The 757,585-nt window shown below is 60.6% G+C and carries 664 protein-coding genes, 7 tRNA genes, 2 rRNA genes, 1 other RNA gene, 32 pseudogenes and 2 riboswitches (2 of these 708 only partly in view); of the genes and pseudogenes, 288 read left to right on the plus strand and 418 right to left on the minus strand.

Going from position 1 to position 757,585, the window contains the following annotated elements; translation table 11 throughout:
• The 4 genes in view from purC to dapA are tightly spaced (at most 27 nt apart) and all read right to left on the minus strand, a layout consistent with a single transcriptional unit that may run on beyond the window.
• Positions 1 to 350 carry the start of a phosphoribosylaminoimidazolesuccinocarboxamide synthase gene (gene purC / locus GN234_RS11150; protein ID WP_116831670.1) on the minus strand. The gene continues 364 nt to the left of window position 1, outside the view, so 350 of the gene's 714 nt are visible here — the first part of the coding sequence; the start codon lies at positions 348 to 350; its stop codon lies beyond the left edge, outside the window.
• A 27-nt stretch (positions 351 to 377) separates the two neighbouring features.
• Positions 378 to 1,136 (minus strand): MBL fold metallo-hydrolase, encoded by a 759-nt coding sequence (locus GN234_RS11155; RefSeq protein WP_109755881.1) that lies wholly within the window; start codon positions 1,134 to 1,136, stop codon positions 378 to 380.
• A gap of 4 nt (positions 1,137 to 1,140) precedes the next feature.
• Positions 1,141 to 2,256, minus strand: coding sequence for an outer membrane protein assembly factor BamC (gene bamC, locus GN234_RS11160; RefSeq protein ID WP_176688483.1), 1,116 nt, complete (start codon positions 2,254 to 2,256; stop codon positions 1,141 to 1,143).
• A 17-nt stretch (positions 2,257 to 2,273) separates the two neighbouring features.
• The gene (gene dapA / locus GN234_RS11165; protein WP_176688484.1) at positions 2,274 to 3,152 is read right to left on the minus strand and encodes a 4-hydroxy-tetrahydrodipicolinate synthase; all 879 of its coding nucleotides are present in this window, start codon (positions 3,150 to 3,152) and stop codon (positions 2,274 to 2,276) included.
• Between the two features lie 316 nt (positions 3,153 to 3,468).
• Between dapA and GN234_RS11170 the strand changes: the two genes are divergently transcribed.
• Together GN234_RS11170 and GN234_RS11175 are read left to right on the plus strand one after the other, a co-directional pair.
• Entirely contained in the window at positions 3,469 to 4,029 is a 561-nt protein-coding gene (locus tag GN234_RS11170; RefSeq protein WP_003184325.1) for a glycine cleavage system transcriptional repressor, read from the plus strand.
• A gap of 10 nt (positions 4,030 to 4,039) precedes the next feature.
• A complete protein-coding gene (locus GN234_RS11175) occupies positions 4,040 to 4,513 on the plus strand; it encodes a peroxiredoxin (RefSeq protein WP_109755883.1) in 474 nt (157 codons plus the stop codon).
• Between the two features lie 117 nt (positions 4,514 to 4,630).
• Here GN234_RS11175 and GN234_RS11180 read toward each other — a convergent pair whose 3' ends face one another.
• The gene (locus GN234_RS11180; protein ID WP_109755884.1) at positions 4,631 to 5,701 is read right to left on the minus strand and encodes an AI-2E family transporter; all 1,071 of its coding nucleotides are present in this window, start codon (positions 5,699 to 5,701) and stop codon (positions 4,631 to 4,633) included.
• A 31-nt stretch (positions 5,702 to 5,732) separates the two neighbouring features.
• Entirely contained in the window at positions 5,733 to 5,972 is a 240-nt protein-coding gene (locus GN234_RS11185; protein WP_109755885.1) for a sulfurtransferase TusA family protein, read from the minus strand.
• Positions 5,973 to 6,070: 98 nt separating this feature from the next.
• Here GN234_RS11185 and GN234_RS11190 point away from each other — a divergent pair, with 98 nt between their 5' ends.
• The gene (locus tag GN234_RS11190) at positions 6,071 to 7,504 is read left to right on the plus strand and encodes a M48 family metalloprotease (protein WP_109755886.1); all 1,434 of its coding nucleotides are present in this window, start codon (positions 6,071 to 6,073) and stop codon (positions 7,502 to 7,504) included.
• A 62-nt stretch (positions 7,505 to 7,566) separates the two neighbouring features.
• Here GN234_RS11190 and GN234_RS11195 read toward each other — a convergent pair whose 3' ends face one another.
• The 4 genes from GN234_RS11195 to rpoE form a co-directional block, all read right to left on the minus strand.
• Positions 7,567 to 8,997, minus strand: coding sequence for a DegQ family serine endoprotease (locus tag GN234_RS11195; RefSeq protein ID WP_109755887.1), 1,431 nt, complete (start codon positions 8,995 to 8,997; stop codon positions 7,567 to 7,569).
• 234 nt (positions 8,998 to 9,231) lie between these two features.
• Positions 9,232 to 10,179 carry a MucB/RseB C-terminal domain-containing protein gene (locus GN234_RS11200; protein ID WP_176688485.1) on the minus strand — a complete coding sequence of 316 codons (948 nt, stop codon included), beginning with the start codon at positions 10,177 to 10,179 and terminating at the stop codon, positions 9,232 to 9,234.
• A gap of 12 nt (positions 10,180 to 10,191) precedes the next feature.
• Positions 10,192 to 10,779 carry a sigma-E factor negative regulatory protein gene (locus tag GN234_RS11205; protein WP_109755889.1) on the minus strand — a complete coding sequence of 196 codons (588 nt, stop codon included), beginning with the start codon at positions 10,777 to 10,779 and terminating at the stop codon, positions 10,192 to 10,194.
• 31 nt (positions 10,780 to 10,810) lie between these two features.
• The gene (gene rpoE / locus GN234_RS11210; protein ID WP_003172477.1) at positions 10,811 to 11,392 is read right to left on the minus strand and encodes an RNA polymerase sigma factor RpoE; all 582 of its coding nucleotides are present in this window, start codon (positions 11,390 to 11,392) and stop codon (positions 10,811 to 10,813) included.
• Positions 11,393 to 11,951: 559 nt separating this feature from the next.
• On the opposite strand from rpoE, the gene nadB reads away from it, so the two are divergent.
• Positions 11,952 to 13,568, plus strand: coding sequence for an L-aspartate oxidase (gene nadB, locus GN234_RS11215; protein WP_109755890.1), 1,617 nt, complete (start codon positions 11,952 to 11,954; stop codon positions 13,566 to 13,568).
• On the opposite strand, the gene GN234_RS11220 is transcribed toward nadB, so the two are convergent.
• Positions 13,537 to 13,989 (minus strand): protein YgfX, encoded by a 453-nt coding sequence (locus GN234_RS11220; RefSeq protein ID WP_109755891.1) that lies wholly within the window; start codon positions 13,987 to 13,989, stop codon positions 13,537 to 13,539. The two genes, nadB and GN234_RS11220, sit on opposite strands and share 32 nt — an antisense overlap.
• Positions 13,973 to 14,227: an FAD assembly factor SdhE gene (locus tag GN234_RS11225; RefSeq protein ID WP_003184348.1), complete on the minus strand. Its 255-nt coding sequence runs from the start codon at positions 14,225 to 14,227 to the stop codon at positions 13,973 to 13,975. Before GN234_RS11225 ends, GN234_RS11220 begins: the two co-directional genes overlap by 17 nt.
• A 149-nt stretch (positions 14,228 to 14,376) precedes the next feature.
• Between GN234_RS11225 and ygfZ the strand changes: the two genes are divergently transcribed.
• Positions 14,377 to 15,318 (plus strand): CAF17-like 4Fe-4S cluster assembly/insertion protein YgfZ, encoded by a 942-nt coding sequence (gene ygfZ / locus GN234_RS11230; protein WP_176688486.1) that lies wholly within the window; start codon positions 14,377 to 14,379, stop codon positions 15,316 to 15,318.
• Between the two features lie 35 nt (positions 15,319 to 15,353).
• Entirely contained in the window at positions 15,354 to 16,175 is an 822-nt protein-coding gene (locus GN234_RS11235; protein WP_109755893.1) for an HDOD domain-containing protein, read from the plus strand.
• Between the two features lie 59 nt (positions 16,176 to 16,234).
• Here GN234_RS11235 and GN234_RS11240 read toward each other — a convergent pair whose 3' ends face one another.
• The 3 genes from GN234_RS11240 to GN234_RS11250 are packed head-to-tail and all read right to left on the minus strand — an operon-like array spanning position 16,235 to position 18,539.
• Entirely contained in the window at positions 16,235 to 17,626 is a 1,392-nt protein-coding gene (locus GN234_RS11240) for a sensor histidine kinase (protein ID WP_109755894.1), read from the minus strand.
• Entirely contained in the window at positions 17,619 to 18,290 is a 672-nt protein-coding gene (locus tag GN234_RS11245; RefSeq protein ID WP_046065134.1) for a response regulator, read from the minus strand. Before GN234_RS11245 ends, GN234_RS11240 begins: the two co-directional genes overlap by 8 nt.
• 15 nt (positions 18,291 to 18,305) lie before the next feature.
• On the minus strand, positions 18,306 to 18,539 hold the full coding sequence (locus tag GN234_RS11250; protein ID WP_146206884.1) for a hypothetical protein: 234 nt from the start codon (positions 18,537 to 18,539) through the stop codon (positions 18,306 to 18,308).
• 163 nt (positions 18,540 to 18,702) lie between these two features.
• On the opposite strand from GN234_RS11250, the gene GN234_RS11255 reads away from it, so the two are divergent.
• The 4 genes from GN234_RS11255 to GN234_RS11270 are packed head-to-tail and all read left to right on the plus strand — an operon-like array spanning position 18,703 to position 22,761.
• A complete protein-coding gene (locus GN234_RS11255; RefSeq protein WP_109755896.1) occupies positions 18,703 to 19,695 on the plus strand; it encodes a Bug family tripartite tricarboxylate transporter substrate binding protein in 993 nt (330 codons plus the stop codon).
• A gap of 55 nt (positions 19,696 to 19,750) precedes the next feature.
• Entirely contained in the window at positions 19,751 to 20,212 is a 462-nt protein-coding gene (locus GN234_RS11260) for a tripartite tricarboxylate transporter TctB family protein (RefSeq protein ID WP_176688487.1), read from the plus strand.
• Between the two features lies 1 nt (position 20,213).
• The gene (locus GN234_RS11265; protein ID WP_176688488.1) at positions 20,214 to 21,728 is read left to right on the plus strand and encodes a tripartite tricarboxylate transporter permease; all 1,515 of its coding nucleotides are present in this window, start codon (positions 20,214 to 20,216) and stop codon (positions 21,726 to 21,728) included.
• On the plus strand, positions 21,721 to 22,761 hold the full coding sequence (locus GN234_RS11270; protein ID WP_163855000.1) for an AbrB family transcriptional regulator: 1,041 nt from the start codon (positions 21,721 to 21,723) through the stop codon (positions 22,759 to 22,761). Before GN234_RS11265 ends, GN234_RS11270 begins: the two co-directional genes overlap by 8 nt.
• A gap of 98 nt (positions 22,762 to 22,859) precedes the next feature.
• Here the strand turns inward: GN234_RS11270 and ung are convergent, their stop codons facing one another.
• The gene (gene ung, locus GN234_RS11275; RefSeq protein ID WP_109755900.1) at positions 22,860 to 23,552 is read right to left on the minus strand and encodes a uracil-DNA glycosylase; all 693 of its coding nucleotides are present in this window, start codon (positions 23,550 to 23,552) and stop codon (positions 22,860 to 22,862) included.
• Positions 23,553 to 23,684: 132 nt separating this feature from the next.
• Here ung and GN234_RS11280 point away from each other — a divergent pair, with 132 nt between their 5' ends.
• Positions 23,685 to 24,797 carry an enoyl-CoA hydratase/isomerase family protein gene (locus tag GN234_RS11280; RefSeq protein ID WP_109755901.1) on the plus strand — a complete coding sequence of 371 codons (1,113 nt, stop codon included), beginning with the start codon at positions 23,685 to 23,687 and terminating at the stop codon, positions 24,795 to 24,797.
• Positions 24,798 to 24,993: 196 nt separating this feature from the next.
• Here the strand turns inward: GN234_RS11280 and GN234_RS11285 are convergent, their stop codons facing one another.
• Positions 24,994 to 25,392 carry a hypothetical protein gene (locus GN234_RS11285; RefSeq protein WP_109755902.1) on the minus strand — a complete coding sequence of 133 codons (399 nt, stop codon included), beginning with the start codon at positions 25,390 to 25,392 and terminating at the stop codon, positions 24,994 to 24,996.
• Between the two features lie 304 nt (positions 25,393 to 25,696).
• Positions 25,697 to 25,798, plus strand: a riboswitch (guanidine-I (ykkC/yxkD leader).
• 60 nt (positions 25,799 to 25,858) lie between these two features.
• Between GN234_RS11285 and GN234_RS11290 the strand changes: the two genes are divergently transcribed.
• The 12 genes and pseudogenes from GN234_RS11290 to GN234_RS11345 all read left to right on the plus strand — a co-directional run bounded on the left by GN234_RS11290 (position 25,859) and on the right by GN234_RS11345 (position 38,984).
• The gene (locus tag GN234_RS11290) at positions 25,859 to 26,926 is read left to right on the plus strand and encodes a putative urea ABC transporter substrate-binding protein (RefSeq protein ID WP_176688489.1); all 1,068 of its coding nucleotides are present in this window, start codon (positions 25,859 to 25,861) and stop codon (positions 26,924 to 26,926) included.
• A 15-nt stretch (positions 26,927 to 26,941) separates the two neighbouring features.
• Entirely contained in the window at positions 26,942 to 27,757 is an 816-nt protein-coding gene (locus GN234_RS11295) for an ABC transporter permease (RefSeq protein ID WP_060738777.1), read from the plus strand.
• Positions 27,754 to 28,542, plus strand: coding sequence for an ABC transporter ATP-binding protein (locus GN234_RS11300; RefSeq protein WP_116831665.1), 789 nt, complete (start codon positions 27,754 to 27,756; stop codon positions 28,540 to 28,542). Before GN234_RS11295 ends, GN234_RS11300 begins: the two co-directional genes overlap by 4 nt.
• A gap of 13 nt (positions 28,543 to 28,555) precedes the next feature.
• On the plus strand, positions 28,556 to 29,281 hold the full coding sequence (locus GN234_RS11305) for an urea amidolyase associated protein UAAP1 (protein ID WP_176688490.1): 726 nt from the start codon (positions 28,556 to 28,558) through the stop codon (positions 29,279 to 29,281).
• A gap of 11 nt (positions 29,282 to 29,292) precedes the next feature.
• Positions 29,293 to 29,934: an urea amidolyase associated protein UAAP2 gene (locus GN234_RS11310; protein ID WP_109755906.1), complete on the plus strand. Its 642-nt coding sequence runs from the start codon at positions 29,293 to 29,295 to the stop codon at positions 29,932 to 29,934.
• A gap of 286 nt (positions 29,935 to 30,220) precedes the next feature.
• Complete coding sequence (gene uca, locus GN234_RS11315) at positions 30,221 to 33,850, plus strand: urea carboxylase (protein ID WP_176688491.1); 3,630 nt, start codon at positions 30,221 to 30,223, stop codon at positions 33,848 to 33,850.
• Between the two features lie 22 nt (positions 33,851 to 33,872).
• Positions 33,873 to 35,648, plus strand: a complete 1,776-nt coding sequence (gene atzF / locus GN234_RS11320) for an allophanate hydrolase (RefSeq protein WP_176688492.1) — start codon at positions 33,873 to 33,875, stop codon at positions 35,646 to 35,648.
• Between the two features lie 354 nt (positions 35,649 to 36,002).
• Positions 36,003 to 36,614, plus strand: a pseudogene (locus GN234_RS11325) (GGDEF domain-containing protein); the annotation flags it as partial.
• Positions 36,607 to 36,825 (plus strand): cysteine-rich CWC family protein, encoded by a 219-nt coding sequence (locus GN234_RS11330; protein WP_109755910.1) that lies wholly within the window; start codon positions 36,607 to 36,609, stop codon positions 36,823 to 36,825. The pseudogene GN234_RS11325 and the gene GN234_RS11330, both read left to right, overlap by 8 nt.
• A gap of 35 nt (positions 36,826 to 36,860) precedes the next feature.
• Positions 36,861 to 37,553, plus strand: a complete 693-nt coding sequence (locus tag GN234_RS11335) for a pseudouridine synthase (RefSeq protein ID WP_109755911.1) — start codon at positions 36,861 to 36,863, stop codon at positions 37,551 to 37,553.
• Positions 37,554 to 37,863: 310 nt separating this feature from the next.
• Complete coding sequence (locus GN234_RS11340; RefSeq protein ID WP_163855008.1) at positions 37,864 to 38,748, plus strand: alpha/beta fold hydrolase; 885 nt, start codon at positions 37,864 to 37,866, stop codon at positions 38,746 to 38,748.
• A 162-nt stretch (positions 38,749 to 38,910) separates the two neighbouring features.
• Positions 38,911 to 38,984 (plus strand) — tRNA-Gly (locus GN234_RS11345).
• A 312-nt stretch (positions 38,985 to 39,296) separates the two neighbouring features.
• Here GN234_RS11345 and GN234_RS11350 read toward each other — a convergent pair.
• Positions 39,297 to 39,629, minus strand: a complete 333-nt coding sequence (locus tag GN234_RS11350; RefSeq protein WP_024616089.1) for a type II toxin-antitoxin system HicB family antitoxin — start codon at positions 39,627 to 39,629, stop codon at positions 39,297 to 39,299.
• A complete protein-coding gene (locus GN234_RS11355) occupies positions 39,626 to 39,880 on the minus strand; it encodes a type II toxin-antitoxin system HicA family toxin (RefSeq protein WP_176688493.1) in 255 nt (84 codons plus the stop codon). Before GN234_RS11355 ends, GN234_RS11350 begins: the two co-directional genes overlap by 4 nt.
• Positions 39,881 to 40,713: 833 nt before the next feature.
• Between GN234_RS11355 and GN234_RS11360 the strand changes: the two genes are divergently transcribed.
• Positions 40,714 to 41,016: a DUF3077 domain-containing protein gene (locus GN234_RS11360; RefSeq protein ID WP_176688494.1), complete on the plus strand. Its 303-nt coding sequence runs from the start codon at positions 40,714 to 40,716 to the stop codon at positions 41,014 to 41,016.
• Between the two features lie 141 nt (positions 41,017 to 41,157).
• Here GN234_RS11360 and GN234_RS11365 read toward each other — a convergent pair whose 3' ends face one another.
• From GN234_RS11365 to GN234_RS11380, 4 genes are all read right to left on the minus strand, one after another.
• The gene (locus GN234_RS11365; RefSeq protein WP_176688495.1) at positions 41,158 to 45,531 is read right to left on the minus strand and encodes a beta strand repeat-containing protein; all 4,374 of its coding nucleotides are present in this window, start codon (positions 45,529 to 45,531) and stop codon (positions 41,158 to 41,160) included.
• 521 nt (positions 45,532 to 46,052) lie between these two features.
• The gene (locus tag GN234_RS11370; RefSeq protein ID WP_109755913.1) at positions 46,053 to 46,238 is read right to left on the minus strand and encodes a hypothetical protein; all 186 of its coding nucleotides are present in this window, start codon (positions 46,236 to 46,238) and stop codon (positions 46,053 to 46,055) included.
• Between the two features lie 133 nt (positions 46,239 to 46,371).
• Positions 46,372 to 46,566, minus strand: a complete 195-nt coding sequence (locus GN234_RS11375; RefSeq protein ID WP_109755914.1) for a hypothetical protein — start codon at positions 46,564 to 46,566, stop codon at positions 46,372 to 46,374.
• Positions 46,567 to 46,944: 378 nt separating this feature from the next.
• Positions 46,945 to 47,427 carry an Lrp/AsnC family transcriptional regulator gene (locus GN234_RS11380; RefSeq protein ID WP_024616088.1) on the minus strand — a complete coding sequence of 161 codons (483 nt, stop codon included), beginning with the start codon at positions 47,425 to 47,427 and terminating at the stop codon, positions 46,945 to 46,947.
• A 145-nt stretch (positions 47,428 to 47,572) separates the two neighbouring features.
• Here GN234_RS11380 and GN234_RS11385 point away from each other — a divergent pair, with 145 nt between their 5' ends.
• From GN234_RS11385 to GN234_RS11395, 3 genes and pseudogenes are all read left to right on the plus strand, one after another.
• Entirely contained in the window at positions 47,573 to 48,202 is a 630-nt protein-coding gene (locus GN234_RS11385) for a LysE family translocator (RefSeq protein ID WP_176688496.1), read from the plus strand.
• 280 nt (positions 48,203 to 48,482) lie between these two features.
• Positions 48,483 to 48,659, plus strand: a pseudogene (locus GN234_RS11390) (type II toxin-antitoxin system HicA family toxin); the annotation flags it as partial.
• A 40-nt stretch (positions 48,660 to 48,699) separates the two neighbouring features.
• On the plus strand, positions 48,700 to 49,110 hold the full coding sequence (locus GN234_RS11395) for a type II toxin-antitoxin system HicB family antitoxin (RefSeq protein WP_109755917.1): 411 nt from the start codon (positions 48,700 to 48,702) through the stop codon (positions 49,108 to 49,110).
• Positions 49,111 to 49,161: 51 nt separating this feature from the next.
• Here the strand turns inward: GN234_RS11395 and GN234_RS11400 are convergent, their stop codons facing one another.
• A complete protein-coding gene (locus tag GN234_RS11400; RefSeq protein ID WP_162893799.1) occupies positions 49,162 to 49,308 on the minus strand; it encodes a hypothetical protein in 147 nt (48 codons plus the stop codon).
• Between the two features lie 174 nt (positions 49,309 to 49,482).
• Here GN234_RS11400 and GN234_RS11405 point away from each other — a divergent pair, with 174 nt between their 5' ends.
• On the plus strand, positions 49,483 to 49,887 hold the full coding sequence (locus GN234_RS11405; RefSeq protein WP_109755918.1) for a low affinity iron permease family protein: 405 nt from the start codon (positions 49,483 to 49,485) through the stop codon (positions 49,885 to 49,887).
• A gap of 86 nt (positions 49,888 to 49,973) precedes the next feature.
• Here GN234_RS11405 and GN234_RS11410 read toward each other — a convergent pair whose 3' ends face one another.
• The 3 genes from GN234_RS11410 to GN234_RS11420 form a co-directional block, all read right to left on the minus strand.
• Positions 49,974 to 50,477, minus strand: a complete 504-nt coding sequence (locus GN234_RS11410) for a DUF4142 domain-containing protein (protein ID WP_109755919.1) — start codon at positions 50,475 to 50,477, stop codon at positions 49,974 to 49,976.
• A 254-nt stretch (positions 50,478 to 50,731) separates the two neighbouring features.
• Positions 50,732 to 52,081: a sensor domain-containing protein gene (locus tag GN234_RS11415; RefSeq protein ID WP_176688498.1), complete on the minus strand. Its 1,350-nt coding sequence runs from the start codon at positions 52,079 to 52,081 to the stop codon at positions 50,732 to 50,734.
• A 189-nt stretch (positions 52,082 to 52,270) separates the two neighbouring features.
• Positions 52,271 to 52,687, minus strand: coding sequence for a VOC family protein (locus GN234_RS11420; protein ID WP_116834189.1), 417 nt, complete (start codon positions 52,685 to 52,687; stop codon positions 52,271 to 52,273).
• Between the two features lie 258 nt (positions 52,688 to 52,945).
• Here GN234_RS11420 and GN234_RS11425 point away from each other — a divergent pair, with 258 nt between their 5' ends.
• Entirely contained in the window at positions 52,946 to 54,181 is a 1,236-nt protein-coding gene (locus GN234_RS11425) for an aminotransferase class I/II-fold pyridoxal phosphate-dependent enzyme (RefSeq protein ID WP_163855019.1), read from the plus strand.
• 13 nt (positions 54,182 to 54,194) lie between these two features.
• Complete coding sequence (locus GN234_RS11430) at positions 54,195 to 55,358, plus strand: MFS transporter (RefSeq protein ID WP_176688499.1); 1,164 nt, start codon at positions 54,195 to 54,197, stop codon at positions 55,356 to 55,358.
• Here GN234_RS11430 and yiaY read toward each other — a convergent pair.
• Positions 55,355 to 56,503 carry an L-threonine dehydrogenase gene (gene yiaY / locus GN234_RS11435; RefSeq protein WP_163855021.1) on the minus strand — a complete coding sequence of 383 codons (1,149 nt, stop codon included), beginning with the start codon at positions 56,501 to 56,503 and terminating at the stop codon, positions 55,355 to 55,357. The genes GN234_RS11430 and yiaY overlap by 4 nt on opposite strands.
• A gap of 141 nt (positions 56,504 to 56,644) precedes the next feature.
• Here yiaY and GN234_RS11440 point away from each other — a divergent pair, with 141 nt between their 5' ends.
• Positions 56,645 to 57,664 (plus strand): DUF4917 family protein, encoded by a 1,020-nt coding sequence (locus GN234_RS11440; RefSeq protein WP_176688500.1) that lies wholly within the window; start codon positions 56,645 to 56,647, stop codon positions 57,662 to 57,664.
• Between the two features lie 160 nt (positions 57,665 to 57,824).
• Here the strand turns inward: GN234_RS11440 and GN234_RS11445 are convergent, their stop codons facing one another.
• From GN234_RS11445 to GN234_RS11470, 6 genes are all read right to left on the minus strand, one after another.
• On the minus strand, positions 57,825 to 58,169 hold the full coding sequence (locus tag GN234_RS11445) for a YegP family protein (protein WP_176688501.1): 345 nt from the start codon (positions 58,167 to 58,169) through the stop codon (positions 57,825 to 57,827).
• Between the two features lie 79 nt (positions 58,170 to 58,248).
• Positions 58,249 to 58,830: a DJ-1/PfpI family protein gene (locus GN234_RS11450; RefSeq protein WP_109755926.1), complete on the minus strand. Its 582-nt coding sequence runs from the start codon at positions 58,828 to 58,830 to the stop codon at positions 58,249 to 58,251.
• 257 nt (positions 58,831 to 59,087) lie between these two features.
• Positions 59,088 to 60,305, minus strand: a complete 1,218-nt coding sequence (locus GN234_RS11455) for a class I SAM-dependent methyltransferase (RefSeq protein ID WP_176688502.1) — start codon at positions 60,303 to 60,305, stop codon at positions 59,088 to 59,090.
• 228 nt (positions 60,306 to 60,533) lie between these two features.
• Positions 60,534 to 61,151: a TPM domain-containing protein gene (locus GN234_RS11460; protein ID WP_109755928.1), complete on the minus strand. Its 618-nt coding sequence runs from the start codon at positions 61,149 to 61,151 to the stop codon at positions 60,534 to 60,536.
• 28 nt (positions 61,152 to 61,179) lie between these two features.
• A complete protein-coding gene (locus GN234_RS11465) occupies positions 61,180 to 61,929 on the minus strand; it encodes a TPM domain-containing protein (protein WP_176688503.1) in 750 nt (249 codons plus the stop codon).
• A 136-nt stretch (positions 61,930 to 62,065) separates the two neighbouring features.
• Positions 62,066 to 62,674, minus strand: coding sequence for a LemA family protein (locus GN234_RS11470; RefSeq protein WP_176688504.1), 609 nt, complete (start codon positions 62,672 to 62,674; stop codon positions 62,066 to 62,068).
• 249 nt (positions 62,675 to 62,923) lie between these two features.
• On the opposite strand from GN234_RS11470, the gene bglX reads away from it, so the two are divergent.
• Positions 62,924 to 65,215: a beta-glucosidase BglX gene (bglX, locus tag GN234_RS11475; RefSeq protein WP_109755931.1), complete on the plus strand. Its 2,292-nt coding sequence runs from the start codon at positions 62,924 to 62,926 to the stop codon at positions 65,213 to 65,215.
• Positions 65,216 to 65,336: 121 nt separating this feature from the next.
• Here the strand turns inward: bglX and GN234_RS11480 are convergent, their stop codons facing one another.
• The 5 genes from GN234_RS11480 to GN234_RS11500 all read right to left on the minus strand — a co-directional run bounded on the left by GN234_RS11480 (position 65,337) and on the right by GN234_RS11500 (position 69,763).
• A complete protein-coding gene (locus tag GN234_RS11480; protein WP_116831651.1) occupies positions 65,337 to 66,494 on the minus strand; it encodes a phospholipase D-like domain-containing protein in 1,158 nt (385 codons plus the stop codon).
• Position 66,495: 1 nt separating this feature from the next.
• Complete coding sequence (locus tag GN234_RS11485) at positions 66,496 to 67,086, minus strand: YceI family protein (RefSeq protein ID WP_134923151.1); 591 nt, start codon at positions 67,084 to 67,086, stop codon at positions 66,496 to 66,498.
• Between the two features lie 215 nt (positions 67,087 to 67,301).
• Entirely contained in the window at positions 67,302 to 67,613 is a 312-nt protein-coding gene (locus tag GN234_RS11490) for an amidase (RefSeq protein ID WP_109755934.1), read from the minus strand.
• Positions 67,610 to 68,704 (minus strand): serine hydrolase domain-containing protein, encoded by a 1,095-nt coding sequence (locus GN234_RS11495; RefSeq protein ID WP_176688505.1) that lies wholly within the window; start codon positions 68,702 to 68,704, stop codon positions 67,610 to 67,612. The genes GN234_RS11490 and GN234_RS11495 overlap by 4 nt, the downstream gene beginning before the upstream one ends.
• 174 nt (positions 68,705 to 68,878) lie before the next feature.
• Positions 68,879 to 69,763, minus strand: coding sequence for an acyl-CoA dehydrogenase middle domain-containing protein (locus tag GN234_RS11500; RefSeq protein WP_116831648.1), 885 nt, complete (start codon positions 69,761 to 69,763; stop codon positions 68,879 to 68,881).
• 144 nt (positions 69,764 to 69,907) lie between these two features.
• Between GN234_RS11500 and olsB the strand changes: the two genes are divergently transcribed.
• Together olsB and GN234_RS11510 are read left to right on the plus strand one after the other, a co-directional pair.
• A complete protein-coding gene (olsB, locus tag GN234_RS11505; protein ID WP_109755937.1) occupies positions 69,908 to 70,663 on the plus strand; it encodes an L-ornithine N(alpha)-acyltransferase in 756 nt (251 codons plus the stop codon).
• Positions 70,663 to 71,454 carry a lysophospholipid acyltransferase family protein gene (locus tag GN234_RS11510; RefSeq protein WP_109755938.1) on the plus strand — a complete coding sequence of 264 codons (792 nt, stop codon included), beginning with the start codon at positions 70,663 to 70,665 and terminating at the stop codon, positions 71,452 to 71,454. Before olsB ends, GN234_RS11510 begins: the two co-directional genes overlap by 1 nt.
• Positions 71,455 to 71,821: 367 nt before the next feature.
• On the opposite strand, the gene GN234_RS11515 is transcribed toward GN234_RS11510, so the two are convergent.
• The gene (locus GN234_RS11515) at positions 71,822 to 72,406 is read right to left on the minus strand and encodes an acyl carrier protein phosphodiesterase (protein ID WP_109755940.1); all 585 of its coding nucleotides are present in this window, start codon (positions 72,404 to 72,406) and stop codon (positions 71,822 to 71,824) included.
• A gap of 156 nt (positions 72,407 to 72,562) precedes the next feature.
• Here GN234_RS11515 and GN234_RS11520 point away from each other — a divergent pair, with 156 nt between their 5' ends.
• The 4 genes from GN234_RS11520 to GN234_RS11535 all read left to right on the plus strand — a co-directional run bounded on the left by GN234_RS11520 (position 72,563) and on the right by GN234_RS11535 (position 75,930).
• Positions 72,563 to 72,865 (plus strand): ArsR/SmtB family transcription factor, encoded by a 303-nt coding sequence (locus GN234_RS11520; protein ID WP_053119236.1) that lies wholly within the window; start codon positions 72,563 to 72,565, stop codon positions 72,863 to 72,865.
• A 17-nt stretch (positions 72,866 to 72,882) separates the two neighbouring features.
• The gene (locus GN234_RS11525) at positions 72,883 to 74,049 is read left to right on the plus strand and encodes an MFS transporter (protein WP_176688506.1); all 1,167 of its coding nucleotides are present in this window, start codon (positions 72,883 to 72,885) and stop codon (positions 74,047 to 74,049) included.
• A 33-nt stretch (positions 74,050 to 74,082) separates the two neighbouring features.
• Positions 74,083 to 75,132: an alkene reductase gene (locus GN234_RS11530; protein WP_109755942.1), complete on the plus strand. Its 1,050-nt coding sequence runs from the start codon at positions 74,083 to 74,085 to the stop codon at positions 75,130 to 75,132.
• A gap of 171 nt (positions 75,133 to 75,303) precedes the next feature.
• A complete protein-coding gene (locus GN234_RS11535) occupies positions 75,304 to 75,930 on the plus strand; it encodes a hypothetical protein (protein WP_109755943.1) in 627 nt (208 codons plus the stop codon).
• Between the two features lie 210 nt (positions 75,931 to 76,140).
• Here the strand turns inward: GN234_RS11535 and GN234_RS11540 are convergent, their stop codons facing one another.
• The gene (locus GN234_RS11540) at positions 76,141 to 76,773 is read right to left on the minus strand and encodes a TetR family transcriptional regulator (RefSeq protein WP_109755944.1); all 633 of its coding nucleotides are present in this window, start codon (positions 76,771 to 76,773) and stop codon (positions 76,141 to 76,143) included.
• 268 nt (positions 76,774 to 77,041) lie between these two features.
• Between GN234_RS11540 and GN234_RS11545 the strand changes: the two genes are divergently transcribed.
• Genes GN234_RS11545 through adeC form a run of 3 tightly spaced genes read left to right on the plus strand, consistent with a single transcriptional unit; the run spans position 77,042 to position 82,821 of the window.
• Complete coding sequence (locus tag GN234_RS11545) at positions 77,042 to 78,199, plus strand: efflux RND transporter periplasmic adaptor subunit (RefSeq protein ID WP_109755945.1); 1,158 nt, start codon at positions 77,042 to 77,044, stop codon at positions 78,197 to 78,199.
• Positions 78,200 to 78,202: 3 nt separating this feature from the next.
• Positions 78,203 to 81,367 carry an efflux RND transporter permease subunit EmhB gene (gene emhB / locus GN234_RS11550; RefSeq protein WP_109755946.1) on the plus strand — a complete coding sequence of 1,055 codons (3,165 nt, stop codon included), beginning with the start codon at positions 78,203 to 78,205 and terminating at the stop codon, positions 81,365 to 81,367.
• A complete protein-coding gene (adeC, locus tag GN234_RS11555) occupies positions 81,364 to 82,821 on the plus strand; it encodes an AdeC/AdeK/OprM family multidrug efflux complex outer membrane factor (RefSeq protein ID WP_109755947.1) in 1,458 nt (485 codons plus the stop codon). Before emhB ends, adeC begins: the two co-directional genes overlap by 4 nt.
• 211 nt (positions 82,822 to 83,032) lie before the next feature.
• Here the strand turns inward: adeC and GN234_RS11560 are convergent, their stop codons facing one another.
• Entirely contained in the window at positions 83,033 to 83,389 is a 357-nt protein-coding gene (locus GN234_RS11560) for a DUF6124 family protein (RefSeq protein WP_176688507.1), read from the minus strand.
• 675 nt (positions 83,390 to 84,064) lie between these two features.
• Here GN234_RS11560 and GN234_RS11565 point away from each other — a divergent pair.
• Positions 84,065 to 85,318, plus strand: coding sequence for an OprD family porin (locus tag GN234_RS11565; protein WP_176688508.1), 1,254 nt, complete (start codon positions 84,065 to 84,067; stop codon positions 85,316 to 85,318).
• 211 nt (positions 85,319 to 85,529) lie between these two features.
• Here the strand turns inward: GN234_RS11565 and pcaC are convergent, their stop codons facing one another.
• The 11 genes from pcaC to pcaR all read right to left on the minus strand — a co-directional run bounded on the left by pcaC (position 85,530) and on the right by pcaR (position 96,415).
• Positions 85,530 to 85,922, minus strand: coding sequence for a 4-carboxymuconolactone decarboxylase (gene pcaC / locus GN234_RS11570; RefSeq protein ID WP_030142291.1), 393 nt, complete (start codon positions 85,920 to 85,922; stop codon positions 85,530 to 85,532).
• Positions 85,923 to 85,932: 10 nt separating this feature from the next.
• Positions 85,933 to 86,733 (minus strand): 3-oxoadipate enol-lactonase, encoded by an 801-nt coding sequence (gene pcaD / locus GN234_RS11575; protein ID WP_109755794.1) that lies wholly within the window; start codon positions 86,731 to 86,733, stop codon positions 85,933 to 85,935.
• Positions 86,734 to 86,745: 12 nt separating this feature from the next.
• The gene (locus GN234_RS11580; protein ID WP_116831640.1) at positions 86,746 to 88,110 is read right to left on the minus strand and encodes a 3-carboxy-cis,cis-muconate cycloisomerase; all 1,365 of its coding nucleotides are present in this window, start codon (positions 88,108 to 88,110) and stop codon (positions 86,746 to 86,748) included.
• A gap of 45 nt (positions 88,111 to 88,155) precedes the next feature.
• Complete coding sequence (locus GN234_RS11585; protein ID WP_109755792.1) at positions 88,156 to 89,451, minus strand: MFS family transporter; 1,296 nt, start codon at positions 89,449 to 89,451, stop codon at positions 88,156 to 88,158.
• A gap of 192 nt (positions 89,452 to 89,643) precedes the next feature.
• Positions 89,644 to 90,210, minus strand: a complete 567-nt coding sequence (pcaG, locus tag GN234_RS11590) for a protocatechuate 3,4-dioxygenase subunit alpha (RefSeq protein WP_109755791.1) — start codon at positions 90,208 to 90,210, stop codon at positions 89,644 to 89,646.
• A 1-nt stretch (position 90,211) separates the two neighbouring features.
• Positions 90,212 to 90,916 (minus strand): protocatechuate 3,4-dioxygenase subunit beta, encoded by a 705-nt coding sequence (gene pcaH, locus GN234_RS11595; RefSeq protein ID WP_116831638.1) that lies wholly within the window; start codon positions 90,914 to 90,916, stop codon positions 90,212 to 90,214.
• Between the two features lie 37 nt (positions 90,917 to 90,953).
• Positions 90,954 to 92,159: a 3-oxoadipyl-CoA thiolase gene (gene pcaF, locus GN234_RS11600; RefSeq protein ID WP_176689583.1), complete on the minus strand. Its 1,206-nt coding sequence runs from the start codon at positions 92,157 to 92,159 to the stop codon at positions 90,954 to 90,956.
• Positions 92,156 to 92,938, minus strand: a complete 783-nt coding sequence (locus GN234_RS11605; RefSeq protein ID WP_176689584.1) for a CoA-transferase subunit beta — start codon at positions 92,936 to 92,938, stop codon at positions 92,156 to 92,158. The genes pcaF and GN234_RS11605 overlap by 4 nt, the downstream gene beginning before the upstream one ends.
• On the minus strand, positions 92,932 to 93,792 hold the full coding sequence (locus GN234_RS11610; RefSeq protein ID WP_176688509.1) for a CoA transferase subunit A: 861 nt from the start codon (positions 93,790 to 93,792) through the stop codon (positions 92,932 to 92,934). The genes GN234_RS11605 and GN234_RS11610 overlap by 7 nt, the downstream gene beginning before the upstream one ends.
• A 293-nt stretch (positions 93,793 to 94,085) precedes the next feature.
• Complete coding sequence (locus GN234_RS11615; RefSeq protein ID WP_109755786.1) at positions 94,086 to 95,432, minus strand: MFS transporter; 1,347 nt, start codon at positions 95,430 to 95,432, stop codon at positions 94,086 to 94,088.
• Positions 95,433 to 95,572: 140 nt separating this feature from the next.
• Entirely contained in the window at positions 95,573 to 96,415 is an 843-nt protein-coding gene (pcaR, locus tag GN234_RS11620) for a pca regulon transcriptional regulator PcaR (RefSeq protein WP_003184507.1), read from the minus strand.
• A gap of 564 nt (positions 96,416 to 96,979) precedes the next feature.
• Here pcaR and GN234_RS11625 point away from each other — a divergent pair.
• Together GN234_RS11625 and GN234_RS11630 are read left to right on the plus strand one after the other, a co-directional pair.
• Positions 96,980 to 97,180 carry a hypothetical protein gene (locus GN234_RS11625; RefSeq protein WP_003198635.1) on the plus strand — a complete coding sequence of 67 codons (201 nt, stop codon included), beginning with the start codon at positions 96,980 to 96,982 and terminating at the stop codon, positions 97,178 to 97,180.
• A 366-nt stretch (positions 97,181 to 97,546) separates the two neighbouring features.
• A complete protein-coding gene (locus GN234_RS11630; protein WP_109755785.1) occupies positions 97,547 to 99,022 on the plus strand; it encodes an inorganic phosphate transporter in 1,476 nt (491 codons plus the stop codon).
• A gap of 250 nt (positions 99,023 to 99,272) precedes the next feature.
• Here GN234_RS11630 and ccoM read toward each other — a convergent pair whose 3' ends face one another.
• From ccoM to GN234_RS11640, 3 genes are all read right to left on the minus strand, one after another.
• Complete coding sequence (gene ccoM, locus GN234_RS30190; RefSeq protein WP_325073148.1) at positions 99,273 to 99,389, minus strand: cytochrome c oxidase subunit CcoM; 117 nt, start codon at positions 99,387 to 99,389, stop codon at positions 99,273 to 99,275.
• Between the two features lie 144 nt (positions 99,390 to 99,533).
• Positions 99,534 to 99,695 carry a hypothetical protein gene (locus tag GN234_RS11635; protein ID WP_003184513.1) on the minus strand — a complete coding sequence of 54 codons (162 nt, stop codon included), beginning with the start codon at positions 99,693 to 99,695 and terminating at the stop codon, positions 99,534 to 99,536.
• Between the two features lie 93 nt (positions 99,696 to 99,788).
• Positions 99,789 to 100,130 carry an aspartate-semialdehyde dehydrogenase gene (locus GN234_RS11640; protein WP_109755784.1) on the minus strand — a complete coding sequence of 114 codons (342 nt, stop codon included), beginning with the start codon at positions 100,128 to 100,130 and terminating at the stop codon, positions 99,789 to 99,791.
• Between the two features lie 229 nt (positions 100,131 to 100,359).
• Between GN234_RS11640 and rapA the strand changes: the two genes are divergently transcribed.
• Positions 100,360 to 103,206, plus strand: a complete 2,847-nt coding sequence (gene rapA, locus GN234_RS11645; protein WP_109755783.1) for an RNA polymerase-associated protein RapA — start codon at positions 100,360 to 100,362, stop codon at positions 103,204 to 103,206.
• Between the two features lie 245 nt (positions 103,207 to 103,451).
• Here rapA and GN234_RS11650 read toward each other — a convergent pair whose 3' ends face one another.
• The 4 genes from GN234_RS11650 to GN234_RS11665 form a co-directional block, all read right to left on the minus strand.
• Positions 103,452 to 104,294, minus strand: coding sequence for a cache domain-containing protein (locus tag GN234_RS11650; RefSeq protein ID WP_176688510.1), 843 nt, complete (start codon positions 104,292 to 104,294; stop codon positions 103,452 to 103,454).
• Positions 104,295 to 104,577: 283 nt separating this feature from the next.
• Positions 104,578 to 105,453, minus strand: coding sequence for an ATPase (locus GN234_RS11655; RefSeq protein ID WP_163855047.1), 876 nt, complete (start codon positions 105,451 to 105,453; stop codon positions 104,578 to 104,580).
• Between the two features lie 107 nt (positions 105,454 to 105,560).
• Positions 105,561 to 106,553, minus strand: a complete 993-nt coding sequence (locus GN234_RS11660; RefSeq protein ID WP_109755780.1) for an NAD-dependent epimerase/dehydratase family protein — start codon at positions 106,551 to 106,553, stop codon at positions 105,561 to 105,563.
• 87 nt (positions 106,554 to 106,640) lie between these two features.
• On the minus strand, positions 106,641 to 107,540 hold the full coding sequence (locus GN234_RS11665) for a LysR family transcriptional regulator ArgP (protein WP_109755779.1): 900 nt from the start codon (positions 107,538 to 107,540) through the stop codon (positions 106,641 to 106,643).
• A gap of 98 nt (positions 107,541 to 107,638) precedes the next feature.
• On the opposite strand from GN234_RS11665, the gene GN234_RS11670 reads away from it, so the two are divergent.
• The 4 genes from GN234_RS11670 to GN234_RS11685 all read left to right on the plus strand — a co-directional run bounded on the left by GN234_RS11670 (position 107,639) and on the right by GN234_RS11685 (position 112,876).
• A complete protein-coding gene (locus GN234_RS11670; protein ID WP_109755778.1) occupies positions 107,639 to 108,241 on the plus strand; it encodes a LysE/ArgO family amino acid transporter in 603 nt (200 codons plus the stop codon).
• Between the two features lie 175 nt (positions 108,242 to 108,416).
• Positions 108,417 to 109,013, plus strand: a complete 597-nt coding sequence (locus tag GN234_RS11675) for a superoxide dismutase (RefSeq protein WP_116831632.1) — start codon at positions 108,417 to 108,419, stop codon at positions 109,011 to 109,013.
• Positions 109,014 to 109,307: 294 nt separating this feature from the next.
• Positions 109,308 to 111,359: a putative bifunctional diguanylate cyclase/phosphodiesterase gene (locus GN234_RS11680; protein ID WP_116831631.1), complete on the plus strand. Its 2,052-nt coding sequence runs from the start codon at positions 109,308 to 109,310 to the stop codon at positions 111,357 to 111,359.
• A 173-nt stretch (positions 111,360 to 111,532) separates the two neighbouring features.
• On the plus strand, positions 111,533 to 112,876 hold the full coding sequence (locus GN234_RS11685) for an imelysin family protein (RefSeq protein ID WP_176688511.1): 1,344 nt from the start codon (positions 111,533 to 111,535) through the stop codon (positions 112,874 to 112,876).
• Positions 112,877 to 113,140: 264 nt separating this feature from the next.
• Here GN234_RS11685 and GN234_RS11690 read toward each other — a convergent pair.
• The 4 genes and pseudogenes from GN234_RS11690 to GN234_RS11705 all read right to left on the minus strand — a co-directional run bounded on the left by GN234_RS11690 (position 113,141) and on the right by GN234_RS11705 (position 115,731).
• Positions 113,141 to 114,381, minus strand: a pseudogene (locus GN234_RS11690) (RNA polymerase sigma factor).
• Positions 114,381 to 114,857 carry an SRPBCC family protein gene (locus GN234_RS11695; protein ID WP_176688512.1) on the minus strand — a complete coding sequence of 159 codons (477 nt, stop codon included), beginning with the start codon at positions 114,855 to 114,857 and terminating at the stop codon, positions 114,381 to 114,383. Before GN234_RS11695 ends, GN234_RS11690 begins: the two are co-directional and overlap by 1 nt.
• 27 nt (positions 114,858 to 114,884) lie before the next feature.
• Positions 114,885 to 115,229 (minus strand): YciI family protein, encoded by a 345-nt coding sequence (locus GN234_RS11700; protein ID WP_003198606.1) that lies wholly within the window; start codon positions 115,227 to 115,229, stop codon positions 114,885 to 114,887.
• 67 nt (positions 115,230 to 115,296) lie between these two features.
• The gene (locus GN234_RS11705) at positions 115,297 to 115,731 is read right to left on the minus strand and encodes a YybH family protein (protein ID WP_109755772.1); all 435 of its coding nucleotides are present in this window, start codon (positions 115,729 to 115,731) and stop codon (positions 115,297 to 115,299) included.
• A gap of 141 nt (positions 115,732 to 115,872) precedes the next feature.
• Here GN234_RS11705 and GN234_RS11710 point away from each other — a divergent pair, with 141 nt between their 5' ends.
• Positions 115,873 to 116,358 (plus strand): GNAT family N-acetyltransferase, encoded by a 486-nt coding sequence (locus tag GN234_RS11710; protein ID WP_116831628.1) that lies wholly within the window; start codon positions 115,873 to 115,875, stop codon positions 116,356 to 116,358.
• Positions 116,359 to 116,487: 129 nt separating this feature from the next.
• Here the strand turns inward: GN234_RS11710 and GN234_RS11715 are convergent, their stop codons facing one another.
• Both GN234_RS11715 and GN234_RS11720 read right to left on the minus strand, forming a co-directional pair.
• The gene (locus GN234_RS11715; protein ID WP_109755770.1) at positions 116,488 to 116,976 is read right to left on the minus strand and encodes a GyrI-like domain-containing protein; all 489 of its coding nucleotides are present in this window, start codon (positions 116,974 to 116,976) and stop codon (positions 116,488 to 116,490) included.
• A gap of 80 nt (positions 116,977 to 117,056) precedes the next feature.
• Positions 117,057 to 117,719 (minus strand): LysE family translocator, encoded by a 663-nt coding sequence (locus GN234_RS11720; RefSeq protein WP_109755769.1) that lies wholly within the window; start codon positions 117,717 to 117,719, stop codon positions 117,057 to 117,059.
• Positions 117,720 to 117,925: 206 nt separating this feature from the next.
• On the opposite strand from GN234_RS11720, the gene alaC reads away from it, so the two are divergent.
• A complete protein-coding gene (alaC, locus tag GN234_RS11725) occupies positions 117,926 to 119,143 on the plus strand; it encodes an alanine transaminase (protein ID WP_176688513.1) in 1,218 nt (405 codons plus the stop codon).
• Between the two features lie 140 nt (positions 119,144 to 119,283).
• Here the strand turns inward: alaC and GN234_RS11730 are convergent, their stop codons facing one another.
• Positions 119,284 to 120,636, minus strand: coding sequence for a GntP family permease (locus GN234_RS11730; protein WP_109755767.1), 1,353 nt, complete (start codon positions 120,634 to 120,636; stop codon positions 119,284 to 119,286).
• A gap of 91 nt (positions 120,637 to 120,727) precedes the next feature.
• A complete protein-coding gene (locus GN234_RS11735) occupies positions 120,728 to 121,261 on the minus strand; it encodes a gluconokinase (RefSeq protein WP_109755766.1) in 534 nt (177 codons plus the stop codon).
• Between the two features lie 215 nt (positions 121,262 to 121,476).
• On the opposite strand from GN234_RS11735, the gene gntR reads away from it, so the two are divergent.
• From gntR to GN234_RS11750, 3 genes are all read left to right on the plus strand, one after another.
• Positions 121,477 to 122,508, plus strand: coding sequence for an HTH-type transcriptional regulator GntR (gene gntR, locus GN234_RS11740; RefSeq protein ID WP_109755765.1), 1,032 nt, complete (start codon positions 121,477 to 121,479; stop codon positions 122,506 to 122,508).
• A gap of 156 nt (positions 122,509 to 122,664) precedes the next feature.
• On the plus strand, positions 122,665 to 123,219 hold the full coding sequence (locus GN234_RS11745) for a hypothetical protein (protein ID WP_163855061.1): 555 nt from the start codon (positions 122,665 to 122,667) through the stop codon (positions 123,217 to 123,219).
• Positions 123,220 to 123,509: 290 nt separating this feature from the next.
• The gene (locus GN234_RS11750) at positions 123,510 to 123,932 is read left to right on the plus strand and encodes a GNAT family N-acetyltransferase (RefSeq protein WP_109755763.1); all 423 of its coding nucleotides are present in this window, start codon (positions 123,510 to 123,512) and stop codon (positions 123,930 to 123,932) included.
• Between the two features lie 129 nt (positions 123,933 to 124,061).
• On the opposite strand, the gene def is transcribed toward GN234_RS11750, so the two are convergent.
• From def to GN234_RS11765, 3 genes are all read right to left on the minus strand, one after another.
• A complete protein-coding gene (gene def, locus GN234_RS11755) occupies positions 124,062 to 124,601 on the minus strand; it encodes a peptide deformylase (protein WP_109755762.1) in 540 nt (179 codons plus the stop codon).
• Positions 124,598 to 125,548 (minus strand): YihY/virulence factor BrkB family protein, encoded by a 951-nt coding sequence (locus GN234_RS11760; RefSeq protein WP_116831625.1) that lies wholly within the window; start codon positions 125,546 to 125,548, stop codon positions 124,598 to 124,600. Before GN234_RS11760 ends, def begins: the two co-directional genes overlap by 4 nt.
• 175 nt (positions 125,549 to 125,723) lie before the next feature.
• A complete protein-coding gene (locus GN234_RS11765; RefSeq protein WP_058545733.1) occupies positions 125,724 to 125,915 on the minus strand; it encodes a CsbD family protein in 192 nt (63 codons plus the stop codon).
• A 195-nt stretch (positions 125,916 to 126,110) separates the two neighbouring features.
• Between GN234_RS11765 and GN234_RS11770 the strand changes: the two genes are divergently transcribed.
• From GN234_RS11770 to GN234_RS11780, 3 genes are all read left to right on the plus strand, one after another.
• On the plus strand, positions 126,111 to 126,488 hold the full coding sequence (locus tag GN234_RS11770; protein ID WP_030139341.1) for a hypothetical protein: 378 nt from the start codon (positions 126,111 to 126,113) through the stop codon (positions 126,486 to 126,488).
• A gap of 338 nt (positions 126,489 to 126,826) precedes the next feature.
• On the plus strand, positions 126,827 to 128,725 hold the full coding sequence (locus tag GN234_RS11775) for an MAC/perforin domain-containing protein (protein ID WP_109755760.1): 1,899 nt from the start codon (positions 126,827 to 126,829) through the stop codon (positions 128,723 to 128,725).
• A gap of 36 nt (positions 128,726 to 128,761) precedes the next feature.
• A complete protein-coding gene (locus tag GN234_RS11780) occupies positions 128,762 to 128,962 on the plus strand; it encodes a hypothetical protein (RefSeq protein WP_109755759.1) in 201 nt (66 codons plus the stop codon).
• A gap of 152 nt (positions 128,963 to 129,114) precedes the next feature.
• Here the strand turns inward: GN234_RS11780 and fadD1 are convergent, their stop codons facing one another.
• Together fadD1 and fadD2 are read right to left on the minus strand one after the other, a co-directional pair.
• The gene (gene fadD1, locus GN234_RS11785) at positions 129,115 to 130,806 is read right to left on the minus strand and encodes a long-chain-fatty-acid--CoA ligase FadD1 (RefSeq protein WP_109755758.1); all 1,692 of its coding nucleotides are present in this window, start codon (positions 130,804 to 130,806) and stop codon (positions 129,115 to 129,117) included.
• A 367-nt stretch (positions 130,807 to 131,173) separates the two neighbouring features.
• Positions 131,174 to 132,863, minus strand: a pseudogene (gene fadD2 / locus GN234_RS11790) (long-chain-fatty-acid--CoA ligase FadD2).
• A 215-nt stretch (positions 132,864 to 133,078) separates the two neighbouring features.
• Between fadD2 and GN234_RS11795 the strand changes: the two are divergent.
• Both GN234_RS11795 and GN234_RS11800 read left to right on the plus strand, forming a co-directional pair.
• Positions 133,079 to 134,023 (plus strand): alpha/beta hydrolase, encoded by a 945-nt coding sequence (locus tag GN234_RS11795; RefSeq protein WP_109755756.1) that lies wholly within the window; start codon positions 133,079 to 133,081, stop codon positions 134,021 to 134,023.
• A gap of 44 nt (positions 134,024 to 134,067) precedes the next feature.
• The gene (locus tag GN234_RS11800) at positions 134,068 to 134,538 is read left to right on the plus strand and encodes a MaoC family dehydratase (protein ID WP_092166033.1); all 471 of its coding nucleotides are present in this window, start codon (positions 134,068 to 134,070) and stop codon (positions 134,536 to 134,538) included.
• 129 nt (positions 134,539 to 134,667) lie between these two features.
• Here GN234_RS11800 and GN234_RS11805 read toward each other — a convergent pair whose 3' ends face one another.
• From GN234_RS11805 to GN234_RS11820, 4 genes are all read right to left on the minus strand, one after another.
• Entirely contained in the window at positions 134,668 to 135,531 is an 864-nt protein-coding gene (locus GN234_RS11805; RefSeq protein WP_109755755.1) for an efflux RND transporter periplasmic adaptor subunit, read from the minus strand.
• Positions 135,532 to 135,540: 9 nt separating this feature from the next.
• Complete coding sequence (locus GN234_RS11810; protein WP_003198565.1) at positions 135,541 to 135,747, minus strand: DUF1656 domain-containing protein; 207 nt, start codon at positions 135,745 to 135,747, stop codon at positions 135,541 to 135,543.
• Complete coding sequence (locus GN234_RS11815; RefSeq protein WP_176688514.1) at positions 135,734 to 137,734, minus strand: FUSC family protein; 2,001 nt, start codon at positions 137,732 to 137,734, stop codon at positions 135,734 to 135,736. Before GN234_RS11815 ends, GN234_RS11810 begins: the two co-directional genes overlap by 14 nt.
• A gap of 222 nt (positions 137,735 to 137,956) precedes the next feature.
• A complete protein-coding gene (locus GN234_RS11820; protein WP_163855067.1) occupies positions 137,957 to 138,421 on the minus strand; it encodes a ferritin-like domain-containing protein in 465 nt (154 codons plus the stop codon).
• Between the two features lie 206 nt (positions 138,422 to 138,627).
• Between GN234_RS11820 and GN234_RS11825 the strand changes: the two genes are divergently transcribed.
• The gene (locus GN234_RS11825; RefSeq protein ID WP_027912035.1) at positions 138,628 to 138,864 is read left to right on the plus strand and encodes a DUF3820 family protein; all 237 of its coding nucleotides are present in this window, start codon (positions 138,628 to 138,630) and stop codon (positions 138,862 to 138,864) included.
• Between the two features lie 17 nt (positions 138,865 to 138,881).
• A pseudogene (locus GN234_RS11830) lies at positions 138,882 to 140,070 on the plus strand (aminotransferase class V-fold PLP-dependent enzyme).
• Positions 140,071 to 140,307: 237 nt separating this feature from the next.
• On the opposite strand, the gene GN234_RS11835 reads toward GN234_RS11830, so the two are convergent.
• Genes GN234_RS11835 through zwf form a run of 3 tightly spaced genes read right to left on the minus strand, consistent with a single transcriptional unit; the run spans position 140,308 to position 143,160 of the window.
• Positions 140,308 to 140,973, minus strand: a complete 666-nt coding sequence (locus GN234_RS11835; protein ID WP_109755751.1) for a bifunctional 4-hydroxy-2-oxoglutarate aldolase/2-dehydro-3-deoxy-phosphogluconate aldolase — start codon at positions 140,971 to 140,973, stop codon at positions 140,308 to 140,310.
• A 17-nt stretch (positions 140,974 to 140,990) separates the two neighbouring features.
• A complete protein-coding gene (pgl, locus tag GN234_RS11840; RefSeq protein WP_176688515.1) occupies positions 140,991 to 141,704 on the minus strand; it encodes a 6-phosphogluconolactonase in 714 nt (237 codons plus the stop codon).
• A complete protein-coding gene (zwf, locus tag GN234_RS11845; protein ID WP_109755749.1) occupies positions 141,691 to 143,160 on the minus strand; it encodes a glucose-6-phosphate dehydrogenase in 1,470 nt (489 codons plus the stop codon). Before zwf ends, pgl begins: the two co-directional genes overlap by 14 nt.
• 196 nt (positions 143,161 to 143,356) lie before the next feature.
• On the opposite strand from zwf, the gene GN234_RS11850 reads away from it, so the two are divergent.
• Positions 143,357 to 144,217, plus strand: a complete 861-nt coding sequence (locus GN234_RS11850; RefSeq protein ID WP_170842276.1) for a MurR/RpiR family transcriptional regulator — start codon at positions 143,357 to 143,359, stop codon at positions 144,215 to 144,217.
• 306 nt (positions 144,218 to 144,523) lie between these two features.
• Here GN234_RS11850 and GN234_RS11855 read toward each other — a convergent pair whose 3' ends face one another.
• The 12 genes and pseudogenes from GN234_RS11855 to edd form a co-directional block, all read right to left on the minus strand.
• Positions 144,524 to 145,546, minus strand: coding sequence for an IS110 family RNA-guided transposase (locus GN234_RS11855; protein WP_176688516.1), 1,023 nt, complete (start codon positions 145,544 to 145,546; stop codon positions 144,524 to 144,526).
• Positions 145,547 to 145,705: 159 nt separating this feature from the next.
• On the minus strand, positions 145,706 to 146,560 hold the full coding sequence (locus tag GN234_RS11860) for a D-hexose-6-phosphate mutarotase (protein WP_109755748.1): 855 nt from the start codon (positions 146,558 to 146,560) through the stop codon (positions 145,706 to 145,708).
• Positions 146,561 to 146,844: 284 nt separating this feature from the next.
• Positions 146,845 to 148,191, minus strand: a complete 1,347-nt coding sequence (locus GN234_RS11865; RefSeq protein WP_109755747.1) for a carbohydrate porin — start codon at positions 148,189 to 148,191, stop codon at positions 146,845 to 146,847.
• Positions 148,192 to 148,321: 130 nt separating this feature from the next.
• Positions 148,322 to 149,482 (minus strand): ABC transporter ATP-binding protein, encoded by a 1,161-nt coding sequence (locus GN234_RS11870; RefSeq protein ID WP_109755746.1) that lies wholly within the window; start codon positions 149,480 to 149,482, stop codon positions 148,322 to 148,324.
• A gap of 2 nt (positions 149,483 to 149,484) precedes the next feature.
• Positions 149,485 to 150,330 carry a carbohydrate ABC transporter permease gene (locus tag GN234_RS11875; RefSeq protein WP_003198539.1) on the minus strand — a complete coding sequence of 282 codons (846 nt, stop codon included), beginning with the start codon at positions 150,328 to 150,330 and terminating at the stop codon, positions 149,485 to 149,487.
• The gene (locus GN234_RS11880) at positions 150,323 to 151,231 is read right to left on the minus strand and encodes a carbohydrate ABC transporter permease (protein ID WP_060738869.1); all 909 of its coding nucleotides are present in this window, start codon (positions 151,229 to 151,231) and stop codon (positions 150,323 to 150,325) included. The genes GN234_RS11875 and GN234_RS11880 overlap by 8 nt, the downstream gene beginning before the upstream one ends.
• 90 nt (positions 151,232 to 151,321) lie before the next feature.
• Positions 151,322 to 152,623: an ABC transporter substrate-binding protein gene (locus GN234_RS11885; RefSeq protein WP_109755745.1), complete on the minus strand. Its 1,302-nt coding sequence runs from the start codon at positions 152,621 to 152,623 to the stop codon at positions 151,322 to 151,324.
• Positions 152,624 to 152,739: 116 nt separating this feature from the next.
• Complete coding sequence (locus GN234_RS11890) at positions 152,740 to 153,999, minus strand: D-mannose isomerase (protein WP_176688517.1); 1,260 nt, start codon at positions 153,997 to 153,999, stop codon at positions 152,740 to 152,742.
• A 247-nt stretch (positions 154,000 to 154,246) separates the two neighbouring features.
• On the minus strand, positions 154,247 to 155,716 hold the full coding sequence (locus tag GN234_RS11895; protein ID WP_109755743.1) for an ATP-binding protein: 1,470 nt from the start codon (positions 155,714 to 155,716) through the stop codon (positions 154,247 to 154,249).
• The gene (locus GN234_RS11900; protein ID WP_109755742.1) at positions 155,706 to 156,437 is read right to left on the minus strand and encodes a response regulator; all 732 of its coding nucleotides are present in this window, start codon (positions 156,435 to 156,437) and stop codon (positions 155,706 to 155,708) included. Before GN234_RS11900 ends, GN234_RS11895 begins: the two co-directional genes overlap by 11 nt.
• A gap of 195 nt (positions 156,438 to 156,632) precedes the next feature.
• A pseudogene (locus GN234_RS11905) lies at positions 156,633 to 157,580 on the minus strand (glucokinase); the annotation flags it as partial.
• Positions 157,577 to 159,403: a phosphogluconate dehydratase gene (gene edd / locus GN234_RS11910; RefSeq protein WP_109755740.1), complete on the minus strand. Its 1,827-nt coding sequence runs from the start codon at positions 159,401 to 159,403 to the stop codon at positions 157,577 to 157,579. The pseudogene GN234_RS11905 and the gene edd, both read right to left, overlap by 4 nt.
• Positions 159,404 to 159,633: 230 nt before the next feature.
• Between edd and gap the strand changes: the two genes are divergently transcribed.
• The 7 genes and pseudogenes from gap (at position 159,634) to GN234_RS11945 (ending at position 167,838) form a co-directional block, all read left to right on the plus strand.
• Positions 159,634 to 160,635 carry a type I glyceraldehyde-3-phosphate dehydrogenase gene (gene gap, locus GN234_RS11915; RefSeq protein WP_109755739.1) on the plus strand — a complete coding sequence of 334 codons (1,002 nt, stop codon included), beginning with the start codon at positions 159,634 to 159,636 and terminating at the stop codon, positions 160,633 to 160,635.
• 204 nt (positions 160,636 to 160,839) lie between these two features.
• A complete protein-coding gene (locus GN234_RS11920; RefSeq protein WP_109755738.1) occupies positions 160,840 to 161,361 on the plus strand; it encodes an RNA polymerase sigma factor in 522 nt (173 codons plus the stop codon).
• A 98-nt stretch (positions 161,362 to 161,459) separates the two neighbouring features.
• Complete coding sequence (locus tag GN234_RS11925; protein WP_116831619.1) at positions 161,460 to 162,422, plus strand: FecR family protein; 963 nt, start codon at positions 161,460 to 161,462, stop codon at positions 162,420 to 162,422.
• Positions 162,423 to 162,541: 119 nt separating this feature from the next.
• A complete protein-coding gene (locus tag GN234_RS11930) occupies positions 162,542 to 165,136 on the plus strand; it encodes a TonB-dependent receptor (RefSeq protein WP_176688518.1) in 2,595 nt (864 codons plus the stop codon).
• A gap of 168 nt (positions 165,137 to 165,304) precedes the next feature.
• Entirely contained in the window at positions 165,305 to 165,895 is a 591-nt protein-coding gene (locus tag GN234_RS11935) for a biliverdin-producing heme oxygenase (protein ID WP_176688519.1), read from the plus strand.
• Between the two features lie 135 nt (positions 165,896 to 166,030).
• On the plus strand, positions 166,031 to 166,456 hold the full coding sequence (locus GN234_RS11940) for a YbaN family protein (RefSeq protein WP_176688520.1): 426 nt from the start codon (positions 166,031 to 166,033) through the stop codon (positions 166,454 to 166,456).
• A 34-nt stretch (positions 166,457 to 166,490) separates the two neighbouring features.
• Positions 166,491 to 167,838, plus strand: a pseudogene (locus tag GN234_RS11945) (CoA transferase).
• A gap of 196 nt (positions 167,839 to 168,034) precedes the next feature.
• Here GN234_RS11945 and arcD (GN234_RS11950) read toward each other — a convergent pair.
• A pseudogene (gene arcD, locus GN234_RS11950) lies at positions 168,035 to 169,463 on the minus strand (arginine-ornithine antiporter).
• Positions 169,464 to 169,855: 392 nt separating this feature from the next.
• On the opposite strand from arcD (GN234_RS11950), the gene arcD (GN234_RS11955) reads away from it, so the two are divergent.
• From arcD (GN234_RS11955) to GN234_RS11980, 6 genes and pseudogenes are all read left to right on the plus strand, one after another.
• On the plus strand, positions 169,856 to 171,283 hold the full coding sequence (gene arcD, locus GN234_RS11955; RefSeq protein ID WP_116831614.1) for an arginine-ornithine antiporter: 1,428 nt from the start codon (positions 169,856 to 169,858) through the stop codon (positions 171,281 to 171,283).
• A gap of 31 nt (positions 171,284 to 171,314) precedes the next feature.
• The gene (gene arcA, locus GN234_RS11960) at positions 171,315 to 172,571 is read left to right on the plus strand and encodes an arginine deiminase (protein ID WP_134923084.1); all 1,257 of its coding nucleotides are present in this window, start codon (positions 171,315 to 171,317) and stop codon (positions 172,569 to 172,571) included.
• 83 nt (positions 172,572 to 172,654) lie between these two features.
• Positions 172,655 to 173,665 carry an ornithine carbamoyltransferase gene (locus tag GN234_RS11965; RefSeq protein WP_092166001.1) on the plus strand — a complete coding sequence of 337 codons (1,011 nt, stop codon included), beginning with the start codon at positions 172,655 to 172,657 and terminating at the stop codon, positions 173,663 to 173,665.
• 158 nt (positions 173,666 to 173,823) lie between these two features.
• A complete protein-coding gene (gene arcC, locus GN234_RS11970; RefSeq protein WP_163855085.1) occupies positions 173,824 to 174,753 on the plus strand; it encodes a carbamate kinase in 930 nt (309 codons plus the stop codon).
• 64 nt (positions 174,754 to 174,817) lie between these two features.
• Positions 174,818 to 175,178 (plus strand): annotated as a pseudogene (locus GN234_RS11975) (DUF5064 family protein).
• A gap of 261 nt (positions 175,179 to 175,439) precedes the next feature.
• Positions 175,440 to 175,640 (plus strand): hypothetical protein, encoded by a 201-nt coding sequence (locus GN234_RS11980; RefSeq protein WP_176687557.1) that lies wholly within the window; start codon positions 175,440 to 175,442, stop codon positions 175,638 to 175,640.
• On the opposite strand, the gene GN234_RS11985 is transcribed toward GN234_RS11980, so the two are convergent.
• Entirely contained in the window at positions 175,625 to 176,518 is an 894-nt protein-coding gene (locus GN234_RS11985) for a helix-turn-helix domain-containing protein (protein WP_176688521.1), read from the minus strand. The genes GN234_RS11980 and GN234_RS11985 overlap by 16 nt on opposite strands.
• A gap of 175 nt (positions 176,519 to 176,693) precedes the next feature.
• Between GN234_RS11985 and pobA the strand changes: the two genes are divergently transcribed.
• Both pobA and GN234_RS11995 read left to right on the plus strand, forming a co-directional pair.
• Positions 176,694 to 177,884 (plus strand): 4-hydroxybenzoate 3-monooxygenase, encoded by a 1,191-nt coding sequence (pobA, locus tag GN234_RS11990; RefSeq protein ID WP_109755726.1) that lies wholly within the window; start codon positions 176,694 to 176,696, stop codon positions 177,882 to 177,884.
• Positions 177,885 to 178,009: 125 nt separating this feature from the next.
• Positions 178,010 to 179,464: an MDR family MFS transporter gene (locus GN234_RS11995; protein ID WP_459213875.1), complete on the plus strand. Its 1,455-nt coding sequence runs from the start codon at positions 178,010 to 178,012 to the stop codon at positions 179,462 to 179,464.
• Between the two features lie 136 nt (positions 179,465 to 179,600).
• Here the strand turns inward: GN234_RS11995 and GN234_RS12000 are convergent, their stop codons facing one another.
• Complete coding sequence (locus GN234_RS12000; protein ID WP_109755724.1) at positions 179,601 to 180,950, minus strand: spinster family MFS transporter; 1,350 nt, start codon at positions 180,948 to 180,950, stop codon at positions 179,601 to 179,603.
• Between the two features lie 365 nt (positions 180,951 to 181,315).
• On the opposite strand from GN234_RS12000, the pseudogene GN234_RS12005 reads away from it, so the two are divergent.
• Positions 181,316 to 183,494 (plus strand): annotated as a pseudogene (locus GN234_RS12005) (hypothetical protein).
• A 299-nt stretch (positions 183,495 to 183,793) separates the two neighbouring features.
• On the opposite strand, the gene GN234_RS12010 reads toward GN234_RS12005, so the two are convergent.
• A complete protein-coding gene (locus tag GN234_RS12010) occupies positions 183,794 to 184,099 on the minus strand; it encodes a DUF2288 domain-containing protein (RefSeq protein ID WP_053119051.1) in 306 nt (101 codons plus the stop codon).
• A gap of 338 nt (positions 184,100 to 184,437) precedes the next feature.
• Between GN234_RS12010 and GN234_RS12015 the strand changes: the two genes are divergently transcribed.
• From GN234_RS12015 to GN234_RS12055, 9 genes are all read left to right on the plus strand, one after another.
• Positions 184,438 to 185,565, plus strand: a complete 1,128-nt coding sequence (locus tag GN234_RS12015; RefSeq protein ID WP_109755721.1) for a branched-chain amino acid ABC transporter substrate-binding protein — start codon at positions 184,438 to 184,440, stop codon at positions 185,563 to 185,565.
• Positions 185,566 to 185,793: 228 nt separating this feature from the next.
• Entirely contained in the window at positions 185,794 to 186,717 is a 924-nt protein-coding gene (livH, locus tag GN234_RS12020) for a high-affinity branched-chain amino acid ABC transporter permease LivH (RefSeq protein ID WP_109755720.1), read from the plus strand.
• Positions 186,714 to 187,967, plus strand: coding sequence for a high-affinity branched-chain amino acid ABC transporter permease LivM (locus tag GN234_RS12025; protein ID WP_109755719.1), 1,254 nt, complete (start codon positions 186,714 to 186,716; stop codon positions 187,965 to 187,967). Before livH ends, GN234_RS12025 begins: the two co-directional genes overlap by 4 nt.
• Positions 187,964 to 188,731 carry a high-affinity branched-chain amino acid ABC transporter ATP-binding protein LivG gene (gene livG / locus GN234_RS12030; RefSeq protein ID WP_014336890.1) on the plus strand — a complete coding sequence of 256 codons (768 nt, stop codon included), beginning with the start codon at positions 187,964 to 187,966 and terminating at the stop codon, positions 188,729 to 188,731. Before GN234_RS12025 ends, livG begins: the two co-directional genes overlap by 4 nt.
• Positions 188,732 to 189,433, plus strand: coding sequence for an ABC transporter ATP-binding protein (locus tag GN234_RS12035; RefSeq protein WP_109755718.1), 702 nt, complete (start codon positions 188,732 to 188,734; stop codon positions 189,431 to 189,433).
• A gap of 197 nt (positions 189,434 to 189,630) precedes the next feature.
• Positions 189,631 to 189,936, plus strand: a complete 306-nt coding sequence (locus tag GN234_RS12040) for a BufA1 family periplasmic bufferin-type metallophore (RefSeq protein ID WP_109755717.1) — start codon at positions 189,631 to 189,633, stop codon at positions 189,934 to 189,936.
• A gap of 25 nt (positions 189,937 to 189,961) precedes the next feature.
• Complete coding sequence (gene bufB, locus GN234_RS12045; protein WP_109755716.1) at positions 189,962 to 190,831, plus strand: MNIO family bufferin maturase; 870 nt, start codon at positions 189,962 to 189,964, stop codon at positions 190,829 to 190,831.
• Positions 190,828 to 191,586: an HvfC/BufC N-terminal domain-containing protein gene (locus tag GN234_RS12050; RefSeq protein ID WP_176688523.1), complete on the plus strand. Its 759-nt coding sequence runs from the start codon at positions 190,828 to 190,830 to the stop codon at positions 191,584 to 191,586. Before bufB ends, GN234_RS12050 begins: the two co-directional genes overlap by 4 nt.
• Complete coding sequence (locus tag GN234_RS12055) at positions 191,583 to 192,059, plus strand: DoxX family protein (RefSeq protein ID WP_163855092.1); 477 nt, start codon at positions 191,583 to 191,585, stop codon at positions 192,057 to 192,059. Before GN234_RS12050 ends, GN234_RS12055 begins: the two co-directional genes overlap by 4 nt.
• Positions 192,060 to 192,094: 35 nt before the next feature.
• Here the strand turns inward: GN234_RS12055 and GN234_RS12060 are convergent, their stop codons facing one another.
• Positions 192,095 to 193,009 carry a LysR family transcriptional regulator gene (locus tag GN234_RS12060; protein ID WP_176688524.1) on the minus strand — a complete coding sequence of 305 codons (915 nt, stop codon included), beginning with the start codon at positions 193,007 to 193,009 and terminating at the stop codon, positions 192,095 to 192,097.
• Between the two features lie 104 nt (positions 193,010 to 193,113).
• Here GN234_RS12060 and GN234_RS12065 point away from each other — a divergent pair, with 104 nt between their 5' ends.
• The 3 genes from GN234_RS12065 to GN234_RS12075 all read left to right on the plus strand — a co-directional run bounded on the left by GN234_RS12065 (position 193,114) and on the right by GN234_RS12075 (position 196,136).
• A complete protein-coding gene (locus GN234_RS12065; protein ID WP_163855096.1) occupies positions 193,114 to 193,713 on the plus strand; it encodes a short chain dehydrogenase in 600 nt (199 codons plus the stop codon).
• Between the two features lie 61 nt (positions 193,714 to 193,774).
• Positions 193,775 to 194,449 carry a COG3650 family protein gene (locus GN234_RS12070; protein WP_163858893.1) on the plus strand — a complete coding sequence of 225 codons (675 nt, stop codon included), beginning with the start codon at positions 193,775 to 193,777 and terminating at the stop codon, positions 194,447 to 194,449.
• 73 nt (positions 194,450 to 194,522) lie between these two features.
• On the plus strand, positions 194,523 to 196,136 hold the full coding sequence (locus GN234_RS12075; RefSeq protein ID WP_176688525.1) for an NAD(P)/FAD-dependent oxidoreductase: 1,614 nt from the start codon (positions 194,523 to 194,525) through the stop codon (positions 196,134 to 196,136).
• Positions 196,137 to 196,318: 182 nt separating this feature from the next.
• On the opposite strand, the gene GN234_RS12080 is transcribed toward GN234_RS12075, so the two are convergent.
• Positions 196,319 to 197,413, minus strand: a complete 1,095-nt coding sequence (locus tag GN234_RS12080) for a PLP-dependent cysteine synthase family protein (protein WP_176688526.1) — start codon at positions 197,411 to 197,413, stop codon at positions 196,319 to 196,321.
• A 268-nt stretch (positions 197,414 to 197,681) separates the two neighbouring features.
• On the opposite strand from GN234_RS12080, the gene nhaA reads away from it, so the two are divergent.
• Positions 197,682 to 198,869, plus strand: a complete 1,188-nt coding sequence (gene nhaA / locus GN234_RS12085) for a Na+/H+ antiporter NhaA (RefSeq protein WP_176688527.1) — start codon at positions 197,682 to 197,684, stop codon at positions 198,867 to 198,869.
• Between the two features lie 138 nt (positions 198,870 to 199,007).
• Here nhaA and GN234_RS12090 read toward each other — a convergent pair whose 3' ends face one another.
• On the minus strand, positions 199,008 to 199,472 hold the full coding sequence (locus GN234_RS12090; protein WP_003184697.1) for an outer membrane lipoprotein: 465 nt from the start codon (positions 199,470 to 199,472) through the stop codon (positions 199,008 to 199,010).
• 170 nt (positions 199,473 to 199,642) lie between these two features.
• On the opposite strand from GN234_RS12090, the gene GN234_RS12095 reads away from it, so the two are divergent.
• Positions 199,643 to 199,876: a hypothetical protein gene (locus tag GN234_RS12095; RefSeq protein ID WP_109755708.1), complete on the plus strand. Its 234-nt coding sequence runs from the start codon at positions 199,643 to 199,645 to the stop codon at positions 199,874 to 199,876.
• Here the strand turns inward: GN234_RS12095 and pdxH are convergent.
• The 4 genes from pdxH to dinG form a co-directional block, all read right to left on the minus strand.
• Positions 199,873 to 200,520, minus strand: a complete 648-nt coding sequence (gene pdxH / locus GN234_RS12100) for a pyridoxamine 5'-phosphate oxidase (RefSeq protein WP_109755707.1) — start codon at positions 200,518 to 200,520, stop codon at positions 199,873 to 199,875. The genes GN234_RS12095 and pdxH overlap by 4 nt on opposite strands.
• Before the next feature lie 24 nt (positions 200,521 to 200,544).
• A complete protein-coding gene (locus GN234_RS12105; RefSeq protein ID WP_176688528.1) occupies positions 200,545 to 201,657 on the minus strand; it encodes an OmpA family protein in 1,113 nt (370 codons plus the stop codon).
• Positions 201,658 to 201,776: 119 nt separating this feature from the next.
• Entirely contained in the window at positions 201,777 to 202,922 is a 1,146-nt protein-coding gene (locus GN234_RS12110; protein WP_163855102.1) for a serine hydrolase domain-containing protein, read from the minus strand.
• A 126-nt stretch (positions 202,923 to 203,048) separates the two neighbouring features.
• On the minus strand, positions 203,049 to 205,193 hold the full coding sequence (dinG, locus tag GN234_RS12115) for an ATP-dependent DNA helicase DinG (RefSeq protein WP_092329194.1): 2,145 nt from the start codon (positions 205,191 to 205,193) through the stop codon (positions 203,049 to 203,051).
• A 99-nt stretch (positions 205,194 to 205,292) separates the two neighbouring features.
• Here dinG and GN234_RS12120 point away from each other — a divergent pair, with 99 nt between their 5' ends.
• Positions 205,293 to 205,757 (plus strand): CopD family protein, encoded by a 465-nt coding sequence (locus tag GN234_RS12120; protein WP_109755704.1) that lies wholly within the window; start codon positions 205,293 to 205,295, stop codon positions 205,755 to 205,757.
• A gap of 126 nt (positions 205,758 to 205,883) precedes the next feature.
• Here GN234_RS12120 and GN234_RS12125 read toward each other — a convergent pair whose 3' ends face one another.
• The 4 genes and pseudogenes from GN234_RS12125 to GN234_RS12140 form a co-directional block, all read right to left on the minus strand.
• A complete protein-coding gene (locus GN234_RS12125; RefSeq protein ID WP_176688529.1) occupies positions 205,884 to 206,642 on the minus strand; it encodes a collagen-like protein in 759 nt (252 codons plus the stop codon).
• A complete protein-coding gene (locus tag GN234_RS12130) occupies positions 206,635 to 206,859 on the minus strand; it encodes a DUF1145 domain-containing protein (RefSeq protein ID WP_233459549.1) in 225 nt (74 codons plus the stop codon). Before GN234_RS12130 ends, GN234_RS12125 begins: the two co-directional genes overlap by 8 nt.
• A gap of 194 nt (positions 206,860 to 207,053) precedes the next feature.
• Positions 207,054 to 207,780 (minus strand): annotated as a pseudogene (locus GN234_RS12135) (OmpA family protein).
• 90 nt (positions 207,781 to 207,870) lie between these two features.
• A complete protein-coding gene (locus GN234_RS12140; RefSeq protein ID WP_109755700.1) occupies positions 207,871 to 208,566 on the minus strand; it encodes an OmpA family protein in 696 nt (231 codons plus the stop codon).
• Between the two features lie 192 nt (positions 208,567 to 208,758).
• On the opposite strand from GN234_RS12140, the gene GN234_RS12145 reads away from it, so the two are divergent.
• From GN234_RS12145 to GN234_RS12160, 4 genes are all read left to right on the plus strand, one after another.
• Complete coding sequence (locus tag GN234_RS12145; RefSeq protein WP_109755699.1) at positions 208,759 to 209,256, plus strand: DUF6231 family protein; 498 nt, start codon at positions 208,759 to 208,761, stop codon at positions 209,254 to 209,256.
• 2 nt (positions 209,257 to 209,258) lie between these two features.
• The gene (locus GN234_RS12150; protein ID WP_162893798.1) at positions 209,259 to 209,747 is read left to right on the plus strand and encodes a YchJ family protein; all 489 of its coding nucleotides are present in this window, start codon (positions 209,259 to 209,261) and stop codon (positions 209,745 to 209,747) included.
• Between the two features lie 71 nt (positions 209,748 to 209,818).
• A complete protein-coding gene (locus GN234_RS12155; protein ID WP_109755698.1) occupies positions 209,819 to 210,304 on the plus strand; it encodes an LEA/WHy family protein in 486 nt (161 codons plus the stop codon).
• A 5-nt stretch (positions 210,305 to 210,309) separates the two neighbouring features.
• Entirely contained in the window at positions 210,310 to 210,513 is a 204-nt protein-coding gene (locus GN234_RS12160) for an SEC-C metal-binding domain-containing protein (RefSeq protein WP_003198420.1), read from the plus strand.
• Between the two features lie 292 nt (positions 210,514 to 210,805).
• Here GN234_RS12160 and GN234_RS12165 read toward each other — a convergent pair whose 3' ends face one another.
• Positions 210,806 to 211,363, minus strand: coding sequence for a cysteine hydrolase family protein (locus tag GN234_RS12165; RefSeq protein WP_109755797.1), 558 nt, complete (start codon positions 211,361 to 211,363; stop codon positions 210,806 to 210,808).
• A 207-nt stretch (positions 211,364 to 211,570) separates the two neighbouring features.
• Here GN234_RS12165 and GN234_RS12170 point away from each other — a divergent pair, with 207 nt between their 5' ends.
• The 11 genes from GN234_RS12170 (at position 211,571) to pdeM (ending at position 226,485) form a co-directional block, all read left to right on the plus strand.
• Complete coding sequence (locus GN234_RS12170) at positions 211,571 to 214,021, plus strand: penicillin acylase family protein (RefSeq protein WP_176688530.1); 2,451 nt, start codon at positions 211,571 to 211,573, stop codon at positions 214,019 to 214,021.
• A gap of 256 nt (positions 214,022 to 214,277) precedes the next feature.
• Entirely contained in the window at positions 214,278 to 215,303 is a 1,026-nt protein-coding gene (locus GN234_RS12175) for a ligase-associated DNA damage response exonuclease (RefSeq protein WP_109755696.1), read from the plus strand.
• A complete protein-coding gene (locus GN234_RS12180) occupies positions 215,300 to 216,991 on the plus strand; it encodes an ATP-dependent DNA ligase (protein ID WP_176688531.1) in 1,692 nt (563 codons plus the stop codon). The genes GN234_RS12175 and GN234_RS12180 overlap by 4 nt, the downstream gene beginning before the upstream one ends.
• A 553-nt stretch (positions 216,992 to 217,544) precedes the next feature.
• A complete protein-coding gene (locus GN234_RS12185) occupies positions 217,545 to 218,693 on the plus strand; it encodes an acyltransferase family protein (protein ID WP_163855114.1) in 1,149 nt (382 codons plus the stop codon).
• A 320-nt stretch (positions 218,694 to 219,013) separates the two neighbouring features.
• A complete protein-coding gene (locus tag GN234_RS12190; RefSeq protein ID WP_163855117.1) occupies positions 219,014 to 219,796 on the plus strand; it encodes a transporter substrate-binding domain-containing protein in 783 nt (260 codons plus the stop codon).
• Positions 219,797 to 219,853: 57 nt separating this feature from the next.
• Entirely contained in the window at positions 219,854 to 220,582 is a 729-nt protein-coding gene (locus GN234_RS12195) for an ABC transporter permease (RefSeq protein ID WP_109755693.1), read from the plus strand.
• Positions 220,579 to 221,289: an ABC transporter permease gene (locus GN234_RS12200; protein ID WP_109755692.1), complete on the plus strand. Its 711-nt coding sequence runs from the start codon at positions 220,579 to 220,581 to the stop codon at positions 221,287 to 221,289. Before GN234_RS12195 ends, GN234_RS12200 begins: the two co-directional genes overlap by 4 nt.
• A gap of 27 nt (positions 221,290 to 221,316) precedes the next feature.
• On the plus strand, positions 221,317 to 222,435 hold the full coding sequence (locus tag GN234_RS12205; protein WP_109755691.1) for a succinylglutamate desuccinylase/aspartoacylase family protein: 1,119 nt from the start codon (positions 221,317 to 221,319) through the stop codon (positions 222,433 to 222,435).
• Positions 222,436 to 222,448: 13 nt separating this feature from the next.
• Positions 222,449 to 223,213 (plus strand): ABC transporter ATP-binding protein, encoded by a 765-nt coding sequence (locus tag GN234_RS12210; RefSeq protein WP_109755690.1) that lies wholly within the window; start codon positions 222,449 to 222,451, stop codon positions 223,211 to 223,213.
• 129 nt (positions 223,214 to 223,342) lie between these two features.
• The gene (locus GN234_RS12215; protein WP_176688532.1) at positions 223,343 to 225,829 is read left to right on the plus strand and encodes a ligase-associated DNA damage response DEXH box helicase; all 2,487 of its coding nucleotides are present in this window, start codon (positions 223,343 to 223,345) and stop codon (positions 225,827 to 225,829) included.
• The gene (pdeM, locus tag GN234_RS12220; RefSeq protein ID WP_176688533.1) at positions 225,829 to 226,485 is read left to right on the plus strand and encodes a ligase-associated DNA damage response endonuclease PdeM; all 657 of its coding nucleotides are present in this window, start codon (positions 225,829 to 225,831) and stop codon (positions 226,483 to 226,485) included. Before GN234_RS12215 ends, pdeM begins: the two co-directional genes overlap by 1 nt.
• 36 nt (positions 226,486 to 226,521) lie before the next feature.
• Here pdeM and GN234_RS12225 read toward each other — a convergent pair whose 3' ends face one another.
• Positions 226,522 to 226,737, minus strand: a complete 216-nt coding sequence (locus GN234_RS12225; protein ID WP_109755687.1) for a hypothetical protein — start codon at positions 226,735 to 226,737, stop codon at positions 226,522 to 226,524.
• 103 nt (positions 226,738 to 226,840) lie between these two features.
• The gene (gene dcd / locus GN234_RS12230) at positions 226,841 to 227,407 is read right to left on the minus strand and encodes a dCTP deaminase (protein WP_003184751.1); all 567 of its coding nucleotides are present in this window, start codon (positions 227,405 to 227,407) and stop codon (positions 226,841 to 226,843) included.
• Positions 227,408 to 227,761: 354 nt separating this feature from the next.
• Here dcd and GN234_RS12235 point away from each other — a divergent pair.
• Positions 227,762 to 227,972, plus strand: a pseudogene (locus GN234_RS12235) (cold-shock protein).
• A gap of 195 nt (positions 227,973 to 228,167) precedes the next feature.
• Here GN234_RS12235 and GN234_RS12240 read toward each other — a convergent pair.
• Positions 228,168 to 229,175, minus strand: coding sequence for a DUF481 domain-containing protein (locus GN234_RS12240; protein WP_109755686.1), 1,008 nt, complete (start codon positions 229,173 to 229,175; stop codon positions 228,168 to 228,170).
• 154 nt (positions 229,176 to 229,329) lie between these two features.
• Here GN234_RS12240 and GN234_RS12245 point away from each other — a divergent pair, with 154 nt between their 5' ends.
• The 4 genes from GN234_RS12245 to GN234_RS12260 all read left to right on the plus strand — a co-directional run bounded on the left by GN234_RS12245 (position 229,330) and on the right by GN234_RS12260 (position 234,103).
• Complete coding sequence (locus tag GN234_RS12245; RefSeq protein WP_109755685.1) at positions 229,330 to 229,683, plus strand: MGMT family protein; 354 nt, start codon at positions 229,330 to 229,332, stop codon at positions 229,681 to 229,683.
• Between the two features lie 44 nt (positions 229,684 to 229,727).
• Complete coding sequence (locus GN234_RS12250) at positions 229,728 to 231,287, plus strand: AmpG family muropeptide MFS transporter (protein WP_109755684.1); 1,560 nt, start codon at positions 229,728 to 229,730, stop codon at positions 231,285 to 231,287.
• 129 nt (positions 231,288 to 231,416) lie between these two features.
• A complete protein-coding gene (locus GN234_RS12255; protein WP_116831595.1) occupies positions 231,417 to 233,132 on the plus strand; it encodes a proline--tRNA ligase in 1,716 nt (571 codons plus the stop codon).
• 17 nt (positions 233,133 to 233,149) lie between these two features.
• Positions 233,150 to 234,103, plus strand: coding sequence for a hypothetical protein (locus GN234_RS12260; protein ID WP_109755682.1), 954 nt, complete (start codon positions 233,150 to 233,152; stop codon positions 234,101 to 234,103).
• A gap of 157 nt (positions 234,104 to 234,260) precedes the next feature.
• On the opposite strand, the gene dinB is transcribed toward GN234_RS12260, so the two are convergent.
• On the minus strand, positions 234,261 to 235,322 hold the full coding sequence (gene dinB / locus GN234_RS12265) for a DNA polymerase IV (RefSeq protein ID WP_109755681.1): 1,062 nt from the start codon (positions 235,320 to 235,322) through the stop codon (positions 234,261 to 234,263).
• Between the two features lie 282 nt (positions 235,323 to 235,604).
• Between dinB and GN234_RS12270 the strand changes: the two genes are divergently transcribed.
• The 4 genes from GN234_RS12270 to GN234_RS12285 all read left to right on the plus strand — a co-directional run bounded on the left by GN234_RS12270 (position 235,605) and on the right by GN234_RS12285 (position 240,072).
• A tRNA-Met gene (locus GN234_RS12270) sits at positions 235,605 to 235,681 on the plus strand.
• A gap of 231 nt (positions 235,682 to 235,912) precedes the next feature.
• Positions 235,913 to 235,989, plus strand: a tRNA-Met gene (locus tag GN234_RS12275).
• A 151-nt stretch (positions 235,990 to 236,140) separates the two neighbouring features.
• Complete coding sequence (gene mprF, locus GN234_RS12280) at positions 236,141 to 238,783, plus strand: bifunctional lysylphosphatidylglycerol flippase/synthetase MprF (RefSeq protein ID WP_176688534.1); 2,643 nt, start codon at positions 236,141 to 236,143, stop codon at positions 238,781 to 238,783.
• Positions 238,783 to 240,072: a virulence factor family protein gene (locus GN234_RS12285; protein ID WP_109755679.1), complete on the plus strand. Its 1,290-nt coding sequence runs from the start codon at positions 238,783 to 238,785 to the stop codon at positions 240,070 to 240,072. The genes mprF and GN234_RS12285 overlap by 1 nt, the downstream gene beginning before the upstream one ends.
• 255 nt (positions 240,073 to 240,327) lie before the next feature.
• On the opposite strand, the gene GN234_RS12290 is transcribed toward GN234_RS12285, so the two are convergent.
• A complete protein-coding gene (locus GN234_RS12290; RefSeq protein WP_370873800.1) occupies positions 240,328 to 242,169 on the minus strand; it encodes a potassium transporter Kup in 1,842 nt (613 codons plus the stop codon).
• A gap of 334 nt (positions 242,170 to 242,503) precedes the next feature.
• Between GN234_RS12290 and rimO the strand changes: the two genes are divergently transcribed.
• The 5 genes and pseudogenes from rimO to tsaA all read left to right on the plus strand — a co-directional run bounded on the left by rimO (position 242,504) and on the right by tsaA (position 246,577).
• Positions 242,504 to 243,844 carry a 30S ribosomal protein S12 methylthiotransferase RimO gene (gene rimO / locus GN234_RS12295; RefSeq protein ID WP_014336847.1) on the plus strand — a complete coding sequence of 447 codons (1,341 nt, stop codon included), beginning with the start codon at positions 242,504 to 242,506 and terminating at the stop codon, positions 243,842 to 243,844.
• 238 nt (positions 243,845 to 244,082) lie between these two features.
• Positions 244,083 to 244,557: pseudogene (locus tag GN234_RS12300) on the plus strand (GNAT family N-acetyltransferase).
• Positions 244,558 to 244,639: 82 nt separating this feature from the next.
• Entirely contained in the window at positions 244,640 to 245,350 is a 711-nt protein-coding gene (locus GN234_RS12305) for an rRNA pseudouridine synthase (RefSeq protein ID WP_109755675.1), read from the plus strand.
• A gap of 57 nt (positions 245,351 to 245,407) precedes the next feature.
• The gene (locus GN234_RS12310; protein WP_063322707.1) at positions 245,408 to 245,869 is read left to right on the plus strand and encodes a YehS family protein; all 462 of its coding nucleotides are present in this window, start codon (positions 245,408 to 245,410) and stop codon (positions 245,867 to 245,869) included.
• A gap of 9 nt (positions 245,870 to 245,878) precedes the next feature.
• The gene (gene tsaA, locus GN234_RS12315) at positions 245,879 to 246,577 is read left to right on the plus strand and encodes a tRNA (N6-threonylcarbamoyladenosine(37)-N6)-methyltransferase TrmO (protein ID WP_176688535.1); all 699 of its coding nucleotides are present in this window, start codon (positions 245,879 to 245,881) and stop codon (positions 246,575 to 246,577) included.
• Positions 246,578 to 246,781: 204 nt separating this feature from the next.
• On the opposite strand, the gene fpr is transcribed toward tsaA, so the two are convergent.
• Complete coding sequence (gene fpr, locus GN234_RS12320) at positions 246,782 to 247,561, minus strand: ferredoxin-NADP reductase (protein WP_003198368.1); 780 nt, start codon at positions 247,559 to 247,561, stop codon at positions 246,782 to 246,784.
• A gap of 122 nt (positions 247,562 to 247,683) precedes the next feature.
• Between fpr and GN234_RS12325 the strand changes: the two genes are divergently transcribed.
• Positions 247,684 to 248,610, plus strand: a complete 927-nt coding sequence (locus GN234_RS12325) for a LysR family transcriptional regulator (protein ID WP_162893797.1) — start codon at positions 247,684 to 247,686, stop codon at positions 248,608 to 248,610.
• Positions 248,611 to 248,614: 4 nt separating this feature from the next.
• On the opposite strand, the gene GN234_RS12330 is transcribed toward GN234_RS12325, so the two are convergent.
• From GN234_RS12330 to GN234_RS12340, 3 genes are all read right to left on the minus strand, one after another.
• Positions 248,615 to 248,977 carry a diacylglycerol kinase gene (locus tag GN234_RS12330; protein WP_003184792.1) on the minus strand — a complete coding sequence of 121 codons (363 nt, stop codon included), beginning with the start codon at positions 248,975 to 248,977 and terminating at the stop codon, positions 248,615 to 248,617.
• Between the two features lie 72 nt (positions 248,978 to 249,049).
• On the minus strand, positions 249,050 to 249,703 hold the full coding sequence (erdR, locus tag GN234_RS12335; protein WP_003198362.1) for a response regulator transcription factor ErdR: 654 nt from the start codon (positions 249,701 to 249,703) through the stop codon (positions 249,050 to 249,052).
• A gap of 213 nt (positions 249,704 to 249,916) precedes the next feature.
• Complete coding sequence (locus tag GN234_RS12340) at positions 249,917 to 250,663, minus strand: tRNA-uridine aminocarboxypropyltransferase (protein WP_109755672.1); 747 nt, start codon at positions 250,661 to 250,663, stop codon at positions 249,917 to 249,919.
• Positions 250,664 to 250,847: 184 nt separating this feature from the next.
• Between GN234_RS12340 and GN234_RS12345 the strand changes: the two genes are divergently transcribed.
• Positions 250,848 to 251,270, plus strand: a complete 423-nt coding sequence (locus tag GN234_RS12345) for a quorum-sensing-regulated virulence factor family protein (protein WP_109755671.1) — start codon at positions 250,848 to 250,850, stop codon at positions 251,268 to 251,270.
• Here GN234_RS12345 and GN234_RS12350 read toward each other — a convergent pair whose 3' ends face one another.
• Positions 251,271 to 251,465 carry a hypothetical protein gene (locus tag GN234_RS12350; protein WP_109755670.1) on the minus strand — a complete coding sequence of 65 codons (195 nt, stop codon included), beginning with the start codon at positions 251,463 to 251,465 and terminating at the stop codon, positions 251,271 to 251,273.
• Positions 251,466 to 251,905: 440 nt separating this feature from the next.
• Between GN234_RS12350 and GN234_RS12355 the strand changes: the two genes are divergently transcribed.
• On the plus strand, positions 251,906 to 253,024 hold the full coding sequence (locus GN234_RS12355) for an LOG family protein (RefSeq protein WP_109755669.1): 1,119 nt from the start codon (positions 251,906 to 251,908) through the stop codon (positions 253,022 to 253,024).
• 45 nt (positions 253,025 to 253,069) lie between these two features.
• Here GN234_RS12355 and recX read toward each other — a convergent pair whose 3' ends face one another.
• The 5 genes from recX to GN234_RS12380 form a co-directional block, all read right to left on the minus strand.
• Positions 253,070 to 253,537, minus strand: a complete 468-nt coding sequence (recX, locus tag GN234_RS12360; protein ID WP_018607949.1) for a recombination regulator RecX — start codon at positions 253,535 to 253,537, stop codon at positions 253,070 to 253,072.
• Positions 253,538 to 253,545: 8 nt separating this feature from the next.
• The gene (gene recA / locus GN234_RS12365; protein WP_003198351.1) at positions 253,546 to 254,598 is read right to left on the minus strand and encodes a recombinase RecA; all 1,053 of its coding nucleotides are present in this window, start codon (positions 254,596 to 254,598) and stop codon (positions 253,546 to 253,548) included.
• Between the two features lie 83 nt (positions 254,599 to 254,681).
• Positions 254,682 to 255,182 (minus strand): CinA family protein, encoded by a 501-nt coding sequence (locus GN234_RS12370; protein WP_176688536.1) that lies wholly within the window; start codon positions 255,180 to 255,182, stop codon positions 254,682 to 254,684.
• A gap of 70 nt (positions 255,183 to 255,252) precedes the next feature.
• On the minus strand, positions 255,253 to 255,753 hold the full coding sequence (locus GN234_RS12375; RefSeq protein WP_411828788.1) for a lysis system i-spanin subunit Rz: 501 nt from the start codon (positions 255,751 to 255,753) through the stop codon (positions 255,253 to 255,255).
• 11 nt (positions 255,754 to 255,764) lie between these two features.
• Positions 255,765 to 256,310 carry a glycoside hydrolase family 19 protein gene (locus tag GN234_RS12380; protein ID WP_116831590.1) on the minus strand — a complete coding sequence of 182 codons (546 nt, stop codon included), beginning with the start codon at positions 256,308 to 256,310 and terminating at the stop codon, positions 255,765 to 255,767.
• A gap of 271 nt (positions 256,311 to 256,581) precedes the next feature.
• Here GN234_RS12380 and GN234_RS12385 point away from each other — a divergent pair, with 271 nt between their 5' ends.
• Positions 256,582 to 257,391, plus strand: a complete 810-nt coding sequence (locus GN234_RS12385; RefSeq protein ID WP_233459544.1) for a lipopolysaccharide biosynthesis protein — start codon at positions 256,582 to 256,584, stop codon at positions 257,389 to 257,391.
• A 54-nt stretch (positions 257,392 to 257,445) separates the two neighbouring features.
• Here the strand turns inward: GN234_RS12385 and GN234_RS12390 are convergent, their stop codons facing one another.
• From GN234_RS12390 to GN234_RS12490, 21 genes are all read right to left on the minus strand, one after another.
• Positions 257,446 to 258,462, minus strand: a complete 1,017-nt coding sequence (locus GN234_RS12390; RefSeq protein WP_176688538.1) for a contractile injection system protein, VgrG/Pvc8 family — start codon at positions 258,460 to 258,462, stop codon at positions 257,446 to 257,448.
• A gap of 9 nt (positions 258,463 to 258,471) precedes the next feature.
• On the minus strand, positions 258,472 to 258,684 hold the full coding sequence (locus tag GN234_RS12395) for a tail protein X (protein ID WP_063322730.1): 213 nt from the start codon (positions 258,682 to 258,684) through the stop codon (positions 258,472 to 258,474).
• Entirely contained in the window at positions 258,677 to 259,060 is a 384-nt protein-coding gene (locus GN234_RS12400; protein WP_134923014.1) for a phage tail protein, read from the minus strand. The genes GN234_RS12395 and GN234_RS12400 overlap by 8 nt, the downstream gene beginning before the upstream one ends.
• Positions 259,060 to 261,114: a phage tail tape measure protein gene (locus GN234_RS12405; RefSeq protein WP_176688539.1), complete on the minus strand. Its 2,055-nt coding sequence runs from the start codon at positions 261,112 to 261,114 to the stop codon at positions 259,060 to 259,062. Before GN234_RS12405 ends, GN234_RS12400 begins: the two co-directional genes overlap by 1 nt.
• A gap of 128 nt (positions 261,115 to 261,242) precedes the next feature.
• Positions 261,243 to 261,809 carry a phage tail assembly protein gene (locus GN234_RS12410; protein WP_176688540.1) on the minus strand — a complete coding sequence of 189 codons (567 nt, stop codon included), beginning with the start codon at positions 261,807 to 261,809 and terminating at the stop codon, positions 261,243 to 261,245.
• Positions 261,810 to 261,960: 151 nt separating this feature from the next.
• Positions 261,961 to 262,467, minus strand: coding sequence for a phage major tail tube protein (locus GN234_RS12415; protein ID WP_109755659.1), 507 nt, complete (start codon positions 262,465 to 262,467; stop codon positions 261,961 to 261,963).
• Positions 262,467 to 263,633 (minus strand): phage tail sheath protein, encoded by a 1,167-nt coding sequence (locus tag GN234_RS12420; RefSeq protein ID WP_176688541.1) that lies wholly within the window; start codon positions 263,631 to 263,633, stop codon positions 262,467 to 262,469. The genes GN234_RS12415 and GN234_RS12420 overlap by 1 nt, the downstream gene beginning before the upstream one ends.
• A 2-nt stretch (positions 263,634 to 263,635) precedes the next feature.
• Positions 263,636 to 263,863 (minus strand): hypothetical protein, encoded by a 228-nt coding sequence (locus GN234_RS12425; RefSeq protein ID WP_122565427.1) that lies wholly within the window; start codon positions 263,861 to 263,863, stop codon positions 263,636 to 263,638.
• Positions 263,864 to 263,948: 85 nt separating this feature from the next.
• Positions 263,949 to 264,206: a tail fiber assembly protein gene (locus GN234_RS12430; RefSeq protein ID WP_176688542.1), complete on the minus strand. Its 258-nt coding sequence runs from the start codon at positions 264,204 to 264,206 to the stop codon at positions 263,949 to 263,951.
• Between the two features lie 9 nt (positions 264,207 to 264,215).
• Positions 264,216 to 264,836, minus strand: coding sequence for a hypothetical protein (locus GN234_RS12435; protein ID WP_176688543.1), 621 nt, complete (start codon positions 264,834 to 264,836; stop codon positions 264,216 to 264,218).
• Positions 264,837 to 264,861: 25 nt separating this feature from the next.
• Positions 264,862 to 265,392: a hypothetical protein gene (locus tag GN234_RS12440; RefSeq protein WP_176688544.1), complete on the minus strand. Its 531-nt coding sequence runs from the start codon at positions 265,390 to 265,392 to the stop codon at positions 264,862 to 264,864.
• The gene (locus GN234_RS12445) at positions 265,389 to 266,033 is read right to left on the minus strand and encodes a phage tail protein I (RefSeq protein WP_176688545.1); all 645 of its coding nucleotides are present in this window, start codon (positions 266,031 to 266,033) and stop codon (positions 265,389 to 265,391) included. The genes GN234_RS12440 and GN234_RS12445 overlap by 4 nt, the downstream gene beginning before the upstream one ends.
• Positions 266,030 to 267,025: a baseplate J/gp47 family protein gene (locus tag GN234_RS12450; protein ID WP_176688546.1), complete on the minus strand. Its 996-nt coding sequence runs from the start codon at positions 267,023 to 267,025 to the stop codon at positions 266,030 to 266,032. Before GN234_RS12450 ends, GN234_RS12445 begins: the two co-directional genes overlap by 4 nt.
• On the minus strand, positions 267,022 to 267,354 hold the full coding sequence (locus GN234_RS12455) for a phage baseplate protein (protein WP_109755651.1): 333 nt from the start codon (positions 267,352 to 267,354) through the stop codon (positions 267,022 to 267,024). The genes GN234_RS12450 and GN234_RS12455 overlap by 4 nt, the downstream gene beginning before the upstream one ends.
• Positions 267,355 to 267,365: 11 nt before the next feature.
• Positions 267,366 to 267,977, minus strand: coding sequence for a phage baseplate assembly protein V (locus GN234_RS12460; RefSeq protein ID WP_176688547.1), 612 nt, complete (start codon positions 267,975 to 267,977; stop codon positions 267,366 to 267,368).
• 3 nt (positions 267,978 to 267,980) lie between these two features.
• Positions 267,981 to 268,493 carry a hypothetical protein gene (locus GN234_RS12465; RefSeq protein WP_109755649.1) on the minus strand — a complete coding sequence of 171 codons (513 nt, stop codon included), beginning with the start codon at positions 268,491 to 268,493 and terminating at the stop codon, positions 267,981 to 267,983.
• Between the two features lie 47 nt (positions 268,494 to 268,540).
• Positions 268,541 to 268,891 carry a phage holin family protein gene (locus GN234_RS12470; RefSeq protein WP_109755648.1) on the minus strand — a complete coding sequence of 117 codons (351 nt, stop codon included), beginning with the start codon at positions 268,889 to 268,891 and terminating at the stop codon, positions 268,541 to 268,543.
• Positions 268,892 to 268,959: 68 nt separating this feature from the next.
• Positions 268,960 to 269,541, minus strand: coding sequence for a DUF642 domain-containing protein (locus GN234_RS12475; protein ID WP_163855163.1), 582 nt, complete (start codon positions 269,539 to 269,541; stop codon positions 268,960 to 268,962).
• Positions 269,542 to 269,579: 38 nt separating this feature from the next.
• The gene (locus GN234_RS12480; RefSeq protein ID WP_109755646.1) at positions 269,580 to 269,738 is read right to left on the minus strand and encodes a Com family DNA-binding transcriptional regulator; all 159 of its coding nucleotides are present in this window, start codon (positions 269,736 to 269,738) and stop codon (positions 269,580 to 269,582) included.
• A gap of 124 nt (positions 269,739 to 269,862) precedes the next feature.
• The gene (locus GN234_RS12485) at positions 269,863 to 270,291 is read right to left on the minus strand and encodes a hypothetical protein (protein WP_109755645.1); all 429 of its coding nucleotides are present in this window, start codon (positions 270,289 to 270,291) and stop codon (positions 269,863 to 269,865) included.
• A 460-nt stretch (positions 270,292 to 270,751) separates the two neighbouring features.
• Complete coding sequence (locus GN234_RS12490) at positions 270,752 to 271,486, minus strand: LexA family transcriptional regulator (protein ID WP_135847955.1); 735 nt, start codon at positions 271,484 to 271,486, stop codon at positions 270,752 to 270,754.
• A 606-nt stretch (positions 271,487 to 272,092) separates the two neighbouring features.
• Here GN234_RS12490 and GN234_RS12495 point away from each other — a divergent pair.
• Complete coding sequence (locus GN234_RS12495; protein ID WP_176688548.1) at positions 272,093 to 272,446, plus strand: DUF6124 family protein; 354 nt, start codon at positions 272,093 to 272,095, stop codon at positions 272,444 to 272,446.
• Positions 272,447 to 272,823: 377 nt separating this feature from the next.
• On the opposite strand, the gene GN234_RS12500 is transcribed toward GN234_RS12495, so the two are convergent.
• Complete coding sequence (locus tag GN234_RS12500; RefSeq protein WP_176688549.1) at positions 272,824 to 273,846, minus strand: IS110 family RNA-guided transposase; 1,023 nt, start codon at positions 273,844 to 273,846, stop codon at positions 272,824 to 272,826.
• Between the two features lie 605 nt (positions 273,847 to 274,451).
• On the opposite strand from GN234_RS12500, the gene mutS reads away from it, so the two are divergent.
• The gene (gene mutS, locus GN234_RS12505; RefSeq protein ID WP_176688550.1) at positions 274,452 to 277,019 is read left to right on the plus strand and encodes a DNA mismatch repair protein MutS; all 2,568 of its coding nucleotides are present in this window, start codon (positions 274,452 to 274,454) and stop codon (positions 277,017 to 277,019) included.
• A gap of 143 nt (positions 277,020 to 277,162) precedes the next feature.
• Complete coding sequence (gene fdxA, locus GN234_RS12510) at positions 277,163 to 277,486, plus strand: ferredoxin FdxA (protein WP_109756621.1); 324 nt, start codon at positions 277,163 to 277,165, stop codon at positions 277,484 to 277,486.
• Positions 277,487 to 277,976: 490 nt separating this feature from the next.
• Here the strand turns inward: fdxA and rpoS are convergent, their stop codons facing one another.
• From rpoS to GN234_RS12550, 8 genes are all read right to left on the minus strand, one after another.
• Positions 277,977 to 278,984 (minus strand): RNA polymerase sigma factor RpoS, encoded by a 1,008-nt coding sequence (rpoS, locus tag GN234_RS12515; protein WP_047227588.1) that lies wholly within the window; start codon positions 278,982 to 278,984, stop codon positions 277,977 to 277,979.
• 106 nt (positions 278,985 to 279,090) lie between these two features.
• A complete protein-coding gene (locus GN234_RS12520) occupies positions 279,091 to 279,936 on the minus strand; it encodes a peptidoglycan DD-metalloendopeptidase family protein (protein ID WP_116834186.1) in 846 nt (281 codons plus the stop codon).
• A 212-nt stretch (positions 279,937 to 280,148) separates the two neighbouring features.
• On the minus strand, positions 280,149 to 280,784 hold the full coding sequence (locus GN234_RS12525) for a protein-L-isoaspartate(D-aspartate) O-methyltransferase (RefSeq protein WP_161796107.1): 636 nt from the start codon (positions 280,782 to 280,784) through the stop codon (positions 280,149 to 280,151).
• A 41-nt stretch (positions 280,785 to 280,825) separates the two neighbouring features.
• The gene (gene surE / locus GN234_RS12530; RefSeq protein ID WP_109756623.1) at positions 280,826 to 281,575 is read right to left on the minus strand and encodes a 5'/3'-nucleotidase SurE; all 750 of its coding nucleotides are present in this window, start codon (positions 281,573 to 281,575) and stop codon (positions 280,826 to 280,828) included.
• On the minus strand, positions 281,563 to 282,621 hold the full coding sequence (gene truD, locus GN234_RS12535) for a tRNA pseudouridine(13) synthase TruD (RefSeq protein WP_109756624.1): 1,059 nt from the start codon (positions 282,619 to 282,621) through the stop codon (positions 281,563 to 281,565). Before truD ends, surE begins: the two co-directional genes overlap by 13 nt.
• Positions 282,618 to 283,091, minus strand: a complete 474-nt coding sequence (ispF, locus tag GN234_RS12540; RefSeq protein ID WP_176688551.1) for a 2-C-methyl-D-erythritol 2,4-cyclodiphosphate synthase — start codon at positions 283,089 to 283,091, stop codon at positions 282,618 to 282,620. The genes truD and ispF overlap by 4 nt, the downstream gene beginning before the upstream one ends.
• A 43-nt stretch (positions 283,092 to 283,134) precedes the next feature.
• Positions 283,135 to 283,980: an S-formylglutathione hydrolase gene (fghA, locus tag GN234_RS12545; RefSeq protein ID WP_176688552.1), complete on the minus strand. Its 846-nt coding sequence runs from the start codon at positions 283,978 to 283,980 to the stop codon at positions 283,135 to 283,137.
• An 8-nt stretch (positions 283,981 to 283,988) separates the two neighbouring features.
• Positions 283,989 to 285,101: an S-(hydroxymethyl)glutathione dehydrogenase/class III alcohol dehydrogenase gene (locus GN234_RS12550; protein WP_024779034.1), complete on the minus strand. Its 1,113-nt coding sequence runs from the start codon at positions 285,099 to 285,101 to the stop codon at positions 283,989 to 283,991.
• 106 nt (positions 285,102 to 285,207) lie between these two features.
• Here GN234_RS12550 and GN234_RS12555 point away from each other — a divergent pair, with 106 nt between their 5' ends.
• Positions 285,208 to 286,104 carry a LysR substrate-binding domain-containing protein gene (locus GN234_RS12555; protein ID WP_109756627.1) on the plus strand — a complete coding sequence of 299 codons (897 nt, stop codon included), beginning with the start codon at positions 285,208 to 285,210 and terminating at the stop codon, positions 286,102 to 286,104.
• Between the two features lie 153 nt (positions 286,105 to 286,257).
• Here GN234_RS12555 and ispD read toward each other — a convergent pair whose 3' ends face one another.
• The 23 genes and pseudogenes from ispD to rpsB form a co-directional block, all read right to left on the minus strand.
• A complete protein-coding gene (ispD, locus tag GN234_RS12560) occupies positions 286,258 to 286,965 on the minus strand; it encodes a 2-C-methyl-D-erythritol 4-phosphate cytidylyltransferase (RefSeq protein WP_109756628.1) in 708 nt (235 codons plus the stop codon).
• The gene (gene ftsB, locus GN234_RS12565; RefSeq protein WP_025212129.1) at positions 286,962 to 287,240 is read right to left on the minus strand and encodes a cell division protein FtsB; all 279 of its coding nucleotides are present in this window, start codon (positions 287,238 to 287,240) and stop codon (positions 286,962 to 286,964) included. The genes ispD and ftsB overlap by 4 nt, the downstream gene beginning before the upstream one ends.
• A 171-nt stretch (positions 287,241 to 287,411) precedes the next feature.
• Positions 287,412 to 288,701, minus strand: coding sequence for a phosphopyruvate hydratase (gene eno, locus GN234_RS12570; protein WP_072408299.1), 1,290 nt, complete (start codon positions 288,699 to 288,701; stop codon positions 287,412 to 287,414).
• A 162-nt stretch (positions 288,702 to 288,863) separates the two neighbouring features.
• Positions 288,864 to 289,709, minus strand: coding sequence for a 3-deoxy-8-phosphooctulonate synthase (kdsA, locus tag GN234_RS12575; protein ID WP_063322754.1), 846 nt, complete (start codon positions 289,707 to 289,709; stop codon positions 288,864 to 288,866).
• 4 nt (positions 289,710 to 289,713) lie between these two features.
• Positions 289,714 to 291,345: a CTP synthase gene (locus GN234_RS12580; protein ID WP_109756629.1), complete on the minus strand. Its 1,632-nt coding sequence runs from the start codon at positions 291,343 to 291,345 to the stop codon at positions 289,714 to 289,716.
• Between the two features lie 274 nt (positions 291,346 to 291,619).
• Positions 291,620 to 292,946 (minus strand): annotated as a pseudogene (gene tilS, locus GN234_RS12585) (tRNA lysidine(34) synthetase TilS).
• 150 nt (positions 292,947 to 293,096) lie between these two features.
• Positions 293,097 to 294,044 (minus strand): acetyl-CoA carboxylase carboxyltransferase subunit alpha, encoded by a 948-nt coding sequence (locus tag GN234_RS12590; protein ID WP_047701999.1) that lies wholly within the window; start codon positions 294,042 to 294,044, stop codon positions 293,097 to 293,099.
• A 149-nt stretch (positions 294,045 to 294,193) separates the two neighbouring features.
• Entirely contained in the window at positions 294,194 to 297,715 is a 3,522-nt protein-coding gene (dnaE, locus tag GN234_RS12595) for a DNA polymerase III subunit alpha (protein ID WP_176688553.1), read from the minus strand.
• Between the two features lie 249 nt (positions 297,716 to 297,964).
• On the minus strand, positions 297,965 to 298,624 hold the full coding sequence (rnhB, locus tag GN234_RS12600; protein ID WP_116831572.1) for a ribonuclease HII: 660 nt from the start codon (positions 298,622 to 298,624) through the stop codon (positions 297,965 to 297,967).
• Entirely contained in the window at positions 298,621 to 299,751 is a 1,131-nt protein-coding gene (gene lpxB / locus GN234_RS12605; RefSeq protein WP_116831571.1) for a lipid-A-disaccharide synthase, read from the minus strand. Before lpxB ends, rnhB begins: the two co-directional genes overlap by 4 nt.
• A 2-nt stretch (positions 299,752 to 299,753) precedes the next feature.
• Entirely contained in the window at positions 299,754 to 300,530 is a 777-nt protein-coding gene (gene lpxA, locus GN234_RS12610) for an acyl-ACP--UDP-N-acetylglucosamine O-acyltransferase (protein WP_109756634.1), read from the minus strand.
• Complete coding sequence (gene fabZ, locus GN234_RS12615; RefSeq protein ID WP_003184897.1) at positions 300,527 to 300,967, minus strand: 3-hydroxyacyl-ACP dehydratase FabZ; 441 nt, start codon at positions 300,965 to 300,967, stop codon at positions 300,527 to 300,529. Before fabZ ends, lpxA begins: the two co-directional genes overlap by 4 nt.
• A gap of 105 nt (positions 300,968 to 301,072) precedes the next feature.
• A complete protein-coding gene (gene lpxD / locus GN234_RS12620) occupies positions 301,073 to 302,128 on the minus strand; it encodes a UDP-3-O-(3-hydroxymyristoyl)glucosamine N-acyltransferase (protein ID WP_116831570.1) in 1,056 nt (351 codons plus the stop codon).
• 3 nt (positions 302,129 to 302,131) lie between these two features.
• On the minus strand, positions 302,132 to 302,635 hold the full coding sequence (locus GN234_RS12625) for an OmpH/Skp family outer membrane protein (RefSeq protein WP_003184901.1): 504 nt from the start codon (positions 302,633 to 302,635) through the stop codon (positions 302,132 to 302,134).
• Positions 302,636 to 302,680: 45 nt separating this feature from the next.
• Positions 302,681 to 305,056: an outer membrane protein assembly factor BamA gene (bamA, locus tag GN234_RS12630; RefSeq protein ID WP_116831569.1), complete on the minus strand. Its 2,376-nt coding sequence runs from the start codon at positions 305,054 to 305,056 to the stop codon at positions 302,681 to 302,683.
• 74 nt (positions 305,057 to 305,130) lie between these two features.
• Entirely contained in the window at positions 305,131 to 306,483 is a 1,353-nt protein-coding gene (gene rseP / locus GN234_RS12635) for an RIP metalloprotease RseP (protein ID WP_176688554.1), read from the minus strand.
• A 52-nt stretch (positions 306,484 to 306,535) separates the two neighbouring features.
• Entirely contained in the window at positions 306,536 to 307,726 is a 1,191-nt protein-coding gene (gene ispC / locus GN234_RS12640) for a 1-deoxy-D-xylulose-5-phosphate reductoisomerase (protein ID WP_116831568.1), read from the minus strand.
• On the minus strand, positions 307,723 to 308,529 hold the full coding sequence (locus GN234_RS12645; RefSeq protein WP_116831567.1) for a phosphatidate cytidylyltransferase: 807 nt from the start codon (positions 308,527 to 308,529) through the stop codon (positions 307,723 to 307,725). Before GN234_RS12645 ends, ispC begins: the two co-directional genes overlap by 4 nt.
• Positions 308,529 to 309,284: a polyprenyl diphosphate synthase gene (gene uppS, locus GN234_RS12650; RefSeq protein ID WP_109753711.1), complete on the minus strand. Its 756-nt coding sequence runs from the start codon at positions 309,282 to 309,284 to the stop codon at positions 308,529 to 308,531. Before uppS ends, GN234_RS12645 begins: the two co-directional genes overlap by 1 nt.
• A gap of 13 nt (positions 309,285 to 309,297) precedes the next feature.
• Positions 309,298 to 309,855, minus strand: a complete 558-nt coding sequence (gene frr, locus GN234_RS12655; RefSeq protein ID WP_109753710.1) for a ribosome recycling factor — start codon at positions 309,853 to 309,855, stop codon at positions 309,298 to 309,300.
• On the minus strand, positions 309,852 to 310,595 hold the full coding sequence (pyrH, locus tag GN234_RS12660; protein ID WP_003198235.1) for a UMP kinase: 744 nt from the start codon (positions 310,593 to 310,595) through the stop codon (positions 309,852 to 309,854). The genes frr and pyrH overlap by 4 nt, the downstream gene beginning before the upstream one ends.
• Before the next feature lie 257 nt (positions 310,596 to 310,852).
• A complete protein-coding gene (gene tsf / locus GN234_RS12665) occupies positions 310,853 to 311,716 on the minus strand; it encodes a translation elongation factor Ts (RefSeq protein ID WP_109753709.1) in 864 nt (287 codons plus the stop codon).
• Between the two features lie 196 nt (positions 311,717 to 311,912).
• Positions 311,913 to 312,650, minus strand: coding sequence for a 30S ribosomal protein S2 (rpsB, locus tag GN234_RS12670; protein WP_003198231.1), 738 nt, complete (start codon positions 312,648 to 312,650; stop codon positions 311,913 to 311,915).
• Positions 312,651 to 313,025: 375 nt separating this feature from the next.
• On the opposite strand from rpsB, the gene map reads away from it, so the two are divergent.
• From map to GN234_RS12690, 4 genes are all read left to right on the plus strand, one after another.
• Entirely contained in the window at positions 313,026 to 313,808 is a 783-nt protein-coding gene (gene map, locus GN234_RS12675; RefSeq protein WP_030139491.1) for a type I methionyl aminopeptidase, read from the plus strand.
• 44 nt (positions 313,809 to 313,852) lie between these two features.
• On the plus strand, positions 313,853 to 316,555 hold the full coding sequence (locus tag GN234_RS12680; RefSeq protein ID WP_176688555.1) for a [protein-PII] uridylyltransferase: 2,703 nt from the start codon (positions 313,853 to 313,855) through the stop codon (positions 316,553 to 316,555).
• A 123-nt stretch (positions 316,556 to 316,678) separates the two neighbouring features.
• On the plus strand, positions 316,679 to 317,878 hold the full coding sequence (gene dapC / locus GN234_RS12685; protein WP_003198225.1) for a succinyldiaminopimelate transaminase: 1,200 nt from the start codon (positions 316,679 to 316,681) through the stop codon (positions 317,876 to 317,878).
• A gap of 718 nt (positions 317,879 to 318,596) precedes the next feature.
• Entirely contained in the window at positions 318,597 to 318,992 is a 396-nt protein-coding gene (locus tag GN234_RS12690; protein WP_109753706.1) for a type II toxin-antitoxin system PemK/MazF family toxin, read from the plus strand.
• Positions 318,993 to 319,001: 9 nt separating this feature from the next.
• On the opposite strand, the gene GN234_RS12695 is transcribed toward GN234_RS12690, so the two are convergent.
• A complete protein-coding gene (locus GN234_RS12695; protein WP_176688556.1) occupies positions 319,002 to 320,648 on the minus strand; it encodes a Na+/H+ antiporter in 1,647 nt (548 codons plus the stop codon).
• A gap of 183 nt (positions 320,649 to 320,831) precedes the next feature.
• On the minus strand, positions 320,832 to 322,151 hold the full coding sequence (locus tag GN234_RS12700; RefSeq protein ID WP_163855177.1) for a type III effector protein RopAA: 1,320 nt from the start codon (positions 322,149 to 322,151) through the stop codon (positions 320,832 to 320,834).
• Positions 322,152 to 322,327: 176 nt separating this feature from the next.
• On the opposite strand from GN234_RS12700, the gene GN234_RS12705 reads away from it, so the two are divergent.
• From GN234_RS12705 to GN234_RS12720, 4 genes are all read left to right on the plus strand, one after another.
• Entirely contained in the window at positions 322,328 to 322,690 is a 363-nt protein-coding gene (locus tag GN234_RS12705) for an ArsC family reductase (protein ID WP_109753703.1), read from the plus strand.
• Between the two features lie 32 nt (positions 322,691 to 322,722).
• Positions 322,723 to 323,757, plus strand: coding sequence for a 2,3,4,5-tetrahydropyridine-2,6-dicarboxylate N-succinyltransferase (gene dapD / locus GN234_RS12710; protein ID WP_176688557.1), 1,035 nt, complete (start codon positions 322,723 to 322,725; stop codon positions 323,755 to 323,757).
• Positions 323,758 to 323,833: 76 nt separating this feature from the next.
• On the plus strand, positions 323,834 to 325,039 hold the full coding sequence (locus GN234_RS12715; RefSeq protein ID WP_109753701.1) for an aminotransferase class V-fold PLP-dependent enzyme: 1,206 nt from the start codon (positions 323,834 to 323,836) through the stop codon (positions 325,037 to 325,039).
• Entirely contained in the window at positions 325,036 to 325,440 is a 405-nt protein-coding gene (locus tag GN234_RS12720; RefSeq protein ID WP_116831555.1) for a SufE family protein, read from the plus strand. The genes GN234_RS12715 and GN234_RS12720 overlap by 4 nt, the downstream gene beginning before the upstream one ends.
• Positions 325,441 to 325,582: 142 nt before the next feature.
• On the opposite strand, the pseudogene tcdA reads toward GN234_RS12720, so the two are convergent.
• Positions 325,583 to 326,404: pseudogene (gene tcdA, locus GN234_RS12725) on the minus strand (tRNA cyclic N6-threonylcarbamoyladenosine(37) synthase TcdA).
• A gap of 281 nt (positions 326,405 to 326,685) precedes the next feature.
• Here tcdA and dapE point away from each other — a divergent pair.
• The 3 genes from dapE (at position 326,686) to GN234_RS12740 (ending at position 329,107) form a co-directional block, all read left to right on the plus strand.
• Positions 326,686 to 327,837 (plus strand): succinyl-diaminopimelate desuccinylase, encoded by a 1,152-nt coding sequence (dapE, locus tag GN234_RS12730; protein ID WP_109753698.1) that lies wholly within the window; start codon positions 326,686 to 326,688, stop codon positions 327,835 to 327,837.
• Positions 327,837 to 328,646, plus strand: coding sequence for a putative RNA methyltransferase (locus GN234_RS12735; RefSeq protein WP_176688558.1), 810 nt, complete (start codon positions 327,837 to 327,839; stop codon positions 328,644 to 328,646). The genes dapE and GN234_RS12735 overlap by 1 nt, the downstream gene beginning before the upstream one ends.
• A gap of 83 nt (positions 328,647 to 328,729) precedes the next feature.
• A complete protein-coding gene (locus tag GN234_RS12740) occupies positions 328,730 to 329,107 on the plus strand; it encodes a hypothetical protein (RefSeq protein WP_109753696.1) in 378 nt (125 codons plus the stop codon).
• A gap of 150 nt (positions 329,108 to 329,257) precedes the next feature.
• On the opposite strand, the gene GN234_RS12745 is transcribed toward GN234_RS12740, so the two are convergent.
• On the minus strand, positions 329,258 to 329,467 hold the full coding sequence (locus tag GN234_RS12745; RefSeq protein WP_003198198.1) for a cold shock domain-containing protein: 210 nt from the start codon (positions 329,465 to 329,467) through the stop codon (positions 329,258 to 329,260).
• A 235-nt stretch (positions 329,468 to 329,702) separates the two neighbouring features.
• Here GN234_RS12745 and plsB point away from each other — a divergent pair, with 235 nt between their 5' ends.
• From plsB to GN234_RS12765, 4 genes are all read left to right on the plus strand, one after another.
• Complete coding sequence (plsB, locus tag GN234_RS12750) at positions 329,703 to 332,201, plus strand: glycerol-3-phosphate 1-O-acyltransferase PlsB (RefSeq protein ID WP_176688559.1); 2,499 nt, start codon at positions 329,703 to 329,705, stop codon at positions 332,199 to 332,201.
• 188 nt (positions 332,202 to 332,389) lie between these two features.
• Positions 332,390 to 332,764, plus strand: a complete 375-nt coding sequence (locus tag GN234_RS12755) for a hypothetical protein (protein ID WP_109753694.1) — start codon at positions 332,390 to 332,392, stop codon at positions 332,762 to 332,764.
• A gap of 93 nt (positions 332,765 to 332,857) precedes the next feature.
• Positions 332,858 to 333,259: a YbaY family lipoprotein gene (locus GN234_RS12760; protein ID WP_109753693.1), complete on the plus strand. Its 402-nt coding sequence runs from the start codon at positions 332,858 to 332,860 to the stop codon at positions 333,257 to 333,259.
• A 33-nt stretch (positions 333,260 to 333,292) separates the two neighbouring features.
• Complete coding sequence (locus tag GN234_RS12765) at positions 333,293 to 333,982, plus strand: DUF4197 domain-containing protein (RefSeq protein ID WP_109753692.1); 690 nt, start codon at positions 333,293 to 333,295, stop codon at positions 333,980 to 333,982.
• Between the two features lie 136 nt (positions 333,983 to 334,118).
• Here GN234_RS12765 and GN234_RS12770 read toward each other — a convergent pair whose 3' ends face one another.
• Both GN234_RS12770 and GN234_RS12775 read right to left on the minus strand, forming a co-directional pair.
• Entirely contained in the window at positions 334,119 to 337,184 is a 3,066-nt protein-coding gene (locus tag GN234_RS12770) for an efflux RND transporter permease subunit (protein WP_109753691.1), read from the minus strand.
• Positions 337,185 to 337,190: 6 nt separating this feature from the next.
• Entirely contained in the window at positions 337,191 to 338,291 is a 1,101-nt protein-coding gene (locus GN234_RS12775; protein WP_109753690.1) for an efflux RND transporter periplasmic adaptor subunit, read from the minus strand.
• 94 nt (positions 338,292 to 338,385) lie between these two features.
• On the opposite strand from GN234_RS12775, the gene GN234_RS12780 reads away from it, so the two are divergent.
• Entirely contained in the window at positions 338,386 to 339,021 is a 636-nt protein-coding gene (locus GN234_RS12780) for a TetR/AcrR family transcriptional regulator (protein WP_163855185.1), read from the plus strand.
• 144 nt (positions 339,022 to 339,165) lie between these two features.
• Here the strand turns inward: GN234_RS12780 and GN234_RS12785 are convergent, their stop codons facing one another.
• The gene (locus GN234_RS12785) at positions 339,166 to 339,948 is read right to left on the minus strand and encodes a class I SAM-dependent methyltransferase (protein WP_109753688.1); all 783 of its coding nucleotides are present in this window, start codon (positions 339,946 to 339,948) and stop codon (positions 339,166 to 339,168) included.
• Between the two features lie 92 nt (positions 339,949 to 340,040).
• On the opposite strand from GN234_RS12785, the gene GN234_RS12790 reads away from it, so the two are divergent.
• Positions 340,041 to 340,661 (plus strand): energy transducer TonB, encoded by a 621-nt coding sequence (locus GN234_RS12790; RefSeq protein ID WP_109753687.1) that lies wholly within the window; start codon positions 340,041 to 340,043, stop codon positions 340,659 to 340,661.
• 13 nt (positions 340,662 to 340,674) lie between these two features.
• Here GN234_RS12790 and GN234_RS12795 read toward each other — a convergent pair whose 3' ends face one another.
• The 7 genes from GN234_RS12795 to ppc form a co-directional block, all read right to left on the minus strand.
• Complete coding sequence (locus GN234_RS12795; protein WP_176688560.1) at positions 340,675 to 341,373, minus strand: extensin-like domain-containing protein; 699 nt, start codon at positions 341,371 to 341,373, stop codon at positions 340,675 to 340,677.
• Positions 341,374 to 341,389: 16 nt separating this feature from the next.
• Positions 341,390 to 342,211, minus strand: coding sequence for an isocitrate lyase/PEP mutase family protein (locus GN234_RS12800; protein ID WP_109753685.1), 822 nt, complete (start codon positions 342,209 to 342,211; stop codon positions 341,390 to 341,392).
• Between the two features lie 31 nt (positions 342,212 to 342,242).
• On the minus strand, positions 342,243 to 343,103 hold the full coding sequence (locus tag GN234_RS12805; protein WP_176688561.1) for a DUF72 domain-containing protein: 861 nt from the start codon (positions 343,101 to 343,103) through the stop codon (positions 342,243 to 342,245).
• Positions 343,103 to 343,411 (minus strand): hypothetical protein, encoded by a 309-nt coding sequence (locus tag GN234_RS12810; protein WP_109753683.1) that lies wholly within the window; start codon positions 343,409 to 343,411, stop codon positions 343,103 to 343,105. Before GN234_RS12810 ends, GN234_RS12805 begins: the two co-directional genes overlap by 1 nt.
• A gap of 369 nt (positions 343,412 to 343,780) precedes the next feature.
• The gene (gene tsaB, locus GN234_RS12815; protein ID WP_109753682.1) at positions 343,781 to 344,458 is read right to left on the minus strand and encodes a tRNA (adenosine(37)-N6)-threonylcarbamoyltransferase complex dimerization subunit type 1 TsaB; all 678 of its coding nucleotides are present in this window, start codon (positions 344,456 to 344,458) and stop codon (positions 343,781 to 343,783) included.
• A 93-nt stretch (positions 344,459 to 344,551) separates the two neighbouring features.
• Entirely contained in the window at positions 344,552 to 345,199 is a 648-nt protein-coding gene (adk, locus tag GN234_RS12820; protein ID WP_109753681.1) for an adenylate kinase, read from the minus strand.
• A gap of 289 nt (positions 345,200 to 345,488) precedes the next feature.
• On the minus strand, positions 345,489 to 348,119 hold the full coding sequence (ppc, locus tag GN234_RS12825; protein ID WP_176688562.1) for a phosphoenolpyruvate carboxylase: 2,631 nt from the start codon (positions 348,117 to 348,119) through the stop codon (positions 345,489 to 345,491).
• 180 nt (positions 348,120 to 348,299) lie between these two features.
• Between ppc and GN234_RS12830 the strand changes: the two genes are divergently transcribed.
• The 3 genes from GN234_RS12830 (at position 348,300) to GN234_RS12840 (ending at position 350,182) form a co-directional block, all read left to right on the plus strand.
• The gene (locus tag GN234_RS12830) at positions 348,300 to 348,644 is read left to right on the plus strand and encodes a hypothetical protein (RefSeq protein WP_003198166.1); all 345 of its coding nucleotides are present in this window, start codon (positions 348,300 to 348,302) and stop codon (positions 348,642 to 348,644) included.
• A gap of 284 nt (positions 348,645 to 348,928) precedes the next feature.
• Positions 348,929 to 349,342 carry a DUF4398 domain-containing protein gene (locus GN234_RS12835; protein ID WP_109753680.1) on the plus strand — a complete coding sequence of 138 codons (414 nt, stop codon included), beginning with the start codon at positions 348,929 to 348,931 and terminating at the stop codon, positions 349,340 to 349,342.
• Positions 349,343 to 349,393: 51 nt separating this feature from the next.
• Positions 349,394 to 350,182 carry an OmpA family protein gene (locus GN234_RS12840; RefSeq protein ID WP_109753723.1) on the plus strand — a complete coding sequence of 263 codons (789 nt, stop codon included), beginning with the start codon at positions 349,394 to 349,396 and terminating at the stop codon, positions 350,180 to 350,182.
• 189 nt (positions 350,183 to 350,371) lie between these two features.
• On the opposite strand, the gene GN234_RS12845 is transcribed toward GN234_RS12840, so the two are convergent.
• The 15 genes and pseudogenes from GN234_RS12845 to GN234_RS12915 all read right to left on the minus strand — a co-directional run bounded on the left by GN234_RS12845 (position 350,372) and on the right by GN234_RS12915 (position 366,979).
• Positions 350,372 to 350,701: a hypothetical protein gene (locus tag GN234_RS12845; protein WP_045155163.1), complete on the minus strand. Its 330-nt coding sequence runs from the start codon at positions 350,699 to 350,701 to the stop codon at positions 350,372 to 350,374.
• Positions 350,698 to 351,604, minus strand: a pseudogene (locus tag GN234_RS12850) (alpha/beta hydrolase). Before GN234_RS12850 ends, GN234_RS12845 begins: the two are co-directional and overlap by 4 nt.
• A 155-nt stretch (positions 351,605 to 351,759) precedes the next feature.
• The gene (locus tag GN234_RS12855; protein ID WP_109753678.1) at positions 351,760 to 353,037 is read right to left on the minus strand and encodes a flavohemoglobin expression-modulating QEGLA motif protein; all 1,278 of its coding nucleotides are present in this window, start codon (positions 353,035 to 353,037) and stop codon (positions 351,760 to 351,762) included.
• A 51-nt stretch (positions 353,038 to 353,088) separates the two neighbouring features.
• A complete protein-coding gene (locus GN234_RS12860; protein ID WP_176688563.1) occupies positions 353,089 to 353,643 on the minus strand; it encodes a hypothetical protein in 555 nt (184 codons plus the stop codon).
• A gap of 151 nt (positions 353,644 to 353,794) precedes the next feature.
• Positions 353,795 to 354,511, minus strand: a complete 717-nt coding sequence (locus GN234_RS12865; RefSeq protein WP_109753676.1) for a TetR/AcrR family transcriptional regulator — start codon at positions 354,509 to 354,511, stop codon at positions 353,795 to 353,797.
• Positions 354,512 to 354,611: 100 nt separating this feature from the next.
• Positions 354,612 to 356,114 (minus strand): lysine--tRNA ligase, encoded by a 1,503-nt coding sequence (lysS, locus tag GN234_RS12870; RefSeq protein ID WP_109753675.1) that lies wholly within the window; start codon positions 356,112 to 356,114, stop codon positions 354,612 to 354,614.
• A gap of 110 nt (positions 356,115 to 356,224) precedes the next feature.
• Positions 356,225 to 357,321, minus strand: a pseudogene (gene prfB, locus GN234_RS12875) (peptide chain release factor 2).
• 304 nt (positions 357,322 to 357,625) lie between these two features.
• A pseudogene (locus GN234_RS12880) lies at positions 357,626 to 358,628 on the minus strand (diguanylate cyclase domain-containing protein).
• A 45-nt stretch (positions 358,629 to 358,673) separates the two neighbouring features.
• Entirely contained in the window at positions 358,674 to 359,684 is a 1,011-nt protein-coding gene (cheB, locus tag GN234_RS12885; protein WP_109753673.1) for a chemotaxis response regulator protein-glutamate methylesterase, read from the minus strand.
• The gene (locus GN234_RS12890; RefSeq protein WP_109753672.1) at positions 359,681 to 361,945 is read right to left on the minus strand and encodes a hybrid sensor histidine kinase/response regulator; all 2,265 of its coding nucleotides are present in this window, start codon (positions 361,943 to 361,945) and stop codon (positions 359,681 to 359,683) included. Before GN234_RS12890 ends, cheB begins: the two co-directional genes overlap by 4 nt.
• Positions 361,942 to 362,613, minus strand: a complete 672-nt coding sequence (locus GN234_RS12895; RefSeq protein ID WP_109753671.1) for a chemotaxis protein CheW — start codon at positions 362,611 to 362,613, stop codon at positions 361,942 to 361,944. Before GN234_RS12895 ends, GN234_RS12890 begins: the two co-directional genes overlap by 4 nt.
• Complete coding sequence (locus tag GN234_RS12900; protein WP_176688565.1) at positions 362,610 to 363,875, minus strand: CheR family methyltransferase; 1,266 nt, start codon at positions 363,873 to 363,875, stop codon at positions 362,610 to 362,612. Before GN234_RS12900 ends, GN234_RS12895 begins: the two co-directional genes overlap by 4 nt.
• On the minus strand, positions 363,872 to 364,408 hold the full coding sequence (locus GN234_RS12905) for a chemotaxis protein CheW (RefSeq protein WP_116831543.1): 537 nt from the start codon (positions 364,406 to 364,408) through the stop codon (positions 363,872 to 363,874). The genes GN234_RS12900 and GN234_RS12905 overlap by 4 nt, the downstream gene beginning before the upstream one ends.
• Entirely contained in the window at positions 364,408 to 366,030 is a 1,623-nt protein-coding gene (locus tag GN234_RS12910) for a methyl-accepting chemotaxis protein (RefSeq protein WP_109753668.1), read from the minus strand. The genes GN234_RS12905 and GN234_RS12910 overlap by 1 nt, the downstream gene beginning before the upstream one ends.
• 238 nt (positions 366,031 to 366,268) lie before the next feature.
• A complete protein-coding gene (locus GN234_RS12915) occupies positions 366,269 to 366,979 on the minus strand; it encodes a tellurite resistance TerB family protein (protein WP_176688566.1) in 711 nt (236 codons plus the stop codon).
• Positions 366,980 to 367,154: 175 nt separating this feature from the next.
• Between GN234_RS12915 and GN234_RS12920 the strand changes: the two genes are divergently transcribed.
• From GN234_RS12920 to GN234_RS12960, 9 genes are all read left to right on the plus strand, one after another.
• Complete coding sequence (locus GN234_RS12920) at positions 367,155 to 368,069, plus strand: LysR family transcriptional regulator (RefSeq protein WP_176688567.1); 915 nt, start codon at positions 367,155 to 367,157, stop codon at positions 368,067 to 368,069.
• A 137-nt stretch (positions 368,070 to 368,206) separates the two neighbouring features.
• Positions 368,207 to 369,664, plus strand: a complete 1,458-nt coding sequence (locus tag GN234_RS12925; protein WP_176688568.1) for a gamma-aminobutyraldehyde dehydrogenase — start codon at positions 368,207 to 368,209, stop codon at positions 369,662 to 369,664.
• Positions 369,665 to 369,754: 90 nt separating this feature from the next.
• The gene (gene ydcS / locus GN234_RS12930) at positions 369,755 to 370,906 is read left to right on the plus strand and encodes a putative ABC transporter substrate-binding protein YdcS (protein ID WP_176688569.1); all 1,152 of its coding nucleotides are present in this window, start codon (positions 369,755 to 369,757) and stop codon (positions 370,904 to 370,906) included.
• A 201-nt stretch (positions 370,907 to 371,107) separates the two neighbouring features.
• On the plus strand, positions 371,108 to 372,145 hold the full coding sequence (locus tag GN234_RS12935) for an ABC transporter ATP-binding protein (RefSeq protein WP_176688570.1): 1,038 nt from the start codon (positions 371,108 to 371,110) through the stop codon (positions 372,143 to 372,145).
• A 1-nt stretch (position 372,146) separates the two neighbouring features.
• The gene (locus GN234_RS12940; protein WP_109753662.1) at positions 372,147 to 373,094 is read left to right on the plus strand and encodes an ABC transporter permease; all 948 of its coding nucleotides are present in this window, start codon (positions 372,147 to 372,149) and stop codon (positions 373,092 to 373,094) included.
• Positions 373,084 to 373,893 (plus strand): ABC transporter permease, encoded by an 810-nt coding sequence (locus GN234_RS12945; protein WP_116831540.1) that lies wholly within the window; start codon positions 373,084 to 373,086, stop codon positions 373,891 to 373,893. Before GN234_RS12940 ends, GN234_RS12945 begins: the two co-directional genes overlap by 11 nt.
• Positions 373,894 to 374,020: 127 nt before the next feature.
• Complete coding sequence (locus tag GN234_RS12950) at positions 374,021 to 375,445, plus strand: gamma-aminobutyraldehyde dehydrogenase (RefSeq protein WP_116831539.1); 1,425 nt, start codon at positions 374,021 to 374,023, stop codon at positions 375,443 to 375,445.
• A 94-nt stretch (positions 375,446 to 375,539) separates the two neighbouring features.
• On the plus strand, positions 375,540 to 375,791 hold the full coding sequence (locus tag GN234_RS12955) for a CopG family ribbon-helix-helix protein (protein ID WP_109753659.1): 252 nt from the start codon (positions 375,540 to 375,542) through the stop codon (positions 375,789 to 375,791).
• Positions 375,766 to 376,065 (plus strand): type II toxin-antitoxin system RelE/ParE family toxin, encoded by a 300-nt coding sequence (locus GN234_RS12960; protein ID WP_176688571.1) that lies wholly within the window; start codon positions 375,766 to 375,768, stop codon positions 376,063 to 376,065. The genes GN234_RS12955 and GN234_RS12960 overlap by 26 nt, the downstream gene beginning before the upstream one ends.
• 45 nt (positions 376,066 to 376,110) lie before the next feature.
• Here GN234_RS12960 and GN234_RS12965 read toward each other — a convergent pair whose 3' ends face one another.
• Positions 376,111 to 376,296 carry a hypothetical protein gene (locus GN234_RS12965; RefSeq protein WP_109753657.1) on the minus strand — a complete coding sequence of 62 codons (186 nt, stop codon included), beginning with the start codon at positions 376,294 to 376,296 and terminating at the stop codon, positions 376,111 to 376,113.
• 361 nt (positions 376,297 to 376,657) lie between these two features.
• Between GN234_RS12965 and GN234_RS12970 the strand changes: the two genes are divergently transcribed.
• On the plus strand, positions 376,658 to 378,283 hold the full coding sequence (locus GN234_RS12970; protein WP_176688572.1) for a glucan biosynthesis protein D: 1,626 nt from the start codon (positions 376,658 to 376,660) through the stop codon (positions 378,281 to 378,283).
• A 202-nt stretch (positions 378,284 to 378,485) separates the two neighbouring features.
• Here the strand turns inward: GN234_RS12970 and GN234_RS12975 are convergent, their stop codons facing one another.
• From GN234_RS12975 to GN234_RS12985, 3 genes are all read right to left on the minus strand, one after another.
• Positions 378,486 to 379,592, minus strand: coding sequence for an NADH:flavin oxidoreductase/NADH oxidase (locus GN234_RS12975; RefSeq protein WP_176688573.1), 1,107 nt, complete (start codon positions 379,590 to 379,592; stop codon positions 378,486 to 378,488).
• Between the two features lie 252 nt (positions 379,593 to 379,844).
• Positions 379,845 to 381,554, minus strand: a complete 1,710-nt coding sequence (gene recJ, locus GN234_RS12980; protein ID WP_176688574.1) for a single-stranded-DNA-specific exonuclease RecJ — start codon at positions 381,552 to 381,554, stop codon at positions 379,845 to 379,847.
• Positions 381,555 to 381,713: 159 nt separating this feature from the next.
• Positions 381,714 to 382,256 carry a YaeQ family protein gene (locus GN234_RS12985; RefSeq protein WP_003198109.1) on the minus strand — a complete coding sequence of 181 codons (543 nt, stop codon included), beginning with the start codon at positions 382,254 to 382,256 and terminating at the stop codon, positions 381,714 to 381,716.
• 147 nt (positions 382,257 to 382,403) lie between these two features.
• On the opposite strand from GN234_RS12985, the gene GN234_RS12990 reads away from it, so the two are divergent.
• On the plus strand, positions 382,404 to 383,603 hold the full coding sequence (locus GN234_RS12990) for a CaiB/BaiF CoA transferase family protein (protein ID WP_176688575.1): 1,200 nt from the start codon (positions 382,404 to 382,406) through the stop codon (positions 383,601 to 383,603).
• 335 nt (positions 383,604 to 383,938) lie between these two features.
• Here GN234_RS12990 and GN234_RS12995 read toward each other — a convergent pair whose 3' ends face one another.
• The 11 genes from GN234_RS12995 to ffh all read right to left on the minus strand — a co-directional run bounded on the left by GN234_RS12995 (position 383,939) and on the right by ffh (position 394,446).
• Positions 383,939 to 384,226, minus strand: a complete 288-nt coding sequence (locus GN234_RS12995; RefSeq protein ID WP_109753651.1) for a DUF3509 domain-containing protein — start codon at positions 384,224 to 384,226, stop codon at positions 383,939 to 383,941.
• Positions 384,227 to 384,410: 184 nt separating this feature from the next.
• A complete protein-coding gene (locus tag GN234_RS13000) occupies positions 384,411 to 385,781 on the minus strand; it encodes a transporter substrate-binding domain-containing protein (RefSeq protein WP_109753650.1) in 1,371 nt (456 codons plus the stop codon).
• A 119-nt stretch (positions 385,782 to 385,900) separates the two neighbouring features.
• Positions 385,901 to 387,310 (minus strand): threonine synthase, encoded by a 1,410-nt coding sequence (thrC, locus tag GN234_RS13005; RefSeq protein WP_109753649.1) that lies wholly within the window; start codon positions 387,308 to 387,310, stop codon positions 385,901 to 385,903.
• A gap of 105 nt (positions 387,311 to 387,415) precedes the next feature.
• Positions 387,416 to 388,720, minus strand: coding sequence for a homoserine dehydrogenase (locus GN234_RS13010; RefSeq protein WP_003198098.1), 1,305 nt, complete (start codon positions 388,718 to 388,720; stop codon positions 387,416 to 387,418).
• 132 nt (positions 388,721 to 388,852) lie between these two features.
• Positions 388,853 to 389,584 carry a DsbC family protein gene (locus GN234_RS13015; RefSeq protein WP_063322825.1) on the minus strand — a complete coding sequence of 244 codons (732 nt, stop codon included), beginning with the start codon at positions 389,582 to 389,584 and terminating at the stop codon, positions 388,853 to 388,855.
• A gap of 262 nt (positions 389,585 to 389,846) precedes the next feature.
• Positions 389,847 to 390,743: a site-specific tyrosine recombinase XerD gene (xerD, locus tag GN234_RS13020; protein WP_176688576.1), complete on the minus strand. Its 897-nt coding sequence runs from the start codon at positions 390,741 to 390,743 to the stop codon at positions 389,847 to 389,849.
• Positions 390,744 to 390,874: 131 nt separating this feature from the next.
• Complete coding sequence (gene rplS / locus GN234_RS13025) at positions 390,875 to 391,225, minus strand: 50S ribosomal protein L19 (RefSeq protein WP_003175895.1); 351 nt, start codon at positions 391,223 to 391,225, stop codon at positions 390,875 to 390,877.
• A 45-nt stretch (positions 391,226 to 391,270) separates the two neighbouring features.
• Entirely contained in the window at positions 391,271 to 392,044 is a 774-nt protein-coding gene (gene trmD / locus GN234_RS13030; protein ID WP_170845966.1) for a tRNA (guanosine(37)-N1)-methyltransferase TrmD, read from the minus strand.
• A complete protein-coding gene (gene rimM, locus GN234_RS13035; RefSeq protein ID WP_053182269.1) occupies positions 392,026 to 392,562 on the minus strand; it encodes a ribosome maturation factor RimM in 537 nt (178 codons plus the stop codon). Before rimM ends, trmD begins: the two co-directional genes overlap by 19 nt.
• Positions 392,563 to 392,567: 5 nt before the next feature.
• Positions 392,568 to 392,819, minus strand: coding sequence for a 30S ribosomal protein S16 (gene rpsP, locus GN234_RS13040; protein ID WP_003198088.1), 252 nt, complete (start codon positions 392,817 to 392,819; stop codon positions 392,568 to 392,570).
• Between the two features lie 250 nt (positions 392,820 to 393,069).
• On the minus strand, positions 393,070 to 394,446 hold the full coding sequence (ffh, locus tag GN234_RS13045) for a signal recognition particle protein (protein ID WP_060739058.1): 1,377 nt from the start codon (positions 394,444 to 394,446) through the stop codon (positions 393,070 to 393,072).
• A 206-nt stretch (positions 394,447 to 394,652) separates the two neighbouring features.
• Here ffh and GN234_RS13050 point away from each other — a divergent pair, with 206 nt between their 5' ends.
• From GN234_RS13050 to cmoB, 8 genes are all read left to right on the plus strand, one after another.
• A complete protein-coding gene (locus tag GN234_RS13050) occupies positions 394,653 to 395,465 on the plus strand; it encodes a cytochrome C assembly family protein (RefSeq protein ID WP_109753647.1) in 813 nt (270 codons plus the stop codon).
• Between the two features lie 12 nt (positions 395,466 to 395,477).
• Entirely contained in the window at positions 395,478 to 396,719 is a 1,242-nt protein-coding gene (locus GN234_RS13055) for an HlyC/CorC family transporter (RefSeq protein WP_116831529.1), read from the plus strand.
• Between the two features lie 398 nt (positions 396,720 to 397,117).
• A complete protein-coding gene (locus tag GN234_RS13060; protein ID WP_109753644.1) occupies positions 397,118 to 398,431 on the plus strand; it encodes an MFS transporter in 1,314 nt (437 codons plus the stop codon).
• Positions 398,432 to 398,585: 154 nt separating this feature from the next.
• Complete coding sequence (gene lon, locus GN234_RS13065) at positions 398,586 to 401,003, plus strand: endopeptidase La (RefSeq protein ID WP_109753643.1); 2,418 nt, start codon at positions 398,586 to 398,588, stop codon at positions 401,001 to 401,003.
• A 216-nt stretch (positions 401,004 to 401,219) separates the two neighbouring features.
• Positions 401,220 to 401,612: a protease inhibitor I42 family protein gene (locus tag GN234_RS13070; RefSeq protein WP_116831528.1), complete on the plus strand. Its 393-nt coding sequence runs from the start codon at positions 401,220 to 401,222 to the stop codon at positions 401,610 to 401,612.
• Positions 401,613 to 401,614: 2 nt separating this feature from the next.
• Positions 401,615 to 402,250, plus strand: coding sequence for a lysoplasmalogenase (locus GN234_RS13075; protein ID WP_176688577.1), 636 nt, complete (start codon positions 401,615 to 401,617; stop codon positions 402,248 to 402,250).
• 92 nt (positions 402,251 to 402,342) lie between these two features.
• The gene (cmoA, locus tag GN234_RS13080) at positions 402,343 to 403,086 is read left to right on the plus strand and encodes a carboxy-S-adenosyl-L-methionine synthase CmoA (protein WP_109753640.1); all 744 of its coding nucleotides are present in this window, start codon (positions 402,343 to 402,345) and stop codon (positions 403,084 to 403,086) included.
• Positions 403,083 to 404,039, plus strand: a complete 957-nt coding sequence (gene cmoB, locus GN234_RS13085; protein WP_116831527.1) for a tRNA 5-methoxyuridine(34)/uridine 5-oxyacetic acid(34) synthase CmoB — start codon at positions 403,083 to 403,085, stop codon at positions 404,037 to 404,039. The genes cmoA and cmoB overlap by 4 nt, the downstream gene beginning before the upstream one ends.
• Before the next feature lie 158 nt (positions 404,040 to 404,197).
• Here cmoB and tadA read toward each other — a convergent pair whose 3' ends face one another.
• From tadA to GN234_RS13110, 5 genes and pseudogenes are all read right to left on the minus strand, one after another.
• Complete coding sequence (tadA, locus tag GN234_RS13090) at positions 404,198 to 404,695, minus strand: tRNA adenosine(34) deaminase TadA (protein ID WP_060739067.1); 498 nt, start codon at positions 404,693 to 404,695, stop codon at positions 404,198 to 404,200.
• A complete protein-coding gene (locus tag GN234_RS13095) occupies positions 404,695 to 406,071 on the minus strand; it encodes a multicopper oxidase family protein (RefSeq protein ID WP_176688578.1) in 1,377 nt (458 codons plus the stop codon). The genes tadA and GN234_RS13095 overlap by 1 nt, the downstream gene beginning before the upstream one ends.
• Positions 406,072 to 406,224: 153 nt before the next feature.
• The gene (locus GN234_RS13100; protein WP_116831525.1) at positions 406,225 to 406,632 is read right to left on the minus strand and encodes a DUF6632 domain-containing protein; all 408 of its coding nucleotides are present in this window, start codon (positions 406,630 to 406,632) and stop codon (positions 406,225 to 406,227) included.
• Positions 406,633 to 406,718: 86 nt separating this feature from the next.
• Positions 406,719 to 407,003, minus strand: a pseudogene (locus tag GN234_RS13105) (hypothetical protein); the annotation flags it as partial.
• A gap of 26 nt (positions 407,004 to 407,029) precedes the next feature.
• Positions 407,030 to 407,944, minus strand: a complete 915-nt coding sequence (locus GN234_RS13110; protein WP_163855228.1) for an SDR family oxidoreductase — start codon at positions 407,942 to 407,944, stop codon at positions 407,030 to 407,032.
• Between the two features lie 104 nt (positions 407,945 to 408,048).
• On the opposite strand from GN234_RS13110, the gene GN234_RS13115 reads away from it, so the two are divergent.
• Entirely contained in the window at positions 408,049 to 408,660 is a 612-nt protein-coding gene (locus tag GN234_RS13115) for a TetR/AcrR family transcriptional regulator (RefSeq protein ID WP_109753635.1), read from the plus strand.
• A 141-nt stretch (positions 408,661 to 408,801) separates the two neighbouring features.
• Here the strand turns inward: GN234_RS13115 and GN234_RS13120 are convergent, their stop codons facing one another.
• Together GN234_RS13120 and GN234_RS13125 are read right to left on the minus strand one after the other, a co-directional pair.
• Positions 408,802 to 409,584 (minus strand): SDR family oxidoreductase, encoded by a 783-nt coding sequence (locus GN234_RS13120; protein WP_176688579.1) that lies wholly within the window; start codon positions 409,582 to 409,584, stop codon positions 408,802 to 408,804.
• Positions 409,581 to 409,907 carry a nuclear transport factor 2 family protein gene (locus GN234_RS13125; protein ID WP_163855230.1) on the minus strand — a complete coding sequence of 109 codons (327 nt, stop codon included), beginning with the start codon at positions 409,905 to 409,907 and terminating at the stop codon, positions 409,581 to 409,583. The genes GN234_RS13120 and GN234_RS13125 overlap by 4 nt, the downstream gene beginning before the upstream one ends.
• A gap of 101 nt (positions 409,908 to 410,008) precedes the next feature.
• Between GN234_RS13125 and GN234_RS13130 the strand changes: the two genes are divergently transcribed.
• Complete coding sequence (locus tag GN234_RS13130; RefSeq protein ID WP_109753632.1) at positions 410,009 to 410,920, plus strand: LysR family transcriptional regulator; 912 nt, start codon at positions 410,009 to 410,011, stop codon at positions 410,918 to 410,920.
• A 179-nt stretch (positions 410,921 to 411,099) separates the two neighbouring features.
• Here GN234_RS13130 and guaA read toward each other — a convergent pair whose 3' ends face one another.
• The 4 genes from guaA to GN234_RS13150 all read right to left on the minus strand — a co-directional run bounded on the left by guaA (position 411,100) and on the right by GN234_RS13150 (position 415,882).
• The gene (guaA, locus tag GN234_RS13135) at positions 411,100 to 412,677 is read right to left on the minus strand and encodes a glutamine-hydrolyzing GMP synthase (RefSeq protein ID WP_176688580.1); all 1,578 of its coding nucleotides are present in this window, start codon (positions 412,675 to 412,677) and stop codon (positions 411,100 to 411,102) included.
• 79 nt (positions 412,678 to 412,756) lie between these two features.
• Positions 412,757 to 414,226, minus strand: a complete 1,470-nt coding sequence (guaB, locus tag GN234_RS13140; RefSeq protein WP_109753631.1) for an IMP dehydrogenase — start codon at positions 414,224 to 414,226, stop codon at positions 412,757 to 412,759.
• A gap of 269 nt (positions 414,227 to 414,495) precedes the next feature.
• On the minus strand, positions 414,496 to 415,044 hold the full coding sequence (locus tag GN234_RS13145) for a sugar ABC transporter ATPase (RefSeq protein ID WP_109753722.1): 549 nt from the start codon (positions 415,042 to 415,044) through the stop codon (positions 414,496 to 414,498).
• A gap of 70 nt (positions 415,045 to 415,114) precedes the next feature.
• On the minus strand, positions 415,115 to 415,882 hold the full coding sequence (locus tag GN234_RS13150; RefSeq protein WP_109753630.1) for a sulfite exporter TauE/SafE family protein: 768 nt from the start codon (positions 415,880 to 415,882) through the stop codon (positions 415,115 to 415,117).
• 230 nt (positions 415,883 to 416,112) lie between these two features.
• On the opposite strand from GN234_RS13150, the gene xseA reads away from it, so the two are divergent.
• From xseA to leuA, 3 genes are all read left to right on the plus strand, one after another.
• Positions 416,113 to 417,492 carry an exodeoxyribonuclease VII large subunit gene (gene xseA / locus GN234_RS13155; RefSeq protein ID WP_176688581.1) on the plus strand — a complete coding sequence of 460 codons (1,380 nt, stop codon included), beginning with the start codon at positions 416,113 to 416,115 and terminating at the stop codon, positions 417,490 to 417,492.
• Between the two features lie 3 nt (positions 417,493 to 417,495).
• Entirely contained in the window at positions 417,496 to 418,317 is an 822-nt protein-coding gene (locus GN234_RS13160; protein WP_109753628.1) for a peptidoglycan DD-metalloendopeptidase family protein, read from the plus strand.
• A gap of 464 nt (positions 418,318 to 418,781) precedes the next feature.
• On the plus strand, positions 418,782 to 420,461 hold the full coding sequence (gene leuA, locus GN234_RS13165; protein WP_109753627.1) for a 2-isopropylmalate synthase: 1,680 nt from the start codon (positions 418,782 to 418,784) through the stop codon (positions 420,459 to 420,461).
• Between the two features lie 206 nt (positions 420,462 to 420,667).
• On the opposite strand, the gene GN234_RS13170 is transcribed toward leuA, so the two are convergent.
• The 22 genes from GN234_RS13170 to trmJ form a co-directional block, all read right to left on the minus strand.
• On the minus strand, positions 420,668 to 421,087 hold the full coding sequence (locus tag GN234_RS13170) for a hypothetical protein (RefSeq protein WP_116831521.1): 420 nt from the start codon (positions 421,085 to 421,087) through the stop codon (positions 420,668 to 420,670).
• Between the two features lie 65 nt (positions 421,088 to 421,152).
• On the minus strand, positions 421,153 to 421,947 hold the full coding sequence (locus GN234_RS13175) for an amidohydrolase (protein WP_109753625.1): 795 nt from the start codon (positions 421,945 to 421,947) through the stop codon (positions 421,153 to 421,155).
• Entirely contained in the window at positions 421,935 to 423,083 is a 1,149-nt protein-coding gene (locus tag GN234_RS13180; RefSeq protein WP_109753624.1) for a pyridoxal phosphate-dependent aminotransferase, read from the minus strand. Before GN234_RS13180 ends, GN234_RS13175 begins: the two co-directional genes overlap by 13 nt.
• Before the next feature lie 245 nt (positions 423,084 to 423,328).
• Entirely contained in the window at positions 423,329 to 424,801 is a 1,473-nt protein-coding gene (gene der / locus GN234_RS13185) for a ribosome biogenesis GTPase Der (RefSeq protein WP_063322847.1), read from the minus strand.
• A 133-nt stretch (positions 424,802 to 424,934) separates the two neighbouring features.
• Entirely contained in the window at positions 424,935 to 426,086 is a 1,152-nt protein-coding gene (gene bamB, locus GN234_RS13190) for an outer membrane protein assembly factor BamB (RefSeq protein WP_109753623.1), read from the minus strand.
• The gene (locus GN234_RS13195) at positions 426,079 to 426,720 is read right to left on the minus strand and encodes a YfgM family protein (RefSeq protein ID WP_014336699.1); all 642 of its coding nucleotides are present in this window, start codon (positions 426,718 to 426,720) and stop codon (positions 426,079 to 426,081) included. Before GN234_RS13195 ends, bamB begins: the two co-directional genes overlap by 8 nt.
• A gap of 40 nt (positions 426,721 to 426,760) precedes the next feature.
• On the minus strand, positions 426,761 to 428,050 hold the full coding sequence (hisS, locus tag GN234_RS13200; RefSeq protein WP_109753621.1) for a histidine--tRNA ligase: 1,290 nt from the start codon (positions 428,048 to 428,050) through the stop codon (positions 426,761 to 426,763).
• 24 nt (positions 428,051 to 428,074) lie between these two features.
• The gene (gene ispG, locus GN234_RS13205; protein WP_003185136.1) at positions 428,075 to 429,184 is read right to left on the minus strand and encodes a flavodoxin-dependent (E)-4-hydroxy-3-methylbut-2-enyl-diphosphate synthase; all 1,110 of its coding nucleotides are present in this window, start codon (positions 429,182 to 429,184) and stop codon (positions 428,075 to 428,077) included.
• Between the two features lie 3 nt (positions 429,185 to 429,187).
• Positions 429,188 to 430,216 (minus strand): RodZ domain-containing protein, encoded by a 1,029-nt coding sequence (locus GN234_RS13210; RefSeq protein ID WP_116831518.1) that lies wholly within the window; start codon positions 430,214 to 430,216, stop codon positions 429,188 to 429,190.
• The gene (gene pilW / locus GN234_RS13215) at positions 430,216 to 430,974 is read right to left on the minus strand and encodes a type IV pilus biogenesis/stability protein PilW (protein WP_109753619.1); all 759 of its coding nucleotides are present in this window, start codon (positions 430,972 to 430,974) and stop codon (positions 430,216 to 430,218) included. Before pilW ends, GN234_RS13210 begins: the two co-directional genes overlap by 1 nt.
• Before the next feature lie 12 nt (positions 430,975 to 430,986).
• Positions 430,987 to 432,135, minus strand: a complete 1,149-nt coding sequence (gene rlmN, locus GN234_RS13220; protein WP_109753618.1) for a dual-specificity RNA methyltransferase RlmN — start codon at positions 432,133 to 432,135, stop codon at positions 430,987 to 430,989.
• Between the two features lie 28 nt (positions 432,136 to 432,163).
• Positions 432,164 to 432,589, minus strand: a complete 426-nt coding sequence (ndk, locus tag GN234_RS13225) for a nucleoside-diphosphate kinase (protein WP_042727994.1) — start codon at positions 432,587 to 432,589, stop codon at positions 432,164 to 432,166.
• A gap of 88 nt (positions 432,590 to 432,677) precedes the next feature.
• The gene (iscX, locus tag GN234_RS13230) at positions 432,678 to 432,878 is read right to left on the minus strand and encodes a Fe-S cluster assembly protein IscX (RefSeq protein WP_109753617.1); all 201 of its coding nucleotides are present in this window, start codon (positions 432,876 to 432,878) and stop codon (positions 432,678 to 432,680) included.
• 13 nt (positions 432,879 to 432,891) lie between these two features.
• Positions 432,892 to 433,233, minus strand: a complete 342-nt coding sequence (gene fdx / locus GN234_RS13235; protein WP_092402602.1) for an ISC system 2Fe-2S type ferredoxin — start codon at positions 433,231 to 433,233, stop codon at positions 432,892 to 432,894.
• A gap of 3 nt (positions 433,234 to 433,236) precedes the next feature.
• The gene (hscA, locus tag GN234_RS13240) at positions 433,237 to 435,099 is read right to left on the minus strand and encodes a Fe-S protein assembly chaperone HscA (protein ID WP_116831517.1); all 1,863 of its coding nucleotides are present in this window, start codon (positions 435,097 to 435,099) and stop codon (positions 433,237 to 433,239) included.
• Between the two features lie 50 nt (positions 435,100 to 435,149).
• The gene (gene hscB / locus GN234_RS13245) at positions 435,150 to 435,671 is read right to left on the minus strand and encodes a co-chaperone HscB (protein WP_003197997.1); all 522 of its coding nucleotides are present in this window, start codon (positions 435,669 to 435,671) and stop codon (positions 435,150 to 435,152) included.
• Between the two features lie 8 nt (positions 435,672 to 435,679).
• Positions 435,680 to 436,003 (minus strand): iron-sulfur cluster assembly protein IscA, encoded by a 324-nt coding sequence (iscA, locus tag GN234_RS13250; RefSeq protein ID WP_122568811.1) that lies wholly within the window; start codon positions 436,001 to 436,003, stop codon positions 435,680 to 435,682.
• Between the two features lie 24 nt (positions 436,004 to 436,027).
• Positions 436,028 to 436,414 carry a Fe-S cluster assembly scaffold IscU gene (iscU, locus tag GN234_RS13255; RefSeq protein ID WP_003185157.1) on the minus strand — a complete coding sequence of 129 codons (387 nt, stop codon included), beginning with the start codon at positions 436,412 to 436,414 and terminating at the stop codon, positions 436,028 to 436,030.
• A 43-nt stretch (positions 436,415 to 436,457) separates the two neighbouring features.
• Positions 436,458 to 437,672 (minus strand): IscS subfamily cysteine desulfurase, encoded by a 1,215-nt coding sequence (locus GN234_RS13260; protein ID WP_109753615.1) that lies wholly within the window; start codon positions 437,670 to 437,672, stop codon positions 436,458 to 436,460.
• A gap of 50 nt (positions 437,673 to 437,722) precedes the next feature.
• Positions 437,723 to 438,214 carry a Fe-S cluster assembly transcriptional regulator IscR gene (gene iscR, locus GN234_RS13265; protein ID WP_003185160.1) on the minus strand — a complete coding sequence of 164 codons (492 nt, stop codon included), beginning with the start codon at positions 438,212 to 438,214 and terminating at the stop codon, positions 437,723 to 437,725.
• A 262-nt stretch (positions 438,215 to 438,476) separates the two neighbouring features.
• Positions 438,477 to 439,253, minus strand: coding sequence for a serine O-acetyltransferase (gene cysE / locus GN234_RS13270; RefSeq protein WP_109753614.1), 777 nt, complete (start codon positions 439,251 to 439,253; stop codon positions 438,477 to 438,479).
• A 1-nt stretch (position 439,254) separates the two neighbouring features.
• Positions 439,255 to 440,025 (minus strand): tRNA (cytosine(32)/uridine(32)-2'-O)-methyltransferase TrmJ, encoded by a 771-nt coding sequence (trmJ, locus tag GN234_RS13275; protein ID WP_109753613.1) that lies wholly within the window; start codon positions 440,023 to 440,025, stop codon positions 439,255 to 439,257.
• A 144-nt stretch (positions 440,026 to 440,169) separates the two neighbouring features.
• On the opposite strand from trmJ, the gene suhB reads away from it, so the two are divergent.
• A complete protein-coding gene (gene suhB / locus GN234_RS13280) occupies positions 440,170 to 440,988 on the plus strand; it encodes a type III secretion system regulator SuhB (protein ID WP_003185165.1) in 819 nt (272 codons plus the stop codon).
• 266 nt (positions 440,989 to 441,254) lie between these two features.
• Here suhB and GN234_RS13285 read toward each other — a convergent pair whose 3' ends face one another.
• From GN234_RS13285 to queA, 6 genes and pseudogenes are all read right to left on the minus strand, one after another.
• Positions 441,255 to 441,803, minus strand: coding sequence for a glycine zipper 2TM domain-containing protein (locus GN234_RS13285; RefSeq protein ID WP_109753612.1), 549 nt, complete (start codon positions 441,801 to 441,803; stop codon positions 441,255 to 441,257).
• 117 nt (positions 441,804 to 441,920) lie between these two features.
• Positions 441,921 to 442,835, minus strand: coding sequence for a protein translocase subunit SecF (gene secF, locus GN234_RS13290; protein WP_109753611.1), 915 nt, complete (start codon positions 442,833 to 442,835; stop codon positions 441,921 to 441,923).
• A 9-nt stretch (positions 442,836 to 442,844) separates the two neighbouring features.
• Positions 442,845 to 444,713, minus strand: a complete 1,869-nt coding sequence (gene secD, locus GN234_RS13295) for a protein translocase subunit SecD (protein ID WP_176688582.1) — start codon at positions 444,711 to 444,713, stop codon at positions 442,845 to 442,847.
• A 63-nt stretch (positions 444,714 to 444,776) separates the two neighbouring features.
• Positions 444,777 to 445,115, minus strand: a complete 339-nt coding sequence (gene yajC / locus GN234_RS13300; protein ID WP_003197982.1) for a preprotein translocase subunit YajC — start codon at positions 445,113 to 445,115, stop codon at positions 444,777 to 444,779.
• A gap of 43 nt (positions 445,116 to 445,158) precedes the next feature.
• Complete coding sequence (gene tgt / locus GN234_RS13305; protein ID WP_176689588.1) at positions 445,159 to 446,274, minus strand: tRNA guanosine(34) transglycosylase Tgt; 1,116 nt, start codon at positions 446,272 to 446,274, stop codon at positions 445,159 to 445,161.
• 14 nt (positions 446,275 to 446,288) lie between these two features.
• A pseudogene (gene queA / locus GN234_RS13310) lies at positions 446,289 to 447,338 on the minus strand (tRNA preQ1(34) S-adenosylmethionine ribosyltransferase-isomerase QueA).
• A 108-nt stretch (positions 447,339 to 447,446) separates the two neighbouring features.
• Between queA and GN234_RS13315 the strand changes: the two are divergent.
• The 5 genes from GN234_RS13315 (at position 447,447) to GN234_RS13335 (ending at position 450,584) form a co-directional block, all read left to right on the plus strand.
• Positions 447,447 to 447,531: transfer RNA gene (locus GN234_RS13315), tRNA-Leu, on the plus strand.
• 331 nt (positions 447,532 to 447,862) lie between these two features.
• Entirely contained in the window at positions 447,863 to 448,192 is a 330-nt protein-coding gene (locus GN234_RS13320) for a hypothetical protein (RefSeq protein WP_163855246.1), read from the plus strand.
• 24 nt (positions 448,193 to 448,216) lie between these two features.
• On the plus strand, positions 448,217 to 448,510 hold the full coding sequence (locus GN234_RS13325; protein WP_176688583.1) for a hypothetical protein: 294 nt from the start codon (positions 448,217 to 448,219) through the stop codon (positions 448,508 to 448,510).
• A 1-nt stretch (position 448,511) separates the two neighbouring features.
• A complete protein-coding gene (locus tag GN234_RS13330; RefSeq protein ID WP_176688584.1) occupies positions 448,512 to 449,006 on the plus strand; it encodes a PIN domain-containing protein in 495 nt (164 codons plus the stop codon).
• A 237-nt stretch (positions 449,007 to 449,243) separates the two neighbouring features.
• On the plus strand, positions 449,244 to 450,584 hold the full coding sequence (locus GN234_RS13335; protein ID WP_176688585.1) for a hypothetical protein: 1,341 nt from the start codon (positions 449,244 to 449,246) through the stop codon (positions 450,582 to 450,584).
• Between the two features lie 144 nt (positions 450,585 to 450,728).
• Here GN234_RS13335 and GN234_RS13340 read toward each other — a convergent pair whose 3' ends face one another.
• The 3 genes from GN234_RS13340 to GN234_RS13350 form a co-directional block, all read right to left on the minus strand.
• The gene (locus GN234_RS13340) at positions 450,729 to 451,412 is read right to left on the minus strand and encodes a DUF2290 domain-containing protein (RefSeq protein ID WP_176688586.1); all 684 of its coding nucleotides are present in this window, start codon (positions 451,410 to 451,412) and stop codon (positions 450,729 to 450,731) included.
• Positions 451,409 to 453,565, minus strand: coding sequence for a DEAD/DEAH box helicase (locus tag GN234_RS13345; RefSeq protein WP_176688587.1), 2,157 nt, complete (start codon positions 453,563 to 453,565; stop codon positions 451,409 to 451,411). Before GN234_RS13345 ends, GN234_RS13340 begins: the two co-directional genes overlap by 4 nt.
• A gap of 333 nt (positions 453,566 to 453,898) precedes the next feature.
• The gene (locus GN234_RS13350) at positions 453,899 to 454,258 is read right to left on the minus strand and encodes a DUF6124 family protein (RefSeq protein ID WP_176688588.1); all 360 of its coding nucleotides are present in this window, start codon (positions 454,256 to 454,258) and stop codon (positions 453,899 to 453,901) included.
• 492 nt (positions 454,259 to 454,750) lie between these two features.
• Here GN234_RS13350 and GN234_RS13355 point away from each other — a divergent pair, with 492 nt between their 5' ends.
• From GN234_RS13355 to GN234_RS13365, 3 genes are all read left to right on the plus strand, one after another.
• The gene (locus tag GN234_RS13355) at positions 454,751 to 455,944 is read left to right on the plus strand and encodes a colicin E3/pyocin S6 family cytotoxin (protein ID WP_176688589.1); all 1,194 of its coding nucleotides are present in this window, start codon (positions 454,751 to 454,753) and stop codon (positions 455,942 to 455,944) included.
• Complete coding sequence (locus tag GN234_RS13360) at positions 455,941 to 456,171, plus strand: DUF7683 domain-containing protein (RefSeq protein WP_176688590.1); 231 nt, start codon at positions 455,941 to 455,943, stop codon at positions 456,169 to 456,171. The genes GN234_RS13355 and GN234_RS13360 overlap by 4 nt, the downstream gene beginning before the upstream one ends.
• Positions 456,172 to 456,741: 570 nt before the next feature.
• Complete coding sequence (locus GN234_RS13365) at positions 456,742 to 456,933, plus strand: hypothetical protein (protein ID WP_176688591.1); 192 nt, start codon at positions 456,742 to 456,744, stop codon at positions 456,931 to 456,933.
• Between the two features lie 364 nt (positions 456,934 to 457,297).
• Here GN234_RS13365 and GN234_RS13370 read toward each other — a convergent pair whose 3' ends face one another.
• The 3 genes and pseudogenes from GN234_RS13370 to GN234_RS30315 form a co-directional block, all read right to left on the minus strand.
• Complete coding sequence (locus GN234_RS13370; RefSeq protein WP_176688592.1) at positions 457,298 to 457,528, minus strand: DUF6429 family protein; 231 nt, start codon at positions 457,526 to 457,528, stop codon at positions 457,298 to 457,300.
• A 65-nt stretch (positions 457,529 to 457,593) separates the two neighbouring features.
• On the minus strand, positions 457,594 to 457,869 hold the full coding sequence (locus GN234_RS13375) for a DUF2442 domain-containing protein (protein WP_176688593.1): 276 nt from the start codon (positions 457,867 to 457,869) through the stop codon (positions 457,594 to 457,596).
• A 56-nt stretch (positions 457,870 to 457,925) separates the two neighbouring features.
• A pseudogene (locus tag GN234_RS30315) lies at positions 457,926 to 458,163 on the minus strand (DUF6124 family protein); the annotation flags it as partial.
• 293 nt (positions 458,164 to 458,456) lie between these two features.
• Here GN234_RS30315 and GN234_RS13380 point away from each other — a divergent pair.
• Entirely contained in the window at positions 458,457 to 459,704 is a 1,248-nt protein-coding gene (locus tag GN234_RS13380) for a colicin-like pore-forming protein (protein WP_176688594.1), read from the plus strand.
• Between the two features lie 11 nt (positions 459,705 to 459,715).
• Here the strand turns inward: GN234_RS13380 and GN234_RS13385 are convergent, their stop codons facing one another.
• Both GN234_RS13385 and GN234_RS13390 read right to left on the minus strand, forming a co-directional pair.
• Positions 459,716 to 460,063: a colicin E1 family microcin immunity protein gene (locus GN234_RS13385; RefSeq protein ID WP_176688595.1), complete on the minus strand. Its 348-nt coding sequence runs from the start codon at positions 460,061 to 460,063 to the stop codon at positions 459,716 to 459,718.
• Between the two features lie 150 nt (positions 460,064 to 460,213).
• The gene (locus GN234_RS13390; protein WP_176688596.1) at positions 460,214 to 460,573 is read right to left on the minus strand and encodes a DUF6124 family protein; all 360 of its coding nucleotides are present in this window, start codon (positions 460,571 to 460,573) and stop codon (positions 460,214 to 460,216) included.
• 490 nt (positions 460,574 to 461,063) lie between these two features.
• Between GN234_RS13390 and GN234_RS13395 the strand changes: the two genes are divergently transcribed.
• Positions 461,064 to 462,251, plus strand: coding sequence for a colicin E3/pyocin S6 family cytotoxin (locus tag GN234_RS13395; RefSeq protein ID WP_176688597.1), 1,188 nt, complete (start codon positions 461,064 to 461,066; stop codon positions 462,249 to 462,251).
• A gap of 217 nt (positions 462,252 to 462,468) precedes the next feature.
• On the opposite strand, the gene GN234_RS13400 is transcribed toward GN234_RS13395, so the two are convergent.
• Entirely contained in the window at positions 462,469 to 463,149 is a 681-nt protein-coding gene (locus GN234_RS13400) for a hypothetical protein (protein ID WP_176688598.1), read from the minus strand.
• A gap of 191 nt (positions 463,150 to 463,340) precedes the next feature.
• Here GN234_RS13400 and GN234_RS13405 point away from each other — a divergent pair, with 191 nt between their 5' ends.
• Positions 463,341 to 464,426, plus strand: a complete 1,086-nt coding sequence (locus GN234_RS13405; RefSeq protein WP_176688599.1) for a sensor domain-containing diguanylate cyclase — start codon at positions 463,341 to 463,343, stop codon at positions 464,424 to 464,426.
• Here the strand turns inward: GN234_RS13405 and GN234_RS13410 are convergent.
• The 3 genes from GN234_RS13410 to GN234_RS13420 are packed head-to-tail and all read right to left on the minus strand — an operon-like array spanning position 464,410 to position 469,980.
• Entirely contained in the window at positions 464,410 to 466,758 is a 2,349-nt protein-coding gene (locus GN234_RS13410) for a TonB-dependent receptor (protein ID WP_176688600.1), read from the minus strand. The two genes, GN234_RS13405 and GN234_RS13410, sit on opposite strands and share 17 nt — an antisense overlap.
• A gap of 1 nt (position 466,759) precedes the next feature.
• Positions 466,760 to 469,147 carry a hybrid sensor histidine kinase/response regulator gene (locus GN234_RS13415; RefSeq protein WP_176688601.1) on the minus strand — a complete coding sequence of 796 codons (2,388 nt, stop codon included), beginning with the start codon at positions 469,145 to 469,147 and terminating at the stop codon, positions 466,760 to 466,762.
• On the minus strand, positions 469,147 to 469,980 hold the full coding sequence (locus GN234_RS13420) for a response regulator transcription factor (RefSeq protein WP_176688602.1): 834 nt from the start codon (positions 469,978 to 469,980) through the stop codon (positions 469,147 to 469,149). Before GN234_RS13420 ends, GN234_RS13415 begins: the two co-directional genes overlap by 1 nt.
• Before the next feature lie 199 nt (positions 469,981 to 470,179).
• Here GN234_RS13420 and GN234_RS13425 point away from each other — a divergent pair, with 199 nt between their 5' ends.
• Both GN234_RS13425 and GN234_RS13430 read left to right on the plus strand, forming a co-directional pair.
• Entirely contained in the window at positions 470,180 to 470,584 is a 405-nt protein-coding gene (locus tag GN234_RS13425) for a DUF488 domain-containing protein (protein WP_109753592.1), read from the plus strand.
• Positions 470,585 to 470,707: 123 nt separating this feature from the next.
• Complete coding sequence (locus tag GN234_RS13430; RefSeq protein ID WP_176688603.1) at positions 470,708 to 472,216, plus strand: hypothetical protein; 1,509 nt, start codon at positions 470,708 to 470,710, stop codon at positions 472,214 to 472,216.
• A 62-nt stretch (positions 472,217 to 472,278) separates the two neighbouring features.
• Here the strand turns inward: GN234_RS13430 and GN234_RS13435 are convergent, their stop codons facing one another.
• The 3 genes from GN234_RS13435 to GN234_RS13445 form a co-directional block, all read right to left on the minus strand.
• On the minus strand, positions 472,279 to 472,878 hold the full coding sequence (locus tag GN234_RS13435; protein ID WP_109753590.1) for a hypothetical protein: 600 nt from the start codon (positions 472,876 to 472,878) through the stop codon (positions 472,279 to 472,281).
• Positions 472,879 to 473,215: 337 nt separating this feature from the next.
• Entirely contained in the window at positions 473,216 to 473,761 is a 546-nt protein-coding gene (locus GN234_RS13440; RefSeq protein WP_176689589.1) for a DUF4256 domain-containing protein, read from the minus strand.
• Between the two features lie 299 nt (positions 473,762 to 474,060).
• Positions 474,061 to 474,831 (minus strand): hypothetical protein, encoded by a 771-nt coding sequence (locus tag GN234_RS13445; protein ID WP_176688604.1) that lies wholly within the window; start codon positions 474,829 to 474,831, stop codon positions 474,061 to 474,063.
• A 75-nt stretch (positions 474,832 to 474,906) separates the two neighbouring features.
• Between GN234_RS13445 and GN234_RS13450 the strand changes: the two genes are divergently transcribed.
• Both GN234_RS13450 and GN234_RS13455 read left to right on the plus strand, forming a co-directional pair.
• A complete protein-coding gene (locus GN234_RS13450) occupies positions 474,907 to 475,956 on the plus strand; it encodes a hypothetical protein (protein WP_176688605.1) in 1,050 nt (349 codons plus the stop codon).
• Between the two features lie 152 nt (positions 475,957 to 476,108).
• Complete coding sequence (locus GN234_RS13455; RefSeq protein WP_176688606.1) at positions 476,109 to 476,525, plus strand: VOC family protein; 417 nt, start codon at positions 476,109 to 476,111, stop codon at positions 476,523 to 476,525.
• A gap of 172 nt (positions 476,526 to 476,697) precedes the next feature.
• Here the strand turns inward: GN234_RS13455 and GN234_RS13460 are convergent, their stop codons facing one another.
• Positions 476,698 to 477,411, minus strand: a complete 714-nt coding sequence (locus GN234_RS13460; RefSeq protein ID WP_176688607.1) for a FadR/GntR family transcriptional regulator — start codon at positions 477,409 to 477,411, stop codon at positions 476,698 to 476,700.
• 97 nt (positions 477,412 to 477,508) lie between these two features.
• Between GN234_RS13460 and GN234_RS13465 the strand changes: the two genes are divergently transcribed.
• Complete coding sequence (locus GN234_RS13465; RefSeq protein ID WP_109753581.1) at positions 477,509 to 478,252, plus strand: FadR/GntR family transcriptional regulator; 744 nt, start codon at positions 477,509 to 477,511, stop codon at positions 478,250 to 478,252.
• Positions 478,253 to 478,379: 127 nt separating this feature from the next.
• Here the strand turns inward: GN234_RS13465 and GN234_RS13470 are convergent, their stop codons facing one another.
• The 7 genes from GN234_RS13470 to GN234_RS13500 all read right to left on the minus strand — a co-directional run bounded on the left by GN234_RS13470 (position 478,380) and on the right by GN234_RS13500 (position 485,691).
• Positions 478,380 to 479,102 (minus strand): oligogalacturonate-specific porin KdgM family protein, encoded by a 723-nt coding sequence (locus tag GN234_RS13470; protein ID WP_109753580.1) that lies wholly within the window; start codon positions 479,100 to 479,102, stop codon positions 478,380 to 478,382.
• Between the two features lie 130 nt (positions 479,103 to 479,232).
• Positions 479,233 to 480,000, minus strand: a complete 768-nt coding sequence (locus GN234_RS13475; protein ID WP_176688608.1) for an ABC transporter ATP-binding protein — start codon at positions 479,998 to 480,000, stop codon at positions 479,233 to 479,235.
• A 10-nt stretch (positions 480,001 to 480,010) separates the two neighbouring features.
• Positions 480,011 to 480,850 carry an ABC transporter ATP-binding protein gene (locus tag GN234_RS13480; protein ID WP_109753578.1) on the minus strand — a complete coding sequence of 280 codons (840 nt, stop codon included), beginning with the start codon at positions 480,848 to 480,850 and terminating at the stop codon, positions 480,011 to 480,013.
• A gap of 11 nt (positions 480,851 to 480,861) precedes the next feature.
• A complete protein-coding gene (locus GN234_RS13485) occupies positions 480,862 to 481,770 on the minus strand; it encodes an ABC transporter permease (RefSeq protein WP_176688609.1) in 909 nt (302 codons plus the stop codon).
• On the minus strand, positions 481,770 to 482,807 hold the full coding sequence (locus tag GN234_RS13490; protein WP_176688610.1) for an ABC transporter permease: 1,038 nt from the start codon (positions 482,805 to 482,807) through the stop codon (positions 481,770 to 481,772). Before GN234_RS13490 ends, GN234_RS13485 begins: the two co-directional genes overlap by 1 nt.
• A gap of 34 nt (positions 482,808 to 482,841) precedes the next feature.
• The gene (locus tag GN234_RS13495) at positions 482,842 to 484,464 is read right to left on the minus strand and encodes an ABC transporter substrate-binding protein (protein WP_109753575.1); all 1,623 of its coding nucleotides are present in this window, start codon (positions 484,462 to 484,464) and stop codon (positions 482,842 to 482,844) included.
• Between the two features lie 72 nt (positions 484,465 to 484,536).
• Positions 484,537 to 485,691 (minus strand): mandelate racemase family protein, encoded by a 1,155-nt coding sequence (locus GN234_RS13500; protein ID WP_109753574.1) that lies wholly within the window; start codon positions 485,689 to 485,691, stop codon positions 484,537 to 484,539.
• A gap of 457 nt (positions 485,692 to 486,148) precedes the next feature.
• Between GN234_RS13500 and GN234_RS13505 the strand changes: the two genes are divergently transcribed.
• Together GN234_RS13505 and GN234_RS13510 are read left to right on the plus strand one after the other, a co-directional pair.
• A complete protein-coding gene (locus GN234_RS13505) occupies positions 486,149 to 487,144 on the plus strand; it encodes a TRAP transporter substrate-binding protein (protein ID WP_176688611.1) in 996 nt (331 codons plus the stop codon).
• A gap of 326 nt (positions 487,145 to 487,470) precedes the next feature.
• On the plus strand, positions 487,471 to 489,288 hold the full coding sequence (locus GN234_RS13510) for an alkaline phosphatase D family protein (RefSeq protein ID WP_233459550.1): 1,818 nt from the start codon (positions 487,471 to 487,473) through the stop codon (positions 489,286 to 489,288).
• 131 nt (positions 489,289 to 489,419) lie between these two features.
• On the opposite strand, the gene GN234_RS13515 is transcribed toward GN234_RS13510, so the two are convergent.
• The 5 genes from GN234_RS13515 to GN234_RS13535 all read right to left on the minus strand — a co-directional run bounded on the left by GN234_RS13515 (position 489,420) and on the right by GN234_RS13535 (position 498,421).
• A complete protein-coding gene (locus GN234_RS13515) occupies positions 489,420 to 489,929 on the minus strand; it encodes a methylated-DNA--[protein]-cysteine S-methyltransferase (protein ID WP_233459551.1) in 510 nt (169 codons plus the stop codon).
• Positions 489,930 to 490,084: 155 nt separating this feature from the next.
• A complete protein-coding gene (locus GN234_RS13520) occupies positions 490,085 to 492,820 on the minus strand; it encodes a LuxR C-terminal-related transcriptional regulator (RefSeq protein WP_116831488.1) in 2,736 nt (911 codons plus the stop codon).
• A gap of 325 nt (positions 492,821 to 493,145) precedes the next feature.
• Positions 493,146 to 494,510 carry a DUF1329 domain-containing protein gene (locus GN234_RS13525; RefSeq protein ID WP_109753569.1) on the minus strand — a complete coding sequence of 455 codons (1,365 nt, stop codon included), beginning with the start codon at positions 494,508 to 494,510 and terminating at the stop codon, positions 493,146 to 493,148.
• Between the two features lie 25 nt (positions 494,511 to 494,535).
• On the minus strand, positions 494,536 to 496,407 hold the full coding sequence (locus GN234_RS13530) for a DUF1302 domain-containing protein (RefSeq protein ID WP_163855282.1): 1,872 nt from the start codon (positions 496,405 to 496,407) through the stop codon (positions 494,536 to 494,538).
• 331 nt (positions 496,408 to 496,738) lie between these two features.
• A complete protein-coding gene (locus GN234_RS13535; RefSeq protein WP_176688612.1) occupies positions 496,739 to 498,421 on the minus strand; it encodes a fatty acid--CoA ligase in 1,683 nt (560 codons plus the stop codon).
• A 270-nt stretch (positions 498,422 to 498,691) separates the two neighbouring features.
• Between GN234_RS13535 and GN234_RS13540 the strand changes: the two genes are divergently transcribed.
• Together GN234_RS13540 and GN234_RS13545 are read left to right on the plus strand one after the other, a co-directional pair.
• Positions 498,692 to 499,606 carry a glycosyltransferase family 2 protein gene (locus GN234_RS13540; protein ID WP_109753565.1) on the plus strand — a complete coding sequence of 305 codons (915 nt, stop codon included), beginning with the start codon at positions 498,692 to 498,694 and terminating at the stop codon, positions 499,604 to 499,606.
• A complete protein-coding gene (locus GN234_RS13545) occupies positions 499,603 to 500,220 on the plus strand; it encodes a CatB-related O-acetyltransferase (RefSeq protein WP_109753564.1) in 618 nt (205 codons plus the stop codon). The genes GN234_RS13540 and GN234_RS13545 overlap by 4 nt, the downstream gene beginning before the upstream one ends.
• Before the next feature lie 45 nt (positions 500,221 to 500,265).
• Here the strand turns inward: GN234_RS13545 and GN234_RS13550 are convergent, their stop codons facing one another.
• Positions 500,266 to 500,895: a LysE family translocator gene (locus tag GN234_RS13550; protein WP_060739142.1), complete on the minus strand. Its 630-nt coding sequence runs from the start codon at positions 500,893 to 500,895 to the stop codon at positions 500,266 to 500,268.
• 205 nt (positions 500,896 to 501,100) lie between these two features.
• Here GN234_RS13550 and GN234_RS13555 point away from each other — a divergent pair, with 205 nt between their 5' ends.
• The 3 genes from GN234_RS13555 (at position 501,101) to GN234_RS13565 (ending at position 503,944) form a co-directional block, all read left to right on the plus strand.
• Positions 501,101 to 502,066: a 2-hydroxyacid dehydrogenase gene (locus GN234_RS13555; protein ID WP_176688613.1), complete on the plus strand. Its 966-nt coding sequence runs from the start codon at positions 501,101 to 501,103 to the stop codon at positions 502,064 to 502,066.
• Between the two features lie 33 nt (positions 502,067 to 502,099).
• Entirely contained in the window at positions 502,100 to 503,098 is a 999-nt protein-coding gene (locus tag GN234_RS13560) for a class I SAM-dependent methyltransferase (RefSeq protein ID WP_176688614.1), read from the plus strand.
• A 50-nt stretch (positions 503,099 to 503,148) separates the two neighbouring features.
• Positions 503,149 to 503,271, plus strand: a riboswitch (yybP-ykoY riboswitch).
• Positions 503,272 to 503,359: 88 nt separating this feature from the next.
• Positions 503,360 to 503,944, plus strand: coding sequence for a TMEM165/GDT1 family protein (locus tag GN234_RS13565; RefSeq protein WP_109753561.1), 585 nt, complete (start codon positions 503,360 to 503,362; stop codon positions 503,942 to 503,944).
• Between the two features lie 126 nt (positions 503,945 to 504,070).
• Here GN234_RS13565 and GN234_RS13570 read toward each other — a convergent pair whose 3' ends face one another.
• Positions 504,071 to 504,886, minus strand: a complete 816-nt coding sequence (locus GN234_RS13570; protein ID WP_109753560.1) for a M48 family metallopeptidase — start codon at positions 504,884 to 504,886, stop codon at positions 504,071 to 504,073.
• Positions 504,887 to 506,280: 1,394 nt separating this feature from the next.
• Here GN234_RS13570 and GN234_RS30320 point away from each other — a divergent pair.
• Positions 506,281 to 506,337, plus strand: a pseudogene (locus tag GN234_RS30320) (hypothetical protein); the annotation flags it as partial.
• A 201-nt stretch (positions 506,338 to 506,538) separates the two neighbouring features.
• Positions 506,539 to 507,243, plus strand: coding sequence for a methyl-accepting chemotaxis protein (locus GN234_RS30325; RefSeq protein WP_411828789.1), 705 nt, complete (start codon positions 506,539 to 506,541; stop codon positions 507,241 to 507,243).
• Positions 507,244 to 507,844: 601 nt separating this feature from the next.
• On the opposite strand, the gene hisC is transcribed toward GN234_RS30325, so the two are convergent.
• The 10 genes from hisC to GN234_RS13625 all read right to left on the minus strand — a co-directional run bounded on the left by hisC (position 507,845) and on the right by GN234_RS13625 (position 515,819).
• Complete coding sequence (hisC, locus tag GN234_RS13580; protein ID WP_116831481.1) at positions 507,845 to 508,897, minus strand: histidinol-phosphate transaminase; 1,053 nt, start codon at positions 508,895 to 508,897, stop codon at positions 507,845 to 507,847.
• A 1-nt stretch (position 508,898) separates the two neighbouring features.
• Positions 508,899 to 510,236, minus strand: a complete 1,338-nt coding sequence (hisD, locus tag GN234_RS13585; protein WP_109753557.1) for a histidinol dehydrogenase — start codon at positions 510,234 to 510,236, stop codon at positions 508,899 to 508,901.
• 123 nt (positions 510,237 to 510,359) lie between these two features.
• A complete protein-coding gene (gene hisG / locus GN234_RS13590; RefSeq protein WP_047228656.1) occupies positions 510,360 to 510,995 on the minus strand; it encodes an ATP phosphoribosyltransferase in 636 nt (211 codons plus the stop codon).
• 128 nt (positions 510,996 to 511,123) lie between these two features.
• On the minus strand, positions 511,124 to 512,389 hold the full coding sequence (gene murA, locus GN234_RS13595; RefSeq protein WP_041020860.1) for a UDP-N-acetylglucosamine 1-carboxyvinyltransferase: 1,266 nt from the start codon (positions 512,387 to 512,389) through the stop codon (positions 511,124 to 511,126).
• Positions 512,390 to 512,411: 22 nt separating this feature from the next.
• Positions 512,412 to 512,651, minus strand: a complete 240-nt coding sequence (locus tag GN234_RS13600) for a BolA family protein (protein ID WP_007953556.1) — start codon at positions 512,649 to 512,651, stop codon at positions 512,412 to 512,414.
• 115 nt (positions 512,652 to 512,766) lie between these two features.
• The gene (locus GN234_RS13605; protein WP_163858901.1) at positions 512,767 to 513,072 is read right to left on the minus strand and encodes an STAS domain-containing protein; all 306 of its coding nucleotides are present in this window, start codon (positions 513,070 to 513,072) and stop codon (positions 512,767 to 512,769) included.
• An 8-nt stretch (positions 513,073 to 513,080) separates the two neighbouring features.
• On the minus strand, positions 513,081 to 513,734 hold the full coding sequence (locus GN234_RS13610; RefSeq protein ID WP_109753556.1) for an MlaC/ttg2D family ABC transporter substrate-binding protein: 654 nt from the start codon (positions 513,732 to 513,734) through the stop codon (positions 513,081 to 513,083).
• Positions 513,735 to 513,745: 11 nt separating this feature from the next.
• The gene (gene mlaD / locus GN234_RS13615) at positions 513,746 to 514,213 is read right to left on the minus strand and encodes an outer membrane lipid asymmetry maintenance protein MlaD (RefSeq protein ID WP_003178020.1); all 468 of its coding nucleotides are present in this window, start codon (positions 514,211 to 514,213) and stop codon (positions 513,746 to 513,748) included.
• Positions 514,213 to 515,010: a lipid asymmetry maintenance ABC transporter permease subunit MlaE gene (gene mlaE / locus GN234_RS13620; protein ID WP_079302654.1), complete on the minus strand. Its 798-nt coding sequence runs from the start codon at positions 515,008 to 515,010 to the stop codon at positions 514,213 to 514,215. The genes mlaD and mlaE overlap by 1 nt, the downstream gene beginning before the upstream one ends.
• Positions 515,010 to 515,819, minus strand: coding sequence for an ATP-binding cassette domain-containing protein (locus GN234_RS13625; protein WP_024618943.1), 810 nt, complete (start codon positions 515,817 to 515,819; stop codon positions 515,010 to 515,012). Before GN234_RS13625 ends, mlaE begins: the two co-directional genes overlap by 1 nt.
• A 273-nt stretch (positions 515,820 to 516,092) precedes the next feature.
• Here GN234_RS13625 and GN234_RS13630 point away from each other — a divergent pair, with 273 nt between their 5' ends.
• From GN234_RS13630 to GN234_RS13675, 10 genes and pseudogenes are all read left to right on the plus strand, one after another.
• Positions 516,093 to 517,067, plus strand: a complete 975-nt coding sequence (locus GN234_RS13630) for a KpsF/GutQ family sugar-phosphate isomerase (protein WP_109753555.1) — start codon at positions 516,093 to 516,095, stop codon at positions 517,065 to 517,067.
• A complete protein-coding gene (locus tag GN234_RS13635; RefSeq protein WP_109753554.1) occupies positions 517,068 to 517,592 on the plus strand; it encodes a KdsC family phosphatase in 525 nt (174 codons plus the stop codon). It abuts the gene before it with no gap.
• A 7-nt stretch (positions 517,593 to 517,599) separates the two neighbouring features.
• Positions 517,600 to 518,169 carry an LPS export ABC transporter periplasmic protein LptC gene (gene lptC / locus GN234_RS13640; RefSeq protein WP_109753553.1) on the plus strand — a complete coding sequence of 190 codons (570 nt, stop codon included), beginning with the start codon at positions 517,600 to 517,602 and terminating at the stop codon, positions 518,167 to 518,169.
• Positions 518,156 to 518,701: a lipopolysaccharide transport periplasmic protein LptA gene (gene lptA / locus GN234_RS13645; protein WP_176688615.1), complete on the plus strand. Its 546-nt coding sequence runs from the start codon at positions 518,156 to 518,158 to the stop codon at positions 518,699 to 518,701. Before lptC ends, lptA begins: the two co-directional genes overlap by 14 nt.
• On the plus strand, positions 518,701 to 519,426 hold the full coding sequence (lptB, locus tag GN234_RS13650) for an LPS export ABC transporter ATP-binding protein (RefSeq protein WP_018614004.1): 726 nt from the start codon (positions 518,701 to 518,703) through the stop codon (positions 519,424 to 519,426). The genes lptA and lptB overlap by 1 nt, the downstream gene beginning before the upstream one ends.
• A 164-nt stretch (positions 519,427 to 519,590) precedes the next feature.
• Positions 519,591 to 521,084 carry an RNA polymerase factor sigma-54 gene (locus tag GN234_RS13655; RefSeq protein WP_109753551.1) on the plus strand — a complete coding sequence of 498 codons (1,494 nt, stop codon included), beginning with the start codon at positions 519,591 to 519,593 and terminating at the stop codon, positions 521,082 to 521,084.
• A gap of 76 nt (positions 521,085 to 521,160) precedes the next feature.
• The gene (gene hpf / locus GN234_RS13660) at positions 521,161 to 521,469 is read left to right on the plus strand and encodes a ribosome hibernation-promoting factor, HPF/YfiA family (RefSeq protein WP_003178005.1); all 309 of its coding nucleotides are present in this window, start codon (positions 521,161 to 521,163) and stop codon (positions 521,467 to 521,469) included.
• A gap of 12 nt (positions 521,470 to 521,481) precedes the next feature.
• The gene (ptsN, locus tag GN234_RS13665; RefSeq protein ID WP_109753550.1) at positions 521,482 to 521,946 is read left to right on the plus strand and encodes a PTS IIA-like nitrogen regulatory protein PtsN; all 465 of its coding nucleotides are present in this window, start codon (positions 521,482 to 521,484) and stop codon (positions 521,944 to 521,946) included.
• A 2-nt stretch (positions 521,947 to 521,948) separates the two neighbouring features.
• Positions 521,949 to 522,806 (plus strand): RNase adapter RapZ, encoded by an 858-nt coding sequence (gene rapZ / locus GN234_RS13670; RefSeq protein ID WP_018613998.1) that lies wholly within the window; start codon positions 521,949 to 521,951, stop codon positions 522,804 to 522,806.
• 15 nt (positions 522,807 to 522,821) lie between these two features.
• Positions 522,822 to 523,098, plus strand: a pseudogene (locus GN234_RS13675) (HPr family phosphocarrier protein).
• A gap of 232 nt (positions 523,099 to 523,330) precedes the next feature.
• On the opposite strand, the gene GN234_RS13680 reads toward GN234_RS13675, so the two are convergent.
• The 6 genes from GN234_RS13680 to pmbA form a co-directional block, all read right to left on the minus strand.
• Positions 523,331 to 524,221 (minus strand): ZIP family metal transporter, encoded by an 891-nt coding sequence (locus GN234_RS13680; RefSeq protein WP_176688616.1) that lies wholly within the window; start codon positions 524,219 to 524,221, stop codon positions 523,331 to 523,333.
• A 19-nt stretch (positions 524,222 to 524,240) separates the two neighbouring features.
• Entirely contained in the window at positions 524,241 to 524,864 is a 624-nt protein-coding gene (locus tag GN234_RS13685) for a superoxide dismutase (protein WP_176688617.1), read from the minus strand.
• Between the two features lie 2 nt (positions 524,865 to 524,866).
• Positions 524,867 to 525,307 (minus strand): hypothetical protein, encoded by a 441-nt coding sequence (locus tag GN234_RS13690; RefSeq protein WP_163855302.1) that lies wholly within the window; start codon positions 525,305 to 525,307, stop codon positions 524,867 to 524,869.
• A gap of 27 nt (positions 525,308 to 525,334) precedes the next feature.
• The gene (locus GN234_RS13695; protein ID WP_176688618.1) at positions 525,335 to 526,711 is read right to left on the minus strand and encodes a class II fumarate hydratase; all 1,377 of its coding nucleotides are present in this window, start codon (positions 526,709 to 526,711) and stop codon (positions 525,335 to 525,337) included.
• A complete protein-coding gene (locus tag GN234_RS13700; RefSeq protein ID WP_109753544.1) occupies positions 526,704 to 527,099 on the minus strand; it encodes a FagA protein in 396 nt (131 codons plus the stop codon). Before GN234_RS13700 ends, GN234_RS13695 begins: the two co-directional genes overlap by 8 nt.
• 259 nt (positions 527,100 to 527,358) lie before the next feature.
• Positions 527,359 to 528,705: a metalloprotease PmbA gene (gene pmbA, locus GN234_RS13705; protein WP_163855304.1), complete on the minus strand. Its 1,347-nt coding sequence runs from the start codon at positions 528,703 to 528,705 to the stop codon at positions 527,359 to 527,361.
• 108 nt (positions 528,706 to 528,813) lie between these two features.
• Here pmbA and yjgA point away from each other — a divergent pair, with 108 nt between their 5' ends.
• Complete coding sequence (yjgA, locus tag GN234_RS13710) at positions 528,814 to 529,338, plus strand: ribosome biogenesis factor YjgA (RefSeq protein WP_003197830.1); 525 nt, start codon at positions 528,814 to 528,816, stop codon at positions 529,336 to 529,338.
• 150 nt (positions 529,339 to 529,488) lie between these two features.
• Here yjgA and tldD read toward each other — a convergent pair whose 3' ends face one another.
• From tldD to mreB, 8 genes are all read right to left on the minus strand, one after another.
• Entirely contained in the window at positions 529,489 to 530,931 is a 1,443-nt protein-coding gene (gene tldD / locus GN234_RS13715; protein WP_072341241.1) for a metalloprotease TldD, read from the minus strand.
• Positions 530,932 to 530,936: 5 nt separating this feature from the next.
• Entirely contained in the window at positions 530,937 to 531,800 is an 864-nt protein-coding gene (locus GN234_RS13720; RefSeq protein ID WP_109753540.1) for a carbon-nitrogen hydrolase family protein, read from the minus strand.
• Between the two features lie 162 nt (positions 531,801 to 531,962).
• Entirely contained in the window at positions 531,963 to 535,766 is a 3,804-nt protein-coding gene (locus GN234_RS13725; protein ID WP_176688619.1) for a YhdP family protein, read from the minus strand.
• 60 nt (positions 535,767 to 535,826) lie between these two features.
• Positions 535,827 to 537,284, minus strand: a complete 1,458-nt coding sequence (gene rng / locus GN234_RS13730; protein ID WP_018613976.1) for a ribonuclease G — start codon at positions 537,282 to 537,284, stop codon at positions 535,827 to 535,829.
• Positions 537,285 to 537,339: 55 nt separating this feature from the next.
• On the minus strand, positions 537,340 to 537,936 hold the full coding sequence (locus GN234_RS13735) for a Maf family protein (protein ID WP_109753538.1): 597 nt from the start codon (positions 537,934 to 537,936) through the stop codon (positions 537,340 to 537,342).
• A 37-nt stretch (positions 537,937 to 537,973) separates the two neighbouring features.
• A complete protein-coding gene (gene mreD, locus GN234_RS13740; protein ID WP_003197820.1) occupies positions 537,974 to 538,462 on the minus strand; it encodes a rod shape-determining protein MreD in 489 nt (162 codons plus the stop codon).
• The gene (mreC, locus tag GN234_RS13745; protein ID WP_233459552.1) at positions 538,459 to 539,556 is read right to left on the minus strand and encodes a rod shape-determining protein MreC; all 1,098 of its coding nucleotides are present in this window, start codon (positions 539,554 to 539,556) and stop codon (positions 538,459 to 538,461) included. The genes mreD and mreC overlap by 4 nt, the downstream gene beginning before the upstream one ends.
• A gap of 176 nt (positions 539,557 to 539,732) precedes the next feature.
• The gene (gene mreB / locus GN234_RS13750; RefSeq protein ID WP_002555108.1) at positions 539,733 to 540,770 is read right to left on the minus strand and encodes a rod shape-determining protein MreB; all 1,038 of its coding nucleotides are present in this window, start codon (positions 540,768 to 540,770) and stop codon (positions 539,733 to 539,735) included.
• Positions 540,771 to 540,984: 214 nt separating this feature from the next.
• On the opposite strand from mreB, the gene gatC reads away from it, so the two are divergent.
• The 6 genes from gatC (at position 540,985) to GN234_RS13780 (ending at position 546,245) form a co-directional block, all read left to right on the plus strand.
• Entirely contained in the window at positions 540,985 to 541,272 is a 288-nt protein-coding gene (gene gatC, locus GN234_RS13755; RefSeq protein WP_003197816.1) for an Asp-tRNA(Asn)/Glu-tRNA(Gln) amidotransferase subunit GatC, read from the plus strand.
• A gap of 16 nt (positions 541,273 to 541,288) precedes the next feature.
• Positions 541,289 to 542,740 carry an Asp-tRNA(Asn)/Glu-tRNA(Gln) amidotransferase subunit GatA gene (gatA, locus tag GN234_RS13760; protein WP_109753536.1) on the plus strand — a complete coding sequence of 484 codons (1,452 nt, stop codon included), beginning with the start codon at positions 541,289 to 541,291 and terminating at the stop codon, positions 542,738 to 542,740.
• Positions 542,741 to 542,750: 10 nt separating this feature from the next.
• Positions 542,751 to 544,196, plus strand: coding sequence for an Asp-tRNA(Asn)/Glu-tRNA(Gln) amidotransferase subunit GatB (gene gatB / locus GN234_RS13765; protein ID WP_109753535.1), 1,446 nt, complete (start codon positions 542,751 to 542,753; stop codon positions 544,194 to 544,196).
• Between the two features lie 183 nt (positions 544,197 to 544,379).
• Positions 544,380 to 544,757: a septal ring lytic transglycosylase RlpA family protein gene (locus tag GN234_RS13770; RefSeq protein ID WP_109753719.1), complete on the plus strand. Its 378-nt coding sequence runs from the start codon at positions 544,380 to 544,382 to the stop codon at positions 544,755 to 544,757.
• Between the two features lie 49 nt (positions 544,758 to 544,806).
• Complete coding sequence (locus tag GN234_RS13775) at positions 544,807 to 545,868, plus strand: calcium/sodium antiporter (protein WP_109753534.1); 1,062 nt, start codon at positions 544,807 to 544,809, stop codon at positions 545,866 to 545,868.
• Positions 545,865 to 546,245, plus strand: a complete 381-nt coding sequence (locus GN234_RS13780; protein WP_076383558.1) for a carboxymuconolactone decarboxylase family protein — start codon at positions 545,865 to 545,867, stop codon at positions 546,243 to 546,245. Before GN234_RS13775 ends, GN234_RS13780 begins: the two co-directional genes overlap by 4 nt.
• A gap of 131 nt (positions 546,246 to 546,376) precedes the next feature.
• On the opposite strand, the gene GN234_RS13785 is transcribed toward GN234_RS13780, so the two are convergent.
• The 5 genes from GN234_RS13785 to kdgD form a co-directional block, all read right to left on the minus strand.
• Entirely contained in the window at positions 546,377 to 547,318 is a 942-nt protein-coding gene (locus tag GN234_RS13785) for an AEC family transporter (protein WP_109753533.1), read from the minus strand.
• 256 nt (positions 547,319 to 547,574) lie between these two features.
• Positions 547,575 to 549,128 carry a galactarate dehydratase gene (gene garD / locus GN234_RS13790; RefSeq protein ID WP_116834171.1) on the minus strand — a complete coding sequence of 518 codons (1,554 nt, stop codon included), beginning with the start codon at positions 549,126 to 549,128 and terminating at the stop codon, positions 547,575 to 547,577.
• Between the two features lie 13 nt (positions 549,129 to 549,141).
• Positions 549,142 to 550,506 carry an MFS transporter gene (locus GN234_RS13795; protein ID WP_109753530.1) on the minus strand — a complete coding sequence of 455 codons (1,365 nt, stop codon included), beginning with the start codon at positions 550,504 to 550,506 and terminating at the stop codon, positions 549,142 to 549,144.
• 86 nt (positions 550,507 to 550,592) lie between these two features.
• Complete coding sequence (locus tag GN234_RS13800; RefSeq protein ID WP_060739176.1) at positions 550,593 to 552,038, minus strand: aldehyde dehydrogenase family protein; 1,446 nt, start codon at positions 552,036 to 552,038, stop codon at positions 550,593 to 550,595.
• Positions 552,039 to 552,167: 129 nt separating this feature from the next.
• The gene (gene kdgD / locus GN234_RS13805) at positions 552,168 to 553,079 is read right to left on the minus strand and encodes a 5-dehydro-4-deoxyglucarate dehydratase (protein WP_014336610.1); all 912 of its coding nucleotides are present in this window, start codon (positions 553,077 to 553,079) and stop codon (positions 552,168 to 552,170) included.
• 367 nt (positions 553,080 to 553,446) lie between these two features.
• Between kdgD and GN234_RS13810 the strand changes: the two genes are divergently transcribed.
• Positions 553,447 to 553,788: a hypothetical protein gene (locus tag GN234_RS13810; protein ID WP_176688620.1), complete on the plus strand. Its 342-nt coding sequence runs from the start codon at positions 553,447 to 553,449 to the stop codon at positions 553,786 to 553,788.
• Positions 553,789 to 554,028: 240 nt separating this feature from the next.
• Here GN234_RS13810 and GN234_RS13815 read toward each other — a convergent pair whose 3' ends face one another.
• From GN234_RS13815 to GN234_RS13830, 4 genes are all read right to left on the minus strand, one after another.
• Positions 554,029 to 554,775 (minus strand): FadR/GntR family transcriptional regulator, encoded by a 747-nt coding sequence (locus GN234_RS13815; protein ID WP_072410832.1) that lies wholly within the window; start codon positions 554,773 to 554,775, stop codon positions 554,029 to 554,031.
• 144 nt (positions 554,776 to 554,919) lie between these two features.
• Positions 554,920 to 556,647: an ABC transporter ATP-binding protein/permease gene (locus GN234_RS13820; protein WP_109753527.1), complete on the minus strand. Its 1,728-nt coding sequence runs from the start codon at positions 556,645 to 556,647 to the stop codon at positions 554,920 to 554,922.
• A 92-nt stretch (positions 556,648 to 556,739) separates the two neighbouring features.
• The gene (locus GN234_RS13825) at positions 556,740 to 557,300 is read right to left on the minus strand and encodes a response regulator transcription factor (protein WP_042732380.1); all 561 of its coding nucleotides are present in this window, start codon (positions 557,298 to 557,300) and stop codon (positions 556,740 to 556,742) included.
• Complete coding sequence (locus GN234_RS13830) at positions 557,297 to 558,556, minus strand: ATP-binding protein (RefSeq protein WP_116834169.1); 1,260 nt, start codon at positions 558,554 to 558,556, stop codon at positions 557,297 to 557,299. The genes GN234_RS13825 and GN234_RS13830 overlap by 4 nt, the downstream gene beginning before the upstream one ends.
• 355 nt (positions 558,557 to 558,911) lie before the next feature.
• On the opposite strand from GN234_RS13830, the gene GN234_RS13835 reads away from it, so the two are divergent.
• Complete coding sequence (locus GN234_RS13835; RefSeq protein WP_163855317.1) at positions 558,912 to 559,628, plus strand: SIMPL domain-containing protein; 717 nt, start codon at positions 558,912 to 558,914, stop codon at positions 559,626 to 559,628.
• Positions 559,629 to 559,852: 224 nt separating this feature from the next.
• Here GN234_RS13835 and GN234_RS13840 read toward each other — a convergent pair whose 3' ends face one another.
• A complete protein-coding gene (locus GN234_RS13840) occupies positions 559,853 to 560,239 on the minus strand; it encodes a DUF6124 family protein (protein WP_176688621.1) in 387 nt (128 codons plus the stop codon).
• 1,587 nt (positions 560,240 to 561,826) lie between these two features.
• Here GN234_RS13840 and GN234_RS13845 point away from each other — a divergent pair.
• The 9 genes from GN234_RS13845 (at position 561,827) to GN234_RS13885 (ending at position 574,445) form a co-directional block, all read left to right on the plus strand.
• Positions 561,827 to 563,428, plus strand: a complete 1,602-nt coding sequence (locus GN234_RS13845; RefSeq protein WP_163855321.1) for an ABC transporter substrate-binding protein — start codon at positions 561,827 to 561,829, stop codon at positions 563,426 to 563,428.
• 255 nt (positions 563,429 to 563,683) lie between these two features.
• Positions 563,684 to 565,309 carry an ABC transporter substrate-binding protein gene (locus GN234_RS13850; protein ID WP_109753521.1) on the plus strand — a complete coding sequence of 542 codons (1,626 nt, stop codon included), beginning with the start codon at positions 563,684 to 563,686 and terminating at the stop codon, positions 565,307 to 565,309.
• 306 nt (positions 565,310 to 565,615) lie between these two features.
• Entirely contained in the window at positions 565,616 to 567,217 is a 1,602-nt protein-coding gene (locus GN234_RS13855; RefSeq protein WP_109753520.1) for an ABC transporter substrate-binding protein, read from the plus strand.
• A gap of 174 nt (positions 567,218 to 567,391) precedes the next feature.
• Positions 567,392 to 568,807, plus strand: a complete 1,416-nt coding sequence (locus GN234_RS13860) for an OprD family porin (RefSeq protein WP_176688622.1) — start codon at positions 567,392 to 567,394, stop codon at positions 568,805 to 568,807.
• A 75-nt stretch (positions 568,808 to 568,882) separates the two neighbouring features.
• Positions 568,883 to 570,478, plus strand: coding sequence for an ABC transporter substrate-binding protein (locus GN234_RS13865; protein WP_176688623.1), 1,596 nt, complete (start codon positions 568,883 to 568,885; stop codon positions 570,476 to 570,478).
• A 75-nt stretch (positions 570,479 to 570,553) separates the two neighbouring features.
• The gene (locus tag GN234_RS13870) at positions 570,554 to 571,564 is read left to right on the plus strand and encodes an ABC transporter permease subunit (RefSeq protein WP_109753517.1); all 1,011 of its coding nucleotides are present in this window, start codon (positions 570,554 to 570,556) and stop codon (positions 571,562 to 571,564) included.
• A 10-nt stretch (positions 571,565 to 571,574) separates the two neighbouring features.
• A complete protein-coding gene (locus GN234_RS13875) occupies positions 571,575 to 572,486 on the plus strand; it encodes an ABC transporter permease subunit (protein ID WP_109753516.1) in 912 nt (303 codons plus the stop codon).
• Between the two features lie 10 nt (positions 572,487 to 572,496).
• On the plus strand, positions 572,497 to 573,465 hold the full coding sequence (locus GN234_RS13880; protein ID WP_109753515.1) for an ABC transporter ATP-binding protein: 969 nt from the start codon (positions 572,497 to 572,499) through the stop codon (positions 573,463 to 573,465).
• A complete protein-coding gene (locus tag GN234_RS13885) occupies positions 573,465 to 574,445 on the plus strand; it encodes a peptide ABC transporter ATP-binding protein (RefSeq protein ID WP_109753514.1) in 981 nt (326 codons plus the stop codon). Before GN234_RS13880 ends, GN234_RS13885 begins: the two co-directional genes overlap by 1 nt.
• A 220-nt stretch (positions 574,446 to 574,665) precedes the next feature.
• On the opposite strand, the gene GN234_RS13890 is transcribed toward GN234_RS13885, so the two are convergent.
• Together GN234_RS13890 and GN234_RS13895 are read right to left on the minus strand one after the other, a co-directional pair.
• Entirely contained in the window at positions 574,666 to 574,917 is a 252-nt protein-coding gene (locus tag GN234_RS13890; protein WP_176688624.1) for a hypothetical protein, read from the minus strand.
• A gap of 412 nt (positions 574,918 to 575,329) precedes the next feature.
• Entirely contained in the window at positions 575,330 to 576,913 is a 1,584-nt protein-coding gene (locus tag GN234_RS13895) for a peptide chain release factor 3 (protein WP_116834164.1), read from the minus strand.
• Positions 576,914 to 577,243: 330 nt separating this feature from the next.
• Between GN234_RS13895 and GN234_RS13900 the strand changes: the two genes are divergently transcribed.
• The 6 genes and pseudogenes from GN234_RS13900 to GN234_RS13925 all read left to right on the plus strand — a co-directional run bounded on the left by GN234_RS13900 (position 577,244) and on the right by GN234_RS13925 (position 585,228).
• A complete protein-coding gene (locus GN234_RS13900; protein WP_109753511.1) occupies positions 577,244 to 577,960 on the plus strand; it encodes an ABC transporter permease in 717 nt (238 codons plus the stop codon).
• 25 nt (positions 577,961 to 577,985) lie between these two features.
• Positions 577,986 to 578,888 carry a glycine betaine ABC transporter substrate-binding protein gene (locus tag GN234_RS13905; RefSeq protein WP_109753510.1) on the plus strand — a complete coding sequence of 301 codons (903 nt, stop codon included), beginning with the start codon at positions 577,986 to 577,988 and terminating at the stop codon, positions 578,886 to 578,888.
• A 15-nt stretch (positions 578,889 to 578,903) separates the two neighbouring features.
• Entirely contained in the window at positions 578,904 to 579,557 is a 654-nt protein-coding gene (locus tag GN234_RS13910; RefSeq protein WP_003197757.1) for an ABC transporter permease, read from the plus strand.
• Positions 579,554 to 580,712: pseudogene (locus tag GN234_RS13915) on the plus strand (osmoprotectant ABC transporter ATP-binding protein OsmV). The gene GN234_RS13910 and the pseudogene GN234_RS13915 overlap by 4 nt, the downstream one beginning before the upstream one ends.
• Before the next feature lie 500 nt (positions 580,713 to 581,212).
• Positions 581,213 to 582,376: a type III PLP-dependent enzyme gene (locus GN234_RS13920; RefSeq protein ID WP_072341133.1), complete on the plus strand. Its 1,164-nt coding sequence runs from the start codon at positions 581,213 to 581,215 to the stop codon at positions 582,374 to 582,376.
• 325 nt (positions 582,377 to 582,701) lie between these two features.
• Positions 582,702 to 585,228: pseudogene (locus GN234_RS13925) on the plus strand (PepSY domain-containing protein).
• Between the two features lie 142 nt (positions 585,229 to 585,370).
• On the opposite strand, the pseudogene GN234_RS13930 reads toward GN234_RS13925, so the two are convergent.
• The 4 genes and pseudogenes from GN234_RS13930 to ptsP all read right to left on the minus strand — a co-directional run bounded on the left by GN234_RS13930 (position 585,371) and on the right by ptsP (position 592,680).
• Positions 585,371 to 586,914 (minus strand): annotated as a pseudogene (locus GN234_RS13930) (alkaline phosphatase D family protein).
• Positions 586,915 to 587,116: 202 nt separating this feature from the next.
• Positions 587,117 to 588,860 (minus strand): annotated as a pseudogene (locus tag GN234_RS13935) (PTS fructose-like transporter subunit IIB).
• A 14-nt stretch (positions 588,861 to 588,874) separates the two neighbouring features.
• Complete coding sequence (gene pfkB / locus GN234_RS13940) at positions 588,875 to 589,816, minus strand: 1-phosphofructokinase (RefSeq protein WP_176688625.1); 942 nt, start codon at positions 589,814 to 589,816, stop codon at positions 588,875 to 588,877.
• Complete coding sequence (ptsP, locus tag GN234_RS13945) at positions 589,816 to 592,680, minus strand: phosphoenolpyruvate--protein phosphotransferase (protein WP_176688626.1); 2,865 nt, start codon at positions 592,678 to 592,680, stop codon at positions 589,816 to 589,818. The genes pfkB and ptsP overlap by 1 nt, the downstream gene beginning before the upstream one ends.
• 289 nt (positions 592,681 to 592,969) lie before the next feature.
• Here ptsP and cra point away from each other — a divergent pair, with 289 nt between their 5' ends.
• Together cra and GN234_RS13955 are read left to right on the plus strand one after the other, a co-directional pair.
• Positions 592,970 to 593,965: a catabolite repressor/activator gene (gene cra / locus GN234_RS13950; RefSeq protein ID WP_176688627.1), complete on the plus strand. Its 996-nt coding sequence runs from the start codon at positions 592,970 to 592,972 to the stop codon at positions 593,963 to 593,965.
• A 20-nt stretch (positions 593,966 to 593,985) separates the two neighbouring features.
• Positions 593,986 to 594,762 (plus strand): TatD family hydrolase, encoded by a 777-nt coding sequence (locus GN234_RS13955; RefSeq protein ID WP_176688628.1) that lies wholly within the window; start codon positions 593,986 to 593,988, stop codon positions 594,760 to 594,762.
• A 127-nt stretch (positions 594,763 to 594,889) separates the two neighbouring features.
• Here GN234_RS13955 and GN234_RS30330 read toward each other — a convergent pair whose 3' ends face one another.
• The 5 genes and pseudogenes from GN234_RS30330 to GN234_RS13975 all read right to left on the minus strand — a co-directional run bounded on the left by GN234_RS30330 (position 594,890) and on the right by GN234_RS13975 (position 600,821).
• The gene (locus tag GN234_RS30330; protein ID WP_373459257.1) at positions 594,890 to 595,819 is read right to left on the minus strand and encodes a methyl-accepting chemotaxis protein; all 930 of its coding nucleotides are present in this window, start codon (positions 595,817 to 595,819) and stop codon (positions 594,890 to 594,892) included.
• Positions 595,796 to 596,887 (minus strand): annotated as a pseudogene (locus GN234_RS30335) (methyl-accepting chemotaxis protein); the annotation flags it as partial. The pseudogene GN234_RS30335 and the gene GN234_RS30330, both read right to left, overlap by 24 nt.
• 262 nt (positions 596,888 to 597,149) lie before the next feature.
• The gene (gene ampE, locus GN234_RS13965) at positions 597,150 to 597,986 is read right to left on the minus strand and encodes a regulatory signaling modulator protein AmpE (protein WP_176688630.1); all 837 of its coding nucleotides are present in this window, start codon (positions 597,984 to 597,986) and stop codon (positions 597,150 to 597,152) included.
• Entirely contained in the window at positions 597,983 to 598,543 is a 561-nt protein-coding gene (ampD, locus tag GN234_RS13970) for a 1,6-anhydro-N-acetylmuramyl-L-alanine amidase AmpD (protein WP_109753498.1), read from the minus strand. Before ampD ends, ampE begins: the two co-directional genes overlap by 4 nt.
• A 64-nt stretch (positions 598,544 to 598,607) precedes the next feature.
• On the minus strand, positions 598,608 to 600,821 hold the full coding sequence (locus tag GN234_RS13975) for a DUF1631 domain-containing protein (protein ID WP_176688631.1): 2,214 nt from the start codon (positions 600,819 to 600,821) through the stop codon (positions 598,608 to 598,610).
• 226 nt (positions 600,822 to 601,047) lie between these two features.
• Between GN234_RS13975 and nadC the strand changes: the two genes are divergently transcribed.
• The gene (nadC, locus tag GN234_RS13980) at positions 601,048 to 601,896 is read left to right on the plus strand and encodes a carboxylating nicotinate-nucleotide diphosphorylase (RefSeq protein ID WP_176688632.1); all 849 of its coding nucleotides are present in this window, start codon (positions 601,048 to 601,050) and stop codon (positions 601,894 to 601,896) included.
• Between the two features lie 38 nt (positions 601,897 to 601,934).
• On the opposite strand, the gene GN234_RS13985 is transcribed toward nadC, so the two are convergent.
• Positions 601,935 to 602,240, minus strand: a complete 306-nt coding sequence (locus tag GN234_RS13985) for a DUF6388 family protein (RefSeq protein WP_109753495.1) — start codon at positions 602,238 to 602,240, stop codon at positions 601,935 to 601,937.
• Positions 602,241 to 602,544: 304 nt separating this feature from the next.
• Here GN234_RS13985 and GN234_RS13990 point away from each other — a divergent pair, with 304 nt between their 5' ends.
• On the plus strand, positions 602,545 to 603,090 hold the full coding sequence (locus tag GN234_RS13990) for a hypothetical protein (RefSeq protein ID WP_176688633.1): 546 nt from the start codon (positions 602,545 to 602,547) through the stop codon (positions 603,088 to 603,090).
• A 184-nt stretch (positions 603,091 to 603,274) separates the two neighbouring features.
• Here the strand turns inward: GN234_RS13990 and GN234_RS13995 are convergent, their stop codons facing one another.
• The 3 genes from GN234_RS13995 to GN234_RS14005 form a co-directional block, all read right to left on the minus strand.
• The gene (locus tag GN234_RS13995; RefSeq protein WP_109753493.1) at positions 603,275 to 604,273 is read right to left on the minus strand and encodes a quinone oxidoreductase family protein; all 999 of its coding nucleotides are present in this window, start codon (positions 604,271 to 604,273) and stop codon (positions 603,275 to 603,277) included.
• 113 nt (positions 604,274 to 604,386) lie between these two features.
• Entirely contained in the window at positions 604,387 to 605,358 is a 972-nt protein-coding gene (locus tag GN234_RS14000) for an alpha/beta fold hydrolase (protein ID WP_109753492.1), read from the minus strand.
• A gap of 72 nt (positions 605,359 to 605,430) precedes the next feature.
• A complete protein-coding gene (locus GN234_RS14005) occupies positions 605,431 to 606,075 on the minus strand; it encodes a glutathione S-transferase (protein WP_109753491.1) in 645 nt (214 codons plus the stop codon).
• Between the two features lie 125 nt (positions 606,076 to 606,200).
• Between GN234_RS14005 and GN234_RS14010 the strand changes: the two genes are divergently transcribed.
• Both GN234_RS14010 and GN234_RS30040 read left to right on the plus strand, forming a co-directional pair.
• A complete protein-coding gene (locus GN234_RS14010; protein WP_109753490.1) occupies positions 606,201 to 606,737 on the plus strand; it encodes a TetR/AcrR family transcriptional regulator in 537 nt (178 codons plus the stop codon).
• Positions 606,738 to 607,145: 408 nt separating this feature from the next.
• Entirely contained in the window at positions 607,146 to 607,373 is a 228-nt protein-coding gene (locus GN234_RS30040) for a hypothetical protein (protein WP_233459545.1), read from the plus strand.
• 155 nt (positions 607,374 to 607,528) lie between these two features.
• Here GN234_RS30040 and GN234_RS14020 read toward each other — a convergent pair.
• The 16 genes from GN234_RS14020 to rlmE all read right to left on the minus strand — a co-directional run bounded on the left by GN234_RS14020 (position 607,529) and on the right by rlmE (position 623,040).
• Positions 607,529 to 607,604: transfer RNA gene (locus GN234_RS14020), tRNA-Thr, on the minus strand.
• Between the two features lie 125 nt (positions 607,605 to 607,729).
• Complete coding sequence (pnp, locus tag GN234_RS14025; RefSeq protein ID WP_003197725.1) at positions 607,730 to 609,835, minus strand: polyribonucleotide nucleotidyltransferase; 2,106 nt, start codon at positions 609,833 to 609,835, stop codon at positions 607,730 to 607,732.
• Between the two features lie 175 nt (positions 609,836 to 610,010).
• Positions 610,011 to 610,280 (minus strand): 30S ribosomal protein S15, encoded by a 270-nt coding sequence (gene rpsO, locus GN234_RS14030; RefSeq protein ID WP_039592311.1) that lies wholly within the window; start codon positions 610,278 to 610,280, stop codon positions 610,011 to 610,013.
• A 142-nt stretch (positions 610,281 to 610,422) separates the two neighbouring features.
• Entirely contained in the window at positions 610,423 to 611,340 is a 918-nt protein-coding gene (gene truB / locus GN234_RS14035) for a tRNA pseudouridine(55) synthase TruB (protein ID WP_109753489.1), read from the minus strand.
• Between the two features lie 3 nt (positions 611,341 to 611,343).
• Entirely contained in the window at positions 611,344 to 611,745 is a 402-nt protein-coding gene (gene rbfA / locus GN234_RS14040; protein WP_003177871.1) for a 30S ribosome-binding factor RbfA, read from the minus strand.
• Between the two features lie 159 nt (positions 611,746 to 611,904).
• Positions 611,905 to 614,424, minus strand: a complete 2,520-nt coding sequence (gene infB / locus GN234_RS14045) for a translation initiation factor IF-2 (RefSeq protein ID WP_109753488.1) — start codon at positions 614,422 to 614,424, stop codon at positions 611,905 to 611,907.
• 27 nt (positions 614,425 to 614,451) lie between these two features.
• On the minus strand, positions 614,452 to 615,933 hold the full coding sequence (gene nusA / locus GN234_RS14050) for a transcription termination factor NusA (protein ID WP_003177868.1): 1,482 nt from the start codon (positions 615,931 to 615,933) through the stop codon (positions 614,452 to 614,454).
• 59 nt (positions 615,934 to 615,992) lie between these two features.
• Positions 615,993 to 616,451, minus strand: coding sequence for a ribosome maturation factor RimP (gene rimP / locus GN234_RS14055; protein WP_053118762.1), 459 nt, complete (start codon positions 616,449 to 616,451; stop codon positions 615,993 to 615,995).
• 140 nt (positions 616,452 to 616,591) lie between these two features.
• Positions 616,592 to 616,668: transfer RNA gene (locus GN234_RS14060), tRNA-Met, on the minus strand.
• Positions 616,669 to 616,765: 97 nt separating this feature from the next.
• Positions 616,766 to 616,851: transfer RNA gene (locus GN234_RS14065), tRNA-Leu, on the minus strand.
• Positions 616,852 to 616,872: 21 nt separating this feature from the next.
• Positions 616,873 to 617,256, minus strand: a complete 384-nt coding sequence (gene secG, locus GN234_RS14070) for a preprotein translocase subunit SecG (RefSeq protein ID WP_003197714.1) — start codon at positions 617,254 to 617,256, stop codon at positions 616,873 to 616,875.
• Positions 617,257 to 617,260: 4 nt separating this feature from the next.
• Positions 617,261 to 618,016 carry a triose-phosphate isomerase gene (gene tpiA, locus GN234_RS14075; RefSeq protein WP_116834153.1) on the minus strand — a complete coding sequence of 252 codons (756 nt, stop codon included), beginning with the start codon at positions 618,014 to 618,016 and terminating at the stop codon, positions 617,261 to 617,263.
• Positions 618,017 to 618,082: 66 nt separating this feature from the next.
• A complete protein-coding gene (gene glmM / locus GN234_RS14080) occupies positions 618,083 to 619,420 on the minus strand; it encodes a phosphoglucosamine mutase (protein ID WP_109753486.1) in 1,338 nt (445 codons plus the stop codon).
• A 16-nt stretch (positions 619,421 to 619,436) separates the two neighbouring features.
• A complete protein-coding gene (folP, locus tag GN234_RS14085) occupies positions 619,437 to 620,288 on the minus strand; it encodes a dihydropteroate synthase (protein WP_109753485.1) in 852 nt (283 codons plus the stop codon).
• An 8-nt stretch (positions 620,289 to 620,296) separates the two neighbouring features.
• On the minus strand, positions 620,297 to 622,207 hold the full coding sequence (gene ftsH, locus GN234_RS14090; protein WP_109753484.1) for an ATP-dependent zinc metalloprotease FtsH: 1,911 nt from the start codon (positions 622,205 to 622,207) through the stop codon (positions 620,297 to 620,299).
• A gap of 200 nt (positions 622,208 to 622,407) precedes the next feature.
• Entirely contained in the window at positions 622,408 to 623,040 is a 633-nt protein-coding gene (gene rlmE / locus GN234_RS14095) for a 23S rRNA (uridine(2552)-2'-O)-methyltransferase RlmE (protein ID WP_109753483.1), read from the minus strand.
• 106 nt (positions 623,041 to 623,146) lie between these two features.
• Between rlmE and GN234_RS14100 the strand changes: the two genes are divergently transcribed.
• On the plus strand, positions 623,147 to 623,455 hold the full coding sequence (locus GN234_RS14100; RefSeq protein ID WP_003177852.1) for a YhbY family RNA-binding protein: 309 nt from the start codon (positions 623,147 to 623,149) through the stop codon (positions 623,453 to 623,455).
• A gap of 10 nt (positions 623,456 to 623,465) precedes the next feature.
• Here the strand turns inward: GN234_RS14100 and GN234_RS14105 are convergent, their stop codons facing one another.
• From GN234_RS14105 to grpE, 8 genes are all read right to left on the minus strand, one after another.
• On the minus strand, positions 623,466 to 623,870 hold the full coding sequence (locus GN234_RS14105) for an MFS transporter (protein WP_176688634.1): 405 nt from the start codon (positions 623,868 to 623,870) through the stop codon (positions 623,466 to 623,468).
• Between the two features lie 28 nt (positions 623,871 to 623,898).
• Positions 623,899 to 624,375: a transcription elongation factor GreA gene (gene greA, locus GN234_RS14110; RefSeq protein WP_030139783.1), complete on the minus strand. Its 477-nt coding sequence runs from the start codon at positions 624,373 to 624,375 to the stop codon at positions 623,899 to 623,901.
• Between the two features lie 2 nt (positions 624,376 to 624,377).
• Positions 624,378 to 627,599: a carbamoyl-phosphate synthase large subunit gene (gene carB, locus GN234_RS14115; RefSeq protein ID WP_109753481.1), complete on the minus strand. Its 3,222-nt coding sequence runs from the start codon at positions 627,597 to 627,599 to the stop codon at positions 624,378 to 624,380.
• A 105-nt stretch (positions 627,600 to 627,704) separates the two neighbouring features.
• Positions 627,705 to 628,841 (minus strand): glutamine-hydrolyzing carbamoyl-phosphate synthase small subunit, encoded by a 1,137-nt coding sequence (gene carA, locus GN234_RS14120; RefSeq protein WP_003197697.1) that lies wholly within the window; start codon positions 628,839 to 628,841, stop codon positions 627,705 to 627,707.
• A 255-nt stretch (positions 628,842 to 629,096) separates the two neighbouring features.
• Complete coding sequence (gene dapB / locus GN234_RS14125; RefSeq protein ID WP_109753480.1) at positions 629,097 to 629,903, minus strand: 4-hydroxy-tetrahydrodipicolinate reductase; 807 nt, start codon at positions 629,901 to 629,903, stop codon at positions 629,097 to 629,099.
• A 9-nt stretch (positions 629,904 to 629,912) separates the two neighbouring features.
• Positions 629,913 to 631,037 carry a molecular chaperone DnaJ gene (gene dnaJ, locus GN234_RS14130; protein WP_109753479.1) on the minus strand — a complete coding sequence of 375 codons (1,125 nt, stop codon included), beginning with the start codon at positions 631,035 to 631,037 and terminating at the stop codon, positions 629,913 to 629,915.
• A 322-nt stretch (positions 631,038 to 631,359) separates the two neighbouring features.
• A complete protein-coding gene (dnaK, locus tag GN234_RS14135; RefSeq protein ID WP_109753478.1) occupies positions 631,360 to 633,273 on the minus strand; it encodes a molecular chaperone DnaK in 1,914 nt (637 codons plus the stop codon).
• A gap of 102 nt (positions 633,274 to 633,375) precedes the next feature.
• The gene (gene grpE, locus GN234_RS14140; protein WP_109753477.1) at positions 633,376 to 633,942 is read right to left on the minus strand and encodes a nucleotide exchange factor GrpE; all 567 of its coding nucleotides are present in this window, start codon (positions 633,940 to 633,942) and stop codon (positions 633,376 to 633,378) included.
• 241 nt (positions 633,943 to 634,183) lie between these two features.
• On the opposite strand from grpE, the gene recN reads away from it, so the two are divergent.
• Entirely contained in the window at positions 634,184 to 635,857 is a 1,674-nt protein-coding gene (gene recN, locus GN234_RS14145) for a DNA repair protein RecN (RefSeq protein ID WP_176688635.1), read from the plus strand.
• Between the two features lie 75 nt (positions 635,858 to 635,932).
• Here the strand turns inward: recN and fur are convergent, their stop codons facing one another.
• Positions 635,933 to 636,337 carry a ferric iron uptake transcriptional regulator gene (gene fur, locus GN234_RS14150; protein WP_003197684.1) on the minus strand — a complete coding sequence of 135 codons (405 nt, stop codon included), beginning with the start codon at positions 636,335 to 636,337 and terminating at the stop codon, positions 635,933 to 635,935.
• Between the two features lie 97 nt (positions 636,338 to 636,434).
• On the opposite strand from fur, the gene GN234_RS14155 reads away from it, so the two are divergent.
• Positions 636,435 to 636,962, plus strand: a complete 528-nt coding sequence (locus GN234_RS14155; RefSeq protein ID WP_109753475.1) for an outer membrane protein assembly factor BamE — start codon at positions 636,435 to 636,437, stop codon at positions 636,960 to 636,962.
• A gap of 58 nt (positions 636,963 to 637,020) precedes the next feature.
• On the opposite strand, the gene GN234_RS14160 is transcribed toward GN234_RS14155, so the two are convergent.
• The 3 genes from GN234_RS14160 to GN234_RS14170 are packed head-to-tail and all read right to left on the minus strand — an operon-like array spanning position 637,021 to position 639,174.
• Positions 637,021 to 637,323: an RnfH family protein gene (locus GN234_RS14160; RefSeq protein ID WP_176688636.1), complete on the minus strand. Its 303-nt coding sequence runs from the start codon at positions 637,321 to 637,323 to the stop codon at positions 637,021 to 637,023.
• Positions 637,320 to 637,763, minus strand: a complete 444-nt coding sequence (locus GN234_RS14165) for a type II toxin-antitoxin system RatA family toxin (RefSeq protein ID WP_116834150.1) — start codon at positions 637,761 to 637,763, stop codon at positions 637,320 to 637,322. Before GN234_RS14165 ends, GN234_RS14160 begins: the two co-directional genes overlap by 4 nt.
• A 7-nt stretch (positions 637,764 to 637,770) precedes the next feature.
• Positions 637,771 to 639,174 carry a sodium-dependent transporter gene (locus GN234_RS14170; protein WP_109753718.1) on the minus strand — a complete coding sequence of 468 codons (1,404 nt, stop codon included), beginning with the start codon at positions 639,172 to 639,174 and terminating at the stop codon, positions 637,771 to 637,773.
• A gap of 118 nt (positions 639,175 to 639,292) precedes the next feature.
• On the opposite strand from GN234_RS14170, the gene smpB reads away from it, so the two are divergent.
• Positions 639,293 to 639,775 carry an SsrA-binding protein SmpB gene (gene smpB, locus GN234_RS14175; RefSeq protein ID WP_030139770.1) on the plus strand — a complete coding sequence of 161 codons (483 nt, stop codon included), beginning with the start codon at positions 639,293 to 639,295 and terminating at the stop codon, positions 639,773 to 639,775.
• Between the two features lie 136 nt (positions 639,776 to 639,911).
• Here the strand turns inward: smpB and GN234_RS14180 are convergent, their stop codons facing one another.
• Complete coding sequence (locus GN234_RS14180) at positions 639,912 to 640,679, minus strand: GntR family transcriptional regulator (RefSeq protein WP_109753472.1); 768 nt, start codon at positions 640,677 to 640,679, stop codon at positions 639,912 to 639,914.
• Positions 640,680 to 640,941: 262 nt separating this feature from the next.
• Between GN234_RS14180 and GN234_RS14185 the strand changes: the two genes are divergently transcribed.
• The 9 genes from GN234_RS14185 to GN234_RS14225 all read left to right on the plus strand — a co-directional run bounded on the left by GN234_RS14185 (position 640,942) and on the right by GN234_RS14225 (position 651,118).
• Positions 640,942 to 642,636 (plus strand): lactate permease LctP family transporter, encoded by a 1,695-nt coding sequence (locus GN234_RS14185; RefSeq protein ID WP_176688637.1) that lies wholly within the window; start codon positions 640,942 to 640,944, stop codon positions 642,634 to 642,636.
• A 150-nt stretch (positions 642,637 to 642,786) separates the two neighbouring features.
• Positions 642,787 to 643,611, plus strand: coding sequence for a (Fe-S)-binding protein (locus GN234_RS14190; RefSeq protein ID WP_176688638.1), 825 nt, complete (start codon positions 642,787 to 642,789; stop codon positions 643,609 to 643,611).
• Positions 643,608 to 645,062 (plus strand): LutB/LldF family L-lactate oxidation iron-sulfur protein, encoded by a 1,455-nt coding sequence (locus GN234_RS14195; RefSeq protein ID WP_176688639.1) that lies wholly within the window; start codon positions 643,608 to 643,610, stop codon positions 645,060 to 645,062. Before GN234_RS14190 ends, GN234_RS14195 begins: the two co-directional genes overlap by 4 nt.
• Complete coding sequence (locus tag GN234_RS14200; protein WP_163855357.1) at positions 645,062 to 645,733, plus strand: LutC/YkgG family protein; 672 nt, start codon at positions 645,062 to 645,064, stop codon at positions 645,731 to 645,733. Before GN234_RS14195 ends, GN234_RS14200 begins: the two co-directional genes overlap by 1 nt.
• The gene (locus tag GN234_RS14205; RefSeq protein ID WP_176688640.1) at positions 645,730 to 648,540 is read left to right on the plus strand and encodes an FAD-binding and (Fe-S)-binding domain-containing protein; all 2,811 of its coding nucleotides are present in this window, start codon (positions 645,730 to 645,732) and stop codon (positions 648,538 to 648,540) included. The genes GN234_RS14200 and GN234_RS14205 overlap by 4 nt, the downstream gene beginning before the upstream one ends.
• 125 nt (positions 648,541 to 648,665) lie before the next feature.
• Positions 648,666 to 648,956, plus strand: coding sequence for a hypothetical protein (locus GN234_RS14210; RefSeq protein WP_176688641.1), 291 nt, complete (start codon positions 648,666 to 648,668; stop codon positions 648,954 to 648,956).
• Positions 648,957 to 649,050: 94 nt separating this feature from the next.
• Positions 649,051 to 649,448: a transfer-messenger RNA gene (ssrA, locus tag GN234_RS14215) on the plus strand.
• A gap of 90 nt (positions 649,449 to 649,538) precedes the next feature.
• Positions 649,539 to 650,234: a hypothetical protein gene (locus tag GN234_RS14220; RefSeq protein WP_176688642.1), complete on the plus strand. Its 696-nt coding sequence runs from the start codon at positions 649,539 to 649,541 to the stop codon at positions 650,232 to 650,234.
• A 131-nt stretch (positions 650,235 to 650,365) separates the two neighbouring features.
• On the plus strand, positions 650,366 to 651,118 hold the full coding sequence (locus GN234_RS14225; protein WP_176687558.1) for a hypothetical protein: 753 nt from the start codon (positions 650,366 to 650,368) through the stop codon (positions 651,116 to 651,118).
• Here the strand turns inward: GN234_RS14225 and GN234_RS14230 are convergent.
• Positions 651,078 to 651,464 (minus strand): annotated as a pseudogene (locus tag GN234_RS14230) (DDE-type integrase/transposase/recombinase); the annotation flags it as partial. The gene GN234_RS14225 and the pseudogene GN234_RS14230 sit on opposite strands and share 41 nt — an antisense overlap.
• Before the next feature lie 145 nt (positions 651,465 to 651,609).
• On the opposite strand from GN234_RS14230, the gene GN234_RS14235 reads away from it, so the two are divergent.
• From GN234_RS14235 to GN234_RS14255, 5 genes are all read left to right on the plus strand, one after another.
• The gene (locus GN234_RS14235) at positions 651,610 to 651,867 is read left to right on the plus strand and encodes a helix-turn-helix transcriptional regulator (protein ID WP_176688643.1); all 258 of its coding nucleotides are present in this window, start codon (positions 651,610 to 651,612) and stop codon (positions 651,865 to 651,867) included.
• Positions 651,868 to 651,980: 113 nt separating this feature from the next.
• Entirely contained in the window at positions 651,981 to 653,369 is a 1,389-nt protein-coding gene (locus GN234_RS14240) for a YfjI family protein (RefSeq protein ID WP_176688644.1), read from the plus strand.
• 278 nt (positions 653,370 to 653,647) lie between these two features.
• Positions 653,648 to 657,415, plus strand: coding sequence for a hypothetical protein (locus GN234_RS14245; protein ID WP_176688645.1), 3,768 nt, complete (start codon positions 653,648 to 653,650; stop codon positions 657,413 to 657,415).
• Between the two features lie 1,125 nt (positions 657,416 to 658,540).
• Entirely contained in the window at positions 658,541 to 658,885 is a 345-nt protein-coding gene (locus GN234_RS14250) for a hypothetical protein (RefSeq protein ID WP_056784998.1), read from the plus strand.
• A gap of 438 nt (positions 658,886 to 659,323) precedes the next feature.
• On the plus strand, positions 659,324 to 660,436 hold the full coding sequence (locus GN234_RS14255; RefSeq protein ID WP_176688646.1) for a YecA family protein: 1,113 nt from the start codon (positions 659,324 to 659,326) through the stop codon (positions 660,434 to 660,436).
• Positions 660,437 to 660,444: 8 nt separating this feature from the next.
• On the opposite strand, the gene GN234_RS14260 is transcribed toward GN234_RS14255, so the two are convergent.
• Both GN234_RS14260 and GN234_RS14265 read right to left on the minus strand, forming a co-directional pair.
• A complete protein-coding gene (locus GN234_RS14260; protein WP_176688647.1) occupies positions 660,445 to 661,062 on the minus strand; it encodes a recombinase family protein in 618 nt (205 codons plus the stop codon).
• A gap of 167 nt (positions 661,063 to 661,229) precedes the next feature.
• Positions 661,230 to 661,922: a hypothetical protein gene (locus GN234_RS14265; protein ID WP_176688648.1), complete on the minus strand. Its 693-nt coding sequence runs from the start codon at positions 661,920 to 661,922 to the stop codon at positions 661,230 to 661,232.
• A gap of 286 nt (positions 661,923 to 662,208) precedes the next feature.
• Here GN234_RS14265 and GN234_RS14270 point away from each other — a divergent pair, with 286 nt between their 5' ends.
• Together GN234_RS14270 and GN234_RS14275 are read left to right on the plus strand one after the other, a co-directional pair.
• Positions 662,209 to 662,568, plus strand: a complete 360-nt coding sequence (locus tag GN234_RS14270; protein WP_176688649.1) for a hypothetical protein — start codon at positions 662,209 to 662,211, stop codon at positions 662,566 to 662,568.
• A gap of 418 nt (positions 662,569 to 662,986) precedes the next feature.
• Positions 662,987 to 664,192 (plus strand): Arm DNA-binding domain-containing protein, encoded by a 1,206-nt coding sequence (locus GN234_RS14275; protein WP_176688650.1) that lies wholly within the window; start codon positions 662,987 to 662,989, stop codon positions 664,190 to 664,192.
• On the opposite strand, the gene GN234_RS14280 is transcribed toward GN234_RS14275, so the two are convergent.
• From GN234_RS14280 to GN234_RS14300, 5 genes are all read right to left on the minus strand, one after another.
• Entirely contained in the window at positions 664,176 to 664,853 is a 678-nt protein-coding gene (locus tag GN234_RS14280; RefSeq protein ID WP_176688651.1) for a hypothetical protein, read from the minus strand. The genes GN234_RS14275 and GN234_RS14280 overlap by 17 nt on opposite strands.
• A gap of 264 nt (positions 664,854 to 665,117) precedes the next feature.
• Positions 665,118 to 666,287, minus strand: a complete 1,170-nt coding sequence (locus GN234_RS14285; RefSeq protein ID WP_176688652.1) for an MFS transporter — start codon at positions 666,285 to 666,287, stop codon at positions 665,118 to 665,120.
• A gap of 16 nt (positions 666,288 to 666,303) precedes the next feature.
• Positions 666,304 to 667,719, minus strand: a complete 1,416-nt coding sequence (locus tag GN234_RS14290) for a saccharopine dehydrogenase C-terminal domain-containing protein (RefSeq protein ID WP_109753458.1) — start codon at positions 667,717 to 667,719, stop codon at positions 666,304 to 666,306.
• A gap of 1 nt (position 667,720) precedes the next feature.
• Positions 667,721 to 668,608, minus strand: a complete 888-nt coding sequence (locus tag GN234_RS14295; RefSeq protein WP_176688653.1) for a hypothetical protein — start codon at positions 668,606 to 668,608, stop codon at positions 667,721 to 667,723.
• 322 nt (positions 668,609 to 668,930) lie between these two features.
• Positions 668,931 to 669,848, minus strand: a complete 918-nt coding sequence (locus GN234_RS14300) for a LysR substrate-binding domain-containing protein (RefSeq protein ID WP_025569579.1) — start codon at positions 669,846 to 669,848, stop codon at positions 668,931 to 668,933.
• Between the two features lie 183 nt (positions 669,849 to 670,031).
• On the opposite strand from GN234_RS14300, the gene GN234_RS14305 reads away from it, so the two are divergent.
• The 7 genes from GN234_RS14305 to GN234_RS14335 all read left to right on the plus strand — a co-directional run bounded on the left by GN234_RS14305 (position 670,032) and on the right by GN234_RS14335 (position 678,075).
• A complete protein-coding gene (locus GN234_RS14305) occupies positions 670,032 to 671,552 on the plus strand; it encodes an ABC transporter substrate-binding protein (protein ID WP_109753456.1) in 1,521 nt (506 codons plus the stop codon).
• A 103-nt stretch (positions 671,553 to 671,655) separates the two neighbouring features.
• Positions 671,656 to 672,573 carry an ABC transporter permease gene (locus GN234_RS14310; RefSeq protein ID WP_116834141.1) on the plus strand — a complete coding sequence of 306 codons (918 nt, stop codon included), beginning with the start codon at positions 671,656 to 671,658 and terminating at the stop codon, positions 672,571 to 672,573.
• A 9-nt stretch (positions 672,574 to 672,582) separates the two neighbouring features.
• Complete coding sequence (locus tag GN234_RS14315) at positions 672,583 to 673,485, plus strand: ABC transporter permease (protein ID WP_109753454.1); 903 nt, start codon at positions 672,583 to 672,585, stop codon at positions 673,483 to 673,485.
• Between the two features lie 15 nt (positions 673,486 to 673,500).
• Positions 673,501 to 674,517: an ABC transporter ATP-binding protein gene (locus GN234_RS14320; RefSeq protein ID WP_109753453.1), complete on the plus strand. Its 1,017-nt coding sequence runs from the start codon at positions 673,501 to 673,503 to the stop codon at positions 674,515 to 674,517.
• Entirely contained in the window at positions 674,514 to 675,503 is a 990-nt protein-coding gene (locus GN234_RS14325) for an ABC transporter ATP-binding protein (protein ID WP_109753716.1), read from the plus strand. The genes GN234_RS14320 and GN234_RS14325 overlap by 4 nt, the downstream gene beginning before the upstream one ends.
• Positions 675,500 to 676,924 (plus strand): M20 family metallopeptidase, encoded by a 1,425-nt coding sequence (locus GN234_RS14330; protein ID WP_176688654.1) that lies wholly within the window; start codon positions 675,500 to 675,502, stop codon positions 676,922 to 676,924. The genes GN234_RS14325 and GN234_RS14330 overlap by 4 nt, the downstream gene beginning before the upstream one ends.
• Entirely contained in the window at positions 676,921 to 678,075 is a 1,155-nt protein-coding gene (locus tag GN234_RS14335; protein ID WP_176688655.1) for a M20 family metallopeptidase, read from the plus strand. The genes GN234_RS14330 and GN234_RS14335 overlap by 4 nt, the downstream gene beginning before the upstream one ends.
• A 96-nt stretch (positions 678,076 to 678,171) precedes the next feature.
• Here GN234_RS14335 and GN234_RS14340 read toward each other — a convergent pair whose 3' ends face one another.
• The 5 genes from GN234_RS14340 to GN234_RS14360 form a co-directional block, all read right to left on the minus strand.
• A complete protein-coding gene (locus tag GN234_RS14340; RefSeq protein ID WP_176688656.1) occupies positions 678,172 to 679,437 on the minus strand; it encodes a dihydrolipoyllysine-residue acetyltransferase in 1,266 nt (421 codons plus the stop codon).
• 39 nt (positions 679,438 to 679,476) lie between these two features.
• Positions 679,477 to 682,176 carry an alpha-ketoglutarate dehydrogenase gene (gene mdeB, locus GN234_RS14345; protein WP_176688657.1) on the minus strand — a complete coding sequence of 900 codons (2,700 nt, stop codon included), beginning with the start codon at positions 682,174 to 682,176 and terminating at the stop codon, positions 679,477 to 679,479.
• Complete coding sequence (locus tag GN234_RS14350; RefSeq protein ID WP_116834136.1) at positions 682,173 to 682,595, minus strand: hypothetical protein; 423 nt, start codon at positions 682,593 to 682,595, stop codon at positions 682,173 to 682,175. Before GN234_RS14350 ends, mdeB begins: the two co-directional genes overlap by 4 nt.
• A 60-nt stretch (positions 682,596 to 682,655) precedes the next feature.
• Positions 682,656 to 683,120, minus strand: a complete 465-nt coding sequence (locus tag GN234_RS14355) for a transketolase (protein ID WP_109753448.1) — start codon at positions 683,118 to 683,120, stop codon at positions 682,656 to 682,658.
• A gap of 129 nt (positions 683,121 to 683,249) precedes the next feature.
• The gene (locus GN234_RS14360) at positions 683,250 to 684,266 is read right to left on the minus strand and encodes a 1-aminocyclopropane-1-carboxylate deaminase (RefSeq protein WP_109753447.1); all 1,017 of its coding nucleotides are present in this window, start codon (positions 684,264 to 684,266) and stop codon (positions 683,250 to 683,252) included.
• Between the two features lie 201 nt (positions 684,267 to 684,467).
• Here GN234_RS14360 and GN234_RS14365 point away from each other — a divergent pair, with 201 nt between their 5' ends.
• Complete coding sequence (locus GN234_RS14365; RefSeq protein ID WP_116834134.1) at positions 684,468 to 684,977, plus strand: Lrp/AsnC family transcriptional regulator; 510 nt, start codon at positions 684,468 to 684,470, stop codon at positions 684,975 to 684,977.
• Positions 684,978 to 685,007: 30 nt separating this feature from the next.
• Here the strand turns inward: GN234_RS14365 and GN234_RS14370 are convergent, their stop codons facing one another.
• The 6 genes from GN234_RS14370 to GN234_RS14395 all read right to left on the minus strand — a co-directional run bounded on the left by GN234_RS14370 (position 685,008) and on the right by GN234_RS14395 (position 689,936).
• Entirely contained in the window at positions 685,008 to 685,376 is a 369-nt protein-coding gene (locus tag GN234_RS14370; RefSeq protein ID WP_176688658.1) for a RidA family protein, read from the minus strand.
• 55 nt (positions 685,377 to 685,431) lie between these two features.
• The gene (locus GN234_RS14375) at positions 685,432 to 686,859 is read right to left on the minus strand and encodes an amidase (RefSeq protein WP_163855377.1); all 1,428 of its coding nucleotides are present in this window, start codon (positions 686,857 to 686,859) and stop codon (positions 685,432 to 685,434) included.
• Positions 686,860 to 686,863: 4 nt separating this feature from the next.
• Positions 686,864 to 687,547 carry an amino acid ABC transporter permease gene (locus GN234_RS14380; RefSeq protein WP_176688659.1) on the minus strand — a complete coding sequence of 228 codons (684 nt, stop codon included), beginning with the start codon at positions 687,545 to 687,547 and terminating at the stop codon, positions 686,864 to 686,866.
• Positions 687,544 to 688,200: an amino acid ABC transporter permease gene (locus GN234_RS14385; protein ID WP_109753442.1), complete on the minus strand. Its 657-nt coding sequence runs from the start codon at positions 688,198 to 688,200 to the stop codon at positions 687,544 to 687,546. Before GN234_RS14385 ends, GN234_RS14380 begins: the two co-directional genes overlap by 4 nt.
• The gene (locus GN234_RS14390; RefSeq protein WP_116834132.1) at positions 688,200 to 688,988 is read right to left on the minus strand and encodes an amino acid ABC transporter ATP-binding protein; all 789 of its coding nucleotides are present in this window, start codon (positions 688,986 to 688,988) and stop codon (positions 688,200 to 688,202) included. The genes GN234_RS14385 and GN234_RS14390 overlap by 1 nt, the downstream gene beginning before the upstream one ends.
• A 78-nt stretch (positions 688,989 to 689,066) precedes the next feature.
• Positions 689,067 to 689,936, minus strand: coding sequence for a substrate-binding periplasmic protein (locus GN234_RS14395; protein ID WP_176688660.1), 870 nt, complete (start codon positions 689,934 to 689,936; stop codon positions 689,067 to 689,069).
• Between the two features lie 158 nt (positions 689,937 to 690,094).
• Between GN234_RS14395 and GN234_RS14400 the strand changes: the two genes are divergently transcribed.
• On the plus strand, positions 690,095 to 691,123 hold the full coding sequence (locus GN234_RS14400; protein ID WP_233459546.1) for a GlxA family transcriptional regulator: 1,029 nt from the start codon (positions 690,095 to 690,097) through the stop codon (positions 691,121 to 691,123).
• Positions 691,124 to 691,156: 33 nt separating this feature from the next.
• On the opposite strand, the gene GN234_RS14405 is transcribed toward GN234_RS14400, so the two are convergent.
• The 3 genes and pseudogenes from GN234_RS14405 to GN234_RS14415 all read right to left on the minus strand — a co-directional run bounded on the left by GN234_RS14405 (position 691,157) and on the right by GN234_RS14415 (position 694,531).
• Positions 691,157 to 692,092 (minus strand): AraC family transcriptional regulator, encoded by a 936-nt coding sequence (locus GN234_RS14405; protein WP_116834127.1) that lies wholly within the window; start codon positions 692,090 to 692,092, stop codon positions 691,157 to 691,159.
• Between the two features lie 22 nt (positions 692,093 to 692,114).
• Positions 692,115 to 692,948 (minus strand): oxidoreductase, encoded by an 834-nt coding sequence (locus GN234_RS14410; RefSeq protein WP_163855383.1) that lies wholly within the window; start codon positions 692,946 to 692,948, stop codon positions 692,115 to 692,117.
• Between the two features lie 100 nt (positions 692,949 to 693,048).
• Positions 693,049 to 694,531: pseudogene (locus tag GN234_RS14415) on the minus strand (leucine-rich repeat domain-containing protein).
• Positions 694,532 to 694,979: 448 nt separating this feature from the next.
• Here GN234_RS14415 and GN234_RS14420 point away from each other — a divergent pair.
• The gene (locus tag GN234_RS14420; RefSeq protein ID WP_024617777.1) at positions 694,980 to 695,252 is read left to right on the plus strand and encodes a hypothetical protein; all 273 of its coding nucleotides are present in this window, start codon (positions 694,980 to 694,982) and stop codon (positions 695,250 to 695,252) included.
• Positions 695,253 to 695,299: 47 nt separating this feature from the next.
• Here GN234_RS14420 and GN234_RS14425 read toward each other — a convergent pair whose 3' ends face one another.
• From GN234_RS14425 to GN234_RS14450, 6 genes and pseudogenes are all read right to left on the minus strand, one after another.
• Positions 695,300 to 695,761 carry a hypothetical protein gene (locus GN234_RS14425; protein WP_176688662.1) on the minus strand — a complete coding sequence of 154 codons (462 nt, stop codon included), beginning with the start codon at positions 695,759 to 695,761 and terminating at the stop codon, positions 695,300 to 695,302.
• A gap of 264 nt (positions 695,762 to 696,025) precedes the next feature.
• Positions 696,026 to 696,475, minus strand: a complete 450-nt coding sequence (locus GN234_RS14430) for an SMI1/KNR4 family protein (RefSeq protein ID WP_176688663.1) — start codon at positions 696,473 to 696,475, stop codon at positions 696,026 to 696,028.
• A gap of 201 nt (positions 696,476 to 696,676) precedes the next feature.
• Positions 696,677 to 696,898, minus strand: a complete 222-nt coding sequence (locus GN234_RS14435) for a hypothetical protein (protein ID WP_176688664.1) — start codon at positions 696,896 to 696,898, stop codon at positions 696,677 to 696,679.
• A gap of 186 nt (positions 696,899 to 697,084) precedes the next feature.
• Positions 697,085 to 697,585: pseudogene (locus GN234_RS14440) on the minus strand (POTRA domain-containing protein); the annotation flags it as partial.
• Positions 697,586 to 697,759: 174 nt separating this feature from the next.
• A complete protein-coding gene (locus GN234_RS14445; RefSeq protein ID WP_176688665.1) occupies positions 697,760 to 698,659 on the minus strand; it encodes a proline iminopeptidase-family hydrolase in 900 nt (299 codons plus the stop codon).
• A gap of 90 nt (positions 698,660 to 698,749) precedes the next feature.
• Positions 698,750 to 699,511: a LuxR family transcriptional regulator gene (locus tag GN234_RS14450; RefSeq protein ID WP_176688666.1), complete on the minus strand. Its 762-nt coding sequence runs from the start codon at positions 699,509 to 699,511 to the stop codon at positions 698,750 to 698,752.
• Positions 699,512 to 699,675: 164 nt separating this feature from the next.
• On the opposite strand from GN234_RS14450, the gene GN234_RS14455 reads away from it, so the two are divergent.
• The 6 genes from GN234_RS14455 to GN234_RS14480 are packed head-to-tail and all read left to right on the plus strand — an operon-like array spanning position 699,676 to position 705,862.
• The gene (locus GN234_RS14455; RefSeq protein ID WP_109753433.1) at positions 699,676 to 700,563 is read left to right on the plus strand and encodes a proline iminopeptidase-family hydrolase; all 888 of its coding nucleotides are present in this window, start codon (positions 699,676 to 699,678) and stop codon (positions 700,561 to 700,563) included.
• 3 nt (positions 700,564 to 700,566) lie between these two features.
• The gene (locus tag GN234_RS14460) at positions 700,567 to 701,514 is read left to right on the plus strand and encodes an ABC transporter permease (protein ID WP_176688667.1); all 948 of its coding nucleotides are present in this window, start codon (positions 700,567 to 700,569) and stop codon (positions 701,512 to 701,514) included.
• Positions 701,511 to 702,368, plus strand: a complete 858-nt coding sequence (locus tag GN234_RS14465) for an ABC transporter permease (RefSeq protein ID WP_109753431.1) — start codon at positions 701,511 to 701,513, stop codon at positions 702,366 to 702,368. The genes GN234_RS14460 and GN234_RS14465 overlap by 4 nt, the downstream gene beginning before the upstream one ends.
• Positions 702,365 to 703,351: an ABC transporter ATP-binding protein gene (locus tag GN234_RS14470; protein WP_109753430.1), complete on the plus strand. Its 987-nt coding sequence runs from the start codon at positions 702,365 to 702,367 to the stop codon at positions 703,349 to 703,351. The genes GN234_RS14465 and GN234_RS14470 overlap by 4 nt, the downstream gene beginning before the upstream one ends.
• Positions 703,348 to 704,319 carry an ABC transporter ATP-binding protein gene (locus tag GN234_RS14475; protein WP_109753429.1) on the plus strand — a complete coding sequence of 324 codons (972 nt, stop codon included), beginning with the start codon at positions 703,348 to 703,350 and terminating at the stop codon, positions 704,317 to 704,319. Before GN234_RS14470 ends, GN234_RS14475 begins: the two co-directional genes overlap by 4 nt.
• Positions 704,320 to 704,347: 28 nt before the next feature.
• Complete coding sequence (locus GN234_RS14480) at positions 704,348 to 705,862, plus strand: ABC transporter substrate-binding protein (protein ID WP_176688668.1); 1,515 nt, start codon at positions 704,348 to 704,350, stop codon at positions 705,860 to 705,862.
• A gap of 50 nt (positions 705,863 to 705,912) precedes the next feature.
• On the opposite strand, the gene GN234_RS14485 is transcribed toward GN234_RS14480, so the two are convergent.
• Positions 705,913 to 706,503, minus strand: coding sequence for a hypothetical protein (locus GN234_RS14485; protein WP_116834121.1), 591 nt, complete (start codon positions 706,501 to 706,503; stop codon positions 705,913 to 705,915).
• 370 nt (positions 706,504 to 706,873) lie between these two features.
• Between GN234_RS14485 and katG the strand changes: the two genes are divergently transcribed.
• On the plus strand, positions 706,874 to 709,138 hold the full coding sequence (gene katG, locus GN234_RS14490; protein WP_176688669.1) for a catalase/peroxidase HPI: 2,265 nt from the start codon (positions 706,874 to 706,876) through the stop codon (positions 709,136 to 709,138).
• 150 nt (positions 709,139 to 709,288) lie between these two features.
• On the opposite strand, the gene GN234_RS14495 is transcribed toward katG, so the two are convergent.
• Entirely contained in the window at positions 709,289 to 710,137 is an 849-nt protein-coding gene (locus GN234_RS14495; protein ID WP_176688670.1) for a phosphatase PAP2 family protein, read from the minus strand.
• Between the two features lie 24 nt (positions 710,138 to 710,161).
• The gene (pmrG, locus tag GN234_RS14500) at positions 710,162 to 710,833 is read right to left on the minus strand and encodes a lipopolysaccharide core heptose(II)-phosphate phosphatase PmrG (RefSeq protein WP_411828786.1); all 672 of its coding nucleotides are present in this window, start codon (positions 710,831 to 710,833) and stop codon (positions 710,162 to 710,164) included.
• A gap of 442 nt (positions 710,834 to 711,275) precedes the next feature.
• On the opposite strand from pmrG, the pseudogene GN234_RS30340 reads away from it, so the two are divergent.
• The 6 genes and pseudogenes from GN234_RS30340 to GN234_RS14525 form a co-directional block, all read left to right on the plus strand.
• Positions 711,276 to 712,154 (plus strand): annotated as a pseudogene (locus GN234_RS30340) (methyl-accepting chemotaxis protein); the annotation flags it as partial.
• Positions 712,155 to 712,355: 201 nt separating this feature from the next.
• Positions 712,356 to 713,060, plus strand: a complete 705-nt coding sequence (locus GN234_RS30345) for a methyl-accepting chemotaxis protein (protein ID WP_411828790.1) — start codon at positions 712,356 to 712,358, stop codon at positions 713,058 to 713,060.
• Positions 713,061 to 713,314: 254 nt separating this feature from the next.
• Positions 713,315 to 715,855 (plus strand): Tc toxin subunit A, encoded by a 2,541-nt coding sequence (locus tag GN234_RS14510; protein ID WP_176688672.1) that lies wholly within the window; start codon positions 713,315 to 713,317, stop codon positions 715,853 to 715,855.
• A 33-nt stretch (positions 715,856 to 715,888) separates the two neighbouring features.
• Positions 715,889 to 720,427, plus strand: a complete 4,539-nt coding sequence (locus GN234_RS14515) for a Tc toxin subunit A-related protein (protein WP_176688673.1) — start codon at positions 715,889 to 715,891, stop codon at positions 720,425 to 720,427.
• The gene (locus tag GN234_RS14520) at positions 720,424 to 724,908 is read left to right on the plus strand and encodes a SpvB/TcaC N-terminal domain-containing protein (RefSeq protein ID WP_176688674.1); all 4,485 of its coding nucleotides are present in this window, start codon (positions 720,424 to 720,426) and stop codon (positions 724,906 to 724,908) included. The genes GN234_RS14515 and GN234_RS14520 overlap by 4 nt, the downstream gene beginning before the upstream one ends.
• Positions 724,905 to 727,718, plus strand: a complete 2,814-nt coding sequence (locus GN234_RS14525) for an RHS repeat-associated core domain-containing protein (protein WP_176688675.1) — start codon at positions 724,905 to 724,907, stop codon at positions 727,716 to 727,718. The genes GN234_RS14520 and GN234_RS14525 overlap by 4 nt, the downstream gene beginning before the upstream one ends.
• Positions 727,719 to 727,837: 119 nt before the next feature.
• On the opposite strand, the gene GN234_RS14530 is transcribed toward GN234_RS14525, so the two are convergent.
• The 6 genes from GN234_RS14530 to GN234_RS14555 form a co-directional block, all read right to left on the minus strand.
• Complete coding sequence (locus GN234_RS14530; RefSeq protein WP_163855426.1) at positions 727,838 to 728,260, minus strand: type II toxin-antitoxin system VapC family toxin; 423 nt, start codon at positions 728,258 to 728,260, stop codon at positions 727,838 to 727,840.
• Positions 728,257 to 728,502: a FitA-like ribbon-helix-helix domain-containing protein gene (locus GN234_RS14535; RefSeq protein ID WP_109753715.1), complete on the minus strand. Its 246-nt coding sequence runs from the start codon at positions 728,500 to 728,502 to the stop codon at positions 728,257 to 728,259. The genes GN234_RS14530 and GN234_RS14535 overlap by 4 nt, the downstream gene beginning before the upstream one ends.
• 79 nt (positions 728,503 to 728,581) lie before the next feature.
• Complete coding sequence (locus GN234_RS14540; protein ID WP_176688676.1) at positions 728,582 to 728,950, minus strand: glyoxalase superfamily protein; 369 nt, start codon at positions 728,948 to 728,950, stop codon at positions 728,582 to 728,584.
• Positions 728,951 to 729,074: 124 nt separating this feature from the next.
• Complete coding sequence (locus tag GN234_RS14545) at positions 729,075 to 730,547, minus strand: N-acyl-D-amino-acid deacylase family protein (RefSeq protein WP_176688677.1); 1,473 nt, start codon at positions 730,545 to 730,547, stop codon at positions 729,075 to 729,077.
• A 1-nt stretch (position 730,548) separates the two neighbouring features.
• Positions 730,549 to 731,409, minus strand: coding sequence for a MurR/RpiR family transcriptional regulator (locus tag GN234_RS14550; RefSeq protein ID WP_109753414.1), 861 nt, complete (start codon positions 731,407 to 731,409; stop codon positions 730,549 to 730,551).
• 27 nt (positions 731,410 to 731,436) lie between these two features.
• The gene (locus tag GN234_RS14555; RefSeq protein ID WP_109753413.1) at positions 731,437 to 732,786 is read right to left on the minus strand and encodes a GntT/GntP/DsdX family permease; all 1,350 of its coding nucleotides are present in this window, start codon (positions 732,784 to 732,786) and stop codon (positions 731,437 to 731,439) included.
• A 257-nt stretch (positions 732,787 to 733,043) separates the two neighbouring features.
• On the opposite strand from GN234_RS14555, the gene GN234_RS14560 reads away from it, so the two are divergent.
• Complete coding sequence (locus GN234_RS14560; RefSeq protein WP_176688678.1) at positions 733,044 to 734,489, plus strand: SulP family inorganic anion transporter; 1,446 nt, start codon at positions 733,044 to 733,046, stop codon at positions 734,487 to 734,489.
• 139 nt (positions 734,490 to 734,628) lie between these two features.
• On the opposite strand, the gene GN234_RS14565 is transcribed toward GN234_RS14560, so the two are convergent.
• The 3 genes from GN234_RS14565 to GN234_RS14575 all read right to left on the minus strand — a co-directional run bounded on the left by GN234_RS14565 (position 734,629) and on the right by GN234_RS14575 (position 737,239).
• The gene (locus GN234_RS14565; RefSeq protein WP_176688679.1) at positions 734,629 to 735,522 is read right to left on the minus strand and encodes an NAD-dependent epimerase/dehydratase family protein; all 894 of its coding nucleotides are present in this window, start codon (positions 735,520 to 735,522) and stop codon (positions 734,629 to 734,631) included.
• Positions 735,523 to 735,625: 103 nt separating this feature from the next.
• On the minus strand, positions 735,626 to 736,537 hold the full coding sequence (locus GN234_RS14570) for a LysR family transcriptional regulator (RefSeq protein WP_176688680.1): 912 nt from the start codon (positions 736,535 to 736,537) through the stop codon (positions 735,626 to 735,628).
• A gap of 111 nt (positions 736,538 to 736,648) precedes the next feature.
• Positions 736,649 to 737,239 (minus strand): NAD(P)H-dependent oxidoreductase, encoded by a 591-nt coding sequence (locus tag GN234_RS14575; RefSeq protein WP_109753409.1) that lies wholly within the window; start codon positions 737,237 to 737,239, stop codon positions 736,649 to 736,651.
• 199 nt (positions 737,240 to 737,438) lie between these two features.
• On the opposite strand from GN234_RS14575, the gene GN234_RS14580 reads away from it, so the two are divergent.
• Positions 737,439 to 737,753 (plus strand): putative quinol monooxygenase, encoded by a 315-nt coding sequence (locus GN234_RS14580; RefSeq protein ID WP_176688681.1) that lies wholly within the window; start codon positions 737,439 to 737,441, stop codon positions 737,751 to 737,753.
• Here GN234_RS14580 and GN234_RS14585 read toward each other — a convergent pair.
• Complete coding sequence (locus tag GN234_RS14585; protein WP_163855439.1) at positions 737,743 to 738,507, minus strand: sulfite exporter TauE/SafE family protein; 765 nt, start codon at positions 738,505 to 738,507, stop codon at positions 737,743 to 737,745. The genes GN234_RS14580 and GN234_RS14585 overlap by 11 nt on opposite strands.
• A 229-nt stretch (positions 738,508 to 738,736) precedes the next feature.
• Between GN234_RS14585 and GN234_RS14590 the strand changes: the two genes are divergently transcribed.
• The gene (locus GN234_RS14590) at positions 738,737 to 739,618 is read left to right on the plus strand and encodes a LysR substrate-binding domain-containing protein (protein WP_176688682.1); all 882 of its coding nucleotides are present in this window, start codon (positions 738,737 to 738,739) and stop codon (positions 739,616 to 739,618) included.
• Positions 739,619 to 739,715: 97 nt separating this feature from the next.
• A complete protein-coding gene (locus GN234_RS14595) occupies positions 739,716 to 740,060 on the plus strand; it encodes a cupin domain-containing protein (protein WP_024781087.1) in 345 nt (114 codons plus the stop codon).
• Between the two features lie 207 nt (positions 740,061 to 740,267).
• Here the strand turns inward: GN234_RS14595 and mmsB are convergent, their stop codons facing one another.
• The gene (gene mmsB / locus GN234_RS14600; RefSeq protein ID WP_109753405.1) at positions 740,268 to 741,155 is read right to left on the minus strand and encodes a 3-hydroxyisobutyrate dehydrogenase; all 888 of its coding nucleotides are present in this window, start codon (positions 741,153 to 741,155) and stop codon (positions 740,268 to 740,270) included.
• A 10-nt stretch (positions 741,156 to 741,165) separates the two neighbouring features.
• The gene (locus tag GN234_RS14605; RefSeq protein ID WP_176688683.1) at positions 741,166 to 742,692 is read right to left on the minus strand and encodes a CoA-acylating methylmalonate-semialdehyde dehydrogenase; all 1,527 of its coding nucleotides are present in this window, start codon (positions 742,690 to 742,692) and stop codon (positions 741,166 to 741,168) included.
• A gap of 138 nt (positions 742,693 to 742,830) precedes the next feature.
• Here GN234_RS14605 and GN234_RS14610 point away from each other — a divergent pair, with 138 nt between their 5' ends.
• A complete protein-coding gene (locus tag GN234_RS14610) occupies positions 742,831 to 743,778 on the plus strand; it encodes a LysR family transcriptional regulator (RefSeq protein ID WP_176688684.1) in 948 nt (315 codons plus the stop codon).
• On the opposite strand, the gene GN234_RS14615 is transcribed toward GN234_RS14610, so the two are convergent.
• The 8 genes from GN234_RS14615 to GN234_RS14650 form a co-directional block, all read right to left on the minus strand.
• Entirely contained in the window at positions 743,775 to 744,278 is a 504-nt protein-coding gene (locus GN234_RS14615) for an OmpA family protein (RefSeq protein WP_176688685.1), read from the minus strand. The two genes, GN234_RS14610 and GN234_RS14615, sit on opposite strands and share 4 nt — an antisense overlap.
• 3 nt (positions 744,279 to 744,281) lie before the next feature.
• Complete coding sequence (locus GN234_RS14620; protein ID WP_109753401.1) at positions 744,282 to 745,550, minus strand: diguanylate cyclase domain-containing protein; 1,269 nt, start codon at positions 745,548 to 745,550, stop codon at positions 744,282 to 744,284.
• On the minus strand, positions 745,547 to 746,122 hold the full coding sequence (locus GN234_RS14625) for a YfiR family protein (RefSeq protein ID WP_109753400.1): 576 nt from the start codon (positions 746,120 to 746,122) through the stop codon (positions 745,547 to 745,549). The genes GN234_RS14620 and GN234_RS14625 overlap by 4 nt, the downstream gene beginning before the upstream one ends.
• Positions 746,123 to 746,261: 139 nt before the next feature.
• On the minus strand, positions 746,262 to 748,358 hold the full coding sequence (gene recD, locus GN234_RS14630) for an exodeoxyribonuclease V subunit alpha (protein ID WP_176688686.1): 2,097 nt from the start codon (positions 748,356 to 748,358) through the stop codon (positions 746,262 to 746,264).
• Complete coding sequence (gene recB / locus GN234_RS14635) at positions 748,355 to 752,044, minus strand: exodeoxyribonuclease V subunit beta (RefSeq protein ID WP_176688687.1); 3,690 nt, start codon at positions 752,042 to 752,044, stop codon at positions 748,355 to 748,357. Before recB ends, recD begins: the two co-directional genes overlap by 4 nt.
• The gene (gene recC / locus GN234_RS14640; RefSeq protein ID WP_176688688.1) at positions 752,041 to 755,493 is read right to left on the minus strand and encodes an exodeoxyribonuclease V subunit gamma; all 3,453 of its coding nucleotides are present in this window, start codon (positions 755,491 to 755,493) and stop codon (positions 752,041 to 752,043) included. The genes recB and recC overlap by 4 nt, the downstream gene beginning before the upstream one ends.
• 156 nt (positions 755,494 to 755,649) lie before the next feature.
• Positions 755,650 to 755,765, minus strand: a 5S ribosomal RNA gene (rrf, locus tag GN234_RS14645).
• 171 nt (positions 755,766 to 755,936) lie between these two features.
• Positions 755,937 to 757,585, minus strand: a 23S ribosomal RNA gene (locus tag GN234_RS14650) (it continues 1,238 nt past the right edge of the window).

The following is a 757,585-nucleotide window of genomic DNA, read 5'->3' on the forward strand; positions in this document are numbered from 1 at the left end:
GTGTAAGGGTTGAGCTTCATGCCCTCTTCCACGCCCAGGCGCTTGACCAGGCTGCCGGCGGCGTAGTTACGCACGACGCATTCGACCGGGATCATGTCCAGCTTCTTGACCAGGCATTCGTTGTCGCCCAGCAGCTTGTCGAACTGGGTCGGCACACCGGCGGCTTCGAGCTTCTGCATGATGAAGGCATTGAACTTGTTGTTCACCATGCCTTTACGATCCAGCTGTTCGATGCGCTTGCCGTCGAACGCCGAGGTGTCGTTGCGAAACAGCAGGATCAAGCGGTCAGCGTCGTCGGTCTTGTAAACCGACTTGGCTTTGCCGCGGTAGAGTTCTTCACGTTTTTCCATGATGGGCTCCGCTTGCTAAGTAGTGGGCTAGGCGATATGTCGCCAGTCGAGCCCTGAATCTTGATCGGCCAATTGTAGCCAGTCCGGGTCGCACCCGAGGGTGTCGACAAAACATTGCCGGGCCAGCTGCGGCAGGTTGTTCTTGCTGCTCAGATGGGCCAGGACCAGGTGTTGCAGGCCTTGCCAGCCCAACTCGGCCACCAGGAACGCTGCCTGGTGGTTGTTCAAATGTCCGTGCTCCCCGCCTACCCGCTGCTTGAGAAAGTACGGGTAGTAACCACGGGCCAGCATGTCGCGGCAGTGGTTGGACTCGATCATCAATGCATCGAGGTCCCGGTAACTGTCCATGACCCTGTCGCAGTACGAACCCAGGTCGGTCAACAACCCGAAACGTCGCTCACCGTCGCTGAACACATACTGCGTCGGTTCCCGGGCATCGTGTGCCACGCTGACCACGCTGATATCCAGACTACCGATGCGCAGTTGCTCGCCACCGGCCACGAAACCGGCCGGCTCGATGGGTTTGCGCAGGCCTTCCAGTGTTCCACGGCTCAGGTACACCGGCAGATTGTAGCGCCGAGACAGCAAACCCACGCCATGCACATGGTCGGCATGTTCGTGGGTCACGAGTATCGCGCTCAGTTGCGCCGGGTGCACGCCCAGGCGCAACAGGCGCTTCTCGGTTTCCCGCAGGGAGAAACCACAATCGACCAGCACATACGTACCAGCGCTGGCTACCAGCGTGCCGTTCCCTTGGCTACCGCTGCCGAGAACGGCGAAACGCATCGGATCAGCCCAGGTTGTCCTGAATCACACTCAACACCTTGCGGGCCACATCGGCCGGCGCCACGGTGTTGATGTTCTTCTCGACGGTGACTTGGACGTTGTCGCCGACCTTGCTCAGGCGAACCTGATAACGCTCGGCGCGGGCTTCGATTTCTTCCTTGTCCGGCTTGCTACCGAACAGGCTACCGAAGAAGCCAGGCTTCTCGTCTTTCTTCTCGGCTTTCTCGGCCAGGTTGATGTAGTACAGGCCCAGGCTGCGGTTGATGTCTTCAACCCGCCACTCACCCTGCTCCAGCGCACGGCCAACGCTCGACCAGGCACGGTCCAGGTCGGAGCCGACGTTGAGCACCGGGTTGCCGCTGCCGTCTTCGCTCAGGCTGACGCGGCTCGGCGCATCGAACTCCTTGGACGCCAGCATCGAGACCGAACCGCCCTGCTCTGCGGTACGACTCATGCTGGCAAGCATGTCGTCCACCAGCGCAGCGTCGAGGCCGGTATTGACCGAACGGTTGGTGAAGGCCACGTCGGCGGTACTGCCGGCAGGTCGCTCGGCGCTGACCACATAGACTTCACTGGTGTTGCGCTGCACGCCCGGCTCGATACGCACTCGCACGCGGGTTTCGCTGTCGGCCGCGACACCGGCGGCGCTCAGGCGCTTGGCCATGGCGGCGGACAGTTCATCGGAACGCTGCCAGGTGGTGGTGAATTCGCCAGTTTGCGGGCGCTGTTCGTCCAGGCGGAAACCGTTGTCCTGGAAGAACTGGATCGCCACGGGCCAGACTTCGGCCGGTGGATGCTGGCCCATGACCCAGCTGGAATCGCCGCTCTTCTGCAGGGTGTAGTCGCTGGCGTCGGCCACGGCCGACAGCGGCTGTGGACGTGGGACGATGTACTCGCCCTTGACGCTGTCGTCGGCGACGTTGCGTGGAATCGGCAGCAGCGGATCCAGGCGCTTGGCGACGTTGACGTCTGGCGGCAGTTGCATCGGTGCAGTCTGTTGCGCTTGCAGGTAATCGCTACCCCGGTCGCGGAAATAACCTTCCGGCCCCCAGATCCATCCGCAGCCGCTGGTGCTGGAGATAATCAAGGCAAGTGCGGAAAGTCCGGCCATTCGCTTCATGCGTTGTACTTCCTCAATTAAACCAGGACGCCGGACTGGCGCATGGCCTGCCGCAGCGGTTCGTGATAAGGGGTGCTCAGCCAGGTCAGTGGCAGGCGGATGCCTTCGTGCATCAGGCCCATTTCAACCAAGGCCCACTTCACCGGGATCGGGTTGGCTTCGAGAAACAGGTTTTTGTGCAGCGGCATCAGTTTTTCGTTGAGTGCCCGCGCAGTCTCGGCGTCGCCCTTGAGCGCGGCCTCGCACAGGTCGGCCATTTCGCGCGGGGCAACGTTGGCCGTGACGGAGATGTTGCCCTTGCCGCCCAGCAGGATCAGCTCGACCGCGGTCGGATCATCGCCGGACAGCACGATGAAGTCCTTGCTCACGCCATCGAGGATGGCCTTGGCGCGCTTCATGTCGCCGGTGGCTTCCTTGATGCCGATGATGTTCGGCACGGTGGACAGGCGGATCACGGTCTCGGCCTGCATGTCGCAGGAGGTGCGGCCGGGAACGTTATAGAGGATCTGCGGGATGTCGACGGCTTCGGCAATGTGCTTGAAGTGCTGGTACAAGCCTTCCTGGGTCGGCTTGTTGTAGTACGGAACGACCAGCAGGCAGGCGTCGGCACCGGCTTCCTTGGCGTTGCGGGTCAGCTCGACGGCCTCGCGGGTCGAGTTGGCGCCGGTGCCGGCGATGACGGGGATGCGACCGTTGACCTGCTTGACCACGGCACGGATGACTTCGATGTGCTCATTGACGTCGAGGGTTGCCGACTCGCCGGTAGTACCGACGGCGACAATGGCATGGGTGCCGTTCTCAAGGTGGAAGTCCACGAGTTTGCTGAGGCTGGCCCAGTCAAGATGCCCTTGTGCATCCATGGGTGTGACCAGTGCCACCATACTGCCCGCAATCATGAAACCGCTCCTGCCGGAAAAAGAGAGCGGTAATGGTACTGGCGCCAAGATGCTTGTACAAGCGAACTACCATTCCCCTTGGCGATGGTTTTCGCTACCCTTCAGGCTTTGATCGGTACTGATAAGCTCATTCACCGGTTCCCAGCCTCCGTTTTCGTCGCCACAAGCCCCGATCCTGCGTTTGTCCTGATGCATTCCCGCCGTCCTCGGAATGCAGCGCAACCCCAGGCACAGGGCTTGAGTCGTTCGTTTATCCGGGCCTGACGCCGTGTCGAGCTGCAGAAGTACCGACCGCTCATCGCTTTAGGAATGCTGCATGTCCACCCCCACAGTCCGCGAACAATTCCTTGTTATCAGTGCCCTTGGCGCCAACCCCATGGAGCTGACTAACGTCCTGTGCCGCGCCAGCCATGAAAATCGCTGCGCCGTCGTAACCTCACGCCTGACCCGTCATGGCGAATGCAGTGCGCTCGTGCTCGAGATTTCCGGCAGCTGGGACGCCCTGGCTCGCCTGGAAGGCAGCCTGCCGGTGCTGGCCAAGAAGCATGCCTTCACCGTCAACGTGGTGCGTAGCGCCGCGCTGGAGAACCGTCCCCAGGCCCTGCCCTACGTGGCCTATGTGAGCTCGGCCTACCGTCCGGACATCATCAACGAGCTGTGCCAGTTCTTCATGGACCATCACGTCGAGCTGGAAAACCTGACCTGCGATACCTATCAGGCACCACAGACCGGCGGCACCATGCTCAATGCCACGTTCACCGTGACCCTGCCGGCCGGCACCCAGATCAGTTGGCTGCGCGATCAGTTCCTGGACTTCGCCGATGCGATGAACCTGGATGCCCTGATCGAACCGTGGCGCCCACAAAACCCAATGTAAGGAAGCGTTCATGGCCGTTGCCGTCGACCAGCCGGTTACCGATTTCCAGGCGCCCGCCACCAGCGGGCAGACCGTCAGCCTCGCCGCCCTCAAGGGCAAGCAGGTGGTGATCTACTTCTACCCCAAGGACAGCACCCCCGGCTGCACCACCGAGGGCCAGGGTTTTCGCGACCAGTACGCGCAGTTCCAGGCCGCCAACACCGAAGTGTTCGGAGTCTCCCGGGACAGCCTCAAGTCCCACGAGAACTTCAAGTGCAAACAGGAGTTCCCGTTCGAACTGATCAGCGACAAGGACGAAGCCGTCTGCCAGCTGTTCGACGTGATCAAGCTGAAAAAGCTTTATGGCAAGGAATACCTGGGCGTTGACCGCAGCACCTTCCTGATCGACAAGAACGGCGTGCTGCGCCAGGAATGGCGTGGCGTGAAAGTGCCGGGGCATGTGGATGCGGTGTTGGCGGCGGCCCAGTCCCTCAACAAAGGCTGAAATTTTTGCTGCCTGTACTGGCGCTATCGCGAGCAGGCTCGCTCCCACAGGGAATTGATTAACACCCTCAGTCCAATGTGGGAGCGAGCCTGCTCGCGATGAGGCCATCAGAATCAGCTATAGAAGCGGCGCCACAACCGGCTCCTTGCTCGGCCACGCATCCAGCACAGCCTTGAATAGCGTCGCCAGGGGAATCGCAAAGAACACCCCCCAGAACCCCCACAGCCCGCCAAACAGCAGCACCGCACAGATGATCGCCACTGGATGCAGGTTCACCGCCTCGGAGAACAGCAGCGGGACGAGCACGTTGCCATCCAGCGTCTGGATGATCCCGTAGACCGCCATCAGGTAGATGAACTGATCGCTCCAGCCCCACTGGAACAGCGCAATCAAGGCCACCGGCACGGTCACCACCACGGTGCCGACATAAGGCACCACCACCGAAATGCCCACCAGCAGCGCCAGCAGGGCAGCGTAATTGAGCCCCAGGGCGACGAAGCCGATATAAGTCACGCCGCCACAGATGAAAATCTCGATGACTTTGCCGCGGATGTAGTTGGCGATCTGCCGATTCATCTCCTGGGCCACCCGGGTAATCAGCGCCCGCTCGCGCGGCAGGTAGCCACGGACCCAACGCCCGATCATTTCCCGGTCCTTGAGGAAGAAGAACACCAGGATCGGTACCAGCACCAGGTAGATCATGATGTTGACCAGAAGCGGAAGGCTGGACAGCGAAAACGTCAGTGCCCATTGGCCGAACTTGCCAATCTCACCGCGCACCACTTCGATGGTCTGCAGCACCTGTTCATCGGACACCAGGTGCGGATAGCGCTCAGGCAACAGCAACAGCAGGGACTGCCATTTGGCGAGCATCCCTGGTAACTCGTTGAATAAAGTCACCAGTTGATGCCAGAGCAGCGGCACGATCACCACGACAAACACCACCAGCACACCCATGAACAGGGCGAACACCAGTCCAACCGCTGCCGTGCCGGGTAGCCGCAGACGCTCCAGCGTCGTGACCAACCCTTGCATCAGGTACGCCAGCACCATCCCCGCCAACACCGGCGCCAACATGCCACCCAGGGTGAGCACGGCGGTAAAGGCCAGGAACAGCAGCACCGCCAGGACCACAGCCTCTTCATCGGAGAAGTAGCGCTGAATCCAGTCGCGTAACACTTTGAACATTAAAAATCCTTAAGAGACGCTGTTGGTTTTTTCAAGCCTTTTTCAGCCAGTAACGGTAGACGCCGTTTTCGTCTTCTTCATGCAGCAGCGTATGACCGGCCAATCGGGCGAAGGTGCGAAAGTCACGCTGGGAGCCCGCATCCGTGGCAATTACCTTGAGCACACTGCCACTGGCCAGGCGATTGAGCTCCAGCTTGGCCTTGAGTAGCGGCAACGGACAGTTCAGGCCGCTGGCGTCCAGTTCGGCATCGTGGGCTACAGCATCAGTCATGGGTTCACTCCGCGGCAGGTCGTTGAGCGGCCTAGAATATCTGGTCCCGGGCCCGGTGTCCGGCTACAGTAAGGTCTTTGTCGACTAAGGCTTCGTGCATGACATTTCTGCGCCCCACCCTGCTGACGCTCGCTTGCCTGCTTGCCTCACCGGGCTTCGCCGACGACCTGCCGTCACTTGGCGACGCCAGTTCTGCCATCGTCTCGCCAGAACAGGAGCACCAACTGGGCCGCGCCTGGCTGGCCCTGCTGCGCAGCCAGGTTTCACAGCTCAACGATCCACAGCTCAAGGACTACGTCGAATCCAGCGTCTATAAGCTGGTGGAAACCAGCCAGGTCAACGACCGGCGCCTGGAATTCATCCTGATCAACAGCCCGCAACTCAACGCCTTCGCCGCACCTGGTGGAATCGTCGGGGTCAACGGCGGCTTGTTCCTCAATGCGCAGACCGAAGGCGAGTACGCCTCGGTCATGGCTCACGAACTCGCGCACTTGTCGCAACGCCACTTTGCCCGCGGTGTGGAAGCCCAGCAGCGCATGCAGGTGCCGATGATGGCCGCACTGCTGGCCGGCATCGTGATTGCCGCCGCCGGTGGCGGTGACGCCGGGATCGCGGCCATTGCCGGGACCCAGGCCGCCGCCATTCAAGAACAACGGCGCTTTTCCCGGCAGAACGAACAGGAAGCCGACCGTATCGGCATCCAGAACCTGGAGAAAGCCGGCTACGATCCGCGCTCCATGCCAACCATGTTCGAGCGCCTGATGCGTCAGTACCGGTTCGACGCCAGGCCGCCGGAATTCCTGCTGACTCACCCGGTGACCGAATCCCGGATCGCCGACACCCGCAACCGCGCCGAACAGGCCAAGCCGGGGGGCATCGAGGACAGTGTGCGTTATCAACTGATTCGCGCTCGGGTCCAACTGACCTATGAAGAAACCCCAGGCCTGGGCGCCAAGCGCTTCCGGGCACAGCTGGATGAGAACCCAAAGAACGACGTGGCGCGCTATGGCCTGGCGATCGCGCAGATCAAGGGCGGCCAGTTGAATGAAGCACGGGAGAATCTCAAGCCGTTGCTGGCCAAATCACCCAACGAGATCATCTACAACCTCGCCCAGGTGGACCTGGATATCACCAGCAACAAGCTGGCCGACGCTCAGGCCCGTGTCGACCGGATGCTGAGCCAATACCCGGGCAACTATCCGCTCAACCAGGTGCGCGTCGACCTGCTGCTCAAGCAGAACCGCCCCGCCGATGCCGAGAAAGCCCTGGAAACCCTGCTCAAGACCCGCCCGGACGATCCGGACGTCTGGTACATGGTGGCCGAGACCCGCGGGCTGTCAGGCAACATCATTGGCCTGCACCAGGCCCGTGCCGAGTACTTCGCCCTGGTGGGCGATTACCGTCAGGCCATCCAGCAACTGGACTTCGCCAAACGGCGAGCTGGCACCAACTTCCCCCTGTCTTCACGCATCGATGCCCGCCAGCGGGAACTCATGGAGCAGGAACGCATGGTCAAGGACATGATGGGCTGAGCACTGGCCAGGCAATAAAAAACCGCCTCTCTCGAGGCGGTTTTTTATGAGCCGCTAACCGGTCATTCGGCCAGCTTGAAGGTAATGAAGCTCGCACGCCCTTGACGCAGGACCCGCATCGAAACCGAACGATTCTTCGGCAACGCCTTGGCGATGTCGGTGAATTCCTTGGCGGAACCGATGGCTTGATTGTTCAGGTGCGTGATGATGTCGCCCGGCTGAAGGCCGATCATCGCGGCAGGACCATCCTGTACCTCCTTGATCACCACGCCGCCCTGCAATTCCAGGGTACGTTTCTGCTCTTCGGTCAGTTCGGCCACCGCAACACCCAGACGGTTGCTGCTACGCTCGACGCCAGACTTGGGCAGCGAATCCAGCTCCTTGCCTTCTTCAGGAATGGCCCCAACGGTCAATTCGACGTTCTTGCGCTTGCCTTCGCGAATCACTTCCAGATTGGCCTTGGCACCAGCCTTGAGGGCACCCACCAAGTGCGGCAGGTCAGCGGACATGACGATCGGTTGACCGTTCATGCTCAGGATCACGTCACCCACTTGCAGACCGCCCTTGGCAGCCGGGCCACCTTCCTGGATCTGCGCCACCAGTGCACCGGCGGGTTTCTCCAACCCGAACGATTCGGCCAGGTCCTTGTTCACTTCCTGGATCACCACGCCCAACCAGCCACGGCTGACCTTGCCTTCGCTTTTCAGTTGGTTGGAGACATCCATGGCAACGTCGATCGGAATCGCGAAGGACACCCCCATGAAGCCGCCCGAGCGGGTATAGATCTGGGAGTTGATGCCGACCACTTCACCCGCAAGGTTGAACAGCGGGCCACCGGAGTTACCCGGGTTGATCGGTACGTCGGTCTGGATGAACGGCACGTAGTTTTCGTTCGGCAGGCTGCGACCGATGGCGCTGACAATCCCCTGGGTCACGGTGTGGTCGAAGCCGAACGGCGAACCGATGGCCACGACCCATTGGCCAGCTTTCAGGTCCTGGGATTTGCCCAGCTTGAGCACTGGCAGGTCCTTGCCCTCGATTTTCAACAGCGCCACGTCGGAACGTGGATCGGTACCGATCAGCTTGGCCTTGAGTTCGCTGCGATCAGCCAGGCGTACCAGAATTTCGTCGGCATCGGCGATCACGTGGTTATTGGTCAGGATGTAGCCGTCAGGCGAAATGATGAAACCCGAACCCAGGGATTGCGCTTCACGCTGGCGACCACCGCCAGGGGAACGTGGCTGTTGCGGCATTCCGCGCTCGAAGAACTCCCGCAGCATCGGCGGCAAGCCTTCCAGGTCCGGCATCTGCTGGTCCGATACACGACGGTCCGGCAGTTTCTGGGTGGTGCTGATGTTCACCACGGCGGGCGACGCCTGCTCGACCAGTTGCGTGAAATCGGGCAATTCGACCGCCACGGCAGGAACGGCCTGGCCGAGCACAAGCACGGTGGCAAAAATGGAGAGATAGGTTTTCAAGCGTGGTATCGACATACGGCTCCCGTTACGACGAGCATGGTTAAGCGATATGGAGCAAGGAATACCGGGAAAAGATACGCCAGTATTTTTGTTCCGGGAACAGACAAGGCCAGGGCCGAGCGGCTCTGACCTATAGAAAAAAAGCTGGTTTTTTGCAAATGAAAATGCTGACAGGAAGTTTCGGCATTTCGATCAAGCCCTGGCATCATCAGCCTCTCGCGCAATCGAACCACCCGTGCAGACAGCAGGCTATTGGGTCGCCGTGACGTCGGAACGCATGGAAAGCGCGATCCGTTCCGCCGTACCGATAGGAATCTCACCGACCACCGTGACCATCATTTCGCCCTGGGGCGTCGTGAGCCTACGGGAGACGGCAGCCGTCGGGCCGAGTTGAGTACGGGTATCGGTGGCGTTGGCACCGTTCAACGGCTCCAGGAACACCGAAAAGCGCGCCAGGCCATCATCGTACATCAAGCTGTTGACCTGGATCTGGGTGTCCGGGTCCTTGCGCGCAGCACTGCTAATCAGTTCAAAGCCAGGCGGAAGCCAGTCAGAGTGCCAGGCGGTTTTCACCGCGACGGCCTTGCCCGGATCCTGCGCGACAGCCTTGCATTCGGCGCTGACTTGCAGATCACCGTCTGTCGGCGCCCCGACGCTCAAGCGGGTGAACTGGAAACGCTCGAGCAACTGGCCCTTGTCATTGAGCAACAGGGACTTGAGCGGCAGGCCGGTCTCTTTGTCCAGGTGCAGTTCGAAGCCATAGCGATGCTGATCCTTGGGCGTCAACGCCACAATGACCGCTTGACGCCCAGCCACGCGCGACTTGCCAATGACGGCAAGGTCATACCAATTCTTGAGTTTCTGCGGATCAAGCGTACGTGAGGAGCCGTCAGGTGTATTGCCCAGCCCCGCGATCAAGGAGCCGCTGACGCATTGAGTATGCCCATCAATGCGCAGGACTTCCTGTGCCGAGCCGTCGAGCTGGAGTAACCGCTCGCGGACTTTGCCATCCTGGACTCGATGCCAGATGTTATGGGTAGAGAAACTACCGTTGCGCTCGTAAACGAAAGTGCCCTGGAAGCTCTGCTGTTGCTCGGCTTGACTCAGGCGGTTCAACCAATCCTGTGCCTCATCGGCATAGGCTGGAATCGCACACCAGCCACCAAGCAGAAGCGTGAATAGAGGTATGGCGCGCAATGGTTTTCCTTATTAACGGTTTTCCAGGCTGGCGGCACGGGCATAAGGCAGTGCGCTTTCAGTACCTTTCAGGGCAGCTTGCTGAGCATGCTGACGCAGGTAGTTGGGCAGACGCTGATCATGCCAGCCAGGTTGGCCTTGCAGAACACCATTGACCATCGGGCCTGCGGTTTCCGAGCTCTCGCTGTAACCGGCCAGTACCGCTGGGCCCTTGACCTGTGGAGCAGCCAGGCTTGGCTGGTTGGATTGCTGCGCCATTTGCACGCCGGCAATCTCATCCTGGTTGTACAGGCGCACACCGGCCAGCACGGCCACGGTGACCGAAGCGGCTACCGCCAGGCGACCCAGGCTGCGCCATGGTCCGCGAGAAGCTTTTGCCGGTACGGCTTCGTCAGCCAAGGCAGCAGAAACGGCCGCAGCGATGTCCAGGCGTGGAAGCAACAAGTCCTTGTGCATCACCGCCCGGGCGATCTGGTAACGAGCCCAGGTCTCACGGGTTTCAACATCGTCGAAGGCATTCAATACCCGACGCAATTCCAGTTCGTCCGCTTCGTTATCCATCACTGCGGACAGCGATTCCTGCAGGGCTTCACGACTCATGGCGTTCCTCTCTTGGCTGTCGCCGCTGTCTCTAGTTTTCCTGCAACAAAGGTTGCAGGGCTTTATCAATGGCCTCCCGGGCGCGGAAGATCCGGGAGCGCACGGTGCCTACAGGACATTGCATGACGCTCGCAATGTCTTCGTAACTCAGACCGTCGAACTCACGTAAAGTTAAAGCCGTACGCAAATCTTCGGGCAATTGCTGGATGGTTCGATGGACAGTGCCTTCGATCTCATCCCGCAGCAACGCACGTTCCGGTGATTCGAGATCCTTGAGGCCATGATCGCCATCATAGAACTCGGCATCCTCAGAACTTACATCGCTATCCGGCGGCCGGCGGCCGCGTGAAACCAGATAGTTTTTCGCCGTGTTGATGGCGATGCGGTAAAGCCACGTGTAAAACGCGCTGTCCCCGCGAAAATTACCAAGTGCACGGTAGGCCTTGATGAAGGCTTCCTGAGCAACATCCTGCGCTTCATGGGTGTCGTGCACGAAACGCACGATCAACCCGAGAATTTTGTGCTGGTATTTCAGCACTAGCAGATCGAAAGCTCGCTTGTCGCCGCGTTGAACGCGCTCGACCAGCTGCTGATCCTCTTCCTGGGTTAGCATGAACACTCCTCGATAAGCTCGAAGGAGGCTTGCATTACTAATTGACCGGGCTTGCAAACATAGACTCGGGCTTTTCGCAAAAGTTCTCCCCCTTCCAAGCAAGTTTCCGGCGCGCTCTGATCTCGGCACGCACGAAAAACGCAGCAGGAGATTCCCCGGCTGCGCGAATAATCTGTCACCGGGTCTGCTGGCAGAGACCCCAATCGAAATCTTGCACCAACCCGACGCTGCTCCCTTTTGCAGACAACCGTCTATTGAACGTAGGCGCTTGGCAAAAGTTCCCACTATTTATAGCGTTGTGCACTGAATATCAGGCAACCGTGACGAGATAAACAGCGTTCTGTCCTCGAAACGGCGGCCTTATCGCCCTTTCACCAAAACCGGCGATCCGACGAAGCGTGCCACTTTTCTGTCACGCTGGTTTCACATTGCCATGTACGCCCGGCTATTGTGCCGATCCCCCCCTCTATATACTAGTGGGCTGCGTGGCTGCCTGACCCGTTGAAGCGGTGTCTTGCGCCAACCCCGACCCGGGTCGCCTTGAGCGGAAACCATTCGAATGAGCCAACAGTTTCAACACGATGTTCTGGTAATCGGCAGCGGAGCCGCCGGATTGAGCCTTGCCCTGACTTTGCCTGCACATTTGCGCATTGCAGTACTGAGCAAGGGCGACCTGGCCAACGGTTCGACCTTCTGGGCCCAGGGCGGCGTCGCAGCCGTGCTGGACGATACCGACACCATTGAATCCCATGTCGAGGATACCCTCAACGCCGGCGGCGGCCTCTGCAATCGGCAAGCGGTGCGTTTCACCGTGGAACACAGCAGGGAAGCCATCCAGTGGCTGATCGACCAGGGTGTACCGTTTACCCGTGACGAACAATCGGGCACCGAAGACGGCGGCTTCGAGTTCCACCTCACGCGCGAAGGCGGTCATAGCCACCGGCGCATCATTCACGCGGCTGATGCTACCGGCGCGGCGATCTTCAAGACCCTGCTGGCCAAGGCTCGGCAACGGCCGAACATCGAATTGCTGGAGCAGCGCGTCGCGATCGACCTGATCACTGAAAAACGCCTGGGCCTGGACGGTGATCGCTGCCTGGGCGCCTACGTGCTCAATCGCGGCACCGGTGAAGTCGACACCTACGGCGCGCGCTTCGTCATCCTGGCGTCCGGTGGCGCGGCGAAAGTCTACCTTTATACCAGCAACCCCGACGGTGCCTGCGGCGATGGCATCGCCATGGCCTGGCGTTCGGGTTGCCGAGTGGCGAACCTGGAGTTCAACCAGTTCCACCCCACCTGCCTCTATCACCCGCTGGCCAAGAGTTTCCTGGTGACCGAGGCCCTGCGTGGCGAAGGCGCACACTTGAAGCTTCCCAACGGCGAACGCTTCATGCAGCGCTTCGATCCGCGCGCCGAACTGGCGCCAAGGGACATCGTCGCCCGAGCCATCGACCATGAAATGAAGCGCCTGGGCATCGATTGCGTTTACCTGGACATCAGCCACAAGCCCGAAGCGTTCATCAAGAGCCACTTCCCGACGGTGTACGAGCGCTGCCTGGAATTTTCCATCGATATCACCAAGCAACCGATCCCGGTGGTGCCGGCGGCGCATTACACCTGCGGTGGCGTGATGGTCGATCAGCGGGGGCGTACCGATGTGCCAGGCCTGTACGCCATCGGCGAAACCAGCTTCACCGGCCTGCACGGCGCCAACCGCATGGCCAGCAACTCACTGCTGGAGTGCTTCGTCTATGCCCGCTCGGCGGCGGCAGACATCCTGGAACAATTACCGCAGGTCGTCATTCCGGCCGCCCTGCCCTCATGGGACGCCAGCCAGGTCACCGACTCGGACGAAGACGTGATCATCGCCCACAACTGGGACGAACTGCGGCGTTTCATGTGGGACTATGTTGGCATCGTGCGCACCAACAAGCGCCTGCAACGGGCGCAGCACCGGGTGCGCTTGCTGCTGGATGAGATCGATGAGTTCTACAGCAACTATAAAGTCAGCCGCGACCTCATCGAACTGCGCAACCTGGCCCAGGTGGCTGAACTGATGATTCGCTCGGCCATGGAACGCAAGGAAAGCCGGGGGCTGCATTACACCCTCGACTACCCGAGCCTGCTGCCCGAGGCACGGGACACTATCCTGGTACCGCCCACCTACGCCGACTGAACCTGAGCCGCACGCGCAGGCGCCGATGGATATCCGGTGCCAGCGCGTCGCGCGGTACGCACAACGACCGGACCCGCCGTTCACCCTGCAAGCGAAAACGCAGCACGATGATCATCGGCAGCGCCAAGCTATCGGGGCGCAGCTGCACCGCCCGCCACCCATCGGCCCGACTCCAGAGCTGCCAGCCAGCGGCATTACGACGCAACCCGCAAAAGGCCCGGCGATGGGTCAGCAACAAATGTCGGGGAATCACCCAGGCGCCATGGGCCAGGCACAATACAACGCCAAGCGCTGCGAACCCGGACGGGACAGACAACAGGAACAACGACCCCAGGGCGAACACCTGGGCCAGCAGATAGGCCGCCAGCAGTTGCCCGGAGGCCTGCCAGCGGCATTCGAAGCGATTACTTGGGCTGGACACGGTCCAGAATCATCCGGACCATGCGCTGCAACTCTGGGTCTTCGGATTCGCTGCGCTCCATGAACCAGCCGAACATGTCCTGATCCTCGCATTCGAGCAGGCGGACATAGCAGGCACGATCCACTTCATTGAGATGGGGATAAACCTCTTTCACGAACGGCACCAGCAACACATCCAGTTCCAGCATGCCGCGGCGGCTGTGCCAGTAGAGGCGATTGAGTTCAACATCTTCGACCATGGAGCGCTCCTCAAATAGTGCGCAAGTATACAGGCCCCGCGGCACTGGAACAGACGGCTTTGGTCGGGCACCACCGATCCTTTGTGAACTACCCATTTCAAGGGCGTCCCCTTATGATGTCTACCAGACTTTTTACCCTGCGATGACCCATGGCTGATTCCGCTTTTTTCTGCACCCTGTCCCACGAAGGCGTTCTCGCGGTCCGCGGCGTGGACGCCGGCAAATTCCTGCAAGGCCAATTGACCTGCAACCTCGACTACCTGAGCGACAGCCGGGCCAGCCTCGGTGCCCGCTGCACCCAGAAAGGCCGGATGCAATCGAGCTTCCGCATCCTGCTCGAAGGTGACGGCGTGTTGATGGCCATGGCCAGCGAATTGCTCGAACCGCAACTGGCCGACCTGAAAAAATATGCCGTGTTCTCCAAATCCAAGCTCACCGACGAAAGTGCAGCCTGGGTTCGCTTCGGCCTGGAAAACGCCGACAAGATGCTGGCTGGCGTGGGCCTCGAACTGCCGAGCGAGACCGACAGCGTGGCACGCCACGAATCCTTGATCGCCATCCGCGTCTCTCCCGGCCGCACCGAACTATGGGCGCCCGCCGAACAGGCACAGACGCTGCAAACCCGCCTGCGGGCAGAACTGACCGAGGCAGACCTGAACCAGTGGCTACTGGGGCAAATCCGTGCCGGGATCGGCCAGGTCATGCCGGCCACCCGTGAACTGTTCATCCCACAGATGCTCAACCTGCAAGCCGTCGGTGGCGTCAGTTTCAAGAAAGGTTGCTACACCGGCCAGGAAATCGTCGCCCGCATGCAATACCTGGGCAAGCTCAAGCGGCGCCTGTATCGCCTGCAACTGGACGCCAGCCAATTGCCAGAACCCGGGACCGCGCTATTCTCCCCCACGCACGGCAGCTCCATCGGCGAAGTGGTGATTGCCGCCCGCGGCGAGGGAAACATTGAACTGCTGGCGGTATTACAGGCCGAAGCAGCAGAAGACGACAATTTGCACCTCGGCACCTTGGAAGGCCCACGCCTTCAAATGTTGGACCTGCCTTACGAACTGGACCGCGACCGCGAAATCCAGCGCTGATCGCAGCATTTGCCGCAATACCCTAGAGAACCGAAATGAGCGATTTGGCGGATAAGGTCCAACGGGATTTGGTGCAGGCCATCGATAACGATGACTTGGTTCTGCCAACATTACCGGAAGTGGCCCTGCAGATTCGCCGGGCCGCCGAAGACCCGGAAATCAGCGTCAGCAACCTGAGCAAAGTGATCGGTCGCGATACAGCTCTCTCGGCACGCCTGATAAAAGTGGTCAACAGTCCACTGCTACGCGCGACCCAGGAAGTCACGGACCTGCACACGGCCATCACTCGACTGGGCGTCAACTACAGCAGCAACCTGGCCATCGGCCTGGTCATGGAGCAGATTTTCCACGCCCGCTCCGAAGTGGTGGAACTGAAGATGCGCGAAGTTTGGCGCAGGAGCCTGCAGATCGCGGGCGTCAGCTATGCCCTGTGTCGCGGTTATACCCAACTCAAGCCCGATCAGGCCGCTTTGGGTGGGCTGGTGCACCAGATCGGCGTGCTGCCGATCCTGACGTATGCCCAAGACAACAATGAATTGCTGTCGGACCCGGTCAGCCTCAACCACGTCATCGAGACGATTCACCCGGTGCTGGGAGACAAACTCCTCAGTGTCTGGGAGTTTCCGGAACGGTTGGTGAAGCTGCCGGGGCTGTATCTGGACTTCACCCGGGACTCGAAGCACATCGATTACGTCGACCTCGTGCAGGTCGCTGCGCTGTATTGCTACAAGGACACCGACCATCCCCTCAGCGATGTCGATCTGTTCTCCGTCCCGGCTTTCAGGAAGCTGGGTATCGACCTGGACAACAAGGCTCGCTGCGCGGATATCGAAGAAGCGCGGTCGATGTTCTATTAGGTAGCCCAGACTGACGGTCAATGAAATTGAGCCAGCCACGGAATCGAGTTGGCTCCGGCTCAGTCTGAGCCAGGGATGAAACTGACTCGCACCTTCAAGCCACGCTCTTGTCCGTCATGCAGGGTGATCTGCGCCAAGTGCGCGCGGCAGATTTCGCCGACGATCGCCAACCCCAGCCCGGAACCGGCCACTTGCTGGTTACGTCGATAGAAGCGCTCGAACACCCGGTCCCGCTCATGCAGCGGAATACCAGGCCCATCGTCTTCGACTTCCAGCACCGCCGGTGCGGTGACCCGCAAGATCACGTTGCCGCCGGAGGGGGTGTGGGCCAGGGCGTTGTCCACCAGGTTGCTCAGCAACTCATTCAGCAGGGTCGGCTCGCCTCGCAGCCATACCGGCTCATCGGCTTCCAGGGCCAGTGCCACGCCCCGGGCATGGGCCAGCGGGGCCATGGCCATGCCCAATTCCCGGGCCAGTTGGCTCAGGTCAAGCAACTGCGCGCCGCCTTCGGCAATGGCCCGGGCGCCGTTTTCCACGCGAGCCAGGGAAAGCAATTGGTTGGCCAGATGGGTCAGCCGGTCGGTGCCTTGGGCGGCCGTTTCCAGGGTCTCGCGCCAAGTTGCCGGTTCGCTGGCACGCAAGCCCAGCTCAAGACGCGCCTTGAGCGCGGCCAAGGGCGTGCGCAGCTCATGGGCGGCATCGGCGATGAACTGTGCCTGCCGCTCGAATTGCCCGCGCAGACGCTCGGTGAAATGGTTGAGCGCCCTCACCAGCGGCCATAACTCGTGCTGCACCTCCACCAGCGGCAACGGCCGCAAATCGTCCGGCTGGCGCTCCTCCACCGCCGTGCGCAAACGCTCCAGAGGGCGCAACGCTGCACTGACCGCGAACCACACCAACAGCAGCGCGCCCACGGCCAGCATGCCCAAGCGCAACAGCGTGTCGGCCATCAGGCTGCGAGCCATGCTGACCCGGGCCTCTTCAGTCTCCGCCACGCGAATTTCCGCCATGCCGTTCATGTTCGGCTCGCTCACCGCCTTGAGCAGGCTCACCACCCGCACGGTCTGCCCCTGGTATTGGGCGTTATAGAAGCGCGCCAGGGCTGGGTAATCGTCCGTGCGGGGCGTTCCGGGTGGCGGACCGGGGAGGTTTTCGTAGCCGGAAATCAACTTCTTGTCGATGTCATTGACCTGGTAATAAATGCGCCCGGCGCTGTCGTAGGCGAAGGTATCCAGGGCCACGTAGGGCACGTCCGCGCTGAGGCTGCCATCGCGCTGGGAAAGGCCCGCGGCGATGGTCCGGGCCGAGGCCAGCAGGGTCCGGTCATAGGCGGTGTCCGCTGCTTCGCGACCGTTCCAGTAGGCGCTCAAGCCGCTGGCGAGCATCAGCACCACCAGCAGCAATGCCAGGTTCCATAGCAGCCGCCAGCGCAGGCTGTCGGGCTTATGCATTGCGGTTTTCCAGCAGGTAGCCCAGGCCGCGGAACGTCACGATCGCCACCGCATGACCATCGAGTTTCTTGCGCAAGCGATGCACGTAGATTTCGATGGCGTCGGGGCTGGCCTCTTCGTCCAGGCCGAACACCTGGGCCGCCAGTTGCTCCTTGCTCATCACCCGTCCTGGCCGGGCGATCAACGCCTCCAGCACGGCTTGCTCGCGAGACGTCAGGGTCAACAATTCATCGTCGAGGGTGAAGCGGCGAGTGTCCAGGTCATAGATCAGCCCACCACAGCGCTGCTGGCGTTCGCCGCCCAGTACGCTGCGGCGCAACAGTGCCTTGACCCGGGCCTCCAGCTCAGTGAGTTCGAAGGGCTTGGCCAGGTAATCGTCGGCGCCGAGGTTCAGGCCATGGACGCGGTCCTTGACGTCGCTGCGGGCGGTCAACATTAGCACCGGCAAGGTCTTGCCGCGGGCGCGCAGACGCGCCAGCACCTCGAAACCGTCCATGCGTGGCAGCCCGACATCAAGGACCGCCACGGCGTACTCCTCGCTGCTCAGAGCCAGGTCGGCCGCGACGCCGTCGTGCAGCACGTCCACGGTCAAACCGGTGCTCTTGAGCGCCTGGGCAACGCTTTCGGCGAGCTGCAGATGGTCTTCGACGAGCAGAACACGCATGGGTTATTCCTCGATTCAGGGATGGCCGGCGCCATTCTTTGGCGCGGAGTTTACAGCCGCATCCGCCGCTGTGAAGCCAAAAAACACGCTGAAAGCTTTTGAAAGGTTAGCGAAAGGTTGAGCCATTAGAGTCCCTTTACGGATAGTTTCGACTGCCCGCCGCGACGCCAGCTCGCGAATGAAAAATGCCACGAAGCGTTTTCGTCCTAATAAGAAAAATAAAAGCGGAGTATTCACCATGCTGTCCATGCAGCTCCAGGCCCCAGTGCCTGCTCGCCCTTCTCGCTTGAACCAGACCACCTTGCATTCAGTCCCGGTAACGACCTGTGCACCCTATCAGCGATGACCTGGGCGGGGATTCGTCCACGACACATTTTCACCACACACAACAACAATTCCTGTGGAGACAACAATGAACCTATCACTGCGTAAAGTAGCCCTGGCCGCCGGATGCCTGATGTTCGCCGGGCAGTTGCTCGCCGCTGATCCATCCAAAGAACCCAAGCGCCCCGAGTGCATCGCCCCGGCCTCCCCCGGCGGCGGTTTCGACCTGACGTGCAAGCTGGCACAAAGCGCGCTGGTCAACCAGAAGCTGCTGACCAAGCCAATGCGCGTCACCTACATGCCCGGCGGTGTCGGCGCGGTGGCCTACAACGCAGTGGTTGCCCAACGCCCGGCCGACGCTGGCACGCTGGTGGCCTGGTCCAGTGGTTCGCTGTTGAACCTGGCCCAGGGCAAGTTCGGTCGTTTCGATGAAAGCGCGGTGCGCTGGCTGGCCGCCGTGGGCACCAGCTATGGCGCCATCGCCGTGAAGAGCGATTCGCCCTACAAGACCCTCGACGATCTGGTACAGGCCCTGAAGAAGGATCCTGGCTCGGTGGTGATCGGCTCCGGCGGCACCGTGGGTAGCCAGGACTGGATGCAGACCGCCCTCATCGCCAAGGCCGCCGGCATCAACCCTCGCGACCTGCGCTACGTGGCCCTCGAAGGCGGCGGCGAAATCGCCACCGCGCTGCTCGGTGGGCACATCCAGGTGGGCAGTACGGATATTTCCGACTCCATGCCGCACATCCAGAGCGGCGACATGCGCCTGCTCGCCGTGTTTGCCGAGAAACGCATCGACGAGCCGGAAATGAAAGACATTCCGACCGCCAAGGAACAAGGCTACGACATCGTCTGGCCGGTGGTCCGCGGCTTCTACCTGGGGCCAAAGGTCAGCGACGAAGACTATGCCTGGTGGAAAGACGCTTTCGACAAACTGCTCGCTTCCGAGGAGTTCGCCAAGCTGCGTGACCAGCGCGAGCTGTTCCCGTTTGCCATGACCGGTCCGGAACTGGACACCTACGTGAAGAAGCAAGTGGCTGATTACAAGGTACTGGCCAAAGAGTTCGGCCTGATCCAGTAACCGTCTCTGTTCTCGCGGCGGCGCTGGCAGTGCCGGCGCCGCCCAGGAGTTAGTCATGCTCACCATCCAACGTATTTTTGCCGCGGTGCTGCTACTGGTCTGTATCGGCCTGGCACTGATGGCCTGGCCCTATCAGGCTGCTTTTTCCTATGAACCGGTCGGTCCGCGTGCATTCCCCTTGCTGATCCTGGGACTGATGGGCCTGGCGCTGCTGTACATGCTGTTTCGTCCTACGCCCATCGTGCACAGCGACGAAGAACCTCAGCTGGACCGCGCAACGTTGCAGAAAATCGCCATCTGCATAGGGTTGCTGCTGGTATTTGCCGGCACCTTCGAACCCCTGGGCTTCATCCTCGCCGGCACCTTGATCGGCGTGCCAATGGCGCGCCTGTATGGCGGCCGCTGGGTACCCAGCATCGTGGTCAGCACCCTGATGGCCATCAGTCTTTACCTGCTGTTCGACAAAGTGATGGACGTGCCACTGCCCCTTGGCCTGCTCGATATCCTGGAGAATTGATATGGATACCCTCAGTTATCTCAGCCAGGGATTTGGCGTTGCACTGACCCCCTACAACCTCTTCACTGCGCTGTGCGGCACCCTGATCGGCACCGTCGTCGGCCTGCTCCCGGGCCTGGGGCCGATCAACGGCGTGGCGCTGCTGATTCCGATTGCGTTCGCCTTGGGCCTTCCGCCGGAATCGGCGCTGATCCTGCTGGCAGCGGTATACCTGGGTTGCGAGTACGGTGGGCGCATCAGCTCGATTCTGCTCAATATTCCGGGCGAAGCCTCCACCGTAATGACTGCCCTTGATGGCTACCCCATGGCCCGTCAGGGTCTGGCCGGGGTGGCATTGTCTCTGTCGGCATGGAGCTCGTTCATCGGTGCGTTCATCGCCACCTGCGGCATGGTGCTATTCGCCCCGATCCTGGCCAAATGGGCGGTTGCCTTTGGGCCGGCGGAGTATTTCGGACTGATGGTGTTCGCCATTGTCTGCCTCGGTGGCATGGCCGGCGATCGTCCGCTCAAGACGTTCATCGCGGCACTGATCGGGCTCTTCCTTTCGGCCGTCGGGATCGACGCCAACAGTGGCGTGTACCGTTTTACCGGCGACAACGTCCATCTGGCCGACGGTATTCAATTCGTCGTACTGGTGCTGGGTCTGTTTTCTGTCAGCGAGATCCTGTTGCTGCTGGAAAAAACCCACCGTGGCCAGGAAGCAGTGAAGGCCACCGGGCGGATGATGTTCAACTTCAAGGAAGCGGCATCGGTGTTCGCGGTGAACCTGCGTTGCGGTGTGCTCGGTTTCTTCATGGGCGTGTTGCCAGGCGCCGGCGCGACGTTGGCCAGTGCCGTGGCCTACATGACTGAAAAACGTATTGCGGGTGCCAGTGGCACATTCGGCCAGGGTGACAAGCGTGGCCTCGCCGCCCCGGAAACCGCCATCGGCGGTGAAGCTTGCGGCGCGCTCGTGCCGATGCTGACCCTCGGCGTTCCCGGCTCGGGCACCACGGCGGTGATGATCGGCGCCCTGTCGCTGTACAACATCACGCCGGGGCCGTTGCTGTTCCAGCAACAGCCAGACATCGTCTGGGGCCTGATCGCGTCGTTGTTCATCGCCAACATCATGCTGGTGATCCTCAACATCCCGATGATCCGTATTTTCACCCGCATCCTGTCGGTGCCGAACTGGGCGCTGGTGCCGTTCATTGCGATCATTACCGGCATTGGTGTATTCGCGGTCCACGCCACCACATTCGACCTGTTCCTGATGGTCGGCATCGGTATCTTCGGTTATATCCTGCGCAAGCTGGACTTCCCGCTGTCGCCGATCCTGCTGGGCTTCATCCTCGGAGGCCTGATGGAGCAGAATCTGCGTCGTGCGCTGTCGATCTCCAACGGTGCGCTGGACATCCTCTGGTCGAGCCCCATCACCTTGGGCTGCTGGGCACTGACGGCGGTCATGCTGGTGCTGCCACTGTTGCGGATCTGGCGTCGCCGCGCCGCACAACGTCGCGCCCTGGCCAATGTCTGAAGCAACTTTCAGACAATGGTGGGGAACACCGCTGGTCGGCCTGGCCGGCGGTTACCTGGCCAGCCTGATCGGCTGGCCCTTGCCCTGGATGGTCGGCTCGTTGCTGGCGATCATCCTGGTGCGCTGTCTCACGCCGTGGCAGTTGATGGAAATCCCCGGCGGCCGTAAATGCGGCCAATGGGTGGTGGGCATCGGCATCGGCCTGCACTTCACCCCGCTGGTGATGGAGCAGGTGCTGGGCCACTTCGGCCTGATCTTCTTCGGCGCGCTGATCACCAGCGTGTCCAGCGTGGTAAGTGTCTGGCTGATGCGTCGCACCGGCGAGGACCGCGCCACCGCGTTTTTCTCGAGCATGCCGGGCGGTTCCGGCGAAATGGTCAACCTCGGTGCCCGCAACGGCGCGGATCTCAGCCGTGTCGCGGCGGGCCAGAGCCTGAGGGTGCTGGTGGTGGTGCTGTGCGTGCCGGCGGCCTTCAAGTATCTGTTGGGCGAAGGCGAGCCGGTGCAACACGCCACGACGGTGGACTGGCTGTGGCTGGCGATCCTGTTCCCGGCGGGCGCTCTGCTCGCCTGGGTCTGGGAGCGCTTGCGCCAACCCAATCCCTGGTTGTTCGGGCCGTTGCTGGTGAGTGCGGCGGTCAGCATCGGTTGGGACCTGCACATTGGCCTGCCCAATGGCGCCAGCCAGGTCGGCCAGTGGCTGATCGGCAGCGGCCTGGGCTGTCATTTCAACCGGCAGTTCTTTCGTCGGGCACCATCGTTCATGGGGCGCACCCTGGTCGGCACGGTATTGACGATGCTGATCGCCACCCTGGCGGCCTTGGGCCTGAGTACCCTGACCCATCTGGACCTGCGCTCGCTGACACTGGGCATGATGCCCGGCGGCATTGCGGAAATGAGCCTGACAGCGGAGACGCTGCAACTGTCGGTGCCATTGGTGACGGCGTTGCAGGTGATGCGATTGCTGTTCGTGCTGTTTCTGGCGGAGCCGTTGTTCAGGTATTGGATGCGCAGGCCGGGTTCGGATCTATAGACCGAGTCGCCATCATCGCGAGCAGGCTCGCTCCCACAGGGATATGTGTTGCCTGTGGGAGCGAGCCTGCTCGCGATGAGGCCTTCATTGCCAACCGTTCAAACCGGTGGCAACCGCCAGTCGATCGGCTTCTCACCCTGCTGCTGGAGAAATTTGTTGGTCCGGCTGAAATGCCCACAGCCGATGAAGCCTCGGTGGGCCGACAGCGGCGACGGGTGGACCGAGGTCAACACCAGATGCTTGGTCGCATCGATCAACTTCTGCTTGCTCTGGGCATGGGCACCCCACAACAGGAACACCAAGTGCGGCTGGTGTTCGCTGACGACTTCAATGATCCTGTCGGTAAAGTGCTGCCAACCTTTTTTGGCGTGGGCGTTGGCATTGGCGCGCTCCACGGTCAGGGTCGTGTTGAGCAGCAACACGCCCTGGTCGGCCCAGCTTTGCAGGTAGCCGTGATTCGGAATGTCGATGTTCAGATCGCGCTTCAATTCCTTGTAGATGTTCACCAGCGACGGCGGAGTCGGCACGCCCGGTTGCACCGAGAAGCACAAACCGTGGGCCTGGCCCGGGCCGTGGTACGGGTCCTGGCCGAGAATCACCACCTTGACCTTATCCAGCGGCGTGGAATTGAGGGCATTGAAAATCAACGATGCCGGTGGATAAATCTCCTTGCCGGCGGCGTATTCCCGACGCAGGAATTCGCGCAACTCTGCCATGTAGGGCTGGTCGAACTCGGCACGCAGTGCCTGCTTCCAGCTCGGTTCGAGTTTGATACGGTCGTCAGCAGTCATGGTCGCATCCGGTAAAAACAATGGGCGCACCCTAGGAAAGCCTACATGGCTTGTCAATTGATCTGACGCAGAACCGGCACTTTCCTACGCAGCGGTCATACTGATCATTCAAATTTCTGATCGAGGTCACGAATGAATCTGCACTTCGAAGAACTCACCGGCATCGACGGTGCTCGTATTGGCGTCGCCACCCTGGACGCCGAAAAATCCCTGAACGCCCTGTCCCTGCCAATGATCAACGCCTTGCGTGATCGTCTCGATACCTGGGCCAGGGAGCCGCAGGTCGTTTGTGTGTTACTGCGCGGCAATGGTGCCAAGGCATTTTGCGCCGGCGGTGAAGTCCGCAGCCTGGTGGAGGCCTGCCGTGCCCACCCCGGCGAGGTACCGCCGCTGGCTGCGCAATTCTTTGCGGCGGAGTACCGCCTGGACTTCAATCTGCACACCTACCCAAAACCCTTGCTGTGCTGGGGCCACGGTTATGTGCTGGGCGGCGGCATGGGGCTGCTGCAAGGCGCAAGTACCCGTATCGTCACCCCAAGCAGTCGCCTGGCAATGCCGGAAATCAGCATCGGCCTGTACCCGGATGTCGGCGCCAGTTGGTTTCTGTCACGCCTGCCCGGCAAGCTCGGGCTGTTTCTCGGCCTGACCGGCGCCCACATGAATGCCCGGGATGCCATCGACCTGGGCCTGGCCGATCGCTTCCTGCTGGATGAACAACAGGACGACTTGATCGAAGGCCTGCTGCAACTCAACTGGCAGGAGCAGACCGAGATGCAGCTCAACAGTTTGCTCAAGGCCCTGCAGCAGGAAGCCATCGGCCAATTGCCCGAAGCCCAATGGCTGCCACGGCGGCAGAAAATCGATGAATGGCTGGATGTCAGCGATGTGCGCTGCGCCTGGAAAGCCCTCAGCCTGCTGGTGGACCACCCGGATCCGTTGATCGCCCGCGCCGCCAAGACCATGACCGACGGCTCGCCGTTGACCGCTCATCTGGTCTGGGAGCAGATCGCCCGGGCCCGGCATTTGTCCTTGGCCGGTGTGTTCCGGATGGAATACACCTTGAGCCTCAACTGCTGCCGTCATCCCGAATTCAGCGAAGGCGTGCGGGCGCGTCTGATCGACAAGGACCACAAGCCTCGCTGGCACTGGCCGGACATCAACCATGTGCCCGAAGCGGCGGTCGAGGCGCACTTCCACAAGGCGTGGGAAGGGCGGCATCCGTTGGCGGATTTGTCCAACGAGTAAAGATCCGGGTGACATTCTGGGAGAGTGACATCTGTGGGAGCAAAGCTTGCTCGCGATGACAGGGTATCAGTCAGCCTCCCTGTGACTGGCATACCGCTATCGCGAGCAAGCTTTGCTCCCACAAGCGTTGTCCTATCGGGTTTATTACAGGCATAAAAAAGCGGCGCTCAATGCGCCGCTTCTTGTTGCCCAAAGATCAGCGGTGGCCACCCCGTCCATCGTGATCGCCGCGTCCCCGATGATCACGCCCGCCTCGGCCACCGCCTCGGTCGTCATTCCAGCCGCCCCGGTTGTGGCCGTCCCAGCCACCCCGATTCGGATAAGACCGGTACGCCGCTCGCGGTGGCGAGTAGTAGCGCGGCCCTGGTTGGTAGTAGCGCGGTGCCGAGTAATAGCGCGGCGCCGGTTGGTAATACCGCGGGGCGTAATAGCCACGCGGTGCCGAATAATAACTCCCGCCACCGTAACCGTAATAGACCGGCGCCGGTGAGGTGTAGACCTCGGAACGGTAGTAGCTCGAGTCTCCGTCGTAATAAGGCACGCATGCCGAAAGAGTCAAACCGAGAAACGCAATGAGCAGCAGTCGTCGATACATGGCGGCCTCCTGGACCGCGGATGGGCCACATCAGCGACGCTGATGGGCGGCAGTCAACTTTGTGTGACTGACGAATATTCAGACAGCAAATTCGGAATCTGGTGCGATTCGGCAACAACTAGAAACATGTCCCTCGTCGCCCTCTTCCGGTGCGCGATGGCACCACAAGCAAGCACAAATGTGCCCTCAATCATCCCCTCCCAACACCTGCCCTCTCTGGCCCGGGCCTTTGGCAGACTTGGCACGGCTCTCGCTTTAACAAACGCTGTGCAGGAGTCATCACAGGTTCGCGGCACCACAATTTGCAATGGCTGACTAGGGTTCCGGCTCGCTTCTGGCGAGTGGCTGGTCCGAGAGTTGGCGACCTCCAGTTGAGGTTACACGGCGGGACAAAAGCCCGGGAGACAAGCCACCGTTCGCGGTGCCGCGTTGCTCCTGTCCGCCCTTGATCAACTGGAGAACCACCATGTTCAAGCTTCGTCTGTCCGCCCTGCTCCTCGCCGCGCTCTCGGCCTTCATGAGCTTCTCGTCCGCCGCCGCACAAAAAGACCACTTCAGCGTCTGCTGGACCATTTACGCCGGCTGGATGCCCTGGGAATACGCCGGCAGCCAAGGCATTGTCGACAAGTGGGCGAAAAAGTACGGCATCAAGATCGATGTCGTGCAGCTCAACGATTACGTCGAATCCATCAACCAGTACACCGCCGGTCAGTTCGACGGCTGCACCATGACCAACATGGACGCCCTGACCATTCCCGCCGCCGGTGGCGTGGACAGCACCGCGCTGATCGTCAGCGACTTCTCCAACGGCAACGACGGCATCGTCCTCAAGGGTGAGGGCAAGAAGGTCGCTGACCTCAAGGGCATGGACGTCAACCTGGTCGAACTGTCGGTCTCCCATTACCTGCTGGCCCGCGCCCTCGATTCGGTCGGTCTCACCGAGAAAGACCTGAAAGTGGTCAACACCTCCGACGCCGATATTTCCGCCGCCTTCAACACCGACCAGGTCAAGGCCGTCACCACCTGGAACCCGATGCTCTCGGACATCAAGGCCCAACCCGACGTGAGCGAGGTATTCAACTCCAGCCAGATCCCCGGCGAGATCATGGACATGATGGTGGTCAACACCCAGACCCTCCACGACAACCCGGCCCTGGGCAAGGCGTTGACCGGTGCCTGGTTTGAAGTGGTGGCGCTGATGAACGCGAAAAACGCCGCAAGCAAGGCAGCACTGGAGCACATGGCCAAGGCCTCGGGCACCGACCTGGCCGGTTTCCAATCGCAACTGGACACCACCAAGCTGTTCGCCACGCCCAAGGAAGCGCTCGACTTCGCCACCAGCGAACAACTGCCCGCCACCATGGGCAAGGTGGCCGCGTTCTCGTTCCAGCACGGCTTGTTGGGCGAAGGCGCCAAGAGCACCGACGCGGTCGGCATGACATTCGCCAATGGCGTGACCCGCGGCGACAAGGCCAACCTCAAGCTGCGCTTTGATCCGACCTACGTGCAGCTGGCCGCCGACGCCAAGCTGTAGACCGGAGGACCTGGCATGCGCCTGATCAACCGCTACCCGGATCGGCCCAGCCGCTTGTTGCTGGTGATCCTGCCATTCGCGCTGGTGTTGTTCGCCTACTTCATGGGCTCGGCCGAACGGTTGACGGATAACCCCAACGACAAACTGCTGCCCAGCGCCGTACAAATGGCCGATGCGGTCAAACGCCTGGCCTTCACCGCCGATGCCCGCAGCGGCGAATACCTGCTCTGGCAAGACACCGCGTCGAGCCTGCGGCGGTTGGCCATCGGCCTGGGCATCAGCGCCCTGGCCGGACTGTGCCTGGGCATCGCCGCCGGCACGTTGCCGCTGTTGGGCGCGCCGTTATCGCCGCTGCTCACCGTGGTGTCGATGGTGCCGCCGCTGGCGATCCTGCCGATCCTGTTCATCGTCTTCGGCCTGGGGGAACTGTCGAAAGTGATGCTGATCGTGATTGGCATCACGCCGTGCCTGGCCCGGGACCTGGAACAGCGCGCCCGGGAAATTCCGCCCGAGCTGCTGATCAAGGCCCAGACCCTCGGCGCTTCGACCTGGACCCTGATGCTGCGGGTGGTGCTGCCGCAATTGCTGCCACGCCTGTTGATTTCCCTGCGGCTGATGCTCGGTTCGGCCTGGCTGTTTCTGATCGCGGCCGAAGCCATCGCCTCCACCGACGGGCTGGGCTATCGGATTTTCCTGGTACGACGTTACCTGGCGATGGACGTGATCTTGCCGTACGTGGTGTGGATCACCCTGCTCGCCTGGCTGATGGACTGGGGCCTCAAGCGCCTGACCCGGCAAGCGTTCCCGTGGTATGAGGGGGCGAAGGCATGAGTTTCATCACAGTGAACAATGTCTGGCAACAGTACGCCGATCAGGTAGTGCTCGAACGCTTGAACCTGAGGGTCGCCGAGGGTGAGTTCTGCACACTCGTGGGCGCGTCCGGTTGCGGCAAGTCGACCTTCCTGCGCTTGCTGCTGGGCCAGGAGCGCGCCAGTCGCGGACAGATTCTCCTGGATGGCGAGCCGTTAGCCGGAGAACCGGATGCCAGCCGGGGCGTGGTGTTCCAACGCTACTCGGTGTTCCCGCATCTGACCGTGTTGGACAACGTAGTCCTGGGCCTGGAATTGCCGCGTTCGGCGCTGCTGGGACGGCTGTTTGGCAACGCCAAGCGTCAGGCCCGTGAAGAGGCTGCGCAACTGCTGGAAAAGGTCGGCCTCGGCCACGCGCTGGACAAATACCCGGCGCAGTTGTCCGGCGGCATGCAACAGCGCCTGGCCATTGCCCAGGCGCTGATCATGAAACCCCGGGTGCTGCTGCTGGACGAACCTTTCGGCGCCCTCGACCCGGGCATCCGCAAAGACATGCACGCCCTGTTGCTGGAGCTGTGGCGCGAAACCCGGCTGACGGTGTTCATGGTCACCCATGACCTGTCCGAAGGTTTCAGCCTCGGCACACGCCTGCTGGTGTTCGACAAAGTCCGCGTCGACCCGCATGCCCCCGGCGCCTATGGCGCGCGCATCACCTACGACATACCACTCAACAGCGACCGCCGCACCGCCCGGGCTGCCGTCGACGCCCTGCCTGCCGAACTGGCCGGCACGTTGCGTATCGCTTGAAAGGAGTTTTGCCATGACCGATTCGATCTCTATGTTTCCCCCCTTCGCCGAAGAACTGCTGCCCGGTGGCGGCCACCGTTCCTTCGTGCTCAAGCGCGGCCAACTGCTGCGCCTGACCGATCTGCGCGGCGGAGCCAACGTGAGCCTGACGCTGCTCAATGCCAACGAAAAAACCGAACGCCTGAACCTGCCCGACAGCCTCAAATGCCAACACACCGCCAAACTCACCGCCGGCCATTGCCTGTACTCGGACATGGGTCGGGTACTGGCGGCCATCACCGCCGACACCTGCGGCTGGAGCGACAGCCTGGGCGGCGTGCTCTGCGCCGAGGAAGTCGCTGAAAAATACGGCCAGGGCCGCTACCAGGAACTGCGCAACGGCTTCTTTCGCAACGGCACCGACAACCTGCTGGTGGAATTGGGCAAATGGGGGCTGGGCCTGTCCGACCTGCTGATGACCCTCAATCTGTTCAGCCGGGTCGATGTCGATGAGGCCGGAGGCTTTCATTTCGTTGAAGGCAACTCCCAGGCCGGCGACTACATCGAGCTCTATGCACCGATGGACACCCTGGTGGTGCTGACCGCGCTGCAACATCCGATGGACCCGAATCCACAATACGCCCCGCAACCGCTCAAGCTCAGCTGGATGAACGCTGACCCCAGCGTCGCCGAGCACTGCCGCCAGTCGCGCCCGGAAAACCAGCGCGGCTTCATCAACACCGACCGCCTGTTCGCCTGAGGATCGCTGCCATGTCACTCGCCATCGCCACCGTACAAAAGCAGCCTGAAAGCGCTATCTACCGCGCCACCATTCCCGCCGGGGAACCCTGGCTGACGGAAGTCAAGAAGGGCCAGACCCTGCGCATCCTCGACCTGGAAGGCAACCAGGCGGTCGATACGCTGTTCTACAGCCTGGCCAACCCCAAGGAGCGCTATGACGTACAGCGCACCCTGCGCCGACAAAACAGCGTTTACCTGAGCACCGGCAGCGTCCTGTACTCCAACCTCGGCCAGCCGATGCTGACCATCGTCGAAGACACTTGCGGGCGCCACGACACCCTCGGCGGTGCCTGCGCCCAGGAAAGCAACACCGTGCGCTACGCCCTGGAAAAACGCTACATGCACAGCTGCCGTGACAACTACCTGCGGGCCTGCGCCCACGACGGGCGCCTGGGCAAGGGCGACATCGGGCCGAACATCAATTTTTTCATGAACGTGCCGGTCACCGCCGACGGCGGCCTGACCTTCGAAGACGGCATCTCGGCGCCAGGCAAATACGTCGACCTGCGGGCCGAGATGGATGTGATCGTCCTGATCTCCAACTGCCCACAACTGAACAACCCGTGCAACGCCTACAACCCCACGCCAGCGGAGCTCTTGATATGGAACTGAAATTCAGCCGCCTGCGGCGCTGGCTGTTTGTGTTGTGCCAGAGCCGGTCGGGGCAATGCATCAAATAACGCCCTGATCCCCTGTGGGAGCGAGCCTGCTCGCGATAGCGATCTGTCAGTCACATTGATGTTGGATGTACCACCGCTATCGCGAGCAGGCTCGCTCCCACAAGGGGGGCAGTGGTGTTTGGAAGTTTGCCGCCAGGGACGACCCCGGCGGCCATCGAAAACCGCGGGACGGCCCGCATCCCAGTTCAGGCAGCGCTCATGCCTGAGGGGGCAATGCCATGTTCGAAAAAATCCTCATCGCCAACCGTGGCGCCATCGCCTGCCGCATTCTGCGGACCTTGCGCGAACTGAAAGTCGAAGGCGTCGCGGTGTACTCCCAGGCCGACGCCGCCAGCTTGCATATCCTCCAGGCCGATGAAGCCCACTGCCTGGGCGAAGGCGCGGCGGCCGCTACTTACCTGGCGGTGGACAAGCTCCTGGCGATCGCCAAAAGCAGCGGCGCGACGGCGATTCACCCCGGCTACGGTTTCCTCTCGGAAAACGCCGCCTTCGCCGAAGCCTGCGAGGCTGCCGGAATCGCCTTCATCGGTCCGACGCCAGAGCAACTGCGGGTGTTCGGCCTCAAGCACACCGCCCGCGACCTGGCGCGCCGACACGGCGTACCACTGCTCGAAGGCACCGAACTGCTCGACAGCCTCGACGCCGCGCTGCTGGCGGGGACGCAGGTTGGCTATCCGGTGATGCTCAAAAGCACTGCCGGCGGCGGCGGCATCGGCATGCGCGTGTGTCGCAGTGCCGCCGAGCTGAGCGAATCCTTCGAAACAGTGAAGCGCCTGGGCCAGAACAACTTCAGCGATGCCGGGGTGTTCATCGAGAAGTACATCGAGCGCGCGCGGCATCTTGAGGTGCAGGTGTTCGGCGACGGCCAGGGCCAGGTGATCGCCCTGGGCGTGCGCGACTGCTCGGTGCAACGGCGCAACCAGAAAGTCCTCGAGGAAACTCCGGCGCCCAACCTGCCCGAGGGCATGGCTGACGAGCTCTGCGCAGCGGCGATCCAACTGGCAAAGGCCGTGAACTACCGCAGCGCCGGCACTGTGGAGTTCGTCTTCGACAGCGACGCGGGACGCTTCTATTTCCTGGAAGTGAACACCCGTCTGCAAGTGGAGCACGGCGTCACCGAGCAGGTGTGGGGCGTGGACCTGGTGCGTTGGATGGTGCAACTGGCCGCCGGTGATCTGCCGCCACTGAGCGAATTGAGCCAGGGTCTGAAAGCCGAGGGCCACGCGATCCAGGCGCGCTTGTACGCCGAAGATCCGGGCCGGGATTTCCAGCCGAGCCCAGGGCTGCTGACTGCCGTGAATTTCCCCCAGGCCGACGGTACACAACTGCGAATCGACACGTGGGTCGAGGCCGGTTGCCAGATCCCGCCCTATTTCGACCCGATGATCGCCAAAGTCATTCGCTGGGCGCCGACCCGCGAGCAGGCGCGCCTGGGCTTGCATCAAGCGCTGGACGAAAGCCTGTTGTACGGCGTGGAAACCAACCGCCAATACCTGCAACAGATTCTCCTCGACGCGCCGTTCGCCAGCGGCCAGCCCTGGACGCGTTGCCTGGAAGCGTTGGTCTATCGCGCCAATACCGTTGAAGTCCTCAGCCCCGGCACCCAGACCAGCGTCCAGGACTATCCTGGCCGGCTCGGTTATTGGGCGGTGGGGGTGCCGCCGTCAGGGCCGATGGACAGCCGTTCGCTGCGCCTGGGCAATCGCCTGCTGGGCAACGAAGACGGGGCAGCGGCATTGGAAATCACCATGAACGGGCCGCTGCTGCGTTTCAACTGCGTTGCCCGGGTGGCAGTGACCGGTGCGGCGATTGCCCTCACGCTCGACGGTGAAGCCGTGCCGATGAACACTCCGTTGTCGATTGCTGCCGGCGCCACCCTCGCGATCGGCAATATCTCTGGCGCCGGCGCGCGCAGCTACCTGTGCCTGCAAGGCGGCGTGCAAGTGCCGGATTACCTGGGCAGTAAAAGCACCTTCACCCTCGGCCAGTTTGGCGGCCACGGCGGACGAGCGCTGTGCACCGGTGACGTGCTGCACCTGGCGGCGCTGGATGAGCACTCGACCTTGCCGCCAACGAGCGCGCCGCTGCTGGACTTGCCGAGCGTGCGGCAGATCCGCGTGATCTACGGCCCGCACGGCGCGCCCGAATACTTCACCGAGCGCTACATCCAGACGTTCTTCGACACCGCCTGGGAAGTGCACTTCAACTCCAGCCGCACCGGTGTCCGCCTGATCGGGCCGAAACCCGAATGGGTACGCGTCGACGGTGGCGAGGCCGGGCTGCATCCTTCCAACATCCATGACAACCCCTACGCCATCGGGGCCGTGGACTTCACCGGCGACATGCCTGTCATCCTAGGCCCCGACGGCCCGAGCCTGGGGGGATTCGTCTGCCCGGTGACGGTGATCGAGGCAGACCTCTGGCAATTGGGGCAACTCAAGGCTGGGGACAAGGTGCGATTTGTACCTGTGGACCTGAAAACTGCCCGCTCACTGGCCTTGGAATGGGATCAATGTGGGAGCGAGCCTGCTCGCGATGAAGTTGATGCGGTGTCTGATATGGCCCCATCGCGAGCAGGCTCGCTCCCACAGGGGTTGGGGTCGCCTGTGGTGTTGGATATCGCCCAGGACGATACCCGCCTCGTGGCGAGATTAGCCGGCGACACCCATCTGCTGCTGGAAATCGGCGCCCCCGAACTGGACCTGGCACTGCGCTTTCGCGGCCACGCCTTGATGCAGGCTTTGGAACACAAGCAACTGCCTGGCGTGATCGACCTCACGCCGGGCATTCGCTCATTGCAAGTGCACTACCAACCCGAGCGAATGCCCCTGGCCGATCTGTTGAGCATCATTGTCGGTGAATGGGACGCGGTGTGCGCCGCACAGGACCTGCAAGTACCCTCGCGCATCGTCCACCTGCCATTGTCCTGGGATGATCCGGCCTGCCAACTGGCCATCGAAAAATACATGACCACAGTGCGCAAGGACGCGCCCTGGTGCCCGAGCAACCTGGAGTTCATCCGACGCATCAACGACCTGCCCAACCTCGACGAAGTGCAACGCACGGTGTTTGACGCCAGCTACCTGGTGATGGGCCTGGGAGACGTCTACCTCGGCGCACCGGTCGCCACGCCGCTGGACCCACGCCATCGGCTGGTGACCACCAAATACAACCCGGCCCGGACCTGGACCGCGGAAAACTCGGTGGGCATCGGCGGTGCTTATATGTGCGTGTACGGCATGGAAGGTCCCGGCGGCTATCAGTTCGTCGGCCGCACGTTGCAGATGTGGAATCGTTATCGGGATGTCGCCGCATTCGACGGCAAGCCCTGGCTGCTGCGGTTTTTCGACCAGATCCGCTTCTACCCGGTCAGCGCCGATGAACTGCTGCGCATTCGCCGGGATTTCCCCCTGGGCCGTTTCGACCTGAACATCGAACACAGCCAGCTGAACCTTGCTGACTATCAGCGTTTCCTGATGCAGGAGGCGGACAGCATCGCCGCGTTCCGACAGCAGCAACAACGCGCCTTCGATGCCGAGCGCGAGCGCTGGATCGCCAGTGGCCAGGCGCACTTCGACAGTGAAGAAGCGGCCATCGCGCCAAGCGAAGATTCGCTGCTGAGCGAGAATCAACTGAGCGTCGACAGCCACATCGCCGGCAACCTCTGGCAGGTTCAGGTGGATGTTGGCGCGCGGGTCGCCGCCGGTGATGTGCTGGTGATTCTGGAGTCGATGAAGATGGAAATCCCGTTGCTTGCGCCCTCGGCCGGCGTGGTGCGCGAAGTGCGCGTCCAGCCCGGTTCGGCGGTGCGCGCCGGACAGCGCGTCGTGGTACTGGACCGTGACTGAACTCAATCAAAGGATTAACACCATGAACCTCTCTCTTCGCTTGGACGACCTGCGCAATACCTACCGCAGCGGCGAACTGACGCCACGCACATTGCTATTGGGCCTGCGGGAAAAAGCCGCGGCGTTGAATCCGGACTATCACCTGTTCATCCACCTGCTCACGGTCGAAGAACTGGAACCCTACCTGGCCGCGTTGGAAAGCCGCGACCTGGAAAGCCTGCCCCTGTACGGTGTTCCTTTTGCCATCAAGGACAACATCGACCTGGCCGGCATTGCGACCACGGCCGCCTGCCCGGCGTTTGCCTACGTGCCGGACCGTTCGGCCACCGTCGTCGAGCAATTGCTGGCACTGGGCGCGATCCCCCTGGGCAAGACCAACCTCGACCAATTCGCCACCGGGCTCAATGGCACTCGCTCGCCCTACGGCGCATGCCGCAACAGCGTGTTGCCCGACTACCCGGCAGGCGGTTCGAGCGCCGGCTCGTCGCTGGCCGTGGCCCTGAGCGTGGCGAGCTTTGCCTTGGGCACCGATACCGCCGGCTCCGGTCGAGTGCCAGCAGCACTGAATAACCTGGTGGGGTTGAAGGCCACCCTGGGGTTGATCTCTACGGCGGGCGTGGTCCCGGCCTGTCGCACACTGGACTGCGTCACGACCTTCACGGCCACGGCGAAAGAAGCCAGCCAGTTACTGGCGCTGACGGCCCGTCCAGACCCTCGTGACGACTACAGCCGCCACAACCCGCAGTGGAACGATTGCTCTGCGTTCGGCGCGCCCCGGCGCTTTCGCTTCGGCGTGCCGCGCCAGCAGGACCTGGCATTTTTCGGCTGCCCTGAAGGTCCGCAACTGTTTATGGAAACCATCGAGCGGCTCGAACGCCTGGGCGGCGAAGCCGTGGAACTGGACTTGTCGCCATTCCTGGAAGCGGCGCGGTTGCTTTATGAAGGACCTTGGGTAGCCGAACGCTACAGCGTTGCCGGCCCATTGATAGAGCGCGAGCCGCAGGCCATACTGCCGGTCATCCGCGCCGTCCTGGCGAAAGCACCGACGGTAGATGGCGTACAAACCTTCCGCGCCCGGTACCGTTTGCAAGCGCTCAAAGCCCAATGCGACCGCGCCATGGACGCGCTCGATTGCGTGCTCACACCCACCATCGGCCGTCCGGTGACCCTCGCCGAACTGGCCGCCGAACCCGAGCTGCGCAACTCGGAGCTGGGTTACTACACCAACTTCATGAATCTGCTGGACTACGCCGCCGTCGCCGTTCCCTGTGCGTTCATGGCCAACGGCTTGCCTTGGGGAGTGACGCTGTTCGGTCGAGCCTTCACCGATCAGTACCTCTTGAGCGTGGCCGATGCCTTGCAGCGTCAACGGGACAAGGCCTTGCCAGTTCCCGGTGCCCCGGCTCGCCACGACCGCGCGCGGCTGGTTGTGTGTGGCGCACACCTGGACGGGTTGGCGCTGAACTGGCAGCTCAAGCAACGCGGTGCCCGGCTGATCGAGGTCACCCAAAGCTCGGCGGACTACCGCCTTTATGCCTTGGCCGGCGGCCCACCCTTGCGTCCCGGCATGCTTCGGGTCGACGAAGGCGGCGTGGCGATCGAGGTCGAGGTCTGGGAACTGCCGAGCAGTGAACTGGGCTCATTCCTGACTGGCATCCCCGCACCGTTGGGACTGGGCAAGGTGCAACTGGCCGATGGCCGCTGGGAAAGCGGATTCATCTGCGAGGCATATGGTTTGGAGGGCGCGCAGGACATCAGTCATTTGGGGGGATGGCGGGCTTATCTAAATTACCCTTGAGTAAACAGTACTCTGTGGCGAGGGGATTTATCCCCGCTGGGCTGCGCAGCAGCCCCAAAACCTGTCAGCGCGGTGTATCAGACAGAGTGCATTGGGGCCGCTTCGCGACCCGGCGGGGATAAATCCCCTCGCCACAATCTTGCAAACCTGCAAATCCGAGCACCTTTTCCCACAGGGCCACTAAACTGATTTCATTGGGTCTGCGCCAAGGGAAACGCCATGTCGCTCCGTTCGCCGTTGTATTCCCAGCACAAGCCGCTCCTGGCCGTGGCGGCGCTGCTCGGTACAGGATTCCTGATCATTGCATTACTGGGCTATTACGCAGCCCATGCCTCAGTACGCGACCACATGCTCAAGACGCTGTACTTGAACCTGCTGATCGGCGCCCTCGTGATGCTGGTTGTCCTGACAATCGTTTATCGGCTGATCAACAGCTACCAACAGCGCATTGATGCCCAAGCGACTCTCGACAGCCTGACCGAACTGCCAAACCGCCGTGGCTTCGACCTGCTGGCTGTGCAGGCCCTGCATGAAGCCCAGCGCGAGCCAAAACCCTTGACTGCGCTGCTGCTGGAACTGGACGATTTCAAACGGTTGGATACCCTCCATGGTCATATCGCCACCGATCAACTACTGACCGGATTCGCTCGCGACCTGACGCAAAGCCTGCGGCATTCGGACATCGTGTGTCGTTGGAGCACTGAAGCCTTTGTCGTCCTGCTCAAGGACACCGATGGACAGACCGGTCTGAAAATCGCTGAGAAAATTCGTCAGTACATCGAAAAGCAGCGCTATTTCTGCAGTGGAAAACAACTGCTGGTCACCGTCAGTCTCGGCCTCACCACCTTGCAGGACAAAGACACCTTGCACAGCCTGCTGTCGCGGACCGATCATGCACTGCAACGCGCCCGGCAAACCGGGTGCAACCGAACCTGCGTGGAAATGCCTCACTCCAGTTATGAATAAACCCGACCTTTGCCCGGCCTGCGGTGGCGCCAATGACTGCACCCTGGCCGACCCACGAACCGTCGACCGGGCCTGCTGGTGTTTCGGCGTGAGCATCGACCCGGCCGTGCTCGAGGCATTGCCAGCCGAGCTGCGTGATCGCGCCTGCCTGTGCCCGCGTTGCGCGCAGGTCGAAGCCCAGTTGCGCGCCAAGCCTCGACCAATCGCGTAAGATGCCCGCCCTCCGCTGCCCTGCCTGAACTGCCCATGCGCGTCGACCGTTTCCTCAGTAATCTGCCGCGATTCAATCGCCAACAAGTACGCCTGTTGCTGGTGGAGCGCCGGGTGCGGATCGATGGCCAAGTCGTCAGCGATCCCCATGCTTCCGTACGTGAATTCAGTCGCGTTGAAATCGACGATGAAGTGCTGCAAGCAGGCCGCCCCGCGCGCTACTTCATGCTGCACAAGCCACCCGGCTGCGTCAGTGCGACCCGCGATCCGCAACACTCCACTGTCCTCGACTGGCTGGACGAAGCGGACAAGGATGACCTGCACATCGCCGGGCGCCTGGATTTCAACACCACCGGGCTGATGCTGATCACCAATGACGGCACCTGGTCACGGCGCCTGACCCAACCGCAGACCAAACTGCCCAAGGTCTACTACGTCGAAACCGAGCAAATCATTACCGCCGAATATGCCGACACCTTCGCCCGGGGCCTGTACTTTGCCTTCGAAGACCTCACCACCCAACCGGCAGAACTGACGCTGCTGGGGGAAAGATCGGCGCGCCTGAGCATCGTTGAAGGGCGCTACCATCAGGTCAAGCGCATGTTCGGCCACTTCAACAACAAGGTACTGCGCCTGCATCGCGAGCGCATGGGCCCGCTGACGTTGGACGCCGATCTCGAACCGGGCCAATACCGCGCCCTGAGCTCCGAAGAAGTCCATCTCATCTGAACCCGCTACCGCTGGGCAGAAGTGTCGAACAATTTTCCAAGAGGTACTTGCGCAACGCTCGTCCCCCTGCTTGAATCAAACCGTCGGCCGAAATGTGACCGATGAGTCACAACATACTTCCAAGAAACTTTTTGCCGGCTGGAACCCTCAGGTTCCGCCTTGTGCCGCCGGCGAACTGCCCGCCTATAACAACACCCGTCGACCATTTTTCTGGATCGACATGGGCCTTATCTTCCAGGCGTATGCCTACCTGTCACATTGCCCGTGCAATCTCATTGCGCGCATACCCGCTTGCCAGGAGTCTTATGACATGAGGCCAGAAATCGCTGTGCTGGATATACAGGGTCAGTATCGGGTTTACACGGAGTTCTATCGCGCAGACGCCGCACAAAAGACCATCATTCTGGTCAACGGCTCAATGGCCACCACCGCGTCGTTTGCACAGACCGCCAAAAACCTCTACCCGCAATTCAATGTCGTGCTGTACGACCAGCCCTACGCGGGCAAGTCCAAGGCCCACAATCGGCACGAGAAAATGCTGACGAAGGAGGTCGAAGGGCAGATCCTCCTGGAACTGATCGACCACTTCGCCGCCGAGCACGTGCTGTCGTTTTCCTGGGGTGGCGCCGCCACGCTGAGCGCCTTGGCCCACCGGCCACGACGCATCGAAAAAGCGGTGATCAGCTCGTTCTCGCCAGTGCTCAATGCGCCGATGCGCGACTACCTTGAACGCGGTGTGGATTACCTGGGCAGCCTGGACGGCGACCGTGTCGGGCACTTGGTCAACAGCACCATCGGCAAGCATTTGCCGCCACTGTTCAAGCGCTTCAACTATCGCCATGTCAGCAGTCTGGCCGAACATGAGTACGGGCAGATGCGCTTCCACATCACCGACGTGCTCAACAGCGACCAGCAGTGCTACATCAATGCGGCCAAGAAAATCAACGTACCGGTGCTGTTCCTGAACGGCGAATGGGACGAATACACCTCGGCCGACGATGCCAGGCTCTTCGCCAACCATGTCGAGCACAGCACCTTCAGCACACTGCAAGCCACCGGGCACTTCCTGGACATGGAACACAAAGCCGCCTGCCGCGACAGCCGCAACGCCTTGATGGGTTTCCTCACACCGGAACACCACGAAAGCCGACCGCGCTATAGCTATGTGCAGAGCTACCATGCACTGGCCATCTGAAACCGAGTCCTGGCGAGCAAGCCCCATCCTGCGCCTTCAGCAACGGGGCTTGCCCGCCAACGACCGCTCTGGTTTGAGGCTCGCATAGACGACTGACCGCACGCCATGTGAAGAAAAACTTCAAATCCGTGCCCACATCTGGTACAAAGTCAGCCGCTCTGAGCGGGTGTCGTATAATGGCATTACTCCAGCTTCCCAAGCTGATAACGAGGGTTCGATTCCCTTCACCCGCTCCAATCGAATTCTGGTCCCGCGCTGTGTGTTGGCGAGGGATAAAAAAACCGGCCCTTGGTGGCCGGTTTTTTTTGGTCTGGTGTTTGTGGAGGTTGCGCCCCTGACGGTCGCGCCGAGGATTTAGGGCGGTAAGCGTGCCTACCCAACCGGATTGGGCTATGCCGAAAGCCCCGGCGTTTTCGTAGCGGGGCTTTTTGTATCTTGGCCGCCTACTTGTGTCGTTCATTGCTCAGCCCCAGTTATGGGCCGTGGACTGTCGGCAAACGATGTTTAACGGAGGCAAATGAAATCTGACTTCCTGTCGCAGCCTGTCTTCAAGCGTGCACTTCACGATCAAGAACATCGGCCACCCACTGGTTGATGCTCTTGTGGGCGAGCTGAGCTTTCACGGCAACTGTTGCATGGAGCGCGGGGGCTAGGCGTAAGCTGAGATTGCCAGAATAGGGCTTCTGCGGTGCTCGCCCCAGCTTGGCACAGGTCTCCAGATAATCAGTAACCGCCTCTTCAAACGCGGCTCGAAGCTCGCTGACAGATTCGCCGTGAAACCCGACGACATCCTTAATACCAGCGATGTGACCCACAAACAGACCGTCTTCATCGCTGTAGTCGATTCGGGCGGCGTAGCCCTGATAATTCATAACGTTCACGGGGTGACTCCTGCTTGTTCAAGGAAAGCCCGAGCATCACGTACCTGGTAGGGCTTTGCTTCTTTGTCTGGGTGGGGCCGGTGGAACGTTGCCACCACGCCATTCAATTCAAAACGTACACGCGATCCACTGCCTTCAATGGTCTTGGCACCCGCTGCGCCAAGCAGTGACTCAATACGAGCCCACTCCAGCGTTGAAGGCGTCGGCCTGGAAAATATGGCTCTGAGCGTGCTGTGCTGCTTATTGTTCATGGTATTACACCGTGATACCAAAAAAAAGATTTATCACCTGCGCTGACGACGCCGACGTGTGAGTAGCACCGATTAATAAAGTCAAAATGCGGACATGGTCATCCTTTCGGTTTTAACCAGCCCTCCAGCCCCACCTTTCGCGAAGCCGGCAAAATATGTCGGACGTCAATCGCTTATCACTAATCGTGCAGTCCGTTCTGCGGGGCACTATTTCCTATCTACCCTGCTGTGGATAGCGGGTAACTCCCGCTTCGTCTGTAGGCAAGATCAGAGAGTTGCGTGCGACAGAGAATCAACTGTTTTTCGGTCAGTTGATCGGATTGTTGGCCCTTGTTTTTTAAGTAGAGCCAACCTCGGAGATAGTCCTGAGAACAAATGAGTCCTCGCCACGTATCGCATGGCCCCAAGGGAGATTTGTAGGCAAAATCCGAGAATTACGTAGGGGGTGCGCTTACTTCGCTTTTCGGCGAGTTTTCGCCTTGTTGCCCTTGTCCTTCGGTGGCTACTCTCCCAAACGTCGCTGCAAATTCAGCGACCGGGCCTAGGAACCCGTTGAATTCAAGGCGCACAACGCCCATAAAATTGCAGGCGCTTTTTGTGTTTGCGATGATGTTCTATGGCGGCTGTGCGTGGGACACCCTCGGGTGTGCCGGGTGCCTTGATTCCCGGTTCCTAGCCCACGTACGGCCGCCACCCGAATCTAGGAAAGGATGGCGGCGGTTTCTCAAGTCAAGGAGTGAAACTATGCGAAACGCAATTCCATCCTATTTCCGCTCTTACCGAACCAAGCTTCAGCTTCGGGCCAACGACCTTCCGATCCTCGGAGGTAGGCCATGAACGAAAACACTGAGCTAAAAACCATCGGCTACACCCCCTTCAACTATTCCGCTGATCGAGCGCTGTTCCGTGTCAACGGCGGCGTACCCATCCAAGAGGCATTGGAACGGGCGTCGGACCTTTTGCATCTCGCTCATCGGTTGGCCGAAGACGCGGCGTTTGAAAAGAGCACCGATCGCTACGCCTGGGCTGCGCATTTTTTGTTGGAAATGAGCAAGGCGGTGATTGATCACGTTGTGAAAGTCATTACGCCTAGACAGGAAGTTGAAGTTAGAAAAAAGCCGAGAAACAATAGATAGACCGTACGTTTGAGAATGGGAGCCGCAAAATTCCCACCTAACGACAAAACAAAAAGCCCCGGCGTTTTTCGCAGCGGGGCTTTTTGTATCTTGGGCGCCTACATGTGTCGTTCGTTGCTCGGCAAGAACGTTATCTGCCGTTTAGGAAAACAGATCATTGGCAAACTGGTTAACGCCCGACAGAGTGATGAGCTGCATATCAGCTGTCTGGATCTGTTCGATGGTGTCGTAACCTGCATACCAATCCTTGAGGCGCACACCTTCTTCCGGTGTCTGCCCTGGAGCGAAGCTTGATCGGTGCAGATAGAGGTCATCACCGATGCGATCAGCCAACAGTTCAGAGCTGCTGATATATGACAAAACCAATTTATCGCCGCTGCTGATGCCGTCGTCCTGAATCGTCACTAGCGTTGGGGTATTGATGGTGTAGGTATCGCCACCCTCTCCACCGTTAGCAAAACCACCGGCCTGCAATACCAGCCTGTCATCCCCCTGGCCTCCTGACAGCGAAAAGCCCAGGCCCGTACCGGTCAACAGGTCGTTGCCTTCCCCACCATCGGCCATGCCATGTGCCACAGTGATAGTGTCGCTTCCGGCCTCACCGTAGGCTTGAGTACCCTCGTCGCTGGCAGCCGTGACGATGGTGTCGTTACCGCTGCCGCCGTACAAGATATCTGCCTGCGGCCCATTCGCCGAGTCATCGACTTTGAAAGGTCCTGTCCACGAAGTCAGCCCACCATAGAGGAAATCATTGCCGTCCCCGCCGTCGATGACGTCGTTGCCCAATCCGCCCTCCAGATAGTTAACACCGGTGTCTCCAACCAAGACATCGTTGAAGTGACTGCCCAACACGTGTTCGATGTTGAGCAATACATCACCTTCGGCATCGCCACCTTGATTGATTTGAGTCTGCAGGTTTATCGAGATTCCTGTTGCACTTGTAATGTAAAAAGCACTGTCTAGACCTGCGCGGCCATCGATTACATCTGCCCCGGCTCCACCAATGAAGATGTCGTTCAGACCAGAGCCCGATAGCGTGTCGTTAAAATTGCTGCCTTGGAACATTTCAATGTTGGCGTAGGTATGACCAGCAGCCGCCCCTATGTCAGTGCCGTTGGTCAGGTCGATCGTCACCGCGCCGTCAGACTGTTCATAAGTGACCAGATCCTGGCCACCCGCGCCATCCTGCAGCATGGACGAACTACCGCCATAGAAAATGTCGTTGAAATTCGATCCTCTGATCGCCTCGATACCGGTGTAGGTATCACCTGCCGCAATCCCGGTATGCACGCCCGTCCTGAGGTTGATGGTCACAGCTTCTTTGCTGTCGGTATAACCCGCTACGTCATAGCCGGCACCGCCGATGAACTGATCCGCTCCCGCCCCCCCGTATAGGGTGTCGTTACCCGAACCGCCGGTAATGATATTGTCGCTGTCGTTGCCGTAGCCGATGAATGCGCCAGTGCCGACGTAGGTCAGGCGTTCGACGTTTGCCGCCAGGACCGTGCCGCTGGCATTGATCACCGACACGCGGACTTCATCGTTGCCGCCATCGGCCTGTTCAATGATGGCGGGGGTCTGCCCCATGTTGATGTTGTAGATGTCGTCGCCAGCCCCCCCTTCCAGCCGTATCCCTACGGCCGCGCTGTACGGACCCGCGGAGAGCACGTCGTTGAAGGCAGAGCCTATGACGGTTTCGACATCTGCCAAAATGGTCCCTTCGGCATCTCCGCCCGTTCCTGCGGCCCCCGTCCCGCTACGGACATGGACGGTTACCCCAGCAGTCGATCCCGAATAGTCGACCGTGTCGACCCCAGCACCGCCGTTGAAATCGATACCGCTACCATCGCCAACGAACGTGTCGTTGAAATTCGATCCCATGATCGCCTCGATACCGGTGTAGGTATCTCCTGCCGCAATCCCGGAATGCACACCCGTCTTGAGGTTGATGCTGACAGCTTGTTTGCTGTCGGTATAACCCGCTATGTCATAGCCGGCACCGCCGATGAACTGATCCGCGCCCGCCCCACCGTACAGTGTGTCGTTACCTGAACCGCCGGTAATGATATTGTCGCTGTCGTTGCCGTAACCGGTGAATGCGCCAGTGCCGACGTAGGTCAGGCGTTCGACGTTTGCCGCCAGGACCGTGCCGCTGGCATTGATCACCGACACGCGGACTTCATCGTTGCCGCCATCGGCCTGTTCAATGATGGCGGGAGTCTGCCCCATGTTGATGTTGTAGATGTCGTCGCCAGCCCCCCCTTCCAGCCGTATCCCTACGGCCGTGCTGTACGGACCCGCGGAGAGCACGTCGTTGAAGGCAGAGCCTATGACGGTTTCGACATCTGCCAAAATGGTCCCTTCGGCATCTCCGCCCGTTCCTGCGGCTCCCGTCCCGCTACGGACATGGACGGTTACCCCGGCAGTCGATCCCGAATAGTCGACCGTGTCGACCCCAGCACCGCCGTTGAAATCGATACCGCTACCATCGCCAACGAACGTGTCGTTGAAATTCGATCCCATGATCGCCTCAATACCGGTGTAGGTATCTCCTGCCGCAATCCCGGAATGCACACCCGTCTTGAGGTTGATGCTCACAGCTTGTTTGCTGTCGGTATAACCCGCTATGTCATAGCCGGCACCGCCAATGAACTGATCCGCGCCCGCGCCACCGAACAGTGTGTCGTTACCCGAACCGCCGGTAATGACGTTGTCGCTGTCGTTGCCATAACCGGTGAATGCGCCAGTGCCGACGTAGGTCAGGCGCTCGACGTTGGCCGCCAGGACCGTGCCGTTGGCATTGATCACCGACACGCGGACTTCATCGTTGCCGCCACCGGCCTGTTCGATGATGTAGGGGGTCAGCCCCAGATTGATGTTGTAGATGTCGTCGCCAGCCCCCCCTTCCAGCCGTACCGTTGGGATTACGGTGTACGGGCCAGAGGAAAGCACGTCATTAAAAGCAGAGCCTATGACGGTTTCGATATTCGTTAAAATGGTGCCTTCGGCATCTCCGCCCGTTCCTGCGATTCCCGCCCCAGTACGGATATCGACGTTTACCCCAGCAGTCGAGCCCGAGTAGTCGACCGTGTCGATCCCGGCACCGCCGTCGAAATCCATACCGCTACCATCGCCAACGAACGTGTCGTTGAAATTCGACCCTCTGATCGCCTCGATACCGGTGTAGGTATCACCTACCGCGATCCCGGAATGCACACCCGTCTTGAGGTTGATGGTCACGGCTTCTTTGCTGTCGGTATAACCCGCTATGTCAGAGCCGGCACCGCCGATGAACTGGTCCGCGCCCGCGCCACCGAACAGGGTGTCGTTACCCGAACCGCCGGTAATGATGTTGTCGCTGTCGTTGCCGTAACCGGTGAATGCGCCGGTACCGACGTAGGTCAGACGCTCGACGTTTGCCGCCAGCACGGTGCCGTTGGCATTGATCACCGACACGCGGACTTCATCGTTGCCGCCACCGGCCTGTTCGATGATGTACGGGGTCAGCCCCAGATTGATGTTGTAGATGTCGTCGCCAGCACCCCCTTCCAGCCGTACCGTTGGGACTACGGTGTACGGACCAGAGGAGAGCACGTCGTTGAAGGCAGAGCCTATGACGGTTTCGATATTCGTTAAAATGGTGCCTTCGGCATCTCCGCCCGTTCCTGCGATTCCCGCCCCAGTACGGATATCGACGTTTACCCCAGCAGTCGAGCCCGAGTAGTCGACCGTGTCGATCCCGGCACCGCCGTCGAAATCCATACCGCTACCATCGCCAACGAACGTGTCGTTGAAATTCGACCCTCTGATCGCCTCGATACCGGTGTAGGTATCACCTACCGCGATCCCAGAATGCACACCCGTCTTGAGGTTGATGGTCACGGCTTCTTTGCTGTCGGTATAACCCGCTATGTCAGAGCCGGCACCGCCGATGAACTGGTCCGCGCCCGCGCCACCGAACAGGGTGTCGTTACCCGAACCGCCGGTAATGGTGTTGTCGCTGTCGTTGCCGTAGCCGGTGAATGCGCCAGTGCCGACGTAGGTCAGACGCTCGACGTTTGCCGCCAGCACGGTGCCGTTGGCATTGATCACCGACACGCGGACTTCATCGTTGCCGCCACCGGCCTGTTCGATGATGTACGGGGTCAGCCCCAGATTGATGTTGTAGATGTCGTCGCCAGCACCCCCTTCCAGCTGTACCGTTGGGATTACGGTGTATGGACCAGAGGAGAGCACGTCGTTGAAGGCAGAGCCTATGACGGTTTCGATACCAATGAGCGTATCCCCCTCTGCGTCGCCACCCCGTCCAACAAGTCCAGTGCCCTGGCGCAAATCTATACTGATGCCTTCAGTAGATGCCGAATAGTCAACAGTGTCTAAACCAGCACCGCCATCAATTTTGTCTGCGCCAGCAGTGCCCTGGATTACGTCGTTGCCGCCCAGAGCGTTGATCTCATCATCCCCAGCGGTGCCAATTAGTGCATCTGCGCCAGCTGTTCCATTAATAACTGCCATTTTTTCTTCCTTGCTTTAAGGATGGTAGAGGAGGTCTCGTAAAATCAGTGTTTGTCTACAAAACTGAAGCATGAATCTCTGCGGTGTTTTTCGGCTTTGGCCAATAAAGCGTGAGAGGAGATTTCGTCTAGAAAATGGGCAATTAAATGTGTCATTTATTAAATTTCAGGCACGACAAAACCGTCCGATTTGAAAAACCGAAGTATGTTTGGTTTTTTACAATCAATTGCGTGTAGGCACAGCCGATCCATGCTGAGCTCCATCCAAGGCCTTTCTCCCTATTGGGAGGTTAACTGGGCACTAAGCATCCTTGCGTGATAGCACGATAATATCTCTTCACACAAGAGGTCGGGTACCTAAGGAGCGCAGCGTGCTGCTGACGTCGTATGACAACGAGGTGTTTTGACTTCCTGTGCCCCGCGACGAGCCGCATCCCGATGAGGCTGGCGGAGAATGCGGGCGGCAAGCGTGCCGATCAAACCGGACTTGGTTATGCCGAACAAAGTATCCGAGCGATAGAATCAAACATGCTTTGCGACAAAAGCGACAACGGTAAACAGGGTCAGGGCGAACGCAGCACCGATGCTGAACGGCAGCAACGTAACCCGGATTGTGGTCGGAGTCGGGCGCCTCATCTCTTCAGCTAACGCCTCTACCTCTTGATGCAATTGCTCGATGCTGGCTTGATAACTGCGATGGGTAGGCATTGTCTCATTCTCCTCCGAGGTCGCGGGCCGTGCTGAGTCTGTAAACCATTTCGAGCAATGTGAGCCGTGTGCTTGCAAAGCTCAAGTACCCGTCATGTAGGGTGGGTATTGGCGCATTGCGGCGAACCGGCGCTCAAATTTTAATCCCAAAACCCGCAACAGCGACAATGGCGGTCACTACTCCAGCCCCTACTGCGTATGGGTACCAGAAGGCTTCGTGCTTCAGCTTCGTTTCCTCGGCCGTAAGCTTGCGAGTCTCAGCCAACAATTTTCGGGTTTCGACCAATAGTTTATCGAGCTCTAAATTATCGCGGTCGTTCTGAAGCATTGATCATCCTTCCAAGGTTTGGGACACCGCCCCAAGCGTCGCTTTCTGCAACGCCGACAAAATCTGTCGGGCGTCAATCACTCATTGCCCATTGCATAGTCCGTCGGAGAAGCACTATTTCCTATCCGAGCAATTGGAGATAGCGGGCGACTCTCGCTTAGCTTGTAGGCAGAATCCGAGAATTGCGTAGGGCGCGCGCCTACGTTGTTAGTCATTACGCCAAGACCGAAAGTTGAGTTAGAAAAAAAGCCGAGAAACAATAGATAGACCCAACGCTTGAGAATGGGAGTCGCAAAATTCCCACCTAACGACAAGACAAAAAGCCCCGGTGTTTTTCACAGCGGGGCTTTTGGGATCTTGGCCGCCCACTTGTGTCGTTCATTGCTCAGTGCCCGGTAAATGCCCCAACGGCAACGCCCCCGGCGTCTTCACCGTATGGATCGCAAAGTTGCTGCGGATATCGCTCACTCCCGGCAGTTTCAGCAGCCGCCCGGTGAGGAATCGGTCGTAGGCCCGCAGGTCCGGCACCACCACTTGCAACAGAAAATCCGATTCACCCGACACCAGAAAAGCCGAGATTACCTCCGGCAATGCCGTAACCGCCTGGCGAAACGCTTCGGCTTGTTCGTCGTTGTGCCGTTCAACCTTCACGCCGACAAAGATCGTCAGTCCGAGCCCCACTTCATCACGGTCCAGGATGGCTTGATAACCGCGAATGACACCGGCCTCTTCGAGCATCCGCACCCGGCGCAGGCAGGGTGACGGGGACAGGCCGATTTCTTCGGCCAGTTGCACGTTGCTCAGGCGGCCGTCGCGTTGCAGCGCGGCGAGGATTTTGCGATCGAAGGCATCCAGTTTCATGAATTGGCAGTTTCCGATGGAATGGTTCGAATAGCTGGCAGGTTATGCCAATTAATGAAGCTTTAGAAGCTGACTTCGCAACCACCTGCCCTGCCCCTACGCCATAGACTGGGCACTCGCGAATCGTCGATGAAGGGGGTGTGGCATGGCAGAGCTCTGGTTGTTCCTGATGGCCTTGATGGTGGTCTACGTGTTGCCCGGGCCGGACATGATCCTGCTGCTGCAAACCGGTGCCCGTCAGGGCAGGGGCGCTGCGCTGGCGACGGCGGTGGGCCTGGGGATTGCTCGTGGGTGTCATGTTGCACTGGCGGCGCTGGGGCTTTCGGCCTTGTTCAAGACCGCGCCATGGACATTCGATGTCGTGCGCCTGGCCGGGGCTGCCTACTTGTTATGGATCGGTTTTCAATGCCTGCGGAGCACGTTGTTGCCGAGTTTTGAAAACGCCACTGTCGAGGTCGGAAAGCGGCGTTGGTACCAGGCGATTCGGCGTGGGCTGCTGACCAATCTGCTCAACCCCAAGGCCTTGCTGTTTTGTTCAGTGTTGTTACCGCAATTCATCGATCCACAGGGCGGGCCGGTGCTGGGGCAATTCGCGACCTTGGGCGTGGTGCTGGTCGGCGTCGGCCTGCTCTTCGATAGCACCTACGCCTTGGTGGGTGTCGCGCTTGGACGCTGGCTCCAGCGATCGCCTTCGGCCCAGCGTGTACAGCAGTGGTTGTTCGGGAGTCTTCTGATTGGTTTTGCGGTACGGCTGACGTTTGTGCAGCAGTCATAGCGACCGCAGCTTCGCGGAGTGGCTCCTGATATTTGAGCTGTAATCCAGGGCTGCTTAGCAGCCCAGCGGGAGCAAGCTCCCTCGCCCCACCCGCATTTTCGCCCTGTCTCACATCCCGAAATAAACCCACCCTGCCCCTCTGCCGCCCTTGTACAACACCGCTTCTAGACTTCGTTGCAATGCCTGCGCGAACCCACCAGTGGCGTCCCTGGTAGGTATAGTGTTGATCATTAATTTTCAGTAGGTATAGTACCCACCAAGCACACCACACGGAGGTGTTGTGAATAGCCGATTTTTGATAAGCCAAATCATTGCAGATAGGTGGTATCTGGTGCGGGTTCGGGGCAGCCACCATCACTTCAGGCACCCGACCAAACCGGGATTGGTCACGGTTCCTCATCCGAAGAAGGACCTGCTCAAGAAGACGGCCATCAGTATTTTGCAACAGGCGCTGCTTCAGCCGGCTCGTTGCGCGACGTTCCCGGAGGACGATGAATATGCTTTACCCGATTGCGATTTCCATGGGCGATGACAAGCACGCCTGGGGTGTTGAAGTGCCGGATATTCCCGGTTGTTTTTCTGCAGGCGACGACCTGGACGAGGCCATGGCGATGGCCCGTGAGGCCATTGAGGGACACTTCGAGATTTTGGCTGAAGATGGTTCGCCGATTCCACCGGCCAACACCGTTACCTTGCACGCAGCCAATCCGAAATTTGCCGGCTGCACCTGGGCGCTGGTGGACATCGATGTGACCAAGTACCTGGGCAAGGCGCAGAAACTCAACATCACGCTGCCCGGCTACCTGCTCAATCGTATTGATGAATATGTGTTGCACCATCCTGAAGAGAAGAGCCGATCCGGCTTCCTCGCTTCGGCAGCGCTGAAGGTGTTGCAGCAAGGCCGGTGAGAAAACCGCCACAACCTGTGGGAGCGAGCTCCCACAGGTTTCAGCTATACGTTATTTGCTCTCCTTTCCAGACTCTTGCATCTGCACCGAAGACTTGGTGCCATCAGTGTTGTCCTTGGTCTCGTTATCCGAGTTGTCGAAACAGCCTTGCAGGGCGAACAAAGCGCAGGCGAGGCAAAAAGTGCGGGCGAGATTCATGATGTACTCCGATACCGAGGGCTTTCAGCAGTGACCTGCGAGAGTGGCAATCGTTGCGACTGTCATCGTGCCGGCCGATGAACGTCGACGGATGTTGGCGACTGAAATGTAAGTAGAATTTTCATCGTTTCATTGCTGTCACACCAGACAGGTGCATCCATAAGGAACACAGCAATGACCTTCGCAAAAATCGCTCAAAAACTGGCTCTCTGGGCGGGAAGCCCAAAGACATTTCTGGGGGCTATCGTGTTGTTGGTGCTCTGGGCCCTTAGCGGACCTCTTTTCCAGTTCAATGACACGTGGCAACTGATCATCAACACGTCAACCACGATCATTACCTTCCTGATGGTGTTCCTGATCCAAAACACGCAGAACCGCGATACCGACATCCTGCACCTCAAGGTCGATGAGTTACTGCGAGCAACCAAGGAGGCGCAGAATGCAATGCTCGGGCTCGAGTCGCTGGACCTCAAGCAACTGGAGGCGCTGAGAAAGCACTACCAAGCCATGGGCCAGGGCGAAGCCAAGAACCTTGAAGGCCTGGAAGAAAAGAACAAAGTGGACCTGAACCAGTGCTGACGCAGATGCGCTGAAAGGTTCTCCTTCGACAGGCAAAAATCAACCGGGACGCGAACGTCCCGGTCCTGAATACAAAAACCAGCGGATCAGCGGCTGGCTTGCAACGCCCTGGCCATTTCGAGATGGGTCTGCAACTTAGGCAGGGTCTCATCGGCGAAGGCCTTGATTTCCGGCACTTCGGTGGTCTGGGCCTGCTGCTGGATCTGCGCGATGGCCTCTTCAGTGGCCTTGACCTGGCTGGCGGCATAAGCAGCCTCGAAGGACTCGCCTTCCTGGACCTGCGGCATCAAGGCCTTGGCCTTGTCAGCCACTTCCTCCCGGGGAGCGACAGGCAAGTCGAGCTTCTTGGCGATCTTCGCCAGGTGTTGATTGGCGGTGGTACGGTCATTGATCACCATGATGGTGTAATCCTTGACCTCTCTGGATTCGGCTTTCCCGTGGGCCATGCGACTGGCTTCGATGTCGGCCATGCCTTTGGCTGAAGCATCGTTGATGAATTCGGCAGGCGATTGGGCCCAGGCACTATTGGCACCCAGGCCCATCAGTACGATGACACTGGTGGTGCGAAAAAAGCTGGCCATACGGCTCATGGTCGCGCCCTCCTCTGATAAAAGTTCTGGCGGGGTTCCCGCCTCTGAATCAGAACCCACCCGATTTCGCTTTCCGCTGAGTAGCTGCCAACAGCCGCGAGGGGGGGTTCTCCTACTTCTGCGACCCGCTTCAAGCCTCTTCGTTCGATCATGGACGATGTTTCCGGCGAGCGGAGCCCGCCTGACATCTGAAAAGGACAACGCTCGAAAGGTTGAAAAAAGCCAGCGGCACCACGACGAACGGTGGTGCGCTATCAGATACCGAACGCCCTGTGATTGTGGCGTTTGGCGGCATACATCGCCTCGTCGGCATGGCGAAACAGTGCGACATCTTCAGTGCCATGGTCGGGGAAACAGGCCACACCTATACTCGGTTCGATGCTCAGGCAGTGGCCGTCCAGACGCAGTGGCTGGACCAGTGCATGACGGATTTTTTCTTGCACGCCGTGGGCATCCTCCAGGGCCTGGATGCTATGCAGCAAGACCACGAACTCATCTCCGCCAATACGCGCCACAGTATCGGTGTCGCGTATACAGCCCTTGAGCCGATTAGCCACCGCTTGTAACAGCATGTCGCCAACCCCATGGCCATAGGTGTCATTGACCTGCTTGAAACGGTCCAGGTCGATGTACAACAAGGCCATGCGCCCGGACGCAGCGCGGGCGGTCGCCAGTGCACACTTGAACCGTTCACGGAGTAATTCGCGGTTGGGTACCTGGGTCAGCTGATCGTACTGAGCCATGTGCTGCAACCGGGCATGCAACTGCTTGCGTTCGATGGCGATGGTGATCTGTGCACAGACATATTGGAGCAGTTCCTTGTCCTGCTCGGTATACCGCTCGGTGTCCGGCGCACTCCTGACGATCAGCGCGCCAATCGTGCCGCTTTGCGAGTTCAGCGGCACGCCCAGCCAACACGGCGCGTCCGGCTGCGCCACAAGGTCGGCGAACCCCGACGGCAGCTGGCTGCTACCGGGCGTCAGCAGGATTGGCTGGCCGCTGCGAATCACCTCGGCGCACAAACGTCCGGTGACGGTGCCCGGCAGTTCAGGCTGCCCTTCCCGGTCGTCAACGTGATAGGGAAAATTCAGTTGCGCGCATTGCTCGTCATACAGTGCCACCGAGAAATTCAGCGCCGGCAGCCACTCGCCAATAATCAGGTGGATGCGCTTGAACAACGCCAGCAAGTCGGCCGCGGCATGGGCCGCCTCGGAAATCGCATACAACGCCGCCTGGCGGGACTCGGCCTGCTTGCGTTCGGTGATGTCCCGGGCCACGGCAATGCGCAGTTGATCCGCCGGCGACCAGCGTGCCGACCACAGGATATGCACCACCCGACCGTCCTTGCGCAGGTAGCGGTTCTCGAAATTGAGCTTGGGCTCACCGTTCATGATCTCCCGCGCCGCCTCGAGGGTTCGCAGGCGGTCGGCGGGATGCACCAAGTCAATCATTGGTTGGCCGATCAGCTCCTGCGGGGTGTAGCCAAAAATGCGTTCGCAGGCGGCACTGACAAACACGAAACGCCCTTGACCGTCGACGGCACACACGGCGTCCAGCAGAAGGTCGATGTAGCTGGCCAGCGGCGCGGAGCTTCGAGTGTCCATGGGGCAGGAGGTCATCCGGACAATGCGGCGGTGAGTGAACCGGGGATCGCCGGTTCACCACGCTGGTACAGCGTGCGGACCCGACGCGCACCCATCATACGATGAGGATAGCGTAGGTGATCAGTATGCAAACTGCGCGAGATAAGCAGGGCTCATCGCCTGATGTCACGACTCCAGAGAGCCGCCTCGTCACGGCTCCGTAAAAAACTCCATTCCGGCATAAGGAGCATGCCGACAGGCCTTCAGCCTGGATGCCAGGTCTCCCACGTGAACCTCGAGTTTGTGCCCATCCGGGTCGAGAAAGTAGAACGAATTCCCTTCGCTGCGATTATCCCGCCACGACGCCACCCGGGCCGCGTTCAGCCGCGCCACCAGCACCGGGAAATCCTCGGCGTTGGTGCTGAAAGCGTAATGGGTGTAGTCCGCCGCCAGCTCGGTCCTGCGCAACGGGTCAAAAGACAGGCACAACCACAATCCCGGCAGCGACAAATAGGCCCCGCTGTTCCACTTGGCCTCAAGACGCAGCTGCAACAGCTCGCCATAAAAAACCACACTGCGATCCAGGTCGGTGACGGCAAGGGTCAGATGATTGAGGCCAGAAAGCATCAGCAAGCAACCTTCAGAAAAATAGTGATAACCCAGCGGGCTTGGGGCGAACCCATGACGTTCCCAAGCTCCGACGTCGCCGATGGATTCCCCGCCCAAGGCCTTAGGCAAAGTCCTACGCAGAAATCTCCAGTGACACTCAAACACGCCAGAAACAGCCGATTCAAAGCCCTGCACAACAATCTGTAAAGTCTGGAAACACACCGCTATTGAAACACCCCACGGACAGCACCACTCACCAAGGAATGTAATCGCACCATGAACCAGACTGCTCAAGCGCCCCACCACTTCACCAACTATCGCAAGGTCATTTCCCTCGCAGACCAGAACTGGCAGAGCACCGAGGCCGGAAAAGTCTCAGGGCTGAATGTCGAGGTCAAGACACCCAACGTGCTGGTCGACCAATACGGTCGCACCTTCCATCACTTCTGCACCACTTCCTACCTGGGCCTGGACTACCACCCCGCATTGCTGGACGGCGCCATGACCACACTGTGGGAAACCGGAACCCTTCGGGTCGCCAATTCAAAGAATCGCTGCAAGCTGGCGATCCTGGACCAGTACGAAACCCAATTGTCGGAGCTGTTTGGCGCCAGTTGTCTCAGTGCCCTGTCGTGCAGCGCGGCGAGCGCTGGAATCCTGCCACTGCTGGCCAGCGGTGCGTTCACCAACAATTGTTCGCCCGTCATGGTGTTCGACAAACACGCCCATTACTCGATGAACCACAGCAAGGCCGCCTGCGCCGATGAAACCCAGGTCATCACCTGCCCCCACAACGACATGGATTTCATTGAAGACATGTGCAAACGCCAGCGCAGCGTGGCGTACGTGGCTGACGGCGCCTACAGCATGGGCGGGTTGGCGGACCTCGACAGCCTGATGTATCTCAAGCAACGCTACGGTCTGTTTCTCTATCTGGATGACTCCCACGCATTGTCCGCGGTCGGGGAGTCCGGAGCGGGCCTGGTCCGTTCGCGCCTCCCTGCCGTGGACGAGCGCACCCTGATCGTGGCTTCCCTGGCCAAGTCATTTGGCGCCAGTGGCGGGCTGGTCATGTTTGGCAGTGAACGGCACAAGGCGCTGGTGCAGCGTTACGGTGGGCCGAGCAATTGGTCCCAGAGCCTGAACGCAGCAGCCATCGGCGCCGGCATGGCCTCGATCCGCCTGCACCGCAGCCGGGAATTCAGCACCTTGCAGGAGCGCTTACAGGCTAATATTCGCCTCTTCGACAGCCTCGTGCGTACCGAACAGCGCGGCAACCCCATGGCAATCCGTATGGTGCCTTGCGGTGAAGCGGCCCTGGCCAACAGCCTGGCGGTCGAACTGGCCGAACTGGGGTATTTCACCTCGGCGGTCTTTTTCCCCGTGGTGCCGCAAGGCAAGGCGGCTATTCGCATTACCCTGCGCGCCGACATGGAGCCGAACGTGATTCGCTCGTTTTGCGAAAAGATCACCGAACTGCTGCTGACCCACGGGCGTGACATCCGCCCTTGAGACAGGACGCTCGATGAAGAACCGTACAACCCTGATCGTCACCTGCACCACCGTCTTCCTGGCACAACTGGGCATGAGCATCTACTTGCCGGCCCTGCCCGATATAGCCCGGGACCTGGGCGCCGATGCGTCCCGGGTTTCCTGGGGTTTGTCGGTGTATCTGATTGGCATGGCGCTGCCCATGTTGCTGTGGGGCAGCCTGAGCCAGCGCCTGGGGCGCAAGCCGGTCTTGCTGGCGGCCTTGGGGTTATACGGCCTGGGTAACCTGGCCCTTCCAATGGGCACAACCGTGGAGGCGTTCCTGACGCTCAGGTTGATCCAGGGCATCGGCGCCAGCGGTATTTCGGTGATGGCGCGGGTATTGATTCGTGACAGTTTCAGCGGCGACCTGTTGGCCAAGGCGCTGTCATGGATATCCATCGCCTTTGTGATTGCCCTCGGGATCGGCCAGTACCTGGGCTCGCTGATCCAGGCCACTTTCGGTTGGGAAGCGATTTTCCAGGGCTTGGGCGCCGTCAGCCTGGCCATGGCGGCAGCAGTGTCCCGGGCCCGGTTCCCGGCGCTGGTAAACGCCAGCAACGGGCAATCAGCGTGGGGTATCTACGGGCAAATACTCCGACAGCGCACGTTCCTGCTGCCGGCATTGGCCGGTGGGCTGGGTTACGGCGTGATCGTCGCGTTCAATACCGCAGCGCCGCTGATCCTGCAGGAAAGCTTCCACTGGTCGCCCATTGAATACGGCCTGCTGGGCTGGCCGGTCAGTGCGGCGTACTTGCTCGGGGCGCTGGCGGTGAACGCTTTTGTACTGCGCACCGGCCAACGACGAATGATGGGCTGGGGCATCGCGCTGGTGCTGGGCGGCAGCGTGACCATGCTGGCAGGCAGCCTTACCCTGGACAGCATCGCGTTGCTCTTCTGGCTGCCGTATTGTTTCGCGGTGTTTGGCCAGTCATTGACCTACCCCATCAGCCTGTCCCTGGCCAACGAAGGCTCACCGGTGGCCGGCGCCTATGCCATGGCGTTGAGCGGGTTTCTGCATCAACTGATGGCCTCGGTGATCGGCGCCATGGCCAGCCTGTCGTTGAGCCAACAGGCCTGGCCGCTGGCGGCGTTGTGCGTACTGCTGGGGGCGGCGGCGATGCTCTGTGTGAGGTGCGTGCCGCCCCGGGTCGCTTAAAACGCGCTGCGGAAAATCTCTTCGATCTGCCGCTGGTCCGCCGCCCGTGGGTTGGTCAGCCCGCAGGCGTCTTTCAAGGCGTTGGCGGCCAGCACCGGTACGTCGTTGAGGCGTACGCCCAGGTCACGCAAACCGGCCGGAATGTCCACGTCATGAGCCAGGCTGCGGATCGCCGCAATGGCGTCCCGGGCCCCCTCTTCCGGGCTGGTTCCGTGTGTATCGACGCCCATGGCATGGGCCACGTCGGTCAGTCGAGCAGCGCATACCGAGGCGTTGAAACTCTGCACATGAGGCAACAGCACCGCGTTGCACACACCGTGAGGCAAGTCGTAGAAACCACCCAGTTGATGCGCCATGGCGTGGACGAAACCCAACGACGCATTGTTGAACGCCATCCCTGCGAGAAACTGCGCGTAGGCCATGTTCTCCCGGGCTGGCAGATCGCTGCCGTCGCGCACGGCCAGGCGCAGGTTGTTGCTGATCAAGGTGATGGCCTTCAGCGCACAGGCATCGGTAATCGGCGTGGCGGCGGTGGAGACATAAGCCTCGATCGCGTGGGTCAGCGCATCCATACCGGTGGCGGCCGTCAGGCCCTTGGGCATTGCCACCATCAGCGCCGGATCATTGACCGACATCAAGGGGGTCACGTTACGATCGACAATCGCCATTTTCACGTGGCGCGTCTCGTCGGTGATGATGCAAAAACGGGTCATTTCACTGGCGGTGCCTGCCGTGGTGTTGATGGCGATCAACGGCAATTGCGGTTTGCTCGAACGATCGACGCCTTCATAGTCACGAATCTGCCCGCCATTGGTGGCGCACAGGGCGATGCCCTTGGCACAGTCGTGGGGCGAACCGCCCCCCAGGGACACGACGAAGTCACACTGGCTCTCCTTCAGCAGCCCCAGTCCGAGTTCGACATTGGCAATGCTTGGGTTGGGCTTGGCACCGTCGAAAACCACCGAGTCGACATCCTGGAGTGCCAGCAGCTCAGCCACCTTGCTGGCGACACCGGCCTTGGCCAGCCCCGCGTCGGTGACGATCAGGGCCTTGCGAAAGCCGTAGTTGCGAATGGCGGTCATTGCTTCATCGAGGCAGCCCAGCCCCATGATGTTCACGGCGGGAATGAAAAAAGTGCTGCTCATGAGGTCATGCTCCAGGATAGAGGCCGGATCGGCGGGCCTACAGAATGACCCAGTAGTCATGACGTATCTTGATCTGGCTCAAGACTGGGTCGTGATAAAGTCGCGACCTGCCTTTGCCACGTTTTTGAGATGACCCTTGCGATGACCGATTTCCAGGAATACGACACCCGGCTCGAAGACTGGGAGGCCGTGCGCGCCGATACCGCCTTCAGCGGCCTGCTGGTGGGCAATGGAGCCAGCCGCGCGGTGTGGGACGATTTCGGCTATGACTCGCTGTTCGAAAATGCCCGCGTTGTCGAAGAAAAAACCCTGAGCCCGTCGGAGCTGAGCGTGTTCGACGCGATGCAAACCCGCAGTTTCGAACAGGTGCTCGGTGCGCTGAAAACCACCAGTCGGATCAACAAGGCCCTGGCCGTCAGCTCTGCCGCCCCCCGCAATCGCTACTACGCGATCAAGGAAGCGCTGATCAACACCGTGCATGCGGTGCATATCCCATGGCGCCTGGTGCAACCCTCGACCCTGGCGACGCTCAACCAGGAGCTGGGACGCTACCGCACGGTGTTCACCACCAACTACGACCTGCTCAACTACTGGGCGATCCAGCACGCGCCCGAGACCATCAGCGACCTGTTCCTGGGCGATGACCACAGTTTCGACCTGAGCCAGGCGACCACGGACAAACCGCGCCTGCTGTACTTGCACGGCGGCCTGCACCTGGTGCGTAATCAGGACGGCACGGCGCGCAAGCTCACGTCCACCGAAGGCACCTTGCTCGGCAGTTTCGCCATCAACAACACCCTCAAGACCCTCGACGACGTGCCGCTGTTCGTCAATGAAGGCCCCAGCAGTGACAAGCTCAAGACCATCCGCAGCAGCGACTACCTGTCGTTCTGCTATGAGCAGTTGCTGCAGCACGGCGACAACTTGTGTCTGTTCGGCCAGGCCCTGGGCGAGCAAGACCGGCATATTGTCCATGCCCTGCGCCTGGCCGCACCGAAAACCGTGGCGATTTCGATCTATCCCCGTAGCCAGGCGTTCATCCAGCATCAGAAGCGCCATTACGCCAAGGTGTTCCAGGGACTGGAGGTGCAATTGCGCTTCTTCGATGCCAAGAGCCACCCGCTGGGCGATCCGAAGCTGTCGGTGCCAGTGGAGGTTTAAAGGCAGGGTAAACCTGAGTGGCAAGGGGTTCACTTGTGGGAGCAAAGCTTGCTCGCGATGAGCGATAACTCGGCTAGCCTGCACAATCGCAGCGCCTGCATCGCGGGCAAGCCTTGCTCCCACAGGTCCCCTCGTCAAAGATCCTCTTATTACCGTCCTGTCAGAGCGCCACCACGGTCTTGTCCTTGATCACCGTCGTCGGTCCGTTGGCCTTGACGCTGGCGATACCTTTGTCCCGGGCGGCGTCCGATGAGTACGCCTCGCTGCTACCAATCACTTCGTGGTTGCCGGCCTTGAGGTTGAAATACGGATGGCCGTCCTTGGTGTTCTTGAGTTCATAGCGCTCGGCCAACGGACTGTTTTTCTGCACCGAAGCAATGCCGCCATCGGCACCGCTGCGGGTGGTGTACAGCTCGCTGGTCAAAATGGTCTCGGCGTTGGCCGCCTTGAGCACAAACCGAAACTGGCCGCTGCTGCTTTTGCTGATTTCGTACCATCCGGACATGATTTTTCTCCTGGCAATGAAGACATGCCCCGAGAGTAAAGACCCGCTGCGCTTGTCCTGCCAGTGCGCTATGCAGCGTTTACAAAGTGATGGCCGTGCCCAGCAAAGTCAGGAACCCCGCCAGCCAGCTTGGATGCGCAGGCCAGGCCGGTGCGGTCGCCAGGTTGCCCTGGACATGGCCTTGGGTCACGGGAATGTCGATATAGGTCCCGCCCGCCAGCCGTACTTCCGGGGCACACGCGGGGTAGGCGCTGCATTCGCGCCCTTCGAGGATGCCCGCCGCCGCCAGCAGTTGCGCGCCATGGCATACGGCGGCAATTGGCTTGCCCGCCAGGTCGAAATCACGCACCAGTTGCAGGACGGTTTCATTCAGACGCAGGTATTCCGGCGCGCGTCCACCCGGCACCAGCAATGCGTCGTAGTCGGTGGCCTGGACGTTGGCGAAGTCATGGTTGAGGGCGAACAAGTGCCCCGGTTTTTCACTGTAGGTCTGGTCACCTTCGAAATCATGGATCGCTGTGCGCACCGTCTGCCCCGCGGTTTTGTCCGGGCACACGGCATGCACGGTGTGGCCGACCATCTGCAAGGCCTGGAACGGCACCATGACTTCATAATCTTCGACGTAATCGCCGACCAGCATCAGGATTTTCTTGGCCGCCATGGGAAGGGCTCCTTTGGGAATGCGTGAGGGGTTAACGCATTAAAGGTAGACCGGCACGTCGGTGGGTGAAGGATAAGCGGCGATTACCTGACGGGCTGCATCGATACGCTGGTCTCACAGGCCAGACTCAACCTTGTGGGAGCAAAGCTTGCTCGCGATGCAGGCACCACGACTCGACAGTAGAACCGAGTCATCCTTCGTCGCGAGCAAGCTTTGCTCCCACAGTCCCCTATCACAGGAGTTGGCGTAAACAGGAGTCAGGAGAGATAACCATCCGCCCGCAACAGCGTTTCGAGGCAGTGCTCGGAGATGTGGTAGAAGGCCTTGAGCTCCTGGATCTTGGCCAGCAGCTCGGTGGGGTCCGCCGGTTCGGCGCGTTTGACGGCCAGAATCATCTTGTTCTTGTTGGTGTGCTCCAGGGAGATGAACTCGAAAACCTTGGTCTCGTAGCCGCAGGCTTCCAGGAACAGCGCCCGCAAACTGTCGGTAACCATTTCCGCCTGCTGGCCCAGGTGCAGGCCATATTGCAGCATCGGCTTGAGCAAGGCCGGGCTCTGGATCTGCAGGCGGATCTGCTTGTGGCAACACGGCGAGCACATGATGATCGAGGCGCCCGAACGAATGCCCATGTGGATCGCGTAATCAGTGGCGATATCACAGGCGTGCAAGGCGATCATCACATCCACCGCGCTTGGCGCCACACTGCGCACGTCACCGTGCTGGAAGCTCAGGCCCGGATGTTCCAGGCGCGCGGCGGCTTCGTTGCACAGCTTGACCATGTCTTCGCGCAACTCGACACCGGTCACCACGCCTTCGGCCTGCAAGGTGTTGCGCAAGTAATCATGGATGGCGAAGGTCAGGTAGCCCTTGCCCGAACCGAAATCCGAGACCCGCACCGGTTTGTCCAGGGCCAGCGGCGAAGACGTCAGCGCATGGCTGAAGACCTCGATGAACTTGTTGATCTGCTTCCACTTGCGCGACATCGCCGGGATCAGCTCGTGCTTGTGGTTGGTCACGCCCAGGTCGGCCAAAAAAGGCCGGCTCAGGTCGAGGAAGCGGTTTTTCTCGCGATTGTGCTCGGCAGACGGCACTTCCCGTAGTTGCTGGGGCTTGCTCTTGAACAGCGAACTCTTGCCCTTTTTGCTGTATTCCAACTGCGCCTCGTCGGTGACCGCCAGCAAATGCGCGTTCTTGAACGACGCTGGCAACAGCGCGGCGATGGTGTCCACGCCTTCGGCCAGCGGGAAATTCTTGGTGATGTCGCGGGTCTTGTAGCGGTAGACGAAGGACAGGCACGGCTGATCCTTGACCGTCAGTTGCTTGATGATCAGCCGCTGCAGGTCCGCTTCGTCGCCGACGTACTTGGCCAGCACCAGTTTGATGAAAGTGTTTTGCACAAGGCTGGTGTGCAGCAGCTCGATGAACTGGGCGTGGTGATCCGGCGCGGAACGGGCGGGGGTGGCGGTGACAGACATGAAAAAAGCGGCCTCGGTGCGGGCGAATCGGGAATGGCGGGTATTTTAGGGGGGATGGGGAGTGAGGGCACGGAAAAGTTCGTGTGGTGAGCAGTAGCCTCTGTGGGAGCAAGGCTTGCCCGCGATGAATACGCCGCGATAGTGCAGGCTCACCGCGTTATCGTTCATCGCGAGCAAGCTTTGCTCCCACAGGCTTTGCTCCCACAGGCTTGTGCTGGCGGGAAATTTTCAGCCCAGCACCACCAACCGATTCGGCAATTCATTGCGCTCCTGGGTCACCGGCACGTGTTCCTTGAGCAATTCGCCGCAGGCCTCGATACACGTCACGAAGCCCTGCAACGTCTGTCCCTGGCGGACCTGCTGGGTGAACGCCGCGACGATGGCGTCCCAGTTCTTGTTGTCGAGGCGCTTGGAAATACCTTCGTCCACCAGGATTTCCACATAGCGCTCGGCCTCGCAAACAAAGATCAGCATGCCTGTGCTGCCCACGGTGTGGTGCAGGTTCTGCTCGAGGAATTGCCGGCGCGCCAGGTTGGAGGCCCGCCAGTGACGCACGGAACGGGGGATCAGGTGCGTGGTGATCCTGGGGATGCGAAACACCAGGCACAGCACAATGAAACTGACCCACTGCACCAGCAACAGACTGTGCATGGCCAGCCAGCCGGTGAGGTAATGGACCACGCCGGGCACCACCAGAGCCAACAGGCTGGCCCAAAGCAATGGGATGTAGGCGTAGTCGTCGGCGCGAGCGGCCAACACGGTGACCAGCTCGGCGTCGGTATCTCGCTCGACCCGGGCAATGGCTTCGGCGACCTTGCGTTGTTCGTGTTCAGTCAGTAATGCCATGGTCAAAAGTGCCTGCTCATTATTATTGTCACCAGCCGCCCGACGAACCGCCGCCCCCGAAACTGCCACCGCCACCACTGAAGCCCCCACCGCCTCCACCGCCGAAGCCTCCACCGCCTCCGCCCGAACGGCTGGAGCCACCGCTTCCGCTCGGCAGGATACCGAGCATCTGGCACACCAATATCGTCAAAATAAACAGGATCACCAGAAAGATGAACAGCCCCGGATGGCGCTCGACGAAATCACCCTGCTCCTGCTGCCCGTCCGCACTGTATGCCGGCGCCGGTTCATCCAGCGGACTGCCGCCCAACACCACCAGCATCGCCGCGACGCCATCACTGATGCCTTTGTTGAAATTGCCCGTCTTGAAGGCCGGGGTAATCACCTGGTTGATGATCACCGAACTCTGGGCGTCGGTCAGGCGATCCTCCAGACCGTAGCCCACTTCGATGCGCAGTTTACGGTCATCCCGGGCGACGATCAGCAGCGCGCCGCTGTTTTTGTCCTTCTGCCCGATGCCCCAGTGGCGTCCCAGTTGATAGCCGAAGTCTTCGATGCTGCTGCCTTGCAGGTCCGCCAGCGTGACCACTACCACTTGTTCGCCAGTGGCCTGTTCATGGGCCTTGAGCTGCGCCTCCAGTTGCCCGCGCACCGACGGGTCAAGCATCTGGGCGGTGTCCACCACCCGCCCGGTCAGCGCCGGAAACTTCAATTCGGCCTGGGCCGTGACTGCAAACACCCAGAGCAACAGCACCAGGCCAATTTTCAACACTCGCATCGTAACTCCTGTGTGGGAGCGAGCGGGTGTGGGAGCAAAGCTTGCTCGCGATGAAGGCACCTCGGTCTTTCTAATGACCGCGTTATCGTTCATCGCGAGCAAGCTTTGCTCCCACAGGCTCGCTCCCACAGTTTTTTCAGAACTTCACCTCAGGCGCTTTCTCGGCATTGGGGCTGGTCGCCTCGAAGGTTTCGCGGATCGGCAAGTCGCTGTACATCACGCTCTGCCACAGGCGTCCCGGGAACGTGCGGATCTCGGTGTTGTACTTCTGCACCGCCAGGATAAAGTCGCGGCGGGCCACGGCGATGCGGTTCTCGGTGCCTTCGAGCTGCGATTGCAGGGCCAGGAAGTTCTGGTTGGCCTTGAGGTCCGGATAACGCTCGACCACCACCATCAGCCGGCTCAACGCACCGCTCAACTGGTCCTGGGCCTGCTGGAACTGCTTGAGCTTTTCCGGGTTGTCCAAGGTGCTGGCGTCCACCTGGATCGACGTGGCCTTGGCCCGCGCCTCAACCACCGCGGTCAGGGTGTCCTGTTCGTGCTGGGCATAGCCCTTGACGGTTTCCACCAGGTTGGGGATCAGGTCGGCGCGGCGCTGGTACTGGTTCTGCACTTGGCCCCAGGCGGCCTTGGCCTGTTCGTCCAGGGTCGGGATGTTATTGATGCCGCAACCGGCCAGCAGCGTGGTGAGCAGCATCAAGGCCAGCATCGGCAGGCTACGAAGGTGGTTCAGTCGTGGATTCATGGGATGAAGCGCTCCCTGGCATGACATTGGAAAAACCCGGCACCTATCTCACTGGCGTCTGGGGCATAATCTGCGCCGCACTGGATTGAATCGGGTCGATGGGCTAAAAGATGCGCAGTGCGAAACTAAGTTCAGCCCAATGGGTTCGAAAGTGTGCTGCATTTAACTGAACAACAATAGCCGCTCCTCACATTTTGGCTGACCGGCGTGGCGTGATCCCCGCCCTTTAGGCTTGCGAGAAAACTATTCATGAAGAAGCTGTGTTTGCTGGGCCTGTTTGTCAGTCTGGCCAGTCAATCCGTATTTGCCGACAACCTGCCAGCCCCCATAGAGAACAAGGACGCGTTCATCAGTAACCTGATGAAGCAAATGACCCTCGAAGAGAAGATCGGCCAGTTGCGCCTGATCAGCATCGGCCCGGAAATGCCTCGGGAGATGATCCGCAAGGAAATCGCCGCCGGCAATATCGGTGGCACGTTCAACTCCATCACTCGCGATGAAAACCGTCCGATGCAGGACGCGGCCATGCGCAGCCGGTTGAAGATCCCGATGTTCTTCGCCTACGACGTGATCCACGGCCACCGCACCATTTTCCCGATCCCCCTGGCCCTGGCCTCGAGCTGGGACATGGACGCCATTTACCACTCCGGCCGAATCGCCGCCCAGGAAGCCGCGGCCGACAGCCTGGACATTACCTTCGCGCCGATGGTCGACATTTCCCGCGACCCGCGCTGGGGCCGGACGTCCGAAGGTTTCGGCGAGGACACCTACCTGGTGTCGCGCATCGCCGGGGTGATGGTCAAGGCGTTCCAGGGCAACGGCGCCAACGCGGCCGACAGCATCATGGCCAGCGTCAAGCACTTCGCCTTGTACGGCGCGGTGGAAGGCGGTCGGGACTACAACACCGTGGACATGAGCCCGGTGAAAATGTACCAGGACTACTTGCCCCCCTATCGTGCCGCCATCGACGCCGGAGCTGGCGGGGTGATGGTCGCGCTGAACTCCATCAACGGCGTGCCCGCCACCGCCAATACCTGGCTGATGCACGACCTGCTGCGCAAGGAGTGGGGCTTCAAGGGCCTGGCGGTCAGTGACCACGGCGCCATCTTCGAATTGATCAAGCACGGCGTCGCCAAGGACGGTCGCGAAGCGGCGAAGCTGGCGATCAAGGCTGGCATCGACATGAGCATGAACGACTCGCTCTACGGCAAGGAGCTACCGGGGCTGCTCAAGGCCGGTGAGATCGAGCAGAGCGACATCGACAATGCGGTACGGGAAGTGCTCGCGGCCAAATACGACATGGGTCTGTTCAAGGACCCGTACCTGCGCATCGGCAAGGCCGAGGATGACCCGGCCGACACCTACGCCGAAAGCCGCATGCACCGCTCCGATGCCCGTGACGTGGCGCGCCGCAGCCTGGTCCTGCTGGAAAACCGCAACCAGACCCTGCCCCTGAAGAAGACGGCGAAAATCGCCCTGGTCGGCCCGCTGGCCAAGGCACCGATCGACATGATGGGCAGTTGGGCCGCCGCCGGGCGTCCTGCGCAATCGGTCACCCTGTTCGATGGCATGACTCGCGCCCTGGGTGCTGAGTCGAAGCTGATCTATGCCCGTGGCGCCAACATCACCAGTGACAAGAAGGTGCTCGACTACCTGAACTTCCTCAACTTCGATGCCCCGGAAGTGGTGGACGACCCGCGCCCGGCCCAGGTGCTGATCGACGAAGCGGTAAAAGCCGCCAAGGATGCCGATGTGGTGGTGGCCGCCGTGGGTGAGTCCCGCGGCATGTCCCATGAGTCGTCGAGCCGTACCGAACTGAACATCCCGGCCAGCCAACGCGAATTGATCAAGGCCCTGAAGGCCACCGGCAAGCCGCTGGTACTGGTGCTGATGAATGGCCGTCCGCTGTCGTTGCTGGAAGAAAAACAGCAGGCCGATGCGATCCTGGAAACCTGGTTCAGCGGCACCGAAGGCGGCAACGCCATCGCCGACGTGCTGTTCGGCGACTACAACCCGTCGGGCAAGCTGCCGATTACCTTCCCTCGTTCGGTGGGGCAGATTCCGACCTACTACAACCACCTGAGCATCGGCCGGCCGTTCACGCCGGGCAAGCCGGGCAACTACACCTCGCAATATTTCGATGACACCACCGGCCCGCTCTATCCGTTCGGCTATGGCCTGAGCTACACCGAATTCAGCCTGTCGGACATGGCCCTGTCATCCACCACGCTGAACAAGACCGGCAAGCTCGACGCCAGCGTAACCCTGGAAAACACCGGCAAGCGTGACGGCGAAACCGTGGTGCAGCTGTACATCCAGGACGTGACCGGCTCGATCATCCGCCCGGTGAAGGAGCTGAAGAACTTCCGCAAGGTGATGCTCAAGGCCGGCGAGAAGAAAGTCATCCACTTCACCATCACCGAAGACGACCTGAAGTTCTTCAATGCCCAGCTCAAGTACGCGGCTGAGCCGGGCAAGTTCAACGTGCAGATCGGCCTGGACTCCCAGGACGTGAAGCAGCAGAGTTTTGAGTTGCTCTGACCCAATAACTGCAAAACCCTGTGGGAGCCTGCTCGCGATGAGGGCCTATCAGTCACAGCATCACTGACTGTCAGGTCATTATCGCGAGCAGGCTCGCTCCCACATGGGTCTTCGGTGAACCTTACCCCCGCCGATCCAACAGATTCACCACCACCCGATCCACCAACCCCCACACCCGCTGCTTGAACCGCTTCCACAGCGGCCGGCGCTGCCAGGCGTCGAGGCTGACCTGCAGGCTCTGGGCGAAGTCCCGTTCGAAACTGGCCGCCACTGCGCCACTGAGCCTGGAATCCAGGGCTTCGAGGTTGGCTTCCAGATTGAAACGCAGGTTCCAGTGATCGAAATTGCAGGAGCCGATGCTGACCCAGTCGTCCACCAACACCATCTTCAGGTGCAGGAAACACGGCTGGTATTCGAAGATCTGTACGCCGGCCTTGAGCAATCGTGGGTAATAACGATGCCCGGCGTAGCGCACGGATGGGTGATCGGTACGCGGGCCGGTCAGCAGCAGGCGCACGTCGATACCCCGGGCGGCGGCCTTGCGCAAGGAACGGCGCACGTTCCAGGTCGGCAAGAAATACGGCGTCGCCATCCAGATGCGTTTCTGGCCGCTGTTCAGTGCCCGGGACAGCGATTGCAGGATGTCGCGATGCTGGCGGGCGTCGGCATACGCCACACGCCCCATGCCCTCGCCCACCGGAGGAACGCGCGGCAGGCGCGGCAAGCCGAAGTTGGACGCCGGTTTCCAGGCTCTCCGATGACGGTTGGCGAGCCACTGGCGGTCAAACAGCAATTGCCAGTCGAGCACCAGCGGACCGACGATTTCCACCATCACTTCGTGCCACTCACTGCGGTCGTCGAGGGGGTTCCAGAATTCATCGGTCACTCCGGTGCCACCGACCACGGCCAGGCGCTGGTCCACCAACAGCAGCTTGCGGTGATCCCGGTAGAGGTTGCGCACCCAACGGCGCCAGCTCAGCCGATTGTAGAAACGCAACTCCACTCCGGCCTCGGTCAGGCGCTTGCGCAGGGCCAGGGTAAACGCCAGGCTGCCGTAGTCATCGAACAGACAACGCACGCGAACGCCACGTTCGGCGGCCTGGACCAGAGCCTGGACCATCGCTTCAGCGCAAGCGCCCGCCTCCACCAGGTACAGCTCCAGCTCGACCTGTTCCTGGGCACGGGCGATTTCCACCAGCATGCGCGGGAAGAACTGCGGGCCGTCGATCAACAGCTCGAAGCGATTGCCTTCACGCCAGGGAAATACCGGGCCACTCATGTCAGCGCGCCGTGAAAATCAGCACCGCATTCACCGGCACCGAGAGGCTGATGGCCGACAACCCGGCCAGGTTTCGCAGTTTTTCCAGCCCCGGCGCCAGATCGAAATCCGCCGCGTTGAGCACCACCGGTTCCAGGGTCACCACTTGGAAGCGGCGTTCGTCCAGGCGCGTGGCCAGCAGTTCGACAGGGTACTCGTGCTGTTTGCCGTGCAGGTTCACCGTCAGCGGCAGGCGCAACTCCAACTGCGCGCCGTTGGCCAGGTCCTGGATCGGCATCAGGTCGATTTGTGCGGTGATGGTGGCCTCGGCAAATTGCTTGATCTCGAACAGCTCGGCGCGCATGCGCTCATCGCGCAGGGGGATGCCGCTGTTGACGGATTCCAGCTCCACTTCCAGGCGGGCCAGGCCGTTGGGCTGCACTTGGCCGTGAAGTACCAGGAAACGCTGGACCTCGGAGACATTGCCATTTTTGCTGCTGATAAACGACAGCCGCGAAGACTCGCCGTCCAGGTACCAGTCGGCCTGGGCCGGCAGCGCTGCGCAGGCCAGCAGCAAGCTGGCGACAGCGTGAGGGAAAAACCGCTTGAACATACACACTCGCAGGGCACATAAACCTGTGGCGAACCTTAACCGGGCCGAGGGCACTTGCAAACTGTCTGTTTCAATAACTGCAGGAACACACAGAACCTGTGGTAAAGGGATTCGTTTGTGGAGCTTGCCCGCGATGGCGTTTTAGGAATCGCCATCGCGGGCAAGCCTTGCTCCCACAATAGAAACGGCGTCAGACCTTGCACCCAAAAGTTAGCTCAGAGTTCCAACCGACACCCCTGCCGCTTCCCCAGCCATTGCGCACTGTTGCTGCGCCCCAATCCACTGACGGTGACGCGCTTGGCTTCAACGGTTTCGAGAAAATCGCTGGTGGGCACTGACTGCTTCACATACCCCCGGCAATACTCGGCCGGTTGCTGCATCACATAGCGGCACGAGCAATATTCCTTGGCGGTGTAGGCACTGATGATGTCGGGAAAGGCCCGCAACGCCACCCGCTCGAGCCAGACCCAACCGAACAAGGCAATGAGCAGCACCGACAGCAGGCTAAGCAAGATTTTGCGCTTCATGGCTGCACCTTTGCGGCGAACGCCGCCATGGCGCGCTTGAGCAGTTCGTTATGGCGATAGCTACCGTCGCGGTCGTCGCCGTAACGCACGATCACCAGTTTGGCGCTGGGGATGATGTACAGCGCCTGGCCCCAATGGCCCAGCGCGGCGAAGGTGTCCGGCGGCGCGTCGGGCCAGGGGTGGATTGCCGGGTCGACAGCGCGGTTGAGCCACCAATGCCCGCCGGGCACGGCCTCGTCCTGGCCGGCCTGGAAGTGGGCGAAAGGTTCACGATTGAACGCGACCCACTCCCTGGGGATCAGTTGCCGTTGGCCCCAGCGGCCGTCCCGCTGCATCAACAACCCGACACGCGCCAAGTCCCGCGCCGTGAGGTAGGCGTAGGACGATCCCACGAAGGTGCCGCTGGCATCGGTTTCCCAGGTAGCATGGCGGATGCCCAGGGGGTCGAACAAAGCCGTCCAGGGATAGTCGGAGTAGCGCGCCGGGCCGACGATGTTTTTCAACGCGCCAGCCAGCAGGTTGCTGTCGCCGCTGGAATAACGGAACGCCTGGCCTGGCGGACCGGCGCTTTCATGCTCCGCGGTGAATCCCGCCATGTCGCGCCGTCCACGGGTATACAGCATTGCCACCACCGAGGAGTTGAGCGGCGCGTATTCGTAGTCTTCCTGCCAGTCCAGGCCCGAGGCCCAATGGAAAAGATCGGCTAGGGTCAGCCTCGGGTGCCGGCTCAGGGGCGGGTAGTACTTGGCTGCCGGATCATCCAGGGCAAAGCGCTTTTCCCCGTAGGCCACGCCGAACACCGTCGCCAGCAGGCTTTTGCTGATGGACCAGGTCAGGTGCGGGGTCTGGGCAGTGGTTGGCCCGGCGTAGCGTTCGTAGACCAGCCGACCGTCCCGGATCACCAGCAGCGCGTCGGTGCGGATGCCTCGGCGGGTGACGTCGTCCCGGGGTGGGAAGGCATATTGCTCCAAGGCTTCGATGGCCGGCCCGGTAGGGGTCGGAGCGGTTGGCCACTGCTCGCTAGGCCAATCTTCGGCGTGAGCGCCCAAGGTGAGCAACAGGAGTGGGATCAGGAACCAGCCTTTGGACATGCTTGGGGCTCGCAGGATTGAACCTGATGAGCTTAGGCAGGCTTGATGACAGTTTGGATGTTTGTGCCGACAGTACCGACGCCATCGCAGGCAAGCCTTGCTCCCACAGGTCTACGACAGACTGTCATTTAACACTGAACCTGTGGGAGCAAGGCTTGCCCGCGATGAGGCTCGTCAAGCCAATGAAGATTCCAGAGCCTTGGCCAACCGCTTGGCCCGCGCCCCTGCCGCCATCTCCATCACTGCCTTATCCCGCGTCCACATCTCGCACCACGTTGCAGGCCCGGCGGCCAGTGCGTCCTTCAGCTCGCCAGCGAGCCCGTCAAACTGGGCGAACAACCCACCCAGCAGCACATGCCCGGCAGCACTCGAAGGGTTGTGACGGCTCACCTCCGCGCAACCGGCCAGCAGCCCCAGCAGGCGCAATTGCAACGCCTGGGGCCAGGCACACTCTTGTCCGACGCCATACAACCAGGCGGTCATCGCGCTGAGCACATAAAGGTCTTCCAGGGTGCGGAACGGCTTGACGTAGGCATCCCAACCGTCGCCTGCCAGCAACTCGCACAGCGCGCCATCGAGCAGGACGCGGCCATGGCTGACGTCCGGCATCAGGGCAATGGCCGGGAGTTTTTCCAGGGTCACGCCAGGCTCACCGGGATAGACCACCGCCAGGTTCAGTCGCGGCGTTTCACCGGGCGCTTCGCAGCGGGCGGCAATCAGCAACCACTCGGCGGCGTCGCCGGCGGTGACGAAATCCTTGCGCCCGCTCAGGCGCAAATCACTGAGGCGGGTCTGCATGTCCGCCGGGCGCAAGCTGCGTTGTTCGGTGGCGCACAAGGCGCCGAGGCTTTGGGGCGCGCTGGGCCAAAGCACCCGCAGCGCCGCCTGGTACCCCACCAGGAACGCCAGCCCCGGTGTCGCCATCAACCGCGCCCCGGCCACGGCCAGTTCGAACGGCGTCACCGGCCCCAGGCGTTGCAACAAGGTCGCATAACCTTCGGCCAGGTCCGGATGGGCAGGCAGGCGCTCGCCGCGTTCGATCAGAGTGTGCCAGGGCATGGGGGACTCCTTGAGGGCTGTCATATAAGCATCACCAAAGCTTCATGGCGATGACACCGGGGCTACATAGCCTGACTTTGCACAACATGGCTGCATAAAGAAAGTCGACAGGCTGCAACTGAACAGCCCGCACGGAGATTCGCTATGACCCAGATCGCCCGCATCAGCGACACCGGCAATGAACGCCGCCTGCAAGCCGAACGCCTGATCGGCGCCCACGCCTTGCAAGAAGCCCAGGCCCTGCGCTTCAACGTCTTCAGTGGCGAATTCAACGCCAAGCTCAAAGGCGCGGAAAAGGGTCTGGACATGGATGACTATGATGTTCACTGCGCCCACATCGGCGTACGCGACCTGAACACCGGTCGCCTCGTGGCGACCACTCGCCTGCTCGACCACCAGGCCGCCAGCAGCCTGGGCCGGTTCTATAGCGAAGAAGAATTCAGCCTCCACGGCCTGGTCCATCTCAAGGGCCCGATCCTGGAAATCGGCCGTACCTGCGTCGACCCGGCCTACCGCAACGGCGGCACCATCGCCGTACTGTGGGGCGAACTGGCCGAGGTCCTGAACGAAGGCGGCTACAGCTACCTGATGGGTTGCGCGAGCATTCCGATGCAGGATGGTGGCGTCCAGGCCCAGGCGATCATGCAGCGCCTGCGCGAACGCTACCTGTGCACCGAGCACCTGCAAGCCGTACCGAAAAAACCGCTGCCGAGCCTGGACGTACCGTCCAACGTCATTGCCGAGATGCCGCCGCTGCTCAAGGCCTATATGCGCCTGGGCGCGAAGATTTGCGGCGAGCCATGCTGGGACGAGGATTTCCAGGTGGCCGACGTGTTCATCCTGCTCAAGCGCGACGAACTCTGCCCGCGCTACGCCCGCCACTTCAAGGCAGCGGTGTAATGAGCCGGTTGCGGGTGTACGCGCGTATCGCGCGAGTCTTGCTGGTGGTGACCCTGGGCCTGAGCATGGCCAGCGTGTTCGGCCTGTTCGAGCGCCTGGGGATTGCCAACTCCATGGTCCGTCGCCAGCGTTGGTCAAGGTTCTTCATGGCGCGGCTGAGCCATGCCCTGCCCTTTTGCGTGACGGTCCACGGCGAACTGCCACAACGGCCGATGCTGTGGGTCAGCAACCATGTGTCCTGGACCGACATCCCGTTGCTGGGCATGCTCACACCGATGTCATTTCTGTCCAAGGCCGAAGTGCGCACCTGGCCGGTTGCCGGATGGCTGGCCGCCAAGGCCGGCAGCCTGTTTATCCGACGCGGTTCGGGTGACAGCCAATTGATCCGCAAGCAAATGAGCCGCCATCTGGAACAGGCCCATCCGCTGCTGATGTTCCCGGAAGGCACCACCACCGATGGTCGCTCCCTGCGCACCTTCCACGGTCGCTTGTTGTCGGCGGCCATCGATGCCGATGTGGCGTTGCAGCCGGTGGCGATCCGTTATGTGCGTAACGGTGAACCTGACGCGTTGGCACCGTTCATTGGCGATGATGATTTGCTGTCGCACCTGATGCGCCTGTTCGCCAATGATCGGGGCGAGGTGCACATCCATCTGCTGCAACCCATCGCCTGCCACGGCCAGGAGCGTGCGGCGCTGGCGTTCCAGGCGCAACAGGCGGTGCACAAGGCGTTGTTCGGGGCGATCCCGGAGAAGCAGCAAGCCCCGATGCGACCTGCCATTGCGGCCTGATCCGGACACCTTGTGGGAGCGAGCCTGCTTGCGATAGCGGCTTAACATTCAGCAGAGATGTTGACTGGACCAACACATCGCGAGCAGGCTCGCTCCCACATTTGATCTGCGGCGGCCATGAGATTCGGCCTGGCAAAAGTCCTGTGTGGGAGCGAGCCTGCTCGCGATAGCGGCATAACATTCAGCAGAGATGTTGACTGGACCAACACATCGCGAGCAGGCTCGCTCCCACATTTGATCTGCGGCGGCCATGAGATTCGGCCTGGCAAAAGTCCTGTGTGGGAGCGAGCTTGCTCGCGATAGCGGCTTAACATTCAGCAGAGATGTTGACTGGACCAACACATCGCGAGCAGGCTCGCTCCCACAATTAGTCCTGCGGTGTGACTTGGTTTTGAGCAAAATCCTGAAGCTGTGGGTAGAACAACCGGAAATCCTCGCTCAACGGCTCATAGAGCCTGATCAACTCTTCCATCGCACCCGCCAGTTCCTCCGGCCGGGACAGACGCCGGGAAATCCCGCGCAGTACCTGCCCAAGCACTTCGAACTCCCGGTAAGACCCCAGCCAGTCATCCGCCGCCATATGCGGCGCGATGTGCGCCAGGCGCCCTGGTAGCTGCGGTTCGGTATTGAGTACCTGGTACACCCGGGCCGTGAAGTCCAGCAGCGGCCCTTCGCCGTACAACGTCCAGTCCCGGGCCAGGCAGTGATCGAAAAACACATCGAGCACGATCCCGGCATACCGCCTGCGCACCGTGGAAAAACGCGACAGGGCAATATCCACCAAGGGATGGCGGTCGGTGTACATGTCGATGCGCCGATGCAGGGCAATCGCCGCTTCGATCCGTGGATCGTAGAGCCCTTGCAGCGGCCCTTTGACGAAATCGCCGTAGAGGCTGCCGAGCAGTTGTTCCCGGCCAGGGCCGCCGAGATGCAGGTGCGCGAGATAGTTCATGGCCCGCAGCTTAGCACCCCCGCGCCCATATCGTTATAACCCGATATAGCGATTTGTTCGGTATTCAGATCAAATCCATATTGGTGTATCGCGAAATAACGATTTAAGGTTCGCTCCATCGCGATATAGCGTTTTACCCATCCCGAGCTTGCCACCATGACCCTCGACCTCGACGAAATAATAAAAGCCCTGGCGCACCCAGTACGGCGAGACATCCTCAACTGGCTCAAGGACCCCAAGGTCCAGTTCCCCGACCAGTTGCACAACCACGAGTTCGGCATTTGCGCCGGGCAGATCGACCAGCGTTGCGGCCTGTCGCAATCCACGGTGTCTGCGCACTTGGCGGTATTGCAACGGGCGGGGCTGATCACCAGCCAGAAGGTCGGTCAATGGCACTTTTTCAAACGCAACGAGGAAGTGATCCAGCAGTTCCTCAAGCAAATGAGCCAAGAGCTCTGACCTGACAAGGACCCATCATGCCCCTCTCACTTCTCATCCTGGCTCTGAGCGCCTTCGCCATCGGCACCACCGAGTTCGTCATCATGGGCCTGTTGCCCGATGTCGCGGCCGACCTGGGCGTGTCGATTCCTGGCGCCGGCTGGCTGGTCACCGGCTACGCCCTGGGCGTGGCCATCGGTGCACCGTTCATGGCACTGGCCACCGCGCGGCTGCCGCGCAAGGCCGCCCTGGTGGTGTTGATGGGGATCTTCATCATCGGCAACCTGCTTTGTGCGATTGCCAGCGACTACAACGTGCTGATGTTCGCCCGGGTCGTCACCGCCCTGTGCCACGGTGCGTTCTTCGGCATTGGTTCCGTGGTGGCCGCCGGCCTGGTGGCACCCAACAAGCGCGCCTCGGCCGTGGCCCTGATGTTCACCGGCCTGACCCTGGCCAACGTACTCGGCGTACCGCTGGGTACCGCACTGGGTCAGGAGGCCGGCTGGCGTTCGACCTTTTGGGCGGTGACCGTCATCGGCGTGGTGGCGCTGATCGGCCTGATCCGTTTCCTGCCGGCCAAGCGCGATGAAGAAAAACTCGACATGCGCTCGGAACTGGTGGCGCTCAAGGGGGCCGGCCTGTGGCTGTCCCTGAGCATGACCGCGCTGTTCTCCGCCTCGGTGTTCACCCTGTTCACCTACGTCGCCCCGCTGCTGGGCGAAGTGACCGGCGTGTCGCCCCGTGGCGTGACCTGGACCCTGGTGCTGATCGGCCTGGGCCTGACCCTGGGCAACATCATCGGCGGCAAGCTGGCGGACAAGAGCCTGGCGAACACGCTGATGGGCGTCTTCATCACCATGGCCGTGGTGTCCACCGTGCTGAGCTGGACCAGCGTGGCGCTGATCCCCAGCGAAATCACCCTGTTCCTCTGGGCCACCGCCTGCTTCGCCGCCGTGCCGGCCCTGCAAGTCAACGTGGTGACCTTCGGCAAAGCCGCGCCCAACCTGGTGTCCACCTTGAACATCGGCGCCTTCAACATCGGCAACGCCCTGGGCGCCTGGGTTGGCGGCAGCGTCATCGACCACGGCCTGGGGCTGACCTCCGTGCCCCTGGCCGCCGGCGCGCTGGCTGTGTTGGCGCTGCTGGTCACCCTGATCACTTTCCGCCAGGGCGGCAATGCCGACCTGGCCCCGGCAACTCACTGACTTTTAATCCTTCCACTTTCGAGGTTGTATTTCATGGCGACTATTTTCGACCCCATCAAACTCGGCGACATCGAGTTGAAGAACCGCATCATCATGGCCCCGCTCACCCGCTGCCGCGCCGACGCAGGTCGCGTGCCTAACGCGTTGATGGCCGAGTACTACGTGCAACGTGCCTCCGCTGGCCTGATCCTCAGCGAAGCGACCTCCGTCACCCCGATGGGCGTGGGCTACCCGGACACCCCGGGCATCTGGTCCAACGACCAGGTGCGCGGCTGGGCCAACGTCACCAAGGCGATCCACGGCGCCGGCGGCAAGATCTTCCTGCAACTGTGGCACGTGGGCCGGATCTCCCACCCGTCGTACCTGAACGGCGAAACCCCGGTGGCGCCCAGCGCGATCCAGCCCAAGGGCCACGTGAGCCTGGTCCGCCCCCTGGCCGACTACCCAACGCCGCGCGCGCTGGAAACCGCTGAGATCGCCGACATCGTCGACGCTTATCGTGTCGGTGCCGAGAACGCCAAGGCCGCCGGTTTCGACGGCGTGGAAATCCACGGCGCCAACGGCTATCTGCTCGACCAGTTCCTGCAAAGCAGCACCAACCAGCGCACCGACAACTACGGCGGCTCCCTGGAAAACCGTGCCCGCCTGCTGCTGGAAGTGACCGACGCGGCCATCGAAGTCTGGGGCGCCGGCCGGGTGGGCGTGCACCTGGCGCCACGCGCCGACTCCCATGACATGGGCGACGAGAACCGTCTGGAGACCTTCAGCTACGTGGCTCGCGAACTGGGCAAGCGTGGCATTGCCTTCATCTGCTCTCGCGAGAAGGAAGGCGAAGACAGCATTGGCCCACAACTCAAGCAAGCTTTCGGCGGCCCGTACATTGCCAACGAACGTTTCACCAAGGACAGCGCCAACGCCTGGCTGGCCGAGGGCAAGGCCGATGCCGTCGCCTTCGGTGTGCCGTTCATTGCCAACCCGGACCTGCCGGCGCGCTTGAAAGCCGATGCACCGCTGAACGAAGCGCATCCGGAGACCTTCTATGGTAAAGGTCCGATGGGTTACATCGATTATCCAATGATGTAAATCATAAAAAACAAAAGCCCTGCCTCGAAAGAGCCAGGGCTTTTTTATTTGCGCTAAATATCAAGTCAAATATCCAAACTTCTAAACCCCATCTAACTGCCCATATTATCGCCAATAACAAGACACAACGTCTTGCCCACTTGCAGTCACTCTCTTTGAAAAGGATTTCAAATGAACGCTACCCCGGAAAACAGCCAACAGACCGACAATGGCATTTATGAACTCATCGCCTCTCAATTTAGCTGGGCACCGTTGTCAGTGTTGTATCAATTTCTCGAATCACTCGATACGCAAGAATATAGGTCGATGCTCACGGCGCTGATAGAGAAAGCCAACCTCAATGACAAGGTCAACCAGCAGGTTCAAGCCTGGGAACAGGAGCGCGTCAACCCAGGCCGCACCCGTCTCGTCGTAAAGTTGATCAACCACACCGACTTGGATTTTGAAATCGGCGAACACAACTTGCAGTTGAATGCGGACGAGCAACACCTCACACCGATTTTTCCCTGGGACATCCAGGCCCTGAAGTTCGACCTCGCTTATACTCGGCGCCTGGGCAGTCGCAATAAGGACATGTTCAAACACTTCATTGTGTTCGGCGATAAAGAATTTGGCTTTCGCTTTGACTTCGGTTTGCGGGTCAATACGTCTTTCGGTGTTATTTCACCGACACTGACACCCGTCCGGACCCACACACTGACTTCTATTGGAACAAGCCCGATCCAATGCACGACTCGAATCACCCGCACAGCAAGTGAAGAGCCCTATGGTTTTACTGTGGAACTCACGCTGAGCTGAAAATCCGGCCTCGCCAGGGCAGTCTGGCGAGGCATCGGCCGATCCGTTCGGATGACCCTGCCGAGCGGATTTTTCCCGCCCTTCACCAGAGCGAAACAAATTTCCTACAAAATTCGCCGCCGATTGCCTATCAACCGCGCCAGTGTCGGTTTATAAAAGCATCCTTACGCGCTCGTATTGACACAAACCGACGCAATTACGCATTTTGTTTCATTTGCGCAGGCTGGGGCTCAGGCGCAGCATGTCCAGCCCGATCTCCACCCAGCGCTCGGCCTCACCCGCCAGGGCGAAGCTGTCGGGGGCCAGCAGCCACTGGTACAAAATGCCATCGATGTAGGCATGAATGGCGACTGCGGCCCTTTCAGGGTCCAGATCATCCGGCAACTGGCCGCGTTTCATCGCGTTGCGTAACGACAACGCAATACGCACATTGCAGTCGAGGCTGACCTCGCGCCGCTGCTGGCGCAGATCGCACATTTCATCGGTGAATTCACACTTATGGAACAGAATCTCATTAATGCGGCGGGTTTTCGGGTCCAGGGCCACCTGCTGGAACAACTGGACCAGCAGTTTGCGAATACAGCCCAGCGGATCAAGCTCCTCTTCACTCTCACTGGCACGGGCCAACTCGTCGAGCGGCTCGTGCAGGGTGTCGAGCATGGCCTGGAGCAGGTCTGCCTTGTTACTGAAATGCCAATAGATGGCACCCCGCGTCACACCCGCCAGTGTCGCGATGTCGGCCAGGGTCGTACGCGCCACGCCACGCTCGAAAAAGGCCTTTTCGGCCGCTTCGAGGATCTGGCTGCGAGTCTCCTGGGCTTCCTCTTTGGTACGACGGACCATGGCAGTAAACACCTCAATCAGGATGCGGTCAGCAATGCGTAAGAATCAGCTGAACAAAATATGAGGCGACGTCTCTTTGGAACGCGTCCCCGATCTACGCTGGCCTTTGTCAGGCTTTTGTAAATCCGGATGTTACGCAATCTGGCTGTTTACAAACAACCGTGTACGTAAGTATATTTCTTAGCATCCTACTAATTGAAAAAATGCTCCTTTTTTACCCTTCCACCTTTCGAGTGCGCCAGTTACGCGCCTGGACCCGAGGATTTCCATGCAATTCAAGCCAGCTGTTACTGCTCTGGTCACTGCCATCGCCCTGGCATCGCTGCTCAGCGGATGCAAAAAGGAAGAGGCTGCACCCGCTCCTCCCCCTCCTCAGGTCGGCGTCGTAACCCTCAAGACCCAGCCCTTCACCCTGACCTCGGAGCTTCCGGGGCGCACCAGCGCATTCCGTGTCGCCGAAGTTCGCCCACAGGTCAACGGCATCATCCTCAAGCGCCTGTTCAAAGAAGGCGCTGACGTCAAGGCCGGCCAGCAGCTGTATCAGATCGACCCGGCCGTCTATGAAGCGACCCTCAAGAGCGCCGAGGCCAACCTGCGCTCCACCAAGTCGATTGCCGACCGCTACAAGCAACTGGTGGATGAACAGGCGGTGAGCCGTCAGGAATACGACACCGCCGTGGCCAATCGCCTGGAGTCGGAGGCCAACCTGCAGACTGCCCAGATCAACGTGCGCTACACCAAGGTCTATGCACCGATTTCCGGTCGCATCGGCCGCTCCTCGGTCACCGAGGGAGCATTGGTGAGCAACGGCCAGGCCGACGCGCTGGCGACCATCCAGCAACTGGACCCGATCTATGTCGACGTGACGCAGAGCTCGGTCGAACTGCTGCAACTGCGCCGCGAACTGGAAAGCGGCCGCTTGCAAAAGGCCGGCGAAAACGCCGCCATGGTCAAGCTGACCCTGGAAGACGGCAGCCTGTATCCACACGAAGGCAAGCTGGAGTTCTCCGAAGTGTCGGTCGACCAGACCACCGGTTCCGTGACCTTGCGCGCCGTGTTCCCCAACCCTGACCACACCCTGTTGCCGGGCATGTTCGTCCACGCGCAATTGCAGGCTGGTGTGAACAGCGCGGCGATCCTGGCACCACAGCAAGGCGTGACCCGCGACCTCAAGGGTACGCCGACCGCCCTGGTCGTTGGCGCTGACAACAAGGTCGAACTGCGTCAGCTCAAGGCCAGCCGCACCGTCGGCAGCCAATGGCTGATCGAAGACGGGCTCAAGGCCGGCGATCGCCTGATCACCGAAGGGTTGCAGTTCGTACGCCCTGGCGTGGAAGTCAAAGCCACCGAAGCCACCAACGTTGGCACCAAGAACCCGGTCCCCGCACAGGCAGCTGATAAAGCCGCCGGCGGCAAAGGGGAGTAAACCATGTCGAAATTCTTTATCGACCGTCCGATTTTCGCCTGGGTGATCGCCCTGGTGATCATGCTGGTCGGGGCTCTCTCGATCCTCAAGTTGCCGATCAACCAGTACCCGAGCATTGCACCGCCGGCCATCGCGATTCAAGTGACCTACCCGGGCGCGTCCGCGCAAACCGTGCAGGACACCGTGGTACAGGTGATCGAACAGCAGCTCAACGGCATCGACAACCTGCGTTATGTGTCCTCGGAAAGTAACTCCGATGGCAGCATGACCATCACGGCCACCTTCGAGCAAGGCACCAACTCCGATACCGCGCAGGTCCAGGTCCAGAACAAACTGAACCTGGCCACCCCGCTGCTGCCGCAAGAAGTGCAGCAACAGGGCATCCGCGTGACCAAGTCAGTGAGAAACTTCCTGATGGTGATCGGCGTGGTGTCGCGCGACGGCAGCATGACTCGGGAAGACTTGTCCAACTACATCGTCTCCAACATGCAGGACCCGATCTCGCGCACCGCTGGTGTCGGTGACTTCCAGGTCTTCGGCGCCCAATACGCGATGCGGATCTGGCTCGACCCGGCCAAGCTGAACAACTTCAACCTGACCCCGGTGGATGTGAGCACGGCCATTTCCGCGCAGAACGTCCAGATCGCGTCCGGCCAGCTCGGCGGCCTGCCGGCCATGCCCGGCCAACAACTGAACGCCACCATCATCGGCAAGACCCGCCTGCAGACCGCCGAGCAGTTCAAGGCGATCCTGCTCAAGGTCAACCCGGACGGCTCGCAAGTGCGTGTCGGCGATGTGGCCGATGTCGCCCTGGGTGGCGAGAACTACAGCATCAATGCCCAGTTCAACGGCGCTCCGGCCTCCGGCCTGGCCGTGCGACTGGCAACTGGCGCCAACGCCCTCGATACCGCCAAGGCCCTGCGCAAGACCGTCGACGACCTCAAGCCGTTCTTCCCCCAAGGCCTGGAAGTAGTGTTCCCCTACGACACCACCCCGGTAGTGAGCGAATCGATCAAAGGTGTGGTTGAAACCCTGGTCGAGGCGGTCGCCCTGGTGTTCCTGGTGATGTTCCTGTTCCTGCAGAACTTCCGCGCCACCATCATCACCACGATGACCGTGCCGGTGGTACTGCTGGGCACCTTCGGGATCCTCGCGGCGTTCGGCTTCAGCATCAACACCCTGACCATGTTCGGCATGGTGCTGGCCATCGGCTTGCTGGTGGACGACGCCATCGTCGTGGTGGAAAACGTCGAACGGGTGATGAGCGAAGAAGGCCTGTCGCCCAAGGAAGCCACCAAGAAATCCATGGGCCAGATCCAGGGCGCCCTGGTGGGCATCGCCCTGGTGCTCTCGGCGGTACTGCTGCCGATGGCATTCTTCGGCGGCTCCACCGGTGTGATCTACAAGCAGTTCTCCATCACCATCGTTTCGGCCATGGCCCTGTCGGTCATGGTGGCATTGATCTTTACGCCGGCCCTGTGCGCCACCATGCTCAAGCCAATCCCCAAGGGTGAGCACGGCACACCGAAACGCGGCTTCTTCGGCTGGTTCAACCGCACCTTCGACCGTGGTGTCAGGAGCTACGAACGGGGCGTGGGCAACATGCTCAAGCACAAGGCCCCGTATCTGCTGGCCTATATCATCATCGTGGTTGGCATGGTCTGGCTGTTCACCCGCATCCCGACGGCGTTCCTGCCGGAAGAAGACCAGGGCGTATTGTTTGCCCAGGTACAGACACCGGCGGGTTCCAGCGCCGAACGTACCCAGGTGGTGGTGGACAAGATGCGTGAGTTCCTGCTGCGACCCAGCAAGGACGGCGGCGAAGGCGATGGCGTGGCCTCGGTGTTCACCGTGACCGGCTTCAACTTTGCCGGCCGTGGCCAGAGCTCCGGCCTGGCGTTCATCATGCTCAAGCCGTGGGAAGAACGTAACGCTGACAACAGCGTGTTCAAGATCGCCGGTCGGGCCCAGCAACACTTCTTCACCTTCCGCGACGCGATGGTGTTCGCCTTCGCACCGCCAGCGGTGATGGAACTGGGTAACGCCACCGGTTTCGACGTGTTCCTGCAGGACCGTGCCGGTATCGGCCACGACAAGCTGATGGAAGCCCGCAACCAGTTCCTGGGCATGGCGTCCCAGAGCAAGATACTGGCCCAGGTGCGTCCGAACGGTCTGAACGATGAACCGCAATACCAGTTGGAAATCGATGACGAGAAGGCCAGTGCCCTGGGCATTACCCTTTCGGAAATCAACAACACCCTGTCGATTGCCTTGGGCAGTAGCTATGTGAACGACTTCATCGACCGTGGTCGAGTGAAACGGGTGTACGTCCAGGGCCAGCCGAATGCGCGCATGAGTCCCGAAGACCTGAAGAAGTGGTACGTGCGCAACAGCGCCGGAACCATGGTGCCGTTCACTGCGTTCGCCAAGGGTGAGTGGGTCTACGGCTCGCCGAAACTGGCCCGTTACAACGGCGTGGAAGCCATGGAAATCCTCGGCACCCCGGCGCCTGGATACTCCACCGGTGAAGCCATGGCCGAGGTTGAGGCCATCGCCAAGAAGCTGCCGGCCGGTGTCGGTATTTCCTGGACGGGCCTGTCCTACGAGGAACGTCTGTCGGGCTCCCAGGCGCCAGCGCTGTACGCCCTGTCGCTGCTGATGGTCTTCCTCTGCCTGGCGGCACTGTATGAAAGCTGGTCGATTCCGATCGCGGTCATGCTCGTGGTGCCACTGGGGATCATCGGTGCCTTGATGGCGACCAGCCTGCGTGGCCTGTCCAACGACGTGTACTTCCAGGTGGGCTTGCTGACAACCATCGGTTTGGCGGCGAAAAACGCCATTCTGATTGTAGAGTTCGCCAAGGAGCTCCATGAACAGGGCCGAACCTTGGTGGAGGCCGCCATTGAAGCCTGTAGGATGCGTCTGAGACCGATCATCATGACGTCCCTGGCGTTCGTCCTCGGCGTGGTTCCGCTGGCGATTTCCACGGGGGCAGGTTCAGGCAGCCAGCACGCCATCGGTACCGGCGTGATTGGCGGTATGCTCACCGCGACCATCCTGGCAATCTTCTGGGTGCCACTGTTCTTCGTGACCGTGTCGTCGATAGGCCGTCGCAAAAATACCGATGGGCACGACACTCCTGAAACTTCCAAAGAGGCTGGCCAATGAGCAAGTCGCTACTCTCCCTGACCATCGCCGCCGTCGTGCTCAGCGGTTGCTCGCTGATCCCCGACTATCAGCGGCCCGAAGCACCGGTCGCGGCGCAATACCCGCAAGGGCTGGCCTACGACTCGGCCAATGCGCCCGGCCAGGCCGCCGCCGAGCAAGGCTGGAAACAGTTTTTCCATGACCCGGCGTTGCAACAGCTGATCCAGGTTGCCCTGGAAAACAACCGCGACCTGCGTGTCGCGGCGCTGAACATCGATGCCTATGCCGCGCAATATCGCATCCAGCGCGCAGACCTGTTCCCGGCGGTCTCGGCCACCGGTTCCGCCAGCCGCCAGCGCGTGCCGGCACGGGCCTCGCAAACTGGTGAAGCGGCCATCAGCAGCTCCTACTCGGCCACCCTGGGCATCAGCGCCTACGAGCTGGACCTGTTCGGCCGGGTTCGCAGCCTGAGCGAGCAAGCGCTGCAGAGCTACTTCGCCACCGAAGAAGCCCGTCGCAGCACCCAGATCAGCCTGGTGGCCAACGTCGCCAATGCCTACCTGACCTGGCAGGCCGACAAGGAACTGCTCAAGCTGACCCAGGAAACCCTCGGGGCCTACGAGCAAAGCTTCAAGCTGACCTCACGCAGCGCCGAAGTCGGCGTGGCCTCGGCCCTGGACCTGAGCCAGGCGCGCACCGCGGTAGAAAATGCCCGCGTGCAACTGGCACGCTACACCCGCCAGGTCGCCCAGGACGAAAACAGCCTGACCCTGCTGCTGGGCACCGGCCTGCCGGCCAACCTGAACACGCAACCGCTGAGCGATGACCTGCTCAGCGAAGTGCCGCCCGGGTTGCCGTCGGACTTGCTGCAACGTCGTCCGGACATTCTCCAGGCCGAACGCAACCTGCTGGCTGCCAATGCCAACATCGGCGCCGCGCGGGCCGCGTTCTTCCCGAGCATCAGCCTGACGGCCAACGCCGGCACCTTGAGCCCGGACCTGTCCGGCTTGTTCAAGGGCGGTTCGGGCACCTGGACCTTCGCTCCGCAAATCAACCTGCCGATCTTCAACGCCGGCAGCCTGCGGGCGAGCCTGGATTACGCGAAGATCCAGAAAGACATCAACGTTGCCAATTACGAGAAGGCCATTCAGACGGGGTTCCAAGAAGTCTCCGATGGCTTGGCCGCACGCCGGACCTACAACGAACAGTTGCAGGCCCAGACCGCCTACGTTGCTTCCAACCAGGACTACTACCGCCTGGCCGAGCGGCGCTACCGCATTGGTGTCGACAGCAACCTGACCTTCCTCGACGCCCAACGCCAACTGTTCAGCGCGCAACAATCGCTGATCACCGACCGCCTGGCGCAACTGACCAGCGAGGTCAATTTGTACAAGGCACTGGGCGGTGGCTGGAACGCCGAGACGGGCAAGAACGAACCGGTGAAAGAAGAAGCGCCGAAGATGAAGCTGTTCTGATTGATGTTTGAACGCTGAACATGAAGCCCACCGAAAGGTGGGCTTTTTGTTTGTGTGCGCTTTAACGCTGGCCTATGTGGGAGCAAGGCTTGCCCGCGATGGAGGCGATGCGGTCTTTCAGGAACCGAGGCGCCTGTTTCGCGAGCAAGCTTTGCTCCCACAGCCCAGCGGGGCGATGCGACGCTTCGCTAAATCCCCTCGCCACACTTGGTTAACGCGGGTCGACGAGATCCAGCGCTCGATTGGCCAACAACTCACTCAAGTCAATCATCTGCACCACGCCGAGCGCGACATGCCGCCGAGAGCCTTTCAGGTCGAACGCCAGGTCGTTGACCATCGCACTGGCCGAGGCCAGGGTTTCGCTGAGATTTGCTAGTAGGCACTCGGTGTCGAGGGTATCGATGACGGTGAAAACTTGAGTTGAGGTTTTGGGTTTGGGTTTGGGATCAGGGTGGGTGCCCAGATGGTAATCGAGTGCTCGGTCTGCGGCCTCTTGGAGCTTTTCTGGATCGGGGTCGTTGTAGGGGAAGGTGCTCTCTGATGGCGAAGAAGGATGGTGTTTGTTCATAACGGCGCTCCTGCATCAATTGGAGCCCGAGACGTTGGGTCCGGGCGCTGGCGCCTAACGAATTCGGCGGGCTTGCAGTCCCGGTCGCTGGATTGGCAGCGACATGAACAAGCTAGAGATGCCGCTTCCGAGCAGCAACCTTAAAACCTCGTCGGAAAAGTCACCGCGTCTGTCAGACCGACCACGAATTCTGTGGGAGCGAGCCTGCTCGCGATGGCGGTAGACCAGACTGCATCAGCGTTGGATGTACCGCCGTATTCGCGAGCAAGCCCGCTCCCACATTGGGTCAGTGGCGACCTATGAATTTGCGGCCACCGCAAATCCCTGTGGGAGCGAGCCTGCTCGCGATAGCGGTGGATCAGCCTGCATCAGTGTTGGATGTACCGCCGTATTCGCGAGCAGGCTCGCTCCCACAGGTTCTTCATCCAGCCAATCGGCCCTTTTTTGCTGTTCGATAATCGCCCAAAACCCGCAAACGCCAATTGAAGCGATCCCAGGCAGCCCTTCACCATCCCTCGCACAAAACCAATAACAACAGGTTCGACGCCATGCCCCTACGCCCCGCCTCACCCGGCTGATCCCTCGATCGCCTAAACACCCAAGTTACACCACACCGTCTGCAACCCAAGGTTGCGGCAACGACTCGCTTCGCCCACAACAATTAGAGACACGCCCATGAAACCCACACAGCACTTGTTCCCCAGCCTCATTGCCGTAGCCCTGACCACTACCGCCCTGCCCGTCCTGGCCGCAGAATCGGGGTTTGTCGAAGATGCCAAGGCCACGCTGAACCTGCGCAACTTCTACTTCAACCGCAACTTCACCAACCCGAACAATGCCCAAGGCAAAGCCGAGGAATGGACGCAGAGTTTCATCCTCGACGCCAAGTCCGGTTTCACCCAGGGCGTGGTCGGTTTTGGCGTGGATGTGCTGGGCACGTACTCGCTCAAGCTCGACGGCGGCCGTGGCACGGCGGGTACGCAGTTGCTGCCGGTGCACGATGACGGCCGCCCGGCCGACGACTTCGGTCGCCTGGGCGTGGCTCTCAAGGCCAAGGTGTCGAAGACCGAACTGAAGGTCGGCGAATGGATGCCAGTGCTGCCAATCCTGCGCTCCGACGACGGCCGCTCCCTGCCGCAAACCTTCCGTGGCGGCCAGGTGACCTCCACCGAAATCAGCGGTTTGACCCTCTACGGCGGCCAGTTCCGCGCCAACAGCCCGCGCAACGACGCGAGCATGGAAGACATGTCCATGAACGGCCGCGGCGCCTTCACGTCCGACCGCTTCAACTTCGGCGGCGGCGAATACGCTTTCAACGAAAAACGCACCCAGGTCGGCGTCTGGTACGCGGAACTGTCCGACATCTACCAGCAGCAATATTTCAACCTGACCCACAGCCAGCCCATCGGCGACTGGACCCTGGGCGCCAACCTTGGCTACTTCATCGGCAAGGAAGACGGCAGCGCGCTGGCCGGCGACCTGGACAACAAGACCGCGTTCGCCATGCTCTCGGCCAAATACGGCGGCAACACCTTCTACGTCGGCCTGCAGAAAGTCGGCGGTGATGACGCCTGGATGCGCGTCAACGGCACCAGCGGCGGCACCCTGGCCAACGACAGCTACAACTCCAGTTACGACAACGCCAAGGAAAAATCCTGGCAGTTGCGTCACGACTTCAACTTCGCCGCCGTCGGCGTGCCGGGCCTGACCCTGATGAACCGCTACATCAGCGGCGACAATGTGCACACCGCCACGGTCGACGATGGCAAGGAATGGGGCCGGGAAAGTGAGCTGGCCTACACCGTACAGAGCGGCGCGCTCAAGAGTCTGAATGTGAAATGGCGTAACTCGACGATGCGTCGGGACTACAGCACTAATGAGTTCGATGAAAACCGGTTGATTGTCAGCTATCCGATCAGCCTGTTGTAAAAAACCAACATGGGTCGAGGCAGTCCCACCGTCATCGCGAGCAGGCTCGCTCCCACAGAGGGGATCAGCATCGGGCACAAAATTTGTACTCACTGAAGATCCAATGTGGGAGCGAGCCTGCTCGCGATGGCGTCAGCACATTCAGCATCGATGCAAGCTGCCCCACCGCTTTCGCGAGCAAGCCCACTCCCACAGGGAATGAAGTAACCCCTTAACCCCGTGATTCGACACCCAGCTCATCCCACACCGACTCGGCCAGGTGGAAGGTGGCGTTGGCCGCCGGAATGCCGCAGTAGATCGCGCTCTGCATGATCACTTCCTTGATCTCGCTGCGGCTCACGCCGTTGTTGGCGGCGGCGCGCAGATGCAGCTTGAGTTCCTCATTACGGTTCATGCCGATCAGCATGGCGATGGTGATCAGGCTGCGAGTGTGGCGCGGCAGGCCCGGGCGGGTCCAGATGTCGCCCCAGGCGTGACGGGTGATCATCTCCTGGAATTCGCTGTTGAACTCGGTCAAGGCATTGAGGCTGCGGTCGACATGGGCATCGCCCAGCACCGCGCGGCGTACCTGCATGCCTTCGTCGTAACGTTGTTTCTCGTCCACAAAAAACTCCTCAGGCTCGGCCAGAATCAAGCAGGAAATCCAGCACCCGGGCGCTGAACGCAGCGCCGGCCTGGACGTTGGACAGGTGCGCGGCATAAAACTCGGCGTACTCGGCGCCACTGACCCGTTCCTGGATAAAGTGCCCACCCGACGGCGGCGTCACGGCGTCTTCGGTGCCGGCGATCACCAGCAGCGGCACCTGGATCGACGACAATTGCTCGCGAAAATCGGCATCGCGCACCGCCGCACAGTTGGCCGCATAGCCCTGGGGCGAAGTGGCGGCGAGCATGTCAGTGATTTGTTTCACCGTCGCAGGCTGCGCCTCGGCGAAGTCTGGGGTAAACCAACGGGCAATCGAGGCATCGCGCAACGCCACCATCGCCGCCTTGCCATCACGCAGCACGGTTTCGATGCGCGGGTTCCATACCGAGGGGTCACCGATCTTCGCGGCAGTGTTGCACACCACCAGTTTATGTAGCCGCTCACCGGCATTGATCCCCAACCATTGGCCGATCAACCCGCCCATGGACAAGCCACAGAAATGCACCTTGTCGATGCCCAACTGATCAAGCATCGCCAGCACATCGCGGCCCAGTTGTTCGATGCTATAGGGCCCTTCGGTGACCAGCGACTGGCCATGGCCACGGGTGTCAAAACGCAATACGCGAAAGTGTTCGCTGAAAGCCGGGACCTGCGCATCCCACATGTGCAGGTCAGTGCCGAGAGAGTTTGAAAGCACCAGCACCGGGGCCTCTTGCGGCCCGTCCAATCGGTAATTCAGATCGCCCTCGGCGAGTTTGACGAATCCCACAACAATCTCCTTTCAGGCGTTCAAGGCAAGGTGTTCGGCCACCGCTCGGGCGACCCAGGTCTGGGCCTGGCCGAGGTAGTGAGCGGGGTTGAGTAGATGATCGATTTCAGCGGCGGACAACTGTGCAGTGACCTGGGGTTCGTCCCCCAACACGTCACGCAGATGCCGTTGTTCGGCCACGGCGCGCTTGCAACATTGCTCCAGCAGATGATGCGCCGTGTCGCGCCCCACCCGCTGGGCCAGGACGATGCTCACCGCTTCGGCGAGCACCAGCCCCTGGGTCAGTTCCAGGTTGCGAGCCATGCGTGCGGCGTCGACTTCCAGCCCTTCGGCCAGCAATCGCGCCTGTTGCAAGGCACCGGACACCAGGCAGCAGATCTCCGGCAAGGTTTCCCATTCGGCGTGCCACAGGCCCAGGCTGCGCTCATGTTCCTGGGGCATGGCGCTGAACAATGTCGACAACAAGCCCGGCACCCGCGTCGCCGCGCCGATCAGCACCGCCGCGCCCACCGGGTTGCGTTTGTGGGGCATGGTCGACGAACCGCCCTTGCCCGGCGCCGACGGTTCGAACGCTTCGCCAGCCTCGGTCTGCATCAACAGGCTGATGTCGCGGCCCAGCTTGCCCAGGCTGCCGGCGATCAAACCCAACACCGAGCCGAACTCCACCAGGCGGTCGCGTTGGGTGTGCCACGGTTGTTCCGGCAGGTTCAGTTGTAGCTCGGCAGCCAAGGCTTCGGCGATGGGTAAGGCGTGTTCGCCCAAGGCGGCGAGCGTTCCAGAGGCGCCGCCAAATTGCAGCACCAGCAAGCGCGGCTTGAGTTCTTTCAGACGTTGCCGACTGCGGGTGATCGCCCCCAGCCAACCGGCGATTTTCATACCCAGGGTCACCGGCGTGGCATGCTGCAACCAGGTACGCCCGGCCAGCGGAGTGGCGGCGTAGCGTTCGGCTTGGCGGGCCAGGGTGCCGGCCAGCTGGGCCAGTTCTGCCTCGATCAAGCCCAACGCCTGGCGCAGTTGCAGCACCAGCCCGCTGTCCATCACGTCCTGGCTGGTTGCCCCCAGGTGCACGTAGCGTTCGGCTTCAGCATCCTCGGCGGCGATGCGTTTGCCCAACGCCTTGACCAGCGGGATCGCCGAATTGCCGGCACTGGCGATCGCTTCGCTCAAGGCCGAAAAATCGTAAAGCTGGGCACGGCAGGCCTGCTCGATTGGCGCCACCGCGCTCTGGGGAATCAAACCCACCCGCGCTTCGGCCCGGGCCAATGCCGCCTCGACGTCGAGCATGGCCTGGAGCCGGCCCGCATCGCAGAACACCTCGCGCATGTCGCGGGCGGTGAAGTAGGCATCGAACAGTTGATTGCCCAGTCGGTCGCTCATAAACAGTCCTTGGGAGCGCCGGCCTCAAGGGCCGGCGCAGTTGAGTCAAAGGTCGTGATGCAAGTATGCCGGTTGCTTGGGCAGGCGCAGGCTGAACAGGAACGCCACCACCATCATCACCGTGACATACCAGTAAAAGGCGTTCTCCATGCCCTGTGCCTTCAGGCTCAAGGCGACGTACTCGGCCGAACCGCCAAAAATCGCATTGGCCACCGCGTACGCCAACCCTACTCCCAGCGCCCGCACTTCAGGGGGAAACATTTCCGCTTTCACCAGGCCACTGATCGACGTGTAGAAACTGACGATCGCCAGCGCCAACGTGATCAGGACGAACGCCAGGAACGGGCTGCTGATGCTTTTGAGGGTCAGCAGGATCGGCACCGTGCACAACGCCCCCAGGCCACCGAACCAGAGCATGGAATTACGCCGGCCGATCTTGTCCGCCAGCATGCCGAACAGCGGCTGCATGCACATATAGAGGAACAACGCACCAGTCATGATGTAGCTGGCGGTCTTGGCGTGCAGGCCGGCGGTGTTCACCAGGTATTTCTGCATGTAGGTGGTGAAGGTATAGAAAATCAGCGAGCCGCCAGCGGTGTAGCCCAGCACGGTGATGAACGCGGCCTTGTGGTCGCGAAACAGCGCCGCGATGCTGCCGGCGTCCTTGTTCTCGCGCATTTCCTTGCTGCTGGTTTCCTTCAGGGAGCGCCGCAGGAACAGGGAGATCAACGCAGCCAGGGCACCCACCACGAACGGGATCCGCCAACCGTAGGCGCGCAGTTCGTCCTCGTTGAGAAACTGCTGCAGGATCACCACCAACGACACCGCCAGCAGTTGCCCGCCGATCAGCGTCACGTACTGGAACGAAGCAAAAAAACCACGCTGGCCCTTGAGGGCGACTTCGCTCATGTAAGTAGCGGTGGTGCCGTACTCGCCACCCACCGACAAGCCTTGTAACAGGCGTGCGAACAACAGCAGCACCGGCGCCCAGACGCCGATGTCTTTGTAGGTGGGCAGGCACGCGATGAGCAACGAGCCGAAGCACATCATCAGCACCGAAATCATCATCGAATTCTTGCGCCCGTGACGGTCCGCCACCCGGCCGAAAATCCAGCCACCGATGGGTCGCATCAGGAACCCGGCGGCGAACACACCTGCCGTGTTGACCAGTTGCACCGTGGGGTTGTCCGACGGAAAAAACGCCGGCGCGAAATAAATCGCACAAAACGCATAGACATAGAAGTCGAACCATTCGACCAGGTTGCCGGATGAGGCACCGACGATGGCGAAGATGCGCTTGCTGCGTTCTTCACCGGTGTAGTGGCTGATTGGGATGGTCATGGGCTATTCACTCGTTGGGGACTGGACAGAGTCTAGACACACTTCGTAACAGTCCCGTTCCACAGTATTGCATTGCCTGTGCCGCCGCCATGTGGGAGCGAGCCTGCTCGCGATGAGGGCGGCACATTCAATAATGGATGCAAGCTGACCCACCGCTATCGCGAGCAGGCTCGCTCCCACAGGTGTAATCACTCAGTAGTCGAAGAACACCGTCTCGGCATCCGTGCCCTGCAGGATCACGTTCCACTGATACACGCCCGAGGCATCGGGTTTGCTCACAATGGTGGCACGACGTTCCTCGGGCACGCAGGCCAACAGCGGGTCGGTTTCGTTGGTCGGCTCGCCATCGAAGTAGATGCGCGTCAGCAAATGCTTGACCAACCCGCGGGCGAACACCAGCACTACCAGGTGCGGTGCCTGGGTCGTGCCGCTCAACCCTGGCACTGTGCCCGGCTTGATGGTGGTGAAGCGAAAGCGCCCTTCAGCGTCCACCGGCACCCGACCGAAGCCTTCGAAATGCGGGTCCAGGGGCTTGTCCTGATCGTCTTCGGGGTGGGCGTATTTACCGGCGGCGTTGGCCTGCCAGACTTCCAGCATGGCGTCGTTGACGAATTCACCATTGCCGTCGACCACCTGCCCGGTGATCGCCACGCGTTGGCCAAGGGTTTGGGCAACGGTCAGATCTTCACGGTTCAGCCAGGTCAGGCCGATATGGTAGTAAGGGCCAACGGTGTGGGATGTGGTGGCGGTGAGCGTCATCTTATTTCTCCATCGGCGTGGCATCGCGGCCGCGCAAGACGATGTCCCAGCGGTAACCGAGGGCGTAGTGAGGGACGGTTTTTTCCAGGTCGAAACTGGCGATCAGGCGTTCCTTGGCGCTGGTGTCCGGCACGCAGTTATAGATCGGGTCGTAGGCCAGCAACGGATCGCCGGGGAAATACATCTGCGTCACCAGGCGCGTCAGAATGCTCGGCCCGAACAGTGAGAAATGGATATGCGCCGGGCGCCAGGCATTGTGGTGGTTGCCCCACGGATAAGCACCGGGCTTGATGGTCTGGAACTGATACCAGCCGTCGGCGTCGGTAATGGTGCGACCGGTGCCGGTGAAGTTCGGGTCCAGCGGCGCGTCATGGTTGTCACGGTCATGGTTGTAGCGACCGGCGGCGTTGGCCTGCCAGATCTCCACCAGGATGCCCGGCACCGGCTGGCCGTGCTCATCCAGCACCCGTCCGTGAATGATGATCCGTTCCCCCAACGGCTCGCCGGCATGCTGGGCGGTCAGGTCGTTGTCCTTCTCCTGCACGCGGTCGGCGCCTATGGTCGGACCGGTGATTTCCGACAGCGAGTGAGGCAAATACACCAACGGCTTGGATGGCGAGCGCAGGTTGGTGGACTGGTACGGCGGGTGCAGATACTCCGGCTGGGTGCCCGCTTGAGGGCGACGATAACCAGGCTTGTCAGTCATGTAGCATTCCTCGGTTTCTTATTAGTAGAACGACGCGTCAGACGCGTTCGATTGCCAATGCCAGACCCTGGCCGACGCCGACGCACATGGTCGCCAGGCCTTTCTTGCCACCGGTCTTTTCCAGGTGGTGCAGCGCCGTCATCACCAAGCGCGCCCCGCTCATGCCCAACGGATGGCCCAGGGCAATGGCGCCGCCGTTAGGGTTGACCTGCGGCGCATCGTCCGCCAGCCCCAGTTCGCGCAGCACCGCCAGGCCCTGGCTGGCGAAGGCTTCATTGAGTTCGATCACATCGAAATCGGCGACCGCCAGGCCCAGGCGCTCAGTGAGCTTGCGCACCGCCGGCACCGGGCCGATGCCCATCACCCGTGGCGCCACGCCGGCACTGGCCATGCCCAGCACTTTGCCCCGTGGCGTCAGGCCGTGTTTCTTCACCGCTTCGGCCGACGCCAGGATCAACGCCGCCGCGCCATCGTTCACACCCGAGGCGTTGCCGGCAGTGACGGTCTTGTCCGGGCCATTGACCGGTTTGAGTTTGCTCAAGGTTTCCAGCGTGGTGTCAGCGCGAGGGTGCTCGTCCTGCTCGACCACGGTTTCGCCTTTCTTATGAGCAATGCGCACCGCAACGATTTCCTCGGCGAAAAATCCTGCGGCCTGGGCCGCTGCCGTGCGTTGTTGGCTGCGCAGGGCGAAAGCATCCTGGTCGGCGCGCGACACGGCGTAATCGTCGGCCACGTTGTCCGCCGTCTGTGGCATCGCGTCCACACCGTACTGGGCTTTCATCAATGGGTTGATGAAGCGCCAGCCGATGGTGGTGTCTTCCAGTTTCATGTTGCGCGAGAACGCCGAGTCGGCCTTGCCCATCACGAACGGTGCGCGGGACATCGACTCCACGCCGCCAGCGATGGCCAATTCCATTTCCCCGCTGGCAATGGCGCGAAACGCCGTGCCGACGGCGTCCATGCCCGAGGCACAGAGGCGGTTGAGGGTCACCCCGGGAATGCTCTCTGGCAGACCTGCCAGCAACAGCGCCATGCGCGCCACGTTGCGGTTGTCTTCACCCGCCTGGTTGGCGCAGCCCAGGAACACCTCGTCCACCGAGCTCCAGTCCACCGATGGGTTGCGCTCCATCAGCGCCTTGATCGGCACGGCCGCCAGGTCATCGGCGCGCACGGCGGACAAGCCGCCGCCGAACCGGCCGATAGGGGTTCGAATCGCATCACAGATATACACGTCGCGCATCAGGCTTCTCCCGGTGCCTGGCCGTGGGCCGCCGCGGTACGAGCTTCAAGATCGCGCAATGCGCGCAGCTCCACCTCGGTCGGTTCGGCGGTGGTTTGCACCTGGTCGGCGAAACGGATCGCCCACCCGGTGGCGGCAATGACTTGCTCGCGGGTCACGCCGGGGTGCAGCGCGGTGACCACGAACTCATGGCTGCCGGCTTCCGGCTCCATGATGCACAGGTCGGTGATGATGCCCACGGGACCGGCACCTGGCAGGCCCAAGCGCTTGCGCGAATCGCCGCCCTCGCCATGACCGACCGAGGTGATGAAGTCCAGCTTGTCGACAAACGAACGTGCCGACTGCTTGAGGATGATCAACACGCTCTTGGCCGAACCGGCGATTTCCGGTGCGCCACCAGCACCCGGCAGGCGGACTTTCGGCTGATGATAGTCGCCCACCACCGTGGTGTTGATGTTGCCGAAGCGGTCGACCTGGGCAGCGCCGAGGAAACCGACGTCAATACGCCCGCCCTGCAACCAGTAGCGGAAAATCTCCCCGGTCGGGACGACGGTATCGGCGGTTTCCGCCAGCTCACCGTCGCCAATGGACAACGGCAGCACGCTGGGCTTGGCACCGATCGGACCGGACTCGTAGATCAGCACTACATCCGGCGACGAGGTCAGCCGCGCCAGGTTGGCCGCTTTCGACGGCAGGCCGATGCCAACGAAGCATACGGCGTTGTTCTGCAAGCGACGCGCCGCGGCGACGGTCATCATTTCATTGGTGGAGTAAGTCATGATTTCACCTGCGAAGCGGCTGCCAGTCTGGCCTGGAACTCACTGAAATCCTTGGTGCCATGGATGTATTCATCGATCCATGCAGTAAACGTCTCACGATCCCGGGCGATCGGATCCCACGCCTGGTAGAAACGATTGTCACGTTCGGTGTAGCCATGGGCGTAGGACGGATGGGCCCCGCCCGGTACCAGGCACACGGCGCTCAACGCCCAGGTCGGCAGGACACAGGCGTTCATCGGCGCATTCAGGTCGTCGACGATTTCCTCCACGGTGACGATGCAACGCTTGGCGGCCAGGGCGGCTTCTTTCTGCACGCCGAGAATGCCCCACAGCAACACATTGCCCTTGCGGTCGGCTTTCTGGGCGTGGATCACCGTGATGTCCGGGCGCACCGAAGGTACGGCGGCCAGGACTTCACCGGTGAAGGGACAGGTCACGCTCTTGATCAACGGGTTGACCTTCGGCAGGTCGGAGCCGGCGTAGGCCCGCAACACCGCGAACGGCAGGCCGGAGGCGCCAGCGACGTAGGCGTTGGCCAGGTCGGCATGGCTGTGTTCCTCGATCTCCAGCGGGTGCGGCCATTGTTTCTCCACTGCATCGCGCAGGCGGTGCAACGACCCGACACCAGGGTTGCCGCCCCAGGAAAAAATCAACTTGCGAGCACAGCCGGCGCCGATCAACTGGTCGTAGATCAGGTCAGGCGTCATGCGCACCAGGGTCAGGTCTTTCTTGCCCTGACGAATGATTTCATGACCCGCCGCCGTCGGAATCAGATGAGTGAAGCCTTCGAGCGCGACGATATCGCCGTCGTTGACGAATTGCTTCACCGCGTCGTGCAGCGAAAGGATTTCAGCCATGGGGCAGGCTCCCGTTTTCCAGTAGACCGACATGAAGAAAAAGGCGCGAGGTTAGGCGCCGGAGTGACTGAAGATTAAGCTGCGGGAAAAGGCCGAACAATCCGATAATCGACTGAGTGTTCGTTTATCGAACAGATTGTTGTTTGGCTATCGATTTTTTCAGACACCCCGATCCTTGTGGGAGCGAGCCTGCTCGCGATAGCGGTGTGCCAGCCACCGCATGTGGGGCTGACCCGACGTTTCGCGAGCAGGCTCGCTCCCACAGATCCATCACAGGACTCATAGTCCTTGGATCAGGTCGCATCCGCATGGCTGACCATGCCCTTGATCACCACCGCCGTGGTGGCCAGGGCCGCCGGGATCACCAAGGCAGTCAGGACCTGTTCGAAATTCCAGCCCAGGCCCAGCAGGGTCGCGCCCATCCAGGCGCCGAGGATTGCACCGAAACGACCGATACCCAGCATCCACGACACACCGGTGGCACGGCCCTGGGTCGGGTAGAAACGCGCGGCCAGGGATGGCATCGCCGATTGCGCGCCGTTGACACACATGCCCGCCACCAGCACTAGCGTGGCGAGCAAGGTGATGTTGCCCAGGCTCTGCCCCACCGCGTAGGCAAACAGCCCGGCCATCAGATAGAAAAGGCCGATGACCTTGTGCGGATTGAACCGGTCCATCGCCCAGCCCACCCCGACAGCGCTCAACACGCCGCCAAACTGAAACAACGCACCGATAAACGCAGCTTGTTCCATGCTCGCGCCGCTGTCGCGCATCAGGGTCGGCAACCAACTGGTCAACAGGTAGACGATCACCAGGCCCATGAAATAGGTCAGCCACAGCAATAACGTACCGACGCTGTAGGTGCCGGAGAAAATCACCGCGAGCACGTTGCGGGCCTTCACGGTTTTCTGTTCCGGCACACTGAAGCTCGCCGCTTGGGCGACGATGGCCGGATCGATCGGCGCCAAGGTCTTGCGCACTTTGTCGCTGCCGCGATTGCGCACCACCAGGTAACGCGCCGACTCCGGCAGCCACAACAGCAGGACGACCGCCAGGATCAATGGCAGGATCCCGCCGATCAGCAACAGGCTGTGCCAGCCGAATGCCGGGATCAGCTTGGCGGAGATGAACCCGCCGCCGGCCATGCCCAGGTTGAAGCCGCAGAACATGCTGGTCACCAACAGGGATTTCTTGCGCTCCGGGGTGTATTCCGAGAGCAAGGTGGTAGCGTTCGGCATCCCGGCGCCTAATCCCAGGCCAGTGAGGAAGCGCAACACCAACAATTGATCGACGCTGGTGCTGTAGGCCGACGCCAGGCTGAATGCGCCAAACAGCAGGACCGCGCCCACCAATACGACTTTTCGCCCGAAGCGGTCAGCCAATGGCCCGGAACCTAGCGCGCCGAAGACCATGCCGATCAGCGCGGCACTCATCACCGGGCCAAGGCTGGCGCGATCGATCCCCCAATCCTGGGACAGGGCCGGGGCGATGAAACCCATGGCCGCCGTATCGAGGCCGTCGAGGAAGACAATCAGGAAACAGAGAATCACCACCCGCCATTGGTAGCGCGAAATGGGCTGGGCATTGATGAAGGACTGCACATCGAGGCAGGAGCCTACGGAGGTCTGGGGCTGGTTCATTTTATTTTTATTCCACGCAAGAAACGCAGGCGAACGGACAGAGACCGGCGAAACTCGCCGGATGACGCTGCGCGACATTAATGAGGCCAGGCAAAGACCGTCAATTCATCGCCGCTGACTGTGTGCGTTTATCGAACAGCTTAAGTGAACAGCTGCGCGCTCAAGTCGCGACTGGCCCCCAACAGACCGGGCAGGAAGCGTTGTTCCAACTCATTGCGGCTGACCCGTCCGGCGTGGGTACTGACATTCAGTGCCGCTACCACCTGGCCGGAAGCGTCGTAGACCGGCACGGCAATCGAACGCAGGCCCTGCTCCAGTTCCTGGTCAACGATGCACCAGCCCTGCTGCCGTACCTGTTGCAGGCACTCAAGCAACGCTTCGGGGGTGTGCAAGGTCCGGCTGGTCTTGGCTTGCAGGTCGGCGTGGTCGAGGTAGTCACGCAACGATGCATCATCCAGGGCGGCCAGGAGAATCCTGCCCATTGAAGTGCAATAGGCTGGCAGACGCCCGCCAACCGATAGATCGACCGAAATCAGGCGCTGGGTGGTGGCGGACCGGGCGATATAGAGGATGTCGTCGCCTTCGAGCGTCGCCATGTTGCAGGCTTCGTGCAATTGTTCGCTCATGCGGTCCAGGTACGGCTGGGCGGAAACGGCCAGGGGCGTCGAGGACAGATAGGCGTGCCCCAGGGTCAGCACTTTGGGCAGCAGCGAATAGGTGCGCCCGTCCGTGGTGGCGTAGCCAAGCTTGATCAAGGTATGCAGGCAACGCCGGACGGCGGCGCGAGGAATTTCCGTGCGGTGGCTGATCTGGGCGATCGTCAGGTGCCGCTTGCGCTCCTGGAAGGCCTGGACTACGGCCAACCCGCGGGCCAGGGACGTCATGAAGTCGGGATCACCGGTCAGGGCCTGGATCCGTTTGGCCGGCGAGGCGACGATCGGTGGCGCGACTGAAGTGAAGGCATTGCGCAATTGGTCGTTCATGTCTGGTCCTTCCCCGGGAATGACGGCTATTACAAGCGGCTGCCTGACGGATCGACAAGAGCCCGACCGCCAACAGCGTTCGATTATCGAACCGACGACCGATAATCGCAATCCTGTCGCCAGCCGGCGAACTCGCGATAACAAGTTGAGCGACAGTGGCAGCGGTTTGAGGTGAAGAATGCGGGCGATATTGAACTTGTCGCCTTGAACGGTATCAGGATACCGGCACTCGCCAGCATCTTCTGAAACCTCATTGACACAAGTTTGGACATACAAACATCGACTCACACAACAGCAGGCCCTTTAAATTTTTCCCGATAGTGTTATTCAGCTAGACCGCTATAATGCAATTCAGCGACGGTGCGGCCAATCGACCGCTCCCATGCGCAGGCGCCGTGGTTGATACCGTGGTGCCCGAAGCATCTTCAAGGATCGCTTCCCCTGTATTGGCAACAACACGAAGCCCTGATGCTACGTCAGCTGTCAGCTCTGGTGCCGTGGCCGTCTGCATGTCTACATGCAGTGCGTATCACCAGATTCAATTTCAATTAATTAGGTAGAACTGTGACGAAAGACGAACTGCGCGCGGAACTTGAGCGCCAGGAACAACGTTACAAGGAAGTTTACGGCGGGGAAATCACCACCTACGCCGCGCAACCTGAACCGGAACGCAAACCCTGGCGTAAGCGCGCCACCGTTCAGGACCAGGCCTTCACCCAGGAACTCCAGAAGATGGAAAAAGAACTCAAAGCCGAAGAGCAGTGACGCTCTGGGCCAGATGTTCTTGTGAAGAGGTCTCCGGTCGCCACCCAGGCTGGAAACCGTAGTGCACGCCCGCCATGAGCGGGCCGCCATCCTTTCCCCGCCCGACGGCTGGGAAGCGTCTATGGCCGACCTTCTTTCAGATATTTCATACAACCGCGTGAGGCGTTCGTCAGCTTGCGGCGATCCTGTTCGGGTGCGCTTTGCGCCCCTGAATCAAAGGGTTACGTACCCCGCGGAAAACCTGGCACCAGAGGCTTTCCTACAAATTATTTCGTTGAAGAATGTTACCGATGAGCAGGCAATGCATCGATTGCCAAGGTTTTCTGGCATAATCGCGCCCCCTTACGACCGGGTCAGAAAACCTTCATGATCGATTTATTCAGCGGACTGGATGCTTGGGTGCTTGTGAGCCTCTTGCTCGCCCTGGCTTTTGTCCTCGCCTTCGAGTTCATCAACGGCTTTCATGACACCGCTAACGCGGTTGCCACTGTTATCTACACCAAAGCCATGCCGCCCCATCTGGCGGTGTTCTTTTCCGGTGTGTTCAATTTCCTCGGTGTACTGCTGGGCGGCGTGGGGGTGGCGTACGCCATCGTTCACCTGCTGCCCGTGGAGCTGCTGATCAATGTGAACACCGGACACGGGCTGGCCATGGTGTTTTCGCTGCTCGCAGCGGCCATCACCTGGAACCTGGGCACCTGGTACTTCGGTATCCCGGCGTCCAGCTCCCATACCTTGATCGGCTCGATCCTCGGCGTGGGCCTGGCCAACGCGTTGATCAACGATATCCCGTTGGCCGACGGGGTGAACTGGCAGAAGGCGATCGATATCGGCGCCTCCCTGGTGTTCTCGCCCATGGCCGGCTTCCTGATCGCCGCCCTGGTGCTGATCGGCCTGAAGTGGTGGCGTCCGCTGTCGAAGATGCACAAGACGCCGGAGCAGCGCCGCAAGATCGACGACAAGAAACACCCGCCGTTCTGGAACCGCCTGGTGCTGGTGATCTCGGCCATGGCCGTCAGCTTTGTCCACGGCTCCAACGATGGTCAAAAAGGTATCGGCTTGATCATGCTGGTGCTGATCGGCATCGTGCCTTCGCAGTTCGTCCTCGACCTGAGCAGCACTACCTATCAGATCGAACGGACCCGCGATGCGACCTTGCACCTGAGCCAGTTCTACCAGCGCAACAGCGAATCCCTGGGGGAATTCCTGGCTCTGGGTAAAAGCGTGGAAGGCGATCTGCCGGAGAAATTCCGCTGCAACCCGCAACAGACCGAACCCACCATCGACGCCCTGCTCAGCACCCTCAAAGGTGTGGCGGACTACCATTCGCTGCCGTCAGAAAGCCGTATCGAAGTACGTCGCTACCTGCTCTGCCTGGATGACACGGCGAAGAAGGTCGGCAAGTTGCCTGGCTTGGCCGCCCGTGAAAAAGACGACCTGAACAAGCTGCGCAAGGACCTGACCGGTACCACCGAATACGCCCCGTTCTGGGTGATCCTGGCGGTCGCCCTGGCGCTGGGCCTGGGTACCATGGTCGGCTGGAAGCGTGTGGTGCTCACCATCGGTGAGAAGATCGGCAAACAAGGCATGACCTACGCCCAAGGTATGTCGGCCCAGATCACCACCGCGTGCATGATTGGCATGGCGAACATCTTCAGCCTGCCGGTCTCCACCACTCACGTACTGTCCTCGGGCGTGGCTGGCACCATGGTCGCGAACAAGAGCGGCCTGCAAGGTGGCACCGTGCGCAACATCCTGCTGGCCTGGGTATTGACCCTGCCGGCAACGGTGGCGCTGTCGGCCGGGTTGTTCTGGCTGGCGTCCAAGGCCTTGGGTAGCTGATTCCAGTAGCTCACAAAAAAGGTGCGGTCCTGGCGGATCGCACCTTTTTTTATGCCCAACAGAAAACCTGTGAGGAGCCTGCTCGCGATAGCGGTGTGTCAACCACTATTCATATTGGCTGAACTGACGCTATCGCGAGCAGGCTCGCTCCCACAGTTGTTGTGTGTGAAATAGAAAAATTTGCTGCTCAAAAAAAAGGGCGACCGAAGTCGCCCAAAATGCCTTGCGTGCTCGTTGTCGCTGGAAAGACCTACGGTTTTTTCCGCTTCTGTGCGTCTTTCCAGATGAATAATCCAAAGCCTGCGAAAAATACGAACATGAGGCCGACCGTCAACACCCCGGCAAACACCACATTATCGAAAAACATGACTGGCCTCCTGGTCTTGCCCCTGTTGCGATGGGTTCAAGTTAACCAATCAGGCCTGGATAAAAATTGACCGGGGTCAATAACGCCCGCAACGGGGCGAAAAGGAGGGGCAATAACTGATCTGCATCAATGGATCGAGGGGGTTCAGCGCTTTTTCGGTTTGTTTTTCGGCTTTTTCTTGGGCTTGCCCAAAGGCATGGCCTGTTCGAAAGCCTGACGGACTTCGTTAAGGCGTTTTTCATTGAGGTCGTGAACGCGCTTGGCGCGCTCGGCACTGAGGTCGATCAGCTTGTCGTCTTGGCTCATGGCGTGTGGGCATCGTGCAGTGAATTGCGGTGTGCCCATGATGCGTGCTGTTGGCGGCGTTGACCAGCCTGTGCGGGAGGGCAAACGCCTGAATCAGATCTGGATATCGACCCACAGGCCCTGGCGGGACTCTTCGTCTATCAGCGGCACCACCGGCACGGTGTTGTCGGCATTGAGTTCGGTACCCGGTACGGCCAGGTGTTCTTCAGGGTCTTGATCGGCCTCGCGGCGGCGCCTTTGGCGCTCCTGCTGGCGACGCTGTTCTTCGCGCAACAGCAGCGCGGCCTCTTCCGGGTCGCGATTTTGCAGGTCGATGGTGCTTTCGTTAGAGCTCTGCTGCACCGGGACCACGGGCGGTATGTCCGGTCGCTGGCGAACCGGATCCTGTTGAGCGGTGATGGGTACGGCGCTCAAAGGGAGCATGGGTGGCAACATAAAGGTCTCCTGTCTTCAGGTTGTCGGCTAGGATAGTGGCAGCTTGAACCGCCGGTCTGAAACTTGTGACCCAGTTGGCATTGCTGCAATCCCCGGGGCCGAGCTTGTTTGATCGCAGGGCAAGCTTAAGTTCCGTGTCGTCGGTAATGAATCAGCGTGCGTAAATCCTTTGGTCTGAAGGTTCCTTCCGTTAAGATAACCGGCTTTTTCAAGGCGGGAGTCAGGCAGCATGGCGCAGCAGTATCAACCGGGGCAACGCTGGATCAGTGACAGCGAAGCCGAGCTGGGTTTAGGCACCGTTCTGGCACAGGACGGCCGCTTGTTGACCGTGCTCTATCCGGCCACTGGCGACACTCGCCAGTACGCGCTACGGAATGCGCCGCTCACCCGCGTACGGTTTTCCCCGGGCGATGTGATCACTCACTTCGAAGGCTGGAAAATGACCGTGCGCGAAGTCGATGATGTCGATGGGCTGCTGGTCTACCACGGCCTCAATGGGCAGAACGAAGTCGTCACCCTGCCGGAAACCCAGCTCTCGAATTTCATCCAGTTCCGCCTGGCCAGCGACCGTCTGTTCGCCGGTCAGATCGACCCACTGGCCTGGTTCTCCCTGCGCTACCACACCCTGGAGCACACCAGTCGCCAGTTGCAGTCTTCGCTCTGGGGCCTGGGGGGTGTCCGTGCCCAGCCGATCGCCCACCAGTTGCACATTGCCCGTGAAGTGGCCGACCGCATCGCACCACGGGTGTTGCTGGCGGACGAAGTCGGCCTGGGCAAGACCATCGAAGCCGGCCTGGTGATCCACCGTCAACTGCTCTCCGGTCGTGCCAATCGCGTACTGATCCTGGTTCCGGAAAACCTCCAGCATCAGTGGCTGGTGGAAATGCGTCGGCGTTTCAACCTGCAGGTCGCGCTGTTCGACGAAGAACGCTTCATCGAAAGCGATGCCAGCAACCCGTTCGAAGACACCCAGTTGGCCCTGGTGGCGCTGGAGTGGCTGGTGGACGACGAGAAGGCCCAGGACGCGCTGTTCGCCGCCGGCTGGGACCTGATGGTGGTCGACGAAGCTCACCATCTGGTTTGGCACGAAGACCAGGTCAGCCCGCAGTACGCCTTGGTCGAACAGCTCGCCGAGACGATCCCGGGCGTGCTGCTGCTGACCGCGACCCCGGAACAACTGGGCCAGGACAGCCACTTCGCCCGCCTGCGCCTGCTGGACCCCAATCGCTTCCATGACCTGAAGGCCTTCCGCGCCGAGAGCGAAAACTATCGCCCGGTGGCCGAAGCCGTGCAGGAATTGCTGGACAAGGGCCGTCTCTCGCCCGAAGCCCACAAGACCATCCACGGCTTCCTGGGCAACGAAGGCGAAGCCTTGCTGACCGCCGTCAATGACGGCGATGTCGAAGCCAGTGCCCGCCTGGTGCGCGAATTGCTGGACCGCCACGGCACCGGCCGCGTACTGTTCCGCAATACTCGCGCCGCGGTGCAGGGCTTCCCGGAGCGCAAGCTACACGCCTACCCGCTGCCATGCCCGGACGAATACCTCGAGCTGCCGTTGGGCGATCATGCCGAGCTGTACCCGGAAGTCAGCTTCCAGGCCCAGCCGGACGCCAGCGAAGAAGAGCGCTGGTGGCGTTTCGACCCGCGGGTCGAGTGGCTGATCGACACGCTGAAAATGCTCAAGCGCACTAAAGTGCTGGTGATCTGCGCCCACGCCGAAACCGCCATGGACCTGGAAGACGCCCTGCGCGTGCGTTCCGGCATCCCGGCCACGGTGTTCCACGAAGGCATGAACATCCTGGAGCGCGACCGCGCGGCAGCCTATTTCGCCGACGAAGAATTCGGCGCCCAGGTGCTGATCTGCTCGGAAATCGGCAGTGAAGGCCGTAACTTCCAATTCGCCCATCATTTGGTGCTGTTCGACCTGCCGTCCCACCCGGACTTGCTGGAGCAGCGCATCGGCCGTCTGGACCGGATCGGCCAGAAACACACCATCGAGCTGCATGTGCCGTACCTGGAAACCAGCCCGCAAGCGCGCTTGTTCCAGTGGTATCACGAAGCCCTGAATGCCTTCCTCAACACCTGCCCGACCGGTAACGCCTTGCAGCATCAGTTCGGCCCGCGCCTGCTGCCCTTGCTGGAAGAAGCCGACGATGGCCAGTGGCAAGCGCTGATCGACGAGGCCCGCGCCGAACGCGAGCGCCTGGAGGCTGAGCTGCACACCGGCCGCGACCGTTTGCTGGAGCTCAACTCCGGCGGCGCGGGTGAAGGCGATGCGCTGGTGGAAGCCATTCTCGAGCAGGACGACCAGTTCACCCTGCCAATCTACATGGAAACCCTGTTCGACGCGTTCGGCATCGACAGCGAGGACCACTCGGAAAACGCCCTGATCCTCAAGCCAAGTGAAAAGATGCTCGACGCCAGCTTCCCGCTGGGCGACGACGAAGGCGTGACCATCACCTACGACCGCAACCAGGCGCTGTCTCGCGAAGACATGCAATTCATCACCTGGGAGCATCCGATGGTGCAAGGCGGCATGGACCTGGTGTTGTCCGGCTCCATGGGCAACACCGCCGTGGCGCTGATCAAGAACAAGGCCCTCAAGCCTGGCACCGTGTTGCTGGAATTGCTCTACGTCAGTGAAGTGGTAGCCCCACGCTCACTGCAACTGGGCCGTTACCTGCCACCGGCCGCCCTGCGCTGCCTGCTGGACGCCAACGGCAACGACCTGGCCGCCCGGGTCTCGTTCGAAACCCTGAACGACCAGCTCGAAAGCGTGCCCCGTGCCAGCGCCAACAAGTTCATCCAGGCCCAGCGCGACCAACTGACGCCACGGATCAACGCCGGTGAAGAGAAAATCGCCCCGCGCCATGCCGAACGCGTGGCCGAGGCCCAGCGCCGCCTGGCCGCCGATACCGACGAGGAACTGGCGCGCCTGACCGCCCTGCAAGCGGTCAACCCGACCGTGCGCGACAGCGAACTGGTGGCCCTGCGCCAACAGCGTGAGCAGGGCCTGGCGATGCTTGAGAAGGCCGCGTTGCGCCTGGAGGCGATTCGGGTGTTGGTAGCGGGCTGATTGCCGCAGCAACCCGACAAAAGGCCCGCAGCGATGCGGGCCTTTTTTTGTGGAACCTGCCATACACAGAACTGTTTAGACCGGAGACATGATCACTGTGGCGAGGGGATTTATCCCCGCTGGGTTGCGCAGCAACCCTCTGCGTTCTAACTGATGATCGTGTTGGTTGATGGATTATGGGGCTGCTGCGCAGCCCAACGGGGATAAATCCCCTCGCCACAAATACACGCGCCTCGGTGCCAGCCTCAAGGACTGTAATACCCCACCGCCACCAGGAAATGCCCGACCTTCTTCAGGTACGCGTGCTTGTCCTCGACCTTGCCGGTCACCGGGTTCTTCCAGCGATATTCATACTCCCCCACGTCCTGCTTGCCGATCATGGCCAGGATCGGTTCCCCCACTGGCTTGCCATCGGGGTCCTTGACCTTGGCGAAGTCGGTATTGATCAATCGCAGGTTGGTGCCGTGGCCGACATAGCGCCGGGTATTGAGATCGACGACAAAGACATACAAGTCATCCTGCAGATAACCGCCCTTAAGGGAGTTAACCGCCGTCAGCGTGGCTTTTTCGTTTTTCAGTAAATCGCTCGAAGCCTTGTCGAGCAAGGCCCTGGCCTGCTCGGCAGAGGCCCGTGGCAGGTAGTAGCCGACGGCCAGGATTCGCTCGCCGACGCGTTGGAAATACACATGCTTGCGCTCGACCTTGCCATCCGCCCAGTTCTGCCAACGGTACTCGGCTTGCTGGATGCCACTGGCCTCGGGGGTTTTCAAGGCGTCCTTGAAGGCTTTGCGCAAGTCCGGCCCCAGCACCTCGGAGACGTCTCGGCCGATCAACGCCGAGGAAGGCCCGCCGCTGGCGAGCATCACACCCTGGGTGTCCACCACGAAGACGTAGCGATCCTTGTCGACGAATTCCCCTTGGCGACTGAAGGCGGCAAAAGCTTTGTCGCCGTTGTCGTGGTAATAGGCCAAGGCTTTCTCCAGCAGCGCCCGGGCCGCCTGGCCGTCATCAGGTGTCGCTGCATGAGCCTGTGCCAACCCCAACACAAGCATTACCCCCAGCCAGGCCATCCTGTGAAAAAAACCCATATACGCGCCCCTCGTTCTTGTTGGTATTTCAAGAGCGTAGACGGCGTGGGGTGATGTTGAAGTATTCAGGGGGATTCTGGGGAGCACTTATGCTGAAGATAGCGGTGGGTCAGTCAATAGCGGATTGACTGAGACTCAGCCTTCGCGAGCAAGCCCGCTCCTACAGTGGATCTTTGGCAGCTACAACATTCATGTTCGCTGAGGATCCAGTGTGGGAGCGGGCTTGCTCGCGAAAGCGGCCTGACTGTCACCCCCTTCAGTAACTATTAGCCCCCCAGCTTTGTCATTGAGCCCGAGCGTTGAGCTGCTGCTGCAAATGCTGGATCTGCGCTTGCAAAGTGTTGATGTTACGGGTGACCTGGCCGCGAAAGGCGTCGAACTCGGCGGTGTTGCCGCCCTTATCCTGCTGGCTCTTGAGCACGATCACGTCCTGTTCCAGACGGTCGATGGCAGAATTGGAGGTGGCTCTTTTCAGGGCGGTGATGTCGGCGCCGATGCTCTTGAGCTGGGCATCCAGGGCACCGCCCTCGCCCTGGCTTTTCAGGGCGGTAACTTCAGTCGCCAGCGTCTTGACCTGGGCCTGGAGCTCCTTGTTGGCCGCTTGCAGTTGAGTGTTGGTGTTCTGCTGTTCAGAGGCCTGGGCAATGAGCTGGGCCAGTTCCTTGTCCAGGTCGGCGGACGGGCCGAAGGTGGCTTGCTGTTGCTTGTACTGCTCCAGCAGTTTGTTGTCGAATTGCTTGCCCTGATCCTGCAACTTGCTTTCCAACTGCTTGATCTGCAGTTTCAAGGCCTCACTGTCGCTCATCACATTGGACTGACCGGCGACGACCTTGCCGGAAAACTCCTGCAGGCGCCCCGCCGCATCTTCACTGATCCGGGCGAAGCTTTCCTGGGTAGCCACCAATTGCTGCTCCATCATGGAAATCTGCTGGAAGCTCCACCAGGCCAGGAAACCGAACGCACACAGCAGCGCGCCGACCAATGCCCACAGCGGCCCGGTGCTGGGACCCTTGACCTTGGCCGCAGCCACGGGCGCCGGGCGCGCTTGCACGTGGGGCTGGCGGTTGGGCAGGAAATCATCGTCATCGGGAATGTCGGCCCGCATCCGCAGGCTCGGTACATCATCGAAGTCGTCGTTGGCATCGTTACGCATGGGCATGGATTCAACCTTTGAGAAACCGGTGATGGCGTGATGCGGCGAGTATAACCCCCTCGCCCGCCGCACCGATTGACCCCGAACATGACACTCGGTTCATGACGGGCCGATCAGCGGGCATTTTGGACCCTCCACCAAGCGCAAAATTCATCGAGGGCGGTCCACAGGCTGACTTGCGGATCGTAATCGAGATAATGCCGCGCCCGGCTGATGTCCAGGGTGAAACTTTTGTTCATGACCTGCATGCCCAGGCGCGACAGCGTCGGTTCGGGGCGGCCCGGCCACAGCTTGCAGAAACCTTCATTCAAGGCCGCGACACTGTAAGCCAAGCCGTAGGAACGATAACGCCGGACCTGTGGGACTTCCATCTGACGCATCACATAATTGACCACGTCCCATAGCGGAACCGGTGCCCCGTTGCTGATGTTGTAGGCCTTGCCCAAGGCTGAATCGGTCGCCAGCAGGCTGCTGAGCAACGCTTCATTGAGGTTTTGCACGCTGGTGAAATCCACCCTGTTCAACCCGTTGCCAACAATGGCCAGGCGCCCCTTGCGCTGCATTTTCAACAGGCGCGGGAAAATGCTCATATCACCGGCGCCGGTCACGAAACGCGGGCGCAGGGCCAGCACTTCGAGGCCGAATTCCTGGGCACCGAAGACCTTCTGCTCGGCCAGGTACTTGGTGGCGGCGTAGGGGTGCTTGAAGCGCTTGGGCACTTGTTCTTCGGTCAGCCCGAGGTGATCACGGCCGTCGAAGTAGATGGACGGCGAGGACAGATGAACCAGGCGGCGAACCTTCTGCTTGAGGCAGGCCTCGACGACATTTTCCGTCACCTGGACATTGCCCTGGTGAAAATCCTGGTAGCGGCCCCAAAGCCCCACGGAGCCGGCGCAATGCACGACGGCCTCGACATCCAGGCACAAATCGCGGGCCAGCAGCGGGTCGCTCAGATCCCCTTGGACAAACTGTGCACCGCGCCGCACCAGGTGCTCCACGCTCTCGGCCCGGCGACCGTTGACCCGTACATCCAGGCCTTGCTCCAGGGCGAAACGCGCAAAGCGCCCGCCGATGAAGCCGCTCGCGCCGGTGACCAGAATTTTCATGAATGCTCCTAAGAAATGCGGTTACGAGCCTCGAGCTACAACCTGCAAATTAATCTGTGCGCTGCTTATTTAGTTGCAGCTTGACGTCTATTGCGGCTCCCAAGGCACCAGCCATTGCCGGGAGGATTGAATCAACTGTTCGGTCAATGAACCGAGCAACTGCCCGCCGTTGCGCCAATAATGCCAGTACAGCGGCACATCGATCGGTTTATCTGCCAACAGCTCCACCAGCTCGCCTCGTTCCAGTTGCCCACGCACTTGCAGCTCCGGCGCCAGCCCCCAGCCGAGGCCGGCCTCGGCAAGACGGATGAATCCTTCGGACGACGGGCACAGATGGTGTTCGAAACCGCCCTCCACCCCCAGGGACGCGAGGTAGCGGTGTTGCAGGAAATCGTCCGGGCCAAACACCAGTGCCGGCGTATGGGCCAACTGATCAGCGCGCGCGCCATCGGGGAAATGCCTGGCTATGAACGCCGGACTGGCCAGGGCCCGATAACGCATGGCCCCCAGCAATACGCTGCGGGCGCCAGCCACAGGACGCTCACTGGCGCAGACACACGCCGCCACTTCGCCAGCGCGCATGCGCTTGAGGCCGACGGTCTGGTCTTCTACCACCAAGTCGAGCAACAGATGATGCCGGGCGCAGAAATCGCCCACAGCCGCTGCCCACCACGTCGCCAGGCTGTCGGCATTCAAGGCGATGCGCAGGCGTTCGGGCAGGCCCTCTTCATCCAGTGCCGGTACCAAACTTTGCAGGTCACGCTCTAACAGACGCACCTGTTGCACATGGTTGAGCAAGCGGCGACCGATCTCGGTCGGCGCAGGCGGCGTGGCACGCACCAGTACGGGCTGGCCGACCCGCGCCTCGAGCAGTTTGATGCGCTGGGAAATCGCCGATTGCGACAGCCCCAGTACCTGGGCGGCCCGCTCGAAACCGGCTTGCTCGACGACCGCCGCCAGGGCGGAAAGCAATTTGTAATCGAACATCAGTTTTCCTAATGAGCAATCAGCAAGATTGGTTTTTCTTATACAGCTTGCCACCGGAGAATGGCCAGCATTCAAGCATCGACGGGGGAGTAAAAATCATGTGGCAAAGCTACGTTAACGGACTGCTGGTGGCACTTGGGCTGATCATGGCCATTGGCGCGCAGAACGCGTTTGTGCTGGCCCAGAGCCTGCGTCGCGAGCATCACTTGCCGGTAGCGGCGCTGTGTATCACCTGCGATGCGTTGCTGGTCGCCGCCGGCGTGTTCGGGCTGGCGACCTTGCTGGCTCAAAGCCCGTTGCTGCTGTCGATCGCTCGCTGGGGCGGCGCGATATTCCTGCTCTGGTACGGCAGCCAGGCGTTGCGTCGGGCCTGCTCGAAACAGAGCCTGCAACAAGGGGAAAAACAGGCCGTGCGCTCGCTACGGGCGGTACTGCTCAGCGCGCTGGCGGTGACGCTGCTCAATCCCCACGTGTACCTCGATACCGTGTTGCTGATCGGCTCCCTCGGTGCCCAGCAAAGTGTCCCCGGTGCCTATGTGGTGGGGGCGGCCAGTGCCTCACTGCTGTGGTTCTTCACCCTGGCCTTCGGTGCCGCGTGGCTGGCACCCTGGCTGGCTCGTCCAAGCACCTGGCGGATTCTCGACCTGCTGGTGGCGGCGATGATGTTTACCGTGGCGGTGCAATTGATCGTCAACGGCTGATTATTCCAAACCGCTCTGGAACCTCTATCCCACACAGTTGTTGCGTGGTTATGCCGCCCCCCCGGTGCTATGATCCGACTCCTGCGCCGCAAAGAGTACAAACTCCCCGGCGCTAGTCTGGCCGCCCGTGATCGGCCTTGCGCTCACCGCAACTGACCTGATTAGGAGAATCACCATGGCTTTCGAATTGCCGCCGCTGCCCTATCCACACGACGCACTGGCGCCGCACATCTCCAAAGAAACTCTGGAATTCCACCACGACAAGCACCACAACACCTATGTCGTGAACCTGAACAACCTGGTGCCAGGCACCGAGTTCGAAGGCAAGTCTCTGGAAGAAATCGTCAAGACTTCCTCGGGCGGTATCTTCAACAACGCCGCTCAGGTCTGGAACCACACCTTCTACTGGAACTGCCTGGCGCCAAACGCCGGCGGTCAACCAACCGGCGAACTGGCCGAAGCCATCAACAAGGCCTTCGGTTCGTTCGACAAGTTCAAGGAAGAGTTCAGCAAGACTTCCATCGGCACCTTCGGTTCCGGCTGGGGCTGGCTGGTGAAAAAGGCTGACGGTTCCCTGGCCCTGGCCAGCACCATCGGCGCCGGCAACCCGCTGACCAGCGGCGACACCCCGCTGCTGACTTGCGACGTCTGGGAACACGCCTACTACATCGACTACCGTAACCTTCGTCCGAAATACGTCGAAGCGTTCTGGAACCTGGTCAACTGGAAATTCGTCGCAGAGCAATTCGAAGGCAAAGCCTTCACTGCCTAAGCGTCAATGCCAGACAAAAGAACCCGGCACCGCGCCGGGTTTTTTTCGCCGGGTAAAAATGTCCGCAGGCAAAATACCTCGCGTCTGGAACCCAAGAAAAAATCCCTGGAGGCCTCAAGTTGCGGCCCCTTCCAACCGACACAATGGTCATAGAGCAAACACTCTGGAAAAAACGTACATCGGTCAGGTTTCAAGCGAAAACCCTTGTGTTTGATTGTCCCTTTGACTGCCATCACAGGATTGCCAATACTCATGGCAACTTGACGCTACCCGCACGGAACAAGGAACCACTCTTTGAAGCTGGAACTCAAGAACAGCTTGTCTGTGAAGTTGCTCCGGGTCGTGCTCCTCTCGGCATTGATCGTTGGCATGATCTTGAGCTGCGCCCAGATCGTGTTCGATGCCTATAAAACCAACCAGGCTGTCGCCAGTGACGCCCACCGTATCCTCGATATGTTCCGCGATCCTTCGACCCAGGCCGTCTACAGCCTGGACCGGGAAATGGGCATGCAAGTGATCGAGGGCCTGTTCCAGGACAAAGCCGTGCGCATGGCTTCCATCGGCCATCCCCGCGAAACCATGCTCGCCGAAAAAACCCGGCCCTTGCAGCACTCCGAAAGCCGCTGGCTGACCGACCTGATCCTGGGCAAGGAGCGCACTTACACCACGCAACTGGTAGGACGTGGGCCCTACAGTGAATATTACGGCGACCTGAGCATTACGCTCGACACCGCCACCTACGGCGAGGGTTTCATCGTCAACTCGGTGATCATCTTCATTTCCGGGATGCTGCGGGCCCTGGCCATGGGCCTGGTGTTGTACCTGGTCTATCACTGGCTGCTGACCAAACCGTTGTCGCGGATCATCGAGCACCTGACTGAAATCAACCCGGATCGCCCCAGCGAGCACAAGATCCCGCAGTTGCGAGGCCACGAGCAAAACGAGCTGGGCCTGTGGATCAATACGGCCAACCAATTGCTCGAATCCATCGAGCGCAACACGCACCTGCGCCACGAAGCGGAAAACAGCCTGCTGCGAATGGCCCAGTACGACTTTCTCACCGGCCTGCCCAACCGCCAGCAGCTTCAACAGCAACTGGACAAGATCCTGGTGGATGCCGGGCGCCTGCAACGCCGGGTAGCGGTGCTGTGTGTGGGGCTGGATGATTTCAAGGGTATCAACGAACAGTTCAGCTACCAGACCGGCGACCAGTTGCTGCTGGCCTTGGCCGATCGGCTGCGGGCCCACAGTGGCCGGCTCGGCGCCCTGGCGCGACTGGGGGGCGACCAGTTCGCCCTGGTCCAGGCCGACATCGAACAGCCTTACGAGGCCGCCGAGCTGGCCCAGAGCATCCTCGATGACCTGGAAGCGCCGTTCGTCATCGACGACCAGCAAATCCGCCTGCGGGCCACCATCGGTATCACCCTCTTCCCCGAAGATGGCGACAGCACCGAGAAACTGTTGCAGAAAGCCGAGCAGACCATGACCCTGGCCAAGAGTCGCTCACGCAATCGCTACCAGTTCTACATCGCCAGCGTCGACAGCGAAATGCGCCGCCGGCGTGAACTGGAAAAAGACTTGCGCGAGGCCCTGGCCCGCGAGCAGTTCTCCCTGGTGTACCAGCCACAGATCAGTTACCGCGACCTGCGCGTGGTGGGCACCGAAGCCCTGATCCGCTGGCACCATCCCGAGCACGGCCTGGTGCCGCCGGACCTGTTCATTCCCCTGGCCGAGCAGAACGGCACCATCATCGCCATTGGCGAATGGGTACTGGACCAGGCTTGCAGTCAATTGCGCGAATGGCACGACCAGGGCTTCGTCGACCTGCGCATGGCGGTCAACCTGTCGACGGTGCAACTGCACCACGCCGAATTGCCACGGGTGGTGAACAATCTCCTGCAAATGTACCGGCTGCCGCCGCGCAGCCTGGAGCTGGAAGTCACCGAAACCGGCCTGATGGAAGACATTACCACCGCTGCCCAGCATTTGCTGAGCCTGCGCCGTTCCGGGGCGCTGATTGCCATCGATGACTTCGGGACCGGCTATTCGTCCCTGAGCTACCTCAAGAGCCTGCCGCTGGACAAGATCAAGATCGACAAGAGCTTCGTCCAGGACCTGCTCGACGACGAGGACGACGCCACCATCGTCCGGGCCATCATCCAATTGGGCAAGAGCCTGGGTATGCAGGTCATTGCCGAGGGCGTCGAGACAGTCGAGCAGGAAGCCTACATCATCGCCGAGGGCTGCCACGAAGGTCAGGGGTATTACTACAGCAAACCACTGCCGGCACGGGAATTGGGCGCTTATCTGAAGCAGGCCGAGCGCAGCAAGGTTTCCATCATCTGATTTCCCCCTCCCAGGCGCCTACAGACGCTGCCGAAAGGCAGCGATCCGCATTATTAAATAAGAAATATTTACAACCATAACCCTTTACACATAATGCAAATCTTTCGCATTATGTCGCAGTTTTTGCGCACCCTCGCGCCTGTCCCATCCATCACCGAAGCAGGATGTTCGCCATGATTCGTATGCCCCTGGCTACCGCCAGTCTGCTGGCCATCGCTATTTCCCTCGCCGGTTGCGGCGAAGGCAAAGACAAGGCCGCCGCGCCGCAAGCGCCAACGCCTGCCGCCAGCACCGCGGCACCGGTCGCCCCTGCTGCTGCCGGCAAAGTCGACGAAGCCGCCGCCAAGGCCGTTGTCGCGCACTATGCCGACATCGTCTATGCCGTCTACAGCGATGCCGAATCCACTGCGAAGACCCTGCAAACCGCCGTCGACGCGTTCCTGGCCAAGCCGAACGCCGAGACCCTGAAAGCCGCCAGGGCTGCCTGGGTCGCCGCACGCGTGCCGTACCTGCAAAGCGAAGTGTTCCGCTTCGGCAACACCATCATCGACGACTGGGAAGGCCAGGTGAACGCCTGGCCCCTGGACGAAGGCCTGATCGACTACGTCGACAAGTCCTACGAGCACGCCCTGGGCAACCCGGGCGCCACCGCCAACATCATCGCCAACACTGAAGTCCAGGTGGGCGAAGACAAGGTCGACGTGAAGGACATCACCCCGGAAAAACTCGCCAGTCTCAACGAGCTGGGCGGTTCCGAGGCGAACGTCGCCACCGGCTACCACGCCATCGAATTCCTGCTGTGGGGCCAGGACCTCAACGGCACCGGCCCTGGCGCGGGCAACCGTCCGGCTTCGGACTACCTGCAAGGTGCCGGCGCCACGGGCGGCCACAACGACCGTCGCCGTGCCTACCTCAAGTCCGTGACCCAATTGCTGGTCAACGACCTGGAAGAAATGGTCGGCAACTGGAAGCCGAACGTGACCGACAACTACCGCGCCACCCTGGAAGCCGAACCAGCCGAAAGCGGCCTGCGCAAGATGCTGTTCGGCATGGGCAGCCTGTCCCTGGGCGAACTGGCGGGCGAGCGCATGAAGGTGTCCCTGGAGGCCAACTCGCCAGAAGACGAGCAGGATTGCTTCAGCGACAACACCCACAACTCGCACTTCTACGATGCCAAGGGCGTGCGCAACGTGTACCTGGGCGAATACACCCGCGTCGACGGTACCAAGATGACCGGTGCCAGCCTTTCGTCCCTGGTGGCCAAGGCCGACCCGGCCGCCGACACCGCGCTCAAGGCCGACCTGGCGGATACCGAGGCCAAGATCCAGGTCATGGTCGATCACGCCAACAAGGGTGAGCACTACGACCAACTGATCGCCGCAGGCAACACTGCCGGCAATCAGATCGTGCGCGACGCCATCGCCGCACTGGTCAAGCAGACCGGTTCGATCGAACAGGCTGCGGGCAAGCTGGGCATCAGCGACCTGAACCCGGACAACGCTGATCACGAGTTCTGATCAACGCGAGAAACAAAACCTGTGGGAGCGAGCCTGCTCGCGATGAGGGCATATCAGTCGACATCACGGTTGGCTGATCCACCGCTATCGCGAGCAGGCTCGCTCCCCACAGTTGATTTCAGCTGTTCACAAAAGTAATGCCAGCCACAGACCCTGTGGGAGCGGGCTTGCTCGCGAAGACGTCGGCACAGTCGACATTGATGTAGCCTGACACTCAGCCTTCGCGAGCAAGCCCGCTCCCACAGGAACCTCGTTGTTTGTGGTTCATCGCTGCAATCCAGCAAGCCGCCCTTCGATAAATCGCCGTTCGGGCAGTTGCTGCGTCAGTTCGAGCGCACGTCGGTACGCGGCCCTGGCCTCGTCCACTTGCCCCAACTGCCGACAGAACTCCGCCCGTGCCGAATAGGCCAGGTGATAGTCAGTCAAATCCCCCCCCTGGCGAGTATCCCGTCAACGAGGCGCAAGCCTGCTTCCGGTCCGTCGCGCTTGGCCAGGGCGGCGGCGCGATTGAGCTCGATTACCGGCGACGGCACAGCCCGCAACAAAACATCATAAAGCCCGACGATCTGCGGCCAGTCGGTCTGCTCTGCCGTCGGCGCTTCGGCGTGCACCGCCGCAATCGCCGCTTGCAGGCAGTACGGCCCGAACCGCCGGGTCTTCAGCGCAGTTTCCACCAGCCCACAGCCCTCGGTGATCAACTCGGCGTCCCACAAAGATCGCTCCTGCTCATCCAGCAGGATCAGTTCACCGGTCGACGACGTTCGCGCCGGTCGCCGGGACTCGTGCAGCAACATCAACGCCAGCAACCCCATGACCTCGGCCTCGGGCAGCAACTCCATCAACAAACGCCCAAGGCGGATGGCTTCGCGGGTCAGGTCTTCGCGAGTCAACTCAGCGCCCATCGACGCCGAATAACCTTCGTTGAACACCAGGTAGATCACCCGCAGCACACTGTCCAACCGTTCCGGCAGCTCCGCACGAGACGGCACCTGGTAAGGGATCCCGGCATCGCGGATTTTCGCCTTGGCCCGCACGATGCGTTGGGCTATGGCCGCCGGAGCGGCGAGGAAAGCCCGGGCGATTTGCTCGGTGGTCAGGTCGCAGACTTCCCGCAGCGTCAGGGGCACCTGGGCATCAGCTGCCAGGGCCGGGTGGCAACAGGTGAAAATCAGCCGCAGGCGATCGTCTTCCACGTCTTCCTCACTCCACTGGCCCTGCTCCAGCTCTTCGAGCTGGGCGATCAACATCGGCCGGGACGCGGCGAAACGCGCGCGCCTGCGCAAACTGTCGATGGCCTTGAAACGCCCGGCAGAAACCAGCCAGGCCCGCGGATTTTCCGGCACACCGTCGCGCTGCCAGCGCTCGACCGCAATGAAGAAGGCCTCGTGCAAGGCTTCTTCGGCGAGGTCGAAGTCCCCCAGCAGGCGAATCAGTGTCGCCAGGATCCGCCGCGAGTCTTGCCGATAAACCTGCTCGACGCGCGCCTTGACCGTTTCGGCCGACATCAGTCGGGCATGCCTTGGGTAACCAGTGCCTCGAGCCGGTCCAGGCTCTGGCCCCACCCCTCATGGAAGCCCATGGCTTCGTGCGCCTGACGGTCCTCCTCGCTCCAGTGCAGCGCACGGGCGGTGTAATGGGTTTTGCCGTCCACCTCCTCGAGCAGCACCTCTGCGGTCATGAAGGCCTTGCCGGAGGGGATCCAACCGGGCACGAACGCATCGGTGAACACCAGGCGCCGCGGGGCGAGGATTTCCAGGAACACGCCCATGGTCGGGTATTCACTGCCGTCGGGCGCACGCATCAGGGTGCGAAACTGGCCGCCGACCCATAGGTCCATTTCGCACTCTGGCGTTGTCATGCCATGGGGTCCCCACCATTGGACCAGCAAGGCCGGCTCGGTCCAGGCGCGGAAAATCTTCTGGCGCGGGGCATCGATCACCCGGCTGATGGATAACGCGTAAGCGGCAGCTGTAAGGTTCATGAATGAAATCCTGTTTGTGCTTGTTATTCAGGGGTTCAGTTGGCGAACCGGTCGTACTTCGACGCAGCCGACCCGGGCCGCCGGGATATTACCGGCGACCTGGATGGCTTCGTTGAGGTCCTTGGCATCGATCAGGTAGAAGCCCGCCAGTTGCTCCTTGGTTTCGGCGAACGGACCGTCGGTGATCGACAGCTTGCCGCCGCGCATGCGCACCGTGGTAGCGGTCTGCACCGACTCCAGGGCCTCGGCGGCGAGCATGCGCCCACTGCCTTGGATCGATTCGGCATAGGCCATGCACTCGGCGTCCTCCGGGCTGTCGGGCGAGTTATGCAGCGTGTGTTCGTTGCTATACACCAGGCATAGGTACTTCATGGAAGGCTCCGTGATCGAACTGATCAACTATGAACGGCTGGAAGACACTCGGCGAAAAAACCGACGATCAGGGTTGCAGGTCGAACAGCGCCGTACCGGCCATCGGATCGAACGGCGCGGACCAATGCTCATGGACGATCCGCCATTGCCCGGCTGCACGCTGGTAGCAGGCCGTCACACGCATCCAGCAGGCCTGTTCTTCGCCTTTGTCGTTGGTGCCGCCGCAATAGGCCAGCCAGTGGGCGAAGGCGATGTTCTCAGCCGGGGTGATCTTGACCTGGTGGAAATCGAACTTGTGCGGGCCGGGGCACATTTCCATGCAGGCTTGCCAATGGGCCCGGTAAGCGGCCTTACCCTTGAATTGCAAGGCCTGGATGGCGTCGAACGAGACAATGTTCTCGTCGTAGAGCGCCATGACCTTGTCAACGTCCTTGGCCATGACGGCTTGGCGATAGGTGTCGATCAGGGCCTGGATCTGGGTTTCAGTGGCTTGGGTATTCATGGTGATTCTCCGCAGGTTTTTATTGAAGACACCCTTTGTCGTTTGGAGAAACAGCGAATCGACAACCCAACAAAAATAATTCAAGGAAAAAAATTCGCTAGAATCCAAATCCAATTCTGCCGGCAGACAACGGACGTTTTTGTGACCGTTCAGCTCGTACCCTACGAAGACCTGACCCCGCTTCAACGCGAACAGGTCAGCGCCATCGAAATCCACCCCGAACAGATCAAGTTCGCCGGCGATATCCACGGTGCCCTGCACACGCTGCTGTCCAAGCCCGGCCCCGGGGTCAGGGGCTTTGCACTATTGGCTGAGCAGGTGCCAGTGGCCTTCCTGCTGCTCAAGCGCCCGCCGGTACTGCCCGCCTGGGCCAATGAACACAGCGCCACCCTGCATGCCCTGCAAGTCGACTATCGGGCCCAGGGCAAAGGTTATGGCAAGGCCTGCCTGCAGGCGCTACCCGCCGTGGCGCGAGCCGCCTGGCCGGAAATCCGCGGGCTGGAACTCTCGGTGGACGCCGACAACGACTCGGCCATCGGCCTGTACACCCGGCTGGGCTGGGTCGACAGTGGCGAGGCCTACAGAGGCCGCATCGGTTATGAGCGGCGGATGGGGTTGGTGTTTTGACCAAGGCATGGCTCTTCTGTGGCAGCGAGCGCGATAGCGGTGGCACATCCAACCTCAATGCAAGCTGGCCCACCCCAATCGCGAGCAGGCTCGCTCCCACAGGTTTCCCATTGCGCAAAAAGGGTGATATCAGCTCGGCTTGAGCGGGATCCAGATCTCCAGGGTGCCTTGGCCGGTCCTGGGGTTGAAGTCTTCGCTGTAGCGTTCGAATTCCGGTGTGCAGGCCCCTTCGTGGCCGGACTGCGGTAACCACTCGCTCCAGATGTACTGGAAAGTTTGCGGCAGTGTCTTCAACGGGCCCCGATGTTCGAACACGGCGTAGCGCCCGGGCGGGATTTCGATCCAATGGTATTGTTCCGGCAGATCGTCGAGCCGGCTGATTTCCACGCCGGCAATGTATTCGAACCCGCCCTCCTCGTCCGGGTTGCAACACACACCGTAGGTCACTTCATCTTTCTGCCCTGGCACCTTGCCGAGCCAGGGCAGGAACTTTTCCCAAAGCAAAGGGATATCTTGGGCAGTGTCCTGGGTAAAACGAGCACCGAAGCCGGCGATGAGCTGAAAACGTCCCTGTTCAAAGCGTGGTTCGGCTGTGTAATCGCGTTTATGCTTTTCCATGCGGCAACACTCCAGCAAAACTTGAAGTCGGGCTTGGCAGTATAGAAGCCAAACGGTGATTGCCAGGGCCGTTTCGCTTATCAGATGCCAGGCAAGGCGCCGGCGACGGTTTTTCCTACAAACTCGTTGTAGCCAGAAACAATCACATACACCGCAAAATAACAGAAGATCGCAGCGGATGCCCAATAGGAGTAACGCAACAGTTTATCCCCCAACAGTCTGCCGCCCTGGGTCGCTGCCAGGCACAGAGCCGCACACCACAGCAGCCCGGCGCAGAGAAAACCGCTGAGAAACAGCGCCGAACTGAGCAAGGTCCCGCCACCCGAACGAGCGATCAACGTACCACCCACCGCCGCGAACCAGAGAATGGCACTGGGCGATGACATGGCCAGGAAAATCCCGCGAAAAAACTCCTGGCGCGAGGAGTTGCCCTGCACCTCGCCAGCCTCGGCCAGCACTGCGCTGTGATAGATCGCCGAATGGATCATCTTCGCCGCGAAATACAGCAACAGCACCGAGCCACCGAGCCACAACACCCAACGCACCGCTTCGTATTGCAGCAGCACGGTCATGCCGGCCAGGGCCAGGACCGCATAGACCAGGTCGCCCACGCAGGTGCCCAGGCCCAGGGCGAAACCCTGGAAATAGCCGCGCTGCATCGCCAGGGTGATCATCGCGATATTGGCCACGCCAATGTCCAGGCACAGGGAGAGACTCAGCAGGAAACCGCTGGAAAATTCCATCATTCATTCCGTTCGATCGAGGGCGGCGCATTCAACTGCCCGCAGCCGTCATTGATGGCCGCGCGCGAGGTCGACAGTGTCGTCGAAAATAGTTGCGCGCCGCTACTGGACAATTGGCCATCAGCGCCATTATCTTCCGCCACAGGCCACCGCAGTGGCCAACGTCGCTCGGACGGTTCCGGGCGCTCACGTATCTCGAGGCAACAATGGCCGAACAAGGTTCGCCGCGCCGCTTTGCGCGCATCGATCGACTCCCCCCCTATGTATTCAATATCACTGCCGAGCTGAAGATGGCTGCGCGTCGGCGCGGCGAAGACATCATCGACTTGAGCATGGGTAACCCCGACGGCGCCACGCCCCCGCACATCGTGGAAAAGCTGGTCACCGTCGCCCAGCGTGAAGATACCCACGGTTATTCCACCTCCAAAGGCATCCCGCGCCTGCGCCGCGCCATTTCGCGCTGGTACAAGGACCGCTATGAGGTGGACATCGACCCGGAAACCGAAGCCATTGTCACCATCGGCTCCAAGGAGGGCCTGGCCCACCTGATGCTGGCGACCCTGGACCAGGGCGACACGGTACTGGTACCCAACCCCAGCTATCCGATCCACATCTACGGTGCAGTGATCGCCGGCGCCCAGGTGCGTTCAGTGCCGCTGGTGCCGGGCGTGGATTTCTTCGACGAACTGGAACGGGCCATTCGCGGCTCGATTCCCAAGCCGAAAATGATGATCCTGGGTTTTCCGTCCAACCCGACCGCGCAGTGCGTGGAGCTGGACTTTTTCGAACGGGTCATCGCCCTGGCCAAGCAATACGACGTGCTGGTGATCCACGACTTGGCCTACGCCGACATCGTCTATGACGGCTGGAAAGCTCCGTCGATCATGCAGGTGCCTGGCGCGAAAGATATCGCGGTGGAATTCTTCACCCTGTCCAAGAGCTACAACATGGCCGGCTGGCGCATCGGTTTCATGGTGGGCAACCCGGAACTGGTCAGCGCCCTGGCGCGGATCAAGAGCTACCACGACTACGGCACCTTCACGCCGCTGCAAGTGGCCGCCATCGCCGCCCTTGAAAGCGACCAGCAATGTGTGCGCGACATCGCCGAGCAATACCGCCAGCGCCGCAATGTGCTGGTCAAGGGCCTGCATGAACTGGGCTGGATGGTGGAAAACCCCAAGGCGTCGATGTATGTCTGGGCCAAGATCCCCGAGGCTTATGCACATCTGGGTTCACTGGAGTTCGCCAAGAAGCTGTTGGCCGAAGCCAAGGTCTGCGTCTCGCCGGGGGTGGGGTTCGGGGAATATGGGGATGATCACGTGCGCTTTGCGCTGATCGAAAACCAGGACCGGATTCGCCAGGCTGTCCGTGGCATCCGTGGGATGTTCCGGGCGGATGGCTTGATAAACAAACCTGGCGCCTGAAACAAAACCAGGCTGATCAGCAGAAACAATGTGGGAGCGAGCTTGCTCGCGATGGCAGACAGACAGTCAATACTTGTGTCGACTGTCACACCGCTATCGCGAGCAGGCTCGCTCCCACAGTTGTTATGCGCTGCTGTTAGTTAGACCACCAGCGACAGCAACAGGATAAAGATCAAGCCCACCACGGACAGGATGGTTTCCATCGCGGTCCAGGTCTTGAAGGTTTCGGCCACGGTCATGTTGAAGTACTGCTTGACCAGCCAGAAGCCCGCATCGTTGACGTGAGACAGGATCAACGAACCGGCACCGGTCGCCAGGACCAGCAGCTCACGGTTCACGCCTGGAATCATCCCCACCACCGGCACCACGATCCCGGCACCGGTAATGGTCGCCACCGTCGCCGAGCCCGTCGCAATACGAATCACCGCTGCCACCAGCCAAGCCAGCAGGATCGGGGAAATCTGCGCACTCACCGCCATGTGACCGATCACATCGCCCACGCCGCTGGTGACCAGCATCTGCTTGAAGCCACCACCGGCACCAATGATCAGGATGATCGCAGCGGTCGGCGCAAGGCTGGCGTCCAGCCATTTGAGCATCTGGCTGGAACCGATGCCTTGTTTGTAGCCGAAGGTGTACAGCGACAACAACAGCGCCAGCAGCAAGGCCGAGATCGGGTGGCCGATCATGTCCATCCAGGCGCGGAAGAGGTTGCCGTCCGGCAGCGCCACGTCAGCGAAAGTCTTGAGCAGCATCAGGAATACCGGCGACAGCACGGTGATCAGGGTGATGCTGAAGCTTGGCAGCTCGGCGGAGTTCGTCTCGCGAGCCAGTTGGTCCACCAGTTCCTGATTCGGGTGACCGGGGATGTGCTTGGCAATGAACGTACCGAAGATCGGCCCGGCAATGATGGCGGTTGGCAGCGCGACGATCAGGCCATAGAGAATGGTCTTGCCGATGTCGGCGCCAAACACGCCAATCGCCAGCAGCGGCCCCGGGTGCGGTGGCACCAGGCCGTGGACCGCGGAAAGACCGGCCAGCAGCGGGATACCGATCTTGATGATGGACACGCCGGTGCGGCGCGCGACGATGAACACCAGCGGGATCAGCAACACGAAGCCGATTTCGAAGAACAGTGGGATGCCCACCAGAAACGCGGCGAACATCATGGCCCACTGCACCTTGTCCTTGCCGAAGGCGCGGATCAGGGTCTGGGCGATCTGATCGGCCCCGCCCGACTCGGCCATCATTTTGCCGAGCATCGTGCCCAGCGCCAGGATGATGCCGACAAAGCCCAGCACGCCACCGAAGCCGTCCTGGAACGCCTTGATGATGGTGCCGGTCGGCATGCCCGACGTCAGGCCGAGGAACGCGGCAGCGATGGTCAGGGCAATGAACGGGTGGAACTTGAACTTGGTGATGAGGATGATGAGTCCGATCACCGTGACCACTGCATCGAGCAGCAGGAACGTCTCGTGGGACATGCCGAACATGGGAGGTGTCTCCTGATTTGTTGTTGTTATTGAAGCAGTTATTGGTTAGCCGTCGGGGTAGCGCTATCTTTCTGACGCAAACTTTTGAAACTCAGCTGGCAAGCTTCAAACCATGGTCCAACCACCAGACGTAAGCCTGATGCGCCAGTTCATCCACACTGTGGCTGGACGCATCCAGAGCCAGGGTCAGGGGCTCGCCGACAGGGGATTGAAGGGTGGCAAACTGGCTGTCGATCAGGGTCGACGGCATGAAATGGCCGGGACGATGGGAAACGCGATCGGCGGCCACTTCGGGGGTCAATTCAAGGAATACGAAGCCCAGGCCTGGCAAGGCGCTGCGCAGACGCTCGCGATAACTGTGCTTGAGGGCCGAGCAGGTCAGCACCGGGCGCTCGCCCAAGGCATCGACACGGCGCAACTCGTCGCAGAGGCTGTCGAGCCAGCCGGCACGGTCGTCGTCGTTCAAGGGGATACCGGCGCTCATCTTCTGGATGTTGGCCGCGGGGTGGAACGTGTCGCCTTCGATGGCGGTGGCGCCGCTCAACTGGCACAGGGCCTGGCTGACGCAGGTTTTGCCGCAACCGGCAACGCCCATGATGACCAGGGCGGAGATGGGATTATTCATGTAACACCTCAGCGCGCAGACAGCGCTACCTTTGCCAGTTATGACACCGCAGCAAAAGCAGAAGTTGCCGACGCCTTCTTGTCATTTTTGTGGTTGCAGCATGTTCGTTCACGACGCCAACGGACGGGGCTCAGGCAAACCCCACTCACGCATTTGCAGACGCGTCGAGACAGCGCTACCTTAGTGCCTTGATTTTTGTTTGGCAAGCCGCCCTGATGACCGCCCCTAAAAACGATAAGAATACTCGCACCACTGGTCGCCCTACGCTCAACGAAGTCGCACGCCTGGCCGGTGTCAGCCCGATCACCGCCTCCCGTGCCCTGCGTGGCGTCAGCACCGTCGCCACTGAGCTGGTGGAAAAAGTCCGCCAGGCCGCCGTGGAGCTCAACTACGTCGTCAACCCCGCCGCCCGAGCCCTGGCTTCGGCCCAGAGCCATTCGGTGGTGGTGCTGGTGCCGTCGTTGTCCAACCTGTTGTTCATCGACACCCTGGAAGCCATTCATCGGGTGCTGCGACCCAAGGGCTTCGAAGTGGTGATCGGCAATTACCACTATTCCCGGGACGAAGAAGAAGACCTGCTGCGCAACTACATGGCCTATCAGCCGCGTGGTTTGCTGTTGACCGGTTTCGACCGCACCGAAAGCGCCCGACGCATGATCGAGGCCAGCAATATCCCGTGCGTGTACATGATGGAGCTGGATCCTGGCGCGGGGCTCAACTGCGTCGGTTTTTCCCAGCTCAAGGCCGGCGAAACGGCGGCCGAGCACTTGATTTCCAAAGGGCGCAAGCGCCTGGCCTACATCGGCGCGCAACTGGATCAGCGCACCCTGCTGCGCGGCGAAGGCTTTCGTCGCGCCCTGCAGAGCGCCGGGTTGTATGACCCGGACCTGGAAGTGCTGACGCCGCGCCCGTCCTCGGTGGGCCTGGGCGGCGAGCTGTTCCTGCAACTGCTGGCCAGTCATCCGGACGTCGATGCGATCTTCTTCGGCAACGACGACCTGGCCCACGGCGCCTTGTTCGAGGCACTTCGCTGCGGCATCAAGATTCCCGAGCAGGTCTCGGTCCTGGGTTTCAACGACCTGCCCGCCTCGGCCCACATGGTGCCGCGCCTGAGCAGCATCAGCACCCCACGGGAAGCCATCGGCCGCCGCGCCGCCGAACAAATGCTGACGTTGATGGCTGGCAACCGCATCACGCAGCCGGTGGTGGACATGGGCTTTGAGCTCAAGGTCCGCGAAAGCACCTGATACCCACAAACGCGGTCGATCCATGCCGTCCGCCGGCAAGGGTTGGCCGCCCCGCCCGCCGACCGCCTGCGCACAACCCATGACACAGAGGCCTTGCGGCGACGGCACGGGAATTGCTCCTGCCCATCGCTCAGCCATTACCCACAGGTGTTCATCATGTTGGTCAGTGCAAAACAGCAAGCGATGGTCTTGCCGCTCAAACGCCCGGGCGAAGACCCCACCGCCGAAGCCGCCAGCGGCCTGCAAAGCGCCGCGTTGCAGGCGTTGCGCGATAACGTCCAGGCCCAGGCGAGCCAGGGCAGTGCCCAGGTCCGGGACTCCTTCACCCGACAAGCCACGCAACAGGTCAACGCCGCCACCGCCATCAGCGACAAGGTGGACGAGGCCTTCGCCAAGACCCGCGTACAATTGCAGACCGTGGCTTCGCCAACGGCCGAAGAAACCAAGGCGCTTGGCGGCTCCGCGACAGCAGCATTCAAGGACTACATGAGCAAGACGCCCGAAGAGCGCCTGCGCGACAGCATCCTTGAAGAAATGGGCATTACCGAGGAAGAGTTCGAGGCAATGCCGCCCGAGAAGCAGATGGCGGTCAGCCAGGAAATTGCCCAGCGTATGCAGGACAAGTCGGCGATGGCGCAAGTGGAAAAGGCCCAGGAAAGCCGCACCGACGACAAAACCTCGGCCACGGACATGTTTCTGGCTTCGCTTTGAGCCTCGACGCATTGCATAGCGTTTGAGCTGGGGTTAGCGCCCCAGCTCATCCTGAGGTCAATCAAGACGGTAGCGGTTCAATGACCGAACAGGTTCACCTTCTTGGTTTTTTTGTCGGCGCGTTTTTCATCGGCGGTCTTCGCCGGTTTTTTCTTTGCCGCTTTTTTTGAATCCATGCCTTTGGCCATGATACGTACTCCAGTCATACGGGATGTGAAGTCAGGTATACACCTATCGCCGCACTCGCGTTCTTTTATAATCGCCCTCCCCTTATCGCCCTCGACCCTGCCATGTCCGAAATCCACTACACACAGCTCCAAGAGCCGCTGTGGCCGCTGATGAACAAGTTTTACCGCACCCACCAATCCTCGATGAAAGCGGTTCGGGAAGCGCAGCTATGGGTGGCGCGGCGGGATGAAATCGTCGCCGCACTGTGCTTGCGACCGGTGTCGGGCGGGCATTGGTTGACGGGGTTGTTGGTCGACCCGGCGTATCGCGAACAAGGGATTGCGGCGCGGTTGATCGCTGAAGCGGTGAAGGGTGTCGAAGGACCGGTGTGGCTGTTCTGCCACCCGGATTTGCGCGGCTTTTATGAGCGACGTGGTTTCAGCTTCGACCCTGAACTGCCCTATGCGATGGCTGAGCGTCTGAGCCGGTATGCGCGCAGCAAGCCGATGATTGCGATGGGGCTTGAGTCAAAAGTACTCTTCTGAAATTCAATACAATCCATTGTGGGAGCGAGCCTGCTCGCGATTCCGGTTTAACATCCAGCAGATGAGCTGACAGGTACACCGCTATCGCGAGCAGGCTCGCTCCCACAGGGGATGTGTTTGGTGATTTCGTCAGTCGTCCGCAGTCGGATCCAGGTCGGGAAACATCACCTCGGTAAACCCGAACTTGCTGAAGTCCGTAATCCGCGAGGGGTACAAGCGCCCGATCAGGTGATCGCACTCATGCTGCACCACGCGCGCATGAAAACCTGAAGCGGTGCGCACGATCGGCTCGCCCTTCGGATCAAAACCTTCGTAGCGAATGTGCTGGTAGCGATCCACCGCCCCACGCAAGCCAGGCACCGACAGGCAGCCTTCGAAGCCCTCCTCCATCAGTGGACTCAGCGGGGTAATCAACGGATTGATCAGGATGGTCTGGGGCACTGCCTCGGCGTCGGGGTAACGCTCGCTGTGCTCGAAGCCGAAGATCACCAGTTGCAGGTCGACGCCGATCTGCGGCGCAGCCAGGCCGACACCGCCGACGCTTTCCATGGTCTGGAACATATCGTCGATCAATTGCCACAACTCTGGGCTGTCGAACATTTCGACAGGCACCGGCGGGGCGATGCGCAGTAGGCGTTCGTCGCCCATTTTCAGGATTTCACGGATCATGGTCGGGCTTCGTCAGGATGGGTGAGAGGAATGGAATGGTCGCGGCCCAGGCCCGACACATGCTGTTTTTCGTGCTCGCCCGCGCTCTTTTCGCCCGGGTTCTTGCCCTCGCTAGACATGTGTTCGATCACCGCATTCATCTCCGCGCCAAGCAACAGCACCGCCGCAGAAATATAGAAATACAGCAACAACACGATGATCGCGCCGATGCTGCCGTACATGGCGTTGTAGTTGGCAAAGGTCTTGACGTAAAACGCGAAGCCCAGGGAAGCGATGATCCACACCACCACCGCCAGCACCGACCCCGGCGTGATGAAGCGAAACTCCTGCTTGACGTCGGGCATCACGTAATAGATCAGGGCCACGGCCACCATCAGCAAGATCACGATCACCGGCCAGCGCACGATGGTCCAGAGCGTGACGATGAACTCCTCCAGGCCGACCTGGGCCGCGATCCAGCCCATCACTTGCGGCCCGAGCACCATCAGCGCCGCAGCCGCCAGCAGCATGCCGGCGATGCCGACCGTGTAGAAGATCGATAGCGGAAAGCGTTTCCAGGCCGGGCGGCCTTCCACCACATCGTAGGCGGCGTTCATCGCGCTCATCATCAGCCGCACGCCCGCCGAGGCGGTCCACAGGGCAATGACGATACCCACCGACAACAACCCGCCCTTGGATTGCTGGAGCTGGTCGATCACCGGGTTGACCTGCTCCAGGGCCTGGGGTGGCAGCACCAGCTCCGATTGCAGGCGCAGCCAGGAGAAGAAGTCCGGCAGGTGCAGGAAGCCGATCAACGCGATCAAAAAGAGAATGAACGGAAACAGCGAGAACAGCATCTGGTACGCCAATGCCGAGGCGTAGGTCGACATCTCGTCGTCGAGAAACTCGGTCACGGTACGCATCATCACACGATGCAAGGGCAAGCCTTTCAAGGCCGGGAACATCATGTGCGTCTCCTTTCGCCGCAAAAAAGGAAGGTCGCCTGGCGACTCACGGGTTTGCTATCCAAGACAAAAGTAACCTGTTTGGCGACTTTGGAACAATTTCCCCGGTGCAAGTTCGAGCCGACATGAAAACGGCCACCCGCAGATGGCCGTTTCAATCGATTTTTCAACAGGCCGGTTATGCCTCGTCAACGCCTTTCTTGACTGCATCCTTGGCCTTGCCCACGGTTTGCTGGGCTTCACCTTTTTTCTCCTGGACCACGCCCTCGGCGCGCATGCGGTCATTGTCGGTGGCCTTGCCGACGCCTTGCTTGATGTTGCCGACGGCTTCGTTGGCAACGCCCTTCACTTTATCGCTCGTGCTACCCATGATGTTTCTCCTGTGAACAACTGTACGAAAAGTCATTACATAAGGGTTGACCGAGGCCGTTTGCGGGGAGTTTCATTTTTTCAGCAGCGCATTTCATCGTCAGATGCAGGTTGCGCTTTATGTTTGCCGATCCACCCCCGAGAATGCCCCACGTATTCAGGCTGCGCCCTGAAGCTCCAATCTCGTAGGAACGTTATGAAACTCGATAAAAAGCAGGCCATCGCCCGCAGAAACCAGGAACTGGGCGGCGCCGTACTGGGCGTCAATAACTGCCACTTCAGCGAATTGAACCGCAATCGCAACATCTTCTGGTTCGATATCCCGGTGGCGCGCCTGGCCATCGGTCAATACGAATGGATTCATCTGTTGCTACACACGCCAGCCACCGATGAGCTGCTGCACCTGAAGGTGCCGACCGTGTTCCTGCGCGAGAAGATGGAAGGCCTGGAAGTGCGCAACCAGGGCAAGCGCAAGGCAGCCCTGAGCCTGGAACTGAGTGCCGACAAGGATTCCTACCTGCAAGACATGCGGCCCGGTGGTACCAACCTGGATTTTGCGCAGTTTCGGTTGTAGCGGGTAGCGGCGCAGGGGCTTAATCCCCTCCTCACAGGTTTTGTGCTTTGCAAGAAAAATCCGATACCTGACCAGGTGTCGGATTTTTTTATGCGTCTCGCTTGGGCACTGGAACTGCCCAACACCCTCGAACAGGCCCTTGAACAACCCTGCACCAGCAACGCGGTTCCCGCGCTGCGGCTCGTTCATTTCTCATCGTTGCGTCTGATACCAAACTGATACCGAGCTGATACCGCCGTGGCCTGTCGCCATGAGCGTCGTCGCCTCATATTGGCTCCACCCGATAAGGCCAAGACAAGGCATACATCTATCAATCCATTATTGGGCAGGAGCAAACCATGAATAACAAAATGGATATACCAGGCGTCCTCCAAGCCGCGGATTACAACAAGCTCAACGGCGATCTCGGCTATGGTCGAAACCGCCTCAGCGCAGCCCGGGCACCGGATGAACGCGTATTTGACCCGACCTCCGGCGCCGGCATCAAACGGCACACGGATACCCGACGCGAAGATTACTCATCGTTCTTCCAATCGATTCTGGACTATCGCCACACAACAAAGGCCGAATTCAATTCGAGTGCCAGCTACGGTGAATTTTCCGCCGAATTTCACCTCAACTTTGAAAAGAAATATACCTCTCACCAAGACAACACGGCCGCCGTGCGGACCCTGCGCCTCATCTTCGGCGGCGCGAAACTCGATGCGGTCTCGGACGCGGCGCTCTCGCCCAGGTTCAGCGAAGAAGTCGCCCGCCTGCCGACGGCGTTCACCCCCCAGGACGCGCATGAGTTCTATCGGTTCTTCGACCTGTTCGGGACCGACGTGGTGACCTCGATCACCCTGGGCGGCAATCTGTACTTCCAGGCCCTGGTGCAGAAATCCAAAGTGACGGAACTCGAAAAGATCAAGGTCGAACTGGAGGCCGAGTACGGCATCTTCTTCACGGCCGACGGTTCGATCGACGATACGGTCGAGCGCAAGCAATACATGGAGAGCCGCGACGCCTCGGTCACCACTGAGGGCGGCGACAACGACATCTTCTCCGACGTCATCTTCACCAAGCCGAAAAAGTATGACGGCAAGACGAACCAATGGATCGCTTCGGTGGGGAAAAAACCGGTAGTCGTCGGGCGAGAATTCAAGCCTGTCTACGCCTTCATTGCCGACAAGCAGCGGCGCATCGCGGCACAGACGGCCTTGGAACACTATAGGGGCCGCTCGCTGAGCGTCCATTCGACCTGGCGCTACAGCAGCCTCGACGTCGGCAACGTGACACGGCAAGCGCTTGCGAGCGGAGCCGTCGGCACGCCCGGGATCAAGGTGCGGGTGGTTGATCGCAAGACATTGCAGGGCCGGGAAGAGCATTTCGCAGCCCCCGCCATCGGTAGCGCCGTGTCCGACATCAACCAGTTCTGGAATACGTTCAAGTCCGGTGTCGAGTCCATGGGACTTGAGCACGCCATCGTACTGCTGGCGACGCAATTCTGGCCGCGGGAAAGCCGCTATAGCCCGCCGGATCACATCATCGCGTTCCTGAAGAATAAATGCGGCGGCTCGGAGGCGACACTGCATCGCTGGCGCGACGATTCCCTTCGCTGCGTGCCATGCCCCTATGCCGGAGCCAGCTATGGGCTGATCGGCTACGGCAACGGCACATCCCATGACAAAGGTGGGGATGTCTACGTGATCGGCTTCGGCGATCCGGAACGAACACTGCGCACGGAGCTAGAGATTGACGCCGACCTCTATACCACTGAAGACGGTACGGCGAAGTTCACTTGCAACGACATCTTCAAGGGGCAAGCCATCCCCTTCGTGAAGTTCCGCAGCCACCATTGGAACACCTGGCAGATCGCCGTCGACCCCCATGTCCCGGAGCGCATCACATTGGAAGACGATAGCGCGGGCGATGGCGCCAAGGCGCTGTGGTACGCGCAGCCGGCGGGGCCAAAATACGGCATGCACCCCTTCTATCTGATCAACGCCCAGACCTGCGGGGTTCTGCAATGGGACAGTGGCGGCGCGGCCCAGGAGAAGGAAGCCGTGTTGCGCCCCTTCGTGCCCAATCTCGATATCAACCTGTGGGACCTGCGCTACCCCTACATTTTGTGCCTGTCTTACCAGCCGAATTGGGACCTGCGCGCCTTTGGAGATCGGCGCGTGAAGGTGGCGTCGTACCGTGGCCAGGACACGGAAATGCGCTGGTCGCCAAGTAACGTCAGTCGTGTGCTCTGACCCCTATTTGAAACTCTATCTGAAAGGAGTATTGAAATGCCTAAGGGATACCAGTCGTTTCTGCAGAAATCGACCCGCACTACCTACTGCAGCAAAGAGAAATATGCCAATCACGACCTCTCTGCAGTATGGGTCGCCGCTGCATTGAAGCACTTTAAAATCGAGGCCTCGGACACCAAGGACTATAAATTCCCTCTCGACAGCCAGCCGGCCCGAGCCAAGATCTGGCCAGCCTGAACGCAAGTGTTCCAGGTGCCGTGAAGGAAGGAGCTGACCCGCCACTTCGTTCACCGGCGGGAATGTAAAAAGCCCGGTTATTAGCGGCAATGCCAGTCAGTCAAGTTGACTGGCATTGCCGCCAAGAACCGGGCTTTTCATTGGCAACGGTCTTACTTCTTCAGCCCCAGCTTCCTGAGCTCTTCGTCACGCAATTCGCGCCGCAGGATCTTGCCCACGTTGGTGGTCGGCAACGCGTCGCGGAACTCCACGGCCTTGGGCACCTTGTAGCCGGTGACGTTGGCGCGCATGTGTTCCATCACCTGCTCCTTGGTCAACGTGACACCCGGCCGTGCGACGATGAAGATCTTGATCGCCTCGCCGGACTTCTCGTCCGGGATGCCGATGGCCGCGCATTGCAGCACGCCCGGCAGGGTTGCCAACACATCTTCCAGCTCATTGGGGTACACGTTGAAGCCGGAGATCAGGATCATGTCTTTCTTGCGATCGACGATGCGCATGTAGCCGTCTGGCTGGATCACCGCGATATCGCCGGTCTTGAGCCAGCCTTCGCTGTCGAGGATCTCGTCGGTGGCTTCCTGGCGCTGCCAGTAGCCCTTCATGACCTGCGGACCTTTCACACACAATTCGCCGATTTCGCCCAATGGCTGTTCGACGCCCGCGTCATTGATCACCTTGCACAGCGTCGACGGCACCGGAATGCCGATGGTGCCGACCTGGATGTTCTGGATCGGGTTGACGGTAGCCACCGGGCTGGTTTCGGTCATGCCATAGCCTTCGCAGATCGGGCAGCCGGTCACCGCTTTCCAACGTTCAGCCGCTGCCAGTTGCAGGGCCATGCCGCCGGACAGGGTGACTTTCAGTGCCGAGAAGTCCAGCTTGCGGAAGGCTTCGTTGTTGCACAGGGCGACGAACAGCGTATTGAGGCCGACGAAACCGCTGAACTTCCACTTCGACAACTCCTTGACCATCGCCGAAAGGTCGCGCGGGTTGCTGATCAGGATGTTGTGGTTGCCGATCAGCATCATCGCCATGCAATGAAAGGTGAAGGCATAGATGTGGTACAGCGGCAGCGGCGTGATCAGCACTTCGCAACCTTCATTGAGGTTGGAGCCCATCAGCGCCTTGCACTGCAACATGTTCGCCACCAGGTTGCGGTGGCTGAGCATCGCGCCCTTGGCCACGCCGGTGGTGCCGCCGGTGTATTGCAGCACAGCCACATCGTCGCTGGTGGGGTTGGCTTCGTTCACGGGTTGGCCATGACCTTTGCTCAGCACGTCGTTGAACTTGACGGCCTTGGGCAAGTGGTAGGCCGGGACCATCTTCTTGACGTACTTGATCACGCTGTTGATCAACAGGCGCTTGAGCGGCGGCAGCAGGTCGGCGACTTCGGTGACGATGACGTGCTTGACGCCCGTCTTGGGCACCACAGTCTCGGCCAGGTGCGCCATGTTCGCCAGGCACACCAGCGCCTTGGCCCCGGAGTCGTTGAACTGGTGTTCCATTTCCCGCGCGGTGTACAGCGGGTTGGTATTGACCACGATCAGCCCGGCGCGAATAGCACCGAACACGGCCACCGGATACTGGAGAACGTTGGGCAGTTGCACAGCGATTCGATCGCCCGGCTGTAAATCGGTATGCTGTTGCAGGTATGCGGCAAAGGCCCCGGACAACTCGTAGAGTTCACCGTAGGTGATCGTCTTGCCGAGGTTGCTGAATGCCGGCTTGTCGGCAAAGCGTTGGCAGGACTGCTTCAACACCGCCTGAATATTCGGATACTCATCTGGATTGATGTCGGCAGCAATCCCAGCTGGGTACTTATCCTTCCAAAAGTCTTCGATCATGGAAGCCCACTCCTCAGCAACGCGAATTCTCACCGCATTTGATGCGATTATTATTGGTGTGTTTATTGGTGAATCTGGCTTGAATCAAGGCCGAGAAGTCACAAAAGCGCGCCGAGAGTAGCAGCTTTGCCAAGGGTCGCCTAGAGCCAAAAGTGGGCCTAACGGTCATAAACATGACTCAAGAATGTGCAATGGTCACTTTTAGAGTAAAAATTCCAAAACTCACTAAATCGCTCCGAATACACAAACAGCTGTGGGAGCGAGCCTGCTCGCGATTGCGGTGTACCAGTCAACATCTCTGTCACTGATATACCGCAATCGCGAGCAGGCTCGCTCCCACAGGGTCTTCTACGGGACCTCTCTGGCGTCAGGCGATATCCCGCAACTCCCGCCGCAGAATCTTGCCCACCGGCGTCATCGGCAGCGACTCTCGCAACACGATGTGCTTGGGAATCTTGTAGCCGGTGAAATTCTCCTTGCAGTAGGCCTTGAGCTCTTCAAGGCTGACCCCGCTTTCGCGCGCCACCACGAACAGTTTTACCGCCTCCCCCCGAGCGCTCGTCCGGCACACCGATCACCGCACAGTTGGCCACCTTGGGGTGGGCCATCACCACGTCTTCGATCTCGTTGGGGTACACATTGAAACCCGAGACGATGATCATGTCCTTCTTGCGGTCGACGATGCGCACGAAACCGTCCGGGTCGATCACCGCGATATCGCCTGACTTGAACCAGCCCTCACTGTCCAGCACTTCGGCCGTGGCCTCGGGCTTGTTCCAGTAGCCTTTCATGATCTGCGGGCCCTTGATACACAGCTCGCCGCGCTCGCCCAGGGGCTGTTCGACACCTGCGTCGTCGATCACTTTCATCAGCGTGCCTGGCACCGGCATTCCCACGGTACCTAGCCGAGACTTGCCGCCATAGGGATTGGCACAGGCTACCGGCGAGGTTTCGGTCAGGCCATAACCTTCGGTAATGCCGCAGCCGGTGATCTGCTCCCAGCGCTCGGCGGTGGCCTTGATCAGCGCAGTGCCGCCAGAGTTGGTGACCTTGAGGTGGGAAAAATCCAGGGTTTTGAAATCCGGATGATCCATCAGCGCCACGAACAGCGTGTTGAGCCCCAGCAGCAACGAGAAACGCCAGTTCTTCAGTTCCTTGATGAAGCCGCCGATGTCCCGTGGATTGGTGATCAGCACGTTGTGGTTGCCGGTCACCATCATGCACATGCAGTTCGCCGTGAACGCATAGATATGATAAAGCGGCAGCGGCGCGATCATGACTTCCTGGCCTTCGCGCAGCAGTGGATGACCGTCATCGCCGAGCTGCCCCAGGCAAGCCCGCGCCTGTTGCATGTTGGCCACCAGGTTGCCGTGGGTCAGCATCGCGCCCTTGGCCAACCCGGTGGTGCCGCCGGTGTATTGCAGCACTGCAATATCATCAAGACCGACTTTCAGTGGCTTGATGCCCTGGCCGCGTCCCAGGCGCAAGGCGCTCTTGAAGGAAATGGCCTGAGGCAGCGAATAGGCCGGGACCATTTTCTTGACCTTGCTCACCATCGTGTTGACCAACCAGCCCTTGGCGCCGGGCATCAGGTCGCCCATCTTCGCTTCGATCAGGTACTGCAGGTCCGTATCGGGCAGCACCTCCTGGACCTTCTGCCCGAACATGTTCAGGTACACCAGCGCGCGAGCACCGGAGTCCTTGAACTGATGACGCATTTCCCGCGCGGTGTACAGCGGGTTGGTATTGACCACGATCAGCCCGGCGCGCAAGGCACCGAACACGGCGATCGGGTATTGCAGGATGTTGGGCATCTGTACCGCGATACGATCGCCCGGTGCCAGGTCGGTATGGGCTTGCAGGTAACCGGCGAAGGCCGCGCTGTAGCGTTCGAGCTCGGCATACGTGAGGGTTACCCCCATGTTGCTGAACGCCGGACGGTCGGCGAATTTCTTGCAGGAACGCTCGAACACCTCGACCACCGACTTGTAGCCCCCAAGGTCAACATCCAGGGGCACGCCGGCCGGGCGTTTGTCATTCCAGAAATCAGGCTGCATTGTTTTTGTCCTCTTTACCTGAGCGTATCCGGGCCGCTTCTGTGTCGCTTGCAGAGGCGGAGCTCTTGGGACACTAGCAGCTATGGCCAATCAGGCAAATATGGCGACCTGCGTCATAGATTGTGTGAATCTTCCTGCCTCGGTTCAGACGAGACGCAACGGATGCGCTATACAATGCTGCGACGCTGCGTCTGACCTTGTGCAAAGGAATCGCCATGATCCACCAAACGTTCTGGCTGACAGCAACCGACCATAGCCGCCTGTTCGTCAACCAGTGGTTGCCCGACACCGCCCCATTGACGGTGATCATGCTGGCCCACGGCATGGCCGAACACAGCGGTCGCTACGCACGCCTGGCCCAGGCGCTGTGCGACGCCGGCTACGGCGTCTGCGCCATGGATCTGCGCGGCCACGGCAAGACCGGCGAGCAAGCGACTCTCGGCCATTTTGCCGACGAGGACGGCTGGGCCAAGGTCGTGGGCGACCTGGCCAGCCTCAACCACCATATCGTCCAGCAATACCCCGATACCCCCATCCTGCTGCTGGGCCACAGCATGGGCAGCTACATCGCCCAGGGTTACCTGTTACATCACAGCGCCAGCCTGCACGGGGCGATCCTCAGCGGCTCGAACTTTCAGCCGGTGGCGCTTTACCGCAGCGCTCGCCTGATCGCCCGCTTCGAACGCTGCCGCCAGGGTGCCACGGGGCGCAGTGCCCTGATCGAGTGGCTGTCGTTCGGCAGTTTCAACAAGAAATTCAAACCCACGCGCACCCCCTTCGACTGGCTCAGTCGCGATCCGGCCGAAGTCGACAAGTACGTCCACGATCCGCTGTGCGGCTTTCGCTGCACCAATCAACTGTGGGTCGATCTGCTCGGCGGGTTGCAGCAAATCAGCAAAGCGTCCAATCTCGCCCAGATCGATCCGGGCCTGCCCCTGCTGGTGATCGGTGGCGAATGTGATCCGGTGAGCGAAGGCAAGCGTCTGAAGGATCTGGCTGACGCTCTGCGTGACGCCGGCAGCCAGCACCTGCAATTGACGATTTACCCGCAGGCCCGGCACGAATTGTTCAATGAAACCAACCGCGATGAAGTGACCGCCGATGTGCTGGCCTGGATAGCCCAGGCCCTGAGCCACAAACGGCCGCCACGCAGCGAGTAGGCTTGCAGCATTTTTCCTTTACTCTGTCACAGGATCTGAAACAGATGACCCAGGTTACCAACACCCCTTACGAAGCCCTCGAAATCGGCCAGACCGCCAGCTACAGCAAGACCGTCGAAGAGCGTGACATCCAACTGTTCGCGGCGATGTCGGGCGATCACAACCCGGTGCACCTGGACGCCGAGTTCGCCGCAGCGAGCATGTTCAAGGAGCGCATCGCCCATGGCATGTTCAGCGGTGCGCTGATCAGCGCGGCGGTGGCCTGCGAGTTGCCTGGGCCGGGCACCATCTATATCGGCCAGCAGATGAGCTTCCAGAAACCGGTAAAGATCGGCGACACCCTGACCGTGCGCCTGGAAATCCTGGAGAAAATGCCGAAGTTCCGTGTGCGCATCGCCACGCGCGTATTCAACCAGCGCGATGAACTGGTGGTGGACGGCGAAGCCGAAATCCTCGCCCCGCGCAAACAGCAGACCGTGACCTTGCCGACGTTGCCGGCGATCACAGTCGGCTGATTACCACCCTCTAAAGTGAATGAACTGTGGCGAGCCACTGTGTGGGAGCAAAGCTTGCTCGCGATGCAAGCGCCTCGGTTCCCTGAGAGACCGAGTCATCTTCATCGCGGGCAAGCCTTGCTCCCACATTTATGGCTGGTCTTCGCGCACCTGCACGCTCGCCGTCATCCCGGCACTCAGATTCACCCCTTCCGGCACCTTGTCCAGCTTGATCCGCACCGGTATCCGCTGGGCCAGGCGCACCCAATTGAAGGTCGGCTCGACCTCTGCCAGCAACTGCGCATCGGGGTTGGTGTTGCGGTCGGTAATGCCACGGCTGATGCTTTCGACATGGCCTTCCAAGGCATGGCCGGCACTCATCAGCCAGATCTTGACCGGATCGCCCACACGAATCCTGGGTAATTTGGTTTCTTCGAAATAGGCCTGCACATAGAACGTCGAGTCATCGATCAGCGCCATGACCGGCTGCCCGGCATTCACGTAGTTGCCTTCGGCCAGGCGCAAGTTGGTGATGTGGCCGTTGCGTGGGGCCAGGACCTGGCTGCGGGCCAGGTTGAGCTCGGCCACCTTGGCCTCGGCCTGGGCTTCGCGCAGTTCGCCTCGGGCGATGCCAGCGTTGATCTGGGCGTTTTCCCGCAGTTCGGCACTGATGGCCTGAGGCCCCAGGGCCGCGCGGCGACTGGCTTCGTGTTCGCGCAGGCTCAGTTGCTGCTGGCGCGTCTGGACCACCGCCCGGGCTTTCTCCAGCGCCGCCTCGAAACGCTCACGGTCGATACTCAGCAACACATCGCCGGCCTTGACCTGCTGGTTGTCCACAGCCTTGAGCTCGCGCACCCAACCCGACACATCGGGTGCAATCACCACCACGTCGGCACGGATCCGCGCATCACGGGTCCAGGGCGTGAGCATGTAGTACTGCCACAGGTGAAACCCGGCGAAGATCGCCACGGCCACCATGCACAGCGTGACGGCAACACGTACGGAGGTACGCATGTTCAACTCCTATAGCGGCCCGAGGACCACGGTAATAACGGTCAGGACACAGACATACAGGGCGCAGTCGAACAAGGCTTCATGCCAGATCCAGCGCCCGGCCGGCACCAGGCTGAGCAACAGGCGCAACGCGCCGGTCACCAGCAACGCCAGCACCACATAAATCAGGAACGGGCTGAGCAACACCCCGCCAATCGACCACTCACGCAAGCCCATGGCTGTGCTCCCGTCGTTCAGGTTCGTGCTGGTGGCACCAGGCGCGCCAGCTGTTTTGCAATTGCACCACCGCGCCCTGGGCCAGCTTCAAGGCGTCACCGGGTGGTTGGGTCGACAACACGTTCAGGAACTCCGTGCTCGCCGCAGCCAACGCATCGGCCTGGTCACCGGCCGGGCCGCGTTCGAGCACCTGCTCCAGCGCTTCGAAATAACGCCGCTGCGCCCGGGTATCGGGTACTTGTGCGACGGCCAGGCTCAGGCGCAGATGCAACAGCTCATCGCCAATGTCCAGGCCAAGCAAACCATCATCCCAACGGCTGCGCGCCTGCACCGGCAACTCAGGGTAATGCCGCGCCAACTGCAACAGCCGGTCGGCCATGCGCCCGCCGAACCAGCTCTCGGCACCACGCAGGCTGCGACGGGTCAGGCGCACCAGATCGTGGAGGGTCGCGGCCAGCAGACGGCGGCTGTGCCAGGCCGGATTGCGCAAAATCAGCAGGTTGAAAGCCAGCACCGCCGCGCCTACGCCAATCATCATTGCCTGGGCATTGTTGAAGAACGCCGCGACGTCGTATTTCATGGTATTGAGTGGTGAAACCAGCACGACAAAATGCAGGCAGAACGATGTCGCGGTGGCGAAGATCTGCGGCTTGGCCATACCCAGCGCACCGAAAAACAACGGCACGCCCATGGCCATGCAGAGCATCGCAAAACTGCTCCATTGCGGTAGCACGAGCTCACCGATCACAAATGCCGTCGGCACGGCCAACAGGATGCCCCGCAGAAAACTCATGCCGATCTGCGCGCCGTTTTCGCGACTGGCAAACAGGCTGCACACCACGCACGTCAGCACCAGCGCACCCGATGCGGCGGGCCAGGCGGTCGCCAGCCAGAAACAGGCGACCGCCAGGAATGCCAGGGCGCTGCGAGCACCGAAGACCATAGCCAGGGACAGATCACGATGGGGCGCCAGGGTTCGCGGCGGATCCGCCGCTTCCCTGCCCTCCTGTACCGCCGTCAAGGCGGCGCAGGCGGCCAGGGCGGTATCGAGCAACAAGGCGAACCGTGCCAGGCAGTAACTTTGCGCCGAGCTCATCTGGGGGTCGTGAGACGCATCCCATACCCGGGGGCGCAAGGCTTGCAAGGTCGCACTGTCGGCGCCGAGGGCTTGCCGCACCTCGTTCATCCACGGCTGGAGGGCCTGCGCCTCCTCGGGCTCAAGCTGTTTCCACTGCCGGCGCACCGAACGCGAAAGGCGCAGCAGCATCAGCAATTTCTGGCTCAAGCCGCTGATGGCCCGGGCTCGCTGTCGGCCACGGCTACCTTCGAACCAGGCATGCTCGCGCTGCGCATCCACCGCGACAATCCTGCCAAGAATTTCCAGCAAGCCTTTACGGGCCTGGGCATCGCCAGCCAGGGTGGCACGGGCGGCCTGCATGCCACTCTGCCAGGCAGCAAAAGCCTGGCCGGCCAACTGGCGCTCGACCCGCAACGGCCAGAGCAAGGCACTGGCCGCCGTGGCGCAGACGATGCCCAGGCTGATCTCAGTGCAGCGCGCCACCGCCTGGTCGAACACACTCAGCGGATGGGAAATGGCCGGCAGCGCAATAATCGCCACCGTGTAACCGGCCAACACGAATGAGTACGACCAGGCACTGCGCAGCAGCGTCGAACAGGCGGTGCACAACCCCAGCCAGAGCGCCAGGGCCAGCAGGAACAGCCAGGGCGCCTGGGCAAACAGGCCCATGAACAGCACCGACATGACGGTGCCCACCAGCGTGCCGACCAATCGCGCCAAGCCCTTCTGTACCACCATCCCGGACAGGGGCTGAGCGACGATGATCGCGGTCATCAGCGCCCATGACGGCTGCTCCAGACCCCAGCGCAACGCCAGCCACAACGCCAGCCCAGCGCCAAGCACGGTCTTGGTGGCGAACTGCAAAGCGAGGCGGTCAGGGGCAAACAAGGCCTGGAAGGTTATGGGCACGCGAAAAACTCTTTGGGGGACGCCAGTAACAATAGATGCAATGCGGGGAGATAGCCGATGCAATTATTAGCTAGCTACCTATTAAGAGTCCACAGCTGATTATTGTGGATTCAACAACACACTGTTTCTATCTGGCGCCACAACAGTGGTCACCTTGAGCCTGAGTCGTCCCCATAAAAAAACGCCAGGCAAGCTGGCGTTTTCTGGATCAGGACGCGTTATTTAGCTGGCACGTGCCTGGTTGCGCAGAGCCTTGACCTGGTCATGGTTGCGTTGCACACCGTGGTACTGACGCTCAACCAGGTCACGAATACCGACCAGGTTGTGCTTGGTGATTTTCTCCAGTGCTTCCTTGTAGGCCTTGAGCGCATGGTCCTCGCCACGCTCGGCTTCGTTGAGCACCGCTTCTTCATCCTTGCCGGTGAACATGGACTTCACGTCCACCCAACGACGGTGCAGGTCACCGGCGACGCTGGTGGAAGTTTCCGGATCACCACCGAGGGCGCGAACCGCCGCTTGCAGTTCGGCCGCGGCGGTTGCGCAATCGGCGGCACGTTGAACGAACAGCGCCTTGAGTTCCGGATGCTTGATGTCTTCAGCGCAGGTCTTGAAGCCTTCCTGGCCATCTTTACTGGTCTCGATCAGGTCGTTCAAGACGGAGATGGATTCTTTGTTGATGTCAGTCATTTTTCAGTTCCTTTGCTTGGTGAATAGAAAACCTGCAAGGGATATTGCATCGGCCGTGCCAGCCATCAACTCCACAAAAATTACTTAAAAATCAATAATTTAATTAACACCCTGAAATCTGTATCCGCGTTATTTGCATGATCTGTCATTTGGCCTGCATGCAGAATGCCTGTATTTTCCAAGTTGTTTGAATCAAGACGATTGCCATGAACCCGGAAAAGCTCGAACTGCTGGTCACGCGCCAGATGCCCTTCGGTAAATACAAGGGTCGAATCCTGGCTGACCTGCCTGGTCAATACCTGAACTGGTTCGCCCGCGAGGGTTTCCCTCACGGTGAACTGGGTGGTTTGCTGGCACTGATGCAGGAAATCGATCATAACGGACTGTCGGACCTGCTCGATCCATTGCGCGCCAAACACGGCAAACCCAAGCCTCGCCCCTGACCAGTTGAGCCCCCGTCATGCCCGAAAACACGCTACGCGCCCACGATGAAGCTTTCTGGCAGACGTTTGTCGGTCGCTACGACGTCGATCCCGCCGGGCCACTCAATCTGGAGAACGGCTACTTCGGCCGCATGTCCCGTACCGTGGTGGAGGAATACCAGCGCCATATCGAATTCATCAATCGGGGCAATTCGGTGTACGTGCGCCAGCATTTCGACCGTGGACACGGTGAAGCCATTCGTCAGCAGATCGCCCGGCTGATCCACGCTTCCCCCCAGAGCGTGGCGTTGGCCGGCAGCGCGGTGGATGCCTTGCAGACGCTGATTCGCAACTACAACGGTCTGAAGCCGGGCGACCAAGTGCTGATCTGCGATCTGGAATATGCCTCGGTCAAAAGCGCAATGCGCTGGCTGGCTCGCCAGCGGGGCGTGGAGGTGATCGAAATCGTCCACCAGCACCCTGCCAGTTTCGAAAGCCTGGTGGGCACTTATCGCGAAGCGTTCATTCGCTACCCGCGTCTCAGGCTGATGGCACTGACCTACGTTAACCACCTCACCGGCCTGGTCATGCCGGTCCAGGCCATTGCCGAGAGCGCCCGGGAGTTTGCCGTCGATATCATTCTCGACGGTGCCCACGCCCTGGGCCAGATTGATTTCGACCTGAAGAAGCTGGGGATCGAATTTGCCGGGTTCAACCTGCAGAAATGGATCGGCGGCCCTCTCTCCCAGGGCTTCCTGTACATCGCGCCGCAGCGGTTGGCCGACATCGCCCCGGACATGGACGAAGACAGCTACCCCTCCACCGACGTCCGCTCGCGCACACCCCACAGCACGCCCAATATCCCGGCCTTGCTCACTCTGCCCCTGGTCTTCGAAGAACACCGGGCCCTGGGCGGCGCTTCGGCCAAGGGCGCGCGCCTGTGCTACCTGCGCGACCTGTGGGTGAATGCCGTGCGCGATGTGCCGGGCATCGAAGTCATGACCCCGGATGACCGGCGTCTCTATTGCGGCATCACGGCGATGCGCTTCACCGCCCATGTCGATCAACAGGCGATGGCCGATCGACTGCTCAATGAGCACGGGATCTTCACCGTGGTGCGCAATACCAGCGTCGGGCCGTGCATCCGCATAACCCCCGGGGCTGATTACCTTGGCCAGTGATATCGAGCGGTTGACTGCGGCGCTGATCAGCCTGAGCCAGACATAGTTGTGGCGAGGGAGCTTGCTCCCGCTGGGCTGCGCAGCAGCCCCAAAAAGGCACGATGAGATTGACCTGGCGGACCGTGGTGACAGGTTTCAGGACTGCTTCGCAGCCCAGCGGGAGCAAGCTCCCTCGCCATAGGAAATCTGTGCCGGCACAAAAACCCGGGCAAAAAAAAAAACGGCGCGCCGACCAAGCGCACCGTAAAGCCGTAGAACACCCAACGAGGTTTCGGTAAAGCAATCAGTCCAGCAGCGCCAGGGCCTCGGCGGTGCATTCCTGGATGCGAGCCCAGTCGCCGTTCTTGATCCACTCCGGATCAAGCATCCAGCTTCCGCCCACACACATCACGTTCTTCAACGCCATGTAGCTCTTGATGTTGGCCGGGCTCACGCCGCCGGTCGGGCAGAACTTCACTTCGCCGAACGGGCCGCCCAAGGCCTTGATCGCCGCGACGCCGCCGCTGACTTCGGCCGGGAACAGTTTGAAGCGGCGATAACCCAGGCCGTAGCCCTCCATGATGCCCGAAGCGTTGCTGATACCTGGCAGCAACGGGATCGAGCTATGGACGCTGGCCTCAAGCAAATCACGGGTGATGCCTGGGGTGACGATGAACTGCGAGCCCGCGACCTCGGCGGCCTCCAACATGTGACGGTCAAGCACCGTGCCCGCGCCGGTCACCAGTTCCGGACGCTGCTCGCGCAGCACCTGGATGGCCTTGAGGCCGTATTGGGAGCGCAGCGTCACTTCCAGCGCCGTCAGGCCACCGGCGGCCAGGGCATCGGCCAGTGGCAGGATGTCCTGTTCGCGGGCGATGGTGATCACCGGCAGGATCCGCGCCTTGGCGCAGAGGCTGTCGATCAGGGCAACTTTGTCCGCCATGGAAACGGTCGGGGATGGGTTTGTCATAGCGGCTGATCCTTGGTTCATGGGCACCAGTAAATCTCTAACGTAGGTTGCAAAAACGCGCGGATTGGCATTTCGGCGACATCGTCACCCGCCACCGCGGCGTTCAGAGTGGTCAATTTCGACTGACCGGAAATCGACAGCACTTTGTGTTGCGCCGAAGCCAGCAAGGCGCGGCTCATGGTCAAGCGCTGGTGCGGCACGGTCGGTGCCAGCATCGGCCAGCAACGGCGCGTGCCGTTGGCATCCAGGGCTTGCGCCAGGTTCGGGCTGTCAGGGAACAGCGAGGCGGTGTGCCCGTCATCGCCCATGCCTAGTACCAGTACATCGATAGGCGGCAGCTCGGCCAGCAAACGATCGGCCTGCTCGGCAGCCGCTTCCAGGTTGGCGCTGGCGCTGTAGAGGCTGAGGAACTGGGCCTTGGCCGCGGCGCCTTGCAGCAGGTAACGCTTGAGCAGGCCGGCGTTGCTGTCAGCGTGTTCAACCGGTACCCAGCGCTCGTCGGCCAGGCTGACCACCACTTTGGACCAGTCCAATGCCTGTTTGGCCAGGTGCTGGAAGAACGCCACCGGGCTGCGGCCACCGGACACCACCAGGGTCGCCGTACCGCGCGCGTCGATCGCGTTGCGCAACTGCTCGGCCACGTTCAGCGCCAGGCCTTCGGCCAGCAGCTCCGGGTTCTTGAATTCATGGGCGCTGACGCCCTGGAGCAGTTTCACTTCAGATATCGCCATACCACGACCTCCCATCCCGCGTGATCAGTGCAATGGAGCTCATCGGCCCCCAGGACCCGGCCGCATAGGGCTTGGGCGCATCGCCGGATTTTTTCCACCCGGCGATCAACTGGTCACACCACGTCCACGCGGCTTCAATTTCGTCTTTACGGACAAACAGGTTCTGATTGCCGTTCATGACTTCCAGCAACAACCGCTCGTAGGCATCGGGAATCCGTGCGCTGCGATAAGTGTCGGAGAAGTTGAGTTGCAGCGGACCGCTGCGCAATTGCATGCCCTTGTCCAGGCCCTGCTCCTTGGTCATCACCCGCAAGGAAATCCCTTCGTCCGGTTGCAGGCGGATGATCAGCTTGTTGCTGATCTGCAAACGCTGCTCGGGGGCGAAGATGTAGTGGGACGGTTCCTTGAAGTGGATGACGATCTGCGACAGCTTCTGCGGCATGCGCTTGCCGGTACGCAGGTAAAACGGCACCCCGGCCCAACGCCAGTTGCGGATGTCGGCGCGCAGGGCGACGAACGTCTCGGTGTCGCTCTGGGTGTTGGAGTTGGGTTCTTCGAGGTAGCCCGGCACCGCCTTGCCCTCGCTGTGACCCGCGATGTACTGGCCGCGCACCACCTGGGTGGTCAGGCCTTCCGGGCTGATCGGCGCCAAAGCCTTGAGCACCTTGACCTTCTCGTCACGGATGCTGTCGGCGGACAAATCGGCCGGTGGGTCCATGGCGATCAGGCAAAGCAGCTGCAGCAAGTGGTTCTGGATCATGTCCCGCAGTTGGCCGGCCTTGTCGAAATAGCCCCAGCGGCCTTCAATGCCGACCTTCTCGGCCACGGTGATTTCCACGTGGGAAATGTAATTCTGGTTCCACTGGGTTTCGAACAGGCTGTTGGCGAAGCGCAGCGCGATCAGGTTCTGGACCGTCTCTTTGCCCAGGTAATGGTCAATGCGATAGGTGCGGTTTTCCGGGAAGAACTGCGCCACGGCATCGTTGACCTTGCGCGAGGACTCCAGGTCCGAGCCGATGGGTTTTTCCAGCACGACCCGAGTGTTTTCGCTCAAACCGACCTTCGCCAGGTTCTCGCAGATCGCCCCATACACCGCCGCAGGGGTGGCGAAATAGGCAATGACCTGCTGGGTCGAACCGACCGCTTCGGCCAGGGCGACATAATCGTCGGCCTTGAGGAAATCCACGTGCAGGTAGGTCAATCGTGCCAGGAAGCGCTCGAGTACGGCTTCGTCCAGGTCTTTTTCACCCACGTAACGACGCAGCTCGGCGGCGATGAATGTCAGGTGCTGCTGCTCGCTACCGGGTTCACGGGCCAGCGCAATGATCCGCGTGTCCTCGTGCAACAATTGGGCGCCATCGAGCTGATACAGGGCAGGAAAAAGCTTGCGCAAGGCCAGATCGCCCAACGCGCCGAACAAGGCAAAGGTGCACGGTTCAACCGTAATCGAAGGCATGATGTTTGTTCTTTTATCAAGTTAAACTACAAATACCTTTTTTCAAGGTATCACTCAAGGAAAAATGTAGTAATAACCACAACATTTTTCGAAAATACCGATTCCGAGTGGTGGTCCGCCGGAGCCATCAGTAGGATAGGCCACCGCAAAGGGTCGTATCAAAGACCCGTCTTTCTAGGAATCTTGTATGGACCGCGTGCGAAATTTACTGGAACAGATCCAGAGTCGCCTTGAAGACCTGAACAAGGCTGAACGCAAGGTGGCCGAGATCATCCTGCTCAACCCGCAGCAGGCGACCCGCTTCAGCATCGCCGCCCTCGCCCAGGCCGCTTCGGTCAGCGAACCGACCGTCAACCGTTTCTGCCGCTCGTTCGGCGTCAGCGGCTACCCGGAGCTCAAGCTGCAACTGGCCCAAAGCCTGGCCAGCGGCGCCGCTTATGTCAGCCGTGCGGTGGAAGCCGACGACAACCCGGAAGCCTATACCCGGAAAATCTTTGGCAGTGCCATTGCCTCATTGGACAGCGCCTGCCAGGCCCTTGATCCCAATTTGATCAGTCGTGCCGTGGACCTGCTGATCCAGGCCCGGCAGATCCACTTCTTCGGCCTCGGCGCCTCCGCCCCGGTGGCGCTGGATGCCCAGCACAAGTTTTTCCGCTTCAATCTGGCGGTGACCGCCCACGCCGACGTGCTGATGCAGCGCATGATCGCCTCGGTGGCCCATACCGGCGAACTGTTCGTGATCATTTCCTACACTGGCCGCACCCGTGAGCTGGTGGAAGTGGCGCGCATCGCTCGGGAAAACGGCGCTTCGGTGCTGGGCCTGACCGCCGAAGGCTCGCCCTTGGCCAAGGCCAGTACCCTGAGCCTGAACATTCCGTTGCCCGAGGACACCGACATCTATATGCCGATGACCTCACGGATCATCCAGCTCACCGTGCTGGACGTGCTCGCCACCGGTATGACCTTGCGCCGAGGCGTGGACTTCCAGCCACACCTGCGCAAGATCAAGGAAAGCCTGAATGCCAGCCGGTATCCGGTGGGGGATGAGTTCAACTGATCGGACCTGAGTGCTTTATTGCCTGACAGGCCGTCATCGCGAGCAGGCTCGCTCCCACATCTATGGTTATCCCCTTTTCTGCAATACTGTTTTTGATGCGTGGTTGGCTTGCTTTCATCTATCCGGCGTCTGAGTGGGGTTGTGGCCCCGCGCCTCGATGAGAATCGATGCCCGACGATCCTAATTAATTGGACGGCCTTTCAGCCGTGTGGGAGCTCAGGGTTGTCGTCAGGCCGGTTGGCCGTTCACGTCATCAGTTATCCAGCATCGCAAAACCAGGTGGGTGGTGCTCGGATGACAGCAGGGTCAGGTGTTCATCGCAGCTGGCCCTGCATCGAATTCAGTGTGGTGTGCCGCAATCGCCCAAGCGATCCTCGCCATCTTATTGGCCAGCGCGCAGACCACATGGTTGGAGTGATGGTGGGCCAACAGCTGCCGGACCCAGTCCGCCAGCCAGCCTCTTTGGCGCTCCAGCTGCATTAAGTAGACTCGGGCACACTGGATGAGCAGACGCCTCTGATTCCGATCACCGCGCTTGCTGATGCCCAGCAGTACCGTCTTGTCGCCCGTGGAATGCTGTTTGGGCACCAGCCCGATTGAGGCCGCATAGTTTCGCCCGCACTTGAACTGTTTACCATCGCCCAACTCAGCAGCCAGGGCGCTGGAGGTGATCGGCCCGACACAGGGCATAGTCATCAAACGAGCCGCCAGATCATCTTCAGCGGCCTGGCTCTCCACGTCCTTGTCCAGTGTCTTGACCTGCTCATCCAGGTGGTTGAAGTGCTCATGCAGCTTCATCAGAATTTTGAAGCGTTCAGAAAGTGAACTCGCCTCCAGCCACGCCGGAAGCTCTTTGATGGATTTGAAGCCTGGGGCCAGGCTGATGCCCACCTCTAGAAGGGCGGCATGAATCCGATTGGCGGTCGCGGTGCGGTCTTTGATGAACGAATCGCGGGTCGAGTTGAGCATGGCTAGCGCCTGCTGAGCTTGGTTTTTTGGCGGCACAAAGCGCATCGTTGGGCGAGTCGCTGCCTCGCAGATCGCCTCGGCATCAGCGAAGTCGTTCTTGTTGCTCTTCACGTAAGGACGCACGAGATGAGGAGCAATGAGCTTGGGCGTATGTCCCAGCTTCGCGACCTCCTGCGCCATGAAGTGGGCTCCGCCACAAGCTTCCATCACGACGGTGCAAGGTTCGAGATTCGCCAGGTGTTGAGCGAGCGTCACTCGAGTAAATTTTTTGCGATAAAGCTCATGACCACGATCATCTTGAGCATGCAGGTGAAAGGAGTGTTTTCCCAAATCGATGGCGGCAATAGCTACTTTGTTCATGGCAACAGTCTCCGATGAGCCCCCTGCGAAAGCTTAGTGGGCGATCGCAGGGGGCGGTGGGGGTAGCCATTTCATTAACTGGATCTTTGGCGTTCACAAAACCCCTGTGGGAGCGGGCTTGCTCGCGAAGGGGCCAGCCGCCACACCAGAGATCCTGAGCTAAGCCCCCACCCACGCCTGCAAACTCAGATGCGCCCGCTCCCCCGGCGCCAGGCACAGGCTGTCGGTGCCGCCACTGGCGGCTTCGACGCAGACGAATTCGCTGACCTCATCCCAACTCACCCCCAGCAACGGCCGCGCGCCGGGATGCCAGACCACGGTGTCGGCGCTGTCACCGGTGTCGATGCACAATTCGCGCTGCCAAGCGTGGTCCTTGAGCTGCAATTCGCCCTCATGCTGAAACACCCGCTGACAACCGCCCTCGACGCGCAACTCGCCTTCCTGCTGACAAGCCGCACGGTTCAACTGGTCGTAACCCTGTGCACCTTCGAGCCCAGACAGCGCTACCTCACCAACGTCACCAATACGCCAGTAGGCGTGCAAAGCCTGGCTCAACTGGCACGGCAGGCTGTCCTGGTGCTCGGTGCTCAAGCGCAGTTCCATGCGTTCACCCAGGTCCGCATGCAGGTCAACCTGCCAGTCGCACAACTGCAATTGCCAATGCAGGTGCACACCCTCTTCGTCACTACGGCTGTCGAGCAGCTTCCAATCGATCAACCGCGCCCAACCGTGGGACGGCCAGGCGTTTTCGCTCGGATGGCGGCCATACCACGGCCAGCACACCGGCACCCCGCCGCGGATCGCCCCGACTTGCGGCCACTTGGCCGCGCACCACAACCAGGGCTTCTGGCCCTTGGGCTGAAAATGCAGCAACTGTGCGCCCTGACGACTGAACACCGCCTGGCACAACGGGTGATCGATCACCAACACGTCGCGCTGTCGATAGCGCTCCCAGGCGAACACCGGGCGCTCGCGCAAGGATCTGAAAAAGCGTTGTAGCGGATGCTCATGCATGGGCCGCAGTCCTGGAAATCATTGAGTTGCTCATCTGGTTGCAACGCGTTCTTTTTGTGGCGAGGGAGCTCGCTCCCGCTCGGCTGCGAAGCAGTCGTAAACAAGGCAAATGCGGTCAGGCTAAGGCACCGCAGTGAATGGCTTTGGGGTCGCTTCGCAACCCAGCGGGAGCAAGCTCCCTCGCCACAGGTTCTGCGCTAGCCAAACGCACACCCCAAAAAAAAGCGGACAGCCTTGGCCATCCGCAAATATGCGCACATAGAGAGGAGCTTATCGCAACAGCGTTAGAACACCGACTGAATTTTCAGGCCAGCCACCAGCGCGTTGTCCACTTCATCCACACCGCCTGGATGAGTGATGTATTGCAGGTTAGGACGTACGGTCAGCCAGTTGGTGACATGGATGCCGTAATTGAGCTCGTAGTTGTACTCAGTGCTACGCAACGGCGCGAACAGTGGATCGTTGTAGTCAGACACACCATTGGCAGCGTTGGTCAGCTCAGCGTTTTTCTTCACGTCTTCGTTGACATGGATACGGGCGAAGCCAATCCCGATGTCATCCTTGGGACGTGCGTCGAACGGCCCCTTGTACACGAACATCAGCGACTGGTAGTTGTCGACGACGTTGGTGTCCTTGTCGTGGAAGGTCGCATTGGCTGCGATGTTCAGGCCGCGGGAAGCGTCACCGTTGTGGGTCGTGAGTTGTTGCTGCGCCACGAACCAGTAGCCGTGCTTGCTGCTGTGGCTGCGATAGGCGTTACCGGTGGTCGCCGCATCGTCGCCGTTGTCGTCCTCACGGACGTCATCAGCCTTGGCCGTGCTCTTGTAGTAGCCGACACGGTATTCGCCCGGCAGGTTGTTGACCTTCGGCGACCAGACCAGCTCGACCGGAATGACGGTGCCCTTGGTACCACTGCCGCTGAGCTTGAAGCCGTTGCCGTGTTCCAGTTGCGAGGGGTTCTGGTTGTACGCACCGATCTGCGCATAGAACTCAGGCGTGATGTTGTACTTCACGCGGATCGCGGCCTGCATGACCGGCCAGTTGTACCAGATACCGGTCGCCCAGTTACCCACTTGAGAGCCGCAGAAGGCCAGGTTCTGGAATTCGCAAGGGAAGGTGTTGAAGTCTTCGCCTTCGCCGAAGTAACCGGCCTTGACGTCCAGTTTGTTATCGAGGAACTGGTGCTTGATCCACAACTGGGTCAGACGGACCATGTGACCCCGGCCATAGACTTCCTGAGAGGAACTCAAGGTCCCGGCACGCGGATCGCCGACACGGTCGTTGGAGATGTTCTCGCCATTACGATTGGTCAGCTGGATCTTGGCCTGGGTGTTATCCCAACCCCACAGCTTTTCCAGGTCCAGCGCTACGCCCAGGCCAAACTGGTCGGAGTAACGCGCGGTCTTGTCGTTGTTGTAGCCGCCATGCAGGTTGGCGCCCATTTCGCCGACGTAGTCGGCCTTGATGTCGATACCCTGCTCGATCAGCTTGGTCCGTTCGCCACCCCAGTCACCCGTCATCCACTGCGAATCGGCGCTGAACGCGTCGGCAGCCTGTGCGCTACCGACCAGCATCATCGCCGCAACGGCTGACAACTGGCAGATAAGCTGGGCGTTATTTTTCTTCTTCATCCCTACATCCTCGTCTTTATTGTTATTAACTGTTTTTATCTAACGCGGTTTACAACGATTGCGATGGGTGGTCCCCCACTCACCGCATACTCCTTTTCCTGTTGGAGCGGCTTGCTCCCACACAGGCCTCTCATCGGCCTTTGAACTGCGCGACGTTTGCGCTCCGGGCATCTGTTTGCGCCTGGCCGGCCACGCCCAGGCGTTCGCCGGACTGGGCATCGAACAGCAGCACTTTCGACGGATCGAATTGCAGCGTCAGGGTTTCTCCAACCTGCGGCGCCACGTCCGGCGCCAGGCGGCAGCAGACCTTGGTGTCGTTGAGGTTGACGAATACCAGGGTGTCCGGCCCGGTAGGCTCGGTGACCTGGACTTCGGCGCGGATGGTCGGCAAGCCATTGGGCTCGCTGCCTGCCAGCATGATCTGCTCCGGGCGCATGCCCAGGATCACTTCGCGGTCTTCCAGGCCGGCGTCCTGCATGCCCATCGGCAGCTCGCAACGGGCCTGGCCGCTGTCGAGCAGCGCCAGCAGGCGACCGTCCTTGCGTTGCAGGCGCAACGGGATGAAGTTCATCGGAGGCGAACCTATGAAACTCGCCACGAACAGGTTGGCCGGGTTGGTATAGATCTCTTTCGGCGTGCCGAACTGCTGGATGATCCCGTCCTTCATCACCGCCACTTTGTCGCCCAGGGTCATGGCTTCGATCTGGTCGTGGGTCACGTAGACCGTGGTGGTCTTCAGGCGTTGGTGCATCAGCTTCATTTCGGTACGCATCTCGACCCGCAGCTTGGCGTCGAGGTTGGACAGCGGCTCGTCGAACAGGTAGATCTTCGGCCGCCGCGCCAGCGCCCGGCCCATGGCTACACGCTGTTGCTGGCCGCCGGAAAGCTGGCCAGGCTTGCGGTTGAGCAGGTGTTCGATCTGCAGCAGCTTGGCCACGCGCGCGACTTCTTCGTCGATAGCAGCCTGGTTCATCTTGCGAATCTTCAGGCCGAACTCGATGTTCTCGCGCACACTCATGGTCGGGTACAGCGCGTAGGACTGGAACACCATGGCGATGTCACGATCCTTCGGGCTCATGCCGCTGACATCCTGGTCACCGATCATGATCGCGCCGCCGGTGATGGTCTCAAGGCCAGCGATGCAGTTCATCAATGTGGACTTGCCGCAGCCCGAAGGTCCGACGAGGATCAGGAACTCACCGTCCTTGATCGACAACTCGATGTTCTTCAGGGTGTCCGGCAGGCCGGCACCATAGGTCTTGTTTACGTTGCGAAGTTCAAGCGTTGCCATGATTACCCCTTGACTGCGCCGGCCGTCAGACCGCGCACGAAATACTTGCCTGCGACCACATAGACCAGCAGGGTCGGCAGCCCGGCGATCATCGCCGCCGCCATGTCCACGTTGTATTCCTTGGCCCCGGTACTGGTGTTGACCAAGTTGTTCAGCGCCACCGTGATGGGCTGCGAATCACCACTGGAGAACACCACGCCGAACAGGAAGTCGTTCCAGATCTGGGTGAACTGCCAGATCAGGCAGACCATGATGATCGGGGTGGACATCGGCAGGATGATCCGCCGGAAAATGGTGAAGAACCCCGCACCGTCCAGTCGCGCCGCCTTCACCAGTGCATCGGGAATGCTGACGTAGTAGTTGCGGAAGAACAGCGTGGTGAACGCCAGGCCGTAGACCACATGCACGAACACCAGGCCCGTGGTGGTACTGGCCAGGCCCATCTTGCCGAGGGTGAACGAAGCCGGCAGCAGAACGGTCTGGAACGGCAGGAAGCAACCGAACAGCAACAGGCCGAAGAACAACTGCGAACCGCGAAAACGCCACATCGACAACACGTAGCCGTTCAAGGCACCGATGGCGGTAGAGATCAGCACCGCCGGGACGGTGATCTTGATCGAGTTCCAGAAGTAGCCGTCCACCGTGGCCCAGGCCTTGACCCAGCCGATGCCGCTGACCACGGTCGGCCAGCTCAGCAGGTTGCCGGTGCTGATGTCTTCCGGCGTCTTGAAGCTGGTCAACAGCATGACCACCAACGGCACCAGGTAAAGCAATACGGCGAGGATCAGCACCGCGTAGATCGCGATGCGGCTCAGGCTGATGGAAGGTTTGGCAGCGAGACTAGTCATGACGCTTGGTCCTCAGCTCGGAGTACAGGTAAGGCACGATGATTGCGAGAATCGCACCGAGCATCAGGATTGCACTGGCCGAGCCCATGCCCATCTGGCCGCGACTGAAGGTGAAGGAATACATGAACATGGCTGGCAGGTCGGAGGAGTAACCCGGGCCGCCGGCCGTCATCGCCGCCACCAGGTCGAAGCTCTTGATCGCGATGTGCGCCAGGATCATCACCGCACTGAAGAACACCGGACGCAGGCTCGGCAGCACCACTTTCCAGTAGATGCGCGGCATGCTCGCGCCATCGATCTGCGCGGCCCGGATGATCGATTGATCGACACCCCGCAGGCCGGCCAGGAACATCGCCATGATGAAGCCCGAGGCCTGCCACACTGCCGCGATCACCAGGCAGTACACCACGCGATCCGGGTCGATCAGCCAATCGAGGCGGAAGCCTTCCCAGCCCCAGTCCCGCAATAATTTGTCCAGGCCCATGCCCGGGTTGAGCAACCATTTCCAGGCCGTACCGGTAACGATCATCGAAAGCGCCATCGGGTACAGGTAGATGGTGCGGATGAAACCTTCGCGACGAATGCGCTGGTCAAGAAACACCGCCAGTAGCACGCCGATCACCAGGGTGATACCGATGAACATGCCGCCAAAGAGCACCAGGTTCTTGCTCGCCACCCACCAGCGATCGTTGTCCATCAGCCGCGCATACTGCGCCAGGCCTGCCCACTTGTAGTTCGGCAAGAAGGTCGAGGTGGTGAACGACAGGACGAACGTCCACAAGATATAGCCATAGAAGCCCACCAGAACGATGAACATGCTCGGCGCCAGCACCAGTTTTGGGAGCCAGCGCTGCAATGCATCGAACGGCGAGGCCTTGCTGAACACAGCAACAGAACTCATGGGAAGATCCAGTACAAGAGAAAAAGACTACAAAACATTCCCTTTGTGGGAGCGAGCTTGCTCACTCCCACAAAGGGACCGCGGCGCTAATTACTTGGCAGCCTGCACCGCTGCGCCCAGTTTCTTGGCGGCATCGGCAGGGTCGGCTTTCGGGTCGTTGATGTAGTTGGTCACCACGTCAAAGAACGCACCTTGTACCGCCAGCGTGGTCGCCATGTTGTGCGCCATGCTCGGCTGCAGGCCGCCGGACTTGGCGTCCGCCAGGAAGTCCTTGGCAGCGGTCTGGGCGCAGGAATCGAACCCATACTTGGCCATGTCGCCGAGCATGTCGTTGCGCACCGGGATCGAGCCCTTGTTGATGCTGAAGACTTTCTGGAAGTTCTCACCCAGCACGACCTTGGCGATATCCTGCTGACCAGCCGCAGTGCCTTTGTCTTTCTGCTTGAACACCGCCAGGGAGTCGATGTTGTAGGTGAACGCCTTGTCGGTCCCCGGGAACGCTACGCACTCGTAGTCCTTGCCGGCGACTTTCTTCGCGGCGGTCCACTCGCTCTTGGCCCAGTCACCCATGATCTGCATGCCGGCCTTGCCGTTGATGACCTTGGCCGCTTCCAGGTTCCAGTCCTGGCCCTTGCCGTCGGCGTCCATGTAGGTCGCGACTTTCTTCAACTCGGTCAAAGCCTTGACCATTTCCGGACCGGTCAGCGCCTTGTTGTCCAGGTCGACCAGGGCCTTCTTGTAACCATCGGCGCCCATGACCGAGAGCACCACGGCTTCGAACACGGTGCTGTCCTGCCAAGGTTGACCACCGTGGGCAAGCGCAATGAAGCCCGCGGCCTTGAGCTTGTCACCGGCGGCGTAGAACTCTTCGAGGGTGGTCGGGTTCTTGGTGATACCGGCTTTCTTGAAGACTTCCGGGTTGATCCACAGCCAGTTGACGCGGTGGATGTTCACCGGCACGGCGACGTAGTCACCGTCGTACTTCACGGTATCGGAGACTTTCTTGTCGAGCAGGCTGTCCCACTTCTCTTCTTTGGCGACGTCTTTCAGGATGTCGGTGTCGAGCAGCCCTGTGGACGCCCACTCCTGGATGTCCGGGCCCTTGATCTGGGCGACACCCGGTGGGTTGCCAGCCACGGCGCGGCTCTTGAGCACGGTCATGGCAGTGGAACCACCACCGCCGGCGACAGCGCCGTCCTTCCAGGTAAAGCCGTCTTTCTCTACCTGGGCCTTGAGCACATCGACCGCGGCTTTTTCGCCACCCGACGTCCACCAGTGGACGACTTCCACGGAACCTTTGGATTCGGCGGCAAGGGTGCTGACAGGGAAGGCTGCGACGGGAAGCAGGGAAGCAAGAGAAATGACAGTAGCGAGGCGAGAAATCGCATTCATCTAGAAGTACCTTTCTTGTTGTTATGCATGCAAGTCTGGTGCTTGCGCTGCATGGATTCTAAACAGGGGAAATCCCTTCGCAGGTAACGAAGGGACGCGTAAATGTCACGACATGGTTACACAGGCGCGGGACTGGAAAGTTTCGCCAGGGCCGTGGCCATGCTCGGTGCCAGGGGCAAGCGCGGAATCAGCACCGCCTGCCAGGCGTGATACAGGTCCGGCTTGCCTGGCCAGATGTCGGCGCTGGGGCGGTTTTGCGGGTCGAGTTCGTGATGCCAACTGCCATTGCAGCGGTCGATGAAGTGTTTGTCACAGAACTCCCAGAAGCGCCGGTACCAGGCTTCGTACTTCGCCTCGTCGGTGCGCTTGAGCAAGGCGCTGGCGGCCGCCGCGGCTTCGGCGTGGACCCAATGCAAGCGATGGCGAACCACGGCGCGGTTGTCCCAGTCCAGGGTGTAGACGATGCCTGGCGCACCATCGACGTCCCAGCCATGGCGGCAGTTCTGGTCGAAGAGTTTCTGCGCGTCCTGGGCCAGCCAACCCGGGGTCAGCATGCCGATCTGCACCCGGGCAGCTTCAAGGTGCAACAGCAGCCGCGCCCATTCGAAACCGTGGCCGGGGGTGGTGCCGTAGGGGCGGAAACCGTCGGCGGGATTGTCCTGGTTGTACTCGCGCAAAGGCTGCCAATGGCGATCGAAATGCTCCACCACCAGGTAATCGTTGGCGGCGGCATGGCCGTGGATGACCCGTTCGACGATGTGCAGGGCGCGGGCCAGCCAGCGAGGATCATCGGTGGCATCGGCCAGGGCCAGGAAGGCTTCGGTGGCGTGCATGTTGCTGTTGGCACCGCGATAGGCCTCTTCGACGCTCCAGTCGCGACTGAAGGACTCGCGCAGGGCGCCCTCTTCTTCACTCCAGAAATGTGTGTCGATGATCCGCACCGCTTCGTCCAGCAACGCTGGCGCGCCGGGACGCTGGGCCACCACCGCGGAACTGGCGGCCAGGGCGACGAAGGCATGCAGGTAGGCAGCCTTGTCGGCGCCGTCTTCATCGGGTCGCGTCGTGGCAAACCAGCCACCGTGCTTGGCGTCGCGCAACGGGCCGCTGAGGGCCTGGATACCGTGATCCACCAGCTCGGCGAAGCCCGGCAGGCCCTGAATGTGGGCCATGGCGAAGCTGTGGGTCATGCGCGCGGTGTTCATGGTTTCGGCCCGGGCGTCGGCCGGCAGATGGCCGTGCTCGTCCAGGTTGCCAAAGCCGTCCGGCAGCTTCGAGGCCTTGGCGAACGCCAGCAGCCGCAAGCCTTCGTCGGCGAGCCAGCGCTGGTGGGCAGGCGCGTTCAGCCAACTGCTGAAGGCCGGTTGGAAGGTGTCCATCGGGAGGTACCTTTTTTGTTGTTTTGACGCAGGGAGTCTAAACAAGGGATGACGGGCGGCAGGTAACGAAAGGGACGAGTTATGTCACCGACTTGTGACATTTCCCTGGAGAGATGTATTGAGGTTCATGGCGCCATCGCGAGCAGTCTCGTTCCTACATTGAGCGCCATGGTGTACACAATTTTTGTGTCCACCACTGAACCCTGTGGGAGCGAGCCTGCTCGCGATGAACGATAACGCAGTCCAATCAATCCACACTGCGCGGCAACTGCAACGTCACCCGCAACCCACCCTCGCGCAGGTTCTGCAAGCTCACTTCACCACCATGGCTGTGGGCGATGTTGCGAGCGATGCCCAGGCCCAGGCCATAGCCCTGCTGTTGCCCGGCGAGGCGAAAGTGCGGTTCGAAGACTTGCTCCAGGCGCTGTTCCGGTACGCCCGGACCTTCGTCGTCGACGTGCAGGATGAACGCGGTTTCATCGTCATCGATATGCAGGTGGGCGTTCTGCCCGTATTTCAACGCGTTGTCGATCAGGTTGCCTATGCAACGTTTGAGGGCCAGCGGCTTGCCGGGATACGGCGCCAGTGCCCGACCATCCTGGGTTACCCGGCCGTTGCCGTTGGGCGCCAGGTAAGGTTCGACCAGGCAATCGAGCACATGGTTGAGATCCACCGGCTCGATGTTCTCGTGAATGTCGGTGTCCTTGACGCATTGCAGCGCGCCTTTGACCAACAACTCCAGTTCGTCCAGGTCGCGGCCGAACTTGGCTTGCAGGTTTTCGTCCTCCAGCAGTTCGACTCGCAAGCGCAGCCGCGTGATTGGCGTGCGCAAGTCATGGGAAATCGCGCTGAACAACTGGCTGCGTTCAGTGAGGTAACGGCTGATGCGTTCGCGCATGGCATTGAACGCCCGCCCCACCTCCACCACTTCGCTGCCGCCGCCCTCGGCCACCGGCTCCACTTCGGCGCCCAGGGACATGTCCCGCGCCGCCCGCGCCAAACGCTTGAGGGGCCGGCTCTGCCAATGCACCAGCAAACCAATGAACAGCAGCAACAAGCTACTGGTGAGCACGATGAAACCGACCTGTTGCTTGGGCAGGTCTTGTTCTTCAAGGCTGGTGTAGGGCTCGGGCAGCAACGAAGCGATGTACAGCCATTCGCCTGGCGCCATCTGGATCTGCGTGACCAGCACCGGAGGGTTCACGGGCTCCAGGGTCAGGGCATAGTGAGCCCACGAGCGGGGCAATTCATCGAGCTTGAGCCCGGCGTTGAAAATCCGCAGGTCGTCGGGGCTGACAAAATTCACCGAGATATCGGCGTTACTGCCCAATGAGCGCCGCAGCACATCGTCCACTGCCTTGAGCACCGCCAGCTTGCGCGGCGTGACCGGCAGCACGTCCATGCCCAGGGGCTTATCGTTGAGCGTCACGACAAACCGCGTACCGCCCATGCTGCGCAGCTGGTCCAGCACCAACGGCCGGTACGCCACGGGTAGCGAACGCAAGTAACTGACGCTGGCAGTCATCGAATGGGCCAGGCTGCGGGCGCTGGTGACCAGGCCCTCGAGCTGGGTGGCGCGCAGTTGCGAGACCCAGATCAGGCTGGACAAGGTCTGGGCGAACAGCACCACCAGCAAGGTCAGCAGTAGCATCCGCCCCAGCAACGAGCGCGGTAACGGCACCCGCCGAGCGACTTTCTTGACCCAATCAATGACCATTGCTGGCAACCACACTGGCCGCCAGTTGATAGCCGCTGCCACGCACCGTGCGAATCAGCCGCGGCGGCTTTTCGGTGTCACGCAGGCGCTGGCGCAGGCGACTGACCGCCATGTCGACGATCCGATCCAGAGGCATCAGGTCACGCCCACGGGTCGCATTGCCGATGGTGTCGCGATCGAGGATTTCCTGGGGATGGTCGAGAAACAACTTGAGCAGGGCGAAGTCGGCACCGGAGAGAATCACCTCTTCACCGTCAGTGTGGAACAGCCGATGGCTGACCATGTCCAGCCGCCATTCATCGAAGGCCAGCACTTCGCTGCCGGAGCGCTCCTGGCCGAACTGCGCCCGGCGCAGCAGAGCCTTGATGCGTGCCTGTAATTCACGCGGGCTGAAAGGCTTGCCCAAGTAATCATCGGCGCCCAATTCAAGACCGATGACCCGATCGGCCTCGTCGGAACTGGCGGTGAGCATGATGATCGGCACATGGGCCTGGCGTGGGTGCTGGCGAACCCAGCGACAAAGGCTGAAGCCGTCTTCATCGGGCAGCATCACATCGAGGATTACCAGGTCGCTCGGCGCCTCGTTCAGCGCCTGGCGAAACCCGGCGCCGTCGGGCGTGGTACGCACGTGGAAACCCGCACGACTGAGGTAAGTGTCCAGCAGTTCGCGAATCTCCTGGTCGTCGTCGACCAACAAAATCGATTTGTTCACTGAACTCACGGGGCCTCGTCCTTGTTGTTTGGATTGCGGCGATTATGCCTGATGGATGAGGACTACAAACATCGCTAAACCATTGTGGGAGCGGGCTTGCTCGCGAAGGCAGTGTGTCAGACAACGAAAATATTGAATGACACACCGCCTTCGCGAGCAAGCCCGCTCCCACAGGAGACCACATTTCAACTTTAAACGGGGGGTCGATTGCTCCAACGCCACGCCCGCTCCCATCAGGCCGGAGTACGGCGCAGTCACCAGCCAGACCGGAATGCCCTTGAAGTAGTCGCTCATGCAACCCTTGTCGGCGAAGCAGCGGGCGAAGCCGCTTTCGAGGAAGAAATCGGCGAACCGCGGGACCACGCCACCGACGATGTAGACGCCGCCGCGCCCGCCCAGCGTCAATACGTTGTTGCCGGCCACGCGCCCCAGCCAGCGGCAGAACTGCTCGAGCACTTCCAGGGCAATGGGATCGCCAGCCAGGCCAGCTGCGGTGATGGACTCGGGAGTGTCGAGCACCGGCACATGGCCGTCCACCGCGCAAATGGCCCGGTACACCCGCGGCAAACCGCTGCCGCTCAGGGCAGTTTCGGCGCTGACGTGGCCGATCTCGTTGTAGATGTGCTGCCACAGCTGGGTTTCCCGCGGGCTGCTCATGGGCAGGTCGACATGGCCACCCTCCCCCGGCAACGCCGCGAAACGGCCTTCCCCCAGATCCAACAGCGTACCGACGCCCAGCCCGGTGCCCGGCCCGATCACCACCGCCGGACGCATCGGCTCCGGGGTACCTTCGCAGACGACCCGGTATTCATCGGGACGCAAACGGGTCATGCCCAGGGCCATGGCCGAGAAGTCGTTGACCAGCAACAGCTTCTCCACCTGCAGGGTCTTGCAGAACGCCAGGTTGCTCAGGCGCCAGTGATTGTTGGTGAACCGAAACTCATCGCCGCTCACGGGACCGGCCACCGACAGGCACACCGAACCGATGGCGCCCGGTTTCAAACCCAAGCCGCTCAGGTAAACCTGGATGGCATCTTCAGGGCAGGCGTAATCCGCCGTCGCCAGCACCTGGATGTTTTCCAGGTTGTGGTTCTTCCACAACGCGAAACGTGCGTTGGTCCCACCGATATCACCGACCAAAGCCAGTTTCAATTAAGCGTCTCCAGGGCAGAAGTGAAGGCGCTGGCGCCCTGCTCCGCCGAGCTGAAGGCCATGCGCATGAAACCGAACAGCTCACGACCGGTGCCGATGTTGTTGCCCAACAGGCCCTTGGCCGGCGTGCGCGCGGCGAATTCCTCGGCGTCCACCTTCAATTCCAAGGTGCCTTTGACGCCATCGACGCGGATGATATCGCCCTCCTGCACCCGGGCCAACGCACCGCCGACATAAGCTTCGGGGCTGACGTGAATGGCCGCCGGGATTTTCCCCGACGCGCCGGACATGCGCCCATCGGTCACCAGCGCCACTTTGAAGCCACGGTCCTGCAACACACCGAGGAATGGCGTCATCTTGTGCAGCTCCGGCATGCCGTTGGAGCGCGGGCCCTGGAAGCGCATCACCGCGACGAAATCCTTCTCCAGCAAACCGGCCTTGAATGCATCGGCCAGGTCCTGCTGATCCTGGAACACCATCGCCGGCGCCTCGACAATCTGGTTTTCCAGGGCCACGGCCGAGACCTTCATCACCCCACGCCCCAGGTTGCCTTCCATCACCCGCAGGCCACCTTCAGGCGAGAACGCGCGGGCCACCGGGCGCAGGATGTTTTCGTCGAGGCTTTCGATCGGGCCGTCGCGCCACACCAGCTCGCCATCCTCCAGGAACGGTTCCTGGGTATAGCGACTCAAGCCATGACCGAGCACGGTGTTGACGTTTTCGTGGAGCAAACCGGCTTCCAGCAGTTCACGGATCAGGAACGACATACCGCCCGCAGCCTGGAAGTGGTTGATGTCGGCCTTGCCGTTCGGGTAGACGTGGCTCAGGGTCGGCACCACCTCGGAAAGGTCGGCCATGTCCTGCCAGGTCAACTGGATGCCTGCCGCCATGGCGATGGCCGGCATGTGCAGGGTGTGGTTGGTGGAGCCGCCGGTGGCGTGCAGCGCAACGATGGAGTTGACCAGCGAGCGCTCGTCGACGATTTCGCCGATGGGCATGAAGTTGCCGCTTTGCTTGGTCATGCGCGTGACCTGGAACGCCGCTTCGCGGGTCAGGGCATCGCGCAACGGCGTGTTCGGGTTGACGAACGAGGCGCCAGGCAAGTGCAGGCCCATCACTTCCATCAGCAACTGGTTGGTGTTGGCGGTGCCGTAGAAGGTGCAGGTGCCAGGGCTGTGGTAGGACTTCATCTCCGATTCCAGCAGCTCTTCGCGGGTGGCCTTGCCTTCGGCATAGCGCTGGCGCACGTCGGCTTTTTCCTTGTTGGAAATGCCCGAGACCATCGGCCCGCCCGGCACGAAGATGGTCGGCAAGTGACCGAAGCGCAGCGCGCCCATCATCAGGCCCGGCACGATCTTGTCGCAGATGCCAAGCATCAGCGCGCCATCAAACATGTTGTGGGACAGCGCCACCGCCGTGGAGAGCGCGATCACTTCGCGGCTCGGCAGGCTCAGTTCCATCCCCGCCTCGCCCTGGGTCACGCCGTCGCACATCGCTGGCGTACCGCCGGCAAACTGGCCGACCGAGCCGATTTCGCGCAGGGCTTTCTTGATCTGTTCCGGGAAGGTTTCGTAGGGCTGGTGGGCCGAGAGCATGTCGTTATAGGACGACACGATGGCGATGTTGGCGGCGTTCATCATCCGCAGGTGGTGTTTGTCTTCGGTGCCGCAACCGGCCACACCGTGAGCGAAGTTGGCGCACTGCAGCTTGCCGCGCATCGGACCATCGCTGGCTGCACCGTGGATCAATGCAAGGTAAGCCTGACGCGTGGCGCGGCTGCGGGCGATAAGCCGTTCGGTGACCTCAAGAACGCGGGGATGCATGTGTAGAACTCCAGGCTAACGGGTGTGGCGACCTGATTGTCTATGCTGGTCAAAAGCCCGCCGCACGCTGTGTAAAGGCGAGGCGGCAGACTGTTTATTGACCGTTCGGACCAGTTGATTCAGGTCACTCGTTGTAGATAAAACAAAATATTGCCACTAAAAAGGCTTGTTTTCTATTTTTATGCGAATAATCTTGTAATTCCAACAACAAATCGACGGCGGCGCAGTTAATGACTCTTCGAATCGCAATCAATGGTTTTGGCCGCATCGGCCGCAACGTCCTCCGAGCACTGTATACCCAAGGCTATCGTCGCGACTTGCAGATCGTCGCCATCAACGATCTGGGCGACAGTGCGATCAATGCCCATCTGCTCAAGTTCGACACCGTCCACGGCACCTTCGATGCCGAGGTACAGCATGATCACGAAAGCCTGACGGTCAATGGCGACCGCATCTCGGTCAGCGCCATCCGCAACCCGGCCGAACTGCCTTGGGCCGCTGAAAAAATCGACGTTGTGTTCGAATGCACCGGCCTGTTCACCGATCGTTCCAAAGCGGCGGCCCATATCAGCGCCGGCGCGCGCAAGGTGATCATCTCGGCCCCGGCCAAGGGCGCCGATGCCACCGTGGTGTATGGCGTGAACCACGACATCCTGCGCCAGTCCCACCAGATCATCTCCAACGCTTCGTGCACCACCAACTGCCTGGCCCCGGTGGCCCAGGTGCTGCACCGCGAACTGGGCATCGAAAGCGGCCTGATGACCACCATTCATGCCTACACCAACGACCAGAACCTGACCGACGTCTACCACAGCGACCCGTACCGCGCCCGTTCGGCCACCCAGAACATGATCCCGAGCAAGACCGGCGCCGCCGAAGCGGTGGGCCTGGTGCTGCCGGAACTGGCGGGCAAGTTGACCGGCATGGCGGTACGTGTACCGGTGATCAACGTGTCCCTGGTCGACCTCACCGTGCAGCTCAAGCGCGAAGCATCGGCCGAAGACGTCAACGAACTGCTGCGCCACGCCAGCCAGCATTCCAAGATCCTCGGCTACAACACCCTGCCGCTGGTCTCCAGTGACTTCAACCACAACCCGCTGTCGTCGATCTTCGACGCCAACCACACCAAGGTCAGCGGCAAGCTGCTCAAGGTACTGGCCTGGTATGACAACGAATGGGGCTTCTCCAACCGCATGCTCGATAACTGCCTGGCGTTGTGTAACGCCGAGTAATCCTCGCAGAGCCGGCCGCGCCTTGTAGTGTGGGAGCGAGCCTGCTCGCGATAGCGGTCTATCAGTCAACACTGTGCTGGCTGATACGACGCTATCGCGAGCAGGCTCGCTCCCCACATTTGCTTCGGCGCCAATGAATGAACGCTTGACCCGCTCCGTAGATGATAAGCATTATCATCTACTCAAACCGGATCGGGCCCTACCGTGAGTCAATCGCGCTTTCATCACGTCTTCCTCGCCCAGCGCACGCCGCTGCTGCGCACCCTTGAGCGCATGGTCAGCAACCCCAGCACCGCCGAAGACCTGCTTCAGGAAACCTACCTGCGCGTGACCCGCGCACTGGGCGAACGCACGGTCGAACACCTCGAACCCTTTGTTTTCCAGACCGCCCGCAACCTGGCGCGGGACCATCTGCGTGCCCGGCGTATCCAGTCACGGACCTTGCTCGATGACGTGCCGCTGGAAGTCGTCCACAACGTCGTCGCCCCCCAGAGCAGTGCCGAGGACGCCGCCCACGCCCAGCAACTGCTCGAGCGCCTGAATGTCAGCCTGCAGGCCCTGAGCTCGCGACAGCAGCAGATCTTCATCCTCAGCCGCCTGCATGGCCACAGTTATCAGGAAATCGCCGAACGGCTGGGCGTGTCCCTGAGTACCGTGCAAAAGGAACTGAAACTGATCATGGCGATCTGTGTGGGTGTGGCGGAACGCAGCCACGGTGAGCAGTGACCTGCCTCACGCTTCAGGCCATGAACTGCCTACAGACTTGCCACTTGCTGCGTCCAACTTGTAGCTTGGGCCCGTGCCGCTAATACCGAGATCCCACTGTGACGGACAATCACCGCTCTGCTGAGCCGACTGCGACGCAGGAAACCGCCCATGCCATGGAACAGGCGCTGGACTGGCTGATCCTGCTGGACAACCCCAGCGAGGAACAGACGCGGCAGTTCCACGCCTGGCTGGCGGCCGATCCACGCCATGGCGAGGCGTTCGCCCGGGCCCAGGCGATCTGGAACGGCCCGCAGGTGATGGAAAGTGCCCGTCGACTCGACGCCACGCCCAGGGTCACCGCGCTGTCGCGCCTGCGTGCCCACTGGAAGCCCCTGGCCACCGCCGCCGTGCTGCTTCTCGGCCTGTTCAATTTCAGCGACCTGCCCCTGCGCTTGCAGGCCGACCACCTGACCGTGGTCGGTGAGCGCCAGCGCCTGCAATTGGAGGACGGCTCCCAGGTCCTGCTCAACACCGACTCGGCCTTCTCCAGCACGTTCAATGAACAACGGCACGTGGCGCGCCTGTACAAGGGCGAGGCGTTTTTCGAAGTGCCGGGCAACCGCAACTTGCCGCTGCAAATCGATGCCGGCCCCGTCACGGCCAGCGTCAGCGACACCACCTTCGCCGTGCGTTACCTCGACGGCGTGGCCCAGGTCCAGGTTCAGCGCGGCGATGTGGACCTGCGGGCCAACCGCAACGACACCCATGTACGGCTGTCCGCTGGCGAAAGCATCCGCATAGGTCCCAACGGCTTCGACCGCCCGGCCCGGCTCGATGCCAACACGGACCTGGCCTGGGTCCAGGGTCGGCTGGTGTTCGAGAACCGGCCACTGAGCCAGGTACTGGCCGAGCTGCGCCGTTACTACCCCGGCTGGATCATCAACAGCAACGAACAGTTGGCCAACGTTGCCGTGACCGGCAATTACCGCCTCGACCAGCCGTTGGACGTGGTCCGCTCGCTGGCCCATATCACCTCGGCGCGGCTCCAGGAGTTCCCGGCGCTGGTGATCCTGAACTGAATGAGAATTATTTTTACTCGATAGGCTTCGCTGGTTCGTCTCGTTATAGCCAATGCAATTGATTCGCATCCACGGATGTGAGTCTGCACCTATAACAGATGCGACACGGAGCGCTATCGATGTCCTCTCGCCTTACTTGCCGGTTTCTTGCCCCCTCTTGCACGTTGTCACTGCTCACCGCCGCCATCCTGATAGCCGGCACCGCACCGCTCGCCCTGGCCGCCGCCACGGTGCAACCCCCTGCACGCAACACGGGCGACTACACCTTTGCCATTGCCCGGCAGCCATTGGTCTCGGCCCTGAATGCATTCACCGCTATCACAGGCTGGCAAGTCGGCATGCCGGCGGAACTGGCCGAAGGCGTCGCCTCGCCAGGGGTGAGCGGCTCGCTGCCACCAGACAAAGCCCTGGAGCGCCTGTTGGTGGGGACCAACCTGAGCTACCGCAAGCTGGGCGACAACAGCATCATCCTGCAAAAGCGCAGTACCGGCAGCACGCTGGAGTTGCAACAGGTAACCATCAGCGCCACCCGCCAGGAACAGGACATCACCAGCGTACCGAGCACGGTCACTGTCCACGACCGCCAGGAACTGGACCGCAACAACGTCAACACCCTCAAAGACCTGGTGCGCTATGAACCGGGCGTATCGGTGGGCGGCGCGGGCCAGCGCGGCGGCATCAGCGGCTACAACATCCGCGGCATCGACGGCAACCGGATCCTGACCCAGGTCGACGGCGTGGAAGTACCCGATGGTTTTTTCAACGGTCCCTATGCCAAGACCCAGCGCAACTACGTCGACCCGGAAATCGTCAAGCGTGTGGAAATCCTGCGCGGCCCGGCCTCGGTGCTGTACGGCAGCAATGCCATTGGCGGTGCCGTCAGCTACTTCACCCTCGATCCGGATGACATCATCAAACCAGGCCAGGACGTTGGCGCTCGCCTGAAGACCGGCTACAGCTCCGCCGACGAGAGCTGGCTCAAGTCCGCCACCGTCGCCGGTCGCAGCGGGCCGTTCGACGGCCTGTTGCACTACAGCCAACGCGACGGTCACGAAACCGAATCCTACGGCAGCCACAACGGCACCGGCCTGGACCGTACCGCCGCCAACCCGGAAGACGTGCGCGCCAACAACGTGCTGGCCAAGCTCGGCTGGAACTACAACGACGACGCGCGCCTGGGCCTGGTCTACGAGAAATACAAGGACGACCGCGACACCGATCTGAAAAGCGCCTATGGCGGCCCCTACTCCAACGGCCGCCCCACAATCCCCACCTCCATGCTGCCCGGCGGCATGTACCAGTGGCGCACCGGCAACGACACCATCAGCCGCGAGCGTTTCGGCCTGGAGCACAGCTTCGCCCTCGACAGCCTGCTGGCCGACCACGTCAAGTGGAGCCTGAACCACCAGATCGCCAAGACCGACCAGAGCACCGCCGAGTTCTACTTCCCCATCACCCGCCAGGTGCTGCGCACCCGGGACACCCTCTACGAAGAAAAACAGTGGGTCTTCGACGCGCAACTGGACAAGGCCTTCAACGTCGCCGACACCGATCACGCCCTGACCTACGGCACCACGATCAAGCAACAGAAAGTCACCGGTTCGCGCAGTGGCAATGGCGTGTGCCTGGCGGTTGGCGTGGGTTGTTCAGCAGTGGGCGCCATCAGCACCCGGGACGTGCTGGCAAAAGCCAGTGATTTCCCGGATCCGACCATCGACACCTACAGCCTGTTCGCCCAGGACCAGATCAGTTGGGACCGCTGGACCTTCACACCCGGCCTGCGCTACGACTACACCCGCCTCAAACCCCACCTGACCGAGGAGTTCCTCAACACCGTGGACCCAACCAGTGGCGGTGAAGTCAGCGACAAGAACAAGACCTGGCACCGCGTCTCGCCCAAGTTCGGCATGACCTATGCCCTGACCGACCAGTACACCTGGTACGGTCAGTACGCCGAGGGTTTCCGCACCCCGACCGCCAAGGCCTTGTACGGGCGTTTCGACAACCCCGGCGCTGGCTACAGCGTGGAGCCCAACCCCGACCTGGAGCCGGAAAAAAGCAAAAGCTACGAGACTGGCCTGCGCGGCCGTTTCGACGCCGGCTCGTTCGACGTGGCGGTGTTCTACAACAAGTACCGCGACTTCATCAACGAGGACGCCATCACCCCCGGCGCCAACCAGTTGACCTTCCAGAGCAACAACATCAAGCACGCCACCATCAAGGGCGTCGAAGCCAGGGGACGCCTGGAACTGGACGTGCTGGGCGCGCCAAAGGGCCTGTACACCCAAGGCTCGGTGGCTTACGCCTACGGACGCAACGCCGACACCGGCGAACCGCTCAACAGCGTCAACCCGCTGACCGGCGTGTTCGGCCTGGGTTACGACCAGGACCACTACGGCACCTTGCTCAGCTGGACTCTGGTCAAGAAAAAGGACCGCGTCGACGACAGCAACTTCAACTCGCCCGATGGCGTGAGCAGCCAGTTCAAGACCCCGGGTTTCGGCATTCTCGACCTGAGCGGCTTCTACAAGGTGACCGACGACATCACCGTCAGCGGCGGTCTCTACAACCTCACCGACAAGAAGTACTGGCTGTGGGATGACGTGCGCGGCTACGACAGCGTCGGCGAAGCGGCGGTGCTGAACCCCGCCAACCTCGATCGCCTGACGGCGCCCGGGCGTAACTTCGCGGTGAACCTGATCTGGGATATCTGACTCGGTTGCCCAGGCCAAACAAATACCCGTAGTGAGGAGGGTCATGTGGGAGCAAGGCTTGCCCGCGATGAAGGCCATGCGGTCTTTCCAGAGATCGAGGCGCCTGTTCGCGAGCAAGCTTTGCTCCCACAGCCCCTCGCCACACCGTTCTAATTCGAAGGAGTTTCCATGACCACACAACATCCCACTTCACGCTCCCAACGCCTGAACCAGATCACCCACGAGCCCCACAGCAAGCTCGACGCACTGGTCAAGGCCCACGCCCCCTTCGAAACCCCGGCCAGCTTCGCCCGCTTCGTCGTAGCCCAGTACCTGTTCCAATCGGAACTGATGGCGCTGTACAACGATGCCGAACTGTCCACCCTGATCCCCGACCTGCCGGCCCGTTGCCGGGCAGAAGCGGCCAAGGCGGATCTGGCAGACCTGGACACCGAAGTCCCCACGCCAGTGACCGGAGCGGTGAAAAACCCGACCCAGGCCGAAGCCCTGGGCTGGCTGTTCGTCTCCGAAGGCTCCAAGCTCGGCGCCGCATTCTTGATCAAGCGTGCCGTGGGCCTGGGGCTGAGCGAAACCTTCGGCGCCCGGCACCTGGCGGAACCCGCTGGCGGGCGCGCCGAAGGCTGGAAAACCTTCACCCGCACCCTCGATGGCCTGGCCTTCACCGAGCAGCAGGAAGCCGAGGCGGACCAAGGCGCGCTGGATGCCTTCAACCGCTTTACGGTGTTGCTAGAGCATGCCTATGCGGTCGAGTTGGCCTGAAAATTCACCGCTGTCCCTTGTGGGAGCGAGCCTGCTCGCGATTGCAGTGTGTCAGCTCCAATGATGGCGCCTGACACACCGCTATCGCGAGCAGGCTCGCTCCCACGAGGACATGCGTATGCGTGAAAGATACTGATGAACCGTCCCACGAAACTCACCCGACTGCTCTTCGCCCTGCTCGCCTACACCAGCCTGGCCATCGGCCTGGTCGCCATCGTCGTGCCCGGCCTGCCGACGACCGAGTTCATCCTGTTGGCCGCCTGGGCCGCAACCCGCAGTTCGCCGCGCCTGAGCGCCTGGCTGGAGAACCATCGGTTGTTCGGGCCGATGCTGCACAACTGGCGCAACGGAAAAATCATCCCGCGCCGGGCCAAGCTCGGTGCCACCGCCAGCATGCTGTTCTGCGCCGGACTGATGCTGGTGATGCTTGACCACGGCTGGCCGGTTTATCTGGCACTCATGGCCATGGGCCTGGGCAACCTGTGGATCTGGTCGCGACCGGAACAGGTACAGGGCACTTGTTCCCGCTGGGCCGCAAAGCAGCCCCCAACGGGATTTTGAACTATGATCGCCCTCTCGTACCGGAGGGCTTTCGATGTCAGATCTGCTCACGTCCATGCAAGCCGCGCTTGGTTTGCCCACGACCCCGATCAACTTCACCGGCGACGGTGCCCTGCCCTCGGCGTTCGCCGTCACGGAGCTGGCTTGCGCCAGCATCGCCGCGGCCGGCCAGGCCGCCGCCGAGCTCATCCACCAACAAACCGGCCGCCTGCCGCCTGTGGAGGTCGATCGGCGCCTGGCGTCGTTCTGGTTCTCCACCTCCCTGCGCCCCGTCGGCTGGAGCGTGCCGCCGATGTGGGACCCGGTGGCCGGCGACTATGCCAGCGCCGACGGCTGGATTCGCCTGCACACCAACGCGCCACATCATCGCCTTGCCGCAGAAAAAGTCCTCGGTACCTGCACCGACCGCGCCGACATGGCGGCCAGGGTGGCCCGCTGGAACAAGGCCGAGCTGGAGCAGGCGGTGGTCGACGCGGGCGGTTGCGCCGCCGAGATGCGTTCATGGCAGGCATGGCAAACCCATCCTCAAGGCCTGGCAGTCAATGCCGAGCCGCTGGTGCACCTGAGTGAAAAGCCTGGAGAGCAGCGCAAGCCCTGGCTCGGCTCCGTGACCCAGCCACTGGCGGGCCTCAAGGTACTGGACCTGACCCGCGTACTGGCCGGCCCCGTCGCCAGCCGCTTCCTCGCCGGCCTGGGGGCCGACGTGCTGCGCATCGACCCACCGACCTGGAACGAACCCGGCGTAGTGCCGGAAGTCACCCTCGGCAAACGCTGCGCTCGCCTGGATTTGCACCAAGCTGAAGATCGCGTGGCATTTGAGGCTCTGCTCAAGGACACCGACATCCTCCTGCACGGCTACCGTGCCGACGCCCTGGAACGCCTGGGCTATGGCGCCGAGCAGCGCCGGCAGATAGCCTCGGGCCTGATCGACGTCAGCCTCAACGCCTACGGCTGGAGCGGCCCGTGGCAGAACCGGCGCGGCTTCGACAGTCTGGTGCAGATGAGCAGCGGCATTGCCGACGCCGGCATGGGCTGGAAACACACCGACAAACCGACACCGCTGCCGGTGCAAGCGCTGGATCACGGCACCGGCTATCTGCTGGCGGCCAGCGTCCTGGTGTTGTTGTCCCGGTGCCTGGCAAGCGGTCACGGCGGCTCGGCACGCTTGTCACTGGCGCGTACGGCGAAGCTGTTGATCGAGCGTGGCGCAGGGGGACTCGACCCCATTGCGCGCCGAGGCCGCCGATGATCAGGGACTGCTGGTCGAGCAGACCCCCTGGGGACCGGCCCATCGCCTGCAGGTGCCCTTGAAAATTACCGGGACACCGCTGCAATGGACCTTGCCGGCGGCTGAACTGGGTGCACATCGCGCGCAGTGGTGATAGCCGCCAACGCGAGCAAGACATTGTGGCGAGGGGATTTATCCCCGCTGGGGCGCGAAGCGGCCCCCCAAGAGCAGGTTAGTGATTTTCCTGGCACACCGAGGCGCCAGGTTTCAGGGCCGCTTCGCGCCCCAACGGGGATAAATCCCCTCGCCACAACGGCCGCCTCTAACCCGCCGCAAAGGTGACCTTCGCCTCACAGTGTCAAAAACCCACTGTACAACCCATAAGCCGCCAAGCCCGCCCCGGACATCACACACGCAAAGACGCCCTTCTCCACGTGAGTGAACAACGGCTGCCGCTGCTCACGCTTGGCCTGGGCAAACAGGATCACCCCCGGCGCATACAACAGCGCCGACAGCAGCAGGTATTTCACCCCCTCCGGCATACAGCAGCCACACCGCATAACACAGCGCGACGCCACCGATGCACAGGTCTTTCATGCGCCGGGCCGAGGCCTGTTCATAGGTTTCCCCGCGGGCGCACAGCAGCACCGCATAAGCCGCCGACCATAGGTACGGCACCAGGATCATCGACGAGGCGAGATAGATCAGGCTGGTGTAGGTGCCTGCGGAAAACAGGGTGATCAACAAAAACAGCTGGATCATGCCATTGGTCAGCCACAGCGCATTGACCGGAGCATGGTTGGCATTCTCCTTGGTCAGGAACGCGGGCATGGTCTTGTCCCGGGCGGTGGCGTAGAGAATTTCCGCGCACAGCAACGCCCAGGACAGTAGAGCGCCGAGCAGTGACACCGCCAATCCGACACTGATCAGCAAGGCGCCCCACGGCCCGACAATGTGCTCCAGGACGCCAGCCAGGGACGGGTTCTGCAACTGCGCCAGTTCAGGCTGGCTCATGACCCCCAGGGACAACACATTCACCAGTACCAGCAGCGCCAATACCCCGAGGAACCCGATCACCGTCGCACGCCCTACGTCCGCACGTTTTTCTGCCCGTGCCGAATACACGCTGGCGCCTTCGATGCCGATGAACACGAACACCGTGACCAGCATCATGTGCCGCACCTGGTCCATCACACTGCCCAGGTCCGGGCTCAGCACGCCCCAGATATCGCGGGTGAAAATCTCTGCCTTGAAGGCCACGGCGGCCATGACGATGAACATCAACAGCGGCACGACCTTGGCCACAGTGGTCACCAGGTTGATGAACGCCGCCTCCTTGATCCCACGCAGCACCAGGAAATGCACCGCCCACAGCAGCAACGATGCACACCCGATAGCCACCGGCGTATTGCCTTGACCGAACACCGGGAAGAAATAGCCCAAGGTACTGAACAACAATACGAAGTAACCGACGTTGCCCATCCAGGCGCTGATCCAGTAGCCCCAGGCGGACGAGAAGCCCATGTAGTCACCGAACCCGGCCTTGGCATAGGCATACACGCCCGAGTCCAATTCCGGCTTGCGGTTGGCCAGGGTCTGGAACACGAAGGCCAGGGTCAGCATGCCGACGGCGGTAATGGCCCAGCCGATCAGCACCGCACCGACGTCGGCCCGAGCCGCCATGTTTTGCGGCAGGGAAAAGATCCCACCTCCGATCATCGACCCCACCACCAGGGCGACCAGGGCGCCAAGTGGCAACTTTTCAATCGGCTGCGACATGTTCTCTCACTATTAAATAAGTAAATAAAGCGACATAACGTTTTTGAATAACGTCACCCCCGCAAAGTCCAAAAGTTTATGTCCTGTCCATTATCCAAGACGTTAATTTAAAAGACCATGCGGCACGATTATTTCTGTCATGCAGGCAGCCTACAAAATAGTTGCGACTCAGTGAAAATCAACTAGCGTGAATAATCCCAAGGCGAGGAAAACTTCCAACACCCTCGCCGAAGCCGCACGAAACGGGCCTTCCAAGCACTATAGACACCCACGGACGCTGTTAACTTCTTCATTAACAATGGAATGTTGCCATGCACTGATCCAGATCAGCTATTCAACTTTCAAATCGACTTAGTCTGTTGACTCTCTTCTCCTGCGCTGGAGTCTCGCAAATGTCTGATACCCCCGCAAAACTTCGATTGGGTGCATTGGTTGCACTGGTGGTCGGCTCGATGATCGGTGGCGGGATCTTTTCCTTGCCACAAAACATGGCGGCCAGTGCCGATGTCGGTGCGGTGCTGATCGGCTGGGCCATCACCGCCGTCGGCATGCTGACCCTGGCTTTCGTGTTCCAGACCCTGGCTAACCGCAAACCCGATCTGGACAGCGGTGTGTATGCCTATGCCAAGGCCGGTTTTGGCGACTACATGGGTTTCTCGTCGGCCTGGGGCTACTGGATCAGCGCCTGGTTGGGCAACGTCGGTTACTTCGTCCTGTTGTTCAGCACCCTGGGCTACTTCTTCCCGATTTTTGGTGAGGGCAACACTGTCGCCGCGGTGATTGGCGCCTCGGTGTTGTTATGGGCGGTGCATTGGCTGGTGCTGCGCGGCATCAAGGAAGCGGCGTTCATCAACCTGGTGACCACCGTCGCCAAGATCGTACCGCTGGTGCTGTTCGTGCTGATCGCGGTGTTCGCCTTCAAGCTCGATATTTTCACCGCCGACATCTGGGGCCTGAAGAACCCGGATCTGGGCAGTGTGATGAACCAGGTGCGCAACATGATGCTGGTCACCGTGTGGGTGTTCATCGGCATCGAAGGTGCGAGTATTTTTTCCGCCCGGGCCGAGAAACGTACCGACGTGGGCAAGGCCACCGTGATCGGTTTCATCACCGTGCTGCTGTTCCTGGTGCTGGTGAACGTATTGTCCCTGGGCATCATGACCCAGCCTGAATTGGCAAAATTGCAGAACCCGTCCATGGCCGCCGTGCTGGAGCATGTGGTGGGGCACTGGGGCGCGGTGCTGATCAGCGTCGGCCTGATCATCTCGCTGCTCGGCGCCCTGCTGTCCTGGGTGTTGCTGTGCGCCGAGATCATGTTCGCCGCCGCCAAGGACCACACCATGCCCGAGTTCCTGCGCCGGGAGAACGCCAACCACGTACCGGCCAACGCCCTGTGGCTGACCAATGCGATGGTCCAGCTGTTTTTGGTCATCACCCTGTTCTCGGCCAGCACTTACCTGTCTCTGATCTATCTCGCCACCTCGATGATCCTGGTGCCCTACCTGTGGTCGGCGGCTTACGCAGTGCTGCTGGCGGTACGCGGCGAGACCTACGAAAACGCCCTGGCCGAACGCCGCAAGGACCTGATCATCGGCGCCATCGCCCTGATTTACGCGATGTGGTTGCTGTATGCCGGTGGGGTCAAGTACTTGCTGCTCTCCGCCCTGCTCTACGCCCCCGGCGCGATCCTGTTCGCCAAAGCCAAGCACGAGCTGGGCAAACCGGTTTTCACCTCTGTCGAGAAGCTGATTTTCGCCGCAGTGATCGCAGGCGCCCTGGTGGCTGCCTATGGGCTCTACGACGGCTTCCTGACCTTGTAGCTGGCTGATTGTTTTAACTGGAGGATTTGTAATGACCACGGAAAAAGTGAAATACGGCGTTCATTCCGAAGCCGGTAAATTACGTAAAGTCATGGTGTGTTCCCCAGGCCTGGCCCATCAGCGGTTGACCCCGAACAACTGTGACGAGCTGCTGTTCGATGACGTGATCTGGGTCAACCAGGCCAAGCGCGACCATTTCGATTTCGTCACCAAGATGCGCGAGCGTGACATCGACGTACTGGAAATGCACAACCTGCTGACCGACATCGTCGCCATCCCCGAAGCCCTCGACTGGATCCTGGAGCGCAAGATCACCGCCAACTCGGTGGGCCTGGGCCTGGTGAATGAAGTCGGCTCGTGGCTGCGCAGCCTGGAGCCACGCCATATCGCCGAATTCCTGATCGGCGGCGTCTCGGCCGATGACCTGCCGGACAGCTTCGGTGGCAAGACCATCCAGATGTTCCGCGACTTCCTCGGGCACTCCAGCTTCATCCTGCCACCGCTGCCCAACACCCAGTTCACCCGCGATACCACTTGCTGGATCTACGGCGGCGTGACGCTGAACCCGATGTACTGGCCGGCGCGCCGCCAGGAAACCCTGCTGGCCAGCGCCATCTACAAATTCCACCCCGAGTTCACCCAGGCTGACTTCCAGATCTGGTACGGCGACCCGGACCAGGATCACGGCAACGCGACCCTCGAAGGCGGCGACGTGATGCCCATCGGCAACGGCGTGGTGCTGATCGGCATGGGCGAACGTTCGTCCCGCCAGGCCATCGGCCAACTGGCGCTGAACCTGTTCAAGCACAAGGCCGTGGAACGGGTGATCGTCGCCGGCTTGCCGAAATCCCGCGCCGCCATGCACCTGGACACCGTGTTCAGCTTCTGCGATCGCGACCTGGTGACGGTTTTCCCGGAAGTGGTGAGTCAGATCGTCGCCTTCTCCCTGCGCCCCGACGAAAGCAAGCCCGGCGGCATCGATGTGCGTCGTGAAGAAGGCAGCTTCCTCGACACCGTGGCCTCAGCCCTCAAGCTGCCAGCGCTGCGGGTGGTGGAAACCGGCGGTAACAGCTTCGCCGCCGAGCGCGAGCAATGGGACGACGGCAACAACGTGGTGGCCGTGGAGCCGGGCGTGGTGATCGGCTACGACCGCAACACCTACACCAACACCCTGCTGCGCAAGGCCGGTGTGGAAGTCATCACTATCAGCGCCAGCGAGCTGGGCCGGGGCCGGGGCGGTGGTCACTGCATGACCTGCCCGATCATCCGCGACCCGATCGACTACTGATCTTTGAGCCTGGACCGGCACCGCTCTCCATCCCACGGCAGAGACCGGCCCAGGGGATAACCGAACCCAAGGAGATCCAAATCATGGCTTTCAACATGCGCAACCGCAGCCTGCTGAGCTTGATGCACCACACCAATCGCGAGCTGCACTATCTGCTGGACCTGTCCCGCGACCTCAAGCGTGCCAAGTACACCGGCACCGAACAGCCGCACCTCAAGGGCAAGAACATCGCGCTGATCTTCGAGAAAACCTCGACCCGCACCCGCTGCGCCTTCGAAGTCGCGGCCCATGACCAGGGCGCCCATGTCACCTACATCGACCCGGTATCGTCGCAGATCGGCCACAAGGAAAGCATGAAAGACACCGCCCGGGTGCTGGGGCGGATGTTCGACGCCATCGAATACCGTGGCTTCGAACAGGAGATCGTCGAGGAACTGGCCAAGTTCGCCGGGGTGCCGGTGTTCAACGGCCTGACCGCCGAATTCCACCCCACCCAGATGATCGCCGACACCCTGACCATGCGCGAGCACAGCGACAAGCCGTTGCATGACATCAGCTACGCGTACCTGGGCGACGCACGCTACAACATGGGCAATTCGCTGCTGATGATCGGCGCCAAGCTGGGCATGGACGTACGCATCGGCGCACCGAAAGCACTCTGGCCGCATCAGGACTTCATCGACCAGTGCCAGGCCTTCGCCGCCGAAAGTGGCGGGCGCATCACCATCACCGAGGACCCGAAGGAAGCGGTCAAGGGCGTGGACTTCATCCACACCGACATCTGGGTGTCCATGGGCGAGCCAGTGGAAGCCTGGGATGAGCGCATCGAGCAATTGCTGCCCTACCAGGTCAACGCGCAAATGATGAAGGCCTCGGGCAACCCGCGGGTGAAATTCATGCACTGCCTGCCGGCGTTCCATAACAGCGAAACCAAGGTTGGCAAGGACATCGCCGCCCGCTATCCGAACCTGGCCAACGGTGTGGAAGTGACCGAAGAGGTCTTCGAATCGCCGGCCAACATCGCCTTCGAGCAGGCGGAAAACCGCATGCACACCATCAAGGCGATCCTGGTGTCGGCGCTGGCGGATATCTAGAACCTCATGCAGTTGTGGGAGCAAGGCTTGCCCGCGATGGCATCGCCCCGGTCCATCAGTTAACACCGAGGTGTTTGCATCGCGGGCAAGCCTTGCTCCCACAGGCCAGCTTCCACAGGGGACCGCATTGTTCGTTCCATTTTTGAAAGGACAGCATCATGCGCATCGTCGTTGCCCTGGGCGGTAACGCCCTCCTGCGTCGGGGTGAACCCATGACCGCAGACAACCAACGCATCAATATCCGTACCGCGACCGAACAGATCGCGAAGATCCACCCCGGCAACCAACTGGTCATCGCCCACGGCAACGGCCCGCAGGTCGGCCTGCTGTCGTTACAGGCGGCAGCCTACACCTCGGTCACGCCGTATCCGCTGGACGTGCTCGGCGCCGAAACCGAAGGCATGATCGGCTACATCATCGAACAGGAATTGGGCAACCTGCTGGACTTCGAAGTGCCCTTCGCAACGCTGCTGACCCAAGTCGAAGTCGACGCCAACGATCCGGCTTTCAAGAACCCGACCAAACCAATCGGCCCAGTCTACGACAAGGTCGAAGCCGAAAAACTGGCCGCCGAGAAAGGCTGGGCCATCGCCCCGGATGGCGACAAGTTCCGCCGCGTGGTCGCAAGCCCCAGGCCCAAGCGCATCTTTGAAATCCGCCCGATCAAATGGCTGCTGGAAAAGGGCAGCATCGTGATCTGCGCCGGCGGTGGCGGCATCCCGACGATGTATGACGCCGACGGCAAGCTGCAAGGCGTGGAAGCGGTGATCGACAAGGACCTGTGCTCGGCGCTGCTGGCCGAGCAGCTGGAAAGCGATCTGCTGGTGATCGCCACCGACGTCAATGCCGCGTTCATCGACTTCGGCAAGCCAACCCAGAAAGCCATCGCCCAGGCCCACCCCGACGAAATGGAAAAACTCGGCTTCGCCGCCGGCTCCATGGGGCCGAAGGTGCAAGCGGCCTGCGAGTTTGCGCGCAACACTGGCAAGGTCGCGGTGATCGGTTCACTCTCGGACATCGACGCGATCGTCCAGGGCACGGCCGGCACCCGCATCAGCACGGCGACACCGGGCATCGCTTATCGATAACAGGAAACTTGTCGGGCAGATCCAGGGTCTGCCCTACTCCCATGCCTTCGAAGGAGAGTCGCTTATGGCCATGTTCGAACCCGGTCACCTGCACATGGAACGCCATGCACTGAACAAGGATGATTTCAGCTACAACCTGTGCATCGACTACAAGGTCGACCAGGACGGCAAGGAGGGCACGGGCATGTCGTTCCGGGTGCATGGCACCGTCGAAGACAAGCCCTTGGACGAGACGTTCTTCCTGGCCAAGGACCAGGCCTTCGACTTCGCCCGTCATGCCACGCGCATCGCCCAGAAATACGGCTTGCCCAAGACCGCCAGCATCGGCTCGATGCACAAGTACTACGACGAAATGTTCGAAGACGTGCGCAAACAACTGGACGTCAAGCCAGGGGGATCCGATGAAGCCTGAACACCTGGAATAACCCGGTTAAAAGACCACCCCAGTCCCCTGTGGAACTGATCTGTGGGAGCAAGGCTTGCCTGCGATGGCATCGCCTCGGTTTATCCGCTACACCGAGGTGTCTGCATCGCGGGCAAGCCTTGCTCCCACAAGCTCGCTTCCACAGGGGAGTATCAGCGATCTGAATATCGGGTTAAATGCAACACCTGCCTGGCTGGCATCCCACCACGGCTGACCTATGCTCAATGTAGTACCCCCGGGTATTCGTTCAGAGGTCACCGCCATGAACATCAAAACAAGAAGACGCCTCGCCATCTTCGTCACCTGCGCCGCCACGCTTGCGCTATATGGCACTGCGGCCTACCGGGTCGAGCAGGCCAGGCAACTGCCCCGTGAATACGCCAGTTGCAACTTCGAACGTTGCATCCCCCCACAGTGCGACCCTGAACGCCCTGCGCTGAGGCGTGGTCAGTCGTCCTGTTGATCGGTCTTGAGCCGGTCCCGGAACGCCTTGGGCGAGATGCCGACGCGCCGGCGGAATAGCCGGGTGAAGTTGGTCGGGTCGGAAAACCCGAGCATTTCGGAAATCTCGTAGATGGTCATGCCGGTGTAGGTCAGCAGCCGCTTGGCTTCCAGCAACTGACGCTCGTGCATGATCTGCAACGCCGGTTGCCCCGCCAATTCCCGACAGGTGCCATTGAGGTGCGACACGGAAATGCCCAGGCGATGGGCCAGGTCTTCGACCTTGACGTGCTCGCGATAGGTTTCTTCCACCAACTGAATGAACCCGTTGAGGTATTCCCGGGCCCGTTGCGGGCGCTGGGCCTGGGTGTGGCGCTGCATCACCTGGCGGCTGACCCAGACCATGATCACGCTGACCAGTGCATGCATCAGCATTTCCCGGGCCGGTTGATGCCCCACGTACTCATTCTGCAAGGCGCTGAACAGGCTATTGAGGTACTCGGCATTCTCAAGGGCGGGGTAGCTTTCGGCCTCGGCCAGGACATTGATCGAATGCCCCAGTTGCGCTTGCAGGTGCGTGACCAGCGGTGCAGCCAGGGTCACCACGTAACCTTCCACATCCTCGGAAAAACGAAAGCCATGGACCGACAACGGCGGCAGGATCTGCACCGCCGGTTCGGTGAGTAGCGTGCGCCGGCCTTCGATTTCCAGTTCCGCCTGGCCCTTGAAGACAAACAGCAACTGGCACAGATCCGCATGCCGATGGGGTTTGATTTCCCATTGATGCTCGCGGCTGCGCTTGGAGATGGTTTCGCAATGCAACAGGTCCGGCGTCGGCCATTCCTGGCTTTCACCGTAGAGCTTGAACACCGGGATCGAAGGCAGGTCAGGTTTTTTCATAACGTGGATCCGGGCCTGGGGTGGCGGGCGATAATCGCACCAATTGGCGAAAAGAACAGGTATCGGCTCAGTTTTCCCCTTCAACTGACAGGTCCGCAAGCGAAAAATGTAGGCACTCGATTTCTAATAATCAACACCGACCCTGGTCGCGTGCTTCGTGCGAGTCATAAGAACAATGAAAACCCTCAAGACCCAAGTCGCTATTATCGGCGCCGGCCCCTCTGGCCTGCTGCTCGGCCAGTTGCTGCACAACGCCGGGATCGACACTGTCATCCTCGAACGCCAAACCCCGGAATACGTACTGAGCCGCATCCGCGCCGGTGTGCTGGAGCAAGGCATGGTCGAGCTGCTGCGCCAGGCCGGCGTTGGCCAACGCATGGACGCCGAAGGCCTGCCCCATGACGGCTTTGAACTGGTGCTCAACGATCGGCGGGTACACATCGACCTCAAGGGCCTGACCGGTGGCAAAAACGTCATGGTCTACGGCCAGACCGAAGTCACCCGAGACTTGATGGCCGCCCGCGAAGCCGCCGGCGCCCGGACCCTGTACCTGGCCAGCAACGCCCAGCCCCACGACATGCAAACCGAACAGCCCTTCGTGACCTTTGAGCATGAAGGGCAATCCTGGCGCCTGGACTGCGACTACATTGCCGGTTGCGACGGTTTCCACGGCGTGGCGCGACAGTCCATTCCCGCGGAAAAACTCAAGGTCTTCGAGCGCGTCTACCCGTTTGGCTGGCTCGGCGTGCTGGCCGACACGCCGCCGGTCCACGAAGAACTGGTCTACGCTCGTCACACCCGCGGTTTTGCCCTGTGCAGCATGCGCTCCAAGACCCGCACCCGTTATTACCTGCAAGTACCCGCCGAGGAGCAAGTGGCCGACTGGCCGGACGAGCGCTTCTGGCAGGAGCTGAAAAACCGCCTGCCCTTTGATCTGGCCGAAGCCCTGGTGACCGGCCCTTCCATCGAGAAAAGCATCGCACCGCTGCGCAGCTTCGTGGTCGAGCCGATGCAATACGGACGCATGTTCCTGGTGGGCGATGCCGCCCATATTGTCCCGCCCACCGGCGCCAAGGGGCTGAACCTGGCGGCCAGCGATGTCAGCACGCTGTTCAACATCCTGCTCAAGGTCTATCGCGACGGGCGGGTGGATTTGCTTGAAAAGTATTCGGCCATCTGCCTGCGCCGCGTCTGGAAAGCCGAACGGTTCTCCTGGTGGATGACCTCGATGCTGCACCGCTTCGACGACGATGCCTTCAACCAGCGCATCAGCGAAGCCGAGCTGGAATATTTCGTCGACTCCGAGGCCGGGCGCAAAACCATCGCGGAAAATTACGTCGGCCTTCCTTACGAGGCTATCGAATAGCCGGCTACCGATTTAAACTGCGGGCCTTGTCTCATTCGCCTCTACGGCCCGCAGGTTCTGCCGTGACTCAGTTCAATACGCTCCAAGCCCCGAAGCCGGCCATCCGCAGCGTGCTGGTGGCGCTGATGCTGGCGATTTTCCTGGGTGCACTGGACCAGACTATCGTCGCCGTTTCGATGCCGGCCATCTCCGCCCAATTTGCCGACGTCAGCCTGCTGGCCTGGGTGATTTCCGGCTACATGGTCGCCATGACCGTGGCGGTGCCGATCTACGGCAAGCTCGGCGACCTCTATGGGCGTCGGCCGCTGATGCTGTTCGGCATGGGCCTGTTCACCCTGGCCTCGCTGTTCTGTGGCCTGGCGCAAAACATGGAACAACTGGTGCTGGCGCGGATTTTCCAGGGCATCGGCGCCGGCGGGATGATTTCGGTGAGCCAGGCGATCATCGGCGACATCATCCCGCCCCGCGAGCGTGGCCGCTACCAGGGCTATTTCAGCAGCATGTACGCGGTGGCCAGCGTGGCCGGGCCGGTGCTCGGCGGCTACATGACCGAATACCTGTCGTGGCGCTGGGTGTTCTGGATCAACCTGCCGCTGGGGCTCGCGGCCTGGTGGGTGGCCCGGCGCACCCTGGTCGGGCTGCCGGTGCCGCAACGCACGCCGATCATCGACTACTTGGGTACCGTGCTGCTGATCATCGGCCTGACGGCGCTTTTACTGGGGATCACCCAGGTCGGCCAGGGCCATGCCTGGCACAGCCAAGAAGTGCTGGCGTTGCTGGGTTGCGCGGGGGTAACGCTGGGGGTGTTCGCCTGGCACGAGCGCCGGGCTCGGGAACCATTGCTGCCAATGCACCTGTTCGCCAACCGCAGCGCGGTGTTGTGTTGGTGCACGGTGTTCTTCACCAGTTTCCAGGCGATTTCCCTGACCGTGCTGGTTCCGTTGCGCTTCCAGAGCGTGACCGGCGCGGGCGCCGATAGCGCGGCGTTGCACTTGTTGCCGCTGGCGATAGGGCTGCCGATAGGCGCGTACTTCGCTGGACGCCGGACCTCAATCACGGGGCGCTACAAACCGATGATCCTGAGCGGTGCCCTGCTCTTCCCGCTCGCCATCCTCGGCATGGCCTTCACCCCGCCCGCCGCGTTCTGGCTCAGCAGCCTGTTCATGCTGCTCTCTGGCATCGCCTCCGGCATGCAATTCCCCACTTCGTTGGTGGGTTCGCAAAACTCCGTAGACCAACAGGACATCGGCGTCGCCACCAGCACCACCAACCTGTTCCGCTCCCTCGGCGGTGCGGTGGGCGTGGCACTGATGTCGGCGTTGCTGCTGGCCCTGCTGCAGGATTCAAGCTTCGCCCAGATCGCCAGCTCGTCGCTGATCGGCGAAGGGCATTCCGGCAATGTCTTGCTGGACGGCCTGAACGCCGCCCCGGGCGAGGCCCAGAGTGCCTTGCGCCAGGAATTGCAGGCGACGTTCCGGGACTTGCTGTTGATCAGCGCGGCGGTGTCGCTGTTGGGGCTGGCAGCGGCGGTGGCGATGCCTGATCGCTTGCTGCGGGGACGGGATGAAAAGGTTGGATAACCTGTAAGACACGATCTGTGGCGAGGGAGCTTGCTCCCGTTGGGGCGCGAAGCGGCCCCAAAAATGTTGCGGTCGCTGCGCAACCGAGCGGGAGCAAGCTCCCTCGCCACAAAAGCATTGTTGTCACAAAATCTCTTCAGGCCGTCGCCGCGACACCCTCCGGCATCACCTCCGCGCTCATCCCGTCCTTCATCCGCTTGGCATCGCGCACGAAGCAGCGTGACGCCAGGAACAGGAACACCATGGTCAGGAGCAGCGCCACCGGGATCAGGTACATCGCGTCGTGCAGGCCGATGGCCTTGAACGCTTCGGTCATCTGGTCGACACCCGCGGTTGCCATGGCCGTGCGGGCGAAGTAGTCGGACAAGCCGCCCACCACCACCGGCCCCAAACCGCCACCGAGCAAATACAGCCCGGCAAAGTACAACGCCATCGCCGTGGCGCGCAGGCGCGGTTCCACCACGTCCTGGATCGCAGTGTAGACGCAGGTGTAGAAGTTATAGGCAAACAGCCAACCGACGCTGAACACCGCCACGAACACGCCGATTTCAATGCGCCCGGCATGCAGGGCCCACGCCGTGGTGACCGTCGAGATCGCCAGGCTGAACGCTGCGAACAGCAGCCGGCCGTTGGGCACGCGCTGGTGGATCTTGTCCGCGACCCAGCCACCCAGGGTGAGCCCGAACAGCCCCGTCACACCCACCATGATCCCGGTGGCCACGGCCGCCTCGTGCAGCGGCATCAGGAAATAACGTTGCAGCATCGGCACCAGGAACGAGTTGCAAGCATAGGTGGCGAAGTTGAAGCACAGCCCGGCCAGCACCAGCCATAGGAAAGTGGGAATCGCCAGTACCCGGCGAACCGGCCTGTCGATCTTTTCCTGGGACACCTGCACGGTTTCCGCCGCGCCGCGCTTGGGTTCCTTGATGAAAAACATGAACACCGCCAGCACCAGCCCCGGCACCGCCGCAATGAAGAACGGCGCACGCCAGCTGTCGAACGCCTTGACCATCGCGCCAATGGTGAAAAACGCCAACAGCAGGCCCAGCGGCAGCCCCAGCATGAAGATGCCCATGGCCCGCGCCCGGCGGTGGGCCGGGAACAGATCACCAATCAGTGAGTTGGCGGCTGGCGCGTAGCTGGCCTCGCCGATGCCGACGCCCATGCGCACCACCAGGAACGCCCAGAAACTGCCCACCAGGCCGTTCACCGCGGTCAGTCCGCTCCAGGCCGCCAGGCCCCAGCCCATCAACTTGCTGCGCGAACCGGTATCGGCCATGCGCCCCAGCGGCAATCCCGCAATGGCATAAACGATGGTGAAGGCGGTGCCGATGATGCCGATCTGGAAATCGCTGAGGCTCCACTCCATACGGATCGGCTCGATGATGATCGCAGGGATGGTGCGGTCGAAGAAGTTGAACAGGTTGGCCAGGAACAGCAGGAACAGAATGCGCCAGGCATTCGCCGCTTGGGTCGAGTTCTGCATGGGTCCGTCTCTTTATTGTTATGGGGGCAACGGTGAGGCATCCGAGCCCGAAGTCTGCAATCTAGACAGCGGCGCGTGGACTGTCTCCAATCATTCGCAAGGTTGATACCCGCCCATGGCGAGGGGCGTGTTTATTGATAGCGGTCAATTTCCTGTAACAATTGCCATCATTTTGCCCGTTCTTGATTAAAGATCGTCTCCAGGTGGCCGATTCAACCTATCAGGAAAGAATCTCCCGAGCGGCGCTCAGGCACAGTCCTGAACGCTCGGGCCGACCTTCGCGCCATCCAAGGACGCGAGCTCCCATCCGCGACGGTTCGATGACAGCGCTCGTCGAACCAACCAGTTCAGGCATATGGCGCACAATGACTTCCAAAAAAACAGCCACTGCGGTATCCGATCTGACCCTGAGCCCGGCCGCCAACGGCCCTGAAGTCTCGAAACCCTCGAGCAACTCGCGTCCCCTGTCGACTCAGCAGTATCTGTATTTCACCGAAACCAACACCGATCGGATCCTCGACAACCTCGATGGCCTGCGCGACGCGGTGTTCCCGCGTCCGCCCCATCTGGTAGAAGACGAGAGCGACCGTACCCAGCAGGAATTCCCGTCGGTGTGCCTGATCGGCCTGGGGCGCTGCGGCTCCAACATTGCCCTGGACGTGGCCGAGCTGGTGTACAACGCCCGCAAGTTCTACCTCAACGAATTCAACGCCGAAGACAAGGCCTACAGCGACAAGGGCTACAGCCCCGCGCAGTGGATCCGCAACAATCTGCGCCTGGGCACCAGCAAGGCCAGCAAACCGGTGTTCCTGGTGGAACCGCTGGTAATGCTCGGCGACCTGGACAAGGACATCGCCGGGCGCATCCGCTTCTCGCGCAAGGGTGAGAAAAGCGGCTTTTTGCGCGACTACAGCAAAATGAAAATCATGGACCTGTCGGAAGTCCACGCCGGTGGTGCCGGTAACGCGCCGATCCTGGGCCAGTACTTGGCCAAGATCATCCTGAACAAGGACACCCAGCGCTTCTCCAGCCCTGACTGGAAAATGATCCACTCGTACCTGATCGACAGCTGCGGCATCAAGGCCAACCAGTCGCGCCTGTACTTCTCGATCTTCAGTGCCGGCGGCGGTACCGGTTCGGGCATGGCCTCGGAGTTCGGCCTGGCCCAGCAATACTCGTACATGAACAAGACGTTCGACACCAAGCCGATGGACGAACACGACAGCAAGAGCGGTCATTCCTTCGTCTTCGAACCGATCTTCACCAGCGGCATCTGCGTGCTGCCGAACATTTCCGACCACCGCAGCGAAATGTCCGAGGCCCTGCACATCAACGCCGGACGCCTGCTGTGCAAGTACCTGTCGGAAGAATGGGATTTCTCGTACAACTTCGCCAACGAAGACAGCAGCGAAGCCAGCGTCATGGGCCGCATCCGCCCGTGGAACGCGATGATGCTGATTTCCAACGACATCATGCGCTACGCCGAAGAAAGCGATGACGGCAACATCCAGAACATTGATGTCAATGCCATGGAGAAGCACGCCAACCAGTACATCTCCCAACAGATCTTCAACATCCTGACGGCCCAGGCGGTCACGACCGATTACGACCAGAACTACTTCAGGCGTGCCGGCATCGACATCGGCGAAACCATTCGCCTGGACGCCAACGACCTGTTCATGAGCCTGGCCGGGCCGGTAGCGATTGCCTACGCCGAATCCGTGGTCCCGGAAACCCCGGCGCCAAGCGGCGACAAGTTCAAGGTGTTCGAGAAAGAGCCACCACGCCTGAACATCGACGACCTGTTCTTCCGCTCCATCGACCTGCCGCACTTCAACAAAGTCACCCAGGCCATCGAAGGCATCAGCCTGTTGCCGATCGAATCCAAGCGCTACCGCGCCTCGCTGGAGCAGTACAAGAATTCCGGCTACGACGCAGCCGCCCTGCACGACCTGCACTTCTTCAAGAACTGCTCGTCGGTGGTGTCCATCGTCTCGTTGCCCAAGGACTACAAGCTGTCCTACATGGACCTGAACCGGCTCAAGACCCATCTCAACAGCCTGTTCCCCAACACGACCCTCAAGCGTTACGCGTTGGTGATCGGCGCCTCGGCCAACCTGTCGCTGACCACCCTGATCGCCAAGAGCCCGTGCCTGTCGGACGACTTCCTGACCCTGATCGTGGCCTTCATCAAACGCTGCTTCGCCCGCACCCCGTACCGTTTCGACGACACCCTGGACAACTCGATCCTGGACTTCATCATCAATGAAGACTTCGACGAAGAACGGATCGACGATCTGCTCAACGAATTCGAGAACCCGGCGAAGATCCTCGACACCAACTGGTACGCGATCAAGCCGATGTACGAGAAGAAATACCGCGAGCTGATCAATGACAAGGACAAGTTCGTCTCGATCAACGATATCCGCTTGTCCCGTGACTGCGTGAAGAAGTCCATCAAGTACCTGCGCGAGATCTACCGTCACCGCATTGGCAAGACCAAGGTTATTTCCCCTTAATAACCATACTGGCAGGACTTATTGAGGTAGGCGCAAGAGCGCGTCGCCCCGAATCGCGAGCAGGCTCGCTCCCACATTTGATCGCGTTCTTCCTGAAGAAACTCGGTCTACTGTGGGAGCGAGCCTGCTCGCGATGCCGATCTCAAATACACTACACAACAACATCCAGAAACAATTAACTAGCCCCATGGCTGGTCCAGAAACTGTTCCCGTTACGTATACGTCACCCTCTCCTGTGGCGTTTCGCCACGGCAGGACGCCATCACGCTACTCACCTACACACTTTCATCCGACAAAAAATCACGAACCAAGTTGGTGCACCGATCAGTTCGACGCCCTTTCCTGGATCATAATCCAGGGCGAAACCACCACCGCCCAAAGCTGCGGATCACGCTCCAGAAAATCCAGCGCCCGCGTTTCAGACAGCTTGGCGAGCTGGTCGGCGGCCAGCCAGGCAGCGACTTTGGTACCTTCGTCCTGGGCAACGGCTTCGGCGGCGGCGATCAAATCCAGTGCCGGATCGACCCACAATAGGGCACCCTTGGCAAAGAACGGCTCCAGCTCTTTCCAGGTGATGGATGCGGTTTCACCAAGCAGCTTGGCATAGAGGGTGCTAGGTTCTTGATTCATGGGACCTGTCCGGAAAAGAAATCGGCGCGAATGATAACGTCGGTGGTCTGGCAGAAAAACCCGGTAGTAATTGCAGCACCGATTGAAAAGCGCAGGAAAGCCAAGGATTGCCGATATGACCGGACAACCCCCGCCGCCATTCTGTCTTTTTCTTTCAATTAAGCGACACCCTCAGGTTTTGCCCCCAAGCGCCAGCTTCCCTTGCCAACAACCGGCGCTCTACACTGTACCGGTACAGTTGCCGGGGGCATTTCCGCGAGGGTATCCAAGATATCTGACCCGGTTCTGCTGCTACGGCGCCAGGACTATAAAAACTACAACAGCATGAGTGGAGCACTATGACTAAGGCTACTAAGCAGATTTCCAAACTGTTTGCCGCTATGGTTCTGGCCGGGGTTGCCAGCCATTCGTTCGCCGCCGACACCATCACCATCGGCATTGCCGGTCCGAAAACCGGTCCGGTCACCCAGTACGGCGACATGCAATTCATTGGCGCGAAACAAGCCATCAAGGACATCAACGCCAAGGGCGGCGTCGACGGCAAGATGCTCGAAGTCAAGGAATACGATGACGCTTGCGATCCTAAACAGGCCGTTGCCGTGGCCAACAAAGTGGTCAACGATGGCGTCAAGTTCGTCGTCGGCCACCTGTGCTCCAGCTCCACCCAGCCAGCTTCGGACATCTATGAAGACGAAGGCGTGATCATGATCACTCCGGCAGCCACCAGCCCGGACATCACCACTCGTGGCTACAAGATGATTTTCCGCACCATCGGCCTGGACAGCGCCCAGGGCCCTGCCGCCGGCAACTACATCGCCGACCACGTCAAGCCGAAAGTCGTCGCTGTACTGCACGACAAACAGCAGTACGGTGAAGGCATCGCTAGCGCCGTGAAGAAAACCCTCGAGGCCAAAGGCGTCAAAGTAGCCGTATTCGAAGGCCTGAACGCTGGCGACAAGGACTTCTCCTCGATCATCCAGCGCCTCAAGCAAAACAACGTCGACTTCGTCTACTACGGCGGCTACCACCCTGAACTGGGTCTGATCCTGCGTCAGTCCAAGGAAAAAGGCCTGAAAGCCAAGTTCATGGGCCCGGAAGGTGTCGGCAACGACTCCATCTCGCAAATCGCCCAGGACGCCTCCGAAGGCCTGCTGGTCACCCTGCCGAAGTCCTTCGATGCCGATCCGGCGAACAAGGCCGTCGTCGACGCCATCAAGGCCGACGGCAAGGATCCGAGCGGTCCGTTCGTGTTCCCGGCCTACTCCGCGGTCCAACTGATCGCCGAAGGCATCAAGGCCGCCAAGAGCGAAGACACTGCCAAGGTCGCCGAGGCCATCCACAAAGGCACCTTCAAGACCCCGACCGGCGACCTGTCGTTCGACGCGAAGGGCGACCTGAAGGACTTCCAGTTCGTGGTCTACGAATGGCACTTCAACAAACCGAAGACTGAAGTCTCCCCTCAGTAAGCCAGGCCTTACTGGTCAACAAGCCCACTGTGCGAGCAGTGGGCTTTGTTTTACGAGGTTTATGGGCCAGGCACCCGCGATCCGGGAGCTGGTTCACCTGAAAATCTTAAAACCGTCACCAGCGGTTCGCTGGCAAACGCTCGGGGCGAATGTGATCAGAGAACACAGCACCGGGCCGGAACATGACTCCACCAGTGAAATGCGTATCGGGTTTTTAGGAGCGCTGTAATGCCTGAGATCTATCATTTTTTCCAACAGCTGGTTAATGGCCTGACCATTGGCAGCACCTATGCCTTGATAGCCATTGGCTACACAATGGTCTACGGCATCATTGGAATGATTAACTTCGCCCATGGCGAGGTCTACATGATCGGTTCCTACGTGGCTTTCATCGCCCTTGCCGGGCTGGCCATGATGGGTATCGATTCACTGCCGCTGTTAATGACCGCCGCGTTCGTGGCGTCGATCATCGTAACCAGTGCCTATGGCTACAGTATCGAGCGCGTTGCCTACCGCCCCTTGCGTAGCAGCAACCGATTGATCCCGCTGATCTCCGCCATCGGCATGTCGATCTTCCTGCAGAACACCGTATTGCTGTCCCAGGACTCCAAGGACAAGTCGATTCCCAACCTGATCCCGGGGAGCTTCTCCTTCGGCCCGGGCGGCGCCGAAGAAGTACTGGTTTCCTACATGCAGATCCTGGTGTTCATCGTGACCCTGGTCGCCATGCTCGGGCTGACGCTGTTCATCTCCCGATCCCGCCTTGGCCGCGCCTGCCGCGCCTGCGCCGAGGACATCAAGATGGCCAACCTGCTGGGCATCAACACCAATAACATCATCGCCCTCACCTTCGTCATCGGTGCCGCGCTGGCGGCTGTCGCCGCGGTGCTGCTGAGCATGCAGTACGGCGTGATCAACCCCAACGCCGGTTTCCTGGTGGGCCTGAAGGCCTTTACCGCAGCGGTACTGGGTGGCATCGGCAGCATTCCGGGCGCGATGCTCGGCGGGCTGGTGCTTGGGGTGGCCGAAGCGTTCGGTGCCGATATCTTTGGCGACCAGTACAAGGACGTCGTGGCGTTCGGTCTCCTGGTCCTGGTCCTGTTGTTCCGGCCGACCGGCATCCTGGGCCGTCCGGAGGTTGAGAAAGTATGAACAAATATCTTAAACAGGCGCTGTTCAGCGCCGCGCTGGTCTGGGCCGTGGCCTTCCCTGTGCTGGGCCTCAAGCTGAGCATCGTCGGGGTCAACCTTGAAGTGCATGGCACCGGTCCCCTGACATTGAGCGTGATTGCCCTGTGCTCGGTGCTGATGTTCCTGCGGGTGCTGTTCAGCCAACAGGTCGGCACGCTGTTGCGCTCCAACCGCGGCCCGCTGGTTTCGCCCAAGGTCAGCCAGTTCCTGTCCCTGCCTCGCACCCAGCGCCAGATCATCATCGCGTTGATCGTGGTTGCGCTGGTCTGGCCGTTCTTCGGCTCCCGCGGCGCGGTGGACATCGCCACGCTGATCCTGATCTATGTCCTGCTGGGACTGGGCCTGAACATCGTGGTCGGCCTGGCCGGCCTGCTCGACCTGGGTTATGTGGGCTTCTACGCCGTCGGTGCCTACAGCTATGCGCTGCTGTCCCATTACTTTGGCCTGAGCTTCTGGATCTGCCTGCCCATCGCCGGGATGATGGCGGCCACCTTCGGCTTCCTGCTGGGCTTCCCGGTGCTGCGGCTGCGGGGCGACTACCTGGCCATCGTGACCCTGGGCTTCGGCGAGATCATCCGGTTGTTCCTGCGTAACCTCACCGACCTCACCGGCGGCCCCAACGGCATCAGCAACATTCCCAAGCCGACGTTCTTCGGGCTGAGCTTCGACCGCACCGCGGCCGAGGGCATGCAGACCTTCCACCAGTTCTTCGGGCTGACCTACAACCCCGTCAGCAAGGTGGTGTTCCTCTACCTGGTCGCGCTGTTGCTGGCCCTGGCCGCGCTGTTCGTCATCAACCGCCTGTTGCGCATGCCAATCGGCCGTGCATGGGAAGCGTTGCGTGAAGACGAAATCGCCTGCCGTGCCCTGGGTCTCAACCCAACCGTGATCAAGCTGTCGGCCTTCACCCTCGGTGCCGCCTTCGCTGGTTTTGCCGGTAGCTTCTTCGCCGCCCGCCAGGGCCTGGTGACGCCGGAATCCTTCACCTTCATCGAATCGGCGATCATCCTCGCCATCGTGGTACTGGGTGGGATGGGCTCGCAGCTGGGCGTGATCCTGGCAGCCATCGTGATGATCCTGCTGCCCGAAATGATGCGTGAATTCAGTGAATACCGCATGTTGATGTTCGGCGCCTTGATGGTGCTGATGATGATTTGGCGTCCTCAAGGTCTGCTGCCTATGCAACGCCCCCACATGGAGCTGCGCAAATGAGCCGCGAGATCCTCAAAGTCGAAAACTTGAGCATGCGCTTCGGCGGCTTGCTGGCGGTCAACGGCGTGGCCCTGACCGTGAAAGAGAAACAAGTGGTTGCGCTGATCGGACCGAACGGCGCGGGCAAGACCACCGTGTTCAACTGCCTGACCGGCTTCTACCAGCCCACCGGCGGCACCATCGTGCTGGACGGCGAGCCGATCCAGGGCCTGCCCGGCCATCAGATCGCCCGCAAGGGTGTAGTGCGCACCTTTCAGAACGTGCGGCTGTTCAAGGACATGACGGCGGTCGAGAACCTGTTGATCGCCCAGCATCGTCACCTGAACACCAACTTCTTTGCCGGCCTGTTCAAGACCCCGGCGTTCCGCAAAAGCGAACGCGAGGCCATGGAGTACGCCGAGTACTGGCTGGAGAAGGTCAACCTCAAGGAGTTCGCCAACCGTACCGCCGGGACCCTGGCCTACGGTCAGCAACGGCGCCTGGAAATTGCCCGCTGCATGATGACCCGTCCGCGGATCCTCATGCTCGACGAGCCGGCCGCCGGCCTGAACCCCAAGGAAACCGAAGACCTCAAAGCCCTGATCGGCGTGTTGCGTGAAGAGCACAATGTCACCGTGCTGCTGATCGAGCACGACATGAAGCTGGTCATGAGCATTTCCGACCACATCGTCGTGATCAACCAGGGCACGCCCCTGGCCAACGGCTCGCCGGAACAGATCCGCGACAATCCTGAAGTGATCAAAGCCTACCTGGGGGAAGCGTAAATGCTGCAGTTCGAAAACGTTTCCACCTTCTATGGCAAGATCCAGGCCCTGCACAGCGTCAACGTGGAGGTCCGCCAGGGCGAAATCGTGACGCTGATCGGAGCCAACGGCGCCGGCAAGTCCACCCTGCTGATGACGCTCTGCGGTTCGCCCCAGGCCCACAGCGGCAGCATCCGCTACATGGGTGAGGAACTGGTGGGCCAGGACTCGTCACACATCATGCGCAAGAGCATCGCGGTGGTGCCGGAAGGCCGTCGGGTCTTTGCCCGCCTGACCGTGGAAGAAAACCTCGCCATGGGCGGGTTCTTCACCGACAAGGGCGACTATCAGGAGCAAATGGACAAGGTGCTGCACCTTTTCCCCCGCCTGAAAGAACGCTTTACCCAGCGCGGCGGCACCATGTCCGGCGGCGAACAGCAAATGCTCGCCATCGGCCGCGCACTGATGAGCAAGCCCAAGCTGCTGCTGCTCGACGAGCCTTCGTTGGGCCTGGCGCCGATCATCATCCAGCAGATCTTCGACATCATCGAACAACTGCGCAAGGATGGCGTGACGGTGTTCCTGGTGGAGCAGAACGCCAACCAGGCGCTGAAAATCGCCGACCGGGCGTACGTGCTGGAGAACGGTCGCGTGGTGATGCAAGGCACCGGTGAAGCGCTGCTGATCGACCCGAAAGTGCGCGAGGCGTACTTGGGCGGTTGAGTCTGTCGCAATGAAAAAACGGCCTTCGGGCCGTTTTTTTTGGGGGCAAGCCTTGCTCCCACAAAAACCTACCCTCACCCCATTGGGTTTCGAAATAAAAAATCGAGAACCGCTGTAACACTTCCCCACGCCCCTTCTCTAGTTCAGCAGACCGGCGCTAACGCCGGTTCATTTCCCTGAAGAACTGGAGAATCACCATGACTGCTTCGACTCGCACCCTGTCCGCCACCGCCCTGATCCTGGCCCTGGGTTCTGCCCTGAGCATGACGGCCGTCTCGTCCGCCCACGCAGCCGACGACAACATGGAAAAATGCTTCGGCGTCGCCCTCAAAGGCATGAACAACTGCGCCGCCGGTGCCGGCACCACCTGCGCCGGCACCGCGAAAATGGACTATCAAGGCAACGCGTGGAAATCGGTCCCTAAAGGCACTTGCACCACCCTTGAAAGCAAGACCTCCCCCACCGGCTTCGGCCAACTCCAAGCGTTCAAAGCCAAGTCCTGATCGCATCTGCCTGAGGCCCACTGCCATGTCCACTGCGCTTTTCCTCGCCACTGATACCCGATTGCCGCCAAGGGCGGGTCTGGGGCTCAAGGCCGAGCATTTCCATGAAGTACTCCAGACCCAACCGGATCTGGGCTTCTTCGAAGTGCATGCGGAAAACTACATGGTGGCTGGTGGGCCGTTTCATCACTACCTGGGGCGGATACGCGAACAGTACCCGCTGTCGCTGCACGGCGTCGGCCTGTCGATCGGTGGCGAAGGGCCGCTGGATGTCACGCATTTACGGCGCCTGGCCACACTGATCGAACGCTATCAGCCCCAGTCCTTTTCCGAACACCTGGCCTGGTCCAGCCATGGCCCGGTGTTCCTCAATGACCTGCTGCCCCTGGCCTACGACCAGGCGAGCCTCGACCGTGTCTGCGAACACGTCGATCAGGTGCAGTCCAGCCTCAAATGCCGGCTGTTGCTGGAAAACCCGGCCACTTATCTGACGTTCGAGGAATCGACCCTCGACGAACCTCACTTCATTGGCGAAGTCATTCGTCGCACCGGCTGCGGCCTGCTATTGGATGTGAACAACGTCTACGTTTCGTGCATCAACCACAGCCGCGATCCACAGGTCTACCTCGACGCCCTGCCCTTGCAAGCCACCGGCGAGATTCATCTGGCCGGGTTTGCCGAAGACGCCGACAGCCTTGGCGAGCGCCTGCTGATAGACGATCACGGGGCGCCCATCGCCAACGAAGTCTGGCAGCTGTATCGCAAGGCACTGGCGCGAACCGGGCCGGTAGCCACCCTGATCGAGCGAGACAACCACGTCCCTGCATTCGAGGTGCTGCTGGCCGAAGCGCGCCAGGCCGAGCGACTGCTAAGCGCCGCCGGAGCCCGGCCATGAGCCGCCAGAGCGAATTTGCCGCGGCCCTGCTCGATCCGCGCCAGGCCTGTCCGCCGGGCCTGATCAGCGCCAATGGCGCCGATTCCGAGAGCCGCTTCGCGGTGTACCGCAACAACGTGCTCAGCTCATTGATCAACGCCCTGGCCGACAACTATCCAGTGGTGACACAACTGGTGGGCGAGGAATTCTTCCGTGGCATGGCCGGTGTCTATGTCCAGTCGGCGGCACCACGGAGCCCGATCATGAGCGAATACGGTGCCGATTTTTCCGGTTTCATCGAACGCTTCGAACCCGCCGCCGGCGTGCCCTATCTCGCGGACGTGGCTCGCCTGGAACGGCTGCAAATCGAGGCCGGGCATGCAGCCGACGCCCAGCCCATGAGCGCGGAACGAGTCGTGGAATTACTGTCCTGCCCCACCCTCGCAGCGCATCTGAAGATCGCCTTCCACCCATCGCTGCGCCTGCTGAAATCACCTTTCGCCGTGGTCACGATCTGGGCTGCCCATCAACAAAAGCCTCTCGTAGCGTTCGAGCCGCGCGCCGCACAAAACGCCCTGGTACTGCGCAATGGCCTCGACGTGGAAGTGCTCGCGATCAGCCATGGTGCCCATGCCTTCATCACCTCCCTGCAGCAAGGCCTACCCCTGACAGCGGCAATCGAGCGCTACACCGACCTCGACCTGGAGCACCTCCTGGGGAGGCTCATCCGCCACCAGGCCATCACTGGCCTCCTATCTGAACAGGTAACCCAATGAACGCCCTGATTACTGGTTTCATTCAATGGCTGGAGAAAATCCCCCACAGCCTGATCGCCTTTATTGCCCGTTTCTCCATCGCCGCGGTGTTCTGGAAGTCCGGCCAGACCAAAATCGAAGGCCTGGCCATCGACCTGTTCGACGGCACCTTCCAGATCGGCCTGCCGCATCTGGCGGACTCGACCATTCCCCTGTTCAAAAGCGAATACGCCCTGCCGTTGCTGTCGCCGGAACTGGCGGCGCATCTGGCGGCCTCTGCTGAACATGTATTCCCGGTGTTGATTCTGTTTGGCCTGGCAACACGTTTCTCGGCGATGGCCTTGCTGGGCATGACCTTGACCATTCAGCTGTTTGTCTACCCGGACGCCTACCCCACCCACGGCACTTGGGCAGCGGTATTGCTCTACCTGATGGCGCGCGGACCGGGGTTGCTGTCCATCGACCACCTGATCGCCAGGCGCTATGCCCGCTGACTAACCCCGCTCCCACAAGAGGCCCAATGGCCGGGCTATCGCTGCAACCGATCCAACGCCTCGCCACTGCGCTTGAACCAATCGATCAAGTAATCGGCCAACACCTGGGTGCGCTTGGGCAATCCGCCCTGGTACGGATGCACCAGGTACATCGGCATACGCCGAGTCTGGTAATCGCGTAGCACCCAGCGCAGGCGCCCGTCAGCCAATTCTTCATGCAGCAGATACGACGGCAGCCGGGCGATTCCGGCGCCGGCCAGGGCGGCTTTTTTCAGCAAGCTGTAGTGATTGCTGGCAAACGGCCCCGACACGCGGACCCGCAGCAGTTCGTGTTGCTGGTGATAGAGCCATTCTTCCCGGCCGCTGTAGTGGCTGTTGAGCAGGCAGCGGTGTTCGGCCAGGACCTGGGGGGTCGCGGGTTCGCCATAGTGTTCGAGATAGGCAGGGCTGGCGCAGGTCATTTCGTGCCACGCCAGCAACGGCCGGGCCACCAGCCGCTCATCGATGGCGGCGTCGGAGCGGATCGCCAGGTCGAAGCCGTCGCGGGTCAGGTCACGGTAACCGTTGTTGAGCTCCAGTTCGATCTGCACATCGGGATAGGTGCGAGCGAACTCCATCAGCAAGCCTTCGAAGAAGGTTTCGCCCAACGAAACCGGAACCGTCATACGCACCGGTCCAGAAACATCATCCTTCAATCGAGCCAATGCCTGACGTGCCCTTTCCACTTGCACCAGCAGCGCCTGGGCCTGGGGTAACAACGCCGCCCCTGCCGCCGTGAGGCTCAAGCGCCGGGTGGTACGTTGCAGCAACACCACCGAAAATCGGCTCTCCAACAGGCTGATGCGCTTGGACAACTGGCCTTTGCTGCAGCCCAACTGTTGGGCCGCCAGTGTGAAACTGCCGGCCTCTATCAACACGGCAAACGCCGCCAGGTCATCCATTTCGCTCATTGGATTGTTTCCAATTGAAAACCAAAGGTTGCCTATTAGCATGATTATCCAAGGAAAGAACCCCTCTAGACTGAAAACTCATTCAACCCATTGAGGAACAGCTCATGAAAATCCTGTTGATCGGCGCTAACGGCACCATCGGTTCGGCCATTGATAAGGAACTGTCGCCCCGCCACGAAATCATTCGGATCGGCCGCCACAGCGGTGAACTGCAGGTGGATATCAGCGACAGCGCCTCGATTCGTGCGCTGTTCGCAAAGACCGGCCGTTTTGATGCCCTGGTCTGCGCCGCCGGCAACGTCACCTTTGCGCCCCTGGCCGACATGACCGAAGACAGCTTTGCCCTGGGTTTGAAAGACAAGCTGATGGGCCAGGTGAACCTGCTGCTGATCGGCCGCGAATTCGCCAACGACGGCGCATCCTTCACCTTCACCACCGGCGTGCTCAGCCACGATCCGATCAAGAGCGGCGCGTCGGCGGCCCTGGTCAACGGTGCCCTGGACAGTTTCGTGCGCGCCGCGGCAATCGAGTTGCCACGGGGCTTGCGAGTCAACTCGGTGAGCCCGAACGTGTTGGTGGAAGCCATGGGCAAATACGCCCCCTACTTCCGTGGCTACAAACCAGTGCCAGCCGTCGATGTGGCATTGGCCTACGCCAAGAGTGTCGAAGGCCTACAAACCGGTCAGACCTTTCACGTGGGCTGACACCCCTTGTGATGCAGGAACAGTCTGAGTAACGTGGCGGCACTTGTCTGGAGACCCAATGATGCGTGCCGCCCGCTCCCTGCTGTTTGTCGCCCTCCTGCCGCTCTTTGCCGGCTGCCAATTGCTCGACGCCCCGCGCCAGAGCGTCTCCCACGCCGACCAGACGCGCATGCAGGGCGAACTCACGGCGGCCGATGGCAAGCTGGTGTTCCAGCCATGCCAGGAACAGCGCCGCTACATCGTCAACGACAGCGGTGGTACCAGCGTGCTGCAACAGGCCGCCAGCCTGGCCGATGAACAGGGCAAACTGTTTGCCGATATGCGCGGTCGTATCGGCTCCAGCGCGGCGGCCGGCACCGATAGCCAGCTGGAGGTGGAGCAGCTCTATCGCCTGGAACGGTCGAGCACCGCATGCAATGACGAAAATTTCAGACTGTTGATCCTGCGCGCCGCCGGCCATGGCCCCGAGTGGAACCTCAAGGCCAGCGGCAAGGGCCTGGTGCTCGAACGTGACGGCCAGCCGCCACTGGCGGTGCCTTACATGGAGGAGCAACTGGGTGATGGTCGCCTCAACATCAGCACCGAAGCCAACGGCCAGAAGGTCGAGCTCTGGCTGGCCACCCAGCGCTGCGTCGACAGCGTCACCGGCAGTGTGCAACACATGAGCGCCGAACTGCGGGTCAACGGACAGGTCCAGCGCGGCTGCGCCTATTTCGGCGGCGCGCGCAACGACTGACTCACAGGTTTTGGCTTATAATCGCCGGTTCACGCCCTGATGCAGTTGTGCATCCCGCGAACCGGACCCCGCCATGTTACGAATCACCGAACTCAAGCTGCCAATCGATCATCCCGAAGAAGACCTGCGCCCCGCCATCGTGCAACGCCTGGGCATCGCCAGCGATGATCTGCTCGATTTCACCTTGTTCAAGCGCAGCTACGACGCGCGCAAGAAATCCTCCGAACTGTGCTTCATCTACACCATCGACCTGACGGTGCGCGATGAAGCCAGCCTGCTGCGCAAGTTCGCCGATGACCGTAACGTCAACGAGGCGCCGGATGTCAGCTACAAAGTGGTCGGCCAGGCACCAGCCGACCTGAGCGAACGGCCAATCGTGGTCGGCTTTGGCCCGTGCGGGATCTTCGCCGCCATGTTGCTGGCACAGATGGGCTTCAAGCCGATCATCCTCGAACGCGGCCCGGAAGTGCGCCAGCGCACCAAGGACACCTGGGGCCTGTGGCGCAAAAGCGTGCTCAACCCCGAGTCCAACGTGCAGTTCGGTGAAGGCGGCGCGGGGACGTTTTCCGACGGCAAGCTCTACAGCCAGATCAAGGATCCGAAATTCCTCGGTCGCAAGGTCCTGCACGAATTCGTCAAGGCCGGCGCACCGGAAGAAATCCTCTACGTCAGCAAGCCGCACATCGGTACGTTCCGCCTGACAGGCGTAGTGGAAAACATGCGTGAGCAAATTCGCGCCCTGGGCGGTGAAGTGCGCTTCCAGCAGCGCGTCACCGATGTACTGATCGAGGACGGCCAGTTGGTCGGCGTCGAACTGGCTAGCGGTGAACGGATTCATTCCAGGCATGTGATCCTGGCCCTGGGCCACAGCGCCCGGGACACCTTCCGCATGCTCCACAGCCGTGGCGTGTACATGGAAGCCAAACCGTTCTCGGTGGGTTTCCGGATCGAACACCCGCAATCGCTGATCGACAGCGCACGCCTGGGCAAGTACGCCGGCCACCCGAAACTGGGGGCCGCCGACTACAAACTGGTGCACCACGCCAAGAACGGTCGCTCGGTGTACAGCTTCTGCATGTGCCCGGGCGGTACCGTGGTGGCCGCGACCTCCGAGCCGAACCGCGTCGTGACCAACGGCATGAGCCAGTATTCACGCAACGAGCGCAACGCCAACTCCGGCATCGTCGTCGGCATTACTCCGGAAGTGGATTATCCGGGTGGCCCACTGGCCGGGATCGAGTTGCAGGAGCGCCTGGAGTCCCACGCGTTCGTGCTCGGCGGCAGCAACTACGAGGCCCCGGCGCAACTGGTGGGCGATTTCATCGCCGGCAAGCCGTCCACGGCACTGGGCAGCGTCGAACCTTCCTACAAACCCGGCGTCTCCCTGGGCGACCTGGCCCTGGCCCTGCCGGACTTCGCCATCGAAGCCATCCGTGAAGCCCTGCCGGCGTTCGAGAAACAGATTCGCGGTTATTCGCTGCACGATGCGGTGCTGACCGGGATCGAAACCCGCACCTCGTCGCCCCTGCGCATTACCCGCAACGAATCGCTGCAGAGCCTGAACGTCAAGGGCTTGTTTCCCGCCGGTGAAGGCGCCGGTTATGCGGGCGGGATTTTGTCGGCGGGCGTGGACGGGATCCGGATTGCCGAGGCGGTGGCGCGGGATATCCTGGGGCTGGAGGCCTGACAGAAGCGTCCTTGTGAGGGCAATGCTGTTCACTCAAGGCCGAATTTGCTTAAGTGAACAGCATGACCCTGTGGGAGCGAGCCTGCTCGCGATGGCGGCCTGGCATTCAACACAGATGTTGACTGGTCCGCCGCTATCGCGAGCAGGCTCGCTCCCACAAGGGATTCCGGTGTTTTCAAGGTTCAGATATTCGCCCGCAACACACTCTCTGGCAACGCATCTCCCCTCTCCACACTCGCCGCCACGGCCGCCATCAGCCCGCTCAACTCATAGCCCTGGGCTTTGAGCCACGCGGGGTCGTAATAGGTCGTGGCATAGCGCTCGCCGCCGTCACACAAAATCGCCACGATCGATCCCGACTCCCCTGCCTCCATCATCTGCTTCGCGGCGATCAACGCACCGATCAGGTTGGTACCGCTGGAACCACCAACCCGTCGTCCCAAGCGCTCGGCCAGGTAATGCATGGCCGCCAGTGACAGGGCGTCCGGGACCTTGACCATCGCATCGATGACTTTGGGCAAGAACGACGCCTCGACCCGTGGTCGGCCGATACCCTCGATGCGCGAGCCGCAATCCATGCGCAGATTGGCATCGCCGCTGCGGTAGTAGTCGAAGAACACCGAACGCTCGGCGTCGGCACACAACACCCGGGTGCCGTGCTGGCGATAACGCACGTAGCGCCCCAGGGTGGCCGTGGTGCCGCCCGTGCCGGGACTGGAAATCAGCCAGCTTGGCTCCGGATGCCGCTCGAAGCGCATCTGCTGGAAGATCGATTCGGCAATGTTGTTATTGGCCCGCCAGTCCGTGGCGCGCTCGGCATAGGTGAACTGGTCGATGAAATGCCCGTCATGCTCGCGGGCCAGGCGTTCGGATTCGGCGTAGATCTGCGTCGGATCGTCCACCAGATGGCTCTGGCCGCCATAGAAGGCGATCTGTGCGATTTTTTCCCTGGAGGTGGACGCTGGCATCACTGCAATGAACGGCAGGCCCAGCAGACGGGCAAAGTACGCCTCCGAAATGGCTGTCGAACCGCTGGAAGCTTCGATCACCGGCGCCCCAGGCTTGAGCCAACCGTTACACAACGCATAGAGAAACAGCGAACGGGCCAGCCGATGCTTGAGGCTGCCAGTGGGATGGCTGGACTCATCCTTGAAATACAGTTCGATGCCCGGCAGGCCAGGCAGCGATAGCGGAATCAGGTGGGTATCGGCGCTGCGCTGGAAGTCAGCCTCGATGATGCGGATCGCTTCGCGCGCCCACTGGCGGTGGTCGTTCATGGTGTTTTCTCACTGGATCGGTTCGACGCGGGGAACCTGACGGTCATGCAGGCGCGACTTTGGTCTCGGAAAAACCAGGCACAAGCTTAGGAAAAAACCGACAGCGCGCACAGGTACAGCTAAGGTCCAATATGCGCCGTAACTGCCCGACCGCGCCGTGCAGGCGTTGTAACGCCATATAACAAAAAAGAATATAACTTTTGTTTTAACAACTAACAGTACGGGTTAGGGTGTGCCATCTTTTTGATTCGATGAATGGAGAGCGATCGTGGCTCTACGTAATTCTCTGACACGTTTTTTCCAGCTGGAGGCGGCCAGTGGCCTGCTACTGATCGCTGCCGCCGTACTGGCCCTGGCCATCAATAATTCGCCGCTGTCCTGGCTGTATAACGGCCTGCTGGACACCCCGGTGGTGGCCCAGGTCGGCGCGCTGAAAATCGCCAAACCCTTGCTGCTATGGATCAATGACGGCCTGATGGCGATGTTCTTCCTGCTCATCGGCCTGGAGGTCAAGCGCGAGGTCCTCGACGGGCAACTGTCGAAACCTTCGCAAATCGTCCTGCCGGGCGCGGCGGCGATTGGCGGCATGGTGGTGCCGGCGCTGATCTACTGGTTCCTCAACCGTGACAATCCCCCCGCCCTCGCCGGCTGGGCAATCCCGACGGCCACCGACATCGCGTTCGCCCTCGGCGTGCTGGCCTTGCTCGGCAAGCGGGTGCCGGTGTCGCTCAAGCTGTTCCTGATGACCCTGGCGATCATCGACGACCTGGGCGCCATTATCATCATCGCCATCTTCTACTCCGGCGCCCTGTCGACCTTGTCGCTCATGCTGGCAGCTGCCTGCATCGCCGCATTGGTGGCGATGAACCGGATGGGCGTGGTCAAGCTCGGGCCCTACATGGTCGTGGGCCTGATCCTCTGGGTCTGCGTACTCAAGAGCGGTGTCCATGCCACCTTGGCCGGTGTGACCCTGGCGTTCTGCATCCCGCTGCGCACGAAGAATGCCGAATCTTCACCGCTGCTGAGCCTGGAGCATGCACTGCATCCCTGGGTGGCCTACGGTATCCTGCCGCTGTTCGCCTTCGCCAACGCCGGCCTGTCCCTGAGTGGCGTCACCGTCGAAAGCTTTACCCATCACGTGCCGATGGGTATCGCGATCGGCCTGTTACTGGGCAAGACCGTCGGCGTCCTCGGTCTGACCTGGCTGGCCGTGAAAATCGGCATTGCCAGCCTGCCCGCCGGCGCCAATTGGGGTCAGGTACTGGGCGTGGCGATCCTGTGTGGCATCGGGTTCACCATGAGCCTGTTCGTCGGCTCCCTGGCGTTCGAGCCTGGCGTGAGTGACTACGCCGGCATGGATCGGATGGGGATTCTCACCGGTTCGATCCTCGCGGCGTTGTTGGGTTACGCGGTGACAGCTGCGTCCAGTCGCAAGCAGCCTGCATTGCCAAGCTGATTCCTGGCTGCCTGAGGGGTGCGTATATCCATTGCTGCGGTAACGGCTATGTACACCGCCCCGCCCCCGGAAACAAAGCCATAAAAAAACGGCGCCTTCCGTCCAGGACAAGGCGCCGTTTTCTCAAACAATTCCAGCTTAGTGGGATACGCGACTCGTACCATCCACAGTGGAAATACGAACCCGCTCACCCACACGGAACACCTCGTTTTCCTGAACCTGCTGCACATAGGCACGCATGCTGCCGTCATCTTCACGAACGGTGATTTCCACACCCTGGGTACGGGTCAGGCCTTCTTCGGTGGCAGAGCCGATCAGGCCACCGGCCACAGCGCCAATCACTGCGGCGACGATGCTGCCACGACCGCCACCGATGGCGCTACCGCCTACACCACCGACCACGGCACCGGCCGCACCGCCGATAGGGGTCTTGGTGCCTTCGATCTTGACCGGACGCAGGGATTCGATGGTCCCCATGCGAATCGTCTGCACGCGACGCGCTTCGTCACGGGAATAGGAGTCACCGGTCAGGCTCGACTGACAGCCAGTGAGCAACATCGCCATCGTGGAAAAGGAAGCAACCAGCAAAACAGACTTACGCATAGCATCAACTCCAAAAGACAGGGATTCATTAAACTCCGCGACTTGACGCCTGTCACGGTCTCGCCGGGATAAAATTGTTTTCATTCAGGTGGGATACAGGCGCACCGGAAAAATTCACCCAACAGTAGCGCCAATTTCCAAAACCTGCGTCATCAACCCGGGGATTTTTCATGGATTATTTCATTATCGTCGCGATCACCGTGGCCGGCTTGTACTTCCACTGGTGGTTGTACGTACGGATCAAACGCTGGATGGACCGCGACCTGGCGCTGTCCCTGGCGGGGCAGGATGAACGGAAAAAGACCTACATGCTGCAACAACTGGCCCGCGCCCGGGAGCAAGGCATCAAGCGCCGGGACTTGCCGCAATGGCTTCAAACCGCTGCGGCAGGTTATCGCGGCTAAGGAGCCAGGCGCTCGCGAATCCAGTTCGTCCCTTGCAGACGATAGTTGAGGCGATCGTGCAGGCGGCTCGGACGGCCTTGCCAGAACTCGATGCGCTCGGGCAGTAAACGATAACCACCCCAATGCTCCGGGCAGTGCGGCTGGCTGTCGCTGAAACGTTGTTCGGTGGCCTTGAGCAAGTCGTCCAGCTCAGCGCGCCCTGAAATCACCCGGCTCTGGGGGGAAGCCCAGGCGCCGAGACGGCTGCCCAGCGGGCGAACCTGATAATAGGCGTCCGACTCCTGCGCCGTGACCTTGACCACTTTGCCTTCGATGCGCACCTGGCGTTCCAGGGCCGGCCAGAAAAACGTCATGGCCGCGAATGGATTCGCGGCCAGTTGCTGGCCCTTGGCGCTGTCGTAGTTGGTGAAGAACGTGAAGCCCAAGGCATCCAGGCCCTTGAGCAGCAGAATTCGACAGTGCGGTCGCCCTTGTGCATCCACCGTGGCCAGGGTCATGGCGTTAGCCTCAACCGGAGCCTGCTCGGTTTTCACCGCGTCGGCGAACCATTGGTGGAACAATGCAAACGGCTCGGCCGGGGCTTGTGCCTCGGTCAAGCCATCGCGGGTGTAGTCGCGGCGCATATCAGCCAGCGGTTGGGTCATGGCGCGTTCCTTGTGGTTAGCCCATCACTGCTTGGGAGTATCGGCGGCCGCGACTTTCTTGGTATCGGTGGCGGCTTTGGCCGGTTGGGGTTTCTTCGCCGCAGTAGTGGCCTTGGCTGGCGCTTTCTTCGCCGGAGCCTTGGCCGCGGCTTTTTTGGCCGGAGCCTTCTTGGCCGTTGAGGTCACGGCTTTTTTAGCCGCAGGCGCTGGGGCCGCGGCTGCGGGCTTCACGTCCTGGGCCGCCACCAGCGTCACCGGCGCAGGGGCCGGCATGTTGTACTTGCTCAGCAGCGCAACCATGGTGTTGGCCGGCGTGACCAGCAGTTCCACGCGACGGTTCAAGGCACGGCCTTCCACGCTGTCGTTGGCCGCACGAGGTGCCACTGCGCCCATGCCACGCAGCATCAGGCGATCACGTTGCAGGCCGCTGAGACGGAAAATCGCCGCCACGGACTGGGCACGCTCCTGGCTGAGCTTCAAGTTCGCAGGCGCGGCGCCCGAAGTATCGGCGTGGCCGAGGATCAGCACGGCGGTCTTCGGGTCGGCTTCAAGGATCTTCGCCACGCGTGTGAACGGGCCGAGGGTCACGGGCAGCAGCATGGCCGGACGGTCTGGGTTGAAGGAGCCGTCCACGGGCGCGGTGACCACCAACACGTTGTCGCGACGTTCGAGTTCGAGCTTGCTGTCCTTGATGGCTGTGCGCAGCTTCGGTTCGTAGTCGTCGAGCCAGGCCTGGGTGACTTTCGGATCGGGCATCGGCACCGCCTTGGCGGTTTCCTGGTCCTTGCCGCCGAACGGCCACCACCACTTGCCGTTGCTTTCGGCTTCGGCCTTGGCAACGGCCGGCGCCTTGGCTTCAGGCTTGTCTTGAGGCTTGACGTCATCTTTCTTCGCGACGTCAGCAGCGTCATCGGAAGAGAACGGCCACCACCAGTGCGTAGCGCTCTCGGCCTTGGCTTGCGGAGCGACGGCGGCCGGTTTCAGGGGCGCCGCGGGTGTCGTTTCCTTGGCTACCACCTTGTCGGAAGAGCCGAACGGCCACCAGCTACTGCCGGCCTCGGCATCATTTTGTGGGGTTTGTGCGCAACCGGTGATAGCGAAGCACAGCGCCAGAGCGAGGGTTTTATTCGATGACATTGGATATCCACAAAATGATCTAAATGAAAAAACAAAAGGCCATGTTCGGGCCGCATAAACAGACGCTTGGAAACTGAAAAGGACACGAGGTTCCGGTGTCCGCTGCCTTCAATGGCGTTTTACAGACAAGTGGCTAACACCCTCGCCAGGTTCTGCGCGCGCGGATCCATCAGCACATAAGGCCCGAGTGTGTTGGTCACGAAACCAAAGGCAACATCCTGTTCCGGATCGGCAAACCCGATGGAGCCTCCCGCCCCCGGATGGCCGAATGCCCGTGGGCCGAGGCCGTAGGTCGCGTTCGGTACATCCGGTTGATCGAGCATGCAACCCAGGCCGAAACGGGTCCGGGTCAACAGTGTCTTGTCCTCGCCGAGGCTGTGCTGGCGAGTCAGTTCGTCGAGCATTTCGCCTTCCAGCAGGCTGCCGTCCAACAGACCGGCGTAGAACCCGGCCAGGCTGCGGGCATTGCCGTGACCGTTGGCCGCCGGTTGCTGCATGCGTCGCCACTCCGGCTTGTTGGTGCTGGTCATGATCGACGGCGGGTTGGTGAAGGCCCGGGTGGTCATGGCCGTGGGCTCGCGCATCGTCACCTGCAACAGGCGCTGGGCCGCTGCATCCCCCACGTTGCCTTTGCCACGGGCAATGTGGGCCACGCGATGAAACTCCTCATCGGCCAGGCCGACATGGAAATCCAGGCCCAATGGCTTGGCAACGCGGGCCACGATGGAGTCCCCCGGGCCACGCCCATCGGCCCGGCGCAGCAGCTCGCCGACCAGCCAGCCATAAGTGATCGCCGCGTAGCCATGGCCTTCGCCCGGCGTCCACCACGGCGTTTCAGCGGCCAGGGCATCGACCATGGCTTGCCAATCATAAAGCGCCTCGGGCGGCAGCAATTCATGCAGAGCTGGTAGTCCAGCCTGATGGCAGAGCAACTGGCGCAGGGTGATAGATTGCTTGCCGGCGGCGGCAAATTCCGGCCAATAGCGGGCAACCGGGGCATCCAGTTGCAGCTTGCCTTCGGCTACCAGTTGCAAGGCAGTGACGGCGGTAAATGTCTTGGTGCAGGAAAACAGATTGGCGATGGTGTCGCTGTGCCAGGCTTCGCTGCCATCCTTATCGGCGGTACCGGCCCACAGATCGACGACAGTCCGGCCACCCACTTGAATGCACAACGCGGCGCCACGCTCCTGGGGATCATCGAACAGCGCCGCGAAGGCTTCACGCACCGCCTCGAACTGAAGTTCATAATGGCCTTGAATCTGCACCCGCAACTCCTTTGAAACAAACACTTTTTAAAGTGCTGGCATTGTTTCAGCCATTCAGGCTTTTGGGAACCGCCGCAAGACGGCTGACCGGACTGACACAGCCCCCGTCAAGCAAATCACCAGAATCTAGGAAATCTCCCGCCGAAACGGTGGCAGCGCATTGAGGATCGCCTTGCCGTAGCGCTGGGTTACCAGCCTGCGGTCAAGCAAGGTGATGGTGCCGCGGTCCTCTTCGGTACGCAGCAAGCGGCCACAGGCCTGGACCAGTTTCAGCGATGCGTCCGGCACGGAGATTTCCATGAACGGGTTGCCGCCACGGGCTTCGATCCACTCGGCCAGCGCGGCTTCCACCGGATCGTCAGGGACGGAGAACGGGATCTTGGCGATCACCACGTGCTCGCAATAGGCACCGGGCAAATCCACGCCTTCGGCAAAACTCGCCAGGCCGAAGAGCACGCTGGAGTCCCCGCCGTCGACCCGCGCCTTGTGCTTGTTCAGGGTTTCCTGCTTCGACAGGTTGCCCTGGATGAACACCTGTTTGCGCCAGTCACGGTCAAGCCCATCGAACACGTCCTGCATCTGTTTACGCGAGGAAAACAACACCAGGGTGCCCCGCGAGCCTTCCACCAATTCCGGCAAGTCACGAATGATCGCCGCAGTGTGGGCGGCGGCATCCCGTGGGTCGGCCTTGAGGTCTGGCACCCGCAACACGCCGGCATCGGCGTGATGGAAGGGGCTCGGAACCACCGCGGTCACGGCTTTCTTCGGCAGGCCGGCGCGCATGCGGAAACGGTCGAACGTGCCCAGGGCGGTCAGCGTGGCGGATGTCACCAACGCGCCGTAGGCCACGTTCCACAGATTGCGACGCAGCATTTCCGCCGCCAGGATCGGGCTGGCATTGACCTCGATGTCGAACAGCGAACCGCTCTCGGCCAGGGTCAGCCACCGCGCCATCGGCGGGTTGTCCTCCGGGTCTTCGGCGGTGAAGGCCGTCCACAGTTCCCAGTTGCCCTGGGAGCGGGACAACAGGCTGCCAAATAGCGGGTACCATTCCTCGGCCTGGTTGCTGGCGATGCCGATGTTGACCTCGCCATCCATGCCTTCCTTGAGCAGGTCGGTCAGGCGGGTGAACAGATCGGTCAGGCGGGCGAAGCCTTTCTTGAGCTCGATGCCCATTTCGCGCATGTGTTCAGGAATCACCCCGCCGACGAAGCGATGGCGTGGCCGCTCGCGGCCCTCGACGTCTTCGCCGGGCTTGAAGTCGGCCACTTGCTCGCAGGCGGTGAACATGAACTGCTGGTTCGTCTTGATTTCCCGCGCCAGCTCCGGCACTTGCTCGATGAACTTGCCCAGGTCACCCGGCAATGGATGCTGGGCCAGCAGTTTGGTGAGGTTCTTGGCGGTGGTTTCCAGCCAGTCGGCGGTGGAGCGTAGCCGGGTGTAATGGGCGAAATGGCCGATGGCCTTGTCCGGCAGGTGATGGCCTTCGTCGAATACGTAGATCGTGTCGCGCGGGTCCGGCAGCACCGCGCCACCGCCCAGGGCCAGGTCGGCCAGGACCATGTCGTGGTTGGTGACGATGACGTCGACCTTGCCCATGCCTTCGCGGGCCTTGTAGAAGGCGCACTGGCCGAAGTTCGGGCAATGGCGGTTGGTGCATTGGCTATGGTCAGTGGTCAGGCGCGACCAGTCGGCGTCTTCCAGGGCCGTGGACCAGCTGTCGCGGTCGCCGTCCCACTTATTGCCGGCCAGTTTCTCGATCATGCTGGTAAACAGCTTCTGGCTGGCCTCATCGACTTCGATCTTGAAGCCTTCTTCTTCGAACAGCTGGGCCGTGGCGGTCTGCGCCTGGCCTTCCTGGAGCAGCATGTCGAGCTTGGACAGGCACATGTAGCGCCCACGGCCCTTGGCCAGCGCGAACGTGAAGTTCAGGCCGCTATTGCGCATCAGGTCGGGCAGGTCCTTGTAGACGATCTGCTCCTGCAGGGCGACGGTCGCGGTGGCAATCACCAGGCGCTTGCCGGCGGCCTTGGCGGTGGGGATCGCCGCAAGGCTATAGGCCACGGTCTTGCCGGTACCGGTGCCGGCCTCCACCGCCACGACGGCGGGCTCGCCACTGCGCCGGCCTTCGTCATCGGTGTCGATGTCACCCAGGACTTTTGCCACTTCGGCAATCATCAGGCGCTGGCCATATCGCGGCTTGAGGCTCTTGGCTTCGAGAAAACGCGAATAGGCGCCCTGGATCGTGGTTTTGAGTTCGGTGCTGATCATGAATGGTCGGGCGCTAAAAACGCTGGATAAATTTTCAGTGGTTCGGATCGGCGGCTATCATACCCCGCTAATGAATCCTGCGCAGAACGGAGTAACCCAATGACACCCTTTGCCCTTGTCTACACCCTGCATTTGCTGGCGGCCCTGGTTTGGGTCGGCGGCATGTTCTTCGCCTGGATGATCCTGCGCCCCGCCGCAATGACGGCACTTGAGGGCCCTGCCCGGCTCAAATTGTGGGTAGAAGTGTTTCAACGTTTTTTCGTCTGGGTCTGGGTGGCGGTGGTGCTTTTGCCGATCAGCGGTGTAGGCCTGATCCACGTGCGCTTCGCCGGCTTCGAAACCGCGCCGCGTTATGTGCAGATCATGATGGGCCTGTATGTGGTGATGGCGGCGCTGTTTATCCGCATCCAGGGCCTGCAACTGCCTTCGTTGCGTAACGCTGTGACTGCGCAGGATTGGCCGACGGGTGCGGCGGTGCTGGGGAGAATTCGCAAACTGGTGGGGATCAATTTGCTGATCGGGCTGCTGGTGGTGGCGATTGGCGCGGCGCGGCCGATGTTCTGAAAATATTGCACCTAACCCTGTGGGAGCGAGCTTGCTCGCGATGGCGGCACATCAGGCAATACTTGATCGACTGACCCAATGCCATCGCGAGCAGGCTCGCTCCCACAAGTCGGGATCAGATTTTCTTCAGAACCGCTGCACCGTCACCGCCCCCGCCGCGCCGGCAGGCCCCGGCTGGCCATCGGCACCCGGACGGCCGCTCTTGCCGCCGTCAGCGGTATAGACCAGACAACCCTTGGCCTTGCCACCGACACCGGGTTTGCCGCCGTGCCCAGCCGCGCCACCGGCGCCGCCGTCCACCGTCACCTTGATCTGCTCGGCAGGATAGGCCCGGGGCAGCTCAAGGCGTACCAGTGCACCGGCCGCACCGGGCTGGCCATCGCTGCCGTTGCTGCCGTCGGCCCCGCGACCGGCCGACCCCCAGGTGCAACCTGGCGCCTGGCCATTGGCGCCGTCCAGGCCGACGAAACCCGGCGCACCGGTGCCACCACGGGCATCCACCGACAACAGCGGCGCATTCAAGGCATTGAAGCGCAGGTTCAGATCCCGCCCCGGCCGCGCCGCCTTGGTGTAGGTACCCGGTGCGCCGCGTGAAGTGATCTGGCTGCCCTCGGCCAACTCAGCCTGGGCCACTTTCATTTCCAATACCTGCTGCGCCGGCACGATGGCGATCCGTGCTTCACGTCCCAGGTGCAATTGGTCGATGGTCAGTTCCGTGACATTGGAAGGCACCAGCAGCGTGCCGTAGTCGGCCACGTCCAGCCGCTCCAGGGTCAGGGTACTGGTGGTGTTGGGCAGACGCATCAACGAATGGCTTTCGACCTGGACCACTTGGGCCGAAGCCCATGGGCATACGAGTGCGGCGAGCAGACACAATTTACGCATGGGAAGCCTCTGGCGCGGTCGGGAGGGTTTGCAGATGGAAGATGCCGAACAGCAGCACTCTGAGGCGATCGCGGCCAGGCGCGGGACGGCCACGAAAACTGGCCCTGAACACCAGCAGTTCCAATAGATGGAGCGCCAGTAAAAACGCTGCGGCGAAATTGACCAGCAGATGCAACGGATGGACGAACGGCACAATCAGGTTGACCAGCACCACCAGCCAGAACAGTAGGGTCAGTAAACGCCCCAGCCCCCAAAAACACCTTCATATGCCCCCCCGATGAGTATTATTCTTTGGCCGCACAGTAACGGCTTGCGCGCAGGATAAGCCAGAGGGCAAGGCAAATTTAATTTACCGCCGACCAGCGACCGCCGAACCGCCCTCCTCGCGATCCGACGGCTCTGGCTCAGGGCTCAACGCTGGATATGCAGCTCGACCCGACGGTTCTGTGCCCGCCCTTCGTCGGTTTCATTGTCAGCCACCGGCTCGCTTTCGCCCTTGCCTTCACTGGTGAGTTTGTCGGGAGCCAGCCCCTGGGTCAGCAAATACTCGACGACGCTGCTGGCCCGACGTTCGGACAGCCCCCTGGTTATAGGCATCAGTGCCGACACTGTCGGTGTGCCCCACCACCCGGATGCTGGCGACATTGGCATGGCTGAGTTTGCCCATCAGCCCATCGAGTTGGCTTCGGGCTTCTGCGGTGAGATCGGATTTGTCGAAATCGAACAGCACCTTGCCGGCATCGTTAAGGGTGATGACTTCGGTGGCCGGTGCTTCAGGCTCGACCGGCGGGGCGCTGGCCGGGTATTGCGGCAGCGGGCAGCCGTGATGCTCGACGGGAGTATTGGCCGGCGTATCGGGGCAACGGTCGCGGCGGTCGAACACCCCGTCGTTGTCTTCATCGCCATCTTGGGCGTAGCAGATCAAACCACCGCCCAGCAGCCCCAACGCGGCGCCACCGGCGGCCCAGCCGCTGCTTTCGATGGCCCCCAATCCGCCACCGACCAAGCCGCCGATCAGGCTACAGATCGGCCAGGTGCGTTGATTGAGGGGGGCGCTGCCATCGCTGTGCGTGGCACAACCGGACAACACGCTGCTGGCCAGCAGCACCGGTAAGACGGCCTTGATAAGAACGTTCATGGTGAAGGCTCCTGTGTCACCGGCCCATACCGGTCACACAGGAGTAAAGACTGTCATCCGCCACTCTACAAGCCGCGGATGGCAAGGGTTTTAGCGATTTATCCGGATTTCCGTGCGACGGTTCTGGGCGCGTCCGTCGGCGGTCTTGTTGTCGGCCACTGGCTGGCTTTCCCCGGCACCACTCACCGAGACGAAACTGGCGCGAGGCACGCCTTGATCGACCAGGTAGTTCACCACCGAATTGGCCCGTTTCTCTGACAGGCGTTGGTTATAGGCATCGCTGCCGACGCTGTCGGTATGGCCGGTGACGCGCAATTGCGCGGTGGACGTTTCCTGTTTCAACCGGGTGGCGACTGTGCTCAGGACCTCTTTGTCGCCCGGGGTCAACGTGGCTTTGTTGAATTCAAAGTGCACATCGCGGATCACGATGGTTTCTTCCTTGACCACTGCGGGTTCTTCAACCACCGGCGCTGGAGCGGGCGGTGGGCAACCGTCGGCATCGACCTGCACGCCCTTCGGTGTACCCGGGCACTTGTCGCGGCTGTCCGGCACGCCATCGCCGTCTTCGTCGCCGTCGCCATGGGCCCAGCACCAGCCCGCCGCAACGGTGCCGGCCACCAGCGCTCCCGGGCCGATCCAGGAACTGCTTTCGATGGCGCCCAGTCCCGCGCCGACAACACCACCAGTGGCCGCACAGATCGGCCAGTCGGTTTTCTGCAAACCTGCGCAACCAGTCAACACACTGGTTAGCAGAACCAGGGGTAACGCTGTCCGAACTATGCTCATTGGGTTTTCTCCTTGAGGGATCGGCTCTGCGCCGATTCAGGGGAGTAAAGACCCGTCTGCGGATCTGCGCCAGCCTGAGCAATCGCGGGTTTTCGCCCCGTGTTTGCGACGTTTGCGCCCATTCAGGGACAAACCGCTCTAGGCCAGGATGTCCGGGCAGGCTATCGTGACGCTTCTGACTGAGGAACTTCGATGACCGTTGCCATTTCTTCGCGTACGCCCCAGCAAGCCCTGGCGGCCGTGCTTGACCGTTATGCCCCGCAAAAACTGCTGTTGATCGGTGCCAGTGGCTTTCCCGCACTCGAAGCGTTCCAGCAGGCCCACCCCGACACCGAAGTGGTCCATGCCGGCCCAGGCGCGCTGCCGGCGGACGTGGCGGCGCGGCGTTTTGACCTGGCCCTGGCGCTCGATTGCCTGGAGCATTTGCCCAAGCGCGACGGTCTGAACCTGTTGGGCGGCATCCGCAATCTCAACGCCAGCCGTATCGCCGTGCTGGCAGACCTCAACGCCTGCGGCTGGCAAGAGACGGACTTTTTTTCCCTGGCCCTGCAAGCCAGCGAGCGATTCCAGCGCGAAGAGCAGGTGCTGACCCTGTTTACCTATGATCTGCTTGAATACAAGCAAGTCCCCGACTGGCTCAACTCGCGCTTTTGGGCCAACCCGGAAAACTTTGGAAAATATTGGTGGTAGCCGTGAACACAAGCCCGCACACACCCATTTGCCCCTGCGGCAGTGGCAACACACTGGACGCCTGCTGCGGCCATTACCACGACGGTCACCCGGCGCCTTGCGCCGAAGCCTTGATGCGCTCGCGCTACAGCGCCTACGTGCTGGGCCTGGTGGATTATCTGGTCGCCACCACCCTGCCCGCCCAGCAGCAAGGGCTCGATCGCCAGTCGATCAGCGAGTGGAGCGCCAACAGCACCTGGTTGGGACTGGAGGTGGAAAGCAGCGAAGTGTTCGGCGGGCAACCGGAGCACGCCTTTGTCACGTTCACGGCGCGCTGGCACGACGGCCAGGGGGAGCACAGCCACCGTGAACAATCTTCGTTCGTACAGAACAACGGGCGCTGGTACTTCATCGACCCGACCGTGCCAGTCAAGACTGGCCGCAACGACAACTGCCCGTGCGGCAGCGGGCACAAATTCAAGAAGTGCTGCGCCGGCTACTTCAATCGCTGACTTTTCGGAAACGTCCGACGCTCGTCCATCGGCCCATAGGGCTAGACTGGGGATAAACCAGAGGCACGGACATGACCCCACCATCACTCTTGCTGCGCATCACCTGCCTGCTGCTATTCGTCGGGCTCGGCGGCTGCGCGTCCTGGTGGGGTGAAGAAGCCCCTGAGCCACAAGTGCATCTGGTCAAGGTCGAGGTGGTGCGGGCCCGGCTGCTGGAACAGAAGTTCATGCTGCACTTTCGCGTCGACAACCCGGGCGACAGCGACCTGACCGTTCGCGGCCTGACGTATCGCATCCACCTGGGCGACCTGTTGCTGACCGAAGGTGAGCATGAACACTGGTTCACCGTACGCCCCAGACACAGTGCCTACTTCAAGGTGCCGATCCGCACCAACCTGTGGCCGCAGGTGCGGGATGTGGTGAAGTTGCTGGAGAAACCCCGGGAACAGATCCCCTATCGTCTGGAAGGTGAGCTGGAAACCGGATTATTCATCGCCCACTACGTGCACCTTGAGCGCAATGGCGTGATAATCGCCGCCGATTTTATTGCGGAGTAACCCCGATGACCCAGCAACCCCATGTCCACGGCCCTGATTGCAACCACGATCACGACCATCATCACGATCATGACCACGGCCACGTCCACGGCCCGAACTGCGGCCACGCCCACCAGGAACCGGTACGCAACGCCCTGAAGGATGTCGGCCGCAACGACCCTTGCCCATGCGGTAATGGCAAGAAATTCAAGAAGTGCCACGGGGCTTGAAGGTTCGGGCGCAGATAATCTTCGCCTGTTGAATCGCTATCGCGAGCAGGCTCGCTCCCACAGGGGGTCTGCGACGCTCGTAAGGCCGGGGCTCACCACCGACTTCTGTGGGAGCGGGCTTGCTCGCGAATGCGGCGGGTCAGTTGGCATTGATTAACCTGACACACCCTCTTCGCGAGCAAGCCCGCTCCCACAAGGGCATTGCGGTGAAGCGATATTCCATGATCAGTGCAGAATCCAGTGTGGGAGCGAGCCTGCTCGCGATGAGGCCGGCACTTTCAATGCCTGTCTATCAGACTGCCTCAAGAACCCGCTTCACACTGACCACCGTCGCATACTCGCCATGCAAGTTGCCCAGGGACATGGCGTGCACCTCGCCAGCCGAACGGGCATTGCCGAAATAGTCGGTCTTGTCGAAGGTAAAGCAGGCATCCTCGACCACCCACGTGTCGAACCCCAGATTACCGGCCGTACGCGCCGTGGACTCCACCGAGTTGTGCGTCGCCACGCCGACGATCACCAGTTGCCCGATGCCTGCCCTGCGCAGGTCTTCTTCCAGGGGCGTGCCACTGAACGCATCCGGCACCTGTTTTTGAATCAACCACTCCCCGGCCATCGGCTCGAACCGTGGCTGGACCTCCACGCCCGACTGTCCCGGCCAGAACACCGAATCCGGCGAGCGGGACAAGTGGTGGACATGAATCACCGGTCGAACCGTGTGCCGCCAGAAAGCCAGAAGCTCCAGCATCCGCAGTTCTGCCTCGGGGTTGTTGCGAGGGCCGAGCCTGGGGTGAAGAATGCCTTTTTGTTGATCGATGAGGATCAGCGCTGCGTTGATCTGTAGCTCCATGCCGATTTCCTCTTGCTCAGTCATTGAATTTCCACACTTGGGCATCACCTCTTCCTGACAGGTAAGCCCTCGAGCGAAAGAGCTTACCCGAGCCCTGGGTTTTGTCGCCAAATCAACAAATAACCCTCGCCCCCGCTTGCGCGGCCCCCTCCTGCTCACTAACGTAGCGCCTTTATTGCCGCCACCCCCTCCCGCAGGAGCTTTGCCATGGCCTCGCCAGCCTCTATTTCCTTCATCCCCCGGCTCGGCGTTGCCGCCGCGGTGGCCAGTGTGCTCGGTTTGAGCGGATGCCAGACCTGGAATGCCCAGGACACTGTCCCGCCCACTTCCGGCGTGCAGCCGCTCAAGGGGCTGGCGCAGAACGTCTCGGTCCGCCGCAATGCCACGGGCATGCCGCTGATCGAAAGCAACAGTTTTCATGACGCCCTGTTCACCCTCGGCTACGTCCATGCCAGTGACCGCATCACCCAGATGGTGACCCTGCGTCTGCTGGCCCAGGGGCGGTTGGCAGAGATGTCCGGCACCGAACGGCTGGACGTCGACCGCTACATGCGTGCCGTCAACCTGAAGAAAAACGCCGATGAGCTGTACAAGGCGTCTTCGCCACGGCTCAAGCGCTTCTTCGAAGTCTATGCCCGCGGCGTCAACGCCTACCTGTTCCGCTACCGCGACAAGTTGCCGGCGGACTTGGCCGCCACCGGTTACAAACCCGAGTACTGGAAACCGGAAGACTCGGCGCTGATGTTCTGCCTGCTGAATTTCAGCCAATCGGCCAACCTGCCGGAAGAAATCGCTAGCCTGGTGCTGGCCCAGACGGTCACCAACGACAAACTCGCCTGGCTGAGCCCGTCCTATCCAGATGAACAACTGCCCCAGGCCGAAGCCGACAAGCTTCAGGGCGTGCGGCTCAACGGCCAGATTCCGGGCCTGAACGAGATCAGCAAGGCCACCAGCCAGTTGGCCGGGCTGAACCTTTTGAGTGCTGCCTCTTCGAGTAACTGGGCCATCGCGCCGCAACGCAGCCGCAGCGGCAAGAGCCTGTTGGCCAGCGACAGCCATGGCCCGCTGGGCATGCCAGGACTGTGGAGCCCCGTACAGATCCGGGCGCCCAAGTACCAGGCGGCCGGGGTTTCCGTGGCGGGCATTCCGATGATCCTGGCCGGTTTCAACGGCAAAGTGGCCTGGAGCATGACCAGCGTGCTGGGCGATAACCAGGACCTGTTCCTGGAAAAAATCCGTCGCCAGGGCAACGGCTTGTCCTACGAGGCCAACGGTAAATGGCAACCGGCAATCGTGCGCAACGAAACCTATTTCATCAAAGGCCAGCGGCCGATTCGTGAAGCGGTGTTCGAGACCCGCCACGGCCCGCTGCTCAACAGCGCCCAGGGCCCGGCCATGGCCAACGGCTTTGGCCTGGCGTTGCAGATGCCGAGCCTGGGCGACGACAAGACCCTGGATGCCTTCTTCGACCTGTCCCGGGCACAAAACGTCGAGAAAGCCTCCGATGCCAGCCGGGAAATCCGCGCCATGGCCGTGAATATGGTATTCGCCGACGCCAGCAACATCGGCTGGCAAGTCACCGGTCGCTACCCCAACCGCCGCGAAGGCGAAGGCCTGTTACCGTCCCCAGGCTGGGATGGTCGCTACGATTGGGACGGTTACGCCGACCCGATGCTGCACCCGTACGACCAGGATCCGGCCCAAGGCTGGCTCGGCACCGCCAACCAGCGGGTCATTCCCCACGGCTACGGCATGCAGTTGTCCAACTCCTGGGCCGCACCGGAGCGTGGCGAGCGCCTGGCCGAACTGGCCAGCGCGGGCAAGCACGACTCCCGCAGCCTGACCGCCATGCAATACGACCAGACCACGACCTTCGCCGCCAAACTCAAGAAGGTCTTCGAAGCCCCGGGCATGTCCCAACCGCTCAAACAGGCGATCGAAGCCCTGCCGGTGGCTGACCGGGCCAAGGCCCGCGAAGCCTATACCCGCTTGATGGCATTCGATGGCCGGCTCAGCCCGACCTCCGCCGATGCGGCGATCTATGAGCTGTTCCTGCAGGAAAGCATGAAGCAGACCTTCCTCGACGAACTGGGCCCGGACAGCAGCCCGGCGTGGAAAGCGCTGATCGCCAATGGCCAATTGTCCTACTCGGCCCAGGCCGATCATCTGCTGGCTCGCGAGGACAGCCCGTTCTGGGACGACGTGCGGACACCGCAGAAGGAAGACAAGGCCGTCATCCTGGCCCGCAGCCTCGCCGCGACCATCAGCGCCGGTGACAGCCAGTTGGGCGGTGACCACAAGGCTTGGCAGTGGGGCAAGTTGCATCGCTACGAGTGGAAGAACAGTAACGGCCAGATCGTGCGCGGACCGCTGCCGGCCGGTGGCGACGCCACCACGCTCAACACCGCGGCGTACGCCGTGGGGCAGGATTTCAATACCACCCTGGCACCGGCCATGCGTTTTATCGTTGACTTCGGCCAACCTGAACCGCTGATGATCCAGGACGGCACCGGCCAGTCCGGCAACCCGGTCAGCCCGAACTATGCCAATGGCATCGATCCGTGGATCAAGGGGCAGTATCAGAACCTGCCCTTGCAACCGCAGAACTTCGATCGGGCCTATGGCAAGACGCGGTTGACCCTGGTGCCGGGCAAATAGACTCTCCACTGTGGCGAGGGGATTTAGCGAAACGTCGCACCGCCCCGCTGGGCTGCGAAGCAGCCCTGAAACCAAGCAACTCGATCTTTCAGGCAAATTGAGTTGGCTGATTTGGGACTGCTTCGCAGTCCAGCGGGGATAAATCCCCTCGCCACATTTTTCCCTCCTGTCACCTGATCCTGTCCGCCAAAAATCCGATAGAACTTCCCCTCTCGCCTGAGCCTCTACCTGACAAGCCCATCGCCCCGGTGACTGCATGGATCTTGTCATTGCCCGCCCCGAAGGCCTGTACTGTCCGCCTGGAGATTTCTACATCGACCCGTGGCGCCCGGTCGAACGTTCGGTTATCACCCACGCCCACGGCGATCATGCCCGCAGCGGCAACCAACACTATCTGGCAGCGGCACCCGGCGAAGGCATTCTGCGTTCACGCCTGGGCCAGGACATCAACTTGCAAACCCTGCCCTACGGCGAGCGCTTGCGGCATCACGGCGTGACCTTGAGTTTCCATCCCGCCGGCCATGTACTGGGTTCGGCCCAGGTGCGGCTGGAATACCAAGGTGAGGTCTGGGTGGCATCGGGGGATTACAAGGTCGAGCCCGACGGTACCTGTGCGCCGTTCGAACCGGTGAAATGTCATACATTCATTACGGAATCGACCTTCGGCCTGCCCATCTATCGCTGGCAGCCCCAGGCGCAAGTCTTCGACGAGATCAACCAATGGTGGCGCGGGAACATCGCGGTCGGTCGCGCCAGCGTGTTGTTCTGCTATTCCTTTGGCAAGGCCCAGCGGATTCTCCACGGCATCGATGAAAGCCTCGGACCGATCCTGGCCCATGGCGCGGTGGAACCGCTGAACCGGGTCTACCGCGAGGCCGGCGTGCGGCTACCGCCGACGATCTATGCCGGCGACGTGAAGAAGAACGACCCGATCATGGGCCAGGCGCTGGTCATCGCCCCGCCCTCCGCCGGGGGGAGCAGTTGGATGCGCCGTTTCGGTGACTACAGCGACGCCTTCGCCAGCGGCTGGATGCGCCTGCGCGGTACACGTCGGCGGCGTGGCGTGGACCGGGGGTTCGTGCTGTCCGATCACGCCGACTGGCCCGGCCTGCTCTGGGCCATCGAACAGACCGGCGCCGAACGGGTAATGGTCACCCATGGCTCGGTCGGCGTGCTAGTGCGCCATTTGTGCGAGCAAGGCCTCGACGCCCAGGGTTTCATCACCGAATACGGCGACGATGAAGAAGAGCTCGGTGCCGACACCAGCGAGGGGGCGTCATGAAAGCCTTCGCCGAGCTGTACGCTGAATTGGACGCTACGACCTCCAGCAACGCCAAGCTTGCCGCCATGCAAAATTATTTCACCCTGGCCCCGCCCCAGGACGCCGCGTGGGCCGTGTATTTCCTTTCCGGTGGACGCCCACGGCAACTGGTGCCGGTCAAGATTCTGCGGGAATTGGCAGTGCAGGTGTCGGGCTTGTCGACGTGGTTGTTCGAAGAGAGCTACCAGGCCGTGGGCGACTTGGCCGAAACCATTTCGCTGGTATTGCCGGAATCGCCCCACAGCTCCGACGAAGGCCTGGCGCTGTGGATCGAGGAGAAATTGCTGCCGTTGCGCGGCGAATCGCCCGAGGTGTTGGCGCAGCGGCTGCCAGCATTGTGGGCACAACTGGACCGACCGAGCCTGATGCTGTGTATCAAGCTCATCACCGGCAGTTTCCGCGTCGGCGTATCCAAACTACTGGTAACCCGGGCCCTGGCCGGCATGGCCAACCTGGACAGCAAGCGGGTGGCCCAGCGCCTGGTGGGCTATACCGATCTGTCCCATCGTCCGACCGCCGCCGGCTACCTCAAGTTGATCGCCGCCGAATCCGCCGATGAGCACGCCCAGCGCGGCGGCCAGCCTTATCCATTCTTCCTGGCCCATGGGTTGTCCGCACCGGTGGAGCAATTCGACGCGCTGCTGGGGCCGGCCAGTGACTGGCAAGTGGAATGGAAGTGGGATGGCATCCGCTCCCAGGTGGTCAAGCGTGACGGCCAGCTCTGGGTCTGGTCCAGGGGTGAGGACCTGGTAACCGAGCGCTTCCCTGAATTGCAGGTGTTGGCCCAGGCGCTGCCCGACGGCACGGTCATCGACGGAGAAATCGTCGTGTGGAAAACCACCGAGCCGTTGACCGAAGGCGCCTTCGACCCGGATGCGCCGCTGCAACCGGCGGTGCAACCCTTCGCCCTGCTGCAACAGCGCATCGGGCGCAAGACCCTGGGCAAGAAAATCCTCGAGGATGCGCCCGTGGTGGTGATGGCCTACGACCTGCTGGAATGGCAAGGCGAAGACTGGCGCAGCCGCCCCCAGGTCGAGCGCCGCGAGCAACTGGAAGCGCTGATTGCCCGCGCCCATAGCCCGGTGCTATTGCCATCGCCGATCGTCACCGGCCCGGATTGGTTCGACCTCGCCCGGCAACGCGAAGCCTCTCGCAGCCTCGGTGTCGAAGGCATGATGCTCAAGGCCCGCGATGCCCTGTACGGCGTCGGTCGGACCAAGGACATGGGCGTGTGGTGGAAGTGGAAGATCGACCCGTTCAGTGTCGACGCGGTGTTGATCTATGCCCAGCGCGGCCACGGTCGGCGCGCCAGCCTCTACAGCGACTATACCTTCGCGGTGTGGGACAACCCGCCGGGCAGTCGCGAACGCAGCCTGGTGCCCTTCGCCAAGGCGTATTCCGGGCTGACCGATGAAGAAATGCGCCAGGTCGACAGCATCGTGCGCAAGACCACCGTGGAAAAGTTCGGCCCGGTGAGCAGTGTCACGCCGACCCTGGTATTCGAGCTGGGCTTCGAGGGCATCGCCCTGTCCAAGCGCCACAAGAGTGGGATCGCAGTGCGGTTCCCACGAATGTTGCGCTGGCGCCAGGACAAAACGGTGGAAGAAGCCGACACGCTGGCAATCCTGCAAGACCTGCTGAAATGTTAGCGCCCTCCTGCGGCTGGACTTCGGCCCGTGTCATGACGCCCTCCACGCCAAGGCGAAAATACTTTCACCCGGTACTTCAAAACGAATGCGTCCATCCCGGCACGGAAGTTTTGGCGCTCTGCCATCACTCGGCCTACACAATAGCCGCTATGTAACATGCGTGAAAAAATAGCGCGAGTCGACGATGAACGGTATTTAAAGATATGTGTTTTGTTGCGTGCCGATGCAATTAAAAAAACTATTGGCGCGCCGCACGCTAGCAGCTTTTCTGACGCCGTAATTGCGTCATTAGTACATTCCCCATAACAAGAAAAAACCGACTTGCTCTTTTAAAGAGCAATGCTAACGTGACATTAGATCAGTGATTCTATTTAAGTACCTCCCATCGTCCAGATCCTGCGCCAGACCCTTCATGCAACAGTGAAGGGAGACAATCGTTCGGGGAGCGGGCGACGCCTAGCCCAGGGTGGAGCCGAGCGAGTCCATCCCCCAACGGTAGGGTGATCGGAGTGAAATCCAAGACGTGCCACCCACACGAGCAAGGGAGCCTGAAATGCGCGCAGAAAAGCGATTTCATTCGCTGGACAGTTTCAGGGGGCTGATGGCCATTTCGGTAATGCTCTATCACTTGCGCGTCAGCGGCAGTTTCACCGAATGGTTGTTATTTCGTCATGCCGAAGTATTTGTGTCTTTCTTTTTTGTATTAAGCGGCTTTGTATTGACGCATGCCTACGGCAGCGCCGCACAGTTCAACTTTCGCAAGTTCTTCATAACACGGACTTTCCGCTTACTGCCCCTGCACCTATTTATGCTGAGCATCTTTATACTTCTAGAGTGCGGTAGGTATATGGCCGCCCAAAAAGGCATGGACTTCAACAATGCGCCTTTTTCAGGAAAATTCGCCCCTTCTGAAATTCTGCCGAATGCACTGCTGTTGCAATCCTGGACGTATTTGACCAATCCACTGTCGTTCAACTATCCGTCCTGGAGCATCAGTATCGAGTACTACACCTACATGATCTTCGCCTTGATTCTGGGCATCGCTTTCGGCATCAAGACATGGGTATGGGCGACGATGGTACTGGTGGCCCTGACACTGATGTCTGCAGGCAATACTTTCTTCACCGTCGAGTCGCTACGGGGCCTAGCCTACTTTTTCACCGGCTGCCTGGCGTACACCGTGTATGTGAGGTTCCCCCACCCCAACCGGACCCAGAGCTGGTTGCTGACCACGCTTGAAGTACTGGCAGTGACAGCGGCGCTGGTTTTCGTGGTCAACGATTTCGCAGGCAAGCAATTACTGGCCAGCCTGTTGTTCGGTGTCATCGTGGTGATATTCGCCTTCGATGGCGGCGCCGTGTCGCGGTTGTTGGCGGGACGTGGCTTCAGCTTTCTCGGCAAGTTGTCTTATTCAATCTACCTGACCCATGCAGCCGTTCTGTTTTGCGTAGTGTCAGTGTTCATGGTGGCGAGAAAAATCCTTGGCGTTGACATTGCACCTGTGATCGACGGGACTCGCTACCTTGACCTCGGTAACGTACCGCTCAACAACCTCATCGCTTTGCTGGTAGCGGGATCGGTTGTCCTGGTGTCGATGTTCACCTACCGGTATATCGAAATGACCGGGCAAGCCCTTGGTCGAGCGCTTGCCAACAAACCCGCGCACAACAGTCCCGTATTGAGACCTGATACTGAGGCTTGAAAAAAGCTCGATGAAAACCGCCAGGCCGTTCCGGCTTTCCCATCAAAGGCCTGCCCTGCGCGGTCAGTCGCCACGCCACCGACGACAGGTGGCCCGCAAGCGATAGAACGCCGAGTCCGCTCCATCCTGGTGCATGTTTTGATGTACGCTCATCCCCGCGCACCATTGCATTCCGTTGCCTGTCGCCGAAGCTTTTAAAACACTTGTTCGGCACTCTGGTTCGGAAATTGCTACCTTTTATGCCGTCATACCGTTCTCGCCTTCACCGGTAACAATACTTACGCGCCACAAGCGCTCATATTGGTTTTAGGGATTGAATAATGAAAAAAGCACTGCTGACCCTTTCTGCACTGGCGTTGTGCATGGCCGCTGGCGTCGCCACGGCCAAGGAATACAAGGAACTGCGTTTTGGTGTCGACCCCTCCTACGCCCCGTTTGAATCCAAGGCCGCCGACGGCAGCCTGGTCGGTTTCGACATTGACCTGGGCAATGCGATCTGCGCGGAACTGAAGGTCAAATGCAAATGGGTCGAAAGCGATTTCGACGGCATGATCCCTGGCCTGAAAGCCAATAAGTTCGACGGCGTGATCTCTTCCATGACCGTGACCCCGGCCCGCGAAAAAGTCATCGACTTCTCCAGCGAGCTGTTCTCCGGCCCGACGGCGTACGTGTTCAAGAAGGGTTCAGGCTTGAGCGAAGACGTTGCCTCGCTCAAAGGCAAAACCGTCGGCTACGAACAAGGCACCATCCAGGAAGCCTATGCCAAGGCCGTGCTGGACAAGGCCGGCGTCAAGACCCAGGCCTACCAGAACCAGGACCAGGTCTATGCCGACCTGACCTCCGGCCGCCTCGATGCAGCGATCCAGGACATGCTGCAAGCCGAGCTGGGCTTCCTGAAATCGCCAAAAGGCGAAGGCTATGAAATCAGCAAGCCAGTGGACAGCGAACTGCTGCCGGCCAAGACCGCCATCGGTATCAAGAAAGGTAACACCGAGCTGAAGGCTCTTTTGGACAAAGGTATCAAAGCGTTACACGACGACGGCAAGTACGCCGAAATCCAGAAAAAACACTTTGGCGATCTGAATCTGTACAGCGGCAAATAATGCGCGGCGCCCATCCGGCCTCGGATGGGCGCTTTTCTCCTGCCAAAGGCCTCTTTCATGTTCGAACAACTCCTACAAAATCTGGGGCTCTCCGCCTTCAGCCTGCAGGGCTTTGGCCCGTTGCTGATGCAAGGCACCTGGATGACCATCAAGCTGTCGGCCCTGTCCTTGTTGCTGAGCGTCTTGCTCGGCCTGCTGGGCGCCAGCGCCAAGCTGTCCAGCGTCAAACTGCTGCGAATTCCTGCCCAGCTCTACACCACGCTGATTCGCGGCGTGCCGGACCTGGTGCTGATGCTGCTGATTTTCTACAGCCTGCAAACCTGGCTGACCTCGTTTACCGACTTCATGGAATGGGAATACATCGAAATCGACCCATTCGGCGCCGGGGTGATCACCCTGGGTTTCATCTATGGCGCGTACTTCACCGAAACCTTTCGCGGCGCGATCCTCGCGGTCCCCCGGGGCCAGGTCGAAGCCGCCACCGCGTATGGCCTCAAGCGTGGCCAGCGCTTTCGCTTCGTGGTGTTTCCACAAATGATGCGCTTTGCCCTGCCGGGTATCGGCAACAACTGGATGGTGATGCTCAAGGCCACCGCGCTGGTGTCGATCATCGGCCTGGCCGACCTGGTCAAGGCCGCCCAGGATGCGGGCAAGAGCACCTATCAACTGTTTTACTTCCTGGTACTGGCGGCACTGATCTACCTGCTGATCACCAGCGCGTCCAATTTCGTCCTGCGCTGGCTTGAACGTCGCTACGCCGCCGGAGCCCGGGAGGCGGTGCGATGATCGAACTTCTGCAGGAATACTGGCGGCCGTTCCTTTACAGCGATGGCGTCAACGTCACGGGCCTGGCCATGACCCTGTGGCTGCTCAGCGCCTCGCTGCTGATCGGTTTCGTGGTGTCGATCCCACTGTCCATCGCCCGGGTTTCACCCAAGTTCTACGTACGCTGGCCGGTGCAGTTCTACACCTACCTGTTCCGTGGCACGCCGCTTTATATCCAATTGCTGATCTGCTACACCGGCATCTATAGCATCGCAGCGGTGCGCGCCCAGCCATTGCTCGACAGCTTCTTCCGCGATGCGATGAACTGCACGATCCTGGCCTTCGCCTTGAACACCTGCGCCTACACCACGGAGATTTTCGCCGGGGCGATCCGCAGCATGAACCATGGCGAAGTCGAAGCGGCCAAGGCTTACGGCCTCACCGGCTGGAAGCTGTACGCCTACGTGATCATGCCCTCGGCCCTGCGCCGTTCGCTGCCGTACTACAGCAACGAAGTGATCCTGATGCTGCACTCGACGACCGTGGCGTTCACCGCTACCGTTCCTGATGTGCTGAAAGTCGCCCGGGACGCCAACTCGGCCACGTTCCTGACGTTCCAGTCGTTTGGCATCGCCGCGTTGATCTACCTGACCGTCACCTTTGCGCTGGTGGGCCTCTTCCGCCTCGCCGAACGCCGCTGGCTGGCCTTTCTCGGGCCGACCCACTAGGGCTTTTGTTCCAGGACACACACGCAAATGCGCCACCAGATCCATGACTTGCTGGGTCCCGTACCGGGGACCGCGCGCAAGATCCACAGCTTCCACTTCGGCCCGGAAAAAGCCGAGGGCAAGATCTACATCCAGTCGTCCCTGCACGCCGATGAACTGCCCGGCATGCTGGTCGCCTGGCACCTCAAGCAGCGCCTGGCCGAACTCGAAGCGTCGGGCCACCTGCGGCACGAGATCGTGCTGGTGCCCGTCGCCAACCCCATCGGCCTCGAACAGGTGTTGATGGACGTGCCCCTGGGCCGCTACGAAACCGAGAGCGGGCAGAACTTCAACCGGCGCTTCGTCGACCTGAGCGAAGAGATCGGCAACGACATCCAGGACCTGCTCACCGACGATCCGCAGCACAACCTGATGCTGATCCGCACCAGCTTGCGCGACGCTCTCGCCCGGCAGACCCCAGGCACGCAATTGCAATCCCTGCGCCTGACCCTGCAACGGCTGGCCTGCGACGCCGACATGGTGCTGGACCTGCATTGCGACTTCGAAGCCGTGGCCCATCTCTACACCACGCCCGAAGCCTGGCCGCAGGTCGAGCCGCTGGCGCGCTACATCGGTGCCGAAGCCAGCCTGCTGGCGACCGATTCGGGTGGCCAGTCGTTCGACGAATGCTTCACCCTGCTCTGGTGGCAACTCAAGGAACGCTTCGGCGAACGCTACGAGATCCCCCTGGGCAGCTTTTCGGTCACAGTGGAATTGCGTGGCCAGGGTGACGTCAACCACGGGCTGGCGAGCCTCGACTGCCAGGCCCTGATCGAGTACCTGATCCGTTTCGGCGCCATCGACGGCGAACCGATGCCAATGCCCGAACTGCCCTACCCTGCCACGCCGCTGGCCGCTGTCGAGCCGGTGGCGACGCCCGTGGGCGGGTTACTGGTCTACAGCGCCCTGCCCGGCGAGTATCTGGAGGCGGGACAACTGGTGGCGGAAGTCATTGACCCGGTCAACGACACTGTCACCCCTGTCCATTGCCGTAACGCCGGGCTGATGTACGCCCGCTCGCTGCGCCGCATGGCGACTGCCGGCATGGTCATCGCCCATGTCGCCGGCACCGAAGCCTACCGCAGCGGCTACTTACTTTCGCCTTGAGGATGCATGCTCCATGTACAAACTGACCATCGAAGGCCTGCATAAAAGCTATGGCGAACATGAAGTGCTCAAGGGCGTTTCGCTCAAGGCCAAGACCGGCGACGTCATCAGCCTCATCGGCGCCAGCGGCTCAGGCAAAAGCACGTTTTTGCGCTGCATCAACTTCCTGGAACAACCCAACGACGGCGCCATGAGCCTGGACGGCCAGCCGATCCAGATGATCAAGGACCGCCACGGCATGCACGTGGCCGACGCCAACGAACTGCAACGCATCCGCACGCGCCTGGCCATGGTGTTCCAGCATTTCAACCTGTGGAGTCACATGACCGTGCTGGAGAACATCACCATGGCACCGCGCCGGGTGTTGGGGGTGAGCAAGCAGGAAGCCGACGACCGCGCCCGTCGTTATCTCGACAAGGTCGGCCTGCCGGCGCGGGTTGCCGAGCAGTACCCGGCGTTCCTCTCCGGCGGCCAGCAACAGCGCGTGGCCATTGCTCGCGCCCTGGCGATGGAGCCGGAGGTGATGCTGTTCGACGAACCGACCTCGGCCCTGGACCCGGAGCTGGTGGGCGAGGTGCTGAAGGTGATCCAGGGCCTGGCCGAAGAAGGCCGGACCATGATCATGGTGACCCACGAAATGAGCTTCGCCCGCAAAGTCTCGAATCAGGTGCTGTTCCTGCACCAGGGCCTGGTGGAAGAAGAAGGCAGGCCGGAAGACGTGCTGGGCAATCCCACCAGCGAACGCCTCAAGCAATTTCTCAGTGGCAACCTGAAATAACCCTTGTGGCGAGGGGATTTTGTGGGAGCAAGCTTTGCTCCCACAGGCCCCCTGCACTGACTCCCCATTAAACCTTTCATCGCTCGCCGTGGTCACTGAAGAAGGACTTTCAGGGCGCACACGGCAGGCATGGCGACATCCAACGACTTCGCAAACCAGTGGTTCAGCGCCCGCGGCTGGAAGCCGTTCGCCTTTCAGAAGCAGGTCTGGACCGCCGTCAAGCGAGGACAATCCGGTTTACTGCATGCCAGCACCGGTGCCGGCAAGACCTACGCCGTGTGGTTCGCCGCCCTCAACCGCTACGCCCGCCCCGCCCCACCGCCGGATAAACCGCGCAAACGCAAACCGCCGGCCGAGCCGCTCACGGTGCTGTGGATCACGCCAATGCGGGCGCTGGCTGCCGACACCGGCAAAGCCCTCGAAGCGCCCATGGCAGACCTGAACCTGCCGTGGAGCGTTGGCCTGCGTACCGGCGACACCAGTGCCAGCGAACGCGCCCGCCAGGGCCGGCGCCTGCCAACCGCGTTGATCACCACTCCCGAAAGCCTGACCCTGATCCTCGCCCGGGCCGATGCGCAAGTCGCCGTCTCGAGCCTGCGCATGGTCGTGGTGGATGAATGGCACGAGTTGCTCGGCAATAAACGTGGTGTGCAATTGCAACTGGCCCTGGCGCGCTTGCGGCACTGGCATCCCGAACTCATCGTCTGGGGCGTGTCCGCGACCCTGGGCAACCAGGCCCACGCCGAACAGGTATTGATCCCGCAGGGCAACGGGGTCAGCGTGCAGGGGGCCGACGGCAAGGCACTGCAGGTCGACACGCTGATACCCCCGGCCCTCGAACGCTTCCCTTGGGCCGGGCACATCGGCCTGAAAATGCTGCCCCAGGTCGTTGCCGAAATCGACGCCAGCAGCAGTTGCCTGGTCTTCACCAATACCCGGGCACAGTCGGAAATCTGGTATCAGGCGCTTCTTGAGGCGAGGCCCGATTGGGCCGGGCTGATCGCCCTGCACCACAGCTCGCTGTCGCGTGATACCCGGGACTGGGTGGAACAGGCATTGAAGGACGGCCAGCTCAAGGCGGTGGTCTGTACGTCCAGCCTGGACCTGGGGGTGGATTTCCTGCCAGTGGAACGGGTACTGCAGATCGGTTCGGCCAAGGGCGTAGCACGTCTGATGCAACGGGCCGGGCGCTCCGGCCACGCACCGGGGCGCGCCTCGCGGGTGACGCTGGTGCCGACCCACAGTCTGGAGTTGATCGAGGCCGCCGCCGCACAGGACGCCGTGGCCCAACGGCGCATCGAACCTCGCGAATCGCCCCACAAGCCGCTGGATGTCCTGGTGCAGCACTTGGTCAGCATGGCCCTGGGTGGCGGCTTCGTGCCCGATGAACTGTTTCGGGAAGTGCGCGGCGCCTGGGCCTACCGCGATCTCAACCCAGCCGAATGGGCCTGGGCCCTGGCTTTCGTACGTCATGGCGGCCTCTCCTTGACCGCCTACCCTGACTACCGACGGGTCGAGCCGGACGAACACGGGATCTGGCGCGTCCCCGACGCACGCCTGGCCCGCCGCCACCGCATGAGCATCGGCACCATCGTCAGCGATGCCAGCCTGCAATTGAAGTTCTGGAGCAAGGGCGGAGGCGGCAAGACCCTGGGCAGCGTAGAGGAAGGCTTCATCGCCCGCCTGCGCCCCGGTGACGGTTTCCTGTTCGCCGGGCGGCTGCTGGAATTGGTCCGGGTCGAAGACATGACCGCCTACGTGCGACGCAGCCAGGCCAAGAAAGCCGCCGTACCGCGCTGGAACGGCGGACGCATGCCGCTCTCCAGCGAACTGGCGGCCGCCGTCGTGGCCCGTTTGAGCGAAGCCGCCGCGGGCCGTTTCGAGGGCCCGGAGATGCAGGCCGTGCAGCCCTTGCTGCTGACTCAGCAACGCTGGTCCGGGTTGCCCACGCAAAGCACATTACTGGCCGAAGCCCTCAAGTCCCGGGAAGGCTGGCATCTGTTCCTCTACCCGTTTGCCGGACGCCAGGTTCATCTGGGCCTGGCCAGCCTGCTGGCATGGCGTGTCAGTCGGCAACAGCCGCTGACGTTTTCCATTGCGGTCAACGATTACGGCCTGGAGCTGCTCAGTGCCACGGCAGTGGATTGGTCGCAGTACCTGACCCCGGGACTGCTGAGCGTCGATCACCTGCTCGCCGACGTGCTTGCGAGCCTGAATGCCGGGGAACTGGCCCTCAGACGCTTTCGCGAAATCGCCAGGATCGCCGGGCTGGTCTTCGCCGGCTACCCCGGTGCGCCGAAAAGCACCCGGCAAGTGCAGGCGTCCAGTGGGTTGTTCTTCCAGGTGTTCAAGCAATACGACGCCGACAATCTGTTGCTGGCCCAGGCTGGGGAGGAAGTCCTGCGTGAAGAATTGGATATCCATCGACTGGAGCAGACCTTGCAACGCCTCGATACCTTGACGCTGGACCTGCACGTGATCAAGCGCCCTACCCCACTCGGGTTCCCGCTGCTGGTGGAGCGGTTCCGGGAAAGCATGAGCTCGGAAAAGCTCGCCGACCGCATCCGGCGAATGGTCAGCGAGCTGGAAAAGATTGCCGATCGCGGTGACGCCTGATGCCAGCGCCCTATCCTGTCAGCCTGGCCGGAGAAGAACTCTGGTTGCTCCCGGAAAAAGCCCTGTACTGGCCCGCCCAGGAAACCCTGATGGTGGCCGACGTTCATTTCGGCAAGGCCGCCGCCTACCGCAGCCTCGGGCAACCGGTACCCCATGGCACCACCGCCAGCAACATCGCCGTACTCGATGCAATACTGGCCAGCCTGCCGTGTCGACAGTTGCTTTTCCTCGGGGATTTTCTCCACGGCCCGGGCTCCCACGCGCCCGGCACCTTGCAGGCCCTTGCCGATTGGCGTGAGCGACATCCGCACCTGGCCATGACGCTGATTCGTGGCAACCATGACAAACGCGCCGGCGACCCACCGCCAGCGCTGAATATTCGCGTCGTACCGGAGCCCCTGCTGCTGGGCCCTTTCGCCGTACAACACGAGCCTGACCCGCACCCCAGCCGCCATGTGCTGGCCGGTCACGTGCACCCGGTCTACCACCTGAGCGGCAAAGGCCGGCAACGCCTGCGCCTGGCCTGCTTTCGACTGGGCAGCGAGATCAGCCTGCTACCGGCCTTCGGTGCGTTCACGGGCGGCTATCGAGTCGAGCACGACAGCGATTGCAGGATTTTTGTCCTCGGCGATAACGAAATATGGCCCGTCAACTGAAGCACGCGGTGCTATCGCTGCCGGGCCATCGTCTCATCAGGCAACAGGCGCAGGAGGCGGCTCATCCGGCAAGGTCGGTTCGCCGGGTTCAGTGGGATCGTTGGGTTGTTCGTTGGGAGTATCGGGATCGGGCTGGCCGGGAATGCCACCCGCCGCTTCGGCAGGATGGGCCAGCAATGACCAGGCCATGACGCCGATCTGATTGGGCTCAAGCCTTGCCAGTTCGGCACTGATTCGCGGATCGATCTTCATAGAGCAACTCCTGAGCGAAGGCCCGCTGCGCTGACGCACAAAAAACGGGCAGTACACGCAATAGAGTGCCTACCCGCCCAGGAATTCCAGCAGCTCGTCAGATTCAGGTACGCGGCAGCGTTACACCGCGCTGGCCCTGGTATTTGCCGCCACGATCCTTGTAGGACACTTCGCACTCTTCATCGGATTCGAGGAACAGCATCTGCGCCACACCCTCGTTGGCGTAGATTTTCGCCGGCAAGGTCGTGGTGTTGGAGAATTCCAGGGTCACGTGGCCTTCCCACTCCGGTTCCAGCGGCGTGACGTTGACGATGATGCCGCAACGGGCGTAGGTGCTCTTGCCCAGGCAAATGGTCAGCACGTTGCGCGGAATGCGGAAGTACTCGACAGTGCGGGCCAGTGCGAAGGAGTTCGGCGGGATGATGCAGACATCGCTCTTGACGTCGACAAAGCTCTTCTCGTCGAAGTTCTTCGGGTCGACGGTAGCCGAATTGATATTGGTGAACACCTTGAATTCGTCGGCGCAGCGCACGTCGTAGCCGTAGCTGGAGACACCGAAGGAGATCAGCCGGTCGGCGCCTTCGCCACGCATCTGGCGCTCGACGAAGGGCTCGATCATGCCGTGCTCTTGCGCCATGCGGCGAATCCACTTGTCCGATTTGATGCTCATGGCGGTTTCCTGAAATAGCGAGGTGGAAAAAATACGTCCGGCATCTTACCGGGGCACGGGGCCGGGTTCAAAGCGCGGCACGCAATTCTCGCCGATCCACCTTGATTTCCGGGTCCTGACGGCAATACCGCGCACCGCCAGTCACTAAATCCGAGAAACCTTCGCAAAGACCATTGGCACGTTCCGGAAAAAGGGTTAAGGTGGCGCCACTGTGCTGCTTGTGTCACTGAGAATCTCTACACGATATGTTGAATTTCGATCCAACCATCTACAAGAATTTTTCCTGCTCTTTGCACTCAGTCTCGGCCAGGGTTCTTCCTGAGTCGCAGTTATCTTTGTTCAAGGAGTTACACCATGTCTAATCGCCAAACCGGTACCGTTAAGTGGTTCAACGATGAAAAAAGGCTTCGGCTTCATCACTCCACAATCCGGTGACGACCTGTTCGTTCACTTCAAAGCTATCCAATCCGACGGCTTCAAAAGCCTGAAAGAAGGCCAACAGGTTTCTTTCATCGCTACCCGCGGTCAGAAAGGCATGCAAGCTGAAGAAGTTCAAGTTATCTAACTTGTCCTTGCTTTAGTAAAAGGCCCCGCCCTCAAAAGCGGGGCTTTTTTGTGCCTGTCAGTTTTCTACTGTGCACAAAAAACTGTGGGAGCGGGCTTGCTCGCGAAAGCGGTGGATCAGCAACATCAACGTTGACTGACACACCGCTTTCGCGAGCAAGCCCGCTCCCACATGGGTTTGCTGGTTAGCCTGGGACTACCAGGTAACGCCAAACCCAGCCGTGTAGCGCGTCTTGCTCAAGTCGCTGTCTTCGGTACCCTCGATGACATCCTTCTCGGCCTTGAGGTTGAGCGACGCCCAATCGGTCACCTTATAGCGCAACCCGATCTCTGCGTCGTAAGCGTAATCCGCCACATCGGACAGCGGTTTGCCCACTTCGCCGTTGGTGAAGAACTCGACGCGCTTGCCAATCAGGTAGCGGTTGTAGTCCCACTTCATGGCGACGGAATAGAAGTTGTCCTTGCCGCCGTCACGGTATTCATAATCGGTGCGGTTCAACAGCGAACCCAGCGAGAACGCGCCCAGCTCGTCATCCCAGAACTGATAGCCCGGACCGGTACCTACCACGCGCTGGCGCGCCAGGTCTTCGACTTTGTCCCGCTTGTAGTTCAGGCGGCCTTGCCAGAACCACTTGTCCGTCAGGAACCGGTCGAGGGAATACTCCAAGCGCCAGTTATCGGCGGAAACCACATCGTCCTGGAACTCACGGTTGTATTCGCCTTCGGCTGTGTGCCGCCATCTGCCGTGGCGTGCCGAGGTCTTGAAGTCGATGTCGTAATCGTCGGTATCGTTTTCCGCACGCTGGTAATCCAGCGCGGCATCGATATTGCCTTTCCACACCAGGTCCTCGACCACCGGCTTGGGCTTGAGGATCTGCTGGATACTGGCCAGCTCGACGGTCTTGGGCGCATCACCGTTGGCCAAAGTGACCTTGCCATCCTCGGCCGCCTGCAACGCCTTGGCTTTCTCGCCGGTATAGGCATCCTGCTTGACCAGGAGTTGCTGGTCACTCTCCAGGGTCTTGACCTGTTTCCAGTCAATGGGAATCGCACCGGCGTAATCGGTCTGGATCAGCAGCTTGCCGCCATCGAAAACGGTAATCTTGCCACTGAGTTTGTCCCCATTCTTCAACCAGACAGTGTCGGCGAGCAAGGGCGTAGAGGCGCTGGCAACAGCCAGGCATAGCAGGGTTCTAGACAACATAAGCGATAAAGGGCTCAAGTTTGCGGTGAAAAGGCGGCATTATCCCCCAGGATGACACCTCAGCAAGGACTGACCCGTGTATGGGTGATGAGTTCATTTCTCAATCAACCTTGTAGGAATTAATCTACAGACGGACACCCGAGGAGCCCCCAACGTGACTGATACCCCAGCGGATACCGAGAACGCTGCCCAAATCCGCCGCACCACCCTCTACCTGACCCTGGCACAAGTGCCGGCGGGCAAGGTCGTCACCTACGGCCAACTCGCCGAAATGGCCGGCCTGGGCCGTGCGGCGCGCTGGGTCGGGCGGACCCTCAGCCAATTGCCGAATGACACCAAGCTGCCCTGGCACCGAGTCTTGGGTGCCGGCGGTCGGATCAGTCTGCCGGTGGGCAGCTCTTCAGGAGATGAACAGCGCGCGCGCCTGCGCATGGAGGGAGTCAGTGTCCTGAACAATCGTGTTGATATTCAGCGCCATGGCTGGCGCCCGGTAGAGCACAGCGGTTAGAGTGCGCGCTTTGTTTTCGCAATTTTTGAGGCAGACTCCAGCCCATGCCCCGTAAAACCTGGCGCGCCGCCCTCGCCGCCTATGCCAGTCCCTCGACGCTCGTGCTGTTGCTGCTTGGCTTCGCCGCCGGCTTGCCCTACATGCTGGTGTTTTCCACGCTTTCGGTCTGGTTGCGCGAGGCCGGCGTGGCCCGCGAAACCATTGGCTATGCGAGCCTGATCGGCCTGGCGTATGCCTTCAAGTGGGTCTGGTCGCCGCTGCTCGACCAATGGCGCCTGCCGCTACTGGGCAAACTGGGGCGTCGCCGTTCATGGCTGGTGCTCTCCCAGGCCTTGGTGATCCTCGGCCTGATCGGCATGGGCTTTTGCGACCCACAAAAACACCTGTCCTGGTTGATCGCCATCGCCGTCATCGTCGCCTTCGCCTCCGCGACGCAGGACATCGCCGTCGACGCCTATCGCCTGGAGATCGCCGACGACACCCGCCAGGCCGCCCTCGCCGCCAGCTACATGTCCGGTTATCGCATCGCCGCGCTATTGGCCACCGCTGGCGCCCTGTTCTTCGCCGAAGGATTTGGCTCCACCGGCTTCAGCTACAAGCACTCGGCCTGGGCCGGTACCTACCTGCTATTCGGCGTATTGATGGTCCCGGCGCTGCTGACCTCGCTGTTCATGCGCGAGCCGCCAGTGCCGCTGCGCACCCAATTGCAGGCCGGACGCTACACGTTCGTTCATCAGTTGGCGTCGGTGTTCGTGCTCATCGTGCTGTTGGTGTCAGTCCCGGCGATGTTCACCCAACTCTACAACACCGATTTCGCCAGCGTGCTGTTCGAGGGCGTCAGCCTGCTCGACCTGCTGCTCGAAGACCGTGCGTTCCTGCGGGCCATCCTCTACATCATCCTGACTGCCCTGTGCCTGTCGGCCATGGGTCGCCGTGGACTGGCGCCAGTGCTGACGCCGGTCAACGATTTCATCCTCCGTTACCGCTGGCAGGCCCTGCTGCTGCTCGGGCTGATCGCAACCTATCGGATGTCCGACACGGTCATGGGCGTCATGGCCAACGTGTTCTACATCGACCAGGGCTTCACCAAGGACCAGATCGCCAGCGTCAGCAAGATTTTCGGGCTGATCATGACCCTCGTCGGTGCCGGCATGGGCGGCCTGCTGATCGTCCGTTTCGGCATCCTGCCCATCCTGTTCATAGGCGGTGTCGCCTCGGCCGGAACCAACATCCTCTTCCTGATGCTCACCGACATGGGCGCCAACCTGAAGATGTTGATCGTCACCATCTCCCTGGACAACTTCAGCTCCGGCCTGGCCACTTCAGCGTTCGTCGCCTATCTGTCGAGTCTTACAAACCTGAAATTCTCCGCCACCCAATACGCCCTGCTCAGCTCGATCATGCTGTTGCTGCCGCGCTTGATCGGTGGTTATTCAGGGGTGATGGTGGAGAAGTTCGGTTATCACAACTTCTTCCTGATCACCGCCCTGCTTGGCGTGCCGACCCTGGTGCTGATCGCCCTGCACTGGTTCCAGGAGAACCGGCGCCAAGATTCGCCCCCGACCGAGGAACCGGCGCCCACCCGGCCCGCAGAAGAGTCGTAGGAAACTTCAGCAAACGCCGGGGAAACCGGCGTTCGCACCTGGCGACCGGCCACGCGCCTGTACGCCAGGGCATCTCGCCCGTACAATGCTCCGTCACTTCTCGTCATCAGCAACCGACAACGGCCAACCATGCGCACCAGTCAATTTTTGCTCGCCACACAGAAAGAAACGCCTTCCGACGCCGTCGTGATCAGCCATCAGTTGATGCTGCGTGCCGGCATGATCCGCAAACTCGCCTCGGGCCTGTACACCTGGCTGCCGATGGGCCTGCGGGTCATGCGCAAGGTGGAAGCCATCGTTCGCGAAGAGATGGACGCCGCCGGTTCCCTGGAAGTGTTGATGCCGGGCACCCAACCGGCCGAGCTGTGGCAGGAATCGGGGCGCTGGGAAGAGTACGGCCCTGAGCTGCTGCGCATCAAAGACCGTCACGGTCGCGACTTCTGTGCAGGCCCGACCCACGAAGAAGTGATCACCGACCTGATGCGCAACGAGTTGAGCAGCTACAAGCAGCTGCCGATCAACCTGTACCAGATCCAGACCAAGTTCCGTGACGAGATTCGTCCACGCTTCGGCCTGATGCGCGGTCGCGAATTCATCATGAAGGACGCCTACTCGTTCCATACCGACCTGGCCTCGCTGCAAGTCACCTACGACCGCATGCACCAGGCGTATTGCAACGTGTTCACCCGCCTGGGCCTGAAATTCCGCCCGGTTGAAGCCGACAACGGCTCCATCGGCGGTGCCGGCTCCCACGAGTTCCACGTACTGGCCGAGTCCGGCGAAGACGACATCGTCTTCAGCAATGGCTCCGATTACGCCGCCAACATCGAGAAAGCCGAAGCCGTGCCGCGGGAAACCTCCCGCGCCGCGCCGACCGAAGAGCTGCGCCTGGTGGACACTCCGAACGCCAAGACCATTGCCCAGTTGGTGGAAGGCCACAACCTGCCGATCGAACGGACCATCAAGACCCTGATCGTCCGCGCGGAAGAAGCCGGCAAGCTGATTGCCCTGATCATCCGTGGCGATCATGAGCTGAACGAAATCAAGGCCGCCAACCAGCCTGGCGTCGCCAGCCCGCTGGTCATGGCCACCGACGCCGAACTGCGCGACGCCATCGGCGCCGGTGCCGGTTCCCTCGGCCCGCTGAACCTGCCGCTGCCGATCATCATCGACCGCTCGGTGGCGTTGATGAGCGACTTCGCCATCGGTGCCAACATCGATGACAAGCACTATTTCGGCGTGAACTGGGAACGCGACCTGCCGGTGCCAACCGTCGCGGACCTGCGCAACGTCGTGGCCGGCGATCCGAGCCCGGACGGCAAGGGCACCCTGGAAATCAAGCGCGGCATCGAAGTCGGGCACATCTTCCAGCTGGGTAACAAGTACAGCAAGGCGATGAAGTGCGAAGTGCTGGGCGAGAACGGCAAGCCGGTCACCCTGGAAATGGGTTGCTATGGCATCGGCGTTTCCCGCGTGGTGGCAGCCGCCATCGAGCAGAACAACGACGAGAAAGGCATCATCTGGAGCGACACACTGGCGCCTTTCCAGATTGCCTTGGTGCCGCTGCGCTATGAAACCGACCTGGTGCGTGAAGCCACCGACAAGCTCTACGCCGAATTGACGGCCGCCGGCTTCGAAGTGCTGCTGGACGACCGCGACAAGAAAACCAGCCCCGGCATCAAGTTCGCGGACATGGAACTGATCGGCATCCCCCATCGGATCGTCGTCAGTGACCGTGGCCTGGCCGAAGGCAACCTGGAATACAAGAGCCGCACCGAGGCCGAGCCGCAAGCGCTGCCGGTCGCCGACGTGCTGTCGTTCCTCCAGGCCCGTATCCGCCGCTGACACCAGATAGAGACGTCATGTTCAAGCGAAACACCTTAGGCCTCGGTGGCGCCGCCCTGTGCGGCGCCCTGCTGGTCAGCGGCTGTGCCAACCAGATGTCACAACGCAGCGAGCACGAAGAGCGGGTCGAGCGTAAATTGCTCGACCACAGCCTGCAGATCGACGTGGGCGAACCCAAGGTGCTCGACCTGCCCCAGCGGCGGGTGCGAATCAACGAGCAGAAGACCTTCGAAGTCACTGAGTTCGAGGTCACGCGCCATTACGATCGCTACACGCCGTACCAACCCTGGCGGGAGATTTACGAAATCCCCTTGGGTGCCGTGGCCGTGGTGGCCGGTGTCGGCGCGAACGTGGTCAATGTGTTCGCCCTCGGCAGCCTGCCGGACACCGTGACCCGTGACTGGATCAGCTATGGTTTCGCCGGGCTCAACCCATTCATGAACGTCCCTTCCCATGGTCGTGCCCAGCAGAACCTGGCGGGCATCGACGAAGTCCAGCGCGACAAGCGCACGGAACACTCGAGCCTGCCTTGGAGCGAACGCCCGGTGGAGGTCAAGGCCGCCCGGCAGACCTTCGAGCTGAGCACCGACCGTAACGGCGTGCTGCGCTTGAACCTGCTGGAAAGCCCGTTCGCCGAACAGGATCTGAGCCAGTTCGGCAAATTGCAGATCAGCGTGACGGATGCCCAGGACGAAGTGCACACCGACTCATCCCTGAGCATCAGCAGCACCTTGCGCAGCAAGCTGCTGGAAGCCCATGCGTTGATCTACGACGACCTGGAAGACGACGAAGTGAGCCAGTGGGTTCATCGAGTCAAGCGCCTGTCGGAGCTGGGACTGGAAGAAGAAGCCAGCGAACTGGAGCAGAGCCTGATCGAACTGACCCGCAATGATCCAGAGCTGCAAGCCGAATTCATGAAAGCGCTGACCAAGGATGGCGGGCGGCTGGTGGCGGATCCTGGCGTGAATTGAAATACCTCCTGCGGCAGGAGGTTGTGTGAAGGAGAGACCTGTGGGAGCAGGGCTTGCCCGCGAGGGCGGTCTCAAGGATGCCATCGCGAGCAAGCCTTGCTCCCACAGGATTCCCTTGCCACAAGGACCGCGCCAAGCAGGGCACTCATCGTCAGCCTCACCGTTCAAACAACTCCAACTGCTCGAACCCACCGCGCAAATCTTCCAACCGCACGCCTATCCCCAATAATCGCACCGGTTTACCACCGCGGTTGAACGCCTGGGTCAACAGCAATTGGTAACTGCCCAGGTCCCGCCCCGCCCCAGCCTGCTCCAGAGTGGTCTGGGTGAAGTCGTGGAACTTCACTTTGACGAACGGCTTGCCCGGCCGATAACTGCTGTCGATCCGCGCCATGCGTCCGCTGAGGGTTTCCATCAGTTCCGGCAGCTTGTCTAGACAGCTCACCAGGTCGGGCAGGTCGACATCGTAGGTATTTTCCACACTGATGGACTGCCGTCGGCTGTCGTTGTGCACCAGACGCTCATCGATCCCACGGGCCAGGCTCCAGAGCCGCTCACCGAAACTGCCGAATTCGCGCACCAGCGCCAACTTGTCCCATTGACGCAATTGCAGGCAATCGACGATACCAAGCCGGTTCAGCTTATCGGCGGTGACTTTTCCAACACCGTGGAGCTTGCTGACCGGCAGGGCCGAGACGAAGTCCTCGACCTGGTCCGGGGTGATGACGAACAGGCCGTTGGGCTTTTTCCAGTCACTGGCGATCTTGGCCAGGAACTTGTTCGGCGCGACGCCTGCGGACACGGTGATGTGCAACTGGTTGGAAACGCGTCGGCGAATATCCTGGGCGATGCGGGTGGCGCTGCCACCGAAATGAGCGCTGGCGGAGACGTCCAGGTAAGCCTCGTCCAGCGACAGCGGCTCGATCAGGTCAGTGTAATCGCTGAAAATCGTATGAATTTCCCTCGACGCTTCCCTGTAGGCATCCATTCGTGGCTTGACGATAGTGAGATCCGGACAGAGCTTCAACGCGTGACCGGAGGACATGGCCGAGCGTACGCCATAGGCACGAGCCTCATAATTACAGGTGGCAATCACGCCCCGCCGATCCGCCGAACCACCCACCGCCAGGGGCTTGCCGGCCAGCCGCGGGTCATCGCGCATCTCGATAGCGGCATAGAAGCAGTCACAGTCGACGTGGATGATTTTACGTTGCGTCATAAAGAAGCGGAGTGTGCGACGAATCGGGTCACCAGTATCGCACTCGCACCTGTATATAGCACCAGTAGTTTGAAAGATCCTTCGCTCAGTAAGGAAAGCGCCTACATAAATTTATTTATTCAATCGCAGCGAATCATCCGATAGAGCGCCAGCCCTTGCCAGGCCTGCGTCACAGCGCTGTCACAATGCCCTTTACCAAGTCTAAGCGCTTGAAGCGGAACAGGTTTTTATGACGCCGGGGTTGACAGCAAGGCGATCCTCTGTAGAATGCCGCCACACAGACGCGGGATGGAGCAGTCTGGTAGCTCGTCGGGCTCATAACCCGAAGGTCGTCGGTTCAAATCCGGCTCCCGCAACCAAACATCAAGAAAGGCTACTCGAGAGAGTGGCCTTTTTTGTGCGTGCTCGTTTTTGACTACATGATCAGAGAGTCGCCGCCTGCGCCCCTTCACGCCCCCCCAAGTTGTAGGACAATTCCCTTACATTCCGAGCATTTAGGAAGACCAGGTGTGGATCGCTCGTTTATTTGGCCCCATCGCCTTTTAACGGTTGACACTCGGGCGTTCGCCTGTAGAATGCCGCCACACAGACGCGGGATGGAGCAGTCTGGTAGCTCGTCGGGCTCATAACCCGAAGGTCGTCGGTTCAAATCCGGCTCCCGCAACCAAATATCAAGAAAGGCTGCTCGAAAGAGTGGCCTTTTTTGTGTCTGGCGAAAAAGACTTCATTACAAATGTTTTGTAATTATTTTCTGCCGCAGGGATTGGTAACTTGGCTGGATACCCCCATCCTGTCGCGCATAGCTCAAGAGGTGATTGATGCGCGCCCACTCGTCTGACCCGCAAGACTCCGCTACTGCGACACAACCGATCAAGGCCGAGCGACTGCGTTGGCTGGATCGGATCAGCCAGTACCGCCAGCCCATCGGCCTCGCCGTCACGCTGCTGCTGTTTGCGATTGCATTGATTGCCTGCCGCCACCTGCTGAGCGAGCTCGATCTGTACGCCCTGCACGACTCTATTCTGGAGGTGCCCCGGCCAGCCCTGCTCGGTGCGATCGCCGCCACGGTGGCCGGTTTCATCATTCTCCTGGGCTACGAATGGTCCGCCAGCCGTTACGCCGGAGTGACGCTGCCACCACAAACCATGGTCCTGGGCGGATTCACCGCGTTCGCCATCGGCAATGCCATTGGCCTGTCACTGCTGTCGGGCGGTTCGGTGCGCTACCGCCTGTATGCGCGTCATGGCCTGGGGGCCTCGGATGTCGCCCACATGACGCTGTTCGCCAGCCTGTCCCTGGGCTGCGCGTTGCCGCCGCTGGCGGCCCTGGCGACGCTCAGCAACCTGCCCGCCGCGTCCGCTGCGCTGCACCTGCCTGCGACTTTGCTGGGGGCCATTTCCGTGGCGGTGCTGCTGCTCACCAGCGTGTTGGCCATCGGTATTTACCGCCGGCGCCTGCCGGAACAGCCTCATCGGGACAGCCTGCTGGTCAAGGCCGGGCGCCGCACACTGCGCCTGCCGGGCCGACGCCTGACCTTCCTGCAACTGGTGATCACCGCGCTGGACGTCGCCGCCGCCGCCACCGTGTTGTATCTGTTGCTGCCCGAGGCGCCGCCGTTCGGCGCTTTCCTGCTGGTGTACCTGCTGGCACTGGCCGCCGGGGTGCTCAGCCATGTACCGGGCGGTGTCGGCGTGTTCGAAGCGATCCTGCTGGCCGCGTTTGCCGACAAACTCGGCGCCGCCCCACTGGCCGCCGCGCTGTTGCTGTATCGCTTGATCTACGTGCTGCTGCCGATGCTGGTGGCTTGCGTATTGCTGCTGATCAATGAAGCGCAACGGCTGTTCCAGACGCGCCAGACCCTGCGGGCGGCGTCGGGCCTCGCGGCACCGATCCTGGCAGTGCTGGTGTTCCTCTCGGGCGTGGTGCTGCTGTTTTCCGGGGTGACACCAGAAATCGACACCCGCCTGGAGCACATCGGTTTCCTGATCCCTCATCGGCTGGTCGACGCTTCGCACTTCGGCGCCAGCCTGGTGGGCGTGTTGTGCCTGTTGCTCGCCCAGGGGCTGCGTCGCCGCCTGTCGGCGGCCTGGATGCTGACCACCATTTTGCTGCTGGTGGGCGCCCTGCTCTCCCTACTCAAGGGTTTTGACTGGGAAGAAGCCACGTTGCTGACGCTGACGGCCTCCCTGCTGGCGGTATTCCGGCGCTCCTTCTATCGTCCGAGTCGCCTGACCGAGCTGCCGTTTTCCCCACTGTTCCTGATCGCCAGCCTTTGCGTGCTTGGCGCGTCGATCTGGCTGTTGCTGTTTGCTTACCAGGACGTGCCCTACAGCCATCAACTCTGGTGGCAGTTCACCCTCGACGCCGACGCCCCTCGTGGCCTGCGCTCGCTGCTGGGGGCGGCAGTGCTGCTGGTGGTGGTGTCCCTGACCTGGCTGCTGCGCACCGCCCGGCCGGTGATCCATTTGCCGACCGCAGAAGAACTGGAGCGGGCCAAGACGATCCTCATGGCGTCTTCGCAACCCGACGGTGGCCTGGCCCTGACCGGTGACAAGGCATTGCTGTTTCACCCCAACGACGAAGCCTTCCTGATGTATGCCCGCCGTGGTCGCAGCCTGGTGGCGTTGTATGACCCTATCGGGCCAACCCAACAACGGGCCGAAATGATCTGGCAGTTCCGTGACCTGTGTGACATCCACCATGCCCGCCCGGTGTTCTACCAGGTGCGTGCCGAGAACCTGCCGTACTACATGGACATCGGCCTGACAGCCATCAAGCTGGGCGAGGAAGCACGGGTCGACCTCAAGCGTTTCGATCTCGAAGCCAAGGGCAAAGAGATGAAGGACTTGCGTTACACCTGGAACCGCGGCACCCGTGACGGGCTTTCGCTGGAGATCCACGAACCGGGCCAGGCACCGATGGATGAGCTCAAGGTCATTTCCGATGCCTGGCTGACCGGCAAGAACGTGCGCGAGAAAGGTTTTTCCCTGGGCCGTTTCAGCGACGACTACCTCAAGCACTTTCGTATCGCGGTGATTCGATTCGAAGGCCGCCCGGTCGCATTCGCCAACCTGCTGGAGACCCACAGCCATGATCTGGCCAGCCTCGACCTGATGCGCGCCCACCCCGAAGCCCCGAAGCTGACCATGGAGTTCATGATGGTCGGCCTCATCCAACACTATAAGAACCATGACTATGCCCGCTTCAGCCTGGGCATGGTCCCACTGTCGGGCCTGCAGCCGCGTCGTGGCGCGCCGCTGACCCAGCGCCTAGGCTCGATGGTGTTCCGCCGTGGCGAGCAGCTCTACAACTTCCAGGGGCTGCGCCGCTTCAAAGATAAATTCCAGCCTGACTGGGAACCTCGTTACATGGCCGTGCCCGCCGGACTCGATCCGCTGGTGGCGCTGGCCGATACTGCCGCCCTGATTGCAGGCGGCCTGACTGGACTGGTGAAACGCTGATGATGCAACGCTCCTGGCGATACGTAGTGGCCGCCCTGCTGGTGCTGGCGGTGATTCTCGGTGGCGGTTACTGGTACTGGAACCGCCCGGCCCCGCAACCCACCCTGGAACAACTGGCGCCCGCCGACGGCGTGGCAATGACCCGGGTCATCCCTGGCACCAAGCCACGTGCCCAGGTGCTGGTGGCGGTCAATGAAGACCAGAAGCTCAGCGACACCCAATTGACGACCCTCAGCCGCAGCGGCTCGGCACAGATCGTCCAGGTGATCCTGCCCAAGGACTGCATGCTGCAAGGCCGCGCCCTGCAAGCGGGCCTGCGGCAGCTCCAGGGGCCGGCCACGCTGGTTAGCGGCATCGGCCCTGGCGCCGTGCTGGCCTGGCGCTGGCTGGCCGAGCAGAAAGACGACAAGGCCAAGGCCGTTTCGGTGGACCTGGCCCTGGAAAAACCCGGCTGCACGCACTTGCTGCCCAAAAGCGCGGCCCATGGCCACTGGCTGGTGGCGTGGAACGATAACCCTGACGACACCAGCGCCGGTTTCGTACGGGATCAGAAAAATGCCGAAACCAGCATCAGCGACTACGACATCAACCTGCCGCAAGTGCTGAACAACGAACTGCGCAAGATCCTGGTAGGCGCCGACAAGGGCAAGGGTGGCCTGAGCATCCCGGTGGTGGAAGTCCCAGCCAGCCAGGCGCGGGACACCGTAACCCTGTTCCTCTCCGGCGACGGTGGCTGGCGTGACCTGGACCGCGACGTGGCCGATGAAATGGCCAAGATCGGCTACCCAGTGGTCGGTATCGACACCCTGCGCTACTACTGGCAGCACAAGAGCCCTGAGCAGAGCGCGGTCGACCTGGCCGAACTGATGCAGCACTACCGTCAGATCTGGGGCACCAAGCGCTTCATCCTGACCGGCTACTCCTTCGGCGCCGACGTGCTGCCGGCCATCTACAATCGCCTGCCAGCCACCGAACAACAGCGGGTCGATGCGATCATCCTGCTGGCCTTCGCCCGCACCGGCAGCTTCGAGATCGAAGTCGAAGGCTGGCTCGGCAACGCCGGCACCGAGGCGGCCACCGGCCCGGAAATGGCCAAGCTGCCTGCCGAGAAAGTGGTGTGCATCTATGGCGGCGAAGAGGCTGACGAAAGCGGTTGCACCGACAAGACCGCCGTGGGCGAAGCCATCAAACTGCCCGGCGGCCACCACTTTGACGAAAACTACCCGGCCCTGGCCAAGCGCCTGATCGATGAGATCAACAAGCGCCAGAGCAAGCCTGCCGACCAGTGACCTGATGCAGGCTTAACGAGAAGCCCCTGCAGCCTTTACGGATGCAAGGGCTTTTTTGTGGTCGTTCGATTTGCACATACCCCTGTGGGAGCGAGCCTGCTCGCGATGACGGCAGCACAGTCAACATCACCGTCAACTGACCCTCAGCTATCGCGAGCAGGCTCGCTCCCACAAGGATTCATTAGCATCTTACATTTGGGTCGCCCACAAAAAAGCCCCCGCCGCCGCAAGGCAACGGGGGCTTCTTGCCCAGGCTTACATTTCGACCTGCGTTCCCAATTCAATCACCCGGTTCAGCGGCAGATTGAAGAAGCGCAGATTGCCGTTGGCATTTTTCAGCATGAAGGCGAACAGTATCTCGCGCCAGCGGGCCATACCCTCGAGCTTGGAGGCAATGACGGTCTCGCGGCTGAGGAAGTAGGTCGTGCGCATCGGACTGAAGTCCAGGTCATCCAGATGGCAAAGCTTGAGCGCCTGCGGGACGTCCGGCTCGTCGGTAAAGCCGAAGTGCAGGATCACCCGGAAGAACCCTTCGCCATAGGCGTCGACCTCGAAGCGCCGTTGCGGCGGCACCCGGGGGATATCTTCATAGACCACCGTCAGCAGTACGACTTGCTCATGCAGCACCTGATTGTGCAACAGGTTGTGCAACAACGCGTGGGGCACTGCGTCCGAACGCGCGGTCAGGAACACGGCGGTACCCTGGACACGGTGAGGGGGCTGCACGCGGATGCTGCTGATGAAGATCGGCAGCGGCAGCGCCCCTTCATCCAGGCGATCCACCAGCAACTGCTTGCCGCGCTTCCAGGTGGTCATCAGCACGAACAAGGCAATGCCGGCGATGACCGGGAAAGCGCCGCCCTGGATGATCTTCGGCACGTTGGCAGCGAAGTACAGGCCGTCCACCAGCAGGAAACCGAACAACAGCGGCACCGCCAGAAACGGCGGCCATTTCCACAACAGCAGGATCACCGCGGACACCAGGATCGTGGTCATCAGCATGGTACCGGTCACTGCCACGCCGTAGGCCGAGGCCAGCGCGCCGGAAGACTCGAAACCCAGTACCAGCAGCACCACGCCGACCATCAGCGACCAGTTCACCGCACCGATGTAGATCTGGCCCTGCTCGGCGCTGGAGGTGTGCTGGATGTACATGCGCGGGATATAACCGAGCTGAATCGCCTGACGCGTCAGGGAGAACGCGCCGGAAATCACCGCTTGCGAAGCGATCACCGTGGCCAGGGTCGACAGGCCCACCAACGGGATCAGTGCCCAGCTTGGCGCCAGCAGATAGAACGGGTTGCGCGCCGCTTCCGGGTCACCCAGCAGCAACGCCCCCTGGCCGAAATAATTGAGCACCAGCGCCGGCAACACCAGGATGAACCAAGCCCGGGCGATCGGTTTGCGGCCGAAGTGGCCCATGTCGGCGTACAGGGCTTCGGCGCCGGTCAGTGCCAGTACCACCGCGCCAAGGATCGCCACACCCATGCCAGGATGGACGACAAAAAAGCGCACAGCCCAGGCCGGGTTGATCGCATGCATCACTTCCGGTTGCTGACTGATGCCGTAAACGCCAAGAGCGCCGAGCACCAGGAACCAGGTGACCATGATCGGGCCAAACAGGATGCCAATCCGTGCGGTACCGTGGCGCTGGATCAGGAACAACCCCACCAGCACCACCAACGACAACGGCACCACCCAGTGATCGATGCCTTCGAACGCCAGGCCAAGGCCTTCAATTGCCGAGAGTACGGAAATCGCCGGGGTGATCATGCTGTCGCCGTAGAACAGCGCCGCACCGATCAAGCCGCAGACCACCAGGAATGTCCGCAGTCGTGCCTTTCCCGCCGCCGCTCGCCGCGCCAGGGCAGTGAGCGCCATGATCCCGCCCTCGCCCTGGTTGTCGGCGCGCAGGACGAACATCATGTACTTGATCGACACGACCCAGATCAGCGACCAGAAAATCAGCGAGAGAATCCCCAGCACCCCATCGTGATTGACAGGCACGCCATAGGCACCGGAAAACACTTCCTTGAGGGTGTACAACGGGCTTGTGCCGATATCGCCATAAACCACTCCGACCGCCGCGACCAGCATGCTCAGCGGCTTCGCTGCCGAATGCTCGGCACCCGCCGCCTGACTACTTGCATGACCCATCCAACACTCCCGATTCCCAGACCTGTCTTCTTGAACGAAGCACTTTGTTTTGCTGAAGCAGCATGCGCTGTTTTACGTATTGTTACAGACGTTTCGTTGACTGTAGCAATCGTCAGAACGCAAAGGCGCGAAGCATAGCGCAGCACTCGTCGCATTTCCCGGTATAAAGCTGGTCAAGTGCGTCGGCCATGGATAGAATTGCGCACTTTTTGATCAGAGGCGCGCCAGGCGCCCTGTCTCGGCAAGAGACGATCCCCCTACACCGAGGTTAGACATGTCCACCACTACCGCGCCAGCCAATCCGAAGGTTGGCTTCGTATCCCTGGGTTGCCCGAAGGCTCTGGTCGACTCCGAGCGCATCCTGACCCAACTGCGCATGGAAGGCTATGATGTAGTGTCCACTTACCAGGACGCCGACGTGGTGGTGGTCAACACCTGCGGCTTCATCGATTCGGCCAAGGCCGAGTCCCTGGAAGTGATCGGCGAAGCCATCAAGGAAAACGGCAAGGTCATCGTCACCGGCTGCATGGGCGTGGAAGAAGGCAACATCCGCAACGTGCACCCGAGCGTGCTGTCTGTAACCGGTCCTCAGCAGTACGAACAGGTGGTCAACGCCGTCCACGAAGTGGTGCCACCGCGCCAGGACCACAACCCGCTGATCGACCTGGTGCCGCCACAGGGCATCAAGCTAACCCCGCGCCACTATGCCTACCTGAAGATTTCCGAAGGCTGCAACCACAGCTGCAGCTTCTGCATCATCCCGTCGATGCGCGGCAAACTGGTGAGCCGCCCGGTGGGCGATGTGCTCGACGAGGCCCAGCGCCTGGTCAAGGCCGGCGTCAAGGAATTGCTGGTGATCTCCCAGGACACCAGCGCCTACGGCGTCGACGTGAAGTACCGCACCGGCTTCTGGAACGGCGCGCCGGTGAAAACCCGCATGACCGAACTGTGCGAAGCCCTCAGCACCCTCGGCGTCTGGGTCCGCCTGCATTACGTCTACCCGTACCCACATGTCGACGAACTGATCCCGCTGATGGCGGCCGGCAAGATCCTGCCGTACCTGGACATCCCGTTCCAACACGCCAGCCCGAAAGTCCTCAAGGCCATGAAGCGCCCGGCGTTCGAAGACAAGACCCTGGCCCGGATCAAGAACTGGCGCGAAATCTGCCCGGACCTGATCATCCGTTCGACCTTCATCGTCGGCTTCCCCGGTGAAACCGAAGAAGACTTCCAGTACCTCCTGGACTGGCTGACCGAAGCCCAACTCGACCGCGTTGGCTGCTTCCAGTATTCCCCTGTCGAAGGCGCACCGGCCAACGACCTGGACCTGGACGTGGTGCCGGACGACGTCAAGCAGGACCGTTGGGAGCGCTTCATGGCGCACCAGCAGGCCATCAGCTCGGCGCGCCTGCAAATGCGCATCGGCCGTGAAATCGAAGTGCTGGTGGATGAAGTGGACGAGCAAGGCGCCGTGGGCCGCTGCTTCTTCGACGCGCCGGAAATCGACGGCAACGTCTTCATCGACAACGGCAGCAACCTCAAGCCGGGCGACAAGGTCTGGTGCAAGGTGACCGACGCCGACGAATACGACTTGTGGGCTGAACAGATCGGTTGATCTGCCGCGCTTTACAGGCTGCTGCATGACCTGTGGGAGCCGAGCTTGCTCGCGATGGCGGTGTATCAGTCAGCATGAAAGTTGGCTGACACGACGCCATCGCGAGCAAGCTCGGCTCCCCACAGATGCTTTCACAAGCCGAAAAATTGAAAAGCCCTGCCTTGCGACAAGATGCGGGGCTTTTTTACGGCTATCGTATGAAGAAATCCGGAACATCCAGCACAAGGAACTGACGGGCATGCGCCAGCATTCGGTCATCCACACCCCCCAAACCCAGCGATTATCAGGAACTGACCCAGGTCTGGGAGGCTTCGGTGCGGGCCACCCATGACTTTCTGCCGGACAGCTATATCGAGCTGCTGAAAAACCTGGTGCTCACCCGTTACCTCGATGCGGTCATGCTCATCTGCACCCGGGATACTCGCCAGCGAATCACCGGTTTCGCCGGTGTTGCCGCCGGCAAGATCGAGATGCTCTTCATCGACCCGCAACACCGTGGCCAGGGCCTGGGCAAACAACTGCTGCACTACGCCATGGAACACCTGAACGCCGATCAACTGGACGTCAACGAACAGAACCCGCAAGCCCTGGGCTTTTACCTCAAGCAGGGGTTCGAAGTGATTGGGCGCTCGGCACGGGATGGCATGAACCAGCCTTATCCACTGCTGCACATGCGCTACAAACAGCCCGACCTGAAGGCCCGACGCGGCTAAAAGCCACACGAGGCAAATGGACCCGCGATTAACCCGCGCCAGGCAGGTACAATGCCCACCCTCTTTTTGTTACGGCCCTGTCATGACTGACCCGATTCGTCTCTCCAAACGCCTCATCGAACTCGTCGGCTGCTCCCGTCGGGAGGCTGAGCTGTTCATCGAGGGCGGCTGGGTCACCGTGGATGGCGAAGTGATCGATGAACCGCAGTTCAAGGTCACTACCCAGAAAGTCGAACTCGATCCCGAGGCCAAGGCCACCGCGCCGGAGCCGGTGACCCTGCTGCTGAACGTCCCGGCAGGCACCGATGTAGACACTGCAATGGCCTCCCTTGGACCGCAGACCCTGAGCGAAGAACATCGCTTCGGCAAGCGGCCGCTCAAGGGCCACTTCCTGCGCCTGACCGCCAGCGCCGACCTGCAGGCCAACGCCAGCGGGCTGCTGGTGTTCACCCAGGACTGGAAGATCCTGCGCAAGCTCACCGCCGACGCCGCCAAGATCGAGCAGGAATACGTGGTCGAAGTCGAAGGCGAGATGGTCGCCCATGGCCTCAATCGCCTGAACCATGGCTTGAGCTACAAGGGCAAGGAACTGCCGGCGGTCAAGGCCAGCTGGCAGAACGAGAACCGCCTGCGCTTCGCCATGAAAAACCCGCAACCGGGTGTGATCGCACTGTTTTGCCAGGCGGTCGGCCTCAAGGTGGTCGCCATCCGCCGCATCCGCATCGGCGGCGTGTCCATCGGCAAGGTGCCGCTGGGCCAGTGGCGCTACCTGTCCGCCAAAGAGAAATTCTAATTTTCCGGCGCCCCGCAGAGCCGGGGCGCCCATTGCCGATTGATCAGGACTGCACACATGATTCACAACGACGTACTGCGCAGCGTGCGCTACATGCTCGACATCAGCGACAAGAAAGTCATCGAGATCATCAAGCTCGGCGGCCTGGAAGTCTCCCTGGCGGACCTGGCGGGCTACCTCAAGAAAGACGAGGAAGAAGGCTTCGTGTTCTGCCCTGACGAGGTCATGGCGCATTTTCTCGACGGTCTGGTGATCTTCAAGCGTGGCAAGGACGAAAGTCGTCCGCCGCAGCCGATCGAAGTGCCGGTGACCAATAACATCATCCTCAAGAAACTGCGGGTGGCCTTCGAACTGAAGGAAGACGACATGCACGCCATCCTCAAGGCCGCCGAGTTCCCGGTGTCCAAGCCGGAGCTGAGCGCGCTGTTCCGCAAATTCGGACATACCAACTACCGCCCTTGTGGCGACCAGTTGCTGCGCAACTTCCTCAAGGGCCTGACGCTGCGCGTGCGCGGCTGATCCCAGCCAATGACCCATACCGTCTCCCCCATCGGCTTCGTCCGCTCCTGCTTCAAGGAGAAGTTCGCCATCCCCCGTCAACCACAACTGGCCCCGGCCGCGCGCGGTGTGCTGGAGCTGGTGGCGCCGTTCGATCAGGGAGATGCGGTGCAAGGGCTGGAGCAGGTCAGTCATGTCTGGCTGCTGTTCCTGTTCCATCAGGCCCTGGAAGACAAGCCACGGTTGAAGGTTCGTCCACCGCGCCTGGGCGGCAATAAGTCCATGGGCGTATTCGCCACCCGCGCCACCCACCGACCCAACGGCATCGGCCAGTCGGTGGTGAAGCTGGAACGGGTCGAAGCCGGGCGCCTGTGGATCTCGGGTATCGATTTGCTGGACGGCACGCCAGTGCTGGACATCAAGCCCTACGTGCCCTACGCCGACATCATCGACTCGGCGTCCAACGACATTGCCAGCGCCGCGCCTGAGCTGATCCCCGTGCAATGGGCGGACACCGCCCTGCTGCAGGCCCAAGATCACGCCACGCGCCTGGAAGAGCCCTTGGTAGCGCTGATTGAACAGTGCCTGGCCCAAGACCCACGCCCGGCGTACCAGATTCCTACAGCCGAGCGGGAATACGGCGCGCAGTTCTGGGACCTGGACGTTCGCTGGCATTACCCACAGCCGGGGGTGATCCGGGTGGTAGAAGTGATTCCGGCGAAATCGTAACCGCCAGAAACGAAAAAGCCCGCGCTGCCTTCTTCAGGTAGCGCGGGCTTTTTTTGGCTGTCTGGACCGAGTCACGACCATCGCGAGCAGTCTCGCTCCCACATTTGATATGCAGTGGACACGAGATTTGTGTTCACACAGGATTCATTGTGGGAGCGAGCCTGCTCGCGATGGCGATCATTCAGCCACCGCAGATGTCGAGGTTTACTTCTCTACAAACGCCCGCTCGATCAGGTAATCACCTGGCTCGCGCATACGCGGCGAAACGGTCAGGCCGAAGCTGTTGAGCACTTCGCTGGTCTCGTCGAGCATGCTTGGACTGCCGCACAACATGGCGCGGTCATCCTGCGGGTTGATCGGCGGCAGGCCAATGTCGCGGAACAGCTTGCCACTGCGCATCAGGTCGGTCAGGCGACCTTCGTTCTCGAACGGTTCGCGCGTCACGGTCGGGTAGTAGATCAGCTTTTCACGCAGCGCTTCGCCGAAGAACTCGTTCTGCGGCAAGTGTTCGGTGATGAATTCGCGATAGGCGACTTCATTGACGTAACGTACGCCGTGGCACAGGATCACCTTTTCGAAACGCTCGTAGGTTTCCGGATCCTGGATGACGCTCATGAACGGCGCCAGGCCAGTGCCGGTGCTGAGCAGGTACAAATGCTTGCCAGGCTTGAGATCGTCCAGCACCAGCGTGCCGGTGGGCTTCTTGCTGATGATGATCTCGTCGCCTTCCTTCAAGTGCTGCAACTGGGAGGTCAGCGGACCGTCAGGCACCTTGATGCTGAAGAACTCGAGGTGCTCTTCCCAGTTCGGGCTGGCAATCGAGTAAGCGCGCATGAGCGGGCGGCCGTTGGGCTGTTGCAGGCCGATCATCACGAACTGGCCGTTCTCGAAGCGCAGGCCCGGATCGCGGGTGCACTTGAAGCTGAACAGAGTGTCGTTCCAGTGATGAACACTGAGGACACGCTCGTGGTTCATGTTGCTCATGTACGGTGACTCCTGGGGAATGATGCCTGCGTCGTTAATTTGCGCAATTGCATCGCATTCTAATGGCGGCGACAATATCTGTTAAATGGATTATTAAGATAAGGGTTATCGGTTATATCGATATGCGATTTACTCTTCGTCAACTTCAAGTCTTCGTCGCCGTCGCTCAGCAAGAGAGTGTGTCCCGTGCTGCGGGCCTGCTCAATCTATCGCAGTCGGCCGCCAGCACCTCCATCACTGAACTGGAGCGCCAATCCAGCTGCCAGTTGTTCGACCGCGCCGGCAAACGCCTGAGCCTCAATGCCCTGGGCAAACAGCTGCTGCCCCAGGCCGTGGCGCTGCTGGACCAGGCCAAGGAGATCGAAGACCTGCTCAATGGCAAGTCCGGTTTCGGCTCATTGGCGGTCGGCGCCACGCTGACCATCGGCAATTACCTGGCGACCCTGCTGATCGGCGGCTTCATGCAGCGCCATCCGGAAAGCCAGGTGAAGCTGCACGTGCAGAACACTGCCAATATCGTGCACCAGGTTGCCCACTATGAAATTGATCTGGGTCTAATCGAAGGTGACTGCAGCCATCCGGACATCGAGGTGCAGAGCTGGGTCGAGGACGAACTGGTGGTGTTCTGCGCCCCCCAACACCCGCTGGCCAAGCGCGGCCAGGCGACCATGGAGGAACTGACCCATGAGGCCTGGATCCTGCGGGAACAGGGTTCCGGCACCCGCCTGACCTTCGACCAAGCCATGCGCCACCACCGCAGTGCGCTAAACATCCGCCTGGAACTGGAACACACCGAAGCGATCAAGCGCGCCGTGGAGTCCGGCCTGGGCATTGGCTGCATTTCACGCCTGGCCCTGCGCGACGCCTTCCGCCGCGGCAGCCTCGTCGCGGTGGAAACCCCGGACATGGACCTGGCGCGGCAGTTTTATTTCATCTGGCATAAACAGAAGTACCAGACCTCGGCCATGCGTGAATTCCTCGAACTGTGCCGAGCGTTCACCGCCGGGGCCCAACGCAGCGACGAAATCGTGCTACCGGCCATTGCGTGAGCCGCTACAACAGCACCACGCCCCAGACCAACGCGATCATTGTCAGGGCGACGAACTGGGCGGCGCTGCCCATGTCCTTGGCGTTTTTCGACAATGGGTGCAGTTCCAGGGAGATGCGGTCGATGGCCGCCTCCACCGCCGAGTTGAGCAGCTCCACGATCAATGCCAGCAGACACACGGCTATCAGCAGCGCCTGCTCGACACGACTGACGTTCAGGAAGAATGACAACGGAATCAGCACGACGTTGAGCAGCACCAGCTGACGGAAAGCCGCTTCGCCGACAAAAGCCGCACGCAGTCCGTCCAAGGAATAGCCGGAGGCGTTGAGGATGCGTTTCAGGCCGGTCTGGCCTTTAAAAGGTGACATAGAGTGGGCAACTGATCGAAAAGGAGTGGAGAAACTAATTCAAACCCGGTCAAAAAAGCGTGAATCAGAACACTAAGCCTGCGGTGAAATTGACTCAAGTTGTTGCAACAGCAAGGCTGCCTGGGTCCGGGTGCGCACGTTCAGCTTACGAAAGATCGCCGTGACGTGGGCCTTGATGGTGGCCTCCGACACGTTCAGCTCATAGGCAATCTGCTTGTTCAGCAGGCCTTCGCAGACCATGGTCAACACCCGAAACTGCTGCGGCGTGAGGCTGGCCAGCCCCTCGCTGGCGGCCTTGGCTTCCTCGGACACGCTCACTGCTTCGAACGCCTGGGGCGGCCAGCAGACATCGCCGTCCAGGACCGCTTTCACAGCCTTCTGGATCATCTCCAGGGAACTGGACTTGGGTATGAAGCCACTGGCACCGAACTCCCGGGCCTTGACCATCACCGAGGCTTCTTCCTGGGCCGAGACCATGACCACGGGGATCTGCGGGTATTGGCCGCGCAACAGCACCAGCCCGGAAAACCCATAGGCACCGGGCATGTTCAGATCCAGCAGCACCAGGTCCCAATCGGCCTTCGCCGTCAGCTGGACCTCCAGTTCCGCGATACTGGCCACCTCCGTCAACCGGACAGCCGGGCCAAGGCCCAGGGTCACTGCCTGATGCAACGCGCTGCGAAAGAGCGGGTGGTCATCGGCAATCAGGATTTCGTATGTGGCCATTTTTCCAATGATCCTGTTTTTAATGGCAGGCCCGATGCATTCGCGCCTCGCCAAGACAACTCAAGACACCGCCATGCAGCGGCATCCACAGGGGCACGTTCAACGCCAAACATGGCGTTTCAAACATCGGCTGCACCCGGGTCGGCGCCAAGCATGCCCAGCGAAGCCGGGGTGGTCAAGCAGCACGGCCGCCCCTGTGTCCAGTATGGGCCACTATTGGGCCAATACCGCCTGCGGTGTACCGATAAAGGCTTGCAACTGCGCGTGCGCCGGGGTCGACACGTTCACCTCCTGCTGCCCCTTGGCCCCCAGGTAATGCTGGCTGAACACATCGAAATAGGCGTCCAGGGCCGACGCGGCGTCGGTGTCCCCCGCCAGTTCCAGACACAACGCCGCCACTTCGGCGGTGCACAGGTGCTCGCTGCGGGTCGAACGGCGCAAGCGGTAGCGCGACAGTCTGTCGGGTAGCAGGCTCAGGATCGGCAGCCGGTCGAAATACGGGCTTTTACGGAAAATCTTCCGCGCCTCCGTCCAGGTCGCGTCCAGCAGAATGAACAACGGGCGCTTGGAATGATCGAGGTCAACCGTGTGGGTAACCCGCGATGGCTCGACGTATTCGCCAGGAAACACCAGGTACGGTTGCCATTGCGGATCGTTCAGCAATGCCAGCAGTTGTTCATCAACGTCGGTGCGCGACCAGATGAATGCATGATTGTCGCGCACCACATCGGCAATCAGCCAACCGGTGTTGCTCGGCTTGAACACTTCCTTGTTGGTCATGATCAGGCAGACCCCGGAGCGGGTCTCGACGCTAGGACGCCAGGCGCACAGGCAATGGCTCTCGATCACTCGGCAAGCGCTGCAACGGGGGGCGCGCCAACCACGGGCCTGGATCGGCTTGATTCCTTCGTCGATGCGCTGGTCGCGCAGGCGGGCTACGGCGTTAGGGGCATGATTCATCGTGGGTGACGCCGACAGACAGGAAAACTCGACACGAACGACACTCGGCAGGGCAATAAAGGCCGGCAGTCTACCAGAGCGCACGAGCCTGTACCGTCCACCCGGGCTCCCCTATAATTCCCGGCCACTGAACGCACAGTCATGTGATCGGTCGAACCACCAGTCACTGAACCAGGAGAGTTTCATGCTGCGCCTTATCGTCCCTACCGTTGCCGTTTTGCTGGCAACGTCCCTCAGCGCTCAGGCTGCCTCGCTGAAAGAACTCGAACTGAACAAGATGCTGCAGAACGTCGCCAGGGAAAGTAGCGTCGGTACGCCACGGGCGATCAACGAAGACATCCTCGACCAGGGTTACACCGTCGAAGGCACCGAGTTGATCAATCACCTGAGCGTGCAAAGCAGCCATGCGCAGAAAATGCGTGCTGACCCCAAGGCCGTGTATTTCCAGTTGGGCTCCACGGTGTGCACCAATCCGGGCTTTCGCAAGTTGATGGCCAAGGGCGCGACCATGCGCTACGAGTTCACCGAAGTTAAGACCAACCGCCCGGTTGCAACCGAGCGCTTCCAGGAATCGGACTGCCCGAAACCGGCCAAGACGAAGAAGTAATCAACCCAAGCGTGCGCGCCGCTGCTCATCGTCGGCGCGCAGTTCGGCTACCAGCGCTTGCAGATAACGCGAGCGCCAGGTCCGGCCTTCCAGCCGTCGGCAGCATTCCTCTTCAAGACTTACCTGATTGGCCTTAGCCGCTTCCAACAACGTCAGGTATAACTGCCTGTCGAGTTCCAGAGTCACCCTGGCCATCTCTCCCGCCTCCATGCCCTATCCGCTTCAGTCCATCGCCTGACGCCCAGCCCTGAGCGCCGAATTGCATTGGTACGCTTGTTATCAGTAAATCAGAGCGGCACGTAGCCAGTCGCCAATCTGACGAGCGGTGAGGTATTTCAGCGGTTGCCAACGGTCACTTTTGAGCGCCATGATCAGGGCTACGAAGATCAGCTAGATTCAGAAGTATCTTTTGTCATCGGGCAGAACGAGGCTGCCCTGCCAGTACCTTGCCGTGTGATTGTTTTCATCCAAGGGAAAAACGGAACCTGTTGGATGGCTTGATCGCTTTGCTGCAGACCGCGTCGAGCCAGGTCGAACGTCCAGGCACGGGCCTGGGCCGACAACGACACACGGAGTGTCGTGGCCCTGACGAATCTCTCGTTCGGGCCAGGGTTCTGTTAAGAAGGAGAAGTTGAATGCCTTACAAACCGAATGACCTGCTCAGTCGTCATTTTGAGAACCACGGCCACGACCTCACCCGCAAGGTCGAAGAGCAACTCAACCTGGTGTCCCCCAACAGCCCCAACCTCCCCATTTACCGCGACATGATCCTGACCGTGCTGCGCATGGCCCAGGAAGATCACAACCGCTGGAATGCCAAGATCACGTTACAGGCCCTGCGGGAACTGGAGCACGCCTTCCGTACGCTCGAACAGTTCAAGGGCCGGCGCAAGGTCACCGTCTTCGGCTCGGCCCGAACACCCATCGAACATCCTTTGTATGGCCTGGCCCGAGAGCTGGGGGCTGCGCTGGCCCGTTCGGACATGATGGTCATCACCGGTGCCGGCGGTGGCATCATGGCCGCTGCCCACGAAGGCGCGGGGCGTGACCATAGCCTGGGATTCAATATCACCCTGCCTTTCGAGCAGCACGCAAACCCGACCGTTGAAGGCACGCCGAACCTGCTGCCGTTCCACTTCTTCTTCACCCGCAAACTGTTTTTCGTCAAAGAGGCCGATGCACTGGTGCTCTGCCCCGGCGGTTTCGGCACGCTAGATGAGGCTCTGGAAGTCCTGACGCTGGTGCAGACAGGCAAGAGCCCGCTGGTACCGGTTGTCTTGCTGGATGTCCCAGGGGGCAAGTTCTGGCAAGGTGCCCTGGATTTTATCCGTGAGCAATTGGAGCAAAACCGCTACATCCTGCCCACTGACATGAAACTGATGCGCCTGGTGTACAACGCTGAAGACGCCGTGGAAGAGATCAACCAGTTCTACCGCAACTTTCACTCCAGTCGCTGGCTCAAGCATCAGTTCGTGATCCGCATGAATCACAAGCTAAGCGAACAGGCATTGCAGCAGATGCAGGCGGATTTTGCCGACCTGTGCCTGAACGACTGCTTCCATCAACATGAGTACAGCGGTGAAGAGCACGACGAGCCCCGCTTCAGTCATCTGACGCGACTGGCGTTTACTTTCAATGCCCGCGATCACGGCCGCTTGAGGGAACTGGTGGACTTCATCAATTTGCCGGAAAACTGGGCCCAACCCGCCCAAAAGCCCCATCCCCTCACGTGGGAGCCGATCAAGGTAACCTGAGCCCATAAAAAAACGGCCCGCTATCGAAATAGCGGGCCGTTTTATTTAATCGTCCATACCGCGACCGCTGAACAAGCGGTTGATCATTTCCATGGAATAGCCTCGGTACGCCAGGAAACGCCCTTGCTTCGCGCGTTCTCGTGCATCGATGGGCAAATGCCCTGAGAACTTGCGCCGCCAGGTGTCCGTCAGTTGCTCCTGCCAATCGATACCGCTTTCGCGCAAGGCGAGTTCGATATCCGGGCGCTGCAAACCACGCTGGCCCAGCTCCTCACGAATGCGCAAAGGCCCATAGCCGGAGCGGGCGCGATAAGAGACGAAGCTTTCCAGGTAACGGGACTCCGACAGCAGGCCCTCTTCAGTCAAACGGTCGAGGGCTGTGTCGATCAACTCATCGGGCGCGCCACGCTGACGTAGTTTACGCGTCAGCTCGACTCGCCCGTGCTCGCGCCTGGCGAGCAGGTCCATCGCAGTTCGCCGCACCGCGACGAGGGTATCGAGTACGGCGGTCATCGGATCGATCAGATATCAGCGTCAGCCAGGTCGTCAGCGGTCTCGCGGTTGGCGACTGACTTGACGTCTGCCACTGGGCTCAGCAGCTTGTCACGCAGTTGCTTCTCGAGAGCCGCGGCAACTTCCGGATTATCTGCCAGGAACTTGGCCGAGTTGGCCTTGCCCTGACCGATTTTGGTGCCGTTGTAGGCATACCATGCGCCGGATTTTTCGACGAAACCGTGCAACACACCCAGGTCGATCATCTCGCCATTGAGGTAGATGCCCTTGCCATAAAGAATCTGGAACTCGGCCTGACGGAACGGCGAAGCCACCTTGTTCTTCACGACCTTGACGCGGGTTTCGCTGCCGACAACCTCATCACCTTCTTTCACCGCGCCAGTACGGCGGATGTCCAGGCGGACCGAGGCGTAGAACTTCAGCGCGTTACCACCAGTGGTGGTTTCCGGGCTGCCGAACATCACGCCGATCTTCATACGGATCTGGTTGATGAAGATCACCAGGCAGTTGGCATTCTTGATGTTACCGGTGATCTTGCGCAGGGCCTGGGACATCAGGCGAGCCTGGAGGCCCACGTGCATGTCGCCCATTTCACCTTCGATTTCAGCTTTAGGTACCAGCGCCGCCACGGAGTCGACGATGATCACGTCGACCGCATTGGAACGCACCAGCATGTCGGTGATTTCCAGGGCCTGCTCGCCGGTGTCCGGCTGGGAAACCAGCAGGTCATCGACGTTGACCCCCAGTTTGCCGGCATATTCCGGGTCCAGGGCGTGTTCGGCGTCGACGAAGGCGCAGGTCGCGCCGGCTTTTTGGGCCTGGGCGATCACGGACAAGGTCAATGTGGTTTTACCGGACGACTCAGGACCGTAGATTTCAACGATACGGCCTTTTGGCAGACCGCCGATGCCCAGTGCGATGTCCAGACCCAGGGAGCCAGTGGAGATGGAAGGAATAGCCTGACGGTCCTGATCGCCCATACGCATCACGGCACCCTTGCCGAATTGACGTTCGATCTGACCCAAGGCCGCAGCCAAGGCTTTCTTCTTGTTGTCGTCCATTAAAGTCCTCACGTAATCAATAAGGCCTGACGGCCAACACCTGTATAAGTAGCCAGTATTATTCCACAGCGTTCGAAGATCGCCTACCCCTGATTTGAGATTTCTACAGCGGCATGTTGCAGCAGCCCCTCTAGCGCGGCCTTCACCGTTTGTCGGCGAACCTCGTCGCGGTTGCCCGGAAAGAATTGCTGCTCGCTGACGACCTTCTCGCCAACGCCCCAGGCCAGCCAGACCGTGCCCACCGGTTTGTTCGGCGAACCACCGTCCGGTCCCGCTACGCCACTGACCGCCACAGCAAAACGCGCCAGGCTCTTGTGCTGGGCGCCCCGCACCATAGCCTCGACCACCTCGCGGCTGACCGCCCCCACCGTCTCGAACAACTCGCTCGGCACGTTCAACTGCTGGGTCTTCTGACGATTGGAATAGGTCACGAACCCCGCCTCGAACCAGGCCGAGCTCCCGGGAATCCGGGTGATTGCCTCGGCAATCCCCCCGCCCGTACAGGATTCGGCCGTGGTCACATGGGCATTGAGCAATTGCAGGCGCCTGCCCAGTTCGGCGGCCAGTTCGGTAATGTCGTCCATGATGCTCTCCTGATTCGACACAATGGGGCCTACCGTACACGAGCAGCCGAAGCTTGCAAGGCTCGCCGGATTACCGACCCAGCGCTCTGATATAGGCCTGACAGGCCTGCAAGGCAATCAATCCGCGATCACCGGCGTCGGTGATGGCGATAATTCGTTGAGCATGCGCCGGGTCAAGTCGGGCGCGTGGGGCGCCATGATCCACGCCGCCGGGGCGGGTGGTGGCAGGCACTGCACAGCCGGCGGCAACATCATCGGCGTCGAGGAGGACTGACAGCCGGACATCGGCAGTAGCAAGGCGATCGCGCAGGCGATCCTGGTCACGTTGGGCATCGCTCAGGGCTCGGTAATGGGTTTGTTCGCTGGTGGAGAGTTGCTGCTCCAGAGCCAGTCGTTTGTCGGTTTCGTGCTGCTGTGCAATAGCGCTCGACAAGGTCAACTGACGCAGGGTTTCGGCCTGTAGCCTGGCCTGCTCCGCCAATGCCTTGCCGTAGCGCCAATCCTGGACTTTCCACGTTACACCGGCCGCCGACAGCAGAAGCACCAGCATGAACACCGGGGCGAACCTCATTACGACGGGGTTCATCCCAGCACCTTCAGCGCCTGTGTATAAAAGGCCCGACGCTGCGTCGCGCCGTTCTGGCCACCGTTAATCCGCTGCGTGATCTTGTCGAAAAGTCCCGCGTCAGCCAGAGCATTGAGCCCATGGACCGCCCAGAACCAGGCCGCCGAATGAGCGGCCCACCGTGGCTGCTCCAGCAACGCCGGCTCATTGACCAGGTCCAGGCCCAAGGCTTCGCCGCACGCCTGATAGTTAGCCCGACCGGTAATCTGAATCAAACCCCGGCCCCGGTACTTCTGACCATCACCGTCGGCTTGTGGACTGTTCCCCAGGCGCAGGGCCAACGGGCCGGTGTCATATTTCGACAGATAGGCATCATTGCCCAACTCACGCACGTAGCGCAGTTGACCGGACTCATGACCCACTTGGGCAATGAATGCGGCGACGCGCTTCGAGCCGATGACCTGATAACGTCCCATGGCTACGTTCAGCACAGGTGCAAAAACGCCGGCGTTTGTGCCGGCGTTCGGGAGGATCTGTAGCAGTTGTGCCTGTGTGATGGGCATGGCGTTCTCCTTAACGCAATTGAAAGACATCGTCGAAAAATCGCTCATGACGATGGCGGATGCTGAAATCGGCATCGTATTCAGAGCGAAACCGGACTGAACAAAAAGCAACAATTTCAGTCGATTAGTAGATCGTAACGTCGCGAATCACTTTGAGCGTGCCGATGGAAAAGCCGGAAACCGGCCGTTATCCAAGCTGCCCCTCAACTGGAAAGCGACGTGTCCGAATAATCGTTGCACAAGCGATGACCTGAACATTAAGGAAGGACAAATGAGCAAGGAAACCTCAGATAGGTCATACACCAAGGATCCCCCCGCCGCCCCGTCCAGGCAAATCTCCCCTGATGAACTGAAGAGCGTAAAAAGCGGCCCTGTCTTTATTATCGCCTCAGGCAATTCGGCGAAGCATTTTCCTATCCATGAGTTTTCAGACATCCCGATGATCACCATGAATGGCGCCATATCGATGTTCACCCACACCGATATAAAACCATTCTTCTATGTCTGCTCCGACAATGATTTCCCGCGTCAGCAACCTGAGCTGTTTGCCACGGCCATGCGGCTCAGCGAACACGTCGCGTTATGGGAAGATCAATTCGAAGCCATTGAAACCCCGCCAAGCGGACGCTCCCTGAGCCTTAAAAAAGCCCCGAGGGCCTCCTTCTTGGCGACCTTGTTTGGCAGAGAAAAGTCGCTCGTCCGAAAAACATCTTTCCTGAGCAAACGCAGCAAAGACATCGGCTTCAGCAAAGACCTCGCCGCTGGCTGCTTCGATGCGCGAACCGTCATGTACCTTGCCCTGCAGGTCGCCTACCACCTGGGATTCAACAAGGTGTTCCTCGTAGGCTTCGACTTGAACCAGGCCGCAGGCCGATTTTATGAAACGGCCCAGATCAACCGGTCGCCCTGCGGCCTGGACCAGCACTATCACACCCGAATCCTGCCGTCCTTGAAGCTGATGGCGAACTCCGTCATCGATAGCCGTTTCCAGGTTTACAACTTATCCTCCACCTCCAGGGTTCCCACACACATCATCCCGAAAGTAAGCGTTGATGATGCGAAGCGAATACTTGCAACCTGAAGTCGCAACTCGTCCAAATAGACGCCCATCAAAAACCGCTCTCATGGGTGAACGTCAAGCCCTGGCATCGAGACAGGTCGCTTCAATGCTGCAGCGATAGCTTTTTTCCCGGTCACCGCTGGCAGTGACCTTGTCAATCGACCAGCGACCGCGCATGAAATCCGGCCAGGTAGGGTCCAACAGCACGATGCCTTCAGCAGATAATCCCGGATTGCCAGGGCATTCGATCGTCACCTTGAGGGCCTCGCGCATCATCCGCCGCACCTCGCCTTCGCCAGCGGCGCGGGCATCGTCGGCGCTCTGGAACCGTTGGCGCAGGGTCTTGAACGGCGCGAGGCCACTCTCCTCGACACGCACTTTGCCGGCCGCCGCGTCCCACCAACTGGTCTTGCAGCCCTGGTATTTCGCCCGGGCGGTTTCTTCCAGCTTGGCCGAGATAAAGGCGTTATCCCCCGGGCGATTGTTGGTGGTCACCGACAACTTTATCTCCGGCAAGACCTTGCCCGACAACGACTTCGCCTGACCGCGCCGAGCCAGCACATACAACTCGTTGATTGGCTTGGCGACGGCGTCATAACGGTGGGCCAGGCGCGTCAGGAACCCCATGTCGGTTTCGTTGGACTGGTCGACGTGCTCGATTTTTATCAGCGACAGATCCGGCGCGACACGAGGAGAAAAGCCGTGCCTGCTGGTCAATTGCCGAAACAGCGCCCCCAGGGTCGTCGGGCCATGGCTGACGGATCGACGTTGCTTGAACCCGCTCTGGTCCGCCGCGCTGAACGGCGCGGCCATGGCCACCAGGACCATTTGCAGGGGAAACAGCATCGGCGTGCGTCCGGTAATGACGAACTCGCCCTTATCCACCAGCCCCGACTCCAGATAACCGACCCGCAGGCCGATTTTTCCACCCAGGCTGGGCATCCCTTCAAGCCCGTCCAGGCTGATCGTCAGCGTCAGTTGATCGGACTCGATCCCCGCCGCGTCGACGTGCGACCACTTGAGCAAGCGTTCGTTGAGCAGTGCCGCGTTTGCACCATAAATTTCCACCGCCGGCGTGAAACCCAGTGACATGTTGCCTCCTTAATCCCAGGCCGAAACCGGTGGGGTTGCCACGGGTTTGAGATCCACTTCCGGCAAGACCACCCACACGCCCGCCGGCAATACCGGGCCCCACTCAGCCAATCCCGGATTGAGCCGCCAGAGCGCTTCCTCGACGATGTCGTCACAACGCTCCAACTCGCGATACAGCAACAGATTCACCGAATCACCGGCGATACTTCGAACCCTACGCATTGGCGAACTCCATCAATACCACCACCCAGCCGACCACCATCGCCGTGCCGTCATCAATGATTTCGGTCTGGGTTTCCGTGACCTTGTTGATCTGCCACAGGCCCCAGTTGCGGCCGATGCCATCGACCAACGGCAGCGGAATGCGCTGTGCCTGCAGGGCGCGCAGTTCATCGAGGCGATCCATGGCGGTCGCGTACATCGACTTGCCTGTGATCGTCAGTTCTTGCAGGCCCTGGCCGATCTGGCTCGACTTGGGTTTGCTGGTGAGAATGTCGATGTTTTTCCAGCCACCGTCCGACGTGTGCACCAGTTGGTGGTAGGCAAAATTTCTCGACAGGCCAAAAATGAAACTGCCCAATGCCATTTGTTGGCGCATCACGTACCTCCGTCGGTCAGGGCCGCGTCACTGCGCATGGCAAGTGTGTTGGGCATGGTCGTTAAGCCGAATTGGCCCGAGAGCTGCTGCACCACCAGGTTGGCCAATTGACTGGCGCTGGCCTGGTCCTGGCCGTTGATGTAGATGTTCGCGGTCATGGTGTTCTGTGCCGTGGTGGCCTGGGCATTGGTCAGCGCCTTGGCGGCCTGATCCGGAGGGGGGAGCTTGTCGGCGGGCGTGGCGAGTTGGTCACCCAGCCAGGAGCCCGACTCTCCACCGATCCAGCTACCGGCCAGTCCGCCAACGACCGCGCCAAGTGCTCCGCCAATGGCGGTGCCGAGCGGGCCGAAAAAAGTACCGACAGTGGCTCCGGCGGTAGCGCCAGCCGACGCCCCTGCCCAGCCGCCGCCAGCGGTTCCGAGGCCAGCACCGATCATTCGAGCGTCGCCGCTCATCGCGCCTTCGACCACCTCGGGGGCGGCACTCAGCGCGAACGCCCCGGGTATAAAGCGGGTAACCGTGCGTATCGAAGCACCCACGCCGACCAGGGAACCGCTGGCACTCACCCCAGCTCCAACGCTCGCAGCCCCCAATACGCGCTTGGCCGCTTGGTTACTCAGCTCATCCGTAACCGCCTTGAGCAACGCACTCACCAGCGGTTTGATCGCTGCGGCGACAAGCACAATTGCCGCGGCGGCTTTAGGTGAGGACTCAGCCAATTCACTCATGCCATCGGCCAGCGAACCCAACGCCTGAAGCGAGCTATCCGCCACGGGCGCCAGGGCATTGCCCGTGGTCACCGACAGACGCTCAGCACGTGCACCCAAGACATTCCACTGGCCTTGCTGGGTATTCGACAGCGCCAACGCGTCCTGCCTTACCGAACCCTTATCACCCAACTGCGACGTGGCGTATTGGGCCGGGTCTTTCACTTGTCCGAAGGCTTCATTCACATCGGCAAGTTTCTGCGCCATGCGCAGCGCCGCCTCATCGCCATTGCTAAATAGCGTGGCGGCAATGGCAGAGCGTTTTTCAGCTGGCTGCGCGTTCAAGGCCGCAAGCACCGTCATCACCGTGCCAGACGTCGTGTCCTTGTCACGCAAGCCGCTCGCCACCGCGTTCGGCTTCAGGCCCAGTTGCTTCCAGGCCGCTTGCTCGGTGGCAGAGGCCTGATCCCCCTTGCCCAGGGCAGTCGTGAAGTGATCAAGCGCCACGCCGGCTTCAGCCTGTTGCGTGCCGGTATTGAGCAATGCCGCCGTCAACGCTGCCGCTTGCGCAGGAGCCAGGCCCGCCGTCGTCGCCGCCGCACCGTCACGCTGCAAGACGGCGCCGATGTCTCCCGGTTTCGCCCCACCGGGGATCTTGCTCAACTGGTTGATGGCATCCGCCAGGTCAAAGGCTTGAGCGCCGCTGAGCTTCATGGAGGTGCGCCAGCCGACCATCATCTCGGCGACTTCCATGGCCGGTTTTCTGAACGCCGATGCAGTGACACCAACATCACTGGCAAAGCGCAACAGTTCGAACTGTCGGTCCGATGCATGGGGCAGATCGCGACCGATGCCAGCACTGGCTGCCAGGCTTTCGATTCTCACCAGGTCAACCGCTTTGGTTCCGCCGGCTGCTACCAGCGGTGCGCGGGCGATCTGCTGAGTCGGCTCAGCCATCTCTGCGATCTGGCGAGGGGTAAACTGGGTGGCCAGCTTCAGATCGGCCATGGCCGAATCCATCGCTATCGCGGGTTTGAGCAACTCGGGTGGTTCGATACCGCCACCCGACTTGCCCTTTGGCTCATTGGCCGACTCGCCCTTGGCGCCGATGCCCATCGTTTGGGAGAACAATCGTTGCGCCGACAGCTTCACGGTCAGCGACTCGATCGCCGTGGTCAGCAGCCCGAGCTTGAGCCCGAGCGTTTCCAGCGCCAGATCGAGACTCGCCAGCTGGTCCCTGGCAAACGCGCCCTGTGCCGACACGCCACTGGCGAGGCTGGTATTACCGAACGCCAGCCCACTCTCATTGAAGGCTGCGTATTTGAGCGAATATCTATCGTCCGCCATCCCGCTCTACTCCTGTTTCACGCCAAGGCGAGTGATCGCGATGTCGTAACGGCGCAAGGCCTTGCCGGCGTCCCACTCCAGGATTTCCGCCTCACTTACCGAGTAAATGAGCGGCACCACATCGAGAATCACTTCGATGTCGCGCTCCGAAAGTAGTCCGCCGGTTTGTTTAAAAAATCGTCGATGCGCACCTGAAGTTGCGTCCAGTCGGGCACGCTCAGCAGGTCCAGGTCGGGAATCATCAGGCCGGTGCAATGGGCGGTGATGAACTCGGCGCGTTCCTTGGCCGTCTTCAGTTTCTTCATCGCCTTGGTGGCACGCAGCACCGGCATTTCCAACGTCAGCGACGTCAGGCTACGGCCCGCCACGTTCAGCGGTTGCAGCAGTTGCACCTGGTCGGGGTCGGTCTGCGGATCATCCAGAAAATACGACGCCGGGCGCGTGGACATGTCGTGCACGTATTGGGCAATGCTGACGTAGTCCGGGCGCTTGAGCTGGTCGAGTTCCCTGACCGACAGGCCGGTGGCCAATTTGGCCAGTTCGAAAAACTGATCGTCTTCGTCATCGCCGGCACGGGCCAGGGCGTCTTTCTGCGCGGCGTAGTACAAGGGTTTGAGTTGGAGCTGCTCGATCTGCGACTCGTCGTCAGCGGTGATCGGCGAAAGCAGCTCATGTGTAGGAGGCATCCAGGACATGAAATCAGTTCCTTGGTGAATCAGGGGACAACCTGTGGGAGCGAGCCTGCTCGCGATGACGGAGGTACATTCAGCATCGAGATGTCTGATACACCGCTATCGCGAGCAGGCTCGCTCCCACAGGGGTTTTGTTCAGCCGGCTGGCGGGTGTTTAAGGCAACAGCACCGCACGGCGCGCATCGCCGAGAATGTCGACGCCGTTGAGCACGAACTTCTGGGTGCGCACGTCGATGTCGATCACCGGAACGCCGTTTTCCAGACGGTTGTAGGTGCGGCAGGACAGCTCAAGGTTGGTCTTGGGCTTCTCGCTCATTTTCAGCGGCGTTTCCTCGAGGGATTTCAACTTGCCGCCGACCGTGTGGTAAGTGAACCAAGTGTTGCCGTCCTGATCCTGACCGGCTTCACGAACGTTCAGCAGAATGTCATCGCCCACGCTCACGCCCAGCGCCAGCATGATTTCCGGGCCGAGACCTTGCAGCGTCAACTTGGCCGTCAGCACCTTGCCGCTCTTGACCATTTCCTCGCCAATGAAACGGCCGCCACGCATATCTTCCATGTCGAATTCGATCTTCGGCGGGCTGAACTCTTCCACCGTCGCCGACAACGGCAGGCCTTGCAGGGTGGCCGCGATGGCCTGTCTTACGCGGTTGGTAAACATTAGAGAACGTCCTCCAGGAACTGCTCGATGATTTCATCGCGGGCATTGAGTTGATAAATCATGTGTTCGTTCGGCGCGTAGCGGCCGTAGTCGATGACCACGTACCAGGTGCCGTTCTTGTACTTCTCGACGCTGTTCAATTCCGGGTGCAGGTACACGCTGCCGCCGGGGATGGTTTCGTCGGCGACCAGGGTTTGCAGCCAGTCGTTGATGCGCTTGACCTCCTGGTCCATGAACGACTTGGTCAGGTTCTTGGCCATGGCCTTCTGACCGGCTTTCACCAGCTTGCGGCTGATGGCATCTTCCAGGCCGACGTAGCTGATGAACTTGCCGGTGATGGAGCGGTTACCCAGCAGCGAGAAGCCGCCGAGGATGGTCCGGGCGTAGTAGCTGACGCCGTAGCGGTTGAGCAGATCGCCTTCGGTGGAGGTGTCGAGGATGTTGTATTCGACGGTGCGCGAGACGTCTTCGGCGAAGGTCACCTGGTTGCCCGGGCTCTCCCATTGCTTGACCTTGGCCAATGCGGCGATGGCCAGGCTCGACGGGGCCAGGAAGACGTTTTTCTTCGCCGCCTTGGAGTACACCGCCGGCATGTTGTGCACTACCAGGCAACGGTCAAACCCTAGGTCGGCGCCGCCCAGCTCCTGGCTGTAAGTCACTTGATCGGCGACCGAGGCGTCCTTGCCATCGAGCACCACACGTGCCTTGATGCGCTTGCCGAACGAGGCGAACTCGCTGGCTACGGCCTTGGTGCCGGTGAAGCCCGGCGCGCCGATGATGGTCAGGTCTTCAGCGACCCCGCTCAACGCGGCCAAGCCCAACTTGCGCCCGGTCTGCGCCTCGATGCCGCCGATGACGTTGTTCTGCGTGTCGGCCTGAGTCGCGCCCTCTTCGACGATGACGACGTAGACCGGCACCTTGACCACTTTGAGGATCTGGTAGACCGCCTGGAACAGCGTACCCGCCTCGGCACCGGTCGGGTCCAGCTGGGCCTGGGTGGTGAAGCTGTTGATACGGAACGGGGTGTTTTTCGGAATCAGCGGATTGGCATTCGGCGCGGTGCCGACCAGCCCGATGACGTTGTCACCCAGGCCACCCATGGCCTCGGGAGATTCAGTGGCATTGACGGTAATGCCGTTGTGCTCGAAGTTCAAAACCTCAGCCATGGTTATTCAGCCTTTTTGGTTGTGGCCTTTTTGGCCGGTTGGGTTGGGATGGCTTGCGTGTCGACAGCCTGTTTGTGCGCCTCCAGGACGCTGGTCAGCTCAAGGCGACCAGCACTGCGCAAGGCATTAGCCTCGACATCCAGCAGTTCGAGCTTCTGGCCGATGCTCGACCAGTGGCCGCCGCCGGCAGGGAATGGCAACAGCACGGTGTATTGCTTACGAATGGGCATCTACGGGGTCTCCAGACGCGAAAAACACAAAAGCCCCGTCACGGGGCTTATTGCGAGCGAAAAAAAACCGCTGTCGCGGTTGGGGTTACTTGACGAAGGTCGGTAGCACGGGCCAGACCAGGTTCGATGGATCCTCGATCTGCTCGGGGATATCCCGCAGGGCTTGGCGGTAGGACTTAACCTCGGCGCGCTGTGCGTCTGTCGCTGGGTAGTCCGGCAGTTGAGTGAAATCCGTGTCCCGCAGAAGCTGGTTGCGACGGTTGCGAATGGCAGCCCATTCGATTTCACGCGACGGTACGGCGAGTGGAATTTCAAGCGTATCAGCGTTGGATATATCAGACATGTTCGTTCCTTAACTGAAGACAACGGTTTCGGCCAAGGACAATTTGGTGCTCAAGTCGCCCAGATTGAACAATCGACCATTGCCCACCCGCATCGTGTCGATGCGCACGGTGGTGTAGTAGATATTGGGAACCAGAATCCGCATGACAATATTGCCGTTTGTATCGGCATAGACAGCGGGGGTCATATTCCCGAAGGTCGAGACATTTTGCAGGACCCGCGTAGGCTGATAGCAATACCCCACCAACGTCTCGTCGATTATCTTTGCCGTGCCGTAGCTGTACCCCTTTATGTTGAACCAGAACATCTCCGAATTGACATTGATGTTAAGCGGCACTTTGAAATGCATGTACACGTTTGTGCTGACGCCCAGGTTGGTGGAGACAAAATCACCCTGTGCCGTGGCGCCATAGACGCCGCCAGTCCCGTAAACATGTCCTTGCAGTACGTTGCGGCGGATCGTGCCAAGAGCGTTCGGATCCCCCTCCACATCCTTCAGGCTTCGCCATTCATTGAACTGAACCAAAGCCGTGGCCATGGTCGTGTTGATACTGCCGATCTTTCCATTGACCACCGTGGTCAAGTTGTTGGCCGCTGTCACCAGCGACGCGATAGTGGTTTCCAGACTCACGTTTCAAGTTCCTTGTGCTATTGATTTATTTGGCTTCAAGCGTCATCACCCGAAACATCAAATCGACATGCCGGGCCATGTTGTCGATGTTGGCCGTCGCCAGCGCGGCGATTTCCTCGCTCAACAGGATGTTCAGATCGTCGGACCCCACCACCACCGTGACGCTTTGCGCTGGCAGCGGAGAGATATCCAGCGTGAATTTTTGCAACACTCGCGCTGCAGCGGCTTTGTAAGTCAGCAACTTTCCAGCCACCGAGTACACAGCCAGCAGCGTGCCGGTGGAGAGATAAAAACCGAATTCGCCGATCTCGTATTCATCAGGCCCGTCGAACAAGGCGGCCATTCTCAGTTGCCCTGGATCGAGGTCTTCGTAATCCACGATCGCCACGCGCTGCCGTTCATTGCGAAGCGCCGTTTCCGATCCGTTGGGATCGTAGCGAGCGGTACCGGCACCGATGTGAGTGATCTCACCTTTCAAGCCTTGGTTCTTTGCCTGCAACACTTCCGCCAGACCGGCGGAAGTGAAGCGAACCAAGCGCGTAATATCTTCTGTCATGGCTGCGCCCTGAGGTCGTAATCGTTAATGGTGTAGCGTTGGGAAATCCCAATGCCGATAAGCCGCGCACCGAGATTGAGTAGCGGCAGTGCCCCGCACAAAAACAGCTCACCGTCGCTCAGCGGCCCGTGCAAAACTGCCGCCGCTGCCAGGCCGCCGCGCGTTTGATGCACGAGGGTGATGGTGGCCTGGTCACGCTCGCTCTTGGCTGCATTGATTCGCTGTATCAAGCGATTGTGATCACCACTGGCCCAGCCTTGACCGATGATGGCTTGCACATCAAAGGTGTAGGGATGGGCATTGGGTTGCTGTTCGTACCAGGCGGTGACGTGAGGCGTGAACCCCAAAGACTCGACTGCATGGTTCAGGGCCTGGCGAGTGCCAGCCTGGCGCTGGATCTGCCAGGACAGCGAAACCGTCAGACGTTTTTCCAGGTCGCTGGCGGCCGCATCCCACTCGCTGACACCGCGATCCGCCGCCAGATAAGGCAGGAAAGCGGACGGGGTCTGATTCGCGTTCATCAACTCAGGAAACGGCGGATCGATACGCTCGAGCAACCGGGCAAAGCCCAGATCGAGCGCCCTTTCCAGCGCCGAGCTGTTGGCCGGCAACAGGCTTGGGCGAGGTGTGTCGTCACTCATAACGTATCCACCTCGACCTCGACGCCCGTGCAGTACGGGGCTTGGAAAGCCGTCGTCACAATCGGCGCCAGCGGTTCGAGAATCTGCAACTGAACCGCGCCCGCACTGTGCAGCGTGTAGTCGATCCAGCTCGGGTCCACCCGACCTTCCAGGCGATGGCACGCCTCGGCGTACGCCTGCAATTGCTGCTCGGCAGCGACCTTGGTCAAGCCCGAATCCGGGCCGGCGTTGATCTTCGCCACGACGCGGATCTTGTAGGGTTTGATTTGCGCGGCCTGGACGATGACCAGGTCGGTTTCCGGTCGCACATCAGGTCGGGCGAAATGCTGGCGAACGCCCTCGAGCAGCGCCTCGGACGGTGTGCCATTGCCCTCTCGGGACAGCACCGTGACCGTGACTTCGCCCGGCGCGGTGCGGCGTCCGTTGCCGTCCTTGATCTGCGCCGCGTATCCATCCGGGTCGAAGGTATACGTGACCGTCACCACGCCCGCTGCGGCGTTTTCCACCTTCACGGCAGGCCGTTCGCCCAGGGTGAAGATCTCCCGTCGATACTGCATGCGCGAGCCAGCCGCCGGGGCATGGGGCGCCAGGTAGTAGCGCAAGCGGGCGTCATCATCGCTCTCGTAGACCGGGGGGATGGGCGGGAACGCCGCCGGATCGCCGGGATCGAGCAACTGCCGCTCAAGGCCCATGTCCGCGAGGCGCGCATCGAGGTTGGTGCCGGTGGCCCACCACGCCAGCATCTGCTTGATGCGGGCGTTGTATTTGCGTTCGTGAGTTTGCAGGCGGACACAGAACGCCTCGAGGGCCAGGGTCAGCAGTTCGCTTTCGTTTTCCAGGCTGTCCACCAGCTTCGCCGCGCTGGCGGGAGAGCGTGCAGCGACGTACTCGACCACGAAGGTCTTGAATTCGGCGAGCAGGTCCTCGAACGCTTCGACGGTGACGATGGCCGGTTCGGCCAACTGGTTCTGGCCGGGTATCAACATGCTCATGTCACCACCTCGAAAGTCTGTTTGCGGTTTTTCCAGATGCCGGCGAAGCGCAACAACAAACCGGCGCCCTGTCGGCTGGCGACAATGACCTGCGGCTCGAAATCACCGATGCCATTGTCCGGGTTGTAGAACGCTTGGGCCGCGTGGCTCTGGGCCAGAATCAGCAAGTCATCGCCGAGGTTCTGCCCGAGCAATTGCGTGAGTGCACAGCCATACAAAGGGCGCTTCTGCCGCGTGCCCAACGGCGTGGTCAACGCCCGAGTGGCGCGCTGGACAAATTGCAGCCAGTCGTCGACCGTGGCGCCGGTATTTCGATCGATTCCAATCATGGGGAAATCTCTTATGCGGTACTGATGACACGTCCCTGGTGATCCACCACCGGGCCGCTCAGGTGCACACCGGAGGCGTCGAGCCGAATGCCGACGGCGCCCAGTTGCAAGTCGATAGCCTCGGGCGTCATCGCCAACCTCGCCGGGCCAATGCTTAATTGGAGCGACTCACGAGAACCGGTGAATGCCGCCGGACCGTTTTGCCAGTGCAGGACATGGCTGGCATGGTCGTAGCCGTTTTCCGTACCATCCTGATAGAGGCGACGCGTCAACGTGGCCTGGGTCGAGACGGGCGGAAACTGACCGCCGTTGAGGCCGAACAACGCCACCGCCTGCCCGCCGCCCTCGCCGCCGCCATGGTTCAGCAACAGGCACTGCTCACCCACGGACGGAATCCGCGACTCGCTCTGGGCGCCGGCACTCGGGTTGAAAAAGCGGATCGCCGGGGTCAGCAACCCACCATGGCTGACCTTGCAGGTGTTGCTGGCCGCATCGACTTCCTGGCAAACGCCGATACGGCAGAAACTCTCCGCACGCCGATGCAAGTCTTCCAACTCGGTTTCCATCTGTGCCAGCCGCTCGATGATCGGCCCCAGATGCATCCGTAATAGCGCATCAAACATGGCTCAACCCTCGAGTGCGGTGTATTGGTCCGGGTCGTCGATGTTCGAGACTTCCCAGGTACGGGCAAACTTCGGGATGCCCAGCGGGTCCTCCAGCAGCGTCGGGCCGAGGTACAGGGTTTGACTGAAGGAAAGGGTCCAGGCGGTGTACGCCCGCGCCGGGTTAATGAACGTGGATGGCAGGCCATCGAGCTCCGTGGGCAGATCGCATTGATTGGCCGACAGCCCCCAGCGGTTATCCACAACCAGGTGTTTCAGCTCAGCGGCCAAGTCGCAGGCATCCCAGCCCGGAACAGCCATGACCACTTGCAGGGAAACCGTCAGGACATGGGCGATACGCCCGTCGTTGGCACGGTGGCCAGGCCCATCACGCTCAAGGGCAATCAGCACCCAGGGTTGGTCGTCGGTGCCATCGAAATCCTGGGGGCTGCCGATTTTCAAAGTGGGGTAAGTGGCGCGCAGCGTCTGGGCAACGGCGGCGAACAGCTGCGACGGTTTTTCGAGGACGGCAGGCATCAAGGCCTCCTGTTTTTTATGGCGGCACGGAGATCACCAGCGAGGGATCAGTGTTGGTCGGAACGGGGATCGCGCGGCGGCAGCTCACTGACGCCCATCCGCTTGGCGGCCCAGCGTTCGTAAAGACCGATGGCCACGTCCGCCCCGGCCATCGCCGTCAGGCAACCAAAGGCGCCAGCGGCCCAGATTGACAAGCCCATGGCGTACAACAGCATGATCGCCGAGACGCCGCAGACCATGCAGGCGCCGGAACGCAGGGCCAGGCGACGTAGCAGCGACCAGCCTCGGGCGCCCTCCTTGTCGGCACGCCACATCTCGCCAGTCACCCCACCCACCAGGGCGAGCACGATGACCAGCCAGATCGGCATGTCCAGCAACGCTTGTTGCTCGTTTGTCATGTCACGCTTCCTGGGGGGTGAGGGATGAGTGCTTGGGGGCGGCGGGTCTTCGCAGGACAATCGTTGGCTTACAGTGGCTCAACGCTGACGTTGTCGATGAAGGCGAAGTGGGCGTAAGGGTTCTGCTCATTGGAGAACGCCAAAGTCGTTTGGGCCGAAGTGGCCGTGAAGTCATACGTGATGGTGCTCCACTCCACTGCGGTACCTTTGGCCGACGGCGTGTCGAAGGTGACACTCTGCCCCGCCACCTTGACCTGAATGGTGCCGTCGCCGGAGCGGCTGGCGTAGCGCGAATTACCCGCGCTGAAGGTCAATCGATACTTGGCGCCGACTGCGGTAGCGAAGTTCTGCTGGATCCCCCCGCCGTTGCCGTAGACATAATTGGCCAGGTCGACAATCACAACGCCATCCGCAGCCACGGCCCCCCCGATCGAGGCGGGCATATTGAAGTACTCGGCACCGGACAGAAACGTCGTCCAACCGGTGATGAAATTGGCTTTCGCCGGGGTATCGAGGATGCAACTGCCGCTGCAGCCTGGCTGTTCGAAGCTGCCGTTGACCAGAAGGTTGGCGGCGCTAGCGTTGCTCCCAACACCGAGCAGCGCAATGGATAGCAACAGCGGGGCAACGTATTTCTTGAAACGACTCATGATTCACCTCTTGAGTTATAGATTGATCACGCGGTTGATCAACAGCGCTCATCTCGCTCTCTGGCGATCACTCGAGGCTCAAGGGCCTTCACATGATTCAACGTCCCGCATCGGGCACATTTGATCTGGAGTTCGGTGTTCTCGCCCATGCGGGCCAGAAGCCTTTTGCAGCTACCGCATCTGAAATCCTTCAGCATTGAAAGCCCTCCATTGGCAGCGGTTTGAAGTGCCTTGCACGGACACTCCAAAAAGCCCGGTTGCCCAGGCTTTTCAGTAATGCAGTTGATCTTTCGACGTGCCTTTAATGGAACAGGGTTGGCGTCACTTTGGAGCAGCGCAGGTCGCGCCTTTGTAAGTCATGGTGTAGGTGTAGTGCCTGTCCCACGACAGCGGCAGCGCGCTGGGTGCCGACCATTCCGCGTAGTTACCCGACATTGAGCCAGCAACCACCAACTTACCCATGGCAATGGTCGCGAGATTATTGGCACTCCCTGCGCCTGGCATTGGCACACTCCCATTCCACTGGAGATCGTCCCCGTTCTGGAACCATGCGCCGTTCCAGCCAGCCTGCGAGCTTGAGTACCAGGTATTGTCCGCTTTGAAACAGATCGTCTGGTTGGCATAAAAACTACCGCCCGGAACATGGTAAGACGCGAATTGCCACGAACCGACAGGGGACGTTTCAGCCAGCGCATGGGTGACCTGGGCCGCCAGGACGGCTGCGATCAGAACACTGAATAGTTTTTTCATTGATCTACTTCCTTCAGGTAATGGTTTTGGGAGCGTTGATACAGAGGCATTCCAAAAAGCCCGGTTGCCCAGGCTTTCCAGTAATGCGCTTGATCTTTCGGCGCGACTGGCGCGGTACGGATCCATTCAAATTGTTCCTCCGGCCGCGGTCCCTGCCCGCCGGATAACTGCTTCTGGTGCTTTACGCTGCACACCCGGGTCAGTTGCCAACCCTCTGAACCGTTAAGGCCGGTTCATCGCTGCCTGTTGGTGGAACTAAAGAGCTTTGTTGCCAGCCGCTTTGTCGAGCGGCTTGGACACAGAATATGCATGGATGCATATACTGTCAATGCGCAAATGCATTTATTTATGCATTTAAAATGCGTAAATGCATGAAACCCTTGTAAGTACAGGGGTTGCGGGTTTTCAGGAGGCGAAAAAAAACCCGCACAGCGGCGGGTTTCATCTGACAGCGGAGGGGTTAGCGGGCGTACATGCCCCACCAGAAGACGTGACCGAGGATGACGATTTGCTCATCCTGCATTTCCTGAAAGGTGTAGTCCTCATCCGGATGCTCGTCGCGGTTGAAGCTGCGCAGGCGGATGCCGGTGGGCAGGCGATAAAGCTGCTTCACCCGCAGTTGGCCGTTGTGGTTGATGGCATAGAGGTCGCCGTCGACGATGTCGCCGATCCCGCATTTGCCTGCATTCACCCCGACCGTTGCCCCATCGCGCAGCACTGGCAACATGCTGTTGCCGCGCACCGTCACGCATTTGGCCTGGTCGAACTGCACGCCGTTATGGCGCAGGCTGCGTTTGCCAAAGCGCAGGCTAGAGCGCTCACTTTCCTCGATGACGAATCTTCCTGATCCAGCAGCCAATTCAACCTCACGCAGAAAAGGGACCGACACCTCGTCTTCTTCGACAGGCGTATCGTCGTCCCACAGGCTTATATCCTTGAGTTCGGAATGCGGCTCGTCGCGGCGGGCGCTGCCGATAGGCACAACGTCCGCGCGCCCGCGCAACTGGTCGGTGCTCACGGCGAAGTATTCGGCAATCTTCGAGATGTGTTTATCCGAAGGATCGACGATCTTGCCGCTGAGGATCCGCGAGAGGGTGGACTGAGGCACGCCGGTACGCCGGTGAAGCTCCGTGGGGGAGATCCCGTGCTGATCGAGCAATGCTCTTAATACGGTAGAAACGTTGCGTTTTTGCATAACGCGCATGATGCTTGTTCTTTTTGCGGAAGACAAATGCTGTTTTGCATAAATAGGCAATACGCCTCACTCAAGCCTCACTTGATTCACTGTGGCGAGGGGATTTATCCCCGCTGGGACGCCAAGCGGCCCTACAGGTGCACTAGCCACTTAGGGGGCTGCTACGCAGCCCAACGGGGATAAATCCCCTCGCCACAGGAGCTTGGCTCCATATCTGATGCCCCTGCTGATCACATGGGGAATTCGCCCTACACGTTCCTAGGAAAAGACTTCAAATCCGTCCTTCAAAAGCGCAACACAAGGCTACGTCGCCTTGCGCCCCTGCCTACAACTACGCCAGAATCCGCCGGCTTGTGCGCTTTGGGGCCCATCGGTACTTTTGATCCTGTCACTGCCCATCAGTGATCGGGTTTAGTCGCTCGGTATTCCAAGGTGCTCATTGCTCCATTCAGTCAGGTACTTCTATTCCTGCACTTGATGGTAGCTGTGCGCAGGGCGCCCTCGGGCGCGCCGGTTTCTTGGATCCCCGGTCGACTAACCTGCGTACAGCTGCCACCCCTCGTTTAGTCGCGAGTGAGTGGTGGCTCAACTTCAAGGATCCATAGAATGCCGAAGAACACACCAAATCCCCCAGACGATCACATCTCCCGCAGCCAATCGGCCAACGCCAAAAAACTCGACGACGCGGCCACTCGTGCCCTGGACTATTACCTCAAACCCAAAGCCGACAAAGAAACCGGCGACACACCCGACACCCTTTTCATCATCGCCCCGAACATCGACGCCGAATGCCTGCTCGCCAACCTCAGCGAAACCCTGGCCTCGGCCAACGCCATGGTCAGCGACCTGGCATTCGACCTGAAGGGCTCGCGACGAAATATCGCCCTAGGGGTCCAGCAGATGATCGAACTGAGCCAGTTGCTGGCGAATCGAGCATGGGATGTGGTTGAGGTGAGGTAAGCATTCATGATGCAGGCCGAGACCTGAGAGAAGCCCGAGCAATCACTGTGGAGCTTGCTCGCGATAGCGGTAGTCCAGTGACAACTAAGTTGTTTTGGCTGCCGTCATCGCGAGCAGGCTCGCTCCCACATCTATGGTTATCCCCTTTTCTGCAATACTGTTTTTGATGCGTGGTTGGCTTGCTTTCATCTATCCGGCGTCTGAGTGGGGTTGTGGCCCCGCGCCTCGATGAGAATCGATGCCCGACGATCCTAATTAATTGGACGGCCTTTCAGCCGTGTGGGAGCTCAGGGTTGTCGTCAGGCCGGTTGGCCGTTCACGTCATCAGTTATCCAGCATCGCAAAACCAGGTGGGTGGTGCTCGGATGACAGCAGGGTCAGGTGTTCATCGCAGCTGGCCCTGCATCGAATTCAGTGTGGTGTGCCGCAATCGCCCAAGCGATCCTCGCCATCTTATTGGCCAGCGCGCAGACCACATGGTTGGAGTGATGGTGGGCCAACAGCTGCCGGACCCAGTCCGCCAGCCAGCCTCTTTGGCGCTCCAGCTGCATTAAGTAGACTCGGGCACACTGGATGAGCAGACGCCTCTGATTCCGATCACCGCGCTTGCTGATGCCCAGCAGTACCGTCTTGTCGCCCGTGGAATGCTGTTTGGGCACCAGCCCGATTGAGGCCGCATAGTTTCGCCCGCACTTGAACTGTTTACCATCGCCCAACTCAGCAGCCAGGGCGCTGGAGGTGATCGGCCCGACACAGGGCATAGTCATCAAACGAGCCGCCAGATCATCTTCAGCGGCCTGGCTCTCCACGTCCTTGTCCAGTGTCTTGACCTGCTCATCCAGGTGGTTGAAGTGCTCATGCAGCTTCATCAGAATTTTGAAGCGTTCAGAAAGTGAACTCGCCTCCAGCCGCGCCGGAAGCTCTTTGATGGATTTGAAGCCTGGGGCCAGGCTGATGCCCACCTCCAGAAGGGCGGCATGAATCCGATTGGCGGTCGCGGTGCGGTCTTTGATGAACGAATCGCGGGTCGAGTTGAGCATGGCTAGCGCCTGCTGAGCTTGGTTTTTTGGCGGCACAAAGCGCATCGTTGGGCGAGTCGCTGCCTCGCAGATCGCCTCGGCATCAGCGAAGTCGTTCTTGTTGCTCTTCACGTAAGGACGCACGAGATGAGGAGCAATGAGCTTGGGCGTATGTCCCAGCTTCGCGACCTCCTGCGCCATGAAGTGGGCTCCGCCACAAGCTTCCATCACGACGGTGCAAGGTTCGAGATTCGCCAGGTGTTGAGCGAGCGTCACTCGAGTAAATTTTTTGCGATAAAGCTCATGACCACGATCATCTTGAGCATGCAGGTGAAAGGAGTGTTTTCCCAAATCGATGGCGGCAATAGCTACTTTGTTCATGGCAACAGTCTCCGATGAGCCCCCTGCGAAAGCTTAGTGGGCGATCGCAGGGGGCGGTGGGGGTAGCCATTTCATTAATTGGATCGGCGTACAGCCAGAGAACCAGACCGGCTGTCAGGCCGCCTCGCGAGCAAGCTTTGCTCCCACAGATATGATGGGTGTACGACCGGGAGAGCCAGGCCGGCTGTCAGGCCGCCTCGCGAGCAAGCTTTGCTCCCACAGATATGATGGGTGTACGACCGAGAGAGCCAGGCCGGCTGTCAGGCCGCCTCGCGGTGGACGTTGATCTCGGCGCCCCGTTAACCACGATGGCTGAACGAAGCAATGCCTTCGTTCAGGCATGCCGAGCCTAAGCGAGGCACCGAGTGGTGGGGCAGAAGCGCTTTGGTTACTTTCGCGCTTTTCGAATGACCCGCCGTCAGGGCGGAACCATAAGCAGCCGTTACCGAAAAAACGGATAAGCACACAACCCTGAAAACCACTCACATATGGGTCGCACCAGACCGCCCATGTTAACCTTGCGCCCATCGCGGAAAAGCCGGGCCAATGCCCCTCCTTTTGCCCAAACCTTTCAACGAGCCTGCCTGACACCCATGAATACAGCCGTGAACGACCTCTCCAGCCACACGCCGATGATGCAGCAATACTGGCGCCTGAAGAACCAGCACCCCGACCAGCTGATGTTCTACCGCATGGGCGACTTCTACGAGATCTTCTACGAAGATGCGAAGAAAGCCGCCAAGTTGTTGGACATCACCCTGACGGCGCGTGGGCAATCGGCGGGCATGGCGATTCCGATGTGCGGGATTCCTTACCACGCGGCGGAAGGTTACCTGGCGAAGCTGGTCAAGCTCGGCGAGTCCGTGGTGATCTGCGAGCAAGTCGGCGACCCGGCCACCAGCAAAGGGCCGGTGGAACGCCAAGTCGTACGTATCATCACACCGGGCACAGTCAGTGATGAAGCCCTGCTGGATGAACGCCGGGACAACCTGATCGCCGCAGTCCTGGGCGATGAGCGCCTGTTCGGCCTGGCGGTGCTGGACATCACCAGCGGCAATTTCTCGGTGCTGGAAATCAAGGGCTGGGAAAACCTGCTGGCGGAGCTCGAACGAGTCAACCCGGTAGAGCTGTTGATCCCGGATGACTGGCCCAAAGACCTGCCGGCAGAAAAACGCCGTGGCGTGCGGCGTCGGGCGCCGTGGGATTTTGAACGTGATTCGGCGCTGAAAAGTCTCTGCCAGCAGTTTTCCACCCAGGACCTCAAGGGCTTCGGCTGCGAAAACCTGACCCTGGCCATTGGTGCTGCCGGTTGCCTGCTGGCCTACGCCAAGGAAACCCAGCGCACCGCCCTGCCCCACTTGCGCAGCCTGCGCCACGAACGCCTGGATGACACGGTGGTGCTGGACGGCGCGAGCCGGCGCAACCTGGAACTGGACACCAACCTGGCCGGCGGGCGCGACAATACCTTGCAGTCGGTGGTCGACCGCTGCCAGACCGCCATGGGCAGCCGCCTGCTGACCCGCTGGCTGAACCGCCCACTGCGCGACCTGACGGTGCTGCTGGCGCGCCAGTCCTCCATTACCTGCCTGCTGGATCGTTATCGCTTCGAGCAGTTGCAGCCGCAGCTCAAGGAAATCGGCGACATCGAGCGCATCCTCGCCCGTATCGGCCTGCGCAATGCCCGTCCCCGTGACCTGGCACGCCTGCGTGATGCCCTCGGCGCCCTGCCCGAGCTGCAAGTGGCGATGACCGACCTCGAAGCACCGCACCTGCAGCAACTGGCGCACACCACCAGCACCTACCCGGAGCTGGCCGCGCTGTTGGAAAAAGCCATTATCGATAACCCTCCGGCGGTGATCCGTGACGGTGGCGTGCTGAAAACCGGCTACGACGCCGAACTCGACGAACTGCAATCGCTGAGCGAAAACGCCGGCCAGTTCCTGATCGACCTCGAAGCCCGGGAAAAAGCCCGCACTGGCCTGGCCAACCTCAAGGTCGGCTACAACCGCATCCACGGTTATTTCATCGAATTGCCGAGCAAGCAGGCCGAACAGGCCCCGGCGGACTACGTTCGCCGCCAGACCCTCAAGGGTGCCGAGCGCTTCATCACTCCAGAACTCAAGGCGTTCGAAGACAAGGCGCTGTCGGCCAAGAGCCGCGCCCTGGCTCGGGAAAAGATGCTCTATGAAGCACTGCTCGAGGACCTGATCAGCCAACTGCCGCCCTTGCAGGACACCGCCAGTGCCCTGGCGGAACTGGACGTGCTGAGCAACCTGGCCGAACGCGCACTGAACCTGGACCTGAACTGCCCACGCTTCGTCAGCGAACCGTGCATGCGCATCAGCCAGGGTCGTCACCCGGTGGTCGAGCAAGTGTTGACCACGCCGTTCGTGGCCAACGACCTGAGCCTGGACGACAACACCCGCATGCTGGTGATCACCGGTCCGAACATGGGTGGTAAATCCACCTACATGCGCCAGACTGCCTTGATCGTGCTGCTGGCCCACATCGGCAGCTTCGTACCAGCAGCGAGCTGCGAATTGTCCCTGGTAGACAGGATTTTCACCCGGATCGGCTCCAGCGATGACCTGGCCGGTGGGCGCTCGACCTTCATGGTGGAAATGAGCGAAACCGCGAACATCCTGCACAACGCCACCGAACGCAGCCTGGTGCTGATGGACGAAGTCGGACGCGGTACCAGCACCTTCGATGGCCTGTCCCTGGCCTGGGCGGCGGCCGAACGGCTGGCGCATTTGCGAGCCTACACCCTGTTCGCCACCCACTACTTCGAGCTGACGGTACTGCCGGAAAGCCAGCCGCTGGTGGCCAACGTGCACCTCAACGCCACCGAGCACAACGAACGCATCGTTTTCCTGCACCACGTGCTGCCCGGCCCGGCCAGCCAGAGCTACGGCCTGGCAGTGGCGCAGTTGGCCGGCGTGCCGAGCGAAGTGATCAGCCGTGCCCGCGAACACCTGAGCCGCCTGGAAACTACCAGCCTGCCCCACGAAGCACCGCGCCCGATCAAAGGCAAACCGGCCGCTCCACAGCAAAGCGACCTGTTCGCCAGCCTGCCCCATCCGGTGCTCGATGAACTGGCCAAGCTCGATCTGGACGACCTGACTCCACGTCGGGCGCTGGATTTACTCTATACATTGAAGACACGGATCTAACGCACAGGCTTTCAAGCTGTTAGAATCTCGCGCGGTTTGGGATGCTGCGGACTATTAGCCTGGTTCGCAGACTACCGCTCCCGAACCTGGCGACCCCACCCGTGAAGGGGATTCGCTGCCGCCGCCTGAGGAGAGAATTAGAAATGACCTTCGTCGTCACCGACAACTGCATCAAGTGCAAGTACACCGACTGCGTAGAAGTCTGTCCGGTGGACTGCTTTTACGAAGGCCCGAACTTCCTGGTCATTCACCCGGACGAGTGCATCGACTGCGCCCTGTGTGAACCGGAATGCCCGGCGAATGCCATTTTCTCGGAGGACGAAGTGCCGACCGGCATGGAGAACTTCATCGAGCTGAACGCCGAGCTGGCGGATATCTGGCCGAATATCACCGAGAGGAAAGACGCCCTGCCGGACGCCGCAGAGTGGGATGGCAAGCCTGGCAAGATCGCAGACCTCGAACGCTGATTACCCCTGCGCTCCTCGAAAAGGCCCCTCATGGGCCTTTTTGCTGCCTCGAACAAAATCGCAGGCAAAAAAAAGGGGCGGTTTGACCCGCCCACATTTTTTCCCTAATCCCTTTAATCCTATTCATCATCCTGATGAATCGCGTCCTGCGATGTCCTTCCTTCCCATCGTCCTTGACGGGTGTGTCTGTCCGTCGACACAGGACTGATATTAGTGTTTTCCCGGACGAGTGCAATTCACCTGATACGGTCAACGCACGTTGTCACACCACGTTCATCAATTAAATTCTCCTTTAAAATCATTAAAGTACAGAAAATTTTACGGTTTCCATAGTCGTCTATCCCTTCAATGGGAAACCAAACACTTACGCAATACTAGGCAAAAGCTTACAAGCTGAAACTACAAATAGAATGAGATTGGAAAGCAGTCACCGCAGAAACGAAAAAGCCCCGAACCATTCGGGGCTTTCGCTGTTGCACTGAGCTTCATGTCACTGGAACAGCGACTCGCTCGACAAGCCGTTTTTCTCCAGGATCTCTCGCAGACGCTTGAGGCCCTCTACCTGGATCTGCCGGACCCGCTCACGGGTCAGGCCAATCTCCAGGCCAACATCTTCCAGGGTGCTGCTTTCATGACCCCGCAAACCGAATCGGCGAATCACCACTTCCCGTTGCTTGTCGGTCAGTTCCGAAAGCCACTGGTCAATGCTCTGGGAAAGGTCATCATCCTGAAGTAGCTCGCACGGGTCCGTGGGGCGATCGTCGGTGAGGGTGTCGAGCAGGGTTTTATCCGAGTCCGGCCCCAGTGAAACGTCCACCGAGGACACCCGCTCGTTGAGCCCAAGCATGCGCTTGACCTCACCTACCGGTTTCTCCAGCAGGTTGGCGATTTCTTCGGGTGAGGGTTCATGGTCGAGTTTCTGGGTCAACTCACGGGCGGCCCGCAGGTAGACGTTCAGTTCCTTGACCACATGGATCGGCAACCGGATGGTCCGGGTCTGATTCATGATCGCCCGTTCGATGGTCTGGCGGATCCACCAAGTGGCGTAGGTCGAGAAACGGAAGCCGCGTTCGGGGTCGAATTTTTCCACGGCGCGAATCAGGCCCAAGTTGCCCTCTTCGATCAGGTCCAGCAGCGAAAGCCCGCGATTGACATAGCGTCGGGCGATTTTCACCACCAGGCGCAAGTTGCTTTCAATCATGCGTTTTCGACCGGCCGGGTCGCCACTTTGCGACAGCCGCGCAAAATGAACTTCTTCCTCGGGGGAGAGCAGCGGCGAGAACCCGATTTCGTTGAGGTACAGCTGAGTGGCGTCCAGCGCCCGGGTGTAATCGATGTACTTATGTTGTTTAAGTGAAGCGGAGTGTCTGGATTTGGCACGAACGGAAGGTGGAGTCGCCCCTTCATCATTCGACATCGAATCCATAGCGATGCCGGTCTCCATAAGGAGAACCTCATCGTCGATGTCAAACTCCGGCACTTCTTTACTGAGAGCCATTGTTATAGTCCTTTGGTGAGTTCGACCTCAAGCTCAAGCGACGCCTTTATCCTTGGCAACGCTGGAGCCTGTTCCCTCTACGTGACGGAACAGGCTGACAATCAAATCAACGACGTGGCAGGAATTGCAGCGGATCTACTGGTTTACCTTGTCGGCGAATCTCAAAGTGCAGTTTCACCCGGTCCGTTCCCGTCGATCCCATTTCGGCAATTGTCTGTCCGACCTTGACCTGCTGCCCCTCCCGAACCAACAGCCTGCGGTTGTGACCGTAGGCACTGACGTAGGTATCGCTGTGTTTGATGATCACGAGTTCGCCGTAGCCCCTCAAACCACTCCCGGCGTACACAACCGTGCCATCAGACGCGGCTAAAACAGGCTGTCCCAAATCCCCGGCGATATCAATTCCTTTATTCAAACTACCGTTTGAAGAGAATTTTCCAATAAGAACGCCATTAGAAGGCCATCCCCAGCCTGTCGGGGCGGGGCCTGCCGGAGGCATCGGAGCGGGGGTCGGTTTGCTCGCGACGGACGGTACTGTCGCCGTTGCAGCCCCCGCCGGGCGGCGAATGACCGTGGTTTTACTCGACGACGATGCCGTCGATCCCGACTGCGTCACCACTGCGGTAGGCGTTGAACCGCTACGGCCATCGAAGCGAATCGTCTGACCGGGGTGGATCGTATAAGGCGCAGGAATGTTGTTACGCGCCGCAAGGGCCTTGTAGTCCCAGCCATAGCGAAAAGCGATGGAAAACAGCGTATCGCCGCGACGGACTACATACTGGCCGGTCGTTACTGTAGGACGTTGTGGTGCTGCACTGTTGCGATCGACAACCCGGACATTACCCGATGGTGTACTGGAACATCCGACCAGCAAAGTGCTCAAGACAAGGCCAGTCAACAGGCGCTGAAAGCTCGTGATACCCATACGCTGCGCAATGACTGTGAGACTCACCCGCCGCTCCCTTTGTGGTGGCTGAAAAATGGGAAACTGCCTGTCCAGGCAGAAATACATACAAATATAGCTGGCAGCGAACGCGTCTCTATTAATGAGGCGCCAAGTGCCGCCGCACACGTTTGCTCGATACCGTTGCCCGCTGTTTCATAAAGCAGCGCCGCTGTAAGACACAACCGATGCCGCAGAATTCAGCGTCTGTTTATAAATGCTCAGGCCAACGGCCCGTTGAGCAACGGCACGAATCGCACCGCACCCAGGACATGCCGCGAGAAACCGTGTTCTTCACGCACGATCAGCATCAATTGCTGAACCTCGCCGGCCCCTACTGGAATGACCAGCCGCCCACCAGGAGCAAGTTGATCCAACAGGGCCTGGGGTACATCGGTGGCCACCGCGGTCACAATGATGCCGTTATACGGCGCCAGGGCCGGCCAGCCTTCCCAGCCATCGCCCCAACGAAACACCACGTTGCGCAGGTTCAACTCAACCAGGCGCTCCTTGGCGCGATCCTGCAATACCTTGATCCGCTCAACGGAAAACACCCGTTCCACCAACTGCGACAACACCGCCGTCTGGTAACCCGAACCGGTACCGATCTCCAACACCTTGTCCAGCGGCCCCGCCTCCAGCAGCAACTCGCTCATGCGGGCCACCATGTACGGCTGGGAAATGGTCTGGTTGTGGCCGATCGGCAATGCCGTATCTTCATAGGCGCGATGAGCCAGGGCTTCATCGACGAACAGATGACGCGGCGTTCGGCGAATCACCTCCAACACCTGGGCGTTGGACAGGCCTTCTTCATAGAGACGCTGGATCAGTCGTTCACGGGTGCGCTGGGAGGTCATGCCGATTCCGCGGCGCAGCATATCGTCTTGCTCACGAGCCATCAGCGCAGCCCCTCCAGCCAGCCATCGAGATTTCGAAAGGCGTCGTTGAAGGTACGGTCCAGTTGCAACGGCGTGATCGAGACATAACCTTGCATGACCGCATGGAAATCGGTGCCCGGCCCACCGTCTTCGGCATCACCGGCGGCGGCGATCCAGTAACCGGCCTTGCCGCGCGGGTCGACGACGTGCATCGGTTTGGCGGCGCGGGCACGGTGGCCCAGGCGAGTGAGCTGGATGCCGCGGATGTGATCGAGCGGCAGGTTGGGGATATTCACGTTCAGCACCGTACGTGGCGGCAGGTCCAGCGCACCGTGGGCCTCGACCAATTTACGGGCGAAGTAGGCGGCGGTAGGCAAGTTGTCGACCTGGCGTGAAACAAACGAAAAGGCAAACGATGGTTTTTCCAGGAAGCGTCCCTCCAGGGCCGCGGCGACCGTGCCGGAATACAGCACGTCATCCCCCAGGTTGGCCCCCAGGTTGATGCCCGACACCACCATGTCCGGCGCGCGTTCCAGCAACCCGTTGATCCCCAGGTGCACGCAATCGGTCGGTGTGCCGTTGAGGCTGATGAAACCGTTGTCCAGATAGCAGGGGTGCAACGGACGGTCGAGCGTCAGCGAGCTGCTGGCGCCGCTTTTGTCCTGGTCCGGGGCGATGACCACGCACTCGGCAAAATCCGCCAGCGCAGCATAAAGCGCGGCAAGACCGGGTGCAGTCACCCCGTCGTCGTTAGAAATCAGAATACGCATGGGCTGTCCGTCTGCCCCACCGGCACCAGATCGACGAGTTCGCGCACCAAGACAGTGGCGAAACATCCGGCCGGCAGGACGAATTCCAGTTGCAGAATGTCAGGCGAGGGATAATGCCACGACAGCCCGCCAATGGGCAGTCGCAGGATGCGACGTTCGTGACTCATTCCCGTGTTTATCAACCAGTCGCGCAAATCGGCCTCGCCCGCTGCGACGGCTTGTTCCAGCTCGAACGTCGCACCGGCGGCAGGCGAAGGCCCCTCGCCCCACTGCGGCCCGGTCGGGTGCAGATCGAGGATCGCCAGGCGTGGATCGCTGCACTCAGCCTCGCCGGCCGGGAAGAAGCTGCGACTATCGGTGAATGCGAGCAAGTCGCCCACCTGGGCTTTCTGCCAGGTACCGTCGGCGACCCGCGCCGCCAACACCTGGTTGAACAGAAAACTGCGGGCGGTAGACAGCAGCCGCGAGCGCACATTGCGCTGCTCCGGCAAGGCCTTGCGCGCCGCCCAGGCACGGGCATCGACGACATTGCCACCGTCATGCCCGAAGCGCTGGGCGCCAAAATAGTTGGGGATGCCCTGACGGACAATCTGTTGCAGGCGCGCGTCGATCGCCGCTGTGTCGCCCTTGAATTGGGTCAGGCGCAAGGTAAAGCCGTTGGCCGAGTGCGCGCCGCGTTGCAGCTTACGCCTGTGGCGTGCGGTCTTGAGGATCTTCAGTGTGTCATTCTCTGCCGCCGACAAGTCCGGATCGGCCTTGCCCGGCAATTGGACGCTGAACCACTGGCGGGTCAAGGCCTGGCGGTCCTTGAGCCCGGCGTAGCTGACAGTGCGCAACGGCACGCCAGCGGCCTTGGCGATTCGCCGGGCCGCTTCTTCGGTGTTCAAGCCTCGTTTTTCAACCCAGATCCACAGGTGCTCGCCATCGCCGGTCAACGGAATGTCGAGCACTTCATCGACCTGGAAATCTTCAGCGCTGGCCTTGAGTACCGCGCTGCCCAACGACTCGCCATAGGCCCGCGGCCCCAACAGTTCCAGTTCAGTCATGGGCGCAGCAACAAGGCAACGGAGTGGACGGCAATGCCTTCTTCGCGACCGACGAAACCCAGCTTCTCGGTGGTGGTGGCTTTCACGTTCACTTGGTCCAACTCAACTTGAAGATCCTCGGCGATCAACCGGCGTATCGCTTCGATGTGCGGCGCCATCTTGGGGGCCTGGGCAACGATGGTGTTATCGACATTGCCGACTTTCCAGCCCTTGGCGTGGATCAGCGAGACAACATGACGCAGCAGCACACGGCTGTCGGCACCCTTGAATTGCGGGTCGGTGTCGGGGAAGTGCTTGCCGATGTCACCCAGGGCAGCCGCGCCGAGCAGTGCATCGCTCAAGGCGTGCAGCAGGACATCACCGTCAGAATGCGCGAGCAGCCCGAAGCCGTGTGCGATCCGCACGCCGCCCAGAGTAATGAAGTCGCCTTCAGCGAAACGGTGAACATCGTAGCCGTGGCCAATACGCATAAAAAAACGCCCCGATTTTTATCAGGGCGTGATTCTACCTGCATTAGGCGTTTAGAGCGCGCGCATGATGCTGCAAGTGGTCGTCAATGAAGCTGGCGATGAAGAAGTAGCTGTGGTCGTAGCCCGGTTGCAGGCGCAACTCCAGCGGATGACCAGCGGCCTTGGCGGCTTGCTGCAGGGCTTCGGGCTTGAGCTGATTAGCCAGGAAATCATCGCGATCGCCCTGATCCACCAGCAATGGCAGTTTCTCGTCGGCTTCGGAGATCAGCGCGCAGGCATCCCATTCGCGCCATTTCGAGCGGTCTTCCCCCAGGTAACGAGAGAACGCTTTCTGGCCCCATGGGCAATCCATCGGATTGTTGATCGGCGAAAAGGCCGACACCGAACGGTAACGCCCCGGGTTGCGCAAGGCGCAGATCAACGCGCCATGGCCACCCATGGAATGACCACTGATGCCGCGTTTATCCGAGGCCGGGAAATGCGCTTCGACCAGTGTCGGCAATTCCTGCACCACGTAGTCATGCATCCGATAGTGCCGGGCCCACGGCTCCTGCGTGGCGTTCAGATAAAAGCCCGCCCCCAGGCCGAAATCCCAGGCACCGTCCGGATCGCCCGGCACATCGGCGCCTCGTGGGCTGGTGTCCGGCGCAACGATGATCAGGCCCAGCTCGGCGGCCATGTGCTGGGCACCGGCCTTTTGCATGAAGTTTTCGTCGGTGCAGGTCAACCCGGACAACCAATACAGCACCGGCAACTTGCCGCCCTGCTCGGCTTGCGGCGGCAGGTATACGGCAAACACCATGTCGCACCCGAGCACTTCGGAACGGTGCCGGTAACGCTTGTGCCAGCCGCCGAAGCTTTTCTGGCAGGAAATGTTTTCCAGACTCATGACCGACCTCAGAAATGGATGACGGTGCGGATGCTCTTGCCTTCATGCATCAGGTCGAATGCCTTGTTGATATCTTCCAGGCCCATGGTGTGGGTGATGAAAGTATCCAGCGGGATCTCGCCCTTCTCGGCCATTTCCACATAGCTTGGCAACTCGCTGCGACCACGCACGCCGCCAAACGCCGAGCCGCGCCAGACGCGTCCGGTCACCAATTGGAATGGACGGGTGGCGATTTCCTGGCCGGCCCCGGCGACACCGATGATCACCGACTCGCCCCAACCTTTGTGGCAGCACTCCAGCGCAGCACGCATCAATTGGACATTGCCGATGCACTCGAAGGAAAAGTCCACGCCGCCGTCAGTCATGTCGACGATGACTTCCTGGATCGGACGGTCGAAGTCTTTCGGGTTGACGCAATCGGTGGCGCCCAGTTGCTTGGCGATTTCGAACTTGGCCGGGTTGATGTCGATGGCGATGATGCGCGAGGCCTTGGCCTTCACCGCGCCAATCACCGCCGACAGGCCGATGCCGCCCAGGCCGAAGATCGCCACGGTGTCACCCGGCTTGACCTTGGCGGTGTTGATCACCGCGCCAATGCCAGTGGTGACGCCACAACCCAGAAGGCAGACTTTTTCCAGCGGCGCTTCTTTTGGGATCTTCGCGACGGAGATCTCCGGCAACACGGTGTACTCCGAGAACGTCGAGGTGCCCATGTAGTGGAAAATCGTCTCGCCTTTGTAGGAAAAACGCGAAGTACCGTCCGGCATCAGGCCTTTGCCCTGGGTGGCGCGAATCGCCTGGCACAGGTTGGTCTTGCCCGACTTACAGAATTTGCACTGGCCGCACTCCGGCGTGTACAGCGGGATCACATGGTCACCCACCGCCACCGACGTCACGCCTTCGCCGATGGCTTCGACAATGGCGCCGCCTTCATGGCCGAGGATCGACGGGAAGATTCCTTCCGGGTCAGCGCCCGACAAGGTATAGGCATCGGTGTGGCAGACACCGGAAGCCACCACACGCAACAGCACTTCGCCCGCCTTGGGCATGGCGACGTCGACTTCAACGATTTCCAGGGGTTTCTTGGCCTCGAAGGCAACGGCAGCGCGCGACTTGATCATCCGGGTTCTCCAGCAAATAAAAACAAGACCGGGAGTGTAATCCTCCACTGGACGATGAATAATCCAACCAAAAGCAAAACATTATTGCTGCACAGGGATAATCGTTATGTCCGACAACCGCTGGGAAGGGATCGACGAATTCGTCGCCGTGGCCGAATGCAGTCAATTCACCGCCGCAGCCGAACGTCTTGGGGTTTCGTCTTCCCATATCAGTCGACAAATCGTACGGCTCGAAGAACGCCTTCAGACACGGTTGCTCTACCGCAGCACCCGCCGGGTCACCCTCACCGAGGCCGGGCAGACTTTTTTGCAGCACTGCCAGCGCCTGCAGGATGGCCGCGAGGAAGCGTTGCGAGCGGTGGGCGATCTCACCAGCGAACCCAAGGGCATGCTGCGAATGACCTGCGCCGTGGCCTATGGCGAACGGTTTATCGTGCCGCTGGTGACGCGGTTCATGGGCCTTTATCCACAGTTGCGGGTAGACATCGAGCTGAGCAACCGGCCTTTGGACTTGGTGCATGAGGGCCTGGACCTGGCGATTCGCCTGGGTCGCTTGCAGGACTCGCGCCTGGTCGCTACGCGTCTGGCACCCCGGCGCATGTACTTGTGCGCTTCACCTTCTTATCTGGAACGCTATGGCCGACCCCATAGTTTGTCGGAACTGAGCCGCCACAATTGCTTGATCGGCAGTTCCGACATTTGGCAGTTAGAGCAGAACGGGCGGGAATTTTCCCAGCGGGTACAAGGAAACTGGCGCTGCAACAGTGGGCAAGCGGTGCTCGATGCGGCGCTGCAAGGGGTCGGGTTGTGCCAACTGCCGGATTATTACGTGCTGGAACATCTGCACAGCGGCGCGTTGATCTCGCTGTTGGAGGCTCATCAGCCGCCGAATACGGCGGTGTGGGCGCTATATCCGCAGCAGCGGCATCTGTCGCCGAAGGTGCGCAAGTTGGTGGATTACTTGAAGGAGGGATTGGCGCAGCGACCGGAGTATCGAGGGTAGCACTGGTTTTTCGGGTTGTCTGAGCGATTGCTATCGCGAGCAGGCTCGCTCCCACATTGGATCTTCAGTGCCTGCAAATTTTGTGTACAGCCAAGATCCCTTGTGGGAGCGAGCCTGCTCGCGATGGCGATTCAGGACGTGCCGCATCTCTGGTTAATGCCGATTCGCCCAGCGCTGGCGCAACCACTCCAGATCTTCCGGCCGAGTGACCTTGATGTTATCGGCCCGCCCTTCGATCAACCGTGGCGCCTGCCCCGCCCATTCCATGGCGGACGCTTCGTCGGTAATCAGCGCATCCGCCACCAGGCTATCGGCGAGGGCCCGATGCAAGGCGCCGAGGCGGAACATCTGTGGCGTGTAGGCTTGCCAGATCACACTGCGATCAACGGTTTCCAGCACGCGGCCCTGCTTGTCGACACGCTTGAGGGTATCGCGCGCCGGGACGGCCAGCAGGCCGCCGACCGGGTCGTTCGCCAGTTCACTGAGCAATGTATCCAGGTCATCCCGGGCCAGGTTGGGCCGGGCGGCGTCATGCACCAGCACCCAATCGTAATCGTCGGCACCCTGTTCGTGCAGATGCAGCAAAGCATTGAGCACGGAGTCCGAACGCTGCTCGCCACCGTCCACGCGCTGGATGCGCGGGTCGTTGGCGCAGGCCAGGGTCGGCCAGTAAGGATCATCGTGGGCAACGCTGACCACCACGCCTTTAACGGTCGGGTGATCGAGGAAACAGCCAAGGCTGTGTTCGAGAATTGTGCGCCCGCCCAACTGCAGGTATTGCTTGGGACGGTCCGCGGCCATACGGGCACCGACGCCCGCGGCAGGAATCACGGCCCAGAAGGCCGGCAAACGGATACTCATTGGGCCAACTGGTAGAGGGTTTCACCCTCCTTGACCATGCCCAGTTCATGACGAGCCCGCTCTTCTACGGTCTCCATGCCTTTTTTCAACTCACTGACCTCAGCGTCCATCACCCGATTGCGCTCCAGCAATGCTTCGTTTTCCGCATGCTGATCGGCTATTTGCTGAGTCAGGTCGGCCACTTGCGCCAGACTGCCATTGCCCACCCACAGGCGGTACTGCAGGCCGGCCAGCAACAGGAGCAAGACAAGAAACAACCAATTGGGACTGCGCATCGAATATCAGGTATCCAGTGAAAAAAGACAGCCATGCCAAACTTTGAAACGTCTGATAGCACGAAGCCTGGAAAAACCAGGCTTGTGCTTGATAAGGCATCAGATTAGAAGCAAAACCGCCGCCAAGGCGACCTTTTCGACACAATCCGCTGTCTTTTTACCATTTACTGCTTAGCCGCGAAACTCGGCGCGACCGTTGTACTTGGCCTTGCCGTTCAACTGCTCTTCGATACGCAGCAGTTGGTTGTACTTGGAAACGCGGTCGGAACGGCACAGCGAACCGGTCTTGATCTGGCCCGCCGCAGTGCCCACGGCCAGGTCGGCGATGGTCGAATCTTCGGTTTCGCCGGAGCGGTGGGAGATCACGGCAGTGTAGCCGGCGGCCTTGGCCATCTGGATGGCTTCCAGGGTTTCGGTCAGGGTGCCGATCTGGTTGAACTTGATCAGGATCGAGTTGGCAATCTTCTTGTCGATGCCCTCTTTCAGGATCTTGGTGTTGGTCACGAACAGGTCGTCACCCACCAGCTGGGTTTTCTCGCCGATCTTGTCGGTGAGGATTTTCCAGCCAGCCCAGTCGGATTCGTCCAGACCATCCTCGATGGAGATGATCGGGTAACGCTCGGTCAGGCCCTTGAGGTAGTCGGCGAAACCTTCGGCGGTGAACACCTGGCCTTCGCCAGACAGGTTGTATTTACCGTCTTCGAAGAACTCACTGGCAGCGCAGTCCAGGGCCAGGGTCACGTCGGTGCCCAGCTTGTAGCCAGCGTTGGCCACGGCTTCGGAGATCACTTTCAGCGCGTCTTCGTTGGAGGCCAGGTTCGGAGCGAAACCACCTTCGTCGCCAACAGCGGTGCTCAGGCCACGGGCTTTGAGCACAGCCTTGAGGTGATGGAAAATCTCGGTGCCCATGCGCAGGCCTTCGGAGAAGGTCTTGGCGCCAACCGGCTGCACCATGAATTCCTGGATGTCGACGTTGTTATCGGCGTGCTCGCCACCGTTGATGATGTTCATCATCGGCACCGGCATCGAGTAGACGCCCGGGGTACCGTTGAGGTTGGCGATGTGGGCGTACAGCGGCAGGTCCTGGTCCTGGGCAGCGGCCTTGGCAGCGGCCAGGGATACGGCGAGGATCGCGTTGGCGCCCAGGGTGGCTTTGTTTTCAGTACCGTCGAGCTTGATCATTGCGTGATCGAGGGCTTTCTGGTCGGCAGGATCCTTGCCCAGCAACAGCTCACGGATCGGACCGTTGATGTTGGCGACGGCTTTGAGTACGCCCTTGCCCAGGTAACGGCTCTTGTCGCCATCACGCAGCTCCAGCGCTTCGCGCGAGCCAGTGGAAGCACCGGACGGCGCGCAGGCGCTGCCGATGATGCCGTTGTCGAGAAGCACGTCCGCTTCGACAGTGGGGTTGCCACGGGAGTCGAGAACTTCACGACCTTTGATGTCGACGATTTTTGCCATTGTTGTAAACACTCCAAAGTTGACGAAAACGCTGTGGGAGCACGGCTTGCCGGCGATGGGGACCTCAAGGACGCCATCGCTGGCAAGCCATGCACCCACAAGAGCAGTGCGGCCAGCGGGCCAGAGCGATAATCGAGCGGTACTTTACCGGAGAAAACCGCGTTACGCGGTTTCTATCGTCGGAAAACTCTTGACCAGCTCATCCAATGCCTTGAGCTGAGACAGGAAAGGTTCCAGCTTGTTCAAGCGCAAGGCACAAGGGCCGTCGCACTTGGCGTTGTCCGGATCAGGGTGGGCCTCGAGGAACAGACCGGCCAGGGACTGGCTCATGCCAGCCTTGGCCAAGTCGGTGACCTGGGCGCGACGACCACCGGCGGAGTCGGAGCGACCGCCAGGCATCTGCAAGGCGTGCGTCACGTCGAAGAGCACCGGGTATTCGAACTGCTTCATGATGCCGAAGCCGAGCATGTCCACCACCAGGTTGTTGTAGCCGAAGCTCGAACCACGCTCGCAGAGGATCAACTGGTCATTGCCGGCCTCTTCGCACTTGCTCAGGATGTGTTTCATTTCCTGGGGCGCGAGGAATTGGGCTTTCTTGATGTTGATCACCGCACCGGTCTTGGCCATCGCGACCACCAGGTCGGTCTGGCGCGACAGGAAGGCCGGCAACTGGATGACGTCGCAGACCTCGGCGGCGACCGCGGCCTGGACTGGCTCGTGGACGTCGGTGATGATCGGAACGCCAAAGGCTTGCTTGATGTCCTGGAAGATCCGCATGCCTTCTTCCAGGCCCGGGCCACGGTAGGACGTCACGGACGAGCGGTTGGCCTTGTCGAAGCTGGCCTTGAAGACATAAGGGATACCCAGTTTCTGGGTGACCTTCACGTATTCCTCGCAGACCTGCATCGCCATGTCGCGGCTTTCCAGCACGTTCATGCCGCCAAACAGCACCATGGGCTTGTCGTTGGCAACCTCGATGTCGCCGACACGAATGATCTTCTGGGCCATCGTCTTATGCCTTTTTCTGGTGTTGAGCCAAAGCGGCTTTCACGAAACCACTGAACAGTGGATGACCGTCCCGTGGCGTCGAGGTGAACTCGGGGTGGAATTGGCAGGCGACGAACCATGGATGATCCGGCGCCTCGACCACTTCCACCAACGCGCCGTCACCGGAACGACCGGAGATCTTCAGGCCGGCCTCGATCAGTTGCGGCAGCAGGTTGTTGTTCACTTCGTAGCGATGACGGTGACGCTCGACGATCACATCCTTGGCGTAGCAATCGTGCACCTTGGAGCCGGCTTCGAGCAGGCAATCCTGGGCGCCGAGGCGCATGGTGCCGCCCAGGTCGGAAGCTTCGGTACGGATTTCCACGGCACCGGTGGCGTCTTCCCACTCGGTGATCAGGCCCACGACCGGATGGCCGCTGGCACGGTCGAACTCGGTGGAGTTGGCGTCTTTCCAGCCCAATACGTTACGGGCGAACTCGATGACCGCCACTTGCATGCCCAGGCAGATACCCAGGTAAGGCACCTTGTTTTCGCGAGCGTACTGCACGGCCGTGATCTTGCCTTCCACGCCCCGCAGGCCGAAGCCGCCCGGCACGAGGATCGCATCGGCGCCCTCGAGCAGGCCGGTGCCCTGGTTCTCGATGTCTTCGGAATCGATGTAGCGCAGGTTGACCTTGGTACGGTTGCTGATACCGGCGTGACTCATCGCTTCGATCAGCGACTTGTAGGCGTCCAGCAGTTCCATGTACTTGCCGACCATGGCGATGGTGACTTCGTGTTCCGGGTTGAGCTTGGCATCGACCACGGCATCCCATTCGGACAGGTCGGCGCCAGCGCACTGCAGGCCGAAGCGCTCGACGACGAAATCGTCCAGGCCCTGGGAGTGCAGGATGCCCGGGATCTTGTAGATGGTGTCGGCGTCTTCCAGGCCGATGACCGCGCGCTCTTCAACGTTGGTGAACTGGGCGATCTTGCGACGCGAAGAAATGTCGATCGGGTGATCGGAGCGGCAGATCAGCACATCCGGCTGCAGGCCGATGGAACGCAGTTCCTTGACCGAGTGCTGGGTTGGCTTGGTCTTGGTTTCACCCGCGGTGGCGATGTACGGCACCAGCGTCAGGTGCATCAGCATCGCGCGCTTGGCGCCGATCTCGAAACGCAACTGGCGGATGGCTTCGAGGAACGGTTGCGACTCGATGTCGCCCACGGTGCCGCCGATCTCGACCATCGCCACGTCGGCATCGCCAGCACCCTTGATGATGCGGCGCTTGATTTCGTCGGTGATGTGCGGGATGACCTGGATGGTCGCGCCCAGGTAGTCACCACGGCGCTCTTTGCGCAGCACGTGTTCGTAGACACGGCCGGTGGTGAAGTTGTTGTTCTGGGTCATGGTCGTGCGGATGAACCGCTCGTAGTGGCCCAGGTCCAGGTCGGTCTCGGCGCCGTCATGGGTGACGAACACTTCACCGTGCTGGAACGGGCTCATGGTGCCCGGGTCAACGTTGATGTACGGGTCCAGCTTGAGCATGGTGACCTTAAGTCCCCGCGCCTCCAGGATGGCCGCCAATGAAGCCGAGGCAATGCCTTTCCCCAATGAAGAAACAACACCGCCCGTGACGAATATGTAGCGCGTCATGAAAAACCCTAGAAGTCTGCGTTAAAGCGGTCCGAGCCGCCGGGGAAAGCGAAGGAAGGCCGAAGCCCCCGATCACCTGCATTAATCACAGTGCACCTTTCAAAAAAACCGCCGCGTTGGGACAGACCGGAAGTGAAATCACCGGTACGTTGCTCGCTACACATTTTTTGGAATCGCCCAGCAAAGACTGCTTGGTAATCGGCAACTCCTGCAATTCAGGCGAATCCACAGAAGTTGTATCAAGAAGGGAGCGTAGTCTACCGGAAAGCCCCTTTCAGCTCAAACCCAGATCTTGGCTTCCTGGCGTCCAGATCAATTGCCAACTGCCATCAACCGGCGCATCGAGCCCGGCCAGGTTGGCCACCGCCAGCAATTGCTCGCCCTGATACAGCAGCGGCAATCGGCCGCGAACGAACGCCGGCACGCCCTTTTCATTGAGCAAACGCTTGAGGTCACGATGACCACGACCCGGTAACGCCATCACCTCGCTGCCTTGACGATAGCGCACGCAAAGCGGTCCCGCAGGTGGCTTGCCGTTGAGTGCCACCCGACCATTGCCCGGCAAGTACAGCGCAACCACCGGATCCGCCCAGCCGACGGCGCCTGACACCGGACATAGCCAGTGGTCGGATAACCACCAGACCCGCCCGGCGGCCCGGTGCAACTCACCACCGGCCAGCCGCCAGATCGGCCGGGCATCGTCTGCGGCATCGCGCAACGAATCCCAGCCCGACCAGTGATCGCTGTCGGGCAGCAGGGTCATCGGCGCCAACCAATGGCTCAACGCGTTACGCTGACGGGCCGGCGACAACGCCCGCAAAGGCGCCAGCGCCAGGGATTGCAGACCAAGCCAATCGAACGCGTCCGGGGGCGCGGCCTGGGCCAGGTCGATCCGCGCCAGATCATCCAGCAAACCTTGGGCTTCGCCCATGTGCGCAGCGCTGCGGGCCAGGGTCGCCGAAGCTTGCGGCCATTGCTCGGCCAGCACTGGAAAAACCCGTTGGCGCAGATAATTGCGCGCGTAACGGTGGTCGTCGTTGGAGGGATCTTCGATCCAGCTCAAGCCTTGTTGCGTCGCATAGGCCTCCAGCTCAGCGCGGGACACGTCGAGCAGGGGTCGCAGCAAACAGCCCTGGCCCAGCGGACGCTGCCTCGGCATCGCCGCCAAGCCCCTCACCCCTGCCCCACGCAGCAAACGAAACAACAGGGTTTCGGCCTGGTCGTCGCGGTGCTGGGCGGTAAGCAGCACTTCATTGCTGCGGAGCGCCGCCACGAAGGCACCATAACGAGCGTCCCGGGCAGCGCGCTCGATGCTGGCGCCGGGCTGGACTTGCACGCTCACTACCTCAAGCGGCATCCCAAGCGCGTTGCAGACCGAACGACAATGGTCCGGCCATGCATCGGCCACAGCCTGGAGGCCATGATGGATGTGGATAGCACTCAGGGGCGGCAGGGTTTGGGTTTTTTGCCAGGGACGCAAGCAGGTGCAGCAGGACGGTGGAATCGAGGCCGCCGGAGAAGGCGATGCGCCAGGTAGCGGCGTTGCGCCAGGGGGATAGCTGTGTGAGGAGCCGGGTGGGCAGGTCGATGCTTGTGTTCATGGGTATCAGCCTTGGCACAAATCAAATGTGGGAGCGGGCTTGCTCACGAAGGCGGTGAATCAGTCAACACATGGGTTGAATGTTAAACCGCTTTCGCGAGCAAGCCCGCTCCCACACTGGCCCCCCACAACTGCTGGAAGCTTGGTCAGATCAGAGACCGTAGCTCATCAACCGCTCGTAACGACGAGCCAGCAGCGCGTCGTTGTCGAACTTCTTGAGCATCGACAGTTGCGAACTCAGCTCAGCGCGGATCAGTGCCGCCGCCGCAGCCGGGTCGCGGTGGGCGCCGCCCACTGGCTCGTTGATCACTTTGTCGACGATGCCCAGGCCTTTGAGACGCTCGGCAGTAATGCCCATGGCTTCAGCCGCGTCCGGCGCCTTCTCGGCGGTTTTCCACAGGATCGAGGCGCAGCCTTCCGGCGAGATCACCGCATAAGTGGAATATTGCAGCATGTTCAGTTGATCGCAGACCCCGATGGCCAGCGCACCGCCCGAACCGCCTTCGCCGATCACAGTGGCGATGATCGGGGTTTTCAGGCGAGCCATGACCCGCAGGTTCCAGGCAATCGCCTCGCTCTGGTTGCGCTCTTCGGCGTCGATGCCCGGGTAGGCGCCCGGTGTATCGATGAACGTCAGGATCGGCATCTTGAAGCGCTCGGCCATTTCCATCAGGCGACAGGCCTTGCGGTAGCCTTCCGGACGCGGCATGCCGAAGTTGCGGCGTACCTTCTCGCGCACTTCACGGCCTTTCTGGTGACCGATCACCATCACCGGCTGGTCTTCCAGGCGGGCGACACCGCCGACGATCGCGGCGTCGTCGGAGAAGTGACGGTCGCCATGCAACTCATCGAACTCGGTAAAGATGTGCTCGATGTAGTCCAAGGTGTAGGGACGACGTGGATGACGCGCCAGGCGGGCGATCTGCCAGCTGGTCAGCTTGCCGAAGATGTCTTCGGTCAGCGTGCGGCTTTTGTCCTGCAGACGAGAGATTTCATCGCCGATATTCAGCGAATTGTCATTACCGACCAAGCGCAACTCTTCGATCTTGGCTTGCAGGTCGGCGATCGGCTGTTCGAAATCTAGAAAATTCGGGTTCATAGGCGTCCGTCTTGGGTCGACGTCCAAGAGAGCTTGGGCCGGCCGGTTGTCTATTCGCGCCTACCTTAAGGGAGAGGCGCGTTCAGGTCGAGATTAAAAATTCGGGTCGAGATCAGGGGCATTCCGGTTTCAAGAATGGCCCCTGGCCGTCAACGGTATTGGAGGAAGACGTTGTCTTTGCCGAACTGGTCACGCAAGGCTTGAATCAACGCATCCGCCGGATCGATTCGCCAGCCCTCGCCGAACTGCAGCACAGCCTTGGCATCGGGGCGCACGTACTCCATGGTGATCGGGCAGGCACCGCGATGGCGCTTGAACAATTCGCCCAACCAGCGTAGCTGATCGCCCTTGAGATCCTGGGTCTGCAACTTCAGGCGCAGGCTCTCGGCCAGGTTGGTACGGGCATCTTCCATGCTCATCACCCGCTTGACCCGCAGCCGCAGGCCACCGGAAAAGTCATCATTGCTGACCTCGCCTTCCACCACCACCATCGCGTCGGTCTGCAGCAGCGATTGCGCCGAGTGGAACGCATCGGCGAACAACGAAGCCTCGATGCGCCCGGAGCGGTCGTCGAGGGTGATGAAGCCCATCTTGTCGCCCTTTTTGTTCTTCATCACCCGCAGGGCGATGATCATGCCGGCGACGGTCTGCGTATCGCGAGCCGGCTTGAGGTCGATGATGCGCTGGCGGGCGAAGCGGCGGATCTCGCCTTCGTATTCATCGATCGGGTGCCCGGTGAGGTACAGGCCCAAGGTGTCTTTCTCACCCTTGAGGCGTTCCTTGAGGGTCAGTTCCTTGGCCTTGCGATGGTTGCCGTAGACATCGGCGTCCTCTTCGACGAACAGCCCGCCAAACAGGTCGGCGTGACCGCTATCGTGGGTGCGGGCGGTCTGTTCGGCGGCCTTGATCGCTTCTTCCATGGCTGCCAGCAACACCGCGCGATTGCGGTCGATGTTAGCCTGGTAGGCCTTGGGCTCATCCTGGAAGTATGGCCCCAGGCGGTCCAATGCCCCGCTGCGGATCAAACCGTCGAGGGTGCGCTTGTTGATGCGCTTGAGGTCGACCCGGGCGCAGAAATCGAACAGGTCCTTGAACGGCCCGTCCTGGCGCGCTTCGGTGATGGCCTCCACCGGGCCCTCGCCCACGCCCTTGATCGCACCGAGACCGTAGATGATGCGACCTTCGTCGTTCACCGTGAACTTGAACTCCGAAGCGTTCACGTCCGGTGCGTCGAGGCGCAGCTTCATGGTCCGCACTTCTTCGATCAAGGTCACGACCTTGTCGGTGTTGTGCATATCCGCCGACAGTACCGCGGCCATGAACGGCGCTGGATAATGGGCCTTCAGCCACGCGGTCTGGTAGGACACCAGGCCATAGGCGGCGGAGTGGGATTTGTTGAAGCCGTAGCCAGCGAACTTTTCCACCAGGTCGAAGATGTTACCGGCCAGGTCCGCATCGATACCGTTGTTCGCGCAACCTTCAATGAAACCGCCACGCTGCTTGGCCATTTCCTCGGGCTTTTTCTTACCCATGGCTCGGCGCAGCATGTCCGCGCCACCGAGGGTGTAGCCGGCCATCACCTGGGCAATCTGCATCACCTGTTCCTGGTACAGGATGATGCCGTAGGTCGGCGCCAGCACCGGCTTGAGGCCGTCGTACTGGTAGTCGGGATGCGGATACGCCAGTTCGGCGCGACCGTGCTTACGGTTGATGAAGTCGTCCACCATGCCCGACTGCAACGGGCCCGGACGGAACAGGGCCACCAGTGCGATCAGGTCTTCCAGGCAGTCGGGCTTGAGCTTTTTGATCAGCTCTTTCATGCCCCGGGATTCGAGCTGGAACACCGCCGTGGTTTCGGCTTTTTGCAGCAGGCTGTAGGTCGGCTTGTCATCCAGCGGGATGAAGGCGATGTCCAGCGGCTCTTCGCCGACCTTGGCCCGGTCACGGTTGATGGTCTTCAGGGCCCAGTCGATGATGGTCAGGGTCCGCAGGCCGAGGAAGTCGAACTTCACCAGGCCCGCCGCCTCGACGTCATCCTTGTCGAACTGGGTCACCAGGCCGTCGCCCTCTTCGTCGCAATAGATCGGCGAGAAGTCCGTCAGCTTGGTCGGCGCGATCACCACGCCCCCGGCGTGCTTGCCGACGTTACGCACCACGCCTTCGAGCTTGCGCGCCATCTCCCAGATTTCCGCGGCTTCTTCATCGACCTTGATGAAGTCCCGCAGGATTTCTTCCTGCTCGTAGGCTTTTTCCAGGGTCATGCCGACTTCGAACGGGATCATCTTCGACAGACGATCCGCCAAACCGTAGGACTTGCCCTGCACCCGCGCCACGTCGCGCACCACAGCCTTGGCGGCCATGGAACCGAACGTGATGATCTGGCTCACCGCGTTGCGACCGTATTTCTCGGCCACGTAGTCGATCACCCGGTCGCGACCGTCCATGCAGAAGTCGACGTCGAAGTCGGGCATGGACACCCGTTCCGGGTTGAGGAAACGTTCGAACAGCAGGTCATATTCCAGCGGATCGAGGTCGGTGATCTTCTGTACGTAGGCCACCAGCGACCCGGCGCCCGACCCACGGCCAGGGCCCACCGGCACGCCGTTGTTCTTGGCCCACTGGATGAAGTCCATCACGATCAGGAAGTAGCCGGGGAAGCCCATCTGGATGATGATATCCAGCTCGAAATTCAAGCGGTCGACATAGACCTGGCGCTTGGCTTCATAATCTTCAGTGGTGTCCTTGGGCAGCAGGACGCTGAGGCGTTCCTCCAGGCCGTCGAAGGACACTTTGCGGAAATACTCGTCGATGGTCATGCCATCGGGAATCGGGAAGTTGGGCAGGAAGTGCTTGCCCAGCTTCACTTCGATGTTGCAGCGCTTGGCGATCTCGACGGTGTTTTCCAGCGCCTCGGGCAGGTCGCTGAACAACTCGGCCATTTCCTCGGCGCTCTTGAGGTATTGCTGGTCGCTGTAGTTCTTTGGACGTCGCGGGTCATCGAGGGCGCGACCTTCACCGATGCAGACACGGGTTTCGTGGGCCTCGAAGTCTTCCTGCTTGATGAAGCGCACGTCGTTGGTCGCCACCAGCGGCGCGCCGATCTTGTCGGCCAGGGCCACGGCGGCATGCAGGTGCTCTTCGTCGTTGGGACGATTGGTGCGCTGCACCTCGATGTAGAAGCGGTCCGGGAACACCGACATCCAGTCACGGGCCAGGGTCTCGGCTTCCTCGGGGTTGCCACTGAGCAGGGCCAGGCCGATTTCACCTTCCTTGGCCGCCGACAGCATGATCAGCCCTTCGCTGGCCTCGGCCACCCACTCGCGCTCGATGATGATCGAACCATTGCGCTGGCCGTCGATAAAGCCACGGGAGATCAGTTCGGTGAGGTTGCGATAACCCACGGCGTTCATCACCAGCAGGCTGATACGGCTCAGCGGGGCATCCGGGTCCTTGTTCGACAGCCACAGGTCGGCCCCACAGATCGGCTTGATCCCGGCACCCATGGAGGCCTTGTAGAACTTGACCAGCGAACACATGTTGTTCTGGTCGGTGACCGCCACGGCAGGCATGCTCATGCCCACCAGGGTCTTGACCAGGGGCTTGATCCGCACCAGACCGTCGACCAGGGAGTATTCAGTGTGCAGGCGTAGATGAACGAATGAAGCCGGCATAGTGATCCTGCGTTAAGTCATGAAAACAACAAGGCCCGGATTGTACCGGGCCTTGGGTAAAACATCAGCCTGCAACCCATGTTGTTCACTTGAGAGATTGAATCCGTGGCGAGGGGAGCTTGCTTGTGGCGAGGGAGCTTGCTCCCGTTTGGGTGCGTAGCACCCACACCTGCAATTGCAATTTCACCCAGGGGGCTGCGGCGCAGCCCAGCGGGAGCAAGCTCCCTCGCCACAAAAGCGGTGTTGCCCTTAAGACACAGGGCACTGGCTGCTGACGATCAGACCTTCACGCGCTTCATAAGCCAGCCGCACCGGCGCGAACGAACGCCGGTGGATCGGCGTTGGCCCCAGGCGCGCCAGGGCTTCCAGATGAACGGGGGTTGGATAGCCCTTGTGGCTACCGATGCCGTAGCCCGGGTAGATCAGCTCGAAGGCGCTCATTTCCCGATCGCGGCTGACCTTTGCCAGGATCGAGGCCGCCGCGATGGCCGGTACCTTGCCGTCGCCCTGGATGACCGCTTCGGCGCGCATCGACAGTTTCGGGCAGCGATTGCCATCGATCATCGCCAGCTTCGGCGTGATATGCAGCCCCTGCACGGCACGCTGCATGGCGAGCATGGTGGCGTGCAGGATATTGAGTTCATCGATTTCTTCGACTTCGGCCCGGGCGATGCACCAGCTCAGGGCTTTCTCGCAGATCTCGTCGTAGAGTTTTTCCCGACGAGCCTCAGTGAGTTTCTTCGAATCGTTGAGGCCAAGGATCGGCCGCTTCGGGTCGAGAATCACCGCCGCCGTCACCACTGCGCCGCACAATGGGCCACGCCCCACCTCATCGACACCGGCCACCAGCTCTTCCACTTCGGCAACCAGGTTGAAGTCCAGGCCCATCTGTAGCTTCGAGTTACTCATGGTTTTGCGCCGATCAGGGTCAGTACTGCGTCTGCGGCCTGGTTGGAGGCATCGCGACGCAGGGTACGGTGGATTTCGTCAAAGCCCCGGGTCTGCTCCTCACCGCCGTCGAGCAAGGGCGACAGCGTGTTGGCCAACGCCTCGGCGGTCGCTTCGTCCTGCAGCAGCTCCGGCACCAACAGGCGCTGGGCCAACAGGTTCGGCAAGGAAACGTAGGGACTCTTGACCATGCGCTTGAGAATCCAGAACGTCAGCGGTGCCAGGCGATAGGCGACCACCATCGGGCGTTTATACAACAATGCCTCAAGGGTAGCAGTACCGGAGGCAATCAACACCGCATCGCAAGCCGCCAGCGCTTCATGGGAACGGCCGTCGAGCAACGTCACCGGCAAATCGCGGCCGACCAGCAGCGCTTCCAACTGAGCCCGGCGCTGTGCACTGGCACACGGCAAGACAAAACGCACACCTGGGCGCAGCGCCCGAAGGCGTTCGGCGGCGTCAAAGAACAAGCCACCCAGGCGACTCACCTCGCCGCCCCGACTGCCGGGCATCAAAGCCACCAGAGGCCCTTCGGGCAGGCCCAACGCCTGGCGAGCCGCATCGCGGTCGGCTTCCAAGGGAATGGTATCGGCCAGGGTGTGCCCGACGAACCGCACCGGTACGCCCTTCTCTTCGTAGAACCGGGCTTCGAACGGCAGCAACGTCAACATCAGGTCGCAGCCTTCGCGAATCTTCAGCACCCGCTTCTGCCGCCAGGCCCAGACCGACGGGCTGACGTAGTGCACGGTCTTGATCCCGGCCTGACGCAACTTGAGTTCGATATTGAGGGTGAAATCCGGGGCATCGATGCCGATGAACACATCCGGCTTTTCATCGATCAGGGTCTGGATCAGCTTCTTGCGTCGGGCCAGCAGCTCGCGCAGGCGACCGAGCACTTCCACCAGCCCCATGACCGACAAACGCTCCATCGGAAAATAGGACGTCAGCCCCTCGGCCTCCATCAACGGCCCGCCGACACCGATGAATTCGACCGCCGGATGCTGCGCCTTGAGCGCCCGCATCAGACCGGCGCCCAGAATGTCACCGGAAGCCTCTCCCGCCACCAGTGCAACACGCAAGTTAGCCATGGTCAGCGAGTGATGCCGCGGGTCGAAGACTGGATGGAGTCGCGGAAGATCGCGACTTCCGGGTACTGCGTCGAGGCCTCGGCCAGTTCGGCGAGCGCCTGCTCGACCGTCAGGCCCTGGCGATACACGACCTTGTAGGCACGACGCAGCGCCGTAATCGCCTCTTCGCTGAAACCACGACGACGCATGCCTTCGAAGTTCATGCTTCGGGCTTCGGCCGGGTTACCGAACACCGTGACATAGGCCGGGACGTCCTTGCCAATGGCCGTGCCCATGCCAGAGAAGCTATGGGCGCCGATATGGCAATACTGGTGCACCAGGGTGAACCCGGACAGGATCGCCCAATCATCCACGTGCACATGGCCGGCCAGCGCGGTGTTGTTGACCAGGATGCAATGGTTGCCGATCACGCTGTCATGGCCGATGTGCGCATAGGCCATGATCAGGTTGTGGTCGCCCAGGGTCGTTTCGGAACGATCCTGAACGGTGCCACGGTGAATCGTCACGCCTTCACGGATCACGTTGTGATCGCCGATGACCAGACGGGTCTCTTCACCTTTGTATTTGAGATCGGGCGTATCCTCGCCTACCGAAGAAAACTGGTAGATGCGATTGTGACGACCAATCCGGGTCGGGCCCTTGAGCACTACGTGGGGACCGATCACCGTACCCTCGCCGATTTCCACACCTGCGCCGACAATCGACCACGGGCCGACCTCGACATCGGCGGCCAGGACGGCCGTCGGATCGATGATTGCGCGAGGGTCAATCAAACTCATAGCTTGCGTTCCGCACAGATGATTTCAGCGGAGCAGACTGGCTTGCCGTCGACCGAAGCCTGGCATTCGAATTTCCAGATCTGGCGCTTGCAACTGATGAACTTGGCTTCGAGGATCAACTGATCGCCCGGGGTGACCGGCTGGCGGAAACGCAGCTTGTCGGAGCCGACGAAGTAATAGAGCGTGCCGTCGGCAGGCTTTACGTCGAGCATTTTGAAACCAAGGATCCCGGCAGCCTGAGCCATTGCCTCGATGATCAGCACGCCCGGCATGATCGGATGCGCGGGGAAGTGGCCATTGAAGAACGGCTCGTTGATGCTGACATTCTTGTAGGCGCGAATGCGCTTGCCTTCAACGTCCAGGTCCACCACCCGATCCACCAGCAGGAACGGGTAACGGTGAGGCAGGTATTCGCGAATCTCGTTGATGTCCATCATTTCGGGGGGAAGCCTATGTAAAGATTGGGAGCGCACGAGTGACGCGCACTCCGCTAGCAAATCAAGAAGCCCTAACGGCTGTGCACACTTGATATGGAAATGGTATCAGCCATCTGATGAAGCATTACCGCCAGGGGTCACGTCCCCTACACGCTTTTCCACCTGCTTGAGGCGCCGCGCGATGTCATCGAGCTGGCGGATACGGGCCGCGCTCTTGCGCCATTCGGCTGCAGGTTGCATGGCCGTACCGGAAGAATAGGCACCCGGCTCGGTAATCGAGTGGGTCACCATGGTCATCCCGGTCAGGAACACGTTGTCACAGATATCGATATGCCCCACCAACCCCACGCCACCGGCGAGCATGCAGTGCTTGCCGATCCTGGTGCTGCCGGAGATGCCCACGCAGGCCGCCATGGCGGTGTGATCACCGACCTGGACGTTGTGGGCGATCTGGATCTGGTTGTCGAGCTTGACGCCATTGCCGATGACCGTGTCGGCCAGGGCACCACGGTCGATCGCGGTGTTGACGCCGATCTCCACATCATCGCCAACGGTGACGCCACCAATCTGGGCGATCTTTTGCCAGATGCCTTTTTCGTTGGCGAAACCGAACCCTTCACCGCCCAGCACTGCGCCGGACTGAATCACGACCCGCTTGCCGATGCGCACATCGTGGTACAGGGTGACGCGTGGCGCCAGCCAGCCGCCTTCGCCGATCTCGCTGCGCGCGCCGATGACACAATGGGCGCCCAGCGTAACGCCGGCACCGATTCGGGCCGCGCTTTCGATGACCACGAACGGACCGACGCTGGCCGTGGGATCGACCACGGCATCCGCCGCAATCACTGCGCTGGGATGAATACCAGCAGCCGACTTGGGCTTGGGGTCGAACAGGTGGGAGATTCGTGCATACGCCAGGTACGGATCAGGCACGATCAGGGCATCGCCGGCAAACCCATCGGCATCAGCGGCCTTGAGCAACAGCGCGGCAGCCCGGCTGTCGGCCAGGTACTTGCGGTATTGGGGATTTGCCAGAAAGCTCAACTGAGCTGGGCCAGCCTCTTGCAAAGTGGCTAGCCCAGTAATTGCCTTCTCCGGGTCGCCACGCAGGGTGGCGCCGAGGAACTCGGCCAATTGGCCGAGCTTGATAGTCGCTGTCATGGATTACTTCAGCTGATTCATGCGCTCGATCACCTGGCGCGTGATGTCGTATTGAGGCTTGACATCGATCACTGCGCCACGCTCGAACACCAGGTCAAAACCACCTTTCTTGATGACTTCTTCCACGGCGCTGTCGAGTTTCGGCTTGAGTTGCTTGAGCATTTCGCGGTCAGCAACGGCTTTCGCTTCGTTCAGCTCCTTGGACTGGAACTGGAAGTCACGGGCCTTTTGCTTGAATTCAAGCTCCAGACGCTCGCGCTCGCCCTGGGCCATCTTGTCGCCACCGGCTACCAGACGATCCTGGATGCCCTTGGCGCTGCTTTCCAGGCCCTTGAGCTTGGTCAGTTGCGGGCCGAACTTTTTCTCCGCATCCACGGCGTATTTCTTCGCCGCGTCGGACTCCAGCAAGGCCATCTGATAATTCAGCACGGCGATCTTCATGTCGGCAAAAGCCGGACCTGCGACCAGTACGGTCGCCAGGAGAACCAATTGAGTCAACTTACGCACGATGTACTCCTACAAAATCCATTGTCGTTATCTTGGGCCAGATACTTAGAACGTCTGGCCGAGGGAGAATTGGAACACTTGGGTTTCAGCGTCATCCGGTTTCTTGATCGGCATTGCCAGCGCGAAACTCAATGGACCCAGCGCGGTGACCCAGGTCACGCCCACACCAACGGAACTGGCCATGTTGCTCAGGCTGATGTCGTTGCACTGTGTGTTGGACCTGGTGCCGTTGGCGTTAGTGGTGTCGCTGCACTTGGAGTCGAATACGTTACCCACGTCCCAGAATACCGAGGTACGCAGGGAGCGTTGATCCTTGACGAACGGCATCGGGAACAAGACCTCGAGGCCACCCTGGATCAGTACGTTGCCGCCGAACGGTAGTGGATCCTGGTCCGGGTCGGCAATTGTGCCTGGGTTATTGCCTCGGCTCGGCGTACTGCGCGGGCCCAGGGTACTGTCCTTGAAGCCACGTACCGAGTTGAAACCGCCGGCGTAGTAGTTCTCGTAGAACGGCAGGCCATCGGTCGAACCGTAGCCGTCACCATAGCCCAGTTCAGTGTGCAGGCGCATGGTGTAGTTATCAGACAGCGGCTGGAACAACTGGCCACGGTAGTCGAGCTTGAAGAACGACAGGTCGCTGCCAGGAGTGGTGGTTTCGAACACCAGGCTCTGGGAATGGCCACGGGTCGCCAACACACCTTTGTTCAGGGTCGACTCGGACCAGCCGGCGGACGCCTTGAAGTTCAGGTAGCTGTCGCCTTCCTTGTTAACGAAATCGAAGATCTCGTCGACGGTGTAGCGACCGGTGTTGATCTTGTCCTGCTGGGCAGTCAGACCGAACGTCAGGCGCGAAGTCTCGCTGATCGGGTAGCCCACGTTGGCGCCGACACCGTAGCTGTCCACCGCGTAGCTGGAGATATCGGAATCGAGCTCGTCATAGTCGGTGGTGCGATAGAAGGCGTTGTAGCCCAGGCTCACACCGTCGGCAGTCCAGTAGGGGTCCACGAAGCCGAAGTTGTAGCGGGTCTGGTACTCACTGCGGGTCAAGCCGATGCTGACCTTGTTACCAGTACCCAGGAAGTTGTTCTGGGTGATCGAGCCACCGAGGATCAAGCCGGCGCTCTGGGCGAAACCGACACTGGCGGTGATCGAGCCGGAAGCCTGCTCCTCGACGCTGTAGTTCACGTCGACCTGGTCATCGACGCCCGGTACGGCCGGCGTCTCGACGTTGACTTCCTTGAAGAAGCCCAGGCGCTCGAGGCGGGTCTTGGACTGGTCGATCAGGTAGGTCGAGGCCCAGCCACCTTCCATCTGGCGCATTTCACGGCGCAGCACTTCGTCCTCGGACTTGGTGTTGCCACGGAAGTTGATGCGGTTGACGTAGGCACGCTTGCCCGGGTCCACGGCGAAGGTGATGTCGACGGTATGGTCTTCATCGTGGGGCTGTGGCACGCCGTTGACGTTGGCGAAGGTGTAGCCCTCGTTACCCAGGCGGCGGGTGATCAGCTCGGACGTGGTGGTCATCAGCTTGCGCGAGAACACCTGGCCCTTCTGCACCAGCAACAGCGACTTGACCTGGTCTTCGGGGACCTTCAGGTCACCGCTGAGCTTGACGTCACGAACGGTGTATTTTTCGCCTTCGTTGACGTTGACGGTGATGTAGACGTGCTTCTTGTCCGGGGTGATGGACACCTGGGTCGAAGCGATGTCCATGTTGATGTAGCCACGGTCCAGGTAGTAGGAACGCAGGCGCTCCAGGTCACCGGAGAGCTTTTCACGGGCGTACTTGTCGTCGTTCTTGAAGAACGACAGCCAGTTGGTGGTCTTGAGTTCGAACAGGTCGATCAGGTCTTCATCCGGGAAAACCGTGTTGCCCACCACGTTGATGTGCTGGATGGCCGCCACGGTGCCTTCGTTGATGTTGACCTTCAGGCCGACGCGGTTGCGCGGCTGCGGCACCACTTCGGTGTCGACAGTGGCCGAGTAGCGGCCCTGGGCAACGTACTGGCGTTGCAGCTCGTTACGCACACCTTCGAGGGTGGCGCGCTGGAAGATCTCGCCTTCGGCCAGGCCGGACTGCTTGAGGCCCTTCATCAGGTCTTCAGTGGAGATCGCCTTGTTGCCTTCGATCTCGATACTGGCGACCGACGGACGCTCGACAACGGTGATGACCAGGACATTGCCGTCACGGCCCAGTTGGATATCTTGAAAGAAGCCGGTCTTGAACAGCGCACGAGTGGATTCCACCAGGCGCCGATCATCCGCCTGCTCGCCGACGTTCAACGGCAAGGCACCAAAGACGCTACCCGCGGAGACCCGCTGGAGGCCATTGACGCGAATATCAGAGATAGTGAAGGACTCGGCGTGAACTTCGGCGATCATCAATACGGTGAGAACCGCAGTTAGCAGCAGACGTTTCATGAAGTCCTTTCTTATTCCAACTGGCAATAAACAAACTGCCGCAAAATGCGGCAGATTCGCAATTCAGCGAAGCGTTACAGACGACCCAGATCGTTGACGAGGGCAAGCAACATGACCCCGACCACCAAGCTGATGCCGATCTGTATCCCCCAACCTTGCACCCGATCCGACAAGGGACGACCACGCGCCCACTCGATCAGATAAAACAGCAGATGCCCCCCATCCAGTACCGGGATAGGCAGCAAATTCAGAACCCCCAGGCTAATGCTCAGATAAGCAAGGAAATTCAGGAAATCAGCGACGCCCGACTGGGCAGAAGCGCCCGCCACTTTAGCAATGGTTATCGGTCCACTCAAGTTTTTTACCGAGAGCTCGCCGAACAACATTTTCTTGAGCGAGTCCAGCGTCAGGACGCTCATGGTCCAGGTACGACGCGCACCCTCGCCAATCGCCGCCACAGGGCCGAAACTGACCTCGCGGATCATTTCCGGCGGCCAGTCGACCGCCTTGACACCCGCCCCCAGGTAACCGGTCGGCGCCTTGCTTTCGCCACGGGCGGCCAGGGTCACCGGGACGTCGATTGGAGCACCGTCGCGCTCGATGCGCAGCACAATTTTGGTATCAGGACGTACGCGAACCGAATCGACCACCTGCTGCCAATCGCTGACCGGCAGGCCATCGAGTGCCAGCAACCGATCGCCGGTTTTCAGGCCAGCAGCCTGGGCCGGGCCTTTCGGGTCGAGTTCTGCGAGTATCGGTGGCAACGCTGGCCGCCATGGCCGAATCCCCAGGGATCGGATCGGATCGGGCTCGTCGGCACCTTTGAGCCAGTTATCCAATGCCAGTTCGCGAGGTGAATCCACCGTGGAGCCCTGCTCGCGCACCATCAATTGCAACGAACCGCTCTCACCCAGGCGCCGCACCAGTTGCAGATTGACAGCAGCCCAGCCCGACGTCGGCTCGCCGTCGATAGCGACGATTTCCTGCCCGGCACCCAACCCGGCGCGGGCGGCAACGCTGCCAGCCTCCACCGCACCGATGACCGGACGTACTTGTTCGCTGCCCAGCATGGCCAGGGCCCAGAAAAACACCATGGCCAGCAGGAAGTTGGCAATCGGCCCCGCCGCGACGATGGCAATGCGCTGACGGACGGTCTTGCGATTGAAGGATTGGTCGAGCTGATCAGCAGGCACTTCGCCTTCACGCTCGTCGAGCATTTTCACGTAGCCGCCCAGCGGGATGGCCGCCACGACGAACTCGGTGCCTTTCTTGTCGTGCCAGCGCAGCAAGGGCATGCCGAAGCCCACGGAAAAACGCAGGACCTTGACGCCACAACGACGTGCGACCCAGAAATGACCGAATTCGTGAAATGTGACCAACACCCCCAAGGCAACCAGGGTGCCGACAATCATATAGAGCGCGCTCATCTGTTTTCTCCGCAATCCTGTCCAGGGTAGCCCTGGCTAACGTATCGCAGCTTCAACGCCCGTGGCGCTGCAGCCATTGGCCCGCCAACTCACGAGCCCTGGCATCCGCCGTAAACACTGTATCGAGGTCATCGACCGAAACCACGGCCTCGAGATTCAAGACTTCCTCGATGATACTCGCGATCTCGAGGTAACGGACACGTCCATCGAGAAACGCTGCAACCGCCACTTCATTGGCGGCGTTAAGCATGGCCGGGGCACTGTCGCCCGCCTCGGCCGCCTGGCGCGCCAGACGCAGGCAAGGGAAACGCTGCTCATCGGGGGCCTGGAAATCCAGGCGGGCGATGGCGAACAGGTCCAGCGGCGCAACGCCCGAATCGATGCGCTCTGGCCAGGCCAGGGCATTGGCGATCGGGGTGCGCATATCCGGGTTGCCCAACTGGGCCAGTACCGAACCGTCGACGTAGTCCACCAGGGAGTGAATCACGCTCTGGGGATGAATCACCACCTCGACCTGGGACGGCTTGGCATCGAATAGCCAGCAGGCCTCGATCAGCTCCAGGCCTTTGTTCATCATGCTGGCCGAATCCACGGAAATCTTGCGCCCCATGGACCAGTTCGGGTGCGCACAGGCCTGCTCGGGTGAAACATGCATCAATTCTTCCAGCGGCGTCTGCCGGAACGGACCACCGGAGGCTGTCAGCAAAATCCGCCGGACCCCCACCGCACCGAGGCCACGGGAAAAGTCCTGCGGCATGCACTGGAAAATCGCATTGTGCTCGCTGTCGATGGGCAGCAACACCGAACCGCTTTTGCGCACGGCCTGCATGAACAGTGCGCCGGACATCACCAGCGCCTCTTTGTTGGCCAGCAGGATCTTCTTGCCGGCCTCCACCGCCGCCAGCGTCGGACGCAAGCCCGCCGCACCGACGATTGCCGCCATCACGGCATCGACTTCAGGATCTGAGGCCACTTGGCAGAGCCCTTCCTCCCCCACCAGCACGCGAGTGTGCAAACCGGCTGCGCGCAGATCGTCCTGCAACGCCCGCGCCACGCCGGCCTCAGGCACTACGGCAAACCGTGGCGTGTGGCGTATGCACAATGCCAGCAATTCACTCAAGCGCGTGAAGCCGCTGAGGGCGAACACCTGGTAACGCTCCGGATGCCGGCCGATGACGTCAAGCGTACTCAGGCCGATCGAACCGGTCGCACCAAGGACGGTGATCTGCTGGGGGCGACTCACGATGCCGCCATCCACAACAGCACGGCAAAGATCGGGATCGCGGCGGTAAGACTGTCGATACGGTCCAGCACGCCACCGTGACCGGGCAACAGGTTACTGCTGTCCTTGATCCCGGATTGGCGCTTGAACATGCTTTCGGTCAGGTCGCCGACCACGGACACAAATACGATCAGGGCTGCACCAATGAGCCCCATCAGCAGTTGCGCCACCGTCCAGTCCCGCACGAAGCCGACCACGGTGGTGATCACCAGACTCAAGGCCAGGCCACCATAGACGCCCTCCCAACTCTTGCCGGGACTGACTTTCGGCGCCAGCTTGCGCTTGCCGAAGGCCTTGCCGGAGAAATAGGCGCCAACATCGGCCCCCCAGACCAGCACCATCACGGCCATGATCTGCCAGTTACCCAGCGGGCCTTGCTTGATCCAGATAAGCCCTTGCCAGGCCGGCAGCAGGATCAACAGGCCGATCACCAGCTTGGTCGCTGCGTTGGCCCAATGATGGGTCGTGCGCGGATAAGTCAGGACCAGGAAGGTCGCTGTCGCCCACCACAGCACCGCAGCGCCCAGCACCCAAGGCGCGAGGCCGGGCACCACGTACATGATGAACAGCATGGCCGCCACGGCCACGGCGTAAGCCACGCGGGCCGACTGCGCAGGAAAACCCGCCAACCGCGCCCACTCCCACGCCCCCAAGGTCACGACCAAGCCGATGAACAGCGCAAAACTGGCGCCTTCGAGCAGGAAAAAACCACCCAGGGCAATGGGCAACAGGATCAGGGCAGTGATGATTCGTTGTTTGAGCATTAAACCCGGGCTCCAGCTTCGATCTGCTCGCTCGTTTTACCGAAGCGACGCTGACGGGAAGCGAAATCGGCCAGCGCGGTGCGCATGGCTTCGTGTTTGAAGTCCGGCCAGAACAGGTCGGAGAAGTACAGCTCGGCATAAGCCAGCTGCCAGAGCAGGAAGTTGCTGATGCGATGCTCGCCACCGGTACGGATGCACAGGTCCGGCAACGGCAGGTCACCGGTCGCCAGGCAGGTCTGCAGCAGTTGCGGCGTGATGTCTTCCGGACGCAGGTGCCCAGCCTGGACTTCCCGCGCCAACCGCTGGGCAGCCTGGGCAATGTCCCACTGACCGCCATAGTTGGCGGCGATCTGCAGGACAAAGCGATCGGCACCTGCTGTCGCGGCCTCGGCTTCACGCATCGCAGCCTGCAACTCGGGATGGAAACGCGAACGATCGCCGATGATGCGCAAGCTGATCTTGTTGTCGTTGAGGCGTTTGGCCTCACGACGCAGGGCCTTGAGGAACAGGTCCATCAAGGCGCTGACTTCATCGGCCGGCCGCTGCCAGTTCTCGCTGGAGAAGGCGAACAGGGTCAGCACCTCGACCCCTGCCTCGGCGCACACCTCGATGACCGCACGAACCGCATCGACCCCCGCCTTGTGCCCGGCAACGCCAGGCATAAAGCGCTTCTTGGCCCAGCGGTTGTTGCCGTCCATGATGATCGCCACGTGGCGCGGCACCGCGAACGGCACGGCCTGCTTGGTCTTTTCCATGAAAACGAGACCCTTATACGGCCATCAGGTCTTTTTCTTTCTGCGCCAAATCCGCGTCGATCTTAGCCACGTATTTCTTGGTCAGGTCGTCAATCTCACCTGTGGCGCGGCGCTCTTCGTCTTCGCTGATTTCCTTTTCCTTGACCAGGTCCTTGAGCTGGCTGTTGGCATCGCGACGGATGTTGCGTACGGCAACACGGGCATCTTCAGCCACATCACGTGCCTGCTTGGTGAAGCCCCTGCGGGTTTCCTCGGTCAGGGCCGGCATGGAGATCAGCAGCAGTTCACCCAGGTTGGTCGGGTTCAGGTTCAGGCCGGCACTGCCAATGGCCTTGTCGACCGCGCCCAGCATATTGCGTTCAAAGGCTACGACCTGCAGGGTACGAGCGTCCTTGACGGTGATGTTGGCCACCTGCTTGATCGGGGTGTCAGCGCCGTAGTACGGCACCATCACGCCTTCAAGGATGCTCGGGTGTGCCTGGCCGGTGCGGATGCGACCGAAGTTGTGCGCCAGGGACTCCAGGGATTTCTGCATGCGCTGTTCAGCGTCTTTCTTGATTTCGTTGATCATTGTTGAACTTCCTCGATCAGTGTTCCTTCGGCGCCACCATGGACGATATTCAGCAGGGCACCGGGCTTGTTCATGTTAAAGACGCGCAACGGCATCTTGTGGTCGCGGCACAGGCAGATAGCCGTCAGATCCATTACACCCAGCTTGCGATCCAGCACTTCATCGTAGGTCAGATGATCGAACTTCTCGGCATGCGGGTCCTTGAACGGGTCAGCGGTATAGACGCCATCGACCTTGGTTGCCTTGAGCACGACATCGGCATCGATCTCGATCGCTCGCAGGCAGGCGGCCGAATCCGTGGTGAAGAACGGATTACCGGTACCGGCGGCAAAAATCACCACTTCCTTGGAGTTGAGGTGGCGCATGGCTTTGCGGCGGTCGTAGTGATCGGTCACGCCAACCATGGAAATGGCCGACATCACGATGGCCGAGATATTGGCACGCTCCAGCGCGTCACGCATAGCCAGGGCGTTCATCACAGTGGCCAGCATGCCCATGTGGTCGCCTGTGACCCGATCCATGCCGGCCGCGCTCAGCGCTGCGCCGCGGAACAGGTTGCCGCCGCCGATGACCAGGCCGACCTGCACGCCGATCCCGACCAACTGACCAACTTCCAGGGCCATGCGATCCAGCACTTTCGGATCGATCCCGAACTCTTCCGAGCCCATCAGGGCCTCGCCGCTAAGCTTGAGTAGAATGCGTTTATAGCGAGCCTGATAACCACTGCCCTGCTGAGCCATTGCGAATCTCTCCTGCGGCGTATTTTCGAAAATTTTTGCAGGCTGTTTGCAGCCTGCATCTACTCTAGGCTTTGAACGAAAAATGCCTGCGCGACTTTTCGTTCAAAGCCTGGTTTGACGCTGACACAGCGCCATCGGAACACGGCTTTGTAAGCCAGTTCCGACAGGAAACCAATAAAAATCGGCATCCCCATCCAAAAAGAGGCTGCGCGCGTTAAGCGGGCAGCCTCTTCAGGGCGACAGTTGTAAGAACCGTCTTATTGCTTGGCAGCAGCCAATTGGGCAGCAACTTCTTCAGCGAAGTTGTCGACCGGCTTCTCGATGCCTTCGCCTACCTTGAAGTAGGTGAAAGAAACGATTTCAGCACCGGCTTTCTTCGCCAGGTCGCCGACCTTGATTTCCGGGTTCTTGACGAAAGCCTGCTCAACCAGGCTGGCTTCGGCCAGGAACTTGGAGATACGACCGCTGACCATTTTTTCTGCAATTTCAGCAGGCTTGCCTTTGAGCTTCTCTTCGTTCAGCTGCAGGAAGACGCTCTTCTCGCGCTCGATCGCTTCAGCCGAAACGTCCGAAGGCAGCAGGAACTCAGGGTTGGTCGCTGCAACGTGCATGGCGATGTCTTTTGCCAGCTCGGTATCGCCGCCCTTGAGGACAACCGCAACACCGATCTTGTTGCCGTGCAGGTAGGTACCGACCACGTCACCTTCAACGCGAACCAGACGACGGATGTTGACGTTCTCGCCGGTCTTGCCAACCAGGACCAGGCGCGCTTCTTCCTGAGACTCGATCAGCGGAGCTGCGTCGGTCAGTTTGTCAGCGAAGGCTTTTTCGACGCTGGCAGCGACGAATGCCTTGAAGTCATCCTGCAAAGCCAGGAAGTCGGTCTGGGAGTTGACTTCCAGCAGCACGGCTGCCTTGCCGTCGTCCTTGATGGCGATGGCGCCTTCAGCGGCAACGTTGCCCGCTTTCTTGGCAGCCTTGATGGCGCCCGAAGCACGCATGTCATCAATGGCTTTCTCGATGTCGCCGCCAGCCTTGGTCAAGGCCTTCTTGCAGTCCATCATGCCTTCGCCGGTACGCTCGCGCAGTTCTTTGACCAACGCTGCAGTAATCTCTGCCATTTCAAAATCCTCTTGGATAGGTTTTCAACCATTCCACCCGATCGAACGGGCGATCAATTCTTCCTGGAAAACCACTGCTTATAGGCCGCGGCAGGTTACAAACAGGTCACTGCGCTGGCGGCAAATGGTTTTCGAGGTGGCAAAAAGGGGGCCAAGCCCCCTTTTTGCTTACTGAGTCAACGCCAGGGGGCGTCGATTACTCAGCGGCTGCTGCCGGAGCTTCTTCAGCGAAGACTTCGGTGCCGCCGTTCACGTTGTTGCGACCACGGATAACAGCGTCTGCCATCGAACCCATGTACAGCTGGATGGCGCGGATGGCGTCATCGTTGCCTGGGATGATGTAGTCAACGCCTTCCGGGCTGCTGTTGGTATCGACAACGCCGATGACCGGGATACCCAGCTTGTTGGCTTCGGTGATCGCGATGCGCTCGTGGTCAACGTCGATCACGAACAGTGCGTCAGGCAGACCGCCCATGTCCTTGATACCGCCCAGGGAGCGGTCCAGCTTCTCAAGATCGCGAGTGCGCATCAGCGCTTCTTTCTTGGTCAGCTTGGCGAAAGTACCGTCTTCGGACTGGACTTCAAGGTCACGCAGACGCTTGATGGAAGCGCGAATGGTCTTGAAGTTGGTCAGCATGCCGCCCAACCAGCGGTGATCGACGTACGGCGAACCGCAACGTGCTGCTTCTTCAGCAACGATCTTGCCAGCGGAACGCTTGGTGCCGACGAACAGAATCTTGTTTTTGCCCTGGGCCAGGCGCTCTACGAAGGTCAGTGCTTCGTTGAACATCGGCAGGGTTTTTTCAAGGTTGATGATGTGGATCTTGTTACGCGCGCCGAAAATGTATTTACCCATTTTCGGGTTCCAGTAACGGGTCTGGTGACCGAAGTGCACACCGGCCTTCAGCATATCGCGCATGTTGACTTGGGACATGATAGTTCCTTGATAAGTCGGGTTTGGCCTCCACGTATCCCAATGACCAACCAGCGGCTTATATAAGCCGAGGCACCCAGGTCATCGTGTCGACACGTGTGTGGATTTAAGCTTACGGGGTCATCCCCGGAAAGCGGCGCATTTTATACCACAGCAAGGGCGAAAACGGAACACGGATTCTGAAATCCTGGTGAAGCCCCCCTTCCACAGCCCTTTCATGGGCAATGAATGCACACCCTTATAGAGAGAAGCGATGCATGTGGACGCGGATTTGCGCTGATCGTCTGTTAGAATCGCCTCTTTCAGGGCCACGTGAATCATCATCCGCCGCCCATTTCGCTTTGAACAGCGCCGTCGGGCGCAGAGAGAGCCTGTATGACCGTTACCCTCAAGACCCCCGAGGACATCGCCAAAATGCGTGTCGCCGGCAAACTTGCCGCCGAAGTGCTGGAGATGATCGCCGACTACGTCAAGCCTGGCGTGACCACCGAAGAGCTGGACCGCATCTGCCACGACTATATCGTCAACGAGCAGAAGGCCATCCCTGCCCCGCTCAACTACAAAGGTTTCCCGAAGTCGATCTGCACCTCGATCAACCACGTGGTCTGCCACGGCATCCCCAACGAAAAACCGTTGAAGGATGGCGACACCCTGAACATCGACGTCACCGTCATCAAGGACGGTTACCACGGCGACACCAGCCGCATGTTCCATGTCGGCAACGTGCCGGAGTGGGCCGAGCGCCTGTCGAAAGTCACCCAGGAATGCATGTACATGGCCATCGAACTGGTGAAACCGGGCTGCCGCCTGGGTGACATCGGCGAAGTGATCCAGAAGCACGCACAGAAGAACGGCTTTTCGGTGGTGCGTGAGTTCTGCGGCCACGGTATCGGCAAGGTGTTCCACGAAGAGCCACAAATCCTGCACTACGGCCGTGCCGGCACCGGCATGGAGCTGCAAGCGGGCATGACCTTCACCATCGAGCCGATGATCAACCAGGGCCGCGCCGACACCAAGGTGCTGGGCGACGGCTGGACCGCCATCACCAAGGACCGCAAGCTGTCGGCCCAGTGGGAGCACACCTTGCTGGTCACCGAGACCGGCTACGAGATCTTCACCCTGCGCAGCGATGACACCATCCCGCGCGTTTCCGCCTGATCCGAACCCAGCCTATAGCTATAGATAGAAAGGAAAGCCATTCAATGCCGCAGGTGGACCCCGAACTCTTCGACCGCGGCCAGTTCCAGGCTGAACTGGCCCTGAAGGCAAGCCCCATCTCGGCGTTCAAGAAGGCGATCCGCCAGGCCCACGAAGTGCTCGACCAGCGCTTTCGCAATGGCCGGGACATTCGTCGGCTGATCGAGGACCGCGCCTGGTTCGTCGATAACATCCTGCAAAAGGCCTGGGAGCAGTTCGACTGGAGCGAAGACGCCGACATCGCCCTGGTGGCGGTCGGCGGCTATGGGCGCGGTGAGCTGCACCCCTACTCCGACATCGATCTGCTGATCCTGCTGGACAGCGCCGATCATGAGGTTTTCCGCGACTCCATCGAGCGGTTCCTGACGCTGCTGTGGGACATCGGCCTGGAAGTCGGCCAGAGCGTGCGCTCGGTGCAGGAATGTGCCGACGAAGCCCGCGCCGACCTGACGGTGATCACCAATCTGATGGAAAGCCGCACCATCGCCGGCCCCGAACGCCTGCGCCAGCGCATGCTCGATGTCACCAGCACGGAGCACATGTGGCCGAGCAAGGACTTCTTCCTGGCCAAGCACGCCGAGCAGAAGGCCCGTCACCACAAGTACAACGACACCGAGTACAACCTGGAGCCCAACGTCAAGGGCTCGCCCGGTGGGCTGCGGGACATCCAGACGATCCTCTGGGTTGCCCGCCGCCAGTACGGCACGCTGAACCTGCGGGCCCTGGCTGGCGAAGGGTTCCTGGTGGAAAGCGAAAACGCCTTGCTGGCCTCGTCCCAGGAATTCCTGTGGAAGGTTCGCTACGCCCTGCACATGCTGGCCGGGCGTGCCGAAGACCGCCTGCTGTTCGATCACCAGCGCTCCATCGCCGGCCTGCTGGGCTTCGAGGGCCAGGACGCCAAGCAGTCCATCGAAAACTTCATGCAGCAGTATTACCGGGTGGTGATGAGCATCGCCCAGCTCAGCGAACTGATCATCCAGCACTTCGAGGAGGTCATCCTCGCCCCAGAAGACGAAGAGCCGCCGCAGCCGATCAACTCACGTTTCCAACTGCACGACGGTTACATCGAAGCTCGCAACGCCAATGTGTTCCGCCGCACGCCGTTCGCCATGCTGGAAATCTTCGTGCTCATGGCCCAGCAGCCGGAAATCAAGGGCGTGCGCGCCGATACCATTCGCCTGCTGCGGGAAAACCGTCATCTGATCGACGAGGATTTCCGCCACGACATCCGTAACACCAGCCTGTTCATCGAGCTGTTCAAGTGCAAGATCGGCGTGCACCGCAACCTGCGGCGCATGAACCGCTACGGGATCCTCGGGCGCTATCTGCCGGAGTTCGGCTTCATCGTCGGACAGATGCAGCACGACCTGTTCCATATCTACACGGTCGATGCCCACACCCTGAACCTGATCAAACACCTGCGTAAACTCCAGTACACCCAGGTCTCGGAGAAATTTCCGCTGGCCAGCAAGCTCATGGGCAAACTGCCCAAGCCCGAGCTGATCTACATGGCGGGGCTGTACCACGACATCGGCAAGGGTCGCCAGGGCGATCACTCCGAGATCGGCGCGGTGGATGCCGAAGCTTTCTGCCAGCGCCATCAACTGCCCGTGTGGGACAGCCGGCTGATCGTCTGGCTGGTGCAGAACCACTTGGTGATGTCCACCACCGCCCAGCGCAAGGACTTGTCCGACCCGCAGGTGATCCACGACTTCGCCCAGATCGTCGGCGATGAAACGCGCCTGGATTACCTCTACGTGCTGACCGTGGCCGACATCAACGCCACCAACCCGAGCCTGTGGAACTCCTGGCGCGCCAGCCTGTTGCGCCAGCTCTACACCGAGACCAAGCGGGCCTTGCGCCGTGGCCTGGAAAACCCGGTGGACCGCGAAGAACAGATCCGTCGGACCCAGAGCGCAGCCCTGGACATCCTGGTGCGCGGCGGTACCGACCCGGACGATGTCGAGCAACTCTGGTCACAACTGGGCGACGACTATTTCCTGCGCCATACCGCCGGCGACGTGGCCTGGCACAGCGACGCGATCCTCCAGCAACCGGCCGACGGCGGGCCGCTGGTGCTGATCAAGGAAACCACCCAACGCGAGTTCGAAGGCGGCACGCAGATCTTCATCTACGCCCCGGACCAGCACGACTTCTTCGCCGTGACCGTGGCGGCGATGGACCAGCTCAACCTCAACATCCATGATGCGCGGATTATCACCTCCAGCAGCCAGTTCACCCTCGACACCTATATCGTGCTCGACACCGACGGCGATTCGATTGGCGATAACCCGGCACGGGTCAAGCAGATCCGCGACGGCCTCACCGAGGCCCTGCGCAACCCGGCGGACTACCCGACCATCATCCAGCGCCGGGTGCCACGCCAGCTCAAGCATTTCGCCTTTGCGCCCCAGGTGACGATCCACAACGATGCCCAGCGTCAGATCACAGTGCTGGAACTCAGCGCCCCGGATCGTCCCGGCCTGCTGGCGCGGATCGGGCATATCTTCCTGGAGTTCGACCTGTCGCTGCAGAACGCCAAGATCGCCACCCTCGGCGAGCGAGTGGAAGACGTGTTCTTCATCACCGACGCCCATGGCCAACCGCTGTCCGATCCACAGCTGTGCAGCCGCCTGCAGGAAGCGATCGTGCGGCATTTGAGCGTCAACCAGGAACCCGATGCCCACCTGACACGCATCAGCATCTGAACGAACAAATTTCCCCCTGTGGGAGCGGGCTTGCTCGCGATAACGGCGGAACATCCAGCACAGATGTTTCCTGCCATACCGCTATCGCGAGCAGGCTCGCTCCCACATTGAACGAGGCCCCCGATGAACAACGCCCTGAACCAGCTGCAGCCCTATCCGTTCGAGAAGCTCCGCGCCCTGCTCGGCAGCGTCACGCCCAACCCCGACAAGCGCCCGATCGCGTTGTCCATCGGCGAACCCAAGCACCGTTCGCCGAGCTTCGTGGCCGAGGCCCTGGCCAGCAATCTGGAAAAGATGGCCGTGTACCCGACCACCCTCGGTATCCCGGAGTTACGTGAAGCCATCACCGGCTGGTGCGAGCGCCGTTTCAACGTGCCGAACGGCTGGCTGGACCCGGCGCGCCATGTGCTGCCGGTCAACGGCACCCGTGAGGCCTTGTTCGCCTTCACCCAGACCGTGGTCAACCGTGGCGACGATGCCCTGGTGGTCAGCCCCAACCCGTTCTATCAGATCTACGAAGGCGCGGCGTTCCTGGCCGGGGCCAAGCCGCACTACCTGCCGTGCCTGGACGCGAATGGCTTCAACCCGGATTTCGACGCGGTTTCGCCGGACATCTGGAAACGCTGCCAGATCCTGTTCCTGTGCTCACCTGGCAACCCGACCGGCGCGCTGATCCCGGTGGATGTGCTGAAGAAACTCATCGCCCTGGCTGACGAATATGACTTCGTCATCGCCGCGGACGAGTGCTACAGCGAACTGTACTTCGACGAGCAGACCCCGCCGCCAGGGCTGCTCAGCGCCTGCGTCGAACTGGGCCGCAAGGATTTCAAACGCTGCGTGGTTTTCCACAGCCTGTCCAAACGCTCCAACCTGCCCGGCCTGCGCTCCGGTTTCGTCGCTGGCGACGCGGACATCCTCAAGGGTTTCCTGCTGTACCGCACCTACCACGGCTGTGCGATGCCGGTTCAGACCCAACTGGCAAGCATCGCGGCGTGGAACGACGAAGTGCACGTGCGCGCCAACCGCGCGCTGTACCGGGAAAAGTTCGACGCTGTGCTGGAAATCCTCAGCCCGGTACTGGATGTACAGCGTCCCGATGGCAGCTTCTACTTGTGGCCGAATGTGGCGGGCGATGATGCAGCCTTCTGCCGTGACCTGTTCGAACAGGAACACGTGACCGTGGTGCCGGGCTCGTACCTGTCTCGCGATGTGGATGGCGTCAACCCAGGCGCCGGGCGTGTGCGCATGGCCTTGGTCGCGCCATTGGCTGAATGTGTGGAAGCGGCCGAGCGGATTCGCGCGTTCATTCAGCGTCGGGGTTAATGACTGTATCGGGGCTGTTGTGGCGAGGGGGATTTATCCCCGCTGGGCTGCGAAGCGGCCCCCAAGCCAGCCAACTCGGTGTGCCAGGAAGATTGAGTTCACTGCTTTAGGGCTGCTGCGCAGCCCAGCGGGGATAAATCCCCCTCGCCACAGGTCCAGTGCTTCACAGGTATTTTTGTGTTTGCCTTTCGATTTATCGCGAGCAAGCTTTGCTCCCACAGTGGACTTGTGTGGCTCTCACAACCTGTGATCGATACCGGATCCTGTGGGAGCAAAGCTTGCTCGCGATGAGGCCGGCATTTATTGCATCAAGTCCGAAGCTCTACCCGATCCAAAGCCTTGGGCAGCGACACCCAGAGGCTAGAGCCCTCGCTTCCGACGGACAACCTTAAAAACTTGTCGGAAACTTCGGCGCGTCTGACAGACCACGGTCTGTCTGCTCAGACAAGAAAAGACATAAAACGTACCGCGAACGCCAAGCCGTTGATTTCGCTTACTTTGTACACCGAAAGATCTCATTCAACCCTGTTGCGAGGGTTCAAGCTGGCTTGAATTCGCTATCCCCTGTAGCCATAATCCTCCCCGTCACCAGCGAAAGCTGGCAGGAGTCTGGGTCCCTCTCGAGGTTGACCCAGCGGCGCAGAAAGGGCGAAGCAAGCTCAACTGCGTGTCGATTGAAGCCGCCTTCGGGCGGCTTTGCTTTTTATGAGGATAAGGAATGCCTCTCTATTACCATTCCAAGCAAGGCGATGTTCTTCTTTGCGACTTCACGCGGGGCTTTGTTGCACCTGAAATGCTGAAGATCCGCAAGGTGGTAGTGATCTCCCCTACCGCCACACACAGTCGCAAGCTCTGTACCGTAGTGCCGATTTCCTCCACAACTCCACAAACTCAGCAGGACTGGCACCACCTGCTCCGCACCAACCCCCTCCAGTCCGATGGCTACAAAGAGCTTTGGGTGAAGTGCGACATGATTTATACCGTGAGTTTTGAACGTCTGGACAAGCTGCACAGAAAGACTCGATCCAAGGGCCGAGAGTACTTCGTTCCTCGCCTGGGCTCTGAAGACATGCAAGGCGTGATCGCCGGTGTGAAGGCCTACCTTCCGCTCTAACCCCAACCGTTATTTACCCAACCCCAAATTCGCCTCCGCCAGATCCAACTCCCCCAGCACCTCACGCAACACGTCATCCCCAATCTGGTGATGACGGCTGAGGCGATACAGCTCCAGCCGCTGCGCCCGAAAAGCCTTCAAGCGCAGCCGGCGTTCCAGCAGGTCCATCTCGAACGCCAACGCCTGGGCTTCGGCGGAGTCGTTGAACACCTCCAACTGATGGCGATATTCAGACATCAACCGCGCCTTGACCTCGGTCGCCAACGCCGCCTGGGCCGCATCCGGCGTACTGGTCGCTTCGGTCGGCTCCTCCACTTCCAGCGCATGGATCGCCGCTTCAGCGGTTTTGCGCCAAGCCTCGCGAACTTCGTTGCGACGCTTGTCGTCGGGGCTCTTCTCGATACCCCGCAGCAGCAGTGGCAGGGCGATGCAGGCCGCAATCAGCGACAGCAGAATCACCCCGGCGGCAATGAAGATCAGCAAGTCCCGCTCGGGAAATGCCTCCCCCGCCCCCAGCAACAACGGCACCGACAACACACCTGCCAACGTCACCGCCCCGCGCACACCGCCGAAGGTCAGCAACCAGCAGGAACGCGCCGTCGGCACCAGGGTCAACTCGCCCTTGCCGCGCCAGCGGCGCAACAGCCCGGACACGCGCCAGATGCTTTGCACCCAGACAAACCGCAGCACCAACAACACCAGGAAAATCGCCACCACGTCCAGGCAGCGATAGAACAACGTAGGCCACAACGTCGGCTCATGGCTGGTCACGGCCTTGATGATGTCCGGCAATTGCAAGCCCAGCAGCAGGAAGATCAAGCCGTTGAAGGCGAATTCCAACAGCGACCAGACACTGCGATTGAGCAATCGCGTGCCGGTCTGGCGCGGCAGCAGGTCGAGCCAGCTCTGCATCATGCCTGCCGCCACCGCCGAGAGAATCCCCGAGGCGCCCAAGCGTTCAGCCAGCACATAGGCTGCGAATGGCAGTAGCAACATGAACACCACGTGGGTGGCCGGATCGTCCCAGCTCCGGGCAATCATCCAGGCCCGCAAGCGGCCCACCAGCCAACTCAACACCACGCCCACCAACAGGCCACCGACCGCCACCAAGACAAAGGCCAGGCTCGCCCCCGCCAGGGAAAACACGCCAGTGATCGCCGCCGCCAGGGCGAACTTGAAGGTCACCAGGCCCGACGCATCGTTCATCAACGCTTCGCCCTGGAGCATGTGCATCAATGGCGCGGGCAAGCGGTCCCGGGCAATCGCCGAGACCGCCACGGCGTCGGTCGGTGACAGGACAGCCGCCAGGGCGAAGGCCACCGGCAACGGGATACCGGGCAGCAGCCAATGAATGAAATACCCCGCCCCAACTACCGTAAACAGCACCAACCCTACCGCCAGCGTCAGGATCGGCCCGCGCAGGCGCCAGAATTCGCGCTTGGGCATGCGCCAACCATCGGAGAACAGCAGCGGCGGCAGGAACAGAAACAGAAACAACTCGGGATCAAGCGCCACATGCAGCCCCAGCGAGGGCCAGGCCAGCACGGCGCCGGCGCCGATCTGCACCAGGGGCAACGGCAGCGGAATCAACCGTCCGATCAGGCGCGACACGCCCACCAGCATCAACAGGATCAGGACGGTATAGGCGCTTTGCATAACGGACTTCCAATGACAGCCATACACATCTGCGGCAACAGCTGGCCGGTGAAGTGCCATATTAACTGCCAAGGTGAACCGCTGCCGTTGCACATTGGTCGCACCTGAGCGGCGTCAGTGCGCAGTCGCCCCTTGGTCGCTCCCAACCTCCACGCGGCAGGAGCGACCGGCGACTATCCGAAGCTAAACAGCTCGCTCAGCGGCATTGAGGGTCGGGCGGCCCGAGACAACATCGACGCCGTCACCCTCATTGTCGCTGTCTTCCCCGATCTGTTCGGCCGCCGACATTTCGACCAAGGGCAACATTCCCTGCAGCTCATCCGGATGAGCGGGACCGGCAGATAGCCTGTCCAACGCGGCGGAGGCCTCGTCCGCCAACGGCTGGGTCATCACTCCCGTCGTCACCCAGGCGGCGAGCACCGGGGCCATCGTGGCCGTAACCGTCGCCTTGCCAGCCGCCGCAACACCCGCAGGCGAAATCCCGGCGTTCCTGGCTGCATTGACAGCGGCGGTCTGGGCCATACCGATCGCAGTAATCCCGCCGGCCAACGCTCCAAGACCACTGGTCAAGCCGGTCGGCGTAACCAGGGCTTGCAGCGATTTGCTGCCATCGCGCATCGCGTCCAGCGGCAGGCTGCCGACCCGCTTCGCAATGCCCATCGCAGCACTTCCTACGCCATAATTCTTGAGGTCCTTGTAACGCTGGTGCCAGTCTTGACGCCCCAACAGGTATTGCGGGCCAATCCGGTGTTTCGATTTATCGATGGAATGTTGCAGGTCATAGGCGGCCATGCCTGAAAGCGGAGAACCGACGGCAGCTATCACAGAGTCCACCCTGCTGCCCGTTTGCGCATCGACGAGATGCGTCACGACGGGTTGGACGACCGTGCGCAACGCGTTTCGCGCGCTGAAGGTCTGGAAAGTCAGGCTGCCTTCGATAGCCCGGGTCGTCAGGCTCGGCTTCGCCGCCTGGGCGGATTCCCGCATGACCGGTTCCAGATCGGCATCTTCGGCCACCAGCCACTGGGTGTCGCTGGTGGCGCGCTGGATCAGGCCATTGCCGACCGTGTCGGCGGCGCTGCTGACCAGGCCGGCAATCGCCGACAGCGCCAACGGCGCGGTAATCGAGCCATTGCCGGTCACCGCCGGGACGAAGTCCAGCGCAATGGACGCCACGCCGAAGGGAACCGAACGAACGAATCCAACAGTGTCATGGGCCGCGCGATCCAGCCGAGAGCCTTTGGTCAGTACGGCATCGACGCTTTCCGCGGTTTCCCCGTCATTGGCCAAGGTGCGCGAACGATCGTCGATCAGTGCTTCGAAGGCCTCGCGATTGGCACCGTTTATATGCGGCTCGAATACCCGGGTGAGCTGGGCCTTGATTGCACCAGTGCGATTTGCCAGGTCCTGTTCAGCCGTGACAGGACCGATCGGGACGGCTGCGGCGGTCCCGGTGGTCGATGTCGTTGAATGGAGCGGGGGGGTCAGGGAAATAGGATCCATGGGCTGCTCTCTCGTGCGCAAAAGTGTTGGGTTTACCTGTGCTGTGTGGTCGCCTCTTTTCTATCGGTTCCGCCTTGTCCGATCCGTCGCGACAGTCAAGGCACTGAAAGGAACGACGTGGCATAATCGTCCGCTGATTTTCAGGACGATACCGGGAACGTTTTGGAGGAGCATTCATGCCCAGGGAAAACAAGCATTTACAGCTTTTCGGCATCAAAGCCTGCGATACGATGAAAAAAGCGCGTACCTGGCTCGATGAGCACGCGGTGCGCTATGACTTTCACGATTACAAAACTGCCGGCATCGACCGTGAGCACCTGACCCAATGGTGCAACGAACATGGCTGGCAAGTGGTGTTGAACCGTGCCGGTACGACCTTTCGCAAACTCGACGACGAACGCAAAGCCGATCTCGACCAGACGAAAGCCATCGAACTGATGCTCGCCCAACCCTCGATGATCAAGCGCCCGGTGCTCGATCTCGGTGACCGAACCCTGATTGGCTTCAAGCCAGATATTTATACGGCAGAGATCAAGTAAACCTGCCCAGTCCATTCTGTAGAGGTAATTTCATGTCCACTACCCTGTTCAGCCTGGCCTTCGGTGTCGGCACTCAAAACCGTCAAGGCGCCTGGCTGGAAGTGTTCTACGCACAGCCGCTGCTCAACCCGTCGGCTGACATCGTCAAAGCCATCGCGCCGATCCTTGGCTACAGCGAAGGCAACCAGGCCATCACCTTCACCACCGCCCAGGCCTCGCAACTGGCTGAAGCGCTCAAGGGTGTCGATGCCGCGCAAGCCGCGCTGCTGACCCGCCTGGCCGAAAGCCACAAACCGCTGGTCGCCACGCTGCTGGCCGAAGATGCCCAACTGAGCTCCACGCCTGAGGCTTACCTCAAGCTGCACCTGCTGTCCCATCGCCTGGTCAAGCCCCATGGCCTGAACCTGGCTGGCATCTTCCCGCTGCTGCCGAACGTGGCCTGGACCAGCCAGGGCGCGATCGACCTGAGCGAACTGGCCGAGCACCAGCTCGAAGCCCGCCTGCGTGGCGAGTTGCTGGAAGTGTTCTCGGTGGACAAGTTCCCGAAAATGACCGACTACGTGGTGCCGGCTGGCGTACGGATCGCCGATGCCGCGCGGATCCGCCTGGGCGCCTACGTGGGCGAAGGCACCACCGTGATGCACGAAGGTTTCGTCAACTTCAACGCCGGCACCGAAGGCCCGGGCATGATCGAAGGCCGCGTGTCGGCTGGCGTGTTCGTCGGCAAGGGTTCGGACCTGGGCGGCGGTTGCTCGACCATGGGCACCCTGTCGGGCGGCGGCAACATCGTGATCAAGGTTGGCGAAGGCTGCCTGATCGGCGCCAACGCCGGCATCGGTATCCCGCTGGGCGACCGCAACACCGTGGAGTCGGGCCTGTACGTGACCGCCGGCACCAAGGTCGCGCTGCTGGACGAGAACAACCAACTGGTCAAGGTGGTCAAGGCCCGTGAACTGGCTGGCCAACCCGACCTGTTGTTCCGCCGCAACTCCGAGACTGGCGCGGTGGAATGCAAGACCCATAAATCGGCCATCGAGCTGAACGAAGCGCTGCACGCCCACAACTAAGTCGCTTCACCCCCTCACCTGTGGGAGCGAGTTTGCTCCCACAGGGTCCGGCGTAACTCCAGCAGGGCCCGAAAGCATGTTGATTCCATCCCCTTGGCGCGCCGACTTCCCGGCCATCGCCGCCCTGCAACGGCAAGGCCAGACCTACCTGGACAGCGCCGCCACCACGCAAAAACCCCAAGCCCTGCTCGATGCCCTGACGCATTACTACGCCAATGGCGCCGCCAATGTGCACCGTGCACAACACCTACCGGGCGCCCACGCCACCCAGGCGTTCGAAGACAGCCGCCTCAAGGTGGCGCAATGGCTCAACGCCGGGGATTGCGGGCAGATCGTCTTCACCCATGGCGCCACTTCGGCGCTGAACCTGCTGGCCTACGGGCTGGAACATCTGTTCAACCCGGGCGATGAAATCGTCATCAGCGCCCTGGAACACCACGCCAACCTGTTGCCGTGGCAGCAACTGGCCGAGCGCCGTTCGTTGACGCTGGTGGTGTTGCCGCTAGACGCTGACGGGGTGATCGATCCTGGCGCCGCCGCCGAACTGATCGGCCCGCGTACCCGCTTGCTGGCGGTGAGCCAGTTGTCCAATGTGCTGGGAGCCTGGCAGCCAGTGCCTACACTGCTGGCGCTGGCCAAGGCCCAGGGCGCACTGACAGTGATCGACGGCGCCCAAGGCGTGGTCCATGGTCGCCACGACGTTCAGGCACTGGGCTGCGACTTTTATGTGTTTTCCAGCCACAAACTCTACGGCCCCGACGGGCTGGGCGTGCTGTTTGGTCGTACCGAGGCCCTTGGCAACCTGCGCCATTGGCAGTTCGGTGGCGAAATGGTGCAACAGGCCGATTACCACAACGCCACGTTCCGCCCGGCGCCGCTGGGCTTCGAGGCCGGCACGCCGCCGATTGCCAGCGTGATCGGGTTGGGCGCGACCCTGGACTACCTGTCCACTCTTGATCCGCAAGCGGTCATTGACCATGAGGCGGCGCTGCATGACTACCTGCTCCATGGTTTGTTGGCTCGCAACGGCGTGCGCCTGGTAGGCAACCCACGGCTGGCCCTGGCCAGCTTCGTGGTTGAAGGCGTGCACAACGCCGACCTGGCCCATCTGCTGACCGAACAAGGCATCGCCGTGCGCGCCGGGCATCACTGCGCCATGCCGCTGTTCAAGCATTTGAAGCTGTCCGGGGCGATTCGGGTGTCACTGGCGCTGTACAACGACTCCGCCGATATCGAACGCTTCTTCGAAGCGCTGGATCAGGCCTTGGAGATGCTTCGATGAATCTACCCGCCGATGCCGCCGCAGCGTTGCAGATTTTCCAGGACGCCTCGGGCTGGGAACAACGCGCCCGGCTGCTGATGCAATGGGGCGAGCGCCTGCCGCCCCTGAGCGACGCAGACAAATGCGACGCCAACCTCGTTCATGGCTGTGAGAGCCAGGTGTGGTTGGTGGGCCAGTTGCACGACGGACATTGGCAGTTTGCCGCCAGCAGCGATGCGCGGTTGATTCGTGGGCTGGTGGCGTTGCTGCTGGCGCGGGTCAATGGATTGTCCGCTGACGAGTTGCAGCAGGTGGATTTGCCGGATTGGTTCAATCAGCTGGGATTGTCGCGACAGTTGTCGCCGTCGCGTAGCAATGGCTTGAATGCTGTATTGCAGCGGATGCGCGAATTGACGCAATGATTGTGGCGAGGGGAGCTTGCTCCCGCTGGACTGCGCAGCAGTCCCAAAAGCAGTCAACTCAATCTGTCTGACATACCGCGTTGCCCGGTTTCAGGGCCGCTTCGCGACCCAGCGGGAGCAAGCTCCCTCGCCACAACGGCCGTTACTGCCCGCCCTTGAGCCGATCCGCCGGCCGCCGCACACCCGCCACGATCTTATCCACAGCCTTGGTCGCCGCGACCATGCCGAACGTCGCCGTGACCATCATCACCGCGCCAAACCCACCGGCGCAGTCGAGCTTGACGCCGTCGCCGACAAAACTCTTCTGCAGGCAAATGCTGCCATCCGGTTTGGGGTAGCGCAGTTGTTCGGTAGAGAACACGCAGGGCACGCTGTAGTGGCGGGTCACGGTGCGGGAAAAAAACCATAGTCGCGGCGCAAGGTGGAGCGCACTTTCGAGGCCAGGGGATCGTTGAACGTGCGGTTCAAGTCGCAGACCTGGATCAGCGTCGGATCGATCTGCCCACCCGCCCCGCCCGTGGTGATGATCTGGATCTTGCGGCGCTTGCACCAGGCGATCAGCGCAGCCTTGGCGTTGACGCTGTCGATGCAGTCGATCACGCAGTCGATGTTCGGCGTGATGTATTCGGCCATGGTCTCGCGGGTGACGAAGTCCGCCACCGCGTGCACCCTGCAGTCGGGGTTGATCCCCCCGCAGCCGCTCGGCCATCACGTCGACCTTGGGCTTGCCGACGGTGCTGTCCAGGGCGTGCAACTGGCGGTTGGCGTTGCTGACGCAGACATCGTCCAGGTCAAACAGCGAAATCTCACCCACGCCGCAACGGGCAATGGCTTCCGCCGCCCAGGAACCGACCCCACCCACGCCGACGATCGCCACATGGGCCGCCCGCAGGCGCTCCAGGCCTTCGATGCCATACAAACGGGCGATACCGGCAAACCGTGGATCTTCTGTACTCATGACCATTACCCCAAAAAACCGGCGCGCATTATAGGGCTTTGCTGCGGCAAATTGAGCAAAACCTCTGTGGGAGCGAGCCTGCTCGCGATGGCGGTGGATCAGTGGCAGTGATGTTGACTGACACACCGCCATCGCGAGCAGGCTCGCTCCCACAGGTTTTGTGCTTCAACTGACCAGCACCAGGGGCCCATGCCGGTCGTTTTGCTATAAGATAACCGCCATTTTGTGGGTGTCAGCCAGCCCCCCACACAAGCCTTGCGTTCATACTAAATATTCCCGGAGTTTCCATGACGGCCCACGCCGACCTCTCGCCGACCCTGCAACTCGCCTGCGACCTGATCCGCCGTCCGTCCGTGACGCCGGTGGATGCTGATTGCCAGAAACTGATGATGCAGCGCCTGGGTAATGCGGGTTTTGCGCTCGAGCCGATGCGCATCGAGGATGTGGATAACTTCTGGGCCAGCCATGGCAAGCATGACGGTCCGGTGCTGTGCTTCGCCGGGCACACCGACGTGGTGCCGACCGGCCCGGTGCAGGCCTGGCAGCTCGACCCGTTCGACGCGGTCATCGATGAGCACGGCATGCTTTGTGGCCGTGGCGCAGCGGACATGAAGGGCAGTCTGGCGGCGATGGTGGTGGCGGCCGAACGGTTCGTCGCCGACTATCCGGACCACAAGGGCTCGGTCACCTTCCTGATCACCAGCGATGAAGAAGGCCCGGCCCACCACGGCACCAAGGCCGTGGTCGAACGTCTCAAGGCCCGTCAGGAGCGGCTGGACTGGTGCATCGTCGGCGAGCCATCGAGCACCACCTTGGTGGGCGATGTGGTCAAGAACGGCCGGCGCGGTTCCCTCGGCGCGAAGCTGACCGTGCGTGGCAAGCAAGGCCACGTGGCCTATCCACACCTGGCGAAGAACCCGATTCACCTGGCTGCCCCGGCGCTGGCTGAATTGGCCGCCGAGCATTGGGACCACGGCAACGACTTCTTCCCGCCGACCAGTTTCCAGATCTCCAACCTCAACGCTGGCACCGGCGCGACCAACGTGATCCCCGGTGACCTGGTGGCGGTGTTCAACTTCCGTTTTTCCACCGAGTCCACCGTCGAAGGCCTGCAACAGCGCGTCGCCGACATTCTCGACAAACATCAACTGGACTGGCACATCGACTGGGCGTTGTCCGGCCTGCCGTTCCTCACCGAACCGGGTGCATTGCTCGACGCGGTGTCGTCGAGCATCAAGGACGTCACCGGTCGCGAGACCCAGGCGTCTACCAGCGGCGGCACGTCCGACGGTCGCTTCATCGCCACCATGGGCACGCAAGTGGTAGAGCTGGGGCCGGTCAACGCGACCATCCACCAGGTCAATGAACGAGTGCTGGCAGCCGATCTCGAGGTGCTGACCGAGATCTACTACAAGACGCTGATCAAGTTGCTCGCCTGATGCTCGCCTGCCCGATCTGCAGTGAGCCGCTGAACGCGGTGGACAACGGTGTGGTGTGCCCGGCCGGCCACCGCTTCGACCGCGCGCGGCAGGGTTACCTGAACCTGCTGCCGGTGCAGCACAAGAACAGCCGCGACCCCGGCGACAACCAGGCGATGGTCGAAGCCCGTCGCGATTTTCTCAACGCAGGGCATTACGCCCCCGTCGCCCGGCGTCTGGCGGAACTGGCCGCCGAACGTGCGCCCGGACGCTGGCTGGACATCGGCTGTGGCGAGGGCTACTACACCGCGCAAATCGCTGAAGCGTTACCCAATGCCGATGGTTATGCCCTGGACATCTCCCGAGAGGCGGTCAAGCGTGCCTGCAAACGCAACCCACAACTGACCTGGTTGATCGCCAGCATGGCCCGCGTGCCCTTGGCGGACGGCTGCTGTCAGTTCCTGGCCAGCGTGTTCAGCCCGCTGGACTGGCAGGAAGCCAAGCGTTTACTCAGTCCCGGTGGCGGCCTGATGAAAGTCGGCCCCACCGCCGGCCATCTGATGGAATTGCGCGAACGCCTGTACGACGAAGTTCGCCAGTACACCGATGACAAGCACCTGGCCCTGGTGCCTTCGGGCATGGCGCTCGATCACAGCGAAACCCTCGAATTCAAGCTGACGCTCGACAGCGGCCAGGACCGCGCCAACCTGCTGGCCATGACGCCCCACGGCTGGCGTGCCAGTTCCGAACGCCGTGCCAGCGTGATCGAGCAGGCCGAGCCGTTCGAAGTCACGGTGTCGATGCGCTACGATTATTTCGTTCTTCAATAACCCTTTTGTTTCCGGGCCCGGGCAACCGTCCGGGGCCAGTTAAATCCGCGAATGGATTTTTCAAGACCGCAGTGAGGACATCCATGCGCCAACCCGATATCGAGATTTACCTCAAGGACGCCGACGTCGACCACAAGGCCATCGCCGCCTGGCTCGGCCAGGCCCTGGGCCCATGCAGCGAATGGGTACAGAAAGGCCAGACCTACAAGTGCAAGGCCGGCAGCATCCCGGTGACCTGGCTGCCCAAGGCCGTGGGCAAATGGAACAGCCTGTACCTGGAAAGTGACCAGACCCCGTGGGAAGACGACATCGCCTGCGCCCGCGCCGCCTTCGCCGCCCTGAATGTCGAAGTGCGCTGCGCGCCTGGGTCGTGGGTGGAAGAAGAAGGTGAAGAATCGGCGGATCGCTGGATTCGCATCAGCGCCGATGGGGAAGAAGAGATTACCTGGAAGACGGCGTAACGCCCGTCTCAGCCTCAGCCTAGATCCAACTGTGGGAGAGCGAGCCTGCTCGCGATAGTGGTGTGACAGTCGATTAGGTATCGCCCGATACACCGCTATCGCGAGCAGGCTCGCTCCCACAGTGGTCTTCATGGTGACTGCAAGGGCGGGTTACAACCCCACCACATCCTCAGCCTGCAAGCCCTTCTGCCCTTCCACAACCGCGTACTCGACCTGCTGGCCTTCGGTCAGTGAACGGTGGCCTTCGCCACGAATGGCGCGGTAATGCACGAACACATCCGCGCCGCCTTCACGCTGGATGAAGCCGTAGCCCTTGGCGTCGTTGAACCACTTCACACTGCCGGTTTCCCGTGCTGCCATGATGCTCACTCCCATTTTTATTTTTTTAAGTCGGCTTTTCGAAGGAAAGCCGTACGAACGTTAGCTGCCGTCCAGCCGTCCAAAGGTGGCCGTGGCAGTCACTGGCCGAGTATATGACACACGTAAAAACTCTCAACTGACTTTACTTCGGTGCTTTTTTGCCGATTTTCGATGAATCCGGCACACTAGCCAGCCCGAGCAGCCGCTCGGTTTTATCCACTCATGCAGAAGCCGTATGACCCGCTCCCCGTTCCGCCGTCTTGTGTTTGGCACCCTGCGCCGACTGTTGTACCTCTGGGTTCGCTCCGAGACCATCAACCAGTCGTCCTTCACCCTCAACCTCGACCGCAGTCGTCCGGTGTTCTACGTCCTGCAAGATCCTTCGCTCACCGACCTGGCGGTGCTCGACACCGAATGCACCAAGGCTGGCCTGCCCCGTCCGGTGCTGCCAGTCTCGGTGGGTAACCTGCTGGAACCGGCGGCGTTTTTCTACCTGACGCCAGCACCGGACTGGATCGGGCGCCAGGACAAGCGCGGCGCGCCACCGACCCTGACGCGGCTGGTCAATGCCCTGACCCACAACGCCGCCGAAGATGCACAGATCATCCCGGTCAGCGTGTTCTGGGGACAGTCGCCCGACAGCGAATCGAGCCCCTGGAAGCTGTTGTTCGCCGACAGCTGGGCCGTCACCGGGCGTCTGCGCCGCCTGTTGAGCATCATGATCCTGGGACGCAAGACCCGCGTGCAGTTCTCCGCGCCGATCCATCTGCGCGAACTGATCGAACACGACAAGGGCCACGAACGCACCGTGCGCATGGCCCAGCGGATCCTGCGGGTGCACTTCCGCAATTTGAAAGCAGCGGTCATCGGCCCGGACATTTCCCACCGCCGCAACCTGGTCAAGGGCCTGCTGAACCAGCCACTGGTCAAGCAGGCGATTGCCGAGGAAGCCGAGCGGGAAAAAATCTCCGCGGAAAAAGCCAAGGCCCAGGCCCTGCGCTACGGCAACGAGATCGCCTCGGACTACACCTACACCGCGATCCGGTTCCTGGAAGTGGTGCTGAGCTGGTTCTGGAACAAAATCTACGACGGCATCAAGGTCAACCACATCGAAGGCGTGCAGAACATCGCCCAGGGCCACGAAGTCATCTACGTGCCGTGCCACCGCAGTCACATCGACTACCTGCTGCTGTCGTATCTGCTGTTTCGCAACGGCCTGACCCCACCGCACATCGCCGCCGGCATCAACCTCAACATGCCGGTGATCGGCGGCCTGCTGCGCCGTGGCGGGGCGTTCTTCATGCGCCGCACCTTCAAGGGCAACCCGCTCTACACCGCCGTGTTCAACGAATACCTGCACACGCTGTTCACCAAAGGCTTCCCGGTGGAGTACTTCGTCGAGGGCGGTCGCTCGCGCACCGGGCGCATGCTGCAACCCAAGACCGGCATGCTCGCCATCACCTTGCGCAGCTTCCTGCGCTCTTCGCGCATGCCCATCGTCTTCGTGCCGGTCTACATCGGTTATGAGCGTGTACTCGAAGGCCGTACCTACCTGGGCGAATTGCGCGGGGCCAGCAAGAAAAAGGAATCGATCTTCGACATCTTCAAGGTCATCGGCGCCCTCAAGCAACGCTTCGGCCAGGTGGCGGTGAACTTCGGCGAACCGATCAAGCTGGCGGAATTCCTCGACGGTGAACATCCGGATTGGCGCCAACAGGAACTGGGCCCGCAATTCAAACCGGCCTGGCTCAACGCGACCACCCACCGCCTCGGCGAGCGCGTGGCCCGACATCTGAACGAGGCCGCGGCCATCAACCCGGTCAACCTCGTCGCCCTGGCGCTGCTGTCAACCAGTCGCCTAGCCCTGGACGACCGCGCCATGGCCCGGGTGTTGGACCTGTACCTGGCGCTGCTGCGAAAAGTCCCGTACTCGCCCCACACCACCCTGCCCGAAGGCGATGGCCAGGCGCTGATCGAGCACGTGAAGGGCATGGACCTGCTGTCGGAACAGAGTGATGCCCTGGGCAAGATTCTGTACCTGGACGAGCAGAACGCGGTACTGATGACCTACTACCGCAACAACGTGCTGCACATCTTCGCCCTGCCGGCGTTGCTGGCGAGTTTCTTCCAGAGCAGCTCGCGCATGAGCCGTGAACAGATCCTGCGCTACACCCATGCGCTGTACCCGTACCTGCAATCGGAGTTGTTCATTCGCTGGTCGCTGGAAGAACTGGATGGCGTGGTCGACCAGTGGCTCGAAGCGTTCGTCGAACAGGGCCTGCTGCGTTTCGAAAACGACCTGTACCTGCGTCCGGCGCCGAGCTCGCGGCACTTCGTGCTGCTGACCCTGCTGTCCAAAAGCATCGCCCAGACCTTGCAGCGCTTCTACATGACCGTCTCGCTACTGCTCAACAGCGGCCAGAACACCATCAGCGCCGAAGAACTGGAGGACCTCTGCACCGTCATGGCCCAGCGCCTGTCGATCCTGCATGGCCTGAACGCGCCGGAGTTCTTCGACAAGAGCCTGTTCCGCCACTTCATCCAGACGATGCTGGACCTCGATGTGCTGCGCCGCGACGAAGCCGGCAAACTCAGCTACCACGAGCTGCTGGGCGAACTGGCCGAAGGCGCGGCCAAGCGGGTGCTGCCGGCGGAAATTCGCCTGTCGATCCGCCAGGTGGCGCTGCATCGCAGTGAAGATGCGGCGGAGGTCGCCGCCAGTCCTGGCGTTTGAAACTTTCCGATCACTCACCCAGAACCATGGAGCGGTTTCGGTGAGCTGATGGGGGCATCAAGGAACTTACTCCGACGCTGCGCAGCGGCTAAAGCGACGTCAAACGAAGAAAAGACCTACAGAGAACTTTGGAGCAGGCTTCTAGGATGAGGCCACGTCAATGTCGACGTACTGAAAAGGAATTCAGCATGAATATCATCACGTTAACCATGCAACTGCCCGAAGGCCATCAACTTCCCGAAGCCGGCCGCACCGAAGTCAGTGTTCTAAATGCAGCCGGTGCGCAGATCAGCGTCAGCGGCGGCCAGGGCTCCAACGTGGCACCCAAGGAACCGGGGGCCCAGCAGCCTTGGCAATATCGCTTTCTTGTCGATTCCAAGACGACGCGTGTAGGGGAAGAGCTCCTGGTAAAGGCACGAGTGTACCGAGCCGACACCGCTCTTTTTCTTGAGGCCGAACAGGCCTTCACCTGGGATGGCGGCAATCAACACGTTGACATCCCCCTGAGCCTGGCGCCAGCATCGCTGGCTGAAACTGTTCAAGCGCCCGCGTTCGGCTCCTGAGCCGCAACGTTGCGAATGGGTGCTTGGACGCAAACCCGCTAAATGCCCATTGACGCCTGTGTGTTGCTGGCGTCAATGGGCAAGGTGCTTCCAATGAAAAAAATAGCTCTGCTTGCATCCATGGCGTTACTGGCCGCTTGCCAATCGGCAACGCCACCCTCCACCACCGCATCCCTGGATGGCGAAGTGTTCTACCTGCAACGCATCGCCCTGCCGCCCAACGCTACCTTGAGCGTGAGCCTGCAGGACGTTTCCCTGGCCGATGCCCCCGCCGTGGTGCTCGATGAGCAGAGCGGCCCGATCAAAGGCCAGGTCCCGCTGCCGTTCCACCTCAGTTATGATCCCGCCCAGGTCAAGCCCGGCCATCGTTATGCCGTGAGCGCCCGCATCGAAGTGGACGGCCAGTTGATGTTCATCACTACCGAACAGCACGCCGTACAACTCGATGGCAAGGATCCGCAGCCGTTGAAGGTCCGCGTCAACGCCGCACGCTGATCGCTTTTTCCAAATTTCTTCAAGGACGCCATCATGCTTCGCTCTACCCTCCGTTTCACCGGCCTGTGCGCAGGCCTGTTGATCTGCGCCAATGCCATGGCCCTGTCCCTGGGCGACCTGTCGCAAAAAGACGCCGCGGGCGGCCTCAAGGATGCCTTGACCCAAGGCGCACAGGTTGCGGTCAAGCAACTGGGTACACCCGGCGGCTTCAGCAACAACCCGGATGTGAAGATCGAACTGCCAGGCAAGCTGGGCAAAGTCGCCAGCAAGATGAAAGCCTTCGGCATGGGAGACCAGGTCGATCAATTGGAAACCAGCATGAACCAGGCCGCCGAAGCCGCCGTGGTCCAGGCCCAGCCGATCCTGGTCAATGCCGTGAAGAACATGAGCGTGGACGATGCCAAGGGGATCTTGAGCGGCGGTAACGACTCGGCGACGCAATACCTGAACAAGAGCAGTCGCGAACAGATCCGCGCCAAGTTCCTGCCCATCGTCAAGCAAGCCACCGACAAGGTCGGCCTGGCGCAGAAGTACAACGCCTTCGCCGGCCAGGCCGCGACCTTCGGCGTGCTCGACACCAAAAGCGCCAACATCGAAAACTACGTGACCGAGCAGGCGCTGGACGGATTGTTTGAGATGATCGGCAAGCAGGAAGCCGCCATTCGCCAGAACCCGGCAGCTGCAGCGACCAGTTTGGCGAAGAAGGTTTTCGGTACGCTCTAGGATTGCGCGCAAAACACCTGTGGGAGCGAGCCTGCTCGCGATTGCGGTATCAGCCATAGCATCTCTGTTGGCTGTTACATCGCTATCGCGAGCAGGCTCGCTCCCACATTTGATCTTCAGTGTTATCCGAATCGCGTCAAGTCTTCTTGACCCTGAACCACGCCGCATACAACGCCGGCAGGAACAACAGCGTCAACGCCGTCGCCACGATCAAGCCCCCCATGATTGCCACGGCCATCGGCCCGAAGAATAGGCTGCGCGACAGCGGGATCATGGCCAGCACCGCCGCCAGCGCGGTGAGTACGATCGGGCGGAAGCGGCGGACCGTCGCTTCGATGATCGCCTGCCAGGGCGACAGCCCCGCCTTGATGTCCTGTTCGATCTGGTCCACCAGGATCACCGAGTTGCGCATGATCATCCCCGACAGCGCGATAGTGCCGAGCATGGCGACGAAACCGAACGGCTGGCGGAACACCAGCAGGAACAGGGTGACGCCGATCAGCCCCAAGGGCGCGGTGAGAAACACCATGGCCGTGCGCGAGAAGCTGCGCAGCTGCAGCATCAGCAACGTCAACACCACCACGATGAACAGCGGCACACCGGCATTCACCGATTTCTGGCCGCGAGCCGAATCCTCTACTGTACCGCCCACCTCGAGCAAGTAACCGGACGGCAGTTCGGCACGAATCGGGTCCAGGGTCGGGAAGATCTGCTGCACCAGGGTCGCCGGTTGCTCCTTGCCATAGATATCGGCCCGTACGGTCACGCTCGGCAGACGGTTGCGGTGCCAGATCACCCCCTCTTCGAAACCGTATTCCAAGGTCGCGATCTGCGACAGGGCAACGCTCCTGCCGTTGTCGGTCGGCACCGCCAGGCTCGACAGCAATGACAATTCGGTGCGCTCATGCACCGTGCCGCGCAGCAGGATTTCGATCAGCTCATTGTCTTCGCGATACTGGCTGACGCTGGAGCCCGTGAGGGAGCTGCGCAGGAAACTCGCCAGATTGGCGGTGCTGACACCCAGGGCCCGGGCACGGTCCTGGTCGACGTTCAGGTACACCACCTTGCTCGGCTCTTCCCAGTCCAGATGCACATTGGCCACGTAAGGGTTTTCTCGAACTTTCGTCGCCACTTTGCGTGCCAGGGCCCGGACCACTTCGATGTGTTCACCAGTAACGCGGAACTGCACCGGGTAGCCGACCGGCGGGCCGTTTTCCAGGCGTGTGACCCGCGAGCGCAGGGTCGGGAACTGTTCGTTCAGGGTAGTGATCAGCCAACTGCGCAACGGCTCGCGATCTTCGATGGTCTTGGCCAGCACCACGAACTGGGCGAAGCTGGACGCTGGCAGTTGTTGATCCAGCGGCAGGTAGAAACGCGGTGAACCGGTGCCGACATAAGCCACGTAATTGTCGATGCCGGCGTGGTCCTTGAGCAGCGCTTCAAGGCGCTTGACCTGCTCGGCGGTGTTGCTCAGGGAGGCACCTTCCTGCAGTTTCAGGTCCACCATCAACTCCAGCCGTCCCGACGCCGGGAAGAATTGCTGCGGCACGAAACGGAACAACACCACCGAGCCCACGAACAACAGCACGGTCAGGGTGAGGACGGTTTTGCGACGACGCACGCACCACTCCACCATCCGCCGGACACGCTGATAAAACGGCGTGCCGTAAGGGTCGGTCTGGCCGTCAGCCGTGCCATGTTTGGCCGCGTGAATTTTCGCCAGGTCCGGCAGGAGTTTTTCCCCCAGGTACGGCACAAACACCACGGCAGCCACCCAGGACGCCAGCAATGCCAAGGTCACGACCTGGAAAATCGAACGGGTGTACTCGCCGGTGCCCGATTGCGCGGTGGCGATCGGCAAGAACCCCGCCGCCGTGATCAACGTACCGGTGAGCATCGGGAACGCCGTGCTGGTCCACGCAAAACTGGCGGCCTTGATCCGGTCGAAGCCCTGCTCCATCTTGATCGCCATCATCTCCACCGCGATGATCGCATCGTCCACCAGCAGCCCCAGCGCCAGTACCAGCGCGCCGAGGGAAATCTTGTGCAGGCCGATCCCCAGGTAATACATCGCCGCGAAGGTCATCGCCAGCACCAGCGGAATCGCCAGGGCCACCACCATCCCGGTGCGCAGGCCCAGGGAGAAGAAGCTCACCAGCAATACAATCGTCAGCGCTTCCACCAGCACCTGGACGAACTCACCGACCCCGGTCTTCACCGCCGCCGGCTGGTCCGACACCTTGCGCAATTGCATGCCGGCCGGGAGCGTATCCTGGATACGGGCAAAATCGACCTCAAGGGCCTTGCCCAGGACCAGGATGTCACCACCGTCCTTCATCGCCACGGCCAGGCCGATGGCGTCTTCGCCCATGAAACGCATGCGTGGCGCCGGTGGGTCGTTGAAACCCCGGCGCACATCCGCCACATCACTGATACGGAACGTACGATCGGCGACCCGGATCGGGAAGTTGCGGATCTCTTCCACGCTCTGGAAATTCCCCGAAACCCGTAGCTGCAATCGCTCGCTGTCGGTTTCGAAGAAGCCCGCGGTCGATACCGCATTCTGCTCCTCCAGGGCCTGCTGTACCGCCGCCAAGGGCAGGCCAAGGGTCGCCAGCTTCACGTTCGACAGCTCGATCCAGATCTTCTCGTCCTGCAAACCGATCAGTTCGACCTTGCCCACGTCCTTGACCCGCTGCAGCTGGATCTGGATGCGATCGGCGTAGTCCTTGAGCACGGCGTAGTCGAAACCATCGCCGGTCAAGGCGTAGATATTGCCGAAGGTAGTCCCGAACTCATCGTTGAAAAATGGCCCCTGGATACCTGGCGGCAAGGTATGGCGGATGTCACTGATCTTCTTGCGGATCTGGTACCACAGCTCCGGGATCTGCGCCGAATGCAGGGAGTCGCGCGCCATGAAAGTCACTTGGGACTCCCCCGGCCGGGAGAACGAAACGATCCTTTCGTAATCGCCGGTTTCCATCAGCTTCTTTTCGATGCGCTCAGTGACCTGGCGCGAGACTTCCTCGGCCGTGGCGCCCGGCCAGTTGGTACGGATCACCATGGCCTTGAAAGTGAATGGCGGGTCTTCGCTCTGGCCGAGCTTGGTGTAGGAAAGCGCGCCAACGATGGCCAGCAACAGCATCAGGAACAGTACGATCTGGCGGTTGCGCAGCGCCCATTCGGAAAGATTGAAACCCATCGTGGATTACTCCTTCGCCGTCAGGTTGACCACGCGGTTGGAGCGATCCACCGGCCGCACCTGCTGGCCGTCGAGGAGCACATGCACGCCGGCCGCCACCACCCAGTCGTCGGGGCTGAGGCCTTCAAGCACCGGAACGGTCTTTTCGCCGAAAGCGCCGACCCGGACCGGGACCTTTTTCAGCGTGTTGTCGGCGTTGACGACCCAGACATAGGTCGCGCCATTTTCAGCCGTCAGGGCCGACAACGGCACCGACAGCGGCACCTTGTCGGCGGTCTGGATAAATACCCGGGCACTCTGGCCCAGCTCGGCCGGAACACTGCCGGCAGTGAAGGCCACCCGGGCGGCGAAGGTACGGGACCTGGGGTCGGCGGCCGGCGACAGTTCGCGAATGCGTCCGCTGAAACGCTGGTTGGGCTGGCTCCACAGTTCGACCGAAACCGGCTGGCCGATCTTGAACCGGCCAAACCCCTGTTCCGGGAGGCTGATCAACACTTCACGCTCGCCATCGGTGGCCAGGGTGAAGACGGTTTGCCCGGCCGACACCACCTGCCCAACCTCCACCGAACGCCGGGCGACCACGCCATCCTGGGGCGCACGCAGCACCGAATAACTGGCCTGGTTGTTGGCGACATCGAACTCGGCCTTGATCTGCTTGAGCCGCGCAGTGCCTGAGCGGTAAAGGTTTTCGGCGTTGTCGTACTGGGAACGGCTGACCATCTGCCGCTCCATCAAGGTCTTGTAGCGATCACGCTCGGCGCGGACCAGGTTCAGGTTGGCCTCGGCGGCGGCGACCTGGGCACGGGTCGCTTCCAGTTGCAGGCGCACATCCTCGGGATCGAGTTCGGCCAGCGGTTGATTGGCCTTGACCCGCTGCCCCTCTTCGACCAGCCGTCGGCTCACCTTGCCGCCAATGCGAAAGGCCAGGTCGGGCTCGAATCGGGCCCGCACTTCGCCAGGGTAACTGTCCATCGCCTGGGCCGACGGCTCGGGCTTGACCACCATGGCAGGGCGCACGGCGACGGGCACCGGCTCGTCATGACCGCACGCAGACAATAAAAAAGCCAGGGTGACTGGCACGGCGAGGGGCAGGGCATAGCGGAACATGGCGAGTGACCTTTCGCTAATGGTGCTTGGAATAATTATACTGACGAGTATGTTATTAATAGCAAACTCACCAGTCCAGTATTAAAGCGAAGAAATGTCGAACAATCTTTCCCCCCCCAGCGGCCCCGGTCGCCCGAAGGATCTGGCCAAGCGCCAGGCCATTCTCGACGCAGCGAAACGCCTGTTCGTGAGCATGGGTTACGCCAGCACCAGCATGGACGCCGTCGCCACCGAGGCGGGGGTGTCGAAGCTGACCGTCTATAGCCACTTCACCGATAAGGAAACGCTGTTTTCCGCTGCCGTGATCGCCAAGTGCGAAGAACAGGTGCCGCCGCTGTTTTTCGAATGGCCGGACGGCGTTCTGATCGAACACGTGTTGCTGAACATTGCCCGTGGTTTTCACCAGCTCGTCAGCAGCGAGGAATCGGTGAACCTGCATCGGGTGATCATGGCCCTGGGTAGCCAGGATCCGAAACTCTCGGCGATTTTCTACGAAGCCGGCCCGCAGCGGATGCTCTCAGGCATGGAACGCCTGTTGACCAAGGTCAACCAGAGCGGCGCCCTGAGCATCGACAAACCGCGCAATGCCGCCGAGCATTTCTTCTGTCTGATCAAGGGCGCGGCGAACTTTCGCCTATTGTATGGCTGCGGCGCGCCACTGGAGCCTGAAGCGGCCGAGAGTCATGTACAGGAAGTGGTGGGGTTGTTTATGCGGGCTTATCGGCCTTAGCTCGACCAATGGCCCTTCGCTAGCTGGAAGGGCCTCATCGCGAGCAGGCTCGCTCCCACAGTTTGATCGAGAAGGCTCACAGAGTCTGTGTTCACCAGCGATTCCTGTGGGAGCGAGCCTGCTCGCGATGCAGGCGCCGCGGTCTCAGGCCTTGAGCGCTTTCTTCGGGTAGATGTCGTAGCGACTGGACTTGCCATCGAGCCCATGGCTCGGCTTCGGCCCTTCGATGCACGGGGCCTTGCGCGGACGCTTGACCACCACCCGGTGAGTCGCCAGCGCCAGGGCCGCGGCGAGCAGCGCCGGGGCGTCCGGGTCATCGCCCACCAGGGGCCGGAACAGGCGCATTTCCTTCTTCACCAGGGCGGTTTTCTCACGATGGGGAAACATCGGGTCCAGGTAGATCACCTGGGGCGGTTCGCCTTCCCAGTTGCGCATCACTTCGATGGAGTTGCCCTGGAGCAAACGCATGCGCGCCACGATCGGCGCCACGTCGAAGTCTTCCGCCCCACGGGCCAGGCCATCCTCCAGCAGGGCCCCGATCAGCGGTTGACGCTCGATCAGGCTCATTTCGCAGCCCAGGCTGGCCAGCACGAACGCGTCCTTGCCCAACCCGGCCGTGGCATCCAGCACCCGCGGGCGCACACCCTGGGCGACCCCGACGGCCTTGGCGATCATCTGACCACTGCCACCGCCGTACAACCGACGATGAGCCGCCCCGCCCTCGACGAAGTCCACCCGCACCGGTCCTGGCGCGTCCGGGCCCAGTTGCTGCAGTTGCAGGCCCTGCTCGCCGACCTGCAAGGCAAACTCGCCATCGTCCACCTGCAAAGGCAGGCCAAGCCGCTGCGCCCAACGCTCGGCCTGCGGCTGGAAGGCCGGGGCCAGGGCTTCGACATGGATGCGGCAGGCCACAGGTTGCTCACTCATGAAAAACACGCTCAAAAAATTAATGATCGGCAAAAATGGCCGATAACAAAGGTGAACGGCATTTTGCCAGAGCTGAGCGTCGACCGAGAAAAATGTCAGACATTCAATCCACATCGATAGGCGTTATCTCCCCTTACGGCGATTACAGCCTGCGTAACACCCAAGCGCTGAGCGGCGTCAGTCACCTGTGGCAGGACTTTTTTGCCCGGGCCCTGGCCGATCAACTGGGGGATAACGCACCGGCGCCTGGCAGCTACCAGCCAGTGGCCCTCGATGAGGCTGTTGAACCGACCCTCGGCGCTGAGCTGCTGGAGCACATCGTCAGCCAACGCACCTGCGAAGTGACCGAAACACCGGTCAAGCCGCCTGAGCCGTTGTTCCTGCCCATCGCCGAATTCGAACTCGACCTGCTGGACAAGCCCTTCCCGCCCTTCCCAGAGGAAGAAATCGCTGCCCAGCAAAAACAGCAGACCTTCGAGAGCAACTGGGTTCGCCCACTCGTCCTCGCCGCTGGCCAACCGCTGCCGGAACCCGGCCCGGCACCGCAACCGCGCCCATTGCACCTGCCGATTGCCGAGTTCGAACTCGACCTGCTGGACAAGCCGTTCCCGCCCTTCCCGGAAGAGGAATTGGTGGCGCAACAGAAGCAACTGGACTTCGACATCCGCTGGGCACGCCCGATCGTGCTGCAGAACCTGCGTATCGCCGCCTGACCCGCTCAGGACACTAGCGGCAGATCCACCATGGACCCACATCCAGATGAAAATGGTTGCGGTGCGCCGCGTTGTAATCCGGACTCAAGACCACACTGAACATATCGCAGGCGCCATCGCGGGCCTGGCGTAGAAACCGTGCATCGGCATTGTCCTTGGGCCAGTCCCTGAGCACGCTGACCGTGCGGCCATCGGCCAGGCGAAACCCGGCGATGTCCAACGCACTGGCGGTAGCATGCTGGCTGCGCGCGCCGCTCTCACGCCCGTACATGTTGCGGCAGGCGAAACTGCCCAGGTGATCGACCCGCGTCACTTTCTGCCCGTAGACCGCCATTGCCGCCGGCTGCAACCCATGGCGCTCGAACAGCGCGAACGCTACCGCCAACGGGCAACTGGCGAGGAAACTGCTGCTCAGCGCCACCTCACCGCCCTGCACCCTCAGCACGTTGGTCAGCGGGCACGTCGAATTGGCGCCGCTGTCCGCCTGGCGAGCGGTGCGCAGCCCCGAGGTGGCGAGGGCCTGATCGCACAGCTGCGGGTCGTTGCGCAGGGCCATGAGCTTGAAGCGGGTCAGCAGGTTGGGCGCGAGATTGACGTCCAGGGGCGCCCAGGGATTCCATTGCGGCGGCAGCGCCACCCAACCGCGCCATACCCCCAGCCCTGCGAAACCAACAATCAGTGCCACTACCGCAAGAGCTTTCCAAAACCGCACGACAATGCCTCGGGCATCAACCCTTGAATAATTGATTGGCCTGCTTGAACGGCATCGAGCGGCGGGTGAAAGTGAACGTGCCCTGTTGCTGGATTTCCTCGGCGGCGCGGAAGAACTCACCATACGCGGCCAGGGCCAACGCCGATCCAACGCTGATGCGCTTGACGCCCAATTCGCTCAACTGCGCGACGGACAGGTCCAGCGCCCCGGACATCAGCACGTTCACCGGTTTCGGCGCCACGGCCCGCACCACCGCAAGTACTTGTTCGGCGCTGCTCAGCCCCGGGGCGTACAACACGTCGGCCCCCGCGTCCGCGAAGGCCTTCAGGCGGCCAATGGTGTCATCCAGGTCCGGATTGCCGTGCAGGAAGTTTTCCGCCCGGGCCGTCAGCAGGAAGGGATACGGCAAACCGCGTACGGCGTCGGCAGCGGCCTTGACCCGCGCCACGGCATGTTCGAAGCAATAGATCGGGCTGTCTTCGCGCCCCGTGGCATCCTCGATCGAACCACCCACCGCACCGGCCTTCGCCGCACGGAGCAAGTTACGCGCACACTCCTCGGGCGCATCGGCAAAACCGTTCTCCAGATCGACGGCCACCGGCAGATCAGTAGCGGCCACAATCGCTCGCACGTTAGCCAATGTGTCATCCAGGCCCAGTGCACCATCGGGCCGTCCCAAGGAAAAGGCATGGCCGGCACTGGTGGTCGCCAGGGCTTCAAAGCCGAGGCTGGCCAGCATTTTGGCCGAACCGGCATCCCATGGGTTGGGAATGACAAAAGCCCCTTCGCGTTCGTGCAAGGCCTTGAACGCCTGGGCTCGACGGGTTTGCGCATCCATGAGTTCGCTCCTGAGCAGAGAGGAAGTGGCCTCAGAGCAAACCCAGTTGCTCGGCGGCGGGCTCTCTATATAGCTCAGGCAGGGCCGGCAAGCCAGGCAATCGACGCATCAATCGGCTGTGGAAGTGTTGCGCGAGCCGGGCCGCCAGCAGGTTGTCGGCGGTGTGCAGGAAAATATAGGGCGTGCGCCCTTCTTCGATCCACCCGGCGATTTTTTCCACCCAGGGCGTCAGGAACGGCTCGTTGGCCTCCAGCACCGGATGGCCGATGAAGCGCACTTGCGGACATTGGGTGAACGCCGCAGGCCGGGGCGGTACCCGGGGCTTTTTCGATTGTGCGTGGAGCACGGCGGGATCGGGCGAAGTGCAACTGAACAAGGCCCGGGGATCGAGGCAGATGCGTTCGACACCGCGATCGAGCAACAGGCGATTGAGACGTCGTTCGGCATCGCCCTTGGCGAAGAACTCATCATGACGGACCTCCACGGCCAAGGGCTGCTGCAAGGCGTCGATGAACCCCGCCAGCTCCGGCAACCGATTCGGGGTAAAGGCCTTGGACAGTTGCAGCCAGTACGGCGAGACACGCTCGCCCAAAGGACTGAGCAGTTGCAGGAAGGTTTCGGTGGCCGTCAGGCGCTCACGCAAATCACCGTTGTGGCTGATGTCACCGGGAAACTTGGCGGTGAAGCGAAAGTGCTCGGGCATGGTTTCTGCCCACCGCTGCACGACGGCCGCAGACGGGCTGGCGTAGAAGGTCGTATTGCCTTCCACGGCATTGAACACTTGGCAATAGAGATTCAGGAAGTCGGTGCTTTTGGCGTCCTGGGGATAAAGATAATCGCGCCAGGCGTTTTCGCTCCAGGAGGGGCAGCCCAGGTAGTAAGGCAATACCATCAGATGTAGAGATCGAGTCCCAGCACTTCCATATCCCAATCGACGAAACCGGCGGTGCTCAGGTAGCTGGCCAGGGCCGTGGCGACACTGCGGCTCATCGCACGGTGATAAAGCATGTCTTGCTGACGGGCGGGAAGATTGCTCAGGCGTTGCGCGGAGGCTTTGGCGGCACGGGCGGCCAGTTGCTCTTCAGACGGAAACTCCAGTTCGCCATCGATATCATCGAAGGACTCCTGCTCAGCGATTTTGCCTGCACGAGGCTTGCGCTTGATGGGGTAGGACTGGGATGAAACGCCGTCTATACGCATAACAGAATGCTCGGTATCAATGATGGCAATTTAGCGGCACTTTCGCAGCCGCGCAAATGCGCAAGTGATAACTAGAACACATAAAGCCTAAAAGGTTTAAAAACGGGCTGAAAAAGTGACGACTGGCAATATCAGGCGTGACTTTTGGGTGAGGAAATGACTTTTTAAGCGGAATGATTTTGTTGGAGGGCGACTGACTTGGGGGCTGAGGGTGGGGAATGCCTTTGTGGCGAGGGGATTTATCCCCGCTGGGTGCGAAGCGCCCCCCCGACATCTATGTGCCATGCACACATGGCGAGTGCTACGCACTCGAGCGGGGATAAATCCCCTCGCCACAGTGTGCTCACTTGAGAAATGGGGTGAGGTTTTTTACCGCTCGGACTTGGGCGTTGCGACCTTGTCCCGCAGGTACACCGGTTGCGCATCGTCAGCCCGGATGGCTTCGCCACGCGCCCAGGCGAAGCGGGCCAGGGTTAGCAGGTCTTCGGCATGGGGCAGCATCGAGGCGTCCTGGCCGGTCAGGCTGACGGCAATCCGCTCGCCATAACCCCAACCGGTACCGGCGCCGAACCAGTCACCGTCGGCCCCGCTCGGCAAAGCCGCGGCTTCGGGTGGCAGTACTGCCTCAGCACCGACCAGGCGCATCTCACCGTCGGTTTCGCGATAGCAGCCCCAATACACCTCGTCCATGCGCGCATCGATGGCCGCCGCGACTTGGCGCGCTCCCTGTTCGCGCAAGGCACGCTGGGCCAGCACCGCCAGGTTCGACACCGGCAACACCGGCCGCTCCAACGCAAACGCCAGCCCCTGCACCACACCAATGGCGATGCGCACGCCGGTGAAAGCCCCCGGCCCGCGGCCAAAAGCAATCGCGTCCACGGCCTGCAAGGTCGTCCCGGCATCGCTGAGCAATTGCTGGATCATCGGCAACAGCTTCTGCGCGTGCAGGCGCGGGATCACCTCGTAATGGCTCGTGACCGTGCCGTCGTGCAGCAAGGCAACGGAGCAAGCTTCAGTCGCGGTGTCCAGGGCCAGCAAGGTACTCATCGATGTGTCCGTAAATCAGGTGGAAAAAAGTGCGCCAGTATAAACAACTACGGCCCGCAAGCGGGCCGTAGTTAGTGCAACTGATCAGACTTTTCAGCTCAAGGCTGCAAGCACCTTGGCAGTGATCGCTTCAACCGAACCGACGCCTTCGATATGGCTGTACTTCGGCTTGCCATTGGCAGCCGACAGTTTCTGGTAGAAATCCACCAGCGGCTTGGTCTGGGAATGGTAGACCGACAGGCGATGACGCACGGTTTCTTCGGTGTCGTCCTTGCGCTGCACCAGGTCTTCACCCGTCACATCGTCCTTGCCTTCGGTTTTCGGCGGGTTATAGACGGTGTGGTAAACACGACCGGATGGCTCATGAACGCGTCGACCGGCGATACGCTGGACGATTTCCTCGTCTTCGACGGCGATTTCAACCACCGCATCGAGCTCGACACCAGCAGTCACCAGGGCTTCGGCCTGGGGAATGGTGCGCGGGAAACCGTCGAACAGGAACCCCTTGGCGCAGTCGGGCTGAGCGATGCGATCCTTGACCAGGGCAATGATCAGGTCATCCGACACGAGGCCGCCGGCATCCATGATGCTCTTGGCCTTGACGCCCAGCTCGGTGCCCGCCTTGACTGCGGCACGCAGCATGTCGCCAGTGGAAATTTGCGGGATACCGAATTTCTCGGTGATGAACTTTGCCTGAGTACCTTTACCGGCCCCGGGAGCTCCCAGCAGAATGACGCGCATCGATGTGCTCCTCAATTTTTTTATGTAAACGCTCGGATTCGCCTCGTGGGGCCAATCGCGGAAAACAGGATCGTGACCGCCCAAACGGCCAAAGGCTGATCAAGATACACAGCAGGCCCGACCCACACAAGCCGCCGAAAGTCGGAGGAACCCGCGCCCGATACGACCTTCGGAGGGGGTAGCGAGAGTCGCAACCGGGCAACAAACTGTCGCCTGGCCGACCTGCTCCCTCCCCCACCGGACAACGCCCGGGAACGCCGGGCGAGCCGTTTCGGTGCGCTGCCTAACCTTAGCCGGTATTGCGCAAACCGGCGGCAATCCCCGCCACAGACACCAGCAACGCCTGTTCCACGGGGCTGCCCTGGGCCCCATCCTGTTGCCGCGAGCGTGCCAACAGTTCGGCTTGCAACAGGTGCAGCGGGTCAAGGTAGGTGTTGCGCAGGCGAATGAATTCCAGCGTGGCTGGGCTATGTGCCAGTAGTTGCGACTGACCGGTCAACCCCAGGACCACGGAACAGGCCTGCGACAATAGGTCGCGTAAATGCGCACCCAAAGATAGGAGCCCCGGCTCCACCAGACGCTCGTCGTAGGAGCGGGCAATGTCGGCGTCAGCCTTGGCCAGCACCATCTCCAGCATATCGATGCGGGTACGGAAGAACGGCCATTGTTCGCGCATCTGCCCCAGCAACTCACCTTCGCCGCGCTCCAGAGCCTTGCTCAGCGCGGTTTCCCAGCCGAGCCAGGCCGGCAGCATCAGGCGGGTCTGGGTCCAGCCGAAGATCCACGGGATCGCCCGCAGGCTTTCGATACCGCCGGCGCGACGCTTGGCCGGACGGCTGCCCAGGGGCAGGCGCCCCAGTTCCTGCTCCGGCGTGGACTGGCGGAAGTACTCGACGAATTGCGGATTTTCCCGCACCACGGCGCGGTAGGCACTGACGCCGTCGGCCGCCAGTTCGTCCATCAGGTGTCGCCATTGGGGCGTGGGTGGCGGCGGTGGCAGCAGCGTCGCTTCAAGCACTGCGGCGAGATAAAGATTGAGGTTCTGTTCGGCGATGTCCGGCAGGCCGAATTTGAAACGAATCATTTCGCCTTGCTCAGTGGTGCGGAAACGCCCGGCCACCGAACCCGGTGGCTGGGACAGGATCGCGGCATGCGCCGGACCACCACCACGGCCCACGGTGCCGCCACGACCGTGGAACAACAGCAGTTCGACTTGCTGCTCGCGGCAGATGTCCACCAGTCGTTCCTGGGCCCGATACTGCGCCCAGGCTGCCGCCGTGGTCCCGGCGTCCTTGGCCGAGTCGGAATAGCCGATCATCACTTCCTGAGGGCCTTGCAGCCGCGAGCGATAGCCGGGCAGCCGCAACAGGCGCTCGATCACCGGCCCGGCGTTATCCAGGTCGGCCAGGGTCTCGAACAACGGCACTACCCGCATCGGCCGCAACACACCGGCCTCCTTCAACAACAGCTGCACGGCGAGGACATCGGAAGCCGCGCCGGCCATGGAGATCACGTAGGAACCCAGGGACGCCGCCGGCGCCGCGGCCACTTCCCGGCACGTCGCCAACACTTCCGCGGTGTCGGCCGACGGCTTGAAATGGGCCGGCAGCAACGGACGCCGGTTGTTCAGCTCCTCCAGCAAGAAGCTGATGCGCTGCTCCTCGTTCCAATCTTCAAAGCGCCCCAGGCCCAGGTAGTCGGTTATTTCCGTCATGGCGGCGGTATGGCGTGTCGAGTCCTGGCGTACATCGAGGCGCACCAGGAACAAGCCGAACGTCACCGCCCGGCGCAGGCAATCGAGCAGTGGCCCATCGGCTATCACGCCCATGCCGCATTCGTGCAACGAGTGGTAGCACAGCTCCAGCGGGTCCAGCAGCTCGCGGTTGTGCTGCAACACGTCGGCGCCTGGCGGCGTGGCAACGGTCAGGGAGGCGTGGGCCCAGTTGCGGGTGGCGCGCAGGCGCTCACGCAGTTGCTTGAGCACGGCGCGATAAGGCTCGGCGCTGTCGCCAGCCTGGGCACGCAAGGCCTCGCTGGCGTGTTGCATCGACAGCTCGGCCGCCAGTTGATCGACGTCGCGCAGGTACAGGTCCGCTGCCATCCAGCGCGCCAGCAACAGCACCTCGCGGGTCACGGCAGCGGTGACATTCGGGTTGCCGTCGCGGTCGCCGCCCATCCACGAGGCAAAGCGGATCGGCGCCGCCTCCAGTGGCAGGCGCAGCCCGGTGGCGGCATGCAGGGCCTGGTCGGCCTTGCGCAGGTAATTGGGAATGGCCTGCCACAGCGAATGCTCGATCACCGCGAACCCCCACTTGGCTTCATCCACCGGAGTCGGCCGGGTACGGCGGATTTCTTCGGTGTGCCAGGCTTCGGCGATCAATCGCTGCAGGCGCTCGTGGATCTGCGCGCGCTCGGCGCTGGTCAGGTCGCGGTGATCCTGGGCCGCCAATTGCGCAGCGATGGCGTCGTACTTCTGGATCAGCGTACGGCGGGCCACTTCCGTCGGGTGAGCCGTGAGGACCAGTTCGATTTCCAGCCGCCCCAGTTGCCGGGCCAGGGCCTCGGCGCCATGGCCCTCGGCTCGCAACCTTGCAAGCAGTTCGGGCAGCACCCGCGCCTCGAAGGGTTGCGGCTGTGACTCTTCGCGACGATGGATAAGTTGATATTGCTCAGCGATGTTGGCCAGGTTGAGAAACTGGTTGAACGCCCGCGCCACCGGCAGCAGTTCGTCCTCGCTCAACTGGTTGAGGCTGGCGCTGAGCTCGGCATCCACGGAACCGCGCCGGTCAGCCTTGGCGCCCTTGCGGATCTGCTCGATCTTGTCGAGAAACGTGTCCCCATACTGTTCGCGGATGGTATTGCCCAGCAGTTCGCCGAGCAGGTGGACATCCTCGCGCAAGCGGGCATCGATATCGGTCATCAGCATTTCTCCAGCAAAAAAGTCCGGACAGCTCTTGCATTAGAGAGTGCCGATGCCCGTCGCTTATGACAAGCGACGAAGGGACTTTAAACCTTACACAACGAAGCTAGTCTCATGAGTAAGCCACACAACGGCTTGTCACTCACCGCGCCTGCCACGAGCAGGCTGATTGAGGTCATCATGAAAATTCGTGAACTTGCCCAGCATTGGGAAGAAAACGCCAAGGGCCGCCTGACCCAGACCGGCTACACGATCCATCTGGACGTGGAAGCCGCCGCACGGCTGGCGGCGATCTGCGATATGTACCCCAAGCGCCAGCCCGAAGAGCTGCTGGGCGAACTGATCGGGGCGGCGCTGGAAGAGCTGGAAGCAAGCTTCCCCTACATCAAGGGTTCGCAAGTCGTCGCCACCGATGAAGAAGGCGACCCGCTGTACGAAGACGTGGGCCCGACGCCACGGTTCCTCGCATTGTCCCGTCGGCATCTGCACGAACTTTCCTCGCAGAACGACAAATCCAAACACTGACTTCCTTCCCTTCAGGTTGCGATTTTGCGGCGCGGTGTCTCTTTCCATTGCGTCGCAATACCGCTGCGCGCCTGGAAAGTTCAGCTTTTCTGCCGCTGACCGATCAGTCAGTAATTCTTTTGGCGAATGGCCATCCTCGCTGAACTTTTGAAAAACGCCTCGGGTCACACCGAGTAACCATACTGGAACGGTCGTTTAAATAAACGCGCCTTGGCGCCCGCGCCAACCCACACGTCACAGCTTCGGTCCCAGCATGGATTTGTAGTTTTTTCAGGAGTTTTCCAATGGAGTTGAAGCCTATGAATACCTGCACTGCCAAACCCTCATCCACTGGCCTGCGCGGCCTGAAGTTGGCTGCCCTGGCTATCGGTAGCAGCTTCATCCTCGCCGGGTGTGCTGGCAATCCACCTTCGGAGCAGTACGCGGTGACCCAATCGGCGGTCAACAGCGCCGTCAGCGCCGGCGGTACCGAATTCGCCGCGGTGGAAATGAAATCGGCCCAGGACAAGCTCAAGCAGGCCGAGATCGCCATGCATGACAAGAACTACGCAGAAGCCAAGCGTCTGGCCGAACAGGCCGAGTGGGACGCCCGCGTCGCCGAGCGCAAGGCCCAGGCCGCCAAGGCCGAACAAGCCCTCAAGGACTCTCAGAAAGGGGTTCAGGAACTGCGTCAGGAAGGCATGAACAAGGTTCAGTAAACCGTTCACGCCACGACGTACTTCTCATTGATAAAAGGACGACAGACTATGATGCACAAACACTTGATGATGCCCGCCCTGCTCGCTGCCTGCGTAGCCCTGGCCGCTTGCTCCCACGACCCGAACGCGAACCTGGAACAGGCTCGCACCAACTACAACGGTCTGCAGGCTGACCCGGCGGCAACGAAAGTGGCCGCATTGGAAACCAAAGACGCCGCCGACTTCCTGGCCAAGGCCGACAAGGCCTACCTGGACAAGGAAGACGAAGCCAAGGTCGACCAGTTGGCCTACCTGACCAACCAACGCGTTGAAGTGGCCAAGCAGACCATCGCCCTGCGCAACGCCGAAGCCGAGCTGAAAAACGCCGGTGACGAACGCGCCCGTGCCCTGCTCGATGCGCGTAATGCGCAGATCAAGCAATTGCAGGACAGCCTGAACGCCAAGCAGACCGAACGCGGTACGCTGGTGACCTTCGGTGACGTGCTGTTCGCCACCAACAAGTCCGACCTGCGCGCCAGCGGCATGACGAATGTGAGCAAACTGGCGCAGTTCCTCCAGGAAAACCCGGACCGCAAGGTGATCATCGAAGGTTACACCGACAGCACCGGTTCGGATTCCTACAACCAGTCGCTGTCCGAACGCCGCGCCAGTTCCGTGCAACTCGCGCTGGTGAAAATGGGCGTCGATCCGGCCCGTATCGTGACCCAGGGTTACGGCAAGGAATTCCCGGTGGCTGACAACACCAGTGTCTCGGGCCGTGCCATGAACCGTCGGGTGGAAGTGACCATTTCCAACGACAACCAGCCAGTGGCCCCGCGTTCGACCATGAGCGCCAACTGATCGGCTGAGTGCAACAAAAAAGCCCCGCCTGAGTTAATCAGGCGGGGCTTTTTCATGCCCGCACACATTCTTCGAGCCAGCCATATTCCCTGTGGGAGCGAGCCTGCTCGCGATAGCGGTGGTTCAGTAAACACCTATACAGCTGACCTGCCGCCATCGCGAGCAGGCTCGCTCCCACAGGGGGGTTGCTTATGGCTGCAATTTTTGTGGCGTCTCCTGCCCCATGCAACGCACCGCGCGCTTCTTCTCGTTGATCAGCACGCCGGTCAGGCCTTTCTGTTCGGTGTCGAACAACACCAGCACGCCATCGATGCACTGGGCCACCTGCGGCGCCGGTTCCAGGGCGACTTTGTAGTCCTCGCCCGGCACGGTCTTGAGCATGGTGAATTCATTGAGCAGCAACGCGTCCTCGGGTTTGGCGAAGTGCAGGTAGCCGTAGTACCAGAGCACCGCGACGGTGCCGAGGATGCTGCAGATACCGGTGATGATCAGGGGGATGGCGTTACGTTCTTCGCTCATTGCGGGCTCTCTGAAGATTCAACGGGTGATTTCGGATAATTCGGGACTTCGCCCAGGCGGCGCAGGCCGTCAAAGTGCTGGGGGTCGTCAAGGTAACGCAGCATCACTGTGCGCCAGACCGGGTCGGCGAATGTCTGCACATGTCCGCCGCGGGTCAGTTGCAGGACCCGCGGCGGCGGCGCAGCTTGATACAGACGGATGCCGTTGGAAAGAGGCACGATGGGATCATCCAGGCTGTGGTAGATCAATTTCGGTACGCCGGTCAATTGCGCAACGGAGGCAATCGCGCTGTCACCGTCGGGCACCAGCCAGGACAGCGGCACCTGGAACGCCCAGGTCAGCCACGAAGTGCTCAGGGCGAAACGCCCGACGTCGCGATAGCTGGCCGGCACGCCATCGAGCACCAGGGCCTTGAGCTGCCGTTGGCGCTGGGGATGCTCGACCAGATAATGCACCGCCAGCGCGCCGCCCAGGCTCTGGCCGAGCAGTACCAGTGGCCTGCCTTGGACATCAGGAGATTGATCGAGCCATTTGAACGCGGCGTCGATGTCCTGATAAATCGCCGGCAGGCTCGGCTCGCCTTCGGACACGCCGTAACCACGGTAGTCGACCATCAACACCTGGTAACCACGCTCCGGCAACCACCAACTCCCACCCAGGTGCCAGGCCAGGTTGCCGCCATTGCCGTGCAGATGCAGCACCGTGCCCTTGACCTCCACGCCGGGTTTGACCGGCAGCCACCAACCACGCAGCTTGAGACCGTCGGCGGTGGTCAGGGTGACGTCGCGGTACTCTAGCCTGGCCCGCTCCGGGGTGAACGGCAGGCCGCGCTCGGGGGTAGAACAGCAGGGAGCTGCAACCGCTCAGGGCCAGCAGCAGGCAAATGATGCCGAGGGTTCGCATCCGGTGAAACCTCGCAAAATCAGAAGTTATAAACAGTCCCCCTGTGGGAGCGAGCCTGCTCGCGATAGCGGTCGGACATTCAACATCAATGTTGACTGGAACACCGCTATCGCGAGCAGGCTCGCTCCCACATCTTTAACCGCATCGCATTGTGTTCAAAGGATGTTGGAATAATCCGCTTCGATCCGATCCAGGCTCAGGTGGTTCAGGAAGTTGGAGAAACACATCCAGGCCGACAGCGCGTTCATGTCGCGGAACTGCTCGGGCAGGTACTTGGGCGGCACGACCAGGCCTTCGTCCACCAGTTGCCGCAGGGTGCGCATGTCCTCAAGCGTGGTCTTGCCGCAGAACAGCAGCGGCACCTGTTCCAGCTTGCCCTTGCGCACGGCCAACTGAATGTAGTTGTAAACCATGATGAAGCCCTTGAGGTAGGACAAGTCTTTGGTAAATGGCAGGCCCGTCGGCACCGAGCCACGGAACACCCGGCTGGCGTTACCGTAGCTTTCAGCCATTTCAAAGCCCTGCTCGCGGAAGAACTCGAAGATCTGCAGGAAATCGGCCCCCTCCTCCACCATATGAATGGCGCGGGTGCGGTTGGTGAGTTTGCGCAGGCGACTGGGGTAGGAAGCGAAGGTGATGATTTCCATCAGGATCGCCAGGCCTTCCTGGGTCACGGTGGATGAGGGCGGCCCCTTGGACAGGAAGGTGCAGATCGGTTGGTTCAGGCCGTTGAGGGTGGTGCCGACATGCACCAGCCCTTCGTGGACCTCCAGCGCCCGCACGTCACGCTCGTTGAACATCGCATCGGTGCGGATCTTGATGTAGTCCGCCCCCGCCGCCGCATCGGCCACGATGCCATCGGACTCGAACACGCGGATGGTTTCCTCGGCTTCGCCGAACACCCGGTTGAGCCGGTGTTGCAGCAGGCTGACGGCGTCCTTGGCGGTGAGGATCTTCGGCTCGTCCTTCAGGTCGCCACGGCCATCGATGTTGTTCAGATAGTCGGACAGCATCAACCCCAGGTCTGCCAGGGTCGGGTCGCCGGCGTGGAACGCATCGGAAGCCGCACCGTACAGCTCCTGGGAAATCAGCCCGAAATCCTCGGTGCCGCGCGCTTCGAGCATGCGCACCACCATGCGGTATTCCTTGCACATGCGCCGCATGATCTGGCCGACCGGGTTGAACTGCCCGAGTTGGCGGGTGATGTCACGCTCGATGTTCTGGAACTCCAGCTTCACCTTGCTGGAATCGAAGGACAACGGCCGGTTGAGGTAATAGTCGCGGTCCACAGCGGGCATTTCCTTGCCCTTGGCCTTGAGGAATCCCTTACGGATGCTGTCATCCCATTTCACCGCGTCGAGAATGCGAATCGGCGTTTGCGCCAGCACAATGCGATCGGACAAGGTGCGTATCGTCTGCTGGTAATCGTCCACCCGGAACTCCTGTGAAAAAACGTCCGCTTGTTGCTGTTATTGGGTTGTTGCTTATTGGGATTTGAGCAGCCGCTGGTAACGCACGGCCTCCGAGAACACATCGGAATTGGCCGGGTCGTCGAGGTAACTGAAGACCTTGTTCATGTCGCTGTCCACCAGCACGCCGTCGCCTTCTTCGCTCGGGCTCGGCTGGCCACTGAGGCGTTTCTGGTCGATGGCCTGGTTGATCTGCTCCAGGTCCAGGTTGTAGACCACCAGCTCCTGTTTATCGGTCAGTTCAAAACCGGCGATCACGAAATGCCCGCCATACCGTGCCGGCACCTTGGCCGACAGGTACCAGCGGCTGCCATGACGGGAGACGGTCAGGGGAATCGCTTCGCGCTCCTGGGGCCTGGCCCGGAAGTAGCTGATGGCCTGGTAGCGGTGCTTGCCGACCTTCGTCAGCTCCAGGTTCAACGGTTCGCCCCAGGCATTGGTGCTGGTCCAGTGACCGAGCAGGCCCTTGGGCGCCGCTTCGCTCTCCGGCAACGGTGCCTTGAAGGACACCAGGCAGCCACTGAGCAACAGCAACGACACGGCCAGTACGGCGGCACGCCAGGCTTTCATTGGAACTCCCTATGGCACATGTTGCCTTGCCCTTGTGGCGAGGGAGCTTGCTCCCGCTTGAGTGCGCAGCACTCACAAAAAGGGGCCGCTGCGCAGCCCAGCGGGAGCAAGCTCCCTCGCCACAGGGACGGTGGTGGCCTCCACAAAGGGACTACACCGACGCCAGTACCAGGTGCATGTAGCGGGTCAGGATACCGAGCATATCTTCATCGGCTACCGGCTCGGCGCCATTGAGCAAGCCCTGATATTCCATCCGTCCGATAATCGCCGTCAACACTTTGGCATCCTGTTGCGGCTCGCGGGAGCCTAATACCTGGAAAAACTGACACGTGCCGTGCAGCAAAATCTGCTGGTGGGAACGCACCAACTCCGCCAGGCGCGGGTTGAGCAGCGCTTCCTGGCGAAAGGCCTGTTCGGCCATCAGGTACTCGCGGCGACTGTCCAGTTGGTGCTGTACATAGTCAGCGGTCATCCGGGCGATGTCGTCCGCCAGTTGCGAGCGTGATTGGGCGCTGCCGTCACCGTAGGCGACCATTTCCCGCAGCAGGCCTTCGTTGTTGGTCCACAGCTTGGCCATGAATGCCGCACTGCGTTCCACGTACTGGGCAAAGGTGTCGGTGAGCAGGTCATCGATGTCCTTGAAATAGTACGTGGTGGCCGACAGCGGCACGCCGGCTTCGGCAGCCACGGCGCGATGGCGTACGGCTCGCACGCCATCGCGCACCACAATGCGCATGGCCGCGTCGAGAATCTCCTGGCGACGCTGCTCACTGCCCTGTCGGCTGGCCTTGCGGCCCTGGTACTGAACACTTTCAGCGACAGCCGTGGCGACGCCCGCTGCACCTTCTGAAGCCATTGCACGATTCACGACAGGTCTTCCTCTTTTTTTCAAAAGTAACCAATTGATACGTTTGTACCAGACAGGCAATAAAAAGCCGCCCTTCCAGGCGGCTTTTTAGTTGAAACACTTACGCTTGAGGCCGCATGTGCGGGAAGAGAATCACATCCCGGATCGACGGTGAGTTGGTCAACAACATCACCAGGCGATCGATGCCGATACCTTCACCAGCGGTCGGCGGCATGCCGTACTCCAGGGCACGCACGAAGTCGGCATCGTAGTGCATGGCTTCGTCGTCGCCGGCGTCCTTGTCGGCCACCTGGGCCATGAAGCGCTCGGCCTGGTCTTCGGCATCGTTGAGCTCGGAGTAGGCGTTGGCGATCTCGCGGCCACCGATGAACAGCTCGAAACGGTCGGTCACGCTAGGGTTCTCGTCGTTACGACGGGCCAGCGGCGACACTTCGAACGGGTACTGGGTGATGAAGTGCGGCTGTTCCAGCTTGTGCTCGACCAGCTCTTCGAAAATCATCACTTGCAGCTTGCCCAGGCCTTCGAAGCCGAGCACCTTGGCCCCGGCCTTCTTGGCGATGGCACGGGCCTTGTCGATGTCGTTCAGGTCAGCGGCGCTGATCTCGGGGTTGTACTTGAGGATCGAGTCGAACACCGAAAGGCGCACGAACGGTTCGCCGAAGTGGAACACCTTGTCGCCGTACGGCACGTCGGTGGTCCCGAGAACAAGCTGCGCCAGCTCGCGGAACAGCTCCTCGGTGAGGTCCATGTTGTCTTCGTAGTCGGCGTAGGCCTGGTAGAACTCGAGCATGGTGAACTCGGGGTTGTGCCGGGTCGAAACACCTTCGTTACGGAAGTTGCGGTTGATCTCGAAGACTTTCTCGAAGCCGCCGACAACCAGGCGCTTGAGGTACAGCTCCGGCGCGATACGCAGGAACATTTCCATGTCCAGGGCGTTGTGGTGGGTCTCGAACGGCTTGGCCGCCGCGCCACCGGGGATGGTCTGCAGCATCGGCGTCTCGACTTCCAGGAAGTCGCGCTTCATCAGGAAGCTGCGGATGTGGGCGATGACTTGCGAGCGCACGCGGAACGTCTGGCGCACGTCTTCGTTGACGATCAGGTCGACGTAGCGCTGGCGATAGCGCTGCTCGGTGTCGGTCAGGCCGTGGTGCTTGTCCGGCAGTGGGCGCAGGGACTTGGTCAGCAGGCGCACGCTGGTCATTTCGACGTACAGGTCACCCTTGCCGGAACGGGCCAGGGTACCTTCGGCGGCAATGATGTCACCCAGGTCCCAGGTCTTGACGGCGGCCAGGGTTTCTTCCGGCAGAGTCTTGCGGTTGACGTAGACCTGGATGCGCCCGGTCATGTCCTGGATCACCATGAACGAACCGCGATTGAGCATGATGCGACCGGCCACCTTGACTGGAATCGCCGCCTCGGCCAGCTCTTCCTTGGTCTTGTCCGCGTACGTCTTCTGCAAGACGTCGCAGTAGGCGTCGCGGCGGAAGTCGTTGGGGAAGGCCTGGCCCTTGGCACGCTCGGCAGCAAGCTTTTCCTTGCGCAGGGCGATCAGGGAGTTTTCTTCCTGTTGCAGGGCTTGCGGGTCGAGTTCTAGGTCGCTCATGTCTTTAAGGATTCCATCACAGGTTCGTTGCCCCCGGCCCCGGGGCCGGAGTTTGCGGGCGAGCCGCGCTCCCTGGTGGAAGCGTGCCTGCCCGCCGCATGGGTGTCGCGTTACAGCCCTTGTTTGAGGCTGGCGATCAGGTATTCATCGATATCGCCGTCGAGCACCTTGTCGCAATCGCTGCGTTCGATGCTGGTACGCAGGTCCTTGATCCGCGAGGCATCGAGCACGTACGAACGGATCTGGTGACCCCAGCCGATATCCGACTTGGTGTCTTCCAGCGCCTGGGACGCCGCATTGCGCTTCTGCACTTCCTGCTCGTACAGGCGGGCCCGCAGCATCTTCATCGCGGTGTCTTTGTTGGCGTGCTGGGAACGCTCGTTCTGGCAGCTGACCACGGTGTTGGTCGGTACGTGGGTAATCCGTACGGCCGAGTCGGTGGTGTTAACGTGCTGGCCACCGGCCCCGGAGGAGCGGTAGGTATCGATGCGCAGGTCCGCCGGGTTGATCTCGATCTCGATGTTGTCATCGATTTCCGGCGAGACGAACACCGCCGAGAACGAGGTATGGCGACGGTTGCCAGAGTCGAACGGGCTCTTGCGCACCAGGCGGTGCACGCCGATCTCGGTACGCAGCCAGCCAAAGGCATATTCGCCCTTGATGTGCACGGTGGCGCCCTTGATCCCGGCGACTTCACCGGCCGACAGCTCCATGATGGTGGCGTCGAAACCGCGTTTGTCAGCCCAGCGCAGGTACATGCGCAGCAGGATGTTGGCCCAGTCCTGGGCCTCGGTGCCGCCGGAACCGGCCTGGATGTCCAGGTAGGCGTTGTTCATGTCCATCTCGCCGCTGAACATGCGACGGAATTCCAGCTTGGCGAGGTTCTCGTCAAGGCGTGTCAGCTCGGCGACGACATCGCCGACCGCACCTTCATCGTTCTCTTCGACAGCCATGTCCAGCAGGTCGCGGCAATCGGCCAGGCCGCTGGACAGTTCATCCAGGGTCTCGACGATCTGCGCCAGCGCGGAACGCTCGCGGCCCAGTTCCTGGGCGTACGAAGGGTTGTTCCAGACATTCGGATCTTCAAGCTCGCGATTGACTTCGGTCAGGCGCTCATGCTTTTTGATCGTAGTCAAAGATACCCCCGAATAGTTTCGGAGCGCTCGGACAGGTCCTTGATGGTGTTAAGGATCGGGTTGATTTCCATGGCGGGCAGCACTCGTTGGCGAACTTTTGAAAGCCGGCGAGTATAACGTAATCAAGCGCCAGCGGCAGCCCGCCTGGCGGCTTTAGGGGCAATGAGCCTCAGGGGGACGCTGCACAATACCCCTGTGGCGAGGGGATTTATCCCCGCTGGGCTGCGAAGCAGCCCTAAAAACCCGACAACTCGGTGTGCCAGGCAAATTGAGTTGACTGTATTTGGGGTTGCTGCGCAGCCCAGCGGGGATAAATCCCCTCGCCACAATAACCCCCTCAGCCACAAAGGCGTCCCAGTCGACATCCAGGGTGATCTATTCAACCCCCACCCGATTGCGCCCACTGTGCTTGGCCACGTACAGCCCCTTGTCCGCCGCCGAGATCAATTGCCGGCTATCGCTACCCTGCTGTGGGGTAAAGGTCGAGACGCCGATGCTGATAGTCAGGTTCTCGCCGCCGTCGGGCGTGGCGTGGGGGGATTTTCAGGGCGACGACGTTCTGGCGCAGTTTCTCGGCCATCAGCCGGGCGCCGCCAGGCGAGGTGCCGGGCAGTACCAAGGCAAACTCTTCGCCGCCGTAGCGGGCCGGCAAGTCGGACGGACGGCTGCACGCCTCGCGGATCGCCGTGGCGACCTTGCGCAAGGCCTCGTCGCCCTCCAGGTGACCGAAGTTGTCGTTGTAGGACTTGAAGTAATCCACGTCGATCATCAGCAGCGACAATTGACTCTGGTCGCGCATCGCCCTGCGCCATTCCAGCTCCAGGTACTCGTCGAAGTGCCGGCGATTGGACAGCCCGGTCAGGCCATCGGAGTTCATCAGGCGTTGCAGCACCAGGTTGGTGTCGAGCAGTTGCTGCTGGCTGACCCGCAGCGCGCGATAGGCCGCGTCGCGCTGCAACAGCATCATGTAGGAACGCGAGTGATAGCGGATGCGCGCCACCAGTTCGATGTTGTCCGGCAACTTGACCAGATAGTCGTTGGCCCCGGCGGCAAACGCCGCGCTCTTGACCAGCGGGTCCTCCTTGGTGGACAGGACGATGATCGGGATATCACGGGTGGCCGGATGGTTACGGTACTCGCGCACCAGGCTCAGGCCATCGAGGCCAGGCATCACCAAATCCTGGAGAATCACCGTCGGCTTGATGCGAACCGCGTGGGCGATGGCCTGGTGCGGGTCGGCGCAGAAGTGGAAGTCGATGTTTTCTTCATTCGACAGCCCGCGCCGCACCGCTTCGCCGATCATCGCCTGGTCGTCGACGAGCAAGACCATGGCGGCGTTCTCATCGCGCTTGAATTCGTCGAGCTGCAGATCATTCATGGTGGCTTACCTGAATACGGCCTGGGGCAAAGCTGGCGGGGTTCTTCATGGGGTAAAAATCTCCAACAACCGTGGCGCGATAGCGTCCAGGGCAAGAATATGGGCGGCGGCGTCGATGGCGGCGGCCGCTTTGGGCATCCCGTACACCGCACTGCTGCGCTGGTCCTGGGCGATGGTCACATAGCCCTGCTGGCGCATGAGTTTAAGCCCTTGTGCACCATCACGGCCCATGCCAGTGAGCAATACGCCCACCGCGTCGCCACTCCAGTACTGGGCGACACTGTCGAAAAACACGTCGATGGAGGGCCGGTAGATCTCGTTCACCGGCTCGGCGGTGTAGGCCAGGGTGCCATCCTTCAACAAACGCAAATGATGGTTGGTCCCGGCCAGCAACACGGTACCGCTCTGCGGTGTCTCGCCGTGCCGGGCCAGGCGCACCGTATGGCCCGATACACTGCCCAGCCACTCGGCCATGCCTGCGGCGAACACCTCGTCCACATGCTGGACCAGCACGATGGCCGGGGCAAAGTCACGCGGCAGCGCCTTGAGCAGCACCTCCAGCGCCGCCGGCCCGCCCGCGGACGATCCGATGGCCACCAGGCTCTTGCGCGACACTGCCGCACGCTGCGGCGCTGGCGCGGGTCGTTCACGCTTGTTGCGCTCACCGATCAGCCAGCCGATGTTGGTGATCTTGCGCAGCAACGGCGCCGCCGCGTCCGCCGGGTTACCGACGCCCAGGGCCGGGGTATCGACCACATCCAGCGCGCCATGGCCCATCGCCTCGAACACCCGGTGAACGTTCTGCTGGCTGTCACCAGTGACAATCACGATCGCACAGGGGCTGTCGGCCATGATCCGTCGGGTAGCCTCCACGCCATCCATGATCGGCATGAGCAAGTCCATCAGGATCAGGTCCGGGGTGTATTCGGCGCAGCGCTGCACCGCCTCGGCCCCGTTGGTGGCCACCCAGACCAGTTGATGCGCCGGCTCGAACGCCAGGGCGCGGCGCAGGGCCTCGACCGCCAGGGGCATGTCATTGACGATGGCGATCTTCAAGCGCGTGCCCCTCCGATCAATTCGACCACGGCGTCGAGCAAGGCGTCGTCATGGAAACTCGCCTTGGCCAGATAATAGTCGGCGCCAGCGTCCAGGCCACGGCGGCGATCTTCTTCGCGATCCTTGTAGGACACCACCATCACCGGTAACGATTGCAAACGGTTGTCACGCCGCAACAGCGACACCAACTCGATACCGTCCATGCGCGGCATGTCGATGTCAGTGATCAGCAGATCGAAATCCTCCGAGCGCAAGGCGTTCCAGCCGTCCATGCCATCCACCGCCACGGCCACGTCGTAGCCGCGACCCCGCAACAACTTGCGCTGCAGCTCGCGCACGGTCAGGGAATCGTCCACCACCAGGATCCGCTTGCGCGGGGCCTGGGCCTGGTCCTGCCGGGCAATGCGTTCCAGGCGCCCGGTATCGAGCAACTTGTCCACCGAACGCAGCAGGTCTTCGACATCGACGATCAACACCACCGAGCCATCGTCGAGCAAGGCCCCGGAAGAAATGTCCTGGACCTTGCCCAGGCGTTCGTCCAAGGGCAAGACCACCAGGGTCCGCTCACCGATGAAGCGCTCCACCGCCACGCCGTAGATCGTCTCGCGCTCGCGGATCACCACGACCTTGAGGGTCTGGCCGTTGTTCTGCGTGGCCGGGCGATTGAGCAACTGGCTGGCGGCGACCAGCCCCACGTGCCGGCCTTCATGCCAGAAGTGCTGGCGGCCTTCGACCTGCACGATGTCTTCCGGCGCCAGGTCGCACATGCGTTCGATGTGGGCCAGGGGAAAGGCATACGCTTCATCGCCGACTTCCACCACCAGGCTGCGCACCACCGATAGCGTCAGCGGCACCTCGAGATGGAAACGACTGCCCTCGCCTGCCGCCTGCTCCAGCACCACCGCGCCGCGCAACTGCCGGACCATGTGCTGGACGGCGTCCAGGCCGACGCCGCGCCCGGACACTTCGGTGACGGTGTCGCGCAGGCTGAACCCGGGCAGGAACAGGAAGGTCAGCAGCTCCTCTTCGCTCAGGCTGGCGGCGGTTTGCTCAGGAGAAAGACCGCGTTCGACGATGCTGCGGCGCACCCGCTCCAGGTCCACCCCGGCGCCGTCGTCCGCCAGCTCCAACACCAGCAGACCGGCCTGATGAGAGGCGCGCAGGCGGATCAGGCCTTCGGCGGGCTTGCCGGCCAGCAGCCGTTGCTCCGGGGTTTCGATGCCATGGTCCACGGCGTTGCGCAACAAGTGGGTCAGCGGTGCTTCGAGCTTTTCCAGCACATCACGGTCGACCTGGGTTTTCTCGCCTTCAATCTCCAGGCGCACCTGTTTGCCCAGGCTGCGGCCCAGGTCACGGACCATTCGTGCCTGACCCGAAAGCACGTCGGCGAACGGCCGCATGCGACAGGCCAGTGCGGTGTCGTAGAGCACCTGCGCCCGCTGACTGGCCTGCCAGGCGAATTCATCCAGCTCGGCGGTTTTCTGCGCCAGCAACTGCTGGGTTTCGGCGAGCAAGCGGCGGGCATCGCCAAGGGCTTCCTGGGCTTGCAGGCTCAGGGGGTGAGCCTTGAGGTGCACGTTCAGCTCTTCAAGGGCGCGCAAGCCACTGCCTTGCTGGCGCTTGAGCCGTTGCAGCGTCGCCAGCCAGGGCTTGAGGCGCTGCGTCTCCACCAAGGACTTGCTCGACAGGTCGAGCAGACTGTTGAGGCGCTCAGCCGTGACCCGCAGGACCCGCTCGCCGCCTTCGGTGACCCGCTTGCGTTTCGGCGCCGGTTCCATTGCCTCGGGCGATGGCGCTTGCGACAGCTCGACGCGTACCGGCTCGACTGGCGTCTCGATGATCGGTGGCGCCACCGCCGGGACCTGTGGCGCATTGGGATCGAGCAGACGCCCCATCAACGCCACGTAGGCATCGATGTCCGGGGCGCCGACGCTGTTGCCCGGGGTGGCGATGCGTGTCAGCAGGTCAGTGCCTTGCAGCAAGGCGTCGATATGTTCGGCGCCCAGCACCAGGCGCCGCTCCTGGGCGCTGACCAGGCAATCTTCCATCACATGGGCCACGCTGACCCCGGCGTCCACCCCGACAATACGCGCCGCGCCCTTGAGGGAATGCGCCGCACGCATGCACGATTCAAGATGATCGGCCTGGGTCGGATCGCGCTCCAGGGCCAGCAGGCCGGCGCTCAGCACCTGGACCTGGGCTTCGGCTTCCAGGCTGAACAGCTCCAGCAACGAGGTGTCGCGCATCTGATCGGGGGTCATGACAGGCTCCGGGCCACAGCGGACAGCAACTGTTCTTCATCCAGCCAGCGCAGACTGCGGCCCTTATAGGGCAGCACGCCCCGGGTGTACTTGGCCGCCGATTGCGAAGCGCCCGCCAGGATGCGCTCATCGATGGCGTGGATGCCGTCCACCTCATCCACCGGCACCACCACTGGCCCGCCCTTGGCCGCGACAATCAACATGCGTGGCATCACCCGTGCGCCGGAAACTGCCGCCACGCCGGGTTCCAGGTCCAACAGTTCCACCAGCGACAAGCAAGCCACCAGCGCCCCGCGCACGTTCGCCACGCCCAGCAAGGCCCGTGAACGCTGGTGAGGCAAGGAATGGATCGGCTGCAACGGCGCCACTTCCACCAGGCTGCGCGTCGTCAGGCCCAGCCATTCCTCGCCGAGGCGGAACATCAGCAGCGAGCGCGTGACAACATCGCTGTCTACCGGGGCAAGGGACAAATCCCGCTGATCGTGCGGCAAGGCATAACGGTCGAGCAGCCGGGTGGCGGCCGCCGAATACACTGAACAATTACGGCAGTGGATATGCTCGGCCAACAACGGACAGGATTTGTCGCCATGCACACCGATGCGATTCCAGCAGTCGTCGATTGCCTGGGCATCGTCATGGGTGACGGTGTAAGAAGCCGAACCGCTCATCGTTTGTGCTCACTGTCTGCCGTGCGCCCGCTGCGGGCGGCACGTTCCTGCAGTCGACGGGCTCCGGCCGCGTCTCCCTGGGAAGCCAGCAGCGCCGCCAGATGCACCAGGGCCTCGGCGTGTTGCGGTTCAAGATAAAGCGCCTTGCGATAAAAACCCTGGGCTTCCAGCGCGCTGCCGGCCATGTCGCTGAGCAGGCCCAACCAATAGAACACCTGGGCGTTTGGCGCGTGGCTGCGCAAGTATTCTTCGCAAGTCGCACGGGCCTCGGCGCTTTTGCCGCCGTTGGCCAGGGCGGCGATATTGGCCAGCAAGGTCGCGGCATCGCTGCCTTTGGGCTCGGCAATCGGCGTCACGCTCGCCGCAAACGGTCGCGGCCGAATCACCGGCGGGACAACGCGCGACGGTGGCTGCCGAACCGGCAACGGGGTCGACATCAACGCCGGCACTGGCTGTGGCTCGGGAGCCCCCTGGCGGCTGAAAGCGAACGATTGAGCAATCCCGATCGAGCGCATGCCCAGTCGCCCCAGCAAGCTGCCTTCGGCAGGGCCGATAAACAGCACGCCGTCCTGATGGGTCAGGCGCTTGAGTACCTCGAACACTTGCTGTTGGGTCGGCTGGTCGAAATAGATCAGCAGGTTGCGACAGAACACAAAATCGTAAGGTGCCTCGTTCACCAGCAGGGCCGGATCCAGCAGGTTGCCCACTTGCAAGCGCACCTGTTCACGCACCCGTTCGCTGAGGCGGTAGCCCTCGTCTTCGGCGTCGAAATACCGCTCGCGAAAACCCAGCTCCGCACCACGAAAGGAATTCCTGCCGTAACGTGCCTCCTTGGCCCGCGCCACCGACAGCGGGCTGACGTCCAGGCCGTCCACCTTGAACTGATGTGGCCCCAGGCCGGCGTCGAGCAAGGCCATGGCAATAGAGTAAGGCTCTTCACCGGTGGAGCACGGCAAGCTGAGAATGCGCAGGGCCCGCAGGTGCTTGATCTCGGCCAGGCGCTTGACGGCCAGCCTGGCGAGGGTCGCGAAGGATTCGGGATAGCGGAAGAACCAGGTCTCCGGAACGATCACTGCTTCGATCAGCGCCTGCTGCTCCGGGGCCGAATGCTGCAGGCCCTGCCAATATTCATCGGCGGTACGCCCGGGCACGGCAATGATGCGCTGGCGCACGGCCCGCTCAATGATCGCGGTGCCGACGGAGGTCACATCCAGGCCGATGCGCTCCTTGAGAAAATCGAAAAACCGCTGGTCGTTGTTCATGGCAGAGCCTCGAGGTCATCGAGGTTCAGCGGCGACGCAGGAAACAGCAGCCCACGCACTGACTCATCGAGCAGGTCATTGACCCGTACCCATTGCAACAACCCATGGGCATCTTCGCGGACCGGACCGAGGTACGGCGCCTGCCGATTGTCCAGGCCGTAGGGTTTGAAATCGGTCGGGTCACAGCGCACGGTGTCGGTCGCCTGTTCCAGGATCAGGCCCAACACCTGTTCCGTTTGTTGTGCGTCGCACTGATAGCGCACCAGCACCAGTCGCGTGCTGGTCCTGGCCTCGGCACTCTGGCCAAAGGTCAGGGCGCACAGGTCGATCACCGGCACCACCGTCCCGCGCCAGGCAAACACCCCCGCCACCCAGGACGGCGCCCGGGCGATCGGCTTGAGGGGCAGGCGCGGCAGCACTTCCACCACATCGATGGCCTGCAGGGCATAACGCTCGCTGCCGATGCGGAACTCCAGGAACAACGTCTGGCGGGCCGTCGGTGCGGCACCACGCCGGGTCTCGAACTCGCCCATCAGACTTTGAAACGCGAGACGCCGCTGCGCAGCCCCACGGCGACCTGGCTCAGCTCGTCGATGGCGGAACTGGCCTGGCGCAGGGACTCCACGGTCTGGCTGCTGGCATCGCCCAGTTGCACCAGGGCGTGGTTGATCTGCTCAGCCCCCGTGGCCTGGGCCTGCATGCCCTCGTTGACCATCAACACCCGCGGCGCCAAGGCCTGGACCTGATGGATGATCTGCGACAGTTGCTCGCCGACCTGCTGCACTTCGGCCATGCCCCGGCGCACTTCTTCGGAGAACTTGTCCATGCCCATCACGCCGGCCGATACAGCGGACTGGATCTCGCGCACCATCTGCTCGATGTCATAGGTCGCCACGGCGGTCTGGTCGGCCAAGCGTCGGACTTCAGTCGCCACCACGGCGAAACCGCGACCGTACTCACCGGCCTTCTCGGCCTCGATGGCCGCGTTGAGGGACAGCAGGTTGGTCTGGTCGGCCACTTTGACGATGGTCACCACCACCTGGTTGATGTTGCCCGCCTTCTCGTTGAGGATCGCCAACTTGGCGTTCACCAGGTCGGCGGCGCCCATCACCGAATGCATGGTTTCTTCCATGCGCGCCAAGCCTTGCTGGCCGGAACCGGCGGCCACCGAGGCCTGGTCGGCGGCGGTGGAGACTTCGGTCATGGTGCGCACCAGGTCGCGAGAGGTGGCGGCGATTTCCCGGGACGTCGCGCCGATCTCGGTGGTGGTCGCGGCGGTTTCGGTGGCCGTGGCCTGTTGCTGGCGCGAGGTGGCGGCGATCTCGGTGACCGAGGTGGTGACCTGCACCGACGAGCGTTGGGCCTGGGACACCAGTGAGGTCAGCTCGGCCATCATGTCGTTGAAGCCGGTTTCCACGGCACCGAATTCGTCTTTGCGCGCCAGGTTCAAGCGCCCGCTCAGGTCACCGCTGCGCATGATCTCGAGGATTTCCACAATACGGTTCATTGGCGCCATGATCGCGCGCATCAGCAACAGGCCACACAGTACAGCGATAATCAGCGCGACCAGGAACGACAGGCCCATGGCGACCTTGGCCGCCGTCACCGCATCACCGATGGTCTGGGTGGCGTCTTCCGCCAGTTCACGATTGCGCTCGATAATGTGATTCAGATGCCCGCGACCGCCGATCCATGCCGGCGTCAGCTCTTTATCCAGCGCCAGCCGGGCACCTTCGTAGTCCTTGCGCTGGTACAAGTCCAGGACCTTTGCCATGGCCTGGTTGAATGCCAGGTGATTGGCCTCGAACTCATCGAAAGAGGCCTGGTCGGCGGGGTTCTGGATCAGCTTTTGATAGTTCTGTATTTCTTCGCGCAGGTGCTGCTCGAAGCCCTGGTAGCGGGCCTTGTCCTCGGCGGTGATTTCCCGGTTCCCCGAGAGACCGACAATTTGCTGGGTCAAGACGTAGCTGTCGACCCAGCCACCGCGAATCATGGAACTGTAATACACCCCCGGCACCGCATCGGCCCGCACCTTTTCTTCACTGTCCTGGATCTTCAACAACCGTGAATAAGAGACCACCACCATCAGCAACATAATGGCGATGATCACCGCAAAACTCGCCAGGATGCGTTGGCGCAATGTCCAATTCTTCACAGTAAAACCTCGGGCACTTGAAAATGCTGGGGAGTATAGCCGAGGGCGGCGTCGCATCTGTATGGCGCTGTGGGGTGATTTTGGCGAGGCCGAAGCTCACCGTTTTCTCAAAATGAGCAATGCCCCCTTGTGGGAGCGAGCTTGCTCGCGATAGCGGTGTATCAGCCAATGATGCTGTGACTGACCAGGCGCCATCGCGAGCAGGCTCGCTCCCACAGGGAATAGCGTTGGGGCTGTTCTATACGGTCGCCTGGCGCACCTGTTTCTCCAGTTCCACCTTCAACCCCGGTTCCAGCTTGAGTTGGCGCGCCAGTTCATCGAGGTAGGACTTCTCCATGAAGTTTTCCTCGTCCACCAGCATCACGCTGGCGATGTACATTTCCGCGGCCATTTCCGGGGTGCTGGCGGCGCGGGCGACGTCGGTGGGGTCCAGGGGCTTGTTGAGTTCGGCGTGCAGCCAGTGTTGCAGTTCCTGGTCGTTGTTGAGCTTGGTGAACTCACCTTCGATCAACTGCCGCTCACGTTCGTCCACATGGCCGTCGGCCTTGGCCGCCGCCACCAGCGCCTTGAGGATCGCCTGGCTGTGCTGTTCGACCTGCGCCGGCGGAACGCGGTCGAGGGTCTGCGGTTCGGTTTTCGGTGCGCTGCCCTGCTGGGCCTGCCAGTTGCCGTAAGCCTTGTAGGCGATCACGCCCAAGGCCGCCAGGCCACCATAGGCCAGGGCCTTGCCGCCGAAGTTGCGGGCTTTCTTGTTGCCCAGCAACAGGCCCATGGCCCCGGCGGCCAATGCCCCGCCGCCCGCACCGGAAAGCATTCCGCCCAGGTTGCCGGAGCCGCCGAGCAATCCGCCCAGGCCGCCGGACGATTTGCCCTGGGAGCCGCCCGCCTTGTTCTGCAACATTTCCTGGCCGGACTTGAGAAGCTGATCGAGCAATCCACGAGTGTTCATTTGCTGCCTCCACGCATTCGGAGTAACCGGATCATTAAGGCCATCAGCCTAGATCGAAAGTGCCCCGCCGCCCTCGGAGAGATTGCTTCGAGATGTTGCCTGTCGACTCGCTACCCATTGAAAAAAACGATATACACTGCAGATCATCGATAAAACCGCTCAGCGGGTAATCCCCATGATGACGTTGCGTCAGATTCGCCATTTCATCGCCGTGGCCGAAACCGGCTCCATCTCTGCCGCTGCGCAAACGGCCTTCATTTCCCAGTCGACCTTGACCCTGGCCATCCAGCAATTGGAGCAGGAGATCGGCGTCAACCTGTTCAATCGCCACGCCAAGGGCATGACCCTGACGCACCAGGGCCACCAATTCCTGCGCCAGGCCCACTTGATCCTGGCCACCGTCGACAACGCCAAGCGCAGCCTGCAACAAAGCACCGACCAGGTTGCCGGCCGAGTCACCATCGGCGTCACCAGCCTGGTCGCCGGGTATTACCTGGCGGACCTGCTGACCCGTTTCCAGCGCGCCTATCCCAACGTGGAAATCCGCGTCATGGAGGACGAGCGGCCCTACATCGAGCATCTGCTGGTCAGCGGCGAAATCGATGTCGGGGTGCTGATCCTGTCCAACCTGGAAGACCGCCACGCCTTGCAGACCGAAGTCCTGACCCATTCGCCCCATCGCTTGTGGCTGCCGGCGCAGCATCCGCTGCTGGAACACGACAGCATCAACCTGGCCGACGTCGCCCGCGAACCGCTGATCCAGTTGAACGTCGATGAAATGGACCGCAACGCCCAGCGCCTGTGGCGCGGTGCCGGCCTGCAACCGAAGGTCACCCTGCGCACCGCCTCGACCGAAGCGGTGCGCAGCCTGGTGGCGGCGGGATTGGGCGTGTCGATCCAGCCGGACATGACGTACCGCCCATGGTCGCTGGAAGGCGACATCATCGAAGCGCGACCGATTGCCGACCTCAACCAGACCCTCGACGTCGGCCTGGCCTGGCGCCGGGGCACGGCGCGACCGGCGTCGGTCGACCCGTTCCTGGCCGTCGCCCGGGAACAGCCCCATGGCGGACGCAAGCCATCTATTTAATCGAACGAAGCCTTGAGTATTTCGAATTTGTCGGCCTTGAGGCTGAGCACTAGTCTTGCTGCATCACCACATTCCATTGTGGGAGTGAGCAGGCTCGCTCCCACAGGTTCTTTGTTTCCACTGAGACCTATAAAAAAATGGCAGGCACGCAAACCCCGTTATGCACCGCGTTGCTGATAGACGGGGAACTCGCTCCTGGTGAGGGCATTGTCGAGCCGATCCTCAACCCGGCCACCGGCGAAGTGTTGGCTCACATCGCCGAGGCCAGCACCGAGCAGGTCGAAGCCGCGATTCTCGCCGCCTATCACGCCTTCGATGGCTGGTCGCGGACCACGCCACAACAGCGTTCGAACCTGCTGCTGGAGATTGCCAGTGCCATCGAGAAAAACGCCGATGAGCTGGCCCGCCTCGAATCCCTGAACTGCGGCAAGCCACTGCACCTGGCGCGCCAGGATGACCTGAGCGCCACGGTGGATGTATTTCGTTTCTTCGCTGGTGCCGTGCGCTGCCAGACCGGCCAGCTCAGCGGCGAATACCTGCCCGGCTACACCAGCATGGTGCGCCGCGACCCAATCGGTGTAGTGGCGTCCATTGCGCCATGGAATTACCCGATCATGATGGCCGCGTGGAAAATCGCCCCGGCCCTGGCCGCCGGCAATACGCTGGTGTTCAAGCCCTCGGAACACACGCCGCTGTCGATCCTGGCCTTGGCCCCAACGCTGGCCGAGATCCTGCCACGGGGCGTGATCAACATCGTCTGCGGGGGTGGCGAAGGTGTGGGCAGCCATCTGGTCAGCCATCCGAAAGTACGCATGGTCTCGCTGACCGGCGATATCGTCACCGGGCAGAAGATCCTCCAGGCGGCGGCGAAAACCCTCAAGCGCACGCACTTGGAGCTCGGAGGCAAGGCGCCGGTGATCGTGTGCAACGACGCCGACCTCCAGGCGGTGGTCGAAGGCGTGCGTACCTACGGTTATTACAACGCCGGGCAGGATTGCACCGCGGCGTGCCGGATTTACGCCCAAGGGGCGATTCATGACCGGCTGGTGGCCGAACTCGGCGCGGCAGTCAGCAGCCTGCGCTTTGCCGGCAAGCGCGATGCCGACAATGAAATCGGCCCGCTGATCAGCACCCGCCAGCGCGACCGGGTTGCCAGTTTTGTCGAGCGCGCCCTCGGCCAGCCGCACATCGAACGCATCACTGGCGCGGCGGTGCATTCCGGTGCCGGTTTCTATTACCAGCCCACGCTGCTGGCCGGCTGCAAGCAAAGCGATGAAATCGTCCAGCGCGAGGTGTTCGGCCCGGTGGTCACCGTGACCCGCTTCGACGAACTCAGCCAGGCGGTGGACTGGGCCAACGATTCCGAATACGGCCTGGCATCCTCGGTATGGACCCAGAACCTGGACAAGGCCATGCAGGTAGCGGCGCGGCTGCAATACGGCTGCACCTGGATCAACAGCCACTTCATGCTGGTCAGCGAAATGCCCCACGGCGGCCTGAAACGGTCCGGTTATGGCAAAGACCTGTCCAGCGATTCGCTCCAGGACTACAGCGTGGTGCGCCACATCATGGCCCGCCACGGCCAGCATCTGTAGATAACAGCACTACTCTAATAACAGGCCTTCAATGGCGCTTCACCCCGTTGAAACACTGCCCCGACCATAATTAAAGCAAGAGGGATTTCCATGTACGCGCACAAGACCGTATTGCTCAGTGCAATCACCACGGCGCTGCTGACCAGCGTCAGCCTCCAGGCCGCCGAACCGCTCAAGGCCATCGGCGCCGGCGAGGGCCAACTGGATATCGTCGCCTGGCCGGGTTACATCGAACGCGGCGAAAGCGACAAGGCCTACGACTGGGTGACCGGTTTCGAGAAGGAAACCGGCTGCAAGGTCAATGTGAAAACCGCCGCGACGTCCGACGAAATGGTCAGCCTGATGACCAAGGGCGGCTACGACCTGGTCACCGCGTCGGGCGACGCCTCGCTGCGGCTGATTGCCGGCAAGCGCGTGCAACCGATCAACACCGCGCTGATCGCCAACTGGAAAAACCTCGACCCGCGCCTCAAGGATGCGCCGTGGTACGTGGTCAACCAGCAGACCTACGGAACCCCGTATCAGTGGGGCCCGAACGTGTTGATGTACAACACCGAAGTATTCAAGCAGGCGCCCACCAGTTGGGGCGTGCTGTTCAACACCCAGAACCTGCCCGACGGCAAGCCGAACAAGGGACGCGTGCAAGCCTACGATGGCCCGATCTACATCGCCGACGCGGCGCTGTACCTCAAGACCGCCAAGCCTGAGCTGGGCATCAAGGACCCCTACCAACTCGACGAAGCGCAGTACAAGGCCGTGCTGGAATTGTTGCGGGCCCAGCAACCGTTGATCCATCGCTACTGGCACGACACCACCGTGCAGATGAGCGATTTCAAGAACGAAGGCGTGGTGGCGTCCGGCGCCTGGCCGTATCAGGTCAACGGCCTGATGAACGAAAAACAACCGATCGCCTCGACCATTCCAAAAGAAGGTGCCACCGGTTGGGCCGACACCACGATGCTGCACGCCGAGGCCAAGCACCCCAACTGCGCGTACAAATGGATGGACTGGTCGCTGCAACCGAAAGTCCAGGGTGACGTGGCCGCATGGTTCGGCTCGTTGCCAGCGGTACCGGCGGCGTGCAAGGGCAGCGAACTGCTCGGTGCCGAAGGCTGCAAGACCAACGGCTTCGACCAGTTCGACAAGATCGCCTTCTGGAAAACCCCGCAGGCCGAGGGCGGCAAGTTCGTGCCGTACAGCCGCTGGACCCAGGACTACATTGCGATCATGGGTGGGCGGTAAGCCTCAGTCGGCTTAGGAAACTGAACACCGCTCTTGTGTGGGAGCAAGGCTTGCCCGCGATGAAGATGATGCGGTCTTTCGGGGAACCGAGGTGCCTGTATCGCGAGCAAGCTTTGCTCCCACAGCGCTGTTCCCACAGGTCCAGTGTCCGGCCCACCACCAACAATCCAACGGAAGTCGCGCTTTTTGGAGCCCCGCACCATGACGCTTGCAGTCCAATTCACCCAGGTATCCCGTCAGTTTGGCGAAGTGAAGGCCGTTGACCGGGTTTCCATCGACATTCAGGACGGCGAGTTCTTTTCCATGCTGGGCCCCTCCGGCTCGGGCAAGACCACCTGCCTGCGCTTGATCGCCGGGTTCGAACAACCCAGTGCCGGCTCGATCCGCATCCACGGCGAAGAAGCCGCCGGACTCCCGCCCTATCAACGGGACGTCAACACGGTGTTCCAGGATTACGCGCTTTTCCCGCACATGAATGTGCGCGACAACGTCGCCTACGGCTTGAAAGTCAAAGGCGTCGCCAAGGCCGAGCGCATCAAGCGCGCCGACGAAGCACTGGAGATGGTGGCCCTGGACGGTTATGGCGAACGCAAACCCGTGCAACTCTCCGGCGGCCAGCGTCAACGCGTGGCCCTCGCCCGTGCACTGGTCAATCGCCCGCGGGTGTTGCTGCTGGACGAACCCTTGGGCGCCTTGGACCTGAAGCTGCGCGAGCAGATGCAAGGCGAGTTGAAGAAACTGCAACGCCAGCTGGGCATCACCTTCATTTTCGTCACCCACGACCAGACCGAAGCCTTGTCGATGTCCGATCGCGTGGCAGTGTTCAACAAGGGCCGGATCGAACAGGTCGACACGCCGCGCAACCTGTACATGAAACCGGCGACCACCTTCGTCGCCGAGTTCGTCGGTACTTCCAATGTGATTCGCGGCGAACTGGCCCGGGAACTGAGCGGTTATCCACAGCCGTTCTCGATCCGTCCGGAACACGTGCGCTTCGCCGAAGGTCCGTTGGCCGCCCATGAAATCGAAGTCCACGGCCTGCTGCACGACATCCAGTACCAGGGCAGCGCCACGCGCTACGAGTTGAAACTTGCCAACGGCCAGACCCTGAACCTCAGCCAGGCCAACACCCAGTGGCTCGACAACACCGCCCAGCACCAGACTGGCCAGCCCCTCAGCGTACGCTGGGCGCGGGAGGCGATGGTCGTGCTGCATGACACTGTCGGCGGTGAGGTGTGAGATGAACACCCTGACCATCAACCAAACGCCTGCGTCCGGTTCACCGTTGCGGCGTTTTTCCAACCTGCTGTATCGGCGGCCCAACCTGTACCTGTCGATGTTGCTGGTGCCGCCGCTGATCTGGTTCGGCGCGATCTACCTGGGCTCGCTGCTGACCTTGCTGTGGCAGGGCTTCTACACCTTCGATGACTTCACCATGGCGGTCACCCCCGACCTGACCCTGGCGAATTTCACCGCACTGTTCCAGCCCTCGAACTTCGACATCATCCTGCGCACCTTGAGCATGGCCATTGTCGTGTCCATCGCCAGCGCCATCGTCGCGTTCCCGATTGCCTACTACATGGCGCGCTACACCAGCGGCAAGACCAAGGCGTTTTTCTACATCGCAGTGATGTTGCCAATGTGGGCCAGCTACATCGTCAAGGCCTATGCCTGGACGCTGCTGCTGGCCAAGGGTGGCGTAGCGCAGTGGTTCGTCCAGCACCTGGGGCTGGAACCGCTGTTGCAGTTCGTACTGGGGATCCCCGGAGTGGGCGGTAGCACCTTGTCCACCTCACACCTGGGACGTTTCCTGGTGTTCGTCTACATCTGGCTGCCGTTCATGATCCTGCCGATCCAGGCCTCACTGGAGCGCCTGCCGCCATCGCTGCTGCAAGCCTCGGCGGACCTGGGCGCCAGACCACGCCAGACGTTCATGCAGGTGATCTTGCCGCTGTCGATCCCGGGCATTGCCGCCGGCTCGATCTTCACCTTCTCGCTGACCCTGGGGGATTTCATCGTGCCGCAACTGGTGGGCCCGCCGGGCTACTTCGTCGGCAGCATGGTCTACGCCCAGCAAGGCGCCATCGGCAACATGCCCATGGCTGCAGCGTTCACGCTGGTACCCATCGTGCTGATTGCCATCTACCTGTCTATCGTCAAGCGCCTGGGGGCTTTCGATGCACTCTGAAAAATCCTCCTGGGGCCTGAAGATCGCCGCGTGGGGCGGGCTGGTGTTCCTGCATTTCCCGATCCTGATCATCTTCCTCTACGCCTTCAACACCGAGGACGCAGCCTTCAGCTTTCCGCCCAAGGGCCTGACCCTGAAGTGGTTCAGCGTCGCCTTCGCGCGCCCGGATGTGCTCGAAGCTATCAAGCTGTCGTTGCAGATCGCGGCCATCGCCACGCTCATCGCCATGGTGCTCGGTACGCTGGCCTCGGCAGCGCTGTACCGCCGGGATTTCTTCGGCAAGCAGGGCATTTCGCTGATGCTGATCCTGCCGATTGCCCTGCCAGGGATCATCACCGGCATTGCCCTGTTGGCGACCTTCAAGACCCTGGGCATCGAACCGGGCATGTTCACCATCATCGTCGGCCACGCGACCTTTTGCGTGGTGATCGTCTACAACAACGTCATCGCCCGCCTGCGCCGCACCTCCCACAGCCTGATCGAAGCCTCGATGGACCTGGGCGCCGACGGTTGGCAAACCTTCCGCTACATCATCCTGCCCAACCTCGGCTCGGCACTGCTGGCCGGAGGGATGCTGGCGTTTGCGCTGTCGTTCGACGAAATCATCGTTACCACCTTCACCGCCGGCCACGAACGCACGCTGCCGCTGTGGCTGCTCAACCAGCTCAGCCGCCCCCGCGACGTGCCGGTGACCAACGTGGTGGCGATGCTGGTGATGATCGTGACGATGCTACCGATACTCGGCGCTTATTACCTGACCCGCGGGGGTGAGAGCGTGGCGGGGAGTGGCGGGAAATGAATCTGATACTAACGATGACCACCCAATGTGGGAGCGAGCCTGCTCGCGATGGCGTTTCTGATGGCGCCAAAAGCTTCGCGAGCAGGCTCGCTCCCACAGAAAAACGGCGACAGACGAGGATATGCACATGCAAACCAAACTGCTGATCAACGGCCACTTGGTAAACGGCGAAGGCCCCGGCCAGGCTGTGTTCAACCCCGCGCTGGGGCGGGTGCTGGTGGAAATCAACGAAGCCAGCGAAGCCCAGGTCGATGCCGCCGTGCGCGCCGCCGACACCGCCTTCGAGTCTTGGTCGCAAGTGTCGCCCAAGGACCGCTCCCTGCTCCTGCTCAAACTGGCCGATGCCATCGAAGCCCACGGCGAAGAACTGGCCAAGCTCGAATCGGACAATTGCGGTAAACCCTTGAGCGCCGCTCTGAACGACGAGATCCCGGCGATCGCCGACGTGTTCCGCTTCTTTGCCGGCGCCAGCCGCTGCATGAACGGCTCGGCGGGCGGCGAATACCTGCCGGGGCACACCTCGATGATCCGCCGCGACCCGGTGGGGGTCATCGCCTCCATCGCGCCATGGAACTACCCGTTGATGATGGTTGCCTGGAAAATCGCCCCGGCCCTGGCCGCTGGTAATACCGTGGTGCTCAAGCCATCGGAACAGACCCCGCTGACCGCGTTGCGCCTGGCGGAACTGGCGTCGGAAATTTTTCCAGCGGGTGTGCTCAACGTGGTGTTCGGTCGTGGGCAAACCGTCGGCCAGCCGCTGGTGACTCATCCGAAAGTGCGCATGGTGTCGCTGACCGGCTCCATCGCCACCGGTTCGAACATCATTTCCAGCACCGCCGACAGCGTCAAGCGCACGCACATGGAACTGGGCGGCAAGGCCCCGGTGATCATTTTCGACGACGCCGACATCGACGCGGCGGTGGAAGGCATCCGCACCTTCGGGTTCTACAACGCCGGCCAGGATTGCACGGCCGCATGCCGCATCTATGCCCAGCAAGGCATCTACGACCGCTTCGTCGAGAAGCTCGGCGCCGCGGTGGGCAGTATCAAGTACGGCCTGCAAACCGCGCCAGACACCGAGATGGGCCCGCTGATCACCGCCCAGCACCGCGACCGCGTCGCCGGCTTCGTCGAACGCGCCATCGCCCAGCCGCATATCCGCCTGGTCACCGGCGGCAAGGCCGTGGACGGCAACGGGTTCTTCTTCGAACCAACGGTGCTGGCCGACGCGCAGCAGGATGACGAAATCGTCCGCCGCGAAGTCTTCGGGCCGGTGGTGTCCGTCACGCCGTTCCTCGACGAAGCGCAAGTGCTGGCCTGGGCCAACGATTCGGACTACGGCCTGGCTTCATCGGTGTGGACCGCCGACGTCGGCCGCGCCCATCGCCTGTCGGCACGCCTGCAATACGGCTGCACCTGGGTCAACACGCACTTCATGCTCGTCAGCGAAATGCCCCATGGCGGTCAGAAACGTTCCGGCTATGGCAAGGACATGTCCATGTATGGGCTGGAGGATTACACGGTGGTGCGGCATGTGATGTTCAAGCATTGAAGCCAAGACAACGTTAGCAACACATGCTCGCCGGTTGACGGAAATCCTGGCAGGACCTAGGGTGTCTACAACGTATACAGCTTGGAGATTAGCCATGGCCTCGCCCGTTTTGTCCTTTCGTGTGGAAGAAGGTCTGGCCCAACAGCTGGATTTGCTGGCTGCCGCCACCGACCGCGACCGTCAATATCACCTCAAGCGTGCACTGGTTCGATATGTAGAGGCCGAGTCCTGGCATCTGCAAGCCATCAGCGAAGGCATAGCAGACGCCGATGCTGGAAATCTGACCGATCTGGATGCCGTGAAGGCTAAGTGGGCAAAACGTGCCGAGCATCGTACTGACCGATAAAGCACAGAGTGACCTCGACTCGATTCATGAACATTACCAAAGCGCTATCGGCACGCAAGGCGCTGACGATGTCATCATCGCCATCCTGGAGACGCTGCGACAATTGCAGCGTTTTCCCGGTTCAGGCCGTCCTTCAGTCGTTCCCGATATTCGAGAGCTGGTGCTGACACGCTATCCATTCGTTGCGCCTTACCGACTCGTACAGGGGCAATTGCAAATCCTGCGGATATTGCACCAGTGCAGCGAACGGCCCCAGGATTGGTCGATGGAGTAACTTTGGCCGGTGCTCTCCTGGCCCGGCCATCATCACCGCGCTTGATCAGAATCTGGAAACACTGCGCATCGCATCCACCAGGTAACGCATGGCGATGCGGTCGTTTTCCGACAGTTCCCGATAGCGCTCCACCAGCCTTAACTCTTCCAGGCTGAGCCGTCGTGTCCTGCGTCCATTGGTCAGGCCTGGAAAGATCCCCAGCATTTCGGTAATGCCCTGTATTTTTGTCATGAACTGTCCTTCTTTACGTCGAGTTGACCTGATAGCGCCGTCTGAATCCGGGTTGAATCGTCTATCACGCTAAAGAATAGGGAGGATTCAAAGCGTGAAAAGGGAGTTTTAGAGTAATTAGTCAAAAAAAGTTGGAATCGACATAAAAAAAGAAATAACTGTAAGAAAATTTGACCAAGCCACGCTTTCCCTTTCTCTCCAAGCCTGCATTTCCCCTATGATTTTGCGCCTCGGTGAACCGATCCAGCTCTCAGGCATCTGTTCTAACGTTCGTCGCGTTTGGCCAAAGGCATGTCCGAACTCCTTTACCAATCTCTGTTGCCAGGATCGGCTCGGGATTGTTTCGAGAAAGGTTGTATTTATGCACCGCAGGAATCTGCTCAAGGCCTCCATGGCTTTCGCCGCCTACACTGGGCTATCGGCCTCCGGGCTCATGGCCGCCCGCGCCTGGGCCGCCGATCAGACTGCCGACGGCGAAGCCCGTCCCTTCGATTTCAACGGTTTGAAGGATCAGGCCCGGCGGCTGGCCGAGAGCCGCTACGTCGACACCAAGCAAGTCCTGCCACCGACCCTGGCCCAAATGTCGCCGCTGCAGTTCAACGCCATCCGTTATGACGCCAATCATTCGCTGTGGAATGAGCTGGACGGGCAACTGGACGCACAATTCTTCCACGTCGGCATGGGTTTCAAGCAGCCGGTGCGCATGTACAGCGTCGACCCGAAGACGCGTATGGCCCGTGAGGTGCACTTTCGTCCGGAACTGTTCAACTATGAGAAAACCACGGTCAACACCTCGCAGTTGACGGGTGACCTGGGCTTCGCCGGCTTCCGCGTCTTCAAGGCGCCGGAACTGGACCGGCACGACATCGTTTCTTTCCTGGGGGCCAGCTATTTCCGCGCCGTGGACGCCAGCGGCCAGTACGGGCTGTCGGCACGCGGCCTGGCCATTGACACCTATGCCAAGAAGCGTGAGGAATTCCCGGACTTCACCAAGTTCTGGTTCGAAACCCCGGAGAAGAACAGCACCCGGTTCGTGGTCTACGCCCTGCTCGACTCCCCCAGCGCCACCGGTGCCTATCGGTTTGATATCGATTGCCAGCCGACCCGGGTGGTGATGGAGATCGACGCGCACATCAATGCCCGTACCGCCATCGAGCAACTGGGCATTGCGCCCATGACCAGCATGTTCAGCTGCGGCACCGTCGAGCGGCGCATGTGCGACACCATCCATCCGCAAATCCACGATTCCGACCGGCTGGCCATGTGGCGCGGCAACGGCGAGTGGGTCTGCCGCCCGTTGAACAACCCCGCCAACCTGCAGTTCAATGCCTACGCCGACAAGGACCCGAAAGGCTTCGGCCTGGTGCAGACCGACCATGACTTTGCCAGCTACCAGGACACCGTAGACTGGTACAGCAAGCGCCCGAGCCTGTGGGTCGAGCCTACGACGGCCTGGGGCGAAGGCTCGGTTGACCTGCTGGAAATTCCTACCACCGGCGAAACCCTGGATAACATCGTTGCGTTCTGGACACCGAAAAAACCGGTGGCTGCCGGCGACTCGCTGAACTATGGCTACAAGCTCTACTGGAGCGCGCTGCCACCCGTGAGCACGGACCTGGCCCACGTCGACGCCACCCGCTCAGGCATGGGCGGTTTCATCGAGGGCTGGGCGCCGGGCGAGCATTACCCGACCGTCTGGGCCCGTCGCTTTGCCGTGGACTTCAGCGGCGGCGGCCTCGACCAATTGCCGCCGGGCACCGGCATCGAACCGGTGGTGACCTGCTCCCACGGCGAGGTGAAGGACTTCAACGTGCTGGTGCTGGATGCGATCAAGGGCTACCGCATCACCTTCGACTGGTACCCGACCGACGACCGTGTGGACCCGGTGCAGATGCGCCTGTTCATTCGCACCAAGGACCGGACCTTGAGCGAGACCTGGTTGTACCAGTACTTCCCGCCGGCACCGGATAAGCGCAAGTATCCCTGAGCCCTGCTGCGTCAGGAATGACGCCTTCGCGAGCAAGCCCGCTCCCACATTGAGCCTTGTTGTGAACGCTATCCGCGCCACACAACAGATCCACTGAGGGAGCGAGCCTGCTCGCGATGAGGCCGGTACAAGCACCAATTTTTTTCAAACAAACAAAAAGCCCCGGCCAATGACGACCGGGGCTTTTGGTTTTACCAAGCACTCAATCCCGCAAATCCGACTCATGGATCGGCTGGTCCCGATGCGTGGCCCGCTGGTACTGCGCCGGCCATGTAGCCTTGCGTCCACCCAAGTCATCATCGGCATGCAGGGCCCAGTACGGATCGCGCAACAATTCCCGGGCGAGGAAAATGATGTCGGCCTGGCAGGTGCGCAGGATGTGTTCGGCCTGGGCCGGTTCGGTAATCATGCCGACAGTGCCAGTGGCGATTTCCGACTCCTTGCGTACCCGTTCGGCAAAGCGTGTCTGGTAGCCCGGGCCGGTGGGAATTTCCGCATTCGCGGCGGTGCCGCCCGATGACACATCGATCAAGTCCACTCCCAGGGCCCTGAAGCGTCGCGCCAGCTCCACGGTTTCATCCGGGTTCCAACCGTCCTCGACCCAGTCGGTGGCGGAGACGCGCACGAACACCGGCAACTCTTCAGGCCATACGGCCCGCACCGCCTCGGTCACTTGCAACACCAGGCGGATGCGGTTCTCGAACGAGCCGCCGTATTGATCGCGTCGCTGATTGCTCAAGGGCGACAGGAATTGATGCAGCAGATAGCCATGGGCCGCGTGGACTTCGACCACTTTGAATCCGGCCGTCAGGCTGCGTTTTGCCGCGTCCACGAACGCCTGGACAATACCGGCGATCTGTCCTTCATCCAGTTGGACGGGCTGAGTGTGCTGCGGGTCGAAGGCAATCGGCGACGGACCGACCGGCACCCAGCCGCCATCCTCCGGTTTTACGCTGCCATGCTTGCCCAGCCAGGGTCGCCAGGTGCTGGCCTTGCGCCCGGCGTGGGCCAGTTGAATGCCTGGCACAGCCCCTTGGGCGGTGATGAAGCGGGTGATGCGTTGCAGGGGTTCGATCTGTTCATCGTTCCACAAGCCCAGGTCCTGGGCTGTGATGCGGCCATCAGCGGTGACAGCGGTGGCCTCGGTAAACACCAGGCCTGCCCCGCCCACGGCGCGACTGCCCAGGTGCACCAAGTGCCAGTCGTTGGCCAGGCCATCGGCGCTCGAATACTGGCACATCGGCGACACCGCGATGCGATTGGGTAAGGTCAATTGGCGAAGGGTATAGGGTTCCAGCAGCAGACTCATGGGGCACCTCTCGAATCAGTGGGCAGGCTCCAGGGTTCTGTTTGAAAAGTCGACGAGTGACAAAAGGTGCAACAACCCGCCCCCGCGGGCAAAGAAAATCGACAAGACGTCACAAGGGCTATCAAGCAGTGCTTAGAGCCTAGTCGACAACCCGGGATCAGGGTGGGTTCAGAATTAAAAACCGACAGTGTGGCGAGGGGATTCATCCCCTCGCCACAGGAAAACATTCCCGCAGTAACTAACGGCTTGAGCCTACCGCGGCTCGATATGGGCAATCATCAACTGCACCGTTTCCTGGCCGCGGAACTCGTTGAGGTCGAGCTTATAGGCCAGTTCCACCCAGCGCACGGTGGGGTTCGGCCAGATCTCGCGGTCGATGCCGAAGGCGATGCCATCAAGCTTCACCGAACCGCATTCGCTCTTGAGCACCACCTTCAGGTGCCGCTCGCCCACCACCCGCTGTTCGACCAACTGGAACACGCCGTGGAACATCGGCTCCGGGAAATGCTGGCCCCAGGGCCCGGCGTGACGCAGCGCCCGGGCCAGTTCCAAGTGGAATTCCTCCACCGCCAGGGTGCCGTCCGACAACAGCCGACCGGTCAGGTCTTCTTCGCGCAATTGCCGGCGCACTTCCGCGTCAAACGCCTCGGCGAACAATGGGAAATTCGCTTCCGGCAGCGTCAGCCCCGCCGCCATGGCGTGACCGCCGTACTTGCTGATCAGGGTCGGATGCTGCGCCGCCACCACACTCAGCGCATCGCGGATGTGAAAGCCCGGCACCGAGCGGCCCGAGCCCTTGAGCAGACCGTCGCCGGCATCGGCAAAGGCGATGGTCGGGCGGAAATAGCGCTCTTTCATCCGCGAGGCAAGGATACCGATCACGCCCTGGTGCCACTGCGGATCGAACAGGCACAAGCCGAATGGCATCGACTCCACCGGCAGGTCCTTGAGCTGGGCCAGGGCTTCGCGCTGCATGCCCTGCTCGATGGATTTGCGGTCCTGGTTCATGCCGTCCAGTTGCGCCGCCATCTCCCGCGCCAGGGCGGCATCGTTGGTGAGCAGGCACTCGATACCCAGGCTCATGTCGTCCAGGCGCCCCGCCGCATTCAGACGCGGACCGAGGATAAACCCGAGGTCCGTGGAGGTAATGCGCGAATGGTCACGCTTGGCCACTTCGAGAATGGCCTTGATCCCGGGACGGGCACGCCCAGCACGAATCCGCTCCAGGCCCTGGTGCACCAGAATGCGATTATTGGCGTCCAGGGGCACCACGTCAGCCACGCTGCCCAGGGCCACCAGGTCCAACAGCTCACCAATGTTCGGCTGGGGTTTGCTGGTGTACCAACCCAGGCTGCGCAGACGGGCACGCAACGCCATCAGCACGTAAAAAATAACCCCGACACCCGCCAGCGCCTTGCTCGGGAATTCGCAGCCCGGCTGGTTCGGATTGACGATCGCATCGGCCAGCGGCAGTTCGAGGCCCGGCAAGTGGTGGTCGGTGACCAGCACCTTGAGCCCCGCCGCTTTCGCCGCCGCCACACCTTCCACGCTGGAAATGCCGTTGTCCACGGTGATCAGCAACTGCGGCTCGCGAGTCAGCGCGACTTCGACGATTTCCGGGGTCAGCCCGTAGCCGTATTCGAAGCGGTTGGGCACCAGATAGTCGACATGGGCCGCGCCGAGCAGACGCAGCCCCAGCATGCCGACGGTGCTGGCGGTCGCGCCATCGGCATCGAAGTCACCGACGATCAGGATGCGCTGGCGTTCTTCCAGCGCCGTCACCAGCAGATCCACCGCGGCGTCGATCCCCTTGAGCTGCTGATAAGGAATCAAGCGCGCCAGGCTCTTGTCCAGTTCAGCCTCGGACTGCACGCCACGCGCTGCGTACAGGCGGGTCAACAGCGGCGGCAGGTCACCGAGAAATGGCAGGGTGTCGGGTAACTGGCGGGGTTCTATGCGCATGGGGGAACGGACATTTCTCTATTTTTTGGAATCCTGGACTGTGGCGAGGGAGCTTGCTCCCGCTGGGCTGCGTAGCGGCCCCCTTTTGTGGGTGCTGCGCACCCAAGCGGGAGCAAGCTCCCTCGCCACAATGAGTTCACTCAATACCGGGTCAATGGCTCAACCACGCTCGCCCAGCAGCCATTGCAGTTGGACTTCATGCTGACCACGGTCGTCGGTCACGAAAATCGTACCCTCACTGATCATCACGTCCCACTTGATCACGCGAGGCATGTCCTGGGCCAGGGTTTCCAGCACTTCCTGAGGCACGGCGGCGATGTTGACGTTCTTCAGGTTTTTGACGGCCGGGATCACCTTGCCTTCCCACACTCGCAGGCTGCCGTAGGCCAGCAGGCTGGTACGCTCGGTGCGACGCGAACACCAGGTCAGGCGATCGGCGTCAGGCTGGCCGACTTCGATCCAGTGCAAAACACGGTCATCCAGGCTTTTTTCCCACAGCGCGGGTTCATCGACGTCTGACAGACCACGACCAAACGCCAGCAGCTCGTTGTACCAGAACGCGTAGGCCAACAGGCGCACGGTCATGCGCTCTTCGGTCTCCGAAGGATGGCGGGCGATGGTCTGCTTCACATTCTCATACACATTGCGGTCGAGATCAGTGAGGTTCAGTTCAAACTTATAAGTCGTGGACGGCTGGGCCATGAACGGGCTTCTTGATACGAAGAAAGGCGGCAAGTCTAACCGATGACGCGGGCAATCCACGAATTGCCGACCATCAACCTGCGGCGACCGGTCTTGGCCTATGATAAAACGCTCTATTCGTTCTGCCTTTGTCCTACAGGATCTGTCATGTCGCTTACTGCCAAACCCCTTGCCGGCGTCAAAGTCGTCGAACTCGGCACCTTGATCGCCGGGCCCTTCGCCTCGCGCATCTGCGGCGAATTCGGTGCCGAGATCATCAAGGTCGAATCGCCCGATGGCGGTGATCCGCTGCGCAAGTGGCGCAAGCTGTACGAGGGCACCTCGCTGTGGTGGTTCGTCCAGGCACGCAACAAGAAGTCCCTGACCTTGAACCTCAAACACCCCGAAGGCCTGGCGATCCTGAAAAAACTGCTCGGCGAAGCCGACATCCTGATCGAGAATTTCCGCCCCGGGGTGTTGGAAAAGCTCGGCCTGGGCTGGGATGTCCTGCATGCACTGAACCCGAAACTGGTGATGGTGCGGCTTTCGGGCTTCGGCCAGACCGGGCCGATGAAAGATCAGCCAGGATTTGGCGCGGTGGGCGAATCCATGGGCGGCCTGCGCTACATCACCGGCTTCGAGGATCGCCCGCCCGTGCGCACCGGGATTTCCATCGGCGACTCCATCGCCGCCCTCTGGGGCGTGATTGGCGCATTGATGGCCCTGCGTCACCGCGAGATCAACGGCGGAACCGGGCAAGTGGTGGACGTAGCCTTGTACGAGGCAATTTTCGCCATGATGGAAAGCATGGTGCCGGAATTCGACGTGTTCGGATTCATCCGCGAACGCACCGGCAACATCATGCCCGGCATCACCCCCTCGTCCATCCACACCAGCGCCGACGGCAAGCACGTGCAAATTGGCGCCAATGGCGACGCGATCTTCAAGCGTTTCATGCAAATCATCGGCCGCGACGACTTGGCCAACGACCCGCAACTGGCCAGCAATGATGGCCGTGACGAGCGCCGTGATGAGCTGTACGGGGTCATCGATCGCTGGGTCAACTCACTGCCGCTCGATACTGTCATCGACCAATTGAACCAGGCCGAGGTCCCGGCCAGCCGGATCTTCAGTGCCGAGGATATGTTCAGCGACCCGCAATTCCTGGCCCGTGAAATGTTCCTGCAGGCCAAGCTGCCGGACGGCAAGGCGTTCAAGATGCCGGGAATCGTACCGAAGCTTTCCGACACCCCGGGTACTTCCGAATGGGTCGGGCCAGCGCTGGGGGAGCACAACGCCCAGGTGCTCGGCGAGCTGGGCTACGACGCGCAGCAGATCGCCAAGCTGCGCAGCGACGGCGCCATTTGACGCGCCATGCTGCGAGCGAAAACCGGCGGTCCACTGAAAATCAACTGTGGGAGCGAGCTTGCTCGCGATAGCGTCGGTTCAGCCGACTTGATGTTGACTGGCACACCGCAATCGCGAGCAAGCTCGCTCCCACAAAGACTCCAGCACCTGCCCCAACACGCTAAAACGTAAACGCCAGGCAAAAAGAAACCCCGAGAAGTGGGGAGACAACTCGGGGTTAAACGTGACCATTCAAGGTCCGTACAACAAGCGACAAGCACCGGAGCACAATGCTCGCTCTTGTTGGTAAAGAGTCTGACTCATTAGGCAGTAGGAAGGTTCCCACAAAATCCCGGTCAATTCGCCGCGCCCATGACCTTGTCGCGCGCCAGATTACGCAGCGCCGCAATCACACAAGGCTCCAGGCGGCCCTCGGCAATCAGCACATCGCGATGCAGGCCATCGACCACATCCGTCAACTGACGCTTGTCGGTCAATTGGGCCTGATTGAACACTCGCTCGACCATAATGGCCCCGGAGGCATTCTTCAGCGTCACCAGGCATTCGCCCTTGGCGCCGGAGGGAGTCAGCGTGACCTGATACGGGCTCAAAGCCTCACCCAGCAATAGGCTGATACTTTCCATTCGCTCACCCTTCAATAGTCCGAAAACAACTGCATGTTCACAGTAAGTGACCGTGGGCCGCAGCAGAAAGTTCGTCAGCGCACCGAACCGGCACGCCTTCAACCTGTTCAACCGAGCATGCGCGTCCAATATGACAGGCAAACAACAGCTTTCTCTAGCAGCCTTTGCGTGGTGACGGTCGGCATCAAGCCATGAACCTGTCGCAACGGCGCAAACGCCGCCCGACATCGGACCAGCCCCCCAGGATGCCGCGCAATTGCCCATCGGCCCCATAGAAAGGCACCGACCAATGATAGATTTCCCGCAATTGGCCGCTGAACATCAATTGCCGGTCGAAGAACCGAGACTGGCCAGTGCGCAATTGCTCCATCACCTCCCCATGCAGCAACTGCGCAGTGGCTGGCGGGAATGCTGCCGAATCCGTCAGCCGCGTGCCCCGAAGCTTTTCGAAGCGGGTCGCAAACTGGTCCTCGTAGCTTTTGTTGCACATGATCAGGCGCCCCTCCAGATCACGGATGAAAATCGGGTCGGGAATGGCATCCATCAAGGCCCGCTGGAGCATCAACTGGTCCTTGAGAACCGCTTCGGCCTTGAGGCGTTGATCGATCTGAATCTGCAGGCGGCGGTTCCACAGCAGGGACAAGAGGCCAAAGACCACGACCACGGTCACACACCAGTAACCCCATCGAGACAGCCGCTCCCAGATCGATGGCGCCTGGACCGGCGTAATGCCGGCCATCCACTTGGTGCGCAGCGCGCGCATGTCCTCGGCCGGAAAAGCTTCCAAGGCTTTATTCAAGATGCTCAACAGCGCGGACAGGTCCTGGCGTACCGCCAGGTAGTCCGGTTCCCACTTGCCCTCGAGGCCGCTGCCTACCTGCAATTGCCCGGCTGGATAGAGATGCACCCCGGTTTCATTTTCGATGGTGGCATAGGCTTCCCGGCTCTCTACCAGCGCCCGCGCCTCACCATAGGTCTTGGTCGTGCGCAATTTGATCGCCGGGTAATCGCGCCTGATTTCCGCTTCCAATGCATGCCGTGCCGGCAATGCCAGGACCTTCCCTTCAAGCTGCTCCAGCGAATGAAGAGACGATTCCCCGTCACGGCCGACGAATACCCAGCCGGAACCGCCGAATGCATGACTGAAACTCAGAAAATCCCTACGTTCTTCATTCATCGCCAGCAGGGTCGTCATGTCGGCCTCGCCATTCTCCAGCATCGTCAGCAACTCGCCGGGGGAGAACGACTCCCGATGCACGAACTCAAGGCCGGTCATTTGCGCGATGCGCTGGAGAATGTCGTGGTTCAGTCCGTTCCACTGCCCCTGTTCATTCTTGAACAGGTACAACGGAAACTGCATCGTCGCCACGATGACCCTGGGGTTCTCCTTGATCCACTTCAATTCCTGCGCATCCAGCATCAGGCGCTCGCCAGGATTGAACGGCGGCGTTTCGAAAGCCGCCAACTGCGCCGCGTTCCCCCCCTGCGCCGAGTACATCAGCGCCAGGCCCATTACCCAGCCCAAGGCGGGCTTGCCTTTGATAAAAAACGACATCTGCATTTCCTTCGAGATGACTCGCCCGTTCCTCCAAGGGCGAAACCCGACCAGTTTGGCATGCAGAAACAAGAAAGCCCGTCAGGAGACGGGCTTCAAAATGTGACAGATTTACGCGGTCAGAGCGGCTTGCCGCGGTTGCCATGCTGGCTGACAAAGGCCTGCACGGCCTTCAAGTCGTTAGGCAACACGGTGCAACGCTCATCTCGTTCAAACAAATCAGAAAGATGCGCAGGTAGTTCGAGCGCTTTTCCTACACCTGCTTTCTCCACCGCTTCCGGGAACTTGACCGGGTGAGCCGTGCCCAGGATTACCATCGGGATGTCCAGGCTGCGACGGCACTCCCGGGCGGCCCTGACGCCGATGGCCGTGTGCGGATCGAGCAGTTCACCGCTCTGACCGAACACCTCGGCGATGGTTTCGCAGGTCTGTTCATCGTCCACGGCCAGGGAATCGAACAGCTTGCGGGCTTCGGTCCAGCGCTCAGGCTCGACGCTGAAACCACCACCCTGGCGGAAGCTGTCCATCAGGCCGGCAATGGCCGCACCATTGCGACCGTGCAGGTCGAACAGCAGGCGCTCGAAGTTCGACGACACCATGATGTCCATCGAAGGCGACAGCGTGGCGTGCAGGGTTTCCTTGACGTACTGGTTGCCGCTCATGAAGCGGTGCAGGATGTCGTTGCGGTTGGTGGCGACGATCAATTGATTGATCGGCAGGCCCATGTTGCGCGCCAGGTAGCCGGCGAAGATATCGCCGAAGTTGCCGGTCGGCACCGAGAACGACACCGAGCGGGCCGGGCCGCCCAATTGCAGGGCCGCGTGGAAGTAATAAACGATCTGGGCCATGATCCGCGCCCAGTTGATCGAGTTCACCGCCACCAACCGCGTGCCCTTGAGGAAGCTCTGGTCGGCGAAACTGGCCTTGACCATTTCCTGGCAGTCATCGAAGTTGCCTTCGATGGCGATGTTGTGGATGTTATCGCCAAAAATCGTCGTCATCTGCCGACGCTGCACTTCCGAGACCCGGTTGTGCGGGTGCAGGATGAAAATGTCGACGTTCTCGCAATGCTTGCAGCCTTCGATGGCCGCCGAGCCGGTGTCGCCAGAGGTGGCACCGACGATCACCACACGCTCGCCACGCTTTTGCAGCACGTAGTCCAGCAGGCGACCGAGCAATTGCAGAGCGAAGTCCTTGAACGCCAGGGTCGGGCCGTGGAACAGCTCCATGACCCATTCGTTACCGTTGAGCTGACGCAGCGGCGCGATGGCGTTGTGGGAAAAGACGCCATAGGTCTCTTCCAGGATCTTTTTGAAATCGGCGTCCGGGATGCTGCCGGTGACGAACGGGCGCATGACCCGGAACGCCAGCTCGTGATACGGCAGGCCGGCCCAGGAAGCGATTTCTTCCTGGGTGAAACGCGGCAGGTTTTCCGGCACATAGAGACCGCCGTCCGTGGCCAGGCCGGCCAGGAGGACATCTTCGAAATTCAGGGCCGGTGCCTGGCCGCGGGTGCTGATATAGCGCATGGGGCAAACCTTCGGTTTGGGCTTCAAGCGTTGAAGTTGCAAGCTACACATCAAAGGCACGTTTGCCTTCGTTCGCGGCCTGCAACTTATCCGCTTGCCGCTAAATTAATTCAAATGTTCAACGCGGATACGGACCACCGGGCCAACGACCCCCTGGAGCGCTTCCAGCGCCGCAATCGCATCGTTGATGCGCTGCTCGACCACACGGTGGGTCAGCAGGATCATCGGCACCAGGCCGTCGTGTTCCTCGACTTCCTTCTGCATGATCGACTCGATGTTGATGCCGCGTTCCGAGAGGATACTCGCCACTTGGGCCAGCACGCCCGGATGGTCCTTGGCCTGGATGCGCAGGTAGTAGGAGCTTTCGCACGCTTCGATCGGAAGAATCGGGTGAGCCGACAGCGAGTCTGGCTGGAAGGCCAGGTGCGGCACACGGTTTTCCGGGTCCGAAGTCATGGCGCGAACCACGTCCACCAGGTCGGCAATCACCGAAGAGGCCGTCGGTTCCATGCCCGCACCAGCGCCGTAGAACAACGTCGAGCCGGAGGCATCACCGTTGACCATCACCGCGTTCATCACGCCGTTGACGTTGGCGATCAGGCGATCGGCCGGGATCAAGGTCGGGTGCACACGCAGCTCGATGCCGTTGGCGGTGCTGCGCGCCACGCCCAGGTGCTTGATGCGATAGCCCAGGGCTTCGGCGTAGTTCACGTCAGCGGTGGTCAGCTTGGTAATGCCTTCGGTGTACGCCTTGTCGAACTGCAATGGAATGCCAAACGCAATGGAGGCCAGGATCGTCAGCTTGTGCGCTGCGTCGATGCCTTCCACGTCGAATGTCGGATCCGCCTCGGCGTAGCCCAGGGCCTGAGCTTCGGCTAGCACATCCTCAAAGGTGCGACCCTTTTCGCGCATCTCGGTGAGGATGAAGTTGCCGGTGCCGTTGATGATCCCCGCGACCCAGTTGATACGGTTGGCCGACAGGCCTTCGCGGATCGCCTTGATCACCGGGATGCCACCGGCCACGGCGGCTTCGAAAGCCACGATCACGCCCTTCTCCCGGGCCTTGGCGAAAATTTCATTACCGTGAACAGCGATAAGCGCCTTGTTCGCGGTGACCACATGCTTGCCATTCTCGATGGCCTTGAGTACCAACTCGCGGGCAACGGTATAGCCGCCCACCAGCTCTATGACGATGTCGATCTCAGGGTTCGTGGCCACTTCGAAGACATCGTTGGTAATCGCAATACCGGTCGTCTGGAACTGAGGCTTTGGCGTGCGCATGGCAATTTGTGCCACTTCGATCCCACGCCCGGCACGACGAGCAATTTCCTCGGCGTTGCGCTGAAGTACGTTGAAGGTGCCGCCACCGACGGTACCTAACCCACAGATGCCTACTTTGACCGGATTCACTCTTGACTCCCCATGAAACGGCCGACGCAAGGTCGGCCGTGAAATACAGCCGCGCAGCAACGCGACTTTTTGTTTAACGGCCCGACGAAGGTTTTCGCCGAGCCGTGATCTTCAGAAGCGAATCGCCCATGATCATTTCGCGCCCAACGCCAGTTTGGCGACTTGTGGCGCCGGCTGGTAGCCCGGAATCACCTGGCCGTCGGCCAAAACGATGGCCGGCGTACCGTTCACGCCAATGGACTGGCCCAAGGCGAACTGCTTGGAGACCGGGTTCTCGCACTTGGCGGCCTTGATTTCCTTGCCATCGACCATCTTGTCCATTGCCGCTTTCTTGTCCTTGGAGCACCAGACCGCCTGCAACTGCTCATCGCCCGGCGAGCCCAGGCCCTGACGCGGGAACGCGACATAGCGCACTTCGATGCCGCGCTTGTTCAGCTCGGGCACTTCGGCGTGCAGTTTGTGGCAATACGGGCAGGTGGTGTCAGTGAACACCGTGATGTGGGACTTGGTTTCGCCAATCGCCGGATAAACCACGGTTTCTGCGACTGGAATGCCGTTGATCAACTTGGAAATGCCCTGGCGCTCGGTCATTTCGGTGAGATTGACCGGCTTGCCGTCCTTGAGCTCGAACAGGTTGCCCTGGACGATGTACTGACCGTCGGCGCTGGCGTAGAGCACGCGGCTGCCCTTGAGCTTGACCTCATACAGGCCGGCCATGGGGCTGGCCGAAATGGTTTCGATCGGCACTTCGAGCTGAAGGTTTTCCAGGCTCTTGCGGATAGCCTTGTCGGCCGCGTCGTCGGCGATGGCAAAGGTACTGGCCAACGCAATGGCGGCGGCGGTGAACATCTGGATCAAACGCATGGGGACTCCTGAGGCGAACAAATGAGACGGGAAACGCCGACCCGCAGATTCGGGTTCCAACCGCCCACTGTGCAAACCGACAAAGCCTACCACATAAGGCTCGCGTGACCGAATGCCGCTGACGCAAGACATTGGTGGCGGCTTTTCCGTGGGAGCGGGCGTGTGAGAACAAGGCTTGCCCTCGATGGCCGCGCCGCGGTGCAACAACGGAGCCGCGTTATCGTTCATCGCGGGCAAGCCTTGCTCCCACAGGGGATTTTATTCAGCCACGCGGGTGATGCCTGGCATGCAGATCCTGCAACCGCGCCCGGGCAACGTGAGTGTAGATCTGGGTGGTGGACAGGTCGCTATGGCCGAGCAACATCTGCACCACTCGCAGGTCGGCGCCGTGGTTGAGCAGGTGCGTGGCGAAGGCGTGGCGCAAGGTGTGAGGCGAAAGGGATTTGTTGATCCCGGCCACCTTGGCCTGGTGCTTGATACGGTGCCAGAAGGTCTGACGGGTCATCTGCTCGCCGCGCAGGCTGGGAAACAGCACGTCGCTGGGACGCCCACCCAGCAATTCATGGCGGGCATCGCGCATGTAGCGCTCGACCCAGACAATCGCTTCCTCCCCCATCGGCACCAGGCGTTCCTTGCTACCTTTGCCCATCACCCGCAGCACACCCTGGCGCAAATTGACCTGCTCCAGCGTCAAGCTGATCAACTCGGTGACACGCAGGCCGCAGGCATACAGGACTTCCAACATGGCCCGGTCGCGCTGACCGATGGCTTCGCTGAGGTCGGGCGCCGCCAGCAACGCTTCCACATCGGCTTCCGACAGGGATTTGGGCAACGGGCGCCCCAATTGCGGCATTTCCACGCGCAAGGTCGGGTCCACCGCAATCAGCTTTTCCCGCAGCAAGTAGCGATAAAACCCACGCAAACCGGAGAGAAACCGCGCGGTCGAGCGTGGTTTGTAGTCCTGCTCCAGGCGCCAGGCCAAGTGATCGAGGATCAACTCCCGGCCGGCATTGACCAGCTCCAGGTGGTTTTCCTGCAACCAGCCGTTGAACAGCGCCAGGTCGCTGCGGTAGGCATCGCGGGTGTTATCGGACAGCCCCTTCTCCAGCCACAGGGCGTCGAGAAACTGGTCTATCAGCGGATGATCGATGGCTGGCATAAAGACTCTTGAAGGATGCGGGCACACGGCATCGAAAGGGGAAATGAAGCCATGCAGGGTGCTCAAAGCGCAAATCGCAGGCAACAAAAAAGCAGCCCGCAGGCTGCTTTTTTTTGCATCGGAAGCTGGACTTAAGCCAGTTTTTCCTTGATGCGAGCTGCTTTACCGGACAGGTCACGCAGGTAGTACAGCTTGGCTTTACGCACGTCGCCGCGACGTTTCACAGCCATGCTGTCGATTTGCGGGCTGTAGGTCTGGAAAGTACGCTCTACGCCGACACCGTTGGAGATTTTACGAACGGTGAATGCACTGTTCACGCCACGGTTACGCTTGGCGATAACGACGCCTTCGAACGCTTGCAGACGGGAACGGTCGCCTTCCTTCACTTTCACCTGAACGACAATGGTGTCGCCCGGGGCAAAGGTAGGGATTTCTTTGGTCATCTGCTCTGCTTCGAGTGCAAGGATGATTTTGTTAGTCATGCTGTGCTCCTAAGGCAAGTCGTCGGACTCACCATCGATACGTTGTTAACTATCGTCCCGCTCGCGGATGTATTCCTCGAGCAGCTTCTTCTCTTCTCCAGAAAGCGAGCGGCTTTCCAGAAGATCGGCGCGTCGTTCATAGGTCCGACCAAGGGACTGCTGTAAACGCCAACGCCGGATGTGCGCGTGGTTGCCACTTAGCAACACGTCGGGAACACGCTGATCCGCATACACCTCCGGTCGGGTGTAGTGCGGGCAATCCAGCAGACCATCCGTAAAGGAATCTTCCTCAGCGGAATCTGCATGCCCTAAAGCTCCAGGCAGCAGTCGTGTAACCGCATCGATCAGGACCATCGCCGGCAGCTCGCCGCCAGACAGTACATAGTCGCCAATCGACCACTCTTCATCGACATGAGCTTCAATGAAACGCTCGTCAATGCCTTCGTAACGGCCGGCAATCAGGATCAATGCATCCGAATTCGCCAGCTCGCGTACCGCCGACTGAGTCAGCTGGCGGCCTTGGGGCGACAGGTAGATCACCTTCGCGCCCTCCCCGGCTGCGGTTCTGGCCTGAACCAGAGCGTCTTCCAGGGGCTTGATCTTCATCACCATGCCCGGACCACCGCCAAACGGGCGATCGTCCACAGTGTGATGTCGATCCGTGGTGTAGTCCCGCGGATTCCAACAAGTGAGCTGCAACAGCTCCTGTTTCACCGCGCGGCTGGTTATGCCGTACTCGCTGATGGCGGAAAACATCTCGGGAAACAATGTGATGACTTCAACGCGCAAATTAGCCACGTTTAGAAATCCGCATCCCATTCCACCTTCATCTCGCCTGCGGCAAGGTCGACGGCCAACACGCATTGCTCGGTATAGGGCAACAGGCGTTCGCGATCATCCAGGCTGCCGACGCAAGGCTTGACCACCATGACATCGTTCGAACCGGTCTCGAGCAGGTGATCGATTTTCCCGAGCAATTGCCCGAGGTGGTCGATGACCTTCAGACCCACCAGCTGGTACCAGTAGTACTCGCCGTCGGTCAGTTCAGGGAACAGGTTGCGCGGCACGCAGATCTCATAACCGGCCAGAAGACGTGCTTCTTCACGATCATCGAGACCCTTGAGCTTTGCGACCAGGAACTTGTCGTTCCCACGTCCGCTGACCAGCTCCACCTGTTTCACGCTACCTTCGCGCTTGAGCGTCCAGGTTTTGTAGTCCAACAGGTTCTTGATCGGATCAGTAAAGGAATACACCTTCACTTCGCCGCGAACGCCATGTACAGAATAGATCTTGCCGACAACGATCAAATCACCGGCATCTTTTGGCGTCGCGTTCATATTGCTCAGGCCGCAGCCTTAGCCGATTCCTTCAACAACTGAGCAACGCGCTCAGAAGGTTGTGCACCAACGCTCAGCCAGTAGGCTACGCGCTCTTGGTTCACGGACAGACGAACTTCCTGACCACGGGCAACAGGGTTGAAGAAACCAACCTGCTCCTTGTGGGAACCGTCACGCGGGTTGCGGCTGTCGGTTACGGTCAGGTGGTAAAACGGGCGCTTTTTGGAGCCGCCAAGGGCAAGACGGATTGTTAGCATGTGAACATCGTTCCTGTAGTCGGTGCTGCAAATCTAAATGCACAGCGGGCATAGGTGCCCGAAAGGCCGCATATTCTAAGGAATATCCGGCCTTTTGCAAATGTCTTTTTCCGGCGCCTGGGCCGTGCGATCAAGATTTGCCATGGAGCCGTCATGAAAAACGGCAGGTCAGCTCCCGTGCAGCACGGGTTTGCTGGAGATCCCCGCATCCGTGCGGGGCAACGCCGACATGACAGCCGGCGCAGATTCTTTACATTTTCGGCATGCCGCCGCCGGGCAACATACCGCCCATGCCGCGCATCATCTTGGCCATCCCGCCCTTGGCGGAGAATTTCTTCATCATCTTCTGCATCTGCTTGTGTTGCTTGATCAAGCGACCGATGTCCTGCACCTGGGTGCCGGAACCCATGGCGATACGACGCTTGCGCGAACCGCTGATCAGCTCAGGGTCGCGGCGCTCGGCCGGGGTCATGGAGTTGATGATGGCTTCCATCTGCTTGAACTGCTTTTCAGCCGCGCCCTGGGCATTGCCCATCTGCGCCAGGTTCACACCACCGATGTTCGGCAGTTTGTCCATGAGCCCGCCAAGACCGCCCATGTTCTTCATTTGTTGCAGTTGGTCGCGGAAGTCCTCGAGATCGAAGCCCTTGCCCTTCTTCAGCTTCTTGGCCAGTTTGTCGGCCTTGTCCTTGTCGAGGGTCTGCTCGGCCTGCTCGATCAGGCTGAGCACGTCGCCCATGCCCAGAATCCGCGAAGCGATACGCTCAGGGTGGAACGGCTCGAGCGCTTCGCTCTTCTCGCCCATACCGATGAACTTGATCGGCTTGCCGGTGATGGCGCGCACCGACAGCGCGGCACCGCCACGGGCATCGCCGTCGACCTTGGTCAGGATCACGCCGGTCAACGGCAGTGCGTCACCGAACGCCTTGGCGGTGTTGGCCGCGTCCTGGCCGGTCATGGCATCGACCACGAACAGGGTTTCCACCGGGTTGATCGCGGCATGCAACGCCTTGATCTCGCCCATCATCTCTTCATCGATGTGCAGGCGACCGGCGGTATCGACGATGACCACGTCGATGAATTTCAGTTTTGCTTCTTTAATAGCCGCCTGGGCGATGTCCACCGGCTTCTGGCTCAGGTCGGACGGGAAGAACGTCACGCCGATATCGTTGGCCAGGGTTTCCAGCTGCTTGATGGCCGCCGGACGATAGATGTCCGCGGACACCACCATCACCGACTTTTTCTTGCGCTCTTTAAGGAAGCGCGCCAGCTTGCCGGCCGTCGTGGTCTTGCCCGCGCCTTGCAGACCTGCCATCAGCACCACCGCTGGCGGTACGGCGGCGAGGTTCAGGTCTTCGTTGGCGGCGCCCATGAGGCTTTCGAGTTCGGCCTGGACGATCTTCACGAACGCCTGGCCCGGCGTCAGGCTGCGCGACACTTCGGTGCCGACGGCGCGTTCCTTGACCGAATTGACGAAGTCCTTGACCACCGGCAGGGCGACGTCGGCTTCGAGCAACGCCATGCGCACTTCGCGCAGGGTGTCTTTGATGTTGTCCTCGGTCAGTTTCGCCTTGCCGGTGACATGGCGCAGCGTCTGCGAGAGACGGTCGGTTAGGTTTTCAAACATGCGCGATCCTTTCAGGCCCAGATGAGACCGGGATAATGGCGGCCCAGACCGTGAAAAATGTGCTCGGCGAGCCTGCGGCGTGGGCAGGTCGCGGATTATAGCGAAGAAGCGGGCGACGTACACCTTACTGTCAGTTGCGGTGGTCTTTCGTGCGGAGGGGGTTCTATGCCAAACTCAGCGCCTTTCGGGCTTGCCTAACAGGATTTATGCTCCCCTTGTCACCCAGCTTGTTTGCCACGCTCGCCGCCGCTTGCCTTTATGCCGCTGCGACCCTCTATCAAGGCTCACGCCTGGCCACCGGTGCCAAGGCGAACAAACGCCTGCTGGTCACGCTTGGCGTGCTGGCGGTGCTCGGCCATGCGGCCAGCCTTTATACCCACCTGATGACGCCGATCGGCCTGGGCCTGGACTTTTTCAACGCCGCCAGCCTGATCGCCGTCGCCGTGATCGCCCTGACACTAGTGGCCTGCTCGCGCATCCCGGTGGAAAACCTGCTGGTGCTGCTGTTCCCACTGGGGCTGGCCACGGTGCTACTGGCGCAGTTCGCGCCGTCGGGTACAGTGCAGATCATTGATGAAGAGCCGGGCATCCTCGCCCACATCCTGCTGTCGATCCTGGCCTATGGCCTGTTCACCATCGCGGTGTTCCAGGCCCTGCTGCTACTGGTGCAAGACCATCAGCTCAAGAACAAGCACCCGTCCGGGCTGATCCGCAATTTCCCGCCGCTGCAAACCATGGAGAGCCTGCTGTTCGGCTTCCTCTGGGCCGGTTGGGGCTTGCTGTCACTGTCGCTGATCTCCGGCTGGTTGTTCGTCGAGAACCTGTTCGCCCAGCACCTGGTGCACAAGACCCTGCTCGCCTGCCTGGCATGGATAGTCTTCAGCGTGCTGCTGTGGGGCCGCAACCGCCTCGGCTGGCGCGGGCACAAGGCGATTCGCTGGACCCTGGCCGGCTTCTGCCTGCTGATGCTCGCGTACTTCGGCAGCAAGCTGGTCCGCGAATACATCTTGCATGTGTGACGGACGGCCCTGATGGATACGTTGCCCGTGGCGCCGCTGTTTGCCGTGCTGGTGGTGCTGATCCTCTGGTCAGCCCTGTTCACCGCGATCGAAGCCGCCCAGCAACACCTGCTGGCCCAGCGTACGGCCTCGCGCGCCACTGACAAACCGCTGGCGACGCTGACATTCCCGCTGGCCAGCCTGATCCTGTGCAATACCCTCTGCCGCACCCTGGCCGTGGTCATCGGCACCTTGCTGGCGATTTTTACCTGGCTGGAAAACGGCCCCTGGGTGGCCTGGCTCGGCACCAGCGCCGCCCTGCTGGTGTTTGCCGACTACCTGCCGCGCACCTTGGCCACTCGCCAGCCCGAAGCGGTGCTGGCACTGGGCAACACCTTGCTGGGCATACCGTTGAAGATCCTCTATCCGTTTGCCTGGCTGTTGAATGGCGCCAGCCAATTGCTGCTGCGCCCATTTGCCCGCAAGGCCAGCATGGTGCAACAGAGCGACGACGAAATGCCCGCGCCACCGCGTAGCGAGCATGAACCGGAGCACAACAGCGGCCGACTGCACCCGATTTCCGGCATCCACGCCCTGGACAACATCACCGTCAACGATATCCTCGTGCCCCGCAGCGAGGTCGATGGCATCAACCTCGACGACCCCATCGGCGAGATCATCGAACAGCTACGCCTGAACCGTCGTACCCGCCTGCCGGTGTTCCACAGCGACATCAACCAGGTCGAAGCGGTGCTCAACACCCGCCAGATCCGCCATCTGCTGGCGGACGCGAGCCTGACCAAGGAAGCGCTGCTGGCGGCCTCCCACGAGCCCTACTTCGTGCCCGAAAGCACACCACTGCAACTGCAATTGCTGAATTTCCACAAGCAGCAGCGGCGCCTGGGCATGGTGGTGGACGAATACGGCGAAGTGCTGGGCATCGTTACCCTGGAAGACATCCTCGAAGAAATCGTCGGCGAATTCGAAAGCGAGCACAGCCTCGACAATCCCCATGTCCATCCCCAGCCCGATGGCCGCCTGATGATCGATGGCGCGGCGTCGATTCGTGAGTTGAACAGGACCCTGGGCTGGCACCTGCCTTGCGACGGCCCCAAAACCCTCAACGGGCTGGTGACCGAAGCCCTGGAAACCATTCCCGAAAGCCCGGTATGCCTGAAGATCGGGCGGTATCGACTGGAAATCATCGAGACCGTGGACAACCGTGTGAGCCAGGTGCTGGCGTGGCATAACAGCTCGGTGCCGGTGGTGCTCTAAACACCGTCTTCGTGGCGAGGGGAGCTTGCTCCCGCCGGGCTGCGCAGCAGCCCCAAAGCAGCAATCCAACCCGCCTGACACACCGAGCTGTCAGGTCTCAGGGCCGCTTCGCAGCCCAGCGGGAGCAAGCTCCCTCGCCACAGAAGCTCAGCGCACGCTTCAATATTCTGTGCGGGCTCTCTTGTTGATTCGTTAGCCCCCCTTCCTATACTCAAGCCGCTTACCGGACCCTGCGTCTACCCTGCACTCAGCCGGTTCCGGTCCGACCATCGGCGAAATCCGCATCAGCCCTGCGACTGTTCCTACCCGAAACAGCGAAAGGGTACCCGCCCACATCCCTGGGCGTTCGACCATAATAATTCGCTCCAACGGAGCACATGACTGTCAGGGATAACCGCATGACGACCACTACCTGCAACGAGGCTGTGCCTGTCCAGCCGACAAATTCCGCCACCCGCGTGGCGACCGCAAGCTTCATCGGCACCGCCATCGAGTTCTACGATTTCTACGTCTATGCCACGGCGGCGGCCCTGGTGATCGGGCCGGTGTTCTTCCCGCAAACTTCTGGCACGGCACAGATGCTGTCGTCTTTCCTGACGTTCGGCATCGCCTTCCTCGCCCGGCCGCTGGGCTCGGCGCTGTTCGGCCACTTCGGCGACCGGATCGGGCGCAAGTCCACGCTGGTGGCGTCCCTGCTGCTGATGGGGGTGTGCACCACGCTCATCGGTGTGCTGCCCGGTTATGCCAGCATTGGCGCCTGGGCACCGGTCCTGCTGTGCCTGCTACGTTTCGGCCAGGGCCTGGGCTTGGGCGGTGAATGGGGCGGGGCGGCGCTGCTTGCCACCGAGAACGCGCCCAAGGGCAAGCGTGCCTGGTTCGGCATGTTCCCCCAATTGGGGCCGTCCATCGGCTTCCTGGCGGCCAATGGGCTGTTCCTGACCCTGGCCATGAGCCTGGACGATGAGCAATTCCGCTCCTGGGGCTGGCGGATTCCGTTCCTGCTCAGCGCCGTGCTGGTGATCGTCGGCCTCTATGTGCGGCTCAAACTCCATGAAACCCCGGTATTCGCCAATGCCATGGCCCGCCAGGAGCGGGTCAAGGTGCCGTTGGTCGAGCTGTTCAGCCAATACTGGGCGCCGACGCTGCTGGGCGCGGCGGCGATGGTGGTGTGTTACGCGCTGTTCTATATCTCGACGGTGTTTTCCCTGAGCTACGGCGTGTCCACCCTCGGCTACAGCCGCGAGACATTCCTGGGCCTGCTGTGCTTTGCCGTGCTGTTCATGGCCGCCGCTACCCCCCTGTCGGCCTGGGCCAGCGACCGCTACGGCCGCAAACCGATATTGATCCTCGGCGGTGTGCTGGCAATTGCCTCGGGTTTCCTCATGGAACCCTTGCTGACCCACGGGTCGACCGGGGGCGTGGCACTGTTCCTGTGCATCGAGCTGTTCCTGATGGGTGTGACCTTTGCCCCCATGGGCGCCTTGCTCCCGGAGCTGTTTCCGACCCACGTGCGTTACACCGGCGCCTCGGCAGCCTACAACCTGGGCGGTATCGTCGGTGCCTCGGCCGCGCCGTTCTTCGCCCAGAAACTGGTGGCGATGGGCGGTTTGAGCTATGTCGGAGGCTATGTTTCAGCAGCCGCGCTGCTCAGCGTGATCGCCGTGCTGTGCCTGAAGGAGACGCGCCACAACGACTTGAACCGGGTCGCCTAGGTTGAGGCCCGTGGCGAGCGCTGCATGCCTCGCCACGGGAAGCTGTCGCAAGCCTGAACACCCGCTAATGAAATAACCGCTAACAGTCGCTTACCATTGAAACCACCCCCCACCTGCCCCATCTAAGACCCATACCCCATTGCGCAGGTGCCCCATGAGCGACCAGCACTCTACTGAAGCCACTCACGATTACGACGCTGACTCCGAACACATCGAACACACTTCGTCCGGTACCGGCCTGGCCCTGCCTGGCCAGAACCTGCCGGACAAGGTCTATATCATCCCCATCCACAATCGCCCCTTCTTCCCGGCCCAGGTGTTGCCGGTCATCGTCAACGAAGAACCGTGGGCCGAGACCCTGGAGCTGGTGGCCAAGTCCGAACACCACTCCCTGGCACTGTTCTTCATGGACACGCCCCAGGAAGACCCGCGCCATTTCGACACCTCGAAACTGCCGCTGTACGGCACGCTGGTGAAGGTGCATCACGCCAGCCGGGAAGGCGGCAAGCTGCAGTTCGTCGCCCAGGGCCTGACTCGCGTGCGCATCCGCACCTGGCTCAAGCACCATCGCCCACCGTATCTGGTGGAAGTCGAATACCCGCACCAGCCGAGCGAGCCGACCGACGAGGTCAAGGCCTACGGCATGGCGCTGATCAACGCGATCAAGGAACTGCTGCCACTCAACCCGCTGTATAGCGAAGAGCTGAAGAACTACCTCAACCGCTTCAGCCCCAACGACCCATCGCCACTGACCGACTTTGCCGCCGCGCTCACCTCCGCCACCGGCAGCGAACTGCAGGAAGTGCTCGACTGCGTGCCCATGCTCAAGCGCATGGAAAAAGTGCTGCCGATGCTGCGCAAGGAAGTCGAAGTGGCGCGGCTGCAGAAAGAGATTTCCGCCGAGGTCAACAACAAGATCGGCGAGCATCAGCGCGAGTTCTTCCTCAAGGAACAGCTCAAGGTCATCCAGCAGGAACTGGGGCTGACCAAAGACGACCGCAGCGCCGATATCGAACAGTTCGAGCAACGGCTGGAAGGCAAGGTGCTGTCGGCCCAGGCGCAGAAGCGCATCGAAGAGGAGATGAACAAACTCTCCATCCTGGAAACCGGCTCGCCGGAATACGCCGTTACCCGCAATTACCTGGATTGGGCAACCTCGGTGCCGTGGGGCGTGTACGGCCAGGACAAACTTGACCTCAAGCATGCCCGCAAGGTTCTCGACCAGCACCACGCCGGCCTGGACGACATCAAGGACCGTATCCTGGAATTCCTCGCCGTCGGTGCCTACAAAGGCGAGATCAGCGGCTCTATCGTGTTGCTGGTGGGCCCGCCGGGCGTGGGCAAGACCAGCGTCGGCAAGTCCATCGCCGAGTCCCTGGGGCGGCCGTTCTACCGTTTCAGCGTTGGCGGCATGCGCGACGAAGCCGAGATCAAGGGCCATCGGCGCACCTACATCGGAGCCCAGCCGGGCAAGCTGGTACAGGCGCTAAAAGACGTCGAGGTGATGAACCCGGTGATCATGCTCGATGAGATCGACAAGATGGGCCAGAGCTACCAGGGCGACCCGGCGTCGGCCCTGCTCGAGACCCTCGACCCGGAACAGAACGTCGAATTTCTCGATCACTACCTGGACCTGCGCCTGGATCTGTCGAAAGTGCTCTTCATCTGCACCGCCAACACCCTGGACTCGATCCCCGGCCCCTTGCTGGACCGGATGGAAGTGATCCGCCTGTCGGGTTACATCACCGAAGAAAAAGTCGCCATCGCCAAGCGCCACTTGTGGCCCAAGCAGTTGGCCAAGGCCGGCGTGTCCAAGGGCAGCCTGAGCATCAACGACAGCGCCCTCAAAGCCCTGATCGACGGCTACGCCCGTGAAGCCGGGGTGCGGCAGTTGGAGAAACAACTGGGCAAACTGGTGCGCAAGGCGGTGATGAAGCTGATCGACGACCCCAAAGCGGTGATCAAGCTCGGGCCGAAAGACTTGGAGGCCTCCCTGGGCAAACCGGTGTTCCGCAACGAGCAGGTGTTGTCCGGCGTCGGAGTGATTACCGGCCTGGCCTGGACCAGCATGGGCGGCGCGACCTTACCCATCGAGGCAACGCGCATCCACACCCTCAATCGCGGTTTCAAGCTGACCGGGCAACTGGGGGACGTGATGAAAGAGTCGGCGGAAATCGCCCACAGCTACGTCAGTTCGCACCTGAAGCAATTCGGCGGCGATCCGAAATTCTTCGACGAGGCCTTCGTTCACCTGCACGTACCGGAAGGCGCCACGCCCAAGGACGGCCCGAGCGCCGGGGTCACCATGGCCAGCGCCCTACTGTCCCTGGCCCGTAACCAGCCACCGAAAAAAGGCGTGGCCATGACCGGCGAACTGACCCTTACCGGGCATGTACTGCCGATCGGCGGCGTGCGCGAAAAAGTGATCGCGGCGCGGCGGCAGAAAATCAATGAACTGATCCTGCCGGAAGCCAACCGGGGCAATTTCGAAGAATTGCCGGACTACCTCAAGGAAGGCGTCACGGTGCACTTTGCCAAGCGGTTTGCGGATGTGGCCAAGGTGCTGTTCTGATAGAACTGTAGCGCTTATGCGGGCCCCATCGCGGGCAAGCCTTGCTCCCACAGGGTTTAATGCCGCTCACAGAGTCAGTGTGCGACAAAGATCCATTGTGGGAGCAAGGCTTGCCCGCGATAGCATCATCAGCGACAGCACTTCCTCAGCTGACACACCTAGTAGCATCTTCGGTTATGCTCGCCGTTCGTCGTGAATGCCGGAGTCATCACCCTTATGTCCATCACCCGCCTGCTCATCCCCTTGAGCCTCGCCCTGCTGAGCGCCTGCGCCACGCAAAGTGGACGCAACGTGACCGTGGAAAAACTGAGCCAGTGCCCGGTGCGGCTCAATAACGGGCAGAACCTGATTTTGAGCTTGCCGAGCAACCCCACCACCGGTTATCGCTGGGCGATCCAGGATTCGGCCGGCGGCGTGCTCAAAGGCCTGGGCCCCGAGGTTTATCGCAACCCGGAAGACGCCGGCATCGTCGGCGCCGCCGGGGTCTCGACCTGGCGCTTCCAGGCGTTCAACGCCGGCACTGGGCGTCTGCGCCTGACTTATCAACAGCCCTGGGCTCCGGAAGTACCGCCCGTGGAAACCTTCGACTGCGCCATTGCGGTGAATTGACCGTGGGTTGGCTGATCCTTGCACTGATGGGCGCAGCCACTTACCTGTACGGCCTGGCCATGCACGCCACGCTGCTGTGTCTGCTGGTCAAGCCTATGCCGGTGCTGGCCCTGCTCGGTTGGCTGCACGATGCGCCGCCAGGCGAGTATCGGCGCTGGATCAGCCTCGGGCTGATTTTTTCGCTGGTGGGCGATGTGCTGCTGGCCTGGCCGGGGGATCTGTTCGTGTTCGGCCTTGGCGCGTTTCTGCTGGCGCACCTGGCTTACCTGAAAGCTTACCTGAGCGACTGTCACCGTCCGGCGCTGCTGCCATTGGCCCTGGCCTTGGGCATCGGCGCAGTGCTGTTGGGGATACTGGTGTCGAGCGGTCTCGGGCCGTTGCTGGTGCCGGTGATTGTCTACGGCCTGGCTATCAGCGCCATGCTCTGGCGAGCCCTGGCACGGTTGGGTACCGAGGTGCCGAAACGCTCGGCCTGGCTGGCCGCCGCCGGGGCGCTGGCCTTTGTGTTTTCCGACAGCCTGATCGGCATCAACCGGTTCATACAGCCCTTCCATGCCGCGCCTTATCTGATCATCATCAGTTATTGGCTGGGCCAATGGGGCATCACGGCGTCAGCGTTCCCGCAAAAGCAGCGCTGAACAAAGATCAATGTGGGAGCGAGCAAGCTCGCTCCCACAGGTTTTTTGGTTAAAATGCCGGCCTTTTCACCACCCATGCCGCTGGAACCGCCGTGAGCAAAGAACCCGATCGCCTATTCGCCCAACCCCTGGCCCAAGTGCCGGACTTCGCCTTCAACGAGGACGTGGTGCGGGTGTTTCCGGACATGATCAAGCGTTCGGTGCCGGGTTACCCGACCATCGTCGAAAACCTCGGCGTGCTCGCCGCGCAATTCGCCCAACCCAATAGCGTGCTCTATGACCTGGGTTCGTCCCTGGGTGCGGTGACCCAGGCCCTGCGCCGCCATGTGCGCACCGACGGTTGCCGTGTCATCGCTGTGGATAACTCGGCGGCCATGGTCGAGCGTTGCCGCGAATACCTCAACGGCCAGGACTCGATGTTCCAGGAGTTGCTGCCCGTTGAGGTGATCGAAGGCGACATCCTCGCCCTGACGTTCCAGCCTGCCTCGGTGGTGGCGCTGAACTTCACTCTGCAATTCATCGCGCCGGACCAGCGCACCGCGCTGTTGAGCCGCATTCGCCAGTCGCTGCTGCCCGGCGGCGCCCTGATCCTGTCGGAAAAACTGCGCTTCAACGATGTCGAGGAACACGCCCTGCTCACCGACCTGCACGTGGCGTTCAAACGCGCCAACGGCTACAGCGAGCTGGAGATTGCCCAGAAACGCAGCGCCATCGAAAACGTCATGAAGCCCGATAGCCTCGAAGAACACCGCGAACGCCTGTTGGCGGCTGGGTTCTCGAAAGTCGTGCCGTGGTTCCAGTGTCTTAACTTCGCCTCGTTGATTGCCCTGCCATGATCGATCTGTCTCCCCTCGCCCGCCGCCTGGCCGGTACCCCCTTGGCCGATTGGGCCGCGACCCTGCAGACGCAACTCGACAGCAAAATGGAAAAAGGCCATGGCGACCTGGAGCGCTGGCAGAACGCTCTCGACGCCTTGCCAATGCTGCAACCGACTGAAATCGACCTGCTGAACGGGCTGACCCTCGACACCGATTGCTCCGACGAAACCCGGGCACGAATGCGCACGGCGTTGATGGGCCTGTCGCCGTGGCGCAAAGGGCCGTTCGACCTGTTTGGCGTGCACGTGGACACCGAATGGCGCTCGGACTGGAAGTGGTCGCGGGTCGCACCGCACCTGGATCTCAAAGGCAAGCGCATCCTCGACGTGGGCTGCGGCAATGGTTACTACATGTGGCGCATGCTCGGCGCCGGGGCCGACACGGTGATCGGCGTCGACCCCAACTGGCTGTTCTTCTGCCAGTTCCAGGCCGTGCAGCGTTACCTGTCACAGCCCAATGCCTGGCACTTGCCATTCCCCTTCGAAGCGTTGCCCGCAGAGCTGGAAGGCTTCGACACGGTGTTCTCCATGGGCGTGTTCTACCATCGCCGCTCGCCGATCGAACACCTGCTGGCCCTCAAGGACTGCCTGGTCAAAGGCGGCGAACTGGTGCTGGAAACCCTGGTAATCGAAGGCGACGAACATCAGGTGCTGGTGCCCGAGGACCGCTACGCGCAGATGCGCAATGTGTGGTTCCTACCCTCGGTCCCGGCCCTGGAACGCTGGCTGCGCCGCGCCGGGTTCAGCGATGTGCGTTGCGTGGACGTGAGCCTGACCACCGTGGAAGAACAGCGCAGCACCGAGTGGATGAAGTATCAGTCGCTGAGCGACTTCCTCGATCCCGCCGACCACAGCAAAACCATCGAAGGACTGCCGGCACCAATGCGGGCAGTGATTGTGGCGCGGAAATAAATCGCCCCGCTGTGTGCAAGCTTCTGTGGGAATGAACCTGTGGGAGCAAGGCTTGCCCGCGATGGCGGCACCGCGGTCTATAGTAAGACCGCGTTATCGTTCATCGCGGGCAAGCCTTGCTCCCACAGAGATTCACTCCCACATTAGGGGGAAAGGTGTCAGTCTGAGGATTTGGCTCTACGGGCCTTGAAGAACTCACTCAACACCGTGCTGCATTCTTCAGCCAGCACCCCGCCTTCGAACATCACCCGATGGTTCAGGAAACCCTGGCTGAAAAACTGCCCCTGGCTCTGCACGATCCCGGCCTTGGGCTCCAGGGCGCCGTAGACGACCCGGGCGATACGCGAATGGACGATGAGGCCGGCGCACATGCTGCAGGGCTCCAGCGTCACATAAAGGGTACTGCCGGGCAGGCGATAGTTGCTCACCGCCTGGGCGGCGGCGCGGATGGCGACCATTTCCGCATGGGCGCTGGGGTCGTGGCCGCTGATCGGGCAGTTGAAGCCACGGCCGATGATCTCGCCATCCTGCACCAGAACCGCGCCCACCGGCACTTCGCCCAGGGCTGCGCCTTGTGCGGCGAGGGCCAGGGCTTCGCGCATGAAGTCCTGGTCACGGCTGCGGTCGATGATTCTGGCGGGGCGAATCTGGCGCATCAAGCCACCTCGATGGCGGCCATCAGGCCGGTTTCCATGTGGTCGATGACATGGCAGTGGAACATCCACACCCCCGGATTATCCGCCACCAGCGCCACCTGCGCCCGCTCGTTCTTGCCCAGCAGGTAAGTGTCGGTGAAGTACGGCACGACCTTGTGCCGGTTCGATGCAATCACCTTGAAGCTCATGCCGTGCAAATGGATCGGATGCTGGTACTGGGTCATGTTCTTCAATTCGAAAATGTAGCTCTGGCCTTTTTTCAGCGTGGCGATTGGCCGGTCGGCGCAGGTCTTGTCGGTGATGTCCCAGGCTTTGCCGTTGATCTGCCACAGACTCGGCGGCTTGCCATTGTCGACGTTGACCGACACCGAGCCAACCCATTCGAAATTGAAGTTGAGTTTCTCGGCATTGGCCAGGTCCGGCTCGGACACCGGGTTGGGTGGCAGCGCCGCCGGCCACTGGGTCGGTGCGTCACTGTTAGGCACCGAACGCAAAGTCCCCAGGCGCACCGGGCCATTGCGCAACGACAGCTCTTCCCCGGCCGGCGGCGCCTTGATCGCCAGGCAAATGCGCATGCCCGGGCCAAGCCAGTATTCCTTGCCCAGCGGGCGCGGTTCGACGGGGTTGCCGTCCAGCGCATAGATCTGCGCTTCGACGCCTGGAATATTGATCCGGTAGGTCAGGGTGTTATCCAGGTTGAGCAAACGCACCCGAGTAATCTGCCCGGCCGGCAGCTCAATCACCGCCTCCGGCACGCCGTTGATGGTCGCCAGGCGCCCGGCCGTGCCACCTCGCGCGGCTTCGCGAGGAATGCTGAACGCCACGAACTGGCCTTGCTCGTCCACATGCCAGCTCTTGAGGCTCAGGGTTTGTTCGTACTTGAACCCGGTAGGCTCGCGCTCTTCGATGATCAGCGGCCCCACCAGCCCACGCCCGAGCTCCTCGCTGCTGTTGACGTGGGGGTGATACCAATAGCTGCCGGCATCCGGCACGCGGAACTTGTAATCGAAATACTCGCCCGGCAACACCGGCAGTTGCGAGACATACGGCACGCCGTCCATCTCCAGCGGCAAACGGATCCCGTGCCAATGAATGGTGGTGGCGACCGGCAGGTGGTTGATGAAACGTACCCGCAGCCATTCACCCTGGCGCACTCGCAACTCGGTGCCCGGCGCCGACGGACCGAAGGCCCAGGCCTGGGTCTTGTGCCCGGCCACCAACTCGACGTCCAGGGGCGCCGCGATCAATTCATAGTCGTGGCCAGCCTCGGCATCCGCCATCTTGCCCAGCCAATACCGCGAAGCACCTCCCGCCCCCACACCAACGACAACAAGACCGGCCAGGCCACCGAGTATTTGGCGACGGGTAAAGGACATGAACGCAAGCACCTCTTGAATCCGCGGCGAACCGTTGGGCCCGCAAAAGGCGAATACGATACACCCGCAGATGAGAAACAGTAAGGGTGGCGAAAATGAAAAAAGCCTCATGGAAGTTATCCACAAGGCCTTGGATTACCGCCGCACTGAGGGTCAATCAGGCAGCAAATGCGCTTTCTCGCCCCGCGGTGTTAAGAATGCCAGCACCACTGCGACAATGAGCAACGCAGGCACATCGCCCAATAGATGGCCGTACTGGCTTGCCCCGTCCATCCCGATGCCAAACGACTGCACAGCCATGATCGCGCCATGCACGACGCTCGACCACACCGTGAACCAGATCAAGCTCAGGTGTTTCAGCGGATCGCGGGATGCCAGCAGCAGGAACACACCGAGCGTCGCATAGATGCCGACCATCATCAGCGGATAATCGGAATGGCCGCTGTGCCACGCCCAACCGGACGGCCACAGAACCATCAACGGCCAGAACGCGAAGACGGCGATCAGACCGACTACGATCAAGACGATGCGCAAGGCGGCAAGTTTTTGAGTGTCATTCATGGCAGGCTCCTTATTGCGACCTGTTCATCGCCGCAATGGGTGCCGAGAGTATAGAACTCATCTGGGACGCATACCTTGCTATCCCCCCCGACTAAATCAGGCGCAACCTCGATCAGTCTGGCCGATGGCACTGCGCGGCGAACGTCGCTCAGCGCACTAAGCACGGCTTCAACCGCGTCAGGCGCATCGCGCGTGAACTCAAGCGCAAGCCGCCCCGGCTGCCCGATGCCTACCAAGGCATCATCGCAGCCCGCTTCACCCAGCCGCTCGACCAGTTCATCCGGAGCGCAGCCATCGTCAGCAAGCTGATATTTCAAGGTATTCTGGCCGTAGGGTACTGCCGGAAGGCGCGATTGGCAGTCGCGAAGCATAGACAACGTATTTGTACAGGGTTGGTTTACCGAAAGACCGCTTCCGTAAGCCCTTGCGATTCAATCCACAGCCTCGCAGCGACGCTCGCATCCAGTGCTTGCGCAGGAATCTTGGCAACGGCCGGATAGCCGCGTATTTCGCCGAGCCTGTCCGGGCCGTAATAGACACCGCCTTGAGCCTGCGGTGAAGTCGCAGCGAAGATGGTCGGCAACGCCCCCTGCGCTGCCGGCTGGAACAGGAACCACATGTAACGACGAGCCATACCCGGAACGCTCCATGCGCCGGCGCCATTGGGCAACAGATCGGTGCGCGAAATGCCAGGATGGGCAGCGATGCTCTGGATGCCCCAGCCTGCAGCATCGCTGCGGCGTTGCAATTCAAGGGCGAATATCAGGCAAGCGAGTTTCGATTGGCTGTAAACCGGCATCGGCCTGTAGCTGCGCTGAGCTTGCAGATCATCGAAGTTGATCGTGCCGCTTCGAGCGGCGACGCTTGAAAGGCTGACCACGCGTGGCTTGTTGCCCTTGCGCAACAGCGGCAGCAGTTGGGCAGTCAAGGCGAAGTGACCCAGGTAGTTCGTGCCGAACTGCAACTCGAATCCGTCGCAAGTCACCTGACGCTTCGGCGGCGCCATCACTGCCGCGTTGTTGATCAGCAAGTCCAGGCTGTCGCGCGAACTCCGCAGACGCTCACCAAACGACTCGATGGATTCGAGGCTGGCGAGGTCCAGTGCCCCGAAAGTCACATTCGCGCCGGGAACACTTTGGCGAATCTGATCGACTGCCGCCGCCCCTTTCGACGGATTTCGACCTGCGATGATGACATTCGCACCGGCGCGGGCCAGTGCCAGCGCGTCTTGGAATCCAAGGCCGCCAGTACCGGTGACGACCGCCGTACGGCCGCGTTGGGAAGGGATGTCGGAAACTGTCCAGTGGGTCATGATCCTTGCCTGTCGAGAAGTTGAAATATACACTAGGTGCATATAAATATGCACTCAGTGCTAACTCTTCTGCACTTAGTGCAGAAATGCAACAGGCCATTGGAATGTCAGAATCCTTCCCCCCCGCAGATGCAGCACCCACAGAAGGCTTGCGCGAAAGCAAGCGCCGCGAAACACGCCAGCGCATCGCCGAGGCCGGCCAGCGCCTGTTCCTTGCCAACGGGTACGAAGGCACGACGCTGGACACCATCGCGGCAGCGGCTGGCATCTCACGCCGCACGTTTTTCTCGTACTTCAAATCGAAGGACGACATCATCTTGTTCTGGCAGGACGCCGATTCGGCCAGGCTGATTGCCGATCTGCTGAAGACATCGCCCGACGTACCGCCACTCGATGCCGTTCGCGATGTGATGGTCAAGCACATCGCGCGCTATACGACCGAGCAGATGACAGCCGTGGACAATCTCATGCGTTCGAGCGAGTCGCTTCTTGCGCGCAAGCAGGCGTACTACGCGGAACAGGAGCAAGCGCTGTTCAACGCGCTGTGTGAGGTCTGGCGGCAGCCTGAGCGGCGGTTGGCCCTTCGGATGGTGGCTGTGGTGTCCGTCGGTGCGATGAGACTCGCGCTTCAGGCGTGGCGGGATCAGACCGGCCAGCGAAAACCGGTGGCCAAATTCCTGGAGGACGCCTTTGACAGTTTGAGAGCAGAGCTTTGACTGTAGCGACGGGGCGTTTGCGGGTGGACATTGATACCGGACGGGGCAGACCTGCCACGTCCGGTTCGGAAAAGCCTCGGCGCCTGCCGGGGCCATGCTGCGAGGTCACGCGCCCCGTGTTCAGCCAGTCGCGGCTGTGGGCTAAAGAGTCGGAACGGTGCCGCCGTCGATCCGATACTCGGACCCTGCGATCGAAGCGGACCGAGGGGACGCCAGGAAAGCGATCAAATCGGCCACCTCTTGTGGTGTGGCCGGTCGGCCCACTGGAATTCCTCCCAGCCAATCCATGACGATTTTCTTGCCGCCCTCGTAATCCGTTCCGGCGTCTGCCGCCATCCGCTGCGCAAACGCTACGGAAGCCTCAGTCTCAATCCAGCCCGGCGCAACGCTCAGCACGCGAACGCCCTTCGGCGTCACCTCTCTCGCCAGAGACTTGCTGTAGGTCGTGAGGGCCCCCTTGGCTGCGGCGTAGGCGGTGGTGGACTCGGGCAAAGGCAGCACGCGCTGGATGGAGCTGACGTGGATGATGACGCCGGAGCCCTGAGCCAGCATCGCTGGCAGCAACGCACGATCCAGGCGTACGGCAGGCATCAAGTTCAGGTTCAGCTCGGCGAACCAGTGCTCATCACTGATCGCGGCGAAACCGCCACCGGGGGTCTTCGAACCGCCGAGCACGTTGATCAGGATATCGACGCCGCCCCAGTCCTGCAGGACGGTCTGAGCAAGGTGATTCGTACCTTGCGCCGTCGACAGATCGGCAGCCACGTAGGTGACGCCCTCCACCGGCTCCGCTGGCACGGTGCGCGCGGATGTCGCCACCCGAGCGCCGGCCTCCACAAGGGTTTTCACGACTGCAGCGCCAAGGCCCAGCGTGCCGCCGGTGACCAATGTCCGCAGGCCATTCAGATGAAGGTCGAAGCTCATGCCGTGATCTCCAGCGATGCGATCAGGCCGCGTTCAAGGCGAAAGCGGTAGGACAGGACGATCGGGCTGCCAGGGAAGTTGCCGGTGACGTTGGCGCGGACAAGTTGAAAGCCGTCCTCTCCCTCAATGGCGAATGGCACGCTCGTCGCGCTGTACTTGGCCGATGCCTCGGCCATAAAGGCCTTGATGGCGTTGATGCCCGTGTAGGTATGACCGTCGTCCTTCATGACGGCTTGCGCGGTGAAGCAACGCGCCAAGGCGTCGGGGTTGTGTTCGGCCGCGAAGTACGCGGCAATAGGCTCAGGAAGGGTCAAGGTGTTCAATTTTTGGCTCCATGGGGTCAGCGAAGGCCTCAGGATGCGCGTCTACTTGAATTCAGTGAATACGCTAGAATCTTTATAGGTTGCTTAGGAAACGATACATAATGCGCGGATCCGACTTCGCTGAACTGAAGGCCTTCGTAGCCGTCGTGGAACGCCAGAGCTTTGCCCGAGCTGCAGAGCATTTGGGCCTATCGCCGTCGGCACTCAGCCAGACCATCCGGCAACTCGAAGGCCGCATCGGCGCTCGCCTTCTGAATCGCACAACTCGAAGCGTCGCGCCATCGGCCAGTGGCGAACTGCTCTACAGGCGCATAGCGCCATTGTTTCGGGAGATGGCTGCTGCAGTCGCCCAAGCCAGTGAGGCGACAGGACAGATGAGCGGCACGCTTCGCATCAACACGCTGGGGATCGCAGCGCGGACCATCATCGCGCCCCGGCTTTCACGCTTCCATCAAGCACACCCTGACGTGGTTCTCGACATCGTGGTCGACGACGCGCTCGCCGATATCGTCGCGGGCCGCTTTGATGCGGGCATCCGCGTGGGTGGGCAGCTCGAGAAAGACATGGTTGCCGTCCGCCTCACGCCGGACCTGAACATGGTGGCCGTGGCCTCCCCGGACTATATCGCCCGTAGAGGAACCCCCAAGTCGCCCGCCGATTTGCATAACCATACATGCATCAACTGGCGGCTCCAGATGGACGGCAGGCAATATCGCTGGGAGTTCAAGAAACGAGGGCAACGACTCGAAGTGGCGGTGGACGGCCCCGTCGTCACCAATCATGCTGACATCGGCATTGCTGCTGCGCTGAACGGGCTCGGCATTGCCTATCACTTTGAGCGAGATGGCGTGGGCGAGCTCTTGACCCAGGGGCGGCTGGTCCAGGTCCTGCCGGACTGGTCGATTTCGCGCCCGGGGCTGTTCCTCTACTATCCGAGCCGCCAGCATCGACCAGCCCTCCTAGGGGCGTTCATCGACTGTCTCCTGGATCGAAAACCGTTCGATCAGCTCTAGGCCCCCAGGAAGGGTCACCATAGCGTCGGCAAACAGCATGGAGTGGGCTATGGAAAACACGGTCTCGGCGATGCACAAAGCGGCTAGAACTGGCCAGCCCAAAAAAGCCAAAAGCCCGCAATTACGCGGGCTTCAGGGCATTTTCTGCTAATGGGTGCCGGACAATGCCGGGCGCCCCATCATTCCCACTCAATCGTCGCCGGCGGCTTGCTCGACACGTCATACGTGACGCGGGAGATGCCTTCGATTTCGTTGATGATGCGTCCGGAAACGGTTTCCAGCAGCTCGTACGGCAGGTGTGCCCAGCGAGCGGTCATGAAGTCGATGGTTTCCACGGCACGCAGGGCCACGACCCAGGCGTAACGACGGCCATCGCCAACCACGCCCACCGATTTCACCGGTTGGAACACCACGAAGGCCTGGCTGACCTTGTGGTACCAGTCGGCCTTGCGCAGTTCTTCGATGAAGATGTGGTCGGCGCGACGCAGCAGGTCGGCGTATTCCTTCTTCACTTCACCGAGGATCCGCACGCCCAGGCCCGGGCCCGGGAATGGGTGGCGGTAGACCATGTCGTAGGGCAGGCCCAGTTCCAGGCCGAGGCGACGTACTTCGTCCTTGAACAGTTCGCGCAGCGGCTCGACCAGCTTGAGGTTCATCTCTTCCGGCAGGCCACCGACGTTGTGGTGGGACTTGATCACGTGGGCCTTGCCGCTCTTGGCGCCGGCCGACTCGATCACGTCGGGGTAGATGGTGCCCTGGGCCAGGTACTTGATGTTGTCCAGCTTGCAGGATTCGGCGTCGAACACGTCGATGAAGGTACGGCCGATGATCTTGCGCTTCTTCTCCGGGTCGGACTCGCCGGCCAGGTTGTTCAGGAACTGCTCTTCGGCGTTGGCGCGGATCACCTTGACGCCCATGTTCTCGGCGAACATGGCCATCACTTGCTCGCCTTCGTGCAGGCGCAGCAGGCCGTTGTCGACGAAGACGCAGGTCAGTTGGTCGCCAATGGCCTTGTGCAACAGCGCCGCGACCACAGAGGAGTCCACACCGCCGGACAGGCCCAGCAGCACGTTGTCGGTGCCGACTTGAGCACGGACCTGAGCGATGGCGTCTTCCGCGATTTTCGACGGGGTCCACAGGGCTTCGCATCCGCAGATGTCGAGGATGAAGCGCGACAGGATGCGGCCGCCTTGCTTGGTGTGGGTCACTTCCGGGTGGAACTGCACGCCGTAGTAGCGACGATCATCGTTGAACATACCGGCAATCGGGCAGCTCGGGGTGCTGGCCAGGATGTGGAAGTCTTCCGGCATCTTGGTGACCTTGTCACCGTGGCTCATCCACACGTCCAGGCCGAACAGGCCGTCGGCGTCGATATGGTCTTCGATGCCGTCCAGCAGACGGCTCTTGCCGACCACATCGACGCGGGCGTAACCGAACTCACGCAGGTCGGAACCTTCGACCTTGCCGCCCAGTTGTTCAGCCATGGTCTGCATGCCGTAGCAGATACCGAAGACCGGCACGCCCAGGTCGAACACCGCTTGTGGGCAGCGCGGGCTGTCGGCTTCGTGCACGGACTCGGGGCCACCAGCGAGGATGACGCCTTTAGGCGCGAATTCGCGAATCGCTTCGTCATCCATGTCGAACGGATGCAATTCGCAGTACACGCCGATTTCACGCACGCGGCGGGCGATCAGCTGGGTGTACTGGGAACCGAAGTCGAGGATCAGGATGCGGTGAGCGTGAATGTCGAGGACCATGACTCATTCTCATGTAGTGAATCAGAAACAACTCGGGGCTGAATGAACAGCCCCGGTGATTAACGTTTTGCTGGAAGCCTTAACCTACGCGGTAGTTCGGCGCTTCCTTGGTGATCTGCACGTCGTGGACATGGGACTCGGCCATACCGGCGCCGGTGATGCGCACGAATTCCGGCTTGGTGCGCATCTCTTCGATGTCCGCGCTGCCGGTGTAACCCATGGAAGAACGCAGGCCGCCCATCAGTTGATGGATGATGGCGCTCAAGGTGCCTTTGTACGGCACGCGACCTTCGATGCCTTCCGGCACCAGCTTCTCGGCACCCGCGGAGGAGTCCTGGAAGTAACGGTCGGAAGAGCCCTGGGCCTGGGACATGGCGCCCAGCGAACCCATGCCGCGGTAGGCCTTGTAGCTACGGCCCTGGAACAGTTCGATCTCGCCCGGTGCTTCTTCGGTACCGGCGAACATCGACCCCATCATCACACAGGAGGCACCGGCGACGATGGCCTTGGACAGGTCACCGGAGAACCGGATGCCGCCGTCGGCGATCAACGGTACGCCAGTGCCTTCAAGGGCAGCGGCGACGTTGGCGATGGCGCTGATCTGTGGCACGCCGACACCGGCGACGATGCGGGTGGTGCAGATCGAGCCTGGGCCGATACCGACCTTGACCGCGTCGGCGCCGGCTTCGGCCAGGGCCTTGGCCGCAGCGCCGGTGGCAATGTTGCCGCCGATCACCTGCACTTCCGGGAAGTTCTGCTTGACCCAGCGAACGCGGTCGATCACGCCTTTGGAGTGACCGTGGGCGGTGTCGACCACCACCACGTCGACGCCGGCATTGACCAGGGCGGCGACACGATCACCGGTGTCCTTGCCGGTGCCGACCGCAGCGCCGACGCGCAGACGACCCTGGTCGTCCTTGCTCGCCAGCGGGTAGGCCTTGGCTTTTTCGATGTCGTTGACGGTCATCATGCCCTTGAGGGCGAATTTGTCGTCGACGATCAGCACGCGCTCGATGCGGTGCTTGTGCAGCAATTCACGAACTTCGTCCTTGCTGGTGCCTTCCTTGACCGTGACCAGGCGCTCTTTAGGCGTCATCACTTGGCGGACGGTGGCATCCAAGCGGTTCTCGAAGCGCACGTCGCGGGAGGTAACGATGCCGACCAGGTCGCCATCGTGCAGCACCGGCACGCCGGAGATGTTGTGCATGCGGGTCAGTTCGAACAGATCCCGGACCGTGGCATCAGCCTCGATGGTGATCGGATCCTTGACCACGCCAGCCTCGAACCGCTTGACCTTGCGCACTTCGGCGGCCTGCTGTTCGATGGTCATGTTCTTGTGGATGATACCGATACCGCCTTCCTGGGCCATGGCAATGGCCAGACGGGCTTCGGTCACGGTGTCCATGGCGGCGGAAACCAGGGGGATATTCAGTTCGATGCCACGGGTGAGACGGGTTTTGAGACTGACTTCGTTAGGCAGTACCTCGGAATAACCGGGCACTAGGAGAATGTCGTCGAAGGTCAGAGCTTCTTGGCTGATACGCAGCATCGCGGGGGCTCCCGAGCGGGAAAATGGAAGCGCGCCATTATACTCATGGACCCCGTCTGGCTCAATGTAAAACTCTGTCTATTATTGGCGGGGTGATTGACGGGCTAAATCACTGCACTCCGACCATACGCCGAACCCGTGGCGAGGGAGCTTGCTCCCGCTCGGTTGCGCAGCGACCGCAAACATCTCAGGGCCGCTTCGCAGCCCAGCGGGAGCAAGCTCCCTCGCCACAGGGGTTGTGTATTCATCGCCCCAGTGTGTGTTGCTCGCTACAACTCCACCTTCACCCAACTCACCGGCTGATCCAGCCAATCGGCGAATTCATCCAGAAACGCCTGCTTGAACCCCGCCTCCAGCCAGTTGTTGAAGATGAACCCCAGGTTGGAAAAGCCACAGGGCTGCAGAAACAGAAATCCATTGATGTCATCTTCATGGCCACATTCGGGACAAGTAAAGTTGTCGGTGCGCGCCGGCATCCAGTCTTCCAGGCTCTCGAACAGCGCTTCGCCGATTTCCTTGCGGCACTCGGCGCAGCCGGCCTCTTCGAGAAAGCCCTTGGCCGGCGTATAGATGCAACGCTTGGTGATGATCTCCAGGCCATTGATCGACTCACCGAACGGCAAGGCTTCGGGGTGCATGACCACTTCGCGGGCACCAGGGGCGATGGCGTGGGCCATGCGATTGCCGGTGCGCCCGCAGGTGGTCAGCTGTTCTTCGACGATATTCTTGCGCACCAGCCAGCGCACGATCGCCCGGGCCCGTGGCTCGTGGACCGGCAGGGTGGAAATTTTCGGAACGATGATGCTTTGCGAGTTCATGGCGAGGCCTGGCTGTTTCCCTGGCAGGGTCTGATCGAAGGCCGGCAGCTTAATCCCTGGCGGGGCCAGGTCAAGCACTCAGGTAGCGCACGATCAACGCAAGGCCGCTGGCAAGCACCAACCAGGTGACCAACTGCACGAACGCCTCTCGCGACATCTTCATGGTCAAGCGCCGCCCTACCCACAACCCCAGCGCCATGGCCGGCAACAAACACAGCGCCAGTACCAACAAGGGTAGCTCGGCATACACCCCGGCCACGATAAACAGGCTCAAGCGCACCACCGTGCTGCAACTGATCAAGGCACTTTGCGTGGCGCGGGCCGCGTCCTTCGGCAGACGGCTGTTCAGGTAGATCGCATATAAAAAGCCGCCGCTGCCAAACAACGCCCCGAACATCCCGCCCACCGTGCCCATCGGGAACGCCCACAGCGATGACAGCTGCTTCGGCCGGGTTTTTATCGACAGGCTATAGATCGCATAACTGCTGATGAACAGCCCCATCAACAGCAACAACAGGTCGGACTTGAGGTTGAGCAGGAAAATCACCCCCAGGGTGCAGCCCACCGCCATGCACGGCAGCAACCGCAACAGTTCAGGCCGAGACACGTCCCGGCGCGATGGCAACAGGTTGCCGAAGGCCGCGACAAAATCGAGCAAGACCAGCAACGGGATGATTTTCGACAGTGGCATGAACAGCAGCAGGACGGGGGCGGCCACCAACGCCGTGCCGAACCCGGCGATGCCGAACACGATGTAGGCCAGGGTGATGGCCAGGCCGATCACCAGCCATTGCGTTGGCGCGAATGCCCATTGGCCTAACCATGACAGAAGATCCATTGTCGACTTCCTTGGTGACGAAGGGGGCGACTTTAGCCAGATCCAGGGCGACACATCCAGCGTTTGTGGTGACTGACCCATTGCAATCGCGAGCAGGCTCGCTCCCACAGGGGATCTGTGTCGCAGCGAAGATCCAGTGTGGGAGCGAGCCTGCTCGCGATGCGGACGACTCGGTCTGATTTGTCTGCACACATGGAGATTCATCGGCGAATGCCCTTATCATGCCGCCCATGATTAAAGATCCCTTTGCCCGACTGGGCCTGGACCGCGAGGTCCTGACTGTCAGCCAGCTCAACGGCCGCGCGCGGGTGTTGCTCGAAGACGTGTTCAGCAACATCTGGGTCGAGGGCGAGATCTCCAACCTTGCCCGCCCGGCGTCCGGCCATGTGTATTTCACCCTCAAGGACAGCGGCGCCCAGGTGCGCTGCGCGCTGTTCCGGCAGAACGCCGCGCGGGTGCGCCAGGCCTTGAAGGACGGGCTGGCGGTGAAGGTGCGCGGCAAGGTCTCGCTGTTCGAGGGCCGTGGCGACTACCAACTGATCCTCGACACCGTGGAGCCGGCCGGCGATGGCGCCCTGCGCCTGGCCTTTGAGGCGCTGAAGGAAAAGCTCAGCGCCGAAGGCCTGTTCAGTGCCGAGCGCAAGGTGCCGCTGCCGGCCCACCCGCAACGCATTGGCATCATCAGTTCGCCCACCGGCGCGGTGATCCGCGACATCATCAGCGTCTTTCGCCGCCGTGCGCCGCAGATATCCCTGACCTTGATTCCCACCGCAGTGCAGGGCCGCGAAGCCACCGCGCAAATCGTCCGCGCCCTGAAACTGGCCGATGCCCGTGGCTTCGATGCGCTGATCCTGGCCCGGGGCGGCGGTTCACTGGAAGACTTGTGGTGCTTCAACGAAGAGGCCGTGGTCCGGGCGGTGGATGCCTGCGTCACGCCGATCGTCAGCGCCGTGGGCCATGAAACCGACGTATCTATCAGCGATTTCGTCGCCGACGTGCGTGCCCCGACCCCGTCCGCCGCCGCCGAATTGCTGGCTCCCGATGCCGGCGACCTGGTGCGCCGGGTCGAAAGCCTGCATCGCCGGCTGGTGATGCGCATGCGCGACCGGTTGATGCGCGATCAACTGCGCCTCGAAGGCCTCACCCGGCGCCTGCGTCATCCCGGTGAACGCCTGCGCCAGCAAGCCCAGCGCCTCGACGACCTGGACATGCGCCTGCGCCGGGCCTTCGAACGCAGCCTCAATACCCGCCGCGAACGCCTGATCCGCCTGGAAACCCGCCTGGCCGGGCAACACCCGGGCCGGCAACTGGCATTGCTGCGCCAGCGCCTGGACAGCCTGGCCGAACGCCTGCCCCGGGCCATGCGCGAAGGCCTGAAAACACGCCGCGTGCAATTGCACAACCAGATGCAGACGTTGCACATCGTCAGCCCCCTGGCGACCCTCGGTCGGGGCTACAGCATTTTGCTCGACGAGCGCGGCCATGCCATCCGTAGCGCCGGGCAAACCCAGACCGGCCAACGCCTGACTGCCAAGCTGGGCGAAGGCGAACTGCTGGTGCGGGTCGAAGACAATCACCTGACGCCGGTCACCCTTTCTTTACTGGATTGATTCATGCCGCGATATCTCGCCCCATTGCTCTTGCTGTGCCTGACCTTCAACGCCCACGCCGACAGTTACATCTCCCGCCTGTTGAACAAACCGGTGCCCGGCGGCGTCGCTGTGGTGGACCTGGGCAGCGCAGCCAAGGCGCCGAAGGCCAGTTACCAGGGCAAACCGGTGTTGGTGGTCAAGGAACAGGACAACTGGCTGGCGATTGTCGGCATCCCGCTGACGGTCCAGCCCGGCACTCAGCAGATCAGCAGTGGCGGCAGCACCCAACCGTTCGTGGTCGGCTATAAAAAGTACCCTGAGCAACACATCACCCTGAAGAACAAACGCCAGGTCAACCCGAACCCGGCGGATCTCAAGCGCATCGACGCCGAACTGGCCGTGCAACTGAAGGCCTACCGCAGCTTCAGCCCGAACATCCCCAGCAACCTGCTGCTGGACAAACCGGTCAACGGCCCGCTGTCGAGCAAGTTCGGCGTGCGCCGGTTCTTCAACGGCGAAGAGCGCAACCCCCACGCCGGCCTGGACTTCGCCGTGCCCGCCGGCACGCCGATCAAGACCCCGGCCGCCGGCAAGGTGATCCTCACTGGCAATTACTTCTTCAATGGAAACACGGTATTCGTCGATCACGGCCAAGGCTTCATCAGCATGTTCTGCCACATGTCGAAGATCGACGTGAAAGTCGGCCAGCAACTGGCCCGCGGCACGGTGGTGGGCAAGGTTGGCGCCACCGGTCGGGCGACCGGGCCGCACATGCACTGGAACATCAGCCTGAACGATGCGCGGGTGGATCCGGCGATTTTCATTGGCGCGTTTCAACCCTGAGTTTTTGCGGTGAGGCTACTGGCCTCATCGCGAGCGGGCTCGCTCCCACATTTGGATCTCTTGTAAATACAACATTGTGCCCAACAGAAATCCCTGTGGGAGCGAGCCTGCTCGCGATGACGGCAGCCATATCACCGCGACTCCAGGAATTGCCAAGCTCTAAACATCAACGCAATTCCCAAGACAAATATTCGAGATATGAGCGATTAAATCTCGCAAACCTCCGCAAAAACAGAACTTCTCTCAATTTTTTCCGACTGCTTGCGATCCGCCCCTCACGCGGTTAGGGTTGAGGGCATGAAAACCTCTCACACCCTCATCCAGCTTCGCCAGCACCGCAGCCTGTGCCTCGTCAGCGCACGACTGCCGGGCTGAATCGCGGCACCTCGTCCCGGCTGCGAAGCCACCCCATTCGAACCACCGGCAGGCCGCCTTTTTCCGGCCACGACAATAAGGATTTCCCCATGAGCATGCTCAAAGACCCGTCTTCCAAATACCGCGCCTTCCCGACCATCAACCTGCCGGATCGCACCTGGCCGTCGAAGACCATCACCGCCGCGCCGATCTGGTGCAGCTCCGACCTGCGCGACGGCAACCAGTCGCTGATCGAGCCGATGGACGCGGTCAAGAAGCTGCGCTTCTGGAAAACCCTCGTCGCGGTGGGCGTGAAGGAAATCGAAGCTTCGTTCCCAGCCGCTTCGCAAACCGACTTCGACTTCGTGCGCACCCTCATCGAAGAAGGCCACATCCCGGACGACACCACCATCCAGGTGCTGACCCAGGCCCGTGAAGACCTGATCGCCCGTACCTTCGAGTCCCTGCGCGGCGCGAAAAAAGCCATCGTCCACCTGTATAACGCCACCTGCCCGTCGTTCCGCCGCATTGTGTTCAACCAGGACAAGGAAGGCGTGAAGGAAATCGCGGTGAACGCGGCCAAGCTGTTCGTCAAATACGCCGCGCAGCAGCCGGAAACCCAGTGGCAGTTCGAGTATTCGCCAGAAACCTTCAGCGCCACCGAGCTGGAGTTCGCCAAGGAAGTCTGCGACGCGGTGATCGAAGTGTGGAACCCGACGCCCGAGCGCAAGGTGATCCTCAACCTGCCCGCCACCGTGGAAGTCGCCACCCCGAACATCTACGCCGACCAGATCGAGTGGTTCCACCGCAACATCACTCGTCGTGACAGCGTGCTCATCAGCCTGCACACCCACAACGACCGTGGCACCGGCGTGGCCGCCACCGAGCTGGGCCTGATGGCCGGCGCCGACCGTGTCGAAGGCTGCCTGTTCGGCAACGGCGAGCGCACCGGTAACGTCGACCTGGTGACCGTGGCACTGAACCTTTACACCCAGGGCATCGACCCTGAGCTGGACTTCTCCGACATCGACGGCGTGCGCAAAGTGGTCGAGGAATGCAACCAGATCCCGGTGCACCCGCGTCATCCGTACGTTGGCGACCTGGTTCACACCGCGTTCTCCGGCTCGCACCAGGACGCCATTCGCAAAGGTTTTGCCCAGCAGAAACCGGACACCCTGTGGGAAGTCCCGTACCTGCCGATCGACCCGGCCGACATCGGCCGCAGCTACGAGGCGGTGATTCGCGTCAACAGCCAGTCCGGCAAGGGCGGTATCGCCTACCTGCTGGAACAGGAATACGGCATCAGCCTGCCGCGTCGCATGCAGATCGAGTTCAGCCAGGTGGTGCAGCGCGAAACCGATCGCCTGGGCCTGGAAATGACTGCCCAGCAGATCCACGCCCTGCTCCACAGCGAGTACCTGCAAGCCAACACCCCGTACGCGCTGGTCAGCCATCGCCTGCAGGAAGAAAACGGCCACAGCGCCGTGGAAGTGGAAGTGGCGAGCAAAGGCCAGGGCGAGACCAACCTGCACTGGCGCGGCAAGGGCAACGGCGCGCTGGAAGCGCTGGTGGCCGGGCTGCCAATTCCGGTGGAGATCATGGACTACAACGAACACGCCATCGGCGCCGGCACCAATGCCAAGGCGGCGGCGTACATCGAACTGCGGGTCAACGGCGAGCGTGCGGTGCACGGCGTGGGGATCGATGAAAACATCACCACGGCGAGCTTCAAGGCGCTGTTCAGCGCGCTGAACCGATCGCTGAGCCAGCCAGAGGCCAAGGCCGCCTGATCTATCGATGAAATGCAAAAGGCCCTGGGGTGTGAACCCTGGGGCCTTTTGTTTGGCTGATGTTATTGCGCTGGCTGTTCCGACCTCATCGCGAGCAAGCTCGCTCCCACACTGGATCTTCAGTGGGTTCAAAATCCTGTGCCCACCTCAGCCTCCCTGTGGGAGCGAGCTTGCTCGCGATGGCGGCCTGTCAGGCAACCGAGATGTCAGGCATGGGTATCGATCGAAACGGTCATCGCCTGCAACAGCGCGGCCTGCAAGGTCTGCAAAGTCGCTTGGGTCGCCATGATCTGGGTCTGAATCGCCATGGTTTCCTGGGCTTTCTGCTCCTCATCAGCCCGGCTTTTTTGTACCCGAGCCAGCTGAGCTTGCTGTTCGGCCAGCAACTTCTCGGTCTGCTCGATCTGCTTCTTCAGTTGTTCGATAACATCGCCGCTGCCACTGCTGCCGCCCGCACCTGCGATATTCGCGCCGCTGGTGTCGACTTCCAGCTTCTTGTCCTTGTCTTCGCTGCTGTCAGCCGATGCCACTGGACTGGCCGCTTTCTCCTCTTCAGCCCCGCGAATGGAGACTTTAGGGGCTGACAATGGGTAAGGGTTTACGGTGGTTGCGCTGATACTGGTCATAGGGACTTCTCTCCTTGGCTGACCGGTTATCGGCACGCAACACTGCTCCTTGAGGCTGAATCGTTTCAATTCGTGAATTCGAAGCGATCGGCATCCAGGTTCGCCGGAAACCGCGTGCGATAGGCCGCCAGGTCCGCCGCCTTCAAACACACCGTGAATACCCCATCGGCCTCGCCGGCGCTGAGCAGGGTCTCGCCCTGGAAATCCAGCACCTGACTATCACCGGTGTAGGCAAAACCCTTGCCGTCGGTGCCGATGCGGTTGACCGCCGCCACGTAGCACAGGTTCTCGATCGCCCGGGCCGGCAGCAGCCGGTTCCAGTGCATACGCCGCGCGCCGGGCCAGTTGGCGGTGTACAGCAGCAGGTCGGTGTCCTCGGCATCGCGGCTCCACACCGGAAAGCGCAGGTCGTAGCAGATCAGCGGACGAATGCGCCAGCCCTTGAGTTCGAACAGCACCTGGCGGTCACCCGGCGTGTAGTGATTGTGTTCCCCCGCCATGCGAAACAGATGACGCTTGTCGTAATGCAGCACCTCACCGTCCGACCGCGCCCAGAGCAGGCGATTGCGATGGCTGCCGTCAGCGGCCTGGATGATCACACTGCCGGTGATCACCGCATCCAGCTTCGCGGCTTGGGCCTTGAGCCATTGGCGTGTCGGGCCGTTCTCCGCTTCCGCCAAGGTCTCGGACTCCATGGAAAAGCCCGTGGTGAACATCTCCGGCAGGATAATCAGGTCCGCGCCACGCGCCTGCTCCAGCAAACCTTCGAAATGCTCCAGGTTGGCCCGGCGGTCGTGCCAGGCCAAGGTGGTCTGGACCAAGGCGATATTGAGGTCGGGCAATGTGCTCAGATCACGCATAGTTTTTCCGCCGCTTCGCGCAGCGTCTCCTCGCGCTTGGCAAAGCACAGGCGCACCAGGCGCTGGCCTTGTGGTGGGTTCTGGTAGAACACCGAGATTGGAATCGTTGCCACGCCGTGCTCGCGGGTCATCCACACCGCCATGTCGACGTCGTTCAGGTCCGGACGGATTTGCGAATAATCCACCAACTGGAAATAAGTGCCGGCCACCCGCTTGAAGCTGAACCGCGACGGCGCCAGCAGATCGCAGAACAAGTCGCGCTTGGCCTGGTAGAAGTCCGGCAGTTCATCGACGTGTTCCGGATGTTCGGCCATGTAGTCGGCCAGGGCGTATTGCAACGGCGTCACGCCGCAGAAGCTGACGTACTGGTGCACCTTGCGCAGTTCCGCCGTCAGGGCCGCTGGCGCCACCACGTAGCCGGTTTTCCAACCGGTGACGTGGTAGGTCTTGCCGAACGAACTGACCACGAAGGCGCGCCGGTACAGCTCCTCATGGGCCAGGACGCTGGCGTGGGCGACGCCGTCGAACACCAGGTGTTCGTAGACCTCGTCGCTGACCAGGTAAATGTCGCGGTCTCGAATCAGCGCCGCCAACTGGTCCAGTTCAGTGTGGCTGATCAGGGCGCCGCTGGGGTTGTGGGGGCTGTTGAGAATGATCATCCGCGTGCGCGGGCTCAGGGCTTGGCCGAGCTTTTCAAAATCGATGGCGAAGTCATCCAGGCCCAATGGCACGTGCACGCAACGCCCACCAGCCAATTGCACGGCAGGTTCGTAGCTGTCGTAGCTGGGGTCGAAGACGATCACTTCGTCGCCGCTGTGCACAACGGCCGCAATGGCACAGAAAATCGCCTGGGTCGCGCCGGGGGTCACGGTCACTTCCTGATCGGCATCGACGCTGACGCCATAACTGCGGGCAATCTTCGCCGCGATCTGCTCGCGCAGCGCCGGCAAGCCGGTCATGGGCGAGTATTGGTTATGACCTTGAGCAATGTGCCGGCCAACTGCATCGCGCAGGGCCTGCGGACCATCGAAATCGGGAAACCCCTGGGACAGATTGAGCGCGCCGGTCTGCGCGGCGAGCTGGGACATCTGGGTGAAAATAGTGATGCCGACATTCGGCAACTTGCTGGTGATCATCGAGGGTTCCCTGGTCTGCACCCGGCTCAGGTGCGGCGCGGGAGAGCTCGAGGATAGCCCAATCGCCGGGCATGAAAAAGGGCGCCACACAGGGCACCCTTTTCATGCTGAATACTCATGCCTGTGGGAGCAAGGCTTGCCCGCGATGAACGATAACGCGGTTCAGCTGTTACACCGCGGCGCGGTCATCGCGGGCAAGCCTTGCTCCCACAGATCAACATCCCAACTTTCAGATCCAGACTGGATCAGCGCTTGTCACGACGCTTCTTGTCAGCCTTCTTGTGGTGCGACATCAAGCGGCGCTTCTTGTTGACCTGGCGGTCGGTGAGCGTGTTCTTGTTGCCTTCATACGGGTTCTCACCGCCCTTGAACTCGATGCGGATCGGCGTGCCGACCAGCTTCAGGACGCGGCGATAGGTGTTTTCCAGGTAGCGGACGTACGACTTGGGCACCTTCTCGATCTGGTTACCGTGAATCACGATAATCGGCGGGTTGGCACCACCCAAGTGGGCGTAACGCAGCTTGATCCGGCGGTTGTTGACCATCGGTGGCGCGTGCTCGCCTACCGCGTCTTCGAGGATCTGGGTCAGGCGGTTGGTCGGCCAACGGGTGACCGCCGACTTGAACGAGTTCTGCACCGACGCATAGAGGTTGCCCACGCCGGTACCGTGCAGGGCCGAGATGAAGTGGATGTCGGCGAAGTCGACGAAGAACAGCCGACGCTGCAATTCGACCTTGACGAAATCCCGCTCGCTCGGCGTCATGCCGTCCCACTTGTTGATCGCGATGACCAGCGCACGACCGGCTTCCAGGGCGAAGCCCAGCAGGTTGAGGTCGTGATCGACCACGCCCTCCCGGGCGTCCATCACGAAGATCACCACGTTGGCGTCTTTGATCGCCTGCAGGGTCTTGACCACGGAGAACTTTTCGACTTCTTCGTGGATCTTGCCGCGCTTGCGCACACCGGCCGTGTCGATCAGCGTGTACTTCTCTTCGTTACGCTCGAAGGGAATGTAGATGCTGTCACGGGTGGTGCCAGGTTGGTCGTAGACGATGACCCGGTCTTCACCGAGCATGCGGTTGACCAGCGTCGACTTGCCCACGTTCGGGCGGCCGATGATGGCGATCTTGATCCCGTCTTTTTCGCTCGGGCCCGGAATGCGCTTGGCTTCCTCGCCTTCGGCAACGATCTCTTCCTCGCCCTCTTCCGGTTCTTCCACGTCGTCCTTCGGGAAGCTCTCCAGAGCGATTTCCAGCATCTGGGTGATACCACGGCCGTGGGCACCGGCGATCGGGATCGCCTGACCCATGCCCAACGGGGCGAACTCGGCGCGGGCCATGTCCGGGTCGATGTTATCGACCTTGTTGGCGACCACATAGGAACGCTTGTTACGTTTGCGCAAATGCTCGGCGATCATCTGGTCGGCGGCGGTAAAACCGGCCTTGGCGTCTACCAGGAACAGCACCACATCGGCTTCTTCGATGGCGAGCAGCGACTGCTCGGCCATTTTTTCGTCCATGCCGTGTTCATCACCGGAGATGCCGCCGGTGTCGACCAGAATATAGGTACGCCCTTGCCACTTGGCCTCACCGTATTGGCGATCACGGGTCAGACCGGACAAGTCGCCGACGATGGCGTCGCGAGTCCTGGTCAGGCGATTGAACAAGGTGGACTTGCCGACGTTCGGTCGGCCCACCAGGGCGATTACGGGAACCATGCGGCTCTCCACTTCGTTATTTCAGAAAATACAAAAGCCGCTGCGAGGCAGCGGCTGGTGCTCGGGGCAGTCTGGGCAAGCACTGCAAACCTTGTGAACAAGGCCGCTTGGGGGATTAGCCCCAAGCATAGTCTTACTTGATGGTCAGGGCTTCCAGTTTGCCGCTGTTGCCATACACATAGATCATGTTGCCCACCACCAGCGGACGGGCACGCAGGCCGTCGCTGTCGATGCGCTCACGGCCGACGAAACGACCGTCCACCTGGCTGAGCAGGTGCAGGTAACCTTCCAGGTCACCCACTGCAACGTAGCTGGAGAACACTTCCGGGGCCGACAGTTGACGACGGGCCAGGGAGTCGTTGCTCCACAGTGCGGTGGTGGAACGCTCGTCAACGCCTTCGACGGTGCCCGAGGACAGGCTCACGTAGACGCTGCCAAAGCCTTGGGCGACACCGGCGTAGCTGGACGCATCGCGCTGCCACAGCGGACGACCGCTTTCCAGGTCCAGTGCCGCAACACGGCCCTGGTAGCTGGCGACGTACAGCGTGCCGCCGGACAGCAGCAAGCCGCCGTCGATGTCGACCACACGCTCCAGCTCCGAACGACCTTGCGGGATCGCCACGCGCTGTTCCCACACCGGCACGCCATTGGAAATATCCAAGGCAACCACTTTACCGGTCGACAAGCCAGCCACCGCCAGGCGGTTGGTGACGACTGGCGCACTGGTGCCACGCAGGGTCAGGACCGCCGGGGTGCTGTCATACAACCAGCGCTGGTTGCCGGTAGCGGCATCCAGGCCGATCAGACGGTCGTCCTGGGTCTGGACCACGACCACGTCACCGTTGGTGGCCGGCGGTGCGAGCACTTCACTGGTCACGCGGGCGCGCCATTTCTCTTCACCGCTGCTCGCGTCCAGGGCGACGATCTCGCCCTTGAGCGTGCCGATCATGACCAGGCCATAACCCACGCCAACGGCGCCGGAAACAGGCAGTTCAAGATCTTTCTTCCATTTGACGTCGCCGTTGCTGCGATCCATCGCCATCACCACACCGGTGACGTCGCCTGCATAGATGGTGTCGCCATCGATAGCCGGCACCAGCATGTTGTAGGTTTCACCCTGGCCATCGCCGATGGAACGGCTCCACTGCTTCTGCAGCACGACTTCTTCTTTGAAGTCGGTCAGCTCGGCCGGAGGCAGTTCTTTCTTGCTGTTGCTGCTGCAACCCGCGGCCAGAATGGCCAGGGCCAGCAATGCTGCATGTTTCCAACGGATCACGTCACGCATCCCCTTTGGCCAGGTCGTCCAGCTTGATTTGCAGGCCACCGACTGCGGCTTCATCCGACAGCGCAGCCTTGGCTTTTTGGTAGGCCGCATAGGCCTCATCGGCACGACCCAGCTGCACCAGCAGGTCGCCCTTGAGTTCTTCGCGGGTCGCCAGGAACGCCTTGTCGGCATCGCCGTCAAGCAGTTTCAGGGCGTCTTCGGCCTTGTTCTGTGCCGCCAGCACCTGCGCCAGGCGCTGACGCGCCACTTCGCCCAGGGTCGGGTTGGCCGGTTTGTCGACGATACCTTTGAGCTCGGTGGCCGCGTCGTCCAGCTTGCCGCTGTCCACCGCCACCTTGGCCACGAACAGGCGACCGTACTGCGCGTAGGCGGTGCCGCCGAATTCCTTGTCCAGCTTGCCGGCCAGGTCCGCCACGCGGGCCGCGTCAGGCTTGCCGTCCGGGGTCAGGGTGGTTTCCAGCAATTGCTGGTAGAGCACCGAGGCGCCTTGCGACTGGTTGCTCTGGTATTTCTGGTAGGCCTGCCAGCCGAACACGATGACCAGCGCCAACAGGCCGCCAGTGACCAGCGGCTTGCCGTTGCGCGTCCACCAGTCCTTCAAATCCGCCAGCTGTTCATCTTCGGTACTCGACACCCCAATACTCCTTAATCGCTAAATCGGCTGTTTGACAGCTTCAACCCTGCACGACGCAGGTGGCCAGGTGTGCAGCAAGCGCATCCCAGGCAATGCTTTGTTGTTCGCCCTGGCCACGCAGGGGTTTGAAACCTACCACTTGTTGGGCCAGTTCGTCGTCACCGAGGATCAGTGCGTACAGCGCACCGCTCTTGTCGGCCTTCTTGAATTGGCTCTTGAAGCTACCGGCGCCGGCGTTGATCTGCAGGCGCAGGTTGGGCAACTGGTCGCGGATCCGCTCGCTCAAAGCCAGGGCTGCCAGTTCGGCGGCCTCGCCAAAGGCGCACAGGTAGACGTCGACCTGGCGGGAAAGCTCTTCAGGCACCTTGTCCAAGGCTTCGAGCATCAACACCAGCCGCTCGATACCCATGGCAAAGCCCACGCCCGGGGTCGGCTTGCCGCCCATCTGTTCCACCAACCCGTCGTAGCGGCCACCGGCACACACGGTGCCCTGGGCGCCGAGCTTGTCGGTGACCCATTCGAAGACGGTCTTGCTGTAGTAATCCAGGCCGCGAACCAACTTGGGGTTGATCACGTAAGGAATGCCAACGGCGTCCAGGCGTGCCTTCAGCCCCTCGAAGTGCGCACGGGATTCGTCGTCGAGGTAGTCGGCCATTTTCGGCGCATCGACCAGGACCGCCTGGGTCTCGGCATTCTTGGTGTCGAGCACGCGTAGCGGATTGGTCTTCAGACGGCGCTGGCTGTCTTCGTCGAGTTTGTCCAGGTGGGCGGAAAGAAACTCCACCAATGCCTCGCGGTAGCGGCCACGGGACTCGCTGGTACCCAGGCTGTTGAGCTCGAGCTTGACCGCGTCGCGCAGCCCCAGCTCGCCCCACAGACGCCAGGTCATGACGATCAGCTCGGCGTCGATGTCCGGCCCCTCGAGGTTGAACACCTCGAGACCAATCTGGTGGAACTGGCGATAACGGCCCTTCTGCGGGCGCTCGTGACGGAACATCGGGCCGATGTACCAGAGTTTCTGCACCTGGCCGCCGCCGGTGATACCGTGTTCGAGCACCGCACGCACGCACGCCGCTGTGCCTTCGGGGCGCAGGGTCAGGGAATCGCCGTTGCGGTCGTCGAAGGTGTACATCTCTTTTTCGACGATGTCGGTCACTTCGCCGATGGAGCGCTTGAACAGCTCGGTGAACTCGACGATCGGCATGCGGATCTGCCGGTAACCGTAGTTATCCAGCAAACGCGCCACGGTGCCCTCGAAATAGCGCCACAGGGGCGTCTGCTCGGGCAGGATGTCGTTCATGCCACGAATGGCTTGCAGGGACTTGCTCACAGGTAATCCTTAAATTCGTTCGACTCAACCACGCGCAATCACTGCGGCGTCGGCTTCGACCTTTTCGGCCGCTTTCTGGCGAATCAGCCGTTCCAGCTCATCCACCAGATTGTCATTCGTCAGTTTCTGCGACGGCTTGCCGTCGATGTAAATCAGGTTCGGTGTGCCGCCAGTCAGGCCGATATGGGCCTCCTTGGCTTCGCCCGGCCCGTTGACCACGCAACCGATCACCGCGACATCCAGCGGCACCAGCAGGTCTTCGAGGCGCCCTTCCAGCTCGTTCATGGTCTTGACCACATCGAAGTTCTGCCGCGAGCAGCTCGGGCAGGCGATGAAGTTGATTCCACGGGAACGCAGGTGCAGGGACTTGAGAATGTCGTAGCCGACTTTCACTTCCTCGACCGGGTCGGCCGCCAACGAGATGCGGATGGTATCGCCAATCCCTTCGGCGAGCAGCATACCGAGGCCGACGGCGGATTTCACCGTGCCCGAACGCAACCCACCGGCTTCGGTGATGCCCAGGTGCAGCGGCTGGACGATTTCCTTGGCCAGCAGGCGGTAGGCTTCGACGGCCATGAACACGTCGGACGCCTTCACGCTGACCTTGAAGTCCTGGAAATTCAGGCGCTCCAGGTGCTCGACATGGCGCAGGGCAGACTCCACCAGCGCCGCCGGGGTCGGTTCGCCGTATTTCTTTTGCAGGTCTTTTTCCAGGGAACCGGCGTTCACGCCGATGCGGATCGGAATGCCCCGGTCGCGGGCAGCATCCACCACGGCACGGACACGGTCTTCGCGACCGATGTTACCCGGGTTGATACGCAGGCAATCGACACCCAACTCGGCCACACGCAGGGCGATGCGGTAGTCGAAGTGGATGTCGGCCACCAGGGGGACCTTGACCAATTGCTTGATCTTGCCGAACGCCTCGGCGGCGTCCATGTCCGGCACCGATACCCGCACGATGTCGACACCGGCGGCTTCCAGGCGGTTGATCTGCGCGACCGTGGCGGCCACGTCATTGGTGTCGCTGTTGGTCATGCTCTGCACAGCGATAGGCGCATCGCCGCCCACGGGCACGTTACCGACCCAGATCTTTCGGGATTCGCGACGCTTGATTGGAGATTCGCCGTGCATGACTTATTGACCCAACTTCAGGCGAGCGGTCTCGCCACTGGTGAACGGAGCCACATCGACCGGCTGGCCGTTGTAGCTGACCTGCGCGCCACGGGCATAACCCAGGCGTACGGCAAAGGGTGGCTTGCCGTTGATGGAAGTGCTGTCGCCCTTGCGCTTGAGGCCACTGAACAGCACCTTGCCGTTGCCGTCGGTGATCTGCGTCCAGCAGTCGGCGACAAACTGAATCTGTACCTGGCCTTCACCTGCGGCAGGCGCCACCGGAACCACTGGCGCTGCCGGAACGACTGGCGCGGCTGGCGCGGTGTGGGTCGTCGGCGCAGCGACGTTTGGCGCTGGCGCGGTCGGTGCGGCAGGTGCCGTGGCAATCGGTGCGCTGCCAGTGCCCGGTGCAACTGGCGCTGCGGGCGCAGGGGCTGGAACAGCCGGCTCGGCGCCCGCCTCGGCATCGGCGGCATCCGGGCTCTGTGGCAACGCCAGGGCAGTTTCGCCTTCGGTCTGGCCTTCGACGACCGCCTGGTCTTCCGGCTCGTCCAGCGGATGGATCTGGGTGGTGCCGTCGGCACCCTCGACCTCGACATGCTCAGGGTTCAAGGCGACCGGCTCCTTGTTGCGCAAGGAAGCCTGGTCCTGCCACCAGACAAAACCACCACCAATCACCGCGATCAGCAGCAACAGGCTGACGATTCGCAAAATGGTGTGGGAAACGCGAACCGGCTCTTCGATGCGACCCAGGCTGTGCACGCTGCTGCCCTGGGCATCGGAACCGGTGTATTGATCGAATTGCTGGACCAGCACGGTCTGGTCCATGCCGAGCAATTTGGCATAGGCACGGATATAGCCCCGGGCGAAGGTATGCCCCGGCAGCTTGTCGAACGCGCCCGCTTCCAGGTTGCCCAGGGAAGCCGCGGTGAGATTGAGCTTGAGGGCCACTTCGGCCAGCGACCAACCATTGCTTTCGCGGGCTTGACGCAGGGTCTCACCGGGATTTACGCGAGTCGCTGCTACAACTTCGGGATGCGCCGCTTTCATCATTGCTCCGACAGGTATTGCTGATATTCCGGCGTACCGGGATAGAGTCTTTTGAGTTGCAGGCCGTAACTTGCAGCCTTGTCGCGATCTTCAAACACATGTGCCAGCCGAACGCCGAGCAATAGACTACGTGCATTTTGCTCGCTCAGCAGGCTAAAACGCTCGTAGTAGTCACGTGCGGGCACATAATGCCTGTCTTCGTAAGACAACTCAGCCATTTCCAGCAGTGCCCGCGGTTGCTGGCGGTTGAGCCGCAGCGCTTTTTCCAACTGCTGGCGCGCCAGGTCGCGTTGGCCGAGCTGCGCAGCCGTCATGCCGAGGTTTTCGAAAACCCGCGAGCGCTCAGGATAAAGGGTGTCGGCGGCAGCCTGCTCGAAGCGCTCGTAGGCTTCCTTGTAGCGTTTCTGCTCGTAAAGAAAACTGCCGTAGTTGTTCAGGATCCGTGCATCCTGAGGCCGGGCCGACAGCGCCTTGCGAAAATGTTCGTCAGCCAGTTCCGGCTCCATCTCGGCCTGGAACACCAGGGCCAGGGCCGCATTGGCATCGGCGTCGGAACTGTCCAGCTCCAGGGCTTTCTTGAGCGGGACCTTGGCCCGCTCGGTCATGCCCTGCTGCAAGTAACCAATGCCCAGTTGCACATAGGCCACACGTGCCTCGTCGCGCCCTTTGCTGGTCTTCATCGGGTTGTAGTCACCCGACAGGACACAACCGGAACAAAGGCCGGCCAACAGCAAAACGAGCGCGAAGCGCAGGGACATAGAGTTCCTCTCTTAGTGACTGTTCGCAGCGTTTTGCACCGCATCATCCGCGGCGTTCAACTCACGCACGGCAATGTAGCGCTCGCTGCGACGGGTGCGATCCAGCACCTGTCCTACCAATTGGCCACAAGCGGCGTCGATGTCTTCGCCGCGGGTGGTGCGCACGGTGACGTTGAAGCCAGCGTGGTGAAGCTGATCCTGGAAGCGACGAATCGCGTTGTTGCTCGGACGCTCGTAACCGGAATGCGGGAACGGGTTGAACGGGATCAGGTTGATCTTGCACGGGATGTTCTTGAGCAACTCGATCATCTCGACCGCGTGCTCGACCTTGTCGTTCACGTCCTTGAGCAGCGTGTATTCGATGGTCAGCACGCGCTTTTCGCCCAGGGACGACATGTAGCGCTGGCACGACTCCAGCAGCATCTTAAGCGGATACTTCTTGTTGATCGGCACCAATTGGTTACGCAATGCGTCGTTGGGTGCGTGCAGCGACAACGCCAGGGAGACGTCGATGTGCTTGGCCAGCTCATCGATCATCGGCACCACGCCCGAGGTGGACAGGGTCACCCGGCGCTTGGAGATGCCATAGCCCAGGTCATCCATCATCAGGTGCATGGCGGCGATGACGTTGTCGAAATTCAGCAGCGGCTCACCCATGCCCATCATCACCACGTTGGTGATGGCACGGTCGACGGTCGCCGGGACGCTGCCAAAGGATTTGTTGGCAATCCACACCTGGCCGATCACTTCGGCGGCGGTGAGGTTGCTGTTGAAGCCTTGCTTGCCGGTGGAGCAGAAACTGCAATCCAGGGCACAGCCTGCCTGGGACGAAACGCACAAGGTGCCGCGTTTGCCCTGGGGAATGTAGACGGTCTCGACGCAGCTGCCGGACGCCACGCGCACCACCCACTTACGGGTGCCGTCGCTGGAGATGTCCTCGCTGACCACTTCGGGGCCGCGAATCTCGGCAACAGCCTTGAGCTTTTCGCGCAGGGCCTTGCCGACATTCGTCATGGCGTCGAAGTCGTCGACGCCAAAGTGGTGAATCCATTTCATCACCTGGCCGGCACGGAAACGCTTCTCCCCGATCGAGTCGAAGAATTTCTCCATTTCCGGCTGGGTCAGGCCCAACAGGTTGGTTTTGCCGTTCGATGTAGTCATGGATTCACCTTCACTCAAAAGCCTGGGCTTAGCGAGTGGTTACTTCAGTAGCGGAGAAAAAGTAAGCGATTTCGCGAGCGGCAGCGGCTTCGGAGTCCGAACCGTGGACGGCATTGGCGTCGATCGACTCGGCGAAGTCAGCGCGGATGGTACCGGCAGCGGCTTCTTTAGGGTTGGTAGCGCCCATCAGCTCACGGTTGCGAGCGATAGCGTTTTCGCCTTCCAGCACCTGAACGACAACCGGACCGGAAGTCATGAAGGCAACCAGTTCACCGAAGAAACCGCGCTCGCTGTGCTCAGCGTAGAAGCCTTCGGCTTCGGCTTTGGACAGTTGCTTCATTTTCGAAGCTACAACGCGCAGGCCAGCGTCTTCGAAGCGGGTAACGATCTTGCCGATCACGTTTTTAGCAACGGCGTCAGGCTTGATGATGGAGAAAGTACGTTGAACAGCCATGGTGTAACTCCAGAAACGGTAATTTGCGAAAAATTAAACCCGCGAATTATACGCGGGTTCAGGGGTATTGCCTAACCTGCCGGGTAGATCAGTCGATTTCTTCGATCCAGAGCGTCTGGACCGCTTCCAAGACCTTCTCGCCACAACGGCCAGAGGTATTGTCGAAATCGGGCAGCTCCATGATCCAGCGCTGCAAATCGACAAAATTCACAGTCAGCGGATTCACGTCCGGCTTGGCTTCGGCCAGTTCTTCTGCGATGCGTTGTACATCATTCCAACCATAGCTCATGACAGTGTCACCATCAGTGCGGCGCTTCAGCCGCATGGTTAAGCGAATATTTCGGGATTTCGACGGTCAGGTCTTCGGTACCGACGATGGCTTGGCAGCCCAGCCGCGATTGGGCTTCCAGGCCCCAGGCCTTATCGAGGAAATCTTCCTCCAACTCATCCGCTTCTTCCAGCGAATCGAAGCCCTCGCGAATAATGCAATGGCAGGTGGTGCACGCACAGACGCCACCACAGGCACTTTCCATCTCGATGTGATGCTCATGGGCCAGCTCGAGAATGGAAATCCCGGGCTCAGCCTCCACGACCATGCCCTCCGGGCAGAACTTCTCGTGGGGCAGAAAAATCACCTGCGGCATCAGTTACTCCTCGATTTCATTCAGGTTGCGCCCCGCCAGGGCGGCTTTCACCGTCGAGTCCAGGCGGCGGGCAGCAAAGGCATCGGTGACTTGCGACAGACGCTTGGTCTGCTGCTCGATGGCATAACCATCGGTGCCCTTGATCAATTCGGACAGTTCCTGCATTTGCAGCTCGATGACCATGCGCTCTTCGGCGTCGAGCAAGCGCTCGCCGTCGGCTTCAAGGGCACCTTGCACGGCTTCGATCAGGCGCTGGGCGTCGACCTGCTGCTCGCGCAGCACGCGGGCCACCTTGTCGTCGCTGGCGTGCTGGAAGGAATCCTTGAGCATCTTGGCGATTTCGCCGTCGGTCAGGCCGTAGGACGGCTTGACCTGGATGCTCGCCTCGACGCCCGAACCCAGTTCGCGAGCGGAGACATTGAGCAGGCCATCGGCATCGACCTGGAAGGTCACGCGGATCTTCGCCGCACCCGCCACCATCGGTGGGATGCCGCGCAATTCGAAGCGCGCCAGGGAACGGCAGTCGCTGATCAGTTCACGCTCGCCTTGCAGCACGTGGACCATCATCGCCGACTGGCCGTCTTTATAAGTAGTGAAGTCCTGGGCGCGGGCAACGGGGATGGTGGTGTTGCGTGGAATCACCTTCTCCATCAGGCCGCCCATGGTTTCCAGGCCCAGGGACAGCGGAATCACGTCGAGCAACAGCAGCTCGCCACCATCGCGCTTGTTACCGGCGAGGGTATCGGCCTGGATCGCGGCGCCGATGGCGACCACTTGGTCTGGGTCGATTTCGGTCAGCGGCTGGCGGCCAAAGGCCTCGGCAACGGCTTCGCGAACTCGAGGCACGCGGGTTGAACCACCGACCATGACCACGGCCTTGACGTCTTCCAGCTCCACGCCGGAATCGCGCACGGCCCGGCGGCAAGCCTTGAGGCTGCGGGCGACCATGGGTTCGATCAGGGCATCGAAGGCTTCACGGGTCAGCGAGGCTTTCCAGTCGCCGTAGACGACTTCAACCGTCGCAGCGTCGGTCAAGGCTTCCTTGGCCGCGCAGGCGGTTTGCAGCAAGTGACGCTGGGCACCCGGATCGAGATCGGCGGACAGGCCCGCTTGCTCGATGATCCAGCCAGCAATAGCGTGATCGAAGTCATCGCCGCCCAGGGCACTGTCGCCACCGGTAGCCAGGACTTCGAAGACTCCGCCGGTCAGGCGCAGAATAGAGATATCGAAGGTACCGCCGCCCAGGTCGTAGATAGCTACGAGGCCTTCGGCGTGCTGGTCGAGGCCGTACGCCACCGCAGCGGCGGTCGGCTCGTTGAGCAGGCGCAGCACGTTCAAGCCGGCCAGCTTGGCGGCATCCTTGGTGGCTTGGCGCTGGGCGTCATCGAAATAGGCCGGGACGGTAATGACCGCGCCCACCAGCTCACCGCCCAACGCCGCTTCGGCACGCTGGCGCAACACCTTGAGGATATCGGCGGAAACCTCTACCGGGCTTTTCGGGCCCTGCACGGTTTCGATGAACGGCATGTGGGATTCGCCGCCAACGAAGCGGTACGGCAGTTGATCGCCCAATTGCTTGACGTCGGACAGACCACGACCCATCAGGCGCTTGACCGAGACAATGGTGTTCAGCGGATCGGTAGCGGCGGCCAGCTTGGCCGACTCGCCCACTTCGACGCGATCGGCGTGATAACGCACGGCGGAAGGCAGGATCACCCGCCCCTGCTCGTCGGCCAACGGTTCGGAAAGACCGCTGCGCAAGGCAGCGACCAGGGAATTGGTGGTACCCAAGTCGATCCCGACAGCCAGGCGACGCTGGTGCGGTTGTGGACTTTGGCCGGGTTCGGCGATCTGCAGTAGGGCCATCGTAATCAGGACTTATCTGTAATCAGGCGTGCGACCGGAGCGGCACTGGGTTAATCGTCGAGGCGCTCTTCGAGCTGGCGCACTTCATAGGTGAGCTTGTCGAGGAACTGCATGCGCCGCATCAGGCGTTCGGCCTGTTCGCGTTGCGCGGCATCGTTCCAGCAGGCTGCGAAGCTTTCGTTCAATGTGTGCTGGGCGTCTTTCAAGCGGCGCTTGAATACCGCGACACCGGCCAGGTCGGCGCTGTCCTGCAGGTCTTCGAGCTCTTCGCGCCATTGCATCTGCTGCAAAAGAAACTCGGGATCGTGGACCGTGACTTCCAGGGGCAGCTCATGGCCGCTGATGGCGAGCAGGTAACGCGCGCGCTTGGCAGGACTCTTGAGCGTCTGGTAGGCCTCGTTGAGGTTCGCAGACTGCTCGAGCGCCCGCCGCTGTTCAGCTTCGGAGGCGTCAGCAAAACGGTCCGGGTGGACACCACGGGCCAATTCCAGGTAACGCGCGGATAACTGGTCGAGATCCAGCTGGAACGCAGGCTGCATCTGGAACAAAGCAAAATGACAAGGAGTACCCACAAGCCGCCTCAGATGTTGAAGCTTTCGCCGCAGCCACATTCACCGCGCACGTTGGGGTTGTTGAACTTGAAGCCTTCGTTCAACCCTTCCTTGACGAAATCCAGCTCGGTGCCGTCCAGGTACGTCAGGCTTTTCGGGTCGATGATCACTTTCTGACCATGACTCTCGAATACCTGATCGTCTTCGCCCACTTCGTCGACGAATTCCAGCACATAGGCAAGACCAGAGCAGCCCGTGGTGCGAACACCCAGGCGGATACCCTCGCCCTTGCCGCGCCCCGCGAGGGAGCGCTGGATATGCTTAGCTGCCGCTTCTGTCATCTGGATAGCCATGGAAACTCCTTACCTGTGCACAGATCAGATCAAGCCTTTCTTCTGCTTGTAATCGCGAACGGCGGCCTTGATGGCGTCTTCGGCGAGTACCGAGCAGTGGATCTTCACGGGCGGCAGGGCCAGTTCTTCAGCCAGCTGGGTGTTCTTGATGGTTTCGGCCTCATCAAGGGTCTTGCCCTTCATCCACTCGGTGGCCAGGGAGCTGGACGCGATGGCGGAACCGCAGCCGTAGGTCTTGAACTTGGCATCTTCGATGATGCCTTGCTCGTTGACCTTGATCTGCAGGCGCATCACGTCGCCGCACGCCGGGGCGCCGACCATGCCGGTGCCAACATCAGGATCCTGCGCGTCCATCTTGCCGACGTTGCGCGGGTTCTCGTAGTGGTCGATGACCTTTTCGCTATATGCCATTTGCTTCAATCCTCATCAGTGAGTCGCTCTGGTGGCGACTTCTTCAGTGCGCCGCCCACTCGATTTTCGAAATGTCGACGCCGTCTTTGTACATGTCCCACAGCGGCGACAGAGCGCGCAGCTTGGTGACGGCCTCGCAGACTTTCTGCGCGGCGTAATCGATTTCTTCTTCGGTGGTGAAGCGGCCGAAGGTGAAGCGGATCGAGCTGTGGGCCAGTTCGTCGTTGCGACCCAGGGCGCGCAGTACGTACGAAGGCTCAAGCGATGCCGAGGTGCATGCCGAACCGGACGACACGGCCAGATCCTTGAGGGCCATGATCAGCGACTCGCCTTCAACATAGTTGAAGCTCAGGTTCAGGTTGTGCGGTACGCGGGCGATCATGCTGCCGTTGACGTAAAGCTCTTCCAGGTGCTCGACCTGCTTGAAGAAACGGTCGCTCAGGGCCTTGATGCGCACGTTCTCGGCAGCCATGTCTTCCTTGGCCACGCGGAAGGCTTCGCCCATGCCGACGATCTGGTGGGTCGCCAGGGTGCCGGAACGCATGCCACGCTCGTGACCGCCACCGTGCATGGTCGCTTCGAGGCGAACGCGCGGCTTGCGGCTGACGTACAGGGCGCCGATGCCTTTAGGACCGTAGGTCTTGTGGGCGGAGAACGACATCAGGTCGACTTTCAGCTGCGACAGGTCGATCGCGACCTTGCCGGTGGACTGCGCCGCGTCGACGTGGAACAGGATGCCCTTGGAACGGGTCAGTTCGCCGATGGCCGCGATGTCGTTGACGGTGCCGATTTCGTTGTTCACGTGCATGATCGAAACCAGGATGGTGTCGTCGCGTAGCGCGGCTTCCACCATGGCTGGAGTGATGATGCCGTCTTCACCCGGTTCGATGTAGGTGACTTCGAAGCCTTCACGCTCCAGTTGGCGCATGGTGTCCAGGACAGCCTTGTGCTCGATCTTGGAGGTGATCAGGTGCTTGCCCTTGGTGTGATAGAAGTGCGCGACACCCTTGATTGCCAGGTTGTCGGACTCGGTGGCACCGGAGGTCCAGACGATTTCACGCGGGTCGGCGTTGACCAGGTCGGCGACCTGGCGACGGGCGTTTTCGACCGACTCTTCGGCTTTCCAGCCGAACACGTGGGAGCGGGACGCCGGGTTACCGAAGTTTCCGTCGACCAGCAGGCATTCACTCATTTTTTGCGCGACACGCGGATCAACCGGGGTGGTCGCGGAGTAATCAAGGTAAATCGGCAATTTCATGGACTCTCTCCTAAATCAGGCTGGCTGGCGTTCCGCTTGCTCTGCGGCGGTCATTCGACGGCGGACGCTTCAATCTTGTCCAGGTGCGGCGCCTTGCTATTGCAACGGCGCTGGTCCTGACGCTGGGCTACTTCTTGCACCTCACGGCGAGTTACAAGGTCAGCCAAGCTGATACCGCTCAGAAATTCGTGGATCTGCAGGCTGAGGTCGCACCACAAGTGGTGGGTCAGGCAAGTATCGCCGCCATGGCAGTCGCCAAGGCCCTGGCATTTGGTCGCATCGACCGATTCGTTCACCGCATCGATCACCTGGGCAACCTGGATGCCCTGCATGTCGCGCGACAGCTGGTAGCCGCCACCCGGGCCGCGAACGCTGGAAACCAGGTTGCTACGGCGCAGTTTGGCGAACAGCTGCTCAAGATAAGACAGGGAAATGCCCTGGCGCTCGGAGATATCGGCCAGGGACACCGGCCCGTGCTGCGCGTGCAATGCCAGATCCAGCATCGCGGTCACGGCGTATCGGCCTTTTGTAGTCAGTCGCATGGACAATTACCACGGAGTTCGGAATGGGGGCGAGTATGCAATTCCCGAGTATTTAAGTCAAGTATAAGACCTAGTGGGTTACTCGGGTTTACCCGCGAAAGAGCGCGCGCATGATAGCAAAGGTAGGCGACTAACGACCAGCTATACCGCGTTATCGTTCATCGCGAGCAAGCTTTGCTCCCACAGGACGCCTGCGAAACAGGACTCCTGTGGGGCAAGGTTTTGTGGGAGCAAGGCTTGCCCGCGATGCAGGCGCCTCGGCTCAGCTGGCCTGAGTCTCATCCTTGTCCTTCACACACGCGAAATCTTCCTCGCGCAGTTCAGGCAGATCCTTGGCACGGTAATTACTCCCCAGCTCCTTCAGGGCCCCACACATCCCCTCCAGGCGCCCATCGACGGCTTGCAGGTGATCGAGCAACTGGTTGATGGCTCGGGCCACCGGGTCGGGCATGTCTTCGCCGACACCGTAGGCGTCGAAGCCGATCTTCTCGGCCATGGCCTTGCGCCGGGCGTCTTGCTCGTCATCGGACTTGACGATGATCCGCCCCGGAATACCGACCACGGTCGCGCCAGGCGGCACCGCCTTGGTGACCACGGCGTTGGAGCCGACTTTCGCCCCCGCCCCTACCGTGAACGGCCCGAGCACCTTGGCGCCGGCGCCCACCACCACGCCGTCTTCCAGGGTCGGGTGGCGCTTGCCCTTGTTCCAACTGGTGCCGCCGAGGGTCACGCCCTGGTACAGGGTCACGTCATCGCCGATCTCGGCGGTTTCGCCGATGACGATGCCCATGCCGTGGTCGATGAAGAACCGGCGACCGACCTTGGCCCCGGGATGGATCTCGATCCCGGTCAGCCAACGGCCGAAGTTCGACACCAGCCGCGCCAGCCACTTCCAACCCATGTTCCACAAGGCGCCGGACAAACGATGGATCCAGATCGCGTGCATCCCGGGATAGCAGGTCAGCACTTCAAAGGCATTGCGCGCCGCCGGGTCACGATGGAAAACACTTTGGATATCTTCACGCAAACGTTCGAACATTTTATTTCTTCCGCTTAATCAGCTCGCCACGGGCCGCCTTCTGGGTTTCCGTGAGGATGCCGCGCAATATATTCATCTCCGCCCGGCTCACCGAGCTTCGTCCGTACAACCGACGCAGGCGCGCCATCAAGTGTCGCGGCTTTTCCGGGTCGAGGAACTCGATGTCCACCAGGGTCTGCTCCAGGTGCTCATAGAATCGCTCCAGTTCGTCCATGGTCGCCATTGTCTCACTGCGCGGCGACGTGACTTCGGTTTTTTCGACCTTGCTGGGCTGCCCTTCAGCCGCCAGCCAGGCCATGCGCACTTCATAGCTCAACACCTGCACCGCCGCCCCGAGGTTCAAGGAACTGAACTCGGGGTCGGAAGGGATATGCACGTGAAAGTGACATCGCTGCAGCTCGTCGTTGGTCAGGCCGGAGTCTTCACGGCCGAACACCAGGGCGATTTCAAAGCCTTGCGCGGCCTCCTCGACCACTTTGGTGCCGCATTCGCGGGGGTCGAGCAGCGGCCAGGGGATACGGCGGTCGCGGGCGCTGGTGCCGAGCACCAGGTTGCAACCCACCAGGGCATCTTCGAGGGTGGCGACGACCTGGGCATTGGCAAGGATGTCGCCGGCGCCGGAGGCACGGGCATCAGCCTCGTGATGGGGAAACAGGCGCGGTTCGACCAGCACCAGCCGCGACAAGCCCATGTTCTTCATGGCCCGCGCAGCTCCGCCGATGTTACCCGGATGGCTGGTATTGACCAGGACGACACGAATGTTCTGCAACAAGGGAGGCGCTCTCGAACACGATAAAGGGAGCAAATCTTACATAAGCACCTACCGTTAAGCTATGAAAGCGAACACCAACCTTCTCCTCGGAAAACTTTCTGATAGAATGCGCGGCTTTCTTTAACAACCTTAGGTGACACATCCATGCAGCCCATGCTGAATATCGCGCTGCGCGCCGCCCGCAGCGCCAGTGAACTGATCTTCCGCTCCATCGAGCGCCTGGATACCATCAAGGTCGATGAAAAAGACGCCAAGGACTACGTGTCCGAGGTTGATCGCGCCGCCGAGCAAAAAATCGTCGACGCCCTGCGCAAGGCTTACCCGAACCACTCGATCCTCGGTGAAGAGACCGGCATGCACGCCGGTACGGGCATCGAAGGCGAAGAGTACCTGTGGATCATCGATCCGCTGGACGGCACTACCAACTTCCTGCGTGGCATTCCTCACTTCGCTGTCAGCATCGCCTGCAAATACCGCGGCCGCCTGGAACACGCCGTCGTGCTGGACCCGGTTCGCCAGGAAGAATTTACTGCCAGCCGTGGCCGTGGCGCCCAACTGAACGGTCGTCGCCTGCGCGTCAGCGGCCGCACCAGCCTGGACGGCGCCCTGCTGGGTACCGGTTTCCCGTTCCGTGACGACCAGATGGATAACCTGGATAACTACCTGGGCATGTTCCGCGCCCTGGTCGGTCAGACCGCCGGCATCCGCCGCGCCGGCGCTGCGAGCCTGGACCTGGCCTACGTGGCGGCTGGCCGTTTCGATGCGTTCTGGGAATCGGGCCTGTCCGAGTGGGACATGGCCGCAGGCGCCCTGCTGATCCAGGAAGCCGGTGGTTTGGTGAGCGACTTCACCGGCGGCCACGACTTCCTTGAAAAAGGCCACATCGTTGCCGGCAACACCAAATGCTTCAAGGCTGTGCTGACAGCTATCCAGCCGCACTTGCCGGCTTCGCTGAAGCGCTAAGCAACCGGCTACACAAAAAAGCACCCTTCGGGGTGCTTTTTTTATGCCTGGATTTTGCCACAGCCGAACCACTGTGGGAGCAAAGACTGTGGGAGCAAAGCTTGCTCGCGATGGCGGTGGGTCAGGTGGCCTCTCTGTTGAGTGCGCCACTGCATCGCGAGCAAGCTTTGCTCCCACAGCCATTTCACAGGATATTTGAGGGATGAGCCATAAAATGCGGGCATAAAAAAAGCACCCCGAAGGGTGCTTTTTTCATAGCGGATGGATCACTGAGCCGGTTCGTTCTGCCCCAGGATCAGCTGGCCTTCCTTGTTCACCGGGATCTGGTTGCCCGGGTCACGGTCCATACGGACCTTGCCTTCCTTGCCGTCGAGCATGTAGCGAACGTCGTAGCCCACAACCTTGTCGCTGATGTCATTGACCGTGTTGCAGCGAGTCTGGGTGGTGGTGTAGGTGTCGCGTTCCTGCATGCCTTCCTGAATCTTGTTACCGGCATAACCGCCGCCAGCTGCGCCGGCCACGGTGGCGATTTTCTTGCCGGTGCCGCCGCCGACCTGGTTACCCAGCAGGCCACCGGCCAGGGCGCCGATCACGGTGCCGGCGATCTGGTGTTGGTCCTGGACTGGCTTCTGCCGAGTCACGGTGACGTCCTTGCACACTTCACGCGGGGTCTTGATCTGGGTCTTGACCGGTTCCACGGCCAATACTTGCGCATACTCAGGGCCACTTTTTACCAAGCTGTAGGTCGCGACCGCACCACCGGCAGTTACACCGACAGCACCCAATACCGCACCAACCAGCATCGATTTGTTCACTTGAACCTCCTGACCATCACAAGCGGATTAATCCGCGCTTCTCCCAGCCTTGGAGCACAAAAAAAGGCGCGAGTTCAACTCGCGCCTTTTGAGCAGTGACGGATGGAGCGACAAGCCTTACGGGCGGTCGTCCACTTCCGTTTCGGTGGCCGCAGGAGGAATCAGGTCCTCGGTGCTCAGGTTCAGCCAGATCAGCACCACGTTGGCGATGTAGATCGACGAGTAAGTACCCGCCAACACACCGACAAACAGCGCGATGGAGAAACCGAACAGGTTGTCGCCACCAAAGAACAGCAGCGCTGCAATCGCCAGCAAAGTGGAGATCGACGTCGCCATGGTCCGCAGCAGGGTCTGGGTGGTCGAGATGTTGATGTTCTCGATCAGCGAGGCCTTGCGCAGCACACGGAAGTTCTCACGCACCCGGTCGAACACCACGATGGTGTCGTTGAGCGAGTAGCCGATGATCGCCAGCACCGCCGCCAGCACCGTCAGGTCGAAGGTGATCTGGAAGAACGACAGGATGCCCACGGTCACGATCACGTCGTGGATCAGCGAGACAATGGCGCCCACCGCGAACTTCCACTGAAAGCGGAAGGCCAGGTAGATCAGGATGCCGCCCAGCGCCATCAGCATGCCGAGGCCGCCCTGGTCGCGCAGCTCTTCACCCACCTGCGGGCCGACGAACTCGACGCGCTTGACCTGGGCCGGGTTGTCGCCGCCAGCCTTCTGCAAGGCTTCGGCCACTTGGTGGCCCAACTGCGGGTCTTCACCCGGCATGCGCACCAGCAGGTCGGTAGTCGCACCGAAGCTCTGCACGATGGCATCGCTGTAGCCCGACGTCGCCAGTTGCTCACGCACCTTGGTGACGTCGGCCGGACGCTCGTAGGTCAGCTCGATGAGCGTACCGCCGGTGAAGTCCAGGCCGTAGTTCAGGCCCTTGTGGAACCAGCTGAACAACGCCAGTACGGTAAGGAACAATGTGACGCCGAACGCAACGTTGCGAACGCCCATGAAGTTGATTGTACGTAACATGGCAGCCCCTTAAATCCACAACTTCTTGAAGTCACGACCGCCAAAGATCAGGTTGACCATTGCGCGGGTCACCATGATGGCCGTGAACATCGAGGTAAAGATCCCGAGGGACATGGTCACTGCGAAGCCCTTGACCGGGCCGGTGCCCATGGCGAAGAGAATCCCGCCCACCAGCAATGTAGTCAGGTTGGCGTCGAGGATCGCGGTGAATGCCCGGCCGAAGCCTTCGTTGATTGCCCGCTGGATCGACATGCCCGCGGCGATCTCTTCACGTATCCGCGAGAAGATCAGCACGTTGGCGTCCACCGCCATGCCCATGGTCAACACGATACCGGCGATACCCGGCAGGGTCAGCGTGGCCCCCAGCAGCGACATCAGCGCCAGCAGCATCACCATGTTCACCGCCAGCGCGACGGTGGCGATGATGCCGAAGAAGCGGTAGATAGCGATGATGAACAGCGACACGAACAGCATGCCCCACAGCGAAGCATCGATACCCTTGGTGATGTTGTCGGCACCCAGGCTCGGGCCAATGGTGCGCTCTTCGGCGAAGTACATCGGGGCGGCCAGACCACCGGCACGCAGCAGCAGGGCCAGCTCCGAGGATTCACCCTGGCCGTTCAGGCCGGTGATGCGGAACTGGCTGCCCAGCGGCGACTGGATGGTCGCCAGGCTGATGATCTTCTTCTCTTCCTTGAAGGCCTGCACCGCGACGTCTTTCTCGACACCGTCGACCACTTGCTTGGTGTAGGTGGTGATCGGCTTCTGCTCGATGAAGATCACCGCCATGCTGCGCCCGACGTTGCTGCGCGTGGCGCGGCTCATCAGTTCGCCGCCATGGCCGTCCAGGCGAATGTTCACCTGTGGGCGACCCTGCTCGTCGAAGCCCGCCTGGGCGTCGGTTACCTGGTCACCGGTGATGATCAGGCCACGCTCGATCTGCGCCGCCGGGCGATTGCCCTCGCGGAACTCGAAGCTCTCGGACGTCGCTTTGGAAGCACCCGGCTCAGCGGCCAGGCGGAATTCCAGGTTGGCGGTCTTGCCGAGGATACGCTTGGCTTCGGCGGTGTCCTGCACACCCGGCAGCTCAACCACGATGCGGTTGGCGCCCTGGCGCTGCACGATCGGCTCGGCCACACCCAGTTCGTTGACGCGGTTACGTACCGTGGTCAAGTTCTGCTTGATGGAGTATTCGCGGATTTCCGCCAGCTTGGCCGGGGTCATCGCCAGACGCAGCACCGCCTGACCATTGAGGTCGGCCGGCACGATGTCGAAATCGTTGAAATTCTTGCGGATCAGCGCACGGGCCTGCTCGCGGGTATCTTCATCGCTGAAGCCCAACTGAATGGCACCGTCGAGTTGCGGCAGGCTGCGATAACGCAGGCGCTCTTTGCGCAGCAAGCTCTTGACGTCGCCTTCGTAGACTTTCATCCGCGCGTCGAGGGCTTTTTCCATGTCCACTTCCAGCAGGAAGTGCACACCGCCGGACAAGTCCAGACCCAGCTTCATTGGATGCGCGCCGAGTTTGCGCAGCCATTGCGGAGTGGTCTGGGCCAGGTTCAGGGCCACAACGTAATCGTCGCCCAACGCCTTGCGCACCACGTCCTTGGCTGGCAGTTGGTCCTCAGCCTTGACCAGACGCAACAGGCCGCCCTTGCCGTTTTCGGCGATGGACGCAGCCTTGACGTCGATATTGGACGCTTTGAGCGCAGCGCTCGCACGGTCCAGATCGGCCTGGGTGACCTGCAGCGCAGTGCTTGCGCCACTGACCTGAATGGCCGGGTCATCCGGGTATAGATTGGGAGCGGAATAAATCAGACCGACCGCCAGCACCGCCAGGATCAGTACATATTTCCACAGAGGGTATTTGTTCAGCATCACGCCGCCCGCTTATGACGCGGGGCGCCTTGCGCGCCCCGTCGATTGAATAGAAGTTGTTACTTAGATCGCTTTCAGCGTGCCTTTTGGCAGCGTGGCCGCGATAGCGCCCTTCTGGAACTTCATTTCAACAGTGTCGGACACTTCCAGTACCACGAAGTCATCAGCCACTTTGGTGATCTTGCCAGCGATACCGCCGGTGGTGACCACTTCATCGCCCTTCTGCAAGTTGCTCAGCAGGTTCTTCTGCTCTTTGGCGCGCTTGGCCTGTGGACGCCAGATCATCAGGTAGAAGATGACCAGGAAGCCGACCAGGAAAATCCACTCGAAACCGCCGCCCATAGGGCCGGCAGCAGCAGGTGCAGCCGCGTCAGCCATGGCATTAGAGATAAAAAAGCTCATTTAGCACTCCAGTTGCAAGTATTGAATCTAGGGATCGGAAAACTCAGTCCAAGGGCGGTACAGGCAACCCGCGCTTGGCATAGAAGGCCTCGACAAAGGCGGCCAATGTACCCTGTTGAATAGCCTCGCGCAAACCAGCCATAAGCACCTGGTAATGGCGCAAATTGTGGATGGTATTGAGCATACTGCCGAGCATTTCGCCGCACTTGTCCAAATGATGCAGATAAGCGCGGGAGAAGTTCTGGCAGGTGTAGCAATCGCACGTCGGATCCAGCGGCGAATCATCATGGCGATGGAACGCGTTACGGATCTTCAGCACGCCAGTGTCGATGAACAGATGCCCATTGCGGGCATTACGGGTTGGCATCACGCAATCGAACATGTCCACACCGCGGCGCACACCCTCAACCAGATCTTCCGGTTTGCCAACGCCCATAAGGTAACGAGGTTTGTCAGCGGGCATTTCGCTCGGCAGGTAATCGAGCACCTTGATCATTTCGTGCTTGGGTTCACCCACCGACAGGCCACCAATCGCCAGGCCGTCAAAGCCGATCTTGTCCAGGCCTTCGAGCGAGCGCATGCGCAGGTCGCGGTGCATGCCGCCCTGGACGATGCCGAACAGCGCCGCGGTGTTGTCGCCATGGGCGTTCTTCGAACGCTGGGCCCAGCGCAACGACAGCTCCATGGACACCCGCGCCACGTCTTCATCGGCCGGGTACGGCGTGCATTCGTCGAAGATCATCACGATGTCCGAGCCCAGGTCGCGTTGCACCTGCATCGACTCTTCCGGCCCCATGAACACCTTGGAACCGTCCACCGGAGAAGCGAAGGTCACGCCCTCCTCCTTGATCTTGCGCATCGCGCCCAGGCTGAACACCTGGAAGCCGCCGGAGTCGGTCAGGATCGGGCCTTTCCACTGCATGAAATCGTGCAGGTCGCCGTGGGCCTTGATCACTTCCATGCCTGGGCGCAGCCACAGGTGGAAGGTATTACCGAGGATGATTTCCGCGCCAATCGCCTCGATGTCACGCGGCAGCATGCCCTTGACCGTGCCGTAGGTGCCCACCGGCATGAACGCCGGGGTTTCCACGGTACCGCGGGGGAAGGTCAGACGACCGCGACGAGCCTTGCCATCGGTGGCGAGCAACTCGAAGGACATGCGACAGGTGCGACTCATACTGTTTCCTCGGGTCCGCGTGGCGCGGGGTTACGGGTGATGAACATCGCATCACCGTAGCTGAAAAAGCGGTATCCATGCTCGACGGCGGCCTTGTAGGCAGCCATGGCTTCGGGATAACCGGCGAACGCCGAAACCAGCATCAACAGCGTGGATTCGGGCAAATGAAAATTGGTGACCAGGGCATCGACCACATGAAACGGCCGGCCCGGGTAGATAAAGATATCGGTGTCGCCACTGAACGGCTTGAGCACGCCATCGCGCGCGGCGCTTTCCAAGGAGCGCACGCTGGTGGTCCCCACCGCCACCACCCGACCACCGCGCGCACGACAGGCCGCCACGGCGTCGACCACATCCTGGCTCACTTCCAGCCATTCGTTGTGCATGTGGTGATCTTCGATGCGCTCCACACGTACCGGCTGAAACGTGCCGGCGCCGACGTGCAGCGTCACGAACGCCGTCTCCACGCCCTTGGCGGCAATCGCCTCCAGCAACCGCTGATCAAAATGCAGCCCCGCCGTCGGCGCCGCCACCGCCCCCAGGCGCTCGGCGTACACGGTCTGATACCGCTCGCGGTCCGAACCTTCGTCCGGGCGGTCTATATAAGGAGGCAACGGCATGTGCCCGACACGGTCGAGCAGCGGCAACACCTCTTCGGCAAATTCCAGCTCGAACAACGCATCATGCCGCGCCACCATCACCGCCTCACCACCGCCGTCGATCAAGATCGACGAACCGGGCTTGGGCGACTTGCTGGAGCGCACATGGGCCAGCACACGGTGACTGTCCAGCACCCGCTCCACCAGAATCTCCAGCTTGCCGCCGGAGGCCTTCTAGCCAAACAAGCGCGCCGGAATCACCCGGGTATTGTTGAACACCATCAAATCGCCCGGGCGCAAATGCTCAAGCAAATCAGTGAATTGACGGTGAGCCATGGCACCGCTGACCCCGTCCAGGGTCAACAGTCGACTGGCGCGACGCTCGGCCAGAGGGTGGCGAGCGATCAGCGAATCCGGGAGTTCGAAGGTAAAGTCAGCAACACGCATGATGGGGTTCGTCTAGCAGGGCCGGAAAGTCTAGCGGAAATATCAAAAATTCACCATGAAACGTGATTGACCAACGGTAGGCACCTCTCTATACTTCGCCGCCATTGAGCCCTGATGGCGGAATTGGTAGACGCGGCGGATTCAAAATCCGTTTTCGAAAGGAGTGGGAGTTCGAGTCTCCCTCGGGGCACCATCTTAAAGAAAGACCTTGAAATTCAAGGTCTTTTTTTTCGTCTGAAGGAAAGTGGGTTAGCCGTGACCTCAGCCGATCCCCGCACCCTTTGTGGCGAGGGGATTTATCCCCGCTGGGCCGCGAAGCGGCCCCAAATACCAAACCTGTGGCACGGAAGAATCTGTGGTCAGTAAAAGAACCCGTGGCGAGGGAGCTTGCTCCCGCTTGAGCGCAAAGCGCTCACAAAAATGTCACTGCCCCCACCGATACTCCGAGCTACCACCGCCAAGGCATAAACCATCAACCCAACTCCACCCCACCCTCCTCACCCAGTCACAAAGGATTTCACCCCATGGAATTGCTGCTGGAAACGGTCGCTCTTTACTCCCTCAAGCTGGCTTATGAGACGGAAGGCCACAGCCCGATTCTGCGAGATGATCCGTTGATGGGCAGTTGCGACCGTGAGGTTTTTGAGTTGTTGATACGCCGGGGCGATGTGGCTGGGATTCAGGGCGAAATCGGACGATGCCTGGATTTGGCATTGGGGGCGGTTGGTGGGGTGGATACGGTGCTTGGTGGTGAGCTGCATCGTTTGGCAAAAAATTTTGGTGCTGCACAGACGACCGAGGGGCTTTATGCTCCAGCTATCATTCTGAGGGATTATCTGCGGGATGTTCTTTGAACCGAACCCCGACAGGAGGAAATCATGATCGACTTTAAAATGGCTGAAGCGGCTGCCCGTAATGGCTTCAATGATTTTGTACAGGGAGCAAGTAACATCGTTCTGGAGGAGATTGTCATTTCAGATGACAATTCGCGGTATGAGGTTACCTTTAGCTACGATGTCGACCGCACCCCCTCTCCAATCTCAGGAACGCGTACCAGAACGCCGCTTTTTGAATTGGCCACTGTTTTGGGCAAACGGAAAGAATACAAGACTTTTTTAGTTTCATCTAAAGATGGTTCACTCAAGGGATTCAAACGCTACAAAGGCCAATAAGATGGCCAAAAACAAAAAAAGATCGGTACCCAATCACAAAAGAAACATAATTATTGATACCAACCTTCTGCTATTGCTAATAATTGGCAGCGTAGAAGAAGGCAGGTTCATCTCGAGCTCAAAGAGGCTGAAAGACTTTAGCGTTGGCGACTATGATTTGTTGCTCAAAGCCATCCAACCATTTGGAGAGGGCTACACAACGAAATACATTGCCGCAGAGGTCTCCAATCTTCTAGATTTAAAGGGATATGCTCAAGAGAAAGCCTTTGAAATTGCCAGAACCATCTTTGAAACATTCAAAGAGATAGACTCCAATCTCAACGACGATTTACACAACCCCTACCTTCCGCAATTTGGATTGACTGACTCCAAGCTAATCGAGCTGTCATCCACCCATTTAATATTCACCGCCGACGACCGACTATCCCCTCTATTATGGGGATCTGGTGAGGGAAACGTTTACTCACTGGCGATGATAAGAGCACTTGCATCTTAAGGCCGAGTGGGCCATTGGGAAAACTATCGGGAGATGGTTAAACAGTTGCCAAGGACACACGTGAATCTATAAATCGAAATCGAGCGAATCTGGCAGAGATGGACAGGCACGTTTGCAACGGGTATCCCTTCCCCACCTTTTGGCCCGCCTCAGGTTGACTCGTAAATCTCTGTTAGCTTTTTCACTCACTCTTCTACGTAACCAAGGAAGGTCTACAGAATTGAAGGACTCAGACTGATGCCAATTTCAACAGGGGATTTCTTCTACCCTTACGTAAAGTTCCTCCACGGCGCAGCCTACAACCTGCACCAGATCCTGGAGGGGCTTGGCGTCGTGTCTTCGACCTTCACCGGGCGTAACGACGCAGGGCAAATCACCGGAACCTACTGGTCGCCCGATGAAGCGATGGTGATCACGCTTGGCTATCTGATGATGCTGTCGCTGCTGCTGATCCCTTTGATGGCAGCCGCCGCCTATACGGTAGGCAAGAAGCGAGGCGTGCTCATCTTCTTCGCGCTCTTGCTCCTACCGGGTGTGTTGAACTGCCTTGGTCTTTTCCCCGTCATCAATTACCTGCCCATCCGTTACACCATCAATGGCGTTGGGAAACTGGGCAGCGAAGTCGGGCTGATTCCCCTGTTGATGCTTTGCGCCATTACCGGATGGGCCGTCATGGTACTTATCTATGACAACCTCAACCTCACCGAACGCTTCCGTCAGATATACGATCACTTCTGGTTTCCACTGGCATTGGTCGCAGCGGTGTTCTTCGTGGCGGACAACGGCGCCAATGAAGACACTGCATTGCTGAAGGAGGCGACAGCGAGCATCCAGGACGCCAGCTCGTTCCTGCTGAGCCAGATCAGGCGCTACGACGATTACTGTAAGGCTAATGGCTTGGATAACCTGAAGTCGTGCCAGTGGAGCAGCGATTCGCAGTGGACCTTTACTCACCTCAAGGAAGGTGAGGCCAGCTACTTCATAGAATTCGCACCGGACGAGTCCAAAGGGTTCTACGCCGCGAATAATAGAAGAACCATAAGCGATGAGGATGTGATCGCCATTCGCAAGGAGATCAACGACTACAACCAACGGTTGTGCCCCGTGAAGCACTTTTCCAATGGCATGTCGCGCTCATCGCCACTCTCTAGCACCTGCGAGTACGTCCCCCGCGGCTATTGCTCGGTCAATCCTGATGGCCCACCGGGTGTTGTGGACAAAAATATCAGCAGTCACACCGTAGCCTTGGCCAGCGAATGCATCGTTCCGTGGCTCGCCGGTGCTAAGCCGTCCTTGAAGCAATTGTCGGCGCTGGTCAGCCAGCATGAGAAGGCGAAGAATCACCGTTGGCTGTATTTCCTTGCTGTCGCTGTGGCGGTCGGAGCGAAGGTGGCCTTGGCTACTACGAAGCTATGCTTGATTGATGCACGGTCTGCGGAGGATAGGCGTCGAGTTCTGAGGGTTGCATGGCAAAAGCTGGGGCGGTGCGTTCGTGTACTGAAGCGACTGTTGGTTGGTTTCGGACGGTTAGCACGGTTTGCTGCGATTCGGGTAGCCAAGCTGGTTAAACGGGAGTAGCACGGCGGACTAGAATTCTACCGGTAGACACGCCGGGCGCCGGGGGGGTTACGCCAGGCCAACCCTGGTAATAAAGGAGGACAGACTTGTTTCAGCCAAAGAAAATAAATCAGTCCCCTTTTTTACAAATAAAAACCCCGTCGACTACAATAAATTTGAAGGAACAGCCAAATGGATCAAATTTTTCTCGTTCACAGTTATACTAGCATCAAAAAAATACCTATGCTTCGGAAAGCCTGATATAAAGTCAAATTTTTCAGTTTGATAAAAGTTCCTAACAATGAACTCCAAAAATTGTCTCGGCATGAGTGGAGAATGAACAGGAATACGACACCCCTCAATATCGCCCAGAGTCAAATGACAACTAGGATGCGCCATATCCTTAGCTGCCTTTAAATCATAATCAAACCTAAGTGGAAAGGGCACGACTCTTCGACTCACAATCTCCATATAGAGTTCCTCTCGCATATAAAGCTCGGGATCCTCTTGAAAAGGGCGAAGACTAGGCGAAGGATAGTAGGCCAGTCGGTGTTTTAGCAACACATCCCCCTCAAAACGATAAGATAGTTGAAGAAGCCCACCATCAATTAGTTTTAAACTAAAAGAACGACTCTCAAAGAGCTCTTTATAAATTAGATCATAATCGCTATCTACCATAGCAAGACAAATATTCTCAGCCCCCTTGAAAGAAACTTCCCAAAGACCGTTACCGACTTGCTTAGTTGCTGGGAAATTTTGATCATCTACTAAGCCGAGCCCAATAAGCTCGGCAGTCAATTGCTCCAAGTCTTCTCGCACCTTATCTCGAGGCGAACTGGCCCGGCTCATTTATTTCCACCTAGTAGCTGAAGAAGCCTAGCACGAGTCTCGGCATCTAGGTCTTCTGCATTCAGCTCGCCTGACTCTAGCGCCTGGGTTAGCTCTTGAGCTGTATATTTCTTTTGCTCGAGCCGCTGCTTCTCGTGCATTGACAAGTCACGATGTACAATTCGCAACTTACTCAACTGTTCATCCGTTGGGTATTGCATGTTTAGTTTGAAATTATTCCGCTTGAGTGTTTCAAACTCGTAAACAAGCGCATCCATCCCCGGACCAAAGCCGACCACACGCACCCAGCCTTTGCTTCGAGTTATGGCTGTAAATAAGCGATTACGCAGCGTCGACAACCCCGCCCCTAAACCGTCACAATCCTGAGCGTTTATAACGTAAACCATGCCGGCTTCGTTTCCTTTAGCCCTGAAAATTCCGGTAAACGTGACGGATCCTAAATCAGAGCGGAAAAATACATCGGCATCTGTATCAACACCTGCAAGATGGCTCTGAATTCCTCGACCAAATAAAATCTTGCGAATGGATGCACACCGCTCCCTTGCACTCACCGGGTCAGGATTGATGACAATTACGTCGTCGTGACGGAGTTCGTCTTCCGCGAGATTTTTCTCGATCTCCCTCGCCACCCATGCATTTTGCTCAATTTCATTAGGGAATTTTATGATCTGCACGAGTTGATCAATTGGCGAATGTGACTCTAAGAATATTGGGCTTGTTTCATCGGTGCGCTCCAACGAAACAAAAGCCCCCTTACTTAAATCACCACTATGCACTCGATAACCAATCTCCTCCCACAGACTAGGTTGCTCAAACATCTGAACTAGACCTGTATCAACCATCTTCGGAGGCATACGATATATACCAAACCCCAAAGCATGCGCAGTAACCAGTACTGGCCGAGAGTTCCGATAACATTTTTGCAGTATCACATCGCGCCGTTGATCACCTGCGAATGATACTAGTGCATTGCCTTTTTCATCCGTACCGAACAAATCTTCAGGCGGTGGCAGCGAGGTGCCTGAAAGGTTCTGCAGTTCGTCATATGCATATACTAAGCGCTTTGGAGCTTTCAGCATCGAATAACAAAGCTGGAGGAAGCTCGGGGAAAAGTCTTGAGCTTCGTCGACGAGAATCGTGTCATAAATTTCCAAAGGCTTTTTTATTATGTCAAGCGCTGACTTACATGCGCCATCAAAAGCTTTGTTATTGCCACCAAATCGCTGGCTTGCAGCACGAAAATCATAAAACTCTGAACCGCTATGCCTACAAGCCTCATAATAAATACCATCGCGCTCAACACCTCCCGGCGCCCCCCAAGCGTTAAGAATCCGCAACTTCGTCCAATCAGGTTCCTCACCACTTTGCTCAATACAAAAATTATTGATCAAGCGCTTAAACTGCCCCTTAAGTGAGCGAGTATTAAACGTCACTGCAATACGCCAATCAGGCTGCTGGGTATGTAAGTATGCGGCCTTTAGAGCAAGAACGATTGTCTTCCCAGAGCCTGCAAGCCCCCGAATTCGCTGGACTCCTTCAACCGTTTCTACAACAGCACGATTTTGTCGATAGTCGAGTGTTGCGATTGAGTCTTCAAGCTTCTTTAATTTCGCGCCAAGTGAGTCTGGTTTGGCGACCTCACGCTTCGAACGGCTTTTTCTGATAGACGAAAGACTTTCAACTGCAGAAGTAGTCAAACGATAAACTTCATCATCTGCATTCTCCCAGTTAAGACCTAATATTAACGCTGGCAAATTTTTTTCATTTGCAAGCGGATAACCATCCTCCTTCAAGCCTTCTACGTCATTTATGGCAGGCGCAAAGGTCACAACATGCAACTGAGGTAGCAAAATACGCCCCCTCATTAAATCCTTGTGAAGCCTCAACTTTGACTCTATTTTATTAACTAGATCGTCTTGCCTTTCGCCATAAGCACCAACGTCTTGCCCTTCAACTATGTCAAATAAAATAACGCCTTTATCAGGATTCAGAAACGTAGCATCAACGAAAAACTTACCTTCAGGTGTCGCAATAAGTGGATAACCAAAAAAGCAACTACCATCAAGCCCAATGATATGTGAAAGAGTCTCTTCCAACGCCGCAGAAGCGACAGGTTTACCGTTGGTACCTCTGGTGAATTCGACCGTATTCATTTAATAATTCCGAGTTCTGAGGCTTATGCAGTGCATTAGCCGTAAAGCCATTGATCGATTGTACAAGCATAGCGGCGGAAAAGAGCTCGAATAGCAAGACTTTAGATCTTCTTGTTACGACATCTGACAGGCGTGCCAAAGATAGTACGTTTGCCGACAATGCTCCAGTCCGCTCTCCCAATCTGTGAGCCTTGCGGTATCGGACCAGCCCTTGGAGTATTGGTCCAGCAGCGTGCTAACGCGAGGCTTTGGCCCCCTCTGGAAAAACGGGATAGATTTATTTTTCAGCTAAATAAATCTACCCCCTTTTCTCTCCGTCAAGCGTAGATGACGCTACCTCACCTCAACGATATCCAAAGCCCGATTCGCCAACAGCTCACTCACCTCAATCACCTGCAAAATCCCCAACGCAACCCGCCGCCGTGACCCATCCAGATCAAACGCCAAATCACTGATCATGGCATTCGCCGAAGCCAGGTTCTCACTGAGATTTGCAAGCAAACACTCAGAATCAACCCCAGGATCAATCCGTAAAATGGAGTCGGACTTATCAGACGTTTCGCTCTGAGGCTTGGGTTTCAGGTAGTAATCCAACGCGCGGGTGGCCGCGTCGTCGAGCTTTTTGTTGCGAGCAGACTGAGCACGGGAGGTGGGTTCGTCTGTTACTGGAGGATTCGGTGTAATTTTGACCATAGCCTTAGCTCTCTTTGGTTAGGGCCACTTCCCGTTCGCGACTAAACGATTGGGAGGCAGCTGTACGCAGGTTAGTCGACCGACGAGCTAAGGAATCGGCGCGCCCGAGGGCGCCCTGCGCACAGCCACCATCGAGTGCAGGGATGGGGATACCTGACTGATGGGCGCTTGAGCGACTTAGCAACGACGGGCGACTAAACCCGATCACTGATGAGCAGTGACAGGTCCCAAACTACCGACGCCACCCAAGGCGCACAAGCCGGCGGATTCTGGCGTAGTTGTAGGCAAAGGCGCAAGGCGAGGTCGGCTGGCGAGTTGCGGTTGCCCAATGGCTGACAGCCTCGGCTGACGCTTCAGATTGTTCCGGCCCTCAATAGCCAGCCCTACCTGTATTGAGGAAACCGGAACAACCACTTCAAGAAACCTCCTACATCGCGCCCCTCTCTTCCCGCGTTAGCGTCTGCGCTGCATTTAGCGGACGAGACTCACTACGTGGCGACACGCAAAAAAGATATCCCCCAGGTTCGAAACCCGCCCGGCGGCGACGGGCATCACGTCACCTATCGGGACATGACGGCCACCGAACTAGCCGAGCGCGAAGCCCGACAGCAGGCTCATGAAGCCATGCTCGCCCGGCAGGCAGCCTATGAACAGGAACGCTGGGCCACGGTGGTCAAGAAGCCTGTATTCACCATGACTGGAAGCGTGTTTGCCAAAAGCTGCAAGCTGCCCAACGGCATCATCGATTACAGCAACCCCAGCGGCTACGTCCCGGCGGATCTGGTCAAGCAGTACGGCGATCTTATGTGGCTCGGCGGCCGGAGCGCGGACCCATCCGGCGCCATTCCTCTCAAGCGGATTGGCGCGGGCTCGGTTCCGGTTAACTTGGGCCGACTCGCGCTGGGCGGTTCGGCAACTTCTGCGGCTGCAACTGCCGGCGGCACCGTCGGCGCGGCCCTGCTGACCGGCATCGTTGCCCTGCTCTGGCCCTCCAGCCTAGGCGACAGCGCGCTCTACAGCGAAGACCAGCTACGTGACCTCAAGCAAGCCCGCAGTCGCATGCGCTTGAGCGTCGAGCAACAGGCCGATGGCAGCCTGAAGGGCTACGGTTTCTACACCGGCCAGAACCGCGATTGGGAAATGGTCGACGTTGTCCAGTTCACCCCGCGAGCCGATCAGTTCATCGCCGACTTGGGTGACGGCATCGAACTGATCTGGACGCCGGCCATCAACCCGTCCGACACCCTCGGCATCCCCGCCCTGGAAGCAGCGCCCCAGGCACCTCCCATCTGGATCTATCCACCGACGCCGATGGCCGACAGCATCATTGTCGATCCGATCTATCCGCCGGAGTACAAGGATTTCATTCTGGTGTTTCCGGCGGATTCGGGGGTTCGGCCGGTTTATGTGGTTTTGAGTGTTCCGGGGGATCATAAGTACTACCCTGCTCCATTGTCACTTCCGGCGTTTCCAGATGCAAAGTCTGCCCCGTTAAAAACTGCTGTACGCGGGGGAGGTAAAAAACGCCGACGATGGAAAGATCGCTCAGGAAAAATTTATGAATGGGACTCACAGCATGGCGCTGTAGAGCTGTACACAAAACAAGGTAAACACCTTGGCGAATTCAATCCGGAAACGGGTGAACAAACAAAACCCGCAGATCCATCAAGGAGGGTAGAGAAATGAAACACATCATTGAAATTTTCGACGCGACATCCGAAGAGTTGTTACAGAGCGTAGAAATCCCACAGTCGCATTCAGAACAACTAGCTGAGCTGATGGGCTGGACGCTGCCTGAAGATCCATATGACGGCTATGATCTTTTGCCGGACCAGATAGAAACGTTAGAAAAATGGACCCACTCCACACTAAATGGCGACAACCGCATAATTCAAATCGTCTGCGTTGAATAAAGTTTAGGCCAAACAAACCCCGCCAAACCCGTCAGAACAACGCCACAACAACAGAGAAACACCATGCCTTACTTCTCAATAACAGGATTCCACCCAGACGACAAAAAGGGCAACTCATTACAGTTCGAAACTTACATAAAAGACGCAAAAAAAAAGAAGCGCTGGCGCAAATAACTGAAGCCAAACCCTTCGACAAAATTGAACCAAGAGAGCTGGAGATAACAGAGAAACAACTCAGAGAAACAGAAAAAGTTCTAGATATAAAACTTCCTGACGGACTGGAGCATTACATCGAAACTTGCGCCGATTAGCCATCAACAGAAATCGGACAAAAATCCATTCAATGCGAATCAACGGATCAAGCACCTGTCTATAACCAATCATTCTAACCCTCTACAAAACCGTCCCCAAAAAAAACTAATAACCTGTCACTCCTGACAGTATGCAGCTAAGCATCCCAGCCTTATTTTCATTTGTCTCGAGCAAAGGAAAGCCTGGAGTATCCAACGATACGAGGCGCACTCGTTGCTTGAGGCTCGAAAAATGCTGCCTGACTGGAGGAGAATAGTCATGTTGACTAAAGATGATTTCAAGTACTTCAAGGCGGGTGATAAGGTGCAGATCAGGCTTGACCCCAACAGCAAAACAACCCAATGGGTTTATTTTCATGAGATTTTTGCCGAGCGCCTGGAATATCATGATTTGAATTACAGGGAATATTCGGTTGAACTTTCGGCACTTACATCTCCGACAGATTCTTAATCGCCGAAATGGATGATTGTAGCGATCCTTATGTCCAATCGGCGCCAACAGGAGTTGGGCGGGTTGGATTTTCAGAAAATAAAAATAAAATAAAAATCAGAAGCTAGGGGTGTGGATTTATTACAGAAGGTCTTATTGGACAAGACATTCTCCTTATACATCGATAGCTGAGCCACTACAAATTAGAAGGGCAGACAAATGCAAAACTTACCCACAACGGGCTTTTACTTAGATAAAAAACGACGATTCCTTGCCACTTCAAAGATCCATTAAAGATGGGAATGTAATGCCGTATTAGCTGAACCTAGGCTTTCGACAGGGTTTGCTATGGCTTCTGGCGATCAATCACGATATGGCGCCCCTCTCAACGCTCTTTCCCAAACAACCGCTCGGCAATCTGCCGACCTCGCTCCAACCCTTCGTCCGTCAACCAGATCGACTTGTTCTTGTTTACCGGATCGCTGATGAGGCCTTGTTCATGCAATCGGTCCATGACCTCGAAGTCGAAACCTTTCCAGGTGTTGCCGTTGTCGGAGCTGAAGGCTGCCAACAAGGCAAGCACAGCTTCTTCTATCAATCTGTCTTCGTATTCCATGGTCGCTGCTCCGCTCGTGTTAGCAGGTAGGTAGCGCCGATTTTATACCAGCGCCCCTTAAAACCTTAGCCAGTCATCACCTCATCGGCTTGTTCGAGCGCCAACCGATACAAGGTGACAGCCGCCGGTTCCAAGTTATCACCCCAGCTCACACCGAAGCCCCATTCGCCCACTTGAGCAGTGCCGAACAATGACAAGTCCTTCAGAAGCCTGAGCACCAGGAATTGTCGGATGTGCTCCCGCAGGTCAACGTCGTAGCGTTTACCGTTGTCAAATTCCACCTGCAAGGCATGTTTGCCGGGGACGGGCTTCACGCTACTGATTTTGGCTTTGCTGATCATGGGTCAGCTCCTACGACTCTGTTCATTCCACACACACTGCAGGTCAGCGGTGTGCTTTACCGCCCACGCCAAGGCGGCACCTCAAGAATATCCAACGCCCGATTCGCCAACAATTCACTCACCTCAATTACCTGCAAAATCACCAACGCCACACGCCGGCGCGATCCATCCAGATCAAGCGCTAAATTACTAATCATCGCGTTCGCCCAAGCCAAATTCTCATGGAGAAAGAATCATTCCCAGGATCAATCCGAAAATGGAGTCGGACTTGTCGGACGTTTCGTTCTTAGGTTTAGGCAGCGGATCAAACACAAGGAAATCTTCGCTAACATATGCCATGCCGAACAGGCCCACCGCCATCACATATTCAACCTAAGAATAGAATCACTTTCTACCATGATGCGAGGTAACAAATTATCACACCATAATTAATATAAAGCAGCCTCTCGGGCGGCATAATCAAATGGATGCTTTAATTCCCGTTTCGACGAATACCTTTATACTCAATTATCTACTTACCCCCCCTTCAAGCCGCACCAGCTTGAACATTGAACCGACAGTGAGTCAACTCAATTAAAGGACTAAACATGACATCAATAGATCTTCCAGCTATACATATAACAGCATATGAATGGGACCCGATTGTAAGCCCCTTTGGCTCTGGAGCTGGATTTGGGTCTAGCACATTTGACCGTGAAGGCCCAACAAAAGACGGTATATTTGGCAGAGGCGCTCAAGGAGCACTCTATAATTGGGCACTTGCAAACTATGACACCATAACTAAAGCAATACAACAAAGCTACTCAGAAAAACATAAAAACCTACCAAAAACATTGGAATCCGAACTAAAATCCGCTCGAACCAACAACAACTTCATCGTTCTACCTAAAAATGAGTCCATCATTCGAGAGATAGCATTACGCGAAGCACTCATTAAGCACAAAGCGACCGAACTAGCCCAACAGACCAATGTGGCCAATACTTTTTACGGATCTTCCCCAATCAACAAAACACCGATTGACCTTGCAAGTCGATATCGCGCCCGACAACTGCTCAATACTGTTAAAGCGGCTTGGTCAGACTCGTACACCGCTGCCTTTAATGCAAAATTACTGTCTGAAGGAATTTCTCTCCTAACTGGACAATCTACTGTGCTCAATAGAGAGTTGAAAGCTGTTGAGGCTCGTATTGCTGCGGCCAAAGCTGCTGCAAAAGCCGCGGCCGACAAAGCTGCGGCAGTCGCGAAAGCCGCTGCTGACAAAGCTAAGGCAGACAAGCAAATCGAAGCAGACAACATCAAGGATGATATTCTTTTCGTCACTAACTTTTATAAAGAAGTAGCGGAAAAATTTGGCGAGAAGGCCTCGGCCCTAGCTAAAGAGTTAGCTGAAAGCGCTAAAAGCAATAAAATCAAAACCGCTGACGAAGCAATACACACATTCAACAAACACAAAGATTCAATACACAAAAAATTCGGAAAACAAGATCGAGAGGCTATCGCCAGGGCGATAGATTCTTTAGACAAAGAGACGCTAGCGAAGAACCTTTCCCGTTTCAGCAAAGGACTGGGTGGGGTTTCGAAAGGCGTTGACCTTGCAGAATTGCTAGTAGAATTTGTAAAGGCAACGGACAGTGGCAATTGGAAGCCATTCCTGATCAAGCTGGAAATCATTAGTTTAGGCGCAGCTGCGACCTTCATAGTTGCCGCAATATTTGGAATCGCTGCCACAACACCCATCGGCATACTTACCTTTGCTGTATTAATGGCGGCAACGAGCGCTTATATTGACGAAAAATTAATAGAGAAAATCAACAAGGATATTTTAGGCGCATAGACTTATGGGCGTTATTTTCTTAATGACGCCCTCACAGTAAAAAACCGCATAACAAACATGACAGAAAATGGCACAGCCAAAATATAACAAAATGCATAATACATAACATAAATGCTATTCTTAGCCGTACCCTCTTTAAAAAAACCGCTATACCAAAACTCCTTTGAAGTGAAATTCAACGCTATTCCTTCTAGGAATTTTTTCGAAAACGGATAAAGCACTGCGCTTACACCATAGAATACAATTTCCTTGGAGAGTGCGAGATCCCCGGCACTAGGTAGACCATACCAAGTGCATGCACAAACACAGAACATAACCACCCCCCAAATGAGATGGGTAAAATAGTATTGCTTATCCATAAATCCGAAATCCCTCTCCTTGATAGTTATACCACTAACGCCATTGCAACTTCTTTGGCTATCATTTAACTTCTGTTAAACATATCTATCAACATAAAGGGCTTTGCTGAGCAAAGCCCTTCCATCTAGGCGGCACGTAGCGCTGCCGCCCTACCTCACCTCAACAATATCCAACGCCCGATTCGCCAACAGCTCACTCACCTCAATCACCTGCAAAATCCCCATCGCAACACGCCTTCGCGATCCATCCAGATCAAACGCCAAATCACTGATCATCGCGTTCGCCGAAGCCAGATTTTCACTCAGGTTCGCAAGCAAACACTCAGAATCAACCCCCGGATCAATCCGTAAAATGGAATCGGACTTGTCAGACGTTTCGCCCTTAGGCTTGGGTTTCAGATAAAAATCCAACGCTCGCGTGGCAGCGTCGTCGATTTTCTTGTTGCGGGCGGACTGGGCGCGGGATGTGGGTTCGTCTGCCGCAGGAGGATTCGGAGTCACTTTTACCATCGTCTTGCTTCCTGTAATTGGAGCCATCACCCACTCGCTGCTAAACGATGGGAGGCAGCTGTACGCAGGTTAGCAGACCGGGGAAACAAGAAACCGGCGCGTCCGGGGACGCCCTGCGCACAGCCACCATCAAGTGCAGGATGGGAATCCCGACTGGATGACGCCTTGCACAACCTGTTTCACCGCGAGCTGCTAAACCCGATCACTGATGAGCAGTGACAGGCCCCAAACTACCGACGCAACTCCAGGCGAACAAGCCGGCGGATTCTGGCGTAGTTGTAGGCAAAGGCGCAAGGCGACGTCGGCTGGCGAGTTGCGGTTACCCAATGGCTGACAGCCCCGGCTGACGCTTCAGATTGTTCCAGCCCTCAATAGCCAGCCCTACCTGTATTGAGGAAACCGGAGCGACCACTTCAAGAAACCTCCTACATCGCGCCCCTCTCTTCCCGCGTTAGCGTCTGTCCTGCCTTTACCGGACGAGACTCACTACGTGGCGACACGCAAAAAGGACATTCCCCAGGTTCGAAACCCACCCGGCGGCGACGGGCATTACGTCACCTATCGGGACATGACGACCACCGAACTGGCCGAGCGCGAAGCCCGACAGCAGGCTTATGAAGCCATGCTTGCCCGGCAGGCGGTCTATGAGCAAGAACGCTGGGCCACGGTGGATAAGAAGCCTTTACCCATCGTGCCCGGAAGCGTGTTTGCCAAAAGCTGCAAGCTGCCCAACGGCATCATCAATTACAGCAACCCCAACGGCTACGTCCCGGCAGATCTGGTCAAGCAATACGGCGATCTCATGTGGCTCGGCGGCAGGAGCGTCGACTCATCCGGCACCATCCCCCTCAAGCGGATCGGCGCTGGTACGGTTCCCGCTACCTTAGGCAGGCTCGCGCTGGGCGGTTCGGCAACTTCCACGGCTGCAGCTGCCGGCGGCACCGTCGGCGCAGCCCTGCTGACAGGCGTCGTCGTCTTGCTCTGGCCCAGCAGCCTGGGTGACAGCGCGCTCTATAGCGAAGACCAGTTACGCAAACTCAAACAGGCCCGCAGCCGCATGCGCCTGAGCGTCGAGCAACAGGCCGACGGCAGCCTCAAGGGCTACGGCTTCTACACCGGCCAGAATCGTGATTGGGAAATGGTCGACGTTGTCCAGTTCACCCCACGAGCCGACCAGTTCATCGCCGACCTGGGGGATGGCATCGAACTGATCTGGACGCCAGCTACCAATCCGTCTGACACCCTCGGCATCCCCGCCCTGGAAGCCGCGCCACAGGCCCCGCACATCTGGATCTACCCCCCGACACCGATGGCCGACAGCATCATCGTCGACCCGATCTATCCGCCGGAGTACAGGGATTTCATTCTGGTGTTTCCGGCGGATTCGGGGGTTCGGCCGGTTTATGTTGTGGTGAGTACGGCTCATCATGACTACCACCCGAAACCCGATTTTTTACCTGCTTTTCCAGGCGCGAAATGGGCTCCGCCCAAAACCCGTGTGAAAGGTGGAGGGTTGCGTCCTCGCTGGAAGGATAATGAGAAATTCATATATGAATGGGATTTTCAGCACGGTGCAGTAGAAAAATATAACAAGCGAGGAAAGCACTTGGGCGAATTCGACCCTATTACCGGGGCCCAAACCAAACCAGCCAATCCAACGAGGTGGGTAGAACCATGAAACACAAAATAATGGGCGTAATAGACGGTGACGACTTTGCCTCATACGAACAAACTCTATGCATTGACACCCAGGCTCTAGCAAAAATCATGAACTGGACCAAAGAAGAAAGCTATTTGTACGATTACGAATTGAACACATCTCAAATTGAAGCATTGGAAAATGCGTGCTCAATAGAGCTACCTCGAAACCTGTTGCTTTTTTTAACCAGCAGTAACTAGGTTGGATAGGCCTCGTTAAACGCCAATGCAAAGTCTTCCGCTTTTGAAAAGAGCAGCATCTCCACGTCACCTATCTCGACATTGAGTTTTCGAGAGACATTCACCAACAGTCCGATGTAGGTCGAGTAGACATCGGTCGTTGCAATTCGAAGCCAGTGCTGTTGCCGCGCCAGGGTCTTCAAGCGCGGCCAACATGCGTTGAGCTGCGTGTTTCGACCTGCCAAGTGCGGAAACCACCAGCGTTGTTCATCACCGTGAATCATCTGCAGGACATTCAGGGAAAATGAAACCCGCGCATCGAAGATGGCATGCTCGTTTGGATTCGAGAATGCCGCCACTTTCGACCATGAGGCAATTCCTTTGTGATTTGGAGGCACTTGCCCCTGTGACACGGTCTGAACATAGCCTTGCATCGTTGCAGGTGCATTTCTTTTGACACCTCCCCAGACTCGCACCGCGTAGTCCGCAAGTGCCATCCGTTGTTCGGGCGCCGCCCCCCAATTCCGGGAGGCATTTCGCTTCAGTGCGTGTGTCTTTTCATACCAGTTCGAGCCACCAATCTCCCATTCAAACGAGTGGCGGACGAGCGCGGTATTAAACTTCCAAGTGTAGATTTGGGGAAGTGACGGCAGGTGCTGTGTGGCGTAAGAAAGCAGCGTATTTTCGAGAGAATGCATGAACGGGATCACGTGTTGAACGAGGCGGCCATGATAATGGACTCCCAGTGCTCCTACACGCCACGCAAAAAATCTTTCCAATCCATCCCCTCCCGCAAAGCCCCCATCCGCTCCAGCAAACGCCCCCACCCATCCCCTCGATAATGCCCCTTCACTCACCCCTACCGCTGCAACCGAGCACCGTGTACCCCATGAACCTACGCACCTTCATCCGGAGCTATTGCCACAACTCCAGGCTCGCCACGAATGCCCTGACCCGCCTGCACAAGGCGCTCTCCTCCCTGGCCGGCTACCTGGCCCAGCAAGGCTTCGATTCCAAAACGTGGCCGATCACCCGTGACGAAGCCACGCTGGACCGTCGCCTCAACACCGTCTGCCCAGAACTGGCCGCCACCGTGTTCAGCCACACCCGCGAAGGCATCATCCTGGTCGACCCTTTCGGGCGGGTCATCGCCGTGAACGAGGCCTTCACCCGGCTCACCGGTTACGGGCAGGAAGAGTTGAAGGGCCGTGACTTGAACTCCCATCGCATGGTACGGCGGCTCGCGGCGTTTTACGGGCCGATGAAGAACGCGCTGGATTTCCACGGGCATTGGTCCGGTGAGATTCAAAGCAGCCACAAGGATGGCCGGGAGATGACGTCGCGGATCAGCATCAGTGCGGTGCATGACCGGCACGGCAATGCTCAGCACTACGTGGCGCTGCTCAGCGACATGACGCAGATGAAACAGCGTCTTCAGCTCCTGGAGCGCGACGCCCGGTATGACGCGCTCACGCAACTGCCCAATCGCTTGCTGCTGGCCGAGCGGATGCGCCAGGCGTTGGGCAAGGCGCGTATCCATCAGCAGAAGGTGGCCATCGCGTTTATTGATCTGGATGGGTTCAAGGCGCTGAACGACAGTTATGGGCATGACTGGGGGGATCGGGTGTTGCAGATTGTCGCGGCGCGGATCAATGCGACGTTGCGTGAGGGCGATACCTTGGCGCGGCTGGGGGGTGATGAGTTTGTCGCGGGGCTGGTGGGGTTGCAGGCGGTGGAGGACAGCGAGCCGTTGCTCAAGCGGATGCTGGCGGCGGCGAATGCGCCGATTTTGATTGGTGCGCAGACGGTGGAGATTGCCGCGAGTATCGGGGTGGCGTTTTATCCTGAGCATGGGCATGAGGTCGATGGGCTGATCAGCAAGGCGGATCAGGCGATGTACCTGTCGAAAAAGGCCGGCGGGAATCGTTTGGCGTTTTGTCCGACGCGGTTTATTTCCCTCAATAGCGAAGTCTGACGGTGGTACCGACGGTTCGTTCGGCGCCGGTCATGACGCCGTAGTCGCCGGAGCCGAGCAGTGAATACACGGCGGTGATGTACTGACGGTCGAAGACGTTGCGCACCCAGCCTTCCACTTCCCAGGCACGGTCCTGGCTGCGCAGGCCCAGGCGCAGGTTGGTGAGACCGTAGCTGGGTTGATAGCTGCCTTCGCCGCCTTCGAGGGTGCCGGAGTAGCCGGTGCGGAAGCTGTAGTCGACGCCGCTGTAGGCTTCCAGGCCGTAGGGCAGCGGGTGGGTATGGTCGAGGCCGCTGCTGAGGCTCCATTGCGGCGCGTTGTAGAGGCGGTCGCCGCTGAGGTCGCAGGTCCATTGGCCCGACTCTGGTGGGCACGGTGCGTTGGGAAAGCTACGGTAGCGGGCGTCGCTCCAGGCCAGGCCCAGGCGCCAGGTGAGTTGCGGGTGAAGTTGCCAGGCGGAGTCGAGTTCGATGCCGCGCAGGCGGACTTTGCCGACGTTGATCAGGTTGTCGCGCAGGGGTGGCGCGAACACAGACGTGGGCGGGCTGTAGGTGAGCGCCTGGTAGTTGTCGACATCGGTCTGGTAGACGGCGAGGTCGAGCAATGCGCGCTCATCCCAGAAGCGTGTTTTCATGCCCAGCTCCAGGGACGTGGCGCGCTCCGGTTCGAAGGTGGGCGCGGTGAACGGGCCGACCACGTCGAAGTTGATGCCGCCGGCCTTGTAGCCCCGCGACCAGCTCACGTAGCTCATCACGGCATCGCTGAAGCGGTAACTGGCGCTGGCGAGGTTGGAGATATTGTCTTCCTCGATCGAATCCTCACGGTAGTAACCGCCACCGAGGGCGATGTCGCGCAGCAATTGCCCACCCGACTGGAACACCGGTGGTAAGCCGGTCAGCGGGGCCAGGTTGCTGACGTCGCGGGAGATCCAGCCGTCCTTGCGCTCCTGGCTGTAGCGCAGGCCGCCGGTGAGCTCCAGCGGCTCAATCGGACGCCAGGAGAGCTGGCCGAAAATCGCCCGGCTGTCGCCTTTCTGTTCACCGTCATAGCGTTGCCGGGCGCCGTCGAGCAGCATGGCCGGCACCTGGCTCGGATCGGTGATGTTAATGCCCAGTTTCTTCAGTTGCTCCACTTGATCGCCGACGAACCAGGGCGCGGCGTCCTTGCCGAATTCGGTGTCGATCCGGCGGTCGAGCTGTTGGCGCAGGTAGTAGAGACCGGCGACATAGTCGATGGACGAGCCGGCCGTGCCGGACAGGCGCCATTCCTGGCTGAACTGGCGGTGGCCCAGCTCGGTTTCGGATTGGATCACCGACAGCGCGGTGCTGTCGCTATCGCGGGTGGCGCGGTAGTCCCAGTCGCGGTAGGCGGTGATGCTGGTGAAGCGCATTGCCTCGTCGAGGTCCCAGTTCAATTCCAGTGAGACACCGTTCTGCAGGGTTTGCGGATGACCCGGCGCGTCGATCCGCGTTTCGCGTTGGTAGGGGTCGGGCTCGGTCAGCGGATAGCCGACGAATTTGGCGCGTTTGCGGGTTTGCTCGCTGTAGTGATTGACCAGCAGGACGTTGCCGGCTTCGTTTTGCTCGGCATAGTCAGCGATCAGGCGGGCGCTGAAGTCGGCGTTCGGCGTCCACAGCAACTGGCCCCGCAGGCCTTGGCTGTCGGCGTCGCCGAGGCGGGCACCGTCTTGCAGGTTTTCCACTGCGCCATCGGTGGAACTGTCGAAAATGTTCAGTCGCCCAGCCAGCACATCGTCCTGCAACGGCCCGGAAATCGTCCCGCGAAACTCACGCAAACCGTGTTCACCGTAGCTGGCTTCGAGGTTGGCTTCGGGCTGGAACGTCGGTTGCCGGGTGACGATGTTCAACGCGCCCGCGGTGGTGTTCTTGCCGAACAAGGTGCCTTGCGGCCCGCGCAGGACTTCGATGCGCTCGATGTCCATCAACTCGGTGAAGGCCATGCCCTGGCGCGCCTGGTAGACGCCATCGACGTAGGTGCCGACGCTGCCTTCCAGGCCATCGTTGTAAGCGGTCGCGCCGAAGCCGCGCAGGCCGAAGCCGGCATAACGCGCGTCGTGCCCGGACACCACCAGGCCGGGGACGCGCTGTTGGATGTCTTGCAGCCGATGCAGGCCGGCCTCGTCCAGTTGCTCACCGTAGAGGACGTTGATCGGGATCGGCACCTGCTGCGGGTCTTCTTCGCGGCGGCGAGCGGTGACGGTGGTTTCGTCGAGTGTGAGAGCAGTGGGCGCCGCTTGTTCGGCCTGGACCGACGCCCAGGGCAACGTCGAAAGGCTGCCGAGCAAGAGCAGTCGGTAACCCAAACCCGACATGCTAGAACTCCCGAGCCATTTCGCGACGCACTGTGTCCGGGCAGACCAGTGCCTTGACGCAGGCCAGCAATTCGCGGCTGTCGGCGGGCTTGAGCAGCACTGCGTCGAAGGTGAGGTCCTTCGGATAGCCCTCCGGTCTGCGTGGCGGGACCGCTGAGTAAAGCATCACGGGCAGATGATCCCAACGCTCGCGCACCTGGCGCAGCAGCTCCCAACCGTCCATGCCGGGCATCATCTGGTCGCTGATCAACAGGTCGACCGATTGTTCATCCAGGCAGGCCAAGGCGTCTTCGCCGTTCGCCGCCATGCTCACGTCAAAACCGTAACCGGCCAGCAGGTCGTAGAGCCATTCGCTGTTCTGCTCGATGTCGTCCACCAGCAGGACATGCTTGCCCTGGCCATCGAACGGCGTGACGTTGTTGTCGACGATACCGTTTTCCAGGTCGTGTTCCTGGGCGCAATTCAGTTGCAGACGAAAACTGAAGTGGCTGCCCTGCCCGGTGGCCTGGGGTTCGAGGCGGCTGTCCATGCGCTCCAGCAGTTGGGTGACGATGGACAAACCCAGCCCGCTGCCTTCATAGCGTTGCGCATTGCGACCGCGACGGAACGGTTGCAGCAGTTGTTCGAACTCTTGCGGGTCGATGCCGATTCCGGTGTCGATCACACTGAAGCGAAGTTCCACTGTGTCAGGAGCCGCCCCGGGGCAGGCGCTCACTTCGAAACGGATCTGGCCGTTGCGGGTGAATTTTGCCGCGTTCGCCAGGAGGTTCATGAGGACCTGTCGAAGGCGTTTGAAATCGGCCTCCACCAGCGGCGGCAGGTCATCCGCCAACACCGCCTCGAACGTGTTGCCCTGGCGCGCGGCAAGAAAGCCCGCCTCGTCTGCGATCTCTTTCAGGAAACCGTACAAATAGCCTGCGGCGAGGGTCAGTTGCATTTGCTCCAACTCGCCACGGGAAAATTCGAGCATCTCGTCGATCAGCTCCAGTTGCTGGCGGGCGTTGCGCTCGATCGTGGCCTGATAGTCGCGGTTGGGCCCGGCGTGCAACAGGCGCGCATAGTCGATGATGCGCACCAGCGGCGAGCGCAGGTCATGGCTGATGCGGGCCATCAACGCACTGCGGGCCGCCAGGGATTCGCGCAACTGCGCCGTGCGCAGCGCCACGGTGCTTTCCAGGCGTTCGTGCTCGGCCTGGCGTTGTTGTTCGAGGCTGGACAGGGCGTGTTTTTCCCGGTTGCGGCTGCGGCTGACTTCCATGATCAATGTGCACACCAGCAACGCCACGCCCGGCAACGTGGACGATAAGCTGTATTTGCTTTGCGGCGACTGCCAGAGCAACTGTTCCTGGGGGAAGAAATACCGCATCGACAATTGCGCAAGCAGCAGCCCGGGTACCAGCCAGGCCATCCAGTTGTAGCTGAGCCGCCCGCGCCAGGCCATGAACAGCGTGGCAAACAGCGCACCGTAGAAACTCAACATGGATATCTGGACTATCTGCGCACCCTGGACCGGATCGACCTTCAGCCACCAGAGTCGGCCGAAGACACAGCCCAGCAAAGGTATCCAATAGCTCCAGCCAACGACTTTGGGCAATCGGGAAACCTGTAGCAGCACACGCATGTAGGCCAGAAAAAGAACGAATGCGATCGCGCTGGTGCAGACCAGCAGCTCGCGTGTCCAGCCCAGCGCCGCCGGCCAGTAGATCAGGTAGCCGTTCAAGATGCAGGTCAGCAGGATGTAGCTCAGCACCGCCCCCGCATTCACGGTGAGCAGTCGAGAGCGGAGAATCCAGCCGACGATGAGGCCGAACGGGACGACCAGCAGGACGATGCCCAAGGTGAGCCCATCGCTCAGGTAAGTCCGTTGCTGACTGCGCAGCAGCGCCGGTTCGGCCCACAACTGCGGCTCCAGCAGCATCTGGAAATTGCTTGCCACCCGGACGTACAACGTGACGTTCCGCCCTGCCGCCAGCGTGACCGGAAACGCCGGCTGACGTACCGCCGGCTGCGGCCATTCGGCCAAGGGATGGGCAACTCCGGCATGGGCATCACGCCCCGGTTGGTAGACGCGAATGTCCTCCAGGCGCGGAGCCCCGACCACCAGCAAGCGCGAACACGCCACGGGGCTTGAGTTGGTGAGCTGCACTTTCAACCAGAAGGCCGAGCGGCTATAGCCTTGCGTCGGCCAGCTCGCGGTTGCGGCGTTGAATTGCGTATCGGGCAGTTGAGCGACTTGCTCCAGGCTCAAGCTGGCCTGGGTGTCTTCGAAAATGTTTATGGCGGGCATCAGGTCCAGGTGGTCAGCCTGGCAGACATCCACGGGCGCCGCGCGTAACAGGCCTGCGGGCAACATCGCCATCGCCAGCAATAGCACCTGTAGAAGCCGCATCAGGCGTGCCCGGCCGACTCTGCATCGGCAACGCCCAGGGTTTGCTGGCGAAACTGGCTGGGGGTCATGCCGATGCGCTGGCGAAAGGCGGTGGTGAAGTTGCAGGCATTGCGAAAGCCCACCAGATCGGCAACGTCCTGCACGCTCAGGGCGCTTTCGGACAGCAACGCCTGGCCGCGCCGCAATCGCGCGTCGCGAATGTAGGCGAACACGGTCAGTCCCAGGTGTTCGCGAAATATCCGCGAGAGACGTTTCTCATGGGTGCCGACTTTTTGCGCCAGTTGCACCAGCGAAGGCATGTCGTCGAGGTGTTCGTCAATCAAGCGCATCACGACCCGCAGCACGATCTCGTCGCCCTGCGGCTCCGGGTCTGCCGGGTTGTGTTGGCTGGGTGGCGGCGCGCGCCAGGTCAATTGCAGGTGGATCTTGATACGCGCCAGCACTTCCTCGGGGGCGCAGGATTTGGGGATGTAATCGACCCCGCCGACGGTCAGCCCTTCCAGGCGCTCGATTGAGCTGTTGGCCGACGACAGAAACAGGATCGGAATCTGGCGGGTCGACGGTGCCTCACGCAGAAGCCGGCACAGGCTGAAACCGTTCATTTGCGGCATGTGCACGTCCAGCACGATCAGGTCCGGACGCAATGCCAGTGCCCGCTGATAGCCCTGGTGGGCATCGCTGGCCAGGGAAATGCGCCAGGGTTGTGCCTTGAGCAGGACGAGCGTCGCACGGATATCCTCCGGGACGTCGTCGATCAGCAGAATATGCGGCGGCTCGGCCGACGCCGCGCCTTCAGCCGTAGCCGCCTGCCTTTCGTATCGTCCGTCGTCCATGCGCTACGCTCTCTTGTCGTGCGTTTGCCAATTAATTGCCGGAAAGCAAAGGTTTTGCAAAACCAATCGATGGATCGCTGAAAATCGTTATACCGATAGCGGCAGGTCCGGCAAAGACTTGAAGATGCTGGATGCCCCTGACCGCCCCACCGCTGGCGGCCTATGCTGAAACGCTTCCCCTTCGACAGGCAGGTTTTTGATGATTCAGTGCAAACGCGCCTATGAAACAGCGAGCGCCGAAGATGGCGTACGCGTCCTGGTGGACCGTTTGTGGCCGCGCAATTGTCGCAAGGATGCGCTGGCTATTGCCGAGTGGCTACCGGAGGTTGGTCCTTCTCATGAGCTGCGCAAGGCGTTCAAGGCGGGGACGGTTTCGTTCGAGCAGTTCAAGGTGGCTTATCGCAAGGAGTTGGCGGGGCGGCCGGAGCATTGGTGGAAGCTGGTGGATGTTGCGCGGGGTGGGACGCTTACGCTGGTGTATGCGGCCAAGTCGACGGTTGAGAATAATGCCGTGGTGTTGGCGCAATGGTTGGAGGATGAGGTGGAGAAGCGGGCACAGGGGAGTTCGCCGGTTTGCTACTTGTCCGAGTTTCCGGAGCTTTGAGTCACTGGACTAGCTCGCTCCCAAAATGGTCTGTGCCCGGCCAGCCACAGGGTGATGGTTGTCCTTTGGGTATGGTGCACAGCTAAGATGGCGCGCAGAGAAACCAATAGGAAGACAGCCGTGATGCAATCGCCATTTGACCCGTTGGTTCATATCGATTGGAAAACACCGGGCGGCGAGTTGCTCGGGTTGTTGCAGCATTACTATCCCGACATCGATGTGTTTACCGGCCCAGGGTTCGAGGCGTTGTTGGATGAGCTGTCCAACGAGATGCCCGAGGTCTGTTTCGAGGCGTTGGCACCCGTGTTGGCGGGTCAGGGTTATGACTTGTGGAACCTGGATGCCGGTGGCGATGATTACCGACCGGTGATTGTCCCGGTCGGTCAGCGCGAGGCGTTCGCCAAGCGCTGGCAGGGCCAGCGCGGCGAGCCGAGGTTCACCGCGAGTTTGATCGAGCCGCAGAAACCCGCCCCTGTCGCACGCAAACCGGCCAAACCCAAGCGCAGCAAGGTGAAGTGGCTGCAGGAAGTCCATGACTATCCCGGCGCCACCTATGTGCATGAATACAACTACCGCAACGGTTGGGCCGCGATTACCGAGCAGGACGAAGACCAGTGGCTGTGCTTTCTGATCGATTACAACCCATGGCCGCCCGCCGAGCAGGACATGCTCGAGCATCGAACCGATGGGGTTGATGGTGCTGACCTGACGCTCATCGATGCCAATGCCCAGCGAACGCTGTGGCGACGCCAGGTCAAGCGCGGTGATTACAGCGCAGATGACCGGTACCAATACGAGATCCGTCAGGGCGATGACATTGCGGTGTTCGGACCTGCCGACGTGCAATGGCCAGGCTTTGAAGAGCCCTGCGTGGTGGTGGGTGCCGAGGTATTCGAGCGTCAGCGCATTTACGAACCCGAGCATCTGACGCGGCTCTGGCGGATCACGGCGGACAGCAGCGAGGTGATTTTCGAGGACACCGATGACCTGACCATCCTGCCCATCGGCCCTCGCCGCTTGCTGTTCATGCAGCACAACGGCCCCAAGTGCTGGATTTGGCATCAAGACCCGCCGCACCAAACCATCGCCGCCCAACCAATGCCCGCCGACGCCTACAAGCTGCGGGCATCAACCGCGTACCTGGGGGGTGACGAGATTCTGCTGTTCAGCGAAGGCGCACGGCAGAACGTCGAGCATTCGGGTTATCAGGAGACGGTGCTGTTGGCGTGGCGCTTCAACTTCATCACCGGCGCCAAGACCAAGGCGGCGCTGGACGGTTTCGGCAGTGAACTGCGCCAGGACACACGCCTGCTCGTCACCCAGCCCAAGCAGGTCATCACCTTGCGCACGTTTCATGGGCAGCTGCATGTGGCCCGGGGGCATGGGGATTGGTGGGTGTGGAGTTATCGCGCCAATACCTTTGGCACACAGACGCTGGCGTGGTTTTGGAATCAAAACAGCAATGAAGTGGTGAAACTGACCTCAAAGGACATGCCGCGGATCAAGCCGGATGTTCGTTATGTGGCGGCACAGGATCGGTACCTGGCGTTTGAAACCGGGTTTGTGGCGCGGTTGCCGGTGTTTGACGAGATGGTTGAAGCCAAGGGGTGTGAGATCCTGGTTTTTGAGTGACGCATTTTTGCTGCGTGCGAAAAAAACAAGAAAGGGCTCCTGAGAGCCCTTTCCAGCTGACGTTACTCTATGACCGGATACCACGTCGCATAGTTATCGCTAAAGTCGTCCAGCAGAGGAAACTCCTCATTGCGGGCACCTGCCACGACTGCTTTTTTTCGCTCAAAAGCTTCTTTCATGTGCTCCTTGCAGAGCTCAGCAGAGATGTAACACAGTCCGTGCCAGCGATGGCGCCATGCGATTAACTGGCGATCGGTTTCTACGATAAAGACGGTTTTATTAAGCGACTTGCGTAGACGGGGGGCCGACTCGCCATGCAACGACCTGGGCACCCTGACTTCCTGTCCAAATTTGTCCCAGCCCGCCCATTGGCTATAAAACCTTAGCCGAGTGTCGTTGTTGATCGAGAGGAATTCATAGTAAGCGACGTCTGGCTTGGGTTGAGCCACCTCGCAATACCGGCGCATCAGCGTGGTGCTGATATTGCCTATCAGGTCTTCGGGAAGATGTTCTAAGACTTTGCGAAAGTGATGGAAATTATTGAAACCGAACTCTTTGCAGATGTGGGTCAATCGCTGGCAATACGTGTATTCGCCAATGACCGAGACTCGAGCCAATCCTTTAAGGTCGTCGACACACTCAGCAGCACTTGAACGGGACATAGCTCACTCCTTTAGCCAAATCAAAGACGTGCTTCGACTAGCATGCTGCTTGCAGTGGCTAAATAAGTGGGTAAGTTCACTTAGATTTTTCGTATTTCCCATCGCAGCAGGGAGGCTACTTGTGCCTGCACGTATAAAAACACAGAGCCACCTATGACGTAAACCACCTGATGAATCACTCGCTAACGCCGAACCATTGTGGCCAGAGCTTGCTCTCGCTCGGCTGCGCAGCAGTCGTAAAACCTGCCAACTGTTTTTCCTGGCGCGTCCGTGCTGATGGGTTTTGGGCTGCTTCGCAGATCAACGGGAATAAATCCCTTCGCCACAATTCATTGGCTCAAATACGCAGCACGCCACGAAACCCGCGCGCCGCATAATACGACTGCACGCCATTGTGGTAGATGAACACCCGACCATAGCGGTAATCGCCAAAAATCGCTCCATCGAGCGCGCGAAGTTCTGGAGGGGTTGCCAGCCAACTGGACGTCTTCGCATCAAATTCGCCAAGCTTCTGCAGGGCTCGATATTGGTCTTCCGTCAGCAGGGCGATGCCCATCTCTTCGGCCATTTCGATGGCACTGCCTTTGGGTTTGTTCTCCTTGCGCGCATCCAGGGCAGCGCGGTCGTAGCAAAGGCTGCGGCGACCGGTCGGGCTCTCCTTGGCGCAATCGCAGAAGGTAACGGCGCCGGTCTTCGGGTCGAGGCCGATCACGTCCGGCTCGCCGCCAGTGGCTTCCATGGCCTGGAGGGACTTCAGGGCATTGGGGTGATTGTCGAGCCGGGTCTGGACGTCGTCCCACTGGATGTCCGGGTGACGGTTCGGGTTTTGTTCGAAGCGGGTTTTCAGGGTTTGGATGAGGTTGTCTTGTTCTTGTTTTTTCATGGTATGGAAGTCCATGGGTGATCGGTTGCCGATTCCGCGCCTGGTTCAAGACTACCTAGGATAGACGTGCAGCAGGTCTTCACCAGAAGACCTCGCCGCTTTTTGTGGGAGCGAGCTTGCTCGCGATGGCGGTGAATCAGTCAGCAGATTGGTTGGATGTGAATCTGCTATGGCGAGCAAGTGCGTGTTTCACCCTGCCATTCGAGAAGCCTTCGGCCTCGTTTGCTCAGGTTTTTCGCACGGTATCAGCTACCTTGATAGCGTGCGCAAATCCTGTTCAAAGCGACTCGCCCACCAGGCTACCGCTGTGCCTCCCCCTGTGGATAAGCATCACTGACATTCAACGACAACTGCGCTGCCACTTCGTAGCCATCGGCCTTGCTGAAGTTCAACTGGAACTCCTGATAGGCCGGCCCGGCCAGCCAGCGGTTGACTTGCAGGTCCTGGTACCTGGAGCTCTCCCCGGGCGTGAGTTGCCCGAACAGCGGGAAGCCTGCATCAGCAAAAATCCGGTCGGCCTCGAACCAGTCCATCTCGTTATCGAACTTCACATTTGAGCCCACCGCCGCCCACGCCTCTGGCGTGACTTTCTGGCCGACGTCCAGGAAGACCACTTTGCTTTCTTTCGCGGCGATCAGGAAGGGCAAGGCAATGGGTGTCCCGGTCGAGTCGAGGAGCTTGGATTTCATACCGGCGTACTCGCCGCCACCATCTTCCCTGCGCTCCCATATTCGCCAGTCGATGACACTTTCCGGATTGAAGCTGTTGTTGGTGAGGATGATTTTGTAGCGCTGCTTGAAGAGTACGAATGGGAAATCGGCGAAGGGTTTGTAGAACGACACTTTGCTGTGTTCGGCGCCAACCCGGATGATGATCGGCGTTCTGCGGCTGGCGACGCTGTCCTGGTATTGCTGGTAGCTGAAGTAGGCAGAGGCGATGGAGACGATCAGGGCCAGTGTTGCAATGGCATCTGTCCGAGTGAGGGTTTTGAACCATTTCATCATGAGGTGGCGTGTCCAGGCGTTGGTGGCGGCTAAAAGTGGAGACATCGCGAGCAGGCTCGCTCCCACAGGAGCTCGACGGTGGACGCAATAGTGGCACTTCAGTAGCATTCGCCCACTTTATCGATCCTTCAAGGATGCCCCATGCTCGCCCTGCCTCGCTATCCTGCCCCGTTGCTAGCATTGTCCGCGTTGTTTGTATTGCTCGGCGGTTGCAGCGTCAATGGCAGTTATCCCGATGCCATCGAACCGGACGCCGCCAAGTTGCGGTTCGTTGCCAATACCAGCAACGCCACGCTGGATTATTTCGATGCCGCCCATTGCGACGGGCAAACCACGGGTATTCTCAACAATCTGCTGCTTAGCGATACCGCGCGGCGGGTGGGGATGAGCGTTCCGGCGCCCAAGGATGCCAAGGGCTACCTGGAGGTCAAGCTCAAGCCCGGTGAGCAGATTTACCTGCGCACCAACATGAACAGCGGTTATGCCGTGTGCGGCAAGGGCTTCAACTTTACCCCCGAGGCCAATGCCGAATACGAGGTGACGTTCAAGTCCGAGAAAAATTTCTGCCTGACTCAGTTGCAACGCTTGCAACGAGTCGACGGCAAGGACGTGCGCACACCGATCCCGATCCTGAAAAAAGACTTCCCCGCCTGTGCTGGCCGCAATGCGCTGTTTCCCCAGACTTACCCGGACACGCCTCATCGCCTGGAGCTGATGAACCGGGTCATCGATAAAAGCCTGGTCGTCACCGTGAAGACGGATCCGGCCAAGGAGAAAGTCGAGAGCTATTCGCCAGAGAAACTGGACACGCTGATCAGCGAACGCAAGGCCAAGCTCGGCTTCGACCTGCCGCCTGACTACTGGACGCTGTACCGGGAAAACCTGAAGACGTTTGGCGATGATATGGCGCAGAACAAGGCGCGCTCGCTGGAACGCTTCAAGGACGAATACCAGGTGCGCCTGCGGCAGGTGAAGGACGAGCAACTGGAACAGTGGGCATTGCCCAAAACCGCCAACGCCAAGCCGGAAAAGGCCGAGATCGATCTGGACGTCGCGATGATGGTGGAGTACTTCCGGATCGGGAATGGGGTGACGGGCGAAGCAGTAGGTCATCATCTGGAGCGGATGGCGCAGATGGATGAGCGTTACGGGGTATGCGCGCGGTTTGCCGAGTGCTGGAAGCGCAACTAGCAAGACCGCTGCCCCCGAATGCCGGATGTCCCGTGGTCACGATCGCCTGTTCGGCGGTTGCTTTGCACGAGACGAAGTTCTGCGGTGACATTCCGGCATGGGCAGCTATGGTGAAGTAACCCATTGGCGGCATCACTGAACATGAGGCCTGTATGAGGAACTTCACGATCCAGCGCATCGACCATATCGTCCTGCGCGTAAAAGACATCGAGCGCAGCCTGGCTTTCTATACCTCGGTGCTCGGTTGCGAGCTCAAGAAGCGCCGGGACGATCTTGGCATGGTCCACCTTGGCACCGGTGTTTCGATGATTGATCTGGTGGCTGTCGATGGGCCGCTTGGTCGCGAGGGTGGGCCAGCGGCTGGCAAGCAAGGGAGAAATGTCGACCACATCTGCCTGCGCATCGAGCCGTTCGATGAACAAGCCCTCCTCGCTCATTTGGCCTCAGTTGGCCTGAATGTTGAGAAAGCGCAGATGCGCTATGGCGCGGAGGGTAAGGGCTGGTCGATCTACTGCTTAGATCCGGATGGTAATCAGATTGAGCTGAAGGGACCGGCGCTGGAGCCTTGAGCTTCAACTTGGCAGGAACCGCAGGGCACAAAATCTGTGAACCCGGCGATCAAAAACTGTGGGAGCGAGCTTGCTCGCGATGGCGGTGAATCAGTCAGCAGATTGGTTGGATGTGCCGCCGTCATCGCGAGCAGGCTCGCTCCCACAGGGGATCGGGAAAAGCCATGGGGGGTTATTGCGCCGTCAACTCAACCGCACCCCGAATCCGCTGCAGCATATTGATCAAATGCAACCGCATCGACGCCCTCGCCGCCTCGGCATCATGGCGCGCCAGTGCGGCATAAATCTGCTCTCGCTCGCGAACCACCAACGCCCGATGCTCAACCGTGACGGCAGGCCCGGCCTGTTGCACGACCGCGATCAATGCATTGCCCACATGGGCCATGGCGTCGATGAAGAAGCTGTTGCCGGTGCACTGGGCGATCTGCAAGTGAAATTCGAAATCCACCCGGGTGCTTTCGTCATCCGCCGCCTCAAGAGCATTCGCCGTATCCAGCGTTTCGCGCATCGCCTGCAGCTGTTCCGGCGTGGAACGTTGTGCGGCAATGCCCGCCGCTTCCACTTCCAGACTCAGGCGCAGTTCGATCACGGCCAGTGCGTCGTAGGCGCCGCCCTTGACGTGTTTGCTGCCCTGGAAGTCCCCGGGGCGGGCGGTGTCGACCACGAAGGTGCCGATGCCGTGACGGGTTTCGACCAGGCCTTCGGCCTGCAGCCGCGACATGGCTTCGCGCACCACTGTCCGACTGACGCCGCGCTCCTTGATGATCACCTGCTCGGTCGGCAGCTTGCTGCCCGCGGGCAGCTCGCCGGCCAGTATCTGCTGCGTCAGGTCGACCACCAATTGCTGAGTCATGCTCAAGCGTCGATCGGGTGTGACACGGTCCATTGCACCTATCCATTAAAGCCAGACGATCGCGGCATTATAGCCGCGACCTTGCGCTAAAACTCACTATAATGCCCGCTGATCACACTAGAGCACGCCGATGACGGATCAAGCGTTATCTCCACTGAACAAGCCGCGCCGCCTCGCCGAAACACTGGTCGACCGCTTTGCCCAGCGCATGCGTGAAGGTGTTCTCAAGCGCGGCGAAAAGCTCCCCACCGAAGTGCACATCATGGAGGCCGAAGGCGTCAGTCGTTCGGTGGTCCGCGAAGCACTGTCGCGCTTGCAGGCAGCGGGGCTGGTGGAGACGCGGCATGGCGTCGGCACCTTTGTCCTGGACATGCCGGCACCGGAGGGTTTCACCCTGGGGCCGGCGACCATTGCCACGTTGTCGGATGTGCTCAACCTGCTGGAGTTTCGCCTGAGCCTGGAAGTGCAGGCCGCTGGCATGGCCGCCGAGCGCGCGACGCCTGAAGCCCTGGCCGAACTGGCCCAGGCGCTGGAGGCGCTGCTGCAAGGGCCGGAGAAGTCCGGTACCACCATCAATGCCGATTTCCAGTTCCATCTGAAAATCGCCAAGGCCGCCGGCAATTACTACCTGATCGACATCATGAAGCACCTGGGCACCAAGCTGATCCCGCGTACGCGCATGAACTCCGCCTACTCCGGGCAAAGTGATCGCAGCGCTTACCTGCAAGGGATCAACGCCGAACACCAGCAGATCTTCGACGCCATCGCCAGTGGCAATGTCGATGCGGCGCGGGCGGCCATGTACCTGCACTTGAGCAATAGCCGCATGCGCCTGTGTGAAACCCAGCAACGCCAGGCTTTCTACAACGAATAAATGCTCACTGATCCTGTGGGAGCGAGCCTGCCCGCGATGGCAGTGGGTCAGTCAACATGGATGCCAGCTGATCCGACGCTATCGCGAGCAGGCTCGCTCCCACAGTTGATCTCAGTGCTCCAACAACTTAGAAGAAGTTGTATTGAATGCCGACTCGCAGCCGCAACTGCCGATCACTGTCGACCGAGTTGACCTTGATATCGCCCACTTCGAAAAACGGCGCCCAGCGCTTATCCCACTTGTACTTGACCACGGCATTCTGTTCATAGTCGTCAGTGCCGCCGTTATAACGGATGTAGTTGGCATCGAAGTACGTCAGTTGATATTCATACGCCCACGGCCCCTGGTTGGCATAGTTGATGTACACGTCGTAGCGATGGATCTTCTGGTCGTCCTGGCCGTTGTCCGGTACGTCATGGTCAACCTTGTCGCGGTCGAGCTTGGATGAATCGTAACGGTAGCGTCCGGCAATGCTCAGCTCCTTGGTGATCTTGTAACCCAGGCGCATGCCCATCTTGTAGGTGGTGGATTCCTCGTCGCTTTCCATGGCGAACGAGGGCGTCAGCGTCCAGCGGTCATTGAGCTTGTGCTGGTAATTGACGGTGAATTCATGGCCGCTGCCGACGGTGTTGTCGAAGGCGACGTCTTCACGATCACCGGCGGTCTTGTACTTGAGTTCACCTTCGAGCCCCACGCCGTTGTCCAGCCGCATGCCGAACTTGGCGCGGTCGGCGTGCATGCGGGTTTGTTCCGCATACTGGTGGCGTACGTTGATGTAACCGGTATCGGCCACGGCAACCACTGAAGTGAACAAGGAAACGAGGGACAGCACGACGAGTGTCTTTTTCATGTTTTTTATTCTTGTTAGTTGAATGATTAGTTGGGTTGAACGCCAAATCACAGGCGAGCGCGTGCGCAGCAGTGAAACCTGCGGTTCAACGTCTTCTGCGGGTTAAAACAATTGCAACGAACGCCTTACTTCAGACAGCGATAGGTATTCGCTGTATGTCGCGACTGGCTTGCACCAGCAAACGGGTGTACGCATGGGCGGCGCCATCGCTCGCCAGGAACTGACTGTCGAGCGTCTCCACCACCCTGCCCTGCTGCATCACCGCCAGCCGATCACACAAATGCGCCACCACTGCCAGGTCATGGGTGACCATGAGGTAGGTCAGCCCTTCCTGGCGGCGCAAGTCGGCCAGCAGGTTGAGGATTTCCGCCTGCACCGAGACGTCCAGCGCCGAAGTCGGTTCGTCCAGCAACAGCACCCGGGGACGCAGGATCAGCGCCCGGGCTATCGCCACCCGTTGGCGCTGGCCACCGGACAACTGGTGCGGGTAGCGGAAGCGGAAACTGTCGTTCAAACCGACCTTGCGCAGAATCTCGCTGACTTTCTGTGCACGCCCATCGATGCCATGGATGCGCAGCGGTTCTTGCAGCGCGGCATCGACGGTGTAGCGCGGGTGCAACGAGGCATACGGGTCCTGGAACACCATCTGCACGGTGCGGTAGTGGTTCAGTGGCAAGTTGCGAGTCACCGCTTGGCCGGCGACCCGCAGTTGCCCGCTCCAGTGCTGGTACTGCCCGGCCAGGCAACGCAGCACGGTGGTCTTGCCCGAACCGGACTCCCCCACCAGACCAAATGCCTCGCCTTCGGCCACGCTCAAATCAACGTCGTGCAATACCGCGTTCAGTGCCGCGCCCGTGCCAAAACTGAGGTTCAGGCCGGTGATTTCAATCATGCTCATGACAGGCTCCTCAAACGTTCAACCAGAGTGGGTCGCGCTGCAGCACCGGCAGCGTGGCGCGCGGATGGTCCAGGCTCGGCAATGCGGCCAACAGGCCTTGGGTGTAGGGATGGACGGCTTGGTCCAGGTTGGCGGCGGCAATGGACTCGACCACGCGACCGGCGTACATCACCAGCACGCGGTCACAGAAATGCCGCACCAAATTCAAATCGTGACTGATGAAAATCAGCCCCAGGTCCCGCTCGCTGACCAACTCTTCCAGCACGTTGAGCACCTGCCGGCGCACCGACACGTCCAGGGCCGAGGTGGGTTCGTCGGCGATGATCACCTGGGGATCGGTGATCACCATCATGGCGATCATGATCCGCTGGCCCATGCCGCCCGAGACTTCATGGGGGTACAGGTCATAGACCCGCCGGGGGTCGCGAATGTGCACCTTGGCGAGCATGTCCAGGGCGCGTTCGCGGGCCTCGCGATGGGGCACTTTGTGATGGGCCAGATAGGCCTCGGCGATTTGTTCGCCGACCCGCACCACCGGGTTCAGCGAGTACTTGGGGTCTTGCATGATCATTGACATGCGCGCACCGCGAATCGCCTGGATCTGCTTTTCGCTGGCGGCCAACAGGTCGATATCGGCGAAGCGCAATGTCTTGGCGGTGACCCGCGCCGTCGGTGGATGCAGACGCAAAAGACTGCGGCCGACGGTGGATTTGCCCGAGCCGGATTCGCCGACGATGGCGAGTTTCTCCCGGCCCAGGGTGAACGACACGTCACGCACGGCCAGGGAGGTTTTGCCGGCGTTGCGGAATTCCACGCACAAATCCTGTACCGCAAGTTTTATCTCAGTCATGGGGCTGCTCCTCAGGATTGGCTGCGGGGGTCGAGGACGTCACGCAAGCCGTCGCCCAACAGGTTGAAGGCCAGGCTGACCAGCATGATCGCCGCACCGGGCGCGGCCACCAGCCACCAGCTTTCGAGCATGTAGCGCCGCCCGGTGGAAATCATCGCGCCCCACTCCGGCAACGGTGCCTGGGCGCCGAGGCCGAGAAAACCCAGGGCGGCGGCGGTGAGGATGATGCTCGCCATGTTCATGGTCAGGCGGATGATCACCGACGACAGGCACATCGGGATGATGTGACGCAGGATGACCCGGGCACTCGACGCGCCCTGTAGCTGCACCGCGACGACGAAGTCAGCGTTGCGCAATGGCAGGGTTTCGGCGCGGGCGAGCCGGGCAATCGGCGGCCAGGCGGTGAGTGCGATGGCGATTACTGCGTGCTCCAGTCCCGGGCCGAGAGCGGCGATGAACGCCAATGCCAGGACCAGGCTGGGGAACGAGATGAAAATATCGGTGATGCGCATGAACAGGCTGTCGACCCAACTGCCGAAGTAGCCGGAAACCGTGCCGACCAACAGGCCGATGGGACCGACGATCACCGTCACCAGCAAGACGATGTACAGCGTGATGCGCGAGCCATACACCAGCCGGGCGAAAACATCGCGACCGTATTCGTCAGTGCCGAACCAGTGCGCGCTGCTCGGTGCCTGCAACGCGCCGGCGAGGTTCTGCAACAGCGGATCGTGGCCGGCGATCCAGGGCGCGAAAGCCGCGACCAGCATCAGGGTCGAGACCACGACCAGGCCAGCGAAGGTCATCGGGTTGCGCAGCAAAAAACGCAGCAGACGCAGGGTGCTGGCGGCCATCGCTGCGGTACTGGAAGCGGGCAGCGCGGCGGCGCCGGGTGCGCTGGAAGCCAGGGGCAGGTTCATTAGCGAGTCCTCGGGTCGAAGATCTTGTACAGCGCGTCGCTGATCAGGTTCAGCGTCACGAAGATGAGGCCGATCAGCAGCACGCAAGCCATCACCGCGTTCATGTCACCGAGCAGCAAACTGCTGGTCAGGTACTGGCCGAAGCCCGGCCAGGCAAACACGGTTTCGATCAACACCGCGCCCTCCAGCAGACCGCCGTAGGCCAGCGCGACGATGGTCAACAGCTGCACGCGGATGTTGCCGAAGGCGTGGCCCCAGACAATGCGCCGCTGGGACAAACCCTTGACCCGGGCGGTGATGATGTACTCCTGGGACAGTTGCTCGAGCATGAAGCTGCGGGTCATGCGGCTGATGTACGCGACCGAGTTGAAACTGAGGATCACCGCTGGCAGCAGGATGTGCCGTAACGCACTACGAAAGGCCTCCCAGTCGCCGGACCAGGCCGTGTCGATCAACAACAGCCCGGTGTGTTTCGGGATCAGCCCGTCATAAGCCAGGCCGATCCGCCCGACGCCACCGGCCCAACCCAGCCAGGCGTAGAACACCAGGAAAGCCATCATGCCGATCCAGAAAATCGGCGTGGAATAACCGAACAGCGTGATCAGTCGCGCGATATGGTCCCCGGCGCGGCCTTGGTGGGTCGCGGCGTAGACACCCAGCGGCAGGCCCGCCAGCACACCGAACAGAATCGCCAGGGTGGCCAGTTCCAAGGTGGCCGGGAAGACTCGGGCAATGTCGGTGATGACCGGGTTGCCGGTCAGCAATGCCATGCCGAAGTCACCGTGCAGCAGGTCGCCTAAATAGATCGCGAACTGGGTCCACAACGGTTTATCCAGGCCCAGTTCCTGGTACACCTGGGCATAGGCCGAGGCGTCGGCGTCCGGGCCGACGATGGCCAGCACCGGGTCCAGCGGCATCACTCGCCCGATGAAAAAGGTCAGCAGCAGCAACCCCAGCAGCGTCACCGCCACCGAGCCGCCGCGCCGAGTCGCCGAAACGGCCCGGGTGCTCCAGATTGAAAAGGATGCAGTCGACATGTTCATTCCTGCCTTGGCCCTGTGGCCGTCGATTTCAGCGCTGCTTGTAAACGTCCCGAAGACGTGTGGTGGCGGCGGTGTGGCCAATGTAGTTGCGCACATCCGCATGGATCACCACTTCGTCCACCATCTGTGAGACCGGCATGATTGCCCCGGCCTGTTGGTCGTAGAGGGTCTGGATCTGCGCGTAGATTTCGCGTTGGCGCTCGGGGTCACGCTCGCGCTCGGCCTGCTCGATCAGTTGATTGAGCTGCGGATTGAAGAACGAGGTGCGCCAGCCCTGGAAGTTGCTCAGCTTGGCTTCGGTGCGGTTGTCCGGGTTGTAGACCAGGGCACGCAGGCTCGAATGCGGATGACGCTCCGCCCCACCGCCGCCACGACCGACGAGGATGTCGAACTGGCGGTCGCGCATCGCCCCATAGATCTGGTTGCCGGTGCCGGTGATGATCGTCGCCTGGATACCGGCCTGGGCCAGTGTCGCTTGCAGGCTGGTGGCGATGTTGATAAACGGCGGATCGGTCAGCGAGCGAATGCTCACCTTGAAGCCTTCGGCATGCCCCGCCGCTGCCAGCAGGCGCTTGGCCTCGGCCACGTCCAGGCGATAACCCGGATCGTCCAGACGCGCCGGCAACCCCAGTTGCAACGGTCGCTGATTGATCACGCCGTAGTGCGGCATCACCACGTCATTGATGCCTTGGTAATCGATCAGCAGGCGGATGGCCTGGCGCACGCGGATGTCCTGGAACACCGGCTGCTGCATGCTCATCGCCACGTAGTACAACGTGCCGCGGGCGATGCTCTGGATGCGCACTTCATCGACCTTGCCCAACGCCTTGATGTCGGTGGCGGCCATGCCCCGAGCGACGTCCAGGTCACCGCGCTCGACCATCAGGCGCAGGGCCTGGGACTCGGTCATGTTGCGCATGATCACCCGACGCAATTTCGCAGGACCACGCCAATAGTCCTCATTGCGACTCATCAGGATCACATCGTTGGCGCGCCAGATGTCGAGCTTGAACGCGCCGGAGCCAGCCGTGTGGGTCGCCAGCCACGCCGCGCCTTGGTCGTCGCCGACCTGATGTTGCAAGGCGACACTGCGATCGATGATGAAGGCACTGGGCGAGGTCGCCAGGGTGTTGAGTACCAGCATCGGGTCGGTGCTGCGCGGCAACTCCATGACAAAGGTGTGCGGCCCTTCGGCGCGCATCAGTTTGACGACGTTGTCGGCGGTGAAACCGTAGGCTTTCCAGGTGGAAGCCAGGGCGCGGTTGAGGGTGACTACGCGCTGCAATGACCAGGCGACGTCATGGGCGGTGAGCGGTGCGCCGGAGTGGAACCGCACGCCATCGCGCAATTGGAAGGTCAGCCGCATGCGGTCGGGGCTGACTTCCCAGGTTTTCGCCAGGGCGGGGATCAGCGTGTCCGGCTGCGCCGCGTCCTGCTCCAGGAGCATGTCATAGACATTGGCGTTGACTTCGGCGACCTCCAGCCCCGTCGCCGCGGCAGGGTCCAGGGACAGCAGGTTGATCATGCTCATGCCCACCACCAATTGGTCGGGGGGCGTTTCGCCTTGGGCCAGGCTGACGGGCACCTGCACGGCGCACAGGGCCACGGTGACACACAGCAGCCTGGTCAGGCGCTTGGGCCAGAGTTTCATGGTTCAGTCCTTTCTTATATTTATAAAGACTTTGTTGCCCGGGCAGCCATCAGCCTCAGGCGTGGAACAGGATCAATGTCGCGACAGGGTGTTGGCTTCGATATACGCGAAGTTGATGTCCTCGCCCAACCCGGGCCGATCGGACAGGTGCACAAAACCGTCGGCGTCCATGGGGTCGACGATGCTGTTGAGGTGCGCCGGGACTTCTTCGTAGTCGAGGAACGGGTGCAGCAGGCCACGCTCGTACCAACGACAGTTGCTGATGGCGCCAACTACCGCCAGGTTCGCCGCGCCATTGCCGTGGACTTCGCAATCCATGCCGAACGACTCGGCCAAGTGCGCCACCTTCAGGCACGGCCCGATCCCCCCGACCCCGGCCACGCCGGCGCGCAGGATGTCACAGGACTTCTGGGTCACCCAACTGGCGCGGCTGTGGAACTTGCCGGCGATACTTTCCGGGCCCAGCACCGGGATGTCCAGGTTGGCCGCCAACCACGCATAGGACTCTGCCGAGTCCTCCATCATCGGTTCTTCAAACCAGGCGAAATTCAGTTCCTGTAGCGCCTTGCCGATGGTCAGCGCATCCATGCGGCTGTACCAGTGGTAGCCGTCGAGCATCAACGCGATGCTGGGACCGACCGCCTCACGCACGGCGGCGCAGGCCTGGATGTCCATTTGTGGATTCGGCGCGAAGGAAATCGGCGGCATCCAGGTGTGCAACTTGATGGCCTTGTAGCCGCGCTGGACCAGTTTCTCGGCGAACTGGCCGTACTCGTCCGGCGTCGACAACCCACCCGGCAAATCGTCGCCGCACATCGTCGAGCCGTATGCCGGGACCTTGTCGCGATAGCCGCCAATCAACTTGTGCACCGGCAACTTGAGCTTACGCCCGGCCAAGTCCCACAACGCCTGCTCCACCAGCGCCAGCGCCCGGTCGGTGAACTGCCCGGCACTGCCGCGCTGCCAGTGCGCCAGGTCTTGCCAGATGCTTTCGCGGTCCATCGGGTCGCGACCGACCAGCACTTTGCGCACGAAGGATTCGATGATGTGCGGACGAATCAACTCCGGCGGACCAAAGGCATAACCCTCGGAGCCATCGTCACAACCGATTCGCAGCAAGGCCATCTTGATCATGACCTCATCGCCCGGATGGGCGTGACCGGCGCTGTCCTGGGCGCGGCGCGAAGGGGTGGAAAAGACTTCGACGTGAACGCCTGTGATTCTCATAGAGGGAGCACCCTGTTGTTATTGTTTATTTGTATGTCGTCATACAACGTGACGGATTATTCTGACGTTTCACGTAGGCTGTCAACACACAAACTCAATAAAATTACGGACAGAAGCGATTCCACACGCAAATGAGGTTATTTTTCTTGAAGTGAATCTAGAATGTCGTCATACCACAAAGCAAAAATGATACGACTCTTCGCGGGAGGGCCGCGACGACTGGAAGACGGGAAACCTGTGGGAGCGAGCCGGCTCGCGATAGCGGTCTGTCTGGGTCGGTGATGTTGGATGTGCAGCCGTCATCGCGAGCAAGCTCGCTCCCACAGAGGGCGGCAGCGGGCACTGGATCTGTGAATCGTTCGTCGGGTGATTTTTCCCCTAGACTTGTTGCTGTTTGCTGTACGCCGGGCTTCGAAGAGGCCCGTACGATAAATACAAATGCAAAGGGAATTTCGCAATGCTCAAACCTGTGTGGAAAGCACTCGCCTGCACTCTGGCTTTCGGGGCGTGGGGCACGCTCATGGCCGCTGAGCCGATCGTCATCAAATTCTCCCACGTGGTGGCCGAACAAACGCCCAAGGGCCAGGGCGCGTTGATGTTCAAGAAGCTGGTGGACGAACGACTGCCGGGCAAGGTGAAGGTCGAGGTGTATCCCAACTCCACGCTGTATGGCGATGACAAGGAGTTGGAAGCCTTGCTCCTTGGAGAGGTGCAGATCATTGCGCGGTCGCTTGCCAAGTTCGATCAGTACACCAAAACCGTGCAATTGTTCGACTTGCCGTTCCTGTTTGACGACATCAACGCAGTGGACCGTTTTCAACAGAGCCCCGAAGGCCAGAAGTTGCTCAAGTCCATGGAAAGCAAGAACATTACCGGCCTGGCCTATTGGCATAACGGCATGAAGCAGCTATCGGCCAACAAGCCCCTGCGCCAGCCCGAGGATGCCCGCGGCCTGACGTTCCGGATACAGACCTCCGCGGTGCTGGAGGAGCAGTTCAAAGCGGTGGAAGCCAACGCCAAACCGATGATTTTCTCGGTGGTGTACCAGGGTTTGCGCACCGGTTTGGTCAACGGCACGGAAAACACCTATTCGAACTTCTACAACCAGAAGCTCAATGAAGTGCAGAAATACGTCACCGAGTCCAACCACGGCGTCCTCGATTACATGCTGATCACCACGTCGGACTTCTGGAACGGCCTGCCGCCGGATATCCGTAGCGAACTGGACAAGATCGTGGTCGAATCCACCGCCTATGCCAACAAGGAAGCGGAACGATTCAACCAGCAGGACAAGCAGCATGTGCTAGACGCCAAGACCACCGAGATCATTGCCCTCACGCCGCAGGAGCGTAATGCCTGGCGCGACAAGATGAAACCGGTGTGGGCCAAGTTCGAAAATCAGATCGGGCCGGATTTGATCAAGGCGGCCGAGGCTTCCAACAAGGCCCAGTGATGTAACAAGGCCCAGTACGGTCCCGTGGCGAGGGGAGCTTGCTCCCGCTGGGCTGCGCAGCAGCCCCAACACCTTACTTGACACACCGCGACCTCAGGTTTTGGGGGCTCTTCGCACCCCAGCGGGAGCAAGCTCCCTCGCCACAAAAGTAGGGTTGCCACGATGCCTCCCCATCCCAGCAACCCGGCACATTGCGCTATGATCCCCGCCTCGCCCTGAACAGAGCTTTTTCCCGCGAATGTTGCCGTCCACTCCCGACACCATCCCCCTGCCCCCCCGTCCTGATCGGCCCGCTGTTACGGCGGCTGGAGCCTGCGCGCCTGGTGATGTGGCTGGTGGGGACGCAAGCGTTGGCGTTGACGCTACGCATTGACGGTGTCGGCGACCTGGCACTGGATGCGTCGCGCTGCACCGTGGTGCCGGTGGGGCAGCGGGCGTTTGTGCACTTGATCGATGTGATGCTCGACACTCCCCTGCCCCAGGACGTGGCGATTGACTACGACCTGCTGGTGGACGGCGCCCCCATCGCCGAGTGGGCACCACATCTGTTGTATGACGGCGCACAATGCCCGAACTTCATGTTGCACTCGCGCATCGAGCAATTGGTCCACGGCTCCTGCCGCAAACCCCACTACCCGGCCAACGACGGCCTGCTTTGCGTCGACCGGCTGTTGGCGAAAGCCCCGGCACAACGCCCGGCCCTGCTGATGATGAGCGGCGACCAAGTCTATGCCGACGACGTCGCCGGGCCCATGCTGCGGGCGATCCATGGGCTGATCGAGCGCTTGGGGCTGTTCGAGGAATGCCTTGAGGGTGCCGTGGTGCAAGACAGCGCCAAGCTCTATCGACACCCGGCCAGTTATTACCATCGCGCCGATCTGTTACCGGCACTGGAAAGCAACGAAACCCTGCGCGAGCGATTTTTCGGTGGGGCACGCAAGCCGATTTTCACCAGCAGCAGCGCCGACAATCATCTGGTGACCTTCGCCGAGGTCATGGCGATGTACCTGCTGGTGTGGTCGCCGGTGCCCTGGACGCTGATCGCTGTGCAGCCGCCCGAGTTGACCGTCGAGCGGCGCCAGCGCTACGACCTGGAACAGCAACGCATCGATGCGTTCAAGACCGGGCTGGGCGGCGTGGCGCGAGTGTTTGCACACTTGTCGTGCCTGATGATTTTCGATGACCATGACATTACCGATGACTGGAACCTGTCCGCACAGTGGGAGGAAACGGCCTACGGTCATCCGTTCTCCAAGCGCATCATCGGCAACGCCTTGATCGCCTACATGCTCTGCCAGGGCTGGGGCAACAACCCCGATGCCTTTGCGGACGTGCTCGCGCAAACCCTGGCCCTGAGCGACACCGCCCGGGACCACTACCTCGACAGCGAACCCCAGGACAAACTGATCAACACCCTGCTGGGGTTCCAGCGCTGGCATTACGTGTTGCCAAGCACCCCGGCCCTGGTGGTGCTCGACACTCGTACCCGCCGCTGGCGCAGCGAGAACAACCTCAAGCAGCCTTCCGGCCTGTTGGATTGGGAGGCCTTGAGCGAGTTGCAGCAGGAGTTGTTGGACCATCCGTCAGCGATCATCGTCTCACCGGCACCGATCTTCGGCGTGAAGCTGATCGAAACCGTGCAGCGGGCGTTCAGTTGGTGCGGTTATCCGCTGTTGGTGGATGCGGAAAACTGGATGGCCCATCGCGGCGCGGCCCAGGTGATCCTGAACATTTTCCGCCATTCGCGTACCCCCGGTAATTACGTGGTGCTGTCAGGGGACGTGCATTATTCCTTTGTCTACGAAGTGTTGATCCCACACCGCAAGGGCGGTCCGCGTATCTGGCAGATCACCAGCAGCGGCATCAAGAATGAATTCCCGCCCGTGCTGCTGGAATGGTTCGATCGCCTGAACCGCTGGCTCTACTCGCCGCGTTCGCCCCTGAACTGGTTCACCAAGCGCCGGAGCATGCGCATCGTCCCCCACACCCCGGAACACGCCGAAGCGGGCGAACGGTTGTGGAACAGCGCCGGTATTGGCCAAGTGTTTTTCAATGACCAGGGCCAGCCCGCGCAAATCTACCAGCACAATGCCAACGGCCAGCCACCGACGCGAATGTTGCCACCGAAACCACCGCAACCCTGAAGAACACTCGGACAACTGTGGGAGCGAGCCTGCTCGCGATGACGGCGGCACAGCCGACATCATCAGTAACTGACCCACCGCCATCGCGAGCAGGCTCGCTCCCACAGGGGATTGGGGGGAGTGTCCAAAACTCAGAACGCCAATTGCAGGGACTGCTGGCCTTCCAGGCTCAGGAGGAACTGTTTGGCCGCCAGGCCGCCAGCAAAGCCGGTGAGGCTGCCGGAGCTGCCGATGACCCGGTGGCAAGGGGCGATGATCGAGATGGGGTTGCGGCCATTGGCGGCGCCGACGGCCCGAACCGCCGTCGGTTGGCCGATCTGGATGGCGATGTCGCGGTAGCTGCGGGTTTCTCCGAAGGGGATGGACAACAGGGCCTGCCAGACCCGGATCAGGAAATCAGTGCCCGCGAAGTCCAGCTCCAGCTCGAAACGACGGCGCTGGCCGGCGAAGTATTCGAGCAACTGACGCTCGGTTTCCTTGAGGACCGGATGCTGAATGTCCTCCTCCAACGGCCCGAGGCGCACCCGATTGAGCCGCTCGTTTTCCCACAGGATGGCCGCCAGTCTTGTCTCCCGGGCGACGAGGATCAGTTGGCCGACGGGGGGATGGGATGGTTTTGTACAGAGGCAACATCGGGGGATTCCTTATCAAAGCCTTTGTGGCGAGGGAGCTTGCTCCCGCTGGGTTGCGAAGCGACCCTAAACTTGGCACCGCGGTGTGTCAGATTATCAGTTGGGGCTGCTTCGCAGCCCAGCGGGAGCAAGCTCCCCTCGCCACAGGGTTCTCACCGGCCCCGTCAGCTCAACAACCCCAACGCCTTCGCCCGCGCCACCGCTTGGGTGCGGCGCTCCACGCCGAGCTTGCTGTTGATGTGGCTGGCGTGGGTCTTGACCGTGTGCAGCGAGATGAACAATTGCTCGCTGATCTCCTGGTTCGAACAGCCTTGGGCAATCAGTTGCAACACCGCCCGCTCGCGACTGCTGAGGGTTTCCACGGGCGCCGTCGGGTCGGCAGGCTGGGCCGCCGTCGAGGGAAGGCGTTCGAGCAGATGATCGCGCAAGGAACTGGGTGGTGCGTGCAGCAGTTGTTCGCGCAACCATTCACGGTGCTCGCCGAACAACCATTCGAAAGGCTGCAACACGCCGCCGCTGGCGGCTTCGAAAGCCTGGGCCAGGGTCCGTCGGGCTTCGGGTTCGCGCCCGATACTCAGCAGCAAGGCGACTTTCTGGTTGAGGGCCATCACGCTGAGCATCTGCCGGCCGGTTTGTTGACCGTGTTCAAGCAAGGCATCGAGCCGTCCTTGGGCGAGCATCGGTTGACCCCGGATGGACTCCAGCACCGCCTGCTGCAGTTCCACATGCAAGGGCAGTTGCGGGTGGAATTCCGGTGGCGCGGCAGCCCGCTCGCCCGTGTAGGTCTGGCCCAGACGGGCCAGCCAGGCGTCCGCCAGGTCGGTGCGCCCCTGGGCCAGCCAGAGTTCGCATTTGACCAGGGTGATCATCGCCAGATAGTAGATCGGCGGAACGTCCCAGATGTGCATCAGGCGCTCGGCCTCAGCCAGTTCGGCGAAGGCACGGGCGAACTCGCCACGGTAGCCCTCGATGCGCGCAATCACGCAATGACCGATCAGCACGCTGATGTCGCGGCAGGCGCGGGCTTCGGTGAGGCCCGCCTGCAACCGCGCAAGGCCGGCCTGGGGTTGCATGCGCAAGGTCAGCAGGAAACCTTCGTACATGATCAACCGCGCCCGCACCGCATAGAGCCGCTGGGGCGACAGCGCGTGCAAACGTTGCAGGCCCTGGTGCACTTCATCCAGCGCCCGCAGGATCTCTCCCCGCGCTTGCAAGACCCGGGCACGATCGTAATGGGCCAGGGCCTCGAACAGTGGGTTGCCGACCCGCTGCGCCAGCTCCAGGGAGTCACGGTTCAGGTTCCGCGCACGCCACAGGTCGCCGTCGGCAATCGCCAGGTTCGACAGCGTGGACAGGCACATCAGGCGCTGGCCGTAGCGTTTATGGGGCAGGCTCTCCAGGGCTTCGCTGCAATAACGCACGGTGGCCTCGCGATCCCCGCGGCCACGGGCGACGATCCCACTCAGGGCCAGCCATTGGGCGAGCATGGATTTTTGCGCGGTGGCCGAGGGGGCCGGCAGGAAACGACTCAAGTGCGCCGCCAGCTCTTCGGCCGCGTCCAGTTGGCAGGCCAGGCCCAACGCCCAGCTATAGAGCACGATCAGCCGCGGGGTGCTGATGAGCAGGCTGTCGGGCAAGTCCATTTTCCAGCGCAGCAACATGCCGACGTTCTGTTCGGCCAGCAGTTGCTCCTCCGAGAGGTTCTGCACCAGGTTCGCCGCCACGTCCAGGTGCCCGGCCCGCAGGGCCTGTTCCACGGCTTCGTCGATCAGGCCCTGGGCGTTGAACCAGCGACAGGCCCGCAGATGCAGGGTCGCGGCCGGCACCATGGCCGGCGCACTGGGACGACTGCGCAGAAGGTCGGAAAACAGGTGGTGGTAACGGTACCAATGACCGTGCTCGTCCAGCGGCACCAGGAACACCTGGTGGGCCGCCAGGTAACGCAGGATTTCGGCGCTGTCATGGGCCTCGCGCACCGCGTCACACAGTTCGCTGCAAAAGCGTTCCTGGGGGGCCGTGTCGTAGAGAAACGCCTGGACCTCGGTGGGCAGGCAGTCGATAACCTCTTCGAGCAGGTAATCGCGAATCAGCCCTTCACCACCGTGCAGGGCCTGGGGCAGCAAACCTTCGGTCCCGGCTTCGGAAGCGGCGAGCAGCCAGAAACGCAGCCCGGCCACCCAACCTTCGCTACGCTGGATGAGGTTTTCCAGCGCCTCACCGCGCAACGAACTGCTGTGATGCTGGAGCAGGGTCAGGGCTTCGTCATGAGTCAGGCGCAGGTCTTGCTCATTGAGTTCGAGCAGTTGCCGGGACAGGCGCAGGCGCGCCAAATGCCAGTCCGGGCGCTGACGGCTGGTGACGAGCACCAGCAGACCGTCGGGCAGGTGATTGAGGAAAAACTGTAGGCAGCGATCCAGCACCTGGCTTTGCGCCAGATGGTAGTCGTCGAGGACCAACAGCAAGGGTTCGCGGGGCGATAAATGCGTGGACAGTTCGTCCAGCAGACCGTCGAGCCATTCTTCGAAGGCGAACGGTTGATGGCGCTGGCGCATTTTCAGCAGCCCCAGTGCCCGACCGCCCAGTTGCGGGAAAAACGCCTGGAGCCCTTCGAGTAGCCGTTCCAGGAACCGCCCGGGGTCGTTGTCCCGGGCGCTGAGCCCCAGCCAGAGGCTCTGCCAATGGGCCGGCAGGCCCTGGCAGAACTCCACCGCCAGGGAGCTTTTACCGAACCCCGCCGGGGCACTGACCAACAGTAACCGCCCGCCGAGCCCTGCGCTCAAACGCTCGCACAACCGCGGCCGCACAACGTGACCGTCGGGCAAGGGCGGGCGGTAGAAGCGCCCGTCCTGTACCGCGATGGCTGCGCGGGCAGAATCCGGAAGTGAAGACAAATCAGTCATGGCCGGCTCTTGTTGAAATGCGGGTGGCGGCGTTGCAGATGTCCGCAGACTAGCGGTAAACGAGGACGTATTGAAGGGAGTGCTACAAATGGCTACAAAAAGACTACAAGCCGATTGACTTGAAAAATTCAGGCAGCCACCGCTCTTGTGGCGAGGGAGCTTGCTCCCGCTGGGTGGCGAAGCCGCCACAAAAAAGCGATGAGCGCTTCGCACTCAAGCGGGAGCAAGCTCCCTCGCCACAGGTTTTGTGTTGACTGATCGAGCAAAAAAACGCCCCGAACCAGTCGGGGCGTTGTTTCGAGGATGCGGCCTCGGGTGCAGCGGTTTAGCGGATGCCGTCCTGGCGCAATGCGTTCGGAGTGAAGTCGGCAGTGGTAGCGGTGAAGCCGAAGTCGTAGGCCGATTTCTCTTCGTTCTTCATGCCCAGTGCCAGGTAGCGGCCGGACTGCAGGTCGTAGAGGGTTTCCAGGGCGTACCACGGCACTTGCTTGTCGTAGTAGTTCTCGGCATGGGCCTCGGCCACGCGCCACAGTTGGCCACGGCCGTCGTAGTGGTCGATCACCGCGGCTTGCCAGGTGTCTTCGTCGATGTAGAAGTCACGCTTGGCGTAGATGTGGCGCTGGCCTTCCTTCAGGGTCGCGGTCACATGCCAGACACGACGCAGCTCGTAGCGGGTCAGGTCCTGGTTGATGTGGCCGGCCTTGATGATGTCGGCGTACTTGAGTTGTGGCGAATCGATCCTGTAGCTGTTGGCAGCGATGTACAGCTCTTTCTTGCCTTCCAGCTTCCAGTCGTAGCGGTCTGGCGCACCGTTGTACATGTCCAGGTTGTCGGAGGTACGCAGGCCGTCGGCCGCCGTGCCCGGGCCGTCATAGGACACTTGCGGGGCACGGCGCACACGGCGCTGGCCAGCGTTGTAGACCCACGCCGAACGCGGCTCCTTCACTTGGTCGAGGGTTTCGTGCACCAGCAGCACGCCACCGGCCAGGCGTGCCGGTGCGGTCACTTGTTGCTTGAAGTAGAACAGGATGTTGCCAGGGTTGGCCGGATCGAAATCCTTCATCTTGTCGCGGAACACGAATTGGTCGCGGAAGTACACCAGGCTGTACGAACCGTTGGGCTGCGGGGTGGCCTGGGTGACCAGGCGTGTCACGCTGCCGCCACGATAGCGGGTGATGTGGTTCCAGATGACTTCCACGCCACTCTGGGGAATCGGGAACGGCACGGCCGTCTCGAAGTTTTCCAGGCCGTTGCCGCCGGACACCAGCTTGGTGTTGACCGCGTTTTTCTTGATGGAGGCGAACACCTCGTCCGGCACGGTGGCGCCGCGATGGGTCGGGTAGACCGGCATCTTGAAGGTTTCCGGGTAGCGCTTGAACATCGCGTACTGGCCCGGGGCGAGTTTGGCCTTGTACTGCTCGACGTTCTGCGCCGTGATGGTGAACAGCGGTTTTTCCGTCGGGAATGGATCGGCGAGGAAGCCCTTGCTGTCCACGGCACCGGCATTCTTGGCCATGGGTTTCCAGGCCGAGATCGAGCCGTCGGCATTGCCGGCCATCTCGGCGCCCATCGGCGTCAGGCTCTTGCCCAGTTTGTCGGCCTCGGCGGCGGGTACTGCCGCCATGACGCTGGCGGCCAGCAGGGATAGCCCCAGAACACCGACCTGCAACAGATTCTTTGTTATTTTCATAGTGTGTCGTCCTGAAATTCGGTGCTTAGAAGGTCACGCCGACGCTGAGCGCCAGGAAGTCACGATCGTCCACGGTACTGAAGTCGCCACCAAAGAAGTTGGTGTAGGCCAGGCTGGCGTTGTAGGTGTTCTGGTACTCGGCATCCAGCCCGAGGCTGACGGCTTTGCGGCCTTCTTCGAAGTTGCCGCCAGGGCCTGGCGAGTAACCCTTGACGTCATGGGACCAGGCCACGTTGGGCTTGAGGTTCACACCGGCGAAGACGTCCGGGTATTCCCAGATGGCGCGAGCGCGGTAGCCCCAGGACGTGGAGGTGGTGAAGCCGTCGTTGTTGCAGTTGCTGTTCACGTCGTTGATGGTCTGGCCGCCACCTGTGGCGGTAGCGCCGTTGAGCCTGTCACAGGCTCCGGCGGGCAGTTGACCCGGGCCAAAGACAGGGTCACGACCGTAGCGAAGGTCCGACTTGCTTTCCAAGCCTCCAACATGAGTAACGCCGACTTCACCTACCAGTGTGAGGCGACTGGCGCCCATGACCTGATCCAAGAAGTGAGTGAAGGTGGTCTGGAACTGAGTGATTTCCTTGCGGCGATAACCATGCAGATCCTGGCCTGGCACACCCGTAAGCAGCGAAGCATTGCCCAACGTAGGACCACCGAGCGGGCGAACGCCGGCGAACAGAATATCAGTGGTGCTCAATTGCACCGGTGCATTTGGGCGATAGCTCAATTCACCGCTCCACGCCGTACCGGTAGGCAGCGTCGTGGAGAAGCTCAGGCCGTAGAGGCGAATGTCTTCCGGATATTCGACGAAATATTGCGAGTTGCCTGCAACCAGCAGAGGCGCCAGTCCGGCAAACGGAGGGGGCAATCCTGCAGCTATGTTGTAGACCGACTGCGAGGCACCCGTGGCACTGAAAATCGGCGCACGACTGTGGTAGTTCATGAAGTAGGCACCGAACTCGGTGTCCAGCGGCTCGAACATGTACTTCAACGAAGCACCCCACTGACCACTGTCACGGGCGTCGCGATCCGGCCCGCGGCGTACCAGTACGCCTTCTTCGTTGACGTCGACACCCAGTGCGGCCGCTGGGCCCAACGCGGCGGCTGGGAGCGTGGAACGCTTGCTCAGCACCCGCAGGTTATCGGTACACCCATCGGCAATCACATCCGGCTGGGAGAAGAACGTACCGCAGTTATCCACCACGGTCTGGTCCCATTCAATCTGGTAGAACGCCTCGGCCGACAGGTTGTCGGTCAGGCTCTGGGAAACGTAGAACATGTTGACCGGGATCAGGCCTTCCTTGATCTCGGCACCAGGGCGACGGAACGCGGACACGTCGACCGGGTTGATGGAGTTGATGCCGCCCTGGATGAAGGTACTTTCACCCCAGCTGACCACTTGCTTGCCCAGGCGGACCGAACCCGGCTGATCGGCAATGGCGTAGTTGTGGTAGACGAATGCGTCGAGGATCTGCCCGCCGGAGGACTTGGCGCCTTCCTTGCGGTTGCTGTCGCTGATGTCCTTGTACAGGCGGTGTTCGTCCTTGAGTTCGAAGTCGTACCAGTACTTGCCGCGCACGAACACGCCGGTATCGCCGTATTTCAGCTCCAGGTCATGGATGCCCTTGAAGATCTTCGAGAAGGTTTCCCCTCGCTTGAAGTTCAAGTGACCGTCGTCGGAGGTCTGCGACAGGCCCTTGCCACCATTGTTGACACCGATCAGGTCCTTGTTGGCGTTGGCCGTGGACCAGCTCGCGCCGACCGACAGGGACGAGTCGAACTGGCCCTCGATTTCACCGATGTTGAAACTGACGCCGAATGCTGGCCCGGCGAGCGAAGAGGCGAGACTGACCGCCAGAGGCAGTTTTGCCCGGCGCCAGAACGTGGTTGCTGAGGTCATCGACGCTACTCCATGTGCATTATTGTTATGGCAGTGGACATTTCAAGAACACCTCGATGGCTGGGAGCGGCAGCGTCCCGACATCCATCAAGGTCGCATCGCCCTTTCGTGCGTGCGCCCCGTTCTTGAGAATCCGTGAGCGGACTATAGCCAGCAGGTAGTACGGCTTGATCCCTCTAAAGTGTGATTTGCAGCCCTCGACCACTCTGGAACAGTCCTTTCGCCAGGCCGACAGATGCCGGCACGGCAAGGATGGCTGAAATTTTCGGTTTGACAAGGCAAGCGCTTGCTTGGTGGGGCTGCCGTGCCCTTTCGGGCACGGCAAAAAGGCCTAAAGCGTGGACAGGAAGGTGCTGTTGTTGCTCTGCCATTCGGTGATGTCGACGCGGATGCGCTTCTTGTCGAGCTTGCCGACGCTGGTCTTGGGAATTTCAGTAACAAGGGCGATCTGGCTCGGGATCGCCCACTTGCTCAGGTGCCCCAGCTCGACGAACGGCTTGAGGTGTTCCTTGAGCTCACGAGCCCCGATCTCATGCCCTTCGCGAATCACCAGCAAGGCAAACGGCCGCTCGCCCCACTGCGGATCGGGGATGCCGACCACTGCTACTTCGCGTACCGCCACGTGACGGCTGATGAGGTCCTCCAGGTCCAGGGAGGAGATCCATTCGCCACCGGTCTTGATCACGTCCTTGATGCGGTCACGGATGTCGATGAAGCCCATGTTGTCCAGGGTGGCGACGTCACCGGTGTGCAGCCAGCCGCCGGCCCAGAGCTCGGCGCCCTTCTGCGGCTCGTTGAAGTAACCCTCGGTGAGCCACGGCGCGCGCAGCACCAGTTCGCCCTGGGTCTCGCCGTCGGCCGGCAGGAAGCGGCCCTCGGTGTCGACGATCGCCGCTTCCACCAATGGCCCCGGCACGCCGGCCTTGATCCGGTAGGTGGTGCGTTCGTCCTCGCTGCCGGCCATCAACTCGTCGTTGAGGTGGGCGCAGGACACCAGCGGGCCGGTTTCCGACATGCCATAGGCGGCGGTGAGCTGGATGCCCCGGGCCTTGGCCGCTTCGTACAGGCTGCGGTTCAGCGCGCTGCCACCAATGACGATTTTCCAACCGCCGAAATCGGTGTCCTGGGCGCCCTTGGCATTGAGGACCATCTGCAGGATGGTCGGCACGCAATGGGAAAAGGTGACCTTTTCCTTGCGCCACAGCTGGACCAGGAATTCGGGGTCGTAGCGACCCGGGTAAACCTGCTTGAGCCCGAGCATGGTCGCCACGTACGGCAGACCCCAGGCATGGACATGGAACATCGGCGTAATGGGCATGTACACGTCGTTGGTGCCCAGCAGCCGCACACTGTCGATGGAGCCCATGATGGTCGCCACGCCCATGGTGTGCAGCACCAGTTGCCGATGGGTGAAATACACGCCCTTGGGGTTGCCCGTGGTGCCGGTGGTGTAGAACGTGGTGGCGACGGAGTTTTCGTCGAAATCCTGGAAGTCGTAGGTGGGGGCGGCGGCGGCCAGCAGTTGCTCGTATTCACCCACCAGGTTCGGCAGGTCAGCGGTTTTTTCCGGCAGGTCGGTCAGCAGCAGGGTCTTGTCCACCGTGGTCAGGTGCCCGGCAATCGCCTGGTACAAGCCGACGAACTCGCTGTTGACCAGCACGAAGCGGTCCTCGGCGTGGTTCATGGTGTAGACGATCTGCTCCGGTGACAGGCGCACATTGATGGTGTGGATCACCGCGCCGATCATCGGGATCGCGAACATGCACTCCAGGTAGCGATGGCTGTCCCAGTCCATCACCGCCACGGTATCACCGGCCTTGACCCCCGCCTCGGTCAACACGTTGGCCAGGCGCGCGACCCGTTCGATCAGCGTCGGGTAGCTGTAGCGCAACTGGTCGCGGTAGATGATCTCGCGGGTTTTCTCGTAACGCGTGCCGGACATCAGCAGCCGCTTGATCAGCAGCGGGTATTGATAGGCGCCTTCGGCTGGAGGAATAACGCGAGTCTGCAACATAAGAGTCCCTTTTCTGACTGCACGGTCTTGGCTGGAAGCAAGCACTCTAGAGCGCTTATACACGGATCAAATCAGCCAAAGGAATGATTTGATCCGCGCGCAAATACTAGCCTTGAGCCATCTTCCCCCCGGGTTTCGCAAGCATTGCGTAACCAAACCTTGTCAGAACGGGATCCAACAGCGAGCATAGGTGTCACGCTTGTTACAAAAGCCTGTGGGGGAAATGCCCTGGCAGGTGCCCAGCATGCCACCACTTTTTGACAGAAAATAATGAACACCGAACCGACCTCTTCCCAGGCCACCGTGCCTCAGGGCGCGCCGCTTGTGTCGATCGTGGCCCCCTGCTACAACGCCGGAAAATACCTGGAAGAAGCGATCCACAGCCTCTTTGCCCAGGATTACCCGAACATTGAGGTCATCGTGGTCGACGACGGCTCCACCGACGACAGCCTCGCCATGCTCCGGCAGTTGCAGCAAACCTACGATTTCCAGCTCTACGCCCAGGAGAACCAGGGCGTGAGCGCGGCGCTCAACCACGGGCTGAAGTATGCCAAGGGCACGTACGTAGCGACCCCGGACCTTGACGACGTGATGTTGCCCCATTCGATCCGGGTCCGCGCCCACTACCTGGACGAACATCCGCAGGTGGGCTGCGTCGGCGCGCTGATCGTCTACATGGACAGCGAAGGCCGGACCATCAAGGAGCAACAGCACGATCACCTCCAGGTACATACCTTCGATGACCTGCTGCGCAACGCCGCCGTCATCGGCGCGCCCACGGCCCTGTACCGTATGAGTGCCCTGCGGGACGCCGGTTTTTATGATCCGCAGCTAAGGGTCCAGGATTTCCAGATCACCCTGCGGATCGCCCACCAGGGTTATGAAATCCATGAACTACCGATCTGCGTCACGCGCTATCGGCGCCACCCCAATAACCTGTCGAGAAAATACCGCTTGATGCTCAAGACAGACCTGCAGGCCATCGAGCCCTATCGGGACCACCCAGGCTACGAGTCGGCCCGCACGGTACTGGTGCACAAAGCACTGAAGTACGCCGTGGTCGAAGACCGCAAAGAAGCCTGGCAACTGTTGCGCAGCATCCCCTGGCGCCACTGGAACAAAACCAGCTTCAAGCGCCTCAGGCGGCTGGTCTTGCGATTGCCGATGACAAGGACCAAATCATGAAGTTCTTGCAGAAATTCAAGGAGCGCAAAGTACGAAAGCACCTCAAGCGCCTGGAAAAACTCGAACGAGCGCCGGAAAAAATCCGCCTGCGCTATCCGAAATACCAGGTTGGGGTGGGTACGTATGGCATTCCCGAGGTGATGGAGTTCGGCGACGACACGGTCCTCAAGGTCGGCTCTTATACGTCGATCGCCGAAGGGGTGAAGATACTGTTGGGTGGTGGGCATCGCACCGACTGGGTCAGCACGTTTCCATTCCCGCGGATGATCGACGAAGCCCGGGATATTCCTGGTAGCTACTCGACCAAAGGCGACGTGGTGATTGGCAGCGACTGCTGGATCTGCGCTGAAGCGATGATCCTGTCGGGCGTGACCATCGGCCATGGCGCCGTGGTCGCGGCCGGCGCGGTGGTGATACGCGATGTCGAGCCTTACGCCATGGTGGGTGGCAATCCGTGCCGGTTCATTCGCTGGCGTTTCGAGGAGCCGGTGCGTCAGGCCCTACTTGAGTCGGCCTGGTGGGAATGGCCGATGGAAGAGGTCAAGGCGGTGTCGCCACTGCTGTGCAATGACAACATCGACGCCTTCCTGGATTACGTCCGCCAACGGCATTGATCGCCCCACATTTGCGTGGTGCGATCAAAGGAAAGACCGAAACGGTCAGTGCGCCTCGGTAAACGCCAGCTTCACTCCAATGGCGACGAGCACCGCGCCCATGGTCCGGTCGAACCAGTGGCCCATGCGCGCGAAACCAGCGCGCACCCGTTGCTGGCTGAACAGCAGCGCCACCAGGCAGAACCAGACGGCCGTGGCGACCGCCAGGTACACACCGTAACCGGCCTGGATCGCCAATGGCGTATGGGGGTTGATCACCACAGTGAACAGCGACAGGAAAAACAGCGTCGCCTTGGGATTCAGGCCATTGGTGACGAAGCCCGAAATGAACGCGCCACGGGCGGTCCGTTCACCGACTTCCTTGTGCAGGTTTTCCTCGGCCGGCTTGGCCGGTTGCGCCCGCAGTGCCTTGAAGCCGATGTACAGCAGGTACGCGGCGGCGGCCCACTTCAGCGCGTTGAACAGCACGATCGATTGCGACACGATCAGGCCGATGCCCAGCAACGAATAGCCCACATGCAGGAAAATCGCCGTGCCGACGCCCAGCGCCGTCCAGGTGCCGGCGCGCCGGCCATGGGTCACGCTTTCACGTACCACCACGGCAAAATCCGGCCCGGGGCTGGCGACGGCCAGCAGATGGATCAGGGCGACGGTGAGGAATTCGGTGAGGTACATGGTGGCTCCTTGGCTAGCTCAATCTCAAAATAAACATCAACTGTGCGGCGAGTGAAAGTGTGTGGGAGCAAAGCTTGCTCGCGATACAGGCGACTCGATTCCTGGCAAACCCCATCGCCGGTGTCGCGAGCAAGCTTTGCTCCCACAGACATCTGATAGGCTCGCCACATTACGCCTTCGGTTCTTGACATAAAAGGTACAACTGATGACGAACACCGCCCGCGCCGTTTTCCTCGACCACCCTTCCCTGGACCTCGGCGACCTGGACCTGGGCCCGCTGCGCAGTTGCTTCAGCGACCTGCAACTGTTCGCCCGGACCACCCCGGACCAGGTCATCGAGCGGCTCAAGGGCGCCACCGTGGCGATCACCAACAAGATCGTGATCGATGCCCAGGCCATGGCGGCCAGCCCCGAACTGAAGCTGATCCTGATCAGTGCCACTGGCACCAATAACGTCGACTTGGAAGCCGCCCGCCGCCACGGCATCACGGTGTGCAATTGCCAGGGCTACGGCACACCGTCGGTGGCCCAACATACGATCATGCTGTTGCTGAACCTGGCGACGCGCCTGGCCGATTATCAAAAAGCGGTGGGCGAAGGTCGCTGGCAGCAGGCTTCGCAGTTCTGCCTGCTGGACTATCCGATTGTCGAACTGGAAGGCAAGACCCTGGGTCTGCTGGGCCATGGCGAACTGGGCAGCGCCGTCGGGCGGCTGGCCGAAGCCTTTGGCATGCGCGTGCTGCTGGGGCAGATCCCCGGGCGCCCGGCCCGACCCGACCGCTTGCCGCTGGAGCAACTGCTGCCGCAAATCGATGCCCTGACCCTGCACTGCCCGCTCAACGAACACACCCGGAACTTCATCGGCGCCCGCGAACTGGCGCTGCTCAAGCCCGGTGCGTTCGTGGTCAATACCGCCCGCGGTGGCCTGATCGACGAACAGGCCTTGGCCGAGGCGCTGCGCAGCGGTCACTTGGGCGGCGCCGCCACCGACGTGCTCAGCGTGGAGCCGCCGGTCCAAGGCAACCCGCTGCTGGCCAGCGATATTCCTCGGTTGATCGTCACACCGCACAACGCCTGGGGCAGTCGCGAGGCGCGGCAACGGATCGTCGGTCAAATGAGCGAAAACGCCCAAGGCTTTTTCAGCGGTACAGCACGGCGTGTCGTCAGTTGATAAACTGCCGCACTTTTTTTCAAGGAGCAGACCATGGATCCGCGCAGTGAAGTACTGCTTCGTCAGGCCGAGTTATTCCAGGGCTCGGTGTTGTTGGCCGGCCTGCCCGCCGACGACCTGCTCGGCCGCTTGCCCGAGGCCCATGGCTGGTGCTGGCATGCTGGCGATCAGGCGGCGCTGGACGCGCGCTTTCCCGAGCGCAGCCACTTTGGTGTGAACGTCCCCGAGCAGGGGTTCGACACCGCCGTGGTGTTCCTGCCCAAGGCCAAGGACCTCACCGACTACATCCTCAATGCCGTGGCCGCGCGCCTGGCCGGGCGCGAGGTGTACCTGGTGGGGGAAAAACGCAGCGGCATCGAAGGTGCGTCCAAGCAGCTCAACCCGTTCGGCAAGCCACGCAAGCTCGACAGCGCCCGGCACTGCCAACTGTGGCAAGTCACGGTCGCCAACGCGCCCGAGGCCAAGCCTCTGGAAAGCCTGGCCCAGACCTACGAGCTGCCCCTGGCCGAAGGCCCGTTGAAGGTCATCAGCCTGCCGGGGGTGTTCAGCCACGGTCGCCTGGATCGCGGCAGTGCGCTGCTGTTGGAGCACCTGGATAAACTGCCCAGCGGGCATTTGCTCGACTTCGGTTGCGGTGCCGGGGTGCTGGGGGCGGCGGTCAAGCGTCGCTATCCACACAACACCGTCACTCTATTGGACGTGGACGCGTTCGCCGCCGCCAGCAGTCGCCTGACCCTGGCCGCCAATGGCCTGGAAGCCGAGGTGCTGACCGGTGACGGCATCGACGCCGCTCCCATGGGCTTGAGCGCGATCCTGAGCAATCCACCGTTCCATGTCGGCGTGCACACCGATTACCACGCCACGGAAAACCTGCTACGAAAAGCAGCCAAACATCTGAAAAATGGCGGCGAACTTCGGTTGGTGGCGAACAGTTTCCTCAAGTACCAACCCCTGATCGAGGAGCATCTGGGCGTGTGTGCGATCAAGGCCGAAGGCCAAGGCTTTCGCATCTACCGGGCCAAGCGCGGCTGAAGCATTTTTAAGAAACAGCACTTGCCCAATCGGATTTGCCTAGGCAGAATCCGCTCCGTCCTAGGGGAGTAGTCTCCCGCGAGCGCCATGCTCGCCCGGCATACGTCAACATACTTGGTCAGCAGACCATGGCGTATGCGGCCCAAGCGTCCACGCAGATGGTCGCTGGGTTTGACAAGACCTATGACACGCACACCTTACCCGGGGCGGGAAGGCTGTACGTGTCATAGCCGTGTCGACCCGCCCCTTTAGGAACTCCTGATGCTGGACTCACTCCTCGTACCTACCGCTATCGTTGCGTTGGCCGAAATCGGCGACAAGACGCAATTGCTCGCGCTCATCCTGGCGGCTCGCTTTCGCAAACCCTGGCCAATCATCGCCGGCATCGTTGCCGCGACACTCGCCAACCATGCGGCAGCCGGCGCGGTCGGCGCCTGGGTCAGCGGTTTTTTCTCCGACGCGGTCTTGCACTGGATACTGGCAGCAAGCTTCACGGCCACGGCACTGTGGACCCTGGTCCCCGACAAGCTGGACGATGAAGAAACGAACACGGCCCGTAAGTTCGGACCGTTCCTGACCACGCTGATTGCGTTCTTCCTGGCGGAAATCGGCGACAAGACGCAGATCGCCACGGTGATGCTCGCTGCGCAATACCCGGAGTTGTGGCTGGTGATCATCGGTACCACGGTGGGCATGTTGATCGCCAACGTGCCGGTGGTCCTGGCCGGCAACTTCGCCGCCGAGAAACTACCCCTTACCTTGATCCGCCGCCTGGCCGCCTCGGCATTCTTCGTCCTGGCGATCGTGGCGGTGTACAAGGCGATGCAGAGTAGTGGGTGGGTTTGACCCTGTGTCACACCTTGGGCTGAGGATAACTGTGGGAGCATAGCTTGCTCGCGATAAACGATGACGCGGTCTGATTGACGTCTGCGTCACCCCTGTCGCGAGCAAGCTTTGCTCCCACAACAATGCTTACTTCTTGGCCTGCTGATACAGCGGCATCACCTTCGGAATCGCCGCCTGCAACGAAGCGATACGGCTGCTCGACGAAGGGTGGGTACTCATGAACTCCGGCGGCGCGCCTTCCGAGGCCTTGGCCATCTTGTTCCACAAGGTGATCGCGGCGTTCGGGTCGTAGCCGGCGCGGGCAGCCAGTTCGAGGCCGATCAGGTCGGCTTCGTTCTCGTTGCCACGGCTGTTGGGCAAGGTCATGCCGTAGTTGGCGACGGTGTCGGCCAACGCCAGGCTGTCCTGGCCCAGGCCGAACAAGGCGCCAGCGCCCTGCTTGGCCATCTCGATGCCATAGGCCTTGGACATCGCTTCGCGCCCGTGCTCGCGCAGGGCGTGGGCGATTTCGTGGCCCATGATCGCGGCAATCTCAGCGTCGGTCAGCTTCAACTGGTCGATCAGGCCGGTGTAGAACATGATCTTGCCGCCAGGGCCGCAATTGGCGTTGAGTTCATCGCTCTTGATCAGGTTCACTTCCCAATTCCACTGCGCCGAATCCGGGCGGAACACCGGTGCCTGGGCAATCAAGCGGTCGGCAATGACCTGGATGCGCTTGGCATCGTTGCTGGTCTTGTCCAGCGCGCCCTGGGCGCTCGCCTCACCCATCGTCTTTTGGTAGGACTGGGCGTACATCTGGTTGACCTGCTCGGTCGACAGCATGCTGAACATATACTGCTTGCGCTCCACGCCCACGGCTCCGCCGCTGGTGGTATTGACCGACTGGCAACCGGCGAGCAGCAGAGCCGCGCTCAGAGCACTCACCATCAATGTCTTGTTCATGTAAAAGAAGCTCCCTGGAAACGTGGGCGTATCCTAGGCCTTGATTTGTATCGGCGCCAGATACACAACGAGCGATTACAGATTTTTCGGACAGGGCCTACCCAGTTCATTTGCGACACCCACGCAGCTAAAACAGTCAACCGACGAACAGCGCCTCATGCCGCGCCGCAGGAACGCCGATAAAGGCTCCAGACGTCATTTCCGCGTCCGGAGCCTTTATGAAATTCAGATCGATCCAGTTTTCCGTGGCCGCCCTGGCCGGTGCCATCGTGCTCAGCGTGGTCGGCGCCCTTGTGCTGTACGCACTGTTTGCCGGCGCCCGCACCCAAGAGATGGTGCAACAGCGAACCACGGCGCAGTTCGAACAACTCATCGAACAACGCCTCAGTGCCTTGGCGCGCACCCAGGCCAGCCTGATCCAGCGGGAACTGGAAGCGCCGCTGTTGCTCGCCCGTGGCCTGGCCACCAGCAACGCCTTGATGGGCATGAACGGCGCGGACGGCAACCCGCAATTGAAGGTGCCCCGCGAGCAAATGATCAGCCTGTTGCGCGAAACCGTGGTACGTAACCCGAAGATCCTCGGCGCCTACATCGCCTGGGAGCCGAATGCCATCGACCACGATGACGCCAATTATGTGAACAGTCAGGTGTTGGGCATGGAAACCAACGGGCGTTTCCTGCCGTGGTGGTTTCGTAACCAGGACGGCTCCCTGGGCCTGGAAAAACTCGCCGACGTGACCGACCAGAAACTGCTCTCCACCGGCATCCGCGCCAGTGAGTACTACCTGTGCTCCCAGGACAGCAAGAAAGCCTGCGTGATCGACCCGGCGCCCTATCGCGTTGGCAACACGATGACCATGCTCGCCTCGTTCATCGAACCGATCATGATCGATGGCAAGTTCCAGGGCATCGTCGGTGCCGACCTGTCGGTGAACTTCATCCAGGACATGCTCGTGGCCGCCGACGGCAAGCTGTACGACGGCGCCGGGGAAATGGCCTTGCTCTCGAGCAACAACCGGCTGGTGGCCTTCACCAAGGACCCGAGCAAACTCGGGGAAAAGGCCAGCGACCTGCTGGATGCCAGTGAACTGGATAACCTCGCCAAGCTTGGCATTGGCGAGGTGCGCTATGACATCGACGAAGAACACGGGCATATCGAGGTGTACATGCCGTTCGGCATCGGCGAGACCAACGCCCGCTGGACGTTGATGCTGCAACTGCCGCTGAATGCCGTCATGGCCGACCTGCAAGCCCTGCAAAAAGACCTCGACCATCAGCGCCAGGCCGATATCTTCGGCATGGCGATGGTGGGCCTGGTGATTGCCGGCATCGGTCTGCTGGTGATCTGGCTGGTGGGCCACGGCATTGCCCGGCCACTCAAGCAAATGGTGGCGATGCTCGATGACATCGCCCAGGGCGAAGGCGACCTGACCCGGCGCCTGGTCAGCGACCGCGCCGATGAACTGGGAGCGATCGCCAGGGGCTTCAACACGTTCCTGAGCAAATTGCAGGGCATGATCACCCAGGTGGTGACTTCGGTGCAGAGCGTCAGCGACTCATCGGAGCACACGGCCGATATCGCGATCCGCACCAACCAGGGCGTGCATAAACAGATGTCTGAGATCGATCAGGTCGCCACTGCCGTGCACGAAATGACCGCTACCGCCCAGGACGTGGCCCGCAACGCGACCCAAGCCGCCCAGGCCGCCAGTCATGCAGACCAGGCCGCCAGCCAGGGCATGCAGATCGTGCGGGACACCTCCACTTCCATCGGTGCCCTGGCCGTGGAAATCGGTAAGGCAGTGGGTGTGGTGCAGACCCTGGCCAAGGACAGCGAGAACATCAACGCGATCCTCACCGCCATCCGTGGGATCGCCGAGCAGACCAACCTGCTGGCCCTCAACGCCGCCATCGAAGCCGCCCGGGCCGGTGAACAGGGCCGTGGCTTCGCGGTGGTCGCCGATGAAGTGCGCAACCTGGCACAGAAGACGCAGCAGGCGACCGAAGAAATCCAGGCGATGATCCAACAGTTGCAACAAGGCACCCGGGACGTGGTGCGAGTGATGGAAGACAGCCAGCACCGTACCGATGAAAGCGTGCAGCATGCGGCGAAAGCGGCCCAGGCCCTGGAAACGATCACCCAGGCCGTGTCGGTGATCAACGACATGAACACCCAGATCGCCAGCGCCGCCGAAGAACAAAGCGCCGTCGCCGATGATATCAACCGCAACGTGATCAACATCGGGCAAGTGGCGAACGAGGTGGCCAGCGGTGCCGACGAGTCCAGCGCGGCCAGCGCCGGGCTGACCAAACTGGCAGAGCAGCAGCGGCGGTTGATCAATCAGTTCAGGGTCTGATCCAAAGGCCTCATCGCGAGCAGGCTCGCTCCCACAGGGGATTTGCGGTGGAATTCCAACCTTGCTACCCCCCCAAAAAACTGTGGGAGCAAAGCTTGCTCGCGATAGCGTCAGGTCAGCCGACATTGAGGTGACTGACACACCGCCTTCGCGAGCAAGCCCGCTCCCACAGGGGATTTGCGGTGGAATGTCGACCTTGCGAACACCCCAAAACAACTGTGGGAGCGAGCCTGCTCGCGATGGCGTCAGGTCAGCCGACATTGAGGTGACTGACACACCGCCTTCGCGAGCAAGCCCGCTCCCACAGGGGGATTTGCGGTGGAATGCCGATCTTGCGAACACCCCAAAACAACTGTGGGAGCGAGCCCGCTCGCGATGGCGTCAGGTCAGCCGACATTGAAGTGACTGACACTACGCCTTCGCGAGCAAGCCCGCTCCCACAGAGGATTTGCGGTGGAATTCCGACCTTGCTAACACCTCAAAAAACTGTGGGAGCAAAGCCTGCTCGCGATAGCGTCAGGTCAGCCAACATTGAGGTGACTGACACACTATCGCGAGCAAGCTTTGCTCCCACAGACTCCCACAGGTTCAATGCAGGGCTTTAGAGTTCGCCGAGGGCTTCGATCAGGGCCTGGTTCTGCTCCGGTGTGCCGATGCTGATCCGCAGGAACTGGGCAATCCGCTCCTGCTTGAAGTGCCGCACGATCACGCCCTGCTCCCGCAGTTTCGCCGCCAACCCTGCCGCATCGTGCCCAGGGTGGCGGGCGAAGATGAAGTTGGCCGCCGAGGGCAACACTTCAAAACCCTTGGCTTGCAGTTGCGCCACGACCCATTCACGGTGCTCGATGACCAACTGGCAGGTCCGCTCGAAATACTCACGATCATCAAACGCCGCCGCGCCGCCGACATTCGCCAGGCGATCCAGCGGGTAGGAGTTGAAGCTGTTCTTGATCCGCTCCAGCGCTTCGATCAGGTCCGGATGCCCCACCGCCAGGCCCACTCGCAGCCCCGCCAGCGAGCGGGACTTGGACAGGGTCTGGGTCACCAGCAGGTTCGGGTAACGGTCCACCAGGCTGATGGCCGTTTCGCCGCCGAAGTCGATATAGGCCTCGTCGACCACCACCACCGAATCCGGGCTGGCCTTGAGGATCCGCTCGACCGCTTCCAGCGCCAGCAGACAACCGGTCGGCGCGTTCGGGTTGGGGAAGATGATCCCGCCGTTCGGTTTGGCGTAGTCTGCCGGGTCGATCTGGAATTGTTCATCCAGCGGCACGGCATCGAACTTGATGCCGTACAGCCCGCAATACACCGGATAGAAGCTGTAGCTGATGTCAGGGAACAACAGCGGCTGGTCGTGCTGTAACAGGCCGTGAAAGATGTGCGCCAGCACTTCATCCGAGCCGTTGCCCAGGAACACCTGGTTGCTCTGCACCCCGTAATACCGGGCCACGGCGTTTTTCAGCAGGTCGCTGTTGGGATCCGGATACAGGCGCAGGTTGTCGTTCAGCTCGGTCTGCATCGCCGCCAAGGCCTTGGGCGATGGGCCGTAGGGGTTCTCGTTGGTGTTGAGCTTGACCAGGCGAGTCAGCTTCGGCTGTTCACCCGGTACGTAAGGCACCAGGTTCTTGACGAACGGGCTCCAGAATTTACTCATTTCAGTTCCCCTGCCCGTCAATGGTGTTCTCATCAAGAATGCGGTACTCGGCGCTGCGGGCGTGGGCGCTCAGCGATTCGCCACGGGCCAGCACCGAAGCGGTCTTGCCCAGTTCGGACGCGCCCTGCTCGGAGCAGAAGATGATCGACGAACGCTTCTGGAAGTCATACACCCCCAGCGGCGACGAGAAACGCGCAGTGCCGGACGTCGGCAATACGTGGTTGGGACCTGCGCAGTAGTCGCCCAGGGCTTCGCTGGTGTGGCGGCCCATGAAGATCGCACCGGCGTGGCGGATCTGCGGCAACCAGGCCTGCGGGTCGGCGACCGACAGTTCCAGGTGTTCCGGCGCGATGCGGTTGGCGACCTCGATGGCCTGCGCCATGTCATCGACCTTGATCAGCGCACCACGGCCATTGATCGACGTGTTGATGATCTCGGCGCGGTCCATGGTCGGCAGCAGTTTATCGATGCTGGCGGCCACCTTGTCGAGGAACTCGGCGTCCGGGCTGACCAGGATCGCCTGGGCGTCTTCATCGTGCTCGGCCTGGGAAAACAGGTCCATGGCGATCCAGTCCGGGTCGGTCTGGCCGTCGCACACCACCAGGATCTCCGAAGGCCCGGCGATCATGTCGATGCCGACCTGGCCAAACACGTGACGCTTGGCGGTGGCGACATAGATATTGCCCGGCCCGACCACCTTGTCGACCCGTGGCACGCTTTCGGTGCCATAGGCCAGCGCAGCAACGGCCTGGGCGCCGCCGATGGTGAACACCCGGTCCACGCCAGCGATGCAGGCAGCGGCCAGCACCAGTTCGTTGATTTCACCGCGCGGAGTCGGGACCACCATGACCACTTCGGTCACCCCGGCGACCTTGGCCGGAATAGCGTTCATCAGCACCGAGGACGGGTAGGACGCCTTGCCACCCGGCACGTACAGGCCGGCGCGGTCCAGCGGCGTGACCTTCTGGCCCAGCACCGTGCCGTCGGCTTCGGTGTAGCTCCAGGAGTCCTGTTTCTGCCTCTCGTGGTAGTCGCGCACCCGCGATGCGGCTTTTTCCAGGGCTTCGCGCTGGGGCACGGTGATCCGGGTCAGGGCCAGTTCCAGACGCTCGCGCGGCAGGATCAGGTCGGCCATGGACGCCACTTGCAGGCCATCGAATTTCTGGGTGAATTCCACCAAAGCGGCATCGCCACGCTCGCGCACGGCCTTGATGATGTCCAGCACCCGCTGATTGACCGAGTCGTCAGACACACTTTCCCAGCTCAGCAGATGATCCAGATGATGTGCGAAATCCGGGTCGGCAGCGTTGAGTCGGCGAATCGAAGTGGGAGCGGTCATAGCGAGGGCCTCATTAATGGCAAATGCTCAGGCGCCCTAAGCTACCAGTCCATTCGCGTGGGCACCTGAGAAAATTGGCTATGACACGGATAGACGGGCGCGACTCAAGGTCGCGCAGGTGAATCAGCCGCGGTGTCGCGATTCCACTGCCTTGCGCAGGGTATCGATCAGAGCCTGGATACGGGCATGCTGCATTTTCATCGAAGCCTTGTTGACGATCAGCCGGGAGGTGATGTCAGCGATGAAATCCTGGGGTTCCAGACCGTTGGCCCGCAGGGTGTTACCGGTGTCGACCACGTCGATGATCTTGTCCGCCAGGCCGATCAGCGGCGCCAGCTCCATCGAACCGTACAATTTGATGATGTCGACCTGGCGGCCCTGCTCGGCGTAGTAACGCTTGGCAATGTTGACGAACTTGGTCGCCACGCGCAAACGCCCCTTGGGCTCCGGCGCGCCGACTTTACCGGCGGTCATCAGCTTGCAACGGGCGATCCGCAGATCCAGGGGCTCGTACAGGCCCTGGCCGCCGTATTCCATCAACACGTCCTTGCCGGCAACGCCCAGGTCGGCGGCGCCATGTTCCACGTAGGTCGGCACATCGGTGGCACGCACGATCAGCAAGCGCACATCGGCCTGGGTCGTGGGGATGATCAGCTTGCGGCTCTTGTCCGGATTCTCGGTCGGCACGATGCCCGCTTCAGCCAGAAGCGGCAGGGTGTCGTCAAGGATGCGGCCCTTGGACAGTGCGATGGTCAACATGGGAAACGTCAGTCCTTATCAAGGTACTCATGCCCGGTCGCAAGCGGCGCCGGACACACATCGAGGGTGCAAACACCCTCGATTTGAAACTATTCAACAGGCACATCCTTGTGCCCATGCAGCCGGGACTAGCCCGGTACGCGGCGGATCTTGGCGCCGAGCATCTGCAGTTTTTCTTCGATGCACTCGTAACCACGGTCGATGTGGTAGATGCGGTCGATCAGGGTATCGCCTTCGGCAATCAGGGCCGAGATGACCAGGCTGGCCGAGGCCCGAAGGTCGGTGGCCATGACGGGCGCGCCCTTGAGCTTCTCGGTACCGGTAACGATGGCAGTGTTGCCTTCGACCTGGATCTTGGCACCCATGCGATGCAGTTCGTAGACGTGCATGAAGCGGTTTTCGAAGATCGTCTCGATCACTGCGCCCGTGCCTTCGGCAATGGCGTTGAGGGAGATGAACTGCGCCTGCATGTCGGTCGGGAACGCCGGGTACGGAGCGGTCCGCACGTTGACGGCTTTTGGCCGCTTGCCGTGCATGTTCACTTCGATCCAGTCTTCACCGCAGGTGACTTCGGCACCGGCTTCCTTGAGTTTTTCCAGGACGGCTTCGAGGATGGTCGGATCGGTGTCCTTGACCTTGACGCGGCCACCGGTGACGGCGGCGGCTACCAGGTAGGTACCGGTTTCGATCCGGTCGGGCATCACTTTGTAGGTGGCCGAATGCAGGCGCTCGACGCCATCAATGGTGATGGTGTCGGTGCCGGCACCGCTGATCTTGGCGCCCATGGCGATCAGGAAGTTCGCCAGGTCGACCACTTCAGGCTCGCGGGCGGCGTTTTGCAGTACGCTGCGGCCCTTGGCCAGTGCGGCGGCCATCATGATGTTCTCGGTACCGGTCACGCTGACGGTATCGAAGAAGAAGTGCGCGCCGCGCAAGCCGCCTTCCGGCGCCTTGGCCTTGATGTAGCCGCCTTCGACGTCGATCACCGCGCCCATGGCTTCCAGGCCGCGAATGTGCAGGTCCACCGGACGCGAGCCAATGGCGCAACCGCCAGGCAAGGCGACTTCGGCTTCACCGAAACGGGCGACCATCGGGCCCAATACCAGGATCGACGCACGCATGGTTTTCACCAGCTCGTACGGAGCGACCAGGGTCTTGATGGTACGCGGGTCGATCTCGACGCTGAGCTTCTCGTCGATCACCGGCTCGATGCCCATGCGGCCGAACAGCTCGATCATCGTGGTGATGTCGTGCAGGTGCGGCAGGTTGGCCACGGTTACCGGGCCATCGCACAGCAAGGTTGCGGCCAGGATCGGCAGGGCGGAGTTCTTTGCCCCGGAAATACGGATTTCGCCATCAAGACGAACGCCGCCGGTAATAATCAGTTTATCCATAAGAATCTCGAGGCCCTTGGGCTCAGGTGCGCTCGGCCCAGGCCGCGCTGCTGAAAAATTTCATCGTGACCGCGTGGATGCTGCCATCGGCGATCCATGGGTTCAAATGGGCATAGATGCTCTGCTGACGCTTCACTGGGCTCAATGCCGCCAGTTCATCGCTGATCACGTTCAACTGGAAGTTGCAGCCTTCGCCTTCAACTTCCACCTGCGTACCAGGCAGCTTTCCTTCAAGGAAGCTCTTCACTTCTACAGCCTGCATGCTCAACCTCAATCGGCGCCCTGTGCGCGCGGGTCGCACATCATACAAAAAAGCCCCGCGCCTGCGAACCCCGCGAAGCAGGACTCTGACGGGGGGACTTTTCCAACGATGTGGGTCAGGGGTGCGCCAACAACTCGGTCAATTCGCTGACCTGGGCTATTTCGCGCATGTCTTCGGGCATCCCACGGATGCTCCACGTTTTTCCGGCAGCCTTGGCGTCGCGCATGAAGCACAGCAGCAGCGACAAGCCGACGCTGCTGGACTTCTGCACCGCCGAGCAGTCAATGACCACCTCGGCGGCACTGACGGACTTGATCAGCGCCTGGCCCTGCTTGCGCAGGGCCGGGCCGGTGCGGTAATCCAGCACGCCACTGAGCAACAGCTCACCAGCCCCGCCCAGACGAACGGCCGACTCACTCACCGACTCGATCATTGTGCCTGCTTCTCTTGGGCATCTTCAGCCACTTCCTTGGCCTTGGCGACCTCACCGGCCCAACCGTTGATGGTCTTGTCCAGGTCATTGCCATTGCGCTGCATCGCGTCGGCGAACTGATCACGGAACAGCTTGCCGATATTGATGCCATTGATGATCACGTTGCGCACTTTCCACTCGTCGTTGATTTTCTCGAGCGTGTAGGACACAGGATAGATCGCGCCGTTGTTGCCCTTGACCTGCATGTCGACACTGGTGCGGGTACCGCTTTCGTCCTTGGCCGGCGAAACGGTGATGCCCTGGTTGTTGTATTCAAGCAAGGCATTGCCATAGAACTGCATCAGGCTGCGCTTGAAGTTCTCCTGGAAGCGGGTCATCTGCGCCGGGGTTGCCTTGCGCGAGTACTTGACGGTCATGATGCTCTTGGAGATGCCATCGGCGTCGACCACAGGGCCGACGATGCCGTTGAGGGCGTCATAGAACGCACTTGGGTCCTGCTTGTATTTCTCTTTGTTGGCGGCAAGGTCCGCCAGCAGCCGGGTGGTCGTGTCCTGGATGATGTCATGGGCCGAAGGCGCCGCCACGGCGTTAGCCATCAACGGCAGCGCCGCGAGCAACACCAACAGGCCACGTCGCAAGATAGAGATCATTCAAAAGCTCCTCATTTGGCGTCTTTGCTAACGGTATTGAGCAGGAATTTACCGATCAGGTCCTCGAGCACCAGGGACGACTGCGTGTCGTGGATGACGCCACCGTCCTTGAGCACGGTGTCTTCCCCACCCACGCTGATGCCAATGTATTTTTCACCCAGCAGCCCAGCCGTGAGGATAGATGCAGTGGAGTCAGTCGGCAGGTTATCCACGCGCTTTTCCAGCTGCAGCGTTACCCGCCCGGTGAAATCCTCGCGATTCAGATCGATTGCCGTGACCTTGCCGATAGTGACACCGGCCATGGTCACCTTGGCTCTGACCGTCAAACCGGCGATATTGTCAAAGTTTGCGTAAAGTTTATAAGTATCGGTGCTTGCCGTCGGCGCCAGTCCACTGACCCGCAGGGCCAGCAACAGCAAAGCCAGGATGCCAGCCAGCAAGAAAAGGCCGACACCGATTTCCAGGGTGCGGTTTTGCATCAGAAATCTCCAAACATCAAGGCGGTCAGAATAAAGTCAAGGCCCAGGACCGCCAGCGAGGCGTACACCACGGTCTTGGTTGTGGCACGGCTGATCCCCTCTGACGTGGGCTCACAGTCATAGCCTTGAAACACGGCGATCCAGGTCACGACGAAAGCGAATACGGCACTTTTGATCACGCCATTGAGGACATCGTCGAGAAAGTCGACGCTGTTTTGCATGTTGGCCCAGTAGGATCCTTCATAGACCCCCAGCCAGTCGACGGCCACCCACGAGCCGCCCCAGATCCCCACGACGCTGAAAATCATCGCCAGCACCGGCAGGGAAATGAAGCCGGCCCACAGGCGAGGGGCGATGATGTACTTGAGCGGGTCGACACCGATCATTTCCAGGCTGGACAACTGCTCGGTGGACTTCATGTTACCGATTTCAGCCGTCAGCGCCGAACCGGCACGCCCGGCGAACAACAGCGCGGTCACCACGGGGCCGAGCTCACGCAGCAGCGTCAGCGCCACCATCTGCCCGACCGCTTGCTCCGAACCGTAGCTGGACAAGATGCTGAAGCCCTGCAGCGCCAGCACCATGCCGATGAAGATCCCGGAGACCACGATGATCACCAGGGACATCACCCCCACCGAGTGCAACTGCTTGACCAGCAGGCCAAAGCCGCCGCCCGTCGAGTTGCGACCGAGCAAGGCGTGCATCAGGAACAACGAAGAACGGCCCAGTACCGCCACCACGTCGATGCCGGAGCGGCCGAACAGGCGAATTCTTTCCAATAGCGATTTCTTGCGCATCAGCGCTTCCCCAACAGATCGGTACGGTAATCCGTGGCCGGAAAATGGAACGCCACGGGCCCGTCCGGATCACCCTTCATGAATTGGCGAATACGCGGGTTGTCCGAATCCGCCAGTTCCTGCGGCGTGCCCTGCCCCAGCACCTGGCCATCGCCGACCACATAGATGTAGTCCGCGATGCTCGCGGTTTCGGCCAGGTCGTGGGAGACCACGATACTGGTGATGCCCAGCGCATCGTTGAGCAGACGGATCAGGCGCACGAGCACACCCATGGCGATCGGGTCCTGGCCGACAAAGGGTTCGTCGTACATGAGGATCTTCGGATCGAGGGCAATCGCCCGCGCCAGCGCGACCCGACGCTTCATGCCACCGGACAGCTCGTCGGGCATCAGGTCGAGGGCACCCCGCAGCCCGACTGCCTGCAACTTGAGCAGCACGATGTCGCGGATCATCTCTTCCGGCAGGTCGGTATGGACCCGCAGCGGGAACGCCACGTTCTCGAATACGTCGAGATCGGTAAACAGCGCGCCACTCTGGAACAGCACGCCCATGTGCTTGCGCGCATCGAACAGGTCGCTGCGAGACAACTCGGGAAGATTCTGACCATTGACCCAGACTTCGCCGGCGCTGGGCCGCAGTTGTGCGCCCATCAACCTCAGCAGCGTGGTCTTGCCACACCCGGAAGGCCCCATGATGCCGGTGACCTTGCCGCGCGGAATGCGAATATCGATGTCATTGAAAATGCTGCGCGTCCCTCGCTTGAAGGACAGTCCCTTCAGCTCGACCGCGTAGGCGTTGTCGGCACTCATCTAAACTCCTTGCGATGCAGCCTCACATTCGAATGCCCTGGCAGCCGACAAGCGCCGGTACCGCCGGGCGTGCGAACCGGCGGCGAACTATATCACTGCAACAGCCAAGCGCCCAAGGCCACCTCCCCGTCCGTTAAGCCTGGCTTAAGGTAAAAAGCTACATTTTATGTCGAACATTGCGGCTCCTCGAACAAAGCATGACGAACTTACGTGAGGGAATTGTTCATTGCCGCTATAATCGCCGCCTTTTCATCGGGCTATACGATTTCTGACATGAGCCAATCCAGCGACCTGATTCAATCGGCACAACGTACCATCCGCCTCGAGCTCGAAGCCGTGCAAGGCTTGCTGCCCCATATCGACGCTGATTTCGTACGCGCCTGCGAGATGATTCTGGCCAGCAAGGGCCGCGTGGTCGTGGTCGGCATGGGCAAGTCCGGGCACATCGGCAACAAGATCGCCGCCACGCTCGCCAGTACCGGCACCACGGCTTTTTTTGTCCATCCGGCCGAAGCCAGCCACGGGGACATGGGCATGATCACCCGGGACGACATCATCCTGGCCCTGTCCAACTCCGGCTCCACCAATGAGATCATCACCCTGCTGCCGCTGATCAAGCGCCTGGGCATCCAGTTGATCAGCATCACCGGCAACCCGGACTCGCCGCTGGCCAAGGCCGCCGAAGTGAATCTCAATGTCCATGTCGAACACGAAGCCTGCCCGTTGAACCTGGCACCGACCTCCTCCACTACCGCCGCCCTGGTCATGGGCGATGCCCTGGCCGTGGCGCTGCTGGAAGCCCGGGGCTTCACCGCCGAAGACTTCGCTTTCTCCCATCCCGGTGGCGCCCTTGGCCGTCGCCTGCTGCTGAAAGTCGAAAACGTGATGCACGCCGGCGAGGAGTTGCCGCAGGTGCTGCGCGGCACGCTGCTCAAGGACGCGCTCATGGAGATGACCCGCAAGGGACTGGGCATGACCGTTATCCTGGAGGCCGACGGCAAGCTCGCCGGGATCTTTACCGACGGCGACCTGCGCCGCACCCTGGACCGCACCATCGACATCCACAGCGCGACCATCGAGCAAGTCATGACGCCCCACGGCAAGACCGCCCGCGCCGAGATGCTCGCCGCCGAGGCCCTGAAAATCATGGAAGACCACAAGATCAGCGCCCTGGTGGTCGTCGACGACGAAGACCGTCCGGTGGGCGCCCTGAACATGCACGATCTGCTGCGTGCCGGAGTCATGTAAATGAACACAGACCTGTTGCAACGCGGCAAAGCCATCAAGCTGGCGGTTTTCGATGTGGACGGCGTACTGACCGACGGACGCCTGTACTTCCTCGAAGACGGCAGCGAGTTCAAGACGTTCAACACCCTCGACGGCCAAGGCATCAAGATGTTGATGGCCGCTGGCGTGCAGACCGCTATCATCAGCGGCCGCAAGACCCCGGTGGTCGAGCGACGCGCGAAGAACCTCGGTATCCCGCATCTTTACCAGGGGCGCGAAGACAAACTGGTGGTGCTGGACGAGCTTCTGGGGCAACTCAACCTAAGCTATGAACAGGTGGCCTACCTCGGTGACGACCTGCCAGACCTGCCGGTGATTCGCCGGGTCGGCCTGGGCATGGCGGTCGCCAACGCGGCCAGCTTCGTACGCGAGCATGCCCACGGCGTCACCACGGCGCGCGGCGGCGAAGGTGCGGCCCGCGAATTCTGTGAACTGATCCTGCGCGCCCAGGGCCGCCTCGAAGCGGCCAACGCCGCGTACCTGTGAGCCATTTATGCTGAGCAAGAAGATTCGCACCATTGTGGTGTTCGGCTGTATCGCAGCGATTTTTGCGGCGGTGGGCTATTGGAACATCAGCCCCGAACAGTTTCTCGACCAGCCTGCGGCCCAGGTCGAGGAAAAGATCGACTGGTACGCGACCAACACGCACACCCTGCAGTACCTGCCCGATGGCAAGGTGCAGTACGAGATGACCTCGGACAAGGTCGACCACGTGAAGGCCACCGATATTACCCTGGTGACCAAGCCGGACCTGAACATGTTCCGCGGCACCGAGTTTCCGTGGCATGTGCAGAGCGAGCACGCCGAAGTCAACTCCGGCGGCACCGAAGTGGAACTGATCGACTCGGTACGCGTCGCCCGAACCGACGAGAAAAACCGTACGACCATCATCACCAGCACACGCATGACCGTGTTCCCACAGCAAGAATATGCGCAGACCGAGCAACCCGTTAGAATCGACGGCGCCGGGGGTGTATCGACCGGCACGGGAATGAAAGCGTATTTGAAGGAAAGCAGGATACACCTGCTATCGAACGTAAGAGGACAGTATGAAGCTCGCTAAAACCCTCCCTATTTTGCTCAGTCTGGGCGCAGCACTGGGAAGCGCGAGCGCCTGGGCTCTTCCCGACGACCGCAACCAACCTATCCGTATCCAGGCCGACGATGCCCAGCTCGACGACAAGAATGGCGTCGCCACCTATAAAGGCGACGTGATCATCACCCAGGGCTCGATGAAGGTTACCGGCAATACCGTGACCATCACCCGCACCCAGTCCGGCGATATCGACGTAGTGACCTCGGTGGGCAACCTGGCCTATTTCGAACAGCTGCAAACCGCGGGCGACGCCAAGCCTGTGCAGGGCTACGGGGTAACCATCCAGTACCACGCCTCCCAGGATCGCGTCGTGCTGATCGACCGCGCCAAGGTGGTCGACAAGGACAACAACGTGACCCAAGGCGAGAAGATCGTCTACGACACCAACAAGAAACTCGCCAGCGCCGGTCGCGCCACCGGCAGCAAGGTGACCGAGTCGCGTCCGCGGATCGATATGGTGATCCAGCCGAAAAAGAAAACCGAACAGAAGGCCCAGTAATGGCAACTCTGAAAGCTCAGCACCTGGCCAAGAGCTACAAGAGCCGCCAAGTCGTGCGTGATGTCAGCCTGTCCATCGACAGCGGCCAGATCGTCGGCCTGCTCGGCCCCAACGGCGCAGGCAAGACCACCTGCTTCTACATGATCGTCGGCCTGGTCCAGGCCGATCAGGGCCGCGTGCTGATCGACGACCTGGATGTCAGCCACCAGCCGATGCACGGCCGGGCGAAGGCCGGTATCGGCTACTTGCCGCAAGAAGCGTCGATCTTCCGCAAACTGTCGGTTGCCGACAACATCATGGCGATCCTCGAGACCCGCAAGGAACTCGACAAGGCCGGCCGTCGCCAAGAGCTGGAAAGCCTGTTGCAGGAGTTCCACATCAGCCACATTCGCGACAACCTGGGCATGAGCCTGTCCGGTGGCGAACGGCGTCGCGTGGAAATCGCCCGCGCCCTGGCCACCGCGCCGAAGTTCATACTGCTCGACGAACCGTTCGCCGGCGTGGACCCGATCTCGGTGGGCGACATCAAGCAGATCATCCATCACCTCAAGGCCAAGGGAATCGGCGTGCTGATCACCGACCACAACGTGCGCGAGACGTTGGATATCTGCGAAACCGCCTACATTGTCAATGACGGCCAGCTGATCGCCGAAGGCGATTCCGCAGCCATCCTGGCCAATGACCTGGTCAAGGAAGTATATCTGGGCCACGAGTTCCGCCTGTAAGCACAAGTGTCTGGCGAATCGCTCGAGCGTCGTTTAATTTTATTATGGCGACGCTCTAGGCAAACACTTCAGTTTCAGGCATATAATTTGCTTAAGTTTGGCGCCTCGGCGCCCTGTAGTGGATGGCGCATGTGCGCCGGCGAATAAGGTGTTAAGCCCCTGCCATGAAACCATCGCTAGTCTTGAGAATGGGCCAGCAGCTGACGATGACACCGCAGCTGCAACAGGCCATCCGCCTGCTCCAATTGTCGACCCTGGACCTGCAACAGGAAATCCAGGAGGCCCTGGAGTCCAATCCGATGCTCGAACGCCAGGAAGAAGGCGACGACTTCGACAACACCGATCCGCTGGCCGACAACGTCGAGCAGAAGACCAACACCGAAATCCCGGAACCGTCCTACCAGGAAGCCGCCCCGACGGTGGATAACCTCGAGGATGGCGAATGGAACGAACGCATCCCCAACGAACTACCCGTGGACACGGCCTGGGAAGACGTCTACCAGACCAGCGCCAGCAACCTGCCGAGCAGCGATGACGACGAGTGGGACTTCACCACCCGCACCTCGGCCGGCGAGAGCCTGCAAAGCCACCTGCTGTGGCAACTGAACCTGGCGCCGATGTCCGACACCGATCGCCTGATCGCCGTGACCCTGATCGATTGCATCAACAACCAGGGCTACCTGGACGAGACCCTCGAGGAAATCCTCGAAGCCTTCGACCCCGAGCTCGACATCGAGCTGGACGAGATCGAAGCTGTCCTGCATCGCATCCAGCAGTTCGAGCCAGCCGGCATCGGCGCCCGCAACCTGGGCGAGTGCCTGTTGCTGCAACTGCGCCAGTTGTCCGCCAAGACACCCTGGCTGACCGAAGCCAAGCGACTGGTCACCGATTACATCGACCTGCTGGGTGGCCGCGACTACAGCCAACTGATGCGTCGCATGAAGCTCAAGGAAGATGAGCTGCGCCAGGTCATCGAACTGGTGCAGAGCCTCAACCCACGCCCCGGCTCGCAGATCGAATCCACCGAACCCGAATACGTGGTCCCCGACGTGATCGTGCGCAAGCACAACGATCGCTGGCTGGTGGAGCTCAACCAGGAGTCGGTGCCCAAGCTGCGGGTCAACGCCCAGTACGCCGGATTCGTGAAACGCGCCGACACCAGCGCCGACAACACCTTCATGCGCAACCAGTTGCAGGAAGCGCGCTGGTTCATCAAGAGCCTGCAAAGCCGCAACGAAACCCTGATGAAAGTGGCCACCCAGATCGTCGAGCATCAGCGCGGCTTCCTGGAGTATGGCGACGAAGCGATGAAACCGCTGGTCCTGCATGACATTGCCGAGGCAGTGGGCATGCACGAGTCGACGATTTCCCGGGTAACCACCCAGAAATTCATGCATACCCCTCGGGGCATCTATGAATTGAAATACTTTTTCTCCAGCCACGTCAGCACCTCCGAAGGCGGCGAATGCTCGTCCACGGCCATCCGCGCGATCATCAAAAAACTGGTGGCCGCGGAAAATCAGAAAAAGCCGTTGAGTGACAGCAAGATCGCTGGTTTACTGGAGGCACAAGGCATTCAGGTGGCCCGCCGCACCGTCGCCAAATACCGCGAATCCCTCGGGATCGCGCCTTCGAGCGAACGCAAGCGGTTGATGTAACGGGCCACGCCACAGCGTTCCAGTGGCAGGCATTTCTGCCTGCCGCTTTATGCACTGGCAACGAAGGAGAAGCTGTATGCAAGTCAACATCAGTGGACACCAACTGGAAGTGACCGAACCCCTGCGCACCTACATCGGCGAAAAACTCGACCGATTGGAGAGGCATTTCGACAAGATCACCAACGTGCAGGTCACGATGAACGTCGAGAAGCTGCTGCAGAAAATCGAAGCCACGCTGCATATCCCCGGCGGAGAAGTGGTTGCCAACGCAGAGCACACAGACATGTATGCCGCGATTGACCTGCTGACCGACAAGCTGGATCGCCAACTCAAAAAGCATAAGGAAAAGACCCAGAGCCTCCTCCAGGGCGCAACCGGTCGTTAACCCCCCCAATCCATGATCCGACTAGAATCCATCCTGACCCCCGGCCGTTCCCTGGTGAACGCGCCGGGTGGCAGTAAAAAGAAAGCCCTCGAACAAATTGCCAACCTGATCCACCGCGAAGTGCCGGATCTGGAAATGCAGGACGTCTTCGAGGCCCTGGTTGCCCGTGAAAAACTCGGTTCCACCGGTTTTGGCAACGGTATCGCCATTCCCCACTGCCGCCTCAAGGGTTGTGCCGCACCGATCAGCGCACTGCTGCACCTTGAAGCCGCCATAGATTTCGACGCCATCGACGGCGCCCCGGTCGACCTGCTGTTTGTATTGCTGGTACCGGAAGCGGCGACCGATGCGCACCTCGAGCTGCTGCGCCAGATTGCCAGCATGCTGGACCGCAAGGAAGTGCGCGAAAAACTGCGCAGCGCACCGAGTAACGAAGCTTTGTACCAGGTGGTCCTGGACGAGCAGAACGGTCATTAAAAATGCGCATGATCATCGTCAGTGGCCGCTCCGGCTCCGGTAAAAGCACTGCCCTCAATGTGCTTGAGGACAGCGGCTACTATTGCATCGACAACCTGCCCGCCGGCCTGCTGCCGGAACTGGCCGAGCGCGCCCTGATCCACACCGAGCTGGCGCAGCCGCTGGTGGCGGTGTCCATCGATGCGCGCAACCTGCCAAGCCACCTGTCGCGTTTTCCTGAACTGCTCGAGGAAGTGCGCAGCCGGCATATCCAGTGCGACGTGCTGTACCTGGATGCCGATGAAGAGACACTGCTCAAGCGCTTTTCCGAAACCCGTCGGCGCCATCCGCTGAGCAATGCCAACCGCTCCCTGGCCGAAGCCATCGAGGATGAAAGCCAGCTGTTGGGGCCAATCGCCGACCTGGCGGACCTGAAGGTCAACACCACGCACCTGAACCTGTATCAGTTGCGCGACACGATCAAGCTGCGCCTGCTCAACCAGCCGGAGCCGGGCACGGCGTTCCTGGTGGAGTCGTTCGGCTTCAAGCGTGGCATGCCAGTAGACGCCGACCTGGTATTCGATGTGCGCTGCCTGCCCAACCCTTATTGGAAACCGGAATTGCGCGAGCAGTCCGGGCTCGACCAGCCGGTGATCGACTACCTGGCCGCACAGCCGGATGTCGAGGAAATGTACCAGGACATCTCCAGCTACCTGCTCAAATGGCTGCCCCGCTTTGCCGCGAGCAACCGGGCCTATGTCACGATCGCCATCGGTTGCACCGGCGGCCATCACCGCTCCGTCTACCTGACCGAACGCCTGGGTCAACTCCTGCAACAATCCCTGAAGAATGTCCAGGTTCGCCACCGCGACCTCAGCTAAAGGATTCACATCGCGATGCCTGCTCGGGAAATTGAAATCATCAACAAGCTGGGTTTGCATGCCCGAGCGTCGGCCAAGTTCGTCGGGGTTGCCGGCCAGTTCCAGGACACCACCATCAGGGTTGGCCGCACACCCCGAGACGGCGGTCGACGGTAAAAGCATTATGGCGATGATGATGCTCGCCGCCGGCAAGGGCACCAAGATCCACCTGAGCACTGAAGGGGAACAAGCGCAAGAAGCGATGGATGCCCTGGTGGACTTGATCAACAGGTACTTCGACGAAGGCGAGTAACCGACCCAAGCTCAGGGCGAGCTTGTTGTGTGGACAGAGCTAGCCTTTGTGGCGAGGGAGCTTGCTCCCGCTCGGCTGCGAAGCAGTCGTAAACCTCTGTTTCGCCGTGTCGCTGTGATAAAAACATGGGGCCGCTTCGCAGCCCAGCGGGAGCAAGCTCCCTCGCCACAAAAGCCCCCTTGTCATGAAAGCGCCCTTGCCACAAAAAGCTCACTCCCCCCGCAGACCTGCATCACGCCAACGCCGTATCCAGCACCATCATCAAACAAAACCCCACCAACAGCCCCAGGCTTGCCAGTTTCTCGTGGCCATTGCGACGGGATTCGGGAATGACCTCGTGAGTCACCACCAAGAGCATCGCCCCGGCTGCCAACGCCAGCCCCAAGGGCAAGAGCATCTCGGCCAGGCTCACCAACCAGGCGCACAGCAGCGCGAACGCTGGCTCGACCAGCCCTGACGCCGCGCCAATCAGAAATGCCTTGACCCGCGACATTCCCGCCGCAGCCAGCACCAGGGCGATCACCAGCCCCTCGGGTACATCCTGCAAGGCGATACCCATCGCCAGGCTGTCGGCATCCGGCATACCGCCACCCGCCGACACACCCACCGCCATGCCCTCGGGAATGTTGTGGGCGATGATGGCAAACACGAATAACCATATCCTCGGCGCAATGATCGGCCGTCCTGATACCGCGACAAACCTTTCGGGGCTGGCCGAGACCTTGCGGTCCACCAGGTACAGCCCGAACGCGCCCAATAGAATGCCGAAACTGATGAGACCGCTGGCGGCCCAAGGGGTTAGCCCCAACTGCTCGGCCGCCGCAATGCCCGGCACAATCAGCGAAAATGCCGTGGCGGCGAGCATCACCCCGGCACCGAAGCCCAGCAACAAATCGCTGACGGCCTGGGGCATGCGCCGGATGACCAACACCGGCACGGCCCCCAGCGCGGTGCCCAAGGCGCACAGCCCGCCGCCCTCGAGCGCACGCAACAGCCTTGGCTCCAGGTCCAGCCATGCCAGGCCCTGCGCCGCCAACAACGTCATCCCGGCCAACAGCAACAACGATCCCAAGGCATAGCGGAACATCCGTCCGCTTCCAATCGCCAGTGTTTGAGTATCCATAGTCAGCCTTGGGTTATTTTCAGGAAGGGCTCGTAGCCAGCGCAGCCTGGTAGCGCCGGGCGACCTCAGGCCAGTTGATCACGTTGTAGAAGGCGCTGATGTATTCCGGACGACGGTTCTGGTAGCGCAGGTAATAGGCGTGCTCCCAGACGTCCAGGCCAAGAATCGGTGTGTTGCCGTTCATCAGCGGGCTGTCCTGGTTGCCGCTGCTTTCTACCACCAGGGTCTTTTGCGCAGTCACGCTCAACCAGGCCCAGCCGCTGCCGAAACGGGTCAGCGCCGCTTTGGTGAAGGCTTCCTTGAAACGCTCGATACCGCCCAGTTGCGCCTCGATCGCCGCCGCCAGGGCGCCCTCGGGCTGGCCGCCGCCCTGAGGCGTCATCACTTCCCAGAACAACGAATGGTTGGCATGACCACCGCCCTGGTTGATCACCGCAGCCCGCAGGCTTGGCGGCAACTGTTCCACGCTGGACACCAGCTTTTCGATGGGCCACCCGGCGTATTCAGTGCCGTTCACCGCCGCGTTGAGGTTATTGATATAGGTCTGGTGATGCTTGGTGTAGTGGATCTCCATGGTTTGCGCATCGATGTGCGGTTCCAGGGCGTCGTAGGCGTAGGGCAATGCAGGCAAGGTAAAAGCCATTTTCAATGAACTCCATGGTGAAGAGGGGCATTGCGCTGCCGGGGCTTGGCGGCGTTGCAGTGCAGCAGGCGCTGGGTGCGAGGGTATTCACCGTGCTCGCTGATGAAACTCAGCAGTTCGACATAGGTCTTGTGGCTCTGGCGCAGCGCGGCGGCGCGCAGGGCCGGCGCCAGGCGTTCGTCCTGGATCGTCTGCAACAACCGTTGGTGGATCGCACACAAGTACTCGGCGCTCTCCTCCGGCTGGTTCAGGCGCAAGTGCAGGTCCGCCAGGTTGTGGTGGGAGACGACGCAGGCGGCCACGGCTTCGTCGGCATCCGCCCAGCGCTCGAACAGCACCTGTGCCAGGGCCAGGGCTTGCAGGTAGGCTTCGCGGGCATCTACCAGCTCACCCTGCATGAAACAGCGATTGGCCCGTTCGATCGTACGTTTCCAGTGTTCCATGATGAGTCCTCCACACAGGTGTCGGGATTACACGCCGCCGGCGGTGAGCTTCTCCGGGTCCAGCAGGACTTCGAGTTCGCTGCGTGTCAGGTCGGTGTGTTCCAGGGCGACATCGATGACCGGCCGGCCTTGCTGGTAAGCCTTCTTGGCGATTTCAGCGGCCTTCTGGTAACCGATGATCGGATTCAGGGCGGTCACCAGGATCGGGTTGCGTGACAACGCTTCCTTGAGCCTGGCCTCGTTGACCTTGAATGTGGCGATGGCCTTGTCCGCCAGCAAGCGGCTGGCGGTGGACATCAGGGCGATGCTGCTCAGCAGGTTCTGGGCAATGATCGGCAGCATCACGTTCAATTCGAAGTTGCCCGATTGACCGGCGATAGTGATCACCGTGTCGTTGCCGATCACCTGGGCCGCAACCATCGCGGTTGCCTCCGGAATCACCGGATTGACCTTGCCGGGCATGATCGAGGAACCCGGCTGCAGGCCTTCGAGTTCGATCTCCCCCAGGCCCGCCAACGGTCCGGAATTCATCCAGCGCAGGTCGTTGGCGATTTTCATCAGCGACACGGCGGTGGTCTTGAGCTGCCCGGAAACCGCAACAGCGGTGTCCTGGGAACCGATCAGCGCGAACAGGTTCTTGCCCGGGGTGAATTGCACCTGGGTCAATTGCGTCAGTTGTTGGCTGAACAGTTCGGCGAAGCGTGGATGGGCGTTGACCCCGGTACCGACCGCCGTGCCGCCCTGGGCCAGGGATTGCAGGCTCGGCAGCAAATCCTGCAAGTGACCGATATTGGCCTTGAGCTGCTGCGCCCAACCGTCTAGCACCTGGCTCAGGCGCACCGGCATGGCATCCATCAGGTGGGTGCGACCGGTCTTGATGAACGGGTGGACCTGTTCGGCCTTGCGCTCGATCACCTGCACCAGGTGCAACAGCGCCGGCAGCAACTGCTCATGCAAGGCCAGCGCAGCGCTGACATGAATGCTGGTGGGGATGATGTCGTTGCTGCTCTGGCCGCAATTGACGTGGTCGTTCGGATTGATCACTTCTCCCAGCAGGCGACTGGCGAGGGTGGCGATCACTTCGTTGGCGTTCATGTTGGAGCTGGTGCCGGAGCCGGTCTGGAAGATGTCCACCGGAAAATGGTCCATGAACCGGCCTTCGAGCAGCCCCAGGGACGCATCGACGATGGCCTTGCCCTGGGCTGGACTGATTTGCTCCAGCTCTACGTTGGCCCGGGCGGCCGCCGCCTTGGCCAGGATCAGGGCGCGGATGAACTGCGCCGGCATACGCTGACCGCTGACCGGGAAGTTATCCACGGCACGCTGGGTCTGTGCACCGTAGAGGGCGTCCACCGGGACTTGCAGTTCGCCCATGCTGTCGCGTTCGATACGGGTATTACTCATCGGGAGATCCTTGCACCAGTTCAATAAGAGAAATCGACGGCTCCAGGGCGCAGGTCGCCAGCGCCCAGGCATGGCGCTGCCAGCGCTCGAGGCGGCAGCGGCACAGTGATTGTCGTTCGAGGTCGCGCAAGGGGCGCCAGGCCTGGTCGAGGCAGAGATTGCGCCAATGCCAGGGCAGCGCGACGTCGGAGGCGGTGTCGAGCAACAAGCGCAAGGCGGTTTCGGAGATCATCCACGGCGATGTCGTGGTGCAGCAGGCCAGATAGCGGCCCTCAGCCAGGTAGTGCTCGATCAGCCGCGGCTCGTCGGGGTTCAGCGCGCAACGGATCTGGCGACTCATCCAGCGCCAGCTTTCAAGGTAGGGTTGTTCGTGCAGGGCAGAACTCATGACCGGGGGCTCGCTCGGCGAATGAGATTCATTATTATATGATAATAAGAAGCAACACAACCATGAGACCGCACAAATTCATCGTGGCGAGGGAGCTTGCTCCCGCTCGGTTGCGCAGCGACCGCAATAGCTTGGGGTCGCTTCGCGGCCCAGCGGGAGCAAGCTCCCTCGCCACAAAAGCACGCCCGCCACAGGATCTGCGGATACAAAAAAGGCGCGTCACCCAGCGGATGACGCGCCTTTTTCTATGGGATGAGTATCAGCTACCCGCCACCATCATCCGCTCGATCAGCACCGAGCCCGTGCGGATGTTGCTGCGCAGTTCCAGGTCGTTGCCCACGGCCAGGATCTGCTTGAACATATCGCGCATGTTCCCGGCGATGGTCACTTCCTGGACCGGGAACTGGATCTCGCCATTCTCGACCCAGAAACCCGCCGCGCCACGGGAATAGTCCCCGGTGACCATGTTCAGGCCGTGGCCCATCAGTTCGGTCACCAGCAGGCCACGCCCCATGCGTCGCAGCAAGGCCGCCTGGTCTTCTTCGCCATGGGTCACGAACAGGTTATGCACGCCACCGGCATTGGCCGTGCTCGGCATGCCAAGCTTGCGGCCCGAATAGGTGCCGAGGATGTAGGACACCAGCTCGCCGTTTTCCACGAACGGCTTGGCGTAGGTGGCCAGGCCATCGCCGTCGAACGCCGAACTGCCCATGGCCTGCATCAGGTGCGGACGTTCGTCGATGGTCATCCATTCCGGAAACAGTTTCTGACCCAGGGCGCCCTCGAGGAACGACGATTTGCGGTACAGGTTGCCGCCGGACACCGCCGACAGAAAGCTGCCAAACAAGCCACCGGCCAGCTCGGCGGCAAACAGCACCGGCACTTCGCAGGTCGGCACCGGCCGCGCGCCCAGGCGGCTGGCTGCCCGTTGCGCGGCTTTCTGGCCGATGCTTACCGGGTCCGCCAGCAGGGTGCCCTGGCGGTTCACGTCATACCAGTAATCGCGCTGCATCTGGCCGTCGGCTTCGGCGATCATGACGCAACTGAGGCTGTGGCGGGTCGACGCATAACCGCCGATGAAGCCGTGGCTGTTACCGTAGACCCGGCAGCCCTGGTGAGTATTGAGCGTCGTGCCGTCGGCGTTCTTGATCCGCGAGTCGGCATCGAATGCCGCCGCTTCGCAGCGCAGTGCCTGCTCGATGGCCTGTTCAGGGGTGATGTCCCAGGCGTGGAACAGGTCGAAGTCTCGCTGTTCCTTGCACATCAGTGCGGCGTCGGCCAGGCCCGAGGCTTCGTCTTCGGAGGTGTGCTTGGCAATCGCCAGTGCCGCGGCGACGGTTTCACGAATGGCCTCCGGACCGCTGGCCGAGGTGCTGGCCGAGCCCTTGCGCTGGCCCACGTACAAGGTGATGCCAAAGCCCTGGTCGCGATTGAATTCGACGGTTTCCACCTCGCGCTGGCGCACCGAGGTCGACAGCCCCTGCTCCAGGGACACCGCCACCTCACAGGCACTGGCGCCCTGTCGCTTGGCTTCGGCAAGGATCTGCTCGACTTGTTCCTGCAGTGCCGGCAATGCTTGCGGGCCGACGCTCTGAACTGCACTCATGGTGTTCTCCACTCAAATTCTGCTCTCGGTAATGGTCTTCGAGCGACCGGGCCGGACAAGCGGCCCCCGACTGGTTATCATGGCGGCGTTTCTTTGCGGACTGCCACCATGGTTGATTCTTACGACGACTCCCTCTACGAGGGTGAAAAAAGCAAATCCCAGGTCAAACGCGAGCTGCATGCTCTGGTTGACCTCGGCGAGCGCCTGACAACACTCAAGCCTGACTTGCTGGCCAAACTGCCTTTGACCGACGCCTTGCGCCGGGCCCTGGCCGATGCGCCCAAGCACACCGCGAATATCGCGCGTAAACGGCACCTGCAATTCATCGGCAAACTGATGCGCGATCAGGACACTGACGCCATCCTGGTTCTGCTCGATCAACTCGATGCCTCCACCCGGCAGTACAACGAACGCTTCCATAACCTGGAACGCTGGCGCGATCGCTTGATCGCCGGCGATGACGGTGTGCTGGAAAAATTCGTCATCGACTACCCGGAGGCCGATCGCCAGCAATTGCGCTCCCTGATCCGTCAGGCCCAGCACGAACTGGCGCAAAACAAGCCACCAGCCTCGAGCCGTAAAATCTTCAAATACATCCGTGAGCTGGACGAGACTCAACGCGGCTTGCGCTGATCACTAACAGCTTTACCCTCCTGCAAGAGGTTTCCGTGGCGAGGGAGCTTGCTCCCGCTCGGTTGCGCAGCAACCGCATCGGGGCTACTGCGTAGCCCAGCGGGAGCAAGCTCCCTCGCCACGATGACTCGCGCAAGCCCCTGAGCATTTTCATGCGCCCGTGCCACCCACGGTAATCGCATCGATCTTCAGGGTCGGTTGGCCGACGCCTACCGGCACCGATTGCCCATCCTTGCCACACGTCCCCACGCCACTGTCCAGCGCCAGGTCGTTACCGACCATCGACACCTTGCTCATCGCCTCCGGCCCATTGCCGATCAGGGTCGCGCCCTTGACCGGCGCGGTGATCTTGCCGTCCTCGATCAGGTAGGCCTCGCTGGTGGAGAACACGAACTTGCCGCTGGTGATGTCCACTTGGCCACCGCCGAGGTTGGCGCAATAGATGCCTTTTTTCACCGAGGCAATGATTTCCGCCGGATCGCTTTGGCCACCCAGCATGTAGGTGTTGGTCATGCGCGGCATCGGCAGGTGCGCGTAGGATTCGCGGCGACCGTTGCCGGTACGGGCCACGCCCATCAGGCGGGCGTTGAGCTTGTCTTGCATGTAGCCCTTGAGCACGCCGTTCTCGATCAGCGTGGTGCACTCGGTCGGCGTGCCTTCGTCATCGACGCTCAGGGAACCGCGACGTCCGGCCAGGGTGCCGTCATCGACAATGGTGCAGAGTTTCGAGGCGACCATTTCACCCATGCGCCCGCTGTAGGCCGAGCTGCCCTTGCGGTTGAAATCGCCTTCCAGGCCGTGCCCCACCGCTTCGTGCAGGAGCACGCCGGACCAGCCGGAACCCAATACCACCGGCAATGTACCGGCCGGGGCCGGGATCGCCTCCAGGTTGACCAGCGCCTGGCGCAGCGCTTCGCGGGCGTACCCCATGGCGCGGTCTTCGCTGAGGAAATAACGGTAGTCGGTGCGTCCACCGCCGCCATGGCCGCCACGCTCACGACGACCGTTCTGCTCGACGATCACGCTGACGTTGAACCGTACCAGGGGCCGCACGTCCGCCGCCAGGCCGCCGTCGGTGGAGGCCACGAGGATCCGTTCCCAGACCCCGGCCATGCTCACCGTCACTTGCTGGATGCGCGGGTCGAGGGCCCGGGTCGCGACGTCGATGCGCTTGAGCAACTCGACTTTTTCGGCGCGGCTCATGACTTCCAGCGGGTTGTCCGGCGCATACAGCTGCGCCACGTCCTGGCTGCTGAACGCCTGGACCGTGCCGTTCTGCCCGGCGCGGGAGATCGAGCGGGCCGCACGGGCAGCGGCACCGAGGGCTTCGAGGGTGATGGCGTTGCTATAGGCAAAACCGGTCTTTTCCCCGGACTGGGCGCGCACGCCCACGCCCTGGTCAAGGTTGAAACTGCCTTCCTTGACGATGCCGTCTTCCAGCGACCAGGACTCGGAGATCTGCCCCTGGAAATACAGGTCGGCGGCATCGATGCCCGGGCCGGCCAGGTCGCCCAGCACGCCTTGCAGGCTTTCGAGGGTTACGCCGCCGGGGGCTAAAAGGTGTTCACTGACTGAGGACAACAACCCGCTCATATGATTTACGCCTTGAATTCGTCGTCTTGGACAGGTCGCTGTCGAGCGCCCTGCGAGAAAAAGCGCCGATGGCTAGCCACCGGCATGCGCGCCCGGATGGACGCCTGTTCATTGTTGTCGCGCTCGGCCAGCAGCACGGCCTCGCCTTGATCCTGTTGCGCCAGCACGCGGCCCCACGGGTCGACAATCGCGGCATGGCCAAAGGTTTCCCGTGGCCCCGGATGCAGGCCGCCCTGGGCGGCCGCCAGCACATAGCACTGGGTCTCGATCGCCCGGGCGCGGATCAGCACGTCCCAATGGGCGGCGCCAGTCACCGCGGTGAACGCCGAGGGCGCCGTGATCAGCTCGGCCCCGGCAGCTCGCAGCTCGCTGTAGAGCTCCGGGAACCGCAAGTCATAACAGACCGTCAGGCCCACCCGCCCCACTGGAGTATCGGCAACCACCACGTTGGCACCATAAGCATAGTCATCCGACTCGCGATAGCGCCCGCGATTGTCCGCCACATCCACATCGAACAGGTGCAACTTGTCGTAGCGCGCGACGATCTGGCCTTGGTCGTCCACCAGCAACGAACAGGCATGGGACCTGGCCTCGGGCTGATCCACCGGCGGTAACGGCAACGTGCCGGCCACAATCCATAACTTGAGGTCACGGGCGACCTGTTTCAACCAGGGCAGGATCGGTCCCTGACCAAAGGCTTCGGCGCGGCCGATCTCGGCGATGTCCCTGCGCCCCATCGCGGCAAAATTCTCGGGCAGCACTGCCAGCCTCGCGCCGCCGGCGGCGGCCTGCTCCAGCAACACTCGGGCACGCGCCAGGTTGGCGAGCACATCGCTCTGGCTGACCATTTGAATCACTGCGACTGGCATGGTGCATCCCCCAATTTTATCCTCGCCCAAGGCGGGTGTGGGAGCAAAGCTTGCTCGCGATGAGGCAGGTACATCCAACATATAGGCTGGTTGATACACCGCAATCGCGAGCAAGCTTTTCTCCCACAGGCCCGCTCCCACAAGGGGGTTGGCGTCGAACTGTCAGAACGGCTTGTCGAAGGTGATCTTCGGCTCTTTCCACGGCCCCTTGACGTCGTATCTTACGCTGGCAAATCGCGCGACGCGGTCACCGATCAGTTTGTCGATCAGAAACAGCGCCCCACCCACCGCCGGTGCGCCAACGATCAGCGCGGCGATCGGCAGGTTGTTGGTCACCGGCAGCGTCACCAGCAGCTTGGCGTCGACCCGGTCGGCCACCATGTCCAGCGTGCCGTTGAGTTCCAGGTTGCTCGACGGCCCGGTCAGGGTAATGGGTTCGCGGGTTACGTATACACCGTCGCTCGCCACCAGCAGCCCCTTGACCCGATCGTAGCTCAAGCCCTTGCCGAACAGGTCGGAGAAGTCCAGGCGCAAGCGTCGGCCGATGGAGTTGAAGTTCAGCAGGCCAAATACCCGCAACGCCTGGGCGCTGCCTTCGACTTCGACGAACTGGCCCTTGCTCAGCGACGCGTCGAGGCTGCCGGAAAAGCGCTTGGTGGCAACCCACGCCGGCGAACCGGGCCAGCGACCATCGACATCCAGGCGGAATTCCTGGCTGGTCACGCTCGGGGCAAAGCCCCAGCCCTTGAGCACATCGCCCAGGTTCTTGCCGCTGATACGGCCCTTGTACCAACTGCTGGTGGAACCGGGCACGCCTTCCCAGCCGCCACTGCCGTTCAACACCATGCCCTTGAGGCCCATGTCCAGATTGTTCAGCGCGATGCCCTTGGCGGTCGGGCGCACTTTCAACGACCACGCACCGATAAGATCTGGGCCCTGGAACAATTGGTCGATGGCAATATCCATGGCCGGGATTTTCCCGGGATCGACCGACGCCAACGGGTCCGGTGCGTTTTCATCCGCCTGGACCGTCGGGTCCGTGGCTGGCAGGCGAACATAATCAAGCTTGATACCAATCGGGGCGGCCTTCGCATCCGGCAGGCTGACGTTGCCCTTGGCCTGCTGGCTGTCGAGGCGCAAGGCCCAGGCGTCCGGCTTGCGGTCCAGTTGCACCGACGCCTGGTCCAGGGTGGTGCCCATGGCCGTGAGCTTGCCGACGCTCAGATCGACGCTGCTGAGCAGTTGCTTGGCGCTGCCGCCCGGATCCTGACCGGCGTACTTGTTCACCAGGTCCTGCCACGGGCTTACGTCCAGTTCCGACAGTTTGCCGCGCAGTCGCAACCCCTTGGCCCCAGGCAGGACCGCATCACCGGCACCCAGCAACAACTCGCCGCGACCGTCGGCGATTTTCCCGCTCGGTGCAGCGTAAGTGAAGCTGGCCAGGTCGCCATAATCGACCCAATAACGCCGCTCCGGCCCTTGCAGGGTCATGCGAAACACCGTGTCACGCCCGACATCGGCGGCCATGCCAAAAGGTGCCGGCAGGTCGACGGCCACGCCCTTGAGGTTGGAACTGACCGACAACTGGCTGTCGGCACCGTCGAGGATTACTTGCAACTGGTAGGGCACGACACCGGATACCGGCAACGGCTGGGTGACATTCAGCCAACTGCTGAGTTTCTTGATCTCCACCTGCCCGGACGCAGCGACCCGCGTATTGAGCGCGCCGGCACGGCCCTCAGCGAAAATCTGCGCGGTCACAGGCCGGTCGAATGCCCGGGCGCTGATGCCCTTGCCGCTCAAGCCCTTGTTGCTGTCGAAGCGGAAATCGCCCTTGAGCTGAGTCAGCTCCAACGCCGGTTCGCTGAGCTTGAGGCGGGCCTTGTCGGTGGCGAAGTCCACCAGGATCTTCGGTTGCTCGCCTTTGACCAGCGGGATATCGAGCTTCACGCTGCCTTGCAGGTCGCCCTCGCCTTCCCAGCCGGCGAACGTCTCGGCGGTCCCGATCGGTGCCGTCTGGAGGATTTTCAGGCCGTCGCCCAGCCCTCCGGCGAACCCGCCGTCCAGCAGCAGATGAGAACTCTGCCCGGTCGGCACATGGGGAATGTTCACCGACACATCCTTGACCTGGGTATCGAGCAGTTGCCCTTGGCTGGCGAAGATGCGCACGCCGCTGTCTTCGACGAAGACATCGCCGCTGACCTTGCTGACCGAAGGCCAGCCCGGCTGGAACGCCAGCTCGGCGTCATGCACCTTGAAAAACAGGCTGATGCTGCGGTCCGCGTCCCCGGCACCTTTATTCAGCGAGCCTTGGTACTGGAAAAAGCCCTCGTCCACCGCGCCCTTGACGATGGCCGTGCGCAGCCACTCATCCAGCGCCGGGCTGAGGACCGCCGGCAGGTACTTGGCGGTGTAGCGTCCGTCACCGTCCACCAGGCCGACCCGCAGGTCCATGTAGTCTTCCTGGCTGTGGTCGAAATGCAGGCGGATCAGGAAGTCGCCGGCAATCCGGCCCTCCTCGCCCAGCACCTTCAGATACGGCGCGATCAGGGTGAATCCTTGCTTGTCGAGCTTCCAGGTCAGCCGGGCGTTGGCCTGCAGGTACTGCCAGGGCTTGGCGAAGATCGGGTCCAGGTGCAGGGAAAAATCCTTGCTGTCCATGCGCAGCTCGCCGCCGCCCAGGTCACCGCTCAAGCTCCCGGAGACGTTGCGCGCCGCCGGAGCACCGCGATAGGCATCAAAGCCCACGGTGTCCAGGTTGGTGGCGAAGCTGATTTTCTGGTCACCGGTGTTCTGCGGCCGGTAGTCCAGCAACACGTTGCGCAGGCCACCGGTGACCTTGAGACGGTCAATGGTCGTCGCCAGGCCCTCGGGCAGCGGTGCCAGGGCATTGAGCAAAGGCGTGAGCGGGGTCAAGTCGAGGCGGTCGGCCTGCAGATGCCAGCGCTCCTCGGTCTTTTCGCTGGCGGCACTCTGTTGCAGCTGCAGGCGCGATTCCCAGCGGGTCTCGCCCAGGTTCATCGCCAGGGAATCGAAGGTTGCGGTGAACCCTTGGCTGCCGCGCTGGAAATAGCCGTTGAGGGCCAGGTTGTGGATCTGCACAGGCTTGCGTTCGCCGTAGGCGCCCTGGAGCTGCGGTGCGTTCAAGCGCATGGCCGCGCTTTGCACCGTGCCCTCGCCCCAACTGAGCCAGAACTCACCGCCGGCCTTGATCTGGGAGAAATTCCATTGCTGGGTCAGGCGTTTCGGCAGCCATTTGGACCAGTCGCTTTGCGGCAGGCTCAAGTAGGCATCGGCCTGACCATTCTTCCAGTCGCTGGCACGCAGGCGGGTACGCAGGTTGATCGCCACCGGCTGGCCGTCCGGCAGGGTCAGGCGGGCATCCAGGCGCTGGCGGGTGGCGCCGATGCGCAGGCTCAAGCCGACGTAGGTCAGGGTCAGCGGTGGTTGCTCGACGGGTTGCAAGGTCACCTGGCTATCGAGCACCGAGAGCTTGGAAACCATTTGCATGCGTTCGAGCAATTGCTGCGGATCGAGGGGCTGATCGCCCTGCACCGGCAAGCCTTCCAGGGCCCACTTGCCGTCGACGCTCTCCTTGAGGCTGATCTTCAGGCCGCTGACTTCCAGGTGGGCGATGCGCACCTGACGTGCCAACAGGCTGTCCCACAGGTCAGGTACGGCCCGCACCTGGTCCAGGTGCAGGGCGTTGGGGCCTTCGCCAACCACCACGTCGCGCGCCGCCAGGATCGGCGCCAGGCCGCTCCAGCTACCGTCGAGGCTGCCGATGTGCACGGGCATGCCCAGGGCTGCGCCGGCCCGGGTCTCGACCTCGGCACGGTATTCGGCTACCAGCGGGACCAGCTCGCGACCGAGGCTGACGTACAACGCCAGCAGCACCAACAGCAGCGCGCACAGACCCAGCCCCCAACGGGTCAGCGTCGCCATAATGCGTGTCAGACGCTCCATGTCAGTGGGCTCCCCTGGCAAAGACAATCAAATCCGCGGGCCCGCCGCTTCCCAAGCTCTTCAGAGCAACACCACGTCGTATTGTTCCTGGGAATACATGGTTTCCACCTGGAAGCGAATCGTGCGCCCGATAAATGCTTCCAACTCCGCGACATTACCTGACTCCTCGTCGAGCAGGCGATCGACCACTTTCTGGTTGGCCAACACTCTATAGCCGGTCGCCTGGTAGGCGCGCGCCTCCCGGAGGATTTCGCGGAAGATTTCGTAACACACGGTTTCCGGAGTCTTGAGCTTGCCGCGGCCCTGGCAACTGCTGCACGGTTCGCACAGCACCTGCTCAAGGCTTTCGCGGGTGCGCTTGCGGGTCATCTGCACCAAGCCCAACTCGGTGATCCCGATGATGTTGGTCTTGGCGTGATCGCGTTCGAGTTGTTTTTCCAGGGTCCGCAGCACCTGGCGCTGGTGCTCTTCATCTTCCATGTCGATGAAGTCGATGATGATGATCCCGCCCAGGTTACGCAGGCGCAGTTGCCGGGCGATGGCGGTGGCGGCTTCCAGGTTGGTCTTGAAGATGGTTTCTTCCAGGTTGCGATGGCCGACGAACGCCCCGGTGTTGACGTCGATGGTGCTCATGGCTTCGGCCGGATCGACCACCAGGTAACCGCCGGACTTGAGCGGCACCTTGCGTTCCAGGGCCTTCTGGATTTCATCTTCGACGCCATACAGATCGAAAATCGGTCGCTCGCCAGGGTAATGCTCGAGGCGGTCGGCGATTTCCGGCATCAGCTCGGCGACGAACTGGGTGGTTTTCTGGAAGGTTTCCCGGGAGTCGATGCGAATTTTCTCGATCTTGGGGCTGACCAGATCCCGCAGCGTACGTAGCGCCAGGCCCAGGTCTTCGTAGATCACGCTGGGGGTGGCGATGGTCTTGATCTGCGCGGCGATCTGGTCCCAGAGCCTGCGCAGGTAGCGGATGTCCATGAGGATTTCATCGGCCCCGGCCCCTTCGGCGGCGGTACGCAGGATGAAACCACCGGCTTCCTTGATGCCTTCTTTTTCCACGCAGTCGCTGACCACCTGCTTGAGGCGCTCGCGCTCGGCTTCGTCTTCGATTTTCAGGGAAATGCCGACATGGGCGGTGCGCGGCATGTACACCAGGTAGCGCGACGGAATCGACAGTTGCGTGGTCAGGCGCGCGCCCTTGGAGCCGATGGGGTCCTTGGTGACCTGCACTACCAGACTCTGGCCTTCATGGACCAGCGCGCTGATGCTCTCCACGGCCGGCCCTTCGCGCATGGAAATTTCCGACGCATGGATGAACGCCGCGCGGTCCAGGCCTATATCGACGAAGGCCGCCTGCATGCCCGGCAGCACCCGCACCACCTTGCCTTTATAGATATTGCCGACGATGCCACGCTTTTGCGTGCGCTCGACGTGGACCTCTTGCAGCACACCGTTTTCAACCACCGCCACGCGCGATTCCATCGGCGTGATGTTGATCAGGATCTCTTCACTCATGGCAGGGTCTCGTTCAGGCATGTTCACGATTATGGCCGCATCAGTCAGACGGCGCTCAGCGCGCGCTCAAGGTTTGCCAACAGGGTATGCCGAAATGGCCCAGTAGTTCTGCGGTTTCGCACAGCGGCAGGCCGACCACGGCCGAATAACTGCCCTCAAGCCCGGCGACAAAAACCGCCCCCAAACCCTGGATGCCATAGCCGCCGGCCTTGTCCCGGGGTTCGCCACTGGCCCAGTAGGCCGCCGCTTCCTGCTCCGTGATCGAACGAAAGCGCACCAGGCTGCGCACCACGCGAGATTCGCAATGCTGCCCATCCAGTATGGCGATGGCAGTCAGTACTTCATGTTCGCGACCGGACAGGCTCAAGAGCATCGTCATGGCGTCGGCCTGGTCCAGTGGCTTGCCGAGAATCCGCCCGTCCAGCACCACGGCGGTGTCCGCACCTAGCACGCAGCCATCCACATCGGCGCGCAAGGCCCGTCGCCCGGCCTCGGCCTTGCCGCGTGCCAGGCGCTCGACATAAGCCGATGGGGTTTCGTGAGCCAGGGGAGTTTCGTCGATGTCCGCGCTGACGGCGGTAAACGGTACGCCGATCTGCGTGAGCAGCTCACGCCGACGCGGTGAGCCTGAGGCGAGGTAAAGCGGCTTCATCAAGACATCTCCCTATCAAGGCCAATGCCTGACCGAATCAGTTGATTTTGAAACGCAGACGCAGGCCACGCAAACCGAAGCTCACCCAAGGCCAGAGCAAGGCGCTGACCAGAGCCGGCAGCACCAGGGCCAGGGTCGGCTGGCGATTGCCGGTCAGTGCGCTGAGCCACAGTTGCACCAGTTGCGCCAGGCCAAAGATCACCAGGATCACCAGGCACTGTTGCCACATGGGGAACATTCGCAGGCGTTGTTGCAGCGACAGCACCAGGAAGGTGATCAACGTCAGGATCAGCGCGTTCTGCCCCAGCAGCGTGCCATAGAGCACATCCTCGGCCAGGCCCAGACACCAGGCGGTGACCATGCCGACCTTGTGCGGCAAGGCCAGTGCCCAGAAGGCCAGCAACAGGGCCAGCCACAGTGGGCGCAGGATTTCCATGAACTGCGGCAGCGGCGAAACGCTGAGCAACAGGCCGATGGCGAAGGTCAGCCAGACCATCCAGCCGTTACCGGATTGGGTACTGCTCATTCTTCTCGTGCTCCCCTGGTGGCTGGCGCGGTGTCCGGCGTGGAGGCTGGCGGCTTGGCGGCGGGCCGGGCAGGCTGGGACGCCGGCGCGTGAGTGCTCGAACGGGTCGGTTTCGCAGCGGGCGTAGCCGGTGCAGCGGCCGGCGCGGGTGTCGGTGCCGCCGGTGCAGCCGATGCAGGCGCTTGTGGTTTTGGCACGGTGGCAGGGACTGGCGCCGGAACTGCTGGCGCCGGGGCGACCGACTCACCGCCCTGCCGGTCCTGGGCTTCCTGGGCCGCGGCGGCATCGTTGGCCCGCTCTTCCGGGGTGCGGTTGTCGCTGAAGACCAGCAGCAGATAGCGGCTGCGATTCAGGGCCGCCGTCGGCACCGCGCGCACGATGGCGAACGGCTGGCCGGAGTCATGAATGACTTCCTTGACCGTCGCCACCGGATACCCAGCCGGGAAGCGCTGGCCAAGACCGGAGCTGACCAGCAGGTCGCCTTCCTTGATGTCGGCGGTATCGGCCACGTGCCGCAGCTCCAGGCGTTCCGGGTTGCCGGTGCCGCTGGCGATCGCCCGCAGGCCGTTGCGGTTGACCTGCACCGGAATGCTGTGGGTGGTATCGGTCAGCAACAGGACGCGGGAGGTATAAGGCATCAACTCCACCACCTGGCCCATCAGGCCACGGGCATCGAGCACCGGCTGGCCGAGGACCACACCGTCACGCTCGCCCTTGTTGATCAGGATGCGGTGGGTGAAGGGGTTGGGGTCCATGCCGATCAACTCGGCCACTTCGACCTTCTCGTTGACCAGCGCGGAAGAGTTGAGCAACTCGCGCAGCCGAACGTTCTGCTCGGTGAGGGCCGCCAGCTTCTGCATGCGTCCCTGCAACAGCAGGTTTTCGGTCTTGAGTTTTTCGTTTTCGGCGACCAGCTCGGTCCGGCTGCCAAACTGACTGGCCACACCTTGCCACAACCGCTGCGGCAGATCGGTGATCCAGTAGGATTCCATCAACACCAGCGACATCTGGCTGCGCACTGGCTTGAGCACCGTGAAACGGGCATCGACCACCATCAGCGCGACCGATAGCACGGTCAGCACCAACAGGCGCACACCCAATGAGGGGCCTTTGGCGAAAAGCGGTTTAATAGGCCGCTCCTCCCAGGCAAATGTTTTCTTTATTCATACGGCATCAAACCGGCCTGGATACGAATGACAGAAGATAAACGCCAACGGGCAGCACTGCAAAGTGCTGCCCGGGAGCGAACAACATAGACGATCCAGCCAACTTATTCGCTGGAGAGCAGGTCCATGGTGTGCTTGTCCATCATTTCCAATGCACGGCCACCGCCGCGGGCAACGCAGGTCAACGGGTCTTCGGCCACGATCACCGGCAGGCCGGTTTCCTGGGCCAGCAGTTTGTCGAGGTCACGCAGCAGTGCGCCACCACCGGTCAGCACCAGGCCGCGCTCGGCGATATCCGATGCCAGCTCCGGCGGCGACTGTTCCAGGGCGCTCTTGACGGCCTGGACGATGGTCGCCAACGACTCTTGCAGCGCTTCGAGCACTTCGTTGGAGTTGAGGGTAAAGGCCCGTGGAACGCCTTCGGCCAGGTTACGGCCGCGTACGTCGACTTCACGCACTTCACCGCCCGGGTAGGCCGTGCCGATTTCCTGCTTGATACGCTCGGCGGTGGATTCGCCGATCAGGCTGCCGTAGTTGCGACGCACATAAGTGATGATCGCTTCGTCGAAACGGTCGCCGCCCACACGCACGGATTCGGCATAGACCACACCGTTGAGGGAGATCAGCGCGATTTCAGTGGTACCGCCACCGATGTCAACGACCATCGAGCCACGGGCTTCTTCCACCGGCAGACCGGCACCGATGGCAGCGGCCATGGGTTCTTCGATCAGGAACACTTCACGGGCACCGGCACCGAGGGCCGACTCACGGATAGCCCGACGCTCTACCTGGGTGGACTTGCATGGAACGCAGATCAGCACGCGAGGGCTGGGCTGCAGGAAGCTGTTTTCGTGAACCTTGTTGATGAAGTACTGCAGCATCTTTTCGCAGACGCTGAAGTCGGCGATCACGCCGTCTTTCATCGGACGAATGGCCGCGATGTTGCCCGGTGTACGGCCCAGCATGCGCTTGGCTTCGGTGCCGACAGCCACGACGCTCTTCTGGTTACCGTGGGTGCGGATGGCCACGACCGAGGGTTCATTCAGGACGATACCGCGCTCGCGCACGTAAATAAGGGTGTTGGCAGTGCCCAGGTCAATGGAGAGATCGCTGGAAAACATGCCACGCAGTTTCTTGAACATGGGAAAGGGACCCTAGGCAACGCGTGGGTAAAAAAGTGCGGCAAACTCTAACAACGACAGGGATTTTGGGCAAGGCGCCAATATGTTAAATTGGCCGCTTTTCTGTGCACCAAACCCCACAATCGCGGCCGTAAGGCCGTAGAAATGCGGTAGTGTTCCGACAATCTAACACACGGACAGACTGCGTCCGTTTTGTTTTCCACTGGAGAATCCCATGGCGCTTGAACGCTCCGACGTGGAAAAAATCGCTCATCTGGCCTGTCTGGGCCTCAATGAAGCCGATCTTCCACACATCACTTCTGCCCTGAACAGCATTCTGGGGCTGGTCGACGAGATGCAGGCGGTCAATACCGACGGCATCGAACCACTGGCTCACCCACTGGAAGCCAGCCAGCGCCTGCGCGCCGACGTCGTGACCGAGTCCAATCACCGCGAGGCCTACCAGTCCATCGCACCAGCGGTCGAAAACGGCCTGTACCTGGTTCCGAAAGTCATCGACTAAAGGGAAAGAGCCTCTCATGCATCACATGACCCTGGCCGAGATCGCCCGCGGACTCGCCGACAAGAAGTTTTCCTCCGAAGAACTGACCAAGGTCCTGCTGGCGCGCATCGCCCAGCTCGACCCGCAGCTCAACAGCTTCATCAGCCTCACCGAAGAGCTGGCCCTGGGCCAGGCCAAGGCCGCCGACGCCCGGCGCGCCAACGGTGAGAGCGGCGCCCTGCTCGGTGCCCCGATCGCCCATAAAGACCTGTTCTGCACCCAGGGCATCCGTACCAGTTGCGGCTCGAAGATGCTCGACAACTTCAAGGCACCGTACGACGCCACCGTGGTCGCCAAGCTGGCCGCCGCCGGCACCGTGACCCTGGGCAAGACCAACATGGACGAATTCGCCATGGGCTCGGCCAACGAGTCGAGCTACTACGGCGCGGTCAAGAACCCGTGGAACCGGGAACACGTACCGGGCGGTTCGTCCGGCGGTTCGGCCGCCGCCGTGGCCGCGCGCCTGCTGCCAGCCGCTACCGCCACCGACACCGGCGGCTCGATTCGCCAACCAGCGGCGTTCACCAACCTCACAGGCCTCAAGCCCACCTACGGCCGCGTCTCGCGCTGGGGCATGATCGCCTACGCCTCCAGCCTCGACCAGGGTGGCCCGCTGGCGCGCACTGCCGAAGACTGCGCGATCCTGCTGCAAGGCATGGCTGGCTTCGACCCGAACGACTCCACCAGCATCGATGAACCGGTGCCGGACTACAGCGCCAGCCTAAACGGCTCGCTGCAAGGCCTGCGCATCGGCGTACCGAAGGAATACTTCAGCGCCGGTCTCGACCCGCGCATCGCCGAGCTGGTGCACAACAGCGTCAAGGCGCTGGAGAAGCTCGGCGCGGTCATCAAGGAAATCAGCCTGCCGAACATGCAGCACGCAATTCCCGCGTACTACGTAATCGCCCCGGCGGAAGCGTCCTCGAACCTGTCGCGCTTCGACGGCGTGCGCTTCGGCTATCGCTGCGAGAACCCGGAAAACCTGATCGACCTGTACAAGCGTTCCCGCGGCGAAGGCTTCGGCGCCGAAGTGCAGCGCCGGATCATGGTCGGCGCCTACGCGCTGTCCGCTGGCTACTACGATGCCTACTACCTCAAGGCGCAGAAAATCCGCCGCCTGGTGAAGAACGACTTCATGGCCGCCTTCAACGAAGTCGACATCATCCTCGGCCCGACCACGCCGAACCCGGCCTGGAAACTCGGCGCCAAGAACAGCGACCCGGTCGCCGAGTACCTGGAAGACGTCTACACCATCACCGCCAACCTCGCCGGCTTGCCGGGCCTGTCCATGCCGGCCGGCTTCGTCGATGGCCTGCCGGTGGGCGTACAGCTGCTCGCGCCGTATTTCCAGGAAGGCCGCCTGTTGAACGTTGCCCATCAGTATCAGCTGAACACTGACTGGCACACCCGCACCCCAACCGGCTTCTGAGGAGAAACACATGCAATGGGAAGTCGTGATCGGGCTGGAGATTCATACCCAGCTCACCACCCGGTCGAAAATCTTTTCCGGTAGCTCCACCACGTTCGGCTCCGAGCCCAACACCCAGGCCAGCCTGGTCGACCTGGGCATGCCCGGCGTGCTGCCGGTGCTCAACGCCGAAGCGGTGCGCATGGCGGTGATGTTCGGCCTGGCGATTGACGCCGAGATCGGCCAGCACAACGTGTTCGCCCGCAAGAACTACTTCTACCCGGACCTGCCCAAGGGCTACCAGATCAGCCAGATGGAACTGCCGATCGTTGGCAAGGGCCACCTGGACATCGCCCTGGAAGACGGCACGGTCAAGCGCGTCGGCATCACCCGGGCGCACCTGGAAGAAGACGCCGGCAAGAGCCTGCACGAAGAATTCAACGGCGCCACCGGCATCGACCTGAACCGTGCCGGCACGCCGCTGCTGGAAATCGTCTCCGAGCCGGACATGCGCAGCGCCAAGGAGGCCGTGGCCTACGTCAAGGCGATCCACGCGCTGGTGCGTTACCTGGGTATCTGCGACGGCAACATGGCCGAAGGCTCGCTGCGCTGCGACTGCAACGTGTCGATCCGCCCCAAGGGCCAGGCCGAGTTCGGCACCCGCTGCGAGATCAAGAACGTCAACTCGTTCCGCTTCATCGAGAAGGCGATCAACAGCGAGATCCAGCGCCAGATCGAACTGATCGAGGACGGCGGCAAGGTCATCCAGCAGACCCGTCTGTACGACCCGAACAAGGACGAGACCCGTCCGATGCGCAGCAAGGAAGAAGCCAACGACTACCGTTACTTCCCCGATCCGGACCTGCTGCCGGTGGTCATCGAGGACTCGTTCCTCAATGATGTACGCGCCACCCTGCCGGAGCTGCCACCGCAGAAACGCGAGCGCTTCCAGGCGCAGTTCGGGCTGTCGAGCTATGACGCCAACGTCCTGGCCACCAGCCGCGAACAGGCCGATTACTTCGAGAAAGTCGTGAGCATCGGCGGCGACGCCAAGCTGGCGGCCAACTGGGTGATGGTGGAGCTGGGCAGCCTGTTGAACAAGCAGGGCCTGGAAATCGACCAGTCGCCGGTCTCGGCCGAGCAATTGGGCGGCATGCTGCTGCGGATCAAGGACAACACCATCTCCGGCAAGATCGCCAAGATGGTCTTCGAAGCCATGGCCAATGGTGAAGGCAGCGCCGACGAGATCATCGAGAAGCGCGGCCTGAAGCAAGTCACCGACACCGGTGCGATCAGCGCCGTGCTCGATGAAATGCTCGCGGCCAACGCCGAGCAGGTCGAACAGTACCGTGCGGCAGACGAAGCCAAGCGCGGCAAGATGTTCGGCTTCTTCGTCGGCCAGGCCATGAAAGCCTCCAAGGGCAAGGCCAACCCGCAGCAGGTCAACGAACTGCTCAAAAGCAAGCTCGAGGGCTGATAGCCATGGAGCCAGTACCGGTATCTGGCTCGGACACCTGTGGCGAGGGAGCTTGCTCCCGCTGGGCTGCGCAGCAGCCCCTCAATCCGGCAGCGGAAATGGGGGCCGCTGCGCGCCCCAGCGGGAGCAAGCTCCCCTCGCCACAATGCATTCCACAACCCCATTGATGTGGGAACCCCGAACATGAAGCGTCTCCTCGGCGCCTGCGCCCTGCTGTCCCTGCTGGCCGGTTGCGCCAGCCAGAGCGGGACGGTCGATCCACACGGCTACGACCAGACCGGCGTCGCCTCTTATTACGGTGCAAAACACCACGGCAAGCGCACCGCCAGCGGCGAGCGTTTCAACCAGAATGGCCTGACCGCCGCCCATCGCCAGTTGCCGTTCGGCACACGAGTGAAAATCACCAACCTGGGCAACAATAACAGCGTGGTGGTGCGCATCAACGACCGTGGCCCATACTCTCGAGGCCGCCTGATCGACGTATCCCGCGAAGCAGCCGAGCAACTGGGCATGTTGCGCAGCGGCACCGCACGGGTGCGCGTGCAAGCCCTCGACGATTGATAGACGGAGCCCGGCCATTTCCCTACTCACCGCCCTACCGCTGCTCAGCCTGATCGAACTGTTCGGCGCCCTGCTGTTGCTGGTCGGCGGTGCCGAGCTACTGGTACGCGCCGCCGTGGGCCTGGCGGCACGCTTGCAAATCCGGCCGCTGATCATCGGCCTGAGCGTCGTAGCCTTCGGCAGCAGTGCGCCGCAAATGGCCGTCAGCCTGCAGGCGACCCTGGCGCAGAACGCCGACATCGCCGTGGGCAGCGTGATCGGTAGCAGCATCTTCAACATCCTCGTCACCCTCGGGCTGTCGGCGCTGATCATTCCGCTGCGCGTTTCGCGCCAACTGGTGCGCCTGGACATCCCGTTGATGATCGGTGCCAGCCTGCTGGTGTTCGTGCTGGCCTGGAACGAAGAACTGACCCGACTGGACGGCGTATGGCTGCTGGTGGCCCTGGCGGTGTACCTGGGCCTGTTGCTGCGCCAGTCCCGGCATTCGGCACGACCGCACACCGTGGGTATCGACATGGCGCAGATGTCCTGGCCCAAAAGCCTGGCGATGATCGTGACGGGCCTGACGATGCTGGTTTTCGCCGGGCACCTGCTGTTGGGTGCGGCGGTGGAAGTGGCGACGGACCTGGGGCTGTCGGAGCGAATCATCGGCCTGACCATCGTCGCCGTCAGTACCTCACTGCCGGAACTCGCCACCTCGCTGATCGCCGCCCTGCGGGGGCAGCGGGACATCGCGGTGGGCAACGTGATCGGCAGCAACCTGTTCAACCTGCTGGGTGTACTGGGGGTGACCGCCCTGGCGGCACCCTCGCCATTGTCGGTCTCGCCCAACGCCCTGGATTTCGACCTGCCGGTAATGCTCGGCGTCGCCGTGCTGTGCCTGCCGGTGTTCTATTCCGGTTACCGTGTCACCCGTGCCGAAGGCCTGCTGTTCCTGGGCTTGTACCTGGCCTATGGGCTGCATGTGGTGGCGTTCACCACCGGCATGCCCCTGGCCGGCCAACTGGAACGGCTGATGCTGTTCTATGTGCTGCCGACCCTGCTCGCGTTTTTGCTGTTCACCTCCCTGCGCGCCTGGCGCCGCCAACACCACAAGAGGGATTTGCCATGACCGACACTCCAAAGACCGGCCTGGACATGCGTCGCCAGGTCATGGGCGACGCGTTCGTCGACCGCGCCCTGGGCAACGCCACCGAATTCACCCAACCGTTGCAGGACTTCGTCAACGAACATGCCTGGGGCAGCGTCTGGAGCCGCGAAGGCCTGCCGCTGAAGACCCGCAGCCTGATCACCCTGGCCGCCCTCACCGCCCTCAAATGCCCGCAGGAATTGAAAGGCCACGTACGTGGCGCGCTGAACAATGGCTGCACGGTGGAAGAGATTCGCGAGGCGTTGCTGCATTGCGCGGTGTATGCGGGCGTGCCGGCGGCAATCGATGCGTTTCGGGCGGCGCAGGAAGTGATCGATAGTTATCAGAAATCTGAGTGACCGTTAGATCGCTATCGCGAGCAGGCTCGCTCCCACAGTGGATTTTCGGTGTACATAAAATTCCGATACACCTGCTCTGTGGGAGCGAGCCTGCTCGCGATTGGGCCTAAAGAACACCACAACCTTCGAACCTAGATCCACCCACCCCACTGCAACACAAAAATCCCCAGGTTGGTGGTAATCGCTGCCATCAAGGTGGTGATGACGATGATCGCCGCCGCCAGTTCATGGTTGCCATCGGCTGCCCGGGCCATGACGAAGCTGGCGGCGGCGGTGGGGCTGCCGAAGTACAGGAACAGGATCCCCAGCTCCGCCCCGCGAAAGCCCCAGAGCCAGGCGCCGAGGGTGGTCAGCAGTGGCAAGCCGACCATTTTCACCAGGCTCGAACTCAAGGCCATCTTGCCGCTCTTGCGCAAGGCCGCCAGCGACAGTGTGCCGCCGATGCAGATCAACGCCAGGGGCAAGGTCATTTGCGACAAGTACTTGGCCGAGGTCTCGAACCAGTTCGGCAGGCCGATCTGCCAGTAGGCGAACGGCGTGGCGACAATCACACTGATGATCAGCGGGTTGCTGATCACGCTTTTGCAGATGCTCCACGGGTCGGACTTGATCACTGGGCTGTAGACCGCCAGCACGATGGTCGACAAGGTGTTGTAGAACAGGATCACCAGCGCCGCGAGAATCGCCCCCAAGGAAATCCCGTAGTCGCCATACATGCTCGCCGCCAGCGCCAGGCCGATGACGCCGTTGTTGCCGCGAAACGCACCTTGGGTGTAGATGCCGCGATCTTCCCGCGGGCATCGCCAGATCGCCCAGCCCCAGGCCATGGCGAAACTCGCCAGGGTAGCGACGGAGAAATAGATCAGCAGGTCAGGCTGCAACGCCGCATGCAGGTCGGCATGGAGGATGCCGAGGAACAACAACGCCGGCATGGTGACGTTGAACACCAGGGACGAGGCGATGTGAATGAAGTTGTCGTTGATCCAGTCGATGCGCTTGAGCAACACCCCCAGAAACAGCATGGCAAACACCGGCGCGGTGACGTTCAGGGTTTCGAGGAAAATTGCCAGCATGCCGAGGACCTTCAGAGGGGTGTCGTTAGGTGGCTAATGATAAGCCACTCACGGCATTGGCGTCTGGTAGAGCGTTATCGCGAGCAGGCTCGCTCCCACATTTTTTGGGGGCTCACAGAAACTGAATTCACTCCAGTCCCTGTGGGAGCGAGTCTGCTCGCGATAACGGCGGCACATGCAACATCAATCCAAGCTGAACCACCGCTATCGCGAGCAAGCTCGCTCCCACACAGGATCTCCAGCGATCACGAAATCATCAGGTAATCGGCGCCGGGTTGAACAAGGTGATGTCGTTGTACAGCTTGTGCCGCTCGGCCCAGGTCTGTTTCTTGCCGCTGGCCACGTCCAGGTAGTAGTGGAACAGCTCCCAGCCCAGCTCCTCGATGGTGGCGCGTCCGGTGGCAATCCGGCCGGCGTCGATGTCGATCAGGTCCGGCCAGCGCTGGGCCAGTTCGGTGCGGGTCGAGACCTTCACCACTGGGGCCATGGCCAAGCCGTACGGCGTGCCGCGACCGGTAGTGAAGACATGCAGGTTCATCCCCGCCGCCAGTTGCAGCGTGCCGCAGACGAAATCACTGGCCGGTGTGGCGCAAAAGATCAGGCCCTTTTGCTTGAACCGCTCGCCCGGGCCGAGCACGCCATTGATCGCGCTGCTGCCCGACTTGACGATCGAGCCGAGGGATTTCTCGACGATGTTCGACAGCCCGCCCTTCTTGTTGCCCGGCGTGGTGTTGGCGCTGCGATCGGCCTCGCCCTTGGCCAGGTAGCGGTCGTACCAGTCCATTTCCCGCACCAGTTCCTGGGCCACCTCCTGGGTTTGTGCCCGGGAGGTCAGCAGGTAGATCGCATCGCGCACTTCGGTGACTTCGGAGAACATCACCGTCGCCCCCGCGCGCAACAGCAGGTCCGAGGCATAGCCCAGCGCCGGGTTGGCGGTGATGCCGGAAAACGCATCGCTGCCACCGCACTGCATGCCCAGGATCAGCTCCGAGGCTGGCACGGTTTCGCGACGGCGCTGGTCGAGCTTCTTCAAGCGAGTCTCGGCCAGCTCCATGATCTGTTCGATCATTTCGGTGAAGCCGTGACTGGAATCCTGCAAGCGATACAACCACGGCTCGCTGAGGTCCACCGAACTGTCGTTCTCATGCATCACCTGCCCGGCCTGCAATTTCTCGCAGCCCAGGCTGATCACCAGTGCTTCGCCACCCAGGTTCGGGTTGCGCGCCAGGTTACGCACGGTGCGGATCGGGATGTAGGCGTCGGTGGCGGTGATCGCCACGCCGCAGCCGTAGCTGTGGGTCAGCGCCACCACGTCATCGACGTTCGGGTATTTGGGCAGCAATTCGTCCTTGATGCGCTTGACCGCATGGTCCAGCACGCCGGTGACGCACTGCACCGTGGTGGTGATGCCCAGGATGTTGCGCGTGCCGACAGTACCGTCAGCGTTGCGATAGCCCTCGAAGGTGTAGCCCTCCAGCGGCGCATCGGCCGTCGGCACATCGGTGGACAGCGGCAAGCTGTCCAACGGCGGCGCGGTGGGCATGCGCAACTGGTCTTCCTTGACCCAGCTGCCACGGGGGATCGGTTGCAGCGCGTAGCCAATGACCTGGCCGTAGCGGATCACCTCGCCACCCTCGGGAATGTCTTGCAAGGTGACTTTATGACTCTGCGGCACAAAGTCGACGGTGACCAGGCCATCCGGGAACTCGGTCCCGGCTGGTACGCCCTGGTCATTGACGACGATCACCACGTTATCCCGCTCGTGCAGGCGGATGTAACGGGGCGAATCGGCATGTTCAATCAGTTGCATTGACGCCGCTCCTTCAGGATTTAGCTTCAGACAGGCTGGAGATGTCGGCATCCTTGGCCGTGGGTTCCTTGAGCACGACACGCTTGATCGGCCCAACGATGACCAGGTAGCTGAACACCGCCACCAGCGCGTTGCAACCAACGAACACCAGTGCCCACTTGAACGAACCGGTGGCGCTGATGATGTAGCCGATGACGATTGGCGTCGTGATCGATGCCAGGTTGCCGAAGGTGTTGAACAGGCCACCGCTCAGGCCAGCGATCTGTTTTGGCGACGTATCGGAGACCACGGCCCAGCCCAGTGCGCCGACGCCTTTACCGAAGAAGGCCAGGGCCATGAAGCCCACTACCATCCATTCGATGTCGACGTAGTTGCACGCCACGATGCTGCTGGACACCAGCAGGCCGGCGATGATCGGCGTCTTGCGGGCGAAGGTCAGCGAGTGGCCCTTGCGCAGCAGGTAATCGGAAATCACCCCGCCCAGCACGCCGCCGATGAAACCGCAGATCGCCGGCAAGGACGCAATGAAACCGGCCTTGAGGATGGTCATGCCACGTTCCTGCACCAGGTACACCGGGAACCAGGTCAGGAAGAAGTAGGTGATACCGTTGATGCAGTATTGGCCCAGGTACACGCCGAGCATCATGCGGTTGGTCAGCAGTTGGCGGATGTAATCCCACTTCGGACCGTCGGCTTTCTTTTCCTTGCCCTTGTCCTGGTCCATATCGACCATCGCACCATTGGCAGCGATGTGATTGAACTCGGCCTCGTTGATCATCGGATGCTGACGCGGGCTGTAGATCACCTTCAGCCAGATCAGCGAGAACACGATGCCGATCACACCCATCACGATGAACACGTGCTGCCAGCCGAAGCGGTAGACGATCCAGCCCATCAGCGGTGCGAACAACACGGTGGCGAAATACTGCGCCGAGTTGAAGATCGCCGAGGCGGTGCCGCGTTCTGCGGTAGGGAACCAGGCGGCGACGATCCGTGCGTTGCCGGGGAAGGACGGCGCTTCGGCCAGCCCTACCAGGAAGCGCAGCATGAACAGCGCAACCACAGCCGTGGACATGCCGAATTCACCGACATAGCCTTGCAGCACGGTGAACAGCGACCAGGTGAAAATGCTCAAGGCATAGATTTTTTTCGACCCGAAACGGTCGAGCAGCCAGCCGCCGGGAATCTGCCCGGCCACGTAGGCCCAGCCGAAAGCGGAGAAGATATAACCGAGGGTGACGGCGTCGATGCCGAGGTCTTTTTGCAGGCTGGAGCCTGCGATGGCGATGGTGGCACGGTCGGCATAGTTGATCGTCGTCACCAGGAACAGCATGAGCAGGATCAAATAGCGGACGTGAGTCGGCTTGGTCGCTTGCATGTAAAAGTACTCCCACTATTTATTTTTATGCGGGTCAGCAGATTGTACGGCCGGGGCTGGAAATCCAGCTCCGGCCGGTGTTGCGTTTACGATCCGATGTAAGAGGTCTTCACCACGGTGTAGAACTCTTGCGCGTAGCGACCTTGCTCACGCGAACCATAGGACGAACCTTTGCGCCCGCCGAATGGCACGTGGTAATCCACGCCGGCGGTCGGCAGGTTGACCATCACCATGCCCGCCTGGGAATGGCGCTTGAAGTGATTGGCATACTTCAACGAGGTGGTGGCGATACCGGCGGACAGACCGAACTCGGTGTCGTTGGCCATCGCCAGCGCCGCCTCGTAGTCGGCCACACGCACGACGTTTGCCACCGGGCCGAAGATCTCTTCGCGGCTGATGCGCATAGAGGCTTCGCTGTCGGCGAACAGGGTCGGCGCCAGGAAATAACCTTCGGTGTCGCACGTCACCAGGCCACCGCCGCTGACCAGCCGCGCGCCTTCACTCTGGCCGATGTCGATGTACTTCAAGTCCTGGCTGAGCTGGGCTTCGGAAACCACGGGGCCAATGTCAGTACCAGCCTTCAACGCATGACCGACCTTGATCGACTGCATGCGCTCGGCCATGGCCGCGACGAACTTGTCGTGGATGCCGGCGGTGACGATCAGGCGGCTCGAAGCCGTGCAACGCTGGCCGGTGGAGTAGAACGCGCTCTGCACCGCCAGTTCGACGGCCTGCTTGAGGTCGGCGTCGTCGAGGATGATCTGCGGGTTCTTGCCGCCCATCTCCAACTGCACCTTGGCCTGGCGCGACACGCAGTTGACCGCGATCTGCCGGCCCACACCCACCGAACCGGTAAAGCTGATGCCGTCGACTTTCGGGCTGTTGACCAGCACTTCGCCGACCACGCGGCCGCTGCCCATCACCAGGTTGAACGCACCGGCCGGGAAACCGGCGCGGGAAATGATCTCGGCCAGGGCCCAGGCGCAGCCCGGCACCAACTCGGCGGGTTTGATCACCACGCAGTTACCGTAGGCCAGGGCCGGAGCGATTTTCCACGCGGGGATGGCGATCGGGAAGTTCCACGGGGTGATCAGACCGACCACACCGAGGGCTTCGCGGGTCACTTCGACGTTGACGCCCGGGCGCACCGACGGCACGTAATCGCCCGAAAGGCGCAGGCATTCACCGGCGAAGAACTTGAAGATGTTACCGGCGCGGGTCACTTCGCCAATGGCTTCGGGCAGGGTCTTGCCCTCTTCCCGGGCCAGCAGTTGGCCGAGTTCTTCACGGCGGGCGAGGATCTCGCTGCCGACTTTGTCCAGCGCATCATGACGGGCCTGGATGCCCGAGGTCGACCAGGCCGGGAACGCGGCGCGGGCGGCTTCGATGGCGGCATTGACTTGCGCTGCATCAGCCTTGGCGTATTCACCAATGACATCGGACAAGTCAGACGGGTTGATGTTGGTGCAATAGTCGGCACCGGCCACCCACTGACCGTTGATGTAGTTATCGAAACGCTTTGAATCTGCCACGGAGCTACTCCTTCTACAAAAGCTGTCTAGGGACGCATAGCGTCCCTGGTGGCATTCCCACCTGGAGCGTGGGGACGAACAAACCTTACGTAAAAAGCCGCTGATTACTCAGCGGCCTCATCGGGTTTGTTACTGCTTGCCTTGCTTGTCGATCAGCGCGGCCAGGGCTTCGTACTCTTCTGGCAACAGATCGGTCAGCGGCGTGCGCACCGGGCCTGCGTCATAGCCAACGATCTTCGCGCCAGCCTTGACGATGCTCACCGCGTAACCGGCCTTGCGGTTGCGGATGTCCAGGTAAGGCAGGAAGAAGTCGTCGATGATCTTGCCCACGGTTTCGTGATCGTCGCGGGCAATGGCGTGGTAGAAGTCCATCGCGGTTTTCGGGATGAAGTTGAACACCGCCGAGGAGTACACCGGCACGCCCAGGGCCTTGTAGGCCGCGGCGTAGACTTCCGCAGTCGGCAGGCCGCCCAGGTAGCTGAAGCGATCGCCAAGACGACGACGGATCGACACCATCAGTTCGATATCGCCCAGGCCATCCTTGTAGCCGATCAGGTTCGGGCAGCGCTCGGCCAGTTGTTCCAGCTGAGTGGCGTTCAGGCGGCAGACGTTGCGGTTGTACACCACCACGCCGATCTTCACCGATTTGCACACGGCTTCAACGTGGGCGGCAACGCCGTCCTGGCTGGCTTCGGTCAGGTAGTGCGGCAGCAGCAACAGGCCTTTGGCACCCAGACGCTCGGCTTCTTGAGCGTATTCGATGGCCTGGCGGGTGGCACCGCCGACACCGGCAAGGATTGGCACGCTGGTGGCGCAGGTATCGACAGCGGTCTTGATGACCTGCGAATACTCGCTGGCGGCCAGGGAGAAGAATTCACCGGTGCCGCCCGCTGCGAACAGTGCAGAGGCGCCATACGGGGCCAGCCACTCGAGGCGCTTGATGTAGCTGTCGCGATTGAAATCGCCTTGGGCAGTGAAATCGGTGACCGGGAACGACAGCAGGCCAGACGAGAGGATGGACTTCAGTTCTTGTGGATTCATTATTCGAACACCCTGGGACGCAAATGATGTGTATGAAATGGTTAAGCTTCGGCCAGAAGTTGTAGGTCATCGTACAACTTAAAATGTGAACGTCAACTGCATTTCGTCTTTTGTCGGGTGCCGGGGGCTGGGGGATTTGTCGCGAAGCCTTGTAAATCGGGACTTTGAGGGGATTGGAAGAGGATGAAACTTGTCGGCCGAGGCCGGGACCATTCATCGCCACTGTCAACTCTGCCAGTAGGCATCGCCACGGCAAGGGGGGCATAACCCCCGTATGGCCGCGCCACGCCCGGCCGTGTGCTTTTTCAATCTTTTAGTGAGCCCGCCCGCACGCGACGACCAGGGCCGCCTCACAGGGAGTGAAATCATGACGACGTATGCGAAGCCGACGCTTCAGGATTTTCCAGCCAATGAAGAGGTCACGATCCGCTTGTCGAAGATCGAGACGTTGACCATAGAGATTCCGAATGCAGATTTCGAACCGAACTCGTCAGCCCAATTGACCCTCGACTCCAAACGTGTGGGCGCTTTTGCCACCCTGACTGAGGGCGAGGAGTCTACGCCACGCAAGGATGTGACATTGACTTTAACCAACGCCGACTTGATGGCATTCGAAGGCAAATTGGTTGAGCTTCGTTACGAGGTCAGTTACGAGGCCGGCTGGGACAACGATCGATCCGAGCCGCAAATGTTGCGGGTTGAGGCATAAGGCTGGTCGCCTACTATCAGACAGACACCCAGATACAAAGCCAGACACCATTCTCTTGTGGCGAGGGGATTTATCCCCGCTGGGGCGCGAAGCGCCCCCAAACTGATACCTCTGGATATCAGGATTGGGTCGACTGCTTTGGGGCTGCTTCGCAGCCCAGCGGGGATAAATCCCCTCGCCACAGAAATCATGCCCCGGTCCAGCCAGAACAGTGACTCACCTCTTCTCAACTGGCAGAACCTAACCCTGCGCCTGCGCCTCTTCATGGGCCTGGCGCAGCCGCTCACGGCTGTTGGTCAGGTGCAAGCGCATGGCCGCCCGGGCGGCGTCGGAGTCCTGGCGGGCGATGGCTTCGTAGATTTCCTCGTGCTCGCGGCTCAGGCGATCCATGTAGTGCTGGTGGTCATCGTGGGCCAGGCGCGCCGAGTTCAGCCGGGTGCGCGGGATGATGCTGGTGCCCAGGTGGGTCATGATGTCGGTGAAATAACGGTTGCCGGTGGACAGGGCGATTTCCAGGTGGAAGGCGAAGTCCGAAGCCACCGCATCGCTGGCATGGGCGGCGCTTTCCTTCAAGGCATCGAGGGCGGCGCGCATCGTCGCCAGTTGCTCATCGCTACGGCGCTGCGCCGCCAGCCCAGCGGACTCCACTTCCAGGCTGATGCGCAACTCCAGGATCGCCAGCACGTCCCGCAAGGTGACCACCGTGGCCGGGTCGATGCGGAAACCGCTCGGGCTCGGGGTGTCCAGCACGAAGGTGCCGATGCCGTGGCGGGTTTCCACCTGGCCGGCCGCCTGCAACCGGGAAATCGCCTCGCGCACCACGGTGCGGCTGACGCCATGGGCTTCCATGATCGCCGACTCGGTGGGCAATTTATCGCCACGCTTGAGCAGACCGTCGCGAATCTGCTCGGTCAGCACCGTCACCAGCTCCTGCGCCAGGCTGCGGCGTTTGCGGGGAAGGCGTGGTACGTCGATCGGGTTTTCCATGGGTCTGTGTCTCGGCAAGCGGCTGAATGGCATCATCATAGCGCAACGTGGTTGTACGATCACCGTGGGTGCGGTGGCAAGTCTGGTACTGACACCGAGTCGCCTTCATCGCGAGCAGGCTCGCTCCCACAGGTTTTGTAGTGTTCAGGCGGTCACGGTGCGCTCCACCAGTTGGCCATTTTCGATCCGCACATGTCGCGGGTGGAAACGTTTCAAACTGCTTCGATGGCCAACGCTGACAATGCTCAGGCCCGGCAACTGGTCGATCAGCGCCTGGTACAGCGTCGCCTCGTCTTCTTCATCCATCGCCGACGTGGCTTCGTCCATGTACAACCATTGCGGGGCATAAAGCAATGCGCGAGCAAACGCCAGGCGCTGTTGCTCACCGGGCGAGAGCATGCGCTGCCAGTGGTTGCTTTCATCCAGCCGCGGGACCAGGTGCGGCAGGCGGCAGGTTTCCAGCACCTGTGCATAACGTTCGTTGGGGTAGACGTCGCCAGCCTGTGGATAACTCAGTACTTCGCGCAGGCTGCCAATCGGCAGATAGGGTTTCTGCGGCAGGAACAGATAACGCGCCGCCGGAAGCCGGATCGTCCCGTGCCCCGCTGGCCACAAATGCCCCATCGCACGAAACAGGGTGGATTTGCCGCTGCCGGAACGACCGCTGAGCATGACCCGCTCGCCCGGCGCCACGCTCATGTCGGCGTTATCAAGCAAATGACGGCCGTCGGCCAGGTCCAGCCCCAGGTTGCGCACCTTCAATGCGTCGCCCTGGTTTTGCACATCGATGGCCGGCACGCGGTCTTCGTTGTCGCTCATGGCCTGGCGGAAGCTCAGCAGACGATCACAGGTGGCGCGCCACGCGGCGAGGTCGGCGTAGGCACTGATGAACCAGCTGAAATTCTCCTGCACATTGCCGAACGCCGAGTTGATCTGCATGAGCTCGCCCAGCTGAATCTTGCCGGCGAAGTAACGCGGCGCGGCGACGATGAACGGAAAGATGATCGCGATCTGGCCGTAACCGGAGGTGAAGAACGTCAAGCGCTTGGACACCCGCATGATGTCCCAGAAGTTATGCCAGACCAGGCCGAACCGCCCGCTCAGGCGACGGTTCTCGTTCGGTTCGCCGTTGTACAGCGCAATGCTCTCGGCGTTTTCACGCACCCGGACCATGGAGAAACGCAGGTCGGCTTCGAAGCGTTGCTGGTTGTTGTTCAGCCCGATCAGGCGACGGCCGATCAGGTGCGTCAGCCAACTGCCCACCGCCGCGTACACCAGTGCGCACCAGAACATGTAGCCCGGGATGGTGTAGCCGAACACTTCGATGCTGCCCGAAACGCCCCACAAAATGATCGAGAACGACACCAGGCTGACCACGGTCCGCAGCAGCCCCAAGCCCAGGCTCAGGGTATTGGTGGTGAAGCTGTTGAGGTCTTCGGAAATCCGCTGGTCCGGGTTATCGGTATAACCGCCCTGCTCCAGCCGGTAATAGTTCTTGTCATTGAGCCAACGGGCAAAGTGCTGCTCCGTCAGCCAGGCCCGCCAGCGAATGGTGAGCATCTGCGTCAGGTACAAGCGGTACACCGCGCCCAGGATCGCCACCGCCGCAATGCCGCAGAAATACAGGATCAACTGCCAGAACGCCGCGCTGTTCTTCTCTTGCAGGGCGTTGTAGAAATCCTTGTACCAACTGTTGATCCACACCGAGATCGCCACGCTGAACAGCGACAGTGCGATGACAGCGATCAACAACGTCCAGGCCTTGCCCTTCTCCTCACTGCGCCAGTATGGCGTGGTCATTTGCCAGACACGACGGAAAAACTGCCCGCGCACCGCGTCATTGACCGCGGAATATTCAGCGTTCTGATTCATGGTTAAGGCTCAATAGAGAAAAGAACTCGGGCCGATCATAGAGCAACGGCCCGATTTATCGCGAGGGTGGACAACATTTGTTCAGCGCAGGTTCAGCGACGCACGGGGCGCTTCTGCAATTTGCGCTGCAAGGTCCGCCGGTGCATGCCCAGGGCGCGGGCCGTCGCGGAGATATTACCTTCGTGTTCAGTCAGCACCCGCTGGATGTGCTCCCATTGCAGGCGATCCACCGACATGGGGTTTTCCGGCACCAGGGTGTCGAGGTCGGCGTGCTCGGACAACAGCGCCGCCAACACGTCATCGGCATCCGCCGGTTTGCACAGGTAATTGCACGCACCGCGCTTGATCGCCTCGACCGCGGTGGCGATGCTCGAATAGCCGGTGAGGATCACCACGCGCATCTCCGGATCCAGCTCCAGCAGCTTGGGCAGCAGCACCAGGCCGGAATCGCCGTCCATTTTCAGGTCCAGGGCGGCGTAGTCCGGCAGGTCGGCCTGGGCGAGGGCCAGGCCCTCCTCGGCGGAGCCGGCGGTGCTCACGCGAAAGCCGCGACGGGACATGGCCCGGGCCATCACGCGGGTGAACGTGGCGTCGTCATCCACCAGCAACAGGTGCGGCAGTTCTTCGCCGTCGACTTGGATCTCGTCACTCATGTTTCGTCTCCTCGGTCGGCATGGGGCAAGCGCAGCTCGGTGAGCGTGCCGCCTTCCTCATGGGGGTAGAGTTTCACCGAGCCGCCGGCGCGTGTCACGCTGGCTTTGCTCAAAAACAGGCCGAGGCCGAAGCCTTTGCCCTTGGTGGTGTAGAACGGCTTGCCGATCTGCTCGGCGATCGCCAACGGGACACCGGCGCCGTGGTCGCGGATGCTGATGGTCAGCTCATAGGCGTTCCAGTCCAGCGCCACTTCCAGCCCTTCGGGGCAGGCATCGGCAGCGTTGTTCAACAGGTTCAGCAACGCCTGGGTCAGGTCCGGCGGCGGTGCCATGCGCGGCACCGGGCCCTGGCCCAGGCGCTGGAAGCGGTAACTGGCTTCCGGGCGCATCAGGTGCCAGCGGTTCAGCGCCTCATCGAGCCAGTCAGTGACGTCCTGCATATCGATGGCCAGCCGGCGATTGGCCTCGGCGGCGCGCACCAGGTACTGCAGGGTTTCCTTGCAGAGCTTGACCTGATCCTGCAACACGCCCAGGTCCTCTTGCAGTGCCGGGTCGTGATGATCCTGGCGCATCTCCTTGAGCAACACGCTCATGGTCGCCAGCGGCGTGCCCAATTCATGGGCGGCGCCAGCGGCCTGGGTCGCCACGGCCAGCAATTGCTCATCGCGCAGGCCCTCTTCGCGGCGGATGGCCCGCAGTTCTTCCTGGCGGCGCAGTTCCTCGGCCATGCGCGCGGCAAAAAACGTGATCACCGCCGCGGCCAGGGCGAAACTCAGCCACATGCCGTAGATCTGCAGGTTTTCCCGGGCGATGGGGAAGGTTTCCAGCGGGTAGAAACGCGCCAGCAGCAAGGTGTACAGCGCCAGGGCGATGCCCGAAAGGATCAGCGAAAACCGCCATGGCAACGTCACCGCGGCGATGGTCAGCGGCACCAGGTAATAGGAAACGAAGGGGTTGGTGGAACCGCCGGAGAAATACAGTAACGCGCTGTGGATAAACAGGTCACAGGCCAGTTGCACGGCGTATTCGAGCTCGGTCACCGGCCACGAAGTGCGCAGGCGAATCGCCGTCAGCGCGCAAAGCACACTGGAACAGACCAGGGTGATCGCCAATTGCAGCCAGGGTAGCGGCAACAGGTCGAACCAATAGGCGAGCCCCACGGACCCGGCCTGGGCCGCCAGGACCAGAATGCGGATAAACGTCAGGCGCCAGAGGTTCTGGCGAGAGGCGGAAGTCATTTGCAAAGGGGCGAGCATGAGCTCTCCTGATGAGCGCTCCAGGCGGATCGCACGGAGTATAACCAAGGCACGGGTTGCAGCGGCAGATATGCGGCAAAGCGCCACAGCTTCCAGCCTCGCTGCATGACCTTGTGGCGAGGGGATTTATCCCCGCTGGGGCGCGAAGCGCCCCCAAAAGATCGGCCATCACAGTGTCATGACACTATTGGGGCTGCTGCGCAGCCCAGCGGGGATAAATCCCCTCGCCACAAAAAGCCTCCCACCCGCAATCTGTATAGAAGTTGTAACTGTGCGAACCCACCCATAAAAGCTAGAGTCTTACCGTTCACGCAGGCCCGGACCTTACCCCTGCGCCTCATCCCAAGGAGCTTTCATGCACACGTTCAGTCGCCCCGCCGCCCTGCTCGCCCTCAGCCTCGGCACCCTCGCCAGCCTGCCGGCCCTGGCCGCCGATGAGCTGCATTACAACCAGATTTCCCTACGCGCCGAAGTCAACAAGGACGTGGCGCGCGACCTGATGATCGTCACCCTCTACACCGAGGAGCAGAACACCGACCCGGCCAAACTCGCCGCAGCCGTCAGCACCACACTGAACAAAGCCATCGGCCAGGCCAAACAGGTCAAGGACATCACCCTGCGCCAGGGCAGCCGCAGCAGCTACCCGATCTACGACAACAAAGGCGGGAAAATCACCGGCTGGCGTGAACGCGCCGAACTGCGCCTGGAAAGCGCCGACTTCGCCGCCCTGTCCAAACTCACCGGCGAATTGCTCACCGATATGAAAATGGGCGGCATGGACTTCGCCATCTCGACCGCCGTGCGCCAAAGCAGCGAAGACGCCCTGCTCAAAGACGCCGTCAACGCCTTCAAGGCCCGCGCCCAACTGGCCACCGACGCCCTGGGCGGCAAGGGCTACAAAATCGTCAACCTGAACTTCAACACCAACGGTTATCCACAGCCGTTCATGCGCCCGCAAATGATGATGAAAGCGGCGTCCATGGATGCTGAGTCGGTTACGCCGGAAGTGGAAGCGGGCACCAGCCAGGTCAGCATGACGGCGGATGGGGCGATTGAGGTACTGATGCAGTAAACCCGTTTCGTACTGGTTGAACGCTAACACCCAGCAACAAAATTCCCCGTGGCGAGGGAGCTTGCTCCCGCTGGGCTGCGCAGCAGACCCAAACCTGACACCTAGGTGTGTCAGTTGAATGGCGTCGCTGCTGTTGGGGCCGCTTCGCGGCCCAGCGGGAGCAAGCTCCCTCGCCACAAGTTTGTGCCCGACCTTAAATGGGTGGTCGGTAACACCTTCCCTCGCTACATTTCGGCCGGGCTGCCGGACGCTTCCAACTGATCCAACGCCTTGTCCACCAGCAACTGGCACAACTCCACCAACTGATGAATCCCCAACGCCACACTGCGCCGCGTGCCCTCTACCTCAAAGGCCAGATCCTCGGCCATGGCTTTTACCGAGGCCAGGGTTTCGGAGGTGCTGGTCAGTAGCGTGTCGGTGTCGGCTTTTGCCGTGACTGAAAACAGACTGTCGATGCGCTGATCGGTGCTTGGCTCTGGAGGCTTTGGGTTGAGGTAGTGATCGAGTGCCCGCTCGGCGGCGGCGCGGTCTTTGAGTAGGTCTTCGGTGGAATCGAAGCCGGAAAGGGGGTTGGTTTTGTTGAGGGGTGGATCGGGGACTGATTTATCCATATTCAATGCTCCTGCTTAAAAATTGGAGCCATCCCTGTGTCGTTTCCACGCGACAATAAGGTGGCAGCGGTACGCGGGGTGGAAATACCGGTTAGCAGGACCCGGCCAGACCGAAGTCTGCCCACGCACAGCCGCCAAGACGCAGTTTGCAGACGAAACGAGACGTCGGCAACACGATGTTCAGCCATGCCACTGCTAAAAGGTTCAGGTTTCCACACCCGGTCGCTGATTAGGCAGCGACGTTCAAAGGTTAGAGAGCCCACTTCCGAGCGACAACCCTAAAAAGCTGTGGGATGTTTCGTTTCGGGGCCGCTGATCCTTCCGACATAAATGAATGACTCATGCCACTTCCTGAGTCCCACGCCACGGGTTTTATGTTCGACGAAGCGTAGGCGTCTTGCTTCAACCTCCGCAGGGATCTTCCTCAGCGGATTCGCAAATAGTTTTGACATCATCAAAAACAGTACGAGAAAACTGTCCACGTTTTATGGAATGTGGACAGCGAAAATTAGGCCTCATTGGAAAGTCAAATATTTTCTTAGAAATGAAATCACCAGCCTTCATGCTTGGGCTTTCAAGCTACCTTCGCGAATAAACCCGTACACAACTGATTGAGTACATCCATGAGGGATAGGCCGGCTACTAGGCCGCCTTCGCGAGCAAGCCCGCTCCCACAGGAGAAACGCGATCTCACCAAGAATCAGGTCGGCTATCAGGCCGCCTCGCGGAGGACGTAGATTTTGGCGCCCCGTTAACCACGATGGCCGAACGCAGGCATTGTGGAGTGGGCATCCCGGCATGGATGCCGGGATAGCCGCGCTGGGCCATGGATGGCCCTTCGCGGCGGGCCCACGGAGCAATGCCGGAGTGAGGGCATGCCGAGCCTAGGCGAGGCACCGAGTGGTGGGGCAAAAGCGCTTTGGTTACTTTCGCGCTTTTCGAAAGTGACCCGCCGTAAGGGCGGAACCCTAAGTAGCCGTTACCGCAGCAATGGATATGTACCCGGTCAACAAAATCCTGGCCGGCTATCAGGCCGCCATCGCGAGCAGGCTCGCTCCCACAGTTTGATCGGAGTACTACCGGGAGAAACAGGTCGGCTACTAGGCCGCCTCGCGAGCAAGCTTTGCTCCCACAGATCTGATCGGCGTACAACCGGGAGAACCAGGCCGGCTATAAGGCCGCCTCGCGAGCAAGCTTTGCTCCCACAGATCTGATCGGAGTACTACCGGGAGAAACAGGTCGGCTACTAGGCCGCCTCGCGAGCAAGCTTTGCTCCCACAGATCTGATCGGCGTACAACCGGGAGAACCAGGCCGGCTATAAGGCCGCCTCGCGAGCAAGCTTTGCTCCCACAGATCTGATCGGCGTACAACCGGGAGAAACAGGTCGGCTGTAAGGCCGCCTCGCGAGCAAGCTTTGCTCCCACAGATCCGATCGGAGTACGCCCGGGAGAAACAGGCCGGCTATAAGGCCGCCTCGTCCAAAGCGCTATACCCAAACCCAACAGTCCCCCTCACTTTTCGATATTTCCAACACCCCCACCCACAACGCTACCCTCCTGAAAACCGTCACCACCCCAAGGGATTTCATGGACAGAACCACCTTCAAGCCCCTCCTGCTCACCCTAGCCCTGATCAGCAGCGCCCCAATAGCCCAAGCCGCCACCACCCTGGTCTACTGCTCCGAAGCCAGCCCCGCCGGATTCGACCCCAGCCAATACACCAGCGGCACCGACTTCGATGCCTCGGCCGAAACCGTCTTCAACCGCCTCACCCAATTCAAGCGCGGCGGCACCGAGGTCGAACCCGGGTTGGCCACGAGCTGGGACGTGTCACCCGACGGCCTGGCCTACACCTTCCACCTGCGTGAAGGCGTGAAATTCCACACCACCGACTACTTCACCCCCACCCGCGAGTTCAACGCCGACGACGTGCTGTTCACCTTCCAGCGCCTGCTCGACCCGCAACACCCATTCCGCCAGGCCTACCCCACCGAGTCGCCGTACTTCACCGACATGGGCCTGAACACCACGATCAAAAGCGTCGAGAAAGTCGACGAGCACACCGTGCGCTTCAACCTGAACAACGTCGACGCGGCTTTCGTGCAAAACCTGGCGATGAGTTTTGCATCCGTACAATCCGCCGAGTACGCAGCGCAGTTGCTGAAGGAAGGCAAGGCCAGCGACCTCAACCAGAAACCCGTCGGCACCGGTCCGTTCGTGTTCAAGCGCTACCAGAAGGACTCGCAGATCCGCTACGCCGCCAATCCGGCGTACTGGAAACCCGAGGACGTGAAGCTCGACAACCTGATTTTCTCCATCACCCCGGACGCCGCCGTGCGCCTGCAAAAACTCAAGCGTGGCGAATGCCAGGTCAGTGGTTACCCACGTCCGGCCGACATCGAAGTGATCGAGCAAGACCCGAACCTGCAAGTGCTCAAGCAGCCTGGCTTCAACCTGGGCTTCCTGGCCTACAACGTCACGCACCCGCCCCTGGACCAGCTCAAGGTCCGCCAGGCTTTGGACATGGCCATCGACAAGCCGGCGATCATCAAGGCCGTGTACCAGAGTGCCGGACAGTTGGCACAGAACGCCTTGCCGCCAGCACAGTGGTCGTTCGACCCGACCATCCAGGACGCGCCCCACGACATAACCAAGGCCAAGGCGCTACTCAAGGAAGCCGGGGTTGCACCGGGTACCACCATCGATTTATGGGCGATGACGGTGCAGCGTGCCTCCAACCCCAATGCGCGAATGTCTGCGCAGATGATCCAGCAGGATTGGGCCAAGATCGGGATCAAGGCCAACATCGTCAGCTACGAATGGGGCGAGTACATCAAGCGTGCAAAAAATGGCGAACACGATGCAATGATCTACGGCTGGACCGGCGACAACGGCGACCCCGACAACTGGCTGGGCGTGCTGTACAGCTGCGCGGCGGTCAAGGGCAGCAACTACGCCAAGTGGTGCGACCCGGCGTATGACCGCTTGATCCAGCAGGCCAAGGTCTCGACCGACCGCCAGCAACGTATCGATTTGTACCGACAAGCGCAGAAAATCCTCAAGCAACAGGTGCCGATCACCCCGATCGCCAACTCCACGGTATTCCAGCCAATAAACAGGCAAGTGGTGGATTTCAAACTCAGCCCATTCGGCCTCACACCCTTCTACGGCGTGGGTTTGAAGAAGTAACACCCGCCCATTTCCGGTGCATTGCGGCTGCGCAGCGCACCGGGAAAGGGCGCGTTTTTCCTCAAAAAAACACGCGCAAACGATCAAATGCGTCGGAAGTTACACAGATGCGACATTAAGGTACGTTCGTGCCACTGTTTCGGACTTGTGACCGCTCTGGATCTTGCATTGGGTATGGGGCCTGCATAAGTATCCGCAGGACGACTCACGAGGTCGCCCTCAAATCCAAAAATGACAACAAATCATGAGGCCAACATGCTTAAACAAGCGGTCATTCCGTTTTTAGTCGGCGCCAGCTTACTAGCCAGCGCACCTTTCGCCCAAGCCGCGACTAACCTGGTGTTCTGCTCCGAAGGGAGCCCGGCCGGTTTTGACCCTGGTCAGTACACCACCGGAACCGACTTCGACGCCTCTGCAGAGACCATGTTCAACCGCCTGACCCAGTTCGAACGCGGCGGCACCGCTGTGATTCCTGGCCTGGCGACCAAGTGGGATATTTCCCAAGACGGCCTGACCTACACCTTCCACCTGCGTGAAGGCGTCAAGTTCCACACCACCCCGTACTTCAAGCCGACCCGCGAATTCAACGCCGACGACGTGCTGTTCACCTTCAACCGCATGATCAACAAGGACGACCCGTTCCGTAAGGCGTACCCGACCGAATTCCCGTACTTCACCGACATGGGGATGGACACCAACATCACCAAGATCGACAAAGTCGACGACCACACCGTCAAGTTCACCCTCAAGGATGTCGACGCCGCGTTCATCCAGAACATGGCCATGAGCTTCGCCTCGATCCAGTCCGCCGAGTACGCTGCCCAGCTGCTCAAGGAAGGCAAGGCACCCGACATCAACCAGAAGCCGGTCGGCACCGGCCCGTTCGTGTTCAAGAGCTACCAGAAAGACTCCAACATCCGCTACACCGGGAACAAGGATTACTGGAAGCCTGAGGACGTGAAGATCGACAACCTGATCTTCGCCATCACCACCGACCCGTCGGTGCGCATGCAGAAACTCAAGAAAAACGAATGCCAGATCACCCTCTTCCCACGCCCGGCCGACCTCAAGGCCCTGAAGGAAGACAAGACGCTGAAGATGCCTGACCAGGCCGGTTTCAACCTGGGCTACATCGCCTATAACGTGATGGACAAGATCAAGGGCAGCAACGAGCCGAACGTGCTGGCTGACCTGAAAGTCCGCCAGGCGCTGGACATGGCGGTCAACAAGCCGCAGATCATCGATTCGGTCTACCAGGGTGCCGGCCAGTTGGCCGTCAACGCCATGCCACCGACCCAATGGTCCTACGACACCACCATCAAGGACGCCAAGTACGACCCTGAGAAAGCCAAGGCGCTGCTCAAGGAAGCCGGCGTCAAGGAAGGCACCAACATCACCCTGTGGGCGATGCCGGTCCAGCGTCCGTATAACCCGAACGCCAAGTTGATGGCCGAGATGCTGCAGTCGGACTGGAAGAAGATCGGCCTGAACGTCAACATCGTCAGCTATGAATGGGGTGAGTACATCAAGCGCTCCAAAGGCGGCGAGAACCAGGCGATGATCATCGGCTGGAGCGGTGACAACGGTGACCCGGACAACTGGCTCAACGTGCTGTTCGGCTGCGACTCGCTGGCCGGTAACAACTTCTCCAAATGGTGCGACAAGAAGTTCGATGGCCTGGTCAAGGAAGCCAAGCGCACCACCGACCAGTCCAAGCGCACCGAACTGTACAAACAGGCACAACACGTCCTCAAGGATGCCGTGCCGATGACACCTATCGCTCACTCGACGGTGTATCAACCCATGCGCGCCAACGTGCAGGATTTCAAGATCAGCCCATTCGGCTTGAACTCCTTCTACGGCGTCAGCGTCAGCAAATAAAGATAGGCAACGGCGGCGTCTTCAACGTCGCCGTTGCTTTATCGGCCGAGACCAAGACTCAGGAAATCGCCTACATCCAAAAACACTGCGTACCACAGCAGTTGGTTTAGGACGTATCGCCTTTTCCCACAAGTCTTTCAGGCATTACGCATTTACCGACCGGTCCACGACTCATACCGTCGAGGCCTGGACGGCTTGCCTGCCCTGCGGCATCGCTACGCAATGGAATGAGCTCAGTGCTCCGGACCTGTCCCCGGACAAATACCGGTTCACTGTTAAAACACCCCGAACGAGAGAGGGAGCCACATGCGCCATACCTTGGTTTTATCCGCATTGCTGGGCACCGGCCTGCTGGCCGCGACATCCGCAGCCCAGGCCGCTGACGGCAGCCTGGTGTTCTGTTCCGAAGGCAGCCCCGCCGGTTTCGACACCGCGCAATACACCACGGCCACCGACAACGATGCCGCCGAACCGCTGTACAACCGCCTGGCCGAGTTCGAAAAAGGCGCGACCAATGTCGTTCCGGGCCTGGCGACCAGCTGGGACATTTCCGAGGACGGCCTGAAATACACCTTTCACCTGCGTGAAGGCGTGAAGTTTCATACCACCGACTACTTCACCCCGACCCGGGACTTCAACGCCGACGACGTGCTGTTCACCTTCAACCGCATGCTCGATCCGCAGCATCCGTTCCGCAAGGCCTACCCCACCGAGTTCCCGTACTTCAACGGCATGAGCCTGAACAAGAACATCGCCAAGGTGGAAGCGACCGGGCCGTTGACGGTGGTCATGACCCTCAACAGCGTGGACGCCGCGTTCATCCAGAACATCGCCATGAGTTTCGCCGCGATCCTGTCGGCCGAATACGCCGACCAGTTGCTCAAGAACGGCAAGCCGAGCGACATCAACCAGAAACCGATCGGCACCGGGCCATTCGAGTTCAAGAGCTACCAGAAAGACTCCAACATCCGCTACGTCGCCAACAAGCAGTACTGGGCGCCGGAACGGGTCAAGCTGAACAACCTGATCTTCTCCATCAACACCGATGCCTCGGTACGGGTGCAGAAGCTCAAGGCCAACGAATGCCAGGTCACCCTGCATCCGCGCCCGGCCGACGTGCCGGCCTTGAAAAACGACCCCAAGCTGCAGTTGATCGAGAAGCCCGGCTTCAACCTTGGCTACATCGCCTATAACACCCGCCACAAGCCGTTCGACCAGGTCGAGGTGCGGCGGGCGCTGGACATGGCGGTGAACAAGCAGGGCATTCTCAATGCCGTGTACCAGGGCGCGGGGCAACTGGCGGTCAACGCCATGCCGCCGACCCAATGGTCCTACGACGATACGATCAAGGACACCGCCTACAACCCGGAAAAGGCCAAGGAATTGCTCAAGGCCGCCGGGGTCAAGGAAGGTACCGAAATCACCCTCTGGGCCATGCCCGTACAACGCCCGTACAACCCCAACGCCAAGCTGATGGCCGAGATGCTCCAGGCCGACTGGGCGAAGATCGGCCTGAAAGTGAAGATCGTCAGCTACGAATGGGGCGAGTACATCAAGCGCACCAAGAACGGCGAGCACGACATCAGCCTGATCGGCTGGACCGGCGACAATGGCGACCCGGACAACTGGCTGGGCACGCTGTACAGCTGCGACGCCATTGGTGGCAACAACTACTCCATGTGGTGTGACCAGGATTACGACAAGCTGATCAAGCAGGCCAAGGTCGTCACCGACCGCGACCAGCGCACCGTGCTCTACAAACAGGCCCAGCAGTTGCTCAAGCAGCAAGTGCCGATCACCCCTGTTGCCCACTCGACGGTCAACCAGCCGCTGAGTGCCAAAGTCGAAGGGTTCAAAGTCAGCCCCTTCGGTCGCAACGTGTTCTCGGGCGTCAGCCTGAACCCATAACCGTATAGCCACGCAGCGAGGGTTTCCTCTGGAAGCCCTCACGCAGACGTCTTGCCTGAATTCGCCGATCAGGCGCCATGCAAACGTTTGCCAGCTGTGAATGAGTTGTAAAAACCAATAGCCGTATCACCAAAAAAGACCGGCATTAAAAAAGAAAGAAAAGGAGCTTTACCCATGAAACTGAGCAGCACCGCGATACTGGCCCTGGCCATCAGCAGCATCACCGCGACAGCCTATGCAGAATCCCAGAGCCAGGCGGTCACTCCAGTGACCCTCAAGACCACCAGCGAGCAAAGCGAAGCCAAGGGCTTCATCGAAGGCCAGTCCATCAGTGGCACCACTCGCAACTGGTACGCCAACGAGCAATTCAAGCGCGGCGCGAAACTCACCTATCGCAAGAACGGCGAAGCACGCGAGACCGACCGGCGTATCAACTGGGTGCAAGGCACTATCATCAAGTACAACTCGGGCTTCACCGAAGGCACCGTAGGCTTCAGCACCGAATTGGCCGCCTACAACGCCATCGCCCTGGACCAGGACCGCAAGGACCTGGCGTCCAACAATGGCGGCGCACCGACCACCCGTCCTGGCGCCGGCAACAACCGTACCCTGACCCGCGAAGGCGGCGACGCCGTAGGCCAGTGGAGCAAACTGGGCCTGGCCAACATCAAGGCCCGCGTTTCCAACACCACCCTGACCGCTGGCCGCCAGAACTTCAGCAGCCCGATGGTCGACGTCATCGGCAACCGTGCCCTGCCCTCCAGCTTCCAGGGTGTTAGCCTGCACAGCGAAGAGTTCGAAAACCTGGGCTTTGACATCGCCACCTTCGACCGCAACTCGCCGCGTACCGAAGAGAGCCTGCGCAAGTTCCGTTCCGAATACGGCGACAGCAGCGTTGAAACCGATCACGTCAACACCGCCGGTATCACCTACCAGCCCCTGGCCAGCCTGAAGACCAGCCTCTGGGCGACCCAGGCCGAGGACATGTGGAACCAGTACTACTTCGGCGCCACCCATGAACTGGGCGACAGCTCGGTGCTGAGCCTGACCACCGGCCTGAACTACTACAAGACCGTGGACTCGGGCAAAAGCAAACTCGGCGAGATCGACAACGACACCTACTCCCTGTCGTTCGGCCTGACGCACCAAGCCCACAGCCTGACCTTCTCGTACCAGGAAGTGAACGGCAACGAGTACTTCGACTACCTGCACGAAACCAACGGCATCTACCTGGCCAACTCCCTGCTGTCGGACTTCAACGGCCCGAACGAGAAATCCTTCCAGATCGCCTACGGCCTGAACATGGCCGAATACGGCGTGCCTGGCCTGAAGTTCAACATTTACCAGGCGCGCGGCTGGGGCATCGACGGTACCCACTACAACAGCACTGGCTATAGCGACGTGCGGGCCATGGACGGTGAGCACCACTATGAATACGGCGTCGGCGCGTCCTATGCCGTACAGAGCGGTCCTCTGAAAGCCACCGCGATCCGTGCGACCTACACCGCACACCGCGCCAGCGAAAACCAGGCCGACGGCAGCCTCAACGAGTTCCGCCTGGTCACCACCATTCCGTTCAACATTCTCTAAACTCCCACCGGGCGGTCGACTCACAAGGTCAACCGCCCGGTCTTTTGCCATTTACCCGATTGCAGAGGATTGACGATGAACATGATCCCCCTACGCGCAGCCATCGCCGCTGCGTTGCTGAGTGTCGCCGTTGGCGCCGCGGCCAAACCCCTGGTGGTTTGTACAGAAGCCAGCCCGGAAGGCTTCGACATGGTCCAGTACACGACTGCAGTCACTGCCGACGCCGTGGCAGAAACCATTTTCAACCGCCTGGCCGACTTCAAGCCCGGCACCACCGAAGTGATTCCGGCCCTGGCCGAATCCTGGGACATCAGTGACGATGGCCTGACGTACACCTTCCACCTGCGCAAGGGCGTCAAGTTCCATACCACCGAATACTTCAAGCCGACCCGCGACATGAACGCCGACGACGTGGTCTGGAGCTTCCAGCGCCAGCTGGACCCGAATCACCCATGGCACAAGCTGTCGAGCGTGGGCTTCCCGTACTTTGAAAGCATGGGCTTCAAAGAGCTGCTCAAGAGCGTCGAGAAAGTCGACGAGCACACGGTCAAGTTCAGCCTGACCCGCCGCGAAGCGCCGTTCCTGGCCGACATCGCCATGGCCTTCTCCTCGATCTACCCGGCCGAATACGCCGACCAGTTGCTCAAGGCAGGCAAGGCCGGCGATCTCAACAGCAAGCCGGTCGGCACCGGGCCGTTCATCTTCCAGCGCTACAACAAGGACGCCCAGGTGCGCTTCAAGGCCAACCCGGACTACTTCCGTGGCAAGCCGCCGGCCGATGCCCTGGTGCTGGCCATCGCCACCGACAACAACGTGCGCATGCAAAAACTCAAGACCAACGAGTGCCAGATCGCGCTGTATCCAAAACCGGATGACATCCCCAGCATCAAGAAAGACCCGAACCTGAAGGTCGCTGAACTGGACGCGATGACCGTCTCCTACACCGCCCTGAACACCAGCCACAAATACATGAGCGACGTGCGGGTGCGCAAAGCCATCGACCTGGCCTTCGACAAGGAAGCCTACGTCAACGCGCTGTTCGGCAAGGGCAACGCCACCGTGGCGGTCAACCCGTATCCGCCAACCCTGCTGGGCTACAACCACGACCTGAAGAACCCGCCTCGCAACCTGGACAAGGCCCGTGAGTTGCTCAAGGAAGCCGGTGTGCCGGAAGGTACCGTATTCACCCTGTTCACCCGTAACGGTGGCGGCCCGACCAACCCCAACCCGATGCTCGGCGCGCAGATGATGCAGGCCGACCTGGCCAAGGTCGGAATCAAGGTCGACATCCGCGTGATGGAATGGGGCGAAATGCTCAAGCGCGCGAAAAACGGCGAGCACGACATGGTTTCCGCCGGATGGGCGGGCGACAACGGCGACCCGGATAACTTCCTGACGCCTATGCTCAGTTGCGAGGCGGCCAAGAACGGCGAAAACTACGCGCGCTGGTGCAATGAGAAATTCCAGGCGCTGATCGACCAGGCTCGCGCCACAGTGAACCCTGAGGAACGCATCAAGCTCTATGAACAGGCCCAGGTGCTTTTCAACCAGGACCTGCCATGGATCAGCATGGCCCACACCCGCATGTTCACCGCAATGCGCAACAACGTAGAGGGTTATGTGATTAGCCCGCTCACCACCAACAACTTCGCCACCACCCAGGTGAAGTAGATAAGAAAACGCCCGGCCGCTCTTGACCCAAGAGTTGCCGGGCACGCCTAACCGGCTGATGAGGTACACCTGAAGATGTTTAGTTTTATTGCCCGCCGACTGGGATTACTGATCCCCACGTTCTTCGGCATCACCTTGCTGACCTTCGCGTTGATTCGCATGATCCCCGGCGATCCCGTGGAAGTGATGATGGGCGAACGTCGGGTCGATCCCGAAATGCATGCACAGGCAATGGAACGCCTTGGCCTCAATAAACCGCTGTATGCCCAGTACCTGGACTACATCGGCAAACTGGCCCACGGCGACCTCGGCGAATCGCTGCGTACCCGTGAAAGCGTATGGACCGAGTTCAGCTCTCTGTTTCCCGCGACCCTGGAACTGTCCATGGCCGCCCTGTTGTTCGCCGGCATCCTGGGCCTTTTGGCCGGGGTGATCGCGGCACTCAAGCGAGGATCCCTGTTCGACCATGGGGTGATGGGCGTCTCCCTGGCGGGGTATTCGATGCCGATCTTCTGGTGGGGCCTGATCCTGATCATGTTCTTCTCGGTGTCCCTGGGCTGGACGCCGGTGTCGGGGCGGATCGACCTGCTCTACGACATCGAGCCGCGGACCGGCTTCATGCTGATCGACACGCTGCTGGCCGATGAGCCCGGCGCGTTCCTCGATGCGCTGCACCACCTGATCCTGCCGGCCATCGTGCTGGGCACCATTCCGCTGGCGGTAATCGCCCGCATGACCCGCTCCTCGATGCTCGAAGTGCTGCGCGAAGACTACATCCGTACCGCCCGAGCCAAGGGCCTGTCGCCTTCGCGCGTGGTATTCGTGCATGGCCTGCGCAACGCGCTGATCCCGGTGCTGACCGTGGTCGGCCTGCAAGTCGGCACGCTGCTGGCCGGTGCGGTCCTGACTGAAACGATCTTCTCCTGGCCGGGCATCGGCAAGTGGCTGATCGAAGCCATCGGCGCCCGGGACTACCCCGTGGTGCAGAACGGCATCCTGTTAATCGCCTGCCTGGTGATTCTGGTCAACTTCGTCGTGGACATCCTCTACGGCTTTGCCAACCCACGCATCCGTCACCAGCGCTGAGATCAAAACCATGAGTACTCCAACTACCGCGGTAGCAGTCGATCAAAGCCTGCTGTATCCGTCCCCGTACAAAGAATTCTGGCAGGCGTTTTCCCGTAACAAGGGCGCCGTGGCCGGGCTGCTGTTCATGATCCTGGTGGTGTTCTGTGCGATCTTCGCGCCGTGGGTCGCACCTCACGACCCGAGCGAGCAATACCGCGACTTCCTGCTGACGCCGCCGGCGTGGCTCGAGGGCGGGCAGATCCAGTTCCTGCTGGGCACCGACGAGCTGGGCCGCGATTTGCTCTCGCGCCTGATCCAGGGCTCGCGCCTGTCGCTGCTGATCGGCTTGTCGTCGGTGGTGATGTCGCTGATCCCGGGCATCCTGCTGGGGCTGTTCGCCGGGTTCTTCCCGCGCCTGCTCGGCCCGACCATCATGCGGTTGATGGACATCATGCTGGCCCTGCCCTCGCTGCTGCTGGCCGTGGCGATCGTCGCCATCCTCGGCCCAGGCCTGATCAACACCGTGATCGCCATCGCCATCGTCTCGCTGCCGTCCTATGTGCGCCTGACCCGCGCCGCCGTGATGGGCGAGCTGAACCGCGACTACGTGACCGCCGCCCGCCTCGCCGGTGCCGGCCTGCCACGCCTGATGTTCATCACCGTGCTGCCCAACTGCATGGCGCCGCTGATCGTGCAGGCGACCCTGAGCTTTTCCTCGGCGATCCTCGACGCCGCCGCCCTGGGCTTCCTCGGCCTCGGCGTACAACCGCCAACCCCGGAGTGGGGCACCATGCTGGCCTCGGCCCGCGACTACATCGAACGCGCCTGGTGGGTCGTGAGCCTGCCTGGCTTGACCATTTTGCTCAGCGTGCTGGCAATCAACCTGATGGGCGACGGTTTGCGCGATGCGCTGGACCCGAAACTCAAGAATGCCGCCTGAGGAGATTCCCATGTCACTGCTAGAAATCAAGAATCTCAACGTTCGCTTCGGCGACGCCACCGCCGTGCCGGTGGTCGACGGCCTGGACCTGACCGTGGAAAAGGGCGAAGTGCTGGCCATCGTCGGCGAATCGGGCTCGGGCAAATCCGTGACCATGATGGCGCTGATGGGCCTGATCGAGCACCCCGGCATCGTCACCGCCGATGCACTGAACTTCGACGGCAAGAACATGCTCAAGCTGAGCAGCCGCCAGCGCCGGCAGATCGTCGGCAAGGACCTGGCGATGGTCTTCCAGGACCCGATGACCGCGCTCAACCCCAGCTACACCGTGGGTTTCCAGATCGAAGAAGTGCTGCGCCTGCACCTGAAGATGTCCGGCAAGGCCGCCCGCAAGCGCGCCATCGAACTGCTGGAAAAAGTCGAGATCCCCGGCGCGGCCAGCCGCATGGACGCCTACCCGCACCAACTGTCCGGCGGTATGAGCCAGCGCGTGGCGATTGCCATGGCGATTGCCGGCGAGCCGAAACTGTTGATCGCCGACGAACCGACCACCGCCCTGGACGTGACCATCCAGGCGCAGATCATGGACCTGCTCCTGGCCCTGCAAAAAGAGCAGGACATGGGCCTGGTGCTGATCACCCACGACCTGGCCGTGGTGGCTGAAACCGCCCAGCGCGTGTGCGTGATGTACGCCGGCCAAGCGGTGGAAGTGGGCAAGGTGCCGGAGCTGTTCGACATCCCCGCCCACCCGTACAGCGAAGCGTTGCTGGCGGCGATTCCGGAGCACAGCATGGGCGCCGAGCGCCTGGCGACCTTGCCCGGCATCGTCCCCGGTCGCTACGACCGTCCGCAAGGCTGCCTGCTGTCACCGCGCTGCCCCTATGTGCAGGACAACTGCCGCCAGCAACGCCCGGCCCTTGATCCGAAATCCAACAGCCTCGCCCGCTGCTTCTACCCGTTGAACCAGGAGGTGGCGTGATGGCCGTCGTACTTACCGCCCGTGACCTGACCCGTCATTACGAAGTGTCCCGTGGCATGTTCAAGGGCCATGCGACCGTGCGCGCCCTCAACGGTGTGTCGTTCGAACTGGAAGCTGGCAAGACCCTGGCCGTGGTGGGTGAATCCGGCTGCGGCAAATCCACCCTCGCCCGGGCCCTGACGCTGATCGAAGAACCGTCCTCCGGCTCCTTGAAAATCGCCGGCCAGGAAGTGACCGGTGCCAACAAGGCCGAGCGCAAGCAATTGCGTAAAGACGTGCAGATGGTCTTCCAGAGCCCGTATGCGTCCCTCAACCCGCGGCAGAAAATCGGTGATCAGCTGGCCGAGCCGTTGCTGATCAACACCAGCCTGTCGGCCACCGAGCGGCGGGAAAAAGTCCAGGCGATGATGAAGCAGGTGGGCCTGCGCCCCGAGCATTACCAGCGCTACCCGCACATGTTCTCCGGCGGCCAGCGCCAGCGCATCGCCCTGGCCCGCGCCATGATGTTGCAACCCAAGGTGCTGGTGGCGGACGAACCGACGTCGGCGCTGGACGTGTCGATCCAGGCCCAGGTGCTGAACCTGTTCATGGACTTGCAGGAGGAATTCAACACCGCCTACGTGTTCATTTCCCACAACCTGGCGGTGGTGCAACACGTGGCCGACGACGTGATGGTGATGTACCTCGGTCGCCCGGTGGAAATGGGCCCCAACGAGTCGATCTACAGTCGCCCGCTGCACCCGTACACCCAGGCGCTGCTGTCGGCCACCCCGACCATCCACCCGGACCCGAACAAGCCGAAGATCAAGATCGTCGGCGAACTGCCCAACCCGCTCAACCCACCGTCCGGCTGCGCCTTCCACAAGCGCTGCCCGTACGCAACCGAGCGCTGCAAGACGGAAGAACCGGCCCTGCGCTTGCTCGATAACCGGCAGGTAGCGTGTCACTACGCCGAGCAGTTCCTCGAAGGCGCGGCGTAACAGCCAGCACTTGCGATAAACCGTGGCGAGGGGAGCTTGCTCCCGCTGGGCCGCGCAGCGGACCCTCTTTTTTGGGCCTGCTGCGCAGTCCAGCGGGAGCAAGCTCCCTCGCCACAAGGGTAAGTCTTCGCCTGGGGTCATGCGCCCGGCCTAAAAAACCCCTCCAGTCCCGACTGAGTATCAGTTGGGGCTGGAGGGGTGTTTTCTTTAGGTCAGAAATCTACGTCTGGCTATCGCCCTCTGCATCCTCATCGTCATCTGGCGTGTCGATTGGCGCACCATCATCGTCCTCGCCATCGTCCGAATCACCTGCGTCCGCATCGGTCGCGGCAAGCATCCACTCACCTTGCACCACCGAGCCACTCGACGCGTGCTGCTCGTGCTCATCGCATTCCGCCCACGCAGCCGTAGACCCCAGAGACAGCATCACCAGCACCTTCAGCAAAAACATCATGCGTAGAAGCTTGTTCATAGCCAATTCCTTCTTTTCCGGATAAAGCCGGGGCCTGACGGCGCTCAAGAAAATCTAGTTCTGAACAGGCCGGTTCACCAGATAGGACGCTTAAGAACAACCAGAAATGCCGCTGCCCGACAGATTGGTTTCGAATAAGGGTTATCTCCAAACCTACTAACGCTCGTATGGGGGCAGGTTTGCTCTCACAAGGAGATCTGTGCCGAACACAAGTATTTGCCCATGAAGATCCAGTGTGGGAGCGAGCCTGCTCGCGATGACGGCGGCACATCCGACATAGATGCTGACTGACCCACCGCTATCGCGAGCAAAGCTCGATCCCACAGTGAGTTATTTATGTTCAGGACATGGGACAAGCCATAAAAAACCCCCGCTGTTTTCACAACGGGGGTTTTGATTTGCAGCTCAGCGTTTAGTGATGCTCGCGGGTCGCGCGGAATTTCACATCCGGCCAGCGCTCTTCCATCAGCGCCAGGTTGACCCGCGTCGGGGCCAGGTAGGTCAGGTGACCGCCACCGTCGAGCGCGAGGTTTTCCACGGCCTTGTTGGAAAACTCCTCGAGTTTCTTCTTGTCGCCACATTCGACCCAACGGGCGGAATACACGGTGATCGGCTCGTAGGAGCACTCGACCTTGTATTCCTCCTTCAAGCGGCTGGCGACAACGTCGAACTGCAGCACACCGACGGCACCGAGGATGATGTCGTTGCTGCGCTCCGGGAAGAACACCTGGGTGGCGCCCTCTTCGGCCAGTTGCTGCAGGCCCTGGCGCAGTTGCTTGGACTTGAGCGGGTCCTTCAGGCGCACGCGGCGGAACAGTTCCGGGGCGAAGTGCGGGATGCCGGTGAAACCCAGGGCTTCGCCTTCGGTGAAGGTGTCGCCGATCTGGATAGTGCCGTGGTTATGCAAACCGATGATGTCGCCGGCGAAGGCCTCTTCCAGTTGCTCGCGTTCCGAGGAGAAGAAGGTCAGGGCGTCGCCGATGCGCACGTCCTTGCCGGTACGCACGTGGCGCATCTTCATGCCTTTTTCGTACTTGCCGGAGCAGATGCGCATGAAGGCGATGCGGTCGCGGTGCTTGGGGTCCATGTTCGCCTGGATCTTGAACACGAAGCCCGAGAACTTCTCCTCCACCGGTTCCACGGTGCGCTCGTTGGCGACGCGGGCCAGCGGGCGCGGGGCCCAATCGACCACGGCGTCGAGCACATGGTCGACACCGAAGTTGCCCAGGGCGGTACCGAAGAACACCGGGGTCAGTTGGCCGTCGAGGAATTCCTGCTGGTCGAATTCATGGCAGGCGCCCTGCACCAGTTCCAGTTGCTCGACAAAACGCTCGTACTCGTCGCCCAGGTGCGCGCGAGCCTCGTCGGAGTCGAGCTTCTCGATGATCTTGACTTCGGTGCGCTCATGGCCGTGACCGGCGGTGTAGACGATGATGTAGTCGTCGGCCAGGTGGTACACGCCCTTGAAGTCGCGGTAGCAACCGATCGGCCAGGTGATCGGCGCCGCCTTGATCTTCAGGACCGCTTCGATCTCGTCGAGCAGTTCGATCGGGTCGCGGATATCACGGTCGAGCTTGTTGATGAAGCTGACAATCGGCGTGTCCCGCAGGCGGCAGACGTCCATCAGCGCGATGGTCCGTGGCTCGACGCCTTTACCGCCGTCGAGGACCATCAGCGCCGAGTCCACTGCCGTCAGGGTGCGATAGGTGTCTTCGGAGAAGTCTTCGTGGCCCGGGGTGTCGAGCAGGTTGATCATGTGCTCGCGATACGGGAACTGCATGACCGACGTGGTAATGGAAATACCCCGTTGTTTTTCCATTTCCATCCAGTCGGAGGTGGCATGGCGGTCGGACTTGCGAGATTTCACCGTGCCGGCGACCGCAATCGCCTTGCCCATCAGCAAGAGCTTCTCGGTGATGGTGGTCTTACCGGCATCGGGGTGGGAAATAATGGCGAAAGTGCGGCGTTTCGCGACTTCGGCGGCCTGTTTGGTCATGGGAAATCGCCTGGCAGGTGATTCAAAAAAGGGCGGCGATTATAGCTCAACTTGCGCCAGGAACCGAACCGTTGAGCACATCCAGGGTGGCCAGATCTTCCCTGGCATGGGAACCTTTTGCCGCGTGGAGGCGTCCACCCCCCTGTTACGGCTATTCGTCAGGGTCTGAAAAATCAGCAAGTTAGCCTGACGAGGCTGCGCTCATGGCTCGATTTGGCGGCCGTTTACCGGCATCCAAAGAGCTGCTTCTCGCGAACGTTTTCCCGGCAACCAGTGATGGTTCGCCGCCCGGGAAAGCGTGCGCCGACTGAAAGACAAAGGAGTCCGCCTGTGGCTATCCGCTATGGCAAAGGGCTTATCGGGGGGGCGGTCGTCGTCGCGCTCCTGGCCCTGTTGGTCCACTGGATCGGCATCGATACGATCCAACGCTACCAAGACGATCTGCTGTTTTACCTGCAAGCGCACCTGATGCTTGTATTGGCCTCCATGCTGGCGGCCCTGATTGTCGGCATCCCCGCCGGCATCGCCTTAAGCCGCCCCAGCCTGGTCGGGCGCGCCGAACGCTTCATGCAAGTGTTCAACATCGGTAACACCGTACCGCCCCTGGCCGTACTGGCCATCGCCCTGGGCATCCTGGGCATCGGCAGCGGGCCCGCCATCTTCGCCCTGTTCCTCGCCTCGTTGCTGCCCATCGTGCGCAACACCTATGAAGGCCTGAAGAATGTCCAGGGCTCCCTCAAGGAAGCCGCCGTCGGCATCGGCATGACCCCGCGCCAAGTGCTGTGGAAAGTCGAGTTGCCCAATGCCGTGCCGATCATCATCGGCGGCGTGCGCGTGGCCCTGGCGATCAACGTCGGCACCGCGCCCCTGGCGTTCCTGATCGGCGCCAACAGCCTCGGCAGCCTGATCTTCCCCGGCATTGCCTTGAACAACCAGCCGCAGTTGCTGCTCGGCGCGGCCTGCACCGCCCTGCTGGCGTTGCTGCTCGACGGCCTGGTGACACTGGCCAGCCGTCTCTGGCTGGAACGCGGTCTGCGCCCGTCATAAGCCAGGCCGGATAAAGGAAATCGTTATGAAGAAGTTGAGCTTGATACTGGGCTGTGTCCTGCTGTTCGCAGGATTGGCCCAAGCCGCTGAAAAACCCCTGATCCGCCTCGGCGCCCGGGTGTTCACCGAACAGACACTGCTGGCGGAAATCACCGCGCAATACCTGCGCAGCAAGGGCTACGACGCACAGATCACCGGTGGCCTGGGCAGTAACCTGGCCCGCAGCGCCCATGAAACCGGGCAATTGGACCTGCTGTGGGAATACACCGGCGTGTCGCTGGTGGCCTACAACCACGTCACCGAGAAACTCGACAGCGCTCAGTCCTACGCCCGAGTGAAGGAACTCGACGCGAAAAAAGGCCTGGCCTGGCTGGCGCCGTCGAAGTTCAGCAACACCTACGCCCTGGCCCTGCCGGAAAAAATCGCCCGCCAATACCCGCAGATCAACAGCATCAGCCAGTTGAACACGGTGTTGCAGGCCGAAGCCGATGACAATCACCTGGTAGCCCTGGACACCGAGTTCGCCAACCGCTCCGACGGCCTGGCGGGCATGGTCGAGCAGTACGGCATGAACCTGACCCGCAAGAATATCCGGCAGATGGACGCGGGCCTGGTCTACACCGCCTTGCGCAACGGCCAGGTATTCGCCGGGCTGGTGTACACCACCGACGGTCGGCTGAACGCGTTCAAGCTGAAATTGCTGGAAGACGACAAGCATTACTTCCCCGACTACACCGCCGCGCCAGTGGTGCGCCAGGCGTTCCTCGACGCCCATCCGCAACTGGCCGCACAGCTCAAGCCTCTGGCCGAACTGTTCGACGATGCAACCATGCGCCAGCTCAACGCCCGCGTGGACGTCAACCACGAAAGCCCTTCCACCGTTGCCGCCGATTTCCTGCGCCAGCATTCCCTGCTCTCAACCCAATGACCTGGAGGAAAAGCCATGGATTTTCTTGACGCCTTTTCCCATCTGGACTGGCCGCTGGTGCTGCACCTGACTTGGCAGCACATCACCCTGGTGGGCATCGCCGTGACCCTGGCGATTGTCGTCGGCGTGCCGCTGGGCATCTTCATGACCCGCTTTCCGGCGCTCGCCGGCCCATTGCAGGCCAGCGCCACGGTGCTGCTGACGATTCCGTCGATTGCCCTGTTCGGCCTGTTGCTGCCGTTCTATTCCAAATTCGGCCAGGGCCTGGGGCCGATGCCGGCGATCACCGCCGTGTTCCTCTATTCCCTGCTGCCAATCATGCGCAACACCTACCTGGCCCTCACCGGCGTCGAACCGGGCATCCGTGAAGCCGCCCGCGGCATTGGCATGACTTTCGGCCAGCGCCTGCGCATGGTCGAACTGCCCATCGCCGTGCCGGTGATCCTCGCCGGCGTGCGCACCGCCGTGGTCATGAACATCGGTGTCATGACCATCGCCGCCACCATCGGTGCCGGTGGCCTGGGCGTACTCATCCTCGCTTCCATCAGCCGCAGCGACATGTCGATGCTGATCGTCGGCGCCGTGCTGGTCAGTCTCCTGGCCATCTTCGCCGACCTGCTTCTGCAATGGCTGCAACGCTCGCTGACCCCAAAAGGACTATTGAAATGATCGAACTTCAAAACCTCAGCAAAACCTTCAAGAGCAACGGCAAAGACGTCAAGGCCGTGGACTCGGTGAACCTGATCGTCAACGAAGGCGAGATCTGCGTGTTCCTCGGGCCGTCGGGCTGTGGCAAAAGCACCACGCTGAAAATGATTAATCGCCTGATCCCGCCCACCTCAGGCAAGGTGTTGATCAATGGCGAGGACACCACCGGCCTGGACGAAGTGACCCTGCGTCGCAACATCGGCTACGTGATCCAGCAGATCGGCCTGTTCCCGAACATGACCATCGAGGAGAACATCACCGTGGTCCCGCGCCTGCTCGGCTGGGACAAGCAGAAATGCCACGACCGTGCCCGCGAATTGATGAGCATGATCAAGCTTGAACCCAAGCAGTACCTGCATCGCTACCCCCGTGAACTGTCGGGCGGCCAGCAGCAACGGATCGGCGTGATCCGCGCCCTGGCGGCCGATGCGCCACTGCTGCTGATGGACGAACCCTTCGGCGCGGTGGACCCGATCAACCGCGAGATGATCCAGAACGAGTTTTTCGAGATGCAACGGGCGCTGAACAAGACCGTGATCATGGTCAGCCACGACATCGACGAAGCCATCAAGCTGGGGGACAAGATCGCGATCTTCCGCGCCGGCAAGCTGGTCCAGTGCGATCACCCGGACACCCTGCTGGCGCATCCTGCCGATGAGTTCGTCAGCAACTTCGTCGGCCAGGACAGCACCCTCAAGCGCCTGTTGCTGGTCAAGGCCGAGGACGCGGCGGACAACGCTCCGTCGGTCAGCCCCGAGACGCCGGTGAATGAGGCCCTGGAGCTGATGGACGAACATGACCGCCGCTACGTGGTGGTCACCTGTGCCGAGAACAAGGCCCTGGGCTATGTCCGCCGTCGCGACCTGTACCGCCAGGCCGGCACGTGCGGCCAATACCTGCGCGAATTCAACGCCACCGCCGCCTACGACGAACACCTGCGGATCCTGTTGTCGCGCATGTACGAGTTCAACCGGTCGTGGCTGCCGGTGATGGACGCCGAGCGGGTGTTCCTCGGTGAAGTGACCCAGGAATCGATTGCCGAGTACCTGAGCTCCGGTAAATCCCGTGGGGGGCAAGACCAGCATTGTTTCGCCGGCCGAGACAGCGTTGGTCTGATCAGGCACCGCAGGCTTTGTGGCGAGGTTTTTGTGGCGAGGGAGCTTGCTCCCGCTGGGTCGCGAAGCGGCCCCCAAAAAAGCGATGAGCGCTTCGCACTCAAGCGGGAGCAAGCTCCCTCGCCACAAAGCCCCCCCCCATTGAATAGCCTCAATAAACCTATTGAGGGGAACATCAATCTGTCACGCCGGTCGGTTACATCATGAGCTGTCGCGGGCCGCACGACGGATGTGTGCAAAAACGCGACATTTTTAGTTGATCTCAGGCCCCCTCACGCCCTAAAGTTCGCGCCGAACGTCCATGCTGGAAACGATCCATCCGGCTCAAGTACTGACGACGAGACAGCAAGGCCAAGGGAATCATGCATCCCATGGCCTTTTTGCTTTCGGCGACATGCCTTGGGAAGTAGGCGAACCAAAGTGGGGATACGGAGGACGTTCACGAGGGCTGCTTGCCCTCACACCCATTGATCCTGATGTTTGCCAGTAGGAGTCCCAAGTATGTCGATCCAGGTCGAAGATTATTTCGCGCGCGAAACCTTCCAGAAAATGAAGGCGTTCGCCGACAAGCAGGAAACCCCGTTCGTGGTGATCGACACCGCGATGATCGCCCAGGCCTATGACGACCTGCGCGCCGGTTTCGAATTCGCCAAGGTTTACTACGCCGTCAAGGCCAACCCGGCGGTGGAAATCATCGACCTGCTCAAGGATAAAGGCTCGAACTTCGACATCGCCTCGATCTACGAGCTGGACAAGGTCATGAGCCGCGGCGTGGGCCCGGATCAGATCAGCTATGGCAACACCATCAAGAAATCCCGCGACATTCGCTACTTCTACGAGAAGGGCGTGCGCCTGTACGCCACCGACTCCGAAGCCGACCTGCGCAACATCGCCAAGGCTGCGCCGGGCTCGAAAGTCTATGTGCGCATTCTCACCGAAGGCTCGACCACCGCTGACTGGCCGTTGTCGCGCAAGTTCGGCTGCCAGACCGACATGGCCATGGACCTGCTGATCCTGGCTCGCGACCTGGGCCTGGTGCCGTATGGCATTTCGTTCCACGTTGGCTCGCAACAGCGCGACATCAGCGTCTGGGACGCAGCCATCGCCAAGGTCAAGGTGATCTTCGAGCGTTTGAAAGAAGAAGACGGCATCGTCCTGAAGCTGATCAACATGGGTGGCGGCTTCCCGGCCAACTACATCACCCGCACCAACAGCCTGGAAACCTACGCCGAGGAGATCATCCGCTTCCTCAAGGAAGACTTCGGCGACGACCTGCCGGAAATCATCCTGGAGCCGGGCCGTTCGTTGATCGCCAACGCCGGTATCCTGGTCAGCGAAGTGGTGCTGGTGGCGCGCAAGTCCCGTACCGCCGTCGAGCGTTGGGTATACACCGATGTGGGCAAGTTCTCCGGCCTGATCGAAACCATGGACGAAGCCATCAAGTTCCCGATCTGGACCGAGAAAAAAGGCGAGATGGAAGAAGTGGTCATCGCCGGCCCGACCTGCGACAGCGCCGACATCATGTACGAAAACTACAAGTACGGTTTGCCGCTGAACCTGGCCATCGGTGACCGCCTGTACTGGCTGTCGACCGGTGCCTACACCACCAGTTACAGCGCGGTGGAATTCAATGGCTTCCCGCCGCTGAAGTCGTTCTACGTATAACGCGCTGATCGCCGGCCCCGAAAGCCCGTGACTGTGTCACGGGCTTTTTTGTGGGAGCAAGACTTGCCCGCGATGGAAGCGGTTTTCCAGAAGTCGAGGCGCCTGTTTCGCGAGCAAGCTTTGCTCCCACAGTCCAGCGGGGCGATGCGACGTTTCGATAGATCTCCTCGCCACAAGGAGGTGTTCGATACATCATCCGATTAGACAATCGGCCACAAAAATAGCCCCGTTCATCCCCATAGAGCATGGCTTTTATGTGTGTTTATTAATGATTCTCGATAACATGCGCGCCGTGATGAACAGTAATGACTCAAAGGCGGGCGACGTGTTGAAGAAAACCCTGTTCCAGTTGCACTGGTTTTTCGGCATCAGTGCCGGGCTGGTCCTGGCGTTGATGGGCGTTACCGGGGCGGCGGTGTCGTTTCAGGATGAAATCCTGCGAGCCTTGAATCCGCAGGTACTGACGGTCGAGAAGCAACCGGCCGGCGTCCTGCCGCCCGCCGAACTGGTGGAACAGATCGAGGCCGTCACCGGCAAGACCGTCGCCATGCTCTGGGTCGAGACTGACAGCGGCAACGCCGCGCGGGTGATCTTCGCGGCACCGCCTGGGGAAAAGCGCGGGCCAATGCGCTATTTCAATCCGTACAACGCTCAGTTCATGGGTGATGTGGTGGGTCAGGATTTCTTCGGCCTGCTGCTCAGGCTGCACCGCGTCCTGACCCTGGATGACGTGGGCCGGCAAATCACCGGTGCCTGCACGTTGATCCTGGTGTTTTTCTGCCTGTCCGGGCTGTACTTGCGTTGGCCGCGCCAATGGAAAAGCTGGCGCGCCTGGCTGACCCTCGACTGGGGGAAAAAAGGTCGTAGCTTCAATTGGGATCTGCACTCGGTGGCAGGCACCTGGTGCCTGCTGTTCTACCTGCTGGCGGCACTGACCGGGCTGACCTGGTCCTACGAGTGGTACAACAAAGGCGTGACCCGCCTGCTCTCCGATTCCCCCAAAGAGGAGCGGGTGCGCAATCGCGGCCCGGCGCCAAGCGGCCCACTGCCCGTGGCCGATTACCGGGCGATGTGGAGCAGCATCTACAGCGCCGCCGGCCCGGGTTTGTCCGCCTATAACGTGCGCATGCCGCCCGTGGCCGGGCAGCCGGCCACCGTGTTCTACTTGCTGAAAAACTCGCCCCATGACCGAGCACTGAACCAGCTCACCCTCGACCCGACCACCGGCGTTGTCAGCCAACACAGCCGCTACAGCGACAAGAGCCTCAAGGCGCAATTGCTGACCAGTGTCTATGCCCTGCATGTCGGCAGTTACTTCGGCCTGGTCGGGCGGATCCTGGTGACCGTCGCCGCGCTGACCATGCCGCTGTTCTTCATCACCGGCTGGTTGTTGTACCTGGACCGTCGCCGCAAGAAACGCCAAGTCCGGCAAGCCCGCCAGGCACTCATCGCGCCCCCCGACCATGCACCGGCCTGGTTGATCGGCTTCGCCAGCCAAAGCGGTTTCGCCGAGCGCCTGGCCTGGCAGACCGCCGGCCAACTCCAGGCGGCCGGCCTGCCGGTGAAGGTCCAGCCGCTGGCTGATGTTCGTGAGCAGGACTTGAACGACACCACCCACGCGCTGTTTGTCGTCAGCACTTTTGGCGACGGCGAAGGGCCGGACAGTGCCCGCGGTTTCGAACGCAAGGTGCTGGGCCAGGCCTTGAGCCTGGAGCGCCTGCAATATTCGGTGCTGGGCCTGGGCGACCGGCAATATGAACACTTCTGTGGTTTCGCCCGACGCCTGCACGCCTGGCTGGCGGAACACGGCGGCAAGACCCTGTTCGCGCCGGTGGAAGTCGACAGCGGCGACCCTTACGCCCTGCGCCACTGGCAACAACAACTGGCCGAACTGACCGGCCAGGCGCCAGTGGACACCTGGCAGGCACCCAGCTTCGAAAACTGGACCCTCAGCCAACGCACCCTGCTCAACCCCGCCAGCAGCGGCTCGGGCGTGTACCTGCTGGGCCTCACCGCCCCCGGCCCGAGCAGTTGGCTGGCCGGTGACCTGGTGGAAATCCTGCCGCGCAATGACCTGTGGGCCATCGAGCATTTCCTCGACGGGCTCGGCCTCTCCGGCCACGCACGCGTGCAAGTCGATGGCCTGGCCCAGAGCCTCGTTCAGGCGCTGGCGACCCGCCAACTGCCGGAGAACCGCTCCCATCTGGTTGGCCTGCATGCCCAGGCACTGGTGGATGCGCTGGCGCCGCTGGCAATGCGCGAGTATTCCATCGCCTCGATCCCGGCCGACGGAGTGCTGGAGCTGATCGTACGCCAGGAGCGCCATGCCGACGGCAGCCTGGGCGTCGGTTCCGGCTGGCTGACCGAACACGCACCGCTGGGCAGCGCCATCAGCCTGCGGCTGCGTCGCAACAGTAGCTTCCATCTGCCGGCCCACGGCGTGCCGATGATCCTGCTGGGCAACGGCACCGGCCTGGCCGGCCTGCGCAGCCTGCTCAAGGCCCGCGTCGCCGAAGGCATGCAGCGCAACTGGTTGCTGTTCGGCGAACGCAACCGCGAACACGACTTCCACTGCCGCGACGAACTGCAGGAATGGGTGACTTCCGGCGACCTGGAACGCCTGGACCTGGCGTTCTCCCCGGGATCAGCAACAGAAAATCTACGTCCAGGATCGCCTGCTGGAATCGGCCGCACTGCTCAAGCAATGGCTGGCCGACGGTGCGGTGATCTATGTCTGCGGCAGCTTGCAGGGCATGGCGTCAGGGGTGGATCACGTGCTCAACATGGTGCTGGGGCGCGAGGAAGTGGAGCGGCTGATCGAGCAGGGGCGGTATCGGCGGGATGTCTACTGACCGCCCCTCATCCACAGCCACACACCATCCCCTGTGGGAGCGAGCCTGCTCGCGATAGCGGAGTATCAGACAGCCTATGTGTCGGCTGACAAACCGCATCGCGAGCAGGCTCGCTCCCACAGAAGATAACTACAGCCAATCATCAAACCGGCTGCAACTTCTTCTCGAACACCGCCACGCCTTCCAGATCCCGCAACACCACGCTCATCTCCCCCGCTCTGCCCGTCGATGTTCACTTCGCCAAAGAACTGATACCCGGCGAACGGCGAGGTGTTCTGGGCCGGTGGGGCTTTCTGGAACACCACCTCGGGGCCGAAGGTCTTGTCCAGGGCATTGGGCCCGAAGCTGCCAGCGTTCAATGGCCCGGCGACGAATTCCCAGAACGGTTCGAAATCCTGGAACGCGGCTTGTTCGGGGTGGTAGTGGTGAGCGGCGCAATAGTGGACATCGGCCGTGAGCCAGACGTAGTTGCGCACTTGATGCTTACGCAGGTAACCGAGCAATTCGGCGATTTCCAGCTCACGCCCCTGGGCCGCGCCCGGGTCACCGTTGGCGACCGCTTCCCAGCGTGGCACGCCGGGGCTGACCTCGCCATCCGGCACGCCCAGGCCGATGGGCATGTCGGCGGCGATGACTTTCCACTGGGCACGGGAGTGCTTCAATTCGCGCTTGAGCCAATTCAATTGCTCACGCCCCAGGAACGGTTTGGCCGCGCCGAGGTTGGCGTCATTGGCTCCGCGGTAACTGCGCATGTCCAGCACGAACACATCCAGCAGCGGCCCGTAACCGAGCTTGCGGTAGATGCGCCCACCGCCGTCGGCCTTCTGCCGGCGCATCGGTGCGTATTCCAGCCAGGCCTGTCGCGCCCGGCCGACGAGGCTGTGGATATCCTTGGTCTGGTAGCGCTCGTCCAGTTGCTTGCCCGGCGACCAGTTGTTGACCACTTCATGGTCGTCCCACTGCCAGATCTGTGGCACTTCGGCGTTGAAGCGGCGCACGTTTTCGTCCATCAGGTTGTAGCGATAGTTGCCGCGATATTCATCCAGGGTCTCGGCGACCTTGCTCTTGGCTGCGGTGGTGAGGTTGCGCCAGACGCGTCCACCCTCGGTGGTGATCTGCGCCGGCACCGGGCCGTCGGCATAAATGGTGTCGCCGCTGTGGATAAAAAAGTCCGGCAGGCGCAGGCGCATGGCTTCGTAGATGCGCATGCCGCCGATGTCCGGGTTGATCCCGAAACCCTGGCCGACGGTATCGCCGCTCCAGACAAAGCGGATGTTGCGCTTGAACTGCGGCACGCTGCGCAGGTGGCCTAGCCAGGGCTCACTGGCGACACCGCTCTGGGCGTCTTCGAAATGCACGCGGTAGAAAATCGCCTGGTCGGGCGGCAGGCCGGTGAGTTCGACCCGGGCGGTGAAATCGCTGCGCGAGTCGGCCAGTGGCGAGACGAAGCGGCGGGGATTGCTGAACTTGCTGCGGGTGTCCCACTCCACCACCATCCGCGCCGGGCGGTCGCTGCGGCTCCAGATCATCACCCGGTCGCCCTGCAAGTCGCCCGACTGCACCCCCCTCGGTGAGCACCGGCCGATCCTTGACCGAAGCCATCACCGCCGGCGCCAGCCCCGGCAACAACAATCCCGCCCCCACGGCTTGCATCACACGGCGACGGCCCAGGTCGAATTCGCTCATGGTGTTCTCCCTTGAAATGGGAAAACTTAAGCATGGCTCTGTGAAATGGCTGTGACAGGAATTTTATAACCACCCCAAAACCACTGTGGGAGCGAGCCTGCTCGCGATTGCAGAGTGTCAGGCAACCCATTTGTCGACTGACACACCGCTATCGCGAGCAGGCTCGCTCCCACAGGGAATTTCATTGCTCAAATAAAAGTGATCAAGCCTTCGCCGGCTCCAACGCCATCTCCACCACCTCAGGCCGCTTGAGCAGCGCATACGCCACTCCCGTCAGCAGGCTCCCCGCCACGATCGCCAGCAAATACAACAGCGCATGGTTGATGGCGTTGGGGATCAGCATCACGAACAGGCCGCCGTGGGGGGGCCATGAGCTTGCAACCGAAGTACATCGACAGCGCACCGGTCAGCGCGCCGCCGGCGATGCTGGCCGGGATCACCCGCAGCGGGTCCTTGGCGGCGAACGGAATCGCCCCTTCGGAGATGAAGCACAGCCCGAGCACCAGCGCCGCTTTACCGGCCTCGCGCTCTGTCTGGGCGAATTTACGCCGGGCGATGAAGGTGGCGATGCCCAGGCCAATCGGCGGCACCATGCCGGCGGCCATGGTCGCGGCCATCGGCGCATAACTCTGCGACGCCAGCAGCCCAACCGAAAACGCATAGGCGGCCTTGTTGATCGGCCCGCCGAGGTCGACGCACATCATCGCCCCCAACAGCACGCCCAGCAAAATCGCATTGGTGGTACCCATGCTGTCGAGGAAATGGGTCAGCCCTTCGAGCATGCCCGCCACCGGTTTGCCGACGATGTAGATCATCACCAGGCCGGTGATCAGGCTCGCCAATAGTGGGATGATCAGGATCGGCTTGAGCGCTTCCAGGCTCTGGGGCAGGCGCGCGTAGCGGTTGATCGCCTTCGCCACGTAACCGGCCAGGAAACCGGCGATGATCCCGCCAATGAAACCGGCGCCCAAGGTGCTCGCGAGCAGCCCGCCGATCATGCCCGGCGCCAGACCCGGGCGGTCGGCGATGGAATAGGCGATGTAGCCGGCCAACAATGGCACCATCAATTTGAACGCGGTGTCGCCGCCGATCTGCATCAGCGCGGCCGCCAGCGTGCCGGGCTCCTTGAAGGCGGTGATGCCGAACACGAACGACAAGGCGATCAACAGACCACCGGCCACCACCATCGGCAGCATGAACGACACCCCCGTCAGCAGGTGCTTGTAGACGCCGGTCTTCTCCGACTTGGCCGGGGCGCTGGCGCTGCTCGACGCACTTTCCTGGCGACCTTCGACCAACGCCTTGTTCAGCGTCGCTTCGGCCTGTTTCAAGGCAATGCCCGTGCTGCAGCGGTAGATTTTCTTGCCGGCAAAACGCTCGGTGGCGACTTCGATGTCGGTCGCCAGCAGCACCACGTCCGCCTCGGCGATGGCCTCGGGGCTCAGCGGGTTGCGTGCGCCCACCGAACCCTGGGTTTCCACTTGCAGGTCGTAGCCCAGCTTCTTCGCTGCCTGCTGCAATGCCTCGGCGGCCATGAAGGTATGGGCAACGCCTGTCGGGCAGGCGGTGATGGCGACCAGGCGTGGCGCGCGTTCGCTCGACACCGTTGGCACCTGCTCCACGACATCCGAGGCGAGAAAGACCTTGGCCTCTTCGGCGCCGCGCCGCAGCACCGAATCGACGTCTTGCAGGGCCTGGGCCGGCGTGCTGCGGAACAGACGCTTGCCGACGAAACGCGACATATCCACCGGGCCGCTGGCAACCAGCAAGACCCATTCGGCCGCTTCGAGAGTCGCGGCCGATAACTGGCGTTCCGGATGGGCGGCGTCATGGACTTCGACACTGGTGCTCCAACCCTGGCGCTGAGCCGCGGCGTCCAGCAGGCGGGCGCACAACACACTGGTGACCATGCCGTTGGGGCAGGCCGTCACAATGGCTAGTTTCATTCTTGCGAACCCTCTTATTGTTCTGTCAGGGGGCGCACGCGCACGCCCTGTTCAAGCGACGCCAGCAACGCGGTGTCGTGGATGCCAAAACCGATCTGCGTGACCGCCATGGCGGCGATGGCCGTGGCGGTGCGCAGTGTCTGTTCCGGGGTGTCGGCGCTGAGCAGGCCATGCAGCATGCCCGCCAACAGCGAATCCCCGGCGCCCACGGTACTGGCAACACTGACCTTGGGCGGCGAGGCATGCAGCGCCGCGCCGACACTGAACCAGTTCACGCCATCGGCACCGTGGGAAATCACCACATGCCCGACGCCCTGGGCATGCAGGCGCTGTGCCGCTTGCGCCTGGGCCATTTCGCTCACCACCTCGCAACCCAACGCGTCGGCCAGTTCCTCGGTGTTCGGCTTGATCAGCCACGGCCCCGCCGCCAGGGCGACGCGCAAGGCTTCGCCACTGGTGTCGAGGGCCACGTTCAGGCCGAGTGTTTTCAAGCGAGTGATCAAGGCCTGCAACCATTGCGGACTGACGCCCCGAGGCAAGCTGCCCGCTACCACGACCACGTCATGGCCGGGGGCGATCTGCTCCAGCCGCGTCAGCAAGGCCTGTTGTGCGGCTTCATCGACCACCGGGCCGGGCCCGTTGAGGTCAGTGATGCGCCCGTCCTGCTCGGCCAACTTTATATTGCTACGGGTTTCGCCGGGAACCCGGATAAAGGCGTCGACGAAACCGCGCTGGGTGAACAGCGTCTCGAACACCTGGGCATTGTCTTCGCCCAGAAAACCACTGACCGTCAGCGTATGACCGAGATCGGCCAGCACCTGGGCCACGTTCACGCCCTTGCCGGCGGCGTGGGCGTGCATGGCGTCGCTGCGGTTGACCTGGCCCGGCTCCAGGCGCGCCAACTCCACCGTGAGGTCGAGCGCCGGGTTGAGGGTCAGGGTAAGAATCTTCGCCATTACAGCGCCTCCACTAATGCGCGCACATCATCGGCGCTGCCCACGGCCAAGGCCTCTTGGGCCAAGGTTTGTACTTGCACCAGGCTCAATTCGCGCACGCGCGCCTTGACCTCGGCAATGCTGCGGGCCGAAACACTCAACTCGTCCACGCCCAGGCCCACCAGCACCGGCACCGCCAGCGGATCGGCCGCCAGTTCGCCACACACACCCACCCATTTGCCATGGGCATGTGCAGCGCGCACGGTGATGTCGATCAATTGCAACACGGCCGGGTGCAAGCCGTCGGCCTGGGCCGAAAGCGTCGGATGACCGCGGTCGATCGCCAGGGTGTATTGCGTCAGGTCGTTGGTGCCGACGCTGAAGAAGTCGACTTCCTTGGCCAGCACCGGTGCTAGCAGCGCGGCGGACGGTACTTCGATCATGATTCCCAGTTGCAGGTCTGCCACGGGGATTTCCAGGCGCAGGCGCTCGGTCATGGCCCGGGCCTGGCGCCACTCATCGACGCTGCCCACCATCGGGAACATGATCCGCAGCGGACGGTTGTCCGCCGAGCGCAACAAGGCACGCAATTGTGCTTCCATGACCTGCGGACGCTGCAGCGTCAGGCGAATGCCACGCACACCGAGGAACGGGTTTTCTTCTTTCGCGATCGGCCAGTACGGCAGCGGCTTGTCGCCGCCCACGTCGAGGGTGCGCACCACCAGCGGCCGCCCGGCCAGGCCATCGAGCACCTTGCGGTACTCGGCTTCCTGGGTCGCTTCGTCGGGCGCCTGGGTGTGGGCCATGAAAATCAGTTCGGTGCGCAACAGGCCAATACCTTCGGCGCCCTGCTCCACCGCGCTGGCGACACCAGCGCTCTCACCGATGTTGGCGAACACTTCCACAGCATGACCGTCACGGGTCAGCGCCGGTTGGTGGCGCTGCTCGGCGGCGATCTTGAGGCGCTGTTCGCGGGTGTCGCGCTCTTCCCTGGCTCGCTGCAAAGTGGCGGCGTCAGGGTCCACGTGCAAGCGACCGCGCTGGCCATCCAGCAGCAAGGACGTGCCCGGCGCCAGCAGCAGCACCGCCGCACCGGCGCCCACCAGCGCCGGAATGCCCAGGGCCCGGGCGACGATGGCGCTGTGGGCGGTGGCGCCGCCACGGGCGGTGAGAATCCCCGCCACACGCGTCGGGTCCAGGCGGGCCACGTCGGACGGGCCGACTTCGTCCATCACCAGGATGTAGGGTTGCTCGGGTTCGTTCGGGGTTTCGACGCCACACAGCTGCGCCAGCACACGACGGCCGACATCGCGCAGGTCAGCGGCGCGTTCGGCCAGCAAGGCATCCTGCAAGGCCTCCTGCTCTTTCGCGGCAGCTTCGATCACGCCCATCCATGCCGCTTGCGCACTCTCACCCAGCTTCAAGCGGGTGTCGACTTCGTCGGTCAGTTCCGGGTCGTCGAGCATTTCCTGGTGAGTGATGAAGATCTCGCGGATGGCCTTGGCCTTGGCGCGTTCGATCAGGCCTTGGATGTCACGGCGTACCTGGTTCAAGGCGTTTTGCAGGCGCTCGCGCTCGATGGCTGCCGATTCACCGCGCAACGGATAGTCGATAGCCTGCAAGACCTGGATGTGCGCCGGGCCGATGGCGATGCCCGGGGCGGCGGCGACAGCCTGGATCAGGCTGCCGGGTTCGGGGGCCAACATGACGGTCGCGACTTCGGCCATCACGGTTTCCCGCGGCGCACTGGGCGGCGGCAGCGGTTCGACCTCTTCGCCGAGGCCTTCCTCAATGGCCGCCAGCAGCGCCGGCAACGCGTCGTTGGCGATGCTCGGTTCGGCGATGAACTCCAGGACCTGGCCGCGACGGGCGCCCAGGCTCAACAGTTTGCTCAGGCTCTTGGCCGACACGGCGCTGTCCTGGCCGTCGACAATGCGCACGCGGATCTCGCCTTCGAAGCTTTTCGCCAACTGGGCAAGAATCTTCGCCGGACGGGCATGCAAGCCGTGGGCATTTGCCAGGCCGATACGCGCGCTGGGCCAATCGGCGGGCAATTCGCCGCCGAGCACTTCCAGTACCTTGCGGCTGCTGGTGGCGCGGCCCAGTTCGTGGCCGCGACCTTCGATCAGCAAGGCGCAGAGCCGTTCCAGCAAGGCCTGGTGGGCCTCGCCGAGGCTGGCGAGGCAGAACAGACCGCTCAAAGGTTGCCCCAGGTAACGGATCGGTTTGTCCGGGGTGACGAAGGCCAGGCCCGGGCGCTTGACCGTCTGCTCGCTGTGCAGCCACCACAAGCCATCGCCCAGGGGCAGCGCATCGACTTGCTGCAACACCCCGGCAAAGCCGTTGCTCACGCAGTCGGCCTGGCGCAGCAGGCGGGCGCCGCGCCATACCAGCTCTTCAAAATCGTCAGCCGACACACCGAGGCCGATCATCTGGGCATCCAGGGCCAGTTCCTGTGGCGCGCCTTGCAACAGTTTCAACAAGGCTTCGGCGGAACCGGCACGGCGCAGGGCCTGGCCCAGGTCAGTCTCGCCAAGGGCGCGGGTCAGCAGTTGCAGCAGGCGCAGGTGCTCGTCGGACTTGGCCGCGATGCCGATGGCCAGGTAGACGATCTGACCATCGCCCCAATCCACGCCCTCGGGGAATTGCAACAGACGCACGCCGGTGGAATAGACCAGGTCGCGGGTTTGCGGAGTGCCGTGGGGGATGGCAATACCTTGGCCAAGAAAGGTCGAGCCCTGGGCTTCGCGGGCCTGCAAGCCGGCGAGGTAACCTTCGGCTACCAGGCCATCGGCCACCAGTTTGTCAGCGAGCAATTGCAGTGCAGCGTCTTTATCCACAGCCGTCTGAGCCATGGATATCTGCTCTAGAGTGAGCTCGAGCATGCTTTCTCCTTTTTGGCGTCCGGGTTGGCGCCAGGTATTGTTTTGAATGAATCAGCTTAGCGTTACAGGACGGCTTTTGGCGGTATCGCGGCAGCACCGCCAAAAATCCTGCTAGCCTTGAAAATACGCTTGCTGAAACGTTTAATCTAGAAAGATTGGCACGTTACTCGATAATCTCTCATCGTTGAAGTGCAACTTGTCGTAAGCGCTTGGGCGATAACCGTCAGCTTGAATCGGGTAGGATGGCCCTTATCGTCAGGGCTAACTCGAAAAAACAAGGAAAACCGGGTTGAAACTCAGTGATATTGCCCAACTGGCCGGTGTGTCCGTAACCACCGCCAGCTACGTCATCAACGGCAAGGCCGAACAGCAACGCATCAGCAGCGCCACCGTCGAACGGGTGCGGGCGGTGGTCCAGGAACACGGCTTCACGCCCAATCCCCAGGCCGCCGGGCTGCGCAGCCGGCATACGCGCACCCTGGGCTTCATCCTGCCCGACCTGGAAAACCCCAGTTACGCACGCATCGCCAAGTTGTTGGAACAAGGCGCACGGGCACGGGGTTACCAGTTGCTGATCGCCAGCTCCGACGACGCGCCCGACAGTGAACGGCAACTGTTGCAGTTGTTCCGCGCCCGGCGCTGCGACGCGCTGATCGTCGCCAGTTGCCTGCCGGCCGGAGACGACAGTTACCTGCAATTGCAGGCCAAGGGCATTCCGATCATCGCCATCGACCGGGTGATGGACCCGGCGCGGTTCTGCTCGGTGATCAGCGACGACCGCCAGGCCAGCCTGCACCTGACGCGCAGCCTGCTGGAGACCCACCCTCGGCAAATCGCCTTGATCAGCGCCCGTCCCGAATTGAGCATCAGCCAGGAACGGGCCGCCGGTTTTCGCGAAGCCCTGGCCGGGTTCGAGGGCCAGGTGTTGATCGAGCATGGCGAGTCGTTCAGCCGTGAATGCGGCCGCCAGTTGATGGATGAAATGCTCGCGCGCCTGGGGCATCTGCCCGACGCGCTGATCACGACGTCCTACGTGCTGCTGCAAGGGGTATTCGACGCCCTGCACGATTTCCCGCTCAAGTCGCGGCCGTTGCGCCTGGGTACGTTTGGCGACACGCAGTTGCTGGACTTCCTGCCGCTGCCTGTCAACGCCATGTCCCAGCAGCATCAGCTGATCGCTGACAAAGCCCTGGAGCTGGCGCTGGCGGCCATCGAAAACGATGACTACCAGCCAGGCGTGCAGGCCATCGCACGGACGTTCAAGCAGCGTATTCACCAGGGCTGAAGACTCTTCAGGATTGATGCATGGAGTTGATCGACACCCACACCCACCTGGACTTTCCGGACTTCGATGCGGACCGCCCGGCGCTGCTGGCCGAAAGCCGTGCCCTGGGTGTGCGGCAAATGGTGGTACTGGGCGTGTATCGGGACAACTGGCAGCGGGTCTGGGACCTGGTGCAAAGCGACCCCGACCTGCACGCCGCCCTGGGCCTGCACCCGGTGTACCTTGATCAGCATCGCCCCGAAGACCTGACGCAATTGCGCGAGTGGCTGAGCCGCCTGGCCGGGCATCGGCAGCTGTGTGCAGTGGGGGAAATCGGCCTCGATTACTACATCGAGACCCTCGACCGTGAGCGCCAGCAAGCGTTGTTCGAGGCGCAACTGCAACTGGCGGCGGAGTTCGAACTGCCGGCGCTGATCCATGTGCGCCGTAGCCATGCCGCCGTGACTGCCACCCTCAAGCGCATTGGTCTCAAGCGCGGGGGAATCATCCATGCCTTCGCCGGCAGTTTTGAGGAGGCCCGCGAGTACATCAAGCTCGGCTACAAGCTCGGCCTCGGTGGCGCCGCCACCTGGCCCCAGGCCCTGCGCATGCATCGGGTGCTGGCGAAATTGCCGCTGGAAGCGGTGGTGCTGGAAACCGATTCACCGGACATGGCTCCGGCGATGTTCCCCGGTCAGCGCAACAGCCCGGCGCATTTGCCGGCGATTTGCGAGGCGCTGGCGGGGCTCATGGCGGTGAGCCCGGAACGACTGGCCGAGGCCAGCACGGCCAACGCCCGCGAACTGTTCAACTGGTGACTGCCCCCTGTGGGAGCGAGCCTGCTCGCGATTGCAGTGTGCCAGACAATATATTTGTCGACTGATACACCGCTATCGCGAGCAGGCTCGCTCCCACACTGGTTCGGCAGTGCACATCATTGTGTAGCTAAACCCTGAATGCATTGATCAGTTGTTTGAGCTGCACCACCTGGGCGGACAGCTCACGGCTGGCGTTTTCGGTCTGGTGGGCGCCTTCGGCGGTACGTTCGCCAGCGCGGTTGATTTCGACAATGTTCTGGTCGATGTCATGGGCCACGGCCGTTTGCTGCTCCACAGCGGCGGCGATCTGCTGGTTCTGGTCGACGATCATGCCGACCGCACCCAGGATGTTTTCCAAGGCCTGCTGGACCTTTTCCGACTGACTGACAGTGCCGCTGGCCATCTCATGGCTGGAGCCCATGGCCTTGACGGCGGCGCCGACACCGCCGTGCAGGCGGGTGATCATCGCTTCGATTTCTTCGGTCGATTGCTGGGTGCGCTTGGCCAGGGTCCGCACTTCATCGGCCACCACCGCAAAACCGCGCCCCTGCTCACCGGCCCGGGCCGCCTCGATGGCGGCATTGAGCGCCAGCAGGTTGGTCTGCTCGGCGATGCTCTTGATCACATCCAGCACGCGGCTGATGGCCTGGCTGTCGGTCGCCAGTTGATTGATCACCTGTACCGACTGATCGATCTCGCTGGCCAGGCGGGCGATGCTGCCCTGCTGGGATTCCACCAGCCCACGCCCGCTGAGGGTTTCATCGTTCACGCTGTGGGCGCTGCTGACCGCAGCGGCGGCACTGCGGGCTACCTCCTGGGCCGTGGCCGACATCTGGTTCATCGCCGTGGCCACCAGTTCGATCTGGCTGCGCTGACCGGCGACGGCCTGGTTGCTTCGGGCCGATACCGTTTCCACTTGCCCGGCCTGACGTTCGACTTCCGCGACGGTGCGGCCGACCTGTTCGATCAGGTCATGGATCTTCGCCACCGTACCATTGAACACCTCACCCAACTCGCCCAGCTCATCCTTGCTGCGAGCCACGAAATTGACCGTCATGTCCCCTGCCGCCACCTTGTCCATCATCTGGCCCAAGTGCTGGAGGGTGGTGCGGGTCGATGCGTAGAAGCCGGCGTACAGGTAAAAAATCAACAGGAACACCAGCATCAGTGCCACGGCTTGCAGCACCATGTGACTGCGGTTCTGCTCCAGGCGCTGCTGCAACTGCACGCCGAGAAATTCCTGGGTCGCTTCGTTCAGCCGATACGTCTGCGCCATCAGGCCGCTGACCTGCTCAAAGAATGCCGGCCAAGGTGCATCGAGGGTGTCGGCCATCACCACCTGCTCCTCGATCAGTTCCGAGGCTTTCTTGAGGCTGCTCTTGCTGCCGTCGGCCTGGACGGCCAGGGCCTGCCCGGCGGCCTTGCTGGAAGCGAGGGCGTCCTGCAGTTTCAAATCATATTCGCCCTGAAGCTTTTCGATCTGCGCCAGCAACTCGTCGAAACGGGTGCTCGATGCCGAATTGAGAAACCCCAGCCCCAATGAGGATGCCCCCAGTGCCCGCCCCTCTCCGAGGATCTGGGTGACCTTGGGGGTCGTGCCGATGATCAACTCGCTGAGCTGACGGATGTCGCTCTGGTTGTCGCGGCTGAGCCCCGCCTGGCTGGCGATGATCTGGCTGAACATCTGGGCGCTGTTGAGCAACTTGCCGATCAGCGCACTTTTGCTCTGCAGGGAGCTTTCGGCCTGCTGGGCCTTGAAAGCGCCGATCATCTCGTCGCGCTTGGCCTCGAAGGCGCTGACCTGCTCCGGCTCGATGGCCATGGCGGTCATGCCTTGCAGGCGTGCGAGAACCTGTTGCTCCAGGCTGCCGATCTTCGCTTCCACATCACCGGCCTTGCCGGACTGGCCCAGGCTGGCGTTGATCTGTACCAGGTTGTTGAGGGTTTCCAGGTCCCGACGCAAAGTCAGGCTGCTGCCTAGCAAATCGAGGCTTTGCAGCTCCACTTGTGTGCCCTGGAATTCCCGATAGGAATCGCGCACCAGAAAGAAGTTGGTCACCAGCATAGGCAGCAGGAACAGCACGCTGATCAAGCTGAACTTCATGCCGAAGCTCAGGCGGTTCATCAGCGCGACGGCGGGCCAGAGCAAACTCTTCACAAGGAAGTCTCCCGGTAGTGTTCTTATTGTTATGAGCTCGCGCACGGAGACAGCAGAAAGCCACTATTCGGGCGCTGTCTTTGTATAGCCTAAATCGGCGGGGAGGTTTGTAACTTAAGGTTAACGAGAAGGAATGACACGGTTCAGCTGTGGCTAGGGGATTTATCTGTGGGAGCAAGGCCTTGCTCCCACACAACCCCCTCGCCACAAAGAGATGCGGTGGTTGTTCTCAGGCCAACACCGTCCACAACGCAAACCCGGCATACCAGAGCACCGCCGCACGCAGCAGCAACTCCCAGAGGCGGTCCAGGCTGTTGATGCCGTCCGGTCCGGCGACGGGCTTGGGGATCTCGCCAGCCACCAGGCCGACTTTATCGATGAGTTCGGCGGCGCTGATGTTCCAGTTCAACAGCTCATGCAGCATGACCCGGCTGACCGCGACGAAATTGCCCACCAGGGCGAAGCTTGCCGCCAGCACCCGCACCGGCACCCAATCGAAGGCATGGCGCATTTGCGTGGCCCGCTCGGCCACGCCGGGGTTCTGGCTGTGCTCGGCAGCCAAGGCCAGCAATCGATAACTCAGGGCCGCCACCGGGCCGAGCAGGAAGTACCAGAAAATCACCGCGAAAAAGCTCTGGTAGGCCTGCCACAACAAATGCCCTTGGACCCGCTCCAGCAACTGCTCGCCATCATCGGCTTCGATGTCCAGGTCGCGCTTGGCCACATGAGCCGCCGCTTGCAGGTCTTCCCGGCGCCACGCGTCGCGAAACGGTCCCAGGTCCGCCAGTAGATCACCGCGCCCCAGGCTGTAAATCACCACCAGCAAATGCACCGGCAGCGCCAGCAGGCCATAGGCTACCGGTTCCAGCACCCACAGCAGCAACGCCAGCAGCGCCACGGGCAGCAGGACCATCACCGTCAGCACCAACCAGGGTCGGTCGACCCAACGTGGGCTCGCCTCGAGCTTGTTCAGCTCGTGCAGCCAACCGCCGTCGCGCTGGACCCGCTGGCGCAAGGCCGAGAACTTCTCGATCCAGACGGCCAGCAGCAACACCAGAAAACTCATTGTCCTTCCCCTTCTGTCAGGGCCGCGCGATAGCGCGCCCAGTCGAATGCCGGTCCTGGATCGGTCTTGCGCCCCGGGGCGATGTCGCTGTGTCCGCAGATACGCTGCACAGTGATCGCCCTGAACGCCGCTTGCAACTGCCGGGTCAGGTCCACCAATGCGGCATATTGCGCGTCGGTGAACGGCAGATCATCGGTGCCCTCAAGCTCGATGCCCAGGGAAAAATCGTTACAGGTCTCACGTCCCTCGAAACACGAGACGCCCGCATGCCATGCGCGATCCAGACAAGAGACAAACTGGGTCACGGTGCCGTCACGCTCGATCAGAAAATGCGCAGAGACGCGCAGGTCGGCGATACCGGCAAAGTAGGGATGTTCCGTGACATCCAGACGATTCTGGAAGAATTCCTGCACCTTGCCCGTGGCGAACTGTGCCGGTGGCAGGCTGATGTTGTGGATCACCAGCAGGGAGATTTCGCCTTCGGGGCGCGCATTGAAGTTGGGCGATGGGCAATGACGCACCCCCTCGCACCAACCGCTCGCGGAGTCCAACTGCATACAGGTTCCTTCGATGACGACGGTGAATGCCGCCAGTATGCCGTGATCGGACCGGGCTGCGCGATCACTTGCCGCGATTGAGCTGGCGCAGATTGCCCAGCACCGACTCCAGCGCGCGGTCGAACAACAGGGTGTCGTCCAACAGCCGCGCCGCGCCCCGGCGAAACTCCAGGGCCAGGTTGGTGCGGCTGTGCTCCAGCACCTTGAGGCCAGTGCGATTGACGAAGACGTATTTGCCGGTGGCCTCGATGATCGCCGCCAACTTGCAACGCAAGGTGTTGTCATCGTCCTCCTGGAACTCGACCCAGCTCCCCAGGTGCAACTGGTCGACCTGCAGCAGGCCGACATCATCCGCCGGCAAATGCACCGCCACGCTCTCTCCCGCCGATTTTTGCGGGGGGCGCAGGACGATTCTGTCCCGCACCTCGACCATGGCCGGCGAATCGAACGGCTGGGCCTGTTCCGTTGCCTGGCCCGTACGTTCGAGGGCCTGCACATGCAGGACTTCCAGCTCACTGAAAAACTCGCTGGTGGCGAACGGGTCGAACGCCGAACGGCTCAGGCCTTCACGCAGGGCCTTGAGCAGCTCCGGCACCATCGCCAGCAAACGCAGGCCGGCATCAGGTTCGTCGTGAGGCTGGACGCTCCAGATCAATTGCTCCAGGGTCAGGACGTCGGCCTGCCACTCGGCGGAATACTTGCCGTGCTTGAAACAGGTCAGCAACAACACCTGGCTCCAGGCGTGTTGCACGAACTCCACCACCGCTTGCGGCAAGACTTTGCCCAGCATCACCTGGTTCAGCGCCCCTTCGACTCGCTGGCGTGCCAGTTCGGCCTTGGCCCGGCCCTCTTCGGCATCGCGGATACGCTGTTCGAGCAGCTCACTGCGGCGCCGCTCGTCACTGGTGAAGGCCAGGAAGTCGGCCAGCAATTCGGAGAAAATGGCCGGGTCATCGACGAAATCATTCAGCAAGCGCTGCACCACCTGCTCGATGCGCAGGTACAGACTGTCGCGCTGATGATCGTCGCAATCGCCCCAGCCCATGGCCGCAGCCGCGATTTCGTTAAGCAGCCGCCGGGCCGGATGATTGCCGCGGCTGAAGAAGCTCTTGTCCTGCACCGCGACCTTGAGCATCGGAATTTGCAGGCGGCCGATCAGAGCCTTGAAGGAGTCCGGCAAGTTGTGATCGTCGAGGATGAATTCGAACATCATCGAGATCAGATTGATCACGTCTTCATCGGCGCCTTCGACCACCCGGGACTTGCCACTCCTGACGCTGACCCGGGTCAACAGCTGTTCGAGCTGGCTACGCAAGTCGAATTCGTCGTGAACGGTAGGCGCCGGTACGTATTGCTGCAAATGAGAGAGCAGCCGCAGCAGGTCACGCGTGGAGATTGGCTGGGGCGGTACGCTGGGCTCCAGGGTCGGCGCCACGCTGCCACGCACTTGCATCAACAGTTTCTGCAAGGCGGCGAACACTTCCTGGACGCTGTCATCGACCTCGCCATCGCTGGGCTTGGCAGCGATCTCGGCGTTGGGCCTTGGCTGATCCTCGGAGCGATCCGACGCGCGCCGCGCCGGCGTAACCTTGAGCTCCGGCAAGATGCCAGTGGCGGCCAGCAGTTGGTTGGCCTCGGTATAGAGTTGGTCGCACTCGCTGAGCACATAACGTTCGAACAGCTTGAGCAGGATCAGCTTGACCTTGATGCCCACCCCCAGGTTGCGTCCGGCCTGCAGGAACTTCTCGCACAGCAGTGCCGGGCTCAGGGGATTGTGCTGGTTGGACAGCGGTCGGGCCAGCAGCACACCGAGTCGGGCCGTCAGTTGTTCCAGCGCCACGCCATCGCGCCTGAGCACCCGAGTGACCATCGCCTCGACCGCCAGCTGCCGCTCCAGCTCGTCCTGGGAGCGCTGGGTCTGGCTGTCCGGCGCCAGGCTGGGCGTCAAGGTGACGTGGGTCAGGTCGTACTGGGCAAGGCTGACGAAGGTCTCGAAAAACTGCTCGATAAATTCACGTTCGATACTTTTGCGTTTCAGGCGCAGGTCCCGCATGGCCTCAAAGTACAGGTTCTGCTCGACGTCGTCGCGCGCGCGGTCGGCCATTTCAAACAAGGTGTCGTCGGCGTTATCGAACAGCCCTTGCAAGCCCAGGCGCAGCTGCTGGGCAGCCTTGTCGCGAACCTGCAGCAGAATCACAGGCAGGCGGGCGAGCGGCGAACGATTCGCCTCATCGGTAGACACCTTGTGCAAAGGCACTACATTCCCGTCGTTGTGCATCCTGGCCTCCTGAAACGGCTTTCTTCGGTTCGTAACGTCAAAGTCATGACGTCAATCGAAAGGCGGATTATCGGGTAAAAGAACCCCGTCGTACCAGTAGACTCTGTGATCCAGCTCGAAATACGGCGCAATTAGTGACCGGCGAAAAGAGGAAATGTTGCGAGGACGCGACCAAATGCAGGTTTCGACACCCTATAATCAGGCCACTTTGTTTGTGGAGCCTGTTATGCCGAATCTACGCCTCGCCGATCTGACCGCCGAAATCGAAGCCAACGTGCGCCGTGCGTTGCTCGAAGACATCGGCAGCGGCGACATCACCGCGCAACTGATCCCCGCCGAACGCCTGGCCAAGGCCACCATCATCACCCGCGACGCGGCGATCATCAGCGGCACGGCCTGGGTCGATGCCGTATTCCGGCAACTGGATCCGCGTGTCGCAGTGCATTGGCAAGTGCACGACGGCGACCGGGTCAGCCCCGATCAGGCACTGTTCCACCTCGAAGGCCCGGCCCGCTCGCTGCTGACTGGCGAACGCAGCGCACTGAATTTTTTGCAAATGCTCTCGGGCGTTGCCACACGAGCTCGTTACCTGGCCGACTTTGTCACCGGCACCCAGGTCAAGCTGCTGGACACTCGCAAGACCCTGCCCGGGCTGCGCCTGGCCCAGAAGTACGCCGTCACCTGCGGCGGCTGCCATAACCACCGCATCGGCCTGTACGATGCGTTCCTGATCAAGGAAAACCACATTGCTGCCTGCGGCGGGATCGCCCAGGCCATCGCTGCCGCCCACAAGATCGCACCGGGCAAGCCGGTGGAAGTCGAAGTGGAAAGCCTGGCGGAATTGAAAGAAGCGCTGGCGGCCAATGCCGACATCATCATGCTCGACGAACTGAGCCTGGACGACATGCGGGAAGCCGTACGCCTGAACGGCGGCAAGGCGAAGTTGGAAGCCAGCGGCGGGATCAACGAAAGCACGTTGCGTCCGATTGCCGAGACCGGGGTGGACTACATCTCGATCGGGGCGATGACCAAGGATGTGAAGGCGGTGGATCTGTCGATGCGCTTGAGCCTCTGACAACGAAAAACGCCAGCCTCGAAAGGCTGGCGTTTTTTTCAGACCACCAGATTATTCATCTCGCAGTACTCATCCCATTCCACACCCAGCACCTCGGCCGCTTCCTTGTGCAATGCAAGGCGCTGCGCCTCGAACTCTTCAGGTGTACAGGTGTACTTGAGCGTCAACTCCCAAGGCTGCAGGCCCTGGGCTTCGGCCTCATCCTCGAACGCCCACTGGATCTGGTCTTTTTGATCATCGGCAGGCAAGTCCTTGATCTCTTCCAGCAGTTGGGGCGCATCCAGCACGTACTTCTTCAGCGCTTCTTCGTGCCTGGCTTCCTGGGTCAATGCTTTAACGGTCATGGCGTTCTCGTTGATCTGGGGAATGGAAGATGGATCTGGATCATCAAGGATCTCTCTGACGCAAAAAACCGTGTGAAGCCCGGTTTATCTGGCCTTCAGAACCATTCGGGGATCATCTGAAAACTGCTGGGCGATGCACATGCAGGCAACGAATATAGGACGTTTTGCCGACGATTTACACGGTTCTTTACATCTATCCCACAAAAAACCATGCGTATGAGAAACCAGGCGGGCTTGGGAACATCTGTCAAAATAACCAGTCATAGCGATGTGCCATATAGGCACTTCACAAGGAACCCTAGTGATGCACAGCTTTTCGAAACGTTCGTTGACTCGGCTTGCTACCGCGACCTTGCTGCTCGGCAGCCTGAGCTTGGCCGGCCTTGCTCAAGCGGCTGTCGAAGTTAGCTCCGGTACACCTTTGCCTTCCGACACAATCCCCGTGCTCCGCAACTCATTTGATAAAGATGTTCTCATCAAGACCAATATCAGCGTGGGTGACTTGGAAAACTTGCCAGAAGCAGTCAGGGATAACGCCGCCGAACTGGAAAACCAGAAGCGCACCCTCAGCGAGCAGGCCCGCCTGATCGAAGAATTCAAGCGCAACAGCGGCTCCAGCTCCACCTCCAGCAGCAAGGAGATTGATGAACTCAAGCGCACGATCAAGGAACAGCAAGACGATCTGAAGGACCTTGGCAAACAAGTGGAAGAACTCAAGCGCAATAGCGGCTCCAGTTCGAGTTCGAGCAACAGCGAGATTTCGTCCCTGAAACGGGAGCTCAGCGATCAGGACGGTCAGATGGACCAGCTCAAACGCACGGTCGAGGAGCTGAGCAGGAAAGTGAAATAACGAGAGGCGAAACCGGAATCGATCCTCCTCTTTGCCTCTGAACATAAAGAAGGAAATTTTTAAGTTAGAAAATTTCTCTACCTCTAGGTGTACCCTCATTGGGCTTTCCAATGGTACGACTGGGACGCAGACACTCCTGCGTCCCTAGTTCGCAAGAAAATTCCGGGGGATCGGTGATCCACTCTTAGAGGTTTGGATCCAGCACAATGACGCCTTGCACTTCCCTTCGTTCCAATAAGGCATGAGCCAGGGCCGTTTCGCTTAAGGGGAGCGTCGCGCCGATGACGGGTTTGATCACGCCGCTTGAAACGCCGTCAGCGAGGAACTCCAAAGCCTCGCGAATCAACGCTGGGCGCTGAAAGAACGTCGGTAGGTAAACGCCGGCCAAGGTTTGCGCTTTGGCCATCAACCGACGAGGCGCCAATGCCTCGCCTGGACCCCGCGTGGAGCCCACCACCACACAACGCCCAAGCGTAGCGAGGCACTCAAAGTTCTGATCGAACACCTCGCCGCCGATCGTCTCGAGGATCACATTCACCCCGCGCCCCGCTGTCAGCTCCAGAACGCGTTGCGGCCACTGAGGAGTGTCGTAGGCAATGGCATGGTCAGCCCCAAGGCCGCGCACGAATGCGCGTCGACTTTCAGTGCTGGCCGTACCGAAAACCAACTGTGCGCCCATGGCTTTGGCGATCTGTACAGCCAGGCTCCCGACACCGCCGGCGGCCCCCTGAATCAAAACGTTTTCACCTGCTTGCAGATGTGCGCATACGCGTAAAGCGAGGTACGCAGTAACCCCCTGACAAGGCAGGCCAGCCATTGCGACATCGTTTGCCATCTCATCCAGCGTAACCAGCATGTTCACGCGAGCGATAGCCTGCTGTGCGTATGCGCCTTTGGACATGAGCGCCATGACCTTGCGACCGACGACACCAGGGTCAACACCCTCCCCTGTTTCCGAAACGCGTCCGACCACCTGAAGTCCGGCGACATGTGGCAGCGTAACACCACCAACGCGTGTTTCGGGCCGGTTATACATGCCCAACCGTTCACGAATATCTGGAAAATTCACCCCGATCGCAGAGGTGTCTATCAATACCTCGCCGGGCCCCGGCACGGGCGTTGGCAAGTCGACGTACTCGAGCACTTCGGGGCCGCCGAAGCTACGGAACTGAATTGCTTTCATAATCTGAGACCCTGGATTCTTCGCTCGTCAGATCTGTAGACGCAGGCCCGACTTGGAGCCTAATCAGTGGTGCGGCGTGTGCTGCCGAGCAAATCGTCAGCGCAATGTTTCAATTACTTCACCCCATTGAGAAACAACGTAGCGTGTTTCAAAAACAGATCCGGGTATTGATAGATCGCGCCATGGTTTGAATCCGGGTAGATCACCAATTGGGCATTGGGCAACGTCTGCTGCAAGGTCACGTCATTGACGCTGTAGAAGACAATATCGTGGCTGCCGGCGACTACTAGCGTCGGTTGCTTGATGGCCTTCAGGTAGTCGTTGGCGTTGTCTATCCGCGCTCCCCAGCCTGCTATGGCCGCGGCTTGCGCTGGTGCGGTCTTGCTATCGACGTCGACATCCCGATTGACCTTACGTGCACGCAGACGGGTAAGAAATTCACGTCCAGCGGCCTGGCTTTCTGCAGTTTGGGTGAAAAATACGTCCAACAGCAGCTCATCCGGTACGTCGCGCTTTTTCGCCAGGTAGCCTTGGAACTCGGGCGTCAGCGAAGACATGCCTACGCCACCGCGAGGTGAGGAGCCGACCAGAATCAGTCGACGTACCAGTTCCGGATGATCAAGCGTCATTTGCTGGGCGATCAGACTGCCCATGGAAAAACCAAGCACATCAGCCTTGGTTACACCCAACCGCTGGAGCAGCCCGGCGGCGTATTTGGCCATGCCCTGGATATTATTCGGCACTTCACCGCTTGAGCTGGCGACGCCGGCATTGTCGAAAAGTATGACTTCGCGATCATGGGCAAAACCGTCTATGACTTTCGGGTCCCAACTGTCGAGGTTGCCGACGAAATGCTGGAGAAACACCAACGGTACGCCACCGGCTTTGCCAAAACGACGGTAAGCCAAGCGCGCACCATCAACTTCGACGAATTGGGTCGGCGCGGTTTGATGGGTGTAGCTGGAAGCCACTTTGTGCTTTGCCGGGGAGGCGCTGACCTGAACAGTCAGCGTCGAGCAGGCAGCCGCCAGCGTGACGAGGGCGAACGTACGGCGCAACGCCCCACGGGTGTTGAGAGCGGTCATAGAGATGTACCTGATACAAAAGGTGGGTATAAGGTCCGCCCCGGACGGGTTGCAGATGGGGGCGGAGCAGAATCAAGCGGGATTTTTCACGCTAGGGCGTTGCTGCACCTTGATTTGCCAGGCCAGGAGCGCGGTGCATTCTTCGGGAATGGCGATAGAAGCGAACCCGGCGAACACAAGCCCCGCGAATACGGTGATGTCGGCCATGGAAAATTGCTCCCCGGCGATATAGGGCTGGTTGCGGAGGACATAATCGAAATACTTCATTCCGTCGACCGCTCTGTCGCGCTGGCGGTTACCCCAATCGACACGCCCTTCCCATTCCGGACTTTTATACGGCTGCAGTGCAGCACCGAGTCCCGGCGTGGCATGGTGGAAATAGATCCCGACCGGATCGACCAGCTCTGACTCCGCGCGTTTCTGCATCATATGAATGATGGCCTTCTCCTTTGGCGTTGTGCCTGTGAGAATCGGCTCTCCGTCCAGATTGTCCAGATACTCGGTGATCGCGGTGCACTCGGAAATGTTGGTGCCGTCATCCAGTTGAAGAACGGGAACAGTGCCCAGCGGGTTGATGGCCAGGAATGCAGGTTGCTTGTGCTCTGCCGCGGGCAGATCGATCTTGATGAACTCCACTTGCGAGTCCAAGCCTTTTTCAGCCAGGACAATGCGAACACGCAGAGGATTCGGGAACCCGGGAATATCGAAAACCTTCATACAAATGCCTTACCTATCTATCTACCTATCGATAGGTATAAACTACGGCAAGAATATTTTCACTGTCAACATCTATCTATCGATAGGAAGGTAAATTTGTGACGACGGATACGCGAGAAACGATCATGCAAGTCGCCCGAACCATGGTGCAGACCCGGGGCTACAACGGTTTGAGCTTTCGTGAGCTAGCCAAAGAGGTAGGCATCAAGAGCGCTAGCATTCATTACCATTTCCCTACCAAAGGCGACCTGGGTGCCGCGCTGGCCAAGCGTTACACCGAAGACGGTCAGGAGTACCTCGAGGGTTTGCGGACCCGTTCCGATGACCTTCGCGTGTGGATGAAGGGATACACCGACATTTTTCGCCTGGCGCTGGTGAACGATAACCGCATGTGCCTTTGCGGAATCATGTCCGCCGAATTCGACGACCTGCCGCCGGAGGTTAGGACAGAGGTCGAAGCCTTTAACTCACTCAATGTCCGATGGTTATCGGAAGTGTTGTCCGTTTGCCGGCCGCAGTTGAACCAAGAAGAACGGCAGCAGCAGGCGCTAGCGATTTATGCGGCAGTGGAAGGCGCTCAGTTGATCGCGCGTGGGCGTGACGACATCAGTGTTTTTGACCAAACGATCGAAACCTATCGCTCGATGGGCCTGCTACCTTAGCTTGCAACCACTCTGATAACGGGCGACAGCCACAGAAACCACAGCAGTCGCTCGCCTGTAAACGCGTCTCAGATTTCCGCACGTCGCGTGGCCAAGAGTCACGCGGCCCTTGATCATTACACTGCGGAGCGAGTGTTTGACTGGTCGGGTGTGGATGTGACGCACTTGCAACCGACTTCCTTTGCACAGTGGCTGATCTATCCGCACTGGCGTAAGCATATCGTTGAACACGGAGAGATTCGCCTACCGTTTGGCTCAGGTCGCCATGCCCCGATCGCAGCCGAGGATCAGGCTCGACTAATCGCAGCCATCCTGGAAACCCCTTAACCCCACAAGGGCAAGACTTACCCGCTACACGGTCCGATTGAACTGAACCAACAGTCCATAGCTGATGCAGTCGGCAAAGTCTTGGATCGTGAGATCAAGTACGTGGCGACAACACTGGATCAATACCGCCAGGAATTGGAGAGCGATGGCCTACAGCCTTTTCTCATTCAGCATCTGCTGGAAGTTGCGAAGGACTACCAGCACGGAGGTGAGGATTTCATCATTGGCGAAGTCACGGGACGGCCACCGATGACTGTTACACAAGGAGCTATTCAGCAGATAAAGCCCTTTTCAGGTTGCGGTAATTGACCGCTTTGAGTCGATTTCGGCCTCTTCAGCGGCAACCTCAACTGGCCCCCTGCACCGATCGCATTCCAACGGAATAGCTGAAACGAAAAAAACCGTCAGAAGGCAGGTTTTTCAAGACTTCCAAAGAACTCAAAAGCGCTCTGTGGAATGCAAGATGGTGCCCGAGACAGGAATCGAACCTGCGACCTTCGCGTTACGAGTGCGCTGCTCTACCGGCTGAGCTACACGGGCGGTGGCTAAAACTAGCACCGTCCCCCGTGGCCAGGCAACCTGCGACACAGGGATTTTCACCACACAGCAAAACGCCCCGAACCAGTCGGGGCGTTTGCTTGTTCAGCGGCTAAGCGAGGGAGTGATTAAACGCCCGATGCCTTGGCTGCTGCCACGTCTTTGATGGACAGCTTGATACGGCCGCGGTTGTCCACGTCCAGCACCAGCACTTCCACTTCCTGGCCTTCTTTCAAGATGTCGGTCACTTTCTCGACGCGAGCATCGCTCAGCATGGAGATGTGGACCAGACCGTCCTTGCCCGGCAGGATGTTGACGAAGGCGCCGAAGTCGACGATGCGTTCAACCTTGCCGACGTAGATCTTGCCAATCTCGGCTTCGGCAGTGATGCCCAGGACGCGCTGGCGTGCTGCTTCTGCCGCTTCCTTGGTTTCGCCGAAGATCTTGATCGAGCCGTCGTCTTCGATGTCGATCGAAGCCTTGGTTTCTTCACAGATCGCACGGATGGTCGCGCCGCCTTTACCGATGACATCACGGATTTTGTCGGTGTCGATTTTCATCGCGATCATGGTCGGAGCGTTTTCCGACAGCTCGGTGCGAGACTGACCGATGATCTGGTTCATCTGGCCGAGGATGTTCAGGCGCGCTTCCAGGGCTTGGCCCAGGGCGATTTCCATGATCTCTTCGGTGATGCCCTTGATCTTGATGTCCATCTGCAGTGCGGTGACGCCCTTGGCGGTACCGGCCACTTTGAAGTCCATGTCGCCCAGGTGGTCTTCGTCACCCAGGATGTCGGTCAGGACGGCGAATTTCTCGCCTTCCTTCACCAGGCCCATGGCGATACCGGCAACCGGCGCCTTCATCGGCACACCGGCGTCCATCAGGGCCAGGGAAGCGCCGCAGACCGAAGCCATCGAGCTCGAGCCGTTGGACTCGGTGATTTCCGAGACCACGCGAATGGTGTACGGGAACACATCAGCGGCAGGCAGCATGGCCTGGACCGAACGACGGGCCAGACGACCGTGGCCGATTTCGCGGCGACCGGCGCCACCCATGCGACCACACTCGCCCACCGAGAACGGAGGGAAGTTGTAGTGCAGCATGAACGGGTCTTTCTTTTCGCCTTCCAGGGTGTCGAGCAGTTGCGCGTCACGGGCGGTGCCCAGTGTGGCAACGACCAGGGCCTGGGTCTCGCCACGGGTGAACAGTGCCGAACCGTGGGTCTTCGGCAGGACGCCGACTTCGATGTTCAGCGGACGCACGGTGCGAGTGTCGCGACCGTCGATACGCGGCTTGCCGTTGACGATGTTTTCGCGAACGGTGCGGTATTCGATTTCACCGAAAGCGGCTTTGACGTCGCTGGCCGATGGCTGGCCTTCTTCGCCGGACAGCTTGGCAACGACCTGGTCTTTCAGCTCACCCAGGCGTGCATAACGGTCGGCCTTGACGGTGATGGTGTAGGCCTGGGAGATCGCTTCGCCGAACTCGGCACGGATCGCGCCCAGCAGTTCGGTGGCTTCGGCTTGTGGAGCCCAGGTCCAGGTTGGCTTGGCGGCTTCGGCGGCCAGTTCCTTGACGGCGTTGATCACCACCTGGAACTCGTCGTGGGCGAACAGCACGGCGCCCAGCATCTGGTCTTCGGTCAGTTCCTTGGCTTCGGATTCAACCATCAGCACGGCTTCGGAAGTACCGGCCACGACCATGTCCAGGCTCGATGCCTTCAGTTGCTCGTAGGTCGGGTTCAGCAGGTAGCCGGTGCTTTCGTGGAACGCGACGCGGGCAGCGCCGATCGGGCCATCGAAAGGAATGCCGGAGATGGCCAGGGCAGCCGAGGTACCGATCATCGCAGCGATGTCCGGATCGGTTTTCTTGCTGGTGGACACGACGGTGCAGACAACCTGCACTTCGTTCATGAAACCTTCAGGGAACAGCGGACGGATCGGACGGTCGATCAGTCGGGAAGTCAGGGTTTCTTTCTCGGAAGGACGGCCTTCACGCTTGAAGAAACCGCCAGGGATCTTACCGGCAGCGTAAGTCTTTTCCTGGTAGTGAACAGACAGAGGGAAAAAGCCCTTGCCTGGATCGGCTTGCTTGGCACCGACAACGGTCACCAATACGCTGACGTCGTCGTCAACGGTGACCAGCACTGCGCCGGAGGCCTGACGGGCGATACGGCCAGTCTCGAGGGTAACGGTCGACTGACCGAATTGGAATTTTTTGATTACCGGGTTCACGGTGTCCTACCTTCTTTGTGGCTCTTGGGGAACTTGTCTTCTTGCGAAATTCTTGGGCAGTGCGGGGAATCGGCCCAACGACTGTCCAGATAAAACTTGAGGCTGGGAGCCTGCCGGCTGCCAGCGCAAAACGCGGGCAACTGGCAGACAACCAACCTCATAGCGCAATCGCTGATTAGCGACGCAGGCCCAGGCGGCCGATCAAGGTGCTGTAACGATTAACGTCTTTGCCCTTGAGGTAATCCAGCAGCTTGCGACGCTGGTTTACCATGCGGATCAGACCACGACGGGAGTGGTGGTCTTTACCGTTGGCCTTGAAGTGACCTTGCAGTTTGTTGATGTTGGCGGTCAGCAGTGCAACTTGCACTTCTGGCGAACCAGTATCACCAACAGCTTGCTGGTAGTCGGTCACGATCTGAGCTTTTTCTTCAACGCTGAGTGCCATGTGGCTTTCCTCTTGTGAGGTACCGTCTCCAGGGAAACCGTACCAACAGGCCAGGGACAAATCCCTGTATCTATAAATGAGTAGTGACCGTGCCTGTTAACAGCCACACTCGCCAACCTGCTGTTACGCAGGCTGGTTCCGGTCATTCCGACCGAATCAGTCGACGCGGCGCAATACGCCCGTCTTCACTCACTTCACCAATACCGATGAAGCGACCGTTGTGATCCTGTACCCGGACCATGCCGAATTTCGGCGCATCCGGGGCACGTACCGGCTGGCCGTTGAGCCAGTAGAACGCGCTATGTTCCGAGAATTGCAGTAGCGGCCAATCCAGCAACCCGCTATCCGATGGCATCAGGAAACGATCGACTGCTTCGTTACCACCCTCGGCATGCACCGCTTCGAGCTCTTCGAGCGTGACCGTCTGGGCCAGCGTAAAAGGCCCGGCCTGGGTCCGTCGCAACTCTGCCACGTACGCGCCACAGCCGAGCCGTTCACCAATATCCTCCACCAGGGTGCGGATATAGGTGCCCTTGCTGCAATCCACAGCCAGCCGCGCAGTATTACCGTCAAAGGCCAGCAATTCCAAGCGCGCAATAGTAACAGAACGCGGTTCGCGCTCCACTACTTCGCCGGCACGGGCCAGTTTATACAACGGCTGCCCATCACGCTTGAGGGCTGAGTACATTGGCGGTATCTGGCTGATTTGCCCACGAAAAGCCGGTAATACAGCCTCGATATCGGCCTGACCAACGGTCACCGGGCGTTCGAGCAGAACCTCACCTTCGGCATCCGCCGTGGTGGTGGTCTTGCCCAGTTGCGCCAGGGTCTCATAGCCCTTGTCGGAATCGAGCAGGTACTGGGAGAACTTGGTCGCCTCGCCAAAGCACAGCGGCAGCACGCCGGTGGCCAGCGGATCGAGGCTACCAGTGTGCCCGGCCTTTTCGGCATTGAGCAGCCAGCGAACCTTCTGCAGCGCCGCGTTGGAGGTGAACCCCAGCGGCTTGTCGAGCAGGATGATGCCGCTGACGTTACGACGGATGCGTTTGACCTGAGCCACCGATTACTCCTTGGTGTCTTCGGGTTCAGCCGCAACCGGGTGCTGACTGTCTTCAGCCACGGCGCGCTCGATCAGGGCCGACAGATGCGCACCGCGCACGACGCTTTCGTCGTAGTGGAAGTGCAACTGTGGGACGCTGCGCAGCTTCATCTCCCGGGCCAACTGCATACGCAGGAAGCCGGCGGCCGAGTTGAGCACCTTGATGCTCTGGGCGATTTCTTCGGCGCTGTCCTGGCCCATCACGGTGATGAAAATCTTCGCGTGACCGACGTCACGGCTGACTTCCACAGCGGTAATGGTGACCAGGCCGACGCGCGGGTCTTTGACTTCGCGACGGATCAGTTGGGCCAGCTCGCGCTGCATCTGATCGCCGATTCGTTGGGTACGGCTGTATTCTTTTGCCATGTCTTGTTACCTGTTACTGCCCCACGGTCAAACCCGTGAGGTCTGAAAGCGGCAAACGCCCGGCCTGGCAAAAGCCAGACCGGGCGTTGCGTTTAGAGTCCGGCAGCGAGGCGGCGCATATTCGTGCGGCTGCCCGGTGCGGCTCTTGAAGTGCGCGAGTTAGAGGCTGCGAGCAACCTGAACCTTCTCGAAGACTTCGATCTTGTCGCCGACCTTGACGTCGTTGTAGCTCTTGACGCCAATACCGCATTCCATGCCGGCACGTACTTCGGAAGCGTCATCCTTGAAGCGGCGCAGGGATTCCAGCTCGCCTTCGAAGATCACGATGTCTTCACGCAATACACGGATCGGACGGTTACGGTGAACGACACCCTCGATCACCATGCAACCGGCGATGGCACCAAACTTCGGCGAACGGAACACGTCGCGAACTTCGGCCACACCCAGGATGTTCTCCCGGACGTCGCTGCCCAGCATACCGGTCAACGCTTTCTTGACGTCTTCAATGATGTCGTAGATCACGTTGTAGTAACGCATATCCAGGCCTTCCTGCTCGACGATCTTGCGAGCGCCGGCATCGGCACGCACGTTGAAGCCGAACAGTACAGCATTGGAGGCCAGTGCCAGGTTGGCGTCGGACTCGGTGATACCACCGACACCGCCACCGACCACACGCACTTGCACTTCGTCGTTACCCAGGCCATTCAAGGCGCCGTTCAACGCTTCGAGCGAACCACGGACGTCGGATTTGAGGACGATGTTGAGCGTCTTCTTCTCTTCCTGGCCCATGTTCTCGAAGATGTTTTCCAGCTTGCCGGCGTGAGCACGAGCCAGTTTGACTTCGCGGAACTTGCCTTGACGGAACAGAGCCACTTCACGGGCTTTCTTCTCGTCAGCCACAACGCTCATCTCGTCGCCAGCGTCCGGGGTACCGTCCAGGCCGAGGATCTCGACCGGGATAGCCGGACCGGCTTCCTTGATTGGCTTGCCGTTCTCGTCGAGCATGGCACGCACGCGGCCGTAGTTCGAACCGACCAGCACCATGTCGCCTTGGCGCAGGGTACCGTCTTGAACCAGGACGGTCGCGACAGGGCCACGGCCCTTGTCGAGGCGCGATTCAACGACCACACCACGGCCAGGAGCCGAAGGCGTAGCAGTCAATTCCAGGACCTCGGCTTGCAACAGAACGGCTTCGAGCAGTTCGTCAACGCCGGTACCCATCTTGGCCGAGACCGGAACGAATGGAGTGTCGCCACCCCACTCTTCGGAGGTCACGCCGTGGACCGACAGTTCGCTGCGGATGCGATCGAGATCGGCGCCCGGCTTGTCGATCTTGTTCACTGCAACCACCAGCGGCACGCCAGCTGCCTGGGCATGCTGAACGGCTTCGATGGTTTGCGGCATCACGCCGTCGTCCGCTGCAACCACCAGGATCACGATGTCGGTCGCCTTGGCACCACGGGCACGCATCGCGGTAAACGCAGCGTGACCCGGGGTGTCGAGGAACGTCACCATGCCGCGGTCGGTTTCAACGTGGTAGGCGCCGATGTGCTGGGTAATACCACCAGCCTCACCTGCCGCAACCTTCGCACGACGAATATAGTCGAGCAGGGAGGTTTTACCGTGGTCGACGTGGCCCATGACGGTCACGACCGGCGCACGGGAAACCGCCTCACCTTCAAACTTCAGGGACTCGGCCAGGGAATCTTCCAGGGCGGTGTCGCTGACCAGGGTCACTTTGTGGCCCAGCTCCTCAGCAACCAGTTGGGCAGTTTCCTGGTCCAGTACCTGGTTGATGGTGGCTGGCGTACCCAGCTTGAACATGAACTTGATGATTTCAGCAGCCTTGACCGACATCTGCTGGGCCAGATCGCCCACAGTGATGGTCTCGCCGATCTTCACTTCACGCACGACAGGGCCGGTAGGGCTCTGGAAACCGTGGGCGTTGCGTTTCTTCAGCTTGGCCTTGCCGCGACCGCCGCGACGGAAGCCATCGCTTTCTTCATCGGTAGTACGTGGCGCAACACGGGGTGCTGGAGCCTTTTCCTTGACCGAAGCACGATGAGGCGCGTTCTTGCGCTCGCCATCGCCGCTGCCACGACGATTGTCGTCGGCACGTGGCTTGTCCGGACGACGCTGTTCGTCGCGCTTGCGAGTATCGGCAGGAGCCGGAGCTGGCGCCACGACTGGAGCCGCTTCGCGCACAGGTTCGACTACCGGGGCAACAGCCTCGACAGCTTCCACCGGAGCGGTTTGCGCAGCAGCAGGCTGGCGGCGCGCTTCTTCTTCGGCGCGACGCTTGGCTTCTTCTTCAGCCTTCTGACGAGCAGCATTTTCTACTGCGCGACGTTCTTCCTGTTCGCGTTTGCGCTCGGCTTCGATTTCTTCCGGGCTGCGCTGTACGAAGACTTTCTTCTTGCGTACTTCAACGCTGATGCTTTTGCTACCGGCAACACGCAGGGTGCTGGTGGTTTTACGCTGCAGAGTGATCTTGCGCGGTTCTTCCACTTTCGCCTTGTGACTGCTCTTCAAGTGAGTCAGCAGGGACTGCTTCTCACTGTCGGTCACATGTTCCTCGGCGGCGGTGTGCGGCAGACCTGCCTCACGCATCTGCTGCAACAGGCGCTCTACCGGTGTTTTGACCTCATCGGCCAGTTGTTTCACCGTGACTTGCGTCATGCACTTCTCTCCTCAGGCCGCGCCTAATTACTCGAACCAGTGGGCTCGGGCGGCCATGATCAACTTGCCGGCACGATCATCGTCAATGCCGTCGATGTCGAGCAGATCGTCAATAGACTGCTCGGCCAGGTCTTCGCGGGTAATTACGCCGCGCACCGCCAGTTCCATCGCCAAATCCTTGTCCATGCCCTCAAGCGAGAGCAGGTCTTCGGCCGGATGGGCGTCTGCCAGCTTTTCCTCAGTAGCGATGGCTTTGGTCAACAAACGATCCTTGGCCCGAGCGCGAAGCTCGTTGACGATTTCCTCGTCAAAGCCGTCGATGTTGAGCATTTCCTCCACCGGTACGTAGGCAATCTCTTCCAGGCTGGTAAAACCTTCGTCCACCAGCACCTGCGCCAGTTCTTCATCGACTTCGAGCTCTTCGATGAAGTTGCGCAGGATGTCGCCGGTTTCCGCTTGTTGCTTAGCCTGGATGTCCGATTCGGTCATCACGTTCAGGGTCCAGCCAGTCAACTGGCTGGCCAGACGCACGTTCTGACCACCACGACCGATAGCCTGAGCGAGATTGTCTGCGCCAACGGCGATGTCCATGGCATGGGCATCTTCGTCGACGATAATTGCCGCCACTTCAGCAGGCGACATGGCGTTGATCACGAACTGAGCCGGGTTGTCGTCCCACAGGACGATGTCCACGCGCTCGCCGCCCAACTCGCCGGATACGGCCTGGACACGCGAACCACGCATGCCGATGCAAGCACCTTGCGGGTCGATGCGCTTGTCCTTGGAGCGGACCGCGATCTTGGCACGCGATCCCGGATCACGGGAGGCGGCCATGACTTCGATCAGGCCTTCAGCAATTTCCGGCACTTCGATGCGGAACAACTCGATCAGCATTTCCGGCGCGGTACGCGACAGGATCAGCTGTGGGCCGCGGTTCTCGGTGCGGATTTCCTTGAGCAGCGCACGCAAACGCACGCCAACCCGGAAAGTTTCGCGAGAAATGATGTCTTCGCGAGCCAGCAACGCTTCAGCGTTGTTGCCCAGGTCGACGATCACGTTGTCGCGGGTCACTTTTTTCACGGTGCCGGAGATGATTTCCCCCAGGCGCTCGCGATAAGCGTCGACGACTTGCGCGCGTTCGGCTTCGCGAACTTTCTGCACAATAACCTGCTTGGCAGTCTGTGCAGCGATGCGACCGAACTCAATGGATTCGATTTTTTCTTCGACGACATCACCGACCTTGGCACCCGGGTGCGTTTCTGCAACCTTGCTCGGCCAGGTTTCGATAGCCGGATCGTCCAGGTCGGCTTCCTCGACTACCGTCCAGCGACGGAAAGTCTCGTAGGCACCCGTGTGGCGATTGATTTCCACACGCAAATCAACTTCGTCTTCAAACCGCTTCTTGGTAGCAGTGGCCAGGGCCAGCTCCAGCGCTTCAAAAATAACGTTAGCCGGTACGCCCTTTTCATTGGATACCGACTCAACAACCAGCAGTACTTCTTTGCTCATCGTACGCCTCGCCTTTCGCAAGCCATTGGATCCGCGGGATCCGCAGTATCTGGCACGTATCAGTCAAAACTGGGAATAATGTTGGCCTTGTCGATCATATCGATCGGCAACAGGAACTCATGGTCATCTACCTGCACCACGACGTCCTGTTCTTCTACACCGCGCAGAAGGCCTTGGAAGTTGCGTCGACCTTCGAAAGGCGAGCGCAGCTTGATCTTCACTTGTTCACCGGCAAACAAAGCGAACTGTTCAAGAGTGAACAGGGGGCGCTCCATGCCAGGCGAGGAAACTTCAAGGGTGTATTCGGAGGTGATTGGATCTTCAACATCCAGTACACCGCTGATCTGACGGCTGACGATGGCGCAATCATCCACCAACACGCCGCCTTCCTTATCGATATAAACGCGCAACAGTGAGTGGCGACCTTGAGCCGAAAACTCAATACCCCAGCATTCATAGCCAAGGGCCACGACCACCGGGGCCAACAAGGCCTGCAACTGTTCTAGCTTGCTCGACACCTGAACCCCCTCGTGCATGTTTGTGCATGCTGTGCAAATAAAAAAAAATGGGCGAATCGCCCATCCCTGAAACGCCGTCGAATAGCGGCGTTATAAAGTGTCCAGCTAACAAAAAGCCCCTTGGAAGGGGCCCCTGAAACTGGTTGCGGGAGCCGGATTTGAACCGACGACCTTCGGGTTATGAGCCCGACGAGCTACCAGACTGCTCCATCCCGCGACAAAGCTGGGGCGGAAGTATACGACCGATCCCTTACAGGGTCAATGTAACCCTTCCACCTACAAGAAAGCCCGCAATCGCGGGCTCTCCTGATAATTGGTACCGAGAAGGGGACTCGAACCCCTACACCCTATGGGCACAACCACCTCAAGGTTGCGTGTCTACCAATTCCACCACCTCGGCAATACAGCGTTTGAAACCTTCTTACTTCTGCTCTTGAGCTGGAGGCACGTCAGTCGCCGGGTTGGCCGACTTTTGCTCTTGAAGCACCGGGACATCATCAGAAGCCGGTTGTTGCTTTGGCGCCTCCAGGACTGCTGGGTTTGGCAAACCTACTTGAGTCAGCTCGTGAGCTTTCTCTTTAGCAAAGTAACCTAACCCCAAGCTGGTCATGAAGAAACCGGCGGCAAGTATAGCAGTAAACTTACTAAGAAAGGTAGAGGAACCTTGGCTTCCGAACACAGTATTTGAAGCACCTGCACCGAAAGACGCACCAGCATCCGCACCTTTACCCTGCTGCAGCAATACGAGAGCAACTACACCCAGTGCACCCAGCAGATGAAAAACGACTACGACTGTTTCCAGCATTTTTTCAGTTTCCCGCGGCGCGACAGATCGCACCGAACTCATCTGCATTCAGGGACGCTCCACCAATGAGCCCCCCATCGATATCCGGCATGCCGAACAGTTCGACCGCATTGGCCGCCTTCACGCTGCCGCCGTATAGAAGCCGCACACCTCGTGCCACTTCAGAATTCTCTGCCGCCAACTGCGCGCGGATGGCTGCGTGCACATCCTGCGCCTGTTGCGGCGAAGCAGTCAGCCCGGTACCAATGGCCCAGACTGGCTCGTAAGCAATAATTGCCTTTGCAAAAGCACCAACACCCAGCTCTTCGATGATGCTGCCCAGCTGACGCTCGACAACTTCAAGGGTCTTGCCGGCTTCACGCTGCGCAAGGGTTTCCCCTATGCACAACACCGGAGTCAGACCACAGGCCTGGGCCGCAGCAAATTTGCGGATCAAGGTCTTGTCCTGCTCGCCCATGATCTGGCGACGCTCGGAATGTCCGACCAGGACCAGGGAACAACCTGCATCCACCAATTGACTCGGTGCAATCTCACCGGTCAACGCACCTTGCATGGACTCCACCGCAGAGTTCTGCGCGCCGACCGAAATCGACTTACCTTTCAAGCCATCAATCACTTGATTGATATACAAGCAAGGCGGGAATACCGCGACATCAACACCGCTTGGCAAGGCCAGATGACGAAGGCCATTGATCAGCTCAGCGACGCTGGCGCGGGTACCGTGCATCTTCCAGTTACCAGCTACCATAGGGCGACGCATGCTGTACCTCGTCGGTCAAAGTGGGCGCAGATGTTACCCAACCGATCCATGACTGGCAAGCCGAATTCAGGCAGAAACTTCAGTAACCAGTTTTGCCAGCTCTTCGGCATAACCGCGAACTTGCGCTTCATCCTCGCCTTCGACCATGACACGCACCAAAGGCTCTGTGCCGGACTTGCGCAACAATACACGTCCACGCCCCGCCATCGCCTGTGTCACACGCTCACTGGCCTGCTTGACCTTGGCATCCTCGAGAGGATTCACACCGCCCCCGAAACGCACGTTGATCAACACTTGCGGGCATTTGCGCAATGCCTGGCGCGACTGTGCGAGCCCTTCGTTACGCGCCTTGAGCGCCATCAGCACTTGCAAGGCCGCAATGATTGCATCACCCGTGGTGGTATGGTCGAAGCATACGATGTGGCCGGAGTTCTCACCACCGATCACCCAGTTGCGCTCCAGCAGCTCCGAGATCACGTAGCGGTCACCCACATTGGCCCGCACGAACGGGATATCCAGGTCTGCCAGGGCCAGCTCCAGCCCGAGGTTGCTCATCAACGTGCCGACTACGCCGCCCTGCAGCTTGCCGCGCCCATGCAGGTCACGAGCAATAATGAACAGCAGCTCGTCACCATCGACGACCGTACCGGTGTGATCAACCATCAAGACCCGATCACCGTCGCCGTCGAAGGCGATCCCGAGATCAGCCTGCTCAGCCAGCACCGCAGCCTGCAATGCCTCGGTATGGGTGGAGCCACAGTTGTGGTTGATGTTCAGGCCATTAGGCTGGGCGGAAAGCACCACCACCTCGGCCCCCAGCTCGCGAAAGACGCTCGGCGCGACTTTATAGGTTGCCCCGTGGGCGCAATCGACGACGACTTTCAGGCCGGAAAAACTGGTACCTGTGGGCACACTGCCCTTGCAGAATTCGATGTAGCGACCCGACGCATCGTTGATCCGCGACACTTTGCCGATCTTGCTCGACTCAACCACAGTCATCGGCGTGTCCAGCAGCTCTTCGATCATCAGCTCGATATCGTCCGGCAGCTTGGTACCCTGGCCGGAGAAGAACTTGATGCCGTTGTCGTCATGAGGGTTGTGCGAGGCACTGATCACGATGCCTGCCTGGGCCTGGAACGTACGCGTCAGGTAGGCAATGGCCGGCGTCGGCATCGGGCCCAGCAGCATCACATCGGCGCCCGCCGATGTCAGGCCAGCCTCGAGTGCCGATTCGAACATGTAGCCGGAAATTCGCGTGTCCTTGCCGACCAGCACCTTGCAGGCGCCCATCTTGCGGAACGCCATGCCGGCCGCCCAGCCGAGCTTGAGCATGAAATCAGGGGTAATAGGGTATTCGCCGACCCGACCACGAATACCGTCGGTGCCAAAGTATTTCTTGCTCATAAGTGCTCCGTCATTCTTATTCGGCTGAATCCACAGCTGCGATCATCCGCACGACATCCATCGTTTCGGCTACATCGTGCACACGCAATATGCGCGCGCCTTTGGTAAGGGCCAAGGCCGCAAGGGCGAGACCACCATACAGGCGCTCTCCCACCGGTCGGCCCAAGGCATTGCCTATCATGCTCTTTCGCGAAACCCCAACCAACAGGGGCCGCCCCAGTGCATGCAAGGCTTCCATATGTTTGAACAGGCTCAGGTTGTGAGCCAGCGTCTTGGCAAAGCCAAAGCCGGGATCAAGAACGATCCGCTCGGCGGGAATGCCCACGGCAGCACACTGGTCCAGACGCTCCACCAGGAATTCACCCACCTCCCTGGTTACATCATCATAGTGCGGGTCATTCTGCATGGTCCCCGGTTCGCCGAGCATATGCATCAGGCACACCGGCAACCCGGTGGCCGCCGCAGCGTCCAGGGCGCCGTCGCGCCGCAGGGACCGAACATCATTGATCAGGCCTGCCCCCAGTCGCGCAGTCTCGCGCATGACCGCAGGCGTGGACGTATCGACCGAGATAATGACATCAAGTTCGCGATGGATGCGCTCGACAATCGGCGCTACCCGCTCCAGCTCTTCGGTAGGCGAGACTGCCCGCGCGCCCGGCCGGGTCGATTCGCCGCCTACATCGATCAGCGTTGCACCGGCAGCCACCATGGCTTCGGCATGCCGCAGCGCAGCATCGAGCTGGCTGAATCGACCGCCATCGGAAAAGGAATCAGGCGTGACATTGAGAATGCCCATGACATGCGCATGGGCCAAATCAAGAACCCGGTTGCCGCAAGGCAACCGGGTCGAGGACTGAACAGAAGTCATTTCAAGCCTTAGACATCAGCGGCCGGACCGCCAATCGGTGTTTCCGGACGCTCACCCTGTACCGCCGGAGGCGTACCGGAGGTGCCGGTACCACCCGACCAGTCACGAGGCTCGCGAGGTTCGCGACCCGCCATGATGTCGTCGATTTGCTCGGCGTCGATGGTTTCGTACTTCATCAAGGCATCGGCCATGGCATCAAGCTTGTCACGGTTGTCCGTAAGAATCTGCCGGGCAGTGCCGTAGCACTGGTCGATGATACTGCGCACTTCGGAATCGATCAGCTTGGCTGTCTCGCCGGAGAAGCTTGCATGCTGGCCACCGCCACCACGACCAAGGAACACCTCCCCCTCTTCTTCGGCATACATCAGCGGCCCCAACTTCTCGGACAGGCCCCACTTGGTGACCATATTCCGAGCGATCTGACTGGCGCGCATGATGTCGTTGGACGCGCCGGTGGTCACACCGTCGAAGCCCAGGGTCATTTCCTCAGCGATACGGCCGCCATACAACGAACAGATCTGGCTGATCAATGCACGCTTGGACAGGCTGTAGCGATCCTCTTCCGGCAGGAACATGGTCACGCCCAAGGCACGACCTCGCGGGATGATCGAGACCTTGTAGACCGGATCATGCTCGGGCACGACACGACCGACGATCGCGTGACCCGCCTCGTGATACGCGGTGTTCTGCTTTTCTTTCTCCGACATGACCATGGACTTGCGCTCCGCGCCCATCATGATCTTGTCCTTGGCCAGCTCGAACTCCTTCATCTCCACGACACGCTTGCCGGTACGAGCGGCGAACAACGACGCTTCGTTGACCAGGTTCGCCAGGTCTGCACCGGAAAAGCCCGGCGTACCACGCGCGATGACTGCCGGAGCGACGTCATCACCCATTGGCACCTTGCGCATATGGACCTTGAGGATCTGCTCGCGACCGCGAATGTCCGGCAGCCCCACCACGACCTGGCGATCGAAACGTCCCGGACGCAACAGCGCAGGGTCGAGTACGTCAGGACGGTTGGTGGCGGCAATCACAATGATGCCGTCGTTCATTTCGAAGCCGTCCATCTCGACCAGCAACTGGTTGAGGGTCTGCTCGCGCTCGTCGTGCCCGCCACCCATGCCGGCGCCACGGTGGCGACCGACGGCGTCGATCTCATCGATGAAGATGATGCATGGCGCGTGTTTCTTGGCCTGCTCGAACATGTCGCGGACACGACTGGCGCCCACGCCGACGAACATTTCGACGAAGTCGGAACCGGAAATCGTGAAGAACGGCACCTTGGCCTCACCGGCAATCGCCTTGGCCAGCAAGGTTTTACCGGTACCTGGCGGGCCAACCATCAGCACGCCACGTGGAATACGACCGCCCAGGCGCTGGAATTTGCCCGGATCACGCAGGAACTCGACCAGTTCGCCCACTTCTTCCTTGGCTTCGTCGCAGCCCGCGACGTCGGCCAGGGTGGTTTTCACCTGATCTTCGGAAAGCAGTCGAGCCTTGCTCTTGCCAAAGCTCATCGGCCCACCCTTGCCTCCCCCGCCACCCTGCATCTGGCGCATGAAGAACATGAACACGGCGATGATCACCAGGATCGGGAAGCTGGCGACCAGGAGCTGGGTCCAGATGCTTTGCTGCTCAGGCTGCTTGCCTTCGACCACGACGTGGTTGTCCACCAAGTCGCCGATCAGGCCATTGTCCTGGATTGCCGGACGAATGGTCTTGAAGCTGTCGCCATCGGTGCGCTTGCCGGTAATCACATAGCCATCAACGGCTACACGCTCGACCTTGCCATCCTTGACCTGCTGGATGAAGTCGGAATAGTTGAGGGTCTGCGGCTCGTTAGGGCTGGAGAAGTTGTTCATCACGGTCACAAGGACAGCGGCGATGATCAACCACAGGATCAGATTCTTTGCCATATCGTTCAATTAACTACCCTCTGAAGCAAGCTCCGCTACTGGCGCGCGCTTCGCATGATATTCACCGGCCTAACTTACTACATTACCTACGACTCTGGCAGGCGCCGTCTGTAACCCTTTGTGAAACACTTTCTACACAATATTCGCTAATGCTCACGGGACGAAATACGAAAAACCTATCGCCCCGGTCGAAAAACCTCTTATTCCTCACTGCGACCACGGAAACCACGGCCCAGCAGGTACTGCTCACGGGAGCGATCACGCGATGATTTCGGCTTGCGCGTCGTGACCTTCTCGAACTGCTTGCGCACGCTCTTGTGGTATTCGTCGAAGCCTTCACCCTGGAAGACCTTGATCAAAAAATCACCACCTGGCTTCAATACCCGAGTCGCAAGATCCAGTGCCAACTCGCACAGGAACATTGATCGCGGCATATCAACAGATGCCAATCCACTCATATTGGGGGCCATATCGGAAATCACAAGGTCCACCTCGTTTTTTCCAACCGCTTCAAGGATCTGCGCCAGTACGGCGTCCTCGGTGAAGTCACCCTGAATGAAGGTCACATCCGGGATGCTGTCCATTTCCAGGATATCGGAAGCGATCAGTGTGCCTTGTCCACCAATCAGACGACTGGTCACTTGGGACCAGCCACCCGGGGCGGCGCCCAAGTCGATCACGCTCATGCCTGGACGGATCAAACGGTCTCTTTCTTGAATCTCCAGCAGCTTGTAGCTGGCACGGGAACGATACCCGTCTTTTTGCGCCATTTTCACGAATGGATCGTTGAAATGCTCTCTGAGCCAGTTCTGGCTAGTCTTGGAACGGGCCACGGGCCACCTCTAAAAATAAAACGGGTCGTGATTAAGTGGGCGGTCCCGGACTTGCTCGGGTAAACTGGCCGCCGCTTTTTACAAGATCAGACGCAGGGGTCAGATTATGCCGCTCACTCAAGAGCAGAAGAAACAATACAAATCCATTGGCCACCATCTGAAACCGGTTTTGACTGTGGCTGACAACGGTTTGACTGAAGGTGTACTCGCCGAACTGGAACGCGCCTTGGGCGATCACGAGCTGATCAAGATCAAGCTCAACATCCTCGACCGCGAAGCCCGCCTGGCTGCCGTTGCTGAACTGTGCAAGACCGGCAAGGCCGACCTGGTGCAGGTCATCGGCAAGATGGCGCTGATTTATCGCAAGAATTTCAGCGTCAACAAGCAACTGTCGAACGTTCACCGCTTCAAGTGATGTCAAAGGGTCAAGGGTGTGCCTCGCGCACCCTGCCGCCCCATCCGGGAACCGGCTGCAACACCAGCACCAACCCGGAAAAACCCAGCACCAGGTAACTGAATACCTGCCATTGGCTCGCATCCGGCCAGCCGAGACGCACTGCAAAGAACATCCCGCACGCGTACAACGACATGAGCAACAATTGCCCACGAATGTCGCGCCATAGACTGGCAAGGCCCTCGGCCTGAACCAGCACCAAGATCTGAAATATCACGCACGCTGCGGAAAAACCTACCAGCAGCGCCGTCAGCATGCCTGCGATTTCATCGATGAGCAGCGGTGCCAAGCCGACTCGACCCAGCACCGGCAGCAAACCGATGTGCAACAACCAGACGCCGCCCACCCACAACATCTGGGTGAGCTGCCAGATCATGGCGCCTGCTCGCAGCGGGCGCCTTCGTTCAGATGTGACGAACTTCGACAATCTCATACTCGATGACACCGCCAGGTGTCTTCACCGCCACCACATCACCCTCTTCCTTGGCAATCAAGGCGCGAGCGATGGGCGAACCAACGGAAATCTTGCCGAGCTTGATGTCTGCCTCGTCCTCACCAACGATCTGGTAAGTGACGCTTTCATCGGTCTCGACGTTGGCGATTTCCACGGTAGTGCCAAAGATCACCTTGCCGGTGTGCGGGATCGTCGTGACGTCGATGATCACCGCATTCTGCATACGGCCTTCGATATCACGGACACGCGCCTCGACCATCCCCTGCTCCTCTCGGGCAGCGTGGTATTCGGCGTTCTCCTTGAGATCGCCCAGCTCGCGCGCTTCACCAATAGCCTGGCTCAAGCGCGGGCGCTCGACCTTCGTCAGGAAAGCGTGTTCTTCTTCCAGGGCCTTCGCGCCCTGAACCGTCATCGGGTACTTGGTTATGCTCATGCCTTCAATCCTGCATGTAGATCCTGCAAGCGACGCACGGTCTTCTCGGGACCGAACTTGAGCGCTTCGCAGATCGCTTCGCCCGCAGCAATGGTCGTGGTGCAGTAGATCTTGTGCTGCAGCGCATTGCGACGAATGGAGTAGGAATCGGCGATCGACTGGCGACCTTCGGTGGTGTTGATGATCAGTGTGACTTCGTCATTCTTGATCATGTCGACCACGTGCGGACGCCCCTCGGTCACCTTGTTCACGCGGCGCACTTTCAGGCCTGCCGCCTCGATCAGTCTGGCAGTGCCGGCAGTGGCGACCACTTCGAAGCCCAAGTTGATCAGATCACGGGCTACGCCTGCAACCAGTGGCTTGTCGTCATCACGCACGCTGATGAACGCCGTACCGCCAGTCGGCAATACTTCGCTGGCGCCCATCTGGGCCTTGGCGAAGGCCTCGCCGAAGGTATCGCCCACGCCCATCACTTCACCGGTGGATTTCATTTCCGGGCCGAGGATCGGGTCCACGCCTGGGAACTTGGCGAACGGGAACACCGCCTCTTTCACACTGTAGAAGTTCGGAATGATTTCCTTGGTGAAATTCAGCTCTTTCAGGGTTTTGCCAGCCATGACCCGTGCCGCGATCATCGCCAGGGAAACACCGATGCACTTGGAGACGAACGGCACGGTCCGGGAAGCGCGCGGGTTGACTTCGATGACGTAGATGTCCTCGCCCTGCAAGGCCAGCTGCACGTTCATCAGGCCGACAACGCCCAGTTCCAGGGCCATTTTCTTGACCTGCTCGCGCATCTCGTCCTGGATATGCGCCGGCAGCGAGTAAGGCGGTAGCGAACAGGCGGAGTCACCGGAGTGAACACCTGCTTGCTCGATGTGCTGCATGATCGCACCGATCACCACATCCTTGCCGTCGCTGACCGCGTCCACGTCCATTTCGATGGCGCAGTTGAGGAAGTGGTCCAGCAGCACCGGGCTGTCGTTGGACACCTGGACCGCTTCGCGCAGGTAGCGCTTGAGCTCGTCCTCCTGGTAGACGATTTCCATCGCACGGCCGCCCAGTACATAGGACGGACGCACCACCAGCGGGTAGCCGATCTTGGCCGCGGCACGAATCGCTTCGTCCTCGCTGCGCACGGTGGCGTTTGGCGGCTGACGCAGGTTCAGGCGCTCGACCATCTGCTGGAAACGCTCGCGGTCTTCGGCGCGGTCGATCGCATCCGGGCTGGTACCGATGATCGGCACGCCGGCGGCTTCAAGGGCGCGCGCCAGCTTCAGCGGGGTCTGGCCGCCATACTGGACGATCACGCCTTTGGGCTTCTCGACGCGGACGATTTCCAGCACGTCTTCCAGGGTCACGGGTTCGAAGTACAGGCGATCGGAGGTGTCGTAGTCGGTGGAGACGGTTTCCGGGTTGCAGTTGACCATGATGGTCTCGTAACCGTCGTCGCGCAGGGCCAGTGCCGCGTGTACGCAGCAGTAGTCGAACTCGATGCCCTGGCCGATCCGGTTAGGACCGCCACCCAGGATCATGATCTTGTCGCGGGTCGATGGCGCTGCTTCGCACTCTTCTTCGTACGTGGAGTACAGGTAGGCGGTGTCGGTGGCGAACTCGGCCGCGCAGGTGTCGACGCGCTTGTAGACCGGGAACACTTCCAACTTGTGGCGATGAGCGCGCAGGCTCTTCTCGGTCACACCCAGCAGCTTGGCCAGGCGCATGTCGGAGAAGCCTTTGCGCTTGAGGCGGAACATCGTGTCGCGGTCGATGCTGGACATGCCCAGGGTCTTGACCTTCTCTTCTTCCTTGATCAGATCTTCGATCTGCACCAGGAACCAAGGGTCGATCATGTTCATGCCGAAGATCTGCTCGACGGTCATGCCGGCACGGAAGGCATCGGCCACGTACCAGATACGCTCGGCGCCCGGCACGGTCAGCTCGCGCTTGAGCACGCTCATGCTTTCCGGATCATTCAGGTCCAGCTTCGGATCGAGGCCGCAAACGCCCACTTCCAGGCCGCGAAGGGCTTTCTGCAGGGATTCCTGGAAAGTCCGGCCGATGGCCATGACTTCACCAACCGACTTCATCTGAGTAGTCAGGCGGGCATCGGCCTTGGCGAATTTCTCGAAGGCGAAGCGTGGCAGCTTGGTAACGACGTAGTCGATGGACGGCTCGAAGGACGCCGGGGTCTTGCCGCCGGTGATGTCGTTCGACAACTCGTCCAGGGTGTAGCCCACGGCCAGCTTGGCAGCGACCTTGGCAATCGGGAAACCGGTGGCCTTGGAAGCCAGGGCCGACGAACGGGATACCCGCGGGTTCATCTCGATGACCACCATGCGACCGGTGTTCGGGCAGATGCCGAACTGGACGTTGGAGCCGCCGGTTTCCACGCCGATCTCGCGCAATACCGCCAGGGAGGCGTTACGCAGGATCTGGTATTCCTTGTCGGTCAGGGTCTGGGCCGGCGCGACAGTGATCGAATCACCGGTGTGCACGCCCATCGGGTCGAAGTTCTCGATGGAGCAGACGATGATGCAGTTGTCCTTTTTGTCGCGGACAACTTCCATTTCGTATTCTTTCCAGCCGATCAGGGATTCGTCGATCAGCAGTTCCTTGGTCGGCGACAAGTCGAGACCACGGGCACAGATTTCTTCGAACTCTTCACGGTTGTAGGCGATACCACCACCGGTGCCGCCCATGGTGAAGGACGGACGGATGATGCACGGGAAACCAAGGCGTTCCAGGACAGCGTTGGCCTCTTCCATGCTGTGGGCGATGCCCGAGCGCGGGCAGTCCAGGCCGATGGATTTCATCGCCTTGTCGAAGCGCGAACGGTCTTCGGCCTTGTCGATGGTATCGGCGTTGGCGCCGATCATTTCCACACCGAATTTCTCCAGGACGCCTTCGCGCTCCAGGTCCAGGGCGCAGTTCAGCGCGGTCTGGCCACCCATGGTCGGCAGCAGTGCGTCCGGGCGCTCTTTCTCGATGATCTTGGCAACGGTCTGCCACTTGATCGGCTCGATGTAGGTGGCGTCGGCCATGGCCGGGTCGGTCATGATGGTGGCCGGGTTGGAGTTCACCAGGATGACGCGGTAGCCCTCTTCGCGCAGGGCTTTACAGGCCTGGGCGCCGGAGTAGTCGAATTCGCAGGCCTGGCCGATCACGATCGGGCCAGCGCCGAGAATCAGGATGCTTTTTATGTCTGTACGTTTTGGCATGGGTTTGTCACTCAAATCCGCAGGTCAGTCGGCTAGGCCGTCGAACAATCTTTGAAGCGCCCGAGGGGGCCGCCGCACTCGGGGCCGCCCTCGGGCTTCACGCGGTCAGCGTCGCTTGGCCATCTCATTGATGAAGCGATCGAACAGCGGCGCCACATCGTTCGGGCCCGGGCTGGCTTCAGGGTGGCCCTGGAAGCTGAACGCGCTCTTGTCGGTACGCTCGATGCCTTGCAGCGTGCCGTCGAACAGCGACTTATGGATCGCACGCACGTTGGCTGGCAGGGTCGCTTCATCTACCGCAAAACCGTGGTTCTGGCTGGTGATCATCACCACGCCCGTGTCCAGGTCCTGCACCGGGTGGTTGGCACCATGGTGGCCATGGCCCATCTTCAAGGTCTTGGCGCCCGAGGCGAGGGCCAGCAATTGATGACCGAGGCAGATGCCGAATACCGGGATCTCGGTTTCCAGCACGTCCTTGATCGCCTGGATCGCGTAGTCGCAAGGCTCGGGGTCACCAGGGCCGTTGGACAGGAACACGCCGTCGGGCTTGAGGGCCAGGACGTCGGCGGCCGGGGTTTGGGCTGGCACCACGGTGACGCGGCAACCGCGCTCGACCAACATGCGCAGGATGTTCAGCTTGACGCCATAGTCGTAAGCAACCACGTGGTATGGCAGCTCGGAAGCCTCGATCGTCGCGTGACTGTCGGTCTTCAGATCCCAGACCGTGGAGCGCCATTCGTATTGTTTCTTGGTGCTGACGACTTTCGCCAGGTCCATGCCCTTGAGACCCGGGAAACCCTGGGCAGCGGCAATGGCGGCTTCTTCGGAAATGTTGTCGCCGGCCATGATGCAGCCGTTCTGCGCGCCTTTTTCCCGAAGGATGCGGGTCAGGCGACGAGTGTCGATACCAGCGATCGCCACAACGTTGTTGGCTTTCAGGTAATCGGACAGGGACATCGTGTTACGCCAGTTGCTCGCTACCAGCGGCAAGTCACGGATGACCAGGCCGGCGGACCAGACACGATCAGACTCGGCATCTTCCGGCGTGGTGCCGGTGTTGCCGATGTGCGGGTAAGTCAGGGTAACGATTTGCTGGGCGTAGGAAGGATCGGTAAGAATTTCCTGATAGCCGGTCATTGCGGTGTTAAACACCACCTCACCAACGGTCTGGCCGTCGGCTCCAATGGCTTCGCCGCGAAAAATGCTGCCATCAGCAAGGGCGAGTATGGCTGGCTTAGTCAAGAAGACCTCCCGTAAATAAAGCCTGAAAGGGCGATCGCAGGTTGTAAAAAAGCGGAGTGACGTATGGACACGTCACCCCGCTTCTTCACTGAATTATTCTGCGCGCTTTTAGTGGACACACTAAAGCTGTAGCTTACAGAAAAAGGCTTTTTTGGTCCACCGCTAATGAGCCTTAAAGGCAGGGGAATGCGACAGGCCGTCGCGAAGCGGTGTAAAACGGGGCTCAGTATAACCTGAACCCCGCGTTCAATGGCATCAACGCAGGTCGAGAACGTCCTGCATGTCGTACAAACCCGGCTCGCGGCCATCCAGCCACAGCGCAGCACGTACGGCACCCTTGGCGAAGGTCATCCGGCTCGATGCCTTGTGGGTGATTTCCAGGCGCTCGCCCTCAGTGGCGAACAGCACGGTATGGTCGCCCACCACATCGCCACCGCGCACAGTGGCGAAACCGATGGTATCGCGCTCACGAGCACCGGTATGCCCCTGGCGCCCATACACGGCCACTTCCTGCAGATCGCGACCCAGCGTATCGGCAATCACTTCCCCCATGCGCAAGGCCGTTCCCGAAGGCGCGTCGATCTTGTGGCGGTGGTGCGCCTCGATGATTTCGATATCCGCATCGTCACCCAAGACCCGGGCCGTCATCTCCAGCAGCTTCAGTGACAGGTTCACACCCACGCTGAAGTTCGCCGCGAACACGATCGCAATGTCTTTGCCCGCATCGGCCAGCAACTGCTTTTGCGCGGCATCCAGCCCCGTCGTGCCGATCACCATGGCCTTGCCATGTTTGCGGCAGATCGCGAGGTTTTTCAGCATCACGTCCGGCAGGGTGAAGTCGATCAGCACATCGAACTCGTCGAGCACCTTCTCCAGGCCACCGGACATCGGCACACCGATACGCCCCAGCGAGGCCAGCTCGCCAGCATCGGCACCCACCAGCGTACTGTCGGGCCGCACAATGGCTGCCGTCAGGCCGGAGAGCGGAGAGCGCTGCTGCACCGCCTCGACCAGCGCCTTGCCCATGCGCCCCGCAGCGCCCATCACAGCTATACGTCGCATGCCAACTCCTTACAGGTCGCCGAAGAAGCGCTTCACGCCTTCGAACCAGCCGGTGGTTTTCGGGGAGTGACTGTTGTCATCGGCCAGCGAGCTGCGAAACTCCTCCAGCAACTCACGCTGGCGCCGACTCAGGTTGACCGGAGTCTCCACCGCCACGCGGCACATCAGGTCACCCGCGCCGCCACCACGCACTGGTGCAACGCCCTTGCCACGAATCCGGAACTGCTTGCCGGTCTGCGTACCCTCGGGGATTTTCAACTTGACGCGACCGTCGAGGGTCGGGATCTCAAGCTCACCGCCCAAGGCAGCATCGACGAAGCTGATCGGCACTTCGCAGAACAGGTGCTTGCCGTCACGTTGGAAAATCGAATGCTCGCGCACGTTGATGACCACGTACAGGTCGCCAGTCGGGCCACCCTGGGCACCCGCCTCGCCTTCGCCGGACAGACGAATGCGGTCACCGGTATCGACCCCGGCCGGCACTTTCACCGACAGCGTCTTGTACTCTTCGACACGCCCTTCACCGTGGCAGGAGTCGCACGGGTCGGAAATGATCTTGCCCTGGCCATGGCAACGCGGGCAGGTCTGCTGCACCGAGAAGAAGCCCTGTTGCATGCGGACCTGGCCGATGCCGCCGCAGGTTGGGCACGTAACAGGCGAGGACCCCTTCTTGGCCCCCGAGCCATCGCACGGCTTGCAATTGACCAGTGTCGGAACACGGATATTCACGGTAGTACCGCGCACCGCCTCTTCCAGGTCCAACTCCAACGTGTAACGCAGGTCACTGCCACGCTGGGCGCCACCACGGGCACCGCCGCGACCGCCACCGAAGAAATCGCTGAACACATCGCCGAAAATATCGGAGAAATTCTGACCGCCAAAACCGGCACCGCCGCCACCCATGCTTGGGTCGACACCGGCATGACCGTACTGGTCGTAAGCCGCGCGTTTACTGGAATCGGACAGTACTTCGTAGGCCTCGTTGGCCTCCTTGAACATCTCTTCCGACGCTTTGTCGCCGGGATTACGGTCCGGGTGGTGCTTCATCGCCAGGCGACGATAGGCCTTTTTCAGGTCTGCCTCGCTGGCCCCCCGCTCGACACCCAATACTTCGTAAAAGTCACGCTTTGCCATTAGTCTTTGCACTCTTATAGGACGTCCGGCAAACCTCTCCTGAACCTTGCCAAACTCGTTGAGCCCCAATACAGGCCCGGACCCAACTCACGTCGATTCAACGATCCTGGTCTTTAATCTTTCAGCCAGGGACCCGGCCAAAACGCGGTGTATGTCGTTCGGAAAGCAGGAGCATTCCCGATCACACCGCCAGCATCCGAGCGTTGTCGCATGCTGTAAAAATTCACTGACTCCAGACACGCCAACGCGGGAGCAAGCTCCCGCGCGGCGACATCCTACCAGCCACCGCACAAATGCAGTCAACCGGCCGACCAACAAGCGATTACTTGTGGTCTTTCACTTCTTCGAACTCAGCGTCAACGACATCGTCGGCTTTTTCGGCCGACTCGCCCTGGGCTGCGCCTTCAGCGGGCTGAGCCTGCTCGGCGTACATCTTCTGGGCCACTGGAGCGGAGACCTTGGACAACTCTTCGATCTTCGCCTCGATGGCAGCCTTGTCGTCGCCTTTGACGGCAGCTTCCAGGGCAACCACAGCCGCTTCGATAGCGGTTTTCTCTTCCGCGGTCACTTTCTCGCCAGCATCGGCGATCATCTTGCGGGTCGAGTGCACCAGGGCGTCGCCCTGGTTGCGGGCGCTAGCCAGTTCTTCGAACTTGCGGTCTTCCTCGGCGTTGACTTCAGCATCGCGAACCATCTGCTGAATTTCTTCCTCGGACAGACCGGAGTTGGCCTTGATCACGATCGACTGGGTCTTGCCGGTGGCCTTGTCTTTCGCGCCGACATGCAGGATGCCGTTGGCGTCGATGTCGAAGGTCACTTCGATTTGTGGCACGCCACGTGGAGCCGGTGGAATCTCGGCCAGGTCGAACTTGCCCAGGGATTTGTTCTGGGCAGCCTGCTTGCGCTCACCTTGCAGCACATGGATGGTCACGGCGCCCTGGTTATCGTCAGCAGTCGAGAACACTTGGGATTTCTTGGTAGGAATCGTGGTGTTTTTCTCGATCAGCGCGGTCATCACGCCACCCATGGTTTCGATACCCAGGGTCAGCGGGCTGACGTCGAGCAGCAGAACGTCCTTCACATCACCGGCCAGAACGGCGCCCTGGATGGCAGCACCCATGGCAACGGCTTCGTCCGGGTTCACGTCCTTACGCGCTTCTTTGCCGAAGAAGTCGGTCACCAGCTTCTGAACCAGCGGCATACGGGTCTGGCCGCCAACCAGGATCACGTCGTTGATCGAGCCAACGTCGATACCGGCATCTTTCATCGCAATGCGGCAAGGCTCGATGGTGCGCTGAACCAGGTCTTCCACCAGCGCTTCAAGCTTGGCGCGGGAGATTTTTACGTTCAGGTGCTTAGGACCGGTGGCGTCTGCGGTGATGTACGGCAGGTTCACGTCGGTCGACTGGCTCGAGGACAGTTCGATCTTGGCTTTTTCAGCGGCTTCTTTCAGGCGCTGCATGGCCAGCGGGTCACCCTTGAGGTTCATGCCGCTTTCTTTCTTGAACTCGTCGACGAGGTAGTCGATCAAGCGGATGTCGAAGTCTTCACCACCGAGGAAGGTGTCACCGTTGGTCGCCAGTACTTCGAACTGGTGTTCGCCATCGACTTCAGCGATCTCGATCACAGAGACGTCGAAGGTACCGCCGCCCAGGTCATAAACGATCACGGTGTGATCGCCCTTGGCCTTGTCCATACCGTAGGCCAGAGCAGCCGCGGTTGGTTCGTTGATGATACGTTTTACGTCCAGGCCCGCGATGCGGCCGGCGTCTTTGGTCGCCTGGCGCTGGCTGTCGTTGAAGTACGCAGGAACGGTGATGACCGCTTCGGTCACGGCTTCGCCGAGATAATCCTCAGCGGTCTTCTTCATTTTCTTGAGAATTTCAGCCGAGATCTGTGGCGGTGCCATTTTCTGGCCGTTCACTTCAACCCAGGCGTCGCCATTGTCAGCCTTGGCGATTTTGTAAGGCACCATCTTGATGTCTTTCTGAACGACTTCTTCGTCGAACTTGCGACCGATCAGACGCTTCACCGCGTACAGGGTGTTATGCGGATTGGTCACTGCCTGACGCTTGGCCGACTGGCCAACCAGAATCTCGCCATCATTGGCATAAGCGATGATCGACGGCGTGGTACGCGCGCCTTCAGCGTTCTCGATAACTTTGGCCTTGCCGTTTTCCAGCACGGAGACGCACGAGTTGGTGGTCCCCAGGTCGATGCCGATAATCTTGCCCATGTTAACTCTCCCGGAACTTGGATTTTGTTGCCGCAGCAGTGGTGGCTAACTGCGGTAGCACTTAAACGCTTGACTTAATAGATGGGGCCGCTACGACCGATTTCAAGCCTGCTCATCAATAGAAGGCGAAACCGGTGCTGGCGTCTTGCTGACCACGACCATGGCCGGGCGCAACAGACGACCGTTGAGCAGGTAACCCTTCTGGAAAACCTTCAGGACGCTGTTTGGCTCGACGTCGGCACTTTCCTGCATCGCCATGGCCTGATGGTGCTCGGCATTGAAGGGTTCGCCATGCGGATCGAGGGCTTCGAGCTGATAACGCTTGAGGGTGTCCTGGAACATTTTCAGGGTCAGCTCGATGCCTTCACGCATCGGACGGATGTTTTCGTCATCCGGGTTGGACAGTTCCAGGCCGCGCTCCAGGCTGTCGATGATCGGCAGCAGGTCGCCAGCGAAACGCTCCAAGGCAAATTTATGAGCCTTCTCTACATCTTGCTCGGCGCGACGGCGGACATTCTGCAGGTCGGCTGCTACACGCAACGCCTGATCCTGCGCACCGGCCAGTTGCTCTTCGAGCACTTGTACACGTGCCGCCAGGTCTTCACCGGAATCCTGGGAAGCCTGGTTGGCGTCTAGATTTTGCGTATCCTGCGTCTGTTCGTCAGCCATAGATTTCTCCTCTCAACTTCGTCCGCGAGCTCGACTCGCGCTTCTGCCCCGGTATATGGGGTCGGGTTTTCCAGCTTCAAGGGCCATCTGACGAATTAACCTTACAAAAAACAGCTGCATAGTCATTCCTCGAAGCGCTAAGAAAATCCTCCGCCCAAGCAAATCGAGCTAAGCGAGGGCATTGTCAGGCCGAAACAAAACACTGTATAAATAACCAGACCTAAAGCCTGGGAGCGGCCTTATGCTGGTGCACCTGTCCGTACACAACTACGCCATCGTCGAACATCTCGACCTCGAACTTGACCGAGGCATGAGCGTGATCACCGGTGAAACCGGCGCGGGCAAGTCGATCATGCTCGATGCCCTGGGCCTGACGCTGGGCGACCGCGCCGACAGTGGCGTAGTGCGCCCCGGAGCAGACAAGGCCGACATCCTGGCGACGTTCGACCTGGTCGACATCCCCGAGGCCAGCGCCTGGCTGGCCGAGCGCGACCTGGACACCGATGGCCTGTGCATCCTTCGCCGGGTTATCACCGCCGAAGGCCGTTCCCGAGGCTATATCAACGGCACGCCCTGCCCCTTGGGCGATCTCAAGGCCCTTGGCGAACTGCTGATCGACATCCACAGCCAGCATGAACACCAATCCCTGCTCAAGACCGACACCCACCGCCGCTTGCTGGATGAGTATGCCGGCGCCACGGACCTGGCCCGACAGGTCCAACTGGCGGCCCAACGCTGGCGCCAGACCCGGCAGGAACTGGATCGACTCTCCAACTCCGGCGACGAACAACGCGCCCGTCACCAGTTGCTGAGCTACCAGCTCGAAGAGCTGGAGAACCTGGCCCTGGGTGAAAATGAACTGGAAGAGCTGGAGCAGGAACACAAGAACCTGACCAACGCCGAAACCCTGCTGGGTATCTGCCGCCAAGTGGTCGAGCAATGCAGCGAGAGCGATTCGGGCAATGTGCTCAATGCACTGACAGCGAGCCTGAACCGACTCTCCAGCGTGAACAATTCGGTGGGCGCCTTGAACGAAGCGACCAACCTGCTGACGAGTGCGCAGATCCAGGTCGAAGAGGCCGTCGGGGAGCTGAATCGCTTCCTCGATCATTTCGATGCCGACCCGGCACGCCTGCAATACCTGGAAGAACGCCTGGACACCATCTATACGCTGGCGCGCAAGCACCGCATCCAACCGACCGATGTTGCCGAGCTCCAGCAGCGGCTACTGGACGAACTGGAAACCCTGAACGCCAACGATGAATCCATCGAACGCCTGGGGGACGAACTGGCTTCTTATGCCCGTCATTATCAGGAAAAGGCCAAGGAACTCAGTGAACTGCGCCGGCAGGCCGCAACAGGGCTGGCCTGCGCCGTTGAGCAGGAAATCCAGCGCCTGGGCATGCCCGGCGGGCGCTTCACCATCGAATTGCGCCCCAATGCCGGCGACGAGCTCCAGCCCAATGGACTTGAGCAAGTGGAATTGCTGGTCAGCGCCAACCCCGGACAACCACTCAAGGCCCTGGCCAATGTCGCCTCCGGCGGCGAATTGTCACGAATCAGCCTGGCTATCCAGGTCATCACCGCACAGACCTCTCGCGTGCCGACGCTGGTATTCGACGAAGTGGACGTAGGCATCGGCGGCCCAACCGCGGAAATTGTCGGCCAACTGCTGCGCCGACTGGGTGAGCGTGGCCAAGTGCTGACGGTTACCCACCTGCCCCAAGTCGCCGCCCAGGGACACCAGCATTTGTTCGTGCACAAAGTGCGTGGCGAGGACGCCACCCGCACCGCTGTGTCCAAACTCAACAAAAATGAGCGCGTGGAAGAGGTGGCGCGAATGCTCGGAGGTATCGACCTCACCAAGGAATCCCTGGCCCACGCGAAAAAAATGGTCGTTACCGCGAAAATCTGAGAACGGTAGAAAGCACGAAGGCGACCCTGGGGGCGCCTTCGTTCGTTTCGCGAACCTTAAGTCCGCGCGACATGCTTACTTTTTCTTGCGTACGTACAGCACGAGATTGTGATCAACCATCTCGAAGCCATACTTGTCGACGATTGCTTTCTGCAGCCGCTCGATTTCTTCGTCGAAGAATTCGATCACTTCACTGGTCTCGACGTTGACCATATGGTCGTGATGCTTGCCGTCGTCCAGCTCGAAGACCGCGTGGCCTCCGTCGAAGTTGTGCCGCACCACAAGGCCAGCTGCCTCGAACTGGGTCAGAACACGGTAAACCGTGGCCAGACCGACGTCCTCACCAGCCTCCATAAGCGCCTTGTAGACATCCTCGGCACTCATGTGGCGTTGCTCGGCGGAATCGAGCATTTGTAGAATCTTGACCCTTGGCAGGGTCACTTTGAGGCCGGCTTTGCGTAGTTCGCTATTTTCAACCATGGTCAGCTTTCTCGCGATGCTGCTTCGCAGCTTCTCTTAATGCGGGTATGATCGGCGTTTACGTTGTCCCAGCCAAGATAGTGGAAGTCGCCCACCGATGCAAAACACCAAGCTCTTGCTAACCAGTTTCACCTTTGTGGGACTGCTCGCACTCGCCGGTTGTTCATTCCCCGGGGTTTACAAAATCGACATCCAGCAGGGCAATGTCGTCACGCAGGACATGATAGACCAGTTACGCCCGGGAATGACCCGTCGGCAAGTACGGTTTATCATGGGTAACCCTCTGTTGACCGACACGTTCCACGCCGATCGCTGGGATTATCTGTACAGCTTGCAGCCAGGCGGCGGCGAGCGCCAACAGGAACGCATCAGCGTTATCTTCAACTCTAACGACCAACTCGTCAGCCTGTCGGGCGATTTCATGCCCGGCGTGAGCCGCGACGAGGCCATCATGGGCAAGGATAGCGGCACTACCGTTACCGATCCGACCCAGAACGCCGAACAGCCGAAACCGGAAAAACCGGCCAAGCCAGGTTCGTTGCTGGACCAGATCCAGAAGGACGTGGACAAAGTCGAGACCGTACCAGTCCCGACGCCAGAGCCCCTGGATACTTCGCCGCAATAAGTCGCAACATGAAAAAACCCGGCATGCCGGGTTTTTTATTGCCTGCGATTCAAGCGAGTTACTGATCGGATTGGCGCGCTTGAGCAGCCTTGGCCGCCCGCAATCGACGAATTTCTTTAGGATCGGCCAGCAAAGGTCGATAAATCTCCAGCCGATCACCCGCCTGGACCACCTGCCGATCAGGATCGGTGACCACTTTGCCAAAAATCCCCACCGGGCAGGTCGCCAGATCCAGTTCCGGGAACGCATCGGTAATGCCCGATGCCTTCAGCGCCGCGCGAACACTCGTGCCTTGCTGCACGGAAAATGTGCGCAGGACCTGGCGGTCGACGCTGGCATACACCACTTCTATCTCAATCAACGCTTGAGCTCGGCATTCTGCTTGGCCCGCTGGCAGAACGCGTCGACCAGGGTATTGGCGGCCTGATTGAACAGCGGCCCCAACGTCGCTCGCACCAATGGGCCGGCGTAGTCGAACGACAGGTCCAGGCTGATCTTGCAGGCCTTATCGCCCAGCGGCTTGAACACCCAGACGCCGTGGAGCTGATTGAAGGGCCCCTCTTCCAGGTTCATCTCGATGGATTGCCCTGGCACCAGCGTATTGCGCGTGACGAAACGCTGGCTCAAGCCGCTCTTGGCAATGTTGAGGCTGGCGCGCATATGAATTTCAGAGCTCTCCAGCACCTCGGCGGATGCGCACCACGGCAGGAACTCCGGGTAGCTCGCCACATCGTTGACCAGGTCGTACAGCGCCTGCGCCGGGTAGGGCAGCAAGGCCGAGCGTTGAATATGTGTCGTCATGTAAGCGTCACTTCCACAGCTGGGCGGCAAACACTACGAGAATGCCGATGGGCGCCACATAGCGCATCAAGAACAGGCTCAAGGCAAACAAAACCGGGCTGCGCAGCGACAATTCATCACGCACCGCTTCACGCCCCATGACCCATCCTGCAAACACCACGAAACACAAACCACCCAATGGCAGCATGATCCGTGATGTGAAGAAATCAATCACGCCGAAGAAATCCAGTCCTCCGGTTGCGCCCCACTGGTAGAGATGAAACAACCCGCCTTCGTTCACGAAAAACTTCGCTTGCTTCCATATATTGAAGGAAAACACCGTGCCCAGGCCGACAAACCAGCAGGTGAAAGCCAGCCAGAAGGTCACCCAGGCGCGGCTGATGCGGGTCCGTTCAACCAAGTAGGCCACCATGGGTTCCAGCAGGGAAATGGCCGAGCTCCAGGCCGCGATGGCCACCAGGACAAAAAACACCACGCCCATCAATTGGCCGAAGGCCATGCTGCCGAAGGCAAAGGGCAGGCTGACAAACATCAACCCCGGCCCCTCGCTCGGGTTCAGGCCAGCGGCGAACACAATCGGAAACAATGCCACGCCCGCCAACAGCGACACGAAGGTATCCAGCAGTGCCACGCCAAAGACGGTCCGGGTCAAGGATGCGTTCTTGGGCATGTAGGCGCCGTAGATCATGATCGAGCCGACCCCGACGCTCAGGGAGAAAAACGCGTGTCCCATCGCCGGTAACAGGCCATCCAGGACTTTCTCTGGCTGGAAGTCGAACATGAAGTGCACGCCTTCCATGAAATGCCCGGTGGTCATGCTGTAGCCCAGCAGCACCAGGATCATCACGAACAGCAACGGCATCATGATCCGCAGGCTGCGCTCAAGCCCGGCGACCACGCCCCGGGCAATCACCACCGCCGAGAGCACCATGAAGATCGTGTGCCAGAGGGTCAGCCTCCAGGGATCGGAGATCACGTTGCCGAAGTAGGCGCCCACCTGATCCGGCGTGGCCCCCTGGAAGTCCCCGCGCCCCATGTCGATGATGTAGTCCAGCGACCAGCCACCGACCACGCTATAGAAAGACAGGATCAACAGCGCCGTGATCATCCCGGCGAAGGCGCCCCACGACCATTTGGTCGAATGCCCCGCTTCCACCGCCAGCACCTTCAGGGCATTGGCCGGGCTTTGCCGGGCCCGACGACCAATCAGGGTTTCAGCCAGCATCACCGGAGCGCCGATGAGCGCAATGCACGCCAGGAACATCAGTACGAAGGCGCCGCCACCGTAGACGCCGACCATGTACGGAAACTTCCAGATACTACCCAGCCCCACGGCAGAACCGGTCGCCGCGAGTATGAAGACCCAACGGCTAGCCCAACTGCCGTGGACAGAAACCTTGTCTGTCGACATCGTGATCACGCCCAAGCGTTCAAAAAAGAGGCCGCATTGTCCGGGATTCACTCAACGTGCTCAAGCACGCAGCTTCACCGTAGCCGACACGCACGCAACTGCCTATAATGCCGCCCCTATGGCTAAACAGAAGAAACACCCCACAGGGACCATCGCGCAAAATAAAAAGGCGCGACACGATTACTTCATCGAACAGCGTTTCGAGGCTGGCATGGTCCTGGCCGGTTGGGAAGTAAAGAGCTTGCGTGCCGGCAAGGCGCAGCTGGTTGACAGTTATGTGCTGCTCAAGGACGGCGAAGCCTGGCTGCTGGGCAGTCATATCACGCCGCTGACAACCGCCAGCACCCACGTGATCGCCGATCCGGTGCGCTCGCGCAAGCTGCTGCTCAACAAGCGCGAGCTGGAAAAACTCTTCGCGTCCGTGCAGCAGAAAGGCTACGCCTGCGTCTGTACGTCACTGTACTGGAGCAAGCACTTGATCAAGTGCGAAATTGCCCTGGGCAAGGGCAAGAAGGAATACGACAAGCGCGATACCGAACGCGAACGCGACGCCGGTCGCGAGTTGCAGCGCGCGGTGCGCAACAAGGGTAAGGAAGACTAGCCCGCTCTACCGCATCCAGTGTGGGAGCGAGCCTGCTCGCGATGACGGTGTCACATCCGACATTGATGTGCCAGACACACCGCTTCGCGAGCAGGCTCGCTCCCACAGGTTCCGCATTCACTCCAAGAACCCACAGCTACATGCCTTTACGCCGCTCCGCCCGCGCCACCCGCTGCACCTCCTGGCGCACCTCTTCCAAGACTTCCTGCACATACAAGATATGCCGGCTCGACACTTCCCGAGCCAGCTCGGCGTGCCCATCCATAATGGCTTGATACAATTCCCGATGCTGGCTGATCAGCATGTCGCGGGTTTCACTGCGCTGCTTGTACATGCCGCCGATGTTGGTCACCACGTTGCGCTTGAGCAGGTCGAACAACCCACGAATGGTGTGCAACAACACCGCATTGTGACTGGCTTCAGCAATCGCCAAGTGAAACCGGGCATCCGCCGCGCCCTCCTCTGCCCGACTCACCTCTTCGTGGCGCGAATAACAATCCTGTAGCGCTTCGAACGCCGCCGTCAGCCGCTCGCGGTCCACATCCGTGGCCCGCAGTGCTGCGTAGTACGCGCAGGAGGCTTCCAGCGTATGGCGAAACTCCAGCAAGTCACGCTGCGCCTCGGGGTTGCTCTCCAGCAATTGCAACAGCGGATCACTGAACGTCGAGCCCAGCGACTCCACCACATAATTGCCGCCGCCCTGGCGACTGACCAGCAGGCCCTTGGCCGCCAGTTTCTGGATCGCCTCGCGCAACGAAGGGCGTGACACGCCGAACTGTTCAGCCAGAGCCCGCTCAGCCGGCAACCGCTCACCGGACTTCAACGTACCCTCGAGGATCATTCCTTCAAGCCGCTCGACAATATCGTCAGACAAACGGCGCTGACGAATCTGATCAAACCCCATAACTCGATTCTCCACGATCCCGACGGCTCGCCGGGCTCTCTATTCTGGCCCATCCGGGGCTTATCCACACCCATCAAAAACCGTTTGCATCAACGGATCAGATGCCGTCTGCACCGTTTATTCGACGAAAGTTTCAGGGCGGCAAATTGACACACGACAACCAAGGCTTTTACCCTAGCCAACAGCGATTGTAAATTGGTATTACCAATTAACCAAAAACGCTGGCAGTGCCTGACCAACAACAATTAGGGGCCCACCCACTATGCAAACCTGGCAACAGCTCTACAGCCCGCTCGGCAGCCTTGGCTTGTCCGCACTCGCGGCCGTCATTCCCATCGTATTTTTCTTCCTGGCCCTGGCGGTGTTTCGCCTCAAGGGGCACGTGGCCGGCAGCATCACCCTGGCCCTGGCCATTGCCGTGGCGATTTTCGCGTTCAACATGCCTGCGGACATGGCGTTTGCCGCCGCCGGCTATGGTTTTGCCTATGGCCTGTGGCCCATCGCCTGGATCATTGTCGCCGCCGTGTTCCTCTACAAACTGACGGTCAAGAGTGGTCAGTTCGAGGTGATTCGCAGCTCGGTGCTGTCGATTACCGATGACCAACGCCTGCAAGTGCTGTTGATCGGCTTTTGCTTCGGCGCGTTCCTGGAAGGCGCCGCCGGTTTCGGTGCTCCGGTGGCAATCACTGCCGCCCTGCTGGTCGGCCTGGGTTTCAACCCCCTGTACGCCGCGGGCCTGTGCCTGATCGCCAACACTGCCCCGGTAGCGTTTGGCGCGCTGGGTATTCCAATTATCGTGGCCGGCCAGGTCACCGGGATCGACGCCTTCAAGATCGGCGCCATGACCGGTCGCCAACTGCCCTTGCTATCGCTGTTCGTGCCGTTCTGGCTGGTGTTCATGATGGACGGCCTGCGCGGCGTGCGGGAAACCTGGCCAGCCGCGCTGGTGGCAGGCTTGAGCTTCGCCATTACCCAATACTTCACGTCCAACTTCATTGGCCCGGAACTGCCGGACATCACCTCGGCCCTGGCCAGCCTGATTTCCCTGACCCTGTTCCTGAAAGTCTGGCAGCCCAAGCGCACCGCGGGCGCCCAGATTGCCGGCGCCACTTCCAGCGCAGCGGTTACCGCCAGCGTCGGCGGTTTCGGCCAACCGCGCAGCACCGTGGCTTCGCCCTACAGCCTGGGGGAAATTATCAAGGCCTGGTCGCCGTTCCTGATCCTGACCGTGCTGGTGACGATCTGGACCCTGAAACCGTTCAAGGCGATGTTCGCCGCTGGCGGGTCCATGTACGGCTGGGTGTTCAACTTCGCCATCCCGCACCTGGACCAGATGGTGATCAAGGTCGCACCCATCGTGATCAACCCCACCGCCATTCCGGCCGTGTTCAAGCTTGACCCGATTTCCGCGACCGGCACGGCGATTTTCTTCTCCGCGCTGATCTCGATGCTGGTGCTGAAGATCAACATCAAAACTGGTCTTACCACTTTTAAAGAGACCTTTTTCGAACTGCGCTGGCCGATCCTGTCCATCGGTATGGTGCTGGCGTTCGCCTTCGTTACCAACTTCTCGGGCATGTCGTCGACCATGGCCCTGGTGCTGGCTGGAACAGGCGCGGCGTTCCCGTTCTTCTCGCCGTTCCTGGGTTGGCTGGGTGTGTTCCTGACCGGTTCCGATACTTCGTCCAACGCCCTGTTCAGCTCGCTGCAAGCCACCACCGCGCACCAACTCGGCGTCAACGACACCTTGCTCGTCGCGGCGAACACCAGTGGCGGCGTGACCGGCAAGATGATTTCGCCACAATCGATTGCAGTGGCCTGCGCGGCTACCGGGCTGGTGGGCAAGGAATCGGATCTGTTCCGTTTCACCCTCAAACACAGCCTATTCTTTGCAACGATTGTCGGCCTGATCACGTTGGCACAGGCCTACTGGTTCACCGGCATGCTGGTTCATTAAGTCATACACGCAATACTGGAAAAACCGACGCCGAACCGTGATTCGGCGTCTGCTATTCACAACCGGGTCTGCAAGGCTGCTGAAAGATTTCCTGGCTATATTCAGCAGCCTCAGCGGACGGATAACCGGGACCACCCGGAGACACGCCTGATGAGCGAGCTTTTTTACAACGCCGTACCCAACGCGACCCGCGTCGCCCCGCCATTGCCCGAGCCTCGGCAGTACCCCAGCGAGAAACCTCGTCGGGTCTACCTGTTCGGAACGTGCGTGGTGGACCTGTTCTATCCCGAAGCGGGGATGGATGCGATTCATCTGCTGGAGCGCGAAGGGATCCGGGTGGACTACCCGCAAGGGCAAAGTTGCTGCGGCCAACCGGCCTACACCTCGGGCTACACCGAGCAGGCGCGGACGGTGGCGCGGGCGCAACTGGCCTTGTTTGCCGAAGATTATCCGGTGGTGGTGCCCTCGGGTTCCTGCGCCGGCATGCTACGCGAGCATTACGCCGACTTGTTCAAGGACGAGCCGGAGACGCTCAAGCAGGTCCAGGCCCTGGCGGCGCGGACCTATGAACTGGCCGAATTCCTGCTGTTTGTCTGCAAGGTGCAGCTGCAGGACAGCGGCAAGCCGGTAAAAATCGCGCTGCACACGTCCTGCTCGGCACGGCGTGAAATGAACACCCACCTGCACGGTCGCGCATTGCTCGCGCAGTTGTGCAATGTGGAACGCGTCGAGCACAGCCACGAAAGTGAATGCTGTGGTTTTGGTGGGACGTTCAGCGTGCGCATGCCGGATATTTCCGGTGCGATGGTGGCCGACAAGACCCGAGCGCTGAAGGAATCCGGCGCACATCAGGTCGTCAGCGCCGACTGCGGTTGCTTGATGAACATCAACGGCGCGCTGGAAAAACAGCAGGAGGCGTTACGCGGCCAGCATCTGGCGAGTTTCCTCTGGCAGCGTACCGGAGGTGCCGCATGAGCACGCCGACGCTGATCCCGACCATTGAGGTGCAGGAAGATTTTCGCGCCCGGGCCCACAAGGCTTTGGACGACACGCAACTGCGAAACAACTTTCGCAGCGCGATGGATTCACTGATGACCAAGCGGGCAACGTCCTTCAGCGATGCCCACGAAAGAGAACACCTGCGGGTGCTGGGCAATGCGGTCCGCGCCCGCGCGTTATCCAAGCTGCCCGACCTGCTCGAGCAACTTGAAACCAACCTGACCCGCAACGGTGTGAACGTGCACTGGGCGGAGACGGTGGACGAGGCCAATGGCATCGTCCTCTCGATCATCCGGGCTCACGAGGCGCGGCAAGTGATCAAGGGCAAATCGATGGTCAGCGAAGAGATGGAGATGAACCATTTCCTCGAGGCTCGGGACATTGAATGTCTCGAGTCCGACATGGGGGAGTACATCGTCCAGCTCGATCACGAGAAGCCTTCACACATCATTATGCCGGCGATCCACAAGAACGCCGGTCAGGTCGCGTCCTTGTTCCACGACAAACTCGGCGTGGAGTACACCAAGGACGTTGACCAACTCATTCAGATCGGTCGCAAGGTATTGCGGCAGAAATTCTTCGAAGCCGACATCGGCGTCTCCGGCGTCAACTTCGCCGTCGCCGAAACCGGCACGCTGCTGCTGGTGGAAAACGAAGGCAACGGGCGGATGTCCACCACCGTACCGCCGGTGCACATCGCCGTGACCGGCATCGAAAAAGTCGTGGAAAACCTGCGCGATGTCGTGCCACTGCTTTCACTGCTGACCCGCTCGGCCCTCGGCCAGCCGATCACCACTTACGTCAACATGATCTCCGGCCCACGCAAGCCTGACGAACTCGACGGCCCTCAGGAAGTTCACCTGGTGCTGCTGGACAACGGTCGTAGCCAGGCGTTTGCCGACAGCGAATTGCGCCAGACCCTGAACTGCATCCGCTGCGGTGCCTGTATGAATCATTGCCCGGTCTATACCCGAATCGGCGGTCATGCCTACGGCGAGGTGTACCCGGGGCCTATCGGAAAAATCATTACGCCGCACATGGTCGGCCTGGCCAAGGTGCCGGACCACCCGAGCACGTCTTCACTGTGCGGCGCTTGCGGTGAAGTGTGCCCGGTAAAAATTCCAATCCCGGCTTTGCTGCGGCGGCTGCGGGAAGAAAACGTCAAGGCGCCGGACAGCCCCAACCAAGTGATGCGCGGCCAGGGCAGCAAATACTCGCCCAAGGAACGCTTCATCTGGAATGCCTGGGCCCGGCTCAACAGTTCGCCGCGGCTGTATCGGCTGTTCGGTTTCCTCGCCACGCGCCTGCGTGCCCTGACGCCTAAAAACGTCGGCCCGTGGACCCAGAACCACAGCGCCCCCAAACCCGCCGCCCGCTCATTGCATGACCTGGCCCGCGAACACCTGAACCAGCAGGGAGACCGTTGATGAGCGCCAAGGACAATATCCTCGCCAAGCTGCGTAAAAGCCTGACAGGCGCCACACCGGTTGCCGACAACTTCGATGTCGACCTGGTGACGCAAACGTACCGCTATGCGCCCGAAGAACGTATCCCGCAATTGCGCAAGCTGATGGAGGCGGTGCACACCGAAATCCATCTGACGTCCGGTGACGACTGGCCCGCGCTGCTGGCGCAGTTGCTGCGTGACCGCCAGCTGCCGAGCCTGCTCATCGCCCCGACCACGCCGCACGGGCAAAAAATCACACAGTTCTGGGCGAACAATCCAGACCTGCCAGCACTCAAGGCCTACGACCGGCCAATAGAGGAATGGAAGGCCGAGTTATTCAATGACACCCCGGCCAGTCTGACCGGGACCCTCGGCGCCATCGCCGCTACCGGCAGCCTGATCCTCTGGCCTACGCGGGAAGAGCCGCGCCTGATGAGCCTGGTGCCACCGGTGCATTTCGCCCTGCTCAAGGCCAGCGAAATCCGCGACAACTTCTATGAGGTGCAGCAGGAATTCGAATGGGCCCAAGGCATGCCCACCAACGCCCTGCTGGTGTCCGGCCCGTCCAAGACCGCCGACATCGAACAAGTCCTGGCCTATGGCGCCCATGGTCCGAAGGATCTGGTGGTTTTGATTCTGGAGGACCAATGACCCTTCCGGCCTCTTTCCTGCGTGACGTACAGCAACTGATTCCGCAAAAACGACGTTTCGACGATCCGCTGTCGACCTTGGCCTTCGGCACCGACGCCAGTTTCTATCGGCTGATTCCGAAACTGGTGGTACGGGTCGAGTCCGAAGATGAAGTGATCGCCCTGCTGAAACTGGCCCAACGGGACCAGGTCCCGGTCACCTTCCGCGCCGCCGGCACCAGCCTGTCCGGACAAGCCATCAGCGACTCGGTGCTGATTGTGCTTGGGGATAACTGGAACGGCCGCGAGATTCGCGAACAAGGTACACAGATTCGCTTGCAACCCGGCGTGATCGGTGCCCAGGCCAACGCCTGGCTGGCACCGTTCGGGCGCAAGATCGGCCCTGATCCAGCCTCGATCAACGCCTGCAAGATCGGCGGTATTGTCGCCAACAACGCCAGTGGCATGTGCTGCGGCACCGCGCAGAACACCTATCACACCTTGGCCGGCATCCGCCTGGTACTGGCCGATGGCACGCGTCTGGACACCGAAGACGACGCCAGCGTGGCGGCTTTTCGTACAAGCCATGGCGAACTGCTGGAACGCCTGGCCAATCTGGGTCGCGAAACCCGCGCCAACACCGAACTGGCTGCGCGAATTCGCCACAAATACCGTCTGAAAAATACCACCGGCCTGTCACTCAATGCCCTGGTGGATTTCGACGAGCCTGTGGATATCTTGAGCCACCTGCTGGTGGGCTCCGAAGGCACCCTGGGTTTCATCAGCGCGGTGACCTACAACACCGTCATCGACCATCCGAACAAAGCCTCGGCGCTGATTGTGTTCCCGGATGTGGAAACCTGCTGCAACGCCGTCACCGTGCTGAAGAGCCAGCCCGTCTCGGCCGTGGAACTGCTGGACCGCCGCAGCCTGCGCTCGGTGCAGGACAAGCCGGGCATGCCGGATTTCGTACAGCATCTGTCGATCAATGCCTGCGCCCTGCTGATCGAATCCCGAGCCGCCTCCTCGTCGTTGCTACAAGAGCAACTGACCCGAATCATGGCCTCGCTGGCCGGCTTCCCAGTGGAAAAACAGGTCGACTTTACCGAAGACCCACGGGAAAACGCCCGGCTCTGGGCGATCCGTAAAGACACCTTTCCAGCCGTGGGCGCCGTACGCAAAACCGGGACCACGGTCATCATCGAAGACGTGACCTTTCCGGTGGAGCAACTGGCCATCGGCGTAAACCGCCTGATCGAGCTGTTCGACAAACATCACTACGACGAAGCGATCCTTTTCGGACACGCACTGGAAGGCAATCTGCACTTCGTCTTCACCCAAGGCTTCAACAACCCTGAAGAAGTCGCACGCTACCAGGCGTTCATGGATGACGTGGCGCAATTGGTGGCGGTGGAATTCGGCGGTTCGCTGAAGGCCGAACACGGCACCGGGCGCAACATGGCTCCGTTCGTCGAGCTGGAATGGGGCAGCGACGCCTACCAGTTGATGTGGCAGCTCAAACGCCTGCTCGACCCCAAAGGCATCCTCAACCCGGACGTGGTGCTCAGCGAAGATCCGCAGATTCACCTCAAGCACCTCAAACCGCTGCCGGCCGCAGATGAGATTGTGGACAAGTGCATCGAGTGCGGCTTCTGTGAACCGGTGTGTCCATCCAAGGATCTGACCTTGAGCCCGCGCCAGCGCATCGTGATCTGGCGCGATATTCAGGCGAAGAAACGCGCCGGCACCGACACCAACGAACTGGAACGAGCCTACCAATACCAGGGCATCGATACCTGCGCCGCTACAGGCTTGTGTGCACAACGTTGCCCGGTAGGCATCAATACCGGCGAGCTGGTGAAAAAGCTCCGCAGCCGTGACGCGACAAGGACGAAAACTGCCGATTGGATTGAAGGAAATTTCACCACCACACTGCAAGGCGCACGCTTTGCCCTGCACGTCGCCAACGGTGCGCGCATGCTGCTGGGAGCGCCCCGCCTGGCGAAACTGTCGGCCTCATTGACGCGTCTATCCAAGGGCCAGGTTCCGCAGTGGACCAACGCCATGCCCCAGCCGGAAAAGGCCATCCGCGTAAGCATTGCCGTGTCGGACGAACGCCCGAGGGTGGTGTACCTGGCGGCGTGCGTGTCGCGGGTGATGGGCCCGGCGGCAGGGGATAAAGAGCAGATGTCGCTGTACGAAAAAACCCAACGACTGCTGGAAAAGGCCGGCTACCAGGTCATCTTTCCCGACAACGTGGACAGCCTCTGCTGCGGCCAACCTTTTGCATCCAAAGGCTACGTCGAACAGGCCGAGCACAAACGCCAGGAACTGATCGGCGCATTGCTGCATGCCAGCCGCGGCGGGCTCGATCCGATCTACTGCGACACCAGCCCCTGCACGTTGCGGCTGGTCCAGGACCTTGGCGATGTGCGCCTGGATCTGTACGACCCGGTGCGCTTCATTCGCACCCATCTGATGGATCGTCTCGACTTCACCCCCCAAGAAGCGCCCATCGCGGTGCACGTCACGTGCAGCACGCAGCACCTTGGCGAAAGCCAGGCGCTGATCGACCTGGCGCGCAAGTGCAGCAAGAACGTGGTCGTCCCGGAAGGCATTCACTGCTGCGGTTTCGCTGGCGACAAAGGCTTCACCACACCGGAGTTGAACGCCCATTCGCTGCGCACGCTCAAGGACGCGGTGCAGCATTGCAGCGAAGGAATTTCCACCAGCCGCACCTGTGAGATCGGTCTTACGCAGCACGGCGCCATTGACTACCACGGGCTGGTCTACTTAGTGGATCGGGTGACCCAGGCCAGGACGACCTAAAGAAAAATAGAACCCTGGCGCAGGGTCGCAGTCCACTGATCAAGTCCCGCAAATGCGGGACCGTCCCTAAATTGGTAGCCGTACTGATGGCCGGCGATGCCTGCCCTCGGTTCAAGGAGAGACACATGAAACGCTCTGTATTGCTAGGTCTGTTCGTCACTGCCTCCATGCTGGCGTCGTCCTCGTTTGCCGCTGGCGGCACCGAAGATCTCTGTGAGGCCAACCTGCAAACCATTGCCAACGCCAAAAACCAAATCAAGGCGCCGGACGTCAGTGCACGCGTTGAGGCCAGCGTCCAGCAAGCCAAGGCGTATCAAGCCCAGAACACCAAGGAAGGCACCGAAAAATGCATCTCCGAAACCACCCAGACCATCCAGGATATCCAGAAGGTCAGTAAAGACGGTAAAAACTCCTGACCGCCTCGGGCCAACCTTCGGGTTGGCCTCGGACGCGGATTGGCGTACACTGCAGATGCTTGCCGCTTCAATAGCTTCAAGAAGCGCCAGGCTCGGGGCCGTTTAGGATTCGACGCCGGTTGCGAAACTTTAGGTGCATGCCGAGTTGGTAACAGAACTCGTAAATCCACTGTTGCAACTTCCTATAGTTGCCAATGACGAAACCTACGGCCAGGAATACGCTATCGCTGCGTAAGCAGCCTTAGATCCTGAGCTTCTGGTACCTTCGGGTCCAGCAATCACCAGGGGATGTCTGTAAACCCAAAGTGATTGTCATATAGAACAGAATCGCCGTGCAGTACGTTGTGGACGAAGCGGCTAAAACTTACACAACTCGCCCAAAGCACCCTGCCCGTCGGGTCGCTGAGGGTTAACTTAATAGACACGGCTACGCATGTAGTACCGACAGCGGAGTACTGGCGGACGGGGGTTCAAATCCCCCCGGCTCCACCAAATAAGCTATACAAATCAGGCACTTAGCAGATAAAGCAAGTGCCTTTTTTGTGCCTGAATGGGCTGTTTTGGCTCGGGAATGCCAGCTTAATGACAGCTTTTATAGCGCGCCCTGTTCATCTCCTGGCTGGGCGCTCATCTACGATTGCGGATAGGCGCAGGGATATCGAAGCGATGATGGGTGTTGAAGTTTTCGAGAGTGCCTTCAACGAGCTAAGGGCGCGTTTCGCTGGCCTGACGAAGGATATATATCTGGTACCACGCGAGCAGATGAAGGAGGAAACTGACCTTCTACGACTGTGCGGAGTTGAGTACGACGAAAAGCTCTATTTCAACGATCAAGCGGCTGACTTGGCTACCTACAGAACCAGTGACGCCGGAGGCGTAACTATCAATTTTCTACGGGGCGGCAGTGGTCGTAGCGCGGTCTTCATTAACGAGAGCTGCATGCCTGAGGGTACCCGTGAGGATCTCATTTGGCTCTGGCGGTACAACTCGCTACATCACGAGCTGATGCATGCCCTTGATTTCAACAAGCAGAAAAATTTCAACACCTCTACACGAACGATGGATCTAGTAGGTGCTGAAGTCTTCGCCGATCAAAGAACCTTGCTGCACTTGAAATCCAAAATGTCCAACGGATTCATGAAAATTGCCTTGCAGCAATATGCCCAGAACGCCCAGACGATGGGCAAAAAGGTGGGCATTAGGACTCAGATCTACCAGCGTCTCCTAACCAAAATTGATCAGAAAACTATCAATTATTGGGCGACAATGGAAATCTAGCGGCACAGCTATTGATGCCCTGTACTCAACGACCGATGTTAAGAAACCCAGGGTTAGATACGATCGAGGATGCTACGTTTTTCGTTCTTACCATTAAACTCAGGCTGACTTGCATACGAGCTGGCAAGAAGATGATATTTCTAAAAAAAATTAGCACATTAATAGCGGCAATAGGCGTAGTTGGCTTATTCATAGGATTAGCCATTGACTTCCCAGACTTCCGCGAGAAGTACTTTTACAAGCACGGACTTTGGTCAGGAAAGTTCTCAACGACAACAGAGTACACCATAATCACTGGAGACTACCCAGAACCCCCAGCTGACCAGCCTCGCTTCGTCGTAAACATAGAGTCAGCCGAAGGTTCGGGATCTGTACATGGCGAAATGTTTTCAGAAGGAATTTGCAAATACAACCCTATATCTTGGTACTTCTACCTCGACAGCGACGCCCCTGGGTTACAAGGTTATGCAAGCCTGGGACATTCTAGGAAATTCATACTAAGTTACCTTCGGGATTCAAAAAAAGTTCCCATAGCCGAAATAAAAATCACCATATCAGAACCTCATGACTCACCTACAGCCATGGAAATAGAACCATTAGCAGTTGCGCCAGGACTTGAAATACCAGGAAAAATCATAGCTGGGAAAGATCTTGAAGCTTACAGTGACGACTACGATTTTCTTCAGGATTACTGCGGAAAAACAAGCCAGGAGTTTCATATAAAAATGATAGAAATGATTAAAGAAGAGCGCTTCAATGAGAAAAAGCGCAAGCTAGAACATAAAAAGATACAAGAAAAGGCCAGTGAGACTGAATCGCCACTGAATTCCTCTCCAAGCTCAGAAAATAGCGTTTCTCATACTCTACTGACGACAGCTGCATAGCGCTGCCGTGTCGGCGTTTAGGGTCATAGAACATCTCGATGTAATCGAAAATATCACTCCGGGCCTCGTCTCGTGTTGCGTAAATCCTTCGTCGGACTCGCTCCCGCTTCAACAGCTGGAAAAAGCTCTCGTCAACGGCATTGTCGTGGCAGTTTCCTCGACGGCTCATGCTGCTGATCAGATTGTTGGCTTTCAAAAAGCTTTGCCAATCTGGGCTACTGAATTGACTACCCTGGTCTCAATGAATCATCACTTGCTGCTGTGGCTTGCGGTGCCACACGGCCATCAGCAATGCGTCGATTGCCAAGTCGCTGCAGATCCTAGGCTTCATTGACCAGCCAATCACTTAGCGGGAGAAGCCCATCCGCGGCTTTCGTCTTTACCTCAACAACCGACGAAACGTTTTCCGTCGCTTTTCCGGTTTGAAAACGCGCCACAGCGGTCTGTCAGGGGTATTAAATCTGTGTCGGCTTACACACAGAGACCCACACATGCCGACACATGCCGACACATGCCCCAAGAAATACCTGATCAGTCACACCTCTCTGCAGCACTGCTTTGACAAGAGCCGCTCCGGCCTCGAAAAGCTGCGCGAAACCGATCCCAGCTTCCCTCGCCCCATCAAATTTGGCCCGAGCAAACAGGCTGGCGTTTACTTCGTCGTCGCGGAGGTGGAGGCCTGGCTGGAGAGTAAGATCAGCGAACGCGATGATGTCACTCAGGATCTCTTCAAGAGAGATGAAAAATGACCACACACGAGCAGATCCCGCCATTCTTGGCAGAGATGCCCGAGCCGGCACGTGCCTCATATCTGAGCCCAGGAATTGCGCCAAAGCCACTCCCGTGTGAATTAACGAGGGTCATGCCCTGGCATGACGAGCTACTGCCAGCCGATCTGCGGGAATATGTGCGTGATGTCGCTGAACGCACTCAGTGCCCGCCAGATTTTATTGGAGTCGCACTCGTGGTCGCTGTCAGCGCCGTGGTCGGGCGCAAATTTACCATCCACCCGAAACAGCACGATGATTGGATAGTCGTTCCCAACCAGTGGGGCGTCATCATTGGTCGGCCATCAGCGATGAAATCGCCAGCACTCAAACAGGCACTTCGCCCACTGCATGCCCTGGAATCCAGAGCGCGAGAACAGTACGGCCTGGCTGAGGCCGAGCACAAGGCCAGCAGCGAGCTGCTCGAAATGGAGCGCAACGCCGCCAAGGCCAAGGCAAAAAAACTTCTCGGTAGCGGCGACAAGAACGCAGCTTTGGCGGAACTGAACAGACTATCCAGCGACATGCAGGCTCCAGTCCTGCGCCGGTACATCATCAACGACTCAACTGTCGAGAAACTCGGCGAGCTGCTTAACGAAAACCCGAACGGCCTGCTGCTCGTGCGTGACGAGCTGGGGGGTTGGCTGGCGACGATACAGAGCGAGGACGGTTCTGTTGCGCGAGCGTTCTACCTGGAATGTTTCGATGGCAACGGCTCATTCACCTACGACCGCATTGGGCGCGGCACCATTTTCATTGAGTCATGCTGCTTATCCTTGATCGGCGGCGTTCAACCGTCACGAATCGCATCGCTGGTGCGCGCCGCGATCAGCGGTGAATTGGATGACGGCCTTATTCAGCGCCTGCAACTCGCCGTTTATCCCGACGATATCCGCGAATGGCGTCTGGTGGACCGCTGGCCGAACAAAGCCGCCACTGAGCGCGTGGATTGGGTTATCGACCAGCTCGACCAAATACCAGATGAGCCTCGTTCTGCACTCAGGTTCAGCCCGGAGGCACAGGAGATATTTAACGCTTGGTATACCCGTCACATGCGGGAAAGCCGTAGGGAAGAATTACATCCAGCATTGCAATCCCACTTCCTAAAAATACCGCAGACCATTGCCGGATTAGCACTTCTATTCGAGCTTATCGGCGGAGGACAGCAAGTGGTCAGTGCAGAGGCGGCTACCCGAGCAATCGGCTGGGCGGCCTACCTGATGAGCCATGCACAGCGGTTGTACGGTGCAGCAATTAACGCCCCACTACTGGGGGCCCGGTTGCTCCTAGAACGTCAGCTGAAATTACCCGAGCCGTTTACCGCACGAGAGGTGCGCCAGAAGGATTGGACGGGATTGGGCTCGCAGGACGCCGTGAATAACGCGCTCGCAGTGCTGGCTGAGCACGAATTCATCGTTGGCTACGAGGTGGCCGGAGAAAAAGGTGGCCGCCCATCGACACGCTATGTCTGGCGAAAAACGTAACTCCTACCCAGCTTTTTTATTAAAAAGGCTGACAGGGCGACCTACAAAACCTACGAAACCTAGTTCTGCAGGTTTTGTAGGTGGCCTTACCCTGGCTGGGAGGAGTTTTCTTCGCTCAAGTGGAGATAACTCTTTTTAGATGCTCGGGAGCTCGGCACAAGGTCTGTCTGTACCCGCTGCATACCTGGCAGTTTTATTCTGGCGTGCGGTAGAGTGCGTTTCTGCTAAGGAGCCGCGCTATTTCGGCCACCACCGCTGCACCATGTGAAAGGAGAGATATGTTGAAATGGATCAGCGCGCTTGAATTAGGGCAGTGGGCCGACACCCTCCAAGCCAAGGATAAAATGCCCGAACTGGTGGCTGACCTGATCTGGGCCACAACATTGAGGGTCAAGCGGCTTCGATTTCTGCAGGGTGACATGGGGCAAATCCGAGGGTTTGATGGCTACCTTGATGTCGATTCAACCTCTCCATTCGTGCCCGACGGAAAGTCGATTTGGGAATTCGGGACTAATGGCGCAGGCAAAACTAAGGCACAAGGTGACTATAACAAGCGCACCGCCGAGGTGGATGCAGAAACCCGTGCTCAGCACACCCTGGTCATCGTATCGCCAAGGACGTGGGACACGCCCAAGGTAAAGGTTGAGGACTGGCTTGATGAAAAGAACAACCAAGGGGATTGGAAGCGTGTCGTCTACCTTGATGGCCCGTTGCTGGAGGATTGGCTTGGGCAAAGTCCGGCTGTAGCATCCCGATGGGCCCGTTACCAGTTCAGGAGCGCACCACAACAAGGTGTGCTCAGCACGGAAGAGTTCTGGCAGTCCTTTTCCAACCGTTTTGATCCTGCACTGTCGGAAGACGTTCTGCTCGCAGGGCGTGAATCCCAGGCTGAAGATCTGCTGCGAAACCTGGCCCAGGGAAGTGGACGCTTGGCGTTTGCTGCGGACACTACCGATGAAGTCATCGCCTTTGCAGTCGCCGCTATTCGCAAGGCGCCCGAAACTGTGCGCAAACCGCTCGAAGCTCGCACCTTGGTTGTTGAGACAGAGGATGCAGCTAGGCACTTAGTCAACACGTGCAACCTTATCTATCTTCCCAGAAACGGTGCGCGCAGCTGCGTTGGACTCCTCAAGACTTCTGGCCCTACAGTGATAAGTGCCGGGGCGGATGACAAAAAGAGCGATCATGTCGAGCTGACGCGACCGACCAGCGCCCAACTTGGTAAAGCGTTCACCGGCATGGGGATGTCTGAAAGCGAAGGGTATGAAACTGCCCGCAAATGTGGTCGGAGCCTGGCGGTCCTGGCTCGACAGAAGCCTAGCGGTACCGCTGAGTTGCCAACATGGATCGGCGAGGCTGATGCATTAATACCAGCAATGCTTGCAGGAGCATGGGTCTGTGATATCGAACATGATCAACAAGTTCTCAGCTCGCTCAGCCAGAAACCTTATGACGAAACCGAGGATGAGCTGCTCAGATTCTTGGTCATGCAGGATTCGCCCATCGAACGCATTGAGAATTTGTGGGCGACAAAAGCCCCAGTAGATGCGTTCTTGCACCTTGCTCCTCGGGTCGGACGCAAGCACCTTGACCTATTCAAAGCGGCTTTGACCACTGTTTTCGAGTCGGCTGTGGCCTCGCATAAGCCTCCGACTGCAGACGAACCATTCGTATTGCGCAACAAGCGCGACCTGGAAACCTCGCACAGCGAACAACTCAGAAACGGATTGATGACCACGCTGCTACATATGGCAGTACTACATAAGCATGCTGGCTTCACGGTAGCGGGGGGTGATCCGCAAGCTTTTGTAGATGGCTTGGTTAGGTCGATTCACGGCCTGTCGACCAACCATACGTTGATGGCAAGCCTGAACCAAAATCTTGCGCTGCTTGCTGAGGCATCTCCTGGCCCTTTTCTTGAAGCCCTCGAGCGCCAGCTTGAGGGCGACTCGCCGTCAATCCGGCACATTTTCGACGAGCACCCCGGAATGCTCACACCAGTGACATACCACTGCGGTTTGTTGTGGGCACTGGAAGTAATCGCGTGGGATGCCTTTTATTTTCAGAGGGCCGTGCTGTGCCTTGCCAAGCTTGCCGCAATCGACCCGGGCGGCAAATTGAGCAACCGTCCTATCAACAGTCTGCGCGCAATCTTCCTCTCTTGGGTACCAAGTACATCTGTGGGAACAAAGCGTCGGTTGGCCGTTCTGCAGTCAACTGTGAAGGCTGTCCCGAGCATTGCTTGGCCGCTGCTCACTAGCTTGCTCCCCCGTTCAGGGGATACCAGCTCTCCAACCGAAAAACCGAAGTTTCGGGAATACGAGCAGGATCACGCTGAGACCCTGACTTATGGTCTGGTCTGGGAGAGTGAAGCCAAGATCATCGCACTGGCGATAGATGAAGCAGGTTCGATTGCGGAGCGCTGGGTTTCCTTGATTAACTCAATGCAGACCTTCCATGACGATCCTTTCGAGTCTGCTGTCGAACGGCTCGGTGAAGTGCTAAGCGCCGTCGACACTGACGACAGAACCCAAATCTGGAAAGCCCTGAATCTGGAGGTCAAGCATCACCAGAAATATTCGACCACAGATTGGGCGATGCCGAATGAGCGTATTGAGCTTTTGGCTGCCCTGGTCGACCGATATGCCCCTAAAGCATTAGTAGAGAACCACACTTGGTTGTTCGACGATTGGATGCCGCCTGTGGACGGCCTTGATGACGATGATGCTGACCCAACCAAGGTTGTGGAGGATGCCCGTCTGCAGGCTCTGAAGGCGGTGTATGAGGCGCTGGGCGTTCAGGGCATCTTGCAGATGACGAGCCGCGTCAAGATTCCGCACTCCGTGGTTTACTCCGCATTGCGTCTTGACATGTCTTACGACGAGCGCCTCGCGTTGTTCACTGGCCTGCTAAGTAGCGCAGTGCAGGAGCTAGAGTTTGCTGCTGGAGCAGTGATGTCGGATGGAATCACTCGCTTTTCAGATAAGTGGAAGCAGGCGGCGCGTTCGGCAGTACTGAGAGTCGGCCTAGGTTCTGATCGTGTAGTTAGAATGATCGAACGTATCCCGGAGAATATGCAGACATGGCTGTACATCGAGTCCTTCGGAGACGAGGTAACGAAAGCCTATTGGTCTCTGAAAACACCCTACCCGCTTGAAGTAAGCACCGATGAGCTGCTCCATGCAGTCCGCAAGTATCGAGAGGTTGGGCGTCCTGTCGCCGGCTTGAGCGCGGTATCCCGCAGACTCGGTGAGATTCCGACAGAGGATGTTGTAGCGCTGCTAATCGAGGGCGTTGAGGAGCAAAACTCCCAGCCTGGCGATCGTATGGCCACCAACTTCTTTGACATTGAGAAAGTCATTAGTGAGTTGGCCGACCGACCGGATACCACGCTGGAACAAATTGCGAGTCTTGAGTTTACCTACCTCCCGATGCTACGCAACGATCCAAAAGCCTTGCATAAAATGCTGCTTGAACAGCCCAGCTTCTTCATGGAAATGGTGTGTCAAGTGTTTAGAGCCAAGGACGAAAAACCAGTGGAGACTTCTGCATTGCAGAAAAGCCGAGCCACTAATGCTTATCGCTTATTGAAAAGCTTAAAGTCCTTGCCAGGTCAGTCTGATCAAGATGTCGACCAGGATGTGCTACTAGCCTGGTGTCTTGAGATCCAGCGCTTGGCAGCGGAGCAGAATCGTCAGGACATCACTGATCAATTGATCGGCCAAGTTTTGGCACATGCACCATTGAGCTCAAAGGATGGAGCATGGCCACATGAAGCAGTTAGACATGTCATCGAGACGCTTGCTTCTTCTCAGGTAGAACTCGGGATTCGCATCGAAAGATTCAATATGCGAGGTGTGTTTTGCAAAGCGATAGGGGAAGGCGGTGATCAGGAGAGGAGTTTGGCCCGTCAAGCACAAGAATGGGCTGATGCCTCGTTGGATTTCGCACGTACCAACACACTGCTTGAGGCCATCGCTCAGGCATGGCTGAAAGACGCTGAACGCGCAGATACGATGGCCAAGCAGGACGCTCTGCGTCATTGATTCGCGATATGCGCGCCGCCAGGCTTGGTTACGGATCCAGCCCCAGTCGAGGCGGATTGCTTCATCGCCTATGACTTGCGGGAGGACATAGCACGACACCACGTGCTCGACCTCGGTTCTCCTCGGGCAACCAAGGCTGCAGGCTGGTCAAGTGAGCACTCTTGGCCCGCCTCTACCTATTGACCCATACGGCGTTCAAGGATGCAGTCCTAGGTCGTCATCTGCTGCACATTCAGTGCACACGCCCTTTCGCTCAGCCCAGAGCGTCGTCATTTATCGACCATTTGTTGTCACAGTGCGCGCTGACGAATGCCTTCAGACTCTCTGTCGTCATCCGTCGTCGATACGCCGCTGTCATACAGCACATTGTAGCTGTGAAAGCCCCGTAGTCCCGGGACTGTAGCGACGACACTTCCTCACGACACCCCTTACCTGGGCGACAACACCCCTTTACAACACCCCTTAACCTGCACAAGACGCCCTGAAAAAACTGCAACCCAGCAACCATGCGGGTTGCAGCAGCAACACCTCTTCACGACACCTCTTACCTGGGCAACAACACCCCTTTACGACACCCCTTAACCTGTATAAGACGCCCTGAATAGCCTGAAACCCAGTAACCATGCGGGTTACAGCGGCAACACCCCTTCACCACACCCCTTCGGCAAAAATCGGCAGATTCCCTCTATGTGAGGTGAACCGTCAGACTCCCATAAGCAAGAGAGGTGGTGTGAGCATGTTTTTTGAACACGTGTCGCGCAGCGGATATGAGCGGTGCGCCGGTTGCTCTGGAATTTAATCAGCCAAGTGTCGGCGGAAAGGGATTTCAGGAGGAAGAAATCCTTGGGATTGGCACTGCAGGTGAGAAGCTGGATTCTGTGCAAATTTTCAGCCCAGAAGGAGCAAGACATGGACGCGATTGAGCTACTGGTTTACGCGCTCATTGGCGTAATCGGCACGTTGGGATTGGCGGCGGTGATTGGCTACAAGGTCGCGGATCATCTCGATAAAAAACATCACACCGACTGACCTTGCAGGCACCTGCAGGCCCGCATGGCGGTGGCTTGGGATTCACCAGCGCTCGGGTAATGTTCAGGCATGTGCCAAGTCCAGCAGGTTCACGCCATGAGCAAAGTTGAGTGCCAGTGCTGCAAGAAGATGATGGTTCCAAAGGTGATCACCAGCGCGCCGTTCTACATCAGCGGAGTACCCGTGGGCGGCCATGACCCGCAGTCGTCCGTATGCCCCTTCTGCCTGTCGCCGAAGTGGATGCTCACCGAACATCAGGCCCTGGCTGCCGGCAAGGCCAATGCCGAGTTCTACGGCCTTATGGTTCTAGCCCTGGTGAACATCGTTGCGTTCGTCCGTTTCGGCGAACTGGCGGGCGGTATAGCGCTTGCGGTGTCAGTCGCAACCGTTTTCATGCGCGCCAGGATGATTCGAGCCCTGCGCCGTCGCCTGGGCCGTTAAACGAGCCGGTTCACCCTTGGCTACCCAGGCGGCGAATACAGCCTGGGTAGAATTCGTACGGGTGTCACTGCTACTCGACAGCGCGTAAAACTGCGTCGCTACTTGGTCATTTGATCACGGATTTTAAGCCCTGTGGTGGTACTGCACACTGCATGGCGAGCTGTCAGGCCAACGCCGAGCAGCTCACCAACGCGCTGATGCAGCCCCTTTTCAGGCCGACCTTTTGTAGGCACCGAAGTTTTGCCCCTCCTAAGGGGAAGGTTGGCCGTTCGAACCGGCCCTGGGACACCATATATTACGGGCCTCTTAAGCCATATTCCCGATAGCATCATTTTTGGTGACAGCAGGGTGGCAGCAAGAGGCGAAAATAAACCCCGCATAGGTCAGCCTTGCGGGGTTTTTTTGTGGTTGTAATAGTCGCCATAAACAGGAGGCTTTATGAACATGGGTAGAAATGAGCTGTGCTGGTGTGGTTCGGGGAAGAAATTCAAGCGTTGTCATTTGGGACGCGCCGCTGCTGATCCCCTCAAGTCCTGGGACATAAGCTCTGCGCACCGGAAAAGCTTCTCTAAGCGGCTTTGCTCTGCTCCTGACTCATTCCATGATCAGTGCACAAGTACGATCGTTTCTGCTCATACAGTGCCCCGTTCGGGAAGCCTCAATCAGATCGCCGATGAGGGCCACGTACTCACATTCATTCCGACATTGGAAAGTTTGATCAAATACAAAGGGATCTTGCATCCCGAAAGAGTGGGCGTGCGGAAGGCTTCTACTTTCACTGGATTCTGCTCCAAGCACGACGATGAGCTATTTGGGCCTGTTGAAAAAGAGAAATTTTTCGGCACTCAAGAACAGTGCTTTTTGCTTGCCTATAGGGCCTACGCCAGAGAAATTTACACAAAGCGAGCAGCCGCCGATCAGAGCGTGCTGCATAAGGAAATGGATCGAGGAAAAACACCGGATCAACAATTCGAAATTCAAGCGTTCGCCTTCCTACACGGTGCAGGGATAAGAGCCGCATTGCGCGACATCAATCACCACAAGCCGCGCTTTGAAAAACATCTGCTTAGCTCTGACTTTGCTGGCGTCCGCTCCTACGTGATTGAGCTGGAAAACGCCCCGCCAGTAATGTGCAGCGCTACCTATGCACCAGATAAAGATTTTGAGGGTCAGCACCTGCAGGATATGGCTGACGTAGGTCTGATCCCAAATATGATGAGCGTTACATCGTTCTACGGCGGCGATAAGGGGCAAATCGTATTCACTTGGCTGCCTGATGATGATGAGACCTGCATTCCTCTCATCGAGAGCCTTGAGCGCGTTAAGGACGCGGATATATCTGCAAAAGTTGTTTCGTACCTATTCGATAATTTTGAAAACGTGCATGTATCTCCTATTTGGTGGGATTCTATCGGTCCGGACAACCAAGCTGCTTTGATCAATCGAATGACGGGCGAAGTAGGTGTCGCATTTGGCCTTATTCCGGCTGCGAAGCTGCCTTTCCGCATTTCTCCGTGGCCTATCACTAGGCGTTACAGGGTGGGCTGTTAAGGGTCGATTTAGGATCGGGCAGAGTCCCGAATTCGCAATACGGTGGTGGTCGAGCAGTTGGCGTGCCGTGCCGTTGCGCGAATCCCCAGGCCGGCGCCGAGCAGCTCGGCCACGCGCTTGTGCAGATCGGCGTCCACCGGGCGCCCCTGGTACTTGCCTGCCGCCTTGGCTTTCTCGATGCCCTGGGCCTGGCGGTCGCGGCGCTGCTCGTAATCCTTGCGCGCGATCGCGGCCATCATTTCCACCAGCATCGAGTTGATGGCCCCAAGCATCCGCCCGGTGAACTCGTCGCCCTTGGTGTCCTGCATTCCCTGGTGGCTGGTCGGCAGGTCGAGCGCGACGATGCGTAGGCCCTTGGAGTCGATAGCGGCCTTGAGCTTTTGCCAGTCTTCTACCGGCAGGCGGGAGAGACGGTCTATCGATTCCACCAGCAGAACGTCGCCCTTGCGCGCATCTTTCAGCAGGCGCAGCAGCTCCGGACGGTCGGCGGTGGCGCCGCTGGCGTTCTCCAGGTACACGCTGGCGATGACCTTGTTGTGGTCGCTGGCGAACTGCTCGAGCGAGGCGCGGGCGCGGCCGGCGTCTTGCTCGTCGGTGGAGGCTCGGAGGTATGCGCGAATGAACATCATGAGTGCCTGTATCAGTTAGGGCGTTCTACTAACACTGTTGCACTTTGGGTGTTACTTATCAAGAGAAAAGCTAAGATATGCGAAAATATGCGCGTATCAGCTCAGGCATACCCAATAAATCGCCGCAGGTTTGCGAAAACCCACGGCGATACAGTCCAGCAGATCTACTTCCCTACAAAGTAGAGTGCCCTGCCCTGATTGAAGATTGCTGCAGGGATCGAGTTTTTTCTCAGCCGCTGTCCAGGGTGGTAGATGTAGATCCACTCTGGCAGGTGTTGCGATGCAAGCAGCATGGCTTCCGAAGTCGTCATGTCGTTCTTGTAGGCATCAAGGGTGAACTGGTTGTTACGAATGAAGATCGGCCCGTAGCTGAAAGGCGATCTCAGAAAACTCGGCGATTTAGCAATCTCATCACTATATGGAATCGGCTTCTCCGCGTAGCTATCTGTCAGGGAGGCATAGCCGCGGGAATGGCCATCAGGATATTTACCTGTCTGCATTAGCAGCTTCGATAAGCCATTGGTAAAGACCTTCTTACGGGCCTCTTCGACCTTACGCAATACAAGAGCAGATGCCTCCTCCGGCGAGCTTGCCTGGTGCGCGGGCACCCACGCGACAACCTGGGTTGCGCGCGCCGGATTACTCGTCCCACCCAACAACATCAAACCCATGCCAATTCCCGCTGCTGCGCCACCACTCAGGCCTGTAGGTGGAGACGCAAAGCTAACCGCGCTTAACCCAGCGTCCCCGAGCCCTCCTCCAAAGCCCCTGGCTGGGCTCGTCCCTTCAACCACCCCTGCCAGCTCGATTGGAACGTCACGCTGCCCTGAAATCCCCATGGCGATCAGAACATGCATTGCATCCGACCATTTAGCCCTCGGAACATCCTTCGGTTCAGGAAGCTGCACCGTTCTAGCCCCCGGAGTGCCAGAGCACCCAACCAGAAGAGCTACTGTCGCTGCTAGCAAACCGATTCGGATCGCTGTTGATCTGTTACCCATGGCGCTACTCCCTGTTTTGATTGCCACAGATTACGAAAGCTTTCAGGAAACCCAACGGCATAAGCCTGTGAACTTGGCCGGCTTGGGATTTCCAAAGCCTGGCATAGCGTGTCATGCAACCTCATGCATGCGGAGCACCACCATGGAATTTCGTCACCTCGGTAATGGACAGACTTTCCCGCCTATAGCGCCGAATGGCCGGATTTACGCCGTACCTGTCACACAGGAAAACCATGTAGAAATTTTCTGCCTGAAGCCTGAAGGCATTGTTGGGAGAGGCGTTGCGGCCAACTGGGCTGAGATCATGGGGTTCTATTACAACGACGAGTCTTGGGAAATCATCCTGCGCAATTATACCGGGAGGGGAATGCGTTTCCTGCGGGGAGTGCCCTGCGGAATCGTCGAAGACGGTTGCGAAACCCTCAAAACAAATATCCAAGGGTTCGCAATTCCAGTCTGCGTAATGAACCGCATCGCATACGAGCAGAAAAGACTGCAGTAGACGTGAGATGACTCTAGAGCTTTACGTAGCTGCCTAACTCGCATGACGTTGCCGGGACTCATCCCCTGGCAGGGAATTTCCGCTTTTTGATTTCCGTCGCTTTTGTTGCTTGAAAACGAAACACACGCCTGGCCGCCGCCCATAGGCTGTATCCAAGTAGCTAAAGGGACTCGGGAATGAACCAAAACATAGTTAGCCGCTGCTTGCACAAGCAGGACAACTCCAAGAAATCACAAACCCTGATCAGTCAGGAATAACGTCAGATGCGCTACGTGACCGTCAGGAAATTCGCCAGCGAGTCTGGCTACACAGAGGACGCAATCCGCTCAAAGATCCGTGATGGTATCTGGCGGCTCGGTGAAATATGGATCAAGGCGCCGGATGGCCGGACGCTTCTCGATGTGGAGGGATATGAATCATGGGTAGAGGCGGGAGGGGAGTTCGGGCGGTCTCCGATACGAGTATCGAAATCACGTTCATGTATCGGGGCGTCAGGTGCCGTGAGCGGATCACACTCAAGCCCACCGCCACTAATCTGAAGAAGGCCGAGCAGCACAAGGCGGCGATCGAGCACGCAATATCAATCGGTACCTTTGACTACTCGGTGACGTTTCCCAGATCTGCTCGGGCTGCGAAGTTTGCGCCTGAGGCTTCCCGCGAAACTATCACCGGCTTTCTGACTAGGTGGTTAGCATCTAAGGAAAAACACATTGCAAGCAGCACCTTCGATGGCTATCGAAAGCTGGTTACGCTTCGCCTGATCCCCGCCCTGGGTGACACCATGCTGGTAGACCTGAAACGTAAGTCCGTACGCGACTGGCTCGACACACTTGAGGTGAGCAACAAGACGCTCAGCAACATCCAAAGCTGCCTGCGGTCTGCGCTAAATGACGCAACCGAGGAAGAGTTGATCGAACTGAACCCGCTCGCCGGCTGGACTTACTCCCGCAAGGCGGCACCACCGAAAGAGGATGACGTAGACCCGTTCAGCCCGGAGGAGCAAGAGGCAGTGCTGGGTGCCCTCTCCGGCCAGACGCGTAACATGATGCAGTTCGCGTTGTGGACCGGCCTGCGAACCAGTGAATTGGTTGCACTCGACTGGGGTGACATCGACTGGTTGCGCGAAGAGGTGACGGTGAGCCGGGCAATGACCCAGGCTTCACGCGGCAAAGCCGAGACAACGAAGACAGCTGCTGGGCGTCGCAGTGTGAAGCTGCTCAGGCCGGCTATGGAGGCGCTGAAAGCTCAGAAGGCGTGCACTTTCCTGGCTGACGCCGAAGTCTTTCAGAACCCGCGCACGCTGGAGCGCTGGGCGGGTGACGGGCCGATTAGGAAAACGATGTGGGTGCCGGCGATGAAGAAGGCCGGTGTTCGGTACCGGCGACCGTACCAGACCCGACACACCTATGCCTCGATGATGCTTTCTGCGGGTGAGCATCCAATGTGGGTGGCCAAGCAAATGGGACATACCGATTGGACGATGATTGCGCGAGTTTATGGTCGATGGATGCCGTCGGCAGATCAAAATGCCGGAAGCAAAGCTGAATCTCTTTGGGATAGAGTCGACAACTCACTATCCCATGCTGAGACTTTCGACAAGACGCAGACTAAGCAGGACGGCTGATTAGCTCAGTTTTGGCTTTCGCAGCAAACGTCTCATATGCAGCAATGTAGGCGTGGAAGTTTTTCTCTCCGGCGGGCTTCTTTTTTGGGTAGTCCTTTAAAAAACGTCCTACAGCCATACCCTGCCGTTCATTAATCGAAATACCACAACCTTCTAGGAGCTTCACAAACTTAGTCTGGGCGCTGCCTCCACTGTGAGCGAGTCGATTCCTTACAGTGTGGGCATCCATTAAGGCTTTATAGGCTATTGGCCCTATGTGGTTTCCTAAAGCCCCAAAAAAAGATTCTGCACCAAAGAGATTTTTCCCTCGCTGAGTCAGCATGGCCGGTGTGCCCCATCCCATCTTCCCATTCATTCCATTGTCAGCATCGCCCATCACGAAATCAGCTTGAGCGCGAGTTACTTTAAGCAGAAACCGAACTTCCGACTGAAACATCACCTTGGCGAAATCTTCAAACTTGGCTGCAATCTCAAAGAAAATAAATTGTGTCATATCTCTTGAATCAGGCTGGCTTATCCTGCGCGTTGCAATACCGTCATTAGCCAGCACGTAACCGTTCACGCAGATTTTTTCGTAAAGACTAATCGCCCGATGCAGGTCCTTGATGAATGCGTCTGACTGGTTGTCGATGAATTTTTGCGTAATCCGTGGAGGTGGCATTCGGGTTTTCATCCTTGGGTATGCTGATCGACCATACTCTCACAATGACAGCAATATGCCAGCAATCAGGCTGTAAGCCACAAACTGCAAGGGCTGGATGCGGGTTCAAATCCCCCCGGCTCACCACTTCATCATCTAAAGACGTCCACGGACGTCTTTTTTTGTGCCTGAAATCCAGTAAATACGGGGCTTTCAGCGCTACTGGAGGCTTTCCAGCGAGGGGCACAAGAGAGATACGGTGCCAAACAAAAGCACTGGCGCAATTCACTCTTGCATGGGGGCTCTACGCAAAATCAACATTGCAATGAAAACCGCACCGACGATCCCCACCGAGATCATCAATCCATGCTCGCTGATGTAGGACACTGTGGCCCCCGTGGCAATGGGGCCCAATACGCTACCCAAGGTGTAGAACATCGCAATGGCCGTCATGGCGGTGGACACTTGATGTTCTCCAACCCGGTCTCCCGCCTCGATCACTGCCAGGGTGTTCATGCCGCCAATGGCGCCGCCCCACAGGAACACGATAATCGTCGCCAACCAAGGAAGCGGCTGGCTGAACGGAATGGCCAAGGTGCCCAACAACAGTATCAAGCCGCAGACTAATTGGCCGACTTTGTACGAACTGCGGTCGGCCATCCAGCCGATTGGCAGTTGCAGGACGGTGCCGCCAATGCCGAACACCGATATCAGCAGGGTGGCGGCGGTCAACAGATAACCGGCCGAGAGGCTGTAGCCTGCAAGGAACGATACGGAGGAGGTTTCCGAAAAGCCTGCGATAAACGCGCCACACAGCGCCGTGGGGATGACGCTGAACAACTTGCCATGGCGTTTTTCCGCCGGGGTTTGCGGTCGCGTATCGTAGTCCTTGAGGGTCAAGGCCAGCGCGCCGGATAACAACACGATCACGGCACAGGCGTAGTAAGGCGCGGCACTCCCGACGCCGAACACAACCAACAGCAGCGGGCCAACAGCAATACCCAGGCCCATCAAGGTCTCATGAACTCCGATCGCACGCCCGCGCTCGTCTTTCGAGGCGACCGCGACGATCCACGTATCGCAGGCAATCCAGCGCAGGATCAAGCCAATACCGAGCACGAAGTTCAGCAAAAAAATCAGTACCAAATGGGAAGTCAAAGTCATACCGATCAGCGCAGCAATCGTCAGCGCTGCGCTGAGGATATTCGTCTTGACGAGCCCCAGACGGGCCAGCAAACGCGGAACCCATTTGTAGAGCAACAGGATCGCCAACCATGAGGCACTGACAATCACCCCGATCTTTGCCGGCTCGACGCCTTGTTGCTCCAGCGAAAGCGAGAGCAGCGGAGTGACGGTACCAATCTGCACGATCTGCGACAGGGCCGAGAGAGTGTTTATCTTGGTGAGCGCAAACCAGCGTCGTTTGTCGGTGTACTCAATACTGGCATTTTCCATTCGTGACCGACCTTGGCTAGACAGCGGTAAAGTGTTCGAACTGCCACGGGCAGAGCTCACCTTCGGGCTTGTGGAATAGAGCATTAATGGTGTCCAGAGGCGTCCAGTCGGTCTGGATGCCTTCGAGACTTCCGAGGAAGGGTAGAGCAATTTCCAGCACCCGACGATGATCCATCTGTTCCGGCTCGACGATCCCGCGGTCGGGGTTTTCGATGGCCCAGATAATGCCCGAGTACACACCGGCAGCCACTTGCAGGCTGGTGGCCGTGTTGAAGGGGGCAATCTGCCGCGCCTCGTCGATGCTCAGGATCGAACCGTACCAATAGGCGTTGAGGGCGTGCCCCATAAGCAACACGCCGAGCGCGTCGACACCACCTGGGGCAATCTCATCGTTCATGATCCGCTTACTGTCCTGGAGCTTCCAGCCCCTTCCTACATACTCGTGCACCGACAGTAGGGCATCGTCGCAAGGGTGGTAGGCGTAATGCACAGTTGGCCGGTACAGCAGCACGCTGCCATCCTTGACCGTCAAAAAGTCGGGAAGCGAAATGGCTTCGTTGTGGGTGATCAGCAGGCCAGTGCAGGGGCCGCCGTTGGGGGTCCAGGTTTTCACTGGCACCGAGGCACCGGGGCGCTCGAGGTAGATTGCGTTATTTGAGCCGAACGGGTGATGGCGAGCGAAGGGCGGCCAGGTTTTCTCGTGGGAACCCCAGCCCAGTTCCGCGGGCTGTCCGGCTTCGCTGACGAACCCGTCGACGGACCAGGTGTTGACGAACTCGTCATCAGACTTGATGCGTGACGAGCGCTGAGTGTCGCGTTCAGCGATGTGTATCACCTTTACGTTCAGCGCCATCGCCAGTTCGCCCCAGGCCAAGCGACCCTGGGCCTCAGGCACGGCCACGCCGAGTTTCGCAGCGAGTTGCAGCAAGGCCGATTTGACGAAATGCGAGACCAGGCCCGGGTTCGCGCCGTGAGTCACGACTGCCGTAGGGCCTGGCCCGAGTTCGTCTCCAAGGGCCAGCAACTGGTCGCGCAACGCGTAATTGGAACGCTGCGAGGTGGTCAGAGTGGGTTCGTTGTAGGTGCCCTCCCAGGGTTCGATGCAGGTATCGAGATACAACGCGCCTTGCGCATGGGCAAACCTGATCAGATCAGCGCTGCTCACATTGACCGACAGGTTGACGATGAAATCACCTGGCTGGACCACATCGCGCAACACGTGGCCAAGATTCTCGGGCGTCAACGCCACGTCGATAAAACTTACCCCCAGGTCGACGAACGGCTGGTGTTGCTCTATCTGCGGAGCGATGACCACAACCGATGAGAGATTGAATGCGCGCGCGCGGACAAGCAGCCCGATGGTCGCTTTGGTGATCGAGCCGAAGCCGATAAACACCAGTTTTTTGCCCGAAAAACTCGCTTCCTTGCTCATTTCAAATGGCCTCTAGAGTGGACTCAGTTGCGTCCAGGTGTTGGCTGCCAGGGGTGGCGGTCTCGCTGAAATCCGGTAGACGCCCGGTGCCGAAATACTGCTCCCATTCGCAAAATATCTTGGGCACGTAAATCAACGGCATATCGTGTCGATACAATGCCTTTACCGACTCTGCAAACGCCGGGTCCTGATGATTGGCGAACCAGTATTGATTGTTGTCATGCAAGTAGACCGGACACTTTTCAACGTCAGTCATATTGATGTAATTGCCCAGAGTCTTCTCAGCAATACGCTGCCAACCATGTAACACCACCTCGTAGAGCTGACCGCGCTCTGTCGAGGTCAACTCATACACCTCGCGTTTGAACTTCTGCAGGCTCATGTCACGGCAGAATATTGAAAAGGCATACACATCGGAGTTGAAGTTGACCGCTGGAATCGGTGCTGACATCAAAGGGTCATAAAGTTCGTCATCCAGATCATCTGACTGTGGACAAAATGCAACCGCATCAAAGTCTTCGAACAACACTTTAACGTTGGTGACCGGACACGTCAGATAGAGCTTTTTGTTTAGAGCACGGCCCGTCGCCAACTCTTCGGCAGAGAACTCACTGAGCGGACTGAACAGGGCAGACAGACGTCGAACTTCTTGAGCCACGCTGTACGTGCTTTGCTCTGCGCTGGTGGTCGGGCAGATGATTAGACAAGCTACTGCCTCCCTGGCCTCGAGCGCTCGTACATAAGCCTCAAAGCTATCCCTGGCCTCTTGCGCGGTTCGAGCAATAGCCAGCATATAGCGATTCTTACTAAACTCTCGCCTACCCGCCGCGCATCCCAAACAACTGGTGAACCAATCTTTCACTTCATCCAAAATTTTCTGATCGTCCATGGATCACCGTCCTGAGCGCTTTCCAAGTTTTGTGACAGACTGGCAAGGGAATGGTCTGAGTTTTTGGATCCAACCTGGCTTCGAAGCGATTAGTACATCGTGAAGAATCTAAGCACCAATACTCTTAAGACATAAGGTTATAAAAAAATATTCACCGAATCGTCGGTAGTTACATGGAGCTTGGCGTTAGGGATCGGCAACTACATCATCTAAAGACATCCAGGACGTCTTTTTTTGTGCCTGAAATTCAGTGAGCTCGAGGCTTCAACGGTACTTGCGTGGATATGCCCAGCAGGCCGAAGCATCAAGTTACCAGGCCTTTTCAACGACGCTTCGCTTTCCCCAGATCAGCAATCAGAAAATCCCTGAACGCAGAAACCGCGGCCGGTAAATTGCGGCCAGCCATGCTTTGCAGTTCGATGCGTCGTGCCTGCATGCCTTCGTCGAGGATCGGCACGCATTGCAGGGCCTTGTCCGCCACCTGCTTTTGCAAGGTCATCTCGCTGGCCAGGCTGATAACGCCTTCTTCACGGACGAAGCTATAGAGCGCGGCAACGTAGTTGGTGGTCAACACAGGGTCGAACAACAACCCCTGTACGCCGCAACAGATATCGAACAGTTGCCGTATCGTCGTGTCGGCCTTGGGTAACGCAATGGGCCAGGGTTGTAACTCTGCGAGGCTGACCGCTTCACGCCCGGCCAAGGGATGGGAATTGGCGACCACGGCAAAAATCGCCCCGCTCAGGACATGTTCGACCTTGATTTCCTTTTGCGGCGTCAGGCTGAAGGTCATCGCCAGATCGGCTTCGCCGGAGCGCACCTTCTCGGTCGCTTCGGCAGGTGCACAGACCTCCAAGGTGAAATGAATGCCCTGATACTCGCGCCTGAACGCGCTGATGCTCCTGGGCATGTATTCCAGAGCAAATCCTTCCGAACAGGCCACATGCACATGACCCCGCTGCAAGCCATGCAGTTCGGTAATTTCCAGCACCACCTGCTCGGCCTCAAGCTGCGACTTGCGCGCATAGGCCGCCAATCGCGCCCCCGCCTCGCTAAGGACCATGCCTCGGGCCCGACGCTCAAACAAACTGGCATCCAGGGCCAACTCAAGCTTGGCGATTTGTCGGCTCACCGCTGACGCGGCGACATTCAAGCGCACGGAGGCTTCGCTGATCGATCCGCATCGCGCTACCTCCAGGAAATAACGCAGTGCCGTGGACTGCACACCATACAACTGCATCGGCGCCCCCAAGGATTGCCTTTTCAGCAACGCAAGTATCGAAATATTATTCTTGTGGCATTGATAGCCTTTCCCTACATTCGTGTCTAGACCAAAAACATGACCTGAGCTTCTCCCCCTCCTTTACGCATTTGCGATTCGCTGCCCTTTGATTCAACCACTCTCGCCAACGGAGACGACGGCATGGGCATCAAAGGTTTCGCCTGCAGCATTGCGCTGTTGGGCCTCATCAGCAGTTTTCCGGCGCATGCCGGTAAAGCCAACGACACCCTGGTTTACGCTTCCGACAGCGAACCTGAAAACATCAGCCCCTATCACAACGATTTACGCGAAGGTGTGATTCTCGGCCGGCTGATCTGGGACAACCTGATCTACCGCGACCCCAGCAATGGCGAATACAAACCCATGCTGGCCAGCAGTTGGAAACAGGTCGACGACACCACCATCGATTTTGAGCTGCGCAAAGGCGTCAAATTTCACAACGGCGACGCCTTCACCGCCGACGACGTGGTGTTCACCCTCAATTACGTGGTGTCGCCCGAAGCGAAAGTCGTTACCGTGCAAAACGTAGACTGGATCAAGAGCGCCGAAAAAACCGGTGACTACAGCGTCCGCCTGTATTTGAAGAAGCCTTTCCCTCCGGCGCTGGAATACCTGTCCAACGCCGTCCCGATGTTCCCCAAGCAGTACTTCGAAAAGGTCGGCCTGGCCGAATTCAGCCGCAAGCCAGTGGGTACCGGGCCGTATAAGGCGACGTCGGTGGTAGCTGGCGAAGGCGTGACCATGGAGATCAACAAGGACTACTTTCCGGACAGCCCTCAAGGCAAGCCCCATATCGGCCACCTCAAGTTCCGGGTGATTCCGGATGCAGAAACCCGCCTGGCCGAGTTGATGACCGACGGTGTCGACTGGACTTGGCGTGTGACCTCGGATCAGGCCGTCGACCTTAGAGGTATGCCGAACCTGACCGTGACCAGCGGCGAAACCATGCGCATCGGCTTCCTGATTCTCGATGCCCGGGGCACCTCCACTGAAAACTCGCCGATGAAGAACCTCAAGGTGCGTCAGGCCATCAACCATGCGATCAACCGCAATGCACTGGCCACGCAAATGGTGGGTGGCGAAGCCAAACCCTTGCAGGTTGCCTGTTATCCAGGCCAGTTCGGCTGCGATACCACCGCGGCCACGGTCTACGACTACGACCCGGCCAAAGCCAAGGCGCTGCTCGCCGAAGCCGGTTACCCAAATGGCTTCGAGACAGAAATCTTCGCTTATCGCGACCGTGATTACGTCGAAGCCATCATCGGCAACCTACGTGCCGTGGGCATCAACGCCAAGCTGCGCTACTTGAAGTACGCCGCACTGCGCGATCAGCAACGTGGCGGCAAGGTGCCCATGTCGTTTCAGGCCTGGGGCTCGTTCTCGATCCTCGACACTTCGGCGTCGGCCGGCACCTGGTTCAAGGGCAATCCGGACGACAACATCAAGGACCCACAAGTCCAGAGCTGGTTGCAGACCGCTGACAACGCCCTCGACCCGCAATTGCGCAAGGACAACTACCGCAAGGCGCTGCAGCGCATCAGCGAACAGGCGTACTGGGCGCCGTTGTTCAACTACTCGATGAACTACGCCTACACCTCCGAACTCGCGTTCACGTCGTACCCGGATGAGCTGCCGCGTTTCGTTCAGTCCAGCTGGAAGTAATCCGCAACAGAGCGGATCGATCGAGAGGTGCCGTGGTGTGGATTAAGCCGCACCACGGACACGTCCTCACACCTGTTATCCATTGGATACGAGGAAACTTGCCATGCTTGGATTCCTTCTGCGCCGTCTGGGCATCGCTATTTGCGTTGCCATTACCGTGTCGGTGATCAGCTTTTCGCTTTTGCACCTGTCCGGCGACCTGGCCACTGCCATTGGCGGACCGGAAGCCACCAGCGAACAGATCGAACAGATCCGCGTGCAGTACGGTTTGAACAAACCGCTACCGACCCAGTACTTCAACTGGCTGGGAGATTTGTTGCAGCTGGACCTGGGCAACTCCTTTTTCTTTCAGGAATCGGTCTACAACCTCGTCGCCAGCCGCTTGCCGATTACCCTCGGGCTAGGCGCCATGGCGCTGGGTATCGCCTTGCTGGTGGCAATTCCACTGGGCGTGCTGGCCGCGGTCAAACGCGACACCTGGGTTGACCGACTGGCCTTGAGCATTGCGGTGCTGGGTCAGGCAATGCCCAGTTTCTGGTTTGCGCTGATGTTGATCGTGGTGTTTGCGGTAACGCTCAAGTGGCTGCCGGTGTCCGGTAACTCGACCATGCTGCACTTCGTCATGCCGGCCATTGCCTTGGGCTACTACGCGACGCCGGCAATCATGCGCCTGACGCGCGCGGGCATGCTTGATGTGCTCAGCTCCGATTACATCCGCACCGCCCGTGCCAAGGGCCTGCGCCCTGCCCGCGTGTTGTTCAAGCATGCCCTGCGCAATGCCTTGATTCCGGTCGTCGCACTGGCGGCGGTGGAGTTTGGCTTCATGCTCGGCGGTTCGGTCGTGATCGAAACCGTGTTCTCCCTGCAAGGCATCGGACAGCTTGCCTGGGACGCCATCGCCCGTGATGACTTTCCGGTGGTACAGGCCGTGGTCCTGCTGATTGCGGTGATCTACATCATCCTCACCTTGCTGGCCGACGTGCTCAACGCACTGCTCGACCCGCGCATTCGCGTGCGCTAGGAGGTTTACATGAGCACTCCCACGACCCTCGCGATCAATGACTACCTGCCACCACCGAGCAGCCTGAGCCGAGTACTTGGCAAGAGCTTTCGTCATCGGGGTTTCGCCATCGGCGCGGTGCTGTTGCTGATCATCTTCGCGGGTGCACTGTTCGCGCCGTGGCTGGCACCTTACGACCCTTATGCGCAAGACGTGATGCTACGCATGAAACCGCCGGCATGGATGGCCAACGGCACCTGGGAATACCCCCTGGGAACCGACAAGCTGGGCCGTGACTACCTGTCGCGACTGCTCTACGGCGCACGTATCTCGCTGTTCATCGGCATTGCGGCGGCGCTGATCTCCGGCTTTATCGGCACCGTCATGGGGCTGTTGGCCGGTTACTACGGCGGCAAGGTCGATGCGTTCATCAGCTACCTGATCACCACTCGGCTGGCGATGCCGGTCGTGATGGTCGCGCTGGCCTCGGCATCGCTGATGGGCGGCTCGTTGAAAGTGGTGATCGTGCTGCTCGGCTGCCTGTTATGGGATCGCTTCGCGGTGGTAGTCAGGGCTTCGGTGCAACAGATTCGCGATGCTGAATATGTGGCCTCGGCCCAGGCGCTTGGCTGCTCGACCCTGCGCATTCTGGTCAGCGAAATCCTGCCCAACCTGGTCGGCGCGCTGATCGTCGTCGCGACGCTGGAAATGGCCCACGCGATCCTCCTGGAGTCGGCGTTGTCATTCCTCGGCGTGGGTGTGCAGCCGCCGACACCGTCCTGGGGTTTGATGATCGCCGAAGGCAAACCCTACATGTTCTTTTCCCCGTGGGTCATCGCCATTCCCGGTGTCGCCCTGATGATTCTGGTGCTGGGCATCAACCTGGTCGGCGATGGCCTGCGCGATCTGATTCTGCCCGACGGCCGTAACTGAAAGAGGGTACCGAACATGGCACTACTCCATGTAGAAAACCTGCGCGTGGATATCCCCATGGGCAACAGCCCGACACCGGATGACATGCTGCATGCAGTGCGCGGCCTGAACTTTGAAGTCGAGCGCGGTGAAATGTTGTGCATCGTCGGTGAGTCCGGCTGCGGCAAATCCTTGACCTCGCTGGCGCTGATGGACCTGTTGCCACGCAAGGCCAAACGCACTGCGTCCCGGCTGACCCTGGACGGAATCGACATGCTGGGCCAGAGCGAGCGGCGCATGTGCGACCTGCGCGGCAACCGCCTGGCGATGATCTTCCAGGAACCGATGACCTCGCTGAACCCGGCCTACAGCATTGGCGATCAGCTCAGCGAAGTGCTGATTCAGCATCGCAAGGTGTCCCGCAAGGATGCCCTGGCTCGCGCCGCGCAGATGCTGGAGAAAGTCGGTATCAGCAATGCCACCGAGCGCTTGCGTCAGTATCCGCATCAGCTTTCGGGCGGCTTGCGCCAGCGGGTGATCATTGCCATGGCGTTGATGTGCGAACCGGACCTGATCATCGCCGATGAGCCAACCACTGCATTGGACGTGACCATCCAGGCGCAGATCCTGCGTTTGATCCGCGACATCCAGAAAGAACTCGGCCTGGCGGTGATCTTCATCACCCACGACCTCGGGCTGGTGGCACGGATCGCCGATCGGGTCGCCGTGATGTATGCCGGGGAAATCGTCGAGACGGCCCCTGCCCTGCAACTGTTCGAGAACCCGCAGCACCCGTACACCCGTGGTCTACTGGCCAGTATCCCTATCCCAGGCCGGACCAAACCGGGTGAGGCGCTGGGTTCGATTCCAGGCCTGGTGCCAAGCCTGGTTGGCGAACAGCAAGGTTGCGCGTTCCGCAATCGTTGCGCTCAGGCGATACCGGCCTGCGCGCAAGACATCCCCGAAGTCGAGCAGAACGGACACATGGCGCGCTGCCTGTTCGCCGCTCCGGACCCAGCACCGATTCGCCATCAGAAGAGTGCATGGTCATGAAAAAAGACATCGCTTTGGAGCTGTGTGACATCCGTCGCGAGTTTCGGATCAACAAGGGCTTTTTCAAACCCGCCGCCACCCTGAAGGCCGTGGATGGCGTTTCCCTGCGCCTGATGCGGGGCGAGACCCTCGGTCTGGTAGGTGAGTCCGGTTGCGGAAAAAGTACCCTGGCAAAACTCCTGCTCGGCCTGTTGCCGCCTACCAGCGGCGATGTGCTGGTCAATGGCAAACATCTGGCGGCGACTGATCGCAAGGAAATGTCCCGGCACATTCAGCCGATATTCCAGGACCCGTATTCCTCGCTGAACCCGCGCAAGACCCTGCGCGAAATCATTACCCTACCGCTGATCGTGCATGACATCGGCAACCCTGCCGAGCGACGCAAGAAGACCGAAGAGATGCTCGATGTGGTCGGCCTGCCCAAGCGGGTGATCGACAGCTACCCGAGCCAGTTGTCCGGCGGACAACGCCAGCGGGTCGCGATCGCACGGGCGCTGATCATGCGCCCCGATGTGTTGATTTGCGACGAGCCCACATCAGCACTGGATGTGTCGGTGCAGGCGCAGATTCTCAACTTGCTGCAAGACCTCAAGCGCGAATTCGGCCTGACCTACCTGCTGATCAGCCACAATCTCGCGGTCATCGAACACCTCGCCGACCGAGTCGCGGTGATGTACCTGGGGCGCATCGTCGAAGAGCGCACTCGCGAATCGTTGTTCGCCAAACCCGGCCACCCTTATACCCGCGCCTTGCTGGATTCGGTGCTCACGCCCGATCCGCGCCTGGGCATTCCCGAAATCGGCCTGCACGGCACTTTCCCCAATCCGATGTCACCGCCGTCCGGTTGCGCCTTCCATCCTCGCTGCCCGAGCTGCTTCGCACCGTGCAAAACGGCCTACCCGGCCAATGATTCGATTATCGGGGGCAACGTGCGTTGCCACCTTCACGACAACCCTGCCCAAACACTGGAGCTTGTCCACTCATGAGTCGTTCACTGGCCATCAGCAACACCACAGAGCAATTTAACAACGGCGCATTTTTCAATCTGCTCGAACGCAGCGTCGCCTTGCCCACCGAAAGCCAGGCAGCGGACAGCCAGCCCGAGTTGTATCGCTACCTCAATGACTTCATCACCCCCCACGTCGAGGCGATGGGCTTCAGCGTCAAAATCTATGACAACCCGGTGGCAGAGCGCGGCCCTTTCATGATCGCCACACGCATTGAGCACCCAGCGCTGCCGACCGTGCTCAGCTACGGCCACGGTGATGTGGTGCGCGGCTATGAGGCGCAATGGCGTGAAGGCCTGTCGCCGTGGCAAGTCACGGTCGAAGGCGATCGCTGGTATGGCCGCGGCACGGCGGATAACAAAGGCCAGCACCTGATCAACCTGACCGCGCTCGAACAAACGCTCAAGGCTCGCGACGGCAAGCTGGGTTTCAACGTCAAGCTGCTGCTGGAAATGGGCGAAGAAGAAGGCTCGCCGGGCTTGAATGCGTTCTGTGCTGCGCACAGCAAAGAGCTCGCGGCGGATATTTTCATCGCCTCGGACGGCCCGCGCCTGGCGGCATCACGACCGACGATTTTTCTGGGCTCACGTGGGGTGTTCAACTTCGAGTTGGTGGTCAATTTGCGCGAGGGCGCCCATCACTCTGGCAACTGGGGCGGGTTGCTGGCTAACCCTGGCATCATCCTGGCCAATGCCATCGCGAGCATGGTCGATGAACACGGTCGGGTGAAAGTGGCAGGCCTGCAGCCCGAGACACTGCCGGAACCGGTTCGCCAGGCTCTGGCTGATATCGACGTGGGTGGCGGGCCGGGCGATCCGGAAATCGACGCCAACTGGGGTAACCCGCAGCTGTCGCTGAGCGAAAAAGTGTTCGGCTGGAACACCCTCGACGTCATCGCCTTCAAGACCGGCAACCCGGACGCCCCCGTGCATGCGATCCCGGGTAAAGCCAATGCCCACTGCCATATCCGCTTCGTGGTGAACAGCGACTACACGACCTTTATCCCGGCTGTTCGTGCCCACCTGGATGCTCACGGCTTCAGCAATGTCGAGGTCAGGCAAAGCCGCATCGATGTGATGCATGCCACTCGGCTGGATCCGCAAAGCCCGTGGGTCAGTTGGGCACTCGGCTCCTTGGCCCAGACCACCGGCAAAAAACCTGCGCTGCTGCCAAACCTCGGTGGCTCGCTGCCCAACGATGTGTTCGCGGACGTGCTCGGCCTGCCAACCCTGTGGGTGCCGCACTCGTACCCGGCCTGCTCACAACATGCGCCGAACGAGCACTTGCTGGCACCGGTGGTCAAGGAAAGCCTGCAAATCATGGCAGGGCTATTCTGGGACCTGGGCAACGACGCGGCACGCCTGACCCAGGAACATCAGTTACGGGAGCAAGCGCAATGAATACCGGTCCACAACAGGCGCTGGACTGGCTTGCCGACCAGCGCCCAGCCATGGAAGCGCTGCTACAGCGCATCGTCGACACCGACTCCAACAGCTATGACAAGGCCGGCGTCGACGCTGTGGGCGCGCTGCTCGCGGCTGAACTGGAAGCCGACGGCATCCTGCTCCAGCGCATGCCGGTCGATGGTTTTGGCGACGTGATGCTCGCCGAAGTGCCGGGCGCCTCAGGAAAGCCGGTGCTGTTGCTCGGCCATCGTGACACGGTGTTTCCCAAAGGCACCACCACGACTCGCGGCTACAGCCGCGACGCCGACCTCGCCTATGGCCCCGGCGTCGCCGACATGAAAGGCGGCCTGGTGCTCAATTGCTTCGCCCTCAAGGCTCTCAAACGCGCCGGTCAGTTGCCCTATCCGGTACAGGTTCTGTACACCGGTGACGAAGAAATCGGTTCCGGCAGCGCCAGAACCCATATCGAAAAAGCCGCCCGTGGCGCGCGTGCCGTGCTCAATACCGAACCCGGCCGGGCCAGCGGCAACGTGGTCAGCGCACGCAAAGGCGGTGCCACGCTGATCATCGAAGTCAGCGGCCGCGCGGCGCATGCCGGGGTCAACCATGCCGACGGCGCCAGCGCCATCGAGGCCCTGGCACGCAAGATCGTCAAGCTCCATGCCTTGACCGACTACCCGGCAGGCATCACCACTAACGTTGGCCTGATATCCGGTGGCACGTCCAGCAACACCGTCGCGCCCAGCGCCTGCGCGCGGCTGGACGTGCGCTTCATCGAGCTCAAGCACTGGGACCAGATCCTTAGCGCAATCCTGGCCATCGTTGCAGAAGAAGAACTGATCGGCACCAGCGCCATCCTCAAGGAAGCGACGACCTTTCTACCGATGGAAGCCCATCACAGCGAACGGCTGCTGCGCATCTACCAACAACAAGCGCTGGCGCTGGGCTTCAGCGTCGAAGGCGAGTTCACCGGCGGTTGCGCCGACTCCGGATTCACCGCCAGCCTGGGCATTCCCACCCTGTGTGGCCTCGGGCCGGTGGGTGGCAAGGTCCATACCGATCGTGAATACCTGGAGCTGGACACGCTGGTGCCCCGTGCCCAGGCCTTGGTGGCAACCATTCTGGCTGTCGGCGAGGGCAGTTGAGGTAATGAGTATCTACGAATCGCCGGGGATAGGGTGTTCACGCACTCACGCCCCGGCGTTGAAGGTAAACGGGTCAACCAAACCGTCACTTTCATACTACAAGACAAGCCTGCGGTAATCCGCCAGCACACTGCCCAGATAGGCATTGAAACGCCCGGCGGCGGCGCCATCGATCACGCGATGATCCCAACTCAGGCTCAATGGCAGAATCTTCCGCGTGACCACTTGCCCATCTTCCATCGCCAGTCTTTCCCTGCTTTTACCCACCCCCAATATGGCGACCTCGGGCGCATTGATGATCGGCGTGAAATAGGTCCCGCCAATCCCGCCCAACGATGAGATGGAAAAGCAGCCGCCACTCATGTCGCTAACGCTCAACTTACCTGCACGAGCCTTCTCGGCAAGCGCTGACATTTCCTGCGCAATCGCCAGCACGCCTTTCTGGTCGACATCCTTGATCACGGGGACGACCAACCCTTGCGGCGTATCGGCGGCAAACCCGATATGGAAGTAACGCTTAAACACCAGTTGGTCGCCATTGAGGCTGGCATTGAACTCCGGAAACTTTTTCAGCGCCGCCGCACAGGCTTTCATCAACAAGGCCAGCAACGTGATCTTTATTCCTCCTTGCGCTTTTTCCTGGTTCATCTGCACACGAAACTGTTCCAGCAATGTGATATCCGCATCGTCATGATTGGTAACGTGAGGAATCATCACCCAGTTCCGGTGCAAGTTAGCGCCGCTGATTTTCTTGATCCGGGACAGCGTCTTGCTTTCCACCGGCCCATATTTGGCGAAATCAACCGCCGGCCAAGGTAATAAACCACCCAACGGCGGAGAGTTGGCCGCCGGCGCCTGGGCGGTCAGAGCCCCTTTTACATGGGCCAGGACATCATCCTTAGTGATGCGATGACGTGCTCCCGTGCCCTGAATGGCCTTGAGTGAAACACCCAGTTCCCGAGAGAACTTGCGCACCGAGGGCGATGCCAGCGGCAAGTCCGTTAGTGAACCATTGGTTTCAGCTGGCGACGGTCTCGCAACGACCCGCTCGGGTTCGGCGCAGGTTGCAACGGCTTCGGCTACAGGTGCGACATCCGGTTGTGGAAGCACTGACAATGGCCGATCAATCTCGATAAAGGCGATCGACGATCCTTCGCTGACCTTGTCATCCAGCTTGACCGCCAATGATTGCAACACACCCGTTTGCGGCGAAGGAATCTCCATGGACGCCTTGTCGGTCTCGACGATGATCAGGGCCTGTCCTTCGAGCACCGTATCGCCCGCGCTGACCAGGATTTCAATGACCCCGACATCCTTGGCATCGCCGATGTCGGGCACTCGAACTTCATGCACATTCTTCATGACCACTTCCTGAAAATTCGATTCTGTCTGAAGCCGGTTTCAAGCGTCCCAAGGGACTACTGCGTCAACGTCAATGGCGTAACGCGCAATCGCCTCGGCACAGACACTGGCGTCCAGGCGCCCCTCATGCACCAGTGAGGTCAGCGCACTCAAGACAATCTGGTGACGGTCCACTTCGAAGAACCTGCGCAACTGGTTGCGGGTATCACTACGGCCAAACCCGTCGGTGCCGAGCACGGTGTAACGGGCATCGAGGTAACTGGCGATCAACTGAGGCAAGGCGCGCACGTAATCGGTACAGGCAATGATCGGCGCCGGGTCGTCGAGGCATTCTTGAACATGACTGCATTTCGCGGGTTGTCCGGGGTGCAGGCGATTCCAGCGCTCCACTTCCCGTGCATCACGAGCCAGTTCGGTGAAGCTGGTGACGCTCCAGACTTCGCTGCCGATGTTCCAATCGCGGGCCAACAACTCGGCCGCCGCGATCACCTCGAGCAGGATCGCGCCGGAGCCCAACAGCCGGACGCTGCCAAGCGCCTCCTTGCCTTCATGCCGGGCAAACCGGTACATGCCCTTGATGATCGCCTGCTCGACACCTTCGGCAAGACTCGGCTGCGGGTAGTTCTCGTTCATCAACGTGACGTAGTAAAACTCGTCGACCTGGCGCTCCAGCATCTGGCGCATGCCGTGATCCAGAATCACCGCAAACTCACTGGCGAACGCCGGGTCGTAAGCACGGCAATTAGGCACCATCGACGCCATCAAATGGCTGTTGCCGTCCTGGTGTTGCAAACCTTCGCCGCCCAGCGTGGTACGCCCCGCCGTGGCGCCGAGCAGGAACCCGCGAGCACGCTGATCGGCCGCGGCCCAGATCAGGTCGCCGATGCGCTGGAAGCCGAACATCGAGTAGTAGATGTAGAACGGCAACATCGGCAGGCCATGCACCGAGTAGCTGGTCGCGGCAGCCACCCAGGAACTGATGGCGCCGGCCTCGCTGATGCCCTCTTCGAGAATCTGCCCGTCCAGGGCTTCTCGATAACTCAGGATCGAACCAATGTCCTCCGGCTCATAACGCTGCCCCACGCTGGAGTAGATGCCGATCTGCTTGAACAGGCTGGCCATGCCGAAGGTGCGCGCTTCATCCGCCACGATCGGTACGATTCGCGGCCCCAGTTGCTTGTCCCGCAGCAAACCGCTGAGCATGCGCACGAAGGCCATGGTGGTGGACATTTCCTTGCCTTCGGCGGTGCGGGCAAACCCGGCGTAGCTGTTGAGGTCAGGCACAGCCAACGACGCCGAAGTGGTGGGCCGCGACGGCATGTACCCGCCCAATGCCCGGCGACGTGCATGCAGGTAACGCATTTCGGCACTGTCGTCGCTGGGTTTGAAGAAGCTCAGCGAGGCGGCCTGCTCATCGGTCAACGGCAAATTGAAGCGGTTACGGAAAGCAATCAAGGCGTCCTTGTCGAGTTTCTTCTGCTGGTGCACGGTCATCTTGCCCTGCCCGGCGTCGCCCATGCCGAAGCCCTTCTTGGTCTGGGCCAGGATCACCGTAGGTTTCTTGCCCTCGAGCACTGCGCTTTGATACGCGGCAAAGATTTTCACCAGGTCATGACCACCCCGTTTGAGGCGATCGATCTGTTCATCGGTCAAGCCTTGGGCCAAATGCGCCAGGGCTTCGTCCTGGCCGAAGAAATGCTCGCGGTTGAAGCGCCCATCCTTGGCCGCGAACGTCTGGAACTGGCCGTCGACCGTGGCCGACAATGCACGGACCAGCGCGCCGTCTTTATCCCGGGCGAACAATCCGTCCCAGTCGGAGCCCCAGACCAGTTTGATGACGTTCCAGCCGGCCCCGCCGAACAGCGCCTCCAGCTCATCGATGATGCGACCGTTGCCACGCACCGGACCGTCCAGGCGCTGGAGGTTGCAGTTGACCACCCAGACCAGATTATCCAACCCTTCACGCGCCGCCAGGGTCAGTGCCGACATGCTTTCCGGCTCATCCATTTCACCGTCGCCGAATACCCCCCAAACCGTGCGCCCGGTGGTGTCCTGCAAACCACGGTGGTGCAGGTAACGCATGAACCGCGCCTGGTAGATCGAGCTGATCGGACCGATGCCCATCGAGCCGGTCGGGAACTGCCAGAAGTCCGGCATCAACCACGGGTGCGGGTAGCTCGACAGACCCCGGGCGCCATTGGCACGTGCGCTGATCTCTTGCCGATAATGTTGCAGGTCCTGTTCCTCGAGGCGCCCTTCCAGAAAGGCTCGTGCATAGACGCCCGGCGCCGAGTGCGGTTGATAGAACACCAGGTCGGCGCCACGGGTGTCGGTGCGCGCCTTGAAGAAGTGGTTGAAGCCCACCTCGAACAAATCCGCAGCGCTGGCATAACTGGCGATGTGGCCACCCAGTTCCCCATAGGCCTGGTTGGCCCTGGCGACCATGACCAGCGCGTTCCAGCGCATGATCGAAGCCAGTCGCTCTTCCAGCGCCAGGTCGCCCGGAAACAGCGGCTGCTGCTCGACGCTGATCGTATTGATATAAGGCGTGCCATGGCTGGGCCGCCAACCGATCCTGGAGGTGCTGGCCACGGTCACCAGCATGTCGAGGATCTGTTTTGCCCGGGCCGTGCCGTCGTGGGCGATGACGGACAGCAACGCCTCCTGCCACTCGGCCATTTCCTGTGCATCTTCAGCTATCTGGCCCGGCAATTGGGTCTGGATATTGGACCGACTCATGAGCAACTCCTGCAGGTGTCGGGTAACACTTCAAGGTGGTGCGAACGGTTCACTCGGGCGAGGCTTTTCACCTGTTCTACCGCAGCAATGACCGAACGTTCGGCCGCCCCGTCCGAAGCAATCGGGTAGATGCAGGGCGGACTGATGGAAAGGTCGTGCAATAAACGCTCATCCAGTTCACCGAGCACGACAAAACAATAGTCCCCCTTGGCCACTCGCACTTCAGCGAGCGGGCCAAGTACCGGGGCCGCAGCATCGACATGAATCAGTGCCACATTGTCAAAACAGCTGAACCCCTGATGGATCAAATCAATATGGTCGCTATCAAGCCCGCACGCGATGACCACGATACGTGTGCAGTTTGAAGGCTCGCGCATCCACTTCGGGGCGTTGGTACGACAGTCGGCAGCTTGGCGCATAGGCGTCGCCTTTGTTGTCTGGAGCGGTTGATTCAACAGGCGAATCGGCGCGGACACCGGCTAAATGACGCCGTGCGCCTGCAGCACGCTTTTCGCCAGACTGCGGGTCGCCGAAAGCACTTGCTCTACCTGTTGATCCATCGCAGCAGTGGAAGTGGCTATCGCTCCCAGTTCGACGACGCGCAACGGGTGACCGTGCACGGACCCCAGCCAGGTCAAGCCGGGAACCGTGCCGACTTCGACATCCAGCAAGAAACTGCCGTGGGAGACAGCACGCAACAGTTGGCTGGCATAACACGCGTCCGCCCCAGCCGATTGCTCAGGGCCAGACCCACCCCGCAACCAGTCGACCATCAACGCCTCGGATTGCTGGACGGCCAGATAAGCCACCTGGTCCCAGTCATCTATCGCTACGTGCAGCTTGTCGATCATGTATTTGGGCAACGCAGCGCTGGTAACGATGACCACTCCGGCTTCGGCCGAAGGTTCCTTGATCCAGACTGCGGATTGCGATATCGCATGCATGGCGGTACTCCGGCGGCTTGGTAGGAGCCGCTTGCTCCGGGCGGCGATGGGGCCGTGACATTCAACATCGATGGCCGACTACCCCACCGCTTCATGAGCAAGCTCGCTGCTACAGGTTATTGGCGCTGATCAGCCATTGCGGAACAGGAAACTGTAGGCGTTCAGCGCAGGTGCCCCGCCCAGGTGTGCGTAAAGCACTTTCGAGCCTTCGGGGAACTCGCCACGGCGGACCATTTCGATCATCCCGTGCATGGATTTGCCTTCATACACGGGGTCGGTCAACACACCTTCAAGGCTGCCGCACAGACGAATGGCTTCCAGCGTACCTTCGTTGGGCAAACCATATTCCGGGTAAGCGAAGCGTGTATCGAGCACCACGTCGTCTTCGGTGATCTCACGACCCAGTTCCACCAGCTCGGCGGTGTGCCGGGCGATGCGCAGGATCTGTGCCTTGGTTTGCTCTGGCTTGGCCGAGGCATCGATGCCGATAACGTTCTTCGAACGGCCGTCCGCGGCGAAACCGACGACCATGCCGGCCTGGGTACTGCCGGTCACGGAGCAGACCACGATGTAGTCGAACTTGAACCCCAGTTGTTTTTCCTGCTCCCGCACTTCCTCGGCAAAGCCGACGAACCCGAGGCCGCCGTAGGGATGTTCGGAACAACCCGCCGGTATTGGGAACGGCTTGCCACCGCGCTCCAGCACATCGTTCATGGCCTTCTCCCAACTGGGTCGGATGCCGATGTCGAACCCGGCGGCGTCCAGTCGTACGTCCGCGCCCATGATGCGAGACATCTCGATATTGCCTACGCGGTCATACACCGCATCGGAGTAGTTCACCCAGTTTTCCTGGACCAGCACACACTTCATGCCCAGGTGTGCGGCGACGGCGGCGACCTGGCGGGTCTGGTTCGACTGGATCCCACCGATGGACACCAGGGTGTCGCAGCCCTGTTCAAGAGCCTCGGGAACCAGGTATTCGAGCTTGCGCGTCTTGTTGCCGCCGAAGGCCAGGCCACTGTTGCAGTCTTCACGTTTGGCATACAACTCGACCTTGCCACCCAGGTGCTCGCTGAGACGTTTCAAGGGCGTGATAGGAGAAGGACCGAAGGTCAGCGGATAACGTTTGAAACGATTCAGGTTCATGACTCTGCTCCTTGTTTATGGATATCCAAGCGCCAGACCGAAAGGCAAAAAAAAGCTGCGTTCCAGGTTCTTTCAGAGGGGCTTCGATGAGTTCAATATTAAGAACAAAGTCAAAAATATGTGTTGCAAGTTTCAGTCAATTAAAGAAACATAAATCATCGATTACTACTTTTAACATATTTTTATTGTGCAGAATCCAACATGAACGCAATAAACAGCCACAGGAAATCCGGCACTCCAGGCGCAGAGCCGCACCCGCTGGACCGGACCGACCGCGCCATTCTCAAGACCCTGCAGCGAGACGCCTCTATCTCCAATGTGGCGCTCGCCGAGAAGGTGAAACTGAGCGCGCCGGCCTGCCTGCGACGCGTCGAACGCCTCAAGCAGGCAGGCCTGATCAAGGACATTGTCGCGTTGCTGGACAATCAGGCGCTCGATGCAGGAATGGTGGTGTTGATCGGCGTGGTGCTGGACCGCTCGACGCCGGAATCCTTCGCAGCCTTCGAAGCCGCGGCGCAAAAGGTGTCCGGCTGCATGGAATGCCATGTGGTGACAGGGGAATTCGACTACTTCATGTTGATACGAACCAAGGACAGCAACAGCTTCAACCGGCTCCACGCGGAGCAATTGCTTTACCTGCCCGGGGTTCGCCAGATTCGCTCGTTCATGGGGTTGCGCCAGGTCTTGTCGACCACCCAAATCCCCCTTTGAGGCCTGACAGAAAGAGTCGGCCCTGTCCTCTCAAACATCAGAAGCAGGTTTCACTGCTATAACCATGATCTCGACCAGCACCTCAGGCCGCGCCAGACGTGCCTGAACAGTGGCCCGTGCCGGAGCGCTGTCGGCTGGCAGCCAGGCGTCCCACACCGAATTCATCGGAGCGAAATCACGGTCAATGTCTTTGAGCCAGATCTGTGCGCTCAAAAGCTGCCCCTTGTCACTGCCCGCCAACGCCAACAAGGCTTCGATCTTGGCCAGCACCTGCTGCGTCTGCGCTTCGATGCCAGACTGTAGGTCAGTGGGCACCTGGCCGGAGAGGTAAAGCAGATCGCCGTGACTGACCACGCCGGACATCCGCGCGCTGCTCTGAAAACGTTGAATCGTTGCCATCGGGTTTAATCCATGAAGTGAGAAAGTTAAGGGACTGTGCTGCCGCTCAACCGGATTACGCCACCACCCTGTCCGGCAGGTCCCAACCCACAGGCCGCTGTTGGTGCCAATCACTGACTTGCTGATAGGCGTGGGCGATCCGCAGGACCAATGGTTCGGCGAAAGCGCGACCGACGATCTGCATCGAGACCGGCATGTGTTGCTCGTCGAAGCCCACCGGCAGCGCCACTGAACAGAGATTGAGCAGGTTGGCGAAACGGCCGAGCAGGGCCAACGGTGTCCCGTACTCATCGACCTGACTCAACGGCACACTGCCAATGGCGTTGGTCGGAAACGCACAGGCATCGACATTGGACATGGCCTCGTCCATGGCTCGGCGAGCAACACGTCGCTGGTTGTGCAAATTGATATAGGCCGCCGCGTCGACGGCGCGTCCGCTCAGCACCCGACGCTGCACATGAGGATCGAAGCGCAGATCATCGCGCTCGAACAAACTGCCAAGGCTGGCGTAGCCTTCGGCGCTCATAAGGCCACCGGCGACGCGCATGCATTGCTCCAGCGAAGTCGGTAGCGGCTGTTCGACCAGGTGCATGCCCAGTGCGGCCAATTGCTCCAACCCCCGGTCATAGGCGGCCAATACGCCAGGCGCGATGTGTACGCGTTCGGCCTGTGGCAGCACCCAGATGCGCAGACCGGCCACCGGAAGACTCAAGCCTGCCGCGGCGCTGAAGACTGGCGATCTGGCCGAGACCGGGTCCAGCGGGTCCGGCCCCAGCAGCGCATCAAGCATCCACGCAGCGTCTTCGACGGTGTGCGTAATCGGCCCCACCGAATCCAGCGATGGGCACAATTCGATCAAACCGTGGCGGCTGACCAACCCACGCGTGGTTTTCAACCCAACCAGACCACACATGCCCGCAGGAATCCGCACCGAGCCACCGGTGTCGGTGCCCAATGCCGCGCTTGCCAACCCTCCAGCCACGGCCACCGCTGAACCACTGCTGGAACCACCTGGAGCACGATGCACTTCGCGGTCCCATGGGTTCCACGGCGTGCCCATCACTGCATTCGTGCCCCACCCGCCGAAAGCGAATTCGACGGTGTGGGTCTTGCCCATAATGATCGCACCGGCGCGCTCCAGGCGCTGGACCGCCGTGGCGGTAAGCCGCGAGATACGCGGCGTCTGCGCCAGCGAACCACCGGTTATGGCCTTGCCGTCGATTTCGAACAGATCCTTGATCGCGATCGGAATGCCATGCAACGGACCCAGGTTGACACCTGCGGCCCGCTGCCGATCGGCAGCGATGGCGGCACCGAGCGCGCGTTGAGGGTAGGCCTCGACATAAGCATTGAGTTGCCCGTTGAAGCACTCGATCCGCTCCAGTTGCGCGCAGACCAGGGACTCGCTCGTGAGTGTTCCGGACTCCAGTGCTTGCCCCAATTGGCCAATGCTGTGGGAAGCGGTTCGATCCATGATGCTCATGTGTTCAACCTCGAATGGTTTTGCGTCCGCGAGAAAATCGTATTTCCAGCGCTCGCGACAACAGAGAAAGAGGGAAAGCGATGACGAAATAGAACAGCCCCACCAGCAGGAAAATATGCATCGGCAAAAAGGACTCGGAGGCGATGGCCCTGGCCGCCAGCATCAACTCATCGGTGGCGATCAGGGCGCACAGGGAGCTGTCCTTCAGAATCGACACGTAGGCATTGAGCAACGGCGGCAACATGCCGCGAATGGCTTGCGGAAAGATTACGGCGGTGAAGGCTTGCAATGGCGTCAGGCCGGTGGCTATGGCCGCCTCACGCTGGCCTCGATGCAAGGAGTCCAACCCTCCGCGCAGGATCTCCGCGACGTAGGCGCTGCCCTGCAACCCCAAACCGATGGCTCCGGCCCAGTAACCGGACAACGTCAGCCCGAAGCTGGGCAAGGTGAAGTACAGCGCCAGCAGCAACGCCAGAAGCGGCACCGCCCGCATCCCCTGGATGAAAAACACGGCCAGGCGCTTGAGCAATGCGCTGGGACTCTTCATCGCCCAGGCCAGTAACGCGCCCAACAGCGCCGCCAGGGCGAAGCCTGTCAGGGACAACTCGGCGCTGACCCGTGCGCCGAGCAGCAGGCGAGCGACCCAGTCGCTCCAGTACTCCGGGTATTGCTGGAAAAAACCGATCATCGCGCCGCCCCCAGATGACGTTCAAGTCGGATGAATCCCGCGCCGATTGGCAGGATCATCGCTGCATAGATGCACATCACCGCCAGATAAATCAGCGAGGTCTGGAACGTGGAGGTCACCAGATTGCGGGCAAGGAACATGATTTCCGGCACGGCAATGGCCGAGGCGATGGACGTATCCTTGATCAGTTGCGTGACATAGTTGGCATAAGCCGGCAACGCAACACGCAGGGCCTGGGGCAAGAGGATGTAGCGCAGAATCTGCATACGGTTCAGGCCGATGGCCTGCCCGGCTTCATGCTGGCCGACATGCAGCGATTGCAAGCCGGCGCGGAAAGTATCGGCCAGCACTGCGCTGCCTACCAGGCTCAAACCGACGATGGCCGCCAGCCACGCGGGCAAATTGATGCCCAGGTAGGACAGCCCAAAGTAGATCAGAAACAGGTGTGCCAGCGCGGGCACATTGCGCATCCACTCGATGAAACAGGCAATGGCGCCATGTACCAGTCGCGATCGGCTGAACGTCAGTAAAACCGCCAGCACCAGGCCTCCGACGCTGGCCAGCGCCAAGGTGCAGAGGGCAATTTCCAGCGCACTCACTGCGCCTTTCAACAGCAAGGGCAACAGCCCGAGAAAAGCCTCCAGATTCGCCATCAAGCGCTCTCCACAGCCATACGCCCAAGAAAGCTGCGGGTACGTTCGTGACGAGGGCTGTCGATGACTTGCGCCGACGGCCCCTGTTCGACAATGCGCCCGCCGTCCATGAAGATCACCCGATCCGCCACATCGCGGGCAAACCGCACCTCGTGGGTGACCATGATCATGCTGCGGCCCTCTTCCGCCAGCTCGCGAATCACTGCCAACACTTCACCCACCAACTCGGGATCCAGCGCCGAGGTTGGTTCGTCGAACAGAATCACTTTCGGTTGCTGAGCCAAAGCCCGGGCGATGGCGACCCGCTGTTGCTGACCACCCGACAATTGCTCGGGATAAGACTCGGCCTTGTGCCGCAGGTGGACTTTTTCCAACATCGCGTCGGCCAACTCATACGCCTGCTTGCGCGGCATGCCTTGGGCCTTGATAGGACCGAGCGCGACGTTATCGCGCACGCTCAAGTGCGGCCAGAGGTAGAACAACTGGAACACCATGGCGATCTCACGGCGCTGCGGGGCCATCTCCCGGTCACTCATCAGACGCGAACGCCTGCCGTCCTTGACCTGGCCGATCAACTCGTCCCCCAGCCAGATCTCGCCACTGGTAGGTTTTTCCAGGTAATTGATGCAGCGCAGGCAGGTGGACTTTCCAGATCCGCTCGGGCCGATCAGCGACAAGGTTTCACCGGGCTTCAACTCCAGGCTGATGCCCTTGAGCACTTCCAGATCGCCGTAGTTCTTGTGTAATTCGTGCACGCGTAGCAACGCGGTGTCAGACGGGTTCGACATTTCGGCTAACCTCTTTTTGTTGTAGGCGTGGCGATGAATCGGTGCATCCGCCGGACTCCTCCCCATCGCCTCACACACTTATTTGCAGCCAGGTAACGTCCAGCCTGCAGGGCGATCGACGCCGAGCCGCAGGTCCTTGCCTTCGGGCATGAACCAGACATCCTGGGTCAGGCCGTAGCGAGCGCCGATCTTGCGCATCTCACAGTTTTTCCAGAGCGTCTGGATCTGTGCGTTGACCGCCGTCACCAGTTCCGGGCTGGCCTTGTTGAAGCCGAACACCACCTGACCCAAGCCCGTCAGCAGTGGGAAATTAGGATCGTTGTCGATGAAGGCGTTGAAATGCAGGTGCCATTGCTCATTGCGGGAAATGGCGTATTGCATGACCGGTGGATCGCCGATCACCGCATCGATACGTCCGGCGAGCAGATCGCGAACGGCCGCATCGGACGTGTCGTACAGGGCGACTTGCAGGCCCTCGATCTTGCGCATCTCAGGGATGAACGAAAAGCCGGTGATGGTGCCGACTTTCTTGCCTTGCAAATCCTTGAGGCTGTTCCAATTGGTCTTGTCTGTCTGGGTGATGCCGTTCTTGAAGTAGTGGATAGGATCGCTCAAGGCCATGATTTTCGAGCGTTGCTCGGTCCAGCCCATGGTGCCTGCCATGACATCCACCCGCCTGGACTGCACCGACGCAATCGTCCCTGACCACTCCATCAATGCCGGCTTGACCTTGAGCCCCAGCTTTTCGGAAATTTGTTGAAGGATTTCACCGTCATAGCCGACCATCCGGCTATCTTGATACCCTGTCCCCGGCATATCACCACTGAAGGCGATGGTCAGGCTTCCCGGCTCTACTGTCTCCAATGCGAACACCGGTGCCGCAGCCAGAACGCACACCAGAAAACCGGCACAAATACCGGAAAAACGCTGAACCTTGGACGTCTTCATCGGATGCTCCTCGATAGTTTTTATTGTGGCAGCAGAACGTTTCGCATGGCCCCATCGTAGTGGGACCGGCGCTATAACTTGTTGGATGCTTTGCACGAATGATTGAATATTTGCGACATTCTGGCGATGTAGAGAACGGGACGCCCCAGGAAAGCCTCGTGGACGGGCTCGATCATGGGCAGGCGCGTCACCCACCCATCCGCCGCGGCACCGCCGAGCTGTCTATTGGCATCATGTTGTGGCCACGCTTCCCCTTGCTGTCACTGTCAGGACTGACCGATGCGTTGCGGCATGCCGCCGATACGGGTGATCAAAGCCGCCCCATCCGCTGCCAATGGAAAGTACTCGGCACGCCCGGGCAAAGAGTCATTTCCAGTAGCGGGCTGGACGTGCCCATCGACAGCGAACTCGCTGACCCGGAGCGTTTCGACTACATCGTGGTGATTGGTGGATTGCTCGACTCCATCGAGGCGGTGCCGAAAACCTATCCTGCGTTCCTCCACCAGGCCGCGGCGGCACAGGTGCCGTTGATCGGCCTGTGCACCGGCAGCTTCGTGCTCGCGCGACATGGCCTGATGGCGGGGCGAACGGCGTGTGTCCACGCCTATCATGGCGACGACTGGAAGCGGCTGTTTCCGTCGTTGCGCTTTGTCATCAACAGAGACTTTCTGATCGACCAGGACCGGATCACCTGCGCGGGCGGCGTGTCAGTGATCGAATTGGCCCTTCACCTGATCGGCATGCATTGCGGACCGGATCGTGCGGGCAAAGTCGTGCATCAGATGACGGTGGCGAAGAACACGTCCAACAGTTTCGTCGACCGACGCAAGGCGCTCGGCTACGCCAGCTCCTCCAACCGTAGGCTGCACGAAGCCGTGATGCTGATGGAGAAACACATGGCCCAACCCCTGGATATCGAGGCCATTGCGCATCTGGTCGGCACCAGCAAGCGGCAATTGGAACGCCTGTTCGTCGCTGAAACCAACAACAGCCCGGCCCAGTTCTACCGCCAGGTCCGACTCAGGTTCGGCAGATGGCTGCTCGTGAGTTCCGATCGCCAGATCGGCGAGATCGCCTTTGAATGTGGCTTCGCGGATGCACCGCATTTTATTCGACACTTCCAGAGCATGTTTGGCCTGTCGCCAGGGAAGCTACGCAAAGCCTTGATGCAACAAGAGGGGAAGTAGCGCTGCACAGGGTTCCAACACTTCGCCACATCGCTAATGCGACGAAACATAGACCGACGGCGTGGCGGGCGCCGGCAACGCATAGGTCGCCTTCATCCATTCAATCTCGGCCTGAGGCGTGCGGCCAAAGAAGCGTTTGAATTCGCGACTGAATTGCGAGGCGCTTTCGTAACCCACGCTGAACGCCGCCGCCGAAGCGCTCATGACGTTGCGCAGCATCAGCAGGCGTGCCTGGTGCAGGCGCGTCGATTTCAAGTACTGCATGGGCGAAGAGTCGGTCACGCCGCGAAAGTGCCGGTGAAAGTTGGGGATGCTCATGTTGGCTTCGTGGGCCAGCGTTTCAACGTCCAGATGCTCGTGGTAACAGCTGTGGATTTTGCGTATCGCCCGGGTGATCTTGCCGAAGTGCCCCTGGCGATTGAGTGCGGCACGCAGTGAGCCGCCCTGCTCGCCGGTGAGGATGCGGTAGTAGATTTCTCGTATCAGCGACGGTCCCAGTATTTGCGCTTCGCCCGGGCGACTCATGGTCTCAAGAAAACGCAGGGTCGAGGCGCGCAGCAAATCGTCCATGGGTGAGGCATACATGCCCTTGGGCAGGGCATCACTTGGGCCCAGCACCTTATCGACTTGCAGTATCAACTCGCTGGCTAATTGAAAGTCGAGTCGCATGTAGATCGCCAGCATGGGCTCAACCTCGGTGGCGTCAGTCTCCATGGTGAAGGGCACGGGGACGGACACCACCAGGTAGTGCTGGGCGTCATACACGTAGACGTCATCCCCCAGATAACCGCGCTTGCGCCCCTGGCAGAGGATGACGATGCCCGGGTCGTACAAGACCGGCGTGCGCGTCAGTGGCCGGTTCGAACGCAGAAAGCGGATGTCGTCCAGCGCGCTGAGGTTGTAGCCCTCCACCGGCGCGAGCTGCTCCATCAACTGCACCATGGGCGATGTGTTTGAGGCCTGAGTCATTGATGCCCCTTTTGCTGGCCGTTCAACCGTCAGTCGAACGGCTCAGCGCTTCCCATTGATCGATTTCACTGGCGGAACGACTGAGTTTGTCGCGTACCAGGTTCAGTGCATCACTGCCCAGCAGCAAGTGCGCGGGAGGCCTCGGGCTGGCGATGACCTGCAACATCGCTTGTGCAGCCTTGCGTGGGTCGCCCAGTTGCTTGCCGCTTTTCTCTTCCCGCGCTTTACGCACCGGGTCGAAACTGGCGTCGTAGTCGGCAATGCTGCGCGGCGTGCGCTGCATTGAACGACCCGCCCAGTCAGTGCGAAACGAGCCAGGCGCTACTGCGGTCACGAAGATATTGAACGGTAGCAACTCCTTGCTCAGGGTATCGGAGAGGCCTTCGAGGGCAAACTTGCTCGCGCAGTAGTAGGAGATACCTGGCATGGTGATGGTGCCGCCCATGGAGGTGATATTGAGGATATGACCGGCACGGCGTTTGCGAAAGTACGGCACGAAGGCCTTGGTCACCGCCACGGCGCCAAATACGTTGACGTCGAACTGACGACGCATCTCCTCCAGCGGCGACTCTTCGAAGATCCCCTCATGACCGTAGCCGGCATTGTTGACCAGCACATCGACCGGACCGTGAGTGGCTTCTGTCGCCGCCACGACGCTGTCGATCCGGTCGAACTCGGTGACATCCAGGATCACCCCACGGGCACGCTCCGTGGCGAGCCCTTCGAAGGCTTGCAACGCCGCCTCACTGCGCACGGTACCGATGACACGGTGGCCCGCTGCGAGTGCTTCTTGCGCCAGGGCGTTGCCCAAGCCACTGCTCACGCCCGTGATGAATAAGGTTTTTCTGCTGTGCATGGCGAGGTTCCCATCAGTAGGTACAAGGCCATGGTAGCTATCGAAAACGGGCTCACCTATGCCGGTTCGCCTTGGAACATTGCCTATTCCTATCAGCGCGTCAGATACCGGGCCCCGTTACTTGAGCTGGCAACCTGGCCAAACGATCCCAACCGCCTGCATCGATTCCGGCGCAGTTAGGCAACCACAACGTGCGCAACGGCAATTGCTCCAGCACCGGCACCACGGCCGAGGTGATTTGCGACGCCCCTGGATCAGCGCCGAGCGTCAGGTCTCGCAACGGCATACGCACGAGGTGGGCCACGCCGGCGTCTGTGAGCCATGGGCTGTCATACAGGCCCAGGCGCTGCAACGGCAGATCCCGCAAGCAAGCGAGGTCGGCATCGCGCAGGTCCAGACCATTTATTTCAAGTTGCTCCAACGGCAATCCCAACTCGGCGAGCTTGCGCAAAACCTTGCCGTCGACGCCTCGGCAAAAACTCAGATTGAGCCGCTTCAGCGGTAGCCCGGCCAGTTGTTTCAGTTCCTTCCAGGTGAGGTCGTTCAAGGACAGGTCCAGGGACTCCAACTCCAGACCGCGCAGGTCACTCAACGTATCTGCACAGACACCTTGCACATCGGAAAGTCCCAGCCGCTTAAGTGGAAACCCGTGCAGCACGTCGAGCCGCTCGATCACCTGTCGTAGGCACTTGAGGTCCAGGTCCGCAAGCGGCATGCCTTCCAGTATTTCCAGATCGTCTTCGCAGATGAAGGCAGATTGGAGCGAAAGCCTTTCAAGAGGCAGTTCCCGGATCGCCTGCAATACGTTCTCGCTTGCGTAACAGTCATCCAGACTCAACGAGCGCAACCCCGTCAGGTCGCGAAGCCAGGACGGATCGTCGAGGATCGCGCCGCTGCCACTGAGGGACAACTGTTCGAGGGGATGACTTGTCAGGTGCGCCATGCCACGGGACGTCAATTCACTCACCCGTTGCAACGTCAGTGATCGCAGCTTGAGGCGTGACAGTGCGCGAAGGCCGTCGTCGGTCATCTCATCGCAACGGTTCAACGACAATTCCTGCAACGGGCTGTCGCTCAGTTGACGGAGAAAACTGTCGTCGAAGTCCTCGCCGTAGGTTTGCAACTTCAGCCGGCGCAAGCGTGTGGGCGACGGGAGGCAGTTGGCGTTGTCGTCGCGGGAAAAGTTGCTGACCTCCAAGGTTTCGAGGGCATTGGCGGGCAAACGTTGCCACATCTGCGGGCCGCAGATAAACCTCGGGCTGTTGAGCACCAATGTGCGCAAGGGCAGCCCGGCCAGAGCGTCACACCACTGCGGCTCAGCGTTGTTCAACTCCAGATGGTCTACCGGCAGGCCACGCAGTTGCGAGAGCATTGGCCCGGGGCGATTTGTATGGGACGTGGTGTTCAGGTGAGCCATCACCACGTTAGCCGCCGGATCGCCCAGGCCCGCCGCGATGCGTAAACCTTCCAGTGACGCCTCCCCCGGTGTCGAGCAGGTCGCGATAGAGCGATGCGCGTGTCGCGATGTCATCGGGGTTGGCGGCGAGTTGGGCGATCAGAGCGTTGCGGTTGGGGGTTGGCACGGTCTAGGAATCTGCGAAAGGAATTGAAAGGGAATATGACCGTTAGGGAAGCATAAAAAAGAGTCTTGCTGAAGAGGTTACAGGGTTGGGTGTGCCATATCGATTTCACCCTGTGGCGAGGGAGCTTGCTCCCGCTGGGCTGCGAAGCGGCCCCACGATTTTGCGGTCACTGCGCAACCGAGCGGGAGCAAGCTCCCCTCGCCACGGTTACCTTTCTAGCCATAACGATATGCCTAATGGACGGCTGGTTCCGACCTTGTTGATAGTCGCAAAGCGATGTAGGGAAATACAGCCGCAGAAAGGTCAAAACTCCTACATGAAGCTCGGAAAGCGGTGTCTTGTGGCGCTTGAGCGGGGCGGCCTATAGTTCCTCGTCGCCCCAATGGCGACTCGGGTTTGGCGACCCGGCAAACGAGGTAGCTCCTTTCAACTGAATGAGGTCCTACCAATGAACCGATACATGCCCATCACCGGCGTCGACTGCGTTCCCGCTACCCTGCTGATCGACACCGAAGCCCCGCTTGATGTCCTCTTCGAAACCGCTGACTACCGCATCCGCACTGTGACCCAACTGCTGGAAAACATCGCGTTTCGCTCGGAGATCAGTTCCGACACGCTGGTGCTTTCCGACTTTTGTAAAATGCTGACGATCGCGTTGCGCGACGGGTGTGATGTGATGGATGTGATTGGCAGACGGTTGCGGGCGCAGGCGGCTGAATGAATGAAAACGGGCGACCTTTGGGGCCGCCCGTTTCGCTCAGGCTCCTATCAACGCACTCGCTTACTGACTACCGCGCCAGTAGCGGCATCCTCCAACCATATCTCCAATCGGCTAGGCCCCACGTACTTGGTACGGGCGATGACCTTTTGGCCTGGCTTACCCTCAAACTCCAAGTCCGCAAACATGAAGTGCAGAGGCAGCCGGTACTCCAACTGCACGGTGTAGGTTCCTGGTGTCAGCACAGCACGCTGGGGAGAGTCGTTCCTGTAATAGTAGGTGGAGAATGGGATGTTCCCGACCTTCTTGTCGTTAATCCTTATGATGTTCAGATCAGGCTCGGAATCCAAAAGATGCCGCTGGGGCCTTCCCGCATAGGTATCGGTTTCCAACACGGTATAGCGAGACTCATCACCGGCCTCGTGGGACTCGACATTCGAATAGGCAGGCATCTCTGCGCAGCCATAGAGGCTTAGAAGCATGATGAAAGCCGGCATGAACATTTTTTTCATTTACAAACTCTACCTTCGCCCAATAAAAAATTGATTATCCACCAAGAATACAGGGTGGTCGCCATAAGCTGGCGGTCGCACATTCCGGGGATCCCTCAGGATCTATCCCTGTTTGCCACGTGGCGAGGGGATTTATCCCCGCTCGAGAACAAAAAAGGGGACAGATTTATTTATAGACCGAGAAACCAACGAGCCCGCCCCTCTGTGTTTACAAAATAAATCCGTCCCCTTTTCGCTATTTTTCTATAAGCGCAACACTAACAATCAACCCGCCGCACGCCTTTCAACTAACGACTTGACGTACTTCAGCCGCTCAAAAATAAAATCAGAAAAATTTGACGCCAACACATCAACCCCATCCAACTCAGAACTAATCTCTACGACCTGCCAATTATTTTTTGCGTCGAAAGCATATAGCACATCGCTCGAATTTCCACCGAATACGTAAACACCCTCATAGCCCTCAATTTCCCGACCGCATATAGTCGAATACTTCTCCGGACCATCATCGAGATGAAATGCCGCATCTAATTCGCCAAAACCAAACTCAGTGAGAAATTCCAGATAATCAGCTGGAGCTTGCTGCCGATCTAATTCATCAACATTGCTTAACGTCGCACTCGTGTCTGTTACACGGTAGCCGTAATTTCCCTCATAGTCTTCTGAGGACGTCAGAGCCTCAACCAAAGACTTTAATTCTTCTTTATTTTCCATAGTCATTCACAAGAAAAGGGGACCAAGAAAAGGGGGCAGATTTATTTACAACCCGAGCAAAACCAACAAATCTGCCCCTCTGCGTTTCACAAAATAAATCTGTCCCCTTTTTGCTCTCATGTCCCCTTTTTGCTCGCCCTCTTTTGCGACCTAAGAAATCGTACATATAATGTGGTCTTCCCCGGCCCCTTTATGGACCGTTTAACCATGGTTCAAATTCTTAACCGCCTGATTCAAAAGGGACATGAATTCTTCCAGCTCAAAATTCCAACTCCCGCCCACAACAGGTGGGTAAATTTCGATCTCAGCTGATCTGCCAGGCTCACGGGATACTTCTGCCAGTTGGTTAGCTCCCGCCCAAATCTCAAATACCAAATTTTCACGATCTGGTGGGCTGGTTATCATTGAAGATAAATGAGTCATGGTTTTGGTGGCTCCAATAGACCAATAAATTTCCCATTAGCATCATAACGTAGCCCCCGACCGTCAGGAGCAACTACATCCATTACCTTCCCAAATCTCCCCGTATCCTTATAGGTTGCGGTTGTCGCGGGATTGCTCAGAATTTCATCAGCTATTTTTTGACCTTGAGCGTTAATTTCGGAAGGACTTCCTTTGACGCAACTGGCTGCCCTCGGCACTCTTCAGGCCTTCCAGCCGCCCCTCGACGACCAGCACTTGCAGATGGCCACTGGACAGATCCTGTTGCGGCAAATAGGCGCGACTGGTGACCAGGCCTTTTTCCAGGTAGTGGTCGGTGATGACCTTGAGCAACTGGTTAAGCTGCGGCACACCCAGGCACTGGTTGAGGAAGGGCTTGAGCAGGCGCTGGCGCTCCCCCTCGGACAGGGCGTCGGCGCCCTTGAGCTCGATGGTCTTGATCGGGAAACAACGGGTATCGGCAGGCGCCGTGGGTTGGGTCGACTTCGCTTCCTTGCCGGGCAGGTCCTTGAGTTCTTCCAGGCGTCGGCGCTGCTCTTGGAGCAGACGGTCCTGGCGTTCACGGATCAGGTCCGTGTCGCCGGGGGTTGGCGCGGCGACGGCAATGTTCATCGCTAGAAAACACAGCGACGCAACGACTAGCCTCGTCCCTAAGGCGAATACGGACATGTTCGATCCCTCGATACAGAAATGACAGCAGGCATGCACAGCAATGCGCGGACACCAGACCCTGCATATCGCTTTCGGTTCAAGAGAGCGGAATTTTCCACTGAAAAAAGAGACGCGTCTCACAGGACGCGTCAAAAAACACAACAAAAACGACGGCTCGGATTGCGCAGACGCCTACAAACACTCATCCAGGAAACTCACCACAGTTCCCATGCAAGCCATCCGCTCCTCGATATGGGGCATATGGCTGGAGTGTTCGAACAACGCCCAGCGAATGTCGGGCACATGATCCACATAGGGTTGGACCACCAACGGCGTCGCTTCATCGTATCGGCCTGAAATCAACAGGGTCGGCACCCTGACGCGAGGCAAACGATCGGTGATGGACCAGTCCTTCATGCTGCCGATCACATGGAACTCGGTGGGGCCGTTCATGGCGTGATAAACGGTAGGATCGGCATCGATCTGGGCAAAGGTACGGGCGACTTCGTCGGGCCAGGGCGTGACACGGCAGACATGACGGTCGTAGAAAACCCGAGCGGCCTCAAAGTACTCGGTAGACGTCAAGGTTCCAGCCCGCTCGTGCTTGAGCAGTGTCTGCTGCACCTCAATGGGTAGAAGCTGGCGCAAGCGATTGACTTCAAGGAGCCAGGTGGACATGTCCGCCGGGGAGTTGGCGATGATCAACGCGCGCAAGCCCGCAGGCTGGAGCACCGCATGTTCGCTGGCCAACATGCCGCCCCAGGATTGCCCCAAAAGTGCGTAATTGTCGCGAATGCCCAGATGATCCAGCAGGTTCCCCAACTCATCGAGAAAGAGCGCCACGTTCCAGAACGAGGGGTCTTTTTCCGGAAGATGGGTGGAACGCCCATTACCCAGTTGGTCGTAATGAATCACCGGATAGCCACTGTTGGCAATATCCTTGAAAGCATCGACATAATCGTGTGTACAGCCCGGGCCGCCATGCAGGATCAGCAGCGGCGTACGGCCACTGCTGAAATCGCCAGTGATGCGATACCAGGTCTGATACGGACCGAAAGGCGCAAAGCCTTCGTGCGTTACGGGAAGATCCATTTCGTGCCGCCCCCTAGAAATCCTGCGGCACACGATACCGGGGACTGGCCGGCGGAATAACTAGAGAAACAGATAGGTTTTTGCCCGATTTCAGCTATCGAGCAACCGATAGTGCACTGCCCTGACCACGGCCTGGACCCGATTCCTGGCACCGAGCTTGTGCATTGCAGAAGTCAGGTGGAGGGTGATGGTGGCCAAGGAGCGATTCAGTTGCCTGGCGATGTCCGCCGCCGTCAACCCTTCAGCGGCTAATCGCAAGCACTCACGCTCGCGTTTGGTCAGGCGAACCGGGCATGTGCGGGCTTCCTTGACGAGCAGCGGAAAAGCCGCCTCTTGCAGGGCATGGGAAATCAGGCTGAAGTCGCCCAGCGTTTGCCGGACATCCTGCAGGGTGCTCCCCTTCGTATCGGCGCGCAGCCCGGTCAATGTCGCAAAGCCGCCTTTGGGCAAATGCATCGGCACCGTCACGCCACAGGTCATGCGCGAATCCTGCAGATAGCTCACGACCGGTGCATGACTCTGGCCGATGAACGGCTGTAGCACCGTGTCTGCCTCCGGTCGATAGGACCAGACAAAAGGAGAAATGGCATTGATTGCCAGATGCTGGACGGGGTCGATCTGGTAATAACCTTCTTCACACCAGAGCGAGTGCCAATCACGGGGAGTATTGCGCAACTTCAGCACAGTCGGGGTAATCAGTGCCCCATCATGATCCAGCGGCACCGGACTGTAGTCGTACACCAATGCGTCAAAGCCTAACGCCTGGACCATTCCCAGGGCGTTATCCATCTGCTCGTCCAGGCTCCTGCCAGACAAAAGACGGGTATTGAAGTCAGACAGCTTGGTCTGCATCCATTCAGCTCCCTTATTAATTTCAATCCTGAAATCGTGCAAGTAGAATGCCACGCCTGAGCGAGGGAATGCCAGATCAAACCTATAAGAATTGCTAGCTTATGGGCGCATAGCTTCCTCGGTAAGGTTTAGCCAAAGAGCGGCACCTGAGCAGGAGAGCAATGATGTGGCGTGAGATCGAGCCGGACCAGCGATACGACCTGGAAGTCGACGGTCATCATCTGGTGGCCTATGGCTTTGGCGACGGCGACGAAGTGCTGTTGTGCCTCAATGGCGGCCCGGGATTGCCTTGCGATTATCTGCGTGACAGCCACGGCTGGCTCAAGGAAAAGGGCTTGCGGGTCATCGCTTTCGATCAGTTGGGTACCGGTGCCTCGGCCAGGCCGACTGACGAATCCCTGTGGGACATCACTCGTTATGTGGCGGAGGTAGAGACCGTCCGCCAGGCCCTCGACCTGGGCAAAGTGCACCTGCTAGGGCACTCCTGGGGTGGCTGGCTGGCGATCGAGTACGCCATTCATCACCCCCAATCGCTGAAAACCCTGATCCTGGAAAATACCGCCGGCGATATCCCTCACCTGTCCCTGGAGCTCGAGCGTCTGCGGGCGGCCCTGGGCAGTGAGACCGTCGCGATGATGCAGCGCCATGAAGCCTTGGGCACCCTGGATCATCCGCAATACCAGGCGGCCATCACCCTGCTCAACTATCGTCATGTCTGCCGTCTGGACGAGTGGCCAGCACCGGTGACACGCTCCCTGGGCGACTGGAACATGGGGCCCTACATGACCATGCAGGGCCCCAACGAATTTCTCTATACCGGCAATCTCAAGGACTGGAATCGCATCGAACAGATGGCCGGCTTCGAAATGCCTGTGCTGATCACCACCGGTCAACATGATGAACTGACGCCAGCCTGCGCAATGCGAATGAAAATGGCGCTCAAGGATGTACAACTGAATGTGTTCCCCAACAGCAGCCACATGCCGTTCTACGAAGAGCCCCAAGCCTATTTCCCAGTCCTGCTGGATTTTCTGCACCGTCATCGGAACTAGCCCATGAACCTGGCGCGCTACCGTTTCATACTGTCGCGCCCGCTACAGCTATTGCCGGTGCTGTTTGGCATCAGCATGATCACCTTTGTGCTCGTACGCTCAATCCCCGGGGATCCCGCCCGGGCACTGCTGGGCTCGCGCAGCACGCCGGAGGCGCTGATCAGGATTCGAGCCCAGTACGGTCTCGACCAGCCGCTGTGGATGCAGTACTTCTACTTTCTCAAGAACCTGCTCAAAGGCGATCTCGGCCAATCGCTGCTCTACAAAGTCGATGCCTTGACGTTGATCAGTACCCGCATTGAGCCAACCCTGTTCCTGGTGCTCGGCAGCGTACTGCTGGCGCTGCTGATTGCCGTGCCGCTGGCAACGGTGGCGGCGCGCAACAAGGGCGGCTGGCCGGACCACCTGATTCGCCTGTTCACCACGGCAGGGCTCGGCATGCCGGCTTTTTGGCTAGGCATCATGTTGATCCTGCTGCTCAGCGTGCAGTTGGGGCTGTTCCCGGTCTCAGGCTATGGACGTATAGGGTGGGACAAACTGCATCACATGGTTTTGCCGTGCCTGACCATTGCCTTGGCACTCTCCGCCGTTCTGGTGCGCAATCTGCGCGCCAGCATGCTCATGGAGCTACAAGCCGATCATGCCACCGCCGCACGGGCCCGGGGCTTGTCCGAGCGGGCGATATTTCATCGGCATGTACTGCCCAACTCCCTGGTGCCGGCGGTCAACCTGCTGGCGGTGAACATCGGCTGGTTGATCAGCGGCACGGTGGTCATCGAAAGTCTGTTTGCCATTCCCGGCATCGGCCAATTGCTGGTGCGCGGCATCTTTACCCGTGACTACATGGTGGTCCAGGGCGTGGCCATGGTGCTGGCCCTCGCCACCGTCACGGTCAATTTCCTCGCCGATGTGCTGACCGTGATGATTGATCCGCGGGTGAACATGCGATGAGTGGCCAGATCATCAGTCCCACCTGGCGTCTTGCGCTGCGTTTCGGCTTGCGCAACGGTCGCCCGGCCACCGCGCTGGGCCTGGCGATTCTGTTTGCCTGGCTGTTGCTCGCACTCTTCGCACCCTGGGTCGCGCCCTTCGATCCGATTGCCCAGAACACCGATATCCGCCTGCTGGGGCCGAGCCTGGCCCATCCGTTCGGCACGGATAATTTCGGCCGCGACGTTCTTTCCCGAGTGATCTGGGGCGCGCGCATCGACTTGCAGATTTCCGTGATCGGGGTGATTTTCCCGTTCTTGATCGGTACTTGCATCGGCGCCTTGGCCGGCTATATCGGTGGCCGGTTCGACACGATCTGCATGCGCCTGATCGATATTATCCTGGCCTTCCCCTTCCTGGTGCTGATGTTGGCAATCATGGCCATCCTCGGCCCCGGCCTGAGCAGCTTTTATATTGCGATGGCTTTGGTGGGATGGGTGTCCTATGCACGGCTGATCCGTTCGCAGATTCTGGTGCTCAAGGAAAGCGATTTCGCCTTGGCGGCGAAAAGCCTGGGTTTCGGTCATGGACGCATTCTGTTTCGGCACCTGTTGCCCAATGCCATGTTCGGTTCGATCGTGTTCTCCATGTCCGACGCGGTGCTGGTACTGCTCAATGGGGCGGCGGTCAGCTACCTCGGCCTGGGGGTTCAGCCACCCACCGCCGAGTGGGGCACGATGGTCGCCGAGGGCCAGAGTTTCATCACCAATGCCTGGTGGATCAGCACCTTCCCGGGACTGGCGATCGTCACCCTGGCCATGGGCTTCAGTCTGCTGGCCGACGGTGTCGCCGAGCACCTCGGAGAGCGCCCATGAGCACACCGGTGTTGCACGTCGAGGACCTCAGCGTGATCGCCGGCCACGGTGAGGGCGAAGTCACGCTGGTGGATCGTGTGTCATTTGACCTGGCCGAAGGCGAAATCCTCGGTCTGGTGGGTGAAAGCGGTTCAGGCAAGACGATGGCCTGCCGGGCCTTGATGCGCTTGCTACCCTCTTCAAACCTCCGGGTCCAGGGCAAGGCCGTGCGCCTTGCCGGTGAGGACCTGCTGTCGCTGGATGAAGCCGGCATGCGAGGCATACGAGGTCGACGGCTGGGGATGATCTTTCAGAATCCCGGCAGTCATCTTGACCCGTTGATGCGCATCGGCGAACAGATCGGCGAGGGCATACGCCTGCATCAGGGGGCGTCCAAACGCGAAGCACGGGCGAAGGCCATTGATGTGTTACGCCAGGTGGGCATTCCCGATCCGCTACGGCGGGTCGACAGTTATCCCCATGAGTTTTCCGGTGGCATGCGTCAACGCGCCATGATCGCCGTGGCATTAGGTTGCAACCCCCAGGTGCTGATCGCCGACGAACCGACCACCGCCCTGGATGTCACGGTACAGGCACAGATCCTGCGCCTGCTCCTGGATTTGCGCGACCAACGTGGCCTGTCAATCATCATGATCACCCACGACCTGGGGGTCGTCGCCCAGACCTGTGACTCCATCGCGGTAATGTACGCCGGGCGGCTCTGCGAGCACGGCAACAAGCTTGATCTGCTGGCTCACCCACGACATCCCTATACGGCGGCCCTGATCGACTGCCAACCGGCTACCAGCAGCGGCCATGCCATGCTCAAAACCATCGCCGGCCAGCCGCCTCTGCTGGATGCGCTGCCCACCGGTTGCCGCTTCAATCCACGCTGCCTTCAGCAGGGCAGCCAGTGCACGCGGCTGTTGCCACAGATGCAAGTCACAGCCGAGGCACACCGAGTCGCCTGCCATTACCCGCTACCCGTGGGAGCCTCGTCATGACCCTGTTGCAAGTCAAGGATCTACGGGTGCGCTTCGCCGCCCCTGGCAGTGGTCCGTTCGGGATCAACAGGCAATGGGTGAACGCCGTCAACGGCGTATCGCTGAGTCTGGCCACCGGGGAAGTGCTTGGGCTGGTGGGTGAGTCGGGCAGCGGCAAGAGCACCCTGGGTCGAGCCATCTTGCGCCTCACTGAGGTCAGCGCCGGGCAAATCCTGTTCGATGGCGTGGATATGGTTCAAGGCAAGCGAATCGACATCGAGCGACTGCGCCACGAAACCGCGATGATTTTCCAGGATCCTTATACCGCCCTCAATCCGCGATTGAGCATTGGTGACACCCTGGCTGAAGTGTTGCGAGTGCGATGTGCGATCCCTGCCTCGCTGATTCGCCATCGGGTCGATGAATTGCTGACCCTGGTCGGCCTGCGGCCGGAGCTGGCCAACCGCAAACCGGGTTCGTTGAGTGGCGGTCAATGTCAACGTGTGGGGATCGCTCGGGCACTGGCCATCGAGCCACGGTTGATCATCGCCGATGAATGCGTGGCCGCGCTGGACGTTTCCATCCAGGGACAGATCATCAACCTGCTGCTGGAGCTGCGGCAGCGCATGAACCTGGCGATTGTGTTCATTGCCCATGACCTGGCGATCGTTCGGCGGCTATGTGATCGGGTCGCCGTGATGTACCTCGGCGAGATCGTCGAGCAAGGCCCCACGGAGGCCGTCTTCAGTAGCCCGCGGCATCCCTATACCGTCGCGCTGATCCAGTCCATTCCACACATCGACCCGACTCGATCGTTGCTGAGCGAACCCCTGCCTGGCGAGCCACCCAGCCCCCTGAACCTTCCATCCGGCTGCGCTTTTCACCCGCGCTGCCGGTATGCACAACCCATCTGCGCAAAAGCGCCGCCCCCCATCCATGACATCAGTGGGCATCGCTATAGCTGTGTGCTCGGAGAGCCATTGCTCTAAAAAAACATTCATCAATAGGGAGTTGACCATGCGATCGAAACATTTGAAGTTGCTGACCGCCGCGACGTTGACCGTTTGTACATTGGCCGCCGGTGTCGCCCAGGCAGCAGGCGTGCTGACCATCGGTTGCCGTGAAGAAAGTACGACGTTCGACCCGATCAAAAGCGCGCAGAACCGTGACAACTGGGTGTTCTCCAATGTTTACGACGTATTGGTGCGCGTCGACAACACCGGCACCAAGCTGGTACCGGGGCTGGCCGAAAGCTGGCACGTTTCCGACGACGGCCTGACCTATACCTTCAAACTTCGCTCGGCCAAGTTCTCCGACGGCTCACCGATTACCGCCAGCGATGCAGCGTTCAGTCTGTTGCGCATTCGCGACAACAAAGGGTCGCTGTGGAGCGACTCCTACAAGATTATCGACAAGGCCCAAGCACCCGACCCGCAGACACTGGTGGTGACACTCACGAGCCCTTCAGTGCCCTTCCTCGCGCAGTTGGCGTTGCCCAACGTCTCCATCCTGTCGCAAAAGGCCATGGAAAAAATGGGTGAGGAAGCCTACGCCCAGGACCCCGTTGCCTCTGGTGCCTTTATCGTCAAGGAGTGGCTACGCGGTGATCGCGTGGTGCTGGAGAAGAACCCCAACTTCTGGCAGGCCGACAAGGTGAGCCTGGATGGCGTGGAATGGATCTCCATCCCGGATGACAATACGCGGATGTTGAAGGTACAGGCCGGTGAACTGGATTCGGCGATCTTCGTGCCCTTCTCGCGCGTCGAAACCCTGAAGAAAGATCCCAACCTGGTCGTACACATGGATCCCTCCACCCGTGAGGATCATCTGCTGATCAACCATGAGCACGGACTGCTGGGCAAGCCTGAAGTACGTCAGGCCCTGGACCTTGCGATCAACAAGAAATCCCTGGTCGATACCGTGACGTTCGGCCATGGCCAGGTGGCTTATTCCTACATTCCTAAAGGAGCGCTTTATCACAATGCCGATAATCTGCAGCGCCCGTACGACCCGGAAAAAGCCAGGAAAATGCTGGCGGATGCAGGCGCCTCAGGCCTGAAGCTCAACTATGTGGTCAATGCGGGCAATGAAGCCGACGAGCAGATCGCCGTGCTGGTCCAGCAACAGCTCGCAGCGGTCGGCGTGACAGCCACGTTGCAGAAGGTCGACCCAACCCAGAGTTGGCAAATGCTGATCGACGGCGATTACGATCTGTCCGTGATGTACTGGACCAACGACATCCTTGACCCGGACCAGAAGACCACCTTCGTGCTGGGACATGACACCAACATGAATTACATGACCCGATACAAGAACGACAAGGTCAAGGATCTGGTCGCGGCTGCACGGGTAGAAGTAGACCCGACCAAGCGCAAGCAGATGTATACCGACCTTCAGGCGATCGCCAAGCAGGACGTCAACTGGATCGATCTCTACTACAGCCCGTACATCAATATTTCGCGCAAGAACATCGAGCACTTCCAACAAAACCCACTGGGGCGCTTCTCTCTCGAGGAAACGGTGAAGCGCTAGCGAGCAGTGGCTTTCATCCGAGTCGGATAGGGCCAGTGGCAACGCCTTGATTACGAGTCGAGGCTTGCCACTTGATGGCCAAGCGACATCGGTCGCTCCCCGGTCATCTCGCACAACAGGGCCGTCACGACGTTGCCTTCGACCATGCCGCGCGCCTGCAGAAGATCCGCCACCGCACACACGGCGGGCCAGTATCGATGCATCAAGCGGCGGCAACGGGCGATGGCCAGCGCTTGGGCGTCGAGCAGCTTGCGCGGTGGCAGCAGGCTGATCAATTCCTGCCCACGGTCAAGGTCCCCTCGACCGCTGCCCCTGATCAGCCGGTCGGACCTGCGGTGCCGGTAGACCGCTTCGGCCACGGGCCCCGCGAAGCAATGGAGCAGGTCACGCTCAATGGCATCGACCATCGAGGGCAGGTATTCAGCGATCCCCGGCGCGTCGAAGGCCGGGCGTGGGACAAGGTAGTCCGCTTCAACCAATCCTTCTGCGTATTGCGGGTTGCCGCGCAAGTCGAACAGGGGCCCCGTGCAGGCCTCGACCTTGGTACGCACAGTGATGCGTTTTATCGGTTGACCGTTCCACCAAAAGGCCAGGGCATGCCCCGCTTCGTGGAAGGCCGTGCTGCGCGGGTATTTGTTCATTATTGGGTCCGTCACGGCAGGCGCCATTCATATCATCTGCCTCGCCGTTGGGCCTCGATAAAAGATTATCCCTATCGACCGTTAATACTGCGCCTATTAGCTATCTGCCAAAGCGGGACTAGCCTGAATTCAGGCTGGTGTAATCCGGCCCGTGAAACCTGACAAACAGATATGAAGCGTTCAGAACGTACCGGGCTTGCCGTGGGCCACCGTACTGGCAGCTAGACCGCTCTCTCGCGTTGCCGCGTGGTCATGACGATCAGTTGAGCGAACTGTGAGCCCTGCGCCCTGCGTCATTTATTTCGCCTGTCGCTATTCGGGTCCCGGCCGGGCTGGATAGCTGGATGAATACGACCAAAGGTAGCTTCTCATGGCAAATGAATCGAAATGTCCGTTCAATCACGCCGCTGGCGGTGGCACAACGAATCGTGACTGGTGGCCGAACCAACTGAATCTGAAGATCCTGCACCAGCACTCCTCGCTGTCCGACCCCATGGGCGAGGACTTCAACTACACCCAAGCCTTCAAAAGCCTGGATTTTCAAGCCCTGAAGGAAGATCTGCGGGCGCTGATGACCGACTCCCAGGACTGGTGGCCGGCGGATTTCGGCCACTATGGACCGCTCTTTGTCCGCATGGCCTGGCACAGTGCCGGCACCTATCGCACCGGTGACGGGCGCGGTGGCGCAGGCTCCGGCCAGCAGCGGTTTGCCCCGCTCAACAGCTGGCCCGACAACGTCAGCCTCGACAAGGCCCGTCGGCTGCTGTGGCCGATCAAGCAGAAGTATGGCCGCAACATTTCCTGGGCAGACCTGATCGTCCTTACCGGTAACGTCGCGCTGGAGTCCATGGGCTTCAAGACCTTCGGTTTTTCCGGTGGTCGTCCGGACGTCTGGGAACCGGATGAAGATGTCTATTGGGGGTCCGAAAACAAATGGCTGGGGGGCGATCTCCGCTACGGCAAGCCCGACAAAGCCGCCATGCAGGAGCCCGGCGAAGGCCAATTGGTGGCCGAACCTGGCAATGAAGAAAGCCGTACCGACCTGGGGCGCAACCTGGAGAACCCGCTGGCCGCCGTGCAGATGGGGCTAATCTACGTCAACCCGGAAGGCCCCGAGGGCCAGCCGGACCCGGTTGCCGCCGGGCTGGATATCCGCGAAACCTTCGGCCGCATGGCGATGAACGACGAAGAAACCGTAGCATTGATCGCTGGGGGCCACGCCTTCGGCAAGACCCACGGCGCCGGCCCCGCCGACAATGTCGGTGCCGAGCCCGAAGCCGCTGGCCTGGAGCTGCAAGGCTTGGGCTGGAAGAGCACCTTCGGCACCGGCAAGGGGCCCGACACCATCACCAGTGGCCTGGAAGTCACCTGGACCACCACGCCCACCCGCTGGAGCAACAACTATCTGGAGAACCTGTTTGGCTTTGAGTGGGAACTGACCAAGAGCCCGGCCGGTGCGCACCAGTGGACACCGAAAAACGGCGCCGGCGCGGGCATCATCCCCGATGCCCATGACCCGGCCAAACGGCGCAACCCGACGATGCTGACCACCGACCTGGCGCTGCGCTTCGACCCGATCTACGAGAAGATCTCGCGGCGCTTCCTGGAGAATCCGGACCAATTGGCCGACGCCTTCGCACGCGCCTGGTTCAAGCTGATCCACCGTGACATGGGCCCACTGTCGCGCTATCTGGGCCCGGAACTGCCGAATGAAGAACTGCTGTGGCAAGACCCTATCCCGGCGGTCGACCATGCCCTGGTCAACGACAGCGACATCGCCGCCCTCAAGGGCAAGCTGTTGGCCTCGGGCCTGTCGGTTTCACAGCTGGTGTCCACTGCATGGGCTGCGGCATCCACCTTCCGCGGTTCCGACAAGCGCGGCGGTGCCAACGGCGGCCGCCTGCGCCTGGCCCCGCAGAAGGACTGGCCGGCCAACCAGCCGGACCAACTGGCTCAAGTGCTGGCGACCCTGGAAAAGGTCCGGAACGAGTTCAACAGTGCCCAGTCCGGAGGCAAGAAAATCTCCCTGGCGGACCTGATCGTGCTGGGCGGCAGTGCCGGCATCGAACAGGCGGCGAAAAATGCCGGGGTCAACGTGACGGTACCGTTCTCGCCGGGGCGCATGGACGCGAGCCAGGAGCAGACGGATGTCGAGTCGTTCGGTTTTCTCGAGCCCATCGCCGATGGCTTTCGCAACTACCTCAAGGGCCGGTACCGCGTGTCCGCCGAAGCACTATTAATCGACAAGGCACAATTGCTGACCCTCAGCGCACCGCAAATGACGGCGTTGATTGGCGGTCTGCGGGTACTGGATACCAACGTCGGCCACTCGGCGCACGGTGTCTTTACTCAACGGCCCGGGGCATTGACCAATGACTTCTTCGTCAACCTGCTCGACATGGGCGTGGAATGGAAACCGCTCTCCGACACCCAGGAAACCTTCGAAGCCCGTGACCGCAAGACCGGCCAGGTCAAATGGACCGGCACCCGCGTCGACCTGGTCTTCGGCTCCAACGCCCAGCTCCGGGCCTTGGCCGAAGTCTATGCCAGCGCGGATGCGAAGGAGCAGTTCGTCAACGACTTCATCGCGGCGTGGGTCAAGGTGATGAACCTGGATCGGTTTGATCTCAGGTGAGAAGAATCCAGGCATGAGGTCTGGCAAGGAAGCGACCTCATGAACTTTTCTTCACCCCACGCCCCCGCGTGATTGGGTACAGTCGCCTCGCTCATTCAAGAAACTAAGGTTTTAGCCCGCTCTCCCAGCGGGCTTTTTTTTGCCCGGCATTCAGGTTGATGAACGTGCGTTGCCCAACGCAGGCAAAACGGGCGCCAGCGTCTCTTGCGCTGGTTTCGACACCGGTTGTTCCAGGGCCGCTCGCCCATAAAACAGCAGCGCCATCAGCCAACAGCTCAACCAGACGAAAATCCCCGCCCAGAATGTATGGGACATGTAGTGCCAGCCCTGCAGGACTCGCGTGGTGCCATAGACAAACCCCAAGGCCAGCGCCCCATGCATCAAGGCTTTGGAATGACGCCAGCGGTAGCGGCGGGCGACGAAATACAGCGCCAGCATCGTGAACCCGCCGGAGGCATGACCGCCGGGCCAGCAACGACCGTCACCGGCGACATTCAGCAGGTCGAAATTCTGGAACCATTCCTTGTGCTCGATCTTGCCAGCGTACTGGGTGGTTTCCACCGGGCAATACACGCTGGTATGGCCCTTGAGGTAATGGATCACCCCGGTGCTGAGGGAAAAAGCGAAGACCACGTAGAGAAAATCGCGACGGTGCTCGTGGGCAAAACGTAGAGGCTTGCTCAGTCGGGTCCTATCCAGCAGGCGAAGCAGCCCAGGGCGCTTTTGCGGTTTGAAGACCGGCCAGAAAAACGACAACAGCGCACCGACGATGGCCGCCTCGCCGGTCCAGTTCGGAATGACCCGCGCCCATTTGTGGGTGATTTGCTCGAATAGCCGCACGTGTTCCAACGGAAACACTTGGTGCAGCGGATCGTAGAAAAGATTGCTGATGGCGATGTCGATGCGGGTCATGTCGAACAGCAAGAACACCACGGCCGCACAGACCAGCGGAATTCCGAGGTTGAATCCGTAGAAACGGGCGCGAGCAGACGTCAGCATGGGCGGTCCTAATCGTGGGAAAAGTTACGGAAAAGTCATCGAGCGCCAGTCAGACGCTTCGATAAAGCCAAGCAGCCGTGGCGCTTGTGGCTGGGCGGTGGAAACGAACAACGAAGCCCCATAGCCAAACGCCGAGGTCGGGCGCTGGAGCGCGGTTTCCATCGCTTGCATGCATTCGCTGTGGGTGACCAGGATCAAGTTGCGCCCGGCCACTTTATGGGCCAGGGCATTGCGCAGCAGGTCATGCCGGCAATTGATCAGCCAATCGTCACCGCTGCCCACCTTGTTGAACATGTACCCCGCCGTCTGGGTCGCGCGCACCAACGGGCTGTTGTAGAGGTCGGCGTTGTCCAGGCCCAATTGTTCGAACCGGGCACCGAGGCCCACCGCAACGGCACGGGCCCGATCGGTGATGCCTTCGCGATCGTTCAGGCACGCGGCCTTGGAGTGATCGCAGCGCTCGACATGGCGCACCAGCACGATCATCTCGCCCTTGGCCCAGCCATCGGCCAGGGCCCGGGCGCCAGCGATGTTGCCATGGGCCAGGTCCGGCACCGCCGCTGGGCTGAGCAGCCAGAGGGTCAACGGGATGACCAGCAGCGCCGACGCCAGCACGACCACGGCGTTTCGGTAACGGGCAAACCGGCGCGTATCGATCGAACGCGTCAGGCCGAAAAGGCTCAGTCTCAGTTCCACATCAAGCCGCCTCGACGGCATCCACCCAGTCATTCGATGGCGCGACAGTAGAGAGGCCGACGTGGGCAGACAGTGAAACCGATGTGAAAAAAAGCTTGGGGTGAACGCGAAGCAGGCACCTCGATGCCCTGAAAGACCGCATCGCCTTTATCGCGGGCAAGCCTTGCTCCCACAGATACCCGGAAAAAAACTTACAGATCTTGAACCCGCCGCCGATATAGCCCTGTTACATGCTCTTGCTGGCTCTTAACAACAACAATCTTCCAGCGTACCGACGATAAGCAGCACAACGTTCCTGGAGGAATTGATGAACAGCTGGTTTGGCAACATTAGCGTCAACATGAAATTGGGTCTGGGCTTCGGCCTGGTGCTGGTACTGACCTGCCTGCTGGCCCTGACCGGCTGGACGAGCCTGGACGGGCTGATCAATCGCAGCAACTGGATGAGCGACATCACCCAGCTCAACGCCGGCCTGACCAAACTGCGTGTCACGCGTCTGCAATACATGCTGACCAACGGTGACGAGACCGCCGCACAAAATGTGCAGACCACCCTCGATGGTTTCGTGGCGCAACAGAACGCCCTGCTCAGCAGCTTCAAGAGCCCGGAAAACGTCAAGCTGCTCAAGGAGCAGAGCGCGGTCATCGGCGCCTATCAGGTGTCCCTGAACAAAATGCGCAGCGCCTACCGCACTGGCAACACCGCCCGCGACACCATGGGCACGAACGCCGACATCGCCTACAAGCTGATCGAGACCATCGACGCCGACGTACGGCAGATGGCCCTCAGCGATGAGCGTTTCGCGCAGTTCCAGGCCATCACCCAGGCCAAGCAAGCCTTCATGCTGGCCCGCTATGAAGTGCGCGGCTACACCGCCAACAGCAACGCCGATACCGAACGCAAGGCCGTCGCCCAACTGGACGCCGCCATCGCTTCGCTCAAGCCGCTGAACGAACACTTCTCCAGCACCCGCCAGGATGAACTGCGCCAACTGGAAAACGCCCTGACCCAATACCGCAGCGCCGTGCAGGCCTTCAAGCTGGCCACTGCCGATGTGGTGCAGGCGCGCAAGGAAATGACCGACCAGGGCGCGACCATCGTGACCTTGAGCGAGCAGCTGTACCAGATCCAACTCGACCGCCGTGACGCCGAAAGCGCCCAGGCGCGCACCCTGCAACTGGTCAGCACCCTGCTGGCGTTGCTGGTGGGGATCATTGCGGCCGTGATCATCACGCGCCAGATTACCCGTCCGCTGCGCGAAACCCTGGCCGTGGTCGAACGCATCGCCAGCGGCGACCTGTCGCACACGGTCATCGTCACCCGCCGCGATGAACTGGGCGTGCTGCAACAAGGCATCGCGCGCATGGGCGTGACGCTGCGCGACCTGATCAGCGGCATCCGCGATGGCGTGACCCAGATCGCCAGCGCCGCCGAAGAACTGTCCGCCGTGACAGAGCAGACCAGCGCCGGGGTCAACAACCAGAAAGTCGAGACCGACCAGGTTGCGACCGCCATGCACGAGATGACCGCCACGGTCCAGGAAGTCGCGCGCAACGCCGAAGAGGCCTCCCAGGCAGCCGCCGCCGCTGATGGCGAAGCCCGTGCCGGCGACCAAGTGGTCAGCGAAGCCATCGCCCAGATCGAACGCCTGGCCAGCGAGGTGATTCGTTCCACCGATGCCATGACCGTGCTGCAACAGGAAAGCGACAAGATCGGCAGCGTCATGGACGTGATCAAGGCCGTGGCCGAACAGACCAACCTGCTGGCCCTCAACGCCGCCATCGAAGCGGCCCGTGCGGGTGAAGCCGGGCGTGGTTTCGCCGTGGTGGCCGACGAGGTCCGTGGCCTGGCCCAACGCACGCAGAAATCCACCGAAGAAATCGAAGGCCTGGTGGCCGGCTTGCAGAACGGCACCCAACAAGTGGCCGCCGTGATGAACAACAGCCGCAGCCTCACCGACAGCAGCGTGGCCCTGACCCGCAAGGCCGGCGCGTCACTGGAAAACATCACCCGCACGGTGTCGAACATCCAGTCGATGAACCAGCAGATCGCGGCCGCCGCCGAGCAGCAAAGCGCCGTGGCCGAGGAGATCAGCCGCAGCATCATCAACGTGCGCGACGTGTCCGAACAGACCGCCGCCGCCAGCGAAGAAACCGCTGCGTCCAGCGTCGAACTGGCGCGGCTGGGTAATCAGCTGCAGATGATGGTGAGCCACTTCCGCGTCTAACGTCCGACGCAATTTTGCATGACCTACTGTGGGAGCGAGCTTGCTCGCGAAGGCACCGGATCAGCCAGCATTGAAGTTGACTGACCCACCACCTTCGCGAGCAAGCCCTCTCCCACAGGATTTGCATCAGCGCAACCCACGAATCGCTCTTTCGTACAAATCCCCCGGCCCCAGTCCTACCGCCTTTCTCTGCACGCTCCTGTACGGTTTTCGCTTGAACAAGCACATTGCGCTCGAACAGGAGATGACAACACATGGACGTAAGCAACGACTCGCTGTTGAAAAGGCTCGTTACCTCCCCAGACGGTGAGGACGCCACAAAAGCCGAACTGAAAACCGCCATGCTACGAATGGGGGTGACGTCGGTATTCGACATTGTGCGCATGAGCAAGACGCAGTTCACCGAGAAACTCGCCAGGCATAGCGACGCGGACGGCGAACAGGCCTACGACAATGCTTCGAGCCATGCCCGGCAAATCAGTCGTTTGTATCAGGAACACCGGGTATCGTCCGGCGCCAACAAACCACGTGGCAAGCGCAGCCTGGCGACAGGCACAACGGCCGCGCCCACCGGCTATCAAGCGCTGTTCAAAGAGAATTGGGACCAGTTCTGCAACGAGGGCGATATCGCCGCGATCGACTCGCCCGTGGCGTATCTGCGGGCGTTGTATCTGTTCGCCGGTGAACTGGAAAACCTGTCACCACAAGCCGGCGCCATCACCTTGGCGCAACGGCGCCCGGACCTCGAGACACTCGCGCTCGATCGGCAGAGTGCCTTCGTTACCCGTCCGATGCTCGACATCATCAACGACACCCTGCGCAGGAACATCAAGGCGCACCTGGTCAAAACCGGTGAAAAAAAGACCGTGCGCCAGGTACTCGCCAGCGCACATTTCCCTTTCTCGCTGCCCTACGATCTGCACCATCATCAATGCGTGCTCGGGTTGGGCACGGGCAAGCCGGCGCTGGGCGAACTGAATTATCGGGTCAGCCTGAACCTGCCGTTTTCAGAGGGCCGGAAACATTACGGACAGATATCCGTCAATCCTGAAGAGGCGCAAAAGCTTCTGTCCGGGCTGAGTCCGGCGCAACAGGCGCTGCTCATCGCGCCGACCGCCTCACAAGGCAACCTCGCCACGCTGAAAAAGAGCTACGGCACCGAGGACCTCTTGAGCCTGAGTGAGCTCGAGTTCTTCATGGCGCGCACCGGGCTCACCACGGAACAGGTCGAGCAGTTGCTGGCACAAGGCAAATACAGCCCACGAACGTCAATCAACAGCCCCGCTTCTTCCCTGAACCGTTACGGCGCGGGCTACATCAACGGCGGCGGGGCGACCCCGGCCCTGGCGATCGAGACCCAAGGGAACCGGAAGGTCTTTGCCAACGACGCCCCTGAGCGAATCGACCGTTTGCAACGAATGATCCGCCTGCATCGCTGGACCGGTATTCCCGTTGCCGAACTGGACACGTTGATCACCAATGCCCAGCGCTCGGAGAGGGTCGAGACGTTCAGTGCCAACACCTTGCGCGCCCTGGGCGTCTATCGGTACCTGAACCAGCGCCATGGCATCGCCCCTGAAGAATTCGCTTCATTGCTGCACGACATGCCCATCCATGCGTGCGGTGATCGAGTGCCACTGTTCGATCAAGTGTTCAATCGCACCCGACTGCTCAAAGGTCCCGACTGGAGCACTCAAAAGGGGAACCTGACCGCTACGGACGAGCGGACTTTCAGTTACCTCAGTGCCGGCCTTGGGCTTCCCGTTGCGCCAGATTCACTGTTGCTGCTGGCCAGGCAAGCCAGCCAGCATTTATCGCAGGGGTACGACCTGCCCACGGTTTCGGCTCTCTATCGCCAGGCCCGTATCGCCCGGATGTTCAAACTCTCCCCTCTTGAATGCATCGAGCTGGCCCGGTCGCTCGGCGGAGAGGATTTTTGCAAGGCGTTGGTGACAGGGGAGCTGAGAACCGCCGGCTCCGCAGAGCTCGACATTCTCGATGTGCTGATGGCAATGGACTGGGCTGTCGACTGGCTCAGGCAAAACGATCGGGATGTGCTGCAATGGTGTCGCCTGTTCGAAGCAAGCAGCAATGACGGGCCGCTGAATCACAACCTGGCAAAGCGATTGGAGAAATTCCAGACGGACATCCACACCACCCACGACCCTCAGCATCGGGTGGAGGTGCTGCTGCATGACATTGCGGACCTGCCTGCCGAATACGTCCCTTGCGTCTTGCAGATGGCCGGCACCGATGCAACGGCGGTCGTCGCGGCCATCGAGGCGGCCCCGGGGGAAATGCCCCGGTTGCTGGCGACGGTATTGCGCACTGCCGAGGCTTGCCAACATCTGCACCTGAGCAGCAGCACGCTGAAGGTCCTGCTGGAAAACCCGACATGGCTGGCCTCGCAACCACCCCGAACATTGACGCCCCAGATGCTGTATCTGCTCGAATGCTTCAGTCATTGCGCCCGCCATCAGGCCCAGTCGGAAGAGAACCTGTTGCACTACCTGCAAGTGGCCAATCAGGGCACGCCTCAATCGAAAGAAGAAGCCAATCGCCTGCTGGCCAAGCTGTTGGATTGGAGCGTCGAAGAGGTGAGTTTCCTGCGGGCGCAACTGCTAACAGGGCAAGACTCAATGGGAACCGTGGATTGGGTCATCCGTTGCCAGGCCTGCTGCCAGAGCACGGGACTGTCGGCGAACCTGCTGATCAAGGCGACCGCACTGAATACCCGAAGCCCCACATCGGATTGGCAAACCGTGGGTGATGCGCTGATCGCCGCCTGCCATTGAGCGGACACCCACTTCAACATTCAAGGACAGAATATGACCGTTGCCCTGAAAAAGCAGCTCGATGAACGCCTGCGCGATGCGCTGCTGGCGTTCTACCTGAACACTGTCGCACCCGACAATGCCACGCCGCTCAAGAGTGCCCAGGATCTCTATGAATACTGGTTGCTCGACGTACTGGTCAGCCAGGATGTGCCTACCACGCAGGTGGCCTGTGCCATTGCCAGCCTGCAGCAATACATCAACCGTATCCTGATGAACATGGAGCCCGGTTACGACCCGCAAGACGTTAGCGCCAAGCACCGGCAGACATGGCGCAATGAACTGCACCAGTACGCCACCTGGGCCGCCCATCAAAAGCTGCTGTATTTCCCCTCGACCTATCTGGACCCGACCCTGAGGGCGAACAAGAGCGACAACTTCCAGCAACTGGAAAACGCCCTCAGCCAGAATCGGATTGAACCTCATGCGGTTCAATCGGCGGTCCTGGCCTACCTGGCCCGATTCGAAGAAGTGGCCAACCTGACGATTCTCAACGGCTATATCGATGGCGAGGACTTTGCCAACAGCACCTACTACCTCATCGCCAAATCCCGTACCGAAAACACTTACTTCTGGCGCTCGCTGGACATGGCGCAACGTCCACTGGACGGTCCCTCATCGTCCCCCACCAAACTGGATCAGCCGGATCCGTATGCCTGGTCGGACTGGGAAAAAGCCGACGTACCGATCCCCGAAAGCGCGGTCGAACACTCGATCCGTCCGGTCTGGTTCAACAACCGCCTGTTCGTGGTCTGGGCCGAATGCATCCATCAGGATAAGTCGGCCGCCAGCGCGCACTCGAGCGACGACGCCTCGCCGCCAAGGGCGAGTCATCCGCTGCTGCGTTTGAGCTATTGCTTCAAAAAACAGGATGGCATCTGGAGTACGCCGCGATTGGGCCTGCAAGGGTATTGCGAGGATCAGGCGCTTGCCAGTCAGGGTCTGGAGACGATCATGCCGTTGATAGGTACCGTTGCGGCGCAACATCGCAAGGGCTCGCGAGACTCACTGTATCTTGCCTTATGTGCGCGAAAGCCCAACGCCGGCTCGGGGTCTGCGTCGACCAATACCTTTAGTTTCATCAGAACAATCTACATCGACAAAAATCTTGCCCATAAGCCTGACAGTGCAACGACGATTGAACAGGCGGAAGAACAAAAACCAAAAAAACAGGAACACACCCTCCTTGATACGACGCTCATCGAACCTCACGACCAGCGCTTTCAAACAAGATTGGCTTTTCTGGAAATCGAGGGTGCTTCAATCCCGCGCCCCAAGAATATTACTAACAGCCTTTTGAATTTCGATGACTATTTCAACGGAGCAATTTACAAACCCGTCGATTCGACACACATACTATCCTTCCATGCCGACGATACGTACCTCCCCCCTGCCGTGAGTGAAATTCGCATCGTATTTCCACGGCTTCAGCTCATGCTGCCTCCAGTCGACGAACACCTGCCCTCCTCTTCTTACATAAAACTTCGTGACAATTCCAAAATCAGCGCCATAACTTTGGTCGACCCCACCAATATGACTTACCAGTTGTCGTTCGATGACCTGAACAACGTGGTCCTGGACAGTGAGGATTCACCTGGATTCACGACTTCAGCAACAAAAAGTCTGGCTGGAAAGCTGATCTCAGTAGCGGCAGTACGCCACTTGATCAAAACCTACAACGACCGCTTCACCGGAGCCCCTCGAGGGAAGGTTACCGTGGCGTTACAAGAGCCTCACGGCCGCAGTCATATCCGGACTCCCTTCTCGTATGAAGAAGAGCTGCTCTACCGAAAATATGTAATTTTGCGCCAACCCGCCGGCATAGAAACCGACTCGTTAACGTATGACAAACTGGAGCCTGTCGCCGCATCCCCCCTGGTGAAACAGCTACCCAGTCGCCATGAGCACCCCTTGCGGGCGGAAGACCTTAATGGGGACGGAGATACGTTATTTTATGGTGTTGCGCTGGCCCGCCCAGACAAACCGGATGAAATAATTTCCTTCGCGCTCAAAGCGTTCAAACTGAGCCTGGCGCCCAGGTTCCTCGAACAGCCGAGTATTAGCGCCGTACCGACATCCAACCTGGGCACCACCCAATTCATCGACTTCACCAATTCCTCCATCAAGCACAGCGACGGCAAAAGCCAAAAGCGCCAACCGATCCGATTGAACACCGTATTTGCCGCAGAACTGATCCGGCGAACCGAAAACAGCCTCGACGAACTGTTCGACCGGACCACTCAACAACTGCCGGAACCCGCCCTGCCCGACGCCCCAAACAACAGGATGGACTTCCACGGACCTTACGGCCGCTACTTCACCGAACTGTTTCTTTACTTGCCATGGCTGGTTGCCCACCGCTTGAACGCCGAGCATCGGTATGAGGACGCTGAACGCTGGTTGCGCTATGTCTTCGACCCGAGCCGCAGGAAAGCCGAATGCTGGAGAAGCGTCCCTCTGCTCGACGGTGACACACCTTCGTATTCCGCCCAGGCGCCCCATGATCCGCATCAAATTGCCCTCAGTCATCCGGTGCACTTTCGCAAGGCGCTGTATTTCCTCTACCTCGACATCCTGACCAACCGAGGCGATGCCGCGTACCGCGAGCTGACACCGGACAGCCTCAGCGAAGCAAAGCTTTGGTACGTCCGGACCCTGGACTTGTTGGGGCCACGCCCGGCCGTTCAACCGGTCGATCATTGGACGGCTATCAGCCTTCGAGCCCTCAGCCACACGAACAATGATGACCTGCGCACCTTTGAAAACTTGCTGCCCCTGCCTGCCACCAGCCCCCCATCACTTATGCAAGACGGCATTTCGCAAGGGACCCTGGCGGCCATCGATAGCCCATATCTATGCGTGCCGTTCAATCCGCAGTTGCTCAAGTGCTGGGACGTTGCCGAAAGTCGCCTGTACAACTTGCGGCACAACCTCGACATGGCTGGCAAGCCGTTGCATTTGCCGGTATTCGCGGCTGCGCTGGACCCACGCGCCGTGCTCGGCATCAGCGCCCCGAACACCCGCGACGGTGCTACGGCCCCCTTGCCGGCGGTGCACATTCCCAACTATCGCTTCACGGTCATGCACAGTCAGGCTCAGAACGCCGTTGAAAGCATCAGCCAGTTCGGCGCCACGCTGCTGTCGTTGATCGAGCGCAAGGAACAGGCCCAGTTGCAGGAGCTGCAGCAACAACAGGCCTGGGACCTGGCGAAAGTCTCCGTTGACCTGCAACGCCAGGCCCTGAACGTCGACCGTCAAAACCGCCAGGCGCTGCTGGCCAGCCAGGCCATTGTTCAAAACCGCATCACCCATTACCAAAAACTGCTGGACGATGATCTCAGTGCCGTCGAGACAAAAGCCAATTACTTCTACGTGACCAGCGGCACCTTGGAAGCCGGGGCAATGACCTGCCAAATCGTGGCAGGTGGGCTGATGATGGCTCCGAACGTTTTTGGCTTCAGCAATGGCGGCAGCCGTTGGGAGGGACCAGCGCTCGCATCCTCTGCAGCCTTCCATAGCGCCGCGATCATAAGCCGCACGGTAGCGGCCCAACTCGACCGTCAGGCCACATTCGATCGCCGCCGGGATGAATGGCATCACGCCTACGATCAGTCACGGCTCGAACTGGCCCAGATCGACGCGCAACTGGCGCAATTCGCCGAGCAGGAAACCGCGACTCGCCTGCAACTGCGTCTGGCCGAATCAACCCTGAGCCAAGCCAAGGCCAACTACGACTTTCTCAGCAAGCGTTTCACCAAAGCACAACTGTACCAATGGCTGAACAGCCAATTTGCCGCGCTCTATCGTCAGGCCTACGACGCGACACTGGCGCTGTGCCTGGCGGCCGAAGCCGGTTGGCAGTATGAAATTGCCGACTTCGACACGCGTTTCGTCCAGCCCGGTGCCTGGCATACGACCTATCGCGGACTGGGCGCGGGCGAGCTGTTGAAGATGAACCTGTTGAAGATGCACGCCGAGTACCTGCGGCGTCACGAGCGGGAACTGGAGATACGCAAGACAGTGTCGCTGCGCCAGCTCAAACGCCACACCCCGACCAGTACCCTCAACAAGGAATGGCCGCAAATCCATGCCGACTTGAAAAAAGGCACCTACGAATTCGAGCTGACCCAGCAATTGTTCGAAGACGACTACAAGGATCAGCAACATTACCTGCGGCGGATCAAGACCATCAGCGTGTCCTTGCCGGCCCTCGTCGGCCCGTACGAAAACGTTCGAGCCACGCTGACCCAGACCGCCAGCAAGGTATTCCTCTCCCCGGGTGACCGGGGCAAAACCCTGCAGAGCCTACGCGCCAACCAGCAGATTGCCCTGTCTACGGGCGTCGACGACAACGGCCTGTTCACGCTGAATTTCAACGATGACCGCTACCTGCCTTTCGAACACACCGGCGCCATCTCCACGTGGCAGTTGACCTTCCCAAACCCCGAAGCACAAAAAGACCTGCTTGACTCACTGACCGACGTCATCGTGCATGTGAGCTACACGGCCAGGGTCGGCGGAGGTGCGCAATGACGGAACAACCCCTCCTGCCTGTCACCGCGCCGTCACTGCCCAAGGGCGGTGGCGCCATTCAAAGTATCGGCAAAGGATGGGCCGCCATCGGCGCCCACGGTACGGCCTCCTATGAAATTGTCCTGCCGATTTCACCGGGGCGCGGCTTTGCTCCGCCCTTGTCCCTGAGCTATGCCAGCTCGCTCGGCAACGGTGTGTTCGGCATCGGTTGGGAGCTGTCGCTGCCCTGCGTGGCGCGACGCACCGGCAAGGGTGTGCCGGCCTATACCGAAGATGACGAAATCATCGGCCCCAGCGGGGTGGTCTGGCTGCCCGAGCGCGACGCGCAAGGCGTCATCGTCACAACCCGCATCGATCACTACAATGATCTGCACCTGGGGACGACCTACACCGTCACCCGGTATTTGCCCAGAATCGAAAGCCGCTTCGACCGCATCGAACACTGGTCCTCGCCCGACGACAAACCGGGCTTCTGGCTGGTGCACGGTGCCGATGGCAGCCTGCATCTGTTCGGAAAGAACCCTGCGTCCCGTCGAGCCGATTCCCTGGATACGCGCCGTGTCGGCGAGTGGTTGCTGGAGGAGAGCCTGAACCCTTACGGCGAGCACATCCTCTACCAATACAAGGCCGACGCAACGGCCCAACGCTATTTGAGCCGGGTGAGCTATGGCAATTTCAAAGCCGATCCACACCTGTACTTATGGAAAACAGACCGGCTCGCGCCCGTGCAATGGCACTTCGAATTGGTGTTCGACTACGGTGAACGGACCACAGCCTACGAACAGAAACCGCCGTATGGAGGCCAGCAGTGGGCAACCCGTAGCGATGGTTTTGCAAGCTTCGCCTACGGTTTTGAATTACGCACCGAACGCCTGTGCCGCCAGGTCCTGATGTTTCACCGTTTTCCCGAAGAACTGGGGGCTGCCCCCATCCTGGTGAGACGCCTGTTACTCGCTTATCGCCAGACATCCCTGGGTTTGCACCAACTGAGCGCCGCCCATGACCAGGCATTCGGCGATGGGACAACCGTCGACGGCCGGCCCCCCGTCGAGTTCAGCTACAGCGAATTCAAGCCCCGGTTGCAAGCCCGCGCCTGGCAACGCTTTGACGACTTGCCGGGGCTCAACGATGGTCACCGTTATCAACTGGTGGATTTGTACGGCGAAGGCCTGCCGGGCGTGCTCTATCAAAGCGACGCAGGTTGGCTTTACCGCGAACCCGTGCGGGCCAAGGCCAAAAGCGACAAAGTGGCTTATGCCCCGTGGCGGGAGCTGCCCCATATCCCGGTTGCCGACCATGGGAAACCGATGCGTCAGTCATTGAACGACCTGACCGGTGATGGTCGTTTGGACTGGCTCGTTGCCCAACCGGGGCTGAGCGGTTTTTTCTCCCTCGGCGCCGATCGGAGCTGGGCGGATTTCGCCACGTTCAACGCGTTTCCAACAGAGTTTTTCAGCCCACAAGGGCAGTTGGCCGACCTGACGGGCGAAGGGCTCGGCGATCTGGTCTTGATCGGCCCGCGCAGCGTTCGCCTGTACGTCAACCAGCGGGAACACGGTTTTGCCGCCCCGCTGGAAGTCGCCCGCGACGAGCATGAAGATGCCCTGGCGGTATTCAACGCCTCACCCGGCGAACTGGTGGCGTTCAGCGATGTGCTGGGCAGCGGCCAGCAGCACTTGGTGCGCATTCGCCACAACGAAGTGACGTGCTGGCCAAACCTGGGCCACGGGCGTTTTGGCAAGGGCATCGTGCTGGACTTTCCCGGACTTGCCTACGAAACCTTCGATGCCTCGCGTATTCGCCTGGCGGATCTGGATGGCTCCGGCGCCGTCGACCTGATTTATCTGCAAGCAGACCAGGCACTGATCTTCATGAACCGCTGCGGCCAGGGTTTTCGCCCAGCGGTCGCACTGCCCTGGCCTCCCGGACTGCGTTACGACAACTTATGCCAGGTGAGCATCGCCGACCTGCGGGGGCTCGGCTGCTCCAGCCTGATCCTGAGCGTGCCGCACATCACACCGCAACACTGGCGCTACGATTTCGTCGAGTCGAAACCGTATCTGCTCACCGGCACACACAACAACATGGGTGCCAGCGAAACCATCAGCTACCGCAGCTCGGCGCAGGAATGGCTGGATGAAAAAGCCGCCCATACCAAGGCCGGCACGCCTGCGGTCTGTCATGTGCCCATGGCACTGCATCTGGTTTCGAGCCAGACCCGGGAGGATGAAATCACCGGAAATCGACTGACCCGCAAGTTTGCCTATCGCCAAGGCTACTACGACGGCGTCGAGCGCGAGTTTCGCGGCTTCGGCCTGTTGCTGGAAACCGACAATGAAACCAACCCCGACGATGCCGACGCCCAGGGCTTCACCATGCCCAGCCTGAAGAAGACCTGGTTCCACACCGGAAAAACGGTGGACATGCCCCGTATCGGCTACAACGACGACCCGCAAGCCGTGGCGCTGGGCAAAGCGCTGCTTTGCCAATACCAGGGCGAGGCCGGGCACGACATCCCCGTGGCCGCGCCAACCCCAGCCACCCGCATTGAAATGGCCCGCGCGTTAAGTGGCCATGTGCTGCGAAGCGAAACATTCGGGGTCGACAGGCGCCGGAAAACCCGGACCCTGTACTCGGTCCAGGAACACCGCTATCGCATACGCCTGCTGCAAGCGCCCGACAGCCATCGGTCCTACGCCCGGATGCTACCGCTGCCGCTGGAATCCATCACGTATCAATACGAAGGCACCGTCGATGACCCGCAATGCCAGCACACCTTGAACCTGCAACACGACCAGTACGGCGCGCTCACCCACAGCCTGGACATCCATTACGCCCGCAGGAAAACCGCCGACGATAACCCACCGTTCAGCGATGTCGACCAACAACGATGGTGGCGCGATGCGCATGATCCGGCGCAGCAGTTTTACTACCTGAACGAAACCCGGGCCGAATTCATCCACCTGCAAGCGCCTCAGGCGTGGCGGTTGGGCCTGCCTTATCGCCAGCGTACCCAAGCGTTGCGATGCCCCAAGGCTCCCGAAGCCGGTGGGCTGGCGCCGCAGGACATGACCTTCGAAACCTTCAGCGAACGCGTGAAGCAAATAACCTGGACGAACCAGAGCACGCTGACCGGCCTGACCGTGCAGCGCTACAAAGACGCTTTGAGCCCAGCCACCCTGGCGGATGGCGTCGCGGACTTCCAGGCCCTGACCGACCATCTGGAAACGGCCGAGCTGGACGAAAACGCCCTCAAGGCCTTCCGTTTGCTGCCCCAGGAAACACGCCCCAAGGGAAGAATGCTCGAACGCAATCACTACCACCGCATGGCCGATTTTCTTCCGGCGAGCAGCCGCCCCGTACGCCTCTGGTCAGTCAAAAGCGGCTTCGCGACCTATGCCCCGTGGGACGGGTTCTACAAAATCCGCACCCTACAGCCGAGCGAAAGCCATGGCGTGATCGAGATCAGCCACGACAACCGTCACTGTGTGCTCACCCGGTTCCAACTGCCTGATGGTTGTGCCACCGAGGCGACCTATGATTACCGTTCGCTCCAGCCCCGGCGCGTCACCGACCCCAACGGCAATGTGCAGGAAGGCCTGCTCGATGCTTTCGGCCAAGTGTTGGCCACCTCCTTTTATGGCAACGAGCACCACGGGCCACGGGGTTTCAAACCGCTTGCGCAGTTCAAACCACCACCGTTCAGCAGCCCGACAGCGGCCATCAGCCAAAGCCGGGACGCCCTGCAGGACGCCGCCACGGCGCTCTATTACGCGCCCTTCAGCTGGATGGGTTGCGTATCCACGGCGGCCCTGGCGGACACCGACTGGCTGGCGCGTTGCGTGAACAACGGCGACCTGCTTCCTGGCGGGCATATCTGCGCGTCGGCTCGAAACCGGCTGGCGGAGCTTCAGGCACTCTCGGCCGATGACCTCAAGCTGAAAAACGAACTTGAGGCCGCGCTGCGTGAACCGGTGCACATCGCCACACTGGTCGCCGACCGCTACCCCGATGACGACCGAAAACAAATCCGCATCGCCGTCACCTGTTTCGATGGCTTCGGGCGAACCCTGCAAAGCAAGCAACTCGTCGAACCGGGCATGGCTTACGTCGTCGACGCCAGGGGCGACCTGACGCTGACGGATGGAACGCCCAAGGAGCAGATCGCCGCAAGGCGCTGGCGTGTCAGTGAAAGGGTGGAATACAACAGCAAAGGCTTGGCGGTGCGCATCTACCGCCCTTACTTTGCCGATCAACATCGCTGCATCAACGACGAGTCCTTGCGTCAATTCGGCCATTACGACCGGCAGTTCTACGACGCCCTCGGACGCCCCACCCTCACGCGCCTGGTCAGGCAAGCCGGCGTCTCCTACATGCGGCGACACACCCGCCATCCTTGGTACACCGTGGACGAAGACGAGAATGACACGCTGCAGGAAGTCGTGTCCGAACACGCCGCCACTGTTGGAGGTGAAGCATGAGCGCACGCCTTCATCACAAGACGCCCTCGATCAACGCCCTCGACAGCCGGGGCCTGGCCGTGCGGCAAGTCGCTTACTACCGGCGCGACGCCCAGGAACAGTCCCTGGCGCGCGTGACCCAGCAAGACTATGACGCGGCGGGACGACAGGTGGCGCAACGCGATCCCCGACTGTTTGCCAGTGCTACGGGGGGCGCCAATCTGCAGACTGTCTACAGCCTGTCCGGCAAGACGCTGTTGCTCGACAGTATCGATGCCGGGTGGCGCCTGTACCTGCCAGGGGATGCCGGGCAGATATTGCACTGCTGGGATCAGCGAGGCAGCTATTGGCAGACCACCTACGACACGCAACTGCGCATGACGGCCGTCCATGAACAAGCGGCAGGCGACGTGCCGCGCAGGGTCGAATGCCTGCAATACGGCGACAATTCGCCGAAGTCCGCGGTGCGCAATCGGTGCGGTGCGTTGATCCGTCACGATGACAGCGCCGGTACCCTGCTGATCCATGACTATGCGCTTTGCGCCAAACCCCTCAGCCAGACCAGGCATCTGCTGACCGTCACCGACCGACTGGACTGGCCAGCGGAGGAGAAAGACCGCGATCGCTTGCTGGAAAAGGGCGACGGCTACACGACAAGCTGGCGCTACGACGCACTCGCCGAGTGTATCCAGCAGACCGATGCCGCCCAGCACCAGCAGCGCTACTCGTTCGATGTCGCGGGTCAGCTCAAGTCCGTGGGCCTGCTGATAAGAAACACCTCGACCGAAAAATCCATCGTGAGCGATCTCGTCTACAACCCGTCCGGCCAGATCGAGTCCCAGACGGCCGGCAACGGTGTCGTCAGCCACGCCGTGTACGATCCGGCCAACGGTAGACTGACCGCCCTGCGCACATCGCTGGCTGCCAAGACCTTGCAGAATCTGCGCTACACCTGCGACCCGGTGGGTAACGTGACGCACCTCGAGGACAAGGCCCAACCGGTGCAGTTCGGCAGTAACCAACGGGTCGAAGCCAGCAGCACGTTCACTTACGACAGTTTGCATCAATTGATCAGCGCGACGGGGCGCGAGGCCGCTGGATTGACCAGCCCCGCGGACCTTCCAGCCCTCGGCAAACTACCCATCGACCCCGGGCAGTTGTTCAATTTCACCGAACACTACGAGTACGACGCCGGCGGCAACCTGATCGAATTGCGCCATTGTCGCGACGGCAATCACTACACCCGCACACTGGAGGTGGCCGCCGCGAGCAATCGCCTGCGTGCCTGGAACAAAGGCCAGTCTACGTCCGACGTGGCCGTGGACTTCGATGCCAACGGCAACCAGCAGGCGCTCTCCCCGGGCCAGGCGCTGACCTGGAACCTGCGCAATCTGCTCGACAACGTGGTGTTGGTACGGCGCGAAAACGCGCCCGATGACATCGAGCGCTATTACTACGACAGCGGCGGCCAACGCGTACGCAAGATCCAGACAACCCAGGGCGCGGCGAGGGTCCACACCCGGGACGTGCGTTATTTGCCTGGCCTTGAAATTCACACGCGGGATAACGAACGCCTGGAAGTCATTACCCTGCAGGCGGGGCGCTGCAATGTGCGTTATCTGCATTGGACTCAAGGCCGACCGGCCACCATTGCCGCCAACCCGCTGCGCTACAGCTTCGGCGACCACCTGGGCTCAAGCTCATTGGAACTGGACGATCAGGGCAACCTGATCAGCCAGGAAAGCTACCTGCCTTACGGGGCCACCGCTTGGGCGGCGTCCCGTTCGGCCGTGGAGGCCGATTACCGGACCCTGCGCTACTCCGGCAAGGAGCGCGATGCCAGTGGCCTGTATTACTACGGGCAGCGCTATTACGCGCCGTGGCTGCAACGCTGGATCAGCCCCGATCCGGCGGGAGCGATCGATGGGTTGAACCTGTATTGCATGGTGGGGAACAATCCGCTGCGGTTCGTCGACCACCAAGGACTGGGAAAAGAGGACGTCATCCAATGGATGAAAGCTGATGGTCACGCCCGCTCCCAGACGATGATGCAGCCCCCACCGGCAAAAAAGGCCCGCCAATCTGCCGGGGATCATCGAGCAGCCGTCAGTTCCGGACCCGCCCCCAGCCCAAGCTTCAGCAAAACGAAACGCAAGGACCTGGTCGTTCACTCCTACGGCGTCGTCCTGGATCGCAAGGGCAACAACGATGTGGGTCTCAACGAGTACTACAACCTTACCGGGCCCAAATCCGGCCCGGCGGGATACCGCGGCGTGGACAAGGATTATGACGGTACCGCCAAAAGCGACAGGTTCTACCTGGATTTCGGAAGCTACAAGATCGGCAATACCGATGAATACCTGACGGACCTGGCCGAACGGTACAGCGCGACGAAAAACGATCCGGTCCACCAATTTGAGGTAGATCCTGAGGTGCTGAAACTCGAACCGACGCTGAGCAGGACGCTCGAGACCCTCCACGAACTCCAGCAACCCACCCAGAAACTCATTGCAACGCACATCGAGAAATCCAACGGGATCATTCCGGTGCGCACCGGAGGGCCTGGGGCTCATGGAGAAGTGCGTGCGCTCAACTCAGTCGTTGCGCTCTACCCGGGTCAAGTTGAAAGGGTACTTTCGGATACGCATCTGTTCACCGAAAAGTTGACCAGCGTGACGCAACCGGAGCCTTTCATCGCCTGCTTCAACTGCAGCGGCATTATCCCCGAAGAGGTCAACATCCCGACTGGTCGCAACCCTAGAAACTATGGGTTGTACAACTTTCACGTATCGGAAATAAATCGACCCCGGCGTTCTGGCAGTGCGTCTTGAGTGGGAGTCTTGATGCAGAACTTGATCGGTTCATATCAGGTATATGAACCGAGCATTGACGATCATCCCCTGGATTTCAGGGTATGACCTGAAACGCGTGAATGATCAGATAAAACTCGCTACTCGGACTGCCAAGGATTAATCATCTCGACCCCGGAAAACTCAAAATCCCGAACATTTCGAGTCGCAATCGAAGTGCCGTGGGCTCGGCAAATAGCAGCAATCTGCGCGTCGGCCATCGACATCGCCCGCCCCCTTGCTTCGCAGTTCGCCACCAGCGTCGCGTACTCAACGGCGGCATGGGCGTCAAACGGAAATATTCGCCCGACAAAGTCCTCTTCGAACATCGCCATCGCATGGGCTTCAAATTTCTGTTTACGCTTACCGGATGGGAGTCGGGCAATGCCATGGAGAATTTCCGCCACGGTCACCGCAGTGATCGCAAGATCCATCGCCGGCAGCTCGTCGACCCAAGCCAACACTCTAGGATCGGGCTCAAACCGCATGAACTCTGACAGGACATTGGTATCAAGCACGATCATTCGGAAAGATCCGCGGCCTTCGCCTTCTCCTGCCGCGAAGGCAAATCGAGCTCAACCCCGCCGCTTGCGCTGAACCTGTTGCGGATCCGGCTGCCAAGACCTCCTGCTTGATTAACAGAGGCCAATGCCTTTCCCAAGATCAACCGAGCCTCTTCTTCCATCGAATGCCCATTATGGGCAGCGGCTATTCGCAGTTGTTCTTTGATCTGGTCGTCAAGGTTTCGAATGGTGATGCTGGCCACGATGCCTCCTGCAATCAATGAAATCATTGATTGAGGCTAACACATCCTGCGTTATCAGGAGGACGGGGTGCCAAACGGTTCAGACATTAATCGCATTGGTAAACACCAACCGATTCCCGAACGGATCACTGATCGCCATGTCCTGGCTACCCCAGGGCATGGCCTGGATCTGTGGGTGGGCATAGCGGTATTGCTTGGCCTGCAATTGCTGCTGGAAGGCTTCCAGCTCATCGGTCTCGATCCGCAACGCCGAGCCCGGTGTGCAATCGCCATGGTGCTCGGACAGGTGCAGCACGCAGTCGCCGCGGGAGACTTGCAGGTACAGCGGGAAGTCGTCACCGAAGCGGTGTTGCCAGTCGACGGTAAAGCCCAGGAAGTCGACGTAGAACGCCAACGCCTTGGCTTCATCGAAGATCCGCAGGATCGGAGTGGTTTTACCGAAGCTCATGGGTTGCTCCCTGGCTGAAAAGACCCAGTGTAGATGGGTTGACTCCAATGCTTCGGCTTTAAACCCGGCTTCTTTAGTGTCGCAGTGCCATTATTGTGACGTCAATTTACACATTTTCAGCCGCTTACATGCCATGGGATGGCCTGAACCCCTGGCGCAGATCGCCCTCGCGCGCCAGGAACCGCCCTTCCCGACGCCCGTTTGCCTGCCCTTCGCGATAGCTCAAGACACCATTGACCCACACGCCATCAATCCCTTCGGCAGCCCGTTGAGGTTCGTTGAAATCGGCCACGTCGCGAACGGTGTGTGGATTGAACAACACCAGGTCCGCCCAATGCCCTTCACGAATTTCGCCACGATCCCTCAGGCCGAAGCGCGCCGCTGAAAGGCCGGTCATTTTGTGCACAGCGGTGTGCAAAGGAAAAAGCCCGATGTCACGACTGAAATGTCCCAGTACCCGTGGAAAAGCGCCCCACAAGCGTGGATGGGGAAACGGGTCTTCGGGCAAGCCGTCGGAGCCGACCATGGACAGCGGGTGGGCAAGGATGCGTCGTACGTCGCCCTCATCCATGCCGTAGTACACCGCGCCGGCCGGTTGCAAACGACGCGCTGCGTCCAGCAATGACACGCCCCACTCGCTGGCTATGTCGGCGAGATCGCGACCACCCACGTGCGGATGCGGGCTCGACCAGGTGATGGTGATGCGATGGGCGTCGGTCACCTGCTTGAGATCCAGGGTCGAGGAGCTGGCCGCGTAGGGATAACAGTCGCAACCGACCGGATGGTTTTTTGCAGCGTTTTCCAGCGCTGCCAACACCTGTGGACTACGCCCCCAGTTACCGGCACCCGCGCACTTGAGGTGGGAAATGATCACTGGGCTTTGGGCGTGACGGCCAATGTGGAACGCCTCGTCCATGGCTTCGAGCACCGGCTCGAATTCGCTGCGCAGGTGGGTGGTGTAGATCGCACCGAAGGCCTTCAACTCTTCGCTCAGTTGCATGACTTCGTCGGTGGATGCCGAAAACGCGTTGGCATAGGCCAGGCCGGTGGACAGGCCAAGTGCGCCGGCTTCCAGGCTTTCGCGCAGTTGCTGGCGCATGGCGGCGATTTCTCCGACGCTGGCAGTGCGCAACAAATCGTCCATGTGGTTACTGCGCAACGCCGTGTGGCCCACCAGCGCCGCTACGTTGACCGCCGGCATGGCCGCTTCCACCGCCCCGCGATAATCCGCGAAGCGCGGGTAGGCGAACGCCTGGGCGGTGCCGAGCAGGTTCATCGGGTCCGGCGGGTCGCCCCGCAAGCTGACCGGCGCGACACTGATGCCGCAGTTGCCGACGATGACCGTGGTCACGCCCTGGCTGAGCTTGGGCAGCATTTGCGGCTGGCGAATGACCACCGTGTCGTCGTGGGTGTGCACATCGATAAAACCTGGCGCCAGTACGCGGCCGGCGGCGTCGACTTCTTCAAGCGCCGGGGCATCGCCCAGGTCGCCAATGCGCTCGATGCGCCCGGCGCGAATCGCCACGTCGGCGTTGTAGCCGGGGCGGTCGCTGCCATCGATGACCAATGCGTTGCGGATAAGGGTGTCGTAGGGCATGTCAGTCTCCCAGCGGCAAGTCATCGTCGCCGCCGCGGTAATCGTCCAGGGCGAGCTTGACCCGCCGCAGGCGCTCTTGATTGTCTTCAGGGTGAGTCAATGCCAGTTCGGTGGCGAGCACATCGATGGCCAGCAGCATGCCGTAGCGCGCCGCTGTAGGTTTATAGATGAACGAGGTTTCAGCGCCTTGCAGGGGCAACACCACATCCGCCAGGCGGGCCAGCGGCGAGTCGGCACGGGTGATGGCCAGGATCGCCGCGCCGTAGCTGCGAGCCAATTCCACCGCGCCGAGCAATTCCGGAGTGATGCCGGTGAGCGAGCAGGCAATGACCAGGTGATGTTCACTCAGGGATGTGGCCGTGATGCGCATCATCACCGGGTCGCGGCACGCGGAGATCGGGTAGCCGAAACGCACCAGCCGCACCTGCAACTCCTCACTGCACAAGGCCGACCAACCACCGAGGCCGAATGCATGAACCATCCGTGCCTTGCCGATCATCCGTACGGCATCGCCAAACCGTGACTCTACGAACCCCGACAGATGCTGGCGCAAGGTCGACTCGATATCGCCGACGATCTGCCCATAGAACGCCGACTGTTCTGGCGCCCCGGCCGGGTCGAGAAAACGACTGCCGACGCCACTGGCCTGGGCCAGTTGCAGGCGCAAGTCGCGAAGGTCGCGGCAACCGACGGTGCGGGCAAAACGCGACAGCGTGGCACTGCTGACTTCGGCCCGTTGGGCCAGTTCATCGAGGCTGGCGGAGGCGGCAAAGCCTACGTCGTCGAGCATCAGCCGGGCGATTCTTCCTTCGCCAGCGCTGAAAGAATCCTGGCGGGAGCGGATCTGGTAGAGGATGTCCATGGCGGCTCCTGTGGCGTTGCGGTGCGCTCAGAGCAAGCGCGAAAGCCCGAGGGTCAAGGCGAACGCGACCACGGAGATCAGCGTTTCCAATACCGTCCAGGTCTTGAAGGTTTGGGCAACGGTCATATTGAAGTATTCCTTGATCAGCCAGAAGCCGCCGTCGTTGACGTGGGAAAAGATCACCGAGCCGGCCCCGGTGGCCAGTACCAGCAGTTCGGGATGGGGATAACCCAGGCCGATCGCCACCGGCGCAACGATGCCCGAGGCCGTGGTCATCGCCACCGTGGCCGAGCCTGTGGCGACGCGCATCAGGGCGGCGAACAGCCAGCCCATGACCAGTGGCGACAGCTGGAATTCCTGGGCCAGGCCGACGATCTGTTGCGTGACACCGGCGTCCACCAGGATCCGATTCAAACCGCCACCGGCGCCCACCAGCAAAGTGATGCTGGCGGTCGGGGCCAGGCATTCGTTGGTGAACTTGAGGATCGATTCACGGCTGAAGCCTTGGGCCAGGCCGAGGGTCCAGAAGCTCAGGATGGTCGCCAGCAGCAAGGCGATCACCGAGTTGCCGATGAACAACAGGAACTGGTTGAAACCGCTGCCCGGCGTGGAGATCAGGTTGGCCCAGCCACCGATCAGCATCAGGATCACCGGCAGCAGGATCGTCCCCAGGGTCACGCCGAAACCTGGCAAGTCGGCACGCGGCTCGCGCTCGAGAAATTGCCGCTCCAGCGGATTGTCGGCTGGCAACTGGATGCGCGGCACGATGAATTTGGCGTACAGGGGCCCGGCGATGATCGCGGTGGGAATGCCAATCAGGATCGCGTACAGCAAGGTCTGCCCCACCGAGGCCTGGAACGCCTGCACCGCCAGCATCGCCGCCGGATGCGGCGGTACCAGCGCATGGACCACCGAAAGCCCGGCGACCATCGGCAGCCCCACCATCAGGATCGACACGCCCACACGCCGGGCGATGGTGAACGCGATGGGCACCAGCAGCACAAAACCGACTTCGAAGAACAACGGCAGCCCGACCAGGAACGCGATGCACACCATTGCCCAATGGGCGTTGCGCTCACCAAAACGCTCGATCAGCGTCTGCGCCATTCGCTCCGCCCCGCCGGACTCGGCCATCATCTTGCCGAGCATCGTGCCCAAGGCCACCACCAGCGCGATGTGCCCCAGAGTCTTGCCGACACCGGCCTCGTATGCGCCCACCACACCTGAGGGCGGCATCCCGGCCAGCAACGCCAGGCCAATGGACACCAGGGTGATCACGATGAACGGATTGAGCCGATACCGGGCGATCAGAACGATCAGCGCAATGATCGCGATGGCCGCGTAGACCAGTAGCCAGTAACCGAAAGCAGGTGCCATGCGTTACTCCTCGAATGGGGTCACGTCGATGTGTTGTGAAACTCATAAATCATTTCTAGGAGAAATCTTCAAACCCATTGAAAGTAATTTTCGTGCACAGGCAAGGAATGTCGCTGACGGACATCGCAACTCAGCGCTGATGAAAATTCAGCGCAAGACTTTCATTGGTCCCCCAGCGTTCAATTCCGTACCATCCCCCCCTTTTTTGCACCACTGCCCGGCAACCAATGCTCAGCCGGCGCCCAGTCAGGAAAACCATGAAACCAGCACGCCTTCGCGCCGACGCCCTCGCCGGCCTCACCACTTCTTTCGCCTTGCTCCCCGAGTGCATCGCCTTCGCCCTGGTGGCCCATCTCAACCCATTGATGGGGCTGTACGGCGCGTTCATCCTCTGCACGCTGACCGCGTTGTTTGGCGGTCGGCCCGGGATGGTGTCGGGCGCGGCGGGGTCGATGGCCGTGGTGATCGTCGCGCTGGTGGTGCAGCACGGCGTGCAGTACCTGTTGGCGACCGTGTTGCTGGGTGGGCTGATCATGATGGCGTTCGGGCTGTTGCGACTGGGCAAGCTGGTGCGCATGGTGCCGCACCCGGTGATGCTCGGCTTCGTCAACGGCCTGGCGATCGTCATTGCCCTGGCCCAGTTGGAACACTTCAAGAATGGCGAGGCCTGGCTGAGCGGCCCGCCGCTGTACCTGATGGCCGGCCTGGTGGCGCTGACCATGGCCATCGTCTACCTGCTGCCACGCCTGACCCGCAGCGTGCCACCAGCCCTGGTGGCCATCCTCGGCGTGGGCCTGGCGGTCGACCTGCTCGGCCTGCCGACCCGGACGCTGGGCGACATGGCTCACATCGCCGGCGGTTTGCCAGCCTTTGCCCTGCCGGACATTCCCTGGAACCTTCAGACTTTGCAGATCGTCGCGCCCTACGCGGTGATCATGGCGATGGTCGGTTTGCTGGAAACCCTGCTGACCCTGAACCTGACCGATGAAATCACCGAAAGCCGTGGTTACCCGGACCGTGAATGCGTGGCGTTGGGCGCGGCCAACATCGCCTCTGGCCTGTTCGGTGGCATGGGCGGTTGCGCCATGATCGGCCAGACGATGATCAACCTCAGTTCGGGCGGGCGCGGGCGGCTGTCGGGTGTAGTGGCCGGGGTGATGGTGTTGCTGTTCGTGTTGTTCCTGTCGCCGCTGATCGAGCGTATCCCGCTGGCGGCGCTGGTGGGTGTGATGTTCGTGGTGTCACAGCAGACCTTTGCCTGGGCTTCGTTGCGGGTGCTCAACAAAGTGCCGGCGAACGACGTGCTAGTCATCATCGCGGTGACTGTCATCACGGTATTCACCGACCTGGCCGTGGCCGTGCTCTGCGGCATCGTGATCGCGGCGCTCAACTTCGCCTGGCAACAGGCACGGGAGCTGTACGCCGACATGCACCTGGAAGCCGATGGCAGCAAACTCTATCGCTTGCACGGCACGCTGTTCTTCGCCTCGACGACGCCGTTCCTCAACCTGTTCGACCCAGCCAACGACCCGGCCCTGGTGACCCTCGATTGCCGTCACTTGCGCTTCGTCGACTACTCGGCCATTGCCGCGCTCAAGACTCTGCGCGAGCGCTACGGCAAAGCGGGCAAACACCTGCGGGTGTTTCACCTGTCCGAGCGTTGCAAGCAAATGCTCAAGCGGGCGGGCGTGCAGCACGACTGAAGTTGCCACCGACTTTGTAAGACCGCATAAGACCTTGTGGGAGCGAGCCTGCTCGCGATAGCGGTGTGTCGATCGACATCAATACTGACTGATCCGATGCCATCGCGAGCAGGCTCGCTCCCACAAGTCGATGTCTGCCTCACACCATTTCGTCAAGAATCCACTCCACCACCGAAGTGCGCTTGGGCGCCCAACCGAGCAACTCACGGGCATTCTTGCCTCGTACCCGGCTGTTGGAGCCCAGGCCATAGTTGGCCATTTCATAGCCCCACTCGGCTTCGGCATCGGCCAACGGCCAATCCTGCGGTTCGCCAAGCTTCAAGGCGCGGGCCATGGCCGTGGTCATGTCGATGAACGAAGCCTCGCCGCTTTCAACGAAATAGAACGTGCCGGGTACGTTGCGGGTCAGGGCCAATTTGTACAGCTCGACCACGTCTTCGATGTGCACGTTGGACCAGATGTTCTGCCCCGCCCCTACATGCCGTACCACCCCACTTTTACGCGCCTGCTTGAGCAGCCGCGGCAGTTGCACGCTGTCACGCTTGACGCCCAGGCTGTGGCCGTAGATCAGAGTGTTGCAGATCACCGCCGAGTTCACGCCTTGCTTCGCCGCCGCCAGGACCAGGTTGTCGATCGCGACGCGGGCAGCCTTGTCGGCGGTCGGTTGCGGCAGCTTGTTTTCGTAGTAGATGTCCTCGCTGGAACGACCGCCCGAAGCGTCGCCGACGATGCTCGAACCGCTGGTGTGCAACAACACTTTGTTCGAGCCTTTGAGCCCTTCGATCAAGGCTTCGACCGCACCGCGATGGTCGCTGCTGGCGGCATTGATCACGGCGTCGGCGGCACGCGCCTGGGCGGTGAGCAGCGCGCTGTCTTCCAGGGTGCCGATGACCGGCTGGATGCCCAGCGCGGTCAGTTCGCTCGCCTGTTCGGGGTTGCGCACCAGACCGGTGACGTGATGCCCGGCGCGTACCAGGCCGGTGGCGATGGAACCGCCGATAAAACCGGCAGCGCCGGTGACGAATACGTTCATGGAAAACCTCTTGGCTGCATCAGTGATTGAACCGAGTATCGAGGACCGCTCCTTGACGAAACAGCCCACATTGCCCAAATCACTCTTGCCCTGAAGTCACGAATCAGCCTTTGAATTCCCGCGAGGCGTATTCGGCGAGCTTGCCCTGGATGAAGTCCAGGAAGCACTGGATCCGCAGGGCCAGTTGGGAATTGCGGTAGTACACCGCATTGATCGGTTGGCGATATCCGCTGTTGGCGTCGGCCAGCAGCACCTTCAGCCGACCGGCCTGGATGTCCTCGCGAGTCATGAAATCCGACAGGCAGGCAATACCTTGCCCTTGCAACACCAAGTGACGCACGGTCTCGCCGCTGGAGGCACTGATGGCCGGCTGGATCGCCCAGCGATCGCCGTGCACATGACGCAGCGGCCACTGGTTGAGCCCTTCGTTCTGAGCAAAGCCCAGCAACGCATGGTCCGCCAGTTCGGCGACACTTGTGGGTGTGCCGTGCTGCTTCAAATAGGCCGGACTGGCGAGGATGTGCAACGGACTGCAGCCCAGGGCGCGGGCATGGAGGGTCGAGTCGGTGAGGGTGCCGATGCGAATGGCGATGTCGGTGCTTTGCTCCAGCAGGTCGATGATCAGGTCGTTGCTGTTGAGTTCGAGCTGGATGTCCGGGTAGAGCCTGCGGAATTCTTCGATGTGCGGGACGATGGCGTGCAGCATGAACGGCGAGGCCGCGTTGATCCGCAACCGTCCTGCGGGGTTCTTCTGGCGGGACGACAGACGCTCTTCCAGCTCGTCCATCTGATCGAGGATACCCTTGGCCTGCTCGAAGAAATACTTGCCCTCTTCGGTCAGGTCCATGCGCCGCGTGGTGCGGTTGATCAGCGTGGTCTCGAGCTTGGCCTCCAGCCGCGACAACGTGCGGCTGACGGCCGACGGTGTCTGCCCGACCTGCTCGGCGGCAGCGGAGATTGATCCGCATTCGATCACGCAGACGAAAATCTGCAATTCGTCGGATCTGGCTTTCACGCATCCCCCTGTCGACTGAGCTTTTGTGGCGAGGGGATTTATCCCCGCTGTGTGGAAGCAGGTTTCCCCACTCGCCACAGGATAGTATCGGGATACGTAGCAAAAGACAGGTCACGCCTTCAGGCCGAACACCTCAATCAAATGCTGCTCATAGCGCGCCACATCGGCTTCGATGTTCGGGCGCTTCATCACGTCCACGCACAGGAAGGTCGGCAGGCCGGTCATGCCCAGGAACTGGTTGGCCTTGTGGAACGGGAAATACACCGCATCCACGCCCTTGGCTTCGAAGAAGTCGGTCGGGTCGTCGAAGGCTTGCTGTGGGGCGTTCCAGGTCAGCGACAACATGTACTGCTTGCCGTGAATCAGGCCGCCGCTGCCGTATTTCTGCGATGCATCGGAACGGGTCCGACCGTCGCTGGCATAGAGGCTGCCGTGGCCTTCGGTGAAGACTTCGTCGATGTATTTCTTCACGGTCCAGGGCGCGCCCATCCACCAACCTGGCATCTGGTAAATGACCACATCGGCCCAGAGGAACTTGGCGACCTCCTCCTTGATGTCGTAGCCGCCGTCGATGAAGGTGGTTTTGACATCGAAACCGCCACGGTCCAGCACGCTGGCCGCCGTGTCGTGGAGGGTGGCGTTGTAGCGACCGTCGGAGTGGGCGAATTGTTTGCCGCCATTGAGCAACAGGACTTTTTTCATGGGGAGCCTCATCGGGTTCCACGGCGCGGGCCATTTGAATGGCGGCCGAATGGAAAGGTTGAAAACGATGGCGGCAGCGTAACGATGAGCGTCGCGCGGAATAAGCACCGCAGCGGCAAAACTCATTTGACCTATACGCACGAATGATCGACCGATTATTGCCGTAGGCTCTTGGCACTTTTATTTCAGGAGCTAGCTCATGAGTGAACTGCACGGTTTCATCCTGCATGCCAAGACCCGTCCGGAAAAAGCCGAAGCCTTCGAAGCGCTGTTTCGCGCCTACGTCGGACCGAGCCGCGCCGAGCCCGGTTGCATCGAGTACCACATGCTGCGGGACCAGCAAGATCCGACACTGTTTATCTTTTACGAGATTTGGGCCTCCCTGGCGCACTTGGATGTGCATTCGAACCTGCCGCACATGAAGCAGTTCTTCGAGCGACGCATGGATTACCTGGAGCGCGACTTCGAGATCCGCCGCGTCGACATGCTCAGCCCGTCCTCGGCTAGCCGCTGATCAGCAAATGGCCGCCGAGCACGCCGAGGCCAATGAAAAACACCCGCTTGAACAGCACGGCGCTGATCCGCTGCCGCAGCCATTGCCCCAGCCACATCCCCAGCAGCGCCGGTGCCAGCGCCAGCAACGAAGCGCTCAATTCGCCCCCGCCCAGCTCGCCGCGCCACAACAGGCCGGCGGCCAGGGCCAATGTGGATACGGTGAATGACAGGCCCAAGGCCTGCACCAGTTCATCCTTGCTCAAGCCCAGTGCTTGCAGATAGGGCACCGCCGGAATGACGAACACTCCGGTGGCAGACGTAATGAGCCCGGTCAGCAACCCACAGAGCGGAGCACCCCATGACTCGACGTCGGCGCCGACCCGCAGCGTCGGCAGCAACAGCCCGCTCAACGCATACAGCAGCAGCGCCCCGCCCAAGGCTCGTACCACCCAAGCGCCTCCCGTCATGCCGATCCACAACGTACCGAGACCGGTGCCGAGGAATATCGCCAGCAGCAACGGCCACAGGCGCCGGATCAGGGCTTGTAGATGGCCACCAAAAGCCAATTGCCAGAGATTGGTCAAGGTTGCCGGGATGATGAGCAACGCCGCAGCCTGCGTCGGAGCCATAGCCAGCCCGAGCAAGCCCATGGAAATGGTCGGCAGGCCGAGGCCGATCACGCCCTTGATGGTGCCGGCCAGCAGGAAGGTGCCGACAACCAGCAGGGAAAGGGCCAGGCCGAGGTTTTGATAGAAAGCGCTGAGTGTGTCCATAGGGGTATCGTGCGCCCTGGGACCTGACTTGAAAATCTGCCATATACTGAGGCTGCCTATTGCCTGGCAAGAGGCAGGAATGCGTCGATGCTTCTGGCCCTATCGCGAGCAGGCTCGCTCCCACAGGAGGGTGCACTCTTTCTGGAGAAACTCGGCCCACTGTGGGAGCGAGCCTGCTCGCGATAGCAATGCACCAGCCACCCCAGACCCGGACAGGATCACATCGCCCATGCACTTCGACCTCACCGACCTGCGCCTCTACCTGAACATCCTCGACACCGGCAATATCACCGCCGGTGCGGCCCGCAGCCATTTGTCCCTGGCCGCGGCCAGTGCGCGAGTCCGTGCCATGGAAGCCTCCGTGGGCATCGACCTGCTTGAACGCGGACGGCGAGGTGTAACCCCCACTCCGGCCGGCAAGGCTCTGGCCGAGCACGCCCGGGTCCTGCTGCAACAGGCCGAACGCCTGCAACAGGACATGGCCGAATATGCCAAGGGCGTCAAAGGCCGGGTGCGGCTGCTGTGCAACACCAGCGCCATGACCGAGTACCTGCCCGAACTGCTGGCCGGTTTCCTCTGCACCCATCCCAACCTCGACATCGACCTGCAGGAACTGCCCAGCTCACGAATCACTCATGCCCTGCGCCAGGGCGCGGCGGACCTGGGCATCGTTTCCGACGCCGTGGACACCGATGGCCTTCAGGCCTGGCCGTTTCGCGACGATCCGCTGGTATTGATCCTACCGACCGGGCACCCGCTGGCTGACGGGCGAGCCGTACGGTTCAGCGAGACCCTCAGCCACGACTATGTCGGCCTGAACGCATCCAGTGCCTTGGCGATTTATCTGGAAGAGCAGGCGCTGCACATCGGCTCGCGCATGCAAATCCGTATTCGCGCCGATGGTTTCGACGGGATGATTCGCATGGTGGCCCATGGTGCAGGCGTAGCCATCGTGCCGAAGGCGGCCGTCGAACGGCGCCCGCCCGAACCTTCGTATCAATGTGTGTCGCTGCAAGAGTCCTGGACCCATCGGGCGTTGCTGTTATGCGCCCGCAACTTCGAAGGTTTGCCGGCCTACGCCAGGGCCCTGGCCCGGCATCTTGCCGACTGATGCGCGCTTCTGGATAGGCCGGTGTCGACCACAGGCATCTCCTCGCTCATGTCGCGCGGTAGGGTGCTGTTCTCTTCTGCCCCCTTTCGGAGCTCACATGACCGCACCCATCACCGTCCTGCGCGACACCCATCCACTGCCCGTCCTCGATGCCTGCAAATGGGAAAAACTCGAAGGCGACCCGCATACCGTCAACCTCAACGCCTACACCAGCGAAGACGGCAGCAAGATCATGGGCACCTGGATCTGCACACCCGGCAAATGGTATGTGGAGTATGTGAAATGGGAGTACTGCCATTTCCAGGAAGGTTACTGCATCATCACCCCGGAAGGCATGGAACCGATCCATCTGCGGGCCGGTGATATCTTCGTCATCGAGCCAGGCATGAAAGGCACGTGGGAAGTGGTCGAGACCGTGCGCAAATATTTCGTGTTTGCCTGAAGCAAAAAACCGAGAGACCACCCGACATGGTCTCTCGGAAAACAACCTAGATTGCACAACCTCTGTAGCGAGGAAGTCATCTGTGGGAGCAAGGCTTGCCCGCGATGCAGGCACCTCGTTACCTCAGAGACAGCATCGCCTGTAATCGCGGGCAAGCCTTGCTCCCACAATTCCCCTCGCCATAAAAGCTCGTCGATATCGTCGCGCTTATTGCGGCTTGCGATAGCTGTTAACAATCGCCGAAAAGTCCTTGCCGCCCTCGCCCCGTTGGCTCATCGCCTGATACAACTGCTGCGCCACCGCCCCCAGCACCACCGGCTGATGGGCCTGCCGCGCGGCTTCGGTCGCCAGGCCCAGGTCCTTGAGCATCAGGTCGGCGCCAAAGCCACCCGTGTAGCCACGGGACGCCGGCGCCGTTTCGATCACGCCGGGCCATGGGTTGTAGGTGTCCGAACTCCAGCAACGGCCCGTTGAACTGTTGATGATGCCGGCCAGCACCTGGGTGTCGATCCCCAAGGCATCGCCCAGGGCCATGGCTTCGCTGACGCCGACCATGGAAATCCCGAGCAGCAGGTTGTTGCAGATCTTGGCGATCTGCCCGGTGCCCACTTCACCGCAGTGCACGATGTTACGGCCCATTTGCGCCAGCACCGGTTGCAAGGTGGCGAACAGCTCAGCCGTGGCGCCGACCATGAACGTCAACGTGCCCGCCGCCGCACCGCCGGTGCCGCCGGAGACTGGCGCATCGGCCATCGCCACCCCTTGCTTCGCAGCGGCAGCCGCCACGTCGCGGGCGGTTTGCGGATCGATGGTGCTGCAATCCACAGCCGGCGTACCGGCGGCAATGCCGGCCAGCACGCCGTCCTCACCCAGCCAGACACTGCGCACATGGGCAGCGGCCGGCAACATGGTGATCACCAACCCGGCGCCCTGGGCCGCATCGCGCGGCGATGCGCTGATCGTGCCGCCCAGCGCCGCCAGCTCGGCCAATACCGTCTGGTTCAGGTCGAACAGATTCAACGAATGGCCAGCCTTGAGCAGGTTGCGCGCCATGGGCGCGCCCATGTTGCCCAGGCCGATAAATGCGATCTTCATGTCCGGCTCCTTAACGCAGGTTGATGGTGGTGTTCACACCGTCATTGACGCTGTCATCATCGAACCAGCGCGCGGTCACGGTCTTGGTTTGAGTGTAGAACTGCACCACCTGTTTGCCGTACGGACCGAGGTCGCCGAGTTTCGAACCGCGGGAACCGGTGAAGCTGAAAAACGGCACGGGTACCGGGATCGGGATGTTGATGCCCACCTGGCCGACGTCGATTTCGCTCTGGAACTTGCGCGCCGCCGCGCCACTCTGGGTGAACAGGCCAGTGCCGTTGCCAAACGGGTTGGCATTGACCAGGGCAATCGCCTGGTCAAGGGTGTCGACTTCCAGCACCACCAGCACCGGGCCGAAGATTTCTTCGGTGTAGATGCGCATGTCGGTAGTCACGCCGGAAAACAGGGTCGGGCCGACGAAGTTGCCTTGCTCGAAGCCCGGCACGCTGACGCCACGGCCATCGAGCTCCAGCTTCGCACCTTGCTGCACGCCACTCTCGATCAACTCGAGAATCCGCGCCTTGGCCCGCTTGGAAATCACCGGGCCGACGTCCGTGCCCGGCTCGCTGCCGGCATTGACCTTGAGCTTCTGTGCCAGGGCCTTGAGCTCCGGCAGCCACTGCCTGGCCGCGCCCACCATCACCACCACGGAAGTGGCCATGCAACGCTGGCCCGCCGCGCCGAAACCGGCCCCGACCAGAGCGTTGAGGGTCTGTTCACGATTGGCGTCGGGCAGCACCACCGCGTGGTTCTTGGCGCCCATCATCGATTGCACGCGCTTGCCATAGCGACCCGCCAGGTCATACACGTGGGTGCCGACGGCCGTCGAGCCGACGAAGGAAACCGCCTTGATGTCCTTGTGGGTGCAAAGCGCATCCACCACGTCCTTGCCACCGTGCACCACGTTGAGCACACCGGCTGGTACGCCGGCCTCGATGGCCAGTTCCACCAGCAGCATGGTCGACAATGGGTCCTGTTCCGAGGGCTTGAGCACGAAGGTGTTGCCGCAGGCGATGGCCATCGGGAACATCCACAGCGGAATCATCGCCGGGAAATTGAACGGGGTAATGCCCGCACACACACCGATCGGCTGGCGCAGCGTGTAGGTGTCGACGCCACCGGCAACGTTCTCGGCGAACTCACCCATCTGCAGGGTGCCGATGGAGCAGGCGTGCTCGACCACTTCCAGGCCACGGAAAATATCACCCTCGGCGTCCGCGATGGTCTTGCCCTGCTCGGCGCTCAGTACGGCGGCGATGCGCTTGGAATGCTCGCGGATCAACGCCTGGAGCTTGAGCATGATGCGCATCCGCGCGCCGATGGGGGTCAGTTTCCAGGTCTGGAAAGCACGCTGGGCAGCGGCAATGGCGGCATCGACCTCCGAGGCTGTGGCGAACGGAACCTTTGCCAGCACTTGCTGGGTAGCCGGGTTGACGATGTCGTGCCATTCGCTGGATTGGGACTCGACCCACTCGCCATCGATCAGCAGTCTGACGGTTTGCAGGGTGGTGTCGCTGGGCGTAAGGGAAACGTTCATGCTGGCCTCCGGGATTGTTCTTATAGAGAGCGCTGGTTCAGCAAAGACCAAGATGCAGGAGCACGTTGGTGATGAGACGGTTTTTGGAGTATAGATGTGCAAACTTCTAATAAGAATGCACATAAAAGCCGGTCCATCATGCAAAAAAACATCACCTCCCTGGGGTCGCTGAATTGGGACGACCTCAAGTTCTTCCTCGAAGTGGCCCGCACCCGCAAGGCCAGCACGGCGGCCAAGCGCCTGGCCGTCGACTACACCACCGTGTCGCGCCGCATCAGTTCGCTGGAAGCCTCGTTGGGCACGTTGCTGTTCGAAAAATCCCGGACCAACGGCTTTGTCCTGACCGCCGAAGGCCAGCGCCTGCTGGGTTACGCCGAATCGATCGAGAGCACCCTGCACATGGCCTGCGAACAGGTTTCAGGCTCTGGCGTCGCGCTGTCCGGCCACGTGCGCATGGGTTGCACCGAAGGCTTCGGCAGCTTCTTCATCACCCCGCAACTGAGCCACTTCGTCGACGCCTACCCGGCCATTTCAGTAGACATCCTGCCGCTGCCGCACTTCATCAGCCTGTCCAAGCGCGAGGCCGACATCGTCATCGCCCTCGAACGCCCCGAACATGGTCCATACGTGTGCTGCAAACTGTGCGACTACCGACTGCAGCTCTACGCCACCCAGCCATACCTGGACAACCACCCGCCCATCCAGCACCCGGCCGATCTGAGCCAGCACTCATTCATCAGCTACGTGGACGACCTGGCGTTCAGTTCCGAGCTGCTCTACCTGGCCAACGTCCTGCCCGGCGCCCATGCCCATCTGCGCAGCACCAGCGTGATCGCGCAGTTCGTCGCGGCCCAGCAAGGCCGCTCGCTGGCGATCCTGCCGTGCTTCCTCGCCGCCCAGGATCCACGGCTGCTGCCAGTGTTGCCGGAGGAAATCACCGTCACCCGGCAGTTCTGGATGTATTGCCGGGAGGACTTGAGGAAGCTCAAGCGGATTACGTTGTTGTGGGATTACATTCGCGAAGTGACTGAACAGAATCAGCCACTGCTGATGGGCGAAAGCCGGGAGATGGTGTTCGCCGATTAATCGGCGATGACCACGATGGCGACGCGGCGGTTTTCGGTGCGGCCGCTGGCGGTGTCGTTGGAGGCGACGGGTTTGCTGCTGCCCAGGCCGCGCAGTTGGACGTTTTCTTCGCGCATGCCAACGCCGGTCAGCACCTTGCCGACGCCGGCGGCCCGGCGCATCGACAGTTGTTCGTTGTAGGCCTGGGAGCCCGACGCATCGGTATGACCATCGACGCGTACCCGTTGGATTCCCGCACCCAGCAGCGCCTTGCCAATGCGCTCGACGATTTCGGTGCTGGCCGGGTTGAGGTTTTCCACATCGCTGCCAAACAACACCTTGCCCGACAGACCAAAGGCCCAGCCATCGTCAGTCAATTCGAAGCCTTGCTGTTTGAGCACGGCAATTTGCGCCGGGGTCAGGCCTTTCTGCGGTGCCGTCTGGCAACCGCTCAGGGCCAGGAGGGCGAGCAAGAAAAACGCCGCGAACCAGCGCAGGGAAAATTGAGGATATGAACGCACGAGTCAGCTCCTGGTGTGAAGATCAGCGACGGGATGATCCGACCCCGCCGTATGTTGTCCGCCTCGGGCGAGGCGCTTGGCTTGGTACATGGCCGCATCGGCGGCGTGGAGCAAGGTGCCTGGGGTGGCACCATGATCGGGGTAAACGGCAATGCCGATACTGAGGGAGGTCAGCACTGAAGCATTACCGGGCAATTGAATCGGCATTTCCATGCTGGCGATGATCTTTTCAGCGATCAGCTCGGCGTCCTCGGCCTTGTGCAAGGGCGCCAGCAACACGGCGAATTCATCGCCCCCCAGGCGCGCGACCAAGTCGTCTTCACGCAACTGTGCCCGGACTCGGGTCGCCACGGCCGTCAACACCGCGTCACCGGCGGCGTGACCGAAGTTGTCATTGATCCCCTTGAACCGGTCGCTGTCCAGGTAAAGCACGGCCACTTGCTCGTTGAGCTTGCTGGCATTGCGCAAGGCGCGAATCAGCCGGCCCTCGAAAAACGCCCGGTTCGGCAAGCCGGTCAAGCTGTCGTGACTGGCCTGGTGGGCCAGGCTTTCATTTTCACTTTGCAGGTGGGTCTGCCAGGACTCCAGTTCATCGAGCAGGGCGTTGAAGTCATTGGCCAGGTTATCCAGTTCGGCGATCGCGGCCGGCGGCACGCGCCGTTCCAGGGCTCGCTCGCTGCGTGCCGCGTGGGCCACCTCGGCCAGGCTGCGCAGCGGCCCGGTGATCGCACGCAACTGGCGCCGCGCCAGATAAAGCGCCACCCAGGCACTCACCGCCGTGCACAGGATGATCCCCGCCAGGCCACTGAGCAAAAAACGCAACAGGCTGCCGCCATGGCCGGCCAACACGATGCGACCTATGCTCTGCCCTTGGTGGACGATCGGCAGGCTGATGGGCTTTTCCAGGAATGCCTTGGCAATGTGCACTTCCAGTTCCGACAACAAGCCGGTTTCCGGTCGTTGCCAGCGCGCCAACAGACGGCCATGTTCATTGAACACCTGGGCATCGGCGACCTCTTCGGTGGTAGCGATCAAGGCCAGAGCTTCGGTGGCCGCGGCCGGGTCATCGAAGACCACGGCGGCTTCCACGGTGTAGTTGATCGAACGGGCGATCAGGTGCAGGTTGTGATCGGCATAGACCCGCAACGCCAGCAGGCCGAGCAAAGTCAGGGAAACACTGGCCATGGTAATGGCCACCAAGGCGACGATCAGATGACCGCGACCGATGACCGAACCCAGGGTGGGACGGACCTTTGGTTTGCGCTGTTTCATGGCGCTGCGGGCCTGCGGCGGGAAAGCTGCAGCACACTCGGATGGATGCGCACGCCACTGCGTGCCACCGAGTCGAGGTTGACCTCGAAAGACACTTGTTCATCGCCGACCCGCAGGCAGAACAGACTTCCCACTGTGCACTGGTCGCCGCCTTCGCTGATGCTCAGCACCGGCTTGCCGATCAAGGACGCAAACAGACGGGTGTGTTCATCGTTGGTCAGCCGGCCGATGTAGACCGCGTTGCACTCAGTGGCGATATCGGGATGATCGGCCAGCAGCCGCTGCACAGTCACCGGCCGCCCCGTGGCCTGGGTAGTGCCCTTGACCAGATCGTCGGTGTATTGGGTGGGTCCGACAATGCACAGTTGCAGCTGGGTTGGCTCCACAGGCCAACGGGCGTAGCTGAGGATTCCCAACACAACCTGGGTCACCGCTTCGGCCCGCTGCTCGGCCTGGGTCGTGGTTGCCTGTTCCTGGGTAAGTGCGACAGGCGACAGCAGACACAAAAGGCCGGCAAGCAGAAAATGCCCCCAGCCCTTGCTGCGCACTGCCTCCCGTACAGGCACCTTCATGGAAAGTCTCTTGATCCAAGCGATAAGTGCCGGAACGATAGCACAGTGCCAAAAAGCCAGCGAGACAGCGTGTTACGTAGACTTCGGAACGGTACAGGCGAAATTGCGACGGGGGCATGAATCAATAAAAGCTGATGGTTCAGTCAGCCTGCTCCAGCTCCAGCATCAACCCGCTCAAGCGCTTGACCTTGCGCCGGACCGCCTCCTCGAATACACCCGCTCGCGGCTCGATCAGACTGAACCATTGCTTGCCCCGAGTAATGGCGGTGTACACCAGTTCCTTGGTCAATACCGGGTTCAGCGCATCCGGGAGAATCAGCGCAGTATGGGTGAATTCCGAGCCCTGGGATTTGTGCACCGTCATGGCATACACGGTTTCCACATCATTCAGGCGGCTGGGCAGGACGAAACGCACACCGCCCTGGCCGTCGTTGCGCGGGAACGCGACCCGCAAGACCTGTTTGCCGGCATCGGGGCCGTCACGCTCGGGCAACTTGAGGGCAATACCGATATCGCCGTTCATCAATCCCAGCCCATAGTCGTTACGGGTCATCAGCACCGGGCGTCCTTCGTACCACTGGTGATCGCTATCGATAAGACGGGCCTTGAGCAATGCGGCGGTAATGCGCTGGTTCAGTCCTTCGACGCCCCACGGGCCTTTACGCACCGCGCAGAGCAATTGGAATTCGTCGAAAGCCGCCAGGACTTCCCGGGCCCAATCGGCCCAGCAACTGTCTTCCAGCGGGCGAGAATTCGCCGGGCGTCGCTGCCGTAGCAGGCTCAGGTAATGCCGATAGCCTTGCGGCCCTTCTGGCCGGCCTCCGAGCAACAGATTTTCCAGCTTCGCGTCGTGTTCGCCCGTTAACGCCAGGGAAAACAGATCGGCATGCTGCCCCTGCTTGAGCAACTGACGGGCCTTTTCAGGCTGCTGCTGATTGACCCAGCGAGCCAGTTGGCCGATCCCGCTGCCTTCGCCGAAGCGCCGGGAATGCCTGAGCATGACCACTTGCTGTGCCAGGGGATGAGTGCCATCGAGATCCTGCTGCAGGTCACTGGTCGCCAGGTTTTCACCACTGACCGACTCAAGCCAGGCTCGGGTCTGGAGGCTGTACCAGCCGTCCTCGGCGTCTCGACACAAATCCCCCAGCACCGCACCGGCCTCCACAGAGGCCAACTGGTCCTTGTCCCCCAGCAACACCAACCGTGCGTGGGCCGGCAATGCATCCAGCAGATTGGCCATCATCTCCAGGTCGATCATCGACGCCTCATCGACCACCAGCACATCCAATGGCAACCGATTGCCCGCATGGTGGCGAAAATGTCGGGTACCAGGCCGACTGCCCAACAAACGATGGACCGTCGTCACATCACAAGGAATCCGTTCGCGCACAGCGTCGTCCACATCCAGGGTCCGGACCTGCTGGCTGATGGACTCGGTCAGGCGTGCCGCCGCCTTGCCAGTCGGCGCGGCCAGGCGAATCCGCAGCGGCTTCCCGGCCTCGACGGCCGGTGCCTGCAGCAGCGCCAGCAGACGCACCACGGTAGTGGTCTTGCCGGTGCCCGGGCCACCAGTCACGATGCTGAAGGCCCCACGGGTTGCCAGCGCGCAGGCCAGTTTCTGCCAATCGATCGGACCATTGGCATTGGCCGGTCCGAACAGCCCGTCCAAACGCTCGCGCAGGTCACCGGGCGCCGCTTCATTTTCGCTAAGCCGCTGGCGCAACGCCTCATCGATCCGCCGCTCATAACACCAGTAACGACGTAGATAAAGACGTTTTCCGGACAGCACCAATGGCCGCTGCTGCGCCTCTTCGCTCCCATCCGCAGCCAGGGCCACCAGCCGGCTGGAGGCCAAGGCCTTGCACCAATGGGCGCCGTCCAGGGTCTGCAATATTTGCGATGGCAACAGCATCACGCCAGTCTGCAGGTCACCCTCGGGGGGCAGCGACAGGGCGAAGTCCGGCTCCTTGAGGGTTTCGAACACGTCCAGGCAAACATGCCCGTGGCCCAGTTGATGACTGGTCAGCGCGGCGGCGAGCAGGACCAATGGATCATCGTCAGGCGCCAGCTCATGGAGGAACGCCACGAACGCCTTGTCCAGGGCACGCAACCAGCCGCGCTCGACCCAGCGCGTCAGTAACAACAGCAGGTCGTCTGCACGGCTCAAGGGCGCCAGCGCCACCAGGCTCTCGTCGTCGGACGACTTGGGGAGCAGGTCGGCAAAAGAACGACTCATAGCAATTCCCCCTGTACCCACGCCGGCTCGGCCTTGGGTTCGGGCGCGCCCTGGAACAGCCGATCCAGTTGCTCAATCAATGTCCGCGGCGGCTTGGTGAAATACACACCCTGGCTGGTTGAGCGGGTGCCGCGAAGGAACAGGTACAACGCGCCGCCGACATGTCGGTCGTAGTCGTAATCGGGAAGCCGCGCCTTGAGCTGGCGATGCAGGGCCAACAGGTAGAGCACGTATTGCAGGTCGTAGCGGTGGTCCAGGATCGACTGTTCCATAGCCTGTACGGTGTAGGCCATGTCATCGACACCCAGCCAGTTGGATTTGTAATCGGCCACGTAATACCGACCGTCGTGCTCGAACGTCAAATCGATGAAGCCCTTGAACATGCCATTGAGCAACACCGGTTCCGCAGCGACGCGAGCCACACCGCCATGGGTGAATCGGCAAACCAGTTGATCGAGCTTTTGCACATCGACCTTGTGGCTGGCGAACCAGAACTCCATCTCGACCTGGAAACGGGTCAGTTGTTCGAGCACCACTGGCGCCTGGTCGTTGCCGACGTGCATGGGCATTTTGATCAAGTGCTGCAGCCAGTCGCTCAACGTCGGGATCCAGCCTTTCCAGCCTCGGCGATTACAGCGTCGGGCGATGGCATCCTCGATATCCGCTGGCTCAGATGCAAAACCCTCCCCAGCGGCCCACTCCAGCAAGCCATGCAGGAAAGTGCCGGGGTTAGGACCACGGGGAAAGCGATGGATGTCGCCCCCCACGGCGAGGGCTTCCCTGGGCGCGTCCGGGTCCAGTCGTTCATCGTCGAACAGCTTCTGGGCCTGCGGACTCTCTGGCGCGGTATCGCTGCCTTCGCTCAGGCTTTCGCCGATGCGCAAGGCACTGTAGGAGGCGATCCACCAGTTTTCGCTGGCTTTTCGCAAGGGCACCAAGGGCTCGCGCAACACTGCTTCGTTGCGCGGCGGCCGATAGTGCTCGTCGGTGGCTTCGGGCATTGGCTGGCAACTTACCGCGACGCAACCTTGTTGCAGGTCGGCCAACCAACCCCCCAGTTCCATCGACTCGGCCAACGGCGCACCACCTCCCAACAGATAACCCAGCGCGGACACATGCAGGATCGAGCGGTTGTTGCTGCCCCGCTTGAGATCCGCGACACCTAGCCAGCAGGCATGCTGTGCGCGAGTCAGGGCCACATAGAGAAGCCGCAGATCCTCGGCCAGACGCTCGTCATCGGCCTTGGCGATCAATTCGGCGGTGGGCTTGAGACTGATCTGCGCCTTGCCGGTCTCATCGTGGTAATGCAACGGCAATCGGCTGCCGTCCACCGGTTTCGTCGAACAGATGAAAGGCAAAAAGACCAACGGATACTCAAGCCCCTTGGACTTGTGGATCGTGACCACCTTGACCAGTTGCTCGTCGCTTTCCAGGCGCAGGATCTGCTCTTCTCCCGCCTGCCCGGACAAGGCCAGGTGCTCGGACAAATGCCGGATCAAGGCTTGCTCGCCATCCAATTCACCGGCGGCCTGCTGCAACAGTTCGCAAAGGTGCAGCAAGTTGGTCAGCACCCGCTCGCCATCGCTGCGCGCCATCAAGGCCTGGGGCAGTTCGAAATCATGCAGCAGACGCCGCAACATCGGCAGCACGCCCTGGCTGCGCCAGACCGTACGATAACCGCGGAACTGCATGACCCGGGCTTCCCAGGCCAGCTCATCCTGATTGAGACGCTCCAGTTCCGTCAGCGAGAGGTTCAACGTGATGCTGGCCAGGGCTGCCCGTAGCGGTCGTTCGGCATCCGGCTCGGCACAGGCCCTGAGCCAGATCAGCAGGTCCCGCGCTTCCTGCGAGGCAAAGACCGAATCCTTGTCGGACAGATAGACACTGCGCACGCCCCGCGCGGACAACTCGTCTCGCACGGCCTGCGCTTCTTTACCATCGCGCACCAGGATGGCGATATCCGCCGGGCGCAAACCTCGCAGCGTTTCTCCATCGACCGTAAAGCCGTCGCGTCCCGACTGGCCGCCGTTGAGCAACGTCGTGATCTCACTGGCGCAGGCGGCCGCCATCGACTGTCGATACACCGCACCGGAAAGCGGCTGGTCCGACGACAGGTGCCAGATGTTCAGTGCCGCCACCGCCTGTCCCGCAATCTGCAAGGTCTCCTTGCGCCCCTGGGATTCAACGGACAGGAACGGCACCGGGTTCTCGCCCGAAGGTTCACGGAACAGGAAGGCCCCGCGCCCCTTTGGACGGGACTCGGCATTCTGGAAAATATGGTTTACCGCACCCACCATGGCGTGGCTGGAACGGAAATTCCTGCCCAGCGTATGCAGCCTGCCAGCAGTGGCTTCGCGAGCGCGCAGGTAGGTGTAGATGTCGGCACCGCGAAAAGCGTAGATCGCCTGCTTCGGATCGCCGATCAGGAACAGCCCGGTCTCCGGGTCATTGTCTTCGATGCGGTAGATGCTTTCGAAGATCCGGTACTGAACCGGGTCGGTGTCCTGGAACTCATCGATCAGCGCCACCGGAAACTGCTCGCGGATCAGGCTCGCCAGACGCTCGCCACCGTCGGCCTGCAGAGCCGTGTCGAGGCGCAGGAGCATGTCATCGAAGCCCATCTCGGCGCGGCGCCGTTTCTCGGCCTCGAAGCGCGCCCCGACCCATTGCGCGGCATGCTGCAACACCGCGGCATCCGGCGTGGGCAACGCCTCCAGGCTGGCCTTGAGACCGGCCATGGCGTCCAGCCCGGGATGATTGGGCACTTCACCTTTCCAGGCTTCGGCCATGCCCTCGGGGGTCAGCCGTGTGAACCCGGTGCCGATATCCAGCAGTTCAAGGCTTTCGTCATCCACCCAGGCAGTGATCTTCTGAAACCACGGTTCGAAGTAACGCGCCTGCATCTTGCGCCCATCGACAGACTTGCTGGCGACGCCTTGCTGGCAGATCTCCAGCAGTTCCACCGCCCATTGCCGCCACGGCGCCTTGAGATCAAGCAAGGCGGCACTACGTTCCTGCAGGGAGGCAGCGATGAGTTCGGCAGGCTCAAGCTCGTCAGCGTCGCCACGCTCGCTGGAAAACAACCCCCTCACCCGTGGCAACAGCGCCGCCGGCCCGCCCCAATGGGTACGCACCCAGTTCAGCGCCTCGCCTTGCATCGAATAGCAGAACAGCCGCCAATAATCGCGCAACACCTCGCCCAGTAACTCGCTGTGATCGGTTTCCAAGGTCTGGGTGAACAGGCTACCGCTGTCGAAGGCATGCTCACGCAACATGCGCTGGCACCAACTGTGGATGGTCGAGACAGCGGCCTCGTCCATCCATTGCGCGGCGATATCCAACCGATTCGCACAACCGGGCCATTGCCCTGCATCGAATTCGTCACGCAGCTCGGCGATCAGCGAATCCGGGGCTGGAATTTCTTCACGAAAGTAACGTGCAGCTTCGGCCAGACGGGTGCGAATTCGTTCACGCAGCTCTTTGGTGGCGGCGTCCGTAAAGGTCACGACCAGGATTTGCGGTGGAAGCAGCTCGCGGCCAAAACCGGCCGCCGAACCGCCATGCCCCAGTACCAGTCGCAAGTACAGCGCCGAGATGGTAAAGGTCTTGCCGGTCCCGGCGCTGGCCTCGATCAGTTGGCTGCCTCGTAGCGGGAACGCCAGTGCCAATGGTGTCTGCCGGCTCATGAACGGGCCTCCTCGCCGACCAAAGAACGCCATGGAGCTTCGAGCAAGGGTCGGTAAAGCGCATCGCACCAATCGGGGAATGTTTCGTCAGCCATCAAGGCATCGAAATCAGGAAACTGTCGAGCCAGGGCCGGACTTTCCCGCCGCTCGCCTTCAAACGTCTGGCCATCGCCTTCATAGGCTTTGCGAGCCGCCGCTCCGGCCTTGACCGGATCACTCTGGCCGAGCCAGGCGAAAGCCGTCTTCACTGCGATCGGTAGCGGCTGGCGCATACCGGCCTGCCAGGCCTGCAGCATGTCGCCCAACAACTTTTGTGCGACAGGCTCTTCAAAAGGTGCCAGCAGCAAGCTGTCATCACTGGCCACCAGCGCCGTCGTCAACGACAAGCCGTTAGCGCAGGCCACGAGATGATTGACCCAGGGTCGTATCAGGCGATGCCATTTACGGGTCTTGGTAGAACCGATGCTGTTGGGTATGGCGGTGATGGCGAGGACCGCACCGTCGGAGCGTTGGTGCAAGCCGCTGAGCCAGCCTTCGACATTCACGCCCTGCAATTGCAGGCTGACTGGCACAGCGCTGGTCGAGGGTGTCGGCCATAACGCCAAAAGCTGCTGGTAACGTTGGAGCAGATCCGGCAAGGGCTCGATCAACTCGCGTTGCAGGCACTCACCAAAACCGGCCATGGGCAACAAACCACTGTTCTGCAGCCTTTGGGCGTGGGCGGTGAGGGCAAGATCCGGTTGGTCCAGGCGTATCAGGGCCGCTTCAAGCAAGCTGTCACTCAGGCTGTAGCGTTGCAGCGCATCGAGCACAAAAGGTTCGTCATCGGCCAGAGGCGCTTCGATGGCCTCGAAGAACACCTTCAGTCGCTGACTGAAGAAATGGCGGACTGGATTGCGCAGGAAATCCTGCAACTGTCCGAGGCCCAAAGGTTCTTCCTGAACGTAGGGTTCCAGCACCTGGTTCTTGTCGGTGTGATCGCAAGCGTCATGGAGCATCCGCCATTCGCTGGCGTAACTGAACAGCTCATCGCCTTGATGGAAATAACGCGCACTGAACGGTTGCAGCGGGTGCTGCTGGGTCAGGGCATCGAGAAGACTCTTACTGTCATCTGCCAGCCGCCAACCACTGGCGAGATGGTCCCGAAGTTGGCCAATCAACACCGATGCCGGTCGCTCACTGTTGTCGCGAATGCTGCGCCCAACCCAACTGATATACAGTTTTTCCCGGGCCGAAAGCAGGGCCTCCAGCAACAGATAACGATCATCTTCGCGCCGGGAACGATCGCCCGGGCGATAATCGCCGCCCATCAGATCGAAATCCAGGGGTGGCTGGGCGCGTGGGTAATCCCCATCATTCATCCCCAGCAAGCACACCAGTTTGAAGGGGATCGCGCGCATCGGCATCAAGGTACAGAAGTTGACTGCCCCGGCCAGGAAACGTTGGGACAGTCGCCCCTGATCCAGCCCGGCCAACCATGCCTCACGCACCACCGTCAGCGGCAATTCATCGTGCAGCCCCACCGACTCACAGGTTTCCAGCCAGGTTTCACGCAAGTCTTCAAGTTGGGCCAGCAGATAGTCGTCATGCTCGTTGCTCGCCTGGAAAAACAACTGCATCAGGTCTTGCAGGCGTGCCCCCCATTGCTGCGGTGAAGCCGGCCGGGTGAGTTCCTGATGGGCGACTTCCAGGGCATCCAGCAAAGCTACCAGGGGACCGATCAACGCCGCATCCAGGCCTCCGATCTCGTCATAGGGCTCAATGCCTTCATAAGCGTTTGAACTGCCGACGGCATACCCCAGCAACATACGACGCAGGCCGAAATGCCAGCTGTTCTGCTCAAGTTCTGCGGGCAGGCCCAACCCGGCACGGTGTTCGGCGCTCATCCCCCAGCGAATGCCTGCCCCTTCGATCCAACGATGCAGAGTCGGCAGGTCGGCCTCATCAATGCCAAACCGTTCGCGCAACGCGGGGACATCCAGCAGATCAAGGATTTCGCTGACCGGGAAACGACTGTCCGGCAGCTTGAGCAAATGCTCGACGGCGATCAACAGCGGATCACGTCCACGTTGGCCCTGGTCGGTCAGCGTGAATGGAATGAAACGAGGGTCGTTCCTGTCGAGCTGGCCGAACACCGCGCGAATGTGCGGCGCATAACTGTCGATGTCCGGGACCATGACGATGATGTCCCGTGGGCGCAGGGTCGGATCCGCGCTGAAGTGGGCCAGCAATTGGTCGTGGAGAATTTCAACTTCACGCTGGGCACCGTGAGCCACATGAAAACGGATCGAGCCGTCCCGCTCCGTATCGACGACAGGCCAGTGTTCCCGGGTTTCGTTCAGGGGGCGTAGCTCCAGGATGTCATCCTGCAACTGGCTGAGAAGGGTCGTGGGGGTCCCATCAGTGAACAGGTCGATTCGCCCATCGCGAAATACAGAGCGATAACTGTTGGGATCATCGTAGCTGTCGAGCAGGTTGATATAGTCGCGTCCCTGTTTGCCCCAGGCAGCCAGTAACGGATGGGCATGTTGATGCAGGGTTTGCGGATCGAGGACGACGGGCATGCCAGCCTTGCGTGCCTGGCGCTTGTATTGATGACGCAGCAAGTCCTTGTCGGCGACGATGTCCGCCCAATGATGACGACATGGGTTATGCACGCATAGCAGAACCTGGCTGAACCGGGAAAGACCGGCGAGCGCCTCGAGGACTTGGGCAGGCAATGAAGAAATACCAAACACGATGACCCGCGCGGGGAGGCCTTTTGGAGCGACTTCCAGGCTGTTGATACGTTCGATGTAGCGCTGATGAACACCGGCACGACTTTGCGCCATGCCCTGCTCTCCCACATCAAGCAACAAGGCTCGCCACAGTTCCGCTTGCCAGCAATTTGCCGGCGCGAGCGGTTTGATTTCGCCTCGGACATTTCTTGTCTGGTGTCGCCCCTCAGCCCAATCCTCAAGCCAGTCGGCCCGGTACACCTGGTATTGGTCAAACAGATCGGCAAGACGCTCGGACAGTTGATAACGCTTGCGCAAGTCAGTGTCGTGGGTGAGGAATCGTCGCAGAGGTTCGAAATGAGGCTGCTCGATCAACTGCGGCAGCAGCCGCATCAGGCGCCAGGTTAGCGGGGCCTTATCCAGCAGGGACTTGGCCGGAATTTCATCACGTCCCAGGACTGTTCGATAAAGCTGCCACATGAAACTGCCCGGCAGTTGCACATCAATGGCAGCCGCAATACCGCAGCCGCCTGAATCGTCGTCTTCCGGGTCTTCAGCCAGCGCGAGCTTGAGCCATTGAGCAATGCCGTTGCTCTGTACCAGTGCGATTTCATTTTCAAGGGGGGCCAGCGGATAGCGCCGCATCAAGCTGATCACCAGGCTGCGCAATTCATCAAGGCGATTCCCGTGAACCACCATGAAAGCTGGGCTAAGGGATGTTGCGTCCGGCATGAAAGGCATCCTTGAAAATGCAAAAAGCTAGGGCAGAACCTTAGCACTGTCGGTGGGCTGTGACAGCCGGGAACTGTCCGCGATGCTCGTACGAACTTTCCTGCGGGCAAAACAAAACCCCTACCTGCGTCAGCAGATAGGGGTTTCGGAATTTAATCTTGACGATGACCTACTCTCACATGGGGAAACCCCACACTACCATCGGCGATGCATCGTTTCACTTCTGAGTTCGGGATGGGATCAGGTGGTTCCAATGCTCTATGGTCGTCAAGAAATTCGGTAGCCGGTGCGTGCCTTGCGGTCACGTGCCAGCGAATGGGTATGCGATAGATTTGTGTGCTGCGTTCGTGAGCGATGCGAACTTTCGGTTCGTGTCGTCTTCACACACCGCAATCTGGTCTCTTCGCTCTTCAGCTTGGAGTTACAAATTGCTTGGGTGTTATATGGTCAAGCCTCACGGGCAATTAGTACAGGTTAGCTCAACGCCTCACAGCGCTTACACACCCTGCCTATCAACGTCGTAGTCTTCGACGGCCCTTCAGGGGACTCAAGGTCCCAGTGAGATCTCATCTTGAGGCAAGTTTCCCGCTTAGATGCTTTCAGCGGTTATCTTTTCCGAACATAGCTACCCGGCAATGCCACTGGCGTGACAACCGGAACACCAGAGGTTCGTCCACCCGGTCCTCTCGTACTAGGAGCAGCCCTCTCAAATCTCAAACGTCCACGGCAGATAGGGACCGAACTGTCTCACGACGTTCTAAACCCAGCTCGCGTACCACTTTAAATGGCGAACAGCCATACCCTTGGGACCGGCTTCAGCCCCAGGATGTGATGAGCCGACATCGAGGTGCCAAACACCGCCGTCGATATGAACTCTTGGGCGGTATCAGCCTGTTATCCCCGGAGTACCTTTTATCCGTTGAGCGATGGCCCTTCCATACAGAACCACCGGATCACTAAGACCTACTTTCGTACCTGCTCGACGTGTCTGTCTCGCAGTCAAGCGCGCTTTTGCCTTTATACTCTACGACCGATTTCCGACCGGTCTGAGCGCACCTTCGTACTCCTCCGTTACTCTTTAGGAGGAGACCGCCCCAGTCAAACTACCCACCATACACTGTCCTCGATCCGGATAACGGACCTGAGTTAGAACCTCAAAGTTGCCAGGGTGGTATTTCAAGGATGGCTCCACGCGAACTGGCGTCCACGCTTCAAAGCCTCCCACCTATCCTACACAAGCAAATTCAAAGTCCAGTGCAAAGCTATAGTAAAGGTTCACGGGTCTTTCCGTCTAGCCGCGGATACACTGCATCTTCACAGCGATTTCAATTTCACTGAGTCTCGGGTGGAGACAGCGCCGCCATCGTTACGCCATTCGTGCAGGTCGGAACTTACCCGACAAGGAATTTCGCTACCTTAGGACCGTTATAGTTACGGCCGCCGTTTACCGGGGCTTCGATCAAGAGCTTCGCGTTAGCTAACCCCATCAATTAACCTTCCGGCACCGGGCAGGCGTCACACCCTATACGTCCACTTTCGTGTTTGCAGAGTGCTGTGTTTTTAATAAACAGTCGCAGCGGCCTGGTATCTTCGACCGGCGTGGGCTTACGCAGCAAGTGCTTCACCCCTCACCGGCGCACCTTCTCCCGAAGTTACGGTGCCATTTTGCCTAGTTCCTTCACCCGAGTTCTCTCAAGCGCCTTGGTATTCTCTACCCAACCACCTGTGTCGGTTTGGGGTACGGTTCCTGGTTACCTGAAGCTTAGAAGCTTTTCTTGGAAGCATGGCATCAACCACTTCGTCACCCAAAAGGTAACTCGTCATCAGCTCTCGGCCTTAGAATCCCGGATTTACCTAAGATTCCAGCCTACCACCTTAAACTTGGACAACCAACGCCAAGCTGGCCTAGCCTTCTCCGTCCCTCCATCGCAATAACCAGAAGTACAGGAATATTAACCTGTTTTCCATCGACTACGCTTTTCAGCCTCGCCTTAGGGACCGACTAACCCTGCGTCGATTAACGTTGCGCAGGAAACCTTGGTCTTTCGGCGTGGGTGTTTTTCACACCCATTGTCGTTACTCATGTCAGCAT

Origin of the sequence: Pseudomonas bijieensis (assembly GCF_013347965.1) — a bacterium.
GTDB classification, from domain to species: Bacteria; Pseudomonadota; Gammaproteobacteria; order Pseudomonadales; family Pseudomonadaceae; genus Aquipseudomonas; species Aquipseudomonas bijieensis.

Excerpts from the sequence above, each read along its gene's own strand:
- GN234_RS11155 (WP_109755881.1), bottom strand. The coding sequence starts at position 1,136 with ATGCGTTTCGCCGTTCTCGGCAGCGGTAGCCAAGGGAACGGCACGCTG.
- bamC (WP_176688483.1), bottom strand. The coding sequence starts at position 2,256 with ATGAAGCGAATGGCCGGACTTTCCGCACTTGCCTTGATTATCTCCAGC.
- dapA (WP_176688484.1), bottom strand. The coding sequence starts at position 3,152 with ATGATTGCGGGCAGTATGGTGGCACTGGTCACACCCATGGATGCACAA.
- GN234_RS11170 (WP_003184325.1), top strand. The coding sequence starts at position 3,469 with ATGTCCACCCCCACAGTCCGCGAACAATTCCTTGTTATCAGTGCCCTT.
- GN234_RS11175 (WP_109755883.1), top strand. The coding sequence starts at position 4,040 with ATGGCCGTTGCCGTCGACCAGCCGGTTACCGATTTCCAGGCGCCCGCC.
- GN234_RS11180 (WP_109755884.1), bottom strand. The coding sequence starts at position 5,701 with ATGTTCAAAGTGTTACGCGACTGGATTCAGCGCTACTTCTCCGATGAA.
- GN234_RS11185 (WP_109755885.1), bottom strand. The coding sequence starts at position 5,972 with ATGACTGATGCTGTAGCCCACGATGCCGAACTGGACGCCAGCGGCCTG.
- GN234_RS11190 (WP_109755886.1), top strand. The coding sequence starts at position 6,071 with ATGACATTTCTGCGCCCCACCCTGCTGACGCTCGCTTGCCTGCTTGCC.
- GN234_RS11195 (WP_109755887.1), bottom strand. The coding sequence starts at position 8,997 with ATGTCGATACCACGCTTGAAAACCTATCTCTCCATTTTTGCCACCGTG.
- GN234_RS11205 (WP_109755889.1), bottom strand. The coding sequence starts at position 10,779 with ATGAGTCGTGAAGCCCTGCAGGAATCGCTGTCCGCAGTGATGGATAAC.
- rpoE (WP_003172477.1), bottom strand. The coding sequence starts at position 11,392 with ATGCTAACCCAGGAAGAGGATCAGCAGCTGGTCGAGCGCGTTCAACGC.
- nadB (WP_109755890.1), top strand. The coding sequence starts at position 11,952 with ATGAGCCAACAGTTTCAACACGATGTTCTGGTAATCGGCAGCGGAGCC.
- GN234_RS11225 (WP_003184348.1), bottom strand. The coding sequence starts at position 14,227 with ATGGTCGAAGATGTTGAACTCAATCGCCTCTACTGGCACAGCCGCCGC.
- ygfZ (WP_176688486.1), top strand. The coding sequence starts at position 14,377 with ATGGCTGATTCCGCTTTTTTCTGCACCCTGTCCCACGAAGGCGTTCTC.
- GN234_RS11235 (WP_109755893.1), top strand. The coding sequence starts at position 15,354 with ATGAGCGATTTGGCGGATAAGGTCCAACGGGATTTGGTGCAGGCCATC.
- GN234_RS11240 (WP_109755894.1), bottom strand. The coding sequence starts at position 17,626 with ATGCATAAGCCCGACAGCCTGCGCTGGCGGCTGCTATGGAACCTGGCA.
- GN234_RS11245 (WP_046065134.1), bottom strand. The coding sequence starts at position 18,290 with ATGCGTGTTCTGCTCGTCGAAGACCATCTGCAGCTCGCCGAAAGCGTT.
- GN234_RS11250 (WP_146206884.1), bottom strand. The coding sequence starts at position 18,539 with ATGGACAGCATGGTGAATACTCCGCTTTTATTTTTCTTATTAGGACGA.
- GN234_RS11255 (WP_109755896.1), top strand. The coding sequence starts at position 18,703 with ATGAACCTATCACTGCGTAAAGTAGCCCTGGCCGCCGGATGCCTGATG.
- GN234_RS11260 (WP_176688487.1), top strand. The coding sequence starts at position 19,751 with ATGCTCACCATCCAACGTATTTTTGCCGCGGTGCTGCTACTGGTCTGT.
- GN234_RS11265 (WP_176688488.1), top strand. The coding sequence starts at position 20,214 with ATGGATACCCTCAGTTATCTCAGCCAGGGATTTGGCGTTGCACTGACC.
- GN234_RS11270 (WP_163855000.1), top strand. The coding sequence starts at position 21,721 with ATGTCTGAAGCAACTTTCAGACAATGGTGGGGAACACCGCTGGTCGGC.
- ung (WP_109755900.1), bottom strand. The coding sequence starts at position 23,552 with ATGACTGCTGACGACCGTATCAAACTCGAACCGAGCTGGAAGCAGGCA.
- GN234_RS11280 (WP_109755901.1), top strand. The coding sequence starts at position 23,685 with ATGAATCTGCACTTCGAAGAACTCACCGGCATCGACGGTGCTCGTATT.
- GN234_RS11285 (WP_109755902.1), bottom strand. The coding sequence starts at position 25,392 with ATGTATCGACGACTGCTGCTCATTGCGTTTCTCGGTTTGACTCTTTCG.
- GN234_RS11290 (WP_176688489.1), top strand. The coding sequence starts at position 25,859 with ATGTTCAAGCTTCGTCTGTCCGCCCTGCTCCTCGCCGCGCTCTCGGCC.
- GN234_RS11295 (WP_060738777.1), top strand. The coding sequence starts at position 26,942 with ATGCGCCTGATCAACCGCTACCCGGATCGGCCCAGCCGCTTGTTGCTG.
- GN234_RS11300 (WP_116831665.1), top strand. The coding sequence starts at position 27,754 with ATGAGTTTCATCACAGTGAACAATGTCTGGCAACAGTACGCCGATCAG.
- GN234_RS11305 (WP_176688490.1), top strand. The coding sequence starts at position 28,556 with ATGACCGATTCGATCTCTATGTTTCCCCCCTTCGCCGAAGAACTGCTG.
- GN234_RS11310 (WP_109755906.1), top strand. The coding sequence starts at position 29,293 with ATGTCACTCGCCATCGCCACCGTACAAAAGCAGCCTGAAAGCGCTATC.
- uca (WP_176688491.1), top strand. The coding sequence starts at position 30,221 with ATGTTCGAAAAAATCCTCATCGCCAACCGTGGCGCCATCGCCTGCCGC.
- atzF (WP_176688492.1), top strand. The coding sequence starts at position 33,873 with ATGAACCTCTCTCTTCGCTTGGACGACCTGCGCAATACCTACCGCAGC.
- GN234_RS11330 (WP_109755910.1), top strand. The coding sequence starts at position 36,607 with ATGAATAAACCCGACCTTTGCCCGGCCTGCGGTGGCGCCAATGACTGC.
- GN234_RS11335 (WP_109755911.1), top strand. The coding sequence starts at position 36,861 with ATGCGCGTCGACCGTTTCCTCAGTAATCTGCCGCGATTCAATCGCCAA.
- GN234_RS11340 (WP_163855008.1), top strand. The coding sequence starts at position 37,864 with ATGAGGCCAGAAATCGCTGTGCTGGATATACAGGGTCAGTATCGGGTT.
- GN234_RS11355 (WP_176688493.1), bottom strand. The coding sequence starts at position 39,880 with ATGAACAATAAGCAGCACAGCACGCTCAGAGCCATATTTTCCAGGCCG.
- GN234_RS11360 (WP_176688494.1), top strand. The coding sequence starts at position 40,714 with ATGAACGAAAACACTGAGCTAAAAACCATCGGCTACACCCCCTTCAAC.
- GN234_RS11365 (WP_176688495.1), bottom strand. The coding sequence starts at position 45,531 with ATGGCAGTTATTAATGGAACAGCTGGCGCAGATGCACTAATTGGCACC.
- GN234_RS11370 (WP_109755913.1), bottom strand. The coding sequence starts at position 46,238 with ATGCCTACCCATCGCAGTTATCAAGCCAGCATCGAGCAATTGCATCAA.
- GN234_RS11375 (WP_109755914.1), bottom strand. The coding sequence starts at position 46,566 with ATGCTTCAGAACGACCGCGATAATTTAGAGCTCGATAAACTATTGGTC.
- GN234_RS11380 (WP_024616088.1), bottom strand. The coding sequence starts at position 47,427 with ATGAAACTGGATGCCTTCGATCGCAAAATCCTCGCCGCGCTGCAACGC.
- GN234_RS11385 (WP_176688496.1), top strand. The coding sequence starts at position 47,573 with ATGGCAGAGCTCTGGTTGTTCCTGATGGCCTTGATGGTGGTCTACGTG.
- GN234_RS11395 (WP_109755917.1), top strand. The coding sequence starts at position 48,700 with ATGCTTTACCCGATTGCGATTTCCATGGGCGATGACAAGCACGCCTGG.
- GN234_RS11400 (WP_162893799.1), bottom strand. The coding sequence starts at position 49,308 with ATGAATCTCGCCCGCACTTTTTGCCTCGCCTGCGCTTTGTTCGCCCTG.
- GN234_RS11405 (WP_109755918.1), top strand. The coding sequence starts at position 49,483 with ATGACCTTCGCAAAAATCGCTCAAAAACTGGCTCTCTGGGCGGGAAGC.
- GN234_RS11410 (WP_109755919.1), bottom strand. The coding sequence starts at position 50,477 with ATGAGCCGTATGGCCAGCTTTTTTCGCACCACCAGTGTCATCGTACTG.
- GN234_RS11415 (WP_176688498.1), bottom strand. The coding sequence starts at position 52,081 with ATGGACACTCGAAGCTCCGCGCCGCTGGCCAGCTACATCGACCTTCTG.
- GN234_RS11420 (WP_116834189.1), bottom strand. The coding sequence starts at position 52,687 with ATGCTTTCTGGCCTCAATCATCTGACCCTTGCCGTCACCGACCTGGAT.
- GN234_RS11425 (WP_163855019.1), top strand. The coding sequence starts at position 52,946 with ATGAACCAGACTGCTCAAGCGCCCCACCACTTCACCAACTATCGCAAG.
- GN234_RS11430 (WP_176688499.1), top strand. The coding sequence starts at position 54,195 with ATGAAGAACCGTACAACCCTGATCGTCACCTGCACCACCGTCTTCCTG.
- yiaY (WP_163855021.1), bottom strand. The coding sequence starts at position 56,503 with ATGAGCAGCACTTTTTTCATTCCCGCCGTGAACATCATGGGGCTGGGC.
- GN234_RS11440 (WP_176688500.1), top strand. The coding sequence starts at position 56,645 with ATGACCGATTTCCAGGAATACGACACCCGGCTCGAAGACTGGGAGGCC.
- GN234_RS11445 (WP_176688501.1), bottom strand. The coding sequence starts at position 58,169 with ATGTCCGGATGGTACGAAATCAGCAAAAGCAGCAGCGGCCAGTTTCGG.
- GN234_RS11450 (WP_109755926.1), bottom strand. The coding sequence starts at position 58,830 with ATGGCGGCCAAGAAAATCCTGATGCTGGTCGGCGATTACGTCGAAGAT.
- GN234_RS11455 (WP_176688502.1), bottom strand. The coding sequence starts at position 60,305 with ATGTCTGTCACCGCCACCCCCGCCCGTTCCGCGCCGGATCACCACGCC.
- GN234_RS11460 (WP_109755928.1), bottom strand. The coding sequence starts at position 61,151 with ATGGCATTACTGACTGAACACGAACAACGCAAGGTCGCCGAAGCCATT.
- GN234_RS11465 (WP_176688503.1), bottom strand. The coding sequence starts at position 61,929 with ATGCGAGTGTTGAAAATTGGCCTGGTGCTGTTGCTCTGGGTGTTTGCA.
- GN234_RS11470 (WP_176688504.1), bottom strand. The coding sequence starts at position 62,674 with ATGAATCCACGACTGAACCACCTTCGTAGCCTGCCGATGCTGGCCTTG.
- bglX (WP_109755931.1), top strand. The coding sequence starts at position 62,924 with ATGAAGAAGCTGTGTTTGCTGGGCCTGTTTGTCAGTCTGGCCAGTCAA.
- GN234_RS11480 (WP_116831651.1), bottom strand. The coding sequence starts at position 66,494 with ATGAGTGGCCCGGTATTTCCCTGGCGTGAAGGCAATCGCTTCGAGCTG.
- GN234_RS11485 (WP_134923151.1), bottom strand. The coding sequence starts at position 67,086 with ATGTTCAAGCGGTTTTTCCCTCACGCTGTCGCCAGCTTGCTGCTGGCC.
- GN234_RS11490 (WP_109755934.1), bottom strand. The coding sequence starts at position 67,613 with ATGAAGCGCAAAATCTTGCTTAGCCTGCTGTCGGTGCTGCTCATTGCC.
- GN234_RS11495 (WP_176688505.1), bottom strand. The coding sequence starts at position 68,704 with ATGTCCAAAGGCTGGTTCCTGATCCCACTCCTGTTGCTCACCTTGGGC.
- GN234_RS11500 (WP_116831648.1), bottom strand. The coding sequence starts at position 69,763 with ATGCCCTGGCACACTCTGATCGAACGCGGCGAGCGCCTGCCTGCCCAT.
- olsB (WP_109755937.1), top strand. The coding sequence starts at position 69,908 with ATGACCCAGATCGCCCGCATCAGCGACACCGGCAATGAACGCCGCCTG.
- GN234_RS11510 (WP_109755938.1), top strand. The coding sequence starts at position 70,663 with ATGAGCCGGTTGCGGGTGTACGCGCGTATCGCGCGAGTCTTGCTGGTG.
- GN234_RS11515 (WP_109755940.1), bottom strand. The coding sequence starts at position 72,406 with ATGAACTATCTCGCGCACCTGCATCTCGGCGGCCCTGGCCGGGAACAA.
- GN234_RS11520 (WP_053119236.1), top strand. The coding sequence starts at position 72,563 with ATGACCCTCGACCTCGACGAAATAATAAAAGCCCTGGCGCACCCAGTA.
- GN234_RS11525 (WP_176688506.1), top strand. The coding sequence starts at position 72,883 with ATGCCCCTCTCACTTCTCATCCTGGCTCTGAGCGCCTTCGCCATCGGC.
- GN234_RS11530 (WP_109755942.1), top strand. The coding sequence starts at position 74,083 with ATGGCGACTATTTTCGACCCCATCAAACTCGGCGACATCGAGTTGAAG.
- GN234_RS11535 (WP_109755943.1), top strand. The coding sequence starts at position 75,304 with ATGAACGCTACCCCGGAAAACAGCCAACAGACCGACAATGGCATTTAT.
- GN234_RS11540 (WP_109755944.1), bottom strand. The coding sequence starts at position 76,773 with ATGGTCCGTCGTACCAAAGAGGAAGCCCAGGAGACTCGCAGCCAGATC.
- GN234_RS11545 (WP_109755945.1), top strand. The coding sequence starts at position 77,042 with ATGCAATTCAAGCCAGCTGTTACTGCTCTGGTCACTGCCATCGCCCTG.
- emhB (WP_109755946.1), top strand. The coding sequence starts at position 78,203 with ATGTCGAAATTCTTTATCGACCGTCCGATTTTCGCCTGGGTGATCGCC.
- adeC (WP_109755947.1), top strand. The coding sequence starts at position 81,364 with ATGAGCAAGTCGCTACTCTCCCTGACCATCGCCGCCGTCGTGCTCAGC.
- GN234_RS11560 (WP_176688507.1), bottom strand. The coding sequence starts at position 83,389 with ATGAACAAACACCATCCTTCTTCGCCATCAGAGAGCACCTTCCCCTAC.
- GN234_RS11565 (WP_176688508.1), top strand. The coding sequence starts at position 84,065 with ATGAAACCCACACAGCACTTGTTCCCCAGCCTCATTGCCGTAGCCCTG.
- GN234_RS11580 (WP_116831640.1), bottom strand. The coding sequence starts at position 88,110 with ATGAGCGACCGACTGGGCAATCAACTGTTCGATGCCTACTTCACCGCC.
- GN234_RS11585 (WP_109755792.1), bottom strand. The coding sequence starts at position 89,451 with ATGACCATCCCAATCAGCCACTACACCGGTGAAGAACGCAGCAAGCGC.
- pcaG (WP_109755791.1), bottom strand. The coding sequence starts at position 90,210 with ATGACGCTCACCGCCACCACATCCCACACCGTTGGCCCTTACTACCAT.
- pcaH (WP_116831638.1), bottom strand. The coding sequence starts at position 90,916 with ATGACTGACAAGCCTGGTTATCGTCGCCCTCAAGCGGGCACCCAGCCG.
- GN234_RS11610 (WP_176688509.1), bottom strand. The coding sequence starts at position 93,792 with ATGGCTGAAATCCTTTCGCTGCACGACGCGGTGAAGCAATTCGTCAAC.
- GN234_RS11615 (WP_109755786.1), bottom strand. The coding sequence starts at position 95,432 with ATGAACCAGCCCCAGACCTCCGTAGGCTCCTGCCTCGATGTGCAGTCC.
- pcaR (WP_003184507.1), bottom strand. The coding sequence starts at position 96,415 with ATGAACGACCAATTGCGCAATGCCTTCACTTCAGTCGCGCCACCGATC.
- GN234_RS11630 (WP_109755785.1), top strand. The coding sequence starts at position 97,547 with ATGATCGATTTATTCAGCGGACTGGATGCTTGGGTGCTTGTGAGCCTC.
- ccoM (WP_325073148.1), bottom strand. The coding sequence starts at position 99,389 with ATGTTTTTCGATAATGTGGTGTTTGCCGGGGTGTTGACGGTCGGCCTC.
- GN234_RS11635 (WP_003184513.1), bottom strand. The coding sequence starts at position 99,695 with ATGAGCCAAGACGACAAGCTGATCGACCTCAGTGCCGAGCGCGCCAAG.
- GN234_RS11640 (WP_109755784.1), bottom strand. The coding sequence starts at position 100,130 with ATGTTGCCACCCATGCTCCCTTTGAGCGCCGTACCCATCACCGCTCAA.
- rapA (WP_109755783.1), top strand. The coding sequence starts at position 100,360 with ATGGCGCAGCAGTATCAACCGGGGCAACGCTGGATCAGTGACAGCGAA.
- GN234_RS11650 (WP_176688510.1), bottom strand. The coding sequence starts at position 104,294 with ATGGGTTTTTTTCACAGGATGGCCTGGCTGGGGGTAATGCTTGTGTTG.
- GN234_RS11655 (WP_163855047.1), bottom strand. The coding sequence starts at position 105,453 with ATGCCCATGCGTAACGATGCCAACGACGACTTCGATGATGTACCGAGC.
- GN234_RS11660 (WP_109755780.1), bottom strand. The coding sequence starts at position 106,553 with ATGAAAATTCTGGTCACCGGCGCGAGCGGCTTCATCGGCGGGCGCTTT.
- GN234_RS11665 (WP_109755779.1), bottom strand. The coding sequence starts at position 107,540 with ATGTTCGATTACAAATTGCTTTCCGCCCTGGCGGCGGTCGTCGAGCAA.
- GN234_RS11670 (WP_109755778.1), top strand. The coding sequence starts at position 107,639 with ATGTGGCAAAGCTACGTTAACGGACTGCTGGTGGCACTTGGGCTGATC.
- GN234_RS11675 (WP_116831632.1), top strand. The coding sequence starts at position 108,417 with ATGGCTTTCGAATTGCCGCCGCTGCCCTATCCACACGACGCACTGGCG.
- GN234_RS11685 (WP_176688511.1), top strand. The coding sequence starts at position 111,533 with ATGATTCGTATGCCCCTGGCTACCGCCAGTCTGCTGGCCATCGCTATT.
- GN234_RS11695 (WP_176688512.1), bottom strand. The coding sequence starts at position 114,857 with ATGAACCTTACAGCTGCCGCTTACGCGTTATCCATCAGCCGGGTGATC.
- GN234_RS11700 (WP_003198606.1), bottom strand. The coding sequence starts at position 115,229 with ATGAAGTACCTATGCCTGGTGTATAGCAACGAACACACGCTGCATAAC.
- GN234_RS11705 (WP_109755772.1), bottom strand. The coding sequence starts at position 115,731 with ATGAATACCCAAGCCACTGAAACCCAGATCCAGGCCCTGATCGACACC.
- GN234_RS11715 (WP_109755770.1), bottom strand. The coding sequence starts at position 116,976 with ATGGAAAAGCATAAACGCGATTACACAGCCGAACCACGCTTTGAACAG.
- GN234_RS11720 (WP_109755769.1), bottom strand. The coding sequence starts at position 117,719 with ATGGAATTTTCCAGCGGTTTCCTGCTGAGTCTCTCCCTGTGCCTGGAC.
- alaC (WP_176688513.1), top strand. The coding sequence starts at position 117,926 with ATGGCCGAACAAGGTTCGCCGCGCCGCTTTGCGCGCATCGATCGACTC.
- GN234_RS11730 (WP_109755767.1), bottom strand. The coding sequence starts at position 120,636 with ATGTTCGGCATGTCCCACGAGACGTTCCTGCTGCTCGATGCAGTGGTC.
- GN234_RS11735 (WP_109755766.1), bottom strand. The coding sequence starts at position 121,261 with ATGAATAATCCCATCTCCGCCCTGGTCATCATGGGCGTTGCCGGTTGC.
- gntR (WP_109755765.1), top strand. The coding sequence starts at position 121,477 with ATGACCGCCCCTAAAAACGATAAGAATACTCGCACCACTGGTCGCCCT.
- GN234_RS11745 (WP_163855061.1), top strand. The coding sequence starts at position 122,665 with ATGTTGGTCAGTGCAAAACAGCAAGCGATGGTCTTGCCGCTCAAACGC.
- GN234_RS11750 (WP_109755763.1), top strand. The coding sequence starts at position 123,510 with ATGTCCGAAATCCACTACACACAGCTCCAAGAGCCGCTGTGGCCGCTG.
- def (WP_109755762.1), bottom strand. The coding sequence starts at position 124,601 with ATGATCCGTGAAATCCTGAAAATGGGCGACGAACGCCTACTGCGCATC.
- GN234_RS11760 (WP_116831625.1), bottom strand. The coding sequence starts at position 125,548 with ATGATGTTCCCGGCCTTGAAAGGCTTGCCCTTGCATCGTGTGATGATG.
- GN234_RS11765 (WP_058545733.1), bottom strand. The coding sequence starts at position 125,915 with ATGGGTAGCACGAGCGATAAAGTGAAGGGCGTTGCCAACGAAGCCGTC.
- GN234_RS11770 (WP_030139341.1), top strand. The coding sequence starts at position 126,111 with ATGAAACTCGATAAAAAGCAGGCCATCGCCCGCAGAAACCAGGAACTG.
- GN234_RS11775 (WP_109755760.1), top strand. The coding sequence starts at position 126,827 with ATGAATAACAAAATGGATATACCAGGCGTCCTCCAAGCCGCGGATTAC.
- GN234_RS11780 (WP_109755759.1), top strand. The coding sequence starts at position 128,762 with ATGCCTAAGGGATACCAGTCGTTTCTGCAGAAATCGACCCGCACTACC.
- fadD1 (WP_109755758.1), bottom strand. The coding sequence starts at position 130,806 with ATGATCGAAGACTTTTGGAAGGATAAGTACCCAGCTGGGATTGCTGCC.
- GN234_RS11795 (WP_109755756.1), top strand. The coding sequence starts at position 133,079 with ATGATCCACCAAACGTTCTGGCTGACAGCAACCGACCATAGCCGCCTG.
- GN234_RS11800 (WP_092166033.1), top strand. The coding sequence starts at position 134,068 with ATGACCCAGGTTACCAACACCCCTTACGAAGCCCTCGAAATCGGCCAG.
- GN234_RS11805 (WP_109755755.1), bottom strand. The coding sequence starts at position 135,531 with ATGCGTACCTCCGTACGTGTTGCCGTCACGCTGTGCATGGTGGCCGTG.
- GN234_RS11810 (WP_003198565.1), bottom strand. The coding sequence starts at position 135,747 with ATGGGCTTGCGTGAGTGGTCGATTGGCGGGGTGTTGCTCAGCCCGTTC.
- GN234_RS11820 (WP_163855067.1), bottom strand. The coding sequence starts at position 138,421 with ATGACTGACATCAACAAAGAATCCATCTCCGTCTTGAACGACCTGATC.
- GN234_RS11825 (WP_027912035.1), top strand. The coding sequence starts at position 138,628 with ATGAACCCGGAAAAGCTCGAACTGCTGGTCACGCGCCAGATGCCCTTC.
- GN234_RS11835 (WP_109755751.1), bottom strand. The coding sequence starts at position 140,973 with ATGACAAACCCATCCCCGACCGTTTCCATGGCGGACAAAGTTGCCCTG.
- pgl (WP_176688515.1), bottom strand. The coding sequence starts at position 141,704 with ATGGCGATATCTGAAGTGAAACTGCTCCAGGGCGTCAGCGCCCATGAA.
- zwf (WP_109755749.1), bottom strand. The coding sequence starts at position 143,160 with ATGCCTTCGATTACGGTTGAACCGTGCACCTTTGCCTTGTTCGGCGCG.
- GN234_RS11855 (WP_176688516.1), bottom strand. The coding sequence starts at position 145,546 with ATGAACAAAGTAGCTATTGCCGCCATCGATTTGGGAAAACACTCCTTT.
- GN234_RS11860 (WP_109755748.1), bottom strand. The coding sequence starts at position 146,560 with ATGCATGAGCATCCGCTACAACGCTTTTTCAGATCCTTGCGCGAGCGC.
- GN234_RS11865 (WP_109755747.1), bottom strand. The coding sequence starts at position 148,191 with ATGAAGAAGAAAAATAACGCCCAGCTTATCTGCCAGTTGTCAGCCGTT.
- GN234_RS11870 (WP_109755746.1), bottom strand. The coding sequence starts at position 149,482 with ATGGCAACGCTTGAACTTCGCAACGTAAACAAGACCTATGGTGCCGGC.
- GN234_RS11875 (WP_003198539.1), bottom strand. The coding sequence starts at position 150,330 with ATGACTAGTCTCGCTGCCAAACCTTCCATCAGCCTGAGCCGCATCGCG.
- GN234_RS11880 (WP_060738869.1), bottom strand. The coding sequence starts at position 151,231 with ATGAGTTCTGTTGCTGTGTTCAGCAAGGCCTCGCCGTTCGATGCATTG.
- GN234_RS11885 (WP_109755745.1), bottom strand. The coding sequence starts at position 152,623 with ATGAATGCGATTTCTCGCCTCGCTACTGTCATTTCTCTTGCTTCCCTG.
- GN234_RS11890 (WP_176688517.1), bottom strand. The coding sequence starts at position 153,999 with ATGGACACCTTCCAACCGGCCTTCAGCAGTTGGCTGAACGCGCCTGCC.
- GN234_RS11895 (WP_109755743.1), bottom strand. The coding sequence starts at position 155,716 with ATGGTCATTGATTGGGTCAAGAAAGTCGCTCGGCGGGTGCCGTTACCG.
- edd (WP_109755740.1), bottom strand. The coding sequence starts at position 159,403 with ATGCATCCCCGCGTTCTTGAGGTCACCGAACGGCTTATCGCCCGCAGC.
- gap (WP_109755739.1), top strand. The coding sequence starts at position 159,634 with ATGACTCTTCGAATCGCAATCAATGGTTTTGGCCGCATCGGCCGCAAC.
- GN234_RS11930 (WP_176688518.1), top strand. The coding sequence starts at position 162,542 with ATGTCCTCTCGCCTTACTTGCCGGTTTCTTGCCCCCTCTTGCACGTTG.
- GN234_RS11935 (WP_176688519.1), top strand. The coding sequence starts at position 165,305 with ATGACCACACAACATCCCACTTCACGCTCCCAACGCCTGAACCAGATC.
- GN234_RS11940 (WP_176688520.1), top strand. The coding sequence starts at position 166,031 with ATGAACCGTCCCACGAAACTCACCCGACTGCTCTTCGCCCTGCTCGCC.
- arcD (WP_116831614.1), top strand. The coding sequence starts at position 169,856 with ATGTCTGATACCCCCGCAAAACTTCGATTGGGTGCATTGGTTGCACTG.
- arcA (WP_134923084.1), top strand. The coding sequence starts at position 171,315 with ATGACCACGGAAAAAGTGAAATACGGCGTTCATTCCGAAGCCGGTAAA.
- GN234_RS11965 (WP_092166001.1), top strand. The coding sequence starts at position 172,655 with ATGGCTTTCAACATGCGCAACCGCAGCCTGCTGAGCTTGATGCACCAC.
- arcC (WP_163855085.1), top strand. The coding sequence starts at position 173,824 with ATGCGCATCGTCGTTGCCCTGGGCGGTAACGCCCTCCTGCGTCGGGGT.
- GN234_RS11980 (WP_176687557.1), top strand. The coding sequence starts at position 175,440 with ATGAACATCAAAACAAGAAGACGCCTCGCCATCTTCGTCACCTGCGCC.
- GN234_RS11985 (WP_176688521.1), bottom strand. The coding sequence starts at position 176,518 with ATGAAAAAACCTGACCTGCCTTCGATCCCGGTGTTCAAGCTCTACGGT.
- pobA (WP_109755726.1), top strand. The coding sequence starts at position 176,694 with ATGAAAACCCTCAAGACCCAAGTCGCTATTATCGGCGCCGGCCCCTCT.
- GN234_RS11995 (WP_459213875.1), top strand. The coding sequence starts at position 178,010 with ATGCTGGCGATTTTCCTGGGTGCACTGGACCAGACTATCGTCGCCGTT.
- GN234_RS12000 (WP_109755724.1), bottom strand. The coding sequence starts at position 180,950 with ATGCAGAACTCGACCCAAGCGGCGAATGCCTGGCGCATTCTGTTCCTG.
- GN234_RS12010 (WP_053119051.1), bottom strand. The coding sequence starts at position 184,099 with ATGAATCAAGAACCTAGCACCCTCTATGCCAAGCTGCTTGGTGAAACC.
- GN234_RS12015 (WP_109755721.1), top strand. The coding sequence starts at position 184,438 with ATGACTAAGGCTACTAAGCAGATTTCCAAACTGTTTGCCGCTATGGTT.
- livH (WP_109755720.1), top strand. The coding sequence starts at position 185,794 with ATGCCTGAGATCTATCATTTTTTCCAACAGCTGGTTAATGGCCTGACC.
- GN234_RS12025 (WP_109755719.1), top strand. The coding sequence starts at position 186,714 with ATGAACAAATATCTTAAACAGGCGCTGTTCAGCGCCGCGCTGGTCTGG.
- livG (WP_014336890.1), top strand. The coding sequence starts at position 187,964 with ATGAGCCGCGAGATCCTCAAAGTCGAAAACTTGAGCATGCGCTTCGGC.
- GN234_RS12035 (WP_109755718.1), top strand. The coding sequence starts at position 188,732 with ATGCTGCAGTTCGAAAACGTTTCCACCTTCTATGGCAAGATCCAGGCC.
- GN234_RS12040 (WP_109755717.1), top strand. The coding sequence starts at position 189,631 with ATGACTGCTTCGACTCGCACCCTGTCCGCCACCGCCCTGATCCTGGCC.
- bufB (WP_109755716.1), top strand. The coding sequence starts at position 189,962 with ATGTCCACTGCGCTTTTCCTCGCCACTGATACCCGATTGCCGCCAAGG.
- GN234_RS12050 (WP_176688523.1), top strand. The coding sequence starts at position 190,828 with ATGAGCCGCCAGAGCGAATTTGCCGCGGCCCTGCTCGATCCGCGCCAG.
- GN234_RS12055 (WP_163855092.1), top strand. The coding sequence starts at position 191,583 with ATGAACGCCCTGATTACTGGTTTCATTCAATGGCTGGAGAAAATCCCC.
- GN234_RS12060 (WP_176688524.1), bottom strand. The coding sequence starts at position 193,009 with ATGAGCGAAATGGATGACCTGGCGGCGTTTGCCGTGTTGATAGAGGCC.
- GN234_RS12065 (WP_163855096.1), top strand. The coding sequence starts at position 193,114 with ATGAAAATCCTGTTGATCGGCGCTAACGGCACCATCGGTTCGGCCATT.
- GN234_RS12070 (WP_163858893.1), top strand. The coding sequence starts at position 193,775 with ATGCGTGCCGCCCGCTCCCTGCTGTTTGTCGCCCTCCTGCCGCTCTTT.
- GN234_RS12075 (WP_176688525.1), top strand. The coding sequence starts at position 194,523 with ATGTTACGAATCACCGAACTCAAGCTGCCAATCGATCATCCCGAAGAA.
- GN234_RS12080 (WP_176688526.1), bottom strand. The coding sequence starts at position 197,413 with ATGAACGACCACCGCCAGTGGGCGCGCGAAGCGATCCGCATCATCGAG.
- GN234_RS12090 (WP_003184697.1), bottom strand. The coding sequence starts at position 199,472 with ATGCGTAAGTCTGTTTTGCTGGTTGCTTCCTTTTCCACGATGGCGATG.
- GN234_RS12095 (WP_109755708.1), top strand. The coding sequence starts at position 199,643 with ATGGATTATTTCATTATCGTCGCGATCACCGTGGCCGGCTTGTACTTC.
- pdxH (WP_109755707.1), bottom strand. The coding sequence starts at position 200,520 with ATGACCCAACCGCTGGCTGATATGCGCCGCGACTACACCCGCGATGGC.
- GN234_RS12105 (WP_176688528.1), bottom strand. The coding sequence starts at position 201,657 with ATGTCATCGAATAAAACCCTCGCTCTGGCGCTGTGCTTCGCTATCACC.
- dinG (WP_092329194.1), bottom strand. The coding sequence starts at position 205,193 with ATGATCAGCACCGAACTCAAAACCACGATCCAGGGCGCCTATTCGCGT.
- GN234_RS12120 (WP_109755704.1), top strand. The coding sequence starts at position 205,293 with ATGACACCCTTTGCCCTTGTCTACACCCTGCATTTGCTGGCGGCCCTG.
- GN234_RS12125 (WP_176688529.1), bottom strand. The coding sequence starts at position 206,642 with ATGCGTAAATTGTGTCTGCTCGCCGCACTCGTATGCCCATGGGCTTCG.
- GN234_RS12140 (WP_109755700.1), bottom strand. The coding sequence starts at position 208,566 with ATGAGCATAGTTCGGACAGCGTTACCCCTGGTTCTGCTAACCAGTGTG.
- GN234_RS12145 (WP_109755699.1), top strand. The coding sequence starts at position 208,759 with ATGACCGTTGCCATTTCTTCGCGTACGCCCCAGCAAGCCCTGGCGGCC.
- GN234_RS12155 (WP_109755698.1), top strand. The coding sequence starts at position 209,819 with ATGACCCCACCATCACTCTTGCTGCGCATCACCTGCCTGCTGCTATTC.
- GN234_RS12160 (WP_003198420.1), top strand. The coding sequence starts at position 210,310 with ATGACCCAGCAACCCCATGTCCACGGCCCTGATTGCAACCACGATCAC.
- GN234_RS12165 (WP_109755797.1), bottom strand. The coding sequence starts at position 211,363 with ATGGAGCTACAGATCAACGCAGCGCTGATCCTCATCGATCAACAAAAA.
- GN234_RS12170 (WP_176688530.1), top strand. The coding sequence starts at position 211,571 with ATGGCCTCGCCAGCCTCTATTTCCTTCATCCCCCGGCTCGGCGTTGCC.
- GN234_RS12175 (WP_109755696.1), top strand. The coding sequence starts at position 214,278 with ATGGATCTTGTCATTGCCCGCCCCGAAGGCCTGTACTGTCCGCCTGGA.
- GN234_RS12180 (WP_176688531.1), top strand. The coding sequence starts at position 215,300 with ATGAAAGCCTTCGCCGAGCTGTACGCTGAATTGGACGCTACGACCTCC.
- GN234_RS12185 (WP_163855114.1), top strand. The coding sequence starts at position 217,545 with ATGCGCGCAGAAAAGCGATTTCATTCGCTGGACAGTTTCAGGGGGCTG.
- GN234_RS12190 (WP_163855117.1), top strand. The coding sequence starts at position 219,014 with ATGAAAAAAGCACTGCTGACCCTTTCTGCACTGGCGTTGTGCATGGCC.
- GN234_RS12195 (WP_109755693.1), top strand. The coding sequence starts at position 219,854 with ATGTTCGAACAACTCCTACAAAATCTGGGGCTCTCCGCCTTCAGCCTG.
- GN234_RS12200 (WP_109755692.1), top strand. The coding sequence starts at position 220,579 with ATGATCGAACTTCTGCAGGAATACTGGCGGCCGTTCCTTTACAGCGAT.
- GN234_RS12205 (WP_109755691.1), top strand. The coding sequence starts at position 221,317 with ATGCGCCACCAGATCCATGACTTGCTGGGTCCCGTACCGGGGACCGCG.
- GN234_RS12210 (WP_109755690.1), top strand. The coding sequence starts at position 222,449 with ATGTACAAACTGACCATCGAAGGCCTGCATAAAAGCTATGGCGAACAT.
- GN234_RS12215 (WP_176688532.1), top strand. The coding sequence starts at position 223,343 with ATGGCGACATCCAACGACTTCGCAAACCAGTGGTTCAGCGCCCGCGGC.
- pdeM (WP_176688533.1), top strand. The coding sequence starts at position 225,829 with ATGCCAGCGCCCTATCCTGTCAGCCTGGCCGGAGAAGAACTCTGGTTG.
- GN234_RS12225 (WP_109755687.1), bottom strand. The coding sequence starts at position 226,737 with ATGAAGATCGATCCGCGAATCAGTGCCGAACTGGCAAGGCTTGAGCCC.
- dcd (WP_003184751.1), bottom strand. The coding sequence starts at position 227,407 with ATGAGCATCAAATCGGACAAGTGGATTCGCCGCATGGCGCAAGAGCAC.
- GN234_RS12240 (WP_109755686.1), bottom strand. The coding sequence starts at position 229,175 with ATGTTGTCTAGAACCCTGCTATGCCTGGCTGTTGCCAGCGCCTCTACG.
- GN234_RS12250 (WP_109755684.1), top strand. The coding sequence starts at position 229,728 with ATGCCCCGTAAAACCTGGCGCGCCGCCCTCGCCGCCTATGCCAGTCCC.
- GN234_RS12255 (WP_116831595.1), top strand. The coding sequence starts at position 231,417 with ATGCGCACCAGTCAATTTTTGCTCGCCACACAGAAAGAAACGCCTTCC.
- GN234_RS12260 (WP_109755682.1), top strand. The coding sequence starts at position 233,150 with ATGTTCAAGCGAAACACCTTAGGCCTCGGTGGCGCCGCCCTGTGCGGC.
- dinB (WP_109755681.1), bottom strand. The coding sequence starts at position 235,322 with ATGACGCAACGTAAAATCATCCACGTCGACTGTGACTGCTTCTATGCC.
- mprF (WP_176688534.1), top strand. The coding sequence starts at position 236,141 with ATGCGCGCCCACTCGTCTGACCCGCAAGACTCCGCTACTGCGACACAA.
- GN234_RS12285 (WP_109755679.1), top strand. The coding sequence starts at position 238,783 with ATGATGCAACGCTCCTGGCGATACGTAGTGGCCGCCCTGCTGGTGCTG.
- GN234_RS12290 (WP_370873800.1), bottom strand. The coding sequence starts at position 242,169 with ATGCTGGTCGCGGCGGTCGGAGTGGTTTATGGCGATATCGGCACAAGC.
- rimO (WP_014336847.1), top strand. The coding sequence starts at position 242,504 with ATGTCCACCACTACCGCGCCAGCCAATCCGAAGGTTGGCTTCGTATCC.
- GN234_RS12305 (WP_109755675.1), top strand. The coding sequence starts at position 244,640 with ATGACTGACCCGATTCGTCTCTCCAAACGCCTCATCGAACTCGTCGGC.
- GN234_RS12310 (WP_063322707.1), top strand. The coding sequence starts at position 245,408 with ATGATTCACAACGACGTACTGCGCAGCGTGCGCTACATGCTCGACATC.
- tsaA (WP_176688535.1), top strand. The coding sequence starts at position 245,879 with ATGACCCATACCGTCTCCCCCATCGGCTTCGTCCGCTCCTGCTTCAAG.
- fpr (WP_003198368.1), bottom strand. The coding sequence starts at position 247,561 with ATGAGCAACATGAACCACGAGCGTGTCCTCAGTGTTCATCACTGGAAC.
- GN234_RS12325 (WP_162893797.1), top strand. The coding sequence starts at position 247,684 with ATGCGATTTACTCTTCGTCAACTTCAAGTCTTCGTCGCCGTCGCTCAG.
- GN234_RS12330 (WP_003184792.1), bottom strand. The coding sequence starts at position 248,977 with ATGTCACCTTTTAAAGGCCAGACCGGCCTGAAACGCATCCTCAACGCC.
- erdR (WP_003198362.1), bottom strand. The coding sequence starts at position 249,703 with ATGGCCACATACGAAATCCTGATTGCCGATGACCACCCGCTCTTTCGC.
- GN234_RS12340 (WP_109755672.1), bottom strand. The coding sequence starts at position 250,663 with ATGAATCATGCCCCTAACGCCGTAGCCCGCCTGCGCGACCAGCGCATC.
- GN234_RS12345 (WP_109755671.1), top strand. The coding sequence starts at position 250,848 with ATGCTGCGCCTTATCGTCCCTACCGTTGCCGTTTTGCTGGCAACGTCC.
- GN234_RS12350 (WP_109755670.1), bottom strand. The coding sequence starts at position 251,465 with ATGGCCAGGGTGACTCTGGAACTCGACAGGCAGTTATACCTGACGTTG.
- GN234_RS12355 (WP_109755669.1), top strand. The coding sequence starts at position 251,906 with ATGCCTTACAAACCGAATGACCTGCTCAGTCGTCATTTTGAGAACCAC.
- recX (WP_018607949.1), bottom strand. The coding sequence starts at position 253,537 with ATGACCGCCGTACTCGATACCCTCGTCGCGGTGCGGCGAACTGCGATG.
- recA (WP_003198351.1), bottom strand. The coding sequence starts at position 254,598 with ATGGACGACAACAAGAAGAAAGCCTTGGCTGCGGCCTTGGGTCAGATC.
- GN234_RS12370 (WP_176688536.1), bottom strand. The coding sequence starts at position 255,182 with ATGGACGACATTACCGAACTGGCCGCCGAACTGGGCAGGCGCCTGCAA.
- GN234_RS12375 (WP_411828788.1), bottom strand. The coding sequence starts at position 255,753 with ATGAGGTTCGCCCCGGTGTTCATGCTGGTGCTTCTGCTGTCGGCGGCC.
- GN234_RS12380 (WP_116831590.1), bottom strand. The coding sequence starts at position 256,310 with ATGCCCATCACACAGGCACAACTGCTACAGATCCTCCCGAACGCCGGC.
- GN234_RS12385 (WP_233459544.1), top strand. The coding sequence starts at position 256,582 with ATGAGCAAGGAAACCTCAGATAGGTCATACACCAAGGATCCCCCCGCC.
- GN234_RS12390 (WP_176688538.1), bottom strand. The coding sequence starts at position 258,462 with ATGTCACTGGGTTTCACGCCGGCGGTGGAAATTTATGGTGCAAACGCG.
- GN234_RS12395 (WP_063322730.1), bottom strand. The coding sequence starts at position 258,684 with ATGCGTAGGGTTCGAAGTATCGCCGGTGATTCGGTGAATCTGTTGCTG.
- GN234_RS12400 (WP_134923014.1), bottom strand. The coding sequence starts at position 259,060 with ATGCGCCAACAAATGGCATTGGGCAGTTTCATTTTTGGCCTGTCGAGA.
- GN234_RS12405 (WP_176688539.1), bottom strand. The coding sequence starts at position 261,114 with ATGGCGGACGATAGATATTCGCTCAAATACGCAGCCTTCAATGAGAGT.
- GN234_RS12410 (WP_176688540.1), bottom strand. The coding sequence starts at position 261,809 with ATGTCCTGGATGCCTCCTACACATGAGCTGCTTTCGCCGATCACCGCT.
- GN234_RS12415 (WP_109755659.1), bottom strand. The coding sequence starts at position 262,467 with ATGTTTACCAACCGCGTAAGACAGGCCATCGCGGCCACCCTGCAAGGC.
- GN234_RS12420 (WP_176688541.1), bottom strand. The coding sequence starts at position 263,633 with ATGGCTGAGGTTTTGAACTTCGAGCACAACGGCATTACCGTCAATGCC.
- GN234_RS12425 (WP_122565427.1), bottom strand. The coding sequence starts at position 263,863 with ATGCCCATTCGTAAGCAATACACCGTGCTGTTGCCATTCCCTGCCGGC.
- GN234_RS12430 (WP_176688542.1), bottom strand. The coding sequence starts at position 264,206 with ATGTCTGATATATCCAACGCTGATACGCTTGAAATTCCACTCGCCGTA.
- GN234_RS12440 (WP_176688544.1), bottom strand. The coding sequence starts at position 265,392 with ATGACAGAAGATATTACGCGCTTGGTTCGCTTCACTTCCGCCGGTCTG.
- GN234_RS12445 (WP_176688545.1), bottom strand. The coding sequence starts at position 266,033 with ATGAGTGACGACACACCTCGCCCAAGCCTGTTGCCGGCCAACAGCTCG.
- GN234_RS12450 (WP_176688546.1), bottom strand. The coding sequence starts at position 267,025 with ATGAGCATGTTGATACCCGGCCAGAACCAGTTGGCCGAACCGGCCATC.
- GN234_RS12455 (WP_109755651.1), bottom strand. The coding sequence starts at position 267,354 with ATGATTGGAATCGATCGAAATACCGGCGCCACGGTCGACGACTGGCTG.
- GN234_RS12460 (WP_176688547.1), bottom strand. The coding sequence starts at position 267,977 with ATGTTTGATGCGCTATTACGGATGCATCTGGGGCCGATCATCGAGCGG.
- GN234_RS12465 (WP_109755649.1), bottom strand. The coding sequence starts at position 268,493 with ATGCCTGCCGTCCTCGAAAAACCGTCGCAGCTGTTCGCCGCCGTTGCC.
- GN234_RS12470 (WP_109755648.1), bottom strand. The coding sequence starts at position 268,891 with ATGACAAACGAGCAACAAGCGTTGCTGGACATGCCGATCTGGCTGGTC.
- GN234_RS12475 (WP_163855163.1), bottom strand. The coding sequence starts at position 269,541 with ATGAGTCGTTTCAAGAAATACGTTGCCCCGCTGTTGCTATCCATTGCG.
- GN234_RS12480 (WP_109755646.1), bottom strand. The coding sequence starts at position 269,738 with ATGCTGAAGGATTTCAGATGCGGTAGCTGCAAAAGGCTTCTGGCCCGC.
- GN234_RS12485 (WP_109755645.1), bottom strand. The coding sequence starts at position 270,291 with ATGAAAAAACTATTCAGTGTTCTGATCGCAGCCGTCCTGGCGGCCCAG.
- GN234_RS12490 (WP_135847955.1), bottom strand. The coding sequence starts at position 271,486 with ATGCAAAAACGCAACGTTTCTACCGTATTAAGAGCATTGCTCGATCAG.
- GN234_RS12495 (WP_176688548.1), top strand. The coding sequence starts at position 272,093 with ATGCCGAAGAACACACCAAATCCCCCAGACGATCACATCTCCCGCAGC.
- GN234_RS12500 (WP_176688549.1), bottom strand. The coding sequence starts at position 273,846 with ATGAACAAAGTAGCTATTGCCGCCATCGATTTGGGAAAACACTCCTTT.
- fdxA (WP_109756621.1), top strand. The coding sequence starts at position 277,163 with ATGACCTTCGTCGTCACCGACAACTGCATCAAGTGCAAGTACACCGAC.
- rpoS (WP_047227588.1), bottom strand. The coding sequence starts at position 278,984 with ATGGCTCTCAGTAAAGAAGTGCCGGAGTTTGACATCGACGATGAGGTT.
- GN234_RS12525 (WP_161796107.1), bottom strand. The coding sequence starts at position 280,784 with ATGACCTCCCAGCGCACCCGTGAACGACTGATCCAGCGTCTCTATGAA.
- surE (WP_109756623.1), bottom strand. The coding sequence starts at position 281,575 with ATGCGTATTCTGATTTCTAACGACGACGGGGTGACTGCACCCGGTCTT.
- truD (WP_109756624.1), bottom strand. The coding sequence starts at position 282,621 with ATGACTGAACTGGAACTGTTGGGGCCGCGGGCCTATGGCGAGTCGTTG.
- ispF (WP_176688551.1), bottom strand. The coding sequence starts at position 283,091 with ATGCGTATTGGCCACGGCTACGATGTTCACCGTTTCGCTGAAGGCGAC.
- fghA (WP_176688552.1), bottom strand. The coding sequence starts at position 283,980 with ATGAGTCTGGAAAACATTTCCTGCCAGAAAAGCTTCGGCGGCTGGCAC.
- GN234_RS12550 (WP_024779034.1), bottom strand. The coding sequence starts at position 285,101 with ATGATCAAGTCGCGCGCTGCCGTTGCCTTCGAGGCCAAGAAACCCCTG.
- GN234_RS12555 (WP_109756627.1), top strand. The coding sequence starts at position 285,208 with ATGTCCGACAACCGCTGGGAAGGGATCGACGAATTCGTCGCCGTGGCC.
- ispD (WP_109756628.1), bottom strand. The coding sequence starts at position 286,965 with ATGAGTATCCGTTTGCCGGCCTTCTGGGCCGTGATTCCTGCCGCGGGC.
- ftsB (WP_025212129.1), bottom strand. The coding sequence starts at position 287,240 with ATGCGCAGTCCCAATTGGTTGTTTCTTGTCTTGCTCCTGTTGCTGGCC.
- eno (WP_072408299.1), bottom strand. The coding sequence starts at position 288,701 with ATGGCAAAAATCGTCGACATCAAAGGTCGTGAAGTTCTCGACTCCCGT.
- kdsA (WP_063322754.1), bottom strand. The coding sequence starts at position 289,709 with ATGGCCCAGAAGATCATTCGTGTCGGCGACATCGAGGTTGCCAACGAC.
- GN234_RS12580 (WP_109756629.1), bottom strand. The coding sequence starts at position 291,345 with ATGACGCGCTACATATTCGTCACGGGCGGTGTTGTTTCTTCATTGGGG.
- GN234_RS12590 (WP_047701999.1), bottom strand. The coding sequence starts at position 294,044 with ATGAACCCGAATTTTCTAGATTTCGAACAGCCGATCGCCGACCTGCAA.
- dnaE (WP_176688553.1), bottom strand. The coding sequence starts at position 297,715 with ATGCCGGCTTCATTCGTTCATCTACGCCTGCACACTGAATACTCCCTG.
- rnhB (WP_116831572.1), bottom strand. The coding sequence starts at position 298,624 with ATGAGTAACTCGAAGCTACAGATGGGCCTGGACTTCAACCTGGTTGCC.
- lpxB (WP_116831571.1), bottom strand. The coding sequence starts at position 299,751 with ATGGCTAACTTGCGTGTTGCACTGGTGGCGGGAGAGGCTTCCGGTGAC.
- lpxA (WP_109756634.1), bottom strand. The coding sequence starts at position 300,530 with ATGAGTTTGATTGACCCTCGCGCAATCATCGATCCGACGGCCGTCCTG.
- fabZ (WP_003184897.1), bottom strand. The coding sequence starts at position 300,967 with ATGATGGACATCAACGAGATTCGCGAATACCTGCCTCACCGTTACCCG.
- lpxD (WP_116831570.1), bottom strand. The coding sequence starts at position 302,128 with ATGACAGCGACTATCAAGCTCGGCCAATTGGCCGAGTTCCTCGGCGCC.
- bamA (WP_116831569.1), bottom strand. The coding sequence starts at position 305,056 with ATGAAACGTCTGCTGCTAACTGCGGTTCTCACCGTATTGATGATCGCC.
- rseP (WP_176688554.1), bottom strand. The coding sequence starts at position 306,483 with ATGAGCGCGCTCTATATGATTGTCGGCACCCTGGTTGCCTTGGGGGTG.
- GN234_RS12645 (WP_116831567.1), bottom strand. The coding sequence starts at position 308,529 with ATGCTCAAACAACGAATCATCACTGCCCTGATCCTGTTGCCCATTGCC.
- uppS (WP_109753711.1), bottom strand. The coding sequence starts at position 309,284 with ATGGAAAAGACCAAGCAGGCCGTGCCGTTCGCGGTGCCGCGCCACGTG.
- frr (WP_109753710.1), bottom strand. The coding sequence starts at position 309,855 with ATGATCAACGAAATCAAGAAAGACGCTGAACAGCGCATGCAGAAATCC.
- pyrH (WP_003198235.1), bottom strand. The coding sequence starts at position 310,595 with ATGGCTCAGCAGGGCAGTGGTTATCAGGCTCGCTATAAACGCATTCTA.
- tsf (WP_109753709.1), bottom strand. The coding sequence starts at position 311,716 with ATGGCAGAGATTACTGCAGCGTTGGTCAAAGAACTGCGCGAGCGTACC.
- rpsB (WP_003198231.1), bottom strand. The coding sequence starts at position 312,650 with ATGTCCCAAGTCAACATGCGCGATATGCTGAAGGCCGGTGTGCACTTC.
- map (WP_030139491.1), top strand. The coding sequence starts at position 313,026 with ATGACCGTTACCCTCAAGACCCCCGAGGACATCGCCAAAATGCGTGTC.
- GN234_RS12680 (WP_176688555.1), top strand. The coding sequence starts at position 313,853 with ATGCCGCAGGTGGACCCCGAACTCTTCGACCGCGGCCAGTTCCAGGCT.
- dapC (WP_003198225.1), top strand. The coding sequence starts at position 316,679 with ATGAACAACGCCCTGAACCAGCTGCAGCCCTATCCGTTCGAGAAGCTC.
- GN234_RS12690 (WP_109753706.1), top strand. The coding sequence starts at position 318,597 with ATGCCTCTCTATTACCATTCCAAGCAAGGCGATGTTCTTCTTTGCGAC.
- GN234_RS12695 (WP_176688556.1), bottom strand. The coding sequence starts at position 320,648 with ATGCAAAGCGCCTATACCGTCCTGATCCTGTTGATGCTGGTGGGCGTG.
- GN234_RS12700 (WP_163855177.1), bottom strand. The coding sequence starts at position 322,151 with ATGGATCCTATTTCCCTGACCCCCCCGCTCCATTCAACGACATCGACC.
- GN234_RS12705 (WP_109753703.1), top strand. The coding sequence starts at position 322,328 with ATGCCCAGGGAAAACAAGCATTTACAGCTTTTCGGCATCAAAGCCTGC.
- dapD (WP_176688557.1), top strand. The coding sequence starts at position 322,723 with ATGTCCACTACCCTGTTCAGCCTGGCCTTCGGTGTCGGCACTCAAAAC.
- GN234_RS12715 (WP_109753701.1), top strand. The coding sequence starts at position 323,834 with ATGTTGATTCCATCCCCTTGGCGCGCCGACTTCCCGGCCATCGCCGCC.
- GN234_RS12720 (WP_116831555.1), top strand. The coding sequence starts at position 325,036 with ATGAATCTACCCGCCGATGCCGCCGCAGCGTTGCAGATTTTCCAGGAC.
- dapE (WP_109753698.1), top strand. The coding sequence starts at position 326,686 with ATGACGGCCCACGCCGACCTCTCGCCGACCCTGCAACTCGCCTGCGAC.
- GN234_RS12735 (WP_176688558.1), top strand. The coding sequence starts at position 327,837 with ATGCTCGCCTGCCCGATCTGCAGTGAGCCGCTGAACGCGGTGGACAAC.
- GN234_RS12740 (WP_109753696.1), top strand. The coding sequence starts at position 328,730 with ATGCGCCAACCCGATATCGAGATTTACCTCAAGGACGCCGACGTCGAC.
- GN234_RS12745 (WP_003198198.1), bottom strand. The coding sequence starts at position 329,467 with ATGGCAGCACGGGAAACCGGCAGTGTGAAGTGGTTCAACGACGCCAAG.
- plsB (WP_176688559.1), top strand. The coding sequence starts at position 329,703 with ATGACCCGCTCCCCGTTCCGCCGTCTTGTGTTTGGCACCCTGCGCCGA.
- GN234_RS12755 (WP_109753694.1), top strand. The coding sequence starts at position 332,390 with ATGAATATCATCACGTTAACCATGCAACTGCCCGAAGGCCATCAACTT.
- GN234_RS12760 (WP_109753693.1), top strand. The coding sequence starts at position 332,858 with ATGAAAAAAATAGCTCTGCTTGCATCCATGGCGTTACTGGCCGCTTGC.
- GN234_RS12765 (WP_109753692.1), top strand. The coding sequence starts at position 333,293 with ATGCTTCGCTCTACCCTCCGTTTCACCGGCCTGTGCGCAGGCCTGTTG.
- GN234_RS12770 (WP_109753691.1), bottom strand. The coding sequence starts at position 337,184 with ATGGGTTTCAATCTTTCCGAATGGGCGCTGCGCAACCGCCAGATCGTA.
- GN234_RS12775 (WP_109753690.1), bottom strand. The coding sequence starts at position 338,291 with ATGTTCCGCTATGCCCTGCCCCTCGCCGTGCCAGTCACCCTGGCTTTT.
- GN234_RS12780 (WP_163855185.1), top strand. The coding sequence starts at position 338,386 with ATGTCGAACAATCTTTCCCCCCCCAGCGGCCCCGGTCGCCCGAAGGAT.
- GN234_RS12785 (WP_109753688.1), bottom strand. The coding sequence starts at position 339,948 with ATGAGTGAGCAACCTGTGGCCTGCCGCATCCATGTCGAAGCCCTGGCC.
- GN234_RS12790 (WP_109753687.1), top strand. The coding sequence starts at position 340,041 with ATGTCAGACATTCAATCCACATCGATAGGCGTTATCTCCCCTTACGGC.
- GN234_RS12800 (WP_109753685.1), bottom strand. The coding sequence starts at position 342,211 with ATGGATGCGCAAACCCGTCGAGCCCAGGCGTTCAAGGCCTTGCACGAA.
- GN234_RS12805 (WP_176688561.1), bottom strand. The coding sequence starts at position 343,103 with ATGGTATTGCCTTACTACCTGGGCTGCCCCTCCTGGAGCGAAAACGCC.
- GN234_RS12810 (WP_109753683.1), bottom strand. The coding sequence starts at position 343,411 with ATGCGTATAGACGGCGTTTCATCCCAGTCCTACCCCATCAAGCGCAAG.
- tsaB (WP_109753682.1), bottom strand. The coding sequence starts at position 344,458 with ATGAGTACCTTGCTGGCCCTGGACACCGCGACTGAAGCTTGCTCCGTT.
- adk (WP_109753681.1), bottom strand. The coding sequence starts at position 345,199 with ATGCGCGTCATTCTGCTGGGAGCTCCCGGGGCCGGTAAAGGTACTCAG.
- ppc (WP_176688562.1), bottom strand. The coding sequence starts at position 348,119 with ATGACCGATATCGATGCCCGCTTGCGCGAGGATGTCCACCTGCTCGGC.
- GN234_RS12830 (WP_003198166.1), top strand. The coding sequence starts at position 348,300 with ATGAAAATTCGTGAACTTGCCCAGCATTGGGAAGAAAACGCCAAGGGC.
- GN234_RS12835 (WP_109753680.1), top strand. The coding sequence starts at position 348,929 with ATGGAGTTGAAGCCTATGAATACCTGCACTGCCAAACCCTCATCCACT.
- GN234_RS12840 (WP_109753723.1), top strand. The coding sequence starts at position 349,394 with ATGCACAAACACTTGATGATGCCCGCCCTGCTCGCTGCCTGCGTAGCC.
- GN234_RS12845 (WP_045155163.1), bottom strand. The coding sequence starts at position 350,701 with ATGAGCGAAGAACGTAACGCCATCCCCCTGATCATCACCGGTATCTGC.
- GN234_RS12860 (WP_176688563.1), bottom strand. The coding sequence starts at position 353,643 with ATGAAAGCCTGGCGTGCCGCCGTACTGGCCGTGTCGTTGCTGTTGCTC.
- lysS (WP_109753675.1), bottom strand. The coding sequence starts at position 356,114 with ATGAGCGACCTAGAACTCGACCCGCAAGCCCTGCAACAGGAAGAAAAC.
- GN234_RS12890 (WP_109753672.1), bottom strand. The coding sequence starts at position 361,945 with ATGACCCCCGATCAGATGCGCGACACCTCGTTGCTGGAGCTGTTCAGC.
- GN234_RS12895 (WP_109753671.1), bottom strand. The coding sequence starts at position 362,613 with ATGAGCGGTTCGGCTTCTTACACCGTCACCCATGACGATGCCCAGGCA.
- GN234_RS12900 (WP_176688565.1), bottom strand. The coding sequence starts at position 363,875 with ATGAACAACGACCAGCGGTTTTTCGATTTTCTCAAGGAGCGCATCGGC.
- GN234_RS12905 (WP_116831543.1), bottom strand. The coding sequence starts at position 364,408 with ATGGGCGAGTTCGAGACCCGGCGTGGTGCCGCACCGACGGCCCGCCAG.
- GN234_RS12915 (WP_176688566.1), bottom strand. The coding sequence starts at position 366,979 with ATGAACACTCGTGGATTGCTCGATCAGCTTCTCAAGTCCGGCCAGGAA.
- GN234_RS12920 (WP_176688567.1), top strand. The coding sequence starts at position 367,155 with ATGATGACGTTGCGTCAGATTCGCCATTTCATCGCCGTGGCCGAAACC.
- GN234_RS12925 (WP_176688568.1), top strand. The coding sequence starts at position 368,207 with ATGGCAGGCACGCAAACCCCGTTATGCACCGCGTTGCTGATAGACGGG.
- ydcS (WP_176688569.1), top strand. The coding sequence starts at position 369,755 with ATGTACGCGCACAAGACCGTATTGCTCAGTGCAATCACCACGGCGCTG.
- GN234_RS12935 (WP_176688570.1), top strand. The coding sequence starts at position 371,108 with ATGACGCTTGCAGTCCAATTCACCCAGGTATCCCGTCAGTTTGGCGAA.
- GN234_RS12940 (WP_109753662.1), top strand. The coding sequence starts at position 372,147 with ATGAACACCCTGACCATCAACCAAACGCCTGCGTCCGGTTCACCGTTG.
- GN234_RS12945 (WP_116831540.1), top strand. The coding sequence starts at position 373,084 with ATGCACTCTGAAAAATCCTCCTGGGGCCTGAAGATCGCCGCGTGGGGC.
- GN234_RS12950 (WP_116831539.1), top strand. The coding sequence starts at position 374,021 with ATGCAAACCAAACTGCTGATCAACGGCCACTTGGTAAACGGCGAAGGC.
- GN234_RS12955 (WP_109753659.1), top strand. The coding sequence starts at position 375,540 with ATGGCCTCGCCCGTTTTGTCCTTTCGTGTGGAAGAAGGTCTGGCCCAA.
- GN234_RS12965 (WP_109753657.1), bottom strand. The coding sequence starts at position 376,296 with ATGACAAAAATACAGGGCATTACCGAAATGCTGGGGATCTTTCCAGGC.
- GN234_RS12970 (WP_176688572.1), top strand. The coding sequence starts at position 376,658 with ATGCACCGCAGGAATCTGCTCAAGGCCTCCATGGCTTTCGCCGCCTAC.
- GN234_RS12975 (WP_176688573.1), bottom strand. The coding sequence starts at position 379,592 with ATGAGTCTGCTGCTGGAACCCTATACCCTTCGCCAATTGACCTTACCC.
- recJ (WP_176688574.1), bottom strand. The coding sequence starts at position 381,554 with ATGCGCATAGAACCCCGCCAGTTACCCGACACCCTGCCATTTCTCGGT.
- GN234_RS12985 (WP_003198109.1), bottom strand. The coding sequence starts at position 382,256 with ATGGCCCAGCCGTCCACGACTTATAAGTTTGAACTGAACCTCACTGAT.
- GN234_RS12990 (WP_176688575.1), top strand. The coding sequence starts at position 382,404 with ATGTCGCTTACTGCCAAACCCCTTGCCGGCGTCAAAGTCGTCGAACTC.
- GN234_RS12995 (WP_109753651.1), bottom strand. The coding sequence starts at position 384,226 with ATGGAAAGTATCAGCCTATTGCTGGGTGAGGCTTTGAGCCCGTATCAG.
- GN234_RS13000 (WP_109753650.1), bottom strand. The coding sequence starts at position 385,781 with ATGTCGTTTTTTATCAAAGGCAAGCCCGCCTTGGGCTGGGTAATGGGC.
- thrC (WP_109753649.1), bottom strand. The coding sequence starts at position 387,310 with ATGCGCTATATCAGCACCCGCGGCCAGGCACCGGCCCTGAATTTCGAA.
- GN234_RS13015 (WP_063322825.1), bottom strand. The coding sequence starts at position 389,584 with ATGCGTTTGATCCAGATGTTCACCGCCGCCGCCATTGCGTTGGCCAGT.
- xerD (WP_176688576.1), bottom strand. The coding sequence starts at position 390,743 with ATGCCAGCCATCGATCATCCGCTGATAGACCAGTTTCTCGACGCCCTG.
- rplS (WP_003175895.1), bottom strand. The coding sequence starts at position 391,225 with ATGACTAACAAAATCATCCTTGCACTCGAAGCAGAGCAGATGACCAAA.
- trmD (WP_170845966.1), bottom strand. The coding sequence starts at position 392,044 with ATGGGATGCGGATTTCTAAACGTGGCTAATTTGCGCGTTGAAGTCATC.
- rimM (WP_053182269.1), bottom strand. The coding sequence starts at position 392,562 with ATGAACGCGACGCCAAAAGATGCCGGTGATTTGATCGTTGTCGGCAAG.
- rpsP (WP_003198088.1), bottom strand. The coding sequence starts at position 392,819 with ATGCTAACAATCCGTCTTGCCCTTGGCGGCTCCAAAAAGCGCCCGTTT.
- ffh (WP_060739058.1), bottom strand. The coding sequence starts at position 394,446 with ATGTTTGAAAACCTAACCGACCGTCTCTCGCAGACGCTGCGCCATGTC.
- GN234_RS13050 (WP_109753647.1), top strand. The coding sequence starts at position 394,653 with ATGCTCCCCTTGTCACCCAGCTTGTTTGCCACGCTCGCCGCCGCTTGC.
- GN234_RS13055 (WP_116831529.1), top strand. The coding sequence starts at position 395,478 with ATGGATACGTTGCCCGTGGCGCCGCTGTTTGCCGTGCTGGTGGTGCTG.
- GN234_RS13060 (WP_109753644.1), top strand. The coding sequence starts at position 397,118 with ATGACGACCACTACCTGCAACGAGGCTGTGCCTGTCCAGCCGACAAAT.
- lon (WP_109753643.1), top strand. The coding sequence starts at position 398,586 with ATGAGCGACCAGCACTCTACTGAAGCCACTCACGATTACGACGCTGAC.
- GN234_RS13070 (WP_116831528.1), top strand. The coding sequence starts at position 401,220 with ATGTCCATCACCCGCCTGCTCATCCCCTTGAGCCTCGCCCTGCTGAGC.
- cmoB (WP_116831527.1), top strand. The coding sequence starts at position 403,083 with ATGATCGATCTGTCTCCCCTCGCCCGCCGCCTGGCCGGTACCCCCTTG.
- tadA (WP_060739067.1), bottom strand. The coding sequence starts at position 404,695 with ATGCGCCAGATTCGCCCCGCCAGAATCATCGACCGCAGCCGTGACCAG.
- GN234_RS13095 (WP_176688578.1), bottom strand. The coding sequence starts at position 406,071 with ATGTCCTTTACCCGTCGCCAAATACTCGGTGGCCTGGCCGGTCTTGTT.
- GN234_RS13100 (WP_116831525.1), bottom strand. The coding sequence starts at position 406,632 with ATGAATGACACTCAAAAACTTGCCGCCTTGCGCATCGTCTTGATCGTA.
- GN234_RS13110 (WP_163855228.1), bottom strand. The coding sequence starts at position 407,944 with ATGACCCACTGGACAGTTTCCGACATCCCTTCCCAACGCGGCCGTACG.
- GN234_RS13115 (WP_109753635.1), top strand. The coding sequence starts at position 408,049 with ATGTCAGAATCCTTCCCCCCCGCAGATGCAGCACCCACAGAAGGCTTG.
- GN234_RS13120 (WP_176688579.1), bottom strand. The coding sequence starts at position 409,584 with ATGAGCTTCGACCTTCATCTGAATGGCCTGCGGACATTGGTCACCGGC.
- GN234_RS13130 (WP_109753632.1), top strand. The coding sequence starts at position 410,009 with ATGCGCGGATCCGACTTCGCTGAACTGAAGGCCTTCGTAGCCGTCGTG.
- guaA (WP_176688580.1), bottom strand. The coding sequence starts at position 412,677 with ATGGTCCTCGACATTCACGCTCACCGCATCCTGATCCTCGACTTCGGT.
- guaB (WP_109753631.1), bottom strand. The coding sequence starts at position 414,226 with ATGCTGCGTATCAGCCAAGAAGCTCTGACCTTCGACGACATTCTCCTA.
- GN234_RS13145 (WP_109753722.1), bottom strand. The coding sequence starts at position 415,044 with ATGAACTCGCAAAGCATCATCGTTCCGAAAATTTCCACCCTGCCGGTC.
- GN234_RS13150 (WP_109753630.1), bottom strand. The coding sequence starts at position 415,882 with ATGGATCTTCTGTCATGGTTAGGCCAATGGGCATTCGCGCCAACGCAA.
- xseA (WP_176688581.1), top strand. The coding sequence starts at position 416,113 with ATGATTAAAGATCCCTTTGCCCGACTGGGCCTGGACCGCGAGGTCCTG.
- GN234_RS13160 (WP_109753628.1), top strand. The coding sequence starts at position 417,496 with ATGCCGCGATATCTCGCCCCATTGCTCTTGCTGTGCCTGACCTTCAAC.
- leuA (WP_109753627.1), top strand. The coding sequence starts at position 418,782 with ATGAGCATGCTCAAAGACCCGTCTTCCAAATACCGCGCCTTCCCGACC.
- GN234_RS13170 (WP_116831521.1), bottom strand. The coding sequence starts at position 421,087 with ATGACCAGTATCAGCGCAACCACCGTAAACCCTTACCCATTGTCAGCC.
- GN234_RS13175 (WP_109753625.1), bottom strand. The coding sequence starts at position 421,947 with ATGCGTGATCTGAGCACATTGCCCGACCTCAATATCGCCTTGGTCCAG.
- GN234_RS13180 (WP_109753624.1), bottom strand. The coding sequence starts at position 423,083 with ATGATCACCAGCAAGTTGCCGAATGTCGGCATCACTATTTTCACCCAG.
- der (WP_063322847.1), bottom strand. The coding sequence starts at position 424,801 with ATGGTTCCCGTAATCGCCCTGGTGGGCCGACCGAACGTCGGCAAGTCC.
- bamB (WP_109753623.1), bottom strand. The coding sequence starts at position 426,086 with ATGCGTGACGTGATCCGTTGGAAACATGCAGCATTGCTGGCCCTGGCC.
- ispG (WP_003185136.1), bottom strand. The coding sequence starts at position 429,184 with ATGCACGGCGAATCTCCAATCAAGCGTCGCGAATCCCGAAAGATCTGG.
- GN234_RS13210 (WP_116831518.1), bottom strand. The coding sequence starts at position 430,216 with ATGAAAGCGGCGCATCCCGAAGTTGTAGCAGCGACTCGCGTAAATCCC.
- pilW (WP_109753619.1), bottom strand. The coding sequence starts at position 430,974 with ATGTCCCTGCGCTTCGCGCTCGTTTTGCTGTTGGCCGGCCTTTGTTCC.
- rlmN (WP_109753618.1), bottom strand. The coding sequence starts at position 432,135 with ATGACTACATCGAACGGCAAAACCAACCTGTTGGGCCTGACCCAGCCG.
- ndk (WP_042727994.1), bottom strand. The coding sequence starts at position 432,589 with ATGGCTGTTCAACGTACTTTCTCCATCATCAAGCCTGACGCCGTTGCT.
- iscX (WP_109753617.1), bottom strand. The coding sequence starts at position 432,878 with ATGAGCTATGGTTGGAATGATGTACAACGCATCGCAGAAGAACTGGCC.
- fdx (WP_092402602.1), bottom strand. The coding sequence starts at position 433,233 with ATGCCGCAGGTGATTTTTCTGCCCCACGAGAAGTTCTGCCCGGAGGGC.
- hscA (WP_116831517.1), bottom strand. The coding sequence starts at position 435,099 with ATGGCCCTACTGCAGATCGCCGAACCCGGCCAAAGTCCACAACCGCAC.
- iscA (WP_122568811.1), bottom strand. The coding sequence starts at position 436,003 with ATGGCTATCCAGATGACAGAAGCGGCAGCTAAGCATATCCAGCGCTCC.
- iscU (WP_003185157.1), bottom strand. The coding sequence starts at position 436,414 with ATGGCATATAGCGAAAAGGTCATCGACCACTACGAGAACCCGCGCAAC.
- GN234_RS13260 (WP_109753615.1), bottom strand. The coding sequence starts at position 437,672 with ATGAAATTGCCGATTTACCTTGATTACTCCGCGACCACCCCGGTTGAT.
- iscR (WP_003185160.1), bottom strand. The coding sequence starts at position 438,214 with ATGCGACTGACTACAAAAGGCCGATACGCCGTGACCGCGATGCTGGAT.
- cysE (WP_109753614.1), bottom strand. The coding sequence starts at position 439,253 with ATGTTCGAACGTTTGCGTGAAGATATCCAAAGTGTTTTCCATCGTGAC.
- suhB (WP_003185165.1), top strand. The coding sequence starts at position 440,170 with ATGCAGCCCATGCTGAATATCGCGCTGCGCGCCGCCCGCAGCGCCAGT.
- secF (WP_109753611.1), bottom strand. The coding sequence starts at position 442,835 with ATGTTACGTACAATCAACTTCATGGGCGTTCGCAACGTTGCGTTCGGC.
- secD (WP_176688582.1), bottom strand. The coding sequence starts at position 444,713 with ATGCTGAACAAATACCCTCTGTGGAAATATGTACTGATCCTGGCGGTG.
- yajC (WP_003197982.1), bottom strand. The coding sequence starts at position 445,115 with ATGAGCTTTTTTATCTCTAATGCCATGGCTGACGCGGCTGCACCTGCT.
- tgt (WP_176689588.1), bottom strand. The coding sequence starts at position 446,274 with ATGTCCTTCGAGTTGCTCGCCACCGATGGCAAGGCTCGTCGCGGTCGT.
- GN234_RS13320 (WP_163855246.1), top strand. The coding sequence starts at position 447,863 with ATGGAATTGCTGCTGGAAACGGTCGCTCTTTACTCCCTCAAGCTGGCT.
- GN234_RS13325 (WP_176688583.1), top strand. The coding sequence starts at position 448,217 with ATGATCGACTTTAAAATGGCTGAAGCGGCTGCCCGTAATGGCTTCAAT.
- GN234_RS13330 (WP_176688584.1), top strand. The coding sequence starts at position 448,512 with ATGGCCAAAAACAAAAAAAGATCGGTACCCAATCACAAAAGAAACATA.
- GN234_RS13335 (WP_176688585.1), top strand. The coding sequence starts at position 449,244 with ATGCCAATTTCAACAGGGGATTTCTTCTACCCTTACGTAAAGTTCCTC.
- GN234_RS13340 (WP_176688586.1), bottom strand. The coding sequence starts at position 451,412 with ATGAGCCGGGCCAGTTCGCCTCGAGATAAGGTGCGAGAAGACTTGGAG.
- GN234_RS13345 (WP_176688587.1), bottom strand. The coding sequence starts at position 453,565 with ATGAATACGGTCGAATTCACCAGAGGTACCAACGGTAAACCTGTCGCT.
- GN234_RS13350 (WP_176688588.1), bottom strand. The coding sequence starts at position 454,258 with ATGGTCAAAATTACACCGAATCCTCCAGTAACAGACGAACCCACCTCC.
- GN234_RS13360 (WP_176688590.1), top strand. The coding sequence starts at position 455,941 with ATGAAACACATCATTGAAATTTTCGACGCGACATCCGAAGAGTTGTTA.
- GN234_RS13365 (WP_176688591.1), top strand. The coding sequence starts at position 456,742 with ATGTTGACTAAAGATGATTTCAAGTACTTCAAGGCGGGTGATAAGGTG.
- GN234_RS13370 (WP_176688592.1), bottom strand. The coding sequence starts at position 457,528 with ATGGAATACGAAGACAGATTGATAGAAGAAGCTGTGCTTGCCTTGTTG.
- GN234_RS13375 (WP_176688593.1), bottom strand. The coding sequence starts at position 457,869 with ATGATCAGCAAAGCCAAAATCAGTAGCGTGAAGCCCGTCCCCGGCAAA.
- GN234_RS13380 (WP_176688594.1), top strand. The coding sequence starts at position 458,457 with ATGACATCAATAGATCTTCCAGCTATACATATAACAGCATATGAATGG.
- GN234_RS13385 (WP_176688595.1), bottom strand. The coding sequence starts at position 460,063 with ATGGATAAGCAATACTATTTTACCCATCTCATTTGGGGGGTGGTTATG.
- GN234_RS13390 (WP_176688596.1), bottom strand. The coding sequence starts at position 460,573 with ATGGTAAAAGTGACTCCGAATCCTCCTGCGGCAGACGAACCCACATCC.
- GN234_RS13400 (WP_176688598.1), bottom strand. The coding sequence starts at position 463,149 with ATGCATTCTCTCGAAAATACGCTGCTTTCTTACGCCACACAGCACCTG.
- GN234_RS13405 (WP_176688599.1), top strand. The coding sequence starts at position 463,341 with ATGAACCTACGCACCTTCATCCGGAGCTATTGCCACAACTCCAGGCTC.
- GN234_RS13410 (WP_176688600.1), bottom strand. The coding sequence starts at position 466,758 with ATGTCGGGTTTGGGTTACCGACTGCTCTTGCTCGGCAGCCTTTCGACG.
- GN234_RS13415 (WP_176688601.1), bottom strand. The coding sequence starts at position 469,147 with ATGCGGCTTCTACAGGTGCTATTGCTGGCGATGGCGATGTTGCCCGCA.
- GN234_RS13420 (WP_176688602.1), bottom strand. The coding sequence starts at position 469,980 with ATGGACGACGGACGATACGAAAGGCAGGCGGCTACGGCTGAAGGCGCG.
- GN234_RS13425 (WP_109753592.1), top strand. The coding sequence starts at position 470,180 with ATGATTCAGTGCAAACGCGCCTATGAAACAGCGAGCGCCGAAGATGGC.
- GN234_RS13430 (WP_176688603.1), top strand. The coding sequence starts at position 470,708 with ATGCAATCGCCATTTGACCCGTTGGTTCATATCGATTGGAAAACACCG.
- GN234_RS13435 (WP_109753590.1), bottom strand. The coding sequence starts at position 472,878 with ATGTCCCGTTCAAGTGCTGCTGAGTGTGTCGACGACCTTAAAGGATTG.
- GN234_RS13440 (WP_176689589.1), bottom strand. The coding sequence starts at position 473,761 with ATGAAAAAACAAGAACAAGACAACCTCATCCAAACCCTGAAAACCCGC.
- GN234_RS13450 (WP_176688605.1), top strand. The coding sequence starts at position 474,907 with ATGCTCGCCCTGCCTCGCTATCCTGCCCCGTTGCTAGCATTGTCCGCG.
- GN234_RS13455 (WP_176688606.1), top strand. The coding sequence starts at position 476,109 with ATGAGGAACTTCACGATCCAGCGCATCGACCATATCGTCCTGCGCGTA.
- GN234_RS13460 (WP_176688607.1), bottom strand. The coding sequence starts at position 477,411 with ATGGACCGTGTCACACCCGATCGACGCTTGAGCATGACTCAGCAATTG.
- GN234_RS13465 (WP_109753581.1), top strand. The coding sequence starts at position 477,509 with ATGACGGATCAAGCGTTATCTCCACTGAACAAGCCGCGCCGCCTCGCC.
- GN234_RS13470 (WP_109753580.1), bottom strand. The coding sequence starts at position 479,102 with ATGAAAAAGACACTCGTCGTGCTGTCCCTCGTTTCCTTGTTCACTTCA.
- GN234_RS13475 (WP_176688608.1), bottom strand. The coding sequence starts at position 480,000 with ATGAGCATGATTGAAATCACCGGCCTGAACCTCAGTTTTGGCACGGGC.
- GN234_RS13480 (WP_109753578.1), bottom strand. The coding sequence starts at position 480,850 with ATGACTGAGATAAAACTTGCGGTACAGGATTTGTGCGTGGAATTCCGC.
- GN234_RS13485 (WP_176688609.1), bottom strand. The coding sequence starts at position 481,770 with ATGAACCTGCCCCTGGCTTCCAGCGCACCCGGCGCCGCCGCGCTGCCC.
- GN234_RS13490 (WP_176688610.1), bottom strand. The coding sequence starts at position 482,807 with ATGTCGACTGCATCCTTTTCAATCTGGAGCACCCGGGCCGTTTCGGCG.
- GN234_RS13495 (WP_109753575.1), bottom strand. The coding sequence starts at position 484,464 with ATGAAACTCTGGCCCAAGCGCCTGACCAGGCTGCTGTGTGTCACCGTG.
- GN234_RS13500 (WP_109753574.1), bottom strand. The coding sequence starts at position 485,691 with ATGAGAATCACAGGCGTTCACGTCGAAGTCTTTTCCACCCCTTCGCGC.
- GN234_RS13505 (WP_176688611.1), top strand. The coding sequence starts at position 486,149 with ATGCTCAAACCTGTGTGGAAAGCACTCGCCTGCACTCTGGCTTTCGGG.
- GN234_RS13510 (WP_233459550.1), top strand. The coding sequence starts at position 487,471 with ATGTGGCTGGTGGGGACGCAAGCGTTGGCGTTGACGCTACGCATTGAC.
- GN234_RS13520 (WP_116831488.1), bottom strand. The coding sequence starts at position 492,820 with ATGACTGATTTGTCTTCACTTCCGGATTCTGCCCGCGCAGCCATCGCG.
- GN234_RS13525 (WP_109753569.1), bottom strand. The coding sequence starts at position 494,510 with ATGAAAATAACAAAGAATCTGTTGCAGGTCGGTGTTCTGGGGCTATCC.
- GN234_RS13530 (WP_163855282.1), bottom strand. The coding sequence starts at position 496,407 with ATGACCTCAGCAACCACGTTCTGGCGCCGGGCAAAACTGCCTCTGGCG.
- GN234_RS13535 (WP_176688612.1), bottom strand. The coding sequence starts at position 498,421 with ATGTTGCAGACTCGCGTTATTCCTCCAGCCGAAGGCGCCTATCAATAC.
- GN234_RS13540 (WP_109753565.1), top strand. The coding sequence starts at position 498,692 with ATGAACACCGAACCGACCTCTTCCCAGGCCACCGTGCCTCAGGGCGCG.
- GN234_RS13545 (WP_109753564.1), top strand. The coding sequence starts at position 499,603 with ATGAAGTTCTTGCAGAAATTCAAGGAGCGCAAAGTACGAAAGCACCTC.
- GN234_RS13550 (WP_060739142.1), bottom strand. The coding sequence starts at position 500,895 with ATGTACCTCACCGAATTCCTCACCGTCGCCCTGATCCATCTGCTGGCC.
- GN234_RS13555 (WP_176688613.1), top strand. The coding sequence starts at position 501,101 with ATGACGAACACCGCCCGCGCCGTTTTCCTCGACCACCCTTCCCTGGAC.
- GN234_RS13560 (WP_176688614.1), top strand. The coding sequence starts at position 502,100 with ATGGATCCGCGCAGTGAAGTACTGCTTCGTCAGGCCGAGTTATTCCAG.
- GN234_RS13565 (WP_109753561.1), top strand. The coding sequence starts at position 503,360 with ATGCTGGACTCACTCCTCGTACCTACCGCTATCGTTGCGTTGGCCGAA.
- GN234_RS13570 (WP_109753560.1), bottom strand. The coding sequence starts at position 504,886 with ATGAACAAGACATTGATGGTGAGTGCTCTGAGCGCGGCTCTGCTGCTC.
- GN234_RS30325 (WP_411828789.1), top strand. The coding sequence starts at position 506,539 with ATGACCGCTACCGCCCAGGACGTGGCCCGCAACGCGACCCAAGCCGCC.
- hisC (WP_116831481.1), bottom strand. The coding sequence starts at position 508,897 with ATGAGTAAATTCTGGAGCCCGTTCGTCAAGAACCTGGTGCCTTACGTA.
- hisD (WP_109753557.1), bottom strand. The coding sequence starts at position 510,236 with ATGACCGCTCCCACTTCGATTCGCCGACTCAACGCTGCCGACCCGGAT.
- hisG (WP_047228656.1), bottom strand. The coding sequence starts at position 510,995 with ATGTTGACCATCGCACTGTCCAAGGGCCGCATCCTTGACGACACCCTG.
- murA (WP_041020860.1), bottom strand. The coding sequence starts at position 512,389 with ATGGATAAACTGATTATTACCGGCGGCGTTCGTCTTGATGGCGAAATC.
- GN234_RS13600 (WP_007953556.1), bottom strand. The coding sequence starts at position 512,651 with ATGCAGGCTGTAGAAGTGAAGAGCTTCCTTGAAGGAAAGCTGCCTGGT.
- GN234_RS13610 (WP_109753556.1), bottom strand. The coding sequence starts at position 513,734 with ATGATCTCTATCTTGCGACGTGGCCTGTTGGTGTTGCTCGCGGCGCTG.
- mlaD (WP_003178020.1), bottom strand. The coding sequence starts at position 514,213 with ATGCAAAACCGCACCCTGGAAATCGGTGTCGGCCTTTTCTTGCTGGCT.
- mlaE (WP_079302654.1), bottom strand. The coding sequence starts at position 515,010 with ATGCGCAAGAAATCGCTATTGGAAAGAATTCGCCTGTTCGGCCGCTCC.
- GN234_RS13625 (WP_024618943.1), bottom strand. The coding sequence starts at position 515,819 with ATGAGTGCCGACAACGCCTACGCGGTCGAGCTGAAGGGACTGTCCTTC.
- GN234_RS13630 (WP_109753555.1), top strand. The coding sequence starts at position 516,093 with ATGAGCCAATCCAGCGACCTGATTCAATCGGCACAACGTACCATCCGC.
- GN234_RS13635 (WP_109753554.1), top strand. The coding sequence starts at position 517,068 with ATGAACACAGACCTGTTGCAACGCGGCAAAGCCATCAAGCTGGCGGTT.
- lptC (WP_109753553.1), top strand. The coding sequence starts at position 517,600 with ATGCTGAGCAAGAAGATTCGCACCATTGTGGTGTTCGGCTGTATCGCA.
- lptA (WP_176688615.1), top strand. The coding sequence starts at position 518,156 with ATGAAGCTCGCTAAAACCCTCCCTATTTTGCTCAGTCTGGGCGCAGCA.
- lptB (WP_018614004.1), top strand. The coding sequence starts at position 518,701 with ATGGCAACTCTGAAAGCTCAGCACCTGGCCAAGAGCTACAAGAGCCGC.
- GN234_RS13655 (WP_109753551.1), top strand. The coding sequence starts at position 519,591 with ATGAAACCATCGCTAGTCTTGAGAATGGGCCAGCAGCTGACGATGACA.
- hpf (WP_003178005.1), top strand. The coding sequence starts at position 521,161 with ATGCAAGTCAACATCAGTGGACACCAACTGGAAGTGACCGAACCCCTG.
- ptsN (WP_109753550.1), top strand. The coding sequence starts at position 521,482 with ATGATCCGACTAGAATCCATCCTGACCCCCGGCCGTTCCCTGGTGAAC.
- rapZ (WP_018613998.1), top strand. The coding sequence starts at position 521,949 with ATGCGCATGATCATCGTCAGTGGCCGCTCCGGCTCCGGTAAAAGCACT.
- GN234_RS13680 (WP_176688616.1), bottom strand. The coding sequence starts at position 524,221 with ATGGATACTCAAACACTGGCGATTGGAAGCGGACGGATGTTCCGCTAT.
- GN234_RS13685 (WP_176688617.1), bottom strand. The coding sequence starts at position 524,864 with ATGGCTTTTACCTTGCCTGCATTGCCCTACGCCTACGACGCCCTGGAA.
- GN234_RS13690 (WP_163855302.1), bottom strand. The coding sequence starts at position 525,307 with ATGGAACACTGGAAACGTACGATCGAACGGGCCAATCGCTGTTTCATG.
- GN234_RS13695 (WP_176688618.1), bottom strand. The coding sequence starts at position 526,711 with ATGAGTAATACCCGTATCGAACGCGACAGCATGGGCGAACTGCAAGTC.
- GN234_RS13700 (WP_109753544.1), bottom strand. The coding sequence starts at position 527,099 with ATGAGTTCTGCCCTGCACGAACAACCCTACCTTGAAAGCTGGCGCTGG.
- pmbA (WP_163855304.1), bottom strand. The coding sequence starts at position 528,705 with ATGAGTGCAGTTCAGAGCGTCGGCCCGCAAGCATTGCCGGCACTGCAG.
- yjgA (WP_003197830.1), top strand. The coding sequence starts at position 528,814 with ATGGTTGATTCTTACGACGACTCCCTCTACGAGGGTGAAAAAAGCAAA.
- tldD (WP_072341241.1), bottom strand. The coding sequence starts at position 530,931 with ATGAGCGGGTTGTTGTCCTCAGTCAGTGAACACCTTTTAGCCCCCGGC.
- GN234_RS13720 (WP_109753540.1), bottom strand. The coding sequence starts at position 531,800 with ATGCCAGTCGCAGTGATTCAAATGGTCAGCCAGAGCGATGTGCTCGCC.
- GN234_RS13725 (WP_176688619.1), bottom strand. The coding sequence starts at position 535,766 with ATGGAGCGTCTGACACGCATTATGGCGACGCTGACCCGTTGGGGGCTG.
- rng (WP_018613976.1), bottom strand. The coding sequence starts at position 537,284 with ATGAGTGAAGAGATCCTGATCAACATCACGCCGATGGAATCGCGCGTG.
- GN234_RS13735 (WP_109753538.1), bottom strand. The coding sequence starts at position 537,936 with ATGAAGCCGCTTTACCTCGCCTCAGGCTCACCGCGTCGGCGTGAGCTG.
- mreD (WP_003197820.1), bottom strand. The coding sequence starts at position 538,462 with ATGAGCAGTACCCAATCCGGTAACGGCTGGATGGTCTGGCTGACCTTC.
- mreB (WP_002555108.1), bottom strand. The coding sequence starts at position 540,770 with ATGTTCAAGAAACTGCGTGGCATGTTTTCCAGCGATCTCTCCATTGAC.
- gatC (WP_003197816.1), top strand. The coding sequence starts at position 540,985 with ATGGCGCTTGAACGCTCCGACGTGGAAAAAATCGCTCATCTGGCCTGT.
- gatA (WP_109753536.1), top strand. The coding sequence starts at position 541,289 with ATGCATCACATGACCCTGGCCGAGATCGCCCGCGGACTCGCCGACAAG.
- gatB (WP_109753535.1), top strand. The coding sequence starts at position 542,751 with ATGCAATGGGAAGTCGTGATCGGGCTGGAGATTCATACCCAGCTCACC.
- GN234_RS13770 (WP_109753719.1), top strand. The coding sequence starts at position 544,380 with ATGAAGCGTCTCCTCGGCGCCTGCGCCCTGCTGTCCCTGCTGGCCGGT.
- GN234_RS13780 (WP_076383558.1), top strand. The coding sequence starts at position 545,865 with ATGACCGACACTCCAAAGACCGGCCTGGACATGCGTCGCCAGGTCATG.
- GN234_RS13785 (WP_109753533.1), bottom strand. The coding sequence starts at position 547,318 with ATGCTGGCAATTTTCCTCGAAACCCTGAACGTCACCGCGCCGGTGTTT.
- garD (WP_116834171.1), bottom strand. The coding sequence starts at position 549,128 with ATGCAACTGATTGAACATGCCGATTCGCCCCGTTACATCCGCCTGCAC.
- GN234_RS13795 (WP_109753530.1), bottom strand. The coding sequence starts at position 550,506 with ATGCAAGCGACCAAGCCGACTCACGTCCGCTATTTGATCCTGCTCATG.
- kdgD (WP_014336610.1), bottom strand. The coding sequence starts at position 553,079 with ATGAATCCACAAGAACTGAAGTCCATCCTCTCGTCTGGCCTGCTGTCG.
- GN234_RS13810 (WP_176688620.1), top strand. The coding sequence starts at position 553,447 with ATGACGACGTATGCGAAGCCGACGCTTCAGGATTTTCCAGCCAATGAA.
- GN234_RS13815 (WP_072410832.1), bottom strand. The coding sequence starts at position 554,775 with ATGGAAAACCCGATCGACGTACCACGCCTTCCCCGCAAACGCCGCAGC.
- GN234_RS13820 (WP_109753527.1), bottom strand. The coding sequence starts at position 556,647 with ATGAATCAGAACGCTGAATATTCCGCGGTCAATGACGCGGTGCGCGGG.
- GN234_RS13825 (WP_042732380.1), bottom strand. The coding sequence starts at position 557,300 with ATGAGTGACGAGATCCAAGTCGACGGCGAAGAACTGCCGCACCTGTTG.
- GN234_RS13830 (WP_116834169.1), bottom strand. The coding sequence starts at position 558,556 with ATGCTCGCCCCTTTGCAAATGACTTCCGCCTCTCGCCAGAACCTCTGG.
- GN234_RS13835 (WP_163855317.1), top strand. The coding sequence starts at position 558,912 with ATGCACACGTTCAGTCGCCCCGCCGCCCTGCTCGCCCTCAGCCTCGGC.
- GN234_RS13840 (WP_176688621.1), bottom strand. The coding sequence starts at position 560,239 with ATGGATAAATCAGTCCCCGATCCACCCCTCAACAAAACCAACCCCCTT.
- GN234_RS13845 (WP_163855321.1), top strand. The coding sequence starts at position 561,827 with ATGGACAGAACCACCTTCAAGCCCCTCCTGCTCACCCTAGCCCTGATC.
- GN234_RS13850 (WP_109753521.1), top strand. The coding sequence starts at position 563,684 with ATGCTTAAACAAGCGGTCATTCCGTTTTTAGTCGGCGCCAGCTTACTA.
- GN234_RS13855 (WP_109753520.1), top strand. The coding sequence starts at position 565,616 with ATGCGCCATACCTTGGTTTTATCCGCATTGCTGGGCACCGGCCTGCTG.
- GN234_RS13860 (WP_176688622.1), top strand. The coding sequence starts at position 567,392 with ATGAAACTGAGCAGCACCGCGATACTGGCCCTGGCCATCAGCAGCATC.
- GN234_RS13865 (WP_176688623.1), top strand. The coding sequence starts at position 568,883 with ATGAACATGATCCCCCTACGCGCAGCCATCGCCGCTGCGTTGCTGAGT.
- GN234_RS13870 (WP_109753517.1), top strand. The coding sequence starts at position 570,554 with ATGTTTAGTTTTATTGCCCGCCGACTGGGATTACTGATCCCCACGTTC.
- GN234_RS13875 (WP_109753516.1), top strand. The coding sequence starts at position 571,575 with ATGAGTACTCCAACTACCGCGGTAGCAGTCGATCAAAGCCTGCTGTAT.
- GN234_RS13880 (WP_109753515.1), top strand. The coding sequence starts at position 572,497 with ATGTCACTGCTAGAAATCAAGAATCTCAACGTTCGCTTCGGCGACGCC.
- GN234_RS13885 (WP_109753514.1), top strand. The coding sequence starts at position 573,465 with ATGGCCGTCGTACTTACCGCCCGTGACCTGACCCGTCATTACGAAGTG.
- GN234_RS13890 (WP_176688624.1), bottom strand. The coding sequence starts at position 574,917 with ATGAACAAGCTTCTACGCATGATGTTTTTGCTGAAGGTGCTGGTGATG.
- GN234_RS13895 (WP_116834164.1), bottom strand. The coding sequence starts at position 576,913 with ATGACCAAACAGGCCGCCGAAGTCGCGAAACGCCGCACTTTCGCCATT.
- GN234_RS13905 (WP_109753510.1), top strand. The coding sequence starts at position 577,986 with ATGAAGAAGTTGAGCTTGATACTGGGCTGTGTCCTGCTGTTCGCAGGA.
- GN234_RS13910 (WP_003197757.1), top strand. The coding sequence starts at position 578,904 with ATGGATTTTCTTGACGCCTTTTCCCATCTGGACTGGCCGCTGGTGCTG.
- GN234_RS13920 (WP_072341133.1), top strand. The coding sequence starts at position 581,213 with ATGTCGATCCAGGTCGAAGATTATTTCGCGCGCGAAACCTTCCAGAAA.
- pfkB (WP_176688625.1), bottom strand. The coding sequence starts at position 589,816 with ATGGCGAAGATTCTTACCCTGACCCTCAACCCGGCGCTCGACCTCACG.
- ptsP (WP_176688626.1), bottom strand. The coding sequence starts at position 592,680 with ATGCTCGAGCTCACTCTAGAGCAGATATCCATGGCTCAGACGGCTGTG.
- GN234_RS13955 (WP_176688628.1), top strand. The coding sequence starts at position 593,986 with ATGGAGTTGATCGACACCCACACCCACCTGGACTTTCCGGACTTCGAT.
- GN234_RS30330 (WP_373459257.1), bottom strand. The coding sequence starts at position 595,819 with ATGACGGTCAATTTCGTGGCTCGCAGCAAGGATGAGCTGGGCGAGTTG.
- ampE (WP_176688630.1), bottom strand. The coding sequence starts at position 597,986 with ATGAGTTTTCTGGTGTTGCTGCTGGCCGTCTGGATCGAGAAGTTCTCG.
- ampD (WP_109753498.1), bottom strand. The coding sequence starts at position 598,543 with ATGCAGTTGGACTCCGCGAGCGGTTGGTGCGAGGGGGTGCGTCATTGC.
- GN234_RS13975 (WP_176688631.1), bottom strand. The coding sequence starts at position 600,821 with ATGCACAACGACGGGAATGTAGTGCCTTTGCACAAGGTGTCTACCGAT.
- nadC (WP_176688632.1), top strand. The coding sequence starts at position 601,048 with ATGCCGAATCTACGCCTCGCCGATCTGACCGCCGAAATCGAAGCCAAC.
- GN234_RS13985 (WP_109753495.1), bottom strand. The coding sequence starts at position 602,240 with ATGACCGTTAAAGCATTGACCCAGGAAGCCAGGCACGAAGAAGCGCTG.
- GN234_RS13990 (WP_176688633.1), top strand. The coding sequence starts at position 602,545 with ATGCACAGCTTTTCGAAACGTTCGTTGACTCGGCTTGCTACCGCGACC.
- GN234_RS13995 (WP_109753493.1), bottom strand. The coding sequence starts at position 604,273 with ATGAAAGCAATTCAGTTCCGTAGCTTCGGCGGCCCCGAAGTGCTCGAG.
- GN234_RS14000 (WP_109753492.1), bottom strand. The coding sequence starts at position 605,358 with ATGACCGCTCTCAACACCCGTGGGGCGTTGCGCCGTACGTTCGCCCTC.
- GN234_RS14005 (WP_109753491.1), bottom strand. The coding sequence starts at position 606,075 with ATGAAGGTTTTCGATATTCCCGGGTTCCCGAATCCTCTGCGTGTTCGC.
- GN234_RS14010 (WP_109753490.1), top strand. The coding sequence starts at position 606,201 with ATGCAAGTCGCCCGAACCATGGTGCAGACCCGGGGCTACAACGGTTTG.
- rpsO (WP_039592311.1), bottom strand. The coding sequence starts at position 610,280 with ATGGCACTCAGCGTTGAAGAAAAAGCTCAGATCGTGACCGACTACCAG.
- rbfA (WP_003177871.1), bottom strand. The coding sequence starts at position 611,745 with ATGGCAAAAGAATACAGCCGTACCCAACGAATCGGCGATCAGATGCAG.
- infB (WP_109753488.1), bottom strand. The coding sequence starts at position 614,424 with ATGACGCAAGTCACGGTGAAACAACTGGCCGATGAGGTCAAAACACCG.
- nusA (WP_003177868.1), bottom strand. The coding sequence starts at position 615,933 with ATGAGCAAAGAAGTACTGCTGGTTGTTGAGTCGGTATCCAATGAAAAG.
- secG (WP_003197714.1), bottom strand. The coding sequence starts at position 617,256 with ATGCTGGAAACAGTCGTAGTCGTTTTTCATCTGCTGGGTGCACTGGGT.
- tpiA (WP_116834153.1), bottom strand. The coding sequence starts at position 618,016 with ATGCGTCGCCCTATGGTAGCTGGTAACTGGAAGATGCACGGTACCCGC.
- glmM (WP_109753486.1), bottom strand. The coding sequence starts at position 619,420 with ATGAGCAAGAAATACTTTGGCACCGACGGTATTCGTGGTCGGGTCGGC.
- folP (WP_109753485.1), bottom strand. The coding sequence starts at position 620,288 with ATGACTTCTGTTCAGTCCTCGACCCGGTTGCCTTGCGGCAACCGGGTT.
- ftsH (WP_109753484.1), bottom strand. The coding sequence starts at position 622,207 with ATGGCAAAGAATCTGATCCTGTGGTTGATCATCGCCGCTGTCCTTGTG.
- GN234_RS14100 (WP_003177852.1), top strand. The coding sequence starts at position 623,147 with ATGCCGCTCACTCAAGAGCAGAAGAAACAATACAAATCCATTGGCCAC.
- GN234_RS14105 (WP_176688634.1), bottom strand. The coding sequence starts at position 623,870 with ATGATCTGGCAGCTCACCCAGATGTTGTGGGTGGGCGGCGTCTGGTTG.
- carB (WP_109753481.1), bottom strand. The coding sequence starts at position 627,599 with ATGCCAAAACGTACAGACATAAAAAGCATCCTGATTCTCGGCGCTGGC.
- dapB (WP_109753480.1), bottom strand. The coding sequence starts at position 629,903 with ATGCGACGTATAGCTGTGATGGGCGCTGCGGGGCGCATGGGCAAGGCG.
- dnaJ (WP_109753479.1), bottom strand. The coding sequence starts at position 631,037 with ATGGCAAAGCGTGACTTTTACGAAGTATTGGGTGTCGAGCGGGGGGCC.
- dnaK (WP_109753478.1), bottom strand. The coding sequence starts at position 633,273 with ATGGGCAAGATTATCGGCATCGACCTGGGGACCACCAACTCGTGCGTC.
- grpE (WP_109753477.1), bottom strand. The coding sequence starts at position 633,942 with ATGGCTGACGAACAGACGCAGGATACGCAAAATCTAGACGCCAACCAG.
- recN (WP_176688635.1), top strand. The coding sequence starts at position 634,184 with ATGCTGGTGCACCTGTCCGTACACAACTACGCCATCGTCGAACATCTC.
- fur (WP_003197684.1), bottom strand. The coding sequence starts at position 636,337 with ATGGTTGAAAATAGCGAACTACGCAAAGCCGGCCTCAAAGTGACCCTG.
- GN234_RS14155 (WP_109753475.1), top strand. The coding sequence starts at position 636,435 with ATGCAAAACACCAAGCTCTTGCTAACCAGTTTCACCTTTGTGGGACTG.
- GN234_RS14165 (WP_116834150.1), bottom strand. The coding sequence starts at position 637,763 with ATGACGACACATATTCAACGCTCGGCCTTGCTGCCCTACCCGGCGCAG.
- GN234_RS14170 (WP_109753718.1), bottom strand. The coding sequence starts at position 639,174 with ATGTCGACAGACAAGGTTTCTGTCCACGGCAGTTGGGCTAGCCGTTGG.
- smpB (WP_030139770.1), top strand. The coding sequence starts at position 639,293 with ATGGCTAAACAGAAGAAACACCCCACAGGGACCATCGCGCAAAATAAA.
- GN234_RS14180 (WP_109753472.1), bottom strand. The coding sequence starts at position 640,679 with ATGGGGTTTGATCAGATTCGTCAGCGCCGTTTGTCTGACGATATTGTC.
- GN234_RS14185 (WP_176688637.1), top strand. The coding sequence starts at position 640,942 with ATGCAAACCTGGCAACAGCTCTACAGCCCGCTCGGCAGCCTTGGCTTG.
- GN234_RS14190 (WP_176688638.1), top strand. The coding sequence starts at position 642,787 with ATGAGCGAGCTTTTTTACAACGCCGTACCCAACGCGACCCGCGTCGCC.
- GN234_RS14195 (WP_176688639.1), top strand. The coding sequence starts at position 643,608 with ATGAGCACGCCGACGCTGATCCCGACCATTGAGGTGCAGGAAGATTTT.
- GN234_RS14200 (WP_163855357.1), top strand. The coding sequence starts at position 645,062 with ATGAGCGCCAAGGACAATATCCTCGCCAAGCTGCGTAAAAGCCTGACA.
- GN234_RS14205 (WP_176688640.1), top strand. The coding sequence starts at position 645,730 with ATGACCCTTCCGGCCTCTTTCCTGCGTGACGTACAGCAACTGATTCCG.
- GN234_RS14210 (WP_176688641.1), top strand. The coding sequence starts at position 648,666 with ATGAAACGCTCTGTATTGCTAGGTCTGTTCGTCACTGCCTCCATGCTG.
- GN234_RS14220 (WP_176688642.1), top strand. The coding sequence starts at position 649,539 with ATGACAGCTTTTATAGCGCGCCCTGTTCATCTCCTGGCTGGGCGCTCA.
- GN234_RS14225 (WP_176687558.1), top strand. The coding sequence starts at position 650,366 with ATGATATTTCTAAAAAAAATTAGCACATTAATAGCGGCAATAGGCGTA.
- GN234_RS14235 (WP_176688643.1), top strand. The coding sequence starts at position 651,610 with ATGCCGACACATGCCGACACATGCCCCAAGAAATACCTGATCAGTCAC.
- GN234_RS14240 (WP_176688644.1), top strand. The coding sequence starts at position 651,981 with ATGCCCTGGCATGACGAGCTACTGCCAGCCGATCTGCGGGAATATGTG.
- GN234_RS14245 (WP_176688645.1), top strand. The coding sequence starts at position 653,648 with ATGTTGAAATGGATCAGCGCGCTTGAATTAGGGCAGTGGGCCGACACC.
- GN234_RS14250 (WP_056784998.1), top strand. The coding sequence starts at position 658,541 with ATGAGCAAAGTTGAGTGCCAGTGCTGCAAGAAGATGATGGTTCCAAAG.
- GN234_RS14255 (WP_176688646.1), top strand. The coding sequence starts at position 659,324 with ATGAACATGGGTAGAAATGAGCTGTGCTGGTGTGGTTCGGGGAAGAAA.
- GN234_RS14260 (WP_176688647.1), bottom strand. The coding sequence starts at position 661,062 with ATGTTCATTCGCGCATACCTCCGAGCCTCCACCGACGAGCAAGACGCC.
- GN234_RS14265 (WP_176688648.1), bottom strand. The coding sequence starts at position 661,922 with ATGCATGTTCTGATCGCCATGGGGATTTCAGGGCAGCGTGACGTTCCA.
- GN234_RS14270 (WP_176688649.1), top strand. The coding sequence starts at position 662,209 with ATGGAATTTCGTCACCTCGGTAATGGACAGACTTTCCCGCCTATAGCG.
- GN234_RS14275 (WP_176688650.1), top strand. The coding sequence starts at position 662,987 with ATGGGTAGAGGCGGGAGGGGAGTTCGGGCGGTCTCCGATACGAGTATC.
- GN234_RS14280 (WP_176688651.1), bottom strand. The coding sequence starts at position 664,853 with ATGCCACCTCCACGGATTACGCAAAAATTCATCGACAACCAGTCAGAC.
- GN234_RS14285 (WP_176688652.1), bottom strand. The coding sequence starts at position 666,287 with ATGGAAAATGCCAGTATTGAGTACACCGACAAACGACGCTGGTTTGCG.
- GN234_RS14290 (WP_109753458.1), bottom strand. The coding sequence starts at position 667,719 with ATGAGCAAGGAAGCGAGTTTTTCGGGCAAAAAACTGGTGTTTATCGGC.
- GN234_RS14295 (WP_176688653.1), bottom strand. The coding sequence starts at position 668,608 with ATGGACGATCAGAAAATTTTGGATGAAGTGAAAGATTGGTTCACCAGT.
- GN234_RS14300 (WP_025569579.1), bottom strand. The coding sequence starts at position 669,848 with ATGCAGTTGTATGGTGTGCAGTCCACGGCACTGCGTTATTTCCTGGAG.
- GN234_RS14305 (WP_109753456.1), top strand. The coding sequence starts at position 670,032 with ATGGGCATCAAAGGTTTCGCCTGCAGCATTGCGCTGTTGGGCCTCATC.
- GN234_RS14310 (WP_116834141.1), top strand. The coding sequence starts at position 671,656 with ATGCTTGGATTCCTTCTGCGCCGTCTGGGCATCGCTATTTGCGTTGCC.
- GN234_RS14315 (WP_109753454.1), top strand. The coding sequence starts at position 672,583 with ATGAGCACTCCCACGACCCTCGCGATCAATGACTACCTGCCACCACCG.
- GN234_RS14320 (WP_109753453.1), top strand. The coding sequence starts at position 673,501 with ATGGCACTACTCCATGTAGAAAACCTGCGCGTGGATATCCCCATGGGC.
- GN234_RS14325 (WP_109753716.1), top strand. The coding sequence starts at position 674,514 with ATGAAAAAAGACATCGCTTTGGAGCTGTGTGACATCCGTCGCGAGTTT.
- GN234_RS14330 (WP_176688654.1), top strand. The coding sequence starts at position 675,500 with ATGAGTCGTTCACTGGCCATCAGCAACACCACAGAGCAATTTAACAAC.
- GN234_RS14335 (WP_176688655.1), top strand. The coding sequence starts at position 676,921 with ATGAATACCGGTCCACAACAGGCGCTGGACTGGCTTGCCGACCAGCGC.
- GN234_RS14340 (WP_176688656.1), bottom strand. The coding sequence starts at position 679,437 with ATGAAGAATGTGCATGAAGTTCGAGTGCCCGACATCGGCGATGCCAAG.
- mdeB (WP_176688657.1), bottom strand. The coding sequence starts at position 682,176 with ATGAGTCGGTCCAATATCCAGACCCAATTGCCGGGCCAGATAGCTGAA.
- GN234_RS14350 (WP_116834136.1), bottom strand. The coding sequence starts at position 682,595 with ATGCGCCAAGCTGCCGACTGTCGTACCAACGCCCCGAAGTGGATGCGC.
- GN234_RS14355 (WP_109753448.1), bottom strand. The coding sequence starts at position 683,120 with ATGCATGCGATATCGCAATCCGCAGTCTGGATCAAGGAACCTTCGGCC.
- GN234_RS14360 (WP_109753447.1), bottom strand. The coding sequence starts at position 684,266 with ATGAACCTGAATCGTTTCAAACGTTATCCGCTGACCTTCGGTCCTTCT.
- GN234_RS14365 (WP_116834134.1), top strand. The coding sequence starts at position 684,468 with ATGAACGCAATAAACAGCCACAGGAAATCCGGCACTCCAGGCGCAGAG.
- GN234_RS14370 (WP_176688658.1), bottom strand. The coding sequence starts at position 685,376 with ATGGCAACGATTCAACGTTTTCAGAGCAGCGCGCGGATGTCCGGCGTG.
- GN234_RS14375 (WP_163855377.1), bottom strand. The coding sequence starts at position 686,859 with ATGAGCATCATGGATCGAACCGCTTCCCACAGCATTGGCCAATTGGGG.
- GN234_RS14380 (WP_176688659.1), bottom strand. The coding sequence starts at position 687,547 with ATGATCGGTTTTTTCCAGCAATACCCGGAGTACTGGAGCGACTGGGTC.
- GN234_RS14385 (WP_109753442.1), bottom strand. The coding sequence starts at position 688,200 with ATGGCGAATCTGGAGGCTTTTCTCGGGCTGTTGCCCTTGCTGTTGAAA.
- GN234_RS14390 (WP_116834132.1), bottom strand. The coding sequence starts at position 688,988 with ATGTCGAACCCGTCTGACACCGCGTTGCTACGCGTGCACGAATTACAC.
- GN234_RS14395 (WP_176688660.1), bottom strand. The coding sequence starts at position 689,936 with ATGAAGACGTCCAAGGTTCAGCGTTTTTCCGGTATTTGTGCCGGTTTT.
- GN234_RS14405 (WP_116834127.1), bottom strand. The coding sequence starts at position 692,092 with ATGACTCAGGCCTCAAACACATCGCCCATGGTGCAGTTGATGGAGCAG.
- GN234_RS14410 (WP_163855383.1), bottom strand. The coding sequence starts at position 692,948 with ATGCACAGCAGAAAAACCTTATTCATCACGGGCGTGAGCAGTGGCTTG.
- GN234_RS14420 (WP_024617777.1), top strand. The coding sequence starts at position 694,980 with ATGAACCGATACATGCCCATCACCGGCGTCGACTGCGTTCCCGCTACC.
- GN234_RS14425 (WP_176688662.1), bottom strand. The coding sequence starts at position 695,761 with ATGAAAAAAATGTTCATGCCGGCTTTCATCATGCTTCTAAGCCTCTAT.
- GN234_RS14430 (WP_176688663.1), bottom strand. The coding sequence starts at position 696,475 with ATGGAAAATAAAGAAGAATTAAAGTCTTTGGTTGAGGCTCTGACGTCC.
- GN234_RS14435 (WP_176688664.1), bottom strand. The coding sequence starts at position 696,898 with ATGACTCATTTATCTTCAATGATAACCAGCCCACCAGATCGTGAAAAT.
- GN234_RS14445 (WP_176688665.1), bottom strand. The coding sequence starts at position 698,659 with ATGGATCTTCCCGTAACGCACGAAGGCTTTGCGCCTTTCGGTCCGTAT.
- GN234_RS14450 (WP_176688666.1), bottom strand. The coding sequence starts at position 699,511 with ATGCAGACCAAGCTGTCTGACTTCAATACCCGTCTTTTGTCTGGCAGG.
- GN234_RS14455 (WP_109753433.1), top strand. The coding sequence starts at position 699,676 with ATGTGGCGTGAGATCGAGCCGGACCAGCGATACGACCTGGAAGTCGAC.
- GN234_RS14460 (WP_176688667.1), top strand. The coding sequence starts at position 700,567 with ATGAACCTGGCGCGCTACCGTTTCATACTGTCGCGCCCGCTACAGCTA.
- GN234_RS14465 (WP_109753431.1), top strand. The coding sequence starts at position 701,511 with ATGAGTGGCCAGATCATCAGTCCCACCTGGCGTCTTGCGCTGCGTTTC.
- GN234_RS14470 (WP_109753430.1), top strand. The coding sequence starts at position 702,365 with ATGAGCACACCGGTGTTGCACGTCGAGGACCTCAGCGTGATCGCCGGC.
- GN234_RS14475 (WP_109753429.1), top strand. The coding sequence starts at position 703,348 with ATGACCCTGTTGCAAGTCAAGGATCTACGGGTGCGCTTCGCCGCCCCT.
- GN234_RS14480 (WP_176688668.1), top strand. The coding sequence starts at position 704,348 with ATGCGATCGAAACATTTGAAGTTGCTGACCGCCGCGACGTTGACCGTT.
- GN234_RS14485 (WP_116834121.1), bottom strand. The coding sequence starts at position 706,503 with ATGAACAAATACCCGCGCAGCACGGCCTTCCACGAAGCGGGGCATGCC.
- katG (WP_176688669.1), top strand. The coding sequence starts at position 706,874 with ATGGCAAATGAATCGAAATGTCCGTTCAATCACGCCGCTGGCGGTGGC.
- GN234_RS14495 (WP_176688670.1), bottom strand. The coding sequence starts at position 710,137 with ATGCTGACGTCTGCTCGCGCCCGTTTCTACGGATTCAACCTCGGAATT.
- GN234_RS30345 (WP_411828790.1), top strand. The coding sequence starts at position 712,356 with ATGACCGCCACGGTCCAGGAAGTCGCGCGCAACGCCGAAGAGGCCTCC.
- GN234_RS14510 (WP_176688672.1), top strand. The coding sequence starts at position 713,315 with ATGGACGTAAGCAACGACTCGCTGTTGAAAAGGCTCGTTACCTCCCCA.
- GN234_RS14515 (WP_176688673.1), top strand. The coding sequence starts at position 715,889 with ATGACCGTTGCCCTGAAAAAGCAGCTCGATGAACGCCTGCGCGATGCG.
- GN234_RS14520 (WP_176688674.1), top strand. The coding sequence starts at position 720,424 with ATGACGGAACAACCCCTCCTGCCTGTCACCGCGCCGTCACTGCCCAAG.
- GN234_RS14525 (WP_176688675.1), top strand. The coding sequence starts at position 724,905 with ATGAGCGCACGCCTTCATCACAAGACGCCCTCGATCAACGCCCTCGAC.
- GN234_RS14530 (WP_163855426.1), bottom strand. The coding sequence starts at position 728,260 with ATGATCGTGCTTGATACCAATGTCCTGTCAGAGTTCATGCGGTTTGAG.
- GN234_RS14540 (WP_176688676.1), bottom strand. The coding sequence starts at position 728,950 with ATGAGCTTCGGTAAAACCACTCCGATCCTGCGGATCTTCGATGAAGCC.
- GN234_RS14545 (WP_176688677.1), bottom strand. The coding sequence starts at position 730,547 with ATGCCCTACGACACCCTTATCCGCAACGCATTGGTCATCGATGGCAGC.
- GN234_RS14550 (WP_109753414.1), bottom strand. The coding sequence starts at position 731,409 with ATGGACATCCTCTACCAGATCCGCTCCCGCCAGGATTCTTTCAGCGCT.
- GN234_RS14555 (WP_109753413.1), bottom strand. The coding sequence starts at position 732,786 with ATGGCACCTGCTTTCGGTTACTGGCTACTGGTCTACGCGGCCATCGCG.
- GN234_RS14560 (WP_176688678.1), top strand. The coding sequence starts at position 733,044 with ATGAAACCAGCACGCCTTCGCGCCGACGCCCTCGCCGGCCTCACCACT.
- GN234_RS14565 (WP_176688679.1), bottom strand. The coding sequence starts at position 735,522 with ATGAACGTATTCGTCACCGGCGCTGCCGGTTTTATCGGCGGTTCCATC.
- GN234_RS14575 (WP_109753409.1), bottom strand. The coding sequence starts at position 737,239 with ATGAAAAAAGTCCTGTTGCTCAATGGCGGCAAACAATTCGCCCACTCC.
- GN234_RS14580 (WP_176688681.1), top strand. The coding sequence starts at position 737,439 with ATGAGTGAACTGCACGGTTTCATCCTGCATGCCAAGACCCGTCCGGAA.
- GN234_RS14585 (WP_163855439.1), bottom strand. The coding sequence starts at position 738,507 with ATGGACACACTCAGCGCTTTCTATCAAAACCTCGGCCTGGCCCTTTCC.
- GN234_RS14590 (WP_176688682.1), top strand. The coding sequence starts at position 738,737 with ATGCACTTCGACCTCACCGACCTGCGCCTCTACCTGAACATCCTCGAC.
- GN234_RS14595 (WP_024781087.1), top strand. The coding sequence starts at position 739,716 with ATGACCGCACCCATCACCGTCCTGCGCGACACCCATCCACTGCCCGTC.
- mmsB (WP_109753405.1), bottom strand. The coding sequence starts at position 741,155 with ATGAAGATCGCATTTATCGGCCTGGGCAACATGGGCGCGCCCATGGCG.
- GN234_RS14605 (WP_176688683.1), bottom strand. The coding sequence starts at position 742,692 with ATGAACGTTTCCCTTACGCCCAGCGACACCACCCTGCAAACCGTCAGA.
- GN234_RS14610 (WP_176688684.1), top strand. The coding sequence starts at position 742,831 with ATGCAAAAAAACATCACCTCCCTGGGGTCGCTGAATTGGGACGACCTC.
- GN234_RS14620 (WP_109753401.1), bottom strand. The coding sequence starts at position 745,550 with ATGAAACAGCGCAAACCAAAGGTCCGTCCCACCCTGGGTTCGGTCATC.
- GN234_RS14625 (WP_109753400.1), bottom strand. The coding sequence starts at position 746,122 with ATGAAGGTGCCTGTACGGGAGGCAGTGCGCAGCAAGGGCTGGGGGCAT.
- recD (WP_176688686.1), bottom strand. The coding sequence starts at position 748,358 with ATGAGTCGTTCTTTTGCCGACCTGCTCCCCAAGTCGTCCGACGACGAG.
- recB (WP_176688687.1), bottom strand. The coding sequence starts at position 752,044 with ATGAGCCGGCAGACACCATTGGCACTGGCGTTCCCGCTACGAGGCAGC.
- recC (WP_176688688.1), bottom strand. The coding sequence starts at position 755,493 with ATGCCGGACGCAACATCCCTTAGCCCAGCTTTCATGGTGGTTCACGGG.